The organism is Streptococcus ruminantium, from assembly GCF_003609975.1.
Lineage (GTDB): Bacteria > Bacillota > Bacilli > Lactobacillales > Streptococcaceae > Streptococcus > Streptococcus ruminantium.
Map to the genome: position 1 here is coordinate 1,418,261 of NZ_AP018400.1, position 672,279 is coordinate 2,090,539.

A 672,279-nucleotide genomic window follows, 5' to 3' on the forward strand; every position below is an offset into this window, starting at 1 on the left:
CAACATAACTTTTTTTAACTTACCAATTTCTGAAAATACATGAATAGGATGGTTAGACATCTTCTGTTCTCCTTTTAGATTTATAACATGATTTAGGAACGACAAGAGACCGTACGCTTTCCCATCTCGTCTCCTATTTACACCCCTAGTCTAACAAAGCAAGGAGTAAAAAACTTGAAAACGTTCACATTTGTTTTGAGAAATCCTTCACATTTTTAAGCCTAATTATGGGTAAATATCGATAATATCGACTATAATCTGCATATTTCTCTCCAATATATCATTAGATGAATTTTTATTTTTTGTAAAAAAATAACAGAAACTTCAATGAGTCTCTGTTAAATTTTCTAAAAAATAATCAATATCCAGATAGGTTAATTGTTTATGACTGTAGGCAATCTTTTCATCCTGTTTCAGCTGCTTGAGAACATGGCTAACTGTTTCTCTAGTCGTAGCCGCTAAGCGTGAAATTTCTTGAATATGGATTTCAAACGGTAGAGTAGCCTGACTATCCCTTTGACACATATCCCAATAAAGAAGAGCTAGTGCCTGAACAACCCTATCTGATGCCTTGGCGCGCATCGCGTTTCGCAATCGTAACTCCTGAAAACTAAGAATTCTGGATAATTTCTGACAAATATAAACCAACTGACGAGGGTTTACTCTAGATATACTTTCAAACAAGGCCATCGGCACGATAAAGCACTCTAAATCCGTTATGGCTATGGCCGTATAGTGATAGGGTTTGTCTTGAAATATATCTCCAAAAGGAAAAGCACCACCCTGCCGAATATAATCTAAATAAGTAAAGCTATCTGTTTCATCGTACTGCTCAATCCGAACATATCCTTGATACAATACAAATAAATAGTCTCTGGAGTCTTCCGCATAAAAAAAGATTTGTCCTTTAGGAATCTTTCGAAAACGAATATGCTTAGCTAACTGGTCAAAACTATCACGTGTTAACCGCTCAAAGGCTGGATGTTTTCTTAGATAATCATATTGTTCATTGCTTATCATCAACATTCCTTTCCAGTTGGGTATCCCTTATCCATTCTAACATATATCCGCTCACAAAGCTAATCATGACTAGAAAAAGCCTCTCCATCTCCTAGAAACCTATCTCAAAAACCAATTCACAAGGCTAGTTCACAACAAGTGACTACCTTTATTGCTTTACTACAACTCATCTGCAATCTGATTGATTTTCCGCAAACGGTGATTAACCCCACTTTTGGTAATGGGATTGCTCAAGCTATCGGCCAACTGCTGGATGGAATAATCAGGGTGCAGGATCCGTAACTGGGCAATTTCTTGTAAGTCACCCGATAACTGATCCAAACCAATGGTTTCCATAATTTTGATAATATTGTTTATCGTTTTCATGCTGGCATGAACTGTTTTGGCTATATTTGCTGCCTCTGCATTGGTTGTCCGATTCAAATCATTTCGAGCTTCACGAAGTAATTTGACATTTTCAAATTCGATTTTGGCCTCTTCTGCTCCAATCACCAGAAGAAAATCCATAATATCTTCAGCCCGTTGTAGATAGGTAATTGTCCCTTTACTTCGCTCAATTACCTTAGCATCCAGCAGGAATTTCTGCATGAGATTCGCTAAATCATGAGCATGATCACTATAGACAGAAGCAATTTCTAGTTGATACTTTCCTTTTTCAGGATCCTTTACAGATCCACTTGCCAGAAAGGCCCCACGCAAATAGGCTTGACTCCAAGCATCATTTTCTAAAACCAAGGGAGAGATTCCTGTCTCCAGTCCAAAGAAACTATCCGCCAAATGCAAATCATTTAAAATATCAGTAACCCCATCCTCTACTAAAACGGCATAGACTCGGTTCTTCTTAAGATTGGGCTTTTGATGGTGATGGATTTCCGCTTTGATCTGATAGAAATACAACAACAACTCATAAATATGACGAGCAATCTTGGCATTTTCTGTACTGATGGATAATGTCAAACCAGACGAGGCCAAACCTAAACTGCCAGACAGCTTGATGATAGCCGATAGTTCACTCTTATTTTGACTGGACTGACTCAGCAGTTCCTCTTTTACCTGTACTGTAAAACTCATGACCGCACCTGCAAAATCTTGAGCAACTCTTCTACCACCAAATCACCATCATGAAACGCTCCGCCATTTTCCAACCGTAAAAAATCTGAAGAGATGACGCGACCAGCCTGCTCTTGCAAGCCAGCAAAGTCATGCTTAACCTGCACCAAATACTCATCAAACTGATTGGTATTCATATAATCTTGCGGAACAGGTTCAATATTCACTAAAACCGTATCAATAAATTTTTCTGCTAAATGGGCATTGAGAACCGCAACATGATCCGCATCCGAGAAAAATTCTGTTTCTCCACGCTGGGTCATGATATTGCAAACATAGGTCACCTCTGCCTTTGTTTCTTTGAGGGCCTTCCCAATATCTGAAATCATGAGGTTGGGCAAGATAGAGGTAAAAAGCGAGCCGGGACCTAGAACGATCATATCACTATTCATAATTGTTTCGACAACCTGACGACTTGCCTTTGGCTCATCATCATTGTAGGAATTTGTCACATAGACATGACCAATCATACCCTTGTGTTTAGCAATTTTGCTTTCACCAGACACCTCTGTCCCATCTGTAAAGACTGCATGTAGTGTTAAAGCCTGTTCGCTTGAGGGATAGATTCTCCCTGTTGTATGGAAAAAACGAGTTAGCAGACGCATAGCATTGTAGGTTGACCCTTGCATCTCAGAAATCCCTGCAATAATAAGATTCCCAAGCGGATGACCTGCTAAGGGACCATCTGAATCTGCAAAACGGTACTGAAAAATCTGCTCATAGAGTTTAGGCATATCAGACATGGCTAAAAGAACATTGCGCAAATCTCCCGGCGGTGTCACCTGCAAGGCCTGACGGATCTCTCCAGATGAACCACCATCATCTGCCACCGTCACAATAGCTGTAATATCCACATCCTTATCCCGCAAACTCTTCAAAATGACTGGGATTCCCGTTCCACCACCGATGACTGTTATCTTTGGCTTTCTCATGAGCGATTAACCGTTTCCTTCCGTCTATCTTTATCCCGATGACTACGATGAACAATCCAGTTTTTCTCCAAATCATCTGCGAGGCGTTTAGCAAAAGCAACACTTCTATGCTGACCGCCTGTACATCCAACCGCAATCGTTAGAACAGCCTTGCCTTCCTTCTGATAGCCAGGCAAGATCGGCTCAATCAAACCAAGCAAATGCTTATAAAACTCTTCTGATTCTCGATGTTCCATCACATAATCAAAAACCGGCTGATCCAGACCCGTTAGATTTCGCAATTCAAATATATAATAAGGATTTGGTAAGAAGCGGACATCAAACACCAAATCCGCATCCAGTGGCAAACCATATTTAAAACCAAAAGACATAACTTCTATACGGAAAGAAGGCTGGTTGTCCTTGCTGGCAAACTGTTCCGAAATCTCCCTACGCAAATTTCGAGGTGTCAGCTCTGTCGTATCAATCACATTTTGACTCATATTTTTCAAGGGAGCTAACAACTCACGCTCAAGCTGAATACCATCCAGAACACGTCCATCCGCTGCCAACGGATGGGAACGACGAGTTTCCTTGTAACGAGCAACCAATTCACTGTCTGTCGCATCTAAAAAGAGCACTTTAAAGTCCAGATCTTCTGCCCCTTCAATCTCATCCAGAACCTCTCGAATCTCAGAGAAGAAAGACCTACTCCGCATATCTACCACAAGGGCTATCTTGTCATTATCCTGGCTGTGGCGAATCAATTCTAAAAATTTTGGTAAGAGTGTCGGAGGCATATTATCAATGGTAAAATAGCCCAAGTCTTCAAAAGACTGGATAGCCACCGTCTTACCTGCCCCAGACATCCCTGTCACAATTACTAAATGGAGTTTGTCTGACATGACATCCCCTCCTTTTCTAATCAATCACTGCAATCACTTCAATTTCAACCTTAACATCACGTGGCAAGCGAGCAACCTCTACCGCTGAACGAGCTGGAAATTCAGTCGAAAAAGCTGTTTTATACACTTCGTTAAAGACCGCAAAATCATCCATATCTTTTAAGAAACAAGTCGTCTTCACAACATGGTCAAAGTCTGTTCCAGCCGCTGCCAAAATAGCCTCAATATTTTTCAGTACCTGTTCTGTTTGTTCCTGAATGGTTTCACCAACAATTTCTCCTGTATCAGGTGAAAGTGGTACTTGTCCTGATGCAAAGAGGAAATTCCCTACTACCTTCGCCTGAACATAAGGACCGATAGCTGCCGGTGCTTTGTCCGTATGGATTGTTCTCATTCGTCCTATCTCCTTTTTGTTTTTCTCATTCTATTATAGCATAAGTTCTATCCAAAACAGACCACCTACTCCCAGTCTATTTCCATTGTTCTTGGCAAAACCACGCGCAGACCCCACATCTCAACAACTGAAAAATAGAAAGACAGCTCAATATTCTCCAGTTTTTAGATTAGACAGATCATTTCTTTACCCAATTTATCTTCCTTCATCATCACTCCAATGGTTTGCTTAACATATCCTTCCACCTAAGACGCAAGAAAACAGACCACATTTGTAGTCTGTTTATCAGTTCATTATGGATGCAAGCGGTGTAGCATACGTGGGAATGGAATGGCTTCTCGGATATGTTTTGTACCAGCGACAAAAGTAACCATCCGCTCGATACCAATACCAAAACCACCGTGTGGCACGGAACCATACTTACGGAGATCAAGGTAAAATTCATATTCCGTCTTATCCATACCCAGCTCATCCATCTTAGCCACTAAGGCATCGTAGTCGTCCTCACGCATAGAACCACCAATGATTTCACCGTAGCCTTCTGGTGCAAGAAGATCGGCACACAGCACTCGCTCTGGGTTACCAGGAACTGGTTTCATATAAAATGCTTTAAAGCTTGCTGGATAGTTGACAACAAATGTCGGTACACCAAAGTAGTTTGAAATCCATGTTTCGTGCGGTGAACCAAAGTCATCACCGTGTTCAATATGTTCGTAATCTGTATCTTCATCTGCCTCGTGCTCTTGAAGAAGAGTGATAGCATCATCGTAAGCTACACGCTTAAATGGTTCAGCTATATAACGCTTAAGAGCATCCACATCACGCTCCAGCGTTTCTAATGCCTGAGGAGCACGATCAATGACACCTTGGATAAGTGCTTTAACATAAGCCTCTTGCAAATCAAGTGATTCTTCATGACTCAAGAATGAATACTCAGCATCCATCATCCAAAACTCTGTTAGGTGACGACGAGTTTTGGATTTTTCAGCACGAAATACTGGACCAAAGTCAAAAACCCGACCAAGTGCCATAGCACCCGCTTCAAGGTAAAGCTGACCTGATTGGCTGAGGTAGGCTGGTGTACCAAAGTAATCTGTCTCAAAGAGTTCTGTTGAATCTTCCGCAGCATTTCCTGATAAGATTGGACTATCAAACTTAATAAAACCATTCTTTTCAAAGAACTCGTAAGTCGCATAAATGATCGCGTTACGGATCTGCTGGATAGCAACCTGCTTACGAGAACGCAACCAGAGATGACGATTATCCATTAAGAAATCTGTACCGTGTTCTTTCGGAGTAATCGGATAATCATGTGACTCCCCGATCACTTCTATCTCTGTCACATCCAATTCATAACCAAATTTAGAACGCTCATCTTCCTTGACAATCCCTGTCACATAAACTGATGTCTCTTGGCTCAAGCGTTTCACCGTATCAAATTTCTCACCACCGACTTCTTCACCGAATTTCTCGATAAAGTTTGGTTTGAAGGCAACAGCTTGAAAGAAAGCCGTACCATCACGTAACTGCAAGAAAGCAAGTTTCCCCTTACCAGACTTATTAGCAACCCAGGCGCCAATCGTCACTTCTTGACCAACATAATCTTTCACTTGGTTAATCGTAATCAATTTTCTAGACATTTTTTTCCTCTTTTTTTAATTTTTCATAAATGTATGCAAACGAGTAATGGCTTCTCTCAAGGTACTCATATCTGTCGCATAGCTGAGACGGATATTTTCAGGAGCACCAAAACCTGCACCCGTAACCATTGCCACTCCGACTTCTTCCAAGATGGCTGTCGTAAACTCAGTCACCTCCGTATATCCCTTCATTTCCATAGCCTTCTTCACATTCGGAAATAGATAGAAGGCCCCTTCTGGTTTGACTACTTCAAATCCAGGAACCTCTGCAAGCAAGGGATAAATCGTATTGAGTCGCTCTTCAAAAGCTTGTCGCATAGCTTCTACTGCATCCTGCGGACCTGTAAAAGCTTCGATAGCCGCGTACTGAGCGACGGTTGTCAAATTTGAAGTCGTTTGGCCGACAATCTTACTCATAGCAGCAATAATCTCAGGATTACCGACCGCAAAACCAACCCGCCAACCTGTCATAGCGTATGCCTTAGCTACACCATTGACTACGATTGTCTGCTGGCGAATACTTTCTGAGATACTGGAAATCGGTGTGAAGGTGTGACCATTATAGACCAGACGACCATAGATATCATCCGCCAGAATCAGAATATCATGTTCCACAGCCCAATTACCAATAGCTTCAAGCTCCTCACGACTATAAATCATTCCTGTCGGATTTGATGGCGAATTGAGAAGAAAAACCTTAGTATTAGCTGTACGAGCTGCCTCTAGCTGATCCACTGTTACTTTAAAATTGTGCTCCTCTGTCGCAGTAACAAAGACAGGCACACCTTCGTTCATCTTAATCTGATCCGCATAAGATACCCAATAGGGGGTTGGAATAATCACCTCATCACCAGGATTGAGGATTGCTGCAAAGAAAGCATAGAGAACAAATTTTGCCCCCGTCGCTAAAACAACTTGATTTCGATCAATAGAATAACCGTAGAAGTTCTCAAAATAAGTATTGACCGCATCCTTTAACTCTGGAAGTCCGGAAGCCACTGTATAGAAACTAGCCCTTCCACTTTCTATAGATGCTATGGCTGCTTCCTGAATATTTCTGGGAGTCACAAAATCTGGCTCTCCCAAAGTCAACTCTAAAATGTCACGCCCCTCGGCTTTCAGAGCCTTAGCACGTGCTCCTGCTGCCAGTGTTACACTCTCTTCCATGTCTAGGACACGCTTTGAAAGCCTGCTCATAACCCCTCCTTCTTGATAAAGTTTCCTGTTTCAAATTCAATTAGATAATAGGCGGTGCCAGATTTAACTTCCCAAATCGGCTTACCATCTCTATATCCAAGGACTATACGCTCCCTTTCTCCTGCTCCATTTTTTTGAGCAATAGCCTGCGCTTGGCTTTCTGAAATACCATTTGCTAGTGTATAAACGTAAACAGTATTTGTTGCTTCTGGAACGATAACTGCGATTGACTCACCTTTACTTGTCGACCCTCGCAGACTAAAATAGGTCTCCGTCCCATTATAGACAGAAAAATCTTTGACAAACTGTAAATCCGCATACTTCCTAGCCACTGCAATAGCATGGTAACGCACATCAGAAAAGGGCTTAGCCGCAAGATCCCAGATGACAAATATCGAAAAAGTAATGACACTAAGGAGAATGAACGAACCGACCGATAACTGCCCTTTCTTCGTTGACATTGCCTCCAAAAGTTGACTAATCTTTTTTTCCATAATAGCCTTATTATACTATAACTTAGGCAAGATTTCCATTCTTACAAGATAATTTTCATTCCATGTAGTACAAGAAAGAGGAATATTGCTTTTTTTGCTTGATAAGCGAACTATTTATTGCTAAAATGTTCTCATGAAAACTGTTGAACAATCTTTACACGAAAACAAGCAGGCACTCCATAGCCTAGTCGTCTTCCACAGAGCTGCCAATACCATCTCAAAGTCTGAATTGGAAACCATAAAAAAACATGGATTGACAGTCTGCCAATTCGGAGTAATGGAAGCGCTCTATAACAAAGGAAATTTACGCATTCAAGACTTAATTGATAAGTTGCTAAGTACCTCTGGTAATATGACTGTTGTTATCAAAAATATGATTCGAGATGGTTATATTTCTAAAACAGTTGATACAAACGATCGCCGCGCCTCACTAATTTGCCTTACCCCATTAGGACGAAAAACCATAGAAAATATCTTGCCTGAACACTACGACCATATCGGGCAAATTTTTTCTGTCCTTAGCTTAGAAGAACAAGAGCAACTAGCTAGGATTCTTAAAAAATTCAAGAAGCAGTAAGTCCAGCATTGTCAACAAGAGATAAATACGATATACTAATACTCAGTGAAAATCAGAGGATAGCTAGAGCTAGGAGGTATTCTGTCAAGTTGGCAGCTCCAGCGGTTGATTTTTACAAACCATACATTTATCTTTTCAAAAGGAGACAAATACCATTATGGCAAATGTATTATTCTTAGTTGGTTCACTACGTGAAGGCTCTTTTAACCATCAAATGGCAAAAAAAGCAGAAGCATTCCTGACCGACAAGGCGGAAGTGTCTTATATTGACCTTGCTAAAATTCCCTTATTCAATCAAGATAGTGAAACACCGGTTCTCCCTGAAATTTCTGAGCTTCGTGCACAAGTGGGTACCGCTGATGCCATCTGGATTTTCTCTCCAGTCTACAACTATGCTATACCAGGCATTGTCAAAAACGCCCTAGACTGGCTCAGCCGTTCACTTGATTTGTCAGATCCAAAAGGTCCATCCATCCTTCAAGATAAAATTACGACTGTATCGGCAGTCGCAAACAGTGGACATGACCACCTATTTAAAGATTTTCAACACCTGCTCCCCTTCATCCGCACTCAAATTGTCGGTGAGTTCACAGGTTCAACCATCAATCCAGAAGCATGGGGCACTGGTACATTGGAATTGTCCGAAGAAACCCTCGCAAAACTTGAAAAACAAGCTCTTGACTTATTAGCAGCTATTCAATAAATAAAAGAGGTTGGGACAATCGTCCAATCTCATATATAAAAAGCGAACAAACCAAGATTCTGATTGTCAGAAAACTAGTTTTGTTCGCTTTTTTTCTTCAATTATAGATCTAAAGGACTTGATAATTGAGATTTTCAAAATTGAAAATCTTTTTGCCCCAGACTCATTTTGTACTTCACATACAGAACAATAGCTCATTAAATCCCCATCTAACAAGGCTAGGAGGAGACAGGGCTTTTATCTGTTCTTGATAAGCAGTAGATATAATTTCTAGTTCTTTGTTCAGAAAGAGAGAGAGCAAATATATTATAGTTTTTTGAATAAAAAAATCAGGCTAAATTAGAGAGCTCCCCCTCCATTCATAGCCTAATTTCCTAACACATCACTTTTAATTGACTTCATTTCTCACACACTGCAAGGCAGCACCAATAACCTGATGCATATCATAATAACGGTAGTGTCCTAGACGACCACCAAATATAACATTTTTTTGCTTCTCAGCCAATTTCTTATAGGCTGTGTATAAGTGATTATTACGGTCATTATTTACTGGATAATACGGCTCATCTCCACGCTGCCATGTTTGAGAGTACTCACGTGTTATAATTGTCTTCGCCTGATTACCAAAGTCAAAATGCTTGTGCTCAATGATACGAGTAAATGGTGTTTCACTATCTGTATAATTCACAACTGCATTTCCTTGGTAATTGTCCATATCTAGCACTTCTGTTTCAAAACGAAGACTACGGTATTCCAATTCTCCAAGCTCATAATCAAAAAATTCATCAATCATCCCCGTGAAGACAACCTTTGGATAGTTAGCAAGATACTCTTCCTTGTTAGCGAAGAAATCAACGCCTGTTTCTATGTCAATATTTTCATGGTCAAGCATTTTTTTGACAATCTGTGTATAGCCACCAATTGGGATACCTTGATAAGTATCATTGAAGTAGTTATTATCATAAGTCAAGCGAACGGGCAAGCGACGGATGATAAAGGCAGGAAGCTCTGTACAGGATGTTCCCCATTGCTTCTCTGTATAAGACTTAATCAATTTTTCATAAATGTCCGTACCAACGAGTGAAATAGCTTGTTCTTCCAAATTTTCAGGTGTTTTTCCACCGAGAACCCTACGCTGCTCAGCAATTTTCGCCTCCGCCTCCGCCGGTGTTACCACACCCCAAAGTTTATTAAAGGTATTCATATTGAAGGGTAAATTATATATTTCCCCCTTATAGTTGGCAACTGGTGAGTTCGTATAGCGGTTGAATTCTGCAAACTGGTTCACATAATCCCAGATTTCCTTCTCAGATGTATGGAAAATATGGGCACCATATTCATGAACCTGAATACCTTCAACTTCCTTGCTATAAATATTCCCAGCAATATGATCTCGTTTCTCAATGATCTTTATTTTTTTCCCTTTTTTTGCTGCCTCATGTGCAAATACCGCACCAAACAAACCAGCACCAACAATTAGATAATCGTATGACATTGCTTCCTCTAAGATTCCTATTTATAAAATACAACGAAAACTATTAAAGATACTTCTCGCTATGTTATTTTTATCATTCACCATTATACCATATCTCACTATCGCATACCGTTATGAAACAAAATATACCATGACACATTGAAAAAATTTTAACTAATTGAGCTCAGAGAAAGAGGAGACATATTTGTCTCCCCAAAACGTTATACAAATTCACCAAACTTCAATTAATGAAAAACCTGCATAATATGAACAAGATGTCCTATTGGTAAAAAATATCAAACTATTAATTGGCTACAAGAAGTTGTAGACTTTAAATTTACTGGATTTCATTAGATGATAGAAAACGTTTCAAGCATTCTAAATCCTCTAAACTGTCAATTTCAAAAATAGAGTTGCTTGGAATTTCTTCCTTATAAACTTTTATTATAGATAAATTATTTTTCACAAGATCATCCCAATATAAGTCTGTAAACTCTCCCTTTTCAACTTTTACTTCCAAAATATCACGCAATAGTATGCCCATTTCCTCGGTCCAATAAGAAACACCTGATAGAATTGAACCTTCTCCACTTGCCACTACTATCTCTTCAACAAGATTGTCAAAGTTACATTTTAAAAGCCATTCATTTTTAAAATTAGTCTTGTAGGCACTAAAATAAGTTGATTGTTGCATTGTATTATGCAAAAAGTTCTTGCTAAGATAATTGTCCGCATCAATTACATAGGCATCACGGAGGTACTCTCGAACTAGATACATCGTATAAAGATTATTATAAACATCATACTTATCATTGTAAACTAACCTTACTCCATATTTATCTTCTAAAAAATGAAATTTCTCAGAAAGGTACCCTGTCACTACAATAATTTCATCAATATTAACTTCTTTTAAAAACCTAATTTGCCTTTCAATAAGAGTTTCATCTCCAATTTTAATCAACGATTTTGGAGTAGTTAGCGTTAATGGTCGAAGCCGCGTTCCCATTCCCGCTGCTAAAATAATAGCACGCATAGTTCCTCCCTAGAATTAATTTTTTATAATAAGTGATGAACCTACAATGATTAAAAATCCACAAGCGATTAACTTCATCTCCAAGTTCCCTCCCGATAGAAATAAAGAAAAGATAACCGTCCAGAGAGAATATGTTACATTCAGACTTGTCGCTTTGACTGGTCCAATTGAATCAATAGCTGAATAATAAAAGAGATACGATAACGTTCCAATAGTTGCTAAAATGATAATAAGTACAATGCTTACCGAAGTAAGTACCTGAGTCAAACTATAAAAAATATCGCCTTCAAAAAACATGAAGAATAAGTAAACGATACTTGAAGTCCACTGCCTAATGAACAGGGCTTGTTCTGGAAGTATGTCATCCTTCATTCCGTAAGCAGTAATCACACTTTCAGCGGCCCAGCCAAATACACATAATGAAACTACGAGTACGCCCCAAAATAGATTATTAAAAGGTGTTGAATTTGTATACCCTAAAATAATGACAGCTAGTATAGTCAATCCTAGTCCTAACCAGCCACGTTTGTTTAAGCGATCTTTTAGGAAAATAGCTCCTAATATAGCAGCCAATGCCGGATACGTAGCAGAAATTGTCGCAGTTAAACTTGAACCAAGTAATTCAACTGCTGAAAGATAAGCACGCATTCCCAAAGGACCTGCAAACAGAGAAGCTAGCATAACGAATTGGGAACTTCTTTTTTGGAGTAAACTGCCAATTCCCCCAAGTTTTCCCTTCACACCTAAACTAATTGTCAGTAATACAGCAGAAATCAAATCATGGAAAAATGCCAACAGCAGTGCTCCAGAAATAAGGCGACTATCTAAAAGAATAAATGGCACTAGTGTTAAAACAAAACCATTCAACGAAGTATCTAGCCCCCAGAACATACCTGAAAGTAAACCTTGAATTGTTCCTTTCAATTTAGACATCAAATTCCTCCAAATATTATCTATTTGTTAAAATACTGCTAAAATCTCTCGCATATTGATATTGGCGATAAGCATACTCACCAAAATCCACTCCTAAACTTCGCTTATATTCACACCAGTTGCTCCACAATAGACCACATACCGCAATGTAGCAGTATATTTTTAAGCGAATTTCTTTAGGACAAGCATCCTCAAAGTAAATATCAATTAGTTGATCAATTTGTGCTCTATCATACAGAGCATAAATGCAAAACATGGCAATATCAACATGAGGATCCTGCATACCAGCATACTCCCAATCAATTAAACGAATTACTTCTTCATCATTTTCTGTATAAATTAGAAAATTATCTGGGACAGCATCAATATGGGATAAAACTTTTTTTTGAGTATATTTATCAATGTAATCGGAAAGATCAAAAACTTGTTTTTTTACCTGATTATAATCACTGTAGACAGATTTAGTATCTTCTAGCAATGTTTCATAAAAATTTATCTGTTCAAATAGATTAAATTCATGTTCAACTTGGTATTCCGATTCATGAAATTCTCTCAATTTGGACATACATTTTTTTAAATCAAAAACATCATTTACGTCACAATTTCTTGCATGATCCACAAATCTAGTAATTTTGTATCCACTTGTTGGATTTATATATACAACATCATCACATATATCTGTATTATCCAGAACTTGGTAGACCGAAGCTTCCTGTTGCCTGTTGATCAATAACTCCGTTCCCTCACCAGGAATACGCATAATATACTTTTGCCCCTCACAAGAAAACAAGAAAGAACGGTTAGTCATTCCTTTTTTTAGAGCAGTAATCTCACAAATAGTTTCTGGATGAACCTGCAAAGTTTGGCAAATCAAATCAATCTCTTCAGATTGCAAATGTTCCGATTTACTATCCAGTTTTCTTAAATCTTCAAGAGTATTGATTTGAATAATGCTATCTGTAGCAACCGATCTAGACTTTATCCATAAAGATTGGCTATCATAAAGTACTTCTTCCCAAAACGCTGTTTTTTTCACATCACTTTCTATAACGGTAGATAGTGACTGTTTAAATCTTTCAGCATCCTCGTGGGTGATATAAGCAACTCCGGTCATGGGGAGTTCTTTATCCTTCATATCGTTTGCATAAACCATATAATAAGATTCTGTTTCATTGCTTGAGAACAGATTTTTTCTACACCAAATATCACAAGGCAAGATAAAACTATCTGAAATTTTTTCCGCAACCAGAGAAAGCGAGTACAGATTATTCGTATCGCCATAATTCAAGTTTTCTACGAGAGTGACAGAATACTTATCTTTCAAATAGGTCAGCTTCTCTTTCATATAGCCCACAACAATGAAAATATCCTCAACCCCTACTTCTCGTAATTGACGAATAAGACGCTCTATTAGGATCTCACCATTAACTGACAATAAAGCCTTCGGTCTATCTGTATTGATAGGCACCATTCTTAAACCAAATCCTGCGGCAAGAATGATGGCGTTGCATTTTCTATCTTTTCCTGATTTCATTGATATACTACCTATATTCTCCCCTATCATAGCAACTCATCATTCCATTTTAGGTTATAGGAATGATGAGAAACCTGCTGTTCCACAGGTGGAAAAATCATATACTCACCATATTCTAGTGTCAAAATCTTATCATATTCCTTAGGAACCTGAAATAACTCTTCGTTAAACTTCAAGTAACATCCCTCTCCAAAATCGGATTGTTTCCAGATACATTTTTTAGCTTCCTGAGTTCCCGTTTCATAAGTAGCCACATATAGACTATCATCATAGTCATATTTTGTATTATGCTTCTCCAACAGTGCCATATAATATTGGCTTCCTTTAACAATATAAGGTAGGTTTTTAATCCATCTTAACAGCCCCCTTATACGAGACATAGAAGATGGAAACAACTTGAGACGTGACTTTTTCCACAATCTATAATTGAAAAATGCACGATCATAGTGGCGAATAGCTTCATCATAGTCGTTTCCTGAGCCATCCATAAGGAAAATATCCACATATACCCCCAATGGAACTGGTTCAATTAAATCGTAATCTTGTATCAAGATAGTCCTAGTATCCACTATTTTAGGAAGAGGTACTTGAAAACGTCTATCAGTATCAGCTGAGATTAACTTGTAATAGGGATGGGGATTTGTTGCCAAGATTTTCAGAAGACGCCTATAGTCACTCCTTGGCATCATAACATCAATATCATCGTCCCAAGGGATAAAACCTTTGTGTCTAACTGCACCAATCAAGGTACCGTAGGCTAAATAGTACCTAATTGAATACTGTTCGCAAATTTCTTTAAGATATTTTAAAATACCAAATTCTAAATTCTGAACTGTTTCTAGCGTAAATTCTTCTCTCACAACATTCCCCATCTTTTTAACGTAATCTTTTCAAGGTTCTATTTTGGAAAAATCGTGCCAAAGCTAACATCAATTTACTTGATTTAAGATACTTTTTCATAAATAATAAACGACTTTGGTACAAAAGCTCTAACTGTTTACTTTTTTGTTGAATAGATTTGCTTATGCTGACTGAATGTTCATGTCTATAAAAATCATCTAAGACTAGCAGCGAGCTATAACCACTCCCTTTTAACTTAAATCCGAGAGTTGTTTCCTCACCAAAAAGGAACATATCCTCATCATAGCCTCCAACCGATAGAAATTTATCCACATCGTACATCAGTAAAGCTCCGGGAACACAATCAACTAATTGTTCAGCTTTAGTATAATCTAATTGATGGTTCGTAGGAAAAAATCGCGATAGCTTACCCGAATTCAAAATAGCATATTCAAAAGACGTTGGCACTTTCCAGGCCAGATCTTGGATAGGTTGACCATGAATATCCAACTGAATGGCTGAAACCAAAGCAAGTTTTTCCTCCTTCTTCAGAGAAAAAATAAAACGAGCAATCAGTTCATTCGAAAAAACAACATCTGGGTTAGATAATAAGATATACTTCGCTTTAAAGTGCTCTTTTATATACCTTGTTCCAAAATTATTTCCATACCCATAGCCACCATTTTTATCTGTTCTAATTACATGGATGTTTCCCTTTTCCAGCACCTTCAGTTCCTGATACGAATCATCCGTTGAACAATTATCAACAATCAAAATATGACTAAATACTGGGTAATCTTTAATATTTTCTACTAATTTTTTGACAGTTTCTGCATCATTATAATTTAAAATCATGCACACACAGGTATTTGTCATTATACTCCTCTTTGTCTCAATTTACCTTTGATCTGATGAACAGCTTCGGTAATCAGTTTTTCCTTAAATATTAACAACAGTAATCCATAGCTTCCAAAGAAAAGAAAACCGCACAAAAGGCAAATGAAGAAATTACTATTGCTAACTATTAACAGCTTTCCTCCCCATGTAGCTAGGGCTGATATACCTGTACCTACAAGAGATAAGATAAGCTCTCTACCTTCAAAGTTTTTTCGTAGAACATCTTTTAGTGCCTTAGCATGTACCAACAGCACTGCTAATTCTGCTAAACTAGAGGCCAAAGCAGCCCCAACAGCATCTAGTCGCGGAATAGCGAGGATATTAACCAAAATATTCACACCTGCACCGATAACAGCTCCAATAACGGTATATTTTTCTTTTCCGAGCGGTATCAGTAATTGCCAAGCTGTCACACTACTCAAGCCAATAAAGATAATAGAAGGCATCAAGAACTGTAAGATCGAAATAGCATCCACATAGGTTTCTCCTGCTAACACAAGAATAATCTCTTTAGCCATCAAAGCGAAAAACATAGCCACAGGAACCGCTGAAATAAAAATAAAATTGAACGACTTCGTAATCATTCGATTGAAATCTGTCTGACTTTCATTTTTTAAAGCATAAGAAATCTTCGGCAACATAACAGCTCCTAAGGCTGTTATTAAGCTAACTAAAATATTCTTTATTTTAATTGCTGCTGAATAAAAACCAACACTTGCATCTTCAGTCAAAAAACCTAGCATAACTTGATCGAGACTTGTAAAAATTACTGTTGTTGCATTATATAAAAATAGGGTGATGATTGGCATAAGATGAATATAAAGGTCATATTTCTGAACCTTTACACCTCGCAGCTCTACATAACGGGATAATCTCATCACATTTAAGATATTAGATCCGACAGAAGCTAAAACATTTATCCCCGCATATAAGACATAATCAGCAGGCTCATGAACCAGTATAAACATTAGAAGGATTGATACAATCTTAAAAGTAATATTACGAATAGTAATGTACTGATATTGCTCAATGGCTTGATAAAACCATTCTACCCCCAACATATTAAAAATAATTGTAATAGAGGTAATTAGGAATAAGGGAGTCTCACTTGCAAATTTAGGAACTATAATGAGCAAGATTGCAAAGACTACATATGATAAAAATGTAAAGATAGAATTTAAAATCAGTAATTCTTTTACCACCTTAGATAATCGTTCCCTATCATCACGGACTTCTGCACATTTTCGAATCCCATAGGAGGGAATTCCCATGGAGGCAACTAAAGAAAAGTAGCCAATAACAGATGTTGCAAAAGCTATCTTTCCATTCGCCTCACTAAATAAAACTCTAGATACATAGGGGAACGTTATCAGTGGAAAAATTACTCCTGACATTTTTAAAATGACATTCATTAAAAAATTAAACTTAACAGATTTAACTTCAAATTTCTCTTCCATAAACTTCCTTGCTCACTTCCTTATTATCCATGCTTATCTGTTTTTTAATCTGTACTCCCATAAAGCTATAAATAGCAAGATAGAAGGGCACATCGAATATCCTCTGACCGTCAAACATGTTTAAGAAAAGATTGGAACCGATGAGATAAACTGTCAAACACAAGAGAAAAGCAAAATAAGACTGATCTTTTAGATAGCGACTTTTCAGCAATACACGAATTGCTTTCACGAATACAAGTCCATGAGTTATCAATGTAAATAAGCCTAATTGAACAACTGTCCCTAACATGCCTAAATCATCCAAATAATAAATACTCCACTGATTTCTCGCCATCATCGCTTCCACTATTGGATTTCCTCTTATTAAAAATCCCAATCCAAAGTAGGCATGTTGTTGACTCATAAATAAAAAATAATGCCTAACTCCTTGGAAACGAACCAATGTAGACTCTCCATACTGTCCCTGACTAGAAATCAATGAGAAGAATGATTCAATAATATGATAATTGTACAGAAAAAATATACCTATTAAACTGAATGAAAGTAATTTAAAAATAAAGTTTCCTCTTGTGTTTGATTTGCTGAAGACGTAGGCAGCTACAATGGAAGCTAAAGAAAGGGTCGTTTGAAATCTCACCCTAGTAACCACTAGCAAAAATAAAAGCATGAAAATCAAGAGGAGCTTGTGGATATTCCCTCGAATACTCCTTTGCATGGATTGGACAGTTATGTAAGACAGAGCTACACCAAATAACATACCTGCCTCCACCCTTTGAAAACCATCCCGTATCCAGCCTTCGTATTGGAGCAATAGACGCGGGAAAAAGATGGCACCTCTAAAGTTATACATCACCCAACTGAACATCCGCAAAACCAACATGGCAATTACAAACTTTGATACAAGAGAAAGTAATGGCACAGTGGATTTATCATTGTTGAACACAAGGACTATTCCATACGAGGCCAATGGCAAAGAATATGGAAGTACTACGTTTTTTAAAATAGTATCCATCGAATAGCCATACTTGGCTGATGAATATATCGTTATCGCAATTGCGATGACATATAAAACAAAATAATAGTTTAAAAAACGAACTTCATTTTGTAAGTTCGTTTCCTTACTTCGTAGCGTCATACTCCACAAGATAATAGATAGTACGACGATTATAGCTAACTGAACATTATATTTGATTATCTCCTCAGGAAATAATCTGGATGCCCCTAGCATTAGTAGTACAAAGACTGAAACAATAAATTTATTAAAGGTTGAAAGTCTAAGCATTTTTATTCCTCTATGATTTCTTTAACAATTTGATCTAAATCATCCTTTGCAAAAAAATCCAAGCAATTCTGGCTCATTTCCTCATAATGAGCGTCAATATAATCTATACATTTCAAAATTTCTGGGACAGTCATTTCCTTTGCGCACCTTCCAATACCAAACTGTTCAAATGGACGCAATAAGCCTAATACATTGGTACCAATCATAGGCACTCCAAAAGCACTATATTCATAAACTTTATTCGGTGCGCAATACAAAGCATTGATAGCAGGATGCAAGTGAGATTTGGTGGGTATATATGGAGTTAACCCAACATGGGCATATTTAATAAACTCTAAATGTGAAGGTGCACTATGGTATCCTAGATACACAACATGCTTATTTTCATCAAGAAATTTTTTAAATTCTTCTTCCTTCTCTTTAATCAAACCTATTATATATAAGCAATAATCAGACTTCTCTCTTATAGCTTCAGCAAAATCTTCAATATTTCTTTCTGGTGTGATAATCCCTGAATAGAGAAGAATCTTTCTTTTCTCCAATTTTATCTTCTCCAGAGCTTCAACTGTCTCCTTAGGAAAAGAAATAGTCTCGGGTATTCTATACGGTTTATTGGGTAAGACAACTGGTAGCTCTTTTAAATTCCACCATGCTTGTTGAATGTAAGCTCTATCTAAATCAGGTACTACCACCTTATGGGCAAATTTGGCAAATTTATCAATAGGAAAGTCAAAATGCTTTGAATTTAAAAACAATGGAAAGCGCTCAACTAATTCCATTAACTGCATCACATGCTTATACTTTAGCAGTTCATTCCCAAGCATTTTAATCGCTATATCGTAGTAGTCCATAACAAATCTGAATCATTCATTGATTCTCTCACTAATTGACGAAGAATTTTTTATCAAAAATAATCTTTTCAGCCTTGGCAGAAACCAGAAGAAATATTAGAGGAAGGTAAATATAATTAAATTACTATTTGAGTAACTTCATTTGGTACTCTTCCATTTTCTGTCAGACTTATCAAATCAACAGCTAGATTTTGATTTAATAAATTTCAATTAAACTAATTACAGGAGGGTTTGACAAAGTCCCCAATGCACAATAGTAATTTTTTTCATTTTTTCCTGTAAAATACTAATAATCTATCTTAGATTTCAAAGAGACTTTTTAGATACCTTATTGCAAATGACTTAGCTATTTTCTGCTTTACTTCTTCAAAATCAGAAATCTCTTCTCCATCATTCAAACAAATTAAATGGTACTTAGGATTTCTCAATTCACTGATAATTTTATTCAATTCATCAAATATGCTATAGTAATTTCCAAAATGTACTGAACGTGGAGTAAACTGTCCACTTGCCAATTGCCAGTATCTCATTAGCCAATGATTGATATCACTTTTTGTCCGAAACTTATTTCGACTTGTTTGTCTGAGCTTCTGCTCCTCCAGATTCCACAGATGTTTAAATGTAGATTTTTTATATGCTACTGGCAAATGATGGTCGTAGAATCCCAAGACGCTGTTCCATGGAAGAACAATGAAGTTTTTGAGTAAATGTTTACCATAAGAAAGACGAAAAAATTTATTGTTCCATTCTTTTAAAATCTGATGTGTATTGAAATAATCATTGATTACCTCAATATTGTTTAAAGAAATAGAAGCAATCCCTCCACTTTTAGGAACTTGGGGACTAAAAACTCCCACATCCGTTGGCAAACCATTTCTGAAAAAGTCTTCTGGACCAACTGATTTATTAATAAACATATCGTCATTGAAGAGCACAAAATGTTCTGATAACTCCTCAATACGATGAATATTTAACTCAATTACATTTGAGTTAAAGGTCGGCAAATACTCTTGTGGAATATAATCCGAATGCTTAATCAACAATAATTTCTCATGATTGATATTGAGCCATTCTGGTACATGACCTTCGGTAATCAATACAACCTTATTTACCCAAGGAGCATGTTTCTCAACTGCTCGAAACCAGTACTTAAAAATTTCCCAATCTCTATAACGAGCTACACTATTTAGCCCTTTATCTTCTTCAGACATATAATGTTGCTTTTGTTTTTGCCACTTAGGATCTGATCCATCCACCCAAGTAACAACAAAATCGATCTTTTCCGTCATTTTTCACCTAATTAAAGATAGTTCACCAATACATCCACAATCTGCTGACTTGCGGTTCCATCTCCATATGGATTACTTGCTTGGCTCATTTTAGCATACGCCATCTCATCCCCCAATAAAACAGAAAACTCATGATAGATTGTCTCCTCCTCAGTACCAACCAATTTTAGAGTCCCTGCTGCAACACCTTCTGGTCTTTCAGTTGTATCTCGCATGACAAGAACTGGTTTCCCTAATGAAGGAGCCTCTTCCTGAATACCTCCTGAATCAGTTAAGATAAGATAACTCTTCTTCAAAAAATTGTGGAAGTCAATGACCTCTAGAGGTTCAATGAGTTTTATCCGTGTTTCATCACCAAAGATTCTATTAGCAATTTCTCGAACTACTGGATTTTTATGGATAGGATAAATAACTTTAACATCAGCATTTTCTTCAAGAACTCTCTTAACTGCTTTAAACATATTTTCCATCGGTATTCCTATATTTTCCCTCCGATGGGCTGTTAACATAATCAACCTTGAATCTCCTACCCAATCAAAAAGGGTATGATGATATCCTTTCGAGACAGTTGTTTTTAAGGCATCGATAGCTGTATTTCCAGTAACAAATATCTTATCTGAACTGCGTCCTTCTTGCAATAAATTTTCTTTTGCTTGCTCTGTTGGCGCAAAATTAAAATCAGATATAATAGAGACTGCTTGGCGATTATATTCTTCAGGGAATGGACTTTCCAAATCATAAGTTCGCAACCCTGCCTCTACATGCCCCACTTTAATCTTTGAATAAAAAGCTGCTAATGAAGTAGCAAATGTAGTACTAGTATCACCATGAACCAAAACAATATCAGGACTTTCCTTCTCTAGAACCGGCTTAATCCTATCCAAGATACTGGTCGTAATACTATATAATGTCTGTCCTTCTTTCATAATATCTAAGTCGTAGTCTGGAGTTACTTTAAATACATCCAAGACCTGTTGCAACATCTCACGGTGCTGCCCTGTTACACAGACGATTGTTTCAAACTGTGTATGTTGTTTCAAAACATTAACTAAGGGGCACATTTTTATCGCCTCTGGTCTAGTTCCAAAAACTAGCATTACTTTTTTCATAGTAGCTCCTTTTGACTCTGATATTTAGAATATTAGAGAAGTGCATCTATCCGATTTCTTCGTATATAAAAATTTGAAATTTGTTTCAATAGTTAGAAAATTTACAAAAATATAAAAGCTGAAATCGTATCCTATGATACCCATCTCCAATTAAAAAACTTGAACAAAAGCCGATATAACCATTCTAATACTACTGCCGTCATATATGAGATGAATACCAGCAATAGAAAAATTATTATTGCGTTTTCGGTAAAATAAATTATATGGGGAATCAGTTTATAACAATAGAAACTATGTGTCAACCACATAAAGAGACTACGATTCCCTAATTTCACCAATAATCCTTCTAACCAATTGACATTGATTATCTTATATATATATATATATATATGCTTCAAGTATAAAATATATACAGGACAAGCTATATTCATAAAACTAGGTACACGTGCTCCGATTATGACTAGCAGTAAAAAAATGGTACACAAAAGCATTATTCCTAGTGGATTATCAAACTTTTTAAGGTAATTCTCTAGATTCTTTGAGATAATTGGCTCAATCCTAACAGTAATAAACCCCAATCCAAAAGCAATAGTAGGAGTAAAGTTTGGAATGAAATATAGGATTTCTGCTGGTAAGACTCTATATAAGATAAAATGAGCTACTGTAATGGATAAAGTTAATATTAGAATACTCTTGCTTGACAATCTATAAAAGTAAGGGACCACCAGCAGAAGGAGAGTATAGAGGGTCGCAAACCACCATTCACCATTGTATGTAGTTTTTAAAGCAAATAGATTGAAAATGAAATTCAAAGGAGTAATTTCTATGTTTCCGGCTAATAAGCATAACGGAACAAAGACTAGGAAGACCAACCAATAATGCAGAAAAAATTTTTTTATTCTATTTCCAAAATCAGCATGAGTTCTCTTGTTTATCTTAGCCAAACCATAACCGCTTATGAACAAGAAAATTGGGACGCAAAGATTACCAAATTTTGCTATGATAACTGTCAAATCTGAAAAAACCATATCATTAGGTATACGTTCTTTAAACGCAAATAAATGATGAAACAGCATCAATAAAATTGCTATCCCTTTCAACACTTGGCTTTCTTTTTGCGTTAAAATCATTCCTTCTCCCATCAATTTTTCTAAATACTTACTGAAAACTATCCTAAATCCGTCCCACCTTTATTCAGCCAGTTTACTACATTGAAATAACGATGGTAAATCTTTAAATCAATACCTACATGACCTTCTTTTTCCTTTGACTTAAAATGTACCAAAGAGGGTAAATCTTCATAATTCTTTGAAGAGAAAATAACCTTACTCTTATATGGCAGTTTTTCAAACTCTTTCATCAGATCATAATTGCATTGATCATTATCATTAAATTTAAAATATAGATTATCCCAATGGATACGTGCTAAGCGGCGTTGCCACTTTTCAGCAGCTTCTTCTTCACTCTTATAATGTAAAAAGTGTAACTCAATATCATCTAAAAGAGCCAGCGGATAAGCTTGATTAAAATCCGAAATATACTTAGATTGTTTCACAAACCTTAAACTTGCTCCCCCAAATCTCAAATAATGTTCCAAATTTTTAAGTAATTTAATGTAATCAGGTGAGAAAATAAACATTCCTACAAATGGTGTCTGATAAGGAAGTCCCAACTCTTGGTAGACCTTTCCAGCCCAACAGTTATCACAGATGATGGTAAACTTTTTGTTCCTTAAGCGTTTCCGTGGGATAAAATTGATAATAGGATAAATAATCGGTTTTAGTTTATTCTTTATTTTCTCTATATTCATATTATAAACCTTTGTAAATTTTTGAAAAATTAGCAATGTAACTTTCCAATGAAAAAAGTTTTTTCTGGCGATCTATAGAACTTTTTCCAAAAGTTGCTCGCTGCACATCATCTATTAACATGGCTTCAATGATCTTTGACAACTCCTTCGGATGATTAGGCTGAGCTAAGAGTCCATTTTCATCTTCTTTTACCATTTCACAGACACCACCATGTCGATAACCTACAACTGGCTTACCGCAAGCCATAGCTTCAAGAACTACAGTAGGAAGAGGGTCCGGATTGGTACTTGGTAGGACAAAAATATCAAACATATTATAAAGTTCCGTTGTATTGACATAATAATCAATTCGTTTTATCTGAGAGGCAACGGATAAGCTTGAGATTTTATCTTCTAGCTCTTTTACCCGCCATTCCTCTCCATCAAAGGCACTACCGGCTATAAAAGCAATAGCTTTTGGATTCTGTTCCAAAATTGGAACAACTGCTTCCAAAAAATCCCCTTGCCCTTTCCAAGCATTGATACGACCAACCATTCCAATAACAAGTGCAGAGGTGCTGATACCAAATTTCTGACGAACCGACTGATCATTCATTGGATGATACACATTATTATCCACACCATTATAGACAACACTGACTTGCTCATCGCTTATAAAACGAGAATTTTTTATATGACTAGCCACAGCTTCTGATACTGTTATAATTTTGTCTGCATAGCGCCCCATCAAAAAATTGATAAAGTCAGAGATTACTTTTGGCTTTACAATAATCTCATGAACATGCCACAACAGAGGTAATTTCAATCTTCTTTTTAAGTAGATCCCTTCTAAAACGGCAGTGGTATTATTGTGAACTAGATCAATATGATTTGCTTTAGCATATTGTGCAATTTGTTTAGAATAACGACTATACGATGTAAAATACTCCAAGATTCCTTTTGGATTAAAGTACTTACGACGCAAAATAGGATAGTCCATGACTTCAACTTTTGCGCCTACATCCTGAAGTGCCGAAACCAATACCCCATCATTCGGTAAAATGACGTGTGCCTCAAATTCCTGCTTATCCAATCCCTTTATCAGCTCCAAAAGAACCTTGTCTGCACCATAAAGCTCAGCTCCTGCATGGAGATATAAAATTCTCTTCATCTCTGTCCTTTAAACAATGTTTCGTATTCGTCAACAATGAATTTCCAAGAAAATCTATTCACAACCTCTTGTGTTGACTTTATATCGTATTCTATAACTTTTTCTTCAGTCAAAAGCTCAGCTTCTGCAATCACCTGATTAAGATCTTCCTTGTTCCAATAAATCGCACCATCTTCTCCAACTTCACGATTAAAACCTACATCCAGAAGGAGATTTAATTTCGTTGAAGCCAATGCCTCCAGAAGTGAAGGATTGGTCCCTCCTACTTCATGTCCATGAAGATATGCAAAAGCATTTTCTCGAATATATTTTAGAAGTTCTTGATTATAGACTGTGCCTACAAACTTAATTCTTGGATCCTGATCAAACCCCGTTTCCTTCCTCAACTTATTGTAGAAGGCGTTTTGTTCAACATTGGTAATCAATACAAAATCTTTTTTTGAGTTTGATTTCATAAACTCACGAATCATGGTCTCATAGTTATTCTCTGGAACAAATCGACCAACAACTAAATAATATCCATTTTCCTTGATATTATTTGCGTGAAACCAATCGTTTATCTCTTTATCAGTAGGTGTAAATTGCGAGCGTGACAAATCTGTACCATATGCGATATAAGTTGTTTTCGGTAAATATTTCTTATAATCTTCCTGAATATATCTTTCAATATTCTTGCTATCACATACTAACAAATCGGCATGTTTTACCATTAAACGTTCAGATAACTTCCAATAGCGACGAACTGGATAGCTCCACTTTTCTCTTAACCACTCATGACCATCTGGATTGACAAATAGCTTCCCACCTATTTTCTCAATTTCCTTTTTAAAATACTGAATAAATGGTCCTATCCTACATGCCAATACGTAAAAAATAGGAGCAACATCATTTTTTTGTTTAGCCAGTAGAACTGCTTTTCGCAAAGCAGCTATGTCATAATAAATAGCACGAGCTGGTCCAATTTTGGGAACATATACATTAAAACAAGTTGCTCCATTATGCTCAAAGTAATCTTCTTCTATCCCAGACTTTTCTGAATTTTCTCGCATACACGCCACATAGTATTTTATGTCGCTAGATTGTTGATATTCTGTTAATTTTTCGACAAAGGTCTCAAAGCCTCCATATTTAGCTGGAATTCCTTTGGAACCAATGATATAAACTGACCTCATAGTACCTTTCTCTAAAAATATCTAGTCTGAATAGACCGAATCACTTACTTCCTTCTCTCATCACAACAACCTTCACGGTCTTCAATAAAATTTTTATATCCAACCAGATGGTCCAATTGTCAATATAGCCTACATCTAATTTTACAATTTCGTCAAAATCAGTGATATTACTTCGTCCACTTACTTGCCAAAGACCGGTGATTCCTGGCTTAAAGCTCAAGCGACGCTTTTGACTTGGAGTATAGCGTTCAAACTCATCCACTGTTGGAGGGCGAGTCCCTACTAGGCTCATATCACCAATTAGGACATTATAGAACTGTGGCAACTCGTCAATACTTGTTTTTCGGATAAAGTGTCCAATAGGAGTAATCCTAGGATCATTATCCATCTTAAACATTCCTCCTTGCATCTGGTTCTGAGCTAACAACTCTTTCTTGCGTTCCTCAGCATCCATGTACATTGAACGAAATTTATAAAACTTAAAAATCCTACCATTTTTCCCGACACGTTTTTGGACAAAGATAGCTGGACCTCCGTCTTTGCGAATCAATGGAACCAATAGAATAGAAACTAGACCACAAATAACCAAGCCAATAAGGGCACCAACAATATCCAAAAAACGTTTAAAAAATATATGACTGGGCTTATGAAAGCTGGAAGAAAAGGTAACGATACTGTGATTGCCAATCTGCTGAATTTTTTTATTTTTTAAAGCTTGAAAATCAAAGGTATTGATATCAATACTCACATCAATGCCTAGTATTTCAAATTCTGAAACGAAGTTTTTCAAATCATAAGAGTCACTTGGAAGACTAATAAAAACGTGATCTACTACCTCACGAGTAGCAAACTCTACAGCCTCACCATAAGAAACCCTTGGAATATTAAGTGCTATATCACCAGCAGCTTCCCCCATGATAACGATACCTGCCAACTGTTTAGCTGGTAAAGCCTCAGATTCAAGCAAACCTCTCATCCGGTCCAAATACTCACCGGTCGTCACTAGCAATGTCTTTCTTTGCTGTTCCACTGTAGTAAGAAAAATATGTCTATAACGCCTTACTAAGCAGTTCAAGATATAGATAAAACTAAAGTTAAGAGTCGAAAAATAAACAACCCCTCTTCTTGAAATTTTAAAACCATCTTCTAGCATAAAAGATGTAAAAGTCAGCAATAATGCAAATAACAGACTATAGACTAAAGTTTTTTCAAGCTCAATTAAGTAGCCCCTACTTTCAATATCTATCGAAATTCCAGAAATATAAAAGACAATAAAATGTAATAATAAAATTAACAAAATGCCTGTACGACTAAGGTCAGAATCTGGAAATCGACTAGTTAGAAAAACAGATAGAACAACTGCTACTAGTTCGATAAACGCCAAGCGTAGCTGACGATATTTTTTTATATTATTCATATCCTTTCCTTATATATATATATATATATATGCGAACGTATACTCATAAAATATCGAAATCGATATTCTCTGACACTTATTATCTCCTAGAGTAACACTCCACTAAGCCATCTTGAGTTCACATCCACAGTACAGAATCAAACTTTACATCATCGCTATTAGAAATATCACAGGACCTGATTTTTCAATAACAGTAGAGGATTTTTCTTAAATAACAATTTGGCTTTTTCTTCACCGAATTCCTCTCTGATTAATATATAGGCTTCCTTCATAAAGGGAGGTCTCGCTGTCAGATTATGCATATCACTTGCGACACAGTGTACCAAATCTTGCTCTAAAAAATACCGAACACGCTTTTTAAATTCTTTTGCACGATCTCCAATTAGGCCTGGTTTCAAGACATGATTGCTATTAACCTGAGTATAACAGCCTTTGTCAATTAACTCTTCTACGCGTTCTGCCTGGAAGGCAAGAGCGTTATAGCGTTCGATATGAGCGATAAGCGGAGTCAGTCCAAGTAGTATCACTTCATTTACTGCTTCTTGGATTTCCTTCCATGGGGTATTCATACTAAACTCTAAAAGAATATACCTCGTCCCGTTGAGTGTCGGAACCTTTTTTTTCTCAAGTTTATCCAAAATATCTTTACTATAATAAAGTTCTCCTCCATAGCAAAGAACCATATCTGGATAAGCTACCTTTATAGCCTCTTTTACATGGATAAAATTTTCCATGATGATTTTCTCGGGAGTCTCGAACATCCCTTTTCGTCTGTGTGAGGTTGCAACGATGAGACGAACTCCCTGACGGTGTGCTTCCCCTATTAGATTGACACTTTCTTCAAGTGTTTTGGGGCCATCATCCACACCAAAAATAATATGCGAATGAACATCAATCATACCTTACCACCTACTTATCCAACTCTAAAAATAGAGAAAATCAGGCTTTCTTTCCATAATTCCCGTAGTTTCCATAATTTCCATAGTCACCATATTTTTCGGAAGCAACATCGTACTTATTCAAGATGACACCTAGGAAAGGAGTGCCTGTTTGTTCCAACTGTTCCCTAACTTTTTTCAAGGCTGAACGTTTGACCTGTCGCGCTTCTGCAACAAGGACCATCGCATCACATCTCTGTGCAATGATGGCAGCGTCAATCACCATCCCTAGCGGCGGACAGTCAACAATCACGTAATCATAATAGCGACGAAGAGTTGCTAGTAAATTTTCAAAGTTCTTACTTTGTAGCAAAGCAGTTGGATTAGGAGAAACTTTCCCAGACTCAATGACGGTCAAGTTTGGAATATTTGTATCGCATAGACCTTGCGATAAGTCTGTCGTCCCTGAAAGATAATCCGTCAAGCCAGTAATCTTTGTTAACGGCTTGAAAAAGCCGGACATCACAGAGTTTCTAATGTCACAGTCAACGAGTATCGTCTTATAACCTGAACGAGCATAGGCTATCGCAAGGCTCGCCGCCGTTGTACTCTTTCCTTCATTCGATTGGACAGAGGTAATTCCAACCACTTTGATGTCTTCTCCACTTAGTTGGATATTGGTACGGATAGCATTGAAATATTCTTCCGTTTTGTGAACAAGTTCTTGCTTCGTACGTGCAATTTCTAGTGTTGCCATATTTTCCTCCTACTTCAATTTCTTCGAATCTGGAACTACACCAAGAAGCGGCATTTCCAATATTTCTTCGATATCTTGCGGACGTTTTACACGATCGTCTAACACTTCCATAACCAAAACGAGAGTCATTGCAAGCATACCACCTGCCAACAAACCGACAAGAACATTTCGTCTGGTGTTCGGAGTTGTTGGATAATCCGCTGGGACAGCCTCTTCAAGTGTCGTTACATCCCTCACCTTTGTAACTTCAATAATCTTTTTTGCAGCGAATGTGCGAAGGCTATTTGCAATACGAGCCGCTTCATTTGGATTGGCATCGCGTACAGAGATAGAAACAATACGGGTATCCAAAGGAATTGATACAGAAACCTTTGATTTCAAACTTCCCTTTAAATTTAATTCTGATTTTACTTGACTCAATACATCATGAGATAAGATAATTTCCTTATAGTCCTTTACTAGGTAAGACCCCGCTTGAAGAGCTTGGTTGGTTAAACCAGCTCCTGCTTCAACATTTTGACTGACTACGTAAATACGAGTTGTCGAATCGTACTGCGGAGTTACCAAAAAACTACTATGAATAAAGGCTAGTCCTGCAGCAAAAAGTGCTGTCAACAGGATAAAAAATTTCTTTCTCCAAATCGTCTTCAGTAGGAACAAAACATCGATTTCAATTGTGTTCATTTCTTGTTTATTCATGGTTTCTCCTAAGTTATTCATTATTTTCCATCTAATACAGACTGAATCGCTGATTTTACTCGTTCAAGGCTATCTTGGTTAATGTCCATCATATAAAGCTGCGAGCCCGGCATGGCATAAGATGGCAAGTCTGAACGACCAGTTCCTGCTAAAGCTTGTGATTCAACTGTAAATTGCGTTCCAGATTCCAACTGGGTATTGATAAGACCTATAATAGTTTCAAGACTCAGATTCGTTTGGATCGAACCTTCCAACCCTGACAAAATCGCTTGATAATTGCGTAGATTCTCAGGAGAGCCTAATTTTTTAATAAGGGCAGTGACAACCTTTTCTTGGTTTTGCCCTCGGTCATTATCACCATTAGCAAGTGAATAACGCTCGCGAACAAAACTAAGCGCTTGCTCAGCAGTCAGATGATTCTCCCCCACGGGGAAATGATAGTTCCCATGTAAGCTAGTAAATTCTTGCTCATTATAAACATCAATTCCACCAACTAAATCAATCAGCTGAAGGAAGGAGGTGAAGTTGAGACGGATGTAGTTACTAATAGTTATACCATAGAGATTTTCTAAAGTATGAACAGAAGCTTGAACACCATAGAGTCCAGCATGAGTCAACTTGTCATACTGTCCTTGACCGCCATCTGCGATGGCTACATAGGAATCTCGTGGCGTTGTCGTTAACAAAATCTTTTTCGTTTTACGATTAACCGTCATGATAATGTTCACATCCGAACGAGCAACAGATGAAATAGATCCATAAGTATCAATACCGCTGATATAAATATTAAAACTATCTCCATTGATTTGCTCAGCAATTGGCTCCGCTGCTTTAACCATTTTAAAACTATAAATTTTCTTCACTTTTGAAGAAAATTCTGGATCTTCACTTTCTAGGATATTTGTGAAGACACCATTTAAAACCATAGCTTGCGCCTCACCATTCATCATTGCTCGATAAGCGGTGAGATAAGAGCTAGTTGGGCTTGTTGTTAGCTGAACTGATTCCATTTTAGAGATATCACTCAACAGAGAAGACACATTTTCTTGATCGTAGCTGGCAGGAGCAAGCAAACGATTAAGCTGATGGACATCTGTAACCTCACTAGTCGCTGGGACAAGAATACTCATCTCATATTCTGAAAATGTAGAGTTTGATTGGAGTCTACTTGAAAATGCTACAACCTCTCGCATCCCATAGATTCCAACGAAAGTTACAAATAGAGACAGAATAAGAAGTAACACTGTAAACATGCGTGCTTTCCTGCACCACATCAACCATGCTGTCAACATCGCTACCCCTGCCAAGATCACTGTAACAATATAGTTCAGACATCGAAAATCTAAGATGTTATAGCGATACATAATCGCCAGAAATAGACACACAGTAATGGTGTATAGTCCCCAAAGAGCCAGATTTACTAGTTTGAGCTTGGATGATTTCCATTGCCCTCGTCTGTTTTTCATAAAAAACCTTCCTTTTACTTACAACCTATCTATTATATCATAGAAAAGGAGATTTATCTAGCCAAGTATAACTTTGGAAAACGTTATCTTGTTCAAAAATTCACATTATCTGCCAGACGGATAAAGGTGAATTGGGTCTCTGTCGACCTCTTTGAACAATAACGGAAACCATCTAGCTGGAAAGTTCGTAAATCTGATAACTCTTGAATATTATGTTTAGCCAACCATGACAACATTCTTCCTCGTCCTTTTTTAGAAATAGTCGAATGGATCTTCAACTCTCCTACTCTTTCCTCCATGAAAATGACTTTAATCAATCTCTCTCGAGTTCGTGGGGAGAATACTTGTTCAAATTCTGATGAGGCTAAAGAAAGGATGACATCATCATCAGCTACTTCTTGATCATAGTATGAGCGCCAATATTGCTTCAAAGACTGCTGACCGATTTTTAGACTGCCTTGAAAATCCAGACGATGAGGAGAAATCAGTTCAAATGGGTTAATCAAACCATACAAAGCAGTTGCTAAGCGGACATGCGTTTTAAGGTAGGATATTTCCTCTTCCGTCACATCTCTCCGATCCATGTAGCGATACATGAGACCATCATATAGTTGCCAGGCAGGGTAGGATTTGGCCTGCCTTGATTGAATTCTCTGCCAACGATCAAATTCTAGCTGAGCTCTTGATTCGGGCAATTTGTAGAAGGCTGATAGTTCTTCCAAACTAAGCTTACCAATCACTTCTAAGATAGGCTCACTTTTTTCAGATAAATCCTGAAAAGGAAAATTCTCCAGATTTGTATTCAACTCTTTAGCATTTGGAATAATCAGTTTCATTTTCTAATTATATCATAAAAAATCTGATTCCTACCCCAAAATCACGCGTCCTATGTTGTTTTTTTATTACATTTTTTGTATACTGCTAACAATACAATCTGTAGGGGGACAGTCTAAAATGAACAAATACCAAGCTATCGTCCAAGATATTCTATCTGGAATTGAACAACATCGTTTTAGGCGTGGAGAAAAGCTTCCTTCTATTCGTAGCCTAAGTAAGCACTATCAATGTAGTAAAGATACCGTGCAGAAGGCCATGCTAGAGTTAAAGTATAAAAATAAGATTTATGCTGTTGAAAAAAGTGGCTACTATATCGTAGAAGATCGCCAGTTTCAAGATTATGCCGTGGAGCTAAATCCTGAAGCTTTTCAGGAATTACCCTACGAAGATTTTCGAGTTTGCCTACACGAAAGCCTAATCGGTCGAGAAAATTACCTGTTTAATTACTACCATCAACAAGAAGGCTTGGCTGAGTTGATTTCCTCTGTTCAAAGTCTTTTAATGGATTATCATGTCTATACTCAAAAAGACCAGCTAGTCATAACAGCTGGTAGCCAACAGGCTCTATATATTCTAACACAGATGAATATTTGTTCCGATAAAACAGATATTTTACTGGAAAACCCTACTTATTCTCGGATGGTAGAACTCATTCAACATCAGGGGATTCCCTGTCAGACTATTGAGCGAGATTTAGATGGAATTGACTTGAAGCGATTGGAAGAAATCTTCCAAACTGGGAGAATTCAATTCTTCTATACCATTCCTCGTTTACATAATCCGCTTGGCTCTACTTACGATACGGCAACAAAAACAGCTATTTTAGAGCTAGCTGAAAAGTACGATGTCTATGTGATTGAAGATGACTATTTAGCAGATTTCGATTCCAATCGTAGTCTTCCTCTGCATTATTTGGATACCAACAATCGAGTTATCTATATCAAGTCCTTTACTCCTACTCTCTTTCCTGCCCTGCGAATCGGTGCTGTTAGTCTACCGAAGCAACTGCATAATATCTTTATCAAGCATAAAAGATTGATTGACTATGACACAAACCTGATTATGCAAAAAGCACTTTCCCTCTATATTGATAACGGTATGTTTTCTCGTAATGCACGACATCTTCAACAAATACATCATTCCCAACTGGCTGATATGAAAGCTTGTTTAGAAAAATACTCCGTGAACATTCCTTATTGCCTCTCAAAGAAAAGCGTAACTTTCCAACTTGATAAGGGAAGTATCATACCTGCAATTCAACATCAGCTAGCAGGTATGAGTTATTTTTCTGGACGAGAATACGATTTTTTACAAATGCACTATAACACAGACTTTTCATCTCGATTGATTCTATTGTTGAACAAGCTGGGAATGAAAAAAGATATTTAAAGGAAGATTTCCCTATTTTGAATACAAAAACGCCTCCAACAAGGCGCTTTTTATATACTTTTTCAAGACTTATTCAACTTCATATCCCATCAAGAGTCCACCATCTTCTGCATAGAAACTACACAATCCTGAAGTTGCAACTTCATCAATAATGGCTGTTGGAAAAGTAGTTTTTACCAACTCTGAAAACTGTTGGAAGAATTTAGCATTATTACGATGAGCCATTACAATGCGACCACCCCTATAACCAGCTTTTTTCATTTCCTCAAAGGCTGCTATGACAGATTTTTTATGCCCACGCGCTTTTTGAAGTAATTCCAATGTCCCCTCACTGCTAGCTTCTCCAACCATACGGATATTGAGAAGCCCCACGACAGCACCGACAATCTTGCTGAGACGACCATTTTTTACGAGATTGTCCACCTTAGCTAAGACAAAAAGAAGTTTGCTGCGTTCCCTATAGTGAGTGATAGCCTCTACTACTTGATGAAAATCCATTCCTGTCCCAATCAAGCGATTGATTTCATCAACCAGTAAATCCATCTCTCCACCAGCAGAAAGGCTATCAATCAAGTGAATATTAGCTTCTGGGTGTTCTTCAACATACATGTCACGTGCCACACGAGCCGCATTGAAACTACCTGACAAACCACCTGTAATCGTTACAACGATAATATTTTCCGCACCCTCGAAAGCTGCCTGATAAGCTTGTGGGCTTGGACAGGCCGAACCTGCTGCAGAGGATGAAGATTCCATAACTTCCATCATTCGGTCAATATCCAAATTTGCATCGTCCACGAAGGCTTGTTCCCCTATTTGAATCGTCAATGGTACGCTGATGAATTCAGTGTCAGGAGCTAAGTGATTCAGTTGACGATAGTCGCAGCCCGAATCTACAACAATTTTCCATTTTGGCATAATTTTCTCATTTCTAGTCTTACTTTTTTATACTCTATGAAAATCAAGAACACAGATATCAACTCTCTAGTAGACCTCTGTTTCTACGGTAGATTTCAGTCTGCTACAAAGACTAGAAAATGGCAAAACCATCCTCAGCTTGGCGAACGCAACTTCTACCACCTCAAACTACTAGAGCGTGCCTATTTTTGATGTTCATTGAGTATTATTTGACAAAAAGTCTCTATTTACTTACAATTATATCATTAAACTTCCCCATCTGAAAGCATTTTCTTTCAGATGTGACACTCGGAAAAGGAAAATTATGGTAGCTCGTAAAATTTCACCACAATCTTTAAAAAATCTTTATCAATCAAATAAAGAAGCTAATCAGCTGACCAAGGAATCTATCGAAACCGCTCTGCTATTTCTCTTAGAGAAAAAAGACCTCAGACAAATTTCTGTGTCAGAGTTGGTTCGTAAGGCTGGAGTATCCCGCAATGCTTTCTACCGCAACTACAAGTCAAAAGAAGAAATTTTGGAGGCTTACTACGAGCGAACTTCTGCTTCTCTGAAGAAAAAATGGCAAAACTTACAAGCCAAGGTACAAAAGGATGGGGTTCAGCAAAGTTTTGTAGACTTCTTACACCACAGCAAGGAAAAAGCTGATTCAAGTAAGGCATTGTCCAATGTCAGTCAGTGGATTAAAGAAAAAACAAAACGGGACTAACTGATGTCCCCCGAGCAGTTATAATGATAGGATTTAGTTCTGTACTGGAGAGGACTAGGTCCTTTTATTATTGCAATACAAAATACACTCTGTAATGACGTATCAACTTTCCCTTTGTACAAAATATATGCTAGGATTGTGAGAGGCTTGAGAAAGATTCTCCTTCTGTCCTTTCTTTTTCATGAACATAAAAAGCATCCCAAGTTCAGACTTTTGGGATGCGACTTCGACAATGTCAGATTTCAGTCTAGGATTCCTTCTTTCCTAGTTTTCTATTTTTCTTGAGGGCTGCTACTACTGCTTTGATAATAGCATAGCGAAAACCTGCCTTCTCCAGTGCCACCACGCCTGCAATCGTTGAACCACCAGGCGAAGTCACTTCTTGTCGAAGTTGAGCTGGGTGCTTGTCACTTTGCAAGACCATCTTAGCTGCACCCGATAAGGTCTGAGCAGCTAAGACCTTGGCTTCTTGAGCTGTCAGACCACTCTGTACACCTGCATCCATCAGCGCTTCAATCATCTGATAAACAAAAGCTGGGCCACAGCCTGCGATAGCAGTTGCTGCATCCATGAGACTTTCTGGCACTTGCTGGACTTGACCTGATTTTTCTAGGATTTGTTCTAATAGCAGAGCGAGTGCTTGATTACTCAGACTATAGGTAGTCATGCCCTGACCGATAGCAACCGGTGTATTGGGCATAATACGAACGAGCTGATCTGCTGGTATATATTCTGCCAGACTTTTTAGTGTTATTCCCGCCGCCATGGAAATCCAGATAGTAGATGGGGTCTGATCTATCTGCTCCTGCAAATCCATCAAGACTGTTCTAACCAGATGAGGCTTAACCCCAAGAAAAATCACCTCGGCCTGCTCTGCTATTTCTTTATTAGACAAAAGTTGTCCGCCTAAATGAGCCTGAATGTCCTTGGCCTTGGTTGGATTATAGTTACTGAGCAGGAGATGGGTATCTGGTTGCTGGCTGACTGCTTGTGCAAGTGCCGCACCCATATTACCCAGTCCAATAAATCCTATTTTCATTCTATCCTCCTGATACAGCTACCGCTTATTTTTGGAAATTATATCATACCTAGGTAGAAAATACTAGGCTCCAATCTTGTCATTTTACCCCTTTTAGGACTACTTTGATGCAGCCTTTGACACTCTACCTGAACTGTACTTTGCTTTCTCATTTTTCGATTCTGGCTTTGACAAGCGCTTATCCCCTAGATCAAAAAATTGCTGAATGGTCGAACAAATGGCACTTTCATCAATCTGTGAAAGCAAGTACTCTTCCTCAAAGAAGGAAACAATCTGCTGTCCATAGCGTTTTGTTTGGACACGGTGATCCAAGACAACAACTACAGACTCTTGATGGGAATGACGATTGGTACGACCGATTGCTTGTTTTAACTTGATCATCATCATGGGCAGGCTGTAATCATAGAAGGGATTCTTCCCTTCTTCTCGCAAATGCTGATTGATTTTATGAACAAAACGATCCTTTGGATTATCAAAGGGGAGTCGTGCGATGACTTGGATTAGTTGTTCTTGACTGGCAAAGTCAACTCCTTCCCAGAAAAGACCTGTCCCAAGCAAAATAGGGCAATCTCCACGTTCAAATCGGCGTTTTATTGACATTTCCTGACCGTGCTTGTGTTGAGCTAAATGGGGGACATTGCTCTGATCTAGAATAGTTGACACTTGTAAGAGCAAGGAAATTGAAGTGAACAAGACTAAAATAGGGTAATCCAGCTCTGCTATTTCTATCAAACGCCGAGCTACATAGCGAGCATGCTCTTCCTTTTCCCAAGAGAAAACATCAGGAAGGTTGGTTGGAAATATAATTTGCTGGTTGGTGACAGCTTGTGTCGGTAACAAGTCCATGGTGAACTGGTCAAATCCCAATAAATCAGGTAGATTTACCTTCTTACTAATGGTTAAAGTTGCACTGATATAAAAAGTCTTGGTGACCGGCATATACTTGGCTACGTCCAATAAACTGTCTTTTGAACCACGTAGATAGGCAATCCGCTTGTCTTCAATTGTCTTTTCTTCCAACCAAAAAGTGTCATAGCCATTCAGAAAATGGTCTAATTTATTTAAATCGACATCCTTGAGTTCTGAGAGATTTTGTTGTACTTGAACCAGCTCTTCCTTCTCCACACGTCTATGACCATACTGGCGGAAACGAGTCAGAAGATGATTGAACTCAAATTGACAGGATTCATATAAGCGCTGATCCAGTAGCTGATTTGTCTTATCCTTCTTACTTTGTAGTAATTGCAATACATCTAACAAGTCATAGGAGTCTGTAGCCAAATTTTCTGCTACCAAAAGAAACTTCTGCGCTTCATCTACTACCACTAAACGATTGGCTATTAGAAAGTCTTGATCCTTGAGATGGCTGATGAAATAGGCATGATTGGTGATTAGTAGTCTACTGGAAGCAGCTTGACCTTGTAATCTTTGCCAAAAGTCCCATCCCCAAAAAAGACTATCAACCTCGACATTTCCATCATGGGCAATCTCATCAAAATAACTCTGATAGCGCTGTTTTTGCTTGAGTTCATCTAAATCACCTGTTTTAGTTTCACATAGCCAGATAAGAATATGCATTTTAAACTGGTTGACCAAACGATTTTCATCCCATCTCTGCAAGGTTTTCCAGTAGCTATCCAGCTTGATAAAGTGCTTTGGAGCTTTGAGGGAAGAAATAGAGAGGTTAAATACTTCCTGTAATTTTCGTCCCTCTTTCTCCATAATCTGTTCTTGCAAAATCTTTGTCGGAACAGTTACTAATAGCCGATGATCTGACTTAGCAAGCAGGGGGAGAAGGTAACCATACGTTTTTCCCAGTCCAGCTTGCGCTTGGATAAAGTGTACGTGCCCCTCATCAGCCAGCCTTTTCTCTACCAAGTGAGCAAAAGCGGTTTGATTCTTGCGTTCGTGTAGACCCAAAAGATTCAGATTGGTCAAGAAATCCTCAGAAAAGTGAGAAGCAGTCTTATCCTTGCCTTGTTTTTTTAGGAATAGACCATGAACTACTTCTACATCCTCTCGCACAACTTCTGACAACTGTGGTACCATCTCATCAATAACTAAACGTGTTTCATAGAGAAGATGATCTGCTAGCTGCAAGACTGACTCAATGACCATTTTCGGGAGAGTTTTTATTTTCTCTTGAATTTTTATCAGCAATCGGGCAGTAGCCATGGCATCTGAGATAGCTGTATGAGCTTGTTCTAAACCTAGATCCAAATACTCAGCTAAACTTCCTAGACTATATTTTTCAAATGTTGGGAAAAATAATTGTGCCAGTTCTACTGTATCCACCCTTGGTGTTCGTAAGTCATAGCCTTCAAAAAAAAGTGCCTCTGCCAAAAGATTAGCATCAAACCTGACATTGTGAGCGACAAAAATAGCATCTCCAATCATGTCATGGATGATTCCAGCTACTTGCCCAAAATCGGGTGCCTGACACAGTTGCTGATCTGTGATACCTGTCAGCTCCTTGATATGTTCATCCAAGGGATGGTAAGGATTGACATCAGTCTCATAAGTATCGGTAATTTTCCCGTTTTCAACCATGACAATCCCTATCTGAATAATTTTTGCATCCGTCCCTGTACCTGTTGCTTCTAAGTCCACAACAGCATACCGATTGCATGTTTTAGTCTCTTTCATAGATTTATTATAACATGATTAAAACTTTCTTAGTAATCATACCTCATCATCACTGTTCAAATCTTATCACCCTAACACATTTTTTCTAGGCAAAAGCTTCAAACAAATTACATGAAGGATGACTATTTTTTTGTTACACTAATACAGTCTTAGATTTAGATTAAAATGTGTATTTTATTGAATACCAAGGGAGAACCTATGAACATCCACAAATCCGTCAACCCCGTTGCCTTTCAAAATACCTATTATCTTGAAAACAACACACATATCATTATTATTGATCCAGGAAGCGATTGGAACATGATTCATTCCACTATTGAGAAAATTGGAAAACCAATTTCTGCTATCCTTTTGACTCACACACACTATGATCATATCATGAGCTTGGACATTCTACGTGAAACCTATCATTTTCCACCTGTCTATGTGGCTGAAAGTGAAGCTAGTTGGCTCTACACACCCGAGATGAACCTATCTGGCCTACCGAGACATGATGATATGGACAACGTAGTCTGCCGACCAGCCGAAGAGGTCTTTCAATATGACCACGACTACCAGCTTGACGGTTTTCATTTCAAGGTTGTGCCAACACCGGGGCATTCTATCGGCGGTGTATCTTTCATTTTTCCAGATGACGAATGCGTCATAACTGGAGATGCTCTTTTCCGCGAAACGATCGGTCGAACTGATCTGCCAACTAGCAATTTCGATGACCTGATTGCTGGTATCAAGAAACATATTTTTACTCTACCAAGCCACTACACCGTCCATCCAGGCCACGGTCAACATACTACTATTGCACACGAAAAAAACTTCAATCCATTTTTTAGAGGATAAAACAAAACCTGCCCAGTTTCCACTAGAAACTAGGCAGGTTCTTATTTATTTTCAAAATAGTAGTCTGTTTCCAGCTACCTCTTTGATTGCGCCAGTAGGATAAAATCCTACTTTCGGAAAAAGCTGAGAAGCTTGTGGATTACTTTTTGTATAATCCAGATGAACCTTCCTAAAATTAGACAATAGCTGATTCAGTAGCACTACTATTATTTCAGAGCTAATACCTTGACCAGCAAACATACCATTTACCATAAAAAGACCAATCTAGGCGATAATCAAGCCAAGGACTGCTACCAGCTATCAATTCAATAGGCAACTATCCAATAAATTCTTGCTAGAAAGGCAATCTACTAGGTCTTTCCAAACTCGATTCAGGTGGAAAATGTTACAAATAGAGAGGATTTGGCTGATAAAGAGACAAAACCATTGGCAAATCTTTTTCTACTAGTTTACGAACCTGAAAAAGATTAGAAAAATGATTGCTCTTCATCTTTGTGTTTTTCTTCCAATTGACTGATTGTTTCAAAACGAGTCTCACCACTGCTAGCTAGAGCTTCTGCTTCATAAGCATTGATAATTTGGGCAACGACTGGATGGCGGACTACATCTTTAGCAGTAAAATAAACAAAGTCAATCTGTGAAATGTGACTCAGTTTCTCAGTCGCATCAATCAGGCCTGACTTGACCTTACGTGGGAGATCAATCTGGCTAATATCGCCATTGATAATCATCTTAGAATGAAAACCAAGACGAGTTAGGAACATCTTCATCTGCATGATAGTGGTATTTTGTGCCTCATCCAAGATAACAAATGCATCGTCCAGAGTGCGTCCTCTCATATAGGCAAGTGGAGCTATCTCAATAATCTCCCTCTCCATCAGACGCATCGTCTGCTCCTTACCCAAAATTTGGTAAAGAGCATCGTAGACAGGTCGGAGGTAGGGATCTACTTTCTCCTTTAAATCTCCCGGTAAAAAACCTAGGCTTTCGCCCGCTTCTACCGCAGGGCGCGTCAAAATAATCCGCTTAACTTGACCACGCTTGAGAGCTGTCACCGCAAGAGTAACCGCCAAAAAAGTCTTACCTGTACCCGCAGGACCAATGCCAAAAACAATATCATGGCGTTTAACACTGTCTACATAGAGCTTTTGACCGAGAGTCTTGACACGAATCGGTTTTCCGTAGTTATCTTTGATGATTTCTTCTTCGTAAAGTGCGACAAATTTTTCAATCTCATCATTTTTCACCATCGAAATGGCTGTCACAACGTCTGGGGTACTGATCATCAATCCTCGACTAACCAAGACTAAAAGAGATTGAATAACGAGACGAGTCTGCTCAACATGGTCTTTCTGCCCAACAATTTGAACTTTCTCTGTTCGTGCATGGATGACCACTCCTAGTTCTTGTTCCATCAGACGCAGATGGCGTTCGTTGGTTCCAAACAGACTAAGAAGGTCGTCTGGATGATTCAGTTGAATATCAATCGAATGTTCTTGCAAGATAGACTCCTTTTCCTGTGCTTTTCTCTATTATAGCAAAAATAGCTCAAAACGAGCTATTTTGTCCTATCATATTCATCAATGACCCAAATAATCTTCCCATATCGCATCAAAATCGGACATGGAGAAAGAAAAACTAGCCGACTCTTCCAAAAAGCGACTGATTGCATCAAAATCATTTGACTGCTTTGGAAAATCATATTCCTCAAAAACATAATCTGCTAAAATTGCCACAGGTGCATTACTTTTAGGATTGCGCTGGGTCATCAACCAAGAATAAAAACTTCTTCTCACTCTTCTTACTTTCTAATAGAATTTTCCCTATAAAATTTGACACAAGCATCATTATTTTTCAAATAGTTGCTCGCTTATACCATAACCCATCATTAGTAGCTCTCTGGGGAGACTAGTAAGGAATATTCACTTTCTCCCCTTCTACAGTCTCTCTAGGATTGCAACTGTTGGAGATCATTATCAAAAATGATATGCCTTTTCCATCCCACTCTCCTCTTCTCGCCACCTGAAAGGAGAAACTCATCTACATACTATCGGCATGATTTTCTAGGTCAATTCGGTACCAAATTGATCCTGCTTAACCTTACCAACCTTCATCAAACCACCGAGCGCTTTTTTGAATTGACCTTTGGAAATACCAAAGGTGGCTTTGATGTCTTCCGGAGCAGATTTATCATTCAAGGTCATAAATCCTCCATTGCTTTCCAGATAAGTCAAAATCATCTGAGCATCATTTTCTAACATCTCAAATGAGCGGGGTTTAAGGGAGAGATTGAGAGTGCGATCAACCGCACGATAGCCGATTACCCGAACTTGCAATTCCTGACCCAAACGTGGCTCTGAAAAACGCTCATTCGGATGGATGAAACCCAACATATTATTGTCAGGTAGATAGACAAAGGTTCCATTCATTTTCAAACGATAAACGATGGCTCGCAAGTTTTGATTCTGCATATTATCATAAGCAGGACCAGCAAGCTTCTGGAAATCTTCCTGAAAAGCAGGCAAAGCCCAGAGGCGATCCTTCTTATCAACATCCAACTTAACATACAATTTATCACCCTTTTTGGGCCATAATTCCTTGAGTTCAGGTAATACATCTAAAGAAACAACTACCTGTTTATCTGGCAAGCCTGTGTCTACAAAAACCCCTAGATCTTTACGAACTTCTGTGACGATCCCCCAGCCGAGACTAGTGCGAGTTACCCCTACTTCTCTAGTTGTCAAACGTAGCTTCTGTCGCATATCTGTATAGGCAAAGCCTTTCACAGATTGTCCAAGGGCATGCTCCCCCTCTTCTTTTGACAGCGCAAAAGTCATGCCTTCCTTTTGAACAAAGTAAAATTGATCATTCTCATCAGTCACTAAACCGACGATGTAGTGTGCTAATAAATCATTCATGATTTTCTTCTTTCTGACTAAAAAAGGAGAGTCCGTCTAACTCCCCTCATTAGATTTCATTATTTGAGTCATTCCTAGGGGATAGACAGCACCTAAGATGAAATAGTTTTTTGGGTTTCTAACCAATTAGGAAAAATGGCTAGATTATACCTCCAACAATTCTTTTTCCTTGTCAGCGGTCATTTTATCAATCGTCTTGATGGCATCATCGGTTACTTTTTGGATGTCTTTTTCAAGAGTCTTCAATTCGTCTTCTGTAATTTCTTTAGCTTTTTCAGCTTTTTTCGCCTCATCCATAGCATCACGACGGATATTGCGGATGGCAACTTTTGAGTTCTCACCAACTTTTTTCACATCCTTAGCCAAATTCTTACGTGTTTCCTCTGTAAGAGCAGGGATAACCAAGCGGATCACTGTACCATCAGATTGTGGTGTCAAGCCAAGATCGGAAGCATTCAGAGCACGCTCAATATCTTTTAGGATTGATTTATCAAACGGTGTAATCAGTAAAACCCGTGCTTCAGGCACCGTAATACCTGCTAACTGATTGAGCGGGGTCTGCGCACCGTAGTATTCTACCGAAATACGATCCAACAAGCTGGCATTGGCACGACCAGCACGAATATGGCTAAACTCACGTGCCAAACTCTGATGGGACTGATTCATGCGTTCTTGTGCTTTTGCAATAATTTCTTTAGACATAGGATTTCCTTCTTTTTATTTGATTCAATAAAATGTAGCGTTTATTTCAAAAATTTATTTTTCTTCTGTAGAATTTGATACTGTCGTACCAATTGGTTCACCAAAGACAACACGCTTGATATTGCCAGCTTCATTCATATTGAAAACAACCAAATCAATATCATTGTCCATTGAGAGAGTTGAAGCTGTTGCATCCATGATTTTAAGACCACGGTTGATGACCTCACGATGGGTCAATTCGTTAAACTTGACAGCATTGGCATCTTTTTTAGGATCGGCATTGTAGACACCATCGACACCATTTTTAGCCATCAAGATAGCATCTGCCTCGATTTCTGCTGCACGAAGAGCTGCTGTTGTATCTGTTGAGAAGTATGGCGAACCAATACCTGCACCAAAGATAACAATACGACCTTTTTCAAGGTGACGAAGAGCACGACCTCGAATATAGGGCTCTGCTACAGACTGCATAGCAATTGCTGTCTGCACACGTGTATCCACTCCTAGCTGTTTGAGTGAATCTGCCATCACAAGAGCATTCATGACTGTCCCAAGCATGCCCGTATAGTCTGCCTGAACACGATCCATACCTGCTTCCGCAGCAGGTTCCCCACGCCAGAGGTTACCACCGCCGATAACAAGAGCAATCTGAACACCTGATGCTGCGACTTCCTGAACTTCCTTGGCTATTTTCTGAACAGTTTTGATGTCAATTCCAACCCCACGTTCACCAGCCAAAGCCTCACCAGATAGTTTGATTAGAATACGTTCGTATTTAGGTTTCATCATCTCTCTCCTCTTTTTTATCCCTACTATTCTACCACAAAAATAGTTTTTTTTATACTGAAATCTCCAAGAAAAAAGGAAAATCCTTAGTGAATTTTCCTCTATCTAATTTATACTAAGCGTAATTTTCTCCGCAGCACCTGCGCCCTACCTCCAATTAACCGATCTAATTGACGTGTTTTTAAGGTTAAAATTACGAAGATAAGGAGACCGGCACTTCCTGAAATGGTAAGATGAATAAAACTTGATAGATAGCCATTTGCTGGGAAAAGTAGATTGAGTAAAAACTCGACAAACCAGACAATTATCCCCATTGCCAAAGAGATCAAACTGATCGTCACAACATCCTTAACCACTAATTTTTCATCAATTCCTAAAACCGTATCAATTCGTCTATAGAAAAGATAAAGCATGATTCCCAAACCTAAGATGGTCGAAATAAAGCTACCATAAACTTTAAAGACATAAATCATCGGTACCTGTAAAACAAGCTTAACCAATATTCCGATTAAAAAGTAGTAAATGCCTTTTCTATTTTCAAAAATAGCTTGAATAACGACACTGATAACAGAGTAAAGACCCAGCGGAAGGATAAGAAATAGGTTCCAAATAAATAGTCCAATGGCAATCTCCTCAGATGGACCATAAAAAACAGAATAAAGGGGGCGGGCTAACAAAACTGTTCCCACAATAGCTGGAATGGTAAAAATAAAGAGAAGTTGCAAATTATCAGCAACTAGATTTGAAGCCGATTTGAGATCTTTTTGGACAAATTTTTCTGTAATCAATGGAATAGCAACACTTCCCAGACTTTGTGATATACCGATAATCATCATGGTAATCTTGTTTGGATTGGCTGCCATGTAGGAATACAACTCCAACAGCTCCGAATTCGTGTAGGTTGTGATCTGCTCCATCACTTTGATAAAAGTTACTTGATCAATGAATTGGAGCAACTGAATCGTCAAACTCAGAATGATGATTGGAACAGCATCCCTCACTGTTTCCTTAATCAACTGACCTGTGTTGATAGAAATTTTCTGCTTCTTAGCGTGAATCAACTTACTTAAATAACCTTGTTTCCAAAGGGTGTAGACCAGAATCACAACACTAGCAATCATTCCAACAAAGGCTGCAAAAGTAGACTGAACAACCGCATTGAGGTAGTTCCCATCTCCTAATTTCATGATGGTGAATGTCGCCGCAAGAATCCAGATCACACGCACCAACTGCTCTGCAAGCTGACTGATAGCATAGGGCTTCATGTCATGCCTACCTTGGAAAAAACCACGAAGAATGCTCATGGCAGGAAAGATAAACAAAGGAGGTACCAGACTATACATCACTGGAATCAATTTCTCTTTAGAACCGGAGGCCTCGGCCAGCCAAGGAGAGCTAATATACATGGCTCCTGCAAACACTGCACCAAAGACTAACATGATCTTAAAGAACTCTCTAACTAAGTAAAGAGAAACATTTTCCTTACCCAGAACATTGTATTTAGCCACCTGCTTGGCAATGGCTGTTGGCAATCCAACTGTTGAAATTAAGAGAAAGTTAGCATAGATTTGATAGCCCATACTAAAAAGGGCGTTGGCTTCTGCCCGATACTCCCCTAGCCAAATGTACCAAGGGATAACATAAGCCACCCCCAAAAGGCGACTAAGAATATTTCCAGCGGTTAACCAAGCCAGCCCTTTAGCCATTGTAGCCTGTTCTCTGGACTGCTGTGTTTCAACTTTTTCGGACATGAATACATCACTCTTTCTACAAAATGGTATCATCAGGTAACATTACTTTTACTATAACCCTTTTATTATAAACCTTTCTGTTACCAATGTAAAATATCTAGTAGACATCTCAAAAAGTACTGAGAGAGGATTGGTAGTTTTCTCTTCAAAAGTGCTCAATACCCAAAAAAGCTTCTTGTCCCCATTGTAGGTGACAAAGAGCTTTTGCATATCTGTATCGTGATAGATCCATCACAGCAAGCTATAGCGAGGCTCTATCCTTTCGTTTTTTAAAGGAGTATTCTGAAAAGAACCCCTTATAATGGACAGTATAAAAAGTACTATACTGTTCTTATAAGGCGGTTCTTTTCTCATGGCCAAAAAAGGAAGCAAGTTCACCAACTATCCATCCGAGTTCAAAATACAGGTAGTGGAAGACTACCTCAGCGGAAAGAGCGGAGGGATGCCTTCTATTGTCAAAAAATATGGGTTAAAATCAGACAGCCAGGTTCTAACTTGGACAAGAAAATACCGAGAAGACCCTGTTTTACTCACACAGGATTTACGAGGTAGGAAGTCCACTGGTCCCCCAAAATCAACCAATCTTGATGAAATGACAATAGAGGAACAGAATGCCTTTCTTCGTATGGAGAATGACATTTTAAAAACCTTAAGGACTCTCCTCCATCCGTGAGAAGAGTCCACCTCTATCAAGTAGTTGAGCGGTTGAAAGATCGTTACTCCGTCTCCGCTTTATGTGCCTATTTCGGCTTCCCCAGGTCTTCCTACTACCTTTGGTTGAGCAATGGAAAAACCTGAACACAAGCGGTTTAACCCTGACCTAGCACAGGTCATTACAGCTGTTTTTAATGAGACTCAGAAAGGTTATCGTTTCATTTGTTATCAACTGAGAAGAAAATACGATATTTTCTGTCATCCTAAAACTGTCCTACGCTATATGCGTATTCTGGGTTTGAAGTCGCCAATTCGAAAGAAACACTATCATTCTTGCACACAGCGTGAGATAAATGAAAAGGCAAGACACGTCCACTACAACGTGCTTGCCCGAAACTTTAAAGCAGAACGTCCTCTCCAGAAACTAACAACGGATGTCAGTTATGTTTACCACAAACAGGGAAGGATGTTCCTTAGCGTCATAAAAGATTGTTATGACAACTCTATTCTAGCATATACTCTTTCAGATTATAACGATAATCAGCTCGTTTTTGAAAATTTAGACCTCGTCTTCAATGAAAATTGGGATGCCACACACATTTGTGTCTTGCATTCTGATCAAGGTTTTCAGTACACCAACCAACTTTATCTCAGAAAACTAGATCAGTATGGTGTTACGATTTCCCATTCTGGAAACAGATATGAACTCATCCAACAAATTAAAGAATACATGGACTGGTATAACTATGATAGACCACAAGAAATATTAAAAGGTATGACCCCTATGGAATTCAGGGAGTCATACCTTACTAACTAATATTCTTTTTTACACTGTCTATTTTAGACGGGGCTTGACATTCTAGTCTTCTTTTTTATTCTGCATTTTTGAATAGCCAAACAAACCCAGAATAATCGCTGATAATGCAAGGACCAAAGGAAGGGCAAGATTTTGTTTCTTCTCAGTAGCTTTCTTCACTTCTTGTGCTGATGCTACTTGTTCCTTAGACGTTGCTTTTTTATCTTCAGATTTTTTCTCAACATTTGCTTTTTCACCTTCAGAAGCTTTCGGAGTAACTGGGTTGTTCTGAGTCTGTTCCGTAGTTAGCGATTGAGCTGGTGCTTGATGCGTGGTTGTCGCTGCTCTTTGCGCTCCAGTCTGACCTTGTGACACCGCTGAACGCTGAGAAGTTGACTCCTGGTGTTGAACCGTTGTCACGCCGGATGCAACCTGTGACTGAGGTTGAGCTTCAGATTGACTGTTGGTTTCCACCTGACGAGCCACCTCTTGCTCTTTGTTTTGAGTTTCAGCAGCCTTACGTTTAGCTTCTTGTTCTGCCTTGGCTTTTTCAATAGCGGCTTTCTCTTCGGCCTTACGTTTGGCCTCTTGTTCTGCCTTAGCTTTTTCAACAGCGGCTTTCTCTTCTGCCTTACGTTTAGCGTCCTGTTCTGCCTTAGCTTTTTCAATAGCGGCTTTCTCTTCGGCCTTACGTTTAGCTTCTTGTTCTGCCTTAGCTTTTTCAATAGCGGCTTTCTCTTCGGCCTTACGTTTAGCATCTTGTTCTGCCTTAGCTTTTTCAATAGCGGCTTTCTCTTCAGCCTTACGTTTAGCATCTTGTTCTACCTTAGCTTTTTCAACAGCAGCTTTCTCTTCTGCCTTACGTTTAGCGTCTTGTTCAGTCTTACTTTGTTCTTGAACCTTAGCTTTTTCTGCTTCAACTTGACGTTTAGCTTCAGTCTGACGAGCTGCCGCTTCTTGTTCTGCCCTAGCTTGCTGCTTGGCAATATTTTCCTGTGTTGCCTGCAATCCGCCAGTTAGGTTCACTACTTCAATATTAGAAGCTAGGTGGTCACCAGTTGCTCTGGTACGGATTTCATACTCACCATTGACCAGCCCTTTTAAAATATTACCCGAACTCCAGAACCATACTGTATCACCTTTCCGGCGATATTCCATGTCTTTATTAACTCCAACAATCTGATTAGAGTGAACCTTCACACCTCTTGGATCGTCAGCTTTTTTGATTTCAATACGTTGAAGTGGTGATGCAAAAGCAGTCTCAGTCTCTTTTACTCTGACATATACATTCCTAGGACCAATATTCTCTAACTCTACACGATCCCCAGTGATAGACACCCATTTGATTTGATCCAATTGATCAATCAAGTACTCCATTCCTGGCTTAACATTTGAAAGATAGCCTGTAGTCTCACCTGTTGCAATAAAGGTCGCTTTAGGCATTTCTGCTCTCTTGACATCAATAGGCACTTCCGAATTGATTAACGTGAATTGATATGCTCGCTTATTGATAGCTACCTTAACCTTTGCATCCGTCATCCTTTGTGGTTCATCAAGGAGGAGTTTATACTTAGTACCAGCTAGTTTTTCCACTCTAGCAAGTCTGGCACCTGTTAGTGTAAAGTTAGCTTCATTCAGCTCGACTTCCCGTCCCAATTCTACCTCAATACTTGAGATTTTTTTATTATCCGAATCAACTGCTTTTAGACGAACATCAGATACCAGTATCTGTCTCTCCTTTACATCTTCCGCAAATAATTTTAAGCGGAAACGGTGCAACTGATAGCCACCATAATTAGAAGAGATAGTTTCAAAATGTCCATGCCCAACAATTTCAGCAAGTTTGTTTTCAATATTGTGTCGCGATACCTTATTAGGAGCCATCAATTCTAAGGTCATAAAACCTTTCTCGACAGAACTTGATCCAGTTGATAGTTTCTCAATAGTAGCTTTATGGTACTGTCTCTCTAAAACAGTCTTTGCTTCATCAATGCTTCTAGCTACAATCCCTCTCTCCTCAAAACCATAATACCGGTAACGCTCACCCATATTATCACGTCTAGTTTTAAGGTAGTGACGTTTCGTATTCGATGTTAGATCAAAGTCCTCATCGTGAATCAAAAAATGCTCATTGTTCTCATTAGAGACTCGATAACGACCTCCTCCTCCAAGCGTATAACGCGGATCATCCCAAGTCGCGTCTACATGATACCATTCACCACCAAGATTGATAACATTCCAGAGATGGTTTTCACTACCTGCTCTTGCTCCGATAATTGTCCCGAATTGGGTATGGGTTAGAATCCCCATCTTATCCATCAAGAGCTTGAATGCTTTGGCATACCCTGCACAAACTGTCTTTTTCTCAATAATGGCAGAATAAGCAGTTTGGTCTTTCAGCGCTTCTCTTTCGACGTAATCCACATTATTAACTAGCCAATCATGGGCAGCCTTTGCTTTTTCTACATCTGATAAGCCTTCAAAATTTTTAACAATCTTTTCTGCTTCTCTATGTGCCTCTTCTTCCTGAAGGATACCTCTCGACTCTGCTGAACTTGGCAGCTCTACTACAGCCCGATACAAACGCTGGTTGTGGCGAGCCCACAACTCTGCATGCGATGTTTTATCCTGCTGATTCAAGTTGGTCACGGTACCATCGGTATCCAAACGGAGAAGCTCTTTCGAACCACTCTCATCTTTTATAGACTCACCAGCTTTGTAAACCTCACTTTTAGGGTAATGCGTCCGAACAAACCACTCAACATTTTTTACCGTTTCTTCACTACCTACCTTTTTCAAGGACAATTTAACTGGCCTGCCCTCAATAACAGTAACCTGCCTTTGAGAAAGCTCATATTGCTCATCTTCATAGTAGTTATGGGCAACGGGTTTCAGAATAGTTTCCTTAACGTCTCCTTCAGAAATTTTTGGAACCTCTTCTATAAGGGTTGATTGCGCTTCCGAACTTATTCCATTCTCTGACTTGGAAATACCGATATTATTTACCGCAGATACTGGTACTGCACCAGTAGGTGTAGACTCTGACTCAATTTCTTTAGAAGTCAATTTTGAAGAAATATTGCTAGCTACAGAAGATTCATCATTCGTAGAAAGCTTCGTTCCCGAGTTCGACACATCTATATCTTGTATCGAGATTGTTGAAGAGACCATATCAGTCTCTGCGGCATGAGCGGTTACTGTATTTCCGTTCAAAAAGAAAAAGCCGACTAAAACAGACCCTACACAAACACTCATTTTTCTAATGGCATAGCGTCTTTGTCTATCCGCATTTTGATGATAATTCACGGTTATTCTCCTTTATTATTGATAGGATACACTTATTTTACAAAAATCCTTCATCATTATATATTTTTTGGTTAAAGTTAGCAATTCCAATTGAATTGGGGTGCTCCAAAAACAGATAAAAAACAGACAAGTAATTTTTTAAAGTCTGAGCCATAACTTATCATAATAGAAAATATAAGACAAAGCGGCAATTATAAATAATTCACATATTCTAAAGAACATCAAAACTAGAAGTTTATATAACCTTTCCAAAAGATTACCCACCACTTTTCTCGTTTAAAAATAGATTGAAACTAGAAAAAGACCCTCTGCCAACCAACTATAATTGACAAAGAGCCTCTTCACTTTCTTACTGAACTCGCCATAACTGACTAGACAGGTTCATATTTTTTCGATTATTGAATCAGTGTTTTTATTTTGCATTCTTGAATAGCCAAACAAGCCCAGAATAATCGCTGATGGTACAAGGACTAAAAGAAGGACAAGATTTTGTTTCTTCTCGGCAACTTTCTTAACTTCTTTTGCTGACACTACTTGTTCCTTAGACGCTACCTTTTTGTCTTCATACCTTTTCTCAACAATTACTTTTCAGCTTTGGATACTTTCTGAGTGGCTTCACCACTTGATGTTTCTTGGACTACCTTCATTTCTGCTAGCTTACTATCTGAGAAGAGATAATGACCACCTGCTTAAGTGTTCTTAACTTTAGCTCCTGAACCATTGACATAGTACCGAGTACCCGTAGCAGTATCCTGAATCCACTGATTAGTTGCCATCTTACCATCTGAGAGGAGATAATAATCTCCTACCCAGGTATTCTTGACTTTAGCTCCTGTACCATTGACATAGTACCAAGTACTCTTAGCTGTATCCTGAATCCATTTGTTGACTGCCATCTTACCATCTGAGAGAAGGTAATAATCTCCTACCCAGGTATTCTTGACTTTAGCTCCTGTACCATTGACATAATACCAAGTACCCTTAGCTGTATCCTGAATCCATTTGTTGGCTGCCATCTTACCATCTGAGAGAAGGTAGTATTCTCCTACCCAGGTATTCTTAACTTTAGCTCCTGTACCATTGACATAATACCAAGTACCCTTAGCTGTATCCTGAATCCATTTGTTGGCTGCCATCTTACCATCTGAGAGAAGGTAATAATCTCCTACCCAAGTATTCTTGGCTTTAGCTCCTGTACCATTGACATAATACCAAGTACCCTTAGCTGTATCCTGAATCCATTTGTTGGCTGCCATCTTACCATCTGAGAGAAGATAGTATTCTCCTACCCAGGTATTCTTAACTTTAGCTCCTGTACCATTGACATAATACCAAGTACCCTTAGCTGTATCCTGAATCCATTTGTTGGCTGCCATCTTACCATCTGAGAGAAGGTAGTATTCTCCTACCCAGGTATTCTTGACTTTAGCTCCTGTACCATTGACATAATACCAAGTACCCTTAGCTGTATCCTGAATCCATTTATTGACTGCCATCTTACCATCTGAGAGAAGGTAGTATTCTCCTACCCAGGTATTCTTGGCTTTAGCTCCTGTACCATTGACATAGTACCAAGTACTCTTAGCAGTATCCTGAATCCATTTATTGACTGCCATCTTACCATCTGAGAGAAGGTAATAGTCTCCTACCCAGGTATTCTTGGCTTTAGCTCCTGTACCATTGACATAGTACCAAGTACTCTTAGCAGTATCCTGAATCCATTTATTGACTGCCATCTTACCGTCTGAGAGAAGGTAATAGTCTCCTACCCAGGTATTCTTGACTTTAGCTCCTGCTTCATTGAAATAGTACCATACATTAGTAGTAGTATCTTTGTACCAGCGGGATGTTACCATGCTATTACTAACTAAGACTTTGCCCTCCTTTGCTGCCGTTTTTGCTTTCCTTTCTTGTTCAGCAATATTCCCCGGCGTTGCTTCTATCCCAGCAGTTATAACAAGTTTTTCTGTATTGGTATTGGAAGCTAGCTGATTTCCATTAACCCTTCTACGAACCTCGTATTCACCATTAACTAAATTTGTCAGGATTTTACTAGTAACCTGAATCCAAGTTCTATCACCCTTATCTTTTAGACGATACTCCATGTCTTTGGTAACTCCGACAATCCGATCTGGCAAGGCCTTAACTTCTCTAGGATCTCCAGCCTTTGTAACCTTGACATACTGAATCTGAGATGCGAAAGCATCTGGAGTTTCTTTTACCCGAACATAGATTTCTCCTGGTCCGATATTTGTTAACTTTACTTGACTGTCATTAATAGTTTGCCACGGACCTCTGAGAATGCGGTACTCCATTCCCGGTTTAACATTTGAAAGATAGCCTTCAGTCTGGCCAGTTGCAACAAAGAATGCTTCTGGTTGAGCCGCTCTTTTAACATTGATGGAAATTTCTGGATTAGTTAGTACGAACTGATGTTTCCGCTTATGGATAGCTACTTGAACGGTTGTGGCAACCATCCTTTCTGGCTCATCCAGAAGGAGCCTATATTCCTTATTAGTTCCGTTTACTTTTTCAATTCCTGTCAGTTTAGCTCCTGTTACTGTGATGTTAGCCTTATTCAGTTCAACACCTTGATCTAATTTCACTAAGATATTAGAAATTCTTGGATTTTTGGTCGAGATTTCTGTTTGTAACTGCTCGACCTTAACAGTTGTTTCCACTTTTTGTGGCAATAAGGTCACACCAAAACGATGCAATGTGTAACCACCGTAATATTCTTGGTAAATGCCATACTTAACAACATCATCAAGACGACGTAACTTACTTTGAATTTCATCGGAGGTTATTTTATTAGGAGCCATGATGTCAATAATTGTAGAGGAATCGTTTCTTAGAACAGCTTTATGATATTGTCGCTCCAAAACAGTTTGAACATCCTCAAGATTTCTTGCTAAAACGCCATGCTTTTCAAATCCATAATATCTGTAATGTTCACCCATATCATTCGATTTAATAAAGCCACGTTTTGTTTTTCGAGTTAGTTCAAAATCTTCATCGTGAATCAGCAAGTGCTCGCTCTTACGTGTATACTTAACATCTTTAAAACCTGCATCATCCCAAGTCGCATCGACATGATACCATTTCCCATCCAGTTCAACAACATTCCAGAGGTGTCGTTCACCTCCAGCAGGTCCAACTAGGGTTTGGCTTGGGATATTCATTTTATCAAGCAAGAGTTTTAGTCCATGACCATAACCTGCACAAACCGTTTTCTTCTCAACCAAAGCAGAATAAGCACTCTGGTCTTGTCCAGATCTAGCTACATAATCAACGTTGTCAACCAACCAATCATGTGCAGCCTTGACCTTTTCAACATCTGACATGCCTTCAAAGGCTTTGACAATCTTCTCTGCTTCTCTATGTGCCGCTTCCTCTTGTGTGATATCTTCCATCCCAACTTTACCTGGCAATATTAACTTAGCACGGTAGAGGTGTTGGTTATAATATCCCCACAAATCAACGAATTGCTCATCGTCCTGATTTAGGGACGTGAGGGTCCCGTCTTTGTCCAAACGAAGAAACGTTTTTCCGGTGCTGTTTTTGACTTCTTTACTGTGTTCATAGACCTCATCGCTAGGATAACGGGTTCGAACATACCAAGTAACCTGATCTGTGACATCTTTGCCATCGCTACTCTTTAATGTTAGTCGAATGGATTTGTTTCTTTCAACGGTGGCTTCTCTTTGAGAAAGTTCATATTGCTCATCTTCATAGTAGTTATGAGCAATAGGGTTCAAAATTGTCTTTTTAATTGTCTCATAGTCATTAGAAACCTTATTATCGGAAACTTTGGTACTTTCCTCAACAGATGTTGGCAACGCTTTCTCTTTGGGCACATCCGAATCACTTTTGCTCTCCTCGGTGGAAATGTAAGAGTTCTCTGTAGATGTTGGTAGCGCTTCCTTCAGAAAGTCCTCTTTTCCTCCAGATTCTGTTGAAGTATTTTCAGTTGCAGGACGCTCATCACTCCTAGAAAACGTAGCATCTGCGGTCGAATTGTTGCCCTCTACCGCTAGCATTGTTGAGTCTGCTACACTAGTCTCAGCCGCTTGAACTGTTGCCATATTTCCGGCTAGCAAGAAAAAACCAACTAGAACTGAGCCTACACAAACTCTCATTTTTCTAATGGCATAGCGTCTTTGGCTATCCGCATTTTGACGATAATTCACAATCTTGTTCTCCTTTGATATTCATAAGATATATCTAATTCATAAAAACCCTCAATTATTATATATTTTTTAGCTCAAATTATCAAGCATAACCCTATTTTTTTCTGGTTTTTGTACAGAAAAAATACAGACAAAGCACAGAAAAAAATTATATAAGAAAATTGGTAGTTCAAAGCTAGGAAGATAGACTAAAAACAAGATGACAACCTGCTAACTGTTCTATTACAAGTGAGCATCAAAAAAATATGATACTTTTAACCTACTCCTTCACTTACGGAAATATAAAAACTCTTTGCCAATCAATTACAATTGACAAAGAGTCTTGTACTTAGTTGAAAGAGTCATACACAATTTAGAAGTTCAGCTGATTAAAACCTTCTTATTCTTCCTTATTCCGCAGTTTTGAGTAACCGAATAGACTTAACATTATTCCTAATAATACCAAAACCAAAGGAAGTATGAAATTTTGTTTTTTCTCAGTAGTCTCTCTAACTTCTTTCACCGAAGTTACTTTTTCCTTAGGTGTTATTTTTTTATCTTCCGATTTTTTCTCAAGTTTAACTTCTTCTTGAGCCAATTTCTGCTCCATTTTTTGGACTTGAGATTCTTGTTCTACTTTTTCCGTACTACCTGAACGTTGACCTTCTTGTTCTTGGTAGCGAGGTTGAATTTCAGTTCGACGGTGTTCAGTTGAAGCCTGAAGCGGGACTGAAACTTGAGGTTGAACCTCAGATGGTTGATGAACTTCCACTGGAGATTGAGCGTCTGTAACTTGCTCTTCGGACTTACGAGAGAGTTCTTGAACTTGAGGTTGCACCTCAGATGGTTGATGAACTTCCGCTGGAGATTGAGCGTCTGTAACTTGCTCTTCGGACTTACGAGGGAGTTCTTGAACTTGAGGTTGAACCTCAGATGGTTGAGGGACTTCCGCTGGAGATTGGGCTTCTGTAGATTGCTCTTCGGACTTACGAGGGAGTTCTTGAACTTGAGGTTGAACCTCAGATGGTTGAGGGACTTCCGCTGGAGATTGGGCTTCTGTAGATTGCTCTTCGGATTGGCGTGGGACTTCTTGAGCCTGAGGTTGGATTTCAGTCTGATGGGTTATTTCTTGTTCTTGGCGCTTAGTTTCCGCTAATTTCTCCATCTCTTGGTGTTGAGCATCTTGTTCTACTTTAGTTTTTTCTTCCACTTCCTCATTCTTTTTCGCCTCATCCTGCTGTTGGCCTTCGGACTTTTGCAGCAGAGGAGTTTGCAATGTCTCCTCATTGGTTGTTTCCTCGGCTTTACCACTTTCAACTTCTTCTACTTTTTTCGCTCCGTCTTGTTTTGGGGTTTCTGTTTCTTGAGCTTGTGAGACCTGTGTTTCCTCATTTTCTTCTATTGGTTCGTTTTTAGTTTCATTTTCTTGTCCTTCTTGAACATTTTGACCATCGTCTTGTTTATGTTCTTGCTCTTGTTTAGAACTTTCAGTCTCATTTAGTTGAGGGGACTTTCTCTCTTCTGCCTTTATTGACTGCTGAGCCATGTTCTCTGCATCTTCTTCCAGAGTCACTGTTTCGATATTGGAAGCTAGATATTCACCATTCGCTCTAGTACGGATGTCATATTTTCCAGAAGCTAAACCAGTCAAAATATTACCAGGACTGTGATACCAAGTTTCATCGCCTTGGCGTCGGTATTCCATTTCCTTACTTACCCCGACGATTTTACCTGATAGAGCCTTAGCAGTAACAGGGTCTTTCGTCTTTTTAACAGCGATATGCTGAATGGCTGAACCTAGGGCCTGATCCGTCTCTGGCACTCGAAGATAGATGTCTACTGTACCAATGCCGGTCAGATCGACCCGTTCACCCTCTATAACTGTCCAGTTATTCTGACCAATCCGATACTCCATTCCGGGTTTAACATTTGAAAGGTAGCCTTGGTGTTCACCTGTTGCCGTAAAGACAGCTGTAGGTTTCTTTGCCTGATTGACTTGGATAGGAAGGGTTGGGTTGTCAAATTTAAACTGGTGTTGGCGCTTATGGATAGCTACCGTAACACTTGCATCCGTCAATTTCTTTGGCTGGTCAAGAGTCAGTTTGTAAGTAGTCTCATCCACCTTAGTCGCATTGACCAGTCTAGCTCCTGTCACGGTAAAGTTAGCGGCATTCAGCTCCACAGCCTTATCAAGTGTCACCAAAATACTTGAAACCTTAGCAGAACGATCTGTTTCATCAACCTTGAATTGCTCCACTTTGAAACTAGGCTCACCATCCTTTGTATTCCATTTAGGGAATAATTTCACAGCAAAACGGTGAAGCTTATAGCCACCATAGTTTAAAGTGTGTGTCTTATAAAGTCCATGCCCTAAAATGTCAGCCAGTTTATCACCAATATGGTGCAAGGACATATCAGCAGGGGTCATCACTTCTAACACAGTATTCAGTTCCTTAAAAGGCACTTTTTGATATTGCCTATCTAAAACAGTACCGACCTCTTCAATAGTCTTAGCCAGAATACCTTTTTGCTCAAATCCGTAATATCTGTAACGTTCTCCTGACTTATCTTCTGAAAATGCAAAGTAGTCACGTTTAGCACCCGATGCTAGTTTAAAATCCTGATCATGAATAAGGAAATACTTGTTTTTGTGGTTGTAGCCCCTATCCTGACTGTAGGGTCTTGTAGAGTTTCCGGGATAATCCCAGGTTGCATCAACATGGTACCATTTTCCATCCAATTCGACAATATTCCAAAGATGGAGTTCGCCGCCAGTGATCTTGCCCATTTTGGTATGGTTGGGGATTCCCATCTTATCCAACATCAGTTTGAGGGCGTTGGCATAACCAGCACACACAGTTTGTCTTTCGACAAGAGCTGAGTAGGCGGTTTGGTCTTCCCCCGGTCTGTCAACATAATGAACATTTTCCACCAACCAATCATGAGCAGCCTTAACTTTTTCAACATCTGATAAGTCGGCAAAGTTTTTGATAATATCATCAGCCATCTTGTTAGCCGCTTCGTCTTGACGAATGGCTTCCATCTCTTTTGTACCAGGTAATTTGACGGAAGCGTGGTACAAGTGTTGATTATAGTTAGCCCATAGTTCAACACGTTGCGTTTTTTCTTGATTATTCAAGTTTTTCACGGTTCCATTTGAGTCCAATTGGAGAAGTTGGGAGTTATTTTCACCTTTTACAAACTCACCAGCTTGATAAACCTTCTCCTCAGGGTATCGGGTCTGCACATACCAATTGACTTGCTCTGTGACATCGCTTCCATCGGGATTTTTCAGGGATAATTGAACAGATTCACCAGCTTTGATAGTCACTTCATTTTCTGAAAGTTTAAACTGTTGATCGTCGTAATAGTTAGACGCAGGGATATCAGCAATGATCTGCTTCATTTCCTCCGTTGAGGTAGTTGAAAGTGTTGGACTCTCAACCACAGGATTTGTAATTTCACCTGTAGGGAAGACCTCAGAAGCGTCATTGCTTGAGTCGTCTCCTCTTGTATCTTTTGCAACTAGCAGTGTTGAGTTTTTTGCTCCAACTTCTGCTGCTTGTACAGTTGACGTTTGTCCAGCTAAAAAGAAAAAGCCAATCAACACTGAACCCACACAAAGGCTCATTTTTCTGATGGCATAGCGTCTCTGTTTGTCCGCATTTTGACGATAATTCACAATATTGTTCACCTTTAAATAATTAAATTATATAGGATTCGTAAAAATCCTCACTCATTATATATTTTTGAGCTCAAATTAGCAAGCATAACATTCTTTTTTTAATGATTTTCTACAGAAAAAATACAGATTATATACACATAAAAAATACACAGAAGATTTTAAGGCTAAAAATAGGGTGATAGCTACCAAGATTGTACAAGGTAATCAAGTAAGAAAACTACCCTCTACTTCGCTAGCCAATACTCAATGAAAATCAACATCGAAATCGAATTAAGTGATACAAGTTCGGTTAGAATGAGTAGATAGGACCGAAAGCCATCACATCAAGTCAGTAAAATCTGGGGTTGATTTTTAAAAAGTATAAAAAAACTCCTTGCCACCTCATTACAGTTAGCAAAGAGCTTCTTTAATTTGGAAAATCCATCATCGTTTGTTGGGAAGAAATCACAATTGAATAATTACCTCATTCTTTTGCACTTTGATAGTCATTCACAATCGCTCCCCTTTTTGTATTTTTTATAGGATGCATCTACTTTATAGAATCCTTTGCTGTCTTGTAATATATCACTACGGTTAACAGTTACAACAAGATGCTTTTGATTAGAACACAATGTAAAAATACCAAAGCAATATATAAACAACAAACGATGGGATTCACTTAGTTCCCCTTGAATATTCCTATTTGACAATACCTGGAATGATGCTGGAACGGCGATAATGATTTTGCAACTTCTGTATATAAAGTGCCAAGTTCACCAACTCTTTTGGTGCATGACAAGTAAGGGCAGTCAATTCCGCATTAACATAGCGTCCTAAACGATCTGCTATCAAATAAATATTTTCTGATTTATCTAGTTCCTGAGCTATTCCAAGTATTTTTTCTCGCAAGATAGGTGTTATTTCCCCTTCTGATAAACTATAAACTGCTGAAAGATAACCATAAAATTCTTCCTTACTTCTTTTTAGCATGTAAATAACTCCTTCTAAAACTCTCTAATCATTCATCTTACTTAAAATACTAGGTTCGATTCTTCTATTTGAAAGATTCGCACTCATATAATATGTATCATACTATAGCACCACCTCCTAATTTTGTCAAAAAAAAAAGACTGCCCATAAGCAGTCTAATCTATTTCTAAAATGAATTTGGATCAACCTTGATACCAACACCTTGTGTTGTTGTAATAGACACTGAAGTCATGTAAGTACCCTTCGCTGTAGCTGGCTTAGCCTTAACCATTACATCGTGGAAAGCTTTGAAGTTTTCAACGAGTTTATCAGCATCAAATGATACTTTACCGATAAGAGCTTGTACAATACCTGCCTTATCAGCACGGTAGGTGATTTTACCACCTTTAGACTCTTCAACTGCTTTAGCAACATCCATTGTTACTGTACCGGTTTTAGGGTTTGGCATAAGGTTACGAGGACCAAGAACACGTCCAAGACGTCCTACAACTGCCATCATGTCTGGAGTTGCGATAACAACATCAAAATCTAACCAACCACCATTGATTTTAGCAACAAGGTCATCTTCACCAACAAAATCTGCACCAGCAGCTTTTGCTTCTTCCGCCTTAGCACCACGTGCAAAAACAAGAACACGTGAAGTCTTACCTGTTCCGTTTGGCAATACCATTGCGCCACGGATTTGTTGGTCTGCTTTACGGACGTCAATATTCAAGTTATATGCAACTTCAACTGATGCATCAAACTTTGCAAAGTTTGTTTCTTTTGCAAGAGCAACAGCTTCTTCTACGCTGTAAAGTTTTGTGCTGTCGATTTTCTCAAGAGCAGCACGTAAGTTTTTGCTTTTTTTAGCCATATTTATATGTCTCCTTGTAATCAGATAATCTTGGGCGCTACTTAGTCAGTAACAGTGAATCCCATAGAACGAGCAGTACCTTCAATCATACGCATTGCAGCTTCCAAGCTAGCAGCGTTCAAGTCAGGCATTTTAGTTTCAGCAATTTCTTGTACTTGCGCACGAGTCACTGTCGCAACTTTTGTTTTGTTTGGTGTACCTGAACCTTTTTCAACACCTGCGGCTTTTTTCAACAACACAGCAGCCGGCGGTGTTTTCGTGATGAAAGTGAATGATTTATCTTCATACACAGAGATAACGACTGGGATGATCATACCAGCTTGATCAGCTGTACGAGCATTGAACTCTTTAGTGAATCCCATGATATTGATACCTGCTTGACCAAGTGCTGGTCCGACTGGTGGAGCTGGAGTAGCTTTACCTGCAGGAATTTGAAGTTTTACGAGTTTTTCGACTTTTTTAGCCATGATATAAAATCCTCCTATTGTGGTTTTGGCGGTAATTACAGATTTTTACCTCCCACAAGTATGTGTTTTACACATACCTTTTCATTATACATGATTTTAAAAGAATTGCAAGCTTAAAGTTTACTTTTTCTCATATTTTTTATAGAATGAAGGTATGTTTGAATCGATTATTTTTTTAAAAATTGCAGCCTTCCTATTTATCTTTTTAACCTTGGCAATTTCAATTATCGCTGTCAAGTTTTTTAAGCTACAAAAATGGAGATGGAATTTTGCTGACATCGCCTTTCCTCTCTACGCCATAGAGTTTTATCTCATTTCAGATAAAGCCTATTACAATAGTCTTCTCCCTCACCTTGTTTTTGCTCTATCATTTTTGGCAATCGGTCTCTGTGCCTTTTTCCTCTTTAAGAAAAAGGAATTTTCTTACAAGAAGTTCTTCAAATTTTTTTGGCGAGCTGGCTTTATTTTAACTTTCCTGATGTATCTTGCGTTGGTCATTGCTGTCTTTATGCTAAGCTCTTAACTCACAGCCATTCAAGCAATGTGCCACAAAATCGTAAAAGGCTTAGAACTCCAGTAAATGGGGTTCTAAGCCTTTTTTGGGGTAATCATTTTAAGAATTTTTGGCCAGAGAAGAACTACTTGTCTAAACTCTTCTTATTCATGAATTTCAAGTGGAAGACCGTCTGGATCAAAGAAAAAAGCCATTTTTTTACCATTGAAATCGTCTATCCGTAGCTCTTCATGGCGGATAGCTAAACAATCAAATTCTGCTAAGCAGGCCTCTACATCTTCTACCCTAAAAGCGAGATGCCGTAATCCCGTGTGTTCTGGACTAGGTTGAACAGGACGCAAGGGAGCATCTGGCTTGATAAAAATTTCTAAAATCACGTTCCCCTTTTTGACATTGAAAAGAATGTCATTTTTTTCTGGACGGATATGCTCATCCAAGGGTTCAAATCCTAATTTTTCCACATAGAATGCTCTTGTTTTCTCATAGTTGCTTCCGATAATAGCGATATGATGGACTGCTTCAAACTTCATTACTGGTTTTCCAATACCTTTCTAGGTTTTGTACCTTCTGCTGGACCAATGACTCCAGCAGCTTCCAATTCTTCCATTAACCGTGTTGCTCGGTTAAACCCGACGGATAGCCGGCGTTGAATCATAGAGGCGCTAGCTTTTTGTGTTTCAACAACAAGAGCCCGTGCCTGCTCAAAGAGCGGATCACCACTACTATCTCCAAAGCCAGTATCACCATCTCCTTCCGTAACTTCTCCCGGATCAAAGTTTTCATCATAATCCGCCTCAGCTTGCGCTTTGATAAAGCCAACAATAGCCTCTACATCATCATCTGAAATGAAGGAGCCTTGCAAACGAACTGGATGATTTTCATCAATCGGTTTGAAGAGCATGTCTCCACGACCAAGGAGCTTCTCTGCTCCATTTTCATCTAAAATGGTTCGACTATCTGTACCACTTGACACAGCAAAAGCAATACGAGATGGCACATTTGCCTTGATAAGACCGGAAATGACATCAACAGATGGACGCTGGGTAGCCAAAATCATGTGAATCCCTGCTGCACGTGCCTTTTGTCCTAGGCGAATAATAGCATCCTCTACTTCCTTGCTAGCTACCATCATCAAATCTGCCAGCTCATCTACAATTACTACGATCAGTGGCAATGGAATTTGTTTTTCCTCTGAACGACTATTGAACTCTTCTACCTTAGCATTGTAGCCTTCCAAATTTCTGACACCGATATGGCTGAAAAGTTCATAGCGTTTCTCCATCTCATCAACTACTTTTTGGAGAGCACGCGCGGCTTTTCGTGGATTCGTCACAACTGGAATAAGCAAGTGTGGAATATCATTGTAGACAGACAATTCCACCATCTTAGGGTCAATCATCATAAACTTCACCTGATCTGGTCCTGCCTTCATCAAGATAGACGAGATGATGCCATTAACCGCTACAGACTTACCCGATCCAGTTGATCCTGCCACCAACAAGTGTGGCATACGGGCTAGATTGAAAGAGCGCACCGAACCATTAACTGCTTTACCAAGTGGAATCTCCAATAGTCGGTCTGGATCAGTTTTAGATTGTTCCCACAGTTCACGGAAAGGAACGGTTGCTACCTCTGAGTTTGGAACTTCAATTCCAACAAGAGACTTTCCTGGGATAGGAGCTTCGATGCGGACATCCTTGGCCGCCAAAGCTAAAGCCAAGTCATCTGCTAGGTTGGAAATCCTATTGACGCGGACACCGACTGCTGGCTTGATTTCGTACTTGGTGACAGATGGACCAATTTCTGCCCGTTCTACTACCACCTTAATTCCAAAACTAGCAAAGGTATCTTCCAAAACCTTGATATTTTGACGGACAATTCGTTTCTCATTGGACTGACTCTTGGCTTTAATTGGAGCAAATAGGTCTATTGATGGAAGTTTGTAAGCCAAGCGCTGCTTGGGTTTGAAATCAATCTGTACATCCGCATCATCCTCGGTACTTTCAATGCTTTCAAACGATCGCTGAACCTGCATGGGCTGAATAGATTCATCATCCTCAGCCAACATAACCGGAAATTCATCTTCTGGATCCGTGTAGTCATACTCTGAGATAATGGGTACGGGTACCTGAACAGGCTCCTCATCTAGGATTTCTCCTGTCTCTTCGTCTATCTCTCCATTCAGAAGGGCAGCGTTTTGAGTTTCTTTCTCTTCTTCCAACTGGAGGCGCTCTTCCTCAAGACGAACCAATTCTCGTTGGCGTTTTTCTTCTCGTTCAGCCTGCTTTTGCGCGCGAAGCTCTGCTCTTTTTGCTTGTCCTTCCGTCAACTTTTCTTTGAGAAATGCCAAGCCATCCGCTACATCATAGACAGACCATGGACTTACAAAGAAAATCCCAAAGGCAATCAATAAAAAGCCGATAAAAAATGAGCCTGCATTGGCAAAGAGGAAGGAAACTGGCGCATAAAAGATACTTCCGACCACACCACCACCTAGAAAGGCTGTGACTTGAAACTTAGACAGATCTGTCAATGCCAATTTGAGGGTGTGATGAAATAAATCTGTTCCTGAATAGGTCCAGTCCAGATAGGCATGAAACTCAATCAGAAAGCCGATAACAATCAACCAAAAACCAGAAATTGTACCTTCCCTCTCACGCAGAATCTTAGGAATAAGGAGATAGACAAAAGCTCCAGCCAAAAGTAGGTAAGTCAGACTACCAAACAAGAGACGAAAGAGATTGTAACTGGTTACTCCAAAAATGCCTAAACGGCTAGCCGTAAAGACAATAAACAGAAGTCCTAAAACTCTCAGGGTCGTATTTTTTACACGTTCTTGCTGGGCCAATTCTGCCTTGGTTGGTCTCCTGGTCACCTTTCCTTTTTTACTTGTCTTTTTCATAAAAACCTCAACTTTCTCAATCTCTTTATTTTACCATAATTGCAAAGAATTTTCATGATAAAAAAAGCCCTGCAAATACAGGACCTTTCTTGGAGTGAAAGAAAAATTTAGGATGTAATATCATAAATTAGTTAATTTACAAGCATCTTCAATATAAAAAGTTGAGGTTAGCGTTTCTTGACCATCATTCACAAAAATTTCTAGACAGTTCTTATCAAGAATAACTAAAAGCTGTTCAGCTTTAATAGTTGCAGCTCGACGAGTTGTTGACCATTCTTCCTCACCAACTTGCTGGATACGGAGGTGACTGCGGTCAATGTAAACCTCCTGAGTAGTCTTATCATAACCAAAGGTCAGATAATCGTTTTCATTCCCTAGTTTCAACGCTAGACTATCTTTCAAGTTTATGAACAATTTGCTTGCTGTTAGAATTGGTTGACCGACTTCTACTTCTTCTAATTGATCCAAAATTGTCGTTGGTAAGACTTGAACAAGTCTCTCTTCACGGTATTTTAATATACGCGGAAGGGTCATTTGCCCAAACCATTTATGACCTAAGTCATTAGTCACCAATTTCCGTCCCCATGTATGCATCCAAGCAATCATGACTCGCCGTCCTTGCGGACCTTCTGTCGTTTGTGCTGCATAGAAATCATGTCCATGGTCAATTTCTTTGAAAGTATCTGCTATAAATATCTTCTTATCCCAATCAACGTGACCTTTAACAAAAATATTGGAATTGATATTGACATAATGATTTTTATCTTTTTGGTAGCGCATCGGCGAGACAATCAAGTATTCTTGGCCATCAACTTCGAAATAGTCAGGACATTCCCAAACTGGACCTTGATGACCCTCACCTTTTAAGAAAATAGACTCAAATTGCCATTCCAATAGATTATCTGTTCCTAGCAGGACGATACATCCAACCCCGTCTTTATGTTTGGTCGCAACAACAGAATAGTATCTCCCATTTTTCTCGAAAATTTTTGGATCACGAAAATCATTAGCAATCACTTCTTCTGGCAATAAATCTTCGGTTGCAACGGGATTTTGCTCAATTTTCTCAAAATGAATCCCATCTTTAGAGTAGGCCATATTCTGCACTTGTCTGACTGCGCCATCTTCTCCAACAATATTTCCCGTATACATCAGCCAGAGGACATCATCTTTGACAATCGCAGAGCCAGAAAAACAACCATCCTTATCATAGTCTTTATCTGGAGCTAGAGCAACTGGGAGATACTCCCAGTTGATCAAATCTTTACTTTTAGCATGTCCCCAATGCATCGGTCCCCAGACACTATCGTAGGGATTGTATTGGTAAAAGAGATGGTATTCTCCCCTGAAAAAGACAAATCCATTAGGATCATTGAGCCAGCCAACTTCAGGAGAAAGGTGAACATGTGGTTTAAAATTCGGATTAATAGCCAGTTTTTCTGTTTGAATAAATTGATTGGCCTGTTCTACTGTTTTCACAGATAACCTCCTTTTTGATTACTGCTTTTCTTTGTATTTATTGTAGTACTTTTGCTTGATAGCAAGCCAGTCTGATAGACCATAACTTTCTAGTTCTTTAAGGTAATTATCCCATTCATTTTCTACCCCACCATTGACAATCCATTCTGCACGCTTACGATAAATATAGTCGTTCATATCTGCTTCCACCTGAGCAATCTTATCCAAGTCCTCTTTCTCCATGAAGACACGTGGATAAATATCATCATTTTTTATGTAATCTAAGTAGGTTTTATGCATCAAATCCAAACGCCATTTAGCATCATCTGGCATAGTTGTAACTGTTCCGTAATATTTATCCAGAATCGCAAGCGGACCTCCAACTTCTGTTTTTTGACGGAGCTCACCTGGTGCTGTTCCATCTAATGGTAAATGTTTAAGACTATTAGTGGCTTTGTCGAACTCAAAAATATTTTGCTGAGATGCATCTCCGTAAGTTCCCCAGTTATTTTGTACAGACTGGAGGGGAGCATATTGGGCATCAATCCATTTAGCAGTAAGTTCTAGGTTTTTGTTAGCAGATGTGATAACCATCCGATCACGCTGGAAGCCCATGCCATTTGTACGGGTAATATGCTTGGTCCCATCTGGTCCTGCAAGTACTGGAAGAATATCGTAAGTGTCATTCATACCCGTGATATTTGCCTTATCCCAGGTAAAGTAGACACCGTAACGATTTTCACTGCCCTTAGCTAGGTAAGTATTCCAATCATGTTCGAAAGCTTCAGGATCAAGTAACCCTTTTTCCTTCAAACTACGCATGAACTGAACACCCTTTTTATAGTTCTCATTATCGGCAGTAAAATCAACTGTACCATCATTGTTAACAACTAAATGATCGTCATTATCTCCAATCCCAAAAGCTCCGAAAAGAATCTTGAAGTCTTCGTTACCACCTCCATTGATAAAGGACATTGGAATTTCATCTGCCTTACCGTTTCCATTTGGATCTTGAGTCTTAAATGCTTCAAGAACTTTTACCAAATCATCTGTTGTTTTTGGCATTTCAAGACCAAGTTTCTTCAACCATTCTTTGTTGATCCAAGCAATACCATTTACTGTATGGATGGATTCTTTGCCCTCACCTAACTCTTCAATCCATGGGAAGGAATAGATGTGCCCATCTGGAGCTGTAATCATTGAACGGTATTTAGGATTTTCATCCAAAATTTTCTTAAGGTTTGGCATGTGTTTGTCAATCAAATCTTCAACTGGAACAATAACTCCTTGCTTGGACCAGTTCATCAATTCCACGTCAGAAGCTCCGTCATTATGAATAGCATCTGGCAAATCTCCTGATGCAATATCTAAATTCCGTTTTTCTCCAAAGTCAGACTGGTAATTCGTCCATTCGATATGAACGCCTGTTTCTTTCTCTAGGCGTTGAAAAATCAATTTATCATTTGGATTAGCTGAGGCCAAGGGAGAGCTGGCTGTCATGAATTTCAGAGTGACTGATTTTTCCAATGGAAACTGCACATTTTTCAAATTATAATCAGGACTTGAAGCTGTATTCTTTGAGCCACAAGCAGCGAGTAAAGCAGTACTTGCGAGAAGCGTAATAATTGTTTTTCCAAATTTGTGTTTCATTCGAAACAACCTCCTATTTTTATAAAGATTTCATAAAGTTCTATTTAGATTAACCCTTTAAAGACCCTGCCATGATACCCTTATCAAAGTATTTCTGGAAGAATGGATACATGACAATGAGTGGCAAGCTAGAGATGACAATTGTTGCGTACTTAATCATTTCTGCAATTCGCTTCATCTCATTCATCGCAGCCTGAGCTCCAATCATATCCTTAGCAGGCTCGCTTTGAATAAGGATTTTCCTGAGAACGAGCTGAAGAGGCTCTAGGTTTGGATCTTTTATATAAATCATGGCATCAAAATACGAGTTCCACTGGCCAACAAAGGCATAGAGGAAAAGGACGAACATAATTGGTTTTGCTAACGGAAGCATAATTTTCAAGAAAATCTGAAACTCATTAGCACCGTCCATGACCGCTGCTTCTACCAATTCATCTGGTAAACCTTGGAAATAAGTTCGAGCCAAAATGATATTCCAAACATTTACAGCACCTGGCACAATGATTGCCCAAACTGTATTTAACATCCCTAAATCTTTAACCAAGAGATAGGTTGGTACTAGACCACCTCCAAAAAACATGGTGAAGACAAGGAAGGCATTGATTCCTTTCTTTCCGACTAAATCTTTCTTAGATAATGGATAGGCTGTCATAACCGAGATAGCTACTGTCAAAAAAGCAAAGGAGAAAGAATAAAAGAGCGAATTGAAAAATCCTCTAAGGATAGATTGATCTGAAAATACCCGTTGGTAACCCTCAACGGTCCAATCCTTAGGATTAAAACTAATCCCCTTGCTGACTAATACCTGCGGATCCATGAAGGATGCAACTAGAATGTAAAGCATAGGAACCACAGTAATCAAGACAAGAAAACCTATCAATATCTTGTTGACAACGAGCATACGCTTGTCAAACTTTGTATACATTTGCGTATTCATAAAAAACTCCTTATAATCCTTGTCCGTCATTGATGTGCTTTACAATTTTATTAACAGCAATAAGTAAGATAATATTGATTAAGGCATTGAACAACCCCACAGCTGTTGAATAGGAGTAATTCCCTGATACCAGACCAATTTTATAAACATAGGTAGAAATAATTTCTGAACTAGTCAAGTTGAGAGAGGTCTGCATCAGAAAGGCTTTTTCGTAACCAACATTCATAATACCTCCCGCTGCCAGAATAAATTGGATGACCATAACCGGTTTGAGAGCAGGTAAATCAATATGCCAAATGCGTTGAAAAATATTGGCACCATCTAATTTTGCGGCCTCAATCAGCGCGGGATCAACATTAACTAGAGTTGCTGTATAGAGGGTAGAAGCCCATCCCATTCCTTGCCAGATACCACTTAAGATATAGAGCGGTCTGAAGAAATCTGGATTCGTCAGAAAGTTTGCCTCAATTCCCAAAATGCCAAGTAAGGAATTGACTGGTCCACCTACAGAGAAAAAGAGAAAAATCATACCGACAATCACGACAACGGAAATAAAATTCGGCGCATAAAGTATTAGCTGAATTCGTTTTTTAGCTTTGTCACTCAAGAGCTGATTGAGCATAATTGCTAAAATGATGGGCGGTAGGAAACCTAAGAGAAGTCCATAAACACTCAATTTCAAAGTATTAGAAAGGAGGACTCCAAAGTTAGGAGAGGAAAGAAATTTGGCAAATTGTTCAAATCCAATCCATGCACTGCCTAAGACACCCTTCAAGGGGTTGTAATCCTTGAAAGCAATCAAAACACCATACATGGGAACATAGCGAAAGATGAAGGTTAAAATTAAACCTGGCAATAACATCAACAACAAAAGCTTCTGCTGCTTCATTCTTTCCCAAAGAGTGGTTTGCCGAAGTTTCAATGTTTTCATAAGTAAACCTCTTTTTTGAAACGTTTCAATTTGTTTTGTTTTAAGAAAGAGGTTACCCTCTTTTTTGAAACGTTTCATTTTTCTTTAAAAATAAAATCAACCAACTTGATGATTTTATTTTATCATTGTAACCGTTTTCTGTCAACCCCTATTTTCTATTTTTTGTTGTTTTTCCTTCAACATAGGAAATGGGTAGGATAACTTGAAGGGGGCGATCTTTTTTATCAATAATATCTAATAGGCAAGCAACTGCCTCTTTAGCCAATAAGTCCAAAGGTTGACGAATGGTAGAAAGAAACATTTGTCGCTCTTCTGCCATTTGAATTCCATCATAGCCGATAACCTGCACATCGTCTGGCACTTGTCTTCCCAATTTTTCCAAAATAGCTAACGTATCCAGGGCTGCAAAATCATTGATGGTGAAAATAGCATCAATTTGCGGGTGCTTCACTAAAAAATCTTCCACCTGTCCCATGAAGTCTGCATAAGGCTCTTCCAAATCTAAGATATGACATGGATAACCCGCTTCCAAAATACGTTTTTCAAAATATAATCTGCGTTTTTTAGTCTCGTTAATCGTTCTGTTATGTCCACCAATGAAGGCAAAATGACTTCCTCCTCTTTCGATTAAAATATCTGCTGCCAACTCCGCACCAGCCTGATTATCTGAACTAACACAGGCTATCGCTTTATTTTCATACGTCCTATCTATACTAACAAAAGGAATATTCGAGGAAAGATAATCATCAATAGGACTATACGTAATTGCGATAATCCCATCTACCTTATTTTGCTGGAGCATCATCAAATAGTCTAGTTCTCTTTTAGGACCACTGATATTGCAAAGCAATAACTTATAGTTTTTCCTGCTTAACTCAACTTCCACATGGTAGGCAAATTCACCAAAAAATGGGTGCCAAACAGTTGGAATAATGAGAGCAATCGTCTCTGTTTTATTTTTTTTCATCCCCCGAGCATAAACATCAGGAATATAATTCAACTCTTTAACCGCAGCATTTACTTTCTCAAGGGTGGTCTCCTTAATTCCTGATTCATTATTTATAACGCGCGATACCGTTCCGACGCTGACGCCCGCAAGCCTAGCTACATCTTTCATAGTAATTGACTTTTGTATTTCCATCTTTGCTCCCTTTGTTTTTGAAACGTTTCAATGTTTGTTTCAGAATACCACTGTTAGCGTTTTCTGTCAAGAAAAATAGACAAGCTCTGCTCGTCTACATTTTCTTTTTTGGATGTTTGTCAATGACTTCTGGGTGATTTTCAAGAGCTGCTATGCCTTTTTCTGTCAAAGCATAACCACGAACAGAAAAATAAACTGCCAATTTTTCCTCTGTCAGGTGGAACTTGAGAGCAGTATCTAAATCGGCCGCTTTCATCTTAGAAAGACCTGTCACACCTTCTGCTTTGAGAATATTTTTCTTAACCATTGAGGTAATATGGTTCAAGGAATCAAAAGCGGATTCTAAATAAACATAGCCTTCCGCTAACAAATTCTTCATGTGAGCTGGTCCGTCAATGCCATAGGTGTACTCAAAATATTTTGAGTATGGAGTAGTCGTTGTAAAAGTACCAAAGTGGACACGCCAAAGTAGAATAATATCTCCAGCTAGCAAGCCTTCTTCTAGGCGAACCATATTGCGTTTAGGAACTGGTTTCGCTTCTAGAAACCAGCTAGCCAAGTCACGTTCTGGAGAAATATAGGGTTTAACTTCATGGTCTTTATACATTTCCTCAAGGCGTTTTTCAAATGACATTAGCTCACCTCACGAACTGCAAAATAGTTATCTTCATCATCACTAAAGTTGAAAACTTTCATACATCCCAAATCTATAATCGGATTCACATTGATTCCCTTAGCGATAAACTCTTGATATGTTTTTTCAAGATTTATCGAGCTCATTAGGATGGATGGCGTGGCCAAATTCATATCTGGGTTCATAGCGGTAACTGCTGGCTTGTCATGAAGAACAAGCTGCACTTCACTGTCTATTTTTGGCGCAATAATGTACGAAATCTGTGTACCTTGTTTCTGGCGCTCTACACGTTCAAAACCAACTTTTTCTCTCCAGAACTGAGCCGAAGCTTCCATATCATTCACATAGAGCATTACCTGACCGAGTGATGAAATCATTTACTTATCTCTTTTCTTTTGTATAGCACTAACTCCTGCTATTATACACTAACCAAAGCTATCACAAAAGAAAAACGACTTTTCTTTTATAGGCAATGAAAAAATATAGGATAGCAGAGTAAATCACACCGAAGTAAGCAAGGTATGATTTAAATCAAGAAAATCATTTGAAACGTTCAAAACCTAGAAAACGCGTCCCTTGAAAATGCAAGGTGCCAGTATCTCCTTCTGCTAGCACAGCATAATCTTCTGAGCGTACCCGAAATTCCCTTCGTTGTCCATTCCAGTCAAAGGTCATGTAATAGTTGGTACGAGCTATTTCATTGCCAAAAATGCGTGTTCTCTTGGTAACCAGTTTGGCTGAACAGGTTTCTCTAGGAGCTTGATTGTTTCGATGCCATTCTAGCAAATTTTTTATAATCTGAAAGCAAATCACTCCTAAAATAATTGAGCTGATTGCGTAAAATAACATCTGATGCACAGTCAAACCGAAATCAGGACTCGCAAACATACTGAAGCCTCCTCTACAAATTCCATATATCATCTGTAATTATATCATGTTTTTAAAAAAAACTATGTCCGTAACATGCAGTGTAAAATTGAAAAATCAACTATTTCGTGGTAGAATGAGCATAATTTTGATCGATATTGAGAAAGGATTTTCTATGAAAAAAATGATAGCCCTTGCTTTGGCTTCTAGTATTCTATTGACAGCCTGTGCAAACAAGTCCACTACTGGTAACAGTTCGACATCTGAAGCACCTAGCTCTAGTTCAACCCTAGCCACTACGACAGACACAACTGCTTCTAGTCAATATGCAAAAGACCTAGCCTATGCCATCAACAATCCTAACGCGACATTTCCACAACTCTCTAGCCAGATTGCAGAAAATGAGGCTGCTGTAAAAATCAAAACAACAGCAGGAGACATCACAATCAAACTCTTCCCCGAGCAGGCTCCACTGACTGTTGAAAACTTCTTAACTCACGCTAAAAACGGCTACTATAATGGAACCATTTTCCACCGTGTTATCAAGGGCTTCATGATTCAAGGTGGAGACCCTCTTGGAAATGGGACTGGTGGAAAATCTATCTGGTCTGGCAAAGAAACGACAATTGATGCGGGAAAAGGATTTAAAGACGAGATTTCTGCCTTCCTCTACAATATCCGTGGGGCGCTTTCAATGGCTAATGCCGGAGCAGGCACTAACGGTAGCCAGTTCTTTATCAACCAAAATACGACAGACATGTCCAGTCAGCTTTCTAGCTCCAAGTATCCTGGAAAAGTGATTGAAGCCTACAAAAATGGAGGAAATCCAAATTTGGATGGGCGCCATACAGTCTTTGGACAAGTTATTGAAGGTATGGATGTCGTGGACAAAATTGCTGCGGTAGAAACTGGTGAGCGCGACAAACCAAAAGCGGATATAAAAATCGACTCTATCGAGATTATCAAGGACTACACTTTCAAGAGATAATAAGAAAGGCGAGGACAAAAGACTTTTCAAGTAAAAATTCTTTGTTTCCACCCTTCATTCTTATTTTATCAAACGAAAAAGCGGACAAGCCTAGTTTTCTGAACTGCTCCCTGTCAAGTGGACAGTTCAAAAACTTTATTTTGTTCGCTTTTTGTAAAATCAATTAGTCTATAGATATTGGTTGTTTAGAACGATTCTCTGCAGTGACAATCTTTTTGTGACAAACTCTTTTCTACATGTCGCCTTATGGTTCATTTTATTCCCTAATAAAATGCAATTTTGGACAATACAGTCATGGAAAGAAAAGTTTAGAATTAGCGAGAATTCCTCGCTTACTATAACCAAGATGAACTAAACAACTATATTAGCTCAAAAAACAAGTTCCAATCAGGTAATCATAGACATAATCATTAACCTTGACATGCATAGCATCATGGGCGTATTCTGGTAGGATTTTCATTTCTTTTTCAACTTCTAGACGATTATAAATAGCAAATTGTGTTGATGGGGGACAAACACCATCTTCTAAGCCTGTCACTATCGCCACGGGGCATGAAATCAGATGGGCTAAGTTTTTTACATCAATATAAGCTAGAGTACGCAAGACTTCTTCTTCTGTTTCGTGGAAGGGATCTGAGAATTTAAAATAACGAAAAAGTTCATCGTAAGCTTCGCTATTATTACCCAGTTCTAAGACTCGCTTGAAGTCGGAAAGAAATGGATAGATTGCTAGTGTTTTACTGATATGAGAACTGAGAGCAGCGGCAACCAGAGCCAAAGCTCCGCCTTGTGAAGCTCCATAAGAAACTAGTCGCTTTTGATCAACAAAGTCTAAATCTGCTATAATTTCTATTAACTGATAAACATCTAAGTAGACATCCTTATAGAATAAATTCTCTGGTCCTGACACCATACCTCGGATGACTTGTCCCTTGACTGTTATCCCATCAAATTTACCCCAATCTTGAGATTGACCAGCTTGTCCACGGACATCCATAGCCACTACACCATAGCCAGCAGCTAAAAACTTTAAATTTTCGGACCAATCAGGTCCCTGACCTTGGTAGCCATGAAAATAAAAGAGAACGGGAACTGGATTCTCACTCCTTGGAAAAAGACATTTGGCAAAGACACTGGAGCCGTTGGTCCCAGTGAAAGTCAATTCATAACAACGGACATGATGAAGACCACATTCTTTTTCAGCTAATGCATAGGCGGGCAGAACTTCTAGCCTGTCTTTTTCTTTTTGCCAAAAAGCATCAAAATCTGTCGGAACTTCCTGCCTCCCTCGATAGCCTAGCATATCCTTCAGGGTCATATTGTCAATCATAAAAACTCCTCTGTAACTACAATCAATGAAAATGGAAACAGTCCAAGAAGGAAGACAAAAGGAGAGTCTCCATTTTCATAGATTTTATCTTAATCCTTGCTTTTGCTGGAAATGATAAAAAGCTCCCAACATGCCTGCTGCATTTTCATGCTGGGCAAAAGCTAAACGTGTATTATCGGCCAAACTTGGCACCAAATACTTCTTCATAGCAGTCTCAATCTTATCTTTCAAATAATCTTTCTGAGCCATGATCCCTCCACCAAGGATAACAACTTCTGGGTTAGCTACATAGCAAACATTGGCAATTCCCTGTCCTAGATAATCAACCATACGGTCAATGGCAGCAATACAATGAACGCTACCTGCCTTAGCTTCTTGGAAAATTTTGTATCCATCCCAGACTGCTTGATCTTGACCATGCAAAGCTACTACATAGCGAATCAAGGCTGTAGTGGATGCTAAATCTTGAAAGACACCATCTGACAGATGTAGATAACCAACTTCACAGGCAGCATTGTTAAAACCGTGAAAAATATGCCCATCAACTAACAAACAGCCACCAATTCCTGTACCTATCGTCAGGCAGATTGAAACCGAGCTACCTGTGCCTGCCCCAGAAATACCTTCTGCTAGCCCTGCACAGTTGACATCATTTTCAATCTCACAGGGAAGTCCAAAGTCTCCTTCAATCTCTGCTTTAAACTGTGTTCCAGCATAGTTTGGAATCTGCGGACCTGAGTAGAAGATTTCTCCCTTGTCAGGGTCAACCATACCTGCCGAGGAAATGGCGACACCAGCTAGAGGAGATTGAGCATGAAAGTCAGCGACCAATTTTTTAACCATTGCCAAGATATGAGGACCGCCCTTATGAGCTTCCGTATCCATCTTGTAACGCTCCAAAATCTGCCCTTCTTCACCAAGACGACCATATTTTATCTGTGTGCCACCAATATCAATAGCAAGATAGGTTTTCATATCAAACCTCCTAAATTCCAAATTTTTTCTTTGCCTCATTGATCATCAGAACGGCCTCTTCTACAATTTTTCTATCAGATTCTATCAAGCCAGTTAGAGGTTCACGGACCGAACCGATATTCAAACCATCGTTGAGGCGGATAACTTCTTTGATAACAGCGTACATGTGACCGTGACCTGATACCAACTTATCGATAATGGCATTGATGGTAGATTGTAGCTGGCGAGCTACTTCCAACTCCTTCTCGGTGATTAACTGATTAAGACGGAGGAAAAGTTCAGGCATAGCACCATAAGTACCTCCGATTCCACCCTTAGCCCCCATCAAGCGCCCACCTAGGAATTGTTCATCCGGACCATTGAAAATCACATAATCTTCGCCCCCCAGTCTGACAAAGGTCTCAATATCCTGAACAGGCATTGAAGAATTCTTCACACCAACAACCCTAGGATTCTTTACCATTTCTCTATAGAGATTTGGGGTCAGAGAAACCCCTGCTAGCTGTGGGATGTTATATATGATAAAATCTGTATCTGGAGCAGCCAGGCTGATTCCATTCCAATAGGCTGCGATACTGTGCTCTGGCAAGCGGAAATAAATCGGTGGAATAGCCGCAATAGCATCTACACCCATTTTCTGCGAATGACGAGCCAGCTCAATACTATCTTTCAGATTGTTACAGGCCACATGGTTGATAATGGTCAATTTTCCCTTAGCAACCGCCATCACTGCTTCTAAAACTTGCTTACGGTCTGCTATGCTTTGGTAAATACATTCACCGGATGAACCATTGACATAGAGTCCCTGCACTCCCTTGTCAATAAAATACTGAACCAGAGCCTTCACACGCTCTGAACTAATCTCACCAGCTTCATCATAACAGGCATAAAAAGCTGGAATAATACCATGATATTTTTCTAAATTTCTCATTGCATTTCCTTTTCGTATTTCGTGATAGTCTATAAAAATCAAACACAGACCTTATCAGCCTATCAGTAAGTATCTGCTCTCATTGAGCAAGATTGATTCGAGAAGCAAGTTCTCTGATAAACAAATAGGACAGAGCTGCATAGCCAAAGGACAGGAAACAGATCAAGCAAATTATCAGAGACAAGCCTGAGTGAAGCATAATAGCTACAAAAAGAACATAAGCCAGACTGACTTTGAAAGTTAAAGCTAACTCTTTTCCCAATAGCAGGATAGCCTGAAGGAACAAGCCTGACCACTTGAAGCAATAGCGACTTGCCAAAGGATAAGCATAGAACCAAAGAAGCTGGCTAAAGAGAAAGATAGCGATACAAAATGCTCGAAATCCATCAAAGACCAGACCAGATTGCCCCCAGACCAGATAAAGATCCAAAAGACAAAAACCTGTCACTCCGATTTCTACAACTGATAAAATGAAGCCACGTTTCCAGTGAAGGGCAAATTGTCGCCAGTAAGTAGACCAAACCTTGATTTTTCCAAACTCATCCATTTCCCATAAACTTGCTTGAAGGGCTAGTTTGGCAGCTCCTAAGGTGATGAGGGGAAGGCTGGCCAGAGTCGTTAATAGATTCAAGAGCATCAAATCAAATAGTTTTTCTACCATTTGCCAAACAGGATGATTGACATCAAAGAAGGATTGAATCAAAGTTTTCTTTTCATTTTCTTTCATGGCTAACCTCCTCTACTCCTTTATCCCCGACAAACACCAATAATAGATGCAAAAATGACAAAATTGATACTAAATCTAAAACAGCTTCTCAGCACAATATCTGCTTGATTTTGCAGAGTATCAGTCATCTATCAAAACCTTAAACACGCACTTACGGACAGTTTTCTCACCACCTACCCACTGGTTAGGCTGATGAATCTCCCCGGGTAGAAAGATGGCAAAATAATCCCCGTCCAATAAACAATCTACCCACTTCTCCCCAGGAACAAAACCAATATCTCCCGTTTTATCAAACTCAGTATCTTCACTAACCAGACGACTGCCATAAGAGACCTGCTCCCGCCCCCTAATAACAAAATGAATATCGGCATAGCATCGATGGTATTCAAAAATAGACTGAGCCTCTTTCGACAAGGTATTTTCCTGAAGGAAATAATAAACATCTTGATCAGCAAGCTCATACCTGCCTAATTTTTGATTCCTAAAAATTCCTTGTTCCAAAGCAACTAAAGCCAAATCTAGATTTGGATGCAAGCCCATGTAATATGAGTAATTGCTAATATGATCATAAATCATGCAAAACACTCCGTAAGATGGTAGTTGGTTGCAGTCACCGTTAAAATATTACCCTTTAACTGCACCCATTGTAATCCCTTGGGTAAAGGATTTTTGAAAGACAAGAAAGACTGTCACAATTGGAACAGCCGCCATAGCTGCACCGGCCATGATGACTCCGTAGTTAGTTGCCATCTCGGCTTGCATTGTTGCAACTCCTAGTGAAATAGTCAAATTCTGCCGAGAAGTCAACATAACTAGCTGCATAAAGTAATCATTCCACGAGTTGATAAAAGTGAAGATTGCTAAAGCTGCAAAACCTGGCTTGACGATCGGAAAAGCCACATTCCAGAAGGTAGAAATCTCTCCACAACCATCAATTTTTGCTGATTCCAAAAGTTCTGTCGGAATGTTCTCTGAGAATTGTTTCATCAAAAAGACACCAAAAGGCCATCCAACCAGAGGCAAAATAACTGCTGCTAAGGTATCATGGATTCCCATAAAATTGATAATCCGTACCAAGGGAACCAAAACAACTTGCTTAGGTAGAGCCATGGCCGCGATGAAGATAGAAAAAAGTAGTTTTTGTCCATAGAAACGCTTCTTAGCTAGCACATAGCCTGCCAAAGAAGAAGTCATACATACCAAAATCATGGTTGTCAAAGAGATGAAAACCGAATTCCAAAGCCATTGGAGAGCTGGATTTTGTATAGTCAACTTAGTAAAGTTTTCCAAGGTCGGCTGGGTAGGCCACCATTGAGGTGGAATAATAATGGTATGGGGCTGTGACTTGAAAGCACCTGTCATAATCCAATAAAATGGAAAGATAAAGAGGATAGTCAGTAGGAGCAAAGCGATGGTCGAAATAACACTCAAAGGTGTAATTGCTTTCTTTTTCATCCGATCCTCCTTCCTAGTACTCTACGTCATTGCCCAAAATTTTGAATTGGGCAAAGGAAATAACCGCGATCATGATTGCCAAAAAGACACCCATAGTGTTGGCATAGCCATATTCTGATAATTTGAAGGCTTTCTCGTAAAGGTAGTACATCAAGGTAGATGTCGAATAGTTAGGGCCACCTGAAGTCAAAAGTTGTATCAGTGCAAAACATTGGAACGAGTTGATGGTTGTGATAACAGCAATGTAAAGAGTTGTTGGCAGAAGACTAGGCCACTTGATTTGCCAAAAAACCTGGCGCTCATTGGCGCCGTCCACACGCGCTGCTTCTACCAAGGAATTATCAATATTTCCAAGAGCTGCAATGTAAAGAATAATTGGCTGACCAACTGAAGTTGTTAAGAGAATGATGATAATCGCCAGGAGAGCCCATTGCTTATCTCCAAGCCAACTAATATTCTGATTGATAACACCACCTGATTTCAGAACAAAGTTCAAGATACCAGATAAGGGATCATAAATCCATTTCCAGACAACTGTCACAGCTACAGATCCCGTTACAACTGGCAGAAAGAAGACCGCCCGATAAAAGGAACGAGCGATTACATTCTTTTCATAAGTTTGTGACGCTACAAATACAGAAAAGAAAACAACAACCGGTACTGATCCCACCACGATAATCACTGTATTGATTAGGGATTTTATAAAAATCGGATCATTCAGCATCCGCACATAGTTATCTAGCCCTACAAAAGTAAAATCTGTCATCGTATAATTGAAGAAACTAGTGACAAATCCCATAATCATCGGAGCCAGCACAAATATAGTGAAGAAAATGAGAATTGGAGCTAAAAATGTATAGGATATGACAGTCTCCCGCATTCTAATTTTATTTATCTGCACTTATAACACCTCAATTCTAATGGTTTTGGTAGCCGGTAAAATCAACAAATGCCCAACAAGAATAGACTAACATTATGACTCTTGACACCTACCATTTTGATTTTTACAGAGTATGAAAAGCTCCCTTTCTTTATCTACGAATACTCAATGAAAGTCAGGCAATCTCGACTAGGCTATAGCTTGAAGCCTAATGAATACGACTGAGAAGCTTCAGTGAAACTTTTCACTCGTAAAACCTCTTGATAAGTATGGAGATTGGATTTTCAAAAAATATAGGTATGCGACAGAGAAAAGGAGCAACTTCCAGTTCATTTATTTAATCGTTGCGTTTGCTTTCTCGGTGAATTCTTTCAAAGCTGGCTCTGCTTCTTTTTCGCCATTTGAAACCGCTTGAAGCATTGGGAACCAAAGAGTTCTCATTTCAGCAAATCCGTCAATTGTATTGTAATAAGGTGAATAATAATTAGTCCACTTATCAATCATAGCCATGCGTTCATCACTATACAATGAACCAAATGAAGTACGAACTGGAAATGCACCTGTACGCACAACGTTTTTAGGTCCCCACTCTTTATCATCTGCGATAAATTGAACGAATTTTTTAGCTGCTGCAACTTTTGCCTCATCACCATTATTAAAGACTGCAAAACCATTTACTAGGTATTCAAGGGCTGCTTTACCATCCTCTGAAGGAAACGGTACTTCCAAAACTTCAACTTTTGATGCTTTTAATAATTGAGCTTGAAGACCATTCTGTGCAGGAGCCCAAAGAATCGTATAGGATGTCTGTCCATTTGCAAAGTTTTGAATATCATCGCCACCTGCATATTGAGAACCGTTCATCATATAACCGTCTTTAATCCAACTAGCAGTCTTAGAGAGAGCTTTAATCATTTGTTCAGAATCAGTTGTGTACTTAGTCACAGCTTTATCCGTAATACTTCCACTGTAGAGATTTGCCAAAAAAGCACGAGTCCCTTGGTCTCCTCCTTGTCCATTAGAGAAGAGCGAACCTGGATTGTAACCTTTATCTTTAAGAGCCTTGATAACTTTTTCAAAGTCATCTGTAGTCCAACCATCTTTCACAAGGTCAAGGACCCCTGCTTCTTTTAGCATTGCTTTATTAAATGCCATGTAAAATGGAGCAGAACTAATTGGGTACATATAGGCTGTATCTCCAGCTTTAGAGGCTTGGATGATATTGTCGTTATTCACATCTTTAATAAAATCATCCGTAAAGAGGTTATTCAAGTCTGCCAATTTCCCATTTTTTCCGTAGGTAATAATGCGCCCTGGTGCATCGAAAAGAACATCTGGAGCTGTACCTGCCTCAATAGCTGTTGTAATCTTTTCTGGACCAGAAGTAAAGTCAATGGTTTCTAGTTTGACAGTAATATCTGGATTTGCTTCTTGGAATGCATTGATAACCTTCTGCTCATAAGTTCCTACACCATCCTCAGCCTTTTCCTGAGTAAAAACAGGAAAAGCCCACCAAGTAATGGCCGTCTTACCTGAATCTCCAGATTTTGAAGAGTTCGCAGTTGAGTTACTGGTATTCGAACTACAAGCAGCTAGCAACAAGATAGCTGCACCTGCTAGCAATGAATGCATCAATTTTTTCATCATTCTTCTCCTTTAATTTGTTTTCTACTCCCAAGGGGAGTTAGTTTGATGGACAATGTAATTAGTTTTTCTGCAGAGCTTGAATAAAACGCTCTGCTATTTCTTTCGGACGGGTAATGGCTCCTCCGACGACAATACCTGCCACTCCCAAATCATGAATCGTTTTAACTTGGTCAGGATAGTGAATTTTTCCTTCTGCAATCACATCCATACCTGCTTGACATAAACGATCAACCAAGTCAATATCAGGCCCATCCTCTTGTCGACTATATGAAGTATATCCAGAAAGAGTTGTACCAATAAAATCAATTCCTGCTTGATGAGCGGTCACCCCCTCATCAAAGGTGGAGATATCTGCCATGAATAGTTGCTTCGGATATTTTTCCTTAATCCGCTGAATGAACTCTACGATAGTCAGACCATCATGCCTTTCTCGTTTTGTACAATCCAGAGCAATGACTTCAATATCAAGGGCTACCAATTCATCAATTTCCCTCATAGTAGCTGTGATAAAAGGCTCTTGAGGGGGATAGTCTCTTTTGATAATTCCGATAATTGGTAAATCTGTTACTTCTTTGATCTCCCTAATATCTCGCACGCTATTAGCTCGAATTCCCACCGCTCCTGCTTCTTGAGCCGCTTTGACCAATAAGGGCACAACACCACCTTCTTCTCTATATAGAGGCTCACCTGGCAAAGCCTGACAGGAAACAATGATGCCATCTTTTATCCGCTCTTTGAAGGACTCTTTGCTGATGTTGACCATTCTTTCTCCTTTCTATCTCTATGCTTTAGATAGCGCTTACAATATCATTATATAGCATATAAACTTTTTTTCAATCCCATTGCTTCATTTAAAATCTAATTTCTGTTTTACGAAAAAATGGTCTACTTTTAAAACTAGTTTTAAAAAGGTTTGATTTTTATAGAACTAGTTTCAATTTCTCCTCTAAGATTAAGAAACAACACATCAAATTCAATGAGAACTAAATGGATACTGTAGTTGGTTAAATTGCAGCACACAAAAAACTAGCTAAAATAAGGACCTTAGCTAGTTCTTTCCTTTTTATAAATAGACAGGAAGCAAAATCTCAGTTTTAACCGGATAAAGGATGACACTTACTGACATCCTAGCTAGTTTTTTTAATTCTCACAAATACCTACATCATTATCACCGCATTACAAATGTATGGATTTTTCTCCATCTCCTGATTCATCACACCAGAAGGCCACTATAACGACCGTATTACTCCCTCTAATTCATCCCACTCATCAACAAGGCTGTCTGCCTTAAAGGAGTTTACCGGAACTTCTCTCTTTCTATGGTTAAACCAAATCGCTTTCCAGCCCACAGATTTTGCTCCTACCACATCATTTTCAAAAGAATCCCCCAAGTAGCAAATCTCCTCGCTAGATAGCCCCAATTTCTCCTCCATCAAGTGAAAAATAGCAGGATGAGGTTTAGCTACGCCGACCTGTCCTGAAATCATCATCAAATCCGAATCAAACCATTCAAAAAGTCCCAGACTTCGTATCTTTTTCAACTGGTGGTGGTAAGGACCGTTTGTAATGATTCCTATCGTAATGTCCCGTTCCTTACAATACCTGAAAATATCTGGAAAAACAGCGTTCAATTCTAGGTGTCCTTGAAAATAATCATAATCCATCTGAATAGCCAGAGCTAAATCATCCGATACCCTATAGCCAATATCAACCAGAGCCCGTTTCATCCTATAGACATGACTATCTTTCAAGCTCATTTTTCCTGTTGCAGCAGCCTCAAAAACCTCGTCAGCATAATGACGGAAAGCCAGATAAAGCGCTGCTATATCTTCCTCTGCTATTTGCAAATGCTTCTCCAAAGCCTGCTGAAAAGGATGTAGTTGATTATACAGAGTGTCATCTAAATCAAAAATCAATGCTTTCATAAAATGATTATAACAAAAACCTAGACTTCTGCCTAGGTTTAAAATTTGCCTTCCATTACAGACATGGGAAAAATACTCCCATACCTGTTGGACATAGCTATAATATCAAGAATTTGGAGGCAACTCATCAGCGATAATATATTATCTCTAGAAAAAATAAGAAATGATTCCCGCCCCCAAAACATCCGTTATTGCATGTGCTAAGAAAAATGGAAACAGATTTTTCTCCTTCATTCTCCTATAGAGAAGATAGTAGATTCCTCCCACCAACAAGCTAATTGCTATCGCCGAAACATTCCCTTGATAAGTATGGAAAGAATAGCGCACCAGAAGCGAATAAACAAAATAATACATCTTTTTATCCGGCGCGACATTCAAACAGATTCCCAAGAAAAATATTTCCTCATAAAATCCATTGAGGATCGAATATAGCAGAAGTGACAGATTTACCGTAGACAATTTATGTAAAAATGCATTTGTCGCCTGCTGTTCATAGAATATCGAATCATCCGTACGTGGATAAGGGATGATATTATATACAATCATAAAATACAGATCAAACAATAAGGCTATTCCAATAAATAAGGCAATGCCGATGAAGACTGATTTGATAGTGATCCTTATCTTCCACAGTGCAAAATCAAAATTTCTAACATACAAATACACCAAAGCTACAAAAAGCAATACAAGCTGAAATCCTAGCGCATACCAATTACTGCTATCCGAAAATTCGGATAGCGGTGCTGTATTAACATCTTCCAAAGATAAAAATGCCGACATCGAACTCCAGATGAAATAGCCAAACATGATTGCAGTAATGATCAATACATCCCACCATTTTAAATAGTGTAGCTTATCTTTTTTTCTCCAATCCAACACAGTCATAATCATCATCCTTTCTTCCTGTACTCTTACTTACACCCTACTAATCTCATCACCCACAGGCAATGAACCAAGGTATTCTAGCATCTCTGCTAACCACTCCATGATTATGCCCTCATCAGACACGCGCCTGAATCTCATACATCTGAGCATAGATGCCTCCTAGACCAATCAATTCTTCATGTCTACCACGTTCAACAATACGCCCTTGATCCAAAACCAAAATCTGATCTGCATTCTGAATAGTTGATAAACGATGAGCAATGATAAAGGTCGTCCGTCCTTCCTTGACGACTTCCATAGCATGCTGGATAATCTCCTCAGTTTCTGTGTCAATATGAGAAGTCGCCTCATCCAGTATCAAAATTTTCGGATCAGAATAAAGAGTACGAGCAAAAGCAATCAATTGACGCTCACCACTGGAGAAGGCTGAGCCCTTCTCAACAACAGGCTCATCAATCCCTCTATCAAGGCGAGCTAGCATAGGACCTGCCCCAACTTTCTCAAGAGCTTGTAGAATTTTCTCCCGATCCGCCTCATCATCATTCATGGAAACATTGCTAGCTATCGTACCAGTAAACAGGTAGGGATCCTGCAAGACAATACCCATATAGCTACGCAAACTTTCACGTGAGTAATCACGGATATTTTTCCCATCAATCAAAACCTTCCCTTCTTGCGGATCATAAAAACGGTAAAGTAAGTTCATAATAGAAGACTTCCCTGAACCAGTATGTCCGATCAGCGCAATTGTTTCTCCTTTATCTGCCTGAATAGAAATATCCCTCAAAACAGACTGATTCGCCTCGTAACCAAAATAAACATGGTCAAAAATAACTTGTCCTTGACCAACCATCAAGGTGCGATCACTGTCTGACTCCACTTTTTCTTCCAAAAGCGCCATCAACCGCTTGCCCGTTTCAAAAGAACGCAACAAATTTGGAAATTGCTGAACCAAAGCACCTAGAGCAATGAAAACACCCTCGATATAGTTGATATAGACAAAGAGTCGTCCAGCCGTCACTCCAGCTTGCCCCTTGAGGAATTGATAACCTACTACAGTCAAAATACCAGTGACGACTAAATTTTGCAGGAAGCCACTCAAATTCCAAGTCGCAAGTGACTGAGCCCAAATGATCTTATTATCTGCCTGACGCATTTTATCTGCAGTAGCTTCAAACTCCTCCATCACACTCTCTTCTTGGCCGAACAGCTGAATCAGACTAGCCCCATTCATAGTCTCATTTACCTGCGTATTGACATCGCTTCTGGCATCGTAAAAGTCTTTCATCGGCTTGTCTGTCATTTTCTTATAGAATGCTTGGATACCAACATAAAGTGGAATCAAAACCAACATGAGCCAACCTAGAATAGCATTCATGTAAAAAAGCACACCATAAGTAAAGCCCAGTCGGACAATATTATTAAACACATAAACAAGAGTTCCATAAAATTGGGTACGCAACGTCTCTGTATCATTAACAATTCTAGTCGCAATCTTTCCCGCAGGCTTATCATCGAAATAAGCAATCGGCAAACGTTGCATAATATCGTAAGCTTGGTTCCTGAGAGCTGCTGCAATACGGTTGGCACAGTGCATGAGCAAACGCATAGACAGATAAAAACCCAAGGCGCCTATCAAAATCATCCCCACATACTGAGTGGAACGACTCAAGAAACCCACTTCATCAAATGGCAGTCCCTTGCTCAAGTCTGTTATAGGCCCATCAATAGCCTGCTGAATGAGCAAAGGAGCCAAACGTACCATCGTCGAAGCTAGAAGATAGAAACCAATTCCAACTGCAAATAGCCACTTGACTCGACTAATTTGTTTTAATAAAAATCCTAAGACTCTCACTCTTCTCCCCCTTCCTGACTTTGTTGACGCTGATACTGTTCAAAATACCAACCTCCTGAGGCCAGCAAATCCATTGGGTGTCCTTCTTCCACAATTCGTCCCTCATCCAAGACCAAGACCCAGTCCGCATGGTGAACAGCTGACAGACGGTGGGTTACAATGATATTGGTTTTTCCAGAACGTTCCTTTTGGATATTTTGGATAATCTGGCGTTCTGTCCGAGCATCTACTGCCGATAAAGAATCATCTAAAATCAGTAAATCAGGATCGCGCAAGAAAGCTCTGGCAATGGAAATCCGTTGTTTCTGACCACCTGAGATAGACACCCCACGCTCCCCAATCATAGTAGCTAACCCATCGCTCATCCGTTCTAGGTCCTGACAGAAGGCTGCTGTAGCAATGGCTTGCTCAATCTCTTCAGGACTACTAGCCAGCTTCCCAAAGGCAATATTATCACCAACAGACTTTGAAAAAAGGATATGCTCTTGTGGAACGTAACCAATTTTTCGCTCCATACTAGAACGCTTAAAATCCAACACAGACTGATTGTTAACAGTGAATTGCCCCTGACCAATTGGATACTGCCGGAGGAATTGCCGGACCAATGTTGTCTTACCAGAACCTGTTTTCCCAACAATACCAACTGTCTGACCGGCCTTCAAAGTCCAAGTTATATTCCTCAAACTTTCCCTCTCTGCCTGTGGATAGCGAAAGCTGTAATCCTTGAAGGAAATACTAGCTAGCTCTGCTATTTCCCCAGAACCATCAGCTTCTAAATCGTCTCCAGTCTCAATCAGTTCTTGCAACTTCTCAAAGGAAGTCTTACCCGTCTGATAAACCAAAATGAAGTCTGCAAGCATCCAGAAAGGTTCAAGGAGTGATCCAATATAGAGCTGAAGAGCAATCACCTGCCCCAATGTAAGCTGCCCCACCTTGACCGCCTGTGTCCCCATCACAAGGACAAGAACGGTAGACAAGCCTAGACAGATCGTAGCAAGAGGGTTGTAAAGGGATTGAAGGGAAGTAATCCGATCTCCTCCCTGTGCCAACTGCTTGGTTCGAGCTTGAAATTTAGCTTTTTGAGTAGCCTTCTTACTGTAGGCTCGTGTCACCCGAATCCCCTCAACGACCTCTAACACCTCATTATTAAGCTGGGCAACTGCCTCTCGGTTAACCTCAATAGCCTTGTCCTGCTTACGACCGATGAGAAAGAAACAACTGGTCATCACCAACATAGGTAATAAGGCTATGAGCGAAATCTTCCAATCAATGAAAAACATGGTTGGAATAACGAAAGCTAGCATACCTCCAGCATAGACAACGATCATCAGACCGTAGCCTGCCATCTCCATTAAGCCATCAACATCTGTTGAAAAGCGAGTCATAACATCACCAGAGCGAAACTTCTCATAGAACGGCGTTCGCATCGTCACTAGCTTTTTGAAAGCCCGCTGCTGCATATCAAACTTGAAATTCACCGAAGCTTGAAACAGTTTCAAGTGCCAAATAAACGCCGTAGCATAGTTCAACAAGGTCACCAAGACAAGCACAGCTATATTCTGGATCAAGATTTGATCTGTCAGACTATTTTTTGTCAGTATGTCTACCATCTGCTGAATGATTTTCGTTGGAATCAAAAGCGTAGCATCATAAACAATCAATGTTATAGCAACTAACAAGTACAGCCGCTTGTGTCGCTTAACATAATCAAAAATCAATCGAAACATATATCTCCTTTATAAAAATACCATCGAATCTATTGAACAAGAGCAAGGCTAACAATAATCACATGAATCTTCCTTGAAAACAGTCACTTTTCCTCCCTTCACGATGAGAAAACGACAGTTTTCAAAAGAGTTTCTCAAACGACTGGACACAAAAAAGCCTAGGTAAACTACACTCCACCTAGGCTTATCTTAAGTCCACAAAAATAGACCAAACTCAATAGAAAGCTAAAAACAGTCTATTACTGAGTATCTTATCCCTGCTTAGAAAGGAGTATACCATAAAAAACAGCTTGTTTAACGACAAGTTTTGTATTCATCTGTCTTACTCCTTTCCTTTTTCTATGTTCTATTCTAACACAATCAACATATAAGTCAAGAGGAAAAATAAAAACAACCACAAAGGCTGTTTCTCCTATATGCTAGTTGCCGGGATTGAACCGGCGACCTCATCCTTACCATGGATGCGCTCTACCGACTGAGCTAAACCAGCGTACTCAATTACTATACCATGTCTCTATAAAAATGTCAATGGATTTTTAAAATTTTATAAAGAAAAAGATATATCAGCTTTTCATTCACCGCAATAAAAAACAAAAGGCCCAATACCTATGAAACCGTACGGACCTTCTATATTTTAAATCTTTAAATAACGATTCATAGAAATGACAGACCCAAGCGCACCGATGATGACACCGATAACAAAAAGGGCACCTACCATTCCTGGAACGAAGACATTCATGCTAATTAAGGATAAATCTTGACTAGCAAGGCTAGCATTAACCGAGTTATAAATCACTCGATAGAGAGAATAGACTAGGATAGAAGGTAAAATTGCCCCCAACAGACCGACCCATGCCCCTTCCCAGAGGAAAGGACCACGGATATAACTGTTTTTTGCACCAACTAAACGCATAATTTGGATTTCACGACTACGAGAAATGATTGTAATACGAATCGTATTAGAAATCAGAAAGACTGCTGTAAACAGTAGCAAGCCTGTTGCTGCAAGTCCCCAAGTACGCACCAAATCAGCCAATTTGAAGATACGTTCTGTTTCGACTTCACCATCACGTACTTCCGTTACACCATCAATCTTAGCAATATCAGCTGCTACAGATTTTACATACTGAGGCTCTGTGGTATTGATAATATAGGCATCATAAAGCGGATTAGCATCCCCTTGGAAAAGATTCCATGTTTCGCCGAGTGTTTCAGTCAATTTTTTCAACTGCTCATCCTTACTTGAGTAAGTCACACTTTTAACATTTGGTAAGGCTGTAATTTGATTGTAAACCTTTTTAAAATCGGGGTTTGCGACAGTTTCCCCTGCTTCATTGACAATGGTTTCGACCTGATCTGTCGAATTAGCTCTGAGGTAAACATTGATGCGCACATTTTGTTCCAAATCTGTAGCCAATTTTGCTGTATTCAAGATGACAGAAGCAAAGAGACCAACCAGAGTAAGGGTGATGGTTACAGATGAAATAGCTGCAACCGTCATCCAGCCATTTCGCTTTAGGCTTTTCAATGATTCTATAAAATGTCTAAAAAATCGCTTACTCATCGTATCCATACTCTCCTTCTGCTTCGTCACGCACCACACGACCATCTTCGATTGCAATAACTCGGTGACGAAGTGTATTTACGATTTGGCTATTATGCGTTGCCATTAAAATTGTTGTTCCCTGCAGATTGATTCTCTCTAGAAGATTCATGATTTCCCATGAATTTTCAGGGTCCAAGTTACCGGTCGGCTCATCCGCAATCAATACCTTAGGGTTATTAACAATGGCACGAGCAATCGCAATACGTTGCTGCTCACCACCAGAAAGCTCATTCGGGAAAGAACGAATCTTATGTTTTAATCCGACCAAATCCAAAACTTCCATTACTCGCTTCTTGATATTGCGTGGTTTCTCACCAATAACTTCCATAGCATAAGCAATGTTTTCAAAAACCGTCTTTTTCGGCAAGAGTTTGTAGTCCTGGAAAACGACTCCTACACTACGGCGCAGAAGAGGCACATCCCTCTTTTTAATTTTGGCTAAATCGAAGTTTCCGACCTTTAGTCTTCCCTTATCAAGCTTTTCCTCCCGATATAAGAGTTTGATAAAAGTTGACTTACCTGCACCGGATGGACCCACAATATAGGCAAATTCTCCCGCCTCAACATTTACCGACACACCGCGAAGGGCAGTCGTTCCGTTTCCATATTTCTTGGAAACATCTTTCATTTCTATTATTCCCATAGGATTTTCTGTCTCAGACAGTCCTTTCTTTAGATTTTAGCTAATTCGCCATTTTAAATAAGCGTCTATAAAACCGTCTAAATCACCATCCATGACCTTATCTACCTGACTGACCTCATGGCCAGTTCGATGGTCTTTAACCATGGTATAAGGAGTAAAGACATAGGAACGAATCTGACTTCCCCAAGTAATTTCCTTCTTATCTCCCTTGAGCGAGTCCACCTCTGCCGCTTTCTTCTCTTGCTCCAACTGATACAATTTAGCCTGCAAGAGCTTCATGGCGCGATCACGGTTGCCATATTGCGTCCGATCTACCGTTGACTGGGTTACTATGCCGGTTGGAATATGGGTCAAGCGCACCCCTGTCGATACTTTATTGACATTCTGACCACCGGCACCACCCGAACGAAAGGTATCCATTTTCACCTCATCATCTCTGATCTCGACTTCAATCGTATCATCTAATTCAGGCATAACCTCCACAGATGTAAATGAGGTATGGCGTCGTTTTGCCGAATCAAACGGCGAGATACGTACCAGACGATGAACCCCCATTTCCGATTTTAACAAACCATAAGCATTTGGTCCAGTAAAGCTGAGAGTCACTGACTTGATTCCTGCCTCATCTCCTGCTTGATAATCCAAGGTTTCAACCATAAATCCTTTAGCATTCCCATAACGGGTATACATCCGTAGAAGCATTTCTCCCCAGTCTTGTGCCTCTGTACCACCTGATCCCGGATGAATCTCCAAGATAGCATTATTGTGGTCATAAGGCTCAGATAAGAGTAGGGTCATCTCGTAAGCTGTCATCAACTTATCCAAATTGGTCAATTTTTCTACCAACTCTTCACGAACCGACTCGTCCTCTGCTAGAAAATCTAGAAGAATCTCTGACTCCTCATAATCATCTAACATCTGCTGAAAATTTCCATACGTATTTTTCAGTTCGTTCAACTCCTGAGATGTTTTCTGCGCAGCCAAATTATCATTCCAAAAATCTGGCTCTGTCATCTTGTTCTCGAGAATGGCAATCTCTTCCTCCAGACCTTCTAAGTCAAAGAGACCCCCTAAAAGAAGTTAGTTTTTTGCCAAGTTCTTCAATCCTTTGGCGAATTTCTGCTGTATCCATATACACCTCATTTTTATTTACTTATACTTGATAAAAATTAAAAGTCGAAGATAAGCCTCTGCTACTTTTCTCTTCAAAGTAGCAGGTTATCCTTACCAGAGCTAATACCTACTAAAGTAAGTTGACGATTTTCTCAAAGTATTATCTCTTTATTATACCACAATTGCTAGTCTATGACTATGTTTAGAAAAGCTCTACAATTAAAGTATTGTCCTTTTCAGTTTACTCTTCACTATCCCGTTTGATAAAATCAACTTCCAAAAGAAACCCTATCTCTTCCACTCTGTATCCATTTTAGCAAAATGCAGAGGTTTTTTGCAAGACTTACACAATCAAATAGGTTACCGCTATGACGAGAAACGTCAGAAAAAGGCAAAATACATTCATACGCGTGTAGGCTTTTTCTCGCCAAATACTCGTTAGAACATACATAATATTGATACCAATAGCGCCACCAAGCACATTAGCCAGTATATCCGTAATATCTGCAATGCCGAGCAAAAAGACATATTGAGCCACTTCAAAGGACAAACTAACCAACATGATTACAAATAAATTTGTTCCCCATGATGCCTTGCGAAAGAGCATCTCCATATAGATTCCAAAAGGGATAAAACTGATGATATTAAAGAGTATTTCTGGAAAATAGAGAACCCCATCATATACCGCAGTACCTGCAAAAGGAAGCAGATTGATACTGCCAATATCATAGCGACCATATAAAACATTCAGGTTCATCTTGTAAACAATCATCCAGACAAGCAAAAGGAGATAGGCAAAAAATAAAAATATGCTCAACTTCTTTGTCCGCATAGCATCTCCTCCCCTCAACATGCTCTATCATTATATCATAAAAGCTAGCTTAAAAAATGTCACTTCTGTGACAAAGAGCTTTTCGTATTACAGGTACTTTACAGATACAAAGGCCTTCTCTTGGCCCCTTTAATACAGACTTCATAAAAAGAGAGAACACATTCAATCTTACCCCTATATCTGTAGGCTGACTTATCGTTTCATCATTTTAAACCTCAAATATTCATGATTCATGAGCCAATATACCAGTCTAGGAATGGTTCAAATAATTCTCTATCTTAAATAAAAAGCGAACAAGATAGCATTCTAAATGATAGAAAACTATTTTGTTCGCTTTTGGATTATAGAGTTAAGACAGTTGCCTTAGTTTATTTTCCTCACAATCAAGCTCCGCTTTCGCTCACTCTGTGGGTTTGCTATGCCTTTTTCTTCTTTCGGTAAATCGCTTGAGCACTCATAGTCCCGGCAAGTGCTAGTCCGACAATCGTCAGTCCTAGCTCGCTATGACTTCCTGTTAATGATAGTGGAGTAGATTTTTATGCTTAGGAGGAGTGGTTGGCTTGTAGGTACTGGTAATGGTGACATTTCCAACATAAATTATAAGAAATGAAGAACAATCGGTTGACACAGTGTGGACTTATTTTTTAGGATTTTTCCCTTTTTTTAAGGGTTTAAAGCTAGACTTTAAGATATACTTGCAGATGTTGACTCTTATACCACGAAAGGATAAGTATGGCAAAGTATACGCGCGAAAGAATTATTGATGCTTTTTTTGAGTTAGCTATCAAAAATCCTGAAAAAACAGGCTTTACCATGTCAGAAATCGCTAAAGAGGCTGGACTCACTCGACAAGCTATTTATCGGAAACATTTTAGAAATTTTCAAGAAATTGTTGATTACGTGTACCAATTTCTTGATAAACAGGTGTATCAAATTTGTAGTGATTATGATATTGAGCAGGATGGCAATCCGTTTGACTATATAGCAGACAGGCTTCTTCCTGTTATTTATGAGAAGAGAAAATGGGTTAGTTGTCTATACATCTCTGCTATTGCCCCTTCATTTGAACAATTTGTCGTATCTACCTACACTGAATGGGGAATAAAAAATATGCATCCTTCTAGTGAAAAATTTCACCTATCAGATGATGTACTAATAAGACTCATTGTCGAACAAACTACGACCATTATAAAAAATTGGATTATTCAAGAAAATCCTTTGCCACCTGAGGACTTTAAGAAAGTTTTTTTAAAACTTGTTAAAGAGTCACTCTATGATTATCTCATTACAGAGCTACCTACGGAACAGCAATCTATTTCAGAAAATGAGTAGCTTTGGAATGATGTAAGCCAATCGAGTAGAAGCAAATTTTTAATTCTTCTCACACCACCATGCATGCCATTCGGCACACGGCGATTCAACTAACTTTTAACACACGTCTTTCAGGATAATCATTCAGGTAACTAACCAGTCCGCACTTAGTATGGACTGGTTTTGATATAGTCCGTTTTAAAGTTGATAGTAGTTGCTCCAACCAAGGTACCTTAATATCATGTTTCTGTTCGTAGAGCCACGATTTTGCTCTTCCTTCCTCTGATGGGCATGGTTTCTAACATCAGACTTAAAATGGCCTCTCTCCAAACTGTTTTAATCCGCTACCTCACAATAGTCTGGCTTGAAAGTTGCTTACCAGCTACCCGCAGAGGACTTATACCTCAGATGTGCAATATGCCGCCGCATCAGTAAAACGGCCTGGAAAGAGACCGTTTTAGCTTGTCTCCTAAAAATTCAAAAGAGCCAAAAAGAGGTTGGGACAATAGTCCAATCTCATATATAAAAAGCGAACAAACCAAGATTCTGATTGTCAGAAAACTGGTTTTGTTCGCTTTTTTTGTTCAATTATAAATCTAAAGGACTTGATAATTGAGATTTTCAAAATTGAAAATCTTTTTGTCCCAAGCTCTAGGTTATGACTTTTCATCAACCCACTACAGTTGACAAAGAGCCCTTATTTATTAGATTGCTTTTTCATCCAGTCCCATCTTGCGCTGCACAAATTTAACAATTTCAACAACCACAATCATGAGACCCGAACCGATAACAGCTACCAACCATTGAGTTGGTGACAAGAGTGAGACTTTGAAGAAAGTATTAAATCCTGGAACAACCAGAGTAATCATCAAGAGCAAGAAGGCTGCAACGATAGACCAGTTAAAAAGTTTATTCTTGAATGGACCAACTGTAAAGATAGATTGATAGACAGATTTCACGTTAAAGGCATGTACCAGCTGAATTAGACCTAGGGTCAGGTAAGCCATCGTCAAAGCATCAGCATGGATTTCGCCATAGGTGCTATGTTCTGGATAAAGTAGAGCAAAACCATAAACACCTAGTACAAGAATAGTCTGTAGAATACCTTGGTAAATGATGGAACTCAAGACGCCACCTGAGAAGAAACTTGAATTTCGGCCGCGAGGTTTGTGTTGCATGACACCTGGCTCAGCCGGCTCAACACCTAGGGCAATAGCTGGTAAAGTATCTGTTACTAAGTTAATCCAGAGAAGATGAACAGGCTCCAGTACGTCCCAGCCAAAGAGGGTTGCAAGGAAGATGCAGAGCACCTCTGCTGTGTTAGCAGATAAGAGGTATTGGATAGTCTTTTGGATGTTTGAGAAGACCTTACGTCCTTCTTCAACTGCAACGATAATCGTTGCGAAGTTATCATCGGCAAGTACCATATCAGAAGCACCCTTGGATACCTCTGTACCTGTGATCCCCATACCGATACCAATGTCGGCTGTTTTGAGAGAAGGAGCATCGTTTACCCCATCACCTGTCATGGCAACTACCTTGCCTTCATTCTGCCAAGCCTTCACGATACGCACCTTGTGCTCAGGAGATACACGAGCATAGACAGAATACTGTTTAAACACTTTTTGGAACTCTTCATCCGTCAGTTCATTCAACTCAGCTCCTGTGAAAACATGGTCTTCCATATCGTTTGGATCAATGATACCAAGACGCTTAGCAATCGCTTCTGCCGTATCTTGGTGGTCGCCTGTAATCATAATCGGACGAATTCCTGCTTCCTTGGCGACACGAACAGCCGCTGCTGCCTCTGGACGCTCAGGGTCAATCATACCAACTAATCCTGAGAAGACCAGATCGTTCTCAACGATTTCTGTTTCCATTTCTGGTATAGCATCTACATACTTGTAGGCCATCATGAGCACACGAAGGGCTTGTTTAGCCAATTCCTTATTGGTTGCAAGGATAGTTTCTTTATCCGCAGCAGTAATCGGCCGGATGCTACCGTTTTCTTCAATTTGAGTTACACGTTTGAGTAACTGGTCTGGTGCACCCTTAACTGCTACAAAGAAGTTCCCCGCAGCCTGTTGATGAACAGTCGACATGAGTTTACGTGTCGAGTCAAATGGCAACTCAGCTACACGAGGCTCATCTACTAAAACTTGACGAACATCAAAATTTTGATCCAAACCAAATTGAACCAGAGCGGTCTCTGTTGGGTCTCCGATTAGTTTGCCAGTCGGGTCAACCTTTGTATCATTGGCAAAGTTCATGATACGAAGTGTTGTATTGCTAGCTTCCAGCACTTCTTTAGCATCAATTAACTGACCGTTAGTATAGACTTTCTCAACTGTCATTTGATTCATCGTCAAAGTACCGGTCTTATCTGAGGCAATAATTTCAGTCGATCCAAGTGTCTCAACTGCTGGTAATTTACGGATGATGGAGTTCCGTTTTGCTAGAACTTGGGTACCGAGCGAGAGAACAACAGTAACAATAGCTGGCAAACCTTCTGGAATCGCTGCAACTGCAAGGGCAACAGAAGTCATAAGGGCTGGCAAAATCCCCTCTCCACGGATAAAGACTGAAACAGCCATTGTCACCGCAGCAATCACAAGAATTGCATAGGTCAAGACCTGAGACAATTGGTGCAGATTTTGCTTGAGCGGGGTATCTGTTTCGTCTGCATTGGCAAGCATACCAGCAATATGACCAACCTCGGTATACATACCAGTATTGGTAACGACACCTAGACCACGACCATAGGTAACGTTAGAGTTTTGGTAAGCCATGTTGACACGATCACCGATTGGTACATCTCCTACTAAGACTGCTGCCAGGTCTTTTTCAACAGGAACAGACTCGCCGGTAAGGGCAGCTTCTTCGATTTTGAGGGAGTTGGCCTCTAAAAGGCGCATATCTGCCGGTACTACATCACCTGCTTCTAACAAAACAATATCGCCAGGAACGAGATCCTTGGAGTCTACTTCTACTACATGGTTATCACGAAGGGCACGCGCAATCGGACTAGACATGTTTTTAAGTGCTTCAATGGCTGCCTCTGCTTGCCCCTCTTGATAAACACCGAAAGCGGCATTTAGGATGACAACAGCCAGAATAATGATAGCATCCGTCAAGCCATGAGAACCTTCTGTGATGACCGTCAAAATGGCAGCAGTAACCAAAATAACAATCATTAAGTCTTTAAACTGATCCACAAATTTTGCAAAGAGTGTACGCTTTTCACCCTCATCCAGTTCATTACGACCATAATCAGCTAGACGTCTGCTTGCCTCATCACTTGACAAACCGTCCAAAGATGAGTTCATGCTTGACAGTACTTGCTCTTCGCTTTGCGTGTAAAACAAATCGCGTTTTTGTTCTTTTGACAATTTCCTTCTCCTTTTCGGCCTCTTTCCTGCATAACAACAAAAAGAGACCTGTTTTATTAAAACAAGTCTCGCTATTTAATACATTGCCGGAAACAAATTCGGATTGACGACAATATCACGAATAGCAGTCTTTCAATTTACTTTTAGTACTCGCTTCAACAACCTAGGACACTGTTGAAGGCTGGAGATGAGACGGTACAACCCGTGACAATAACCCATGCATAACTGAAACTAAGCAAGGCGAGTTCAAATAATCACAAATTATTTGAAGCTGGAAAATAAGGAAATCAAGTTTCCTCAATCGTCAGATATGATAAAAGATAAAATGAAAGGCTATGCTTCGCTAGCTACTCCCTCGATTTGTTCTCTATTATACCAAAATCTCAGAGAAATTCAAGAATATTTTTTGACAAGGAATTACTTCCAGGAGATTTCCATCCTGTAAGAAGCAAATCGCCGCTGATTTTCCAAGCCTTTTAGTTCATATCGCAGTCGAAGATATTGTTTTTCACGATGCAGTCGATACTGTTTCGTATCTGTCACAAAATGTTGAATTCCCATCGGAGTAGGGATCGTAACAATGGCTTCTCTGTCTAACATGAAGCGCATGATGGACTTAGGTTCAGAAAAACGTGTCATCACCAATTCTTCCTTGTCACATTTGATGACGACTTTTTCTGACTCATCATTGGTGTACATTAGATAAAGTTGCTCTCCTTTTTCCCTAACTTCCACCTGAAATTGCTGATCTACCACTTCGACCTGACCATCCAAATCAATTTCATTTCGCAACCGAATCTCCATGTCTTCCTCCTACTAACGTTTTATCCTAGTAACGAACGATGCCCGAAGCAAGGTAAAGCCTGTGTAAGCTGCAATGAAAACAACTAAAATTTTCAAATTATTGATATCTAAGTTGGATAAAAAGATAGCTGCCGTCAGAACACCCAAAACACCGCCGACAATTATCCCTGGAACACCTGGCCAGTTTACTCGACCGGATTGGATAAACTGCTTGGCACCTGCTGAGAGCATCATAGCTGCATTGAGCATCATTACTGGTAACGCAACAGCTGGACTGATTCCCATCAAAGAAAAGAAAATCAACTCTGGAGCGTAATTACCCAGTCCCATGCTCAAAAGCATACCAATAAAGAAGTCAAATACAATCCCCACTAGGAGCTTCCACCCCATCAGACCGCGAACATCATTCGCCAAATCTGCTCCCGGATTCGTTACCATCCGATAGACCATAATTCCGGCTGCAATAAGGAGCAGAACCCCCAAAACACGTTGCACTTTTTTGGTATCCCAATTTTGAGTGACACGTGCCCCGACTGAAGCACCAGTAAAAGCAGCTATCGCCAAAGGAATCAGGGTCGTCATTTCAACCTCTACAATAGTAATGAAGAGTAGTGCTTCCAGTAAAATCGGGATGATATGGGCGGTTGTCATGGTCGCAGGAATGCTTCGATCATCCTTAATCAATTTGGTGGCTTTCAATAAACTCGTTGAGGTTGCAAAGGTACCAATCCCCAAAGTATCCAACAAGTCTGTCACATAACCGATGGCAAAACCTGTCCAGAATTTCTCAGTAAGAGAGATATGATTCTGTCTAGCATAGGATGTAATGAGATAAATCATCCAGACAATCATTCCTACAAGAATGAACTGGATAGCATGTAAAATAAGTTGATTTGTCATTTCTCCATTATACTAAAGAGAGAGCTTTTGGTACATATCAATATCCTTGTATTTTAGAAAAATCAGGAAATTATTACTCTTTTTTGTTATAATGGAAGCATGATAGAAAAAGTATTCCGTGACCCGGTTCATAATTACGTCCATGTAGACCATGAACTGATTTACAAACTCATCAATACAAAAGAATTTCAGCGACTACGCCGCATCAAACAACTGGGAACCACTTCCTATACTTTCCATGGTGGCGAGCATAGCCGCTTTTCGCATTGCCTTGGTGCCTATGAAATTGCTAGGCGGATTACACAAAAATTTGAAGATAAGTATCCTCATATCTGGGATTCAAACGAGTCCTTGTTGACCATGGTTGCAGCGCTCCTGCATGATGTGGGACATGGTGCCTATTCTCACACCTTCGAGCGTCTATTTGACACGGATCACGAGGAAATGACCTGTGCCATTATCACTAACCCAGAAACAGAGATCAATTCTCTCCTGAAACAGGTTTCTCCCCATTTTCCAGATAAGGTTGCCAGCGTCATCCGTCACACCTATCCGAATAAACAGGTCGTACAACTGATTTCCAGCCAAATTGATGTCGATCGTATGGATTACCTGCTGCGTGATTCCTATTTTACTGGTGCTAATTATGGCGAATTTGACCTAACAAGAATTTTACGGGTCATCCGTCCTATCGAGAACGGAATCGCCTTCAAAGAATCTGGGATGCATGCTGTTGAGGATTATGTCCTCAGTCGCTACCAGATGTATATGCAGGTCTATTTTCATCCTGCCAGCCGATCGATGGAAGTTCTATTACAAAATTTGCTCAATCGTGCCAAGTTACTTTATGCAAGCGAACAAGATTTTTTCGCTCGCACTTCACCACGCCTACTACCATTCTTTGAACGCCGTGTTCAACTAGCTGATTACCTCGCTCTTGATGATGGTGTGATGAATACCTACTTCCAGTCATGGATTGATGGACCAGATCGTATTTTATCTGACTTAGCACAGCGCTACATAAACAGAAAGGTCTTCAAGTCTATCACCTTCAAGACAGAAGAAGAGGAAGGATTGGATCTGCTACGCAGTCTGGTAGCAGATGTTGGCTTTGACCCAGAATATTATACAGCTATCCATCATAATTTCGACCTGCCTTATGATATTTATCGCCCAAATGCCAAAAAGAAACGAACACAGATTGAGATTTATCGAAAGGATGATACCTTAGTTGAATTATCTTCCCTATCACCGATCGTCCATTCACTATCTGGAACAATACATGGGGATAGCCGCTTCTATTTCCCTAAGGAAATGTTGGGAGAGACAGGTATTTTTGCACTACAGACTGCTGATTTTATCAGCCATGTGCATAACGATCATTTTATAATTGGAGAACAACATGAGCATTAAACTCGTTGCCATTGATATCGATGGTACCCTACTAAATAGTCAGCAGGAAATTACCTCTGAAGTCTTCTCAGCCATCCAAGATGCTAAGAAAGCTGGTGTCAAAATCGTCATTGCGACTGGCCGACCTATATCGGGGGTTCGCGCTATTTTAGACCAACTAAATCTGACCGAACCTGGAGATTATGTAATTACCTTCAATGGTGGGCTGGTCCAAGATGCAGCGACTGGCGAAGATATTGTAAAAGATACACTAACTTATGACGACTATCTCGATATTGAACTGGCTGCTCGCAGACTTCATCTCCCTATGCACGCGAGTACAAAAAAAGGCATCTATACTGCTAACCGTAATATTGGTAAATACACTGTCTACGAATCAATGCTGGTTAGTGCCCCCATTTTTTACCGTACGCCAGAAGAAATGGAGCAAGAGGAAATCATCAAGGCAATGATGGTTGATGAGCCAGAGATTCTTGATGCTGCTATCCCTCTTCTGCCGACCAGTCTAACAGAGAAATATACGGTTGCCAAATCAGCACCATTTTACCTCGAAATTACTCCTAAAACAGTCAATAAAGGGCAGGCCATCATTCACCTAGCAGAAAAGCTAGGGTTGACAATGGATCAGACTATGGCCATAGGCGATCAGGAAAACGATCGGTCCATGTTGGAAGTTGTCGGCGCTCCCGTTGTCATGGAAAATGGCAATTCTGAACTAAAGAAAATTGCTAAGTATATCACCAAATCCAATGATGAGAGCGGCGTGGCCCATGCACTTAGAGAATGGGTTTTAAAATAGCCACCCATTCTCAATATCAAGCAGGTATAGGAAGTACAGGGCAAAACTAGCCGATAAGATACAAAAAGCTATTGGTTTAATCTGTTACAGAATTCCAATATTTTCTGTATTTTTTCGCTTTTCTTCTTTTTCCCAGTCAGGTATCCATCGTCTTGATGAACTTTCTCCCCAATGAGAACAGAAAATGAGCAACTTCCTTTGAAGCTGCTCATTTTTATATCTTAAAGACTCATCTTACTCAGACTATCTTAGAAATTCAACAAAGCCAAGAAGCTCTCTGCCTCCAGTGATGCGCCACCCACAAGGGCACCGTCAACATCTGGACAAGCCATATACTCAGCAATGTTTTCAGGTTTTACAGAACCACCGTATTGAACACGAACTTTGTCAGCAACTTCTTGACCGAAGTCAGCCGCAACGACATCACGAACTGCTTTACACATGTTTTGTGCATCGTCTTTAGTAGCCGACTTACCAGTACCAATCGCCCAGATCGGCTCATAGGCAATCACCAAAGAAGTCACTTGTTCAGCAGTCAAGTCCTTCAAAGCAGCAGAAACTTGAGCACCTACAAACTCAACTGCTTTACCGGCTTCGTAAGTTTCAAGAGACTCACCACAGCAGATGATTGGAGTCATACCATTTTTGAAGATTGCGTGAGCTTTTTTGTTAATATCTTCATCCGTTTCGTGGAAGTAGTCACGACGCTCTGAGTGGCCAATAATCACGTAGTCCACTTCAAGCGCAGCAAGAGTTGCAGGACTATTTTCACCAGTGTAGGCACCGAAATCTTCAAAGTAGCAGTTTTGCGCAGCGACTTTCAAGTCTGTTCCTTTCACACCTTTCTTCATGCCTTCAATGAAAAGAGCTGGAGAACCAATAACAGTCTCAACGACATCAGACGATGGGATGTGTGCTTTTACAGCCTCAACAAATTCGCGTGCTTCTGCAGCCGTTTTGTTCATTTTCCAGTTACCAGCAATGATTGGTTTACGTGACATTTCACTTACCTCTTCTATATTTATTGTATGGTACCTATTATAGCATAAATGTGACTAAGATTAAAGATTTTCTCCACTTCATAGGCATGAAAACCATATATCACTGATTTTTACAGGATTGTTTTCAGAAAATTTTACAATATTTTCGATACATTATGAATAGTAGAAACATCCCCTCAGTTAATTTGGGGTATATCTTTGGGCAAAATTCACCTTTTATACACACAAATTCGTTTTCAGAAAACAGATTTTCCTTTCTGGATTAAATGAGAAACATTATTCCCATACTTAATATTTACTCTATAAAAACAGTCAGACTAAGCCTTTAAACCATTCAAAATACAAAAAAGAGGAGACCGAGATGAACTGCACCCCAAAAAATTTGACAAGAAATATTATTGAGCCTTGCTTCGTCCATCAGACCGTATTCTCTCAGCTTTTTTAGTACGGCATTTTGAACACAGTCTAAACCATATTTGTCAATCAGTCGGACCAAGTATTGTAGATGAGCTTTATTCACATCAAATTTTGGCTGAGTTGTGGCCAAGTCCAACCTAATTGTTTTAAGTGATAGATTTCAACTTTATCGTTAGCGTTTAATGTCATAAGAAAAGCACCCCAATCGTTAGATTTTGTATCTAACTTTTGGGGGGCAGTTCAGATAATCTCAAGTGTTCCTTGATTTCTATTCATATTCCAAGAAAAACTTAACTCTTAGTCTTCGCGACGACGTCTATTGAATAGAACCAGTGCTGAAGATAACAAACCTAGCCCTACTCCGACCAACATAAGCGCTGAACTTCCTTCACCTGTATTTGGCAAGGTCTTAGCTTCGCGCTTGATTTGCGGATTAGATTGAGTTCTTTCTGACTGCTCGGTCTGCTTAGAATCTAACATCCCGCCTTTCGACGGAACTAGTTTTTCAGCCTTAGCTTGAGCGGATTGCTCATCCTTAGGCTGAGATAGTTGCTCAGCTTTAGGTTGAGATAGTTGTTCGACCTTAGGTTGAGATGGCTGCTCAGCTTTAGGTTGAACTAGCTGTTCCCTCTTAGTTTTCTCTGAATTTTTTGTCAAGACGAGCGTAACAGTCGGAACATTTGTCTCATTCTTGTCAAAACCATCTTTACGCTCAACATGATAGTCATTACGGAAACCATCCATCAATTGCTTAATTTCTGCGGTAAGTTTTTCAGGATCTTTATAGGATGGATAGATAGTTTGTTTGACCTCATCGCCCTCTTTTGTCTGAATGACAATGAAAGTCTTATACTTGTTAAATACTAAGAGAACTCGTTCATCCTTTTCAAAGCGATCAACATATGGGTAGTCTTTACGAGAAGCCATCTCCTGCTTCAAGAACTCTTCTAAGGCTGCTGCGGTACCTTCAAAGGTTTTTGGTCCTTCCGTTCTTCCGTCAATCCCATGATAGATGGAATACTTTTTCTTGCTTAGATTATCCAATGGCTTTGATGGAGTTAGAAGTTCCTTATCGAATTTATAAACAAAGGTAACGGTCCGTTCGCCCAGAATAATATTGCCTTTAGCCGGATCAAGACCAATATATTTTGGATCCTTAGCCTTAACTAAGTTGCCTTCATCACCAACTTCACCAACTGCATATTGCCCCTTAGAAACAGGGATATAGGATCTATTATCTTTGATAAACTCTGGAAATCTTTTAGAGCTAACATCGTATGCAGCTCCTTTTTCCATTTTTGATACAGCTATCTCGCTGCCCAGTAGTTTGCCATCTACATCAACATGCTTGACGATTACTGAGCCGTCTTTAAAGTTTTTTGTGTAGTAATAGTCAACAACTGGGGGTTTTGAAGATTCAAACTTACCTTCTTCTTTACCATCTGCTGAATCAAAAATCCATTCCACATCATTTTTATCAGTAATTTTACTATGGCGTTTATTTTTTAAATTATATGTTTCCCCAACTTTGCCTTCAAGGGTCTCTTCGGCTTTAACTATTTGACCTGACTCATTCTTTCCTTCAAGCGGATTGTGGTCTCCATTATGGAATCCCCAGTACTTAACAGTTACTTTTCCTTTTTCAGTAGCAATTTCTTCTAGACTTGTACTGTTTTCTGCTGCTGGCTGAGTATCAGCGGATGCAAGGGGACCTGTCATCCAAAAGGCCGCGATAGTCACCGAGACCACGCCTGCACTAAATTTACGAATAGAGAAACGACTTTGTTTGGTACCATTCTCTTTTTTTTCGCTATTAGAATACATAAATACAACTCCTTTTTCATATATCTTGTCTTGCACGACGCGTACAATATTGTTAACACAAAAGCAATAACGAGATTATTCTAGCACATATATTACTCTCATTTTTACCCTTTATAAAAATACAGAGAAAAAACATACAAAACTTACATGACATCTAGTATGATTTTTATATTGCTACAAAAATGTTATAAAAAAATAACATTTTATTTGACAGTATTTCCTATATGTGATATATTTATAACACAAAAAGTTATAAATAGTTAACTTTTATAAATTATTAAGGAGGTCCTATCATGAAAAACTATAAAAATTCAGCTTTACTTGGAGTTCCAATTACCATGATTATTTTGGGTGTTGCCACTCCCACCAGTAACCCTTGGTGGATAAAACCATTGATTCTGACCATTACTATTATCTTACAACTCATTCTTTTGTCCATTCTCTTCCGAATTCAACCAAACCAAAGGCAGCAAGCATATTTTGGACTGACTGAAAAACTGTATACTTGTACCCTATTAACTACCATGGGAATCTATACCAAAGGAATTTGGGCAATCACACCAGATACCAACCCTGCTTGGCTCAAACATCTTTTTCTTGGGCTCAGTCTCCTGATCCTAGTTGGCTTCTTCCTCTACTTCGCCATCAAGAAAGTCGACGAAAAGGCTGATGATCGTTTCTACATCAACCTAGCCAAGGCAGCTTCTTTGACCCTGATTTTGGTACTGTCAAGTCTGATGGTTCTTAGTATCATTACCTTCTTCATGCCATTTAGCCTGAATGCTGGCATGGTCCTCATCTATGGAGCCACTATGATTTTCATCTTTGACATCGGTTTCTGGATTTTTGAAAAGCGTGGTGGGTGATTGGTATGGTAAAGATTGAAACCAACCTCAAAGAATGGCGAAAGAAAAAGAAAATAAGCCAACAAGAACTGGCTCAAGAAATTGGTGTGCGACGAGAAACGATTGTCCATTTGGAGAACAATCGTTATAATCCTTCTCTCGAAATGGCCCTCAGAATTGCGGAAGTCTTCGGTTGTCGGGTTGAGGAAATCTTTCAACTCAAAAAGAAAGAAGAGCCGAGATGAACAAGGTATTTATTTGCCCATTCTGTGATTTTTCAAATGCTATTCTATGCAAACAACCACATGGTTATGCTAGTATCACTCGTGCAGAAAAGAAGGTAGCCTTTAACGGTCAAATTCTCTATCATGAGATTTGCAAAGAATGTGGCACAGTTGTTCGGTCCTTTATTGAAAATCCTGAAAAATTGTAAAAGATACAATCTCCCTGATTTCACTCTGGGAGATTGTTTTCCATTCCAACTACATCAACATCCTAGACGCAAATTTTCCCTTCTGCAATTATGAGTGCTAAAAGAAGCAGAAAAACTCCCTACCGGAAAGTAGAGAGTTTTCTTTTTGTCTGATTATAATTGTTATTTCTGGGAACTCAATCGAATTAAGCTTCGATTTCTGTAACCATACCTGAACCAACAGTACGTCCACCTTCACGGATAGAGAAAGTAGTACCTTGTTCAACAGCGATTGGGTGAATCAATTCAACGTCGATAGTTACGTTATCACCAGGCATTACCATTTCAGTACCTTCTGGCAATTTGATTGAACCAGTTACGTCAGTTGTACGGAAGTAGAACTGTGGACGGTAGTTGTCGAAGAATGGAGTGTGACGTCCACCTTCTTCTTTAGTAAGGATATAAACTTCACCTTTGAATTTAGTGTGTGGGTTGATTGAACCTGGTTTAGAGATAACTTGACCACGTTCGATTTCGTCACGTTGAACACCACGAAGAAGCACACCAACGTTATCGCCGGCAAGACCTTCATCAAGTTGTTTACGGAACATCTCAACACCAGTAACAACTGCTTTAGATTTTTCTTCTTGAAGACCAACGATTTCGATTTCGTCGTTGACACGAACAGTACCACGGTCAATACGTCCTGAAGCTACAGTACCGCGACCAGTGATTGAGAATACGTCTTCGACTGGAAGAAGCAATGGCTTGTCAGTATCACGTTCTGGTTCTGGAATGTACTCATCAACAGTGTTCATCAATTCCATAACGATGTCTTCGTACTTAGCGTCACCTTCAAGAGCTTTAAGAGCTGAACCTTGGATAACTGGAAGATCATCACCTGGGAAGTCGTATTCTGAAAGAAGGTCACGGATTTCCATTTCAACCAACTCAAGCAATTCTTCATCGTCAACCAAGTCAACTTTGTTCATGAAGACGATAAGGTGTTTAACGCCAACCTGACGTGAAAGAAGGATGTGCTCACGAGTTTGTGGCATTGGACCGTCAGTTGAAGCTACTACCAAGATCGCACCATCCATTTGGGCAGCACCAGTGATCATGTTTTTAACGTAGTCCGCGTGTCCTGGAGCGTCGATGTGAGCATAGTGACGTTTTTCAGTTTCGTACTCAACGTGTGCAGTGTTGATAGTGATACCACGTTCGCGTTCTTCTGGAGCAGCATCGATAGACGCATAGTCTTTAGGTTGGTTAACTGATGAAGGCAAGCGACGTGCCAATACAGTTGTGATAGCTGCAGTCAAAGTAGTTTTACCGTGGTCAACGTGTCCAATTGTACCAATGTTAACGTGTGGTTTACTACGATCGTATTTTTCTTTTGCCATTTTGGTAAAAGCCTCCAATAAAATATATTTTATAGATAGACAGTAGGCAATACAGTCTAACTTTACCTTACTATTCTATCAAATTGTAGCAGAATTGCAAGCATTTTCTATCGTTTTTTAATTTATCCATGTTCTACGAGGGCTACCCCCTTGGACATGAGATTTTTCTCTTGTCCATTTTCAATCAGACCATTGGCTAGGCAGACAAGGCAGCCATCGGGAAGACTGACCTGTTCTTTCCCTTGGTTAAAGTAGAGAGTAATGGACTTGTCTTCGTTAGTGTAGGTCATCCTTAATAGCCGTTCTTCAGTTGACTCCAAGGAGAATTTTCCATTCTGAATGATCGTTTGGTAGGTTTGTCGCAAATGGATGAGCTTTGTCACAAAAGCCAGCAACTCCTCATCTTGCTGTTCTTTTTTCCACGGCATAACCTTCCTACAATCTGGATCCTCTCCACCAGATAGTCCCACTTCTGTCCCGTAGTAGATACAAGGGCTTCCTACTTGAAAGAAGAGGGCAACTAAAGCCGCTTTGATCGCATTCTTATCTCCTTTAGCAGTCGTACTAATTCGCTCTGTATCATGCGAATCCAGTAGATTAAAGAGAACTTCTCTCACCTGCTGACGATAGGTAAACCGTTGGCTATTCAGCGAAGCTATAAATTCTTTGTCTGTTAACTCTCCCGTTAAGAAAAATGATTTTATTGCGCTAGCTAGTGGATAGTTCATAACGGAGTGGTGCTCATCTCCCACTAGCCACGATTGGGCACTGTGCCAGATTTCCCCAAGAATGAATAAGTCTGGCTTGATGGACAAAACCGTTTTTCTAAATTCCTTCCAAAATTGATGGTCAATTTCATTGGCAACATCCAATCGCCAAGCATCAATATCACATTCTTCTATCCAAAAGCGAGCAATATCCAGAAGATAGGCCTTTACCTCTGGATGTGCAGTATTTAGCTTGGGCATTTCCTTTTGAAAAGCAAAGGTCTGGTAGTTTACACATTCTTGTCCGTTCTTTTCTTCCACCAACGGAAAACGATCAATATGAAACCAATCGCGATAGATTGAATGTTCCCCTTTTTCGAGTACATCCTGCCATTGTTTAGACTGGTAACCAATATGGTTGAAGACAGCGTCCAGCATGACTCTCATCCCACGCTGATGAGCTTTGGAAACCAATTGTTTCAACTCTTCGTTCGTGCCAAATTGAGGATCGATCTGGTAATAATCGCTCGTGTCATACTTATGATTACTGGGCGCTTTAAAAATCGGACAGAGGTATAGACCTGTGATGCCTAAATCTTGTAAATAGTCCAGATGCTCGATAATCCCTGCTAAATCTCCACCAAAAAAATCATTTGGACTTGGTGCTAGGTCTGGATTCCACTCTCTAAACGTCTGCTTTGCTTCCGATGCCTTTCCTCTAGCAAAACGGTCTGGAAAAATTTGATACCAAACTGTTCCTGAAACCCATGCAGGAACCTGACATCTGTCCAACTCATGCAAATAAGGAAGTTTGAAGCCGTTCATGAATGAATGGAGTTTCTCTTCTGAAGCAGCTAGAGGGCCGCCTTCGCCATAGAGGAGTCTCTGTCCATCCCTACCGATTAGCTCAAAGATATATTGTAATCTACCAAAGTCCGTCTTAAGCTCTACTTGCCAGTAGTCAAACAGGTTATCGCTAGCGACTTTTTCCATTTCTGCTTGGTATTGGTATCCTTGTTGGTAGAAAATAAAAGGATCTCCATGGTGGACACATATTGAGGTGACATCTTGAAACTTGGTTCGAAATCGAAGATGGATCTGATTCTCCTTGTATAGATAAGCATACTCTGAATCGGGACGATGGTAAAGAGCTGTTCGTTCTGTCATCTATTGCTACCTCCTAACCCATCCATTTTATCATTCTTTCACTTGTTGCGCAAACGCTTTCCTCTCTTATTCCAGCAGCTAATTTCATAGAAAAAAGCTGACCACTGCCAGCTTTTTCCTCTGTGCATCACCTATGATACGGTTGTTTTGGAGTAGAAGATCCAATACTAGATGCATATATCCATTCTGCATTTTCAAGTTGGGCAAAATCCTCTGCCTGACCTGTCAAAATAACTCCCGCAAACTCCATTTTATCAATGTCTGATTGTTTGGTAAAGTCTGTGTGACCAAACTTGTCTAAAAAAGCTTGAAGATCATTGGATAACTTGTAATCTCCAATAGACATTTTGTATTTCCCTACCAATTCTTTCATAGGTGTCAAAGCATTTCGTTCTCTTATTTCCTGTGGAGATGTATCATCTAGCTTTACAACCTGCAGCGCTTCTGCTCTCAGTCCAAATAACTGATCAATACGATCAGGCGCTTCTTGCTTAGATTGTGTACCAATCCAATACCAATTTTGCTGCAAATTTTTTGGAAGCATTTTCTGCAAATCGGCATAGCTATATCTCTTGTTAAAAGTAATCGCTACTTCTACTAGCTGATTGGGCATATCTTTAACCATCGCCAATTCTTTACTTGGAGAGTTGGCCGTGTTATCTCTGTTTGAAACATCGGTATTGAAAAATAGTGGCAATTTTGTCCAGGTTTGCCGATCATACGCACCCCCTTTTTTATAAGAAGCACCGTCCTGCGAAGGATCGTGATAGCTTCCCATCCAATCATAGTGATATTCATAATCACCAAATGCCACAGGAATCCCTGCTAAATTTTTATGGCGATCAGCATGAACAGCCCCTGCAAACATACCAGTAGCCTTGTAGTAGTAGGTCGAATATTCGATATTTGGGTAAGCAACTTGAGTCAATAATTCATGTTCTTTATAGACTGTATTAGCATGATTAGCTGTTAACAGTTGTAAGGTTCTTATGCCGATTCCTGTCACTACCAATACTCCTATAATGGATAAACCTACCACTTTTATCAACTGTTTCTTCTTGCTTCTCTTTGCTGCAATTTCAAAAGTTTTCATCATCATAACCTTTCTTTTTCAATAATTTTGCTAGTTGTTTTCGCCCTCGATAGAGGTTGATTTTAACAAGACTCTGGCTATTTCCTAAGATATGAGCAATTTCTTGGACACTCATCTCCTGAAAATAGAATAGGTCAATGACAAGTTGGTACTTGTCTGGTAATTCTGCTACTGCCTGATAAAGGTCTTCATACCCCTCATGGTCGTACTGAACCATGGCTTGCTTACTGAAAAATTCTTTCTGTAGTAACTCATGGTAGCGTTTGTCTCTCCTGTATTTATCAATATAGGCTCTGACTGCTGAACGATAGAGCCAGGCTCGTAGTTTTTCAAAAGGAAGAACAATATCAGATTCTAGAATTTTGACCAGCACATCCTGAGCAATATCCTGACTATCTGCAAGTGTGGCGCCTGATTTTTGCAAGTAGTAGGAAATTTCCTCAGCAATGCCGATAATTTCTTTTTCATATTCATCCAGCTTGATGATAATCTCCTCCTTTCATAAATATAACGAAAGAAAATTCATTTGGTTACACTACTATTATAACTTTTTATCCTTCAAAAATAGACGAGAGCAAAGCCAAACATTCTCCCACTAGATTCCAATATCCATCTAACAGGCTGAAACTCTTCCACCGAATATACATCGTTTGAATCTTTTAGTGATAATCAGCTTGTAAAAAAACAACCTCCTAAGAAGTTGTTTGTAATGATATTAAAAAGAAACGAAAAAATAACAATGAAGATAGCTTCAGAGACCTTTGAAGCTTGGAGAACCACCAAATTAACAAAGGATAGTTTTAATTTTCATATTGGGTATTAACCTGAGTTTCGTAGACCTGTTGCTACACCGTTGATAGTGATATGGATTAGACTTTCTTGTTCCTTACTGAGTTCCCCACGACGAAGGCGACGAATCAGTTCAATCTGGATATAGTTAAGAATATTGAAGTAAGGCATACGATAATCAAGACTTGCTTTCAAGAAGGGCAGATCTGCCAAGAGTTCTTCATTTTGTTCAATTGCTAAAATAACCTCTTTTGTCAGTTGCCACTCATCTAAAATGATATAAAAGATATTTCGTACATCTTCACTTTCGCACATTTTAGCGTATTCAAGGGCAATATTCATATTTGACTTGGACAAGACCATATCCACATTTGATAGTAAGGAACGGAAAAACGGCCATGACTCATACATTTTCTGTAGCTTAGCTAAGTTATCCGATCCCTTATCGATAAAGCGTTTAAAGCTGGAGCCGACACCATACCATCCCGGCAACATGACACGGTTTTGCGACCAAGAAAAGACCCAAGGAATAGCGCGCAGTCCACCAATTTCCGTAATGGTTTTGCGTGCTGCTGGTCGTGAACCAATATTGAGACTGGACACTTCTCGGATTGGGCTTGCCGCAAAGAAATAGTCATAGAAGTGTGGATTATTAAAAACAAGTTCACGATAGATCTGGTAACTATCTAATACAATTTCATCCATAGTTTCTCGGTAACCATCAATTTCATTTGAATCCGTAATCATTTGAGTCACCATGCGATCAAGTGTCGCAGATACTAGCATTTCCAAATTGTAGTAAGCTGCATCTTTATTTCCATACTTATTTCCAATAACTTCACCTTGTTCTGTCAAACGAAGGCGGTCTTTAATAGAACCGAATGGTTGAGAGGTGATTGCATCATAAGAAGGACCACCGCCGCGACCAACTGTGCCGCCACGACCATGGAAAAAGGTAATATTAACACCGTATTCTTGACCAATCTTTGTCAATTCATTTTGTGCTTTGTAGAGGGTCCAACCCGATGATAGATAACCACCATCCTTGTTGGAATCCGAATAACCTAGCATGATTTCCTGATAATGTTTATTGCCTGCAATCCAGCGTTTGGCCAGATCAAGTTGCAGATATTGATGCATGGTGTCCGGCGCATTGTCCAAGTCCTCAATGGTTTCAAATAGTGGAACAATCTGCACACGAGCCTTATCCGTATCCACCAGTCCTACCTCCTTGAGCAAGACTGCTAATTCCAACAAATCAGACACACTCTCTGAGTGGGAAATGATGTGCTGCTTGATGATTTCCTCACCAAGTTTGTCTTTTAACTCACGAGCTGTAGTAAAGATGGCCAATTCTTTTTCCAGTTGCTCCGACTTGGGCACATGGGTTGCAGAAAGAATACGGGGATCTGTCTCCAACTGCTTCAAAAGGACATGACACTTGGCTTCCTCTGACAAACTTGAATAGTCTTCAACAATGCGAGCTGAAGCTAGTAGCTCCGCAACGCTTGCTTCGTGGATGGAAGAATCCTGACGCATATCAATGCTAGCTAGATAGAAACCAAATGCTTCAACAGCTTCCAGTAACTCCGTAAAATCACCTTTTAAAAGAGCTGCTGTTTTGTTTTCGATCAAAGACTGTTTGATAGCGAACAGGTCTGCCTTGAACTCTGCAACGTTAGCATAACGAACCTCGGAAGGTTTGCTATGAATTAAATAATCTCTTGTATTGGCTAACTTCATCTGAATATAATGAAAAGCCCGGCGATAGGGTTCATTCTCGCGATAAACCGAACTATCTTCTGACAAATCTGCGAGCATCTTGACAGCCGCTGATACATTGACAATAGAGGTCGAAAGCGAAAAATTGCGATAGAGCTTATAAAGTTGCTCATCATAGTAGTTCATGATGACTTCACACTGAGTCAGAGCTGATAGTTTCAGCGTTTCCGCAGTTACAAATGGATTCCCATCACGATCTCCACCAATCCACATTCCCATGGTAATAGGACGGGGATTATTCAAAACGATTCCCTTCTCTGCAGCCAAACGCTTGTACTCACGTTGCAACTTAGTTACCGCTTTGATAAAGGAAGAATTATAATAATCCATGACATTAGTAATCTCGTTGGTAACCTTGAGTTTCTTCTCACGGATCATATCGGTCTGCATGATAATTTCGATATAGCAACGTAGCTCGTCTTCCCACTTACTCTTATTTAGCAGCCCTTTTTTCACATCACGGTAGCGACGAAGCAACTCGTGGATATGCTTGGTTAAATCTAACATAGACTGGCGTTGAACTTGAGTAGGATGAGCAGTCAGGACGGGCACTACATTCAATTTTTCAAGGATCTCAGCTGCATTTTCCTTTTGTGAAACCAGATCGATAGTCGTTGAGATTTTCCCAAGATAATCTTGTTCAATATTATTTTGATGGTTAATCTCATAGGCCAAATCTACATCTTCTGAAATGTTAATCAAAAGAGGCAATACAGCAAAATAGCGAGAAATCACTGCAAGTTCTTCATTATTTAATTGACCGATAATCTCGATTAAAGCTCGATAATCATCCCGATGAGACAGTTGAGACAATTCGAGAATCTTGGTGAAAGTCTCTGCTGGCATCATCTGTGCTGCGACCTCTTCTAAAATAGATGTCAGAATCGTCACTTCTTCCTGGATGATTTCTTTATTGTTGCAATTTTCTAGTTTGGGAATTATCATCTTCTACCTCTTTTCTATACTAATGTACGCTCAATCTCTTCCTCGATTAGTCGACGTTTCTCATTGGCATCAATATTAAGAACAAAGCCAATTCCGATAGAGATAATCAGGAGACTGGATCCTCCCTGTGAAAGGAAGGGAAAGGTTACCCCTGTTGCAGGGATAATCCCCGAAATCCCACCAATGTTGACGAAGGTCTGAATGAGTAACATTCCTGCGATACCAAGCGCCATCATGGAATTAAAAGGACTACGAGAACGGATACCAACGATGATAATCCGAATAATTAAAAAGAACAATACGGCCAAAATCAAGCTCGCTCCTATAAAGCCAAGTTCTTCAATCGTAATGGAAAAGGCAAAGTCGGTATGGGCTTCTGGCAAGTGCCCTTTTTTCTCAATCGAATTTCCTAAGCCACGCCCCAACCAGCCACCATTGCTCATTGCATAGTAAGAGTGAGTCAGTTGTAGACCGGAACCTGTCGCATTGCCAAATGGATCAAAATAAGCAGCAAATCGGCGGGCAATATAGCCAAAAAGAGGAATTTTTTCGACCGTTTCAACTCCGAAAATACGAATCGTTCCTAATATAACCGTTGAAGCAGCGACTATCCCTAAAATCGCTGTCGAAAACCAGCGATAGGCAATACCGCTTACGCTAATCATCACAATGATAATCAGAATAATAATCGTGGCATTTCCCAAGTCTGGCAAGGTGGCCACTAAGCCAAGTAAGATGAGATTGATAATCCGCCAATCAGTAAATTCTTTCGGAATCCAACTACCTCTAATCAAAGAGAGGTAATCGTAGGTCCGAATATCAGCCTGCTGCTTAGCAAATTCGTGAGCCAAGTACCAAATAACAATTAACTTCAGATATTCTGCAGGCTGTAAGGTTCCAGCGATTGGAAGAGGAATCCAGCCATGAGCACCATTGACAGTGGGAAACAGGCGAGATATTACCAATAAGAAGATCTCTGCTAAAATGACCGAATAAATGACTGCCTTCTTTCGTAGAAAACTCAACTTCATACGATAAATCGTGTAGATTGCTATCAGACTAACCACCCAGAAGCCCGCCTGGTTAATAACCGTTCTAAATGGATCCTTACCATTGATAATTTGCGTGGCACTGGTAGTAGAGTAAACCATTACTAGACCTATAACAGATAATATGAGATAGGGAATGAGTATCGAGTAATTCAACAAATGACGCTTGTCAATCTTCATTTCTAATCCAACCTTCTTCGAGTATACTGTCTATTATAGCATACTTTGCATAAAAACACTTCCCACTTTTCCAATAAGTGGTTCAAACTGTCAAACCTAATTTTTGTTTTGAAAAAGCTAAATTCTTTCCTGCTTTTATCGTGCATCCAATGACGTTTTCCTCATTTTATCTGCTCTATTTAATTCCGCTTTCCATCTAAATCATATTTTTTTGATTTTTTTGTTGTTTTAGGGTAAAATTGATGGGATGAGAAAGAAAATAAATCCGATCGTTGTCGTTGGTTTCTTCCTTTCCTTTTTTGTCCTTATTTTCGTAACCGGATTAACTGGAAATACCGTAGATAAAACGAATACAACCAATGAGACCACAACCACACAATCAAGTACTAGTACGAGTCCTAAAAAGATTAGCCCTAGCTCTAGTTACCATATCACCAATGCTCTTGAAATGAAACCGATTATTGATGTTTCAGCATGGCAGAGACCTTCAGAAATTGATTATGATGTTCTTAGTCGAAATATCTCCGGTGCCATCGTCCGTATCCAAAGCGGATCACACACTAAAAAAGAAAATACAGCTACGGACAAGAATGGTTTAGATAAGTCATTTGATACCCACATCAAAGAATTTCAGGCAAGAAATATCCCTGTAGCTGTCTATGCCTATGTTACGGGAAACAGTATTGAAAATATGAGGGAAGAGGCTCGCAGTTTTTACAAAGCAGCAAACCAATATAAACCGACTTTCTACTGGCTGGATGTCGAAGAACATACCATGAATGATATGAATGCCGGAGTAGAAGCTTTTCGTAAGGAGCTCAAAGACTTAGGAGCAAAAAATATCGGAATTTACGTTGGAACCTATTTTATGGAAGATCACAGTATCAACGTTGAAAAATTTGATGCAGTATGGATTCCTACCTATGGCGATGACTCCGGTTATTACAATGCGGCTCCCAATACTGATTTAGATTATGACCTTCATCAATATACCTCACGTGGTCGTGTCAATGGTTTTGATAAGCATCTTGACCTGAACATTGTTACCACCTTGAAGGATCCCAATCAGATTTATAAAAAATTATTTACAATACCGGAATAAAATGTTACAATTTCACTAATTATATACACAAAGGAGTGCTTCGGCTGAGATCGCTTGCTAGCGAAATCCTCGAACCTGATCTAGTTAAAACTAGCGTAGGAATTGTGTGCTTACAGGATAATACCATACTCTGATCATAAGCGCTCCCTTGCCAACAGTTTATAAAGGAGTGCTTTTACTATGTCCCAATCAAAATTACGTCTTTTGGCTGAAATAGCTATCTTTTCTGCTATCGCTCTTGTCTTTGACAAATTCCCCCTCTTCACCATGCCACAAGGTGGCTCTGTCTCTCTAGTCATGCTTCCCATTCTCCTTCTCTCTCTGCGCCATGGTCTATCGGTTGGGATTCTTTCTGGAGGAATCGTTGGAACCATTCAGCTATTTTACGGTGGTTACTTTTTAAATCTCTTTCAAGTTTTTCTCGATTATGCCTTATCCTATGCAGGAATTGGATTAGCAGGTCTTTTGACACACACTTTGAAAAAGCAAAAAACGTTGCCCCATGCTAGCCTTGTTATCACACTTGCTAGTGTACTAGGAGGAAGCATTCGCTTTTTAGCTAATTTCCTAGCAGGAATAATCTTTTATGCTGACTATGCCCCGGCAGGTCTTCCTGTCTGGCTCTATTCTTTCCAGTACAATATCAGCTATATTCTCCCTTCAGCAGCCATTGCTTGCATTCTGCTGATCCTGCTTTATAAGGCTAGACCAAATTTTTATAGCCTTTCGTAAATTTTTTAGACGACTTACCTGCTAGATTCCTTCTAACAGGCTTTCTTTTTTCAGCTATTTATCTTACTTTATGCTATAATGTAAGAATTATCGTCATTTGATCTACCTTTTAACTTGCCTTGCTTGATTGAAGTTGAGAAAGGGGTTAATGGCCCATGACAAACACACGAACCGGCTCCATTTCCCCCTTTCAATAGTGTTACTGTGATCATGAAAGGTATAAAAAGTCAACAAATGACTGTACAAATATATTTTGGAGGAAACTATGGCTTCTTGGATTTCAAGAATAATGAAAGGTATGATTATCGCCCTTGGATTTATACTGCCCGGTGTTTCTGGAGGTGTATTAGCAGCTATCCTAGGAATTTATGAACGTCTTATCAGCTTTCTAGCAAACATTCGCAAGAATTTTAAAGAGAACTTTCTCTATTTTGTTCCTGTTGGAATTGGTGGGGTCTTAGGAATTGCTCTCTTCTCCTTTCCAGTGGAGTTTCTCTTGCAACACTTCCAAGTACCAACCCTATGGGCGTTCGCAGGAGCTATTGTAGGAACGATTCCTAGCTTACTGAAGGAATCTATCACAAAGAGTAAACGCGATACTATTGACTGGATGTGGCTCATTGGAACCTTTATCGTATCTGGCCTTTTGCTCTATAACTTAAGTGATTTGGTGGGAACTCTCCCTGCCAACTTTGCAAGTTTTGTTTTAGCCGGTGCCTTGATTGCCTTAGGTGTGCTGGTTCCAGGACTCAGCCCATCAAATCTTCTCTTGATTTTAGGAATTTACACCCCCATGCTCAGTGGCTTCAAATCTCTTGATTTAATCGGCACCTTCCTACCGATTGCTATCGGTGGAGGACTTGCAATGATTGCTTTTTCAAAAGCAATGGACTATGCTCTCAAAGTTTATCATTCACGAGTCTATCATTTTATCATCGGTATCGTTTCTTCCTCTACCCTCTTGATTTTAATTCCACAAGTGGGCAACAAAGAATCAATTTCCTATGCCGGAACTGACTTTGGCATCTGGATGATCTCCCTTGTCCTCTTTGTCTTGGGAGCATGGTTGGGATATTGGATGAGCAAATTAGAGGAAAAATACAAGTAATGGCAAAGAAGGTTACTATCAAAAAAACCTTAGTTAACCAAATTTTAGACAAGGCTAAGATCAAACATGATAGCCTTGTTTTAAATGCCCTTGAAGGCCAACTACCACAAGGAATAGAAGAAAAGGATATTTATAAAACATTAGCTCTTATTGGTGATAAAACAGGACCAATTATTGGCATTGTTCCTATTACCGAACGCTTGTCTGAGAAGAAATTAGCTAAGATTTCCGGAAATAAAAAGGTCAACATGATCCCTCAAAAGAATTTGGAAAAAATAACGGGTTATGTCCATGGAGCTAACAACCCCGTAGGTATCCGCCAAAAACATAATTTTCCTATCTTTATCGACCTATCCGCTTTAGAATCAAAGCAGATAATCGTATCAGCTGGAGAAATTGGTCGTTCTATCCGAATAGATAGTCAGGTCTTGGCTGACTTTGTAAATGCAAGTTTTGCCAATATCATTGAAAGAGAATAACTTTGAAATGGATTATAACGCTCAATTGAAGTCGAGTTCGTGATAATTCTCGCAGTTCACCATTTAATTATTTTTTCTTAACAGGACTGCTACTATCACTTAAAACCGTTAATACTGCAAAGATCTTAGATGATGCCATGACAAAAACAGTAGGTTAGTAGAACTATCTGCTGTTTTTTCCTATTCTATTCGGTATTTATGCTGATTTTTTACGGGTTCTATGATAAAATAAAAAGAACAGACTTTGGAGGAATGAATTTTTTATGTCAACTGCACATTTTGAAGAATTAAATGACCAACAGATTGTCCGCCGCGAAAAAATGACGGCCCTTGCTGAACAAGGAATTGATCCATTCGGTAAACGTTTTGAACGGACCACAAATTCTGCTGAGTTAAAAACACAATACGAAGAAAAAACAAAAGAAGAATTGGAAGAGCTAGCTAAAACTGCTATCATTGCTGGTCGTATGATGACTAAACGTGGTAAGGGGAAGGCTGGTTTTGCCCATATTCAAGATCGTGAGGGACAAATTCAAATTTACGTCCGTCAGGATGATGTTGGTGAAAAAAACTATGAAATCTTCAAAAAGGCTGATCTAGGAGACTTTATCGGCATTGAAGGTGACGTAATGAAGACAAACATGGGAGAATTGACAATCCACGTCCATAAATTAACTCACCTCTCTAAAGCACTCCGCCCATTGCCAGAAAAATTCCACGGTTTGACAGATATTGAGACACGCTACCGTAAGCGTTACTTGGATCTGATTACCAACCGTGAGAGCTTTAACCGCTTTGTAACCCGCTCCAAAATTATCTCAGAAATTCGCCGTTACCTTGATGGTCTTGGTTTCTTGGAAGTTGAGACACCTGTCCTTCACAATGAAGCTGGCGGTGCTGCTGCTCGTCCATTTATCACCCACCACAATGCTCAAAACATCGATATGGTGCTCCGGATTGCAACCGAGCTCCACCTCAAACGGTTGATTGTCGGTGGTATGGAGCGTGTCTATGAGATCGGTCGCATCTTCCGCAACGAAGGAATGGATGCAACTCACAACCCTGAGTTTACATCTATTGAGGTCTACCAAGCTTATGCAGACTATCAAGACATCATGGATTTGACAGAAGGCATTATCCAACACACTGCTAAAGCGGTTATCGGCGATGGTCCTGTGACCTATCAAGGTACAGAAATTGCTATTCACGAGCCATTCAAGCGTATCCACATGGTCGATGCCATTAAGGAGCAAACTGGCGTGGACTTCTGGCAAGAGATGAGTTTTGAAGAAGCAAAAGCCCTCGCAGCTGAACATCATGTTCCTGTGGAAAAACACCATACAGAAGTTGGTCAGATTATCAATAGCTTCTTTGAAGAATACGTGGAAGCTACCCTTATCCAGCCAACCTTTGTCTACGGACATCCCGTAGCGGTATCACCACTTGCTAAGAAAAATGATGACGACCCCCGCTTCACAGACCGCTTTGAGCTCTTCATCATGACCAAAGAATACGGAAACGCCTTTACCGAATTAAACGATCCAATTGATCAGTTAGAACGCTTTGAAGCACAAGCTAAAGCTAAAGAACTCGGAGATGACGAGGCAACTGGTGTCGACTACGACTACATTGAGGCACTTGAATACGGTATGCCACCAACAGGTGGACTGGGAATCGGTATTGACCGTCTCTGCATGCTCCTAACCGATACAACAACCATCCGAGATGTACTCTTGTTCCCTACGATGAAATAACAATCACCTCCTCAGAAGATTTTCTGGGGTGGTTTTTTTACGCTTTCAAGGAACTTACTCTTCATCCCTCTGCCCTTCGGTTTCATCCGCGATGTCTTGCACCCGCTACTACATCCTACAATCTAGCTTGAGATGAAACCGTTCATTTGCTTGAAAATATCTAAAAATGAGCTATCACCGATTGAAAAGAAATGTTTCCACTCTCCAGTAACACATAAAAATAAAAGATTTATCGTGACTCACTGTCACCCCTAAAACACTAAGACCGACATACTTGCGGCTTGCCAGAAAAGAATATGCATCAAAGGAGCTACAAGACAATCTATCCCTAACATACTATGGCTTTTTCTGCCTGAAAAATACCCTCCCTAAATATACTCTGTATAGATTGTTAAAACAGTCTATTTCACGAATGTTCCGTTTTAGCTGAATTTTCTGATTTTTTTGTTGACAACACCAATTATTCGGGTTATGATAAACACATTAAAAATTAGGAGGTGGTCGTATGAAAAAAATCTTTTACTTTAATAACTATTTATACCGTGGTCGCACCATCTTCAACTATTTGTACGTACTGAGAGTAGAATTGAATTTCGTTTAAAACATCAGGCAACTCGTGATGGAGGAACTGGACCTTCCTATATTGATCTGAGTCTTTTTACGAATAAATATGGAAAAACTCCTTTTCAAACAAATACTGGTCCATTCAGTAGTCCAAGAAAGGATTCTTCGCAAAAAGATTACGCAGTGAATACTTATCACGGAACACATGGCGGAAGTCACTGGAAGTTGTACAATAAAAAAAGGGAACCCTGTCGGTACATATGATAAAACAGGAGTATACATGCGACCATAGTAGACTTTTCAATGAGGATTATTTATGAAAAAATACCAATTACGAGATTTTGAAATCCTTATCTCAGACACTCTCTACTCAATCTATGACGGTCATGAGGAGATTGTCGTTATCTTCCCCGACCACTCCTCTGTCTGCTGCAATGTGAAAATCTCTGAAAAGGGGACTCTATTAGTCGATACATTTTGGGGAGTTGACCACATCGTATCAGGTACGACCGTTCACATTTACTATAAGGATGAGGAGATGGAACAATGAAGCAATATAAATTTAGAAATTATACAATCCATACTCACCCTGATTTGATTGTTGTCATCGGAAATGATGAGACTGACTTAATTCTCTATACCAACCGAACCGATTACGCATTATTGGCCTGGTTATCTTGGCAAGAAGAGAACGAGAGTGTGCACATTGTCAACCGATGGAAATTAACCTTTGAACATGATACCAATCATAATATCTACATCCACTACAATCCAGACTATCATTACTAAATAAAAAACGAGCTCGACTACCATGGTCGTGCTCATTTTCTTTCCTCTATTCCAATTCTGATTAGAGCGCCTCATCGAAAAACCAGAAAATCAAGCTTTTAATGCCTTCTCTTCTTTCGCTGCAAAGTAATCTCGGACAATTGGCGCGACTTCTGTTCCGTAGAGTTCAATAGCACGAAGTACTTCTTCATGTGGCATTGAGCCAATTGGCAAATGGAGGAAGAAACGATCCAAATCAAGTATCTCAATAGTCTTAATGATTTTGGCTGCAACATGCTTTGGATCTCCAACGATAGTCGCTCCCTCATCTGTTAACGAATAAAGGTATTGTGCCTTGGTCATCTCACTCCAGTGGGGACGATCCTTAGCAATATTATTGGTTACAACCTTAGTTGGATGAAAATACTCTTCTACTGCCTTATCATGGTCATCTGCAATCCAACCCCAGGAATGAGCCGCCACCTTGATCTTTTCAGGAGCATGTCCAGAATTACGAGCAACCTTGCGATAAGCATCAGCCAAGGGTTTAAAGCGTTTGGCACCAGCACCAATAACTGCATACACAATAGGCAGCCCCTTTTGAGCAATCTTAATCGTTGACTCCACATTGCCACCTGTTGCTATCCAAATCGGAAAATCTTCCTGCACAGGACGAGGATAGACGGGCTTGTTATCAACAGACTGGGTAAAATGCCCATCCCACTTAAGATTGGTTTTCTTGTCAATCTCAAGCAACATATCCAGCTTTTCATCAAAGAGTTCTTCATAGTCATGGAGATCATAGCCAAACAAGGGAAATGACTCCGTAAAGGAACCACGACCCGCCATAATTTCTGCTCTACCATTTGACAAGGCATCGATAGTAGTATATTGCTGATACAGTCTCACAGGATCCATGGAAGAAAGGATGGAAACTGCTGATGTTAACTTGATGTGGTTGGTATTGACAGCACCGGCTGCCAGTACAATCTCAGGTGCTGAGATCGCAAAATCTTCCCGGTGATGTTCACCAATTCCATAAACATCCAATCCCACTGCATCCGCTACTTCAATTTCCTTGACTAATTGTCGAATTCGTTCTGCATGGCTGTAAGTATCCCCTGTTTTTTCAAGGGGTGTCGTTTCTCCAAATGTTGATATACCTAATTCTACCATGCCCTATTCTCCTTTGAGTAAGTTGTTCTATCTAATTACTCTTTCATCTTATCCCTAATTAGTAATATAGTCAACCCATCTGCTCATCATCTAAAAACATTGACTTAAACATTTTTACATCATCCAGAATAATTCGCTCAGAAAACTAGCTAAAAGGCTAAATAACTGGATGGAATCTTCAGTTTCCTTTCTTAAAACTTATTATAGTTAACGTAGCAGATTTTTGATTGGGAGATAAAAAAACGATACAATGAAGTATATTATCCATAATTGGAGGGAACTGATGAAAGAATTTGATATTATTGCCATTGGTGGGGGAAGCGGCGGCATTGCCACTATCAACCGTGCAGCCATGTATGGTGCTAAAGCCGCCCTTATAGAAGCTAGTCACCTTGGTGGAACCTGTGTCAACCTTGGTTGTGTTCCGAAAAAAATCATGTGGTATGGGTCCCAAGTTGCAGAAACGATTGCACACTACGGACCAGAGTACGGTTTTACCAGTCAAACAGTAGAATTTGATTTTGCAACCTTGCGGAGAAATCGCGAGGCATATATCGAACGCTCCCGTACCTCCTATGCCACTACTTTCAAAAATAACGGAGTTGAGGTCATCCATGGATTTGCCAAATTTGTGGATGCCCATACCATAGAAGTAAATGGTGAATTGATCCGTGCGAAACATATTGTTGTTGCTACAGGAGCACAACCAAACATCCCTGATATTCCAGGAAGCGAATTAGGGATCGTATCTGATGATGTCTTTACTTGGGAAGAGTTACCTTCATCTATAGCAATTATCGGTGCAGGATATATTGCTGTAGAGATGGCTGGTCTTCTTCATGGTCTCGGTGTTCAAACTGACCTCTTTGTCCGTGGCAATCGCCCTCTCCGAAATTTTGATACCTATATCGTTGAAGCTTTGATGGAAGAAATGGAACGAACAAACCTGCCACTCCACACCGGAAAAACACCTGTTAGTCTCGAAAAAATAGATGGCGATCTTATCCAAATTACCTTCGCAGATGGTAGCACTCATACTGCTCAACATGTCCTCTGGGCAGTCGGGCGTAAACCAAATGTTGGCAAGCTCAATCTTGAAGCCGCCGGTATTAGCCTAGCTCCATCCGGTCATATTGCTGTTAACGAATACCAAGAAACGATTGTATCTGGTATTTACGCCCTCGGGGATGTAACAGGGGAAAAGGAGTTAACCCCAGTAGCCATCAAGGCTGGTCGCCTCTTGGCTGAACGGCTATTTCATCACAAGCCGACTGCTAAAATGGATTACACAACCATCCCTACCGTTGTCTTCTCTCACCCAGCTATTGGTACCGTAGGTCTAACAGAAGACGAAGCAATAAAACAGTACGGTAAAAGTCAAGTAAAAGTTTATACTTCTGCTTTCACTTCCATGTACACTGCTTTGGAAAACCATCGCCAGATGGCTAAGTTCAAATTAATAACTGTAGGTGAAAAAGAACAAGTCGTAGGGCTACACGGTATCGGTCATGGGGTCGACGAAATGATTCAAGGCTTTGCTGTTGCCATTAAGATGGGGGCCACAAAAGAAGACTTTGATGCGACTGTTGCCATCCATCCAACTGGATCGGAAGAATTTGTTACTATGCGCTAAAAGAAGAAGGCCAGATGATATATCTGAGCCTTGTTCTTATATAGCATAAACAAACTATTATCTTTTCAAGATGATGTAGCAATAGACCTGATGTATAGAAAAAACTGTAAAATTGTGACAGCCGATAATCTCCCATTGACTTTCTTCTCTATCCTCACTATAATTTTGTTAACCAATAAAATTATAAAGGATAACAAAATGACAAAAATATCTACTAAATCTCTCGTTTACATCGCTATCGGAACTGCCTTGATTGCTACTTTTTCTCAGATTAGCCTATCTATTGGACCGATTCCCTTTACCTTACAAACTTTAGCGATTGGATTTATTGCCTGTCTTTACAAGCCCAAAGAAGCCATTGCTAGTGTCGGACTCTATCTAACATTAGGGGCTATTGGATTACCTATCTTTGCTGGTTTTTCAGGAGGTTTTGCAGCCCTGACGGGACCTACTGCTGGTTTTTTGTGGGGCTTCCTGCTTTATGCTACTATTACCTCCATGATAACAAAGATAACTTCTGATCCTATAAATATTTTTCTAGCTTGTCTATTAGGAACAGCTTCTTGTTTTGCACTAGGGTGCTTGGTCTTCAAAATCATTTCTGGCGCTAGCTGGTCTGATACAATTACATGGACAATTCTACCATTCATTCTTCCCGATTTGCTGAAAATTTCTTTAGTAACGATTTGTCATCGTTTGTCTCGACCTATTATCAAAAAAGAAGCCTACTTCTCCTAGGCTTCTATTTTTTGATTTCACTTCTGTCCTCTACTAAAGCAAGCAAATTTCAGAATGGAAAGCATATTATTTGTTAGCAAACGCATCCAAGAGAACCTGAAACTCTTCATTGCTGAGTGTGATTCCCTTACCCATCTTGGTGTGATCTGGACTCCAAGTGCGAATATCATACTTAGCTGGTGCACCATTGAAAGATACACGATTAAGCTCCTTGGTCCATCCCTTATCATTTTCAGATAGAACCAACAATTTTTCTTCAATTTCAAATGTAAATTCCGCCATTTGTTTTCCTCCTTCACTTATCTATTCGAAAAAGACTTGTCATTTCGATAAAAATTGGATAATATGATTATATCAAGTTTGAAAGGATTATGCCATGAAGAGGTTTTTGGAAGTCATTCTAGAACAGATACATATCTTTTTAGGAAATGACAAAGCTCCTAAACCTATTGAGTCAGATAGTAGGGAAGAGATAAAAAACAATCTGGAGTTGGCTCTCTACAAGAAAGCTGCCATCCATGTCATCTACAGTAATCGTAGTTTTACAGGTGACATTGTGAAGTACGATACAGATCAGCAACGGATCATTATGAAAAATTTCAAGCGTCGTGTTACCAGTATCATCAACATCGAAGACATCAAAAAGATTACTCTCGTCCCGGAAAGTGTGAAAACTTCCCAAAAACAAACAAAAGGCTGAGCATTCAGCCTTTTTATTGTAGTGTTTTCATTCAAACAAGTTTATATGTCAAACATAGACGAAAAAACTAAGTCATCTCTTCTAAGATTCATCAAAGTTAGTTAACTAACTATCGTTTCAATGCTCACAGAATATCCGTAGAGTGCTTATTACGCTCTAATAGTCAAAGACTGTCCATCTTCTTGATAGAGGTTAATCAGACCTGACTTGCAAGCGCGAACCATATCACCTGGATAGATTTCACGGTCTAACTTGATCGTCAAAAGTTCCATCGGCTTATTCGCTCGATCAATTTTGTCACCTGTTGAATCATGCAAATCCTGAATAGTTGTCTCAAAGTGACGGAAACCTGGACCATAAAACTCAACTTGATCCCCTTCGTTGATTACATTTCGTTGACGGATAGTTGCTGTCATGGTTTCCTTATCAAAAGCTACCACTTCTGCGATAAACTTATATTCAGGAATCTTACGACGAGCACCAAAAAGTTGCTCGTTTTCACTCGGTGGGCTGTAGTAAAAACCAGTTGCCAATTCACGCTGAGCCACTTTCCACATTTCATCAATCAAGTCTTGCTTGATTGCCTCAAACTTCGCAGGACTTTCTAGATAAGCATCAACTGCTGCCTTGTAACAATTGGTTACGGTTGAAACATAGTGGACAGACTTCATACGCCCTTCGATTTTCAGACTATCCACTCCATTTTCAATCATATCTGGAATATGATCAATCATGCACATATCCACCGCAGACATGGAGAACTCCTCTGGTATTTCTCCCTTGATGGAACGACGTTCTTCACCAAAAGGTAGGTCATAGAGATTGTACTTCCAACGACAGGATTGAGAACAACCACCACGATTGGCATCACGCTTACTCATATGGTTGGAAAGTACGCAACGTCCTGAATAAGAAATACACATAGCACCGTGAACAAAAGCTTCAATTTCAACATCTGTTCGTTTGCGGATTTCAGCGACTTCTTTCATCGTTACTTCACGAGCTAGCACAACACGAGTCAAGCCAAGCTCTTTCCAAAATTCAAAGGTTTCATAGTTGGTAGATGAGGCTTGTGTGGACAAGTGGATTTCGAGTCCCGGAGCCTCTGTAGCACAGATGACAATCAGTGCAGGATCTGATACAATCACAGCATCTAGACCCATATCTCGTAATTCTCGAAACCAAGCTCCAGCCCCTTCTTCATTGCCTTCATGAGTCACCATATTAGCAGCCACATAGACCTTTGCACCACGAGCATGGGCATATTCAATCCCCTCCCGCATCTCATCCATACTAAAATTTCCGGCTCGACTACGCAAACCATAGGCCTGCCCCCCAACGAAGACAGCATCAGCACCATAATCAATGGCTACCTTCAATTTTTCCAAAGTCCCAGCAGGTGATAAAACCTCCGGACGTTTTAATGTTTTTGACATGAGTAAGAATCTCCTCTATTTACAAGATAGATGTGATAATATTTCAACGCTTTTCGAGATTTGCACACTTGAAAAACTAGGTAACACTCATAGATATTGTCGTCCCCCTGTTTCTCAAAGAAAACAACAATTTTGTACCGCTAGTAATAAAATAAATTTTTAGATAAATAGCAGGCTAAGCTATTTCACTTTGTTTCTATCAAATTCATAAAAACCTGTATCTAGACCACGCTCAACTGGGTGGAGTCTACGAACTTTTTCATCTAAAAGAAAGGCTTGATCGTAAGTAAACTCACCTTTTTCTAACAAGTCCCGTGCTTGGACAAAAAGTTTAGCAATCTCAACAAAATTCTGTCCAGGACAGTAAATACCATCCAATTTCCAATGGTGGTAACCATGTTCATAGAGTTCTGAGAGTTTTGTCATCATATCAATATCGTTGTTAATGAAGATATGAGTGCCATGCTTGTCCTCAAAAATTGAATAGTGGCTATCTGGATCGCTTGGTTCTGCTAAAAATAAACCACGCTCGCGAGACAAATCTGTCTCATCTGCCTTTGTAAAATTATAATAATTTTGCAACAAAGTTCGTTTGGAATGATGAATGACAGAGGCACCATAAACCAAGATTTCAGCTGGAATTTCCAGATTTTTAGCAATATCAAAAAGTTCTTCCGATGGAATTTCCCTTGCTAAAACTGCTTCAACAGCTCCATGATCTTTCCAAAAGTTAATTTGGCGACTAGAGGTTACAAATACAGAAGTATCGTAAATCAGCTTAAAATTGTAACCGTCTCGTTTATTGACATAGAAAATGCCCGTATCACCAACAACTAAATAGTCAACTTTAATCTCACGCATCCATTCCATAAATGGTTTGATATGATCCATCATATCCTGATGCATAAGAGCATTAGCTGCAACAGTCAGTTCCTTGCCTTCACTATGAACGAGCTCTGCTATTTCCCTAAGCTCATCATAAGTAAAATTTGTCGGAATACGGAGTGCATGGTCTGCTTCCCCCACATAAATACGGTCAACACCTGCTGCTAACAACTCCTTTACTTGTTCAATACTTTCAGCGGTTGCTGTAATGATAATTTTTCCCATAAAAGTAATTATATCAAAAAGAAAAATATCTGATAAGGGACGACTTGTATTTTAATGTTCAGACTTTTCTAATCTATCCCCTTGTAATCTTATTGTAACAAAAATGTCACAAAACTTCATCAATGTTATGGTATCCTTTAGAGAGCAGAGAAGGAGACGATATGGCATTAAGACATCATCAGTCCCATGAATACCAGTACGAAGAGTATATCCCGAAAGAGAAACAAACTAATTTTCAGACCTATCAAGCAAGAAGCACTAACAAAGAGCGTATAAAAGAGCTATTGTTTTTTGTTAATATTGTTTTTTTTAGCCTGATAACGGTCATTGCTAGTTATGTTTATTTATCAATAGGCATACCTGTTTTTGTCGCTCTCATATTAGCAAGTACAACGGGCTTTCTTGGACTACGTTTGGTTCAAATTGGACTTAAAAAGAAATCATCTAGGCTTACTCAAGTGCGTAAAAGGAAATAAAATAATAAAGGCAGAGAATCATGGTCCTCTGCTCTTTTTATTTGTCGCAGGGCTGTTTCATCCTCCATCACTTTCCCTCAATCCCCTGTTCAGCCTACGCAGTTGGCGTTTATCTCCTCGGTTATTCCAATGACAGCACAAGAGTATCAATACCAATAAAGTACCCTAATCTGTATATATTGCAGGAATTACAAAAACAAAAAGCACCCGTAGGTGCTCCGAATCATCTTTCTGCTTGCCTGAGATTAGAGGGATTACCCATTGAAGGCATCTGTCAACTGAGGAACAACTTGTTTCTTACGCGAAACAGCACCTGCTAGGAAAGCATGATTATTTTCCAATTTGAAATTAAAGGCTGCCTCAACCTTATCCATATTACTACCAAGCGCAAGAATCTCAGAGTTTGAGTTAACAATATCTGTAATCATCAACACAAAGTCTGAGTAGCCATTTGCTGCTGAGGCTGCGGTCATTGCAGATTCGATTTCGGTCTGACGCTCCAATACCTCTGCAATATCCACAGTATTGACCTGAGCAACACGGACATCATTTCCGTTCAATCCAAAAGTCTTTGCATCAATATCAATCAATTCTTCAGCTGACTTGCTAGCAAGATTTGTACCTGCTTTCAATAATGCCAAACCGTATTCCTCTAGATTTACTCCTGCTAATTCTGCTAATTCTGTAGCTACCTGTGGATCAGAAACATGGGTAGTCGGTGATTTTAACAAGAGAGTATCGGAAACCAAACCGGATAAAAGGAGACCTGCCACTTCTTTTGGAGGTATTACACCATTTTCCTTAAAAGCACGGTAAACAATAGATGATGCAGAACCGACCGGCTCCAAACGCATATAGAGGGGATTAGCTGTTTCAAAGTTTGCGACACGGTGATGGTCAATAACAGCTGCCACTTCAACTTCATGGATGTCTGCAATGGACTGCTGAAATTCGTTATGGTCTGTCAAGATAACTTGACTAACACCTTCTGCTTTAGCAGTTTCTACCACGCGCGGCATATCTACACCAAAGTACTCAAGAGCAAAAGTAGTTTCTTCATTTGGTGTACCGAGTGCCACAGCTTCAGCATCGCGTCCAAATACCTCACGCTCCAAATAAGCCCATCCGTATGACGAAGCAATGGCATCTGTATCAGGATTTTGGTGACCAAAAACTAACAATTTAGACATGTCTACAACCTCATTTTTCTAATAATCGTATCCATTTTACCACAAATAAAGGGACTTGTGAACATGAATGGGTCGAGATTTGCCAAACGTTTTCAAAAAGAGTAAGATAGTAGGTAACAATGCAAAGGAGACCTATATGAAATTTTCTGAATACACCTATACTCGTCCAGATTATCCTGTGATTAAAGAAGAATTTACTCGCTTAATAGCTGATTTGGAAGTTGCTACAAGTCCTGAAACTACCAGATCCATCATCTTGGATATTACAAAAATCCTCAATCTAGTAGATACTCAATACAACCTCTGGATGATTCGTCACTCGATTGATATGAATGATGAGTTTTACAACGAAGAGACCAAGTTTTGGAATGACTATTCTCCCCTTTTCGAAGAATTGACAACCAACTACTACCGTGTTATTACCAAAACGCCGTTCAAGACAGAGCTAGCTGACATCTTGCCGGAAACCTTCTTCAAACAGGCTGAAAACAAGCTTAAAACTTTCTCATCGGAAGTTATTCCTTTGTTCCAAAAGGAAAATCAGTTGACAGATGAATACAGCAAACTCATCGCTGGTGCTGCCATCGAATTTCAAGGTAAGACCTACAACCTTTCTCAACTCAGCCCGTTTGGACAATCAACTAATCGCGACATTCGCAAGGCAGCATCTGAGGCTAGCACTGCTTATTTCGTTGAAAAAGAAGCTGATTTCGATCGAGTATATGACGAACTGGTGAAAGTCCGTACCGAAATTGCCCATACTCTTGGCTTCAAAGACTATGTGGAATACGGCTACCTGAAGATGAATCGCTTTGATTACAACCGTGATATGGTTAAGGTTTACCGAGAGGAGATCCTCAAGCATATCGTTCCAATCGTTCAAAACTTGCGTGAACGCCAAGCCAAGCGCTTGCAAGTACCAAGTTTGAAATACTACGATCTTAATCTTGAATTCCTCGATGGCAATGCTGTGCCACAAGGCGATCCCGATTTCATATTGGATCAAGCTCAAAAGATGTATCATGAACTATCGGCAGAAACTGGTGAGTTCTTTGACTTCATGGTTGAGCACGAGCTGCTTGATTTGGTTGCCAAAACAGGAAAAGACAGCGGTGGCTACTGTACCTACATTCCAGATTATAAGAGTCCGTTTATCTTCTCAAACTTCAATGGAACAAGCGGTGACATTGATGTCTTGACCCACGAAGCTGGACATGCCTTTCAAGTGTACCGTTCTCGTTGGATTCAAAGTCCAGAAGTAGTTTGGCCGACCTATGAGACCTGTGAAATCCACTCTATGTCTATGGAGTTTATGACCTGGCCATGGATGGAGCGTTTCTTTAAGGAACAGGTAGATAAGTATAAATTCAGCCACTTGGCTGGTACCCTTCTTTTCTTACCGTACGGTGTTTTGGTGGATCACTTCCAGCATGAAGTGTATGAACACCCAGAAATGACTCCTGCCGAACGCAAAGCAACTTGGGCTCGCTTGCAAGCTCAATATCTGCCAGATCGTGACTACTCTGACTCAGAAGCGCTCAGTCGTGGTATCTTCTGGTATCGTCAAGGCCACATCTTTGCTAGTCCATTCTACTATATTGACTATACGCTTGCACAAGTCTGCGCCCTCCAATTCTGGAAACGAACTCAGGTGGATCATGACGAAAATGCCTGGGAAGACTACATCCGTATCTGCGATTTGGGCGGAACCAAGTCTTTCTTGCAAGTGGTTGCTGCTGCAAACCTCCAATCTCCATTTAAAGAAGGAGCGCTTGAAAGTACAGCTCAAGCTGCCGCAAATTGGTTGGCCGCTGTAAACGACACTGCTTTCTAAATTCTAGTATTGACACATCCCTCAGACTCATGTTTGAGGGATATTTTCTTGTCATATACTCTGTAAAAAATTAAGGAGACATGCCATCAATCCCAAATTATCTCCCAAATAATTTTAATTTTCATTGAAGAGTACAGATGCAATATATGAGGAAGAAATATTTCACTCAATGATTCATACTATACAGATAGCTTAAACGACCAGGATACTGAAAACAATATACGATAATCACTTCTCCTACCCTATGAATAATATGCATGTATAAAATAACTTGATAAATCAAAGTTTTTTACTTGACATTATATATATATATAATGGGGATTGGTCAAATTTATCTAATAAGTTGACCAATAAAAAATAAGGAGACTTATTCTTATGTTTTTCAATAAAAAAAATAGCCAACAAAAAAATTGGCGAATGATAAAAAAAGGAAAATTTTTCTGTTATGGCTGTACCCTCTTGTTAGCGATGGGGAGCTCACTAATCCTGCCAAGTGCAGAAGTTGCTGCATTAACAGAGGATGCCGCTGTAGAAACAGTTAAAACAGCAACCACAGAGGATGAACTCCCCACTGCTTCAACCGATCAATCGCTTGAATCAGATAAACTGGATAAAAGTGACCGAACAGAACCTGTGCTACGTTCATCAAATACCACTTTGGAATCTTCCACTACAAATCAAATTGCGAATGTTTCTGCAAAAATCGAGGTTACTCCTGGTTTAGTAGGTGCTGCTAGTCGCACCAAAGCAACTCTCAATTTCGATATTGTCAATCCTTCAAGCCAAGGTTCTCCCATAGTTATTGAATACAAAAATGTCAATACCACCATTTCTGACGGAGACCTCATCTATGATAATAAGGTAATCGGTACAGTAACATCTACTGTCGAAAGCAACATTCCTACAGATAGTAAAATGACAGGAGCTGAAACATTAGCACCTGAAGATAGTCTCTATAAAACGATTGTAACCATTACCTTAAATAATAATGCAGACAAGTATGCTACTGACCATCTCCCAATTTCTTTAAAAACAACTGCTTCAACTCCTCAAGCTGTAAAAGCACTGACTGCAAATCGTTCGTATGAAATCCCAGCTTCCATTAGTATCAATGGAAAAGAGGAAACAACCGTAACCGTACCGGTTCGAGAACTGGTTGTTCGAAACTTAGAAGTTGGAGATCAGACAAAAGTTTCTGCTGGATATACTATCACAACTGTAAATGGAAAAGTCACTGCTCGCTATCGCTCAGTCTATATTATCCCTGGTACGACAGGATTACAAAATGGTGATATATTAACCATCAGTAAAGGACCAACTATTCCTTTTGATAACGACTCAGCTGTCATTGGTTCAGCCTATATATTACAAGGTGGAGCTGAAGAAATGGTTCCTGTAGGAGACAGTGGTGTAGCTTACAAGCAAATGACTAACTCTAGTGTTCGTTTAGTTTTACAATCCGTAGATGCTAAAACAACTACTTACCGTGTTTATGGTACCCTCGATCCAAAATACAATTCGTATGAATGGACTATCCTCGGTGTTCTGCCAAAACTTAACGCACAATACGATGGATACAATGGCTTAAAAACATTTAACGATTTGCATGTAACTTTAACACGTAAGGGAGAAACGGTCTATGAAACTTTCAATGCTAGCGAAGGGGACCGCGTCAACGTTAATGGTACAGCAGTGCTTGTCTCCACAGAGGGACTTAGCTCGGTTTACACAGAATACTATTTAGATGGAAAACCAATGCCAGAAGTTTCCCGAGACCTTATTTTATCCAAAGTTGTTAAGGGAATTGACTACACAGCCCGAATTAAGGAGTTTGACAACTACGAGTATGTGGGACCACTAGAAGATTCCGCACCAATCACAGGAAAAAGTGCTGACACTGATTTAGTAGTAAAATTAAATTACAGGGCCAAGATAGAAGAATCAGTAGACTCAAAAGAAGTAACTCGTATCATCAAGTATGTGAACGAAAACGGCGACGAAGTAGCTCCGTCTGTCACCCAAAAAGCAGTCTTCAATCGCAAAAGGATGACCAATAAAGTCACTGGAGAGAAAACTTACGGAAATTGGGAAACAGAAAAAACAGTATGGGAGGCAGTAAACACCCCTGTCCTTGAGAACTACACAACTACTCAAACAGAAATTGCGGAAAAAACTGTATCACCAGATAGCACAGATAGTGTAGAAACTGTGACATATTTGCCAACAAGTTCTCAAACAACAGAAAACAAAACGGTTAGCAGAACAATTAAGTATGTGGATAGAGATGGAAAAGAAATTGCACCAAGTACTACACAAACCGTAAACTTCACACGAACAGTATCCACAAATGATGTTACTGGAGAGAAAACTTACGGAAATTGGGAGACAGAAAAAACAGTGTGGGAGGCAGTAAACACCCCTGTCCTTGAGAACTACACAACTACTCAAACAGAAATTGCGGAAAAAACTGTATCACCAGACAGCACAGATAGTGTAGAAACTGTGACATATTTGCCAACAAGTTCTCAAACAACAGAAAACAAAACGGTTAGCAGAACAATTAAGTATGTGGATAGAGATGGAAAAGAAATTGCACCAAGTACTACACAAACCGTAAACTTCACACGAACAGTATCCACAAATGATGTTACTGGAGAGAAAACTTACGGAAATTGGGAGACAGAAAAAACAGTGTGGGAAGCAGTAAACACCCCTGTCCTTGAGAACTACACAACTACTCAAACAGAAATTGCGGAAAAAACTGTATCACCAGACAGCACAGATAGTGTAGAAACTGTGACATATTTGCCAACAAGTTCTCAAACAACAGAAAACAAAACGGTTAGCAGAACAATTAAGTACGTGGATAGAGATGGAAAAGAAATTGCACCAAGTACTACACAAACCGTAAACTTCACACGAACAGTATCCACAAATGATGTTACTGGAGAGAAAACTTACGGAAATTGGGAAACAGAAAAAACAGTGTGGGAAGCAGTAAACACCCCTGTCCTTGAGAACTACACAACTACTCAAACAGAAATTGCGGAAAAAACTGTATCACCAGACAGCACAGATAGTGTAGAAACTGTGACATATTTGCCAACAAGTTCTCAAACAACAGAAAACAAAACGGTTAGCAGAACAATTAAGTACGTGGATAGAGATGGAAAAGAAATTGCACCAAGTACTACACAAACCGTAAACTTCACACGAACAGTATCCACAAATGATGTTACTGGAGAGAAAACTTACGGAAATTGGGAAACAGAAAAAACAGTGTGGGAGGCAGTAAACACCCCTGTCCTTGAGAACTACACAACTACTCAAACAGAAATTGCGAAAAAAACTGTATCACCAGATAGCACAGATAGTGTAGAAACTGTGACATATACACTCACTAAAGCTGCTACAGCTAAATCACCAACAACTGAAGAAGAAACAATGCCAACAGGAACTGTAAGACAGCTAACCAAGTCAACAACTTCTGAATCACCTCTGAAACTTCCTCAACTGCCTAAAACTGGTGACGAAGTTTCTAATCTAAGCATACTAGGCACTACTTTGCTTGCTAGTTGCTCATTTCTTCTTATTAAGCCTAAAAAAAGACAAGAAGATTAGGAATTGAACCCAGATTTTTCTCATTATATCAAAAGTAAATATGGAAACTAGACGGTAGATAGGACTAAGACTCTTTAAAACGGTTGACAAAATCGCACTTTAATGTTTGGAGAGCAAAGTAAAATCTGAATAGCAATGTAAAAAGCGAACCACTAAGAATTCTGATGAACAGAAAACTAAGTGGTTCGCCTTTCTTATTCCTTCGATTTACTATTCGAGGCAATGTACTGTAAGCTACTAATCTACAAGGGAGCAAACATCATAAAGCATAGGAATGCAGTTAAAAACAATATCCGTCCAAACAATCTCAAATTATTGTCAATTTATTAGGATGTCCCATGTCTTTAGAGATCAAAAGAATATACCGCCACCTCAATAAATATATTTTTTTGATAGATTATTCTCAACCTTTAATCCGATTCAGATAGTCCTGATAGGTCTCTGTTTCCATCAAAGCTTTGGCATTCTCAACGCGATCCTTCGTGGGAGGTTTTGTCCCTTCCAGTGGATATGGTCTTCCTAATTCTCGCCACTTAAATTCACCAAGATTGTGATAAGGTAAAACCTCAAAACGCTCCACATTGTTCAACGTTTTGACAAACTTCCCTAATTCGATCAAGTCTTGGTCTCGGTCCGTCAAATTTGGAACCAATACATGGCGAATCCAAACAGGTTTACCAATATCCGATAGATAGCGCGCGCAATCCAAAATCGTTTTATTGCTATGTCCCGTCACAATCCGATGTTGTTCCGGGTTCATTTCTTTAATATCAAGAAGCACTAAATCTGTCACTTCCATCAGACGGCTATACTTTTCTAAGTAACGCTCTGTCTTACGAAAGGTCAAAGCACAGGTATCCAGAGTTGTATGAATCCCTTTTTCTTTTGCGAGAGTAAAAAGAGCAATTAAAAAATCGATCTGGATCGTCGCTTCGCCACCAGAAACCGTAATCCCACCTTCTTTCCCCCAGAACATGCGAAAACGCAAAGCCTCATTGAGCACATCTTCTGCGGTCCGTTCCGTTGCCGATGGATTGACCAAGTCCCACGTATCCGGATTATGGCAATACTGGCAACGCATGTGACATCCTTGCATAAAGACAACAAAACGCACCCCTGGTCCATCGACAGAACCAAAACTTTCTGTTGAATGAACCAATCCTGTGACCGTACGATAATCAACCTCTGTCATAATCTCATCCTTATCACTTAATAAAACTAGTATAACACAAAAGCGTAAACGCTCCTATCATTTGCTTTCATATCTGCTTTTCATTGATTTTTTCAGAAAGATGCAAAGCGAAAAAGACTAGCTTCCCTAGTCCTTCTCTGTTTCTTCCTCCTCAATCGGTGTCATCAGGATCTTTAACTTGATAACACGACCATTCTTCACCTTATCATTGACGAGGACTAAATGGTGCCTCTTACTGTCTACTTCAAAGGAAACTTTTTCATCCTGACTCGGAATCGTCCCAACACCAGTCAGATAATAACCAGCAATGGTATCCACATTATCACTTTCTAATTCCATATCAAAATGTTCATTGAAATCATTAAGGGTCATACTCCCTTGAACAATGTAGGTGTTCTCAGCAATTTCACGGACAAAGATCTCTGTTTTATCCGTTTCATCATCAATTTCTCCAACGATTTCCTCCAGCAAATCTTCTAAGGTAACAAGACCAGCGACACCACCATATTCATCTAGCAAAATCGCCATCTGATTTTGAGTGTTACGTAAAGCCTTAAGCAAATCATCTACAAAAATTGTCTCTGGTACAAAAAGCGGTTCCTGCATTATTCGGCGAATATTCAATTGGTCAAAACCAACGGTAAAGGCTTCTGATAATATTTTCTTGGTATGTATCAGACCAATAATATTATCCTTATCGCCATCATAAACTGGAATCCGTGAAAAATTCTGTTTGAGAATAGCTGTTAGAATCGTCTCTATATCATCTTCGACATCCACCATGAAAGCATCTGTTCTTGGTACCATCACTTCTCGTGCCATCAATTCATCCAATGAAAAGATGCCTTGTAGCATTTCGATTTCTTCAGCATCCAAGGTTTGTTCGCTTTTGGTTAAAATGTACTCGATTTCATCCCTAGTCATCTGCTCATCCGCATCATCAAAGCTCATTGGAGTTATACGACTGATGAGATTGGTCGCAGCAGAAAGGAGCCAAACAAAGGGGCTCACAATCTTGCCCAAGAAAATGATAACCGGCGCTGTAACGACTGCCAGATTTTCTTTCATATTCATAGCAATCCGTTTTGGATAGAGTTCGCCAAGAACGATGGAGATAAAAGTCAACATAGCAAGTGCCAACCAATAACCTGCTGTCTGAGCAGTTGAGGAACTTCCTAGCCATTTTGCAAATACAGAACCCAAATCATTGGCTAAGCTAGCACCAGAAAGAATCGAGATAAAGGTGATACCAACTTGGATCGTTGAAAGAAAATTATTTGGATTCTCCAAAACTGCGACTAAGCGAATATACTTTTTTTCCCCTTCTGCTGCCTTTTGTTCCACCCTTGAACGATTGAGGGAAACCAAGGCCATTTCTGAAGCCGAAAAGAAAGCATTGAGCAAGGTCAATAGTAAAAGCAATAAAATCTGTAGTTGAATGGTCTGACTACCAGGGTCTTCCATGATGTTCTCCTAAAAATAAAGTTGTCTGATCTTTTGAAATAGAATGAACTGCCGATATTTTTCGACTAGTCTTATTCCGGTTATGCCAGTATCTAGGAAAGCAAAAAATCCAGTTTTAGTTTTGATCTCTTCCATTCCTCTCTAGACTGTTCAAGCTAACCTAATAGCTATTTTATTTGGCTATAACATTTCTATTATATCATAAATCATCAGAACTAGTCCATTTCTGACTAAAAATATATAATTGATACAAAACGTGGAATATATTTATCTACTGAGTTACGAATTACATCAATATCCATTTTATTTTGAGCTGATTTTTAATCTCTCTACCATCACCAAAAATGGAGGTGTGTTGACTTGGTTGAGTGGTTTATAGAGCATGGCTGTAAAAACAGTCTGATCCAGTTGGCTAACAAAATCAAGCACAGCATCCTTCTCCACTGCTCCACCTTCATGTCCATAATAGATCATAATAGCTAGACGACCACCCACCACTAGACGGTCAAGAATCTTTCCAATAGCCTCTAAGGTGGTTGCAGGCAAAGTAATAACAGATTTATCTGCAGATGGTAAATACCCCAGATTGAAAATAGCCGCTTTGCACTCATCTACATACTGATCAACAGTTTCATGTCCAGCTAGAACTAATTTGGCATTTGTTAAACCTGCTTGTTCTAGCTTTGTAGCTGTTGTGGTCAAGGCCTGTTGCTGAATATCAAAAGCCACTACTTTTCCTGCTCTCTGTGCTAAAAATAAGGTATCGTAGCCATTTCCCATCGTCGCATCAACCGCTAAATCTTGGGCTGTCAAAATCTCATCTAAGAAAGCATGGGCCATATGTAGGGGTCTGAGCATATTTTTCCCTCCAAAAAAACTATTTTTATTTGACGTAAAATTAAATCACAAGCTAGTATAACACAAAAGAGAGGGAATTGGGTATGAGTACCATATTTCCTAACCTTTCGCTAGCTACCACACCCAACTCTAAGTTTCTACCAATCTGCTTGTTCTCGTGAGTTTAAGCAAATTCTATCAGTTCTTTCAATTTTCCGTCCATCTTTACGAATAAGTAAGCATGAAGACATTTATCTTATTTTTCCTCGGAGCTTCTATCGGCTCCTTTCTGGGACTGGTGATTGATCGCTTCCCTGAATATTCCATTATTGCACCGGCCAGCCATTGCAATCATTGCAAGAGACAGCTCAAGGCCTGGGACTTGATCCCTATCCTGTCTCAATTGTTGACAAAATCCAAGTGCCGCTACTGTAAAGCAAAGATTCCTTATTGGTATCTAGGATTGGAATGTCTATCTGGTCTTTTTGTTCTGCTCTGGCATCTACAGTTCCTATCCGTATTGGAAACTGTCCTGCTAGTTGGCGGACTGGTCCTGACCATTTACGATATTAAATATCAGGAATATCCCTTTGCAATCTGGCTGTTTTTTACTTTCGTCGGACTGGTTCTCTCTCAGCTCAACTGGCTTTTCTGCGGCTTTTTGCTCCTAGCTTATCTGACGGAAAAATGGCAATGGAAGATTGGCTCCGGTGACTTCCTCTATCTGGCAAGTCTGTCCCTTGTCTTTGGCTTTATGGAAATACTCTGGATTGTCCAAGTCAGCTCCCTTCTAGGACTAGCTATCTTTTTCATCTTTAAACCCAAGTCTCTACCCTACGTACCTTTTCTTTTTTTAGCTAGCATTATCATCAACCTATACCTGTAAATCGAGCTTGTCTCGATTTTTTTGGTATAATAGAACACATATTAGGATTCAATAAGCACCAAAAACGAATGAACTTCATTTTATAGAAACAAAAGGAGAAAAACAATGACACAATTCCAGGATGATAGCCTAACCCTGCACACCGATCTTTACCAGATCAACATGATGCAGGTTTATTTTAACCAACGCATTCATGATAAACATGCAGTATTTGAAGTCTACTTCCGTTCACAACCTTTTAAAAATGGCTATGCTGTCTTTGCGGGATTGGAGCGCGTGGTTGACTATCTCAACAATCTCAGCTTCAGCCAGACTGATATGGACTATTTGACAGACTTGGGTTATCCACAAGATTTTCTTGACTACTTGGCAAATTTGAAAATGACCCTGACCGTCCGCTCTGCTAAAGAAGGAGACTTGGTCTATGCCAACGAACCAATCATGCAAATAGAAGGTCCTTTGGCCCAATGCCAACTGGTTGAGACAGCCATTTTAAATATCGTCAATTATCAAACTTTAATTGCTACTAAAGCCCGTCGTATCAAGGCTGTAATAGAAGATGAGCCTTTGATGGAGTTTGGTACTCGTCGTGCCCAAGAACTGGATGCAGCTATCTGGGGAACTCGAGCAGCCTTTATCGGTGGTGCTTCTGCCACTTCCAATGTCCGAGCTGGAAAACTGTTCGACATTCCTGTAGCAGGCACTCACGCCCATGCTCTGGTCCAAACCTATGGTGATGACTATAAGGCCTTCAAAGCCTATGCAGAAACCCACAAAGATTGTGTTTTCTTAGTGGATACCTACGACACCCTTCGCATAGGCGTTCCTGCAGCCATTCGCGTTGCCAAGGAAATGGGAGATCAAATCAACTTTAAAGGCGTTCGCATTGACTCTGGGGACATGGCCTACATTTCAAAAAAAGTACGTCAACAATTGGATGATGCTGGTTTTACAGACGCAAAAATCTATGCTTCCAATGATCTTGACGAAAACACCATCCTCAACCTGAAAATGCAAAAAGCAAAAATTGACGTATGGGGAGTTGGAACCAAGCTCATTACTGCCTATGATCAACCAGCCTTAGGAGCTGTCTACAAAATTGTCTCTATTGAAGATGAAGATGGAAATATGCGCGATACCATCAAATTGTCCTCTAACGCTGAAAAAGTATCCACACCAGGCAAAAAGCAGGTTTGGCGAATCACGTCTAAAGAAAAAGGAAAATCTGAAGGCGACTATATCACCTTTGCCGATACAGATGTGACCCAGATGGATAGCATCTATATGTTCCACCCAACCTATACCTATATCAATAAAACTATTGAGCATTTTGAAGCGCGGCCACTTCTGGTTCCTATTTTTGAAAATGGTAAGCAAGTTTACGACCTTCCAAGTCTAGCTGATATTCAAGCCTATGCTAACCAAGAAATTGACAAGCTCTGGGATGAATATAAGCGCGTCCTTAATCCACAACTCTACCCAGTTGACTTGGCTCAGGATGTTTGGGATAACAAGATGAACCTTATCAATCGCATTCGTAAACAAAGTCAGACCAAGTCTATCTAATGAAAGGTACTATATGACATTACAAGAAATCATTATCAAAGAACTAGGTGTCAAGCCTCAAATCAACCCTCAGGAGGAGATTCGCCGCTCTATTGATTTTCTAAAAGATTATCTAAAAAAACATCCATTTTTAAAAACCTATGTTTTAGGAATTTCTGGTGGACAAGACTCGACCCTTGCGGGGCGCTTGGCTCAGTTAGCCATGGAGGAAATGCGAACTGAGACCGGCGACAATGATTACCAGTTTATTGCTATCCGCCTTCCATATGGTGTGCAAGCTGATGAGTCTGATGCTCAAGCTGCCCTTGCATTCATTCAACCAGATGTCAGTCTAACCATTAACATTAAAGAGCCAACAGATGCTATGGTAGGAGCTGTCAATACCAATGGTCTAACCATGTCTGATTTTAACAAGGGAAATGCCAAAGCTCGCATGCGAATGATTGCCCAGTATGCTATTGCTGGCGAACGTAAAGGAGCTGTCATTGGAACCGATCATGCTGCTGAAAATATTACTGGCTTCTTCACCAAACACGGAGATGGCGGAGCCGATATTCTTCCTCTCTATCGCCTTAACAAACGCCAAGGTAAACAACTATTGGCCGAACTCGGTGCTGAGGCCAAGCTCTACGAAAAAATCCCAACCGCAGATTTGGAAGATGACAAGCCTGGCTTGGCTGACGAAACCGCTCTGGGAGTTACTTACAACCAAATTGATGACTATCTTGAAGGAAAAACTATTGCCCCTCAAGCTCAGACCATCATTGAAAGCTGGTGGAAGAAAACTGCCCATAAGCGCCACCTTCCCATTACTATCTTTGATGATTTTTGGAAGTAAACTTGGTCAGGAAAAGATAAACTCGGTCGGTACATTTTACATACAAAAGCGATCATCCTCTCCTATTCACAGCTAATAGTGCCTTATAAAAATGACCTGCCCTAGATAAATGGACAAGTCATTTTTTATTTTCTAAGTATTTACAAATTCCGCAAAAGGAGCTTACAAGCTACAATCGTTTCGGCATTGCCTCATTTGCAACTAGGTAACATCAAGCAAGTACTAGCCTACACAAGGCGATAATATGAAAAATCCCTCGCAGGCTTTTCCCGCGAGGACACCAATGGATACGGTACCACCCACTTATGAACCTTGACTAGAAAGATCCATAGGTTTCTCCTTAAAAAGGAGGCGCACGATAAGGGAAAGGTGTGAGGACCGAATTCTCAGTGTTTCGAGTTCTTCGAACCAAATTTGCTTACCCAAATCTATAACTCTTAGAAATGGATACAACTGCTCATTTGGCTTCAGCTTATTTCATAAACTCTTGCCATCTAGTTACACCAACCACAGGTTATCTATAGACAATCTATTTATTACTTCTACTGATTATATATGATTATACGTTAGAAAAAGAAAAAGGTCAAGTTATTTTTTGAAATTTTCTAAACAATTTGAAAATTCAGTTCATTTTTTCTGATAATCCTTGACTAAAAGATTCAGTACTATCTTCTGCTTGCTTAAAAACTGACAATTCGTAAAACTTATAGGTGGAGGTCTCCCCACAAGTCCTAAGAACTTATGACTTGAACACTACAAACCATCAAAGTTATTTCGAAAATCTACCGCGTTGCATTATCCATTTATAAGTCAGGTAGGCAAGAACTCCACCCAATGTATTTGTCCAAAGATCATCTACTTCAAACACACGTTGGGCATCAATCAAAAGATCCAGAAGCAATTGCATGCACTCGATAAAAAGGCTGATGCAAAAAGTATAAATAGTAACTGCTCGAAGGCTCCGCCATTTTTCCCATAGAAATAAGAGCAAAAAAACCAAAGGGAAAAGGAGGAAGATATTTGTCATATTTTGTAGAACAATCCAGCCAAAATTGGCTAGACTATCTACCTTATCACCATTGATGATACTATTGAAGGGAGTAGGCAAGAAGTAAAGTCGGCCAACCTGAATAATTCCTGGTGTGGAAAAGTCCTTGTACTGAGGGTACAAGTTTTGGGGAAGAAAGCAAAGTAAAGCAATAGCCAGAGCGTAAGCTCCAGCTAAAGATGTACAAGTCCAGTTTCCTAGCTTAGTCAGACTACCATCTGCCTTAAAGAATCGTCTCATGCTCTGATCCCCGCCTTTGCCTTGGCTGCAGCGATACGAGCACGCATCTTTTCACGGTCCTTTTTAAGCGTATTGGAACGTAGTTGCCCACAAGCAGCATCAATATCCGTACCGTGTTCTTGACGAACGACGCAGTTCACACCATTTCTCTTGAGGCGATCATAGAAAGCATTCACACGCTCAGGAGTTGAACGACTGTACTGGTCATGCTCACTAACAGGGTTATAAGGAATCAGATTGATATAAGATAACTTACGGATATTCTTCGTTAAATCAGCCAATTCCTGAGCTTGTTCCACTCCGTCATTGACCTCATTGAGCATGATATATTCAAAGGTCACACGGCGGTTGGTCACCTTGATATAGTCTTCAATCGCCTCAAATAAGACTTCAATTGGAAACTTACGGTTGATGCGCATGATACTGGAGCGCAAGTGATTATTTGGCGCATGAAGAGATACTGCCAAATTGACCTGAACTCCTTCACGAGCAAATTCACGGATTTTTGGTGCCAAACCGGATGTTGAAACCGTTATATGACGGGCACCAATCGCCAGTCCCTTATCATCATTAACCACACGTAAGAAGGTCATAACATTGTCATAGTTATCAAGCGGCTCACCAATTCCCATCACGACAATATGACTCACACGTTCATGTTGATTTCGCTCATCCAAATATTTTTGCACCAACATGATTTGAGCAACAATCTCACCGCTATTTAAATCACGCTGCTTTGGAATGAGACCAGAAGCACAGAAAGTACAGCCAATATTACAGCCCACCTGAGTCGTTACACAGACTGATAAACCATAATGTTGGCGCATAAGAACAGTTTCAATCAGCATACCGTCCGGCAATTCAAAAAGGTATTTCATCGTACCATCTTTTGATTCTTGGGCGATCCGTTGCTTGAGGGGATTGACAACAAAATGCTCTTCCAGCTTCTCAATCAAGGACTTAGGTAGATTGGTCATTTCTGCAAAAGATTGAACACGCAAGCGATAGAGCCATTCCCAAACTTGAGCAGCACGAAATTTCTTTTCCCCATTTTCTAACATCCAATCGACAAGATTGGCCTGACTAAAAGCATAAATTGATGGTTTCATATTTCTCCCTATTTTTGTCGGATGACAAAGCTACGCTTAGCCTCATTCATCTCACGCTTATCTTGTTTGCGATCACGTTTCTGGAAACGCTCCGCCTGATTTTGCTTCGCATTGTTGGATTTTTTATCACGGTAAACAGTAAAGTGACGAGACTGATCCGTTTGCTTCCCTTGTTGTTTGCTTTTTTTCTGCTTCTCGCTGCGACTATTTCTATTCTCTTTTGGTCCAACGGAATCCGTCCACGGCTGATTATGATTGCGGCTACGATTCCGGTTACGCCTGCGACGTGGTCTTTCTTCCACTTCTACTGGCAATTCCTGTGGATTCGGATTTGCTAAGACAAAATAGGCACAACCAAAATTACAGTATTCTGTCAAATAATCATCTAATCGGCTGATTTTTAAATCATGCTTTACGTTTTTATCATCTTTATAAAAACCCTTTAAGCGCAGCTGATCATTACCCCAATCGCCTACGATGTAGTCAAACTTGAGCATGAGTTGTGAAAAACGTTGACCAAAGATTGTCTGATCAAAGGCTTCTTTATAATCTTCTAACAAGTCTAATTCAATATTTTCGGCTACAACCTTGTCTCCGACACGGGCAAAGCTTGGACCTGGATATTTATTATAATTATACATTTCAGGTAAAATCTCTTTTTTCATTTGTCCTCCTATCTATGGAATGTTTATACTTTTGTTCCTAACCTTATCATTATAACATGATTCAGATTGAAATGCTTCTGCTTTGACATTTAGGAGAAAATTCTGACAGTTATAATAAAAAAAGAGCGACTTACTCGCTCTTTGTCTTCTTAAGATAATCAATAGCGTCTTGAACAGTCTGGACAGGGACAATCTCAATATCCACAGCCGCCTTCTCAGCCGATTCTTTCGCTTCTTCATAATTAGTTTTGGCATTTGGATTCAGCTTCAAAATGGCTTCATCAACTGGATTATTTGGGACAAAGAAGATACTTGCTCCCGCTTTAGCTGCTGATAAAACCTTTTTATCTGCTCCACCAATATCTCCAACCTTACCATCTTTTTCTATGGTACCCGTTCCTGCAATCATCCGTCCATCGCGCAAATCAGGATCTGCCAATTGAGTATAGATAGCTAAAGTGAACATCAGTCCTGCACTTGGTCCACCTATATTACCTGTTTGGAAATCAATTGGAACTGAGCTTTGAACCTCCGTATGGTCAACAAGACCAATTCCAATACCATTCTTACCATTAGCTAATTTAATAATCTTACCCTTGGCCGATTTTTCTTCCCCATCGCTGATATAGCCAACTGTAACATCACTGCCCAATTCTAAACCACTAACATACTTGATTAAATCTGGTGATGATTCAAAGGTTTTTCCGTTGATACTAACAACTGTATCAGCAATATTAAGAATACTTTTAAAAGTAGAATCTTCTGCCAAGTTGAGAACATATACGCCAAAGAACTTCATATTCGCTTCTTTTCCTGCCAAGGTTAATCCTTGGTATTTGGCCATATTCTGTGAAGTTTCCATGTAGAAGCGAGCGATACGGAAGTACTCTGCACTATTGGCACCACCTGCCATCTCTTCGGCTGATCGCACACTTGTATGCGGGTCAAACTGGGCTGCTAACAGTTGCAAAGCTGTAGCTTGCTGAACAGACACATAAGTAAAATTGTAAGATCCCTCTTTCTCGTCTACTTGATTATTTACTGTTAATACTTGACGAATATCAGCAGCTCCTCCAGGACTTTCTAGATAATAAGGTAGGGGAACAAAGACAGTAAACCAAATCAAAAGAGTTCCTAAAACAATGGATGTGATTAAGAGTAGTTTTCTATTTTTTTTCATTCTTTTTTATTTCCTCACTAACAAAAGATGGTACATAGGGACTAATATCTTGTTTGTACTGTATCAGCTCACGAATTTGACTTGAAGAGATATTGCGATATTGAGGCTTTGAAATCAAATAGATTGTCTCAATATCTGGCGCTAACTGATGATTAAAATAGTCAAAATTAGCTTCATATTCTAGATCAATGCTATTGCGCAGACCACGTACGATATGGGTGACACCTCGTTCATGAGCCATATCAACAACCAGTTGCTGACCTGCCAAAAAAACTTCTATGTTTGGACTTCTCTCAAAGACTGTTTGAAGATGGCGCAAACGCTCTTTCCCTGTAAATAAAGAGACTTTATTAGGGTTGAAAAAAATACCGACATAGAGCTTGTCAAAAAGACCACTAGCTCGTTCAATCATATCTACATGCCCCTTGGTAATTGGGTCAAAGGAACCCGTGAACATTCCAATCTTATCTGACATACACTGTCACCTTACTAATTCCGTAAATTTTTTCCTTCCAAATACCTAGCTCTGCTATTTCCTCCGGAAGAGAAACCGCCTTATCCGTCTCACAAACCACCATGACATCTTCTGATAAGAGCTGGCGCTGACAAAGTTCTGTCACCATGACTTCAATCTCCTGTTCGGCATAAGGAGGATCTAGAAAAACCAAGTCAAACGGACCTTCCAGACTGGATAAGGCCTGACTTGCCTCCATCGCCAAAAGACGAAATTTAGTTTCTTCCTTTGTCATAGCGATATTTTCACGAATGATGGCTTGCGCTCGACGATCCCGCTCGACTAGAATTGCCGATGCCATCCCCCGTGAAACTGCTTCGATAGATAAACTACCACTCCCTGCATAAAGATCCAAGACATGACCGCCATCAAAGTAGGGACCAATCATATTAAACATGGCTCCACGAACCTTATCCGAGGTTGGTCTTGTTATTTTGCCGTCCAAGGTTTTTAATCTTCTTCCACCATAACTACCTGATACAATTCTCATAAAGATTATTATAGCAAAAAATAGAGATAACTGCTAAACCCAAGCATAGACTTCTTACTAATTCCTAGAGAAAGGAAAGTCTTTCTTTTGTGAAACAACTGTCAACAGTTTTTATTTATACAACATTGGACAGATGACTAATCTCAAACTTGTCCTTGTGTAGACTGATAGCTAGATAAGGATAGATTCGGAAAACGATTTTATGGAAGTTTTGAAAGGTGAGAGTAGGAATATACTCCGGATAACTGGAGACAGTTATTTACCTAAAAAGTTGAGGCTAATAATTTGAGGTAATGACGGATTAAAACTGAGCTACAAAGTAAGAGAATAAGATGCTACGGCTAAAATCCACAAAACAGTTTCGTCTTGTCTCAGCATTCTGTTTTCTAGGCTATTGCTACCTTCTTACTCCTTGAACTAGTTATTTATTTAAAAGAGCAAGACCGGATTAAAAGTTCAGTCTCGCTCTTGTGTTATTAAGGATTATCCGTTGTTATATTTGGATCTGTCAAGTGTTCAGTTTCTGATGTTTCGCTCGTTTGGGGCGTGGTCTCTGTTTCAATTGAAGCAGAAGAATTTACAGACTCCTCCGCCGGTGCCGTTTCGCTGGACTCTACCGGAGAATTTGTACTAGTATCTGATGAGTTGATTTGCTGCTGATTCTCTGTAGTAAGAGGTGGTTGTTGCCCACGGTAGGTATTCTGAACTGGTACTGAGTAGGAACCTTGGCGACGAGTTTCTTTCTCAGAAGCAGTCGTTGATTGCTCGGTTTCGCTTTCAGCAGTTTTTTTCTGTTCCTCTAACTTTTTTGCCGCTTCTGCTTTAGCCAATTCAGCTTTTAGCTTAGCTTGCTTTTGGCTATCTGTTTGCTGGCCGACCAGCTCTTTTACTTGATTAATCCGTTTTTGCAACGCTTCTTTCTTACTTACATCCTTTAATTTATTTACAGCAAATTGAGCTTCAAGTAATTTTTCCTCAGTCTGTGTACCTTCTAATACGATTACAGCATTCTCAGCTTCTTGGATTAAGGTATCTGTGGCTTTTTTTTGAATGGTGGGGGCTTGCTGAGCAATAGTCGATTCGCCGCTTGAGGTTTGAGACTTCTTATGCCAGCTAACTGCTAGGCTAATCAATAAGACGAGTCCCATAAAAGAAATGATACCAATCTCAGTCCACGACAATCTTTCAAACTTCTTTTCCATACTTTTGTCCTTATCTGTCCTACCATTTATGAAAAAACGACTATCCAGCAACCATTACTACTTGGCAGTTTTCACTTTGCCATTCCAACCGTTTAAGCCGTAACTCAAGATATAGATTTCATTAAAGCCTTGTTTTTTTAGATGAAGAGCCGCAGGTGTCACCAACTGACCACGATCATTTTCATAAATTAAAACTGGTTTGTCCTTACGAAGAGCTGCTGTACTTTGTTTTAATTGCTGATAAGGAATGTTGCGGGCTCCCAAGATATGTTTTCTACGGAATTCATTAGGATCACGCAGGTCAACTAACTGACCTGCATGAATTTTTTCCGAAAACTCAGCATTATCAATCACTGTAGCTGCTCGATGCAATCTCCAGTAATTAAATCCCATCCATGCTCCCAACAGAACTAAAAATACTAAAATCATCCACAATGTTTCCATCAATGCCTCTCCTTCGATTGTTGATACTCTAATTCTAAACGATGCTCTCGTCTCAAAACAAGATCGGCTTCCATGTATTCTAATCGCTCCAACAAACCAGCCTGATAGACTCGATTAAGCTCTATCTGCATCATCTCAATATCGTAGAGGCGATTTCCCATGTAGACAATAATTCCGAAGCGCTTGAGCAACTGCTGCACATCATAAAGTCTTTTCATAGAAAAATTTTAGCAAAATATCAGGATTTTTTCAATACAAAAATAAACGTATATGGATGAATCCAAATACGTTGAATGCCTTACTAGCTGATATTATCTTCAACTTTTATAACAAAGAAAATAAAAGAAACGGTCCGTCCTAAGCCAGCTCCTCACTCTTTTATCTTTATTGTCAAAAAATAAAAAAATTTTAGAAAGGCTGTTATTTCAACAGTTCTAAGAATGTAATCCACTGATAGCTTACGATTTTATCAACTTTGACAGGACTGGTCTGCATGCAGTTGAATGGCAATTCGTATTTCCAATGGCCTCTATTGGAGCCACCCATTTTCTTTTGCAACTTTAGTGGCAGCAATGCGGTTTTCCACGCCTAGTTTAGATAGAATACCCGTCATGTAATTGCGAACAGTCCCATTGGACAGGTAAAGCTGGTTTGCAATTTCCTTATTGGACAATCCATCCGCCACCAATTTAAGCAAGTGAGTTTCCTGCTTTGTCAAAGGACTACGCTGGGTTAAGAGGATGTCCATCAACTCTGGAGAATATTCTTTCCTCCCCGCTAGGACTGTATCAATGGTCTGCATGAGATCCGAAATCGAGCGCTCCTTGAGTACATAGGCATCAACATCTGCTTTGACTGCTCGCTCGAAATAGCCTGGTCGTTTGAAGGTCGTCATCATGATAACCTTGACGGGTAGGGCTTGATCGCGCACCCAATCCAACACATCCAATCCTGTCTTTTCCGGCATTTCAATATCTAAAATCGCCACATCAACCTGCTCTTTTTTCAAAATAGAAATGGCTTGATTCCCATTTTCAGCCTGTAAAACAGCTGCCACCGTATCCTGAAAACTCAGGAGCTGACAGAGAGCGTCTCGCAACATCGACTGGTCTTCTGCAACCAAGATTCTCATTCTGATGCCTCCTCAATCGGTACTCGAATGGACAGGCGAGTAGGATTAGAAAGAGAAAGAAAATCCAACCTTCCCTGAATCGTTACCAGCCTATCTCTAATAGTATGTAACTCATTGCCTTTGAGTTGGGTAAAGCCAATTCCATCATCTTCGTACTTCAAAATAAGTCCCTGTTTCTCTCGTTCAAAAGTCAGATAACACTTACTGGCTTTGCTGTGTTTAAGCAGATTATTACCTAGCTCCCTTAACACCATAGCTAATTTATTCTGGACAAGCATACTCAACTGCTCTGCTATTTCCCTATCAAAAACGACCAAATCCACTCCTGCCAAGGCTAGCATCTGCTGCAAGATCTGCAATTCCTCTGCTATTGTATGTTGCTTAAGAGACTGAACAATCTGGCGAACATCAGACATAGAATCTTTTGCTAGGGTTTGAAGGTCGGCTACTTCTTTTTTAGCCTGTTCCACCTGATGGTGTTCCAAGAGAGTCCGAACTAATTCCGCCTTGACCGACATCATAGCAAAGACATGCCCCAATGTATCGTGTAGATCTTGACTGATACGATTACGCTCATTTTCAGCAAGTAAAAGATTGATAGAGGCATTTTGCTCCTGTAATCGCTTTTTCATGGCCTCTCGCTTAGCCTCCATCCGTTCAAATAACAATAAGGCAATACCGAAAAAGTGAAGGACAAAAATGAAAGCACGAATCTCAAAAACGACAGGTCCAAAGGAGGCCCAAAGCAAAATAGCTACCAATAACGCCGTATAGGAAACTGTTCGGTAAGACCATCTATCCTCTTTATAGTGCCAGGCAAGCATATTAGATAGGTTAAAGAGAAAGAGGGAAAATTGCAGATTACTACCAAAACTCATAACGGCAATATAGCCAATCATATAAAACCAGGCCAGCATAGAATAAAGTTTGTGGTTAGTATAAAAGAGCGAACAATAGAACAGAGCAAAGAGAATCGTTGATACCACTATTAGCACTGCATTAGGAGAATACTGAGAATAGTAAAGAGGAAAATAAAGAAAGACCATGCCTACAAAAAACATGGGCGATATCTTTCTCTTCTCAAATATAGTGAAAAATTTCATAGAACCTCACTTGACTTGGCTCTTTCTACTGAAAAAGAGAGCTATTACTAGAAAAATTATCGCATATCCTAGTACAATAAGCAAGGACTTCCATAAAAATTCACTGTTCTGAGCATAGGTGACTACTAGCTGATTGACATGGTAACTTGGTGTTAATCTACAAATCTTTTGTACCCATTCTGGAAAAGTATGGACAGGCATCCAAGAACCTCCGAGAATTGCTAGAATAAAATAAAGTAGATTACTCACTACAGACATGGTTTGTTCTGACTGGATTTGTGCCAAGAGTAAGCCAATAGCTAGAAAAACTACCGAGGTTAGGAGAAGGAGAATTGCTGACACACTCCATCCCCAAACGGATAGTTTCACCTTTTTGATTAGGCCTCCAACCGCAAAAACGATGAAAATGGACATAAGAAAACAAAGAAAGACTCGATAAAGCTTAGATACGTAGTACTTCCATGTGGATAAAGGAGAATGCTGAAGAAAAACTAACCAACTATTTTTACGATCCTCCGCTAACATCATAGGAAAAGTAAAGAGGGCAAAGCCTGACATAGAAAAATTGGTCATCGTCAGCATATAGGATTGGATAAAGTTTTTTTGCATGTTGGGATCATTAAATTGTACTATTGAGGAAAAGATGAGGAAAAAGATGACTGGCATCCCTACCGAAAGTAGGAAGGTTCCCAAATCCCGTTGTAATTTAATGCTTTCAATTGCTAACAGAGCTTTCACTTTTCTTCCCCCTTTGTTTCATCAAATAGACTGTTAAGCAAGGTCTTATTCTGCACTTCCAAATCTGAAATCCGACAACCAGCTTTCTGTAAGCCAGCCCAAACTTTCTCGATTTCTCTCGTTTTAAAGCTGACGGTATCTTGTTTATAGGTCACTTCTCTAATATCTGCCAGCTTCTTTACGACACTTATAAAAGCAATTGGCAAGGTTACTTCCTTTTCTCGTTCCTCGCTCCGCATAGCAAATGGTGTCGTATCACGCAAGAGCTTGCCCTGATGCAAAACCAAAATCCGTTCTGCTGTATGCTCTACCTCTTCAATGTAGTGACTAGTATAGAAAATAGTTACTCCTTGCTCCTTGAGCTCATGGACTATCTCCCAAAAACGTCGACGAGTTGATGTATCCATACCTGCTGTTGGTTCGTCCAAGAAAAGCAGTTTGGGCTTGCCAATCAAACAAATCACAAAAGCTAGGAGTCTCTTCTGACCACCTGATAGCTTCCCAGCTAGTTGATTTTTTTGTTCTGAGGAAAAACGGAGCAAGCTGTCAATTTCCTCATTTGTCAAACTATCCTTATAAATGGCTTGAAAAAAACGAAGTAATTCCTTTACTTTCAAATCCGTTGGAATAGCATTGTCTTGAGGCAAAACGGCTACCCTTTCCCTATTAGCTTTAGTTTGTGGATCCTGACCAGCTAGTAAAACCTGTCCTCGGGAAACTTTCTTATCACCCAAAAGACAAGATAGGAGCATTGTCTTACCAGCACCATTAGGACCAATCAAAGCAACACATTCTCCGCTCCTAACTTCAAAAGAAATATCGGACAAAATCGTCCGTCCCTTGATAACTTTTTCTATCTGACTTACACTAATCATCCAACTCTCTCCTTACAGATTATGCTAGCAACCAAACTGATCATAAGGCCGGCTGGCACTGACCAAAACAAACTATCAACAATAAAAACTCCATTTCCAAATAAAGTACAGGAAGTATAAATCAAAATAAGCGCTACCGTAAAATAGAGTACCGCCCCAAAAACTGTCCTCATCACTCTCTCCTTACATACCTGATAGATTCTACACGTTTAGTATAATCTAGCCGTTCAATCTTTACTAGAAACCTTTGTCATGACTTGAAATGACAAATGTCACATGAAATGATAGCATAGAAAAAAGAGCCATCTTGAAAAGAACCACTTATAATGGACAGTATAAAAAAGTTGTATACTGTTCTTATAAGGAGGTTCTTTTCTCATGGCCAAAAAAGGAAGCAAGTTCACCAACTATCCACCCGAGTTCAAAATACAGGTAGTGGAAGACTACCTCAGTGGAAAGAGCGGAGGGATGCCTTCTATTGTCAAAAAATATGGGTTAAAATCAGACGGCCAGGTTCTAACTTGGACAAGAAAATACCGAGAAGACCCTGTTTTACTCACACAGGATTTACGAGGTAGGAAGTCCACTGGTCGCCCAAAATCAACCAATCTTGATAAATGACAATAGAGGAACAGAATGCCTTTCTTCGTATGGAGAATGACATTTTAAAAACCTTAAGGACTCTCCTCAGAAAGTGAGAAGAGTCCACCTTTATCAAGTCGTTGAACAATTGAAAGAACGTTATTCCATCTCCCGTTTATGTGCCTATTTGGGTTTCCCTAGGTCATCATACTACCTCTGGTTAAGCAATGGAAAACCTGAACACAAGCGGTTTAACCCTGACCTAGCACAGGTCATTACAGCTATTTTTAATGAGACTCAGAAAGGTTATCGTTTCATTTGTTATCAACTGAGAAGAAAATACGATATTTTCTGTCATCCTAAAACTGTCCTACGCTATATGCGTATTCTGGGTTTGAAGTCGCCAATTCGAAAGAAACGCTATCATTCTTGCACACAGCGTGAGATAAATGAAAAGGCAAGACACGTCCACTACAACGTGCTTGCCCGAAACTTTAAAGCAGAACGTCCTCTCCAGAAACTAACAACGGATGTCAGTTATGTTTACCACAAACAGGGAAGGATGTTCCTTAGCGTCATAAAAGATTGTTATGACAACTCTATTCTAGCATATACTCTTTCAGATTATAACGATAATCAGCTCGTTTTTGAAAATTTAGACCTCGTCTTCAATGAAAATTGGGATGCCACACACATTTGTGTCTTGCATTCTGATCAAGGTTTTCAATATACCAATCAACAGTATCTCCGAAAATTAGACCAATATGGTGTGACCATATCTCATTCTGGCAAGGGAAATTGTTATGATAATGCAGTATGTGAGAATTTCTTTTCTCACTTGAAGAGTGAGTCCTTGAGACTATTTCCACCTGAGAATAAAGAAACCCTCGTCCATCAAATCAGGGAATACATTGACTGGTATAATCACCACAGACCACAAGAAAAATTAAAAGGTATGACTCCCTTAGAATTTAGGGAAGCATACCTTCTAAACACCTAACTTTTTTAACTGTCCATTTTATCTGGGGCTTGACATCTAGTTTCAGACTCTTTTTCATCTATTTCCTACAATTCAGGTGCTTGACCGAGTTCTGCTTGAAGCATCCAAATATGCTTTTCAATGCTAGCCTTCGCAACATTAAAGATGTCATTAGTCACGCTGTCACCCTCGTCATCACTAACATCAAAACCTCGTTGGAACAAATCTGCCAAATAGCGGAAAACTGTCACCACACGCTCAAGCTGTTCTTCCAAAGATAAGTTGTAATCCCCCGGTACTTCCTTAAGCTGACTATTTTCACTAAATTCCTTGAGGGTTGAGAATGGAGCACCGCCTAGTGTAATCAAACGTTCACTCATCTCATCAAGGTAGCCGTCTACTTCATCCATATATTCATCCATCTTCGGATGCCAAATCATGAAGCCACGACCACGCATGTACCAATGAACTTGATGAAGAATAGAATGAGCGACAGATAAATCAGCTACAGCCTGATTGAGAACCGCCTTGGAATCAACCAATGCTGCTGACTGACGCGGGCTAAAAGAAGCAATTTCTGCTGGAGATTGGTAGTAATTTTGTTTCATTATTCATCACCCTTTCCTTTATTTATAATTATTATAAATAAAAAAATAAAAATTTGCAAGCAATAGCCATCAGGTAAGACATCAAAATATATATCCTCCCTGCATGCAAGCGAATCACTTGCCATATTAGCTTATATGAGTTACACTACTAACATAAGTAATATATGGTTTTCCATCTCACGAAAACCATCACACCCGTCTATTGAGAAGGAGGGATTTTATGTCAGAAGAAAAATTTGGCGCAAAACTAGAACAGCTAGCCGGCTCCGTAAAAGAAGGAATCGGTAAACTGACAGGCGATAAGGAAATCGAAATGGAAGGACTTGTCGAAAAAGGAATTGGTAAAGCAAAAGAATTAGTAGAAGATGCAAAAGAAGGCTTCGAGGGGGCAGTGAAAGGTATCAAAAATGCCCTTGATAAAGAAGACAAATAACTAGATAGGGTGACTTCGGTTGCCTTTTCTTCTGCAAAGAAAGGATACATCATGAAGAAAATTGTTTTTGTTTGTCTAGGGAACATCTGCCGTAGTCCAATGGCTGAGTTTGTCATGAAGCATCTGACAGATCACTTCCATGTTGAAAGTCGCGCTACTTCCGGTTGGGAACATGGAAACCCCGTCTACCCTGGTACTCAAAAAATTTTCAAAAAGCATAACATCCCCTATGATGCAAGCAAAACCTCACAACAAATAAGTCAAGCAGATTTTGAACAATTCGATATTATCATCGGAATGGATCACAATAATGTTCTTGACTTGAAAAAAATGGCACCCGACTCTGCAAAAAGTAAAATTTTCCAATTCGCAGAAAAATCCGTCCCTGACCCTTGGTACACGGGAAACTTTGATGAGACCTATGCCATGGTGACAGAAGGGTGTAAAAACTGGATAAAGAGATTGAAGTAGGTTAGCAATTTTAAGATTCTTTGCGTAATATTTTTGTAATATTTGTAAAAAAATGGTAAACTAATCCTGACTGAACTGACAATTTCTTGCTGTATGCTAAGTAGAACTGATGAAATCAGTCAATCTAATCCTATCGAAAGTTGAAAACTATGAAAGAGTTCAAATTACCTAGTCTCAATAAACAACAGATTAGTAACTATTTTACCCGGCAGAGACTCGAAATACTCGCCCTCCTCATCATCTTATTCTGCGCTCTCTCCGTTTTTACAGGACGAATCGGAACGAAGCAGGCTATGACTTTCCATAATGGCGCCCTGCGCTATAACGGCTACCTTGTTGCTAATAAAATGAATGGGCAAGGAAAGTTGACATTTGAAAATGGAGATGTCTACGAGGGGCAGTTTAAAAATGGGATTTTTCATGGTAAAGGAACCTATACATCCGCAAACGGTTGGGTGTATACCGGAGAATTTAAAAACGGCTATGCAGAAGGTAAAGGCAAACTGACAACCGAAGGACAAGCCACCTATGAAGGAATATTTAAACAGGGGATTTATCAATATGAGAATTAAATGGTTATCCGTTATACGCGTTATCGGGCTAGTCTTCGTCTTGCTCTATCACTTCTTCATTAAATACTTTCCAGGAGGCTTTGTCGGAGTTGATCTCTTCTTCACCTTGTCTGGTTATTTAACCACTGCCCTTCTCATTGATGAGTTTGCCCAGTATAAAAAAATTGATTTGGTAGGCTTTCTCAGAAGAAGATTATACCGCATTCTTCCTCCCTTGGTCCTGACGATTCTTCTGGTCCTACCTCTATCTTTGCTCATTCGTTCTGATTTTAGGGCAAATATTGGTAGTCAGGTCGCAGCAGCTCTTGGTTTTATGACCAACTTCTTCGAGATTCTATCTGGTGGTAGCTATGAAAATCAATTTTCTCCTCATCTCTTTGTTCATACTTGGACATTAGCTATTGAAGTACAATATTATCTTATCTGGGCTGGTTTAGTCTGGTATTTGGCTCGTATTTCTAAAAATATTGGTCAATTCCGAGGAACTATTTTCTTGACCTCAGTTAGTCTGTTCTCATTAAGTTTCCTTACCATGTTCATCTCTAGTTTCTTTGTGGATAACTTCTCGTCCATTTACTACTCTAGTTTTGCACATACTTTTCCCTTCTTTCTTGGAGGTATTCTGGCAACGATTACTGGCATCAGCCATACAACCAGCTCCTTCCATCGAAAAGTTCAAAAATTGACCCCTAAAAGAACATTGGGACTATTCGCTGGTGGGGTAGGGGTAGAGCTTATTCTCCTCTTCACGCTCCGATTTAGTTCTATTTGGACCTATCTCATCGGTTTCCTCCTATCCAGCCTTGCGACAGCTACCATGATTTTTGCTGCCCGTGTACTCCATGAAAAAACGCAAAAAGTCAGCGAACCAAGAATCATTCTTTTCTTGGCAGCTATCTCGTATGGTATCTATCTCTTTCACTGGCCACTGCTTGTCATCTTTACCCAGTTGATGAGTACAGGTATAGCCGCTATCTTATCTTTAACTTTCTCTATAATCTTTGCAGCGATTTCCTTCTACGTTGTAGAACCCTACATTGCAGGAAAAGTTGGAATGGTCTTTAATCTTCCCCTGGATCTCAGACCTTACAAAAAATGGGTGACTGGATGTTTAGGAATATTTACTGTCATCGGTCTAGGAGTTTGTTTATTTGCTCCGAAATTAGGAACATTTGAGCAAGAAAGCCTCATCAGCAATCTTTATCAAGCCCAAACCCAGCTCAACACCACTCGTTCAGCAGCTGAAAATGCCAAAGCTACAAGTTTTGAAATCCAAAAAGGGGTGACAATTTTCGGCGATTCTGTCACGGTTCGGGCAAGTACTGCCCTTCAATCTGTCCTTCCTGATGCACAAATTGACGGAACTGTCAGTCGCAATCTAACTGAAATTGCCCGTTTAATTCACCTTTACAAACAAAATAATAATTTGAGAGAAACCATCGTTGTATCTCTAGGAACCAACACTTCTGAGAATTATAAAGAACTCTTGGATCAACTAGTCAAGGAATTTCCCAAAGGACGCCGCTTGATTTTTGTGACTCCTTATGATGGTAACTTTGCACCAGATAATTCCATTGCTTACAAAACAGGACAATATGAAAAAGAACTCGCAAAAAAATATGAATATATTTCGATTGCGGACTGGTATCAAGTAGCAAAAGACAACCCTCCAATCTGGTACAATACTGACTTGGTTCACTTCAATCTTGAAACCAATGGTGCTGAACTCTTCGCCCAAACCATAAAAAATGCAATTGATGCTGTTGCACAAGGACCTATAAAGAACTAAAATACTTGTGCACCATCGGATACAAGTGATGAAAAACGAACAACTGTATTTTTTGCTAATCAGCATGTTACGGTTGCTCGTTTTTTTGGAAGAAAGATCTGTTTTTTGCTCTGACTTAGCTATCTTCAGCTTCCCCTTAGATGATTTGAGTTGTTCGTGGGCATTGTTCAATAAGGACATCAAGAGTAAAGACAAACGGTTACTCTTCAGCACAAAATCAGCATGCAATGCAATGGGCAGAGAGTGAAAAGAGGAAAACTAGACAGCCATCAAGCATTTGCTCCATAGGTAGAAGATAACTGAAGCGATGAATATAAACTCATTGGCTTGCTCCTTTATCTATATCAGCTATATTTGAAGCAGTTTTAGCTATACCTAGCTATCATACTTCAAACAACACTTAGACTGCCATTTCTTGACAAGAAAAAATGAGGTTGGGACAATGTCCAATCTCATATATAAAAAGCGAACAAACCAAGATTCTGATTGTCAGAAAACTAGTTTTGTTCGCTTTTTTTGTTCAATTATAAATCTCAAGGACTTGATAATTGAGATTTTCAAAATTGAAAATCTTTTTGTCCCAAGCTCATTTTATATCAACATAGCAGCAACACAGCTACTGTTCCTATTTTTGCTTACTTTGGAAACGCCATTCAAAGCGTTTTTGATCATAAAATGGGTACATGACTTGTAGAAGAGCCAAAGCCAACAACCAACCAGCAACAATATCTGTTGGATAGTGAACACCGATATAAATACGGGATACCGCCACTAGAATGGCCAAAAAAATTAAGCTTGTCTGAAAAATTGTTTTGATCAATCCTCTCTTCATTCGTTGATGGATTATCATAACAACTGCTCCTGCAATCATCATGGTTGATGCAGTGTGCCAACTGGGAAAGGAATAACCAATGGTATCAATAAGCCAGTTAATACTCGGGCGTGGTCGCTGATAGACATATTTCAGAGTAGTTGATGCTACTCCAACAGCCGCAAAGCTGACCAGAAGAAAGTAAGCTTCTACCTTCCATTTCCTGCAATAATAAAAATAGGCAGCTACCATCAGACTAATAGATAAGATAATTACAACATTCCCTAAAACAGTGATGCTTGTCCAAAACTGAGTCAATCCACTAGGTAAATTTCCGCGAATAGCAGATTGGATAGTTGAGTCAAAACCTGTCAAAGTAGTTGGATAAAATTTTGCTACATAGCCTAAAATAACAAAGGCCAGAGCAAAAAAGGAAGCATTTCGTAGATGGATTTGTTTATTTTTCATGGATATAACGTCTTACAAAGATTAAACTTTCTTTAAAATAGGTCTAGCTGCTTTGTAACAGAGATAAAATACTACCGAAAGTAAAATTCCCTGTAAGAGATTAAAAGGAAGTACCATAAGCAAAAAGTAGTTACTCAAGCCTAAGATTTGTTTAATATCAAAATTTGCAAATGCGGCATAAACAGGGATGGCATATACATAGTTCAAAATCAGCATGACCAGAGTTGAGCCAAGTGTTGCAACAACAGCTGCCTTTAAATAATTTTTCAACAGCTGATCCTTTTTCCAAAAATATGCTACTGCCAAAATAAAGACAGACATCGCTGCAATATTCATCGGCAAGCCAATGATGGTTGATGGCCCTTGATTATTCAAGAGCAACTTAAGTAAGGTTCGCATCAACAAGATGACAAAACTAGACTTGGTGTCTAAAATAAGCAGACCAAATAAAATTGGTATTAACGAAAAATCCACTTCCAAGAAATTAGCTATTGGAATAAGAGGAAATTTCAGGTACATGAGCAGAAATGATACTGCTGAGAGAATGGCGATAATCGTCATTTTGCGTATGTTTGTCATAAGGGATCCTCCAATTTTTTAAAATTGAAGAAGGCAAAAAAAGTAAGTAAAAAACTTACTACTTCGTCTTCTCCCATCCAGACTATACTGTCGGTTGTGGAATCAAACCACATCTGCTTTCGCTCGCGGACTGCCAACAATCCATTTTATTACAAGGCTATATTCGCTCCTCTTGATATATCTCAATCACTACCTAGCCTTATGATAAAATACTCATCTTACACCGCCGGTCGGGAATCTCACCCTGCCCTGAAGACTACTTTATCATATCAAAAAAGCCTTGCAAATGCAAGGTCTTGAGTGCTATTTGGTCTTATTTGAGCTTGTCTTCCTTATAGGTATGAACTAGATCAAGTCCAGTAAATTGTTGCTGACGAAGAGCCTCGTAAACAATCATACAGACTGTATTGGAAACATTGAGGCTACGAACATGCTTATCATTCATAGGGATACGGATAGTTTTTTCAGGATGATTACGCATGAAATCCTCTGGCAATCCCTTATCCTCGCGTCCAAAGAGAAAATAGTGAATACAATCATCATTGTAGACTTCATCCGAATAGGTTTTAGCTGCAAATTTGGATACCAAGTGAACCGTTCCCTGCTTGCTGGCATAATCCATAAATTCCTCTATATTCTCATAAAAGCGGACATCTAGTTTGTCCCAATAGTCAAGTCCAGCTCGTTTCATCTTACGGTCATCAATAGGAAAACCCATAGGCTTGATAATATGCAGAGGACTATTCGTAGCCGCACAGGTCCTTGCAATATTCCCTGTATTTTGAGGAATCTGTGGTTCAAACAAAACAACATGATTCTTGGCTGTTTCTTCTTTATAGTACAATTCTTCAATATTCATAACAGTTTCTCTCTTCTATCCAGACAAAAAAATAGCCACGCTGCCCGGAGTCAAGCTCAGCAAACAGCATGGTGAATGAGGATTCATTCACTTAACTCACAACAGGTTTGAGTTAAATCAATGAAATCATGGTATTATTGTAGCTTAAAAAAGACTGAAAATCAAGAGTTTTCCTCTATTTTTTGACATTTTCATAAAAATTTTTTATCAACTCTTCATTTCCTTCTATTCTGCTGTAATTCTTATTGAGATGATTAAAAACTATCTTGTCTGATTAAGATGGAGCAATGGAGTTTAAAGTCAATATTTAGAAACGAAGGTACTGACTTATATCTAGAATTTTCTGATACGAACTGCGTTCATTTTATCTCCAACCTCCAACAGTCTATCCTCAGACTGACTTGACACGAACTGCATTCATTTCATCTCCAACCTCCAACAGTCTATCCTCAGACTGACTTGACACGAACTGCATTCATTTCATCTCCAACCTCCAACAGTCTATCCCCAGACTGACTTGACACGAACTGCGTTCATTTTATCTCCAACCTCCAACAGTCTATCCCTAGACTGTTGGAGCTAATGTTAACAATACATCGAAGGGCTATGCAGGCTCTAAAATCGTCAAAGATAGCCTGTCTAATATCCACAAAAGCAAGCCTAACCGAGTTGCTACTGCTTGTTTCTTTTTAAGCTAAATGTATCTGGTACCGGGTCTTCCCCACCATCTGCAAAAGGATGACAACGAGTAATACGAGCTAGTCCCATCAAAAAGCCTTTGAGTCCATGCTTTTGTAAAGCCTCAATCATATAACTTGAACAAGTCGGTCGGTAACGACAGGAAGGCGGAAAGAGAGGAGAAATGAATGCTTGATAAAATCGAACCAGCCCAATTAGAAGCCTAGTCATCACTTCTTGACTGGCTTAGTAACAGCCAGTGTATGGAGCTTACTAATATCTTTTTTATTCAATTTTCGATACTCTCCAGGACGCAAACCAGTTAAATCCAGATTCCCAAAACGAGTTCTGGATAGCTTATCCACTTGTAAACCTACGGCCTCAAACATCTTTTTAACCTGATGATTACGCCCCTCATGAATGGTTAATTCTACAACTGATCGGTTCTTAACAAGATCTACTTTGATAATGTCATAGATTGCTGGCTTGGTCTTCTTACCATCAATGACTACACCGCGTGTTAGGGGACGAAGAACTTCTTTATTAGCGATTCCTTTGACACGTGCCAAGTAGACCTTATCAATTTCATTGCGGGGGTGAATCATCTCATCTGTAAAATCACCATCATTAGTCAAAATCAAAACACCTGATGTGTCCCAGTCTAAACGACCTACTGGATAAATCCTCTCTTTGACCGTCGGTAGCAAATCCACCACTGTCTTTCTTCCCTTATCATCGGTCACACTGGAGATAACACCACGTGGCTTATTGAGGAGATAGTAAACTTTTTCTTCATTATAAATCGGCTGTCCTTCTACTTCCACCTTATCACCTGATTTGATGATGGTAGCCAGCTCTCGAATCACTTGCCCATTGACAGTCACAAGACCTTGTTTGATGAGTTCTTCTGCCTTACGGCGACTGGCTATGCCTGCATGGGCGATAAATTTATTTATTCTCATTTTCTAACTCATTTCTTTCTAAGAATAGCTCTGTTTCTTCTTGAACTAGGTCTAAATCAGACACATCTGGTAGCTCTTCTAAGCTATTCATTCCCATGTAATCCAAAAAATACTCCGTCGTGACATATAGATTTGGACGCCCCAAAACTTCCTTTTTACCATTTTCACGAATGAGACCAAAAGTTTGCAACTTACTAATCGCTCCACTAGAATTGACCCCTCGAATATCATCTACTTCAACCCGTGTAATAGGCTGTTTATAAGCAATGATGGACAGGGTTTCCAAAAGAGCTCGTGACATAGTTTGGTTGATAGGAGTTTTGGCATAGGTACGCAAAAGATTAGCATATTCTTTTTTTGTCACTAGCTTGTAACGATTAGAAGACTCTAAGAGAGACAGACCAGATTGATGATCTGCCATGTATTTCTCACTGAGTTTTTCCAGTTGCTGAACTACCGCTGTCGGCTGCAACTCAAGTATCTCTGCTAGATTACGCAGGGTCAGTCCCTCTTCTCCCGATACAAAGAGCAAGACTTCTATTTCAGCTAAGCAATTCATTTTCACTCCTTACTAGGTAAATATCTCCAAAAGCTTCCTTTTGTTCTAAAACAATTTCATGAACTTTAACCAATTCTAAGGTTGCCAAGAAAATAGTAATAACTTCATTGATATTTTGACTGGTTTGAAAAAGTTGCCGCAATTCCAAGCGTGACTGACTTTGAAAATAACCACGAACAAAGTCCATCATATCCTCAATCTTGTACTCATCACGAGCAATGGTCGTATGTGACTGACGCAGACTGGCTTGTTTTTCTGCCATAACCTTTGAAAATGCTAAAAAAATATCAATAACTGTCTTATCCTGAGCTAACCTGATATCATCATATACCAAGTCCAACTTTGCTTTTGAAAAATAATTGGCCCGTTCATCATGTTGCTCACCCAACTTTTCACTGAGTAGCTTGAACTTTCTGTATTCTTCCAGTTGGTCTAAAAGATCCATTTCTGGATCATCTTCCAACTCTGTCTGCTCCATCACTTTTGGCAGCAGTCTCCTGCTCTTGATCAGCATTAATTGGCTAGCCATGAGCATATACTCCCCCGCTATCTCCAAGCGCATAGCTTGTAGAGTGGCAATATAAGCCAAGTATTGCTCAATAACCTCAGTAATCGGAACCTCATAGATATCCATTTGGTATTTGGATACCAAGTGTAGTAGGAGGTCCAAAGGTCCTTCAAAGTCTTTTAATTTAATATCCATTATCTAAATTTTTCCAAACTCATGCTTGTTTTTAATCCTAATTGCTTGGCAATTTGATCCAAAGACTGACCTTGTTCAAGTTGGGCCAGAATATATTGCTCTCTCAATTTTTGAGCTGTCCAGCTTGCTTTACCGATTGATTGAACAAATTCTGTCAACCGATTAAAAAACCACTGGCGCGAGTAGGTGTTCCCTTTTTTATCGAATAGGTAATAACCAGACAAGTACCCACTCAAATAAGGAATAATTTCTCTCGGCAAACTAAGGACCCTCTTACTACTTCCTTTTTGTACGGTCAAAACCTGAAATTCTAGATTGATATTCTCACTAGTCAGCCCTGCTATTTCGCCTGGTGTTAGTCCAAGAAGAGCCATCAAAAGGGCAATGCGTTGACCATCTAGCCAGGAAGTTTCTACAAATAGGAGAGATAGATCTTCTTTTTCCGCTCGCTTTCTGACACTAGCTGGCTCAACCACGGTCTGTAATTTATAAAATTGATCAACCTGCCCTGTCTCATAAAGAAAATAGAGAAATTGGTTGACAGCAGATCGTTTTCTTTTTTGAGCAGCTGGTTTCAAACTCATTAAGGATTGTTGATAAAGTAAAAGTGATTGTTGATGAATATCTCCTTTTACCGTTGCGACAAATTGTTGCAAGTCATAAGTATAGGATTTCTGACTATTCAAACTCACTTTTTTGTTCTGGATAAATGCTTCAATGGCCTGATTCATTTTTTTCCTTCTTTTGATACGAGGGGAAAGTTATGCAAGAGTGCATTGATGGTCTTTAAAATAGATTTTCGAGTGATGATTCCTATGAACTCTCTATTTTCACCCAAAACAGGCAAGAACGATTGATCAACCAGCTTACGCATGACCTCAGTTAACTCGTAATCAAGACCAACTGTTTCCTCATCCGTCCTTGCAATCAAGGAAATATCCTTATTCAACTCATCATCTGTCAGCTCATTCTCAGCCTGATACTTGATAATCTCTGTCAAGCCGATGGTTCCAAAAAATTGACCTTCTTCCGTTACTACAGGTACCCGCGAGTAAGTCATGTGACTAAGTAAAAGTTTAGCGTGATCAATGTTATGGGTATCAATAATCACCGCTAACTTATCCGCAGGTGTCAAAAAGGTTTCTTCTTGTGCTAGTAAAAATTGTTCAAATTCACGTGCAATCATCTTGAAATATCCTTTGTCAATGCTGGGTAAAGCGTGTGTTGTCGATCGTAATAGTCTACATGAAAGTGATCTGCATAAATCGTCACAAGAGCATAAAGACACTCCTTAACCAATCCTCTAGGTTGGCTGATTGAGCCGGGATTGAGAAAGAGAGTCTTACCGCGCATTTCTGCATCCGGCACGTGTAAATGCCCGTAGAGACAGATATCTGCATCCACCTCCTGCGCCCAGTAATCCAAGCGTTGCCAACCATAGTTAATTCCAAAAAGATGACCATGCGTTTGGGCAATGGTAAGATCTCCCAACTTGGTAATCAGTTGGTCTGGATAACCACCCAAATAATCACAGTTACCATTCACTACTTGAATACCCTGCCAAAGTGAATCTTGACTGTCTAGCTCTGAATCACCATTATGAAAGATAGCGTCCACCTTACCGAGGTAATAACTTTTAATCTCTTCTACAATCTTTCTATCTCCGTGAGAATCACTCATGACTAGAATTGTTTTGCCTGCTCCTGCCATACTGGAAATGCCTCCACTAATTTTTCTAATGCTTGTGCACGATGGGAAATACGATTTTTTTCTTCCAAGGTTAATTCTGCCGAGGTCTTACCCGTGTCACCGACTAAGAAAAGTGGATCATAGCCAAAACCATTTTCACCACGCAAGTCCATTCCAATATATCCTTCCCAATCCGCTTCTACAACCAAACTTTCACGATTTGGTGCAGCCACTACAAGAGTGCAATGAAATTGGGCTGAACGATCCTTGTGTTCAAAGACCATGGCAAGCTCATGCAAGAGTTTGGCATTATTGAGTTCATCAGTCGCTTCTGGACCAGAAAAACGTGCTGACCACACTCCCGGCAAACCACCTAAGGCATCCACTTTAAGCCCCGAATCATCCGCCAAGACGACCTTTCCTGTCAGAGCTGCTATCGTCTCAGCTTTCAGTCGAGCATTTTCCTCAAAAGTCATGCCTGTTTCTACCACATCTGGTAGATCAGGATAGTTGTTCAGATTTTCCACCTGATAACCAAAACTTTCAAAGAATTTACGAAACTCCTTTGTCTTTCCTTCATTTTTAGTCGCAATCAAAATCGTGTCACCAACACCAGCCAATCCCTTATCCTGACCAAAGAACGCTCTCATATTAGCACCAGTCTTAGGGAGATGGACCAAGAGCAGCCTATCTCCTTCCGTTACAAGAACAGCTCCCTGGTGCTGGACCACCTTAAACTGACGGTGATTCAATTCATTTAGCACATCAATTGCAAACTGAATGAGTTTAAAGGCAGACTGAAGTTTAATAACTTCTATCTGTACACACCGATAATCATCTTCTTCATAATTGGCTGGAACGAGTTGTTCTAGAAGATGCCCCAGTTGATTGATTTCTTGCTCTCTACCTGTGTTACCAAAACTGGCAAATAAATTAGCAAAATAAGCCTTACCAATAAACCAATTGTGCTCATCTCTATATTCATAAATTTTTTCTGTCATAGTTCTACATGCTCCACATGAATATCAATTCCCATCCAGCTTTCGGCAATTTCCTTAAAAGCTGCTGGACTAGCTGTTGTATAAAAGGTATGCTGGATATTAGACTCTGTCCGACTGCGATTGAGCTGAAAATAATTGAGTAAGACGGAAATATCCCTCGCACATTCAGCTCCACTATCAATCAATTGAACATCCTTGCCCATGGCATTCTGTATAATGGGACGAAGCAGGGGGTAATGAGTGCAACCCAAAACCAGAGTATCCACCTTCCCAACCAAGGGACGGAGTGTTTCATAAACGACCTTTTTAGCTAAACTAGATTGGTGGCTATTAGACTCCACCAAGGGAGCAAATTTAGGACAGGCTAAACTTTCTACCTGCGTTTCCGGTGAGAGGACCTGAATTTTCTCACGATAAATATCCGATTGAATCGTCATGACCGTTCCAAGCACACCAACTTTTCCAGTCTTAGTAGCTTTGATGGCTGCTGAAGCACCGGGGAGAATGACCCCTAAAACAGGAATATCAAGTTTTTCCTTGATTTCTTCCCAAGCTACTGCTGTTGCAGTATTACAAGCAAAGACAATCATTTTCACATTCTTCGTCAAAAGAAAGTGAACCAATTGCCAAGTGTATTCTCTTATTTGTTCTGCCGGCCGTGGACCATAGGGGGCTCTAGCCGAATCACCGATATAAACAATTTCTTCATAGGGAAGCTGGCGCATCAGCTCACGCGCAACAGTTAGCCCCCCCACACCCGAATCCAAAAAACCAATTGGTCGATTATCCATAGTGCTGAGAATAGTCAAAAACTGACTAGCCTTTCTTTTCGTACTCAAAAAAGGACATGGGAATGAATATCCCAGTCCCAGTTTGTTTATGCTCTTTGAAAATCAAACTCACATACTGCTAAGAGATTCGATGAACATTTGCTCAAGTGGGAAGAGCGCAACTTACTGTCTTAACACTATGCAAACCATGTTCGTACTACTTTCTACCTTCAACAGCCCCTCGAACTATCGAAGGCAGCTTGATTTTCATTGAAGATTATTTTTTCTTTGTTGCTACTTTTTGCTGACCTTTAATTTGGCGGAGAACCTGCTGTACCTTAGCTTCACTTGGCTTTTGACCCATTTGGGTCATCATCAAACGCAAGGCATTTTCATCCAAGATCGGCTTATCAGCAATGTAGTTCTCAACTTGTTTGCGTGATAGGTAAATCCCAAGGGCCACACCACCCGCAAATGCTAACACAATAAGTAAAATAGCTAAACCTAAATTCATCTGTCAATCTCCTGACTCTTCTAAATAGTGTTCAGTTGGTATTGCTCGAGAGCAATCTTTCACTATATCCATTATAACAAAATCCCCATTCTTTTCCAACACTTACCTGTCAAAATCAAAACCATAAATTGTCGCAAAGTAATCCTCCGGAGTTTCAGCGCGACGAATCATACGGGCTGTTCCATCCTCCTGCAAAAGAATCTCTGCTGAACGCAGGCGACCATTGTAATTATACCCCATAGAGAAGCCATGAGCACCACTATCGTGAATAACCAAGGTATCTCCTACTTCTGCTCTTGGCATTTTACGATTGACTGCAAATTTATCATTGTTTTCGCAGAGAGAGCCAGTTACATCTACAAGTTCTAGCGGCGCCTCTGGATGCGTAATGTTGGTAATATGATGATAAGCCCCATAAAAAGCCGGACGCATGAGATTGGCTGCAGAGGCATCAACACCTACATAGGTTCTGTAAGTTTTCTTACGATGAAGAACTTTAGTAATTAGATGTCCATGTGGTGCCAGCATGAAACGTCCCAACTCCGTAAAGATTTTTACATGTCCCATACCGACTGGAGCTAGAATTTCTTCATAAGCTTTGCGAACACCATCACCGATAGTCGCAATATCATTTGGTTCCTGATCTGGATGATAGTTGACACCGATTCCACCCGACAGATTGATAAAATCCAGAGTCACACCTGTTTCCTCACGAATTTCCAGTGCTAACTCAAAGAGCTGACGTGCCAAGACTGGGTAATAGTCATTGGTTACTGTGTTGGATGCTAGAAAGGCATGGACACCAAATTCCTTGACGCCCATATTCTTTAAGTCTCTGTACCCTTCCATCAGTTGGTCTTTGGTCATACCAAATTTTGACTCCTCTGGATGATCCATAATATCTGTACCAAGAGAGAAAACACCTCCGGGATTGTAACGGAGACAGACTGTTTCAGGAATACCTGTCACATTTTTTAAAAAATCAATGTGTTCGTAAGCATCTAGGTTGATGATAGCACCAACTTTTCTAGCATAGACAAACTCTTGCGCTTGCGTATCATTTGAGGTAAACATAATATCTGTAAAGCCCAGTTTTTCACTCAAGAGGACTTCTACATCCGTAGCACAATCAACGCCACATCCTTCTTCCTGAAGAATTTTCAAAATAGCAGGAGTCGGAGTCGCCTTGACGGCAAAATACTCCTTAAAGCCCTTGTTCCAGGAAAAAGCTTCATGTAAAGCGCGTGCCTTTTCACGAATCCCCTTCTCGTCATAGAGATGAAACGGGGTCGGAAATTGATTGGTAATAGTTTCCAGCGCCTCTCTGCTAATAAATGGTATCTTGGCCATCCTTTTTACCTCATCAACATATTTTTCCTATTATATCATAAATAAGCTAGGAATAGTATCCTGATAACTCCATCAAACACTTGCAAAAAAAATTACGAGCGCTATAATATGAATAATATTAACAAAAAGGAGGTCGCTATGTCGACATTAAATCGTGAATTTACAAAGCGTTTATACGCTGATTATCTGGCAAACTCAACTTTTCAAGCAACTGAAAATGCAGTGAGCCACAACGGCTTATTGAAGTCCTTGGAAACACGTCAAAGTACTATTGATAATGACTATGTATTCTCAATTGATCTTACTAACGACGCTGTATCAAACCAAAAGGCTTCTGGGCGCTGTTGGATGTTTGCTGCACTCAACACTTTCCGCCACAAGCTCATTTCAGATTTCAAACTGGAGAACTTTGAATTATCGCAGGCTCACACGTTTTTCTGGGATAAATATGAAAAGTCCAACTGGTTCCTAGAACAGATTATCGCTACTGCCGATCAAGAAATCGGTAGTCGTAAGGTAAAATTCCTCCTCGACACCCCTCAGCAAGATGGAGGTCAGTGGGATATGGTTGTTGCACTTTTTGAAAAATATGGCGTTGTCCCAAAATCTGTTTATCCCGAATCCATCTCATCAAGTGCCAGTCGTGAACTCAATCAATATTTAAATAAATTGCTCCGTCAAGATGCACAAATTCTACGTAATCTACTTGCAGGCGGTGCTTCTTCTCAAGAAGTTCAAACTAAAAAAGAAAACCTCTTACAAGAAATTTTTAACTTCTTGGCTGTCAATCTCGGACTCCCACCACAAACATTTGATTTTGCTTACAGGGATAAGGAGAACGTCTACCATCGTGACACCAACATGACGCCTCAGGAATTTTACAATAAGTATGTTGGTTTGAAATTATCTGACTACGTATCTATTATCAATGCCCCAACTTCCGACAAACCTTACAATCAATCTTATACCGTCGAGCTGTTGGGAAATGTTGTCGGGGCACCAGCAGTCCGTTATCTCAACCTTGATATGAACCGTTTCAAGGAACTAGCTATTGCTCAGCTTAAAGCAGGAGAATCTGTATGGTTTGGATCAGATGTCGGTCAAAGTAGCAATCGCCAAACAGGTATCATGGCTACTAATACCTATGACTTCTCTTCCAGCCTGGGTATTCACTTCCATCAAGATAAGGCAGGCAGACTGGACTACTCTGAAAGCTTGATGACACACGCTATGGTTCTGACTGGTGTTGACTTGGATGCAGATGGCAATCCACTAAAATGGAAGGTAGAAAATTCCTGGGGTGACAAGGTTGGTGATAAAGGATATTTCGTCGCCTCAGATAGCTGGATGGACGAGTACACCTATCAAATCGTTGTTCGTAAAGAATTCCTCACTCCGGAAGAATTGACTGCCTATCAGGCACAACCTCAAGTCTTAGCACCTTGGGATCCTATGGGGGCTCTGGCTTAAAAACTAGATATAGAAAAAAGAGGCGTTGCCTCTTTTTTCTAGCTATTATTTACTAATCTCTACTCAAGCCACCAAAAATACGAAGAAGATTGAGGAAGAGGTTGATGAAATCAAGATAGAGCTGGAGAGCCATAGATACAACCCATCCTTGCTCAACATGACCACCTGTCTGATCGAAAACCTGACGAATTCGTTGGTTATCATAGGCAATCAAACCTGAAAAAACAAGAACAGAAATGATGGACATAAAGAAACTCAAACCTGAACTACGGAAGAAGATATTAAGTACACTCGCAATAATAATACCCCAAAGAGCTGCACGTAGCGCCTGAGCCATACCAGAAAGATTTTTCCTAGTTGTCATACCAATCACAGCCATAATAGCGAACATAAGAGCTGCTGAGATAAAGGCCAACACAACTGTTTCACTCGTATAAAACATCAGTACCATACTGATTGTCAAACCATTAGTCACCGAATAGGCTAAAAACATAGGGAAAGCCATAGGACTATTTTTAGCAGCCATCGTTGAAGCTGAGACAACCAAGGCAAGTTGTCCAATCATGATAAGCATCAACATAATTGAACCACTACGCAATAATGCAAAGAGAAAACTTTGAAAAACGGTTACAGTCAAAAAAGAAACAAGGGCCGATAAACCGATTCCCATAGCAACTACGCCATAGATTTTCCCAAAGAAACGGTTTAGCGCAGTGTTATCCACCTGATTGATAATAAATGAATCATTATTCATAACATTCTCCTTTAAACTATATTTATAGAAGATGAAAGACCTCGTAGCCCTTCCATCGGTGCAGTGGTAACGAGAGTCAAATCCAGCCATCCGATACGGAGGGCCTTATTCTCTACTCCCTAACCTCATTGAGTTATTATACCACATTCTAGCCCAATTCACTTAAACAAAACTAAACATCAAGATTCCTGCCGCAATGGCCACATTTAAGCTCTCTGCCTGCCCCGGCATAGCAATATGAACCAACTGATCGGCTTCTTGAACTACAAAATCAGAAACTCCCTGACCTTCATTGCCCATCACAAGCGCAAAACTGGATGTAGGTGTTAGCTTTTTGTAGTCAAGAGACTGACTTGACAGAGTAGTTGCTAGTACTTGTACCTGATTGGTCTTAAGATTGGAAACGATCGCTGCCATCGGCAAGCGGTAGACCGGCAAATGAAAGTGACTTCCCTGCATGGAGCGCAACACCTTCATATTGTAAATATCTGCCGATTTATCTGTCAAAAATACTCCATCAAATCCAGCCGCATCAGCAGTCCGAATCATGGTCCCAACATTACCCGGATCCTGAACATCTTCCAAAATCAGGAATTTCCCAATTAACTGATCAGGTAATTCCTGACTAGGTAAAGCTAACTGGGCTAAAACGCCTTGGGGTGACTTAGAATCCGCCAAATCCTGCATTATTTCAGGACTAACAAAAGTCACATTGGACAAATCTTCAACCCGATCAGCATATTCTTCCAAGACCAAAATATGCTCAATCTTGGCTCCTGCTGCTAGAGCTTCTTCCAACAAATGCCACCCTTCAATCAAATAGGAGGTGGTACGGTATTTTTTCTGTTGTAATTTCCTGACCTGCTTGACCAAATTGTTGGTCTTTGAGCGAATAATTTCCATAACTGCCCCTTTTTCTTTTACTCTTCAGGAAAAATTCAAGCACTACTATAACTAAGTAAATGATCTTGACGCAGTGGACACGCCATAATCTACCAGAAGGTATCTTGAAGAGTATTACCCAATCATGATATAATAAAGTACAATTCTTGTCAAAAGGAGAATCTTATGCGAAAGGTAAAAATGATTGCTTCTGGTCGTGTTCAAGGTGTTGGCTTTCGCTGGTCTGTTCAATTCCTTGCAACAGAAATCGGAGATATTTATGGTCGCGTGTGGAATAATGAAGACGGAACAGTCACTATTCTTGCTCAATCGAATCATTCAGAGAAACTCAGCCATTTCATCCATGAAATTCGTAAAGGACCTTCTCGAATGTCTAAGGTCAACTACTTAGATATTACACTAGCCAATTTTGAAGATTACCATGATTTTCAAGTTAGCCATAGATAAAACTTGTATATTTCCCATAAAAAAAGTAAAATAGAATGTATATTGTAAAAAAGGAATGTATCATTTTGAAAAAGAATAAACGAATCCAGTTACTGGCGCTAGCCTTATCAACACTTGTATTTCTATCGGGATGTGTGCAGACTGATAAGCAAGGAAATCCTGTCGGCTTTGTTTGGGATTTCTTCGGACAACCAATGTCTTACTTCATAAAGTTCTTTGCTGAAAACCTAGGATTAGGCTTCGGTCTTGCCATTATCATTGTCACTTTAATTGTGCGTCTCATCATCATGCCGCTAGGTATTTATCAATCTTGGAAGTCTACCTACCAGTCGGAGAAAATGAACTACCTCAAACCGATCTTGGGACCTATCCAAGAACGAATGAAAAACGCAAGTTCTCAAGAAGAACAATTAGCTGCCCAGCAAGAGTTTTTTGCAGCTCAAAAACAATACGGTGTCAGCATGTTTGGCGGACTGGGCTGCCTGCCACTCTTAATGCAAATGCCATTCTTCTCAGCTTTGTTCTTTGCTGCTCGTCATACACCGGGAATTAACAACGCAGACTTCCTTGGTATAAATCTTGGTACTTCCAGCCTTGTTTTAACTGTTATAGCCGGTCTTCTCTATTATGCCCAATCACTCCTGATGCAAGTTGGGATGGATGAAGAGCAGAAAAAGCAAATGAAGCATCTAGCCATTATGAACCCGCTTATGATTGTCCTTTTCTCATGGTCGTCACCAGCCGGTGTTACACTCTATTGGGTTATCGGTGGTATTGTTGGACTAGTGCAACAAGCTCTCACAAACTTCATGCTCAAACCACGCATCCGTGCTAAAGTTGAGGAAGAATTTAAAAACAATCCTCCAAAGCCTTACAAATCAAACATGAAAGATGTAACTCCAAAGACTTCAGCTATTATTGAAGAAAAAACATCTAAAAAGAGTAAGCGCAACGCTGGCAAGCAACGATCCAGATAAACGATTCAACCATCCAACTGGGTGGTTGTTTTTTATGCCCGAAATAAACAATTATTTAGAAATCACTACCTACATAAATAAACAAAGATATTACAACTAAGAGATGATTCCTACGCTTTTTCATAAATAAAAAAAGAGAGCCTTGTGACCCTCTTACACCCTATTTTGTTTTTTCGACACTTACTATCTTCACATCGTAGCTACCAGCAGGCGTTGCAATCGTTACAACATCACCGGTCTTTTTACCAATCAAGGCATGACCAATTGGACTTTCATTTGAAATCTTGTTGGCAAAAGCATCTGCTCCTGCTGCACCGACAATATGATAAACTTCCTCTTCTGTTTCGCCAACTTCTTGAACGGTGACCGTCTTACCAATCGCTACTTCATCTGCCGCTACTGCGTCACTGTTAACAATCTCTGCATAACGAATTTTAGTTTCAATTGTAGAGATTTGTCCTTCAACGAATGCCTGCTCATCCTTTGCTGCTTCGTACTCAGAGTTCTCTGAAAGGTCACCATAGGAACGTGCAATTTTAATGCGTTCAACAATTTCTGGACGACGAACAAGTTTAAGTTCCTCTAATTCTTTTTCTAATTTTTCTTTTTCTTCCAAGGTCATTGGATATGTTTTTTCTGCCATTTTTATTTCCTTTTCTTTTAATTATATTTTCAAGAAAACAAAATTATGTGGTAAACCACATAATTTTGTTTTAAAAAGTTATATATCACTGTAAATGTGCATTGACATATTTAGCGACATTCTGGTTATGTTCCTCAATATTATTTGCAAAATAAACCTTCCCAGTTGTCACATCAGCTACGAAATAAAGATAATCCGTTGAGTTGGCATTAAGTATTGCCTCAATAGCTGATAAGCTAGGACTATCAACTGGACCAGGCATCAAACCAGGTTTCCAGTAAATATTATATGGAGACTCGATAGAAGTATCAATTGCTGCATCTTCTGCTAAGGTTGTTTCTTGACCGAGCTTACCTTGTGCATACAAGAGAGCAATATTTGACTGCAGAGGCATTCCTGAGTTTAGACGGTTCAGGAATACACTTGCAATATTACGGCGGTCTTCATCTTTAGCCCCTTCCTTTTCAACTAAGGAAGCGAGAGTTAGAAGTTCATTGACAGTCAAGTTTTTCGCGGCAATCGTATCGTAGTGTGGTTTCAGACGAGCATCCATCGCAGCAATCATCTGCTCAACCAACTCTTCCATTGTCGTATCTTCTGCATATTCATATATAGCAGGGAAAAGATAGCCTTCCAACTGGTAAAGAACTCCACTATTAGCTGCTGGGAGACTAGCAAATAATTTCGGATAAGCAGCAACCATACGATTGATAAAATCTTGATTGGTTACAGTCGCCATAAATTGTTCAGCGGTAAATGGTGTCTTCTCGTTTTTATTTCCCGTTTTGGTATTCACAGTAACCGCACGAGCAATTTGCTTCAGTGTGTATCCTTCAACAATCAAAATCTTGCCTGCAGACTCTTTTTGAGGTGTTGGTGTACCACTTTCTTGCAAGGCTTTGGCAATGTCATCAACAGACATACTTTGTTTCAAATTATAGAAACCGCTCTGGAAGTTATTGTAGCTCTTAATCTTGGAGTAATAATTGAAGATGGTAGCATTTTTTATCAACTTATTATTAACCAAAATCTCACCAATTTCCAAAGTTGAAGAACCTTTTGGAATTTCTACCGAAATAGCTTTCGTTGCTTTAACATCCACTGGTTCTAAACTAGATTTTACCCAGGCATAGCCAATAAATCCAGTCATTAAAACTACTACTACGATGATAGACATAATGATAGACACAATCCGCTTTGCGGCCTTGTCTTGTTTTTTTCGGCGTTGCTTGCTCATTCTATGCGATGACTTTCTTCTAGATTGGGTAGGTAGCGGCTGTTCCTTTGTTTCAGGAACGCTAGCTAGTGCCTTTGCTGCAATAATCGTTTCGTCCAATGAAAGAACACCGGTATCGCCTGTAACTTTTGACACATCCTCCGTAGGAAATTCTAGGAATGTGTCTTCTAAGACAGGATGTCCCTGAATAGGTGGCTCAACATTTTGAGAAACTGCATCACTTGACGGTGCTTCGTTAAATTCAGCAGCATTGGCCGCCACAAGATTTCTCAGCTTTTCTAGATTTCGCTCCACCGTATCTTGAGGAACTGAGCTTGAAACGTTTGCTTTTTCATCAATAAGAGATGCTGTATCAATTGTTGCTTCTGAACCCTTTTCTTCGAAATGTCCCCCAGCTTTTTTCGGTTCTCGGTCTTCTTCTGCCAAGTAGGAATCAGAAAAGGCCAGACTATCTATCTTGACAGAGCCGCTCTCTTTAATCATTTCTTCATCTTCAGCGACAGTTGCCTGAAGCTCATTGATAACTTCTGCTTTTTTATCAACAAGGACTTCTGCTGACTGCTCTGCCAAACGATTCACCTTCAATGCTTCTAAATCACGTAAAATCTGATCACGGAAACTTGAAGACTGCGTGTTTTTTTCATTCGTATCCTTTGTCACGCTTTCACTCCTTTCACACAGTTAATGTATATTATATCTCAAAGAAGGGTGAATTGCAAGAACTTCCCTTTCTACAAGGCTTTCCAGTACATATCATACCAGATTTGACCCCCAAATTGTGATAAGGAAGGTCCCCTGTCTTCAAATTGATTCATCTCATAATAGCGAACTAAGTAATCCTTACAAGTTAGGGCAATCCCTTCAAATCCTGCTACAACAGCTACTTCTTTTAAAGCGGCTAAAAGCAGAGTTCCCACTCCTTGTCCTTTGTAAGAATCAGCTACAGAAAGACTTGCAATAGCAAGGTGCTTCCCTACAGGCAAAGTGTCTGCTGTCAGATAGAAAATATCATCTGTGACAACCGATGAATCTGACGGACACGAAAGAATAAAGCCAGCAAGCTCACCATCATTTTCCATAACGAGACAGGTCTGATCAAGACGATGGACATAGGTTGATAAAATGGATACAGCAATCTGCTCTTCAGCGGGAAAATTAGCCTGTTCTAGTGCAATCACCTGTTTCAAATCCCAAGGTTGGACAAAACGAATTTCCATATTACTCCCTCATATAGCGGAAAAACAGGGGCCATTGGCCTCCGTCTTTCTTGCTTATTGTACATTATTGGTAAGGTTTGACAATAGTTGTTCAAACGAATATTCATAGGACTGAATATCCCCAGCTCCCATAAATACATAAACTGCATTATCATGATCCAAAAGTGGTGATGTATTCTCAACGGTCACCAAGCCACCCTTTTTAGTGATTTTTGCTGCCAAGTCTTCCACTTTAACCTGCCCATTATCTGTTTCACGCGCCGAACCGTAGATTTGTGCTAGATAAACTGCATCCGCCCCATTCAAGGCCTCAGCAAATTCATCCAAAAGGGCAATAGTTCGAGTAAAGGTATGTGGTTGGAAGATAGCAACCAGCTCCTTACTAGGGTATTTCTGACGAGCAGCATCAATCGTTGCGATGATTTCTGTTGGATGATGAGCAAAATCATCAATAATCACGGTCTCATTGACAACTTTTTCAGTAAATCGGCGTTTTACCCCTCCAAAAGTCTTCAAGTGCTCTGCAACCAATGCCAAATCAAAACCAGCAATGTACAGATTAGCAATTACAGCGGTCGCATTCATCACATTGTGCTTGCCAAAGGTTGGTATCTGGAACTCTCCCAATTCTTTTGCACCGTAGCGAAGCTTAAACCGCGAACCACTTGTAGAGGGTTGCAAATCATAGGCAACAAAGTCATTGTGCCCTTCTAGGCCATAGTAGTAGATTGGTGCATTGGCTGTAATACGGCGAAGCTGCTCATCTTCTCCGAATACAAATAGACCTTTCTTCACTTGTTTGGCATAATCATTAAAGGCATTAAAGACATCTTCAAGGCTGGTAAAGTAGTCCGGATGATCAAAGTCAATATTGGTAATAATACTATATTCAGGATAGTAAGGCGCAAAATGGCGCTCATACTCATCTGATTCAAATACAAAATATTGTGCATTAGCCGATCCACGACCAGTTCCATCGCCAATCAAGAAAGAGGTATCGGTAATATTACGCATAACATGAGCCAAGAGACCTGTCGTAGATGTTTTTCCATGAGCTCCTGCCACCCCTAGGCTGGTAAAATCTTTCATAAATTCACCAAGAAACTCATGGTAGCGTTTATAAGCGAATCCCTGTGTATCAGCATAGGCAATTTCCACATTGTTATCGGGACGAAAGGCGTTACCTGCAATCAATTCAACATCTGCTGTGATATTTTTCTCATCAAATGGCAAAATGCGAATCCCCGCTTGCTCAAGTCCTCGCTGAGTAAAGTAGTATTTATCCACATCACTTCCTTGAACCTTGTAGCCCATCTGGTGCAACATAAGAGCAAGTGCACTCATTCCTGATCCCTTAATCCCAATAAAATGATAGGTTTTTGTCATGTCATTCCTCTTCTATATGTGTCAAATTCAATTCTTGTGCCACTTGGCGGTCTCGCTGCTGTCTACGTTCAGGGTAGTTGTAAACCTGACTCTTTTTCAAGAAATCGTAAGAATTTTTCTTTACAGCCTGTTCTTGCCCCCTATCTTCTTTTTTCAAAGAGTACACTGCGGGCATGTCTGCCAAGATATAATCTGTCTGGCGGAGCTTGTCCGCCAAACGTGTCAATCGTCCTACCACTGGCTCAGTAGCTGGCACAACTGGTGGCTTGACCACAACTTTAGCCGGAGCAGGCTTCTCATCCCTTAGATAGGTAGCAGAACGCTTTCTCTTCAGATCCTCTCTAGCTTGCTCACGAGCTAATTGTCCTTGAGTCTTCAATGGTGAGGATTTTGATTTGGTAAAATTCTGAAGACGTTCCTTACGCGAATAATGGCTCGGTTTGACCTCAAAAAGAGGCGGTAAGAGCTCGTCTTCTGTCTGCATCACTGGCTTTGACTGCACAGCTCTTCCTGAATCAACAGACCGGATGAACTCCTTTTCCTGATAAGGTCCCCTGATATTGCTAATCAAGTCACTCTCATCATATAAACTCATAACTGGATTTTCTCCAACCAGTACTTCGTTGTCTGCAACTAGCGGAAATCTATTTTCTTGTCGAATCATAAGTCTTCCTTTCAAACTCTTATTATACCATATTTAGCTTTAGTTTGCCTAATACCCTCTGAAAATAAAGACTACACACTGTCACATAAATTCATTAGTTTTCAACGAATCAAAGTATGTTTTATCTTATCCAGCTCGCAATCTATTTTACATCACCTGATAGTGTGTCTATGCTAAAGAAAATCGACAAGCTAATCAACACCTAAAATATCTCGAATGTCTTCAACCGTCAAATTAGCACGACTTTCATTTCCATCAAGAACCGTCTTGACGAGATTCTTCTTATTCTCTTGCAGATCTTGAATCTTTTCTTCAATTGTTCCCTTCGTAATTAAGCGATAGCATTCGACCTTATCCGTCTGTCCCATCCTATGAGCACGACTGATAGCTTGTGCTTCAACCGCTGGATTCCACCAGAGGTCAACGAGAATAACGGTGTCAGCTCCCGTTAGATTGAGACCAACCCCTCCAGCTTTTAAGGATATTAGGAAAGCATCCCGACTTCCTGCATTAAAAGCCTGTGTCATTTCCTGACGCTGCCGGGCAGATGTCGAACCGGTCAAGATATATGATGACATCCCCAAATCATCCAACTGACTCGCAATGTGCTCTAACATAGTTTTAAACTGTGAAAAAATCAATACCCGGTGTTCTCCATCTTTTAGCTGTAGTAGGAGCTCTTTTAGGCTGTTGAGTTTACCACTCTCCCCTCGAAAATCATCCATAAAAAGGCTAGGAGTGTCGCATATTTGCCGCAGACGAGTAATACCGGATAAGATTTCAATTTTACTTCGATTGATTTGGGCATCGTCTGCCCCCGCTATCCTAGCCTGCATTTGCTGAAGTTGTGCTAGATAGACAGCCTTCTGCTCATTCGTTAATTCATTGAGGACATTGACTTCAATCAAATCTGGCAATTCTTGAAGGACAGTTTCCTTTTGGCGTCTAAGGACAAAAGGCTGAATGGCTCGCGCAATCTCTTTGGCACTTAATTTACCAAAGGCGTGCTTGGTTGGCAACAACCCCGGTAGAACAATTTGGAAAATGGACCATAATTCCGTCAGATGGTTTTCAATTGGTGTGCCCGAAAGGGCAAAACAGTTGCCAACCTCAAATTCCCGCAATAGCTGAGCGATTTTAGACTGGGCATTTTTCATAACTTGAGCCTCATCTAAAATCAGGTAATCAAACTGTGTTTGCTTATAAAGGGAAACATCCTGTCTGAAGGACGGATAGGAAGTGACCATAATTTGGTGTTTTGCTGCAATCAAGGCCTCCCGTTGTTCCTTGGTTCCGTGAACAACTACCACATCTAGGTTGGGTGCAAACTTCTTGCATTCATCCTGCCAATTGTAGATCAAACTTGAAGGAGCCAAAATCAGAACCTTGGAGTCTTCTGTTAGGCGGCTGGTCAAAAAGGCGATTGCCTGTAGGGTCTTTCCTAATCCCATATCATCTGCCAGAATTCCCCCAAAACCGTAAGTGTCTAGCATGGAAAGCCACTTGACACCTGTCTGCTGGTAGTCTCTCAAAGGAACTATCACATCTAACTCAGGCAGAGGAAAATTATCTGGATTGGCCAAATAGGCCGCCATTTCCTGAAATTCCTTGGAAAAGCTAGCCTGCTCAAAACCGGATAAAGATTGAGCTAATTGATAGCCAGCCAAGGCGTGAACCTGAACTTGTCCTTGCTGACCAAAACGAGCTCGTAAATTGAGTAACGTTTGACTGATTTTCTTTGTTTCTTCATCGAAAACCAAAACTCTACCGCTTGAGCTGGTATAGTAATCCTCTTGATTCAATAAAGCTATGATGGCCTGGTCAATCTCTGCTTGCTCAATACCAGATAGATCAAAAGAAATATCCAAGAGCGAACCGTTGCGCACCACCTCTAGCTGTGGCTTGGCTTCAATCAATAAGGATTGAACAGCTTCTGCCAGATACACCTGTCCCATCTTTTGTAAAATAGGCAATTGCTGATGGAAAAACGGATAGAGCTCCTGCTGACTAAGCGGTGGTCGCTGGGCAAGGTATTTGCCACGAAAACCAGCCAGGCTAATAGCTTGATGAATCGATTCCAAATGCTGAAAATGACTAGCAAAAGGAAGCCGGGCTAAATCTTCCTCACTTCTTACCTTACGACCTGCAAAATCCAAAACCAATTGTAAGGTCAGGCTACCATTTTTCTCCATTTCAATATGGAACTCTGGTTCAAAGTCATGTATGATAAAACGCTTGGGCGCCTTAACGGTTCCGACTGTCTGCAAATCCAGCAAGCTAAGTGCCAGACGATCTTGATCTTGGAAATCTACTTGGACTTTCTTTAGGCCTGATTCGGTCGGAACAAGCTCAGACAGGTGGCGAATGAGAGTTTCCTGTTGGCGATGAACACTGTAAATCACACCATCCATCAGAAGATAACGTCCCTGAAAGAGCGAACGAATTGGTTTCTCATGAATTACCATCTCAATCATGTGAGTGTGGACAGTCACTTCAAAATGATAAAGCCCTGCCATCGCCGTCAAAGGGAGAACCATTAAAGAATGATAGGTCTGTTGCTGGTAGGTGAAAGTAAAACCTTCCAATTGACATAGCAAACCGACTCCCTCTTCAAAATAAGCCTGTGGAAGACGAAAATGCCGACCAAAGTGGATGAGAATGTTAGAGTCTAAACTAGCTTTTTCTGGCACCAAGGTCCAAAGAAAATCCAAAACTGCCTGACTGGATTCATCAAAATTCTCATAGAAAATCTGCTCATAATAGTTTTTCCCAATTTGGTACTGTCCACTGATTTTAACCAATCGTAGGAAGGCACCGATGTCTCGAATAATATACGAACGCTTATCTGGCAAGCGGATAATCTTTAAAGTCCAATCAATCTGGCGTTCGTAAAGAAGGAGACTTCCCTCAACTGATAGCCGGTATTTGATACCTATTTCCGGTTTTGGACGCAAAATCTCATCCAAAAATAGACCACCAAAATAGGTTCGACGGACGGTTTCTTTATGATTTTTCCCCTCTTCTTTGAGAGATTGGCTCATATTTTTTCCTGAAGCATCATTTTTTAAAAAATATTCCGTGGCAGCTAGATGTTGACAGTAGCCCTTATTTTGGAACAACTGACAACTACACTGTAAATCACTGTCCTCATCTCCATAAACGAATCGTTCACCAGCAATGTCCAGTTCCATTTTCCCCTTCTCACTACGAAGGACTGTCAAGTGACCCGCCTCGTACAAATCAATTCCTTCTTGGCGAATCCGCCCCGGCATCATACGACTCATCCAAACTCCTTTCACCAACGCTAATCTCATAAATAATTATCTTTTCATTATAGCATATTTTTGGATTCAACAAAAATCAAATCAATTTAAATCTCTAGAGCTGAAAGGAATAATAAGGCAAATGGGAACAGGGGAGACCCATTTCTCAGTCTCTAAAACTCCCACTGATCCGGTCAGTGTATGTGATATAAATCATTTTGACAGATGCTCTGTCTAAACACAAAAACACCAGTTCAAGACTGATGTTCTGGCTTACTTTTCCAATAATAGACTGTCACTTGCCACATTTTTCTCATTCGCCTAATTGTTCTCCACAGCCAATAAATAGCAACAGGAAGAAGAACCATAGCCATAGTTACCGTAAATAATTCCTTTCTTTTTAGGAAGTCGAAAAACAAATAGACAACTAAAAAGCCTATAAGAACCATGCACATGACATTAAATAAAATCCCTAGCCATCCCAACCAGTAGCGCACTCCGAAAGGTGGATGTTTTCTTTCGTCAAAATCAGGCAACTCCATCAACAACTCAAGAAGTAGCTCTCCTAAAATCTGCATATCACTCTCCATCCCTCATGTTTCGGTAGTATTGAGTTCGTCTTATCAGAATTTTTATGGTATGCCAACTCATAAACGTGAGACCAACCGCTACTCCTACAAAAAAGAAAAAGAACCAAACCAATTTCCGTTCAAGCTGATTATAGACCATGATGGAAGCACCAGTAAAAACAAGAAAGTAGGAAAGTAAGGTCAAGCCCATAAGCCAGATCCCTGAAAAAACACTTAACCAATAACGAAAACCAAAAGGCTTATATTCCGTAGCTTCATAATGAACTAAACGGAAGATAGCAGATGATAGCAGAATCAGTAAAATACGCCAAATAGAATTGTTCATCATGTTAGAAACTCCTTAATTTATTATAGCAAATCAAATAGGGATAATAAAGAAAAAGGAGGTTCTTTTCTCATGGCTAAAAAAGGAAGTAAATTTACAAAGTATCCACCTGAATTCAAAATACAAGTAGTCGAGGACTATCTTAGTGGGAAAAGTGGTGGTATGGACTCAATTGTAAAAAAGTATGGCTTGAAATCAAACAATCAAGTCCTCACATGGACTAGAAAATATCACGAAAATCCACAATTGCTCCACCAAGATTTAAGAGGTGCTAAATCAACTGGTCGCCCAAAATCAACCAATCTTGATGAAATGACAATAGAGGAACAGAATGCCTTTCTTCGTATGGAGAATGCGATTTTAAAGACCTTAAGGACTCTCCTCCATCCGAGAGAAGAGTCCACCTCTATCAAGTAGTTGAGCGGTTGAAAGATCGTTACTCCGTCTCCGCTTTATGTGCCTATTTCGGCTTCCCCAGGTCTTCCTACTACCTTTGGTTGAGCAAGGGGAGGCCGGTCTATAAGCGGTTTGATGCGAACTTAACCCAAAAGATTACAACTATCTTCCATGACACTCAAAAGGGCTATCGCTTCATCTCTTATCAACTGAGAAGACACTATCAACTTTCCCCTAATCCTAAAACTGTCTTGCGCTATATGCGTATTCTTGGTCACCAGTCTCCTATTCGGAAGAAGCGGTATCACTCCTGCACGCAACGAGAGATAAATGAAAAGGCAAGACACGTCCACTACAACGTGCTTGCACGAAACTTTAAAGCAGAACGTCCTCTCCAGAAACTAACAACGGATGTCAGTTATGTTTACCACAAACAGGGAAGGATGTTCCTTAGCGTCATAAAAGATTGTTATGACAACTCTATTCTAGCATATACTCTTTCAGATTATAACGATAATCAGCTCGTTTTTGAAAACTTAGACCTCGTCTTCAATGAAAATTGGGATGCCACACACATTTGTGTCTTGCATTCTGATCAAGGTTTTCAGTACACCAACCAACTTTATCTCAGAAAACTAGACCAGTATGGTGTTACGATTTCCCATTCTGGAAAAGGGAATTGTTATGACAATGCTTCTTGTGAAAATTTCTTTTCCCATCTCAAGAGTGAGTCCTTACGACTCTTTCCTCCTGATAACAGAGATGAACTCAGCCAACAAATTAAAGAATACATGGACTGGTATAACTATGATAGACCACAAGAAAAATTAAAAGGTATGACTCCCTTAGAATTTAGGGAAGCATACCTTCTAAACACCTAACTTTTTTAACTGTCCATTTTATCTGGGGCTTGACAAGGTCTCCCTCTTTTTCTTTATTTCCGTTTACGGGCAATGAGATGAATAGGGGTTCCCTCAAAGACAAAAGCCTTGCGAATTTGGTTTTCCAGGAAACGCATGTAGGAAAAATGCATAAGTTCTTCTTCATTGACAAAGACTACAAAAGTTGGCGGCTTAGTAGCAACCTGTGTCGCATAAAAAATCTTGAGACGCTTACCCTTATCGGTCGGAGTTGGATTGATAGCAATGGCATCCATGATGACATCATTCAATACTGCTGACGGGATACGAGTATTCTGGCTTTCACTGATAGCCTTTATCATCTCTGGTAATTTGTGTAGGCGTTGCTTAGTAAGTGCTGATACAAAAATAATCGGTGCGTAAGACAAATATTGGAACTGATCACGAATATCATCTTCCCAACGCTTCATTGTATGGTTGTCTTTTTCAAGTGTATCCCACTTGTTAACCACAATAATCATACCTTTCCCAGCTTCATGAGCAAAACCAGCGATCCGCTTGTCATATTCACGAATACCTTCTTCTGCATTGATCACCATCAGTATAACATCCGAACGCTCAATGGCACGCATAGCGCGCATAACAGAATACTTCTCTGTATTTTCATAAACCTTGCCAGACTTACGCATACCCGCTGTGTCAATCATTGTGAACTCTTGACCTTCTGAATCTGTAAAATGCGTATCAATAGCATCACGGGTCGTTCCAGCTACAGGCGAAGCAATCACACGCTCCTCGCCCAAGATAGCATTGATCAAACTTGACTTACCAACATTGGGACGTCCGATTAGACTAAACTTGATAATATCTGGATTTTCCTCCACCTCTTTGTTCGGCAAGTTTTCAATGATTGCATCCAGAACATCCCCCGTACCAATACCGTGGACGGAAGATACAGGATACGGATCCCCAAGACCGAGTGAATAAAAATCGTAAATCTCATTTCGCATCTCAGGATTGTCTACCTTGTTAACCACAAGGATGATTGGCTTGTTGGTCTTATAGAGAATACGAGAGACATACTCATCAGCATCCGTCACACCTTCTTTTCCTGATACAACAAAGACGATGACATCCGCCTCATCCATAGCGATTTCCGCCTGATGCTTGATCTGCTCCATAAAAGGAGCAGCAACATCATCAATACCTCCTGTATCAATCAAAGAGAACTTACGGTTGAGCCACTCACCAGTGGCATAGATACGGTCACGAGTCACACCTTCTACATCTTCTACAATGGAAATACGTTCACCCGCAATACGGTTAAACAGTGTTGATTTACCAACGTTGGGACGTCCAACGATAGCAATAGTTGGTAGAGCCATAGCTCCTCCTCTTCTTACATTCAAATTTTATACAATCAGCCACCCATCAATGAGCAGCAACTATTCTCATTCGACCTAAACTGTTATTACCTCAACTTATTTTCAGCATTAGTCTCCACAATAGAGGAATTATCGGACATCTAAAAAAGATAAAGCGACGTTTTGTCCAATAAATGCCTGATAACTAGAGTTTGCTAATCCAATGAGATACTCAAATCGTCTACTACAAAAGTTTGTTTTTCTCTAAAATAGCACGTGTTTCTGGCTGCTCTGCTTGTCCAAATTGCATTACCATTCGCTCAGACCAAGTTTGTGCCTGGCGTGCTCCTGCGTAAGCTGTCTGTACACGATCATAGGCTTCAATAGCTTTCACACCTTGCTCTATATATTCTTCTTGAAAGACAATAGAATCTGCCTCCAAGCGCGGTTTAACAGGATGATTTTGAGCTGGACATCCCAGAGCAATACAAAAAATCGGATAGGTATAATCTGGCAGGCTAAATAGCTCTGCTATATCCAGAGCCTTATGACGAATCATGCCGATAAAGACCCCTCCATAACCTAGACTTTCTGCTGCCAAAAGGGCATTTTGTCCTGCTAGCGAAGCATCAACCGATGAAATCAAAAGGTTTTCCGTTCCCTTAGCGTCAAAATTCGCTCCATGCAACTGAGCTGCCTTACTAGCACGGTTGTGGTCTCCAACAAAAACCAAAATAGCCTGAGCCTGCAAAATAGCTGGCTGGGGTACTAGATTATAAAGAGACTGCTTTTTAGTTTCAGACTGAACCACAATGATGGAATAAGATTGCAAATTCTTCCAGCTAGAGGCTGCCCGCCCCGCTGTGATAATCATGTCCAAATGCTCCTTCGAAATCGCTTCTTCTGTAAAGCGCCGAACTGAGCTATGGGACAACATCAAATCAATTGTTTCATTCATCGGCGATTATTTCCCTTCAAATGTAAATCTCGTGCTAGATAGCGAATACGCTCCATCACACGCTTGGCTTGCCAAGTTTCATCTCCAGACTTTCCTGATGCAAAGTGTCGTTCCAACTCTATAAGTGAAAAATTAGAGGTGAAAAAAGTCGGCAAATTTTCCTGCATACGATACTGGAGGATGACCTGCAACACGTCATCACGAACCCATGGACTATGCTGTTCTGCACCAATATCATCCAAAACCAAGACTTGAGCCATCTTGATTTCATCAATTCTTTCCTTGACAGAGCCATCTTTAATGGCATTTTTAATATCCACCACAAAGGTAGGATAATGAAGCATGGTGGTAGACTGAAGATGGGTCTTGGACAATAGATTGGCCAGATAAGCCATCAAGTAACTCTTTCCTATTCCAAAATTGCCATAGATATAGAGAGCTTTCGGTTTTTCCTCAAAATGCTTCACAAAATCTGTAATCGCCAGCATTACCTCAACTCGATTTTCATCGTTTTTATCAATATCTGCGACAGTAATATTCTTGAGGCTCGCTGGCATATTGATTAGCTGAATACGGTTCTTAATAGCCTCTAATCGGCGATATTCGACCAATTCCTCTGTTTCAAGATAAGAAACATCTGCATAACCCTCGTTCATAATGAGCACAGGCTGGTACCCTTTAGCAATATAAGCTTCGTCCTGTTGAACAAAAAGGTCCCGCTGACTAATATATTCCAAAAATTTTGAAATGGATAGATTGATTTCTTCTTGGGTCAAGCCTTCCTTTCTGATAAAAGCAGCTACTTCTGCATCATTCACAATCTCTTGATAGAGTTGCTGGTAGGATTTGGGATTGCTATAATTAGCTTGGGGTAGTCGATCTTGTACTGATTTCATCAGCCACCTCCTTTGGTTTCCATTTCTTCTAATTCACGATAAAGAGCAGCTAGCTTTGCCTGGCCTTCTTGCGTTTGTCCCTGCTGAACTTCTTCCTTGCTCCATTCGGGGATATTTGTCTTTTGTGGTTTGCTCACTCTGGTGGCCTGGCCTGCTTTCAACTCTCTCAGATAAAGAACTGCTGCTTCCGCACTAGCAAGGCCTTTGTAAGAAAAGTCATTGCCCAATTTCATGGCATATTTTTCATTTAGGTTGGCAGAATCCACCTTGTTAAAAGTATAAAGTAGTAAGACATTGATGACCTCATCTAGTAATCCCAGATTGGCTAAGTCTGTCAAACACTTCCGCTCTGCCATTGTCACCGCTGCCCTTCTATGGTCTTTAAGAACTGAAAGAAAGATTAGACTAGATTTAGCCTTGGCCTCCCGAACAATGGCTTTTTCTTTTGCCGTTAGACTGCCATTTTCTAAGGAAAAAGATTGGCGTGACTGCTGCAACCGTTTGGTTGAGATAGTTTGACCGATAGCTGTCGCCTTCGCCTGACGATAGGTTTCCAACCAAGTCCACCCTGCCTGCTCTGCTATGTAACTAAGAGCGATAATATCCTCTGTTTCATTTTGAAAAAGAAGCTTATCTCTAGCCATTAGAGCCTTAAAGGCTGACCAATCAAAATCAGGTTGGCTCTCATAAATAGCTGGTACTTGTCCGTCCAACGTAAAAACATCAGAAAAGGCTTTAGATATATTTTGTTCCTGATTTGGTAACTGATTCATCAGCCCCTCTAGACTCAGTTCCCCAATTCGTTTTGCTAATAAATGCTTATACAAAGGCTTGGCTAGAAAGCTTTTAACTGACAGAGGAGCTTGCAGCGAAAGTCCTATCAAATCATCCAACTGATAAAGTTCCAAGAGTCCCATAGCAGTCAGAATATCCAGAGCCTGCTCCAGCCGATTCATCCCCAAATTCATATGATTAAGGATGCTAGTCCATTTGTAACGTCCCTGTCCTTGATCTGCAAAGCTATAGAGATGGTAATAAAGAGCTAGAGCATCAAAGCCAATAATGGGCTGGTAACAGCGACTGAGACTGATAATATCTGGGGTAAAAGAACTGGTTTTGATATAGGAAAATAGATCATTTGGCTTCATGATATCAACCCGATTTCACCTTACTACCTTTGGAAATCATCTGTTTGAGCAGATTTTCCAATTCTTCCACATCCTTGAAGGAACGGTAAACTGACGCAAAACGTACGTAGGTAATCTCATCCAGCTCAACCAATTCTTCCATCACCAGATTCCCGATTACATCAGACTCAATTTCATTGTCCCCTTGGGCTCGAACTTTCTGTTCAATCCGACTAACTACTTCATCAATATCATCAGTTGACACAGGCCGCTTTTGAGCAGAGCGAATAATTCCATTGAAAATTTTCTCACGAGAAAACTGCTCTCTTGTGCCATCCTTCTTGACAACAACTAAGGTTTTTTCTTCAATCCGTTCATAGGTGGTAAAACGCTGACCACATTGATCACAGGAACGGCGACGACGAATGGTATTGCCATCTTCAGCCTGACGACTATCAATGACACTTGATTTCAAACTCTGACATTTTGGACAACGCATACTCTTACTCCTACATAAACTTTATCAACTCAGTATAGCACAAAAATACTAAAATTAAAAGAAAGCGAGAAACTACTCGCCTTCCAAATTCATTTCATTTTGTTTCTTCAATCGCATGGTAACCCACTCTCGTATTAGACGGTAAATAACTGCAAAGATCGGAGTAAAAAAGATCATTCCTAACAGACCAAATAAATTACCACCTATGAGAGCAGCAGCTAAGGTAAACAGGGTTGGTAAACCAACAGACTGTCCAACGACACGAGGATAGATGACATTTCCTTCGATCAATTGAATCAATTGGAACAAGGCAATTGACCACAGAGCCAGCAAAGGATTTTGCACCGCAACAAAAAGAGCACTAATCAAACAAGCTGACAAAGGACCGATATAAGGAACAAAGGATAGGACACCAGCCAAAATACCTGCCATACTAGCGTAAGGTATACCCGAAAAAGAATAACTCACAAAAACAAGAGTTCCGATAATGCAGGCTTCGACAATCTGACTCATCAAAAATTTATCATAGGTATCAACGATCACTTCACCAATATAATTCACAATCTTAACTGCCTTTGCTGGCAAGATAGCTTGTAAAAATTTTCTAGCCATATTTTGCAAATGCTCCTTGCTCCCCAGAATGGCAAGAGTGAAGAAGAAAGCGATCACCAATGTCATTGTATTTGAGAAGAGACCTGTCACATTAGAAACTAAGCCAGATAGGATTGGAGTAACCAAACCAGAAATAAAGGTCAGATTTTTTAATTGATTCAGAAAACCAATGATTTGATCCCCAATTTTGCCTGACAAAAGACCATTAGAACCCAAAAAATTTGTCAGGGCATTCACTGATTTTGGAATCGCAGTGCTGCTAACCGAAACCAACTCCGATACAGTCGTTACCAAGGTAGGAAGAACGATAACAACCAAGACTGTGACAATCAAGGCAAAACTAATGAGAACTCCAACAATGGCCAAGGAGCGCTTAGACTTCTTGAGGAAAGTAATTTTCTCAAGCTGATCCTCTAATTTCTTCATAGGCACGTTGAGAATAAAAGCAATGATGGCACCAATAAACAACGAATTCATACTACCGAGTAGCTGTTGAGCAGCACCGTAAATACTTGACCAATTTAAAACTGCTAGTAAGGTGACACCAGCTAACACTATCAATATAACTTTTTCCTTAAATGATGAGTTCATATCTTTTCCCGTCCCTATTTACTAGACACTATTCTATCACATGCCAATAGAAAAAGAAAGAAACTAGAGTTCAAATGTAAAAAGTTACCGATAGTAGTCAAAATGTCCTCTACTATTTGCTTTCCCCTTATATGTCACAAGACCTCCCCAAAGAACGAGCAAGAGAAAATCTTTTCTTCAGTCTATATCACAAATGTAATAGCATCAATAGGAAGATGCATGTCATAGATGCAGCAAATACCTAAGAATAAGCAAATCTTTCGAGACTTTTATGGTACTTTCAACCAGCCCTAGCACTTACCCTTATCATCTAATCATGAGAGAGGAATCTCAAATGTGATTCCAAACTAATGCTTGAAAAGGTGACTCGAAAATACCATCTCTGGTTGCATACATTTTCGGACGGTCAATTCAGTATTTGTGTGACCGCACAATAAAAGACTCCGCTTCAGAGTCTTTTATTCTTCATTTAATCACGCATGGCATAGCCGACACCGCGAACTGTTTTGATATAAGACTCCTGATTGGGTAAGTCTAATTTCCCTCGTAAATAACGAATATAAACATCTACTACATTCGTTTCAGAGGCAGCTTCATATTTCCAAACTCGCTCTAAGAGCTGCTCCCGACTGACCGCTTCAGGACTATTCATCAAGGTTGCTAGTAAATCGTATTCACGGCGGGTTAGATTGATTAACTCATCCCCACGCGTTACCGTCCGATTTTGAAAATCAACCTTTAAATCCCGATAAGCAGCGTGCAAATGAACCTGCTTGCAGTGATTATCAATAAAGTCTCGACCACGAAAAATAGCGGAAATTTGCTCCACCAAGTCACTGATAACAAAAGGTTTCACCACATAGGATACAGCATAGGCCAATACTTCCTCGCCATGCTGGGACACATCCGCAGGATCCATTGCTACAATCATGACCGTTGCAGGCTTCATTGCCAGTAACTCCTTGGCTAATTCCTTACTAGACATATCTGATAGCTGAAAACTCATCAGAATTAAGTCAAAATCTGTTTCATGAGCCAAAGACAGGGCTTCCTTTCCGGTTGACACATAGTCCACAAGGTAATCCTTTTTTTGCAATTCCATAGAAACAAAATGCGATAGATTGCGCTCTTTTCCAGCAATCAAAATTTTCTTAGCCATTGCTCATCCTTTTTTATTCTTTCAAACGGGCTAGGAATCATACCATGACCAGAAAGATAGGCGCTCACACACCTATCTATTCTTACTACTCAGTCAAAATCAATAATAGACGCTCCACTCATTTTTTAATTGTTGAAACACAGTCAGCTATTCATAGTTGGATATACACTACTCTAATGGAGTGGACTAGTAGGCCAGTCAAACACTTCCATCAGCATAACCTGATACTAAAAATTGAAATCGCCCCCTTAATCTCCAGCGTCTAAACTTGAGGAAGTAAGGAGACAATTCTCTAGCCTACTCCTTTGACAAAGTCTAAGAGACTATTGATGATAAAAATGAAGGGAGAGACATTCCATCCACTTGTTTCAAATGAACAGCTGAAATTCTGCACTAAAATGAGCATTCATACTGTTGATTTTCAAAGAGTATTAGTTTGATTCACTATACCAGTCATAGTGGAAGATACCCTCTTTATCCTTACGGTTGTAAGTATGGGCACCGAAGTAGTCACGTTGTGCCTGAATCAAATTCGCTGGCAAGTTTTCAGCACGGTAACTATCAAAGTAAGTAATTGCTGCTGAGAAGGTCGGAACAGGAACCCCTGCTTGAACTGCTAAGGCAACTACATCACGGACAGCTTGCTGGTATTTAGCTGTAACATCAAGGAAGTATTCATCCAAGAGTAAGTTTGCCAAGTCCTCATCACGACCATAAGCATCTGTGATTTTTTGCAAGAAGCGAGCACGGATAATACAGCCGGCGCGCCAGATTTTTGCAATCTCTCCAAATGGCAAATTCCAATTGTTTTCTTTAGAAGCTACGCGCAATTGGGCAAAACCTTGTGCATAAGACATGATTTTTGAAAAGTAGAGAGCTTGACGGATTTTTTCTACCAACTCAACCTTGTCACCTTCGTAGGTAAATGGAGCTGGCTTTGGAAGAATCTTGCTAGCTACCACACGCTCCTCTTTATACGTAGAAATGTAGCGAGCAAATACTGATTCTGTAATCAATGACAGTGGCACACCCAAATCCAGTGATGATTGACTCGTCCATTTACCTGTCCCTTTGTTACCAGCAGCATCTAAAATATAATCAACAATTGGACCATCTTGTCCCTGATCGTCTTTGCGTTTTAGAATGTCTGCTGTAATTTCAATCAAGTAACTGTCCAATTCACCTTGATTCCACTCAGTGAAAATAGTTGCCATTTCATCAACAGATAACCCCAACAAATGTTGCATAAGATCATACGACTCAGCAATCAACTGCATATCGCCATACTCAATACCATTGTGCACCATCTTCACATAGTGACCCGCTCCATCTGGACCAATATAAGTCACACAAGGTACGCCATCCTCTGGAGCCTTTGCTGAAATTTCTTCCAAAACATCTGCTACCAATTCATAGGCTTCTTTTTGACCGCCAGGCATGATAGACGGACCTTCAAGAGCACCTTTTTCCCCACCAGATACACCTGTACCGATGAAGTTGATACCTGAGTTTGCCAATTCTTTTGAACGACGGATCGTATCTTCATAGAAGGTATTACCACCATCAATCAAGATATCCCCTTCATCCAGATGCGGTAAAAGAGCTTGGATAGTGGCATCCGTACCGGGTCCCGCTTGAACCATCAGCATAATGCGACGCGGTTTTTCAATGGAAGCTACAAAACTCTCCACATCATAACTTGGAATCAAGTTTTTTCCTGGATTACTTGCAATAACATCCTCTGTCTTGTCCGCAGAACGGTTATAAATGGCTACTGAGTAACCACGTGATTCAACATTAAGCGCGAGGTTACGTCCCATAACAGCCATACCCACAACACCAAAATTTGCTTTTGTCATTCACTTACTCCTCTAGTTAATATCTCTTTCATTATACATTGAAAATTGAAAATCGACAAGAATTTTCTGATAATTTAACCACTTAATAATCAATAAAAATCAAAAATTGACCGATTCCTGACTACCAGGAAATTGTTGGGATTCAGAGATAAAGCGAACAATGTTCGCTTTAAAGTTAAAAATAGAACTCCACCACTCCCTATTTCTCAAGTAGGAAACCATCCAATTCACCGGAACTAATACCACTAAGGTAGGAAATCCTGTCCTGTTTTGACTTTCACAAAGTTAAACTATTTAGACTCTTCCTCATCCTCAAATAGTCCCTGCAATTGAGCAAAAGGACTATTGGCTTCTTTTTTCTCCTGTGTTTTTTGATGGAAAGTCTCTTCTGTCATCAGCACCCAAGACCGCCCAGAAGATAGGTTTGTTCCTGCCTCTTCTTCTGGTGTCAAAACCTTGATTGGGATATTAAGCAAAATGTTATCCGCTACACTTTCTTCCAAAACAATGCGATCCTCTTCTACCACAAGAACCATGTCCTCATCAATCAAATCCTGTTGCTTGAGAATAGCTTCATTTGCAACAAATATCTCATTTACCTGCTGTACTTCATTCAATACTACAGGTTCTAAGGATCGACTAGAAGCTAGTGTAATATCATAAGCCATCCGATAATCTAGGAAAAAGAAACCCGATTCAAAGCGGATATTCCCATTCACCTGAACAGGAGACAGACCTAAAATCTCCCTGTTTCGTCCTTGCAATTCTTCCTGCAAGTCCAAGGTTTTATCAAAGGAAATTCCTTCTGGAATCCTCTGAATATCGTAAATATGAAACATACTACTCCCTTATTCACTTAATTCTGTAACGTAATTGTAAACCTCTTGACCAGCAACTGCTCCGTTACCAACTGCTGTAGCGATTTGACGAAGTTGGTTTTGGCGAATATCACCGATAGCATAAATACCTGACTTCTCAGTTTCCATCTTTTCATTGGTCACAATCCAACCAGCATCATCAGTGATCCCCAGATCGCCAACACTGTCTGTCATCGGATCAAGACCGACATAGATAAATACCCCACCAAAATCAAGCTCAGTCACTTGCTCAGTCTTAACATTCTTGATGACTACACTTTGAACACGCAAATCATTGCCCTTGATTTCTTCTACCACACTATCCCAGATGAAGTTGATTTTTTCGTTGGCAAAGGCACGATCTTGGATAACTTTTTGTGCACGCAGTTGGTCACGGCGGTGAACAATGGTTACAGATTCTGCAAACTGGGTCAAGAAAATAGCTTCTTCTACCGCAGAGTCTCCCCCACCAACAACCAAGAGTTTTTGCCCTCGGAAGAAAGCACCATCGCAGACAGCACAGTAAGATACCCCGCGGCTATTGTAGGTATCCTCACCCGGAACACCTAACAGACGATGTTTTGCTCCCATCGCTAGAACGACTGTTTTAGTTTCCAAAATACCATCTTCGGTCACTACTTTCTTGATTGTCCCCTCTTCTTCTATGCGAACCAAGGTGCCAAAGATATGATCTACTCCAAATTTTTCAAGAGGTTCAAACATTTTTTCAGCCAGAGCCGGACCAGAAATATGGGCATAACCTGGATAATTTTCAATTTCAGCGGTATTATTCATCTGACCGCCGTAGATGCCACGTTCTAACAAGGCTACTTTCAAATTACTACGACCTGCATAAAGTGCTGCAGTCATCCCAGCAGGTCCTGCTCCAATTACAACTGTATCGTACATATTATCCTTCTTTCTATGCTTTTAGCATTAGCAAAATTCCCACTATCCCAAAAGCTACAATGGGAATCGTCATTACATCAATCATCAGTAAGTCAAACAAGAAATCTTGCCGCTCTTGCAAGGTTTTATCCACACCTTTTGTCATCCGTAGAACAAACCAGACTAGACTGGCAGAGATGATTAACAAAGAAGCCAGCAATAGACCTTGCAAATAAAAACTTAAAATGTTTTGTAACATTTATTTTCCTCAATTATCTTAAAATCACCTTAAAAAGTTTGGCGCTTAGCCTTTCGCTCTGCACGACCCTTTGCACGCGCTTCAATCCGCTTGGTCTTGCGACGTTTTTCATCCACTGCCCATTGGATTTTCTTTTTATAGCCAGGTTTGATTTTTTTCTTTTTCTTCTTGACCAGTCCAATCATTTCTAAATCCAACTTCTCATGAGATTTTTCACGATTGACACGACGGTCTCGATCATAGGTATCAACAAACTCACCGTTTTTCATTTCTTTTGGTAGAAATGCAATATTGAGTTTTTCCAACTCCCGAATATCGGCATCATCACTCGGTTGATAAAGAGTAATAGCGATACCTGATAAACCATTACGACCCGTACGACCGACACGATGGACAAAGAAAGAAAGATCTTGCGGAATAGCATCATTGATAACATGGCTGACACCTTCAATATCAATCCCACGAGCAGCTAAATCTGTTGCCACGATGTATTGATAATCCAAATTCTTAACCTGATTCATGATGCGCTTGCGTTCACGTGGTGGAATGTCTCCATGAATCTTGGCAACCCGCAAACCATTTGCTATCAGATAGCTATGCAACTCATCTGCACGGGTCTTAGTATTGACAAAAATCATAGCTAAATATGGCTGCATTAGCTTGGTAATTTCTAAAATTTGTGCATTTTTATCACGACCTTTGGTTGAAATTAGCCAATTCTCAATGGTATCTGAGATAACAGTACGAGTTTTGATTTGTTCCATGACTGGATTGGACAAATATTTCTTCAGGAAAGGCTGCAATTTCTGCGGAATAGTGGCTGAGAAAACCAAAAATTGCAGATTTTTAGGCAGACTGCCCGCAATCTTATCTACAGTTTCTAAAAAGCCCATATCTAAAGTCATATCCGCCTCGTCCACCACGAAAATACCTGCCTTGTGGATGGCCAGATCACCTGATTTGACCAAATCATAGATACGACCAGGAGTTCCAATAACAATATGGGGCTGGTTGGACTGGAGCTTGTCTATTTGACGATTTTTATCCGTCCCACCGACATAGTTGGTCACCCGAACTTCCGTCTCAGCATGCTCAGCAATTTGACGAGCAGCTTGATAAATCTGAGTAGCCAGTTCACGAGATGGGGCTGTAATAACAGCCTGAACTTGGTCCAATTCCTCATTTAATTTTTGGAAAATCGGGATCAAGAAGGTATGGGTCTTACCCGAACCTGTTTTTGATTCCCCTATCAAGTCTCGCCCTGACAAAACAACAGGAATCAATTTCTCCTGAACTTCTGTCGGCTGGACAAAGTTAATTTCTTTCAAAGCCTCCTGAATATAAGGCTTGAGTTTCATATCCGTAAATTTCATAGTTTCCTCTTTAGTTGTATTCCCTCTATTATAGCACGATTTAGGTGGACAAGCAAAAAGGACGGATACCCGTCCTAATCAACTCTCGCTTGCTTCAGTAAATTCTGCCTCAATAATTCCAAGTTCCTTCTCTTCTTCCAAACTTGCTTTAAAGGCCTCAGTGAGTTCTAATTCGCCATCAAAATCACCATTTATTTTTTTCACAAATGTGTCTGCCAACATCCCTCCCATGGGCTGGAAGGTAAAATAGGTCAAACCTCCTGAAATCAGACCACCCAAAATAGGGACTGCATTGGCAATAGTCTTTTCAACAGTCTTTTTGGTAATGTTCACACCAATCACTGCGGCTACCTTTTTCACCAAGGGATACCAAGTTGTCTTGGTCAAAGCCTGCATAGCTACTTTTTTACCGATATTAGCTCCGACTGTCTTGGATACTTTATTGAGAAGAACTGCTGAACCACCTGCTCCAAACATGACACCAATGTAGGCAATAATGCGGATTTGAACCTCTTCTGAAATTTCCTTCCCTTCACCAACAAATAATTCATCTTCACCAAAAAGATAAGCGATTTGTTGCGACAAATTCAAGGCAAAGCCAAAATACTGAGCTATATCAGCAGTACCTGCCGCCACCGCTGTAAATGGATTCCCCGGTAAACCAGCTGCGAAAGAAATCAAAGATGTTTTCGTAGTCATATCATTAATGATTTTTTCAGCTTCCTTACGCAAAGCTTTTGTAGTGAAGACCGCAGTTGGTCCATCCGCAATAATTTTATCTAGATAGGGACTATCTTTAAAACGAGTCTTCAAAAATTCTTCCCGATTGACTTTAACCATAGGAAGTTGACTAGCAGCTGTCATGGTTTGAATAACCACTCCATATAACTGTTCTTGATTGAATTGTTCCATTTTTATCCTCCACCAATTCTCTCTCTATTTTACCCCCCCCCCGACCATATTTGTCAAGGTAAAAAAACAGCATTTCTGCTGTTTCTGACATTTTATAGATAAAGAATAGCTAGGGTAATCAAGCTCATGATGAGACAGACTGACCAGAGGAAAAAATCAACTTTCCACTCGCTCCATTTTTCAGCTTTTCCGGTCAAACCTCCGAGCTCTAAATGGTGATGAAAGGGCGTCATACGAAAGATACGCCGGCCTTCTCCAAAACGCTTTTTAGTGTACTTGAAATAAGAAACTTGTAGCATAACAGATGATGTCTCAATTACATAGACCAGACCGATGAGAAGGAGGGTCCATTCTTGGTGAAGAACCATAGAAATCGTTGCCAGCATCCCTCCTAATGCCAAACTTCCCACATCTCCCATGAAGATTTTGGCCGGCTTACGATTGTAGATAAAGAAGCCCAAAAGACTACCGATCATGGTGAGACAGACTAAAAGAATATCATACTTTTGCTCATTGTAGGCGATAATAGAGTAGGTTAACAGACTAATAGCTACTGAAATAGAGGCCAAGCCATCAATTCCATCTGTCAGATTGACCGCATTTGAAAAACCGACCAACCAAAAGAGTACAAATGGAAGGTAAAAAATTCCCACGTTTATCATATAGCCAAACACATTAAGCTCGCCACCACCTGCACCTTTCATGTGAAGGAAGTAGAAAACAACACCGCCTAAAATCTGTAAAGCTAATTTTTGCTTAGGACTAAGCCCCTCGTTAATCTTGCGGAAGATTTTCAAAAAATCATCTAAGAAGCCGATAAGACCATACAGGGCTAGAATGAAGAGAACTGCAATGGCCCCTCCTGTCAACAACTGAGAGAAAGTAGCAAAGACAAAACTGGTCAGAACAGCAACAGCCAAAAACACCGTTCCTCCCATAGTGGGAGTTCCAGCCTTAAATTGATGTTGTTTGACATCTTCGTGCATCTGCTGGCCTTCAATACGCTTGGCCTGATAAAAAGTAATAAAATGCGGAATAAAGAGAACTGTTGCAAAAAAAGCAACCAATCCAGACACAAGTGCAAATTGCATGTTAATCTCCTAATGTAACTGTAATTTTCTTGATTTTTTTCAGCTTTGTACCAATCCCAACGCTCTGTTTCACAACTTTTGAACCCGAACCTTTATAGGTCACTTCAATCCCGGTCCATTCAGCAAAACGCTCCATATTCTCTTTGGTGACTGCATATAAATCTGGCATCTCCTCAAATTTATTTGTCAACAAGAGAAGTTGTTGATTGGCTGCAATCGTACTTCCTTTTTCTAGCGAAACCTTTTTAATTTCGGATCCGTTTCCTAAAATAACTGGTTGAACGAGGTAACGACGAAGTTCCTCAGCGGATGTTCCCGGATCTTTTCCGATAAGATCTGGTAATTTGTATTCTGTTTCAGTAGTGACTCGGGTTAAAGCCGGAGCAGGTGCATTAAGATTTAAGTTGTCCTTCAGGAGCATCGCTTCTTTCAGAGTTGGATTGATAATATCTCGCCATGATAGGACATTCAAAACTTCCGGCTGACGAATCGTTACATACATGATAAATTCAGGATTTTCTGCAGGAATCATGGCGACTACCGAATTGATATAAGCGCCCTTAATATAGCCTCGACCGTCTTCGCTGGCAATTTCCGCTGTTCCCGACTTAACTGCAATATCATAACCGTCCACCTGAATGGCTGGAGCATGCAAATCATGAGAATACAGGGTTCCATAGATGGGATCCGTTCCCACATTGATCATATAGCGAAGTGTATCATCTGCCGCTTTTTTAGAAACAGGATTCCCCACTTCCTCTTTGGAAGAAACTCTGGCTGTACCGGTGTTGGGATCGTAAAGTGCTGAAATGAATTTAGGTTCCAGCATGACTCCACTATTAGCAATAGAAGTGAAACTACGAATCATCTGGGCCTGATTGGCAGAAATACCTTGGCCGAAAGATGACATGGCGATGGAAACGATGTTATCCTCTGGTACCATCCCCGGTGCCTCATCTCCCATCCCAAAACGTGTTGGATAACCAAATCGGAATTTTGTCAGGTAATTGAGCCACTTCTCATCGCCCATCTGCTGCTGCAAGAGGGTCATCCCAACGTTACTTGACAAAGAAAAACCCTGAGCATAATTGAGGGTAACAGCAGAGTAACCCGCATTCAGTGTCCAGTCGTTAATTTTTGCATCTGCAATGGTGTATTCATTGTTGGTATAATAAGCATTTGGATTAAAGGTTCCATTATCAATAGCTGAAGCCACTGTCAGCACCTTCATTGTCGAACCTGGTTCAAAAGCTTCTTGATACAAGAGTGACCGCTCCAATAATCCTTCTTCTCCCAATCCTTCCTTGGTATCTGAATCATAACTTGGACGCTGGGTGGTTGCCAATATTTCTCCCGTCTTAGCTGAAATGAGGGTAGCGTTGGCATAACGTCCCTTAGCATTATTGAAGAAAGTATTCATATTTGTTTCAAGGGAACGCTGCAAGTCCGCCGAAATAGTTGTGTAAACATCCTGTCCATTGACGGTGTCTCTTTCAACTTTTTCTGTTCCCGGCAGGATACGCCCTTGACTATCTTTTTCATAAATAACCTTGCCATCTTGACCAGCCAAAATACTATTCAAATAGTATTCCAAACCACTCACACCTTGCAAGCTATAACTTGCATCTTTATTCTCGATTAAGTTTGCCAAGCCCACAAAGATAGAAGCAAAATTCCCATTTGGATACATCCGACCAGGACTAGCATTGAAGGCAATCCCTTCAATACCCGCAGCCTTCATCTCTTCTTTGATGTTCGTCATGGTACTGTAAGAAATATTTTTTCCTAAAGTTCCAAAATAAACCTGTTTTAAGTCCGGCTGGTTTAGCTGTTTATTAACGTAGTCCGTCTCCATTCCGAGGTGTTTCTTCAAAACATCTGCTACTTTGCTGAACTGAGAAGATTGGACATATAAAATCTTCTTCTGCTCTGACACATACTTTTTGTCGATAATGGCATATATAGTATAGGTTGTCGAATCTTCAGCAATCGGAATCCCTGTCCGATCGTATATAGTCCCACGTTTAGCTTGTACAGTCACTTCACGCTGATAAACAGCCTTTGCTCTTTCTGATAAAGCCACTCCAAACTTACTGTCCGTACCAATAATGTAGGCAAAATTGATTAAAAAGAGAAAAAAGACGAAAACCGTCAAAAGAAGAAGGCTTTGTCCTACTCTCCGACGATTTTTTGACGGAACATATCGCTTTCTCAAGACATACCGCAAGAGTTTATTGTTTTTTCTGGGCATTATTCGGCTACTCCAATATTGTCATTATTAAAAGTTAATCCAGCTTTTTTAGCAATTTCCATCAAGCGAGCGGATCGTGTCAATTCATTGACCGCTTGCTTAGCATCATTGATTTCAATCTGCTTTTGATTGATTTCTTGATTGACCTTAGCCATCTCAGACTGGAGCTGCAAGAGCCTAGTCTGCATGAAAATAACTCCAATCGCAAGAGCGAGACCGGATAAGACGATACTTGCATAGAATGCTTTTTCCACACGTGTAAAGGTCTTGATTTTATCACCAATCACTCGCATAGTGGCTTCCCTACGTTTTTCTTGCAACATAGACTTTCTCCTACTTGTGTATTCTCTTTGCTACACGCAATTTAGCTGAATGAGCGCGATTGTTAGCAGCCATTTCTTCTTGACTCGGTAAAATTGGCTTACGATTCACCAACTCCAGTGGTGCTTTCAAGCCATCTGGAATAAAGGGCAGTCCCTTGGGAACAGTAATAGTACTAGCTTCCTTAAACAACTGTTTCGTCAGACGATCCTCCAAAGAATGGAAGGTGATGACTGAAATCCGTCCATCTAAAGCTAGTAAATCAATAGCTTGCTGGATAGACTCATCTGCTGCACCAAGCTCATCATTGACCTCAATACGAATAGCCTGAAAAATTTGCTTAGCTGGATGCCCTTTCTTTTTGAGTTCCTTAGCTGGTTTGGCCGATTTGATAATAGCCGCCAATTCTGTCGTAGTTTCAACTGGCTTAATCGCACGCGCTTGTTCAATTTTACGAGCTATTTGCTTGGAAAACTTATCTTCTCCATACTTGAAAAAAATCCGCACTAAGTCGTGGTAGTCATACTTATTTACCACATCATAAGCTGTCAAACATCCATCACGATTCATCCTCATATCAAGAGGAGCATCTTGTTTATAGGAAAAACCACGTTCCCGCTCATCAAGCTGAGGACTAGATACTCCCAAATCGTAACAAATCCCATCGATCTCTGTCACACCAAATTCAGCTAAACGTGCCTTGAGGTGGCGAAAATTATCCTTGATAAAAGTAACCTGACCTTTTTCGATATAGGGAGCCAGTCGAACATGAGCATGATCAATGGCTGCTTGGTCTTGGTCAAAAGCGTAGAGGTGTCCTCCATCTGTCAATTGACTAAGCAGGTACTCACTATGCCCTGCTCCACCCAACGTTGCATCCACATAAGTTCCACTCGGTTTAATATCTAGCATATCCACTGTTTCATGTAACAGAACAGTCGTGTGATTAAATTCCTTAGTCATATCTTTTCTATTGTACCACAAAATAAAATAAAAAGTTGTTGCAATCTTTTTACAAAAACAATGTCAAATATAGTTGACATAATGAAGAAAAGCATGTATAATAACGTTGCGAACAGATGTCAAATATACTTGACACCTCAATCCTTCTGCAACAATCCGCCAGATATAACAGATAAGAAAAAGGGCAGCTACCTTCTTATTTTTTCAATGTATCACATATATTAGACATAAAAAGGAGGACACATGAACCGTGTCAAAGATTATCGCCTACTGCTAGGTATTTCTCAGCTGGATCTGGCCAAGGCCATCGGCGTATCCAGGCAGACCATCAATATGATTGAAAACAACAAGTACAACCCCTCGCTAGACCTCTGTATCAACCTAGCCAAAGCTTTACAGACCGATCTCAATAGTCTCTTTTGGAATGATATAGAAAGGAAAAAATTACCATGAAAAAGAACACACGTAAAGCTCTCATCTCTACCCTTATTTTTATCCCGCTCTTTGTCCTCTTTCAGCTTTGGGGCAATAGCGGAGCAGAAATCTTGCACACCATCAGCCAAGCAAAATTTTGGCTACAATTGCTGATTGCTGGGACCATCTACTTCTTAGGCTTTGTTTACATCTTACCATTGTTCGATCAAAAATAAGGAGCTGCTTATGAAAAAAGAAACCTTTCAAGATAAATTAATCAAACGATTTTACGGTATCGCAGGGCCCTTGGATGAATTTCGCCAAAAAGAAGCCTTCCGACTAGGCAATACCTGCTTTATCCTGCTCTTTTGGGGCACCATGGCTCTTACCCTACTGGCACTCGCTCTATCCAAACGCTACCCAGAAGTCGTTGCCTATGGCTACCCCGTTACTCTGCTCCTAGCCTACCTATCTGCTAGTACCTACATAATGTTTAAACTCCGGCACAGTCAACTGGACAGTTTAGATGTAGAGGAACTGACTACCAAGGAACAGAAACAACTCAAGGGAGCAAGTTTCAAATTCGCCCTCTATTTCACTACCGTTATGTACATTTGGACTGTTGTTTTTGGTGCCTGGATGGAGGGACTCAATCCTCTCGACCATCTATTTGACCTCCGAAAATTCCTAGCAGCCTGTCTAGGAGGTATTTTCACGGGCATTGCTATCGAAATCACGCTTCGCAAGCGCATGAAAAAAGCAGAACAACTGACTATCAGCTCTGCTATTGCCAAAGAAGAACCCAAGTGGATCCAGAATATGATTAAACGTTTTTATGGTATCCGCGGTCCTTTAGACGAATACCGACGGGCCGAGGCTGATGCTATCGGCGGGCAGGGCTTTATCTACTACTTCTACTTCCTAGCTCTTGGAAATGCCATCGCCTACTTCCTAGCCTACCGCTATCCTGTGGAGGTGGCGGCCTACTATCCAATAATCATTGCCTTCTTCAGTATTATCCTAATTGGTATCGTTAATATGCGCACCCTCCATGCTGACCTGCCTCAATATGACGTGGACGAACTGAGCCCTGAGGAAAGACAAGGACAGACCCTCAATCCACTCTTTTGGGGACTGGGAGTTGCCCTGCTATCTAGCCTCTTTGCGGGGCTGGCAGACCTCTTTAGCCTCCAGCTTCCCCTACTGGCTTCCATCTTCCACGTAAAATCCCTCCTCTTCGGTGGCATGATGGGCCTCTTTGCCAGTCTAGCCCTGTCTGCCCTTGCCTATCTGCAAAAACTGGAAGCAGATAGTACTAAGAAAAGATAAGGGTACGAATGTATGAATAAACCACTTACACCTAAGCAAATCAGCCTATTTTTTGTAGCATTCTATAGCCTAGCCTGTGCCTTTGCTCTCTATTCCTATCTTGTAAAAGAACCATTTACAAGCATCTTCTTACTCAACTTTCCAATCATTCTCTGTAGTAGACAATGCACAAACAAAGAGGAAAGACACTATTTTTTCATTCAGAACAGCTTTGCTGTTGTTGCTCTGGTCATTACCTACGGTATTGGTATTTGGTTGGGTTCTGTAAAGCCACTCCTTCTCATCTTCCCAGCTCTTTTTGCTATTTATCTCCTCTATCGCTTTTATTTTCAAAAAGATCAACGATAGGAAGTAAAGATGGAAAGTTGTCCGCTAGCATTTATCACGCAGAACTCTATCTTCTACATGTTTGGCTTACCGTTCTGACAGGTACTCTTGTATTTCACTAACTGTTAATTTTCTCACCTGAGTATTGACATATTCTCTATATTCTTTAACAGAAAAGACAGGCTTCATATCCTCACAGGTCTTCCCTTTGTTCTTTTTTAAGTACCGTTGCAAATCTTCAATGTCTGCAAAAATTTTATAAGAAATTCTACCTTTTTCATTTTTCAATTCGTAAATACCACAAGACTTTTTCATACTATAATCAGCGGTACGTAGATAAAATGTTGCGATTTCTAATGATTTGAATGGAAAATTCCATCGCTGTAATCCTCGACTCGGATCACGCTCAATGCAAATACAGCGACCACAAGAACCACAAATATATTGTGTATGATTTTCCAAACAATCCAAGGGGTTAAAAAGTGGGGTTACCCTATTTTTGTCAATATAACATTCCGTACACATTCCTAATCCCACTCTCCTTTCACACCATAGTCTTCTATCAAAATGGTACCATTTTCCATAAGCTTTTTCAAAAATAAATATACAAGTCCAGCATTTACAAAGACCGACTTTTTCTATAAAATAGAGAGTATATGATATTCAAAACCATTTTCAAGCAACTCAAGCCCTTCGATTACATTTTAATTGGACTGACAGTCCTTTTATCGTTTATCCCTGCTATTTTTACCTATACCCATCTGACAGTGACCAGTAATGAAACAAGAATCATTGCCTATGTCCGCGTGAACGGACAAGTGGTTGATCAGTTTGAACTATCCCAAACAACTCCTCATCAAGAAAAGACCTATTATCCAAATGAAGGTCAGTACAATATTGTCGAAATAGATGGCGAGCGCATTCGGGTTAAGGAGGACAATAGTCCTGACCAAATCGCTGTTATGACCAGCTGGATCAGCAAGCCCGGGCAACTGTCTGTCTGCTTGCCCCACAATCTTCTTATCGAGGTTAAAGCTATTGGTGGAAAAAACAGCAATGAGGAAGAATTGATTTTACCACTATAAATATAAAAATAAGGCACAGTTGTCTAACTGTGTCCTATTTTTATAGAATAATTGCTAAAACCAGCACGAGCAGATAAATTCCCGCAAAAAGAACAAAGCTTTTTACTGACTCGACGAAGGTTTCTCGTTTGATTTGCTTTTTCAAGTAAGTTGTGAGACTCTTATAGGCTGGTAAAACACCGAGTAAACCAAATAAAGCCCAGATTGGCAAGAAACCCGTCACACAGTATAAGAACAACAGAACCCAAGGTAGACTAGCCAAGAAAAAGTATAATTTCAAAGCATTTTTCTTCCCAATATAGTAAACCAAGGTATAGCGGTGATTGCGAACATCCTCTTCTAAATCACAGGTATTATTAGCCAGCATGATATTAGCAATGAGGGTGACTAAAGGCAAGGACATGAAGAAAATTTCTAAGAGTCTGGTCCAAGAAAAGTGCAAACTCATCCATTTCCCGCTCAGATAACTAGACAAGAGCAAATCAGGTTGCTGAATAAAGACTGATAGGAAGAAGATACCAAACCCCATTGTCACACCTGAGAAAACTTCTCCTAGAGGCATTCTGGATAGAGGAATCGGACCAAAGGTATAAAAGATACCAATGAGAAAACAGACAGTTCCAAGGGGCAGGAGTAACCAGCTCGTCCGCCAAACGAGGATAAGTGAGACAATAATAGAAAAGACCAACAAGCCCAGTACAATCCCAATCATCTGTCGAAATTCAAGCGAAAACTTTCCGATAACATTGCTTTCTTGACGATAAGCTTCGTCCTTAGCTTTATGATAATCCATACTATTATTGATGGCGGTAGTACACATATCAAAGCTAAGAACAGCCAACACAAACAAAAAGGTATTGAGCCAGTTAAAGGTCTGATAACGATAGACCGCCCACAGAATTCCCAATGTCATAGGAAAAACACTGGCCACTTTTGTTTTGATTTCAACGAATTCTAAAAATACAGGCAAACTAAGACCACTAATTGATTTATTCATTGGCAAGACGATACTCCTTGTTGCTTAATGTAAAACGTTCTTTCAATCCATCACTTAGATGGACCCCCTGTTTTTTATCAATGAAGACCGCTTCAACTCCATCCATTTGGTTGATAAAATGAAGACCTTTTTCTACACCGAGCAAAAATAGTGTTGTGGATAAAGCATCTCCCTGGATCGAAGTTTTTGAAAAAACAGTGACTCCTGAAATATCATTTTCTACAGGATAGCCTGTCTTTGGATCAAGAATATGGTGGTATTTAACCCCGTCAACTTCTACATAGCGCTCATAAATACCAGAGGTAACAACGGAATGACGGGTTCCTGGCACAGAGCCAACCGTGGTACCACGGACCTGATCTGGATCTTGAACTCCGACATTCCAACCATTTTGAGTCGTTGGCGAATCTCCCATAACAACCACATTGCCACCAAGATTGATAACCGCAGTCGTAATCCCTTTACTTGCAAATAATTCTCGAACCTTGTCTGCAATGTAGCCTTTGGAAATTGCTCCCAACTCTAAAATCATGCCTTTCTTGATAAAAACCGTCTTCTTTTCCTTATCAAGGGTAATATTCTGATAGTTGATAGAAGGAAGAGCAGCTTTTATCTCCTCATCACTTGGCTTACGCGCTGCTTTGTCTCCAATCTTCCAAAGATTACTGATAGCACCGATAGAAATATCGAACAAGCCCTGACTTTCTTTACTCATTTGGATAGCTTTTTCGATAACTTCAAAAGTACGTTCATCTACTTCTACAGCTTCTTTTCCCGCTGCTTGGTTGATACGATAAACATCTGCCCCCTCTAAATTTGTTGATAGCAGACTCTCCATCTCTTTGATGTAAGCAATGGCCTTTTCCATCGTCTCGTCTTGATTCTCATGATAGATGCTCAATTGCACAACCGTATGAAGAAGACTCTCACTGCGTGTCAAGGGATTTTTTACAAGAGGTAACCCTTCTGTTTGTTTCCTTCCACAAGCAATTAGTAAAACGATCAATGTCCCAATAAACAAAAGACTCACTATTTTTTTCAATGATTCCACCTTCAAAAAATAAGAAGACACAGTTGCCAAACAAGTGCTCCTGTGTCTTTTCTGTATTGACCTTATTTGTCAAGTTTTACAGTTTCTGTTTTTCCTTCTGCAGCAGCTTTAAGAAGGGCTTCTGTACTCTTCTTAAAATCTTCAGAAGTATGAGTTGCACCTGACACAACTTCAACAGCTGATAGTTCTTGTTTTGCTACTAAGGCAGCATTCAATTTCTCAATTGCTTCACCAGCCGAAACACCAGCCTTGTCCTTCATGTTTTTATTGTATTCTTCATTAGTTGATTTAAGGCTGCCATCTTCAGCTTGGTAATCAAATTTTGATTCACTGATTTTTCCGTCTTTCACAGTCAATGTGTGAACAATCTTGTAGCCGTGCTTATCCTTACCTGATTCAGATTTGTAAGTTCCATCTTTCAATACTGCTGTTTTAGCAGCTGAAGATGTTGTTGAAGCAGCTTCCTTCTTAGAACCACAAGCAACAAGTGTCAAAGCAGCACCAAGAACTACCAAACTTTTCAACACGATTTTAGTTGTTTTCATGACAACACTCCTTTTATAACATAAATAATTTTCTATATATAATAATATACCGAATATATCAAAATGTCTAGTATTTTTTAAAAATAATGACTAAAAATAGTTTCTAATAACTCTCGCAGCGAATCCTGAGATATCTTGGGCATTCTATCGAGAAAATTTGTCATTTTTTTCAAATAAGCCACCATTAACTGCTCTGTTCTTGCTATAGCTTGTGTAGCAAAAATCTTCTCAGCCAGCACTTCCAAACCCTCGACAGTTGGCTGGTGAATATAGGCTGTTAAATTCTGGCGAATCGCTTTATCTTCTCGTAGAGCAAACAAAAGTGGGGCAGTATAGATACCATTTTGAATATCCTGTAATCTCGGCTTGCCAGATTGACTTTCAACTAATTGGTAATCAATCAAATCATCTCGTAATTGAAAAGCCATGCCAAGCGCTTGTCCAGAGCGAAAGGCTAGATTACTGTTCTTCTTGGATTGTCCAGGAATAAAACTTCCTAATTGACAAGCTAACCCGAATAGAAAGGCTGTTTTCCCTTGAATTTGCTTCAGATAAGCTTTCATGGTCATATCTGCATCAAACTGATTAAGCAACTGTAAGAGTTCACCACGCAGGATAATTTCCATTAGCTTATCATTACCCACATTGAAATCCTCCTGCGAAAGCTCTTGTAAACGCAGACCTTTTTCCAACAAGCGTCCCGAATAGGCTAGGAGATAATCTCCAGTATAGATGGCAATACGATTGGAAAATTGCTGATGGACTGTTTCTACACCTCGTCTCCTCCCTGCCCCATCAATGACATCATCATGGATAAGAGTCGCTAAATGTAGGACCTCCAAATGGGCAGCAAAGTACAATTTAGACCGACTAATCTGTCCCTCTATCATCTGGGCAAAGAGCAGACAAAGGCCAGCACGCAGGTATTTGCCCGGTGCCTCTACATACTCAACAATCTTTCTCTTAACTGCTGGATGCAAAACCATCATCTCTGATAATATGATGGCTTTAACCTCTTCCAACCCCCTTTTAGTGTCGGGATAGGGGCTCCAAATTTGATGTACCACTAGCTTTTTAATTTTCCTTTATTTTTTATCCTTTATACGATAAATATGCTTGGGTTTCCCATAAATTTTCCTATCAAGAAAACGACCAAGCCATGGCATTATCCAATAGTCCAATCCAAAGGCTCTACCTGCACCATTCATAAGAGAGATAGCCGCAGGAATAAACCAGATATTTACCCAGTAGAACATGCCTGATAAACTAAACATAACGACCAAGGCAACCGTTGCCGCAGACACAATCCAAACAAAGGCACCGACAATCAAAGCCAAACCAATACCAATTTCAGCTATGGTCATGAATTTTTGCATAAAGAGTGCCACCTCTTGGTTTGGCATAATAAACTCCATGATAGAGGCAAACCAGTCAGGCATCTTGTCAAGTACAGCCATCGGTGTCTCACCATAAGCGTAACTCAAACCAAAGATTGGTTCTGCTGCTGTCGTTGCTGCCTGTGATGCACTAGAAACTGCTTCTGCCGCCGAAGCACCCGATACTGGATCCGCCAACCATGGGAATGGAAAGACGACCTTATCACCAAACCATGAAGTTGTTCCAAACAGACCAAAGGCTTTCTTTATACCCTCATAAAGCCAAACGGAGCCATACAACACACGAAGTGGAACTGACCAAAGCAGGTTTCCTTTACCTGAAGTGTGACCGCCAAAAATATTCCGTTTATTCTGAATATCAAAAAACTCATGGCGGACATAGGAGCCCATATAGAAGAAACTCCGAATAGTGAAGAAGTACAGCAAGTTAACCATGTGTTTGACAGCCATTGCCATGAAACCAGACAGGTGGTACTTATCCATCAAGAATGCAACACCATAGCGCGCACCGATAGAAACCATAAAGCCATCGTATTTCCCTTTGTAGCTATGCTTCTCACCACCTTTTATAGCAGCGATAATATTGCTGGCTGCTGTGTGTCCAGTTTGCTCAGCAGCTTGAACGATTTGCGGAGTTGGTTTACCTTCTGATTCTTCAAAGTAGACCAAGTCACCTGCCACATAGACATTTTCCTTACCCTTAGCTTCCATAAATTCATTAGCAACCAGACGCCCTGCTCGTGCTCTTTCAATTCCGAATTCACTAGCATCCGTGTTGGCTTGGACACCGGCTGTCCAAATAGAAGTATAAGTAGGGATATGGCGACCTGATGAAAGGGTTAGGCTATCTTCTTGGATACTAGCAACACCATCACCAAGGACCAACTCAACACCTTTTTTCTCCAGATACTTACGAGCTTTAACTTGCTCCTTTTCTGTCACCATAGCCAAAATGTTTGGCGTTGCTTCTACTACCTTGAGTGAGAATTCTTTCGGATCTAATTTGAACTCCCGCGCCAAGATTGGCACCCAATCAATCAACTCACCAATCATCTCAATACCGGTAAATCCAGCACCAATAACAGTAAAAGTCAACAAGGCACGTCTCTTGACTTCATCATGTTCACGCATAGCCCGATAGCAAGCGTCAACAATGTGCTCATGCAAGCGCTCTGCTGCTTCAATAGACCAGAGAGTAAAGCCATGTTCTTTAACACCTTTTACACCAAAATCATTGGCCTCACCTCCCATGGCAAGAAGTAAGTAGTCAAAGTCGAGAGTTTGATGTTCAGCGACCACCTGCTTTTTATCATAGTCGATTTCAACAACCTTATCGGTTACCAACTGTACTTTTGGATACTTTTTAAAGATACGTTGGAGATCATACTTGATGGCATTTGCTTCCACACGTCCAGCAGCTACTTCATGTAACTCTGTCATATAAGTGTGGAAAGAGTTCTTGTCAATCAAGGTAACTGTTACATCTTGGTTCTTTTTAAATGTCTTTCCTAACAAGCGTGCTGCTGCAATCCCTGCATAACCAGCACCAACAACCACAATATTTTTTGTCACAATGTTTCCTCCTTGTGAAAACCAAAACAATTTACATGTTCCCATTATAACCCATTATAGGGACCTTGACAAGGAAAATTCAATAATTAGTAATATACATGCGGACGAAGCTTGCCATAGCGAGCAAAAACAAGTATGATAGTAGAACAGATATTCGACTAGAAAGAGATAACCAATTGAAAGAGAGTTGGATGCACCGCTGTTGAATTGCCTAGACTCAGCCTTGCTTACTCTTTATTCCTTGCTTGAAGGTTATTTCAATTGATTATAACACCAACTTTATCATGAACTCCAAACGTCAAACCCTTAATTTTATAACCATGTTGGCAGCGCAGGCAATCGTCATCTCCTTGGTGGAGCGATTGATTACACCACCTCTTGCTTTTGCACCGGGGGCAAAATTAGGACTAGGAAATCTTATCAGTCTTATTGCCATCTTTACCTTACCTGCTAAAGATAGCGTTAAAGTTGTCGCACTTCGCCTACTTATTTCAACCTTTTTGGGTGGAACTTTTTCAACCTTCCTCTATGGCTTTGCAGGGACTACTCTTAGTTATGTAGTGATGCTAGCTACCAAGCAACTTGGCCCTAAACGAGTGAGCCCCATTGGAATCTCCATTCTGGGTGGTATCTTGCACAATCTCGGACAACTCTTGGTTTTCGCTATCATCGCACGTTCCCTATTTGTCTTAAACTATCTTCCTATTCTGGCCTTCACAGGAATTTTATCAGGACTCATCGTTGGATTAGCTGCCACCTACCTTCTCCAAAAAGTCGGACCTCTCCGCCACTACCATAAGCAAATACTAGCTGAGTGGAAGTAGCTTCCAACGGCCTACTTTATTGATAACTCTAGCCGCCAGTTTTTCATCAATTGATTGACACTCAAACTGGCTATATCAACTGAATTCCAGAAAGGCCGCTCCTTTTATCACAACAATCTACTTTTCGTACACTTCGTAAAAGAAAAAATCTACTCCTTTGCTTGTTTGTCCCTTACATTTTCTTTCTTTTATGCTACAATAGCTTCATCTTTATTTTTTTAGCAAAGGTAGAATGTATGTTACCATTTAGAATGAAACTTTCTCCTAGTCAACGAATCATTGTTAGTTTTTTATTTGTGATTCTGACAGGATCTGTTTTACTAAGTCTTCCCATCTCACAGATTAGTACTTCTGCTGCAACCTACTGGGATCACCTATTCACTTCTGTCTCTATGGTTTGTGTAACTGGACTCTTTACCAAGGCCGTTGCTGAAACCTATTCGACATTTGGACAGATCATTTGCATGATGTTGATCCAAATTGGAGGGATGAGCTTAATCGGTTTTATCGGTCTCTTTGCCCTGCGGGGAGGACGAAAGATGAACTTCATGAATATGGCAACCCTACAAGAAGCATTAAATCGTTCTGATACCAAATATTTTCGTAGCTTTCTCAAATCAGCTTTTGGTTTTACCTTAAGCATTGAAGCCTTCGGTGCCCTGCTACTTTCCTTCCAGTTTGTTCCTGAACTCGGATGGGCGAAAGGAATATTTACTTCTATTTTCGTAGCTATCTCAGCCTTCTGCAATGCAGGTTTTGACAACTTGGGCACAAGCAGCATGGGGCAGTATGTAGACAATCCATTGATAAACTTAACACTAGCCACTCTCATCATCATGGGAGGTTTAGGATTTTCCGTCTGGTTCGACTTTCAAACACAAATTGGTCAAAAACGTAGCCTATCTAAATTGGGGTTTCACACAAAAGTCGTTCTAGGCTTGACAGGTACTATTCTAGTACTCGGCACCTTATTGACCCTACTCACCGAGTGGAACAATCCTTCCACCATCGGAAATCTATCATTTGGCCATAAGATTCTAGCAAGTTTTTTCCAGACAGTTACCATGCGAACGGCCGGTTTTGCTAGTATTGACTATACCAAGGCCGAGCCCATCACCCTTCTTATCTACATTTTCCAAATGATGTTGGGAGGGGCACCTGGTGGTACAGCAGGTGGTATTAAGATTACTGCCTTCCTAACTCTGGTACTCTATGCACGCAGCGAAATATTAGGTTTGCCTCATACCAATTTCATGAGTCGAACCATTGACAATCTCAGTATTCGTAAAGCCTTTGCAACTTTTTCTGTATTTCTCCTCATGTTTATCATGGGACTTTTTGCACTCGCTCTTACAGACCGGCAACAACCGCTTCTCTTTGTAATATTTGAGGTAATGTCGGCACTAGCAACCGTTGGAGTAACAGCCAATCTAACCCCCAATTTAACCATGGCAGGTCAAGCTATTATCATGGCTCTCATGTTCTTTGGACGCATCGGTCCTCTATCTATCCTTGCTAGTCTTTCTGCTCGGAAGCTGTCTAAAAAAGAAAGTCTACAATACGCAAAATCATCCATGCTTGTTTAAAAAGGAGAAATTATGTCAAACTACACTATTGGAATTCTCGGCTTAGGTGTTTTCGGTACCACTATCGCTAAGACCTTGCATAATTACGATTGTAATATCATTGCCATTGATAACCACGAACAACAAATCAATCACCTCGAGCCCTTTCTAACACGTGGTGTCGTTGGTGATATCACCGATCGTTCTCTTCTTAGGGCAGCGGGAATTGGAAACTGTGATGCAGTTGTTGTTGCCACAGGTGAAAATTTGGAATCCAGTGTTCTTGCAGTCATGCACAGCAAAGTTCTGGGAGTTCCAATGGTTATCGCTAAGGTGAAAGGGACAACCACAAAAGAAGTTCTTCTGCGTGTGGGAGCCGATAAAGTGATTTCACCCGAACGTGAAACTGGTATTTCTCTCGCCAAACAATTACTTCACAGAGATACAACCAGTCTTTTTGAATTAGATGGCAATGTTTCCATCGTTGAATTCCATCCACCTGTTAAATGGATTGGAAAAACATTGGGTGAATTAAAACTACGCCAACATTATAAACTCAATATTATTGGTTTCCGCAACAATGAAACTCAAGAATTGAACATCCAGCTAACACCTGATTATGTCTTCAAAACCAACGAACTGATTCTAGCTGTTACAGACCACAATACTGTTGATCATTTTGAAGACTTGACCAACTAAAATAAAAACAAGCCTACTAGAATTTTTTCATCGGTAGGCTTGTTATTTCTTGTACTTAAGGAGAATTTATGAATGATTTAACCAAAGGAAAACCGATTATCGTTATCTTGCGTTTTACCATCCCATTACTGGTTGGCTCGTTTTTCCAACTAGCCTATAATTTTTCAGATTCGATGATTGTCGGACACACCTTAGGAAAAGAAGCTTTCGCAAGCGTTGGAACAGCCGGCAGCTTGATATTTCTAATTATCGGTTTCGCACAAGGATTGACGAGTGGATTAGCTATTGTCTCCGCCCAACGATTCGGAGCCAAAGATACCATTGGACTACGGAGAAGCTTTGTCCATGGACTTTTTTACTCCACACTAGTCAGTCTTGTACTTACAGTTCTATCGCTTGCCTTTTTACGTCCAATTTTGGAGCTACTACAGACTCCAATGAACTTGATTGAATACTCCCAGAGCTTTATGTCTGCCATATTTGGTGGAATGGTTTTCACTATATTCTATAATTATTTATCAGCAGTCATCCGCAGTCTAGGTGATTCCATTACCCCTTTAATTGCTCTAATCATTGCTTGCTTTATCAACATCGCCCTCGATTTCTTCTTTATTTTGTATATCGGTTGGGGCGTTTTTGGAGCCGGTGTTGCTACAATCACTGCTCAAGCAATTTCTGTTCTCTACCTCCTCTATCACATAAAAAAGAACATTCCTTACTTCCATCTCACCAGAGACGATTGGAGACTGGACAAGGAGAATTTGAAAAAGCATGCTCAGATTGGTTTTCCTATGGGGTTTCAAGCCAGTATCATCGCAATCGGTGCCCTCACACTTCAAGCCATGCTCAATCAGCTTGGTACAGATGCGATTGCGGCTCAAGCCATTGCTAGTAAAACCGACCAACTCGCTATGCTCCCCATGGTCAATCTTGGTCTAGCTGTTTCTACCTTTACTGCACAGAACTACGGAGCCAGATACTACGAGAGAATACTTGAAGGGCTCAAACATTCCCTCTGGATTGATATTGCTTGGTCTATTTTCTACGCCATCTTATTGATTACTTTTCACTCCTTCTTCGCCGGCTTATTTTTACCAAACGCCAGTAAAGAAGTCTCCTCTCTCGCTCTGACTTACTTTATCATCAACGGAATTTGTTATTGGATTCTAGCGATTCTATTTGTTGTTCGCAGCTTTGTTCAAGGCTTGGGGAAAGGCTTCATTCCAACCTTAGCTGGTTTTGGCGAATTGATTATGCGGGCTGGTGTAGCAATTATAGGACTTCATCTCTTTGGCTTTTACGGTGTTGCGGCTGCCAATCCCGCAGCTTGGATTGGCAGCGTCCTCGTCCTTATTCCAAGCGCCATCATCTTGGCTAAGAAACTAAAAAAAGGAGAGGCCGTCTGAGTCCCTTATATAACGAAGAGCTTGGGACAAAAAGATTTTCAATTTTGAAAATCTCAATTATCAAGTCCTTTATATTTATAATTGAACAAAAAAAGCGAACAAAACTAGTTTTCTGACAATCAGAATCTTGGTTTGTTCGCTTTTTATATATGAAATTGGACTATTATCCCAACTTCTTTTTATATTTAAGAGTTCGGATCATCCAAGCTCCGCCCGTGTAACCCCTTTTCTCGTTGAACTTGACGAAGTTTTTCAGGTGTGACATCGTTTCCTTCTTCATCCACGAGCTTAATTCCTTCAATGTGATGACGAATGGCACGACGATACCCTTCAATATACTCCTCACGCAACTTTGCTTGCTCCACTTTTTCTTCTGGTGTCAAAGTACCTGCTTTTTTCTTCTTAGCTAATTCATTGATACGATTGATTTTTGCTTGTTCCATATAAGATACAAAGGGCGTTAAGGACGAAATAAGAATAGGAGTTTTCCACCGTATCATTTATACGAGAAAAAACATCTCTTTTATACAGTCCTTAGCCCGTGTTCAATTCCTTTCTCTACTACTTTAATTTCGTAAATTCCACACTAGTAGTTGTTCCAAGTGTTCCCGTTGAGGCTACCTGTTGGAAGGAGATACGATTTTCCTCTATCTTCTTAATATGGAAAGTAGCCCCACTAGAATCCGTTAAAACCCAGCCTTCTTCATTTTGAGTCAAACTTGCTCCTTCTGTTAAAACAGTATCTCCACCAGAAATAATCCATCCTTTTTCAGACTCCTTAAAGGTGTAAATAACCGACCACTCCTCACTCTGCCAATTCCCCTCTAACCAAGCTGTCGAAGAAGTTTTGGAAGTACAAGCTGCTATTATTAAAATGCAGACTAAAATACCAAACAGTTTTACGATTTTCTTCATCATTACTTACTATTCAAGAGGTTGAAGACTGCGACCGCTTCTGCCTTTTCAGCCAAAGCTTTCAGGATCCCCAAGCGATTGGCTTTGATAGCTACATCATCCGCCATTACCATAGTGTTATCAAAGAAAGCAGCAATGACTGGACTAAGAGCAAAGAGTTTATCCAAGTTCCCAATCATATCTTCTGTCAATTCCAGACCAGCAACTGCTTCAGCCAAAGCTCTCTCCTCATCATTTTCAAAAAGAGCTTCATCAATCATGATCGTCTCAGCCTTTTCAGCCAAGTTGAAGACCCGTGATAGGTTTTCCACAGCCTCCTTATAGCTTGCTTCACCTGATTTTTGGAAAATAGCAGAGCTGGCCGCTAGTTGCAACCTAACCACATAGGTCGAGCTGGCTAACACAGCCTCACGAATATCTTTCGGAATAGCACTATCCATCATTTTCTCTACACGCGCACGGATAAAGTCCATAACCTCAGTCTGATGAGCATAGCTCATGCTGGCAAAATTCAAGCTATACAACTCAGCAATCAATACATCCAATGGAATTTCCCAACCAAATGCTTCTAAGATGCGCACAATACCTTGGGTAGCACGACGGAGAGCATAAGGGTCGTTTGATCCTGACGGAATCAATCCAACTGAGAAGAAGGAAAGCAAGGTATCGAATTTATCAGCCAGGGCCAATACCGCACCAACCCTACTTTCAGGAAGATTCCCCTCGGAAGAATTCGGTAAGTAATGCTCACGAATAGCTGCTGCTACCACTGGATTTTCCCCCGCAAGAAGAGCATACTTCTCCCCCATGATGCCTTGTAATTCATCAAACTCACCGACCATACCAGTCAAAAGATCAAATTTATAAATATCGGCCGCACGTGCCAAATCTACCTTCTCATCAGCGGACAAGTCAGCCAAGTCTGCTAGTTTAGCTGCAATCACCTTAGTGCGTTCCATGTGTTCATAAAGCGAGCCAATTTTTTCATGGAAGGTCACAGCTTTCAAACGATCTACCAAATCTTCAATTTTGAGTTTTTGATCTTCACGCCAGAAAAACTCTCCATCTTCCAAACGAGCAATCAGAACCTTCTCATTTCCCTTGATGACATTATCAAGATACTGATCATTGCCATTACGAACAGAGATAAAGTTTGGCAAAAGCTTACCAGCCTTATCACGTACAACAAAGTAACGTTGGTGGTTTTTCATCGAAGTCACCAAGACCTCTTCTGGAACTTCCAAATACTTGGTATCGAAAAAGCCCATAAAAGCAGTTGGATACTCGACCAGGTTCAAAACCTCATTCAGAAGATCCTCGTCAACTTCAACAGTGACATCATGTTCTTCCTCAATATTCTTGATTTGTTCCACAATCATGCCTTGGCGTTCTACCGGGTCTGTAATGACAAACTGCGCACGTAAATCTGCCTCATAAGAATCTGCACTTGCGATCTCTGTTTCTTGACCAAGGAAACGATGCCCACGACTGATGCGACCTGATGAAATCCCCAAGAAGTCCATCTCAAGTACCTCATCATCTAACAAAACTGTCATAGTATGAACAGGACGAATATAGGCAAACTTGTTAGATGCCCAATTCATGCTGACAGGGAAGGTCATAGCCTTTAAAACCTCTGGAATCCCTGCTAAAACTTCCTTAGCTGGCTTTCCAACCTCGTGCTTGGTCACATAGACATATTCTTCACCTTTAATATTCTCAAAACGGATGTCTGCTGTTGTCAGTCCCTTACCACGTACAAAACCTTCTGCTGCTTTGGTAAAGTTTCCATCTGCATCCAAGGCAATCTTCTTAGCAGGTCCCTTGAAGTCCTCTGTCAAGTCTGTCTGTTGATCAGCCAAACCACGGACACGAACAGCCAAACGGCGTGGTGTTGAAAATGTATCAATTGTTTCAAAAGACAGACGATTATCTGTCAAAAAGGTAGCCATACGATCACACAATTGCTGCATGGCCGGGGTTACGATGTAGGCAGGAATTTCTTCCAAACCAAGTTCAACAAGTAAATTTTTAACCATTATTCTGCATCCTCCTTTAGTAATTCTGCTCGTGTTGCTGCATCCAAAAGTGGGTATCCCAAGCGTTTGCGCTCTTCTACAAAAGTTTTAGCAACGACACGGGCAAGATTACGGATGCGAGCAATATAGCCTGCGCGTTCTGTCACAGATACAGCTCCACGGGCATCTAGCAGGTTAAAGGTATGTGAACACTTGAGAACATAGTCAAAGGCAGGATGAACAAGATTTTCTTCCAGGCAACGTCCTGCCTCTTTTTCAAATTTTTCAAAATTCTCCAAGAGAAGAGTTTGATCACTAACCTCAAAGCTATATTTTGAATGCTCATACTCCGGCTGAGTAAAGATTTCACCATACTTAACACCAGCAGCCCACTCAATGTCATAAACCGAATCAACTTCTTGAATATAGGAAGCCAAGCGCTCCAATCCGTAAGTTACCTCAGCAGTTACAGGCCCTGTTGCTAAACCACCAACCTGTTGGAAATAAGTAAATTGAGTAATTTCCATACCATCTAACCAGACTTCCCAACCAAGACCAGCTGACCCAGTTGACGGATTTTCCCAGTTATCTTCAACAAATCGAATATCATGTTCCAATGGATTGATGCCCAGACGTTCCAAGGATTCCAAGTAGAGTTCTTGGATATTAGCTGGAGATGGCTTCATCACTACTTGGAATTGGTGGTGCTGATAGAGGCGATTTGGGTTTTCCCCATAACGACCATCAGCAGGACGACGTGATGGTTCAACGTAAGCTGCATTCCAAGGCTCTGGACCGATGGCACGCAGGAAGGTATAAGGTGACATGGTACCCGCCCCTTTTTCCGTATCGTAGGCCTGCATCAACATGCAGCCCTGCTCATTCCAAAATTGTTGTAAAGTGAGAATAATCTCTTGGAAAGTTAATTTTTGTGACATAAGTACTCCTTATTAAATTATTTTTGGCGACAGTTGTTTCCGCAAGCCGATAATGCTAGTGGAAACAACCCAGTGCATCGTCTAGGTCAGCCGCCATAGCGGTGACCGTTAGTGACTAACACCTTAAGGCGCTAAAGTCGCTTGGACGAGGTAAAAGTTAATTTTTGTGACATAATATCCCCCTTTTTTATAACTAATGAATTAGCACTAGCCATCTAACCAAGGCAACTGCTCAAGAGCCTGGTCACAACTATCAATCGTTCCCAGCTTCAAAACAAAAGCAGTTAGTCTGCCTGACTGGTATGATAAATCTGACTGCAATAGCTTGAATAGTAGTAGCGAATTTTCCCCTGCGACAACTCATAGGTCGCTCATTTATCTTCGCCCGATGTCCACTTGAATATCTCTCGCCTTACTCTAGCATGAACCGAAAAAGCTGAGACAATTCTTACGACAAAACAAGCAATGGCAAAAGACACTGCCCCCACATAAATCCCCAGTCTCGTACCGAACCCGTAAGCATCGTTGCACTCCTTTTGGATAGTTGATTATTATAGCAAAAAACCACCTACCATACACTCCTAGCTAACGCATAGGGGCGTATGGCACGCGGTTCCACCCTAATTTATGACTTCATTGTGATGCAATTTTTCAGTATCTAACCCAAAAGCGCCAGCTACTCAACTTGTCCTGTCCAGCTCCCACTACCCTGCACTCGCTTAAAGAACGCCTTGAGGCTTTCTTTTGTATAAAACATTGTAGCAGAAAATAGAGAATTTGTCCACGACTTACATATTGAAGTGAGATTATTTTTCCTTGATACCATTTGGAATGATGATTTCTTTCAACAACCAATTTTCCTCACAAATCCGCTTGTAAATAGCATAGGCATAAAATGGCAAGATTAAAGCAGCGAATTTTGCATGACAAAGCAGAAGAATCCCAAGCAGTTCTGGAGCAATGTTTAGGAAATAATTTGGATGCTTAACAACTCGGAACAACCAATGATCTACAAATTTGTGTTCCTTCAACAGCATCAATTTTACTGTCCAAATTTCTCCCAACAAACGAGTCACGACACATAATACAAGAAGTGAAAACAGCATAAGAGCGAGACCAAGGTAACCAACGCTATCTAGTTGTACTTTATAAACAATCGCCTCTACTATACACATCAGATAAAACAATATATGCAAAAGGGTGATCAGTTTTGTATTTGAAACCCCATACTCTTTACCTCCGTTGGCTAAAATTCGTTTTTCATTTTGAATTGACAATTTTAAAAACGCTAGCCGAATTCCAAACATCACTAACATGATGACAATAACAATAGACATTTATCTTACTCCTTATAATCAATTTTTCCATTTGTATATGCCTATTATCTTATCGAAAAGCAGGAGCTATGTCAATCATACAAAGAGGTAAACTATCAGCTGTCACACTCTATTTTATACTCAATGAAAATCAAAAATGAGAAAACATGCTTACAGATAGAGCTAAAGTTCCTCCAAGGAAGTCGATAAAAGATCGGTTTGATTCTTGAAGAAGATTGAAAAGAAAAACACAGCAGAGTTCCTCTGACTCCACTGTGATACAAGACGAACAAGAATAAATGGCAAATCTATATCAAAAACATTCGTCTTTTTCCGAATTATGCACCTACCGCAGCTTGAAGGGGGCTACATAAACCTACCGATGGCTAATCTTTCTTGTAAGGAAGTCACCGACAAACTGGATGGCAAAGATAATTACCAAAATCAAGAAGGTAGCAAAGAAGGTCACATCATGGTTATACCGTAGATAACCATAGGACAAGGCAACTTGTCCCAAACCACCAGCACCGATAGCACCTGCCATAGCTGTATAACCTACCAAAGAAACCAGAGTCAAAGTCGTTACACGAATCAAATCTGGCAATCCCTCACGAAGGTAGACCAGAACAATATCCCAGAAGGTAGCGCCTGAAGCTTGAGCTGCTTCGATAACACCCCGATCCAACTCTGATAAGACCACCTCTACCTGACGGGCGAAAAATGGAAAAACCGATAAGGCTAGAGGAACCAAAGCTGCCTCTGTACCGATTGATTTTCCAACAATAAGCCTCGTCACAGGTGCAATGGCTGCAAGTAAGATGATAAATGGGATAGCTCGAAAAATGGAAGCTATCTTATCCAAAATCCAGTAAATCAGCCTGTTTGCAATAACCCCATGTGGACCTGTTAAGACCAAAAACAAACCTGAGATCAATCCCAAAAATCCACCTGCTGCAAAAGAAGCAAATGTCATATATAAGGTCAAATTAAAGTGCGTCAACCAACCTGTCTGACCATCCCATCCTAGTTTATAAATATTTGGAAAATTCGCTTGAATCCATTCGAACATCTAGTTCACCCCTTTCAAAATCGTCACTTCAACATGCGCCTCTGCCACTGCTTCCAAAGCCCGGTGCAGTTGTCCCGAATCCCCAGACAAGATAACCACCATTTCACCCACTGGTGTATGGTCTAAAATCTCAATATTTCCATAGAGAATGTTAGCAGATACCTGATAAAATTTATACAAGTCGTTAACAATAGCTGTGTCTGTATTTGAACCAGAATATTTGAGCTGAACCAAAAGACTATCCTTCGGTAGGTTCTTCACAATATCCTGCTGATAAATTTTTACCAAAGCTTCATCAATTCCTGTTGCTGTTTTGATAAAGTCTTGGGTCAATTCCTCTTTTGGGTGAGAGAAAATATCAAGAACAGAACCTTCCTCAATCAATCGACCATCCTGCATAACTGCAACACGATTACAAATATCTTTGACAATCTGCATTTCATGGGTAATCATGACAATCGTCAACCCCAATTTTTCGTTCAGTTCTTGCAGAAGTGATAAAATTTGCTTGGTCGTTTTAGGATCCAAGGCAGAAGTTGATTCATCTGAGATCAATATTTTAGGGTCATTTGCCAAGGCACGCGCAATGGCAACACGTTGCTTTTGACCACCAGATAGCTGAGAAGGATAGTTTTCTGAACGGTCAGAAAGTCCTACTAATTCCAAGAGTTTAGCAACTTTTTCCTTTTTTTCCTGCTTGCTCAAGCCTGAGTGTTTGAGGGCAAATGCTACATTTTCCTCAGCTGTCATCTGAGCCATCAAATTGAAGTGCTGGAAAATCATTCCAATCTCTCTGCGTTTACTCCGCAGTTGTGCCGAAGTCAAGGTTACCCTGTCATCCTCATAGATTACATCCTCATCAATTGTAATCTTTCCAGCAGTTGGTACCTGTAAAAGATTGATAACACGAACAAGTGTTGACTTACCGGCACCAGAATAACCTACAATACCATAGATGTCACCTTGTTGAACATGAATCGTCACATCTTTTACTGCTTCAATCGTGCGTTTTTTCTGATGAAAAGTCACATCAATATTATCCAACTTAATCATTTTTCTACTCATAACTTGCAATCAACTCCTCTACTAATTTGACATGGCTATAATAGTCTACAATGCTGACATTTTCATCACCGGCATGATCGCGGCTATTGGCATTTCCCAAGCCAAAGCCAGCAATCGGCACACCTAAAGCATGAAAGACTGTATGCATGGGACCGGTCCCTGGAGAGGTTGGCAAGACTGCCACACCTTCTGGGGTTAGCTTCTTGGCCAACTCAATAACATTGACAATGGCAGGCGCAGACATATCACTACGGTAACTCATTTCTCCTAAGGTAAAGCTAATCTCCACCTTTTCAAAACCATGCCTGTCCAGATGCTTGCGAATCTTATCCAAAACATCATGCGGCTCTAAACCCGGTACTAGACGAACCTCCATCTTGGCTGAAGCCTGAGCAGGTATAATTGTCTTCACACCCTGACCAAGATAACCTGTTGATAGTCCTTCAATAGTGATGGACGGTTCAAAATACAAACGTTTCAAGAACTCTCGGCGATCCTCCACCAAAGTTGGCAAGGTCAAACCATAGATTTCTTTCATAGATTGACTGGTGGCTAGAGCAAATTCATCAACCAAAGCTAGCTCTCGCTCATTAGGCTCTTGTACTTGTTCATAGATACCATCCACCAAAATTCGTCCATCTGCAGCCCGCATAGATTGGAGAGCTCCCAGTAAATACCAGCTTGCAGAATCAATAACACCACCATAGGAAGAATGAATATCCAACCCAGCCGATTTGACAGAAAGATCAAAGGTCACAATCCCCTTGTTCCCTCCAGCAATTTCCAACTGGTGTAAACTATTACGGTGACCTTGCTCCCAAACTAATAAATCTGCTCCAATTAAATGTTCCTTATATCTGACAAGATATTTATCCAAATCAACAGAAGCCGATTCTTCTGCTCCTTCCATGATAAAAATAACATTGACAGGAAGCTGTCCTTCATGCTTGGCTTGGTATTTTTTTAGTGCAGACAAGCGCGCTGTAATATGCCCTTTATCATCATCTACACCTCGGCCATAGATATACCCATCACGGATACTTAATTCAAAAGGTTGATCCGTCCAAATTTGATCACCATCTGCTGGTACCGTGTCATAATGATTATAAAAAATCAATGTTTTGGCATTGGGGTTGCTAGCAGTAAACTTAGCCATGACAAACGGTGCTGCATAACTATTATCCAAAACAACCTCTGCCCCAGCCTCTTCAAACATTTCTTTCAAATAGGTAGCCACATCCAACAAACCAATCTGTTGAGCAAAAATAGACTTCTTTGAAATCAAGACCTTTAACTTTTCAAAATAGGTCTGAATAATCGCATCCTGCTCAAAAGCCTGAATCCTTGTATCTGTCATTTTTCTATTCCTTCTCTTTCTATTACCAGACTGGTAAAACAAATCAAGAATCAACATATTTTATTTGCTTTGCCAGACTCATTATTACACAAAACTGAAAATTCGGAAAGCCAAATTCCTTTATCCATCAGCAGAATAAGCGCCAAACCAAACAACATAAAAGCAGACAAGAGGCTCGGCCTAAAGGCCAGCCTCTTTACCCGCATACATCTATGATTTTGATCAGTTATTACCAAACTGGCTCATCCATACCATCTGAAGTCTTCTCAATGACCTTTTTCACTTCATCTGTGTGGTAGGCTGCAATGATTTTCTTGATAGCAGCTGCTTGTTCTGATTTTTCCCAATCGCTACGAGCAGCAATCAAGTTATACCACTGTGATGAATTTTCATCCTTTTGCTCCTTGTAAAGGGCATTTTTATAATCCAAACCAGCTTCCAACACAAAGGTATTGTTCACAACTGCTGCATCAACTGAACTGAGTGAACTTGCTGTTTGACTGGCATCTAACTCCGTAATCTTCAAATTTTTCTTATTTTCGGTAATATCAGCGATTGTCGCCAATTCTGTACCAGACACACCTACCTTAATCAAACCTGCCGATTGAAGAAGGTAAAGGGCACGACTCTCGTTTGTCGGATCATTTGGTACTGCAATTTCTGCTCCATTTGGAATATCTTCAACTTTTGTGTACTTGTTCTTTCCACCATCAGTTCCAGAATAAAGACGAATCGGTGCAATATAGGTATCTGCAATAGCCACAAGATTGGCATCATTTTCTGTATTCCAATTCTTCAAAAAGTTATAGTGCTGGAAGGCGTTAATATCTACTTCTTTTTCAACTACTGCCTTATTAGGTTGTGAGTAATCGGTGAACTGAGTGAATTTCAATTTTACCTCATCACCAAGAATCTCTTGAATTTTATCCCAACGTGCTTGTTCTGAATCACTCAAACTCATCACACCAATATGCACAGTCGTTGCGGACGATTCTGACTTCGATGAGGAGTGACCACATGCAGCAAGGAGACCTACTGTCAAGGCCACTGCCACCAAACTAAACCAGTTTTTCAATTTCATAAAATCTATCTCCTTAAAATTTAGAACTGTACCTATCTTAGCACATAATCTTTGTTCTGACTAATTGACTTTTTTTATAGTTTGTTATAACTTTTAACTATAATAAAACCAAGATTTTTTATAGCTTATTTTAATATGCAAAAACCATCAACCACAACGTTAAAAACTGGTCTCCGAATAGGTGAACCAGTTTCATCATTATATAATCAGGAAATTTTCTATAAAACTGCCAGAATAATAAAGTTTAAAATGAAGAGGGCTGTTGCTCCCCAAAGAATTGGATGAACTTCTTTTGCCTTTCCTGTCGAAACTTTTACTAAGCAGTAGAAGATAAAGGATACCGCAATACCGTAAGAAATGGAGAAACAAAGGGCCATGAAGAAGGCTGCAAAGAAGGCTGGAAGCGCATCTTCAAATTGACTCCAATCAACATCCAAGAAGGAGGAAACCATCATCACACCAACGATAATCAGTGCTGGAGCTGTCGCCGCCGCTGGTACAATACCGATAAATGGCAAGATAAAGGTGGATAGGAGGAACAAAACTGCTGCTGTTACCGCTGTTAAGCCTGTGCGTCCCCCTGCTGAGATTCCTGCCGCTGACTCAACATAAGTGGTCGTATTTGATGTACCAAAGAGGGCACCGATTGAAGTACCGACAGCATCTGCAAAAAGAGCCTTATCCATTTTTGAATTGAAGCCCGTACCATTTTCCAGAGCTTCTTCATCTTCCGCTGAGAAAATTCCTGTTTTGCGACCTGTACCAATAAAGGTACCAAGAGTATCAAATGTATCTGATAAACTGAAGGCAAAAATTGTCATCAAAACAAGTGGTAATCGGCTAGAATCTGCAAAAAGAGAGGAAAGTCCTCCAAAAGCTGCAAGGAAGGTTGTTCCCAACTCAGAAAAAGCCGTTCCGATATTATTGTTAGCAAAATCAATCGTAGATAGATCAACGACACCCACTGGAATACCAGCTAATGTTGTCACAACAATACCAATCAAAATAGCACCACGTACATTCTTCATCACCAAAATAGCTGTCAAGAGAAGACCGAATACCGTTAAAAGCACGCTCGGATCCGTGAACGTTGAGATTGCTGGTACAACGCTGCCCTTGGCAAAGACGGAGAAGACACCTTTTGAGAAGGTTTCTGCCGTCGCACTAGCTGGAGCAACACCATTAACCGTAATAATGTCTGAACCAGATGTTAGAAATGTAATCAAGTTGGAGTTTTTAAAACCAAGGTAGGCTACAAAGACACCGATACCTCCACCAATAGCATGTTGCAAACTAACTGGAATGGCTTTAATGATGCTCTTACGAACCTTTGTAACAGTGATAAAAACGTTGAAAAGGCCGCATAGGAAAACCATAGCCAAAGCTTCCTGCCAACTAAAACCCAGTCCGATAACGACTGTATAAGTGAAGAAGGCGTTCAAGCCCATCCCTGGCGCCAAGGCATAAGGAACATTGGCAAAGAGTCCCATCACAAGAGTTGAAGCAGCACTGGCAATAATTGTTGCCAAAAATACTGCCTGTGTAGGCATACCAGCTACACTCAGCACGCTTGGATTGACAAATAAGATATAAGACATGGCAAAGAAGGTGGTAAGACCTGCCATAATTTCTGTTGAAACAGTCGTTCCATGTTCTTTCAATTTGAAAAATTGATCCATTTTTTCATTTCTCCTTTAATTTACGAACGATAAAGATATTGTAATAGAAAATGATTCATATTTCAAGTTTTTGCGATTTGAAAACGTTATTTTCATTATTTTTTTATTTTTCGTTCGTCTTTTACGAACTTTATTTCTTTTTTCTTACAAATAAAAAATACCCACGCCTTTGCTTTTCTTACCTGCTTTTGCTATACTTGAAACTATCAGTCCAAGACGAAGAAGCTCAGAAGGAACTAGAATATGAAGAAAAAAATAATTGCTATCGATTTAGATGGCACTCTACTAAATAATGATAGTCAGCTTTCCGACTACACCATATCGACTATTAAAAAAATTCGTCAAGCAGGTCACACCGTCCTTATTGCAACAGGACGTCCTTATCGAATGGCAAAAAATTTTTATCATCAACTGGAGCTAGATACTCCCATGATCAACTTCAATGGTTCTCTAGTTCATCTTCCAGAAAGAAAGTGGCAATGGGAACAGAATATCCTCATCGATAAAAAATATCTTTTAGAGTTTCTTAAAGAAGAAGAACATTTTGAGGCAGATTTTATTGCTGGTGAATACAAGAAGAAATTCTATATCACTCAAACCAATCTGGACAAAATTGACCCTACCTTGATGGGTGTTGAACAGATTACCCCTGATACTCTTATCAAACCAGAACGTATTACCAGCAACCCTCATTCCATTCTCATGCAAACTCGAGCAGTAGATAAATACGAACTGGCAAAAGAAATGAAAGCTTACTTTAAGAACGAGTTGGAAATCAACACTTGGGGCGGACCATTAAATATCCTCGAAACTTGTGCAAAAGGTGTCAATAAAGCGACAGCCCTTAGTTATATCCTCAATCTCTATCAAGCTAGTCCCCAAGATTTAATTGCTTTTGGAGATGAACATAATGATATTGAAATGCTGGAACTAGCTGGCACCGCCTACGCCATGAAAAATTGTAGCAATCGTCTCCGACCACACGCAGATCGTTTAACAGAATTTGCCAACTTTGAAGATGGAGTAGCACGAGAGCTAGAAAATCTATTTTTATAACAAATCAAGAGAGGCTTAGACAAAACTTTTCTCATTTTAGTAATCCTATATCATCCATTGATGCTCAATGAGATTTTATTTACAAAACGAACAAAGATTTGACTTTTGAAAGAGAAAGTCAAATCTTTGTTCGTTTTTCTTATTTATATAGCTCAATTTTAATAAAGGAAAACCCCAAAACAAGTCCACACAGTGTCAACCGATTGTTCTTAACTTCCTGTAGTTTAAGTGGTAAAATTTTATCGTAAATGCTAAAAAAAAAAAGCAATTACTGATTAAAAAAGGAGGGTCGCAATGACTAAGTTAAGAAACCTACTTCTAATCTTGCTGGTGTTGTTTGGCGGGATTTTTTCTGCCCAAGCAGCCTCGGCAAAATCTGTTGATATTGAGGTTAGCAACACTAATCTAACCCCTGAGGTGGTTGAAGGAGGAAACTCCACAAGATTTTCATTTGATTTTACTGTGCCTAATGGAACAAAAAAAGATGACACAACCACCATCTCCTTACCAAAAGAACTGGATTTTCAACGGTATCAAGAATTTGAAGTTTATGCTCCTGATGGACAAGCTGTCGCAAAAGCTGTTATTGAACCCAAAATCAAAACACTAACAATGACCTATACAGACTATGTTGAGAAACATAGCGACATAAAAGGACATCTCGAAATGAACGTTGTTGTGGATAGGAAGGTAATAACAACAGCAAATACGGTTGCGGCAGAAATAACGATAAATAATAAAACTAAGATTACGATTGGTACTGGTAAGCTTAGCTATACCGGTACTAAGGGTGATAGCGATAAGATTGACTTTTGGAAATACGGAGTTAGCTCTAACAACAACGAAATAGTGTATTTGATTAATATCAATACATCTAAGTCAACTGTGCCTGATGTAACGATTTCAGATCAGCTTAAGTCTCCTGGCTTACAGTATGTGGAAGATAGCTTTGAAATCCAAGAAGGAAACTGGTATAAAAATGAGTGGAACTACTGGGCATTAGGAAGTGAGATTAATGTCACCAGTAAGTATAAGGATAAGATTGAGATTTCTTCCGATAAAACCTCCTTTAAAGTTAAACTCGGGGACATTAATGGGAAAGGATACAGAATCAAGTACAGGGTAAAAGCCGCCTACACTCTTATTAACGGAGAAAAACTTAATAATTTAGCAGAGTACTATACTGGAACTACCAGAAGATCTCATGCCAGTCATGTGCAGACCTATCAAGGCGCTTCTGGTTCAGCTAGTGGCTATAACTACGGTTTAATCATTGAAAAAGTAAATGAAGAGCGTCAACTTCTTGCAGGAGCTGAATTCACCGTTACTCGCACAGCAACTGGTCAAGTGATTGGCAAATTTATGACTGATGAAAAAGGGATAGTGGAAGTCACTGGGCTTTTGAGGGATGAGTATACTATCACTGAAACAAAGGCTCCGGCAGGCTATGCGATTGCAGCCCCTGTAACGAGGATAGCTGATAATTCAATCGTAACCATTATAGATAAAAAAGCAAACACCGACATTGAAGGCAAAAAGACCTGGGTGGATAACAACGACCAAGACGGTAAACGACCAAAGTCTATCAAAGTTAATCTTCTGGCTAATGGAACAATCGTTCAGACTAAAGAAGTAACTGCAGAGAATGATTGGTCATATAAATTCTCAGGCTTGGACCAACACGATAAAGATGGGGAAAAAATCGTCTACACTGTTTCAGAAGAAAAGGTAGACGGATATGAGATGAAGGTGGAAGGAACTAACATCACCAACACCCATACTCCAGAAACAACGCAAGTTTCAGGGACTAAGACTTGGAACGATAACAACGACCAAGACGGTAAACGACCACAATCTATCACCGTAAACCTCTTGGCTGATGGTAAGGTCATCAAGAGCCAACAAGTCACTGCCGAAAACGACTGGAAGTATACCTTCACCGACCTACCGAAGTACGCTAACGGAAAAGAAATCGTCTATACCGTGACAGAAAACGCTGTTGAAGGCTACACCACAACCTACGATAAGTACAATATCACCAATAGTTACACACCTGGTCAAACTAGCCTCACAGTAACCAAGGCTTGGGATGACAAGGACAATCAAGACGGTAAACGTCCTGAAGCTATCCAAGTTCAACTCTATGCTAACGACCAGAAATCTGGCGAGGTCGTGACACTAACAGCAGCCAACAAATGGACACACACTTGGACAGGACTTGCTAAGAAGGCAAACAAAAAAGACATCGTCTACACCGTCAAAGAAGTCTCAAAAGTAGAGGGATACACCACTACTGTAGGAACTGTTGAAAATGGAAATGTCACCATTACCAACACCTATAAACCAAGTACAACCTCTATCAAGGTAAACAAGGTCTGGAAAGATAAGGACAACCAAGATGGTCTGCGCCCAACTTCCATTACCGTCAACCTCTTGGCGGATGGTGAAGTTGTTAAGACGGAAACGATCACACCAAATGCTGATGGCGATTGGAGCCACACCTTCACAGACTTGCCTGAATACAAAAATGGCAAGAAAATCACTTACACCGTTTCAGAAGAAAAGGTAGAGGGATACGAAACAACGGTAGAAGGAACTACCATCACCAACACCCATACTCCAGAAACAACAGAAGTTGCAGGTACCAAGACTTGGAACGATAACAACGACCAAGATGGTAAACGTCCAAAATCTATTACCGTAAACCTCTTGGCAGACGGTCAACCGGTCGCAAGCAAAATCGTCACCGCAGACGACAACTGGTCTTACAAGTTCTCAAACCTACCTGCTAAGAAAAATGGAGCTACCATTACCTACACGATTAGTGAAAAAGCAGTCGCAGATTACACTACAACCTATGATGGCTACAATATCACTAACAGCTACACACCGGGAGAAACAAGTGTCACTGCCACAAAAGTTTGGGAAGACAACAACAACCAAGACGGACTGCGCAGGGAAATCAAACTAGAACTCTACGCAGACGGTGTTGCCACTGGACAGAGCCAAACCCTTTCTGAAGAGAACAACTGGAAAGCAACCTGGACAGGACTTGCTAAGAAGGCAAACAAAAAGGACATCGTCTACACCGTCAAAGAAGTCACTGCTATTGATGGCTATACTTCAAAAGTAACTCAAACATCAACCAATAACTTTACCATCACCAATACCCATACTCCAGAAACAACGCAAGTTTCAGGTGCTAAGACCTGGAATGACAACAATGACCAAGACGGTAAACGTCCGAAATCTATCACTGTCAACCTCTTGGCTAACGGTGAAGTCGTTCAAAGTCAGAAAGTCTCTGCCGATACGAATTGGACTTATACCTTTACTAACCTACCGAAGTACGCTAACGGAAAAGAAATCGTCTACACTGTTTCAGAAGAAAAGGTAGAGGGATACGAAACAACGGTAGAAGGAACCAATATCACCAATACCCATACTCCAGAAACAACGGAAGTTGCAGGTACTAAGACCTGGAATGACAACAACGACCAAGACGGTAAACGTCCGAAATCTATCACCGTAAACCTCTTGGCGGATGGTAAGGCCATCAAGAGCCAACAAGTCACTGCTGAAAACGACTGGAAGTATACCTTCACCGACCTACCGAAATACGCTAACGGAAAAGAAATCGTCTATACTGTTTTAGAAGAAGAAGTAGACGGGTATGAGATGAAGGTGGATGGCTACAATATCACAAACAGTTACACACCAAGTACAACCTCTGTCAAGGTAAACAAGGTGTGGAAAGATAAGGACAACCAAGATGGTCTACGCCCAACTTCTATTATCGTCAACCTTCTGGCAGATGGTCAGGTAGTTTCTACAACAACCATCAAACCAGATGCCAACGGTGATTGGAACTACACATTCACAGACTTGCCTGAATACAAAAATGGCAAGAAAATTACCTACACTGCGGAAGAGGCGAACACACCAAACGGGTATACCTCATCTGTAGAAGGAACCACCATCACTAACACCCACACTCCAGAAACAACAGAAGTTGCAGGGACTAAGACTTGGAATGACAATAATGACCAAGACGGTAAGCGTCCAAAATCTATCACCGTAAACCTCTTGGCTAACGGTGAAGTCGTTCAAAGTCAGAAAGTCTCTGCCGATACGAATTGGACCTATACCTTTACTAACCTACCGAAGTACGCTAACGGGAAGGAAATCGTCTACACTGTAACTGAGAATGCCGTTGATAACTATACAACAACCATTGATGGACACAACATTACCAACAGTTACACACCAGGTCAGACGAGTCTCACTGTTACCAAGGTCTGGAAGGATAACAATAATCAAGACGGTAAACGTCCTGGATCTATCCAAGTTCAACTCTATGCCGACGGTGAAAAGTTGGGCGAACCTGTAACCCTGACTGCTGATAACAAGTGGACGCATACTTGGACAGGACTTGACAAGAAAGCAAACCAGAAAGATATTGTCTATACAGTCAAAGAGGTTTCAGTGGTTGATGGATACACAGCATCTGTAGGAAAAGTTGAAAATGGAAATGTCACCATTACCAACACCTACAAGCCAACCACTCCTCCTAAGAAGAAAAAATCGACTCCACTGCCATCAACAGGAAGTCTCAACGGACTAGGACTGACGTTTGTCGGACTAGCACTTGCCGCGACTATCAGTGCTCGAGCGATTTACCGAAAGAGGAAATAGGCATGACAAACCCACAGAGTGATTGAGGGGAAGAGAGACTAAGGCAAATGTCTTAACTCTATAATCCAAAAGCGAATAAAGATAGTTTTCTATCATTTAGAATTCTATCTTGTTCGCTTTTTTGCGTAATTTATCCATTACTAGACTTGAATCTTATTACTGCCTATTCAATATAAAGCAGGAGAAAACAAGTTTACTGAAAAAAGTGATAGGACTAAGTTGAACTATTTTTTGATAGAACAATTTTAAAAGATAATGTGCAACCGTAATCATGACTTTCTGCTCAATAATTCACAGATTCATTGAGCAGTCGAGAAACCTTTTTATTGTCGTGAGTAAGTCATACAAGACACAAGATTGATAAACAGCGAAGCTCACACAGAAACTGATAAAGTAGCCTTAATTTTTTTACCAACGTATCGGAACTTCGTCTGATGAGACCATATCGTATTTTTATACTCATGCCTTAAGTGACTAATGTTGAACTCTCGTCAGTGGAATAGAAGAGTTTGTTCCTTCGCACAGCGACCAAGTAGAGCATCAATCACACCGTTCTTACTGGAAATACACCCGTATATGAGTTTTTAAAGGGAGTAATTTTCGTATCAGGTCGGTAAGGCTAAGACAAGTAGATCAATCTCCATCCAAACTATTCTTAATATTTTCTTTGCATATTTTTATTGCTTTTCTGAAAATTATATGCAATCTTTTTGGAAATTCTTATAGTTTTTACACGAATTTACTTGACAAAAGAAGTGAAAACGTTTTATAATAGTAACGTTCGGACATGAAAGCCCATTCAATGGTTTTTACATGAACAAGAAAAATTTAGGAGGTCTAATAATGAGTATTGGAATCATTATTGCAAGTCATGGCGAATTTGCTGCCGGTATTCATCAGTCAGGTTCTATGATTTTTGGCGAACAAGAAAAAGTACAAGTTGTTACTTTTATGCCAAGTGAAGGGCCAGATGATTTATACGCTAAGCTCAATGCTGCTGTTGACGCATTTGAGGCCGATGATGAAGTTTTGGTGTTGGCTGACCTTTGGAGTGGTTCACCATTTAACCAAGCAAGCCGCGTAGCTGGTGAAAATCCAGACCGTAAGTTTGCCATCATTACTGGTCTAAACTTGCCGATGCTTATTCAAGCTTACACAGAGCGTATGATTAACGCTACTGCTGGCGTAGAAGAAGTTGCGGCAAACATTATCAAAGAAGCAAAGGATGGTATCAAGGTTCTTCCAGAAGAACTTCAGCCAGCCGAAGCTACTCCTACAGTCGCTGCTACTCCTGCTGCACCACAAGGTGCTATCCCTCCAGGTACTGTCATCGGTGATGGTAAGTTAAAAATCAACTTGGCTCGTGTTGACACCCGCCTCTTGCATGGTCAGGTGGCGACTGGTTGGACTCCTGCTTCTAAAGCAGACCGCATTATTGTTGCTTCAGATACCGTTGCAAAAGATGAATTGCGTAAACAGCTCATCAAGCAAGCTGCACCTGGTAACGTAAAAGCGAACGTTATACCAATCAAAAAATTGATTGAGATTTCAAAAGACCCTCGCTTTGGTAACACACACGCTTTGATTCTCTTTGAAACTCCTCAGGAAGCTCTCGAAGCTATTGAAGGTGGCGTTGAGATCAAAGAGTTGAACGTCGGTTCTATGGCTCATTCTACTGGTAAAACAATGGTTAACAACGTATTGTCAATGGACAAAGACGATGTTGCAACCTTTGAAAAATTGCGTGACCTCGGTGTTCAATTCGATGTCCGTAAAGTACCAAATGACTCTAAAAAAGACTTGTTCGAACTCATCAACAAGGCCAACGTTCAATAATGTCATCTGCATAAAGAAAGGATTTCAACATGGATATTACACTTATTTCTGCAATTCTTGTTGTCATCGTTGCCTTCTTCGCTGGTCTTGAAGGTATCCTTGACGAATTTCAATTCCACCAACCACTTGTTGCTTGTACACTTATCGGTCTTGTGACCGGTAATTTGACTGCAGGTATTATGCTTGGTGGTTCTCTACAAATGCTCGCTCTTGGCTGGGCAAACATTGGTGCTGCTGTTGCGCCTGATGCTGCTCTTGCTTCTGTTGCAGCTGCCATCATCATGGTTAAAGGTGGCGACTTTTCAGATGTAGGTATTAAAGTCGCAACAGCTGCTGCGATTCCTCTTGCAGTAGCAGGTCTCTTCCTTACTATGATTGTTCGTACAATCTCGGTAGGTCTTGTTCACGGTGCTGACAATGCTGCAAAAGAAGCTAACTTTGCTGCTGTTGAACGCTACCACTTGTTTGCACTTGTCCTTCAAGGTTTGCGTATCGCTGTTCCTGCTGCTCTTCTTCTAGCAATGCCAGCTGAAGCTGTTCAATCTGTTCTTGAAGCAATGCCAGAATGGCTCAAAGGCGGTATGGCTGTTGGTGGTGGTATGGTTGTTGCTGTAGGTTATGCTATGGTTATCAACATGATGGCAACTCGTGAAGTATGGCCATTCTTCGCCCTTGGTTTCGCCCTTGCTGCCCTCAATCAGCTAACACTTATCGCTCTAGGTGTTATCGGTGTCGCTATTGCCTTCATCTACCTCAACCTATCTAAACAAGGTGGCTCAGGTAACGGCGGTGCTTCATCTAACGACCCAATCGGCGATATTCTTGAAGACTACTAAGAGAAGGGAGATTTATCATGTCAGAAAAAATTCAACTTTCCGTAAGCGATCGTAAAAAAGTTTGGTGGCGTTCAACCTTCCTTCAAGGTTCATGGAACTATGAGCGTATGCAAAACTTGGGTTGGGCCTATGCAATGATCCCAGCTATCAAAAAGTTATACGCTAAAAAAGAAGACCAAGCTGCTGCTCTTGAGCGTCACTTAGAGTTCTTCAATACTCACCCATACGTTGCTTCACCAATCCTTGGTGTGACACTTGCCCTTGAAGAAGAGCGCGCAAATGGTGCTGAAATCGATGACACAGCTATTCAAGGGGTGAAAATCGGTATGATGGGACCTCTTGCTGGTATTGGTGATCCAGTCTTCTGGTTTACAGTACGTCCGATCCTTGGTGCCTTCGGTGCGTCTCTTGCATTGACTGGTAACATCGTTGGTCCTTTGCTCTTCTTCTTTGGATGGAATGCTATTCGCATGGCCTTCTTGTGGTACACGCAAGAGTTTGGTTACAAAGCTGGTAGCGAGATTACCAAAGATATGTCTGGTGGTATCCTCCAAGACATCACTAAAGGTGCTTCTATCCTCGGTATGTTCATCCTTGCTGTACTTGTACAACGCTGGGTATCAATCAACTTTACTGTTGACCTTCCTAGCAAACAGCTGTCAGAAGGTGCTTATGTCGTTTTCCCAGAAGGTGCTGTAACCGGTGCAGAATTGCAAGGTATCCTTGGTAAAGCCCTCAGCGGTCTTAGTCTTCACTCAACAGAAGCACAAACCCTACAAGGTCAGTTGAACGGTTTGATTCCAGGCTTGATGGGACTTCTTCTCACTTTCCTCTGCATGCACTTGCTTAAGAAGAAAGTGACACCTATCACTATGATTATTGGTCTCTTCATCGTTGGTATTATCGCACGTTTCTTCGGAATCATGTAATATAAAACCCCGCTCCCGCGGGGTTTTGTGGCATACTAATGAAGTAAAAATGGAGGGAATATGGCGCAATCACAAAATACAACAGTTGAGCTACAGGTCACAGGAGCTTTCTACACCGGATTTGGAAGTAAGGTGGGTAAATTTCTGATTGGAGACAAGGCACTAGAGTTCTACCCAGACAGCAATGTGGAACGTTACGTCCAGATTCCTTGGTCAGAGATAACAAGTATTGGTGCAAATGTAACAGGTAAAACGATTAGTCGTCATTTTGAAATCTCTACTGAGAAAAGTCGTTTTTTATTCGCTTCCAAAGACTCTGGAAAGATTCTCAAAGTAGCTCGCAACCATATCGGAAACGACAGAGTAGTCAAACTCCCTACTCTCATCCAAACAATTAGCAAAAAACTTTCAAATCTATTTGCCAAAAAATAGAAAATCAAGTATAATAAGACAAACGGATAAGTAGTTAGTCCAACTTTTCAGAGAGTCTGTGGGTGCTGCGAGCAGATAAGGGAAGCTGATGAAATTCTACCGTTGTAATAAAACTGAATACTTAAAAGTGCACACATGTGAAGCTGGATGGAACCGCGGTGAAAGTCGCTCCAGCAGGGTATCATGTGTGTATTTTATTTTAAAAAAATAGAAAGGAGAGTTCAGTTTTTCCACATCAAAATTTGTGGTGAAATTGGACTTGGGCTAACTCCTCAAAAAAATATAGACTACCTTGTATGCAGGTACACTGTCTTGGTCTTCTATTTTTCAGTCGGATTTTATGCCCTCGGTATCTTGTATTATGCTAGATGTTAAACGTATTCGTGCTGACTTTGATGCTATTGCAGCCAAATTAGCTACTCGCGGTGTCTCTGCTGAGACCTTGACTGAAATCAAGGAATTAGATGCTAAACGTCGTCAAATTTTAATAGTTGTTGAGGAATTAAAAGCAAAACGTAACACTGTTTCTGCTGAGATTGCTCAGGCAAAACGTAACAAGGAAAATGCAGACGATAAGATTGCGGCCATGCAAAAATTATCTGCTGATGTGAAAAACTTAGATGCAGAACTCTTTGAAATTGATGAAAAATTGAACGTCATCCTAGCGCATCTTCCAAATACACCTCATGATTCTGTTCCGAGCGGCGCTGATGAAGAGGAAAACGTAGAGGTTCGTCGTTGGGGCACACCACGTGAGTTCACTTTTGAACCCAAAGCTCACTGGGATTTAGGAGAAGACCTAAAAATACTGGACTGGGAGCGGGGAGCAAAAGTTACTGGCGCTCGTTTTCTCTTCTATAAAGGGTTGGGCGCTCGCTTGGAACGTGCTCTTTACAACTTTATGTTAGATGAACATATCGCAGAAGGCTATCAGGAAGTCATCACGCCTTACATAGTTAATCAAGACTCTATGTTCGGTACAGGTCAATATCCCAAGTTTAAGGAAGATACTTTTGAGTTGACTGACACTCCATTTGTCCTTATTCCAACTGCAGAAGTTCCTTTGACCAACTACTACCGCAACGAGATTTTAGATGAAAGTGATCTACCTGTATACTTTACAGCTATGAGTCCGTCTTTCCGTTCTGAAGCTGGTTCTGCCGGTCGCGATACTCGCGGTCTGATTCGACTGCACCAATTCCACAAGGTTGAAATGGTAAAATTTGCAACGCCAGAGCAGTCTTATGATGAACTAGAAAAGATGACAGCAAACGCAGAAAATATCCTTCAAAAACTTGGTCTTCCATGCCGTGTTTTAGCTCTTTGTACGGGCGATATGGGCTTCTCTGCTGCTAAAACCTACGACTTGGAAGTCTGGCTTCCTGCTCAAAATACTTACCGTGAAATCTCAAGCTGTTCTAACACAGAAGATTTTCAAGCTCGGCGTGCTCAGATTCGCTACCGCGCTGCCGCAGATGGCAAAGTCAAATTGCTGCACACTCTCAACGGTTCTGGTCTTGCAGTTGGTCGTACCGTTGCTGCAATCCTTGAAAACTATCAAAATGAAGATGGTTCTGTAACCATTCCAGAAGTACTCCGTCCGTACATGGGCGGTGTGGAAGTTATTAAGCCATAGGAGTGAGAAATTATGCAAAAGAAATGGTATAAGGATAAAAGTCGTAAGGAAATTGCTGGTGTTATCGCTGGACTGTATGACTACTTTGAACTATATGAAAACTATGGTTGGAAGCTAGAAAACGTTCGATTGGTTGTCGTCATTTTGGCCATTGTAACCAATTTGCCTTTTCTGACTGCCTATATCATTCTAGCAATACTCTTACCAGATAAATCAGAATTAAACTAAAATAAAGGACGATTCCATTGGTGCAATTGACCAACAAAATCGTCTTTTTCTATTCCCCAAAAACACCCTACTCCGAAAACTGTTTCTCCATATAGACCATACCCATGCCTTCTCGTTCAGGCTCTGTTTTGATGGCCTTGTAGCCGAGATTTTCATAGAAAGCGACTAATCTTGCTTCCTGCAAGACCGTACACAGCACCTAACGTTTTACTGTCGGATAAAGGTCCTCTAATTCTAACATAGCCTTGTGACAAAAAACTCTTCTTCTGTAGGCTGGATCAATTCCAATCAGTCCCATCTAGCCCCGCTCGGCATGTTCAGCGACTGTTGTTCGCGCTAATCCAACTGTTCTCCCTTCTTCAACAACCTTGTAATACTTGCAATTTGGTCGTGCAAAACGCAACTGGAAACAATCCAGACTTTCGATGGCAGGATTGTATTGGTCCCGATAGGTTTCATACAGGGCCCCAAAGACACGGTGTTGAATGGACAATAACTCTTCTGCATCTGATACAGTTGCCGCTACTAACATAATAGCCCCCCTAAAAGCTATTCTATCTATTGTATCAAATCTAGCAAAAAACACTAGGCAATATCCTAGTATTTTCTAAATCTTTGATAACGATTTTCCAATAATTGCTCTAATGGTAGGGTTTGTAGGTGAGCCAACTGACTCAGCAGATGTTTCTTGATGTCTGCCAAGACTTCCTTAACAGCTCTGCCATTTTCCTGAATTACCCGATCAACTACTTGGAGTTTCTCTAGTTCGTAGGAAGTGATTTTCATAAGTTCAGCAGCTTCCATAGCTCGATTGCCATCTTTCCATAGAATAGAGGCGAAACCTTCGGGACTAAGAACCGCGTACATCGAATTTTCTAACATCCAGACCTGATCAGCTACTGCCAAAGCAAGGGCTCCTCCTGAGCCACCTTCTCCAATGATAATAGCAATGATAGGCACCTTGAGATCACTCATTTCCATGAGATTACGAGCGATGGCTTCACCTTGTCCACGCTCCTCTGCACCCACACCTGGATAGGCTCCCGCAGTATTGATAAAGGTAATAACAGGACGACCAAACTTTTCTGCCTGCTTCATGAGGCGAAGCGCCTTTCGATAACCTTCCGGATGAGGTTGACCAAAATTTCTTTTGAGATTTTCTTGCAGGTTCTTCCCTTTTTGGATACCGATGACCGTCACTGGCTGGCCTTCTAAAAAACCGACACCACCAACAATCGCTCCATCATCACGAAAATTGCGATCACCATGCAGCTCCATGAAATCATCAAATAATTGCGTGGCATAGTCTAAAGTTGTCAAGCGAGCCTGATCTCTTGCCAAGCGTATCATGCGTGCGACATCACTAGTCATTTGCTACCTCCATGAATTCTAAGCAACTTGCCAATCGTAGTTGGTAAATCCTGACGTTTAACAATAGCATCAACAAAACCATGCGCTTGCAAAAATTCAGCTCGTTGGAAATCATCTGGCAGAGTTTCTCTGACCGTAGACTCAATCACGCGCCGACCAGCAAAACCAATCAGAGTCTGTGGTTCTGCTAAAATGATGTCTCCCTCCATTGCAAAGCTAGCAGTCACTCCACCTGTTGTTGGGTCTGTCAAAACAGTTAGGTAAAAAAGACCGGCATTGGAATGACGTTTGACAGCCGCAGAAATTTTTGCCATCTGCATCAAGCTCATAATCCCTTCCTGCATACGGGCACCACCAGAAGCTGTGAAGAGGACGACTGGAAGCTGCTCTGCGATAGCTAATTCAAAAAGGCGAGTAATCTTTTCTCCAACCACCGTTCCCATTGAAGCCATGATAAAATTAGAATCCATAATTCCAAGCGCAACCTTTTGTCCTCCAATTCTTGCTAGTCCTGTTAGAACAGCTTCATCCAGTCCTGTCTTCTCACGGTTTTCAGCTAATTTTTCTAAGTAATTAGGGAAATTCAGTGGATTTGTTGTCTCTATACCTGTAAACAACTCCTCAAAAGAGCCCTCATCCACTATTAAAGATAGGCGTTCCTGAGCTGTAATCCGAAAATTGTAAGAACAATGATGACAAATCTTCTCCGGTCCCAAATCCTTCTTATACAAAATGTCCTTACAGGAAGGGCATTTAGAAAAAAGCTCATCTGGCACCTCCGGCTTTGTTTGAACTGCCGTTTCTATCCGTGAACGATTCGGGTTGATGCGGATATATTTGTCCTTTTTACGAAACAAAGCCATCATTTTCTCCTAGTTTATTTCTTTAATTCTTCTTGGTAGCGAGGTAAGAATTCCTCCATCAAATAGGCTGTATCATAATCACCTGCTACCACACGTTTGTCAGAAATCAAATCCAACTGGAAATCCGTATTGGTAACTACACCATCAATTTCCAGCTCATATAGAGCACGCTGCATTTTCATGAGAGCTTCAAAACGATTTTCTCCATGCACAATCACCTTAGCGATCATAGAATCATAGTAAGGTGGAATGGTATAACCGGGATAAACTGCTGAATCAACACGCAAACCTACTCCTCCACTTGGCAGGTAGAGATTGGAAATTTTTCCCGGACTTGGAGCAAAATGAAAGGCAGGGTTTTCAGCGTTAATGCGGCATTCCATCGCATGCCCTCTAATCACCACATCTTCCTGACAAACGCTGAGTGCTTGCCCTGCTGCAATCTTGATTTGCTCCTTGACAATATCCACACCAGTTACAAACTCTGTTACGGGATGCTCGACCTGCACCCGCGTATTCATTTCCATGAAGTAAAACTCTCCGCTAGTTTCATCCAACAAAAACTCAATAGTTCCCGCATTTTCATAGCCAACCGACCGAGCTGCTCGAACCGCAGCTTGTCCGATACGCTCCCTCATGGTCTGACCAATAGCAATGGATGGCGCTTCTTCTAAGACCTTCTGATTATTGCGCTGTAAGGAGCAATCTCGCTCACCTAAATGAATTACATGACCGTGCTGGTCTGCTAAAATTTGCACCTCAATATGACGAGCTGGGTAAACCACTCGCTCCATATACATAGCACCATTACCGAAAGCTGCCTTGGCCTCATGAGAAGCAGATTCAAAAGCCGGAACAAGATCTTCGGCTTTTTCCACCTTCCGAATCCCTTTTCCCCCTCCTCCTGCTGAAGCCTTAAGCATGACAGGATAGCCAATCTTCTCTGCAATCTCAAGGGCTTCTTGGCTGGTTAGAACTTCTCCATCCGACCCGGGAATAACAGGCACCTGTGCCTTTATCATTTCCGTACGAGCATTGATTTTATCCCCCATGGTATCCATAATATCACTTGACGGGCCGATAAATTTGATTCCCACTTCTTCACAAAGAGTTGCAAATTTGGAATTTTCACTCAAAAATCCAAATCCTGGATGAATAGCTTGCGCTCCAGTCACAACAGCAGCAGAGATAACAGCCTGCATATTGAGATAGGAATCCACTGAGCGTGCAGGTCCAATACAAACTGCTTCATCCGCCAACATGGTATGAAGAGCTTCCTTATCAGCCTCCGAGTAAACAGCCACAGTAGCAATTCCTAACTCTCTTGCTGCGCGAATAATTCGCACCGCAATTTCACCACGATTGGCAATTAAAATCTTTTCAAACATGAAACCAAACTCCTTTTTTGAATGGTATAGTCACTTATTTTACTATTCCAAACCAGAAAGTGAGAAAGCTATCAAGGTAGGAAATAGCAGACGACAATACCAATGAACCAGCTAGGCTTAATCAGCAATAGCAAAGGTCAACGTCCCAGAAGCAGCCAATTTCCCATCTACCTCTGCTTTAGCCTCAACGACCGCAATCGTTCCACGACGTTTGACAAATTTGGCTGTCATAATCAGTTGATCTCCTGGAACAACTTGTTTTTTAAACTTAACCTTGTCCATACCTGCATAGAAAACTAATTTGCCCTTGTTTTCTTCCTTGGACAACTCCAATACCCCCGCTGTCTGTGCCAAAGCCTCCATGATGAGAACCCCAGGCATAACAGGATAAGTCGGAAAATGTCCATTAAAAAATGGTTCATTGATGGTTACATTTTTGAGAGCTACAATCTCATCCTCTGATACTTCAAGTACCCGATCAACCAAGAGCATAGGATAACGATGAGGAAGTGCTTCTTTTATTTTTAAAATATCAATCATTTGATACGTACCAATCCTTGTCCAAATTCAACAACATCTTGGTTGGCAACTAGAATTTCTGTTACCACACCATCGCGGTCTGCTGGCACTTCATTCATAACCTTCATCGCTTCGATAATCATAAGTGTCTGACCTTTTTTAACCGTATCACCTACTGCTACAAAGGTAGGTTTATCTGGTGCTGGAGACAGATAAGCGACACCAACCAATGGACTTTCAACAACGGTCCCTTCTGCAGACGGGGCTATATTAGTTTCCATGGCAACCTCTGGAGCATTATTTGTAGTCTGTACTGGTGTCGAAGCTGCCATCACTGGAGCAACAGTAGCTTCAGCAGTGGGAGTACTTGTTGAAGCTGAAATATGATTTTTACTGAAATACAGATTTTCCTCAGCATTGACATACGAAAATTCACGCAAACTGGATTGATCAAACTGACTCATCAAGTCTTTGATTTCTGTAATATTCACATTAACCCTCCCAGCGCTTGAAGGCGATAACCGAGTTGTGACCTCCAAAACCAAATGTATTTGAAAGAGCGTGACGAATTTCTAGCTCACGACCTTGACCATAAACAATATCTGCCTCAATGTCTTCGGACAACTCTGTCGTCCCCGCTGTCTTTGGTATGTAAGAATGACGCATAGACTCAATCACCGCAACAGCTTCAATAGCACCAGCAGCTCCCAGTAGATGACCTGTAAAGGACTTTGTAGAAGAAACGGGTGTCTTTGTGCCAAACACTGACACGATTGCCTGACTCTCGCCTTTTTCATTGGCAAGTGTGGAGGTTCCATGCGCATTGATATAATCAATGTCAGATGGTTCAAGACCTGCCTCAGATACAGCCAATTTCATCGCTTTGATTGCCCCCAAACCTTCTGGATTAGGAGAAGTCATGTGGTAGGCATCGCAGGTATTTCCATATCCAACGATTTCTGCTAGAATAGTTGCCCCACGTGCTTCTGCATGCTCCAGGCTCTCTAGCACCAAGACAGCGGCCCCTTCACCCATGACAAAACCATTGCGTTCCTTGTCAAATGGGATAGATGCTCGTGTGGAATCTTCTGTCGTAGATAAAGCTGTCAAAGCTTGGAAACCACCGATTGCAAATGGTGTAATGGCTGCTTCTGCTCCACCCGCTAAAATCACATCTTGGAAACCAAATTTAATTTCCCGGAAAGCCTCACCTATAGCATTATTAGAAGAAGCGCAAGCAGTGATGACGCACTTACAGATACCGTTTGCACCAACCTGCATAGCAATATTACCAGCAGCCATATTTGGCAGGGCCTTCGGAAGAGCCATGGGACGAATACGTTTTGGTCCCTTTTCGTTCATCCGCGCAACCTGCTCTTCAATTTCTAAAATACCACCAATACCTGTTGATAAAATAACACCAAAACGATCGCTATCCACAGTTTCTGTATCTAATTGAGCATTCGTAACCGCTTCTTTTGCTGCATAAAGGGCATAGAGAGAATAGTTATCATAACGGTTGGTATCCTTTTTAACAAAGTATTTATCAAAAGGGAAGTCCTTCAATTCCGCTGCATTATGCACACTGTATTCACTCGTATCAAATTTGGTAATCTTTCCAATACCAATTTGCCCTGTCTTTAAACTATTCCAGAACTCGTCTGGGGTGTGACCGATTGGAGACGTCAGACCGTAGCCTGTTACCACTACACGATTTATTTTTGTCATTTCAAATCCTTTCTAAGGAAAAACTAGATACTCAAGAAACGTCAAAATAGACGGGAAAACTAAGCACAGATAAAGTAAGAATCATCAAAGCTAACTTACATCTATAGTTTTGATTTTCGCAGAGTATAGATTATTGCATCGTCAGACCACCGTCTACGGCGATCACCTGTCCAGTTAGATATTCTTGCTTGGCAAGAAAAACTGCAACATCGGCTACTTCTTCTGTTAAACCAAAGCGCTTCATAGGAATCTGCGCTGTCATAGTTTCTTTAATCTTATCCGATAAAACATCTGTCATATCTGACTGGATAAAACCTGGAGCAATTGCATTAACGCGAACATTGCGACCAGCAACTTCACGGGCAATCGCTTTTGTGAAACCAATCACACCTGCTTTTGAAGCAGAATAGTTGGCCTGTCCGGCATTCCCAACCAGACCAGATACACTGGAGATATTGATGATAGCCCCTTCACGTGCCTTCGTCATTGGCTTCAAGACAGCCTGTGTCATATTAAAGGTTCCTGTCAAATTGATTTTGAGAACACTGTCAAAATCTTCCTCTGTCATGCGAAGAGCCATACTATCCTTGGTAACCCCTGCATTATTCACCAAAATATCCACGCTCCCTAGGACTTCAACCGCTTCTGCTACCATGCGCTTTGCATCCGCACTGCTAGAAATGTCACCAGAAATAGCAACGACTTTCACTCCATAGTTCGCAAAACCATCTAGGATATCTTGTCCCAGTTGCCCACGACCGTTTAGAACAACATTAGCTCCTAAACTTGCAAATTTATGAGCAATAGCTAAGCCGATACCACGACTTGAGCCAGTTACAAAAACATTTTTTTTAGTAAGTTCCATGATTTCTCCTTATTTATTTAGTAATGCCTGTAGGCTAATTGTATCTTCAACTGTTACGACATCCGCAGCCTTATCAATTTTCTTGATGAAACCGGATAAAACCTTCCCTGGCCCGATTTCGATAAACTTTGTCACACCAGCAGCTTGCATAGTCCCAATAGACTCATAGAAGCGAACGGGCTCCATCACCTGACGAGTCAAGAGAGAGTTGATTTCTTCTTTTCTCATAACCTTGGCTTCTGTATTTCCAACCAACTCCACCTGAAAATCTGAAAACTCAACCCGCTCTAATGCTTGAGCCAATTTTTCAGAAGCCGATTTCAAAAGTGCAGTATGGAAGGGACCAGATACATTGAGGGGGATCATTCGTTTTACTCCTGCTTCTTTTAGCGCTTCTACTGCTTCATCAACCGCAGCTACCTCTCCACCGATTACGATTTGAGCAGGTGTATTATAGTTGGCTGGTGAAACAATACCAGAGGTAACTGTCGAACAAATTTGCTCAATCAAATGAGCATCTGCATTGAGGACAGCAACCATCTTACCAGTACCAGCCGGCGCAGCAGTCTCCATATACTCACCTCGTTTGGCAACCAAACCGACTGCATCTTCAAAAGAAAGAACGCCTGCTGCCACCAAGGCTGAATACTCACCTAGGGATAGACCAGCAACCATGTCTGGCTCAATCCCATGCTCAGCTAAGATACGATAAATAGCAATGGAGGTTGTTAAAATTGCAGGTTGAGTATAGCGGGTCTGATTGAGTTTTTCTTCCTGATGATCAATCAAATCTCGAATATCGTATCCCAAGACATGACTAGCTGTATCAAAGGTTTCTTGAACAATTGGATAATTTTCATACAGGTCACGAGCCATACCCACTGTTTGTGCACCCTGACCTGCAAATAAAAAGCCTATTTTTGTCATTTTCATTCACCCACTGAAGCCCAGCGATTGGTTTGATTTTGAATGACTTTTGCAGCACCGTAGTAAATGTCTTTCAAAATCTCTTCACACGTTTCCTCCTTAGATACCAAACCAGCAATTTGTCCAGCCATGACAGAACCATTGACGACATCACCATCCACTACCGCATTGCGAAGCGCTCCCGCCCCCAATTCTTCAATCGTCTCTACAGAAATGTTTCCTGCTAAGAACTCTTTCTCAGCAGCTGCATAGGCCGAGGATAGCTTGTTTTTTATGGCACGGACTGGGTGTCCAACGATAGAAGCAGAAATAGTTGTATCAATATCCTTAGCTTTGATAATCTTATCCTTATAAGCTTGGTGAGCATTAGACTCCGTAGCTACCACAAAACGAGTCCCTACCTGGACTGCTTCTGCTCCCAACATGAAAGCCGCAGCTGCTCCTGCACCATCTGCAATACCGCCAGCAGCAATGACGGGAATAGAAACAGCTTCAACGACCTGACGAACCAGAGTCATAGTTGTCAACTTCCCAATATGCCCACCGGCTTCCATTCCTTCTGCAATAACAGCATCAACACCCAGTCGTTCCATGCGTTTAGCAAGCGCCACACTCGGTACAACAGGGATGACTATAATCCCCGCCGCATGCAGACGCTCCATGTATTTACCAGGATTTCCCGCACCAGTCGTTACAACTTTTACACCTTCTTCAATAACCAAATCCACAATATCATCCGCAAACGGTGATAAAAGCATGATGTTCACACCGAATGGTTTATCTGTTATTGATTTAACCTTATCAATGTTGGCTTTAACGACCTCTTTAGGGGCATTCCCACCGCCAATAATTCCTAAACCACCTGCATTTGATACCGCACCAGCTAAATCACCATCCGCTACCCAAGCCATACCTCCTTGGAGAATTGGATAATCAATATTGAGTAATTCTGTTATTTTAGTTTTCATCGTTCCCTCGTTCTTTCTTGCTTAACTAATCATTTGAATATCAAATTATTAGCTAAACAAGTGAGAGCCTCAGCCCTCACTTTAAATACTTTGCATATTTAATGTTTTGACTATCAAAGTATCTGTCTTATGAAAAACGCCCTTGAGCATTTTTCATATCAGTCACTCATTATTCAATCAACTATCAGCCAACCTAACTAACCAGTAGCCATGTCATAACAGTTGATTTTTAGAGAGTATTATTTTGTTTTTTCTTCAACGTAAGCAACCAAATCGCCAACAGTTGTCAAATCCTCTTCTGTATCAATTTGAATATCAAATGCGTCTTCAATTTCAGAGATAACTTGGAAAAGATCCAATGAATCTGCATCTAAATCTTCAAACGTGGTCGCAAGGGTCACTTCCTCAGCTTCCTTGCCCAACTCTTCAACGATGATTTCTTGTACTTTTTCAAATACTGCCATGATATGTTTCTCCTTTTTTTAAAAAATAAATATTTTAATCTTGCCTATGGCAAAGAATTAACTAAAGTTGTAAGAGTAGAGTTCCCCATGTGAGACCTCCACCAAAACCAGTCATAACAACGGTCTGACTGCCATCTAAACGCAGTATACCTTCTTCTACACATTCCGACAGAAGGATAGGTAGACTCGCTGCACTGGTATTACCATACTTATCCATATTAGCAGGGAATTTGTCTCGGTTAACTCCCAATTTTTTAGCCATCTTATCCAATATACGGATGTTCGCTTGATGAAGTAGGAAATAGTCTACTTGTCCGGCTGACATTCCATACTGATCCAATAGCTCCGCCATTGTTGCTGTGACATCTCTGGTTGCAAATTCGAAGATAGATCGTCCTTCCATCCTAATATGAGGTTCATGGAATGATTTAGGGGAAAAAGGCGTTCCCTCTTGATGAATACCTGCTGTCAAACTAGCCCCTCGGCCTCCATCTGTCCGCAAGATTTCTGACAAAAAACTAGGGTGAGTGCTCGCTTCCAACAAAACACCTCCTGCACCATCCCCAAATAAAACCGCAGTTGAACGATCGGACCAATCAACCGCTTTTGACAGAACTTCAGCTCCAAGGACAATTCCCCTCTTATAAACTCCTGATGCAATCAACTTTTCAGCCGTAGACAGTCCAAAGACAAATCCAGAGCAAGCTGCAACAAGATCATAAGCAAAAGCTCGCTTAGCTCCAATTTTCTCCTGAACTAAGGCTGCTGTTGATGGCATAGAAGAATCTGGGGTAATAGTCGCTAAGATAATAAAGTCGATGTCATTAGCATCTAATTGAGCTTTCTCCAATAACTGCCTAGCCACCTGACTAGCCAAGTCACTAGTTGTTTCCTCAATAGCAACATGTCTTTGTCGGATACCTGTGCGACTACGAATCCAGTCATCGCTAGTATCCATCAGTTGAGCCAAATCATCATTGGTCACAATCTTCTCAGGAAGATAGTGGGCCACCTGACTGATTTTAGCATAGGTTCTCATTTCAAATCCTCCAAGAAGCAATAGAGCTTAACGAGTCCTCTTTTCATAGCCTCGTACTCTGTTTTATCCATACCATCTGTAATCTGCTTGACCATCTCATTATGGAAACGCTGGTGTAGACGATAGACCAAACGGCCTTTCTTTGTCAAGTATAGATGGATAACACGCTTATCCTTAATCGAACGGATGCGCTCAATGTATCCCTTACGTTCCAAATTATTAAGGCTGCTTGTTACAGTACCCAGAGTCACCATTAAAGCACGAGCAATATCGGTCGGTGTCGCACCGTCAATATTACCTATCACATCAATGGTATGAACTTCCTTTATAGAAATATCTTTAAATCGGCTACCGCGTAGAGTTGTTTCCTCAATCACCAACACATTGTTAAAAATAGCCGTTAAGTATTCATTTACTACTGGGTCTTGCAAAATAGGACTCCTTCTTTTTGATAGCCAAAGTATAAACCATCAGACCCCAAATTGTCAAATTTTTTTCTACTATATAATTAGCTACCAGTAAAGATGGGGCGACGTCGCTCCGCGTGGGCTCGAACGCCCTCTTTGAAGTCTTCTTTGAAAGCCAAAGTCTCTTGCACGTCCAATTCCAATTGACGGTAGGACTCCCAATCTTTGAATTGCGCCTCCCAAGACAGTTGCTTGATGGCAGCGTAAGAGTTTATTGAACCACGCAAAAGCTTCTTTACGACTTGAGCAACTGTTCTATCTAGTTTTTCCGGTTCGGCTAACTTATAAACAATTCCATACTCAAATGCTTTATCAGCCGATAACCCTTCACCAGTCATGGCTAATTGAGTAGCTCGATTAACCCCAATAGCACGACTAAGGAGAAACAGTCCTCCTGCATCTGGGGCTAGCCCGACACCAACAAAAGCTTGGATAAATTTTGTTCTGCTAGATGAGATGACAAAATCAGCCGCAACAGCCATGTTAGCTGCTGCCCCTGCTACTGCCCCATCTGTCACCATGAGCACAATCTTAGGCAACTTTTTGATAGCAAAAGAAATATCATTCACCAGCTCTGCTATTTTTACCAAGGAGACAATATCATCTTCATCAACAGCTCTTTTCATCTCCACTAAGTCTCCTCCGACTGAGAAAACTGATCCTTGAGCCTGAATTTGCAGCATTTTGACGGAAGCGTCACGTTCTACAAGGTCAATCACCTCCAATATTTCCCTACACATGGAAATATTGAAACCATTCGCCACTTCAGGTCGATTCAAGGTTAAAATAGCTAGCGACTCAATTACTTCATAGCGAATTGTTTGGTAAGTCATACAAGCCTCCTTTCAAAATAGTTTGAACATTAAAATATTTGAACTTCAAACTTCAAATCTTTGTCTTCCATTGTAACATAATTTTTAGAATTGTCACTCTTTTCCAAAATATAAAGTGTGACATCCGAAAAACTAGCAGGAGTAATCTTATCTTTAAAGATATAGTGATCTTGGAAACAGTCTCAATAGCAACTACTGCCAACTCACTCGAAAAATACAGAGCTACTCAACCACTCTATGCCTGTACCTCCAAAATACTTTCTATCCTATAACCGAATTTTTCCTGCAACTGACAAAAACTCCAATTCCACATCTTTATGAACAAAATCTTGACTTAAATGATGAAAATAACATAAGTTTTATATCTCACACTATCTCCGCTATAATAATGGTTTTCGTCATACTTTCACTTCTTTATCGTCAAATTTCACAAAAAATGCCGCTCGCTTTCTGAAAATAGCGTAAAATTTCATTCGTTTTTTAGTACTATTCTCAAAAACACCTATCTGAACATACTGACAATTCCTCCTCATTCTGCTATAATAGAAAAAAATGTCCAAGGAGATAGGAATGAAAGTTGTCAAATTTGGCGGAAGCTCACTAGCTTCTGCAAGTCAGTTGGAAAAGGTATTCAACATTGTTCAATCGGATCCTGAACGTCGTTTCGTTGTTGTATCTGCTCCTGGAAAGCGCAATGCAAAAGATACTAAGGTTACCGACGCTTTAATCAAGTACTACAAAGAGTACGTCAGCGGTAAAGATGTTACAGCCAGTCAAGAATGGATTATCAACCGCTACCAAGCCATGGTTGATGAACTGGGCTTCACTGCCAAAAGCATGAAGAAAATCACTGACAGTATCATTTCCTTAGCAACTCTTCCAATTGATGACAACGAATTTCTTTATGACTCATTTTTAGCTGCTGGTGAAGATAATAACGCCAAATTGATTGCTGAATATTTTACCCATAAGGGTCTATCAGCTCGCTATACACATCCAAAAAAGGCTGGTATTATCGTCAGTTCCGAACCGGGAAATGCTCGTATTCTTCCTTCCAGTTATGATAAGATTGAAGAACTTCGCAATGCAGACGAGGTTCTCATCATTCCAGGCTTCTTTGGCGTCACTGTAAACAATGAAATCTGTACCTTCTCTCGTGGTGGTTCAGACATCACAGGTTCTATCGTTGCTGCTGGAGTAAAAGCTGATCTCTATGAAAACTTTACAGATGTAGATGGCATCTTCGTTGCCCATCCAGGAATTATCAACAAGCCTCATTCCATCAAGGAACTAACTTATCGTGAAATGCGAGAACTAGCCTATGCAGGATTTTCTGTTCTCCACGACGAGGCACTTCTACCTGCATACCGAGGTCGTATCCCCCTAGTCATAAAAAATACCAACAATCCAAGCCACCCCGGTACTCAGGTTGTCCATAAACATTCAGATACTGAGAAAACTGTACCTGTTGTCGGTATAGCTGCTGATGATAACTTCGTCAGCATCAACATGTCTAAGTACTTGATGAACCGTGAAGTTGGCTTTGGTCGCAAGGTCCTTCAAATTCTTGAAGAGTTAAATATCCGTTGGGAGCATATGCCAACTGGTATTGATGATCTATCTATCGTCCTTCGTGAGCGCGAATTAACTCCTATAAAAGAAGAAGAAATTCTTCGTCAGCTCAAGACAAAGTTGGAAGTTGATAAGGCAGAAATCGAACATGATCTCTCTATCATCATGATTGTTGGCGAAAACATGAAGAGCCATGTCGGCGTAACCGCCACTGCCACAACTGCCCTCTCCAAACAGAATGTTAACTTAGCTATGATTTCCCAAGGAGCAAGTGAAGTTTCTGTTATGTTCGTTGTCAAGACTGAGGAGAAAGAACGTGCCCTACATGCTCTTTACAAAGCCTTTTTCACTAAAAACTAAGAGCTTATAGAGCTTCCATCAATAAAACTGAACTAGAAGGAGACTGCTCCTAAAATATTAAAAAAAAAAAAACGGATAATACCATAGGTTTTAAGAACCATAAAACCAGGTATTGTTCGTTTTTTCTTTATGTATCGGATTATGAGGGTTGGTAGTAAAAGAAAGTTGTTATAGAAAAACCACTTCACTTATAATGGATAGTATAAAAAGTTATATACTACTTTATACGTGGGGCTTTTCATAACCATCTTTTTATTTCCAGTCCATTTTATAGCTACTCAAACATTCGTGGTAAGCGATCCGTCAGGAGACAAACCACTTCATAGTTTATGGTGCCTATATAATCAGCCCAATCTTGAACAGATATGGTAGAATTTCCATCTTGACCAATAAGAGTAACCGGTTGCCCTAAAGGATAGGCTTGAGGCAAGCGGATAGTGATTTGGTCCATTGAAACGCGCCCTACAATCTCACAGCGTTGACCATCAACTAGGACACAGTAGCCTTGTAAATTGCGAACTAAACCATCTGCATAGCCAATCGGAACTGTGGCAATCCATTCTGGTTCTTGACTCTCATAAGTCCCCCCATAACCAATCGTTGTACCAACTTCAATCTGCTTGATATGAATAATCTCCGAAACCAGTGCCAGAGCCGGCTGCACTTCAAAAGGAAGTTCTAAGATCCGACCGCTTGGATTTAAACCGTAGAGAATATCCCCCAAACGGACCAGATTAAAAACCGTCTCCGCATGCCAAATACTTGCTGCCGAATTACTTGCATGTATCCAGCGAGGAGTGAAGGGAATAGCGGCTAGGTAATCTTTAAACTTAGATAGCTGCTGATGAAAATGAGCCTGTTCCACTTCATCAGCCGTTGCAAAATGGGTAAAGATGCCTTCAACATCGTACTGCAACTCATCTAACAAGTCTATAGCCTGTAGCAGTTCTTCTACACTTCTAAAACCAATCCGCCCCATCCCTGTATCAATCTTTAAATGAACAGTCAGTCCTGATAGGTCTAACTCTAACTGCTTCGTCTCTTCCAGCCATGCTAGACTTGCAACTGTGATGCTAATATTCAGTTGATGAGCAAGGGACAAAAATCGTACAGGTACCACACCTAAAATAAGTATGGGGTGCTCAATACCTGCCTGACGTAATTCTAAAGCCTCATCTAAATTTGATACACAGAAACCAGCCACTTGATTTGAGAGCTTTTTCGCTACAGCGACAGCTCCATGACCGTAGGCATTTGCCTTAACTACTGCAAAAGCTTCCGTTTTAGGTGGTAGGTTCGTCATGACTTGTTCTAAATTTCCTGCAATGGCGTCCAAATTAACTCGAACCCGTGTGGGTCGATGTTCACTTTCAATCATCTTTCTCCTCCAAAATGACACTGGCTTGTACAAAATTTCCCGAATGACTAATACTAATCCAAATTTGCCCATTAAAGGGGCTTTTTGCTATATAAGGAACTCCCTTGCTAGTATTTAAAACTTCAATATCTTGAAATCCTAACTTTCCAATGCCTGTTCCCCAAGCCTTAGAAAATGCTTCCTTTGCTACCCAACGACCAGCTAAATATTCTAACTGACGGCGACCGTGCAAACTTTGGTACCTCTCCAATTCTCTTTCTGTGAGAATCTTTTTTGGAAACTCTGTATGCCTGAGTCTGGCGCGGTCGATAGCATCTATTTCCTGAAGATCTATTCCATGTCCTACTATCATTGATAGGTCTCCTTTTATTACTTTATACTCTGCAAAATGAAGGCAATCCAGCACTACATCACTCACAAAGTGTCACAACTATATAGTTGATTGCACATTTTTATACAGACAATATCTGAAATCAAGCAAATCAACAGCATACTGACAAGAGAGCAACTGGAAAAGGACTGGATAGCCGTCCAGTCCTTTTGTCATTCCTATTTGCGGCCGTGACAATTTTTAAATTTCTTACCAGACTGGCATGGACAAGGATTGTTTCGCTCCACACCCTCAAAAGATACATTCTCCTGAACAGTCTTAGACTGAGCCGGCATAATATTCTTAACAGCTGTGGTATGAGCCTCTTGGCTTGCACGTTCACGTTCGATATTGTCGTGAATTTGCGCCTTCATCATCAGACGAGTCACTTCAAACTCGATTGCCCCAATCATGTCATTAAACATCATAAAGGCTTCTGATTGGTACTCAACAATTGGGTTGTTTTGAGCATAACCACGAAGACTGACTGCATTACGCAATTGATCCAAGGCATCAATATGATCTGTCCACTTGTTATCCACAACACGAAGAATGAGAACTTTTTGAAATTCACGTACACGTTCTTCATCACGGAGCTTCTTAACTTGTGAATCGTAGACTTTCAAAGCACGTTGATACAATTCTTCGATGATTTCTTTCTGATTGAGTGCTTCAAAGGCCTCCACACTTAACGTATCATCTTCAACCAAGGTTGCATGAGCAAATTTGATAATTCCTTCAACTGCTTCTGCTTTTGAGCTGAGGAAATGACTCTCTACCTGACGTTCGATTGTCCGTTTAATCATAGACTTAATTTCAGGAGCCAAATCACGATCTGCTGTAATAACGTCTTGGCGCTGACGATAGATAATTTCACGCTGTTCACGCATCACATCATCATATTGAAGGACTTGTTTACGTGAGTCATAGTTATTTCCTTCAACACGCTTCTGAGCTGACTCAACCTGACGTGTCAACATTTTAGACTTGATAACAGATTCTTCTTCTGTCAAGTTCATTCGTTCCATAAATACCTTGATTCGCTCTGAACCAAAGCGCTTCATCAAGTCATCTTCAAGGGATAGGTAGAATTGCGACTCACCTGGATCACCTTGACGGCCCGAACGACCACGAAGCTGATTGTCAATACGACGACTTTCATGGCGCTCTGTACCGATAACACATAGACCACCAAGCTCACGTACACCAGGCCCCAGCTTGATGTCTGTACCACGTCCAGCCATGTTGGTCGCAATCGTCACAGCACCACGCTGACCTGCATTCATGATAATTTGTGCTTCACGATAGTGGTTTTTTGCGTTCAAGACCTCGTGAGGAACGCCAGCAGCTACCAGTTTGCGTGAAATCAAATCAGAAGTTTCAACAGCTACTGTACCAACTAGAACAGGTTGCCCCTTTTCATAGCGTCTCTTCACATCTGCGATAACTGCATTAAACTTGTATTCCAAATTTGGATAAAGTAAATCTTCATGGTCAATACGGGCAATCGGACGGTTGGTTGGAATTGGTACAACACGAATGTTGTAAATTTCACGAAACTCTTCTTCTTCCGTCTTACCGGTACCAGTCATCCCAGCTAACTTCTTGTACATACGGAAAAGATTTTGGTAGGTGATGGAGGCACTTGTCTTAGACTCATTCTGAACCGGAACTCCCTCTTTGGCTTCGATTGCTTGGTGGAGTCCATCAGAATAGCGACGACCTTCCATAGTACGACCTGTAAATGGATCGATAATCATTACCTCTTGGTCTTCATTTACCAAGTAGTCTACATCATAGGTCATGATATAGTTAGCACGAAGGGCGTTATCCAAGAAGTGAGTAATCGCTACATTTTCAATATCATAGAGATTATCAAGCTTGAAAAACTTTTCTGCCTTGTCGATACCTGAGTCAGACAAACTGATTGTCTTAGAAGGAACATCAATAATGTAATCTTCTGTCGCCAAGGACTTAACTAGATTATCTGCCAAGAAATACAGTTGGTTGGTTTCTGATCCCTGTGCTCCCGATACAATCAAAGGGGTACGAGCTTCATCAATCAAGATAGAGTCTACCTCATCGACCAAAGCGTAGTTGAGAGGACGTTGCACCATATCCTCGGCGCGAACGACCATATTATCACGGAGATAATCAAAACCAATTTCTGAGTTGGTCGAGTAAGTAATATCACAGTTGTAGGCTTCACGCTTTTCTAATGGTGACTTGGCAGCCAAGTTAATACCAACGGATAGTCCTAGCCATGAGTACAATTCACCCATCTCGGTCGCATCACGAGTAGATAGATATTCGTTAACCGTTACTACATGCACCCCTTGACCAGACAAGGCATTCAAGTACACGGGCATAGTTGCAGTCAAAGTCTTACCTTCACCTGTACGCATTTCTGGAACATCCCCATTGTGAAGAACAATTCCTCCCATAACCTGAACTTTATATGGGTAGAGTCCTAGCACACGTCTAGCTCCCTCACGTACTACCGCGTAAGCTTCATACAAGAGATCGTCCAAGGACTCACCATTGTGATAGCGTTCTTTAAATTCTGCTGTCTTAGCTTGTAGTTGTTCATCAGTCAAGGCTTCCATTTTATCGGCATACGATAAGACCTTGTCTGCCATTTTTTCTAGTTTTCTCAGCTCTCCCTTATCATTTTCAACGAGAGAACGAAGTACATTTGTTACCATACATTTCATCCTATTTCAGTTTTAGTCAATAATATATTGTAGCAGAAAACGAGGCAATTTTCAAGGTTTGGCATTAGGATACATGTTATTCTTAGATAAAAGTACGATGAATTAACTAGAATGGGGGGAAAGAAGCGTACTCTACTTTTTACTCTCATCTGATCGACAATATAAACTTTGAATTCCAATATTCGTTTCCTCGTATAAAACAAAAAAGTCAGGGAACAATTCATCCCTAACTTCCTTCATTTTATCAACTTCACAGGCTGGCTTAAAATCAGATTCTATTCATCCTTTCAGCAACTTGTTTTGCCAAGGCAAAGTTACCGAGAGTAGCAGAACCATTCTCAGCAACGGCTGGAGTAACAATATATTCCTTCACATCTGGGATTGGTAGATAGTTATTCATCAAGCCAACAAATTTCGTGCGGACACGATTCAGCATATGTTCTTGCGCCATCACGCCACCACCAAATACAATGACTTGAGGGCGATAAAGGAGGGTCGCTTGCACCGCTGCTTGAGCAATGTAATAAGCTTGCACATCCCATACATCTGAATTGAGTTCAATCATTTCACCACGGATACCTGTACGTCCCTCAAGGGATGGACCTGCTGCCATCCCTTCCAGACATCCCTTGTGGAATGGACAAACACCATTAAATTCATGTTTAACATCATAGGGGTGAAGGGCTACGTAGGTATGACCTGCTTCTGTGTGCCCCATTCCTCCGATAAATTCTCCATTTTGTATAGCGCCTGCACCAATTCCTGTACCAATTGTGTAGTAAACTAGACTGTTCACACCTTTACGCACCAAGGCTTCACCGAAGGCAGAAGAATTTACATCCGTCGTAAAGTAAAATGGAATAGTAAATTCCTTAGCAATCAAACCAAGTAAGTCAATATTAGACCAGTGTGGTTTTGGTGTCGAAGTGATGTAACCGTAGGTCTGGGAATTTTGATCAATGTCAATCGGTCCAAATGAACCGATAGCAATACCTGCCAGACGCTCCTCATAGCGTTTAAAAAACTCTACCGTACGCTCAATCGTCTCATAGGGACTTGTCGTTGGAAATTGTGTTTTCTCAATAATTTGGAAGTTCTCATCACCTACCGCACAAACAAACTTTGTTCCGCCAGCTTCCAAGCTACCGTATAGTTTCGTCATTTGATTGTCTCCCCAATTTTTTCTTTTTGTTTTATATCATAGAAAGAAACAGCAGAAAAAGGCATGAAGCCCTCTTCTAAATTATTTTCTAGTCTTTCATCTTACCTTCCGTACTAGATAACAGGTCGTAGTTGGACAAGTCGATCTAAATAGGATGATAAATAAGAAATGAAAGAGAGCCTAAGATTATCTTACAACTTTCAAGAAGTCTCCACCATAGCTAATGGTACCTTGAGCAAGTGGGGTTACTTCTGCAAAATCGGCTGTATTTGTCACGATAACCATCGTTGTGTCATCCAAACCTGCTGCCGCAATCTTAGCTGCATCAAATTTAGCGATTGGATCACCTGCTTTTACCTTGCTACCGGCTGCAACCAGTTTTTCAAAACCATCACCATTCATCGAAACTGTGTCGATACCAATATGGATTAGGAGTTCCGCACCTGAAGCTGTTTTCAAACCATAAGCATGACCAGTTTCAAAAGCGATCGTCACTTCTGCATCTGCTGGTGCATAAACAAGACCTTCAGTTGGCTTAACAGCCAAGCCTTTCCCCATAGCACCTGAAGAGAATACTGGATCATTGACAGTTTCAAGCGCAACTACATCGCCTGAAAGTGGAGATAGAAGAGTTTCTTCAGCTACTTCTGCAACAGTTGTTACTGGAGTTTCTGCTACAAGGACACTAGGCTTTTTTACATCTTTTTCCTCATCTTCATAACCAAAGAAGTATGTCAAGGCAAAACCAAGAGCAAATGACACAGCTACCATGAGGATATACTGAAGCAATTGACCATTTTCAACGTATAATGTGGCACCTGGGATAATTGTAACACCAGAACCTGTACCAGCAAGGCCAAGAATTGAAGCAAAGGCACCACCGATAGCACCAGCAATCAATGAAAGGAAGAATGGCTTACGGAAACGTAAGTTGACACCGAAGATTGCTGGCTCAGTAATACCGAGGAAGGCAGAAAGAGCTGCAGGGAAAGCAAGAGTTTTCAACTTAGCATTCTTCGTTTTCACACCAATTGCAACAGTAGCTGCACCTTGTGCTGTCATCGCTGCTGTAATAATAGCATTGAATGGGTTAGCAGCCATACCAGTCTCCGCTAATGAGCTACTTGTCAATTGGATTTCAAGCATGTTAAAGATATGGTGAACCCCTGAAACCACGATAACTTGGTGAATACCACCGATAAGCAAGCCACCTAAACCAAATGGTAAAGCTAGGAGAGCTTTTGTACCAGCTAAGATGTAGTTTTCAACAACGTGGAAAACTGGACCAATCACAAAGAGTCCAAGGATAGACATTACTAAAAGAGTTACAAATGGTGTTACCAAGAGGTCAAGGACATCTGGAACCACTTTACGGACAACCTTTTCAAACTTTGCACCAACCAAACCAATAATGAAAGCAGGCAACACTGAACCTTGCAAACCAACAACTGGGATAAATCCGAAGAATTCCATTGGTTTAATATCTTTACCAGAAACAATATCCCAAGCATTTGGTAATTGACCAGCAATTAACATCATACCAAGAACAATACCGATTGTTGGATTTCCACCGAATACGCGGAAGGTTGACCATACTACCAAAGCTGGCAATACAATGAAGGCTGTATCTGTTAAGATTTGAGAATAAGTAGCTATATCGCCTTCCAAAGGCATTCCAAAGGCTGCAAACATACCACGAAGTCCCATGAAAAGACCTGTTGCTACGATAGCTGGGATGATTGGAACAAAGACATCACCAAAAGTACGGATCGCACGTTGGAACCAGTTTCCTTGCTTAGCAGCTTCTGCTTTTTGTTCAGAAGTTGATGAAGTTGGAAGACCTAAGGCTACAACTTCGTCGTAGATTTTGTTTACTGTACCTGTACCAAAGATGATTTGGTATTGACCAGAGTTAAAGAAAGCACCTTGTACTTTTTCAATTTCTTCAACTGTATCCTTATCAATTTTACTTTCATCGACGACCATCACACGAAGACGAGTCGCACAGTGGGCAACACTACGCACATTTTCACGTCCACCAAGAGCGTCAATGACTTTTTTTGCAATTTCTGTATTATTCATCTTGCAAAATCTCCTTATTAACCTTTTTGTTTTTTGAAAGCGTTTTTAAACTTTCGATGTTTCAATTATATCACTTTTATAAAATATGTCAAACGTTTATCATATTTTTTTATAATTTTATTAAAAATACTGTTAAAACTTGATTTTTCACAAGAAACCGTTTACTATATTATGTGAACTTTTAGAAATAGTTGGAGAAAATGATGGCATTTACAACAGAGGAACGCTACAGAGCTTATGCTGACTGGACACCCGAACATATTGAAAAAATAAAAAAAAATACAGATAGCTCCCCTTGGAGAACCCATTTTCATATTGAGCCACCACACGGACTTTTAAATGACCCCAACGGCTTCTCCTATTTCAATGGAAAATGGACCCTTTTTTACCAATACTTTCCATTTGGTGCAGCTCACGGTCTCAAATCATGGGTTCATACCGAATCAACCGATCTAGTCCACTTTGAAAAAACTGGAACAATTATCTATCCTGATACACCACTTGATAGCCACGGAGCCTACTCTGGTTCTGCCATGGAATTTGGTGACAAACTCTTTCTTTTTTATACAGGAAACGTTCGTGATGAAAACTGGATCCGCCATCCTTACCAAATCGGTGCTTTGATGGATAAAGACGGTAAGATTGAAAAATTAGATAGGATTCTGATTGACCAACCGGAAGATACGACCGATCATTTCCGTGATCCGCAAATCTTCAACTACAAAGGGCAATATTATGCCATTGTTGGCGGACAAAATTTGAATAAAAAGGGAATTGTTAAGCTATATAAAGCTGAAAATAATAGCTACCTTGACTGGTCTTTCGTTGGTGATTTGGATTTTGCTAATGATGGGACCGCTTATATGATGGAATGCCCTAACATTGCCTTTGTCGGTGAGCAACCTATCCTCCTCTACTGTCCACAAGGTCTGGATAAGTCTGTTTTGGACTACGGAAACATTTATCCAAATATGTACAAGATCGGACAAAGCTTTGACCCGGAGACGGCCACCATTATCGATCCGAGTGAGTTGTTCAAACTTGATGATGGTTTTGAGTGCTACGCAACACAGCTCTTTAATGCCCCCGATGGGCGAGTCCTATCTATCAGCTGGCTAGCATTGCCAGATGTCGAATATCCCACAGACGCTTATGATTACCAAGGTTGTTTGTCATTGGTAAAAGAGTTGTCTATCAAGGATGGAAAGCTTTACCAGTACCCTGTTGAAGCTATCACCAGTCTTCGACAAGAAGCTCTTCCATTTGCTTCGCAGAAGGAAACCAATAATATTTACGAATTGGAGTTGCACTTTGCAGCCAATAGCCAACATGAAATCGTGTTATTCGCAAATGAGAAAAACAAAGGATTGGTCTTGCAAGTGGATACTGAGAAGGGGAAAATCACCTTAGAGCGTGGCAACTGTGGTCAACCGTTTGCTCTTGACTTCGGGACGAAACGCTCTTGTGAGGTTGAAGCAGGAGCCATTGCTGCCACTATCTTCATAGACAAATCTGTCTTTGAAATCTTTATCAATAAAGGAGAAAAAGTATTTTCTGGTCGTGTCTTTCCAGATGCGGATCAAAATGGTATTGCTATTACTGCTGGCAATCCAACCGGAACCTACTACCATTTAGATTATGGTCGCAAAACTAACTGATGTCGCACAATTAGCCGGTGTTAGCCCGACAACGGTCTCACGTGTTATCAATAAAAAAGGGTATCTATCTGAAAAAACCATCCGCAATGTTGAAGAGGCGATGCGAGAATTGGGATATAAACCCAATAACCTAGCTCGCAGCTTACAGGGTAAATCAGCAAAATTAGTAGGACTTATCTTTCCTACAATTAACAATATTTTTTACTCTGAGTTGATTGGACTTCTGGAAAAAGAATTGTTTGACCGAGGTTACAAAACGATTATCTGTAATAGCCAGCATGAGTCCGATAAGGAACGCGAATACTTGGAAATGCTAGCCGCTAATCAGGTTGATGGAATTATTTCTGGTAGCCACAATTTAAACATTCAGGACTATGATCGCGTTATGGCCCCCATTATTGCCTTTGATCGCAATCTTTCACCATCTATTCCAATCGTTTCTTCTGATAATTTTTCTGGTGGAGTCTTGGCTGCGCAAACCTTACAAAAAGTCGGTTGTCGCAATCCTCTAATGATCACTGGCAACGATGATTCCAATTCACCAACAGGTCTACGGCAGATCGGCTTCACTTCCATCCTGAGCAAAGCTAAGGTTTTTCACATATCGAGTGATTTCTCTCCTATCCGAAAAGAGATGGAAATTCGAACTATTATAGAAAAACATAAACCCGATGGAATCTTTGTATCTGGAGATGCCACAGCCATGTTGGTTTGGAATGTCGCCCGCTCACTGGAACTATCTATTCCAAAAGACATCAAGCTCATCGGCTACGATGGAACGAGTTTTATCGAAAGCTACTATCCTCAGCTTACAACCATTAAACAACCGCTAGCTGAAATTGCTCAATTACTGGTTGATCTCTTGATAGACAAAATTGAAGGGAAAAAATTAAGCAAAACCGACTACATCCTTCCCATTTCATTATTGGCTGGATCTAGTGTCTAATGAAAACCTGCTACCTGTTTGTGCTGAGTAGCAGGTTTTTATGCTTAAAATACCATTCCCTCAACTATCTCAAATAACGATTCAAGTTAAGGGGATTTACGGCATTCTAATAAGCAGCTTATTAGGATAACTGAGCAGAGTACAAAAAAGAAGCCCAGCTATGAAAAGAACCCCTTATAATGGACAGTATAAAAAGTACTATACTGTTCTTATAAGGAGGTTCTTTTCAGCTAGGCTTCTTCTTTTATAAATTGACTCAAAACGCCATTGACAAACTTAGCTGAAGCTTCATCTGAAAATTCTTTAGCTAGTTCAATAGCTTCATTGACCGCTACACGATCCGGTGTTTCCTCAAAATACGAGATTTCAAACAATCCCAATCGCATAATGTTCTTATCAATCAGGGTCAATCGGTCTAGGGTCCATCCGGCTTTCAGTCGACTGGATAATTCCTTATCCAGTTCCTCGCGATAATCTGCTACACCATTTACAAGATTGAGCAGGAAGAGTGGAATTTCAACCCCATCCTGTTCTTCCTCTTTATCATAAAGATAGGAAAATTGAGCTGCTTGAACTGGTTCTTGACCAAATTCTAGCGATACGATTGCCTGCAAAGCACACTTACGCAAGGCATGTCTGTTATTCTTCATCAAGGAAATCCTCTCCGAACAAATCTTTCAATGCTGGTTTTGGCGTTTTATCAGGAACAATACCGTTAACATGGATATTAACTGCAGTCACTTGGACTTCCGCATAATTATATACCGCTACCTTAACCGCACGCTGAATTTCCATAGATACAGCAGGGACATTTACACCATACTCTAGGTAGACATAAATATCTGCAATCACTCTACCTTCTTCGTCAGTCTGAAGGTAGACACCCTTATTCAATGATGTTTTTGACCAACTATCTGCTACACGCTTATTTTGAAGCGAGTGTACTCCGTCAACCTTAGCTGCGGCAATACCTGTAATTACTTCAAGTACGCGAGGCGCAATAACAATCTCACCTTGATATTCTGTTGTCATGAGCTCTCCTTTCTCAAGAGGAAACGTTTAAGCGCGTGAAACGTAAGTTCCCTCTGCTGTGTTGATGACGAGTTTTTGTCCTACTTCGATAAAGTCTGGCACGTTTACCACAAGACCTGTTTCCATAGTAGCTGGCTTACCTGAACCTGTCACAGTCGCCCCCTTAATGGATGGCTGCGTCTCAACAACTGTCAATTCAACGGTTGTCGGTACAGTCACACCAATTACCTCTGTCCCATAGAACTGAATTTTCACATCTGAGTTTTCCAAAATGTAAAGCAATTCTTCCTTGATAGTTGCCACCGGAATTTCATACTGATCATAGGTTTCAGTGTTCATGAAGTAAGCAGTGTCATCCATTTGATAAAGGTACTGAGCTGGAACAGTTTCGATGATCGCTTGCTCAAATTTTTCATCTGGACGGTAGGTCGTATCAAACGTAGAACCTGTACGCACATCACGTAATTTCATACGCATGATAGTGTTTCCTTTGCCCGGCTTATGGTGACTTGCATCTAAGACCTTAATCAACTTACCTTCCGTTTCAAACGTCATTCCCGCTCTAAGTTTACTTGCTTCAATCATGTAACATTTTACCTCGCAAAAATAATTTATTCGTTTCATTCTACCATAAAACAGCAAGATTCTCAAATCTTTACTAGTCTTATATCATGGAAAAGGATACGTCTGCCTTTCAGAAAGAGTAGGGATTAAAATGGTTTGGATCGGATCGAAATTCTAGCAATTTTTTGATTTTATCACCTTCAAAATCAGCAATCGTTATACTATATCCTTTTTCATCGGGTATCAGAAAAATGCTATTGAGAACCACATGTCCCTTTCCCAAGCTACATTGCAGCCTCCATTCTCCTTCCCTTCCTCTTTGATTCCAATCATAAAACTCACTTTTTACTTACTTGATTCCTTGATAAACTGATTCACGAGATTCAGTATAATAACTATCATCCGTAAAAATATTAGCTAGTTATGTTCTAGCTTATTGACATCAAGCCATCATAGACCACTGCATTCATTTTGCTTTGCCCATGAGAGTCTTCCTTCGTTACTTCAAAACAATCAATTCTTTCGGTGCTAAAGTCAAGACTTCACAATCAATTTCCGTAATGAGAAGGTCATCCTCAATACGAACACCGTATTGATTATCCAAATAAATTCCTGGCTCATCTGTCAGAACCATGCCTGCCTTGATGGTTTCATCAGATTTTCCAAAATAGGGGTACTCATGGACATCCAAGCCCATACCATGCCCAATACCATGCGTAAAGTTGGCACCGTAGCCTGCATCACTAATGATCTCACGCGGAATACGATCAAAGTCACGATAGGTGATACCTTCCTTGGCTTGCTCAATCAAGGTCTTATTGGCACGTAAGACTACATCATAAATCTCACGCTCTTGGTCTGTCACATGACCGATATGGATGGTTCGTGTCATATCACTCACATAGTGCTGATAGTAACAACCAAAATCCAACGTCAAGGTCTCGCCTGACTGAATCATCTTATCAGATGCTCGTCCATGCGGCATGGCAGAACGATAGCCAGATGCTACAATGAACTCAAAAGAAGCTCCTTCTGCTCCGAGCTGACGCATACGGTAATCAAGAAAATGATTGACATCCATCTCTGTCGTCTGACCAGGCTTGATAAAATCCAATACATCTACAAAAGCCTGATCTGAAATCTGACAAGCACGACGAATTGCAGCTATTTCTTTTTCATCCTTAATCATACGCAAATCTTCGATAAAGTGAGACATGGCAACTAATTGGTAATCTGCAAACACAGTGGTCAAGCTCTGATAGAAGCTATAGGTCACTTCGCTATCAAAACCAATGGTTTCAAGCCCATCTTCCTTAATCACCTTTGCAATCTCTTCAAGGGCAAAACGGCTATCAATGATGTCAAAATCATGCACTGTCGCTTTGGCAATCAAGATATAACGAGCATCTGTCACAAACAAACGGCGCCTACCACTGATGAAGACAGTCGCCTCTGTCCCCCAAAAACCGGTTAGGTAGTAGATATTATTCTGTCCTGTCACTAAAATCCCATCAACTTCTGACTGGGCTAGCTTGCTCTCAAATTTTTCAAGTCTTTTTTGCATCGTATTCCTCCAAAGATTTTGTAATTATTATAGCAGAAATAAATCTAAACACCAATTATTATCAGCAGACAAAAAAGCCGCTAGAGCGACTGTTTTAAGTATGTTACAGAGAAATGGAATCTCTCACTAATCCAATACTTTTATATACTCTCCAATTTTTCGTACGATTTCAGTTACGAGAGCATTTCCCATAAAGAACATACGCATTTTATCGGATACGTCTACACTAGAGCCTTCGGCTAATTTTTAGGGAAAATTTAATCATTGCCTAAACTATTTTAAAGTCTTTAAAATATTATTTTTTAAATCGTTGGTATTATACAAGTGAGGCAAAACCTCAAAAGTTTCTTGTAAATTTTTCTTAGCCTTATGCCAACCTTTTCCGTCAGTAAACCACATAAATTCCACATTAGGAATTGTCTTCGCTTCTTCTGCAATCATCTTATATGAACGTGCTGTTTCATTTAATTTCGATCCACCACTTGAGTAAAAATTAACCTCGATCAAATAAATAGTTGAATTATGCTTGATAACAAAGTCAAATCGTTTGGCTGTATTTCCCTCATTAGTGATGGCGGATAAATCAACTGAGAAGAGTTCCTCAATCTTATTTTGATAGACTTCCTTGAATAGAGTTTTACCTAAAACATAACCAGCCGCCTCTAGATAATTTTGCACAATATTTTCCATAGCATGTCCAGTACGGTTCTTCCTACCGTTAGTATCCATGCCGACTTCTACTCCTGTAACGTAGTCCACTAGATTTGATACAATATGCTTCTCGAGTAAATCAAAGATCCCTGACTTTTCCAAAAACATAGCATATTCTTCAATACTATAGTTTGGCTTACGAAAGTCGAAATAAAAATCTTTTATAGGGTCTTTAACAATAATTGTATCTTTCAAACGTTTCGCAATAAGGATTGGTATAACTTTCAAAACTTCTGGATAATTTTGGTACAAATCTAAAAAATCTTGTTGTATATTTTTGCTACCAATAAGACTATTCATAATATTAAGAGGAACTTTTATACTTTCCACATTATCGTAGACTTTTGGAAAATCTGTATAATAAGTCCAATCCGCTATAGTGTCTGTCATGGTAGACAACCATTTGTCAAAGTCTCTATTTTTTTCCACTTTCTTTCTCCAATCTCGTTTTCGCTATTTTTAAGTAATCTCGTTCGGCATCTATTCCAATGAATCTTCTACCTAATCGCTTCGCTACAACTCCTGTCGTTCCGCTACCAACAAAAGGATCTAGAATGTAGTCATTTTCTTTTGTGCTAGCTAATATTATTCGCTCTAAAAGATATTCTGGTTTTTGGGTTGGATGCTTGCCGGCCCATTTCTCTGATTTTACTGTTAATCCACCAGTCCAGACATCTTTCATCTGTTTTCCATCGTTTAACTCTTTCATCAAATCATAGTTATAATAGTGACGAGCTTTCTTATAGTTTTTTCTTGCCCAAAGAATTGTTTCAGTTGAATGTGTAAAGTAACGACAGGATAAATTGGGGGCAGGATTCGTTTTCTGCCATGTAATATTATTCAGAATTTTGAAACCTTCTTGTTCTAAAGCCATTCCAACTGAATAAATATTGTGGAAACTACCTGAGATCCAAATCGTCCCATTGGGTTTCAAAACTTTTTTAGCTAACTGAATCCAGCGTCGATTAAAGTTGTGCTTTTCTTCAAGTGAGGAAACTTTATCCCACTCACCTTTATCAACTGATACAACTTGACCACCTGAATTAGATATTCCACCATTACTCAAAAAGTACGGCGGATCTGCAAAAATCATATCCATAGTCTCAGGTTTCATTTTGGACAAAAACTCAAAAGTGTCCGCATGAACAAGTATGGAATTCTCTTTATGATAGTATGGTTTCGTCATAATAACCCCTCCATACTTATATTCGTTATTTGTCATAATTAGTTACGATAAATTCTGATATTTTTCCTCGACTTGATGCTTTCGCCCCATTAGTCCTAGTAGCTTCTACCTTATGAATATTAAAACCTTTATATAATTCTTCCACTAACGGACTAGACGAATTGGATAACATTACATAGGCACCTTTCTTATCTAGTTTTCTAAAAACATCACGCAATCTAACTTGTTCTTCATAGGAAAAACCTTCATGAGTGTAAGATGTAAAGGCACTTGTTTCTGAAAGAGGTATATACGGTGGGTCAAAATAAACAAAATCTCCAGCACCTACATCTTCAACAGCTTTTTCGAAATCCCCTGTCAAAATCTCAATATTATTTTTATTTAGATATTGAGAAATAGATAAAATTAACTCACTATCAACAATCTTAGGATTTTTATAGCGACCATAAGGTACATTGAACTGATTTTTAGAATTAACACGATACAAGCCATTGAAATCAACTCGCAACATATACATGATACGAGCAGCACGTTCGGTGTCTGTCATAGCATGGATTCTGTCATCTCTATCAACAGATCGTAGTTCTAAATAATAATCTTTAGAGTTGTTTTTTTGATGCTCAACTAGTAGTTCAATGAGTTTTTGGGGATTATCTTTTATTTGACGATAACAGTTGATAAGCTCACTATTGAAATCATTGATAATTGCTTTTTTCGGAATGAGTTCGAAAAATACCGCCCCACCACCAATGAATGGTTCAAAATAACTATTATAATTGTCTGGCATAAGAGATTTTATAACCGGAAGCAGTTGTCGCTTCCCACCAGTCCATTTTGTAAAAGGTTGTAAAGTTGGTTGAGTTCGTTGTAATTGTATCATCGTTTATATTATACCATATCTCTAGATATGTTTGATTAATTGAAATGGAATCGTCTCCAACATGCAAAAAAGCCGCAGAGACGACTTTTTATTTCAACTTCATTTTCAGATACTGTCCTGTAAAGCTAGCTGGATTTTCTGCAACTTCTTCTGGGGTACCTGTCGCAACGACAGTACCACCACCGATACCACCTTCCGGACCCATATCAATGATATAATCAGCAGTCTTTATCACATCCAAATTATGTTCGATGACCAGGACGGTATTACCATCATCCACGAAACGAGCCAAAACTTTGAGCAGTTGGGCAATGTCCTCCGTATGAAGACCTGTTGTCGGCTCATCCAGAATATAAAGAGACTTGCCAGTTGAACGCTTGTGGAGCTCCGAAGCCAACTTCATCCGCTGAGCCTCACCACCAGATAGAGTCGTTGCCGGTTGGCCCAAGGTTACATAACCTAGACCTACATCCTGGATAGTACGGAGCTTTCGCTCAATTTTCGGTATATGCTTGAAGAATTCCACCGCATCATTGACCGTCATATCAAGGACTTGAGCAATGTTCTTTTCTTTGTAATGAACCTCTAGCGTTTCTGAATTGTAACGATGCCCATGACAAACCTCACATGGAACAAAGACATCCGGCAGAAAGTGCATTTCAATCTTGATGATACCGTCTCCTGAACAGGCTTCACACCGTCCACCTTTGACGTTAAAGGAGAAACGCCCCTTTTTATAACCACGAATCTTCGCTTCATTTGTCTGAGCAAATAGATCACGAATATCATCAAAAACACCTGTATAAGTAGCAGGGTTGGAACGCGGTGTCCGTCCAATCGGACTTTGGTCAATGTCAATCAAACGATCCAAGTGTTCAATTCCTGAAATCGACTCAAACTTGCCTGGCTTGTCCGAATTGCGATTGAGCTTCTGGGCAATGGCTTTTTTCAAAATGGAGTTAACGAGAGTTGATTTACCAGAGCCAGACACTCCTGTCACCGCCAAAAATTTACCAAGGGGGAAACGAACGGTCACATCTTGCAGGTTGTTCTCCTTAGCGCCAGTGACTTCTAAGAAACGACCATTACCAATACGACGTTCTAAGGGAACTGGGATTTGACGCTTGCCAGATAAATATTGACCCGTAATGGATTTTTTATTCTTTGCCACTTGTGCAGGAGTTCCGGCAGCAACGATTTCACCGCCGAAAACACCTGCACCTGGACCAATATCAATCAACCAGTCCGCCTCGCGCATAGTATCTTCATCGTGTTCTACCACAATCAAGGTATTGCCCAAATCTCGCATCTTCTTGAGACTGGCAATAAGGCGATCATTGTCCCGCTGATGCAAGCCAATGGAAGGCTCATCAAGAATATAAAGAACACCTGATAGGTTTGAACCAATCTGAGTTGCCAGACGAATTCGCTGGCTTTCCCCACCTGAAAGTGTACCCGCTGCTCGAGAAAGGGTTAGATAGTTCAGTCCAACATTATTAAGAAATGTCAATCTATCCTTGATTTCTTTGATGATGGGAGTTGCAATAGTGGCTTCGTTGGCAGACAAGGTCAACTGAGATAGAACTTCCAAATGATCAGCTACCGATAAATCCGATAACTGTCCGATATGAAAACCTTTTTCACCACCGACCTTTACAGACAAGGCCTGATCATTGAGTCGATACCCATGACAGGTTCCACAGGTCAGTTCATTCATATAGCTCTTCATGACCGTCCGTGTATAGTCACTATTGGTTTCACGGTAGCGACGATCAATATTTATAACTAACCCCTCAAAAGGAATATCAATATCTCTCACACCACCAAACTCATTTTCATAATGGAAATGGAATTCCTTGCCATTAGAACCGTAAAAAATAAGATTCTTCTCGTCATCTGTCAACTCTTCAAAAGGCTTATCCATATCTACGCCAAAATGATTCATAGCCTGTTCCAGCATTTGGGGATAGTAGTTAGAAGAAATTGGATTCCATGGCGCCAAAGCACCCTCACGCAGAGTCTTACTTGTGTCTGGGACAATCAAATCCAGATCCACCTCTAATTTCGTACCTAGACCATCACAATCGCTACAAGAGCCAAATGGCGCATTGAACGAGAATAGACGAGGCTCTAACTCAGGGACTGTAAAACCACAAACTGGACAAGCGTAATGCTCAGAAAAGAGCATTTCTTTGCCATCCATAGTATCAATGAGGACATAACCATCTGCCAGTCGCAGAGCTGCTTCAATAGAGTCAAAGAGACGAGTGCGAATGCCTTCTTTAACAACAATCCTATCGACTACAACTTCAATAGTATGTGCCCTGCTCTTGGACAATTCTGGCACTTCTGACAGATCATACACTTCACCATTGACACGAACTCGGACGTAGCCATCTCGCTGTATTTTTTCAAGAATGGTCTTATGTTGCCCCTTTTTTCGACGAACGACAGGCGCTAAAATTTGCAAACGTTGGCGTTCTGGCAATTCCAACACTTCATCAACAATCTGCTCCACTGAAGAAGCAGCAATCGCTCCGTGTCCATGGATACAGTATGGCACTCCAACACGAGCATAGAGCAGACGAAGATAATCATTGATTTCTGTCGCTGTCCCAACTGTTGACCGAGGATTTCGTGATGTAGTCTTTTGATCAATAGAGATAGCAGGACTGAGACCTTCAATCGAATCCACATCTGGCTTATCCATATTCCCTAAAAACTGACGGGCGTAGGCGGACAAACTTTCCACATAGCGCCGCTGTCCTTCAGCGTACAAGGTATCAAATGCCAAACTCGACTTTCCTGAACCAGATAAACCGGTTACTACCACTAATTTTTCACGTGGAATTGTCACATCAATATTTTTTAAATTATGGGCACGCGCACCATGAATAATAATATTTTCTTGCATAATCTAAGATACAAAGCCCGTAAAACGCAAAGTAAAAATAGGAAATTCGATGAAGAGCGTAAATGCTCTAAGAGGATTTATACTCAACAGCATCCACATCCGTAATCAACTAAAGTCGAAACGGCCGCGTATCTTTTTCACACAGCGCTTAGGGCGTATTCTATTCCTTTCTAAATATAAGTACGTTCACAAAATAACTGGTGACGGTCGTTTGCTCCGCATCACCAGACGAAACTGCCTATGGACAGTTTCTATATCTTGTATTAGCTCAATTTTCAAAAAATATCGTTTTGAAAATCTCACATCAAGAAAGCGTACAAAAAATAAGATACAAAGGGCATGAAAACTGATTAGTTCCACAGTGTACCTGTACACAAAAGAATGAGTCTTTTTTGCATCATCTTTCTCCCATATTCAGTCCCTTTCCGTACCTAATTGGATAACAATACAAAAATCAGGCTATCCTCCTTAAATATTCCAATTATATCACAAAACTGTAGAAAACTTTTCCTTAACGATACTTTTTTTGGTATAATGGAGGTTGTGCTAATGCGTAAAAGATAAAAGGAGGCAGGGATATGAAACAAATTTTTCTATCAACCATGACTGATTTAGAAGAAGTCCAAACCTTTGAACCAGGTGCTTGGATTAACTTGGTTAACCCCGGCCAGAGCGAGTCCTTAGAAGTGGCAGAACATTACAAAATTGATATTACTGACTTGCGAGCTCCACTTGATGCAGAAGAAACTTCCCGTATCACAGTTGAAGATGACTACACCTTAATCATCGTGGACGTACCGATCTTGGAAGAGCGGAACAATAAAACCTACTATATTACTATTCCCTTGGGGATTATCCTGACAGAAGATGCCATTATCACGACCTGCTTGGAACCACTACCACTCTTTGAACAGTTTATCCATCGCCGGTTACGGAACTTCTTTACCTTCATGAAATCTCGCTTTGTATTCCAGATTCTCTATCGCAATGCTCAGCTTTATCTATCGGCCTTACGGACCATTGATAGAAAGAGCGCAGAAATCGAGAAGCGACTGCATGAATCAATGCAAAATGAAGAGTTAATCGAATTGATGGAGCTAGGCAAGACAATCGTTTACTTCCAAACCTCTTTGAAAACGAATGAACGACTGGTCAAAAAATTAGCTTCCTCATCTCGTATATTACGAAAATATGAAGAAGATGAAGATCTTCTGGAAGATACATTGATAGAAACCCAGCAGGCAATCGAGATGGCCGACATATACGGAAGCATCCTAACTGGAATGTCTGATGCCTTTGCTTCTATTATCGCTAACAACCAAAATACTGTTATGAAGACTTTGGCTTTGTTCACCATTATCTTGTCCATTCCTACAATGGTCTTTTCTGCTTATGGCATGAATGTGCTTGGAGTTTCTATGCCATACAGCGAGCATCCCCTCTCATTTTGGATTGTGATTGCCATTTCCTTCCTAGCAACTATCCCATTTGTTATTTACTTTAGCTATAAGAAATGGTTTTAAATCAAGGAGAAATTATGTCATTTATAGAAATTAAAGAATTAACAAGAAAAAATCAAGAATTTATCCATACTGCTACCAACCTCTTGATTAAAGACGGTAAATCTGACAGCGAAATCAAGGAATTACTGGAAGAAATTTTACCAACAATCATCGAAAAGCAGAAAACTGGTGTAACTGCCCGTAGTCTCTATGGTACCCCTAGCGAATGGGTAGCCAGCAAGTCAACTTCAGAAGAACAGCAAACTAAAATGGAATACAACGAAAATCCATGGCTTATGTGGCTTGACTCTAGTCTCCTGATGCTTGCAATCATCGCTGGTATCAATGGGTTAATGAATCTTTTAGGTCAAGGAGCTCGGTACGGCCTCCTTACGCTGTTAGTGATTGGCTTTGGAGTCGGTGCTGGTATGTATGTCATGTACCACTTTGTATATAGAGAGCAAATTAAAACTGGGCAACGTCCTAAATTTTTAAAAGCCATCGCCTTTCTTGGTTTAGCAACACTGGCTTGGTCAGCAGTCTTTTTGCTCGCTGCTTTGATTCCAGCAGCTCTCAATCCTGTCTTGCATCCGGTACTCACCATTCTAATCGGTGCAGCAGCCTTCGGTGTTCGTTATCTCTTGAAGAAAAAATACAACATCCGCAATGCTATGACCCCAGTGCAGTAAAATTAAACTCCAAACTGTGGGAGATAAAGCAAGTAATGTTTACAATAGTTGTAAAGAGAACAAAGCCCTCATTAGGAGTAGAATCTTAATGAGGGCTTTTGAATCTTGTTTTCATTCTTCTGTAGGTGGCAGCAATCATGCATAGCATGATGTAGCAGCAAAACAATCAAATTAGTTATTTCCCACCTTTACCACCTGACGTTGGCCGCTACGATCTAGGAAGCTAACTGTTTTTTGCTCCGGCTGATACTCAAAGCTCTCTACTCCAACACTATGCTTCAACGCAATGCTTACCAAGGCTTCTTCAAAATCATCCGCAGCCATACCATATGCTTTGGCACGTTCGCGCATAGCTAACTCGTACTCATCCAACTCTTCGCTATCCTCGTCTGATTGAATCTCTTCCTCCTCTTCCGAATCAGAATCAATGGATGGCTGAGAAATGGAACCATCATCGGTGCTTGATGAGTGATCAATCTCTGGCTCGGATTGATGTCCCGGTTGAAGGGTAGATAAGGCTTTATCTTGAACAGTTGAATCTGGTAAAGTCTGCTCTGAATCAACTCGCTCTGTATGAACTGGTTGCTCCTGAACTTTCTCATCACCATCACCCTTATCTTCTTCTGTTTTTGTATCTTGTGGTTGATTGCGTAAGGAGTAAATAACAGCATCCTTGACATTAACTAGACTTAAATCTACAGCACCATGACCTTCAATCATTACTAAATTGTCAAAAAGGTAACGAACTTCATGCCGTGGCACACCATATTGCTTAGCAATATAGGCCAATTTCTCTTCATTCGGATCAACAGCAGTTACTAATCCACTATAATCAACCTCATCATAGTCTAAAGGAAGGCGAATGTCTTTCAATTTGACTTCACGCTCTATACCGTCTTTCTGAACAACCACTACTACATCATTGCGACGGTAAACTGATCCACCTTCATTCTGTAGGCGTAAGTAGCTCATTTTCAAACTCACTAGAAGACTTCTATATTCATCCACATCACTGTCGTTTTTTAAACGCAAAGCTACAGGGTAACGATCGAGGTTACCGACATGAGAATGATTTCCATGGGGAATAATAACTTGATTTCCTGTTACAATCAATTGATCAAATGGTACCCCATTTTCCAGAGAGACATAGCGTAATTTAGCTTCAATTTCAGACTTGCTGTAGCCGCTTGGTTTCACAGCAGTCAAATGATTTCTGTTAATATAATTTTGAGCTGCTTCAAGCTCTGAATCTTCTAGTTCATGGTAAAAGACGTAGTGTTCATGATCTCCATGTTCTGCTCGTAACCCTTGATCATCATATTCCAAAATGCTCTCTGCGGTGAAAGTATAGCCATCACTAGTTGTGTAAGGTAGACCATCCATTCCCTTAGCTGTTTTTTTAATATTCTTGCCTAATAAATCAACCAAGCCATGATCATCGTCTGTAGTTGGTGGTGTTGGCTGAGAGGGCTGACTTGGAACATCAGACTGGATAGGCTCACTTGGCTGAGAGGGTAGTTCCGGTTGAACTGGTGGCATACCAATTACAACCATTTTTGAAATTTTAGCCTCCAACTCAGACATATGATCAAATGGTATAAAGTGAAAGTGATCACCATGAGGTACAACAATACCTCGGTCTGTCCGTTTGGTAATGGTTACAGGATCAAAGACCAAACCATCTCCCTCAACGTGGCGCTGCCCAAGTGGCTGAGCGTATAACTGTTTCAGTAAATCAACTAAACTCTCACCATTATTATCACTTGGTTGAGGTGGGGCAGGTGGTTGATTGGAATCGGCCTTCGGGATAGTTGGACGAGGTATCGGCTGAGATGAGGGGCCACTATACCCATTAGGAATTGGCACTGTTGGGTGCGAATCACCACGACCATATTCTTCTCTCTGGCGGCGTGGTTGAGGTTTCGCTACTAGTTTCTTGTGTTTACTGTCCCAGTAAGCTTGTGCAGCCGCTAGTTCCCCAGCGGACAAATCCTTCTTAGGAATATAGTGGAAATGATCGCCATGCGGTACCAGAAAACCATCTCCCATATCATCAATCACATCTGTAGGGCTAAAAACATAGCCATCATCAGTTGTATAGGGCTTTCCCGTCAAACCTGTTTGACGAAAACTCCCATTAGTCATTCGAGTCACGCCATTAGTAGCGTGACTCGAACGACTATTTCCTGAACTCTGTTGTTGACGACTAATTTCCTCCTTGGTTCGAACATTGCTAGTTTTGCTAGCATCCTTGAGGTAGAGGTAATAGCGGCCTTCACGCTTGATGATATAGCCATCCTTTACCTCATTAACAATATCAGCTTGGTTAAGAATGTAGCTGCTATCTTTGAGAATCAATTCCTCACTGATGATAGCGTCATAAGGTACCTTACCGTTATAATAATGGTAATGATCTCCATGGGACGTTACATAGCCTTGATCAGTTATTTTAACAACAATCTGTTCTGCATCAATGCCTTCCTTGGCACTCACTTCATCAGGACTCATATTTTTGGTATCAGTAACAACACTGTTTTTATCTGTTGAACTTTGATTCCCTTCTACATACGCTACCCGATTCTGATCCTGGCTGACACTTTCCTGATAGCGCCCCAACTGATAGCATGCTACACCAAGTAGCAATGCTGCCGCTACGCTATAGATATACTTTTTCTTCATAAGTCCTCCCTTTTTGGTTGTCTTTTCACAAAAACTTAACCAGTTAATATTTTTACTATATCACCGCTCCCCCCAATTTGTCAAGTCTTTTTCTGACACACCGGATATATGAATGACAAGTTTCTCCATTGTATCCACAATCCGATTAGGTACTTACTCCTATTCCTCTGCCTTGGAAAGAGCAACTAATATTCAATTTCGATTGGCTAAACTTTAAAGTTCGTCTACTTGGATAACTCCAGCAACTAAAATCTAGAAGGGCTAATTTCTAAACTTACGAAAAAATGACCCACTAGTGATTGCACCTTTCCAGTTTTTAGAGCGTAAGAAAAAATGGCCCACTGGACCATTTTTTTAATCTTCATTTACGAATGGTAAAAGTGCCATAACGCGAGCACGTTTGATTGCTGTTGTTACTTTACGTTGGTTTTTAGCTGATGTTCCAGTCACACGACGTGGAAGGATTTTTCCACGTTCAGAAATGAAACGGCTAAGAAGTTCAGTATCTTTGTAATCAACATATTCAATTTTGTTAGCTGCGATATAGTCAACTTTTTTACGGCGCTTGAAACCGCCACGACGTTGTTGAGCCATGTTTATTCTCCTTTATATTATGATAGTACGGGTCAAAAAGCTATTGAAAGTGGGAAATGCACCGAAGTATATCTACCCCTTGAAAATTCATATCTTTTCAAGCTTTTTCCCAAAACTCAAACCTATCTTGAGTTATAAGTCCACCCCACCTTAGAACGGTAGGTCATCGTCTGATATGTCCATCGGATTGCTTGTCCCAAATGGACTTTCTTCTCGAGCGAAGTTCGGTGTAGATTGTGATGGTGCTTGATAAGATGAGTTATAATCATTTCCCCCAGCAAATGAAGAACCAGTAGAATAACCGCCTTGTCCTTCACGAACAGAGCGACTCTCAAGAAGTTGAAAACTTTCTGCAACGACTTCTGTAACGTAGACACGTTGCCCTTGTTGATTATCATAACTACGGGTCTGGATACGACCTGTAACACCAATCAGTGCACCTTTCTTAGCCCAATTCGCCAAATTTTCAGCTTGTTGGCGCCAAATCACTACGTTGATAAAGTCCGCTTCACGCTCACCGTTTTGATTTTTAAAATTACGGTTGACCGCTAAAGTAAAAGTCGCAACAGCCTGATTAGACGGGGTGTAACGAAGTTCTGCATCGCGGGTCATACGACCAACCAATACTACATTATTTATCATAAACTACCTTCTTACGCGTCAAGTTTGACAATCATGTGACGAAGAATGTCGCTGTTGATTTTTGACAAACGGTCAAACTCTCTGAGAGCTTCATCGTTGCTTGCTTCAACGTTAACGACATGGTAAAGGCCTTCACGGAAATCATTGATTTCGTACGCAAGGCGACGTTTTTCCCATGCTTTTGATTCAACGATTGTTGCACCGTTGTCAGTCAAGATAGAGTCAAAGCGTGCTACCAAAGCATTTTTAGCTTCTTCTTCAATGTTTGGACGAATAATATAAAGAATTTCGTATTTAGCCATTGATATGTTCCTCCTTTTGGTCTAATGACTCATGGTCTAGCCACGAGTAAGTGAGGGATACTCACAGAAAATAATTATACCATAATATCGAAAATGTACAAGTAAAAACCATTTTCTTAAAACGATTTCATCTCTTAGGTGACAATGACCTGTACTGTTTAAGCTACGATAGCCTTGGCTACCTCTTCTGTTGTCATGCGTGAAAAATAGTGGGTCGTATCAATCTCTTGAAGCTTGGAAAGGACATCTACGTACTCATAACGAGTACCAACAAGAAGACTTTCAATATCTGACACATCTCCTATACCAAAAAAGTCACCGTAAATCTTAATTGATTCGATAACAGATTTTTCTGTCTTGATGTAAGTAGTAATTTTTCCAGCTTGGTAACGAATACTACGCTCCACTGTGTATTCTGGTGTCTGGCCATAAGTCCAGTCCCAAGTCGCAAATTGTGTATCACGAATTTTCTGGATACGAGCCAAATCATCTTCTGAAAGAATGTATTCGTCCATATCTGGATATTCCTGTTTCATCTGATTAAGAATGGCCTCCTTAAATTCCAGAACGGTCATCTTCTCAGGTAACTCATTGTTGATATTCGTCACACGAGCGCGAACAGACTTTACTCCCTTGGATTCAATCTTGTCCTTGCTCACTTTAAGAGCACTAGCAAGAACAGACATATCTACATCAAAGAGTAAGCAACCGTGGTGCATCATTCGCCCTTTAGCATAGGCTTGGGCATTGCCACAGATTTTCTTTCCATCGATTTCAAGATCGTTACGACCTGTAAAATTGGCCTCCACACCCAGAGTTGCCAGAGTGTCAATCACAGGCTTGGAAAAGGTTTTGAAATCAAAAGCTCCTTCATCCGCCTTGTTAGAGATAATAGTATAGTTAAGATTGTTAAGGTCATGATAAACTGCTCCACCACCTGATAGACGGCGAACGACATGAATTCCTTTTTCATCGGTAAATTCTTTATTGATTTCTTCAATGGCATTTTGATGCTTGCCGATAATAATGGCAGGTTCATTAATCCAAAGGATGAAAATCTCATCAATATCAGTCAATTCCTTGAAGGCATAGGCTTCAAGAGCGATATTATATGCTGGGTCGTTGCTGTTATTTATGATGTATTTCATGGATAGTTCCTCTCTTGTTAACTAATTTTTATTATAGTGGAAACGATAACAAAAGACAAGTCCAAAGACCTGTCTTTCCTGTCTAATCAATAACTGCTCCATTTGTAGCAATCACTTTTTTATACCAGTCAAAGGATTTTTTCTTAGAACGTTTGAGACTGCCCTTGCCTTCATTGTCTCGATCAACATAGATAAAGCCATAGCGCTTTTTCATCTCTCCAGTTCCAGCAGAAACCAAGTCTATGCAACCCCAGGTGGTATAGCCCATGAGTTCTACCCCGTCCTCAACAATGGCATCACGCATGGCTGCAATGTGTTGACGGAGGTAATCAATGCGGTAATCATCTGCTACATAGCCATTTTCATCCGGTGTATCAACAGCACCAAGACCATTTTCTACGATAAACATCGGTTTTTGATATCGATCCCAAATAGCATTGAGGGTAATGCGAAGACCAAGCGGATCAATCTGCCAACCCCACTCTGATGCTTTTAAATAAGGATTTTTAATAGAAGCAAAGATGTTCCCTGCTGTCTGTTCTTGGACGGCGGGGTCACCAGAAGCAACACGACTAGAATAGTAAGAGAAGGAGATAAAGTCAACTGTATGTTCTTGGAGCAAAGCTAAGTCTTCTTCTGTCATCTCTAGTTCAATACCTGCACGCTCCCATTTCTTCTTAGCATAGTTTGGATAGTAGCCACGCGCCTGCACATCTATAAAGAAATAATTTTCACGGTCTTCTTTCATTGCTTCCCAATAATCACGTGGATGGGCAGTATGTGGATAATACTGACCGGCTGCCAACATACAACCAACCTTATTTTCTGGGTCAATCTCATGGGCCAATTTGGTAGCAATTGCTGACGCAACAAGTTCATGGTGAGCTGCTTGATATTTGACCTGTTCTACATTTTCACCCTCTTCAAAATAGAGGCCTGCTCCCATAAATGGAGCATGGAGAATCATGTTGATTTCATTGAAAGTGAGCCAGTGTGTTACCAACCCCTTGTAGCGCGTAAAGAGGGTACGACAGAGACGCTCGTAAAATTCCAACATCTCACGGTTACGCCAGCCACCGTAAGTCTCAATCAAGTGCATAGGGCAATCAAAATGGGTGATGGTGACCAAGGGCTCAATCCCATATTTATGGCATTCCTTGAACAAGTCTTCGTAGAATTGAAGACCTTTTTCATTTGGCTCTAACTCATCTCCTTTCGGAAAAATCCGTGACCAAGCAATTGATAAACGATATGTTTTAAAACCCATCTCACCAAAGAGAGCAATATCTTCCTTGAAATGGTGGTACATATCAATAGACTCCTTAGCTGGATAAAAGTAACCATCCTCGAAGTTGAACATCTTTCGCTTTCCTGCAATAATTGGAAAACGTTCTGGACCGATTGGTACTACATCCACATTGGCAAGACCACGCCCATCTACATCATAGGCACCTTCACATTGGTTGGCCGCTGTTGCACCACCCCATAAAAATCCTTCTGGAAATACTTTTGTTTCTGTCATGTTGTCTCCTTTGCTTTATCATAAATGGTTAAGTTTTTTATAAAAATCTTCTCTTTAGAAATCGTAAACCTTAAAGTCATGGGCAGAATCAATCAATTTTTCAAATATCATTTGCCCTTTTTCTACCTCCACTGTCAGTTGACAGATAGCACAATTGGATAAGAAGACTCCTGGTGGAAATGGTACCTCCAAAATCTGTACTAAGCCCCAAATAGCAGCACCGTGACTAACCATGAGAATGGGATCAGCAGAATCAAGCTTTGCCACCGATAGAATAGCTTCTTTGACCCGTTTTCCAACCGCACGAATATCCTCTCCACCAAACGGTACCAAGAGATTTTCAAAAGAACGAGCTCCCGGACGATGCTTTGGAAGAAGCTCTTCTTCTCGTGCTTCAAAAATACCAAAGTTCATCTCTTTCAGCTCCTTAAGCTGTTTGTAGGGAGCATTTGTTACCAGTTTTAGCGTATCGGTCGCCCGTTCCTGAGTTGAAGAGTAAGCCGACTGAAATACAATCCCTCGTTCAGCAAAATACTGAGCAACCGCTTGAGCTTGAGCAATTCCCTTTTCAGTCAAGGGAGAATCTGACCAACCCTGAACACGTTTCTGTGTATTGAATAAGGTCTCACCGTGGCGCATTAAATAAATTGTTTTTGCCATAAAATCTAAACCTCCTAATCCTTTAAAATGCTTGCTCCGTTGCTAGCAATAACATCCTTGTACCAGAAAAAAGAGTCCTTACGAGAACGGTTGAAACTACCATTTCCTTGATCATCTGCATCTACATAGATAAAACCATAGCGCTTAGACATTTCACTGGTTGAAGCAGAAACAAGGTCAATACAGCCCCAAGGAGTATAGCCCATGAGTTCTACGCCATCTTCGATAGCTTCGTACATTTGCTTGACGTGTTTTTCAAGATAATCAATACGATATTGGTCATGAATAGAGCCGTCCACCTCAACCGTGTCAAGTGCCCCCAGACCATTTTCCACAATAAAAAGAGGAACCTGGTAACGGTCATATAACTTGTTTAGAGTCACACGTAGTCCGACTGGATCAATCTGCCAGCCCCAATCTGATGCTTCCAGATAAGGATTTGCTTCACCTAGTATCAAGTTTCCTGCTGTTGCTTTTTGCTCAGGAGTCTGGTTATTGGGGTGACGAGTCACAGAGGTCATGTAGTAAGAAAAACTCATAAAATCCACAGGATACTGTTTCAAAATAGCTTCATCACCCGATTCAAATTGCACCTGAATATTATTTTCTTTGAAGAAGCGCTTCATATAGCGGGGATACTGACCACGGATCTGAACATCTGAATAAAAAAGATTACTCTGATCCTTTTGAATAGCATGAAGGATGTCATCAGGATGACAGGTGGCCGGATAAGCTTCCATACGTGCCAACATGCAACCAACCTTGTTTTCAGGGTCAATTTCGTGAGCCGCTTTTGTTGCTAAACTTGAAGCGATAAATTGATGATGAACAGCTTGATACATCTCATCCAAATGTAATTGTCCATCCTCAAATAGCAGCCCTCCAGACAAGTAACCGGTCATCCCAAGAATATTGATTTCATTGAAAGTCAGCCAGTACTTGACTTTCCCCCTGTAACGCTTAAAGACCGTCTCTGCATAGTGAACAAAGAAGTCGATAACCTTACGATTTTTCCAACCACCATATTCTTTGACTAGATGAATAGGAAATTCATAGTGAGATAGAGTAACCAAGGGTTCGATACCGTATTTATTGAGTTCGTCAAAGACGGCATCATAGAAAGCTAATCCTTCTTCATTAGGTTCAAATTCATCACCATTTGGAAAAATACGTGACCAGGCGATGGATAGACGGAAGGTTTTGAAGCCCATTTCTGCAAAGAGCGCAATATCTTCCTTATAGCGATGGTAAAAATCAGAACCCCATCGTTTTGGATAAAGCCCTTCCTTATCATTTAAGGCAAAATCCAGATGTTCACGAGTCATAGGAGTTGTAAATTCGCCTCCCATGGTTTTACGCTCTTGCGGTGCTACTGCTCGGGAAGTATCAGATGTTGCAGGACCACGACCACCTAGGTTCCAACCACCTTCATACTGGTTGGCCGCCGTTGCACCACCCCAAAGAAATCCTTTTGGAAATCGTTTTTCTGTCATTGCTTATCTCCTTTTATACTGTTAATTCGATTTGTACGCCATCAAATCCCAAGACGCACGACTCATAATAACCATCTCCAGTGACTCGCGGGCCACTGAGAAGTGGGTAACCTGCTGCCACAAGTCGCTCTGTCAATTCATCCACAGCTTCCTCACTTCCTAGACTAAAGGCTAGATGAATAAGACCGAGATGATTGAGTTGGCTTGGTTTGTCCACCACGTCATCCCTGGTCATAATTTCCAGACGAGCTCCGTCTGCAAAGATTAGAAAATAGGATTTGAAACTGGTTTTCTGATTATGGTAGAGCTGATTGGATGTAGCATTAAAATAGGTCTCAAAGAAATGCCGCATTCCTTCCAGATCCTGTGTATAGATAGCCACATGTTCTATTTTCACACTCTTCTCCTCTCTTAAAGAAAAACGGCAAGCTGCCGTCTTTCCTATTCCACATCCTCACCATTGCTTGCAATGACTTTCTTGTACCAGTAGAATGAATCTTTTGGTGTTCGATTAAGTGTACCATTTCCAGCATCATCCATATCCACGTAGATAAAGCCGTAGCGTTTCCGCATTTCACCTGTTCCTGCTGACACTAGGTCGATACAGCCCCATGTAGTGTAGGCAATCAAGTCCACACCGTTAGCAATAGCGGCTGCCATAGCCTTGATATGAGCACGATGATAGTCGATTCGATATTGGTCATGGATAGAACCATCCTCTTCAACTGTGTCCAAAGCTCCTAGGCCATTTTCCACAATCATGACTGGAATTTCATAGCGATCATAGATTTTCTCAAGATAATACTGGAGACCTTTCGGATCCTGAGCCCAACCCCAATCTGAGTAAGTCAAGTAAGGATTTTTTGCTCCCATCGAAAAATTACCGGATACCGTATCTTCTACTTTATGGGTCGTCACAATCGTTGACATATAGTAGGAGAAGGTATACATGTCTACCTTACCTTCTGCAAGAAGTTCTAGGTCCCCTTCCTCCATTTGGACGACTACATTGTGCTCACTCCAGAGACGAGTAGCGTAGGTTCCATAGCGGCCTTTGGCTTGAACATCACTACAATAATAGATATTTTGCTCCCACTTGTGCTGATTTTCCAAGATGTCAGCTGGATCACAAGTTCCTGGATAGAAGGTGATACCGCAGATCATATTCCCAAATTGATAGCTTGGATCAATCTCATGTCCCAACTTTACTGCCTTAGCCGAGGCTATAAACTGGTGATGTAAATGCTGGTAAGCTTCTTGATAATCTGCATCCTGAGCTTCCCCGAACATATCCAGAAACATGATGGTATTATTGATTTCATTGAAGGTAATCCAGTATTTGACCAAACCTTTATACTCTTTAAAAATCGTCTCTGCATAACGCACATAGAAATCTACCAGTTTTCGGTTGGTCCAGCCTCCGTAACGCATTTCTAAAGAGAGTGGTGTATCAAAATGCCAGATAGAAACAAGTGGTTCAATACCGTACTTGTGACATTCTTCAAAGACTGAACGATAAAAATCAAGCCCTGCCTGGTTGGGTTTTGCATCATCACCGTTTGGAAAAATCCTAGCCCAAGAAATGGACAAACGAAAGACAGAGTAGCCCATCTCTGCAAATAGCTTGATGTCTTCCTTATAGCGATGATAAAAATCAACCGCCTTATGATTGGGATAATAATGATCTTCCAAAATCGCATACTCTGCACCTTCCGGTAAATGTCCCCCCATGTGCCCCATTGAAGCATATTTACCCGGCTTGCCTTCCTTGTCAATATAGGTTGTATAACGTGGACTAGATACGCTACCACCTGTTGTTACATCTGTCTGCACAAGACCTCGACCATCTACATTGTAAGCACCCTCGGCTTGGTTGGCAGCGATGGCGCCACCCCAGAGGAAATTCTTTGGAAATTTTGACATGATTATTACTCCCTTTTTATTTTCTAATGCTATTTGAGTGAAATCACCTTATCTACAAAAACGAATCCGAAGACCAACTCCGCTGCACTCCAACATTTGAGTAGCAAGCTAAATCCTTCACAGAAGTTTTTCTCAAGCAGATAGTTTGGAACGATATAAGGTAATTTTTGAAGAATATAAATATAGTATAAACTGATTTGTAATCCCTTTCTTCTAAAATAATATGTTATAATGATACTATCCTACGAATGAGAGATAGATATGCAAAATTATTTGAGCGATCAAGAATTTAAACATGCCATCAATTATGATAGCCAACTTTTGCCCTATAAGTTCTACCATACTAGTGTTATAGACGGTCTGCCAGATGTTCTATTTCATTGGCACAATGAATTTGAAATCAACTATGTTTATGGTGGAAGTGCTCGCTATCATATTGATTATGATTATTTTAATAGTCAGGCTGGAGATATTATCCTAGTTCGTCCAAATGCTCCTCATTCTATCCATCCTATAGAGGGACGCGGTCATGAAACAGCTACTTTCTTGTTTCATCTGGATATGCTGGGTACCTCGCAATCAGACAAAACAAACATGCTCTACTTCCAACCCTTACAAACGGATATTTTTAAATGCAAGCCTCGCATCCAACCTCATCAACCAGGCTACAGAGATATCAAATACTGCCTGATTTCTATTTTTGAGTTAGTTAAACATCAGCCACCCTATTTTGAACTACCCCTTAAGAGTAGATTGTTTGATCTCTTTTATCTGCTCTATCGCCATCATTACATTATTCGGAAAAATACCGATGATATGTATCGCAAGAATGAGAAACTACGAGAATTGATTGAGTACATCCAACAACATTATGACGAACCGTTACACATTGGGCAACTAGCGGAAATGATGGGCTACAGTAAAACTCATTTTATGGCTGTTTTCAAGCAACAGACAGGCACTTCTTGTTTGGAGTTTATCATTCAGGTTCGACTGCGAGCTGCAACAGAATTGCTGAACAATAGTCTCAAGCCAGTGGTCGAGATAGCCAATCAAGTTGGCTTTAACAATCTATCTAACTTCAACCGACAATTCAAACATTACTACCATACAACACCTAGCAACTACCGCAAGCAATTACGAAAAAATAGGGTTTATAGCCAAGTAAATCCAATTGATAAATAAGGAGAAACTGATGATTACCATGCACCTTTACTATACTGGTTCTGAAGGAAATGCGCGTGCCTTTGCCATGGAAATGGAAAGTTCTGGCATTGCAGACAGAATTCGCCAACAAGTTGGCAATAGCCGCTACCAATACTTTTCGCCCCTTGATGATCCCACGAGTATCTTGCTAGTTGACAGTTGGGATAATCAGGCAGCTCTTGACAGCCATCATGCTTCAGATATGATGCAAGAGATTATGAAGTTAAGAGAAAAGTATGGCCTGACCGTGCGCGCTGAACGGTACCTGTCTGATCAGGAAGGCATTCCCGAAAGTGACAAAAAATATCATACTGAGTAAGAGGAAAGGCTGGGAATAGACCCAGCTTTTTACTTGAACTTGTTTCTTTCTTATTCCTTATATTTCTCATCAATGACCGAACTAAACCAACGGCCATTAAGGACTGTCTTGTTAAGCTCATCCTTCACTTCGTTTGGTAGAGTCATATCAGCATCCATCTTCTTCAAAATATCTTCAGCAGTTTCCTTATCGCTAGATGGTTTTATGATAGCTTTTTTAGTATCTGCATCCATACTCAGAACTTCTTGACCGGAAGCTGTCCAAACAGGCCATTTCTCCAAATTTCCACCATTAGGATCACCATTTGCAACGAAGAATTTGAGATAAGTCTTAAAATCAGCACTGAGTGCTTGTGCTCCCTCTGACTCAAAGTCTTTTTCAATAAAACGGGTATAGTTGGATGGTTTTTGTAACAGAGGCTCAAAGACGCCATGGAAGGCTCCAAGAAAAGCTGCTGTTGTTGGAGTTATTGTTGCATTATCTCCATAAGAAATCTGACCGATGTAGATGGGAGACCGGTATCTTCCCTTCATAACACGAGCGCTTTCCATAGTATTTGAAAGCCGATAAAGCTGGCTTCCATAGGTCTCCGTATAGGTAAATTCCTTCCTCTTTTCCTCATCTTTGAAGAGACTACCATCAGAAAAAGAAGCGGAAAAGCGCTTATCAAAAGCAGAAAAGAGTGAAAATTCACTGGTTCCAGTCACAAGAAGCAAGGGAACATCATTATAAGTTTTGGTGTCAAACCCCTCTTTGGGAATGACTGTGCCATCTTTAAATAAATGAGGGAATACTGACATACGGATACCTGCGTTCCCCATCAATGGTGCCAAACGAGCTGCCGAAAGGCTGTAGAGATAATCTTGAACTTCTTGATCACTGCTCAACAGCCAATCCTTTGCCGCAACTTCATCTGCTTTTTTACCATCCTCAACTACCAACGGTGCTAAGGCTTTCGCAAAAACTTCCTGACTAGTGGCTTCATCTGCCAATGTCATACCCCCGCTGTAAGAAATTGCCTTGTGATATTTTCCTTTAAACAGTGGAGAAATAAGGGTTGCCATAACATCACGCCCACCGGCTGAAAAGCCTGTCAAGGTGACATTATTCTTGTCACCTCCAAAAACTTCAATATTTTCCTGCACCCAATCCAAAGCTGCTGCAATATCTAGAAGGCTGTAATTGCCAGAGTTCTCCAAGTCTGTTCCAGTCTTCAAAGCCACTAAGGGATTGAAACCAAGAGCACCCAAGCGATAGTTGACAGAAACGTAGATAGCATTCATATCCTTGACAAATGTATTACCTCTAATTTCCTGAGCGTGGCCAGTTTGGTTATTACCCCCATGCAGGAAAACAACAACTGGTAAGTTGACTGCTGTCGAATCCGGTCTAACCACATCCAAATTGAGAGCAGTCTCTGAACCAACGACCTCTCCATTGCTAAATTGGATGAACTTCTCGCCTGCTACCGTCGCATCGAAAGTACCATTCCAGCTTTCAACAGGTTGAGGTTCTTTCCATCTTAAATCACCAACCGGTGCTGCTGCATAGGGAAGACCCAACCATTCCAAAACACCATTTTCCTTGTCTTGATTTCCCTTTATTTTCCCGCTAGTAATCGTCTGAGTTGTATCATTTTTAAATCGAGTTACCCTTTCTTTGTCAGTTTGATCACAAGCTACCAAAAATAGTAGCAAACACAAACTGAGCCATCTTAATAGTTTCCTTTTCATATTGGAACACTCCCTTCTAAAATTTCATCTAGCGACGGATTACAACTTTCAATAAAGAAGGCTTCACTACCGTCAGCTTCTATGAATCGACACAAAGAAAAGGAGCTGGGGAGTGATTTCCCTAGCCCCTTTTAATGGTTGTTCAAATCTTGGGTTCTGTTTTATTTAACCGTCGTCAATAGGTAATCCCCTCTTTTCACCTGAGATTCTTGTGTGAATAAAACATCTGTGTAGTCAGCTGTATTAGCCACAATGATTGGAGTGATGATAGGCAGACCTGCTCTACGAATCAAATCCATATCAAAGGAAGAGAGTTTTTGCCCGGCTTCCACTCTATCTCCGACTTCAACAAAGTTGTCAAAACCTTTACCGTTAAGTGAAACAGTATCCATACCGATATGAATCAGGAGTTCTGCACCATTTTCCGTACGAAGTCCAATCGCATGTCCTGTTGGGAAAACAAGGGTGACCTCTGCATTTGTTGGAGCATAGACTACACCTTCTGTTGGTTCAACGGCAATACCATTCCCTAGAGCACCTGAAGCAAAAACTTCATCTGGTACATCAGCAAGGGGAACTACCTTACCTGTCAAAGGACTACCAATAATTTCTTGTTTGATTTTCTTTAATGTTGGAACAGACTCCGCCGGAGTCTCCTCTACTTTTTTTCAGTCGGTCCTCCATATAGATAAGGAACTGGAAGAGCCATTTGGATAGCAAAAGCAAGAACAACAGCCGTTATTGTCAAGGCAATCGCAGCAATCATACCTGACATATCTCCATTTGCTGGGTTAACCAATGAAGGATAGAGGAAGACTCCCAGACCACCAACAGAGTAACCAACAACATTAAAGAACATCATGGCAGCTCCAATAACACCTGAAACCGCACATGAGATGAAGAATGGAGTTTTCATTGGAAGTGTCACACCGTAAATAGCTGGTTCAGTTACACCGAAAAACGATGAGATGAGTGCTGGTGCCGCCACTGTTTTTACTTTCTGCTCCTTGGATTTCAATATGATAGCTGCCAGAACACCCGTTTGTGTAAAGTTTGGTAAAAGCGCCGGTACAAGGATAGCAGACATTCCTGCTGTTGTTGTCTGCAAGATTGCCAAAGGTACAACTGCCCAATGCAAGCCAAACATAACTAGCACCTGCCACGCTGCTCCAAGAATCAACCCATAAAGAACTGGATTGAAGTTCATGATAGCAGTAAAAGTATTAGATAAAGCATCAGACAAAAGATTAGCTACTGGGCCAACAACTAGGAAGGTCAGTGGGACAGTAAGCAAAATAGTCACAAATGGAACTACAAATAGCTTTACAACATCCGGCGTAATCTTACGCATATATCTTTCAATTAGTGACGCAACCCAAGTCGCTAAGATAGCAGGCATAACGGTCGACAAATAACTTCCTGAGCTAGGTAGAGCAAATGGAATACCAAAGACATCGTTCAGTCCTGCTTTGGTCAAACCCGCAAGAGTTCCTGGTAAAGTTGGATAGATTAGAGCCATACCAATTGCTAGGGCAGTAAATTCATTCATCTTGAACTTACGTGCTGATGTCAAGGCAACTAATAATGGCAGGTATTGGAAAAAACCGTCTCCTGCGGTCTCTAAAATTGCATAAACAGCACTATTGTCACTTGCTAGCCCTTTAGAGGCCATGATGGCGACAATCCCCTTGATGATACCAGCTGCCGCAAGAGGTCCCAGAAAGGCCTGGAAAATTCCTGAAAGCAAATCAATAAAACGATCAAATAAGTTACCTTTTGGAACATCACCTTCATCAATATCCAAGCTACCACTACCAGATATGCCTGCAACTTTTTGTACAGCTGCATAGACATCTGGTACATGGTTGCCAATCACTACTTGATACTGGCCTCCTGCCTGAACAACAGTTACCACTCCGTCGCGTGCTTTGAGATAATCCGTGTCCGCCTTACTTTCGTCTTTCAAACCAAAACGGAGGCGAGTGACACAGTGTTTAAGGCTACTGATATTCTCTTTACCTCCGACATGGGCTACAATGTCTGTAGCCAAATCTGTATAATCCTTTGCCATTTTTCGGCTCCTTTCTTTTCTGGAAAAACAGAAAAACCTAAACATACACCAAACACCACCTCTTGGTTCGCACCAAAAAGAGCATCTCGTATATATTTAGGTTTTGCCTGCTTACCAGTAACAATCCTTTTACTAACATCATCATAACACATCGCAAATAAAATTGCAAGCGTTTTCTGTTTGTTTTTTTTATTTTTTTAACTTGTTTTTAAACGTTGGATATGAATCGTTAAATAGACTTGCTCATCCTTGGACATTTCAAAGTGGTAAACTTGTGCAATGCACTTACGTATTTTAGTAGTACAAGCAAAAGAGTCTGGATAATTAGCCTTGACCTGCTCATAAAGAAAAGTATCATTTTGCCCCTCTACAACACCATTTGCAACCCGTTGAGCAAAATACTGGACATGGGTCACGAAACGATGGTAACTGGTATCTTCTTCATAGTCCACACAGCCAAAATGTAGGCGCACAATGTCCAAAATCTGCGTAACAATCTTGCTGATGACTTGAGTGCCTTTTCCCAAAGTGCCATTTTTCTGAGCATTGATGAGATGAAGAGCAATTGAAGAGGCTTCCCCCTTGCCTAACTCTAAATGCAAGCTTTCCTTAACTAGTTGTAAGGCAGTTAATCCAATTTGGTATTCTTGTGGATAAAATTTACGAACCTCCCATGCAAGAGGATTTTCAATCGTCACTCCTTCACGACAGCGTTGAAAAACAAAATGTAGATGATCCGCCAAAGCCAAATAGAGAGACAAGTCAAACTGAACTTTTAGAACCTTCTCTGCCTCACTGATAATGGCATTGACAACCTCTATCTCACCATTATCCATTTGCAGATATAGTGTTGATAAATCGGATTGCTGGTAATCGTTTTGTAACACGAAAGTTTTCTCAATCTTACTGGTGTCCAAATCCTCACCAGTCTTTTTCTGAAATCCCAAACCTTTTCCCATCACAATCAATTCCCGTCCATGTTGATCTATGGCTTGGACTACATTATTGTTGTATACCTTGTCAATCTGCATTTATTTTCACCACCTACCTAACCGATAAAAAAGAACCTAAACTCACAACAAAGAAGACTGTTTCCAGACTATTTGCTATCAGTTTAGGTTTTGCCTGTTTATCAGTAACAATCCTATTGCTATTATATCATAATGAAAACGTTTTTTCAATCATTTCTTGATAGATTTTGAATAGTAATAAAGACAGATATCAGAACGTAGACAAACCATTAAAATGTAATAACTTTTGGAAACCTACCATAATGTTGTTTACATTTCAACTCTTAGAAACGCTATTATTCGACGTTTCTGGGAGTTTTTGGCTGTTGACTGCAAAGAAAGAGATTGAAGAACTTGTCCAAAATGGACTTTGTCTTCAATCTGAGACCATTGCTTATACCAACCCTTGTTCTTCTTTGTAGAGTTTTTCATCATACATTTTGATGAATGGGAAATAAACAAGGAAGGCTACCAGAGCACATACTAGTGCCACTACTGCTGCACGCCAGTCACCACCTGTACCAATAAAGGCACCTATACCTGCTGGTGATGGCCATGGCATTTGAGCGACTACTGGATTACATAATCCTAGCTTAATTGCAAAATAACCTACCGTTGCAGAGGCCATCGGAGCAAGGAAGAAGGGAATGGCTAGAGCTGGGTTATAAATGATGGGTAATCCAAAGATGATAGGTTCATTGATGTTGAAAATAGCCGGAGCAATGGAGGCTCTACCAAGCATTTTTAACTGCTCTGCTTTAGACATATAGGCTAGGTAGATAATCAAACCTAGGGTGGCACCTGATCCTCCCATAGTAACAAACATATTGCTAAATTCCCCCGCAAGTGGAATTGCAGCTCCATTGTTATTGGCAGCCATATTAACAAGAGCGATTGGGGTTACGAAAGCAAAGATAATATTGGCACCATGAATGCCCACAATCCAAAGCGATTGCACAAGGAAGTAGATCACCATCAGACCCAGCCAAGAATTTGTAATATTCGCAACGAAACCAAATGGAATAGCAACAACTTGAAAGATGTCCGTACCAAGTGCAATGAAGATACCATTGATAATGAGAACTGCAAATGCAACAACAAAAGCTGGAATCAAGGCGGTAAAACCACGAGATACTCCTTCAGGAACAGAATCTGGCATTTTTACCACCCAGTTTTTCGCAACACACAAACGATAAAGTTGAACAGCAAGTACTGCCATAATAATCGCTGTAAAAATACCAATTGAACCCAGACGATTTACACCTGAACCACCGATTGCCCAACCATTAACAATCGTTGCTTTCGCATCATTTACAAGGGAAATTGCTCCATCTTTGAACACCAATTGTGGTAAGGTCATGAAGAATGCAAACATAGATAGAAGGGCACCGTTAAGAGGACTCAAATTCAAATTATCCTCTTCTGCGTAGATTTTTGTGAATTCATAGCCAAGTGCTAGGTTGAAGTAGAGGGCCAAAATTCCCATCGTTGCCCCATTTGCTAACATGTAAAGGTCTGAAAACTTTGCAAATGTATTATTGAAGAAATTTACAAAAGCAGGATGCGAGAAAGTCAGTGGCAAAATATTAAATACCAAAAACATTGAGCCCACGATTGTAAATGGAATACTTGCCATACCTGCTGCAGTAATGGCCCGAACGAATTTATATTGGGATATTTTTCCCATTGGCCCCATGAGGTACTTTTCTAAAAATTCAAACATAATTTTCTCCTTTTATTTTGTCTTCATATTTACAAGATACTGTTGGATACGATAGTATTGTTTGTCCACACCTTGACGGATTTTGTTCAACTTCTGGAGAATAGCAACAGCCAGTCCCAATCCCAATAATAAAATCACTAACAGACTAACTCTGACTTGCTCTGAGTTTGCTAGGAAAGGATAGAAGTACTGATAGTGATTAACAAGGAGCAGAAAGAGCATAAAAGTATTTGTAATAATAATTATTTGATACAACAAACGTGTTCTTGATGCCTCCCTTTGCTCAGTTGTGAACATGCGGCTCTGCTCCCATACACCTAGCAGTGCAACACAGGTAAGAATTGCCGGTAATAGTACAGCTAAATTCATGGAAGAAACAATAAAAGACATAACCCAGTAAAGATTGATGAAAAATAGTGTAACGGTAGCATAGCGGATAAAGAAATAGCGACCGTAGTACATGCTTTTCAAAACATTTTCTTGCCGATACTCTTCTAGTTTCTTGTACTCTTTTTTCCGCATATTCTTCACTTCCTTTTAATTGATTCGTTTATATAGTTCAAGCATTTCTAGGGCAACCTCGCGCAAGGTCATCGTTGTCATCAAGTGATCTTGAGCATGGACCATGATAATCTCCATTTTAATCTCAATACCGCTTGCGTAGTCTTGAAGCAATTTTGTCTGAGCATGATGAGCTTCCACTAGTTCAGCATTAGCAACTTCTAATTTGTTGCTAGCCATGTCATAATCTCCCACACGCATTGCTGCAAAAGCTTCATGAACCTCTGTACGCGCAGTTCCACTGTGCAAGATAATCTGAAAGGCTGCAACTTGTAGTTCTTCCTGGTTCATTTCCTTCCCCCGATTTTCAAAAATAATTCTTTAAATTCTTCAAAAGACTGACAGGCTACCATCGCCTGTTGCAAATCTTTTTCTTCCAATAATTCAACAATTTGTGAGGTCAATTGTCCCATTCCTTCATTCTCATATATGGACGGTGATGGCAGGAAAATTAGCTGTATATTCCTAGCTTGTACATCCCAAATAACTCCCTTAGATACTAAGGCCACAGCAATCTTATGCTGTCTAGCAATCGGTTTAATCGGATGCGGTACCGCAATTCGATTACTAAAGACAATCGAACTCATTTGTTCGCGTTGTTCTACGTATTCTAAAAGAAGGTCTACAAAACCGTTCTCCTCACCTTTAGAGAGAACTCTTGCTAACTGAGTCAAGACTCCTACCTTATCTGCCTCCTCCAGGAGAATGAAACAATCTTCTGAAAAATAGTTATCAAATAATTGCTTCATATCTGGAATTTGCTTCGGTTCGCATTGTCGAGACGGCCGCGATAGAAAGCGTAATTGCTTAACAGACTGCTTAATCTTTCTAGCCTCATCAGAAGTAAAAAAGACACTGACCGTAAAGACTGGGATACTAAAGACAAGATTGGACAAGTCAATCGAAGAGATAATAAAATCAATGTTCTCTAAGCGTTCGCCACTCAGATCATAGTAGCCAATAACGTCTTCGATATGAACCATATTTCCCAATTCATGTTTGATCCGATTTCGCAAAAGCTGAGCACTCCCGTACCCAGTTGCACAGATAACTAAAATATGATATTTTTGCGTCTCTTTCAACCGCTCCATAGCTGCCATAAAATGCAAGGCTACATAAGCAACCTCATCATCGGAAATCTGATATTCAGAAAAGACCGGCATGCCTTGCATGATATTCCTAGTCATTTCAAACACTTGATTATACCGCTGACGAACTTCTTCTCTCAGTGGATTTTCAAAATGTACCTTAGTCTGCAACCGCACCAACATAGTTGTCAGATGCGTCACAACTCCCTCCAGTAGTTGGGAATCCCATTGAAATTGATATTCTTTCGAACTTGGGGAACTTTCTAAGGCCATGATCAACTCTTCTCGGAGACGTTGGTCATCATCCATACGTTTGCATCCAGCAACGGTACTTCCTTTAGACACAAAGTGCAGAGTGATATAATCTGTCTCTTCTTTTGGACAACAGATACCGGTTGCCTTATAGATTCGATCTAAAATATTCTGAGCTACTTCTTGTTCAGTACGATACAATTCAGAGTTTAACTCTTGAATCGGGCTCATTTGAAAGCCTTCTTGGATACGCCGTAAAGCTAAAGCAATATGAAGAACTAAATTTTGAATGACAAAATCAGATAACTTCAATTTGGCTTCACGACACTCATCTAGGACAATCAAGGTCAACTCTTCTAGGCTAATCACCGACTGGGTCATAGCACCATCAATATAGTTATGGATACTTTTAAAAAAATTATCTCGAAAGAAATAATCCATGATGAACCGTCGTTTGTCACGCTCTTCACCAGAGATATAAACACCTTTGTTGGCCTTACTCTCAATCATCAGATGATAATATTCCAAATCCTTGCGGATTTTTTTAAATTCATGAGATAGAGTTGAACGACTGATAAATAACTCCTCTGCCAAATCATCAAAGTACAGCTCTGCCTGCTCGAACAACAATTTATTTAAGATATAATTGTAACGATCGTAACTATCATTAAAAACAGAGGTTGGTTTTGTTTCTTCCATAAATTGTTGAACAGCTTTATTATCCCTAACCTCTAAACGATAGCCATGCCCTTGCTTGGAGCTAATCGCTACGCCATCATATAATGAATCTTCTAAACGCTCGGCAAGGTGTTTCAAATAGGTTCTAACTGTTCTATCTGAACAAGATAAGTGCTCCGCTAACTCTTTACTCGTTGTGTAAGAATCTCGTTGTTCCATCAGATAGCGAAGAATCTGTCGTTCTTTTTGACTGAGCATAGATAGCCTCCAAATTTGTTGATGTCCCTATTGTAACATCTACTAACTGTTCCTTATCCGATGTTTTCAGTAATCAAAGTAGCCATTTTTTCAATTCCCATTGGAATTGGAATATAAGCTTGCGGAGGAATTTGTGTAATTGATTTCCCAGCTTTTTGAGCAGCCTCCTCAAATTGCTTGTAGTACATTTTTGTCTGAGGACTCACTAAGTACAAGTCAAAATCTCCATTTGTGATTGCTTTTCCTCCTTCTGTCACATTGATAGCATCTACTTCAATATTAACTCCTTGACTCTTAAATAGCTCAGTCGTTTTCTTTGCCATCAGTGAAGATGACATCCCTGCAGCACAGATAATGAGCGCTTTTGCCATATTGTTTCTCCTTTTATTTGATAATCATATTGTAAAAGAAAACGTTATCATTTTCCATACTAACTTTTTCCTTAGCACAACGGAAAGAATTGAGATGACTCTAAGACCTCCAAAAAGACAAGCTCCATGAAAAGAACTACTTATGGTGAACAATATAAAAAGCTATATACTGTTCTTATACGGTAGGTCTTTTCACTTTGCCTGTCTTTTTCTGTTTTATTTATATTTCAATTTATAAATGAAGATGATACCCGATAAAATAAAGGATACCCCATTAGCTAATATTAGAGCTAAATCTCCTATTGTCACCCCATGAATGAACCATAATCCAATTCCAGCAACTGACATGCTATACATTCCCAGAGAGATAGACTCTGTATCCTTCGTTTTGACGACCTTAATAACTTGAGGTAAAAAACCAAAGGTTGTCAAACAAGCTGCTATAAATCCAATCATAGTACTTCCTCACTTCTGCGTATTGGTAAACAGTCTTAACATACTTTACCCAAAGATACCACTTATCTTTATTTCCTTAAACTATGAAAAAAGCCCTGCTAAAATCAGGGCTAGCAAATACCTAGGCATAAAAAGACGATTTCACAAAGCCGAATTCTACTTTTCCCATTGATAGCCTTTCTTTAACCTTGCTCATTCATTCTAGTCAAAAGCTACCATATATTTCCCTTCAAAATATTACGGAACTATTCTATTGCTGCTCCATTCGTCGCAATGACTTCCTTGTACCAAGCGAATGATTTTTTGGGAATTCGGGCATAGGTCCCTTGACCCGCATCGTCTTTGTCAACGTAGATAAATCCATAGCGTTTGCGCATTTCACCTGTTCCAGCAGATACAAGATCAATGCAGCCCCAAGGGGTATAGCCCATCAAGTCCACACCGTCTTCCACAACAGCTTTCTTCATCTCCGCAATATGAGCAGCTAAGTAGTCAATGCGATAATCATCGTGGATCACACCATCTTTTCCTACTTGGTCGATGGCTCCAAAGCCATTTTCAACAATAAAGAGTGGCAGATGGTACATATCTGTAAACCAATTTAAGGCATAGCGAAGCCCCTCAGGATCAATTTGCCAATCCCATTCAGATGCTCTTACGTATTCATTTCTAACTAAATCCTCTGTTTCAAGGTAGTCGTAATAAGGGTTTTCTCTGTGATAGCTGATGGCAAATGACATATAGTAGCTAAAGCCAATATAGTCTACACAACCCTCCAACAAATCAGCCTTGTCAGCCTCTGTTACATCCAACTCAAAACCCTTTCGTTTCCAATACTTAAGGATATGGCCTGGATAAAAGCCATGGACATGTACATCTGTAAAATAATAACGCTTTTGCATTGCTTTTTGAGCTAGCAAAACATCCTTCGGATTACAGGTCGCAGGGTAAATAGGACACATAGCAATCATGCATCCAATTTGGAAGTTTGGATTGATTTCGTGACCCAGCTTTACTGCACGGGCAGATGCAACTAGCTCATAGTGAGCAGCTTGATACATGATTTCTTCACGATTATCCCCTTCTTGATAAACAATTCCTGAGTTGGTAAAAGGTGCAAAATCTTCTTGATAATTGGCCTGATTATTGATTTCATTAAAAGTCATCCAATATTTCACTTTATTTTTATAGCGTTTGAAGACGACCTCAGCAAAACGAACAAAAAAATCAATTAACTTTCGATTTTTCCAACCACCATATTCTGTTACGAGATGATAGGGCATTTCAAAGTGAGAGAGTGTGATAACAGGCTCAATGCCATATTTCAAACACTCATCAAACAGGTCATCATAAAATTGTAAGCCAGCTTCATTCGGTTCGTGTTCATCTCCTTTCGGAAAAATCCGTGTCCAAGCAATAGACGTGCGAAAACACTTGAACCCCAGCTCTGCAAAGAGAGCCACATCCTCCTTATACCGATGATAAAAATCAATCGCTTCATGATTTGGATAGTATTTTCCCCCCAAAACTCCTGGAGTGATTTCACGTGCAATGCCGTGCTTTCCTGCTGTCATAACATCAGCTACACTAATTCCTTTACCACCAGCCTGCCAGCCACCTTCCAATTGGTGAGCGGCAACTGCTCCTCCCCATAGAAAATCATCTTTGAATGTAGACATAATCTATCCTCCTGATAATGATACTCTCATTATACAGACTTCCTTACAAAATGTTGATAGCGTTTTCTTCCTTACCACTCCGGAAATACTTAATAACGTTTCTCAGCCACTCAATTCAAGATGAAAGGAAGGCTAGTCCAATAGTCCCAATTTTTCAAAGGCATTAAAGAGACCATCCTGCTCGACATCATCCGTGATAATATCAGCCATGGCTAAGATTTCAGAACCGCCATTTCCCATGGCTACTCCGACTGCACAGTATTCAAGCATGGGAATGTCAATCTTTGCATCTCCAAAAGCAATAGTATCTGCCTGACTGGCACCCAAGTGAGCTAGCAAAATACCAATCGCATTCCCTTTGTCAATCCCTTTGACACCTAAATCACCAAATAGAGCTGTCTCTCCTCTTCCACCCCATGTATTAGCAACCAACTGTGGAAAAGCTTCTTTGGAATCCAGGTGGTCTTGATAAGAATCGAGAACAAAACTAATTTTATTTAAATCGGCCCGATACAACTCTCCATTAAAGATGATTCCGTGCAGGACATCCTCAACTTCTTGATCAGCTACTTCTTCAGCGGTTTTGCCTTTATTCATAGCATAAATCTTCATCGTTTCTCTGGCTCGTTTTCGGAAGTTCTCACTTGCAAAGAGTCCATTGTTACTCTCTAAATAAAATTCTAGCCCTCGCTCATGTAGCCAGTCCACGACAGCTTTTGCATCTTCCTTAGAAATCAGTTGATGCAAGATAACCTGCCCTCGATGTTCTACATAAGAACCATTCCCACCAATCATTCCATCCAGACCGATTTCCCAGAGTTCAGGCTGCATTTCTGCTCGACTGCGACCTGTGCAAGCATAAACTAGGTGCCCATTTTGACGCGCCTGCTGAATAGCATTTTTTGCGGAGTCTGGAATTCGGTTATGATAATCAACCAATGTCCCATCCACATCTAAAAAGACAATCTTACGCATACTCTTTCTCCTCTTTGTTTACTCATAGGTTTATTATAATCCGTTTTTCGTCATAAAAACAGGCGTAAAGTGTGAAAGATTGATACTATTATCTGATATTCTAAAAAAGAAAGCCCCTACGGACTTTCTTCTTACTTATCTTATTTACGTCTTGGTGGGTTGTGAATTGCTACGCCAAGCACATCAAGGAAGGCTTCATACATAACTTCTGAGAAGGTCGGGTGCCCATGAATAGAAGCTGCCACATCATCTACTGTCAACTCAGATTCCATGATTGTCGCTGCTTCGTTAATCATTTCAGCAGCAACTGGACCGATGATGTGAACACCGAGGATTTCGTGGTATTTCTTGTCAGCGATAACTTTTACAAAGCCATGTGCTTCATTAGAAGCAATAGCACGACCGTTACCAGTAAAGCTGTTGCGACCGATAAGAATATTGTCTTTACCATACTTCTCAATCGCTTGCTCTTCTGTCAAACCAACCATTGCAATCTCTGGGTGTGTATAAACCGCTGCGGGAGTATAATCCAGTTTAGCCTTATGGTGGTTACCATGGATAGCATTTTCAGCAGCAACTTCACCCATACGGTAAGCAGCATGTGCTAACATCTTGGTACCATTCACATCACCCGGTGCGTAGATACCCGGAATAGATGTTTCTTGGTAAGCATCAACCTTGATACGACCACGGTCTAGTTCAAGATTCAAGTTCTCAAGACCTGCCAACTGTGGTACACGACCGATAGAAAGAAGAGCTTTTTCAGAAACAACTTCTGAACCATCATTCAACTTGATTGTCAACTGGTTGTTAGCTTCAATGATTTCAGATACACCAACAGAAGTCAAGAACTTCATGCCTTTCTTAGAAAGGACTTTTTGCAATTCAACAGAGACTTCGCGGTCCATACCTGGAATGATACGATCTGCCATCTCAACAACTGTTACTTCAGTACCGTATGAAGCATAAACCAAACCAAGTTCAACACCGACTACACCGCCACCCATAACAGTAAGTGACTTAGGAATTTCACGCAGGTCAAGAATATCATCAGAGGTCAAAACCAATTTAGAATCAATGCCTGGAATATTGATACGAGATACTTTTGAACCTGTTGCAAGAATCACGCTACGTCCCTTGATAACTTTATCGCCAATAACAACTGTTTTATCTGGGTTAACCTGACCAAGACCATTAAAGATGGTCACTTTGTTGGCTTTCAAGAGTCCTTGAACACCACCTGTCAATGTCTTAACCACTGAGTTCTTAAAGTCAACTGTCTTATCCATATCAATAGTATAATTGGTTGAGGCCAAGTTGATACCACGACCGGCTGCAATCTTCAAACCATCAAGAATTTCAGCATTTTTTAGGTAAGTCTTAGTTGGGATACAACCCTTATTCAAACAAGTACCACCAAATTCTGACTTCTCAACAATTGCGATTTTCCCACCCAATTGTGCACCACGAATTGCTGCATAGTAACCGGCAGGACCACCACCAACTACAACCATATCATACTCATCAGCCGCCAACTCAGTCTTAGGCGCTTGTGGAGTTGCTGCGGGAGCCACAGGAACTTCTAAACCTGCTGCTTTCAAGTCTGCTGTTGCTTGTGCAACTTGAGCAGGAGCAGGTGAACTTCCCACTTCAACGCTTTCACCTTCTGCGCCCAGGTAAGCGATGACTTCTGTTACAGGAACAGTTGCACCGTTACCATGAACGATTTTCAAAAGAACACCTGATTCTTCTGCTTCTAATTCCATACTTGTCTTATCAGACATCATTTCCAAAATGACATCACCTTCGTTGACAAAATCACCCTCTTGTTTTTTCCATTCGATGATTTCACCTTCTTGCATGTCTACACCAAGTTTTGGCATAATGACTTCTACTGCCATGATTAAGATACCAAGAGCGAAAAGAAAGCGACTGAAAAATGGGAAATCATAGAAAATCCTGATTTTCTAAACGATTTATCTTTTTTCTGAGCTTTCCGCTCGGATTCAGTTTCTCCCGCTCTAAATCCTTTCTTCAATTTTGTTAAATGCTTCAAAGTTATAGCGGAGCAGACTAGCTCAAACAGAGGACTGCTCAGCTTTATAGTGACAAACTTAAATCAACAACTCCAATGGATTCTCAAGTAAGTTCTTGAGATCAACCATAAATTTAGCACCATTCATGCCATCAACGATACGATGGTCAATTGTCAAGCAAAGCGCCATGATTGGACGAATTTTAATTTCCCCATCAACCACAACCGGTGTCTGGACTGTCGCTGCAACACCTAGAATTGCTGAGTTTGGCTGGTTGATTATTGGGTTAAAAGTCTTGGTACCAAACATCCCCAAGTTAGTAATAGAGAAGGTTGAACCTGACATTTCAGCACCCTTCAATTTGCCAGACTGAGCCTTTTTGATAACATCTTTAGAGGCTACTACAAACTCTGACAAGCTCATCTTGTCGGCACCATGAACAACTGGTACTACAAGGCCTTCATCCAAACCTACAGCGATACCAAGATTGACAAATTTATGCAACTCGATTTCTTGAGCATCGTTGATGAGTGAGGCATTGAGATAGCGGTGCTCCTCCTTCATAAGTGTACGTGTTACTGCAAGACCAATCAAGTCTGTGAAGGTCACTTTCAGACCTGTCTTATTCATGATTGGTTCAAGAACTTGCTTACGAAGAGCCATGAGATTGGTCATGTCAATATCATAATTAAGCGTGAAGGTTGGCGCAGTTAGATAAGAGTGAACCATCCCTTTCGAGATTGCTTTACGCATTGGACTCATCTTGATGATCTCAACACCTTCTGGTAGTTCCTTAGCTGGTGCTGCTTCTGCTTTAGAAGCCGGTGTTGCAGATTCTGCTTCAGCAGCTGGAGCAAGAACAGCAAGTACATCATCTTTTACAATCTTACCATTGACACCTGTACCGACGAGGGTTGACAAGTCAACACCTTTATCTGCTGCAATACGAGCTGCAAGCGGTGTTGCTTTGGGAGCTGCACCTTTGAAGTCTTCAACATCAACTTTGTGAACGCGACCATTCGCTCCAGTTCCTGGAACAAGACCGAGGTCAATTCCTAGGTCACGTGCCAACTTACGAGCTGCTGGAGTTGCACGTACTTTACCACCACCTTGTGGTTTGGACAATACAGGGGCAACGATTATCGGTGTCCGACCTGCCGGTACTTCTTCAAGAGCTGCGGCAGGTTCTACTACTGGCGCTGAAGAACCATCTAACTCTACTGTCTCACCTTCTGCCCCCAAATATGCGATTATTTCCGTAACAGGTACCGTTGCACCGTTACCATGAACAATTTTCAAAAGGACACCTGACTCTTCTGCCTCCAACTCCATGCTGGTCTTGTCAGACATCATTTCCAAAATGACATCACCTTCGTTGACAAAATCGCCCTCTTGTTTTTTCCACTCGATGATTTCACCTTCTTGCATATCTACACCGAGTTTAGGCATAATGATTTCAATAGCCATAATAATGATACAAAGAACATCCAAATGCGACCGAATGTTGGAGGTTTCCCACAGGATGTCTGCCATCCAAAGTGGACCATCTACATTCCGAACATCTGGTTCGTGTTCTAATCCTTTCTTTCAGTTTCTTACGTTTTCAAGGAATCAAACCAAACTTCGTTTCCATTGTCGGGTTCAATTCCTTTCTAACATTCTCAATGGTTGAATAACTCTTACCAACCAGACTCTTTCAAGCAAGGCTAGGACGCTTGTACGTCCTTTTATTCATTTTTTATCCCTTACTTACTTGCTTATAGATTGCCGCCTTAATTTTCTCTACATTTGGCAATACTGCATTTTCAAGAATGTTTGCGTAAGGAACTGGTACATCATCTGAGGCGATACGAATGATTGGCGCATCCAAATAATCAAAGGCCTCGCTTTCTGTGATAATAGATGCAATTTCACCGATGAAACCACCTGTTTTGTAAGCATCGTTCACCAAGATAACCTTACCAGTTTTCTTAACAGATTCGATAATCAATTCTTTATCAAGTGGGATTAGGGTACGTGGATCAACAACTTCTACACTGATTCCTTCTTCAGCCACTTCTTCAGCAGCCTTCAAAACACGTTCCAACATACGACCGTAAGAAACGATTGTCACATCCGTACCTTCACGTTTGATGTCACCCTTACCGAGTGGAATATAAAAATCTGGATCTAAATTAACTTCTTCTTTCTTACCATAAAGAGCTTTTGGTTCCAAAAAGATAACTGGGTTATTGTCAAGGATAGATGATTTTAAAAGTCCTTTAGCGTCGTTAGCTGTACCAGGTGCGACAACCTTGATGCCTGGAATATGAGTCAACCACGCTTCAAGAGATTGTGAATGTTGTGCTGCTGAACCGATACCTGAACCAGAAGCTACACGAAAGGTTACAGGTGTTTTCAAGCCGCCACCAAACATATAATTAGTTTTTGCTGCTTGGTTCACAATCGCATCAAGGGCGATAGTGATGAAGTCCATGAAAGTCAAGTCAACGATTGGACGAAGGCCTGTTTGGGCGGCACCAACCGCAGATCCTGCAATGGCAGCTTCAGAGATTGGTGTATCGCGAACACGCTTTTCACCAAATTCTTCCAACATACCAACTGATGTACCAAAATCGCCACCATAGATGCCGACATCTTCACCCATCAAGAATACTTTTTCATCCTTACGCATTTCTTCGCTTTGAGCCAAGTTAATCGCTTCACGCAAGGCCATTACTTTTGTTTCAGTCATATTTAAGATACCAAGACCGCACAGAAAAACCAAAATGTTAGAAACCTTCTTTGGATAACCTACATCCAAGGAGAGGTAGCTAGATTTCAGACTTTCCGGTCAAGTTCCATTCCTTTCTTCTATTTCTTTAGAACTGTACAATGATTGCTTATCTGCAATAGAGCAATGATAATTTCGGACACTCCGCTTATTACTAGGCGTCCTTTTACTGCTTTATGTACTTACGACACAGAGAATGCTCAGCCAATATTGCTGAATAGTCGAAATTTGTGAGATAAGTAGGTATGAACTTCCTCATGTACTAGCGCACTGTGTCAGTTCCCTATTTTTCAGTCGTTTTTACGACCTCACAACTTAACATTCTACTTGAACTAAGGACCATGCGAAAAAGATAAATCAGCAGGTAATCTCAATTTTCTTGGCTGATTTTCTATTTTCGCTGTGTCCTCTTAACGTTCTCGTTACTTAATCCACAAACACGTCTTCGTAGGCTACTGAGATGTCTGGATCTGGACTTTCTTGTGCGAATTTAACAGATGCTTCTACTTGTTCTGCTACTTGTACTTCGATAGCATCCAATTCTTCATGGCTTGCAATCCCATTGTCTGTCAAATACTTACGATATTTCTTAAGCGGATCTTTTGCTTTCCACTCATTTACTTCTTCTTTCGTACGGTAAACACCCGCATCCGCTGTTGAGTGACCAAACCAGCGATATGACTCAACCTCTACCATAGCTGGACCATTCCCTGCACGTACGTATTCGATCACTTCTTGCATTTTTTCATAAACCGCAACAACATCATTTCCATCTTCAATATAATGACCTGGCATACCATAAGCGGCTGCACGAAGATAAAGGTGTGGAATTTTTGTGGAATAAGAAATATCTGTTGAGATACCGTAGCGGTTGTTAGTAATGAAGAAGATAACTGGCAAGTTCCAAACCGCTGCCAAGTTCATTGATTCATGGAATGACCCTTCATTAGTCGCTGAGTCACCTGAGAAGGCAATAACGATATTATCTGTTCCAAGATACTTTTGTGTTAAAGCTGCACCAACAGCTAAAGCATATCCACCACCTACAATACCATTTGAACCGAAGTTTCCTTTTTCAACGTTTGCCAAGTGCATAGAACCGCCACGTCCTTTAGACGTACCGGTCGCTTTACCAGCAAGCTCAGCCATCATTCCATTGATGTCGATTCCCTTAGCGATAACATGTCCATGTCCACGGTGGTGCGAGAAGATGATGTCTTGGTCTGTCAAACCAGCAATTGGACCTACAGCGGCAGCCTCTTCCCCAACTGAGAAGTGAGTCATACCTTGTACAAAGCCACGGCGTACTAGCTTATTTAATTTCATATCAACATCACGAATCTGTTGCATTTTCAAGAACATATCCAAGTGCTGTTCTTTTGAGATAGATACCATAATTTCCTCCAAAGGTTTTTCTCTTTCTGTACTATGATAGACCAATATTTCACAAATGGCAAATAATTGAACCGTTTTCTTTTTACAGAAACTTTCGTGAAAACCCTGATTTCGTGCGTTTTTTCACAAATTGACAAAATGTATCCTTTGCTGATTTGATTGTTATTTCACAAACTTTCAATAGTAGCTTGCATGCCTATTTCTTTTCTGTTAATATAAGTACGGAGGTTCTTATGGAGTTTGATCTATTTCTTATGATTTGCAATTATATCGGAACTATCGCTTTTGCTGTCTCTGGAGCTGTCAAGGGGATTAAGAAAAAATTAGATATTTTTGGTATTAGCCTGCTCAGCGTCATCACAGCTGTCGGAGGAGGAATTATCCGTGATACCATAGCTAATCGCATCCCTACTGCTTTGACCGATCCTGCTGCCATCTATTTGTCCATTGGAGTAGCCATTATCATGTATATCATCGTCATCAACCTAAAACAGGATAAGCCCTTAGATAAGCGAAGGCTTCACCTTCTATCTCAGATCAATCTTATCTTCGATGCTATCGGCCTTGCCATTTTCGCACTCATTGGAGCTAGCACCGGAGTTGCACTTCAGCTAAATGCAATGACTAGTGGTATCCTTGCCGTCCTAACTGGAGTTGGCGGTGGTATTGCTCGAGACCTACTCGTCAACGAAACACCAATCGTTCTCAAAGAAGATGTCTATGCAGTTCTCACTCTCTTTTCAGGAATTCTCTATCACCTGTGTGTTGTGAATTGGCATTTACCACAAATTCCAACCTTTATCAGTATCTTTATGATCGCCTTGATCATTCGTCTCCTGGTAATAAAATACAAGGTTAACCTCCCAAATATGGAAAGCAAACGAAAAGGTGGAACACAGTTCTAGATTCAGGCTGAAGAACAGTTCCTTTCAGCTAGGAGTTTCATTCTTTTTGCAAACAATAAATACTTTACAAACCAATAATCGGGAGTCGTCCTCGTTTTTGATTCCCAACTACAATAAAGCAAAATTAAGAAAGTCGAATGTTTCCATCCGACTTTTTTTCATTTTAATCTTTCTGTTCAAGAGCGCGCAACATTTGATCGATTTTGTTACCATACTCAATTGATTGATCTTTTTCAAAGACCAAATCAGGAATTTTATAGAGGGTCAATTTGCGCCCCAATTCACGTTTAATTGTTCCAGTTGCTTTTTCCAGACCAGTTTGTGCTTTTTGATTGTCTGAAGCCAAGCTGCTCATAATCGTGTAGTAGACCTTGGCCATCGACAAATCACCAACCATCTGTACATCTGTAATCGTCACACCTTGCACACGGGGATCACGAACTTTTTTTTGCAAAATCTCATTGACTTCACGCTTAATTTCCATACCCACACGATCTGTACGAAAATGATTTGCCATAGGAACTCCTTTCTAAATTCAAGATGCAAGGACATCAAGGAGAGTAAGGAAAAATAAGAAAACTAACAAAGGCTCTGTAACAGCAAGCTTCCATATTTTTTACCAACATCTCAGCTTATCTTTCTGTTTGAACTAGATGCAGGAAAAGGAGGCCCCTTCCTGTACTTGGTGACAAAATATCGGTTTTCTATTTTCTCTGCCTACCTTAGATCTTTGTATCTTATTTCTTAATTTCTTCCATGATATACGCTTCAATCGTATCATCAATCTTCAAGTCATTGTAATTCTCAATCATGAGACCACCCTCTTGGGCATTTCCAACTTCTTTCACATCATCCTTATAATGTTTCAAGCTAGCCAGTTTTCCATCAAAGAGTACTACACTATCACGGATAACACGAACATTGGAGTCTCGGGTAACCTTACCACGTACGACCATAAAACCACCGATTGTACCGACTTTAGACACTTTGAAGATTTCACGAATAATCGCTTCACCGATAATCTTTTCTTCGTATTCCGGATCAAGCATCCCTTTCATGGCATCCTCCATCTCCTCAATCACCTTGTAGATAATACTGTGGAGACGTACCTCAACGTCATCGGCTTCAGCTTGCTGACGAGCTTCTGGAGTAGGACGAACGTTGAAACCAATAACAAGAGCATTTGATGCTTCAGCTAGAGTGATATCCGATTCATTGATTGCACCTACAGCAGAGTGCACAATATTGACACGGACACCTTCTACCTCAATCTTTTGAAGGGAAGATGCAAGAGCTTCAACTGAACCTTGGACGTCTGCTTTTATAATCACATTAACAGATTTAACTTCACCAGCTTTAAGAGTATCAAAGAGGTTCTCAAGACTAACACGTTGAGTTGCTTGGCGTTGTTTAAGAAGAGCACGTTTAGCACGTTCTTCACCAGCCGCACGAGCAGATTTCTCATCCTCGTAAACCGCAAAATGGTCTCCGGCCATCGGTGTTTCGTTCAAACCAGTGATAGATACCGGAGTAGAGGGACCAGCCACTTTGACACGACGACCGAGGTCATTCGTCATAGCACGGACACGACCAAAGGTATTACCAACAACGATTGGATCTTGAACATTTAGAGTACCTTGTTGAACAAGGAGAGTCGCAACCGCACCTTTCCCCTTATCCAGATGCGCTTCAATAACTGTACCGATAGCACGAACAGTTGGATCTGCTTTGAGTTCCTGGATCTCAGCTACAAGAAGAACTGTCTCCAAAAGCTCATCAATATTTTGGTTGAATTTAGCTGAGATTTCTACAAACTCAGATTCACCGCCCCAAGCCGTAGAGATAACTCCATGCTCAGCCAACTCACCGATAACGCGCTCTGGATTGGCACCTGGTTTATCAATTTTGTTGATTGCAACAATAATTGGAACATTGGCTGCTTTTGAATGGTTGATCGCTTCAATCGTTTGAGGCATAACACCATCATCTGCGGCAACAACAAGAATGGTCAAGTCGGTAACAGACGCACCACGTGCACGCATGGAAGTGAAGGCCGCATGTCCAGGGGTATCCAAGAAAGTAATCTTCTTGCCAGCTTCCTCAATCTGGTAGGCACCGATATGCTGCGTGATTCCCCCAGCTTCTCCTGTTGCAACACGAGAATTACGAAGAGTGTCCAAGAGGGTTGTTTTCCCATGGTCAACGTGTCCCATGATGGTCACAACCGGTGGACGTTCTGTCATTTCCTCTTCATTGAGGTATCCCTCTTCTACGAAGAAACGCTCAATATCTGCATTGTCTACTTCCACTTTTTCCTTAGCTTCAATACCATAATCCACCATAAGCAGTTCAATAGTATCTCCATCGAGAGACTGATTTTGTGTCGCCATAACCCCCATAAGGAAGAGTTTTTTCACAATTTCTGCTGGTTCTCGCTTAATCCGTTTTGCAATCTCAGCAACGGTCATACCAGCTGTGTATTCAAACTCTGTTGGCAACTCATGGAACTTGCGTTCTGTGACAGGCTTAGCAGGCTGGTTGTTCCTGCCTTTTTTATTTTTCTTATTGTTATTCCAGTTACTTGTTCTTTGATTTCTCACTTGATTTTGACTATTTCGATTTCTTTGTTGTTTTCTTGGACCATCTTCTTCGTCACTATTAAAGTCACGTTTCTTATCAGGTCGAGCTTGTTTCTTACGACGTGTATCTACAGCAGTTTCTGCTACTTGCTCCGGTACCGATGTGGCAATAGTAGGCTTAACAAATGGCTTAGTTTCTACAACCGGTTCTTCAAACTTGATTTCCTTTGGCTTCTTAGGCTGTTTTTTTGCCTCCTGAGCCTGACGGAAACGCTCCTCACTAGTACGAGCATACTCAGCATTTTGCTCTGCCTTCAAAGCAGCCGCACGTGCCTTGAAGTCAATCTTCGGCATTGCAGCTCTAACTTCTTCTTGACGACCAAAACTACCGTTTTTGCCAGAGCGACTATCTTGACGACGATTATCACGGCCATCACGACGATCGCTAAAGCGATTATTCTTTCGCTCTTCTGAGCGCCGATCGCGACGTTCATTTCGCTCATGATTTGGGTGGCCTTGACCACTTTGGCGGTTATCCCGGCGCTCCTGGCCAACTTTAGCCTGACCTTGTCTCTGATTTCGCTTAGCTGCCTGCTCTTTAGCACGCGCTTCACGTTCAGCTTTAAAATTGCGACTCTGTGGACGATGCGGTGCCGGTTGATCTACAGTTGCCTTTACTTCCTCTTTAACTGTTGGTTGTGGCTCAACTACTTTTTCAACCTTAGCTGTCTCTGCTTTCGGACTTTCTACAGACCGCTCAACTTTACCACTTACTTCCACAGACTTCGTTGTCCTTGATGAAAAACTTTCAGCAAGACGCTTGGCACTTGCAGCATCCACACTTGAAGCATGGCTTTTTACATCAAACCCTAATTCCTGAGCCTTCGCAACAACTTCCTTACTGCTTACGCCCAATTCACGGGCAATTTCATTCAATCTCTTCTTAGACAATATCTTGTCCTCCTGTTCTATTACATAATAGACCTCATCTTCTTTGTAAATCCAGCGTCTGTCACCGCAAGGACTTTTCTGGCCTTACCGACAGCTGCACTCAATTCCAGCGTTGAAAACACTGTTACAACTTCTACTTGATAGGTATAACTTTTATCTGTCACTTTTTTGCTTAAATTTACTGCGGCATCATTGGCCAAGAAAACCAATTTTGCCTGTCCTTTTTGAATGGCCTCAACAACCAATTCTTCACCTGAAATCAGGCGACCAGCTCTTTGAGCCAAACCTATTAAATTTAAGATTTTCTGTTTCTTATTCGAGTCCAAGTTCTCTCCTCTTGACCTTATGTTCAACATAGGCAATCAGTTCATCATAGAACTCTTCCGCCACTTCCATGCTAAATGAACGATTAAAGACATGTCGTTTTTTAGCCTGAGCTGCCTCATCATTATCAAGCTTGATATAAGCTCCACGACCATTGGCCTTGCCCGTTGGGTCGATGAAAACTTGACCTTCTTTATTCTTTACAATGCGGAGCAAATCCCGTTTGTCGATGATTTCACCGGACACCACAGACTTGCGCAAGGGTATTTTTCTAGCTTTTGCCATGGTCGCTCCTTTTGCTTTATTCTTGTTCTTCAGCAGCTTCTTCTACAACTTCTTCTGTCGCATACTGGGCCGCCTCAAATGCCTCGTATTCTGAAGCAGACTTAATATCAATCCGGAAACCAGTCAAGTGTGCAGCCAAGCGAACATTCTGACCACGACGACCAATTGCCAAGGATAATTTATCATCTGGTACAACAACCGTCGCATGCTTGCCATCTTCTGTATCAAACAATACTTGATCCACCTCAGCTGGCGCAAGAGCATTGTAGATGAATTCTGCTTCATCTGCCACCCACTCGATGACATCAATATTTTCCTCTGTCGGAATCATACGATCGCTCTTAGCGTCATAGCGAGCTGGATGAAATTTATTGGTAATCTTCTTAATGTTTGATCCGCCACGCCCAACGATTGTACCGATGGCATCAACGTTGGGGTTATGGCTACGCACAGCTACCTTTGTGCGGTCACCTGCTTCACGCGCCACACTCATGATCTCAACAGTTCCATCGTACACTTCAGGAATTTCCTGTTCCATGAGACGCTTAATCATTTCAGGATGGCTGCGGCTTACAAAAACGTTAACTCCGCGACCATTGTCTTCCACTTTGTAAACATACACATCAATCCGATCATGAGATTGAAAAACCTCACCTGGAATCTGATCTTGTTTTGATAACTGGGCTTCAATCGTACCAAGATTAACATAGATGAAACGATTGTCAAAACGTTCCACTGTTCCAGACATGATTTCATTTTCATGCTGCTTGTAGGTATTGAAGGTTATAGCACGTTTTTGTTTGCGCATTTTTTCCATAATGGTTTGCTTCGCTGACTGAGCAGCAACGCGACCAAATTCGGCTGGATCTTCTGGGAATTTAATTTTGTCGCCCATTTCATACGCTGACGAAATAGCCAAGGCATCTTTTAGGCTGATTTCTAAACGGCTGTCGAACACCTCGTCTACCACTTCACGCACTGTAAACACATGAAAATCACCCTTTTTCTCGTCAAATTCAATCACTGCTGACTCTGCTTGACCATAGCGACGCTTGTAGGCTGAACGAAGAGACTCTGTCACAGCTTCGATGATGTCTGCTTTGTTAATCCCCATGTCTTCCTCTAAAATACGGAAGGCTTCTAGCATTTCTTTACTCATGATACTTTCCTTTTGCTTCCAAAAGGTCCTTTCTTAAAATCTTATATCTGCTCTATTAGACACTGACTGTCAAAGACTACTACACTTTCACGGCCAAACGAGCCTTAGCCACTGTTTGGTAAGGAATAGCAACTTCCTTCTTACGAGTTCTATCCATGTATTCCATAAGCAGAACATTTCCATCAAAGGACAGGAGGGTTCCTTCAAAAACCTTGACCTTATCAATAGCTTGATAAAGTTTGACATGGATGTACTTCCCAACCGCCTGTTCAAGAGCAACCACCGTTTTCAAAGGACGCTCCAATCCTGGACTGGTTACCTCCAACATGTACTGCTCTGGGAATGGATCTGGTTTTATAGTATCCAAAATAGGACTGATCATTTCTGACAAATCTGCCGTGTCTTGGAGAGAAATTCCTCCTTCTTTATCTACAAAAATGGATAAGACATAATCACCACCCATTTTGCCATATTCCACATCAACCAATTCATAAGGTGCCTGAATAGCAGGAATAATCGCTTCTGTGACTAAATCAATAATAGATGACATAAACACCTCCTCATTCTATCATCTTGTTAAACAAGGTAATCCATCAATACTTCAACAAATATAATGATTGCTGCTCCCAGATAGTTAGAACTAACCTACAAATCATCTTATTTGACCTGTATCCCCATACGGAAATAATCACCTCAACAGAATAAAATCAATGTATAGGGAAAGGGTTGACTTAACGCCAACCCCCTTTTCTCATTATTACTTTTTTTATTCTAGCATATTTAGTTTTGTTTGTAAAGGAAAACGATGTAAAAGCCTACTAAAAGCAACTCACTCCCTAATAAGCGCACACCAACATTCAAAATTTATCAAAGCAAATCAACAAGATTTTCAAAGAATACAACGCAAAAAGGAGCCTATCAAAGCCCCTTGCCATCATCACTAGAACTGTGCTTCTACTCGATAGATAACCTGACCCTTGTTTGAGAACTTCTCCTCATACTCCGTCATAACATTACCTTCCAAACCATCCGCATGCAAGTCTAACCAAACTTGTTTCAAAATCATGCCGTACTGAGAAAAACTGGCCAAGCTATACTCAAAGAGACCACGGTTGTCTGTCTTAAAGTGAATTTCTCCATGTTCAGGCAATATTTCTTTATAGGTATCCAAGAAAGACTTGTAGGTCAAACGGCGCTTCTCATGGCGCTTTTTGGGCCACGGATCTGAAAAATTCAAATATAGCTGATCAATTTCGGCTGGTGCAAAATAATTGGTCAAGCTCGAACCATCCACTTGAAGTAGCTTGATATTGGGTAAGCCAGCCTCAAGAACACGATCCAAAGCATAGCTCAAAACAGTCATCTGAATATCAATCCCAATATAGTTGATATTGGGATTTTGAGCTGCCATACCTGTCACAAAACGTCCCTTACCAGAACCCACTTCGATATGGATAGGATTGGTATTCCCAAATATTTCCGCCCATCGTCCCTTACACTCTTCCGGATTGGAGATGACATACTGCGGATTGCTTGCTAGCAGTTCACTAGCTCCCTTGCGATTTCTAACTCTCATACTTCCTTATAGAAGCTCTGACGGAACTGCCGCAGAGCATAAATTTCCTTGTTCGCCGCTAAAACATTGTAACTTTCCACATGCTTAGCGATTTGATTCAAATAGCCCAACTGACCATACCAATAAATCTTATTTAATACTGTCCCGTTGTATTTATAACCATACGCTCGTAGCCATTCTTCCCATGACTGGCGTGGAATGTAGTGGGTCAAGATATAAGCGACATCCAACATTCGGTCTGTTAGACAAGCCGTTTCCCAGTCTGTCAAATAAACCAACCCCGAGGTTGTTTCCACCCAGTTACTATGGTGCAAGTCACCATGAACAAAGGTCGCAACTTCCTGACGGAAAACCGGCAGATTATCCAATAACTCCTGACAAATGGATTGCAGATAAGAATTCTGCCCCAGTCTTGTCGGTGCCTCTTTTTGCCAGCGATAAACTAAATCCTGAGGCTCCATGTAGGTATAGTTCATCTGCAAGGCTTGATTGAGCAGAATCCGTGAGTAATGCATTCTTACCAAAATCTGACGAACCTGCTTGCTGGTCATATCTTGCCACTCTAAGGTACGCCCATTTAACCACTCTTGTTCTACACGATGCCCCATCCCCGCTTCACGGTTGGCCGATAAAACAGGTGGTGTAATTTGCTCGCGTGCTAGAGCAGAGACTATCGGAGGCATCTCATATTTCACAAAGACTGGCGTTCCGTCTGACCGCAGGCCTTTAAACGCTTTGCCACTGTTTCCTGCAATAGACTGTAATTGTAGCCCACTGGTATCAAACTGCATGCCTTTCCTCCTTTAAAAATTCCTTACTATTTTACTAATTTTCAGCTATTTAGTCAATCAATTTTTTCAATTTTAATGGTAAATATACCTCATGCAAGAAAATACCAATGAGAGGTAAGAATATCACCATTATTTTCTCTTGGCTAAATAGCAGAGCAATGACCACTTCCACCGCTAAAAGACCATATAGAATGACACGAAGAAGCCGTTGAAAACCAACTTTCCTGCGTTGACCATCAAGAGGATACAACTGTGTCAGATATTGGTAATCATAATGTTTGTACAAACCTAACAGTTGAAATAAGAGTAGGTAGTGAAAAACGACTACTAGACCGATAGATATCCATGATTCCTCAATCGCAATCACAGACAAAATAGCTAACAAAAGCAAACGTACAGTCAAGCCCAAGTAATCACCGGCCCTTAAAAAGGCTCGCAGATAGAGATAAAACCAAGTCTGTCCCTGCTTTTTCTTCGCCAAGTTCAATAAAGTATCCAGATAACCCCTACGTTTAACGGTCGTCGTTATCCCTTTTACAGTGGTAAATAAGGCAAAGAAGCGCAAAATGGTCTGCTTTCTCTTTTGCTCTCTTTCAATAGCCTCAGACCAATCAAACACATTTTGCGATTGATACAGGGCCATCTGTCGCCTTATAAGGATAATCTTCATTCCCAACAATCCCAGAACATAGAGAACAATCATCCAGACCGTCAAGCCTAGTTTTAAATAGATAGGGACTAAAATGAGCTGCAACAAGATCTGAATTCCACTCCAGAGCAAGAAACTCCGTATAGCAGCCGTTCTAACCTCTTCTGAAACCTCTTTTTCTTTAGGTAAGAGAAAAACTTGATCGGCCTCTTCCACATAAATCGCAAGCCTTCCTACAAATAGCAACAGGCCATTGATAACTAGGACACTCAATCCAACTGACCAAGTATTTTCAGGAAAATTAAGCAAGAGCTGACGGTATTGTAGACTGAGAAAACCCAGAAAAACCATGAGAACCAAAACAAAATGATCATTCAAGACATAGCGCAAGTACTTGGAGCAACGCTCAAGAAAGTCTAAGCGGCGCCTTTGAAATAATTTTCTCATCTGACCACTCCCTCTTGCGTCAAGGCAAGATAAATATCACTGAGACTGGCCTCTTCCATAGCAAAAGTTGCCTGTAGCTCAGCCAAATTTCCAGCTGCTCGTACCTGCCCTTGGTGGAGAATAACAAACCGATCACACATTTTTTCAGCCGAATCCAGAACATGCGTTGACATCAAGATAGAAGTTCCCTTTGCTTTTTCTTCCTCTAGGAGAGCAAGCAAATCGGCAATAGCTACCGGATCCAAACCTAAAAAAGGCTCGTCAACGATCAACAGGCTTGGTTCTACCATAAATGCACAGATAATCATCACTTTTTGCTTCATTCCTTTTGAAAAATGAACAGGGAACCAATCCAACTTTTCGTCCAGACGAAAAATATTCAGCAACCGCTCTGCTCGGTTCCAAGCCTGCTCCCAATTCAAATCATAAGCCATAGCAACAACTTCCAAATGTTCTTTGAGAGTTAGCTCCTCGTATAAACTAGGCGTTTCTGGGATAAAACCAATCTTTTTTCGATAATGTTCTGCATCCTGTGTCAGGCTTTGGCCATCAATCAAAATCTGTCCTTGATAGGGTGTCAAAAGGCCGATAATTTCTTTTATGGTAGTTGATTTTCCAGCACCATTAAGACCGATTAAGCCGACCAACTGTCCATCTTCAACTGTAAAAGATACATCTTTCAAGACAGGGATATTTACATAGCCACCTGTGACATTTTTTACTTCTAACATACAATTCTTCCTACTATTTGATATAATTATTATAACAAAAATCCCAGAAAGAGGTTGTCATTATGTCGGATTGTATTTTTTGCAAGATTGTTACTGGAGAAATTCCTGCATCCAAGGTCTACGAAGACGACCAAGTTTTAGCCTTTTTAGATATTACACAGGTCACAAAAGGGCATACATTGGTTATTCCTAAAAAGCACTACCGCAACATTCTCGATATGGATGGAGAAGCTGCTAGCACTCTCTTTTCTGTTGTTCCAGCTATTGCCAAACAATTGAAAGAAAAACTCGGTGCTAGCGGGCTCAACATTGTCAATAATAACGAAGCAGAAGCTGGACAAACGGTTTTCCATACTCATGTCCATCTCCTACCTCGCTTTGGTAAACATGATGGTTTGGACATCCGTTTCAAGACCAATGAGCCTGACTTTCCAGCCTTGACTCTATTGGCTCAAGACCTCTATCTAGGAGAATAAGATGAAACTTCGCAATATCATTTTAACTATGAGCGCCGCTAGCGCTGCCTTTCTTGCAATTACTCACCGAGACAAAATCACAAAAGAGATACGAGAGACCAAGCAAATCCTAACAGACATACAAACGAGTAAAGCCAATATTAACACTCAGCTAGCCATCATTCAACGTTTTCAACAACCCTTACAGGAGATGGCTACTGACCTTCAATACAAGACACGGGCATATCGACAAAGTATTGCTGGAAATCTGGAAGAAATTCAAAAAATCCAGTCAAAATATAAAAAACAACGATAGTGCCGCTGGCTATATACAAAAAGAGGTTGGAAATCCAACCCTTTTTGCATTATTGTCCCTCTATTTCCTTTCCAATAGCTGGTTCCGTTGAGGAATCTCTTGTCTGTGTTTCAGGCATAACCGTCGTACTAGTAGAGGTAGCACTCCCTAGTTCTGGATCTAAAGTTTCTGCCCACGGACTAGCTTCTAGTTCCAATAATTTTGTATAAACATTATATACATTGATTGGACTAAGCAAGCCTAACTGCTTTTCATAAACCTTAACGTTAGTTACCAAGTCCTTCTTCTCTTCCAGACCAATTGATTTTTTCAAAATATTTTGCATCTCCAAGAGATGTTGGCTAGTCGGTAATTGATAGTAGACCTCATCAATCATACGATCAACACCACGTACCTGATAAGAATTTAGCTTCCCTATCGAATCTTTGTAGCCTAGGAGTTCAGGTATCGTAGCTGGATTGATTTCAATATTGGTCCGCATATTATTGGAAATAGCTGTCAAGATCTTCTTATACTGTGTAAAACCATCCAATTGCAACAGCTTTTTAACAATAGCAGTGATAACCTCACGCTGACGGCGCTGACGACCAATGTCACCTTCTGGATCATCATAGCGCATCCGAGCATAAACAAGTGCCTGATCACCATTCACTAATTGCTTCCCTGTCGGAACGATTGCAGTATAAGCCGGTTCCTGTTCTGAAATCGTAATCGGAAAGCCAAGTGTATTGTTTACTTCAATTCCTCCGACCGCATTAACCAATTCTACCAAGCCATCCATATTGATCTCTATATAGCGGTCAATATGAATATCCATCATTTTCTCAATCGTTGCAATGGCCATCGGTGCCTGCCCGTAACTATAAGAATGATTCAATTTTTCAACCGTTCCAGTTGATTTTCCATTTGCACTAGCAATCTCCACCATGATGTCTCTCGTCAGACTCATCATATTGGTCTCTTTGGTTTTAGGGTTGACTGTCACCAAAATCATGGAGTCACTTCGCCCACCTTCCCAGTCAACACCACGAGTTGCCTGATCCGTATCCACTCCCATCAGAAGAATGGTTAGAGGCTCCGTTGCATCAATTGGGGTAATCTTATCTTCTCCATCCAGTTTCTTAAAGGTCTTTGAAATAGCATCCGTTGAAAAGTTTAATAGACTGACTCCATAAACAAAGCCTGCTCCAAGCGTCAGCCCTACAATAGCCAAAGACATTAAGAATATTTTTTTTCCAATCGTCATATATCACCAATTAGCTTACCCATATAATAGAGATCAAGCCATTCTCCTTCATCTGTTCTAGCACCTCTCACCTGAGTTCCTTCAATGACAAAGCCCAGCTTCTGATACAAATGTACCGCTGCCTGATTACGAACTTGGACAGTCAACTCCAATCGCCTGAGCAAATTCATTTCCTCTGCCCAATGCAATACTTCCTCCAGTAAAATCGTCCCTAGACCGTGACCCCAGTAGACTTTTTTTACTGCAATAAAAATATTTCCGATATGGCTAATGCGAAACTGCTTAGAGGACTTAACAGAAATTGCGCCGACGACTTCCGAACCAACCTTAGCCAACAGGCACAATTCACGAGGATTTTCGATTCCTGCCTCGAAGATGGTCTCCATTTCATCAACACTAAATCGAAAACCAGTCTCATCCATGACCAGATAATCCGTTTCTCTAGCAACTTGATTCATAAAATCAATAAAAGCTGCTGCATCAGCTGGTTCAGCTTCACTAAAATACACTTCTTTTTCAGACATTTTGGAACTCCTTCGCTAAATCGCTACTTTGAGCTCCATGAGATTCGACTGTCAATCGTCGACCATCTCCCTCTTTCTCTATACGAATGAGCAAATAGTCATCAAATAGACTGACATCCAGTAATTCTCCCCACTCGATAACCGTTAGACCTCCTCCATAGAGAAAATCATCCAAATCAATCGAGTCAGGGTCATCTCCAATTCGATAAACATCTAAGTGATAGAGCGGCATGGTCCCCTCATACTCTCGAACGATCGTATAAGTAGGACTCTTAATCATCTGTTCAATTTTTAACCCCTTGGCCAAACCCTTGGTCAGAGTTGTTTTCCCAGCACCCAAATCACCTGATAATACTAGAACTTGATTTGGCTTACAGGCTTTTCCAATTCTCTCACCAATGGCAATCAATTCATTTTCATTATGACTATACATACATTTCATTATACCATAGCCTACTTGGTTTGTCATAGGTCTACTTTAAAAGTCAAAACGACAGACCATCAACTCCGGTTTGATAAACATATAGAGCGGGCAGTCTGCTATGGTACCAAAGAGTTAAGAAAATAGCAAAAAATAAACAAAATAGACCTTACAGCGAGCTAGCACAGATACTTCCTCTTATCGAAAATAAAATCGCAAGCTTCTTGCCTGCGACTCTATTGTTTATTCTACACTAAAGAGATATGGATAAACTGGTTGATTTCCCTGATGAATTTCAACTTCAATGTCTTCAAATTGTTCTTCCAACTGGTCAGCTAGAGCACGAGCCAATTCCTCATCCCCTTCTTCACCAATATAGATAGTCACGATTTCACTATCCTCATCAAGCATTTTCTCAAATGTCGCAACAAGCGTTTCCATCATATCTGGATTCGATACCACAATCTTGCCATCAACCATGCCCAAGTTATCATGTTCATGAATTTCAAGACCATCAATGGTCGTATCACGTACTGCCGTTGTGACACTACCACTCCTAACATCTGACAGAGAAGCTGTCATCGCTTCAAAGTTTGCCTGCAAATCACAACTTGGATCAAAAGCTAACAAACTAGTAAAACCTTGTGGAAGGGTCTTCGTTTCAACAACTTTAACCGCTACTTCAGCCACTTCAGCAGCAGACTGAGCAGCCATCAAAATGTTTTTATTATTTGGCAGCAGAATAACATTGCGAGCGTTCACCAAATCAATTGCCTTAACAAAATCTTCCGTTGATGGATTCATCGTTTGACCACCTGAAATCACATAATCAACTCCTTGTGATTTGAAGATATCTGTCAAACCTTCACCAGCAGCTACGGCGATAATGGCATATTCTTTTTGCTCAACTGGTTTTTGGAAAGTTTCTTCCTTTCCGATTTGTGCTTCGTGTTGCGCACGCATATTGTCCACTTTGACCTTAACCAGACTACCGTACTGGAGACCAGCCTGCATCACCAAACCTGGATCTTCCGTATGAACATGAACTTTTACGATTTCATCATCATTTACTACAAGGAGAGAATCCCCTAGGTCATTGAGGTAGTTTCGGAACTCTTCATAATCGAACTCCTTGACATAAGTAGGCCCTTTACGAAGCGCCACCATAATCTCTGTACAATAACCAAAAGTGATCTCTTCAGTTGCCACATGTCCAGCAACAGACTTGTGGTGCTCAGCGTTAATCATCTCTGACATAACTGCTGGCGTTGCTTCAAAATCCTCTGAAGCAATGTACTCACCAGTCAAAGCTGACAAGAAGCCTTCATAGATATAGACCAAACCTTGACCGCCAGAATCTACAACGCCGACTTCTTTCAGTACTGGCAGCATCTCTGGTGTCTTTTTGAGAGCACGGTTGGCACCAGCTAAAGTTGCCCTCATCACTTCAACTGCATCATCTGTCTCTTCTGCTTTTTTTAGAGCCGCAGTAGCTGCACCGCGAGATACGGTAAGAATGGTTCCCTCAACAGGTTTCATCACGGCTTTATAGGCTACTTCTACACCATGCTGAAAAGCTTGAGCTAAGTCCTTGCCATCCAATTCAACCTTGTCTCTAACAGACTGACCAAAACCGCGGAACAATTGTGACGTAATAACACCTGAGTTTCCACGAGCCCCCATCAACAAGCCTTTGGACAAAATCTGCGCCACTTCTCCAACTGTTGAAGCTGATTTATCCGCAACTTCTTTTGCACCATTTGTAATGGTCATCCCCATGTTGGTACCTGTATCCCCATCTGGAACAGGAAAAACGTTGAGTGAGTTCACATATTCGGCCTGTTTATTTAAACGAGTTGATGCGGCCTGCACCATTTCTTGAAATAAACCAGTTGTAATTTTAGACACAATTATTCTCCTACGACTTTGATATTTTGGATAAAAACATTAACGGCATCCACAGAGATCCCCAATTGATTTTCCAAGTTAAATTTGACACGTTCTTGGATATTGCGAGATACTTCACTAATTTTCACACCGTAGCTCATCACAGTGTAGACATCGACTGCAATGCGACCATCTTCCATGGTCTTGATGACAACACCTTTAGAATAATTTTCCTTCCCTAAAAGAGCCTGAAAATTATCCTTAATCGCAGACTTGCTAGCCATTCCAACCACACCGAAAATCTCAGTCGTAGCACCGCCGACAACTGTGGCAATCACGTCGTCAGTCAACTCGATTTGGCCGTCTTTAGTATTGATTTTAACAGTCATATTTGTTACCTCAAATAGTTTTATCACTCCATTTTAACACATTTTCTATTTTCTGTAAAAAACAAGCTTGTTACATCTGATTCTATCGTCTTTTCGTTGACTTTTTACTCCACTAACTCAGGGAGTATTGATAGAGATCAAAAGCAAAGTGAGTTAAAATACGCTCAAATTGTTTAAAATTACCCTAAAGAACCAATATTTTCTCTATCATCCAAATGATAAAAGATAGACAGCAAAAATAGAGTCCCTAATGGAACTCCGTACGTCTGATACTTGATAAAATCAAACGAGCCCAAACAGCTAAAAGAGTAGCTATTTGAGCTTAGAAAGAGTAAATTGCTCAACTCATTCAAGTGCAGGTACTTACAAGAGCCATTTAGAACTTGAATTATTCCCAGTACTATTTCTTAGTTAGTAAACCCAAAGCACCTACGAATTTTTTCAACCGTTCGGAACTTATTGTTAAGGAATACTAGCCCAAACGCTGTTTAGCATCTGCTGCACGTTGGAAGGCTTGACCGACATAGTTGATACATAGCATCATCACAAGGATGAAAATCGCTGCTGGCAACCAAATCCAGGTCTTATTCTCCAAAATATCTGCATTACGAGCATTGGCAATCAAGGTACCCAAACTCGGTACAGTTGATGGAAGACCAAATCCGAGGTAGGTTAACGATGTTTCGATACCGATATTCCCTGCAAAGTTCAAGGTCAGGTTAACGATAATCAATGAACTCAAGTTTGGCAAAATCTCACGGAACATGATCACAAAATCGCTCGTCCCCAATGTTTTTGAGGCATTAACATAATCCAAGCTGGCCTCTGACAGTGTTCTTGTCCGAAACAGTCGAGCTTTAGCCGTCCAATAAAAACCACTCATAATCAGAATAAAGTGATAAATCGTATAGTTCTTAATAACCGTTACGAAAACGATAATCAGCATCAGCACTGGCAAAATCATAATGAAGTCTACAATACGCATCAAAACGCCATCCAAACGATTACCATAGTAGCCAGAAACAAGACCTACAGATATACCAATAATGCTTGTGATAATAGTGATGGCAAAGCCAATGACGATTGAATTACGAGCACCAATAATCAATTGACCAAAGATGTCCCTACCGCCTTCATCCGTTCCCAAAAGGTAGCCATCTACCCCTGGTTCCAAATATCGCCCCAAAAGGTTAACCTTCATGACTTGTTCTTGATCCAAGACAAGAGCACCGATGAAAACGACTAAAAGAACCGTTACCAAGATAATCAAAGACGTTAGTGCTATTCTATCCTTCATAAACTCTCGCGCAATGACACGGAGGCCACCTGGAGGAGTTGAAGCTGACTGTACTTGTTTTTTATTCTCTTTACTCACGATGCTCCTCCTATTTCACACGAATACGTGGGTCCACAATACTCATGATAATATCTGAAATCAATGTTCCCAAAAGCGTACCAAAGCCAAAAATCAAAAGCAAGGCCAAGATAACACTATAGTCACGACTAGAAATAGAGTTAAAGAACAACTGACCTACACCCGGATAGGTAAAGATATTTTCAATAAAGATCGAACCACCAATCAAACCTGTCAATTCGTAACCCAAGAATGAAGCAATCGGCAAAATAGAGTTACGGAAAATGTGACGGTTGTAAACCACTCTTTCAGGGACCCCTTTGGCACGAGCAGTACGTACGTAGTCTTGCCCCTTAGCATCAATAATTCCTGTACGGAGATACTGAATCGTGACTGTTGTAGACAGAATAGCCATGGTAATAGCTGGCAAAATCATGTGATGAAGCCGACTGAGCACAGCCGATAGACCTACAACACCACTCTCAATTGACCCACGAGTTGGGAACCAACCCAAACTAAAGCCAAACATCCACAACATGAGAATAGCAAAGACAAAAGTTGGTGTTGAGAAAGTCAAGAAGTTATATACACCAATAATTTTGTCTGCTAGAGAGTTTTGGTAACGTCCCGCAATCATCCCCAATGGAAGGGCAATTGCGTAGGTTAAAACCATTGTCAAAAGGGATAACCAAATGGTGTTGTTTAGACGCTGCATGATAACATCTAAAACAGGCTGTTTAAATAGCACACTTTGACCAAAATCACCCTGCAAGATATTCCCAACCCAACGGAAATACTGGACAGGAATTGGATCGTAGTAGCCTGCTTCAATACGCAATTTTTCAATAACAGCCGGATCAATAGACGGATCAATCAAACCTGTAAATGGATCCCCTGGCATCAATTTGGCAACGAAGAAAGCAATGACACTCAAAATGATAATCTGTGGAATCATCATGAGCAATCGTCGTAATACTGTTTTCCACATATTAGTTCTTACCTCCTTCTGGAAGGGCTACTCGATGGGTCGCAGAGAAAGCCCTCAAATCATAGACACGACCACGTTCATCATAGTAAAGACCTTGCTTTTCTTGATACTCTTTTTCAGCAGCCAAGCGTTTTTCTTTATTTCTCAAGCGGTTGACTGGATCAATTGTTGGAATTGCAGACAGCAAACGCTTGGTATAGATATGTTGTGGATTTTCGTAAATATCATCCTTATTACCAGTTTCGACGAAACGACCACGATACATGATGAAAAGCTCATCACACATGTGTTGTACAACACCGAGGTCATGGGAAATAAAGAGATAACTGAGTTTGAACTCATCTTGGATACGCTTCATGTAATTCAACACCTGAGCTTGAACGGACAAGTCTAGGGCTGAAACTGGTTCATCAGCAATAATCAAACGAGGATTACTCGCTAGAGCACGAGCGACACCGATACGCTGACGCTGACCACCTGAAAATTCATGAGGATACTTAATCAGAGCTTCTTCATTTAAACCAATTGTATCCAGAAGCTGAAGAACTTTCCTCTTCTCTTCATCTGGAGAAAGACGATCAAAATTACGAATCGGCTCAGCGATAATATCTAAAATACGCTTTTTCGGATTGAAACTTGATAAAGAATCTTGGAAAATCATTTGAACATCACGGTTGAAATTTCCTTTTTTCCCACGTGATTTGTTGGTTACATCCTGTCCTTCGTAGATAATTTGACCGGATGTAGCACGCTCTAGACCAATAATAGCCTTACCGATTGTCGACTTACCAGAGCCGGACTCCCCCACCAAACCATAGGTTTTTCCTTCTTCAAATTCAACGCTGACACCATCCACAGCATAAACATGATCTGTCACACGGTTAAAGAAGCCGCTACGAATTGGATAATGGACTTTTAGATCTTTTACTTCAATAAATCCCACTATGTTAGGCCTCCCCTTCAAAATAGAATGATTCATGACAAGTACAACGAACGAAATGGTCCGGTCCTACTTCATGCATGCTTGGATTTTCTTCATGCGCTTCCGCACCAATCCAAGGAATACGCGGCGCAAAACGACAGCCCTTACGGAGCATCTTGGTAATCGGTGGCACAATGCCTTCAATAACATGGAGGTCTGCACCTTCACTACCAGCCTGTGGATTTGACTTTAAGAGCGAACGAGTGTACGGATGCTTCGGATTTGTAAAGAGCTCTTCAACTGGAGCTACTTCAACAAATTGTCCACCGTACATAACCGCAACACGATCAGCAGTTTCCGCCACAACACCCAAGTCATGAGTAATCAAAATGATACCAGATCCAGTTTCAGCCTGAACATCGTTCAAGAGGTCCAGAATTTGAGCTTGGATGGTTACATCTAAGGCTGTTGTCGGCTCATCGGCAATGATAATCGGTGGTTTACAGGAAAGAGCCATAGCGATGATAATACGCTGACGCATACCACCTGAAAGTTCATGTGGATACTGTTTAAATGTCCGCTTGGGATTTGGAATACCAACCTGTGCCAACAATTCTAAAACACGTTCTGTCCGAGCATTGACATCCAAGTCTGTATGATAAAAAAGTGCCTCATCAATCTGCGCACCAATGGTCATCAATGGATTCAAAGAAGCCAAAGGATCCTGGAAAATCATGCCAATATCATTACCACGCACAGTATTGTACTTGGCTTCATCCATGCCAACTAATTCCATATCGTTGTACTGGATGCTCCCTGAAATTTTTGTGTTCAAGGGATTATGCAAGCCCATAATAGTCGTTGCCAAAGTTGATTTACCACATCCTGATTCCCCAACGATTGCCAAGATTTCATTTTTTTGCAATGAAATATCAACACCGTCAACTGCATCAAAATAATCATCTCCAATGCGGAAACCGACGTGTAAATCCTTAATGTCTAAAAGCGGTTTTTCAGTAGCCACGCTTTTTCCTCCTTTATGTGTCAGTCAATCAAGCTCAATCAATTCGACACTCTTACGATTATCAAGTTTATAAACTGACTGTTATCTACCTACCCTATTGTCAATCGGATTCAGAGTCTCAAGCCTCACCCAATCATGACTAACAACGGGCAAAAAATGTTCCTAAATACCCAATGAAAATCAAAATAGGCAAAAAAACCAAACTGTAGTATAGAGATGAGGTTCATCAAAACTAGTCGGCACAGTGTCGTTTTGATATTCATAGAGTACGGCTCATTTTTGTGTACTGGTTCTACTATACCACAATTATCTGAAAATTCCAATAGCCATCTGAAAAAAGCCAAACAAGTTGGCTTTTCCAGAGTTTATGCTATTTGCATTGTTTTATTTCGCAGCTTCACCTTTGTCTGCAAGAAGCTCGATATTTTCATAAGCAAGACCATTGCCTGACGCTGATCCAAGTTTAGTATCATAGTTCTTCACACGCTTGTTGAGAGCAACCAAGACTTCCGACTCAAATGTTGGAATAGCAAATACCTGATCAGCAGCATATTTTTGCCATGCCTTGTAGTTTTCAAGATTTTTCTTCTCGTCAAATGCTTCTTCTGATTTAAATGCTTCTAGCAATTTAGTATGTTCATCAGAAACAAAGCGTGACATGTTAAACTTCGCATTTGGACCCCAGAGACCTGTTGGGTTTGGATCATAACCTGTTGACCAACCGGCAGCATACATATCAATGTTTGCATCATTCGCCTTAATCATTTCATAGAATGTATTACCTTCAATTGTACGCCCTGTGTACAGCTCAACATTCAAGCCAACTTCTTTCCACCAAGCAAGGTACTGCTGCATAAGGGCTTCGTTAGCTTCTGTACGCTTACGAGCTGCGAACGAAATCTTGAATGGTTTACCATCTTTACCTTCGCGGATACCATCTCCGTCTACATCCTTATAACCAGCTTCATCCAAGAGTTTCTTAGCTTTTTCTGGATTGTAAGTGTAGCCTTCCAATTCTGAATCATGAAGATCACCGAAGAATGAGATAATCAATGACTTAGCTGGGTGGTAAAGACCATGGTACAATTTCTCGCCCGCCGTCTTCGTATCAATTGCGTGAGCAATCGCTTGACGAAGTTTCACATCATTCATCTTAGCATTTTCGTCCATCACATTTTTGGACTGATCGTTATCATATTTACCAAGATTAAAGGAGATATATTCATAACTTGAGTCAAGGCTACCGACAATATTAAGGTTAGATAAGCCTTTATACGAATCCACCTGATCTGATGGCATATCCGCAATGTCGTAGTTACCAGCCTTCATTTCAGCAACAATTGTATCAGGTGACACAATATCCACCTTCATCGAGCTTGTTTTCGGCGCACCCTTGAAGTAATGCTCATTTGGAACGTATGTGATAGACTCACCGTTAACGATTTCCTTGATCTTCCAAGGTCCCATACCTACAATCTTAGCTGTACGTGAGTACTCGCTGCTCTCCCAGTCTTTGACCGGAATGTTTTTGTAGATGTGTTCAGGTTGTACGAAGGCAGGCAATTTACCACCAGCATACATCATTGACGGGAATACTTCTTTTACGGATAGTTCCACTGTATGGTCGTCAATTTTCTTAATACCAGAGATGTCAGAAGCTTTTCCAGCAACAAACTCTTCCATACCAACAATATTCAAAAATCTATCGTCAAAACGAACACCGGTATAATCTTTGCTTGCCATTGCCTTGATGGTGAAGATATAGTCGTTGATAGTAAACGGTTGACCATCAGACCACTTGTAGTCTTTACCTGTCAAGCTAATCTTTACTTTTTTCCCTTTTACATCAAACTCAGCCTTGGCAAGACCTGAATCGTCTAACTTGCGGTCACCATCATAGCCAAACATTGAAATATCAACCATGCCACCGAATGTTGAGTCAGTGGTATTTGAAGTCAATTCGTCAATCAAAAGACCTGTTGAAGTTGTAGCTGAGACCCAAGCAACCTTCAGTTGAGCACCCGCAACAGCAGTTCCCTCTTGTTTTACTTCAGATGGGAATGACAAATCTTGCTTTGCAGTATTCGATTTCTTAGAACCACATGCTGAAAGAGCCGCTACTGAGAGGAGAGTCACACCAGCAAGTGCAAAAAGTTTCGTTGTCTTCTTCATAAAACACCTCTGTTTCCTTTTTGTTTGACACATCATAGTATGTCTATGACCACTATTATACCATAAAATTTTCTTAAATAAAGTCTTTTTGTCAGAAAATTTTGTAAAAACATAATTTTTCATCATTTTCTTATTTTTTACATATTTTTTCCAATTTTTTCTTACATCACTTGTGATATAATAAGGTAAATAATAGTCAGAGGAATGATTATGCGGAAAATTTTTTTATCATTTATAATAGTAGCTACTTTTTTTATCAGATCCAGTCCAATCTTGGCCAAAGATTTTTCTGTCGCTGCTAAGCATGCTGTCGCTGTTGAGGTCAGCAGTGGAAAGATTCTCTACGATCAGGATGCAGAAACTAAAGCAAGCGTTGCATCCATCACTAAGATTCTCAGTATTTATCTGGTTTATGAAGCCTTGGCAAAAGGCGAAATTACTTTAGATACACCGGTAAGCATTTCTGATTATCCTTATCAGCTTACTGCAAACTCAGAACTGAGCAACGTCAATCTGGATGAACGTTCTTATTCTGTGCGCGACCTACTAAATGCTTCGCTGATTACATCCTCTAACAGTGCCATTATCGCCTTAGCCGAAAAAATAGCAGGAAGCGAAGCCGCCTTTGTTGATAAGATGAAAGCAAAGGTCAAAGAGTGGGGGATCACAGATACTAAGATTGTCAATGTATCTGGTTTAGATAACAAAGACTTAGGGGAGCATATTTACCCAGGTTCCAGTCCAGAAGATGTCAACATGTTTTCAGCTTTGGATGTGGCCATCATTGCGCGACGATTAATCCTTGACTATCCACAAGTCCTTGATATTAGTGCACTTAGCGCCTATGACTTTGGAGGGCATACTTATTACAATACCAATCAGATGCTCAATCAAGGGACACATGCTCGCAAAGGGGTTGATGGTTTGAAAACAGGAACGTCCAATTCAGCCGGTTCGAGCTTTTTAGCAACCACCCAACAAGCTGGTATGCGTATTATTACCGTTGTACTAAACACTACTGATGGTCTAACTTCTCCAGAAAATCGTTTCGTAGCAACAAACAATCTTATGAACTATATTTACTCCAATTTTTCTATCGTCCCTCTTGTAAAGAAGGGAGAAGCCTTTGAAAATAGTCAGATTAAGGTTTTCAATGGAGAAAAAGAAACCAGTCCAGTCGTAGCAGCTTCAGACCTCTATGTTGTCCGACGAAACCAAACGGATAAAGCAGTAACTGCAACTTTTACAACAAATAAAAAAGAAATTGATGCCCCTCTCACCTCCGGAACATTGATTGGTAAACTTCAATTGAAAGATCAAGACCTTATCGGAAAAGGCTATATAGCTGATCAAGCTAGCGTAGATATGGTATTACCAGGTGATATGAAGGAAGCTTCTTGGCCGATCTCTTGGTGGAATCACTTTGTCCGCTACGTCAACGAAAAATTATAAAAATAATGCGTTGGTTCTGTTTCCAACGCATTATTTTTTATTTACAAATGATGTATTTTAAAACCCAGTTAGAAGTTTTTTGCAACTACTTCTATCTCCAACGAGTGCAAGAAAACTGATTGTCAAGCAATAAGATTCTGGCGCGGAGCGACTACCATCGGTCTCTATCTGTCACTTCAGTGGATAGTTTAACGGTCTTGAACAGCTTTAAGACTATTCAAGTTCTCAGCAAACTATCCCACTGAACCCTCCATTTCATAGGCAATCAATCTGTTAAGTTCGACTGCATATTCCATTGGGAGTTCTTTGGTGAATGGTTCGACAAAGCCCATAACGATCATTTCTGTTGCTTCTGACTCGGATAAACCTCGACTCATGAGATAGTAGAGTTGTTCCTCTGAAATTTTTGACACCTTAGCTTCGTGTTCCAAAGCTACTTGTGAATTATGAATTTCATTGAATGGAATGGTATCTGATTTGGAGATTCCGTCCATAATAATAGTATCACATTCGATATGGCTAATTGACTTAGCCGAGTTTTTGGCAAAGGTAACCTGACCGCGGTAGTTTACTTCCCCACCACCACGGGCAATAGATTTGGATACAATAGACGATGAAGTTCGCGGAGCATTATGAATCATCTTAGCCCCCGTATCTTGGACCTGTCCCTTATTAGCAAAGGCAATAGAAAGCATCGTCCCACGCGCTCCTTCTCCCTCCAAATAAACCGCAGGGTATTTCATAGTTGTCTTGGCACCAAGGTTTCCATCAATCCACTCGACAGTAGCATTTTTTTCGGCACGAGCACGCTTGGTAACGAGATTATAGACATTATCTGACCAGTTTTGAATGGTCGTATAACGCATGTAAGCTCCCTCATGAGCAATGATTTCTACAATAGCAGCATGAAGACTGGCTGTTGAATATGTTGGAGCAGTACAACCTTCTACATAGTGTACACTGGCACCTTCATCCACAATGATGAGGGTTCGCTCAAATTGACCTGTTCCTTCATTATTGATGCGGAAGTAAGTCTGAAGAGGAATATCCAGTTTCACTCCCTTTGGCACGTAGATAAAGGTACCACCTGACCAAACTGCCGAGTTGAGGGCAGCTAATTTATTATCCGATGGAGGAACAAGTTTTCCAAAGTACTTCTTAAAGAGTTCTGGATACTCCTTGAGAGCAGTATCGGTATCTGTGAAAATAATACCATGCTTGTCATACTCTTCTTTCATATTATGATAAACAACTTCGGATTCATATTGAGCAGAGGCACCAGCTAGATAGGCACGTTCTGCCTCTGGAATACCAATGCGCTCAAATGTTTCCTTAATCTTATCTGGTACATCATCCCAGCTACGAGCTGGCTTATCTGATGGTTTCTGATAGTAGACAATATCCTCAAAATTTAATTCAGACAGGTCTGCTCCCCAAGTCTGCATTGGCATTTTTTTAAAAGTTTCGTAAGACTTGAGACGGTATTCCAACATCCAATCTGGCTCGCCTTTAATACGGGAGATTTCACGAATGATTTCTTCGTTCAAACCTTTACCCGTCGAAGCTACCAGCTCAATATTTTCATCGTGGAAACCGAATTTATATTCCCCAAGGTCAATTGGGGTTGGTTCAATTCTTTCTTCTGACATAATTTAAGATACAAAGCCCATTAAGAAAGTGAGAATAGGATAGGAAATAACTATATGTATCGGCATACCAGAAGATTCATCTCCGATAACCTTACTTCTTTGTCAAACAATTTTTCCTTCTCACTTTTAGGGCATGTTCAGCTAGCTTTGTAAGCTGAACAGTCCTTTCCATATTATTTGTTTTCTGTCTGGCACTCGACAGCCTTCTTCAATGCATTCCAAGGTAAGGTCGCACATTTGATCCGTTGCGGGAATTTGGCAACTCCAGCCAAAAGCGAGGCATCTCCCAAGTCTTTTTGACGCTCATCTGCCTGTCCTTGAACCATTTGCGAAAATACTGCTGCAAGTTCAAGAACTTGATGGATATTTTTTCCTAGGACAACTTCTGTCATCATGGAAGCTGAAGCTGTTGAAATAGCACAACCAACGCCATCAAAGGCAATATCTGTGAGCACACCTTCTTCAATCTGAACTGACAATTCAATCACATCACCACAGGTTGGATTATGAAGTTCTATCTTTTCAACTCCTGTCAAACTACCACGGTGACGAGGAGTTTTGGAATGTTCTGAAACAACCGCCATATAAAGAGAATCTAATTTAGACAGAGCCATTGAAAAACTCCTTCGTTTTTATGAGAGCCTCAACCAACTTATCACAATCCGCTTGGGTATTGTAAAAATAGAAGCTAGCGCGGACAGTTGCAGCAACCTGCAGATACTTGAGCAAGGGTTGAGCGCAATGATGACCAGCCCGTACAGCAATACCTTCATAGTCTAGGGCTGTCGCTACATCATGCGGATGCAAATTATCCAAGTTAAAAGCAATCAAGCCTGTCCGCTTAGCCACATCCTGACTGCCATAAATCGTCAAACCTGAAATAGCTTGTAACTTGGGCCAAATATAGGCAATCAATGCCTCCTCATGGCAGCGAATGGCCTCCATACCAATTTCATTTAAGTAATCAATAGCCGCAGCCAGACCGATCGCTCCTGCAATATTAGGGGTTCCGGCTTCAAACTTCCATGGAAGGTCTTTCCATGTAGCTGACTGCTCATAGACAAAATCAATCATCTCACCGCCAAATTCAATCGGAGACATGCGGTTGAGAATAGCTTCCTTACCGTAGAGAACTCCGATGCCTGTAGGACCCAACATTTTGTGACCTGAAAAAGCGAAAAAATCTACATCTAAGTCCTGAACATCAATACTGATATGAGGTACTGATTGGGCACCGTCCACAACCAAGTAGGCTCCAACTTCATGTACCAGCTCTGCTATTTCCTTAATAGGAACAATACTTCCCAAAACATTGGAAATATGAGTCAGAGATACAAACTTGGTCTTTGAAGATAAAAGTTTCCTCAAACCATCTATATCCAATTCTCCATCCTTTAGGTAAACATAGCGGAGCTGAGCACCTGTTTGCTTGCAAACCTGCTGCCAGGGAATAATATTAGAATGATGTTCCATAACCGAGAGAATAACCTCATCGTCTGGCTGGAGAACTTCTCTAGCAAAATGTGCGACCCAGTTAAGACTGGTAGTCGTTCCTTTTGTAAACAAAATTTCCTTACTAGATTTAGCATTGATAAAATCCGCAACTGTTTGACGAGCGGCTTCATAACGAGCTGTTGCGCGTTCTGAAAGGGTGTGTACCCCACGATGGACATTGGCATTATCGTTATGATAGTAATCAGCAAGCACTGAGAGAACCTGCTGAGGTTTTTGGGTCGTTGCAGCATTATCTAAGTAAACCAGAGGCTCGTCGTTAATCACTTGGTCTAAAATTGGAAAATCTGCTCTACAATGTTCTAACATGCTATTTCCTCTTGTTTATTGCATCTGTTTTTCAAAACGGAAGAAACCTTCCGGGAATTGTTCAAGCATATTATGGTTTTCTTCTCCTAGTATCGGCTCTTGATGGAAACGATTATAGTATTCTACAACATGAAAGCCACAGCGATTGACATAGAAATGAATATTGCGTTGGTCATAATAAGGAGTAACAGTCTCCCAAATCTTAACCTGCGGGAAGGTTTGTTCCACAGCTATCCAGGCTGCAAAACCAATCCCCTTACTGTGAATGGTAGGAGTAGTAAAGAGTGTTTCCAACTCCCCTCGCTCACCTTCTATCATCAAAATCAGACCACCAACTCGCCGTCCATCCAGAATAATCCAATAAGCTTGTCCATGCTGCAACGATCTGAGAATAGTATTGCGAGCAATGACTTGCCCCTCTTCTTCAAAATAGGTATGTCTTGGACCAAATTCTTCCAAGGCACCATAATTAAAGGATTCTTGATTGGCTTTGATAAACTCTTCGTGTTCTTCAGTTTTCAAGGAAACCAAATCAACCGTCAAAATCGTTCGTGTCATCATTTTCTCCATTTTTACAATAGTAGCTCTATCTCTTTGTCAATATTTCCTCAATAACAGCAACCAGTTCGTCACGAACTTCCTTAACTGGAATTTCTGTAATAACAGAGCCCAAGAAACCGCGGATAACTAGGCGCTCTGCAGTTGCCCGATCCAAACCACGGCTCATGAGATAATACATGTCCTCTGGATCTACCTGACCGATAGAGGCTGCGTGACCCGCTGTCACCTCATTTTCATCAATAAGAAGAATCGGATTAGCATCTGAGCGCGCCTTATCCGACAGCATAAGCACACGACTTTCCTGTTGAGCATCTGCTCCCTTGGCTCCGCGAATAATATGGCCGATTCCGTTAAAGGTCAGGGTACCACTCTCTAAAATAACGCCATGTTGCAAGATATGGCCGACCGAATTGTGACCGTAATTCGTCACACGCGTATCAACACCTTGCACCTGACGACCAGATGAGAGCGCAACAACTTTGAGATTAGCGTGGCTACCGTTTCCTTTCAAATCACTGTCAAAATCTGCAACCACATTTCCTTGATTCATAAGTCCCAAGGCCCAGTCAATGCTGGCATCATTGCCCAGCAAACCACGACGCGCCATATAGGTATCCAAATGCTTACCAAGTCGATCAATGGCTGCAAATTTTATCTGACTCCCTGCCTGCGCAATCACTTCCACAATGATATTCGCAGTACTTGGAGAAGCACCATCTCCTAGACTTTCAAAACGCTCCAGATAATTTAGCTTACTATTTTTTCCAGCAATAATCAGTACGCGTTTGTTAAATGGAACAGCGCTTGTACTATCTTGATAGAACAGCGCTTCAACAGGCTGCTCAACCTCTACATTATCTGGAATATAGAGAACGGCCGTTGCATTAAAATAAGCTGTATTGTAGGCAGAAAGTCTGTGTTCATCAAAGGCAACCGCAGATCCTAGATACTTCTCAATAATATCTGGAATCACATCCATCGCCGAAGCAAAATCTGTAAAGACTACACCTTGTTCTACCAGCTCAATTGGTAATTGTTCCAAAACAGTCTGACTACCGACTTGAACCAGCTTGGGATTATCTCCAAGAGAAGTGAAATCAGGAACCGCACCAATTGCTTCGTTAACTGCTAGACTTCCATCTCCTAAGTTCCAACGGTGAAATTTAACACGTTCAACAACTGGAAAATCCAGCTCTGCGATTTTGTCAAATGCTTTAAGACGAATATCCGTCAACCAAGTTGGCTCTGCCTGTTCTAGTGAAAATTCTTTGATTCTATCTTTGGTCATCGCTTCCTCCAAAGACCTAAATGTCATCTTCTTTATAGTCAATGCCAAGTTCAGCAGCAACCTGAACATAGCCTTCTTTTTCCAAACGTTGTGCCAATTCTGGCCCACCTGAAAGCACAACACGGCCTTCCATCATGACATGGACAACATCAGGAGTGATGTAGTTGAGAAGACGTTGGTAGTGGGTGATAATCATCGCTCCAAAGCCTTCACCACGCATGGCGTTAATTCCCTTAGACACAACTTTTAGCGCATCAATATCTAGACCTGAGTCAATCTCATCAAGCAGGGCAAAAGTTGGCTCTAGCATGAGTAATTGTAAAATCTCATTGCGCTTCTTCTCACCACCTGAGAAACCTTCATTGAGATAGCGCTCTGCCATTTCTTCCTTCATATTGAGCAGTTCCATTTTTTCATCCAACTTGGTAATGAAGTCACGGACCGAAATCTTATCTTCATCTTCCTTGCCAGCGTTCATGGCTGCACGAAGAAACTCCGCATTGGTAATTCCAGGAATTTCTGATGGATACTGCATAGCGAGGAAAAGTCCCATACGAGCGCGCTCATCTACTTCCAATTCTAAAATATTGACACCATCAAAGAGGACTTCCCCTTGGGTTACCTCGTAGCTAGGATTTCCCATGATAGCTGCCGAAAGAGTTGATTTTCCCGTTCCATTCGGTCCCATAATAGCCGCAATTTCACCGGTTTTCAGAGTCAAATTGACTCCTTTAAGAATTTCTTTCCCTTCAATTTCCACATGAAGGTCTTTTATTTCTAATATCGACATGCTGTTCTCCTTTTCATTTTCTCCTTTCATATTATAACAAAAAAAGAGCCAACTGGCTCTTATCATGTTTAGAAACATTCCCATGTTCTTGTCTACTTTTTGAAGCGTTCTTTGTACTTAGCAACTCTCTCTTGCCGGTAACTGCTATTGCCGATAAAGCGCAAAAGATTAAGTAGAGGCATCCGATTGACTCCAAAAATACCGATCAATTCGCAGAGAATTTCAACTCCCAAACCCATGGTTACCAAAAGAAGAACTCCTCCAATTCGGCTAGAAACATTAAGCAAGAGTGAAGTCAGGGAAAACACGAAGGAAATCGCATAGATTACCAACACGGTCCCCCTATGGGTCAATCCCAGCGATAACAAGCGATGGTGCAAATGCATCTTATCTGCTTCATAGATTTTTTGACCCGATAATTTCCGACGAATGATGGCTACGACTGTATCTGTAATCGGCACTCCCAGAATAATCATCGGTGTCACCACAGCGACGGCTGTAGAATTTTTCAATCCTTGAAGCGATAAAACCCCAATCATAAATCCAATAAAGAGAGCACCCGTATCACCTAGAAAAATAATTGCCGGATTGTAATTGTAAGGCAAAAAACCAATAATAGCTGCTACCAAGATAAAAATAGTTAGCGTCAAAAAAATGTTACTGTCGTGTAAAAAGAAGTATGACACAATCCCCATCGTGGTCAAGGAAATAACAGATACTCCCGACACCAAACCATCTAGTCCATCAATTAAATTCACAGCATTCGTAATAGTAACAATCCATAAGACTGTCAATACAAAAGATAGCCATACAGGAAAGTGAATCAAGGGACCACCGAAAGGGAGCTTAAAACTATCAAAACGAAATTCAGTAAAAATCCAGATAAGAGCCGCAGCTACAACAATCCCTAACAGCTTAGGAACAGGCTTTAGTTCTCTGACATCATCAATATAACCTGTCGCAACAATAATACTAGAGGCTACCACAAGAGGCCAAATATAATTCAAGTAGCTTCCATGATAGCTGATATGAGCCACGATACCTGGCAAAAACCATAAAGCCGATAAAGTAAAGGCAATAAAGATTGCCAGTCCCCCCGCTGAAGGCATAGGTGCCGTGTTAATCCGACGAACATTAGGATTATCAACAGCCCCAACCCTCAGAGACAAAAAACGTACTAAAGGCGTTACAACCGCTGAGATAACCATGGTCGAAATAATAACCATTATGTACTTTAGGGCGAAGGGAATCATGCTATTGTAACCTTTCTAAGCTCTTCAATCGCTGCATGGGAGAGGAGGAGCATCCCGTGTTCTTGCAAGACAGGTCTTGCTAATTTTGTATCGTTGGAAAACTCTAACATACGTGAAAGAAGGTGCTCTGGATATTGCTTGGAACGGTTTTCTATATCAACAAGAACTGTCAGATAATAGTAACCATCCATCTTATAAAGTTCCGATTCTTCAATCGAATAGTCAACCGTACCAACAAAAATAAACAGTTCTTCAATCTTTTTGAACTCTAAAATATAGTAGATATACCGTTCTTGCTCTCCGTCCTCATCCTCTTCTGCCTGCTCAATATCTTCTAGATGGTGGACAGCAGCTACATCTGCGGCACTCTTCTCACGGACCGTCTGCTCCAAACTCTTGAAAAATTCATCTGGAGTCATGCTGGCAACATCACCAAGGTCAGACAAATCTGTAAATTCATCAAAATTCAAATTTTGATCCAAATCAGATTTGGTCACAAAAATGTCAACCCGATCAGGCTTTGGTGTCACACGGAAACTCAGCATACCACTTTCGCGGAAAGTCATCGGCAAGTCCAGCTCATCCAGAACTGTGTAGAAAAACTCTTCTGTCTTCTCCTGTGGGATAAGAAAGTCAGAAAGTTCCATGCCTCTTTCTTCCAAATCATCCAATTTGATAGTGATTTTTAAGGTAGAATCACTAATTTGCTTTACTTTCATAACCACCTCATTCAATCGTCAGTGTTCTCAAGTTTATACTCAATAAAAAGCCAAAATAGCCTAAGAAGCAAAAGCCATCTAAAACTGTTGATAATACATCACCTTGGTTTTCATAGAGCATGACTGACTATTCTCAATACTCATGCATATCTTCCACCATTATACTAAAAGCAGCCCCGAAAGACAAAAGAAAAGCAGGGAACCCTGCTCTTAAAATAAAAATGTAACAAAGGAGTAAACCAATAGGACAGCCCCCAAAACAATACGGTAATAACCAAAAACAGTAAAATCATGTTTCTTCACAAAATCAGTCAAGAAGCGAATGACAACCAGCGATACAAGATAGGCTGTCACGCTAGCTACCAATAAGAGTAATATCTGTTCAAGATTGAGTCCATTGCCATCCAAAAAATACTTAACAGCCTTCAAACCACTGTAGCCAAACATGGTTGGAATACCGAGGAAAAAAGTAAAATCAGCTGCCACCGACCGACTAGTCCCCAAGATGATAGCTCCTAGAATCGTCGCTCCTGATCGACTCGTTCCCGGAACGATACTCAAAACTTGAAAACACCCAATCAACAAGGCTGTTTTATAACTCATTTTCGCCAAGTCCTTCACTTGAGGCTCCACATCTTTATTGCGATCCTCAATCCAGATGAAAGCGACACCATAGACAATCAAGGCAATGGCAATCGGTACCATAAAATTAAAGTTCGCTTCAAACCAGTCATCCAAAGGAACTGCAATTAAGATTGACGGAATACAAGCAATGACAACTTTGGCCCATAGTTGCCAAGTTAATCGAATCTCACGCTGAGTTTTTCCAGGCTGAAAGGGATTTAATTTTCTAAAGTAAATTGTCATAACCGCTAAGATAGCTCCCAGCTGAATGACAATATTAAACATCTCTAGGAACTGTTTATTTTGATTTAGTTTCATAAATTCTTGAACTAAAATCAAATGTCCAGTAGAGGACACAGGTAACCACTCTGTAATTCCTTCAATAAGCCCTAAAAATATAGCTTTCAATAACTCTAGCAACATATAAAGCTCCTTTTCATCAATTCTCTACATTATATCATATCATAAAAAAATAACATACTCATAGTGCAAGGATATTGAAATTTGTCAGAATTTTTAATAAAATGGTGTAATAGCATTAAAAAGGAGAAATTATGAAACATAAACTCAGCATATTTCTGCTGGCACTCATTACTGTTTTTTCTATGGTAACAGAGGTTAAAGCAGATGAATACCTTCGAGTCGGTATGGAAGCAGCCTATGCTCCTTTCAACTGGACCCAAGAGGATGCCAGTAATGGTGCGGCTCCCATTGAAGGCACCAATCAATTCGCCAATGGATACGATGTCCAAGTTGCCAAAAAAATTGCTCAAGCAATGGACAAAAAATTGCTAATCGTCAAGACTAAATGGGAAGGATTGGTTCCAGCTCTTACATCTAAAAAAATTGATATGATTATCGCTGGCATGAGTCCAACCGAAGAACGCAAAAAGGAAATTGCTTTTTCAAATAGCTACTACACTTCCACTCCCACATTGGTAGTACGCTCAGATAGTCAGTACGCAAGTGCAACAAGCTTGACTGACTTTGCAGGTGCCAAAATCACTGCCCAACAGGGAGTCTATCTCTATGATTTGATTAACCAAATCAAGGGAGCAAATAAGCAAACTGCCATGGGAGATTTTTCTCAAATCCGTCAAGCCTTGGAATCCGGTATCATTGATGCCTATGTTTCCGAGCGTCCAGAAGGACGTACCGCAGAAGCTGCCAATAAAGCATTCAAAATGATTGAACTTACTGAAGGCTTTAAAACCAAGGCCGAGGATGTAACCATTGCAGTTGGTATGCGCAAAGAAGATACTCGCATCACTCAGGTCAATGAAGTACTGACCACACTATCAGAAAACGATCAAGTTTCTCTCATGGACAATATGATTGAAAACCAACCAGTTGAAGAAGCCAGCGAAGAAACACCTAGCTTTTTCTCTCAGGTTTGGAACATCGTCGTCAATAACTGGCAACAACTTCTTCGTGGTACAGGAATGACGCTCCTCATTTCAATTATCGGTACCATTGTCGGAACAGTAATTGGACTGTTAATCGGTATTTTCCGCACTGCTCCAAAGGCAACCAATAAAGCCCTAGCTGTTGGTCAAAAGCTGTTGGGCTGGATAATCAATATTTATATCGAAATTTTCCGCGGTACCCCAATGATTGTACAATCTATGGTTATCTACTATGGTACTGCCCAAGCCTTCGGTCTAAACCTTGACCGCACTCTAGCAGCCATCTTCATCGTATCCATCAATACCGGTGCTTATATGAGCGAGATTGTTCGTGGAGGCATCTTTGCTGTTGACAAGGGACAATTTGAAGCGGCAACGGCTCTTGGATTTACCCACAACCAAACCATGCGTAAAATCGTTCTTCCTCAGGTAATCCGCAACATCTTGCCAGCAACTGGTAATGAATTTGTCATCAATATTAAAGATACTTCTGTATTGAACGTCATTTCAGTTGTCGAACTCTACTTCTCAGGAAATACTGTCGCAACTCAGACCTATCAGTACTTCCAAACCTTCACAGTTATCGCTATTATTTACTTTATTTTAACCTTTACTGTAACTCGTATCCTACGTGCCATTGAAAAACGTTTGGACACTGATACTTACACAACAGGTGCCAACCAAATGCAAACGGAGGTGCTCCATGACTAATCCTGTCATCTTAGAAATCAAAAACCTCAAAAAATCCTATGGGCAGAATCAAGTCCTCAAAGGTATTTCCGTCACGGTTAAACAGGGGGAAGTCATCTCTATTATCGGTTCATCCGGTTCAGGAAAATCAACTTTCCTTCGCTCTATTAACCTATTGGAAATTCCAACTGAAGGGCAGATTCTCTACCACAACCAAGACGTTCTTGCCAAAGGCTACAATCTGACAACCTATCGCGAAAAGCTGGGTATGGTTTTCCAGTCGTTTAATCTTTTTAATAACCTTAATGTTTTAGAAAATGCCATCGTAGCACAGACCACTGTTTTAAAACGTGATCGAGCTGAAGCGGAAAAAATTGCCAAAGAAAATCTCAACAAGGTCGGCATGACAGAGCAGTATTGGACTGCTAAACCAAGCCAGTTATCAGGTGGACAAAAGCAACGTGTTGCCATTGCTCGTGCCTTATCTGTCAATCCAGAGGTAATCCTCTTTGATGAGCCAACTTCTGCCCTAGACCCAGAGATGGTCGGAGAAGTTCTCAAAACCATGCAGGACTTAGCTAAATCAGGTCTAACTATGATTATCGTTACCCATGAAATGGAATTTGCTCGGGATGTATCTGATCGTGTTATCTTCATGGATAAAGGTGTCATAGCAGAAGAAGGAAGCCCACAGCAAATCTTTGAAAACCCACAAGAGGAGCGGACACGTGAATTTCTTCAACGTTTTCTCGGATAAAAATAATTGACTTTGGAAAAGTCTGATTCTGTACTTAAAAAACGAACAAAGATTGATTTCAAAAAAGAAATCTAGTCTTTGTTCGTTTTTATATATGCAATTTTATTGAATAATAATAGATGATGCAGGATTCCTAAACTCAAAATCTTTTTGTCCCAGGCTCAATTTTTTACATTGTAACCCAAAAAGAGAGAAACCCAACCGAATCTCTCTCCATCACTACATATCCAAACAAAGCCATTCAGATTAGCTTTCAAACTTCTTGTGGTTTTTATCGTAAAAGTCAATCAACCCCAAAGCAGTAGCAAACGAAATGTTATCAATCTTAGCACGACCTTGTGCAAGTGCGATAACTGACATTTCGCGAGCGTTTGTTTCCTTACTGATGCGGTAACCTGTGATCTTCTTGTCACGAACCCAGCCGACAACTGCGGCTACTTTTTCATAACTAGTCATTAGAAACCCCTTTCCTTTTTATTCGTGCAATTTAGTATAATATAAGCAAACCTATTTTGTCAAGCAAAAGATTTAGCTTCCACCATTATTTTGCTTTTAGAGACGATAGTATCTGTGTCCTTATATCCTCAACTCCTTCTGGGCTAGCAGGAAGGAAAATAGTCTGATTACCCCCTTGTGCAAAATTATTTAGGGTATCCAAATACTGGTTAGTCAGCAAAATGGACATAATCTGTGCTTCTGATAGGCTGATGTTCGAGTCTTTCAACTCACGAATTGAATCTGCTAGCCCATCAACAATCGCCTTACGTTGTTGGGCTATACCCACGCCGTGCAGACGATCTTTTTCAGCCTCTGCTTCTGCGGCAGTAACAATCTTAATTTTATCAGCTTCTGCTAATTCTTGGGCTGCAACCCGTTTCCGCTGAGCTGCATTGATTTCGTTCATTGATTGCTTCACCTCGGCATCTGGCTCAACCTTGGTAATCAAGGTTTTAACAATAACATAACCGTAGGTTGACATTTCTTCTGCTACTTGTTTTTGTACTTCAAGGGCAATTTCATCTTTTTTCTCAAATAGTTCATCCAAAGTCAATTTAGGAACAGATGAACGCAAAGCATCTTCGATATAAGACTTGATCTGTGCTTCTGGATGCATGAGTTTGTAGTAAGCATCCGTCACATTGTTTTCATTTACTCGATACTGTGTAGCGACATTCATGGTTACAAAAACATTATCCTGTGTCTTGGTCTCAACTACAATTTCACTCTGTAACATACGCAATTGGATACGAGCCGCAATCATATCTACACCGAACGGAATTTTAAAGTTGATACCCGAAGTAGAAGTTTTCTGATATTTACCAAATCGCTCAATAATCGCAACCGTCTGTTGCTTAACAACATAAAGCCCTGAGACTAGCAACACCAAGGCAATAAACATAACAAGTAAGATAAAACCAATAATAAATAAATTAATTGACATAACAGCCTCCTAAACTAACATTTTATAAAGCGAATCATTTTCATGTAAATTGATGTACTGCGGATCAAATTCTTCCAACCGTTCGATAAACTGAGTGTAGTCAGCTTTATTCTCCAGAGCAATCCCTATCAGGACCGGACCTGTCCCTTTATTGGCACGTTTGATATATTCAAAGCGGGTAATATCATCGTTTGGACCTAAAATATCATTCACAAACTCGCGAAGGGCGCCTGGGCGTTGTGGGAAGTTGACAACAAAATAGTGCTTAATTCCTTCGTAAATGAGAGCTCGTTCTTCCATCTCCGGCATGCGGTTAATATCATTATTCCCACCCGAAATAATGCAACAAATCGTTTGCCCCTTGATTTGATCCTTGATGACGTCTAGTGCGGCAATGGTCGCTGCTCCTGCTGGTTCTGCAACAATCCCTAGTTTAGAATAGAGGTCCAGAATTGTACCGGAAATCCAGCCTTCATTCACACCAATGAGCTTGTCTACACATCTACGAGCAATTTCATAGGTTGATTTTCCGACTTTCTGGACAGCAATACCGTCCGCAAATTTATCAATTGTCGCCAACTTAACTGGACGCCCTTTATCAAAAGCAGCCTTCATAGAACGAGCCCCGCTCGCCTCTACACCGATAATCTTTATCGCAGGAGCGTGTTCCTTGAGATAGACAGAGACTCCCGAAATCAATCCACCACCACCAACAGGGACTAGGATTTGATCAAAGCTAATGCTCTGCTCTTCGGCTTCATCTAAGATTTCATAGGCGACCGTACCTTGCCCAGCCTGTACATTCTCATCATCAAAAGGATCGATGAAGTTTTTTCCGCTTTCTTTGGTGTATTCTTGCGCTGCCTGAGCAGACTCATCAAAGGTGTCACCAACAAGACGAATATCAACATAGTCACCACCGAAAAATTTTACCTGTCCAACCTTCTGCTGAGGGGTTGTAATCGGCATAAAAATAGTAGCAGGAATTTTCATCTCTTGACAAGTGTAGGCAACTCCTTGGGCATGATTTCCTGCAGAAGCACAGACGACACCTCGTACTTTTTCTTCATCCGTTCGTTGCGAAATAGCATAATAGGCTCCACGAATTTTGAAAGAACGAACCTTCTGTTCATTTTCACGTTTGATATAAATAGTAGCATCGTATTTTTCTGACAAATAGCGACTATAATCCAAAGGAGTCCGAACAACCACTTGCTTAAGAACCGAATAAGCTTGCTCTACATTTTTTGCTGTAATCATACTCACATTAAATTCTTTCTATTTTTTATTATACCAATATTTCCCAGAAAATCCTAGTATTTAGATAGTTATGTTAAATAATTGTGATAGGTATGGGAAAAAACGAATTTCCTATTGACGGTTGATTTATTTTGTCAATAAGTTAGTTTAAAAAGTTGGTCAAACCAACTCTTTTGTTCACTCTTTTGACTAGCAAAATAGGACCTCTTCAATCTGATGCCTGCTTTAAACCTACTTGCAATCTAAAAAATCCAGTCTCTTTCCTTTCTGATGACGACTTCAGTCGTTTAAAAAAGTTGACGAGTAGGAAACAAAAATATGCAGTGTCCCTATTCTTGCAGTCTTAGTTCCAAAATCTATTGATTTGACCTTCCAGAAATTCTCAACAAAAATCCCATCAAACCTTTTTAGCTATAGATTTTAAACGAGGCATCATCATCGGGACTGACAAACGGCATAGCTTTACGGAGTTCTGCGCCAACTTTTTCAATTTCGAGATTTTCTGCCTCTTTACGATAGATTTCCATACGTGGACGGCCTGCTTTATAGTCGCTGACAAATTCACTGGCAAACTTCCCTGACTGGATGTCTGCAAGGACAGCCTTCATATTTTTCTTCACTTGATCCGTAATGATACGCGGACCAGATAGGTAATCCCCAAACTCAGCAGTGTTTGAGATAGATTGGCGCATTTTCTTGAATCCTCCTTCATAAATGAGGTCAACGATAAGCTTCATTTCGTGCAACACTTCAAAGTAAGCCAATTCAGGAGCATAGCCTGCTTCTGTGAGCACCTCAAAACCTGCTTGCATAAGGGCTGTTAAGCCCCCACAAAGAACTGCTTGCTCACCGAATAAGTCTTCTTCTGTTTCCTCCTTGAAGGTCGTTTCCAAAAGACCTACACGAGCTGCACCGACACCTTTGGCCCAATCCATCGCAATATGCTTGGCATTGCCAGTCGCATTTTGGTAAACTGCGTAAAGAGCTGGAACGCCAAAACCTTCCTCAAAAGTACGACGAACCAAGTGACCTGGTCCTTTGGGTGCACACATGAAGACATCTACATCGGCTGGAACCTTAATATATCCAAAATGAATATTAAAGCCGTGAGCAAAGCCAAGGGCATTACCTGCTTGCAAGTGTGGTGCGATTTCATGCGCATAAAGATCTGCTTGAATTTCGTCCGGTGCCAGAATCATGATAACATCAGCTTGTTTAGCAGCCACTGCTACATCAAAGGTCTCAAATCCATCTTCTTTTGCTTTATCAAACGACTTCCCTGCACGAACACCGATGATAACATCGTGACCTGAATCACGCAGGTTTTGAGCATGAGCATGACCTTGCGAACCATAACCGATTACGGCGATACGTCTGCCATCAAGAGCTGCTACTGTTACATCTTTTTCATATTGCATTACTACTGTCATACATTTTCTCTTTTCTAAATCATTACTACTATTGTGATACTCAGACTGTTCAACCCCAACTGCCCCAAAATAGGCAGAGGCATACAGAACTTCGTTCGGTCATACAAGAGATAAAGTTGATCAAAAATTATCAGGTCAACCTAACATAAGACCGATCTCAAAGAGTACCAATCATGGTAAAAACCGCTTGCTCTGGTTTTCGTAACTTCCTTGGTATCGCAGGATGAAACAGATAAAGAAGTACTTCTACTTTGTCTTTGCTTTCTATTATTCTAAAACCAATAGAACAAAGAGCAGCATCTCCCCCTGATACGGAAAAACTGAATGAATACTGCTTCATCTATTTTACTGAAGGGGATATTACTCAAAATATGACTGGTCTGTTGAATCACAGATACAAACCACATCAATCAGGCGATCAAATTGCTTCATCACTTGTTTCACTTCATCATAACTAGCCATGTCCACAATGACAGTTACTTGCGCTAAATCCTCCACCTCAGTCAGTCCAACGCAAAGCGATTCAATATTGATTTGACGACGAGACAAAACACCGGTAAAGCGGTTCAGAACACCTGGGGCATTTCGTAGTGTTGCTGTTAAGGTTCTACGCATTGAACTTCACCCCCAACATTTCTGCATTACTCTTACCAGCCGGAACCATCGGTTGAACGTGCTCACGATTGGAAATGTGAACTTCTATCAGCATGGGTATATCTTCTAAGATGACTTTTATATCTTCTGCCAAAGTAGCTGGATTTTTTAAATGATAATGACTGATACCATAAGCTTCAGCTAAAAGTTGAAAATTCGGTTCATCATTAAAGACAGACTGGCTACGACGATTCTCATAGAATGATTCCTGCCATTGGCGGACCATCCCTAACGAGTGATTATTCATCAGGATAATTTTAATGGGAACACCATATCCATTTAGAAGAGCCAACTCCTGATTGGTCATTTGAAAACCCCCATCACCAACAAAAACGATAACTTCTTTATCCGGATTGGCTAATTTTGCCCCGATAGCCGCCGGGATACCAAAGCCCATTGTTCCCATACCGCCAGAAGTTACCAACTGACGAACGTGTTTGTAAGGATAAAATTGAGCTGTCCACATTTGATGTTGCCCAACATCCGTAACAATGATCGCATCCCCATCAGTCAGTTGACCAACCAGCTCAATCGCTGCCTGCGGCTTGATATAAGTTGAATCCTCATCGTATCCAAATGGCGCTCGGCGCTTGTTTTCCAACACTTGTCTTGTCCAAGTAGCATGGTTCGTTTTAACCGGTTCTAGCTTTAACAGCGCTGTTAAAGTTGCCTTAGCATCTCCAACCACTGGAATAGCTGTCTCAACAATCTTGCCAATCTCGGACGGATCAATATCAATATGGGCTATCGTTGCATTTGGTGCATAAGTAGCGGGATTTCCCGTCAATCGATCATCAAAACGAGCACCAACATTGATGAGATAGTCAGCTTCATCCATAGCCATATTGGCAGCATAAGAACCGTGCATACCTCCCATAGCTAGGGACAAGTCGTGCTCAATTGGTATAGCGCCTAAACCGAGTAACGTTGATACGACAGGAATCTGGTAGCGTTCGGCAAAAGCTACTAATTCTCTACCAGCATCCGCATAGTTGACACCACCACCAGCTAAGATAACTGGCTTTTTTGCCCTGCTCAATTGTTGCAAAATCTTTTTGACCTGTACATCATCTGGTTCAATAATAGGCTGATAACTCGGTAAATGGAGACTGGGATCGTGATAAAATTCAACTACCTTTTCCTGAATATCTTTTGGAACATCAATAACAACCGGTCCTGGACGACCCGTTGTTGCAATATGTAAAGCTTCTGTTACAATTCTAGGAATATCTGCTGCATCACGAATTTGGTAGTTGTATTTGGTAATCGGCATGGTCATCCCCAAAACATCAGCTTCTTGAAAGGTATCTTTGCCAATACCTCTAGTTGCTACTTGACCAGTAAAAACCAAAAGTGGCACGCTATCTCCCATAGCATCTACAATTCCTGTGATAGCATTGGTAGCTCCTGGGCCAGATGTCACAATCGCCACACCCACCTTTCCTGACGATTTGGCGTAGCCTTCTGCCTCATGAACAGCTCCTTGCTCATGACGTGCTAAAATATGCTGGATACCCTCATACTGATAAATCGCATCATACAAGGGTAAAACCGCCCCACCAGGATAGCCGAAAACAAGGTCAACTCCTAAACGGTGTAGGGTATCTAACAATAGATAGGATCCCGAACGTGGTTGATCTAACTGAATTTCTTGCACGCTTTTTCCTCCTCTCCGCAAGTATATTACCTATTATCATAGCACAAGGAAATAGAATGTCAAGGAATTTTCTGAAAATTCCTACTTTTGTTTAATACAAAAAATAATGCCAAACTGATTACGTCCGATAATTTGCGGAATTCTGTCATCTAGCTACTGCTACAAACCTTCTGACCTCAGTTTTGGTCAGCCCTTTTATTTCGTAAAACAGCAACATTCACAAGCCCATTTAACTAGCTATAGGCAAAAGTAGGATATTTCCAATCCTCTTTTTTTCTCAGTTAGGGTCTTAAAAATTCAGAAATTTCCAATTATTCATTAAATTCCTGAACCACTGACTAATAACTATGGTATAATAGTTAAAATAAGATGGGAAGGGAAGTATCATGACAGACCTAAGTAAACAAAAAAAACTCCGTCATCGTAGCTCCGTCTATGATTCGATGGTCAAATCACCCAACCGAGCAATGCTTCGAGCAACTGGCATGCAGGATAAAGACTTTGAATCGCCTATTGTGGGAGTGATCTCTACTTGGGCAGAAAATACACCTTGCAATATTCACCTTCATGATCTTGGAAAGATAGCTAAAAAAGGAGTCACATCTGCCGGTGCTTGGCCAGTCCAATATGGTACCATTACGGTAGCCGATGGAATTGCCATGGGAACTCCAGGAATGCGCTTTTCTCTAACTTCACGCGATATTATTGCAGATTCAATCGAGGCAGCTATGGGAGGACATAATGTAGATGCTTTTGTCGCCATTGGTGGATGCGATAAGAATATGCCCGGAGCCATGATTGCTATTGCAAACATGGATATTCCAGCCATCTTTGCCTACGGTGGAACGATTGCCCCAGGAAACTTAGATGGTAAAGACATTGATCTTGTGTCCGTATTTGAAGGTATCGGCAAGTGGAACCATGGTGATATGACTGCTGAAGAAGTGCGCCAACTGGAATGCAATGCCTGTCCCGGTCCAGGGGGATGTGGCGGTATGTATACAGCTAATACCATGGCCTCTGCTATAGAGGCTCTAGGAATGAGTCTACCTGGTTCATCTTCACATCCAGCTGAGTCTATGGAAAAAAAGGTTGATATTGAAGATGCCGGTCGCGCAGTTGTCCGTATGTTAGAATTAGGCCTCAAACCATCTGACATTATGACCCGCAAAGCCTTTGAAAATGCCATAACTGTCGTCATGGCTTTAGGTGGCTCAACCAACGCTACCTTACATTTATTGGCCATGGCTCACGCTGCTAATGTCGAATTGACACTGGAAGATTTCAACACCTTCCAAGAAAAAGTTCCGCATTTAGCCGATTTAAAACCATCTGGTCGCTACGTTTTTCAAGACCTCTACAATGTTGGCGGAGTACAGGCTGTCATGAAATACCTCTATCAGAATGGTTTCTTACATGGTGATTGTATGACTTGCACAGGTAAAACCATTGCAGAAAACCTAGCTGACGCACCCGACCTGACTCCTGGACAAGATGTCATCATGCCATTGGATAACCCCAAACGTGCAGATGGCCCACTGATTGTCCTCCACGGTAATCTAGCTCCAGAAGGTGCAGTTGCTAAGGTTTCTGGGGTGAAAGTCCGTCGCCATATCGGCCCAGCTCGTGTCTTTGATTCTGAAGAAGCTGCGGTTGCAGCTGTATTAGCTGATGAGATTGTAGAGGGGGACGTAGTAGTTGTTCGCTATGTCGGTCCAAAAGGCGGGCCTGGCATGCCTGAAATGCTTTCCCTTTCCTCTATCTTAGTCGGTAAAGGGCAGGGCGAATCTGTAGCTTTATTAACAGACGGTCGTTTCTCTGGTGGTACATACGGTCTCGTTGTCGGCCATATCGCACCAGAAGCTCAAGACGGAGGACCAATTGCCTACTTGCGCGATGGAGATACTATTCTTATTGACCAAGATACTAAGGAATTGACGATGGAGGTTTCTATGGAGGAAATTGAACGTCGCAAGGCTGAAACAGTTATCCCCCCACTCTACTCTCGTGGGGTTCTTGGCAAATACGCTCATACCGTATCTTCTGCCTCAAAAGGAGCCGTTACAGACTTTTGGCGACCAGAACGAACGGGCAAAAAATAATACTCTTGGAAAACCAAGACCGCATGGTATCCACTTATTTTGATAAGCACTCATCTCATTGAGCATCTTCAGTTTGCTCCTTAAAAGCTACTTTTGATTTTACTTTACTAAAATAGAACAGGAAATCCAAAATGAAATTACATGTTGAATTATCTCGCTTTCGTGTCAAGGAAGGCAAATCAGCCGTTGTTGATCAATGGATGAACTTTTTAAACGATCACATGAAAGACACGCTATTAACCTTAGAAGGTGAGAAAATGTATATCGAGACTATCTTTCGTGAAGTTTTAGACGGCAATGAATATCTCTACTGGTACTCAGTTCAAGCTGAGGGAGGAATGGAAGTTGAAAATTCTGAGTCCTACGTTGATAAAAAACACTTGGAATACTGGAAAGAATGCATTGACCCTTGCTTTGGCATGGTAGACCTCAAACCACAGGTCGTTATGATTCCCAAGCCCATCTATGAAACTATGGAAGAATTAGATAAACAATACGATGAGTCCCATAAAAAATGAGCTGCAACTGTGCAGCTCATTTTCTTACTCTCAGAACGTGGATTCCCCTTGAACATTTAATAACTTCGAAAGTTCTACGGTAGTATAGTTCATTTTTCAACTCTTAGAAACGCTATTATTCCAACGTTTCTGGAAAGCTTTTGCTACTGATTGCAAAAAAAAAAAAGACTGAAGATCTTGTCCAAAATGAACTTTCTCTTCAATCCGGATAGGATTTCTCCTACTTCCCTTTTTTCTGACGCTTATGAGCTTGGATAACTGCCAAAGCTCGCTTGCGTGTTTTAATATTGGGACTCTTCAGTTTGCGATATGCACTGGATAAATCTAATCTTTCTGCCATGATGACCTCCAAAAATTCTGATAAGATATAGTTTACCTTATTTTAATTAACCAGTCAAGCATTTTGAAAAAATCTATTGACAGTTTATTGATTAAGCTGTAAAATAACCTTGGTTACTTAACTGGTTAATCTTTTTGCAAAAAGGAGATAAAATGAAAAAAAGAAAATTACTTTATAGTAGTCTCATTCTAGCTACCTTAGCTGGAACTTCAGGAATAGCTTATCAACTAGGAATTGCTAACGGGAGAAGGGAAGTCAAATCTTCTGTAGATTATGTTTCTCAAAAAGTTACTAAAAAAGGTGCATCATCCAGTAAAACATCCCCCAAAAATCCAGAAGAAGATGCCAAGGATGAAGGTATCTCCGCAGAGCAAATTGTTGTCAAGATAACAGCCGAGGGTTACGTTACCTCTCATGGAGACCACTTTCACTACTACAATGGAAAAGTACCATTTGATGCAATTTTCAGCGAAGAACTCCTGATAAAAGACCCTACTTATAAATTAGATGAGAGTCATATTATAAGCACCATTAAAGATGGCTATATCATCAAGGTTAACGGACAATATTATATCTATCTAAAACAAAATAGTAAGCAAAATCACATACGTAGCAAGGAAGAAATTGACCATCAGCGACAGCAAACATCTAACCATCCAGTCGACAAATCTTCCCCTGATGGAAGTTACACGACAGACGACGGCTATATCTTTAAACCAAGCGATATAATCGAAGATCTAGGGAATGCTTTTGTTGTTCGGCATAAGGATCATCTGCATTACATTCCAAAATCAGACTTATCTGAAAATGAACGTACTACCGCACAATCTTATTGGAATCAACGTCGCCAACAAATTCACACCAGCAAGTCTACAATTCCAAGTCAGCAAACCGATAACTATTCTAGAACTTCTCCAGTAAATGCTAATAATAGTATTGAAGCCAAACGTGCTTATATGGCTAAGATGTACGGTCTAGCCATTTCCGACATTCAGATTGCAGGCGATTATTTCACTTATCCACACGGAAACCATAGACATGCCCTGCCAATTTCTCAAGTTATTGTCGGACAGTTTCCAACCGCAGCCAGTGTTGAAGCGGACCTCAATCACAGACACACTAACATACCTATTCCGTTAAAACCAGCTACTAAACCAATACAAACAGAGCCGATTGCTCCTCAAAATAATGATAAAGAGTTACAAGACAAAATTAACTACATTGCTCAGCTCTACAGAATTGATCCCGAAAGGATTCAGGTACAAGGTGATAGTTTGATTTGGCCACATGAAGATCACACACACGGAATGGCTATTTCCGAGATTGTCATTCCCAAAATTAGTGATGACCCTGAAGCTGACTTTGAGGCAGAATTGACAACCCTAGCTAAGACTCTACATGTTGATCCATCAAGTATCATCATTCAAGATGGTACAATGACGGTTCCTCACGGAGATCATAGCCACACTTACAAGATTAAAAGTCCGGGCTGGCGCGATTACATTAAGCACAAAATCCCAGCTTTAGATGGCAGCTATATCGCTGGTCCACTGGATCGCAAAATCGTTCGCACCAAGGTTCAAGAACTCATTTTATCAGCCAAAACGATTTTTCAGGATGACCCAAAACAATTACGTCGCATCAAAGCAGCTCTCAGAGACTTTGAAAATGGTTTAGACTGGGCGACTAATTCCACACAAGGATACCTGAAAATTCTGGATGATTTTGATAAGAAGTACATCCAATTGACTACTGTCCCAGTTACAATAGTAGAAACTGCTGAAGCTGATACCAGCTGGACTGATGTTGATGCCTTAGTTCAAAAAATCCAAGATGCTATACCAAAAGCACATGAACAGTATTCCAAAGCTCTTTCCAAGTTACAAAGTCTCAAGGAAAGCATTGGTTATCGCCAAGAAACACCTGCTACTCTGAAGGTTCACCTTCTTCAATTTGCTGCTGAACACCAACTTAATCTTGAACAGGCGATAGCTCCTTCTGTAACAGTTAATGACAGTAGCAATTTTGAAACAGCTAAAGAACAAGTTCATGCTGCTATCCTAAGATTAAATGAAGATAAATATTTATTAAAACGTGTACAATTGCTCAACAAAGTCTACGATGCTAAAACTATCTCAGAACTACAAGCCATTCAGGATGAGTTGAGCCACATCGGAACAACAGCTAGCAATACTGCTCTAAAGCAAGTAGATGATCTCAAGCAATATTTAAAAGCCAACGAAAATGACAATCGACTCACAAGCGAACTCAAAACCGCAATCCAAGACGCTCTAAAAAACGATTCCACCAGTGTACAATCTCTGACCAATCTAAAACAAAAAATTAAAGATTCCTACCGTCAAGCTGACATCAAACAACATCAACTGGTCTCTCGTATCACTGAGTTGCTATCTCAAATTCAAGAAGCGATCACTGCTCTTTCTGAAGGAGATACAAGAACTAGACTTGAAGCTGAGTCAGAAGAACTCAAGAACCTCCTTCAAATAACTACTTCTGATAAAGATGCACTCCTCTTGCGCGCTCAAGAGTTGAAAGCGAAAATTGAGAAAAGCACTGATTCTTCAGAAATCCCTGAAAAAGAGTCATCCTCAGAAGACTCAACTATTGCCACGGAAACGCCTGTCCCAGTTGCAAATCCAGAATTAGTAGCCCAAATTGAAGCTATTATTGATTTTATCACTGATAACCGCCGCAAGATTGAGACAACACCTATTACTTTAAAAGTTGAATTGCTGAATAAGGCTGATGACTTGGAAGCACAATTCAAGGCTAGATCCAAAAATCTACAAGAACTGTATGAACAATTACAGATCTTGAAAACTCAGATTGAACCCCACATTAAAGCTGATAATAGTACAAACAATACAGCCGCTAACGATTGGGGAACCGGATGGTAACAACTACTCGTAAATATGATTTTATATCTAGCTAGAAGGATAAGCTGTTCAGTACGTTTAATGCTTCCTAATACTCAGTTATTGATTATCACTTGATCTATCTTTTATTACTTTGGTAAACAAGGAAACTTCATTTCCTTACTGCTTTAGACAACTGATATTATTTGAAATCGCCCTATCTACCCTCATTGGTGTCTGTTTAACACGGACTCCAATCACTTTATTTCCAACCTTCAACAGGTTGTTTTCAGATTTTTTGGAACTGACTACATCAACTGTGAAGATCAAAAAACAATGCCTAGGGAGAGCAACATTTCGTTCTCTCTTTTTTGTATGAAAGACCAAGCTAAAAGAGCACGCTAGCCCTTTTTTTATATTTAATAATGACTCTAAAAACTACCTCTATCGGACTATCCTTGGAAACAAGTGATGCTCCTTCAAATTTGATTGACCTTAACAGTCAAACTAACTTTTCTATTTAGGGCTAATTCCTAACATAATCCTTCCCAGACGACTAATTCTGGTCATCTTCCATACGGGAGACCAAACAATTTCTACTTGAACACTTTCAATACCTTCAATCGTTTTTAAAGCAGCCACAAGTTCGTTTGGTACGGTATCTGTACAGGAACATGCTGAATCCGTAAAAGTCATAGTTAGTTTGCACAGCCCAGTCTCATCTAGATGAATCTCATACACTAGCCCTAAATTGTATATGTCTAACTCAATCTCCGGATCATAAATGGACTCCAAAACTTCTACCAGTTGATCTGATAAGGCCTGTGCTCGATCGTTTATCTGAATATCTTTTCGCATAATTTCTTCTTATTTTCTCCATGTTTGTATCATTTTCTCATATTTTTTGTACATTTTCAAGAAAAATTTGTAAATTCTGAATATTCCAGTAAATTCCAAGAGAAATTGCTCAATAAATAAAAAGCAAAATTGACAATAAAAATCCCTTATAACTTCTTGTAAAGTGCTTTGAAGCGTTGATGCATCGCTGATACTTCAGTATAAGTTTACCCACTATAGTTGGCAAGGCATCAAAAAAGCACCAGCAAGATGCCGATGCTTTAAACTTATTGAACTCTTTGAGCAAGTAAACATTTGAACCAATTTGAACCAAAAAGTCGGCACAAATGTTGCCCCCCATAACGTTTTGATTAACGTTTTGAGAATTGTGAAGCCTTGTGGGCTTTTTTGAGACCTGGTTTTGGGGGACAGAAGTCAAATATCTACAAAAGCTTATTAAATCAAGCTCTCAATATCTATTTCCATTAAATAAATGGACTTCCGAACCAATCCTGCAAACAAAGGATTACCATTAGATTACCAAAAATCTGTTTTCGGAGCTTATGTAGTTGAGGAACAATGTGTATTCACTTTACTTTTTTGTAAGTTCGTTTTATAATGTATATACAAAAGGAGGTGGAACCATGAATGTTATCTTGAGAAAAACAGGAAATAGTACTGTCATTACAATTCCCAATAAAATAAAAGAGACTCTTGGAGCAGAAATTGGAGAAGAAATCGAATTTGTCACTTCGGGAAATAACGTCATCATTCGTAAAGCTGAGCCAAAATTTGATTTTGATAAGGAACTAGAAAAAGCCATGAACCAATACGATGAGCTTTTGAAAGAATTGGTGGATAGATGAGATATCTAACTGCTGAAGATATTATCAAAATCAATGTTATGGCTATTGGTAAATATTCTCCTAATGAACCTGTTGGCATTGCTGATCCAAACAGTCTTCAAATGATTGTTGAACAGCCTAAACAAGAGATTTTCGGCAAAGTTCTCTATCCAGATATCTACAGTAAAGCTGCTATTATCTGGATAAATTTGATTAAGAAACATCCTTTTTATAATGCCAACAAACGAACTGCCGTTCTTGCCTTACATATGTTTCTAGCAATGAATGGCTATCAGTCCCATCTCTCACTAAGTGATGGACTGGAAAAGACAATTGAAATTGCTACCTTTCAAGGAGATTTTGAAGATTTAAAGAAAATAATTATTCACTTCCTCAAGCAAGATGGAAATATAACTAAATTATAATTAAAAAGTGGTTGTCAACTTTTCGTTGAAGACCACTTTTTATATCCTACTGTATCCTACTTCATAAAGGATAAACTATCTGTCAACCAAAGTATAGTACTGATTTCTATCATTTTTGTTTGCGCCGTACCAATTAAGGATGCCCAATTCTTGTAAGTTTTTCATAGTTTTTACAATAAATTTACGGCTTCTACCAGTAATTTCAATCGCTTTGGCCGTAGTCATCTTCTCGCCTGAATTATACATGTAGTGAACCAGTAATTGCTCATCAGCATTGAGGTCGCCAAAGTCAGTAAACTGTTTCTCTAAACTATCTCGTGTTCGGAGATGTCGACTCACGATGTTATTTTCAAGGGTCAAAACCACCTTATTACCTGGTTCTGAATATTTAGGCTCATGAAGAAATGCTGATTCCATCTCAGAGTAGATCCGTTTAACACCTTCATTCATTTCACGGACCCAGCCAAACTCTGTCAGGGTTCTGGCAACTCGAGGATTTCTTGAAAACCGTTCATGCTTGATATTGTCAACGGTGACGATATTTGGCAATTTCCCTGGGCTATGAATTTCCAGTCGGTCATCAAACATCAGCACACGAATATGATCCCCATAGACAGAGTAATCACGGTGAGTAACAGCATTGACAACACCTTCAAACCAGGCAAATTCTGGATACTCAGGCAAAATTTGAAATTGCCCATTGTCATCCAGATATTGGAACTCACGCAGCTGGGTACGAATAAAATCACGAGCCTTGATAATCAGGCTTGGTAGAGCATCATCAAAGGTTGCTTCCTTGATGACATTAAAGCTAGTCCCTGTCCCCATGTCCGTGCCATCAAACCGCTGAAAACGAACACGAGCTTGAGGGAAGAAGGCTGACGGGTATTTACCAAAAAGCAAGATAGCTGCCTTGGTCAATTTTCCATTGACCAGAAAACGCCGAGCTTTGAGAATTTCTTCCGTAGAACGGTCTGAAATATCAAATCGATTCTTGAAATCCTGTACCAGACTATCATCAATGTCTTCCAAGGTTGCGTCAGCCACAACTTCATCCTCAAAGAAACGCTGCCCTTTATCATAGCTGAGTTGAGTTCGTTGTTCATAACTAAGTTTAACAGTCTCATCACCCTGACGCAGGTAAACCTCATCATTAGGCGCAGCAATCACTCGGTTTGAAGATAATTCAACTGAGATAACCAAAATCAGGTCATCTTCCCCCTTATGATTAACCACAGAGATTTCTTCAAATGACAAATCCAGAGGGGAGTATCACGCATCTCACGGTCAATCTTTTTGAAATCGTCTATGGGATAAGATCTGCCATCTTTGAAGCCAGTGATGATGTTATTCTGCTTGTCGTCCTCAATACCGATGACCAGCTGACCACCATCTGCATTAGCAAAGACAATCAGGTGTTTAAGAAGTTCAGACGGCTTCTTTCGGGCGGATTTCCTGTCCAAATGTTGGCTTTCTAGTGAGAATTGGTAGTGGGATAGGGTTTGATTCATATCATTCTCCTGAGTGTTATAGCTCTAATAGCACATCTCCCAGCCTTTCTTACTTCTCATTTAGTGTGCTAAGAAACCTTATGGGAAGATACTCAGTTGGAAAACCTCAACACTAAATAGAGTGACTAATCTTTATACAGGTAATAGTATAAATGCAACTCAAAAACAACTTTATTTTTCGAGTGGTGTCGGGATAAATTATATCGCGACAAAAGATGTTGATTTTAATGGGAACATCACTTATGATAATGGTATAAAAATCCCTGACACCTACTTAGATGGTTTTAAGATAAGCCAACCTCAATCAATCTTACTCTGTCTAGAGGGAGGAAGTGCTGGGCGTAAAATAGGGATGCTAGACCAAATTGTTTGTTTTGGAAATAAACTTTGTAGCCTCTCATTTTATTCTGGTAACAATAAATTTTTATATTATTTTTTACAAAGTCCTCAGTTTCTGAACGATTTTAAAGAGAACAAATCAGGAATTATCGGAGGTGTTAGCCTAAAGAATCTAGGTAATATTTCAATTCCATTAGTTCCATTAACAGAGCAAGCACGCATTAGTCAGCGAGTTGAGCAACTTTTTGAAAAAGTAAATCAATTTTAGATACAATTTCTTTCATTTCCCGATAATTTGAAATAGGTATTAATAGCTCTGAAATACTGGTGCTATTTAGCGTTTTACCTTTTATGGCATCCTTTAAATTACCAGCAGTTGAGATCAGGGGCAAAAAACGCATTAGATAGTCTCTTATGATGTTATCTTTATCACCATATGGAAATATTGAGATAATCGCCTCATTATGACTAGCTGGCATATCTAATAGTGCAACTTTACCGATAGACAACTTAAAACTCATCAGTAGAGTGTCTACTGGTACTATCTTCATATTTTTCTGTTTTATTGCCAAATCTGAGATATATTCTTTTGTTTGAGTAATATAACCACTATTAGGCATATCTGAAATAGATACCCAAGGAATATCAACTCCCCAATAAGTTGGTTCACTTCTTGGAGGTGTTTTTCCAATATTGAATAAAACTAGTTCCCCAAACCTAACGTAACTCCAAGAGTTAGGAATCTCAGGCATAGTTGAACTGACGAAATCACTATTTTCTTTGTTATTCCCATAAGGAGAGTTATCATCTCCTTTTGTCACCACTATTTCTGCCAAATCTTTCTTCTTGAGTTTACCTTCCTTATAGAGTTTTTGCTTTTCAGCTTGGATTTTTTCAAGTAAAACTTCGACAGGTTCATCATCTGGGTCTTGGGTAACTAGTTTACCTTGCATGGCGTATTGTAAGATAGATTTTTTCAACTTATCTGGAAATTCTTTATCCAGTTCTTGCAGTCGGTTGTAACTTTCTGCGTATTCGTCAACTTTCGCCAATGCTTTTTCGATTTTCTCGACAATTCGTTTTTGTTCGGCGAGGGGTGGGAGGGGGATAAATAAATTTGAAAGATTACTTCCATTAACATTGGGTTGACCTGTTCCCATAGAAACATCTTGTAGCTGTTTCCAATATAAATTACTATTCAAAAAGACCGTTATGTATTGTTCTATTTTTTGAAGCAGTTGAACTCTGATTAAATATGAAGCATAAACAGAGGTCTGCCCAACATGCTTAATCAAAAAACTTTTTCCAATAGTTCCTCCAGTTCTTGCAATCACGATATCACCGGAACTTAAAATATAGTTGTCTATTTTTTCAAGAGATATATTACAGTAAGGCACTCTATCCCAATCTACATTTCCATTTTGAATATCCGTAATTCTGAGAAGTTTAGCATTACCTTTATTTTCAGATGAGGCTGTATAGCCATAATTAATTTTTTTAGAGATACTCCCTAACCTCACCCACTCCCAACTATCTGGAATATCATAGGGGACTTCCACTTCTTGAACTGTTCCATCCGTCAACTTCTCATAAGGTTTCCCATCATCACCTCGAAAAAGCTCTGTTTCTTTTTTATCTCGCTTGATTTTGCCATCAGCAATGAGTTTTTCTTTTTCCGCTTTGATACGTTTAAGTAGCTCACTAGCTGGCTCGTCAGTTGGGTCTTGAGAAACTAATTTTCCCTCCATTGCTCGCTGTAAGATACTAGCTTTTAGTTGTTCTGGGGTCATTAGTTCTCCTCCAAAAGCTCTAAAATATCTGCCAAAACAGCATATATTTTTTGGTTCAAAGCCGCTCTTTCTTGCTGATAGTTTTGGATAAGTTCCAGCGGTTCCAAAATCTCTTCTTCTTCCTTGGGAAAGCCACATTGATCAAAATTATAGTTCAAATCAGCTAACTCAGATGGTGTAAAAGATTTGGCTTTATAAAAATTCCCCTCTAAAATCTCCTCACGACTAGTCCACCACTCACGAACAGGATTGAAATGCTCTGACTTCATCGGCTTGGTCTTAGAAAAATTTTTATACCCCTCTGGCATGTCCAAACGATAAAACCAAGTCTGCTCCGTCTTCTTAGTCTTGTCAAAGAAAAGGATATTGGTGTGAATACCTGTGTAAGGTGCAAAGACACTATGAGGCAAACGGATAATCGTATGAAGATTAAATTCCTCAACCAATTTTTCTTTCAAACGAGTTTTAACACCCTCTCCAAAGAGAAAGCCATCTGGTAAAATTACCCCAACACGACCGTTTTCTTTCAGCCTATACATGATAACTGCCATAAAAAGGTCCGCTGTCTCCGAACTCCGCAACTCTGCTGGAAAATTATTTTTAATCGTATCAAGTTCGGAACCACCAAAAGGTGGGTTCATCATGATAAGGTCAAACTTCTCATCATCTGTGTACTCTCGGACATTTTTCTCCAAGGTATTGCCATGAATGATTTTAGGGTCATCAATTTCATGAAGAAAGAGGTTCGTCACTGCTAATAGGTGAGGAAAGGCTTTTTTCTCAATCCCAAAGACAGCCTGATTGTATTTTTGAATATCCTCGCTAGTCTTACGTTGTTTGCTTAAATGATTTAAAGTCGAGGTCAAGAAACCACCTGTTCCACAGGCAAGATCAGCCATCGTTTCACCTAATTTAGGGTCAAGCATTTCAGCAATGAAATCGGTCGCTGCACGAGGGGTATAAAATTCCCCAGAGTTCCCTGCACTTTGGATGTCCTTGAGGATTTTCTCATAAATATCATTAAAGGAGTGTCGGTCTTCTGGACTATTAAAGTCCACCTCATCAATGACATTGATAACCTGACGCAAGAGCACACCGTTTTTCATGTAGTTATTAGCATCTTCAAAGGCTGATTTAACAATGCTTTTCCGAATGGGCATATTGGGTGTGATTTCAAGCTCTTTTAATTCCTTAAACAGCCTATTGTTCACAAAATCAAGCAAATCATCACCTGTCAAGACTTGCTCACCTTTTTCAGCGTGAGCCCAATTTCGCCATTTTAAGTCTTCAGGAATAATTGACTCATAATCATCTTCCTCCAACTCCCAAACCAACTCACGGCTATCATAAATTTTCAAAAAGAGTAACCAAGACATTTGTTCAATACGTTGGGCGTCTCCATTAACACCTGCGTCATTGCGTGTAATATCTTGAATACGTTTCACAAATGATGTAATCGACATAGTTTCCTTTCATCAAGCTACTGTAAATAGCTCTTCTTCCAACTCTTTAATAGCCCTTAGATAGGCCTGCTTATTTCCAAAATAGGTATTGATAATCTTAAAGGTTCCACCGTAAATTTGAAACTCTGGTAATTTTAGCGTTTCAATGCTTTCCAGTTCACCAATTCCCTTATCCATGTACTTATCTAATAACGTCTCTAAAACAGATCGGGCCTCTTCACTGTACTTTTGCAGATAACCACTACTCTTAACCCTGCTAATTCTCTGGCTCTTAGTCAACTCTTTTTGACCATAAGCCAGTTTTAGCAGCAAGTCAAAGTCATCAATCTCCTGTTCAGAAACCCCTTCTGCTTCTCGAATGGCATCAAGATAAACACCTTTTTTATAGAGTTCTTCTAAGATAGCTTTTTTCTTATCAGCTGCTTGCCAAGCAGTAATAAACTCGGTCAAAGTAGCGTAAGCCCCCAGAATATTTTTCCGAGTATAGTCGGTCAAACTTTCTGTCACTAACTTCCCATTTTCATCCAAAACCTGAATGGTTGAATTGAGAACATCTACCTTTTTATCAGTAACCCTATATTTTTCAATAGGTTCTCCGCCACCTCCAGTTGGTTCTCCGCCACCTCCAGTTGGCTCTTTAGGGTCAAAGACATACGCTGGCTCTCCATCAAAATCTGGGTCTGCAAACAGATTGGTCACGTTTCTAAAATCAATAATGGTAAAAAATTCTTTCCCTTTCTGCGGGTACAAACGTGTCCCACGACCAATAATCTGTTTGAACTCCGTCATGGATTGAATATTGGAATCGAGCACAATCAAACGGCAAGTTTTTGCATTGACCCCCGTTGTCAAGAGTTTTGATGTTGTGACAATAGCTGGAAATTTAGAATTAACATCCATAAAATTATCGAGCTGTGCTTTACCCTCTGCATTGTCGCCTGTCACCTGCATCACATAACGATAATCTTCCTGAACTAAGTCTGTATTTTCTTTGACAAAAGCCGCTCTCATCCGCTCAGCATGGTCAATATCAACACAAAAGACAATGGTTTTGTCAAATCGAGCATTGTTTTGTTTCATATAATCAGAAACAAACTTAGCCACCTTTTGGGTACGATCATCAATAACAATGGTCTTATCAAAATCTTTCCGACCATAGTACCTATCTTCGATAAGTCTTCCTGTGGCATCCTCTTTACCACTCTCTGGACGATAGCCATTGACATCAATATCCAAATTAACTCGCATCACACGATAAGGGGCCAAGAAGCCATCCTCAATTCCCTGTTTCAAACTATAAGTATAAACAGGCTCTCCAAAATAATCTATATTAGAAACTTCTTTGGTTTCCTTTGGTGTCGCTGTCATCCCAATCTGGGTTGCTGAGGCAAAATAATCAATCACTTGACGCCAGTTGCTATCCTCCTTAGCTGAACCGCGGTGAGCCTCATCAATAACAATCAGGTCAAAGAAATCCTTATCAAACTTTTGGTAATGCGTTTCCTCACCATCTTCGCCTGTTAATTGCTGATACAAACCTAAGTAAATCTCGAAAGAATTTAACTTTTCTGGAGAATTCAGTAACTTTGCTGTGATTTTGGTCATTACCTTTTCAAAAGGCTTAAAATCTTCAGCCATTGTTTGGTCAACTAAGATATTTCGGTCAGCTAAAAAGAGAACACGTTTGGCTAAACCAGCTTTTCGCAAACGATAAATAATTTGAAAAGCCATAAAGGTCTTACCTGTCCCTGTTGCCATGACAAACATGACCCGCTTTCCTCCTCTTGCAACCGCCTCAACGGTACGGTTGATAGCGATTTGCTGGTAATAACGTGGTGTTTTATTGGAGAACGCATCAGTATAGTAAGGGACTGAAATCGCCTTTGAAACCTCAGAAGTTATCTCTTTTTCAGCAATCAAACGCTCAAATAATTCTTCACGAGTAGGAAATTCCTCTAAAGTTAATTTACGTTCTTGCCTCGTGATACGGTCATGCTCAATAAAACCATCACCATTTGAGGAATAAACAAAAGGAACATCTAAAATCTCACCATATTCAATCGCCTGCTGTAATCCAGCTCGTAAACTATGCTTATTATCTTTAGCTTCAACGATTGCAATACGCTGCCCAAATTGATAGTAGAGAGCATAGTCTGATTTTTTCCCTTCTTTACGACGAGCCTTATCACCTCGAACCTCTATTCGCCCATCTGTAAAATATTCCTCATAGGCAATATGCTCACCATTTTTCCAACCTTTAGCTAAAATGGCTGGAGTAATAAAATTAGCTTTAATATCTTCTTCGCTCATGCTCTTTTTGTCTTTGATGAATGTCGCCATACCGAGTCTCCCACATCTATACTTAATAAAAAATTATCAGAAGTATGTTACCCGTCTATTATACCATTTTTCCCTTCTTCTTACACATTTTCTCAAGGGGTTTGGGACTTTGCCCCAAGTGTTAAAATCCATCACCTAAAGGAGCCGTCTGCTCACTTTTGGTGGTGGAATTTTTGCGATAGTGTGTATACACTATCTGAGCTCGCAAAGACCTAAACCCAAGTTTCTCAGTCCTTTCTCATTGTCCCGGGTTAAATACGGGGATGACATTGCTAGGCAACTGAATTTCAAAAGAACACAATAAAACTGCTGGCTGCTGCCAACGGTTTTATTCACTTTTTGCGGGACTTCTTTTGGGGTATGACTGAAATTTCTTTCTCCACTGCTTCCATCAATCGAGTCACCAACTGACCAAGTTCTATAAAATCCGATTACGAAATCATTCCAACCTGAGTTGACAATTTGGCAATTACATTGATTGAACGTCCAATTTGGATGAGTTGCTCTGTCAACTGCTCATACTCTGGAAAATTAACCGTCCACGATTCTATCTCACAGCTAAGTAATTTCTTTCTGGCATAGGCTGAAAAGTTAGCCTCCTGTTCCTTAGCCATCAGAGCTAGCAATCTATCATTTTCTTCTTCGGTCAGAAAGACTTGCTTCACGACGTTCTTGATCCTCTTTTTCATCAATCTACCTTTGATAGTAACCTCTCCTTCTTCTGTTTATGGTACTTGAGTAACGCTGTCTCATATTTGCCAATCATTTGAACACTATATATCATCGCTCGCACTGCTTGAACATCTTGAGACTGTTCTGCAATCCTGGATAACTGATTCAAATTATTTTTGATTCGCCTCACGGAAAATATCAACGCATCAAAAGCTGTTTCATCAAACGTCACAACGACGGGAGTCTTCTTAAACAACATTTTCCTAGCATAACTGGAAAAATTTCTGGTTCCTGTATAGCTGATAAAATAATCTAGGGCCTGATTCTGGGATTCAGTAATGTAGAATTTTTTTAGCACTGTTCGATAGCGTTCAGCCATGCTGGGCCTTCTTTCCATAAAATTCCGCCTGAACAATATCATGCTTTCGTAAACATTCCACCAGGGATTGATAGTCATGTAGCAAGCCCAATTCCAAATCTGGAAAGTCATTTTCCTTGGTTTCGATAATAACTTCCAACTGACTAGCAATTTCTCTGACTGAAAAGCTGTAATCCAACGTCTCGGCTTCATAGTCTTGTTTTAACTCTTGATACCGTACATATTCATCCTGCGACTTAAAGCCAGCCACTAGCATGTTCTCAAGTTGATAATAATCCGTCATTTCTTCTTTCCTCTATTTCTTTTGATACTTTCTTCTAGCATTTTCATGGGCAATGGCTTTCGCTTCTAACAACCTCTCCTCTTTTAACCGTTCCATGGAACTGATTAGATAAGCTAGGGGAGATTCTACATCTTCTGGAATCCTATCAATCATAGCCAAAACCTCATCACTTGTCATGTAGCCATCACTCAAAAATTGACCAATTAGCATCTTTTGTTGATGGGTCAGACTATAATTATAAGGATAAATAAACTTTTCGTTGTATTTGTCTGCAATGACTTGTAGCAAAGAATAATATTCAGGTTTGATATAAGGTTGAGTCTCTCTAGAACTATTATCAAGTATAGTCTTATTCTCCTTCTTACTCTTGTTCTTAATCTGTTGCGTTACTTGACCGTTACCATCCGTTACAGGTAACGCTTCTGTAACATTACATTCCAGCTTTAACTGCTCTTTACCATTGACCACCGCTTTTTGCTTTTGACGAAAGCGTGTTACCCTTTCTCTAGTTTGCTGACGAATTTTCTCTAAACCATCAATGTTCTGATGCTTTTCCCAATTTGGAATGGTGACAGTACCATCTACAAATGCTATCATGCTAAACTGTTCAAAGGTCTTTAAGGCTAATTTGACTGTTGTAGCTTTTCGCCTGAAAACCGTCGTCAACATTTCCTCCGTGTAAAAGATTTTATCACCTAGAGCTAATACGCCACTATAATTCTGTTTGCCCGCTAAGACTAACAACTTGAACCAAATAACAATTAGGGTATCACCCTCTGGCATTGATTCAATCAACTGAATCTTTTCGTCATCAAAAATATCCGTTGTAATCTTAATCCACCGAACATCACTCATAAATGTTCCTCTTTATCTTTCATATTGCTTCAACCAGCGTGTCACAGCCCGCTTATCGTAGAGAGTTACACCATCTATCACCATAGTTGGCATGCCCTCACGTGTCCATTTTTGCAAAGTGGTTGTGGAAACATCTAACCATCTTGCTAAAGCAGCCATTCGCACCATCGGTTTATAAAGCTCTTTATCCTCTAAAGCTCGCTCCACTGCTGTTGCAATCATCTCATCATAGTGAGCTCGTAATTGCTTTTCTAGTGCTTTAGGAAGTTGGACAACCAAAGTCGTTTCTTCTGACATATCGTTACTTCATTTCTATTTCTCAATTAAATAAACTCCGAAATTTGTATATTTTTTTATACATTTTAGATTATATATACTTTTTGTATTGAATGTGGTTGCAATATCTAAGAGGAGGTTACTTATAACCAATAATATCGCCAAACTTATCGAAGAAAGTGGCAAAAAAATAAAAAGTATCAGTGAAGCGCTAGATATATCCTACCCAACACTATCTAGCTATAACCAAGGAATACGAAAACCTAAAAAAGAGAATGCTCAAAAGTTAGCGGATTATTTTGGTGTCTCAGTGGCATACATCCTTGGAATTGACGAAGAAAAGTACGCTCCGTCAAATTTAAAAATCGTCACTGATAGTTTCAAGACATCTGAAATTACTTCTGTAACACCTTTTAAAAGCGATATGGAGAAGCTTAAGAAAGGAATCGAACTAGGAGAGATTCATTTGTCTATGCCCTTAAATGAAGGCTTCTCAGACGATTTTAGGCGCATTTTAGCGCGCTACTTGATCAATCATGAGGAAGAATTCATGAAAACTTTCACTAAACACATGAATAGTTTAAAACGAGAGTCAGAAATTTGGCAAACCTGGATTCAGACTGAAGAATACCGAATTAGACAAGAAGACCGACACAAAAAATAAACGAACAGTTTCTCAATTACATAAGCTCCGAAAACTTAGAAACGGAGAACTGTTATGTCAATTCATAAATACCAATCCCTCAAAGGAACCACCTATTTTGTCAAAATTTACCTGGGTCTAAACGACTATGGTAAGAAAAAGTATTACACCAAGTGAGGATTCAAAACTCGCAAAGCTGCAAAAGCACATGAAACAGCTATAACTCACCAGCTGAATTCTGGAATTTTTGTTCAACTTTCCAGGCAGGTATCATTTACCTACAAAGAGTTATACCAAAAGTGGTACGAAGCCTACAAAGACACTGTGGAAGCAACCACAGCTGCGAAAACTGCTGACTTATATCGCCTTCATATTCTACCAATCTTTGGGGAGAAAAAGATTTCAAAAATTAGTCCATTGGATTACCAAACCTTTATTACAGATAAGGCCAAGTCATTCAAGAATATGAAACAAATCAAGTCATATACCTCAAAAATCTTTGAATTTGCCGGCAACATGAATTTCATTGAACGCAATCCAATGAGCAAGGTGATTATGCCTACAATCAAAAAAACTGCCAGTGAAAATTACTGGTCAGTTAGTGAGTTGCAGCAGTTTTTGACAATCATTTTAGAAAATGAACCTTATAAACATTATGCCTTGTTCAGACTATTAGCTTATAGTGGTTTACGAAAAGGTGAATTGTATACTCTTAGATGGTCAGACTTTAATCCAGATACCCAATTACTAACCATCAATAAAAGCCTGGGTAGGATAGATGGGCATGCTGTTGAAAAAGACACGAAGAACTCATTTTCTGTACGTTCAATCTACCTTGACGATGAGACTTGTACCATACTTCATAAGTGGAAACAAGAATCTATCCAAGAGAAAGGCCAGCTACATATCGCACCTCTCTCCATAGAAGATAATTTTATGTTCACTTACTGCACAAGAACAGGTAGTATTGAGCCACTTCACGCTGACTACATCAACAATATTCTAAAACGCATTATACGTAAGCATAATCTTAAAAAGATTAACCCACATGGGTTTAGACACACTCACACAACCTTGATGATTGAAATGGGAGTTGATCCTGTGAATGCTGCTAAACGGTTGGGACACGCTAGTAGCCAAATGACACTGGACACCTATAGCCATGCCACAAAAACTGGTGAAAAACAGTCCATTACAACATTCGCTGAATACTTCAATAAAGCTAAATAACCCTAGCTTTATTTTTCCAACTAAATTTAACCAGGTCTTAAGAGATTACCAAAAGGATTACCAAGCCCACTTTTCCACAAAGAAAGACACCTTGCAAGTAACTTGCAAAGTGCCTGTAAACGTTGATACATTAACATTTTGAGGCAGGCTCTGACGAGCTCTGCAGCCGCATCTGTAAGCGCCTAAAGCCGCAACAGCTGCGTCAATTTAGACACAAAAACACTCCCCAAATCTGAGGAGTGTTTGAGATAGACGATAATCTGACCAGCAGATTAACGTTTACTAAATTGACTCGCTTTACGAGCTTTCTTAAGACCTGGTTTGTCATGATAAAACTTCAAATATTTAGATAAAGCTTTCACATCAGTGGTTGAGAGCTTTTTATTTTACTTGAAATTTGATTAAATTTCATCTAATTTGAAACAAGTCAGGTAACTTTCTTGCTATAAATAGAGGAGCATTAAGACAAACTAGGTTTAATTTTCTCACTTTAGTTATATCATATTATTCCCTACAATGAAATAACCGAGGCAAGAAAGAAACGGTGATTTTCAGCAAAATAGAAAAGCTGAACTATCCCAAACCTAGAAACGATTTTCTAAGTGAGAAGTTCGATTTTTTGAATGTTCGAGAATTAGTGAACTTTCTATTTTTACTTCATCAATCTTTAGAAAAGCGGTCAGCAAGTACATTAAAGGATGAACTGGCATGGATTTGTTGTGAGGGAATAAAAACGTATTTCCATGGTTTTCTTCCTGTAGCCTCTGCCCAAGATGTAGCTACTTTACAAAATTGAACTGCTCGTTTCCCTTTAGCAATAACATCAGCTGTTTCAATTTTATCCTCACCTTTTACTTCTACAATATAAAAAGCATCTTTTGTTTCTACAACAAAATCTGGAATATAGTGCCTGCCTCTATTGTATGAAATATTAAACTCTGCTGGAGCTGGTCTAAGCCAGTTTCTTACATCTTTTTCATTTTCAAGGACTCTAGCTAAAATGAGTTCAGGCTTACTATCGAATTTAGTAGAAGAAAATACTCCTTTTTTTATTCCCTCAAAAAGGACAGATTTGATACCAGAAGTATAAGAATCACTATAAAAATTTACACGCTCACTCCAAGTGAATGATTGTTCAAGATTATAGTCTCTTTCTCCAGATACTCTTTCTTGAATCAGTCCATTTTCAGTATAGAAGTGGTCGTCTTGTAACATCTGATGATAAATTTTATTGGCAATATCTTTCTTAAACATCATTACTATGTTTCTCAAACCATTGCTACCAAACTTTTCTTCATAAAAATCACAAACTTGTGAAATTAACTTGAATATTAACTCTGAGCACTTTTCATAGTCTACTTCAGGCTTTTCCCTAAGTAGGGTAAGAATTGTCTTTTTAGGATTATAACCGTCAAAATCAATTGCATCACTATCAATTCGTTGAATTTCTGTCAAATCCTCTAGATTCTGTAAAAGCATTTCGTTTTTTATCGGAACATGATTAAAGTCTGATAAATCAATATCAAAATCTGAAAAACCATATTCTTCAACACCTGAGTCAGTAACTCTCAATTGTGGTATAGGGATAAATTTTGCAATAGCTTCTTGATGAAACTCTTCAACAGTTTGGTCAATCCAATAACTGAAAATGTCTTGATTTTCTGTATAAACCTCACCTAAATCCTTCTTTTCTTTTATCTTAGATTTAACACGGCTAGTAAGGTTTATTTTCTGATTTGAAGTCATGTTACTAGCTTGGTTTTGTTGAATCTCATCACTAATTTCTTTTTGAACTAATAATGTAGTCTCGTCAATTACTTTATCAATTTTTTCATCTCTTTCCAGATTTAGCACCTGATAAGCTTTGAAACGTGATTCTTCTTTTTCAAAATTGAAAGATAGCTGTGTTGACGAGGACTCTGTTGCTACATCTTCAATATTTATGACATTTCCTGCCTTAAATATTGAATCTCCTTTCTGAGCCTCTTCGATTATTTCTTGGAATTTATCATGTGCAGTAAGATAAACTGCATCAACAATACTATCTCTCGTTCGCTTTCCATATGGTAATCGCAATCCCCGTCCAACCATTTGTTCTCTCAAAATTTTAGAAGTCGCTGTTCGCAGAGGAACTATTGTGTACAGGTTGTTTACATCCCAGCCTTCCTTAAGCATATTTACATGGATAACAATCTCAACAGGATTGTCACTACTCTCAATCTCAAGTAAAAGTTTGGTATTTGCTTCGCTCTCTATACCAGTTTTTTTAGAATGAACAGTAATAGTTTTATTCCGATAGAAACCATCTCTAAACTCATCAGAAGTTACAAACTCTTCTACCCATTTTGCATGCTCAGTATCTTTACAAACAACCATCATGAAAGGTTTTACAACTCTAATAGGACTCTCTGGTGTACTATTATTTTTTGAATAACTTTCTAATTCAGCTTTTGTTCTTTCATGAAGTTTAATTCCATCATACAACATTGTCTTATCAAGTTCTTCCTGACCGAAATTAAAAAAGTCAATATCAGAACGAGTAACTGCATAAGGAGTTCTCGTATATCCGTCTTCAATTGCTTTTGATAATGGATATTCATAGACTACATTTTTAAATTTTTCCTGTTTTTTCCCTTTACCAACAAGCGGAGTTGCAGTTAATTCTAAACCTAACATCGGCTTTAAATCATTAAGTGCTTGCATCCCTTTTTCTGCTCGATAATGGTGTGATTCATCCATAATCATCACTAGACCCGGAATACTTGAAAGATAGTCATAAAAAGAATCACCGAGGAATTCATTTAGCTTCCTCATATTTGCTTCTTCTTTGTTAAATTTATCAATATTATAGACAAAAATTCTAATATCTGATTCCCACATTGAGATTTGCTTTGTTTTATAGTCATCATCTGTGACTATTTGTGGTGGATTTGAAAAACACCCAAGCCCATTAAATACGTATTTCGAGTGATTATAATCAGATAAATCTCGTTTTAATTTTTCATATATTGTAGTATTGGGAGCTACAACAAAGAAGTTTCTTAGATTTTGCTGTGTATATAAATATGCTATAAACGCACCCATCAATCTTGTTTTACCTACACCTGTAGCTAAAGCAAATGTTAATGACATAAAGTCTCTTTCAAAATCTGTGCATATTGGATAAAGATTATTGACACTCTTAAGTGCAGCATCTAGATTCATCCCTTTTTTAACCTGTATGGAAGTCACTATTTTTTCTAGAATTTTTAAGGAATCCTCTTGTGGTTTCCTTAGAGACATAACACCACTGATGTAGTCAGTTGTATAATGAGGAAATCTATTATTCATTCTCATCCTCCTCATATTCATAAATTGGCGGATTGACAATATTCAAGTTGTAGTTTTCTTTATTGAATTCACATCTATCAAGAAGCATTTGTGGAAGTTTCTTGATTGTAATATTTTTATATTTATTACCAATTTCTCTTGAAAAAGATTTACAAGCAATTATCAAATATTCATTATCTTGCATAGTAGACTGGATTGAATCGATAATTTGAGTGTTAACATGACGAGTTGTAACAAAGAGATAAGAATTTTCACTACCAATTGATTGTTTCCAAAAATAATTGCTATCGGGTTGATATAAAAAACCTTCATGTAGAGCTACTGCGCTTGCCAACATATCCGCATCATAATCAGGGTTAATTACGTGTTCATCAAAAAGGTCCTTTTTAATTAATGAAGGCGCTAATTCATAAAACTTATATGCCCCACCACCTTGCCAGTTAACGATTCTAGAAATTCCACCCTGATCGCTTCCGTCAATTACTCTATCTAAGCGGGTTTTACAATGTGTATAAGCATGGTCTCCCATTTCTATTCCAATATACCGTCTGTTCAACTTTTGAGCAACAGCTGCTGTTGTTCCTGATCCAAGAAATGAATCTAAAACTAAGTCACCTTCATTAGTTGCAGTTTTTAAAATTCTCATCAATATCTTTTCAGGTTTTTTACTTTTTGCAAAAGAAACTCCACCTTCTTGTGCCACTCCGCCGTCATTTGAAATATCAATCCAGTTATCTGAAACATATACAGTAGAATTTGCCTTAGCTTGCACTAATTCAATTCTTGGATCTTTAGCATCTCGGTTAAAATCTGTTCTAAAAAATCTTTTATTCCCATCATTATTCGTATAACAATAAATTATCTGTTCAAATTCTTCAGTTTTATATTTTTGAACCAGCGGCTTGTTTGATTTTGAGCCAAAAATCCTATATGAATTGTTCCATTTCCACTCATCAGTCAAGTCAATTTGATTGTCCTTAGCATAACTCGAAAGGCTCATAAGGCGCATACCTTTTAGTATTTCGTTTACCTCTGAATCACTCAATTCATGAAATGAATCAAATTGGCTTTCAGATAATTCCGGAATAATTAAATTATATTCTTTGTCCCACTGCTTTTTGTTTATTTTCTCTATTTTTAGCGGAGAAAAAGCAATACCTTTTTTATAAAGCAAAATATATTCTTTTTGTGCAGGAAATCTTTTTCCGTTGATAACATGGGTCATTTTAACACCCGAAAGGCTATTCATGTTAACTGAAATAATATTAACACGATTATTTCTTCCAAATATCTCGTCCATTATAACAGTTAAATAGGCTAATTCATTATCATCAATCTGAACAAACATCCAGCCATCATTTGCTAGTAATTTGTACAGTATCTCAATTCTTGCTTTCATTAATGTTAACCAGATAGAATGTTCTAGGTTATCGTCATAATGTTCAAAAGCAGAGCCAGTATTGTAAGGCGGGTCAATGTAGATACACTTTACTTGTCCAGCATATTTTTTTTCTAAAGCTTTCAAAGCAAGTAAGTTATCACCATGAATAATCATATTTTCTGTGTTTGGATCATTTATACAATTAGATTTGTTACTATCTTCAACTAGTAACCGTGGTTCTAATTTAACTTCATCTTCTTTTCCTATCCATGTTAATTCTAGCTTGTTTGCCACTTTGTTTACCTCCCATCTTACATGCTTCTATTATATCACATTAAGTTTCTTTTCATTTTTGTACTTCATTCTTCTTAAATCCGTCAATGTCCGATTTATTCAAAAACTTTCCTGAAAATAAGTCTTTTCAAGAAATTAACTTTCTCTAATTTAATACTAGTGAGAATTAATTTTAAATTTTATCCCTCTCTTTTTCCCAATACTTTCAATACGCTCTTTATTTAATTCATATATGTCTGAATTGTCCGTCCAAATGCCAATTTCAAAGTCCAGATGTTTTGTCCGAATTGTCTCCCTTTCTATGAGTCCCATCAATTCCCAAAAATCTAAAAATTCTGAGTCTGATAATTCATCTACTAACTGTTTTATGTGATTTTCGTTATCTCTATAATTTTCAAAATTTCTAGTAACTAGATAATAGATATAAACTTTATGATTTTCTAAATCTAGTTCATCTTTATTTTGAAGCATTTTTTGAGATAATTCAGTCAATAAAGGAATAATGAATTGTCCACCAAATCGATAATCAAGATGAAATTTGATTTTCTCTGACAGACTAAATTTTTGGGTGTATACCTCCCACCTTCTATATTCATGTTCATTTATCAATTTTTGTATTTCATCTTCTGTTGTATCTCTTTCCTGATTTTTCCCTTGTATACTTTTTTTATACTTTCCCGTTTTTTCTATTTCTGATTTACTTTCCAGATATATTTTTTTACCTAATTCAGATACAACAAAATTAGTAATTTGATTTCGGTTTCCCTCTTTGACTTCTTCAATAACTAGTTTTTCAATTAAAGTTCTATTGTTTTCAAACACTTTACGGTCTTTATTGATTCCGTCTATAAAATCTTCCATCATAGGCTGTTGAAATTTAGAATACTCTATAACCAGGTAAATAAAAATCATCATTGTTGTTGCTTGTATGACTTCTCGAACTTATTTTCATCAGAAAAATGTTCTCCTTCTTTTAAAGATAAATTCTTTACATACTCATCTACATAGTATATTCTCTATTATAAAATTGTCTTGGATATGTATTTTGAGTATTATCTATTAAGATTTCAAAAATCTTTCTTTATAGTCTTCGAACGATTTCTACCCTCATAAGATGATTCTCTATCTCGAGTTACCGTCCTGAATCTAAGGTAACTCACAAAGTCTTTAATTCTAAATAATATTTTGGTTAAAACAAAAAGATATAAACAATCGTTATTAATTGCTGGATATTAACAAGGTCTCTTTTCCCTCGTTCAAAAAGTTCATAATTCAGCAAATCGGAGAATTGTTTTAGTTCACGCAAAGTCCTATCTTCATTTTTTATAATTAAAATAATTCCAGGATTAAGAACATCTTCTTTAATTCCAAACGCTGAAGATAATTTATCTAAATAGTTTGTCCAAATATTTCTAGAATTTAAGACAGAAGGGAGTTCCAATCTTCTATCAATGATTTTCTGTAAATATTTTCCACTTTCCTCATCACCCTTAGATATTTTATGGTAATCTCCAATAAAGACAATCGGAAGTTTTCCGTGTAGAATATTAAAAAGTTTATATGCCTCATTCTGTCTTTCAACTGAAATTCTGTCAAAATCATCTATTATTAAAACCTTATTATTTAAACAACGTGGTAGTAATCGGATATAAAGTGAATCTGACTTCACTTTTATAAGTTGATAAACGGTAACTAATAATGCCATTATGGTTCCTATAGTTATCAAGTAATTTGGAATATACGTAGACAGACCTAAATTAATTGCTGGGGTCATTAGTACACTAATTACAGCCATAAATAGAATTAAAACTCTCATGAACTTGTATTGAAATGGATGTAACAAACTAAAAGCTATAGCTGTTACACTTCGCTCATCTTGTAATTCCCATAGTTTTAAATTTACGAATCTAGTCCTATTTGCATTTCTTTCTGCATTATTTAAAAAGGTAGTTTTACCACTTCCCCAAACACCATTTAAAAAGAATGTTTGATAACTTTCCTTTCTATCTGTTAAAGATTTTTTTAGAATTATTTCTACAAATGTTTTCTCGGCATTTTCAGTAGAGACTTCATCAAATCTAATTTCTTCCACCCTTTAGCCCTAATTCCTTCTTAATCTAGTTTATTCTAGTATAACACATCCGATTATATTTAAATAAAAAGAGGAGGTCTGTGCGCGATACACCGACTTCCTTTTAGAAGATTTTGAAATAATAACTTTACAACATACCCCTTCTAACTCATCTTACATTATAACTCCCCCCTTTGCCCCACATACCGAAACGTCCTGACATTCTTATTATCGACCTGAAATTCAAAATAATGATCTCGTCCGTCTGGTGCTCTCTTTTTTGAATCACTCAAAAGCTACAGCCAAGTATCTGAGTTACTTACTGAAAAATTAAATACCCCTGCTCATGTCGAGGTTATTATGTCTCCTAAAGGTATGTACGACTATTTTATTCATGCGGAAAATCCTGAAAAAACGCTCTATAACATTGAAGATATTGAATCAGGATGCGGCTTTGAATTGGATAAATTCTTACGTAACAATAACAACGATGAATTTCTCTCAACTGTCATTGACATTATTGAGGATTATAACTTTACTGAGTTCAATAACCTTGTTAAATATGCGCGAGATGAAGACCCAGTGCTCCTAGCACTCATTGTAGATAAGACTTATTTCTTTGCCAAATATCTTGATTCACGGCGACATTCTGGATTCGGGAAACAGGAGGTCTAAAATGCAAGTTATCTTACCTGATGAACAAATTCATCAAATTCAAACACTACTATCCAATCTTATTCAAAAAGAAATTGAGCAACAGTTAGTACAAAATGGTCTTAACAACCTCTATCTAAACAAGAAACAAGCATGTAACTATTTAAGTATTTCTAACAATACGCTTGATTCTTGGATTCAAATGGGGCTTCCATCTATTAAAATTGGAAAAACAGTTCGTTTCGACAAACAAGCTATAGATACTTGGCTACTTTCACAAAACTAGAAATATCTACATTTTTGTTTTATAATGGTCATGATATTTTCTGGTTCGATATAAAGGAGAATATCATGACTATCACTAAGACAAAAAATGGTACTTATCGTTTAAAAGTTTACATCCCTACCGAAGCACGAATGCCCCTTGGTATCGTAAACAACAACTACTTTGACAAACGTTTCAAAACTAGGAAGGAGGCACGACAAGCTGAGATAGAACTTTTAACAAGACTCAATCAGATTGAAGATAACGAGTTTACAGGACTAGGTAAAGGAGAAATTCTGTTCAAAGATTTCTTTGAATCCATTTGGTGGGAAGCCTACAAGGCAGGACAGACTACTTCAACAACTAGACCTCCTAGCAAGTCAACGGTAGTTAATACTAAAACTTGTTTTGAAAAGCACCTTCTTCCCTTACTTGGAAACTACACTATTCAATTTCTAAATCAGAACAAGCAAGTTATTCTAAACTTGATGACTGCTAAAGCTAATGAATACGCCAATTTCAAGACCTTGAGAAGCTATGTGATTTCCATATTTGATTGGGCTGAGGAACTTGAATATATTGAGAATAATCGCCTTGCTAAAACCTTACGCCGTATCAAGGCAACAAAGAAAATTCAATTAGCCGAAGCTAGACGAGATGAAGACCTCTATCTGACTCAGGAACAGTTACAAGCATGGTTTACTGCTTTTCAAGCAAGATTTGGATGACGATAAAATCTCGCTAAAAGATTATGTTCTCTTCTATTTGACCTTCTTTCTAGGAGATAGGAAATCCGAAACTTACGCTTTGCAATGGAAGTATATCGACTTTTCAAAAGCACAAATCCAACTAATTTAGGCTTTGGATAGATATGGGGAGGTAAAATCAACCAAAGGAAATAAGAAAACAATCTTTGTAATTTCCGAAGACCTAACTCATCTCCTCAAACTATGGAAAAACCAACAAAAACATGAATTAGCTAAATTTGGAATAATTACCAATCCTGACCAATTCGTGTTCACCTATATCGATACCAAAGGCAATGTCAATAAACCTCTGCACGCTGATTATCTCAACAACAAAATGAAGTCTGTTAATAAGCGCCACCCTGAGCTTGCACATGCTACACCACACAAACTACGCCACACAGGAGCAACACTTGCTAAACAGGCTGGCATGAGCTTAGAAGCCATTTCAGAGGCTCTAACCCATAGCGATACCGCTACAACTCAAATTTATGTCAATACTTCCAATGTCGTTCCTATAACAGTTGGAGAATTTACTTTAAAGTCTCTCAAGAAATAAGGTAAAAATGAGGTAAATTATAAGGTGAACTTTTCAAAAAATCACAAAAAAAGCACCCATGAGGTAAACTCTTGAGTACTTTGAAACCTTGATATAATCGTATTGATTAACGTTTACTAAATTGACTCGCTTTACGAGCTTTCTTAAGACCTGGTTTCTTACGTTCAACCATACGAGCGTCACGAGTAAGAAGACCTGCACGTTTCAATGAATCGCGGAAGTCTGGGTCAACTTGAAGCAATGCACGCGCGATACCGTGACGGATCGCACCTGATTGACCACCGTAACCACCACCATTAACGTTTACGAAAACGTCATATGAACCTTGTGTTGAAGTTACTGCAAACGGTTGGTTAATTACCAAACGAAGGTCAGCGCGTGGGATATATTCTTCTACATCTTTTTTGTTAACTGTAATTTTACCAGTACCTGGGACCAAACGTACGCGTGCAACCGCGTTTTTACGACGACCAGTACCTGTGTATTGTGCTTGTGCCATTTAGATTACGTCCTTTCCCTTAGATAAGACCTGAAATATCAAGTACTTCTGGTTGTTGTGCAGCGTGATTGTGCTCACCACCTACAAACACTTTCAACTTCATGCCTTGTGCACGACCAAGTGTGTTGTGTGGAAGCATACCTTTAACTGATTTTTCAATCAAACGAACAGCGTTTTTAGAACGCAATTCACCCGCAGTGATTGATTTCAAACCACCTGGATGCAATGAGTGAGTGTAGTACACCTTATCAGTTGCTTTTTTACCAGTCAATTTCACCTTCTCAGCGTTGATGACAATAACGAAATCACCTGTATCAGTGTGAGGTGTGAAAGTTGGTTTGTTTTTACCGCGAAGAACGCTAGCAACTACTGCTGAAAGGCGTCCAAGAGGCACATCAGTAGCATCTACCACATACCATTTACGTTCAACTTGGCCTGGCTTAGCCATAAATGTTGTTTTGTTCATGATTTCTCCTATACGAATCGTTTTTGTTTACTAAGGCGGATGTTCCGGTCCGCGGATATTTGGAAGGTTCCGGGGCCTTTCAAATGGGGTAAACAATACCGTCTACCATTCTATCAAATATAGGGGAACTCGTCAAGATATTTTACTTTACTTTTTTTATTTTTTAGCAATAACAGATTTGCCAATTAAAAACAATTTTTACAGCTCCTCCTTTGATTTTTCCATTCCTTTACACCATCATCCGAAGATTGTACATTACCGTTCCTAGTCATCATGGTCATTGAATAATCTGCTGCCTTATTTCCTGATAACCATTCCCGTTGATTGGTCAAATAAAATCAATTATAGTACCTCAACCAACAATAGCGCTCTGCTATTTTGCAAAAAAAAAATAAAAGCAAGAGAGTATACCAAAGAAGTATTGGCTAACTCCCCTACCACACAAGGCAACTTTCCCTAGGGTCTTTTTTCTGATCCAATGGATAGAATAGCTAGAACACCTGTCCCTGTATGGGTTGCAATAACAGGTCCTAGCTCAGTCACAATCACTTCTGAAACCCGATGATCTTCAAGAAGGGTAGTTTTTATAGCTGTTGCTGCTGTCAAATCACCTGTATAAGCTACCATGACAGTTGAATGATCTAAGTTATCTAGGGTAAGGTTCATCATTTCCTTAATCCCTTTCTTACGTCCGCGCATCTTGGCAATAGGCTCCAGCTTACCTTCTGCATTAAGAGAAAGCAGGGGCTTGATATTAACCAAACCACCGATAAGCCCTGCTGCCTTAGACAGGCGACCACCGCGTACCAAGTGATTGAGATCATCAACCAAAAGATAGGTTCGTAGACGTGGACTCAATTCTTCAATAAGCGCCGCCGTTTCCTTTAAACTCTTTCCCATAGCACGCGCTTCGACAGCCTTCATCACTAGGTAGCCCTCACCGATAGTCGCTGCCCTTGTATCAATAATGGTAATGACTGCTTCTGGATACTGATCCAAAACCATATCTCGGGCGATGACTGCACTTTGATAAGTCCCTGAAAGAGCTGCTGAAAAAGCCAAATAAAGAACAGCTTCTTCAGCTTTAGCTGCCGCCTGAAAAACTTCTTCAAACTGTCCAACATTGACCTGACTGGTTGTTGGTTGACTTCCTGCTTCCATCTTCTCTAATAGGAAATCGCTAGTCAATCTGTTATCTCCAACCGTTTCATAGGTCTTACCATCTAGATTTATGGTTAAACCCAGCACTGTTACGCCATGCTCTTGCGCCCAACCAGTCGGCAAGTCCGAGGTTGAGTCTGTTACAATTCTAAACGTCACTCGTTCATTTCCTCCATCATTTCTTTCAAGGCTTGAAAATTTCTATCTGACCATGGATTCAGACGCGGAGTATAAAGTTCTACCCGATCTACAAACTTATCCAAATCCTTTTTAACCACCTGTGTCCGCTCTTCCAACTCACGAGCAGATACCCGTAAGGCACCTTGAGAAAAGACAACCCATTGTTCGTTAAGGTCACTTGTAGCTACCGATACTTGTTTTCGGCGGTTTTGATTTAACTCTGCACTCAAGCGCTCGATATAACTATCTGCAGTTTCTTCCTCTTCTGTAAAGACAACCGACACATTAAACTCATCGTATTGCTGCCGTAAGCCTGGAACATGGTGGGCGTCAAAAACACAGATAATTTCTATATTCTCAAAGGAAGCATAATTGGACAATGTTTGAAGAAGGCTAGTCCTAGCTGCATCCAATTCTCCTTTTTTAAAGTCTTGTTTTGTTGATCTCCAGGAGGCAATCATATTATAGCCATCTACGATAAGAATTTTTTCCTTCATCTAAATCTTCTTTCGGGATACTTCATACATCAATATCGCAGCTGCTACACTGGCATTGAGGCTCTGGACATGACCAGTCATGGGAATGGTAATCATCTCATCTACCTGCTTTTTGATATTGACTGAAATTCCCTTGCCTTCGTTACCAATAATGAGAGCTAGTTTGCCAGAGGTATTCCACTTAGTTGATGGTGTACCATTCATATCCGTCCCAAAAATCCAAAAACCAACTTCCTTGAGTTTGTCCAAGGTCTGACTGAGATTGGTCACACGAGCAATTGGTACATGCTCAACCGCACCTGTCGAGGTCTTTGACACAACGGGTGTAACTCCAACCGCACGATGCTTGGGAATAATGACCCCACAAACTCCTGTTGCATCAGCCGTCCGCAAAATTGAACCAAAGTTGTGGGGATCGGTCAAGCCATCCAAGATGAGAATGAGGGGATTGTCTTGCTGCTCTGCTTTTTCCAAAATCGTAGATAATTCCGCATAGGCAAACTCAGATACACGTAGGACAAAGCCTTGATGAACCGCCCCATCAGTCATCTCAGACAAGGTTTTCTTCGGTGTCCAAGAAATCGAAACTTTTTTCTCAGCCGCCAATGCCTTGACTTTGTCAACCTTTTTGCCCCGCAAATCGTCTTGAATGTACAGTTTGTTGCCAGTATTGGCCTGCAAACTTTCTGTGACAGCGTGAACGCCGTAAACTATGTCATTTTGTTCCATAATTTCAGTATAACATAGAACAATCAATAAACAAAGAGAGAGTAGCTAAACTTACTACTCTTTCCTGATGATTAGTCAGCGGTTACACTAAATTGTCAACAGCTTGAACTACTGCTTGGATGATCATTATTCTGTATATTCCTCGGAAACAGGCTCCCAAATCAGTTTATGATCAAATTGAGCATGCTCCAGGTGACCATCTCCATTGATTCGATACTGTCCAACTTTTTCAGCATTAAAATTAGGATCACTGGGAATAGTAATATTGGCATAAACTAAGCCATCTTCTGCCATTTGAACAGCGATTACCAAATCCGTCCTTACATATTTTTTGCTGTTCCCCTTTGTTCTCATAAAGACAGTCGCAACCCATTTTTTCACCTGCTCAGTCGTCAGATTTTTTGTATCAATCCGTTGGTTAGCTTGACCAGCTACTCCTGATACATTTTCTCCATGAGCGACTACGCTTCCCCCAACTATGTTTAGAGCAATCCAACCTTCACCTGATTTTAGCTTACCCCAAAGTTGTCCATCAACCTTCCGGGTTGCTGTGATTGTGTAACGCCCTTTAGGAATTAAACGTACAACTGGAGCAGACAGACTAGGACTTTGACGAATATTGAGGTCAGTGACTGTGACATCAACTGTAAATTCAGTTGAGTTAGTATGCTCGGTATTAGCATAAGGTGCTGGTAATGCTGATGAAGAACTTGATGGCACAGGTTCACTCATAGATAACGCTGACCTATCATCGCTTGACGATAAGACAGCAGATTGAGCAGATGCACCAAAAGTTCCATCTTCTTCACCAGCCTTTAATACTGTTTGAACGGTACTAGTTCCGCTCTTCTGTCTGTTATTCTGACCACCAAATATTTCCTTAAACATCAAGAAAAGCAAAGGAATCATGATTAACAATAAAACAATTGAGATGACTCGGCCTATTCTCTCAGATTTTCTTTTCCTTTCCAAATAGCCCTCATAATCTGCTTGTGCTTCATCTAAAAGGATTTGGATTTGTTCCTGCTGATGACTGTCAGAAGCCTGTGCCAAGGCTAAATGCAAGCGATCAATTTTATCCTTGTAAGACTTTTCCTCTTCTTTTTTACGCTGTCGCTCTTGATTGGCAATTTGAAGAGCTAACAAATCATTTTACCGTCGAGATTCATTAGCCATTTGCTCTTCAAATTGTTTTCTTTCAAAATCTCGTATCCAGTTATTGTTATTCATCACAAACCTCATCAATTCTCATTGTAGCCAAATTCTCTTGTCTTCAAAACTTGTTTCCAATAAGTTTCTCTCCCAAGGACACACTTATCGTCTATCTTGGCATTGTAATTTTCTAGCACACTATACTGGAAATACTTTTTGACATAGTCAAACCCTTCCCTATTCACCAAGGCAAGTAATTCCTTATTGCCACCGTGACCGTTTTGAATATAAGATTGCCAGCGAGACAAAAGCATGCCATAATCACTGGTCGCTGAACCTACATAAAGTTTCCCTGTATAGGTATCAGTAATAAGATAAACAGCCTTTTGATTGGTCAGAGCAGTCAACCAATCCTTTTTTCCCAAGCGTAAGATGGATTCCAATTGTTGATAAGTTAGGCAGATATTATCATAACCAGGAAATTCCTCACCCCCATAGACTTCAGGTAAGAGTTGATGCACCTCTAAATGATCTATCACCGTTTGGAAGCTAAAAACAGAAGCACGTCCGGGACGCTTGCAATGCAAAATCAAATGAGCAAAATAAGGAGAATATTCCTCTAAAACCTCCCCCGTATAGTTTTGACCAAAGGTCACACCAAGTTCCTTGGTAACACGTTTAATCGTGGTCAAAAGCCACTTATCGTGTCCCATCTGAATGAGGTTAATAGCAATGTCGCCAACCGAGTAATTTCGATTTTTATTTCGCCAGAATAGATTGAAGTTATCTACCGTTTCAGGGTCAGATAGGTAGTTTTGTAGCGGATTTTCCCCAGTCCAGTTATTAAACTTGACCTTAACGCGTGGCAGTTTTTCTTCTGAAAATTGTAGCAAATCTTGCAAACGAATCATCTCTCGCTCCTAAACTTTCTTTACCAATAGTTTAAGGTATTGATTGGTAAATCAATACCTGTTATGCTTAGTATAACAGCTTTTTTGCTTCTATGATACAATGAAAGAAAAGGAGATTACTATGCCCATTTTTCAACGAACCATAAAACTGATACTGGCAACTGTCTTAGCCATCTACCTTGCAGATTGGCTGGGATTAGCCTATGCGACATCGGCTGGGATTATCGCAATTTTGAGTGTTTTAGATACCCGAAAATCTAGTTTCAAAATGGCATGCAATCGTCTCTTTTCCACCCTTTTAGCGCTAACAATAGCCTCTCTGACCTTTGTATTGTTTGGGTTTGACATCTGGACTCTCACTATCTATCTAGCATTCTATGTTCCTATCGCTTATCATTTCGGCTGGGAAGCAGGCATTGCACCTTCAACCGTCCTTGCCGCCCATCTCCTACTAGAGCAAAATATATCCTTTTCTTTTTTAGGCAATGAACTAGCACTTTTTCTACTTGGAACAGGACTAGCCCTCTTATTCAACAACCTCTATATGCCTTCACAAGAACAGAATATTGAGGCCTATCACGCGCAGGTGGAAGACCTGCTCAAACAGATTCTCCTACGCTTTGAATCCTTCTTACTAAATGGTGATGGTCGTAATGAAGCTCAGCTCATCAACCAGTTAGACCTGACTCTTGAAAAAGCCTTGAAAGTCGTCTACCTAGACCGCCATAACCAACTTTTTCAGCAAACCAACTATCAGGTCCATTATTTTGAAATGCGTGCCGCCCAAAATAAAATCCTGCGTACCATGGCAGGAAATATTAACAAATGCTTACTGGAAGGTCGAGAAAATATTATTTTAGCTAGTCTGTTTGAGCGAGTAGCCCAGCAACTTAGTCGAGAAAATTCAGCCAAGGAACTTTTACTGGACATTGAACTCTTTCATACTACCTTCCGCGAGCGACCGCTCCCACAGACCAGAGAAGAATTTGAGACCAGAGCAACCCTCTTCCAACTCCTACATGACATGGAAGCTTTTATTCGACTTAAGGTCGAATTTTACCAAACCTACTCAAAAGAAGATGAAAAAGACCCATCAGTATGACTGGCGGGTCTTAGGTGTTTTATGAACAAGATTAGACAATCGCTTGATCTGTGTCATCATCAAAGAAATGTGCCTTATTGAGGTTGAAGGTCAAACGAACTTTATCACCTGGATTATGGTAATCACGCGCATCAACACGAGAAACAAATTCTGTATCACCAACCTTAGAATAGAGCATAGTTTCTGCACCAAGAAGCTCTGAAACGACAACTTCTGCCTCAACGATAGAACTTGGGAAAGTATCCAATTCCAACTGAGAAGCCTTGATGTCTTCCGGACGAATACCAAGTGTAAATGATTTACCATTGTAGCCTTTTTCTTCCAAGTGTTTGCGACGTCCCTCTGGAAGATCAACCTTGAAGCCATCTCCCACAAGAACACCATCTTGAAGTGTAACTGTGAAGAAGTTCATAGCAGGGCTACCAATAAAGCTAGCGACAAACTTGTTAACCGGCTTATTGTACAATTCTTCTGGGCTACCAATTTGCTCAATCCGACCAATCGTACCTGTACCTGCATCATTCTTAGTTGCAGACATGATAACGATGCGGTCTGCCAAGGTCATTGCTTCTGTCTGATCGTGGGTTACGTAGATAGTTGTTGCGCCAATACGACGGTGAATTTTAGCGATTTCTGTACGCATAGATACACGAAGTTTGGCATCCAAGTTTGATAAAGGTTCGTCCATCAAGAACACCTTGGCATCACGAACGATAGCACGTCCCATAGCAACACGTTGACGTTGACCACCAGAAAGATCCGCTGGTTTACGTTGCAAGAATTCTGTCAAACCAAGGATTTGCGCTGCTTCTTCTACACGCTTTTTGATTTCGTCCTTGCTGTACTTGCGTAATTTAAGGCCGAAAGCCATATTATCAAATACAGTCATGTGCGGATAAAGGGCATAGTTCTGGAAAACCATAGCAATATCGCGATCTTTTGGTGCTACATCGTTCATCAATACGCCATCAATGTATGCTTCTCCTTCTGTGATGTCTTCCAGACCAGCAATCATACGAAGGGTTGTTGACTTACCACATCCTGAAGGACCTACGAATACGATAAATTCCTTATCCTTGATGTCCAAATTGAAATTTTCTACTGAGTAATGCTCACTATTTGGGTATTTTTTATAGATATTCTTTAAATTCAGTTGAACCATAGTCCGGCCTCGCTTTCTTTTATGCTTCCATTATATATGAAAGCGTTTTATTTTTCTAGGTCAGGGTGAACAAAAAGAAAAAAATCTTTTGTACATCTTGCACAAAAGATCAGCATCATTGTTCCATTAGCACTTGGTAACACATGGTCAAATCGGTTAGCTCTTTTAATTGTAAGCCTGTCAAATCTTGCCATTTTTCCAAACGATATTGAAGGGTATTGCGATGAACATAGAGGCGTTGGGCCGCCTTGGTTACCACTGCAGCCTCGGACCAAAGAGCCAAAATAGTTTCCTCAAGTTGATCCTGACTTAGAAGCAAGCCACGTAAAACCGATTTTAAGTACTGTCTCCCCCTGCTGCCCTGTCCCGTACCCAAGATGAATACTTGACTAAAGCGTAAAAAGGTTGACTGATGGACTGAATGTTTCCAGTCGGTAAACAAATTCACTTCTGCTTGAAAAATCTGCGGCCATTCTTGCACAATTTGTTGCGGCCATATTTGTCCGATAAATACTGCCAACTTCAAACCCAAATCATATTCCAAAGCAGGGAGCACTGATTGAACAATCTCCTCAACATCAACCCTAAAGGTCTGGTCTAAAACAAAGACATAGTCCCACTTCGATTGCTGAAAAACGGTCACTTGATTCGTCAACAAGTCTCCCATCATCTCCAACAAGGTCTTAATCGCTTCTGTATCACTAGAACCCGGAATATGGATATAAATAGCCTGTAAAGCTCCCAAAGGTTGAGGAAGTTTCCCACCTTGATTTAGATAAAGAAACCAAGGGTTAGAAGAAGTTTGTTTAGTCTTACCAGTCAATAGCTCAAATAAGAATAGTTCCCTTGCTGTCAACTCCTCTTTGGGAACTTGTAAACAACGTCCATCTTCTAAAACCAGTGAAAGCCATGACGATTGTGGCAATTCTTCTTCCACGATTCGAGCAGTTGGAAACCAAGAAACTAACTCCTTTTCGTACATTCTAGCCCCTTTCCACTCGTTCAATACACCAAGTCACCAACTCTTCTAGACGCTCGATTTCCCCAGTCATATGCAGGTAGCCCAAAACCGCCTCAAAGCCTGTAGACATGCGATAGGTCACCACATCCGCATTCTTAGCTTTGGTGTGACTGTGGGTATTGCGCCCTCGCTTATAGATTTCCTCCTCTTTTTCGGTCAATAGCTGAGCCTCTAAGAGGGCTGAAACTAGGCTTGCCTGCGCCTTAGCTGATACGTATTTGTTGGCCTCGCTGTGCAATTTATTAGGCTTGGTTATGCCCTTGAAAATCAAATGCCTGCGAATATACATGGCATAAACCGCATCACCCTCAAAAGCAAGAGCAATGCCATTGATGAGATTAACATCTACTGAACTAGTCACGTGTCCACCTCACTCCATCTTTTGTATCCAATAGTTTGATACCTTGAGATGCCAGTTCATCACGGATTCGGTCAGCTGTAGCAAAATCTCGATTAGCACGAGCTGCTTGACGCTCCGCAATCAAGACCTCAATCTCGCTGTCCAAGACATCCTCTTCAAAGACAATACCGAAAACTGCCAACATCTTCCCAAAGGCTTCTTTGACTGCTTCATCGTAGTTGCCAGAGTTAATCCACTTAGCAAAATCAAAGACAACTGTAATACCATTTGCCGCATTGAAGTCATCATTCATTGCCGACTCAAAAGCCGACAAATAGTGATTCAGACCTGCTTCATCCGTGACCATTGATACCGGTTGAGTGTAGGTATTTTTCAAATACTTGAGATTTACCTCCGCATCATGGATAGCCTTTTCAGTATAGTTAAGTGGACGACGATAGTGCTGAGTGGATAGGAAGAAACGCAGAATCTGTCCGTCAATTTGCTCCAACATATCATGTGCTGTCAGAAAATTGCCTAAGGACTTGGACATTTTTTCATCATTGATATTGAGCATGGCATTGTGCATCCAGTAGTTAGCAAAAGTCTGACCTGTCTTACACTCTGATTGGGCAATTTCATTGGTATGGTGAGGAAACTCCAAATCTGCACCGCCACCATGAATATCAATAGTGTCTCCCAAAATCTCTGTCGCCATAACCGAGCACTCAATATGCCAACCAGGGCGACCAGCGCCCCAAGGACTCTCCCAAGAAACCTCACCTGGCTTAGCTGACTTCCAAAGAGCAAAGTCAAAAGGATGCTCCTTGAGCTGACCTTCCCCATCAACCCGACCAGAAGCACCGGCCTCAAGGTCCGATAAGGTTTTATTAGCTAGACGAGCATAGTTTTCAGCTCTTTTCACCCGGAAATAGACATCACCAGCCGCCTCATAAGCATAGCCCTTGTCCATCAAGACTTGCACAAAATCAATAATCTCATCCATGTAATCAATAACACGTGGATTGTTTGTTGCAGGTTTAACACCCAAGCTAGCTACATCTTCTTTGAAGGCTGCAATAAACCGATCAGACAATTCTTTGGTTGTCATACCAGCTTCATTGGCAGCTTTGATAATTTTATCGTCCACATCTGTGAAATTGGAAACGTACATCACCTCATAACCACAGTACTCAAAATAACGCCGAATAGTATCAAAAGCCACCACACTACGAGCATTGCCAATATGGATATAGTTGTAAACTGTTGGACCACAGACATACATCTTGACCTTGCCTTCTTCCAAGGGCACAAACTCACGCAAACTGCGAGTCATGGTATCGTAAATTCTAATCATAGATTCTCCATTATCTCTGGGCATTTTTTAAAAATTGGTACTTTTGATAAAGTTTTACTAGCCAATAGGTCGTTGCTACCAACCAAATCATTCCCAACTGCCACTTACCTTGTGAAAATTTTACAGATAACATGATGACACCTGCTATTGATGTCAGCACATAGGGCCAATTCTTTTGCAATAATTCTTTTAACATGATCTACTTTCTAACTTTTTAGCAATGGCCATAGCAACCTCAAAGAAGACCATGCAATCTTCCTGACGTTTATCCCACCGCACATCCCATTCATTTTTGTGGTGATCCACATAGTCTGCTGTGTAAAAAAATTGATAAACCTCAGCCTGACGAAAGTTTGCCCAGGCCATGATAGCAGAAGCTTCCATATCGACCACCATGGCACCAGCGGCTAGGCGGCGTTTGACCTTGGCAGCCGTTTCCCGATAGAAAGCGTCCGTCGTCCAGGTCTTGGCCCGCACATGCTCGATTCCCACTTGATCCAAGGCCTTTTCCATGGTCAATAGCAGAGCCGGGTCATAGCTGATTTCGTCACTAGCCGAAGCATAATGATAGCTGGTTCCCTCATCTCGCAGAGCAGAGCAAGGTAGGATAATCTTATCCGCTGGGATAGATTTGTCCAATACACCGCAAGTCCCCAAAATAATAAATTTCCTAAAGCCCTTGGCTTTCAACTCTTCTAAGTTTCCGACAATCATAGATGCCCCAATCGGTGCTAACATGACTCCTACCTGAATCCCCTCGACTTCATAGATATACCAAGGCAAACGACCATTGAGATTATAAAGAGCACCGCCCTCACGCACATCTTTTAGCTTTGTAATTCTCTCGATCACCTCACCATTAAAGGAAAGAATCAACGTATCGCAGACCTCCCCTCCTCCACGAATGGAATGATCTGTCGGTTCAATGACAGCAGTACCGGTTTCAAATTCTTCTAGTAACATCATTTTCCCTTGTTTATCTTATAAATGCGAGGAATGGTGGCTAGCTTCTTTCAACTCAGCTAACTTGGTCGTATAGTGTTCCCGACCGTCTTCCATATCATGAATGACCTTCTCATCTTTTCTTCCATGGACGCGGACAATTTTGGCTGGCATACCAACCACTGTCACATTTGCCGGAACATCTGCTAAAACAACAGCTGCCGCTCCGACCTTGGCATTTTCACCAATTTCAATAGGACCAATAATCTGAGCATGAGCAGAAATTAGTGCTCCCTTGCGAACGGTAGGATGACGTTTACCACAATCCTTACCAGTCCCACCCAAGGTCACTCCATGATAAAGCATAGCGCCCGACTCTATAACAGCAGTTTCTCCAATCACTAGACCAGCTCCATGATCAATGAAAACCCCCGCTTCGATACTAGCTCCAGGATGAATTTCAATATTGGTCCAAAAACGCCAAAATTGACTATGCATACGGGCCAATAACTTAAAGCCTTTTCCCCACATAAAATGAGAGAAACGATGAGCAGCTAGAGCCTTAACGCCAGGGTAGGTCAAAAGGACTTCCAGACTGGTTCGTGCTGCCGGATCTTTTTCTTTTACAATCTCAATGGTGTCTTTCCACCATCCCATGTCGTAACTCCTTCCTTTCCTAACGCATTCCGAGAAAATAGACACTCAACCAGACAGCGAGAAAACCGTGAGACTGCAATTTTCAAAGAATGGTCTACTACGGAAAGAGGCTGGGCATAGCGTCCAGTCCTCTATTTTTATTTTCTGAAACTGTCTGACATAGTAGCTTATCCCTTTAGCAGTTAGATACTACTATCGTGAAAATAGAGATTGCGAAACAAGTCTCACAGACCCTTTTCATTTCAGCAACAGCACTATAACTACACCGTATTTGTGTTTGTTCTAACCTTTATCAACTGCTGGATCGTTTGAGCAGTCTATCACTACTTTTTCTCCACCTTGTGGAACTTAAACTCCCCAAAATTACCGTCTTTTTTATCTTTGTGTTCCTTGTGACGACGTGGCTTGTCTGAACGTTCCCGCTTTTCTTCTGTGCAACCTTCTGGTCTTGGAAGAAGAGCCTTCATAGAAGCATCTACACGTCCCTTATCATCAATCTTGATAACCTTGACATCAACGACATCACCGATTTCTACCAAATCTTCGGGTTTGTTGACACGAGTCCAAGCCATTTCAGAAACATGCACCAAAGCATCCGTCTTGTCAAAGAGGTTAACAAAGGCACCGAACTTCTCTAGACGAACAACTTTCGCTTGATATACTTCATCCACCTTAGCCTCACGAACAAGACCTGAAATAATCTCTTTCGTACGTTCAATCGCTTCACGGTCTGGTGAGAAGATTGCTACAAGACCGTCTTCATCAATATCAATTTTTACGCCAGTCTCTGCAATGATCTTGTCGATGGTCTCACCACCCTTACCAATAACAATCTTAATCTTATCAACATCAATCTTGATGGTATCGATCTTCGGTGCTGTCGGTGCCAAATCAGGACGAACCTCTGGAATAGTTGCTTCGATGACATCAAGAATCTCAAAACGAGCTTTCTTGGCTTGTGCAAGTGCTTCTTCCAAGATTTGCGGTGTGATGCCATCAATCTTTATATCCATTTGAAGGGCTGTAATCCCCTCACGAGTCCCTGCTACCTTAAAGTCCATATCTCCGAAATGGTCCTCAAGACCTTGAATATCTGTCAAAACAGTATAATTGGTGCCATCTGAAATCAAGCCCATGGCAATTCCTGCAACCGGTGCCTTAATCGGTACACCACCCGCCATAAGGGCAAGTGTCCCAGCCGTGATAGAAGCTTGCGATGATGAACCATTCGATTCCAGAACCTCAGCGACCAAACGGATAGCATAAGGAAACTCCTCTAAACTTGGCAAAACTTGCTCAAGAGCACGCTCCCCAAGGGCACCATGACCGATTTCACGACGACCTGGTGCACCATAACGACCGGTTGAACCAACGGAGTATTGCGGGAAGTTGTAGTGGTGCAAGAAACGCTTCTTGTATTCATCATCCAAACCATCAATGATTTGGGTTTCACCCATCGGTGCCAACGTTAAAACAGAAAGTGCTTGTGTTTGGCCACGAGTGAAAAGACCTGATCCATGAACATTTGGTAAAAAATCTACCTCTGCATCAAGCGGGCGAATTTCATCTACGCGGCGGCCATCCGGACGAACCTTGTCCTCTGTGATCAAACGACGCACTTCTGCGTGCTCCATGAGTTCTAAGATTTCGTGAACATCGCGCATGATGCGGTCAAACTCTTCGTGTTCAGCGTATTTTTCTTCGTAGGCTGTGATGACTGCTTCACGAACTGCATTGGTTGCATCTTCGCGGGCTAGTTTTTCTTCAACCTGCACCGCTTTTTTCAAATCATCATTATAAATTGCCACGATCTCCGCCTGCAAGTCGGGATCAACTTGCAACAACTCAACATCTGCTTTTTCCTTACCCACTGCCGCTACGATTTGGTTTTGGAAGTCTAGCAATTCTTGAATGGCTGCATGGCCCTTGAGCAGAGCCTCAAGCATGATGTCCTCTGACAATTCTTTGGCACCTGACTCTACCATGTTGATAGCATCCTTATTACCAGCCACTGTCAGATCAAGCAAGGACTCTTCCATCTCTGCCTTATCTGGATTGATGATAAATTCACTGTTTACATAGCCAACCTGAACACCTGCGATTGGTCCATTGAAGGGAATATCTGAGATAGCAAGAGCCAAGGAACTACCAAACATGGCTGCCATAGGAGCAGATGCATCTGGATCATAAGAAAGAACCGTATTGATTACTTGCACTTCATTGCGGAAGCCTTCAGCGAACATTGGACGGATTGGACGGTCAATCAGACGTGCAGTTAGGGTCGCATCTGTTGATGGTCGGCCTTCACGCTTCATCCAACCACCTGGAAACTTCCCAGCAGCATACATCTTTTCTTCGTAGTTGACTTGGAGCGGAAAGAAGTCTCCCGTTGCCATTTTTTTGGACATAACCGCTGCAGTGAGAACTGTTGAGTCGCCATAGCGAACGACAACTGCACCGTTGGCCTGTTTGGCAACTTGACCTGTTTCAACAACCAACTTCTTGCCAGCAAAAACCGTTTCAAATACTTGTTTTGACATAAATTGTCTCCTGATATTTATTTTGCTCAATAAAAATCAAACTTCAAACAAGAAAAAACGCAGAAATGCACTTCTATTTTGAGTTTCAACAGCAGTGGGAATCGTTAAAAATTTAACTTATGCCAAAAGGTAGCCCTACCGATACCATAGCCAACTGATAGGAAGACAAACTAAAGTACTGTGCAAACAGAGTTTACCAAATTGAGTTCTTACCGTATGAATTTGATTTTTGCAGAGGAATACGTGTTTTCCACAAAGTTCAACCCAATACCCCTATCGGATTCAGCTTTGCACAAAACCACGCATACTCTTTATTTTATCATATTTGATGAAAAATGTGGGGAAATGAGGAAGGAATTTATGATAAAAACCGATGAAAAACGAATGAAGAACAGCATACATAAAAACACAACCTAAAATGAATAGGTGATGCAGTCTAAAAATTCTGAACCAATGATATTTTTCAATTTTTTAAGTTAATCAAAAAACACCTACTTCCTGCCGTTCATTTTGAGGGATTTAGGTGTTTTATGATAATCTAAACTGATTTTCAATATCAACTTAGTATTACTGGAGGAATTTTATCTCCAAATAAAATCACATATGTAAACAATAACAAACTAAATTTAATTAATTTCTTCTTCATCTTTCGGCTCCTTTTCCATTAAATCTATAAAGAATGATTGAGCTAAATTTTTTAAAAGTTCATCACCTTCTAAGTCATAAACAACTATTGCTTTTTTGACCATATCAATCGCTTCTGAAATAATAGAGCGCTTCGCTAATATATTGGCTCTCATTAATAAAGTATTACCTAGCATAAATAAAGTATTTCGACTCCTTAGCAATTCTAGTGATTCAGCATTATAAATTAATGCCTTTTCAAAGCTGTTACACAGGTACAAAATTCTAGAATATCCGTATTGAAATAATACTTTCAGCTCCCAGGCATTTGATTCATTATAGTGATGAATGAGACTTTCATATTGGTTCATTGATGCTGTATAATCTTCTAACTCAGAATATATCCCCGCAATGGCAATCCCAACTCGTAAAAATAGATTAGAGTTTTCAACCAAAGTAGGCAGCAACTCTTCCAAAATTTCTAATGCCTCGTTTGTTTTTTTATATTTTCCAAACAACAATACCCCATTAAGATATCGTATATAGGGACTTTGATTCGAAGGTACAGAATCTTTTGAAACAAACTGTAAAAAATATTCTAATGTATCATACTCTCTTCGGTAAAGAATAGATCTCAATTCATCCGTAAGAATAGATTCTTCTGTACTCTTCTTTAGCTGAAACAATTCCAATATCACACTAGAATCAATGTCTAATTTTTTGACAAGTTTAAAAAATAATTCGACTGAGGGAGAAACCTCGGCTTTTTCAATTTTACTAATAACGGCCTGAGCACAAATACCCTCAGACAGTTCTTTTTGACTAAATCCCTTCTCCAAACGAGTCCGCTTAATAAGACTAGCAATCTTTTCTTTCACGATTCACATTCCAATTCATAGTATTTTCTCTATTGTACCACTATTCGGTTGAATTTCCCATATTTCATCGTATAGGCTTAAGTCCGACTCTGTATAATGATGAGCAACCTCAAAGATTGTAATTGGTAATTGGGCAAGTTTGTTACGAATGAGAGTCGAAGACTTTTTATCAATTGCTGACGTTCCCTCATCAATTAATAAGATTTTCTTATTATGAAGAAGGGCTCTGGCAATCTCAATACGTTGTTTTTGTCCTCCTGATAACTGCGCCCCATTTTCACCATAATATTTCTCTAAACAATCTTCACCTAGCTCTTCTACCAACCCTAGTGCTGAAAGCAAGGCTAACAACTCCTCCTCACGGACTGATTCCAGTGCCATTAGGAGATTCTCTTTTAAACTTGCCTCAAAATAGTAGGGAGATTGCTGTATTCTAGCCATTTGATTGCTAGGATTGTTTATTTTCTTCTGACGATCTAATACAGAAATCTCCCCCTCCAATGGCTGAAGTACCCCCTGTATGCTATCTAGTAAGGTCGTCTTGCCGCTTCCTGAGGCTCCTCTAATGAGTATTTTTCGACCATATGGAACTGTAGCATTAAAATTTTTTATAATAGGCATTCCGTGTCCAATTGCAACACCTGAAAATTGAATCTCAGGCGTCAATATTGATTCATCAATATGATTTTCAGACACTTCCTGTTGCTGAGAATCCTGCAACATTTTCTCTAATTTTTTTCGAGTCTGCTCCGTTGATTGTATCATCCGTAAATAGTTCGAAACATTTCTAAATGGATAGATAACACGGTCACTGGCTAAAAATAAAGCGATAACAATACTAGCATCTAGTTTCCCTTGGGTTACAAATACTAGAGCTACAGTTATTGGAACAATATAACTTAACCACGATAGCATGGAAGAAACAAGGTTAACTATGCTGTGTTTATTATTTAATGCCTCATTACTATTTTCTAAGTCATTGACAGTTGTCTCAGTCATCCCTAAAAACTTACGATTCGCACCGTATGTCCATAGAACCGAAAAACCTTGAAAAATATCTTTTATGCTACGAATAAATTTCTCATTCGACTTAGTAAAGTTCTCTGTTGCAGTTCCTAGATATTTGCTAAATAGTATTGCTGGCAACATTGGAAGAAATGAGAAAATAATAAATAATACAGAAATTGCAGGACTTAGATAGACAAGATATATCAATGAAACTGCCCCTAAAAGACTGTAGTATAAGCAATCAAAAAGAACGGAAAAATATTTATCTTCTACTAATTTTAAATCTACTGTTAATACCGCAAGAGACTCTGTAACGTCTAATGCATTTCCCTTATTTCCAAGATAGTTTAACAGCTCCATCTTATACTTTTTATGCAGATTTTTTAGTAAATCGTTTTTTATTATTGAAACAAATAAATCTGATAATTGAATCAATAAATAGAACAATATACTGCAACCAGCGAATAGTAAAATATCTTTTACAGTTGATTCCGAGCTAAATTTACTAACTCTCGAAATAACCTGAGACATAATAATACCGTCAAAACTCGCTCCTACCAATGCAAGCAAGAGTAAACATATTTTAAACTTAGGCAATATTCTCCATACCTGTTTTAATCTCATAACCCGTTCTCCATTTTCTAAAGATTTCATCAAGTAAATATAAAGCAAACTCTGAGGGTGCTGTTTGCACACCTTGCTTATACTTTACGTATCTATATAAGACGAGCGCTATTCCACTACTACCTGAATGTAAATCATGGGAAATTTTTAAATTTCCTTCACCTAAAAATCCAAATAATATCCCACTCCCGTCTCTCTGTTCAAAAAGATTCAAAGTCTTGATTTGCTGATCAACTACTTTTGATGTTCTTTCTGAGACTTCATCACACAATACTCCCTCTTGTAAACAAGTAATTAATAAATCAGTTATCCCTGCCAATCCACGCATCAGAGTAGCAAAATAATGGATATCATAATCTAAACTCAAACAGATATTGTTTAACATGTTTGAGTATTCGACATTTTTAGTCACTTTATAATAGTAAAGCAACAAATACCCGATACCCGACAAACCATTGTATAAGAACGGAGACTCAATCCTCTTTCCAGAATTATTTTTCCCAACTCGGTCTACAGTGAGGTTTCCATGTGAGTTTTCATATACATACGTCAAAATATTTGCTACATGGCTCTCCCCAATATCTAAATAACGTCTATCGTTTGTAACCATATACATCACTAAGTAGACCAAAGCAACACCAGATTCCCCCTCATACAATCCTACTACATCTGTTTCTAACCGTCTTTCCAGCAACCATTCTTGTAACTCTAAAAGTATTGTTTCGGAACATCCCTCAAATCCAAAGTATGCTCCTAAAATAACAAATCCAGAAATACCATAATATATCCCCGTATTATTACTATTTTTTAATGTTTTGAAACTTCTATTAAAAATATTCCATGCTTCTAATATTTTGTTCTCACACATGAGAAAGTATGCAAAACTCAATTCTCCAATCATTAATCCACTTGAAATATCAATACAAGCATCAAATAACACCCCATATGTAGTATTAATAATATTGTTACTAATATTTTGTATTTCGTTTAATATTGTTCCTTCTTTTTCATCAGAAATTCGTCGTAGAGAATACAAAACACCTAGCCCACCATGAGCAATACTATAGGGATTTGTATTATAAACTTGTGGATCCGCTGGAAAAAAATTTTTTTATGGTCCACTTCTAAAACAGCATAACTTTGCAGTATACATTTCAATATCTGATCTAACTGCTGACTGATATCATCAGGATAATCTTCACATACATTTGTTATATCATCAATTGTTTTATGTCTTTCTTGATCCAGCATTTTTTGAGCATACTTATTAATTATTTTTTTTAAATACTGAATACTTTTGAAAATATTGGATGATTAAATTCAAACATATTTTGTATTGGAAACATCATACATATCCTATAATGTAAGCTTTAGGTGTTTTCATGTTTATTTTTATTCAGTTTTATCAATATCATTACTTATATTTTTTCATTTTACCTATTGACTTTTAATAGTTAGTCTTTCTAAAATGTTTTAGCTAATCAACTGAATACATTATAATATACTTATTTTAAAAAGTCAATTACTTTTTTTTTGTTTTTTATAATTTTATTGATATTATCGAGTTATATTTTGTTTTTATATGCCTTTTATCCCAACAACCCCATCCACTATCAAAGATTCGCATTACAGATTGAGTAAGAACCCGACATAAGTTCTTGCTGAATAATTGATACGAGCTGCGTCCTCACATCTTGAGCAGTTGAACACAACCTAAAACCCAGAAAAAAGAAGAACTGCCAATATCCGAAGACATTGGCAGTTCTCTATTTTCAGTCGTTTTTGACGGACTTTATACCTATCTTAACGACGCAATCCAAGTGAATTGATCAATTCACGGTAACGGTTAACATCTGTGCGGCGTAGGTATGCCAACAAGTTACGACGACGACCGATTTTTTTCATCAAACCACGATAAGTTGCATGGTCTTTTTTATGTTGCTTAATATGGTCGTTAAGGTGGTTGATTTCCCAAGTAAGTACAGCTACTTGTACTTCAACTGAGCCAGTGTCGCCTTCATGACGAGCATACTGCGCCATGATTTCATTTTTTTTCTCTTTTGAGATTGCCATGATCTATTCTCCTTTTATTTGAGCCTAATCCGAGTGACAGGTTGGCGACCTGCAACCAAGAAAAAGCTAGATTTGTCCTTTAGGACCTTATTCATTTTAACAAGGAAGGAGACTTTTGTCAAATAATATTGTGTCAAACAAAAGTCTGATAAGACTAATTCACTTTTGACATCTCCAATCGGTTAGTCGGCTATTCCGTTTTCTCAGCTCTTGGCAAGATTAGATTTAGAATAATTCCCACAATCGCTGAGAGAGCCGTACCTGATAGCTTAATGGCACCAAGATTCAAAACAGCTCCGCCAAGTCCCAATACCAGCATAGAACTTGCAATAATCAAATTCCGAACCTGACCAAAATCCACACGACTTTCAATCAACACTTTCAAACCATTTGAGGCAATAACACCATAAAGTAAGATGGACATACCCCCAAGAACTGCACTTGGAATCGTTGAGATGAGGGCAGTAAATTTACCTAAGAATGAAAAGGCAATAGCAATCATAGCAGCATTGCGAATAACGGATACAGAAGCATTGCGGGTCATCCCAATAACCCCCGTATTTTCACCGTAAGTCGTATTAGCAGGACCACCGATAAAGGCTGAAACAGCAGTCGCTACACCATCGCCAATCAAGGTACGACTGAGCCCTGGATCTTTCAAGAATTGACGTCCACAAATTTGACTAAGAACAGTATGGTCACCAATATGTTCAGCAACGGTCACGACTGCAATCGGCAAAATAGCAACCATCTCAGGTCCAAAATAGAAGCGATAAGAGTCAAAGATGCTGGTTTTAAATGGTAGATAGAAACGCGGCAATTCAAACCAAGCTGCTTTTAAAACAGGCTCAAAATCAACCAGACCAAGCGTAAGGGCAAGAATATAACCACCAATGATAGCAATCAAGAAAGGAACAATCTTGGCGAAGCCTTTCCCTTTGGTATTGACAAACGCTGCGATTAAGAAGGTTGCTATTGCAACCACCACCTTTTTCCAATCTCCATCTGCCACAAATCCAGCAGAGGTAACTGCTGAATTGGCGAGTCCAAGACCAATAACAATAATCATGGGACCAATAACGATTGGCGGCAAAAGAGTGTCAATCCATCTAGTACCGACCATCTTAACAAGAGCCGCAATCAGCACATAAATCAAACCGACAAAGAGAATACCAGTTTGAGCTGCCGAAATATCTCCTCCCATTTCCTTAATCGCTAAAGACATGGCTGAAATATAGGCGAAGGAAGAACCTAAGTAAACCGGCACCTTAAACTGCGTTGCCACTTGATAAATCAGGGTTCCAATACCTGAAGCAAAGAGAGCAACCGACACCGGCATTCCCAAAATCAATGGCACCAAAATCGTTGCACCAAACATAGCAAATACATGCTGGAAACTAAGCAGTATCCCTTGAAGTGGAGCTGGTTTCTCATGGACATCAAACAAAAGGTTGGCTTTTGTATTCATCATTCTCCCATTCTGGGTACACAAAAAGACCCAGACTTTCTAAATATACATAGTCATAGGCCCTTAATTGATTTTCCTGTTGTCTTTCTCACCTCACGGGATGAGTTTAAAAACCTACGCTTCTGATATTATAGCATAAAAAACTAATCTTTGACAAGAAGTTTTATATTTTTTTGTTTGAGTAGCGGTAAAAAATAGGGAGCGAAGCAACATCTCTCCTCCATTCCTTATTCTGCTCTGCAATCAATCCCCTTACTTCCCATCACAGCTCCACACCAAATACTTCTAATTTGGCCAACTCTGCCTCAGTCAATCTACGGTAAAGCCCAGGATCAAGACTGGGATCCAAAGTCAATGGGCCCATGGATAAACGTTCTAAGTCTATTACCTTTTTCCCACAAGCCTGCACCATGCGTTTAATCTGATGAAACTTTCCTTCTCTAATCGTAATATCTACCAGTGAAATCCCTTTTTCTTCATCGGTAGATAAAATTTCTAACTGGGCTGGCTGACAGGTGAAATCTTTTAATGCCAGACCAGCGGCAAACCGATCTACATCCACCCGATCCATAATGCCATCCACCTTTGCACGATAGCGCTTATCCACGTGCTTTTTGGGTGACAGCATGGCATGGGCTAGCTGTCCATTGTTGGTTAGGAATAGGAGTCCGTGCGTATCAATATCCAAGCGTCCAACAGGAAAGACACCCTTATGATGGGCTGTATCGTCCAACAGATCTAGAACCGTCCGGTGATGACTATCTTCTGTTGCTGAAATCACTCCTTTTGGCTTGTTGAGCAGGTAATAAACAAAATTTTCATGAGTCAAGGCCTGACCTGCTACCATAATCTTATCCACCTTCTCATCAATCTGGTGTTTGGGTGAGGTTTCCACTTGATTGTTGACCATCACCTGCTTACTTTTTAAAATCTTCTTGACTTCTGTTCGACTGCCAACACCACAATCAACCAAATACTTATCTAATCGCATGTCATATCCTTTTCCATTCTAACACAATCGTACTGACTTCCATTAGCAGTTTGAAGAAACTGTTTCTTTTCGACAAAGCCGACTGCTCGATAGAGAGCCTGTGCCCGCTGATTGAATTTGGCCACCGCTAGGCAGATGCTATCTGGGGCATACTGTTCTTTTATATAATCTTCAATGGCCTGATAAAAAGCTCTGCCATTTCCCTGACCTGTCAAGGATGGTTTCATCCCAAGGCCAATCTCTAAGCAACTTCCAACTAACTCCAGACGAAAATAGCCCATGAGAGCAGCATTACGGATAACAGCAAAAAAGCAATTCTCACGTGCCTCTGGCGAGATCAGCTCCGTATAAGCTTCTGGATTGGCACTGACATTGTAAATATCATAGGGAGCTTCATAGCGCCACTGATTGGCAATCTCTAAAGCCAGATCCTGCTGCAGGGGCATGATGTAAAAATAGTCCATTCTACGGAAGTTTTTTATCAGATTTTTAATGCGCCGATTCTGAGTTGCATTGTTATCCGTTTGATAGACATAATCCACATAGCCTAATTGGTAGGAAGAAATCATGTTCTTAAAAATGAGCTGCACATCTTCTGGAAATCGGAGTATTAACTCATTTAACCGATTGTTTTCTAACATACTAAACCTCCTCTTCACCTATTATAACAAAAGGAGTCGAAAACGACTCCTACTTCCTCAACTGAACTTGTTTGTAAAATAAACTAGCACTAATCAGAGCACAGCCGATGGCATAAATTCCAAAGGCTCCTGTAGTTGTCGGATTGAGCTTTTCCAGATAAATAGGCAAAATTGCAGAGGTCGCTCCGCCTGTACAACATCCCATCAAAACAATTGTCATGACGGTATTAAGCAGAGACTTAGGAACACGATCTGCTACCTGACTAAATACAATTGTTAAAATAATACTATAGAAAAAACCCGAAATCATACTGCCTAGACCTAGAAGCCAGAGGCTACCAGCAACTGTAATACCGATGACAGCCAGACCATAAATCGCATAAGATACAGCCAGTAACCACCCCTTTAAACGCCCCATCAAAAAGCCAAAGAGTGTTCCAGCCACAATTCCCATAACCTGCATAAGACTGAGAATCAAACTAGCCTGTTGGGCTGTTCCTATCCCTTTTTCCAAAACGATTTGCGGAATACGGATGGTTAAAAAGGTATTGACATTGATAACAAAGAAAGCTAGAAAAGCTAAAATAATCCCCAGTTGCCACATGTATCTATCCAATTTTATTTTTGTCCCTGGCTCTTCAAGTTTGATTTCGCTGTGGGCAGCAAACTCTTCTTGTGGAACAAAAAGCACAAATAAAGCTAAAATCACCATAGCAAACAAATAGACCATGAATGCACGTTGCCAACCAAATTGAATCAGCCAACCAACCAGCAGGGTTAAACCAGCACTTCCTAAAACTTCTGCAGAACCACGTAGCCCCATCATCTGTACTCGTTCTTTTCCAGTAAAAAAGGTCCCTATGATATTGATAGCACGCGCATTGATCAAACCAATTCCCAAGCCTAGTAAAATTCTAGCGAGAAAAACAAGTGGGAAAGCTGAGAAAAGAACAGGCATGGATCCACCTGTTGCCATTAACAAAAGTCCTATGATGATGATAGCTCGTTCTGACAGGATACGAACGATGAAACCATTCAGTAAGAGGGTTACCATGATAGCAAAAGAGGTAATGGTCACCAAATTTTCTACCTGCCCAGCAGAAATTCCCTCCTTAGCAAAATGCTCAATCATTTGAGGTATGGCAGGTGAGACAGCAAAGGTTGATACCAACATGGTTGACAGAGCCAAGAGGCTCATTTTTTCTAAAATCCTTTTCATGATTTCTCCTTTTCATGATTCGTCTATTCATCCATTATTAGTATAACAGATTTGAGGCAGAATGGATAAAATCTCCAGTAAAAATCAACAAACAAGTAAAACAATCTACCAAAGGTTTGGTCAATTATAGGATCCGTATTCAATCTGTGTAGAGTATGGCTTTTATTCTCCCCTGTTTCGTGCTATACTTATCTAAAAAATAAATCCAAAGGAGAGAAATATGTCTGTACTTGAAACCTTAACAAAACCATCCCATCTGATTGATATGGACGATATTATTCGCGAGGGACATCCGACCCTCCGTCAGATTGCTGCCGAAGTCCAATTTCCCCTTTCCGATCAGGAAATCATTTTAGGAGAAAAAATGATGCAATTCCTCAAGCATTCGCAGGATCCTGTCATGGCCGAAAAGCTGAACCTTCGCGGAGGTGTTGGACTGGCAGCGCCACAAATTGACGTATCTAAGCGTATCATTGCAGTCTTAGTCCCAAATCCGGAGGATGAGGAAGGGAATCCACCTACCCAAGCCTATTCCCTCCAAGAGGTTATGTATAATCCAAAAATCGTAGCCCACTCCGTTCAGGAAGCAGCTATTGAAGGGGGAGAAGGATGTCTATCTGTTGATCGTGAAGTTCAAGGCTATGTCGTCCGCCATGCTCGTGTAACAGTAGATTATTTTGATAAAAATGGCAACAAACACCGTATCAAACTCCGAGGTTTCAATGCCATTGTAGTTCAACACGAAATTGATCATCTCAACGGAGTCATGTTCTATGACCGCATTGATCCCGAACACCCATTTGCAGTGAAAGAGGGAATGTTGGTCATTAAATAAACAAAAATTGACTGCATAAACATTCAGCTTGCTAAATAAACAAAAGACTTAAAACCTTGACTCCTAGAATCATGGCTTTAAGTCTTTTATTCGTTTGTTTATCTAAAATCACGCTTTTCTTATTGCAATATGACAGGAGAAATTTTATCTCCAAATAAAACAACATACAGTAGCAATGATAAGCCATATTTAATCATTATCTTTTTCATTTGTTACTGACTCCTTTTCTAATAGATCTATCAATAGAGACTGTGCTAAGTTTTTTAAAAGGTCATCTCCCTCTAAATCATATACAACTATTGCTTTCCGGACAATTTCTACCGCTTCAATATATTTTTCATATAATTATTTTAATAATGATTCAAACAATCTTTTGTTACTTAAACACATGAAAACTCCCCAAAGGGAATCAATCTGACTAAATCCACCATTCTTTTCCAATAGAACTGTTACAACAAAAAAACGACCCTTTCGAGTCGTTTACTGGGTGGTTTATTCCACCCATTTTCTATTGATATGCTGACAAATACATCACGAGATTCTCAACAGTCTCTCTGTCTGAAATTGTTTTACTGATACCACTTACTAAACTAATGGTGCTTTTTCAGCTCCTAACTGCTGCGACTTCGACCAAAAATCGCTATCAATAATATGGCGCCAAAAACAGAGGGCACTAAAGCCATACCTGCCAGTTGTGGTCCCCAATAACCAAATAGTAATTGTCCAATCCAAGAGCCCGCCAATCCTAGGATAATATTTCCCAAACAACCTCGGCGGTCACCTGAGGAAGTAATAGCTCCAGCAATGAGACCAATAATAGCACCTGCGATAATACTTGTAATCATAATATTACCATTCCTTTCATAAAAGATGGCCGCTCCCCCAGCCTCATACTACTTGCCATAATCTATCCATTTCCCTTAGATAGCCCATTCACCATCACGGAAAATTGGTACACGAGTACCGTCTGCACGGATACCATCAATATTCATCTGATTTGAGCCGATCATAAAGTCCACGTGGACATCTGAGCGGTTGAGTCCTGCTTCTTTCAACTCTTCTTGACTCATTTCTGTACCACCTTCAATAGAGAAAGCATAAGCAGAGCCGATTGCTAAGTGATTTGAAGCATTTTCATCAAAGAGGGTATTGAAGAAAGTCACGCCTGACTGAGAGATTGGACTCTTATCAGGTACAAGAGCTACTTCACCAAGACCACGTGCACCAGCGTTATCAAAAACTAATTTTTTCATGACTTCATCACCTTTTTCAGCCGATACGTCAACGATTTCACCATCTTTAAAGGTTACCTTAATCCCTTCAATGATATTTCCGTTATAGCTGAGTGGCTTAGTAGAAGTGACATAACCATCCGCTACACGATAATCTGGTGCTGTAAAAACTTCTTCTGTCGGCATATTAGCAATAAATTTCTCACCTTGGGCATTGATAGAGCCAGCTGCTTCCCACAAGTGGTTTTTCGGCATACCTAGGGTCAAATCTGTGCCCGGCGCAGTGTAGTGAAGCTTAACAAACTGCTCGTCGTTGAGGACTTTGGCCTTGGCCACCAAACGTGCCTCATGTTCTTCCCAAGCCTTGATTGGGTCTTCTTCGTAGATGCGGCATGTCTTGAAGATTTGATCCCAAAGAAGGTCTACAGCTTCCTCATCAGAAGTCGCATTAGGAAAGACTTTCTTAGCCCATTCCAACCCAGAAGCTGCACCAAGAGTCCAGCTGACTTTATTGGCTTGTGTTGCCTGGCGCATCGGATTGAGGGCTTGACTGAGAGCGCGTGCGTTGCGAGATAGTTTTTCTGGTTCAACTCCATCGTAGGCTCCTGGATCATCTGACAAAACAACCAGACGACTAGCCTTACGCTCCAAGAGGTAGTTCATCTCTGTGATGCGCTGTGGATGTACCTGTTCCAATAATTCCACATCAACATTCACCAACCGTTCACGCGCAATAACATCGTCCTGCCAATTGACAAGAACTTCTGCTGCACCGTAGGCATAGGCTTCTTTCACAATTAAACGAGCTAATTCAGCCTGTTCCACACTGATAGTCAATTGAACAGTATGACCCGGTTGTACATTGATACCAGTCGATACTAAGAGCTTTGCATATTTTGCTAGATTTTCTTTAAAATGAGGTAATACCATGATATTCTCCTTTGGCTATGATACTAGATTATTATACCATATTTTAAGATTGAACAAGTAAAAAAACTTCCCCGAGTAGGAGGAAGTTGAGCAAGGAGCTATATGTTTGCAAATGTTATTGAGTCATCAAGATGCTTCACCATTAAAAACATAATTGCCAAAACATGCTAGTTGCCAAATACTTTTACACGGTCACCATCTGCTATATAGTCCTTATCTGCCGCTGGAGCAACAATGCTACCAAATGGTGCCTGAGCACGGAGTTTCCAGCTTGCAGGAATCCCATATTTTTCAGTGACCTGTGCATCAACCAATGGATTATAATGTTGCACATTCATTCCCATATTCTTCTCTGCAAACGCCAGCCACACTGCATATAAATTGATACCGTGAGCTTGTTCAGACCAGATTGGGAAATTTTCAGCATAAAGCGGGAAGTTTTCCTGTAAACCTTTCACCACATCTTGGTCCTCAAAGAATAAAATGGTTCCAGCACCAGCTGCAAAGCCAGCCAAGCGATCTTTCGTTGCTTCAAATGCTTCTGCAGGTGTTACCTTTTCTAATTCACTATAGACGATTTCATTCCAGAAAGTATCCGACTCAGCACCAAAAAGAATAACTGCTCGACTTGACTGTGAGTTGAAAGCTGATGGTGCTTCCTTCATGGCTTTTTCAACAAGTGCTACCACTTCTTCATTTGATACTGGCAATTCTTTACCAAGTGCATAGATCGAACGACGATTTTCTTGTAGAGTTGCAAAATGTGACATAGGATTTCCTCTTTTCCTTTTATTACTACTTAGTAATTTTTTGATTGTATATAAATTATACAATTATCACTAAGTAGTGTCAATTATTTGACTCAGCACTCTAAAAGAAAATTGTATTCGTTAACAAAGAATCTGAGTAAAAATATTTTAATTTTTGGCTCCCTATATTATCTATAATAAATTATGCATATAAAAAGCGAGCTTGGGACAAAAAGATTTTCAATTTTGAAAATCTCAATTATCAAGTCCTTTAGATCTAGAATTGAACAAAAAGGCGAACAAACCAAGATTCTGATTGTCAGAAAACTAGCTTTGTTCGCTTTTTATATATGAGATTGGACCATTGGCCCAGGCTCGGTTTTTGAGTACAGAGCCATGCTTTTATTCCAGACTCTGTTTAAAATAAATCATCAAAGAGACTGAGCTGGTTATCCTCTGGCATCTTGCCGAGAATCCCCATTTCGTCCATCTTTTCAACCAAAGTACCTGATAAACCGCCACGTTTACGAAGTTCGGTCTTGGAAAGGAACTCCCCTTCTTTGCGGGCCGCTACCAATTGCTTAGCAACGTTTTCTCCTAAACCATCCATGGCAACAAATGGCGGAATCAAAGTATCTCCTTCAATGAGGAACTCAGTAGCATCTGACTTATAAAGATCCAGTTTACCGAACTTGAAACCACGCTCCAACATTTCATTGACCAACTCCAATGTAGTATAGAGATCTTGCTCCACATTAGAAGCTTCATTGTTCTTCTTCTTGATGGTAATCTCTTCCATTTTGGCCTTAACACGGTTCAAACCACCAGACATAGTCGCCAAATCAAATGCCTTAGCACGAATGGAGAAGTAGGCACAATAGTAGTAGAGAGGATGGTGAACCTTAAAATAAGCTACTCGTAGAGCCATCATGACATAAGCTGCCGCATGAGCCTTGGGGAACATGTACTTGATTTTTCCACAGGATTCAATGTACCAATCCGGTACCTTGTTATCCTTCATCGCCTGAATATAGCCATTTCGTTCTTCTTCAGAAATTTTTAACCACAAGCCTTTCCGTACCCGCTCCATGATATTAAAGGCCATCTTGGGTTTTAGGCCTGCGTGCATGAGATACACCATGATGTCATCACGACAACCGATAACAGTTGATAGGTCAGCAATGCCTGCCTTAATCAAGTCCTGAGCATTGCCCAGCCAGACATCTGTACCATGTGATAGACCTGACAACTGAAGCAGTTCCGAGAAGGTCGTTGGATGGGTTTCCTCTACCATGCCCCGAACAAAGTTCGTTCCAAATTCAGGAATACCAAGCATGCCAGTCGGTGTACCGATCTGCTCTGGCGTAACCCCCAGAATCTCCGTACCAGAAAAGAGAGCCATCACCCCCTTGTCATCGGCAGGAATTGTTTGTGGGTCAATACCAGATAAATCCTGCAACTTCCGAATCATAGTCGGATCATCATGCCCCAGAACATCGAGCTTAAGGACGTTTTCATCAATATCGTGGAAGTTAAAGTGAGTAGTCTGCCAGCTAGCGGTTACATCATCAGCGGGATATTGCACAGGAGTGAAGTCGTAAACATCCATGTAGTTTGGAATAACAACGATACCACCTGGGTGCTGACCAGTCGTTCGTTTCACACCGGCCGCTCCGGCTGCTAACCGTTCTACCTCAACATCGCGATAGAGTTTACCGTAATCCCGTTCATAACCACGAACGAAACCGTAGGCGGTTTTGGCTGCTACCGTACCAACCGTTCCAGCACGAAAGGCATATTCTTCTCCAAAAATCTTCCGTACATCCAAGTGGGCGGATGGTTGATCATCCCCGGAAAAGTTCAAGTCAATATCCGGTACCTTGTCCCCATCAAAACCAAGGAAGGTTTCAAATGGAATATCCTGACCATCTTTTTTGTACTTGACACCGCACTTCTCACATTCTTTATCTGGCAGGTCAAATCCAGAGCCGTAGGAACCATCTGTGATAAACTCACTATGTTGGCAGTTCGGACAGACATAATGCGGCGGCATCGGATTAACTTCGGTAATTCCAATCATGGTCGCCACAAAACTTGATCCGACAGATCCCCTGGAACCAACCAGATAGCCTCGCTCATTTGATCGTGTTACCAACATCTGCGAAGCCAGATATATCACAGCAAAGCCATTACCAAGAATGGAGGTTAACTCCTTCTCAATCCGCAAATCAATGATGTCTGGTAGAGGATTGCCATAGATTTCAAAAGCCTTTTGATAGGTCAACTCAGCAACTGTTTCTTCTGCATTCTCGATATACGGTGTATAGAGGTCGCTTTTGACAACTTCTACCTCTTCAAAGCGCTCTAGCATGACATTGGGATTAGTGATGACAATCTCTCTTGCTAGACTATCACCGAGAAAGGCAAACTCATCCAACATCTCGCTGGTCGTTCTAAAGTGTGCTTTTGGTAGAGGGGCAGGTTGAGCATTTTCACCGTGACCAATCGTTCGGTTGATCATGGCTCCTTGACCCAGAGAACGAACAATAATTTCACGATAAATCTCTTCTTCGGGATCAATATAATGAACATTTCCTGTTGCTAGAACGGGCAGACCAGCCTTACGACCAACTTCAATCAGTTTTTTGATGGTATCTTCAACTTCTGCCATATCTTTAAATTGCTCCTTAGCAATCATTGGAGCATAGAGTGCGGGAGGCATCACCTCGATAAAATCATAGTAAGCTGCTATCTTGGCCGCTGCATCAATGCCCTTGGACAGGAGTTCATCAAACACTTCCCCTTCCTGACAGGCTGTTCCCAAAATTAGACCCTCACGGTGAGCGTTTAATACCGTTCTTGGAATCCTGGGAATGCCTTCAAAATACTTGGTATTTGACAGGGAAACCAACTTAAAGATATTTTTCAAGCCGACCTGGTTGGTAACATAAAGCGTCGCATGTTTGACTCGGGCTTTCTTATAAGAATCCTCTGCAATCAACTCGGTATTGAGTTGGTTGAGATTAGTCAGGTTGTGTCTTTCCAGAGCTTCTCTCAAAAAGATAAAGAGCAAGCGTCCCGTTGCTTCCGCATCATAGTTAGCCATGTGGTGGTGCTCCAAGGCTACACCAAAACGCTTAGTCAACGGTCCCAAACCATGGCGCTTATAATCCGGATAGAGGTTACGAGCAAATTCAAGTGTATCAATAACAGGTTGCTCAATTTGCGGTAAACCTGCTCGCTCATAATTGACATTCATAAAACCAACGTCAAAAGTCGCATTATGAGCTACCAAAATAGAATCTTGACAAAAAGCTTGAAACTCCTTCAAAACCTGTTCCAACGGCTTGGAACCACGTACGTGTTCATCTGTGATCCCTGTCAAATCGGTTGTAAACTGACTAAGCGGGTGTCCCGGATCAATAAATTCATCAAACTCAGCTACAATATTACCTTTGTGCATTTTGGATGCCGCTATCTGGATAAGAGCATTATTGACCGCAGAAAGACCTGTTGTCTCCACGTCAAAGACTACGTAGGTCGCATCCGACAAAACCACATCCGCTTCGTTATAAACAATCGGCACTGAGTCTTCAACGATATTGGCTTCCATTCCAAAAAGAGCCTTGATACCAGCCTTACGAGCGGCATGATAGCCATGAGGGAAAGACTGAACATTCCCATGATCCGTAATCGCTACCGCCTTGTGTCCCCAGGCTGCTGCACGCGCAATCAGGTCTTCAACTGCAGGAAGGGCATCCATAGTGGACATATTGGTATGGGCATGGAATTCCACCCTTTTCTCACCTTCTGGCATCAAATCCTTGCGAATCTCCCTTTTGACTTCCTGAACTTCTTGAACATTCATAGTCAAATCACGGGTAAAATGATTGGTCTCGATATTGCCACGCACACGCAGCCAATTTCCCTTCTTCACCATATCAAACTTCTGGGCTTCCTCTTCATTCTTAGCCCATTTCTGCAGAGTGAAGGACGAAGTATAGTCGGTCATCTTAAAGTTAATAATCACTCGCCCAGTCTTGGTAGTCTTCTGCTCCACCTCAAAGACAAGCCCCTCAAAAACGATACGGTTTTCCTCACTATCCACTTCAATCATCGGCGTAATCTCTGCCTTTTCAATATTGACCTTGGTAGGGCGATTTTTCTTAAATTCTGGGACAAATGGCTGAGCTACCTCTGGCGGTGGTGTCATTTGAGCCAGTTGTTCAAGAGCTGCCAGATTTTCCTCATTGGCCTGCTGATAAATTTCTTCATTCTGCGCATGAAATAGCTCGGCTTGCTGCTGTGTCATCTCCTGACAAACCTCAATATCTACCACCAGATTTGCAAAACCAAACCGTTTGTATTGCTCCACTAGATTGGGCAAATGATTCTTCCGAAAATGAGGTGTATCAATTGTTTCAGGACCTTTTATCCATAGAACTCCATCTCGATACTGAACAGTTAAGGGTTGGAAAAGGGTTTTAAAGCCTGCACTTTGACAAAGATCCTCAGTAAAAACTTCTGGGTAATAAGCCTCCACCAAGTCAGGATCGACTTCATCCATATCTGTCACTAGGACAAAGGTAGCCTTATTGCCTGTCTTTTCAAACTCAGTCACCAAACGTGCTTTAAAGAGTTGGTAGTCTAACAGGGGAAGAGGCTTAACAAAGCGAAAGGTAAATTCCCAGACTTTGCTGACCTTATGCAAGACCACTTTCTCAATCTTTGCAGTCGAAAAAGCCTCTGACTGTCGAGTAGTGAGAGGTATTCCAATTTGTTGAAGCAAGAGCTGAAACTTATCTGACATGACCTTTTCCTTTGAATGTAGTTAGGAATATTCTACCATAAATAGATAAATTTTTCTTGCTAAGAAAGAACTAAAAACAAAGCCCCACCATTTACTCAGTTGAAAACAGTGGGGAAATCGCCTATTATAGCTATTCATGATCCCGAGAAACAAGCCACTCAGGGAGTGACTGGTTAGTCCCAGAAAATATATCGTACGATCCATCTTTTTTAATATGGATAAGGGTTGGAACACCCGCTATAGGGTATGTTGCTAGCAACCGCTGTTTGGCTTCCTCTCCGATCCCCTCAACACCATAATAATAGATGGGGATGTTCAGATTCAGTTTCTGTATTGTTTCCTGAAAAAAGGTAGAAAATCTCTACAATGTGGACAGCTCACTCTTCCTAGAAATACTAAACTATTTTTAGAAAAATCGCCAGCTAAGATTTGCTCAGTTGTCAAGGTGCTGATAATTCAATACAATATCCTGATACCGTATAGCACTATCGCTCTTATTATCTGCAGCACCTTCTACAAGACTTGAACCCTCTGAAGCAGAAGCAACCGTCACTTTCTTATTAGAGGAACAGCCCCACAGCATAAACAGCGAAAGTAGCAAAAAGATGACAATAAGCCATATATTCCTTTTTCTTTCGGGAACTTGCTCTGTTAAAGCCATAAAAAGTTGAAGCAACAGGACAGAAACTACTAGTACAGTAATCCATATAGAACGCTGAAACAGTCCATCTTTGAAAAATAGGATAAGATTGAACAGAAATAGATAAAACAACGGATTTCTATAAAAACTTCTATTGAATGAAAGTCCCATAGGCTCTCCTTTCACTTAGCCAAGTACACAATTAAGCAGCGCTGGTCCAAACGTTTTTACAACCTGTTTCCAGGTGACCGGATTAGACCAACCTAAAATACCAATACATCATCTGCTATGACAGACATCGTTGCATGAATAAAAAGTTTAAAAATAATTTTCTAACAGTCTTTTTTGTTCCGATGGAAACCAACCACCTTCTGACTAAGCCATGAAGTACATCGGATTTCCTCCTCTCAAATATAATTTGCATCCGCTTACATTTTGTTGCCAAAAAACAAGACAACTCAACTGCCAAGATGGTCCCTTCTCCGAATCCTATCTTGACATTATTATTTTCTCTCTGCCTTATCCAACTGATCTGATTAGGCTTGAGGAACAATTTATTCAACGGCACAAAAGTAACAATCTTCGCACCTCTCAAGTATTCTCAATACAAGAATACCACTAATTTTCCAAAAAAATCAAGTAAAATATAATACTCCAAAATCCTTCCGTATCCATTCTGAAAATAATTCACTTAGAAATTTTAAAGTGAACATCAAAAAATCCCTTAAAGATAGGAAAAAGTCCACTGCCACTTCGTTCATCTCAATATCTCAGAACAGTGGTTGATTGACAGATTTGGTCGTGTTTTACACTCCAAATCTAACCATTACGACTGCTGCGAACAGAGTTCCCAACCTCTAACTGTCTCCCAGACAGTTGGAGCTATGCGGAAGGTGGACTTCAAAAGGTCTGGGGATAGACTGTTTCAGATTAACAACTTGAAACGAGGAATTGGTGACAAACTTTTTCAATATGTCACCCCAAAAGACTTGGAAATGAGACCAAGACAAAAGTTGGTTCTAAATTAAAACTCCTTTTTCCTGAACTCACTTTATTGAAAGACATCCATCAAAGAAAAGAAACAACTGCCCTCTACCTCTTACCAAGCGACTGCATCTGTATCAACCTGCAAATAGTCCAACCATAGCCTATCCTTCACACGACAAAGAGTAACTGAAATACCTCCCATATCTAAACTAGTCATAAACCGACCTGTCTTAACATAGGAAAGAATTAGCCCTTCCAACTCTAGAAATTGACAAATATCACTTAGGAAGATTCCCTGCTCAATCTCAGACATGGTTCCAAGATTGTTCACCAAGAGGATATATTCCTCTCCTTCTTTCCAACGGAATTTTAATTTTAATTTATTGACAATTTCATTGGCCAGTTGCTCTGAGGATTCAAAGGCTACTGTGCGATAGCCCTCTTCACCATGAATACCAATACCATAAGATATTTCACCTTCTTCCAAGTCAAATAACGGTAGTGCGGCATTCGGCAAATAGGCTGATTTGGTCGCAAATCCAATCGTTGCTATCTCTGTTGCCAGCGACAATCCTAATTGTTCCAAGGCATCTAAATCATAACCAGCAAGTGCAGCAGCTCCCAAGATTTTATGAAGGAGGATTGTTCCAGCCAGTCCTCTGTGCCGCATTCTAAAATTGTTTTTAGTATCCACTGAGATGTCATCGTGAGAAATGATGTATTTAACAGCTATTCCCTCGTTTCTAGCTGCCTCTATTGCCTTACCAAAGGAAAGAAGATCGGCTTCAAAGTTTTTGACAATGAGAAAGACACCTCTTCCCTTATCTACCTCACGGATTGCTGTTATAATTTCTTCCTCAGTTGGAGGTGTAAAAATTTCCCCATAAACCGCAGCCGTCAGCATTCCTTTACCAACAAAGCCGACATGAGCTGGCTCATGCCCTGAGCCTCCGCCTGAAACAATGGGAACAAGTCGGCAGTCCTGATTCCTTTGTACGATAATCGGAAAATGTTCCACCCTCCTCAATTTGGAGTTGGTCCGACAGACACTTTCCATGTAATGCTCAATCATTTTTGCTTGTCTATTCTTAATAAAAACCATACGATACTCCTACAAGGTTGAAAATGAGGCTAAAACTACTGCTACCATTTGTTTCCAATAGCTCTGAATCTGGCAAGGTGACTGGGACAGACCTTCCTTTATCATTCCAATCCATGCACTGGAATGATAGGATATCAAAAACTGTCTCTCCTTTTCAGAAACATGCTTCCCTCCTTGGAGCTGATATTCGTTGATAATCTTTTCCATCAAAATTTTAAAATACCCTTCCAAATAGCTCACAAAATCATTCTGCCCCTTAATCTCAAAAAGCTGTTTGTAAAAAACCTGATTGTGCTCAATATAATAGAGCAACTCATCCAATAATTTTAGCCCACTGATGTAGGTCAAATTATCCGTTACCTGTTCCTGTAATTCTGTTTCAAAAATCCAGTCCAGTAACTCGTACTTATCCAAGAAATGATTGTAGAAGGTTTGACGACGAATCTCAGCTTCTTGCATGATATCAACAACCGAAATTTTATCAAAAGACTTGATTGATAACTGCTTTTTAAAAGCCTTGGCTATCCTTTTTTTAGTAATTAACGAAGTTGGCATGAGTCACCTCCTTTCGATACCTCTTCATTATAACCTATCATGCCTGACTTGAAAACAAAAGGGACACATTTGATAATCTGTCCCTTCCATTTTTATTTGGAAAACCTTATAATGAAAGCGCAATCAAAACAAAGGGGTTTTCTGATGAAAAAAATTATAAACCAACCTGAACGGGTCGTAGATGACATGTTGAAAGGGTTCGCCTTTATGCACCAAAATATCATAGAGCGCATCGATGGATTTGACATTATTGTTCGAAAGGATAAAAAAACGGGTAGAGTCGGTATTATTTCAGGTGGTGGCTCTGGGCATGAACCTTCTCACGCAGGCTTTGTTGGCAAGGGTATGCTTTCTGCCGCTGTCTGTGGCGCAGTATTTACTTCTCCAACACCAGACCAAATCTTAGAGGCTATCAAGGCTGCCGATGAAGGCGCCGGTGTGTTTATGGTGATAAAAAACTACTCTGGTGATATCATGAACTTTGAAATGGCTCAAGAATTAGCTGAAATGGAAGGTATTGAAGTCGCTAGTGTCGTGGTAGATGATGATATTGCTGTAGAAGATAGTCTCTACACCCAAGGTCGAAGAGGGGTAGCAGGCACTATTTTCGTCCATAAAATCCTCGGTCATGCAGCAGAACAAGGAGCATCTTTAACAGCTATCAAAGCTCTAGCTGATCGTCTTGTACCGCAGATAAAAACAATCGGTCTTGCCTTATCCGGTGCAACTGTCCCAGAAGTTGGAAAGCCTGGTTTCATTCTAGAAGAAGATGAGTTTGAATATGGTGTAGGTATCCATGGCGAACCGGGCTATAAAAAAGAAAAGCTACAATCATCTGCTAAACTAGCCGAAGAACTAGCTGAAAAGTTAGCTCAAGATTTCAATATTCAAACAGGTGAACACTATGGTCTCCTCATCAATGGACTTGGTGCTACACCACTGATGGAACAATATATCTTTGCCAATGATGTCGCTACGCTATTAACGGAAAAAGGTATCCTTGTCGACTATAGAAAAATTGGCAACTATATGACATCTATCGACATGGCAGGTCTTTCGTTGACGCTGATTAAATTAGAAGACCCAAGCTGGCTCGAAGCCCTACAGGCTCCTGTTGATGTTGTTGCTTGGTAGGAGACAGACTATGGAGACAAAAACTGCATTACTTTGGATGGAGAAATTTAACGAAAAAATACAAGCCAACAAAGATTACCTGAGCGAACTTGATTCTCCGATCGGAGATGGTGATCACGGTGGCAATATGGCACGTGGCATGGCAGCAGTCATGCAAGAGTTATCTGTAAAAGAATACGAAACAGCCGATCAGGTCTTCAAAGTCGTTGCCATGCAGCTACTCAGCAAGGTAGGAGGTGCTTCCGGTCCACTTTACGGTTCTGCTTTTATGGGAATTACCAAAGCTTGTCAAACCGGAGCCAGTTTAGCTGATACCTTACAAGCAGGTTTAGAGATGATTCAAAAAAGAGGAAAGGCCGCATTGGGTGAAAAAACAATGGTGGATATTTGGATTCCAGTCATCAGCGCCTTGCAGGCAGAAAACCTCTCTCTTAATGTTATCCAAGAAGCTGTTGAAGGCACACGAAACATCATTGCAACCAAGGGTCGAGCTTCCTATGTCGGCGAACGTTCAATCGGCCACATTGACCCTGGCTCCTTCTCATCAGGACTCTTATTTGAGGCGATGTTGGAGGTTGTGCTATGACAAACATTGGAATCTTGCTCGTTTCACATTCCAAAAATCTGGCACAAGGCATTGTTGATTTGGTGTCTGAAGTAGCAAAAGATATTTCCATCACCCATTGTGGAGGTCTGGAAGATGGCAGTATTGGAACTAGTTTTGAGATCGTTCAAGATCGCATTGAACAAAACCCAGCTAACACCCTCCTAGCCTTCTTTGACCTAGGAAGCGCTCGGATGAATATCGAACTAGCAGCAGAATTTACAGACAAACAGATTCTCATACAAACAGTTCCAGTCGCAGAAGGAACCTACATCGCTGCTGCGCTGCTACAAGCAGGTGCCGATTTAGACACAATCCTTGAACAATTAAAGGAACTTACAATAAATAAATAGGAGGTTATTATGAATCTTATCGGAGAATTGCTTGGCACATTCTTATTGGTCTTGCTGGGAAATGGGGTCGTCGCCTCATGTATCTTATCCAAAACAAAGGCAGAAAATAGCGGTTGGCTAACGATTGTCCTCGGCTGGGGAGTCGCTGTAACCATCGCTGCCTACGCATCAGGTATTTTTAGCCCTGCCCACCTCAATCCAGCAGTGACTATCGCCATGGCTAGCATTGGTTCCCTTTCTTGGACAGAGGTACCCGGTTTTCTACTAGCTCAATTTGCAGGTGCCATGTTGGCATCCGTCGTCCTCTATCTACATTTCTATCCACATTGGCAAGAAACCAAAGATAGCGCTACTATCCTAGGAACCTTTGCAACTGGTCCTGCCCTTCGTCACACTCCTTCAAACTTGCTTGGAGAAATCCTTGGAACCGCTGTATTGGTAATCGGAATCCTCGCAATTGGACCAAACAAGGTCAGCGCTGGACTTGGTCCGATTATCGTTGGTTTCATTGTTTTTGCTGTCGGTTTTTCTCTAGGCTCAACAACAGGCTATGCAATCAATCCTGCTCGTGACTTAGGACCACGTATCATTCATGCCTTACTTCCTATCCCTAATAAAGGAGACTCCGATTGGTCCTATAGCTGGATTCCAGTTGTTGGTCCAATCTTGGGAGGAATTATTGGAGCAGGTCTCTACACACTACTCTTGAATATGTTGTAATAAATTGAAATCAAAACTGAGTGTATTGACAAGCAGGTCTAAACTGGAAGAAGCTCAAGCTATAGCAACAATACAATACTGATCGCAATAGAAAAGGTCTAAAATCAATGTTTTAAGCAACTTGATTTTAGACCTTTTTATTTTTAGGAGTTTTCTTGACTCCTTTTTTCTTATTCCTTAGTTAGAATTTGTAGTGTTTCAAGCAACTGATCAACATGAACTTCAACAGTATCACCTGTCTCTTTGATTTTCACTTCAACGATTCCATCAACGGCTTTCTTACCAACAGTGACACGAATTGGCAAGCCAATCAAATCGCTATCAGAGAATTTAACACCAACGCGTTCATTACGATCATCCGTCAAGACTTCGTAGCCTGCTCCAATCAAACTTGCTTCAATTGATTGGGTCAACTCCATAGCAGACTCGTCCTTGACATTGAATGGAATTAGATGGACATCAAACGGAGCCAATTCTTTAGGGAAATTAATCCCCCAAGCATAACGGTATTCACCTTTTGGAGTCTTATTGACAAAGAGACGAGCATGTTGCTCCAGAACTGCCGATAGAAGACGGCTAACCCCGATTCCGTAGCATCCCATAATCATTGGCATTGAACGGCCATTTTCATCTAAAATAGTAGCATTCATGCTATCTGAGTAGCGTGTGCCAAGTTTGAAAATGTGACCGATTTCGATACCACGCGCAAAGTTGAGAACACCACGACCATCTGGTGAAGGCTCCCCTTCCTTTACCTCACGAATATCAACATATTCTGTCACTTGGAAATCACGACCTGCATTAGCACCTGTGTAGTGGAAACCATCTTCGTTTGCACCGACTACAGCATTCTTCACATCCTGTACCTTACGATCAGCAATAATCCTCACATCTGCTGGTAATCCTACTGGACCAAGCGAACCAAAACCTGCTCCAAAGATTTTTTCTGCATCAGCCGGACTAGCTACATCAAAGAAATCTGCTCCGAGATAATTTTTCAACTTAACATCATTAACCTGATCATTACCAACAAGAAGGGCAACAACTGGCTCACCATCTGCCATAAAGAGCATGGTCTTGATAGTCTGGTCTTCTGAGACATTCAAAAAGGCTGCAACTTCATCAATCGTTTTCGCATCAGGTGTTGAAACTTTTACCAAGTCCTCTTCGGTAACAACGACTGTCCGTGGCTTGTACTCACTTGTCGCCATTTCCAAGTTGGCAGCGTATCCTGATTCACTAGAATAGACAATAGTATCCTCACCAGAAACAGCCCAAGCTAAAAGCTCTGCTTTAATCGCCTCCAGAACTTCCTCTGGGATTTCTTCAAAAGAGGAAACTGACTTGTCTAATACCACCCAGCGCTCCAAGTCAGTACGATCTGGAGTAATAGCCATGAACTCTTGACTGTCCTTACCACCCATGGCACCACCGTCACCAATAATCGCCTTAAATTCCAATCCAGCGCGAGTAAAGATAGTTTCATAGGCCTGTTTATAATCGTCATAAGTCTGATCCAAACTCTCATAGCTAGCATGGAAACTATAGCCATCTTTCATGATAAACTCACGCCCACGAAGTAGACCGTTACGAGGACGCTTTTCATCACGGTACTTGGACTGGATTTGGTAGATGTTAAGTGGCAATTGCTTGTATGATTGCACCGCATCACGCGCCAAAAGGGTCACCGTCTCTTCATGAGTCGGTCCCAAAATAAAATCTGAACCTTCACGATTTTTGAGTTTGTAAAGGTCATCACCATAAGTCTCATAACGACCAGATTCACGCCAAATATCAGCAGACAAAAGAGCTGGTGCCAAAAATTCAATGGCATCAATCTTGTCGAATTCCTCACGCATAATCTTTTTGGCTTTTTCAATCACACGGTTAGCAAGTGGCAAATAGCTATAAATACCAGCCGAAACTTGGCGAACGTAACCCGCTCGCAACATCAAGGCGTGGCTAATCACCGATGCATCAGAAGGCATCTCCCGCAATGTAGGGATAATCATTTTGGATTGTTTCATAGTTAAGTATAAGTGCGTCAAGAAAACAAAACGAAAATAAGGAGCCTAACTCGGAGCCTGTAGGCACTGAATAGGTTTATCTTTTTCGTAAAGTTTTTAACACGCATTCATCTCCTTTCATCTTTAAATCATTAGAAGAACATAGAGCCAGATGCTTGTATACAAAATGACTTACACCTTGAGGTATAGTTGAGACAGCCGCGTCTCTTTTTACACAAGTTTCAGCCCATGTTCAATTCCGAAAAATAGCAGAATCGCATTCATTCCTTTTTCATCCGTCTAAAAGAAAACCTTCAAAATATCATTCCAAGTCACTACTAGCATAAGAACTACCATAAAAGCAACACCCGCTAGTGTAATATAGGACTCTATTTCCGGTTTTAATGGCTTTCTACGGATAGCTTCCAAGATATTCATCACAATTTTCCCACCGTCCAAGGCTGGAATGGGGATAAGGTTGAAAATACCTAGATTGATAGATAGCATAGCCATCAGACCCAGTACGGAAGTCCAGCCAAATTCAGCAGCCTGTGCGCTGACATTGTAAATAGCGACAGGACCACCTAATTGCTTAACATCAAAATGGGCAATTAGATTTTTCAATGCCGTAACAATTAAAAGAGCCCTCTCTCCGGCTTCCTGAATTCCTCCAATAACCTTATCAAAGAAACCTGTCTTCAAGATGGGTGAAATACCAATCCGATATGCACCATCCACCTTCTCAGCAATTACTGTCACATTTTTAGTTTTTCCTTCATGCTCAACCACTAGGTGAAAGCTCGGAGCGGAAGTTGCTTCTTTAGCAGCAGCGCTGATGATGGTAGCAACTTGTTTGTAACTGCTAGTCACCTCACCATTAACAGATAAAATCTTATCTCCGGTAACTAGCCCAGCTGCCTGTAAAGCACCACCGTCAGTAATGGTCACAGCATTGTTGGAGATATCTGCTACTCCACCCTGCATAAACATCAGCAGGATAAAGACTACAATTCCCAAAATAAAGTTATTCATAGGACCAGCAAAATTTGTCATCAAGCGTCCCCAGACGGTTGCATTTTGGTATTGCACATCTAATGGAGCAATACGAACTTCCGTTCCATCTTCCTCTACAATGGTTGCATCGTGGTCCACCTTATACGTTTTACTTTCTTCTAATACCAGCCCTGTGATTTCTAACTGTTTCTCAAAATCAAAACTGGTTACACTCATAGGTAAGGCGAGATTGTCAAGCTGTTTACCAGACAAGTTAATCCGAGTGACAACACCAGTCTCGTTCAGGCTGAGACTAACAGGAGTTCCCGTCTTAATCTCCGTCTTATCCTCACCCCATCCGGCCATTCGGACATAGCCACCAAGAGGCAGCATACGAATCGTGTAAAGGGTCCCATCTTTTCCTGTGTGAGCGAAAATTTTAGGTCCCATTCCAACCGCAAATTCTCTTACCAGAATACCGGCCCTTTTAGCAAAATAGAAATGACCAAATTCATGGACAACCACAATTACACCAAATATAAATATAAATGCTAAAATTCCCTTCATAGAATCTCCTTAAAATAATCCAAAGAAGTGCATAATTGGGAAGACAAAAATCATGCCGTCAAAGCGATCCAAGATACCACCATGCCCCGGAATCACCTTGCCAGAGTCTTTGACACCAAAATGACGTTTTAGAGCACTTTCAACTAGATCGCCAAATTGTGAAAAAACTGAAAAAATAGCAACAAATCCCAACATCATGCCCAAAGAATACCCTGTCAGCAGGGATTTGTCAAGTAGCAAGAAGATGAGGGCTACAACCACAGCAGAGAGGATTCCTCCCACAAAACCTTCAATAGTCTTATTTGGGGATACTTTTGGCAATAGTCTTCTCCGACCAATTTTTCGCCCGACAAGGTAAGCACCAATATCCGTTGCCCAAACTATACACAGAGCAAAGAAAACCTTATTAAGGCCATCCATGCGCGCCAGTATCAAGCTGTGAAAACCAATTCCTACATAGAAACTAGAAGCAATCGGAAAGACCACATCCGAGTAATGATAGCGACCGACATTGAAAACTGTTGAACCTAAAAGAAGGAAAATCACAATGGCATAGGCAGTGTAATTTCCATCTGTCGGCAGGAAGGTCAGGTAATTCTGCAAGGGAAGAGTCAATACAAGACTAGCCAACATAGCTAAAACTCCCTCAATAGAATTTGGAGCAAGACGATGCATCTTTATCAATTCAGCTGTCGCTATAATAGCCAGTAGCCCTACGAAAAACTGAAAAACCATTCCACCTTTCAATAAAAAGGGAAGAAAAATAGCAAGGGCTATCCCACCAAAAATCACTCGTTTCTGTAAATCATTTGTCATACGTTCTCCTTACACACTGCCAAAACGTCTGTGGCGTCGGTTGTATTCTCTAATTGCTAGTTTAAGAGCCTCCCCGTCAAAATCCGGCCAAGCAATATCGGTAAAATAAAGCTCGCTGTAAGCTGTTTGCCAGGGCAAAAAATTACTAAGCCGAATCTCACCACTAGTCCGAATCACCAAATCTGGGTCACGAAGAACCGGCGAAAGACCGCCTGTATAAAGATAATCTGCTATCAATTGCTCATCAATATCCCCCGGATTAAACTTGGCATCCAACACATCCTGAGCAATTGCTTTAACTGCTTTTGTCACTTCATCACGACCACCGTAATTCAAAGCAAAATTAAGAATCAAACCTGTGTTATTCTTAGTTTTCTGCTCTGCTTTCCGAAGGGCGCCCAAAGTTGCTTCCGGCAATCTAGAATGGTCACCGATCATTTGAATTTTGACATTGTTGGCATGGAGTTCGGGGACATATTTATCATAGAATTCAACAGGAAGATTCATGATAAACTTTACCTCCTTTTCCGGCCGAGACCAATTCTCCGTAGAAAAAGCGTAGACTGTCAAGACCTTTACTCCCAGTTCCGAAGCTGTTTTGGTAACTTTTTGCAGAGCATCCATACCAGCCTTGTGCCCCATAATGCGGGGTTGCATCCGTTTTTTTGCCCATCGACCATTGCCATCCATAATGACTGCAATATGCTTAGGGACTTCAATCGCTGTCTCAATGCTTTCTTTCTTTTTAAACTTAAACGTAAACATGCTATTTTCCTCAATATATGATCGTTTCATTATACCATATTTCTAGTGAGGATAGCAAAATTTGGATAAGGCTAGAGTCATAGCCACCCGTGAAAACGGGCGGCTTGTACATTGGCTGTAGTCCATTCTCTCCAGCGACGTCTAAAGACGTTCGTTGAACTTCGTTCAGGTTAGTGCTACGATTACTTGACTAATGCTCACAACAACGGGCTTTTATCTTGTTCTAAAACTGCCATCTGAAAATGGATCTTCGTACTCTTTAACACCCAAGAATCAAACGCTATACGATGTATAACTCACTTTCTAAATTTAAGCTCATGAAGAAATCATCCACTGGATAATTTTTCTCCTCCTTTCGCTTTACAATTGCTTAAACACCTTTATTGTATTGCGTTTGTTTTTTTTGTATAACCTTCGTCACGTCCCCTACAGAGCGTGACGGACTAAAAGTCACATAATGAAAAGGCCTTATCCAATAAATATTGGAGCAAGACCTTAACTGAATCCCTCGGTTTCTAATACCTACTCTTCAATGACAGATGCTGAAGTTGCTTCTGTTGTTTCAACCACTGTCTCTTCTGCAATCACAGGAGCTGTATTGGCAGTCGCCACTCGATTGCGGATCGCTCCACGTTCAAAAGTCAAATAGACACCATCTACATCAAGAACGACCTTTTTATCGTTGATTTCATCAACAATCCCAAATAGGCCACCAATCGTCACAATTTCATCACCTTTTTTAATCTGACTGAGTGCTTCCTGACGCTGTTTTTGTTGTTTGCGTTGCGAATAAAACATAAAGCCAATCATGGCAACCATGACAAGCGGTAAAAATAAATTTGGCATTTGCTTACCCCTTTTGTTGTTTGATAGTCTTGATTATACCAGAATATAAGTAATAAAGCAAAGTTGGGCTAAGGCATAATACTTTTAACATTAAATACAATAGCTATTGAATACGAAAAAATCAAACAAGGCAAGCTAAGTTGCTACCCAAATAGGCGACAGATTATTTAGGATGAGAAATATAATGCTTGAATACACCTTAGAGTCAGCAAAAGGAGCTAATATCATGATAATAAAATGACCAAACAACCGTAACAAAAAGACCGGACTTTCATCCAGTCTCAATACAATTATTTTACGCTCCAGACACTTTCAAGAACATTGGTTTGTTCACGACCAGGTCCTACTGAGAAGGTTGAGATACGTACACCGACCAACTCACTGATGCGACGGACATAATTCCGAGCCGCCTCTGGTAACTCATCCAAACTACGCACACCTGTGATATCTTCTGACCAACCCGGCATTTCTTCGTAGATTGGCTTGCAGCGCTTGAGTTGTTCTAAGCTTGCTGGATAGTGGTGAATGCGTTCTCCATCAAGGTCGTACGCCACACAGATTTTCAGTGTTTCAAGTCCTGACAGAACATCAATAGAGTTAAGAGAAAGGTTGGTAATACCTGATACACGACGACTGTGACGCATCACAACTGAATCAAACCAACCCACTCGACGTGGACGACCTGTTGTCGTACCATATTCCTTACCAATTTCGCGAATACGATCGCCGATTTCATCGTGCAGCTCTGTTGGGAATGGGCCGTCACCGACACGACTCGTATAAGCCTTACATACACCGACAACCTTGTCAATTTTGCTAGGACCAACACCGCTACCAATCGTTACACCGCCAGCAACTGGATTGGAAGAAGTAACGAATGGATAGGTACCCTGATCAATATCCAACATTACCCCTTGAGCTCCCTCAAATAAGACACGTTTACCTTGATCTAAGGCATCATTAAGAATGACAGAGGTATCAGTCACATACTTCTTAATCTCCTGACCATAAGCATAGTACTCTTCAAAAATCTCATCAAATGAGATCGGTGTTGAGTCGTACATTCTTTCAAAAAGTCTGTTCTTCTCAGCTAGGTTGATCCGCAAGCGCTCTGCAAAAATGTCCCTATCCAAGAGGTCGGCAATACGGATTCCCACACGTGCTGCTTTGTCCATGTAGGCAGGACCAATTCCCTTATTGGTCGTACCAATCTTATTATCACCCTTGGATTCTTCTTGCAACTGATCTAGCTTGATATGATACGGCAAGATAACATGGGCACGATCTGAGATGCGCAAATTATCAGTCGTCACACCTGAGTCATGGAGATAGTTGATCTCCTTTACCAGCGATTTAGGATTGACAACTACACCATTACCGATGACCGAAATTTTTTCTGGGAAGAAAATTCCTGACGGAATCAAATGCAGCTTGTACTTGGTACCATCAATCACAATAGTATGTCCTGCATTATCACCACCTTGATAGCGTGCAATGACCTCGGCATTAGCAGACAGGAAGTCCGTAATTTTACCTTTACCCTCATCGCCCCATTGGGTTCCTACAACAACTACTGATGTCATATCCACTCTTTTTCTGAACCATACGGTTCAGCCTTTCTTCTACTTCTGGCGGGAATTTCACCCACAAGTTTCGTTCCACACATCATTCTACCAAAAAACGAACATTTTTTCAAGATTTTTAAATATATTTGCAAATAACGGACTTTTTTTATATTTTTAAATCATTTCACTCTAAAAAACGATTGAATATGCGTTTGTTGCTCGATTATTTTAGTTTTTGGTACAGATTCCCGAAGTCCTTTTCTTCTCGTTAGTAGCAAGCTCCATTTTTAGAAAAACGTAGCAAAAATTTGTATTTGCTTGCCAATCTAGATAAAATGAGAATAAGAATTGACAGAACAGAAAATATGAAGGATCTAGATTCAGTATGTTACACAAATTACCCTCAAATAGCCCTATTCTTCAAGCTACCTTTGGCATTGAGCGCGAATCTCTCCGCATCAATCAAGAAAATCGGGTAGCTCAGACACCTCATCCCCCCGAACTAGGCTCTCGCTCTTTTCATCCCTATATCCAGACAGATTACAGTGAGTCACAGTTAGAATTGATTACACCTATAGCTCACTCGACCAGAGAAGCTCGACGATTTTTGGAAGCTATTACGGATGTGGCTGCCCGTTCTATGGATAGAGATGAATACCTTTGGCCCTTGTCCATGCCACCTATTGTCACAGAAGAGGATATTCGGATTGCTCAACTGGAAGACGACTATGAGTATCAATACCGGGTCGGCTTGGCAAAACGCTATGGCAAGCTCCTCCAGTCTGTGTCTGGTGTTCATTATAACTTCGAGCTGGGCAAAGACCTAACTCAAAAACTCTTTGAAGTAAGTGAACAAACAGATTTTGTTGCCTTTAAGAACGCTCTTTATCTCAAATTGGCACAAAATTTCCTCAACTACCGCTGGTTCTTAACTTATCTATATGGAGCAAGCTGTCTGGCAGAAAAAGGTTTTTTTAAAGATAATATCGGTTGTGTTCGTTCTATCCGTAACTCTAAATATGGCTATGTCAATGCAGAGGATATACATATTTCTTTTTCTTCTTTAGAAAAGTACGTATCCGACATTGAACAGGCTGTGGCGACTGGACAACTCTCTGCTGAAAAGGAATTTTACTCAGCTGTCCGTCTGAGAGGTGCCAGAACGAGCCGAGACTATCTCAGTGAGGGGATCTCTTACTTGGAATTTCGTACATTTGATCTCAACCCCTTTGATCCACTTGCTATTAGTCAAGAAACTCTTGATACTGTTCACTTATTCATCTTAGCTCTTCTCTGGTTAGACCAACTAGGAGACATTGATACTGCTTTAGCAGAAGCCGAGCAATTGAATAATCTGATTGCTCTTAGTCATCCATACAGTCCGTTACCAGTCCAAGCGGATACCACTCCTATCCTAACTGCTATGAAGGCTATCGTGACTCACTTCGGACTAGATGATTACTATAGCCAGCTCATCGCTCAGGTGGAGGTGGCTCTTCTCGACCCTCGTCTGACCCTTTCTGGAAGAATAGCAGAGCTAGTTGAGAACGACTCTTTGGAAACATTTGGTCAGCAGCAAGGCCGAGCTTTTCATGATTATGCTTGGACGGCCCCCTATGCTCTAAAAGGCTACGAAAACATGGAACTCTCAACCCAGATGATCCTCTTTGATGCTATTCAACTAGGCTTACATGTTGAGATTATGGACGAAGAAGACCAGTTTCTCAAACTTTGGCATGGCAACCATGTCGAATATATCAAAAATGGTAACATGACTTCCAAAGATAACTACGTCATTCCACTAGCCATGGCCAACAAAGTAGTTACCAAGAAAATCTTGGACCAGGCCGGTTTTCCAGTACCTACGGGAGCAGAATTTTCTAACAAATCCGATGCCCTGCGTTATTATGGACAAATAGCTAGCTCTGCCATTGTTGTCAAACCAAAATCAACCAACTTTGGTCTAGGTATTTCCATCTTCCAAGAGCCAGCCAGTCTATCAGACTATGAAAAAGCACTAGATATCGCTTTTTCAGAAGATAAGCATGTGCTGGTGGAAGAGTTTATCGCAGGTACCGAATACCGCTTTTTTATCCTTGATGGTAAATGCGAGGCCGTCCTCCTTCGCGTCGCAGCCAATGTAGTCGGGGATGGACATTCTACCATCCGTGAATTGGTTGAGAAAAAGAATCAGGATCCACTTCGTGGCTATGATCATCGCTCTCCTCTTGAAATAATCCATCTAGGTGCCATTGAACTCCTGACATTGGAACAGCAAGGCTACCAGCCAGAAACCATCTTGCCAAAGGGAAGTCAGGCCTTTCTGCGTGGTAATTCTAATATTTCAACCGGTGGAGATTCTATTGACGTGACCGACCAGATGGATGATAGCTACAAGCAATTAGCAGCAGACATGGCAACGGCCATGGGAGCTTGGGTCTGCGGTGTAGACCTGATCATTCCTGACTTGAATCAAGTATCAACCAAAGAGCAGCCAAACTGTACCTGTATCGAGCTAAATTTTAATCCGGCCATGTACCTGCACACCTATACCTATGCTGGCCCAGGACAGGTTATCACTTCTAAAATACTGAAAAAATTATTCCCAGAACTATGATGTCTTTGCATCGAGATACTTTTCTACTATCTCGGTGCTTTTCTATTTTTTATGAGATGTTTTCCCATCCTTATTTGTTTTTCATTCGTTTTTCACTCCAATTTCAACTATTTTCTTTATATTTTTTTATTTATTTTCAAAAAATACGGATTTTATCTAAAAAAACATATCCAAAATGACTTATTTTTTGTTAAACTATATATATCAGAACTACAGATGTTTCTACAGCATCATTCAGATAAAAGGAGTTTTAGTATGAAGATTAGAAAACGCTCTCTCTTCTCTACTGTCGGTTCTATAGTGGTGACGGCTGGATTATTATTCAGCTTAACTTCCTCAACCATAGCCTCTGTCCATGCCACTGAGGTAGCGATAGAAAACTATCCAACGCTTGCCACTACAAAGTCAGAAGTGACTGTACAAGGTTATCTTATTGCTCCACTCAACAGTAGTGGAACAGCTTTTGATTCAAGTAATAAGACCAATCTTGCTCTCGGAGCTAGTATGGACACAGCCGCTTCTAATACCATTCCTGTTCAATTAAAAGAGCCGCTGCGTTCCCAATTCAACCTCGTTGATCATCCAGAATTGATTGGAAAACTGGTCCGTATCACAGGAACTAGCGACACCTATATGAAACGAGCTGGGATTAAGCCAGCTACAAGCATTGAAATCGTTGACAATTCTTCAGCAACTATTCAACCAGTAGCTGACAAAGGGTTACCAGAAGAAGCAAGTAGTCTAGCTTCTACTCCGCTTACTACAGTTCGTTCAGGAAAGCAAGGGACAGCATACACCGTCTCTGGTAAAATCATCAGTCGAGTCAACGGTTGGGGCGGCAATGGTTTCTATCTTCAGGGAGCTGATGGAGCTGGAATCTACGTCTATCCTGGTTCTGCCTTAGGCTATCAACTAGGCGATACAGTCCAGTTGACAGGAACTCTCGGTGGATTCCACGGTGAACTTCAATTAACTAAAGTTAGCCAGCACAAAAAAATATCTGAAGCCATCAATACTCCCACTGCGGAAACAAGTATCGCTCAATTATCAACCAATCAGCAAGCAACATTGGTTGCTCTAAAAAATGTAACAGTCGGTGATATACAAAGTGACAGCTACCAAAATTCAACCTTTACCGTTGCAGATTCGCAAGGGCAGTCTGTTGAAGTGCGTTTGGATAGCCGAACTGGGATTAAGAGTGCCGAGCTTTTAAATCATGTTGGCAAGGGCGATAAAATCAATCTAACCGCTATTCTCTCCACGTATGATGGCAAGGTGCAACTCAAACCATTTGACCTTACACATTTTGAAGTACTCAAAAAAGCACCGACTGAAACAGAACCTAGCAAAACTGAAAGTGTGACTGTAGGTCAGATTCAAGGCGCCAGCCACCAATCTCCCTTCATCAATAAATCAGTTACTATTAAAAACGTTGTAGTGACCTACGTTGCTTCTGCCAATAACTTCTACGTTCAAGACATTACACCAGATGGAGATCCAAAGACATCTGATGGAATCAATATCTTTACTGATAAATTGAAGACCCAAGTTAAGGTTGGAGACGTATTGACAATCACGGGTAGGGTTGAGGAATACCTAGGAAAAGGCTATGCCGAACGTGATAAAACGGATTTGACCATCACCCAAATCCGTGCAAATAAAGTCACTGTTGATGGGAATGCACCGGTTCCGGCGCCGGTAGTAATCGGTAAGGATAGAAACATTCCAGCAGATATTATTGACAACGATGGCTTTGCTCAATTCGATCCTGAACAAGATGCACTTGACTTTTGGGAATCTCTTGAGGGAATGGTTGTAGCAGTAGACGATGCCAAGATCCTTGGACCTATGAAACACAAGGAAATCTATGTTACTCCTGCCAACAGTCCATTTATTTTAAACAACGTTGGCGGTGTTAATTTACGCCCTGATGGTAATAATACCAATATCATCCCGCTTCTTCTAAAAAATGGAAAACAGATCATCAAATCAGGAGATTACTTCACTGGTCGTATTGTAGGACCTGTCACTTATTCCTACACCAACTACAAGGTGTATGTGGATGATAGTACCTTACCTGCTCTGCACGAAGGACCTACAAAACCTGAAATAACCCACATTGTCTCAAGCGAAGACAAACTAACCATCGCTTCTTACAACATCGAAAACTTCTCTGCCAATAGCAAGTCTACCTCAGATGCTAAAGTTCAACGCATTGCTAAGTCTTTTGTTTCCGATCTCCATTCTCCAGATATTATCGGTCTGATTGAGGTACAGGACAACAACGGTGCGACCAATGACGGAACAACCGATGCAAGTCAAAGTGCCGCTCGCCTAATCGCTGCTATCAAAGCCATCGGAGGACCTGATTATACTTACGCTGATATTGCTCCCGAAAATAACAAAGACGGTGGACAAGAAGGTGGAAATATTCGTGTTGGTTTCCTCTACAATCCAAACCGCGTCAGCCTCTCTGATAAACCTATCGGTACTGCAACCCAGGCTGTAGCTTGGGAAAATGGAGAACTCAACCTCAGCCTGGGTCGAATTGCTCCAACAAATCCTGCTTGGACTGCTGTTCGCAAAACTCTAGCTGCTGAATTTATCTTCAAAGGAGAAAAGGTAATCGTTCTTGCCAACCATCTCAATTCAAAACGGGGAGACAACGGTCTCTACGGAAAAGTTCAACCTGTTTCCTTTGCTTCCGAAGCAAAACGCCATATTTTATCACAGTTACTCGCTGATTTCACAAAAACAGGTCTGGCTCAAAATCCAAATGCCAATATTGTTATGTTAGGCGATTTTAACGATTATGAATTTAGCAAAACAGTTGAAATTATAGAAACTGGTGGTATGGCTAACCTCGTGAGTCGTCATGATGCAGCAGATCGCTTCTCCTACTTCTACAATGGCAACAACCAATCGCTGGATAATATACTGGTTTCTACAAACTTATTGAACCGTTACGCTTTTGATATGGTCCACGTTAATTCTGCCTTTATGGAAGAACATGGCAGAGCTTCTGACCATGACCCGCTATTAGTCCAGCTTGATCTTACAAAAGCCCAAAAACCAGCTAATCCAGCACCGGACAACAATCATACAGGTGAAAATACCAAAAATTCTAAACCTAATACGGATAACACAAATGTCGGTATTAAAGATAAGGATACCAATAAATCCAATAAGCAAATCACTAACCCTACTACAATAAGAACAGACAAAAAAGCCACTCAAAAGAAAGTTCTTCCACGAACCGGACAGCAAACTAGCTTTATTCTGATTTCCCTCGGTCTTTTGACCTTGAGCCTTGCCTTCACCAACAGTCGGAAAGACCCCTAAGTATTGTTGGGAGCAAGAAATAACTCGGCAGATAGAAAAAGTTCGCCAACTAGTCTTTCTATTTTAGTTGTCGAGCTAAAACGGTCTACTCCTAGACCCTTTCAACTCTTACTCTCACATAACTTCAAGAGATTAGAAAACCTTTCGATGATTAGAAATGGAGCGAACAAAATTCGCTCCATTTTTATACGGTAACTTTTGAAGTAGAAAGCACAAATTATGAAGGTTTTCCTCATACATCTCTCCAACTTAACAGTCTACTAAATTGTAAAAGCCATTCACTGTGCCAAAAGCGCGATACGAACAGTAAATAATGAGATTGGATTTTTCCAAGCTCATTTTTCTACCTCCTCTACCCCGACTTATGCTATAATAATCCCTATGGATAAACTTATTAAAACATTATCAAACAGTGGCCATTTTCGGGCCTACGTACTCGATAGCACACAAACCGTAAAGACGGCTCAGGAAAGACATGATACCATGGCTTCATCAACCGTAGCACTTGGTCGGACTCTGATTGCCAATCAGATTTTGGCAGCCAATGAAAAAGGCAATACCAAAATCACTCTAAAAGTTTTAGCTAGCGGTGCAATGGGAGCGATTATCTCAGTAGCCAATACCCAAGGACAGGTCAAAGGCTATATACAAAATCCTGACTTGGATTATAAACGGACCGCAACAGGTGAAGTGATTGTTGGTCCTCTAGTAGGCAACGGGCAGTTTCTGGTTATCACCGACTATGGAACCGGCCACCCATACAATTCAATGACACCTCTAATTTCGGGTGAAATCGGTGAAGATTTTGCTTACTTCCTGACTGACAGCCAACAGACACCTTCGGCGGTGGGACTCAATGTCCTGCTAGACGAAGAAGATAAGGTCAAGGTTGCTGGTGGTTTCTTACTTCAAGTTCTACCAGGAGCAACAGAAGAAGAGATTGCTCAATTTGAAAAACGTATCCAAGAAATGCCTGCCATCTCAGGCTTGTTAGCTTCTGAAAACCACATTGAAGCCCTATTGTCTGCCATTTACGGAGATGATGACTTCAAACGTCTATCAGAAGAAGAAATTGGCTTTGTCTGCGATTGTTCAAAAGACCGCTTTCTTGATGCTCTAGCTAGTCTACCGAAATCCGACCTGCAAGAAATGAAAGAAGAAGACAAGGGGGTAGATATTACCTGCCAATTCTGCCAGATTCATTATCACTTTGACGAACAAGATTTGGAGGAACTCATCAATGGCTAACCTTAATACTTCTTTCATGATTGGCGATGTTGAAATCCCCAATCGTTGTGTACTAGCTCCGATGGCAGGTGTGACAAACTCCGCTTTCCGTACCATCGCCAAGGAAATGGGAGCTGGCTTGGTTGTCATGGAGATGATTTCCGAAAAAGGGCTCCTTTATAACAACGAAAAGACCCTTCATATGCTTCATATTGACGACAACGAATACCCCATGTCCATCCAACTTTTCGGTGGCGACGCTGAAGGACTCAAGCGTGCTGCGGATTTCATTCAAACCAATACCAAGGCCAACATCGTAGACATCAATATGGGATGCCCTGTTAATAAGGTTGTCAAAAACGAAGCCGGAGCCAAATGGCTCAAAGACCCAGACAAGATTTACCATATTATCAAGGAGGTAACCTCCGTCTTAGACATTCCTTTGACAGTCAAGATGCGAACAGGTTGGAACAATCCAGACCTAGCAGTTGAAAATGCCTTGGCAGCAGAAAGTGCTGGTGTGTCAGCACTTGCCATGCACGGTCGGACTCGCGAGCAAATGTACACAGGAACCGTTGATTTGGAAACATTAGCCAAAGTAGCTGCTAGCCTGACTAGTATTCCATTTATCGCAAACGGTGATATTCGTAGTGTTCAGGATGCTCGTCAGCGTATCGAAGAAATCGGGGCCGATGCCATCATGGTTGGACGAACCGCCATGGGCAATCCCTATATCTTTAACCAAATCAATCATTATCTCGAAACAGGACAAGTTTTACCAGACCTCTCTTTTGAAGATAAGCTTGATGTTGCTTTCGAACACTTAAGCCGCTTGACCAAGCTCAAAGGCGAATCCATTGCCGTCCGGGAATTTCGTGGACTAGCTCCCCATTATCTCCGTGGATCTGCCGGTGCTGCAAAAATCCGTGCCGCTGTTGCACGAGCAGAGTCCATTGAGCAAGTCCAAGAGCTCTTCAACCAAGCTAGATTAGCTTATCATAAAAAATACAAAAAAGAATAGAAACTAGAAACCTATACAAAACGAATACTCAATGAAAATCAAACTCAGATCAGGCCTTAGGAGTATAGATAAACGCAAGTTCATCAATCCAAGCCAACGAAGTCTGAGTATTTCTCAAAGAATGTAACCAATAAAAAACACCGAAGAAATTGGCTTGGTCTACTTCAAGAATCCGATTTCTCCTGTGTTTTTTCATTTTTTAGAACAAGACAATTCCTAAAGATAAAAATAGCTTCCCTCAATGGGGGATATCCATTTTTATATGCCAGAAACTAATTTTTCAAGTTCCTTGCTTCTCTCTAAAAAAGGAACGAAATGCAGGAGCTATTTGCTCCAGATATTTTTTGGGATTTTCCCGAATCATAGTAGCAGAAATCCCGAACTTCCTCGGACTACAAGCAGCTTGATACCCCCTATTTTCTAGCTCTTGGGCATATTCTTCCTCAGAAACATAAAAAATAGGTTGTTCCATACTTGTCAATTCAAGCAAGTTCAACAATCGATTCAGCCATTGTTTCCAACCATGTGGGTAGGGGGGCAAGTCCGTTTCATCCAAGGCACAAACCGTTACTCGACTATCAGCTTCAAATTGTATCTGGATACAGTTCAATCGCTGTGATAGACTCATACCAATCCTATCCCCACGATCCCCCTCGTAGCCCGAAACCACTACATACACTCGACCGCAAGCGACCTTTGCTCGCTCAATCAGATCTAAATGTCCCTTATGCATAGGTGCAAATGTCCCAAAAACAACCGCAACTGATTTCTGCATACCTCACCTTTTATCTTCTATGTTCATATATAACCGAGAAAAAGGCAAGTTGATTCTCACCTTTTTGTCACACTCACTTTTCAGCACGGAAAATCATTCCATATCTGGAAAATTAGGGACCTCCCTCACTTGATAAGCAGGACTGAAACATTCCACTATCTGAAAACCATACTCATTAGTATAGGAATGAATATTTCAGACTTCAAAATTGGAATACGAACTTCCCAAACTACCAAATCTAAGTTTTGTTCGAGAGCCTGCTAGATGTTCAAGCCCAATCCCTGCGCCATTCCTTATCTATCTTATAGCACAGCTTACTTAATTCACAATATCAAACCTAATCTGAGCTCCCTTAACTCCAACCTTCAAGGTTAAACCAGTAGGTAGCTCTCCACGAAGTAGCATCTCCGCCAAGGGATCTTCCAATTTGGTTTGTAGTAAGCGACGGAGTGGACGAGCTCCCATTTCCGGATCATATCCTTCTTTGGCAAGCAGTTTAAGCGCTGATGGTTGAAGCTTGAGCCTAATCCCTTTATCTGCTACCACAGCAATCAATGGCTGTACCATAACCTTGACAACATCTTGCATATGACTTTCTGTCAGGCTATGGAAGACGACCTTTTCATCGATACGGTTGATAAATTCTGGACGGTAGGCTTTTTTGAGTTCTTCAAAGATTCGTTTTTCCACATGTTCATGGCTACGCGACAAATCAAGCGCTCCAAAACCAACTGTCTTGTCATCACGCAAGGCTGTTGCCCCAAGGTTGGAAGTCATGATAATGATGGTATTGGAGAAGTCAACCTTGCGTCCCTTGCTATCGGTCAAGACACCGTCATCCAATACCTGCAAAAGAACATTGAAAATATCAGGATGAGCTTTTTCTACTTCATCAAAAAGCAAGACAGAATAAGGCTTATTGCGAACCTTCTCAGTCAATTCGCCACCTTCCTCATAACCCACATATCCTGGTGGCGCTCCATTCAAGCGACTAGCGGCGAATTTCTCCATGTATTCGGACATATCAAACCGAATAAGGGCTGACTCATCATCAAAAAGTACTTGAGCCAAGGCCTTAGCCAATTCTGTCTTACCAACTCCTGTTGGTCCCAAGAACATAAAAGAACCAATTGGACGACGACCCGTACGAATGCCCGACTGATTGCGACGAATAGCTCTGCTAACTGCTGAAATAGCAGCATCTTGTCCAATCACACGCTTATGTAATTCCTCTTCAAGGCTCAAGTACTTCTTAGTCTCTGACTGACTAAGTTTAGCTACTGGAATACCTGACAGGCGACTGAGCGTTTCCAAAATATCTTCTTCAGTCACTTCTAGGTCATAAACCTCACTAGTTTCATCTTCTTCCCTCATTTTGAGTAAAAGTTTGCTGACGGTCTTATATTTTCTTGCCATCAAAGCCTTATCCAAACTGGTTAAGCCTGTTTCTGTAGACTGTCCCTTGATACGATTTTGAACCGTCGCACTAGCTTCATCCAACAAATCAATCGCAGAATCTGGCAAATTTTTACTGGTTAAATAGCGTTTTGCATAAGATACTGCAACCCGAACAGTATCCTCCCCAATGCGGACCTTATGGTATTTCTCAAAGGTTCCTTTCAATCCTGTCAAAATAGCAATGCTATCTTCCACTGTTGGCTCCTCAATCGTCACCTTAGCAAAACGTCGAACCAAGGCAGCATCCTTTTCAATATGCTTCTGATACTCGCCCTGCGTTGTAGCTCCCACTGTCCGGAGAGTCCCACGAGCGAGAGCAGGTTTAAGGATATTTGCCGCATCCAGCGTCGAATCAATTCCCGAACCAGACCCCATAATCGTATGCAATTCGTCAATAAAAAGGATGACTTTTCCATCTTCTTCAATATCATTGACGATATTGTTCATCCGTTCCTCAAAGTCACCACGGAAACGAGTCCCTGCGATGACACTCATCAAATCCAACTCCAAGACGCGCATATCAAGCAGACTAGTAGGCACGTCACCATCTGCTACACGTTGAGCAAGACCAAGAGCAAGAGCTGTTTTTCCTACACCAGCCTCCCCAACCAAGACAGGGTTATTCTTCGTTTTACGAGACAGGATTTGAATCATTCGAGAAAGTTCCGCATCCCGACCGATGACAGGCTCTATCTTGCCATCACGAGCCAAAGCTGTCAAATCCCGAGTATAGTCCTCAAGACCACCACTTTGAGGAGTAGGAGGCATTCCCATCATTTGCCCCACATTAGCTGGTCTAGCCTTTCTCCCCTTCATAACACTACGGATGGCTTTTAAATCTTCCTTGGAGAATCCTGCACGAGCTTCTAAATTTTTACGTAAATCCAGAAAGCGAATCTTATCATCTGAGTCCTCAAAATGAAAGCCAACCTTATCTAAAATCTGACTAGCTGTGGAACGCTTGTCCAATAGCATGGCCATAAAAAGATGTTCCGTACCAAACTGTTTGGCCTTGAGCACTTCGGCAATCTTCTTAGCCAAACTAGTTGTTTCATCCAAACGCTTAGACAATGGTAAAATGCGAAGAGGCTTCAACTCCTCACGGTACACCTTACCTGTCACTACAAAAGTAGCATGTTCATAGTCTGAAACAGAAACTGGATACTCTGCTAGAACAGCTCCTGCCACCGTATTATGATTAAACACGAAAGACAAGAGTAGATGCCAAGTTTCCAAATAATCACAAGCATAACGATGGGCTACCAACTGTGCATCTTCCAGCGCCTGTCGCAAACCAATTGAAGTCTTCATAAATCTTAATCCTCTTTCCTATCTAAACGCCGTAAAATCTGGCGCATCATTCGTGCTCGAATACTATCTGCTTCCTTGCCCAGAACCTCATCAGTTCCAGCAGCTAAGAATAAATTGCCTTCGCGTTCCGTCATCAATTTTTCATCAAACAAGAGCTGTAAGATGTCCGCATAAACCGTAGCAGACAATTGGCTTCCCATATTTTTTAACAAATCATGCACTAATTCATGCTTATCTGAAAATGTAATCCGGCCAATACGGATATAGCCACCACCTCCACGCTTACTCTCAACAATATAACCTCGACTGGCTGTAAAACGTGTCTTAATCACATAGTTAATCTGGCTAGGAACTACCTCAAACCGACTAGCCAATTCACTTCGACGCAACTCAGCTACACTGACCTGTTCCAAAATTGCCTTGATATGCTCTTCAATATAATCTGATGTATTTTTCATCACCATCGAATCGCCTCTTTCTTTGACTTTCTTTGACCATTATACCTTAAAATGACGAATTTTGAAAGCAAAAGCCTAGCAACTAGCGTAGCAGAATTTTGAAATCTTTCTCCAATTTTTCTATAATAAAAAGAAAAAGGAGAAAACAATGAACTTTCAAGACTATATCCAAGATTTTACAAGTGTGACTGTGGAGCAAGCACAAAGCCTCCTAACTGCCAAAGAGGGAGCTATCCTCTTCATCGGACGAGCAACCTGTCCTTACTGCAACCGCTTCGCACCAAAGCTTCATAAGGTAGCCCAAGACAAGCAAGTGACCGTTCACTTCCTCGACTCCAGCCAAATCAGTCCAGAACTCCAGACCCTTCGCGACCACTACCAAGTTCCTACCGTCCCAGGCCTTCTCGTCGCAAAAGCAAACGGCGTCCAAGTCCGCTGCGACTCCAGCATGACGGAAGAAGAAATTGCGGCTTTTATTCAAGACTAATGCTAGACATTTCCTACCAAGCCAACACCTTCCACATCTCTTATCAAGGAAGACCACTCGGCAAGATTCACAGCTACCAAAATCCCTACCACCAGACCAATATCTATCTGCGACTAGATTTGGTTGATTTCGATTGCACCATAGCAAAGCAGCTCTTCCAGTCCCTACAGACTTCCTTAGGCGGAAAACCTCTTCAAGTTATGCTCTCCTCTGCAGAGCAGGAAAGAATCCATTTCCTTACCGCAGCTGGCTTTGTCTGCAAGCGGAAATGTTATGAGTTCGAAGTGACCAAACAAGACTATCTCAGTCAGACAGGCACTTCCAACTTAAGCATAGTCCGCAAAGGCACCGCACCTTATCAAATAGCCTGTCAGCAAATTTTTGACCACTATCAAACAGTCCACCAAGACATCAATCCTTGGACTGCCAGTCAAGAAGAATTTGAAAAAGGCTTACCTGATCTGGTTTATACAGATTCAAAAAATTGTGCCTTCATAGATACCGATGAAATTGCCTACGTATGCGGAAAAGATGAACAAAGCTTTGGTTCCTTCATCCAAGCAGTTATTTGCCAACTATTTGAACAGTATGAGCAAATTAGCTTTGAGGCTGATGACTGCGATCCTATCGCCATGCGCTTGGCTAACCAATTTCGACATCCAAACAAGTCTAGCTGGGATACTTATATTTTAGAAATCTAACAAAAAGCACCGACCACAAGGCCGGTGCTTTTTAAGGAGATTATGAAAAATATTTAGGATTGATATCAGTATAACCTAACCAGGCATATCCGACATCCGCCCTAGGACCGATTTTACAAAAAAGAACTCCCTTTCGGAAGTTCTTCGTTATCTAATTATTTACCAAGAGCTGCTGCCATCGTTGCTGCAACTTCTGCTTCAAAGTCATTTGAAGCTTTTTCAATACCTTCACCTACTTCAAAACGAGCAAACTCTACTACAGAAGCATTTACTGAATTCAAGTAAGCTTCAACTGTCTTGCTGTCATCCATGATGTAAACTTGTGCAAGAAGAGTATAAGCTTGGTCAACTTGAGTGTTATCAAGCATAAAGCGGTCCATTTTCCCTGGGATGATTTTGTCCCAGATTTTTTCTGGTTTACCTTCTGCTGCTAATTCCGCTTTGATTGCTTCCTCAGCTGCTGCAATCACTTCGTCAGTCAATTGAGCTTTTGAACCATATTTTAACAATGGCAAGGCTGGTTTATCAACCATTGCACGGCTTTCGTTGTCTTGCTCAATTTTATGGTTGATTTGTGCCAACTCATCTTTAACAAATTGCTCATCCAATTCTGTGTAAGAAAGAACAGTTGGTTTCATAGCAGCGATATGCATTGAAATTTGTTTTGCAAGAGTCTCATCGCCACCTTCAATAACTGAGACAACACCGATACGACCGCCATTGTGTTGGTAAGCACCAAATGCCTGTGCATCTGTTTTTTCTACCAAAGCAAAGCGACGGAATGAGATTTTCTCACCGATTGTTGCAGTTGCATTTACGTATGCTTCTTCAAGGGTTTCACCTGAAGGCATTGTCAATTTAAGAGCTGCTTCGTTATCTGCTGGCTTACCTTCTGCAATAACTTTAGCAGTAGTGTTCACCAACTCAACGAATTGAGCGTTTTTCGCAACAAAGTCTGTCTCAGCATTCACTTCAACAACTGCTGCTACGTTACCATCAACATAAACACCAGTCAATCCTTCAGCCGCTACGCGATCAGCTTTTTTAGCAGCCTTAGCCATACCTTTTTCACGAAGCAATTCAATCGCTTTTTCGATATCACCTTCCGTTTCAACCAATGCTTTTTTTGCATCCATAACGCCAGCACCTGATTTTTCACGCAATTCTTTAACGAGAGCTGCTGTAATTTCTGCCATGTCTATTCTCCTTGTTTGTTTTTTTGAAAAATAGAAGGACCGGGCTCAGCCCTGCCCTTCTAGGTTTGTTTATCAGTTTGTAAGCTAAATTGTACTCGAGCGAAAGACTTTAAAATTTAGACGATTTGTTCAGCAAATCAGAATTTGCTGCCAAGTCCCTAAAATTCAGTCGTCTTCTTAAACGCTCTTAGTTATTTAATTGTACTCAGGCTAAAATCTTAGTGAAAAAGATAAACTTCCTTGTATGCAAGCATATTGCGTCAGTTTCCTATTTCCATACAGATTTTCAAACGCCTTCGTTACTTATTTGCCTTCAACTACTTCAACCAATTCTTCGATTGACTCTGTAGATGCTGGTTCAGCTGCCAATTCAGCTTCAACCGCTGCTACACTGTCTTCACCTTGGTTGCCTTCAATGATAGCATCAGCCATTTTCGCTGTGATCAATTTAACAGCACGGATAGCATCATCGTTCGCTGGAATGATAACATCAATGTCATCTGGGTCAGTATTTGTGTCAACCATCGCTACAACTGGAATACCCAATTTTTTGGCTTCTTTAACAGCGATTTGCTCTTTGTGTGGGGCAACAACGAACATCACGTCTGGAATACGTGGCATATCAGCGATACCACCCAAGAATTTTTCAAGACGAGCACGTTGTTTGTTCAACAATGCTACTTCTTTCTTAGGAAGCACATCAAAAGTACCATCTTCTTCCATACGGTTGATTTCTTTCAAACGAGCGATACGTTTTTGGATTGTACCCCAGTTTGTAAGAGTTCCACCCAACCAACGGTGGTTGATGAAGTATTGACCAGCACGGATAGCTTCGTCTTTAACAGCTTCAGCAGCTTGTTTTTTAGTACCTACAAACAGGATAACTGCTTCGTTTGCTGCGGCATCACGGATGAAATCGTAAGCTTGATCAGCCAATTTTACAGTTTGTTGCAAGTCAATAACGTGGATACCGTTACGCTCTGTAAAGATGTACTTAGCCATCTTAGGGTTCCAGCGACGAGTTTGGTGACCGAAGTGCACACCAGCCTCAAGAAGTTGTTTCATTGAAATTACTGCCATGAGTATTTTCTCCTTTTTGTTTTTTCCTCTCCCGAACTTCAGCTTGCAGCCCAACCTTTCGGCAACAGAACCACAATGGATCCGAGATGAGTATTTGTTGCTACAGCAACTCTATCATGATACCAAATTTTTTCTCATTTGACAAGCAAATTCCCTCTTGACGAATGCGTTTTTTTTCGATACAATATTCTTTGTTATGGCGGTATAGCCAAGTGGTAAGGCATGGCTCTGCAAAAGCTTGATCGTCGGTTCAAATCCGTCTACCGCCTTTCAATACCTGACTTGTCAGGAATTAACCGATTGAAAAGTCCGATTTTGCGGGCTTTTTTGATTTTCTCATTCGGTTAAAGTTGGTTAATTGTGGTAAAGTTGGTGGCAAAAAGCGAGCTTCTTTGCTTTTCATTCAGAACCGGTCATTACAAAAACTCAAGCCTAGCAGCCTGAGTTTCTTTTTTTACAGTTCCGCAATCTGACTCAGATTGACTTCCGCAATAGTATCATTACCAAACATAGAGATAACCATCTTAACTTTATTGTTATCAATTTCTGTAATTTTACCTGTGTAGTCGGTGAAGGCTCCATCAATGATTCGAACAGTATCGCCAACTTTTACATCTATATCAACCCCTTGGACTGTTTGTCCCATTGATACCAAGATTTGACGGATTTCCTCTTCTAATAATGGAGTTGGTTTTGAACGGTTCCCGTGTGAACCAACGAAACCAGTAACATTTGGTGTATTCCGTACAACAAACCATGCTTCATCCGTCATGACCATCTCCACCAAAACATACCCTGGGAAACGATTTTCCTCTACCTCTTTGATTTCACCATTTTTCTCAACCTGGACGGTCTGAGTTGGGATTTCTACACGAAGAATATTTTCCAACATATTGTAAGTGTGAGCGCGTTGGAGTAGGTTTTCCTTGACCTTATTTTCATATCCTGAATAAGTTTGCAAGACAAACCATCCCTTATCAAAACTATCGTACATAGCCATTTCCTTTCTTTTAGAACCCAATACCTTCTGCTGATCAACCATATAAAGTTAATCAACATTGAGTGTAATTTGAAGACGCTAAAAAAAGCCCGAAGGCTTTCGCTTTTCTTTATTATATCACTTCCATTTTACAAATGGCAAGTATTTTCTAGAAAAGATGAATCAAACTGAGAATTCCTCGTGACAAAATCAAGTCAAAGAGATAAATAACTGCTACAAAGAAGGCTGTGTATTCTACAACGGATACAAAGTCCTTCCAGCTCTGCTTACGAGTTGGCCAAGAGGTATCTTTCAAAATACGAATCATATCTTTGATAAACTTCACGCGCGACTCCTATCTGGTTTCTTTGTGAACAGTGTACTGCCCACAGTGTTTACAATATTTATTTACTTCTAACCGTGTTGGCTTGGGATTGCTCGAAAGGCTGATTGAATAGTTTCGAGAACCGCAAACTGTACAGGCTAAGCTTGCTTTTTTAAGTGCCATAAAGCCTCCATCCGTATCATTTTACCATGTTTTTATGGATTTGACAACTCCCTCAAACCAAGTTGTTAGGTTATCCCATAAATTTTTTGCACGTTCTGGAATGCGAGCCTCTACCAAGCTTTTCTTAGTCTGTTCAATTAAATTTTTTGCCTGTTCAGAAATCTCTTGCGCCTGATTTTGATCTTGGTTGGCAGTCGTTTCTGATTGAGGAGTTTCATCTTCTGCCACTTTTACAATCCCATTTTTTGCATAGGCATTCTCTACATCAAATTTTGTCCCAGCAGTATGGGGAAGGATAGCATTAGCCACTGTTCTAAACACTGACGGTGCCTTCCAATAACTTGCACTATCAATGTAGTGATTCTCATCCGTCTTCTCAAAACCAACCCATTGACTAATGACCAAATCTGGTGTATAGGCGATATGCCATTGATCATTAACCAGATTCACATCGAAGCTGGTTTCTGTCGTCCCTGTCTTTCCAGCAATATAGTAATTGGCCGCATCTGCTGTTACACCCGTACCGTTCGTATAAGTTCCTAACATCATGGACGTCATCTTATCTGCTACAGACCGTTCAATAACCTTGGTACTCGTCTCGCGGTGCTGAGCCAACACCTTTCCACTAGCTGTTTCAATACGAGTAATCAAGTGAGCATCTTTCATAACTCCCTTATTGGCAAAAGTGGCATAGGCCTGAGCCATTTGTAACGGGTTGGTTTCCACGCCAGAACCAATAGATACTCCTAGAACCTTCTCCACATTGTCCATATTAAGTCCAAACTTTTGACCGTATTCAAAGGCCTTATTAACTCCCAGCGTATTGACAATATAGGCTACCGGTAAATTATAAGACTGTGCTAAGGCTTGATACATCGGGACGGAGTCTGAGGTAGAACGATCGTAATTATGTAAAGTATAGCCTCCATAATTTTCTGTATGGTTGTCTAAAGGCTTGTCAATCGACCAACCAGCTGCAACCGCAGGAGCGTAGGCAACGAGAGGTTTGATGGTCGAACCTGGGCTACGCTTGGCTTGGGTCGCAAAGTTAAAGGTTCGAAATGCTGCATTCTTTGAACTATTAACACGACCAACCAACCCCCGAACACCTCCGGTAGTTGGGTCAAGCGCCACACTAGCTGCTTGAGCATGACTACCATCAAAATTAGAAGTTGGAAACTTAGTCTCATCATTGAAGATGACCTGCATGCTAGCCTGAGAGTTTTGATCCATCTCAGTATAAATACGGTAACCGTTGTTGATAATGTCAGATTCTTTCAGGCCATAACGCTCAATTGCTTCTGCGATAACCGCATCAAAATAGGATGGATAAGAATAGTTATTCTGTTTACCCGTATAAGTATCTGCTAGCTGACCGGCCAAGTCAACTTGAAAACCCGCATCTGCTGTTGCCTGATCAATATAGCCTGCGTGAACCATATTTTGTAAGACTGTATCTCTACGATTTTTAGCATTTTCCAAGGAATAATAAGGGTTATAAAATTCTGGTCCCTTGAGCATACCAGCAATTACTGCTGATTGTTCAAGTGTCAGGTCTTTGGCAGAAGTCCCAAAATATTTCCGACTAGCATCTTCTACCCCCCAAACCCCATTACCAAAATAAGCATTGTTGAGATACATGGTTAAAATCTCTTGCTTGCTGTATTTCTTATTGATTTCAAGTGCTAAGAAAAATTCTCTGGCTTTCCTGCTAATATTTTGATCTTGAGTTAAAAAGGCATTCTTAGCTAATTGCTGGGTAATGGTCGAGCCTCCTCCTGATTTTCCTAGAGTCAAAAAGGCTAAAATAGTTCGCTTATAGTTAATGCCGGAATTTTCATAGAAGGTCCGATCTTCTGTCGCAATAACTGCATTTTTGAGATTATCAGAAATAGCATCTAGCTCCACATAAGTTCCCTTTTGACCGGAAAGGGTCCCTGCTTCAGATCCATCTTTATCATAGATAACTGTTGTCGCCTTCAAAGCTTGCTGCAAATCGCCAACATTAGCAGTCTTAGCCAAGAAAAAGAGATAACCACCTACTACCAAAACTGCAACTCCCATAAAAATAAGGAAAATCTTAGTCAACTGATAACGACGCCAAAACTTGCGAATCGGTGTTGGGATGCGGGATTTTTTCTTCGTTTGATTAAGCTTCCCCCGACTACCTCTGCGACTAGGTCTATCTTCATATTCGGAATGAAAATCTTCTGGAACATCAATCGGTTGGTGCTGTAAATCGTCCATAAAACACCTCTTTCTAGATTTTGTACCATTATACAATATTTCCCAAAAGCTAGCAGAAAAAAACACCAGAACCTATCTATCACACAGAAAATTTTTGAAAAATATGGTAGAATAGGGTCATTCTGACAAATAATAACCCATGAAAATCCGAAGCCAACAAGCCAAATCTACTAACGAAGAAGGTCGTTCCCTAGACAAGTTGCCAAAGACCAGAAGAGAAACGCTTTGATTTTCAAACAGTTTAAGAGGACATTTCATGACACACATCTACGATATCACCATTATCGGTGGAGGACCTGTCGGTCTCTTTGCCGCCTTTTATGCCCATCTTCGTCAAGCCAAGGTCAAAATCATTGACTCTCTACCACAACTAGGCGGTCAACCGGCCATTCTTTATCCAGAAAAAACGATTTTAGATATTCCTGCTTTTCCAAACTTGACGGGACAAGAGCTAATAGATAACTTGTTGATACAGTTGGCTCCTTTTGATACGACTATTTGTCTCAACGAAACCCTGACAGCCATAGAATCTGGTGAGGTCATCACCCTGACAACCAACAAGGACACCCACCAGACTAAAACCCTCATCATCGCCATGGGTGGAGGAGCTTTCAAACCTCGCCCTCTGGAAATTGAAGAAGCGGATAACTTTGATAATATCCACTATCATGTTTCCAACATCCAGCAGTATGCTGACAAGAACGTTGTTATCTTGGGAGGCGGAGATTCTGCGGTTGATTGGTCCTTGGCCTTTGAAAAAATCGCAAAGACCACCCATATCGTTCACCGTCGCGACAACTTCCGTGCCCTTGAGCACAGCGTAAAAGAGCTGAAACAGTCCAGCGTATCCATTCACACTCCATTTATTCCTAAGAGACTTTCTGGGGAAAATGGCAGAGCAGACAAATTGGAACTAAGCAAGGTTAAGAGCGACGACTGCCTCACCCTGCCCTTTGATCACCTTTTTGTCAACTACGGATTCAAATCTTCTGTCGGAACGCTAAAAGAATGGGGGTTAGAACTCAATCGCCACCGCATTCTTGTCAACAGCAAACAAGAAACTTCTGTTCCAGGTATCTATGCCATTGGTGATTGTTGCTACTACGAGGGAAAAATCGACTTGATTGCAACAGGCTTTGGAGAAGCACCAACCGCTGTCAACAATGCTATGAACTACCTCAATCCAAACGAAAAAGTGCAGCCAAAGCACTCCACTAGCTTATAAGATGAAAATTGTTATTCGTATTCCCCAAACCTTTCCTCCCCTCACAGTAAAGGAAGCCTTGGAAGATTATTTTCTTATTCCACGAAAAACCCGCCATTTTCTCCGCACCAAGAAACATGTCCGCATCAATGGTGAGTTGATTAACTGGCAAAGTTCCGTCATAGCAGGAGATTTATTGGAGTTAATCTTTGATGAAGAGGACTATCCTGAAAAGCTGATTCCCATGGGAGAAGGCGATTTAGTAGAAGAACTCTATCAAGATGAACATCTGATTATCGTAAATAAACCCGAGGGCATGAAAACCCATGGCAATGAGCCAAATGAAATCGCTCTTCTCAACCACGTATCTAGCTATGTTGGACAGACCTGCCATGTGGTTCATAGGCTAGATAGAGAAACCAGCGGAGCTATTCTATTTGCCAAAAACCCTTTTATCCTCCCCATTCTCAACCGACTCTTAGAAGACAAGCTTATCTACCGAGACTATCTAGCTCTCTGCCAGGGACAGATAAAGAAAAACGTCTGGACCATTACAGATAAGATTGGACGAGACCGCCACGACCGCAGAAAGCGAGTAGTGGACAACCACGGAGGAAAAGAGGCTCTAACCCGAGTCTATCCGCTCACAACAATCGGTAAAAATAGCCTAATTAGCTGCCGACTCCAAACAGGTCGAACCCACCAAATCCGTGTCCACTTAGCTCACCATGGACATGCCTTACTCGGCGACCCACTCTATAGTAAAGTACCCGCTCCGCGTCTCATGCTCCATGCTCAAAAACTCAGTCTGACCCATCCACTCACGCTGGAAAACATTAGCGTAGAAGCTAGATCAGAAACGTTTGAAAAGGTATTAAACAGTTTGAAATAAAGAACTCCATGTTTCAAGGCTTAAATGGCTTATGAATATGGAGTTTTTTCAATGGTCTCCCTTTTCCAAGAAACCAAATATAGCAGAACATAGACACCCCCTTAAAATGTAATAACTTTAGGAATCCTAAATAGTGTTGTTCATCTTTCAACTCTTAGAAACGCTATTATTTCGATGTCTCTGGGAGTTTTTTGCTGCTGACTATAAAGAAAGAGATTAAAGGTCTTGACCAAAATGGACTTTTTCTTCAACTCAATATATAAGTAGGCTGTTTTTTAAAGGTGAAAACCCCAAAACAAGTCCACATAGTGTCAACCGATTGTTCTTAACTTCCTGTAGTTTAAGTGGTAAAATTTTATCGTAAATGCTAAAAAAAAAAAGCAATTACTGATTAAAAAAGGAGGGTCGCAATGACTAAGTTAAGAAACCTACTTCTAATCTTGCTGGTGTTGTTTGGCGGGATTTTTTCTGTCCAAGCAGCCTCGGCAAAATCTGTTGACATCAAAGTTGAAAATACAGAATTGACTCCAGAAGTACTTAATGGAGGACTTTCTACGAACTTTTCATTTGATTTTATTGTACCTCGCGAAGCAAGTAAAGGCGATACAACAACCATTTCTCTGCCAAACGAATTAAATTTTCAGCGGGATCAAGAATTTGATGTCTATGCTACTAATGGCGGTAACATAGTCGCAAAGGCCAAAATTGATACTGCAAATAAAAAATTAACATTGACCTACACAGATTACGTTGACAACCATAGTGACATAGTAGGACATCTCTCGATGAATGTTGTGGTAGATAGGAAAGTGGTAATAGCCGCAAAAAGCATTTCAGCAGAAATAAAAATAAATGACAATACCACCATCAAGATTGGTAGCGGGAAAATTAACTACACTGGTACAGAAGGTGATAGAGACGATGTTGATTTTTGGAAATACGGAGTTAGTTCTAGAACCGATGAAATAGTGTATTTAATCAATATCAAACCTTCCAAAACAACTGTACACAATGCCATCATTATTGATACACTTAAGTCTCCGGGTCTGCAGTATGTGGAAGGTAGTTTTGAAATCCAAGAGGGAGAGTGGTATAAAAATCATCAAAATTACTGGACGTTAGGAAAGGCCACTGATGTTACTAGTAAGTATAAAGTTGAGGTTTCTCCTGACAAAACCTCTTTTAGAGTTGAACTTGGAACAGTTGCTGACAAAGGATACGTAATTAAGTATAGGGTAAAAGCTGATTATTCTCTCGTCAACGGAGAACAGCTTAACAATTTGGCAGAATACTATACTGGAGCAACTAAAAAAACTTATGCCAATAACACTCATACATATCAAAGCGCTTCTGGCACAGCTGCTGGCTATAACTATAGCATCACCATCAAAAAAGTAAACGAAGCTGGAGAAGCTCTTGCAGGGGCTGAGTTTACCGTTACCCGTAAATCAACCGGTCAAGTCATCGGCACATTTACAACCGACTCGGAGGGGAAAATAATTATTGGTAAGCTTCTAAGAGATGAGTATATCCTTACAGAAACCAAAGCGCCAGCAGGCTATGTGATTGCAGCTCCTGTAGAGAAAATAGCTGATAATTCAGCCATAACCATCACAGACAAAAAAGCAAACATTGACATTGAAGGCAAAAAGACCTGGGTGGATAACAACGACCAAGACGGTAAACGTCCGAAATCTATCACTGTAAACCTCTTGGCGGATGGCAAAGTCGTTCAATCCCAAGAGGTAACAGCAGCTAACAACTGGGAGTATACTTTCACCGACCTACCGAAATACGCTAACGGAAAAGAAATCGTCTATACTGTGGAAGAGGTGAAGGTAGATGGGTATGAGACGAAGGTGGAAGGAACCAACATCACCAACACCCATACTCCAGAAACAACGCAAGTTTCAGGTACTAAGACTTGGAACGACAACAACGACCAAGACGGTAAACGTCCGAAATCCATTACCGTAAACCTCTTAGCTGATGGCAAAGTCGTTCAATCCCAAGAGGTAACAGCAGCTAACAACTGGGAGTATACTTTCACCGACCTACCGAAGTACGCTAACGGAAAAGAAATCGTCTATACTGTGACAGAAAACGCTGTTGAAGGCTACACCACAACCTACGATAAGTACAATATCACCAATAGTTACACACCTGGTCAAACTAGCCTCACAGTAACCAAGGCTTGGGATGACAAGGACAATCAAGACGGTAAACGTCCTGAAGCTATCCAAGTTCAACTCTATGCCAACGGTGAAAAGTTGGGCGAACCTGTAACCCTGACCACTGATAACAAGTGGACACATACTTGGACAGGACTTGCTAAGAAGGCAAACAAAAAAGACATCGTCTACACCGTCAAAGAAGTCTCAAAAGTAGAGGGATACACCACTACTGTAGGAACTGTTGAAAATGGAAATGTCACCATTACCAACACCTATAAACCAAGTACAACCTCTATCAAGGTAAACAAGGTCTGGAAAGATAAGGACAACCAAGATGGTCTGCGCCCAACTTCCATTACCGTCAACCTCTTGGCGGATGGTGAAGTTGTTAAGACGGAAACGATCACACCAAATGCTGATGGCGATTGGAGCCACACCTTCACAGACTTGCCTGAATACAAAAATGGCAAGAAAATCACTTACACCGTTTCAGAAGAAAAGGTAGAGGGATACGAAACAACGGTAGAAGGAACTACCATCACCAACACCCATACTCCAGAAACAACAGAAGTTGCAGGTACCAAGACTTGGAACGATAACAACGACCAAGATGGTAAACGTCCAAAATCCATCACCGTAAACCTCTTGGCAGACGGTCAACCGGTCGCAAGCAAAATCGTCACCGCAGACGACAACTGGGCTTACAAGTTCTCAAACCTACCTGCTAAGAAAAATGGAGCTGCCATTACCTACACGATTAGTGAAAAAGCAGTCGCAGATTACACTACAACCTATGATGGCTACAATATCACTAACAGCTACACACCGGGAGAAACAAGTGTCACTGCCACAAAAGTTTGGGAAGACAACAACAACCAAGACGGACTGCGCAGGGAAATCAAACTAGAACTCTACGCAGACGGTGTTGCCACTGGACAGAGCCAAACCCTTTCTGAAGAGAACAACTGGAAAGCAACCTGGACAGGACTTGCCAAGAAAGCAAACAAAAAGGACATCGTCTACACCGTCAAAGAAGTCACTGCTATTGATGGCTATACTTCAAAAGTAACTCAAACATCAACCAATAACTTTACCATCACTAACGCCCACACTCCAGAAACAACGCAAGTTTCAGGTGCTAAGACCTGGAATGACAACAATGACCAAGACGGTAAACGTCCGAAATCTATTACCGTCAACCTCTTGGCTAACGGTGAGGTCGTTCAAAGTCAGAAAGTCTCTGCCGATAACAATTGGACCTATACCTTTACTAACCTACCGAAGTACGCTAACGGAAAAGAAATCGTCTACACTGTTTCAGAAGAAAAGGTAGAGGGATACGAAACAACGGTAGAAGGAACCAATATCACCAATACCCATACTCCAGAAACAACAGAAGTTGCAGGGACTAAGACTTGGAATGACAACAACGACCAAGACGGTAAACGTCCGAAATCTATCACCGTAAACCTCTTGGCGGATGGTAAGGTCATCAAGAGCCAACAAGTCACTGCTGAAAACGACTGGAAGTATACCTTCACCGACCTACCGAAGTACGCTAACGGAAAAGAAATCGTCTATACTGTTTCAGAAGAAAAAGTAGACGGGTATGAGATGAAGGTGGATGGCTACAATATCACAAACAGTTACACACCAAGTACAACCTCTGTCAAGGTAAACAAGGTGTGGAAAGATAAGGACAACCAAGATGGTCTACGCCCAACTTCTATTATCGTCAACCTTCTGGCAGATGGTCAGGTAGTTTCTACAACAACCATCAAACCAGATGCCAACGGTGATTGGAACTACACATTCACAGACTTACCTGAATACAAAAATGGCAAGAAAATTACCTACACTGTGGAAGAGGCGAACACACCAAACGGGTATACCTCATCTGTAGAAGGAACTACCATCACCAACACCCATACTCCAGAAACAACGGAAGTTGCAGGGACTAAGACCTGGAACGATAACAACGACCAAGATGGTAAACGTCCGAAATCTATTACCGTAAACCTCTTGGCAGACGGTGAAGTCGTTCAAAGTCAGAAAGTCTCTGCCGATACGAATTGGACTTATACCTTTACTAACCTACCGAAGTACGCTAACGGGAAGGAAATTATCTACACTGTAACTGAGAATGCCGTTGATAACTATACAACAACCATTGATGGTCACAACATTACCAACAGTTACACACCTGGTCAGACGAGTCTCACTGTTACCAAGGTCTGGAAGGATAACAACAATCAAGACGGTAAACGTCCTGGATCTATCCAAGTTCAACTCTATGCCAACGGTGAAAAGTTGGGCGAACCTGTAACCCTGACTGCTGATAACAAGTGGACGCATACTTGGACAGGACTTGACAAGAAAGCAAACCAGAAAGATATTGTCTATACGGTCAAAGAGGTTTCAGTGGTTGATGGATACACAGCATCTGTAGGAAAAGTTGAAAATGGAAATGTCACCATTACCAACACCTACAAGCCAACCACTCCTCCTAAGAAGAAAAAATCGACTCCACTGCCATCAACAGGAAGTCTCAGCGGACTAGGACTGACGTTTGTCGGACTAGCACTTGCCGCGACTATCAGTGTTCGAGCGATTTACCGAAAGAGGAAATAGGCATGACAGACCCACAGAATGAGTAAAGATAAACATATATTTACTCACAATAAGAAACAACGGCTTTTGATACCGTTGTTTTTTTTACTTCACAAGAATGGAAAAGCTAGGTCAGGTAAAAAGCAGAAAGCTCTACGTTTCTAGTTTTTCACGAAACGTAGAGTTTTTCTCATGAAGTCACCTTTTGAAAAAAATTCTTTCCCTTAAAATGAATCCTTCCTCTTACGAAACAAATAGCATATAAAATAGAGAACATATAGCAAATCTAGTAAAAATAGACAAGCAAGTAACCCAAATTGTCACCACGACTCAACTTTTACAGCTAAAAATATGATGGAAAGCGGCTGTATTGTAAAAATAAACTTGGAAATCTTTTCAAATTTTTCTTTTGTAAACATTTTTTGTACCCCATGTCTTGTCCAACTATGGTTGACAAGAAGTCTGTTTTTACTTTTCAGTATACAATTTTATAATTTGCTGATCTATATCCATAGAAAAGATATAGGGTCTATTCATTTGGAAAAACCTGCCATCAATCGGAGGAGTGATGCGGCAATCCAAACAATCTATAAACTCCGAAATATCGCTTCTTAATTTAGATACTGTTTTCCTGGACATACCATTTGCAATCTGTTCGAATACCAATTCTTGAATGGTACTTACTAAAAATGTTTTTGATAGATAAATCAAATTCTCGTTCTGCAACCATATTCCCATCAGACCAATTTTATAAATTACATACTTCAAACGGATAAAATAGCCTACTCCTTCCTCATACTGATGCCGAACAAGCCGAGCTAAAACATCAGCCATTGCTTCAACTTGTATCTTTCTATCCTTCTTCAATAAATGTAAATTACACAGATTTTCCAACACCATTAAAAGAAGCCGATTACTCGTATCGTCACCTTTATTGGCAAAATATGAATAAAAATGTTCCGGAGAATGTATCTTTAAATAGGATTTTGACAGTAGGATTTCTTCAAATTCTTCACTCCCCTCCAGAAGCCGATTACCAATCCATCCTTGTTCTTTCCCCAAAAATGAACTGGTTAATAACAAGACATACAAAGAAAGGTAAGACACTGGTGCAAGTCCGATAGATTTTGGTAGGAGATAATATACTACTAGAAAAGCAAGAACCACACTTACTTCTCTTGATATTTGCATTTTCCTTAACTTTTTTCCTAAGACTTGCCATGTGGTCCCTGAATAATAATCCTGCTCAAGGTTTACATACAGAACATCCATTATCATTTCTGGAAAGTAGAGGAGATTCAACGGTTGAAATTTCCATTGGCCATCATAAGAAAAAGGATAGAGGATAAAATAACGAATATAGCATACATTACTCAGTTTGATATAAGTGATTTGTATAAAGAATGATAAGAGGTAAAGAGTGTACACAATCAGGAGTGCAAGAAATACTCCCTTAAAAGTTCCGATAGAATTTGCTAACGGGACATAAAATAAAAAGATAAAAAAGAAATACTGAATCAATAAGATTAATTTAAAAAAACGTTCCATAAACTTCTAATAAAAGACCCTATTATGCCATAAATGATGAACTGCTGCAGCAGCGCCCAAGCCAGCCAAACCAATAATAATTGGATTTCCTGTTAGAGCTGATAGCTTGGTGATAACTCCTGGAAAATAAGCCATAGCTGTCCAATATCCCCATTTTGCCATAGTAATTGTAGATGGGAGACCAGCTGCAATACGATTGGCCATACTTAGACCTGTCTTATGAATCAAACCTTGAATATTTTTAATAAGGTTTTGAGGACTTCCCCCATCAAGGTACATCATTTCCTCTTCTTCAAGAGCGACATAGTTATTTGGTAATACAAGTTCCATGAGTTTTTCTCCTTTATTTTTACGTGGTTAGAAAGGATTTTCTAACAAGGTATAGACAACTGTTTATCATTCTCCAGCTCAACAACAGAGCACCCTTTCTCCACTCTGGTTGGAGTTACCTGCCCCTATACCTCCCCATCTTGTAAGCCTTAAATATCTTTATGATCTCACTCTATCAGACTTATCAGTTCTGAAACCAAACCCAGTCCCCACGAAACTTTAGCTTTCTTAATTCCTGAAAATACTAAATCTGCATCTGCTAACAAGATAGCTTCAGCAGGATGACCTCTCAAGAAATTCACTATTTCATTAAAATATTTTTGAGCAACCAGTACATTCTTTATCCTATTTTTTTGTAGCAAAAAGAAAAGTATATTTAGTTGTTCATACTCTCTCAGTTTTCGAATCTTTTCCAAAGGAAATAATTCCTCACTATTTTTGTACAGTGTTGCATAACAAAGAATGATATTATAATCATACTCTTTTGGATGTATGTCCCATAGCCCATCCCCATCTCTTCCTTCTGCTACATCTGCTAAAATAGCACATTTAGAATAATAAGCATCCAGACCTGATTTTGCATAATAACCATTCGCAACCAAAATACTTACGCCCCATGCTAAAAGCGTCAACAAATAGTAGCTTTTCAGTAGGAAAAATATCCCCCAAAGTACAACCCAGAATGAAAAAAAGATTGTAAAATACAAAGTGAAAAAAGCTCTACGCTTTTGAGAAGGAATGAGGAAGAAAATCGGTGGCATAAATCCAAAAAAACCTTCAGTAATGCGACAAAACTTCTCTTTTCCGTTAAAATACAATTTAGGATAAAGATAGTAGGCGATACATTTTAAACTTAAAAATTTACCAGCGATCCATTTACAGACAAATTGATAGCTCTGTGCTAAGAAAAGACCAGCAGGAGCACTTATAAGAAAGATTATTACTTTATGAAATAATTCAAAAATTGTCCTAGCTGTCATGAGAAACGGACATAAAGTAGCAAACACTAAGATAGCAAACAGCAAATAAATAGAAATTTTTCTCATAATTCCCCCTTTTTTCAAACTGCTCTTCCTTACAAACACAAGGAAGAGCAGTTGAAGCCTAGTAGAACAATCTTACATTATATAATGTCAGACCTACTGCACCAACTATCCCTACTCCTAGCAAGCCAGCAACCGCAATCACCTTTCCGGAAAGCATACCAACCTTAGCTAAAAGAATGGTCTTGTTTGCCCAAACAGCCTTACCCGCAGACGATAACAGCCCCACTTCGCGCATGGCAAACCGTAACCCCTCTGAACGCTTGGAAAGTCCTTCAATGTTCCTTCTAAAATTATTCCAATCTCCCCCATCAAGGTACATCATTTCCTCTTCTTCAAGAGCGACATAGTTATTTGGTAATACAAGTTCCATGAGTTTTTCTCCTTTATTTTTACGTGGTTAGAAAGGATTTCCGTAACATTCTCTTACAACAGATTCGTTAGTGTTATCTGAATCGCTATTCAAATGGCAAAAATAGATATTCTCACAAGAATTTAACCGTTATCCACGGAATCAAAGTAATTAACATACTAGAAATGATTGGGATAACTTGGGTGCTAAGCGTCAAAAAATAAATTAAACGGAAACTCTTTAACTCTGCCAGGCTGATACTGCCGATAGACTTGATATACCTAAGTGAAGCGTTAGAAGCACGGATTTCGATATACATTTTTAGGAACAAAACAATCAGCAATAACAGAATATCCATACGTACAGCCATAGTAAAAAAATAATCCATATTTTCTAATAGTACTCTCGAAAGAACCAAGATTTTCAACATAGGACTAACAAAGTACAAGATGGCAAATGAAATAGATTGAATGATTAGTACTCGTTTTCTATCCAGTGAGTGATATAGCTCATGTATGAATGCAAACGTGCCATAGAAAGAAAATTCATGGTCCTTTACGAAGATAACCTCATTTAAAATGGGTCTATATAAAAATTCTTTCCCTTCCTCCATAGTGGATAGAGGGTTAATGGATTCTTTCAGGTCTAAATAAGTCCTATCAGCACCAAAATAAATTTTTGAGTACATTAAAACCCTTTTATATATCAATTGATGAGCGACAGTTAGTAACAAAATTAAAAGAAATAAGGAAAACGGAAATAAAAGAATAGTCATAGGCACTCCTTAATTACCATCGCTTCTAAGCTCAGTCTACAAATCAATCTCCATCTTGGAGTATTTATAACTTCTTATAATAAACTTATCAGTTCCAAGTCTTTCCCACTCCTCACGAAACATTGGCTTTCCTAAGTTTCATTGATTCATAACATGTAAAATAAAAGCATTGATAATATAAGGTAAATGATAAACTGAAAAAAATAGCTGAGTAGGGCATGAAAGGAGATGCGTCCTACTAGGTTTGTTTGGTCTATATAATTATTATTCTTTAAGAAAGAAATGGCTTCATTGGACGCGTATGATTCGATAATAAGTGTAAAAATCAAGCAAACCAGAAGCATAATCATATCAATAGTCACCAACAACCTCAAAACCGGATAAGATGTTCCAAACCATATTGAATATAAGGTTACAACCTTCAGTAGCGTTGATAAAAGATAGGTATAAACAGATACAACTGTTTGTACTTTTAACACCCTATTCCTATCTTTAAAATGATAAAGTTCATGTAAAAAAGCCAGTGCATCTACTAAAGCATTCGTTTTTAGATTTTTTACTCCTATCGTGTTTGTCAATGGACGAAACCAGAAGGAATCTGAATAAACAATTAGAGGTTTATCCAATCCTTCTGTCTCACAAAATTGTTGGAAAATGATGTCCAAATCGTTACTTATTCTTATTTTTTTTCGACTGTATCTATTTAAACAATTTTTATTTACCCAAATAAACACAAGAGTTATGATAAGAAAAGTAAGAAGAATAACATTCATCAACGCTGCATCATTACTTAATAATTTCATTACCAGAATTTATAATGTTTGCCTGTTAAATATACAGCTGTAGCTACAACTGCTATTGCTCCACCTGGGTTAAGCCATGCTGATATTACTAAAGCATTGATAGTGTTCGCAACCCAACCTCCAGCCAATCGTATTGCTGCGCCAACCAGACTGTGTTTTACACCATGCCCAACAATAGCTCCGACAGCTCCAGCAACTACAGCGATAGCAGCATCTCTAATCCAATCTCCCCCATCAAGGCAGGTTCCTATTTTCTAAGAAGGAACTGGTATATTGGATTTTTCATATTCTTTCTGTCGTAAAAAGGGAACCACGAAATTTGAAAATAGTGAGAGACTGATAAACCACCATATCTCTTTGAAAATCAATAATAAAACCAGCAAAACAAGCACTAGCATAAATTCTATGATTAGTAATTTCTTTAAGTAACCAAGCAATTGTTTATCTGCAAAATATAGCTTGATCAGCAAATCAGCTCTGATAATTCTAAAAAGAATATTTAAAAACGCTAATGCAATTATAATATAGGATAAGCCATTCCTATAAAACAATAGAGGCAAAAATACTGTTGTATAGCTCAAATAATTGATCAATTTAAAATAGTCACTGGTATCTAGCTTTGAATGGAATTGTTCCACCCGTTGATATTCTTTTAAGAAATCACCATGGTCTCTGAGAGTTAGAAACAATACGATTTGAATACCACCAATTAGACAACTACCTAGCAGAATAATCTGCTTGTTTATCGTAATCAGGCTAATGTTTAGAGATACTAGTATTAGCACTATCGAATTGACAGAGAGCATACTTCTTATCAAAATATTTTTTATCCTAAATAACGGCAGATTGAATAAAATATAAATCAGTGTTAAAAGCGAAAGAATGACAGAGAGAACATCGGTGAAAGAGGAAGATTGGTTCAGTATCAGCAGGATGATAAACAAGATTATTGTCGGGCAATATTTGATACTATTCATATTTTTCATCTCACCGTTGCAGATATAAAGCCGTCCCATGGATAGGGATTTCCAGTAATATCACAACCTCTATTTATTGCACCATAACCAATACAATAAGCAACTCTAGATATAGCGCCCGCCAAAACACCTGCTGCCGCTCCAACTAGCCAACCTCCCAAGCCTCCAACCTTAATAAAATTGGTTAATTTTTTTGCTACAACTGCCGTAGCAGCCAATGCTATAAACGTTCCTGGACTCATAGCCAAAGCTGCACAAATAAGCTGACAGTCTTTTCGGGAAAAATATACTCCCCCATCAAGATACATCATTTCCTCTTCTTCAAGAGCGACATAGTTGTTTGGTAATACAAGTTCCATGAGTTTTCTCCTTTATTTTAGTGTGGTTAGAAAGGATTTTCTAACAAGATCGTGACAACTTAGTTTATATCTTCGTAGCTGCCTAGATAGGACAGTCTTGCTAAGGTTTATAAAAAATTTTTATTAAAAATAACGATCCCAATATTACAATCACTCCACTTAAAAAAAAATGTAATTCCATTCCCCTATATTTTTCAATATAGGGAATGACATACATGCTAAGCAATACAAGTATTACTCCAGCAAGAGCTAGGATAATTAATAGTGTATTTGCCATCTTAATCATATAATATCACACCATTCATTATTGGGATGTCTATCCCCTGAATCCCAAAGTTTCGCCAACATTCCACCGACACTCAGGCCTCCAGTTTCTAAGATAAAACCAACAACTATTCCAGATATTCTATTGGCAGCTTGGACGCCCAAAAAATTTATCAAGGCTCCTTTTAACCGTCTAGTAAATGTTTGTCGACCAACAGCTTTTATCGCAGCTTTAAATAAAGCAAATCCTCCTCCACCACCCATAAAATATGCAATTACAGTGTTAACTGCGGAATTGACACCAAAAGCTACAACGCTGTTATGTATAGATAATCCCCCATCAAGGTACATCATTTCCTCTTCTTCAAGAGCGACATAGTTATTTGGTAATACAAGTTCCATGAGTTTTTCTCCTTTATTTTTATGTGGTTAGAAATGATTTTCTGAAAAGGTATAGACAACTGTTTATCATTCTCCAGCTCAACAACAGAGCAGCCTTTCTCCACTCTGGTTGGATTTATCTTGCATAGAGTGTTAAAACCTTCATTATTTGAAACTCAACAGTTCCAATATCCAATCAAGATAGGTCTCTTGATTGTAGACAATACGCGCCTCTACTGGCATATCTTTTTGCAATACAATGACCTCTTTTCCTTTCTTCAAGGTCAAACTTTCTAGCTCAATAACGACCTTATAAAGACTGATATTGCCATTCTTTGTTTCTCTAGTGACAGTCCCTGAATATACATGTATTCACTTGTCTATCTTAGGAGTTTTACTAACTTGAGTAGTGACTCACAATATCGGTTATGATTTAAATATATCAATAAAAAATTGAATTTCAGATATAGCAAGTGATAACGATAATTGTTGTTGACCATTTAAAGCACTATAGATTCCCTTCTTAACTAATAAAAAGTTTGGCTTATCATCTATGAGTTGACTCAGCATATTCTTGTATCTTATATTCCAACAACTCCTATATAAATATAGATTTAACTTGATAACGTCTAACATACCATATAACCCCATCTGATACATCCTATCATCTAGACGTTTATCTTCTATCTCTTCAACTTTTCGGCACTCTTCCTCAGATAAATATTCTTTTATCAAACTAATATAAGATAGGGCAATAAATGGAAGTTCTGATGTTGATTTTAGTTGCCATATTGCTTTGTAATCTTCAACCGAAAAACGACTATTAGTCTTACTTTCCAAGATTGTCAACACCTGGGATTTCAGTAGTAATAATTGTTGATGCTCAACTTCGTATAGTTTTTGTATAATTGCAATTACCATGGAAAACGGAACTACTGGCAACCACAAGGGATTACGATAAATACTATTAAAGATAAAATAGTAGCCTATCAACGATAGGAAATACAACAAATAGTAAATAATAAAGAATGATTGGTAAGATTTATCTCCTTTATATCGGATCCCAATGGAAGGAGTAAATCCTATAATTTGATTAAAAAAGGCTCTGATATATACACCCGACCCCAATTTAGCAACTACACCAAGATGAAAATAAACGAGTTGTATCTTGCAAAAAATAGCAGAAGCGAACAAAAGAGTTGTATGTAAAAGCTGAGAAATAATGTAATATATGGGTGTAACAAAAATAAATGTGATAATCGCTTTAAGAGGGTCACTAGTTAAATTCATGTGGATAAATGCTGGAGCAACACAGAAAAAACTAGACACCAAAACCAGTAAAAACATTATCAAAGTCTTATTCTTTTTCATAGATTATCCCCTTCATACGACTCAAAAAATATACAGTGAATGTACCTATTGCTCAACAACTGGGCATTTCAGATACATTCACTTTTTAAAGTTTCACACTAATAGAATAGTCTCATTTGCCATAATGCTGCACCTGCACCATATGAAGCACCTCCAACCGCAATTGTCAACTTGATAATCGCAGCAATTGAAATTGGTTCTCCCCCATCAAAGTTATACTAGTTATGATTAAACACAAAAATACAACTATAATAGCTAGTATTTTAATATTCTTTATCATGTTTGGTAACTATTTTAAGCACGAATGTTGAAATTTGTTACTAACTAATGTAAGTCACTTCTTTATCAAAAACCATATTAACACTAAAATACCTATCCCTAAAAAAAATGAAATGTTTGATAACAAATCTGACAGACTTTTATCTTTTACGTTTGGAAATACATACTGCCCTAACAATACTAAGACTATACCAAAAACTAAAAAGAAAAATTTTATATAAAAAGCTTTATTATCCATAAAATTAAATATCACACCATCCATTATTTCTATTTTTATCTCTGCTATCCCACCATCTAGCTGCAAAATCTCCGATACTCCAGCCACCAAATCCCGTTACTAATCCAATTATAGTACCAGCCATTCGATTCGCTAACTGAATAGCTATAAATCTTCCTAAATGATGGGCAAAAGTTTGGGTGATTCTTCTTGCACCTAAAGAACTAATAAGCCCTTTCAGTACAGCTAACCCACCACCTCCTCCTGTAAGTGCTGCAATTGTTCCATTTATCCCAGCATTAATTCCAAATGCTACCACTGAGTTAGGAACAGCCAAATTCCATCCCCCATCAAGATACATCACAACACTCAGGAACTAGTATCTTCTCCACTATTAACTAACTTCTCCTTTTACGAAAGGAATAAGTAAGAAAATAAATAACGTATAACAAATCTAATAAAAATAAACAAGAGAATAGTCCAAAAGACCACCACGATTCCACTCTTATAAAAAAATACAAGATAGAAATAGGTTGTATTGCAAAAATTAACTTAGAAACCTTTTCAAATTTTTCTTTTGTAAACATTTTATTTTTACCTTATTTCTTATCTTAACTATAGTTAACAAAAAAATCTATTTCTACCCTTTATTGTTTGAAACTGCATTCATTTATAGCATATGGAACAGAAGCATTGACAATATAAGGTAAATGATAAACTGAAAAAAATAGCTGAGTAGGGCATGAAAGGAGATGCGTCCTACTAGGTTTGTTTGGTCTATATAATTATTATTCTTTAAGAAAGAAATGGCTTCATTGGACGCGTATGATTCGATAATAAGTGTAAAAATCAAGCAAACCAGAAGCATAATCATATCAATAGTCACCAACAACCTCAAAACCGGATAAGATGTTCCAAACCATATTGAATATAAGGTTACAACCTTCAGTAGCGTTGATAAAAGATAGGTATAAACAGATACAACTGTTTGTACTTTTAACACCCTATTCCTATCTTTAAAATGATAAAGTTCATGTAAAAAAGCCAGTGCATCTACTAAAGCATTCGTTTTTAGATTTTTTACTCCTATCGTGTTTGTCAATGGACGAAACCAGAAGGAATCTGAATAAACAATTAGAGGTTTATCCAATCCTTCTGTCTCACAAAATTGTTGGAAAATGATGTCCAAATCGTTACTTATTCTTATTTTTTTTCGACTGTATCTATTTAAACAATTTTTATTTACCCAAATAAACACAAGAGTTATGATAAGAAAAGTAAGAAGAATAACATTCATCAACGCTGCATCATTACTTAATAATTTCATTACCAGAATTTATAATGTTTGCCTGTTAAATATACAGCTGTAGCTACAACTGCTATTGCTCCACCTGGGTTAAGCCATGCTGATATTACTAAAGCATTGATAGTGTTCGCAACCCAACCTCCAGCCAATCGAATTGCTGCGCCAACTAGACTGTGTTTTACACCATGCCCAACAATAGCTCCTCCTGCAGCAAAACTATCTGCAATCCATCCCTCACCATTAAGATACATCATTTCCTCTTCTTCAAGAGCGATATAGTTGTTTGGTAGTACAAGTTCCATGAGTTTTCTCCTTTATTGGTTAGAATGATCCGTTAACAAGGTGTAGATACTTGTCTATCTTAGGGATCTATTAAGAACCTGTATTTACAATATTATAAAGCTCTTAAAATCCGACTAATTTGTGATAGTTTTACAAAAGCGACTTCTGATGACACTAATTTTTCAAGAGCCTTGGCTAGCCTTCGATAGGGGCAATCAGGCGAAAGTCCGCTCCACTACCCAACGTTTTGGGATGATTTGCCAGCTTCCTTTTATTTTTTCAGAAATATCTACTGGGCACCGAAACTCCTCAACCATCCTTTCTTCAAAACTTTTCCGGTAACCAGCATCGGCTGAAAAAGCCTTGATTGTTGGAAATCGTGCCATCACTTGACACGCAACTAAAATCCCTGATTTGGTGTCATGAAGATTAGCTGCATGAACCACAACATCGAGAAGATTACCCATGGTATCAACAACAATGTGGCGCTTTCTCCCTTTGACTTTTTTTCCGCTATCAATGCCACGTTCCTCTGTAGCATCCGTTGTCTTAACGCTTTGAGAATCAATGATAGCATAGGTTGGAGAGATAGCTCTACCAGCTTTTAGTCGCTTTTTTTAACAAGCTCTGCCAAAATGGTATCCCAAAGCCCACTTTCCTTGGCACGACGAAAGAAGCTCCACACAGTTGGATATGGAGAAAAATCATGGGGGAGCATGCGCCATTGACAATAGGGTTCTAGCTTAGCCCATTCTTTATCAGTTAAATCAGTATCATATGCTTTTCGTTTCATAGTTTTAGTTTAACATTTTTTGTGAATACAGGTTCTAACTTAAATACTGTTCACTATTTTTTCTCTACAAATACAGAATTATTTTTATAACATCTAGAAGACTCCTCACAAAATTGGTTACAAAATCTAACTAGAAATACATCCAGTCAATCCTCTTTATCACAAGTTGATAATTCCATATATGAAACCAGAGAGAAGCTGTGATAGAGCATAGAAAATAAATAGACATATAGATATAGAACACCATATTTTAAAACGGAACAACTAGCGACTAACAAATTATGAACGACAGGTACATAAAATAACAGACAATATAATGTACGAATAAGAAATTGTAACTCATCTCGCAAGGAATCTAGAATGGATTTTTTGGTCCAGTTATCAAATAGGAGAAACATTCCTGTAATAAAACCAGACAGGATGATAAAATGCAGCCCTGTCTGAATCAAAATGACAGACAGCACATTAACCACTATTACAGACAGATAGCTAAATACGATATAGGACATCTTCTTATGTTTAGAATACGATAATTTTCCAAACTCATATTTCTCTCTGTTTAAATAATGACTCCTATTTTTACTACAAAGTAAATCAGACAAAAACACTCCACCCAGTACAAGAAGTCGAACATCATAGCCAGTGTGTACGGTACCTACCATCACTAACCAATAGACCAGCTCAACAATCATAAAAATCATTCCCACCTTGTCTGATTTTATCAATGCCTTGCACATAAACATTTGTTCCAGTACAAATAAGGACTCAAAAATAAACAAAGAAAGGATCCCAAACTGAATCAGCAAAAACAAGAAAGGAACTTTATCTGACAAAAGAATTGAACATACTATAATGATTCTAAGCCAATTGTTTCTACCTGATAACATTAAATGCTCCCCTTTTTACCTAATATTAATATCCACCCAGTAAGGAATTCCATTTCGAGTGTAGGCTAAGTCCACGCCTATCCCCTTCCTCTCAATCAAAGCTCTAGCAATTGTAAAAGCAGCTCCTCCACCTATTACGGATGATACTAATCCAGAAATCCCCGCTACAACTGGACCTCCTATACTACCAATTTTCATGCCAAATATAGCTGCTTTGGCAGTTATTAGAGCACCAACTTTATACAAGCCAAGTCCAATTAAAAAACTTCCCAACGGGTTAATTCCTGCAGAGATAGCGAACGCCTTCAATGTCCCGTACGAGATATAAAATCCCCCATCAAGGTACATCATTTCCTCTTCTTCAAGAGCGACATAGTTATTTGGTAATACAAGTTCCATGAGTTTTTCTCCTTTATTCTAGTGTGGTTAGAAATGATTTTCTAACAAGGTATAGACAACTGTTTATCATTCTCCAGCTCAACAACAGAGCAACCTTTCTCCACTCTAGTTGGATTTGTCTTGCAGAGAGTACTAAAACCTTTATTATTTGAAACTCAATAGTTCCAATATCCAATCAAGATAGGTCTCTTGATTGTAGACAATACGCGCCTCTACTGGCATATCTTTTTGCAATACAATGACTTCTTTTCCTTTCTTCAAGGTCAAACTTTCTAGCTCGATAACGACCTTATAAAGACTGATATTGCCATTCTTTGTTTCTCTAGTAACAGTCCCTGAATCTATCTGTCGAACTGTGCCTTTCAGGGTTCCATATTTCTGACTATTGACACCTGTAATAGCTACATCTACCTTAGCACCTTTGAAAACTCTGGAAATATCCGTTGCCAGAACAAAAGCTTCTATGTAAGCTTCCTTATTATCTCCAGCAATCTCGGCAATGGTTTGGTGTTGCTGAACGGACATCCCCTGCTTAAACGGTGTCACATAGTGCAAGGTTCCGCCACTAGGAGCCAATACGGTATACCCCTTATCCTGTCCCGTAGTAACTCCAAGATTTGCTTCCAATTCTGTTATGCTCTTGTTATTAGCTGCTCGAGCTGTTCCCAACTCGCTAATCAATTGGGCATAGGTCGTATAGGCTTGAGAAGTCGGATTATGATACGAACGCTCCATATCCTTTATGTTGGACCGTAAACTATCAATCTCCGTTACTTTTCCTTGAATAGATGATTTTGTTGTTTCGATCTTCGTTTTAACTTCTGAAATGCGTGTTTTCAACTTCTCTATCTGGGTGGTATTGATCGGCGTTTCCGTGGATGAAGAACTCGTTTCCGCATCAGTCGGATTCGTTACAACCACTTCCGAAGAAGGCTGTTCCGATAGACCTGCCAATTCTGCTTCCAGATTCGTTAACTCTAGCTGCAAGCTACTCAACTCTGTATCAAGTTGGCTCTTCTCATCGGTAAGTCTATTCAGTTTGGCATATTCATCCTGCAACTTAGCGTATTGAGTTCCATCATTATAGTTTTCTGATTTGAGTTGCGACAAATAGTACTCAACTTTCCCATAGTACTCTTGCTCTTCACCTGAGTTCACCATATAGTTAGCTTTCCCATTCAAAGACTGCTCATACTTCTGGAAAATAGCTTCCTTAGATTTCAGCTTTTCTAACTGTTTTTTTAATGACTCAGTTTGAAGTCCCTCTTGTCCGCTGGACAAGGAGAGTATAACCTCACCAGCCTTCACACTGTCTCCTTCATTCTTATGTAAGGTGACAATCTTACCATTACTGACAGCTGTTATATACTCCGTCCCTCTTATCACTGAGCTACCTGTAGCCTTGACAATATAATGTTTAGGAAGGTAAGCAGCCACGACAAAGGAAAGCAACAAAACAATCAAGGTACTGAAAATAAGGATGAAAGCATAGGCTGGAGGACGTTTATCAAAGAAGATTCTGGAATAACGTAATTCTGATTTATTGTATAATTTCATAGGCTCACAATCGGTCTAAAAATATCAACTGTCATCATCTCCCCAGTTGTATTAACATATACGGTATAGGAAGTTCCATCTGTTTCAAGATCATTTTCATAAAAGTGCAAATCTAGCTTAGAATAAGCAAATTGCAGATACTCTGGACGATCTTCAAAGCGGACATAGACACAATGCGGGCAGATAACTTCTTCATAGACAGTATAAAACGTATCATACTGACGAAAATCATGGGCTTGAACATACAAATCATAATCGACAGTAATCGTTCCATCTTCGTGAATCATGGTTCCACTATTTTTCACAATGAAAGGCCCAAACATCTGAACATTTAGTAACTTTAAGTGTTGATAGAACTTATCAATCTCCTGCTCCAACTTTTCAACTTGAAGACTCTTTAACTGTTTACAGATTACTTTTTTCAAGACTAATTTCTTGTTTTCTAAGACTTCTAACTTACTCATAACTAACCTCCACCGACTGAGTAGCAATTCGTTTACTTTCGTGTCTGTAGGAATCAATCGTCTGCAATTGAACCATTTTGGCATAGCGACCGCCTAGCTTCATTAGCTCATCATGGGTACCATATTCCACAATGTTTCCATTTTCTAAAAAGCAGATTGTATCGCAACGCAAAATAGTTGACAGGCGATGGGCGACAATGATGGTTGTCTTGTCGATAATTTTATCAAATATCAAATTTTGAATTATCCGCTCACTAAAGGAATCCAAGTTTGAGGTAGCTTCATCAAAAATATATAATTCTGCCTTGCTAAGAAGAGCCCGTGCAATGGCCAAACGCTGTTTTTCTCCTCCAGAGAAGTTCTGTCCACCTTCCTCAACGAAAGAACCATACCGATTTTGCAGTTTTTGGATAGTATCATGAATACCAACAATCCGACACACCCGTATCATGTCCTCATAGCTAGCATCTGGATTACCGATTTTCAGATTATCAATGATGGTACCTGAGAACAACTCTACATTTTGAGGAATGTAGGCAATTTTTTGCCGCAGCTCCCCATAGTCCAAATCACTCAAGTCATGATTACCAAACTTTATCTGACCTTGATTGGGTTGGATAAAGCGAAGCAGTAATCTGACAAGCGTACTCTTTCCAGCTCCGCTCTCGCCAACAAAGGCAATCTTCTCACCTTGTTTGATTACCAAACTAAAATTTCTAATAATAGGTGGTCTAGAACCATAGGAAAAAGTAACATCTCGGAAAGAAATATCTTCTAACAAGGAAAAATCATGGATGCTATAGTCTAGCTGACTGTCCTCACGCTCTACTTCCATCAACTCCTGAAGACGACTAACGGCTACCTGAACTTCTTGGAAGGTTAGCTGCAATCGAACCAAATTCTGAACAGGTTCTGTAAAGTACTGACTCAGTGTCTGAAACACCAACAGATCGCCTATAGTCATTTTATTATCAATGATAAATAAGGCACCTATTCCCATGAAAATTAAGCTTCCAAGAGTTCCTGCTATAGAGGAAATGGTAGATTGAACATTCTGCAATACTCCCTCTTTGTAGCCAATCTCTAGTGTATGAACAAAGTTCTCTTCTAGTTTATCCAAGCGTTGTCTCTCGTCATATTGAGCCTTAATAGTATCAATATTTCGTATAGACTCTATCAACTGGGAATTAAGCATTGAGTTAGCTTCCATCTGCTCCTTATTGATTTTTTTGTAGGGCTTTTTAAAACAGTAAATCAAGATAACATTGACTACTACCATAACTACCAAGATAAGAAACAGAGAAGAATTTAGATTCCATAAGACAAGAGCACTGATAGCTGATAGGCTAATGTCCATTACAAGTGAGATAGAGACCGATGTAAAGACATTTTTGATGGTCATGGCATCCTGAAACCGTGTTAAAACATCTCCAACTCTTCGGCTTCCAAAAAAACTATAGGGGAGATGGATAATATGGTCGTAATAACCCATAAGAACCGGGATATCTATTTTCCGAGACAAGAAGAGCAAGATATGTTGCCTAAAAGCGGACAAGAGGCTTTGTAGCAGAGAAACCACTCCAAAAACAAGTAAGAATAGATAGAGGCTATTCTTTAAACCGAAGGGAATAATCTCATCCATAATAACCTTGGAAAAGAGACTGGATAAAATACCGATGATACTTAACAAAAAAGAGGCAAGAATCACTGTACCAACCAAACCTTTTTGAGCTAGTATCAGGGCAGAAAATAAATCAAATAAGCCCTTACCTTTTACACTTCCTCTCTCAAAATGGCTATTTGGCACCATAAAGATAGCAATCCCTTGATAAATAGAATCCAAATCTTCTAAAGACCATTGTTCAAGTCCCTTGGCTGGATCCGCAATTAAATAGGAACCATTCTTTTTTATCTTATGTAAGACAACAAAATGATTTTGTCCCTGCTTATTTCTAACTTGTAAAATAGCTGGAAAACTTACACCATCTGTCAAATCATCAAGTGATACTCGGATAGCCTTAACTGTAAAGTTTAGCTTTTCCAATCCCGATACTATCCCATGAACAGTCGTACCATACATATCTGTCCCAATTATTTCGCGGATTTTCATGATGGACATCTCTTTTTTGTAGGTCAATAATACCGTAGAAACTACTGCTGCCGCACAGTCCGATTGATCGTGCTGATGCGTACAGACATATTTTTTGAACATAAACAAACTCCATCTTACTTATTTTATATGAGTACGAATAGTATCACTGCCTATCCTAGAAAATATAAAAATATGAGGCAAGCGAGATACGGATACTACTAATCTTTTCTTCCGTCTTGAAAGCTCTTTCATTCATATAAATTATACTATTCTGATTATGCTTTGTCAAGATTATAGTCATTTTTTGTTTATATATATTTTTTGACATTGTGTAAACTATGAAAGTTGCCTTACATCAAGTTATAGACTAAAGAAAAAGTTCATTTTGGATAGGAACTTCAATCTTTTTCTTTACAGTTAAAAACAAAAAAACTCCCAGAAACGTCAAATAATAACGTTTCTGAGAGTTGATTCATGAAATTCCCAAAGTTAACAAACTTTCAGGAAGTTACATTTCGCAAACTCATTTTACGATAAGTCATTCCGAATAATTTTCTTTTAAGTGCTTTTCTACCTTCAACGCTAACTTGCTGATGCCAGCCGTCGAGTAGAGTATTTGTGACATTTCATAATATCTTTTTACAATATCCTTATCCGCAAACTCTTCTGTTACATTGCCCAAATCGCGATAAAAAGCAGCAAATAAATCAATTGGATAAAGTTCCTTGGCCTCTTCCAAACAGTCTGCCGCTACCTCAATCCCTTTTTCGATCTGATTCGTCAACCAGAGATAGCGACTGTAATTGCTTTTTATACTGAAATAGTAGGTCATATCTTCTGAAGTTTCCAGTCTATCACTGTCTATTTTATCCATTATTTCAGCATATAAACGTTCGACTTCTTGATGCTTGTTAGTCCTTATCAAGATTGCTAGCAAACTATCGTACAGGTACAGATAACCTTTCCAATTTACTCCGACCCGTTTCAGAAGTTTCTTATGCTTTTCAAGAGATTCTTCATACTTACCTTCTCGCTCTTCTACGAGAATCGCTTCTAACCATTCCATATAGATTTGATCCGGAAATGTTAGACGAGAACTGTTCATCTTTTCCTTTTCATAGAGGAAAGCAATGGTTTCAAAATCTTTTTTCTTCAAGTAATCCTTGGTTATTTTTCGAAACTGTTTTAAATCAGATACGATTTCTCGCTCATTCTCATCAAAAAAATACTCCATATGCACCTGCATTTTTTTAGCTAGAAAATAGAGCAAGTCAGAACCAGGCATATAAGCTCCCTTCTCCATGCGACTGATCTGTCCTTGATCACAAAGACCTTCTGCCAATTCTTTTTGGGACCAGCCTAATTCTTTTCTTCTTAATTTCAATCTTGTTGCTAATAGTGACTTCATATTTTTTCTCCGAATTTTATTATATAAACATTATAGCAAGTTCGTCTCAATCATTCAAATGTTAAAAGATTTTAGGAAAAAAATCTCCAATTTGATTTCTATGCCATTAGAAAATAATATATCATTGCATAACTAAAGAAAGCGAACAAAGTGGGAAAGTTTATCAAACCAAATTCCCTTCTGTTCGCTTTTTGTTTTTTATATTCAACTTTTATCTCAGGCATAAAATCCTATTTTTCATCAAAGATATTCCCTAGCTCAACATCAACTCGGTTTTCTTTGACATTGATATCAGTCACCGCTAGCAAAGATTTGTAGTTAGCTACACTGCGGTCACCTTTTTGATTTTCTGCAAAGACTGCCACACCGACCAAGGTAGAATCAAACTCTGATAAGAGGCTGATCATACCGTTAATCGTACCACCATTTTTCAAAAAGTCATCAACGATAAGGACTCGACTACCTGCCTTCAAACTCCGTTTGGACAAAAACATCTTCTCAATCCGATCGCTAGATCCCGACACATAATTGACAGAAACTGTCGAACCTTCGGTGATTTTCAAATCACGACGTACAATAACAAAGGGCACGTTGAGAACGTTAGCAACTGCATTAGCCAGCGGAACTCCCTTGGTCGCAACAGTCATAACAGCATCAATCTTCTCATCTTTGAAAGCATCTGCAATAATACGACCAACATTTCTCAAAATATACGGTGTTGACAGAAGGTCAGACGAATAAATATAGCCTCCTGGTAAAATACGATTACTCTCAGCAATTCGCTCGCGAAGGGCTTGAGCAATTTCAATGGATTCCGTCTTAGAGATTGATGGTGTAAATACAACACCACCACTAGCTCCTGTGATAGTCTCAATCTCTCCTATAGAGCTTTCTTCAAATGCCTTCTTAATGATTGCAATATCTTCTGAAATTGAAGATTTAGCTGATTTATACTTTTCAGCAAAGGTATTTAGACTAGTCAATTCATAAGGGTGGTTGATGAGGTAATTGGAAATGACAACCATTCGCTCACTTCTTCTTAATTTCATAAAATTATCCTCTTTCACTTTTTTCTATTATATCACAAAAAAATAAAAAGCGAACCTTTTTATTTAAAGGCTCTACTTTTTTCGTATTTTTTCTGTTAATCACCTATACCATTTAGGGATAAGAAGGGAAAACTCTTCATACCAGTCCAAGATTTGATTCGCCTGTCTCTTCATAAGTAAAACTTGTTCGGGAGCGACTTTCTCTGCCCAGGCCAAAGCACCTAGGCTATTGACGGTAAGATAAAGCGGTAATAAAGACCAAAATTCTGTCGGAATGCATCCGTTAAAATAAGCATAAATCTGCCCACTTGCAAAGGTAGGAGATAAAGCGGCTGTAAAGACTAAGCGATTAAACTCTTCCCACGGATCTCCAATGTCGTGCCGGTCAAAATCCAACACCTTGAGTTGACCATCTAAACCAAGCAAGAAATTCCCCATGTGAAAATCACCATGATGGTAGGCAATAGGGCGACTCTCAAGTAAGTGACGATGAGTACGCACAAATTCCAGCATGACCTAATCATTCTCATAGGAATGTCTTGCAGCTTGATAGGCAGCAAGTTTACTGTCAATCTTAGCCTGATAGAAGCTGTTCCAAGCACGCTGGCTTTGATCAATCGGTAAAGAATGAAGCTTCCGTAGAAACTGTCCAGCCTGACACCCCAACGCATAGAGCTGCCGATCAGATAGATTCGATGGAAGGACTGCCATATCTTCCCCTTCTAACCATTCAAACAAGCTATAAACAAACTGCTCATCCAGCCAAAAGGCTTCAGGTCTAGCTACTGGCAAATCTCGCTCTGACAAGTTCTTCGCAAGAGAAAATTCCGCTCGTTTGCGTTCATAACTTGACCGCTCCGCTATTCGCAAAAGGCCAAAGCGTCCATCCTGCAGTTGGACCTTGTACTTTTTATCCGTAGACCAGCCTTTTGTGATAGGTTGAGATGAAACAATCCTGCTTTGTGGCATGAAAACCTCCCTGAAAATACAGATGAGACAAAGCGCCAAGGTACAGATACAACTGTCTTAAAAGAAGCAAACGACAATGCCTGTCCACAGACTATTAGTCAATATTAGGCTTATAAAAGGTCCGATTATCCATGGCAAAGATGCGGTTGGTTACCTCACCCGGTCCTACTTTGTCTAAAGCAGATAGCATCATCATCATTTCTGCATCAATATTATCAATCATATGAAGGATTTCCGCCTCCATAATTTGTGGACGAACAGGACTACCGTACTCCAATAGACCGTGATGACTGAGAATAACATGACGCAACACAATTACTTCTTCCAGACTATCATCAATCCCCAGCTCGATCAAGACCTTGGTGATTTCTTCATCAATTAAGGAAATATGTCCAATGAGATTACCACGAACAGTGTAACTTGTATTATCCGGACCAGTCAATTCAATAACCTTAGCTAAATCATGGAGCATGATACCAGCAAAAAGCAGACTTTTATTGAGCTGGGGATAAATATCACCAATTTTCTCTGCCAAGCGCACCATGGTTGCAGTATGAAAAGCTAGACCTGAATAGAAGGCATGATGGTTGGTTTTAGCTGCTGGATATGAATAAAATTCCTTATCATACTTGCTGTAAAGAGCTCGGACAATCCGTTGCCAGATGGCATTTTCGATACGAAAAATCATCTGATTCAGATAGTCCTTTGTTTCCTTGACATCAACAGGAGGTTTTTCCTTAAAATCTGCAGGGTCGTTTGGCTCTCCTACCCTTGGCAAGCGAAGCACTAATTGATTGACTTGAGGCGTATTATTATAAACTTCTCTGCGGCCTTGCATATGAACTACTGTTCCAGCCGTAAAGTCCTTAATCTTCCCAGGCTGTGCATCCCAAACCTTGCCTTCAATTTCTCCCGTATCATCCTGAAAGGTAAGAGCTAAATAATCTTTTCCAGCCCGCGTTTGACGGACTTCCGCTGTTTTTATGAGATAAAATCCTTCAAAGAATTCATCTTTTTTCATTTGGTTAATTTTCATCGTCTTCCTCATCTAATGGTGACAAACCAAGTAGGCCCTTAGTCTGGTCGTCTTCATATAAGTCAATCGTACGAAGACTGCGTTCAATGGCGTTGGTTCGAGTTGTTAAAAGTTTATCAATATTGCTGCTGGCTTGGTTGAGCTGCTTCTGAGCCTTAACTAAGAGAGTGCTAAACTTGCCGAATTCCAGCTTGACATTTCCCAATACCTTACTAATATCATCGGCAGAACGTTGGATATTGAGAGTCTTGAAACCGACAGAAAGGGAATTGAGCAGAGCCGATAGAGTTGATGGTCCTGCCACTACAATACTTTCCTGACGACGGAGTTCATCAAAGAAAATAGGATTGCGAACAACTTCTGAATAGAGGCCTTCTGTTGGCAAAAAGAGGACACCAAAATTAGTCGTTTCAGGAGGGTTAAGATACTTGCTTTGAATATCCTTGGCAAAACGCTTAATGGCTGCCAAAAGATTTTTCCGGTGAAGATCAACCTGATCCTTATCGCCACTTTCGTAGGCTTCTTCCAAACGGTAATAATCAGCCAATGGGAACTTGGAGTCAATCGGCAAATAGATATAGTCGCCATCCGTTCTCCCCGGTAGTTTAACAGCATATTCTACTCGCTCATTAGAGCCTGAAACAGTCACACATTCACGCTCATACTGGCTAGGAGTCAAAATATCCTCAATAATCTGTCCCAACTGCAACTCCCCCATAATTCCACGGGTCTTACTTCCAGAAAGAACCTTGTGCAGACTCCCTACATCACGCGCCACTGTTTGCATTTCTCCCAAACCGCGATTAACAGACTCCAGCTGTTTAGAAACTGTTTCAAAAGAAGCTTGCAGGCGAGTTTGCAAGGTTTTCTCCAACTTTTCCTCTACCGTCTGGCGCATTTCTTCCAGACGTTTTTCATTAGAGTCCTGAATAGCCTGCAAACGATGATCCGTGGCATCACGACTTTCCAAATGATTCTTGATCAGTTCTTGACGAATCTCAGTCAACTGCTGGTAAAGCTCCTTACGTACCTTTTCTACTTCCTGATGAATAACCTGTTGCTGCTTGAGAGTTGAGTTTTCTAACTGATAGCTGAGCTGATCAGACAAGTTGTCTGCTGCATCTTCTGTTTGATCTTGTAAGAGCAGGGCTAAGCTCTGCCATTTCCCGTAAAGAAAAACCAAACAGGCCAAGACCAGTATCAGCAAAATGAGTTGTAAAATATCCATTTACTCCTTATCCTTGCTATAAATAAGGACCACGTAGCCCTTATCCAGTTCGATTTCTATATCTCTATCTATAAATTCGTTAGAGCTATAGCATTTTTTATAAAAATAATTGCTTCCCTCAAGCGGATACTTGGCATGACGAATCGTCAAACGACTGTTATCCGAGGGCATGAAGGAAATGTAAGTCATACCTTTGATAGGAGAAACCTTGTGCACGCCTGCCGGACGAAAACGAATAGTATTCTGTCTATCGACCAGTTCAATTTTCTCCATGTGAATCGCTAAATCTGGCTCACTAGCTAAGAAAAGATTGCTCATCATATGATCCACACGTCCACCAAAGGCACCGTAAATCCTGACCTGAGCCTCTGGATAGGCAGCGAAAATCTCTTTCAATGCCAACTCCAAGTCTGTATCATTTTTCTCTGCTGGTGCCTGAGTAACCAGCTCTGCCATTTCCATAATACGCACCAAATCCAGCGAACTGACCGAATCAAAGTCTCCAATGGCCCAGTCTAGCGGAAGAGCGAGTTCTAACAGACGAAGAGAGCCTGCGTCTACCCCCACATAGAGATCAGCAGGCTCAGGAAAGTAGTCAAACGGACCACCTGCTATCAGCGCAATCTTAGTCATAGAGGGCTGCTCTCAATTTGGCAACATTGGCATCTAAATCTCCTCTAAAGAGATAGGAACCTGCCACAAAGACATTAGCGCCCGCGTTTTTGGCTGAATGGATGGTCTTATCATCAATCCCTCCATCTACCTCTATATCAAAGTCCAGTCTCTTCATCTCACGCAATTCGACCAAGTTTGCAATTTTCCCTGCTACTTCTGGAATGTAGGCCTGCCCCCCAAAGCCTGGATTGACTGTCATTAGAAGGACCTGATCAACTAAATTCAGTACCGGCTCGATTGTCACAAGCGGCGTACCAGGATTGATCACCACACCAACTTTCATACCGGCCGCACGGATCTTTTGCAAGGTCCCATGCAAATGCACCGTCGCTTCCGCATGAATCGTCAAAATATCTGCCCCTGCACGCGCAAATGTTTCAATATGATGTTCCGGGTTGGACACCATCAGATGGCAATCAAAAACCAGCTTACTGTGAGGACGCATAGCTGCCACTACATCTGCACCAAAACTGATATTTGGCACAAAATGACCATCCATAACATCAATATGGACATATTCAACACCCGTTTTTTCTAAACGTTTGAGCTCGCTTTCAAAATTCGCATAATCTGCCGCCAAGATGGACGGTGCAATCTTATAATGTGGCATAGGGACCAACTTTCTATTTAAATTTTTTGCTAACCTTGGTATAGGTCTCACGCTGATTTTGGATTTCGCTGAGGAATTGAAGATAATTATCAAACCGACTTTGGGAAATAGCCGAGCTGCTAACTTCTCTTTTTACCTCACAATCCGGCTCATGAGTATGAGTACAAGTTCGGAATTTGCAGTTCTGACTAACGTTGGCAATCTCTGGAAAACAATCTGTCAGAGCCTCTGCCTCTTTAACATCATAGTCTAAGGATGAAAAACCCGGAGTATCCGCAATTTTTCCACCAAATACATTGTAGAAACTAACCGCACGTGTTGTATGACGACCACGCCCCAGACTGTCTGAGATTGCTCCGGTCTCCAAGGCCAACTCTGGTGCAATTTTATTAAGAAGTGTCGACTTACCGACTCCTGTCTGCCCCATAAAAACCGTAACTTTACTCTGCAAAAGGGGTGTCAATTCCTCTAAACTATAAACAAAAGGATAGCCGATTTTTTCATAAATTGCCTTAAAGGTATCTATCTCAGAAGAATCCTCTACCAAGTCCATCTTTGAAACGTAGATGATTGGTTCCATATCCTTTTGCTCCAATAATACTAGGAAACGATCCAGAAGATTGGCATTAAAATCCGGTTCTTTGGCCGACATGATTACTACTGCCTGGTCGATATTGACAATAGGTGGACGAACCAAGCTATTCTTTCTCTCGTGGATTTTCAAAATGTAACCTTCGGAATGTTCCTCTGCGGAAAAGTCGACAAAATCCCCCACGTAAGGAGTCTGTCCCTTCTTACGAAAATTCCCTCTGGCTCTAGTCTGATAAATCTGTCCATCCGCCTCAACATAGTAAAAACCAGCCAAGGCCTTAATAATTCTTCCGTGCAATGAAGACTCCTTTATAGGTATTCTTTCTAGTATTATACCAAATTTCCCTCAAAAAAGGGAGCGGGAAAAACTCAACAAAATACATAGGAAAAGACTTTGTCAATAAGTCTATGTTTTTAGGAGTTGAGCTAAACGATTTATTCTCAGATAACAACTTGTATAGACTGACTTCTGTCAGTTCTAATCTCCTACTTTAAAAGGTCTCTCGGTCACTACATTACTCCAAGAAGTCAGGAAACTCTTGGATACTGGAGTCAACAAAGTTCACACCATTTGTATTAGTAAAGTAAGGAACACAAATCGTATCTCCTAGTCAACGGAACCGTTAAAGGCAATCAGTCCCTACACTTAGATAGTAATATGAACCCTAAGAAGTAAATCTGAACCAAACCCAACCTTCAATTTTTAAAATTCCTCTAGCCAAGATAGAATAAAAAAGGTATAATGTAGTTAAGTTTGAATCTCTAAAAAGAAGTTGAGGCACAGAGCTATACCAAACAGACTCAAGCGGAGGTGGTGGAACGGCAGACACGCATGCTTCAGGCGCATGTGCCCATCGGGTGTGAGGGTTCAAATCCCTTCCTCCGCATCATAAAAAAGCCAAGCCAGTCGGCTTGGTTTTGTTTTATTCCTTAACTTCTGTAGCAATCTTGAAAAAATCCTTGTGCTTCAAGAGATGACCTTTTCCGGTAGATAAATCATACTGAACTAGCTTGAGTTCCTCTGCAACAGTTGCATCACGTTCTGTTTGTCCAACTCGGTTCTTGTGCAAGACTTCTGTTAAGAGAGCATAGTAGGGGCTAACCTTTGCTTTAGTCGTCTCCAGCATAAGCGCATTCATATCACTGGAGTTGACTAGCTCATAATGATGTTTTTCTGTCTCAAAATTACTCCAAATGAAATAATCTGTTTTATATCGCTGACTTGAATCCGTTACAAAGGCCGACTCTGGGTAGAGCCCCGGCAAATGATCTCCATAGAAAACGACCGTCACTTTCTTGTCCAACTTTTTGAGTTGGTCTAAGAAATCTCTCGTTGCCTGATCTGTGAAGGACAAGAGGCGGGCATAACTAGTCAAGTTTTCATTTTCTTCTGCCGTAAATCCTTCACCTGTTGCAGTAATTCCAGCAGGTTCAGCCGCACTCCATTGAACGTGGTTCTGCATAGTCATGGCTGACACAAATTTGTTATTCCCAGAACGTACCTGCTCTAAGATGAGTTCATAAGTTTTTTTATCGCTGACAAAATTCCCTTGGTAGTCAGTATCTTTAACTATGATTGGGTACTGCGAACTGTTCAAAGTGTAGAACTGCTCAATTCCCAACTGCTTGTAAATAGAATTACGGTTGTAACTAGTCCCATAATAAGGGTGTATGGCCACGCGCAAATCCTCAGCATATACATCACTGATACTTGGCAATTTCTTCATATTCGGTGCCACATCCAGATAGACAGATGAGATGGAAGAGCTATAGTTATAGAAAGGAAGGCCACTGTAAACCTGAAACTCAATATTGGCTGTTCCACCACCGTAGTGGTCGCTCTTCATCAAGCCACTGGTCGTCTGACTCATAATCTGCTCAATATTAGGCAGGACATTCTGGCTGAGAGTTACTCCGGGGATCCGACGAGGATCTGCCAAACTCTCACTGAGGATGTAGATGAGGGTTTGATCCTTTAGTTGATTGGTCCGTTCAATATTGATCTCCGCAGCTAACTTAGTATATTTTTCAACAATAGCCTTTATCGTCTTTTCAGAATAGTTCTTTGGCTCTTCCATACTGGTCTTACTAAGCTGTTGTAACCAAAGAAAAGCCAAAGTACGATAACGGGCCACAAAAGCATAGCCCTTCCAGTCTACGTTTCGCCAATTATTGACTTGGGAGAGAATCGGGATCCCTCCCCATATCTTATGATCTTTTTCATGGCGAATCGCCCAACCCATTCCCAAAATTAAAGAAAGGATAAGAGCAACTCCTGCAAACCGTTTCCAAATGGATTGAATGATGGTTCCTAAAAAATAGCGCTTGCGGATCCGTTTGTAAACGAAGATTAAAATAATCAAGAAAGCCAGTGAAACAAGTACAACCCTCAAGCTGATGAAGCTGAAAATCATCCCCAAATTCCCAATCCATTTAAAATCATTTGGGGTCAAGGGTTCCGAACGATACCGAAACTTGAGAAAATTAGCTGTAATCAGAGTTACATTTAGACTTGCAATCAAGGTTACCGATAAAATCTGACGATTGAGCAGCAGGCTGATGATGACATTTAAGAAAAAGAGACAGGCTATTTGAAAAATAATGGCTCCTGGAAACAGATGCCGCGTGAAATAAGCTCCTGTACCTCCAGCCATAGAAGCTTGATAACCAATGTGAGAAAGGGTTGCCAAGCCCAGACTGATAAATATCATACTGTGTACATTGGTTCGATTAGCCTTAAATTCTCCGAACGCTTTAGGGATATAGCGCAGAAAAGCATAGGTCGCTATAAAGTGTACGACCGCAAAAATCGGAGTCTGACTGAAAAATTCGACATAAGATCCTTTTTCAATCAAACTCTCGTAATGACTATCTTTCCAATAAGAAATTGCCAAAGGACTAAGGGAAAATAGAGTCGTCAGAAGCAAATAACCATCTGGCACCAAATGGCTAGCTGACCACCTTTGTAATTTTTCCCGAATTTTTGGTTTGTTTCTCCATAGGAGAGCCAAGAAAATTGGTAAGACCAACATTAACAATAACTCAAACTGGAAAAGATTATTTCGGACAATATTCCAAGGTTGATACTTCTTTGCATTGAGACGATAGACTAAACTGACCAGATAGAAGAAACCTAGAAAATAACCAATATACTTGGCAAAAGTCTTGGTGCGGACAAATGCTTCGTACTTGTCCAGAATTACTAAAATATAAAAAGTAAAGATAAGATAGGCAATCAGTGGTAAAGGGATAAACCAAACAGGAAAAGCCTTGCCACTAAGGAGTAAGGCTCGTCCCATAGCCAAGATCACCGTCATAACCATGACTAAAATAAACTGCTTGCCAGTATTAGAATTGATTTTTTTCATAAAGTGCCTCAAGTGAAAGTAGTGTTGCTGAACGATAGGTAGTTACATAATAGGTTAACCAAGCCAACCAACTTATTAGACTGATGACGATAACTGGAAGTAACCACCACTGCTGTTTGTAGGATAGAATAAGCTGATTTTGCCCAACTTTACCAGTTACAGTTGGAACACCGATGGTGGAAAGGTAGTAATCTGATTTCCCTAGTTTTTGTCCATTCAATACCAACTCACTATCGCGATAAACAACAATCGGTATTTGGATTTCCTCTGACTGATTGGCTGACCAGCTTATCTCTAGGCTGTCCCCATTGACTCGCTTGCTGAACTGCTGGTTAGGTAAAATAATCTGATCACGATAGCGATCATAGCGTGATTTAGCTTCGTTTATCACACGCACATTATCCGCCTTATCAGATAGTTTTGGTACGTAGTCAGGAGTAGATTTCTGAGCTAAACGAATAAATTCTCCCAAGTCTTGCGAGTGTAGGGACGCACGTAATTCTTCCGTTGTCCCATAGAGAGTGGTATGCAGCATATCTTGCAAGAAATCAGGCTTGTTGTATTGGTTTTGGATAGCTTGATTATATTGCTGCCAAGCAAAGCTGACACCAATCAAGGTAGACAGGGTGGTAAGCCCTAGGAACAACTTCTTACGCACTGCAAACTTTGTTAATTGCATGCCGACAACTGTCAAAAGCAAGGCATTTGCATACAGAAAGAAACGGAAAGGAAATTGAATCAAATCTACCAAACCAATCCCCTTGCCAGCAAAAAACTGCCACGGAAAGGCATTTGTTGAAAAAATAAAAAAGATTAGAAACGTCAAAGATAGGCCGCCCAATACCACTGACTGTTTTTTCCACTTTTTCATCATAAAATAAGCAGAAAGCACAAAAAAGATTGGTAAGGAGTAAGGGAAATACAAGAAATTCACCTTAGACCAAGTGACCGTTGATTGAATAAATTTTTTATTGATAAACGGTGCTACCAATTCATTGCCTGCATTGACATATAGCAAAGGAAACCAGATATTCACCGTCAAAATCAGAAAGAGTCCCACTGATAGGGCTACATCTTTAACGATTTTCCATTTTTCTTGAGACTTTATCCAGCCGATGAAAAAGAGGAGCGCATAAGCTAATATGAGGAAGAAGGCAGATAGCATGTGTATTTGTAACATGAGCCCTACAGCTCCTGCCATTAGAAAGATTGGAACTTTTCCAGTTCGAAGAAAGCGAACTGCCGGGATCAAGCAGAGTGGAAACACAGCGACTCCCCAGCTCGAAAAGCCTTGAGCCACCCACCAATATTGGATAGAGTAAGTCGTCACGAAAAACATGGATAACACTACAGAAAAAGAATAGCGCACCCTCACTTCTCGCATCAAAAAATAAAGCGAGGTCGCACTCAGCGTTCCCAAAAGAAGATTGGAAAGCAACTGGTATCTGTACCAAGTCCCAGCCAACAACACTAAGGCCCCTTGTAAATAGGCTAGATAAGGACCATATAGGGCATTAACAATTCTTCCAGATTGCTGATAACCATGCAGGCTCATCATATAGGAAAAATCACCCGTCTTTATTTGCATAGCTGCATCATAAAAACGATTGAAGTGGAAAACAACATCGTCTCCCGTCACAACTGCTCTTGTCCAAATCTGCGGCAAAAGGAGAGCAAAAGAGAAAAGAAAAAACAAAACGACTGCGGCAATATGTGGGTGTTTTTTCAAAACATTTTTAAACATTTTCATACCTTCATAAAAAAAGAGGGAATCCCTCTGTTATATTCGTAACTTTTCTGATGACTACCAGAATCATTGTTTGCAAGTTTGACTATACTCTTCAAAAATCAAATTCACACATCGCTAGCCCAACTTGGTAGGCGAGGAGTCGTCTAATCTGATAGTTAAAATCAGCAAGTAATATCATCGTAAACTCCCTTCTATTTCCAGCAATATTGGAATAAGCTGTTGGAAGTAGTTTGATTTTCATTGGATATTATCTTTCAGTATAACAAGCTTTCAAACCTCTGTCAACGGGCAAGAGACATTCATTCGGTATTTTGTATCAAACAAACAATGACTGGCTTTACAAGCCTACTTCTCGAAGACTATCTGATAGACGTGCAAAGTCAACCATAGAAAGAGCTTCTCCTCGGACGCTAGCTTCTAGCTCTGCCATGCCGAGTGCCTGCATCAGCTTATCCTTCACTTCCTCAGACTTACCAAAATGGTTGGTCAGGTTGTTCCAGAGAGTTTTGCGACGATGAACAAAGCTGGCTTTGGAAACTCTAAAGAAGAAGTCTTCATCCTTGACTGTCACTAGTGGTTGCTCTCGACGAACCATCTTGAGAATGGCCGAGTCTACATTTGGAGCAGGCACAAAGACCGTTCGAGGTACGATAAAAGCCACCTTAGCAGTCATGTAGTACTGGACTGCGATGGACAGGCTTCCATAAGCCTTGGTATTTGGCTCGGCAGAAATACGGTCAGCCACCTCTCGCTGCATCATAACCACAAACTCGCTAAAAGGAATCTTGCTCTCAATCAGATGCATAAGGATTGGGGTAGTGATGTAGTAAGGCAGATTGGCCACGACCTTAATAGGTAGATCAGGATTTTTGAAGTTCTGAATCTGTTCCTGCAAATCAGTCTTCAAGATGTCCTGATTCACGATGGTCACGTTATCAAAACGACCCAAAGTATCCGACAGAATAGGAATCAGTCGGTCATCAATTTCAAAGGCCATGACCTCGGCGGCCTTTTCTGCCAAAAATTCCGTCAAAGCACCGATTCCAGGACCAATCTCAATAACATTGACATGACCATCAATCTCTGCTGTATCCACAATCTTTTGTAAAATATTGGTATCGGTCAAAAAGTTCTGACCGAAAGATTTCTTAAAGGTAAATCCGTGGCGCTCAAGGACAGCACGGGTAACGTTTTTGTCTGCGATTCTCATTTGATTTCTTTCTAAATAATTTGATAGGTAGCCATCAATTCTCTAACTTCTTCTACCCCAAAAGGATCTCCTACTTGTTCAAAAACAGTAATGGCTTGTTCAAAAGCTTTTTTAGCAAGAACAGTTGCGGTATTTGTTGCATAAATTTCACCTAATCCTCGATAGGCACAAGCTTGTGCAACGAGGTCGTCTGTCATTAAAGCATTCTCTAAACTCTTGTTCATAAAATACAGAGCAGAATCTATTTCTCCTAACTTCAATCGTAAATAGCCTTGTTCATAGTCGTTAACCGACCATTTCAACTTATCATCTGGGAAAACATCTGCTATCAGTTGTCCTTCTTCTTCGATTAACTCCAGAGCTTTCGTAAAATTACCCAACTGACGATAAACCATGGCTAGTTGATGCAAGCCAATATGCTCTTGTTCAACATTCTTTTCATTACGAGCCAATTGAATATATCGTTGACAAGCTACTAAAGCTCCTTCAAAGCTTTTCTCCTCAAGATAAAGATAGACGAATAGATTGAGAACAGGGTATTCCAAACAAGTCTCAACGTGATAATCTTTCTCAACTAATTCTTTCGCCTCTGCAACCTTCCCTTCTAAAAAGAGTTCCCATGCCTTGTCAATATTTTTATCCATAGAACCATCTCCTTGAGCCCATTCTTTATCTACTGCTCCCATTAGTTTTCTTGTTTCTTATTTTGCCATCTCACTCAATCATGAAACAACACTCAATTTTCTCATGGTCGCAACAATCCCCAACTGTTCTTCTAAATAGTTGGTATTCAGTTTTTTCTTTCTAGCTTCTCTTGGCGAATACATATAGAGACACCGACTATCAGAATATAGTGCTTCGTCACCAAAGTCTTGTTTTAGCAGCTCGGCTAATTTTCCCATATTTATCTCATCATTCGTCAAAATCAAATGAACACGAGAGCTATCGTAATTACTATCAAATGGTCTTTCAGATACGGCTTGTGCTAGCCGTACTTAGTGTTTGATAATAACTGCTAGGTTTGCACCGATTTTATTTTTAATCGTGTTATAAAAGATAATATTGCCACTTTGGATATACATCTGCACTAATGACAGACCAGTGGCCATCAAAATTTTTATCAAGTAAGACACCCTGGAAATTTTATTTTTTCCAACGGGTGTGACACCGCGTAGGAGAGCAATTTTTTCCATCACCTGTTCTCCACCTGCTACTCACAATTTTCAAACCAATAATAATTCTCTGTCAAGTGCGGATTTTCAAAAATGTCTAGCATGGATTCAAAACCGTCTGCCAGCTGATAATTTCTCAAGTCTATGCGATCAATCCAGAAGACATCACCTTCATCAGAAGCCCGTAATTGACCGGAAAATTGGCTTGTTTTATAGAGAAAAACCAGATAGCGATATTGCTCTGTAGGGTCTGTCCAATTCTGAACTCCACAGAGTTCTAAGTCTAGAATTGTGAGACCTGTCTCTTCCTCAACCTCACGAATAACGGAAGCAACAATACTTTCTCCTTGCTCAACGTGTCCGCCAGGAAACGTAATCCCCGGCCATTTGGATGATTTTCTATCCTGCACCAAGACCTTATCACCATCGGTAATCATACACATATTGGTTAGGATAACTGATTCTTTCCGAGACATCTATCCTCCTATCTTCCCAAATCATCAAAATAATAGAGATTTAAAAATTCTTCTTCCGACACCAATCGCTCAAAAGTATAAAACCAGCGATAAACCTCCAATGCAGGTGAATCAAAATCAACCTCAGCGTCTACTTCTTGAAAACCTGCAATATAGAATAGACGATTTTGTTTCCAAACACCATCCGCATTGACATAACAATCTTCCACCACTGCTTGCAAGTGATTTGCCACTTTGGCCCTAACAATAGACTCATCTTCCGACTCCACATATGGTACCAAATAGGTGACTTCCTCATAGGATGAGTAGGACTCATAGGCAGGTTTAAACTCATTCTTTACTAAACACTTGACAGCATAAACCTTAGTCATTGTACTCTCTCATTGCCCCTTCTACTTCTGCTAGAGTCACCCCAAATAGTTCTAATCGTTTGAGGAGCTGTTTGCCATTACAATAGCCAATACGCAAGTGTTCGCCCAGATACTCTCGCCGCTTACGACTTTCACTACTCAGGAGCAGACCGAGACGAATCAAATCTTTTTGACTGATGTCAAAATTGTTTTCGTCATCATAGTAACCGCGCACACAAGCCAAGGCCTTTTCCAAGTCCTCAAAACTAGCGTGCTCAATCCCCAAGGACCGCCCCTTTGTCTTGGACTTTGGTGTAGCCTCGTCCCGCTGTAAAAAGGCATGTCTGACCGTAGGAATAGCTTGCATAATGAGTTTACGGATCCGTTCTCCATTATAGTCTGGGTCTGTAAAAACGATAACCCCTCGCAGGTCATGGAGTTTCTCAATGCGCTCTAAATCATCATCTGAAATAGCCGAGCCTCGAGTTTCGTAAGTATCAACCTCATAAAATCGCTTTAGGTTGGCTGTATCATCTTTCCCCTCAACAACGAGGACTTCTTGTATCTTAATTTTATGAGTCAATTCTGAACAACCTCATTGCATTCTCGTAAGTTACAGCCGCCACTTCTTCAACCGATTGGTTACGAAGCTGAGCTAGCATATCTACCACATATCGAGTGTAGCCGGTACGATTTTCCCGTCCACGCTTGGGAACAGGTGCCAAGTAAGGTGCATCTGTTTCAACCAGAATTTTTTCCAAAGGCAATGCCTGCGCTGCTTCTTGCAGTTCAACAGCTTTTTTAAAGGTTACGACACCCGAAAAGGAGATAGACATTCCCAAGTCTATGAAGGCCTGAGCCTCCTCCAAGGTACCTGAAAAGGAATGCATGATCCCACCTCGGGGACCAACACCGACTTCCTTAATAATCTGATAGGTGTCTTTCAGCGCATCACGGGTATGGACAACAAATGGTAGATCCAATTGCTTAGACAACTCTATTTGTCGCTTGAAAACACGAGCCTGAGTCTCTTTTTCCGTTGTCATCCAGTAATAATCCAGACCAATCTCTCCCAAGGCAACCACTTTGGGATGCTGGAGAGCTTGCAGAAGAAAGCTTTCTACCTTTTCATCATAGCTCCCTGCTTCAGTTGGGTGCCAACCAAGTGTCAGATAGATTTCAGGATGCTGATCTGCCAAAATGATAGCCTTATCAATGGTTGGACGATCAAAACCGACCACATTATGGCGTGTAACCCCCATTTCCTTTGCAAAATCTAGTTCTTCTTGGACTCTACCTTCAAACTGTTCAACGTTAAGGTGGGTATGCGTATCAAAAATGTTTATCATTGTTTCTTCACTTTCTTTCCTAACTATTGTAACACATTTCAAAAAATTCTTCCGCAATGAAAAAACCAGCAGACTCGAGTTTCTACTGGCTTTTCTTTTATTTTTTCTTATGCTACTGTAAGAACTTTGCGTCCCTTACGGCGACGAGCTGCTAACACGCGACGACCATTTTTAGTTGCCATACGGCTACGGAAACCATGTTTGCGTGCGCGACGGATTTTACTTGGTTGAAAAGTACGTTTCACAATGAATACCTCCTCTTAGATTCTTGTATTCGTTTAGCCGGCTAGTTTTGATCAGTTACTAAACATACCAAACTATTTTATATAAATTCCAATCATTTGTCAAGCCATTCTGACCTGTTTTCGGGAAGAATCAGAAAATCACTGAAAAAAGAGGACTAGCCTCTTTTTAATCGTGATTCCCTTCAATGTCTACAACCACATAACGATTTGGTTCGCTACCTTCTGAATAGCTAGTCAAACCATCCATTTTCGAGATAATTCGATGGATAATCTTACGCTCGCTACTTGACATCGGATCGGTATGATAAGCTTCTTGCTCCGCCAATACTCGTTCTGCCAATTTCTGCGCATAACCTTGAAGAACTTCCGCGCGGTGTTCAACATAGTCATTCACATTGATAGTAATATAGAAGTTGCGCTCATAGCGATTGTATAGGAAGTTTTGTGCCAGAAGCTGCATGGCTTTCAAAACCTTTCCATGGTAGCCGATTACTCGACCTGGCTCATTCGTATCCACTTGGATATTGATTGTACGTCGATTATGGTTCGTCTCAATGCTCGCCTCAACATCCATATCATCCAAAATTTCTTGTATATAGGCAGACACTTCTGAAACGACTTGCTCAATATCATACTGTGGTTCAAGTTTAATATCCAAGTCAGCAAAGCCATCCGTTCTTTCCGCAGAAACAGCTTCTTGCTCATTCCGTGTAGATAGGCTCGCTGTGTCAGATGCATCTTCAGACAAAATTTCCATACGACCAGTTTCTTCCAAGATTGCTGCCGCTTCTTTTTTATTTTTCAGAATCTGTTCCTTGATGCCATCATCTAACATTTGACCTGACTTTTCAAATTCCTTAACGGCCGCAACCACCTTCCCCAGATCAATAGTCGCTTCTGATACACTCTTAACCGGTTCATTGAGTTCGTTAATCTCGCTTGGAACTCCACGAACCGCTTTTTGGTTGGCCTTGACGACCGTTGTTTTGTTAATGACATCAATATCTACAACAGCTGGCTTTTTACCAAAACCGAAAAAGCCTTTTTTCTCACGCGCTACTACGGTAATATGAGCTTTCTTTCGAGGAATATTCAGCTCCACCAAGCCATTCTGGATGGCTTCTTCAACAGTTGCTCCTGTAAATTTCATCTTCTCTCTCCTAGTTATCCTATTTCTTTTTCTGTGCTTTCTTTTGCGCCCGTCGAATCTTAGCCTGACGCTCTTTTTCTGCATTGATTTTAGCTTGGCGCTCTGCGATAATTTTGAAAGGATTATTGAACACCAAGGTCTGAGCTACTTGATAAGCATTTGATACCGTCCAATACAAGGACACCCCACTAGCTGCTGGAAGGGCAAAGAAAAATATCATGACAGGCATGGCATACGTCATAACAGTCATAGCCATATTTTTCTCAATAGCCGCTTTGTTGGTCAACCATGAACTGAGGAAAGTAAATCCCGCAGCAAGGATTGGTAAAATGAAGAATGCATCCGGCTCTCCGAGATTCAACCAGAGGAACTGCCCTACTTTCAAAGCCTCTACACGGGTGAGAGCTTGAAAGAGTGCCAGTAAGATTGGCATTTGAATGAAGAGCGGAATCAGGGAAGACTTCATGCTGACGCCATTCTCCTTATAGAGAGCTTGTGTCGCTTCATAAAGCTGCTGGCGACTTTCCATATCCTTCCCAGCATATTGCTCTTGCAATTTCTTGAGCTGAGGTTGGAGTTCCTGCATTTTCCGTGAGGAGTTCATCTGGATTTGGAATAATGGCAATAAAAGAGTTCGCATCAAAACCGTAAAAAGAACAATCCCAATTCCAATCTGACCGTTAATTGACAGGAATTGAATAACACTGGCAAACCAATAAATCAATCTGTCCCACGCATCTGTAGACTGACTCGTCACCGGTCCCGTTCCACCGCAGGCAGTTAAAACGAGTAAGGAGGCACAAAGCAAGCCCACCCACTTAATTTTCTTTTTCAATCACAACACCTTCCTGGTATAGTTTAGCTAGTTTCAAAACATGGATAAGGTTTTTTTTGATGTCTTGATAAGACAACTCCTCCACGCCCTTTCTGGCAATGATAACAAAGTCAGCCGCTACCAACTGATGCTGACACTCAATTAAGACATGGCGAAGTCTTCGTTTAATCCGATTTCGTATGACAGCGTTTCCTAATTTCTTACTGACAGACAATCCAACTCGGAAATGATCCTGCTTTTTGGATAAGCTATAGACTACAAACTTCCTATTTGCTATATTATTTCCTTTTGTGAAAATGTCGTTAAAATCTCGTTCACGCTTGACACGATAGCTTTTTTTCAAACTGCCACTCCATCTTTCAAAATTACTTCTATTATACCATAAAATTCAAAAAAGCCAATAAACATACCGTTTATAGACTTTTTAACCTTGATTTGTCCTTCAGCTCATTCCAACCGAATCAAGACAAATTCTAAATCAATTCTACTAAGTTCCTTTTTACAACAAACAACCAATCAAATGTTTGAACACCATAGATAGCTATAAAATGAAACTCTTTTAAAAAATGATTTCCTCTAATGTTAACTTTCCAATAATCCATGGCTTATAAACCCTAGTACAATCTAGTAATATTTATGTTGCACTAAATTCATTGTTCTTACCACTCACTAGACAACAATAAGGAGTTCCCCCAGCCTCTACCTGTTTTCCACCTAGATCAACTCAGAATTTTACTTCTAAAATTGGACGGAAGAACCTGTTGACAAGAGATTAAGTTGGGGGAATTCACTTGCGCAAATAAAATAAATCAGATTGACCCATTTACAAAAACAAAGTGACTATGGGGCATTTTATTAGTGTCTTAAAGTTACTAAGGTGTATAAATTTTTCGATTTTTTAACATTCCCCAAAAATAATAGGCCAAACCGAAATCCATCAGACCATGGAGAGCAGAACCAAACCCTACCAAAGCAAGCATAGTCAGCCAATACGAAAGATTGGTCTGCCCAGTCGCAGTCAGAGCCATGACCGCTACATACTCCCCTAGTCCATGAATAATATTGAGACCAAGTCCTAATAAAAGAAAATGGCTGGTATCCATCAAATTCGGAAATCGCTTGACTAATACGGCTCCCAAGCTAAGAAAAATAACATGGGTCAAGGCACGAAAAACAATGACGATCGGAAAACCTGCTAAAAAGAAACCTAAGGTGGATCCTAGAGCCACAAAAATGGCTGTAACAGGAGAAATAAACATCGCGATAAAAAGTGGAACGTGACTGGCAAGAGTGTAGGATGCTGGACCAATAATTACTTTAATTGGCATCATCAAGGGAATTAAAATAGCAAAAGCTGTTAAAAGAGCACTGAGGGACAGCTGCTTAACTGGACTTTTAGACTTTTTTCTTTTTGGCATAATAAAACCTCGCTTTCTATTTCCAATAAATGGATTATAAACGAAAAAACTACACGTGTCAAGACACTTGTAGTTTTTCTTAATCTTCTAGCAAAATCCCTGCCTCTCTTAGCTCATTTAAAATATCTTGATAAGCTTGGACAGAAGGAAAGCAGACGGTGTGGGTATGCACACCATTTGTCAAATGACTCAGCAGAGCCTCCTCATGATGACTCAAAGCCTCTAAAAAACGGTCTCTATCTTTCAGACTTGTAATATTCAACTTACCAGTCAACAGACCATAAATAGGATGCTCAATTTCCACATCCAAAACCTGAGCTCCTCCCATCAGTAGAATAGTCAACTCCTTTTCAACATCTTCTGGACCATGCTGACAGGCTATCTTTCTAATATAGGATCCCTCAGTAGCAACGAGGCAGGATTGCATTAGATAGCCCCTTGGAGTCGCTAAAATAGACTCCCCTTCTGCTCGTAATAAGGCTACATCTCCCACAATGACTTGACGGCTAACTTCAAGCCATTTTGCTAGGTAACTCGCAGAAATCGGATGACAATTTTCTTTTAAAACAGATAAAATTTTCTTTCGCCGATCAGTGGCTTTCATATACTCTTCCTTCCTTAAACTTTTTTCTATTATATCAAATTTCTGGATAATTGGTCACTGGTAAAATCTATTACTTACCCCTGCATATCCAAATAAATATACATCCTAAAAAGTTTGCCTCACTTTTTACATTTATGTTATACTGATACAGTCTATGTACAAAGGAGAAAAACATGGAAATTTGGAATGCCTACACAGCAGATGGTCGACTGACTGATCAGATTCTAACGCGTGGAAAAGCCATTCCCAAGAACATCTATCATCTGGTTGTCGAGTGTATCATCCGCCACACTGACGGTAGTATCCTCTTTATGAAACGCTCCAATCTCAAACTTTCTTATCCTGATTATTTTGAAGCAACAGCAGGAGGTTCAGCTTTAGCTGGAGAAATAGCAGAGCAGGCCATCCTGCGAGAGGTCTACGAAGAAACGGGAATTATTCTTACAATCAATCAGCTTCACCACCATACACATTTTGTTGCCCATGACGACCAGTGTCTCTTTCACTGCTATTGGGCTGAAACGGATGGGGACAAATCCACAATCCGCCTCCAAGCAGGAGAAACTAGTGATTTTGTCTGGGTCAACCAAAAAGATTTGAAAGATTTTCTAGAAAAAGAGCTTGTTATTCCTAGACAGAAAGTATATGTAGAAAAATTATTCTTATAAAGGTAAATATCCCAATACCTATACCATCATCCAGCATAGATGCAAAAAAAGTTTAATGTGATAGAGTAACTTTTATTCATTCAAGTACTTCCTAAGTTGTTCTTGCTTAACTGTTCTCAATCCCCAAAAATCAGAGATTAGCATCATTATAAATACCAAAACAAATAGAAAGGCCATATTAGAGAATGTCCATAAAGTCGTAAAATAAGAGAAATATGTCGTTTTACTCAAATAAAGCCAATGCGCTAAAAAGACCATTACAATCGCTCCAACAAAAGACAAAGAAAACAAAATCATGTTATCAAAGAAAATTATTGAGAATATATGAAACCTTTTGTATCCCAAGCTGTACAAAATAGCTAGTTCTTTTGACCTATTATTTACATGCCCCTTATTTAAAAAAGCTATTATCAATCCCATAACCAACGATATTACCGTAGAACCCATAATGAGATTTTTTACTAATTGATGGTATATATTACTTAATGATCCTGATTGAATTTCGTATTGAGAAGTAAGTTGATATTTTGGAAATATTTTTTCTAACTCTTTTGTTACTGTCTTCAAATTTCCTGATATTTTTATAACTACTCCATCCTTTCCGGTACCGACAGATTTTACATACTGCTCATAGCTACTGATAATCCCTTGGCTTGCCGCAGATGTTTCAGGGGTGAGTGACAATATTGTTTTATGATGTTCATATGATTCAGGCTTTAGAAAATGTTCGAGACTAGATTCTTCAAAATAGCTTGAGTAAATGACATATTCCGAACTCAGCGTATTTTGATATTTAGTCTGGTAAACACCACTAATTCTCATAACTTCTTTTTTTACATCATTGGAGTAAATATTTATAGTATTTAAGCTAACCTCTTTTCCAATCACGTTCTGAAAATCCTCATTGTTCATTTGTTGCAGTACAAAAGTATCCGGAACAAGGATTTCTTCAGTATTATCTTCAGGATACGAACCTGCTACTAAGACGATATTGGCATAATTATAGTCTTTCATGTAACTCTTTGGCACATTAAGTTTACGCATGCTAAACGAAACGTTGGAGACTTTGTTCCATCCATAATTAAATTTTCTTAAAGTATTGGAAAAATCTTTCTCAGAGTAGGTTAAAGATAAGCTATTGAAACCTTTATTATAATTTGAGTTAACACCATGTCTATATAGAACCACATCATCAACTCCATCAATCTCTCTAATCGTTTTGATATCACTGTCTGAAAATCCTATCCTTGCCCCATCATAAGGACTTTGAATATTCTTTTTATTGTATTCTTCTATCGTCTCAGTATTAAGCTGTTGGGTTGACATTACAATTACTTTATCACTAATTCCATTAAAAATTTTTTCAAAATTAAGCGTTGAAGCAGATCTATATGCTGTGAACCCCATAATAAAAAGAAAAATGATAACCATCATAGGAATTCCAAGAAAAAGTTGTTTTTTGAGGGTTCGTAAAAATTTGCTTTTAACATACCGCATTACAAATTTAAATGGGATTCTACTTTTTTCAGTTTCCTCTTCATATTCTCCAGATATATCGCCACTGTCTTTTATTGTTTTCACAGCCTTTCCATCTAATTCATATATAACATCCGCTAAATTAGCCAGTTCTTTATCATGAGTTATATAAAAAATCAAGATACCTTTTTTACTTAATTTTTTCAAATATTCGAACACTCGGCTACTTGTTAGTCCATCCAGATTTCCAGTAGGCTCGTCTAATAGCAATATTCTCGGGTTCTTTATCGCGGCACGTGCTAACGCAACTCTTTGTTTTTGACCTCCACTCAATTCAGAAATGTAACTTGATCCGAGTTCGGAGATATCCAAATCATTCATTATGGATTCAATCTCCACTTCTTTAGCATTGCTCCCTAGCTGCAAATTTTCAAAAACTGTAAAATCCTCTAAGAGTTTGTAGTCCTGAAATACGAGACCTATTTCTGACTCTCTAAGAGTTGCCCATTCGTTTGCACTATACTCTTTTGCATTCGTGCCAAATAATATATACTCCCCTTCATAGTCTTGGTCTAATCCAAATAATATATTAAATAGAGTTGTTTTACCTGATCCACTTTCCCCGATCAAGGAAAAAATCTTATTTTTCCCCTCAATATCTAAACTGAGGGAGTTAAAAATGGACTTATCCCTATATTTTTTACAAATATTTAAAAGTTTTATCATACTGTTTTTTCCCATTTCTAGCATCTTCTCAACAAAAATTACACTTTGGAAGACTAGCCCAAAATATGTTCAAGATTTATGTATTTACTATCTTTTTGAACCTCTAAAAAAGCTCAATAACACAAATTGAGGTACACTGGAAAATTGATGCACCTCAATTTTTTAGGTTGTAATAGTTTGGCATAGCTAATATCAATTGGAATTTTTATTCATTGTAACACGCTATTTAAGGCTTAAACCAAGGTGTGTGCCAATATCGAGAATTGATAATCACTTGCCCCTGTCTATCTAAACCTGGTTGTCCCCAAAAGCTATTCGCAGCTGACTGATGAGGCCCCAAAGTGTGATTACTGTGCCCAATCCATTGCCCAGTAGCACGAACTACTCTCAAAGTAAAATGCCCAGTTTCACCAAAGGCGTTTGTCGTTCCTACTTCTGATACTCCATTAAAATCGAACTGAAAACTGGATGTCCAACTACCTTGTGCAGCAAATACAGAGCCGCTACAAAATAAGAATACCACAGATAAAGATAGGATAGCGAGCAAACGAACTTTTTTCAACGTAACAATTATCCTCCTTTTTATAACCCAATTTTTTCTAAGTAATCAAATAAATGTCATCATTTAAAGGAATGACTACTCCGAACTAAATAACAATTTCTCCTTATCACGATTTTCGATATCAAGATAATCAGTGGAGCGAGAACTTGTTTTAACGATAATATTCTCACCGCTAATCAAATATATATTTTTTATCTTACTCCCAACATCGCCAATTATGATTCTCGATAATTTCAAATCAACTGCATCGTCCTTAAAAATAGACTTGGTTTTCATAAAGTATAAGTAAACATCATTTCCTGTTTGTTTAGCTTGATAATTTGAAACTCGTTCAAAATTACTGATATTAGCTGTCCCTGAAATCGAAAAGTCTCCTTTGATCGGCGAAACAGTTATACCCTGTAGCTCTTCTAAGGGAATAATTACCCGAGTACTATCTTGGTATAGTTTCCATCCTACATAACTTCCAAATAACATTACAACCCCAAAAACGAATAAAAAAACTTTTTTTCTAGCCATGAAGCCCCCTTTTTTCTGGTCTTTTGGAAATTATGCCGCCCACATTTGTATCCGTTTGCATTATAGCACTTCCCCCAAAAAAGTCAATTTCTACAGATTGTTACAGACGATAAATCCGCAGTCATTCGACAGCGGATTTTTTATACTATAAATTATTCAACATATTGTCAATATGTTGGATAGATTTTTCACGACCGAGTAGGTAAATCGTATTTGGTAATTCTGGACCGTGCATTTCACCTGAAACAGCAATACGGATTGGCATAAAGAGATTCTTTCCCTTGATACCTGTCTCTTTTTGAACGGCTTTGATTTGTGGGAAGATGTTATTTGGTTGGAACTCCTCATCTGTCATTGCCACTAATTTTTCTTTGAGTGCCTTCAGAACAGTCGGTACTGTTTCTGCTGACATCACCTCTTTTTCAGCTTCTGTTAAATCTGGAAAATCAGAGAAGAAAAGATTTGTCAAAGGAAGGATCTCATCTGCTGAGGACATCTGTGGCTTGTAGAGCTCCACCAATTTTTCTGCTTTATCCGTCAAACGATTCGCCGCTTCTAAGAATGGCTTAGTCAAACTGAAAATGGTCTCCAAGTCAGCCTTCTTCATGTACTCATTTCCCATCCAAGCTAACTTCTTCGGATCAAAGGAGGCTGGTGATTTGCTCAAGCGTTTTTCATCAAAGAGTTGAATAATCTCTTCTTTTGAGAAAATTTCTTCTTCACCACCGGGAGTCCAGCCCAAAAGTGTGATAAAGTTAAAGATGGCTTCTGGAAGGTAGCCTTTCTTGCGATAGTCTTCAATAAAAGCAAGAGTATTAGTGTCACGTTTAGACAATTTTTTACCTGTCGCAGAATTGATAATCAAGGTCATGTGTCCAAATTCTGGTGCTTCCCAGCCCAGTGCTTCATAGACCATGAGCTGTTTTGGTGTGTTGGCGATATGGTCATCCCCACGGATAACATGTGAGATTTCCATGAGATGGTCATCAACTACCACGGCAAAGTTATAAGTTGGATAACCATCGCGTTTCTGGATAACCCAATCACCACCGATGTTCCCACCTTCAAACTCAATCTCCCCTTTAACCATGTCATTCCACTTGTAGATACCAGTTTCATTGACTGCCAAACGAACAGTTGGAACAATCCCCGCTGCCTCACGCTCTGCAATGTAAGCCGCTTTCTCATCTGCTGACATACCTAAGTACTCATTAACATAGCGAGGAGTTTCACCGGCAGCTTCTTGGCGTTCGCGCTCTGCCGCTAACTCTTCTTCTGTCACATAAGACTTATAAGCTTTTCCTGAAGTCAATAGCTCATCAATGTATTGTTGGTAAATATCTAAACGCTCTGATTGACGATAGTTTTCATGCGTTTCTGGACTTTCATCCCAGTCAATCCCCAACCAACGTAAATTGTCAAGCTGAGAACGCTCTCCGTCCTCTACGTGACGCTTACGGTCAGTATCTTCAATACGAATGATAAACGTACCACCATAATGACGGGCAAATAGGTAATTAAATAAGGCTGTACGGGCATTTCCTATGTGTAAAAGTCCTGTTGGACTAGGTGCGTAACGCACACGAATTGGTTTTGACATAACTTACTCCGTTATAAAAATTTTACATTGCTTCTATTATAGCACTAAATTAAAAAAAAGAAAGCCGACTATGCTTTTTTAACCATAGAACGGCTATTCTTTCTGGTGGAGCTTTTTTGAAAACCAGCAGCTACAAAAATCAGGGCAGTGATAGGTCAGACATAGAAAATCTCTAACTGGCTAAAAACGTAATCCCCTGTAATGACCAAGGTTTTTTCTGCCGTATTTTCAACTGAATGATTCTTGATACTGCTGAAAACTTTATCCCCTCTAAATTCAATATTCCAGTTTTTGGGAACATATAACTTGACGTTGGAAAAAACAGCATCACCTGAGTAGGTTGCGACATCACCTAACATATTAGCATTAACAAAATAGATAGAAACTCCAGAAAAGACCGTATCACCACTGACATTGGTCAAATTACCTTCATTAATATAGCGAGTTGCATTGGTAAAGACAGTATCTGGTCCGTGATTCTGGAAAAAACATCCTTCAATAGTATTTCTCGTACTCTCACCAGATTCAAAACCATATATCTTGTGACGAGGTTTAAAGATCATGTTGAGACCAAGACCAGCTAAAACCGCTGCTATAACTATGGTTCCTGTACTAATATTGAGCCAGTTGTAATGCTTTTCCAAAAGAACAAAAGCAATGATACCGCAAACATAGGCACTGATATAGTTACGACGATAAATATTTTGAACAGTTCCATAGCCGAACCCCAAAACCAAGAGCAAGGTCCAAAGAGACATTCCCAAATCTGGCAGTAATAACCTATCCTTGAACAGAAGATAAAGAGCCAAAAGGATAAATCCTACCCCTAAAAACATTTTTCTCATGATACTTACCTCATTTCTCTGAGCTTTTCTTTTAATAATTGATAATAATGACGCGATACATGGATTTGTTTGACTGTATCATAAAAGTGAATAGTACTAGTTCCTGAAAAGGATTTTTCCAGCGAATAGATGGAACGTATATTGGCAATGCTTGATTTGGAAATTCGACAAAAATAAAACGGCAAACACTCTTCCAATTCATAGAGTTTCAACTTGACCTCGTAAGCATTGTCCCGACTATGAGCAAAAATCTTTGTCCCATCTGTTTCAAAAAAGAGGACATCCGTTAAATCGAGAAAATATTCACTCCCTCCCTTATAGAAAATCATTTTCGGGCGACTAACCTGAGCTAAAGCCTGCTGGATTTGTTCAACCTCAACAGATAAGTGACTAGCTCGAATGACAACCTCAAGATCATCCAAACCATCGTCCAACTCAATCTTAATTTTCATATCCCCTCCCTCAAGATACAAAGAGCGTAAAAATCCGTATAAAAATAGGAAACGGACGAAGTGGGCTAAGCACACTAGGACGGTTATCTTTTTTACTAGGATTTTAGCTCGTGTTCGATTAAACCAAGATACAAAGAGCGTAAAAATTCGTACAAAAATAAGAAATCAAACGCAGTATCCCAGATACAAGTGCGATTTAGCTTCCCATTCTCTGCTACGATTAGTATTAGTGTAACAAATCCTGAGAAATTGACAAGTTTTTTTCAGTAAGTGGTTCGTTTTAACCAGTAAGTGGTAAACAAAAAAACTCAAGTTGCCCTGAGTTTTCTAGCTTTTTATCTCTCCACTTGGATACTAAAATCAGCACACTTATAAGAGTCCTATAGATTTCTTCTACTTCCTAGCAACTACGAACCCGAATTGGTTGAAATATGATGGCTAACAACACGCGCAAAGGTTTCGATATTCAGACTCTGTACATAGATCTCGCCATAACCAGTGAAGGTATTGACAATCCCTTCACCAGTACCGATAGAATGAAGGAAGCCATTTTCCATGTGAATATTGTAGTCTAAATCACGACTCCAAGCAACAACATGAGCATTATCAATTGTAATACTTCCACCATCCAGTGTCAGCTTTTTAATAGAACCAAATGCGTTGGCTAAAAGCGTACCACGACCTTCAGTTGTCATAACAAAGAGACCACCTTGACCACCAAAGAGGGCTTTCCCAACACTCTGGCGCTCCATTTTGTATTGAGCAGAACCATCTAGGGCAAGAAAGGCACCATCATTGAGTCTGTATTGCTCCGCACCAAGCTCCAAAGCAATTACTTGACCCGGAGTAGAGGGAGCAAGAGCAATCTTTCCATCATCACTATCAGACACAGCTTGTGTAATAAACATGGACTCACCAGATACCATAGAGCGACCAATCGCTCCCACAAGTTTACCAAAACCAGAACGTCCACGTGCATTGAGTTTCGTATTCAAGGTGACACTCGGTGTATGATAGACCATGCTTCCCTGTTGTATATAAGCTGATTCTCCAGCTTCCAAAGCAATTTCTACCAGAGGAAACTGCATATTGCTATCAATGGTATATCTCATGCGATTATCTGACATAAAAAATCTCCTTGCCTATCTGTATCATTCATTTCATACAATTGTATACTCAACGAAAAAAATTGTCAAGTATGTTTGTGTAAACAGCCATTATAAAACTCTAGAGAAAATTATTGAACCTCGGTCATGCGCCCTGTATCCACATCATAAATTGCTCCTGAAATTTCAATAGTATCTGGTATGAGAGGTGAGTTTTTCAGCAGAGCAATATCTTCTCTGACACTATCTTCAATATCTGTAAACGGGAGAAAATCTTGATTTCCCACATCCACTCCTAAGTCACGCTTGAGCTGGGCTGTAAACTCCTCATTCGTGAAGGTCTGAGCACCACAATCTGTATGGTGAAGCACTACAATTTCCCGTGTTCCTAACTGTTGTTGAGAAATAACTAGAGAACGGATCACATCCTCGGTCACTCGACCACCCGCATTCCGCAAAATATGGGCATCACCAAGAGCTAATCCCAAAGCCTGAGCAACATGGAGGCGCGAATCCATGCAAGTCACAATTGCTACCTTTGTCTTTGGTCGCAAAGGAAGATGATAAGTCCCGTGTAAATCAACATAGGCCTTATTAGCTTTCATAAAATTTTGAAAATAAGACATGGGCCCCCTAATCCTGATGAAAAAAGCTGAAATTTTCAGAAATGAAACTGACTTTAGCTTATCATATTCTCAACAATTTGTCGCAAAAAAGGGAACAACAATCTGTCACTCCCGAAAGTTTTTACTAATTAAATACTTTTTGCAAAACTTCACCAATTGTTGTCACTCCTACAGCCATAATTTCTTTAGGGACCTTGATACCTGTCAAGGAATTTTTGGGAGCATAGACTTTTGTAAATCCCAACTTAGCCGCTTCATTGATGCGCTGTTCGATCCGATTGACACGGCGTATTTCACCTGTCAGACCGATTTCCCCGATAAAACACTCCTGAGGATTGGTGGGCTTATCCTTGTAGCTGGAAGCGAGGGCAACTGCTACCGCAAGATCAATCGCCGGCTCATCTAACTTGACACCACCTGCTGATTTTAGGTAAGCATCTTGATTTTGTAAAAGCAGACCTGCCCTTTTTTCCAAAACTGCCATAATTAAGCTCGCCCGATTGAAGTCTAGTCCTGTTGTCGTCCGCTTAGCATTACCAAACATGGTCGGAGTCACCAAGGCTTGTACTTCTGCTAAGATAGGTCTGGTTCCCTCCATGGTAACAACAATGGCAGAACCTGTCGCTCCATCCAAACGTTCTTCCAAAAAGACTTCGCTAGGATTGAGAACCTCTACCAAGCCCTGAGACTGCATTTCAAAAATTCCGATCTCATTGGTTGATCCAAAACGATTTTTGACCGCTCGCAAGATGCGGAAGGTATGCTGGCGCTCTCCCTCAAAATAAAGCACCGTATCTACCATGTGTTCTAGAGTACGCGGTCCTGCAAGAGTTCCTTCCTTGGTCATGTGACCGACAATAAAGGTTGCGATATTATTGGTCTTGGCCATCTGCATGAGCTCATTGGTCACTTCACGCACCTGACTGACTGATCCCTGCACGCTAGAAATATCCGGACTCATAATCGTCTGAATAGAATCAATAATCAAAAAATCCGGCTTGATTTTTTCAATCTCCTTGCGGATACTCTGCATATTGGTCTCTGCATAGAGATAAAACTCGCTGTCAATATCGCCTAAGCGCTCTGCTCGTAGCTTGATTTGTTGGGCAGACTCTTCTCCTGATACATAAAGAACAGTACCAATAGTTGATAGCTGAGTTGAAACCTGCAAGAGCAAGGTGGACTTGCCTATACCCGGATCTCCACCAATAAGAACCAAACTCCCTGGCACTACACCTCCTCCCAGAACGCGATTGAACTCTTCCATACTAGTCTTTGTACGAGACACTTGGATAGAGGAAACTTCATTTAGCTTCATTGGTCGGGTCTTCTCGCCTGTCAAACTAACTCGCTCATTCTTAACTTCTGTAACTGCCACTTCCTCTACAAAGGACGACCAAGAACCACAGTTGGGACAGCGCCCTAGGTATTTGGGCGAGTGGTATTCGCAGGACTGACAGACAAAGGTTGTTTTTTTCTTAGCGATGATGTTTTCCTCCTATTAACTCGTATTCCAATATCTCACTGTAGGCACTCTTTTCTTTTGGTACAGACTGATATATCAGCATATCATGACAAGCTAGCGGGGGTTTGTCATGCGTTTGGTCTTTTTTGAGTGCCTGTAAAATCGATTTGTCATCCCCACCATAGTTTCGTAGCAAACAGGTGAAGGCTCAGCCCCCCCCTCTATGCCCCATAAATAATCTATGATCGAACACAACCTGTTCTTGCCTAAAGTTTTGTTCCGTTATATCCGGTCGCCATTCATGGAAAATAGCTCTACCAGATAGGAGCAAGTCAGGCTGACGAGCGAGGTAAGCGTAGTTCCTAAGACTCGGTCACACAACTTGTGCTCGGACAAATACAGGATTTTCCGCCTTTTCTTGAGCCAAAAATCTCCCCAAGCAAAATCACATCCAAAACCAGCAATAGAGGCTGGGATTTTCAAGGCTAGTATAAGACACAGTGTAGTCCGGTTCAGAATGCTGGACCAAAATAATGTGCATACGCCCTCCTACTTCCCTGTAGAACCAAAACCACCCGTACGAACTCCATCTGCTTCATCACCATCGGCTAGCAAGAAAGGAGCAAAGACAGCCTGTACAATTCGCTCACCAGCCTCTATCACAACTGTTTCATCGGTGATATTGCGCATTTGAGCAAAGATATGACCTTCATTGGCAGCATTGCCATAATAATCACCGTCAATAACTCCAACTGAGTTGATTAAGACCAAGCCCTTCTTACGAGGATTAGACGAACGGTCATAAAGGTAAAGAACCTCGTTTTCCTGCATATAAGCTTTGACTCCCGTTGGTACCAACTTAATCTCGCCTGGTTCCAAACAGATGGTCTCGGCTGCTTTCAGGTCATAGCCTGCTGCATGAGCTGTTTCTCGTTTTGGCAATAAGTTTTCATCTGTAAACTGACTGACCAGTTCAAAACCACGAATTTTCATCATATTTATCTTTTGCTCCTCTCAAGTATTGATTTTGCGAGGTTTTTATCCTCTCTTTAATATTATAATATACATTTGCACGCTCTTTTGTGAACTTACAAGCTATTGGGAGCTTTTTCTTCAAAAGCTAAACCACTAGCAATTTCTTGTAATTTATCTTTTGAATAATGACAAAGCCCTCAGATTTATGAGAATAATCTTATTTTTGCTTGTTCTGGACAGATTCTTGATTTGGTCAAGACTTGCAATACAAATATAAACGTGTTAGGATGTGAGCCATGCCCTCACCATTTTTCCTTATCAATGACACAGATTATTTCTTGAACATGCCCAACTTGATAGATTAAAATGATAACTCCTATGTATTTTAACCATTCCCATTATACACTAATTCGCAAAAGCCTGCGATTTTCAAAGATAAAAAACTGACCAGTTATCAGGCAAACCTACCCCAATATTCATTTACTTCTAGCTCCATTTTTTCCGCCATATCCACCATTTCTGCTGCTTGAAGAATAGCAAGTCCCTTGTCCACCATCTTTTTGTCGTGTCGCAAAATTCCCATACGAACATTGGCAAAGCCTATATAGTCGATTCGCATGCTTTCCTGAGCAATCTGGTAGGCAATTTCAATTATTCGCTTACAGTCTATAATATGGTCATTTTTGATAAGCACTGTAGATAAATTTGCTAAAAGTACAAACTGACTTGTTTGTATTTCCTTAAAATCTTTATATTTTTTCAAGGATGACAAGACCTTATTAACAAACCCTTCTAGCTGTTTAAGTGGAAGAAAAGGAAGAACTAGATTTAATTTCCGAAAGTCCGCTAGATACCATGTATCGCATTTTTCTAGCTCTTGCCACAGTTCTTGAGACAGTTTTCTAGTTGTTTCGCTATCGCCATACTGACAGATGGATAAGGTTAGTCGAAGCTGTTGATTCATTCGTTGTACACGAATATCATCATATTTTTTTAGATAGGCCTGGATGGCTATCAAAAATTCTTCCAACACTCCATTTGTCATATATTTGCCACCTAGCTTTTCAAATTTGTTTATCAGATTGGATCGCTCGGAAGGCTGATAGGCATGACAGATATAATCAAACTCTGCATAAGTCATATCCAATTGACGAAGGATATGGGCAAAGTGAGCAATCGTGGGATATTCCTTGTTATTTTCAATCTTTGAAAGAGTTGTTCTTGATAAAGCATCTCCGCAAACCTCTCGCTGACTCAAACCTTTTGACTTCCTGATTTCTTTTAAAACCGTACCAAAATCCCATTTCATAGCAACCTCCCTACAAGTGTGTGAGAATTGTTTACACTTTTTATTTTTCCGCAAATACATGATACCATAAGGCTAAGGAAAAATAAAAACGAATGGAGGTAAAAGATGATGAGAAACTGGAGAAACCACCTTCTCCTATTGACCTACTTAGCAGTCATTACCATTCCTCGTCTCCTAGGAGACGGTTGGGGCGGTTGGTGGTTACTGCCTATCCAAAAGTAAACAAAATCCACTAAAACTTCACCACCTTGGAAGGGAGGAAAAGCGGAAATAATAATTTTGGGTGGGAATTTTTACTAATATTATATAATAAAATAAAGGAGCATAAACATGAAACACAAAACTATTCTTTTCAGCGCTAGTATTAGTTTTATGCTAGCTGGAATCGGGCTTACGTCCATTGTTCATGCAGAAGAACAAAATTTTACTCCAGAAAATTCTATAGAGGTCCAATTTAGATCTGCTGAAGCCAACTACCCCGATGCACGTGGAGGTTCTACTTTAGGTAGATGGGAATACATGTATACAATTGAACCGTTCGCCTTTTTCAAAAACACCAAAACTGGTGCTATAACTAATGTTCAAGTAACATCTACAGTGGAGCATACGGTCAATAATATCGTTAATGGCTGGGTAACACGCGGACCAAATTATAATTTCCCATACTATAATCCAGCTCATCGCCATTTAATGAACTAATGACAAAATTTACTACTGTTACTCTGCAATCTCACATTGAGACACTCATTGGCACACATCCTCTATTGGTCCAAGAGTTAGCTGTGCTGAAGCAGGCTCAAAACAGGCTGCAAAATGATGAGTACTTTTTAAAGGTGATTGCATATCTGAAGAAAGAACTATCTTCTTTGGCAGTAAAAAATTTACTCTCTCCTCCGGTAATGGAATTGTTTACTGAAATAAGCAGACAAAATCCAGCAACTGGAGCTGCTGCCATATGGAATTTTCTTATTCCAGACAAAAAGAAACTCTAGGTTCTCTAAATAAGTCAAAAATCAGACAACGCTAGTCCACTACTTTATAAGAACTAATTTTATTCCCCGTCTCATAAGGATGGTCAAAAATAGTAAAAAACAGTCGACCAGATAAACATGGATTGACTGTTTTTTACTGTTTACATACTTATTCAAACACAAACTGATTGTGATAGAGTTCGGCATAAAAACCATCTAGTTTGAGCAACTCGCTGTGGTTGCCACGCTCGATCACCTCTCCATCTTTCAGAACAATGATTTGATCTGCGTTTAGAATAGTCTTGAGACGGTGAGCGATGACGAAACTGGTCCGTCCTGCAACGATCGCCTCCATGGCAGATTGAATCTTGCTTTCCGTTACCGTATCAACATTTGAAGTCGCCTCGTCCAAAATGAGAACCTGCGGATCAGTCAAAAGAGTACGGGCGATAGAAATCAGCTGCTTCTGACCGGTTGAAAAGACATTATTTTCATCATCAACATAGGTATCGTAGCCATCTGGCAAGCTCATGATAAACTCGTGAATATGAGTGGCACGAGCCGCCGTCTCCACCAATTCCTGTGAAACATCACCTGCACCAAAAGCGATATTATCTCGGATAGTTCCTGAGAAGAGGACGGACTCCTGCAAGACGATACCGACCTTCTGTCGTAAGCTATCCAGATCAAATGCTCGAATGTCTGTTCCATCAAAACGTATCGCTCCGCTATTGACATCATAAAAACGGTTAATGAGGTTCATAATAGTCGTCTTTCCTGAACCTGTCGGACCAACGACTGCGGTCATTTGCCCTTTGGGAGCTGTGATTGTCACGTTTTTGAGAATCGGCTTGCCTTCGACATAGCTAAAATCAACCTGTTCAATCTCTACCTTATCCTTCAACTCGGTAAAGACTGGAGCATGAGTCGGGCGGACTTCTTCTGGCTCATCAAACATTTCTTGTATACGGTGAGCCCCTGTGAAAGCTAATTGCATTTCAGCCCAGCTGGAAGCGACTTGCATCATAGGCTGATAATATTGCTGCGAATATTGGACGAAGGTCACGACTAGCCCCAAGGCTGCCGCTGTGGACAGGTTGGTATTGGATAGAACTAGATTAGAGCCGACAAAAATAACAATAGCTGTGTTAATCAAGCTCAAACCATTCATAACAGGAAAGAGAAGACCTGAGAAAATTCTTCCCTTAAAAGTCGCTTGTCGGACATCCTTATTGAGTTCCATAAAACCATCTACGACCTGAGACTGCAAACCTTGGACAATAATAGCTTTTTGTCCTGAGATATTCTCATCCATGTAGGCATTGAGTTTCCCAACTGCCTTTTGTTGCAAATCTGAATACTTACGCGACATCCGGATAATAAAAAATAAGAAAATGAGGGCAACTGGTGTTGTCGCAACGACCACTAGAGCCATCTGAACACTTTGGACAAACATCATCACGACGATTCCAATATACAAGATAGACTGGGTGACAACATTGATGAGTGACATATTAAAAGCATTTTGAATATTGTCCAAATCTGATGTAAAGCGTGAAAGAATCTCCCCATCCTGATGGCGGTCAAAAAAGCTGACTGTCAACTTCTCTAGTTTACCAAACAATCCCTTTCGCATCTGGTTCGTTGATTGAGAAATAATACGTGTAAAAAGCAAGGAATAGGTCACCGATGAGGCAGCCATCAGCAAAACTGCAAACAATAAACTCATCAAGGTTGAAAAGAAAAGACTCGTATCTACCTGCTTACCAGTCGCCATAGCCTGAGCCAGACTGGTTAGTTCTGTTACTGCTCGCCCCATAAAAACAGGCGATAAAACCTGCATGAATGTCGAAAGGAGAATAGCTACAAAAATGACTGCAAAAGCCAACTTAAATTGTTTAAAATAAGTCCAAAAAAATCGTGCTGTTTTCATAATCATCATACCAAGATAATTGGAAAGCATTTAAAAATAGGAAATAAGCACCGCATAAGCATACGCAAATATTTTATCCTTTTTGAGCTTTCCAGACGAGTTCAAATGAGTATAAGCCCAAGATGAACCCGTTACCTTAGTTTTCCTCCCTCCCTTTCTGCGTTTCAAATATTTCTCGATAAACCTCGTTGGTTGCCACCAATTCCTGATGAGTCCCCTGACCGATCAAGCGTCCCTCATCCAAAACCAAAATGGTATCTGCCTTGACCACAGATGAAATTTTCTGAGCAATAATGATAGTTGTTGTATCTTTCAAGTCATGGTTGAGGGCCTCCTGCACTAGCTTCTCAGACTTTGCATCCAAAGCAGATGTAGAATCATCTAAAATCAAAATTTTAGGATTGGATACTAGACCACGCGCAATGGACATCCGTTGCTTCTGCCCACCAGAAAAATTATTTCCACGCTCCTCCACACCTGACTGATAACTATCTGGCATCCGTTCGATAAATTCCATAGCTTGAGCAATTCGTGCAGCACGTTCCAACTCAATTTGACTAGCACCTGCCTTCCCCTGACGGATATTGGATGCAATAGTCCCCGTAAACAAGATGGCCTTCTGCAAAACGATAGACACTGTATTTCTGAGTGTTTCTTGGCTAAGTGTCTTGATGTCTCTGCCACCGATTTCAATCGTCCCCTCTTGCGGGTCAAAAAGCCGGGGAATGAGTTGAGCCAGCGTAGATTTTCCAGCTCCTGTCGCACCAACGACACCAACCATCTGACCAGCCTGAATATCAAAGCTAATATTTTTCAGCGTTACCTGTTCGTCTTTTGGATATGTAAATGTTACATTTTTAAAGGAGATTGTTGCATCTAGTTCCTCTACAGGCTTGTCTTCAAACGTTATAGCAGGATTGGTCGCTAACACTTCATTTATCCGCTTGATGGAAATAGCTGCACGGCTAGCATTGCTTCCCATGAATCCAACCATGATGATAGTAAACATAATTTGTGTGAGATAGGTGTTGAAAGAAGCCAACTTGTTGACCGCCTCTGGATTGGTTCCCAACAGATTGTAAACAGAAAAAATAGCCGCATAGATTGCCAAATAAGAAATCAAAATGAACATCGGTTCCAAAAAGGAGAAGCCCGACCCAATAAAGCGGTTTAATTTGAACAAGTCATCTGATACTTTTTCAAACTTCTCAGCTTGATTTTTTTCCTGAACAAAAGATTTAACAACACGAACTCCACGCAGGTTTTCCTTAGCAATAGCATTGATGCCATCTACCAATTTTTGGAATTTTCCAAAACGCGGTCCCATAATGCTCATAATAACCGCCATGGTTGCTCCTATCAGAACAATCATCAAGACTACAATCCACCACAGCTCCGGCATGGTACTCACAGCAAAGACAATCGCACCGATAAAGAGCAGGGGTAGGCGCAAAAGAACTTGAAAGGTCATCATGAGTAAATTTTGCACTTGAGACAGGTCGTTGGTCATACGAACAACTAGATTCCCAGCATTGAACTCCTCAATATTGGCATAAGAGAAAGTTTGAATTTTCTTAAACATTTGCTCCCGTAAATCTGCGGAAACAGCTTGTGCAATATACGCTGCCAAAATAGTATTGGTCGCTCCTGCTACCAAGCCAAGGGCAGCTACTCCCAGTAGCCAGCCTCCCATTTGGAAGATAGTCGCTTGGTCATTAGCTGCCACAGCTGCCAATACATTCTGCAAAAAACGCGGTTGCAAAAGACTAGACAAAACATAGAACAGAACCATGAATACCGAGCACAGCGCCTGCCATTTGTATTTCATAATTGCTTTTATTAACATATTTCCTCCCCTTATACATACGTACATTTTAATATGCGTATTTTTTATTCTAACATAATTAAAAAAGACTTTCAAACTTCTAAAACCATCTCGTCCAAAAACTGTTTTTTTCCCACAATATATGATAAAATAAGGTCAATACTACAATTCCTAGAAAGGGAAGACTATGAGCAAACAAACCATTGCTATCTTGGGCCCCGGTTCTTGGGGAACAGCCCTTGCTCAGGTTCTAAATGATAATGGGCATGCTATCCGAATTTGGGGAAATGCTCCTGAACAGATTGATGAGATCAATGAGCGGCATACCAATACCCGTTATTTTAAAGATATTGTTCTTGATAAAAATATCAAGGGATACAAGGATCTATCCGAAGCCTTAGACGGTGTGGATGCTATCCTTTTTGTGGTTCCAACCAAAGTAACACGACTCGTTGCCAAACAAGTAGCTCAAGTGCTCAAGCACAAGGTTGTCATCATGCATGCTTCTAAAGGATTGGAGCCTGATAGCCATAAACGCTTGTCTGAAGTCTTAGAAGAGGAAATTCCAGCTAAATACCGGTCGGAAATCGTTGTTGTGTCCGGTCCTAGCCATGCTGAAGAAACCATCGTTCGCGATTTGACCTTGATATCTGCCGCTTCAAAAGATATGGAGGTAGCAACCTACGCCCAAAATCTTTTCAGCAATCATTATTTCCGTCTTTACACCAATAATGATGTGATCGGAGTAGAGACTGCCGGAGCACTTAAAAACATCATCGCAGTTGGTGCAGGTGCCCTTCATGGTCTTGGTTATGGTGACAATGCCAAAGCTGCGATTATTGCCCGAGGTTTGACAGAGATTACCCGTTTGGGGGTCGCTATGGGAGCCAATCCTTTGACCTACAGCGGTCTTTCTGGAGTAGGTGACTTGATTGTTACCGGTACATCTATCCATTCTCGCAACTGGCGGGCCGGAGATCAACTGGGGCGTGGAGAAAAATTAGAAGATGTTGAGCGCAATATGGGAATGGTGATTGAAGGAATATCAACAACCAAGGCTGCCTACGAATTGGCTCAAGAACTTGGTGTCTACATGCCGATTACCCAGGCCATCTACAAGGTAATTTATCAAGACGCTACTATTAAAGATGCGATTAAGGAGATTATGACTGGTGAATTCCGTCATGAAAACGAATGGCATTGATTTTTCAGCTACATAAAACATAAAAGGAAAGAACAATCTATGAAAAAAGTTAGAAAAGCTGTCATCCCAGCGGCAGGTCTGGGAACTCGCTTCCTCCCAGCAACCAAGGCACTCGCCAAAGAAATGCTTCCAATTGTGGACAAACCAACAATCCAATTTATTGTTGAAGAAGCGCTTCGCTCTGGCATTGAAGATATATTGGTTGTTACTGGTAAATCAAAGCGCTCCATTGAGGATCACTTTGACTCCAACTTTGAATTAGAGTACAACCTTAAAGAAAAAGGGAAAAACGATCTTTTGAAGCTAGTTGATGAGACAACTGGTATTCGCTTGCACTTCATTCGTCAGAGTCATCCTCGTGGGCTAGGTGATGCAGTACTTCAAGCTAAGGCTTTCGTTGGGAACGAACCTTTTGTGGTTATGCTAGGTGATGACCTCATGGACATCACAGATGATAAAGCAGTTCCACTCACTAAACAGCTTATGAATGACTATGAAAAAACACATGCTTCAACCATTGCAGTTATGCCTGTCCCACATGAGGAAGTCTCTTCCTACGGAGTCATTGCCCCACAAGGAGAAGGGATTAACGGCCTTTACAGTGTGGAAACGTTTGTGGAAAAACCTCAGCCAGAAGAAGCACCATCTGACTTAGCCATCATTGGTCGTTACCTACTGACTCCTGAAATTTTTGATATTTTAGAAAAGCAAAAACCCGGTGCAGGCAATGAAGTTCAACTGACAGACGCCATTGATACCCTCAACAAAACACAACGTGTCTTTGCTCGTGAATTTAAGGGTAATCGTTACGATGTGGGGGATAAATTCGGTTTTATGAAAACATCAATCGACTATGCTCTCCAACACTCACAAGTTAAAGATTCTTTAAGGCAATACCTCATTGATTTAGGCAAAAAATTAGAAATAGAAAAAAACTAGCAAATGCTAGTTGAGATTGAAGAAAAAGTCCATTACGACTGATTTTCTTTAATCTTTTTTTCTTCTTCTGATGACTTATCTAAGATAAAACACTCCAAGCAATAAAGCAAGCAAACCTAGATAACCGATAAAACTATAAAAGATCTGCTTGCCGCTAAAAAGATCTTTTTCCACAAGAGGTGGCAGAAAAACTACAACCAAGCACCCTCCAACAGCTCCTCCAACATGCCCAGCCATGCTAATTACTGGATTGAACAGTCCCAAAACCAAGTTGAAGACCAAAAGAACCACGTACCGCTGACCTAACATCCTCAAATAAGGACTTCGACTAAATTTCCTTAGAAGAGCTATGGCTGCAAAAAGACCAAACAGTGAAGTTGAAGCACCTGCACCGATTACACCAGGTGTGAAAAATAGAACAAATGCATTCCCCATTATCCCAGATAAGAGATAGAGGAGGAAAAAACGCCTCGGACCAAATAGCCCCTCTAACTGATAACCCAGACCAAGCAAAGTGACACTGTTAAATAGGAAATGTTCCCAGCCAATATGGACAAAAATGGGAGAAACCAAGCGCCACAATTGAGTCGGATCATAGCGAACAATCTCACCATACATACCACCAAATTCAAAAATAGTATAAGCTGCTGTCGTCTGTCCAAAACGCAGCATCTGTATTAAAAGGAAAACAAAAGTCGTCACAGCCAACAACCCATTGGTAATCGGGTAACGTGTATCAAATACATCCTTCAAAGATCAACATCTCCTTTACTGGTATATCAAACGATTCTTGTACAAAGTCATATAGCTGAAAATCAAGTAGGGTCGAAAAGGTTTTCCCCTGAAAATCCATCAGATAGCGATCGTAAAAACCCCCACCATAGCCAATCCGAAAACCCGCTTGATTCCAAGCCAAACCCGGTACATGAATCAAGTTTATCACAGACTTATCCACAGGTTGTGAATAAGTAGCTGGTTCCCAAATACCAAAACTAGATTTCACTAAATCATCAGGATTATATTCTACAAAATCCATCCGTCCTTGAGAATAAGTCTTAGGAATGAAAAGCCTTTTCCCATCCTTCTGGGCCTGCTCCAATAGGTAAGCTGTATCAAACTCATGTGGCATGGAAATATAGGTTCCAAGCGACTTTGAAGCTTTATAGGCTTGGGTTTGCAAAAGATTTTCTGTTAGGCGCCGACTCCATCTGGCTCGTTGACTATTCGATAATTCCTTCATTCTCGTTAGCATCAGGTTACGTATTTCTTTTTTATCCACAGTTTATGCTCCTTTTCGGAAAAAGGCTGGAAATACCAACCTAGCTTGCTTTTATTTTCAGAAATTCACTCAACTTATCCACAGCAAAGAAAAGAACTTCCTCTCTTGGATTAAGATGAGGATTGTGCAAGGGATAGGGCGTATCTACCCCCAACCAGAACATAACACCCGGCACTTTGTTGAGTAGGTAACCAAAATCTTCCCCTGTCATAGCCGGTGGACAGTCCATCATTTCCACATCCTCCACGCTTTCAAAATACCTCATGAACTCGTCTGCTAATTGAGGATTGTTCTCCACAGGTAGATAGCCGCTCGGATTGAACTCTATCTCCAGCTCCACGCCAAAGGACTGGGCAATTCCTTCCGCCACTTCTCGGACTCGTTTTTGCACTAGAAGGCTCATGCTCTGGGTCAAAGCTCGAATTGTTCCGTGTAAAAAGGCTGTTTCCGCAATAATATTATTAGTTGCCCCTGCATGCATAGAGCCAAAGGTAACCACAGCTCCCTCAATCGGATCTACATTTCGGCTAATAACTGATTGCACCTGAGTTACAAAATAACTGGCTGCTACAAGCGCATCATTTGCGGTATGGGGAAATGCTGCGTGGCCCCCTTTTCCTGTCAACCGAATCTTAACTTCACAAGTCCCAGCAAAGAGGGTCGCACGGTTAGTGGCCATCTGCCCGACTTTGAGATCTGGTCGGATATGAAGGGCATAAAATTCATCTGGTAGCCAATCACCAAAGGCTCCCGCTTCATACATCAACATGCCGCCAGCTAGACTTTCCTCCGCAGGCTGAAATAGAAAGAGAAGATTGTTCCTTGGTTGCTGCTCCGCCATTTTTTCCAGTAGTCCTAAAGCAATCGTCATATGAAAATCATGCCCGCAGGCATGCATACGCTCGGGATGGAGAGAGGTGAAGTCCAAGCCTGTTTCCTCCTCAATAGGAAGCCCATCCATATCAGCCCGCCAGCCGATTGTCTTTTCAGGCGCAAAACCAGTCAGATAGACTAAAATCCCTGTCTTCCATGTACGAATCTGAGCAAAGTCACAACCCTCAAGTAGGTTCTCAATCGTTTCTATAAGAAAGGCTTGGGTTTTAAATTCTTCCATCCCCAATTCTGGTATCTGATGGAGAAAACGGCGTATTGCAATTACATCTAGCATAGCTACCTCTTAGAGCGTGCGCAAAGCCTCTTCCAAGGCTGTTTTTTGTTGGGTTTGAGCATCAATTTCCTTGATGATTCGAGCTGGTACTCCTGCTACCACTACATTTTCAGGAACATCTTGGGTAACAATAGCACCCGCTGCGACAACGGATCCACTACCGATTTGCACTCCTTCGATGACAACCGCATTCGCACCGACAAGAACATTATCACCGACACGAACCGGATCTGCTGAAGCTGGCTCGATAACACCTGCAAGAACTGCACCTGCACCGATATGGCTATTTTTACCAACCGTTGCACGTCCTCCTAAGATAGCTCCCATATCAATCATGGTTCCTGTACCAATTTCTGCACCGATATTGATAACAGCTCCCATCATGATGACTGCATTGTCACCGATTACCACTTGGTCGCGGATAATAGCACCTGGCTCAATTCGAGCATTGATAGACCGTTTGTCAAGAAGAGGGACTGCTGAATTACGAGCATCATTTTCAACGATATAATCCTTATTTTCTGTCAAGTTTGTCAAGAGAGGCTCTACATCTTTCCAATCACCAAAAAGGACATTGCCCAGCTTGACAACTGAATCAGGAACTTCTCCAGTCAAAACACCTTCAAAGGTTACCTTGACACTTGTTTTCTTCTCAGCATTGGCGATAAATTGGATAATTTCTTGAGCAGTCATTTGTGTTGCAGTCATAAGTTCATCCTCTACTAAATACTATTTTTACCATTATACCAAATTTTCTGAATATTTGGGGGAATTCAAAAAAATAAAAAAGAGGCTTATTGCGCGAGCCTCTCATTGATTTATTGAAGATTGATTAAACCAGTTTCTGTACCCCAAAAACCTGTTTGAACTCTAAGTTGGATACTTGGGTCATTAGCTGTTTCTTCTGTAATATCAAAAACAACATTACCGGTAACAGAATTTTCAGGGTTTACTTTTGTCAAGAAAAACTTAGTATCTTGATTGGCATATATACCTGCTGATGAATCTGATTTATATTTTACATCACCTTTTAATAAAGTAAAGAAGTCATCTATCACTGTAATGGCTTCCTTACCATTATTTTTTACGGTTACGTTTAACAATAGAAAGACGCCATTGGCATTTTTACCAAATTCTCCACCTACATTTGTAGTGATTTCTTTTGAATTTACAAAATAAATAACATTTCCGACTGGGACTTCCTGCCCAATGCTATAAGTAACTTCTTGTTGTTTTTCCGAACTACTAGATGAGGTTGCTGTTGTGACTTGATTAGTTGATGAAGTAGTTTGGTTCGTAGAAGTTGATGAAGGATTACCTCCTCCAAGTACACTCTGCAAGCTACCAATTATAACCAATCCCACTAGAACAATAAACCAAATCCGTTTATAGAACGGTTTCTTTTGCACATAAACATTGCATGCTCATCTCTCATTTTCTTTGCCATAAAATAGCCTCCTTAATTTCAATAAATCCATTATATATATTGTCAAGTGTTAAAATAAAAAATTAGAAGCCATCACTCCTAATTTTCATAATATTTTTTACTCTTCAATTTCTTTTCTTGGATTGATGGCACCAACAATGTAATCCCGCACCAAACCTATACTATCTAATACAACTCCATGCAGTACACCACCATAAACAGCGCCACCATCTATCCCCATCTTACCATCTGGACTAGTCCAAATTTGACTGATACGGAGGTTGGTCTGATAAAGATTATAGACAGGTGTGTGTCCAAAAATAATTAGTTTCCCTGTGATGTTTTCAGCTTCATGGAATGGTTTGCGTAGCCATACCTTATCATGATTGTTGGTTTCCCGCCAGTCTGATAGGGTCAAATCTACACCAGCATGAACAAAAATATAGCGTTCTGTTTCAAGATGATAGGGACAAGATTTGATAAAATCAATCAAGTCTCCGTATTGCTCCATAACCTGATGAGCAGCAATCACCCCATCAACCGGTGCATCTAAGGCTCGACCAAGGAGGGAATTGATAGTTGTATCTCCTCCATTACGACGATAATGATCATAGCGGCTAATAGGATCTCGCAACCAAGCCAACAGCATTCGCTCATGGTTACCCACTAGACAGATAGCGCCTTTTTCACGAACCAACTGCCAAGCAAGTTCCAAGCAAGCTTTAGAATTTTCCCCTCGGTCGATCAAATCTCCCAGAAAGATTAGTTGTTGCTTGCCTTGATCCCATTTTTTAAGGATATCACAGAGAAGTTCATATTTTCCATGCACATCTCCTACCACAAAATATTCTTTTTTCATACCTTCTCCATAAACAAGACTCTGTTTATATTGTACCACAACTTGACAGAGAAAAAGAAAAACCGACCAAGGTCAGTTTTCAAGGTCGATTTTAAATCCGTATTAGAGACGAGCATTCAATTCTGCACTTAATTCTTCATAACCAGGCTTGCCAAGAAGGGCAAACATGTTCGCCTTGTACGCTTCTACACCCGGTTGATCGAATGGATTGATACCATTGAGATAGCCAGATACAGCGATTGCCAATTCAAAGAAGTAAATGGTATAACCGAGGGTAAATTCATCTTGTTGCGGAAGAGTAACAAACATGTTTGGTACGCCACCATCTGTGTGAGCAAGAAGAACACCGTCAGTTGCTTTTTTGTTAACAAAATCAACATCTTTTCCTTGGAGGTAGCCAAGACCATCCAAGTCTTCTGCCATTTCAGGAATCAAGATATTTTTTCTTGGTTTATCCACACGAACAACTGTTTCAAAGATGTTGCGGTTACCTTCTTGAATGAATTGACCAAGAGAATGCAAGTCTGTTGAGAAGTTGGCAGAGGTTGGGTAGATACCTTTTTGGTCTTTCCCTTCTGACTCACCAGCCAGTTGTTTCCACCATTCGCTGAAGTATTGGAGTGATGGCTCGTAGTTTGCTAAGATTTCTGTCACATAACCTTTTCTGTAAAGGATGTTACGAACTGCTGCGTACTGATAGGCAGCATTTTCAGCAATCTTGTCAGAAGCATAGTCTTTACGAGCTGCATTTGCACCTTCCATGAGCGCATCAATATCTGCACCTGCTGCTGCAATCGGCAAAAGACCTACTGCAGTCAAGACTGAGAAGCGTCCACCGACATCATCTGGCACAACAAATGTTTCCCAGCCATTGGCATCTGCTTCAACTTTAACAGCACCTCGTGCCTTATCCGTTGTAGCATAAATGCGTTTGTTAGCCTCTTCTTGGCCATATTTCTTCACGAGCAATTCCTTGAAAACACGGAAGGCGATGGCTGGCTCAGTCGTTGTACCTGATTTGGAAATCACGTTGACTGAGAAGTCTTTATCTGCGACATACTCTACCAAATCAGCAAGGTAGCTAGATGAGATAGAGTTTCCTGCATAAAGAATCTGTGGAGCTTTACGTTCTTCACGAGTTTGCAAGTTCACAAAAGCATTGCTCAAGAAGTCAATAGCTGCTTTGGCACCAAGATAAGAACCACCAATGCCGATAACCACCAAAACTTCACTCTCTTTTTGGATCTTAGCTGCTGCTTCTTTAATACGAGCAAATTCTTCTTTGTCATAGTTTTCTGGCAAATCCAGCCAGCCGATATAGTCACTACCTGCACCGGTACCCTTGCGTAGTAGTTCATCTGCAAGTGTCACTTGTGGCTGCATATAATCAACTTCATGTGTGCCCACGAATTGGCCTAACACTTTTGAATAATCAAATGTAATATGTGTCATGTTTTTCCTCCATTTATGTACCATAATATGATAACGCTTTATCATATTTTTTTCAAGAAATTTATCGATTTTCATTTATTTTCATAAAATGAACTGCGTTAGTTTTATTTTTTCTGAAAAAGGTGAAAGCACAGACCCTGTTATCCCTCTAAGGTCTCCTTCGTTTTGCCATGTGAACTGAGAAAATCTTGGAAGAAATGATGACTACTCAACGTCAAATTAAATATGAAAAAGTGCAATACTTGTCCCAACCTCAATCGACATAGTGACAATAAAAGAAAGCGAACAATATTGAGATTTAAATAATAGAATCTCAATATTATTCACTTCTTAACACCTACCTATTCAATCGAATACAATCTACTGGAGATGTTTGGCATGCCTTGTAAATTGGTACAAGTCCACTAGTGACGATTGCACCAAAAGCCACTAAAGGTAAAGTAAGAAAATTCCTCATTACAACAGCTAGAACATCCTGTTGTTTCAGTTGCAGAGATACAGCTAATGCAGCCACCAATACAACGGACATTACTAGGCTCATAACACAAACGGATCTTGTATATATGGTTAACTCTTTATAATAAAAACGACGAACCGCTGCCGAACTAAAACCGAGAGCCTTTAGAATACCAACTTCTTCTTTGCGAGTGTTGCTAATCTGGAAGAAGACAAAGAACAGGCAGAGTATCATCAGAGATAATATAAGGACCGCAACACTGGTTGAAACGGTTCTGACATAAGACAGCATGTGCTTCAGACTCTGATAATCTTCTGAGGAAGATACCGTTGTCACATGCGGCATCTTTTTCAAACGACTCAGCTCACCCGGAACGTCCGTACTATTGGCAACAGTAATATGATAGGCACTTGACCGCCACTCTGCGACTGGTAAACCTCCTAATTCGTCGGGTAACACCACTCCCTTTTTGGCTTCTTCTTGTAAAGACAGCATTTCATTGACCCTCATAAAGAAACTGTTGGGGTGAACCGAGTACTGGAAAGGATAGGAATCTTTCAATATACCGATAATCGGGAATTCTCTTCGTTGCTTGACGAAAATATCACCATCACTATCCACTATCTCTCCTGTACTCTTGGTGACCTGCCCCTTATAAAGGGCGATTGGAACATAATAGTCTAGCGTCAACTTGGTCTGTCCACTGATTTCATTTCCTAAATTTTGACTGGCAAGAAAACTTTCTGAGACAATCAAACCTTGTGTTGCTGTGCGATCTATGTACTCGATATTTCGCTCCGTCATATTGGTTGGAAAGAGGGGCTGAATGCTGTAAGGAGACTTCAAGGCAACCGTCTTACCATTGACAGTCACCTCTGGTTGCACATCAATCCCTCCAGCTTGAGTAGTATCTAGCGTTATGCCTTTGTAAGGAAATTCAAGATAAGGATTAACCTGCGAAATAACATCCGATTGTTTTAAGTTGCTAATTTCTTTATCTGTAAAGGAAAGAAAATCATCATATACCTGTTTGCCCTTAATATCTAGAGTATCCTTGATGGCGAGAAGACCGTTTTCCAAAGAATGATCTAATAATGTTTGGTAATGCGATTGGAACAGGCCTGTAATGTTAAACAATAAGGTACTGATAGCTATGAAACACACAAGTAGACCTGTAACAATCTTGGGAATTGGGAACTTTCTTTTTGGTAAATCAATCTTCTGTAAGATCCCCACCTCTTTATCTAGGCACTGATCCTGTTTTTCCACTTCCTTTGTGAAAACTTTCTCGATGGTTTGATTGGAAAGCCTTAGATGGACATCACCTCGATCAATCACCTCATCATCATGGGAAACAATCACGACGATTTTTTGGTAACGATGAGCTAAATCAACTAGCAAATCAGTGATTTTTTTCCTGTTGTCCTTGTCAAGAGAATTCGTCGGCTCGTCTGCTAAAATAATATCTTTATCAGCGATAAGCGCCCGTGCAATGGCTACTCGCTGCTCCTCTCCACCTGATAGATCATAGGGGAAGGCATATTTTTTATCCGATAGTCCCAGTTCTTCTAAATAATGGTCTATCCTGTCGTCCTTTCCGACAATCTGCTGTGCGTTGTTCAGCAACAAAGCGATATTATCATACACATTGACATGTCGAAGGAGATTTTTTTCCTGAAAGATGAAACCGATATGGGTGGCTATAAAATCAGAAACCTGCTTTTCATCTGAAAGATTGAGACGCCTGCCGTCATAAGAATAGATCATCTGACCTAAATCAGTGGCAATCAGGCCAATCTTGTTGAGCAGTGAGGATTTCCCAACACCAGAGACTCCTGAAATCGTATAGACTTTTCCTTTCTCAAGTTGTAAAGATGTTTCTTTTAACAGGAGCTTTTGTCCGTATCTAATATCCAATTTTCTTATCTCTAACATAGAACAACCTCCCTTTGTAATCGCTTTCTGCATTTGATTATGTCCTTTTCTTTCCAAATTGTCAAATGTAACATGCTACTTTCAGTATAAAAAAATAGCATATAAGATGCTGATTCTCATTTATTTTTTATTTGTCCCTATTTCCGGAAAACCCTCTGAAAGCTTGATTTCAAAGGGTTTTTAAAGTGTACGCAAAAAGAGCACACATCCGACCTCGCTTAGGGCTGCTGGATTCCTCCCCTGACCCGCTTCACGCACGAATGTTGCTCCATCTATGATTATAACACAATTTGGCTAGGGTTACAAGCTTTACGTGATTTTCATGATTTAGCAGTTATTTCTCGGTCATCAACTTTTCAATCTTTTGTTTCTCCCGACGCTGTCTGAAAAAATCTTGCATAATCTGTGCACATTCATCTTCCAAAATACCTCTCTCCACTTCTACTCGATGATTGAGACGGGTATCCGTCAATATATCGTAGAGACTTCCCGCAGCACCAAATTTCTGATTGTTTGCACCGTAGACGACATGAGGAATGCGAGCTAGACCGATAGCTCCGCTACACATAACACAAGGCTCGATTGTGACAAAGAGACTCGTATCTAGCAAACGCCAGTTCCCCTCAACTTGATTGGCCTCTTGAATAGCCATCACTTCTGCGTGCATGATCGCCTGATTGAGTTCCTCACGCGCATTGTGCCCCCGACTGATAATCTGTCCGTCTTTCACAATGACACAACCAATTGGAATCTCTTCCTTCTCAAGTGACTTTCTTGCCTCTTTCAAGGCTTGGAACATAAAATATTCTTTTTCTTCTTCTGTATAGTTCATACTACTATTATACACCTACTAGGACTATATAGCGATCACTAAACGATGTTTATTCTGAAGAATTATTTAGCCACTATTTGTCCTTATTGTTTTACCGTTCCAATATTTTTCCCTCCAGATCCGTTTCATTGATGGAAAGGATGAGTTCTCAGCGTTCAAAAGATTCTATCAAACTAGTAAGATTGTGTTTAAAGTCAAGGACATTTTAGGGTTGATTAAGAGCCGTCAGCAGATTATCGCAGATGAGAGCCAAAAACGGCAGAAAATCCGCCAACAATTCAGTACCAAAATCTTGTTTGAGTCTGTCAATGGCGACACTAAATGAAGGGCATTCGGCAAGATGGCAACCATTGGCGATGGCAAGGGCTTTCGAGGATTCTACACTTACGACGGTTTGACTATTCAGCCAATGAAATTCTATGTTTGTGACTTGTACTCGCATGCTTTCATGAACTTGGAGCGTTCAAAAAGGCTTATGAAATGGGATTAAGAAGTGTAATTAGTTGTGTTATGTGTATTATATCTTTGTATTATAATTGTATTGTAGAATTTTTGGAGTTTTTTATGTCTGAGAAAGTGACGATTTTGAATATTAACCATGAGAAAAAGGAATTAAGAGAGAGGGCTGATTCTCAGAATGAAACTCTAAGTTCTTATTCAAGAAAATTACTATTTTCAGAAGATAATGCAAAGGTTGAAAAAAGCAATACAGATATCATTTAGGGAAAAGATGATCAAATTACTGACCTAAAGTCTTAAATTGATAACTACAAGCGACAGATTGACCAACTTCATACCATCATCTCATCTTGGAAAGGCAGCAGGATAATCAGCTATTACTTGTGCAGAAAGCTCGCAGGTGGTGGCAATTTCACAAGTTTTCGTAATATTCAGAAAAAAGAATTGACAAGGACTTCTTGAATTGTTATAATTTCACAAAAAAATTTAAAGGAGATATAGAGGTGGCAGCTTTTATCCAATATTTGTTATATATGCGTTATTGGTAATGCATATAATAAAAAGGGGTGCCCCTTTTTATTATACTATGTTGTGATAAAAATATTTTTAAGTTATCTTTATATTTTGAGTATGAATTTTAAAAAATATTATTTAGATCTTAAAAATGAATATATTGAAACTAAGAGTTATCCTAATGAGGATTTTTTAGAATGGTTAATTCAAAGAAAGATGACATGGGGTATGAGATGGACCCTTGTAATTATTTTAATGTTCGTCATACAACCAATTACTTATCATACTATGCTTCTTTTGTGGTGATTTTATATTTGCCCAGCTCTCTTTGTTACTTATATTTTGGGGCAAATTTTGTCTTTAGTGAGGGATGTTTATAAAAAATATCATTAGGCGATAATATAAGATTTATATAAAAAACAGGTTTAGAAACTTGTTTCAAAATGGAGACAAACCCTATTGACAATAGAAAAAATTCAAATTTTGAGATTGATTACTACGTAATGAAAACTCCGATAAATACTGTTATGCCAGCATTTCTCAGAGTTTTTAATTTTCTAAGTAAAAAAAAGATTGAAGAAAATCCTCCAACATGGACTTTTTCTTCAATCTGACAGCCCTAGGGACTGTTATATGTTTCATAATTTGAGAAGTAGTTTGTCAGGCAATTCTACAATTCGCCAACTAATTTCACCACATTCTCTACGGTAAAGCCATAATTGTCGATAACCGTTTGAGCTGGGGCTGATGCACCAAAAGTATCAATGCCAAGGACTTTGCCATCAAGACCGACATACTTGTACCAGCTTTGGGTTGCCCCCATCTCAATCGCCAGACGGCGGCGGATAGCATTTGGAAGGATGTCTTCCTTGTAAGCGGCATCTTGTGCATCAAAGAGCTCTGTAGATGGTACAGAAACTACACGAACTTTAGTACCTGCGGCCTCTAGTTCTTTAGCTGCTTTGACAGCCAGATTGACCTCTGAACCTGATGCAAGAAGGATGGTATCAAAGCCTTCTGTTTCGTAGACGACATAGGCACCTTTAGCAACCTTGTCAAAGTCTGTTCCCTCTTCCACTATCAAGTTTTGACGAGTGAGAACGAGAGCAGACGGTGTAGACTTGCTTGTTAAAGCCAAGTACCAAGCAGCCTGTGTTTCACGTGCATCCGCAGGGCGGAAAACAGTAAGGTTTGGCATAGCGCGAAGTCCTGCCAAATGCTCAATTGGCTCATGGGTTGGACCATCTTCACCAACTGCAATAGAGTCGTGAGTGAAGACATAAGTGACTGGCAATCCTTGAAGAGCTGATAAACGAACCGCAGCTTTAACATAATCTGAGAAGACAAAGAAAGTACCGCCGTAGACACGAAGACCACCATGTGCTGCCATACCGTTCAAGATAGTACCCATTGCAAATTCACGTACACCAAACTGGATGTTGCGGTTAAGGGGATTGACTGAATCTTGCAGGCCATCTTCCTTGATATAGGTCATGTTTGAATGTGCCAAATCTGCTGAACCACCGAGGAAGGTTGGCAAGACCTTAGCTGCTGCATTAAGAGCATCTTGTGATGAATTACGAGTTGCTTGGGAGAAGCCATTTTCATAGACTGGGAAGTCTTCTGGTTTGATTTCGACTACATCACGACCTTCCAAGATTGCAGTCACTTCTGCTGCTAAATCTGGATAGGCTACCTTGTAGTCTTCTACCAACTTCACCCAGGTATTGTAAGCTGCTGTACCCCGATCAGCTACATTTTCCTTAAAATCAGCATAGACTTCTGTTGGGATTTCAAATGGTCCATAATTCCAGTCAAGTGCCTTACGAGTTGCTTCTACTTCTTCAGCACCAAGGGGAGCACCGTGAACAGCATTTGTGCCTTGTTTATTTGGTGAGCCATGACCGATTACTGTCTTAACTTCGATAAGAGATGGTTTGCCAGCTTCCTTGGCTCTTTCAATAGCAGCGAAAATCGCCTCTACATCCGTACCGTCTGTTACTAAGTCTGTGTGCCAACCATAGGCATTGTAACGAGCACGAACATCCTCTGTGAAGGAATCTTTTGTTTCGCCATCCAAGTTAATATCGTTTGAATCATAGAGAACAATCAATTTTTCTAGTTTTTGAAGACCTGCGTAAGAAGCTGCTTCAGCAGATACACCCTCCATAAGATCTCCATCACCACAAATGACATAAGTATAGTGGTCAAAAATTGGAAAACCGTCACGGTTGTATTTGGCAGCAAGGAAACGTTCAGCCTGAGCAAAACCTGTCGCTGTTGAAATTCCTTGACCAAGAGGCCCTGTCGTAGCATCAACACCTGCTGTATGACCGTATTCTGGGTGACCAGGTGTTTTTGAACCCCATTGACGGAAGTTCTTGATTTCATCCATAGTCACTTCTTCAAAGCCTGAAAGATGCAACAGTCCATAAAGGAGCATAGAGCCATGACCCGCTGACAAGATGAAGCGATCACGATTTATCCAGTTTGGCTGAGCTGGATTGATGCGAAGTTCTTTTGTGAAGAGACTATAAGCCATAGGAGCCGCACCCATGACAACACCTGGGTGACCTGATTTTGATTGTTCAATGGCATCAATACCAAGGAAACGAATCGCATTGACTGAAAGATTTGACATGTTTTTCTCCTTTTTTAAAGTCATAACTTCATTATACCATAAAGCGTTTTCTCTGTCTGTTTACAATGAAGTATGGCATAGAAATAGGCAGGACCCTTGTCCTGCCCCTCGGTACACACTGTATCACAGCAAGGCCTTAAACTGGATGTTGGAATCTTCTAAGAAGCAATCATCAAAGCCTCGTGGGTGATGGTACTCAATCCTGTCCTTATCAAGTGGATAGGTGTACTTACCGCCTACTTCCCAGATGAATGGATGGAAGTCATATTGTAGACGTTCTTTACGCATCTTCCAAAGCTGTAAAATCTCGTCCGTTGAAGCCATAAAATTGGACCAGATATCATAGTGGACAGGAATAATCACCTTGGCACGTAGGTTTTCTGCCATACGCAGAAGATCGATAGAAGTCATCTTATCTTGAATACCGATTGGGTTGTCTCCGTAGTTATTGATTGCAACATCAATATTAAAATCACGACCATGTTTTGCAAAGTAGTTTGAGAAGTGAGAGTCTGCGCCATGATAGATCGTTCCGCCTGGTGTTTCAAAAATATAGTTAACAGCTTTACGCGCCATCAATTCATCCGTTACAGGAAGACCTGCTAAATTGCCACCATTTTCTTCGTAACCATTAATAGGGAGGGTTACCAAGCAAGTACGGTCAAAGGATTCAACTGCATGGATTTTAATATCTTTAAACTCAAAGCTATCACCCGGTGCAATGCGGACAATACGATCTGTTGGCACGCCCCATTTTTCCCAAATATCGCCGCTCTCAACTGGACCGACAAATTTCACGTGATCCAATTCAGGGTTGTTAAGGATAGCTGCTGCGGTGTTAATATCCATGTGGTCGCTGTGGACATGTGATACGAGATAGTAGTCCAATTCATTGATAGCAAATGGGTCGATGACCATCGGTTGCACACGCAAGTTTGGTTGCAATTTACGAACACCAGCCATGTTGGCCATCTGGTGTCCCCAAACCATATCTTTTACTTTTTTTGTAGACTTACCACGAGAAGACCAAAGATCCATCACAACATTGGCTCCACCCGGGGTCTTAATCCATATACCGCAGTTCCCTAGCCACCACATGGCAACGTTGCCTTCTGGTACGACTTCCTCTTCGATTTCTTCATTCAGCCAAGTTCCCCACTCTGGGAAGGTTGACAGAATCCATGATTCTCTTGTAATATCTTGAACTTTAGCCATCATTTGTTCCTCCTAAACACTCAGTGAAAATCAAATGGAACTCACCCAAACCCTCAGATAGCAAACTAAAAATTTTCACATGTGCTGTTCGCTCATCAGACTTTTGATGAATTTGAGTTTCAAAGAGCGTGTATTTCTATGTTTCTAGTATATGCTCAATAGCCCACAAAAAAAAGACCAAATAAAACACAGGTTTGTGTTCACACTTGGACTTTACCCTAATATAGGTCCGTTTCAATATCTTGATTGGATAAATTGGTAAAGAGTTCATTAGTAATCAGCTTTTGTAAGCGTTGTTTGAGTTCCTGAGCTGCCTTGCCATCAGCAATATAGCCTGACAAGAGCTTATCCAGTTCTACCGCAAAGCCCTGCCTTTCATCAGATAAACTGCGGTATTTTGCGAAATGGGTCACATTGAGTACATCATCAAAGTCCATGATAGGATGAATCTGAACCAATGGAAAATCTGTTTCCAAACCTTCACTGGTTGTAATCAAAAAATCCACTTCTAGGAGGTCTTCTACACTTTTAAACTGCTCAGTTGTAAAGACTGCACCGATCTTCTTATCTGGCAAATGATGTCGACACTGTTTGTAGAGAAGTCGCTGAACTGAGACCCCCTCATCGCATATCAGATAAACAAGCTGAGTCGGTGCCTTGCGTGTCCCGCTTCTATGGACAGCTCCGCCGAGATGGACAGTCAGATAAGCAATGTCCTCATCAGACAGTTCAATCTGCCACTCCTCTTCCAAAATTTTTCCAGATACCCGAGTCATGGCAAACAAGCTGCTATACTTGTATTGAATCTGCTGCACCATTGGATTTTTTGTAAGAATACCGTAGGTTTTTCTAAACAGCAAGGCCTTGCAATGGGCTAGGAGGTGTTTGGCTAACTCCTCTGGATTTTCTAACTCGAAGGTTGAGTGAACTTCAAAATGATGGATAAAACGCTCAATAACTTGCTTCAGGTCAATAAAATCTTGACTAAATACATGAACATCGCTATCCTTTCGATAGGATAAAAGCAAAATAGCAATTAGAGAAACTTCGATTTCATCCAGGCCCAAGTCAAAGGTCTTCAGCAGAGCATCTTTCAAATCTTGAGCGACATGGTATTCTATTCTCTCCCGCACCTGCCCAAATTCTTTAAGAGTGGCTCGCTTTTCCAAGTTATCCACTTCCATATTGCGATAACTGAGAAGCACAAAGGGCAGGACTTTCAGCATGAACTCAATTTCATAGCGATTGATTTTCTTACCTAGTTTTTTCTCCAACTGCGAAACCTGTCCCTGTAAAAACTGCGCCATCTCTTCCGAGAAAAGAAGTTGGCAACCAACTAGGTCAAATAATTTGTCTTCTAAAACTTGCAAAAAGCCCTTGTTCGCATCTAAGAAAATCGTGTATAGAAGAGAGTGGACATATTGGATCTTATTCAAAGGATGACAGGCTAGACTATAGCCTTGGCTTTTGGAGACGTAGAGTGTCATCTTGTACTGCTCCTGAGCCAGTTGAGAGCGGATTTCATTTAAGTCATTCAAGACGGTATTACGAGAAACCTCTGTCAACTCCATCAGTCTTTCAATCGTCACTCGTTCCGGTGTAATACAGATATAGACCATCATCAACTGGATGCGCTCAGACATGTTCATGACATAGGTGTAAGAATCAATCGAGTCCAGCAGATCACGACAAGCCTGTTTCTGTTCCTCTGAAAGACGAAGACCAACACGTGGAAGACTCTCGATTGGCTCTACACTTGCTGGCAAGGCATCATTTATCTTTTCTAGATGGTAATAGATTTTTCGGCGTGATTGCTGCAGCTCTTTAGAGATAGCCATGATGGTCTCTGGCTCCTGCAATCCAATTAAATACCTCAATAAAGCACAACTGCTCTTATCTAATAACAAGATTTTCCTCCTCCCCACTCTATTACTATCTTAACACATTTACACACGATATTCTAATCGTTTTAGCAATTAAGATTGGCTTTTCTGTTTGTTGTGATTTGTACAGGTTTGTGCCTTCTAAGCTGACATGTCAAATGAAGATGAGATACTAGGATAATAATCTTTTCTTCATGGAAGCACTACTTTTATCGGAAGCCTCATTAGACCCATGTTTCATGCGATAGAGAGCGTTAGAATGAACTTGCAAGGTGTCTGAAGGAGTTTCATGCTAAACGGCACAATCAATACCAATCATCAATGATCCCTGACAACCTCCTTGCAACACCATGCATACTATTATCTCCCATCAAAAAGGGAAAAGTGCTCTTTTTTTGCAAAAGACCACCTTCTTTTCCCTATGGTTTTATATATTTTCTGTAAATAGTGAACTAGTGACTGTCACCTTTTTGCCCATAATAAGCATTTGGTCCATGCTTACGGAGATAGTGTTTATCCATGATGTACTGAGGAGCTGGCTCAACCCGTGGATTGATCTGCTCGGTGTAACGGTTCATACGTGCCACTTCTTCAAGGACAACACTGTGATAAACAGCCTGAGCAGGATCTTTTCCCCACGTGAACGGACCGTGGTTTCGGACGATGATTCCAGGGACAGCGACAGGATCCAGACCTCGCTCTGCGAAGGTTTCGATAATCACTGATCCCGTTTCTTTTTCGTAAGCCTGATCAACCTCCTCTGCTGTCAGGGAACGAGCACAGGGAATGGAACCGTAAAAATAATCCGCATGTGTAGTTCCATAGAAAGGAATATCACGACCAGCCTGTGCCCAGCCAACAGCCTCTGTCGAATGGGTGTGGACAACCGCATGGACATTGGGCCAAGCCTTATAGAGGGCTACATGAGTTGCTAGGTCTGAAGAAGGATTGAGATCTCCTTCAATAACTTGACCATCCAAATCTGTCACGACCATGTTTTCAGGTGTCAACTTATCATAGTCAACGCCTGAAGGTTTGATAACAATACGACCAAGCTCACGACAGACCTCGGAGACATTCCCCCAGGTAAATTTGACTAAACCATGAGCAGGTAGAGCGACATTGGCCTCGTAGACCCGTTGCCGCATAGCCTGTAAATCTTTCGGCATTAGTTCAACCCCGCTTTCTCAATCAATGGGTAAAGGAAATCCTGAGCTGCCTTGATAGCTGCTCGTGTTTCTTCTACAGTTTCACAATTTTCTGACCACATTTCAATCAAGAATGGTCCTTGGTAGTTGGTTTTTTTCAAGACTGCAAACATCTCCTCCCAGGCTACACAGCCCTGACCGAATGGAACATCACGGAATTGCCCCTTAGATGTTTCAGTCACAGCGTAAGTATCCTTGAGATGGAGGGCTGCTATGGAGCGATGCCCCAGATAAAATTCGCTCCAAATATCATTGTGCCAGGCGGAAACATTGCCCGTATCAGGATAGACAAAGAGATATGGTGAATCAATTTCTTTCTCAACAGCTAGGTATTTCTCAATGGAGTTGATGAAAGGGTCGTCCATAATCTCAATCGCCAATATAACCTGAGCCTGCTCCGCCCAGTTACATGCCTTGCGAAGGTTTTTAATGAAGCGAGTTCGTGTTTCTGGAGATTTTTCTTCGTAGTAGACATCGTAGCCAGCGAGTTGGATGACCCGAACACCCAAATCTTGAGCCAATTCGATGCATTGTTTCATCGTTTCGAGCGACTTAGCTTCAAGATCAGGATCGTTGGAGCCGAGTGGATAGCGACGATGACCAGAAAAGCAGATGGTCGGAATCCGTACACCTGTTTCGTAGATGGCCTTTACCACCTCCAAGCGCTCCTCTTTACTCCATTCTAAGCGAGCCAAGCGAGCTTCACTTTCGTCTACCGACATTTCGACAAAATCAAAACCAAGCTCTTTAGCAAACTCCAAACGGTCCTTCCATGTAAAATGCTTGGGGGTCGCTTTTTCATAAATGCCAATTGGACGTGCCATACCTACCCCCAAATACGACGGATTTCGTCTTTGAACTCACGTGCTGCCGCTGCTGGATTTTCTGCTTCGGTAATGCCACGACCTGCGATAAAGGTAAAAACATCAACTCCTTCAAACAGTTTGAGCGTATCAACATCCAGACCACCTGTTACTGACACACGAAAGCCCATCTCTACCAGTTTCTTCACCTTATTGAGATCTTTTTCACCCCATGTTTCACCTGCCAGAAGGGCATCGCGTGATTGATGGTAGATAGCTTGAGAAATGCCTGCATCTAGCCAAAGCTGAGCCTGCTCGTAAGTCCAGTCACCATAGAGTTCAACTTGAATTTCTCCCTTGTCGCCACGCACTTCTTTAATTGCCTTCAATGCCGCTTCCATCGTTGGAATGGTAGCTGAGCAGATACAGGTCATCCAATCTGCACCACGGACAGCATTATTTTTGGCAACTGTACCGCCAGCATCTGCACACTTGGTGTCAGCAACAATGATTTTATCAGGAAAAAGGTTGCGTAACACCTCAACCAGCTCACTACCGACTTGCAACAAGCAAACAGTCCCTGCTTCGATGATGTCTACCTCGTGGCCGACAGCCACCGCTGCCTTTATAGCTCCCTTGAGATCAGAATGATCCAATGCGACCTGTAAATTTGGAATATGTTTTGTCATAGTTAGGATACCAAGAGCGAACAGAAAACGACTAAAATCAGGAGAGATACGCAGTTGAGTCTATACACAAGTAACCCTATCCAAATTCTGAGTTTTCTGCTCGAATTTCTTCCCTTTCGTTCTTATTTGTACTTATCATTTCATCTCGGCAAATAGAGATGATGAAAGCTGATTAAATTTTAATAAAAGCATATAGCTAAATTGGTAAACAAAGGGCTTTATTAACATTCTAAACATTGCCTTGAAACCTAAATGCTCTATGTTTTTGTATTGTTATTCAAGTAAAATGCAATGGAATCATTAACCTTCTAAATCCAGACCTTCTAAGTAGGGGCTGTTTTTTGATTCTTCTACCATAGCCAGTACTTCTTCTGGTGTTTGACAAGCAACTAAACGCTCGATGGAATTTTCCAATTCAAAGAGGGCAACAATCTGCGGAATAGCTACAGAGGTGTGAATTTTGGGATCTGTAGCTGCAAGAGTGAGAAGAACAGATACTTCCTTACCATCTGAAAATGTCACCGGTTTTGTCAAAGTAATCAGGGCAAAGGAGTCTTTCAGAACCCCTACTCCTGCTTGAGCATGTGGCATCGCCATACCCGGCATGAGAACATAGTAGGGACCATATTCTTCCGTTGAAGCAATGATGGCATCATAGTATTCTTCTGTAGCTGCACCACTGTCAATCAAGGGTTCAACTGCCAAATGGACTGCCTCCTGCCAAGTTTCAGCTGTCAATCCTAGGCGGATGGAATTATTTTCAGTAAATGATTTTTGTAAATTCATGACTTCCTCTTCTACGTACTATATGAAAGGGGGAGGGAAAGTCCCTACCCCTACTGACAATCTATAGTACGGCTTGTAATTTCGTTTTGATTTCGTTGTCATCCATCAAGTTATCAAGACCAACCAAGTGCCCCTTGGTACGTCCTTCCAACTCAGCAATCAAGTGGTTGGAGGCTACCACAATATCGTATCCTGCTGCCAAGCCTTTTGCCTCACCGACAGAACAAGACGCTGATTGAAAGTCTGTTACACCCAATTGACGAAGGGCATTTTCCACCTTCATCTTAATAACCATGGATGAACCCATACCATTTCCGCAGGCTGTCAATACTTTAATCATAATTTCACTTCCATTTCTATACAGTTTGTTGTTTTTAGTAAGATAGGTGAATGTTCCTTTAAATACTAAAGGCTATATTACTCTGCTGGCGCTTCACCACGATAATAGGCTTCTTTATCTTTAGCTTTTGCAAATTGAAGCTGTGGAATGGCCAACAAGAAGAGACAAACGAGGACATAACCAGCAATACCTAGATACTTGAAGGCATATCCAAATGGCAACCATGGTACTTCAAAGTCAATATTTCCATGGTAACCACCGCTCAATTCAAGCAAACCTACACAGACCGCCCCAAGTGCTACTTGAATCACACCTGAGAGGAAGGATAGGATAGCTGCCGCTTTCCATCCGCCACGTTTATCAGCATAGACCGCAATCGCTGCGTTATCAAAGAATACAGGCACAAAACCAGTAATGATAAGAATTGGACTCTTGAAAACGACCAAGAGAACGATAGTAATTAGTTGACCAACCAAACCAAAAGCAAAACCTGAGAGAACTGCGTTAGATGACCCGAAACCATAAGAAGCTGCAACGTCCACCGCTGGGAATGAACCCGGAAGCAACTTACTTGAGATACCTTGGAAGGCATTGGTCAACTCCGCTACGAACATGCGGACACCCTGCATCAGGATGAAAAGATAAACTGAGAAGGTGAATGCTGTCTGAATAACATACATGAAGAAAGCTTGTTTAGCTGGGTTATAAGGAGTACCTGAAGTGATGACTTCTGGATTTGCCATAATTTCTGGCCCCAAAATAAACAGGATAGCTCCGAAGAAGACAAGCATCAAGGTTGCTGAGGCAACAACTGTATCATGGAAAATGGAGAGAAATTGTGGCAACTTCAAATTGTCTAAGTTTTCTTCTTTTTTACCAAGTTTTGGAGCAATCTTATCAACAAACCAGATAGCAAACTGTTGCTGGTGACCAATAGCGAAGCCACCGCCGCCTGTCAGGCGCTGCGTTGCTTCAACAGTCATATTTGAGCTGACCGCCCAATAAATACCACAGATGATACCGATAGCCGCTGTACCAAATTGGTTGCGCAGGGCTGGAATGAGAAAGAGTACCATCAAGGAAATCGTTGCTGCTTGCTGCACCATGATGTGACCGGTGATAAACAAAGTACGAACTTTTGTTACCTTACGAAAAGCCACTAAAAGAATATTGACACCAAAACCAATCAAGAGGGCTGTGGTCGCTGCTGATACAAAATCAGGGAAGGCTTCCGCAATCTTGCCATTAGCTGCTGCAAGACCAAAGTAAGGGTCAATGACTGCTGCATCAATTTGAAACTTATGGTTCAAGGCAGCCAAGATTGGACGGAAAGTTGTCACCAAGCCACTTGCGGCTACGTTTAAAATCATGTAGCCAACCGTCGCTTTGATAAACCCTGCAAAAACATCATGAGGTCGTTTTTTCAAGAGGGCATAGCCCACCAACACTAATAGACCTACGAAGAAGGCTGGATTCTGCAAGATATTCTGTGAGAACCAGTTTAATGGGGTTTGAAGGAAATCCATTTTTCATTCTCCTTTTTGAAATGATTTGTATGGTCTTATTATAGATTATGTAAGCGGAAACAAAAAGACCAAATAAAACACAGGCTTGTGTTCACTATTGGACTATTTTCCAATCGTATGAATCTGTCAACCCGTCCGTGTCCGTTTTCTCTTCTACTGCCGCCTGTGAAACGACTCTAGAGTACCTCTCTTTTTTCACAATAAAAAGAGGCTGGATAAACCAACCTCTTTCAGAGGGAAGTGATACTCAAAATATGACGGATTGATAGCCTAGGCCTACAATCATTTGAGTATATGCTCCACTTAATAAGAGCCAATTATTTATTCGTCTTCCAATTTCTTTCTACCTTTTGTAGCGCCAATCAGTCCGAGACCTGCAAAACCAAGACCAAGAAGAGCTAGTCCATTTCTGGACTCACCTGTAGCTGGCAAGGTTTTTTCGCTTGCAGAACTTGCTGTTTGAACTGGAGAGACTACAGAAGGAGATTCTTTTTCACTAGGAAGCGCTGCTTGAGTTGTTCCTAGATCAGCTATTGGTTTTTCCTCCGCTGTCGGAGCTGTATCTGGCACCTGTGAAACACGGTGCGGTAGACGAATCACTGTTGCGGTCAATGGCGCAAGGACAACTGCATCGTCTGTCAAGGTCACTCCATCCAGATTCGTCAGAGCTTCTACTCCAGCCTGTTTGCCATCTACGAGAACTTGCCCCTTGAGCAGATCCTTATAGATGTCTGCGAGAACAAAGCGCCGCTCCTTGCTATCTGCATTGACAAAGACAGCATAACGATCACCATTGCTTGCAATGGTCTGGTAGGCAATCACAACATCATTTTTAGCGATGCCATTTTGTCCTGGTATAGAGATTAAGCTGACTCTCTGATCCACTTCTTCTTTTGTCCCCAAACGGAAGGCATCCGTTGACTTCCGTAAGGCAATCAATCCCTTGGTAAAGGCTTGGGTTTGCGTATTTTCTGGATAACGTTCTGAATCTGTCGCCTTGGTCCAATCAAACTTGTTGACTGCATCAGATGAATCATAGGAATCATGGATGTAATATGGATAGTCAAACGGTGTGCCATCTGCGTTTGTTAACAGATGTGCCTTGTTTGGTACCTTATCATCAGATACAGGGTACTTATAATCTGGATGGCGGAATTGTTTGGTCCGTCCGTACTCTTGTCCAGAATGGATGAATGGTGTTCCTTGAGAGGTCAAGACCAGCAAATTACCCAAGCGTTGGCGGCGATGTATTTCCCGATTATTTTCAGCCACTGATGGATCTTTCTTGATAGATTGGGCAATAATATCAAAGAGGGTCAGATTATCATGAGCTGCGATATACTGAATCACATCACCCGGATCGTCAGCTTGGAAATTGCTTGGCTGAGCCTTGATATTGTTGAACACTGCTTCAATGCTCTTAGCACCGCCTGTGATAAAGGCCGGTTGCCCTTCATTTGGATAACCTGACTTGAGGGTATTACGAATATCATCCGAGAAGACCGCCACCGTATCCGTTGAACTCATCCAATCTTGGTCTGCCGGTTTGACAGGTTGGTTGGCATCTCCTGTAAAGGTTCTCCAGCCTTCTCCTAGCATGATAATGTTTGGATTGATCTTCTTGGCTTCCTTGAAAGCTGTTTCAATTGCCTCTGCATCATGATCCCCCATCATATCAAAGCGGAAACCATCCACTTTAAACTCATCAACAAGATACTTGATAGAATCCACCAAGACACGACGACTCATGTGGTGAGTTGTCCCCAAACGACCACCACCAAAGCTGGACTTGGCAGTGCCATCTGCTTCCATGAAATGGTAGTAATTCGGCTCTAAATCTTCAAACAAGAAGGTCCTAGCAGTGTGGTTGTAGACCACATCCAAAATGACTCCCATGCCATGTTTATGAATTTCATTTACGAGGTTTTTAAATTCCTCGATTCGTTTCAATGGATTTGTCGGATCAGTTGAGTACATACCGGTAAAGGCAAAATAGCTCTGTGGGTCATAGCCCCAGTTATAGTTGCTATTGCTAGAAGCGTACTCACCAAGGCGCTCTGCATTTTTCAATTCATTGACATAATAATAACTCATAACTGGCAACAGTTGGATATGGGTCACGCCTAGTTCTTTCAAATATTTGAGACGCTCTGCAAAAGCCGCAAAGGTACCAAACTGAGCTTTCAATTCGCTTGAGATAGCAGGGTCAGATGTAAAATCGCGGACATGTGTTTCATAGATGATCGCATCTTCACGTTTCACAAAGTTTGGAATGGTCGCATGAGTAAGGTCACTTGGTCCAACTTCTTTTGGATCGACAATTGCTGCCTTGGCAACGCGGTAAGACGGATCTGTCTCCGCCAAATCACTATTCCACTCTGCCAATGATTTGGCATACGGATCAAGAACGAGAACGGACTGGCCATTTCGAGTAATTTCGTAGTGGTAGTAGTAGCCGCGATAATCAGTAATACCAAGGCCAGATTGATCATTGAGCTTAAGATCCCATTGCCCCTTATCCCCCTTGGTCATAGCCAATTTTCCGACCACTTTAGACTGGTCGTCCTTATCATAAAGAACTACGGAAACACTGTCTGCACTTGGGGACCAGAGGGTCATATCCACCACAGCACCCGCTTGATGAACACGCGCACCAAGTTCGCCATCATAGGCGTAGAGCTCGTCTTTCAACTGCCAGCTCATCTTAGTCGTAAAGCTATCATTGCCATACTTGAGGGTATAGCCAGCGTTTTCTTGATTGAAATCCCCAAGGACTCGCACTTTATTGTTTGTAGTATCCAGTACAAGGTCCGTCACAGTGACAGGTTGACCATTTTTATCTGTTACGGATAGTTTTTCCATTATGCTCTGCTTGTCTGCTCCTTCAAGTGTTGTGAAAGCTGCTTCTAGGGCTGTCAGGCTAACATGTGATACCCCTGTGACACGAATATTGTTTACAAAATATGGATTGGTATAGATGGTCGCATCATCATCTTTAAGGAAAATTTGTGTATGGTTTTTCAAATCAGTAAAGTTGTAGTCTTTTGGCTGAATTTTTGCATCATCTCCCGACTTGCTTTCATCCAATAAGAGGAATCCAATCGAATTTGGTAGGTCTGTCAATTTCACATCAATATAAGCACCATACTTGCCACGATTTTCAAAGTCAATACCATCTGGCCAGTCTCCCAATTTGACATCCTTCACATCTCCCCAGACCCATAAGCCTTTTTGGTCATAATTGCCATCTGTACGGAAGTAGTTGATGCGGATATAGCCTTTCTTGAGCGGTGGATAATGACTCAACTGATAGTTTTCGTCAAACCAGGCCTCGTTCATCTTAGGACTGATTCGCTCGATTGTCTTATCACCTGTGAGGTTTTCACCCGACGTATTGTTAATCAAAAGGCTGATCTTACTTGCCGCTTCGTCCTTCATCTTGATGTCTAGGTAGTAACCGTAATCATCTTGCTTTGCAGTGCTAAAATTGGTCGCACCAGTCGGCCAAGCACCTATGCTAGAAGATGGCTTTTCGACATCGTCCCATGTCCAAAGACCGAGACTTGATAGATTATCGGATGGTAATTTTTTAAAGTGAACCCGGAAGTGACCTGCTGGAATCGGCTCTTCTGTCGCTCCTTTCACACTGGCATTAACAATATCGCCTGCCTGAGCTTGAAGAAGCATCGTTCCCCCTTGCGCAATCGTTGGAAGTTCTACTTGAACCACAAACTTACCATCTTTTTCAAGAGCTTGGTAGCTCTTACCCGTATAAGCATCCTTTAGTACGACATCTTTTCCGGAAACTTCAATATCCATTTCCTTCTTGTCCGTATTGGTCGAAAAGAGTAGGTAGGCTGATTGGTTTTGATAGCTACGCTTGGTTAATAACCAACCTTGGCTATCATTTGCAGCGACTGTCGCTGTATCTCCACGGGAAAGAAGCTCAGAATTAGCATTACGGAAGGCTAACAATTTTTGGTAGTGTGTTTGTACATCGCTGTTTCCTACCCGACTCCAGTCAAAATCATAGCGATTATCGTAAACAGGCCAGTTATTTTTTCCTGACTGCCCCAACTCTTCTCCATAGTAGATGACCGGTTGACCTTTTGCTGTTATCAAAAGGCTGGCAGCTAGTTTCAATTTGTCCAGATTGCCTTCTTTTTCGGCTCCGCCAAGACTGTATAGAAAACCATCTTCATCATGACTACCTAAAAATTGACCTAGACTAGCAGCGCTATTCAAGACCTTACTACGCTCTTCCAACTCTTTTCCAGCCGCCTTGAGCTGACCGTTGACTAGGTACTTGGCAATATCCTTGAAACCAAAGTCCAGCAAACTATCCATGGTTCCAATACCTAGATCACCCTTCGTATCCTTGTAATTGGCACCCCAAGTCTCCCCAATCAGGTGGAAGTCAGGATCACGATCCACCAATTCATTTTTGAAATGCTGCCAGGTGGTATCATCCACGTGTTTCACCGTATCTACACGGAAGCCATAGATGGAGTTGCCTTTGGCTGTGGTAGATCGTTGTAACCAAGAAGCTTGCCAGTCTACTAATTTCTTGCGAATATCGGCTTCCTCTGTCTTAAAATCAGGTAGACCAGCGAGAGAGCCCAGTTGATCATCTCCTTGCTTGTCCTCTTCCTTGGTTCGTACCATGCCTGAAAATGTATTTTCTGTTCCGTAACCTGCATGGTTGAGCACGACATCCACGATGATCTTGATACCTCTTTCTGCTGCGGCATCAATCAATTCATGGAAATCAGCCAAACTACCTAGATGTGGATTGAGTTTTTCAAAGTTAGCTGCCCAATAGCCATGATAAGCGTAATAGTCACCATCTTTTTCACCACCAGCATTTTGTGGGATATTTTCTACAATCGGTGTCAACCAGATGGAATTGACCCCCAATTCCTTCAAGTAATCTAATTTGGCTGTTACTCCTTTGAAGTCTCCTCCTTGATAGAGACCACGAGGATTGGTAATCTTCCCTTCAACTCGTTTATCATTGCTGGTGTCTCCATTGTAGAAACGGTCAGTCAACATAAAATAGATGACCTGCTCATCCCAGTCCTTCTCACCAGCAGCCTTTTGACGTTTGGTAATCGTCACATCCAACTTGGTTTCATAGTAACCATTGTCCTTGTCATAAACCTTCACAGGCAAGCTATAGGTTCCCGGTACTGTATCCGATGTCGCCTTGATTGTCACACGGTTGAGTTCTGTTGAAATCGGGACAATCCCGCCTCCAATAGCTGTTGTATCTACTTCCATTTTGACAATTTCAACCTGTTCAGGATTGGTCACAGTGAGTGATACTAGGCCACTTTCGTTGTAATTAAATGGTGCTTTTATACTAGCTGCGACGGTCACGTTTTTCGTTCCAGGAGTTGCCTTACTCGTGTCTAACTCAAGCTTTTCTTCGACAAAATAAGGATTAGTATAGATCTTTGCCTCATCGTTGCGGAGGAAAATCTGGCTATGACGCTTACGATCGGCGAAGGCTAAATCAATCGTTTTATTACCCGGAAGGTCCGGATTATTTTTATTGACTAGAAGAAAATTCAATTTAGAATCCAGAGCCTTAGATAAGGGAATATCTACATAAGCACCGTATTTCCCTAATTTAAAATCGACTGCACCGGCGGGCCAACCATCGCTAGCTTTGGTCGTATCACCCCAAGTCCAAACACCCCAACCTTCATAGTTGTTATCATCTCGTTTGTAATTGATGCGAAGAAGCTTCTCATCCTTAATAGGCTCATAACTAGAAACACTGTAGTCACTGGCAATCCAAGCTTCATTTTGCTCAGGAACCAGCAGTTCAACTTTCTGGTCTGACTCGGTTACCTTTTCCCCATTCTTGAGCAATAAGTAGCCGATGGTTGCTGGAGTTTCTGACTTTTTAATATCTACATAGTGACCGTAGTTGTCAACTTGGCTACTATAAAAATTCGCTGTATCATTCGGCCATTTGTTGCCATCTGATGGTTTTTCTACACCGCCCCAGATCCATAGTCCCTGTTTTTCAGGCTCTTTTTTGTCTACATTTTCAAAGTGAAGACGGATGTTGCCAGCTTCAATCGGCGCTTCTGCTACAGGTGTTTCTACAACTGGTTGAGCCTTAGCAGCTTCTTCTGTGTTGGTTGCCGGGGTTGCTAGAGTCGCAGCATCCGATACAGTCTCTTCTGTCTTTCTTGAGAGAGTCGTTGCAGGTGCGACTGCTTCCTCAGCTTGTACCACCTGTCCTACGCTACTTAAAAAGAGAGCTGTCGCAATACCGACTGAGGCAATTCCTACATTTAGCTTTCGGATGCCAAAGATTTGCTTCTCCTTGAACATTCCTATTCGCTTCACATCCTGAACGGATTTCTTTTTCATATAACTCCTCCATGTATATTCGTTTGATAGGTATATTACCAGTATATACAATTTAACAGAGGTTTTGCAAACGTTTTCTCAAATGTTATCGTTAACAGATTTCCAACTATTTTCAAAATAAAAGCTTCCTAAATCCCATAACTAAAAAAGTATCTTATGGAATTTCTGAAGCATTTTATCATTCTTTTTGTAATGTTGGAGCCACTCTATTACAGAAGTCTCGGTAGATTATCAGGCATACAAACATTATTTTTACGATTTATAACATAAAATTCCCTTGCGGAATGTAATCAACAATCATCAACATAGTCAAAATGGATAGTGAATAGTTTCTGTTAGCAAACAATTTGATCAAGAGAATCCTTCCCTATTATTTTTCTTTCATCCCTCTGACTATTCTCATTGTTTGAACAATTTTTATCAGCATAGTATAAGCTGACGACAATCATCAAAGAGACCAAACTGAACACAGCTCCGACAATCAGTCCTTGCGGGAAAAAGTACATTTCGATGGTATGCCTTCCTGCGGTTATTGGAAATGATAGTAAGCTATTCCACGCTTTTTTAGCCACTACCATTCTTCCATCAACCTTCACCGTCCACCCTTCACTGTAGGGAATGGTGGTCATCATGATGTTACTATCATCAGTAATATCAACAGTCCCCTTAACAGTGGTGTTTGTCCATTCCGTAACTACCATATTTTGTTTTAAACGCTCTCTTAATACCCTCCTAATAGCATCATTATCTGCGCGCACAAGACCTGCTCCTTCTAAGTTGACACCATCCATTGAGTACCGTAATTCAAGCACCGTCTCCTCTCCTTCTGTATTTGAGGTCAATTGCCAAAGCTGTCTTTGAGAAAAACTTTTTTGGTTCGTCAACCATTTATTGTTTAGGAGAATTGAGAGACGACCTTCTGCTTTGTTTAAAAAATATGGCGTTAGAAAATAATAAGTATAGCTACTTTTAGGAATGATTTTATAGCGAACGATTCCCGGTCGATTGCTATCAATGCGATCATAGACCTTCTCACCTTTATCGTTGGTTGACTCTTTCATATTTTCTGTCTCCACTCTTGAAAAACCGAAGGTCTGAAAATAATGAATATCATTCTTAGAATTCCCCACCATCGAATTAAGGATAATATTTTGGTTTGCTACAGGATTATTGAATCCAAATTGTATATTTCGCACAAGCGTATTTGTTCCAAAAGCAATGGAGAGGACATTGGGATTTTCATAAACAACATACCGGTCGTCATCGTATACCTTGTTTATATAGTATTCTGGAAGATCAAATCGTTTGGAGTAACGCGTAAAATACATCTTTTTAGGATTCATTTCGACCTCCTTTTGGGTGAAGTCTTTCACATCCATATAATAACGCACCCCGTAGAGCGCATCTGTTAAAGCTGTTCCATTTGCATATTGGGTTGCAGCATTCACTCCTACATCTCCCAGATATGCAAACAAATTCATGGTAGACCGCTCCAAACTTGAACTAAAACTGCTCAGTCCCGGATAAGACAACAAAGTTGGTGCTGTTTTTGAGTAAGAAAAGCTAGAACCAATACGATAGAATTTTGTTTTAGCACTATCCTGAAGACTATCTGTTACATGCTTAACCGAAATTGTTGCATCACTAAATTTATAAGCATTGGCATAATGTAGGGTCACTTGGGACAAATATGCATTATATCCCAGCTCAAGTATTGTGATGAAAGCTAGCATCACCCACCCCAAACGACCTGGACCCAAATAGAAAACCAGCAAAACACTTAACCAGACCATAATAGTCAAGGCTACCTGCGAAAGAAGATAACCCTGCTGTAATAAAAATAGACCTAGTACCATCGCACTTACTAGAACAACAGAGAAGATCAGTCTATTCTTTTTAGAGTATTGCCATTTTTTCCAGTAGCAATAAAAAATACCCGTAACAAATAGACCTGTAAAAAGAAAAATCAATAAATAGTTTTGCTTGACAAAATCCGTCACCATCTGAGGTTGTTCTTTAGAAATATAACTGTATTTTTGACTCAAGACGTAGGTCGCAGAAGCAATGAGTATAACACAGCCAATTCCAAAACCCTTGTTCGAAATCTTCGGCGATTCTTTGAAGGCTTGAAAAGCCAGCAAAACCATGTAGAAAGATAAAATCCAAGAAAAGCGGAAAAAGAACCCTGCTGGATTCTGCCCCATGTGCCAAATTTTACTAGCAAACTCATTAACAAATGAAATGAAAAAGATTACCGTTATAATACTAGCACTGATTTTTTGGTTGTGATGCACTTTTGCGAACTTAAAATAGAGAATAAAGCCAAATAAAGCTAGTGCTCCTACATAAATATTTGGTAAATTAGGACCTGCTGACCAACCAGAGGTCGTATCAAAGCCACCAATGGTTAATTTTGATAAAATGTCTAAAGGATTGATCTGCAATGCTAAACGAAAGGTCAGTCCAGTTCCCACTTGCCCTTTACTTTGCATAAGATTTAGGGCAACTGGATAGATTAAGACGGACACTAGTCCTATCGCCATAACAGAGTAACTAAAAGTCCTTAGAAGAGGAGAAAAGAAACTCCCTAGCTTCTTTTTCCAATCTCCTTCAACTGCCAGACGAGGAGAAACATAGAAACAAGCATACAAGGCAACAAAGATACCAATCATATAGCCCATATAAAACTGCAAAAAGAAGGTCAAGGCTATCGTCCAGATATAACAAAACGGTTTCCCTCCGTCCAGTAGTTCTTCCAGTACCGCAATAACAAGTGGTAACAAAATCATAGCATCGTAAAAGATTGGATTCATCTGATAAGAAACCAGCATCCCAGACAAAGCATAAGCAGTTGATGCAAAAGGCACTAGCCATGCATTTCCTTCCAGCGCTTTATAGCGTCTCACTAAAAGATATGCAAAACTAAGTCCGATAGCTCCATAACGCAGCCAAATTGTCAGGAAGACTGCTAAACTAAAATGACTAAATGGAGTGATGATATAGATGAGATTAAAAGGACTCAATAGATAATAAGCTAATACTCCAAGCATATCCCCACCTAGTGATTTGGTAAAGGAGTAGAAAAAACTAGACCAATCACCCGAAAGAATTGCTGATTTCAAGAAACCATAAAAACTGATGTACTGTTGTCCAAAGTCAACTGCCATAAGACTCTTTATACCAAAAGGGTACATGCCAATAAAAGACCAAACTACCAATATAATCACCATTGGAAGTAGAGCGCTGATAATATAAGTGCTTAACTTTCGGTGAGCCTTAAGCGAATTTAGCAGCCGTTGATATAATCTCGTAAACAATTTCATTCTTACCCTACCCTATCTTTTCTTGCTGCCTCAATATTTGTTTCTCCAACAACAAAATGTGGACGTTGCTTGACTTCATAATAAATCTTCCCAATGTATTCTCCCAAAATACCGATAGAAATCAATTGGACTCCACTAAAAAGAATAATGGCAGCTATAGTTGTAAAATAACCGCTGACCCTATGCCCTGCATACATAAAATATCGAACAAGTTCAACTAACAGGTAGAGCAAAGCGATTCCTAAACTGATTAACCCAAACTGTACACAAACTCTCAGAGGCTTATCGTTAAAGGAGATGATTCCTTGAATAGCATAATTGAAGGACTTTTTCAATCCAAATTTACTCTTCCCAGTTATCCTAACTTGATTTTTGTATGGAATTACTTTTTCTTTAAAGCCAATCCACTCATAGAGCCCTTTATTAAAGCGATTGTATTCCGGTAATGCTATAAAGGTCTCAACAGCACGTCTGCTCAGTAATCGCAATTCTGATTTCCCATCAGTTAGCCGAACATCCATTGAGTGATTCGATACATCATAAAAAACTTTTGCAAAAAGACTTGCTAGTTTAGATTCTCCCACACGGTCTCTCTGACCGCTAACAATGTCATATCCCTCCTTGTAAGCTGCAACAAATTCTGGAATGAGATAGGGTGGGTGCTGAAGATCTCCGTCCATTACCATCACCGCATCACCAGTTGCATATTTAAAACCTGCTAAAATTGCTCCCTCGCGACCAAAATTTCGACTTAAGCTAATATAGCGAACCCTTGAGCTATCCGCTGCAATCGTCTCTATCAACTCAAGAGTTGCATCACTCGAACCATCATCAACATAGAGCAATTCATAATCTGAAAGCCCTATTCCCAGCATACTATCCAACTGTCTAGACATTTCATCATGTGTTTTAGTCAATATATTTTCTTCATTGAAAAAAGTGATTAGTACAGTTAATTTCATTGAACTACCTTTCTTTCATATTTTCTTAAAGGGAACAAATAATAAAGTATTTATTCCTTCTAAAAAAGAGAGAAACTCTGTTCTCTCTTGTAGTATTAGCCTAATCATTCATGATTAAGATTTTTTTTATTTACGATGGTACACCATCGCTGTGATTATCGAAACAAGGACACCAAATCCAAGCATAGTTACTAAAAAGCTACCTACTTCTCCCGTAGATGGGAGCGATGCTTTTCTAGATTTGTCATTTGTGGTCGTTTCTGGTTGACTAGGTTTTTCACTTGTTGTGGTGGTGGTAGTTGGCTCCTCAATTGTGGTAGTCGTCGTTGACTCCTCGGTTGTGGTAGTCGTCGTTGGCTCCTCAATTGTGGTAGTGGTTGTTGACTCCTCGGTTGTGGTGGTCGTCGTTGACTCCTCGGTTGTGGTGGTCGTCGTTGACTCCTCGGTTGTGGTGGTCGTCGTTGGCTCCTCGGTTGTAGTAGTGGTAGTTGACTCCTCGGTTGTAGTAGTGGTAGTTGACTCCTCGGTTGTAGTAGTGGTAGTTGACTCCTCGGTTGTGGTGGTAGTTGTTGGCTCAACATACTCATTATTGAACTCAATATCGTTAGGATATTCAACTGCAGCAACAAGAGTACCCTGTTTATCATCGCTCACACGAACAGTTACATGAACTCTGAGATCATCATATTTCAAGCCATCAATCATTTGACCTGCATTAACCTCTTCAATCGTGTATTTATAGATACCAGCCGCAGAGTAGTCAATTGCCTTGAAAACGACAGAACCATCAACTGCATTCTTTACTCTTTGAAGCTCAGTTCCATTTTCATCTCTTAAGATAAATTCAAACTCTTGATTCATGAGAGTACGGCCTTTCAAAGCCTTCTTAACCGCAATCGTTGCTCTAGCTGGTGTAGTCTTATTTAAAGTATTCTTGATGGTAAAGTGACTGTCTGCACTCTTTATATACTCAACAGTATAGATTTTTCCTTCCAATACTACTTTACCATTATCCTCGCCTACTTCTTTAACTGTATAGCTATAATCTTTACCCTTATTGTCTGTTTTATCTAAGGCTTTCCAAGTATATGAACTACTATTTGGTGTTATTGAAATTGGCTGTCCTTCTACCACATTATTTTTATACAATTGTAGCAATATTGTCGGTTTCTTATCATCTAAACCAATCCATTCTTTATTGACTTTAATATCTATTTTTTTCTTTGTATTTTCTATCTGGAAAGTTTTTCCTTCTGTATCACTTTCCTTAACTTCAAATTCATGGGTGATTGCCTTAGATGGTTCAAAGTCTATCCATGCCGGAGCAGAAATTTCTTTCAGTCTATATTTTCCATCTACCAAACCCTTTTGACTGGCAATACCTGATTCATTAGTCTTTATTTTGTACTGCACGTTTGTATTGTTTACTGATTCAATCAGAAACTCTACTCCTGCGATTCCAGTCTCCGTCCCTGCAATCTTCTTAAAGATCCTTACCTCACCTTTTACGGTTCCTTTTGCCCAACCTCCAACACGAATGATTTCAACAGAGGCACTCTTATCGCTCTCCTGTATCTGCCAATCTAGATTGGAAAGGTGAACAGTTGATGTGTTCGTCACTCGTGTAATTGCTGGGTTATTCATGGTTTCTGCTGTCAGCCTAGCCTTCAAACGAACGGAGATACTTCTGCCGTTCAAAGGCTTTACCCATGTACCGTGCTCAAGAACCCACTGATTGGATAGTTTAACATTTAATTTTCGCTTGTTGGAAGTATCAAACGAAATCGTAACTCCCCTTTTTCCAGCCTCTTCTAGACTAATCCAGTTACCAGAACCAAATTCAACTGCATAAGAAGCCTTATTATTATAATCAATGTCCCACTCCATTGTCTCTGGAAGTTCATCGTTAATCTCAAAAGTGGCATTTAAGTCTTCCACAGATTTTCTTGCAGTGTTAACATTAAAGATCCAATCTACACTATCATCCTTATCATCCCAAACTCCAGATTTGTAATACACATTATCCGTCGTTTCTGAGCCTTTCTCGTATTTAAGTGTAATGCTCTTACTAATGCTTCCTGAACTTATATTGATTGTTCCTTGACCTGATTGACTATAATCTCTGTCGTAAAATGCTGAGGCACTAAAATAGAAAGCCCCCGTAACGTCATCAAGAGTTGCTGCATACTCATTGAATTTCAATACAGCCTTATTATCCTTGAACTCAACGGTTCCCAGAGATTTTCCTTGACTATTTTTTAAATCAAGAGTCGTATTTGGAAAAGTTACTTTTACACCCTGAAGACTAAATCTAATTTCTTCTTCCTGTCCATTTGTAACTTTCGTACCTGGACCTCCAAAATCTACATCCACACGGAAATGATCACCATGCCTCATCTCTTGTTTATCAACTTTAATGTCTTTAATCAAGCTCCCCTGCGCTTGGCTCACACTTGCTCCCATAAATGCACCAGCTAAGGTTGACACTACCATTAAGATGCTTAACATCATCGCACCTACTTTTTTCCGCATCATTACCAATCCCTCTCTATTTTGTCTTTTTCTACCACCCACTCCTCTTTTTTCACGATGAAAAGAAGAGTATACAAAAAAATATTTGCATCGATCTGTTACAAATACTATGAAAATACTGGGTGATAGAACATCAACATAACTTATGACAGTGTAACATAGCTGAAAATAAAAGTCTATTATTTTGATTGAAAAAAAAAAAGACTACTAAGGTGTAGTCTCACGTTCAATCAAGGTCGCTTGGCAATAATGTCCCTGCTTGGTTAGGGGCTTTCCCTCCAATATAGTCATCAACTGTTTGACACTTAAAGCCCCCATTTGTCGAATAGGCTGCTTCATGGTCGTCAGAGAGGGCCTGGACATCCGATCCAGGAAAAAACCATCAAAACCAATCACACCAACATCCTGTGGGATGGATTTTCCCAAAGCTAGTAAACCTCTTGTAATCCCTAGGGCCAAACGATCCGAAGCGCAAATAAAACAGGTATTTTCTAATAATAGGTCACTGTTTTTTACAAACTCTTCTGCTAACCGAGAACTATTTTCTAACCGGTAAAGGTGAGTCTCACGTCCCTGCATAGCAGCTTTATAGCCCCCTTCTCTGCTCTTTTCAAAGGCTTCTGGCAAATCAATCCCAACAAATATAATCTGTTCGTATCCTTTGGATAGGGCAAACTGGGTAGCTGATCGGGTCGCCAAGTGATTATCCGAGTCAACAAAGGGAAGCCCCTCTTGATTTTCTCCAAACAAAACCAAGGGTTTTCTCAACCTCTTCAACCAAGTATAGTCAGCTTTCCTAGCTCCTGTTACGATATAGCCATCACACTGATCGGTGATTAGGTCAGAATCCGTCACCAGTTGCAGAGTATAATGCCGATGATTTAGTTCATCAGCGATACCGGCTAAAAGGTCGATATAGTAAGGTTCCACCACATCCATCTTCTCCAGAATAATCACCTGAACAATCAAGGTTCGTTGTTGAGCTAAAGCCTTGGCAGCCACATTTGGCGTATAATCTAACTCTTTCATCGCTGCCATTACCAGCGTACGCAATTCTTTCGTGACCTGTTCTGGATGGTTGATGACACGCGAAACGGTCATTTTTGATACATTGGCTAACCTAGCCACATCGGCTAATGTTGTCATAGAACTTCTCCCTATCCTTCCCTTATCTGATACGATTCGACAAATCGAATGCCTTTAATAGTGCAAACGTTTTCTTGGTAGTATTATATACTATTTATCTTAGAAAAGAAAGCCTTTCTACTTATTATCGTTTTTTATAGCCTTTCAATTTACTCTTGGCATTCGTTCCATAGGCTTGAAAATAGCGTAAACATAGTTCGTACCAACACAGTCTGGTTGGGAGAACTATTCAAACACTCATCCCCATACATAACCTTGTTCGCTAACTTGACCACCTACTCAAATGACTAGGAAAAACACTCCAAAGCTAGACTAGAGATTTTCTATCTAGCGTTTAGAGTGCTGCATAATTTTAAATGAAACTATTGTACGTCTTCCTTTCGAATACGAGCCAAGAATCGCTTAGTCCGTTCTTCTTTTGGATAATCAAACAAATTTTCTGGCTGCCCTTCCTCAATAATCTGACCACCATCCATAAAAATTACTCGATCAGCTACCGCACGCGCAAACCCCATCTCATGAGTAACAACAACCATTGTCATGCCTTCTCTAGCAAGCCGAATCATGACCGCTAAGACCTCTCCAATCAATTCTGGATCCAAGGCTGAAGTCGGCTCATCAAAATAAATCACCTCTGGACTGGTTGCAATGGCTCTGGCAATCCCAACTCGTTGTTGTTGGCCACCTGAAAGTTGACTAGGGAAAAAATCATACTTGTCTGATAGTCCAACCTTATCCAAGGCTGCCTTACCAATTTTTTCTGCCTCTGGCTTGGCTATGTTTCGTGCCACAATCAACCCCTCTGTTACATTCTCTAGGGCAGTCTTATTGGCAAAGAGATTATAATTTTGAAAGACAAAGGCTGTCCGCTTGCGAATAGCCGCAATGTCTTTACTGGAAATCTTGGACAAATCATACTGACTATCACCAAAGACCAAGTGACCTGCGTCAGCTTTTTCCAAAAAATTTAACGAACGAAGGAGGGTGGTTTTACCTGAACCAGAGGGCCCCAAAATCACCACTACTTCTCCGGGATTAACCTGAACATCAATCCCCTTCAAAACTTGCTGATTACCGAAAGCCAACTCTAGGCCATTAACTTGAATCATCTGAACCTCCTAATAAACTGCCAATTTCTTCTCGCCATAGGCTTGAAGTTTTGTCAAAATGGTCGAAAAGAATAAATATATCACAGCGACTTCACAATAAAGAATAAAAGGCTCGTAGGTCCGAGCCGCAATTTGCTGGGTTACCATAAACATCTCTAAAACAGTAATATTGGCTGCTAGTGACGTATCCTTAACGAGACCGATGAGGGTATTAGACAAAGGAGGAAAGGCTACACGAAAGGCTTGCGGTAGAATGATTCGGCGCATGGTCTGAGCAAAGCTCATCCCCACAGAATAACCTGCTTCCAACTGTCCTTTGGGAACAGACTCGATAGAAGCCCGAATGGTCTCAGCAGCATAGGCTCCAGTATTAACTGAGAAAACCAAGACCGCTGATGGAAAAGCTGCTAAGACAATCCCCAGACTTGGCAGACCATAGAAAATCACGTACAGTTGCACCAAGAGGGGAGTTCCACGAATAAGCCAAATGTAAAACCGTGCGAGTTGCCTGAGTACAGGAATATGAGCGACTTGTACCAGAGCTGTCCCAATAGCCAGTAATAGCCCAAAAGCAAAAGACAAGATTGTCAATGGAATCGTCACCAACAATCCTGGAACAAGTATTTGCGAAAATGAATCAATCAGTAGTTGCCATACTCTATCTGTCATATTTTCTCCTGCTTACTTGGCTTTTGACACATCTTCACCGAAGTATTTATTTGAGATCTCAGCCAGTTTTCCTTCACTTGCTAACTCAGACAAAGCCTTGTCTATCGCCTCTATCAGATCTGTATTACCTTTTGCAACTGGAAAAGCAGTTGTGGATACATCATCTGTTAAGGTCACAACTTTGATCGGTGCGTCGGCGTGCTGCTTGATGTAGTCTAGGTACACCAAATTATCATTGATTGTCGCATCCACACGCCCTGTATGCAACAACTCAACCGCTTGGGAAAAACCGTCAACACCGACAACCTCTGCGCCATTTTTGCGAGCTAAATCTGCCCAGTTACTTGTCAGACTGTTAGCAGATTTTTTACCTGATAAATCTGCAAAACTTGTGATGTTTGAGCTATCTTTTTTCGTAACTAGAACGCCATAAATATAGGTATACGGTGCAGAAAAATCAAATTTTTCCCTGCGCTCATCTGTCACCCCAACCTGATTTGCAATCGTATCAAAGCGCTTGGCATCCAAGCCAGCAATCATAGAGTCCCATTTTGTCTCGATAAATTCGACCTTAACACCTAATTTAGCTGCAAGAGCTTCTGCTACTTCTACATCATAACCAACCAACTTACCATCCTCATCATGATAGGAATACGGAGCATAGGTGCCTTCTGTACCAATCTTGATGACCCCCTCTTTTTTGATTTGGGTTAGAAGAGATTGATTTTCGCCAGCTTCCGATGTAGAGGATGACTTGCATGCAACCAGGGCAATTCCTGTCAACAATAAACTAATTAAAAGAACAATTTTTTTCACGATAACTACACTTCTTTCTTTTTCATATTTTACAATAGTATCACGAAAGACTTTTTCCAGCTAATATATATTTTCTATCAGTGAGATTAAAATTTTAAATAGTGGCTTTACTAGACATAAGAAAAAAGAGACCGAAAAAATATTCCGCCTCATTAACATAACAACAAAAATACCTACTCAGTGGACAAGGCTGAAACAAGCAAAATAACCGACCACCTATTTCCTACTCTCCATAGCCCTCTCTCAGACAATAGCTTTGCTAGACAGCTGGCAGATAAGGCAAGACTACACCCCCGCAGGCGGATAAATGTAGCTCACTGTTCCTTCGCTGGTTGCTGTCGGATCAAAGAAACCACGCACATTGCTAGGATGATAAGCACCACTGTAATTTGATTCCTTTACCTGAATCCGACCATCCTTTGCCACGTCCGTCACATAGGCAACATGGCCATAGCCACCGTCCGTCCAAACAGCAATGGCTCCAGCCTTAGGTTTACTCCCAACTTCGTAGCCTAAAGACTTTGCAGTGGCAGCCCAATCGCCACCATTTCCCCAGTAGTTACCAACCCAAGGAGCCATTTGTTTGGCTCCCCAAGTACACTGACCAGCTGGATAGGTGTTAACAGTATATTCCACAGCAACTTCTGAAATCATATTCGTTGCTAATGCGACTTTAGCCGCTTTCTCGATAGCAACTTTAGTAGCTTTCAGACTCTTCGTCAGTGCCAGATTGTCATTCATTCTGGTGCTGGCGCTAACAGTTGGTACACTTGTCCACAAAAGACTTCCCATAAGAACTATAAACAGCTCTAACTTCATATACTTTCGAATAATGTTATAACTCAAAATACTCAATTTTCCTTCATATTTGTTCGGACTCATCTATCCTAATGGATAATCCTTGCAGCAGGCTTAAAAACATATAACAAATGTTACAAGTAAATTGCAATCTCTTAACAATGACATATTTTAAAATAGTATGATGACACAAAAGGGGCTGGGCAAAAAGTCTCAGAAATAGTAAATGGCTTAGAATAACGTCATAAGAAACGTTGATTCTAAGCCATTTTGTGTTCTTCAATTTTTACCAGAAAGAGTAAATTCTGAGTTTTTGCCCAGTCTCTTGACATGGTAGCTAGTTACCTCTACTTCTCAGCACACTGATTAGTATCAAAACCAAGCCAGCAATGATATTCAAATACTTATTTCCATAGAGCGGACTAACTGCAATAAGGAAAAATCCTAGCGCTAGTAAGAAGGGAGATTTATTCTTAGAAAACATTAGTCCTCACCAGCTTTAACCCTATTGGCAGCTATGACAAACGGAGTCCAAATCAAGAAGGCGATAAGGAGATTGAAAAGGGACACCAACGCTGCCATGACATTTCCACCTGTAGCAAGGTAAGCATAAAGCCCTGGAGGCGTAATCCACGGTACAGGCGCAAAGACCGGCGGAATCAAGCCAGCTGCTGTCGCCAAGTAGGCAATGGCAGCACAGATTGGAGGTACAATCAACCATGGGATGACAAAGAGTGGATTCAACACCATCGGAACACCAAAGATGATTGGCTCGTTGATATTAAACACTCCCATCGGAGCAGATAATTTAGCCACCATCTTATGCTCTTCTCGTTTAGAAAAGATGAAAATAGCAATGATCAAGGCAAGGGTCACACCTGAGCCCCCCATTTGAGCGTAAGCATCAAAAGAACCACGAGTCCAAAGCCAAGGCAAGTTTGCAGCGCTTTGGGTTGCTGTGTAGGCAGCAGCATTTTCATTCAAAGCTACACCATAAATACCATCCATGATCGGTGCCAAAACATTGTGTCCATGCAACCCAAAGAACCAGAACAGTTGCACAAGGAAGGTTAGGAGAACTACTGACCCAAGTCCCTGCGACAATCCCAGTAAAGGCAACTGAATGTAGGTTGATACTAAGTCTCCCAAAGACTGACCAGTCAAAGCAAAAGCAAGGTAGGCAATGATAGAAGAGGCATAAACTGCAGCCGTACCTGGAATAATGGCCGCAAAAGCCTTGTTGACCGCCGGTGGAACAGAGTCTGGTAGTTTGATAGCAACGTTACGTTTCACTAAACTTGCATAAACCCATGTAGCAAGAAAACCAATCAGCAGAGCTGTGAAGAGTCCTGTTGCTCCACCATATTTCAGGGCAATAGCTCCCCACTCACTTGTTTCTAAAGCAGCAGCTCCATTAGTCGTAACAATCTTCAAACCCAAACCTTCTAAAGCTGAAAGCAACGATTTATCTGCTCCATTCAAGGCAGTAGAAATTGTTATGCTTTGGGGAATTGTTGAAATAAAGGAAGCAAAAGAAATCAAGCCCCCGGCTAAAGGATTGACCTTGTACATGAGAGACAAGTTGTAGCCGAAAGTAAAGGCAAAAACAAGAGCCATAATCCCAATGGTACCAAAGTATACATAACCATTGATGTTGATAATGGGTTGCATGGCTTCCACAAAACTAGTCCAACCCATATTAGTTGGAATATCTCGTAGAAAGACATTCAAGAGAACGGCTACTGTACCAGCCATTGTAATTGGCATCATAGAAATAAAGGAATCACGAATCGCTATCAAATGCCGTTGCGAGCCAATTTTCCCAGATATTTCCATGAATTTCTCAGAAATATTTGACATAATCTGTCTCCTTTTTATTTTTTTGTCACATATGACCTAACTATTAAGCTGAAGTTCCTCTAAAGAATAGCGAATCATCGCTTCTAGCTGAGCTTCTGTCCGGCGTTTCAAGCTCTTTGAAAAGAGTTTTTTCATCAAAAAATAATTTCCCTTTGCAAAAATATCACCAGCTTCCATCTCATAGGAATACTCTATCTCCGTTTGATTGTTTCCCAAATCACGTAGTGAGTAGCGAATATGCTCCTTACCTCGGTTGGAATGAAAACAAACCGCATAGCAACTAGGAACAGCAAATTCTTCCACAATCACTTTGACACTATGCTGACCCTTTTCGCCAAAAGTTTTCGTATAAGTCAAACCTTCTCTGATATCCTGATCAAGAAGGGGAACCCCCGTATGCTGCTGATAATCTTCTTTCAAAGAACGCCGAATCGTATCAAAGAGGTGTTCCACGGGAACCTGTCCTACCCTTGTCAACTTCATACACATATTCCTCCCACCATCAGCTTATTTTCTTATAGACCTCAACAAACTCTCTTGCCAAATCAATGAAAGTTAAAGCGTTCATCAGATGGTCTTGCCCGTGTACCATTAACAAAGATAGTTCCACAGATTCTCCACTTGCTTCTTTTGCTAATAGATTGGTTTGTGATTTATGGGCAACATTCAAAGAGGTAGTCGCTTCTTGAAGCAACTGTTCAGCAGCTTCAAAATCGCCTTGTTTAGCCGCTCGAATTGCCTGAGTAGCATAGCCCTTGGCTTCACCTCCGTACATAATCAGCCCCATGATGGCTTCTAAATACTCTGGAGAACTCATACTACTCCTCCATCAATGTCAACGCTGCTTCTAGGACCTTGGCTCCGTTCATCACTCCGTAATCCATCATATTGATGGCATCTACTTTGATTGCCGGTTCAAATTTGGCCTTGTAATCATTCAGTAAGAATTTCACCTGTGGTCCCAAAAGAAGCACATCGATTTCTTTTTGCTCCACCTCATTATCTGCCTCAGATACAGGAACAGCCCAAATAGTTGCTTCTACCCCTGTTTCTTCCGCTGCTTTTTGCATTTTTGTTACCAACATACTGGTAGACATACCTGCGTTACAAACTAACATAATGTGTTTCATAAAAACTCCTTCTATCCCTGCTTCTGAATCAAGGGAATGAAAATATCTATCAATTCACTGTAGCTTGGGTTCTTCATCAGCCGCTCCTGCAAAGCTCCATTTTTTACAAATTCGACCAGACAAGGGGAAACATACTTCAAGTGAATATTGCGCCCCTTAGATGGAGACAATAGAAAGACTAACTGTACTTGTTTTCCCTGTCCCCACTCAACCGACCTTTGGCAAATCCCAACAACAATCTGCTCTGAGAAGCTCATCGGTAAGGCCGGATGTGGAAAAGCTAAGCTGTCCCCAAACACAACCGAGCTATAAGATTCTCGGACATGGACCTGTTCCAAAAACTGATCAACAAAATCAGAATCAACAGCCTCATTCAGGCACATTGTCAATTGGAATAGCACCGATTCGCGACTCGTTTCTTCTTGTATATAGAGAACTCGCTGAGGGGAGAAAACTGACTCTGCTATCTGTCTTGCCTGTTCTTCCCCCATAAGTACCGGCTCCCCTTGCTCCGACTTGACCGGTGTCACTTGTTGTAGATAGGAACGTACAGCTTCCATATCCTTTTCTGATAGAAAGACACTCACATTGATAACGGGTGTCAAAAAAATCAAGTTGGAGAGACTAATAGAGGAGATAATTAAATCAATATCCCTCAATCGCTCTTCTGTTATCTCATGATAACTGACACTATCTACAACCTCTAAGCTGGTGGAGAACTCCTTCTCCAAACGATTCTTTAACATTAAAGCGCTTCCAACTCCCGTTGCACAAACTACCAAAACTCTTGTCTTTTTAAATCCCTGATAGCGCTCAATCGCAGCCATAACATGAAGAGTCAAATAAGCCCATTCATCATCAGAAATCTGATACCCCATTAGTTCCGGCATCGTTGCAAATGCACTCTTTGTGAGTTCAAACGCCTCAAAATATTGTTGCTGAATATCTGACGTTAAAGGATTCCCCAATTGGATTTTATTCTCCAAACGAGTCTGTAAAGGAATTAGGTGAGCCAAAATCCCCCTTAGTAACTGTTGATCCTTAAATAGTTCTAACCCTGTTAATTGAGAGAGGGTGCGCAAACAACTTTCCACATGATGTTGAAAACGCCCCTCAACTTCCATGACTTGAGTGGGACTTCCCGTCAATTTCACCTTAAGATGCAAGGCGATATAATTGGTCTCCTCAGTTGGGATTGTGACTTGAAACTGCTTCTCTATCCGCTGGATAATCCTTCCCGCCACTTGGTATTCCTTAGAGGACTGAATGTCATTTGATATTGGAAACTGATCTAAACTGGAGCCAATCTTCATCCGCTTCAAAAGAAGCGCTATATGGAGGACAAGATTTTGCATGACAAAATCAGACAGACGGAGCTTAGCATCGCGGCATTCATCCAAAACAATCAACATCAAATCTGTAAACCGAATATCAGGCAAAAGATTGGTCTCAACCATACCATATACTGACTGAGCCTTCCCCTCGCCAAAAAAATAATCCATGATAAAATGACGAATGGCTGGCTCCTTGCCTTCCAACTTGATTCCCCTACGTGTAATAAGAAGCTCCAACTGGTAGGAAGCAAATAACTTACGGATGTCCGATAAGATGGAATGCAGGGTGGTCTTTCCAATAAACAATTCCTTCTGCAAGCAGTCTAAAGATTGAATGGGTTCCTCAAACAGTAATTTATTCAAAATATAGCGCTGACGATCCACAGCTTCTTCCAGTTGCGTCAGATCCGTAATCCGTTTCTTTAATTGGAGCTGCTCCTGCCAAAACATTTCAAATTCAACTGGACGGTCAATCTGTAAACAATAGCCCTTGCTCTGTTTGGAAAGGATATGCGCACCGTTTGCTTCTAAAGAAGACGAAAGTTGATGAACATACTTCCGCACAGTACGATCGCTCACTGCTAGCAACTTGGCCAATTCCAAACTGGAGACAAAAGTATCTTGCTTTGCTAACAAACACTCTAGCAGACGAACTTCTTTTTTAGATAGCATGACCCTTCCTTTCCTTCATTATATTAGCCACATATTCTATCTCTATTATAACACGCTGACTGTTTTCAAGTGTCCTGTCTTTTTCCGTATGATTAGTGAAAGTGTTCGGATGAGTTGATAATCAGTTGAAATTCTCTCCAAGGCTTGATGAGAGATAACAAGGGGAGATAAGAAGGACAAATCCGCCCAACTCGATTGACCTTGGAACTGACCGTAAATTCTTTCAGAGCAATCTGCAATTCTCCCTTATACCGACCGTAAAGGTCATTGTCAATCAAAATATCTCCACGCTGCACGGTCATCATCTGATCTGATCGAGCTGGTATTGAATCATCCTGATACACGACACGCGGCATCGTTGATCGAAGAACATAGGCTGATACATCTCCACGATAGACATGAGGAAACGTTACAATCTCCTGCTCGACAGACGTTAGCCCATCTTCTACTTCCACCATCAGACGAATCTGTTCTCCTTTCAAGACCTCTTGGATGGATTGAAGCTCCTCTTCTGATACAAATTGGTTGGAGATCAAAATACAATCGATCAAGCCAGTCGCTTTCAACCAAGCGATTTGAAGGGGAATAGGCAGGTAACGATGGTCTTCCAGAGTCGGTAATCCTTCTGACAAGGGCCACGGTCCCTCGGTTGCTGATTGTGCACTGACAAAAGCAGCAGTCTGAATCCCAGAACGATGATAAAACGAAGACATCTCCAAAAAATACTCTTCAGAAAGCCCTGTATAAGCATGTGGATAAAAATTATGACAGGCGATTACATTATCCAAATTAGCAGAACTAACCAAAAGTTTGGTCAACAGTGTCTTATCCGTACTCAAATTCAGTTCAATCTTTATACCATAAGGATTGTTGGTTAGCTCAATAATTTCATCCAAAGGAAGGGCTTCATCCAGACGAATTCCTGCTAAGCCAAATTCGGCAACATGTTCCATGAGTGAATCTTGCCAACCTTGTGCCTGTATAAAACGTGGACACACATCAGCCACCACAGTTATTCCTAGTTGATTGGCATAGGAAATCAATTCCCTATATAGATCAAATACCTCTGGTTTACTGGTTTCTAGCTGCAACAAACTCAGAAACATCCGCCGCGCTCCATAACGATGCAGCAAATGAATATACTCTTGACTATCCTGTAAAGAATAATGCTCTGGATAGATGGAAAATCCTAATTGTACCATGATGACCTCCTAACGACTAAAACCATTGGTAGCACTCAAGGTCTTAAACCATTTGCCTGATTTCTTGATAATGCGATCTTGAGTATCCAAGTCCAGCTCAATCAAACCATAGCGATTCTTATAGGCATTGAGCCAAGACCAGCAGTCGATAAAGGTCCACAGCATATAACCCTTACAATTTGCCCCTTCTTGAATAGCTCGGTGCAACTCAATCAAATGATCCTCGATAAACTCAATCCGGTAATCGTCATGGATATAGCCATTTTCCTTAAAGGCAGCTTCTCCTTCCACCCCCATACCGTTTTCTGTTACTAGCCATTCAATATTGTTGTATTCTTCTTTGAGACTGGTGGCAATGTCGTAAATCCCTTTTTCATAAATTTCCCAACCTCTATGTGGGTTGATTTTTTTCCCTGGCATATCATAAGGAGCAAAGAAGTATTCTGGAGTGAGAACCTCTCCTTCTTTCCATACCCTTGTCGGTGCTTGTACCCGAAGAGGTTGATAGTAGTTGACTCCTAAAAAATCCACTCTATTCTCTTTGATAATTGCCAGCTCCTCTTCGCTAACTTCTGGAGTCAAATCATATTCGGCAATCAATCGAACCAACTCCTCTGGATATTCTCCCAAGACAGATGGATCTAGAAAACTCTTGGTTTGGAAGAGTTCTGCAATTCTAGCTGCCTGTATATCTTCTGGCTGGTCACTACGGGGATAAGCTGGAGTCAGATTCAGCACAATAGCGATTTTTTTATCAGGATTGATCTCATGGCAAGCTTTGACTGCCAAAGAACTAGCTAATTGAGTATGGTAGGCCACGGCAACCGCTGCTTTGGCATCAACCTTACAAGGATAATGATAATCTCCCAGATAACCACATTCTACAGGAACGATTGGCTCATTAAAGGTAATCCATCGGTCAACCACATCATCAAAAAGCTCGAAACAAGTCCGTGCATAGGCTTCATAGGCCCACACCGTTTCTTTTTTCTCCCAGCCACCTTTTTCCTGCAAAGTATAAGGAAGATCAAAATGATAAAGATTGACAAATAATTGGATCCCCTTTTCTTTTATCAAGGAAAATACAGCTCGATAGAAAGTTACCGCTTCTTGATTGACCTCCCCTACACCCTTTGGTATGAGACGCGACCATTGGATAGAGGTCCGAAATACAGTATGACCTGTCTCTGCCAACAAATCAATATCCTTTTCATAATTTTTGTAAAAGGTAGAGGTCTGTTCCGGACCGATACCTCCATGAAAACGCTCCGGCTCTATATTGTACCAATAATCCCAGTTACTTTGGCCTTTCCCGTCACCGGGTTCCATCCCTTCGCTCTGAGGACCTGAGGTAGAAGAACCCCATAAAAAACCTGCGGGAAATTGATAAACTTGTTTGTTCTGAGTCATTGATTGCTCCTTCTTTCTTTTGTATGACCAATGGCAATTGCACATGATCAACCTGTCTTTCAAACACCTCAGGAGAATTGGTGACGTCACTGATTGTCACTAACTTTGTAGGCTTCACCGCTCAGCTCCCTGCCCCGTGTCTATATCCTTATTATATTCCAGCCCTTCTTGTTTGTAAACGCATCCAGCGTTCTCTCTTTTTCCGTAACGAGACGGAAATATGGTACTTTCTAAAAACACTGAGGGTATGTAAAATCGAACCCAGAAACATATGATTTTCCTTTTCCAAAAATCAATCTCTACTCATTTTTGAACATAAAATTAGACTTTTATTGACCTTTTCTCTATTGCCATTCCTTCACAAGAAATTAATCTGTAAGAAAATGCATTTTAAACTCTAAATTTAGAGGTCAGAAAGTCCACATAGTGTCAACCGATTGTTCTTAACTTCCTGTAGTTTAAGTGGTAAAATTTTATCGTAAATGCTAAAAAAAAAAGCATTTTTCCTGAATAAAATAAGGAAGAGGTGGTCATGATTCGTATTCGGGCTGATTCTCAAATTGGAGATAGATAAACGTCAAAGAAAAGAGGAAAATTTAAAGATGAAAACAGGATTAAAAAGTCGATTTAAGACGATAGTAATGTTATTCTGCTTGCTGTTTCAGGTCTTTGCCCCTGCCAGTACTGCCTTGGCGGAGGAAGCTCCAAAAGAAGTAGAGACTACTATAACATCACTCAAGGTGCTTAGAACACCTAATGGCGAAGAAACAGATAATGTTTTTTACAATGGTAGGTTCTATCTAGCGCTGGACTGGGATGCCAGTGGACATGGCGCAGAATTACGCAAAGGAGATTATTTCGAGGTCACACTGCCTGACGCAATGAGGTTTCCGACCAATTCTGCGGCAGTTGATTTTCCGCTACATGCACCTGATGGAAGTGTCGTTGCCAACGCCCATGTAACACCAAATCCTGATGGTGGTGGAAAAGTAAGAGCGACTTTTACCGATTATGTACAGAACAAATATAATGTCAAAGGCTCAATGCAACTAGCAGCCAATTTTGTTAACTCAAAAGTTCGCCGGAATGAAGAAAACACATTTTCTATAACTGTAAGTGGAAAAGTCCACACCATTAAGGTTAGACCAAATGGCCCAACAGATCTTAAAAATGAAAAGTTGAATAAATGGTCAAAAGAGATCGGTGGAAATCGTGTACAATGGGAAGGTCGTATCAACCATGAAAAGGGAAGCTTCCCAGATGACACTGTTTTTTCTGATACATTAGCACTTAATTCTCCAGAGAAATTTATCAAAGATACTTTCAGATTACAAAGGGTAGAGTTTGACTCAGTAGGTAACCCAATAAAAGTCCTTGAAACCATTAGCAGTGATAAGATTTCCTTTTCAAATGATGATCGGACTGTTACAGTAAATTTAGGAAATATAAGTAACCAACAGTACTATTTTACTTATCAAACATCTTATACACCGGATACCGTTATAAAAAACAATGTTAAGCTCACTTCTAAAGACAAGGTGCTTGCTGAACACTCTGCTTCCTATATCAATTCCTCATCTGGTGGTACAGGTTCTGGTGACTTGACCAACAAGATTAAAATCATCAAAGTCGATGCTGAAAATCAAGAGACAAAACTTGCCAATGCCAAGTTTAAAATCACCAATGTTGCGAATGGCAAAGAATACGAAGTCACTACAAATGCTCAAGGCGAAGCTGTGACAGAAAAATTAGTCGCAGGTCAGTACAAAATCAAAGAACTGACAGCACCGAATGGATTTGAACTAAATCCAGAAGAAACAACCGTCTCTGTCGCTGATGGAAAAGCGACCATCCAAACCATCACAAACAAGCCAATTAAAACATCAGTAAGCGTTGACAAGAAATGGATTGGCCCTGCAAAAGATTCCGCTACAGTCCGTCTCTACGCAGATGATGCAGACACCGGAAAAACAGCTACTCTCAACGCTTCAAACAGTTGGAAAGCAACATTTAATGACCTACGCAAGTTTCACGCAGATGGCAAAGAAATCAAGTACACCATCAAAGAAGATGCGATCGAAAACTACCAATCTGAAGTGACAGGCGACATGGCTTCTGGCTTTACTGTGACAAATACCAACATTGAAAAAGTATCTGTACCAGTAACTAAGACTTGGAACGATAACAACGACCAAGACGGTAAACGTCCGAAATCTATCACCGTAAACCTCTTGGCTGATGGCAAAGTCGTTCAATCCCAAGAGGTAACAGCAGCTAACAACTGGGAGTATACTTTCACCGACCTACCGAAGTACGCTAACGGAAAAGAAATCGTCTATACTGTGGAAGAGGTGAAGGTAGATGGGTATGAGACGAAGGTGGAAGGAACTAACATCACCAACACCCATACTCCAGAAACAACAGAAGTTTCAGGTACTAAGACTTGGAACGACAACAACGACCAAGACGGTAAACGATCAAAATCCATTACCGTAAACCTCTTAGCTGATGGCAAACCATTTAAGACTCAAAAAGTCACTGCTGAAAACAACTGGAAGTATACTTTCACCGACCTACCGAAGTACGCTAACGGAAAAGAAATCGTCTACACTGTTTCAGAAGAAAAGGTAGACGGGTATGAGATGAAGGTGGAAGGAACCAACATCACCAACACCCATACTCCAGAAACAACGCAAGTTTCAGGTACTAAGACTTGGAACGACAACAACGACCAAGACGGTAAACGTCCGAAATCCATTACCGTAAACCTCTTAGCTGATGGCAAAGTCGTTCAATCCCAAGAGGTAACAGCAGCTAACAACTGGGAGTATACTTTCACCGACCTACCGAAGTACGCTAACGGAAAAGAAATCGTCTATACTGTGACAGAAAACGCTGTTGAAGGCTACACCACAACCTACGATAAGTACAATATCACCAATAGTTACACACCTGGTCAAACTAGCCTCACAGTAACCAAGGCTTGGGATGACAAGGACAATCAAGACGGTAAACGTCCTGAAGCTATCCAAGTTCAACTCTATGCCAACGGTGAAAAGTTGGGCGAACCTGTAACCCTGACCACTGATAACAAGTGGACACATACTTGGACAGGACTTGCTAAGAAGGCAAACAAAAAAGACATCGTCTACACCGTCAAAGAAGTCTCAAAAGTAGAGGGATACACCACTACTGTAGGAACTGTTGAAAATGGAAATGTCACCATTACCAACACCTATAAACCAAGTACAACCTCTATCAAGGTAAACAAGGTCTGGAAAGATAAGGACAACCAAGATGGTCTGCGCCCAACTTCCATTACCGTCAACCTCTTGGCGGATGGTGAAGTTGTTAAGACGGAAACGATCACACCAAATGCTGATGGCGATTGGAGCCACACCTTCACAGACTTGCCTGAATACAAAAATGGCAAGAAAATCACTTACACCGTTTCAGAAGAAAAGGTAGAGGGATACGAAACAACGGTAGAAGGAACTACCATCACCAACACCCATACTCCAGAAACAACAGAAGTTGCAGGTACCAAGACTTGGAACGATAACAACGACCAAGATGGTAAACGTCCAAAATCCATCACCGTAAACCTCTTGGCAGACGGTCAACCGGTCGCAAGCAAAATCGTCACCGCAGACGACAACTGGGCTTACAAGTTCTCAAACCTACCTGCTAAGAAAAATGGAGCTGCCATTACCTACACGATTAGTGAAAAAGCAGTCGCAGATTACACTACAACCTATGATGGCTACAATATCACTAACAGCTACACACCGGGAGAAACAAGTGTCACTGCCACAAAAGTTTGGGAAGACAACAACAACCAAGACGGACTGCGCAGGGAAATCAAACTAGAACTCTACGCAGACGGTGTTGCCACTGGACAGAGCCAAACCCTTTCTGAAGAGAACAACTGGAAAGCAACCTGGACAGGACTTGCCAAGAAAGCAAACAAAAAGGACATCGTCTACACCGTCAAAGAAGTCACTGCTATTGATGGCTATACTTCAAAAGTAACTCAAACATCAACCAATAACTTTACCATCACTAACGCCCACACTCCAGAAACAACGCAAGTTTCAGGTGCTAAGACCTGGAATGACAACAATGACCAAGACGGTAAACGTCCGAAATCTATTACCGTAAACCTCTTGGCGGATGGTAAGGTCATCAAGAGCCAACAAGTCACTGCTGAAAACGACTGGAAGTATACCTTCACCGACCTACCGAAATACGCTAACGGAAAAGAAATCGTCTATACTGTTTCAGAAGAAAAAGTAGACGGGTATGAGATGAAGGTGGATGGCTACAATATCACAAACAGTTACACACCAAGTACAACCTCTGTCAAGGTAAACAAGGTGTGGAAAGATAAGGACAACCAAGATGGTCTACGCCCAACTTCTATTATCGTCAACCTTCTGGCAGATAGTCAGGTAGTTTCTACAACAACCATCAAACCAGATGCCAACGGTGATTGGAACTACACATTCACAGACTTACCTGAATACAAAAATGGCAAGAAAATTACCTACACTGTGGAAGAGGCGAACACACCAAACGGGTATACCTCATCTGTAGAAGGAACCAACATCACCAACACCCATACTCCAGAAACAACGGAAGTTGCAGGTACTAAGACCTGGAATGACAATAATGACCAAGACGGTAAACGTCCGAAATCTATCACCGTAAACCTCTTGGCTAACGGTGAAGTCGTTCAAAGTCAGAAAGTCTCTGCCGATACGAATTGGACTTATACCTTTACTAACCTACCGAAGTACGCTAACGGGAAGGAAATCGTCTACACTGTAACTGAGAATGCCGTTGATAACTATACAACAACCATTGATGGTCACAACATTACCAACAGTTACACACCTGGTCAGACGAGTCTCACTGTTACCAAGGTCTGGAAGGATAACAATAATCAAGACGGTAAACGTCCTGGATCTATCCAAGTTCAACTCTATGCCAACGGTGAAAAGTTGGGCGAACCTGTAACCCTGACTGCTGATAACAAGTGGACGCATACTTGGACAGGACTTGACAAGAAAGCAAACCAGAAAGATATTGTCTATACGGTCAAAGAGGTTTCAGTGGTTGATGGATACACAGCATCTGTAGGAAAAGTTGAAAATGGAAATGTCACCATTACCAACACCTACAAGCCAACCACTCCTCCTAAGAAGAAAAAATCGACTCCACTGCCATCAACAGGAAGTCTCAGCGGACTAGGACTGACGTTTGTCGGACTAGCACTTGCCGCGACTATCAGTGCTCGAGCGATTTACCGAAAGAGGAAATAGGCATGACAACTTTCATAAACAGAACAACTTGAGAGAATAATACTCTCTTGAGATAGACAAAAGCCCTTAGATTTACTCTAATGGGCTTTTGTGGTATTGTCATAAAATATCATTAGAGGTGTTACAAAACAGGACAAATTTCATATTCTGCATGATTTATGTCGTCTTATAACATCCAAAGATTAGTCAATTTGATCATCACGTCTTTTTTTCTTAAGAAGTCCTATTGCTCCAAGTACAGTTAAGGCTGCCACAGTGTAGACAACATCAGGCCTATCTTTATCTCCAGTTTGAGGTAGTTGACGAACTGCTTTCGCTTTGGAGATAGGGAGCAGAGAGGCATCTTGTTTAATTGTACCATCTTTTGGAGTTTCCGGAGATGACACAGATGGAACTTCTGAATGCAATGACCGTTGTGAATCCTCCTGAAGTGTTTCTGATAGCTGCGGCTTACGAGATTCGCTTTCTGTCTTAGGAGCTTCCGGTGTTGGAACTACTGGAACCTCTGGACGACGTGGCTGGGAATCTTCCTGAGGCATTTCAGGTCGCTGCGGCTTATGAGATTCGGTTTCTGTCTTAGGAACTTCTGGTCTTGGATCAGATGGAACTTCTGGGCGGCGTGGCTGGGAATCTTCCTGAGGCATTTCAGGTCGCTGCGGATTACGAGGTTCAGTTTCTGTCTTAGGAACTTCTGGTCTTGGATCAGATGGAACTTCTGGGCGGCGTGGCTGGATACCTTCCTGAGGTCTTTCAGGTCGCTGCGGATTACGAGGTTCAGTTTCTGTCTTAGGAGCTTCTGGTGCTGGGACTACTGGAGCCTCTGGCTGTGGCTGCTGTGGCTCTTCCTGAGGTTTTTCAGGTAAGTGCGGCACTATAGGTTCGGTTTCTGTCTTAGGAACTTCCGGTGCTGGGACTGCTGGAACTTCTGGAGATAGCGGTTGCAATGGTTGTTCCTGAGGTGTTTGTGGTCCCACATTCTCTTTTTCAACTTTTGGCACAGGGATCGTTTCTTTAGTGTACCTTACCTTAACATCTTCTAATTTCTTATCTTTAACTTCTTTATCATTAATCTTGTAAGATGTAGTATTAGAAATGATTGTTTGATAAGTGGCTTCTTTATTTGTTGCTACACCTGTTGATTTAGAGAACTTATCCTTATTCACCTTCAATTTATAAGTAAAGGTTACTGGCTTCCTTCCCTCAAATGCCTTGGTAAGCTCATCCTTATTGATGGTCCATGTCAGGGATTCTTTGGTGTTAGTACCAAGGATAGAAGAAATGATACCAAATGGCCATCCCCATCCACTACTTCTACTTGAACTATTAGATTTAGCGGTATGTTTGGCACGGGCTTTATCAAAGCTACCATCTACTACCGAAACATTCTCACCGAAAGTATCGGTAATGGTTACTTCTTTTAAGATGTCCTTAAACTTATCTGGAGTGGTCAAGTCTTTCTCTTCTAGGAACTTGCTACCTTCTGACATCTTCTTGAGATATTCATCAAATTTATCATAAGTTTTTGCAGTATCAGGCTTAGTGACATCAAAGCTGTAGAATAGGATACCTTCATCTCGAGCTATTTTTGCTTCTGCTTGAGCAGATAGATTATGATTGTAGAATTGGTATTGACGTCTGTAGAATAGGTGATCCAATGCTTTTCCAATAAACCAATCTCTAACAGAATCAGAAGCAGTTTTCAATCCTAGAGTGCTAAGCCATGAAGAAGCCTCTTTCGATTCCAATTTTTTTAAATTTTTCTTAACTTCTGACTCAATAGTACTCTTAAGACCGACCGTATCCGTCACCCGATTGTAGTAGCTACGGAAGTTATAGCCCTCTCCTAAGCGGTTTGAATAGTCGAACTCACTTTCTTTCAATTCCTTTGTATCTAAATCCGCTAGTGTAATATAATCCAGCGGATTTTTAATCCCAAGCCACCTGTTTCCCAAAGAGAAAAGACTATTTCCTGTAGAAGCCATCCCCTTGACAGCATTTTTGAATTGGCTAATTCCTACCTTATCTAAAAATTGAGTAAACTTGTCAGCATCCTTCACGAAATTATGGGTTTTAGTCGTTGTATCAAAGTAAAACGGCCATGGTAGCAGAGGGTTGCTATAGGTTACAGGTCCATCAACCTGTATTTTCGATAACTTTTCTTTGTCTTTTTTAATATCATAACTGAAGGTAGATTCTCCCTGAGAGAATAAAACGATGTGTTGGCGTTTACCTGATTTTTTCTCACCAGTTGAGTTAAATGCTTGACGGGCACGATGAATAGCCCCTTGAAGGTCTACGCCCCAATTACGATCTTCTTTGGCAAAAACCCTAGCTTTATCAATTTCAGTATTTACTGTTTCAGGAGTTAAATAGACGGGTTCATTAACCTTATTGTAAAATGTAATCAAACGAACAGTATTGCGAGCATTGGAACTTTTTCCATCAGAAGCTTTACTCGTTAGAGTATTGACTAATTTTTTAATATTCTCTTTGGCCGTTTTAAAGCTATCTTCTGTCATCTTTTTGGAAACATCTAGAAGGACCATGACCTCGGCACCTTCATCAATCTGTTTCGGTTGAACAGTCAGCGTAACGTCGAGGGTGTCATCATTGTTTACCTTCACGTCACGGGACACATCAAAAATCTCCCGAGACTTGTCGTCACGATGCTTGATAAGCTTGGCAGTTCCCTCACCGTCTTTCACTTCAAGAGTTGATTTTTCTTTCTCAACTTGAAGTTTTTCAACTTCAATGGTTTTAGGCTCTTCTACTACTGGAGCTGTTCCAGTCGCACTTGTCAGAGCGACTGGAACAGCGGAAGCAACTTCTCCTGCTTGTTCTTGACCATTGTCCGCACTACCTGATGTTACGGATGATACTGCTGTTTCCTCATTTTCAACTTGTTCAGTATTTCCAGTAGGTGTAGTAGGCTGAGATTCTCTGCTTTCAGTAGGAGTAGAGGAAGTAGAAGTAATTTCTGCCCCCGAAACAGTTGTCGCCATAAACATAGTTCCAACGGAAACAAGTCCGATAGACAATTTCCTGAGTCTATGCTTAATATTAACCTTAATCATTTTTTACCAATACTTTCTTTTTAATGTTTCGTTGTAGTATATAAAATAAACACTAAAAGGCTCATTTCACTACTCTATCAGTGACAAAGACAACAAAAGTAGCCAAGTAAATCACTCATAGCAACGCTCAACCTTAATAGTACAATGCAATACTCACCATGATTACAAGCTTGCCACCGACCCTATGGCATTGTTGTGGAACACAGATGATTTGACAGACCTAGAGCGCCTCAATAAGTAAATACAAGAGCGATTGTCTCGAAAAATACATCTCCATATAAATTTAGTAGTCACACTAATCCGAGATTATTGATCATTGGACGAATCATTGAAACCAGATTTACCGTCTCAACTCCTACTAAATTACAATGTTGATATACAATCTACGATATTGCATTTGTAACTAACTGTAGGTAGAATAGTCTTTACTATCCCATCTATAAATTGTACTTAAATAAATCACAGTTTGGTGTATTTTTTTTGTAACCTTTATCTGTTTTTTATCTACAGACGACCAGGAAACCTGCCAAACAAGAAAAGACTCTCAAATAAGAATGCGATAGAACCTTATTCACCTTGGACTGAAAGAATCTAAGGCAACTGTTTCTATTCGACTATAGGGTGCTGACATTAAATAAATGAAAAAAGCGAACAAATTGGAACGGTAATCAAACCAAATCCCAATACGTTCACTTTTTTAGTTTAGACTGAACTTGTATATTTAGTTCGTCCAACTCCTACATAGAAGCTGTGTGGATAGACGACCCAATCCGGATAGTCACCCCCAAAATAAAAACTTATCGACGAATTCTTTTCTACTTGTCAAATTCTTTCTCACTCTTCCTTACTTCACTACAATATTAACAAGTTTATTCGGAACCGTAATCACCTTTACAACGGTTAAGCCTGCAATTTCTGCTTGGACTTTCGCATCAGAAAGGGCAATCTTTTCTAACTCATCTGCTGATAAATCCTTTGCAACGGTCAAGCGGGCTTTCACTTTACCTTTTATTTGGACAACGATTTCGACTTCACTTTCCACCAATTTGCTTTCATCGTAGCTTGGCCATGCAACATAGCTAATGGATTGGCCTGTATTGGTCAAACCTTGCCAGAGTTCCTCTGCCAAATGTGGTGCAAATGGTGCAATCAACTGCACAAAGCCTTTGGCGTAGTCAACATAGAGGTTGCCCTCCTTGTTGGCCGCATTGACAAAAATCATCAGTTGCGCGATAGCAGTATTGAATTTTAGTTCTTCGATATGCTCTGTCACCGTTTTCACAGTTTCATGATAAACCTTATCCAAAGCTCCGCTATTTTCCGCTACGATCTCTTTGGTCGTTAAGAGGCGGTAAACGCGGTCAAGGAACTTACGACTGCCTTCCAAACCTTCTTCGCTCCAAGCGATAGAAGCATCAAGCGGTCCCATGAACATTTCATAAACACGAAGAGTATCCGCACCGAATTGATCCACCACATCATCTGGATTTACCACGTTTTTCAATGACTTGGACATCTTGGCTGGAGCCTGCTCCAACTCCTCGCCTGTTTCGATATTGAAGAACGAACCATCACGCTTTTCAACCTTGTCTGTTGCCACAAGCACTCCACGACCATCGCGGTAACTTGTCCCCAAAATCATTCCTTGATTAAAGAGTTTTTGGAACGGTTCCTTGGTTGGCACAACGCCAAGATCATAGAGGAACTTGTGCCAGAAACGGGCGTAGAGTAAGTGAAGAACAGCATGCTCCGCACCACCAATGTAGATGTCAACTGGCAACCATGCCTTGAGCAAATCTTCATCTGCCAATTTCTCATCGTTGTGTGGGTCAATATAGCGAAGGTAGTACCAGCTAGATCCCGCCCACTGTGGCATAGTATTGGTCTCACGACGCCCCTTAACACCATCCTCACGGGTAACCATCAACCAGTCAGTCAAATTAGCCAGTGGGCTTTCCCCAGTACCAGACGGTTTGATGTCAGAAGTCTTAGGCAAGACTAGTGGCAATTCATTTTCAGGTACAGCTGTTGAAGTACCGTCTTCCCAATGAATGACCGGAATTGGCTCTCCCCAGTAACGTTGGCGACTGAAGAGCCAGTCACGCAGACGATAGGAAATTTTCTCTTGACCAACACCGTTTTCCTCCAGCCAAGCCACTATTTTAGCAATAGCATCTGCCTTATTGAGTCCATCCAAGAAATCCGAGTTGATATGAGGTCCATCTTCTGTAAAAGCAGACTCCTCAACATTTCCCCCCTCAAGAACAGGAAGGATGTCCAGACCGAATTGCTTAGCAAATTCCCAGTCGCGTTCATCATGAGCAGGAACTGCCATGATAGCACCTGTACCGTAGCTGGACAAAACATAGTCGGCAATCCAGATTGGAATTTCTCTGCCATTGACAGGGTTGATAGCATAGCTACCTGTCCAAACGCCTGTTTTTTCCTTAGCAAGATCTGTACGAGCAAGGTCTGACTTGAGCGATGCTTGACGTTTGTATTCGGCTACTGCCTCAGCTTGTTCTGCCGAAGTAATGCTATCTACCAAATCATGTTCAGGGGCTAAAACAGCATAAGTAGCACCGAAAAGTGTATCAGGACGGGTAGTAAAGACTGTGAAATCCTTATCTGTATCCTTGATTTTGAAGGTCACATTGGCACCAGTTGATTTACCAATCCAATTGCGCTGCATATCCTTGATAGACTCCGGCCAATCCACTTCTTCCAGATCAGTAAGTAACCGCTCTGCATAGGCGGTAATCTTCAACATCCACTGGCGCATTGGTTTGCGGACAACTGGATAGCCCCCACGTTCAGATGTTCCATCAGGAAGTACTTCTTCGTTAGCAATAGCTGTTCCCAATTCCTCTACCCAGTTGACAGGCACTTCTGCCTCATAGGCTAGACCTTTTTCATACAACTTAGTGAAAATCCATTGAGTCCACTTGTAGTAGCCAGGGTCTGTCGTGTTGACTTCGCGATCCCAGTCGTAAGAAAAGCCAAGGGCGTTAATTTGACGCTTAAAGTTGGCGATATTTTCTGCCGTAAAGTCAGCTGGGTCATTCCCTGTATCCATTGCATACTGCTCTGCAGGTAGACCAAAAGCATCCCATCCCATTGGATGAAGCACATTGTAACCTTGTGCCCGCTTATAACGACTGAGAATATCCGTTGCAGTATATCCTTCTGGATGTCCAACGTGCAGGCCCGCACCAGATGGATAAGGGAACATATCTAGCGCATAAAAGTTTGGCTTGTCACTATCTGTCCCCGTCTTAAAGGTATGATTTTTCGCCCAAAATTCCTGCCACTTTGGTTCGATTTCCTTATGATTGTAGAAGCTCATATATTTTCTCCATGTCAATAAATTATCCTTACTATTATACCATGAAAAAAGGAAAGAAAAAAGGTAGAGACTGAACTTTGCGACTTCCTATTTTCTAGTTAGCAAACAAAAATATGATACCATTTGTAAAAAATCAACTTCTAAATACCAAGTTCAATTTATTTCATCTAAATAAATTAAAAAACAGTAAACCTTCCGATTTACTGCTCTTTTATTCTTTAAAATCAAATAGATAGAGATCTCTCTGCAATTACCAAATAATCACACGATCCTCTTTTGACCGCCACATACCATCACCTTCCTGAATGCCGAAGGTTTCATGGAACTCATCGAAATTTGGCAACTGTACATTGGTACGGAGATGAGCTGGTGCATGGACATCAACGCTTGCCAGCATTTGCATATATTCAGGGCGAGCCTTCATACGCCAGATACGAGCAAAGTTGGTGAAAAATTCTTCAGCCGAAAAGTCTACTTCTGACTTGGCTGCCTCAAGTGCTGCCGCAATACCACCCAAGTCAGCGATATTTTCTGACACAGTTAACTTACCATTGATCTTAGCACCATAGGACTCCTGACCTTCAAATTGGTCAATGACCTGCTGGGTACGTGCTTCAAAAGCGGCATAATCAGCCTCTGTCCACCAGTTATTGAGACTTCCATGCTCGTCAAAAGACGCACCATTTGAGTCAAAGGCATGAGAGATTTCATGAGCAATCACCGCTCCGATACCGCCATAGTTTGCAGACGAAGACTGTTCCAATGAATAGAAAGGTGCTTGCAAGATAGCAGCAGGAAAAACAATTAAGTTCTTCTGTGGATTATAGTAGGCATTGACCATGTGAGCTGGCATGCCCCATTCTTTCATATCTACAGGCTTGTTCCACTTGCTCCAACCATGGGCAATGTCAATTTTTATCAGCTCAGCAACATTTTCCACCAAGGACTTGCTTGAATCGATAATCTTCTTGTAATAACGTTCTGGCAAGGCTTCTGGATAACCGATATAAGGCTTGATGACATTAAGTTTTGTGATAGCCTTGTCACGAGTTTCTTTGGCCAACCAGTCTGCGGTCTCCAAACGTGACTTGTAAACTTCAATCATCTTAGCAACCTTGTTTTCCACATCAGCCTTAGCTTCTGGAGAGAATTTTTCTCCTGCATACCAGAGACCAAGAGCTTGGCTAAAGTAGCCTTGAGCAAGGTTATAAGCTGCTTTTTCTTTATTCTGAGCTTCTGGTGTTCCCGATAAAGCACGACCATAAGCACCTGAAAGAACTCGGATTTCATCAGAAAGGAAAACAGCATACATAGCTACTGCTCCCAAAATCAATGTCGCTTTCAGCAAGTCCCAATTATCCTGACTATAAATCTCCTTAGCTGCTTGCCAGAAACGCTCCTCCGGAACAATAATCTTATCAGGCGTCTGACCTAAAATATCTGTAAAGTAGGCATCCAGCGGCAATTCTGGCACTAAAGCTGTAAATTCTGCCCACTCATAAGGATGATAGAGTTTAGCGTACTCAGAGCCTTCTTCACTAGACAAGACATACTGAGCCACTTTTGCATCTAACTCCAAACGTTTATCCAAGAGATCCTTGATTTCCTCATCTGTAAAACCAAACTTTGGCAAGAGGGCTTCCTGACACTCTCTCCAAGTTTTGAGCAATTCCGCCCCCTTCTCATGACCTTCTTCATAGTAGGTCGTATCCGGTAAAATAATCCCTATCGAATCTGCCCAAAGAACATTAGTCTGAGCATTCATAAAGTCCGGTGCTACACCAAACGGCATGAGGTTTGGTTTCCCTGCCAACTCGTATTCTGCCAACTTGCTGGTAAAGTCTTCAAAGGAACTCAAGGACTTATACTCAGCAATCAAGGCCTGAACCGGCTCTGCACCCAGACGGTCGCGGGTTTCATAATCTGCTACTTGCTTGTGGAAAGCCACAAAGTTTTGCAAGACGCTATCTTCTGGAACATTTTTTCCTGACAACCAATCGCTGGTCGTGTCAATCATAAGCTGTTCAATGTCATCAGCCAAATCTGAAAAACCACCTGTTCTAGGCTTATCATCTGGAATGACCGCTGTCTTAGCCCATTCACCATTGACATATTCATAAAAATCATCTTGTAATCGTGTCATAGTTCGCTCCTTTGCTTCTTCTTAATACAACTATAATAACAAAAAATTCTGACAATTTCACTTACCAAACGACCTTTTCCAAGTATTTTTTACAAAAACACTGAGACAGACCACAAAGAGACTCACTGTCGCACAGGTTCCTGACATTGTTAGATCCAACTGGTTTGCTAATAGAAACCCAAGAATAACCGTAAGGACTGCAATCAATTGTCCCCAAACGAGTAATTGCCAAAAGGATTTGGCCCAATGGAGAGCTGCCATACTAGGAGCCACCAGAAAAACAATGACAGTTATAGATCCGATTGCTTCAAAGGCCAGAACAGTCGTTAAAGAAACTAGGATAAGAATCGCAACTTCTAAAAGAGACGTCTGCAAACCAGACAACCGTGCATGATTACTATCAAATAGATAAATCCGCAGACGATAATAACCCCAACTGAAAAAACCTAAAATCACCAACCAAGCAAAGGTAGACTTGACCAGACTGACCGGCAAAGACCAAGTGAAAATATCCATTCTATGCAAAGGAGCAAAGAGGACTTCTCCCTGCAAAACCATATCCACATCCAAATGAACATTGCGAGCAAAAAGAGAAATGAGCATGACCGCTACTGCAAAGAAAAAGGAGAAAACCAAGCCCGTTGCTGCATCATGAGCCACCTTCCGACTATGTAAACGGTCAATCGCAAGAACAGATAATAAGCCAAATAGACTAGCACCCACTACCAAGAGGGGAGAATCCAGGCTATGGCTAATAAAAAAGCCCAAAACAATTCCCAGTAAAACCGAGTGAGACAAGGCATCAGCTAACATGGACTGATTTTTTACTACCAAGATAGAGCCGAGTAGACCACAGGAGCTAGCAATCACAATCAAAATGAGTAAGACTTCAAACACGACCATTCTCCTTTCTTACATAGGTGACATAGGTAAAAGCTAGCAGGGTCAAGCTTGTCAGACAAACAATAATCGTCGGTCCTGTTGATAGACCTGATATAGCCGAACTGAGCCATGTTCCGAAAAAGGCTGAACTAACAGCGACTAAACTTGCTAGTAATAGACTACGATGATAAGATTTTCCTAATATCAGACCAAATACAGCCGGTGCAATCAAAAAACTACTCATCAAAACTGCCCCTACCAACTTGAGTCCCACTGCAATCAAGCAAATCATTAAAAACATGGTCAGCCTTTGTAACCATTTTACCCGTACACCAATAACCTTGGCAAAGGTCGGATCAAAAAGATAGAGCTTATAGTCCTGATAAAAGAAAAAGAACAACCCTAAAGAGACCAAAGAAATGCAGCCAATCAACACAACATCATCTAGCTGTATAAAGGCAGCTTGTCCAAACAAGTAGGTCTGCAAACCTGCCTGAGATGCTCCTGCAAAAGCCTCATTCCCCTGAATAGCATTTTTCAAAACCATTCCAAGGCCAAAAAAGGAAGCAGATACCAGCGATAAGGCATTAACAAGACTATGCCCACCTTTTCTACAGAGCCAATGAACGAGACCATAGGATAAATAACCTGATAGAACAGCCCCTAAAAGTAAGTGGAGGGGTTGGCGTGATTGAAACACCATAAAGGAAAAGATTACACCAGGATAAGAAGCATGCCCCAAAGCATCTCCCAGCAAGCTCTGTCTGGTTAAAACCGTTACACTACCTATCATGCTGGCAGCCAGAGCCAAACTAATCGTCCCCAAAGCAACTGTCCAAAAGGAATATTCTTTGAAAACTTCAAACATGACTGCCTCCTTTGGTATTTCTCAGAAAAATTCCTGTCCCTATACCATAGGTAGCCTGATAATTCTCCACCGTTAGAGCTTGTTCTATCGGACCAGAAGCCACCACTTGCTTGTGGAGCCAGACCAGATGATCAAAGTAAGATTCTAGGGTTGTCAAATCGTGGTGGATGACTACAGAGGTCTTACCTTCTTGTTGGAATTCCTTCAGAATATCCATAATCATCATCTCTGTCGCCTGATCAATCCCTGCTAAAGGTTCATCCATAAGATACAACTCAGCTTCCTGTGCCAAGGCACGCGCTAAAAAGACCCGCTGTCGCTGGCCGCCTGAAAGCTGATCAATCTGGCGATGGCGCAAATCCGTAATTTTCATACGCTCCAAGGCCTGTTCAACAATCAACCTATCTTCCTTGCTCGGTCTTCGCAATATCCCCTTACTGTGAGCAAAGCGCCCCATGAGAACAATCTCAAAAACAGTAGCAGGAAACTGCCAGTTAACCTGACTAGACTGAGGAATATAGGCTACTTTTTGGGCAATCAAGCTCGGTAGCTCCGTCTGCTGACCGAACAGACTAACCCTGCCAGAATCTGGTTTTTGCAAGCCCAAGATGACCTTAAATAGACTGGACTTTCCCGCACCATTTGGGCCTACGATAGCTGTACGACTACCTTTCGGGATAGCTAAATCTACCTTTTCCAAGGCTAAGGTCTGACTGGCTGCATAAGCCAAACTGACATCTTCTAATTCTATTATCGGGAACATATTTCCTCCTGTCTAAAAAGGGAAAGAACTCGACCAAGACCGAGTCCTTTATTCTATAAATTCTGTTTCAAAAGTATCCAAAACAGGTCATTCAACGCACTTGATTATTTCAAGTGTTCAACAATCAATTTAATGTTGTGTTTATACATATCAATAAACGTATCCCCAGCTTCTCCTTCTGGCGCCAACGAATCAGAGAACAATTCCTTGCCTTCACCTGATACAACTTCAACTTGACCACCCTTAGCTTTTACAGCTTCTTGCAGTTTTTTCATACGCTCTGGATTCGTTGTAGATTCTGTAAAGATAGCCTTAATCTTATGTTTGATGATAAGGTTAACCGTTTCAATCATATCGCTGTTAGCGACCTCTGAATCTGTGCTAACACCTTGAGGTGCAAAGAGGGTAAAGCCATAGCTAGAAGCAAAGTAGTTAAAGGCATCATGTGGAGTAACCAAGTAACGACGGTCTGCTGGAATCACACTCAATTCTTTTTCGATCCATTTATGCAAATCATCCAACTGGGCTAGATATTTTTCTGTGTTCTTCTTGATAAGATCTGCTTTTTTCGGAACGAGTTTTTGCAATTCCTCAGACGCTACAGCAACAGCTGACTTGTAGAGAGGAATTGAGAACCAGAAGTGAGGGTCAACAATTTTCTCACCATCTTCATCCATCGTGTTCAAGTCTTTCTTATCAAAGTTTTTAGAAACAGCAACTCCAGACTTTTCAAGTGCTTCTACCATTTTTCCTTCAAAATGTAGGCCATGATAAAGAACCAAATTTGCCTTTTGCAATTTTGACAAATCGCTAGACTTAGCGACATACAAGTGGGGATCTTCTCCCGCAGGAATCAGCAAATCACGCTCTACCTCATCTCCTGCTAACTGATGAACCATATCGTTAAGGAAGGAAGTAGTCACCGCTACGCGTGGCTTACTAGATCCCTCTTGGGTTTGTGATGAACGGCAAGCTCCTAGTCCAATCAAGGACAATAGTAGAGCAAAACTAAGAAATATTTTCTTCATATAGGTTCTCCTTCTGTATTTATTAAGTATACCTAACTTTATAATTAGATTAAGATAAAAAAATCAATTTGTCAACTGATTTTTTAAATTTTTGATATAATAGCTGTAGAAAGTGAGTTCTTATGACACCAAATAAAGAAGACTATCTCAAATGTATTTATGAACTTGGTCAGCTAGACCAGAAGATTACCAATAAACTAATCGCTGAAAAGATGGCTTTTTCTGCCCCAGCCGTATCGGCAATGCTCAAAAAAATGCTGGCTGAAAACCTCATATATAAAGATGCGAAGACAGGCTACCTCCTTAGCCAGACTGCCCTTAAAATGGTGGCCAACCTCTATCGCAAACACCGCTTGATTGAGGTATTTCTAGTCAAACAACTGGGCTACTCATCAGAAGAAGTACACGAAGAAGCAGAGATTCTTGAACATACTGTTTCGGATCGCTTCATCAATCGATTGGATCTTCTGTTGGAGCAACCACAAACCTGTCCTCATGGTGGCACCATCCCTCAAGAGGGACAACCTCTGATTGAACGCTACCAAAAACGATTGTCTCAGCTAGTAGAAGCCGGAAATTACCAACTGGTCCGAATCCACGATTTCTACCAGCTTCTCCAATACCTAGAATCACACGATTTACGGGTTGGTGATCAACTAACCGTAGCAGGATTTGACCAATTCGCTCAAACCATTACCATCCAGTACAAGAACAAAGAACTGGCTGTGCCAATAGCTATTGCCCAGCAGTTATTTGTAGAAAAAACAAACGATTCCCACCCTGCTAATGAGAATCATCCTTGAAGAAAGTTATCTAAATCCTAAGTAAGAATAATAAAAAACGAATGAATAGTAGTGAGCTTCCCTGACTTCCTACCATCATTCGTTTTTTTGCTATTCAACTATATAAACCATATATTTGAGATTCTCAGTTTGCGTTTCCTGTGAAAAATTGCAAACATAACTTAAGTACCCTATAACTTTTAGCAGAAAAATAGAGTTTTAACGCTATATTCTGCAATTTTTAACAGTAGATAAAAAACCATCGCAGGTCTTCACCCGCTGATACAGCAAAAATAACTCAAAACCAAACTAACGATTTTTTGTGTCAAGTATGATGGTCACCGGACCATCATTCACCAGACTGACCTGCATATCTGCCCCAAAAACCCCCACTTCTACGGGAACAAAAACCGACAAAGCTTGGTTAAACTTATCATAAAAGCTACTAGCCAGATCAGGAGTAGCCGCTCCTGTAAAGGCAGGGCGATTCCCTTTTTTAGTATTCGCAAAGAGAGTAAACTGAGAGATGGACAAAATCTTCCCATCCACCTCCTGAACAGACTTGTTCATCTTTCCTGCCTCATCAGAAAATATCCGCATATTGACAATTTTTCTCACTGCATAGTCTATATCCTCTTGATTATCATCAGGACTGACACCAACTAAAAGCAAAAGCCCTTGGTCAATTTCCCCGTGAACAATTCCCTCGATCGTTACCGCTGCCTGCGAAACTCTTTGTAGTACAATTTTCATCTTATCCGTTGGTCCTTTTCACTGAATACACTTCTGGTACTGACTTGATCTTGTCCACCAAACTAGTTAAGGTAGCAAGATTAGAAATACCGAAAGAGACATGGATAGTCGCAAACTTCATATCCTTGGTTGGCTGCGCATTGACAGAAGAAATATTCTTGCTAGCATTGGTTAGAACTTTGAGGACATCGTTGAGCAAGCCAGAGCGATTCAGACCGTAAATGTCAATATTGGCTATGTATTCCTTGGTAGAATTTTCATCTTCCCAACCAACATCGATCAGGCGAACATCATAATTCTCCTGGCTCTTGAGATTCATGCAATCCACCCGATGAACAGCAACTCCGCGTCCCTTTGTGATATAGCCGACAATCTCATCTCCAGGAACTGGATTGCAACACTTAGCAATCCGAATCAACAACCCTGATGCCCCTTCAATCACCACACCGCCCTCATGACGGATTTTTAGACTGTCTTTGTTATCGTGCTTGACTTCACCACCGTTAACCAATTCGTCTGCGACAGCCTTAGCCTTGGCACGCTCAGCCTCTCGACGCTCTTTCTCTGTCAAACGGTTCAGGACAGCCATGCCTGAAATTTCTCCAAAACCAACTGCCGCATAAAGAGACTCGTCTGTTTTATAGCCTGTCTTCTGCAACACCTCGTCCATGTGCCGACGATCCAAGTACTGATTTGGAACATAGCCATTCTCCAATAGGAGATTCTGCAACATCTCACGCCCCTTGGAAATGGACAATTCCTTATCTTGATTTTTGAAAAACTGCTTGATTTTATTGCGAGCCTTATGCGTTTTTACCAAGTTTACCCAGTCACGGCTCGGACCAAAAGAGTTAGCCGAAGTGATGATTTCCACCTGATCCCCTGTCTTGAGTTTCGTTGTTAGGGGCACCATACGCCCATTGACCTTAGCACCCGTTGCCTTTTCACCGACTTTTGTATGAATCTCGTAAGCAAAGTCAATTGGGATTGAATCTTTGGGCAACTCACGTACCGCCCCATCTGGTGTAAAAACGTAAATGCGCTCTGTAAAAATATCTTCCTTGACAGAATTGACAAAAGTCTGAGCATCTCCAGCACCTTCTTGAAGCTCAATTAGATTGTTAATCCAACGGAGTTCTTTTTCTGTTGCAGCAGCCTTACCACCACGTTTGTATGCCCAGTGAGCCGCAACTCCATACTCCGCAACCTGATGCATTTCCATGGTCCGAATCTGAAATTCAATCGGTCCTCTTGGTCCATACACTGTTGTATGAATCGATTGATAACCGTTGGCTTTTTGGTTAGCGATATAATCCTTAAAACGTCCCGGCATCGGCCGCCAAAGTTCATGAATATATCCCAGCATAGCATAGACATCGCTCGGAGTAGCCATGATACACCGAATGGCAATCAAATCATAGAGCTGGTCAAACCTTTTTTTCTTGTCATACATCTTGCGATAGATGGAATAGATATGTTTGGGACGACCATAAATTTGTCCGTGGAGATGGCGATCTTCTGTATACTTTCTCAATTTATCAACAACTTCACTGACCAGCTCTTCTCGTTCTCGGCGCTTCTCCCTCATCATGCGGGTAATTTTATAAAATTCGACTTCATTGAGGTAGCGAAAAGCCATATCTTCCAGCTCCCACTTGATAGAGGAAATCCCCAAACGGTGGGCAAGAGGAGCATATATTTCCATTGTTTCACGTGAAATCCGCTCCCGTTTATCCGGTCGCAAGTGCTTGAGCGTACGCATATTGTGGAGACGGTCTGCCAACTTAACCAAAATAACCCGCATATCTTGAGACATGGCAATCAACATATTGCGGTGGTTCTCTGCTAGTTGCTCTTCGTGTGACTTGTATTCAACCTTACCCAACTTAGTGACTCCGCCGACAATATGACGAACTTCAGGACCAAATTCGTCCTCCATTTCTCCTAGAGTAATATCCGTGTCTTCAACAACATCGTGTAAAAAACCACAGGCTACAGTAACTGCGTCCAGCTTGAGTCCGGCCAAGATTCCGGCCACTTGAATGGGATGAACAATGTATGGCTCACCTGATTTACGAAATTGATTCTTATGAGCTTCTGTAGCAAAATCCAAAGCTTTTTTAACAAAAGTAACATCTTCTGCTGGCAGATAGGTTGCTGTCAAGGCAACCACTTCCTCACCAGTATAGGTAATTTCTTTCATTCCGTACTCTTCCTAATTTTCTGTTTCCTATTATTCTACCATTTTCACATAAAAAGAAAAAGGAATCAAGCTGAATCCCCCTAGCACCTTAAAAACAATACATTTTGGTCTTATTTTTTAGATAATGTTCACTTTTCCATGTTTTTTCTTGAAATTTTCGTATTTTTTTCATAACAACGTTCAGATATATCCTTGAATTTTCCCCAGCTTCACTGTATAATAATTGATGGAAGATTATTATAAAAAGAAAAATGGAGGATTCTTATGAATTTTCGGTTTAGTAAATGTGCCATTGCACTTGCCTTGGCATTTTTTTCAGCTAGTAGCTCACATGTCGTTCAAGCAGAAGGTGTCACCGACACAAATCCCACCCCTTCAACCGCGGCCAATCTCCCCACCTCAGACAAGGCAGAAGAAGTAGCAACCGTAACCAGCGACAACCTTGCCCTTTCTGCCAGTACAACAGAGTCTCCAGTTCCTTCAAAGATTGAGGAAAGCAACGCCAAGATTGAGACCGAACGCCAGTCCGCCCCAGAGGCTAAAGCTACTACTCCTACAACCACCGAAGCAAACCAGCCTGTAGAAGGACAGTCTGTTGACGTTCGCATCCTCTCAACCACAGACCTCCATACTAACTTAGTCAACTACGATTATTATCAAGATAAGCCTGTAGAAACACTTGGTTTGGCAAAGACAGCTGTCTTGATTGAGAAAGCTAAAAAAGAAAATCCAAACGTTGTCTTACTAGATAACGGTGATACTATCCAAGGGACGCCTCTCGGTAACTACAAATCTCTTGTCGATCCAATAAAAGATGGTGAACAACATCCTATGTATGCCGCACTGGAAGCTCTCGGCTTTGATGCTGGCACACTTGGAAATCATGAATTTAACTATGGCCTGCCCTATCTGGAAAAAGTTATCCAAACAGCAAATATGCCACTTGTCAATGCCAATGTCCTTGACCCAACAACCAAAAACTTTCTTTATCAACCTTATGCCATTCTGAAAAAGACCTTCACAGATACAGATGGAAAAGCTGTAACACTCAATGTCGGCATTACAGGAATCGTTCCACCTCAAATCCTCAACTGGGATAAGGCCCATCTAGAAGGTAAGGTCATCGTCCGTGATGCTGTAGAAGCCGTCCGCGACATCATCCCAACCATGCGTGAAAAAGGTGCCGACATTGTTCTTGTCCTCTCTCATTCTGGCATTGGTGATGATAAACATGAAGTAGGTGAAGAAAACGTAGGCTACCAAATCGCCAGCCTAGCGGATGTTGATGCAGTCATTACAGGGCATTCACATGCAGAATTCCCCGGAACTTCTGAAAAACCTAGTTTCTATGCAAAATACACCGGTGTGGATGACCTTAATGGTAAAATTAACGGAACACCTGTTACCATGGCTGGTAAATACGGAGACCACCTTGGAGTCATTGATCTCAGCTTGACCTTCAAAGATGGCAAATGGACAACCACTTCCAGCAAGGCTTCCATCCGTAAGATTGATACAACATCACCAGTAGCCGATAGCCGCGTTGTTGATATAGCCAAAGAAGCACATGGCGAGACGGTCAAATATGTTCGTCAACAAGTTGGTGAAACAACCGCTCCAATCAACAGTTTCTTCTCTCTTGTTCAAGATGATCCGTCTGTTCAGATTGTAAACAATGCACAAATCTGGTATGCTAAGCAGCAACTAGCAGGTACACCTGAAGCCAGTCTTCCAATTCTCTCTGCCGCAGCACCATTTAAGGCTGGAACCCGTGGAGATGCCTCAGCCTACACAGACATTCCTGCTGGACCAATCGCCATCAAAAACGTTGCTGACCTCTATCTTTATGACAATGTAGTCGCTATTTTGAAAATCAATGGCGCCCAACTGAAGGAATGGCTAGAAATGTCAGCTGGACAATTCAACCAAATTGATCCAACCTCAACCAATCCACAAAATCTGGTCAATCCAGACTTCCGCACCTACAATTTTGATGTCATTGATGGAGTGACCTATCAGTATGATATTACTCAACCAAACAAATATGACCGCAACGGTAAAATGATTAACGAACAAGCCAGCCGGGTTCGCAACCTACAATTCAACGGGCAACCCGTTACAGCAGACCAAGAATTTATCGTTGTTACAAACAACTATCGTGCAAACGGAACGTTCCCTGGTGTCCGTGAAGCCTCGCTCAACCGCCTCCTTAATTTGGAAAATCGCCAAGCCATCATCAACTATATCATATCAGAAAAGACAATTAACCCTACAGCAGATAAGAATTGGACCTTTACCAACAACATTAAGGGATTGGATTTGCGCTTCTTAACAGCCGAACGAGCAAAAAACTTGCTAGCAAACCAAGAAAATATCATCTACCTACAGACTTCTGCAACGAATGACAGGTTCGGAGAATTTAGATTCGTTTATACTGAGCCTAAGGTAGCTATTCTGGATAGCAAACAAGCCGACCAAAACGAGCGAGGTCAGGATATTATTCTTGATTCTGGTTTGCGTATCACCCTCCCAGTAGAAAAACCTTCTGCACCTACCCCAAAACACACGCCTACAACAGCAGGCTCACAGACAAGCGCTCAATCTCTCCCTACAACTGGCGAAGCAGTTTCTCTGCTCAGCTTCCTAGGTTTCACCTTAATTGGATTTGTTAGCGCCTGGAATAAGAAAAAAGAAAAGTAATCATCGCAAGAGTTTAGGATTTCCTAAGCTCTTTTTCGGTACCTTTCTACGTCAAATATATAGCTAGTAGCAAGTGCTAAGTAATTTTAGCAAAAACAGCCGGAATATTCTATTCCAAGCTGTCAAAATAATATGCTCTCCAGTCAGAAAATTTGCGGAGGAAACGAACCATCACCAAGATCTCCTAAAGTAAGATTTGGCTTCTTACTTCAGTAATTCCGTAGCATAACTAATCGCACTCAATGCGTACAAAGGAGCCGTTTCCGCTCGTAAAATACGTGGTCCCAACCCCGTCTTGATTGCTCCAGCCGCTTCAAACATAGCCACCTCATCCGGTGACACACCCCCTTCAGGTCCAACAATCACCAAGACTGACTGTCCCATTTGTAGATCAGACAAAATGTTGACGAGGTTGACGTGTTCCCCTTCTTTTGCGGCCTCTTCATATGCCAAAATAATTCGGTCAAAACCTGCTAACTGTGCTAGAAAATCCGCTTTTTTCTCAAAAAGCCTAATCGTAGGAATACAATTTCTTTTACTTTGTTCAGCTGCTCCTTGAACGATTTTTTCAAGTTTTGCTACCTTTTTAACCAGTTTTTTACCATCCCATTTGACAACAGACCAATCAGCAGGAAAAGCCCAGAAAGCTGCCATACCGAGTTCTGTAGCTTTTTGGGCAACAAATTCCAACTTGTCTCCCTTGGGAAACCCCATTGCAATCGTAACAGAAACCGGCAATTCAACGTTATCCGCTAATTCTTGGATGAGTTCGATGGATTGACTTTGGCTGTCCACCACACGCGCTAATCGTTTGATACCATCATCAAAGACGAGAATGACCTCATCACCAGCCTGCAAGCGCATGACAGAAAACATATGCTTGGCAGTATCCCTATCCGCGATTGTGACGATTCCTTCTTGCGGTGCTCTGCCATTGACAAAATACTGCTGCATCTTAGCCTCCTATCACGCCGGATCGGTCGGTCGTTTTCTTGAAGATACAGCAATTCCATTCACCCTGAATCATGTGAGTCTCAAGGAAAAATCCTGCCGCCTCCGCAGCAGTCCGTACCATGTCCCACTTATCAGCAATGATCCCGCTCATAATCAAGTAGCCCTCGTCCTTGACTAGACGATAAGCATCTTCCGTCAGATGAACGAGGATATCAGCTAGAATATTGGCAACAATGACCTCTGCCTCAATCTCAATACCACGCAAAAGGTCACCTGCTGCCACATGGATATTGCTTGTATGGACATTCAGGTCAATATTTTCCTGTGCTACACGCACCGCTACCTCATCTAGATCGTAAGCATAAATTTCCTTAGCACCCAACAGTGAACTTGCAATGGAGAGAACACCTGACCCTGTACCCACGTCAATCACCGTTTCACCACCACGGAGCACCTGCTCCAGAGCAAAGAGGCTCATCTTGGTTGTCGGGTGGGTTCCTGTACCAAAGGCCATACCCGGATCCAGACGGATTACCTTCTCACCAGATGTCGGCTCATAGTCTGTCCATGATGGCACAATGGTCAAGTCATGGGTGATACGAGCAGGCTCATAGTATTTCTTCCAGTTGTCTGCCCAGTTTTCCTCAGCCAGTTCCTGATTTTCTAGCCTTATCTCCCCTGTTTCCAAGCCAAAACCTGTCAACTGGGTCAAACGATTCTCTAAGTCTTTCTTTACCTCCTCAATATCCAAGGTATCAGGATAGTAGGCTGTGATGGCAATCATATCTGATTGCTCCACTTCAGGATAGAGTTCTCCAAAACGATCTTCCTGCCCCACATAGTCAGCCGAGTCGCTAATGGCCACCCCCTGACTGCCCGTTTCAATCATAAGGTTTGAAACAGCCTCTTCTGCATCACGATGAACGTGAACTGTTAATTCTTGCCAGTTGTTCACTCTATAGTTCCATCCTTTCCTCTAATTCTTTTAAGGTCTGCCCCTGTTTATTCTTCCAATCCGTTCTCCCATTGGTATGCATACCTAAAACAAAGGCCGCTGCATAGGAAGGACTGTTAAATAATTGATTTTCTTGTAAAATACCATCTTTTATGACAAAGGTTTCTTGTAATTGCTGACGAAGTTTTTGAATCGTTGTCGGAATTTTTGGAGAATCAATCTGTTCGATCATGCTACCTTTCAGCACTACAAAACCTTCCGTTGTCTGCTGACACCTAGCCATAATTTCCAAGTTCGATTTTTTACTTTTTCGTTTTAAAAATAACTGGTGGTTGCCACTAGAATCATCTAACACTTCTTGTCTAACAACAGGTACAAACAAGCGATAGCCCAAAGTCCCGATAATGATAAGAGTATTATCAACGACTTCATCTAATTCCGATTGTTTTTCCTCGGTCACATTCCCTAGATTAGGTTCATTACTATTTCTAACAATGAAACGAGCAGCTTCTTTAGCAAGTTGAGTCAACCGATTCTCCAAGTAACTGATTTCTGTCGGACCAAAAGAATTATTCTGTGTCGTCAGGATGACGACATCACTAAAATAGTTCGAATGATCATCTCTCGTATGTTCTTGAATCCGTCTCAAAATACCATCACCATTTTTTCGCGTTGTAGCTTGTCCAATATAAACTAAATCTTTCTGTCTATTTTCATCACGACCAAACAAGAAATAAATGCCACTTTGCTTCATTTCGGAACGATTTTTCAAGTCAGCTAATTGCAATCTTGGTATTTTATAAACAACCCCAGTCCAATTAGACAGAGTACATTTCATTTTTCCTGTGACATCACCATCCATCAGGAACATGTTAATATTCTTGCTACGTTTCATCATTTCCTCACCTTTACGCTTTTCCATATATACCAAATCCATGCCCTCTTGCACAGGATCTGTATGAGTTAGCTGGTATCCACATGCTTCATAGAGCTTCACCAGCCCCCATTTTGAAAATCGGATTCCCTCAAAACATCATCATATGGTAAGAACTATATAGACGAAAAATTTTTCCTCTATTCGTTCACGAGTTTCCAAATAAGAATTACCTGAGTCATGGTACTTGTCATAGAGAGATTTGCTGAATCGCTTCAATAATATCCCAATCGGATCGTTCTGCTTGAATCAATACCATCATACATCCACCACCCTTACTTCTATGCCAACTGCACCATACGTTTCTAATTGTTCTAGCGAATAGTAAACTTCCATATCTTCTGGCTTTACTGTCCCTACATTACTTTTCGTATAGCCGCAAGATAATAAATCCAATTCTTTATATAATTGAGTAAAATTATCAAATACATGGATAACGAGCACTTCCATCAACAGCGTTTGCGCCCGATTCTCCGTACAATAAAAACGAATATGATCTCCAATTGCTAGTCTTTTCCGCTTTTCATCATAAAGACGTAGTTCAATGCTCTTCTGACCAGATTTCATCATTTCAAAGGGTTTTGGAGCCAATAGCATTTCATGAATCATCTCAATACCTCGGATAAGGATAAAACTCACTCTCCACCAGCTCAGCCCTTCCTGCTTCAAAGGCTTGCGCATTCCACTCCATCGCAAACTCTTGGGCTTCTGGATCCACCAAGAAGTCCATGAGATCATCCAAGCCTTGATCTGCTGTATCCTTTAAAAATCTTGCAAAATAGGTCAAAAACTCAGCTGAAAAGCCTTTTTTGGCATCAAATGGTAGGGCAACTAGATAATCTTCTGCATCAAATTGAGATTTTTCCTTGTTGTAGAAAAGGACGTACTCCTCCAAAAAAATATCCTCAGTAGATGCGGTTCCCTCATCATCTACCGTTTCAATCCCATCCGCATTTTGTGCTTCCAAGATAAAAGCCAGCTCGACAGCATGATTTTTCTTGTCCCAGTTAAGCTCATAATCATAAGTAAAATGCTTGTCCAACACTGCCTCTAGCACATCTAAAAAGCCATGTTTTGCCATGTTTATCTCCCCTTTTCTATATATTCCAGCAAATTGGTTTCGTGACCATATTTGACAGAAGCGCATTTGTCTTTCTCTATAATCGCCTCGGTTAAATCTAACTGATTGACAGCTGCGATAGCTACTGCGTAGTGAATGACATCGGCCAATTCTTCAGCTAGGCGACTCGATAAATCTTCCTCCTCGCTTACCATCTTACGGCCAGCACGCTTATTGAGCAGCTCTGCTACTTCACCCACTTCTTCCACTAATTTCATAAATAGGCTTTGTTCGGAAATTCCCATCTCATAATTGTCACGCAAGTATTCTTCCAAAACAGATACCGTCACTTGAACCATCTTCTCCTATCCCCAACTCCTGAATTTGTAGTATAATGATTATACCATAAAAGCACAGAAAGGAAGCCTATGCCAGCCAATCTCGCCCTTCGCATGCGCCCTAAATCTATTGATGATGTCATCGGTCAAGAACATCTGGTCGGTCCCGGAAAAATCATCCGTCGCATGATAGATGCCAACATGCTGTCATCCATGATTCTCTACGGTCCTCCAGGCATTGGCAAAACCTCAATTGCCTCGGCGATTGCAGGCACAACAAAATACGCCTTTCGGACATTCAATGCCACGACGGATAACCAAAAACGCCTACAGGAAATCGCTGAAGAAGCCAAATTTTCAGGTGGTCTTGTCTTACTTCTGGACGAAATCCATCGCCTCAACAAGACCAAGCAAGATTTTCTTTTACCTCTCTTGGAAAATGGAAATATCATTATGATTGGAGCCACGACAGAAAATCCCTTCTTTGCCATTCTACCTGCCATTCGTAGTCGCGTACAGATTTTCGAGTTACAGCCCTTGGATACCAGTCATATTCGACAAGCCTTGGAAACAGCTTTGCTAGATACAGAGAGAGGCTTCGCCTTCCCCGTCACCATTGAACCAGAAGCTCTAGATTTCCTAGCCAATGCCACCAATGGTGATTTGCGTGCTGCCTACAATTCACTGGAATTAGCCGTTCTATCCACAAAAGAAACAAATGGCAACCGCCATATTGACCTTGACGCTGTGGAAAATAGCCTACAAAAATCCTATATCAGTATGGATAAGAGTGGGGATGCTCACTATGACATCCTATCCGCCCTACAAAAATCAATTCGAGGTAGCGATGTCAATGCCAGCCTCCACTATGCTGCCCGCTTGATTGAGGCTGGAGACCTGCCTAGTTTGGCTCGCCGCTTGACCGTCATTGCCTATGAAGACATCGGTTTAGCCAACCCAGAAGCGCAGCTCCACACGGTAACAGCCCTTGAAGCAGCACAAAAAATCGGTTTCCCAGAAGCACGGATTTTGATTGCCAACATTGTCATCGACCTTGCCCTGTCTCCCAAGTCAAATTCCGCCTATCTGGCTATGGATGCAGCTCTAGCTGATTTGCAAAAAAAGGGACATTTACCAATCCCAAACCACTTGCGGGATGGACACTACGCTGGTAGCAAAGAGTTAGGCAATGCGATTGGCTACCGCTACCCTCATTCCTATCCGGAAAAATGGGTCAACCAACAATACCTACCTGATAAGTTACTGACTGCAAACTACTTCACTGCCAACGATACTGGAAAATATGAGCGCGCTTTAGGCATGACCCAAGAAAAAATAAAAAATTTGAAAAAAATAAAATCGTAAATCCCTTGATAGAACAGGGATTTAGATTCTCTTTTGTTGACATCGCTTACATTTTTTTGATTTTTCCTCTTGATTTTTCCAAAAAATGTGGTAATATTAAGTTAGAAATAAGAACTGCTGTGGTATACGAATTCATACCTATGTGTTGACCGACTATTTTTGTATTACTAGGGAGACAAAGATCTTCTGACAGTATGCAAGCTGGCACACCCAGAAGCAACTAAGTCCGAAACGTGTCACCCACCTGCTTTTAGCGTGCGGGATCAATACAATTCATGGATAACCGGTACCAATACAGCATTTTTATTTTCTATCCTTCCTTAGCTCAGCTGGCAGAGCAGCGGACTCTTAATCCGTGGGTCGTAGGTTCGATCCCTACAGGGAGGATTGGTTGATATGTGGGAAAGTCTTGTTTTACAAGGCTTTTTCTCATTTTATGATAGATTTTGATCCAGATATGGTCGAAAATCTTTTCTTTTAGTCCTAACTTTCTATGTTTTGAGCTCTCTACCTATTCTCATCTTCTCTTTCAACGATGACCAAAAATCTTTTTAAAGCCGTTTTTATCGTTTTGATTTTGTCTGCCTTATCGCAAAATTTCCTTTCAATTTTTTGGAGTTCCCTATATGACTTATCATTGTCTATCTATCATGTAATTCTTTTGTGTTTTTGTTCTGTATCCTATTGTCAAACCTCCCCTCGTAAGCTATCCTATACGTAGAACGCGTTTTCATTCTAGGTACCTGGATAAAATACCATTTTAGTTAAAGAGGTTAATATGTTTACTATTACTAACAAAAAGTTTTCTGCCCGTATTCTAGCAATGACAGGCGCTCTACTTCTTACCATTTTAGCTCCATCTGCTAGTGCCGAAGAAAATTATAACGGAGACACTCGCCTAGCTGGCTATCTCTACTCCCGTGGTTTGACTAACAATGACTATGGAAATGAAGAAAAGCATGACTATAACGGAGACACTCGCCTAGCTGGCTATCTCTACTCCCGTGGTTTGACTAACAATGACTACGGAAATGAAGAAAAGCATGACTACAACGGAGACACTCGTCTAGCTGGTTACCTTTACTCTCGTGGTTTGACTAACAATGACTATGGAAATGAAGAAAAGCATGACTACAACGGAGACACTCGTCTAGCTGGCTATCTCTACTCCCGTGGTTTGACTAACAATGACTATGGAAATGAAGAAAAGCATGACTACAACGGAGACACTCGTCTAGCTGGCTATCTCTACTCCCGTGGTTTGACTAACAATGACTATGGAAATGAAGAAAAGCATGACTATAACGGAGACACTCGCCTAGCTGGCTATCTATACTCTCGTGGTTTGACTAACAACAACTACGAATACGGAGACAAATAGGACTATAGCGGACACACTTGCTTAGCTAGTTGCCTTTGTTAGTGTGGTCTTGATCTATCATCGCCACAAATATAAACTTATCCATAATAAATAGGAATTCCCTCAAATTTATCAATGATTTTTAGAGTCATTATTCACGTTTTCTACACCTTTTCTGAACTACATAAGATGTGAAATGCTTTTGAGATAAAACCATAACAACTCTATTACATTATGGAGTCAGAGAAAAACTAGTTGATAAATGAAACACAGAAACATGTTGACTTGATGCATTTCAAGAATCCAACATTTTCTGTGTTTTTCATTCTCTTTCAAACCAAGAAGAGATAAAATGACAGTGTAAACATATAGCGAAGCCTATTCCCATGCACATAAAACAGGATTGGATAGACTCATAAGCTTATCTTCCTACCCCTTATTCCCCAAGCCTTTTTCATAACGTGACCAGCCACTGTTATCCTTTATTCAAGCAGGCGCAAATCATTTTTTCATCTGGCTTAATTTGACAAATTGCGTTATAATGAAAGGTAGATTCATTTTTACTATCAACTGTTTTTAATAAAAATGAACAAACGACTCGGTAAGTACATTTTATACATGAGGAGAAATCCGTGAATCACTCACAAATCAGAGAAGAACTAGAAGCAGGACGCTCAGTGATTTATGTAACACAGGGCATCAGCATGCGTCCGCTCTTGTATGATAAACGCCATAAAAAAGCCACACAAATCCGTTTAGAACCCCTCCCAGATCACTCATTAAAAATAGGGGACATCCCAATCTTCCAAAAAAAGTCAAACGGTCAACTTGTCCTCCACCGCATCATCCATCAGGATGAGCAGTATTACTACACACGGGGAGATAACTGCCTGCACGGGGAGACAGTAGCAAGAGAGCAGGTTTTTGGTTATGTGACCAAAATCTATCGGAAAGGGAAGTGGTTCTCTACAGACCACAAAGGCTATAGGATCTATGTATCCATCTGGCTACATAGCCTCTGGCTTCGCAAACCCTTCATGTTGCTCCGTCAACAGCTATCACGACTAAAAAGAAAGATTCAAGGGTAATGAAAGAACTACACCACCCACCCATAAAAGATGTTTTTACATGGCTATTTTCTATATTGCCAGTTTCCAAGAAACTGCAAATCGCTTTTCTCTGCCTCTTGGAGCTGATTTCCTCTATTTTTTCCGTACTCTTTGTCTTGTATTTTCGCAATATCATTGATGCGGCAGTTGCAAAAAATAGTAACGAACTTTGGTTTTCAGCCTTCATGCTCTTATTTATTATAGCAGTGCAAATACTAGCTCACGCATTTCAACGTTATTGGGGGGAAGCAACGAGAGCTGACATTGAAAATCACTTTAAGACTTATCTGCTAACAACACTTTTTCAAAGGGAATATCAATCCATTTCCCAAATTCATACGGGCGAATGGCAGACTCGCTTGACTTCTGATACAGGGATTATCTCACGAGGAATGGCAACCGTCTTGCCAGGACTGGTCGGTATGGTGAGTCGGCTTGTTGCGATTCTACTAATGCTCAGCCATATTCAACCCCAATTTTTATGGCTCATCTTTCCAATGGGACTCATCTATCTCTTGATTGGTCTTGGAATGAAGCTAAAACTACGTCGCCTTTATCGCAATATTCAAGAAAAAACGAGCCAATTACAGGTTTTCTACAAGGATTATCTCAGCAGTCTCTTAGTGATAAAGACCTTTTCTATTGAAAAAAAGGTTGAAGAGCAAGCTCATGACTACCTAGAACAGCATAAAAAAGCCAGACTGGAGCAGACTACTTTTTCAAATATCAATATCACAGCCCTCAGTCTAGTCTTGCAGACAGCCTATATCTTATCAGCCATCTATTGTGCCTATGGTATCTATACAGGCGCAATCTCCTACGGAGCCTTTGTAGCCATTACACGCTTGGTTGCTCAAGTCAGCCAACCCTTTTCGACTGCAACCAGCTACATTCCAAGTTTTTACTCAACCTTGGTGAGCTGCGAACGATTGATGGAGGTTAGCCAGATGAATGCTGTACGAGGAGAAGCTAAGTCCTATTCAGAAATCGAGGAAGTCTACGAAAAACTTGATGCCATTGTCTTTGAGGAGGCTAGTTTTTCCTACACAGGACGCAATCTCTTTGCCAATCTCCAGCTAGACATTCAAAAAGGGGACTACATCGCCTTTTCTGGCCCTTCTGGCTGTGGCAAAAGCACCTTGACCAAGCTGATTCTTTCCATCTACGATCTACAAGCAGGGCAGCGCTTCTTGCGCTTGACAGACGGAAAAACCATCCCATTAGATGCTCGTTTTCATCGCCTATTTGCCTATGTGCCACAGGTTAAGCATTTAATGGTTGGAACAATTCGTCAGGTCGTCACCTTTTCAGAAAACCTGTCTGCGGATGAGGAGCGATTACTGTGGCAAGCACTTGAGTTGGCCTGCGCACGAGAATTGGTTGAAAATCTTTCACAGGGCTTAGATTTTGTCTTGGGCGAAGACGGCTCAGGCTTGTCTGAAGGACAGTTGCAACGTTTATCCATTGCACGCGCCATCTATTCTCAATCACCTATTCTAGTGCTAGATGAATCCACCAGTGCCTTAGATGAGGAGACAGAAAAAGCTATTTTAGAAAATCTCAAGGCAATGACAGATAGGACAATGATTATTGTAACCCATAGACCAGCAGCCTTAGGCATCTGCAACAAACAACTCCATTTTTCCGAGTCAGGAGTGGAGTTAAAATACCGAATGAATTAGAAAGAAACGTATGTTTTCACAAACACAAGAAGATTTACTCTATTTATTGGCACATTACCTTCAAAAAAAGCCAATCTGTCAGGAGAAAATAGCTCAGATGAACTTGGAAAAACTTTACAGTTTCTCCAAATTTCACAGCTTGTCCGCTATGGTAGCCATGATATTAGAAGATTCTATTGATCTGCCTCAAGATTTTCAGGAATCCAAAAATCAAGCTATCCGCCGAGAATTATTATTTGATCATGAACGCCAAAAGATTACCAGATGGTTGTCCCAGGAAGGTATTTGGTACATGGAACTAAAAGGGATTCACCTAAAGAAATACTATCCTAAGCTGGGGATGCGGGTCATGTCGGATAATGATATTCTCTTTGATGAAACTTTTGAAAAAGAAGTCAGAGAATTTTTCAAAAAAGAAGGCTACGAATTTATCTATGAAATCAACGTTGATGCCTATATGAAAAAACCAATCTTTCATTTTGAAATGCATCGAACACTAATCGATCCACTCATTTCATCACTAGATAAGATCGGAAAAAATTACTATAAAGACATCAAGGAGCGCCTCATTCAAGATCAGGACAATCCTTTCGCTTATCGTTTCTGTTTGGAAGATTTTTATCTCTACCAACTGATTCATGACTACAAGCACTATTCGGAATCGGGTACCGGTATCCGCAGCCTGGTAGACCTTTTCTTACTCCTAGAAGCTGAACAAAACAAGATGGATTGGACATATATCCGTCAGGAACTGGAAAAAATTGGCTTGACAAACTTTGAAGAGCAACATAGGTCCTTAGCCTTTAAGCTATTTGGTTCAGAGGCAGTTCCCTTAAAAGATTTGACAGAGGAAGAAATGAGAGTCCTTTCCTATATGCTCTCATCAGGAACCTATGGCTTAAAGGATAACCAGATTATCAACCAATTGGAAAACCATAGTGGCAATTCACTTACCTATTGGAAAGAACAATTCTTTCCACCAGTGGAGCGACTGCGCTTGGTATTTCCTATCCTACAAAAACATCCCTATCTTCTTCCTTTTATCTATATCTATCGTTGGGTTCCAACCAAGAAAAGGTTGCAAAAATTTTCAAGTATAGTTCGTATTATGTCGAGGAAAAAAGAGAAATAACACAGTATAGAAAGAGATGTAATGAAAAAATATTTTTGCTTTACCAATATGCAGGTTATGATCGCTCTGATGAAGTATAAAAAAGAGGAACCCATGGCCCTCTTTCTCAATCGGAATGTTCGCGGCTATCAAGAACTCGCAGAAAGGATTAACATCCTCTTTCCAGATATTTGGGTCAAGATCCTGACAGCAGATGTCGTCCAAGCAGAAATGTATTTTGACTGGCTAGAAGATGAAGACCAAATCTACCTCTTTAACGATGCCGATCAGATTGGTCAAGCCTTTCGAGATAAGCGCTATCCCTACCATCTGATAGAAGACGGTTTAAATTTTCATTATCACCATGCACAGTTGAAAAATCTGACAGATAAGGACCCTGTCAACGGATTGTACGGTTCCAGTCCCGTCTGTCTAGATATTGAGATCAATGACCTCAGCAAAATCAAAGACAATACCTATTATGCCCAGTTTCTGGATAAATTTATCGAAGTTCCTCGTCAAGCTTTATTTGAAAGCCAAGAGGAGGCGCACTTACAAAAGCTTTTTGAACTCTATCAGTTAGAAAATCTAGAGCTTACCTCGCCATCCTATTTGATACTGACCCAGCCTTTAGCGGAGGACTTTTGGAAGAGTTTTAGAAAGGCAGACAAGAGTCCAGACTACGTAAAGCAGTATTATTTTTATTTTAAAATAGCGCAAGAGGCGCAAGAAGCTGGTTACCATGTCTACCTCAAGCCACACCCAAGGGATGACCTTGATTACACAGAAATCCCGGGTGTTACAGTGCTACCAAGGTATACACCGATGGAAATGCTAGACCTACACCTCTCAAGCTCCTTTGATGTAGTGGCGACACTTATGTCTTCTTGTGTCGATGGCTTGACAAAGGTCAAAGAAAAAAGAGTAATCTACACAGAAGAAAAGGCAAAACAAGATGCGGCTGGACAAAAGACAGCTTCCACTGTATAAAGTATCCGCCTAAACAAAATCAAAAACACAGAAAATATTGACTTGATGTATTCAAGAATTCAATATTTTCTGTGTTTTTTAGCTCACTTTGCAATGGAAGTTTATCAAACCAAGTCTACGCTTGACTTTCAAAGAATAACGTTGAAAAGCAGTCCAAGACCCAATCCGAGGCTTAATTTGAGTAATTCTCAAGCAAGCCAATCTCATCCAACTCCTGCAAAAGTTTCCCCAAGTCCTCGGCTGCTTCTTGAGGGCTGACGGTATATTCTTTGCAGAGAATACCTACCAACTCCTCTTTGCTGATGTCAGACTGAAGCTTCTCTAAAATAAAATGAGTAGTCGCATTGTAACGGATCATGCCATTAAATGTTTCTGCTAAGTCTCCCATGGTGATACCGATATATTCATCATCACGGTCATGATGTAGTAGGATTCCTTCTTTTAGTTTCATCTGTTTCTCCTATGGTAATAAGTTCGTTGATAATGTTATGATTTCATCTGCTGGTAAATCAAATCAACAGCCTCTGTTGAAATGGTACAAGTCAGTTGATAGATGGGTAGCTGACTCACCTTCTGCAACAAAGATAAGGTCTTTTGCAGTTGCGTGACCGACTGTAGAGGACGGTAAGTTTGAGTTAGGAGTCGATCAAAAGCGGCTGTTTCTGATAATTGTTCGACCACATTCTCCGATCCTTGCTTTAGAAAACAGATCGACTGCAAGGGAGCACAGCCATTGTAAGATCGCCTATGCTTTCCGTCCCAAGGTGTACCGTAAATCCGGATGTGATCGTCAGTAATGAACAACAAAGGCTTGTCATCATTCAAGATACGTGCCCTATCACCAAAGACCTGAAGCCAGAGTTGGCTGTGAGTAGATTTTCCTGTCCCACTTGGTGCCGTAAATAGGTAGGCTTTGTCATCTACCACCACTGTTGAACCATGGACGAGCAGTCGATTATGGGCGGGTAACTCTTCACAAATCAAGCGATAGAGGGCGATTTGTTCCAAATAGTTTCCCGAAAAATGCCGCGCCTCCTCACCACCTTTCATCCGCTCAAAATCAATATCCTTTTGTTGCACTTCGATGGTAAGGTCGGGTTCGTCATCTGTCAGATAATCTTTGCAAAATGTCCGTGTCGAAGCAAAGCGACAGATTACCCGAATCACCAACTCTGCTAGACGAATAGTAAATATTTCCACTTTCTCTTCCTTTTCTTGTTCATCACTGTAAGGATCTGTCAGATAGGCCAATCCTGTCTTTAACGAAATAAATCCGAATATATCAGGAACGCTACTTCTGAGCTGTCGTTAACTGATTTGAACGATTTTCATGGTATCTAGATAGGCAACAAAATCAAACAAGTCTTGTCTTCCCCATTCTTCTTCAATTCCAAAAGCTTGGCTATAGGCTTTGATAACCTCTTGGATGGAGCCTTTTTCGTGGATGAGGGTCCAAAGTAAGTAGCTAGTATCGTTTAATTCAATGTAGCCAGGAACCTTTTCTTTGATTTCATCCAAAGGGATAGCAATATAGGCTTCCTTCACCTGATTGGTGATAAAGGTGCCTAAAATTCGGATAGTGTCATAATCTTGTGGTCGAATCTCCACAGCTTGAATCGCCTTTACATAGTGGATGGAACCGAGTTCTGGGGATACTTTATCATGCTTGAAAAAGAAAGGGGGGATATTCTTCCACTCTGTCTTGTAAAAAGCAGGCTCATCCTTACTCAAAACCCCAGCATTATGGAGAATCTTATAGTCATTCCATTCGTTTGCAGGACGAACAGGCCACGAAAAGTTCAACTCAGTAGAGGTGTGTACAGTGATACCGTATTTTGGAGCCATCCAGGCTAAGCACCACATATCTGTCAGCCATTTTCCATACCTATCTAGCTTTTCTTCTTCCTCTAAAGGCAATTGGAGCTTCTCCATCGTCAACAGAAAATCGTAAATCCGCTCACATTGGACATACATTTCGTGAAAAAAAGCTGCTGTCGGCTGAGCAAGCAGCCACTGAGCACCAGCAGGACTGGTTTCTGTCCATTCTAGCTCTTCGTCTGTTACATTCAAAATGGTCTGTAATCCCTGTAGGTAGAAAGGATGTTTTGAGCGCAAGAAACTTGCCTTGACAGTGGGGCTATGAGCTCCGTACCACTGGTGAGCACTCACCGGAATCTTATCAAAATCGACCATCTCCCTAAAGATAATATCTGTATCAATATAGAAGAAAGTCTCTTTTTCCATGTGGGGATATTTTTTCAAAAATTGATACCAGAGGTAGGGGCGAATCGAGGTTGGGTATTGATGGTTGGGACGATCATCCTCAAAGTAATGGTAAGTAATGCCGTACTTTTCTTGGAGGTAGGGTCCCATGTCCTTGTCTTCACCGTACAGTAAAAAGATGACATCGTAGGAACCATGGGTCTGAAGATTGGTCAGTAGTACCTCACTCTCCCAACGGTAGCGGAGATTTGCCCGTGTGCAGGTGATAAAATACATCGTTTTCTCTCTTTCTAGTCAGCTTGACTTCCATTATATAAAAAAATGTACCTAAATTCAAGCTAGATAGAGACAGAGAGCTACTTTTTTACTAATTTAGCCCAGTATCTATTGACAAGATAGGGTTTCTGTGATAGAATCGCTACAGATTATTATGAGGAAGTAGTACGTCAAGAGAGTACAGGAAGTCTGAGTTTAAGAGGGTTATTTCGGGGAGTAAAGGATGCAATTCCTACTTCTTTAATGAACTTAAAACTCCAGCACTTCCAGCCAAAAAACATCACCATTGCAGTGTAGACGTACGTTACTAGCCCAAGGAGTTTATTAGCTCCCCCTTGAAAAGTAGGGAGAGATGATAAAAAACACTATCGGAAAGGAGCTATCATGGTAAAAGAATACAAAAAGCCTGAGTTTAAGACGGTTGTTTTTGAAGCAGAAGACGTGATTACAACTTCAAACGGCGTTGCAACTCCAGCACCTCCAACAGAAGACATAGATTAGTTTGAAGAGTTTATAAGAAAGGAGACCAGCATGGTAAAAGAATACAAAAAACCTGAGTTTAAGACGGTTGTTTTTGAAGCAGAGGATGTCATTACTACGTCTAACGGTACTGAAACGCCAGCACCGCCAGCAGAGGAAGAGCGTATCCCTTCCTAGGATCTGTTCGACGGTACTATTAGGTTGATAAATATAGTAGTTCACACTGCTAGAGGATATGACAATATCACGAAACACTACAGAAAGGCGACCAGCATGGTAAAAGCATATAAAAAACCTGAGTTTAAAACGGTTGTTTTTGAGACAGAAGATGTGATTACGACTTCTGGCGCTGAAACACCAGAACCACTAGAAACAACACCGATGCCAACCTAGGTGACGCAGTTGGTGGGTACTATTAGTTTGATAAACATAGTAGTTTACATCGCTAGAGTATTATGATATAATGCTGTAAGACATTAAGGAAAGGAGACCCACCATGGTAAAGGAATACAAAAAACCTGAGTTTAAGACAGTTGCCTTCATGTCAGAAGATGTGATTACTACGTCTGGCGGTCTGGCAACTCCAGAACCACCAGTACCACCAGAATCAGATGCTACAAAAGACTATGTCTAAAATAGTACATTCAGCAGAGATAACAAAATAAGAGTATCTCAACCTTATTATACAAAACATTCAAAAACAAAACATTCTTAACGAAAGTGCGTTCCCAAAACGGGACGCTCTTTTTTATGACCTTAAAGAGAGGAAAAGTAGTCAAGCAACCGTGGTATAAAACTTGGGAGAATAGTAGGCCGCCCAGCTCCCACCTCCAGAGTAGTTTGAGGAACCATCATACTAAAAGAAAAAGACCAACCTTGAGCTGAACTGCACCCCAAAAGTTAGAGAATACATCTAACGCTTGGGGGCAGTACAAGGAGAAAGTCAGTCCCTTTCATTGTTCCAACTTGGTCTATTGCTACAGTCCATACCTCACGATAGTAGAGTCAGTACTTTCTCACTCACCGCTTCAGGATTTTAAACAACCTCTCCCGTTGCTGTTTCAGAAATCGCCGTAGGATTCGAGGATGTTTTTTCTGTATCAGCTACCATAACACTACTGGGCGCTTCAGAAATGCTAGTCTGCTTCTGCTTTGGCTTTTCAAGCGGTACAAAAGAGATGACTTTCTCTGCACCACTACCATGTAGTCCAAGACCGACTTCCTTAGAACCATCCTCTCGTTCTATCACCTGCATGCCTTCGGCTTCAAACCTTCCATCAATCTGAATATCATCAAGATGGGCAGTCGTCTCAGCATCATACGCCTTAACTGTGATTCCTGTATAATTTGATAAATTGGAATTGTCTGTCTTACTATTCTGAGCAACATACAAGATACCATTATGTTCTACTGCTCCCTGTAGCAGGCCGATATAATTTAGCTCATCCCGCAGCAGAAATTCCTGTCTACCAGTAGTCAAGTCATGTTTAAATACGATGATATTCGCCCCCTTTTCACGCTCAATGGCTGCTGTAGCATGCTTATCAAGACCGACCAGATACAGGATATTGCCATTTGTTGTTGACCGAGCTATCCCACCAATATCAATCCGAGTATTATTATCCCTCGCATACTGTGCAACCATATCAAGCTGAACAGTGGATACCGCATTTGTATCCGTATTCCAAACATACAGTTTGGTGCCACCTGATGTGATATATTTGAGATTGCCTAGAGCAAGGATGTCATTGTTATGACCAGTTGCTTTCTTGTAGATTCTATCTATTATTTTTCCTTTCGTATCAAATACAGTAACAGGAGAAGCTGCATTATCTTGCAATGAATAAAATTTTCCATCTTCGTAAAAAAATGACTGGAATTTTGTATTCCCAAAATCTACCACTTGATTCAACACCACTTGTTGACCGCTAGATACCGTACGACCATTTAGAACCTTGCCATTGATCATAACAGGGTTTACAGTTCTTGCTTTTCTACTGTCTGCGGCAACTAGCGAGGAAGGAATGGCGAGCATGGATATACATTTTGATGTAAGAAAGATTTTCGTGTTTTTTACAGCAGAATCAGGCTTGTCAATTTTAGAAGTGGTGGAATCAATCTTATCAGCAAGCAGATTTCCTGATTCACTGCCACTTGGATCATTACATCCTGTTAGGACTGTACAAGCAATGACACAAGCAAGGCAAATCTTCCCCACTTTACGGTAATTACATTTAAATTTTTTCATACTGTGTCCTTTCACTAAATATTCTCAATAAAAACAGATAAGCTACTTCCTTCGTCCTCGCATTCTTTTCCTCATGCTGCAAAAACGAAGAAGTAGCAAAGAAGTATTTGCTTATAAAACCAAAATAAAAGCCACCATCTGCTCGGACGAGACAGATAATGGCATTCCTGTTGTCAAAAAAGACGACTTGAACTCACAAATCGTCTCACGCAGCAAATTATTCTAAAATACACTCCTATACACTATTCGTCATCAGTTGGAAACTTTTCATTCTTTTGCATGACGAAAAAACTTACTTCATCCACTCGTCTGTTACTCATGCTCATGTCGTCGCACCACTAGACAGATGGATATACACGTCACCCTCGCTCTCTACTTGACTCTCTGTAAATCCAGATACTTTCGGATCTACTCGGAAGCTCGTATGACTTACTAGCTTAGTTTTCACTCAGCTCTCACACCTCGTTTACTAACTAACCCAAGCATACACTACCAACAAGGGACGTTTGGTGGGGTTCGCACCTTGAAATGGAAAAGACTTGTTTTTTATCCGACAATCCTATATAATGGTATTGGTTGTTTATGTGGATTGTTGGAGAGTTCTCTCTCCCTTTTCACCTTTTTTAATGTATAGAAGCTATTTAATAATCTGCGGTCTAGCTTTAATAGCTAGAATCATGCAAGCAAGAGATTGCCTTTGATTGCATGGTTGTAGCCATTAAAAAGTTTTCTATCTGTGGTAAAGTTGGTAGTGTCTTCAACAGTATCCTATCCTTTATGAAAAATGTTCCCATGGTAGACTTACACAAAGTTAGAGACTCCTTGCTACGAACTGATATTGGATACTCAGCCGAGGACTACGAGAAACATAAAGACAGCGTTCCTTACAGTAATCCTGACCGTATATTTTTACTACCGATTGTCTTACATACTACCCAGATTGATTCTTGATAAATCAGATTATATAATCAATTGATTACGTTATCAACCATTTTTTCAAAAAAATAATAAATCATTCGGAAAGGCTTATTATGTTTACAAGTCGCCTAAAACAATTACGAAAAGAAGCGGGCTTAACTCAAAGAAACATAGCTGATGTTTTCCACACGAGTCCTCAAAGCTATGCTCAATGGGAGAAAGGGTTAAGAAGTCCTTCTAAGAAGAGCATTGAGAAGCTTGCTGATTTTTTTAAGGTCTCCACAGACTATCTACTAGGTAATTCTGATATTAAAAAGCCAACCGAAAAATCCGAAATTGAATTATTGATTGAACAGCTCAGTGATGAACAGAAAAAGGAAACGCTACAGTTTATTAGAAACATTCTTCAGTGATTATTTTCCTCTAGTTTATGGATAGAGGTTTTTCCTTTGTCCAGCAGGCAAGGTCTGCTTGATTTTCCCTATATTTTCACAGTTTTTACTACAAAAAAGCCGCTAGAACCATGTTCTAACGCCCTTCGTATTTTGAGACAGCCCACTGGGCTGTTTTTTTCATCTAACTGCTAATGAGAATCCTACTTTTTTAGTTTATCCCAGAGGATAACCCTATTGTCCTTTAGGGATGTTTGGACATCAATAATGCGCTGGTTGGAGGAGCCGCGAAATTGCAGCATAAGATTGCGCTTGGTACGATCGTAGCGCCCATCCACTAAAATATCCAAATAAGATAGCAATTCCAACTTATCTGGAGTTTCTAGCATCAACTCTTCCCATGTGTAGCCTGTCCAGGACCAGATATCCTTGGTAGGTAGTTCTTGCCGAATCCGTTTCACCAAGGGCAAGACGGTGCCTGTATTGAGAAAAGGCTCACCCCCTAGAAGAGTCAAGCCCTGCACATAGGGTTGAGATAAATCATCTAGGATACGGTCTTCTAGCTCCTTGGTGTAAGGAATACCTGCTTTAAAGGACCAGGTTGCTACATTATAGCAACCTTCACAATGGAAGAGACAGCCACTCACATAGAGGGAGCAACGCACACCTTCACCGTCCACAAAGTTAAATGCTTTGTAGTCAATAATCCGCCCTTGACTAAGCTCCTCGCTCTTCCACTCCTGTGGTTTGGGATTGTTCATGTTTTGCTACTAAGAGCGACTAGAAAGTGGCACAGCACTGTAGATTTTATCTTTTTCTACATTCTGAGCTTCCTTCTCAAGTTCAATTAAACTTAGTCACTCCATTCCTTTCTACTTCTGGTTTACGGGAAAACTGCTTGATGATGTAACGGACAGGAAAAGACTTTTTTCTAAGCCGCATTTTCTTCAACAACTTCGGTCAGCCTTCTTCTATCTTGAGCCCGCCAACTGCTAAATCTTCTACGATACATCAAGTCCGTCTAGAGCTCAACCCAATAGCGCTCGATCCCTTCGCGGCAATCGTCCAAAACACCTCCACAGGCCAATATCGTCCGCCGGCTGGCTTCGTTTTTTTCCGAACAGGTCACTAAAACCTTAGAAATATGTTTGGAAGCTGCCTCCTGCAAGCCGAGTCGCAACTGTTCTTTGGCATAGCCTTTTTGGCGCTGACTCGGACGGATAGAGTAACCGATGTGTCCTCCCTTGTTGAGCAAAAAGTCATTGAGCCTTAGTCGAAGGTGAAGAAAGCCAATAGCCCGACCAGTCGCATCAAAGGAAACGTATTGAATACAGGGGACAAAACCATCTGGTAGATTCAAACCTAGTTCATAATCCTGATTTCTCTCCAACCAGTCTAAAAAATCCAAATCTTTAGAGTAAAATCCCCCATCCATGGCACTTCCTTCACGCTCAAACTCCGCAAGCATGTCCAGAATGGTATCCTTATCCTGTTGATTTGGTCGTCTGAGTTGTAACTTTTTCTGGTAAGTAGACATCTAATTCTCCTCTTGAACTCCTTGAATGGAGTATCTGATGGCACAGCCAGTGACTGAGCAAACTCGACTTCGGATCAACGGGATTTACCTTAGTCTCTAGAGACTCCAAAAACTGATGGATGATGGTTTCAAAGCCCCTTTTATACAGCGTATTCTCCCAAGCTCCGAAACCATCTTGCACTTCTTTATCTGCGGTGAATATCCGCATATCTTCCAGATTTTTCAACTGATAGGTAGCCTGCGGGGTCTGGACTTCCATTATTTCACGCCTGCTGCCTGATTGCAAGTTCATGGCAGCCACCGCAGAAGTATTTCCTGCTCGCAAAGTGACACTGACCTGACTCAGGAGTCCCTCTTCGAGATGATAGGAGAAGGTCGCAGCCTCTAACTGACTATCTAACAGATAGAGAGCTGTATCCAAGGGATGAAGAAAGAGATCAAATAGCTTGAATTGCAATTCTCCCGGACTATTCACGTCATTTTTCTCGACAAGAATCCTGCGCTTATCCGACTGCTCCTTTAGTTGTTGAACTTTTGGAGCAAAGCGACGATTGAATCCTGCCATAAGAAAGACTCCTCTGGCCTGCGCTAACTGATATAGGGCTAGAGTTTGCTCGTAGTCTTCGGACAGGGGTTTATCCATGTAGACTGGAATTCCTTGTTCTAAAAATAGTTTTGCCAGTTCCACATGAGCTTGTGTTGCAACATGAATCATGACCCCATCCAGTGGAACTTTCGCCAATTCCTGCACAGAATCATAAATGTGGCTATTCACCATACCATCCGCAATCTGGCTCAAGGTCTCCTTATTTCTAGTAAAAAGGTGCCATTCAATCGTTGAAAATTGTTTTAAACAGGGCAAATAAGCTTTTTGGAAAATACTTCCCAAACCGACCAAGCCAATCTTTAACATGTTTATCTCCTCGTCAAGCCATTCTCCGTTTTTTTCTGCGCTTGCTTCAGCAGAGCCTGCACACGGGCTTTTTTATCATTCTTTACAGTGGAATGCTTCTCATGGTAGCGTTCTACCAAGGCCTTCCCTTTATCATCCAATTGATATTTTCCCATTATATTCTCCTTTTTTTCTATTCATTTCTATTTGTTAGTCAGTTTTCTTTTTACTCAAAAAGTCGGAAAGACTGGCGAGAAAGCATATAAGAGTCAGGTTAAAAAATTGTAGGCACACACCAATGTCCTTTTACTTTTGAGTATTGACTCAAAACCGTTGTAAGCAGACAAGGCTCTTCCAAACTCTTGATTACTTTGAAGGTTCCCTCATTCACCCGAATGGTAAAAGATAAACTGTAACGATAACAAACTTCCACAGTTGCTCAACACTGTGGAAGCACTTGTCGATTTGATTGTTGATTATAAGCTAGATCCGTTCATGTGCTTAACGCGTGCCGAAATCTCTTTGTGACGGCCTTTCACCATTGGTCTAGCTTGTGGATTACCCAAGTAACCACAGGTACGCTTGACAACGTCTACTAGCTTGGGATCGCTATTGCTGCAATTTGGGCACTTAAAACCACGCTCTGTCGGCTCAAAGTCTCCCTCAAAATCACAGGCATAGCAATGATCAATCGGAGTATTGGTTCCCAAATAACCGACACGGTCATAGGCATAATCCCAAACCGCCTCCAAGGCCTTGGGATTTTGCTGGAGGACAGGGTATTCGCAGTAATGGATAAAGCCACCACTGGCTCCTGCTTCTGGGTAAATTTTTTCAAAGTCTAGTTTTTCAAAAGGTGTTGGATTTTTCCGTACATCATAGTGGAAACTGTTAGTATAGTATTCTTTATCAGTAATATCCTTGACAAGACCGAATTTTTCTGTGTCCATGCGGCAGAAGCGGTCTGTCAGGCTTTCAGACGGTGTCGAATAAACAGAGAAGTGATAGCCATATTCATCAGACCAGGCACCTGTCAATTCTTTCATTTTTTTGATGATACGAACGGTGAATTCTTTAGCTTCTGAATTGTTCTCCCATTCTCCACCGTAGAAAACCGTTGCGACTTCATAAAGGCCGATATACCCCAAGGAAACTGTTGCCCGGCGATTTTTAAAGACTGCATCAACTGCATCCGTCTTTGCCAAGCGTTTTCCAAATGCGCCGTACTGGTAGAGAATAGGAGCATTGGCAGGAATCGCTTCCTTGACTCGTTCGACCCGATAGACCAGAGCATCTTTGGCAATTGTCATCCGCTCCGCAAAGATTTCCCAGAACTTGTCCATATCTCCTGCTGATTCCATGGCAATCCGTGGCAGGTTGACGGTTACAACACCCAGATTCATCCGACCAGAAGTCACATCCTGACCATGTTCATCCTTCCATCCCTGTAGGAAAGAGCGACAGCCCATAGGTACTTTGAAGGAGCCTGTCAACTCGACAATCTTGTCGTAGGATAGCATATCAGGATACATCCGCTTGGTCGCACACTCAATAGCCAATTGCTTGATGTCATAGTTTGGCGAATCTGGCTCCAGATTGAGTCCTCGCTTAACCGTAAAGATCAATTTTGGGAAAATAGCTGTCCGTCCTTCACGCCCCAGTCCCTTGATACGGATATTGAGAATAGCCTTTTGAATCTCTCGCTCAAACCAAGATGTTCCCAAACCAAAACCAAGCGAGGTAAATGGAGTTTGTCCATTGGAAGTGAAAAGAGTATTGATTTCATATTCCAAGGACTGCATGGCATCATAAATATCCTTTTGAGTTTTGGCACAAGCATACTCTTCCTGCTTCTCAGGTAGAACCCAATCCTTGGCATCCTTTAAATGCTTCTGGTAATTGAGTTCGGCATAGGGGGCTAGAACTTCGTCTATGCGGTCTGCCGAACATCCTCCATACTGACTGGAAGCAACATTGGCAATGATTTGCGAAATCTGAGCTGTTGCTGTCTGAATGGACTTGGGACTTTCTACATCTGCATTCCCTATCTTAAAACCTTGAGCTAACATGCCCTTAAAATCAATCAAGCAACAGTTTGTCATAGGTGTGTAAGGGCTATAATCTAAATCGTGATAATGGATATCTCCTTTTTGATGAGCATTGGCTACATGGGCTGGTAAAAGTTTTAACCCAATCGATTTGCCAACAATCCCGGCTGTCAGGTCACGTTGAGTGTTAAAAACGTTAGCATCTTTATTGGCATTTTCATTGACAACCGACTGATCCTTACTCAACAATTTGTGAATCTCAAAGTTAATGTCCGTCGCTTGGTGACGGCGAAAATCGCGCTGGGTTCTGTACTGGATATAGCGTTCTGCCAGTTCATACAGATGAGCCTTGAGTAATTCCTGCTCCACGACTGTCTGAATTTCGTAAATCTGAACATCCTTTTCAAAACGACGGACAATCTCTGCCAAAGACGCCTCCAACACAACCTTCAAACCGGCTTCTGAAACCGGATGTTCCAATTCTTGATTGGCCCGCTGAAGAGCAGAAAAAATCTTATTCTGATCAAAGGATACCATCCGACCATCACGCTTCAACACTGCTAATTCTACACTTTGTAAGACATTTTCTCGCACGTTCATTTGACTACCTCCAAAAGTTTTACTTCTTATAGTCTAGCACTTCACAAAACAAAAATCAATATCTTGTGTCAAAAAACTTAAAATTCTTCCAAAAACACAAGATATAGTTTATTTTCCTGAAAGTAACTGAAAACAAGAGCCTGTCTAGACTCTTGTTTATTCTCCTATGAGTATATAGATTGATAACGGGAGACGGATATGATAGGGGCGGTCAGACTTACGAATTAGAGGTTTCTAACTGCAAACCGCAGGCATGGATTTTATAGACTTTATCACACATTGTATCAATATCTTCTCGATTATGACTTGCAATGATAATCGTGGTTCCCTGCTTAGCCAATTCAAAGAACAAATTTCTCATATTTAGTATGGATTCTTCGTCTAGTGCATTCATAGGCTCATCCAACAATAAAATTTTTGGTTTTTCCATGATAGCTTGTGCAATCCCCATCTTTTTCTTCATCCCTAGCGAGAAGTGTTTGACCTTCTTATCCCGATATTCAGAGAGACCAACCGTTTCGAGAGTTTGCTCAATGACCTCATTAGAACATTTTTTGTTAATACTTAATAACAACCGCAAGTTATCATATGCAGTCAGGTTAGCTAAAAAAGAAGGTTCTTCAATCAGGACACCCATATCTGAGGCAAAACTGCTGGAATTGGCTATTTCCTTACCATCTATCCAGATTTCACCTCGCTTAGGCTTTATAAGACCTGCTAGCAACTTAAAGAACACTGACTTGCCTGAACCATTCTTTCCGACAATACCAATGATTTCTCCTGCTTTAAAAGAAACCGTAATGGCATCAAATATCTGTTGATGACCAAAGCTAAAAGAAACATCTTTTATTTCTATTGGATTCATATTCTGACGACTCCCTTTCTCTGTATATGTATAAAAATAAGCACGAGATAGATACTTCCCGAAACAAAGCTAAATCCTAGACTAGTCACCGTATCTGCTATGCTTGATTGAAAACTGATAATACCCATATAGCAAATCGTCAAAACTGCTGCGGTATGTGTATGACCGATCCATCTATCAAGGAAAAAATACAAGCCACTTAATTGTAAGGTTAAGCATTCAACGGTCAGATACTCAACAAACACTTCAGCAAATGATGACCTTCCCGAAATGAAATAAAAAATCCCTAAGTAAGCTCCCCAATAAATAAGGCTGGCTAAGAAAATAAAACCAGAAATAGAAATAATATGACGGTACTTGTTCTTACTTCTAATGAAAACTAGTGAAAAATATTGATCCGTCATATCAATACGGTAAACAAAGGCACACAAAAAATAGACATACGGAAATAGATATTTGCCGATAGTATAAAAAGTACGGTACCCCATAAGATGGTAATTCAGTACACTGATTTCAAAGTCAGTGTCCAGTAGATATTTACCAGAAACATGTACCAAAACAAACAGGAAAAGCGTCAAAAGAAGACGGCGATAATTAACATATTTTTTTACTAAAATAGACGACATTATTTCTCCTTAATAGAATTGTTTTCTCAGGTACATCTTGCTATTTATAAAGAAAAGTAGTCCGTTTACCAAAAGCCAGTAGCATATATGAGAGACAGTGTCAGCTATGTTTGCCACTCGATAGTGCTGAATCGGCAACAAAGGTACAACATAACTCATCTTGTAAACAAATGACTGGAAAAAAATAAAGGCAAGGAGCAGTAAAAAAGATAGTTTTTCTGAAAAAATAAGCCGGAAAAATGTATAGCTATTTGTCAGAAATAAAAGATAAAAAGCAAAATAGATGGTTGTAAAAAAGACCTGATGCAATAGCTCTATATCCATAGATGGCGAACTGTCGAAGATAGCACGATAGATAGAGACATTCTCCGGAGTCCAGGATAGCGAAAAGGTAGAACTTGATACACTGATTGCGGCTGCGATAGTTGCCAGCAACAATAGAAAGCTACCTAAGAATGCAAACTGAACCTGCCACTCTATCGCCATAAGCTGCTTGCGGCTGTCCAAGCGAATGATGACCAGACTATTTGAAAAAAACGTAGCTGAAATGAAATAAATTCCCGATAGATACAACAAGGGAAGTCCAACAACGGACGAATACAAATCACTTTGCAAATAGAGTTGCCACAGCCAAAAATTACCGCTCCCCTTGCTCAAGCTACTATACTGCAAAAAAGAAAGGGTAGTCAGTAATACAAAAAGAAAGACGTAAAACAAGTATTTCTTCCTATGCGACTTTACAAAACAATCAAGCATCTCCATATCCATCAAGTATCAGCTCCTTTTGTATTTTATAAATTCCTAACACTACCGTCAAAAATAGAATACAGCCTAATTGGCCATATACAAATAGCTCATTTGATGCTGAATTGGCTGTCAAGTCAAAAGTATTGACTGGCTCCAAAACATCTAATCCTACAAATGGAAAAACAAATGATGGAAGGTAGTAAACCAAGAATGGGGCAACTAAGGCTGTCACCTTGTTAGGCAAGTAAATGGTTGATACAAAGCTAAGATTTGCATAGATGAAGGCAAAAAAGGTGCTATGAATAATGGTTATCATCACATACCATAATTGGTTTTCCTGAAAGATAAACGACCAAGCTCCCTTAATATCTCCTAGATATATAGGAGCTCCTATCGGAAAGAGAAACTGGTTTATAACCAACAGGAGCAACAAGGGAAGAAATAAAGATAGAGACGCTACGCAACCGATCGCAAAGAACTTTGTAAAGAAATAGTTCTTCACAGTCGTTCGTGATAGCACTGCGTAAATCATGTTGTGTTCGGTATCTTCTATATAGGAATGTGAAAAAGGAAAAGACACCAAAATCGGTATAAGGATTGGTAAAATCGCTCCTCCTCCTAGAGAAAAGGCATACAGAAAAAAGGATAGCCCTCCAATACCTTGAATAGAAGACCAGCCATTCACAACGCCGACTATCAGAGCTATAAAAGTCAAGGAACAGCTAATCAAAAACAACCTTGACTTCAGCCCTCTTCGTAACTCTGCTAAAAAATAGGACATAAGGGTACCCCTTCTATCATTATCTTATTTTCTCATTTATTTTGATTTTCATCAGGTGTTAACGAATAGGGGAAAGAGTCTCCTCATCCCCCTAATATAATTGCCATCGCACTTAAAAAGTTACCATATCACGCTATTTTACCACTCATCTGAACTCCAAGATCCCTGAGCCTGAACTCTCACTACTGTGGTAAGAGGAGTAGCCAAAGCTAGAGTAGTCGTACTCCCCGCATAGGCATCTCCACCACCATTGTACCGTAGTATGATGCGACTGCCCGAGGACATCTGTAGACTAGGAGTAATATCTCCACCAGTTCTAGTCAATCGGATAGAGGTCGTCATTCGTTTATTTCCACCTATCGCATAGTTTCGGTTGACACCATTTGAAGAGTTTTCTTTGTAGACTCTACCAGTTGTGATTGCTCCAAATCTAGGAATCGTGACATCATAGTCTGCTATGTCCCGACCTGAGACATGACTAATCATCAAGCCAATACCCATAACCACTAACAAAGCTAGACAACTTCCCGATTACCCTTTTCATACAAAATCATACGAAGCAATCATTCAATTATCTAAACAATATCATTTTTAGAAAACGGTGTCAAACAATAGTTCAAAAAAGTAACCAAAAATTCATATTCCATGCATAGTACACCTCCCTTCCTAAAAAGAGCTTGGGACAAAAAGATTTTCAATTTTGAAAATCTCAATTATCAAGTCCTTTAGATTTATAATTGAACAAAAAAAGCAAACAAACCAAGATTCTGATTGTCAGAATATTGGTTTGTTCGCTTTTTATATATGAGATTGGACTATTGTCCCAACCTCTGATAGGTACTACAACTGTTTCTTCAACTCTGCCACTGCCACCATGACTTCCATCGGTGTCATATTGTAGATGTCTAAGTTTGCCAGTTCATCTAGGACTGGGTGAGAAAGAGTTTCTGCGAATACAGCAGGCTGTTCATGCTCCGGCTCGCTCACCAGACTGACCTGACTAGATTGAGCAGACGGTGCATGGCTTTCCAATTCTCGCAAAATGCTATCTGCTCGCTGCAAAAGCTCCTCTGGCATGCCCGCAATCCTAGCTACATGAATCCCATAGGACTTATCAGCTGGACCAGCAGCAATCTTGTGGAGGAAGGTCACTTGCCCATCTTTTTCCAAGGTTGAAACATGGACATTTTCTAGGTGAGAAAGCGTCTGATTAAGCTCGGTCAACTCGTGGTAGTGAGTAGCAAAAAGGGTTTTAGCGCCTATCTTATCGTGAATGAACTCAATAATTGACTGAGCCAAGGCCATACCATCATAAGTAGCCGTTCCCCGTCCCAATTCATCAAAAAGAATAAGGGAGCGCTCCGTGGCCAAACGAACAGCCTTGTTGGCCTCCATCATTTCCACCATAAAAGTTGATTGACCACTAACCAAATCATCCGCTGCCCCAATCCGAGTGAAAATCGCATCGAAAATTGGTAGTTCTGCTTGATCCGCAGGCACGTACGCCCCCATCTGAGCCATGATGACAATCATTGCCAACTGCCGCATGTAAGTTGACTTTCCACTCATGTTTGGACCTGTAATCAACTGCATGTGTGTTGTTGTATCCAAGTGAATAGAATTTGGAATATAGGTCTGCTTACCCATAACCTTCTCAACAACCGCATGACGACCACGATCAATCATCAATTCTCGCTTCTGCGTAAACTGTGGACAGACCAAATATTGTTGCTCAGCAAGAACCGCAAACGCTTGAAGAACATCAATGGTTGCGATGGTTCGAGCCAATTTTTGCAAGCGACCGATGTACTTTTCCACCTCTTGGCGGATGCGCGTGAAAATCTCATATTCCAAATTGGCAGACCTATCACGCGCTTCCAGCATCTGACCTTCAATTTTAGCCAACTCCTCTGTTCCATACCGTTCGGAATTTTTCAAGGTCGCCTTACGAAAGAAATGAGCAGGCACATTGCCCAAGTTAGAATTAGTCACATGAAAATAGTAACCATCTTTTTTGTTGTAATCAATCTTGAGATTATTGATTCCTGATGCTTGCCGCTCCTTGGCCTCAATCTCTGCAATCCAGCCTGCCCCCTCACGCATCACCAAGCGATACTGATCCAAAGTCTCATCAAAGCCTGTCTTGATAATATTTCCATCCGTAATAGCCCCCTGAGCTTCTGGGTCAATAGCAGAGCTAATGAGAGCGTGGAGTTCTGGGATCGGGTCTAGCCCAGCCACCAAACTGGCTAAGGTAGGCTCGGCCATCTGTTGTAAAATATTTTTGATAGCTGGCACCTTTCCCAGGGTCTGAGCAAGTTGTAACAAATCCTTGGGCAAGGTCTTACCAAACGACACCCGACTGGCCAGACGTTCAATATCATAGACCCCCTTCAAGGCCTCAATCAAATCACTACGCTCAAAGAAATAATCCAGAAAAATCTGCACAACAGCCTGACGATTTTCAATCCTTTTTTGATCTATCAAAGGACGATTGATCCATGTCCGCAACAACCGCATCCCCATAGCCGTCTTCGTCTCATCCATCAACCAGTACAAACTACCATGTTTCTTTCCTGTCCGACTATTTTCCAGCAAATCAAGACTGGATTTTGTTGCATAATCCATCTGCAAATAGTCTTTGATTTCATAATGAACTACCTTTTGCAGGTGAACCAAGTCACGCTTTTGAGTCTGATGGATATAGCTGAGCAATTTTCTAGCTGCTGCCTGCTCCAAGTCTGTCAATGACGAATCAATCAAATGAATATCGTCAGACAACTCATTTTCAAAAGACAAGAGCAGATTCATCTGATTGGCAAGAACTTGCTCCTCTTCTTCCGAAAGAGCATAGCCAATCACTAGTTCACGCGCCCGCAGGTTACGGATTTCGCCACAAAGGCTGGAAAAATCCTCCAAACTCGTCACAAAAAATTGTCCTGTCGCTACATCCATGTAAGAAAGTGCAAAGTAAATCCCTTCCCGATCAATCGCCACCAAAAAGTTACTATCGGCACCCATCTTGGAAGAGTCTGTCACCGTACCTGGAGTAATAACCTGAACCACTTCGCGTTTTACCACACCGACTGCCTGCTTGGGATCTTCCATCTGCTCCGCAATAGCAACCTTATGCCCCAATTCGACCAAAGTATCAATGTACTGCTGGGCTGCATGGTAGGGAACCCCAGCCATAGGGATGGGGTTTTCTGCGTTCTTATTCCGACTGGTCAAAGATAGTTCTAAAATCTGGGCGGCCTCCACCGCATCTTCATAAAATAACTCGTAAAAATCTCCCATACGGAAAAGCAAAAAAGCATCTGGATATTGAGACTTAATATCCAAATACTGTTGCATTCCTGGAGAAATTTTTTCCACTGCCATTGTTTCTCCTCTCTATTCCAAATAGTAATTTATCTCTGCCTCAACCTGCTGGGCTGCTAACTCATCACGACAAATCACCAAGAGTGTGTTAGCTCCTGCCAATGTCCCCAGAATGGTTTCTGGCTTTTCTGCATCAATAATATTGGCCATTAAAGCTGCTTCCCCCAGCTCAGAATGTAGGACAAGAATAAAACTAGCCCTGTTCACCTTGTATGCGTACTGTGCCAATAATTGGATAAAATTTACTCGCTCTTCCTCAGCTGCCAAAGAATAAAATGAACGCCCATTCTCATGAATTTTTATCACTCCCAACTCCCGTAAATCACGCGACAAAGTTGTTTGAGTTACCACTACACCTTGAGCTTCTAAAATCTGTTGAATGTCCATTTGACGTCCTATCTTTTCTTGACGAATCATCGACTTGATTAGTTCATGTCGCTCTGCTTTATTCATCATTGTACCTCAGAATGTATATTTATAGAGATATTATAACATTTTTCACTGCTATTAGCCTAGAAATATGATAAAATATAGTCAAGTGCAATTACTTTCAGACACGAAACCGAGCATGGCATCCAAGTCAGGGGTGACGAGGTGCTAAAGTAATTTCAAAAGACTATAGTTTCAATACCTTTGGAGGAAATCCTATATGAACCAAAAACAGATAATCGCCGAAAGACTGGCAGCTGTGCTTCCAAGTTTGGAAGTTGAGGCTGTCTATGCCTTGCTAGAAAAACCAAAATCGTCCGAAATGGGTGACATCGCATTCCCCGCTTTCTCACTCGCTAAGGTAGAACGCAAGTCCCCACAAGCCATTGCAGCCAGTATCGTAGAAACACTCGATACTACCGGCTTTGAAAATGTCGTAGCAACTGGACCTTACGTAAATTTCTTCTTGGACAAGGCAGGTGTCTCACATAAAGTGCTGACTGATGTCATCTCCGAAAAAGAGCACTACGGTCAACTAAATATCGGTCAAGGAAAAAATGTGACGGTTGATATGTCTAGTCCAAACATTGCTAAGCCATTTTCAGTAGGACATTTGCGTTCGACAGTTATCGGTGATGCTCTCGCTAATATCCATGAAAAACTCGGCTATAAGCCAATCCGTATCAACCACTTGGGTGACTGGGGCAAACAATTTGGTATGCTAATCGTAGCCTATAAACTATGGGGGGATAAAGCGGCTGTTGAAGCAGACCCAATCTCTGAACTTCTCAAACTCTACGTCCGTATCAATGCCGAAGCAGAAGAAAAACCTGAACTTGATGATGAGGCTCGCCAATGGTTCAAGAAATTGGAAGACGGAGATCCAGAAGCACAAGAACTATGGCAATGGTTCCGTGACGAAAGTTTGGTCGAATTTAACCGTATTTACGATAAGCTCGGTGTAACATTCGACAGTTTTAATGGTGAAGCCTTCTACAACGACAAGATGGATGAGGGGATTCAAATCCTCGAAGACAAGGCGCTCTTGCAAGAATCAAAAGGTGCAAAAATTGTAGATCTTGAAAGCTACAATCTTCCACCAGCCCTCATCATGAAAACAGATGGTGCAACCCTCTACATCACGCGCGACATTGCAACAGCTATGTACCGTAAGCGCACCTACGACTTTGTAAAAAGTATCTATGTCGTTGGTCAAGAACAAATCAACCACTTCAAGCAACTCAAAGCCGTACTGAAAGAAATGGGCTTTGACTGGAGTGACGATATGACCCATATCACCTTCGGACTTGTCACCAAGGATAAGAAGAAATTATCAACTCGTAAAGGAAATATTATCCTTCTTGAACCAACTCTTGATGAAGCAATTTCACGCGCTCTCGCACAGATCGAGTCTAAGAATCCTAATCTCGAAAATAAGGAAAAAGTGGCCCATGCAGTCGGTGTTGGTGCTGTCAAATTCTACGATCTGAAAACAGACCGCGACAACGGCTACGACTTTGATTTGGAAGCAATGGTTTCTTTTGAAGGAGAAACAGGTCCTTATGTGCAGTATGCCTATGCCCGCATTCAGTCTATCTTGCGCAAAGCAAACTTTGCACCTGAAGCAGACAATGACTACAAATTAGCTGATACAGAAAGCTGGGAAATCATCAAACATATCCAAAACTTCTCAAATGTTGTAGAACGTGCCGGTGACAAATTTGACCCATCACTGATAGCTAAATATACTATCAATCTAGCTCAGGCCTTCAACAAATACTACGCCCACACTCGCATTTTAGACGAAAGCCCAGAACGTGACAGTCGATTGGCTCTTGCTTACGCTACAGGTGTAGTCCTCAAAGAAGCTCTCCGCCTTCTCGGTGTTAAAGCTCCAGAAAAAATGTAACCACCTCCAGTAAGTGAGACACAAGAGAAACCTCCGTATAGTTCTACCCCACTAGAATGTATACAGAGGTTTTTTCTGGTGTTCAAAACATATCTATCGAAAGTAGCAAGATAAAAACCATCAGTCTACTCGCCAATAACAAGATCAAAAGCAGTAATAACCGAAGCAAAACACAATGGAAATAGGCCCAAACAAAGAAGCCTGTACCTTTAGTCCCTGTAAGGAAACAGCTGTATAAAGCAAGAAAGAACCTAATTGATAGGAAACTGGTGAACAGAATATTCTAAAAAATGAACTCCTATTACGAATAAGTATGTAAGAGGAATTGTATTCCCTCTACACTTTTTCAAAGGAGAAACTATGAATAGTAGATTATTCACAAGTTCAAAAACGAAAAGAATGACTTATTGTCTCATGACAACCGCCTTTATCACAAGCCTTAGCTTTCAAGCTCCGCAGCAGGTTTTTGCCAATGCCAGAGGAGACGACTATCCCTATACTGCTATTGATGCAGTAGATCCTTGGAGATTGTACACACGACAATGCACTTCTTTTGCAGCATTCAGGCTGAGCACCGTCAACAATTTTACCCTGCCACCAGCTTACGGAAATGCTGATACATGGGGCCATCGTGCCAGACAAGAAGGATATACCGTAGATATGAATCCAGCAGTGGGCTCCATTGCTTGGTTTGAGATACCTATGCATGTAGCCTGGGTTTCTGCTGTAAATGGTGATTCTGTAGAGATTGAAGAATACAACTATGGTGCACGCTATACCTACGGGCGACGAACAATCCCAAAACACAGTGCCAGTGGCTATATTCATTTCAAAGATCTAGAGAGCGCAAACTCCAGTACTATCTCCACACTTCCTACAGCGACAACATTGGCATCCAGTGGTACCTATACCTTTACCGATCAAGTAGCCATCAAATCCCAAGCTAGTTCTGCTAGTTCTACTATTGATTACTATTTTGCAGGAGAAACTGTCCGTTATGATCAGGTCATCGAAGCCGAGGGCCAACAATGGATTAGTTATATCAGTTATTCTGGTGCTCGACGCTATATTGCCATTGAGACAGTAACAAATACTCTCACTCAACAAGCCACAGTCTATTCTAGTCTCCCTCCATCAGGTATCTACACCATAAAGACACACTCTAGTGTCCGCAACAATCCAAGTCTATCCAGTCCTGAGGTTGCACATTATGATACCGGTGCGAGTGTCTACTACGATAAAGTCGTTACCGCCGAAGGCCGACAATGGATTAGTTATATTAGCTATTCTGGTATCCGTCGCTATATCGCTATTTCTTGACTATGCAAAAGATGCACAATCTCAGGCGATTATGCATCTTTCATTTTTCTAAATATCTGTTGAATGGTTGGTTTCGCTCAACTCTTGCTTCGGTTTACGCAAGTGGAAGAAGATTGTCACACCAAAATAGATAAGAAAAAGAACAATATTGACTACATAGAAAGCCAAAGTTTGAATCTCTACTATTTGGCGAGTCGTCAAATCTGTATAAATCTGAGTTAGTCCTTTGCTGCCAACGAAAGAGTAGGTATGCAACAAGAGAGTTCCAATGAGATAACCCAGATAAGTGCAGGAAGCCTGCCTATTCTTCCCAAGGAAAAGGAGAACAACTACAGCAACCAAAGTCAGTAAAAGAACCACTGCAAAAGCTTTATTGATAAGGTTCGTCTGGAAAGAGATAGACTCTCTCATAAATGTAAACATGGCTTCATCAATTCCCTCTAAATTCTGGAATAATTGACGCATAACTGTTTCATCATATTTGGAGAAGAAGACATTAAAAATACGCAACAAGCTAGCAATGGACGATAATATAACAACAATATATAAATGTACTGTTTTTTTCATAAACAACCTCCTTGCGTATATTCTACGATTCCTTACAAGTTTTGTCAACGCACTCTCCTAAAGATATGGTATACTAAAAGAAAAGGAGGTGCTGATTATGAAGAAACTTCCCACTTCTATTGGGATAATTATTTTCCTTTCTACTCTGTTGGTTAACTGGTTTTTCCCAAATCTTGCAAGGATACTGAATATCTTTCTAATCTGGGCGATTCTGATTTGCCTTTGCTATACTCTTTATTATTGGTTTCGTTATTGGAGCTATGTCCGTCAACAGAAAAGGTAAAATACAGGCAGAGAGTGGTTTGATAAATTTTGAAAATCTAGTGTTTTCTGCCCGTTCAAATTTGTATTCCTCTTTGAATCCAGACTTGGCTATCTCAATAAAGTGTCGCAAAAAGAGGTTGGGACAATAGTCCAATTTCATATATAAAAAGCGAACAAAATCAGTTTTCTGACAATCAGAATCTTGGTTTGTTCGCCTTTTTTGTTCAATTATAGATCTAAAGGACTTGATAATTGAGATTTTCAAAATTGAAAATCTTTTTGTCCCAAGCTCCTTTTGGTTAGCTGTTAAAGAAACTTCCCTTATTCTTGGCTATTTACATTGACCCGGCGGTAGGTCTCCGTCAGATCTCGTAATTCTGCTTCAATGGTTGGTGTTAGCTGATCTGCTGTCATCCGCCATGTCCAGTTGCCGCCAACCGTATTTGGCAAGTTCATTCGAGCCGAACCATCTAAGCCCAATAGATCCTGCATAGTGACTACTGCCATAAATGCTGGCGAGCCAAAGAGGAGACGGAAAAGAGCATGGTTAATTGTTTCCTCTTCGCGACGGTTGCTGTACTTGTCTAGGAATGCACGCGACCCAGCACTTGTTTCATTTTCATACCATCCAAGAATGGTGTCATTATCATGTGTACCTGTATAGGCTACAACATTGTTGGGATGGTTATGGGGCATTTCGATACTATCACCATTTGGATCAAAGGCGAATTGAAGAACTTTCATCCCTGGAAATCCAGTAGTATCACGTAATTGAATCACTTTATCAGTCACTGAACCAAGATCTTCCGCGATAATATTCAAATCTCCCAATTCACGTTTAATAGTATCAAAAAGTTCAAAACCAGGTGCCTCCACACGACGACCATTGACTGCTGTTTCCTCACCTGCTGGAATTTCCCAGAATGAAGCAAAGCCGATAAAGTGATCGATGCGAACCATATCATAAATCTTGAATGATTCACGCAAACGGGCTACCCACCATGTAAAACCATCATTTTTCATCGCCTCCCAGTCATAAATAGGGTTCCCCCAAAGTTGACCGATTTCTGAAAAAGCATCTGGTGGACACCCTGCAACCACACTGGGCTTGCCTTCTTCATCCGTCTTGAAGAAATGAGGATTAGCCCACATGTCCGCAGAATCTGCCGCAATATAAATCGGCATATCGCCAACAAGCTCAATCCCTTTGGCATTGGCATAAGCCTTTAAAGCACGCCATTGGGTAAAGAATAGATACTGGCTGATGCGATGGTAATCAATCTGGTCTGCAAGTAGCTGACGATAGTATTCTAAGGTATCATGATAGCGCAAACGAGCTCCTTGATCCTCCCAATCTGTCCAAGGTTTTAAATCAAAATGCTCCTTGATCGCCATGTACTCAGCAAAGGTATGAATCCAAAAATCATTCTCCCCTAGAAATGTCCAATAATCCTCTGGCAAACCCTGAGCTTGCATATTTGCAACAACTTTCTCCAATAAAGGACGTCGAGCATGAAAAATTGCTGCATAATCTACTTCAGATGGATTCTGACCAAAATCGATCCCCTGCAAGTCTTCCGCTTTTAGCCAGCCTTTGTCAATCAACAGATCAAAATCAATGAAATGAGTATTCCCCGCAAAAGCTGAAAAGGATTGATAGGGAGAATCTCCATAACTGGTCGTTCCCAGTGGCAGAATCTGCCAGTAGCGTTGCTTCGTCCGAACCAGAAAATCAACAAACTCATAGGCCGCTTGTCCCATGGAACCAATTCCATATTTTCCTGGTAGAGATGAGATGTGCATGAGCACACCACTTTGTCTTGTTTTCATAAGCTCTCCTTATCTAATTGCTTACATAACGCAAACGTTTTCTTCCTCATTATATACTGAAAACGGTAACAAATCAAGAGGCTTTCCAGTTATTATTCCAATATTCAGCAATTTTCATAAATTTTTAGTTTCCTATACTTTGTTTACACATTGTAAAAATCTTCCTCTACTTTTTAAACTTAAAAATTTTTTAAAATTTTTTTATAAAAACCCTTGCAAACGCATTCATTATGTTGTATAATGAAATCAGCTTAAGAAAACGTTTGCGCAAAGCATACGTCACAAAATATTATTTATCTTCGGAGGGAAGAAAATGAAACACAAACTTCTTAAGAGCGTTGCTCTTCTTGCTGCATCAACTGCTGTTTTGGCTGCTTGCTCAAACTCAGGCTCATCAACAAAGACGTCTAAGCCTGCAGAAGGCAGCAAAGAATTGACAATTTATGTTGATAAAGGCTATGAGAAATATGTCAACGAAGTCAAAGCTAACTTTGAAAAAGAAAATGGCGTAACCATCAAAGTTAAAACAGGCGATGCCTTGGCTGGTTTGGACAATTTGTCATTAGACAACCAATCAGGATCAGCTCCAGACGTTATGATGGCACCATACGACCGCGTAGGTAGCCTTGGATCTGAAGGTCAACTTTCAGAATTGAAACTTGCAAGCGATAGTAAAGCAGATGACACAACAACTGCTCTTGTAACAAATGGCGGTAAAGTTTACGGTTCACCAGCAGTTATCGAAACACTTGTTCTTTACTACAACAAAAACTTGTTGAAAGAAGCACCTAAGACATTCGCAGAACTTGAAACACTTGCCAAAGATAGCAAATATGCTTTCGAAGGTGAAGCTGGTAAAACAACTGCCTTCCTTGCTGACTGGATAAACTTCTACTACACTTACGGTCTTCTCTCAGGTCACGGTGGCTATGTATTCGGTGAAAACGGTACCAATCCAAAAGACATCGGTCTTGACAACGAAGGCGCTGTTAAAGCAATTGAGTATGCTAAAACTTGGTATGAGAAATGGCCTAAAGGTCTCCAAGATGGTACTGCTGCAAGCAACTTGATTAACACTCAATTTACAGACGGTAAGGCTGCGGCTATCATCGAAGGTCCTTGGAAAGCTGCCGCTTACAAAGAAGCTGGTTTGAACTATGGTGTTGCAACAATTCCAACACTTGCAGATGGCAAGAAATACTCAGCATTTGGTGGTGGTAAAGCATGGGTTGTTCCTACAGGTTCTAAAAACAAAGAAACTGCACAAAAATTTGTTGACTTCTTGAGTTCTACAGACCAACAAAAAGCACTTTATGATGCTACAAACGAAGTGCCTGCTAATACTGAAGCTCGTAAATACGCTGTGGGTAAAAATGATGAGTTGACAACTGCGGTTATCAATCAGTTTGACTCAGCTCAACCAATGCCAAACATCTCTCAAATGAGTACTGTTTGGGAACCAGCAGGTAACATGCTCTTTGAAGCTGCAAGTGGTGCAAAAGATGCTAAAACTGCAGCAACAGATGCTGTTAAATTGATTAAAGATACAATCACTCAAAAATACGGCAACTAGTCAGGTTTAAAGTTGGACTGGGAAGAACTCCCAGTCTACTTTATTACTCAATGAAAAAAGTTGAAAATATATGGTTTATTGGAACAGTTCTCTACACTCATCAATTCAAAAGACCATCTTTAACATCAACAAAGCCAAAAAACAATGAAGGAGACTATGACTATGAAACAAAATCCAGGTAAAGCACTCCTTTTGTCCCTGATCCCAGGTCTGGGACAAATCTATAATAAGCAAAAAGCTAAAGGTTGCATATTTTTAGGAGTTTCTCTTGCCTTCCTTGTTTATTTTATTGCTATTGCCGCCGGTGAATTAGGAAACTTAATCACACTCGGTAGTCAATCTGGGCAAGATAACTCGCTCTTTATGCTGATTCGTGGTTCTTTCCACCTAATCATCACAGTTATCTATCTTGCTTTTTACGCACTCAACTTAAAAGATGCCTTCGATACTGCTAAACGCTGGAACTCTGGCATGCCAGTTGCAACTACTCTGAATGAAATGGTTAAAGGAATTTATGAGAATGGTTTCCCATATCTCTTAATTATCCCATCTTATATTGCAATGACCTTTGCCATCATTTTCCCTGTTGTAGTTACCCTATTTATCGCTTTTACCAACTATGATTTCCAACACTTGCCTCCGGGTTCACTCTTGGACTGGATAGGATTCACTAACTTTTCAAATATCTGGAAACTTAGTACCTTCCGTGCAGCATTTGGTTCTGTCTTAGGTTGGACAATTATCTGGGCTCTTTGTGCTTCTACAGCACAGATTGTTATCGGTATCCTGACAGCTATTATTGCTAACCAACCATTTATCAAGGGGAAACGTATCTTCGGTGTCATCTTCTTGCTTCCTTGGGCAGTACCTGCTTTTGTGACCATCCTGACGTTCAGCAATATGTTCAACGATAGTGTGGGGGCTATCAATACACAGGTATTACCATTCTTGAGCAAATTCTTGCCATTCATTGATAACTTCTTAATCCCTTGGAAAACAGATCCCTTCTGGACTAAAGTTGCCCTCATCATGATACAGTCTTGGCTCGGATTCCCTTATATCTATGTATTGACACTAGGTATTTTGCAATCTATTCCAAACGACCTATACGAGGCAGCTTACATTGATGGTGCTAGCGCTATTCAAAAATTCTGGAACATCACCTTCCCAATGATTTTAGCTGTGGCAGCTCCTACTCTTATCAGCCAGTACACTTTCAACTTCAATAACTTCTCTATCATCTATCTGTTCAACAATGGTGGTCCAGGTAGTGTCGGTGGCGGTGCAGGCTCAACAGACATCTTGATTTCATGGATTTACAAATTGACAACTGGTACCGCTCCGCAGTACTCTATGGCCGCAGCGGTAACCTTGATTATCTCCATGATTGTCATCAGCATTTCCATGATCGCCTTCAAGAAACTAAACGCTTTTGAAATGGAGGATGTGTAAGATGAAACTATCTGTAAAATTTAAACGCAGACTCAATCATACTTTAACCTATCTCTATCTAATCGCTTTGTCTGTTATCATCATCTATCCTCTTTTGATTACCATCATGTCCGCCTTCAAGTCCGGAAACGTAGTGGCATTTAAATTGGATAGTAGTATTAACTTTACACTAGATAACTTTAGCAAACTCTTTAGCGAAACTCTTTATGGAACCTGGTATTTCAACACTCTAATTGTTGCGTTCTTGACAATGATTATCCAAACTAGCATCGTTGTTCTGGCTGGGTATGCCTATAGCCGCTATAACTTCATCGCTCGCAAGCAAAGTTTGGTCTTCTTCTTGATCATTCAAATGGTGCCAACAATGGCGGCCCTCACAGCCTTCTTCGTCATGGCTCTTATGCTCAATGCGCTTAACCAAAGCTGGTTCCTCATCTTCTTATATGTTGGTGGCGGTATTCCAATGAATGCTTGGCTTATGAAAGGCTATTTTGACACGGTTCCAATCTCACTTGATGAGTCTGCAAAACTTGATGGTGCTGGTCACTTCAGACGGTTCTGGCAAATTGTTCTTCCACTCGTTCGCCCTATGATTGCTGTACAAGCTCTCTGGGCCTTCATGGGACCTTTTGGAGATTACATCTTATCCAAATTCTTGCTTCGTGAAAAAGAATTCTATACTGTAGCTGTTGGTCTTCAAACCTTCATCAGTGATGTGAAGAATATGAAAATTGCTTACTTTGCAGCAGGTGCTATTCTCATCGCCCTTCCAATCAGTATTCTATTCTTCTTCCTACAAAAGAACTTTGTATCTGGTTTAACAAGCGGTGGCGACAAGGGGTAAATCCCTGTCCCACCTTTTCCCTTTTTGGGGCAGAACATTGATATTTATGAAAGGACCAACGAATGCTTCCCTACCCATTTTCTTATTTTTCTAGTATTTTCTCACCGAGAGATATGTTTGCCAACCGCAGATTGATGAAACTTTGGCAGCGACTATTTACAACGCTTTTTCTGGTTGCGCTCCTGGTGATTCCTAGTTCTTTGCAAACCGTTAGTCTGAAAACCTATCCTTTGGAAAATTTTGTAGAAGGCATCTATCATCCATTGACGGATCAAGTGATGGAAGATCTGCGCCAACATGCAACAATCGAAAACAACCAATTATCCTATACTGGAAATGCAAATTGGGAACAAGTTACCTTTGGCGACACCCCTAGCTCCAGCTCAAATTTTTCTTATCAGTTCGCAAAGCAATTTCTCGTCATCAGAAAGGGAACGGACATCCTAAGCAAACTGACCTATGATGGCATAACAGCCGCTGATTTTTCTAGTAAAGAAAGACTGACAACGGCTATTTCTAAAAGTTGGTACCAAGCCAATCGAGCAATCGTAAGTTTAAGTATTACCTTTGTTTCAACCATCATTTTAGCCAGCAACCTGCTCTTCATTTTATTGGGAGCAAGCTTCTTTCTCTTTCTTACCAAGAAATCACGCTTCTTCCATTTTAAAACATTCGCAGAATGTTATAATTTTTCTCTCAACTGCTTAGGTCTGCCAACTATCATTGCTTGTCTGATTGGACTTTTTGGTCAGCCTGTGACGACCCTTCTAACCATACAAAATATCCTATTTGTGCTATGCTTGTTATGGGTGTTTTTCAAAACGAAATTCAGAGATAAAATCTAGGAGGTCTATATGCGTGCTACTATCAAAGATGTAGCTAAATTAGCTGGTGTCTCACCATCTACAGTTACTCGTGTTATTCAAAATAGCTCTGCCATTAGCCAAAAGACAAAAGACCTAGTCCGAAAAGCTATGGTGGATCTCAATTATCATCCCAACCTCAATGCTCGTAGTCTAGTCAGCAGCTATACGCAAGTAATTGGACTAGTATTACCAGATGATTCGGATGTTTTCTATCAAAACCCCTTCTTTCCCACTGCTTTGAGAGGAATCTCACAGGTAGCTGCCGATCATAATTATGCTATCCAAATCTCTACGGGTAAGAATGAAGAGCAGCGCCTTGAAGCCATTTCTCAAATGGTCTATGGCAAGAGAGTAGACGGTCTCATCTTCCTTTACTCTAAGCCTGATGATCCTCTGGTTCAATTAGCCATTCAGCATAAATTCCCCTTCCTCATTCTAGGTAAGGCAGACTCTCCATTCATATCCCTAGTCGACAACGATAATATTCAGGCTGGATTTGAAGCAACTAACTACTTCATCAATAAAGGCTACACGAATATTGCCTTTGTAGCTGGTAACAAGGAGCTCGTCGTATCACAAGACCGTTATACAGGCTACAAAAATGCTCTCAAGTCTCATCATATTCCTCTAGATGAAAACAAGGTCAAATTTGTTTCAGGCTTCCTTTTAGAAGATAGTTCCTATAAAATTTCCAAGAAGTTACTCAAGCAAAACTTAGATGCTATCGTTACAACCGATACGATGGTGGCTGAAGGCATTGTCAAATATCTCAATGAAGTGGACATCAAATTACCAATTATTTCCTTTGACTCTGTTAAACCAAAACTCAATATTGAAGCCTATGTTGATGTTCATGCCATCAAGCTAGGACGTGTAGCCTTTAATACCTTGCATCAGATTATCAATGACAACAAGCAGGATAAACAAGTCTGCTATCGACGTGTCATTCCACACACTATTATTGAACTTTAATGCTCAAAAACACCAAACTCGTACGAACTCAAATTGTTCATTGAACAACCTGTGACTTAAAATCTATTCGTATCGTAAAAATGAAGATAACATTTTACTACTGCCAGATCTAGGTATAGACTAAACACTTCGTATGAGCTTGGTTCACTCACCTGCAAGAGCAAACCAAGTATAAGTTTCATGTATAACCTTAGAAAGGAGCCATTTGACTAATGGCATTACGACAATTCCAAGCATTTCTTGATGATGTAGCGACTATTCGTTTGGTTATGGAAAAACGATTTGATTCTGAAAATATGAACTTCTCACTCGAATCGAGCGATGCTACCTCTCAACTGTTTATCCACTCTTGTCTGGAAGTTGACAACCTCATCATTTATTATTTAACCAGCCTACATGCTCTGACACTCGATACAGACTACACCGTCTACGATCAGGATCGTAATAAGGTTGAATTGGGGTACGGTCACATCGTCCGCTCTGCTATTTTCGAGCAAACCTACACCTACAATGGAAAAGACTTGGGGGCTACATACAGACCGCAAGCTACAATTTTCAAGCTCTGGGCTCCGATTTCCAAACAAGTCTTCTTGATTCTTGAAGATCAACCCTACGCGATGACAAAAGGGACAAAAGGTGTCTGGGAAGTAACGGTTGAAGGGGATTTAGATGGCTCTAGTTACCACTATCTTCATAAGGTAAACGGAGAATGGATTTCTGTCCACGATCCCTATGCCCTATCCTCCAAGACCAATTCAGGCGACAGCTACGTAATCAATCTCGAAAAACTCCATCTCGTTCGCCGAGCAAAAACACAATATCCTATTTCTCAGGCTATCGTGTATGAAATGAGCGTGCGAGACTTCTCTTGGCAAAAAGAAGCCGGCTTTAAGCATCGGGGGCAATTCCTAGGCTTGACAGAATCTCCAGTTATGGATGGTATGAAGTTGGGGATGGATTACATCAAAGATCTAGGTGTCACACATATTCAGCTACTACCCGTTTATGATTTTGGCAGTGTTGATGAAAACAAGCCGCAAGCAGTTTATAATTGGGGTTACGATCCTATGCAGTACAATCTGCCAGAAGGCTCTTATTCTAGCCAGCCAAATGATCCTTATGCTCGCATTTTAGAATTGCAAGAAACTATCCAAGCCTATCATGATGCAAATATTTCAGTCATCATGGATGTAGTGTACAACCATGTTTACCATGCTGAGAAGTACTCCTTCGAACTTATTGTTCCTGGTTACTTTTATCGTTATGACGACCATGGCATGCGAACAGATGGCACCTTCTGTGGCAATGATGTAGCCAGTGAGCGCAGTATGGTTCGCAACTACATCAAACAATCTCTTTGCCAATGGTTAGAACTCTATGGATTTGACGGCTTCCGTTTTGACTTGATGGGTATTTTGGACATCGAGACAATCAATCAAATCCAAGCAGAATTATCTGCTATCCATCCAAATGTTTACCTCTACGGTGAAGGATGGAAAATGGCAACTGGGCTAGAGTTTGAAAAGTTGGCACATCAGTATAATGCCGAACAGTTACCACAGATCAGTTTCTTCAATGACGACTACCGAGATACTTTCAAAAAGATACTGCTCAATCCAACTCGTTTAGTTGATAAGCAATTGCATGAAAAAGTACAGCACCTTTTGACCGGTAGCCGCCTCACTCACTTCTTGACTCCTCAACAGTCGCTCAATTACATTGAATGTCATGATAATGCTACTGCTTTTGATTACTTCCATATCGAAAATTCAAATTGGACACCTCAACAGCAAAAACGTGCTGCCAGCTTCGGCTTGCAATTGATTTTAATTTCTCAAGGGATGGCTTTCATTCACAGTGGACAAGAATTTTTCCGTACCAAGAATGAAATTGATAACACCTATAACACTCCTGACAGTATCAATCGCCTAGATTGGACTCGCGCTGTTTACTACAAGGAGCATATCACATTCCTTCAAGAATTGATTACCTTCCGTAAAAATAATCCTATCCTTAGTCAAGATAGCTATGAAGGCATCCAGAAGACTTGTGATTTCTACTGGTTGACAGAGTATGTTCTCCGTTATCAGGTTCAATCAACTGATAAGACCATCCAGTTTATCATCAATTTTGCTGATAGTGACTTTATCTACAAACGCGAAGAAGACAAAGTAGTTCTCCACAATTACCCTCCGATTGAAAAACACGAAGAGCAGGAAATCATCATTGCTGGACAAAGTATTTGTATCCTTGAGGGATAAAATAGGACCTGAGACGGATGTATCCTGCATCAAATTGAGTTATACTATGCTCAATCCTAAATATTTTTCATAATCTCCTTGAACTCATCGGTCCACTGGCCGGTGAGTTTTTGCATTACAAAAGAAGACAAATCAAAATGAACCCAGTGTTTTTGATTTCCCCTGTATATTCTAGTGGTTCGTTTCACTAGTTACTACAGAGAGACCTCAAGCAACTGGGTTCATCTTCTTATTTTTTCATCAAATCTATAATTTTTCGACCGATACGTTCAAGATCATCCTGCATTCCACGCAGTTCAAAGGTATCAATAACTGGAAAACCAAAACGTTGCGAATACTGTTTTGCTGTCAGACAGTATTGGTGGTTAAAGTTTTTGTTCCCTGATCCAACCACTCCTAGACACCAGTCAACATTATCTTCAATAGCGATAAAATCACCCAAGGGATTCGTTAAAATTTCCACATCACCGTTGTCTACCCCATTTCCTCCCTCTAAATAGGTCGGTAAAAAGGCAACAAAGGGGGCATCTAAGCCATAGAAGGGAATGTCTTGCTTCACCAGATCCTTGACATGAATCAACTCAATCTCCCAATCTGTTTGAAACAGAAAGAAGGACTTCAAGCGTTTGACAAAACTTTCTGTATTGCCACTCAAGCTGATATAGACTAGATAAATTTTTTTCTTCATACGTTTCCTCTTTATCATAAAAAACACTACATATAGAATGTAAATACTATTTTACTCCTACATGTAGTGTTTGTCAATTAGTCACCTTCCACAAAGCGCCCAATAATATTAACATTATCAGCTACCGAGACAAAGGCAGACTTGTCCGCTTTTTTCATGATGTGCTTAAATTCATTAAATTCCGCACGAGTAATAATGGTAATCAGAACAGTCTTTTGTTCATGATTGTAAGCACCCTCTGCCCCATTGATAATCGTTACACCGCGATGAAGCTTCTTGTGAATCATCTTAATGACGCGTTCTGGATAACTGGTAATAATCATAGCCTGCATTCGCTTTTGTTTAACAAAGATGGCATCCGTCATCCGACTAGATATAAAGAGGGCTACCATCGAATACAGAGCATATCGCCAACCAAACATCATCCCAGCAACTAAAAGAATCATGATATTTACAATCAGAGAGATTGATCCTACCTGACGACCAGTCTTCTTCCGAATGAGGATAGACACAATATCCGTACCACCACTGGAAACATTATTCCTAAAAGCAAATCCTATACCTGTACCTAGCATCAACCCTCCGAAAATAGCATTTACCAGTGGATCTGTTGTCAGTGTTACGGGGGGCATAAATTGGATAAAGAGCGAGCTAAATGATACTGTGATAAAAGTAAAAATCGTAAATTTATAACCAATCTTGTACCAGGCTAAAACCAGCAAGGGGATATTGAAAGCATAATAAACCAGGGCAATCGGTACATCCAAGCCAGCATAAGAGTCAGCCAAAGCCGATACAATCTGAGCCAAACCTGTGACACCTGACGAATAGACATTCCCAGGTCGAAAAAAGAAATTCACAGCGATACTAGATAGGAGTCCATAGATGATGGACCCCGACATTCGTTCAGCATATTTTTCTTGAGAAATTCCTGAAATAATGGACCAAAACTTATTTTTTCTGGCCTTTCTTAAAAAACAAACACGTTGCTTTCTGAAAAATTTATTCATATTCATGTTCAATGCTTAAAGCCAATTCTTCTAATTGAGCACCTATGACGGTACTTGGAGCTTGGGTCATTGGATCGGAAGCCTTATTGTTCTTCGGAAAGGCAATCACTTCACGAATATTATCTTCACCTGCTAGCAGCATGACAAAACGATCCAAACCAAGAGCTAAACCACCATGTGGTGGGAAGCCATACTCCATTGCTTCCAATAAGAAGCCAAACTGTTCATACGCATCCTCGATTGAGAAGCCAAGCGCTTTAAACATGCGTTCCTGCATTTCCTTTTGGTTGATACGGAGACTACCACCACCTAATTCATAGCCATTTAATACAATATCGTAGGCAACTGCACGCACCTGTGCTAAATCGCCATTCAAATGATGAACCGTATCTTCTGTTGGCAATGTGAATGGATGATGGGCACTCATGTAGCGTTCCTCTTCTTCTGACCACTCAAACATCGGCCAATCAACAATCCAAAGGAAGTTGAACTTGTTTTCATCAAGCAGTCCCTGCTCCTTAGCCAGACGGCTACGCAAAGCACCCAAGGTATTATTGGCGATTTCCAATTCATCCGCTACAAAGAGCACCAAATCCTTGTCTTCCAACTGTAAACTTTCTGTCAAGTTATCTGCAACACCTGTCAAGAACTTGGCAACTGGTCCGACCAGTTCTCCCTTGTCAACCTTGATCCAAGCAAGTCCCTTAGCACCAAATTGCTTAGCGTAATCCGTCAGCTTATCAATATCCTTACGAGAGTGGCTATCTGCAGCTCCTTTGACAACGATAGCCTTAACAACAGGCGCTTCCGAGAAGACTTTAAAGTCAACTTCCTTGACAGTTTCTGTCAAGTCTTGTAAAAGCATATCAAACCGAGTATCCGGCTTGTCTGAACCATAAAAGTTCATGGCATCATCATAGGTCATACGAGGAAAAGGGAGGTTCAACTCAATACCTTTAGTATCCTTCAAAACCTTGGCAATCAACCCTTCTACAATATCTTGTATCTCCCCTTCATTCAGGAAAGAGGTTTCCAGATCGACCTGTGTAAACTCAGGTTGACGATCCCCACGCAAGTCCTCATCACGGAAGCACTTAACGATTTGGTAATAACGATCAAAACCAGCATTCATCAAGAGTTGCTTGGTAATCTGCGGACTCTGTGGAAGGGCATAGAAATGCCCCTTGGACACTCGAGATGGCACCAAATAATCACGCGCTCCCTCTGGCGTTGATTTAGTTAACATCGGTGTTTCCACATCAATAAATTCCAATTCATCCAGATAGTTACGGATACTATGAGTCACTGCTGCTCGCAATTTAAGATTATTCAACATCTCTGGTCGACGGAGATCCAAGTAGCGGTACCGCAATCGAGTATCGTCACTAACTTCAATGCCATCTTTAATTTCAAATGGAGTCGTTTTTGCAGCATTTAAAACGGTCAGATTGGTCACCTGCAATTCGACAGCTCCCGTTGGAATAGCAGCGTTCGCCTGCTCCCTCTCTACAACGATACCCGTCACTTCAATGACAAACTCACTACGGAGCCCCTCTGCGCACGCCATCAAATCGGCATCAACCGACTCAGGATTGATGACAAGCTGCATGATTCCTTCGCGATCACGCAAGTCAATAAAAATCAAACCACCCAAGTCACGACGACGACCAACCCAGCCTTTCAAGGTAATTTCTTGTCCGACATGCTCCTTACGAACACGACCAGCATACATAGAACGTTTCATTTTCTTCCTCTTTTACTGATTTTATACCATTCATTCTACCATAAAACAGCTGATTTTTGGGGGAATTTAACAATAAAATTGAAAAACCAGCTTTAGGAAGCTGGTTTAGTATAAAGCATATCCAAATGAGGAATTCCATCCTCCAGATATACTTCAGAAACTGGTTTAAATCCAAGTGATTGGTAGAATTTTTCTAAATACGCCTGTGCACCAATCTTAATCTTCTCTTCTTTCCATTCCTTGGTGATGTATTGAATGGCACATTCCATCATGGGTCTACCTAGTCCTCGCCCACGATGACTTGACCTGATAACGACACGGCCAATGGAAGCTTCCTCATAGCTCTGTCCGGATGGTAATAGCCGCAAATAGCCCACTAACTCATCACCATCCATTCCTAAAAGATGAAGACAAGCTGGATCTTTTCCATCCAATTCTGGGTAGGGACAAGCTTGTTCCACAACAAATACATCTGTCCGGAGTGTCAACAAGCTGTAAAGTTCCTGTAAACTTAGTTGATCAAATTCTTTTATTTTCCACTGCATAGGCACCTCTAAGGCAATATATTACCTGCACTTCTATAAATCTCATACCATTCTGGACGAGTCAGCTCAATCTGCTTTGCTTGCGCAATCTTTGTTAGACGCTCTGGATTCATAGAGCCAACAATTGTCTGAATCTTAGCTGGATGACGTAAAATCCAAGCTACCACAATTGTTTCATGTGAAACATGGTAGCGCTCTGCTATTTTTCTAATCGTCTGATTTAATGCAACATAGTCCGGATGGTTATCAAAAACTCCCTGTTGCAAGTCAATCAAAAACGGAGACCAAGCCTGAATCGTAATTTTTTTGAGCTGACAGTAATCAATAAGACCTCCATCTCGCATAGTTGCTGCATCATCTTTCATGTTAACATGAAATCCTGCATCAATCAGTGGAGTGTGTGCCGGTGACAACTGCAACTGGTTGACTGCGAGCGGCTGTTCCAAATAAGACTGGAGCAATTCCATTTGATAAATATTTTGATTGCTGACTCCAAAATGATGAACCTTCCCCTCTTTTTTCAGATTATAAAAGGCTTCCGCTACTTCCTCAGCCTCCATCAAGGCATCTGGTCTATGCAAGGCTAAAACATCCAAATAATCTGTATTTAAGCGCCTAAGAATCCCATCTACCGACTCCAAAATGTAGTCCTTAGAAAAGTCAAAATACCCCTTCCGAATACCACACTTAGACTGGAGAAAAATATCCTCACGCCTGATCCCCACCATTTTAGCCGCTTGAGCAAAACGAACCTCAGATTCTCCACCACCATAAATATCTGCATGGTCAAAAAAGTTAATCCCTTGACCAACTGCCGTCTCCAATACTCTAGCTGCTTCTTGCTCGCTCAGACTAGCCATACGCATACAGCCCAGAGCAATACGTGGCACCTCTATGCCTGTCTTTCCTAATTGTTGCATCTAGTCAACTCCTTTGTAAACGCTTTTCTTATCCTATTATAACAGAAAAACCCAGTTCTCACTGAGTTTTAATTAAAACCATAAATTCTTTTGGCAATCTTATAAACAGCATTAGAAATTTTTCGACCAGGATAACCGTACAAGTTAGTCAGTTGTCCTAACAATCCATTACGGACAATTTTGAACAAAGCTGGATTGTGATCTCGTATATAGTGCCAAAGTTCCTGTTTTTTCATCATGTGTTCAGCAGTTCCTGCACGATTGAGAAGGGCGCATGAAATAATGGTTGTAATCTCCACATGATTGAGCAAATAACTCCGTAAATCGGGATTTATAATCTCCTCCAAATTTAGATTATCTACCAAAATACGATTGACCTTAAGCTGCTGGTCAATCCTCTTAATCATGACAGATTCATTGACGGACTGATCATCTCGACCGATAAAGTAGCGATAAAAATCTACTGGTAAGTAATACATCCTCTCCACAGCCTGTAAAGGTGTAAAAACAAAAATATTATCTACATAGAAGGTGTGTTCTGGCAAGACCAGACCAACTTCGCGTAGTAATTCTGTCCGATAAATCAGGGAATGCATCATGATGTATTGCCCCTTAGAAAAGGCTCCTACATCTTCCCAGCCAAAAATACGATTTTCAGGTAAAACTGTCCGATAGGACATGGACTTTTTCCGAGATTGCTCCTCTTTTTCGTAAACAAAATTGGAGATAAAGGCATCAACAGGAGTTCCTTGATCCTCCAAAGCCTGCAAACTTTCTAAAATTTTCAAATAGGCTCTAGTATCTACCCAGTCATCTGAGTCCACTACCTTAAAATACCTACCACTAGCCTCTCGAATTCCTCTATTGACTGCTCCACCATGCCCCTTATTTTCTTGGTAAATAGCACGAACATTTGGAAATTGAGCCGCCAACTCTTCTGCAATTTCTTGGGTTCGGTCAGTTGAACCATCATTGATAATCAAAATTTCAACCTTGTCTCCACCAATCACAAGGGACTGGACACAGTAATGAAGGTAGGCTTCCGAATTGTAACTCGGAATAGCAATGCTTAGTAAGGTCATCTTTCTCTCCATTTGACACAATTTGTTACTATTCTATCATATTTTTAAGAAAGTTGCTTTTGGTATTTTATTTTTGTTCGGTAAGCTCTCCATAATTGCACAAGTCCTTTGAAAAAATGTCCATTTGCTATCATCAAAATTCCCTCTACCATAGCCCGATCCAGCAAATCTCCGGTCATCTTAGCCATGGCTCTAAACGGCATATTGTAAAGGAAGAGTAAATTGAGATCTGGAGTTCCTTTTCGTTCTGCCTTTTTGAGCAAACCTGCTAACACCTTGTGAACAAATCGCGCCAAAACACTCTTGGCAAATTGAAGCTTCAACACAGGATCATTCATACCTAGTTCTTGACCAACCTGCCACAATTCTTCCGGAACTGGACGACCAAGTAATTGGGAAAACTCCCGATTGGACACTGCTTCAACCTGCACTGCCAAATAGGAAGGAAGCTGCTCAGAGATGGGAAAATTCTCACTCGTTCCTTCCTGTATGATTTCACCAACAATCCGAATATCACTGCTACTCGCTCCGATATATAACAGGTAACTGCCACCTTCCACTTCAAACTGACCTGTCTGACGATTGAAATAACGGAAAGTATAGGTATCAAATGGAATAAAAATACGCTTGGATTCTCCTGCTTTTAGATAGACCTTGTTAAAGCCTTTCAATTCCTTGGTCGGACGATATATTTGACTGTCTTCTTTTCCTACATAAAGCTGAACAACCTCTGCACCGGCTACTGATCCGATATTGGTTACTGTTATAGCTGCTCCTGCTTCGGATACTTCTAATTGATCATACGCAAAACTTGTATAGGACATGCCATACCCAAACGGATACTTGACAGGTTTGTCAACACTTGTAAAGTAGCGATAACCAACATAAAGAGCCTCTTTATAAAGAGCAAATTCTCCTTCTGCTGGGTAATTTGCCGATGATGGAATATCCGTCAAGCCAACAGGATACGTTTCACTCAATTTCCCACTTGGGTTGACACGACCTGTCAAGGCATCGAGCATAGCAGTTGCACCGGCCTCACCTGATAAATATCCATGAAGAATTCCGTGAACATTCCGATCCCAGCTCATATCTACAACAGATCCTGCGGATAAAACAACAACAATCTTTTTGCCAGTCTGTACTAACACTTCTAATAGATCTAATTGATTTTTTGGAAGACTCAAATGACGACGATCCAAACCCTCACTCTCACTCATCTCATCAAGTCCCATGTAGTACAAGATTACTTCCGCCTTCTGAGCTAGCTTAACAGCATTGTCAAGCAAGTCCTTATCTTCCTTGTCTACTCGCTGATAACCTTGTTCGTACCCAATGATGGTTAAAGGATAATCCTTAACACAATCTACTGTTTTTTCCAGTTGTCTAGTATTGATAAGAGAAGAACCGGCTCCTTGGTAGCGTGGATTTTTAGCAAAATCACCAATAAGTGCAATGTTTATATCGCTGGATAGAGGCAAAATATCATCCTGATTCTTCAACAGTACAATGCTTTCTGATGCAGCTTTACGAGCTAACTCATGCTGTCTAGCATAGTCTACAGATTGTCGCTCAGTCTTAGCCAAGTCCAATACAAGGCTGAGCAATTCATCTACACGCTCATCCAATACTTTTTCTGATAAACGTCCTGACTTGACAGCATCAATAATCTCTTTTTGTCCAACTTTCTTGGTACCAGGCATTTCCAGATGACTCCCATTTTCAACACCTAGTACATGGTCATTTGAGCCACCCCAATCCGATACAACAAAGCCTGTAAAGCCCCATTCATCACGAAGAATATCGATCAATAGTCGCTTATCCTCATTCGCATAAATACCATTTATTTTGTTATAAGCCGACATAAGAGCCTGAGGCTTTCCTTCTCGCACAGCTATTTCAAATCCAGTCAGGTAGATTTCTCGCAAAGTACGTTCGTCCACTACTGAGTCGGAAGCCATACGACGTAGTTCCTGACTATTTACAGCAAAGTGCTTTGGTGTTGCTGCAACTCCTTGGGATTGGATTCCACGAATCATTGCAGCCGCCAACTTCCCTGTCTGATAGGGATCTTCTGAATAATACTCAAAATTTCGGCCACATAAGGGACTGCGTTTGATATTAAGCCCTGGTCCCAAAATAACATTGACCCCTAAACTGTTAGCCTCTGCACCAAGACCTTGCCCAACTTGCTCGACTAAGTCCACATCCCACGAATTTGCCAAAGTAGCAGCTGTCGGAAAACAAGTAGCTGGAATAGAGGCATTGAGACCTAAGTGATCCCCTTCGCCTTCTTGTTTTCGGATGCCATGTGGTCCGTCAGATAAAAAAATAGACGGAATACCTTTTTCGGGATAGTCCTGCGTTTCCCAGACAGACTTTCCTGACATAAGAGCTGCCTTTTCTTCTAGCGATAATGTTTGAATAAGATCTGCGTACTTCATGCTATTCTCCTTATCTTCTATCATCCCTATCTTAGCAAAGATAAGGGATGATTAAAACGCTTTCTTCATAATCTGTACAATTTCAAGCATAATCTGTTCACCTCCAATGAAAATCCAAAATAAACAAGGAAATACAATTGATTACGGAACCTTTCATTTTTTAGAATAAGCTGAAGACTGCTTGAAAAGATTTTCGCAAAGTATCCAAAAAGTCTCCCTAAACTATCGCCTAGAGAGAAACTTTTCATCCTACTTCATGATTACAAACTTCATCATCGGATAGTTAACCGCTACCTGGACCAAGATATTGACCCAATTAGCCGCTATCTGTGCCCATCCCAAACTCAAGCCCCAAGATGTGAAGAGTTGAGTGGTATATGGTGGCAGAACAATAGACAAAATTCCTGCAATTAGAACAGTCAAGATATACCAATGGAGAGTTTTAGAAATATCATTTTCTGCTCCAAATACCAACTGCCTTTGAACAATATAGTTGACAACTTGTGCTACTGCATAGGCTAAAAGGAAGGATAGAAAACCATTCAAACCACCATTTTCTATGGAATAATGAAAGATAAACCAGTGGAAAGGTTGACTTGACAGGACTGTAAAGAAATAATTGGTTGACAGCCAAAGAACACAAAAGTTTGTAATCGTCGCAATATTTGATAGGACATTAAACTTGATAAACTCCCACAAATCTGGGTGTTTGGCAATCCATTCTTTCATACAACCTCCTTGAAAGCAAGAGGGAAGTTCCCCCTTGCTAGGCTACTTCCTTCTCTTCTTTTTTCTTATTTGTTAACTTGTACATGCCTAATGCAGTCAGACTGACAAGAATAACATTACCAGCTACAAGAGAAATTAACCACAGTTTCACTTTTGGTTTATAAATATCAAAGGCTGCTGAGTGGGCAACTGTGTAGAGGATATTTTTTGAAGCTCTACGCAAGGCAGCTACTCCTTCCTTTGTACCGGTTGAAGCGACCGTTGGAGCATCTCCAAGCGTTGACAACATGAGATCTCCACCGTTACGAATAGCCTGATCTGGGTTCATGTAACCATGTCCATCATAGTCAGTAATCACCATTCCTCGGAACCCCCATTCGTCGCGCAGAACTGTACTTAGAAGATCCTTATTTCCTCCCGCCCAAAGAGTACCAATACGGTTGAAGGATGACATAATCGCTGTTGCTCCACCTTCTTTAACTGGAATTTCAAAAGCTTTTAGATAAATTTCACGGATCGCTTGCTCATTGGACCAAGTAGCTACCCCTTCGCGGTTATCTTCTTGATCATTGAGTGCAAAGTGCTTGGTGAAAGTATATACTCCATTTTCAAGCGCTTTAGCAACAAGAGAACTTGCCATTTTACCTGAAATCAGTGGGTCTTCTGAATAGTATTCAAAGTTACGTCCTGAGAATGGTGAACGGTGAATATTCACTGCCGGTGCGTATAGACCGACAATACCATGCGCCAATGCTTCCTTAGCAAAAGCATCTCCCATTTTCTTCGCTAGATCTGTGTTCCAGGTAGATGCAACCACAACTTCTGAGTTATACTGAATCCCCTTGATCCCTTGGAAGATACCATTTATACCCGCAGGGCCATCTAAATCAACTACCGCTGGTTTATCAACTGACTTAATCGCTCGAGTAGCATAGCCTCCAAAACCGATTAGGCTAGCCATTTCATCAACAGACATTTGAGCAACCAATTTTTCCCAACGCTCATCATCATAATCTGCCTTAATGAGATCTACCAAGCGAAGGCCATTATTTTCAGTCTCTACTTTTTCACTTGATGTTTCTGATTTTCCATCAAAACGGAAGTTTGTATTATCAATTTCCTTAGCAATTTGTTCACTTGCTTCCTTGTCCTTTGTGCGCTCTGTCTGCTCAGTACCACTCCAATCATGACGGCTAAGGTAGTTCACATCACCAACTGCGTATTCAAAAGCATTTGTTACTTCTGCCTTATCTGTTGAACGTTGCTTACGAACTTCTTTTTGAGACACTGTATATGTTTTAGAGTCTAAAACATCGTGAGCATTATTCATCAATTTAATTTCGTAGTTTCCAGCATCCAAAACATATGCCTTTTCCGTTTTATAGTCATAGGATGCCAAATCATCGCGGTTAAATGAAATCTTCAATTCTTGACTTGCTCCTGGTTCCAACTTGTCAGTCTTACCAAAACCTGCAAGAACAACATGAGATTTTTCGATACCACCAGCTACGTAAGGAGCTGTATAGTAAACCTGTGCTACTTCTTTACCAGCAACATCTCCGGTATTAGTAACCTTTACATTTACCTCAATTTGGTTACCATTTTCTTTCATGCTGGTAATATTTTGTGTGAATCTTGTATAACTAAGACCATAACCAAATGGGTATTGAACCGTTTTATGATAAGCTTCCTCGTCAATTTTCCCTGTTGTATTGTCCACAAAACGTGTTTCATAGTAGCGGTAACCGAGGTAGATTCCCTCTTGGTAGTTGACAAATTTGTAATTGAATGTCTGTGGTTCCTTCGCTCCCCAAGGTGTTTTTTCATATGTGGTATTCGTATATGAGAAGTCACCTGTGTTCCAATAAGTTGGATTTGTAGTCATGTCATAAGCGTAAGTATCCACCAAACGACCTGATGGGTTGACATCACCTGCAAGAATTTTAGCAACGCCATTAAGACCTGTTGAGCCTGGACCACCAATCCAAAGTGCTGCATCAACACCCGTGTCTTTCAAGAAGCCCAACTCCATTGCATTGGAGGAATTGACCAACACAACAACCTTATCAAAATTAGCCGTTACCGTCTTTAGCATAGCTTTTTCAACATTCTGAAGTTCAAGATAATGCTTATCCTTGTCTCCTTGTTGGTAGTTAGCCATATTTTGCGGAAGATCAGCGCCCTCACCACCATTACGTGAAATAACAACTAAGGCCGTGTCGGAGAACTTTTTAGCATTTTTCAATAATGTATCTGAATACTTGTCCTGAGTCGGCTCATAAATATTATAGTCCCCGCCATTCAGTGAAAAGATATTCCCACCTTCTTTTTTAGGAAGATGCCCCTTGTAAAATTCTGTCAACTCAGCATTCACTTCAAAACCTGCATCTTCAAGACTTTGTTGCAAGTTTATATTTTTTGACTCATCTGCCGCACCCGAACCAGAGCCACCATAGGTCACAGCTACAGAAGAAATCCCAAAAATATTAACTTTTGATGACTTTTTGAATGGTAAGGTTTTATTCTTGTTTTCAAGAAGTACCGTTCCCTCTTCCTGAATTTCTGTTACCAAATCTTTAGAGACGGTTTCTGCCTCCACAATTTTTGCTTGATCTGCGTAAGATGGAGCAAAGTAGGTATCAATGACATTGACAAACATATTGACTGCGTAGTTAGCACCAATAATGATAACACCTAGGAGGGCAAGCAACGTAGTGAAAATTTTGCTTTTCTTACTTGTGAAAACCTTGTTCTGCACTCCACGATAAATAGTGTAACCAAATAAAGCAACTACTGCTAAACCTGCACAAAGCAAAGTTGTTTTTACAACCATAGCTGCATCCCAAGCCTGATAGGAACGAGCATAATCTTCTGCAAATACAGTTACTCCAGCATTACCTGCTAAAGTAGCTAGACCTGCTAAACTAACTTTTTTCAAAGTCCTCATAGAACTTCCTCCTAAATGTTCCAGCTTTTATGTAAGCCTTTTCTTTTTCTTGAATATACTATATCAACTAACTCATCTAATGAAAACCCTTTCTTGATAATCTGTCGTTTTTGCTTCATAATTTGCACTTGCAATCTTTAGGCATATTTGATAAGTCTATTATTCTACAAAATATAAAATTTTGATTGAATATTTACAATAAAAGTGATACTATTATCCCAAAATAGGGGGTGGATACTAGAGTATAAAGACTTGGTTCAACTACTTCATCCAGATTTTTCTAAGAAAAAGATACAAGATGCTTCTATCTCTCTTAGGAAATTAGGGCACAGCTAACAACTCTCCCTCAAACGAAGCATTCATCACCTAATTTTAAGGAGAAGTCTCATGAAAATCGCTATTGTGGAAGATCAAAAAGCTGAACAAGAAAGACTATCAAGTTACATCAAAACCTATTGTCAACAAGCTGGAATAGCTGTCGAGATCGACTGTTTTAATGACGGTCTCCATATTACTAGTGACTATCAAAAACAATTTGATCTTATTTATCTGGATGTCGAAATGGAGGTTATGGATGGTATGACCACCGCCCAAAAAATTCGCTCACTAGATAAGGATGTCCTATTGGTCTTTGTCACTAACCATTCCCATGTCGCCATTCAAGGTTACTCTGTTGAAGCCATTGATTTCCTTCTAAAACCACTCAATTCCTTTGTGTTTGAGGAACATTTCAAAAAAATTCTCAGAAAATTACTTGCTGCTCAGGAAAAACAAAGCTTGTATATAAAGAGCAAACAATCCACTTTGAAGCTATGTCAGGAAGACATTATCTACCTTGAAAGTCAGGGTCACCAAGTTCATATCCATACAATAGACGGTGAAACAACTATCACTCACAACACACTCAAAAATTTAGAAGCCTTGCTGGATAGAAAACTCTTTGTACGAACACACTCAGCTTATATCATCAATCTCTCTCAAGTTCAAAAAGTAGAAGGAAACCTAGTCTATGTAAAAGGTATCGTTCTACCAATTAGTCGACCAAGGAAAAAGGAGTTTATGGCCGCCCTCACACATTTTATAGGAGATAGTCTGTTATGATTGTCAGTTTCCCGGATATTCCTCGTGTCTACACTGCCATGACAGAAAGTTCAGCTTGTTTATTGGTGTGTTTTTATATCATATCACACGGAAATTGGTTGCGGTATAGTCTGCGAATTACCATCATTTTTCTCGTCCAAATTTTGCTTCAGACTCTGGCTAGCACACTTCCCCTGCTCCTTTGGCCCTTAGGAATGGGAGTCAACATCACTTGGATGTTTATATCTGTTCAATGGCTAGGAGTTATCCACAAGAAAACCACTCTCTATTTGACAGCAAAAGCCTTTATTGCTGCAGAATTAGTAGCCTCAATCACTTGGCATCTCTACTGTTTAATAATTTATCAACAACCTATGGATAACTTGTGGACACAAGGGGTATTCCTGTTGATAAGTTCATTGGCTGCTTATTTTCTTATCTACCTCCAAGATAAAAAAATTCACTTGGAAGAACTGGAGAAAATCATCGAACAGCGAGATGTCACTGTTGCAGTTTTTACAACCTTATCCATCTTTGTTCTCAGTAATATTGGTTTCATCCTATCTGGCACACGTCAATTTCAAGATTCGACTAATATTTTTATCCTCCGAACAACTGTTAATCTCTCTGGCCTCCTGCTCCTTTTCACTCAAGAATCCCAACAATATGACCGCTACCTGCGACAAGAATTGACTTCAATCAATAATATTTTTCAACTTCAATATAAGCAATATCAAGCCTATCGTGAAAATAGTGAACTCCTTGACCGTAAGGTCCATGATTTGAAGCATCAACTGGCCATCATTCAGCAAGAAGCAGATAAAAATAAGAAGGACCAATATTTACGGGAAATGAGCGAAGTTATTCAGACACTTGAAGCTAAAATTGAAACCGGCAATCCCGTCCTAGATACCATTCTCAGCCAAAAAAACCATTATTGTCTACAAAACGGCATTAACTTTACCTGTATCGTCCAAGGAGAACTACTCCACTTCATGGATGTCATGGATATTTCAGCTCTCTTTGGAAATGCCATCGACAATGCTATTGAAGCTGTGGAAAAAATCAATCATTCTGAGCAACGCCTAATTACCTTAAAAGTAGCTAGCCATGAGCAATTTCTCATCATCCGCTTAGACAACTATGATACCTCCTCGCTAGACTTATCCACAGGTCAACTCCCAGAAACCTCAAAATCCAATAAAGATTATCACGGATTTGGTCTGAAAAGCATGGAATATGTAACCAATAAATATGGAGGAAATCTGACACTCAATAAGGAAGATAACTGGGTACAGCTAAAAATTATCCTCCCTCTATATCCATAGAAAAATCCCACTTGTCTTGGGATTTTTTCATGTCTATAAAAGAATGTAGAGACCCATCAACATTTATACCTCTTTCCCAAAAACTCCCAGTAGCACCTTCGATAACCTGGTGCAGCTTAAAAAAAGATCCTATCCAAAACAGATAGAATCTTATCCTTCATGAAACTTCCAAAAAAGGATGATTATTTTTTCGCAAAGCTTGCTGCTTGCTCACCAGCCTGACGACCAAATACGATGATGTCCGCCACTGCATTACCACCGATACGGTTTTGACCATGAACTCCGCCAGTTACTTCACCAGCAGCATACAAGCCAGTGATTGTTGAACCATCTGTCTTCAATACTTCAGTATTTGTATTGATCTTCACACCACCCATCGTATGGTGAACACCCGGAGCAACTTTAATAGCATGGTAAGAACCTGTGTTCAAAGCATGGTCCATACCTGATTTACGCCCAAAGGCCTCATCATTTTTATCTGCAACAGCCTTGTTCCATGTATCAAGTGTTTTTTGGAGAGCATCGGAAGAAACACCAATTTCTTTAGCCAAATCTGCAATGGTTGCACCAGTCTTCACAAGACCTTTTGCTTCATACTGAGCAATAGCCTTCACACGATCTTTCAGCGCACTATCAAAAACAACGTAGGCATAGTTTGGTTCCAAAGCATTGATAGCTGCTGAAACTTTATCCCGTGTTTCCATTTCGTTGAAGAAACGCTCACCTTTAGAATTTACAAGAATCGCACCCTCACCACGGACTGCTTCCGTAATCAAGTAAGAAGTTTCTTGTTCGACAGTTGGGTGAATTTGGATTTGATCCATATCTACAGTCGCACCACCCTCTGATTCAGCAAGTGCGATACCATCACCAGTTGAACCTTCTTGGTTTGTCGTCACATAACCTTTAAGAGCTGGTTTGAATTTAGAAACCATATCCAAATCTGCACCGAAACCACCTGTAGCCAAGACAACTGCTTTGGCAGAAACTTTCTTAGTTTCGCCGGCAATCTTCACTTCAACACCTGTTACAGCACCGTCTTTATCTTGTAGTTTTGTAACGTCTGCATTCACAAAAATCGGAACTTTCCGTTCAACAAGATTACGATAAAGGCCATTGACCAAGTACCCTCCAACAGCTGAACCATCCGCTGGGCGGTGAGTACGTTTTTCACTCATACCACCAGTGGTAGTAAGGTTGCTAAGGGTAATCCCCATACCATCTAACCAGTCAATCGCAGGAGCCGAATGATCTACAAGGTAACGAAGTAATTCAGGATTATTTGTTCCCTTACCACCCTTGAGTGTCTCTTCATAGAATTTATCATTTGTATCCTTAATACCCTCTGCTTCTTGAAATTTCGTCTGAGAAGCATTCATCCCAGCCGATGATTTGGCAGTGTTTCCGCCAACAATAGGCATTTTTTCCAATACGACAACATTGGCGCCAGCATCTTTAGCTGAAATTGCAGCAGACATCCCCGCACCACCAGAACCAATGACGATAACATCATAGCTATCTTTCAGCTCAGATGGATCAGTATATACTTTTTCAGATGCACCCGATACAGCCTCTTCTTTTGAGGAAGATGTTGTTGCAGACGAAGATGTCTTAGCCTTCTCTGACTTTCCTCCACATGCTACTAAAAACACTACAGCAAGTAGACTCATCAATAAGCCTAACCAAGCCTTCTTTTTCATGGTAAACCTCCAATTTTTATCTTACTCTAGTATTATACAAGATTGTGAAATGTTTTTCAATGTATTTTGAAAGTTTTTTCACAAACTTGCATCATTAAAGTATGTCCCTGTTAAATATCTGTGCACATTTAGAAGCATGGAGTTGATGTTTTGTCTACTTCTGCTTGATATTATAATCTGAAGCATAAACATAAGGGCGGAATGATTCTAAGAGTAAACAATTTTCTCTACAACACAAAACTAAAAAGTCAGAATCCCACTAAAGTGCGAGTTTCTAACTTTTTTTGTGAAACCTTTGGGATTAAAATAACCACCCAAATGGCATCTATCATTTTCCAACAACTGGTGGAATCAAGAGGACTGCAAATAATAAGGAACTGGTACATAGTAATCCCGCAATAAACCAATATCTTAATCTTTTCATTTCAATTCTCCTTTAATCTGTTCTCGCATTGATTCAGCTGCAATTCTTACCAAATCATCATTTTCAATCTGATAAACAGCAATCGCTTGTTCTAACACAGATAGAGCTTCTCTTGGTAAACCCTTAGCATAAAGAATATTAGCTCTTAAAAGCAAAGTATGGCCTAACAAATATAAACTGTGATGTTCTCTCTGTAAGTTCAAACTTTGATTTCCATGAATTAAAGCCTCATCATACCTTTCAGCTAGGACAAGAGTTCTGGAAAATCCATAAAGAAAATGGAGCTGCTGCTGAATTTCAAATGCTTGACGATAATGAGGCAAGATGCTTTCAGAAATGGAAATAGCCTCTTCAAATTTCCCTATTTCTGAATACAAAGTTCCCAACATCGTTCCAGCACGTAGACGCAAAACCTCATCCTCTGCTTCATGAAACAGAGTAAAAAACTCTTCAATGGCTTCCTGAACATCTCCCTGCTTTCCATAATAAATCATGGCTTGCATGTATTTGAAATATTCCCGTTCCTGACGCGTAACCTGATTCTTATTTGTAACTTTAATAATGTAGGCTAGTGTATCATAGTCTCTTTTGTACAAGAGATTTCGGATTTCAGCAGTGTAAAAGCGATTGCTCCCTTCCATATTTTCCTGAAAAAACTCCTGAACGTAGTAGGGATCAATTTTTAACTTTTTAACCAAAGCATCAAATAGTTCGACTGATGTACTAACTTCTGCTTTTTCAATTTTACTGATGAGAGCTTGGGTACAAATACCCTCTGATAATTTTTTTTGGGTCCAACCCTTTTCTTTTCGTTTATTTTGAATTAAACGAGCAATCTTTTCTCTCATCATCTCTACCTGTCTTGCTGTTATTTATTTCATTATAACACGAATCTGGGCGAAAAGATTTTGTATCATCTATTTGATTGCTCTTCCATTCGTTATTTTATTCAGAATTAAATTTATACTTTAGTCATTGACTCGATAACCACTTGTCCATTTCTTAATTCCCAGACTTGATTGTAAAGCATCTTATCCGATTCACTATAATGATGTGCAATTTCAATAAGTGTAATATCCATTTCCAATAGCATTTTTCGGATATGCTCAGCAATCTTCTTATCCAAAGAAGCAGAAAATTCATCCACCAAAAGGATATTGTACTGTCTTATCAAAACTCTAGCGATAGCTAGCCTTGCTCGCTCACCTCCTGACAACTCTTCCCCGTTATTGCCAACTGAAAAATCCAAACCTCGTTTCATTACAAGCTCACCTAGGCCAACTCGTTTCAAAGCACTGATAAGCTCATCTTCTAGAAATTCTTCCCCAAGCGTCACATTAAAGCGTAGTGTATCATCAAATAGTACAATCTCTTGTGGGATATAGCCAATCGTCGCATATAAGTCGTCTTGAGAAAACTCACCTAATACACAATTGTCTAAACGAATTGTTCCGCTGATAGGATCTATCTCTCTAAAAATAGTTTCAAAAAGGCTAGATTTCCCCGCACCAGACTCCCCCATTAAAAGGATCTTATCATTTTTCTTAACCTTAGCATTTAGTGTGTATAAAGGTTGTTCATGTCCAATCGCGCTATTTTCAAAAGAGAACTGATTAACTGCCCTCTTCTTGCCTGTTGAACGAGGAGGTAAGCTGTTCTTCTCTAAATATCTTTCTACCTTATGTTTGATGGGCTTTGCAGCATTGATATTATTCCAGTAGTTAAGGGCATTTTCTAAAGGACTTAGGACTCTATCACTTGCTAAAAAGACAGCAACAAGTCCACCGACACTAACTTTACCCTCGACCGCCAACCATCCTCCCAAGGCAAATGGTAGTAAACCTGCAACTCCTCCAGCAACCCCTAATACCAGATTGATCCAATTACGAATAAGTCCCAATCTATAGCAACTCTGCTCAGCCTTATTTAAGGATTTTATAAAACGCTCTAGAAAATAAGAACTTCTTTGATAATGTTTAATAGTTGAGATAGCTCGCAAATTTTCATTCACTTCCCTGATAAAATTCTCATTGGCTTCACTTGAGACTTCACTTGATTTTTTGATCATTTTAGAAAAAAACTGAGGAAGAACTATCGGAAGAAAAGAAAATCCGATAAATATGGAGGATACCTGCCAACTAATTGTAAAAATATAAATTGCAGAAACCGCAGAAAACCAGATACAATAGATTAGTTTGATCCAAGAGTCTAAATAATCACTTTGCAAGGTAGCAATATCATGATACAGCATGTTTTGGATTGTTTCAGTTACCTGACGGCTTGTAAAAGTTCGCTTAAAAACTGCCAACTTTACTTTTTCAGAGAAATAAATGAGTGCCTTATCGTTAAAAACTTGCCATAAACAATATGTTCCTTTCAATAAGATATAACCTGACATACCATATAGGCAGACCTTAAGCAATCCCTGTAAGTCCCCACTTTGAATATTTTCTATGATGCCGCTTACCATAACAGGTATGACGAGAGTGTCTAAACCCGTTAATAGAGCAAAAAACAAAGCTGCACCAATATATCTATTGTTGAAATACTGTGTTAATCTCATGATAACTCCTTATCTAAAGTGAAAAAATAGCTTGGGACAATGATGTTTTCTGTTTTGAATACATGGTATCTTTTCAAAACAAGAAGGATCCCTGAAGTACCAGTAGTTAAATCAGCTAACCACGAACAAAGAAGAAAGCTTACATCCACCCTACTTACAATGAATACTTTTGAGTCCTTAATCCCCATCAATTTTATCCATTTGATAAGTATGGATTGTATGTTTATAACTACTACTGTTACATAATCCTCCGCGGAAAATAAGCAAATTTGCACCAGCTTCCTTTCGAGACAATTTTTAAATTGTGCAATACTGACATATCGGATTCCTATTTCTTCTGGCTTTTTAGGATGATTCAATATTATATCTTTTCTTATTTTATGTAAACACATTTTATAACAAATTCCACCTTTTTTATTTAAATATAATTATTTTGATATTTTTTAGCAAAAAACATTGCATCCATTCCTCTTCAAACTTACAAAATGTGTTATAACATATTGCAATCTCAACCATAGTAAGCACTCAAAAATACCAAATCAATATGCCACAATATCGGATTCCACGGTTTCCGCCATACCCACGCCAGTTTACTCCTTAACTCTGGCATACCTTACAAGGAACTTCAGCATAGGCTAGGCCATTCGACCTTATCCATGACCATGGATATTTATAGTCACCTCTCAAAAGAGAACGCAAAAAAAGCCGTCTCGCTTTACAAAACAGCACTCAAAGCCCTCTAGGGGGGAGCAAAAAGGTAAGCAAACCCAGAAATCAACCATTTAAGACAAAGCAAAAAGCCCACTGTTGTAGGCTTTCTACGATATAAAATCTTATCTTAAAGCATTTTGTTGTAGAATTCTACGACAAGAGCTTCGTTGATCTCTGGGTTGATTTCATCACGTTCTGGCAAGCGAGTCAATGAACCTTCAAGTTTTTCAGCATCAAACGATACGAAAGCTGGACGACCAAGAGTTGCTTCAACAGCTTCAAGGATAGCTGGAACTTTGATTGATTTCTCACGAACTGAGATAGTTTGACCAACTTCTACACGGAATGATGGAATATCAACACGTTTACCATCAACAAGAATATGACCATGGTTTACGAATTGACGAGCTTGACGACGAGTAGTTGCAAGACCAAGACGGTAAACTACATTGTCCAAACGACGCTCCAAAAGAAGCATAAAGTTGAAACCAAGAGTACCTTGCTTGATTTTAGTAGCTTGTACGAACAAGTTACGGAACTGTTTCTCACCCAAACCGTAAGAAAAACGCAATTTTTGCTTTTCAGCTAATTGCAAACCGTATTCTGACAACTTGCTACGGTTGTTTGGTCCATGTTGACCTGGTACGTAGTTACGACGTGCCAATTCTTTACCTGTACCTGTCAATGACAAGCCAAGACGACGAGCTTGTTTCCAAGATGGTCCTGTATAACGTGACATAATAATGTCCTCCTAAAAATAATACTATTTGTAGGAAATAACGTCTTAGACAAACCTAATTCGTGCAGCTTGCCTTCGCCCAAACAGCAAAGGTTACTGGTATTGCAGACAAGCTGTTGACGAGCTTTATTTTGTCCTGCTGCTATTTCACACGACCTTTAGTATAACACAAAAAAAAGGCTCTGTAAAGCCCTTTTCATTCTCTAATCCAAATAGTGAATTAAAATCTTCTCTGTTAAAATATCAGAGTAAGTATAAGATTCCACAAAAGTATTATTGGGATCTTCAAATTCAACGATAAAGAGTGACTGGTAAACCTCCACAATGCGCCCTTGTTTATTCTTTTCACGTTTACGGCCATTCTCAAGCGTTAACTCTACAATTTGACCCTCATGATCCTTAATATCTTGCTTGATTTGCTTCATCTTAGCAACATCTGTAAATGCATCGCTCATTCTCTATCCATCCTCTCTCTTGGAAATACTTGCAAATTTATTGTACTCTTTTTGGAACATGAGTTCCACGGTACCACGTGCACCCGAACGGTTTTTTTCAATAATGACTTCAACCGTATTATTCGGAATACCTCCGTTTTCCTGCTCTCCACGTTCATAATAGTCATCACGATAAAGAAATGCAACAATGTCTGCATCCTGCTCGATAGATCCCGACTCACGAATATCCGATAAGACAGGACGTTTATCCTGACGTTGCTCAACGCCACGAGAAAGCTGACTAAGAGCGATAACAGGCACTTTCAATTCCTTAGCCAGAATTTTTAACTGACGGGAAATCTCTGAAACCTCTTGTTGACGATTTTCACGACCTGTCCCAGTAATCAGCTGAAGGTAGTCAATCAAAATTAAGCCAAGATTCCCAGTCTCCTGTGCTAATTTTCTAGAACGAGACCGAATTTCTGTAATTTTAATCCCCGGTGTATCATCAATATAAATACTAGCTCTAGCTAAATTTGCCTGAGCCACCATATACTTATTCCATTCTTCCTGAGTCAAGTGTCCCGTACGAATGGACCGCGAATTGATAACTCCCTCCGATGCCAACATACGATCAACCAAACTTTCCGCACCCATCTCCAAAGAAAAGATAGCCACAGTCAACCCTAATTTTGTCCCAATATTCTGAGCAATATTGAGGGCAAAAGCTGTCTTACCAACTGCAGGACGAGCTGCTAGAATGATCAACTCTTCCTCATGAAGCCCTGTTGTCATAGCATCTAAAGCCGGATAACCTGTTGCAATACCTGTGATCTCAGAAGTCTGCTTAGCACGAGTTTCAAGGCTATCAAAATTCACGTTCAAAACGTCATCAATCCGCTTGAAACCGCTGCGACTAGTACCCTCACTGACATCAATTAAGGCCTTTTCTGCATTAGCAATAATATCATCCGAACCATCTGCTCCTTCATAAGCCTGGTTCACCGCATCTGTCAAATGAGCAATCAACTTACGAAGGTTTGATTTTTCCGCAACAATCTTGGCATAAAATTCTGCATTGGCCGCAGTTGGCACAGAGCTAATAATCTCTGCCAAATAACTTAAGCCACCAATATTTTCCAAGTTACCATGATTCACTAAATAATTGCGCATGGTGGTTGCATCAATCGCCTCATTCTTATCAGAAAGTGCAATCATAGCTTTAAAAATAAGCTTATGAGCATGCTTGAAAAAGTCTTCAGCCTCAATGTATTCACGGACAAAGACCAATTTACCTTCATCTAAGAAAATTGCACCTAGAACCGACTGTTCAGCTAAAATATCCTGAGGTTGAACCCGTAACTCTTCTAACTCTGCCAAGACTTCTACCTCCTCACTGACTATTGGGCTTAAGCCTCTTTAATACTTAAATGAATAATGCCAATTACATCTTGGTAAATCTTAACTGGTACATCAATTAAACCAAGCGCACGAATCGGATGATCCAGTTGAATATGTCGCTTATCTACTTTGATACCAAATTGTTTTTCTAACTCCTCGGCAATCTTCTTACTGGTGATAGAGCCAAAGGTACGACCATCTGGTCCAACTTTTTCGATAAATTTTACTAAAGTCGCTTCTTCAGCTAGTCTAGCCTTAATACTTTCTGCTTCAGCCATCATCTCCGCATGCGCCTTTTCCTTGGATTTTTCTTGACCACGAAGAGCACTAATTGCCTGATTGGTCGCCTCTTTCGCCAAATTTTTCTTAATCAAGAAATTTTGGGCGTAACCAGTGGGAACTTCCTTGATTTCTCCCTTCTTTCCTTGACCTTTTACATCTGCTAAAAAGATTACTTTCATATTCTATCCTCTAACTTTCCTTTACTTCTTCACGGATCTTATCCGTCAATTTTGCACAGACTTCTTCAAGTGTTTGATTGTAAACCTGAGCTGCTGCTAGGTTAAAATGACCTCCGCCGCCCATTTCTTCCATAATACGCTGAACATTAACCTTGCTATGGCTCCTTGCAGAAGTAGCTACATACCCTCTGATATTTTGCGTCACCACAAAAACTGCTTCAATCCCTGCCATATCCAAAATCGTGTTGGCTGCCTTACTCGGAATAATTGTATCATACTCCTTAGTTTTATCAGCACAAGCGATAACAATATGTGGCTCAACTTTTTGTCCACGCAAAATTAGCTCATTGATCTGACGATAATCATCAAAATCTGTTGCCGAAATTTGCTGAATCTCCAAACTATCACTACCATGTGTCCGCAGATAGCTAGCCACATCAAAAGTCCGACTCGTCACGCGAGATGTAAAGTTTTTGGTATCTAGCATAATTCCTGCCATCAGCAAACTGGACTGTATGCGATTTAATTTATGGTGCTTATCATTTTGGAATTGGATCAACTCTGTCACCAACTCACTAGCAGAACTAGCTCCACTTTCGATATAAGTTAATGCAGCATTATTTGGAAAATCTGCATCTCGACGATGGTGGTCTACAACCACCACCTGTGTAAATTGCTCATAAAAATCCTTATCCAAGGTCAAACCAATTTTCGAATGGTCTACCATGATTAACAAGGACTGAAAGGTCACCATCTTCTTAGCTTCCTCAACGGTTATCAAATTAGAACAATTTTCATCCTTCAGTCTTTTTATCGCACGCTCAATATCTGGTGCCATCTCTGCAGGATTATATACAGTATAGGCATTATTCATAATATTTTGAGCAAAGTACTGCATTCCAACTGCTGAACCCAGCGCATCCATATCTAGGTTACGATGGCCCACCACAAATACAGCATCAACCGACTTGAGCTTATCTGACACCGCTGTCATCATAGCACGAGTTCGTGTACGAGTCCGTTTTACCGATGAGGCTGACCCACCACCAAAGAACAGTGGCTGCTTACTCTCATCATTTTCCTTTACAACAACCTGATCTCCACCACGAACCTCGGCTAAGTTGAGATTTTGAAGAGCAATTTGCCCAATTTGGTGATGATTTTCATTGCCATAAGCCAAACCCATACTCAAAGTTAAACCAAGATCCAACTTTTTAGCTTCTTCACGAAACGTATCAATAACAGAAAATTTATTCTCAATCAATTTCTCTAAAACAGCATAATCCGTAAAGAAATAGAAACGATCCATCGTCCCACGACGGTAGTAAATGCCATAATCATGACAGAAATCTGAAACATACTGGGCCAAAAACGAATTGACCTGACTGATCTGTGAATCCGTCACAGTATCTTCCAGCTCATCATAATTATCAACCGATATAATCCCGATAACCGGACGACTACCAATCAAACTATTGGTTGCTGAATATTCTGTAGAGGCATCAAAAAAGTAAAATAAGCCTTTCTCAAAATCAACAGATACAGCGTACCTCTTACCAGAAAAATTTGCATAAACTCGCTCATCATCCAGACCAACATTGATAATTTCACGTAATTTTTTCTGATCAAACTCACCATTTTCCTGAGCAAAAATCAACTCAGCAAAAGGATTGAACCACTCTACTTGATTGTTATCTGGTCGAACCTTAATAACTCCAACTGGCATCTTATCTAACAGTGCCATCAAGCCAGAATTAGCTTGGTTGTTTAGGTACTCAATCTGCTCTAATTCACTAAATTCATAGGAATGTTTTTGGTAAATAAACAACGTAGTCAGCAATAAAAGGCTCATAAACAACGCAAAAACTGCATAAAATCCCATTGGAAACATGCGATAAACAAGAGCTAATGCTCCAAATAAAATAATGCCTATCATGACAAAGTGAATTGTCGAAAATCGAAATCTTTTCATCACTAACCTCTGCTTGCCATTCTACCATAAATTCAGCTAAAAAGCTACTTCTCACACAATTTTAAAATAGTTGACATATAGATGAAATAGAGAGAAAAAACAGCCTTATTGACTGTCTTTTAACTTCTTCTTCGAAATGGAGCGACTACGCCCTTCAAGGTAGACCATAAGGATAGAAATATCCACTGGATTAACCCCTGAAATCCGACTGGCTTGCCCAATAGTTTCTGGAGAGATTAACTTGAATTTTTGACGCGCTTCTGTCGCAATGGAATCAATATCATCCCAATCAATATCAACCGGAATGCGTTTTTCCTCCATACGTTTCATCTTTTCAACCTGATCCATGGCTTTGGCAATGTATCCCTCATACTTGACCTCTGTCTCAATCAGTTCAATAGTCTTAGCATCCAGAACCTCTGCTGCAGGACCTATAAAGGCTACCACATCAGCATAAGTCACGTCTGGTCGACGCATGAACTCCTTGGCTGTCAATGCATCTGTCAACGGCTTAAAGCCCATGGCAACAACTTTTTCATTGATTTCTTTAATTGGCTTGAGTTTAATAGAATCCAAGCGTTTCATCTCATTATCAAACTTATTTTTGTGAATTTGAAATACTCGCCAACGATCATCGTCCACCAAACCTACTTGCCGACCGATTTCTGTCAAACGCATATCCGCATTGTCATGCCGCAAAATCAAACGATACTCAGCACGACTTGTCAAGAGACGGTAAGGTTCTACTGTTCCCTTGGTCACTAAATCGTCAATCATGACCCCTATATACCCATCGCTTCGTTTCAAGATGAGTTCTGGCTTACCTTGCACCTTTAGAGCAGCATTGATCCCTGCAATAATCCCCTGACCTGCCGCTTCTTCATAGCCTGATGTTCCATTGGTTTGCCCCGCTGTAAAGAGACCCGAAATTTTCTTAGTTTCAAGCGTTGCACGCAACTGGTGAGGCATAATCATATCGTACTCAATAGCATAACCTGTCCGCATCATTTGGGCATTTTCCAACCCTTTAATAGAGTGAATCAAGTCCTGTTGAACATCTTCTGGCAGACTAGTAGAAAGACCTTGCACATAGATTTCATCTGTATTACGGCCTTCTGGTTCTAAGAAAAGCTGATGACGATCCTTATCAGCAAAACGGACAATCTTGTCTTCAATGGATGGACAGTAACGCGGCCCGATTCCTTTGACAATCCCTGAAAACATAGGCGCCCGATGAAGGTTACTGTTAATAATCTCATGGCTTTTCTCATTGGTATAGGTCAACCAACAAGGGACTTGCTCTTGGAGGTAGTCGTCATCTTTGGACAAGAAAGAAAAGTGGTTTGGCTTTTCATCACCTGGTTGAATTTCAGTTTCTTCGTAATTAATACTCCGAGCATTGAGGCGTGGTGGCGTTCCTGTCTTGAAACGACCGATTTCCAACCCCAACTCTTTTAGATTATCTGCCAGTGTAATCGAGGCCAAACTATTATTTGGTCCTGACGAATATTTGAGATCTCCAATAATAATCTCACCACGCAGTGCCGTACCAGTTGTCACAACAATCGTCTTAGCAGAAAATAGCTGATTGGTCGCAGTCCGAACGCCAACTACCTTGCCATCTTCCACCAAAATCTCATCGATCATGGTTTGACGCAGAGTCAGATTATCCTGACGCTCCACTGTTCGTTTCATCTCTGCCGCATACTCAGCCTTATCTGCCTGAGCGCGTAAAGCTCGAACAGCCGGTCCCTTACCCATGTTGAGCATTTTCATTTGAATATAAGTCTTGTCAATATTCCGTCCCATCTCACCACCAAGAGCATCGATTTCACGTACCACAATTCCCTTGGCAGATCCACCAATAGATGGGTTACAAGGCATGAATGCCACCATATCCAGATTGATAGTCGCAAGCAGGGTCTTACATCCCATACGACTAGCTGCCAGACCTGCCTCTACACCAGCATGACCTGCTCCAATCACAATAACATCATAATTTTCAGCAAATGTGTAAGTCATGTTCTATTTTCTCCTTCACGTTCGTGATGTGTTTCATTTGTCCATTCCAATTTGGCAATTCCTTTGTCAGAAAGGCTGGTACCACATCTAAGTTTACAAGATTGTCAAGGTCAATCCATTCACACGTTTGTTTTAATTGGCCTTCAATCATCTTCTCAGGGATTTCTCCAATAGGCTCCACGATAAAATGAAACTCGATGTTGTGAAAGTCTATGCCTTCATGTGTAAATTGATTTTCGACAACAAAAGCCAGTCGATTGACACAGCTGTCAACTCCTAATTCTTCTTTGACTTCTCGAACAACCGCATCTGCTGCTACCTCATTGACCTCAACCGCACCGCCAATGGTATAATAACGCCCCTTAGAGTCTTTAGTGAGAAATATTTTCCCGTCTTTTATAAGCAATGCAGTGGCACGAACACCGAAAATCTGGTTGTCAACTTTGGTTCTGAAATCCATCTTCTCTCCCCAATCGCAAAAAATAGCCAAAACTCTCGAAAATTGCAGGACAAAAAAGCCTACAATTCCCATGAGCTTTGACCATCATGATAATTGTTACTCTTATTCTATCAAAAGATTTGTAGAATTTCAAATCTGGTGTTACGCTAACGTTTCAATATATTCTAAGCCCCAAGCCTCAACAGCATCCAGCACCGAACGAAATTTTTCGCCCATTTCAGTCAAGCTATACTCTACACGAGGGGGGACTTCTGCATAGATCGTGCGACTAATAATGCGATCCTCCTCCAATTGTCTAAGGTGCCTTGTTAACATGGTTTGGGTAATCCCTGGAATCAGTCGCTGTAGTTCATTGAAACGTTTCGTTCCTGTACTGAGTTGGTAGATAATCACCAATCCCCACTTACCAGTCAAGACTTTTTGTGTTGTTGCAAAAGGGCAAATACCATATTCACTAACTTTTTTCAAAAAAAATCTCCTTTATTTATCACAATAGTATCAATATTGATACCAACAAATGCAAAAGTACCTACTTGTATAATGGAATGCTTCAGCTATAATTGTACTATATCAAAAAAATTGGAGGACATCAAATGTCAACAAACTTGGAAATTTTTAATGCCTATAACAATGCTCTCATTGCTGGTGATTTTGCAGCTCTTTTTGAAACTATGGCTGACGACATTATCTGGCATCAACCCGGAAATCATTCAACATCTGGTGCTAAAATTGGTAAGGAAGTACTCGGAGCACATCTAGCAACTTTCGCCGAAAAAACAAATGGAACTTTCAAAGTAGTGACAAACTGGGTGTCAGATAATGATACTCTTGTTGCCGCTAACGTAACATTCCTCGGTACTCGAACAGATGGTGAAGAACTAAACATGAATGGTATCGATCTTTTCCGTATGGAAGATGGCAAAATCAAGGAAGTTTGGCTCTTCTCAGCCGACCAAAAAGCTGAAGATGCTTTCTGGGGATAAGATAAATAGCTTAGCACGAGGGTGCTAAGCTTTTATTTTTGATTAAATATACTGACAAGCCTCTCCGTCTTTATAGGCCATGTCAATCATGCCGCCACCGAGGCATTCCTGTCCGTCATAGAAAACAACGGCTTGTCCTGGTGTGATGGCCCGCTGTGGCTCTGCAAAGATGACTTCTGCCTTGTCACCTTTTACCTTGACAGTAACTTTACTATCTGGTTGACGGTAACGGAACTTGGCAGTACACTCCAAAGTAAACTCTTCAGGCATCTCATGTGTAAAGTGAATATGACTTGCTGTCAAGCTAGTTGACATAAGAGATTCATGATAGAATCCTTGGCCAACATAGAGAATGTTTTGAGATAGGTCTTTTCCAACAACAAACCAAGGTTCATTGCCTCCACCGACTTGGCCACCGATACCAAGCCCACCACGTTGCCCAATAGTATAGTACATAAGACCTGCATGCTCCCCCATATCACGTCCATCAACGGTCATCATTCGACCTGATCGAGCTGGTAGATACTGGCTGAGAAATTCTTTAAAGTTCTTTTCACCAATAAAGCAAATGCCTGTTGAGTCTTTCTTCTTAGCTGTCGCCAAACCTGCCCGCTCTGCTATCTCCCTTACCTCTGATTTTTGTAAATGGCCGAGCGGAAACATGGTCTTTTGCAGTTGTTCCTGTGACAGTTGACTGAGGAAGTATGTTTGGTCCTTACCATTGTCTGCGCCACGTAGCATATGAACAACTCCTTCTTCATCACGAACTACCTGAGCATAATGCCCTGTCGCTACATAATCTGCACCTAAAGTCATAGCGTAATCCAAGAAAGCCTTGAACTTAATTTCCTTGTTACACATAACATCTGGGTTAGGGGTGCGACCCGCCCGATACTCTGCTAAGAAGTATTCAAATACACGATCCCAATACTCTTTTTCAAAGTTGACAGAGTAGTAGGGAATACCGATTTGGTCTGCCACCGCAGCCACATCTTTATAATCTTCTGTTGCTGTACAGAAGCCATTTTCATCCGTATCATCCCAATTTTTCATGAAAATGCCGATAACATCGTAACCTTGCTCCTTGAGTAAAAGAGCCGTAACAGACGAATCAACACCACCACTCATACCAACGACGACACGAATATTTGAGTTATCACTCATAGTCTCTCTCCCATCAATTAAGATACTAGGGCATTAAACACCCGACAAAAATGAAAAGTGAAGATATCCAATTGGATGTCTTCAGTACCAAATCCTAATATTAGAAAATTTAGTTCATATACTGATAATCTAAAGGATTTTCTCTTTTTCTGAGGATATGGCCCAAGTTTCGTTTCAACTTAGACTTGAAGGGTCTAGTTTTTTGTCCAAAATACTGATACTCAATGAAAATCAATCAAACAGCTTCAACTTTACAAAAATAGTTGGAGATTGCAAATCAAATATAGTGAATATAATTCCGCAACTGCAAAACTGGATGGAACTCTACCTCTAATTTTTCAGATAAGTCCCGTGTAAAGCTTCGCATTCATCAAATCAACAAAATCTGAATTTGATTTTCAAAGGATGTAAAGATCCATTTTGAACAATCTGTATTATACCACATTGTCCGGTTATTTTGGAGCAATTTACTACCACGCTACCTGTGCGTAATATTTCCCAGTGCTTAAAAATTTGATATAATAGACAGAAGAAAAACATGAGGATGACTATGACAAATTTAAAATTTCAATCCGTCTTTGATATTATCGGCCCTGTTATGATCGGTCCCTCTTCCAGTCATACTGCTGGAGCCGTCCGCATCGGGAAAATTGTATCATCTATCTTTGGTGATGAACCAACAGAAGTCGAATTTCAACTTTATAATTCCTTTGCCAAAACCTACCGAGGACATGGCACAGATGTAGCCCTAGTAGCAGGTATTTTGGGTATGGATACAGATGATCCACGCATCCCTGACTCATTAGAGATTGCTCAGGAGCGCGGTATTAAAGTTTACTGGCGTGTCAATAAAGATAGTAATACACCTCATCCAAACACCACTCGTATTATCATTAAAAACGAAAAAAAATCAATCTCTGCAACAGGTGTTTCCATAGGCGGAGGAAACATTCAAGTAACTGAATTAAATGGTTTTTCTGTCAACCTAAATATGAATACTCCAACTATCATCATTGTTCATCAGGATGTACCAGGTATGATTGCAAAAGTAACGGATATACTGTCCAAATATGACATCAATATCGCTCAAATGAATGTAACCCGTGAAAAGGCTGGTGAAAAAGCTATTATGATTATTGAAGTTGACGCCCGTCAGTGTGAAAATTCTATCCTCGAAATTGAGAAAATTCCACACTTACACAATGTCACCTTCTTCAACTAGAAAGAGGAAATCGTGTTCCACACTATAGAAGAATTAGTTGCACAAACCAAACAATATTCTGGCAACGTTGCCGAACTTATGATTGCAACAGAGATTGAGTTGACAGGTCGAAGTCGTGAGGAAATCTTGACAATTATGTCAAGAAACTTGACAGTTATGAAGTCCTCTATCGTTGATGGCCTAACAGAAAGTAAATCAGTTTCAGGATTAACAGGCGGTGACGCAGCCAAGTTAGATCGATACATTGCCACTGGAAAAACACTGGCCGATCAAACAATCCTATCTGCAGCTCGCAATGCTATGGCTGTCAACGAGCTAAATGCCAAAATGGGCTTAGTTTGTGCTACTCCAACAGCAGGATCTGCAGGCTGCTTGCCTGCTGTCTTAGGAGTCGCCATAGAGAAATTAGACCTGACCGAAAAGGAACAGCTTGATTTTCTATTTACAGCAGGTGCTTTTGGCCTCGTTATCGCCAATAACGCTTCTATTTCTGGAGCAGAGGGAGGCTGTCAAGCTGAGGTTGGTTCTGCTGCTGCCATGTCTGCTGCTGCTCTAACCTTAGCAGCAGGGGGAACTCCATATCAAGCTAGTCAAGCCATCTGCTTCGTCATAAAAAATATGCTCGGCCTTATCTGTGATCCTGTTGCAGGTCTGGTAGAGGTTCCCTGTGTAAAACGCAATGCCATGGGAGCAAGCTATGCCCTAGTTGCAGCCGACATGGCACTTGCTGGCATCGAGTCTAAAATTCCAGTTGATGAGGTTATCAGTGCTATGTATCAAGTGGGAGCTGCCTTGCCAACCGCTTTCCGCGAAACTGCTGAAGGAGGTCTAGCTACTACTCCAACAGGACGCCGTCTGGCTCAAGAAATCTTTGGAGAAAGTTGACAAACTTGTCAAGATAGTGTAAAAAGGACCACACCGGTCCTTTTTTATATATAACTCCAAAATCATTGAAAAATGTCAAGACAAGTTGACACCTATCGTATGGATTATCACAGAATATCAATACCAGCCATTTGCCAACCAAAACTGGTAGGCAGCAGACCACGAACCATAGCGACTCGCAACATAAGCATCCGCTACACGTTCTTGGTTCTCAGGTGAGTAATCTCCATTCAAATAAGTATTTGTTAACTGATAACGACCAATATAGATACCATTTCGGGCATCGTAGCTACCACCAGATTCTTTTTGAGCAATCCATTCTTTAGCGGCTGCATCACTGAGACTCAAATTTGAAGTATATGAGTTAGCTGTTGTTGTAGCTGCTTTAGTAGTTGGGTAAGTAGTCGCTACTGTTCTAGTTTTTTTAGCAGATTTGTCCCCCACTTTCACAGTTACATCACCTAGCTCAATGATTTGACCGATATAGATAAGATCCGGATTACTAATCTTATTTTGGCTAACTAGTTTTTTAACAGTCGTATTATATGTTTCAGCAATTTCTGACAGAGTATCGCCAGATTGCACTGTATAAGTTTCTGCATTTACCACACTAGCAACCAAAAGGGATAGACCTGCTATCAACCCAGCAATAATTACTTTCAAATTTTGCCTAAATGTATTATTCATAATTATATATGTTCCTTTCTGTTACCTGTCTATCTTATCGTCTAACTATTACTTAAACTTTGTGAAAAGATTACAAATGTTACAGAAAAATTGAAATTAGACAATAAAAACGCTATTCCTAGCGCTTTTACCTAATTTTTTAATAGATAAAGTATTCCAGCCAAAATAAGCATAACCAAAATGGTCAAAGTATCAGGCAACTTCCAATCTAAAACACGGTATTTTGTTCGTCCATCTCCACCTTGATAACCACGTGCTTCCATAGCTGTTGCAAGAGCATCCGCTCTCTTAAAACTAGAGGCAAACAGAGGAATCAAAATTGGTATGACCGACTTAACCTTTTGAATGATATTTCCCTCATTGAAATCAACGCCACGCGCCCTTTGAGCATTCATGATACGCGTTGTGTCATCCATCAGGGTCGGTACAAATCGCAAGCTCATAGACAACATCAAACCAATCTCGTGTACAGGTACTTTAAAATACCTTAATGGAGCAAGACCAGATTCAATACCATCTGCTAAACTTAGCGGTGTCGTTGTAAGGGTCAATAGGGTTGAAAAGAAAATGATTAAAACAAAGCGTGCAAAAATAATTCCTGCTTGTTGTAGACCTTCTACTGTTACCTTAAAAATCCAAAATTCCCACAAAATCGTCGTTCCAGATGTAAAGAAAACCTGAAAAAAAGTTGTAAAAAGAATGATCCCAATCATAGGTTTAAGACCATTGATAAAGAAAGACAGACGAATACGGGATAGCAAGACCATCGCAAAAACAAATGCAAATAGCAAAGCATTCGTCACTAGATTACTTGCCCAGAAAACCATAAGAAGAAAACTAAACATAGCTAGCAACTTACTCCTTGGATCCAAGCGATGAATGATAGAATTTCCGGGAATGTAGCGACCTAAAATCAATTTATCCATGTGTCACCATCCTTGTAAATTCCTCAATCGTGATCGGTAAACGTTCAAACACAAAGCCCTTTCGCTCCAAATTAGCTGCAAATTTTGTGATTTTAGGAACTCCCAATTGAATAGTTTCCAAAAAATCAACCTCCTGAAAAATATCTACTGGTTTACCTGAACGAACCAACTTTCCTTTTTCCATGATATAAACAAAATCAGCATAGTTAGCCACATCATCCATCAAATGGGTCACTAAAACAATCGTCATGCCAGAAGCGTGAAGTTTCTTAAAAATCTCCATCAATTCTTGACGACCTGCTGGATCCAATCCCGCAGTCGGTTCATCCAAAACTAAAATGCTAGGTTCCATAGCTAACATCCCAGCAATGGCTACCCGGCGCATTTGCCCACCAGACAATTCAAATGGGCTACGCTCAAATAAGCCTTCATCAATCCCTACCAGAGCCAGCTTCTCACGCGCAATATTCTCTGCCTCTTCCTGAGAAACCCCGAAATTTTGTGGACCAAAGGCAACATCTTTCAATACCGTTTCATCAAAAACTTGGCTCTCTGGAAATTGGAAAACCAGACCAACCTTTTTTCTGACCTGTTTGATGTCTTTATTTTCAGATGTTGCGGTAATGATTGTCTCATCAATAACCACCCTACCTTCTGTCGGTACATTTAATCCATTTAGGAGTTGTAAAATCGTTGATTTCCCCGATCCTGTATGACCGATAAGGGCAGTATATGACCCATCAACAATCTCCAAATCAACACCAAAAAGTGCACGCCCTTCAAAGGGGGTACCAGCCTGATAGATATAGCTTACTTCTTGGAGATGAATTCCCATAACGTTTCCTCTAAATCTTCCTCTGTAAAATAGCGGTGTGGCAAATCAAGCCCTGCCTGACGCAAAGATTCGACCAGTTCCGTCGTAAAAGGCTGATCTAAGTCCAATTCCGCCAAATCATTGCGCATAAATAATTCATTCGGCGTGCTAACTGACTCGATCTGGCCATTTTTCATCACAATAACCCTATCACTAAGAGCAACTTCATCTAAATCATGTGTAATCGAAATAACTGTCATGCCATGCTGATTTTTGATACTTTGAACAATCTTAATCAAATCCAGACGGCCTTCAGGATCCAGCATTGAAGTAGCCTCGTCCAAAATAATAATTTTAGGACGCAGAGCCACCACGCCTGCAATAGCTACCCGTTGCTTTTGACCACCAGATAAACGAGCAGGTTCACGTGTTTTAAAATCAGCCATCCCAACCAATTCCAAAGCTTCAGCAACTCGCAATCGCATCTCTTCCAAAGCAATTCCTTGATTTTCCAAACCGAAAGCAACATCATCTTCAACTGTTGCACCAACAAATTGATTATCTGGATTTTGAAAAACCATTCCAATCAGGTGACGCTTTTCCCAGATATTATCAGCGGTTAATTGATCACCTGCAATATAAATATCACCTGATTCAGCTTCCAACAAACCATCAATTAGGCGAACAGTTGTTGACTTACCAGAACCATTATGACCAATAATGGACAACCACTCTCCCTGTTTCACGTGAAACGAAACATCATTCAGTGTATATGTTTCATCCTCTTGGTCGTACTTGTATTTGAGATTTTTTACTTCTATAATATGTTTCATCATTTAAAGGTATCTTTGAATAAATAAGAAGCACCCTTGAAATAATCATAACCTGAATAAAGGGTGAAGAAAAGGGCAACATACAGCATAAACTGTCCAATAATCTGCCAATGCAAGAGCAAGAAAATTATCGCAAACATCTGCGAAAATGTTTTGATTTTTCCTGGCATAGCTGCAGCTAAAACCGTCCCACCATTTTCAACCAAGAGCAGTCGAAGACCTGTCACCGCCAATTCGCGACAGATAATAATAGCAACCACCCAGGCTGGAGCAAAACCTAGCCCTACTAACATAATAAAAGCCGCCATCACCAAAAGCTTATCCGCTAACGGATCTGCAAATTTACCAAAGTTGGTGACAACCTGCCATTTACGTGCCAAATAACCATCCAAATAATCTGTGATGCTCGCCATAGCAAAAAGGATAGCTGCAGCCATATGGCTAATTGCTGTATTCCATACAGTCAGAAAAAGGATAAAAATAGGAATAACTAAAATCCGTCCTACTGTCAAAGCGTTCGGAATATTTTCTTTTTTCATTCTAATACCTTTATTCTTGTTTAAAATTGAAAGTGATTGTTCCTGTATCACTTGTAAGGGCTGACATATCTATCTTTTGTCCTCCTACAGTTACCTCAGTGCCCTTGACAACTCCCAATACAAGATTGGCAGATGCCACCCCTTTTTCAATCTTTGTAGTTACTGTTGGATTGTCAGGCGATAGGACTACTCCCTCAGCCAGCGGTGTACCAGATAGACTAATCCAGCTTGTTGTATTCTTAACCGACACAACAATCTCTAACGGATAGGTGACATTTGTAATGGTCGCTACAATGTGTGCTCCTGACCCTGAAATAGCTATATTTCCCATAGAGGAACTACTTGAAACTGTTGAGCTAGAAGATGTAGACTCAGCCATACTCTTCTCAGAATCAGTACTAGTCTTTGAAATAGCTTGCCCAACCACGCTATAAGATGTCGTTTGAAGGGTAGGATTGGCTTGATTTTGAAGCCGGCTATATACAATATAGGTCACAAAAATGATAATCAAACTAGTCGCAAGCAATAAATATATCAAAGGAAGGTAAGATTTTTTCTTACGTTTGCGATCCTTGTAACTCCTTCTCAACTCCGAAGAACAAATTTCCTCTTCCCCGTATTCATAGTACTTTACTAAGCTGTTGGTTTCATAAGCTTCTAGTAAGACATCCGCATCTAAATCCAGTGCCTCAGCATATGCTATTAAAATAGAAGTAACATCATCCTCATTTGCAATATAGTCAAAATCATTATATTCGAGTGCTTGTAAGTATTTTGCTTGGATTTTTGTCATTCGTTGCAAATCAACCAATGTCCAATCTCTGACTTCTCGTGCAGTTCTGAGCACTTCTCCTATACTCTTTTGTCTCATAAAACCCCCTCCTATCGTCCATCGTATACAATATACCATTTTAACAAAATTCTAGGAAAATTTCGACGGGTTAAATTTGTTTATTTTGGAAAAATAGTAAAATCTGTCATATCACAGTGACGAATAAAGCGTCGACCAGCTTCTTTTATATCGTCCAACTGGATGGTATGTATCAACTGAGGCAGATCAAAAATATCTTCATATTCCGAATACTGAGAAACAAAATAATTAGCAGTAAATTCTAAAGAATTTAAACCACGAATAAAATCACCATACATTTCATTTTTCAGCAATCGTAGATGATCCTCTGTCACATCCTCATCATCTTCAAAATTCCGGATAGCCTTCATTAACAGGCTAGAGAGCGTAATAGGCTCCTGTGTATCACTTGAGATAATGAAGTAGTGATAATCAGGTGTTACCTCCAACTGAAACTGGAAGGACGAATCAATTTTTCCCGCCTCATAAAGTTGCTGATAACGCTTTGAGGTCCATCCAAACAACATAGTAAACAAAAGCTGCAAACTCAATCGGTATTTCTGAATAGTTTTTATGTCCAACTCATCATTTCCTCTCAACCCCACAGCCAGTTTTGGCATTATCACCTCGAAGTGTTCTATGTTGTGCTGACGGACTGGTAATTTCTGAATAGACACCTTCTCAAAGCCTAAACCTTGTTCATCCATCTGCGCTGCTTGATAGCTGGAAATTTGTTTCCAAACCTGATCGACATCAAAATTTCCAATAACAAATAAATTCATATTGCTTGGATGATAAAATATTTCAAAATTTTCATATAAATCAGCCACAGTAATCGCAGCGATTGAATCAGTCGTTCCAGCTATATCATGCGCCAAAGGTGTATCTGGATAGAGTGAAGCTAGCATCCCCGTGAACAAACGATACTCCACATCATCCCGATACATTTCAATTTCTTGCTCAATAATTCCTTGTTCTCTTTCCACGTTCTCCTCCGTAAAATATGGCTCTCGAACGAAGGATTGTAGAAGTGATAGAGAAGCTAGCACCTCTTGAGTCGTAGAAAATAGAAAGCTAGTTTGTCTAAAACTAGTATAGGCATTAGCACTCGCTCCCAATTTAGCAAATGCATTCATGACATCTTCTTCACTCTCTGTTTCAAAAAGCTTATGTTCCAGAAAATGTGCAATGCCTGCTGGATATTGGACACTATCACCACTAACCAATTGAATCTGTGTATGCAAGGCTCCAAAATTTGCAGTTAGAATACCATAGGTCTCATGAAAGTCTGTTTTTGGTAATAGTGCAACTGTCAATCCATTGTCAAGTCTCGCATGATAGACCGCCTCTTTCATATACGGATATATTTTTTTTATCAGTCTCATTCCCCGGTTCCCTCCATGAAGTAAACAGCCTGTAAATTAACCATTTGTCCCACACGAATAACATCATCTATTGACACAGACTTTATAGCCTCTATCCATTCTGACCAATTTAAACCTCTATTTTCCAAACTCACTTCATTATAAAGTTGTTCGATTAGATTATTTTGTCCATCTTGAGCTAAGGTCGCAGAATAAATCAACATATTCTTCGTCAATGCTAATTCCTCTTCTGTAAACTTACCACATTTTAAATCAAGTAATTGCTTGCTAATCAATTTCATTGCTCTAAGTCTGTCACCACGATTGATTCCTGCATAGACCTTCATCAAACCTGAGAAAATCATGAGCTGACTACCGATTGTGTAAGCCAAACTTTCCTTCTCACGAACATTCATAAATAGCTTTGAATGGGAAAATCCCCCAAACAAACCATTAAACACTACTAACGCCGGAAAGTTGACATCATTGTAAACGACCGGTAAATGATAAGCCAATTCTAAAATAGACTGCCTTGCCTGTTTCCGTTCAATTTTTTCTCGAGTGATGTTAGAGTACTCTTGATGGTATTCTAACTCTAATTTTGGATTCCTATAATTAAAACCAAATTTTTCCAATCTTTCTTGGACTAATTGTTGATCAACTTGACCTAAAACAAAAATATCAATTTTATCCATTCGCAACATATTGCGATAAATCTTGAAGGTTGACTCAGGCGTTTCTTTTTCTACCAAATCAATACGCCCCACTTTTGAAATCTGAAGAGCCGGATCTTTGTAAAAAAGCTTGCTAATCTCAACATCTGCATGATAAAAATTATCTTCTATCTCTGCTTCAAGGAGACTGATGAGATTCCTTTTTTCAACATCAAAAACTTTCTCATCAAAGCCATTTCCTTTTTGAAGAGGTTTAAATAAACAAGAATACAAAAAATCAAGAATACCGGATGTAATATCTTCATTATCCGGTAAATAGTTCGGGTTAACATAGGAAATCGTCAGATCCACACAATGAACTCGGCCACGCTTAGCAACAGACGTTGAAAAATGCGCCCCATACAACTCAGCTAATCGGCTACGGAGAGACCGTGAAGTTTGGAAGTCTTGATTCCCCATCTCGAGAATATTAGCAACCAAGACTCTCCCCGCAACTGTTGCCTCATTCATTTCAGCTGCAAAACGCAGACGGATGCGATTCGTTGTAAACTGATCTGTCTCAATAAAATGCAGGTTTACTCCTTCTTGTAGTTTCATCATCTTCCTCTTTCAAACATTGTACCTTCCATTATACCATTTTGTGATATAATATTCTGTAACGAGGTGACTTATGAACTTTAAATTGTTTGATGACTATATTACTTTACAATCTTTATTAAAAACAACTGGGATTCTTCATTCTGGTGGGGCCATTAAAAGATTCTTAGAAGAAAACACTGTCCTCTTTAATGGCGAAGAAGAAAAAAGACGGGGTAAAAAAATTCGTCTAGGAGATACTATTTCTTTACCAGATCACGGAATTGTCATCACCGTCGTCTCTCCTAGCTTGGAAGAAAGAAAACAGCATGAAGAAGAACAGGCCGAAAAAGAGCGAGTAGCTGCCATTGTCAAAAAGTTGAATCAAGATAATAAAAAACTCAAGAAACAGACAAAGCCTTCTAAGAATACATCCAAAAAAACTGAAAGAAAGCCTGTCCGCTTCCCAGGAATGTAACCATGTGGCTAGAAACATTACAACTAAAACACTTTCGCAACTATAATCAACTAGATATTGAGTTTCATCAAGGACTCAATATCTTTTTAGGGGAGAATGCCCAGGGAAAAACTAATATTATAGAGTCCATATATTTTTTAGCCCTAACACGCAGCCATCGCACTCGGACGGACAAGGATTTATTACAATTTCAAGAAAAAGAGTTATCAATTCATGGTTTACTCCATCGCACAAGTGGTAATATCCCACTTGACATCAACTTGACAGAAAAAGGGCGAGTAACAAAGATTAACCATCTCAAACAAGCTAAACTCTCTAATTACATTGGACAAATGAATGTCGTCTTATTTGCCCCTGAAGATTTGCAGTTAATTAAGGGAGCTCCTGCACTGAGACGAAAATTTATTGATGTTGAACTAGGACAAATTAAGCCTCTCTACCTCTCTGACTTATCCAATTATCATCACGTTCTAAAGCAGAGAAATTCCTATCTGAAGGCGGCAGAAAAAATTGATATGGATTTTCTCAGTGTTTTAGACCACCAATTAGCTGATTACGGCAGTAGAGTAATTCAGCATCGCTTAGACTTTCTCAAAAAACTAGAAAAATTTGGTAACGAGAAAGTTAGAGACATTTCTAATCATAAAGAAAAATTAACGATTGATTACCAGTCGTCAATCTCTTTTACAGAACCTGTCAATCTAGTTGATAAATTCTTGACAGAGTTAGAAAAAAGTCGTAAACGTGACTTGTTCAAAAAAAATACCGGAGTTGGACCTCATCGTGACGATATAGCTTTTTTTATAAATGACATGAACGCTCATTATGGAAGTCAAGGGCAGCATCGCAGTTTAGTTCTCTCACTCAAGCTTGCTGAAATCGAACTAATGAGAGAAGTTACCAAAGAATATCCTATCCTCCTTCTAGATGACGTTATGAGCGAGTTAGACAACAGTCGACAACTCAAACTGCTTGAAACCATTACCGATACCATTCAAACATTTATCACAACAACATCTCTGGATCATCTGCAACAGCTCCCAGATAGTTTAAAGATCTTCCGTGTCAACAACGGAAAAATAGTAGAAAACATGTAAACAAACTTTACAAGATTGTCAATCGATATGTATCAACTATTTTTCTACTATGTATGTGCTAAGAGCATATAAAAATAGAATCCTTAGAAACATCAATATTCCGATGTTCTAGGGATTCTATTTAATTTATTCTTAAACCAAGACCACACTTAACCGCGTCATTACCTTTTAATCTTCAATTTCTTCAGAAATATTTTTGATAATATCAGCATCTGCAACGAAACTAGGATCCATGTGAACTAAAAACTTCCAAGTACTATTTCTTTCTTTTTTGTACAGGATCGCCTCTCCGTCTTCAGAACCAAGGAAAGCCCTATCAACTAGATAACCTTGCTCTTCTAAAAAAGCCTTTACAAGACCATAATTTCCCTCTCTTTTCGATATATAGTCAAATACCTCTTCATTATTGATAGAATATGCATCTACCCTTGTACTTCCACCTATAGTCCCTTTTCCATTCTCTGATAAATTAGTTGATTCATCCCATATTATGCTGACATTTTCATTCTCCAAAAACATAAACCTTGTCATAGGAACAATATGACCATTATAATGTAATTCCAAATATTCCGGCAAAAATGCAGGATTAAAACATTCATTTATAAATTCCGAGTGTTCGTCTAATACATATCCCGGTATTTGTCTTACAAACTCTCTGCCTTGATGTATATTTTCAAACAATCCAACTTTTATTTCCCTATCTGATTGTAAAAATACTAATAAGTACATGCTTTCTTCTCCTACATAAAAATACAATCTTATAACCAACATTGACGCTTTTATTATATCATGAAAGAATATCCGTAAACCAAAAAGAGTCTTAGACTACCATCTTAGACTCTTTTGATATTATTGTACTGAATAGTTTGGAGCTTCATTGGTAATTTGAACATCATGTGGGTGGCTTTCCTTCAGACCAGCACCTGACATTTCGATAAACTGAGCATTTTCGTGCAATTCGGCTAGATTTCCAGCTCCAACATACCCCATACCTGATCGGAGACCACCAACCATTTGAAAAATCATATCAGCAACTGATCCCTTATAGGCAACACGCCCCTCAATTCCTTCTGGAACGAGCTTGTTAGCTTCGTTGACCGAAGCTTGGAAATAGCGATCTTTTGAGCCTTGTTTCATAGCTGCTATTGAACCCATACCACGATAGGTCTTAAATTTACGACCTTGGAAAATTTCTGTTTCACCTGGTGCTTCATCCGTTCCAGCAAACATAGAACCAAGCATAACAGCATGTCCCCCCGCAGCAAGCGCTTTGACAATATCGCCAGAATATTTGATACCACCGTCTGCAATAATAGTCTTACCATATTCACGCGCAACACCAGCCGCATCATATATTGCTGTAATCTGCGGAACACCAACACCAGCGATGACGCGAGTCGTACAAATAGAACCTGGACCGATACCTACCTTGACAACATCAACACCTGCTTCATAAAGAGCACGTGCACCCTCTGCGGTAGCAATATTTCCTGCGATTAAAGTACGGTCTGGGAAATGGTCACGAATTTCTTTAATCTTACGGAGCACACCGGCTGAATGACCATGAGCTGTATCAATAACAATAGCATCTGCACCAGCTTCAAAAAGAGCCTCTGCACGTTCAAAAGTATCTGAAGTAACTCCAACTGCCCCCGCAACCAGAAGACGACCAAATTCATCTTTGGCAGCATGAGGAAACTCAATCACTTTTTCAATATCCTTTATGGTAATCAAACCAGATAGACGACCATTTTCGTCAACCAACGGTAACTTTTCAATACGATGCTTGTGCAAAATAGCTTCAGCGGTAGCAAGATCGGTGCCAACCGGAGCTGTTACCAACTCAGCACTAGTCATATTTGTCGAAATTGGCTGAGAATAATCAGAAATAAAACGCATGTCACGGTTAGTGATGATACCTACCAACTTACGATTTTCCATTGTTTCTACAATTGGTACACCAGAAATACGGTAAGTTGCCATCAATTTTTCAGCCTCAGCGATTGTATGTTCAGGAGTTAGAAAGAAAGGATCAATAATAACACCGTTCTCAGAACGTTTTACCTTGCGAATTTCATCTGCTTGCTCTGCGATAGACATATTTTTATGGATGACTCCCAGACCACCTGCACGAGCCATAGCAATAGCCATCTTACTATCTGTCACAGTATCCATAGCTGCTGAAATAATCGGAAGATTGAGCGTCAAATTTGATGCCAATTGCGTTTTCAAATCAATATCATGCGGTAAAACATGACTCTCTGCCGGAATAAGCAGTACATCATCAAAAGTAAAACCTTTTTTCAAAAATTTAGTGTCCCAGTTTGACATTTTCTTCCTCTTTTCCTTTTTAATTATAGCGATATTGCTATTTGCATTTTATTTATGATAACATTTTGAAATCATTTGTCAAACATTATTCGCCTTAATATAGCTATTCAAAAAAATTCAGAAAATTCCATCCGACTTTGCTCTATGAAATCGAACGTTTAGTTTTCACTTCGTGAAAAATAGAATGAAAAAAGCAACGTTTTTTTAACATTGCTCTTTTATTGTCAACCTTATTTAAAATAGTTTATTCCCATCGCTGTTTTGATCTGATCAAGTGTTACTGCTGCAACTTGACGAGCCTTTCGACTCCCCTCTTCCAACATGGTATAGACTTGTCCCATATCCTTAGCAAACTCCAGACGGCGCTCACGAATAGGACCCAACTCACGCTCTAAAATTTCTAGTAGATAACGTTTTGTTTTGACATCTCCTAAACCACCACGTTGATAGTGTTCTTTCATAGCATCAATTTCAGGCCTATCTTCCTTACGACCAAAAACATCTAAATAATGGAAAACCATATTCCCCTCAATGCTACCCGGATCTTCAACACGAATATGATGAGGATCTGTATACATGGACATAACTTTTTTCTTTAATGTATCCATATCATCTGCTAAATAGATACCATTTCCCAAAGATTTAGACATTTTAGCATTCCCATCCAAACCTGGCAGACGACCTGCCGCTTCATTTTCAGGATAAATTCCTTCCGGTTCAATTAAAATATCCGTCTCATAGGCGTGATTAAAACTGCGAACAAGCTCACGTGTCTGCTCAATCATTGGTTTCTGATCGGTACCAACGGGAACAAAATTAGCTTTAAAAGCTGTAATGTCCGCTGCTTGAGAAACTGGATATACCAAGAATCCTGCTGGAATCCCTTCACCAAAACCTTTTTGAGCAATCTCTGTCTTAACAGTAGGATTACGTTCCAAGCGAGCAACTGAAACCAAGTTCATATAATACATAGTTAATTCAGCCAACTCGGGAATTTGACTCTGAATAAAAATCGTTGTTTTAACCGGATCCAAACCAGCTGCCAAATAATCCAGGGCGACATTCCCAACCGATTCAACAATTTTTTGAGGCTCCTTAGCATGATCAGTCAAAGCTTGCTGATCCGCCAAAAAAACAAAGAGTTCGTGTTGTCCAGCTTCTTGTAGTAAAACACGGTTTTTTAACGAACCAACATAATGACCAATATGCAATTTACCCGTTGGACGGTCTCCAGTTAAAATGATAGGTTTAGTCATACAATTCTCCTCTTTAAATAAATAAAAAGCCACGCACAGAAAACTGTGCGAGGGCGTCAAAGACACGGTGCCACCTCACTTATAAGCTCGTGAAAGCCTACATCTTTTTTTGCATTATAAGGCCTTGCTAATCAACCTCTTATCTTGTTCAGATTCCATGATAAATCAGCCCATTCGTAAGCGACTCTTACTTGTTTTCACCAACCACAAGCTCTCTTAAAATCATCTTCTCACTACTATTCTGATTGATATTTATTATAACCTCAAAAAATTAGAAAGTCAAGTTGGTAAAACCTTGACGATAAGATCTAAATTAGGGATAATAGAGATTGCATTTTATAACAGACGACAAGGAGGATATATGAAAGAACGTATAAAGGATTTTACTTATGTGACACTGGGTTCTATCGTTATGGCGATTGGATTCAACAGTTTTTTTCTAGGAAATAATATTGTATCAGGAGGAGTTGGAGGATTGGCAATAGCTCTTAATGCTCTTTTGGGCTGGAACCCTTCCGATTTTGTTCTCTATTGCAATATCCCCCTATTAGTTATTTGCTGGTTCTTCTTAGGAAAATCTGTATTTGTCAAAACTGTTTACGGTGCTGTTGTCTACCCACTTTGCATCAAGTTGACAGCTAGTTTACCGAAATTGACAGAAAATCCTCTTCTTGCTGCTATTTTCGGTGGTATTATCATTGGCTTTGGACTCGGATTGGTTTTCCTTGGAAACTCTTCAACTGGAGGAACTGGAATTCTCATTCAATTTCTCCATAAGTATACTCCCCTTTCGCTTGGAATGACCATGGCAATCATTGACGGTATAATCGTCGGTCTTGGGTTTATTGCTTTTGATCCCGATACTGTCATGTACTCAGTCATTGCCCTTATGACCATTACCTATATTGTCAATCGCATGATATCAGGAACAGAGTCGTTACGAAATGTCATGATTATCTCTCAAAATTATCCGCAGATCAAAGAATATATCACAAAAGTAGCTGATCGTGGCGTGACGGAGTTTCCTGTTCTCGGAGGATTTACAGGAGTTGACAAGCGCATGCTCATGACAACGATCTCTATTCCCGAAATGCAGAAACTTGAATCCGCTATTTTAGGTATTGATGAAACAGCCTTTATGGTAGTTATGCCTGCCAGTCAAGTTCATGGTCGTGGTTTCAGTCTCCAAAAAGATCACAAACATTATGATGAAGATATCTTGATCCCAATGTAATTCATTGAAAATTCAAGTTCTTTCTAGTACAATAAAATTAACAGACAGAAATATAGGAGAAACTATGCTTACAGTATCAGATGTATCGCTTCGCTTTAGCGACCGCAAACTATTCGATGATGTCAATATTAAGTTTACAGCCGGAAACACTTATGGATTGATTGGTGCCAACGGTGCAGGTAAATCAACTTTCTTGAAAATTTTAGCAGGTGATATTGAACCAACTACCGGTCACATCTCCCTTGGACCGGATGAACGATTGTCCGTTCTCCGTCAGAATCACTTTGACTACGAAGAAGAGCGCGTGATTGATGTTGTTATCATGGGAAATGAACGACTTTATAATATCATGAAAGAAAAAGATGCCATCTATATGAAGGAAGATTTTTCTGACGAGGATGGTGTGCGCGCTGCAGAATTAGAAGGCGAATTTGCTGAGCTTGGTGGTTGGGAAGCAGAGAGTGAGGCTTCACAATTACTTCAAAATTTGAACATCAAGGAAGAACTCCATTATCAAAATATGAGTGAACTGACAAATGGTGAGAAGGTAAAAGTTCTCTTAGCCAAGGCTCTCTTTGGCAAGCCGGATGTCTTACTCCTTGACGAGCCAACCAATGGTCTGGATATTCAATCAATTAACTGGTTAGAGGACTTCTTGATTGATTTCGAGAATACCGTTATCGTTGTTTCTCACGACCGCCACTTCCTCAATAAAGTATGTACACACATGGCCGATCTGGATTTTGGAAAAATCAAAATCTTCGTTGGTAACTATGATTTTTGGAAACAATCAAGTGAGCTGGCAGCCCGTCTACAGGCTGACCGCAATGCCAAAGCCGAAGAAAAAATTAAGGAACTACAAGAATTCGTTGCCCGTTTTTCTGCCAATGCCTCAAAATCCAAACAAGCAACTTCCCGTAAGAAAATGCTAGATAAAATTGAACTAGAAGAAATTATCCCTTCTAGCCGCAAATATCCATTTATCAATTTTAAATCCGAACGCGAAATCGGTAATGACCTCTTAACTGTTGAAAACTTAAAAGTTGTTATTGATGGTGAAACTATTTTGGATAATATCAGCTTTATCTTACGTCCAGGTGATAAGACAGCTCTCATTGGACAAAATGACATCCAAACAACTGCTTTGATTCGTGCCCTCATGGGAGATATTGAATACGAAGGAACTGTCAAATGGGGGATTACTACCAGTCAATCCTATCTGCCAAAAGATAATACTCGTGACTTTGACACAAATGAATCCATTCTTGACTGGCTTCGTCAATTTGCTAGCAAGGAAGAAGATGACAATACCTTCTTGCGTGGTTTCCTAGGTCGTATGCTCTTCTCAGGTGATGAGGTTAACAAACCTGTAAACGTCTTGTCGGGGGGAGAGAAGGTGCGCGTGATGTTATCTAAACTCATGCTCCTCAAGTCCAATGTCTTAGTGTTAGATGATCCAACCAATCACTTAGATTTGGAATCTATTTCAAGTCTTAACGATGGTTTAAAAGCCTTCAAAGAATCAATTATCTTTGCTAGCCACGACCATGAATTTATTCAAACTTTAGCTAACCACATTATCGTTATTTCCAAGAATGGGGTCATTGACCGTATTGATGAAACCTACGATGAATTCTTGGAAAATGCTGAAGTACAAGCTAAAGTACAAGAACTTTGGAAAGTATAATAAAAAGGCGATTGAATCGCCTTTTCTTTTAAGCCTATGAAAAAATTATTTACTAACCAACCCTTTTATTATATTCTATCATTCATTGTACCACTAACTATCATTTCAATCACCTTATCAATCCAGGGAATATGGTGGGGCAGCGATACAACTATATTGGCAAGCGATAGCTTTCATCAATATGTTATTTTCAACCAGACCTTGCGAAACATTTTACACGGAGACGGTTCCTTATTTTATACTTTTACAAGTGGTTTAGGGCTTAATTTTTACGCCCTCTCTTCCTACTATTTAGGATCGTTTCTATCTCCTTTGGCTTTCTTCTTTAATTTACAATCCATGCCAGATGCCCTTTATCTTTTCACTATTGTCAAGTTTGGATTGACAGGTTTGTCAACTTTTACTAGTTTAAAAGGAATTCATTCCAATCTAAAAAATGGATGGGCAATCTTACTTGCTACCAGCTTCTCCTTGATGAGTTTTGCTACAAGCCAATTGGAAATTAGTAGCTGGTTAGATGTTTTTATTCTTATCCCCATCATCCTACTTGGCCTACATAAACTAATAACAGGAAAAGGGCAAATTATTTACTACATTTCTCTGACCTGTTTATTTGTCCAAAATTACTATTTTGGTTACATGGCTGCTATTTTTCTGACACTATGGACATTAGTCCAGATTTCTTGGTTGAAGACTGGGAAAATAAAAACCTTTATCACCTTTACCACCGTGTCAATTCTATCTGCTTTAAGTAGTATGTTCATGCTGCTTCCAACTTATTTAGATTTAAAAACTCATGGAGAGACCTTTACAAAGATTGTCAATCTCAAAACTGACGACTCTTGGTACTTAGACTTTTTTGCTAAAAATTTAGTAGGTAGCTTCGATACAACAAAATTCGGATCTATACCCATGATTTCAGTAGGTCTAGTACCACTCATACTGGCGCTTCTATTCTTTACACTAACAAAAGTAAAATGGACAATCAAGCTCTCCTATGCCCTACTTTTTATCTTTATTATCGCAAGTTTTTATTTCCAACCACTCAATCTATTTTGGCAAGGTATGCATGCGCCAAATATGTTTCTCTATCGATATGCCTGGGTACTCTCAACTTCGCTTATCTATTTAGCAGCAGAGACCTTAGTACGCTTAGACCAACTAAAATTTAAATCAATTCTCTTGATAATTTCTCTACTTTTTGTAGGTTTTCTAGCAACGTACCTCTTTAGGAATCATTACGATTTTTTAAAGGATGTAAACTTCCTATTGACACTAGAATTTCTAGTAGCCTATCTCATTCTTTTTGTAACCATCATAAGCTACAAATCATCTAAATGGATTAACATAGCTCTTCTGGCTTTTAGCACCTTAGAAATTGGACTGCATACTCACTATCAAGTTCAGGGCTTATCTGATGAATGGCATTTTCCTAGTCGTTCAAACTATGAAGAAAAATTAACGAATATTGACAGTCTTGTAAAATCAACTAAAGCTTTCAATAACTCTTTCTATCGCACTGAGCGACTGTTGCCACAAACTGGTAATGACAGCATGAAATTTAATTACAATGGTATTTCTCAATTTTCGTCAATCCGAAATCGAGCTTCTAGCTCGGTATTAGACAAACTGGGCTTCCGCTCAGATGGTACCAATCTAAATCTCCGTTATCAAAATAATACTATTATTGCAGATAGTCTATTTGGAATCAAGTACAATCTAGCCACATCCGACCCAAATAAATTTGGTTTTATGCTGCATCAGAGTAAGGATAACATCGGTATCTATGAAAATCGTTTTCATCAAGAATTAGCAATGTTGACTGAAGGAGTTTACAAAGATGTAAACTTTACTAATTTAACACTTGACAATCAAGCCAAGTTTCTCAATCAAATTACAGGGCTTTCTCAAAAATACTATCACTCCCTTACTAGCATTTCCTCACAAAATACAACTGAACTTAGTGATAGAATAACAGTTAATAAGAAAGATGATGAAAATGCAGCTCAAGCCAGTTATACATTGACAGTTCCTGCAAATAGCCAAGTATATTTAAATTTACCTAAACTAACTTTAGCAAATGAGAATCATAAAAAAGTTGTCATTACTGTCAATAATCAGTCAAGTGAGTTTACACTTGATAATACCTTTTCTTTCTTTAACATAGGAAATTTTGATACTGAAACGCAGGTACAAGTGAACATTTACTTCCCAGAAAATAATCAAGTATCATTTGATAGACCACAATTTTACAGATTAGACTTGACTGCCTTTCAACACGCAATGGCAAGCCTAAAAGAGAAAAATGTAGCTGTAAAAACAAATAAAAATAATGTGATTGTTGATTTTAAAACTGAAAAAGAAGCCTCACTACTCTTTACTTTGCCTTATGATAAAGGTTGGAGAGCAACCATTGATGGTCAAACAGCTAACATTCAAAAGGCTCAGAATGGTTTGATGAAACTAGATGTAAAACCCGGTCAGACAAAGGTAGTGATGACCTTTATCCCTCAAGGATTTCATTTAGGGCTTCTTATCTCTTGTTGCGCAAGCTCCACCTTTATTGTCTATCAGTTGCTCAAACGAAAGTATTTCAAAAACCGAGAAAGTTAATTTCCTCGGTTTTTTTTACTGTTACTTGAAAATAAAGAAAACCTTGATTTCTCAAGGTCTCCTACACTTTATTTACTCCGCCAACAGGGCTCGAACCTGTGACATCATGATTAACAGTCATGCGCTCTACCAACTGAGCTATGGCGGAAAGAATAGTCCGTACGGGATTCGAACCCGTGTTACCGCCGTGAAAAGGCGGTGTCTTAACCCCTTGACCAACGGACCATCTTTGGAACAATAACTAGTATAATACACGGGTCTTTTTTTGTCAACACATTTTTCAAAATTTTACCGTATTGACAGAACTCGTTGTTTAATGTACAATAAGGGAGGTTAGAGTATGGTTCCATAGCTCAGCTGGATAGAGCATTCGCCTTCTAAGCGAACGGTCGCAGGTTCGAATCCTGCTGGAATCATCTAGTCCTACCTCTGGTAGGTCTTTTTTTCTTGCCACAATTTATAATTGATATATAGAACCGGTAGAATAAGTCCAATGAGTGCATACTCTTTTAGTTGGATAGATAAGTGAGTGGATACGATAACCCCTAGCATAAATCCTATGATGGTAAATAGGATATTCCTACCAGTTTTTTTTAGTTCAGGATCCCTTTCCATCGTCCCTTTAAACCAAAGGTAGGCCGCATTTTTTACATTGCCTGTCATCATAACATTAGCATAGGGAGCACCACGTAATCTCCTAAATGTTTCTACCTGAATGGAAGCTACAAAAGCAAGACTGGCAATTGTAAATGGAGGAGGCATAATTGGCGACAAAACAATAGTAAGAAGAATCAACAGTAGCATGATTAAACTACTACCAAAATGCCAGAACCACGATTGTTTTTCAAAATATTTTCTAGCTAGATAGGTAAAAAATTGTCCAAATACAAAAAATAAAATAGGAATACAAAAATTCACTACTTGCACAAAGTCACCTCTAGCTAAAAAATAAGCAAGAGAAATAACATTCCCTGATTGTACACCAGCAAAACGTCCACCCTGAGTCACAAAAGTGAAAGCATTTAGATAACCACTAATAAAGGTCAAGGAACAAGCTATGCGTAAACCCTCAAAAATACGATAATCTTTTTGATTCATATTAACTCCTTGTTTCACGTGAAACTATTTATGATAGGGGCTTCCTTGTTGGATCATAAAAGCACGATAAATTTGCTCTATGAGAACCAATTTCATCAATTGATGTGGGAGCGTTAGTTTTCCGAAACTCATCAATAAATTGGCTCTTTTTTTGACATTTAAATCTAACCCTAGACTGCCACCGATAATAAAAGCTATATCTGAATAACCATTTATCACAATATCAGATAATTTTTTACTAAATTCCTCAGAAGGAAACTGCTGTCCCTCTATCGCCAAAGCAATAACAAAGTCTCGTTCCCCAATCCTAGTCATGATTCGATCAGATTCTTTTTTCAAAATTTGTTCATTTTCCGCTTGACTAGCTCTATCTGGTGTTTTCTCATCTGGAAGTTCAATCAACTCCAACTTAGTGAAACGTCCCAAACGTTTGCTGTACTCTGCAATACCATCTTTAAGATATTTTTCTTTCAATTTTCCAACAGTAATCAATTTTATTTTCATAAAATTATTGTAACATATCCACAATAACTTGACTGAAAATATTTTTAGAAAATGAGATAATAACTGACTTTTTTTCACATTATTCAATAGTTATCCACAGTTTGTGGATTGATTTTTAGAAACTTTAAGTTATAATTAAGAAAGTAGGAGTAATCTTAGGAAAAAATAAAGAAATTGGTAGGAATTCTTGTATGAAAAAATATTTGAAATTTACTATTCTGTTTGCTGTTGGTCTTTTGGGTGGTTTAGTTGGTTCTTTCATGACTGCCTCTTTCTTTCAACCACAAGCACAACAACAGGCAAATTCTACTATTACAAATGTCAGCAAGGTGCAATACAATAATGAGACCTCTACTACAAAAGCAGTAGAAAAGGTGCAAAATGCTGTTGTTTCAGTAATTAACTATCAAAAATCAGCAAACAATAGCCTACGCTCCATCTTCGGAAATATTGATACACCGGATGAACCTGTAGTAGCTGGAGAAGGTTCGGGTGTTATCTATAAAAAAGACGATAAATATGCCTACGTTGTTACCAATACGCATGTTATCAATAACGCAGAAAAAATAGATATTCTTCTAACTTCAGGAGAAAAGGTCAGAGGAGAACTTGTTGGTTCTGACACTTATTCTGACATAGCTGTAATAAGGATTCCTGCTGATAAGGTCACTACTGTTGCCGAATTTGCTAACTCCAATACTATCAAGGTCGGTGAACCTGCTATCGCTATCGGTAGCCCACTTGGTAGTGTCTATGCTAATACTGTTACACAAGGTATTATTTCTAGTTTGAGTAGAACTATCACCTCACAATCAGAAGATGGACAAACTATCTCTACCAACGCTATCCAAACAGATGCAGCCATTAACCCAGGTAATTCAGGTGGTCCACTGATAAATATTAAAGGACAAGTTGTGGGGATCAATTCAAGTAAAAAGAGTACATCGAGATCCGGTGTTGCTATAGAAGGGATGGGCTTTGCTATTCCTGCTAATGATGTAGTAGCTATTATCAATCAAATTGAGAAAAATGGTAAAGTTATCCGACCTGCTCTCGGTTTCCAACTAGTCAATTTGACAGATTTGTCAACTGGACAATTAGAAAAAGCTGGATTATCAGATACCAAATTAACATCTGGTGTTGTAGTTGTTTCAACGCAGAAGGGGTTACCTGCTGATGGAAAACTTGAAACCTTTGATGTTATCACTGAGATTAACGGTGAAGCTGTTCAAAATAAGAGCGATCTTCAAAGTATCCTCTACAAGCATAAAATTGGTGATACGATTAAGGTTACCTACTATCGTAACAATAAAAAGCAAACAGTTGACATCAAGTTGACACATTCTACGGAGCAACTCAGTCAATAATTTACAATCTATACTTTACACAATTGTAAAGTATAGATTTTTTTGTTAAAATAAGCTCATATGGAAGAATTACGTACCCTAAATATTTCAGAGATACATCCAAATCCCTATCAACCAAGAGTTCATTTTGATGAAATCAAACTGGCTGAATTAGCGCAATCTATCAGAGAAAATGGATTGATTCAACCGATTATTGTAAGAAAATCGTCCGTTATTGGATACGAATTATTGGCTGGAGAAAGAAGATTACGCGCCAGTCAATTAGCTGGTCTAACTGAAATACCGGCCGTTGTAAAAGATTTAACTGATGATGATTTACTCCGTCAGGCAATTATAGAAAACCTACAACGCTCAGATTTAAATCCTATTGAAGAGGCGCAATCTTATAATAATTTGATAAATAAAGGATTGACACATGATAAAATTGCCCAAATTATGGGAAAATCAAGACCTTATGTCAGTAATATATTGCGACTCTTAAACTTATCCACTCAAACAAAAAAAGCTGTAGAAGAAGGAAAAATTTCACAGGGGCACGCGCGACAATTGCTCTCACTTTCCGAGGAAAAACAAGCTGAATGGATTCAAATCATTTTAGAAAAAGATTTAAGTGTGCACGCGCTTGAAAAAGTATTGTCCAATAAAAAGAAGAAACAAGTTAGACAGAACAATCCATTTTTAAAAGAACAAGAGGTCATTATTAGCCAGCATCTTGGAACAACTACAAAAATTCTCCAGAAAAAAAATGGGAAAGGGGAGATTCGGATTCATTTTGATAATCTAGATGAATTTGAAAGAATTATCAACAGTTTAAAATACTGTCGGGCGCACAGATTTTGGTTTAACGACTCCAGGTGAACATTCGGCTATTACTTTAGCACAACTTACAACCCTATTTTTAACTTTATACCCTTCCAGTGATGCATTGTTGGCGGCTAATATGATAAATAAGTGGGTTGAAGTAGTGAGAGAGTATTATTTTAAGACACATGATAATATATTTCCTGATGAACCAAAACTATGGGGAGAAAATTGCACTCCTTCCTAAAGGAATAAGTTTAGAAGTGTGTATTCTAAATATAATAAGAAATAAATAGAGACTATAATTGAGACGTTACAAAATACTTTAGTCATAAGCAAAAATAAAATTCAAATG

General features: G+C 40.3%; 595 protein-coding genes, 7 tRNA genes, 2 other RNA genes, 15 pseudogenes, 2 riboswitches and 1 other annotated feature (1 of these 622 running past the window's edge). Of the genes and pseudogenes, 143 read left to right on the forward strand and 476 right to left on the reverse strand.

Annotated features, from left to right (window positions below; genetic code table 11):
• The 9 genes from arcA to SR187_RS06765 all read right to left on the reverse strand — a co-directional run.
• Positions 1 to 60, reverse strand: the start of a protein-coding gene (gene arcA / locus SR187_RS06725; protein WP_120171930.1) for an arginine deiminase. It extends 1,170 nt beyond the left edge of the window; 60 of the gene's 1,230 nt are visible here — the first part of the coding sequence; its start codon is at positions 58 to 60; the stop codon falls past the left edge of the window.
• A gap of 264 nt (positions 61 to 324) precedes the next feature.
• On the reverse strand, positions 325 to 1,020 hold the full coding sequence (locus SR187_RS06730; RefSeq protein ID WP_120171931.1) for a Crp/Fnr family transcriptional regulator: 696 nt from the start codon (positions 1,018 to 1,020) through the stop codon (positions 325 to 327).
• Between the two features lie 159 nt (positions 1,021 to 1,179).
• The gene (gene whiA, locus SR187_RS06735) at positions 1,180 to 2,091 is read right to left on the reverse strand and encodes a DNA-binding protein WhiA (protein ID WP_120171932.1); all 912 of its coding nucleotides are present in this window, start codon (positions 2,089 to 2,091) and stop codon (positions 1,180 to 1,182) included.
• Positions 2,088 to 3,062: a YvcK family protein gene (locus SR187_RS06740; protein ID WP_024532613.1), complete on the reverse strand. Its 975-nt coding sequence runs from the start codon at positions 3,060 to 3,062 to the stop codon at positions 2,088 to 2,090. Before SR187_RS06740 ends, whiA begins: the two co-directional genes overlap by 4 nt.
• On the reverse strand, positions 3,059 to 3,946 hold the full coding sequence (gene rapZ / locus SR187_RS06745; RefSeq protein ID WP_120171933.1) for an RNase adapter RapZ: 888 nt from the start codon (positions 3,944 to 3,946) through the stop codon (positions 3,059 to 3,061). The genes SR187_RS06740 and rapZ overlap by 4 nt, the downstream gene beginning before the upstream one ends.
• 16 nt (positions 3,947 to 3,962) lie before the next feature.
• A complete protein-coding gene (locus SR187_RS06750) occupies positions 3,963 to 4,340 on the reverse strand; it encodes a RidA family protein (protein WP_024532611.1) in 378 nt (125 codons plus the stop codon).
• A 293-nt stretch (positions 4,341 to 4,633) separates the two neighbouring features.
• Positions 4,634 to 5,980, reverse strand: coding sequence for an asparagine--tRNA ligase (gene asnS / locus SR187_RS06755; RefSeq protein WP_120171934.1), 1,347 nt, complete (start codon positions 5,978 to 5,980; stop codon positions 4,634 to 4,636).
• Between the two features lie 15 nt (positions 5,981 to 5,995).
• The gene (locus tag SR187_RS06760; RefSeq protein WP_024532609.1) at positions 5,996 to 7,177 is read right to left on the reverse strand and encodes a pyridoxal phosphate-dependent aminotransferase; all 1,182 of its coding nucleotides are present in this window, start codon (positions 7,175 to 7,177) and stop codon (positions 5,996 to 5,998) included.
• Positions 7,174 to 7,671 (reverse strand): cell wall elongation regulator TseB-like domain-containing protein, encoded by a 498-nt coding sequence (locus SR187_RS06765; RefSeq protein WP_120171935.1) that lies wholly within the window; start codon positions 7,669 to 7,671, stop codon positions 7,174 to 7,176. The genes SR187_RS06760 and SR187_RS06765 overlap by 4 nt, the downstream gene beginning before the upstream one ends.
• A gap of 133 nt (positions 7,672 to 7,804) precedes the next feature.
• On the opposite strand from SR187_RS06765, the gene SR187_RS06770 reads away from it, so the two are divergent.
• Both SR187_RS06770 and SR187_RS06775 read left to right on the forward strand, forming a co-directional pair.
• Positions 7,805 to 8,248: a MarR family winged helix-turn-helix transcriptional regulator gene (locus SR187_RS06770; protein WP_120171936.1), complete on the forward strand. Its 444-nt coding sequence runs from the start codon at positions 7,805 to 7,807 to the stop codon at positions 8,246 to 8,248.
• A gap of 157 nt (positions 8,249 to 8,405) precedes the next feature.
• The gene (locus tag SR187_RS06775; protein ID WP_024532606.1) at positions 8,406 to 8,951 is read left to right on the forward strand and encodes an NADPH-dependent FMN reductase; all 546 of its coding nucleotides are present in this window, start codon (positions 8,406 to 8,408) and stop codon (positions 8,949 to 8,951) included.
• A 388-nt stretch (positions 8,952 to 9,339) separates the two neighbouring features.
• Here the strand turns inward: SR187_RS06775 and glf are convergent, their stop codons facing one another.
• From glf to yaaA (SR187_RS06885), 21 genes are all read right to left on the reverse strand, one after another.
• Positions 9,340 to 10,446, reverse strand: coding sequence for a UDP-galactopyranose mutase (glf, locus tag SR187_RS06785; RefSeq protein ID WP_120171938.1), 1,107 nt, complete (start codon positions 10,444 to 10,446; stop codon positions 9,340 to 9,342).
• 316 nt (positions 10,447 to 10,762) lie between these two features.
• Positions 10,763 to 11,458 (reverse strand): NTP transferase domain-containing protein, encoded by a 696-nt coding sequence (locus tag SR187_RS06790; protein WP_120171939.1) that lies wholly within the window; start codon positions 11,456 to 11,458, stop codon positions 10,763 to 10,765.
• Positions 11,459 to 11,473: 15 nt separating this feature from the next.
• Positions 11,474 to 12,391: a DMT family transporter gene (locus SR187_RS06795; protein ID WP_120171940.1), complete on the reverse strand. Its 918-nt coding sequence runs from the start codon at positions 12,389 to 12,391 to the stop codon at positions 11,474 to 11,476.
• Positions 12,392 to 12,407: 16 nt separating this feature from the next.
• Positions 12,408 to 13,925, reverse strand: a complete 1,518-nt coding sequence (locus tag SR187_RS06800) for an NTP transferase domain-containing protein (protein ID WP_227989888.1) — start codon at positions 13,923 to 13,925, stop codon at positions 12,408 to 12,410.
• A 26-nt stretch (positions 13,926 to 13,951) separates the two neighbouring features.
• Positions 13,952 to 14,785 (reverse strand): LicD family protein, encoded by an 834-nt coding sequence (locus SR187_RS06805; RefSeq protein ID WP_160113880.1) that lies wholly within the window; start codon positions 14,783 to 14,785, stop codon positions 13,952 to 13,954.
• Positions 14,786 to 14,801: 16 nt separating this feature from the next.
• Positions 14,802 to 15,641 (reverse strand): glycosyltransferase family 2 protein, encoded by an 840-nt coding sequence (locus SR187_RS06810; protein ID WP_120171943.1) that lies wholly within the window; start codon positions 15,639 to 15,641, stop codon positions 14,802 to 14,804.
• Positions 15,641 to 17,119, reverse strand: a complete 1,479-nt coding sequence (locus SR187_RS06815) for a flippase (protein WP_120171944.1) — start codon at positions 17,117 to 17,119, stop codon at positions 15,641 to 15,643. Before SR187_RS06815 ends, SR187_RS06810 begins: the two co-directional genes overlap by 1 nt.
• On the reverse strand, positions 17,103 to 18,254 hold the full coding sequence (locus tag SR187_RS06820) for a hypothetical protein (protein WP_145981835.1): 1,152 nt from the start codon (positions 18,252 to 18,254) through the stop codon (positions 17,103 to 17,105). The genes SR187_RS06815 and SR187_RS06820 overlap by 17 nt, the downstream gene beginning before the upstream one ends.
• Before the next feature lie 149 nt (positions 18,255 to 18,403).
• Positions 18,404 to 19,252, reverse strand: coding sequence for a glycosyltransferase (locus SR187_RS06825; protein WP_120171946.1), 849 nt, complete (start codon positions 19,250 to 19,252; stop codon positions 18,404 to 18,406).
• A 299-nt stretch (positions 19,253 to 19,551) separates the two neighbouring features.
• A complete protein-coding gene (locus SR187_RS06830) occupies positions 19,552 to 20,541 on the reverse strand; it encodes a Stealth CR1 domain-containing protein (protein ID WP_120171947.1) in 990 nt (329 codons plus the stop codon).
• 11 nt (positions 20,542 to 20,552) lie between these two features.
• Positions 20,553 to 21,650 carry a non-hydrolyzing UDP-N-acetylglucosamine 2-epimerase gene (gene wecB, locus SR187_RS06835; RefSeq protein WP_120171948.1) on the reverse strand — a complete coding sequence of 366 codons (1,098 nt, stop codon included), beginning with the start codon at positions 21,648 to 21,650 and terminating at the stop codon, positions 20,553 to 20,555.
• 131 nt (positions 21,651 to 21,781) lie between these two features.
• A complete protein-coding gene (locus tag SR187_RS06840) occupies positions 21,782 to 22,780 on the reverse strand; it encodes an acyltransferase family protein (RefSeq protein WP_160113881.1) in 999 nt (332 codons plus the stop codon).
• A 38-nt stretch (positions 22,781 to 22,818) separates the two neighbouring features.
• Positions 22,819 to 23,460, reverse strand: a complete 642-nt coding sequence (locus SR187_RS06845) for a DUF1919 domain-containing protein (RefSeq protein ID WP_120172489.1) — start codon at positions 23,458 to 23,460, stop codon at positions 22,819 to 22,821.
• Position 23,461: 1 nt separating this feature from the next.
• Positions 23,462 to 24,610: a glycosyltransferase family 4 protein gene (locus SR187_RS06850; RefSeq protein ID WP_120171950.1), complete on the reverse strand. Its 1,149-nt coding sequence runs from the start codon at positions 24,608 to 24,610 to the stop codon at positions 23,462 to 23,464.
• Complete coding sequence (gene cps2T, locus SR187_RS06855) at positions 24,607 to 25,782, reverse strand: beta 1-4 rhamnosyltransferase Cps2T (protein ID WP_120171951.1); 1,176 nt, start codon at positions 25,780 to 25,782, stop codon at positions 24,607 to 24,609. The genes SR187_RS06850 and cps2T overlap by 4 nt, the downstream gene beginning before the upstream one ends.
• A gap of 40 nt (positions 25,783 to 25,822) precedes the next feature.
• Complete coding sequence (locus SR187_RS06860) at positions 25,823 to 27,199, reverse strand: sugar transferase (RefSeq protein ID WP_120171952.1); 1,377 nt, start codon at positions 27,197 to 27,199, stop codon at positions 25,823 to 25,825.
• 167 nt (positions 27,200 to 27,366) lie between these two features.
• Positions 27,367 to 28,098, reverse strand: a complete 732-nt coding sequence (cps4B, locus tag SR187_RS06865; RefSeq protein ID WP_120171953.1) for a capsular polysaccharide biosynthesis protein Cps4B — start codon at positions 28,096 to 28,098, stop codon at positions 27,367 to 27,369.
• Between the two features lie 40 nt (positions 28,099 to 28,138).
• Positions 28,139 to 28,834 carry a tyrosine-protein kinase gene (locus SR187_RS06870; RefSeq protein WP_120171954.1) on the reverse strand — a complete coding sequence of 232 codons (696 nt, stop codon included), beginning with the start codon at positions 28,832 to 28,834 and terminating at the stop codon, positions 28,139 to 28,141.
• Between the two features lie 9 nt (positions 28,835 to 28,843).
• Positions 28,844 to 29,533, reverse strand: a complete 690-nt coding sequence (locus SR187_RS06875) for a YveK family protein (protein ID WP_120172490.1) — start codon at positions 29,531 to 29,533, stop codon at positions 28,844 to 28,846.
• Between the two features lie 20 nt (positions 29,534 to 29,553).
• Entirely contained in the window at positions 29,554 to 30,999 is a 1,446-nt protein-coding gene (cpsA, locus tag SR187_RS06880) for an LCP family glycopolymer transferase CpsA (protein WP_120171955.1), read from the reverse strand.
• 92 nt (positions 31,000 to 31,091) lie between these two features.
• Positions 31,092 to 31,835, reverse strand: a complete 744-nt coding sequence (yaaA, locus tag SR187_RS06885; protein ID WP_120171956.1) for a peroxide stress protein YaaA — start codon at positions 31,833 to 31,835, stop codon at positions 31,092 to 31,094.
• Positions 31,836 to 31,953: 118 nt separating this feature from the next.
• Between yaaA (SR187_RS06885) and SR187_RS06890 the strand changes: the two genes are divergently transcribed.
• Entirely contained in the window at positions 31,954 to 33,225 is a 1,272-nt protein-coding gene (locus SR187_RS06890; RefSeq protein ID WP_120171957.1) for an aminotransferase-like domain-containing protein, read from the forward strand.
• Positions 33,226 to 33,294: 69 nt separating this feature from the next.
• Here SR187_RS06890 and SR187_RS06895 read toward each other — a convergent pair whose 3' ends face one another.
• Positions 33,295 to 34,143, reverse strand: a complete 849-nt coding sequence (locus SR187_RS06895; RefSeq protein WP_120171958.1) for a DegV family protein — start codon at positions 34,141 to 34,143, stop codon at positions 33,295 to 33,297.
• 304 nt (positions 34,144 to 34,447) lie between these two features.
• On the opposite strand from SR187_RS06895, the gene SR187_RS06900 reads away from it, so the two are divergent.
• The gene (locus SR187_RS06900; protein ID WP_024532586.1) at positions 34,448 to 34,852 is read left to right on the forward strand and encodes a TetR/AcrR family transcriptional regulator; all 405 of its coding nucleotides are present in this window, start codon (positions 34,448 to 34,450) and stop codon (positions 34,850 to 34,852) included.
• A 247-nt stretch (positions 34,853 to 35,099) separates the two neighbouring features.
• Here SR187_RS06900 and proC read toward each other — a convergent pair whose 3' ends face one another.
• Positions 35,100 to 35,891, reverse strand: coding sequence for a pyrroline-5-carboxylate reductase (gene proC / locus SR187_RS06905; protein ID WP_024532585.1), 792 nt, complete (start codon positions 35,889 to 35,891; stop codon positions 35,100 to 35,102).
• A gap of 99 nt (positions 35,892 to 35,990) precedes the next feature.
• Positions 35,991 to 38,537 (reverse strand): bifunctional DnaQ family exonuclease/ATP-dependent helicase, encoded by a 2,547-nt coding sequence (locus SR187_RS06910; protein WP_120171959.1) that lies wholly within the window; start codon positions 38,535 to 38,537, stop codon positions 35,991 to 35,993.
• A 198-nt stretch (positions 38,538 to 38,735) separates the two neighbouring features.
• On the opposite strand from SR187_RS06910, the gene SR187_RS06915 reads away from it, so the two are divergent.
• Positions 38,736 to 39,374 carry an MBL fold metallo-hydrolase gene (locus tag SR187_RS06915; RefSeq protein WP_024532583.1) on the forward strand — a complete coding sequence of 213 codons (639 nt, stop codon included), beginning with the start codon at positions 38,736 to 38,738 and terminating at the stop codon, positions 39,372 to 39,374.
• 467 nt (positions 39,375 to 39,841) lie between these two features.
• On the opposite strand, the gene SR187_RS06925 is transcribed toward SR187_RS06915, so the two are convergent.
• The 6 genes from SR187_RS06925 to SR187_RS06950 all read right to left on the reverse strand — a co-directional run bounded on the left by SR187_RS06925 (position 39,842) and on the right by SR187_RS06950 (position 45,531).
• Entirely contained in the window at positions 39,842 to 40,876 is a 1,035-nt protein-coding gene (locus SR187_RS06925) for a PhoH family protein (RefSeq protein WP_120171961.1), read from the reverse strand.
• Positions 40,877 to 40,954: 78 nt separating this feature from the next.
• Complete coding sequence (locus SR187_RS06930; RefSeq protein ID WP_120171962.1) at positions 40,955 to 41,170, reverse strand: YozE family protein; 216 nt, start codon at positions 41,168 to 41,170, stop codon at positions 40,955 to 40,957.
• Between the two features lie 267 nt (positions 41,171 to 41,437).
• Positions 41,438 to 42,292, reverse strand: a complete 855-nt coding sequence (gene cvfB / locus SR187_RS06935) for an RNA-binding virulence regulatory protein CvfB (RefSeq protein ID WP_120171963.1) — start codon at positions 42,290 to 42,292, stop codon at positions 41,438 to 41,440.
• A gap of 144 nt (positions 42,293 to 42,436) precedes the next feature.
• A complete protein-coding gene (gene frr, locus SR187_RS06940) occupies positions 42,437 to 42,994 on the reverse strand; it encodes a ribosome recycling factor (RefSeq protein WP_024532996.1) in 558 nt (185 codons plus the stop codon).
• A 54-nt stretch (positions 42,995 to 43,048) separates the two neighbouring features.
• On the reverse strand, positions 43,049 to 43,783 hold the full coding sequence (gene pyrH / locus SR187_RS06945) for a UMP kinase (protein WP_029751462.1): 735 nt from the start codon (positions 43,781 to 43,783) through the stop codon (positions 43,049 to 43,051).
• A gap of 107 nt (positions 43,784 to 43,890) precedes the next feature.
• A complete protein-coding gene (locus tag SR187_RS06950; protein ID WP_120171964.1) occupies positions 43,891 to 45,531 on the reverse strand; it encodes a putative polysaccharide biosynthesis protein in 1,641 nt (546 codons plus the stop codon).
• A gap of 352 nt (positions 45,532 to 45,883) precedes the next feature.
• Between SR187_RS06950 and SR187_RS06955 the strand changes: the two genes are divergently transcribed.
• Together SR187_RS06955 and SR187_RS06960 are read left to right on the forward strand one after the other, a co-directional pair.
• On the forward strand, positions 45,884 to 46,204 hold the full coding sequence (locus SR187_RS06955; RefSeq protein WP_120171965.1) for a transposase: 321 nt from the start codon (positions 45,884 to 45,886) through the stop codon (positions 46,202 to 46,204).
• Positions 46,205 to 46,315: 111 nt separating this feature from the next.
• Positions 46,316 to 47,002, forward strand: a complete 687-nt coding sequence (locus SR187_RS06960) for a DDE-type integrase/transposase/recombinase (protein ID WP_231996431.1) — start codon at positions 46,316 to 46,318, stop codon at positions 47,000 to 47,002.
• A gap of 42 nt (positions 47,003 to 47,044) precedes the next feature.
• Here the strand turns inward: SR187_RS06960 and SR187_RS06965 are convergent, their stop codons facing one another.
• From SR187_RS06965 to rplK, 7 genes are all read right to left on the reverse strand, one after another.
• Positions 47,045 to 50,287 (reverse strand): transglutaminase domain-containing protein, encoded by a 3,243-nt coding sequence (locus SR187_RS06965; protein ID WP_120171966.1) that lies wholly within the window; start codon positions 50,285 to 50,287, stop codon positions 47,045 to 47,047.
• A gap of 381 nt (positions 50,288 to 50,668) precedes the next feature.
• On the reverse strand, positions 50,669 to 50,818 hold the full coding sequence (locus tag SR187_RS09905) for a hypothetical protein (protein ID WP_156009541.1): 150 nt from the start codon (positions 50,816 to 50,818) through the stop codon (positions 50,669 to 50,671).
• A 158-nt stretch (positions 50,819 to 50,976) separates the two neighbouring features.
• The gene (locus tag SR187_RS06970; RefSeq protein ID WP_120171967.1) at positions 50,977 to 54,477 is read right to left on the reverse strand and encodes a transglutaminase domain-containing protein; all 3,501 of its coding nucleotides are present in this window, start codon (positions 54,475 to 54,477) and stop codon (positions 50,977 to 50,979) included.
• Positions 54,478 to 54,856: 379 nt separating this feature from the next.
• Positions 54,857 to 58,138 carry a transglutaminase domain-containing protein gene (locus SR187_RS06975; RefSeq protein WP_120171968.1) on the reverse strand — a complete coding sequence of 1,094 codons (3,282 nt, stop codon included), beginning with the start codon at positions 58,136 to 58,138 and terminating at the stop codon, positions 54,857 to 54,859.
• A gap of 681 nt (positions 58,139 to 58,819) precedes the next feature.
• Positions 58,820 to 59,110: a hypothetical protein gene (locus SR187_RS06980; protein WP_120171969.1), complete on the reverse strand. Its 291-nt coding sequence runs from the start codon at positions 59,108 to 59,110 to the stop codon at positions 58,820 to 58,822.
• Between the two features lie 166 nt (positions 59,111 to 59,276).
• Complete coding sequence (gene rplA / locus SR187_RS06985; protein ID WP_024532229.1) at positions 59,277 to 59,966, reverse strand: 50S ribosomal protein L1; 690 nt, start codon at positions 59,964 to 59,966, stop codon at positions 59,277 to 59,279.
• 41 nt (positions 59,967 to 60,007) lie between these two features.
• Positions 60,008 to 60,433 (reverse strand): 50S ribosomal protein L11, encoded by a 426-nt coding sequence (gene rplK, locus SR187_RS06990; RefSeq protein WP_002935890.1) that lies wholly within the window; start codon positions 60,431 to 60,433, stop codon positions 60,008 to 60,010.
• A 154-nt stretch (positions 60,434 to 60,587) separates the two neighbouring features.
• On the opposite strand from rplK, the gene SR187_RS06995 reads away from it, so the two are divergent.
• Positions 60,588 to 60,956: a DUF3397 family protein gene (locus SR187_RS06995; RefSeq protein ID WP_120171970.1), complete on the forward strand. Its 369-nt coding sequence runs from the start codon at positions 60,588 to 60,590 to the stop codon at positions 60,954 to 60,956.
• A 134-nt stretch (positions 60,957 to 61,090) separates the two neighbouring features.
• Here the strand turns inward: SR187_RS06995 and gloA2 are convergent, their stop codons facing one another.
• From gloA2 to SR187_RS07045, 10 genes are all read right to left on the reverse strand, one after another.
• The gene (gene gloA2, locus SR187_RS07000; protein ID WP_024532227.1) at positions 61,091 to 61,477 is read right to left on the reverse strand and encodes an SMU1112c/YaeR family gloxylase I-like metalloprotein; all 387 of its coding nucleotides are present in this window, start codon (positions 61,475 to 61,477) and stop codon (positions 61,091 to 61,093) included.
• Positions 61,477 to 63,849 carry a DNA translocase FtsK gene (locus tag SR187_RS07005; RefSeq protein ID WP_120171971.1) on the reverse strand — a complete coding sequence of 791 codons (2,373 nt, stop codon included), beginning with the start codon at positions 63,847 to 63,849 and terminating at the stop codon, positions 61,477 to 61,479. Before SR187_RS07005 ends, gloA2 begins: the two co-directional genes overlap by 1 nt.
• A 120-nt stretch (positions 63,850 to 63,969) precedes the next feature.
• Positions 63,970 to 65,328, reverse strand: coding sequence for a glycoside hydrolase family 32 protein (locus tag SR187_RS07010; protein ID WP_120171972.1), 1,359 nt, complete (start codon positions 65,326 to 65,328; stop codon positions 63,970 to 63,972).
• Positions 65,329 to 65,346: 18 nt separating this feature from the next.
• Entirely contained in the window at positions 65,347 to 66,957 is a 1,611-nt protein-coding gene (locus tag SR187_RS07015; RefSeq protein ID WP_120171973.1) for an ABC transporter substrate-binding protein, read from the reverse strand.
• A gap of 49 nt (positions 66,958 to 67,006) precedes the next feature.
• Complete coding sequence (locus SR187_RS07020; protein ID WP_024532223.1) at positions 67,007 to 67,894, reverse strand: carbohydrate ABC transporter permease; 888 nt, start codon at positions 67,892 to 67,894, stop codon at positions 67,007 to 67,009.
• Between the two features lie 10 nt (positions 67,895 to 67,904).
• Entirely contained in the window at positions 67,905 to 68,825 is a 921-nt protein-coding gene (locus tag SR187_RS07025; RefSeq protein WP_120172491.1) for an ABC transporter permease, read from the reverse strand.
• Between the two features lie 148 nt (positions 68,826 to 68,973).
• Positions 68,974 to 69,966: a LacI family DNA-binding transcriptional regulator gene (locus tag SR187_RS07030; protein WP_120171974.1), complete on the reverse strand. Its 993-nt coding sequence runs from the start codon at positions 69,964 to 69,966 to the stop codon at positions 68,974 to 68,976.
• Positions 69,967 to 70,060: 94 nt separating this feature from the next.
• Entirely contained in the window at positions 70,061 to 70,600 is a 540-nt protein-coding gene (locus tag SR187_RS07035; protein ID WP_120171975.1) for a hypothetical protein, read from the reverse strand.
• Positions 70,600 to 70,977 carry a VOC family protein gene (locus SR187_RS07040; protein WP_120171976.1) on the reverse strand — a complete coding sequence of 126 codons (378 nt, stop codon included), beginning with the start codon at positions 70,975 to 70,977 and terminating at the stop codon, positions 70,600 to 70,602. The genes SR187_RS07035 and SR187_RS07040 overlap by 1 nt, the downstream gene beginning before the upstream one ends.
• A 163-nt stretch (positions 70,978 to 71,140) precedes the next feature.
• Positions 71,141 to 71,488 carry a DUF2500 domain-containing protein gene (locus SR187_RS07045; protein WP_120171977.1) on the reverse strand — a complete coding sequence of 116 codons (348 nt, stop codon included), beginning with the start codon at positions 71,486 to 71,488 and terminating at the stop codon, positions 71,141 to 71,143.
• Positions 71,489 to 71,642: 154 nt separating this feature from the next.
• On the opposite strand from SR187_RS07045, the gene SR187_RS07050 reads away from it, so the two are divergent.
• Positions 71,643 to 72,455: a peptidylprolyl isomerase gene (locus SR187_RS07050; RefSeq protein WP_120172492.1), complete on the forward strand. Its 813-nt coding sequence runs from the start codon at positions 71,643 to 71,645 to the stop codon at positions 72,453 to 72,455.
• Positions 72,456 to 72,819: 364 nt separating this feature from the next.
• Here the strand turns inward: SR187_RS07050 and SR187_RS07055 are convergent, their stop codons facing one another.
• From SR187_RS07055 to SR187_RS10280, 19 genes and pseudogenes are all read right to left on the reverse strand, one after another.
• A complete protein-coding gene (locus tag SR187_RS07055) occupies positions 72,820 to 73,785 on the reverse strand; it encodes an alpha/beta fold hydrolase (protein WP_120171978.1) in 966 nt (321 codons plus the stop codon).
• An 84-nt stretch (positions 73,786 to 73,869) separates the two neighbouring features.
• Positions 73,870 to 74,760, reverse strand: a complete 891-nt coding sequence (locus tag SR187_RS07060; RefSeq protein ID WP_120171979.1) for an ROK family protein — start codon at positions 74,758 to 74,760, stop codon at positions 73,870 to 73,872.
• Positions 74,761 to 74,770: 10 nt separating this feature from the next.
• Entirely contained in the window at positions 74,771 to 75,691 is a 921-nt protein-coding gene (locus tag SR187_RS07065; protein WP_120171980.1) for a dihydrodipicolinate synthase family protein, read from the reverse strand.
• A gap of 79 nt (positions 75,692 to 75,770) precedes the next feature.
• Positions 75,771 to 76,418 carry a DUF624 domain-containing protein gene (locus tag SR187_RS07070; protein ID WP_120171981.1) on the reverse strand — a complete coding sequence of 216 codons (648 nt, stop codon included), beginning with the start codon at positions 76,416 to 76,418 and terminating at the stop codon, positions 75,771 to 75,773.
• A 120-nt stretch (positions 76,419 to 76,538) separates the two neighbouring features.
• On the reverse strand, positions 76,539 to 76,994 hold the full coding sequence (locus SR187_RS07075; protein ID WP_120171982.1) for a YhcH/YjgK/YiaL family protein: 456 nt from the start codon (positions 76,992 to 76,994) through the stop codon (positions 76,539 to 76,541).
• A 48-nt stretch (positions 76,995 to 77,042) separates the two neighbouring features.
• Positions 77,043 to 77,873: a carbohydrate ABC transporter permease gene (locus tag SR187_RS07080; RefSeq protein WP_024532211.1), complete on the reverse strand. Its 831-nt coding sequence runs from the start codon at positions 77,871 to 77,873 to the stop codon at positions 77,043 to 77,045.
• 13 nt (positions 77,874 to 77,886) lie between these two features.
• Complete coding sequence (locus SR187_RS07085; protein ID WP_024532210.1) at positions 77,887 to 78,774, reverse strand: carbohydrate ABC transporter permease; 888 nt, start codon at positions 78,772 to 78,774, stop codon at positions 77,887 to 77,889.
• A 312-nt stretch (positions 78,775 to 79,086) separates the two neighbouring features.
• Positions 79,087 to 80,397 carry an extracellular solute-binding protein gene (locus SR187_RS07090; RefSeq protein WP_120171983.1) on the reverse strand — a complete coding sequence of 437 codons (1,311 nt, stop codon included), beginning with the start codon at positions 80,395 to 80,397 and terminating at the stop codon, positions 79,087 to 79,089.
• Positions 80,398 to 80,458: 61 nt separating this feature from the next.
• Complete coding sequence (locus SR187_RS07095; protein ID WP_024532208.1) at positions 80,459 to 81,163, reverse strand: N-acetylmannosamine-6-phosphate 2-epimerase; 705 nt, start codon at positions 81,161 to 81,163, stop codon at positions 80,459 to 80,461.
• 466 nt (positions 81,164 to 81,629) lie between these two features.
• Positions 81,630 to 82,325, reverse strand: a complete 696-nt coding sequence (locus SR187_RS07100) for an HAD family hydrolase (RefSeq protein ID WP_024532207.1) — start codon at positions 82,323 to 82,325, stop codon at positions 81,630 to 81,632.
• Between the two features lie 147 nt (positions 82,326 to 82,472).
• On the reverse strand, positions 82,473 to 83,219 hold the full coding sequence (locus SR187_RS07105) for a CPBP family glutamic-type intramembrane protease (protein WP_120171984.1): 747 nt from the start codon (positions 83,217 to 83,219) through the stop codon (positions 82,473 to 82,475).
• A gap of 106 nt (positions 83,220 to 83,325) precedes the next feature.
• Complete coding sequence (locus SR187_RS07110; protein WP_120171985.1) at positions 83,326 to 85,065, reverse strand: ABC transporter ATP-binding protein; 1,740 nt, start codon at positions 85,063 to 85,065, stop codon at positions 83,326 to 83,328.
• Positions 85,062 to 86,792 (reverse strand): ABC transporter ATP-binding protein, encoded by a 1,731-nt coding sequence (locus tag SR187_RS07115; protein ID WP_024531529.1) that lies wholly within the window; start codon positions 86,790 to 86,792, stop codon positions 85,062 to 85,064. The genes SR187_RS07110 and SR187_RS07115 overlap by 4 nt, the downstream gene beginning before the upstream one ends.
• A gap of 417 nt (positions 86,793 to 87,209) precedes the next feature.
• Positions 87,210 to 87,282: transfer RNA gene (locus tag SR187_RS07120), tRNA-Thr, on the reverse strand.
• A gap of 144 nt (positions 87,283 to 87,426) precedes the next feature.
• Positions 87,427 to 88,356: a permease-like cell division protein FtsX gene (ftsX, locus tag SR187_RS07125; RefSeq protein ID WP_024531530.1), complete on the reverse strand. Its 930-nt coding sequence runs from the start codon at positions 88,354 to 88,356 to the stop codon at positions 87,427 to 87,429.
• Positions 88,349 to 89,041, reverse strand: coding sequence for a cell division ATP-binding protein FtsE (gene ftsE, locus SR187_RS07130; protein WP_024531531.1), 693 nt, complete (start codon positions 89,039 to 89,041; stop codon positions 88,349 to 88,351). The genes ftsX and ftsE overlap by 8 nt, the downstream gene beginning before the upstream one ends.
• Positions 89,042 to 89,077: 36 nt before the next feature.
• A protein-coding gene (prfB, locus tag SR187_RS07135) for a peptide chain release factor 2 (protein ID WP_120171986.1) occupies positions 89,078 to 90,173 on the reverse strand; the annotation gives its coding sequence in 2 pieces (ribosomal slippage) (positions 89,078 to 90,100 and positions 90,102 to 90,173; 1,095 coding nt in all).
• Between the two features lie 324 nt (positions 90,174 to 90,497).
• Complete coding sequence (locus SR187_RS07140; protein WP_120171987.1) at positions 90,498 to 90,986, reverse strand: VanZ family protein; 489 nt, start codon at positions 90,984 to 90,986, stop codon at positions 90,498 to 90,500.
• Between the two features lie 416 nt (positions 90,987 to 91,402).
• Positions 91,403 to 91,489: pseudogene (locus SR187_RS10280) on the reverse strand (hypothetical protein); the annotation flags it as partial.
• Between the two features lie 229 nt (positions 91,490 to 91,718).
• Here SR187_RS10280 and SR187_RS07145 point away from each other — a divergent pair.
• A complete protein-coding gene (locus SR187_RS07145) occupies positions 91,719 to 92,318 on the forward strand; it encodes a TetR/AcrR family transcriptional regulator (RefSeq protein WP_024531534.1) in 600 nt (199 codons plus the stop codon).
• Positions 92,319 to 93,001: 683 nt separating this feature from the next.
• On the opposite strand, the gene SR187_RS07150 is transcribed toward SR187_RS07145, so the two are convergent.
• The 3 genes from SR187_RS07150 to SR187_RS07160 form a co-directional block, all read right to left on the reverse strand.
• Entirely contained in the window at positions 93,002 to 95,686 is a 2,685-nt protein-coding gene (locus tag SR187_RS07150) for a cation-translocating P-type ATPase (protein WP_120171988.1), read from the reverse strand.
• A gap of 417 nt (positions 95,687 to 96,103) precedes the next feature.
• Positions 96,104 to 96,490 carry a DUF1934 domain-containing protein gene (locus SR187_RS07155; RefSeq protein ID WP_120171989.1) on the reverse strand — a complete coding sequence of 129 codons (387 nt, stop codon included), beginning with the start codon at positions 96,488 to 96,490 and terminating at the stop codon, positions 96,104 to 96,106.
• 12 nt (positions 96,491 to 96,502) lie between these two features.
• Positions 96,503 to 97,390 carry a sulfite exporter TauE/SafE family protein gene (locus SR187_RS07160; RefSeq protein ID WP_024531537.1) on the reverse strand — a complete coding sequence of 296 codons (888 nt, stop codon included), beginning with the start codon at positions 97,388 to 97,390 and terminating at the stop codon, positions 96,503 to 96,505.
• 99 nt (positions 97,391 to 97,489) lie between these two features.
• On the opposite strand from SR187_RS07160, the gene SR187_RS07165 reads away from it, so the two are divergent.
• Complete coding sequence (locus SR187_RS07165; RefSeq protein WP_024531538.1) at positions 97,490 to 98,803, forward strand: HD domain-containing protein; 1,314 nt, start codon at positions 97,490 to 97,492, stop codon at positions 98,801 to 98,803.
• Positions 98,793 to 99,602 carry a sugar-phosphatase gene (yidA, locus tag SR187_RS07170; RefSeq protein WP_120171990.1) on the forward strand — a complete coding sequence of 270 codons (810 nt, stop codon included), beginning with the start codon at positions 98,793 to 98,795 and terminating at the stop codon, positions 99,600 to 99,602. The genes SR187_RS07165 and yidA overlap by 11 nt, the downstream gene beginning before the upstream one ends.
• Before the next feature lie 248 nt (positions 99,603 to 99,850).
• Here the strand turns inward: yidA and tpiA are convergent, their stop codons facing one another.
• Both tpiA and SR187_RS07180 read right to left on the reverse strand, forming a co-directional pair.
• Complete coding sequence (gene tpiA / locus SR187_RS07175; RefSeq protein ID WP_120171991.1) at positions 99,851 to 100,603, reverse strand: triose-phosphate isomerase; 753 nt, start codon at positions 100,601 to 100,603, stop codon at positions 99,851 to 99,853.
• Between the two features lie 714 nt (positions 100,604 to 101,317).
• Positions 101,318 to 102,844, reverse strand: coding sequence for a MucBP domain-containing protein (locus tag SR187_RS07180; protein ID WP_120171992.1), 1,527 nt, complete (start codon positions 102,842 to 102,844; stop codon positions 101,318 to 101,320).
• Between the two features lie 293 nt (positions 102,845 to 103,137).
• Here SR187_RS07180 and SR187_RS07185 point away from each other — a divergent pair, with 293 nt between their 5' ends.
• From SR187_RS07185 to SR187_RS07195, 3 genes are read left to right on the forward strand one after another with little or no spacing between them, the layout of a single operon-like run.
• The gene (locus tag SR187_RS07185) at positions 103,138 to 103,710 is read left to right on the forward strand and encodes a membrane protein (RefSeq protein WP_032537840.1); all 573 of its coding nucleotides are present in this window, start codon (positions 103,138 to 103,140) and stop codon (positions 103,708 to 103,710) included.
• A gap of 5 nt (positions 103,711 to 103,715) precedes the next feature.
• Positions 103,716 to 103,934, forward strand: a complete 219-nt coding sequence (locus SR187_RS07190; protein ID WP_120172493.1) for a helix-turn-helix transcriptional regulator — start codon at positions 103,716 to 103,718, stop codon at positions 103,932 to 103,934.
• Positions 103,931 to 104,122 carry a hypothetical protein gene (locus SR187_RS07195; RefSeq protein WP_120171993.1) on the forward strand — a complete coding sequence of 64 codons (192 nt, stop codon included), beginning with the start codon at positions 103,931 to 103,933 and terminating at the stop codon, positions 104,120 to 104,122. Before SR187_RS07190 ends, SR187_RS07195 begins: the two co-directional genes overlap by 4 nt.
• A gap of 185 nt (positions 104,123 to 104,307) precedes the next feature.
• On the opposite strand, the gene tuf is transcribed toward SR187_RS07195, so the two are convergent.
• From tuf to ftsW, 6 genes are all read right to left on the reverse strand, one after another.
• Entirely contained in the window at positions 104,308 to 105,504 is a 1,197-nt protein-coding gene (gene tuf, locus SR187_RS07200; RefSeq protein ID WP_024531546.1) for an elongation factor Tu, read from the reverse strand.
• A 122-nt stretch (positions 105,505 to 105,626) separates the two neighbouring features.
• The gene (locus tag SR187_RS07205) at positions 105,627 to 107,378 is read right to left on the reverse strand and encodes a glycoside hydrolase family 13 protein (protein WP_120171994.1); all 1,752 of its coding nucleotides are present in this window, start codon (positions 107,376 to 107,378) and stop codon (positions 105,627 to 105,629) included.
• Positions 107,379 to 107,505: 127 nt separating this feature from the next.
• Positions 107,506 to 108,477, reverse strand: a complete 972-nt coding sequence (locus tag SR187_RS07210) for an anti sigma factor C-terminal domain-containing protein (RefSeq protein WP_120171995.1) — start codon at positions 108,475 to 108,477, stop codon at positions 107,506 to 107,508.
• Entirely contained in the window at positions 108,458 to 108,961 is a 504-nt protein-coding gene (locus tag SR187_RS07215) for an RNA polymerase sigma factor (protein WP_120171996.1), read from the reverse strand. Before SR187_RS07215 ends, SR187_RS07210 begins: the two co-directional genes overlap by 20 nt.
• Before the next feature lie 329 nt (positions 108,962 to 109,290).
• Positions 109,291 to 111,987, reverse strand: a complete 2,697-nt coding sequence (ppc, locus tag SR187_RS07220) for a phosphoenolpyruvate carboxylase (protein WP_120171997.1) — start codon at positions 111,985 to 111,987, stop codon at positions 109,291 to 109,293.
• Between the two features lie 14 nt (positions 111,988 to 112,001).
• Positions 112,002 to 113,216, reverse strand: coding sequence for a cell division peptidoglycan polymerase FtsW (gene ftsW, locus SR187_RS07225; protein ID WP_120171998.1), 1,215 nt, complete (start codon positions 113,214 to 113,216; stop codon positions 112,002 to 112,004).
• Between the two features lie 247 nt (positions 113,217 to 113,463).
• Here ftsW and SR187_RS07230 point away from each other — a divergent pair, with 247 nt between their 5' ends.
• The 7 genes from SR187_RS07230 (at position 113,464) to SR187_RS07260 (ending at position 119,744) form a co-directional block, all read left to right on the forward strand.
• Complete coding sequence (locus SR187_RS07230) at positions 113,464 to 114,318, forward strand: glycoside hydrolase family 25 protein (protein WP_120171999.1); 855 nt, start codon at positions 113,464 to 113,466, stop codon at positions 114,316 to 114,318.
• A 21-nt stretch (positions 114,319 to 114,339) separates the two neighbouring features.
• Positions 114,340 to 114,437: riboswitch (TPP riboswitch) on the forward strand.
• Positions 114,438 to 114,498: 61 nt separating this feature from the next.
• The gene (gene thiT / locus SR187_RS07235; RefSeq protein ID WP_024531553.1) at positions 114,499 to 115,050 is read left to right on the forward strand and encodes an energy-coupled thiamine transporter ThiT; all 552 of its coding nucleotides are present in this window, start codon (positions 114,499 to 114,501) and stop codon (positions 115,048 to 115,050) included.
• 265 nt (positions 115,051 to 115,315) lie between these two features.
• Positions 115,316 to 116,158: a DUF368 domain-containing protein gene (locus tag SR187_RS07240; RefSeq protein WP_120172000.1), complete on the forward strand. Its 843-nt coding sequence runs from the start codon at positions 115,316 to 115,318 to the stop codon at positions 116,156 to 116,158.
• Entirely contained in the window at positions 116,158 to 116,637 is a 480-nt protein-coding gene (locus SR187_RS07245) for an aminoacyl-tRNA deacylase (protein WP_120172001.1), read from the forward strand. The genes SR187_RS07240 and SR187_RS07245 overlap by 1 nt, the downstream gene beginning before the upstream one ends.
• A gap of 263 nt (positions 116,638 to 116,900) precedes the next feature.
• A complete protein-coding gene (gene lysS, locus SR187_RS07250; RefSeq protein WP_120172002.1) occupies positions 116,901 to 118,391 on the forward strand; it encodes a lysine--tRNA ligase in 1,491 nt (496 codons plus the stop codon).
• A gap of 880 nt (positions 118,392 to 119,271) precedes the next feature.
• The gene (locus tag SR187_RS07255; protein WP_120172003.1) at positions 119,272 to 119,505 is read left to right on the forward strand and encodes a hypothetical protein; all 234 of its coding nucleotides are present in this window, start codon (positions 119,272 to 119,274) and stop codon (positions 119,503 to 119,505) included.
• Positions 119,502 to 119,744: a hypothetical protein gene (locus SR187_RS07260; protein ID WP_120172004.1), complete on the forward strand. Its 243-nt coding sequence runs from the start codon at positions 119,502 to 119,504 to the stop codon at positions 119,742 to 119,744. The genes SR187_RS07255 and SR187_RS07260 overlap by 4 nt, the downstream gene beginning before the upstream one ends.
• 90 nt (positions 119,745 to 119,834) lie before the next feature.
• On the opposite strand, the gene SR187_RS07265 is transcribed toward SR187_RS07260, so the two are convergent.
• The gene (locus tag SR187_RS07265) at positions 119,835 to 120,899 is read right to left on the reverse strand and encodes an LLM class flavin-dependent oxidoreductase (RefSeq protein ID WP_120172005.1); all 1,065 of its coding nucleotides are present in this window, start codon (positions 120,897 to 120,899) and stop codon (positions 119,835 to 119,837) included.
• 283 nt (positions 120,900 to 121,182) lie between these two features.
• Here SR187_RS07265 and gorA point away from each other — a divergent pair, with 283 nt between their 5' ends.
• Both gorA and SR187_RS07275 read left to right on the forward strand, forming a co-directional pair.
• Positions 121,183 to 122,532, forward strand: a complete 1,350-nt coding sequence (gorA, locus tag SR187_RS07270) for a glutathione-disulfide reductase (protein ID WP_120172006.1) — start codon at positions 121,183 to 121,185, stop codon at positions 122,530 to 122,532.
• A gap of 198 nt (positions 122,533 to 122,730) precedes the next feature.
• Positions 122,731 to 123,270 carry a biotin transporter BioY gene (locus tag SR187_RS07275; RefSeq protein ID WP_120172007.1) on the forward strand — a complete coding sequence of 180 codons (540 nt, stop codon included), beginning with the start codon at positions 122,731 to 122,733 and terminating at the stop codon, positions 123,268 to 123,270.
• A gap of 66 nt (positions 123,271 to 123,336) precedes the next feature.
• On the opposite strand, the gene SR187_RS07280 is transcribed toward SR187_RS07275, so the two are convergent.
• The gene (locus tag SR187_RS07280; protein WP_004194749.1) at positions 123,337 to 123,552 is read right to left on the reverse strand and encodes a YdbC family protein; all 216 of its coding nucleotides are present in this window, start codon (positions 123,550 to 123,552) and stop codon (positions 123,337 to 123,339) included.
• 94 nt (positions 123,553 to 123,646) lie between these two features.
• Between SR187_RS07280 and SR187_RS07285 the strand changes: the two genes are divergently transcribed.
• Complete coding sequence (locus SR187_RS07285; RefSeq protein WP_024532265.1) at positions 123,647 to 123,970, forward strand: hypothetical protein; 324 nt, start codon at positions 123,647 to 123,649, stop codon at positions 123,968 to 123,970.
• 149 nt (positions 123,971 to 124,119) lie between these two features.
• Here the strand turns inward: SR187_RS07285 and SR187_RS07290 are convergent, their stop codons facing one another.
• Positions 124,120 to 125,406 (reverse strand): peptidase U32 family protein, encoded by a 1,287-nt coding sequence (locus SR187_RS07290; RefSeq protein WP_120172008.1) that lies wholly within the window; start codon positions 125,404 to 125,406, stop codon positions 124,120 to 124,122.
• A 180-nt stretch (positions 125,407 to 125,586) separates the two neighbouring features.
• On the reverse strand, positions 125,587 to 126,516 hold the full coding sequence (locus SR187_RS07295) for a peptidase U32 family protein (RefSeq protein ID WP_120172009.1): 930 nt from the start codon (positions 126,514 to 126,516) through the stop codon (positions 125,587 to 125,589).
• 161 nt (positions 126,517 to 126,677) lie between these two features.
• On the opposite strand from SR187_RS07295, the gene SR187_RS07300 reads away from it, so the two are divergent.
• A complete protein-coding gene (locus tag SR187_RS07300) occupies positions 126,678 to 126,992 on the forward strand; it encodes a DUF3270 domain-containing protein (protein ID WP_024532262.1) in 315 nt (104 codons plus the stop codon).
• Positions 126,993 to 127,246: 254 nt separating this feature from the next.
• Here SR187_RS07300 and SR187_RS07305 read toward each other — a convergent pair whose 3' ends face one another.
• Entirely contained in the window at positions 127,247 to 128,182 is a 936-nt protein-coding gene (locus SR187_RS07305; RefSeq protein WP_120172010.1) for a manganese-dependent inorganic pyrophosphatase, read from the reverse strand.
• 136 nt (positions 128,183 to 128,318) lie between these two features.
• Between SR187_RS07305 and SR187_RS07310 the strand changes: the two genes are divergently transcribed.
• Both SR187_RS07310 and SR187_RS07315 read left to right on the forward strand, forming a co-directional pair.
• Positions 128,319 to 130,016 (forward strand): M3 family oligoendopeptidase, encoded by a 1,698-nt coding sequence (locus SR187_RS07310; RefSeq protein WP_120172011.1) that lies wholly within the window; start codon positions 128,319 to 128,321, stop codon positions 130,014 to 130,016.
• A 375-nt stretch (positions 130,017 to 130,391) separates the two neighbouring features.
• Entirely contained in the window at positions 130,392 to 133,637 is a 3,246-nt protein-coding gene (locus SR187_RS07315; RefSeq protein ID WP_120172012.1) for a mucin-binding protein, read from the forward strand.
• Between the two features lie 403 nt (positions 133,638 to 134,040).
• On the opposite strand, the gene pflA is transcribed toward SR187_RS07315, so the two are convergent.
• The 3 genes from pflA to SR187_RS07330 form a co-directional block, all read right to left on the reverse strand.
• Positions 134,041 to 134,832, reverse strand: a complete 792-nt coding sequence (gene pflA, locus SR187_RS07320; RefSeq protein WP_120172013.1) for a pyruvate formate-lyase-activating protein — start codon at positions 134,830 to 134,832, stop codon at positions 134,041 to 134,043.
• Between the two features lie 123 nt (positions 134,833 to 134,955).
• Positions 134,956 to 136,293: a hemolysin family protein gene (locus tag SR187_RS07325; RefSeq protein ID WP_120172014.1), complete on the reverse strand. Its 1,338-nt coding sequence runs from the start codon at positions 136,291 to 136,293 to the stop codon at positions 134,956 to 134,958.
• A gap of 303 nt (positions 136,294 to 136,596) precedes the next feature.
• Positions 136,597 to 137,151, reverse strand: coding sequence for a class I SAM-dependent methyltransferase (locus SR187_RS07330; protein WP_120172015.1), 555 nt, complete (start codon positions 137,149 to 137,151; stop codon positions 136,597 to 136,599).
• A gap of 220 nt (positions 137,152 to 137,371) precedes the next feature.
• On the opposite strand from SR187_RS07330, the gene SR187_RS07335 reads away from it, so the two are divergent.
• The 3 genes from SR187_RS07335 (at position 137,372) to nadE (ending at position 140,420) form a co-directional block, all read left to right on the forward strand.
• Positions 137,372 to 138,016: a prepilin peptidase gene (locus SR187_RS07335; RefSeq protein ID WP_120172016.1), complete on the forward strand. Its 645-nt coding sequence runs from the start codon at positions 137,372 to 137,374 to the stop codon at positions 138,014 to 138,016.
• Between the two features lie 105 nt (positions 138,017 to 138,121).
• A complete protein-coding gene (locus SR187_RS07340) occupies positions 138,122 to 139,582 on the forward strand; it encodes a nicotinate phosphoribosyltransferase (RefSeq protein WP_120172017.1) in 1,461 nt (486 codons plus the stop codon).
• Between the two features lie 13 nt (positions 139,583 to 139,595).
• Positions 139,596 to 140,420, forward strand: coding sequence for an ammonia-dependent NAD(+) synthetase (nadE, locus tag SR187_RS07345; protein WP_024533154.1), 825 nt, complete (start codon positions 139,596 to 139,598; stop codon positions 140,418 to 140,420).
• Between the two features lie 769 nt (positions 140,421 to 141,189).
• Here nadE and SR187_RS07350 read toward each other — a convergent pair.
• From SR187_RS07350 to SR187_RS07410, 13 genes are all read right to left on the reverse strand, one after another.
• Positions 141,190 to 141,708 (reverse strand): VanZ family protein, encoded by a 519-nt coding sequence (locus SR187_RS07350; RefSeq protein WP_120172018.1) that lies wholly within the window; start codon positions 141,706 to 141,708, stop codon positions 141,190 to 141,192.
• Positions 141,705 to 142,817: a 23S rRNA (adenine(2503)-C(2))-methyltransferase RlmN gene (gene rlmN, locus SR187_RS07355; RefSeq protein ID WP_120172019.1), complete on the reverse strand. Its 1,113-nt coding sequence runs from the start codon at positions 142,815 to 142,817 to the stop codon at positions 141,705 to 141,707. The genes SR187_RS07350 and rlmN overlap by 4 nt, the downstream gene beginning before the upstream one ends.
• Positions 142,818 to 142,825: 8 nt before the next feature.
• On the reverse strand, positions 142,826 to 143,482 hold the full coding sequence (locus SR187_RS07360) for a YutD family protein (protein WP_024533151.1): 657 nt from the start codon (positions 143,480 to 143,482) through the stop codon (positions 142,826 to 142,828).
• A 130-nt stretch (positions 143,483 to 143,612) separates the two neighbouring features.
• On the reverse strand, positions 143,613 to 144,662 hold the full coding sequence (locus SR187_RS07365) for a SepM family pheromone-processing serine protease (RefSeq protein WP_120172020.1): 1,050 nt from the start codon (positions 144,660 to 144,662) through the stop codon (positions 143,613 to 143,615).
• Positions 144,649 to 145,137 carry a pantetheine-phosphate adenylyltransferase gene (gene coaD / locus SR187_RS07370; RefSeq protein ID WP_024533097.1) on the reverse strand — a complete coding sequence of 163 codons (489 nt, stop codon included), beginning with the start codon at positions 145,135 to 145,137 and terminating at the stop codon, positions 144,649 to 144,651. Before coaD ends, SR187_RS07365 begins: the two co-directional genes overlap by 14 nt.
• Entirely contained in the window at positions 145,127 to 145,666 is a 540-nt protein-coding gene (gene rsmD, locus SR187_RS07375) for a 16S rRNA (guanine(966)-N(2))-methyltransferase RsmD (protein WP_120172021.1), read from the reverse strand. The genes coaD and rsmD overlap by 11 nt, the downstream gene beginning before the upstream one ends.
• Positions 145,667 to 146,142: 476 nt before the next feature.
• On the reverse strand, positions 146,143 to 146,868 hold the full coding sequence (locus tag SR187_RS07380) for a serine protease (protein WP_120172022.1): 726 nt from the start codon (positions 146,866 to 146,868) through the stop codon (positions 146,143 to 146,145).
• A 57-nt stretch (positions 146,869 to 146,925) separates the two neighbouring features.
• Positions 146,926 to 147,312 (reverse strand): rhodanese-like domain-containing protein, encoded by a 387-nt coding sequence (locus tag SR187_RS07385; protein WP_120172023.1) that lies wholly within the window; start codon positions 147,310 to 147,312, stop codon positions 146,926 to 146,928.
• Complete coding sequence (locus SR187_RS07390; RefSeq protein WP_024533101.1) at positions 147,312 to 147,530, reverse strand: YqgQ family protein; 219 nt, start codon at positions 147,528 to 147,530, stop codon at positions 147,312 to 147,314. The genes SR187_RS07385 and SR187_RS07390 overlap by 1 nt, the downstream gene beginning before the upstream one ends.
• A gap of 311 nt (positions 147,531 to 147,841) precedes the next feature.
• Positions 147,842 to 148,444: a response regulator transcription factor gene (locus tag SR187_RS07395; RefSeq protein WP_120172024.1), complete on the reverse strand. Its 603-nt coding sequence runs from the start codon at positions 148,442 to 148,444 to the stop codon at positions 147,842 to 147,844.
• Positions 148,441 to 149,505 carry a sensor histidine kinase gene (locus tag SR187_RS07400; RefSeq protein ID WP_120172025.1) on the reverse strand — a complete coding sequence of 355 codons (1,065 nt, stop codon included), beginning with the start codon at positions 149,503 to 149,505 and terminating at the stop codon, positions 148,441 to 148,443. The genes SR187_RS07395 and SR187_RS07400 overlap by 4 nt, the downstream gene beginning before the upstream one ends.
• Before the next feature lie 48 nt (positions 149,506 to 149,553).
• Positions 149,554 to 150,285, reverse strand: coding sequence for an ABC transporter permease (locus tag SR187_RS07405; RefSeq protein WP_120172026.1), 732 nt, complete (start codon positions 150,283 to 150,285; stop codon positions 149,554 to 149,556).
• On the reverse strand, positions 150,282 to 151,160 hold the full coding sequence (locus SR187_RS07410; RefSeq protein WP_120172027.1) for an ABC transporter ATP-binding protein: 879 nt from the start codon (positions 151,158 to 151,160) through the stop codon (positions 150,282 to 150,284). The genes SR187_RS07405 and SR187_RS07410 overlap by 4 nt, the downstream gene beginning before the upstream one ends.
• A gap of 378 nt (positions 151,161 to 151,538) precedes the next feature.
• Between SR187_RS07410 and SR187_RS07415 the strand changes: the two are divergent.
• A pseudogene (locus tag SR187_RS07415) lies at positions 151,539 to 151,858 on the forward strand (transposase).
• Positions 151,855 to 152,742, forward strand: a complete 888-nt coding sequence (locus SR187_RS07420; RefSeq protein WP_120172028.1) for an IS3 family transposase — start codon at positions 151,855 to 151,857, stop codon at positions 152,740 to 152,742. The pseudogene SR187_RS07415 and the gene SR187_RS07420 overlap by 4 nt, the downstream one beginning before the upstream one ends.
• A 65-nt stretch (positions 152,743 to 152,807) precedes the next feature.
• On the opposite strand, the gene SR187_RS07425 is transcribed toward SR187_RS07420, so the two are convergent.
• Positions 152,808 to 153,332 (reverse strand): Dps family protein, encoded by a 525-nt coding sequence (locus SR187_RS07425; protein WP_024532543.1) that lies wholly within the window; start codon positions 153,330 to 153,332, stop codon positions 152,808 to 152,810.
• Positions 153,333 to 153,549: 217 nt separating this feature from the next.
• On the opposite strand from SR187_RS07425, the gene SR187_RS07430 reads away from it, so the two are divergent.
• From SR187_RS07430 to SR187_RS07445, 4 genes are all read left to right on the forward strand, one after another.
• The gene (locus tag SR187_RS07430) at positions 153,550 to 153,762 is read left to right on the forward strand and encodes a CsbD family protein (protein WP_024532544.1); all 213 of its coding nucleotides are present in this window, start codon (positions 153,550 to 153,552) and stop codon (positions 153,760 to 153,762) included.
• Between the two features lie 51 nt (positions 153,763 to 153,813).
• The gene (locus SR187_RS07435) at positions 153,814 to 154,233 is read left to right on the forward strand and encodes a low molecular weight protein-tyrosine-phosphatase (protein ID WP_024532545.1); all 420 of its coding nucleotides are present in this window, start codon (positions 153,814 to 153,816) and stop codon (positions 154,231 to 154,233) included.
• A 149-nt stretch (positions 154,234 to 154,382) separates the two neighbouring features.
• Positions 154,383 to 154,805, forward strand: coding sequence for an MORN repeat-containing protein (locus tag SR187_RS07440; protein ID WP_120172029.1), 423 nt, complete (start codon positions 154,383 to 154,385; stop codon positions 154,803 to 154,805).
• Entirely contained in the window at positions 154,795 to 156,594 is a 1,800-nt protein-coding gene (locus tag SR187_RS07445; RefSeq protein WP_120172030.1) for an acyltransferase family protein, read from the forward strand. Before SR187_RS07440 ends, SR187_RS07445 begins: the two co-directional genes overlap by 11 nt.
• A gap of 625 nt (positions 156,595 to 157,219) precedes the next feature.
• On the opposite strand, the gene SR187_RS07455 is transcribed toward SR187_RS07445, so the two are convergent.
• The 14 genes from SR187_RS07455 to SR187_RS07520 all read right to left on the reverse strand — a co-directional run bounded on the left by SR187_RS07455 (position 157,220) and on the right by SR187_RS07520 (position 167,537).
• Positions 157,220 to 157,873, reverse strand: coding sequence for a phosphatase PAP2 family protein (locus tag SR187_RS07455; protein WP_120172032.1), 654 nt, complete (start codon positions 157,871 to 157,873; stop codon positions 157,220 to 157,222).
• A gap of 21 nt (positions 157,874 to 157,894) precedes the next feature.
• A complete protein-coding gene (locus SR187_RS07460) occupies positions 157,895 to 158,452 on the reverse strand; it encodes an ECF transporter S component (RefSeq protein ID WP_120172033.1) in 558 nt (185 codons plus the stop codon).
• 61 nt (positions 158,453 to 158,513) lie between these two features.
• Positions 158,514 to 158,713: riboswitch (FMN riboswitch) on the reverse strand.
• A gap of 52 nt (positions 158,714 to 158,765) precedes the next feature.
• Positions 158,766 to 159,311: a tRNA (cytidine(34)-2'-O)-methyltransferase gene (locus SR187_RS07465; RefSeq protein WP_120172034.1), complete on the reverse strand. Its 546-nt coding sequence runs from the start codon at positions 159,309 to 159,311 to the stop codon at positions 158,766 to 158,768.
• 672 nt (positions 159,312 to 159,983) lie between these two features.
• A complete protein-coding gene (gene yidD / locus SR187_RS07470) occupies positions 159,984 to 160,220 on the reverse strand; it encodes a membrane protein insertion efficiency factor YidD (RefSeq protein WP_120172035.1) in 237 nt (78 codons plus the stop codon).
• Positions 160,220 to 160,951 (reverse strand): pseudouridine synthase, encoded by a 732-nt coding sequence (locus SR187_RS07475; RefSeq protein ID WP_120172036.1) that lies wholly within the window; start codon positions 160,949 to 160,951, stop codon positions 160,220 to 160,222. The genes yidD and SR187_RS07475 overlap by 1 nt, the downstream gene beginning before the upstream one ends.
• On the reverse strand, positions 160,938 to 161,510 hold the full coding sequence (gene scpB, locus SR187_RS07480) for an SMC-Scp complex subunit ScpB (protein ID WP_024532765.1): 573 nt from the start codon (positions 161,508 to 161,510) through the stop codon (positions 160,938 to 160,940). Before scpB ends, SR187_RS07475 begins: the two co-directional genes overlap by 14 nt.
• Complete coding sequence (locus SR187_RS07485; protein WP_120172037.1) at positions 161,494 to 162,213, reverse strand: segregation/condensation protein A; 720 nt, start codon at positions 162,211 to 162,213, stop codon at positions 161,494 to 161,496. The genes scpB and SR187_RS07485 overlap by 17 nt, the downstream gene beginning before the upstream one ends.
• A complete protein-coding gene (gene xerD / locus SR187_RS07490) occupies positions 162,213 to 162,944 on the reverse strand; it encodes a site-specific tyrosine recombinase XerD (protein ID WP_120172038.1) in 732 nt (243 codons plus the stop codon). The genes SR187_RS07485 and xerD overlap by 1 nt, the downstream gene beginning before the upstream one ends.
• Complete coding sequence (gene cbpB / locus SR187_RS07495) at positions 162,941 to 163,399, reverse strand: cyclic-di-AMP-binding protein CbpB (protein ID WP_024532762.1); 459 nt, start codon at positions 163,397 to 163,399, stop codon at positions 162,941 to 162,943. Before cbpB ends, xerD begins: the two co-directional genes overlap by 4 nt.
• Positions 163,396 to 163,923, reverse strand: coding sequence for a metallophosphoesterase (locus tag SR187_RS07500; RefSeq protein WP_120172039.1), 528 nt, complete (start codon positions 163,921 to 163,923; stop codon positions 163,396 to 163,398). The genes cbpB and SR187_RS07500 overlap by 4 nt, the downstream gene beginning before the upstream one ends.
• Complete coding sequence (locus SR187_RS07505) at positions 163,896 to 164,903, reverse strand: nucleoside-triphosphate diphosphatase (RefSeq protein WP_120172040.1); 1,008 nt, start codon at positions 164,901 to 164,903, stop codon at positions 163,896 to 163,898. Before SR187_RS07505 ends, SR187_RS07500 begins: the two co-directional genes overlap by 28 nt.
• Complete coding sequence (gene racE, locus SR187_RS07510; RefSeq protein WP_024532759.1) at positions 164,900 to 165,694, reverse strand: glutamate racemase; 795 nt, start codon at positions 165,692 to 165,694, stop codon at positions 164,900 to 164,902. Before racE ends, SR187_RS07505 begins: the two co-directional genes overlap by 4 nt.
• A 256-nt stretch (positions 165,695 to 165,950) precedes the next feature.
• Entirely contained in the window at positions 165,951 to 166,187 is a 237-nt protein-coding gene (locus tag SR187_RS07515; RefSeq protein WP_024532758.1) for a YneF family protein, read from the reverse strand.
• A gap of 102 nt (positions 166,188 to 166,289) precedes the next feature.
• Entirely contained in the window at positions 166,290 to 167,537 is a 1,248-nt protein-coding gene (locus SR187_RS07520; protein ID WP_120172041.1) for a diaminopimelate decarboxylase, read from the reverse strand.
• 138 nt (positions 167,538 to 167,675) lie between these two features.
• On the opposite strand from SR187_RS07520, the gene pepC reads away from it, so the two are divergent.
• Entirely contained in the window at positions 167,676 to 169,007 is a 1,332-nt protein-coding gene (pepC, locus tag SR187_RS07525; protein ID WP_024532756.1) for an aminopeptidase C, read from the forward strand.
• A gap of 52 nt (positions 169,008 to 169,059) precedes the next feature.
• Here pepC and SR187_RS07530 read toward each other — a convergent pair whose 3' ends face one another.
• Both SR187_RS07530 and SR187_RS07535 read right to left on the reverse strand, forming a co-directional pair.
• The gene (locus SR187_RS07530) at positions 169,060 to 169,761 is read right to left on the reverse strand and encodes a Bax inhibitor-1/YccA family protein (protein WP_024533137.1); all 702 of its coding nucleotides are present in this window, start codon (positions 169,759 to 169,761) and stop codon (positions 169,060 to 169,062) included.
• A 162-nt stretch (positions 169,762 to 169,923) separates the two neighbouring features.
• Positions 169,924 to 170,664, reverse strand: a complete 741-nt coding sequence (locus SR187_RS07535; protein ID WP_120172042.1) for a TrmH family RNA methyltransferase — start codon at positions 170,662 to 170,664, stop codon at positions 169,924 to 169,926.
• Between the two features lie 165 nt (positions 170,665 to 170,829).
• Here SR187_RS07535 and SR187_RS07540 point away from each other — a divergent pair, with 165 nt between their 5' ends.
• Together SR187_RS07540 and yidC are read left to right on the forward strand one after the other, a co-directional pair.
• Positions 170,830 to 171,111 (forward strand): acylphosphatase, encoded by a 282-nt coding sequence (locus tag SR187_RS07540; protein ID WP_120172043.1) that lies wholly within the window; start codon positions 170,830 to 170,832, stop codon positions 171,109 to 171,111.
• 65 nt (positions 171,112 to 171,176) lie between these two features.
• Complete coding sequence (yidC, locus tag SR187_RS07545; protein WP_024533134.1) at positions 171,177 to 172,088, forward strand: membrane protein insertase YidC; 912 nt, start codon at positions 171,177 to 171,179, stop codon at positions 172,086 to 172,088.
• A 160-nt stretch (positions 172,089 to 172,248) separates the two neighbouring features.
• On the opposite strand, the gene greA is transcribed toward yidC, so the two are convergent.
• The 8 genes from greA to SR187_RS07585 all read right to left on the reverse strand — a co-directional run bounded on the left by greA (position 172,249) and on the right by SR187_RS07585 (position 181,416).
• Positions 172,249 to 172,731 carry a transcription elongation factor GreA gene (greA, locus tag SR187_RS07550; protein ID WP_024533133.1) on the reverse strand — a complete coding sequence of 161 codons (483 nt, stop codon included), beginning with the start codon at positions 172,729 to 172,731 and terminating at the stop codon, positions 172,249 to 172,251.
• A gap of 85 nt (positions 172,732 to 172,816) precedes the next feature.
• Positions 172,817 to 174,628 (reverse strand): endolytic transglycosylase MltG, encoded by a 1,812-nt coding sequence (gene mltG, locus SR187_RS07555; RefSeq protein ID WP_120172044.1) that lies wholly within the window; start codon positions 174,626 to 174,628, stop codon positions 172,817 to 172,819.
• Between the two features lie 71 nt (positions 174,629 to 174,699).
• Positions 174,700 to 175,185: a GNAT family N-acetyltransferase gene (locus SR187_RS07560; RefSeq protein WP_120172045.1), complete on the reverse strand. Its 486-nt coding sequence runs from the start codon at positions 175,183 to 175,185 to the stop codon at positions 174,700 to 174,702.
• 54 nt (positions 175,186 to 175,239) lie between these two features.
• Complete coding sequence (murC, locus tag SR187_RS07565; RefSeq protein ID WP_120172046.1) at positions 175,240 to 176,571, reverse strand: UDP-N-acetylmuramate--L-alanine ligase; 1,332 nt, start codon at positions 176,569 to 176,571, stop codon at positions 175,240 to 175,242.
• 1 nt (position 176,572) lies between these two features.
• The gene (locus SR187_RS07570) at positions 176,573 to 177,235 is read right to left on the reverse strand and encodes a hypothetical protein (RefSeq protein WP_024533129.1); all 663 of its coding nucleotides are present in this window, start codon (positions 177,233 to 177,235) and stop codon (positions 176,573 to 176,575) included.
• Between the two features lie 191 nt (positions 177,236 to 177,426).
• On the reverse strand, positions 177,427 to 180,519 hold the full coding sequence (locus tag SR187_RS07575) for an SNF2-related protein (RefSeq protein ID WP_120172047.1): 3,093 nt from the start codon (positions 180,517 to 180,519) through the stop codon (positions 177,427 to 177,429).
• 233 nt (positions 180,520 to 180,752) lie between these two features.
• Positions 180,753 to 181,076, reverse strand: a complete 324-nt coding sequence (locus tag SR187_RS07580; protein WP_120172048.1) for a hypothetical protein — start codon at positions 181,074 to 181,076, stop codon at positions 180,753 to 180,755.
• Position 181,077: 1 nt separating this feature from the next.
• Positions 181,078 to 181,416, reverse strand: a complete 339-nt coding sequence (locus tag SR187_RS07585) for an MFS transporter (protein ID WP_120172049.1) — start codon at positions 181,414 to 181,416, stop codon at positions 181,078 to 181,080.
• Between the two features lie 69 nt (positions 181,417 to 181,485).
• Between SR187_RS07585 and SR187_RS07590 the strand changes: the two genes are divergently transcribed.
• Together SR187_RS07590 and SR187_RS07595 are read left to right on the forward strand one after the other, a co-directional pair.
• On the forward strand, positions 181,486 to 181,830 hold the full coding sequence (locus tag SR187_RS07590; protein ID WP_120172050.1) for a transposase: 345 nt from the start codon (positions 181,486 to 181,488) through the stop codon (positions 181,828 to 181,830).
• An 8-nt stretch (positions 181,831 to 181,838) separates the two neighbouring features.
• Positions 181,839 to 182,690, forward strand: a complete 852-nt coding sequence (locus tag SR187_RS07595) for an IS3 family transposase (protein WP_120172051.1) — start codon at positions 181,839 to 181,841, stop codon at positions 182,688 to 182,690.
• 53 nt (positions 182,691 to 182,743) lie between these two features.
• Here SR187_RS07595 and der read toward each other — a convergent pair whose 3' ends face one another.
• The 17 genes from der to rsmH form a co-directional block, all read right to left on the reverse strand.
• Positions 182,744 to 184,054 (reverse strand): ribosome biogenesis GTPase Der, encoded by a 1,311-nt coding sequence (gene der / locus SR187_RS07600; RefSeq protein WP_024532836.1) that lies wholly within the window; start codon positions 184,052 to 184,054, stop codon positions 182,744 to 182,746.
• Between the two features lie 223 nt (positions 184,055 to 184,277).
• Positions 184,278 to 184,991, reverse strand: coding sequence for a nitroreductase family protein (locus SR187_RS07605; protein WP_162496992.1), 714 nt, complete (start codon positions 184,989 to 184,991; stop codon positions 184,278 to 184,280).
• On the reverse strand, positions 184,988 to 185,887 hold the full coding sequence (gene dnaI / locus SR187_RS07610; RefSeq protein ID WP_024532838.1) for a primosomal protein DnaI: 900 nt from the start codon (positions 185,885 to 185,887) through the stop codon (positions 184,988 to 184,990). Before dnaI ends, SR187_RS07605 begins: the two co-directional genes overlap by 4 nt.
• Positions 185,887 to 187,035, reverse strand: coding sequence for a replication initiation and membrane attachment family protein (locus SR187_RS07615; RefSeq protein WP_120172052.1), 1,149 nt, complete (start codon positions 187,033 to 187,035; stop codon positions 185,887 to 185,889). The genes dnaI and SR187_RS07615 overlap by 1 nt, the downstream gene beginning before the upstream one ends.
• 4 nt (positions 187,036 to 187,039) lie before the next feature.
• Positions 187,040 to 187,513: a transcriptional regulator NrdR gene (nrdR, locus tag SR187_RS07620; protein ID WP_024532840.1), complete on the reverse strand. Its 474-nt coding sequence runs from the start codon at positions 187,511 to 187,513 to the stop codon at positions 187,040 to 187,042.
• Positions 187,514 to 187,585: 72 nt separating this feature from the next.
• A complete protein-coding gene (locus SR187_RS07625; protein WP_024532841.1) occupies positions 187,586 to 188,716 on the reverse strand; it encodes an AI-2E family transporter in 1,131 nt (376 codons plus the stop codon).
• Positions 188,717 to 189,185: 469 nt separating this feature from the next.
• Positions 189,186 to 189,875, reverse strand: a complete 690-nt coding sequence (locus tag SR187_RS07630; protein WP_024532842.1) for a response regulator transcription factor — start codon at positions 189,873 to 189,875, stop codon at positions 189,186 to 189,188.
• A gap of 431 nt (positions 189,876 to 190,306) precedes the next feature.
• Positions 190,307 to 191,734, reverse strand: a complete 1,428-nt coding sequence (gndA, locus tag SR187_RS07635) for an NADP-dependent phosphogluconate dehydrogenase (protein ID WP_024532843.1) — start codon at positions 191,732 to 191,734, stop codon at positions 190,307 to 190,309.
• 290 nt (positions 191,735 to 192,024) lie between these two features.
• Positions 192,025 to 192,573: a YceD family protein gene (locus SR187_RS07640; RefSeq protein ID WP_120172053.1), complete on the reverse strand. Its 549-nt coding sequence runs from the start codon at positions 192,571 to 192,573 to the stop codon at positions 192,025 to 192,027.
• 9 nt (positions 192,574 to 192,582) lie between these two features.
• The gene (gene trxB, locus SR187_RS07645) at positions 192,583 to 193,500 is read right to left on the reverse strand and encodes a thioredoxin-disulfide reductase (protein ID WP_120172054.1); all 918 of its coding nucleotides are present in this window, start codon (positions 193,498 to 193,500) and stop codon (positions 192,583 to 192,585) included.
• A 13-nt stretch (positions 193,501 to 193,513) separates the two neighbouring features.
• Complete coding sequence (locus SR187_RS07650) at positions 193,514 to 193,738, reverse strand: DUF4059 family protein (protein ID WP_120172055.1); 225 nt, start codon at positions 193,736 to 193,738, stop codon at positions 193,514 to 193,516.
• 29 nt (positions 193,739 to 193,767) lie between these two features.
• Positions 193,768 to 195,111, reverse strand: coding sequence for a DEAD/DEAH box helicase (locus SR187_RS07655; protein ID WP_120172056.1), 1,344 nt, complete (start codon positions 195,109 to 195,111; stop codon positions 193,768 to 193,770).
• A gap of 78 nt (positions 195,112 to 195,189) precedes the next feature.
• Positions 195,190 to 196,023, reverse strand: a complete 834-nt coding sequence (locus SR187_RS07660) for a hypothetical protein (protein WP_120172057.1) — start codon at positions 196,021 to 196,023, stop codon at positions 195,190 to 195,192.
• Between the two features lie 92 nt (positions 196,024 to 196,115).
• Positions 196,116 to 197,114, reverse strand: a complete 999-nt coding sequence (mraY, locus tag SR187_RS07665) for a phospho-N-acetylmuramoyl-pentapeptide-transferase (protein ID WP_120172058.1) — start codon at positions 197,112 to 197,114, stop codon at positions 196,116 to 196,118.
• A 1-nt stretch (position 197,115) separates the two neighbouring features.
• The gene (gene pbp2x, locus SR187_RS07670) at positions 197,116 to 199,365 is read right to left on the reverse strand and encodes a penicillin-binding protein PBP2X (protein WP_120172059.1); all 2,250 of its coding nucleotides are present in this window, start codon (positions 199,363 to 199,365) and stop codon (positions 197,116 to 197,118) included.
• A complete protein-coding gene (gene ftsL / locus SR187_RS07675) occupies positions 199,365 to 199,688 on the reverse strand; it encodes a cell division protein FtsL (protein WP_024532850.1) in 324 nt (107 codons plus the stop codon). The genes pbp2x and ftsL overlap by 1 nt, the downstream gene beginning before the upstream one ends.
• 10 nt (positions 199,689 to 199,698) lie before the next feature.
• Positions 199,699 to 200,649 carry a 16S rRNA (cytosine(1402)-N(4))-methyltransferase RsmH gene (gene rsmH, locus SR187_RS07680; RefSeq protein WP_120172060.1) on the reverse strand — a complete coding sequence of 317 codons (951 nt, stop codon included), beginning with the start codon at positions 200,647 to 200,649 and terminating at the stop codon, positions 199,699 to 199,701.
• Between the two features lie 243 nt (positions 200,650 to 200,892).
• Between rsmH and SR187_RS07685 the strand changes: the two genes are divergently transcribed.
• From SR187_RS07685 to SR187_RS07700, 4 genes are read left to right on the forward strand one after another with little or no spacing between them, the layout of a single operon-like run.
• Positions 200,893 to 201,102, forward strand: a complete 210-nt coding sequence (locus SR187_RS07685; protein WP_024532852.1) for a helix-turn-helix transcriptional regulator — start codon at positions 200,893 to 200,895, stop codon at positions 201,100 to 201,102.
• Complete coding sequence (locus SR187_RS07690; RefSeq protein WP_024532853.1) at positions 201,099 to 201,299, forward strand: hypothetical protein; 201 nt, start codon at positions 201,099 to 201,101, stop codon at positions 201,297 to 201,299. The genes SR187_RS07685 and SR187_RS07690 overlap by 4 nt, the downstream gene beginning before the upstream one ends.
• A 10-nt stretch (positions 201,300 to 201,309) precedes the next feature.
• Positions 201,310 to 202,392, forward strand: a complete 1,083-nt coding sequence (locus SR187_RS07695) for a DUF3278 domain-containing protein (RefSeq protein ID WP_120172061.1) — start codon at positions 201,310 to 201,312, stop codon at positions 202,390 to 202,392.
• Positions 202,393 to 202,404: 12 nt separating this feature from the next.
• Complete coding sequence (locus SR187_RS07700; protein WP_120172062.1) at positions 202,405 to 202,740, forward strand: MFS transporter; 336 nt, start codon at positions 202,405 to 202,407, stop codon at positions 202,738 to 202,740.
• A 66-nt stretch (positions 202,741 to 202,806) separates the two neighbouring features.
• Here the strand turns inward: SR187_RS07700 and SR187_RS07705 are convergent, their stop codons facing one another.
• On the reverse strand, positions 202,807 to 203,244 hold the full coding sequence (locus tag SR187_RS07705) for a hypothetical protein (protein WP_120172063.1): 438 nt from the start codon (positions 203,242 to 203,244) through the stop codon (positions 202,807 to 202,809).
• Between the two features lie 131 nt (positions 203,245 to 203,375).
• Between SR187_RS07705 and SR187_RS07710 the strand changes: the two genes are divergently transcribed.
• On the forward strand, positions 203,376 to 203,804 hold the full coding sequence (locus SR187_RS07710; protein ID WP_024532857.1) for a NusG domain II-containing protein: 429 nt from the start codon (positions 203,376 to 203,378) through the stop codon (positions 203,802 to 203,804).
• Positions 203,805 to 203,844: 40 nt separating this feature from the next.
• Here SR187_RS07710 and menA read toward each other — a convergent pair whose 3' ends face one another.
• The 5 genes from menA to SR187_RS07735 all read right to left on the reverse strand — a co-directional run bounded on the left by menA (position 203,845) and on the right by SR187_RS07735 (position 209,366).
• Positions 203,845 to 204,801: a 1,4-dihydroxy-2-naphthoate polyprenyltransferase gene (gene menA, locus SR187_RS07715; RefSeq protein ID WP_024532858.1), complete on the reverse strand. Its 957-nt coding sequence runs from the start codon at positions 204,799 to 204,801 to the stop codon at positions 203,845 to 203,847.
• Positions 204,794 to 205,843: an FAD:protein FMN transferase gene (locus SR187_RS07720; RefSeq protein WP_024532859.1), complete on the reverse strand. Its 1,050-nt coding sequence runs from the start codon at positions 205,841 to 205,843 to the stop codon at positions 204,794 to 204,796. The genes menA and SR187_RS07720 overlap by 8 nt, the downstream gene beginning before the upstream one ends.
• Before the next feature lie 71 nt (positions 205,844 to 205,914).
• Positions 205,915 to 206,397: an FMN-binding protein gene (locus SR187_RS07725; RefSeq protein WP_120172064.1), complete on the reverse strand. Its 483-nt coding sequence runs from the start codon at positions 206,395 to 206,397 to the stop codon at positions 205,915 to 205,917.
• A 77-nt stretch (positions 206,398 to 206,474) separates the two neighbouring features.
• On the reverse strand, positions 206,475 to 207,464 hold the full coding sequence (locus tag SR187_RS07730) for a polyprenyl synthetase family protein (protein WP_120172065.1): 990 nt from the start codon (positions 207,462 to 207,464) through the stop codon (positions 206,475 to 206,477).
• Between the two features lie 18 nt (positions 207,465 to 207,482).
• Complete coding sequence (locus SR187_RS07735) at positions 207,483 to 209,366, reverse strand: NAD(P)/FAD-dependent oxidoreductase (RefSeq protein ID WP_120172066.1); 1,884 nt, start codon at positions 209,364 to 209,366, stop codon at positions 207,483 to 207,485.
• A 284-nt stretch (positions 209,367 to 209,650) separates the two neighbouring features.
• On the opposite strand from SR187_RS07735, the gene SR187_RS07740 reads away from it, so the two are divergent.
• The 4 genes from SR187_RS07740 (at position 209,651) to SR187_RS07755 (ending at position 213,860) form a co-directional block, all read left to right on the forward strand.
• Positions 209,651 to 210,190, forward strand: coding sequence for a Gx transporter family protein (locus SR187_RS07740; RefSeq protein ID WP_120172067.1), 540 nt, complete (start codon positions 209,651 to 209,653; stop codon positions 210,188 to 210,190).
• Between the two features lie 236 nt (positions 210,191 to 210,426).
• A complete protein-coding gene (locus SR187_RS07745; protein WP_024532864.1) occupies positions 210,427 to 211,776 on the forward strand; it encodes a TrkH family potassium uptake protein in 1,350 nt (449 codons plus the stop codon).
• A 12-nt stretch (positions 211,777 to 211,788) separates the two neighbouring features.
• Positions 211,789 to 212,454, forward strand: a complete 666-nt coding sequence (locus SR187_RS07750) for a potassium channel family protein (RefSeq protein WP_024532865.1) — start codon at positions 211,789 to 211,791, stop codon at positions 212,452 to 212,454.
• Positions 212,455 to 212,522: 68 nt separating this feature from the next.
• Entirely contained in the window at positions 212,523 to 213,860 is a 1,338-nt protein-coding gene (locus tag SR187_RS07755; RefSeq protein WP_024532866.1) for an MATE family efflux transporter, read from the forward strand.
• A 185-nt stretch (positions 213,861 to 214,045) separates the two neighbouring features.
• Here the strand turns inward: SR187_RS07755 and SR187_RS07760 are convergent, their stop codons facing one another.
• From SR187_RS07760 to SR187_RS07805, 10 genes are all read right to left on the reverse strand, one after another.
• Positions 214,046 to 214,303, reverse strand: coding sequence for a DUF896 family protein (locus tag SR187_RS07760; protein ID WP_024533149.1), 258 nt, complete (start codon positions 214,301 to 214,303; stop codon positions 214,046 to 214,048).
• A gap of 118 nt (positions 214,304 to 214,421) precedes the next feature.
• A complete protein-coding gene (locus SR187_RS07765; protein ID WP_024533148.1) occupies positions 214,422 to 214,778 on the reverse strand; it encodes a hypothetical protein in 357 nt (118 codons plus the stop codon).
• Positions 214,778 to 216,814, reverse strand: coding sequence for a glycine--tRNA ligase subunit beta (glyS, locus tag SR187_RS07770; RefSeq protein WP_120172069.1), 2,037 nt, complete (start codon positions 216,812 to 216,814; stop codon positions 214,778 to 214,780). The genes SR187_RS07765 and glyS overlap by 1 nt, the downstream gene beginning before the upstream one ends.
• On the reverse strand, positions 216,814 to 217,731 hold the full coding sequence (gene glyQ / locus SR187_RS07775; RefSeq protein ID WP_120172071.1) for a glycine--tRNA ligase subunit alpha: 918 nt from the start codon (positions 217,729 to 217,731) through the stop codon (positions 216,814 to 216,816). Before glyQ ends, glyS begins: the two co-directional genes overlap by 1 nt.
• An 806-nt stretch (positions 217,732 to 218,537) precedes the next feature.
• Complete coding sequence (locus tag SR187_RS07780; RefSeq protein WP_120172072.1) at positions 218,538 to 219,068, reverse strand: isoprenylcysteine carboxyl methyltransferase family protein; 531 nt, start codon at positions 219,066 to 219,068, stop codon at positions 218,538 to 218,540.
• Positions 219,069 to 219,423: 355 nt separating this feature from the next.
• Complete coding sequence (locus SR187_RS07785; RefSeq protein WP_120172074.1) at positions 219,424 to 220,116, reverse strand: methionine ABC transporter permease; 693 nt, start codon at positions 220,114 to 220,116, stop codon at positions 219,424 to 219,426.
• Positions 220,117 to 221,181, reverse strand: coding sequence for a methionine ABC transporter ATP-binding protein (locus tag SR187_RS07790; protein ID WP_120172075.1), 1,065 nt, complete (start codon positions 221,179 to 221,181; stop codon positions 220,117 to 220,119). It abuts the gene before it with no gap.
• Entirely contained in the window at positions 221,174 to 222,538 is a 1,365-nt protein-coding gene (locus tag SR187_RS07795) for a M20/M25/M40 family metallo-hydrolase (RefSeq protein WP_120172077.1), read from the reverse strand. Before SR187_RS07795 ends, SR187_RS07790 begins: the two co-directional genes overlap by 8 nt.
• A gap of 229 nt (positions 222,539 to 222,767) precedes the next feature.
• Complete coding sequence (locus tag SR187_RS07800; RefSeq protein ID WP_120172078.1) at positions 222,768 to 223,619, reverse strand: MetQ/NlpA family ABC transporter substrate-binding protein; 852 nt, start codon at positions 223,617 to 223,619, stop codon at positions 222,768 to 222,770.
• A 218-nt stretch (positions 223,620 to 223,837) separates the two neighbouring features.
• Complete coding sequence (locus SR187_RS07805; protein ID WP_120172080.1) at positions 223,838 to 225,298, reverse strand: NCS2 family permease; 1,461 nt, start codon at positions 225,296 to 225,298, stop codon at positions 223,838 to 223,840.
• A 243-nt stretch (positions 225,299 to 225,541) separates the two neighbouring features.
• On the opposite strand from SR187_RS07805, the gene SR187_RS07810 reads away from it, so the two are divergent.
• From SR187_RS07810 to SR187_RS07845, 8 genes are all read left to right on the forward strand, one after another.
• A complete protein-coding gene (locus SR187_RS07810; RefSeq protein ID WP_024533138.1) occupies positions 225,542 to 226,354 on the forward strand; it encodes a Cof-type HAD-IIB family hydrolase in 813 nt (270 codons plus the stop codon).
• 294 nt (positions 226,355 to 226,648) lie between these two features.
• Positions 226,649 to 231,049, forward strand: coding sequence for a Cna B-type domain-containing protein (locus SR187_RS07815; RefSeq protein WP_120172082.1), 4,401 nt, complete (start codon positions 226,649 to 226,651; stop codon positions 231,047 to 231,049).
• An 843-nt stretch (positions 231,050 to 231,892) separates the two neighbouring features.
• Positions 231,893 to 232,885: a PTS sugar transporter subunit IIB gene (locus SR187_RS07820; protein ID WP_024532468.1), complete on the forward strand. Its 993-nt coding sequence runs from the start codon at positions 231,893 to 231,895 to the stop codon at positions 232,883 to 232,885.
• A gap of 29 nt (positions 232,886 to 232,914) precedes the next feature.
• Positions 232,915 to 233,721 (forward strand): PTS mannose/fructose/sorbose transporter subunit IIC, encoded by an 807-nt coding sequence (locus tag SR187_RS07825; RefSeq protein ID WP_024532469.1) that lies wholly within the window; start codon positions 232,915 to 232,917, stop codon positions 233,719 to 233,721.
• A gap of 17 nt (positions 233,722 to 233,738) precedes the next feature.
• Positions 233,739 to 234,650 carry a PTS system mannose/fructose/sorbose family transporter subunit IID gene (locus SR187_RS07830; protein ID WP_024532470.1) on the forward strand — a complete coding sequence of 304 codons (912 nt, stop codon included), beginning with the start codon at positions 233,739 to 233,741 and terminating at the stop codon, positions 234,648 to 234,650.
• Positions 234,651 to 234,710: 60 nt separating this feature from the next.
• Entirely contained in the window at positions 234,711 to 235,082 is a 372-nt protein-coding gene (locus SR187_RS07835; protein ID WP_120172083.1) for a DUF956 family protein, read from the forward strand.
• A gap of 361 nt (positions 235,083 to 235,443) precedes the next feature.
• Positions 235,444 to 236,718: a serine--tRNA ligase gene (gene serS / locus SR187_RS07840; protein ID WP_120172085.1), complete on the forward strand. Its 1,275-nt coding sequence runs from the start codon at positions 235,444 to 235,446 to the stop codon at positions 236,716 to 236,718.
• A gap of 12 nt (positions 236,719 to 236,730) precedes the next feature.
• The gene (locus SR187_RS07845; RefSeq protein ID WP_120172086.1) at positions 236,731 to 236,946 is read left to right on the forward strand and encodes a PspC domain-containing protein; all 216 of its coding nucleotides are present in this window, start codon (positions 236,731 to 236,733) and stop codon (positions 236,944 to 236,946) included.
• A 67-nt stretch (positions 236,947 to 237,013) separates the two neighbouring features.
• Here the strand turns inward: SR187_RS07845 and SR187_RS10215 are convergent, their stop codons facing one another.
• The 15 genes from SR187_RS10215 to SR187_RS07915 all read right to left on the reverse strand — a co-directional run bounded on the left by SR187_RS10215 (position 237,014) and on the right by SR187_RS07915 (position 248,378).
• Positions 237,014 to 237,130: a hypothetical protein gene (locus SR187_RS10215; RefSeq protein ID WP_269460237.1), complete on the reverse strand. Its 117-nt coding sequence runs from the start codon at positions 237,128 to 237,130 to the stop codon at positions 237,014 to 237,016.
• A gap of 114 nt (positions 237,131 to 237,244) precedes the next feature.
• Positions 237,245 to 237,478 carry a hypothetical protein gene (locus tag SR187_RS10130; RefSeq protein WP_231996433.1) on the reverse strand — a complete coding sequence of 78 codons (234 nt, stop codon included), beginning with the start codon at positions 237,476 to 237,478 and terminating at the stop codon, positions 237,245 to 237,247.
• Positions 237,479 to 237,543: 65 nt separating this feature from the next.
• Positions 237,544 to 238,317, reverse strand: coding sequence for an acetyl-CoA carboxylase carboxyl transferase subunit alpha (locus SR187_RS07855; protein ID WP_120172088.1), 774 nt, complete (start codon positions 238,315 to 238,317; stop codon positions 237,544 to 237,546).
• Positions 238,314 to 239,180, reverse strand: coding sequence for an acetyl-CoA carboxylase, carboxyltransferase subunit beta (accD, locus tag SR187_RS07860; protein ID WP_120172090.1), 867 nt, complete (start codon positions 239,178 to 239,180; stop codon positions 238,314 to 238,316). The genes SR187_RS07855 and accD overlap by 4 nt, the downstream gene beginning before the upstream one ends.
• A 14-nt stretch (positions 239,181 to 239,194) precedes the next feature.
• Positions 239,195 to 240,568 carry an acetyl-CoA carboxylase biotin carboxylase subunit gene (locus SR187_RS07865; protein WP_024532476.1) on the reverse strand — a complete coding sequence of 458 codons (1,374 nt, stop codon included), beginning with the start codon at positions 240,566 to 240,568 and terminating at the stop codon, positions 239,195 to 239,197.
• Positions 240,569 to 240,685: 117 nt separating this feature from the next.
• Positions 240,686 to 241,108, reverse strand: a complete 423-nt coding sequence (fabZ, locus tag SR187_RS07870; RefSeq protein ID WP_024532477.1) for a 3-hydroxyacyl-ACP dehydratase FabZ — start codon at positions 241,106 to 241,108, stop codon at positions 240,686 to 240,688.
• Positions 241,105 to 241,578, reverse strand: a complete 474-nt coding sequence (gene accB / locus SR187_RS07875) for an acetyl-CoA carboxylase biotin carboxyl carrier protein (protein ID WP_120172092.1) — start codon at positions 241,576 to 241,578, stop codon at positions 241,105 to 241,107. The genes fabZ and accB overlap by 4 nt, the downstream gene beginning before the upstream one ends.
• A gap of 1 nt (position 241,579) precedes the next feature.
• Positions 241,580 to 242,815 (reverse strand): beta-ketoacyl-ACP synthase II, encoded by a 1,236-nt coding sequence (gene fabF, locus SR187_RS07880; RefSeq protein ID WP_120172093.1) that lies wholly within the window; start codon positions 242,813 to 242,815, stop codon positions 241,580 to 241,582.
• 130 nt (positions 242,816 to 242,945) lie between these two features.
• On the reverse strand, positions 242,946 to 243,680 hold the full coding sequence (fabG, locus tag SR187_RS07885; protein WP_024532480.1) for a 3-oxoacyl-[acyl-carrier-protein] reductase: 735 nt from the start codon (positions 243,678 to 243,680) through the stop codon (positions 242,946 to 242,948).
• Positions 243,681 to 243,689: 9 nt separating this feature from the next.
• Entirely contained in the window at positions 243,690 to 244,607 is a 918-nt protein-coding gene (gene fabD, locus SR187_RS07890; RefSeq protein ID WP_120172095.1) for an ACP S-malonyltransferase, read from the reverse strand.
• Between the two features lie 2 nt (positions 244,608 to 244,609).
• On the reverse strand, positions 244,610 to 245,575 hold the full coding sequence (gene fabK, locus SR187_RS07895; protein ID WP_120172097.1) for an enoyl-[acyl-carrier-protein] reductase FabK: 966 nt from the start codon (positions 245,573 to 245,575) through the stop codon (positions 244,610 to 244,612).
• Between the two features lie 239 nt (positions 245,576 to 245,814).
• The gene (locus tag SR187_RS07900) at positions 245,815 to 246,039 is read right to left on the reverse strand and encodes an acyl carrier protein (RefSeq protein WP_024532483.1); all 225 of its coding nucleotides are present in this window, start codon (positions 246,037 to 246,039) and stop codon (positions 245,815 to 245,817) included.
• Positions 246,040 to 246,100: 61 nt separating this feature from the next.
• Entirely contained in the window at positions 246,101 to 247,078 is a 978-nt protein-coding gene (locus SR187_RS07905; protein WP_120172098.1) for a beta-ketoacyl-ACP synthase III, read from the reverse strand.
• Complete coding sequence (gene fabT, locus SR187_RS07910; RefSeq protein WP_120172100.1) at positions 247,075 to 247,509, reverse strand: fatty acid biosynthesis transcriptional regulator FabT; 435 nt, start codon at positions 247,507 to 247,509, stop codon at positions 247,075 to 247,077. The genes SR187_RS07905 and fabT overlap by 4 nt, the downstream gene beginning before the upstream one ends.
• A gap of 77 nt (positions 247,510 to 247,586) precedes the next feature.
• Complete coding sequence (locus tag SR187_RS07915; RefSeq protein ID WP_120172102.1) at positions 247,587 to 248,378, reverse strand: enoyl-CoA hydratase; 792 nt, start codon at positions 248,376 to 248,378, stop codon at positions 247,587 to 247,589.
• Between the two features lie 570 nt (positions 248,379 to 248,948).
• Between SR187_RS07915 and SR187_RS07920 the strand changes: the two genes are divergently transcribed.
• Entirely contained in the window at positions 248,949 to 250,310 is a 1,362-nt protein-coding gene (locus tag SR187_RS07920; RefSeq protein ID WP_120172104.1) for an aspartate kinase, read from the forward strand.
• Positions 250,311 to 250,584: 274 nt separating this feature from the next.
• Here the strand turns inward: SR187_RS07920 and alr are convergent, their stop codons facing one another.
• The 5 genes from alr to SR187_RS07945 form a co-directional block, all read right to left on the reverse strand.
• Complete coding sequence (gene alr / locus SR187_RS07925; protein WP_024532488.1) at positions 250,585 to 251,688, reverse strand: alanine racemase; 1,104 nt, start codon at positions 251,686 to 251,688, stop codon at positions 250,585 to 250,587.
• Positions 251,681 to 252,040: a holo-ACP synthase gene (gene acpS / locus SR187_RS07930; protein WP_024532489.1), complete on the reverse strand. Its 360-nt coding sequence runs from the start codon at positions 252,038 to 252,040 to the stop codon at positions 251,681 to 251,683. Before acpS ends, alr begins: the two co-directional genes overlap by 8 nt.
• 197 nt (positions 252,041 to 252,237) lie before the next feature.
• The gene (gene secA / locus SR187_RS07935) at positions 252,238 to 254,763 is read right to left on the reverse strand and encodes a preprotein translocase subunit SecA (RefSeq protein ID WP_120172105.1); all 2,526 of its coding nucleotides are present in this window, start codon (positions 254,761 to 254,763) and stop codon (positions 252,238 to 252,240) included.
• Positions 254,764 to 255,040: 277 nt separating this feature from the next.
• On the reverse strand, positions 255,041 to 255,934 hold the full coding sequence (gene scrK, locus SR187_RS07940; RefSeq protein WP_024532491.1) for a fructokinase ScrK: 894 nt from the start codon (positions 255,932 to 255,934) through the stop codon (positions 255,041 to 255,043).
• Positions 255,935 to 256,120: 186 nt separating this feature from the next.
• On the reverse strand, positions 256,121 to 258,016 hold the full coding sequence (locus tag SR187_RS07945; RefSeq protein WP_120172107.1) for a sucrose-specific PTS transporter subunit IIBC: 1,896 nt from the start codon (positions 258,014 to 258,016) through the stop codon (positions 256,121 to 256,123).
• A 203-nt stretch (positions 258,017 to 258,219) separates the two neighbouring features.
• Here SR187_RS07945 and SR187_RS07950 point away from each other — a divergent pair, with 203 nt between their 5' ends.
• Positions 258,220 to 259,674 carry a sucrose-6-phosphate hydrolase gene (locus SR187_RS07950; RefSeq protein WP_120172108.1) on the forward strand — a complete coding sequence of 485 codons (1,455 nt, stop codon included), beginning with the start codon at positions 258,220 to 258,222 and terminating at the stop codon, positions 259,672 to 259,674.
• A complete protein-coding gene (locus SR187_RS07955; protein ID WP_120172110.1) occupies positions 259,655 to 260,620 on the forward strand; it encodes a LacI family DNA-binding transcriptional regulator in 966 nt (321 codons plus the stop codon). Before SR187_RS07950 ends, SR187_RS07955 begins: the two co-directional genes overlap by 20 nt.
• A 230-nt stretch (positions 260,621 to 260,850) precedes the next feature.
• Here the strand turns inward: SR187_RS07955 and nusB are convergent, their stop codons facing one another.
• The 9 genes and pseudogenes from nusB to uvrA all read right to left on the reverse strand — a co-directional run bounded on the left by nusB (position 260,851) and on the right by uvrA (position 269,471).
• Complete coding sequence (nusB, locus tag SR187_RS07960) at positions 260,851 to 261,270, reverse strand: transcription antitermination factor NusB (RefSeq protein ID WP_120172111.1); 420 nt, start codon at positions 261,268 to 261,270, stop codon at positions 260,851 to 260,853.
• Positions 261,260 to 261,652, reverse strand: a complete 393-nt coding sequence (locus SR187_RS07965; protein WP_024533059.1) for an Asp23/Gls24 family envelope stress response protein — start codon at positions 261,650 to 261,652, stop codon at positions 261,260 to 261,262. Before SR187_RS07965 ends, nusB begins: the two co-directional genes overlap by 11 nt.
• A 27-nt stretch (positions 261,653 to 261,679) precedes the next feature.
• On the reverse strand, positions 261,680 to 262,237 hold the full coding sequence (gene efp / locus SR187_RS07970) for an elongation factor P (protein WP_024533058.1): 558 nt from the start codon (positions 262,235 to 262,237) through the stop codon (positions 261,680 to 261,682).
• Positions 262,238 to 262,715: 478 nt separating this feature from the next.
• Positions 262,716 to 263,780 (reverse strand): M24 family metallopeptidase, encoded by a 1,065-nt coding sequence (locus SR187_RS07975; protein ID WP_120172113.1) that lies wholly within the window; start codon positions 263,778 to 263,780, stop codon positions 262,716 to 262,718.
• A 126-nt stretch (positions 263,781 to 263,906) separates the two neighbouring features.
• Positions 263,907 to 264,026 (reverse strand): annotated as a pseudogene (locus SR187_RS10135) (DNA cytosine methyltransferase); the annotation flags it as partial.
• Between the two features lie 27 nt (positions 264,027 to 264,053).
• Positions 264,054 to 264,920 (reverse strand): type II restriction endonuclease, encoded by an 867-nt coding sequence (locus SR187_RS07985; protein WP_120172114.1) that lies wholly within the window; start codon positions 264,918 to 264,920, stop codon positions 264,054 to 264,056.
• The gene (locus SR187_RS07990; RefSeq protein ID WP_120172116.1) at positions 264,907 to 265,713 is read right to left on the reverse strand and encodes a DNA-methyltransferase; all 807 of its coding nucleotides are present in this window, start codon (positions 265,711 to 265,713) and stop codon (positions 264,907 to 264,909) included. The genes SR187_RS07985 and SR187_RS07990 overlap by 14 nt, the downstream gene beginning before the upstream one ends.
• Entirely contained in the window at positions 265,703 to 266,557 is an 855-nt protein-coding gene (locus SR187_RS07995; protein WP_120172118.1) for a DNA adenine methylase, read from the reverse strand. The genes SR187_RS07990 and SR187_RS07995 overlap by 11 nt, the downstream gene beginning before the upstream one ends.
• A gap of 88 nt (positions 266,558 to 266,645) precedes the next feature.
• The gene (gene uvrA / locus SR187_RS08000; RefSeq protein ID WP_120172119.1) at positions 266,646 to 269,471 is read right to left on the reverse strand and encodes an excinuclease ABC subunit UvrA; all 2,826 of its coding nucleotides are present in this window, start codon (positions 269,469 to 269,471) and stop codon (positions 266,646 to 266,648) included.
• A gap of 578 nt (positions 269,472 to 270,049) precedes the next feature.
• Between uvrA and SR187_RS08010 the strand changes: the two genes are divergently transcribed.
• Together SR187_RS08010 and SR187_RS08015 are read left to right on the forward strand one after the other, a co-directional pair.
• Entirely contained in the window at positions 270,050 to 270,994 is a 945-nt protein-coding gene (locus SR187_RS08010) for a magnesium transporter CorA family protein (protein ID WP_024533054.1), read from the forward strand.
• Between the two features lie 14 nt (positions 270,995 to 271,008).
• Complete coding sequence (locus SR187_RS08015) at positions 271,009 to 271,662, forward strand: DUF1129 domain-containing protein (protein ID WP_024533053.1); 654 nt, start codon at positions 271,009 to 271,011, stop codon at positions 271,660 to 271,662.
• 171 nt (positions 271,663 to 271,833) lie between these two features.
• On the opposite strand, the gene SR187_RS10310 is transcribed toward SR187_RS08015, so the two are convergent.
• The 10 genes from SR187_RS10310 to SR187_RS08065 form a co-directional block, all read right to left on the reverse strand.
• Positions 271,834 to 274,341: a pneumococcal-type histidine triad protein gene (locus tag SR187_RS10310; protein ID WP_120172122.1), complete on the reverse strand. Its 2,508-nt coding sequence runs from the start codon at positions 274,339 to 274,341 to the stop codon at positions 271,834 to 271,836.
• A gap of 354 nt (positions 274,342 to 274,695) precedes the next feature.
• On the reverse strand, positions 274,696 to 274,935 hold the full coding sequence (gene rpsR / locus SR187_RS08025) for a 30S ribosomal protein S18 (protein ID WP_002939250.1): 240 nt from the start codon (positions 274,933 to 274,935) through the stop codon (positions 274,696 to 274,698).
• A 150-nt stretch (positions 274,936 to 275,085) separates the two neighbouring features.
• Positions 275,086 to 275,577, reverse strand: a complete 492-nt coding sequence (locus SR187_RS08030; RefSeq protein ID WP_024533052.1) for a single-stranded DNA-binding protein — start codon at positions 275,575 to 275,577, stop codon at positions 275,086 to 275,088.
• Between the two features lie 11 nt (positions 275,578 to 275,588).
• On the reverse strand, positions 275,589 to 275,879 hold the full coding sequence (rpsF, locus tag SR187_RS08035) for a 30S ribosomal protein S6 (RefSeq protein WP_024533051.1): 291 nt from the start codon (positions 275,877 to 275,879) through the stop codon (positions 275,589 to 275,591).
• A 158-nt stretch (positions 275,880 to 276,037) separates the two neighbouring features.
• The gene (locus tag SR187_RS08040) at positions 276,038 to 277,027 is read right to left on the reverse strand and encodes a lipoate--protein ligase (RefSeq protein ID WP_120172124.1); all 990 of its coding nucleotides are present in this window, start codon (positions 277,025 to 277,027) and stop codon (positions 276,038 to 276,040) included.
• An 82-nt stretch (positions 277,028 to 277,109) separates the two neighbouring features.
• Complete coding sequence (locus tag SR187_RS08045; RefSeq protein ID WP_120172126.1) at positions 277,110 to 278,549, reverse strand: 6-phospho-beta-glucosidase; 1,440 nt, start codon at positions 278,547 to 278,549, stop codon at positions 277,110 to 277,112.
• 54 nt (positions 278,550 to 278,603) lie between these two features.
• Positions 278,604 to 279,209 (reverse strand): histidine phosphatase family protein, encoded by a 606-nt coding sequence (locus SR187_RS08050; RefSeq protein WP_120172128.1) that lies wholly within the window; start codon positions 279,207 to 279,209, stop codon positions 278,604 to 278,606.
• A gap of 14 nt (positions 279,210 to 279,223) precedes the next feature.
• Positions 279,224 to 280,702 carry a glycoside hydrolase family 1 protein gene (locus SR187_RS08055; protein ID WP_120172129.1) on the reverse strand — a complete coding sequence of 493 codons (1,479 nt, stop codon included), beginning with the start codon at positions 280,700 to 280,702 and terminating at the stop codon, positions 279,224 to 279,226.
• 13 nt (positions 280,703 to 280,715) lie between these two features.
• Positions 280,716 to 281,099 (reverse strand): VOC family protein, encoded by a 384-nt coding sequence (locus tag SR187_RS08060; protein WP_120172131.1) that lies wholly within the window; start codon positions 281,097 to 281,099, stop codon positions 280,716 to 280,718.
• A 44-nt stretch (positions 281,100 to 281,143) separates the two neighbouring features.
• Positions 281,144 to 282,625: a family 1 glycosylhydrolase gene (locus SR187_RS08065; RefSeq protein WP_120172132.1), complete on the reverse strand. Its 1,482-nt coding sequence runs from the start codon at positions 282,623 to 282,625 to the stop codon at positions 281,144 to 281,146.
• 261 nt (positions 282,626 to 282,886) lie between these two features.
• On the opposite strand from SR187_RS08065, the gene SR187_RS08070 reads away from it, so the two are divergent.
• Both SR187_RS08070 and SR187_RS08075 read left to right on the forward strand, forming a co-directional pair.
• Positions 282,887 to 283,810 carry an AraC family transcriptional regulator gene (locus SR187_RS08070; protein WP_120172134.1) on the forward strand — a complete coding sequence of 308 codons (924 nt, stop codon included), beginning with the start codon at positions 282,887 to 282,889 and terminating at the stop codon, positions 283,808 to 283,810.
• 10 nt (positions 283,811 to 283,820) lie between these two features.
• Positions 283,821 to 284,150: a putative quinol monooxygenase gene (locus SR187_RS08075; protein WP_373428197.1), complete on the forward strand. Its 330-nt coding sequence runs from the start codon at positions 283,821 to 283,823 to the stop codon at positions 284,148 to 284,150.
• Positions 284,151 to 284,200: 50 nt separating this feature from the next.
• Here the strand turns inward: SR187_RS08075 and SR187_RS08080 are convergent, their stop codons facing one another.
• From SR187_RS08080 to SR187_RS08150, 15 genes and pseudogenes are all read right to left on the reverse strand, one after another.
• Complete coding sequence (locus SR187_RS08080) at positions 284,201 to 285,883, reverse strand: carboxylesterase family protein (protein ID WP_120172135.1); 1,683 nt, start codon at positions 285,881 to 285,883, stop codon at positions 284,201 to 284,203.
• Between the two features lie 161 nt (positions 285,884 to 286,044).
• Positions 286,045 to 287,954: pseudogene (locus SR187_RS08085) on the reverse strand (beta-glucoside-specific PTS transporter subunit IIABC).
• 197 nt (positions 287,955 to 288,151) lie between these two features.
• On the reverse strand, positions 288,152 to 288,985 hold the full coding sequence (gene licT, locus SR187_RS08090) for a BglG family transcription antiterminator LicT (protein WP_120172137.1): 834 nt from the start codon (positions 288,983 to 288,985) through the stop codon (positions 288,152 to 288,154).
• Between the two features lie 373 nt (positions 288,986 to 289,358).
• On the reverse strand, positions 289,359 to 290,687 hold the full coding sequence (gene celB / locus SR187_RS08095) for a PTS cellobiose transporter subunit IIC (protein WP_120172138.1): 1,329 nt from the start codon (positions 290,685 to 290,687) through the stop codon (positions 289,359 to 289,361).
• A gap of 12 nt (positions 290,688 to 290,699) precedes the next feature.
• A complete protein-coding gene (locus SR187_RS08100; protein ID WP_120172140.1) occupies positions 290,700 to 291,209 on the reverse strand; it encodes a hypothetical protein in 510 nt (169 codons plus the stop codon).
• Positions 291,210 to 291,224: 15 nt separating this feature from the next.
• Positions 291,225 to 291,539 (reverse strand): PTS cellobiose transporter subunit IIA, encoded by a 315-nt coding sequence (locus SR187_RS08105; protein ID WP_120172142.1) that lies wholly within the window; start codon positions 291,537 to 291,539, stop codon positions 291,225 to 291,227.
• Positions 291,536 to 293,524: a BglG family transcription antiterminator gene (locus SR187_RS08110; RefSeq protein WP_120172143.1), complete on the reverse strand. Its 1,989-nt coding sequence runs from the start codon at positions 293,522 to 293,524 to the stop codon at positions 291,536 to 291,538. Before SR187_RS08110 ends, SR187_RS08105 begins: the two co-directional genes overlap by 4 nt.
• A gap of 53 nt (positions 293,525 to 293,577) precedes the next feature.
• The gene (locus SR187_RS08115) at positions 293,578 to 293,895 is read right to left on the reverse strand and encodes a PTS cellobiose transporter subunit IIB (protein WP_120172145.1); all 318 of its coding nucleotides are present in this window, start codon (positions 293,893 to 293,895) and stop codon (positions 293,578 to 293,580) included.
• Between the two features lie 216 nt (positions 293,896 to 294,111).
• Positions 294,112 to 294,351 carry a SemiSWEET transporter gene (locus SR187_RS08120; protein ID WP_120172147.1) on the reverse strand — a complete coding sequence of 80 codons (240 nt, stop codon included), beginning with the start codon at positions 294,349 to 294,351 and terminating at the stop codon, positions 294,112 to 294,114.
• A gap of 245 nt (positions 294,352 to 294,596) precedes the next feature.
• A complete protein-coding gene (locus SR187_RS08125; protein WP_120172148.1) occupies positions 294,597 to 296,030 on the reverse strand; it encodes a 6-phospho-beta-glucosidase in 1,434 nt (477 codons plus the stop codon).
• Positions 296,031 to 296,162: 132 nt separating this feature from the next.
• Entirely contained in the window at positions 296,163 to 297,005 is an 843-nt protein-coding gene (locus SR187_RS08130; RefSeq protein WP_024533048.1) for a Cof-type HAD-IIB family hydrolase, read from the reverse strand.
• 140 nt (positions 297,006 to 297,145) lie between these two features.
• Positions 297,146 to 298,906, reverse strand: coding sequence for a dihydrolipoyl dehydrogenase (gene lpdA / locus SR187_RS08135; RefSeq protein ID WP_120172150.1), 1,761 nt, complete (start codon positions 298,904 to 298,906; stop codon positions 297,146 to 297,148).
• A gap of 213 nt (positions 298,907 to 299,119) precedes the next feature.
• Positions 299,120 to 300,508 (reverse strand): dihydrolipoamide acetyltransferase, encoded by a 1,389-nt coding sequence (locus SR187_RS08140; RefSeq protein ID WP_120172496.1) that lies wholly within the window; start codon positions 300,506 to 300,508, stop codon positions 299,120 to 299,122.
• A gap of 271 nt (positions 300,509 to 300,779) precedes the next feature.
• A complete protein-coding gene (locus SR187_RS08145) occupies positions 300,780 to 301,775 on the reverse strand; it encodes an alpha-ketoacid dehydrogenase subunit beta (protein WP_024531904.1) in 996 nt (331 codons plus the stop codon).
• A gap of 465 nt (positions 301,776 to 302,240) precedes the next feature.
• Positions 302,241 to 303,209 (reverse strand): thiamine pyrophosphate-dependent dehydrogenase E1 component subunit alpha, encoded by a 969-nt coding sequence (locus SR187_RS08150; RefSeq protein WP_024531903.1) that lies wholly within the window; start codon positions 303,207 to 303,209, stop codon positions 302,241 to 302,243.
• Between the two features lie 233 nt (positions 303,210 to 303,442).
• On the opposite strand from SR187_RS08150, the gene SR187_RS08155 reads away from it, so the two are divergent.
• Positions 303,443 to 304,114, forward strand: coding sequence for a trimeric intracellular cation channel family protein (locus SR187_RS08155; RefSeq protein WP_120172152.1), 672 nt, complete (start codon positions 303,443 to 303,445; stop codon positions 304,112 to 304,114).
• Between the two features lie 163 nt (positions 304,115 to 304,277).
• Here the strand turns inward: SR187_RS08155 and rbfA are convergent, their stop codons facing one another.
• From rbfA to SR187_RS08205, 11 genes and pseudogenes are all read right to left on the reverse strand, one after another.
• Positions 304,278 to 304,631: a 30S ribosome-binding factor RbfA gene (rbfA, locus tag SR187_RS08160; protein WP_120172154.1), complete on the reverse strand. Its 354-nt coding sequence runs from the start codon at positions 304,629 to 304,631 to the stop codon at positions 304,278 to 304,280.
• A gap of 220 nt (positions 304,632 to 304,851) precedes the next feature.
• A pseudogene (gene infB, locus SR187_RS08165) lies at positions 304,852 to 307,353 on the reverse strand (translation initiation factor IF-2); the annotation flags it as partial.
• A gap of 170 nt (positions 307,354 to 307,523) precedes the next feature.
• Positions 307,524 to 307,644 (reverse strand): annotated as a pseudogene (locus tag SR187_RS10295) (translation initiation factor IF-2 N-terminal domain-containing protein); the annotation flags it as partial.
• Positions 307,645 to 307,664: 20 nt separating this feature from the next.
• The gene (locus SR187_RS08170) at positions 307,665 to 308,000 is read right to left on the reverse strand and encodes a YlxQ-related RNA-binding protein (RefSeq protein ID WP_050579602.1); all 336 of its coding nucleotides are present in this window, start codon (positions 307,998 to 308,000) and stop codon (positions 307,665 to 307,667) included.
• Positions 307,957 to 308,253, reverse strand: coding sequence for an RNase P modulator RnpM (rnpM, locus tag SR187_RS08175; protein ID WP_120172155.1), 297 nt, complete (start codon positions 308,251 to 308,253; stop codon positions 307,957 to 307,959). Before rnpM ends, SR187_RS08170 begins: the two co-directional genes overlap by 44 nt.
• Before the next feature lie 16 nt (positions 308,254 to 308,269).
• Positions 308,270 to 309,412, reverse strand: a complete 1,143-nt coding sequence (gene nusA / locus SR187_RS08180) for a transcription termination factor NusA (RefSeq protein WP_024531897.1) — start codon at positions 309,410 to 309,412, stop codon at positions 308,270 to 308,272.
• 79 nt (positions 309,413 to 309,491) lie between these two features.
• On the reverse strand, positions 309,492 to 309,962 hold the full coding sequence (gene rimP, locus SR187_RS08185; protein WP_120172157.1) for a ribosome maturation factor RimP: 471 nt from the start codon (positions 309,960 to 309,962) through the stop codon (positions 309,492 to 309,494).
• 390 nt (positions 309,963 to 310,352) lie between these two features.
• The gene (gene trmB / locus SR187_RS08190) at positions 310,353 to 310,988 is read right to left on the reverse strand and encodes a tRNA (guanosine(46)-N7)-methyltransferase TrmB (RefSeq protein WP_024531895.1); all 636 of its coding nucleotides are present in this window, start codon (positions 310,986 to 310,988) and stop codon (positions 310,353 to 310,355) included.
• Positions 310,985 to 311,779, reverse strand: a complete 795-nt coding sequence (ccrZ, locus tag SR187_RS08195) for a cell cycle regulator CcrZ (protein ID WP_024531894.1) — start codon at positions 311,777 to 311,779, stop codon at positions 310,985 to 310,987. The genes trmB and ccrZ overlap by 4 nt, the downstream gene beginning before the upstream one ends.
• Positions 311,780 to 311,828: 49 nt before the next feature.
• Positions 311,829 to 312,875 carry an ABC transporter permease gene (locus tag SR187_RS08200; RefSeq protein ID WP_120172159.1) on the reverse strand — a complete coding sequence of 349 codons (1,047 nt, stop codon included), beginning with the start codon at positions 312,873 to 312,875 and terminating at the stop codon, positions 311,829 to 311,831.
• Positions 312,872 to 313,606 (reverse strand): ABC transporter ATP-binding protein, encoded by a 735-nt coding sequence (locus tag SR187_RS08205; RefSeq protein WP_120172160.1) that lies wholly within the window; start codon positions 313,604 to 313,606, stop codon positions 312,872 to 312,874. The genes SR187_RS08200 and SR187_RS08205 overlap by 4 nt, the downstream gene beginning before the upstream one ends.
• A 62-nt stretch (positions 313,607 to 313,668) precedes the next feature.
• On the opposite strand from SR187_RS08205, the gene SR187_RS08210 reads away from it, so the two are divergent.
• Positions 313,669 to 314,082 carry an HIT family protein gene (locus SR187_RS08210; protein WP_120172162.1) on the forward strand — a complete coding sequence of 138 codons (414 nt, stop codon included), beginning with the start codon at positions 313,669 to 313,671 and terminating at the stop codon, positions 314,080 to 314,082.
• Between the two features lies 1 nt (position 314,083).
• Positions 314,084 to 314,377 carry a chemotaxis protein gene (locus SR187_RS08215; RefSeq protein WP_120172164.1) on the forward strand — a complete coding sequence of 98 codons (294 nt, stop codon included), beginning with the start codon at positions 314,084 to 314,086 and terminating at the stop codon, positions 314,375 to 314,377.
• 49 nt (positions 314,378 to 314,426) lie between these two features.
• On the opposite strand, the gene SR187_RS08220 is transcribed toward SR187_RS08215, so the two are convergent.
• The 10 genes from SR187_RS08220 to SR187_RS08265 form a co-directional block, all read right to left on the reverse strand.
• Positions 314,427 to 315,623, reverse strand: a complete 1,197-nt coding sequence (locus SR187_RS08220) for an LCP family protein (RefSeq protein ID WP_024531889.1) — start codon at positions 315,621 to 315,623, stop codon at positions 314,427 to 314,429.
• The gene (locus tag SR187_RS08225) at positions 315,620 to 316,147 is read right to left on the reverse strand and encodes a GNAT family N-acetyltransferase (RefSeq protein WP_120172165.1); all 528 of its coding nucleotides are present in this window, start codon (positions 316,145 to 316,147) and stop codon (positions 315,620 to 315,622) included. Before SR187_RS08225 ends, SR187_RS08220 begins: the two co-directional genes overlap by 4 nt.
• Positions 316,140 to 316,580, reverse strand: a complete 441-nt coding sequence (gene tsaE, locus SR187_RS08230) for a tRNA (adenosine(37)-N6)-threonylcarbamoyltransferase complex ATPase subunit type 1 TsaE (protein WP_029187388.1) — start codon at positions 316,578 to 316,580, stop codon at positions 316,140 to 316,142. The genes SR187_RS08225 and tsaE overlap by 8 nt, the downstream gene beginning before the upstream one ends.
• Before the next feature lie 231 nt (positions 316,581 to 316,811).
• Positions 316,812 to 318,476 (reverse strand): DAK2 domain-containing protein, encoded by a 1,665-nt coding sequence (locus SR187_RS08235; RefSeq protein WP_024531886.1) that lies wholly within the window; start codon positions 318,474 to 318,476, stop codon positions 316,812 to 316,814.
• Between the two features lie 2 nt (positions 318,477 to 318,478).
• Positions 318,479 to 318,844 (reverse strand): Asp23/Gls24 family envelope stress response protein, encoded by a 366-nt coding sequence (locus SR187_RS08240; protein ID WP_024531885.1) that lies wholly within the window; start codon positions 318,842 to 318,844, stop codon positions 318,479 to 318,481.
• 472 nt (positions 318,845 to 319,316) lie between these two features.
• Positions 319,317 to 320,219 (reverse strand): ABC transporter permease, encoded by a 903-nt coding sequence (locus SR187_RS08245; protein ID WP_024531884.1) that lies wholly within the window; start codon positions 320,217 to 320,219, stop codon positions 319,317 to 319,319.
• Positions 320,220 to 320,229: 10 nt separating this feature from the next.
• On the reverse strand, positions 320,230 to 321,186 hold the full coding sequence (opp4B, locus tag SR187_RS08250) for an oligopeptide ABC transporter permease (RefSeq protein WP_024531883.1): 957 nt from the start codon (positions 321,184 to 321,186) through the stop codon (positions 320,230 to 320,232).
• 1 nt (position 321,187) lies between these two features.
• Positions 321,188 to 322,129, reverse strand: coding sequence for an ATP-binding cassette domain-containing protein (locus tag SR187_RS08255; RefSeq protein ID WP_029751314.1), 942 nt, complete (start codon positions 322,127 to 322,129; stop codon positions 321,188 to 321,190).
• Positions 322,130 to 322,133: 4 nt separating this feature from the next.
• Complete coding sequence (locus SR187_RS08260) at positions 322,134 to 323,132, reverse strand: ABC transporter ATP-binding protein (RefSeq protein WP_120172167.1); 999 nt, start codon at positions 323,130 to 323,132, stop codon at positions 322,134 to 322,136.
• 384 nt (positions 323,133 to 323,516) lie between these two features.
• The gene (locus SR187_RS08265; protein WP_120172168.1) at positions 323,517 to 325,304 is read right to left on the reverse strand and encodes an oligopeptide ABC transporter substrate-binding protein; all 1,788 of its coding nucleotides are present in this window, start codon (positions 325,302 to 325,304) and stop codon (positions 323,517 to 323,519) included.
• Between the two features lie 210 nt (positions 325,305 to 325,514).
• On the opposite strand from SR187_RS08265, the gene pbp3 reads away from it, so the two are divergent.
• Positions 325,515 to 326,756, forward strand: coding sequence for a D-alanyl-D-alanine carboxypeptidase PBP3 (gene pbp3 / locus SR187_RS08270; protein ID WP_024531879.1), 1,242 nt, complete (start codon positions 325,515 to 325,517; stop codon positions 326,754 to 326,756).
• Between the two features lie 233 nt (positions 326,757 to 326,989).
• Here pbp3 and sufB read toward each other — a convergent pair whose 3' ends face one another.
• From sufB to SR187_RS08315, 9 genes are all read right to left on the reverse strand, one after another.
• Positions 326,990 to 328,405, reverse strand: a complete 1,416-nt coding sequence (gene sufB / locus SR187_RS08275; RefSeq protein ID WP_120172170.1) for a Fe-S cluster assembly protein SufB — start codon at positions 328,403 to 328,405, stop codon at positions 326,990 to 326,992.
• 173 nt (positions 328,406 to 328,578) lie between these two features.
• The gene (sufU, locus tag SR187_RS08280; RefSeq protein WP_120172171.1) at positions 328,579 to 329,019 is read right to left on the reverse strand and encodes a Fe-S cluster assembly sulfur transfer protein SufU; all 441 of its coding nucleotides are present in this window, start codon (positions 329,017 to 329,019) and stop codon (positions 328,579 to 328,581) included.
• Positions 329,006 to 330,226 carry a cysteine desulfurase gene (locus SR187_RS08285; RefSeq protein WP_120172173.1) on the reverse strand — a complete coding sequence of 407 codons (1,221 nt, stop codon included), beginning with the start codon at positions 330,224 to 330,226 and terminating at the stop codon, positions 329,006 to 329,008. Before SR187_RS08285 ends, sufU begins: the two co-directional genes overlap by 14 nt.
• 15 nt (positions 330,227 to 330,241) lie before the next feature.
• Positions 330,242 to 330,784 carry a GNAT family N-acetyltransferase gene (locus SR187_RS08290; protein ID WP_231996434.1) on the reverse strand — a complete coding sequence of 181 codons (543 nt, stop codon included), beginning with the start codon at positions 330,782 to 330,784 and terminating at the stop codon, positions 330,242 to 330,244.
• A 28-nt stretch (positions 330,785 to 330,812) separates the two neighbouring features.
• Positions 330,813 to 332,075 carry a Fe-S cluster assembly protein SufD gene (gene sufD, locus SR187_RS08295; RefSeq protein WP_120172176.1) on the reverse strand — a complete coding sequence of 421 codons (1,263 nt, stop codon included), beginning with the start codon at positions 332,073 to 332,075 and terminating at the stop codon, positions 330,813 to 330,815.
• A 16-nt stretch (positions 332,076 to 332,091) separates the two neighbouring features.
• A complete protein-coding gene (gene sufC / locus SR187_RS08300) occupies positions 332,092 to 332,865 on the reverse strand; it encodes a Fe-S cluster assembly ATPase SufC (RefSeq protein ID WP_024531874.1) in 774 nt (257 codons plus the stop codon).
• A 92-nt stretch (positions 332,866 to 332,957) separates the two neighbouring features.
• The gene (locus SR187_RS08305) at positions 332,958 to 334,118 is read right to left on the reverse strand and encodes a glycosyltransferase family 4 protein (protein ID WP_120172178.1); all 1,161 of its coding nucleotides are present in this window, start codon (positions 334,116 to 334,118) and stop codon (positions 332,958 to 332,960) included.
• On the reverse strand, positions 334,115 to 334,837 hold the full coding sequence (gene mecA, locus SR187_RS08310; RefSeq protein ID WP_024531872.1) for an adaptor protein MecA: 723 nt from the start codon (positions 334,835 to 334,837) through the stop codon (positions 334,115 to 334,117). The genes SR187_RS08305 and mecA overlap by 4 nt, the downstream gene beginning before the upstream one ends.
• Positions 334,838 to 335,047: 210 nt before the next feature.
• The gene (locus tag SR187_RS08315; protein WP_024531871.1) at positions 335,048 to 335,884 is read right to left on the reverse strand and encodes an undecaprenyl-diphosphate phosphatase; all 837 of its coding nucleotides are present in this window, start codon (positions 335,882 to 335,884) and stop codon (positions 335,048 to 335,050) included.
• A 131-nt stretch (positions 335,885 to 336,015) separates the two neighbouring features.
• Here SR187_RS08315 and SR187_RS08320 point away from each other — a divergent pair, with 131 nt between their 5' ends.
• Together SR187_RS08320 and SR187_RS08325 are read left to right on the forward strand one after the other, a co-directional pair.
• Positions 336,016 to 337,578, forward strand: a complete 1,563-nt coding sequence (locus SR187_RS08320) for an ABC transporter substrate-binding protein/permease (protein WP_120172179.1) — start codon at positions 336,016 to 336,018, stop codon at positions 337,576 to 337,578.
• A complete protein-coding gene (locus tag SR187_RS08325; RefSeq protein ID WP_024531869.1) occupies positions 337,571 to 338,314 on the forward strand; it encodes an amino acid ABC transporter ATP-binding protein in 744 nt (247 codons plus the stop codon). The genes SR187_RS08320 and SR187_RS08325 overlap by 8 nt, the downstream gene beginning before the upstream one ends.
• Before the next feature lie 246 nt (positions 338,315 to 338,560).
• Here the strand turns inward: SR187_RS08325 and SR187_RS08330 are convergent, their stop codons facing one another.
• The 6 genes and pseudogenes from SR187_RS08330 to SR187_RS08350 form a co-directional block, all read right to left on the reverse strand.
• On the reverse strand, positions 338,561 to 338,770 hold the full coding sequence (locus SR187_RS08330; RefSeq protein ID WP_024531868.1) for a capsule biosynthesis transcriptional regulator: 210 nt from the start codon (positions 338,768 to 338,770) through the stop codon (positions 338,561 to 338,563).
• 85 nt (positions 338,771 to 338,855) lie between these two features.
• Positions 338,856 to 339,755, reverse strand: coding sequence for an SPFH domain-containing protein (locus SR187_RS09930; RefSeq protein WP_024531867.1), 900 nt, complete (start codon positions 339,753 to 339,755; stop codon positions 338,856 to 338,858).
• 9 nt (positions 339,756 to 339,764) lie between these two features.
• Complete coding sequence (ilvA, locus tag SR187_RS09935; protein WP_162496995.1) at positions 339,765 to 341,015, reverse strand: threonine ammonia-lyase IlvA; 1,251 nt, start codon at positions 341,013 to 341,015, stop codon at positions 339,765 to 339,767.
• A gap of 407 nt (positions 341,016 to 341,422) precedes the next feature.
• Positions 341,423 to 342,445 carry a ketol-acid reductoisomerase gene (ilvC, locus tag SR187_RS08340; protein ID WP_120172180.1) on the reverse strand — a complete coding sequence of 341 codons (1,023 nt, stop codon included), beginning with the start codon at positions 342,443 to 342,445 and terminating at the stop codon, positions 341,423 to 341,425.
• Positions 342,446 to 342,585: 140 nt separating this feature from the next.
• Positions 342,586 to 343,060 (reverse strand): annotated as a pseudogene (ilvN, locus tag SR187_RS10300) (acetolactate synthase small subunit).
• The gene (locus SR187_RS08350; RefSeq protein ID WP_120172181.1) at positions 343,053 to 344,756 is read right to left on the reverse strand and encodes an acetolactate synthase large subunit; all 1,704 of its coding nucleotides are present in this window, start codon (positions 344,754 to 344,756) and stop codon (positions 343,053 to 343,055) included. Before SR187_RS08350 ends, ilvN begins: the two are co-directional and overlap by 8 nt.
• 386 nt (positions 344,757 to 345,142) lie before the next feature.
• Between SR187_RS08350 and ilvD the strand changes: the two genes are divergently transcribed.
• Together ilvD and SR187_RS08360 are read left to right on the forward strand one after the other, a co-directional pair.
• Positions 345,143 to 346,858, forward strand: coding sequence for a dihydroxy-acid dehydratase (gene ilvD / locus SR187_RS08355; RefSeq protein WP_120172182.1), 1,716 nt, complete (start codon positions 345,143 to 345,145; stop codon positions 346,856 to 346,858).
• 131 nt (positions 346,859 to 346,989) lie between these two features.
• Positions 346,990 to 347,376: a DUF6176 family protein gene (locus SR187_RS08360; protein WP_120172183.1), complete on the forward strand. Its 387-nt coding sequence runs from the start codon at positions 346,990 to 346,992 to the stop codon at positions 347,374 to 347,376.
• Positions 347,377 to 347,596: 220 nt separating this feature from the next.
• Here SR187_RS08360 and SR187_RS09915 read toward each other — a convergent pair whose 3' ends face one another.
• A complete protein-coding gene (locus SR187_RS09915) occupies positions 347,597 to 347,716 on the reverse strand; it encodes a putative metal homeostasis protein (RefSeq protein ID WP_099773173.1) in 120 nt (39 codons plus the stop codon).
• A 152-nt stretch (positions 347,717 to 347,868) separates the two neighbouring features.
• On the opposite strand from SR187_RS09915, the gene SR187_RS08365 reads away from it, so the two are divergent.
• Positions 347,869 to 350,634 (forward strand): pneumococcal-type histidine triad protein, encoded by a 2,766-nt coding sequence (locus SR187_RS08365; RefSeq protein ID WP_120172185.1) that lies wholly within the window; start codon positions 347,869 to 347,871, stop codon positions 350,632 to 350,634.
• A gap of 474 nt (positions 350,635 to 351,108) precedes the next feature.
• Here SR187_RS08365 and SR187_RS08370 read toward each other — a convergent pair whose 3' ends face one another.
• Positions 351,109 to 351,450 carry a metal-sulfur cluster assembly factor gene (locus SR187_RS08370; RefSeq protein ID WP_024533119.1) on the reverse strand — a complete coding sequence of 114 codons (342 nt, stop codon included), beginning with the start codon at positions 351,448 to 351,450 and terminating at the stop codon, positions 351,109 to 351,111.
• A 623-nt stretch (positions 351,451 to 352,073) separates the two neighbouring features.
• On the opposite strand from SR187_RS08370, the gene SR187_RS08375 reads away from it, so the two are divergent.
• Together SR187_RS08375 and SR187_RS08380 are read left to right on the forward strand one after the other, a co-directional pair.
• Entirely contained in the window at positions 352,074 to 352,295 is a 222-nt protein-coding gene (locus SR187_RS08375; RefSeq protein ID WP_001100856.1) for an AbrB/MazE/SpoVT family DNA-binding domain-containing protein, read from the forward strand.
• Positions 352,292 to 352,699, forward strand: coding sequence for a type II toxin-antitoxin system death-on-curing family toxin (locus SR187_RS08380; RefSeq protein ID WP_024533120.1), 408 nt, complete (start codon positions 352,292 to 352,294; stop codon positions 352,697 to 352,699). The genes SR187_RS08375 and SR187_RS08380 overlap by 4 nt, the downstream gene beginning before the upstream one ends.
• A 75-nt stretch (positions 352,700 to 352,774) precedes the next feature.
• On the opposite strand, the pseudogene SR187_RS08385 reads toward SR187_RS08380, so the two are convergent.
• Positions 352,775 to 354,210 (reverse strand): annotated as a pseudogene (locus SR187_RS08385) (ATP-binding protein).
• A 121-nt stretch (positions 354,211 to 354,331) separates the two neighbouring features.
• On the opposite strand from SR187_RS08385, the gene SR187_RS08390 reads away from it, so the two are divergent.
• Complete coding sequence (locus SR187_RS08390) at positions 354,332 to 354,817, forward strand: restriction endonuclease subunit S (RefSeq protein ID WP_231996435.1); 486 nt, start codon at positions 354,332 to 354,334, stop codon at positions 354,815 to 354,817.
• Here the strand turns inward: SR187_RS08390 and SR187_RS08395 are convergent.
• The 8 genes and pseudogenes from SR187_RS08395 to SR187_RS08430 all read right to left on the reverse strand — a co-directional run bounded on the left by SR187_RS08395 (position 354,771) and on the right by SR187_RS08430 (position 362,628).
• On the reverse strand, positions 354,771 to 356,339 hold the full coding sequence (locus tag SR187_RS08395; RefSeq protein ID WP_120172188.1) for a restriction endonuclease subunit S: 1,569 nt from the start codon (positions 356,337 to 356,339) through the stop codon (positions 354,771 to 354,773). The two genes, SR187_RS08390 and SR187_RS08395, sit on opposite strands and share 47 nt — an antisense overlap.
• Positions 356,339 to 357,802 carry a class I SAM-dependent DNA methyltransferase gene (locus SR187_RS08400; protein WP_120172190.1) on the reverse strand — a complete coding sequence of 488 codons (1,464 nt, stop codon included), beginning with the start codon at positions 357,800 to 357,802 and terminating at the stop codon, positions 356,339 to 356,341. The genes SR187_RS08395 and SR187_RS08400 overlap by 1 nt, the downstream gene beginning before the upstream one ends.
• A 12-nt stretch (positions 357,803 to 357,814) precedes the next feature.
• Positions 357,815 to 360,142, reverse strand: a complete 2,328-nt coding sequence (gene hsdR, locus SR187_RS08405; RefSeq protein WP_120172192.1) for an EcoAI/FtnUII family type I restriction enzme subunit R — start codon at positions 360,140 to 360,142, stop codon at positions 357,815 to 357,817.
• 332 nt (positions 360,143 to 360,474) lie between these two features.
• Positions 360,475 to 360,831, reverse strand: a pseudogene (locus SR187_RS08410) (transposase).
• Positions 360,831 to 361,193: a transposase gene (locus SR187_RS08415; protein ID WP_120172193.1), complete on the reverse strand. Its 363-nt coding sequence runs from the start codon at positions 361,191 to 361,193 to the stop codon at positions 360,831 to 360,833. The pseudogene SR187_RS08410 and the gene SR187_RS08415 overlap by 1 nt, the downstream one beginning before the upstream one ends.
• On the reverse strand, positions 361,186 to 361,476 hold the full coding sequence (locus SR187_RS08420) for a DUF5962 family protein (RefSeq protein ID WP_120172195.1): 291 nt from the start codon (positions 361,474 to 361,476) through the stop codon (positions 361,186 to 361,188). Before SR187_RS08420 ends, SR187_RS08415 begins: the two co-directional genes overlap by 8 nt.
• A gap of 12 nt (positions 361,477 to 361,488) precedes the next feature.
• Entirely contained in the window at positions 361,489 to 362,331 is an 843-nt protein-coding gene (locus SR187_RS08425) for a phage replisome organizer N-terminal domain-containing protein (RefSeq protein ID WP_120172197.1), read from the reverse strand.
• A 12-nt stretch (positions 362,332 to 362,343) separates the two neighbouring features.
• Entirely contained in the window at positions 362,344 to 362,628 is a 285-nt protein-coding gene (locus SR187_RS08430; RefSeq protein ID WP_065957486.1) for a DNA-binding protein, read from the reverse strand.
• Between the two features lie 124 nt (positions 362,629 to 362,752).
• Here SR187_RS08430 and SR187_RS08435 point away from each other — a divergent pair, with 124 nt between their 5' ends.
• Positions 362,753 to 363,271 carry a helix-turn-helix domain-containing protein gene (locus SR187_RS08435; protein WP_003046517.1) on the forward strand — a complete coding sequence of 173 codons (519 nt, stop codon included), beginning with the start codon at positions 362,753 to 362,755 and terminating at the stop codon, positions 363,269 to 363,271.
• Between the two features lie 54 nt (positions 363,272 to 363,325).
• Positions 363,326 to 364,480: pseudogene (locus SR187_RS08440) on the forward strand (tyrosine-type recombinase/integrase).
• Between the two features lie 660 nt (positions 364,481 to 365,140).
• Here the strand turns inward: SR187_RS08440 and SR187_RS08445 are convergent.
• The 4 genes from SR187_RS08445 to SR187_RS08460 all read right to left on the reverse strand — a co-directional run bounded on the left by SR187_RS08445 (position 365,141) and on the right by SR187_RS08460 (position 371,577).
• Complete coding sequence (locus SR187_RS08445; protein WP_120172199.1) at positions 365,141 to 367,810, reverse strand: DEAD/DEAH box helicase; 2,670 nt, start codon at positions 367,808 to 367,810, stop codon at positions 365,141 to 365,143.
• Positions 367,803 to 369,485, reverse strand: a complete 1,683-nt coding sequence (locus SR187_RS08450; RefSeq protein WP_120172201.1) for a site-specific DNA-methyltransferase — start codon at positions 369,483 to 369,485, stop codon at positions 367,803 to 367,805. The genes SR187_RS08445 and SR187_RS08450 overlap by 8 nt, the downstream gene beginning before the upstream one ends.
• A 156-nt stretch (positions 369,486 to 369,641) precedes the next feature.
• On the reverse strand, positions 369,642 to 370,400 hold the full coding sequence (locus SR187_RS08455; RefSeq protein ID WP_120172203.1) for a hypothetical protein: 759 nt from the start codon (positions 370,398 to 370,400) through the stop codon (positions 369,642 to 369,644).
• 274 nt (positions 370,401 to 370,674) lie between these two features.
• Entirely contained in the window at positions 370,675 to 371,577 is a 903-nt protein-coding gene (locus SR187_RS08460; RefSeq protein WP_120172205.1) for a P-loop NTPase fold protein, read from the reverse strand.
• A 246-nt stretch (positions 371,578 to 371,823) separates the two neighbouring features.
• Between SR187_RS08460 and SR187_RS08465 the strand changes: the two are divergent.
• The 3 genes and pseudogenes from SR187_RS08465 to SR187_RS08475 form a co-directional block, all read left to right on the forward strand.
• Positions 371,824 to 372,231 (forward strand): annotated as a pseudogene (locus SR187_RS08465) (replication protein); the annotation flags it as partial.
• 1 nt (position 372,232) lies between these two features.
• On the forward strand, positions 372,233 to 372,496 hold the full coding sequence (locus tag SR187_RS08470; RefSeq protein ID WP_120172207.1) for a helix-turn-helix domain-containing protein: 264 nt from the start codon (positions 372,233 to 372,235) through the stop codon (positions 372,494 to 372,496).
• Positions 372,497 to 372,561: 65 nt separating this feature from the next.
• Positions 372,562 to 373,780, forward strand: a pseudogene (locus SR187_RS08475) (site-specific integrase).
• A gap of 106 nt (positions 373,781 to 373,886) precedes the next feature.
• Here the strand turns inward: SR187_RS08475 and rpsI are convergent.
• The 7 genes from rpsI to SR187_RS08510 form a co-directional block, all read right to left on the reverse strand.
• Positions 373,887 to 374,279, reverse strand: coding sequence for a 30S ribosomal protein S9 (gene rpsI, locus SR187_RS08480; RefSeq protein ID WP_024531759.1), 393 nt, complete (start codon positions 374,277 to 374,279; stop codon positions 373,887 to 373,889).
• A 19-nt stretch (positions 374,280 to 374,298) separates the two neighbouring features.
• A complete protein-coding gene (gene rplM, locus SR187_RS08485; protein ID WP_024531760.1) occupies positions 374,299 to 374,745 on the reverse strand; it encodes a 50S ribosomal protein L13 in 447 nt (148 codons plus the stop codon).
• 456 nt (positions 374,746 to 375,201) lie between these two features.
• A complete protein-coding gene (locus SR187_RS08490) occupies positions 375,202 to 376,065 on the reverse strand; it encodes a DegV family protein (RefSeq protein WP_120172208.1) in 864 nt (287 codons plus the stop codon).
• A complete protein-coding gene (locus SR187_RS08495; protein ID WP_120172210.1) occupies positions 376,062 to 376,583 on the reverse strand; it encodes an NYN domain-containing protein in 522 nt (173 codons plus the stop codon). Before SR187_RS08495 ends, SR187_RS08490 begins: the two co-directional genes overlap by 4 nt.
• Positions 376,584 to 377,312, reverse strand: coding sequence for a 23S rRNA (guanosine(2251)-2'-O)-methyltransferase RlmB (gene rlmB, locus SR187_RS08500; RefSeq protein ID WP_024531763.1), 729 nt, complete (start codon positions 377,310 to 377,312; stop codon positions 376,584 to 376,586). It lies immediately after the preceding gene.
• 126 nt (positions 377,313 to 377,438) lie between these two features.
• Positions 377,439 to 378,458: an SH3 domain-containing protein gene (locus tag SR187_RS08505; protein ID WP_120172212.1), complete on the reverse strand. Its 1,020-nt coding sequence runs from the start codon at positions 378,456 to 378,458 to the stop codon at positions 377,439 to 377,441.
• 95 nt (positions 378,459 to 378,553) lie between these two features.
• Positions 378,554 to 379,375: a GIY-YIG nuclease family protein gene (locus SR187_RS08510; protein ID WP_120172214.1), complete on the reverse strand. Its 822-nt coding sequence runs from the start codon at positions 379,373 to 379,375 to the stop codon at positions 378,554 to 378,556.
• Positions 379,376 to 379,496: 121 nt separating this feature from the next.
• On the opposite strand from SR187_RS08510, the gene SR187_RS08515 reads away from it, so the two are divergent.
• Positions 379,497 to 380,477 (forward strand): aromatic acid exporter family protein, encoded by a 981-nt coding sequence (locus tag SR187_RS08515; protein WP_120172215.1) that lies wholly within the window; start codon positions 379,497 to 379,499, stop codon positions 380,475 to 380,477.
• A 31-nt stretch (positions 380,478 to 380,508) separates the two neighbouring features.
• On the opposite strand, the gene SR187_RS08520 is transcribed toward SR187_RS08515, so the two are convergent.
• From SR187_RS08520 to SR187_RS08605, 16 genes are all read right to left on the reverse strand, one after another.
• Positions 380,509 to 381,639: an ABC transporter ATP-binding protein gene (locus SR187_RS08520; protein ID WP_120172217.1), complete on the reverse strand. Its 1,131-nt coding sequence runs from the start codon at positions 381,637 to 381,639 to the stop codon at positions 380,509 to 380,511.
• Positions 381,640 to 381,754: 115 nt separating this feature from the next.
• Positions 381,755 to 382,621, reverse strand: a complete 867-nt coding sequence (locus SR187_RS08525; RefSeq protein WP_120172219.1) for a helix-turn-helix domain-containing protein — start codon at positions 382,619 to 382,621, stop codon at positions 381,755 to 381,757.
• A 1-nt stretch (position 382,622) separates the two neighbouring features.
• Complete coding sequence (locus tag SR187_RS08530; RefSeq protein WP_120172220.1) at positions 382,623 to 383,021, reverse strand: Mini-ribonuclease 3; 399 nt, start codon at positions 383,019 to 383,021, stop codon at positions 382,623 to 382,625.
• Positions 383,014 to 384,357: a cysteine--tRNA ligase gene (gene cysS, locus SR187_RS08535; protein ID WP_120172221.1), complete on the reverse strand. Its 1,344-nt coding sequence runs from the start codon at positions 384,355 to 384,357 to the stop codon at positions 383,014 to 383,016. The genes SR187_RS08530 and cysS overlap by 8 nt, the downstream gene beginning before the upstream one ends.
• 10 nt (positions 384,358 to 384,367) lie before the next feature.
• Positions 384,368 to 384,553 carry a hypothetical protein gene (locus SR187_RS08540; RefSeq protein WP_024531771.1) on the reverse strand — a complete coding sequence of 62 codons (186 nt, stop codon included), beginning with the start codon at positions 384,551 to 384,553 and terminating at the stop codon, positions 384,368 to 384,370.
• Positions 384,547 to 385,320, reverse strand: a complete 774-nt coding sequence (locus SR187_RS08545; protein ID WP_120172222.1) for a nucleoside phosphorylase — start codon at positions 385,318 to 385,320, stop codon at positions 384,547 to 384,549. Before SR187_RS08545 ends, SR187_RS08540 begins: the two co-directional genes overlap by 7 nt.
• 18 nt (positions 385,321 to 385,338) lie before the next feature.
• Positions 385,339 to 385,956, reverse strand: a complete 618-nt coding sequence (gene cysE, locus SR187_RS08550; RefSeq protein WP_120172224.1) for a serine O-acetyltransferase — start codon at positions 385,954 to 385,956, stop codon at positions 385,339 to 385,341.
• A 323-nt stretch (positions 385,957 to 386,279) separates the two neighbouring features.
• On the reverse strand, positions 386,280 to 388,496 hold the full coding sequence (pnp, locus tag SR187_RS08555; protein WP_120172225.1) for a polyribonucleotide nucleotidyltransferase: 2,217 nt from the start codon (positions 388,494 to 388,496) through the stop codon (positions 386,280 to 386,282).
• 626 nt (positions 388,497 to 389,122) lie between these two features.
• On the reverse strand, positions 389,123 to 389,998 hold the full coding sequence (locus SR187_RS08565) for a helix-turn-helix domain-containing protein (RefSeq protein ID WP_024531776.1): 876 nt from the start codon (positions 389,996 to 389,998) through the stop codon (positions 389,123 to 389,125).
• A 15-nt stretch (positions 389,999 to 390,013) separates the two neighbouring features.
• Positions 390,014 to 391,630, reverse strand: coding sequence for an ATP-binding cassette domain-containing protein (locus SR187_RS08570; protein WP_160113882.1), 1,617 nt, complete (start codon positions 391,628 to 391,630; stop codon positions 390,014 to 390,016).
• Positions 391,596 to 392,666 carry a lanthionine synthetase LanC family protein gene (locus SR187_RS08575; RefSeq protein ID WP_120172229.1) on the reverse strand — a complete coding sequence of 357 codons (1,071 nt, stop codon included), beginning with the start codon at positions 392,664 to 392,666 and terminating at the stop codon, positions 391,596 to 391,598. The genes SR187_RS08570 and SR187_RS08575 overlap by 35 nt, the downstream gene beginning before the upstream one ends.
• 767 nt (positions 392,667 to 393,433) lie before the next feature.
• The gene (gene rpsO, locus SR187_RS08585) at positions 393,434 to 393,703 is read right to left on the reverse strand and encodes a 30S ribosomal protein S15 (protein WP_024391455.1); all 270 of its coding nucleotides are present in this window, start codon (positions 393,701 to 393,703) and stop codon (positions 393,434 to 393,436) included.
• A gap of 190 nt (positions 393,704 to 393,893) precedes the next feature.
• A complete protein-coding gene (locus SR187_RS08590) occupies positions 393,894 to 395,171 on the reverse strand; it encodes a uracil-xanthine permease family protein (protein WP_024531780.1) in 1,278 nt (425 codons plus the stop codon).
• Between the two features lie 262 nt (positions 395,172 to 395,433).
• Positions 395,434 to 396,162 (reverse strand): pseudouridine synthase, encoded by a 729-nt coding sequence (locus SR187_RS08595; RefSeq protein WP_120172233.1) that lies wholly within the window; start codon positions 396,160 to 396,162, stop codon positions 395,434 to 395,436.
• The gene (locus tag SR187_RS08600; RefSeq protein WP_120172234.1) at positions 396,153 to 396,803 is read right to left on the reverse strand and encodes a GNAT family N-acetyltransferase; all 651 of its coding nucleotides are present in this window, start codon (positions 396,801 to 396,803) and stop codon (positions 396,153 to 396,155) included. The genes SR187_RS08595 and SR187_RS08600 overlap by 10 nt, the downstream gene beginning before the upstream one ends.
• A gap of 49 nt (positions 396,804 to 396,852) precedes the next feature.
• Complete coding sequence (locus tag SR187_RS08605; protein ID WP_120172237.1) at positions 396,853 to 398,022, reverse strand: MFS transporter; 1,170 nt, start codon at positions 398,020 to 398,022, stop codon at positions 396,853 to 396,855.
• A 220-nt stretch (positions 398,023 to 398,242) separates the two neighbouring features.
• On the opposite strand from SR187_RS08605, the gene def reads away from it, so the two are divergent.
• The gene (gene def / locus SR187_RS08610) at positions 398,243 to 398,857 is read left to right on the forward strand and encodes a peptide deformylase (RefSeq protein ID WP_120172239.1); all 615 of its coding nucleotides are present in this window, start codon (positions 398,243 to 398,245) and stop codon (positions 398,855 to 398,857) included.
• A 611-nt stretch (positions 398,858 to 399,468) separates the two neighbouring features.
• On the opposite strand, the gene SR187_RS08615 is transcribed toward def, so the two are convergent.
• The 7 genes from SR187_RS08615 to dhaS all read right to left on the reverse strand — a co-directional run bounded on the left by SR187_RS08615 (position 399,469) and on the right by dhaS (position 409,862).
• On the reverse strand, positions 399,469 to 399,702 hold the full coding sequence (locus SR187_RS08615) for a GlsB/YeaQ/YmgE family stress response membrane protein (RefSeq protein WP_024531785.1): 234 nt from the start codon (positions 399,700 to 399,702) through the stop codon (positions 399,469 to 399,471).
• 75 nt (positions 399,703 to 399,777) lie between these two features.
• Complete coding sequence (locus tag SR187_RS08620) at positions 399,778 to 401,019, reverse strand: aminopeptidase (protein WP_024531786.1); 1,242 nt, start codon at positions 401,017 to 401,019, stop codon at positions 399,778 to 399,780.
• A gap of 167 nt (positions 401,020 to 401,186) precedes the next feature.
• Positions 401,187 to 401,789, reverse strand: a complete 603-nt coding sequence (locus tag SR187_RS08625; protein WP_024531787.1) for a nitroreductase family protein — start codon at positions 401,787 to 401,789, stop codon at positions 401,187 to 401,189.
• A gap of 397 nt (positions 401,790 to 402,186) precedes the next feature.
• Positions 402,187 to 406,578: a PolC-type DNA polymerase III gene (locus SR187_RS08630; protein ID WP_120172240.1), complete on the reverse strand. Its 4,392-nt coding sequence runs from the start codon at positions 406,576 to 406,578 to the stop codon at positions 402,187 to 402,189.
• Positions 406,579 to 407,011: 433 nt separating this feature from the next.
• On the reverse strand, positions 407,012 to 407,389 hold the full coding sequence (locus SR187_RS08635; protein ID WP_120172248.1) for a hypothetical protein: 378 nt from the start codon (positions 407,387 to 407,389) through the stop codon (positions 407,012 to 407,014).
• Between the two features lie 928 nt (positions 407,390 to 408,317).
• Positions 408,318 to 409,307 (reverse strand): DhaKLM operon coactivator DhaQ, encoded by a 990-nt coding sequence (gene dhaQ, locus SR187_RS08645; RefSeq protein WP_120172251.1) that lies wholly within the window; start codon positions 409,305 to 409,307, stop codon positions 408,318 to 408,320.
• A gap of 9 nt (positions 409,308 to 409,316) precedes the next feature.
• The gene (gene dhaS / locus SR187_RS08650; RefSeq protein WP_024531792.1) at positions 409,317 to 409,862 is read right to left on the reverse strand and encodes a dihydroxyacetone kinase transcriptional activator DhaS; all 546 of its coding nucleotides are present in this window, start codon (positions 409,860 to 409,862) and stop codon (positions 409,317 to 409,319) included.
• Positions 409,863 to 410,006: 144 nt separating this feature from the next.
• Here dhaS and dhaK point away from each other — a divergent pair, with 144 nt between their 5' ends.
• The 4 genes from dhaK to SR187_RS08670 are packed head-to-tail and all read left to right on the forward strand — an operon-like array spanning position 410,007 to position 412,673.
• The gene (gene dhaK / locus SR187_RS08655) at positions 410,007 to 410,996 is read left to right on the forward strand and encodes a dihydroxyacetone kinase subunit DhaK (protein WP_120172252.1); all 990 of its coding nucleotides are present in this window, start codon (positions 410,007 to 410,009) and stop codon (positions 410,994 to 410,996) included.
• Positions 410,997 to 411,006: 10 nt separating this feature from the next.
• Positions 411,007 to 411,582 carry a dihydroxyacetone kinase subunit DhaL gene (dhaL, locus tag SR187_RS08660; protein ID WP_120172254.1) on the forward strand — a complete coding sequence of 192 codons (576 nt, stop codon included), beginning with the start codon at positions 411,007 to 411,009 and terminating at the stop codon, positions 411,580 to 411,582.
• Positions 411,579 to 411,953 carry a dihydroxyacetone kinase phosphoryl donor subunit DhaM gene (gene dhaM / locus SR187_RS08665; protein ID WP_120172256.1) on the forward strand — a complete coding sequence of 125 codons (375 nt, stop codon included), beginning with the start codon at positions 411,579 to 411,581 and terminating at the stop codon, positions 411,951 to 411,953. Before dhaL ends, dhaM begins: the two co-directional genes overlap by 4 nt.
• Before the next feature lie 9 nt (positions 411,954 to 411,962).
• On the forward strand, positions 411,963 to 412,673 hold the full coding sequence (locus tag SR187_RS08670) for an MIP/aquaporin family protein (RefSeq protein WP_120172257.1): 711 nt from the start codon (positions 411,963 to 411,965) through the stop codon (positions 412,671 to 412,673).
• 170 nt (positions 412,674 to 412,843) lie between these two features.
• Here the strand turns inward: SR187_RS08670 and SR187_RS08675 are convergent, their stop codons facing one another.
• From SR187_RS08675 to SR187_RS08700, 6 genes are all read right to left on the reverse strand, one after another.
• Positions 412,844 to 414,700 (reverse strand): proline--tRNA ligase, encoded by a 1,857-nt coding sequence (locus SR187_RS08675; RefSeq protein WP_120172259.1) that lies wholly within the window; start codon positions 414,698 to 414,700, stop codon positions 412,844 to 412,846.
• Positions 414,701 to 414,979: 279 nt separating this feature from the next.
• Entirely contained in the window at positions 414,980 to 416,239 is a 1,260-nt protein-coding gene (gene rseP, locus SR187_RS08680; RefSeq protein WP_120172261.1) for an RIP metalloprotease RseP, read from the reverse strand.
• Positions 416,240 to 416,248: 9 nt separating this feature from the next.
• Complete coding sequence (locus SR187_RS08685) at positions 416,249 to 417,055, reverse strand: phosphatidate cytidylyltransferase (protein ID WP_024531799.1); 807 nt, start codon at positions 417,053 to 417,055, stop codon at positions 416,249 to 416,251.
• A gap of 9 nt (positions 417,056 to 417,064) precedes the next feature.
• Positions 417,065 to 417,820 carry an isoprenyl transferase gene (locus SR187_RS08690; RefSeq protein ID WP_024531800.1) on the reverse strand — a complete coding sequence of 252 codons (756 nt, stop codon included), beginning with the start codon at positions 417,818 to 417,820 and terminating at the stop codon, positions 417,065 to 417,067.
• Between the two features lie 522 nt (positions 417,821 to 418,342).
• Positions 418,343 to 418,666 carry a preprotein translocase subunit YajC gene (yajC, locus tag SR187_RS08695; protein ID WP_120172262.1) on the reverse strand — a complete coding sequence of 108 codons (324 nt, stop codon included), beginning with the start codon at positions 418,664 to 418,666 and terminating at the stop codon, positions 418,343 to 418,345.
• A gap of 290 nt (positions 418,667 to 418,956) precedes the next feature.
• Complete coding sequence (locus SR187_RS08700) at positions 418,957 to 420,249, reverse strand: adenylosuccinate synthase (RefSeq protein WP_120172264.1); 1,293 nt, start codon at positions 420,247 to 420,249, stop codon at positions 418,957 to 418,959.
• A gap of 367 nt (positions 420,250 to 420,616) precedes the next feature.
• Here SR187_RS08700 and gshAB point away from each other — a divergent pair, with 367 nt between their 5' ends.
• The 4 genes from gshAB to dusB all read left to right on the forward strand — a co-directional run bounded on the left by gshAB (position 420,617) and on the right by dusB (position 428,438).
• The gene (gene gshAB / locus SR187_RS08705) at positions 420,617 to 422,848 is read left to right on the forward strand and encodes a bifunctional glutamate--cysteine ligase GshA/glutathione synthetase GshB (protein WP_120172266.1); all 2,232 of its coding nucleotides are present in this window, start codon (positions 420,617 to 420,619) and stop codon (positions 422,846 to 422,848) included.
• Between the two features lie 255 nt (positions 422,849 to 423,103).
• Positions 423,104 to 426,190 (forward strand): DUF6359 domain-containing protein, encoded by a 3,087-nt coding sequence (locus SR187_RS08710; protein ID WP_120172268.1) that lies wholly within the window; start codon positions 423,104 to 423,106, stop codon positions 426,188 to 426,190.
• Positions 426,191 to 426,571: 381 nt separating this feature from the next.
• On the forward strand, positions 426,572 to 427,438 hold the full coding sequence (gene hslO / locus SR187_RS08715; RefSeq protein WP_120172269.1) for an Hsp33 family molecular chaperone HslO: 867 nt from the start codon (positions 426,572 to 426,574) through the stop codon (positions 427,436 to 427,438).
• Complete coding sequence (gene dusB, locus SR187_RS08720; protein WP_120172272.1) at positions 427,431 to 428,438, forward strand: tRNA dihydrouridine synthase DusB; 1,008 nt, start codon at positions 427,431 to 427,433, stop codon at positions 428,436 to 428,438. Before hslO ends, dusB begins: the two co-directional genes overlap by 8 nt.
• 280 nt (positions 428,439 to 428,718) lie before the next feature.
• Here dusB and SR187_RS08725 read toward each other — a convergent pair whose 3' ends face one another.
• The 3 genes from SR187_RS08725 to SR187_RS08735 form a co-directional block, all read right to left on the reverse strand.
• Positions 428,719 to 429,213 (reverse strand): adenylyltransferase/cytidyltransferase family protein, encoded by a 495-nt coding sequence (locus SR187_RS08725; RefSeq protein ID WP_024531807.1) that lies wholly within the window; start codon positions 429,211 to 429,213, stop codon positions 428,719 to 428,721.
• A 318-nt stretch (positions 429,214 to 429,531) separates the two neighbouring features.
• The gene (locus SR187_RS08730) at positions 429,532 to 431,982 is read right to left on the reverse strand and encodes an ATP-dependent Clp protease ATP-binding subunit (protein WP_120172274.1); all 2,451 of its coding nucleotides are present in this window, start codon (positions 431,980 to 431,982) and stop codon (positions 429,532 to 429,534) included.
• Positions 431,983 to 431,987: 5 nt separating this feature from the next.
• Complete coding sequence (locus SR187_RS08735) at positions 431,988 to 432,446, reverse strand: CtsR family transcriptional regulator (RefSeq protein ID WP_024531809.1); 459 nt, start codon at positions 432,444 to 432,446, stop codon at positions 431,988 to 431,990.
• A 142-nt stretch (positions 432,447 to 432,588) separates the two neighbouring features.
• Between SR187_RS08735 and SR187_RS08740 the strand changes: the two genes are divergently transcribed.
• A complete protein-coding gene (locus SR187_RS08740) occupies positions 432,589 to 432,927 on the forward strand; it encodes a thioredoxin domain-containing protein (RefSeq protein WP_024531810.1) in 339 nt (112 codons plus the stop codon).
• A complete protein-coding gene (locus SR187_RS08745) occupies positions 432,927 to 433,628 on the forward strand; it encodes a GNAT family acetyltransferase (protein ID WP_120172275.1) in 702 nt (233 codons plus the stop codon). Before SR187_RS08740 ends, SR187_RS08745 begins: the two co-directional genes overlap by 1 nt.
• A 155-nt stretch (positions 433,629 to 433,783) precedes the next feature.
• Here SR187_RS08745 and tsf read toward each other — a convergent pair whose 3' ends face one another.
• Both tsf and rpsB read right to left on the reverse strand, forming a co-directional pair.
• Positions 433,784 to 434,824, reverse strand: coding sequence for a translation elongation factor Ts (tsf, locus tag SR187_RS08750; RefSeq protein WP_024531812.1), 1,041 nt, complete (start codon positions 434,822 to 434,824; stop codon positions 433,784 to 433,786).
• Between the two features lie 303 nt (positions 434,825 to 435,127).
• The gene (gene rpsB, locus SR187_RS08755; protein ID WP_120172277.1) at positions 435,128 to 435,904 is read right to left on the reverse strand and encodes a 30S ribosomal protein S2; all 777 of its coding nucleotides are present in this window, start codon (positions 435,902 to 435,904) and stop codon (positions 435,128 to 435,130) included.
• Between the two features lie 198 nt (positions 435,905 to 436,102).
• Here rpsB and SR187_RS08760 point away from each other — a divergent pair.
• A tRNA-Cys gene (locus SR187_RS08760) sits at positions 436,103 to 436,173 on the forward strand.
• Positions 436,174 to 436,358: 185 nt separating this feature from the next.
• Here the strand turns inward: SR187_RS08760 and nusG are convergent.
• The 4 genes from nusG to pbp2a form a co-directional block, all read right to left on the reverse strand.
• Entirely contained in the window at positions 436,359 to 436,898 is a 540-nt protein-coding gene (nusG, locus tag SR187_RS08765) for a transcription termination/antitermination protein NusG (protein ID WP_024531814.1), read from the reverse strand.
• A gap of 154 nt (positions 436,899 to 437,052) precedes the next feature.
• Positions 437,053 to 437,229, reverse strand: coding sequence for a preprotein translocase subunit SecE (gene secE, locus SR187_RS08770; RefSeq protein WP_024531815.1), 177 nt, complete (start codon positions 437,227 to 437,229; stop codon positions 437,053 to 437,055).
• Positions 437,230 to 437,238: 9 nt separating this feature from the next.
• Positions 437,239 to 437,391, reverse strand: a complete 153-nt coding sequence (gene rpmG, locus SR187_RS08775) for a 50S ribosomal protein L33 (RefSeq protein ID WP_032537855.1) — start codon at positions 437,389 to 437,391, stop codon at positions 437,239 to 437,241.
• Between the two features lie 21 nt (positions 437,392 to 437,412).
• The gene (gene pbp2a, locus SR187_RS08780) at positions 437,413 to 439,638 is read right to left on the reverse strand and encodes a penicillin-binding protein PBP2A (protein ID WP_120172279.1); all 2,226 of its coding nucleotides are present in this window, start codon (positions 439,636 to 439,638) and stop codon (positions 437,413 to 437,415) included.
• Positions 439,639 to 439,894: 256 nt separating this feature from the next.
• Here pbp2a and SR187_RS08785 point away from each other — a divergent pair, with 256 nt between their 5' ends.
• From SR187_RS08785 to SR187_RS08795, 3 genes are all read left to right on the forward strand, one after another.
• Positions 439,895 to 440,863 (forward strand): NAD(P)/FAD-dependent oxidoreductase, encoded by a 969-nt coding sequence (locus SR187_RS08785; RefSeq protein WP_120172280.1) that lies wholly within the window; start codon positions 439,895 to 439,897, stop codon positions 440,861 to 440,863.
• A gap of 1 nt (position 440,864) precedes the next feature.
• A complete protein-coding gene (locus tag SR187_RS08790) occupies positions 440,865 to 441,734 on the forward strand; it encodes an RluA family pseudouridine synthase (protein ID WP_120172281.1) in 870 nt (289 codons plus the stop codon).
• A 410-nt stretch (positions 441,735 to 442,144) separates the two neighbouring features.
• Positions 442,145 to 446,539: a Cna B-type domain-containing protein gene (locus tag SR187_RS08795; RefSeq protein WP_120172283.1), complete on the forward strand. Its 4,395-nt coding sequence runs from the start codon at positions 442,145 to 442,147 to the stop codon at positions 446,537 to 446,539.
• Positions 446,540 to 446,986: 447 nt separating this feature from the next.
• On the opposite strand, the gene SR187_RS08800 is transcribed toward SR187_RS08795, so the two are convergent.
• The 27 genes from SR187_RS08800 to rsgA all read right to left on the reverse strand — a co-directional run bounded on the left by SR187_RS08800 (position 446,987) and on the right by rsgA (position 470,861).
• Complete coding sequence (locus SR187_RS08800; RefSeq protein WP_145981837.1) at positions 446,987 to 447,709, reverse strand: hypothetical protein; 723 nt, start codon at positions 447,707 to 447,709, stop codon at positions 446,987 to 446,989.
• Between the two features lie 363 nt (positions 447,710 to 448,072).
• Positions 448,073 to 448,396, reverse strand: coding sequence for a hypothetical protein (locus SR187_RS08805; protein WP_120172287.1), 324 nt, complete (start codon positions 448,394 to 448,396; stop codon positions 448,073 to 448,075).
• A 167-nt stretch (positions 448,397 to 448,563) separates the two neighbouring features.
• On the reverse strand, positions 448,564 to 449,442 hold the full coding sequence (locus SR187_RS08810; RefSeq protein ID WP_145981838.1) for a hypothetical protein: 879 nt from the start codon (positions 449,440 to 449,442) through the stop codon (positions 448,564 to 448,566).
• Positions 449,443 to 449,500: 58 nt separating this feature from the next.
• Entirely contained in the window at positions 449,501 to 449,812 is a 312-nt protein-coding gene (locus SR187_RS08815; protein WP_120172291.1) for a hypothetical protein, read from the reverse strand.
• 112 nt (positions 449,813 to 449,924) lie between these two features.
• Positions 449,925 to 450,479, reverse strand: a complete 555-nt coding sequence (locus SR187_RS08820; protein WP_142379110.1) for a hypothetical protein — start codon at positions 450,477 to 450,479, stop codon at positions 449,925 to 449,927.
• A 233-nt stretch (positions 450,480 to 450,712) separates the two neighbouring features.
• The gene (locus tag SR187_RS08825; protein WP_145981839.1) at positions 450,713 to 451,369 is read right to left on the reverse strand and encodes a hypothetical protein; all 657 of its coding nucleotides are present in this window, start codon (positions 451,367 to 451,369) and stop codon (positions 450,713 to 450,715) included.
• 982 nt (positions 451,370 to 452,351) lie between these two features.
• A complete protein-coding gene (locus SR187_RS08835; RefSeq protein ID WP_120172296.1) occupies positions 452,352 to 452,705 on the reverse strand; it encodes an argininosuccinate lyase in 354 nt (117 codons plus the stop codon).
• Positions 452,706 to 452,987: 282 nt separating this feature from the next.
• Positions 452,988 to 453,371, reverse strand: a complete 384-nt coding sequence (locus SR187_RS08845; RefSeq protein ID WP_120172298.1) for a hypothetical protein — start codon at positions 453,369 to 453,371, stop codon at positions 452,988 to 452,990.
• A 405-nt stretch (positions 453,372 to 453,776) separates the two neighbouring features.
• Positions 453,777 to 454,721, reverse strand: a complete 945-nt coding sequence (locus tag SR187_RS08855; RefSeq protein WP_227986034.1) for a hypothetical protein — start codon at positions 454,719 to 454,721, stop codon at positions 453,777 to 453,779.
• A 521-nt stretch (positions 454,722 to 455,242) separates the two neighbouring features.
• Positions 455,243 to 455,554: a hypothetical protein gene (locus SR187_RS08865; RefSeq protein WP_227985553.1), complete on the reverse strand. Its 312-nt coding sequence runs from the start codon at positions 455,552 to 455,554 to the stop codon at positions 455,243 to 455,245.
• Between the two features lie 989 nt (positions 455,555 to 456,543).
• On the reverse strand, positions 456,544 to 456,825 hold the full coding sequence (locus SR187_RS08875) for a hypothetical protein (RefSeq protein ID WP_120172302.1): 282 nt from the start codon (positions 456,823 to 456,825) through the stop codon (positions 456,544 to 456,546).
• 195 nt (positions 456,826 to 457,020) lie between these two features.
• Positions 457,021 to 457,395: a transposase gene (locus SR187_RS09980; RefSeq protein ID WP_197714147.1), complete on the reverse strand. Its 375-nt coding sequence runs from the start codon at positions 457,393 to 457,395 to the stop codon at positions 457,021 to 457,023.
• A gap of 14 nt (positions 457,396 to 457,409) precedes the next feature.
• Positions 457,410 to 457,598 carry a transposase gene (locus SR187_RS09985; protein ID WP_024533107.1) on the reverse strand — a complete coding sequence of 63 codons (189 nt, stop codon included), beginning with the start codon at positions 457,596 to 457,598 and terminating at the stop codon, positions 457,410 to 457,412.
• Between the two features lie 146 nt (positions 457,599 to 457,744).
• Positions 457,745 to 458,335, reverse strand: a complete 591-nt coding sequence (locus SR187_RS08885) for a hypothetical protein (RefSeq protein ID WP_142379100.1) — start codon at positions 458,333 to 458,335, stop codon at positions 457,745 to 457,747.
• A 165-nt stretch (positions 458,336 to 458,500) separates the two neighbouring features.
• A complete protein-coding gene (locus SR187_RS08890) occupies positions 458,501 to 458,884 on the reverse strand; it encodes a hypothetical protein (protein WP_024533109.1) in 384 nt (127 codons plus the stop codon).
• A gap of 144 nt (positions 458,885 to 459,028) precedes the next feature.
• A complete protein-coding gene (locus SR187_RS08895; protein ID WP_120172304.1) occupies positions 459,029 to 460,441 on the reverse strand; it encodes an HlyD family efflux transporter periplasmic adaptor subunit in 1,413 nt (470 codons plus the stop codon).
• A complete protein-coding gene (locus tag SR187_RS08900; protein WP_120172305.1) occupies positions 460,438 to 460,905 on the reverse strand; it encodes an AraC family transcriptional regulator in 468 nt (155 codons plus the stop codon). The genes SR187_RS08895 and SR187_RS08900 overlap by 4 nt, the downstream gene beginning before the upstream one ends.
• Positions 460,898 to 463,117 carry a peptidase domain-containing ABC transporter gene (locus SR187_RS08905; protein WP_120172307.1) on the reverse strand — a complete coding sequence of 740 codons (2,220 nt, stop codon included), beginning with the start codon at positions 463,115 to 463,117 and terminating at the stop codon, positions 460,898 to 460,900. Before SR187_RS08905 ends, SR187_RS08900 begins: the two co-directional genes overlap by 8 nt.
• Positions 463,118 to 463,535: 418 nt before the next feature.
• Positions 463,536 to 464,405, reverse strand: a complete 870-nt coding sequence (locus tag SR187_RS08910; RefSeq protein ID WP_120172308.1) for a helix-turn-helix domain-containing protein — start codon at positions 464,403 to 464,405, stop codon at positions 463,536 to 463,538.
• A gap of 230 nt (positions 464,406 to 464,635) precedes the next feature.
• Positions 464,636 to 465,454 carry a pur operon repressor gene (gene purR, locus SR187_RS08915; RefSeq protein ID WP_024532035.1) on the reverse strand — a complete coding sequence of 273 codons (819 nt, stop codon included), beginning with the start codon at positions 465,452 to 465,454 and terminating at the stop codon, positions 464,636 to 464,638.
• 99 nt (positions 465,455 to 465,553) lie between these two features.
• Positions 465,554 to 465,967, reverse strand: coding sequence for a phosphotransferase (locus SR187_RS10245; protein ID WP_323131745.1), 414 nt, complete (start codon positions 465,965 to 465,967; stop codon positions 465,554 to 465,556).
• Positions 465,968 to 465,970: 3 nt separating this feature from the next.
• On the reverse strand, positions 465,971 to 466,423 hold the full coding sequence (locus SR187_RS10250; RefSeq protein WP_323131746.1) for an aminoglycoside phosphotransferase family protein: 453 nt from the start codon (positions 466,421 to 466,423) through the stop codon (positions 465,971 to 465,973).
• A 94-nt stretch (positions 466,424 to 466,517) separates the two neighbouring features.
• Positions 466,518 to 467,459, reverse strand: coding sequence for a 3'-5' exoribonuclease YhaM family protein (locus SR187_RS08925; protein ID WP_024532037.1), 942 nt, complete (start codon positions 467,457 to 467,459; stop codon positions 466,518 to 466,520).
• Positions 467,449 to 468,687, reverse strand: coding sequence for a DNA recombination protein RmuC (locus SR187_RS08930; RefSeq protein WP_024532038.1), 1,239 nt, complete (start codon positions 468,685 to 468,687; stop codon positions 467,449 to 467,451). Before SR187_RS08930 ends, SR187_RS08925 begins: the two co-directional genes overlap by 11 nt.
• Positions 468,688 to 469,320: a thiamine diphosphokinase gene (locus tag SR187_RS08935; protein WP_024532039.1), complete on the reverse strand. Its 633-nt coding sequence runs from the start codon at positions 469,318 to 469,320 to the stop codon at positions 468,688 to 468,690.
• Entirely contained in the window at positions 469,313 to 469,972 is a 660-nt protein-coding gene (rpe, locus tag SR187_RS08940) for a ribulose-phosphate 3-epimerase (protein WP_024532040.1), read from the reverse strand. Before rpe ends, SR187_RS08935 begins: the two co-directional genes overlap by 8 nt.
• A 13-nt stretch (positions 469,973 to 469,985) precedes the next feature.
• Positions 469,986 to 470,861: a ribosome small subunit-dependent GTPase A gene (rsgA, locus tag SR187_RS08945; RefSeq protein ID WP_120172310.1), complete on the reverse strand. Its 876-nt coding sequence runs from the start codon at positions 470,859 to 470,861 to the stop codon at positions 469,986 to 469,988.
• A gap of 507 nt (positions 470,862 to 471,368) precedes the next feature.
• On the opposite strand from rsgA, the gene SR187_RS08950 reads away from it, so the two are divergent.
• Positions 471,369 to 471,450: transfer RNA gene (locus tag SR187_RS08950), tRNA-Leu, on the forward strand.
• 36 nt (positions 471,451 to 471,486) lie between these two features.
• Here SR187_RS08950 and SR187_RS08955 read toward each other — a convergent pair.
• From SR187_RS08955 to SR187_RS09025, 16 genes and pseudogenes are all read right to left on the reverse strand, one after another.
• Complete coding sequence (locus tag SR187_RS08955) at positions 471,487 to 473,931, reverse strand: LTA synthase family protein (RefSeq protein WP_120172312.1); 2,445 nt, start codon at positions 473,929 to 473,931, stop codon at positions 471,487 to 471,489.
• Positions 473,912 to 475,675, reverse strand: a complete 1,764-nt coding sequence (locus tag SR187_RS08960) for a hypothetical protein (protein WP_120172314.1) — start codon at positions 475,673 to 475,675, stop codon at positions 473,912 to 473,914. The genes SR187_RS08955 and SR187_RS08960 overlap by 20 nt, the downstream gene beginning before the upstream one ends.
• A 97-nt stretch (positions 475,676 to 475,772) precedes the next feature.
• Positions 475,773 to 475,922, reverse strand: coding sequence for a hypothetical protein (locus SR187_RS09920; protein WP_160113883.1), 150 nt, complete (start codon positions 475,920 to 475,922; stop codon positions 475,773 to 475,775).
• Positions 475,923 to 476,018: 96 nt separating this feature from the next.
• Entirely contained in the window at positions 476,019 to 476,891 is an 873-nt protein-coding gene (gene rsmA, locus SR187_RS08965) for a 16S rRNA (adenine(1518)-N(6)/adenine(1519)-N(6))-dimethyltransferase RsmA (RefSeq protein WP_024532044.1), read from the reverse strand.
• A gap of 11 nt (positions 476,892 to 476,902) precedes the next feature.
• Positions 476,903 to 477,535, reverse strand: a complete 633-nt coding sequence (locus tag SR187_RS08970; RefSeq protein WP_120172498.1) for a tetratricopeptide repeat protein — start codon at positions 477,533 to 477,535, stop codon at positions 476,903 to 476,905.
• Between the two features lie 78 nt (positions 477,536 to 477,613).
• Positions 477,614 to 478,084, reverse strand: a pseudogene (locus SR187_RS08975) (DUF1697 domain-containing protein).
• A gap of 17 nt (positions 478,085 to 478,101) precedes the next feature.
• The gene (locus SR187_RS08980; RefSeq protein ID WP_120172316.1) at positions 478,102 to 478,539 is read right to left on the reverse strand and encodes an 8-oxo-dGTP diphosphatase; all 438 of its coding nucleotides are present in this window, start codon (positions 478,537 to 478,539) and stop codon (positions 478,102 to 478,104) included.
• 8 nt (positions 478,540 to 478,547) lie between these two features.
• A complete protein-coding gene (locus SR187_RS08985; RefSeq protein ID WP_120172317.1) occupies positions 478,548 to 478,910 on the reverse strand; it encodes a hypothetical protein in 363 nt (120 codons plus the stop codon).
• Positions 478,903 to 479,472, reverse strand: coding sequence for a ribonuclease M5 (gene rnmV, locus SR187_RS08990; RefSeq protein WP_120172318.1), 570 nt, complete (start codon positions 479,470 to 479,472; stop codon positions 478,903 to 478,905). The genes SR187_RS08985 and rnmV overlap by 8 nt, the downstream gene beginning before the upstream one ends.
• On the reverse strand, positions 479,462 to 480,238 hold the full coding sequence (locus SR187_RS08995) for a TatD family hydrolase (protein ID WP_120172320.1): 777 nt from the start codon (positions 480,236 to 480,238) through the stop codon (positions 479,462 to 479,464). Before SR187_RS08995 ends, rnmV begins: the two co-directional genes overlap by 11 nt.
• Positions 480,239 to 480,345: 107 nt before the next feature.
• Positions 480,346 to 480,483: a 50S ribosomal protein L34 gene (gene rpmH, locus SR187_RS09000; protein ID WP_002939016.1), complete on the reverse strand. Its 138-nt coding sequence runs from the start codon at positions 480,481 to 480,483 to the stop codon at positions 480,346 to 480,348.
• Positions 480,484 to 480,649: 166 nt separating this feature from the next.
• Positions 480,650 to 481,633, reverse strand: a complete 984-nt coding sequence (jag, locus tag SR187_RS09005; protein ID WP_120172321.1) for an RNA-binding cell elongation regulator Jag/EloR — start codon at positions 481,631 to 481,633, stop codon at positions 480,650 to 480,652.
• 19 nt (positions 481,634 to 481,652) lie between these two features.
• Positions 481,653 to 482,468: a YidC/Oxa1 family membrane protein insertase gene (locus SR187_RS09010; protein WP_024532050.1), complete on the reverse strand. Its 816-nt coding sequence runs from the start codon at positions 482,466 to 482,468 to the stop codon at positions 481,653 to 481,655.
• On the reverse strand, positions 482,452 to 482,811 hold the full coding sequence (rnpA, locus tag SR187_RS09015; protein WP_024532051.1) for a ribonuclease P protein component: 360 nt from the start codon (positions 482,809 to 482,811) through the stop codon (positions 482,452 to 482,454). The genes SR187_RS09010 and rnpA overlap by 17 nt, the downstream gene beginning before the upstream one ends.
• Positions 482,812 to 483,340: 529 nt before the next feature.
• Positions 483,341 to 483,886, reverse strand: a complete 546-nt coding sequence (locus tag SR187_RS09020; protein WP_024532052.1) for a hypothetical protein — start codon at positions 483,884 to 483,886, stop codon at positions 483,341 to 483,343.
• A gap of 79 nt (positions 483,887 to 483,965) precedes the next feature.
• On the reverse strand, positions 483,966 to 484,490 hold the full coding sequence (locus SR187_RS09025) for a transcription repressor NadR (RefSeq protein WP_120172323.1): 525 nt from the start codon (positions 484,488 to 484,490) through the stop codon (positions 483,966 to 483,968).
• Between the two features lie 173 nt (positions 484,491 to 484,663).
• Between SR187_RS09025 and SR187_RS09030 the strand changes: the two genes are divergently transcribed.
• On the forward strand, positions 484,664 to 485,158 hold the full coding sequence (locus SR187_RS09030) for an NUDIX hydrolase (RefSeq protein ID WP_024532982.1): 495 nt from the start codon (positions 484,664 to 484,666) through the stop codon (positions 485,156 to 485,158).
• Positions 485,159 to 485,230: 72 nt separating this feature from the next.
• On the opposite strand, the gene SR187_RS09035 is transcribed toward SR187_RS09030, so the two are convergent.
• From SR187_RS09035 to SR187_RS09085, 11 genes are all read right to left on the reverse strand, one after another.
• On the reverse strand, positions 485,231 to 487,375 hold the full coding sequence (locus tag SR187_RS09035) for an ABC transporter ATP-binding protein/permease (protein ID WP_160113884.1): 2,145 nt from the start codon (positions 487,373 to 487,375) through the stop codon (positions 485,231 to 485,233).
• A 211-nt stretch (positions 487,376 to 487,586) separates the two neighbouring features.
• Complete coding sequence (locus SR187_RS09040; protein ID WP_120172327.1) at positions 487,587 to 487,922, reverse strand: hypothetical protein; 336 nt, start codon at positions 487,920 to 487,922, stop codon at positions 487,587 to 487,589.
• Positions 487,923 to 487,997: 75 nt separating this feature from the next.
• Complete coding sequence (locus tag SR187_RS09045) at positions 487,998 to 488,441, reverse strand: hypothetical protein (RefSeq protein WP_024532984.1); 444 nt, start codon at positions 488,439 to 488,441, stop codon at positions 487,998 to 488,000.
• Positions 488,442 to 488,586: 145 nt separating this feature from the next.
• Positions 488,587 to 490,041, reverse strand: coding sequence for a glutamate--tRNA ligase (gene gltX / locus SR187_RS09050; protein ID WP_120172329.1), 1,455 nt, complete (start codon positions 490,039 to 490,041; stop codon positions 488,587 to 488,589).
• Positions 490,042 to 490,196: 155 nt separating this feature from the next.
• Positions 490,197 to 490,886: a LiaF transmembrane domain-containing protein gene (locus tag SR187_RS09055; protein WP_120172330.1), complete on the reverse strand. Its 690-nt coding sequence runs from the start codon at positions 490,884 to 490,886 to the stop codon at positions 490,197 to 490,199.
• Between the two features lie 5 nt (positions 490,887 to 490,891).
• On the reverse strand, positions 490,892 to 491,338 hold the full coding sequence (locus tag SR187_RS09060; RefSeq protein WP_120172332.1) for a LytTR family DNA-binding domain-containing protein: 447 nt from the start codon (positions 491,336 to 491,338) through the stop codon (positions 490,892 to 490,894).
• 407 nt (positions 491,339 to 491,745) lie between these two features.
• On the reverse strand, positions 491,746 to 492,465 hold the full coding sequence (locus tag SR187_RS09065; protein ID WP_024532696.1) for a TIGR00266 family protein: 720 nt from the start codon (positions 492,463 to 492,465) through the stop codon (positions 491,746 to 491,748).
• 110 nt (positions 492,466 to 492,575) lie between these two features.
• Positions 492,576 to 493,070, reverse strand: coding sequence for a beta-class carbonic anhydrase (locus SR187_RS09070; protein ID WP_024532695.1), 495 nt, complete (start codon positions 493,068 to 493,070; stop codon positions 492,576 to 492,578).
• A 124-nt stretch (positions 493,071 to 493,194) separates the two neighbouring features.
• Positions 493,195 to 494,559: a DNA repair protein RadA gene (gene radA, locus SR187_RS09075; RefSeq protein WP_120172334.1), complete on the reverse strand. Its 1,365-nt coding sequence runs from the start codon at positions 494,557 to 494,559 to the stop codon at positions 493,195 to 493,197.
• A gap of 525 nt (positions 494,560 to 495,084) precedes the next feature.
• Positions 495,085 to 495,528: a dUTP diphosphatase gene (locus SR187_RS09080; protein ID WP_024532693.1), complete on the reverse strand. Its 444-nt coding sequence runs from the start codon at positions 495,526 to 495,528 to the stop codon at positions 495,085 to 495,087.
• Between the two features lie 436 nt (positions 495,529 to 495,964).
• On the reverse strand, positions 495,965 to 496,819 hold the full coding sequence (locus SR187_RS09085; RefSeq protein WP_120172336.1) for a helix-turn-helix domain-containing protein: 855 nt from the start codon (positions 496,817 to 496,819) through the stop codon (positions 495,965 to 495,967).
• Between the two features lie 330 nt (positions 496,820 to 497,149).
• Between SR187_RS09085 and SR187_RS09090 the strand changes: the two genes are divergently transcribed.
• Positions 497,150 to 497,518 (forward strand): hypothetical protein, encoded by a 369-nt coding sequence (locus SR187_RS09090; RefSeq protein WP_120172337.1) that lies wholly within the window; start codon positions 497,150 to 497,152, stop codon positions 497,516 to 497,518.
• On the forward strand, positions 497,518 to 497,811 hold the full coding sequence (locus SR187_RS09095) for a bacteriocin immunity protein (protein WP_120172339.1): 294 nt from the start codon (positions 497,518 to 497,520) through the stop codon (positions 497,809 to 497,811). Before SR187_RS09090 ends, SR187_RS09095 begins: the two co-directional genes overlap by 1 nt.
• Before the next feature lie 148 nt (positions 497,812 to 497,959).
• On the opposite strand, the gene SR187_RS09100 is transcribed toward SR187_RS09095, so the two are convergent.
• Together SR187_RS09100 and SR187_RS09105 are read right to left on the reverse strand one after the other, a co-directional pair.
• Positions 497,960 to 499,723: an ABC transporter ATP-binding protein gene (locus SR187_RS09100; RefSeq protein WP_120172499.1), complete on the reverse strand. Its 1,764-nt coding sequence runs from the start codon at positions 499,721 to 499,723 to the stop codon at positions 497,960 to 497,962.
• Between the two features lie 136 nt (positions 499,724 to 499,859).
• Positions 499,860 to 501,569 carry an ABC transporter ATP-binding protein gene (locus SR187_RS09105; protein ID WP_120172341.1) on the reverse strand — a complete coding sequence of 570 codons (1,710 nt, stop codon included), beginning with the start codon at positions 501,567 to 501,569 and terminating at the stop codon, positions 499,860 to 499,862.
• A gap of 166 nt (positions 501,570 to 501,735) precedes the next feature.
• Here SR187_RS09105 and SR187_RS09110 point away from each other — a divergent pair, with 166 nt between their 5' ends.
• Positions 501,736 to 502,752, forward strand: a complete 1,017-nt coding sequence (locus tag SR187_RS09110) for an NAD(P)H-dependent glycerol-3-phosphate dehydrogenase (RefSeq protein WP_120172343.1) — start codon at positions 501,736 to 501,738, stop codon at positions 502,750 to 502,752.
• A gap of 39 nt (positions 502,753 to 502,791) precedes the next feature.
• On the forward strand, positions 502,792 to 503,691 hold the full coding sequence (galU, locus tag SR187_RS09115; protein ID WP_024532686.1) for a UTP--glucose-1-phosphate uridylyltransferase GalU: 900 nt from the start codon (positions 502,792 to 502,794) through the stop codon (positions 503,689 to 503,691).
• A gap of 75 nt (positions 503,692 to 503,766) precedes the next feature.
• Here the strand turns inward: galU and SR187_RS09120 are convergent, their stop codons facing one another.
• The 11 genes from SR187_RS09120 to SR187_RS09855 form a co-directional block, all read right to left on the reverse strand.
• Positions 503,767 to 504,444 (reverse strand): rhomboid family intramembrane serine protease, encoded by a 678-nt coding sequence (locus SR187_RS09120; protein ID WP_120172344.1) that lies wholly within the window; start codon positions 504,442 to 504,444, stop codon positions 503,767 to 503,769.
• Positions 504,428 to 504,970, reverse strand: a complete 543-nt coding sequence (locus SR187_RS09125) for a 5-formyltetrahydrofolate cyclo-ligase (RefSeq protein ID WP_120172346.1) — start codon at positions 504,968 to 504,970, stop codon at positions 504,428 to 504,430. The genes SR187_RS09120 and SR187_RS09125 overlap by 17 nt, the downstream gene beginning before the upstream one ends.
• A gap of 40 nt (positions 504,971 to 505,010) precedes the next feature.
• Complete coding sequence (locus SR187_RS09130; RefSeq protein ID WP_120172347.1) at positions 505,011 to 506,138, reverse strand: N-acetyldiaminopimelate deacetylase; 1,128 nt, start codon at positions 506,136 to 506,138, stop codon at positions 505,011 to 505,013.
• Between the two features lie 9 nt (positions 506,139 to 506,147).
• On the reverse strand, positions 506,148 to 506,846 hold the full coding sequence (gene dapD, locus SR187_RS09135; RefSeq protein ID WP_120172348.1) for a 2,3,4,5-tetrahydropyridine-2,6-dicarboxylate N-acetyltransferase: 699 nt from the start codon (positions 506,844 to 506,846) through the stop codon (positions 506,148 to 506,150).
• A gap of 110 nt (positions 506,847 to 506,956) precedes the next feature.
• Positions 506,957 to 507,547: a DUF4352 domain-containing protein gene (locus SR187_RS09140; protein ID WP_120172349.1), complete on the reverse strand. Its 591-nt coding sequence runs from the start codon at positions 507,545 to 507,547 to the stop codon at positions 506,957 to 506,959.
• Between the two features lie 135 nt (positions 507,548 to 507,682).
• The gene (locus SR187_RS09145; protein ID WP_120172350.1) at positions 507,683 to 508,423 is read right to left on the reverse strand and encodes a metallophosphoesterase; all 741 of its coding nucleotides are present in this window, start codon (positions 508,421 to 508,423) and stop codon (positions 507,683 to 507,685) included.
• A 102-nt stretch (positions 508,424 to 508,525) separates the two neighbouring features.
• The gene (locus tag SR187_RS09150) at positions 508,526 to 509,875 is read right to left on the reverse strand and encodes a glucose-6-phosphate isomerase (protein ID WP_120172351.1); all 1,350 of its coding nucleotides are present in this window, start codon (positions 509,873 to 509,875) and stop codon (positions 508,526 to 508,528) included.
• 337 nt (positions 509,876 to 510,212) lie between these two features.
• A complete protein-coding gene (locus SR187_RS09155) occupies positions 510,213 to 512,267 on the reverse strand; it encodes an ABC transporter ATP-binding protein/permease (protein ID WP_160113885.1) in 2,055 nt (684 codons plus the stop codon).
• Between the two features lie 184 nt (positions 512,268 to 512,451).
• Positions 512,452 to 512,547, reverse strand: an RNA gene (gene ffs / locus SR187_RS09160) — signal recognition particle sRNA small type.
• A 54-nt stretch (positions 512,548 to 512,601) separates the two neighbouring features.
• A complete protein-coding gene (gene tadA / locus SR187_RS09165) occupies positions 512,602 to 513,099 on the reverse strand; it encodes a tRNA adenosine(34) deaminase TadA (RefSeq protein ID WP_120172353.1) in 498 nt (165 codons plus the stop codon).
• A 205-nt stretch (positions 513,100 to 513,304) separates the two neighbouring features.
• Entirely contained in the window at positions 513,305 to 513,541 is a 237-nt protein-coding gene (locus tag SR187_RS09855; protein ID WP_145981840.1) for a hypothetical protein, read from the reverse strand.
• 122 nt (positions 513,542 to 513,663) lie between these two features.
• On the opposite strand from SR187_RS09855, the gene SR187_RS10150 reads away from it, so the two are divergent.
• Positions 513,664 to 513,822, forward strand: coding sequence for a hypothetical protein (locus SR187_RS10150; RefSeq protein ID WP_227984821.1), 159 nt, complete (start codon positions 513,664 to 513,666; stop codon positions 513,820 to 513,822).
• A gap of 919 nt (positions 513,823 to 514,741) precedes the next feature.
• Here SR187_RS10150 and tkt read toward each other — a convergent pair.
• The 25 genes from tkt to SR187_RS09300 form a co-directional block, all read right to left on the reverse strand.
• Entirely contained in the window at positions 514,742 to 516,712 is a 1,971-nt protein-coding gene (gene tkt, locus SR187_RS09180) for a transketolase (RefSeq protein ID WP_120172354.1), read from the reverse strand.
• Between the two features lie 123 nt (positions 516,713 to 516,835).
• Positions 516,836 to 517,927, reverse strand: coding sequence for an L-ascorbate 6-phosphate lactonase (gene ulaG / locus SR187_RS09185; protein ID WP_120172500.1), 1,092 nt, complete (start codon positions 517,925 to 517,927; stop codon positions 516,836 to 516,838).
• 218 nt (positions 517,928 to 518,145) lie between these two features.
• Complete coding sequence (locus SR187_RS09190; RefSeq protein ID WP_120172355.1) at positions 518,146 to 519,834, reverse strand: BglG family transcription antiterminator; 1,689 nt, start codon at positions 519,832 to 519,834, stop codon at positions 518,146 to 518,148.
• Positions 519,835 to 520,262: 428 nt separating this feature from the next.
• A complete protein-coding gene (locus SR187_RS09195) occupies positions 520,263 to 520,979 on the reverse strand; it encodes an L-ribulose-5-phosphate 4-epimerase (RefSeq protein WP_120172356.1) in 717 nt (238 codons plus the stop codon).
• Complete coding sequence (locus tag SR187_RS09200; protein ID WP_120172357.1) at positions 520,979 to 521,842, reverse strand: L-ribulose-5-phosphate 3-epimerase; 864 nt, start codon at positions 521,840 to 521,842, stop codon at positions 520,979 to 520,981. The genes SR187_RS09195 and SR187_RS09200 overlap by 1 nt, the downstream gene beginning before the upstream one ends.
• 2 nt (positions 521,843 to 521,844) lie before the next feature.
• Positions 521,845 to 522,510 carry a 3-keto-L-gulonate-6-phosphate decarboxylase UlaD gene (locus SR187_RS09205; RefSeq protein ID WP_120172358.1) on the reverse strand — a complete coding sequence of 222 codons (666 nt, stop codon included), beginning with the start codon at positions 522,508 to 522,510 and terminating at the stop codon, positions 521,845 to 521,847.
• Positions 522,511 to 522,810: 300 nt separating this feature from the next.
• The gene (locus SR187_RS09210; protein WP_024532668.1) at positions 522,811 to 523,296 is read right to left on the reverse strand and encodes a PTS sugar transporter subunit IIA; all 486 of its coding nucleotides are present in this window, start codon (positions 523,294 to 523,296) and stop codon (positions 522,811 to 522,813) included.
• 61 nt (positions 523,297 to 523,357) lie between these two features.
• A complete protein-coding gene (locus SR187_RS09215; protein WP_120172359.1) occupies positions 523,358 to 523,636 on the reverse strand; it encodes a PTS sugar transporter subunit IIB in 279 nt (92 codons plus the stop codon).
• A gap of 77 nt (positions 523,637 to 523,713) precedes the next feature.
• Entirely contained in the window at positions 523,714 to 525,162 is a 1,449-nt protein-coding gene (locus tag SR187_RS09220; protein ID WP_120172360.1) for a PTS ascorbate transporter subunit IIC, read from the reverse strand.
• Between the two features lie 321 nt (positions 525,163 to 525,483).
• Positions 525,484 to 531,549 (reverse strand): pullulanase, encoded by a 6,066-nt coding sequence (locus SR187_RS09225; RefSeq protein WP_162496996.1) that lies wholly within the window; start codon positions 531,547 to 531,549, stop codon positions 525,484 to 525,486.
• Positions 531,550 to 531,884: 335 nt separating this feature from the next.
• Positions 531,885 to 534,872, reverse strand: coding sequence for a glycosyltransferase PgfM1 (gene pgfM1 / locus SR187_RS09230; protein WP_120172361.1), 2,988 nt, complete (start codon positions 534,870 to 534,872; stop codon positions 531,885 to 531,887).
• 2 nt (positions 534,873 to 534,874) lie between these two features.
• Positions 534,875 to 535,834, reverse strand: coding sequence for a glycosyltransferase PgfS (gene pgfS, locus SR187_RS09235; RefSeq protein WP_120172362.1), 960 nt, complete (start codon positions 535,832 to 535,834; stop codon positions 534,875 to 534,877).
• Positions 535,835 to 535,960: 126 nt separating this feature from the next.
• Positions 535,961 to 538,369, reverse strand: a complete 2,409-nt coding sequence (locus tag SR187_RS09240) for a Spy0128 family protein (protein WP_120172363.1) — start codon at positions 538,367 to 538,369, stop codon at positions 535,961 to 535,963.
• A gap of 204 nt (positions 538,370 to 538,573) precedes the next feature.
• Entirely contained in the window at positions 538,574 to 539,512 is a 939-nt protein-coding gene (locus SR187_RS09245; RefSeq protein WP_024532661.1) for a LacI family DNA-binding transcriptional regulator, read from the reverse strand.
• A 362-nt stretch (positions 539,513 to 539,874) separates the two neighbouring features.
• Positions 539,875 to 540,621, reverse strand: a complete 747-nt coding sequence (locus tag SR187_RS09250; protein WP_120172364.1) for an amino acid ABC transporter ATP-binding protein — start codon at positions 540,619 to 540,621, stop codon at positions 539,875 to 539,877.
• 9 nt (positions 540,622 to 540,630) lie between these two features.
• Positions 540,631 to 541,290: an amino acid ABC transporter permease gene (locus SR187_RS09255; RefSeq protein WP_024532423.1), complete on the reverse strand. Its 660-nt coding sequence runs from the start codon at positions 541,288 to 541,290 to the stop codon at positions 540,631 to 540,633.
• Positions 541,291 to 541,302: 12 nt separating this feature from the next.
• Entirely contained in the window at positions 541,303 to 542,106 is an 804-nt protein-coding gene (locus tag SR187_RS09260; protein WP_120172365.1) for an amino acid ABC transporter substrate-binding protein, read from the reverse strand.
• Positions 542,107 to 542,391: 285 nt separating this feature from the next.
• A complete protein-coding gene (locus SR187_RS09265) occupies positions 542,392 to 542,952 on the reverse strand; it encodes a CHAP domain-containing protein (protein WP_178084910.1) in 561 nt (186 codons plus the stop codon).
• Between the two features lie 435 nt (positions 542,953 to 543,387).
• Positions 543,388 to 544,764, reverse strand: coding sequence for a PTS sugar transporter subunit IIC (locus SR187_RS09270; RefSeq protein WP_024532426.1), 1,377 nt, complete (start codon positions 544,762 to 544,764; stop codon positions 543,388 to 543,390).
• A gap of 36 nt (positions 544,765 to 544,800) precedes the next feature.
• Positions 544,801 to 545,247, reverse strand: a complete 447-nt coding sequence (locus SR187_RS09275; RefSeq protein WP_120172366.1) for a DUF3284 domain-containing protein — start codon at positions 545,245 to 545,247, stop codon at positions 544,801 to 544,803.
• Positions 545,248 to 545,266: 19 nt separating this feature from the next.
• Positions 545,267 to 545,581 carry a PTS lactose/cellobiose transporter subunit IIA gene (locus SR187_RS09280; RefSeq protein WP_120172367.1) on the reverse strand — a complete coding sequence of 105 codons (315 nt, stop codon included), beginning with the start codon at positions 545,579 to 545,581 and terminating at the stop codon, positions 545,267 to 545,269.
• 1 nt (position 545,582) lies between these two features.
• Entirely contained in the window at positions 545,583 to 545,894 is a 312-nt protein-coding gene (locus SR187_RS09285) for a PTS sugar transporter subunit IIB (protein ID WP_120172368.1), read from the reverse strand.
• An 11-nt stretch (positions 545,895 to 545,905) separates the two neighbouring features.
• Complete coding sequence (locus SR187_RS09290; protein ID WP_120172369.1) at positions 545,906 to 547,900, reverse strand: BglG family transcription antiterminator; 1,995 nt, start codon at positions 547,898 to 547,900, stop codon at positions 545,906 to 545,908.
• Positions 547,901 to 547,992: 92 nt separating this feature from the next.
• A complete protein-coding gene (locus SR187_RS09295; RefSeq protein ID WP_162496997.1) occupies positions 547,993 to 549,102 on the reverse strand; it encodes a DUF871 domain-containing protein in 1,110 nt (369 codons plus the stop codon).
• Positions 549,103 to 549,111: 9 nt separating this feature from the next.
• Positions 549,112 to 550,512 (reverse strand): glycoside hydrolase family 1 protein, encoded by a 1,401-nt coding sequence (locus tag SR187_RS09300; protein WP_120172371.1) that lies wholly within the window; start codon positions 550,510 to 550,512, stop codon positions 549,112 to 549,114.
• A gap of 602 nt (positions 550,513 to 551,114) precedes the next feature.
• Here SR187_RS09300 and SR187_RS09305 point away from each other — a divergent pair.
• Positions 551,115 to 555,836, forward strand: coding sequence for a Cna B-type domain-containing protein (locus SR187_RS09305; protein ID WP_120172372.1), 4,722 nt, complete (start codon positions 551,115 to 551,117; stop codon positions 555,834 to 555,836).
• Positions 555,837 to 556,018: 182 nt separating this feature from the next.
• Here SR187_RS09305 and SR187_RS09310 read toward each other — a convergent pair whose 3' ends face one another.
• From SR187_RS09310 to SR187_RS09340, 7 genes are all read right to left on the reverse strand, one after another.
• Positions 556,019 to 558,910, reverse strand: coding sequence for a serum opacification factor (locus tag SR187_RS09310; RefSeq protein WP_120172373.1), 2,892 nt, complete (start codon positions 558,908 to 558,910; stop codon positions 556,019 to 556,021).
• A gap of 844 nt (positions 558,911 to 559,754) precedes the next feature.
• Positions 559,755 to 562,256 carry a leucine--tRNA ligase gene (leuS, locus tag SR187_RS09315; RefSeq protein ID WP_120172374.1) on the reverse strand — a complete coding sequence of 834 codons (2,502 nt, stop codon included), beginning with the start codon at positions 562,254 to 562,256 and terminating at the stop codon, positions 559,755 to 559,757.
• A gap of 250 nt (positions 562,257 to 562,506) precedes the next feature.
• A complete protein-coding gene (locus SR187_RS09320; protein ID WP_120172375.1) occupies positions 562,507 to 564,399 on the reverse strand; it encodes a M13 family metallopeptidase in 1,893 nt (630 codons plus the stop codon).
• Between the two features lie 57 nt (positions 564,400 to 564,456).
• Positions 564,457 to 565,296: a metal ABC transporter permease gene (locus SR187_RS09325; protein WP_024532510.1), complete on the reverse strand. Its 840-nt coding sequence runs from the start codon at positions 565,294 to 565,296 to the stop codon at positions 564,457 to 564,459.
• On the reverse strand, positions 565,289 to 566,149 hold the full coding sequence (locus SR187_RS09330; protein WP_120172376.1) for a metal ABC transporter permease: 861 nt from the start codon (positions 566,147 to 566,149) through the stop codon (positions 565,289 to 565,291). Before SR187_RS09330 ends, SR187_RS09325 begins: the two co-directional genes overlap by 8 nt.
• Positions 566,142 to 566,912, reverse strand: coding sequence for a metal ABC transporter ATP-binding protein (locus SR187_RS09335; protein ID WP_120172377.1), 771 nt, complete (start codon positions 566,910 to 566,912; stop codon positions 566,142 to 566,144). The genes SR187_RS09330 and SR187_RS09335 overlap by 8 nt, the downstream gene beginning before the upstream one ends.
• 104 nt (positions 566,913 to 567,016) lie before the next feature.
• Entirely contained in the window at positions 567,017 to 567,940 is a 924-nt protein-coding gene (locus SR187_RS09340; protein WP_120172378.1) for a metal ABC transporter solute-binding protein, Zn/Mn family, read from the reverse strand.
• A gap of 122 nt (positions 567,941 to 568,062) precedes the next feature.
• On the opposite strand from SR187_RS09340, the gene SR187_RS09345 reads away from it, so the two are divergent.
• The gene (locus SR187_RS09345; RefSeq protein ID WP_120172379.1) at positions 568,063 to 568,743 is read left to right on the forward strand and encodes a metal-dependent transcriptional regulator; all 681 of its coding nucleotides are present in this window, start codon (positions 568,063 to 568,065) and stop codon (positions 568,741 to 568,743) included.
• A gap of 288 nt (positions 568,744 to 569,031) precedes the next feature.
• Here SR187_RS09345 and dtd read toward each other — a convergent pair whose 3' ends face one another.
• Both dtd and SR187_RS09355 read right to left on the reverse strand, forming a co-directional pair.
• On the reverse strand, positions 569,032 to 569,475 hold the full coding sequence (dtd, locus tag SR187_RS09350) for a D-aminoacyl-tRNA deacylase (RefSeq protein WP_120172380.1): 444 nt from the start codon (positions 569,473 to 569,475) through the stop codon (positions 569,032 to 569,034).
• 1 nt (position 569,476) lies between these two features.
• Positions 569,477 to 571,678: a RelA/SpoT family protein gene (locus SR187_RS09355; protein ID WP_120172381.1), complete on the reverse strand. Its 2,202-nt coding sequence runs from the start codon at positions 571,676 to 571,678 to the stop codon at positions 569,477 to 569,479.
• A gap of 264 nt (positions 571,679 to 571,942) precedes the next feature.
• Between SR187_RS09355 and SR187_RS09360 the strand changes: the two genes are divergently transcribed.
• Positions 571,943 to 574,378, forward strand: coding sequence for a bifunctional 2',3'-cyclic-nucleotide 2'-phosphodiesterase/3'-nucleotidase (locus SR187_RS09360; RefSeq protein WP_120172382.1), 2,436 nt, complete (start codon positions 571,943 to 571,945; stop codon positions 574,376 to 574,378).
• A 204-nt stretch (positions 574,379 to 574,582) separates the two neighbouring features.
• Here SR187_RS09360 and SR187_RS09365 read toward each other — a convergent pair whose 3' ends face one another.
• From SR187_RS09365 to SR187_RS09390, 6 genes are all read right to left on the reverse strand, one after another.
• Positions 574,583 to 575,332 (reverse strand): 16S rRNA (uracil(1498)-N(3))-methyltransferase, encoded by a 750-nt coding sequence (locus tag SR187_RS09365; protein ID WP_120172383.1) that lies wholly within the window; start codon positions 575,330 to 575,332, stop codon positions 574,583 to 574,585.
• Position 575,333: 1 nt separating this feature from the next.
• Entirely contained in the window at positions 575,334 to 576,287 is a 954-nt protein-coding gene (prmA, locus tag SR187_RS09370; protein ID WP_120172384.1) for a 50S ribosomal protein L11 methyltransferase, read from the reverse strand.
• Position 576,288: 1 nt separating this feature from the next.
• A complete protein-coding gene (locus SR187_RS09375) occupies positions 576,289 to 577,185 on the reverse strand; it encodes a GIY-YIG nuclease family protein (protein ID WP_120172503.1) in 897 nt (298 codons plus the stop codon).
• Between the two features lie 294 nt (positions 577,186 to 577,479).
• Positions 577,480 to 577,830 carry an ASCH domain-containing protein gene (locus SR187_RS09380; protein WP_120172385.1) on the reverse strand — a complete coding sequence of 117 codons (351 nt, stop codon included), beginning with the start codon at positions 577,828 to 577,830 and terminating at the stop codon, positions 577,480 to 577,482.
• A 1-nt stretch (position 577,831) separates the two neighbouring features.
• Positions 577,832 to 578,302: a DUF3013 family protein gene (locus tag SR187_RS09385; protein WP_120172386.1), complete on the reverse strand. Its 471-nt coding sequence runs from the start codon at positions 578,300 to 578,302 to the stop codon at positions 577,832 to 577,834.
• 2 nt (positions 578,303 to 578,304) lie between these two features.
• Positions 578,305 to 578,640, reverse strand: coding sequence for a MazG nucleotide pyrophosphohydrolase domain-containing protein (locus tag SR187_RS09390; RefSeq protein ID WP_120172387.1), 336 nt, complete (start codon positions 578,638 to 578,640; stop codon positions 578,305 to 578,307).
• Between the two features lie 69 nt (positions 578,641 to 578,709).
• Here SR187_RS09390 and SR187_RS09395 point away from each other — a divergent pair, with 69 nt between their 5' ends.
• The 8 genes from SR187_RS09395 (at position 578,710) to SR187_RS09430 (ending at position 586,236) form a co-directional block, all read left to right on the forward strand.
• Entirely contained in the window at positions 578,710 to 579,984 is a 1,275-nt protein-coding gene (locus SR187_RS09395; protein ID WP_120172388.1) for a replication-associated recombination protein A, read from the forward strand.
• Between the two features lie 111 nt (positions 579,985 to 580,095).
• Positions 580,096 to 580,289, forward strand: a non-coding RNA gene (gene ssrS, locus SR187_RS09400) — 6S RNA.
• Positions 580,290 to 580,298: 9 nt separating this feature from the next.
• Positions 580,299 to 580,371: transfer RNA gene (locus SR187_RS09405), tRNA-Lys, on the forward strand.
• A 391-nt stretch (positions 580,372 to 580,762) separates the two neighbouring features.
• A complete protein-coding gene (locus SR187_RS09410; protein WP_120172389.1) occupies positions 580,763 to 581,365 on the forward strand; it encodes a hypothetical protein in 603 nt (200 codons plus the stop codon).
• Positions 581,366 to 581,976: 611 nt separating this feature from the next.
• Complete coding sequence (locus SR187_RS09415) at positions 581,977 to 582,432, forward strand: S26 family signal peptidase (RefSeq protein WP_120172390.1); 456 nt, start codon at positions 581,977 to 581,979, stop codon at positions 582,430 to 582,432.
• Positions 582,432 to 584,135 carry an ABC transporter ATP-binding protein gene (locus SR187_RS09420; protein ID WP_120172391.1) on the forward strand — a complete coding sequence of 568 codons (1,704 nt, stop codon included), beginning with the start codon at positions 582,432 to 582,434 and terminating at the stop codon, positions 584,133 to 584,135. Before SR187_RS09415 ends, SR187_RS09420 begins: the two co-directional genes overlap by 1 nt.
• Positions 584,136 to 584,145: 10 nt before the next feature.
• A complete protein-coding gene (locus SR187_RS09425; protein WP_120172392.1) occupies positions 584,146 to 585,267 on the forward strand; it encodes a nucleotidyltransferase domain-containing protein in 1,122 nt (373 codons plus the stop codon).
• Positions 585,268 to 585,288: 21 nt separating this feature from the next.
• Positions 585,289 to 586,236 (forward strand): glycosyltransferase family 52, encoded by a 948-nt coding sequence (locus tag SR187_RS09430; protein ID WP_120172393.1) that lies wholly within the window; start codon positions 585,289 to 585,291, stop codon positions 586,234 to 586,236.
• 172 nt (positions 586,237 to 586,408) lie between these two features.
• Here SR187_RS09430 and SR187_RS09435 read toward each other — a convergent pair whose 3' ends face one another.
• The 3 genes from SR187_RS09435 to SR187_RS09445 form a co-directional block, all read right to left on the reverse strand.
• Positions 586,409 to 586,687 carry a PqqD family protein gene (locus tag SR187_RS09435; protein WP_120172394.1) on the reverse strand — a complete coding sequence of 93 codons (279 nt, stop codon included), beginning with the start codon at positions 586,685 to 586,687 and terminating at the stop codon, positions 586,409 to 586,411.
• Positions 586,688 to 586,722: 35 nt separating this feature from the next.
• The gene (locus tag SR187_RS09440) at positions 586,723 to 587,436 is read right to left on the reverse strand and encodes a hypothetical protein (protein ID WP_145981841.1); all 714 of its coding nucleotides are present in this window, start codon (positions 587,434 to 587,436) and stop codon (positions 586,723 to 586,725) included.
• Positions 587,437 to 587,544: 108 nt separating this feature from the next.
• Positions 587,545 to 588,735, reverse strand: a complete 1,191-nt coding sequence (locus tag SR187_RS09445; protein WP_120172396.1) for a PqqD family protein — start codon at positions 588,733 to 588,735, stop codon at positions 587,545 to 587,547.
• A 531-nt stretch (positions 588,736 to 589,266) separates the two neighbouring features.
• Here SR187_RS09445 and SR187_RS10220 point away from each other — a divergent pair.
• Both SR187_RS10220 and SR187_RS09925 read left to right on the forward strand, forming a co-directional pair.
• On the forward strand, positions 589,267 to 589,392 hold the full coding sequence (locus SR187_RS10220; protein WP_265572951.1) for a hypothetical protein: 126 nt from the start codon (positions 589,267 to 589,269) through the stop codon (positions 589,390 to 589,392).
• Between the two features lie 319 nt (positions 589,393 to 589,711).
• The gene (locus SR187_RS09925) at positions 589,712 to 589,849 is read left to right on the forward strand and encodes a hypothetical protein (RefSeq protein ID WP_155964201.1); all 138 of its coding nucleotides are present in this window, start codon (positions 589,712 to 589,714) and stop codon (positions 589,847 to 589,849) included.
• Positions 589,850 to 590,251: 402 nt separating this feature from the next.
• On the opposite strand, the gene SR187_RS09450 is transcribed toward SR187_RS09925, so the two are convergent.
• Entirely contained in the window at positions 590,252 to 591,463 is a 1,212-nt protein-coding gene (locus SR187_RS09450) for a hypothetical protein (RefSeq protein WP_120172397.1), read from the reverse strand.
• A 705-nt stretch (positions 591,464 to 592,168) separates the two neighbouring features.
• Here SR187_RS09450 and SR187_RS09455 point away from each other — a divergent pair.
• Positions 592,169 to 592,414, forward strand: a complete 246-nt coding sequence (locus tag SR187_RS09455) for a hypothetical protein (RefSeq protein ID WP_120172398.1) — start codon at positions 592,169 to 592,171, stop codon at positions 592,412 to 592,414.
• 80 nt (positions 592,415 to 592,494) lie between these two features.
• Positions 592,495 to 592,794: a helix-turn-helix domain-containing protein gene (locus SR187_RS09460; RefSeq protein ID WP_120172399.1), complete on the forward strand. Its 300-nt coding sequence runs from the start codon at positions 592,495 to 592,497 to the stop codon at positions 592,792 to 592,794.
• A 182-nt stretch (positions 592,795 to 592,976) separates the two neighbouring features.
• On the opposite strand, the gene nrdG is transcribed toward SR187_RS09460, so the two are convergent.
• The 12 genes from nrdG to argR form a co-directional block, all read right to left on the reverse strand.
• Positions 592,977 to 593,534, reverse strand: a complete 558-nt coding sequence (nrdG, locus tag SR187_RS09465; protein WP_120172400.1) for an anaerobic ribonucleoside-triphosphate reductase activating protein — start codon at positions 593,532 to 593,534, stop codon at positions 592,977 to 592,979.
• A 260-nt stretch (positions 593,535 to 593,794) separates the two neighbouring features.
• Positions 593,795 to 594,310, reverse strand: coding sequence for a GNAT family N-acetyltransferase (locus SR187_RS09470; protein WP_120172401.1), 516 nt, complete (start codon positions 594,308 to 594,310; stop codon positions 593,795 to 593,797).
• On the reverse strand, positions 594,258 to 595,223 hold the full coding sequence (locus SR187_RS09475; protein ID WP_120172402.1) for a Gfo/Idh/MocA family protein: 966 nt from the start codon (positions 595,221 to 595,223) through the stop codon (positions 594,258 to 594,260). The genes SR187_RS09470 and SR187_RS09475 overlap by 53 nt, the downstream gene beginning before the upstream one ends.
• Before the next feature lie 2 nt (positions 595,224 to 595,225).
• Positions 595,226 to 595,378, reverse strand: a complete 153-nt coding sequence (locus SR187_RS09965) for a hypothetical protein (protein WP_120172403.1) — start codon at positions 595,376 to 595,378, stop codon at positions 595,226 to 595,228.
• Positions 595,379 to 595,678: 300 nt separating this feature from the next.
• Positions 595,679 to 597,850 (reverse strand): anaerobic ribonucleoside-triphosphate reductase, encoded by a 2,172-nt coding sequence (gene nrdD, locus SR187_RS09485; protein ID WP_024532289.1) that lies wholly within the window; start codon positions 597,848 to 597,850, stop codon positions 595,679 to 595,681.
• A 217-nt stretch (positions 597,851 to 598,067) separates the two neighbouring features.
• On the reverse strand, positions 598,068 to 598,715 hold the full coding sequence (locus SR187_RS09490; protein ID WP_120172404.1) for an ABC transporter ATP-binding protein: 648 nt from the start codon (positions 598,713 to 598,715) through the stop codon (positions 598,068 to 598,070).
• On the reverse strand, positions 598,712 to 599,341 hold the full coding sequence (locus SR187_RS09495; protein ID WP_120172405.1) for a hypothetical protein: 630 nt from the start codon (positions 599,339 to 599,341) through the stop codon (positions 598,712 to 598,714). Before SR187_RS09495 ends, SR187_RS09490 begins: the two co-directional genes overlap by 4 nt.
• A gap of 9 nt (positions 599,342 to 599,350) precedes the next feature.
• On the reverse strand, positions 599,351 to 600,058 hold the full coding sequence (locus SR187_RS09500; protein ID WP_145981842.1) for a hypothetical protein: 708 nt from the start codon (positions 600,056 to 600,058) through the stop codon (positions 599,351 to 599,353).
• A gap of 31 nt (positions 600,059 to 600,089) precedes the next feature.
• On the reverse strand, positions 600,090 to 600,869 hold the full coding sequence (locus SR187_RS09505; protein ID WP_120172407.1) for an ABC transporter permease: 780 nt from the start codon (positions 600,867 to 600,869) through the stop codon (positions 600,090 to 600,092).
• A 138-nt stretch (positions 600,870 to 601,007) separates the two neighbouring features.
• Complete coding sequence (locus tag SR187_RS09510; RefSeq protein WP_228025829.1) at positions 601,008 to 601,376, reverse strand: hypothetical protein; 369 nt, start codon at positions 601,374 to 601,376, stop codon at positions 601,008 to 601,010.
• 333 nt (positions 601,377 to 601,709) lie between these two features.
• A complete protein-coding gene (gene mutS / locus SR187_RS09515; protein ID WP_120172409.1) occupies positions 601,710 to 604,250 on the reverse strand; it encodes a DNA mismatch repair protein MutS in 2,541 nt (846 codons plus the stop codon).
• 12 nt (positions 604,251 to 604,262) lie between these two features.
• Positions 604,263 to 604,703: an arginine repressor gene (gene argR, locus SR187_RS09520; RefSeq protein WP_024532295.1), complete on the reverse strand. Its 441-nt coding sequence runs from the start codon at positions 604,701 to 604,703 to the stop codon at positions 604,263 to 604,265.
• 196 nt (positions 604,704 to 604,899) lie between these two features.
• Between argR and argS the strand changes: the two genes are divergently transcribed.
• Complete coding sequence (argS, locus tag SR187_RS09525) at positions 604,900 to 606,588, forward strand: arginine--tRNA ligase (protein ID WP_120172410.1); 1,689 nt, start codon at positions 604,900 to 604,902, stop codon at positions 606,586 to 606,588.
• A 360-nt stretch (positions 606,589 to 606,948) separates the two neighbouring features.
• Positions 606,949 to 607,908 carry an SH3 domain-containing protein gene (locus tag SR187_RS09530; protein WP_227986783.1) on the forward strand — a complete coding sequence of 320 codons (960 nt, stop codon included), beginning with the start codon at positions 606,949 to 606,951 and terminating at the stop codon, positions 607,906 to 607,908.
• A gap of 48 nt (positions 607,909 to 607,956) precedes the next feature.
• Here the strand turns inward: SR187_RS09530 and SR187_RS09535 are convergent, their stop codons facing one another.
• Positions 607,957 to 608,475, reverse strand: a complete 519-nt coding sequence (locus SR187_RS09535; RefSeq protein ID WP_120172411.1) for an ABC transporter permease — start codon at positions 608,473 to 608,475, stop codon at positions 607,957 to 607,959.
• Positions 608,476 to 609,060: 585 nt separating this feature from the next.
• Positions 609,061 to 610,569, reverse strand: coding sequence for a 4-alpha-glucanotransferase (malQ, locus tag SR187_RS09545; RefSeq protein ID WP_120172412.1), 1,509 nt, complete (start codon positions 610,567 to 610,569; stop codon positions 609,061 to 609,063).
• A gap of 313 nt (positions 610,570 to 610,882) precedes the next feature.
• Between malQ and SR187_RS09550 the strand changes: the two genes are divergently transcribed.
• The 6 genes from SR187_RS09550 to pulA all read left to right on the forward strand — a co-directional run bounded on the left by SR187_RS09550 (position 610,883) and on the right by pulA (position 618,537).
• Positions 610,883 to 612,142 (forward strand): extracellular solute-binding protein, encoded by a 1,260-nt coding sequence (locus SR187_RS09550; protein WP_024531526.1) that lies wholly within the window; start codon positions 610,883 to 610,885, stop codon positions 612,140 to 612,142.
• A 156-nt stretch (positions 612,143 to 612,298) separates the two neighbouring features.
• Entirely contained in the window at positions 612,299 to 613,594 is a 1,296-nt protein-coding gene (locus SR187_RS09555; protein WP_024531525.1) for a sugar ABC transporter permease, read from the forward strand.
• A 1-nt stretch (position 613,595) separates the two neighbouring features.
• Positions 613,596 to 614,438 carry a sugar ABC transporter permease gene (locus tag SR187_RS09560; protein WP_024531524.1) on the forward strand — a complete coding sequence of 281 codons (843 nt, stop codon included), beginning with the start codon at positions 613,596 to 613,598 and terminating at the stop codon, positions 614,436 to 614,438.
• A 62-nt stretch (positions 614,439 to 614,500) separates the two neighbouring features.
• On the forward strand, positions 614,501 to 615,283 hold the full coding sequence (locus SR187_RS09565) for a DUF1189 family protein (protein WP_024531523.1): 783 nt from the start codon (positions 614,501 to 614,503) through the stop codon (positions 615,281 to 615,283).
• A 9-nt stretch (positions 615,284 to 615,292) separates the two neighbouring features.
• Complete coding sequence (locus tag SR187_RS09570; protein WP_024531522.1) at positions 615,293 to 616,276, forward strand: LacI family DNA-binding transcriptional regulator; 984 nt, start codon at positions 615,293 to 615,295, stop codon at positions 616,274 to 616,276.
• 212 nt (positions 616,277 to 616,488) lie between these two features.
• Positions 616,489 to 618,537, forward strand: coding sequence for a type I pullulanase (gene pulA / locus SR187_RS09575; protein ID WP_120172413.1), 2,049 nt, complete (start codon positions 616,489 to 616,491; stop codon positions 618,535 to 618,537).
• Positions 618,538 to 618,766: 229 nt separating this feature from the next.
• Here the strand turns inward: pulA and nrdI are convergent, their stop codons facing one another.
• From nrdI to SR187_RS09620, 9 genes are all read right to left on the reverse strand, one after another.
• Positions 618,767 to 619,225, reverse strand: coding sequence for a class Ib ribonucleoside-diphosphate reductase assembly flavoprotein NrdI (gene nrdI, locus SR187_RS09580; RefSeq protein WP_024531520.1), 459 nt, complete (start codon positions 619,223 to 619,225; stop codon positions 618,767 to 618,769).
• A gap of 77 nt (positions 619,226 to 619,302) precedes the next feature.
• Complete coding sequence (locus SR187_RS09585; RefSeq protein ID WP_120172414.1) at positions 619,303 to 620,241, reverse strand: YitT family protein; 939 nt, start codon at positions 620,239 to 620,241, stop codon at positions 619,303 to 619,305.
• The gene (gene aspS / locus SR187_RS09590) at positions 620,228 to 621,979 is read right to left on the reverse strand and encodes an aspartate--tRNA ligase (protein WP_120172415.1); all 1,752 of its coding nucleotides are present in this window, start codon (positions 621,977 to 621,979) and stop codon (positions 620,228 to 620,230) included. Before aspS ends, SR187_RS09585 begins: the two co-directional genes overlap by 14 nt.
• A 92-nt stretch (positions 621,980 to 622,071) precedes the next feature.
• Positions 622,072 to 622,524 (reverse strand): GNAT family N-acetyltransferase, encoded by a 453-nt coding sequence (locus SR187_RS09595; protein ID WP_120172416.1) that lies wholly within the window; start codon positions 622,522 to 622,524, stop codon positions 622,072 to 622,074.
• 8 nt (positions 622,525 to 622,532) lie between these two features.
• Positions 622,533 to 623,444, reverse strand: coding sequence for an aldo/keto reductase (locus SR187_RS09600; RefSeq protein ID WP_120172417.1), 912 nt, complete (start codon positions 623,442 to 623,444; stop codon positions 622,533 to 622,535).
• 68 nt (positions 623,445 to 623,512) lie between these two features.
• Positions 623,513 to 624,526 carry a glycosyltransferase family 2 protein gene (locus SR187_RS09605; protein ID WP_024531515.1) on the reverse strand — a complete coding sequence of 338 codons (1,014 nt, stop codon included), beginning with the start codon at positions 624,524 to 624,526 and terminating at the stop codon, positions 623,513 to 623,515.
• 44 nt (positions 624,527 to 624,570) lie between these two features.
• On the reverse strand, positions 624,571 to 626,970 hold the full coding sequence (locus tag SR187_RS09610; protein ID WP_120172418.1) for a glycoside hydrolase family 3 C-terminal domain-containing protein: 2,400 nt from the start codon (positions 626,968 to 626,970) through the stop codon (positions 624,571 to 624,573).
• A 249-nt stretch (positions 626,971 to 627,219) separates the two neighbouring features.
• The gene (locus SR187_RS09615; RefSeq protein ID WP_120172419.1) at positions 627,220 to 627,699 is read right to left on the reverse strand and encodes a GtrA family protein; all 480 of its coding nucleotides are present in this window, start codon (positions 627,697 to 627,699) and stop codon (positions 627,220 to 627,222) included.
• Between the two features lie 37 nt (positions 627,700 to 627,736).
• Entirely contained in the window at positions 627,737 to 630,646 is a 2,910-nt protein-coding gene (locus tag SR187_RS09620) for a glycoside hydrolase family 3 protein (protein ID WP_120172420.1), read from the reverse strand.
• Between the two features lie 387 nt (positions 630,647 to 631,033).
• Here SR187_RS09620 and SR187_RS09625 point away from each other — a divergent pair, with 387 nt between their 5' ends.
• Both SR187_RS09625 and SR187_RS09630 read left to right on the forward strand, forming a co-directional pair.
• A complete protein-coding gene (locus tag SR187_RS09625; protein ID WP_120172421.1) occupies positions 631,034 to 631,747 on the forward strand; it encodes a LytR/AlgR family response regulator transcription factor in 714 nt (237 codons plus the stop codon).
• Positions 631,744 to 633,054, forward strand: coding sequence for an ATP-binding protein (locus tag SR187_RS09630; RefSeq protein WP_231996436.1), 1,311 nt, complete (start codon positions 631,744 to 631,746; stop codon positions 633,052 to 633,054). Before SR187_RS09625 ends, SR187_RS09630 begins: the two co-directional genes overlap by 4 nt.
• Before the next feature lie 182 nt (positions 633,055 to 633,236).
• Here the strand turns inward: SR187_RS09630 and SR187_RS09635 are convergent, their stop codons facing one another.
• From SR187_RS09635 to SR187_RS09645, 3 genes are all read right to left on the reverse strand, one after another.
• Entirely contained in the window at positions 633,237 to 634,754 is a 1,518-nt protein-coding gene (locus SR187_RS09635) for a flavocytochrome c (protein WP_120172422.1), read from the reverse strand.
• 420 nt (positions 634,755 to 635,174) lie between these two features.
• On the reverse strand, positions 635,175 to 636,026 hold the full coding sequence (locus SR187_RS09640) for a helix-turn-helix domain-containing protein (RefSeq protein WP_160113886.1): 852 nt from the start codon (positions 636,024 to 636,026) through the stop codon (positions 635,175 to 635,177).
• A 113-nt stretch (positions 636,027 to 636,139) separates the two neighbouring features.
• Complete coding sequence (locus tag SR187_RS09645; RefSeq protein ID WP_160113887.1) at positions 636,140 to 637,696, reverse strand: ATP-binding cassette domain-containing protein; 1,557 nt, start codon at positions 637,694 to 637,696, stop codon at positions 636,140 to 636,142.
• Positions 637,697 to 638,292: 596 nt separating this feature from the next.
• Between SR187_RS09645 and SR187_RS09655 the strand changes: the two are divergent.
• Positions 638,293 to 638,484 (forward strand): annotated as a pseudogene (locus tag SR187_RS09655) (tyrosine-type recombinase/integrase); the annotation flags it as partial.
• A gap of 95 nt (positions 638,485 to 638,579) precedes the next feature.
• Here SR187_RS09655 and rpsD read toward each other — a convergent pair.
• The 8 genes from rpsD to SR187_RS09695 all read right to left on the reverse strand — a co-directional run bounded on the left by rpsD (position 638,580) and on the right by SR187_RS09695 (position 646,409).
• Entirely contained in the window at positions 638,580 to 639,191 is a 612-nt protein-coding gene (gene rpsD / locus SR187_RS09660; RefSeq protein ID WP_024531503.1) for a 30S ribosomal protein S4, read from the reverse strand.
• A 203-nt stretch (positions 639,192 to 639,394) separates the two neighbouring features.
• Positions 639,395 to 639,646 carry a Veg family protein gene (locus SR187_RS09665; protein ID WP_002938218.1) on the reverse strand — a complete coding sequence of 84 codons (252 nt, stop codon included), beginning with the start codon at positions 639,644 to 639,646 and terminating at the stop codon, positions 639,395 to 639,397.
• Between the two features lie 3 nt (positions 639,647 to 639,649).
• Positions 639,650 to 641,005: a replicative DNA helicase gene (gene dnaB / locus SR187_RS09670; RefSeq protein WP_024531502.1), complete on the reverse strand. Its 1,356-nt coding sequence runs from the start codon at positions 641,003 to 641,005 to the stop codon at positions 639,650 to 639,652.
• 29 nt (positions 641,006 to 641,034) lie between these two features.
• Positions 641,035 to 641,487 carry a 50S ribosomal protein L9 gene (gene rplI / locus SR187_RS09675; protein WP_120172426.1) on the reverse strand — a complete coding sequence of 151 codons (453 nt, stop codon included), beginning with the start codon at positions 641,485 to 641,487 and terminating at the stop codon, positions 641,035 to 641,037.
• A gap of 10 nt (positions 641,488 to 641,497) precedes the next feature.
• A complete protein-coding gene (locus tag SR187_RS09680) occupies positions 641,498 to 643,459 on the reverse strand; it encodes a DHH family phosphoesterase (RefSeq protein ID WP_120172427.1) in 1,962 nt (653 codons plus the stop codon).
• A 105-nt stretch (positions 643,460 to 643,564) separates the two neighbouring features.
• Positions 643,565 to 645,481 carry a tRNA uridine-5-carboxymethylaminomethyl(34) synthesis enzyme MnmG gene (mnmG, locus tag SR187_RS09685; RefSeq protein WP_120172428.1) on the reverse strand — a complete coding sequence of 639 codons (1,917 nt, stop codon included), beginning with the start codon at positions 645,479 to 645,481 and terminating at the stop codon, positions 643,565 to 643,567.
• Entirely contained in the window at positions 645,462 to 645,941 is a 480-nt protein-coding gene (locus SR187_RS09690; protein ID WP_120172506.1) for an NUDIX hydrolase, read from the reverse strand. Before SR187_RS09690 ends, mnmG begins: the two co-directional genes overlap by 20 nt.
• A 141-nt stretch (positions 645,942 to 646,082) precedes the next feature.
• Complete coding sequence (locus SR187_RS09695) at positions 646,083 to 646,409, reverse strand: winged helix-turn-helix transcriptional regulator (RefSeq protein WP_105144116.1); 327 nt, start codon at positions 646,407 to 646,409, stop codon at positions 646,083 to 646,085.
• 125 nt (positions 646,410 to 646,534) lie between these two features.
• On the opposite strand from SR187_RS09695, the gene SR187_RS09700 reads away from it, so the two are divergent.
• On the forward strand, positions 646,535 to 646,924 hold the full coding sequence (locus SR187_RS09700) for a nuclear transport factor 2 family protein (RefSeq protein ID WP_002941856.1): 390 nt from the start codon (positions 646,535 to 646,537) through the stop codon (positions 646,922 to 646,924).
• 42 nt (positions 646,925 to 646,966) lie between these two features.
• Here SR187_RS09700 and mnmA read toward each other — a convergent pair whose 3' ends face one another.
• Positions 646,967 to 648,088: a tRNA 2-thiouridine(34) synthase MnmA gene (mnmA, locus tag SR187_RS09705; RefSeq protein ID WP_120172429.1), complete on the reverse strand. Its 1,122-nt coding sequence runs from the start codon at positions 648,086 to 648,088 to the stop codon at positions 646,967 to 646,969.
• Between the two features lie 550 nt (positions 648,089 to 648,638).
• Here mnmA and sdaAB point away from each other — a divergent pair.
• Complete coding sequence (gene sdaAB / locus SR187_RS09710) at positions 648,639 to 649,310, forward strand: L-serine ammonia-lyase, iron-sulfur-dependent subunit beta (RefSeq protein WP_024531493.1); 672 nt, start codon at positions 648,639 to 648,641, stop codon at positions 649,308 to 649,310.
• A 12-nt stretch (positions 649,311 to 649,322) separates the two neighbouring features.
• A complete protein-coding gene (gene sdaAA, locus SR187_RS09715; protein WP_024531492.1) occupies positions 649,323 to 650,195 on the forward strand; it encodes an L-serine ammonia-lyase, iron-sulfur-dependent, subunit alpha in 873 nt (290 codons plus the stop codon).
• Positions 650,196 to 650,312: 117 nt separating this feature from the next.
• Here sdaAA and apf read toward each other — a convergent pair whose 3' ends face one another.
• From apf to yfmF, 8 genes are all read right to left on the reverse strand, one after another.
• A complete protein-coding gene (apf, locus tag SR187_RS09720) occupies positions 650,313 to 650,882 on the reverse strand; it encodes an aggregation-promoting factor (RefSeq protein WP_120172430.1) in 570 nt (189 codons plus the stop codon).
• A gap of 131 nt (positions 650,883 to 651,013) precedes the next feature.
• Positions 651,014 to 651,808 (reverse strand): energy-coupling factor transporter transmembrane component T family protein, encoded by a 795-nt coding sequence (locus tag SR187_RS09725; RefSeq protein ID WP_120172431.1) that lies wholly within the window; start codon positions 651,806 to 651,808, stop codon positions 651,014 to 651,016.
• On the reverse strand, positions 651,801 to 652,643 hold the full coding sequence (locus SR187_RS09730) for an energy-coupling factor transporter ATPase (protein WP_024531489.1): 843 nt from the start codon (positions 652,641 to 652,643) through the stop codon (positions 651,801 to 651,803). Before SR187_RS09730 ends, SR187_RS09725 begins: the two co-directional genes overlap by 8 nt.
• The gene (locus SR187_RS09735) at positions 652,619 to 653,455 is read right to left on the reverse strand and encodes an energy-coupling factor ABC transporter ATP-binding protein (protein WP_024531488.1); all 837 of its coding nucleotides are present in this window, start codon (positions 653,453 to 653,455) and stop codon (positions 652,619 to 652,621) included. The genes SR187_RS09730 and SR187_RS09735 overlap by 25 nt, the downstream gene beginning before the upstream one ends.
• Positions 653,455 to 653,994, reverse strand: a complete 540-nt coding sequence (pgsA, locus tag SR187_RS09740) for a CDP-diacylglycerol--glycerol-3-phosphate 3-phosphatidyltransferase (RefSeq protein WP_024531487.1) — start codon at positions 653,992 to 653,994, stop codon at positions 653,455 to 653,457. The genes SR187_RS09735 and pgsA overlap by 1 nt, the downstream gene beginning before the upstream one ends.
• Before the next feature lie 10 nt (positions 653,995 to 654,004).
• Positions 654,005 to 654,865 (reverse strand): cytoskeleton protein RodZ, encoded by an 861-nt coding sequence (gene rodZ, locus SR187_RS09745; RefSeq protein ID WP_120172432.1) that lies wholly within the window; start codon positions 654,863 to 654,865, stop codon positions 654,005 to 654,007.
• A gap of 80 nt (positions 654,866 to 654,945) precedes the next feature.
• Entirely contained in the window at positions 654,946 to 656,229 is a 1,284-nt protein-coding gene (yfmH, locus tag SR187_RS09750; protein WP_024531485.1) for an EF-P 5-aminopentanol modification-associated protein YfmH, read from the reverse strand.
• Positions 656,226 to 657,479, reverse strand: a complete 1,254-nt coding sequence (gene yfmF, locus SR187_RS09755) for an EF-P 5-aminopentanol modification-associated protein YfmF (RefSeq protein WP_120172433.1) — start codon at positions 657,477 to 657,479, stop codon at positions 656,226 to 656,228. Before yfmF ends, yfmH begins: the two co-directional genes overlap by 4 nt.
• Positions 657,480 to 657,552: 73 nt before the next feature.
• Between yfmF and yaaA (SR187_RS09760) the strand changes: the two genes are divergently transcribed.
• Both yaaA (SR187_RS09760) and recF read left to right on the forward strand, forming a co-directional pair.
• Positions 657,553 to 657,936, forward strand: a complete 384-nt coding sequence (gene yaaA / locus SR187_RS09760; protein WP_120172434.1) for a S4 domain-containing protein YaaA — start codon at positions 657,553 to 657,555, stop codon at positions 657,934 to 657,936.
• Positions 657,937 to 657,938: 2 nt separating this feature from the next.
• A complete protein-coding gene (gene recF, locus SR187_RS09765) occupies positions 657,939 to 659,033 on the forward strand; it encodes a DNA replication/repair protein RecF (RefSeq protein WP_120172435.1) in 1,095 nt (364 codons plus the stop codon).
• A gap of 168 nt (positions 659,034 to 659,201) precedes the next feature.
• On the opposite strand, the gene SR187_RS09770 is transcribed toward recF, so the two are convergent.
• The 3 genes from SR187_RS09770 to trpS all read right to left on the reverse strand — a co-directional run bounded on the left by SR187_RS09770 (position 659,202) and on the right by trpS (position 662,620).
• Positions 659,202 to 659,762 (reverse strand): hypothetical protein, encoded by a 561-nt coding sequence (locus tag SR187_RS09770; protein WP_120172436.1) that lies wholly within the window; start codon positions 659,760 to 659,762, stop codon positions 659,202 to 659,204.
• 120 nt (positions 659,763 to 659,882) lie between these two features.
• Positions 659,883 to 661,364 carry an IMP dehydrogenase gene (gene guaB / locus SR187_RS09775; RefSeq protein WP_120172437.1) on the reverse strand — a complete coding sequence of 494 codons (1,482 nt, stop codon included), beginning with the start codon at positions 661,362 to 661,364 and terminating at the stop codon, positions 659,883 to 659,885.
• 230 nt (positions 661,365 to 661,594) lie between these two features.
• Positions 661,595 to 662,620, reverse strand: a complete 1,026-nt coding sequence (gene trpS, locus SR187_RS09780; RefSeq protein ID WP_120172438.1) for a tryptophan--tRNA ligase — start codon at positions 662,618 to 662,620, stop codon at positions 661,595 to 661,597.
• A 46-nt stretch (positions 662,621 to 662,666) separates the two neighbouring features.
• Positions 662,667 to 662,879 (reverse strand) — a binding site (T-box leader).
• 102 nt (positions 662,880 to 662,981) lie between these two features.
• Here trpS and SR187_RS09785 point away from each other — a divergent pair.
• The 3 genes from SR187_RS09785 to SR187_RS09795 all read left to right on the forward strand — a co-directional run bounded on the left by SR187_RS09785 (position 662,982) and on the right by SR187_RS09795 (position 668,154).
• A complete protein-coding gene (locus SR187_RS09785; protein ID WP_120172439.1) occupies positions 662,982 to 663,854 on the forward strand; it encodes a YitT family protein in 873 nt (290 codons plus the stop codon).
• A 64-nt stretch (positions 663,855 to 663,918) separates the two neighbouring features.
• Positions 663,919 to 665,541, forward strand: a complete 1,623-nt coding sequence (locus tag SR187_RS09790; RefSeq protein ID WP_120172440.1) for an ABC-F family ATP-binding cassette domain-containing protein — start codon at positions 663,919 to 663,921, stop codon at positions 665,539 to 665,541.
• 36 nt (positions 665,542 to 665,577) lie between these two features.
• A complete protein-coding gene (locus SR187_RS09795; RefSeq protein WP_120172441.1) occupies positions 665,578 to 668,154 on the forward strand; it encodes a YfhO family protein in 2,577 nt (858 codons plus the stop codon).
• Between the two features lie 75 nt (positions 668,155 to 668,229).
• On the opposite strand, the gene SR187_RS09800 is transcribed toward SR187_RS09795, so the two are convergent.
• Together SR187_RS09800 and SR187_RS09805 are read right to left on the reverse strand one after the other, a co-directional pair.
• Positions 668,230 to 668,302 (reverse strand) — tRNA-Asn (locus SR187_RS09800).
• Between the two features lie 5 nt (positions 668,303 to 668,307).
• Positions 668,308 to 668,379, reverse strand: a tRNA-Glu gene (locus tag SR187_RS09805).
• 117 nt (positions 668,380 to 668,496) lie between these two features.
• Here SR187_RS09805 and SR187_RS09810 point away from each other — a divergent pair.
• A tRNA-Arg gene (locus SR187_RS09810) sits at positions 668,497 to 668,570 on the forward strand.
• Here SR187_RS09810 and SR187_RS09815 read toward each other — a convergent pair.
• Both SR187_RS09815 and rlmH read right to left on the reverse strand, forming a co-directional pair.
• Positions 668,568 to 669,252: pseudogene (locus SR187_RS09815) on the reverse strand (YoaK family protein). The gene SR187_RS09810 and the pseudogene SR187_RS09815 sit on opposite strands and share 3 nt — an antisense overlap.
• A 24-nt stretch (positions 669,253 to 669,276) precedes the next feature.
• A complete protein-coding gene (gene rlmH, locus SR187_RS09820) occupies positions 669,277 to 669,756 on the reverse strand; it encodes a 23S rRNA (pseudouridine(1915)-N(3))-methyltransferase RlmH (RefSeq protein WP_024531474.1) in 480 nt (159 codons plus the stop codon).
• Positions 669,757 to 669,947: 191 nt separating this feature from the next.
• On the opposite strand from rlmH, the gene SR187_RS09825 reads away from it, so the two are divergent.
• Both SR187_RS09825 and SR187_RS09830 read left to right on the forward strand, forming a co-directional pair.
• Positions 669,948 to 671,123 (forward strand): S1C family serine protease, encoded by a 1,176-nt coding sequence (locus SR187_RS09825; protein WP_120172442.1) that lies wholly within the window; start codon positions 669,948 to 669,950, stop codon positions 671,121 to 671,123.
• A gap of 60 nt (positions 671,124 to 671,183) precedes the next feature.
• A complete protein-coding gene (locus tag SR187_RS09830; protein WP_120172443.1) occupies positions 671,184 to 671,981 on the forward strand; it encodes a ParB/RepB/Spo0J family partition protein in 798 nt (265 codons plus the stop codon).
• The last annotated feature ends 298 nt before the right edge of the window (positions 671,982 to 672,279 follow it).

Coding starts and splice junctions, on each gene's coding strand:
- rimP (WP_120172157.1), bottom strand. CDS start 309,962: ATGTCATCTATTATTGATTTAGTCACAGAAGCGATTATTCCTGCTATT.
- SR187_RS07020 (WP_024532223.1), bottom strand. CDS start 67,894: ATGAATACGCAAATGTATACAAAGTTTGACAAGCGTATGCTCGTTGTC.
- SR187_RS08800 (WP_145981837.1), bottom strand. CDS start 447,709: ATGCAAATATCAAGAGAAGTAAGTGTGGTTCTTGCTTTTCTAGTAGTA.
- SR187_RS07570 (WP_024533129.1), bottom strand. CDS start 177,235: ATGATTCGACAAGAAAATAGATTTCCGCTAGTTGCAGACAACGAAGTA.
- SR187_RS09700 (WP_002941856.1), top strand. CDS start 646,535: ATGTCAACAAACTTGGAAATTTTTAATGCCTATAACAATGCTCTCATT.
- trmB (WP_024531895.1), bottom strand. CDS start 310,988: ATGAGAGTTAGAAATCGCAAGGGAGCTAGTGAACTGCTAGCAAGCAAT.
- SR187_RS08445 (WP_120172199.1), bottom strand. CDS start 367,810: ATGAATAATAGATTTCCTCATTATACAACTGACTACATCAGTGGTGTT.
- dnaI (WP_024532838.1), bottom strand. CDS start 185,887: ATGAAATCAGTACAAGATCGACTACCCCAAGCTAATTATAGCAATCCC.
- SR187_RS07690 (WP_024532853.1), top strand. CDS start 201,099: ATGAAAAAGAACACACGTAAAGCTCTCATCTCTACCCTTATTTTTATC.
- SR187_RS09365 (WP_120172383.1), bottom strand. CDS start 575,332: ATGCAGCAGTATTTTGTCAATGGCAGAGCACCGCAAGAAGGAATCGTC.
- SR187_RS06830 (WP_120171947.1), bottom strand. CDS start 20,541: ATGACGGAAAAGATCGATTTTGTTGTTACTTGGGTGGATGGATCAGAT.
- SR187_RS08710 (WP_120172268.1), top strand. CDS start 423,104: ATGAAGATTAGAAAACGCTCTCTCTTCTCTACTGTCGGTTCTATAGTG.
- SR187_RS09305 (WP_120172372.1), top strand. CDS start 551,115: ATGAAAACAGGATTAAAAAGTCGATTTAAGACGATAGTAATGTTATTC.
- SR187_RS07080 (WP_024532211.1), bottom strand. CDS start 77,873: ATGAAAAAGAAAGCAATTACACCTTTGAGTGTTATTTCGACCATCGCT.
- SR187_RS09245 (WP_024532661.1), bottom strand. CDS start 539,512: ATGACAACATTAGCCGATGTGGCTAGGTTAGCCAATGTATCAAAAATG.
- dhaQ (WP_120172251.1), bottom strand. CDS start 409,307: ATGGTTTTTATTAAGAATAGACAAGCAAAAATGATTGAGCATTACATG.
- secA (WP_120172105.1), bottom strand. CDS start 254,763: ATGGTAACAAATGTACTTCGTTCTCTCGTTGAAAATGATAAGGGAGAG.
- rplK (WP_002935890.1), bottom strand. CDS start 60,433: ATGGCTAAAAAAGTCGAAAAACTCGTAAAACTTCAAATTCCTGCAGGT.
- SR187_RS09320 (WP_120172375.1), bottom strand. CDS start 564,399: ATGACACGATTACAAGATGATTTTTATGAATATGTCAATGGTGAATGG.
- SR187_RS09605 (WP_024531515.1), bottom strand. CDS start 624,526: ATGACCTTACTAAGCATTGCTATTCCGAGTTACAATTCGGAAGCCTAC.
- SR187_RS09130 (WP_120172347.1), bottom strand. CDS start 506,138: ATGCTAGATGTAATTGCAATACGCCGTTTTCTCCATCAGATACCAGAA.
- glyS (WP_120172069.1), bottom strand. CDS start 216,814: ATGGTTAAAAATTTACTTGTTGAACTTGGTTTGGAAGAAATTCCTGCC.
- SR187_RS08905 (WP_120172307.1), bottom strand. CDS start 463,117: ATGTTCAAAAAATATGTCTGTACGCATCAGCACGATCAATCGGACTGT.
- SR187_RS08690 (WP_024531800.1), bottom strand. CDS start 417,820: ATGTTTACGTTTAAGTTTAAAAAGAAAGAAAGCATTGAGACAGCGATT.
- SR187_RS09200 (WP_120172357.1), bottom strand. CDS start 521,842: ATGGCACGTCCAATTGGCATTTATGAAAAAGCGACCCCCAAGCATTTT.
- argS (WP_120172410.1), top strand. CDS start 604,900: ATGAACCAAAAACAGATAATCGCCGAAAGACTGGCAGCTGTGCTTCCA.
- cps4B (WP_120171953.1), bottom strand. CDS start 28,098: ATGATTGATGTTCATTCGCATATTATTTTTGGTGTGGATGATGGCCCC.
- SR187_RS06895 (WP_120171958.1), bottom strand. CDS start 34,143: ATGCCAAAATGGAAAATTGTTGTAGATTCGGGCTGCGACTATCGTCAA.
- ilvC (WP_120172180.1), bottom strand. CDS start 342,445: ATGACAGTAGTAATGCAATATGAAAAAGATGTAACAGTAGCAGCTCTT.
- ccrZ (WP_024531894.1), bottom strand. CDS start 311,779: ATGCAGTTTGATACCAGTGGGCTACAATTACAGTCTATTGCAGGAAAC.
- SR187_RS08030 (WP_024533052.1), bottom strand. CDS start 275,577: ATGATAAATAATGTAGTATTGGTTGGTCGTATGACCCGCGATGCAGAA.
- yajC (WP_120172262.1), bottom strand. CDS start 418,666: ATGCCAAATTTATTTTTACCGCTTGTCATGGTTGCCATGATTGGCTTT.
- SR187_RS07065 (WP_120171980.1), bottom strand. CDS start 75,691: ATGAGAAATTTAGAAAAATATCATGGTATTATTCCAGCTTTTTATGCC.
- rpsI (WP_024531759.1), bottom strand. CDS start 374,279: ATGGCACAAGCACAATACACAGGTACTGGTCGTCGTAAAAACGCGGTT.
- SR187_RS08925 (WP_024532037.1), bottom strand. CDS start 467,459: ATGAAAATTAACCAAATGAAAAAAGATGAATTCTTTGAAGGATTTTAT.
- SR187_RS09550 (WP_024531526.1), top strand. CDS start 610,883: ATGAAACACAAACTTCTTAAGAGCGTTGCTCTTCTTGCTGCATCAACT.
- SR187_RS06950 (WP_120171964.1), bottom strand. CDS start 45,531: ATGTCCGAAAAAGTTGAAACACAGCAGTCCAGAGAACAGGCTACAATG.
- sufD (WP_120172176.1), bottom strand. CDS start 332,075: ATGACCAAAGATAGAATCAAAGAATTTTCACTAGAACAGGCAGAGCCA.
- SR187_RS07030 (WP_120171974.1), bottom strand. CDS start 69,966: ATGGAAATACAAAAGTCAATTACTATGAAAGATGTAGCTAGGCTTGCG.
- SR187_RS06900 (WP_024532586.1), top strand. CDS start 34,448: ATGGTAGCTCGTAAAATTTCACCACAATCTTTAAAAAATCTTTATCAA.
- rplM (WP_024531760.1), bottom strand. CDS start 374,745: ATGAACAAAACAACATTTATGGCTAAGCCAGGCCAAGTTGAACGTAAA.
- gltX (WP_120172329.1), bottom strand. CDS start 490,041: ATGTCAAAACCAATTCGTGTGCGTTACGCACCTAGTCCAACAGGACTT.
- ftsX (WP_024531530.1), bottom strand. CDS start 88,356: ATGAGTAAGCGATTTTTTAGACATTTTATAGAATCATTGAAAAGCCTA.
- mutS (WP_120172409.1), bottom strand. CDS start 604,250: ATGGCAGTGGAAAAAATTTCTCCAGGAATGCAACAGTATTTGGATATT.
- SR187_RS08930 (WP_024532038.1), bottom strand. CDS start 468,687: ATGGATATTTTACAACTCATTTTGCTGATACTGGTCTTGGCCTGTTTG.
- SR187_RS08400 (WP_120172190.1), bottom strand. CDS start 357,802: ATGTCGATTACATCATTTGTGAAACGTATTCAAGATATTACACGCAAT.
- SR187_RS06765 (WP_120171935.1), bottom strand. CDS start 7,671: ATGGAAAAAAAGATTAGTCAACTTTTGGAGGCAATGTCAACGAAGAAA.
- SR187_RS09930 (WP_024531867.1), bottom strand. CDS start 339,755: ATGTCAATTAATTTATTTATTATTGGTTTTATCTTACTTGTTATGTTT.
- SR187_RS08200 (WP_120172159.1), bottom strand. CDS start 312,875: ATGAGAAAATTATTTCAAAGGCGCCGCTTAGACTTTCTTGAGCGTTGC.
- scpB (WP_024532765.1), bottom strand. CDS start 161,510: ATGAATTGCTTAGCTGAAATAGAAGTCTTGCTCTTTGTATCGGGAGAA.
- dapD (WP_120172348.1), bottom strand. CDS start 506,846: ATGACTGCAACACAAATGACTGCTCAAGAAATTATCCAATTTATCGCC.
- SR187_RS07915 (WP_120172102.1), bottom strand. CDS start 248,378: ATGACTTACCAAACAATTCGCTATGAAGTAATTGAGTCGCTAGCTATT.
- SR187_RS09665 (WP_002938218.1), bottom strand. CDS start 639,646: ATGAGCGATGCATTTACAGATGTTGCTAAGATGAAGCAAATCAAGCAA.
- pulA (WP_120172413.1), top strand. CDS start 616,489: ATGGCATTACGACAATTCCAAGCATTTCTTGATGATGTAGCGACTATT.
- SR187_RS09390 (WP_120172387.1), bottom strand. CDS start 578,640: ATGGTTCAAGTGACGGTATCTGTTTTGGAAGAATACTTGCGTGACAAT.
- SR187_RS07050 (WP_120172492.1), top strand. CDS start 71,643: ATGAAAAAAATGATAGCCCTTGCTTTGGCTTCTAGTATTCTATTGACA.
- SR187_RS07745 (WP_024532864.1), top strand. CDS start 210,427: ATGTTACCATTTAGAATGAAACTTTCTCCTAGTCAACGAATCATTGTT.
- SR187_RS07920 (WP_120172104.1), top strand. CDS start 248,949: ATGAAAGTTGTCAAATTTGGCGGAAGCTCACTAGCTTCTGCAAGTCAG.
- SR187_RS07265 (WP_120172005.1), bottom strand. CDS start 120,899: ATGGTAGAATTAGGTATATCAACATTTGGAGAAACGACACCCCTTGAA.
- cps2T (WP_120171951.1), bottom strand. CDS start 25,782: ATGAGGTCAGTTTATATCATTGGTTCCAAAGGAATTCCAGCTAAATAT.
- SR187_RS06870 (WP_120171954.1), bottom strand. CDS start 28,834: ATGGCAACACTAGAAATTGCACGTACGAAGCAAGAACTTGTTCACAAA.
- apf (WP_120172430.1), bottom strand. CDS start 650,882: ATGAATAATACATTTAGGCAAAATTTGAAAGTAATTATTGCTGGGTTG.
- SR187_RS08240 (WP_024531885.1), bottom strand. CDS start 318,844: ATGACTGTTAAAATCAATACTAAAGACGGCCAAATCGAGTTGACTGAC.
- SR187_RS07705 (WP_120172063.1), bottom strand. CDS start 203,244: ATGTGTACGGAATGTTATATTGACAAAAATAGGGTAACCCCACTTTTT.
- SR187_RS07395 (WP_120172024.1), bottom strand. CDS start 148,444: ATGAGAATCTTGGTTGCAGAAGACCAGTCGATGTTGCGAGACGCTCTC.
- rplI (WP_120172426.1), bottom strand. CDS start 641,487: ATGAAAGTAATCTTTTTAGCAGATGTAAAAGGTCAAGGAAAGAAGGGA.
- acpS (WP_024532489.1), bottom strand. CDS start 252,040: ATGATAGTAGGACATGGAATAGATCTTCAGGAAATAGATGCTATCGAC.
- SR187_RS08375 (WP_001100856.1), top strand. CDS start 352,074: ATGAATGTTATCTTGAGAAAAACAGGAAATAGTACTGTCATTACAATT.
- SR187_RS08615 (WP_024531785.1), bottom strand. CDS start 399,702: ATGATTACAAGTATTATCGCAGGTGCTATTATTGGTCTCATTGCTGGA.
- fabD (WP_120172095.1), bottom strand. CDS start 244,607: ATGACAAAAATAGGCTTTTTATTTGCAGGTCAGGGTGCACAAACAGTG.
- frr (WP_024532996.1), bottom strand. CDS start 42,994: ATGTCTAAAGAAATTATTGCAAAAGCACAAGAACGCATGAATCAGTCC.
- SR187_RS07540 (WP_120172043.1), top strand. CDS start 170,830: ATGCGAAAGGTAAAAATGATTGCTTCTGGTCGTGTTCAAGGTGTTGGC.
- SR187_RS07790 (WP_120172075.1), bottom strand. CDS start 221,181: ATGAGTAGAAAAATGATTAAGTTGGATAATATTGATGTGACTTTTCAT.
- SR187_RS06960 (WP_231996431.1), top strand. CDS start 46,316: ATGGAAAAACCTGAACACAAGCGGTTTAACCCTGACCTAGCACAGGTC.
- SR187_RS09495 (WP_120172405.1), bottom strand. CDS start 599,341: ATGTCGTCTATTTTAGTAAAAAAATATGTTAATTATCGCCGTCTTCTT.
- SR187_RS08960 (WP_120172314.1), bottom strand. CDS start 475,675: ATGTTTAAAAATGTTTTGAAAAAACACCCACATATTGCCGCAGTCGTT.
- SR187_RS08425 (WP_120172197.1), bottom strand. CDS start 362,331: ATGAGTGATGTTCGGTGGATTAAGATTACAACGGATATTTTTGATGAC.
- SR187_RS07105 (WP_120171984.1), bottom strand. CDS start 83,219: ATGATGATTATGACTGTGTTGGATTGGAGAAAAAAAGATAAGCTACAC.
- SR187_RS07260 (WP_120172004.1), top strand. CDS start 119,502: ATGAAGCAATATAAATTTAGAAATTATACAATCCATACTCACCCTGAT.
- SR187_RS07295 (WP_120172009.1), bottom strand. CDS start 126,516: ATGGGAAAAATTATCATTACAGCAACCGCTGAAAGTATTGAACAAGTA.
- SR187_RS06955 (WP_120171965.1), top strand. CDS start 45,884: ATGGCCAAAAAAGGAAGCAAGTTCACCAACTATCCATCCGAGTTCAAA.
- SR187_RS08520 (WP_120172217.1), bottom strand. CDS start 381,639: ATGGTTCAACTGAATTTAAAGAATATCTATAAAAAATACCCAAATAGT.
- SR187_RS08105 (WP_120172142.1), bottom strand. CDS start 291,539: ATGAACCAGGAAGAACTACAAGTTGCAGCCTTTCAGATTATCTTGCAC.
- rlmN (WP_120172019.1), bottom strand. CDS start 142,817: ATGAAACCATCAATTTATGCTTTTAGTCAGGCCAATCTTGTCGATTGG.
- SR187_RS07035 (WP_120171975.1), bottom strand. CDS start 70,600: ATGTCATTTGAAAAACGCCTTGAGGAAATGTATAAAGACCATGAAGTT.
- SR187_RS08430 (WP_065957486.1), bottom strand. CDS start 362,628: ATGTCAGAAGAAACGACTTTGGTTGTCCAACTTCCTAAAGCACTAGAA.
- SR187_RS09560 (WP_024531524.1), top strand. CDS start 613,596: ATGAAACTATCTGTAAAATTTAAACGCAGACTCAATCATACTTTAACC.
- hslO (WP_120172269.1), top strand. CDS start 426,572: ATGGATAAACTTATTAAAACATTATCAAACAGTGGCCATTTTCGGGCC.
- SR187_RS09150 (WP_120172351.1), bottom strand. CDS start 509,875: ATGACACATATTACATTTGATTATTCAAAAGTGTTAGGCCAATTCGTG.
- leuS (WP_120172374.1), bottom strand. CDS start 562,256: ATGAGCTTCTACAATCATAAGGAAATCGAACCAAAGTGGCAGGAATTT.
- SR187_RS07455 (WP_120172032.1), bottom strand. CDS start 157,873: ATGAAAAATAAACAAATCCATCTACGAAATGCTTCCTTTTTTGCTCTG.
- SR187_RS07700 (WP_120172062.1), top strand. CDS start 202,405: ATGAATAAACCACTTACACCTAAGCAAATCAGCCTATTTTTTGTAGCA.
- SR187_RS09025 (WP_120172323.1), bottom strand. CDS start 484,490: ATGAAAGCCACTGATCGGCGAAAGAAAATTTTATCTGTTTTAAAAGAA.
- SR187_RS07575 (WP_120172047.1), bottom strand. CDS start 180,519: ATGAGTCGTATGATGCCGGGGCGGATTCGCCAAGAAGGAATTGATTTG.
- SR187_RS08325 (WP_024531869.1), top strand. CDS start 337,571: ATGACTAATCCTGTCATCTTAGAAATCAAAAACCTCAAAAAATCCTAT.
- fabZ (WP_024532477.1), bottom strand. CDS start 241,108: ATGATTGATATTTTAAAAATAAAAGAAGCACTTCCTCATCGTTATCCT.
- SR187_RS09595 (WP_120172416.1), bottom strand. CDS start 622,524: ATGCAGTGGAAAATAAAAGAATTTGATCAACTAAGTTTACAGGAACTT.
- SR187_RS08590 (WP_024531780.1), bottom strand. CDS start 395,171: ATGAATACAAAAGCCAACCTTTTGTTTGATGTCCATGAGAAACCAGCT.
- jag (WP_120172321.1), bottom strand. CDS start 481,633: ATGAAATTTACAGGAGCAACTGTTGAAGAAGCCATCCAGAATGGCTTG.
- SR187_RS08515 (WP_120172215.1), top strand. CDS start 379,497: ATGCCCATTTTTCAACGAACCATAAAACTGATACTGGCAACTGTCTTA.
- SR187_RS08130 (WP_024533048.1), bottom strand. CDS start 297,005: ATGCGTAAGATTGTCTTTTTAGATGTGGATGGGACATTGGTTGATTAT.
- SR187_RS08670 (WP_120172257.1), top strand. CDS start 411,963: ATGAATCTTATCGGAGAATTGCTTGGCACATTCTTATTGGTCTTGCTG.
- SR187_RS06760 (WP_024532609.1), bottom strand. CDS start 7,177: ATGAGCAGGCTTTCAAAGCGTGTCCTAGACATGGAAGAGAGTGTAACA.
- SR187_RS07045 (WP_120171977.1), bottom strand. CDS start 71,488: ATGTTTGCGAGTCCTGATTTCGGTTTGACTGTGCATCAGATGTTATTT.
- SR187_RS07070 (WP_120171981.1), bottom strand. CDS start 76,418: ATGAAAGAAAATGAAAAGAAAACTTTGATTCAATCCTTCTTTGATGTC.
- SR187_RS09430 (WP_120172393.1), top strand. CDS start 585,289: ATGAAAAAATATTTTTGCTTTACCAATATGCAGGTTATGATCGCTCTG.
- SR187_RS07995 (WP_120172118.1), bottom strand. CDS start 266,557: ATGATACAATTACAACGAACTCAACCAACTTTACAACCTTTTACAAAA.
- SR187_RS07965 (WP_024533059.1), bottom strand. CDS start 261,652: ATGACAACAGAATATCAAGGTGAGATTGTTATTGCGCCTCGCGTACTT.
- SR187_RS09450 (WP_120172397.1), bottom strand. CDS start 591,463: ATGAAAAAATTTAAATGTAATTACCGTAAAGTGGGGAAGATTTGCCTT.
- scrK (WP_024532491.1), bottom strand. CDS start 255,934: ATGACGAAACTATACGGTAGCTTGGAAGCTGGCGGAACAAAGTTTGTT.
- SR187_RS08730 (WP_120172274.1), bottom strand. CDS start 431,982: ATGAAGACTTCAATTGGTTTGCGACAGGCGCTGGAAGATGCACAGTTG.
- SR187_RS06875 (WP_120172490.1), bottom strand. CDS start 29,533: ATGAATAAACAAGAAATGAACACAATTGAAATCGATGTTTTGTTCCTA.
- SR187_RS07285 (WP_024532265.1), top strand. CDS start 123,647: ATGAAGAGGTTTTTGGAAGTCATTCTAGAACAGATACATATCTTTTTA.
- SR187_RS09490 (WP_120172404.1), bottom strand. CDS start 598,715: ATGAATCCAATAGAAATAAAAGATGTTTCTTTTAGCTTTGGTCATCAA.
- SR187_RS09345 (WP_120172379.1), top strand. CDS start 568,063: ATGACACCAAATAAAGAAGACTATCTCAAATGTATTTATGAACTTGGT.
- SR187_RS08495 (WP_120172210.1), bottom strand. CDS start 376,583: ATGAAGGAAAAAATTCTTATCGTAGATGGCTATAATATGATTGCCTCC.
- SR187_RS07740 (WP_120172067.1), top strand. CDS start 209,651: ATGAACTCCAAACGTCAAACCCTTAATTTTATAACCATGTTGGCAGCG.
- dhaL (WP_120172254.1), top strand. CDS start 411,007: ATGGAGACAAAAACTGCATTACTTTGGATGGAGAAATTTAACGAAAAA.
- SR187_RS09210 (WP_024532668.1), bottom strand. CDS start 523,296: ATGAATTTACAAAAATCATTTACTGAAAATAATTCCATCCGCCTAGGA.
- SR187_RS08080 (WP_120172135.1), bottom strand. CDS start 285,883: ATGAAAAGGAAACTATTAAGATGGCTCAGTTTGTGTTTGCTACTATTT.
- SR187_RS08215 (WP_120172164.1), top strand. CDS start 314,084: ATGAAACTTCGCAATATCATTTTAACTATGAGCGCCGCTAGCGCTGCC.
- SR187_RS07900 (WP_024532483.1), bottom strand. CDS start 246,039: ATGGCAGTATTTGAAAAAGTACAAGAAATCATCGTTGAAGAGTTGGGC.
- SR187_RS07115 (WP_024531529.1), bottom strand. CDS start 86,792: ATGTTTCGATTGATTTTTGATTATGTTAAGCGACACAAGCGGCTGTAC.
- SR187_RS09270 (WP_024532426.1), bottom strand. CDS start 544,764: ATGTCAAATATTTCTGAGAAATTCATGGAAATATCTGGGAAAATTGGC.
- SR187_RS07825 (WP_024532469.1), top strand. CDS start 232,915: ATGGATATTACACTTATTTCTGCAATTCTTGTTGTCATCGTTGCCTTC.
- serS (WP_120172085.1), top strand. CDS start 235,444: ATGCTAGATGTTAAACGTATTCGTGCTGACTTTGATGCTATTGCAGCC.
- SR187_RS08635 (WP_120172248.1), bottom strand. CDS start 407,389: ATGGGACTTTCATTCAATAGAAGTTTTTATAGAAATCCGTTGTTTTAT.
- SR187_RS08980 (WP_120172316.1), bottom strand. CDS start 478,539: ATGTCTCGGAAAGAATCAGTTATCCTAACCAATATGTGTATGATTACC.
- pbp2a (WP_120172279.1), bottom strand. CDS start 439,638: ATGGACGATTTACAGCACCAACCGATTGATGTTCCAGAAGATTTTCAT.
- SR187_RS08900 (WP_120172305.1), bottom strand. CDS start 460,905: ATGAGTAAGTTAGAAGTCTTAGAAAACAAGAAATTAGTCTTGAAAAAA.
- SR187_RS07380 (WP_120172022.1), bottom strand. CDS start 146,868: ATGGAAAAGAAGTTTGAAAGATTGTCGTGGACTGAGATTGGTATCATT.
- SR187_RS07590 (WP_120172050.1), top strand. CDS start 181,486: ATGGCTAAAAAAGGAAGTAAATTTACAAAGTATCCACCTGAATTCAAA.
- SR187_RS09330 (WP_120172376.1), bottom strand. CDS start 566,149: ATGTTTGAAGTTTTCAAAGAATATTCCTTTTGGACAGTTGCTTTGGGG.
- SR187_RS07300 (WP_024532262.1), top strand. CDS start 126,678: ATGGCATTAAGACATCATCAGTCCCATGAATACCAGTACGAAGAGTAT.
- SR187_RS07195 (WP_120171993.1), top strand. CDS start 103,931: ATGAACAAGGTATTTATTTGCCCATTCTGTGATTTTTCAAATGCTATT.
- fabG (WP_024532480.1), bottom strand. CDS start 243,680: ATGGAACTTACTAAAAAAAATGTTTTTGTAACTGGCTCAAGTCGTGGT.
- SR187_RS09770 (WP_120172436.1), bottom strand. CDS start 659,762: ATGTACTTATTAGTATTTTTACAATCAGATAGGGAAATAAAAGTTGGA.
- SR187_RS09335 (WP_120172377.1), bottom strand. CDS start 566,912: ATGTTCCCGATAATAGAATTAGAAGATGTCAGTTTGGCTTATGCAGCC.
- SR187_RS09225 (WP_162496996.1), bottom strand. CDS start 531,549: ATGAAAAAGAAATCCGTTCAGGATGTGAAGCGAATAGGAATGTTCAAG.
- SR187_RS09080 (WP_024532693.1), bottom strand. CDS start 495,528: ATGAAAATTCGTGGTTTTGAACTGGTCAGTCAGTTTACAGATGAAAAC.
- mnmA (WP_120172429.1), bottom strand. CDS start 648,088: ATGAGTGATAACTCAAATATTCGTGTCGTCGTTGGTATGAGTGGTGGT.
- SR187_RS07830 (WP_024532470.1), top strand. CDS start 233,739: ATGTCAGAAAAAATTCAACTTTCCGTAAGCGATCGTAAAAAAGTTTGG.
- trxB (WP_120172054.1), bottom strand. CDS start 193,500: ATGTACGATACAGTTGTAATTGGAGCAGGACCTGCTGGGATGACTGCA.
- fabK (WP_120172097.1), bottom strand. CDS start 245,575: ATGAAAACTAAAATAACAGAATTACTCAATATTGATTATCCAATTCTC.
- ilvD (WP_120172182.1), top strand. CDS start 345,143: ATGACAGACCTAAGTAAACAAAAAAAACTCCGTCATCGTAGCTCCGTC.
- rpsR (WP_002939250.1), bottom strand. CDS start 274,935: ATGGCTCAACAACGTCGTGGCGGTTTCAAGCGCCGTAAAAAAGTTGAC.
- SR187_RS09340 (WP_120172378.1), bottom strand. CDS start 567,940: ATGAAGAAAATATTTCTTAGTTTTGCTCTACTATTGTCCTTGATTGGA.
- SR187_RS09725 (WP_120172431.1), bottom strand. CDS start 651,808: ATGGATAAATTGATTTTAGGTCGCTACATTCCCGGAAATTCTATCATT.
- dusB (WP_120172272.1), top strand. CDS start 427,431: ATGGCTAACCTTAATACTTCTTTCATGATTGGCGATGTTGAAATCCCC.
- SR187_RS07845 (WP_120172086.1), top strand. CDS start 236,731: ATGCAAAAGAAATGGTATAAGGATAAAAGTCGTAAGGAAATTGCTGGT.
- SR187_RS07765 (WP_024533148.1), bottom strand. CDS start 214,778: ATGATGAAGAAAATCGTAAAACTGTTTGGTATTTTAGTCTGCATTTTA.
- SR187_RS06980 (WP_120171969.1), bottom strand. CDS start 59,110: ATGCTAAAAAGAAGTAAGGAAGAATTTTATGGTTATCTTTCAGCAGTT.
- yfmF (WP_120172433.1), bottom strand. CDS start 657,479: ATGAAACTACAAGAAGGAGTAAACCTGCATTTTATTGAGACAGATCAG.
- gorA (WP_120172006.1), top strand. CDS start 121,183: ATGAAAGAATTTGATATTATTGCCATTGGTGGGGGAAGCGGCGGCATT.
- SR187_RS09735 (WP_024531488.1), bottom strand. CDS start 653,455: ATGAAACATATTATAGAAGTAAAAAATCTCAAATACAAGTACGACCAA.
- recF (WP_120172435.1), top strand. CDS start 657,939: ATGTGGCTAGAAACATTACAACTAAAACACTTTCGCAACTATAATCAA.
- SR187_RS09240 (WP_120172363.1), bottom strand. CDS start 538,369: ATGATGCGGAAAAAAGTAGGTGCGATGATGTTAAGCATCTTAATGGTA.
- SR187_RS07410 (WP_120172027.1), bottom strand. CDS start 151,160: ATGATTAGTGTAAGTCAGATAGAAAAAGTTATCAAGGGACGGACGATT.
- SR187_RS06915 (WP_024532583.1), top strand. CDS start 38,736: ATGAACATCCACAAATCCGTCAACCCCGTTGCCTTTCAAAATACCTAT.
- SR187_RS09030 (WP_024532982.1), top strand. CDS start 484,664: ATGGAAATTTGGAATGCCTACACAGCAGATGGTCGACTGACTGATCAG.
- SR187_RS07780 (WP_120172072.1), bottom strand. CDS start 219,068: ATGTCTATTGTTATTGTCATCATGTTAGTGATGTTTGGAATTCGGCTA.
- SR187_RS07810 (WP_024533138.1), top strand. CDS start 225,542: ATGAAGAAAAAAATAATTGCTATCGATTTAGATGGCACTCTACTAAAT.
- rsmH (WP_120172060.1), bottom strand. CDS start 200,649: ATGACTAAGGAATTTAATCACACGACTGTTCTGTTACATGAAACAGTG.
- SR187_RS09555 (WP_024531525.1), top strand. CDS start 612,299: ATGACTATGAAACAAAATCCAGGTAAAGCACTCCTTTTGTCCCTGATC.
- SR187_RS08065 (WP_120172132.1), bottom strand. CDS start 282,625: ATGTCAAAATTTCCAAAGAATTTCCTCTGGGGTGGCGCCATCGCTGCC.
- SR187_RS09375 (WP_120172503.1), bottom strand. CDS start 577,185: ATGATGAAACGTAGCAAGAATATTAACATGTTCCTGATGGATGGTGAT.
- rlmH (WP_024531474.1), bottom strand. CDS start 669,756: ATGAAAATAAAATTGATTACTGTTGGAAAATTGAAAGAAAAATATCTT.
- pepC (WP_024532756.1), top strand. CDS start 167,676: ATGTCGACATTAAATCGTGAATTTACAAAGCGTTTATACGCTGATTAT.
- SR187_RS08795 (WP_120172283.1), top strand. CDS start 442,145: ATGACTAAGTTAAGAAACCTACTTCTAATCTTGCTGGTGTTGTTTGGC.
- SR187_RS09985 (WP_024533107.1), bottom strand. CDS start 457,598: ATGAAACGAAAAGCATATGATACTGATTTAACTGATAAAGAATGGGCT.
- SR187_RS07515 (WP_024532758.1), bottom strand. CDS start 166,187: ATGAATTTAGGTTTAGCTATTTTACTTATTGTGTTAGCATTTGCGGGT.
- racE (WP_024532759.1), bottom strand. CDS start 165,694: ATGGATAATCGACCAATTGGTTTTTTGGATTCGGGTGTGGGGGGGCTA.
- greA (WP_024533133.1), bottom strand. CDS start 172,731: ATGGCAGAAAAAACATATCCAATGACCTTGGAAGAAAAAGAAAAATTA.
- SR187_RS09380 (WP_120172385.1), bottom strand. CDS start 577,830: ATGATTCATGAAATGCTATTGGCTCCAAAACCCTTTGAAATGATGAAA.
- SR187_RS09105 (WP_120172341.1), bottom strand. CDS start 501,569: ATGTTAATAAAAGCAATTATGAAATACAAATGGCAGGCGCTGTGCTCG.
- xerD (WP_120172038.1), bottom strand. CDS start 162,944: ATGAATCAGGCCATTGAAGCATTTATCCAGAACAAAAAAGTGAGTTTG.
- SR187_RS07815 (WP_120172082.1), top strand. CDS start 226,649: ATGACTAAGTTAAGAAACCTACTTCTAATCTTGCTGGTGTTGTTTGGC.
- SR187_RS08455 (WP_120172203.1), bottom strand. CDS start 370,400: ATGATGATTTTTATTTACCTGGTTATAGAGTATTCTAAATTTCAACAG.
- SR187_RS06730 (WP_120171931.1), bottom strand. CDS start 1,020: ATGATAAGCAATGAACAATATGATTATCTAAGAAAACATCCAGCCTTT.
- yaaA (WP_120172434.1), top strand. CDS start 657,553: ATGAACTTTAAATTGTTTGATGACTATATTACTTTACAATCTTTATTA.
- rpsF (WP_024533051.1), bottom strand. CDS start 275,879: ATGGCTAAATACGAAATTCTTTATATTATTCGTCCAAACATTGAAGAA.
- SR187_RS09090 (WP_120172337.1), top strand. CDS start 497,150: ATGAAACACAAAACTATTCTTTTCAGCGCTAGTATTAGTTTTATGCTA.
- pbp3 (WP_024531879.1), top strand. CDS start 325,515: ATGCGGAAAATTTTTTTATCATTTATAATAGTAGCTACTTTTTTTATC.
- SR187_RS07820 (WP_024532468.1), top strand. CDS start 231,893: ATGAGTATTGGAATCATTATTGCAAGTCATGGCGAATTTGCTGCCGGT.
- SR187_RS09055 (WP_120172330.1), bottom strand. CDS start 490,886: ATGAGAAAAATGTTTTTAGGGGTAGGATTTATCCTTTTGGCTCTTTAT.
- SR187_RS07190 (WP_120172493.1), top strand. CDS start 103,716: ATGGTAAAGATTGAAACCAACCTCAAAGAATGGCGAAAGAAAAAGAAA.
- SR187_RS09020 (WP_024532052.1), bottom strand. CDS start 483,886: ATGCCAAAAAGAAAAAAGTCTAAAAGTCCAGTTAAGCAGCTGTCCCTC.
- gndA (WP_024532843.1), bottom strand. CDS start 191,734: ATGACAAAAGCAAATTTTGGTGTTGTGGGTATGGCTGTTATGGGACGT.
- yfmH (WP_024531485.1), bottom strand. CDS start 656,229: ATGAGACTGATAAAAAAAATATATCCGTATATGAAAGAGGCGGTCTAT.
- SR187_RS07465 (WP_120172034.1), bottom strand. CDS start 159,311: ATGAATATTGAAGAATTGTACTATAAAGAAGAAACAGCCAAGAATCAT.
- glyQ (WP_120172071.1), bottom strand. CDS start 217,731: ATGTCACAAAAATTAACTTTCCAAGAGATTATTCTCACTTTACAACAA.
- gloA2 (WP_024532227.1), bottom strand. CDS start 61,477: ATGAAGTTTGAAGCAGTCCATCATATCGCTATTATCGGAAGCAACTAT.
- SR187_RS08010 (WP_024533054.1), top strand. CDS start 270,050: ATGAAACAAATTTTTCTATCAACCATGACTGATTTAGAAGAAGTCCAA.
- SR187_RS09310 (WP_120172373.1), bottom strand. CDS start 558,910: ATGATTAAGGTTAATATTAAGCATAGACTCAGGAAATTGTCTATCGGA.
- uvrA (WP_120172119.1), bottom strand. CDS start 269,471: ATGCAAGAAAATATTATTATTCATGGTGCGCGTGCCCATAATTTAAAA.
- SR187_RS08050 (WP_120172128.1), bottom strand. CDS start 279,209: ATGGCAAAAACAATTTATTTAATGCGCCACGGTGAGACCTTATTCAAT.
- pbp2x (WP_120172059.1), bottom strand. CDS start 199,365: ATGCCCAGAAAAAACAATAAACTCTTGCGGTATGTCTTGAGAAAGCGA.
- SR187_RS07805 (WP_120172080.1), bottom strand. CDS start 225,298: ATGGATCAATTTTTCAAATTGAAAGAACATGGAACGACTGTTTCAACA.
- murC (WP_120172046.1), bottom strand. CDS start 176,571: ATGACAAAAACCTATCATTTTATTGGGATTAAGGGATCAGGAATGAGT.
- alr (WP_024532488.1), bottom strand. CDS start 251,688: ATGATTGAAAGTGAACATCGACCCACACGGGTTCGAGTTAATTTGGAC.
- SR187_RS09205 (WP_120172358.1), bottom strand. CDS start 522,510: ATGACAAAACATATTCCAAATTTACAGGTCGCATTGGATCATTCTGAT.
- SR187_RS07160 (WP_024531537.1), bottom strand. CDS start 97,390: ATGACAAATCAACTTATTTTACATGCTATCCAGTTCATTCTTGTAGGA.
- SR187_RS08820 (WP_142379110.1), bottom strand. CDS start 450,479: ATGTACTCAAAAATTTATTTTGGTGCTGATAGGACTTATTTAGACCTG.
- guaB (WP_120172437.1), bottom strand. CDS start 661,364: ATGTCAAACTGGGACACTAAATTTTTGAAAAAAGGTTTTACTTTTGAT.
- SR187_RS09570 (WP_024531522.1), top strand. CDS start 615,293: ATGCGTGCTACTATCAAAGATGTAGCTAAATTAGCTGGTGTCTCACCA.
- pnp (WP_120172225.1), bottom strand. CDS start 388,496: ATGTCAAAACAAGTATTTGAAACGGTTTTTGCTGGCAAGAAGTTGGTT.
- SR187_RS09460 (WP_120172399.1), top strand. CDS start 592,495: ATGTTTACAAGTCGCCTAAAACAATTACGAAAAGAAGCGGGCTTAACT.
- SR187_RS09220 (WP_120172360.1), bottom strand. CDS start 525,162: ATGGATTTCCTTCAAACCCCATTAAACTGGTTCTCACAGAATATCTTG.
- SR187_RS07905 (WP_120172098.1), bottom strand. CDS start 247,078: ATGAGAACCTATGCTAAAATCAGTCAGGTGGCCCACTATCTTCCTGAG.
- cbpB (WP_024532762.1), bottom strand. CDS start 163,399: ATGATTGCACGTGAATTTGAACAATTTTTACTAGCACAAGAAGAAACC.
- SR187_RS08360 (WP_120172183.1), top strand. CDS start 346,990: ATGAAATTACATGTTGAATTATCTCGCTTTCGTGTCAAGGAAGGCAAA.
- nrdD (WP_024532289.1), bottom strand. CDS start 597,850: ATGAACGTGCGAGAAAATGTCTTACAAAGTGTAGAATTAGCAGTGTTG.
- SR187_RS09385 (WP_120172386.1), bottom strand. CDS start 578,302: ATGGCAAAACATGGCTTTTTAGATGTGCTAGAGGCAGTGTTGGACAAG.
- nadE (WP_024533154.1), top strand. CDS start 139,596: ATGACATTACAAGAAATCATTATCAAAGAACTAGGTGTCAAGCCTCAA.
- SR187_RS07255 (WP_120172003.1), top strand. CDS start 119,272: ATGAAAAAATACCAATTACGAGATTTTGAAATCCTTATCTCAGACACT.
- SR187_RS09635 (WP_120172422.1), bottom strand. CDS start 634,754: ATGAAAAAGAAGGCTTGGTTAGGCTTATTGATGAGTCTACTTGCTGTA.
- SR187_RS08805 (WP_120172287.1), bottom strand. CDS start 448,396: ATGGAACTTGTATTACCAAATAACTATGTCGCTCTTGAAGAAGAGGAA.
- SR187_RS06810 (WP_120171943.1), bottom strand. CDS start 15,641: ATGACAAATACCTGTGTGTGCATGATTTTAAATTATAATGATGCAGAA.
- def (WP_120172239.1), top strand. CDS start 398,243: ATGTCTGTACTTGAAACCTTAACAAAACCATCCCATCTGATTGATATG.
- whiA (WP_120171932.1), bottom strand. CDS start 2,091: ATGAGTTTTACAGTACAGGTAAAAGAGGAACTGCTGAGTCAGTCCAGT.
- nrdI (WP_024531520.1), bottom strand. CDS start 619,225: ATGAAGAAAAAAATTTATCTAGTCTATATCAGCTTGAGTGGCAATACA.
- SR187_RS06910 (WP_120171959.1), bottom strand. CDS start 38,537: ATGAAAGAGACTAAAACATGCAATCGGTATGCTGTTGTGGACTTAGAA.
- SR187_RS07855 (WP_120172088.1), bottom strand. CDS start 238,317: ATGACTAGTGATGTCGCACGCATGATACGCTTGGCAAGAGATCAGGCT.
- SR187_RS08315 (WP_024531871.1), bottom strand. CDS start 335,884: ATGTTGCTAGAGTTATTGAAAGCTATATTTTTAGGGCTTATTGAAGGA.
- SR187_RS08055 (WP_120172129.1), bottom strand. CDS start 280,702: ATGACAGAAAAACGATTTCCAAAAGGATTTCTTTGGGGTGGTGCAACG.
- SR187_RS08370 (WP_024533119.1), bottom strand. CDS start 351,450: ATGCGAAAAGATATTCAGATAAACGATCGAGCACAGGCCTTATCAGAT.
- SR187_RS09600 (WP_120172417.1), bottom strand. CDS start 623,444: ATGCAACAATTAGGAAAGACAGGCATAGAGGTGCCACGTATTGCTCTG.
- SR187_RS07640 (WP_120172053.1), bottom strand. CDS start 192,573: ATGTTTCATATTTACGATATTCAGAGGATTCCAGAAGGAATTTCCTTT.
- SR187_RS07360 (WP_024533151.1), bottom strand. CDS start 143,482: ATGAAAAAAGAGATTTTACCTGAAATGTATAATTATAATAAATATCCA.
- SR187_RS08685 (WP_024531799.1), bottom strand. CDS start 417,055: ATGACAAATGATTTACAGAAACGAGTGATTTTTGGTGGGATAGCCCTT.
- tsaE (WP_029187388.1), bottom strand. CDS start 316,580: ATGTATAGTCATAATGAAAATGAATTGATTGCCATTGGTGAGAGAATT.
- SR187_RS07325 (WP_120172014.1), bottom strand. CDS start 136,293: ATGGAAGACCCTGGTAGTCAGACCATTCAACTACAGATTTTATTGCTT.
- accD (WP_120172090.1), bottom strand. CDS start 239,180: ATGGCTTTGTTTCGTAAAAAGGACAAATATATCCGCATCAACCCGAAT.
- SR187_RS09300 (WP_120172371.1), bottom strand. CDS start 550,512: ATGACTCAGAACAAACAAGTTTATCAATTTCCCGCAGGTTTTTTATGG.
- rseP (WP_120172261.1), bottom strand. CDS start 416,239: ATGAAGGGAATTTTAGCATTTATATTTATATTTGGTGTAATTGTGGTT.
- SR187_RS09925 (WP_155964201.1), top strand. CDS start 589,712: ATGGTAAAGGAATACAAAAAACCTGAGTTTAAGACAGTTGCCTTCATG.
- opp4B (WP_024531883.1), bottom strand. CDS start 321,186: ATGTGGAAAACAGTATTACGACGATTGCTCATGATGATTCCACAGATT.
- SR187_RS09285 (WP_120172368.1), bottom strand. CDS start 545,894: ATGAAACACATTATGTTAGTTTGTAACGCAGGTATGTCTACCAGTATG.
- SR187_RS07015 (WP_120171973.1), bottom strand. CDS start 66,957: ATGAAACACAAATTTGGAAAAACAATTATTACGCTTCTCGCAAGTACT.
- SR187_RS07950 (WP_120172108.1), top strand. CDS start 258,220: ATGGCATTTACAACAGAGGAACGCTACAGAGCTTATGCTGACTGGACA.
- SR187_RS08815 (WP_120172291.1), bottom strand. CDS start 449,812: ATGGAACTTGTATTACCAAATAACTATGTCGCTCTTGAAGAAGAGGAA.
- SR187_RS07725 (WP_120172064.1), bottom strand. CDS start 206,397: ATGAAAACAACTAAAATCGTGTTGAAAAGTTTGGTAGTTCTTGGTGCT.
- SR187_RS07090 (WP_120171983.1), bottom strand. CDS start 80,397: ATGAAAAAATTGATGCATTCATTGCTAGCAGGTGCAGCTATCTTGTTG.
- SR187_RS09455 (WP_120172398.1), top strand. CDS start 592,169: ATGGTTGTAGCCATTAAAAAGTTTTCTATCTGTGGTAAAGTTGGTAGT.
- SR187_RS07185 (WP_032537840.1), top strand. CDS start 103,138: ATGAAAAACTATAAAAATTCAGCTTTACTTGGAGTTCCAATTACCATG.
- ilvA (WP_162496995.1), bottom strand. CDS start 341,015: ATGATTACAGCAAAAAATGTAGAGCAAGCTTATTCGGTTCTTAAGCAA.
- mraY (WP_120172058.1), bottom strand. CDS start 197,114: ATGCAATTTGCACTTGTGTCTGGATTGGTTGCTTTTTTTGCAACAGTT.
- SR187_RS07795 (WP_120172077.1), bottom strand. CDS start 222,538: ATGACAGATACAAGGATTCAGGCTTTTGAGCAGGATGCGATTATTCAG.
- SR187_RS07560 (WP_120172045.1), bottom strand. CDS start 175,185: ATGGAAATTCGTTTTGTCCAACCTTGGGATTTGAAACAGGTGATTGCA.
- SR187_RS09035 (WP_160113884.1), bottom strand. CDS start 487,375: ATGGGAAAAAACAGTATGATAAAACTTTTAAATATTTGTAAAAAATAT.
- SR187_RS09360 (WP_120172382.1), top strand. CDS start 571,943: ATGAATTTTCGGTTTAGTAAATGTGCCATTGCACTTGCCTTGGCATTT.
- lysS (WP_120172002.1), top strand. CDS start 116,901: ATGTCAACTGCACATTTTGAAGAATTAAATGACCAACAGATTGTCCGC.
- SR187_RS08855 (WP_227986034.1), bottom strand. CDS start 454,721: ATGAAAAAGAATAAGACTTTGATAATGTTTTTACTGGTTTTGGTGTCT.
- SR187_RS07400 (WP_120172025.1), bottom strand. CDS start 149,505: ATGTTTTTTGTAGGCATGGTCTTTCTTTATTTTCCTCTTTACTATTCT.
- SR187_RS07605 (WP_162496992.1), bottom strand. CDS start 184,991: ATGAATGAAACAATTGATTTGATGTTGTCCCATAGCTCAGTTCGGCGC.
- efp (WP_024533058.1), bottom strand. CDS start 262,237: ATGATTGAAGCAAGTAAACTTAGAGCGGGAATGACGTTTGAAACGGAA.
- nrdG (WP_120172400.1), bottom strand. CDS start 593,534: ATGAACAATCCCAAACCACAGGAGTGGAAGAGCGAGGAGCTTAGTCAA.
- pgsA (WP_024531487.1), bottom strand. CDS start 653,994: ATGAAAAAAGAAAATATTCCGAACGCTTTGACAGTAGGACGGATTTTA.
- SR187_RS07440 (WP_120172029.1), top strand. CDS start 154,383: ATGAAAGAGTTCAAATTACCTAGTCTCAATAAACAACAGATTAGTAAC.
- SR187_RS08305 (WP_120172178.1), bottom strand. CDS start 334,118: ATGATTCCCTTCGCCCTAAAGTACATAATGGTTATTATTTCGACCATG.
- SR187_RS09395 (WP_120172388.1), top strand. CDS start 578,710: ATGCCAGCCAATCTCGCCCTTCGCATGCGCCCTAAATCTATTGATGAT.
- SR187_RS08120 (WP_120172147.1), bottom strand. CDS start 294,351: ATGATTGGATTTATAGCAGCTTGTTTGACAACCTTTGGTTTTTTACCT.
- SR187_RS07750 (WP_024532865.1), top strand. CDS start 211,789: ATGTCAAACTACACTATTGGAATTCTCGGCTTAGGTGTTTTCGGTACC.
- pgfS (WP_120172362.1), bottom strand. CDS start 535,834: ATGAAATTAACTGTACTAATCACTTTTTTCAATGAAGAAAATATATTG.
- licT (WP_120172137.1), bottom strand. CDS start 288,985: ATGCAGATTGACAAGGTATACAACAATAATGTAGTCCAAGCCATAGAT.
- ftsL (WP_024532850.1), bottom strand. CDS start 199,688: ATGTTGCAAGAAAAACGTAGGGAAGCCACTATGCGAGTGATTGGTGAT.
- malQ (WP_120172412.1), bottom strand. CDS start 610,569: ATGAAAACAAGACAAAGTGGTGTGCTCATGCACATCTCATCTCTACCA.
- SR187_RS08525 (WP_120172219.1), bottom strand. CDS start 382,621: ATGTACGAAAAGGAGTTAGTTTCTTGGTTTCCAACTGCTCGAATCGTG.
- SR187_RS07520 (WP_120172041.1), bottom strand. CDS start 167,537: ATGGCCAAGATACCATTTATTAGCAGAGAGGCGCTGGAAACTATTACC.
- ftsW (WP_120171998.1), bottom strand. CDS start 113,216: ATGAAGATTGACAAGCGTCATTTGTTGAATTACTCGATACTCATTCCC.
- SR187_RS09470 (WP_120172401.1), bottom strand. CDS start 594,310: ATGTCTACTTACCAGAAAAAGTTACAACTCAGACGACCAAATCAACAG.
- SR187_RS07685 (WP_024532852.1), top strand. CDS start 200,893: ATGAACCGTGTCAAAGATTATCGCCTACTGCTAGGTATTTCTCAGCTG.
- SR187_RS09435 (WP_120172394.1), bottom strand. CDS start 586,687: ATGAAACTAAAAGAAGGAATCCTACTACATCATGACCGTGATGATGAA.
- SR187_RS09355 (WP_120172381.1), bottom strand. CDS start 571,678: ATGAAAGAAATTACCTATACTGGTGAGGAAGTGGTTGCCTTGACAGCA.
- SR187_RS08935 (WP_024532039.1), bottom strand. CDS start 469,320: ATGACTAAGATTGCGCTGATAGCAGGTGGTCCGTTTGACTACTTTCCT.
- SR187_RS09615 (WP_120172419.1), bottom strand. CDS start 627,699: ATGAAAGAATGGATTGCCAAACACCCAGATTTGTGGGAGTTTATCAAG.
- SR187_RS08265 (WP_120172168.1), bottom strand. CDS start 325,304: ATGAAGAAGACAACGAAACTTTTTGCACTTGCTGGTGTGACTCTCCTC.
- SR187_RS08595 (WP_120172233.1), bottom strand. CDS start 396,162: ATGCGATTAGATAAGTATTTGGTTGATTGTGGTGTTGGCAGTCGAACA.
- SR187_RS07485 (WP_120172037.1), bottom strand. CDS start 162,213: ATGGATATTAAATTAAAAGACTTTGAAGGACCTTTGGACCTCCTACTA.
- SR187_RS08070 (WP_120172134.1), top strand. CDS start 282,887: ATGCAAAATTATTTGAGCGATCAAGAATTTAAACATGCCATCAATTAT.
- SR187_RS08745 (WP_120172275.1), top strand. CDS start 432,927: ATGCTAGACATTTCCTACCAAGCCAACACCTTCCACATCTCTTATCAA.
- SR187_RS07460 (WP_120172033.1), bottom strand. CDS start 158,452: ATGACAAACATACGCAAAATGACGATTATCGCCATTCTCTCAGCAGTA.
- SR187_RS09095 (WP_120172339.1), top strand. CDS start 497,518: ATGACAAAATTTACTACTGTTACTCTGCAATCTCACATTGAGACACTC.
- SR187_RS08625 (WP_024531787.1), bottom strand. CDS start 401,789: ATGTCACATTTTGCAACTCTACAAGAAAATCGTCGTTCGATCTATGCA.
- SR187_RS08845 (WP_120172298.1), bottom strand. CDS start 453,371: ATGGAACTTGTATTACCAAATAACTATGTCGCTCTTGAAGAAGAGGAA.
- SR187_RS07475 (WP_120172036.1), bottom strand. CDS start 160,951: ATGAGAATAAATAAATTTATCGCCCATGCAGGCATAGCCAGTCGCCGT.
- SR187_RS07585 (WP_120172049.1), bottom strand. CDS start 181,416: ATGATGAACAATTCTATTTGGCGTATTTTACTGATTCTGCTATCATCT.
- SR187_RS08970 (WP_120172498.1), bottom strand. CDS start 477,535: ATGGATAAAAATATTGACAAGGCATGGGAACTCTTTTTAGAAGGGAAG.
- rsmD (WP_120172021.1), bottom strand. CDS start 145,666: ATGAGAATTGTATCAGGTAGTTATGGTGGAAGAAGATTAAAAACCTTG.
- SR187_RS07210 (WP_120171995.1), bottom strand. CDS start 108,477: ATGATGATGAAAACTTTTGAAATTGCAGCAAAGAGAAGCAAGAAGAAA.
- SR187_RS07625 (WP_024532841.1), bottom strand. CDS start 188,716: ATGAACTCATCATTTAAGGAAAAAGTTATATTGATAGTGTTAGCTGGT.
- SR187_RS08330 (WP_024531868.1), bottom strand. CDS start 338,770: ATGACTAGTTATGAAAAAGTAGCCGCAGTTGTCGGCTGGGTTCGTGAC.
- SR187_RS10220 (WP_265572951.1), top strand. CDS start 589,267: ATGGTAAAAGAATACAAAAAACCTGAGTTTAAGACGGTTGTTTTTGAA.
- nrdR (WP_024532840.1), bottom strand. CDS start 187,513: ATGCGTTGTCCAAAATGTCAGAGTTTGAAATCAAGTGTCATTGATAGT.
- tuf (WP_024531546.1), bottom strand. CDS start 105,504: ATGGCAAAAGAAAAATACGATCGTAGTAAACCACACGTTAACATTGGT.
- rpsB (WP_120172277.1), bottom strand. CDS start 435,904: ATGGCAGTAATTTCAATGAAACAACTTCTTGAGGCTGGTGTGCACTTC.
- SR187_RS09280 (WP_120172367.1), bottom strand. CDS start 545,581: ATGAGTTCTCCAGAGTATTTAGAAGCCATCATGGGGCTGATTATGTAC.
- hsdR (WP_120172192.1), bottom strand. CDS start 360,142: ATGGCGACATTCATCAAAGACAAAAAGAGCATGAGCGAAGAAGATATT.
- SR187_RS09085 (WP_120172336.1), bottom strand. CDS start 496,819: ATGAAATGGGATTTTGGTACGGTTTTAAAAGAAATCAGGAAGTCAAAA.
- SR187_RS07155 (WP_120171989.1), bottom strand. CDS start 96,490: ATGGAGATTCGGTTGCGAAATGAAATTGATTTGGATGGTCAGGTCGAA.
- SR187_RS08810 (WP_145981838.1), bottom strand. CDS start 449,442: ATGAGAAAAATTTCTATTTATTTGCTGTTTGCTATCTTAGTGTTTGCT.
- SR187_RS09625 (WP_120172421.1), top strand. CDS start 631,034: ATGAAAATCGCTATTGTGGAAGATCAAAAAGCTGAACAAGAAAGACTA.
- SR187_RS06790 (WP_120171939.1), bottom strand. CDS start 11,458: ATGCGTGCTATTATTTTAGCAGCGGGAATGGGAACGCGGCTTCGACCA.
- SR187_RS08570 (WP_160113882.1), bottom strand. CDS start 391,630: ATGAGATTAAAACAGGTATGGAGAATATTGCCTAAGTTTAAAATATGT.
- SR187_RS09610 (WP_120172418.1), bottom strand. CDS start 626,970: ATGAAGTACGCAGATCTTATTCAAACATTATCGCTAGAAGAAAAGGCA.
- SR187_RS08365 (WP_120172185.1), top strand. CDS start 347,869: ATGAAAAAAAGAAAATTACTTTATAGTAGTCTCATTCTAGCTACCTTA.
- SR187_RS08040 (WP_120172124.1), bottom strand. CDS start 277,027: ATGAAATACATCATAAATAACAGCAACGACCCAGCATATAATATCGCT.
- SR187_RS08415 (WP_120172193.1), bottom strand. CDS start 361,193: ATGGCTGAACGCTATCGAACAGTGCTAAAAAAATTCTACATTACTGAA.
- ftsE (WP_024531531.1), bottom strand. CDS start 89,041: ATGGGAATAATAGAAATGAAAGATGTTTCCAAGAAATATGGAAACGGA.
- SR187_RS07945 (WP_120172107.1), bottom strand. CDS start 258,016: ATGAATAATACAGAAATTGCAAAAAAAGTCATTGACGCTCTTGGTGGA.
- SR187_RS09530 (WP_227986783.1), top strand. CDS start 606,949: ATGAATAGTAGATTATTCACAAGTTCAAAAACGAAAAGAATGACTTAT.
- cysE (WP_120172224.1), bottom strand. CDS start 385,956: ATGGGATGGTGGAAAGACACCATTGAGATTGTAAAAGAAAAAGATCCG.
- SR187_RS07390 (WP_024533101.1), bottom strand. CDS start 147,530: ATGAAAAGACTTTATGATGTGCAGCAGTTGCTCAAGCGCTTCGGAATT.
- dhaM (WP_120172256.1), top strand. CDS start 411,579: ATGACAAACATTGGAATCTTGCTCGTTTCACATTCCAAAAATCTGGCA.
- SR187_RS09425 (WP_120172392.1), top strand. CDS start 584,146: ATGTTTTCACAAACACAAGAAGATTTACTCTATTTATTGGCACATTAC.
- SR187_RS09290 (WP_120172369.1), bottom strand. CDS start 547,900: ATGCTATCTAAAAAAGAAGTTCGTCTGCTAGAGTGTTTGTTAGCAAAG.
- SR187_RS08835 (WP_120172296.1), bottom strand. CDS start 452,705: ATGGAACTTGTATTACCAAACAACTATGTCGCTCTTGAAGAAGAGGAA.
- SR187_RS07500 (WP_120172039.1), bottom strand. CDS start 163,923: ATGGCAGGAGCAGGCAAAACAATTCTAGTCATGAGTGATTCTCACGGA.
- SR187_RS07445 (WP_120172030.1), top strand. CDS start 154,795: ATGAGAATTAAATGGTTATCCGTTATACGCGTTATCGGGCTAGTCTTC.
- SR187_RS07615 (WP_120172052.1), bottom strand. CDS start 187,035: ATGAAGCCAAATGATCTATTTTCCTATATCAAAACCAGTTCTTTTACC.
- SR187_RS06840 (WP_160113881.1), bottom strand. CDS start 22,780: ATGATTTTAACGCAAAAAGAAAGCCAAGTGTTGAAAGGGATAGCAATT.
- SR187_RS08910 (WP_120172308.1), bottom strand. CDS start 464,405: ATGAAGTCACTATTAGCAACAAGATTGAAATTAAGAAGAAAAGAATTA.
- SR187_RS08620 (WP_024531786.1), bottom strand. CDS start 401,019: ATGGTATTACCTCATTTTAAAGAAAATCTAGCAAAATATGCAAAGCTC.
- SR187_RS07240 (WP_120172000.1), top strand. CDS start 115,316: ATGGCTTCTTGGATTTCAAGAATAATGAAAGGTATGATTATCGCCCTT.
- dhaK (WP_120172252.1), top strand. CDS start 410,007: ATGAAAAAAATTATAAACCAACCTGAACGGGTCGTAGATGACATGTTG.
- SR187_RS07310 (WP_120172011.1), top strand. CDS start 128,319: ATGAAATTTTCTGAATACACCTATACTCGTCCAGATTATCCTGTGATT.
- SR187_RS08955 (WP_120172312.1), bottom strand. CDS start 473,931: ATGAAAAAAATCAATTCTAATACTGGCAAGCAGTTTATTTTAGTCATG.
- SR187_RS07955 (WP_120172110.1), top strand. CDS start 259,655: ATGGTCGCAAAACTAACTGATGTCGCACAATTAGCCGGTGTTAGCCCG.
- nusB (WP_120172111.1), bottom strand. CDS start 261,270: ATGAAGAATAACAGACATGCCTTGCGTAAGTGTGCTTTGCAGGCAATC.
- SR187_RS09855 (WP_145981840.1), bottom strand. CDS start 513,541: ATGCGAGTACAAGTCACAAACATAGAATTTCATTGGCTGAATAGTCAA.
- SR187_RS07005 (WP_120171971.1), bottom strand. CDS start 63,849: ATGAAAAAGACAAGTAAAAAAGGAAAGGTGACCAGGAGACCAACCAAG.
- SR187_RS06800 (WP_227989888.1), bottom strand. CDS start 13,925: ATGAAATCAGGAAAAGATAGAAAATGCAACGCCATCATTCTTGCCGCA.
- rpsD (WP_024531503.1), bottom strand. CDS start 639,191: ATGTCACGTTATACAGGACCATCTTGGAAACAAGCTCGTCGTCTTGGC.
- cpsA (WP_120171955.1), bottom strand. CDS start 30,999: ATGAAAAACAGACGAGGGCAATGGAAATCATCCAAGCTCAAACTAGTA.
- SR187_RS06775 (WP_024532606.1), top strand. CDS start 8,406: ATGGCAAATGTATTATTCTTAGTTGGTTCACTACGTGAAGGCTCTTTT.
- tadA (WP_120172353.1), bottom strand. CDS start 513,099: ATGAACTATACAGAAGAAGAAAAAGAATATTTTATGTTCCAAGCCTTG.
- SR187_RS09195 (WP_120172356.1), bottom strand. CDS start 520,979: ATGCCGAAAGATTTACAGGCTATGCGGCAACGGGTCTACGAGGCCAAT.
- SR187_RS06750 (WP_024532611.1), bottom strand. CDS start 4,340: ATGAGAACAATCCATACGGACAAAGCACCGGCAGCTATCGGTCCTTAT.
- nusG (WP_024531814.1), bottom strand. CDS start 436,898: ATGTACGATAGTTTTGATAAGGGATGGTTTGTCTTGCAAACTTATTCA.
- SR187_RS09690 (WP_120172506.1), bottom strand. CDS start 645,941: ATGGATTTCAGAACCAAAGTTGACAACCAGATTTTCGGTGTTCGTGCC.
- menA (WP_024532858.1), bottom strand. CDS start 204,801: ATGAATAAATCAATTAGTGGTCTTAGTTTGCCTGTATTTTTAGAATTC.
- SR187_RS08895 (WP_120172304.1), bottom strand. CDS start 460,441: ATGAAATTATACAATAAATCAGAATTACGTTATTCCAGAATCTTCTTT.
- SR187_RS10130 (WP_231996433.1), bottom strand. CDS start 237,478: ATGTTAGTAGCGGCAACTGTATCAGATGCAGAAGAGTTATTGTCCATT.
- SR187_RS07695 (WP_120172061.1), top strand. CDS start 201,310: ATGAAAAAAGAAACCTTTCAAGATAAATTAATCAAACGATTTTACGGT.
- gshAB (WP_120172266.1), top strand. CDS start 420,617: ATGTTACACAAATTACCCTCAAATAGCCCTATTCTTCAAGCTACCTTT.
- SR187_RS07335 (WP_120172016.1), top strand. CDS start 137,372: ATGAAGACATTTATCTTATTTTTCCTCGGAGCTTCTATCGGCTCCTTT.
- SR187_RS06820 (WP_145981835.1), bottom strand. CDS start 18,254: ATGACGCTACGAAGTAAGGAAACGAACTTACAAAATGAAGTTCGTTTT.
- galU (WP_024532686.1), top strand. CDS start 502,792: ATGAAAAAAGTTAGAAAAGCTGTCATCCCAGCGGCAGGTCTGGGAACT.
- SR187_RS07315 (WP_120172012.1), top strand. CDS start 130,392: ATGTTTTTCAATAAAAAAAATAGCCAACAAAAAAATTGGCGAATGATA.
- SR187_RS07755 (WP_024532866.1), top strand. CDS start 212,523: ATGAATGATTTAACCAAAGGAAAACCGATTATCGTTATCTTGCGTTTT.
- SR187_RS08630 (WP_120172240.1), bottom strand. CDS start 406,578: ATGTCAGATAAGTTTCAGCTCTTGCTTCAACAAATTGGAATACCTCTC.
- SR187_RS07040 (WP_120171976.1), bottom strand. CDS start 70,977: ATGATTTCATCACTCGGTCAGGTAATGCTCTATGTGAATGATATGGAA.
- wecB (WP_120171948.1), bottom strand. CDS start 21,650: ATGAAAAAAGTAATGCTAGTTTTTGGAACTAGACCAGAGGCGATAAAA.
- ulaG (WP_120172500.1), bottom strand. CDS start 517,927: ATGGCTAAAGTTCAAGATATTACAAGAGAATCATGGATTCTGTCAACC.
- der (WP_024532836.1), bottom strand. CDS start 184,054: ATGGCTCTACCAACTATTGCTATCGTTGGACGTCCCAACGTTGGTAAA.
- rpe (WP_024532040.1), bottom strand. CDS start 469,972: ATGCCACATTATAAGATTGCACCGTCCATCTTGGCGGCAGATTATGCG.
- SR187_RS07330 (WP_120172015.1), bottom strand. CDS start 137,151: ATGCTCAGACCCCTACATATGGCCCATGCTTTCTTAGATGAGATTTTG.
- SR187_RS08675 (WP_120172259.1), bottom strand. CDS start 414,700: ATGAAACAATCCAAAATGATTATCCCTACATTGCGGGAGATGCCTTCT.
- yaaA (WP_120171956.1), bottom strand. CDS start 31,835: ATGAAACTGATTATTCCAAATGCTAAAGAGTTGAATACAAATCTGGAG.
- SR187_RS08145 (WP_024531904.1), bottom strand. CDS start 301,775: ATGACTGAAACAAAAGTAATGGCCTTGCGTGAAGCGATTAACTTGGCT.
- SR187_RS09680 (WP_120172427.1), bottom strand. CDS start 643,459: ATGAAAAGATTTCGATTTTCGACAATTCACTTTGTCATGATAGGCATT.
- fabF (WP_120172093.1), bottom strand. CDS start 242,815: ATGACAAAAATAAATCGTGTAGTGGTAACAGGCTACGGTCTGACGTCT.
- pyrH (WP_029751462.1), bottom strand. CDS start 43,783: ATGATGAAACCTAAATACGAACGTATTCTAATCAAACTATCTGGTGAG.
- SR187_RS07140 (WP_120171987.1), bottom strand. CDS start 90,986: ATGCGGACAAAGAAGTTGAGCATATTTTTATTTTTTGCCTATCTCCTT.
- mnmG (WP_120172428.1), bottom strand. CDS start 645,481: ATGACTTACACATTTGCTGAAAATTATGATGTTATTGTGATTGGAGCA.
- SR187_RS07655 (WP_120172056.1), bottom strand. CDS start 195,111: ATGAAATTTACGGATATGAAACTCAAGCCTTATATTCAGGAGGCTTTG.
- rplA (WP_024532229.1), bottom strand. CDS start 59,966: ATGGCTAAAAAAAGCAAAAACTTACGTGCTGCTCTTGAGAAAATCGAC.
- SR187_RS09045 (WP_024532984.1), bottom strand. CDS start 488,441: ATGGCTAGAAAAAAAGTTTTTTTATTCGTTTTTGGGGTTGTAATGTTA.
- sufC (WP_024531874.1), bottom strand. CDS start 332,865: ATGTCGATATTAGAAATAAAAGACCTTCATGTGGAAATTGAAGGGAAA.
- SR187_RS07275 (WP_120172007.1), top strand. CDS start 122,731: ATGACAAAAATATCTACTAAATCTCTCGTTTACATCGCTATCGGAACT.
- SR187_RS09410 (WP_120172389.1), top strand. CDS start 580,763: ATGTTTACTATTACTAACAAAAAGTTTTCTGCCCGTATTCTAGCAATG.
- SR187_RS10245 (WP_323131745.1), bottom strand. CDS start 465,967: ATGCTGGAATTTGTGCGTACTCATCGTCACTTACTTGAGAGTCGCCCT.
- SR187_RS07165 (WP_024531538.1), top strand. CDS start 97,490: ATGATAGAAAAAGTATTCCGTGACCCGGTTCATAATTACGTCCATGTA.
- SR187_RS08740 (WP_024531810.1), top strand. CDS start 432,589: ATGAACTTTCAAGACTATATCCAAGATTTTACAAGTGTGACTGTGGAG.
- SR187_RS09215 (WP_120172359.1), bottom strand. CDS start 523,636: ATGATTAAAGTATTGACAGCCTGCGGAAATGGTATGGGTTCATCCATG.
- SR187_RS08790 (WP_120172281.1), top strand. CDS start 440,865: ATGAAAATTGTTATTCGTATTCCCCAAACCTTTCCTCCCCTCACAGTA.
- rnpM (WP_120172155.1), bottom strand. CDS start 308,253: ATGGCAAAAGCTAGAAAAATACCCTTGCGCAAGTCTGTGGTGTCCGGT.
- SR187_RS07230 (WP_120171999.1), top strand. CDS start 113,464: ATGAGAAAGAAAATAAATCCGATCGTTGTCGTTGGTTTCTTCCTTTCC.
- dhaS (WP_024531792.1), bottom strand. CDS start 409,862: ATGCCAACTTCGTTAATTACTAAAAAAAGGATAGCCAAGGCTTTTAAA.
- glf (WP_120171938.1), bottom strand. CDS start 10,446: ATGTCATACGATTATCTAATTGTTGGTGCTGGTTTGTTTGGTGCGGTA.
- ppc (WP_120171997.1), bottom strand. CDS start 111,987: ATGATAATTCCCAAACTAGAAAATTGCAACAATAAAGAAATCATCCAG.
- SR187_RS08115 (WP_120172145.1), bottom strand. CDS start 293,895: ATGGCAAAAGCGCTCATTATCTGTGCTGCAGGGATGTCATCTTCACTG.
- SR187_RS08875 (WP_120172302.1), bottom strand. CDS start 456,825: ATGGAACTTGTACTACCAAACAACTATATCGCTCTTGAAGAAGAGGAA.
- SR187_RS07340 (WP_120172017.1), top strand. CDS start 138,122: ATGACACAATTCCAGGATGATAGCCTAACCCTGCACACCGATCTTTAC.
- SR187_RS08150 (WP_024531903.1), bottom strand. CDS start 303,209: ATGGTATCTATCTCAAAAGAACAGCACTTGGATATGTTCTTGAAAATG.
- pgfM1 (WP_120172361.1), bottom strand. CDS start 534,872: ATGAAATTGTTTACGAGATTATATCAACGGCTGCTAAATTCGCTTAAG.
- tkt (WP_120172354.1), bottom strand. CDS start 516,712: ATGTCAAATCTTTCAGTCAATGCGATTCGTTTCCTTGGTATTGATGCC.
- purR (WP_024532035.1), bottom strand. CDS start 465,454: ATGAAATTAAGAAGAAGTGAGCGAATGGTTGTCATTTCCAATTACCTC.
- lpdA (WP_120172150.1), bottom strand. CDS start 298,906: ATGGCAGTAGAAGTCATTATGCCAAAACTTGGTGTAGACATGCAAGAA.
- SR187_RS06740 (WP_024532613.1), bottom strand. CDS start 3,062: ATGAGAAAGCCAAAGATAACAGTCATCGGTGGTGGAACGGGAATCCCA.
- yidA (WP_120171990.1), top strand. CDS start 98,793: ATGAGCATTAAACTCGTTGCCATTGATATCGATGGTACCCTACTAAAT.
- sdaAB (WP_024531493.1), top strand. CDS start 648,639: ATGACAAATTTAAAATTTCAATCCGTCTTTGATATTATCGGCCCTGTT.
- SR187_RS08420 (WP_120172195.1), bottom strand. CDS start 361,476: ATGACGGATTATTATCAACTTGAGAACATGCTAGTGGCTGGCTTTAAG.
- trpS (WP_120172438.1), bottom strand. CDS start 662,620: ATGACTAAACCTATCATTTTAACTGGAGACCGTCCAACGGGTAAATTG.
- SR187_RS09420 (WP_120172391.1), top strand. CDS start 582,432: ATGAAAGAACTACACCACCCACCCATAAAAGATGTTTTTACATGGCTA.
- SR187_RS09110 (WP_120172343.1), top strand. CDS start 501,736: ATGAGCAAACAAACCATTGCTATCTTGGGCCCCGGTTCTTGGGGAACA.
- celB (WP_120172138.1), bottom strand. CDS start 290,687: ATGTTTGAATTTTTAGAAAAGTACCTCATGGGGCCAATGGGAAAAATA.
- SR187_RS07350 (WP_120172018.1), bottom strand. CDS start 141,708: ATGAGACGATTCTTTAAGGCAGATGGTAGTCTGACTAAGCTAGGAAAC.
- SR187_RS08995 (WP_120172320.1), bottom strand. CDS start 480,238: ATGATAAACATTTTTGATACGCATACCCACCTTAACGTTGAACAGTTT.
- SR187_RS08285 (WP_120172173.1), bottom strand. CDS start 330,226: ATGTTAGAACATTGTAGAGCAGATTTTCCAATTTTAGACCAAGTGATT.
- SR187_RS08220 (WP_024531889.1), bottom strand. CDS start 315,623: ATGACGATTGGAAAAAAAATATTCTTAATGTCTTTGGCTATTGTAGGG.
- thiT (WP_024531553.1), top strand. CDS start 114,499: ATGTCCCAATCAAAATTACGTCTTTTGGCTGAAATAGCTATCTTTTCT.
- SR187_RS06770 (WP_120171936.1), top strand. CDS start 7,805: ATGAAAACTGTTGAACAATCTTTACACGAAAACAAGCAGGCACTCCAT.
- SR187_RS07760 (WP_024533149.1), bottom strand. CDS start 214,303: ATGGAACAAGCAAAAATCAATCGTATCAATGAATTAGCTAAGAAGAAA.
- SR187_RS06890 (WP_120171957.1), top strand. CDS start 31,954: ATGAACAAATACCAAGCTATCGTCCAAGATATTCTATCTGGAATTGAA.
- dtd (WP_120172380.1), bottom strand. CDS start 569,475: ATGAAAATTGTACTACAAAGAGTTTCGCAGGCAGCGGTAACGATCGAG.
- sufB (WP_120172170.1), bottom strand. CDS start 328,405: ATGTCAGAAGAAAGAATTGAACCAACCCCAATTGACCTTGGGGAATAT.
- proC (WP_024532585.1), bottom strand. CDS start 35,891: ATGAAAATAGGATTTATTGGACTGGGTAATATGGGTGCGGCACTTGCA.
- SR187_RS07280 (WP_004194749.1), bottom strand. CDS start 123,552: ATGGCGGAATTTACATTTGAAATTGAAGAAAAATTGTTGGTTCTATCT.
- rpsO (WP_024391455.1), bottom strand. CDS start 393,703: ATGGCAATCTCAAAAGAGAAAAAAAATGAAATCATGGCGCAGTATGCT.
- SR187_RS08155 (WP_120172152.1), top strand. CDS start 303,443: ATGGAGTTTGATCTATTTCTTATGATTTGCAATTATATCGGAACTATC.
- nusA (WP_024531897.1), bottom strand. CDS start 309,412: ATGAGTAAAGAAATGCTAGAAGCCTTCCGTATTTTAGAGGAAGACATG.
- rpmG (WP_032537855.1), bottom strand. CDS start 437,391: ATGGCACTTAAAAAAGCAAGCTTAGCCTGTACAGTTTGCGGTTCTCGA.
- SR187_RS08735 (WP_024531809.1), bottom strand. CDS start 432,446: ATGGTGATGAAAAATACATCAGATTATATTGAAGAGCATATCAAGGCA.
- SR187_RS08985 (WP_120172317.1), bottom strand. CDS start 478,910: ATGACTAAGGTTTATGCTGTCAAGTGTTTAGTAAAGAATGAGTTTAAA.
- SR187_RS09275 (WP_120172366.1), bottom strand. CDS start 545,247: ATGAAGTTGACAAGGGTAGGACAGGTTCCCGTGGAACACCTCTTTGAT.
- aspS (WP_120172415.1), bottom strand. CDS start 621,979: ATGAAACGTTCTATGTATGCTGGTCGTGTTCGTAAGGAGCATGTCGGA.
- SR187_RS08205 (WP_120172160.1), bottom strand. CDS start 313,606: ATGTTAGAAGTAAAAAATGTCACAGGTGGCTATGTAAATATCCCTGTC.
- SR187_RS07095 (WP_024532208.1), bottom strand. CDS start 81,163: ATGGTCAACATCAGCAAAGAGTCCTTCAAAGAGCGGATAAAAGATGGC.
- SR187_RS06845 (WP_120172489.1), bottom strand. CDS start 23,460: ATGAATATAGAGAAAATAAAGAATAAACTAAAACCGATTATTTATCCT.
- SR187_RS07055 (WP_120171978.1), bottom strand. CDS start 73,785: ATGATTGACAATATGACCCTGAAGGATATGCTAGGCTATCGAGGGAGG.
- SR187_RS08395 (WP_120172188.1), bottom strand. CDS start 356,339: ATGACCCCAGAACAACTAAAAGCTAGTATCTTACAGCGAGCAATGGAG.
- SR187_RS08825 (WP_145981839.1), bottom strand. CDS start 451,369: ATGAAATTATTAAGTAATGATGCAGCGTTGATGAATGTTATTCTTCTT.
- SR187_RS09060 (WP_120172332.1), bottom strand. CDS start 491,338: ATGAAAATTAAGATTGAGTTGGACGATGGTTTGGATGATCTTGAGGTT.
- SR187_RS07990 (WP_120172116.1), bottom strand. CDS start 265,713: ATGACAAATAACGAATATAAGTATGGAGGGGTTATTATGACGAAACCA.
- SR187_RS07710 (WP_024532857.1), top strand. CDS start 203,376: ATGATATTCAAAACCATTTTCAAGCAACTCAAGCCCTTCGATTACATT.
- SR187_RS09790 (WP_120172440.1), top strand. CDS start 663,919: ATGCTTACAGTATCAGATGTATCGCTTCGCTTTAGCGACCGCAAACTA.
- rapZ (WP_120171933.1), bottom strand. CDS start 3,946: ATGTCAGACAAACTCCATTTAGTAATTGTGACAGGGATGTCTGGGGCA.
- SR187_RS09070 (WP_024532695.1), bottom strand. CDS start 493,070: ATGTCTTATTTTCAAAATTTTATGAAAGCTAATAAGGCCTATGTTGAT.
- SR187_RS07535 (WP_120172042.1), bottom strand. CDS start 170,664: ATGGAAATTATTCGCTCAAAGACCAACAATTTGGTCAAGCAGGTCAGG.
- SR187_RS10150 (WP_227984821.1), top strand. CDS start 513,664: ATGTCTGAGAAAGTGACGATTTTGAATATTAACCATGAGAAAAAGGAA.
- SR187_RS08545 (WP_120172222.1), bottom strand. CDS start 385,320: ATGTTACTAGAAGAATTTGAAACCGGTACTGCTGTCATTGAACCGACA.
- SR187_RS09830 (WP_120172443.1), top strand. CDS start 671,184: ATGGAAGAATTACGTACCCTAAATATTTCAGAGATACATCCAAATCCC.
- SR187_RS09640 (WP_160113886.1), bottom strand. CDS start 636,026: ATGAGAGAAAAGATTGCTCGTTTAATTCAAAATAAACGAAAAGAAAAG.
- SR187_RS06860 (WP_120171952.1), bottom strand. CDS start 27,199: ATGAATAATATAAAAAAATATCGTCAGCTACGCTTGGCGTTTATCGAA.
- SR187_RS07660 (WP_120172057.1), bottom strand. CDS start 196,023: ATGGAACAATTCAATCAAGAACAGTTATATGGAGTGGTTATTCAAACC.
- SR187_RS07145 (WP_024531534.1), top strand. CDS start 91,719: ATGGCAAAGTATACGCGCGAAAGAATTATTGATGCTTTTTTTGAGTTA.
- cvfB (WP_120171963.1), bottom strand. CDS start 42,292: ATGAATGATTTATTAGCACACTACATCGTCGGTTTAGTGACTGATGAG.
- SR187_RS07580 (WP_120172048.1), bottom strand. CDS start 181,076: ATGCAGATTTTAGGAGAGCTACTTCTTGAGTTGTTGATGGAGTTGCCT.
- SR187_RS08725 (WP_024531807.1), bottom strand. CDS start 429,213: ATGCAGAAATCAGTTGCGGTTGTTTTTGGGACATTTGCACCTATGCAT.
- asnS (WP_120171934.1), bottom strand. CDS start 5,980: ATGTCTAGAAAATTGATTACGATTAACCAAGTGAAAGATTATGTTGGT.
- SR187_RS06825 (WP_120171946.1), bottom strand. CDS start 19,252: ATGGACTACTACGATATAGCGATTAAAATGCTTGGGAATGAACTGCTA.
- yidD (WP_120172035.1), bottom strand. CDS start 160,220: ATGACTAGGCTTCTAATTGGGCTGGTTCGATTTTATCAAGCATTCATT.
- SR187_RS08510 (WP_120172214.1), bottom strand. CDS start 379,375: ATGATTCGTTTGCAAGATTTGCTACAATTTTCAGAAGAAAAACTGCCA.
- SR187_RS09630 (WP_231996436.1), top strand. CDS start 631,744: ATGATTGTCAGTTTCCCGGATATTCCTCGTGTCTACACTGCCATGACA.
- SR187_RS09255 (WP_024532423.1), bottom strand. CDS start 541,290: ATGACAGATAGAGTATGGCAACTACTGATTGATTCATTTTCGCAAATA.
- SR187_RS07180 (WP_120171992.1), bottom strand. CDS start 102,844: ATGTATTCTAATAGCGAAAAAAAAGAGAATGGTACCAAACAAAGTCGT.
- SR187_RS08605 (WP_120172237.1), bottom strand. CDS start 398,022: ATGAAAAGGATTTTAGAAAAAATGAGCCTCTTGGCTCTGTCAACCATG.
- SR187_RS07505 (WP_120172040.1), bottom strand. CDS start 164,903: ATGACAGAAAAAATTTATGAATATAGAGATGAGCACAATTGGTTTATT.
- rlmB (WP_024531763.1), bottom strand. CDS start 377,312: ATGGAACAAAATGACATAGTTTACGGCGTTCACGCTGTCACAGAAAGT.
- SR187_RS07975 (WP_120172113.1), bottom strand. CDS start 263,780: ATGCAAAAAAGACTTGAAAAATTTGAGAGCAAGCTAGCCCAGTCAGAA.
- SR187_RS07630 (WP_024532842.1), bottom strand. CDS start 189,875: ATGGCTAAGAAAATTTTGATTGCTGGAAAAGAGCGCAATCTATCGCAT.
- SR187_RS09915 (WP_099773173.1), bottom strand. CDS start 347,716: ATGGCAGAAAGATTAGATTTATCCAGTGCATATCGCAAACTGAAGAGT.
- SR187_RS09730 (WP_024531489.1), bottom strand. CDS start 652,643: ATGGGAATTCATCTCCAAGAAGTAAGCTATATCTATCAGGCTGGTACC.
- tsf (WP_024531812.1), bottom strand. CDS start 434,824: ATGGCAGAAATTACAGCAGCTCTCGTTAAAGAATTGCGTGAAAAATCA.
- rodZ (WP_120172432.1), bottom strand. CDS start 654,865: ATGAGACAAAAGAGTATAGGAGAAGTGCTCAGAACTGCACGAGAAGTC.
- SR187_RS06815 (WP_120171944.1), bottom strand. CDS start 17,119: ATGGAAGAGAAATTTGAAGTTAAATCTGTTAAGTTTAATTTTTTAATG.
- SR187_RS07060 (WP_120171979.1), bottom strand. CDS start 74,760: ATGAAAACCTATCTTGCTATTGATATTGGTGGCACACAGATAAAATAT.
- SR187_RS08075 (WP_373428197.1), top strand. CDS start 283,821: ATGATTACCATGCACCTTTACTATACTGGTTCTGAAGGAAATGCGCGT.
- SR187_RS09250 (WP_120172364.1), bottom strand. CDS start 540,621: ATGATTCAAGTTAATGGCCTAGAGTTGGCTTTCGGTAATCAGCAAGTT.
- argR (WP_024532295.1), bottom strand. CDS start 604,703: ATGAATAAAGCAGAGCGACATGAACTAATCAAGTCGATGATTCGTCAA.
- SR187_RS09535 (WP_120172411.1), bottom strand. CDS start 608,475: ATGAAAAAAACAGTACATTTATATATTGTTGTTATATTATCGTCCATT.
- SR187_RS08700 (WP_120172264.1), bottom strand. CDS start 420,249: ATGACATCAGTAGTTGTTGTAGGAACCCAATGGGGCGATGAGGGTAAA.
- SR187_RS06995 (WP_120171970.1), top strand. CDS start 60,588: ATGTTTGAATCGATTATTTTTTTAAAAATTGCAGCCTTCCTATTTATC.
- SR187_RS09295 (WP_162496997.1), bottom strand. CDS start 549,102: ATGGTACAATTAGGATTTTCCATCTATCCAGAGCATTATTCTTTACAG.
- SR187_RS09795 (WP_120172441.1), top strand. CDS start 665,578: ATGAAAAAATTATTTACTAACCAACCCTTTTATTATATTCTATCATTC.
- SR187_RS08100 (WP_120172140.1), bottom strand. CDS start 291,209: ATGCGGAAAAAAGAGTACAAGAAACTAGAAGAGTATCGGCAAGAAAAT.
- rbfA (WP_120172154.1), bottom strand. CDS start 304,631: ATGGCAAATCATTTTCGTACAGATCGTGTGGGTATGGAAATTAAGCGT.
- SR187_RS08380 (WP_024533120.1), top strand. CDS start 352,292: ATGAGATATCTAACTGCTGAAGATATTATCAAAATCAATGTTATGGCT.
- coaD (WP_024533097.1), bottom strand. CDS start 145,137: ATGTCAGATAAGATTGGAATGTTCACGGGTTCCTTTGACCCAATTACC.
- SR187_RS10310 (WP_120172122.1), bottom strand. CDS start 274,341: ATGAAGAAAAAGTATATCTATAGCGTAGCGGCAGCATTGCTACTTGGT.
- SR187_RS08015 (WP_024533053.1), top strand. CDS start 271,009: ATGTCATTTATAGAAATTAAAGAATTAACAAGAAAAAATCAAGAATTT.
- SR187_RS08785 (WP_120172280.1), top strand. CDS start 439,895: ATGACACACATCTACGATATCACCATTATCGGTGGAGGACCTGTCGGT.
- SR187_RS09585 (WP_120172414.1), bottom strand. CDS start 620,241: ATGAATATGAATAAATTTTTCAGAAAGCAACGTGTTTGTTTTTTAAGA.
- SR187_RS08600 (WP_120172234.1), bottom strand. CDS start 396,803: ATGTTAGAAAACAATCGGTTAAATGAGTTAATACTCCGATTTCCAGAA.
- tpiA (WP_120171991.1), bottom strand. CDS start 100,603: ATGTCACGTAAACCAATCATTGCTGGTAACTGGAAAATGAACAAAACG.
- SR187_RS09505 (WP_120172407.1), bottom strand. CDS start 600,869: ATGTCCTATTTTTTAGCAGAGTTACGAAGAGGGCTGAAGTCAAGGTTG.
- SR187_RS08470 (WP_120172207.1), top strand. CDS start 372,233: ATGCAAGTTATCTTACCTGATGAACAAATTCATCAAATTCAAACACTA.
- cysS (WP_120172221.1), bottom strand. CDS start 384,357: ATGATTAGAATTTACGATACCATGACTCGCAGTTTGCGTGAGTTTGTG.
- SR187_RS08140 (WP_120172496.1), bottom strand. CDS start 300,508: ATGGCTATTGAAATCATTATGCCTAAACTCGGTGTAGATATGCAAGAA.
- mecA (WP_024531872.1), bottom strand. CDS start 334,837: ATGAAAGTAAAGCAAATTAGTGATTCTACCTTAAAAATCACTATCAAA.
- SR187_RS07245 (WP_120172001.1), top strand. CDS start 116,158: ATGGCAAAGAAGGTTACTATCAAAAAAACCTTAGTTAACCAAATTTTA.
- SR187_RS08885 (WP_142379100.1), bottom strand. CDS start 458,335: ATGTGCAAGGCATTGATAAAATCAGACAAGGTGGGAATGATTTTTATG.
- SR187_RS06850 (WP_120171950.1), bottom strand. CDS start 24,610: ATGAAGAGAATTTTATATCTCCATGCAGGAGCTGAGCTTTATGGTGCA.
- SR187_RS08045 (WP_120172126.1), bottom strand. CDS start 278,549: ATGACAGAAACAAAAGTATTTCCAGAAGGATTTTTATGGGGTGGTGCA.
- SR187_RS07835 (WP_120172083.1), top strand. CDS start 234,711: ATGGCGCAATCACAAAATACAACAGTTGAGCTACAGGTCACAGGAGCT.
- SR187_RS07530 (WP_024533137.1), bottom strand. CDS start 169,761: ATGAATAATGATTCATTTATTATCAATCAGGTGGATAACACTGCGCTA.
- SR187_RS09825 (WP_120172442.1), top strand. CDS start 669,948: ATGAAAAAATATTTGAAATTTACTATTCTGTTTGCTGTTGGTCTTTTG.
- SR187_RS07100 (WP_024532207.1), bottom strand. CDS start 82,325: ATGAAAGCATTGATTTTTGATTTAGATGACACTCTGTATAATCAACTA.
- SR187_RS06795 (WP_120171940.1), bottom strand. CDS start 12,391: ATGTCTAAATTGAAAGGAACAATTCAAGGTTTACTTTCAGGTATGTTC.
- SR187_RS09920 (WP_160113883.1), bottom strand. CDS start 475,922: ATGAAAATCAAACTACTTCCAACAGCTTATTCCAATATTGCTGGAAAT.
- SR187_RS09565 (WP_024531523.1), top strand. CDS start 614,501: ATGCTTCCCTACCCATTTTCTTATTTTTCTAGTATTTTCTCACCGAGA.
- SR187_RS09100 (WP_120172499.1), bottom strand. CDS start 499,723: ATGAAAACAGCACGATTTTTTTGGACTTATTTTAAACAATTTAAGTTG.
- SR187_RS07025 (WP_120172491.1), bottom strand. CDS start 68,825: ATGAAAACATTGAAACTTCGGCAAACCACTCTTTGGGAAAGAATGAAG.
- SR187_RS08125 (WP_120172148.1), bottom strand. CDS start 296,030: ATGTCTACATTCAAAGATGATTTTCTATGGGGAGGAGCAGTTGCCGCT.
- SR187_RS07785 (WP_120172074.1), bottom strand. CDS start 220,116: ATGTTCGAATGGATTCAAGCGAATTTTCCAAATATTTATAAACTAGGA.
- rsmA (WP_024532044.1), bottom strand. CDS start 476,891: ATGAGAATCGCAGACAAAAACGTTACCCGTGCTGTCCTTGAGCGCCAC.
- SR187_RS07205 (WP_120171994.1), bottom strand. CDS start 107,378: ATGACAGAACGAACAGCTCTTTACCATCGTCCCGATTCAGAGTATGCT.
- SR187_RS09145 (WP_120172350.1), bottom strand. CDS start 508,423: ATGAAAAAAGAATATTTTGTGGTAGGAGATGTGCATGGAAAATATGAA.
- SR187_RS08110 (WP_120172143.1), bottom strand. CDS start 293,524: ATGCTCAGTCAAAAAGAACGACAGATTCTTCGCTATCTGATGGAACAA.
- SR187_RS08890 (WP_024533109.1), bottom strand. CDS start 458,884: ATGGAACTTGTATTACCAAATAACTATGTCGCTCTTGAAGAAGAGGAA.
- SR187_RS07435 (WP_024532545.1), top strand. CDS start 153,814: ATGAAGAAAATTGTTTTTGTTTGTCTAGGGAACATCTGCCGTAGTCCA.
- SR187_RS09445 (WP_120172396.1), bottom strand. CDS start 588,735: ATGTATTTTATCACCTGCACACGGGCAAATCTCCGCTACCGTTGGGAG.
- SR187_RS09620 (WP_120172420.1), bottom strand. CDS start 630,646: ATGAGGACTTTGAAAAAAGTTAGTTTAGCAGGTCTAGCTACTTTAGCA.
- SR187_RS08210 (WP_120172162.1), top strand. CDS start 313,669: ATGTCGGATTGTATTTTTTGCAAGATTGTTACTGGAGAAATTCCTGCA.
- SR187_RS08290 (WP_231996434.1), bottom strand. CDS start 330,784: ATGACACGAACGATTTTGACGGTTGATTTGGTTTCCTTGAAAACTGAA.
- SR187_RS07290 (WP_120172008.1), bottom strand. CDS start 125,406: ATGTCAAAAACATTAAAACGTCCGGAGGTTTTATCACCTGCTGGGACT.
- SR187_RS08225 (WP_120172165.1), bottom strand. CDS start 316,147: ATGTCTGAAAAAGAAGTGTATTTTAGTGAAGCTGAACCAGCTGATGCA.
- SR187_RS07075 (WP_120171982.1), bottom strand. CDS start 76,994: ATGATTTATGATCATATTAGCAATTACTCATATTACATGGGCTTGCAT.
- SR187_RS07800 (WP_120172078.1), bottom strand. CDS start 223,619: ATGAAATTGAAAAACTGGTTTAGTTTGGTGGCAGTGGCCTTGACAGTA.
- SR187_RS07430 (WP_024532544.1), top strand. CDS start 153,550: ATGTCAGAAGAAAAATTTGGCGCAAAACTAGAACAGCTAGCCGGCTCC.
- SR187_RS07365 (WP_120172020.1), bottom strand. CDS start 144,662: ATGAAAAAAAATAGAAAACTACTCTTAATCACATCCATTGTTTTAGGA.
- SR187_RS07865 (WP_024532476.1), bottom strand. CDS start 240,568: ATGTTTGAAAAGATTTTAATTGCCAATCGTGGTGAAATTGCGGTGCGA.
- SR187_RS09965 (WP_120172403.1), bottom strand. CDS start 595,378: ATGGGAAAATATCAATTGGATGATAAAGGGAAGGCCTTGGTAGAACGC.
- SR187_RS09065 (WP_024532696.1), bottom strand. CDS start 492,465: ATGTCAGATAATCGCATGAGATATACCATTGATAGCAATATGCAGTTT.
- SR187_RS08540 (WP_024531771.1), bottom strand. CDS start 384,553: ATGTTAAAAGAATTATTGCAAAAGAATTGGCCCTATGTGCTGACATCA.
- SR187_RS08320 (WP_120172179.1), top strand. CDS start 336,016: ATGAAACATAAACTCAGCATATTTCTGCTGGCACTCATTACTGTTTTT.
- SR187_RS07385 (WP_120172023.1), bottom strand. CDS start 147,312: ATGGAAACATTGTGGATGATTTTAGTATTTTTAGTTCTGTTGGGAGCA.
- SR187_RS10250 (WP_323131746.1), bottom strand. CDS start 466,423: ATGCCACAAAGCAGGATTGTTTCATCTCAACCTATCACAAAAGGCTGG.
- SR187_RS07650 (WP_120172055.1), bottom strand. CDS start 193,738: ATGTTACAAAACATTTTAAGTTTTTATTTGCAAGGTCTATTGCTGGCT.
- SR187_RS09155 (WP_160113885.1), bottom strand. CDS start 512,267: ATGTTAGAGATAAGAAAATTGGATATTAGATACGGACAAAAGCTCCTG.
- SR187_RS08170 (WP_050579602.1), bottom strand. CDS start 308,000: ATGTTGAACATAAGGTCAAGAGGAGAGAACTTGGACTCGAATAAGAAA.
- sufU (WP_120172171.1), bottom strand. CDS start 329,019: ATGGCTCTGTCTAAATTAGATTCTCTTTATATGGCGGTTGTTTCAGAA.
- SR187_RS09785 (WP_120172439.1), top strand. CDS start 662,982: ATGAAAGAACGTATAAAGGATTTTACTTATGTGACACTGGGTTCTATC.
- SR187_RS07305 (WP_120172010.1), bottom strand. CDS start 128,182: ATGTCTAAATTGTTAGTTTTTGGTCACCAAAATCCTGATACAGATGCC.
- SR187_RS09475 (WP_120172402.1), bottom strand. CDS start 595,223: ATGTTAAAGATTGGCTTGGTCGGTTTGGGAAGTATTTTCCAAAAAGCT.